This window comes from Citrobacter sp. RHB35-C21 (assembly GCF_013816515.1).
Classification (GTDB): Bacteria; Pseudomonadota; Gammaproteobacteria; order Enterobacterales; family Enterobacteriaceae; genus Citrobacter; species Citrobacter braakii.
The window spans coordinates 230,535-1,153,280 of sequence record NZ_CP057147.1 but is presented as its reverse complement, the minus strand read 5'-3'; the positions used below and the strand labels follow the sequence as shown (position 1 = coordinate 1,153,280).

Here is a 922,746-nt window from a genome sequence, read left to right as displayed (position 1 = left end):
AGGATATTCAAGCCGCAACGGAAATAGAAGTTTGCGTACTGAGAAGCGATCATTTCTACGAAATGAGCCAGCTGATGCCAGGATTTACAGATTTTATTGTCAGGATCCTGTCACGTTCGGCGCAGGAAAAACAGCAATTTATTTCAGTATTGACCAAAAGTGATACCTTGCAGAAGGTTCAATATTTCCTGCAACTGTTGTCTCGCACTTATAAAGAGTATGGCTTTGAGCATCTCAACCTTGAGTTACCGATCAGTAAGAAAGAACTGGCCCAGGTTCTGGGCATTTCGATATCCACCTTGTCGCGTGCCCTGGATAGCCTGAAGGATCAGGGGATTATTTCCATGCTAAATAAAAAAGAGATAACGCTAATGGTGTCAGACAAAAAATAGCGTCTGAATGATGATCTTCTTGTAATTTCTTAGTTTCATCTCAAAAAATCCGTAAATCATTTATTGTCCAGTGTATCCCTTTGAGGAAAGCACCGGACTAATTTTTCTTAAAAACAAAGAGTTAAGGTTTTTCCCAATGTCGTTTGTCGTATTCTCTGATGATATTTTTTTTACCCGGTCTGCGGGAGGGCTGATGCCAATAGATAGCCTGCGCGAAGAGAACTTATGTATTATTGATATTGAATCTTTCTTCAGCTTACATGATATTAAACATCGTATTTGCAATGAACTGACCGACAGCTATTCTATCATTTTTGTAAAAGGCCGTGGAATGTTATCAAAGGTGCTTTCATCACTGGAGGGTATCTCCAGAACCGCCTCTGTAACGGAGTTTATCCAGTATATTAATGAAGGCCGAAGATATACTGTCTATCATATACTCACCATAATTGATTCTTTGCGGGAGCTACGTAACCTTACCCATACCGAGATTTCCGTAGCCTGTGCGTTACGCCGACAAATAAATATTACTGCCACATCCCAACTTCTGCACTGCTCAACGAAAGCAGTGTATCAGCGGGTATCAGCCTTGGCTCAGAAAATGAACCTCAGATACGGTACCCAAATCCAGTATTTCTTGTACCGCGAATATACCATTGAGGAACTCCAGCAGATAAATTGCATGAAACATCGTCCTGATACCGGTGTATTCCAGAATAATGGATCGACCCTACATCTGTAAGCAGATTCGATCCTCACGACGAGGCCTGTCTAATGGCCTCCGGACTGAGATATCGCCCCGGTTGTCGTACAGGTTGAATCACTACGGATTTAACAGACACCTCAGAGTCATTTATGGACTTATCTTTGTCGCCTGGCTTCATCATTTCTACCGCTTTAAACGAAAGTAGCTTTCCCTCTTGTTTTCCTGCCATAAAGACTCCGTTATCATGCACCTTATGCAATCATGAACATCAAGGTAGGTTACTCTGTATATGCCCATATTTTACCCAGGTATAGGTTGGCAAGGCACACGTTAACCCACCTTTAAATGTAGGATTTCATGATATTCGATGAGACAACGTGAAACTTAATGATAACCAAAAAATCACTAACTCATTAAAAATTAAGAAAATGGACATCATAAACCAATGAGTACAATAGAAAATTTAGATTCACACACCCCAATGATGCAGCAGTATCTCAAGCTGAAGGCTCAGCACCCGGAAATACTGCTGTTTTACCGCATGGGCGACTTTTACGAACTGTTTTATGACGATGCGAAACGCGCGTCTCAGCTGCTTGATATCTCCCTGACCAAACGCGGCGCATCTGCGGGCGAGCCAATCCCGATGGCAGGCATTCCTCATCATGCGGTAGAAAACTACCTCGCCAAGCTGGTCAATCAGGGTGAGTCCGTTGCTATTTGTGAACAGATTGGCGATCCGGCGACCAGCAAAGGCCCGGTTGAGCGCAAAGTGGTACGTATTGTCACACCAGGCACCATCAGTGATGAAGCGTTGTTGCAGGAACGCCAGGACAACCTGCTGGCCGCCATCTGGCAAGACAGTAAAGGGTACGGCTACGCTACGCTGGATATCAGCTCCGGGCGTTTTCGTGTCAGTGAACCCGCTGACCGCGAAACCATGGCCGCGGAATTGCAGCGCACCAACCCCGCTGAATTGCTGTATGCCGAGGATTTTGCCGAAACCTCGCTGATAGAGGGACGTCGCGGCCTGCGTCGTCGTCCGCTGTGGGAATTTGAAATTGATACCGCCCGTCAGCAGTTAAATCTGCAGTTCGGCACGCGGGATCTGATTGGCTTTGGCGTGGAAAACGCCCCACGCGGGTTATGCGCTGCCGGCTGTCTGCTGCAATACGTAAAAGATACCCAACGCACTTCGCTTCCGCATATTCGCTCCATCACCATGGAGCGTCAGCAGGACAGCATCATCATGGACGCCGCCACACGCCGCAATCTGGAAATCACCCAGAACCTGGCGGGCGGGGTGGAAAACACGCTGGCTTCAGTACTCGACTGCACCGTGACACCGATGGGTAGCCGTATGCTCAAGCGCTGGCTGCATATGCCGGTCCGCGACACCAAAATCCTCATCGAGCGCCAACAGACCATCGGCGCGCTGCAGGATACCACCAGCGAATTACAACCCGTGCTGCGTCAGGTAGGCGATCTGGAACGTATTCTGGCGCGTCTGGCCCTGCGTACTGCGCGCCCGCGCGATCTGGCCCGTATGCGTCATGCCTTCCAGCAATTACCCGAACTGCGCGCACAACTGGAAAACGTAGACAGTGCCCCCGTGCAGATGCTGCGCGAGAAAATGGGTGAGTTTACTGAGCTGCGTGAACTGTTGGAACGTGCCGTCGTGGAAGCTCCGCCGGTGCTCGTCCGTGACGGCGGCGTCATTGCCCCAGGCTACAATGAAGAGCTTGACGAGTGGCGAGCGCTGGCTGATGGCGCCACGGACTACCTCGATAGACTGGAAATCCGCGAACGCGAACGCACCGGTCTGGACACGCTGAAAGTAGGATTTAACGCCGTGCACGGCTACTACATTCAGATCAGCCGTGGGCAAAGTCATCTGGCGCCAATTAACTACGTACGCCGCCAGACATTGAAAAACGCCGAACGCTACATTATTCCGGAACTGAAAGAGTACGAAGACAAAGTTCTGACCTCAAAAGGCAAAGCGCTGGCGCTGGAAAAACAGCTGTATGACGAACTGTTCGACATGCTGCTGCCACACCTGGCTGATTTGCAACAGAGCGCCAGCGCGCTGGCGGAGTTGGACGTGCTGGTCAACCTCGCGGAGCGTGCTTATACCCTGAATTACACCTGTCCGATCTTCACCGATAAACCCGGTATTCGTATTACCGAGGGACGCCATCCGGTGGTTGAACAGGTGCTGACCGAGCCGTTTATCGCCAACCCGCTTAACCTCTCACCTCAGCGACGGATGCTGATCATCACCGGCCCAAACATGGGGGGTAAAAGTACCTATATGCGCCAGACTGCGTTGATTGCGCTACTGGCCTATATCGGCAGCTACGTTCCGGCACAGAAAGTCGAGATCGGGCCTATCGATCGTATCTTTACCCGCGTGGGCGCGGCGGATGATCTGGCATCAGGTCGTTCCACCTTCATGGTAGAAATGACCGAAACCGCCAACATTCTGCATAACGCCACCGAGAACAGTCTGGTGCTGATGGATGAGATTGGACGCGGTACCTCCACCTACGACGGCCTGTCGCTGGCATGGGCATGCGCAGAAAATCTGGCAAATAAAATCAAAGCATTAACTTTATTTGCGACCCATTACTTCGAACTGACGCAGTTACCGGAGAAAATGGAGGGTGTCGCTAATGTGCATCTGGATGCGTTAGAGCACGGCGATACCATCGCCTTCATGCACAGCGTGCAGGATGGCGCGGCGAGCAAGAGCTATGGTCTGGCAGTCGCTGCCCTGGCTGGCGTACCGAAAGAGGTGATCAAACGCGCGCGGCAAAAACTGCGCGAACTGGAAAGCATCGCGCCAAATGTTGCCGCAACCCAGGTCGACGGCACGCAGATGTCGCTGCTGTCAGTACCGGAAGAAACGTCACCCGCCGTTGATGCGCTGGAAAACCTCGACCCGGATTCACTAACGCCTCGCCAGGCGCTGGAGTGGATCTACCGGTTGAAAAGTCTGGTGTAGCAAAAAGAGCCCGATAGCGGTAGCCCTAAAGAAAAAGGCCAGTCCCAATGAGACTGGCCTTTCTTGATAGAACTTGTGCTTACTCGCGGAAAAGCGCTTCGATATTCAGTCCCTGAGTCTGCAGAATTTCACGCAGACGACGCAGACCTTCAACCTGAATCTGGCGAACACGTTCACGAGTGAGACCAATTTCACGGCCCACATCTTCCAGTGTCGCAGCTTCGTACCCCAGCAGACCAAAACGACGTGCCAGCACTTCACGCTGTTTGGCGTTCAGTTCGAACAGCCATTTGACGATGCTCTGTTTCATATCATCGTCTTGCGTGGTGTCTTCCGGACCGTTTTCCTTTTCATCGGCCAGAATATCCAGCAACGCTTTTTCGGAATCGCCACCCAGCGGGGTGTCTACCGAGGTAATACGCTCGTTGAGTCGGAGCATACGGCTGACGTCATCAACCGGTTTATCCAGTTGTTCAGCAATCTCTTCTGCACTCGGTTCGTGGTCCAGTTTATGCGACAACTCACGCGCGGTACGCAGATAGACGTTCAGCTCTTTTACAATGTGAATCGGCAGTCGGATCGTACGGGTTTGGTTCATAATCGCCCGTTCGATCGTCTGGCGGATCCACCAGGTTGCGTATGTTGAGAAGCGGAACCCACGTTCCGGGTCAAACTTCTCGACGGCACGGATAAGCCCTAAATTGCCCTCTTCAATCAGGTCCAGCAATGCCAGACCACGATTGCCATAACGACGAGCAATTTTCACCACCAGACGCAGGTTACTTTCAATCATGCGACGGCGAGATGCGACATCTCCACGCAGTGCGCGACGCGCAAAATAAACTTCTTCTTCGGCTGTTAACAGTGGTGAATAACCAATCTCACCAAGGTAAAGCTGAGTCGCGTCCAACACACGCTGTGTGGCCCCCTGCGATAACAGCTCTTCTTCAGCCAGGTCGTTATCACTGGGTTCCTCTTCACTCAAGGCTTTTTCATCAAAAGCCTCTACTCCGTTCTCATCAAATTCCGCATCTTCATTTAAATCATGAACTTTCAGCGTATTCTGACTCATAAAGGTGGCTCCTACCCGTGATCCCTAACGGAACTAGCACGTGAAAGCCTGGTTCCGCCTAATTATCGCTGCGGTAAATAGCGCAGCGGGTTTACGGATTTCCCCTTGTAACGAATTTCAAAATGCAAGCGTGTTGAACTGGTTCCGGTGCTACCCATGGTAGCTATTTTCTGCCCCGCCTTGATTTCTTGTTGTTCCCGGACCAGCATTGTATCGTTATGGGCGTAGGCGCTCAGGTAATCATCGTTATGTTTGATGATAATAAGATTACCGTAACCACGCAGCGCATTACCGGCATAGACGACGCGTCCATCTGCGGTCGCGACAATAGCCTGTCCTTTGCTGCCTGCAATGTCGATCCCTTTATTGCCACCTTCGGTAGCCGCAAAGTTTTCGATCACTTTGCCGTCAGTCGGCCAGCGCCATGTAGAGATTGGCGAGCTAGTCGACGTTGAGCTTGCAGTTGATTCGGTTGTGCTAACTGCTGGAGCCGTTACAGGCGCTGTGACCACAGTCCCAGCAGGCTTGTTGTTCGGCAACATTTTGTTAGCACTTTGTTCACCTGAATCCTCAGAATACGTAATTGTTGGTTTCGAAGCAACAGCAACGGTGGAATTTTGTGCAGGGTTGGTCACAACTCCTTGCTGTGCTGCATCCGCCTGGGTGATGGCATTGCCACCGGTAATCGGTGCACCAGACGCGTTGCCCACTTGCAGAGTTTGACCGACATTCAGGCCATACGGGGCCGGAACGTTATTGCGTTGTGCGAGGTCACGGAAATCGTTCCCGGTGATCCAGGCAATATAGAAAAGGGTATCGCCTTTCTTAACAGTATAGGTACTGCCGCCCGTGTAGCTACCTTTCGGAATATTCCCATACTTACGATTGTATACAATACGACCGTTTTCCATCTGCACAGGCTGTTGAGCAACAGGCTGGATTTGCGTTGGCTGTGTGGTTGGTTGCTGCACCGACTGGATCTGTGGCGTCTGCTGTACTGTCGACGTCGAGCCCATTTTAGGTGGAGGCGTAATCAGCATGCCAGAACTGGTGTTCGTTGATGCACTACCGTTAACCGAGCTGACCGGCGCTGGTGGATTCGAGGTGTTTGAACAACCTGCCAACCATAGTGAAACCAGTGACAATGCCGCAATGCGGCGAACGGTAAATTTGTGGCTTCCCGCGCTCATTTATCCCCCAGGAAAATTGGTTAAAACCAGTGACGTAATCACCGTGCAAGGCACCGTCACAATACGCTTACTCTTTCGAGAATAACCAGGAAAACTCCAGGTATTCAGCAGCGCTATCTACGCAAGCTCCCCTTTCACTAAGGGAACGAAACGTACGGCCTCCACGGTATCGATAATAAATTCGCCTCCCCGACGACGCACCCGCTTCAGAAACTGGTGCTCATCGCCCACGGGTAAGACGAGAATGCCGCCCTCATCCAGTTGCATCATCAATGCGGTTGGGATCTCGGGCGGCGCTGCCGTTACAATGATAGCGTCAAACGGAGCTCGCGCCTGCCAGCCTTGCCATCCATCACCATGACGGGTCGAAACATTATGTAAATCAAGCTGCTTCAGGCGGCGACGCGCCTGCCATTGCAAACCTTTAATGCGCTCAACGGAGCACACATGATGCACCAGGTGCGCCAGAATCGCCGTCTGGTAGCCAGAGCCAGTACCAATTTCCAGCACCCGAGACTGCGGCGTTAGCTCAAGCAGTTCGGTCATTCGCGCAACCATATAGGGCTGCGAAATCGTCTGCCCCTGACCAATCGGCAGGGCAATATTGTCCCAGGCCTTATGTTCAAACGCCTCATCAATGAATTTTTCACGCGGCACGGCGGCGAGCGCATCGAGGACAAGCTCATCTCTGATGCCCTGCGCACGTAATTGTTCAAGAAGAGTGTGTACGCGTCTGCTTACCATTGCGTGTCGACTCCCACGCTGTCTAACCAGTCAGAAACCACTTCATGCGCGCCGTATGCGGTTAAATCGACATGCAGCGGCGTGATAGAAACATAGCCTTCATCGACGGCGGCAAAATCCGTATCCGGCCCGGCGTCGCACTTTTCGCCCGGTGGCCCGATCCAGTACAGCGTATTACCGCGTGGGTCCTGCTGTGGAATAACCTGATCCGCCGGATGGCGACTGCCGCAGCGCGTGACGCGAATACCTTTAATCTGATCCAGCGGTAAATCCGGCACGTTGATATTCAAAATGCGACCGGTGCGCAGCGGTTCACGACTCAGCGCCCGTAAGATACGACAGGTTACTGCGGCAGCAGTATCGTAGTGTTTATGGCCATCAAGTGAGACAGCCAGCGCCGGGAACCCCAGATGACGACCTTCCATTGCCGCCGCAACGGTACCGGAATAGATAACATCATCACCCAGATTAGGACCCGCATTAATACCAGAAACGACAATGTCCGGACGCGGACGCATTAATGCGTTCACGCCCAGATAGACGCAGTCGGTGGGCGTACCCATTTGTACGGCGATATCGCCGTTATCATAGGTAAAGGTGCGAAGTGAGGATTCCAGCGTCAGCGAGTTAGACGCGCCACTGCGGTTACGATCCGGGGCAACCACCTGTACGTCAGCAAACTCACGCAGCGCTTTCGCCAGCGTTTGTATACCGGGTGCGTGGACCCCATCATCGTTACTCAGCAATATACGCATAATCACCCATTGTGTTAATAAGTTCCCTTACAACACTGGTGGCGAAGCTACCTGCCGGTAGCCAGAAGCGTAACTCGACGGTTACGTCATCCCACCAGTTCCAGCTTAATTGTTGTGGATACAGCAACATAGCGCGACGCGACGCGTCGACTTTCTCGCGCAATAACAGAGACTGCAGCGCGGTTTCATCAGCAACAGCGGCTTTTTCAAACGCCAGTGCGTCGCGCTGAGTTCCCCACTCACCGCTGCCCGGTAATGCCGCTGTGATCATCAATTCTTTCTCATCGACGCGACGCTGTAATTCAGTGTGTTCTTCCTGTGTGGCGACAAACCAGCTTCCGCGTCCGGATAATTGTAGCGCATCGCCGTCAACAACTTGATTAAAGTCTGTTTTTTTCAAGCGTTCACTGACTATCTGATTAAACAACGCGCTACGGGCCGCCGACAACCAAAAACTGCGTTTATTGCGATCGCGCACCGGCGCATCGCTTTGTGCCCAGCGCAGCGCCCCTTGCAGGTTGCTACCGCCGATACCAAAACGCTGAGCGCCAAAATAGTTCGGTACGCCGCGTTCGCTAATCGCCTGCAAACGCGCTTCAACGTCATTTCGCTCGCTCACTTCACGCAACACCAGCGTAAATTCGTTGCCTTTCAGCGCCCCTAAACGCAGCTTACGCTTGTGGCGCGCGTACTCCAGAACTTTACAGCCTTCGAGCTCAAATTTGCTTAGATCAGGCATTGTATTGCCCGGTACGCGCGCGCACAGCCACTGTTCCGTGACCGCATGCTTATCTTTCTGCCCGGCAAAGCTCACTTCACGGGCGTGAATTTTCAGGAATTTCGCCAGCGCGTCAGCCACAAAACGGGTGTTACAACCGTTTTTCAGGATGCGCACCAAAACATGCTCGCCTTCGCCATCCGGTTCGAAGCCTAAATCTTCGACGACAACAAAGTCTTCCGGATTCGCTTTCAGGACGCCATGGCCCAGTGGTTTGCCATGGAGATACGTCAGATCGTCAAACACAGTCATTTCGGTGCCTTAATGAGTAACGCCACCGCTTCACAGGCAATCCCTTCCCCACGCCCGGTAAAACCGAGTTTTTCCGTGGTGGTCGCTTTCACGTTAACATCATCCATATGGCAGCCGAGATCTTCGGCAATAAACACGCGCATTTGCGGAATGTGCGGCAGCATCTTCGGCGCCTGAGCAATAATTGTCACATCCACATTACCAAGCGTATAGCCTTTGGCCTGAATACGCCGCCAGGCTTCTCGCAATAATTCACGACTATCGGCACCTTTAAAGGTCGGGTCGGTGTCAGGGAAGAGTTTACCGATATCCCCGAGCGCAGCCGCGCCCAGCAGAGCATCGGTTAGCGCGTGTAACGCCACATCGCCATCAGAATGCGCCAGCAATCCTTTTTCATACGGGATGCGCACACCACCAATGATAATTGGGCCTTCTCCGCCAAAAGCGTGTACGTCGAAACCGTGTCCAATTCGCATTATGTCTTCTCCTGGTGGGTAGTCCGGGTCAGATAAAATTCGGCCAACGCCAAATCCTCTGGACGCGTTACTTTAATATTATCAGCCCGTCCTTCAACGAGCTGAGGGTGTAAGCCGCAATATTCCAGCGCCGAGGCCTCATCCGTAATGGTTGCGCCTTCGTGGAGCGCACGGGTCAGGCAGTCGTGCAACAGCTCGCGAGGGAAAAACTGCGGCGTCAACGCGTGCCATAAATCGGTGCGATCGACCGTATGGGCAATGTCTGTTCGGCCCGGCTCCGCGCGCTTCATCGTGTCGCGTACTGGTGCCGCCAGGATCCCGCCGGTGCGGCTGGTCTCACTGATTGCCAGCAAACGGGCTAAATCATCCTGGTGCAGACACGGACGCGCGGCGTCATGCACCAGTACCCAACTGGCCTCACCTGCGGCTTGCAAACCGGCAAGGACAGAATCGGCACGCTCGTTGCCGCCATCCACTACGGTAATTTGCGGATGCGCGGCGAGTGGAAGTTGGGCAAAGCGGGTGTCGCCTGGGCTGATAGCGATAACGACTCGCGTCACCCGGGGATGAGCCAGCAGCGCATCAACCGAGTGTTCAAGAATGGTTTTATTGCCAATAGAGAGGTACTGCTTAGGACACTCTGTTTGCATTCGGCGGCCAAACCCGGCAGCCGGCACCACGGCGCAAACGTCCAATAAAGTGGCTGCCATGTTAAATCCCTGGACGGTTTATCGATTATTTTGCCCTGCAGTCTGAGCGCGTTTAGACGCGTCAGGCACCAGACGATAAAAGGTTTCGCCCGGCTTAGTCATGCTGAGTTCGTTGCGCGCGCGCTCCTCAATAGCCTCTTGTCCGCCATTGAGATCGTCAATTTCGGCAAAGAGCTGATCGTTACGTGCTTTAAGTTTCGCGTTCGTAGCTTGCTGCGCAGCAACATCATCGTTGACGCGACTATAGTCATGTATGCCGTTCTTACCGAACCACAGCGAATACTGCAGCCAGACCAATAAAGCCAGCAACAGCAGCGTTAGTTTACCCATCCTGCCCCCTGAAAAACGGCATTAACATCCCATAACTTCCGCAGACAACTTTACATCAACGGTCGGGAATGCCGCGACAACGCGGGCAAATGTACCACATTTGCCCGTTGTTACGTATACCCCGTGTAAGGAGAACATAATCTCATTGTTGGTTACGGTTTGAATTATGACCAGAGAGTGAACAACATCAGCGATTGTTAAAAAAAGGCGTTTGCCTAACCCAACAACCACAGAAATAGCGCGCCAAACATCGCCCCAACCACCAGTAGGGTGCAGGTAATGCTCAGCAGCAACAGCCCCTTCAATAGGGAGTGCAGCGCAATACCCGCAACAATCGCCACGGGCAGCAATGCGAGGAAAAAGGGCCAGGTATAAATGAAGAAAAAGAGTGTGTTAGGGCCATAAATCAGAAACGGAATCCCCAGCGCCAACAGCCACGCGATAAAACCGACCACGGCACCCGGTAGTGACCAAGTGGTTTCATCGTCGGCGGCGAAGGTATCTGACTCTGTAATAGTAATGTTATGGCTGTTACGCATATCTAATCCTGTGACCGTGACTGACCGGGCATACAAGCTCGGGTGTCTCAGGATCTGATAATATCTTCCTGCCTCAGCAGGTCTAATAATTGGGGTACCAAATTTGTTACCAATTGTTCACCATCAAGGTGAATCTCTGGCGATTCAGGCGCTTCGTATACCGAATCAATTCCGGTGAAATTGCGCAACTCACCCGCCCGCGCTTTTTTATATAGCCCTTTTGGATCGCGTAATTCGCACGTTGCCAGCGGCGTGTCGACAAAAACCTCAATAAAACGCCCTTCGCCAACGCGTTCACGGACCATTTTGCGTTCGGCGCGATGCGGAGAGATAAAGGCGGTCAACACCACAAGGCCCGCGTCCACCATCAGGTTAGCCACCTCGCCAACCCGACGAATATTCTCCTTACGATCGGCATCGCTAAACCCAAGATCGCTGCACAGGCCGTGGCGCACGTTATCGCCATCCAACAAATAGGTACTCACTCCCAGCTTGTGCAACGCCTCTTCCAGCGCCCCTGCTACCGTGGATTTACCGGAACCAGACAGCCCGGTAAACCACAGCACAACACCACGATGACCGTGGCGTTGTTCCCGCTGTTGCGGCGTAACAGGATGGGCATGCCAGACGACGTTTTCGTCATGCAGCGCCATTATTTTCCTCCCAGCAGATCGCGCGCGCCCCAGTGCGGGAAATGGCGACGCACTAACGCATTAAGCTCCAGCTCAAACGCGCTGAACTGAGAAGCCGCGGCGTGATCCTGGACGATTGGCTCACGTACCAGCCCCGCGCCAACGGTAACGTTGGTCAGGCGGTCAATGATAATCAGCCCGCCCGTAACCGGATTCTGCTGATAGGTATCCAGCACCAGCGGCTCATCAAAAGTCAGATTAACCAGACCGATGCCGTTTAGCGGCAACGCTTCAACATCACGTTGGGTCAGGTTATTAATATCAATCTGGTACTGCACGTTATCAACGCGTGCGCGGGTCTTCTTACCGGCGACTTTGATGTCGTAGCTCTGCCCAGGCGACAACGGTTGTTCCGCCATCCACACCACATCAACGGCAGCGCTTTGTACCGCAGGTAACGCTTCACCGGCATCAAGCAGCAGGTCGCCCCGGCTGATATCGATCTCATCTTTCAATACCAGGGTGATCGCTTCACCCGCATGTGCTTCCTGTAAATCACCATCAAAGGTTACGATCCGCGCCACGCTCGACTCAACGCCGGATGGCAGCACTTTGACGCGTTGCCCTACCTTCACACTACCGGAGGCCAGCGTCCCGGCATAACCACGAAAATCCAGATTCGGTCGGTTCACATACTGCACCGGGAAACGCATCGGCTGAGTATCAACTATGCGTTGGATCTCAACGGTTTCCAGCACTTCCAGTAGCGTCGGACCGCTGTACCACGACATGCTGGCGCTTTGTGAAGCCACGTTGTCGCCTTCCAGCGCAGAGAGCGGCACAAACCGGATATCCAGGTTGCCCGGCAACTGTTCAGCAAAAGTAAGATAGTCTTCGCGAATGCGGTTAAATGTCTCTTCGCTAAAGTTCACCAGATCCATTTTGTTGATCGCCACCACCAGGTGTTTGATCCCAAGTAGCGTGGAGATAAAGCTGTGACGACGGGTCTGATCCAGCACGCCTTTACGCGCATCGATCAGCAGGATCGCCAGGTCGCAGGTCGACGCACCGGTCGCCATGTTGCGAGTGTATTGCTCATGACCGGGAGTATCCGCAATAATAAATTTACGCTTCTCGGTAGAGAAATAACGGTAAGCCACGTCGATGGTGATGCCCTGCTCGCGCTCGGCTTGCAAGCCGTCAACCAATAACGCCAGATCGAGCTTTTCGCCCTGAGTACCGTGACGTTTACTGTCGTTGTGCAGCGATGAAAGCTGGTCTTCATAAATCTGACGCGTGTCGTGCAGCAGGCGACCAATCAGGGTGCTTTTCCCGTCATCCACGCTACCGCAGGTTAAAAAACGCAGCAGGCTTTTGTGTTGCTGGGCGACCATCCAGGCTTCAACGCCGCCTTCATTAGCAATTTGTTGTGCAAGTGTCGTGTTCATGGCGGCTCCTTAGAAATACCCCTGACGTTTCTTCAGCTCCATGGAGCCCGCCTGGTCGCGGTCAATCACGCGGCCCTGACGTTCACTGGTGGTTGAGACCAGCATCTCTTCGATGATTTCCGGCAGCGTCTGCGCATTCGACTCCACCGCGCCTGTTAACGGCCAGCAGCCGAGCGTACGGAAACGCACCATGCGTTTTTTAATCACTTCGCCCGGTTGCAGATCGATTCTGTCGTCATCAATCATCATCAGCATGCCGTCGCGTTCCAGCACCGGACGCTCCGCCGCCAGGTACAGCGGCACGATGTCGATATTTTCCAGCCAGATGTACTGCCAGATATCCTGTTCAGTCCAGTTGGAGAGCGGGAATACGCGAATGCTTTCGCCTTTGTTAATCTGTCCGTTGTAGTTATGCCACAGTTCCGGACGCTGATTTTTAGGGTCCCAGCGATGAAAACGATCGCGGAAAGAATAAATGCGCTCCTTGGCACGCGATTTCTCTTCGTCACGACGAGCGCCACCGAACGCGGCGTCGAAACCGTATTTGTTCAACGCCTGCTTCAACCCTTCGGTTTTCATAATATCGGTATGCTTGGCGCTACCGTGAACAAACGGGTTGATGCCCATCGCCACCCCTTCCGGGTTTTTATGCACCAGCAGTTCACAACCGTAGGCTTTCGCCGTGCGGTCACGAAACTCGTACATCTCGCTGAATTTCCAGCCGGTATCAACGTGCAGCAGAGGGAACGGCAACGTGCCAGGATAAAACGCTTTGCGCGCCAGATGCAGCATTACGCTGGAATCTTTGCCGATGGAATACATCATCACCGGATTCGAAAACTCGGCGGCCACCTCACGAATAATATGGATGCTTTCCGCTTCCAGTTGCCGCAGGTGGGTAAGTCGTTTTTGATCCATAACCGTTCCTATGTAATGCCGTTATTTTGCTAACGATGCTCAGATAACCTGACTATAGGGAGGGCAAGAGGGCGAATGAAATTACGAATTGGAATGAGTAGTTCCTCAAAGGAATAACGATCCGGAAAAGCAAATATCAAAAAGTGCTTAAGCTACCGAATTTAGGGCATTTAGGAGCAAATGAAATTGTTTTACCTCGATCACGGTTTCATACTAGCGGCTAAAAATTTCTGCTTGGTATTTAAGGACTCATTATGTTTTCCGCAACGCGCCCCCTTCTTGCAATCCTGGCGCTCGGCGCGTGCTTTATCCTTCCCGCACAGGCAACATCTTCCAAACCTGGAGATATCGCAAATACCCAGGCTCGATATATCGCAACGTTTTTCCCAGGCCGCGTAACGGGCTCTCCGGCAGAAATGTTGTCTGCTGATTATATTCGTCAGCAATTTCAGCAGATGGGCTACAGCAGTGATATTCGAACATTTAATAGCCGTTATGTTTATACCGCCAAAAATAACCGTAAAAACTGGCATAACGTCACGGGAAGTACCGTTATTGCCGCACATGAGGGTAAAGCGCCACAGCAGATTATTATCATGGCGCACCTCGACACCTACGCCGCGCAGAGCGACGCCGATTCCGATGCCAATCTGGGTGGATTGACCCTGCAAGGTATTGATGACAACGCCGCAGGACTTGGCGTGATGCTGGAACTGGCGGAAAAACTCAAAGACGTGCCGACGCAGTACGGCATTCGATTTATCGCTACCAGCGGCGAGGAAGAAGGCAAACTGGGCGCGGAGAACATCCTGAAGCGAATGAGCGCCGCCGAGAAGAAAAATACGCTGCTGGTTATCAACCTCGATAACCTGATCGTCGGCGATAAGCTCTATTTCAATAGCGGTAAGAAAACCCCGGAAGCGGTGCGAAAATTGACGCGCGACCGGGCGCTGGCCATCGCGCACAGCCGCGGTATCGTAGCCAGCACCAATCCGGGACTGAACAAAAACTATCCGAAAGGTACTGGATGTTGTAACGATGCAGAGGTCTTCGACGACGCGGGCATTGCCGTGCTCTCCGTTGAAGCAACCAACTGGAGTCTGGGCAAGAAAGATGGCTATCAACAGCGCGCCAAAAGCGCCTCGTTCCCGGCAGGCAACAGCTGGCACGATGTGCGACTGGATAACCAGCAGCATATCGATAAAGCCTTACCGGGCAGGATAGAGCACCGTAGCCGCGACGTGGTACGCATTATGCTCCCGCTGGTGAAAGAACTGGCAAAGGCGGGTAAATCCTGAAGAAGAGGCCCGGTAATATGTAAACATTACCGGGCTTTTATCTTTTACCCTTCATGCAATCCGCACTCGCGCTTCAATCCGAAGAACCGCGTCTCTTCTTCCGCCATACCCGGCTCCCATTTGCGGGTGGTATGGGTATCACCAACTGACAGATAGCCCTGATCCCACAGTGGATGGTATTTCAGGCCGTGCTTTTGCAGATACTGGTAAACGGTACGGTTGTCCCAGTCGATGATCGGCAGCACTTTAAACACGCCGCGCTGGATAGCCAGCACCGGCAAATGCGCCCGGCTGCCCGACTGCTCGCGGCGCAGACCGGCAAACCAGGTTTGCGCATTGAGTTCTTTGAGCGCACGGTTCATCGGCTCGACTTTGTTGATCTCATTGTATTTCTCAATGCCTTCAACGCCCTGCTCCCACAGTTTGCCGTAGCGCGCTTCCTGCCAGGCCGCGCTCTCCTTCGCCCGGTAGACTTGCAGATTAAGCTTGAGTTTGTCCGTTAACTCATCAATAAACTGGTAGGTTTCCGGGAACAAATAGCCCGTATCGGTGAGGATCACCGGGATATCCGGGTGAATCTGATTCACCTGGTGCAGGCTTACTGCCGCCTGGATACCAAAGCTTGATGACAGTACATATTCACCAGGCAGGTTTTCCAGCGCCCACGCCACGCGCCCTTCGGCGTCCAGCTTTTCGAGCTGTGCGTTGGTTTCCGCCAGCGCCAGAATGCGGTCGACTTTTGGCAGGTCATTAAGGGCGTTTAGATCGAGTACGGACATAATTACCTCTCGTGGTTACTCCCAGAAATCCCGGGCGGGATCGAGCACCGGGCGAATGATGCCCGCACGCACCGTAAAATCACCGAAGCCTTCACCCGCTTCGCGCTCTTTCGCCCAGCGCCCAACCAGTTCGTCAACGGAGTCGAGAATTTCCGATTCCGTAATATTTTCGCGATACATACGCGGAATGCGCGTGCCCATGCGGTTACCGCCAAGGTGTACGTTGTAGCGCCCCGGGGCTTTACCCACCAGGCCCAGTTCCGCCAGCATCGCGCGGCCGCAGCCGTTCGGGCAGCCTGTAACGCGCATCACGATATGCTCGTCAGGAATGCCGTGTTTTTCGAGAATAGCTTCCACTTTATCAGTGAACGATGGCAGGAAACGTTCGGCCTCCGCCATCGCCAGCGGACAGGTCGGGAACGACACGCAGGCCATCGAGTTTTCACGCTGCGGCTTCACCGCATTCATCAATCCGTGATCGCGCGCCAGCTTCTCGATCTTCGCTTTTTGGCTTTCCGGCACACCAGCAATGATCAGGTTCTGGTTGGCGGTGATGCGGAAATCCCCTTTGTGGATCTTCGCGATCTCCAGCAGGCCGGTTTTCAGCGGACGGCCCGGATAATCCAGGATACGGCCGTTTTCAATAAACAGCGTCAGGTGCCAGTTATTGTCGATCCCTTTTACCCAACCAATACGATCGCCGCGACCGGTGAACTCGTACGGGCGGATCGGCTCAAATTTAATACCCGCACGACGCTCCACTTCCTTTTTGAACGTGTCGATACCAACGCGTTCAAGCGTGTATTTAGTTTTGGCGTTTTTACGATCGGTACGATTACCCCAGTCGCGCTGCGTTGTCACCACAGCTTCTGCTACCGCCAGGGTGTGCTCCAGCGGCAGATAGCCGAACTCGCTCGCGGTGCGGGCGTAGGTTTTCTTATTGCCGTGCTCAATCGACAAACCACCGCCGACCAGCAGGTTAAAGCCCACCAGCTTGCCGTTTTCGGCAATCGCCACGAAGTTCATATCGTTGGCGTGCAGATCGATGTCGTTCTGCGGCGGGATTACGACCGTGGTTTTAAACTTACGCGGCAGATAGGTTTGACCGAGGATCGGCTCTTCGTCGGTGGTCGCTACCTTCTCCTGATCCAGCCAAATTTCTGCATAGGCGCGAGTACGCGGCAGCAGATGTTCGGAGATCTTCTTCGCCCATTCATAGGCTTGGGCGTGCAGCTCGGACTCGTACGGGTTAGAGGTACACAGAACGTTACGGTTCATGTCGTTGGCGGTCGCCAGCGCGTCCAGCCCGACCGAATGCAGCATCTGGTGTACCGGCTTAACGTTCTTCTTCAGAATGCCGTGAAACTGGAAGGTCTGACGGTTGGTCAGACGAATGCTGCCATAAATCGTGTTGTCATGGGCGAACGTGTCGATCGCCTGCCACTGTTTGGTGGTGATCACCCCACCCGGCAGACGGCAGCGCAGCAGCATCGCATGACGCGGCTCCAGCTTTTGCTCGGCTCGTTCGGCGCGGATATCGCGGTCATCCTGCTGGTACATACCGTGAAAACGGATCAGCAGGAAGTTATCGCCTTTGAAGCCGCCGGTCAGGCCGTCGTTTAAATCTTCGGCAATCGTACCGCGCAGATAGTTGCTTTCCAGCTTCATACGCTCAGCGTCGGACAGCTTGCCTTCGACCACCAATGGTCCTGGGTATTTTTCGCTCATTAGTAGACATCTCGCTGATAACGGCGCTCAATGCGCAGCTCACTTAAAAATTCATCCGCCGCTTCGATATCCATAGCACCGAATTCGGCAATCACTTCCAACAAAGCCTGCTCAACGTCTTTCGCCATGCGATTGGCGTCGCCGCAGACATAAATGTGGGCACCGTCGTTTATCCAGCGCCACAGTTCCGCACCTTGTTGGCGCAGTTTATCTTGTACGTAGACTTTTTCTTTTTGATCGCGCGACCAGGCAAGATCGATGCGGCTCAGTACGCCCTCTTTGACGTAACGCTGCCATTCCACCTGGTACAGGAAATCTTCGGTAAAGTGTGGATTGCCAAAAAACAGCCAGTTTTTGCCTTCGGCTCCGTCAGCCGCACGCTGCTGCATGAATGCACGGAACGGCGCAATCCCCGTGCCCGGTCCAATCATAATCACCGGTGTCTGCGGGTTAGCCGGCAGGCGGAAGTTATCGTTGTGTTCGATGAACACGCGCACTTCACCCTCTTCTTCCACGCGATCGGCGAGGAAACTGGACGCGCCACCAGCACGAGCACGACCTTCAATGTCATAACGCACCACGCCCACGGTGACGTGCACTTCGCTTTCCACTTCCGCCTGGGAAGAGGCAATAGAATACAAACGCGGCGTCAGCGGGCGCAGAAGATCAACCAACGTTTGGGCGTCCAGTTGCGCTGGGGAGAAGCGCACCATATCGACGATTGGCGTGGTTGCGGCGTAATGCTGCAATTGCGCTTTGTCGCCCACCAGCGGCAGCAGAGAGTCGCTACGGGTTAAAGTGGCATAGTTCTCGACGATATTGCCGGTGTTAACCGTCAGCTCGAAATGCCACTGCAGCGCTTCGGTGAGCGACAGGGTTTTGCCGTCAACCGTGACCGGCTCATCTCCTTTCAGCCACAGCAATTCAACCAACTCTTTGACCAGCTCAGGATCGTTCTGATACCAGACTCCTAAGGCATCGCCCGGCTGGTAGCGCAGACCGGAGTCGCCGAGATCGATTTCAATATGGCGCACATCTTTTTCCGAGTCGCGACCGGTGATTTTCTGATTCACCGCAAGCGACGCCGTCAGCGGCGCTTCTTTGGTGTACGGGCTGGTGTGTACTTCATTTACCGCACCGCTCGCAGCAACTTGCACAGACGATGCCGCAGGCGCACGCGCTTTCAGGACATCAACCAGACGGGCACGCCATTCGGCTGCCGCGCCCTGGTATTCGACGTCGGCATCCACGCGGTCAAGCAAGCGTTCACCGCCCAGCTCAGCCAGTTTTGCATCGAAGTCTTTTCCTGACTGACAGAAAAACTCGTAAGAAGTGTCACCAAGACCAAACACGGCAAAAGCGGTGTTATCAAGCTTCGGCGCTTTTTTCGAGAACAGGAATTTATGCAACGCTACGGCTTCTTCCGCCGGTTCACCTTCCCCTTGCGTCGACGCCACTACGATCAGCAATTTCTCATTGGCGATTTGTTTGAATTTATAGTCGCCAGCATTGGTGAGAGTGACGTTGAGCTTTGCAGCGATCAGATCATCGCGCAGGGCTTCCGCCACACGACGCGCATTACCGGTTTGCGAGGCGGAGATAAGCGTAATGCCAGGCATTTCAGCAGCAGGCGCAGGAGTCGCCGCATTGCTGCCTGGCTGCTGATTCAGCACGCCCCAAAAATAGCCAGAAACCCACGCAAGCTGTGCGGGAGTGAAATCAGTCGTGGCCGCCTGAAGGCGTGCCAGTTGCTCCGGGTTTAGCGGTAGCAGAGCGGAAGGTGGGGCCTGTGTCGTCATGCGTTGTCATGTTCCAGTAAGCAAAGCGGATTTCAGCAATAAAACCCAAACTGAAGATAAGGTTAACGGCGGGGATAGTAACAATTAAAGAAGGGATAGAAATAACAAATAACCAAATGAACTAACCTGTTTTAGTTATAGTTATTAACAGCAAAACAGATTGGATAACCATATGATATATCAATAATTATTAAATATTACCATCATGAATAGGTCGTTCTGATACTCAGCGCCCTTTTAACTAATGATAAAATTCGCTCTTTACGGTACCCTACGGCGGTTTTTCGCATTCTTGAGAGTAAAAAATGTCCACCACCTTGTTTAAAGATTTCACCTTCGAAGCCGCTCACCGCCTGCCGCATGTACCGGAAGGGCATAAGTGTGGCCGCCTGCATGGTCACTCATTTATGGTGCGTCTTGAAATTACCGGTGAAGTCGATCCGCATACCGGTTGGATCATGGATTTTTCTGAGTTAAAAGCCGCGTTTAAGCCAACTTACAACAGACTCGATCACTACTATCTGAACGATATTCCTGGATTAGAAAACCCAACCAGTGAAGTTCTGGCCAAATGGATTTGGGATCAGGTTAAACCGGTTGTCCCTCTGCTGAGTGCCGTAATGGTGAAAGAGACCTGCACAGCAGGCTGCGTGTATCGCGGGGAATGATTGTATCGTCAGTGGCGACGGTCAATTTTCCTTAACTAACACTCTGTTAGGGTTATGTGCTCTGGATATCTGGAGCACAACATGTCTGACGATTTCGATATTATTATTATCGGTGCAGGGATAGCGGGCACCGCTTGTGCTTTACGCTGCGTGCCCGCTATGTGGTACTGGCGGAAGGGGCAACAACCTGCTGGCCGAGCGTTATGGATTCCTGCCTCGTCCCTCGACAACCGCAATGGCATTAAAGAGACTTTGGCGCTGAACAAAGGGATTTTCCTCGATTTAACCCAGCACACCGATGTGATCCTGAAAAAGTCGTATGAAGTACTGCATGGCGGCCTGAATAACGTCAATTCGATTCAGAGCTGGTCGAACGCATAAGGTTGTCCGGCCTGCATTGAGTGCTACATGCAGGCCGATAAACCCATTATCATCAGGCAATATTCAGATATTTATGGGTCTGCATCGACAGACGCCAGTTACGCGCAATACAAGTATCAATACACAAACGCGTGGCATCTTCTTTCTGGCTGATTGGCTGTAAGGCGATGATACGCGGTTTGTCGTCGCTCAACGTAGCCAGCAGTTCATCCAGCGCTTCAATATCGCGAACGCGACCAACCGGATGTTTGATTTCATTCGCACGCTCCAACGCCTGCGACAGCACATCATAACCGCCGCGCATATTCACCTTCGGCGATACGGTCACCCAGGTATTCGGCGTACAGCGCACTTCGTGGGTACCGCTGGTTTCAATCTGGCAGCTAAAGCCATTCTTTTCCAGCAGGTCTGTCAGCGGCATCAGGTCATGAATGCAGGGCTCGCCACCGGTTATCACCACGTGACGGGCGGTATAGCCCTGACGCACAATGACCGCCAGCAGATCCTCGCTGCTCGCCGCCCCCCATTTATCGCTCTCTTTGGTCTTAGCCAGGATGCTGTACAGGGAAACTTCCCGATCCTCAAGCTTATCCCAGGTGTGTTTGGTATCGCACCAGGCACAGCCAACCGGGCATCCCTGTAAACGAATAAAAATGGCGGGGACGCCGGTAAAGTAACCCTCACCTTGCAGGGTCTGGAACATCTCGTTAATCGGGTACTGCATAGCGCTCTCAATATGGGGATAAACGATAATTATCGCAGATCCCCGCCAAAGTATCATGCCCCATCGATGCTTTACGCGGCGATCGCCGCGGCAAAGCGTGCCGTAATCTGCTGCGGACGCGTGATAGCCCCTCCAACCACCACGGTATGGGCACCTAATGCCAGGCAACGTGCAGCACGTTCCGGGGTATCGACGTTTCCTTCCGCCACGACCGGTATGCTGACCGCAGCCAACACCTCCCGTAAAAAACCACAGTCGTTTTCCGCCAGCACATGCCCGACAGTGTCAGCGGTATAGCCGTAGAGCGTAGTGCCCACGCAGTCAAACCCCAGACGCTCGGCGGTCACCGCCTCGTCTACAGTGGCGATATCCGCCATCAGCAGTACGGACGGGTAGCGAGCGCGGACCTGTGCGACCAGTTCTTCCAGCGTTTGCCCACCAGGGCGCGGGCGCGCTGTCGCGTCCAGAGCAATAATTTCCGGCTCAACGGTCATCAACTCATCCACTTCCTGCAGGGTGGCCGTGATAAACACATCACTACCCGGATAATCGCGCTTGATAATCCCAATCACCGGCAGTGAGACGATCTCTTTGATAGCGCGAATATCCACCACGCTGTTCGCACGGATACCTACCGCACCGCCCTGTGCTGCCGCCAACGCCATACGCGACATAATAAATGGACTGTGCAGAGGCTCATTTTCCAGCGCCTGACAGGAGACGATTAATTTACCTTTCAGGCAATCCAGTACAGTTTTCATTACGATAAGATCTCTTCGACTTCGTTTTTAATGATGGTGACATGCGGGCCATAGATCACCTGAACACCGTTACCGCGAATAATAACGCCACGTGCTCCGGTCGCTTTCAGCGCCGCTTTATCTACCTTGCTGCTCTCTTTCACCGTCACGCGTAAGCGTGTGGCGCAACAGTCCACCTCTTCCAGATTCTCTTTGCCTCCCAGTCCAGAGATGACTGCCGCTGCGCGTTCACTTTGAGGCAGACCGGATTCAATTGGGGTTACGTTTTCACGCCCTGGTGTCAGCCAGCCAAAGCGGTTAATCAAATAGCGGAAGGTAAAGTAGTAAAGGAAGAACCACGGTATCCCCACCATGGGAACGTACATCCAGTTGGTTTTAGCTTCCCCCTGTAAGACGCCGAAGAGGAGGAAATCGATAAGACCCCCCGAAAAAGTTTGCCCAATAGTGATATGTAAAATATGAGCCATCATAAACGCCAGGCCATCGAAGAAGGCGTGAATGACATATAACACGGGAGCCACAAAGAGGAAGGAGAACTCGATAGGCTCAGTGATCCCCGTCAGGAAAGAGGTCAGGGCTGCCGACAACAGCAGGCCGGCGACAAGCTTTCTGTTCTCCGGCTTGGCAGTGTGGTACATCGCCAGGCATGCGCCAAGCAGGCCAAACATCATGGTAATGAATCGCCCGGACATAAAGCGCGAGGTGCCCGCATAGAACTGCTGCGTATTCGGATCGGCAAGTTGGGCAAAGAAAATCCGCTGCGTACCTTCAACCAACTGGCCGTTGACGATTTCGCTACCGCCAAGCGCCGTCGTCCAGAACGGCAAATAAAAGATATGGTGTAAACCCAGTGGGCCAAGCATACGCAGGATGAAGCCGTACAACAGTGTCCCCAGATAACCCGTCGCATCCACCAGACCACCCAGCCCAAAAATGAGTTTCTGGAAATGCGGCCAAACCACTGTCATGACAGCCCCCACAACAATCGCGGCAAGGGAGCTAATAATCGGTACAAAGCGCGAACCGCTGAAGAAACCAAGGAACTGAGGTAGTGAGACTTTATTGAAACGGCTATGCAGCGCGCAGGTGACAAGACCAATAACCACCCCACCAAACACGCCCGTTTCCAGCGTCTGAATACCCAGCGTCATCCCCTGGCCAACGGCACCAGGGTTCTCGTGCGCCAGTGTCCCGTTGAGGGTCAATAAGGCATTGATAGTGGCATTCATCACCAAAAATGCCAGCAATGCCGCCAGCCCGGCGGTACCTTTATCCGTTTTCGCCAGTCCTACAGCGACACCCACTGCAAACAGCACCGAAAGATTGGCAAACACAATAGAACCGGCGCTGGTCATGATTGTGAAGATTGCCTGCAACCAGTCGACATCCAAAAACGGATAAGCCGTCAATGTGTTTGGATTCGACAGTGCGCCGCCAATCCCTAACAACAGTCCCGCGGCGGGCAATACCGCAATCGGCAACATGAAGGATTTGCCGAAGCGCTGCGCTTTTTCAAACCATGCACCCGATGAGGCGCCGCTAAACATTTGCATCATTTTTTCATCTCCCCGACTAGTGATGAAAATTTTTACCATGATTATTTTTATAAATGAAAATTATCATCAAAAACCAGGAAGCCGATCATACTTTTTTAAAATGACTGGCATCTCTCCCCTGCTTTCCGCCACACTATCAGCAGAGAAACGCATTAAGGATTTTGCATGTCAGAAAATGAAAACCTGCTGCTGAGATTGCGCCAGAGCGTTGACGGATATAGCCGAACACAACAGAAGCTGGGAGAGTTTGTGCTAAGCGATCCGGCAAAAGTTGTCTACCTGACGATTACCGAACTGGCGCGTGAAAGCGACACCAGCGAAGCTAGCGTCACACGGCTGTGCCGTACGCTGGGGTGTAAGGGCTATAACGAGTTCAAAATGGCGCTGGCACTCGATCTCCAGCAAGAACAGCCGGTAGAGCACAGCGGGGATGAAATTGACAATGTGGTCAATGAATCCGTGCAAGCACTGCAGGACACCGCAAAATTACTCGACAGAGCATTACTTGAAGCAGCCGCTCTTGCGCTGCATCAGGCGCAGTCGGTACAGATTTATGGCGTAGCGGCCAGCGCCATTCTGGGGGAGTATTTACATTACAAACTCCTGCGCTTGGGCAAACCCGCACAATTGTTCAGCGATATGCATCGCGCAGCCATGAACGCCACAACGCTAAGCAAAGACACGCTCGTGGTGGCGATTTCCAGCTCAGGCTCCACGCGCGATCTGCTGCATGTCGTTAAACTGGCGCGTAAGCAAGGCGCGCGCGTACTGGCGTTAAGTAATACGCCGCGCAGTCCGTTGGCTTCGCTGAGTGATATTCAACTGGTCGCAGCCAAACCAGAAGGTCCGTTGAGTGCTGGTGCGCTAAACGCCAAGGTGGGAGTGATGCTGTTGGTAGAACTGCTCACCACTTCACTGATTGCGCTGGATGAAAAGTACAGTGATGTGAGCCAGAAAACCGCCAGTGCGACCTTACCGCTACTGCTTTAGCGGCATAAAAAAACCCGCCGCAGCGGGTTTTTACGTTAAGAGTTAAAGAACAGGATTACGCCTGACCTTTGATCTCTTTACGACCGTTGTACGGCGCTTGTTCACCCAGAGCTTCTTCGATACGAATCAGCTGGTTGTACTTAGCAACGCGGTCAGAACGGCTCATAGAACCGGTTTTGATCTGGCCTGCAGCGGTACCAACAGCCAGGTCAGCGATGGTAGCGTCTTCAGTTTCGCCAGAACGGTGAGAGATGACAGCGGTGTAGCCAGCGTCTTTCGCCATTTTGATCGCAGCCAGAGTTTCGGTCAGAGAACCGATCTGGTTGAATTTGATCAGGATGGAGTTAACGATGCCTTTTTCGATGCCTTCTTTCAGGATCTTGGTGTTGGTTACGAACAGATCGTCACCAACCAGCTGGATTTTGTCGCCCAGAACTTTAGTCTGGTATGCGAAACCGTCCCAGTCAGACTCGTCCAGACCATCTTCGATGGACACGATCGGGTACTGTTTGGTCAGTTCTTCCAGGAAGTGGGTGAATTCTTCGGAGGTGAATGCTTTGTTGCCTTCGCCAGCCAGAACGTATTTACCGTCTTTGTAGAATTCAGAAGCTGCACAGTCCATCGCCAGGGTGATGTCTTTGCCCAGCTCGTAGCCAGCTGCTTTAACCGCTTCAGCGATTACAGCCAGAGCTTCAGCGTTGGAACCCAGGTTCGGCGCGTAGCCGCCTTCGTCACCCACTGCAGTGTTCATACCTTTAGCTTTCAGAACTTTAGCCAGGTTATGGAACACTTCAGAACCCATACGTACGGCTTCTTTCAGGGTTTTAGCGCCAACCGGCTGAATCATGAACTCCTGGATGTCAACGTTGTTGTCAGCGTGCTCACCACCGTTGATGATGTTCATCATCGGAACCGGCATGGAGTATTTGCCCGGAGTACCGTTCAGTTCAGCGATGTGTGCATACAGCGGCAGGCCTTTAGCAGCAGCTGCTGCTTTGGCGTTCGCCAGGGACACAGCCAGGATGGCGTTTGCACCGAAGTTGGATTTGTTTTCAGTACCGTCCAGATCGATCATGATCTTGTCGATGCCAGCCTGATCTTTAGCATCTTTACCCAGCAGAGCCTGAGCAATTGGGCCGTTAACAGCTGCAACAGCTTTCAGTACGCCTTTACCCATGAAACGGGATTTGTCGCCGTCGCGCAGTTCCAGTGCTTCGCGGGAACCAGTAGAAGCACCTGACGGAGCTGCTGCCATACCAACGAAACCACCTTCCAGGTGTACTTCGGCTTCAACAGTCGGGTTACCACGGGAGTCGATGATTTCACGACCGATGATTTTAACGATTTTGGACATTAGATTTTCCTCAGTACAAGTTAAACTAAAACTCCAGACAAACAATGCACCCGGATGGGTGCATTGCCGTTCTAACTTTTTTACTTCTTACTTCGCCTGACGCTTCTGATGTTCACTGGCGGCTTTCACAAAGCCGGCAAACAGCGGGTGCCCATCACGTGGCGTGGAAGTAAATTCCGGGTGGAACTGACAGGCCACGAACCACGGATGATTCGGTACCTCAATGATCTCGACCAACTGATCATCACCGGAACGGCCTGCAATACGCAGACCCGCAGCTTCAATCTGTTTCAACAGCATATTGTTGACTTCGTAACGGTGGCGATGGCGTTCAACAATTGTCGGCGCGCCGTACAGCTGACGAACCAGGCTATCGTCGCTCAACTGACACTGCTGGGCGCCAAGGCGCATTGTGCCGCCCAGATCGCTCTTCTCGGTACGGACTTCAACGTTGCCGTCTTCATCGCGCCATTCGGTAATCAGGGCCACCACCGGGTACTTACAGTCTGGCACAAATTCCGTGGAGTTGGCGTTATCCATACCCACTACGTTACGTGCAAACTCAATCAACGCAACCTGCATACCCAGGCAAATACCCAGATAAGGAACATTGTTTTCACGCGCAAAGCGCGCTGTCGCGATCTTACCTTCAACACCACGGTAGCCGAAGCCGCCAGGGATCAGGATTGCATCAAGACCTTTCAGGATCTCAACGCCGCGCGTTTCGACATCTTGCGAATCGATCAGCTTAATGTTGACGGTGACACGATTCTTCAGACCACCGTGCTTCAATGCTTCGATAACTGACTTATAGGCATCCGGCAGTTCAATATACTTGCCGACCATACCGATAGTCACTTCGCCTGCCGGATTCGCTTCTTCGTAGATAACCTGTTCCCATTCTGACAGATTAGCTTCCGGACAGTTCAAGCTGAATCGTTTACAAATATAATCGTCAAGGCCCTGGGATTTCAACAGGCCTGGAATTTTATAGATGGAATCGACATCTTTCATTGAAATAACGGCTTTTTCTGGCACGTTACAGAACAATGCAATTTTTGCACGTTCGTTGGCCGGAACCGCGCGATCGGAACGACAGATCAGAATGTCAGGCTGGATACCAATAGACAGCAACTCTTTTACCGAGTGCTGAGTCGGTTTAGTTTTGACTTCACCGGCAGCGGCCAGGTAAGGAACCAGAGTCAGGTGCATGAACAGCGCGTGTTCACGACCGATATCTACCGCTAATTGGCGAATCGCTTCCAGGAATGGCAGGGATTCGATATCACCGACCGTACCGCCGATTTCAACCAGAACGACGTCATGACCTTCGCCACCGGCAAGGACACGCTCTTTAATGGCGTTGGTGATGTGCGGGATAACCTGTACGGTTGCACCCAGATAGTCGCCACGGCGCTCTTTGCGCAGGACATCGGAGTAAATTCGACCGGTAGTGAAGTTATTGCGGCGAGTCATTTTGGTACGAATGAAACGCTCATAGTGACCCAGGTCCAGGTCGGTTTCAGCGCCGTCTTCAGTAACGAACACTTCCCCGTGTTGGATTGGACTCATAGTACCTGGATCGACGTTGATATACGGATCCAGTTTCATCATGGTCACGTTGAGGCCACGAGCCTCAAGAATGGCTGCCAGGGAGGCTGCGGCAATGCCTTTACCCAGAGAGGATACGACCCCGCCGGTCACAAAAATATAGTTCGTTGTCATGCTGGACCTGAGAAGTTAGGGTGAAACGATGGAATTACCAAGACGGGAAAGTAGTATACCCGAACATGACGAGCGCCACAAACTTTCATTATTCCTCCTCTTCACCAGGCTCACATAAACATCGGGAGTGAGAAAATAGCCCCTTTGGGGTAAATGTTTTTGACGTAAATCAAGCGCTTGTTATTTAAAAAATCACACAAATCGCCCTTGACCGACGAAATCCCTTAGAGATCAATTTCCTGCCGTTTTACCTGTTGCCAGACTTCTTCCATAGTTTCCAGATCAACACCAGTCATTTCCAGACCCCGGGCCGCTACAATTCGCTCAACCTCACGAAAACGGCGCTCAAATTTCTCGTTCGCTTTTTGCAATGCGGTCTCAGCTTTAGTGCCTAAATGCCGAGCCATATTGACCGTAGCAAACAGCAGGTCGCCCATTTCCTCCTCCAGTTTAGCCTGGTCGACAACAGCCTGCTTCGCCTCAAACATGACTTCATCGATCTCTTCGTAAACCTTGTCGACAACCGGTCCTAATGTTTTCCAGTCGAAGCCAACATTAGAGCAGCGTTTCTGGATTTTTTGGGCGCGCATTAACGCCGGTAAACTACGGGGAATATCGTCGAGTGCGGAATGCTGCGCCTTCTGGGCGCGTTCTTCGCTTTTGATTTGCTCCCAGCGGGTCAACACCTCAGTGCTGTTACTGGCAGAAACATCAGCAAAAACATGTGGGTGGCGACGCTCAAGCTTATCGCTGATGGCGGCGCAAATATCATTGAAATCGAAACGTCCTTCTTCCTGCGCCATCTGGGCGTAAAACACCACCTGGAACAGCAAATCACCCAGTTCTCCACGCAGGTCGTCGAAGTCTTCCCGCGCAATTGCGTCCAGCACTTCATAGGTTTCTTCGAGGGTGTAAGGGGCAATAGTGGCGAATGTCTGCTCTTTGTCCCAGGGACAACCGTTTTCCGGGTCGCGCAGGCGCTGCATAATACCGAGCAGTCGGTCGATTTGATTCATTGGAATATCCTGAAATTTCAATACGCGAGGCCAGATAAGACGACAGCCGATATCCGGCAACATGGCAATGCCTGATGGCAACGCTAACGCGCCTCACCAGGCATGCAAACTTATCTGGCCTAATAAATAATTAATTACCGTGCAGACGACGTGCGTCGATCACATCCGGCACCTGGTTCAGCTTGCCAAGCACGCGCCCGAGCACCTGCAGGTTATAGATTTCGATGGTCATATCGATGGTAGCCAGCTGCTGTTTGGTATCACTCCGGCTGGCAACCCCCAGCACGTTCACCTTCTCGTTGGCAAGAATCGTGGTGATATCACGTAATAAGCCGCTGCGATCGTTAGCCTGGACGCGAACCACCAGCGAATATCCTGCCGAGTAGCTTTCGCCCCAAACCGCATCAACAATACGTTCCGGCGCATGGGAGCGCAGCTCGGTCAACTGTTCGCAATCCGCCCGGTGCACGGAAATACCGCGGCCCTGAGTGATAAACCCGACAATTTCATCGCCTGGAATCGGCTGGCAGCAGCGCGCGATATGGTGCATCAGGTTACCCACCCCTTCCACCACCACGCGACCGTCGTCTTTACGGCGACTCTGCGGCGCCTGCGTTTTCTGCTGAAGCTGTTTCAGCGCGGCGGCATCCTGTTCGGCTGCGCTTGGCTTATTAAACTGCGCCTGCAGGAAGTTCACCATCTGGTTGAGGCGAATATCCCCCCCACCAATCGCCGCCAGCAGCTCATCCAGCTCATTGAAGCTGTAGCGCGGCAGCAGGTGCTTTTCCGCTTCTTTCAAGCTAATGCCTAAATGCGCCAGCTCATCGTCGAGGATCTGGCGGCCAGCAAGGATGTTTTTGTCGCGGTCCTGTTTACGGAACCAGGCGTGGATCTTCGAACGCCCTCGACTGGTGGTGACATAGCCGAGGTTAGGGTTCAACCAGTCGCGGCTTGGGTTGGGCTGTTTCTGGGTGATAATTTCAATTTGATCGCCCATCTGCAGCTGGTAGGTAAACGGTACGATGCGCCCGCCAATTTTCGCGCCAATGCAACGATGCCCCACATCACTGTGAATATGATAAGCAAAATCGAGCGGTGTGGAGCCTGCAGGTAAGTCCACAACGTCGCCTTTTGGCGTAAAGACGTACACTCGGTCATCAAAGACCTGGCTACGGACTTCATCCAGCATTTCGCCAGAGTCCGCCATCTCTTCCTGCCAGGCGATCAGCTTACGCAGCCATGCAATACGATCTTCATGACCAGAACGCGCTACGCCTGAAGCGGTACCCTCTTTGTACTTCCAGTGTGCCGCAACGCCCAGTTCGGCATCTTCGTGCATCTGTTTCGTACGGATCTGAATTTCAATGGTTTTCCCGCCCGGTCCCAGCACAACCGTATGAATTGACTGATAGCCGTTGGGTTTCGGGTTAGCAACATAGTCATCGAACTCATCCGGCAGATGGCGATAGTGAGTATGCACTATCCCGAGCGCGGCATAGCAGTCCTGTAAACGCTCCGCCACGATACGCACCGCGCGCACGTCGAAAAGTTCATCGAAGGCCAGCTGCTTTTTCTGCATTTTGCGCCAGATGCTGTAGATGTGTTTCGGACGTCCGTACACTTCGGCTTTGACGCCTTCCGTTTTCATTTCTGAGCGCAAATGACCGACGAACTCATCAATATAATGCTCGCGATCGATGCGACGTTCGTGCAGCAGCTTGGCAATACGTTTGTATTCAGCCGGGTGCAGGTAACGGAAGCAGTAATCTTCCAGTTCCCATTTTAATTGCCCGATACCCAAACGGTTGGCCAGCGGCGCATAGATATTGGTGCACTCTTTTGCCGCCAGAACGCGTTCATCTTCCGGTGCATCCTTCACTTCACGCAGATGTGCAATCCGCTCCGCCAGCTTGATGACCACACAGCGGAAATCATCCACCATAGCCAGCAGCATGCGGCGAACGTTATCGACCTGTTCGGATGAGACTGAATCGGTATGAGTGGCCTTAAGCTGGCGTATTGCCGCCATATCCCGCACGCCGTGGATAAGATGAACAATGGATTTGCCCACGCTCTCGCGCAGGATGTCTTCACTGACCACGTTGGCATCTGCCAGAGGGAACAGCATTGCTGCGCGCAGCGTGTCGATATCCATGCTCAACATGGAGAGTATTTCAACCATCTCCACGCCGCGCCACAACAGCAGATCCGCATCCGGATGCCCCTGTGTCTGCTGCTGGCAGTACGCCCAGGTTTCGGCTAAGCGTTCACACGACTGCTGGCTGGAGATCCCCAGACTCGCGATCCATTTCTTTGGATCAAACTCACCAGCTTTATTTATATGTGCACTTCTTACCGCAACCATTGTCCTCTCCTTAAGGGGCCTGGCCTGTCGAAGTCGACAAGCCATACCCATTGTCTTTCACGCTGCATTACCACCCGAAATCCAATGGGTACAAAATTTATTACATACGCTCAAACAGGACCATTGATTCCAGGTGTCCAGTGTGCGGGAACATATCAAGCATCGCCAGTCGCCGTATGGCATATCCCGCGTTGAGCAAAGCGTCGCTGTCACGAGCCAGCGTTGCCGGGTTACAGGATACATAAACAACGCGTATAGGTTCTAATTTTATAATATGTTGCATCACACCTGCAGCCCCCGCACGCGCAGGATCGAGCAATACTTTGTCGAATCCGTTTTTCGCCCACGGCTGCCGGGTAACATCTTCCTCAAGGTTTTCATGAAAGAATGTCACATTGTGTAATCCGTTATTCAGCGCGTTTTCCCGACCTTTTTCCACCAGCGCCGGTACCCCTTCCACCCCCACCACGTTTGCAGCCCGGGTTGCCAACGGCAGGGTAAAATTACCCATTCCACAGAACAGATCGAGTACGCGATCTTCAGGTTGCACATCCAGCCATTCGAGCGCACGGGCCACCATTTGTTGGTTTACCCCTTCATTGACCTGAATAAAATCACGCGGGCTGAAGGTTAACCGTAGTCCATTTGAGTCATACCAGGGCGACTCTTCTGATATTGATTCCAGTATCTCGCTTTGCGGGGCCAGAAACAAAGACAGCCCCTGAGAATGCGAAAAGCATTCCAGTTTTTCTTTATCCTGAGCACTTAATGGCGCCGTGTGGCGCAAAATCATCAGGGTTCCGCTCCCCGCCTGCACCAACTCGACATGACCAAGATGGCGTAACCCTTGCAGACTTTCCAGACACGCCCGGATGTGGGGCAAGAGCGCTTCAAGCTGGGGCACCAAAATAGGGCATTGTTTGACATCGATAATGTCGCTGGATGCGGATTTGCGAAACCCCATCTGCAATTTTTGTTCTTTTGGCCGATAGTTCAGGCTCAACCTGGCGCGACGACGATAGCCCCACGGGGTATCAGCTATAACATCCGACACTTCACATTTCATTAAACGCGACAACGCCGCGCTTTTGCTACGCTGCTGCAACGAGATGCTGGCATGCTGCTGCTGGCAGCCGCCGCACACGCCAAAATGCGGGCAACGTGGCACTTCACGCTGCGGACTGTCGTTTAAACGTCGTTTTACTTGCGCGCGGGCGAACTGTTTTTTATCTTCGGTAATCACCACCTCGGCGCTTTCCTGAGGTAGCAATTCCGGTATAAACAACGCCTTTCCGTTATGGCGAGCAACGCCCTGGCCGAAAGGATCAAGGTCATTGACGGTAACGGTTATGATCTGACGCGTCGTCACGCGTCGTTTTGCAGAGTAGAATTGCGCCATCGACGAGATATATCTCTATTTAACAGTGTGACCCTAATTGTCCCATAACGGAACTCCATGACCAACTACAGCCTGCGCGCACGCATGATGATTCTGATCCTGGCCCCGACCGTCCTGATTGGTTTGCTGCTCAGTATCTTTTTTGTTGTGCATCGCTATAACGACTTGCAGCGTCAACTGGAAGATGCTGGCGCCAGCATCATTGAGCCACTCGCGGTCTCCAGCGAATATGGCATGAATCTGCAAAACAGAGAATCCATCGGCCAACTTATCAGCGTGCTGCATCGTCGCCATTCCGATATCGTGCGGGCAATTTCTGTCTATGACGAGAATAACCGGCTGTTTGTCACATCCAATTTTCATCTCGATCCGTCTGAAATGCAGCTGGCAACCGGTTCACCATTTCCCCGAAAGCTGAGCGTCACCCGGCTCGGGGATATTATGATCCTGCGAACGCCAATTATATCGGAAAGCTATTCGCCGGATGAATCTGCCGTCAGCGACGCCAAAAATACGGAAAATATGCTGGGGTATGTGGCGCTTGAGCTGGACCTCAAGTCAGTACGATTGCAGCAGTATAAAGAGATCTTTATCTCCAGCGTAATGATGCTGTTTTGTATCGGTATTGCGTTAATTTTTGGCTGGCGTCTGATGCGCGACGTGACTGGCCCGATTCGCAATATGGTAAATACCGTTGACCGAATACGTAGAGGACAGCTCGACAGCCGCGTCGAAGGTTTCATGTTGGGCGAGCTGGATATGCTCAAAAATGGCATCAACTCGATGGCGATGTCACTTGCGGCCTACCATGAAGAGATGCAGCACAACATCGACCAGGCCACCTCTGACCTGCGCGAAACGTTGGAGCAGATGGAAATCCAGAACGTCGAACTGGATCTGGCGAAGAAACGCGCCCAGGAAGCGGCGCGTATTAAGTCTGAGTTTCTGGCTAACATGTCGCATGAGCTGCGTACGCCGCTGAATGGCGTGATTGGCTTCACCCGCCTGACGCTTAAAACCGAGCTCAACACGACGCAGCGCGATCACCTGAATACGATTGAACGCTCGGCCAACAATCTGTTGGCCATCATCAATGATGTGCTCGACTTCTCCAAACTTGAGGCGGGCAAACTGATTCTGGAAAGCATCCCATTCCCGCTGCGTAGCACGCTGGATGACGTCGTCACGCTGTTAGCGCACTCATCCCATGATAAAGGGCTTGAGCTGACGCTAAATATTAAGAATGACGTGCCGGACAACGTCATCGGGGACCCGCTGCGCTTACAGCAGGTAATCACTAATCTGGTTGGCAATGCCATCAAATTTACCGAAGGCGGCAATATCGACATTCTGGTCGAGAAACGCGCCCTCAGTAACACGAAAGTGCAAATTGAAGTGCAAATCCGCGATACCGGAATTGGCATCCCTGAGCGCGATCAGTCACGCCTGTTCCAGGCCTTCCGCCAGGCCGATGCCAGTATTTCCCGCCGCCACGGCGGGACCGGACTGGGCCTGGTCATTACGCAAAAGCTGGTCAATGAAATGGGCGGGGATATCTCCTTCCACAGCCAGCCGAACCGGGGCTCCACGTTCTGGTTCCATATCAGCCTCGATCTCAACCCTAACGTTCTCGTGGATCGCTCAACCACGCACTGTCTGGCTGGTAAGCGACTGGCCTACGTTGAACCTAACGCCACTGCCGCGCAATGCACGTTAGATATCTTGAGTGAAACGCCGCTGGAGGTGATTTACAGCCCTTCATTCTCCGGGCTGCCGAAGGATCACTACGATATTCTGCTGCTTGGCATACCGGTCACTTTACGCGAACCGCTCACCATGCAGCATGAGCGGCTGGCAAGCGCAGCGGCGATGACCGACTTTTTGTTACTGGCTCTGCCTTGCCATGCGCAGATCAACGCTGAGAAATTAAAGCAGGGCGGCGCGGCGGCGTGCCTGTTGAAACCTCTAACCTCAACCCGCTTACTGCCAGCGTTGACAGAGTATTGTCAACTGAACCACAGCGCGGCTCCGCTGCTGTTAGACGAGAGCAAAATTGCGATGACCGTCATGGCGGTGGACGACAACCCGGCGAACCTCAAGCTGATTGGCGCACTGCTGGAAGATAAAGTGCAGCACGTCGTGCTCTGCGACAGCGGACATCAGGCAGTGGATCGCGCCAAACAGATGCAGTTTGATCTCATCCTGATGGATATTCAGATGCCAGACATGGACGGTATTCGCGCCTGCGAACTGATCCACCAGCTTCCTCATCAACAACAGACGCCGGTCATTGCGGTCACCGCGCATGCCATGGCTGGGCAAAAAGAGAAGCTGCTCAGCGCCGGAATGAACGATTACCTGGCGAAGCCTATCGAAGAAGATAAGCTGCATAATCTGCTGTTACGCTACAAACCCGGCGCGAGCACATCGCTGAGGGCGCTCGCTGTTGAACCGGTCGTCAATCCGAATACCACACTCGACTGGCAACTGGCGTTAAGGCAAGCCGCCGGTAAAAACGATCTGGCGCGGGATATGCTGCAAATGCTGCTCGATTTTCTGCCCGAAGTGCGTAACAAAATTGAAGAACAGCTGGTAGGTGAAAACCCTGAAGGACTGGTGGATATGATCCATAAACTGCATGGCAGTTGCGGTTATAGCGGCGTTCCCCGCATGAAAAACCTGTGTCAGCTTATTGAGCAGCAATTTCGTAGCGGGAGCAAAGAAGAAGAGCTGGAGCCTGAGTTTTTAGAGCTTCTGGATGAAATGGATAACGTTGCACGCGAAGCGAAGAAGTTGTTAGGGTAAAGATCTGATTGCCGGATGACGACGCTCACGCGTCTTATCCGGCCTTCATGCCACATCATTCAACGTAATTGCTGACCCGCTTTCAGGGTCGCGGCCACGTTTCGCGCCGTCATTCGCACGTTCTCACTCGCGTTCTTCAGCGCCTCATCTAGTGTGCAAACGGTATAGATAACGCTAAAAACCGCATCCAGCCCATGCTCATGTACAACACCGACATCAGCCGTCAGGCTGCCGGCAATGCCAATAACCGGTTTGTTGTAACGCTTTGCCACCTTCGCCACGCCAACCGGAACCTTACCGTGAATGGTCTGGCTGTCGATACGGCCTTCACCCGTGACCACTAAATCCGCATCCGCAACGCAGTCGTCGAGGTGTAACGCATCCGTCACGACCTCAATACCGCAGCGTAACTGCGCACCGCAAAACGCATACAGTGCCGCCCCCATACCACCAGCCGCGCCACCACCCGCCAGTTCCAGCACGTTGACGTCCAGATCGCGGGCAATGAGTTGCGCATAATGCGTGAGCGCCCGATCAAGACGAAGAATCATCTCCGGCGTCGCCCCCTTTTGCGGACCGAAGACCGCAGAGGCCCCCTCTTCACCGGTCAACGGATTAGTCACATCGCAGGCCACTTCAATACGGCACGCGGCAAGACGCGGGTCTAGCTGAGAAATATCAATCCGGGCGAGTGATTCAAGGCCAGTCCCGCCATGAGCAATATCGTTATTTTGCGCATCCAGTAATTTTGCTCCCAGCGCTTGCACCATCCCGGCACCGCCATCATTGGTGGCGCTGCCGCCAATGCCGATAATGATATGTTCAACGCCCGCGTCCAGCGCATGACGGATTAGCTCCCCGGTTCCCCAGGAGGTCGTTTTCAGCGGATCGCGTAAACCTGCGGGAACCTGCTCCAGTCCGCTGGCGGCCGCCATTTCGATAAACGCCGAACGCTCATCCCCGGATAAACCATAAAATGCCTGAATCGTTTTACCCAGAGGGCCGGTAACATCAACATGCACAAGGTGGCCTTGCGTTGCGGCAACCATCGCTTCGACCGTTCCCTCACCGCCATCCGCGACCGGGATCTTCACGTAATTCGCCTCAGGCCAGATCTCACGAAATCCCAGCTCAATAGCCGTTGCCACTTCAAGCGCACTCAAACTTTCCTTATAGGAATCCGGTGCGATTACTATTTTCATAAAGCATCCTTACGCATGTTGACTGTGTTAAGCATACACCAGGAGAAAAACCGCTCCTTTATGGGAGCGGTCCCAGCTCGCTTAGCGTACCATGCACGGACGCTTATTATCAAACGTCCAGTTCGGGATCAGATACTGCATTCCCATGGCATCATCGCGCGCTCCCAGTCCATGTTGCTGATACAGCTCATGAGCTTTCATAACCTGATCCATATCCAGCTCCACGCCCAGACCCGGCTTCGCCGGTACCTGCACCATGCCACCTTTGATTTCAAACGGCTCTTTGGTCAGGCGTTGATTGCCTTCCTGCCAGATCCAGTGGGTATCGATAGCGGTAATTTTGCCCGGTGCCGCCGCCGCAACATGAGTAAACATCGCCAGCGAAATATCAAAGTGGTTGTTAGAGTGCGAGCCCCAGGTCAGCCCAAACTCATGACACATCTGCGCAACGCGGACAGAACCCTGCATAGTCCAGAAGTGCGGATCCGCCAGCGGGATATCCACGGACTGCAACGACAGCGTATGTCCCATCTGACGCCAGTCGGTGGCGATCATGTTGGTGGCGGTCGGCAAACCGGTAGCACGACGGAATTCCGCCATGACTTCACGGCCTGAGAACCCCTGCTCGGCGCCGCACGGATCTTCCGCATAAGCCAGCGATCCTTTCAGGTACTTACCAATTTTAATCGCTTCATTCAGCGACCACGCACCATTGGGATCGAGCGTGACGCGTGCCTGTGGAAAGCGTTTCGCCAGCGCCACAATAGATTCCGCTTCTTCTTCCCCGGCCAACACCCCGCCTTTCAGTTTGAAATCGTTGAAACCATATTTCTCATATGCGGCTTCCGCCAGGCGCACCACTGCATCCGGGGTCATCGCCTCTTCATGACGCAGGCGATACCAGTCGCATTTCTCATCCGGCTGGCTCTGATACGGCAGCGGCGTCGCGTTACGGTTACCGACGAAGAACAGATAACCCAGCATTTCAACTTCGCTACGCTGCTGACCGTCGCCCAGCAGAGATGCGACGTTAACGCCCAGATGCTGACCCAGCAGATCCAACATGGCCGCTTCGATCCCGGTAACCACATGAATAGTGGTACGTAAATCGAAGGTCTGCAAACCACGGCCACCGGCATCACGATCGGCAAAGGTATTGCGGACCGCATTCAGTACGTTTTTGTATTCACCTAACGTTTTGCCCACCACCAGCGGAATGGCATCTTCCAGGGTCTGACGAATTTTTTCGCCGCCGGGAATCTCACCCACGCCGGTATGACCGGAGTTATCTTTGATAATCACAATATTACGCGTGAAGAACGGGGCATGTGCGCCGCTCAGATTCATCAGCATGCTGTCATGGCCCGCAACCGGGATCACCTGCATCGCGGTTACGACTGGGGTAGTAAATTGTGCGCTCATAATTAAGTCCTTATTCAAAATTAGTGGCGGCCGAAAACGGGACGTTTACGGTCAAAAGTCCATCCAGGGATCAGATACTGCATCGGGCCTGCGTCATTACGCGCGCCGCCGGGCAGCGCCTTATAGGCTTCATGCGCTTTCTGTACCTGATCCCAGTCCAGTTCCACGCCCAGGCCGGGCGCGTCGGGTACCGCAATTTTTCCGTGTTTAATCTCCAGCGGATTTTTGGTCAGGCGGCAATCGCCCTCCTGCCAGATCCAGTGGGTGTCGATCGCCGTTGGGTTGCCCGGCGCAGCGGCACCGACGTGGGTGAACATCGCCAGGGAAATATCAAAATGATTGTTAGAGTGGCAGCCCCAGGTCAGTCCCCAGTCATCGCATAGCTGTGCCACGCGCACCGCGCCGGAAAGGGTCCAGAAGTGCGGATCGGCCAGTGGAATATCTACCGAGTTGAGCATCACCGCATGGCCCATCTCACGCCAGTTGGTGGCTATCATATTCGTTGCTACCGGCAGACCGGTTGCACGGCGGAACTCGGCCATCACTTCGCGGCCAGAAAAGCCCTGTTCTGCGCCGCACGGATCTTCGGCGTAGGTCAGAACATCGTTCAGCCCTTTACACAAGGAAATAGCTTCATCCAGCAGCCAGGCACCGTTAGGGTCGACCGTAATACGCGCATCCGGGAAACATTGTTTCAACGCGCGAGCGGTGTCGATTTCCTGCTCGCCAGGCAGCACACCGCCTTTGAGTTTGAAATCTTTAAAGCCGTAGCGATCCTGCGAAGCCTGAGCCAGACGTACCACCGCCTCACTGTTCATCGCCTGCTGGTGACGCAGGTGATACCACTCATGGTTACCCGGCGTGCTGTCCAGATATGGCAGATCGGTTTTGCTGCGATCTCCCACGTAGAACAGATAGCCGAGCACGGTGACCGCATCGCGCTGCTTGCCTGGCCCTAACAGTTCGCAGACCGGTACGTTCAGCGCCTTGCCCAGCAGGTCGAGCAGTGCGGCTTCCAGCGCGGCCACCGCATTTACCCGCAGTTCAAAGGTCCAGGCACCTTTGCCAAAGGTGTCAAAATCAGCGGCCTGGTTGCCTTTATGCACCTGCTGAACCACCTTATTCAGGCGCGCGACTTCCTGGCCCAACACTTGTGGAATCGCGTCCACCAGCGTCTGATAAATCACTTCGCCGCCCGGTGCTTCACCGACGCCGGTATTTCCGGCGTTATCGGTGAGCACGACGATATTGCGGGTAAAGTATGCGTTATGCGCCCCGCCAATATTGAGCAGCATGCTGTCATGACCGGCCACCGGGATGACCTTCATATCGGTAATAATGGGACTCGATTGTGTTGTCATCATCATTGCCCTGCGACAGGTTTCAGTTCGATACGTTTAATATCACCCACCAGCACCAGATAGCTCACTACAGCAATCAGCGCATGCACCCCGACGTAAATCAACGCACCGTTAAACGAGCCAGTGGTACCTACGATGTAGCCGATAGCAATTGGCGTAACGATACCGGAGATGTTGCCAAACATATTGAACAGACCGCCGCTCAAACCGCTGATCTCTTTTGGCGCAGTATCGGCCATCACCGCCCATCCCAACGCACCGATACCTTTGCCGAAGAAGGCCAGCGCCATAAAGCCGATGATCATCCACTCCACGTTGACGTAGTTACAGAAGACCATCACCATCGACAACAGCATACCCAGTACGATTGGCGTTTTACGGGCGATATTCAGCGAACCGGTACGGCGCATCAGCCAGTCGGAAATAATGCCGCCGAGTACGCCGCCTGCGAATCCGCAAATGGCCGGAACCGAGGCAACAAAACCGGCTTTCAAAATCGACATACCGCGTGCCTGTACCAGATAAACCGGGAACCAGGTGATAAAGAAGTAGGTCAGCGCGTTTATGCAGTATTGGCCGATATAAATACCGATCATCATTCGTGAGCCCAGCAGTTGCTTGATCTGCCCCCACTTCACGCTGAACGGCACTTTGGCTTTGGCTGCCGCCTGATCCATATTGATCAGCGCTCCGCCTTCGGCAATGTAGTCCAGCTCTTTTTGGTTTACGCCCGGGTGCTGGTTCGGTTCATGAATCACCTTCAGCCAGATAAAGCTGATAACAATCCCGAGACCGCCCATAAAGAAGAACACATGCGACCAGCCCACTTCGTGGGTCAACCAGCCCATGATTGGCGCGAAGATCACGGTGGCAAAGTACTGCGCCGAGTTAAAAATAGCGACCGCCGTGCCCCTTTCCTGCGCCGGGAACCACGCCGCCACAATACGACTGTTGCCAGGGAAGGATGGCGCTTCGGCTAACCCCACGAGGAAGCGCAGGGTAAACAGCGCAACGATAATGCCGAAGCCGCTGAAGATATCGACGAAGCCCTGCAGCAGGGTAAACATCGACCAGATAAAAATGGACCAGAAGTAAACACGTTTTGAACCGAAGCGGTCGAGCAGCCAGCCGCCGGGGATCTGACCGATAACATAGGCCCATGAAAAAGCGGAGAATACATACCCCATCCCTACCGCATCCAGACCAATATCTTTGGCCATCTCCGAGCCGGCGATGGATAAGGTGGCGCGATCGCCGTAGTTGAAGGATGTGACGATAAACAGCATCACCACTATCCAGTAGCGAGCGTTAGTGCGTTTTTCCGCGCTGCTCGCCGCCTGACTTAATGAACTCATTGTTGCACTCCTGAATCTTGGCTTTCGCCAGTTCATTCTGTACAGCACCTGTAGGGTGATCAGAATGAGAGGTTAGTGTGTGGCAGTTTTGGTACAGCTCAGGGCCGTTTTATTCTGACTCGCTGCCTTTTCGGGAACTGACGGGAAAAGTATATGAAGGAGTGCCTCTTACCCTCACCGTGCAAAAACACAACATTGCGGGAGGTGAATGAGGTTGTTTATGGCATAAGCCTAAGGGAATGGAAGATGCTTCACGAAATTGGCGTTTGGTGGGCGTTTTGTTGCCGGGTAGCAACGCCTTACCCGGCCTACGATCCAAAAGAGAGTAACAGGCCCGTGCAAACAAAGCGCTGCCGGGCGCAAGGTTATTTAAGCAAGGTTCCCCAGTTTTCTACCCAGGGATTGGATTCGCTTTCCGGTTCAGGATGCTCGCTGGCGTCAATCAGCAGCATTTCCCCTACACGGTGGGCGCTTTGTTCCTGCAACAGTGCATCGAACTGCTTGCCGCCATTGCAGAAATTAACATAGCTACTGTCACCCAGCGCAATTACTCCGTAATGCAGATTTGGCTGGAAACCGAGATTATCTTTGATCCCCTGAAACAGCGGCACGATGCTATCCGGCAGATCGCCCTGCCCGGTCGTTGAGGTCACCACCAGCACATATTTTTCCTGATATGCCTGCCAGTCGCTGAGCTCGGGATCTTCGAACACCGTGGCTTTATGACCCTGCGCCGTCAAAATAGCTTCGGCCTCTTCGGCAACCAGCAACGCGTTTCCGTACATCGTGCCGACAAAAATTCCAATTTCCGCCATAATCGTAATCTCCTGGGACTTAAGAATCTATCTGCTCATCCTGACCTGACAGCCCGCTGAACTCAACCCTTTCATTCTCAGGGAGAAGTCCACGCCAGCCAAACTGTGATAGCGCCTGCATCCAGACATCATCCAGCCCGGCGCGAATAACCAGCGGTTCGCCGGTGAAAGGATGAGTCAGCGCAAGCTGGCTGGCATGAAGCATCAAACGCTGACAGCCAAAGTGCTCAGCGGCGCTGCGGTTTTGCCGCAAATCACCGTGCTTACTGTCGCCGATAATCGGATGGCGTAAGTGCGCCAGATGGCGTCTGAGCTGGTGTTTTCGACCGGTTTTAGGATCCAGTTCCACCAATCCGTAACGGGTCGTCGGATAACGCCCGGTCGCTACCGGCATCTCAACCGTCGCCAAACCGCGATAATGGGTGACGGCAGGCTGCGGGCCTTTATCATCACGGGCAAATTTATCGGCGATCTTATCCAGTTCTTCGACCAGCGGGTAATCCAGCACGGCATCATCCATCAGCCAGCCACGCACAATCGCATGATAGCGTTTCTGAATTTGATGATGTTCAAATTGCTGGGACAGCAACCGCCCGGCTTCGCTGGACAGTCCCATCAGCAGTACCCCGGAAGTCGGTCTGTCGAGTCGGTGGGCGGTAAAAACGTGCTGACCAATCTGGTCGCGTACCGTTTGCATCACCACCACTTTCTCATCCCGGTCGAGCCAACTGCGGTGAACCAACCAGCCCGAAGGTTTGTTAACTGCGACCAGCCATTCGTCCTGATACAGAATCTCCAGCATCAGGCGTTATCACTTGTAAACAGTGCATCCAATTCCTGCAATGCCGTCAGGAGAATTTCGCGTTGCGGGTGATCGGCTGCCAACGCCATTTCGTAATACGGTGCGACGGCAAAAGCCTGCGGAAGCGGCTGAGCGTTATCAATCAGCGTATGCATGCGGGGAATCAATACCCATTGCAGCCACTCAACCGGCTCCATGGTATCCATACAAAAAGGCTGCGTGCTGGTAAACAGATGCTCTGCAGGCTCATCCAACCGCCAGTGATTATGTTCACGCAGTAGCGCTTCAAGCGCGTGTAACTGCTGGCGCACACGGTCATGAGTCGTCATGAAATTAACCTCAATGATGAAAAATCTGGCGCGAAGAATAGCACTAGTGAAGGGAAATAAAAAAAGGGAGCACTGTAAAAACAGTGCTCCCGGTTCGTTTCGCAGCGTTCCAGCTACTTTTAGTGCTCCCTGCTCATCCGTGACAACTTTTCCTGTGGTCTTGCGACCTTGTTCATCCTGAACTCGTGCATCCTGCTCACATCACCCCGATGTGAAAACTTCATCCTGAAGTGTCCTGGCCATCCTGACCCGCCGAACATCCTGACCGGCTCTCATTCTCCATCCTGGAGGTGTCCCTTAACGCATCCAGCGCTTTCCGCTTCGCTTCATCCTGAAGCCTGTCCTTGTAACACCGTCCTGGTGTGTCCTGCCGAAGAGCCATCATCCTGATGTTCTCTTCGTTGTGCGACTCCTTGTCGACAGATATAGAATCGCCTGTTTCGCCTTGTCTTACAAGATGCTTACAGACACTCCCTTAAGATTATTTTCGTATGAAAGTTGACAATAAAACATTAACTTTATGAATAATAAGGAATAATTATTTTATCCGTTCATTAAGTCTTTACTTATTACCTGGCAATGTCCTACAGGGTTTGTAAGAGATCTCTCACAAGGTTCAGGGCAATCTGGATTACAGAACCGGCTTAAGCTGAGTGAGAAATTCCGCAAGTGAGTCCGCCAGCACCGTTCGTTTACGGGTTCCCAGCGTTTCTTTGCACACTTCACCGGAGAGATTGCACACCGAAATGACGTCAAGCTCATTGTCCTGGGTGGCAATAAAAAGCGTAGGCGACAGCTTGAGGCGCTTTTGCGTAACCAGGTGACCAATCAGGTTTTCCTGAACGCGCCTGAAGTCGTCTTCGCTCCAGGTTTGCAGCAGCGTTAGTTTTTCATCCGCAAACTGCGCGTGCATGTCCCCGGCAAACTGGGTGGTGTAAAAAGCGTGAACGGCTGGTTGTATCACGATATCAAAGGCGCGTTCAACCGCATTGAGGTTTTTTTCGCCGACAAAAGGCTGAGGTTGCCAGAATACCGCATCGTCTGTGGAAGAAATGATGCACGGAGAAGGTACGCCATACAGCTCATCGCTGAGGGGCCAGCTGTTGTTTTTTTCGTACCATGCGTCGCAATAACGTGTCGTAAAGGCTGTCAACGCCTGCGCTGTCAATTCGTCCACTGATTTCTCTCTTCACAAAAGCCAGGATACACTTGTCGCATAGTGTATCTGGTTTATGACGGTGAAACATGTCCTCTTATGAAAATCATCAGGCGCTTGACGGCCTGACTCTCGGTAAATCAACAGATTACCGTGACAATTACGATGCCAGCCTGCTGCAGGGCGTTCCACGCAGCCTGAACCGCGACCCGCTGGATTTACAGGCCGATAATCTGCCTTTTCACGGTGCCGATATCTGGACGCTATATGAGCTGTCTTGGCTGAATGCCAACGGTTTACCGCAGGTAGCGGTCGGTCATGTAGAACTGGATTACACCAGCGTAAATCTGATCGAATCGAAAAGCTTTAAGCTTTACCTGAACAGTTTTAACCAGACGCGTTTTGATTCCTGGGATGCGGTACGCCAGACGCTGGAAAACGATCTGCGCGCTTGTGCTCAGGGTGAGGTCAGCGTAGCGCTGTACCGTCTTGACGAACTTGAAGGACAACCGATAGCCCACTTTAACGGCACCTGTATCGACAATCAGGATATCGTCATCGATAACTACCAGTTCAGCACAGAGTATCTGGAAAATGCCGTTGGCGGTGAAAAAGCGGTGGAAGAGACGCTGGTCAGCCATCTGCTGAAGTCTAACTGCTTGATCACCCACCAGCCGGACTGGGGCTCCATACAGATTCAGTATCGCGGACGAAAAATCGATCGCGAGAAGCTGCTGCGTTATTTGGTCTCCTTCCGTCACCATAATGAGTTTCACGAGCAGTGCGTGGAACGCATTTTCAATGACATTCTGCGCTTCTGCCAGCCGGAGAAACTGAGCGTTTACGCACGCTACACGCGACGTGGCGGCCTGGACATTAACCCATGGCGCACCAACACCGATTTCACCCCAGCAACGGGGCGTCTGGTACGTCAGTAATCTTTTTTCTCAATTTTGCGTGCCGGATTCCGCGCGCAAGGTTGTGAAAGGTCATAAGCCAGGGCTATTGTAATCAACAGGGAATGACGTGTTGCGTCCCATAAGGAGTTTACTTGATTACACATATTAGCCCGCTTGGCTCAATGGACATGTTGTCGCAGCTGGAAGTCGATATGCTTAAACGCACGGCCAGCAGCGACCTGTATCAACTGTTTCGTAACTGTTCGCTTGCCGTTCTGAACTCCGGCAGTTTGACCGACAACAGCAAAGAGTTGCTGTCACGCTTTGAAAGTTTCGACATTAACGTGCTGCGCCGCGAACGGGGCGTGAAGCTGGAACTGATCAACCCACCTGAAGATGCGTTTGTTGATGGACGCATTATTCGCGCACTGCAGGCCAACCTGTTTGCCGTGCTGCGCGACATTCTGTTCGTCAATGGCCAGATCCATAACGCCGGTCGCTTTCAGCATCTGGATCTTGAAAGCTCGGTGCATATTACCAACCTGGTATTCTCGATCCTGCGCAATGCCCGGGCGCTACACGTGGGTGAAGCGCCGAACATGGTCGTCTGCTGGGGGGGGCACTCAATTAACGAAAATGAGTACCTGTACGCCCGTCGCGTTGGTACCCAGTTGGGCCTGCGCGAACTGAACATCTGTACCGGCTGTGGTCCGGGGGCGATGGAAGCGCCAATGAAAGGCGCTGCGGTCGGTCACGCCCAGCAACGATACAAAGACAGCCGCTTTATCGGTATGACCGAACCGTCAATCATTGCCGCTGAGCCGCCTAACCCGCTGGTTAACGAACTGATCATCATGCCAGACATTGAAAAACGTCTGGAAGCGTTCGTGCGTATCGCCCACGGTATAATCATCTTCCCAGGCGGCGTAGGGACAGCAGAAGAACTGCTGTATCTGCTGGGGATCCTGATGAACCCGGCCAACAAAGATCAGGTTTTACCGCTGATCCTGACTGGACCAAAAGAGAGCGCCGATTACTTCCGCGTGCTGGACGAATTTATCGTGCACACACTGGGGGAAGATGCGCGTCGCCACTATCGCATTATCATAGACGATGCAGCAGAAGTGGCTCGTCTGATGAAAAAAGCGATGCCGCTGGTGAAAGAGAACCGCCGTGACACCGGTGATGCCTACAGCTTTAACTGGTCTATTCGTATTGCGCCTGATTTACAGATGCCATTCGAGCCGTCCCATGAAAACATGGCTAACCTGAAGCTGTACCCGGATCAACCCGTGGAAGTACTGGCGGCAGACCTGCGCCGTGCGTTCTCGGGGATTGTAGCCGGTAACGTGAAGGAAGTCGGGATCCGCGCCATCGAAGAGTTTGGCCCGTACAAAATCCACGGTGACCGCGAAATGATGCGCCGCATGGATGATCTCCTGCAGGGCTTTGTTGCACAGCATCGTATGAAGTTACCAGGCTCCGCGTATATCCCTTGCTACGAGATTTGCGCCTAACCTCCAACAGCCGCCAGCAGACGCTATCGCGGTGACAGTTTTGTCCATATCAAAGCCGGGTTTGGCGCATCAGCCTCCCGGCTTTTTTTAGTGATACCAGTCACATAGCTCAGTCAATCATATAAATACCGATGATGTTTCATTAAAAATAGCGCGCTACGCAAACGATTACCTTTAAAACCCAACCGTGATTTATCTTAGGAAATTATTATTAGTCGCCAAAATCCTCTAAAAACAACAGTTTTTACAGCGTAACGCTCGTATCTTCGCGCCTTCGCTTTCATGATATATGTCGTTAATGTTAGCCTTCGCGCCCGTAAATTCGCTTTGACTATTTTTTAACAGATTAATGGTCCAAATTTATCCACATAAAAGGTGGATTATTGCATTTGGGATCGCGATCACTGATACATTCATTACTAAAATGTATCTTTCCGCCCGCAAATTATTACGGCGAAAAATTATATAAAAAATCGCTCAACGAATTTCGATTTACAGTCGGGTATTTTCTCATTGGATTGACCCCAAACCCGACTTTTTAAGCTTCCTCCAGGAGAAATAGATGGAAAACACTCAAACCAGCACTATCGTTACGGGCCAGACCCGCAGCGCATGGCGCAAGACAGACACCATGTGGATGCTGGGCCTTTACGGCACGGCGATTGGCGCGGGTGTATTGTTCCTGCCGATTAACGCAGGCGTAGGCGGTATGATTCCGCTGATCATCATGGCGATCCTTGCTTTCCCAATGACCTTCTTTGCACACCGCGGCCTGACTCGCTTCGTGCTGTCCGGTAAAAATCCGGGTGAAGACATTACTGAAGTTGTAGAAGAACACTTTGGTGTAGGCGCAGGTAAACTGATTACCCTGCTCTACTTCTTCGCTATCTACCCAATTCTGTTGGTCTACAGCGTAGCCATCACCAACACCGTCGAAAGCTTCCTGACCCACCAGTTGGCAATTACGCCGCCGCCGCGCGCAATCCTGTCTCTGATCCTGATTGTCGGCATGATGACCATCGTGCGTTTCGGTGAGCAGATGATCGTGAAGGCGATGAGCATCCTGGTATTCCCGTTTGTTGCCGCCCTGATGCTGCTGGCGCTGTACCTGATCCCTCAGTGGAGCGGTGCCGTTCTGGAAACCCTGTCCTTTGACTCTGCAGCAACCACCGGCAACGGACTGCTGTTGACCCTGTGGCTGGCAATTCCGGTAATGGTGTTCTCCTTCAACCACTCACCAATCATCTCCTCCTTCGCCGTGGCGAAGCGTGAAGAATACGGTGATGAAGCTGAGAAGAAATGCTCTAAGATTCTGGCATTCGCTCACATCATGATGGTGCTGACCGTTATGTTCTTCGTCTTCAGCTGCGTATTTAGCCTGACCCCAGCGGATCTGGCTGCAGCGAAAGAGCAGAACATCTCTATCCTGTCTTACCTGGCAAACCACTTTAACGCGCCGATCATTGCCTGGATGGCACCGATCATCGCGATTATCGCTATCACCAAATCCTTCCTCGGCCACTACCTGGGCGCACGTGAAGGTTTCAACGGTATGGTGATTAAGTCTCTGCGCGGCAAAGGCAAAACCATCGAAATCAACAAACTGAACAAAATCACTGCGCTGTTCATGCTGGTAACCACCTGGATTGTGGCGACGCTGAACCCAAGTATCCTCGGTATGATTGAAACCCTGGGTGGCCCAATCATCGCGATGATTCTGTTCCTGATGCCGATGTATGCAATTCAGAAAGTACCGGCAATGCGTAAATACAGCGGCCATATCAGCAACGTCTTCGTTGTGATTATGGGCCTGATCGCTATCTCCGCTATTTTCTACTCTCTGTTCAGTTAATTCCCCTGCGCCGCTCCTCGGGGCGGCGCACCTCGATACACAATGGACGCCTCATGATTAGCGTATTCGATATTTTCAAAATCGGCATTGGCCCTTCCAGCTCCCACACTGTTGGCCCGATGAAAGCAGGCAAACAATTCACGGATGACCTGATTGCACGCGGAATTCTCACTGACGTAACCCGCGTAGTGGTTGATGTCTATGGCTCCTTGTCTCTGACGGGGAAAGGTCACCATACCGACATCGCGATTATTATGGGCCTGGCGGGTAATCTGCCGGATACCGTAGACATTGATGCCATCCCGGCCTTTATCCAGGATGTGAATACTCATGGACGTTTGCTGCTGGCGGACGGTCAACATGAGGTCGAGTTCCCGGTCGACAAGTGCATGAATTTCCATGCGGACAATCTGTCCCTGCACGAAAACGGGATGCGTATTACCGCACTGGCGGGCGAAAAAGCCATTTACAGCCAGACTTACTATTCCATTGGCGGTGGGTTCATCGTTGATGAAGAACATTTTGGTTTACCGAACAACTCTCCGGTAAACGTGCCGTATCCGTATAAATCTGCGGCTGATTTGCAACGTCATTGCCAGGAAACCGGCCTGTCACTTTCCGGTCTGATGATGCAAAACGAACTGGCGCTGCACAGCAAAGAAGAGCTGGAACAACACTTCGCCAACGTCTGGGACGTCATGCGCAGCGGGATTGAGCGCGGCATCACCACCGAAGGTGTATTGCCGGGCAAACTGCGCGTTCCACGTCGCGCGGCGGCGCTGCGTCGTATGCTGGTCAGCAGCGACAAAACCACCACTGATCCGATGGCGGTTGTTGACTGGATCAACATGTTCGCGCTGGCCGTGAACGAAGAAAACGCTGCCGGTGGACGCGTGGTTACGGCGCCAACTAATGGCGCATGCGGGATTGTTCCTGCCGTGCTGGCGTACTACGACAAGTTTATCCGCGAAGTGAATGCTAACTCGCTGGCACGCTACATGCTGGTCGCGAGCGCCATTGGTTCACTGTACAAGATGAACGCCTCTATCTCTGGCGCCGAAGTGGGCTGTCAGGGTGAAGTCGGCGTTGCCTGCTCCATGGCTGCGGCCGGTCTGGCTGAACTGCTGGGCGGTAGCCCAACGCAGGTGTGCATCGCGGCGGAAATCGGTATGGAACATAACCTGGGTCTGACCTGCGATCCGGTTGCCGGCCAGGTGCAGGTACCGTGCATTGAGCGTAACGCCATTGCTTCGGTTAAAGCAGTGAACGCCGCACGTATGGCGCTGCGCCGTACCAGCGAACCGCGCGTGTGCCTTGATAAAGTCATCGAGACCATGTACGAAACCGGTAAAGACATGAACGCCAAATACCGTGAAACATCTCGCGGCGGTCTGGCGATGAAGATTGTCACCTGCGATTAAGTCCCACCACGTTTCAGGGTCTGTAGGCCGGATAAGGCGCTCGCCGCCATCCGGTCTACGGATAACGCTATTTCGCAACACTCGCCTCCCCTCGCCGTGAATGTTACCCTACAAACTTATTTGTTAGGGAGAACACTGTGGCCGTCCACCTGCTCATTGTCGATGCACTGAACCTTATCCGCCGCATTCACGCCGTACAGGGCTCACCCTGCGTAGAGACGTGCCAGCACGCGCTCGATCAGTTGATTGTGCACAGTCAGCCTACGCACGCCGTGGCGGTATTCGATGATGAAGCGCGCAACAGCGGCTGGCGTCACCAACGGTTGCCTGACTACAAAGCAGGTCGCCCCCCGATGCCTGATGAATTGCACCAGGAAATGCCCGCCTTACGCGCCGCTTTTGAACAGCGCGGCGTCTGCTGTTGGGTCTCCAGCGGGAATGAAGCCGATGATTTAGCCGCAACCCTGGCGGTTAAAGTGAGCCAGGCGGGACATCAGGCTACCATCGTCTCAACCGATAAAGGCTATTGTCAGTTGCTCTCCCCGACGCTGCGTATTCGTGACTACTTCCAGAAGCGCTGGCTGGATGCACCGTTTATTGAGAAAGAGTTTGGCGTGCTGCCGCAGCAGTTGCCTGATTACTGGGGACTGGCCGGGATCAGCAGTTCGAAAGTACCGGGGGTTGCAGGTATTGGTCCCAAAAGCGCCACGCAGCTGCTCGTACAGTTTCAACATCTGGAAGGCATTTACGCGCATCTTGATGAAGTACCAGACAAGTGGCGCAAGAAACTAGAGATGCACCAGGAGATGGCGTTTCTGTGTCGCGATATCGCACGGCTGCAAACGGACTTACATATCGACGGAAACCTGCAGCAATTACGGTTGGTGCGATAGGTCTGTTGCCGAATGGCGCTGTGCTTATCTGGCCTACACGTCGAACACCCCGGTAGGCCGGATAAGGCTTTCACGCCGTCACGCTGAAAAATTACCAGGCGGTGTGGTACAGCTCAACGATATCCCCAAGATTCGCTTCACGCGGATTTCCCCCGGTACAAACATCGTCCAATGCCGCCTGCGCCAGCGCAGGAATATCCTCTTTACGTACGCCAACATCGCGTAAATGCGGTGGGATCCCTACATCGCGGTTAAGGGCGAAGACGGCATCCACTGCCGCTTTACGTGCCTCTGCCAGCGTCAGTCCTTCAACCTTAACTCCCATCACCCGGGCGATATCGCGGAATTTTTCCCCGGTGAATTCGGCGTTATAGCGCATCACGTGCGGCAGCAAAATGGCATTTGCTACGCCGTGCGGCGTGTTATAAAACGCGCCTAACGGGTGTGCCATTCCATGCACTAATCCCAGACCAACGTTGGAAAAGCCCATCCCGGCCACGTACTGGCCCAGCGCCATCGCTTCCCCGGCCTGGGTATCGCCCGCAACGGAACCACGTAATGCCCCGGCTATCATTTCAATGGCTTTAATGTGCAGCGCATCGGTAAGCGCCCATGCTGCCCGCGTAATGTACCCCTCAATAGCATGGGTCAGGGCATCCACTCCGGTGGCGGCTTTTAGCGCCGCTGGCATGCCGTCCATCATGTCTGCATCGATGAACGCTACCTGTGGGATGTCATGGGGGTCGACACAAACAAACTTACGCCGATTTTCTTCGTCAGTGATCACGTAGTTAATGGTCACTTCCGCTGCCGTTCCCGCGGTGGTGGGGATAGCCATAACCGGCACGCTCGGGTTGCGCGTTGGCGATAACCCTTCAAGGCTGCGTACATCCGCAAACTCAGGGTTATTATTGATAATGCCAATCGCTTTACAGGTATCCTGAGGGGAGCCTCCGCCGATGGCGATCAGATAGTCTGCGCCGCTTTGCTGAAAGACACCCAACCCTTCCTGCACCACCGCAATGGTTGGGTTAGGAATAACGCCTGAATAGATTTCCCATGCCAGACCAGCAGCATCCATTCGGGAAGTCACCTTATCGACAACGCCGCACTGCACCAGATTTTTATCAGTCACAATCAACGCTTTGCGATAACCACGACGGATGACTTCATCGGTTAATGCACCAACAGCTCCCCGGCCAAACCATGCCGTTTCGTTCAGAATCATTCTGTTCGCCATCGTATTTCTCCTTTTCGCTATGCGAAATTACTCTTCAATGCGTAATCCGTAAGATTTGAATTTCTCCAGCACAATGGCGATCTCCTCGTCATCCAGCACCGGCACCGGGTCAACAATCGCCAGCGTGCTCAGATAAAGGCGGGCCAGAACTTCCACTTCATGCGCCAACCACAGTGCTTTTTCCAAATTCGCTTCACAAGCAATCAACCCATGGTGCTGTAAAAGCGTTGCCTTACGGTTTTTCAGGGCGACGCTCACATGCTCTGACAGCTCTCGTGTACCAAACGTCGCATAAGGCGCACACGGAATAGAGTTCCCCCCAGCCGCCGCAATCATGTAGTGAATTGCCGGGATAGGGCGATTAAGAATAGAAACGGCCGTGCAATGTACGGCATGGTTATGGACAACCGCATTGGCATCCGGACGTGTCTGGTATGCCGCCAGGTGAAAACGCCATTCACTGGAGGGTAATTGTCCTTTATCATATTTCCCGTCGTTATCTACATACACGATCATATTTTCAGTAAGTCTTTCGTAAGGAATACCGCTGGGCGTGATCAGCATCCCATTTTCATAACGCGCACTCACATTTCCCGCCGTCCCCTGATTCAATCCAAGGCTGGTCATTTCAAGGCAGGTTTCAATGATTTCTCGCGACAAACGCATTCTTTCCATAATGATTCTCCGGGTACAGTTTCCCCTCGTCTTTATTGCGAAAAATGCAGCCGCAGAGTAAGACGGGTCAGGTTTCAGATACAGGCAGCCACTGAACGTATATATTCAGGTTCAGTAGGCCGATTTATTTATAGCGGCGTATTAAGGTTGTCTTACGCGCTTAATAAGTTTCATCTCAACTTTTACAGTTTCTTTAATTGGCTGGTCATCAATAGCACTCATCATCATATCGAACGCTTTTTCCGCCCAAACATTTTCATCCTGCTGCATTGACCAGACATTATTGGCGAGGAATCCCAGCATTGGGTGTTCATCGAATGTCCCAATATTAATTTCAGGTGGAATTGTGCCAAAACGATTACGAATAGCGTTAATGGCCCCCTCCAGTACGGGTAATGATGAGGCAATAAATGCCTGTGGGCAGCCCTGTTCGCCGATCAACTCATCCATCAGTCGATAACCCCCCTCGGGCGTGTTGTCCGGCCCTTCGCGCACCCAATCGCTATGCAAAATACCATTATTGCTCAATGCATTAAGATAACCTTGCAAACGGTCGCCGATGCTGGGTAATCCCGTATCTCCCACCAAAAACCAGATCGGCGACTTTCCAGCGTCAAACAAACTTTGCGTCAACTTTTCGCCGCCCAAAATGTTATGGCTTTCTACCAGAGCGTTATCGGTATACTTAAAATCACGGTCAAGTAACACCATCGGTTTTCTGACCTGACGTAAATGGTGCTGCTGATTCTCTAATGTTGAGGGAACAATAAAAAGGCCATCGACATTGCGAGCTATTAACGCTTTGGTCAGTTTATTTTCGTAATCAACATCGTCATAGGTACAGCTAATCGTTAGCTGATAACCGGAACGACGACAGCGTTGCTCAAGTTTTTCTGCGAGTGTGGCAAAAAACACGTTAGAAATATTGGGCACAATCAATCCCAACGTATCCGTTTTATTCAATTTCAGGCTACGTGCTGAATGGTTAATGACGTAACCATAGCGCTCGACATATTCATTAATACGCGTTTGGGTTTTGACACTGATTCGATATTGCTCTGCTTTCCCGTTCAGCACCAGTCGTACGGTCGTAACCGATAAATTCAGATCGCTGGCTATCTGTTCTACTGTTTTAGCCATTTATATGCCCCAGTTCACATCCAAAAACGTCAATCTACAATCATAAAAGTATTTTAAACTTTTGTCTTACTGCATAAGTTGGTTAATCGCCTGCTGCTGATCCCACATCATCAGATAAGCCTGATATTTGCGGTCATAGAAGTTCCGCCGTGCCGGGTTAGCCTTAATCACCTCGCCTGATCGAACCATCGCCTGGCATGCAGATGGAATATTTTCCCACGCGCCGCAGGCAACCGCGCCAGTGATGGCCGCCCCTAACGTCACCGCATCCTCTTCCTGCATCAGATGAATATCGCATCCGGTGGCATCGGCATATTCTCGCAACCATAGTGGGTTATGCGTTGCGCCGCCGCACAGCGTCAGTCGGGAAATGGTGTGACCGTTTTCGCGCATCACTTCCATAATATGCCGCGTACCGCAGGCGATCGCCTGTAATGTCGCCAGGTACAGACGAGCAACCTGCATCTCGCCTCGCTCAAGAGTCAAACCGCAAACACTCCCCCGGGCATCGGGTCGCGCGCGCGGTGAACGATTACCGTGATGATCGGCCAGCACATGCAAATAACGACCAGGCTCTGGCTCCAGCGCCTCAAGTGCGGCAACCCATTCATTAACTAAAACGATGGGATGGCAACCCCGCGCCTCAGCCTTGTGAAATAGCGCCGCGCTGGCTCCTGACTCCTGAAGCGTCCAGTCGACTAACGCCCCAGCAGCACTTTGCCCCCCTTCTGTCAGCCAGTAGCCTGGCAGCATGGCTGACCAGTACGGCCCCCATACACCTGGTGTATGAATTTCCTGCTCGCTGCACAGCATATGGCAATTTGACGTTCCGCTGATCAACGCCAACGTCCCCTCAGGCTCAACACCGGCAAGCGCTACTCCGCCCGCATGGGCATCAATCATTCCGCTGGCGACGACCACTGCAGTCGTCAGCCCCAGCGCCTGGGCCGCATCGGCGCTAAGCGTTCCAACGGCAGCGCCTGGCGGCAGGATCCGCGACGGGATTTTTCCCAACAAATCCGTTAGCTCAACAGCGTCAAGCAGGGAGTGGCTAAAGCGTTGTTCATGTGCCAGATAGTTCCATTTACAGGTCAGCGTGCACAGACCAGCAACATCACAGGCGGTAGCTTTAGAGACCAGAAAGTCCGCCAGATCGTAGAAGCGATGCGCACTCTGCCAGGTGGCTGGAAAATGGTTTTTCAACCACAGTACTTTAGGAAGCTCCATTTCGACGCTGACTTCACCGCCAACGTAGCGCAAAGCCGGATCCTGCGTGGCGTTTATACGTTGCGTCTCCTGCGCCGCACGATGATCCATCCACATGATGATGTTATGGTCTGATGGTTCGCCTGGTGAAACCGCCAGGCCCCGCCCCAGTTCATCCAGTGCCACCAATGAACAGGTGGCATCAAATCCCAATGCGCGGATCTCCTCAATGCGAACCCCGGATGACGACACCGCCTCCTTCACTGCATGGCAAACCTGCTGCCAGATTTCTGCAGATGACTGCTCAACCCGCTCAGGACCGGGTCGAAACTGCGAGATGGCGTGTGTCGCAAAAGCCAGCCGTTTGCCACTGGCATCAAAGACACCAGCCCTGACGCTGGCGGAACCGACATCCACACCGAGGAAATATCCACTGCCCATAGTAACTCCCTGACGCTGGCGAATGATGGGGCGAGCACTTCGCCCCAACGGTGTTATTTTTTACCGAATGGGTGTAACAGCTTGTCAATTTCCGGGGTGTCAATGTTCTTCGCATTAACGAATTTAACCGGAATATCAATTTCTTTCGGTACAGACTGACCCGATACCGCTGCATTTAGTGTCTTGATACCCTGGTAGCCAATCTGATAAGCGTCCTGCACGACAAAGCCCTGAATGACCCCAGACTTCAGGAAAGCAATGATTGCCTCGGTGCTATCAAAACCAATCACTTTCACTTTGCCTTTCAGGTTTTGACTATCAATGGCGTTTGCTACGCCCAGCGTTGAGCCTTCATTGGTGCCATAAATCCCTGCAATATCAGGGTTGGCCTGGATCATATCGATGGTTTTATCCATCGCTTTTTGCGGATCGCCATCGCTGTACTGGACCGGTAGCACCTGGATTTCCGGGTATTTCTCCTTCATGCGGGCAATAAATCCTTCCGAACGCTCAATCGCTGAGGAGGTCCCCGCTACGTGCGCAATAATGCCCACTTTACCTTTGCTGCCCACTTCCGCAGCCAGTGCATCCGCCGCTTCAGCACCGGCTTTACGGTTATTCGTGGCGACAAAGCTCACTGGAATATCGGAATTCACGCCGGAGTCAAACGTCACAACTTTAATGCCGCGTGAATTTGCGGTCTCAACTAATGGCGCCAGCGCATTGGCATCTAACGCTGCCAGCAATAGCCCATTGGGTTTTTGCGCCATCGCGTTTTCAACTAGCTGAATCTGCTCGGCAATCTGAGTTTCATCCGCCGGGCCAACATAGCTGGTTTTATCACCCGACTCTTTTGCTGCCGCTTCCGTCCCCATTTTTACGGTTTGCCAGAATTCATGCTGGAAACCTTTACTGACCACCGGAAGGTTCATATCTTTAGCCAATACGCTGGATGTCATACAGGCCAGCAGGGATAACGCATAGACAAAATTCCTGGTTCTCATTGTTTTACTCCGTTCTGAGTGAGTCACCCTAAACGTCAGGGTTATGATGCCCCGTGACTTCCGGGAGCGTAAATCAACGAATTTTTTTGCGTAATGTATCGAGATAAACCGCAGCAATGACCACCACGCCCATGGCCACCATTTGCCAGAACTGGGAAACCCCCATCAGGTTCAGACCATTTTTCAACACGCTCATAATGAATGCGCCGATGATAGTCCCGCCGATGGTGCCAATTCCCCCCATCAGGCTCGTCCCACCAATAACAACCGCCGCGATGGCTTCCAGTTCATAACCCACGCCAACCGTTGGCTGACCAGAGTTCAAACGTGAGGCCAGAATAACCCCGGCGATCCCGGTCAGCAGACCGCAAAAGGCGTAGACGAAAATTTTGACGCGTTGAACTTTAATTCCGGAAAGGTGTGCGGCCACCTCATTGCTACCCACAGCGTAAACATAGCGACCAATCACCGTTTTCTTCAGGATGTAGGCGGCGATTAGCGCCACCACCACCAGGTAAAAAACGGGATAAGGCAACACATCGAACAAACGTCCCTGGGCCAGCATTTTGAAGGTGGGGTAATCAGCGAAATAAATCGCACGACCATCTGTCATCACCATATTGATGCCTCTGACGGACATCATCAGGCCCAGCGTGGCGATAAAAGGTGGGATAGTCATTTTGGTGACCAGCAGACCATTGATATAGCCGCATAATCCACCGGCCAGCACCCCGGCCAGAATACATACGGGCAGAGGCAATCCCAGCGTGGCGCTGATGCCTACCGCAACACCCGAAAAGGCCACCACCGAGCCAAGAGAAAGGTCGATTCCTGACGTGATAATGACGAAGGTAACGCCAATCGCCATAATGCCAATCACTGAAGTTTGCAGAGCGATTGTCATGATGTTTTCAGTGTTAAAGAAAAATGGCGAACCAAAGCTAAAAAATATTACTAAAATAATCAGACTCAAAAGCGGCGCAAGGCGCATTAAAAGTTCTTTGTTAATTTTTATTTTCTTATTATTGCTGTCTGAAGAGGTTACAGAGATAGTCATAAATTAGTCCTCTAACGTCGCATATTGCATGATTTTTTCTTGTGTGGCGTCATCAGAAGCTAACTCCCCGGTAATACGTCCATTACGCATCACTAAAATGCGATCGCACATACCCAGCACTTCCGGTAATTCAGAGGAGATCATGATAATTGACTTCCCTTTTGCCACCAGTCGATTCATTAATTCATAAATCTCAAGTTTGGCACCCACATCAATACCGCGAGTGGGTTCATCAAAGATGAGAATATCGGTGTCTTTACACACCCATCTGGCAATAATAATTTTCTGCTGATTACCACCACTTAAATTCAGAGCAGCCTGTTCTAAATGTGGTGTTTTAATGCGTAGGGCTTTCACCTGTTCTTCGCTGGTTTTCTGACAACGTTTGCTGTCCACGTTGCCATAACGATCGGAATACTCAGGATAATTGCCCAACATAATATTGCGCTCAACGGACAGTCCTAATGCCAGCCCCTCTTTTTTCCTGTCCTCGGTTAAATAGCTGATACCCTGTTTGATAGCATCAGGAATATCTTTAATTACCGTCACGTTACCGTTCAGCTTGAGGGTTCCGCCATCAATGGGATCCGCACCAAAAATCGCCCGCGCCAGCTCAGTACGTCCTGCCCCCATCAGACCGGCGAAGCCCAAAATTTCGCCCTGATACAGAGTGAAATCAATATTGTTCAATACGCCATTGCGCGTCAGACCGCTTACTTCCAACACCGGCTTGCGTTGAGCCAAAGGTTCGCGGCGAGGATAGATATTGCCAAGATCGCGCCCAACCATCATGGCAATCAGATCGCTAATTTTAACCGCATCATAATCCACAGTGGCAATAAACTGACCATCCCGCATCACCGTCGCGCGATCGGCGATCAGCGCCAGTTCCTCTAACCTGTGCGAGATATAAACAATGCCCGTTCCCTGTTCTTTCAGCAAACGAGTAACCTGAAATAAGCTGTCAATTTCCGTTTCGGTCAGTGCTGCCGTCGGTTCATCCATAATAAGAATCTTGGCATTCACCGATATCGCTTTAGCAATCTCAACCATTTGTTGTTGCGCGACGGTCAGATCGGCCACCAGCGTTTCTGGAGAGATATTCAGGTTTAATTTTTGCAAAATATCGATAGCTGCCTGTCGCTGTTGTTTATCATCCAGACGCCAGCGATTATTTTTGCAAAACTCCCTGCCAATAAATATATTATCTTCCACCGTGAGTTCAGGGAAAAGGTTAAACTCCTGGTGAATGATAGTGATACCTGCGCTTTGTGCACTCAACGGGTTCGCAAAAGTAACAGGTTGTCCCTCAAAAATAATATCCCCTTCATCAGGCTGATAAACACCGGATAAAATCTTCATCAACGTAGACTTTCCTGCGCCATTCTCACCCAGCAGCGCATGAACCTCTCCTTTGCGTAAAGCAAAATCCACATTACTCAACGCTAATACGCCGGGAAAACGTTTCGTAATATGACTCATCTGTAAAAATGTTTCAGACATTGCTGCTTTCCTCAATATACAGAAACTGCAATCAGTGAATCAGGCGCAAAACGTTGCCAGGAAGCCATCGTCACCGTTAATGCGAATACTACCTATAAGTTCATATGCGTTTTATCAATTATGCTAACTCGAGTTAGCGAAGTGCCTTTTAAAGCTATTTTAGCTACTCAAAATAGCCAAATCATTTGGTTTAAAACTGTGACGCTGAACAGACAATTTATTATAAATAATTAATTTAAAAAGGATTTATTGAAAATACCCGTCCTGGTTTATTTGACGCAGATCGAATTTTAACCACTTCTCGTGAAGCCTCTCACAGTTCCACAACAAAAAAGTTGTGCAAAAAACTCTCTAATACCTAAGCTAACTCGAGTTAGCAAAAATGGGTTATTCAGCCAACTGCGACAGTGGTGTTCAACATCCGCTTTTGCAGCACGGCATAAAGTGAGATGAGGAACCTCGAATGAACAAATATAGCTTACCGAAAATTGGAATTCGTCCGGTGATTGATGGGCGCCGTATGGGTGTTCGTGAATCGCTCGAAGAGCAAACCATGAATATGGCAAAAGCCACTGCTGCGCTGATCACAGAGAAACTTCGTCACGCCTGTGGTGCACAAATTGAATGTGTGATTGCCGACACTTGCATTGCCGGGATGGCTGAATCTGCCGCCTGTGAAGAAAAATTCAGCAGCCTGAACGTAGGCGTGACGATTACTGTTACCCCATGCTGGTGCTACGGTAGCGAAACCATCGACATGGATCCGATGCGCCCGAAAGCTATCTGGGGCTTTAACGGAACAGAACGTCCCGGCGCAGTTTATCTGGCCGCAGCATTGGCTGCGCATAATCAAAAAGGACTTCCCGCCTTCTCTATTTACGGCCATGACGTACAGGATGCCGGCGACACCACGATCCCTGCCGATGTTGAAGAAAAATTGCTGCGCTTTGCCCGCGCGGGCCTGGCGGTTGCCAGTATGAAAGGCAAAAGCTACCTGTCCGTAGGCGGTGTTTCAATGGGCATTGCCGGCTCGATTGTCGATCATAACTTCTTTGAATCCTGGCTGGGGATGAAGGTTCAACCCGTTGATATGACCGAACTGCGTCGTCGCATCGACCAAAAAATCTATGACGAAGCTGAGCTGGAAATGGCGCTGGCGTGGGCGGATAAAAACTTCCGCTACGGTGAAGATCAGAACGCACAGCAATATAAGCGTAACGCAGAGCAGAGCCGTGAGGTGCTGAAAGAGAGCCTGCTGATGGCCATGTGCATTCGCGACATGATGCAGGGTAACCAAAAACTGGCAGACAAAGGTCGGGTTGAAGAGTCGCTGGGGTACAACGCGATTGCCGCAGGCTTCCAGGGCCAGCGTCACTGGACCGATCAATACCCGAATGGCGATACCGCCGAAGCACTGCTCAACAGCTCCTTTGACTGGAACGGCATTCGCGAACCGTTCGTTGTCGCCACCGAAAACGACAGCCTGAACGGCGTGGCGATGCTGTTTGGTCATCAACTCACCGGCACAGCGCAGGTCTTTGCCGATGTGCGCACCTACTGGTCGCCAGAGGCGGTTGAACGCGTCACGGGTAAACCGCTGACCGGCCTTGCTGAGCACGGTATTATTCACCTGATTAACTCCGGCTCGGCAGCGCTGGATGGCTCCTGCAAACAGCGTGACGGCGAAGGGAAACCGACCATGAAGCCGCACTGGGAAATCTCACAGAAAGAGGCGGATGATTGCCTGGCGGCTACCGAATGGTGTCCGGCTATTCACGAATACTTCCGCGGCGGCGGCTATTCTTCTCGCTTCCTGACCGAGGGCGGCGTGCCGTTCACCATGACCCGCATCAACATCATCAAAGGCCTGGGCCCGGTGCTGCAAATCGCGGAAGGCTGGAGCGTGGAATTGCCGAAAGAGATGCACGACCAGCTTGATGCGCGCACCAACTCCACCTGGCCAACCACCTGGTTCGCCCCGCGCTTAACCGGTAAAGGCCCGTTCAGCGATGTCTATTCCGTCATGGCTAACTGGGGCGCAAACCACGGCGTACTGACGATTGGTCACGTGGGCGCGGACTTTATTACGCTCGCCGCCATGTTGCGTATCCCGGTTTGTATGCACAACGTGGAAGACGAAAAAATTTACCGCCCTTCAGCCTGGGCAGCCCATGGTATGGATATGGAAGGCCAGGATTATCGCGCCTGCCAGAACTACGGCCCGCTGTATAAGCGTTAATGCGACTCTGGCCCGGTGGCGCAAGCTTACCGGGCCTGCGCGGTGAATTTTGTAGGCCGGGTAAGCGCTGCGCCATCCGGCTACGTTTGGGGAGCGATTATGAAACAAGACGTTATCCTGGTTCTCGACTGTGGCGCGACCAACGTGCGGGCTATCGCCGTTGACCGACAGGGAAAGATTGTCGCCCGCGCAGCAACCCCGAACGCCAGTGACATCGCAACAGAAAACAGTACCTGGCATCAATGGTCGCTGGAGGCCATTCTGCAACGCTTCGCCGATTGCTGTCAGCGCCTCTGCACGCAACTAGCCGCCTGCCATGTCCGCGGGATCGCCGTCACCACTTTTGGCGTAGACGGCGCGCTGGTTGATAAGAACGGCAAGCAGCTGTATCCGGTGATTAGCTGGAAATGCCCACGCACCGCAGCGGTGATGGAGAATATTCACCGTTACATATCACCGCAGCAATTGCAGGAAATTTCCGGCGTCGGCGCATTTAGCTTCAACACGCTGTATAAACTGGTGTGGCTGAAAGAAAACCATCCGCAATTTCTGGAGCAGGCGCACGCCTGGTTGTTTATCTCGTCGCTTATCAACCACCGTTTAACCGGCGAGTTCACTACAGATATCACCATGGCGGGCACCAGTCAGCTGCTGGACATCCGGCAGCGCGATTTTAGTCATGACATTTTGCAGGCTACGGGCATACCGCGCCGTCTGTTCCCGCGCCTGGTTGAAGCAGGCGAACAGATTGGGGCTTTGCAACCAGAGGCTGCCAGCCTGCTCGGGCTTACGGCGGGAATTCCGGTCATCTCTGCCGGCCACGACACGCAGTTTGCGCTATTTGGCGCTGGAGCCCAGCCAGATGAACCGGTGCTCTCTTCCGGCACATGGGAAATTCTGATGGTGCGCAGTGCGCAGGTGGATACCTCCCAGCTCAGCCAATATGCGGGTTCCACTTGTGAGCTGGATAGCCAGGCTGGACTGAATAACCCCGGCATGCAGTGGCTGGCTTCCGGTGTACTTGAGTGGGTGCGTAAGCTGTTGTGGACTGCCGACACCCCCTGGCAGACGTTGATTGACGAAGCCAGGGCCATCCCGGCAGGCGCCGAAGGCGTGAAGATGCACTGCGACCTGCTGGCCTGTCAGAATGCGGGCTGGCAAGGGGTTACGCTCAATACCACCCGTGGGCACTTTTATCGCGCCGCGCTGGAAGGACTGACAGAACAGCTGCAGCGAAACCTCCATACGCTGGAAAAAATCGGTCATTTCCAGGCCACAGAACTGCTATTGGTTGGTGGGGGAAGCCGCAACGCGTTGTGGAATCAGATCAAAGCGAATGTGCTCGGGATACCTGTCAAAGTGCTGGATGACGCCGAAACCACCGTGGCAGGTGCCGCAATGTTTGCGTGGTCGGGCATTGGGGAATTTGCCTCACCGGAACAGGCACGCGGGCAGGTACGCTACCAGTACCGTTACTTTTATCCGCAAACCGAATCCGAACTAACAGGAGTTGAGTAATATGCTCAAAACAATATCTCCCTTAATTTCGCCCGACCTGCTGAAGGTGCTGGCTGAGATGGGGCACGGCGATGAGATTATATTTTCCGATGCCCACTTCCCGGCCCACAGCATGGGACCACAGGTTATCCGCGCCGACGGTCTATTGGTCAGCGACCTGCTACAGGCGATTATTCCGCTCTTTGAACTGGACAGCTATGCCCCACCGCTGGTGATGATGGCGGCTGTTGAAGGCGATGCCCTCGATCCTGACGTCGAGGCCCGCTATCGTCAGGCGCTTTCACTGCAAACCCCCTGCCCGGACATCACGCGTATTGACCGCTATGCCTTCTATGAACGCGCGCAACAGGCGTTTGCTATCGTTATCACAGGAGAGCGGGCAAAGTACGGGAATATTCTATTAAAAAAAGGAGTAACCCCGTAATCTCTGGTCTGAATGCCCGTCAGCTACGGGCATTCATCATAAGATGAGGATCAGAACATGAAAGCGGCGCGCCAGCAGGCGATCGTAGATCTGCTTACCAACCACAAAAATCTGACAACCGAAACCCTTGCTTTGCAACTTAAGGTCAGCAAAGAGACCATCCGCCGCGATCTCAGCGAGTTACAAGCCCAGGGAAAAGTGCTGCGCAATCACGGGCGGGCCAAAGTGATTCATCGGGAAAATCAGGACAGCGGCGACCCGTTTCATATGCGACTCAAAAGCCACTATGCCCACAAAGCGAATATTGCCCGCGAAGCGCTGGCATGGATCGAAGAAGGTATGGTGATAGCCCTGGACGCCAGCTCAACGTGCTGGTACCTGGCGCGACAGTTACCGGACATCAACATTCACGTCTTTACCAACAGCCAGCCCATTTGCCAGGAATTGGCTAAACGCGAACACCTTCAGCTCATCAGCTCCGGCGGTCGCCTTGAGCGTAAATACGGTTGCTATGTTAACCCCTCGCTCATCTCGCAGCTCAAACCACTCGAGATCGATCTGTTTATTTTTTCCTGCGCAGGGATCGACAGCGACGGCGCACTCTGGGACTCTAACGCGACCAATGCCGACTTCAAGTCCATTCTGCTTAAGCGCGCAGCGCAGTCATTATTGCTGATCGATAAAAGTAAATTTAATCGTTCGGGGGAGGCCCGGATTGGGCATCTGGATGATGTGACGCATATTATTTCAGATACGCCGCTGATTGAAACAATGCAGGCCGGATAAGGCATTTACGCCTTCATCCGGCCTGCAATTTTACCTTATCGCTCGTCGCGACGACCACCAACAGCAGCCCACAGGCGACGGACGTGCACGGTGACTTCTTCACGGTCATGATACAGCTGACGCGCCTGAATCTGGGCATTTACGCCATGCTCATCAAGCTGTGCCTGAATATAAGCCAGGTTTTGCGACACCTCTTCGTAGCGTTTTTTCATCGGCAGCTTGAGGTTGAAAATAGTCTCACGACACCAGCCGTTGACCAGCCACTGCGCCATCAGGGCGGCAACCTTCGCGGGCTTTTCCACCATGTCGCAAACCATCCACGAAATGTTATTGCGATTTGGCCGGTACTTAAATCCGTCTTCGCGCAGCCAGGTAACTTGTCCGGTATCCATCAGACTTTGCGCCATCGGACCATTATCCACGGAGTAAACCCACATGTTGCGTTTAACCAGTTGATAGGTCCAACCGCCCGGGCATGCCCCTAAATCCACCGCATACATTCCGTTAGCCAGACGTTCATCCCACTCATCAGCAGGAATAAACACGTGCAGCGCTTCTTCCAGCTTCAGTGTTGAACGGCTCGGCGCATCGGCCGGGAACTTCAGACGCGGAATGCCCATGTAGAACGGGGAGTTATTGCCAGGCCAGGAATAGCCGGTATAGCAACAGCCTGGTGCGATAAAGAACACATGAACCACCGGACGTTTTGGCGTTTCATATTTTGCCAGCACGCCCGCTTCCCGCAGCGCCGCGCGCAGCGGTACGGTAAACTTACGGCAAAATTTAACCAACTCTTTGCTTTCATTGGTATCAGCAACTTCAACGCGCAGATCGCCGCCTTTCTCCACCACGCCCTGCAACATGCCGACAATCGGCGTAATGCGGTCTTCCGGCGGTAAATATTGCAGCAGTTCGCCCACCACAAACATTTGACGGGCAAAAATCAGCGAGCTAAACGGCAACTCTTTCACTAACTTTTCGGCATCGTCCTGCTGATAGCATTCGAAGATGACGTAACCCGCATTGTCTTTCACGCGGGCAAAACCGAAGATTTCCCGGCGTCCTGCTTTATCCGTAATTTCTGCGGCGCACTCTTTTTCAAAACCTGGGCGACACAACAATACAACCTTATTCATGGCTAACGCCCTTACGTTTCAATCGAATAGCGCCCACTAACATCAGCGCCCAGCCCACAAGGAAGCTGAAACCGCCGACGGGGGTAACAAACGCCCACAGGCGTAAATGAGAGAGCGCGAGGCAATACAGGCTGCCGCTAAACAGCACCGTTCCTAATGCCAAAAACACGCTACTCCAGTAAAACCAAATGCTAATGCGCCGCTGCATGGCGACGGCCAGGCCAAATATAGCCAGCGTATGGAACGCCTGATACTCGAGGCCAGTCTGGATCCACCCCATCTCAACGACACCGAGGGTTTTACTCAGAACATGTGCCCCAAAGGCGCCCAACGCCACAAAGATAAAGCCACTTACGGCGGCAAAAATCAGCATAAAACGGCTGGTCATGTGAATACCCTACGTAAATTATTGTTCATAACGAAAGCGGAATTTTTCTTGTTCCGTGGCCGCTTTCGCCAGAATCCACTGACGGAAGGCGGCTATTTTACCCAGTTCTGCCTGACTGTCATGACAAACCAGATAAAATGCGTTTTTGCTGACCAGAACATCATTAAACGGACAGACCAGACGTCCGGCTTCTATTTCGGATTGCGCCATGACGTTATTAGCCAACGCAATTCCCTGTCCATGGATAGCAGCCTGGAGCACCATGGCGCTATGGCTGAAGATGGGTCCCTGCTGTACGTTGATATGATTCAGGCCAAGCTGGCGCGTATAGGCTTGCCAGTCACGGCGCGACGCATCGTGCAATAATGTGTGTTTCGCCAGATCTTCGGGCGTCTTTAGCGGTTTATCACCGGTGAGTAATAGCGGCGAGCAGACCGGCAATAAATATTCTGCGTACAATTTTTCAACACGCAGACCCGGCCAGTTGCCACGTCCGTAGAAAATCGCCACATCAACGTCGTCAGCCAGTTTGTCTTCCTGACGGTCCACCGCCTGGATCCTGACATCGATTCCCGGATAAGCTGAGTTAAAGCTAGAGAGTCTGGGAACCATCCATTGGATTGCAAAACTGGGCAATAAACTCACGGTGAGCGCACCTTTTGCACTGCGTGCCTGAAGTTTACGCGTCGCGTCGGTTAATTGCGAAAAAATCTCTTTGATGTCGAGAAAGTAGCTTTGGCCTTCTTCCGTTAACAGCAAAGATCGATTGCGACGACGAAACAGCTTCAGCCCCAGGAAATCCTCAAGTGACTTGATTTGATGACTTACTGCGGCCTGCGTCACAAAAAGCTCTTCTGCTGCGCGAGTAAAGCTCAAATGACGCGCTGCAGCATCAAAAACACGCAACGCATTTAGGGGTGGTAATCGTTTTGACATGACTTTTAGGCTTTGATGTTAAATGAATTTAACAATTAACCAACAGGTTGTAACCTATTAGTTTTTTTTATCTGAGCCATTATAAATTGTCCGTTGAGGTTCTACCAGCAAATACCTATAGTGGCGGCACTTCCTGAAGCCGGAACGAAAAGTTTTATCGGAATGCGTGTTCTGGTGGGCTTTTGGCTTACGGTTGTGATGTTGTGTTGTTGTGTTTGCAATTGGTCTGCGATTCAGACCATGGTAGCAAAGCTACCCTTTTTCACTTCCTGTACATTTACCCTGTCTGTCCATAGTGATTAATGTAGCACCGCCAAATTGCGGTGCTTTTTTTTGTCCGACTCTTTGTCGATGGACGACCGGTTAGTTATCCAGTTCTACCATCTCTTTCACATCGGTACGGTTAATCTGCTGTTTGTTGCCGTTAGCGTCTTTATACGAAATCATCCCCGTTTCATTGTCGGTCTGTGGCTTACCATCAGATACGATTGATCGACCATCATTGGTGTGCATCACGTAATTCGAACCAGAACAGGCGCTCAGGGCAAAAGTCAGCATACAAGCAGAGATAATTGCGGCAGTCTTTTTCATCTTTTTCTCCTTAAAGCGATTTATGCTATTAAAAACACACTCCGTAACAGGCTAAATTGCTCGCCTAACGGTATATAGCATAAGACACTGCGTGGACTTTGCCAGGATATCCAGAGTATTCCGATGGTTAGCACACCCCTTGTATCAGCGCCCTTTTTGCGCCACGATCGGTTTACTGAACTGAGGAATACCATGAACGCTTTTAACCCCGCGCAGTTTCGCGCGCAATTTCCCGCACTCAACGATGCTGGCGTCTATCTCGACAGCGCTGCTACAGCACTGAAGCCGCAGGCAGTGATTGAGGCCACCCATCAGTTTTATAGCCTGAGCGCCGGGAACGTCCATCGCAGCCAGTTTGCCGAAGCACAGCGCCTGACCGCACGCTATGAAGCCGCGCGGGAAAAAGTCGCAAGCCTGATTAATGCGCCGGATGACAAAACAATCGTCTGGACCCGCGGTACGACGGAAGCGATCAACATGGTTGCCCAAAGCTATGCGCGACCGCGGTTACAACCGGGTGATGAGATTATCGTTAGCGCAGCAGAGCATCATGCCAACCTCGTGCCCTGGCTGATGGTGGCGGAGCAAACGGGGGCGAAGGTCGTCAGACTACCGCTTAACGGCCATTTATTGCCAGACGTAGAAAGCCTCGCGCAACTCATCACTCCACGCAGTCGCATTCTGGCGCTTGGGCAGATGTCGAACGTTACCGGCGGTTGCCCGGATCTGGCCCGCGCCATTACGCTCGCCCATGCGGCTGGTATGGTGGTGATGGTGGATGGCGCCCAGGGTATTGTCCATTTCCCCGCCGACGTACAGCAATTAGACATTGATTTCTATGCGTTCTCGGGCCACAAGCTGTATGGCCCCACCGGCATTGGCGTGCTGTACGGTAAACCGGAACTGCTGGATGCCATGTCTCCCTGGCTCGGTGGCGGTAAAATGATTAGCGAAGTTAGTTTTGACGGTTTCACCACCCAGGCTGCTCCATGGAAGCTGGAGGCCGGTACGCCTAACGTTGCTGGCGTTATCGGGCTAAGCGCGGCGCTCGAATGGCTGGCGGACGTTGACGTGGTGCAAGCCGAAAACTGGAGCCGGGGTCTGGCGACGCTGGCAGAAGATGCACTGGCGAAACGCCCCGGCTTTCGCTCCTTCCGCTGCCAGGACTCCAGTCTGTTAGCCTTTGATTTCGCAGGGGTTCATCACAGCGACATGGTGACGTTGCTGGCCGAATATGGCATTGCACTGCGTGCAGGACAACACTGTGCTCAACCGCTGCTGGCAGAACTGGGCGTATCCGGGACGCTACGCGCCTCATTTGCACCTTATAATACGCAAAGTGATGTAGATGCGTTGGTCACAGCCGTTGACCGCGCGCTGGAAATATTGGTGGATTAATGACAAGCCCTCTGTTCGCCGGACACCCGTTTGGCACAACCGTAACGGAAGAGACGTTACGCAATACCTTTACCCCGCTCACCCAGTGGGAAGATAAATATCGCCAGCTGATTCTGCTGGGTAAGCAGTTGCCAGCGCTTCCGGATTCGCTAAAGGCGCAGGCCAAAGAGATCGCGGGCTGCGAAAACCGCGTTTGGCTGGGGCATACCCTTCATGAGAATGGTACTTTGCATTTCTTCGGCGACAGCGAAGGTCGCATTGTACGCGGGCTGTTGGCGGTATTACTCACGGCGGTTGAAGGTAAAACCGCAGCCGAGTTACTGGCGCATTCGCCTATGGCATTATTTGACGAGCTAGGTTTACGCGCGCAGCTCAGCGCCTCGCGTACCCAGGGGCTGCATGCTCTGAACGAGGCGATTCTTGAGGCTGCCCGACAGGTTTGATGGTTGCCGGATGGCGACGCGAACGCGTCTTATCCGGCACAACACTCAACTCTGGCGCGCCGCTTTCGCCATCATCTTCTTCAGCGCGTGTGAGACGGCAACAAAGCCAAAGGTGGCGGTCACCATAGTGGCCGCGCCAAAACCGGATGCGCAATCCATGCGCTTCGGCCCTTCCGCCGTCGCCTTCATCGCACATACCGAGCCATCTGCCTGCGGGTAAACCAGCGCTTCTGTCGAGAACACACAGTCCACGCCCAGCTTGCCTTTGCTGTTTTTCACCACGCCAAAATCGCTTTTCAGCCGCTCGCGTAGCTTGGCTGCCAGCGGATCCTGGATAGTTTTTGCCAAATCAACGACCTGTATCTGCGTCGGGTCGATCTGCCCTCCCGCACCACCGGTGGTCACCAGCGGAATTTTGTTACGCCGACACCAGGCGATCAGTGCCGCTTTTGGGCGCACGCTGTCAATCGCATCAATGACATACGAATAACCCGCACTCATATACTCAGCAACATTATCCGGCGTGACAAAATCATCGACCACGTTCACCCGGCACTCCGGGTTAATCTGGCGGATACGTTCAGCCATCACTTCAGCTTTTGCCAGGCCGACGTTATCGCGCAGAGCATGGATCTGGCGGTTAGTATTGGTGACGCACACATCATCCATATCGATGAGCGTGATGGCGCCAATACCGGTACGCGCCAGCGCTTCCGCCGCCCACGACCCTACCCCGCCAATCCCGACCACGCAAACGTGCGATTGGGCAAACAACTGCAGCGCATTTTCGCCATACAGACGCGCCGTACCGCCAAAACGCTGGCGCCAGGCATCACTGATAACCACAGACATAACACCTCAAATTCATTAATATCGAGCGCCATCCGGCTATTAACCGCTGAACACGTTACCCGTACCCGGCGCTGTTTTCAGTACCCACACGCGACCGTAGTGATTATACCACCCCGCACGGTGTCCGGCGTCAGCACCAATGCCCTGATAGATATCGAAGTGTTGCCCTTTAATAGCGCCACCCACATCTAACGCCACCATCAGGCGCAGTTCGTACTGGCCGGTAAACTTGCCGTTATTGTCCAGTAACGGGACTTCCGCCAGCAATGTTGTGCCCGCCGGAATGATACTGCGGTCAGAAGCCACAGATGCGCGGCCAATCAACGGTACCGCGCTGGCCCCTTTGACCGGTGCAAAAGATTGCGGTTTAAAGAAGACAAACGATGGGTTCTGCTCCAACAGCTCACGCACTTCGGCTTCGCTGTGCGTTTCACCCCAATGGCGAATAGCCTGCATCGACATATCTTCTTTTTTCACTTCGCCACGGTCGATAAGCACTTTACCGATGCTGCGATAGGCGTGGCCGTTTTTCCCGGAATAGCTAAAGAAGTTAAGCGGACTGCCATCGCCAAAATCGATGTAACCACTGCCCTGCACATCCATAATGAAGTTATCCATCAGGGAGTTGCTGTACGCCAGAATGTAGTTGTCGCTCAGCGCACCCGCGTAAATCTCGGCCCGGCTTGGTAAACGGCCACGTTTTGGCGGCATGCGATAGATAGGATACTGAAACTCGCCCTGGCGCGTATGGCGCGCCTGAATAACCGGCGTGTAATAACCGGTAAACTGGACGTTACCGTAGTTGTCCGCCCCTTCCATTTGCCAGGCATCAATACCAAACTGGCGCATACTGCGCGTATCACCGCCCGCACGTAACCACTGCTGGATAGCGTTGTAAACGTTGCTCTGGTTGCCGTACAAACGTGGCGAAGCGCTGCGTATTTGATTAACCTGCTCGGCGAAATCACCGGCATTGATTGGTGCGCCAACCGCATCAGGCTGGTTCACCAGTGAGAAAGGCTGGGTAAATTTCCCGTCTTTATACTGCTGCCCACGATCGGTGGGTTTTGAGGAACACGCGGCGAGCATCGCGACGACAGCTCCCGCAAGAAGATATTTTGCCCAACGTCCTTTCATTGTTCTCGTCTTATGTTGCCTGAATGCGAGACGAAGATAACAAACCCACGAACCTAATGAAATGCGTATACATACCCGAACGCAAATTTTGAGCAAAAAACAATCCAGAATGCGTTGTTTTTGTTCATTTTCACCTTAAAAACGTGATCAAGGTGAAAAAAGGGTTGCATGAAAATGCGAGCAGAGTATAGTGCGCATCCACGGACGCGGGGTGGAGCAGCTTGGTAGCTCGTCGGGCTCATAACCCGAAGGTCGTCAGTTCAAATCTGGCCCCCGCAACCAATTAAAATTTGATGAAATAAAAGCAGTACGGTGACGCGGGGTGGAGCAGCCTGGTAGCTCGTCGGGCTCATAACCCGAAGGTCGTCGGTTCAAATCCGGCCCCCGCAACCAATCAAATTTGATAAAATATAAAGCAGTACGGTGACGCGGGGTGGAGCAGCCTGGTAGCTCGTCGGGCTCATAACCCGAAGGTCGTCGGTTCAAATCCGGCCCCCGCAACCAACATTATAAACACCCTAAAGGGTGTTTTTTTGTATCTGCGGTCCATAAAAAAAGCGCTTTTCAGCGCTTTTTTGTTATCCCCTTCTCGCCAGCGTCGCACCATCGGCAAAGTAGGCTTTGATCCCCGCCAGAATCGACTCTGCAACTTCCTGCTGGAAGGTCGCAGTTTTGAGCTTGCGCTCTTCCTCAACGTTACTGATAAATGCGGTTTCCACCAGAATAGACGGAATATCCGGCGCTTTTAGTACCGCAAACCCGGCTTGTTCAACCTGGTTCTTATGCAGATTGTTAACTTTACCGAGCTTATTCAATACCGCTTTACCAAACTTCAGGCTGTCGGCGATGGTCAGCGATTGCACCATGTCGAACATGGTATGGTCGACGTAGCGATCGCCGCTCTTGCTGACGCCGCCAATCAAATCCGAGGCGTTCTGAGTTTGCGCCAGATATTTCGCGGCGGTGCTGGTCGCCCCTTTGGTCGAGAGTGCAAACACCGACGAACCTCTGGGCTGTCGACTGGTAAATGCATCAGCGTGAATAGAGACAAACAGGTCTGCACGCTGCTTCTGCGCTTTCGCCACGCGGACTTTAAGCGGAATGAAGATATCTTCATTTCGCGTCATAAAGACCTTCATGTTGCCCTCTTTCTCTATGAGGGCTCGCAGGCGTCGGGCAATCTGCAGCACCACATCTTTTTCACGCGTCTTGTATTTCCCCACCGCACCGGAGTCCTCTCCGCCATGCCCAGGGTCGAGCATAATGACAATGGGACGATCGCGCCCCGCTTTACCCGGCTGCGGGCCACTTTGCGCAGGCGGCACCTGTTTGTCCAGATCGCCCTTGTTGTATTCTTCCAGCAACGCCAGCAGCGGATCCTGAACATCCTGGGCATTAGCAGGATAGAGATCCATCACCAGACGTTCTTTAAAGCCTGCCACCGGAGCCAGCGCAAAAAGTTGCGGCTTCACATTCTGTTTCAGCTCGAACACCATCCGCACGGTCTGTGGGTCAAACTGCCCGACGCGCGCCGATTTAATATACGGATCGTCAGGACGGATCTGCGCACCCATGCCCTTGAGCACCGAGTTCAAATTAACGCCTTCAATATCCACAACCACACGCTCAGGATTACTCAGGGCAAACTGTTTGTATTTCAGCAGACGGTTAGATTCTACCGTGACGCGGGTGTAGCTGGACGCTGGCCAGACACGTACGGCAACGACCTGACTCATGGCAGCCAGACCAACCTGGCTGACGCTCAAAAGCCACATAGCACCCGCACCTTTTAGTAAACGGCGGCGACTGATTGCTGAATTGGATCCCGACATGCTTCTCCCGAGCAAAAAGAAATCTTTATTGAGGTAATACGTAAAACGTCTGAATTGACCGGAAACTTTAGCGAATGACGCATAATCTGTCATCTATAAAAGGGTAAACATTCTTTTTATATTCACGGCATTACTGAGAAAAATCTTCGGCATGGGTAAAAATTACGCTTGCGCACAGCGCCAAAACAGAATAAAAATACACAAATTACGAATAATCATGCAATGAGGGTGTACCGTGGTGAAGGAGCGTAGAACCGAACTGGTACAGGGATTCCGCCATTCTGTTCCCTATATCAATACCCATCGGGGAAAGACGTTTGTCATTATGCTGGGCGGCGAAGCCATCGAGCATGAAAACTTTTCCAGTATCGTCAATGACATTGGCCTTCTTCATAGCCTCGGCATCCGCCTTGTCGTGGTCTATGGCGCACGACCGCAGATTGATGCCAATCTTGCGGCACATCATCATGAACCGGTGTACCACAAGAATACGCGCGTTACCGACGCTAAAACCCTGGAGCTGGTCAAACAGGCGGCAGGGTTACTTCAGCTTGATATTACCGCCCGCCTGTCAATGAGCCTGAATAATACGCCATTGCAGGGGGCGCACATCAATGTGGTCAGCGGTAATTTTATTATCTCCCAGCCGCTGGGCGTTGATGACGGCGTGGATTACTGCCATAGCGGACGTATTCGTCGTATTGATGAAGATGCCATTCACCGGCAGTTAGACAGTGGCGCGATTGTGCTGATGGGCCCGGTCGCCGTTTCCGTCACCGGTGAGAGCTTTAACCTGACTTCAGAAGAGGTCGCCACGCAGTTGGCTATCAAACTGAAGGCAGAGAAAATGATCGGCTTTTGCTCCTCTCAGGGCGTCACCAACGATGATGGCGATATTATTTCCGAGCTGTTTCCTAACGAAGCCCAGGCGCGCGTTGAGTTGCAGGAAGAGAAAGGCGATTACAGCTCCGGCACAGTGCGCTTCCTGCGTGGGGCAGTGAAAGCCTGTCGCAGTGGGGTACGGCGCTGCCATCTGATCAGCTATCAGGAAGATGGCGCATTGCTGCAGGAACTGTTCTCCCGTGACGGGATCGGTACGCAGATCGTAATGGAAAGCGCCGAGCAGATCCGCCGCGCTACCATTAACGATATCGGCGGGATTCTGGAGCTGATCCGTCCGCTGGAGCAACAAGGCATTCTGGTACGTCGCTCCCGCGAACAACTGGAAATGGAGATCGACAAATTCACGATTATTCAGCGCGATAACCTGACCATCGCTTGCGCCGCTCTGTACCCTTTCCCGGAGGAGAGAATTGGCGAAATGGCGTGCGTGGCGGTGCATCCGGACTACCGTAGCTCATCGCGCGGGGAAGTATTGCTGGAGCGGATCGCCGCGCAGGCCCGGCAAATGGGACTGAGCAAACTGTTCGTGCTGACCACGCGCAGCATTCACTGGTTCCAGGAACGTGGTTTCACGCCGGTGGATATCGACCTGCTGCCGGAAAGCAAGAAAGAGATGTACAACTATCAGCGGCGGTCAAAGGTGCTGATGGCGGATTTGGGGTAGTTGCCGGATGCGGTATAAATGCCTTATCCGGCAACGAATTTTATTGATTAAACAACGCCGACAATCCGCTGCGACGTTCGGTGCGGGTGGCAATGGCGTTACTTAATATCCGCTCATCGGCATACAGTGACAGACGCCGGCGCGCGCGGGTGACGGCGGTATAGACCAGCTCGCGGGTAACCACGGGTGAATGCTGGCTGGGTAAAATCAACGCCGCATGGTCAAACTCAGATCCCTGCGATTTGTGCACGGTCATCGCCCAAGTGGTTTCATGTTCAGGTAAGCGACTGGGCTGGACTGATTTGATAGAACCGTCCGGCAGCGCAAACCACACCCTCAGGCCCTGTCCACGATCGAGGGCAATGCCGATATCACCGTTAAATAATCCCAGCGAACTGTCATTGCGCGCGATCATCACCGGCCTTCCCTCATACCAGCGGCTATGCGTCGAACGATGAATTTTACGTTTTTGCGCCATCACCTGCTCAAGGCGTTCATTCAAACCACCCACGCCAAACGGGCCTTCACGCAGGGCACACAACAGCTGATACTCATTGAAGGCCTGAATGACGGCATCCGGCTCAGCGCCCTCGCGCAGTAAATCCAGATAGTGCCCATAACCCGCCAGCGCCTCATCCAACATCGCGGCGTAATCTTCGCTGCTATGTAGCGTGCGTTTTTCGATGTCGCTAAACCCCTGCTGGAAGACCGTTTTGAGCGCGGCTTTGTCACCACGATTAATCGCAGCAGCCAACTGACCGATTCCGGAATCGCTACCGAAACGGTAACTCTTTTGCAGCAGACACAAACTGTCGCGCAAAGCGGCGGCCTGAGTTCCCAGACCTGCCGGAATAGCGCTTCCGGTCAGACGACTGAGCTGGCGGGCGCGTTCCGGGGTAAACCCGTTACCGACGAAAGCACAGATATCCCCCAGCACCGCCCCCGCTTCGACGGAAGCGAGCTGGTCACGATCGCCAAGAAAAATCACCCGCCCGTGCGGCGGCAGCGCATCGATAAGGCGCGACATCATCGGCAAATCAATCATCGAGGCTTCATCCACCACCAGCACATCCAGATGCAGCGGGTTTCCCGCATGATGGCGCAGGCGCTGACTGCCTGGCTGAGCGCCTAATAATCGATGCAACGTACTGGCGTCATCGGGAATGCGTTTCTTTTGCTCTTCGGTTAACGGCAGTTCTCGTAGCGCTGCGCCCAGCGAGGCAGTCAGGCGCGCTGCCGCCTTTCCAGTAGGAGCCGCCAGGCGAATACGGCAGCGTTCCCCCTCCGCCATCTGAATCAACGCCGCCAAAAGCCTCGCTACTGTTGTCGTTTTTCCGGTCCCCGGCCCGCCGGAGATCACCGATATACGACGGGTCAACGCCACCGCAGCGGCCACTTTTTGCCAGTTAACACCTTCCGCTGGTGGAAACAACGCCGCCAGCGTGTGGGTAAGCCGTTGTTCATCCACCTCAATGGCGTGGTTAACTTCACTGAAAAAGCGAGCCACCGCCCGTTCGTTATGCCACATCCGGTTCAGATACAAGCGATCGCCGTGCAGCACCAGCGGCGTGGGTTGCTCACCACGGCTTACCACCCCGGAGGCCAGCAGACATTCCGTCCAGTCTTCTGGCTCCCCTACTTCAGCGAGCCAGGCGCTTAAAAGGGGATGGGCGTCCTCGCTCAGGGATAACCGCGAAAGTGGTAAGCAGACGTGCCCTTCTCCTGCTTCACGACTGAGCAACGCCGCCGCCAGCGCAACGGCAGGGTTGTCATTTCCGGCAACCGCCAGCGCAAACTGGGCATCCAGAGGCCGGAGCTGTTTTTGCTCCACAGCTTCCAGTAATCGTTTCTGGATTGTCATGACATCTCCTCCAGTGGCGCACCGACAAACATCTCGTCCATCAAGGCGATTAACTCCCCGTCTGGTCGGGTCGCGTAAATTCCCTGTTGCGGATTTTCACTGTCAATGCCACGCAAGAAGAGATAAATAACGCCGCCAAAATGGCGTTCATAATCGTAATCAGCAATGCGATGGCGCAAGTAGCGATGCAGCGCCAGGGTATAAAGTTGATACTGCAGGTCGTAGCGATGCGCCTGCATGGCAGAGGCCATCGCCTGCTGCGTATACGCTGAGCTGTCTTCCCCCAGCCAGTTCGATTTGTAATCGAGAAGGTAATAACGCCCCTGGTGGCGGAAAACCAGGTCAATAAATCCTTTCAGCATGCCGCGTACCTGCATAAATTCCAACGCAGGGCACCCCGCGGAGAGCGGATCGTATTGGCGAATTAACGCATCAAGTTGGCTGGCCATCAGCGGCTGCGAAATCGGCAGGTAAAACTCCATCTCCACCTGTTTTTCACCCGCGGAAAGATGGCTCAAACTTACGCCCGTCTCGTTGAGAGGCGCCTGCAAAATGGCATCCAGCCATTCGGTCAAAACCGGCGTCCAGTGCGCGTCATAACCGCCCAACGCCAGTTTTTCCTCGACCCAACGCGGATCTACCGGTTGAGTAAAGTCGAGATCTTCAAACAGGCTATGCAAGAATGTACCTGGCGAAGCGCCGCGCGGGAACTGATGCGGTGTAAGCCCTGACTCTTCAATAACCTCGCCAACGCCTGCGGCATCAATATCCAGTCGCGGGATCAGATCCTGCGCGATTCCATGCCCACGCTGCTGCAGACCGGAATAACTGGTCACGCGCCAGCTATCGCCGGGCGGACGCTGCAGTATTTTCGCACTCAGTTCGCAGCTAACAGCCTGCGCAACTTGCCAGCGTTCACCGTCAGGCTGCGCAGGCGTCTGGCAGGCAATATCATCACTGCACAACGCTTCAATCGCACTACGCAGACCCGCGGCATCCATCGGCTCACCTTTTTGCAACAGGCGACCAAGGGCGCTGTGATGCACATCGGTATCCCCTTTTTTATCGCCCCGACGTCGCACCAACGGCGCCACGCCAAGGCTGCAGTGCCATACCGAACGGGTTAGCGCGACATAGAGCAAACGCAGGTCTTCCGCCAGACGTTCCGCTTCAGCCAGCTCAACGCTCTCCTCGGCATCGCTGAGATCCAGCACGGCTTCAAAAGAGCTGCGATCGTGGTAGAAAGCCTGATCCTGGACGCGGAAATTCGTGATAAACGGCAGCCAGACCAGCGGATACTCCAGCCCTTTAGATTTATGGATAGTGACGATTTTGACCAGATGCTTGTCGCTTTCCAGCCTGAGCTGCTGGCTGGACGCGTTGCTGTCGGGTTCAAGAATATGCTGGGACAGCCAGCGCACCAGCGCATGCTCGCTTTCCAACTGCGAGCCTGCTTCCTGCAACAGTTCGCTGATATGTAAAATATCGGTCAGGCGGCGTTCGCCCCCCGCCGTCGCCAGCAGGTTTTCCGCAATCTGGCGGGTTGTCATCAGCGCGCGCAGCATCGGCATCACGCCGCGTTTATGCCAGATCTGACGATAGCCATCAAACTCTTCGACCACCGCATCCCAGGCATTTTCGTCGTTATTTAAGGCTTCAAGATCCTGCGCATTCAGCCCCATCATTGAGGTCGCCAGCGCGCTACGCAGCGTGTTCTCACGCTCCGGCGTCATCACCGCCTGCAGCACCCACAGTAACTCCCGCGCTTCCAGCGTTTCAAATACGCTGTCACGGTTGGAAAGGTAGACGGAGGGAATTGCCAGCTGCGTCAGCGCATCACGGACCAGTGCCGCCTCCTGGCGGCTACGAACCAGTACGCTGATGTCCGACGCGCGTACCGGACTGGATGTTTTACCACTGACCAGTTGCGCAGCGCCTGACTGCCCGGCCTTAAGCCAGTCGCGAATTTGCGTGGCGCACACCTGGGCCATGTAGTTTTGATAATCGCCTACGCCGCAGCTTTCCCCTTCCATCAGCCACATGCTCATGGCTGGCTGTGTCTCACCGTGTAAAACAAACCGAAACGACTGGTTTTTTTCTGCAAATTTTACCGGGCTAAAGGGGATTTCGCGGAACATAAAGGCGTCATCCATCTGGCTGAAAAGCGTATTTACGCTATTGACCATGCCGGGGGCCGAACGCCAGTTGGTATCAAGCGTATAGTGTGCGCTGACCTCGCTGCGCGCCTTCATATAGGTGAAGATATCCGCGCCGCGGAACGCGTAAATCGCCTGTTTTGGGTCGCCAATCAGCAGCAGTGCGGTATCCGGCTGATGCTGCCAGATCCGGCGAAAAATACGGTACTGCTGCGGATCGGTATCCTGAAATTCATCGATCATCGCGACCGGAAAACGGGTACGGATAGCCGTCGCCAGGGCATCGCCGCTTTCACTGCGCAACGCCGCATCCAGACGGCTGAGCATATCGTCAAAGCCTAGCTCACCGCGGCGTCGTTTCTCCTCGGCAACCGCCGAACGGATCTCCGCCAGCGCCCGGGTGATCACCAGATCGCGGAGAGTTAACGGTTCGCTAAGCAGTTCATCAATAGCGACAAACAGCGGGTGCTGAGGGGTTATTCCGCCCGCTTTAGTGCGCTCTTCCAGAAAACGCTGTGAGAATTTCTCCAGCGCGTCAGGAAGCTGATAACTTTGGGGTTGTTCTTGCGCCCATGCGCTGATCTTTTCGATCCACTTACCCTGGTTACCACGGTTAAATTTACGCCGGTCGATCCCGGAGGCTTCCAGCAGGCCATCCAGCTCATCAACGGAATCACGCCATTGCTGCTTGATCTGGTTAATGCGCGCGAGAATTTGTTCGTGTCGGGAAGCCAGCGTTTCGTCATCAGACGGCGGAGCCTTGATGACCGGCGCTTCCCCCTGCAGATAGCGATCGATGTCTCTCAGCAGAGCCTGCGGTCCTTTCCACGTTTCAAAAATCACCTGCGCAATGTCGCGGGGTAGCGGATAGCAGTGCCGACGCCAAAAGTCCGCACAGGCCTGATAGCGCAGCAGCGATTCATCTTCTATCAGCTGCTGTTCGAACAGCATGCCTGATTCAAAGGCGTTGAGACTGAGCATACGCTGACAAAAGCCGTGGATGGTAAACACCGCCGCTTCATCCATCTGTCTTTCAGCCAATAGCAGCCACTGAGCGGCCTGTTTTTTATCGGCGATTTCATCTAACAAACGGGCATATAGCGGGTTGTCGGTCTTTTCACGCAGGCAGGCAATTCGCAGTTCATGAATGTTGCTACGAATTCGTCCGCGCAACTCTTCGGTGGCTGCCTCGGTGAAGGTGACCACGAGCAGTTCTTCAACGGTCAGAGGACGAGGAAAGGCGGCAGAGCCGCCAAGTCCAAGCAGTAAACGTAAGTACAGGGCGGCGATGGTAAATGTTTTACCGGTGCCCGCAGAGGCTTCAATCAGGCGCTCGCCCGTCAGGGGCAAGCGCAGTGGATCAAGGGACTCAGCGGCATCATTCATTCTTATCACTCATCAGGGGTAAGGTTTGCTGCAACGCGCTGACTGTCTGCCACACTTTCCAGCCTTCCGGGTGCACATATTCTGCTTTCCCGTTCTGACTGCCGGAAATCTGTGACAGTATCGCCATGCCTTGCGGCTCAACCACCGCCTGATGGAAGAAGTCGGCAAGTTTTTGCGGCGTCAGCAGTTTAATCTGAGCCACTATTTTATCACGTGAATCGAAGCGCATATTGCCGCGATCAAAATCTTTGCTTAACTGTGAGGCTTCTTCCCCCAGCGTTTGCGGCGCCTGCAGCATTTGCGCAATAATCGCCTGCTGAATTTGCGCAAACTCTTCAGGTTTCATCGCCCGCAGCTTCGCTTCCGCCGTCGGGAAGAACGCTTTATAACGCTCCCAAAGATAAGACGGCTGCTTATCATTGCTTTGCAGCAGGAACCCCATTCCCCACTGACGGCCGATACTCATCGGGAAAGCAAATACAGCGTAGCCTAACTGCTCTTCAGTACGCAGTTGATTGTAGAACCACGGCTGAACAATCTGCCCTAACATGGCGCTGTAGGCTGAACTGGCGTATTCATCGTATCCGGTTGGCACAAATACCGCCGCCAGCGCGGAGTCCGTGCTACTGCCTGCTTTTTCAAAGATGACGGACTGCTTCTTGTCCACAACCACATCTTTATTGCGACACCACTGTGACCCGTTAGCGCCAAGCTGTTGTTGGATATCCCGCGCCATAGTCGTCGCCTGAGCGGCGCTCATATTACCTATTACCAGGAATTCAGGCCGCGCACCGGTTTTTAAGGCGTCGCGGTACGCCATCACCTCTTTCAGGGTGATGGAAGGCAGTAGCTTACGGCGCTCATCGCGTGAGAAGTACGGCACCTGAGAAAGCATTTGCACTGGCATAATTGCCTGATCGTAGGCTTTACCCTTCTCTGCAGAATCCATCATCTGGGCATACCAGGATTTCGCCTGTTCCAGCTGTTCATCCGTTGAGGTGTAGCTGAAATAGCCGCTCAGCAGCGCCTGAAAAAGCTGCGGCAGACGTTGGGTATAGCCGTTGGCGTTAAGCATCAACCCATTGTTAGCGTTGGTAGAGAAACCAATTCCACCTACCGACGCCTGGTTGCTTAACTGATCGAGCGCAATCCCCGCCAGGTAATCGTTAAGTGCGAATAATACCTGGTTGCGAGCGCTGTCCATGGCCTTCGGGTTACGCAGGATCACGCTGACGTCAGCCTTCGGCTCACTGGCAAAATACTGGCTCGGCGCATACACCACGCGTAGATCCGGCTCATCAACGATCAGTTCCGGGTGCGCGTATTTTTTATCCGTTTTAATCAGCGTGAAATCATCCGGAATGTAGGGGTTCAACTCCGGTAACGACAGCGCAATGCCCTGCGCTTTTTGCTGCCAGTCGGCAAAGGTTTTGTCGCTGATTTTATCCACCTGGTAAGGCGCATCGACAAAATAAGCGGTTTTATTATGCGGTTCTTTCGCACTGATATACCAGATACGCGCATTCTGTGGCGTCATCATTGCCAGGCGTTGCTCAACGGCTTTCACATCGTACTGGTCGGCAATATTCACCGCATCCAGCGTATGTTCGACAGGCACGCGGATCATGGTATCAGCCAGCCATTCCACGTAGTCCATATCACGGGTGATGGAGGGATAACGGAAATCGAGATCCAGTACGTGCGCCAGTTCGTCAAAATAGCGTTTATCGACGCCTTTATCGCGTAACAGATTGAGATAACTGAAAATTGCCGCAACAACTTCATCGCGATTCGCCAGCCCTTTGTCGGTTAACGTCGCGGAAATGGCTAACACGCCGCTGTTCCCATTGACCACCGGATCGGAATCCGCACGAATACCTTCAACCAGTCCCTGCTTTTGCAGCCAGTCAGACAACGTGCCAGGGCTACGATTACCAATCAGATAGGTCACCAGCTCATCGGTTTTACTGCGGAACTGCGCGCTGTTGTTATCGATACGAAACTCGACGCGCAGTACTTTACGCGGCATTGCCGGAACATAGTGGATGATGACGCCCTTTTGCGCGTCGGTGACTACCGGTACGGTAATTTCAGGCTTTACGATATTTCTGTTCGGTACGCGTCCAAAGGTGTCAGCAGCTATCCGCGCCAGCTCTGGCAGCGGCTTATTGCTATAAATCACCGCCTTCATCAGGTTCGCGGAGTAGTACTTTTCATGAAATTTTTGTAATGCCTGCACCACCGGGTTTCCCGGTTTATCGCTTAATGTCTCGAGATTTCCGCCGGAGAAACGCGAGCCAGGGTGCGCCGGGTTGATGGTCTCAGCACTCACCTGCGCCATACGCATCCCGTCTCGGGTACGCGCCAGCGTCAGCTCGGAGTTAACCGCGTTACGCTCACGATCGGCATATTTTTTATCCAGCAACGGATCGGCAATAGCGTCCGCCAGGCGATCCACCGCCCCCACCAACGCGTCGTTTTCGACTTCAAGATAGAAGGCCGTACGGTAAGGCGCGGTGCTGGCATTGTGGCTGCCGCCGTGCATTTTCAGGAATTCAGCCAGACTGTCCGGCTGTGGGTATTTTTTCGAGCCCATCAGACACATGTGTTCGAGATAATGCGCCAGCCCCTGATGCTGGTCCGGATCTTCCAGCGAGCCCACGGGAACCACCAGTGCAGAAAGGGATTTCACGGCCTGAGGATCAGATACCAGCAACACGACCATGCCGTTATCAAGGCGCACGGCCTGATACTGGCGGGTGTCTTTATCGCTTTTACGGATGGTTTCAGCTAAAGGCTGCCAACCGGTATCTGCCTGACTTACGGGAACCCAAAGGGCGACGAACAACAGTAATGCGCTGAACCAGGTGCTGCGGGGCATTCACAAACCTCATCATTAACGTATTCATCTGTTCACAGCAAAGCACGCATAAATACGTGATCTGAACAGGGCAAGACTATGTGCTGAACGAGCCAGCATCCTCTCTTTGTAAGAATCAGTCCGTGACAGAATGCGCATCATAGTGGAAGCCATCGAACTGCGCAATTTTTATACAATCATCATGACTGATTAAAGCGAAAAATCGGTAACAGGTAGCGCTGAGACTGTAAAACAATGGTCTCCAGCGTAGCCGCATCCAGCTGACGCCAAAGACGCTGATACCAGATATCATCACCTTCACCCCGTACCATCATGTTGCCTTCATAGGCCTGCAGAAACTTACTGCGCGCTTTTTGCAACGTTGCATCGTCATCTAACATGGCATCATTTACGGCGTCATAACAGGTTTTTATCCAGGCGCCGCCGCTTTCGGGCAATACCAGCAATGGTGACGACATGCCTTCCCGATACCCGTCAATGAGCTGCGACAGGTACAGCAGTGCCTGCTCTGCATCCAGTGGCGGAAAACGCCATTCCCCGTCTTTACGCAGGAACAACCGGCTCTCTCCCGTACCGCCACTGGCACAATAGACAAGATGTTCCAGCCAAAGTTGCACACCCTGCGCAATGCTTATCAAAGATGGGCGCCAGCGCAACAAACCGTCCTCTTGCACCTGTGGCAGCCAACCGGTGATTTGCACGCCGTTACAGTTAAGATCGATTTCCATACTCTGGCAGGGCTGACGACAGGCGATAATGCGTTCAGCCAGCGACTGCATCTCCTGACGCTGCGTATCCCACAGAATTTCGCCAAATGGCCCATAGGGAAGCGTGCCCGCCGCACGAAAACGGCGAAACAGTTGTTCAGCATCCTTCTCTTCAACCAGCGTGTTAAGCAATTGCTGATTAAGCTGATAGCGGGTTAATCCTTCAAGAGTGAACGGTTCCGTTTCCGGGATCTCACTTTCTTCAGAGCGGAAGTTGACCCTCAGACGCATCTGGAAAAAAGCCCTTACCGGATGAGCCCAAAATCGCTGCAGCGTTTCCAGCGTCAGCGTTTCAGGCATCTCAAAGGGAAGCGTCTGGACAAAATCCGTGTGCGCTTTTCCTGACAGGCTCGCCGCAGGCAGCCATTCCCGGGCATAGCTTTGCTGTTCGCCGCCCGGCAGATAGTTTTGTGCATCAAAGGGCATACGGGTATGCAAACGAGTAATGTGTGCTTTTACCCGGGCCTCGCTTTGATCGCAGGTCAACGATTCATCGCCCGGCAGATAGTGGCTTTGCCCGATGTAGTCCATCAGTTCCTGCACCAGTACCGACGGGAAGCGCTCGCTGTTGTCCTGAATGGAGCGGCCAATGTAGCTGATGTAGAGCGTTTGCTGTGCTGAAATCAATGCTTCAAGAAACAGGTAGCGGTCATCATCGCGACGGCTGCGATCGCCCCTCATCGGTTTTTGACTCATCAAATCAAAGCCCAACGGCGCAAGCTGACGCGGATAAACGCCATCGTTCATACCCAGCAGGCACACCACCTTGAAAGGAATAGAACGCATCGGCATCAGCGTACAAATGTTAACTGGCCCCGCCAGGAAGCGCTGGCTAATGCGCTCCTGGTCAAGACGCTGGGCCAGCTCATCACGCAATAGAGAGAGCGGTATGGCATCACCATACTCAGCCCCCAGACCTTCAGTGATAATGGCCTGCCACTGCTGTTCAATCAGCGTCATCGCCGCTTCGGTATCTGCATCCGGCAGGAAGAAATCATTAAGCATGTCCCGACAAACGGGCAGCCACTCTTCCAGCGGCCGTTCCTGCGCTAACCCTCTACGCCAGAGATTGAGCTGCATCAGCAACGAGGCCAGATGCCCTACCAACTCGGCAATCAAACCGTTAGACTCATCGTATGGCAATACCGATTGCCACTCGCCCTGCGCGCTTTCCATCGCGTAGCCGAGAAGCATGCGCGTTAAACCAAATTGCCAGGTATGCTGACCTGTTGGCGGAAGTTCCAGTTCACGCACGTTATCGTCGTCAATACCCCAGCGAATCCCGGATTCATTGACCCATAAACGAAGATAGCGCAGCCCTTCTTCATCGATATTGAAACGCGCCGCCAGCACGGGCACATCCAGTAATGCCAGCACATCCTCTGAGACAAAACGGCTATCCGGCAGCGACAGCAGGCTAATAAAGGCCTGTAAGACGGGATGAGACTGGCGCGCCCGACGGTCGGAAATCGCATATGGTAAGTAACGCTCAGCTGGCGCGCTGCCAAAGACCGACTGAATAAATGGGCTGTAGCTGTCGATATCCGCCACCATCACAATAATATCGCGCGGCGTCAGCGTGGGATCCGCTTCCAGCATTGCCAGCAGGCGGTCATGAAGAATTTCTACCTCGCGCTGTGGGCTATGACAAACATGGAAAGTCACGCTGGTGTCGTTCAGTTCAAGCCGTCGTTTATTGTCGCTACGCGAATACTCTTCCAGGGTAACGCCCGCCACGGCATGACTTTCAAGTTCCAGAATATCCGATTGAATATTATGCAAAAGATTGTCAGGTGTTATATCGACAAACGCATCCAGCTCCTGACTATTTTCCAGTTCTGAAAGCAAATAAATGTAATCGCGCCCCAGTTTGCCCCACGAGGCCAGCATCGGGTTGCCCACATCCTGTTCACCATCGCTGTTAAACAATCCTTCGGCTTTCTGACTATCGCGAAACAGCGGCAGATGGCGTTCTTCAAAGCTGTGCCGACGCTGACGCGCCATCAGCTTCGCCAGCCAGGCGGGATCTTTTATATCTCCCCAGTAGTAGCGACAAGGGTTGGTAAACAGCAGATGAATATCAATGTGCTTGCCCAGCGCCTGCAATGCCTGCAAATAAACCGGCGGCAGCGCTGAAATGCCGCAAATAAAGACGCGAGAAGGCAGTCCCTGCGGGCACTCGGACGCGCTTTCCAGAGTCTGAATAAATCGTTGGTATAAATTGGCGCGATGCCAGCGCGGCTGGCCCAATTCCTCGGTGTGTTCCACCAGCGCTTTCCACAACGGAGCCTGCCAGGCCTGAGACTCGCCGAGTCCCTCAACCTGTCGCCCGGCTTCCCACTGGGTCAACCACTCAGGGCGATAGACTAAATACTGGTCGAAGAGGTCAGCCGCGCGCGAGGAAAGCTGAAACAGCTTACGTTTATCGGTGTCGTCCGTCAGATAGTGGCGCAGCAATGCGAAGTCATCGCCATCCAGCAATTGCGGCAACAGCGTCATCAACTTCCAGCTCATGCTCTGTTTGCTGAACGCGCTCTCTTTCGGGATATCCGGCAGCACGCGCACAAACATATCCCAGATAAAACTCGCGGGCAGCGGAAAATCGATGTTGGCGGCAATACTAAACTTCTGTGCAAGGGTCATTTGTAGCCACTGCGCCATACCGGTACTTTGAACCAGGATCATCTCAGGTTCAAAGGGGTCGTCCAGCCGCTCGCGCTCAACGATAAATTCCATTAACGCTTCCAGCACATCCAGACGATTGGAGTGGTAGACCCTTAACATAGCGACTCCTGACTACTGACGATTCGGGCAATGCAGACGCGTCATCTGACCCTGCCTGCCCAAGGGTGAAGAAATTTTAACGTTGATGCTGACACATCCCGCGCTCGTTGTCTGCATTCGGTTAACCTGCCAGTTCAAAGGCGATGAAAACTGATACAGCTGGGTTTGCTGCCAGGCGTGACGCCAGAGTTGCTGATACTGGTTTCTGATGATAAAGCTGTTCATCAGCGCCCGCTGGTATCCTGACAGCGCGGTCACAATCATGATCATCAACACCATTGCCAGCATCACTTCCGGCAGGCTAAAGCCACGCTGTCTGTTCAGGGGATCTGACATAGTGCCTGCTCCTTTAGCGGACAAAAATCGCTCCAGCCGTGCGCCGAATATTCGATATTGTCATCAATAATCGCCCCCTGCCGCCATAACGATACCCCTTCATAATGGACTATAAGCAGCACGAAATTATTAGTAAGCAGTCGCAGGCAAACCGCGACATCCTGCGTGGTATAACGCCGACACTGTGCGGCGAGTTGTAAGCGCCAGGGCTGCATACGCCCCCATTCCATCGCGGATTGCACCACCGCCTGGCGCTGCAGAGCCTGACTTTGCGTGACCACTCTCGAAGCAAAACGGGACTCCTGCCTGCTAACGCCTTGCAGCAGAAGGCTACCGAGCACCAATAGCAACAAGGCCATCGCTAAAGATGAAACGCCCCGCTCACGGTTCACAGGTTGAATCCTGTCACGCTGTAGACTGCTTCAATAACCTTTTGTGGTTCGGCATTGTTCACTCCGCGCAAACGCAGCGTAAGGAGCGGGGAATATCCGCTGATATTCAGACGTTCGACCTGAAATGCCTCAATCTGTATCGTGGCTGGATCGGTCATTTTCTCCCACCCTTTTCCATTGCAGTCCGTTACTCCCCGCAGGGTCTCCAGTACCTTGTCCTGTAAACGAAATCCAATCGTATCGGCCTCTTTCGCGGGACTGCTCTCCCAAATGCCGTTGCTATTGGCATCCCAGCGTGCAATGACACAGTCGCCCTTAGCCGATATCACCAGCCCCTCTCCGACACAGTTTCCGCGGCAATACCCTGCCCGCTGAAGATGCTTCGCCACGGTGTATACCCGCTGCCATATTTCATCTTCCAGCGCTAACTGGCGCGTGTTGCGCAGGATCTCTCGCTGCAGCGCGGGTAAAAATCGCGCTGAGCTAAGCAATAAAACGCTGCTAATCGCCATAGCAATCAGCACCTCCAGGAGTGAAAAGCCCCGTTCGTTTACTGACATAACCTGGCCTCATCTTTCTCGCAAAGCCTGATTCGCCCCCAGCCTGACACCACCACGCGCCATTCCCCTGTCGTATTTTTCAGGCGAATATGTCCAGCCCATGCCGTATTGCGCAGACCAAAAAAGGCCAGTGAAGGTGTTATCTCTGCCATTTCGACATCGTCCCAGGGCGGTGTAAAAACCAAGGGCGAAACGGGTAGACACGTGGTTTGCACAGCAGCAGAGCTGACAAAACACCAGGATGTGCCATCCCGAATCACGCTGATGACGTGATCGCGGTTACGCCAGTTAGCATCTTCACGCAGTTGCAGCAGGTAATCTCGCACCTGAATGGCGGTTTGCCATAGCCGCTGTTGCTGCTGCCAGCGCTGCCAACCATACAGCCCCGAGGCGCCAAGCGCCGCGACGATCAGCATCGCAATCAGGGTTTCGAGAAGCGTGTAGCCGTGTTGTTTTTTCATGTCGCCAGTATGGCGTGAGGAAAATGAATAACGAGCGGGAAATTCGGTTTCTACGGCGAGCTACGGGGAATATTTGTCGCGTTGCAGGTCATTGCAATATTTCAGGAACCCACGCCGAAGAACGCGATTTGAGACAAAAAAAACCGACGCACACGGGCGTCGGTTGTGACAGCATGAAGCCGGTTAGATAGCCACTGGCGCTTTAATACCAGGATGCGGATCGTAGCCTTCAATTTCGAAATCTTCGAAGCGATAGTCAAAGATAGATTCAGGCTTACGTTTGATGACCAGCTTCGGCAGCGCGCGCGGTTCGCGGCTAAGCTGCAGATGCGTTTGATCCATATGGTTGCTGTACAGGTGCGTGTCGCCGCCGGTCCAGACAAAATCACCCACTTCCAGATCACACTGCTGCGCCATCATGTGTACCAGTAAGGCGTAGCTGGCAATGTTAAACGGCAAACCGAGGAACACATCGCACGAACGCTGATACAGCTGGCAGGAGAGCTTGCCATCCGCCACGTAAAACTGGAAGAACGCGTGGCACGGCGCCAGCGCCATTTTATCCAGCTCACCGACGTTCCATGCAGAAACGATAATTCGGCGAGAGTCCGGGTCATTTTTGAGCTGGTTTAACACCGTGGTGATCTGGTCAATATGGCGACCATCTGGCGTAGGCCACGCACGCCACTGTTTGCCATAAACCGGCCCCAGATTACCGTTTTCATCCGCCCATTCGTCCCAGATTGAGACGTTGTTTTCATGCAGGTAGGCAACGTTGGTGTCGCCCTGCAAAAACCACAGCAGTTCATGAATGATCGAGCGTAAATGGCAGCGTTTAGTCGTAACCAGCGGGAACCCTTCCTGCAGATTAAAACGCATCTGATGACCAAAAATGGAAAGCGTTCCGGTTCCGGTACGGTCGTTTTTCTGTGTGCCTTCATCCAGCACTTTTTGCATCAGTTCTAAATACTGTTTCATGGTTCCTCAGGAAACGTGTTGCTGTGGGCTGCGGCGGTACGCCCAAACCATCATAATAATGCCTGCGACAATCATCGGGATTGAGAGGATCTGTCCCATGCTGATGTACTGTACCCAGGTGCCGGTAAACTGTGCATCCGGCTGGCGGAAGAATTCAACGATAATACGAAACGCGCCATAACCAATCAGGAACAGACCGGATACCGAGCCCATCGGGCGCGGTTTACGAATGTACAGATTAAGAATGATAAACAACACAACGCCTTCCAGGGCCATCTCATAAAGCTGTGAGGCATGGCGCGGCAGCGAGCCGTAGGTATCAAAAATAGACTGCCATTGCGGGTTAGTTTGCAGCAGTAAAATGTCTTCGGTACGGGAGCCCGGGAACAGCATGGCGTACTTGAAATTCGGATCAACGCGTCCCCACAGCTCACCGTTGATAAAGTTGCCCAAACGCCCTGCGCCCAGACCAAACGGAATTAGCGGGGCAATGAAATCAGAAACCTGGAAGAACGAACGCTTGGTGCGTTTGGCGAAGATAATCATCACCAGGATCACACCAATAAGCCCACCGTGGAAGGACATCCCGCCGTCCCAAACGCGGAACAGATACAGCGGGTTATCGAGGAATAACGGGAAGTTATAGAACAGTACGTAACCAATACGCCCTCCAAGGAAAACCCCGAGGAAGCCCGCATACAGTAGATTTTCTACTTCATTTTTGGTCCAGCCACTGCCCGGACGATTAGCACGGCGCGTCGCCAGCCACATCGCAAAAATAAACCCCACCAAATACATTAAGCCGTACCAGTGAAGCGCGACGGGTCCGATTGAGAAAATGACCGGATCGAAATCCGGAAAATGCAGATAGCTACTGGTCATCTGTCACCACAAGTTCTTGTTATTTCGCTGAAGTCAGACAGCAATTGATAAGCGCGCCTGCATAATGCAGGCGCTCCAAAGGTGCGAATGATAGCACATGGGGATCGCAGCGGATGCCGATTACAGTTAAAAGATATGTATACCTACTGTTACCAGCCCTCGATTCACAATCCCCCGCGAATCAGTCCCCCCATGCCACGGCGTTCCATAAAAGCCGCCACCTGATGGCGTACTTCTGTCGCCATCTGCGCTTCCAGGCTGCGTTGCGCCAGCGTTTGCGCCTCATCAAAATCGATATGGCGCAGCAGATATTTAACGCGAGCCACGGAACGACCGTTCATCGACAAATGGCGAAAACCCAGGCCGATCAGAATGGCCACGCACATCGGGTCGCCCGCCATTTCACCGCACAATCGCAAATCGATACCGCTTCTTTCGGCTTCCTGCGCAATCATCGCCAGCACACGTAACATACCCGGATGCAGGCTGTCATAAATGCTGGCCACCCGCGTATTGTTACGATCGACAGCCAGAATGTACTGGGTGAGATCGTTGGTTCCGACCGAGATAAAGTCTATCCGGTTTATCAGATGCGGCAGCATAAACACCATCGACGGAACTTCCAGCATGATGCCAATGCGCGGTTTTGGGATCGCGTAGCCGATCATCTCTTCCACTTCGCGTCCGGCGCGTTCAATCAAACGTCGCGCTTCGTCCACTTCATCAATGCTGGTGACCATCGGCAGCAAAATACTCAGGTTGCCGGTTGCCGCGTTGGCACGCAGCATGGCCCGAACCTGGATCAAAAAGATCTCCGGCTGATCGAGCGTTATGCGGATCCCACGCCAGCCAAGGCACGGGTTCTCTTCACTGATCGGCATGTAGGGCAGTTGTTTATCGGCGCCGACATCCAGCGTACGCAGGGTCACCGGCTTGTCGTTAAACATTTGCAGCATGCCCTGATACTGCGCAACCTGTTCTTCTTCCGAAGGAAAACCGCTTTGCAGCATGAACGGGATTTCGGTGCGATACAGGCCAATGCCATCGATCCGGCTCCCCAGCTTCTCTTCATGCTCCGGGCTGAGGCCCGCATTGAGCATCACCTTCACACGCTCGCCACTTTTCAACTGTGCTGGCTGGTTGACGTCATCTTCCGCCAGGCGGCTCAGCTCAATTTCTTCACTGATAAGACGCTGGTATTCCTGGATCAATACCGGTTCTGGATCGACCAGCAGTTCACCGCGATAACCGTCCACTACCAGCGTACGGCGATGTAACACCGATGGCTGGATATCGGCCCCCATGACGGTAGGGATACCCAGCGCACGAACCATAATAGCCGCATGAGAGTTGGCCGCGCCGTCCCGGACAACCACACCGACTAAGCGGTCCTGAGGAAGTTCCGCCAGCGTGGTGGCGGAAAGCTCATCCGCCACCAGCACAAAGCGCTCCGGCCAGGTATTCGGCCCCTGGATCGAGTCGTCAAGATGGAACAGTAGACGCTGGCCCAGCGCGCGTAAATCTCCGGCCCGCTCTTTGAGGTAGTTATCACTCAGCGCGGCAAACTGTTCGGCAAACTTTTCAATGATCGTTTTAACGGCCCACTCGGCCACCGAACCGTTATCCACTTCCGCAAACAGCTCACGGCGCAGACGAGTATCGGAAAGCAAGTGTGAGTAGAGATCAAAAATCGCCGCCGTTTCTTTTTGCGCCCCAGCGGTAAAGCGTTTGCTGTAGCGGCGGAATTCATTCGCCGCCTCTTCCAGCGCACCGGTGAGCCGCTCGCGCTCAAGCACCGGATCCAGCGTTGAAGCCTGATAGACCTGCTCCATCAGCGGCAGCGTCGCATCCTGCCAGCCTTCGGCTATTGCCACGCCAGGCGCGGCGGGCAATGCGCGGATGCGCGTTTGCCGATATTGGCCGAACAGTGCGTTTAGCTGCGACTGCGAAAGAATAGCCGCCATTTGCGTGGCGAGCGTGACGAGGAAAGACTCTTCACTTTCATCGTACTGGCGCAATTCGCGCTGCTGGACCACCAGCACACCTAACAGCTGACGGCGCTGAATAATCGGTACGCCTAAGAACGCACGAAAGCGCTCTTCTTTTACCGAAGGGATGTATTTAAAGCTGGGATGTTTTTGCGCATCGGCGAGGTTGATAGGTTCCGCCAGCCTGCCAACCAGGCCAACGATACCTTCATCAAACGCGAGTGCGACAGTACGACCACGCGGTTTCTTCAGTCCCCGGGTCGCCATGAGGTAATAACAACGTCGATCGTGATCGGCCAAGTAAACCGAACAGACCTCTGTATCCATCGCAAGACAGATGTCGGTAACCAGAATATTCAGCGCTTCATTCAGACGCGGAGCACTGGCCACCTTTTCGACTATTTCGCGCAGGCGGGTGAGCATAATTTGCGTAGCTTAACCTCTTTTACGTCTGTACGCAGGTGCGCTTTGCGGCTTAGGAGTGCTTTCCTGAAGCGCCATGACAACACTTGCGAATTCTTTCATCACCCTGCGATAGACATCGCGTTTAAATGACACCACCTGTCGAACCGGATACCAGTAACTCACCCAGCGCCAGCCGTCGAACTCAGGTGTACTGCTGGTTTGCATATTGATTTCAGCATCGCTGCTGACCAATTGCAGAAGAAACCATTTTTGTTTCTGGCCGATACAAACCGGCTTCGTGTCCCAACGCACCAAACGTTTCGGTAACTTGTAACGCAACCAGTTACGAGTAGAAGCAAGGATCCGTACATCTTTACGACTGAGACCCACTTCTTCAAAGAGTTCCCGGTACATCGCCTGCTCTGCTGTCTCTCCTGCATTTATCCCACCTTGCGGGAATTGCCAGGAGTGCTGACCAAATCGCCGGGCCCACATGACCTGCCCCTGGCGGTTACAAATTACTATCCCTACATTCGGGCGGTAGCCATCGTCATCAATCACCGGACTACCTCAATATAAACCTTATATACAAACGATTGTTTCACACTCCAGAGAGGCGGTAAACCACTCTGTTAAGGGCGCGATACTCTAATAACAATTGAATAACTCACAGCTAAGGGCGGAGTTATAAACAGAAGAAGGGCAAGCAAGGCGATTTTATTCACCTTTTCTGTGGATATAGTTGTGAAGAAGTACGGAATTACTATGGGAAAACCCAGAACAGTCCGAATAAGACATTCGTCACATATAAAAAATAGTCTTCTATATTCATAAAGTTAAAACCGTTCAGCGCAAATAAACCCATAGAAATGTGACGTATATCACGCACACGATCTTCAGGCTGATGAAAGATCGACCAGCGTTGGTTTTATCCACAGATTATGCCAATAAGTTAGGCACAATTTGTGTGAAAATTCGATTTTCGTCGCACGTCAAGGCTGTAAATTGAAACAGTAGTGGGGGTTTTTCACAGTTATCCCATCTTTCTGTGGATAACATGGTGTAAGATCCTGTTCATTGTCAGTGACCAGAATTGGAAAACCCGCTTCGCTGTTGCGCAACTCTGCGTATGTGAATCTAAAAACCAATATAAATCATAGAATTGAATAAAGCATGTGGAAAAAGATAAACTCTGTCCACACGGTATAAAATCTTTGCTCATTTTTTCACCTAAGGGTTAACCCGATGTCAGAACTCCATCCGCTGCTTTCTCCCCCTGAATCTGAAGCCCAGTTGTTGAGCCAGGCACAGCTGCTTTCGGGCTACGCGCTGGGAGAGTTGGCGGCAATGGCGGGACTCGTCGCCCCCAAGGATCTCAAGCGCGATAAAGGCTGGATTGGCGTGCTACTGGAAATCTGGCTCGGCGCCAGTGCGGGCAGCAAACCGGAGCAGGATTTTGCGGCGCTGGGCGTGGAGCTGAAAACAATCCCAGTGGATAGCCTTGGCAGACCGCTGGAAACCACCTTTGTGTGCGTGGCACCGTTAACCGGCAATACCGGCGTTACCTGGGAAACCAGCCATGTGCGGCACAAACTTAAACGCGTTCTGTGGATCCCGGTAGAAGGCGAACGCAGCATCCCGCTGGCGGAGCGCCGCGTCGGTTCTCCCCTGCTGTGGAGCCCGAATGAAGAAGAAGACCGGCAATTGCGTCTGGACTGGGAAGAGTTGATGGACATGATAGTGTTAGGCCACGTCGAACGCATCACTGCCCGCCATGGGGAAGTGCTACAGCTGCGTCCTAAAGCCGCCAACGCCCGAGCGCTTACCGAGGCCATTGGCGCCCATGGCGAACCCATCCTGACCCTACCACGCGGTTTTTACTTGAAAAAGAACTTCACGCGCGCATTGCTTGAGCGACATTTCTTGTTCCAGGCGCAATAGGCACCGTCCGGTCTTTCACCCGCCGCGTTACGGGCCTATAATTACCGCTTCTTTTTTTGGCAGGACTTTGTTCGATGTTATTTGCATGGATAACCGATCCTAACGCCTGGCTTGCGCTCGGTACGCTGACGCTGCTGGAGATCGTTCTTGGGATCGACAATATTATTTTCCTCTCTCTGGTTGTAGCCAAACTCCCGACAGCGCAACGCAATCATGCCCGACGTATTGGGCTTGCGGCGGCGATGATCATGCGTCTGGCACTGCTCGCCTCTATTGCCTGGGTAACGCGTCTGACAAACCCGCTATTCGAAGTGTTTGGCGAGGCAATATCAGCGCGCGACCTGATCCTTCTACTCGGGGGATTGTTCCTGATCTGGAAAGCCAGTAAGGAGATCCACGAATCCATTGAAGGTGAGGAAGAGGGGCTGAAAACCCGCGTTTCCTCTTTTCTGGGCGCGATTGTGCAGATCATGTTGTTAGACATAATCTTCAGCCTGGATTCCGTGATTACTGCGGTAGGCTTGTCCGATCATCTGTTTATCATGATGGCGGCAGTGGTGATTGCCGTGGGTGTGATGATGTTTGCTGCACGCCCGATTGGCGATTTTGTCGATCGCCATCCTTCGGTAAAAATGCTGGCGCTCTCGTTCCTGATTCTGGTCGGTTTCACGCTAATTCTGGAAAGTTTCGACGTCCACGTTCCGAAAGGATATATCTATTTCGCCATGTTCTTCTCTATTGCGGTAGAGACCCTGAACCTGTGGCGTAATAAAAAAAATCCGCTCTGATGAAATCCATCGCTCCCCGCACGGGGAGCGAATGCGCGCCACACCTACCTCTTCTCACAGTTTAAGATTTTACTGCTTTCGCCATGCACAACTTCGCGTTATTACTAAACTATTGTCAGATGCAGGCCATGTGAGGATAAGCAGATGAAAAAATGGGCAGTTTTGATTTCCGCCGTAGGACTGGCTTTTGCCGTTTCCGGATGCAGCAGTGATTATGTAATGGCGACAAAAGATGGTCGAATGATCCTGACCGATGGAAAACCAGAAATTGACGATGATACCGGTCTGGTGAGCTATCACGACCAGCAAGGCAATGCGATGCAGATTAATCGCGATGATGTGTCTCAAATCATTGAACGCTGATGGTTGAGGTCAGCAGCGCGCTGGCCTTAACAATTTTACTTCCCTTTTTCTCTTCCCTCAGCCATTTTTATAATCCTTATGTCGTGATTATAAAAAGGAAACGGCTATGCAATATCACCGTATACCCCACAGCTCGCTTGAAGTCAGTACACTGGGGCTGGGCACAATGACGTTTGGTGAACAAAACAGCGAAGCCGACGCACATGCACAGCTCGATTATGCCGTAGAACAAGGCATAAATTTGATCGACGTTGCCGAGATGTATCCGGTACCGCCGCGTCCTGAAACCCAGGGTCTCACCGAAACCTACGTAGGTAACTGGCTCGCCAAACACGGCAGCCGTGAAAAGCTAATCGTTGCTTCTAAGGTGAGTGGACCTTCACGTAACAACGACAGCGGTATTCGACCGAATCAGGCGCTGGACCGTAAAAATATCCGTGAAGCGCTGCACGACAGCCTGAAAAGACTGCAAACCGATTACCTGGATCTGTATCAGGTTCATTGGCCGCAGCGCCCGACCAACTGCTTTGGTAAGTTAGGCTACAGCTGGACGGACTCTGCGCCGGTGGTTTCGCTGCTGGATACGCTGGACGCGCTGGCAGAGTTTCAGCGCGCGGGGAAAATTCGCTACATCGGCGTGTCCAATGAAACCGCGTTTGGCGTGATGCGCTACCTGCACCTGGCGGACAAACACGATCTGCCGCGCATCGCCACCATCCAGAACCCCTACAGCCTGCTGAATCGCAGCTTTGAGGTTGGACTGGCGGAAGTGAGCCAGTATGAAGGCGTTGAACTGCTGGCCTACTCTTGCCTTGGCTTCGGTACATTAACCGGTAAATACCTGAACGGCGCGAAGCCTGCCGGTGCACGCAATACGCTGTTTAGCCGTTTCACGCGTTACAGCGGCGAGCAAACGCAAAAAGCCGTTGCGGCCTATGTGGATATCGCGAAACGCCATAATCTGGATCCTGCGCAAATGGCGTTGGCATTCGTGCGTCGTCAGCCGTTTGTCGCCAGCACCCTGCTGGGAGCCACGACGATGGAGCAGCTAAAAACCAACGTTGAAAGCCTGCATCTGGAGTTGAGCGAAGAAGTACTGGCAGAGATTGAAGCGGTGCATCAGGTGTATACCTATCCTGCACCGTGACGGTTAGTACCTGATGGCGCTACGCTTATCAGACCTACAAATTGCTGCTCTCTGTAGGCCAGATAAGGCGACGCTGCCATCCGGCACATTCATTGTTCACTCATCTCGTACCAGGCTGGCGGCGCTGCCAAATCCACAGCGCCGCAATCGCCAGCGCAAACAGCGCGCCGAATCCAATACCAATCGCTACCGCCGGGATCCCCACCAGCACTGCCAGTGAGTAAATCCCAAGCATCAGCAGCATCGCGCTGTTCTCGCCCAGGTTTTGCACCGCGATCGCATTACCCGCACCGACGCTTTTCTTGCCCCGCTCCTGCAGCAACGCATTCAGCGGTACCACAAAGAAGCCACCTGACACGCCGATAAGCATCAGCAACGCGTAAGCCGGAAGCAGCGCATGCTGAAGTGAGAAAATCAGCACCACGACGCCAATCAGGATCCCCGCTGGCATACAGCGCGACACGGTTTCCAGCGTCACCAGCTTCGCTGCCGCCCCCGCGCCTACGACAATCCCAATCGCTACCATGGCATTGAGGTAGGTCGGTGTAGCGTTATCGGTGATGCCGAGCGCCACCGGAACCCACAGCACCAGCAGAAAACGCAGCGTGACGCCCGCGCCCCAAAAAAGGCTGGTTCCGACCAACGAAAAACGAGTTTCACCGTTGCGCCACAGCGAAGAGGCGGCGCAGAAGAAACTGCGCGTCATTTTCCCCAGATGCCAGGATTGGCCAGGACGAGCCGCGGCCAGTTTCGGGATGTACAGGTTAGCCACCACGGCGCCAGCATAGGCCAGCGCACAGGCAGAAAGCGCGGCAATCACATGCCAGTCGGCCAGAACGCCACCAGCGACAGAACCGAGCAAAATCGCGGCGATAGTGGAGGCTTCCATCAGGCCGTTGGCTTTCACCAGTTTGTCACCGGTGGTCAGTTCACCGAGAATGCCATACTTGGCCGGTGAGTACGCGGCCGCGCCAATCCCCACCAGCGTATACCCGAGAAACGGATTAATGCCGAAGCAAATACTCGCCGCGCCCAGCAGTTTCAGGGCGTTCGCGAACATCATCACTCTGCCTTTGGCAAAGCTATCCGCCACCTGTCCAACAAATGGCGCAAACAGGATGTAAGCGCCCACAAACACCATTTGCAGGATTGGCTGGCTCCAGTCCGGATAAAATTGTTCCTTCAGCAGCGCCAGCGTAGCGAACAGCAGTGCGTTATCGCCAAACGCCGACAGAAACTGCGCGGCGATGACGGACATCATCCCTTTGGACCAGATTGAAGTGTTAGTATGCGCTGACTCAATCATGTTGTTTTTCCGGCTCATCGACCCAGCTTTTCAGCGTAACAAAATCCGGCTTACCGCTGCCGAGTAATGGGAGTTGCTTCAGGTGGCGAATATCACGCGGCACGGCAAGTTCAGGCACGCCATGCGCTCGCGCATACTGCTGTAGTTTTTCACGCGTGAGTTCGCTGTCGGTAGTGAACAGCACCAGCGCCTCACCTTTGCTGGCATCGCTCTTGATCGCCGTGGCGTGCATTTTGTCTGCAGATACCGCCAATGCCAGTTGCTCAACCATTTCCAGCGAGACCATCTCTCCGGCAATTTTAGCAAAACGCTTGGCGCGCCCCTGGATCTGTACAAAGCCGTTTTCATCAAAGCGGACGATGTCTCCGGTGTCATACCAGCCGCGCTCAATCTCACCCTGCGCATTTTCTGCCGTCGGCACTTCCAGCACGCCAGGTTTTTCGACGCGCAAATAGCCGCTCATAATATTCGGGCCTTTCAGTTGTAAACGCCCACCGTCCTCAATACCCGGAACAGCCAGCAGTCGGGCATCCATGCCAGGCAAGATGCGCCCTACCGTTCCTGATTTTGCCGCCATCGGCACATTGATCGACACAACCGGCGCACATTCCGTCACGCCATAGCCTTCAAGGACGCGCAGACCAAATTTCTCCTGCCATAGCTGCTTTGTGCTGTCTTGCAGTTTTTCCGCGCCTGCCACCACATAGCGCAGGCGGTGGAAATCGTACGGATGCGCGAAACGCGCATAGTTGCCGAGGAACGTTGAAGTACCAAACAACACGGTGCAGTTCCGGTCGTATACCAGCTCCGGCACAATACGGTAATGAAGCGGGCTGGGATAAAGAAACACTTCCGCACCGGTCAGTAGCGGCGTGAATAATCCCACCGTCAGGCCAAAGGAGTGGAACAGCGGCAGCGCCGACATGAAGCGGTCATCGGCGGTGAAATCGGCAATTGTTTTAATCTGCTCAACGTTCGCCAGAATACTCTTGTGGCTGTGGACCACGCCTTTCGGATGGCCTTCCGAACCAGACGTAAAGAGGATCACCGCAGCCTCTTCCGGTTGCTGTTTCACCTGCGCCAGATGCGGTGCCAGCAGATGTGAGAAAATCCACAGCTTATCGCTCAACTTCACATCGGCTTTTAAATCTTCCAGATAAACCCAGCGTACCTGGGTGAGCTGTTCCGGTAGATGCCAGAGTTTGCCTTTATCGAGAAACTGTCGGGAAGTGAAGATCGTTTTGATTTCAGACGCAGTAATGGCGCTGGTTAACCCTTTCACGCCCGCCGTGTAGTTCATCATGGCCGGAATGCGTCGACGCGCAATGGCACCAAAAATGACCGCCGCGCTGATCCCCGCATTTGGCAGCATCAGGCCGATTTTTTCACCTTCGGCGCTGTATTTTTCCAGAATACGGGCCACAAAGAGCGTCTTAGTCAGCAGTTTGCGGTAGCTGTCCGGCGTAAAGTTAACATCTTCAATGCAGTTTTTGCCCGCGCCAAAACGGTATTTTGCCGCCAGCAGCGACTCGTATAGCGTTTCACGCGGGCGTACCGCCATGCGAGCTTCCATCATAATTTGATGTAGCATTTCACCGGCGATTTTGCGGCGATCGCGCGCTCGCGGGGCTTCCGGCATTGGCATTTGAGTCGGCGGTAAAATGTGCAGTTGGATACGCGGGAAGAATCGCTGTTTAACCAGACCTTTCAGGCGGCTGAAGTGGGAAAGCTCTGCTCCCTCAATGCGGACAGGAACGACCGTCGCTCCCGACTTCGCGGCGACAAACCCGGCACCGTCATATATTTTCATCAACGAACCGGTGGTCGAAATGCGTCCTTCGGGAAAAATCACCACCGGACGGCCCTGCTCGACCAGACGGACCAGATGCTTAATCGACATCGGTTTGGTTGGGTCTAACGGCACGAAGTCAATCAGCGGGGTTAGCCAGCGCATATACCATTGCTGGCTGATCGAGGTGTAAACGGCGAAGACGGGACGAATCGGTAAAAATAGCGCCAGCAGGATGCCGTCTATAAATGAGACATGGTTGGGAGTGATTAGAACGCGTTCTCCCTGTAGCGCGCTGACATTGCCCGTGACGCGAACGCGGAAAAGCACGCGAAACAGATTACGAAAAAAGCCAAATAGCATCTCAACTCCCTGTGCCATTAATTATAGAAACATTAATGGTGGGAGAGTATACGAGTTGGGGAATGGGCGCGACAGGTAAACAGGTAAATACAGTCCGAAAAAAAACCTGCGCATCCGCGCAGGTCGGTGCAAGAGACAGGTACGAAGTGCGTACCGAATAATCTCACCAATCAATACCTCTGGGATCTTGATTGTGGTCGTCAGCAGCCAGATACGCCAGTACGAAAACGCAAAGGAATGAACCCAAATGCAACGAGTTGTGTAAATTATCGGTTACTGTTACAGATAGGCTGAAGGCAAAAAAAAACCTGCGCATCTGCGCAGGCTGGTGTAATTCTAGTGATCAACCCGAAAGTTGATTTCACCTATCAATACCTCTGGGATCCCAACTTTAGCAATCCGCTCAGTTCTCCCACCAGCGAACAATCGCAACAGCACATCGCAAAGTGTAAGCAAAAATTAGCATTTTCTATTTTCTGTCTTATCTTCGCTCGCGCGCGCTCACATTTGCGAGGTCCTGACGGGCAATCTGCTTGAACAGCCAGCCATTTTCCGTAACACTGACGGAATGTAAGCGTTTACCCACAACAGGTACTATCATGGCGACCATAAAGGATGTAGCCCGACTAGCTGGTGTATCAGTCGCCACCGTTTCTCGAGTGATCAATGATTCCCCCAAAGCCAGCGAAGCATCGCGTCTGGCCGTAACGAGTGCAATGGAATCACTCAGCTACCACCCCAATGCGAATGCGCGTGCACTGGCGCAACAATCCACTGAAACCATCGGCCTGGTCGTTGGTGATGTGTCCGATCCATTCTTTGGGGCAATGGTTAAAGCTGTCGAGCAGGTGGCCTATAACACCGGGAATTTTTTGCTGATTGGCAACGGCTACCATAATGAACAGAAGGAACGTCAGGCGATTGAACAGCTCATTCGCCACCGCTGCGCGGCCCTTGTTGTCCATGCCAAAATCATCCCGGATGCGGATTTGGCTTCATTAATGAAGCAAATCCCCGGCATGGTATTGATTAACCGAATTCTGCCGGGATTCGAACAACGCTGCGTTGCCCTCGATGACCGTTTCGGCGCATGGCTCGCTACCCGACACCTTATTCAACAGGGCCATACGCGCATTGGCTACCTGTGTTCCAATCACAGTATTTCTGATGCGGAAGATCGTCTGCAAGGCTATTACGACGCGCTGTCGGAGAGCAATATACCGGTAAGCGATCGACTGGTGACGTTCGGCGAACCGGATGAAAGCGGCGGTGAACAGGCCATGACCGAGTTACTTGGTCGTGGCAAAAACTTCACTGCGGTAGCCTGCTACAACGACTCAATGGCGGCTGGCGCCATGGGCGTATTGAATGATAACGGCATTGATGTGCCGGGAGAAATCTCGCTGATTGGCTTTGATGATGTGCTGATTTCCCGCTATGTGCGCCCACGTCTGACCACGGTACGCTATCCCATCGTGACGATGGCAACCCAGGCCGCTGAACTGGCGCTCGCGTTGGCGGAGAAGCGACCCGCACCTGAAATTACCCACGTCTTTAACCCAACTCTGGTGCGTCGCCATTCCGTTTCGGCGCTGACAGAGCCGGGGAACTCATCGTCAAACGATTAACCAGGATTGCGTCATGACTACGATGTTGGACGTTTCACGACACGCAGGCGTCTCAAAAGCGACCGTTTCGCGCGTACTAAATGGAACGGGTCAGGTAAAAGAGAGCACGCGCCAGAAAGTGTTCAAGGCCATGCAGGCACTCGATTATCGGCCCAACTTTTTAGCGCGCTCTTTGGCGAATCGCACCAGCAACAGCATTGGCCTGGTGGTTTCCACATTTGATGGATTCTACTTTGGCCGCCTGCTGCAACAGGCCTCGCGCCAGACGGAGTCTCACGGCAAGCAGTTGATCGTCACCGATGGTCACGACACGCCGGAGCGTGAGCAGGAAGCCGTGCAAATGCTGGCCGACAGGCAGTGCGACGCCATTATTCTCTATACCCGCTATATGAGTGAAACGGCGATTATGTCGCTGATGAACAGCATTGCGATGCCCTTGCTGGTCATCAACCGTGATGTCAGTCAGGCCCGCGATCGCGCGATTTTCTTTGAGCAGGAAGACGCGGCGTATCAGGCGGTCAATTATCTGATCTCGCAGGGGCACAGCGATATTGCTTGTATCACCGTGCCAGGCCATACGCCTACCGGTAAATCCCGCCTGATGGGGTATCGTAAGGCTCTGGAAAAAAACGGTATTCCCTGGGATCCTGATAAGGTTAAATACGGCGACTCCACGATGACGCGAGGCTATGAAGCCTGTCGAGAACTGCTGGAGGAAGGGGTGAAATTCAGCGCCCTGTTCGCCTGTAACGATGACATGGCATTAGGTGCATCAAAAGCGTTACATCAGGCCGGACTGAGGATCCCGACGGACGTCTCGCTGTTTGGTTTTGATGATGCGCCCAGCGCCAAATGGCTGGAACCGGGGTTATCTACCGTTTATCTGCCGATTGATACCATGATAACCACGGCAATCGACCAGGCTATACGTCTGGCCAACGGTGAGAGCGTGGAGCCGATCCCTCCGTTTACCGGCAAACTGGTATTACGTGACTCAGTAACGCTCGGACCGTACTTTAAGTAATATGAAAAAGAGCCGGATAGTGACGCAAGCACCTTATCCGGCCAGCTTTACTCAGATTAATTCCAGCGCTAACAGCTCATCAATGGTCTGGCGACGACGAATCATTCGCGCCACGCCGTTATCAAACAAGACCTCCGGCAGCAGCGGGCGGCTATTGTAGTTTGACGACATTGACGCTCCGTACGCCCCGGTATCATGCAAAACCAGATAATCACCCGGCACCACCGCAGGCAACAGACGGGTTTCCACATTTCCGCCTTCCTGCTGGGTAAACACGTCGCCTGATTCGCACAACGGTCCGGCCACCACGGTCTCTCGTTGAGGAGTTTGTTGCAGAGAACGACCATCTCCCGCCAGCGCGGAGATATGGTGATAGCTACCGTACATGGCCGGGCGCATCAGATCGTTGAAGCCCGCATCGATCAGCACAAAGTGACGGCTGCCCATCTCTTTTACGCTGCGCACCTGCGCCACTAACACGCCGGCTTCCGCGACCAGGAAACGCCCTGGTTCGATCTCCAGTTTGACGGCATGACCCAGATGACGCGCAATACTATCGCGCGCGGCGTTCCACAATCCAAAATAGTGATCGGTGTCGATCGCCTCTTCACCTTCGCGATACGGGATTGATAAACCGCCGCCTGCGGAGATCGCTTCCAGATCCTGACCAAATTCCACCACCTGACGCACCATCGCGCCGCACACCTGCTCCAGATGCGCGTAGTCCACGCCAGAGCCGATATGCATATGAATACCCACCAACTTCAGCTTATAGCGCTGAATTACCTCCAGCGCCGCCGGAAGATCGCTGTACCAGATGCCGTGCTTGCTGTTCTCTCCCCCGGTATTGGTTTTCTGACTGTGTCCATGCCCAAAGCCAGGGTTTACGCGGAGCCAGACGCGATGGCCCGGCGAGAGCTGGCCCAGTTGTTCCAGCATATCGACCGACCCGGCATTTACCGGAATGCTCAATTCATGCACCCGGGCGAGCGTCGCTTCATCAATCATATCGGCGGTAAAGACAATCTCATCTTTGCCCGGTACAAAACCTGCCGCCAGCGCGCGTTCAATTTCGCCAAGCGAGACGGAATCGACCTTCACGCCCTGCTCGCGCATCAGGCGCAAAATATGAATATTCGAACATGCCTTCTGGGCAAAACGCACCACGTCAAACTGACTCAGTTTGGCAATCTGCGCGCGAATAATCTGCGCATCATAGACCCACACCGGGCAGCCGAATTCGGCAGGCAGGCGCAACAGGTTGTCGGCGGTCAGGTCAGTGTCTGTGTTGTTGAGTGGGCGTGGCATGGCGTGCTCCGGTATTGGCTTTTTTATGATTACGCCACAGCTCAAAAAGAATAAAAAATATCGTTTTATCTTGAGTCTATGCAAAAATGATATGGATTAGCTCATTCGAGGATTGCTTATGCCTGCGGTTAACCTGCGTCACATTGAAATTTTTCACGCCATCATGACCGCAGGCAATCTGACGGAGGCCGCGCGCATGCTACATACCTCTCAGCCCACCGTCAGTCGGGAACTGGCCCGATTCGAAAAAGTCCTGGGATTAACGCTGTTTGAACGCACGCGTGGGCGACTGCATCCAACCGTGCAAGGCTTACGTCTGTTTGAAGAGGTACAACGTTCGTGGTACGGCCTGGACAGAATTGTGAGCGCCGCCGAAAGCCTGCGCGAATTTCGTCAAGGTGAATTGTCGATTGTTTGCCTGCCGGTATTTTCGCAGTCCTTTTTACCGCCGCTGCTGCAGCCATTTCTCGCGCGCTATCCGCAGGTCAACATTCAGATCGTGCCGCAGGAGTCACCACTGTTGGAAGAGTGGCTGTCGGCGCAGCGCCACGATCTGGGGTTAACGGAAACGCTGCATACGCCAGCCGGAACGAAACGCACCGAATTGCTGGCGCTGGATGAAGTGTGTGTACTGCCGCAGGGGCATCCGCTGACCGAGAAAGCGGTATTAACGCCGCAGGATTTTCAGGGAGAGAACTATATCAGCCTGTCGCGGACCGACAGTTACCGTCAGCTATTGGACACCCTGTTTAACGAACATCAGGTGAAGCGCCGCATGGTGATTGAAACCCACAGCGCCGCTTCAATTTGTGCAATGGTGCGGGCGGGCGTGGGGATCTCGGTGGTAAACCCACTGACCGCGCTGGATTATGCCAGCAGCGGAGTGGTTATCCGCCGCTTCAGTATTTCGGTACCCTTTACGGTCAGCCTGATCCACCCACTTCATCGCCCTGCCTCGGCGCTGGTCGATGCTTTTACGGCGCATCTGCAAGCCCAACTCCCGAGGCTTATCGATCCACTGGAGGCTATTTTGTATCCACAGACGAAAGCATAAACGCCACCGCATCTTGCGCATGGATTGCCGCGGTGTCGAAAACCGGTAATGGACTTAGCTCGGCTGGAACCAGCAGACCAATCTCGGTACAGCCAAAGATAACCCCTTGAGCGCCCTGTTTAGCCAACTGATCAATTACGCTCAGGTAGTAGTCGCGGGAAGCGTTGCTGAACTCACCGAGGCACAGCTCGTCGAAAATAATCTGGTTTATTTTCTGACGATCATCAGCCTCAGGAATAAGCGTGCTAATACCAAATTCAGTCTGTAGGCGCCCGCGGTAAAAATCCTGCTCCATGGTGTAGCGCGTACCCAGTAGCGCCACGTTGCTCATCTGTTGTTTTTGTATGGCCCGCCCCGTCGCATCGGCAATATGCAGGAACGGCACGTCACAGGCGGTTTCAATCGCCTCAGCAACTTTGTGCATGGTGTTGGTACACAACACAATCCCCTCCGCTCCGGCTTGCTGAAGCCCTGCGGCGGCCTGCGCGAGGATCTCCCCAGCCCGCTGCCAGTCACCGCCAGACTGACAGGCTTCGATCTCGTGAAAATCTACGCTGTGCAACAGAATCTGTGCCGAGTGCAGGCCACCCAGACGCTGTTTTACCCCTTCATTAATGAGTCGATAATAAGGAATGGTGGATTCCCAGCTCATACCGCCTAACAGGCCGATCGTTTTCATCATTTCCCCTGATTTGTTGTTATCTCTCCAGTGAACCAAAGATGTGATCAACTTTCCACATCTGTTGGCGTGCATTTCTTTTTTTAATTTTCTGATATAGGTTTAATGAAACATTGTTTTAATTACAGGAAGGCCGAATGTTTATTTTTCATAAAGAGACCACCCTTGAAGATCTGGGCAATGGCGTTACCCGACGCATTCTTGCTCACGACGGTAAAATGATGGCGGTTGAGGTGAACTTCGAGCAAGGCGCGATTGGTCCGATGCACAATCATCCGCATGAGCAGCTGACTTACGTTTTGTCTGGGGAGTTTGAATTTACCATCGGCGAAGAAAAGCATGTCGTTAGGGCAGGCGATACCCTATATAAACAGCCCAACATTATGCATGGCTGCGTCTGTTTAAAACCGGGAACGCTACTCGATACCTTTACGCCCATGCGCGAAGATTTTCTGCCTGCGTAATTTTATCTGTTCGTAATCTGCCTGGCGGCATAATGTTGTTCCAGAGGGAATGAATATGTCGCCTCCGGTGTATTGCTACATTCACCTTATGTTTAACCGACAAAACCTGCCAAAGGGCAGGGTTTGTCGGTTCTGGAAAGCGGATTAACGCGCCAGCCAGCCGCCGTCTACCGCAACGGTATAGCCGTTGATATAGTCAGATGCGCTGGATGCCAGGAACACAATCGGCCCCATCAGGTCACTCGGCAGACCCCAACGACCCGCCGGGATACGATCGAGAATTTCTGCGCTACGCTGCTCATCAGCGCGCAGCTGTTGAGTGTTGTTCGTCGCCATGTAACCCGGCGCAATTGCGTTGACGTTGATGTTATGTTTGGCCCACTCATTCGCCATCAGGCGGGTGACGCCCATTACGCCGCTTTTAGACGCGGTGTAAGACGGCACGCGGATCCCGCCCTGGAAGGAAAGCATAGAGGCGATGTTGATAATTTTGCCGCCGTTACCCTGAGCGATAAAGTGCTTCGCCGCGGCCTGAGACATAAAGAACACGCTCTTAATGTTCAGGTTCATCACGTCGTCCCAGTCTTTTTCGCTGAAGTCGATCGCATCGTCACGACGGATAAGACCTGCGTTGTTGACCAGAATATCGATATGACCGAATTCTGCCACTGCGCGCTCCAGCAGCGCCGGAATGCCGTCAATTTGACGCAGGTCGGCGGTCAGACTTAAAAAACGGCGCCCCAGCGCGGTCACGCGTTCGATAGTTTCCGTCGGTTCAACGATGTTGATCCCCACGATATCGCAGCCCGCTTCAGCCAAACCCAACGCCATACCCTGACCCAGGCCAGTGTCACAACCGGTCACAACGGCGACCTTACCTTCAAGAGAGAATGCATTCAAAATCATTGTAAATCCTTAATTTTTTATAATGCCCGCCGCAGCAGGCACGGCTATCGCCCGCAACTAGCGCAGATCTTTGACCGCTACATGGTCCATATCATCAAAGACCTGGTTTTCGCCGACCATGCCCCAAATGAACGTATAAGCTTTTGTGCCAACGCCGGAGTGAATTGACCAGCTCGGCGAAATCACCGCCTGCTCGTTGTGCATCACAATATGACGCGTTTCCTGAGGCTGCCCCATCATGTGGAAGACGCAGGTATCTTCTTCCATATTGAAATAGAAATAGACTTCCATACGACGTTCATGGGTATGACACGGCATGGTGTTCCACAGGTTACCCGGCGCCAGTTCGGTCAGACCCATACTCAACTGGCAGGTTTCCAGCACATCCGGCACAAAATATTTGTTGATGGTACGACGGTTACTGGTGAGGTCATCGCCCAGCGTTACTGGCGCAACGTCTGCTGGCGTGACTTTTTTGGTTGGATAAGTCGTGTGGGCCGGCGCGCAGTTATAGTAAAACTTCGCTGGTTTCGCCGTATCGATGCTGGCGAATACCACTTCTTTAGCCCCTTTCCCGACATACAGCGCGTCACGATGACCAATTTCATAGCACTGGCCGTCAACGGTAATCGTGCCCGGGCCACCGATGTTAATCACACCCAGCTCACGACGCTCGAGAAAGTAGGTTACGCCCAGCTGTTTGCCGACTTCGCCACCCACAGAGACGGTTTTGGCCACTGGCATAATGCCGCCAACAATGATGCGGTCAATGTGGCTGTAGACCATGGTGTATTCATCTGCGACAAACACTTCTTCGACCAAAAACTCATTACGCAGCTCCTGAGTGTCCAGGGTTTTCGCATGCGCACTATGGATGCTTTGTCTTACGTCCACATTTACCTCCAGTGATAAATTGACCGTGAATGCTTAAACGAATAGCAAAACGCTGTTCCGTTTTATCTTATGCGCTCATGATATCCCTCCCGGAATGGGTTTTCAATTACAAATAAAACAACGTTTCACTTTTTCTGCATCTTATTATCAAAAGTGTAATTGCGATCACGCTAGCGCATATAAATCGCGGGAACGGTTTCAATAAAATTATTTAAAACAATTAGATAGATAAAAATAAACAAGAGTAGTTCATGAGGGGTAGGGATAAGACATTGAAAATACAGCCAGCCTCACATGCCGTTCACACACCTTTTCTAACAAAGTGCGCTGTTAATCACATGAAATGAAACACCGTTTTGATACGTTAGCAGAGTTTAGAGTGTATGTTTCTGTAACTGGCCTTGCCCTCCTGTTGGAGGGCTTTTTTATAGATGCAGGGGATATACAGCGGGAAAGGCGTTTAAGCAGAGAAAACTTCGGGTGGTTAATCTCGCTCGATAGCGAGCGCCACGCCCTGACCACCGCCGATACATAACGTTGCCAGGCCCTTGTGCGCCCGACGCTTCACCATTTCATGCACCAGTGAAACCAGAATACGGCAGCCAGATGCGCCAATCGGATGACCAAGCGCAATGGCTCCGCCGTTCACATTCACTCGCCGTTCATCCCACTCCAGCATTTTTCCAACGGACAATGCCTGTGCGGCAAAGGCTTCGTTGGCCTCGATAAGATCAACATCAGCCAGTTGCCAGCCCACACGCTCAAGGCAACGGCGCGTCGCGTACACCGGCGCAATTCCCATGAGGGCGGGATCGACCCCGACGCTGGCAAAGGCACGAATGCGAGCCAGCACCGGCAAATTCAGCTCCTGGGCCTTGGCCTCGCTCATCATCATCACCGCAGCGGCGCCATCATTGATGGATGACGCGTTGCCCGCGGTTACTGAACCGAGCCTGTCGAAGGTCGGATCCAGGCGCGCCAGCCCTTCTGCGCTGGCATCGGTGCGCGGCTGTTCGTCGGTATCCACCACGAACGATTGTCCATTACGCTGCGTTACCACCGGCACGATTTCATCTTTAAAGCGCCCGGCGTCAATTGCCATCCGCGCCTTGTGCTGCGAATGCAGTGCGTAGGCATCCTGCAGTTCACGGCTGATGCCATATTCCCGCGCCAGATTTTCCGCGGTAACGCCCATATGGTAATCGTTGAAAGCGTCCCACAGGCCGTCATGCACCAGGCTGTCGACCAGTTGACTGTTGCCCAACTGTGCGCCGGTACGGCTATCAGTAAGGACATGCGGCGCACGGCTCATATTCTCTTGTCCGCCCGCAATGACAATGTCGGCTTCGCCGCACTGGATAGCCTGGGTCGCCAGATGCAGCGCTTTCAGACCCGAGCCGCAGACATCGTTAATGGTGATGGCGGAGACGGTATTGGGTAGCCCACCATTGATGGCGGACTGACGCGCCGGGTTTTGCCCGGCACCAGCGGTAAGCACCTGTCCGAGGATCACTTCATCCACAGCGTGAACGTCCACGCCCGTGCGCTCCAGTAACGCCCTGACTACCATGCTACCTAATTCAACGGCAGAGTGGCGCGCCAGCGTCCCCTGGAAGCAGCCGATTGGTGTCCGTAACGCCCCGACTATCACAACCTCTTTCATCACCACCTCAGCGCAAAATAACACCGCAATAGTAGATGATTGTTAAAAAGAGTTATCAAGGTTGTTTAAAAACGGTGATTTTTATCACAAAGGAAATTCGTATCATTTATTGGTCATCTGAACGCCACTCTGCTGTAAATGGTCGCGCAGCCAACTTCCCGCCACGCCAGGCGGTGATTTCTTATTCCACAGCAGATCGATAGAGATAGCCTTTGGCCAGCCGGGCAGCATCAATTGGACCAGCGGTTTTTCTGCCGCAAACTCCTCCACCAGCGCACAAGGGAGCGCGCACCAGCCGAATCCCTGCACCGCCATACTCAGCAGCAACAAATAGTTAGGCGCCGACCAGACGGGGCCGCGCGCCACGTTGGTGCCGCTCTCCAGATAGGTATTCAGCCGCAGCTCTCGCCAGGTATGTAGCTGTTCCCGCTGCAGTTTTTCTTGAGTCGCCAGTGGATGCGATGCCGCAACGTATAATCCCATCCAGGTTTGCATCGGCAGACGCGTGACGCCCATGTCGGTCGGGTAATCCTCCCGCGCTTCGATCAACCCAACCTGAGCACGTCCTTTTTGCAGCAGATCGATAACGTCTTCATCTTCGCCAATCAGACATTCAAACTCGGTATGGGGAAACTTGTGGTCAAACTGCACCATCAATTCTTCCAGCACATCCGGATGCAGCGTGTCAGACAAAACGAAGGTCAGACGCGCTTCCGTTTCACCCGACAGCGAAATCGCTGCCTCATCAAGACGTTCGCTGGCCGTCAAAATTGCCTGCACATAGCCCAGCACCCGCTTACCTTCTTCGGTTAGCGTCGGCTGACGTGATGAGCGGTCAAACAGCGCAAAACCGAGATCGGCTTCCAGATGCGCAATGGCCGTGCTGATGGTGGACTGACTTTTACGTAGCCGCCGGGCCGCAGCAGAAAATGAGCCGCAGGAAACGGTCTCCACAAATGCCGTTAACGCTTCAGGAGAGTAACGCATGAACTATCTACTTTATCGATGGATACTATCTTTTAGATATCACATAAAACGATAAAATTGCCACCATTCCGTTATCCGGGCATCAAAGAAGGTTTTAGATTATGCAACACGATACAGTCCAACGCCGCTCGTTACTGGAGCGAATTTTTCATGCCGTCTGCTTTGAAGGCATTGCCACCGCGATCCTCGCACCAACCACCGCATGGTTGATGCAGCGCTCGGTGCTGGAAATGGGCGGACTGACCATCCTTCTCGCCACCACGGCGATGATCTGGAATATCATTTATAACGCCCTGTTTGACCGACTGTGGCCGTCGCACCTGGTAAAACGTACGGCTAAAGTGCGGGCATTCCACGCCTTAGGCTTCGAGAGCGGTTTTATTGTCATCGGGGTGAGCATCGTGGCGTATGTGCTGAACGTCAGCCTGCTCCAGGCATTCACGCTGGAAATAGGTTTCTTCCTGTTCTTCCTGCCATACACCATGTTCTATAACTGGGCTTATGACACTTTACGCGAGCGCGTTATGAAGCGTCGCCAGCAGCGCGTTACTGCCTGATAATTCAAACAATAGCCGGAATCTTCTCGGTTCCGGCTTTTGATCCATTCACTCGCCCGCTTGTTGACACCTCCCCCAGCCCCTGCCATTTGTGGTAAATTGCGCTTCTTTTTGTTTATTTTATAGTTGATACGTTCAAATAATGTCGAAATTTTGGTCAAAAGAAGAGACTCTCTGGAGCTTCGCACTATATGGGACTGCCGTCGGCGCAGGAACCCTCTTCCTCCCCATACAGCTGGGTTCTGCAGGCGCGGTGGTGCTGTTTATCACCGCACTCGTCGCCTGGCCTTTAACCTACTGGCCGCACAAGGCGCTGTGCCAGTTTATCCTGTCCTCAAAAACCTCGGCAGGTGAAGGGATCACTGGTGCAGTTACGCACTACTACGGCAAAAAGATAGGCAGCCTGATCACGACCCTCTATTTTATTGCCTTCTTTGTGGTGGTGCTGATCTACGCCGTGGCGATAACCAATTCACTCACTGAACAACTGGCAAAACATATCGCCATCGATCTGCGTGTTCGCATGCTGGTCAGTCTTGGCGTGGTGCTGGTGCTGAACCTGATTTTTCTGATGGGCCGACAAGCAACCATTCGGGTAATGGGCTTTCTGGTGTTCCCGCTCATCGCGTACTTTTTGTTCCTTTCGCTCTACCTGACCGGAAGCTGGCAGCCAACGCTACTCACCGGCCAGATGTCTTTCGATCAGCACACGCTTCATCAGGTTTGGATATCTATTCCCGTGATGGTTTTCGCTTTTAGCCATACGCCAATTATCTCGACGTTCGCCATCGACCGACGTGAGAAATATGGCGAGCAGGCCATGGGTAAATGCAAAAAAATCATGAAGGTAGCCTACGTCATCATCTGCCTGAGCGTGCTGTTTTTCGTCTTCAGCTGTTTGCTTTCGATTCCGACAAACTATATCGAGGACGCGAAAAATGAAGGGGTGACCATTCTGTCAGCGCTATCGATGATGCCAAATGCACCAGCATGGCTGTCGATTTCTGGGATCATTGTCGCCGTCGTGGCGATGTCAAAATCGTTCCTCGGCACCTACTTTGGCGTGATTGAAGGGGCAACCGAGGTGGTAAAAACATCGTTGCATCAGGTGGGATTGAAGAAAAGCCGGGCCTTTAACCGCGCCCTGTCCATTATGCTGGTTTCGACCATTACGTTTATCATTTGCTGCATTAACCCTAATGCAATTTCAATGATTTACGCGATTAGCGGGCCGCTGATTGCCATGATTCTGTTTATCATGCCGACATTATCTACCTATCTGATCCCGGCGCTAAAGCCGTACCGTTCAGTGGGAAATCTGATCACCCTGATTGTCGGTCTGCTGTGCGTATCTGTGATGTTTTTTGGCTAGAACGTGTTTTTAACGGCTCATTCATCTGTATGTGGATGAGCCGTTAAACTGACTTATTTGATGTACGAATCGAGTACCTTCAAAACCACATCCAAATCTTCTTCGCGCTTAATTTCATCGCCCTGATGCACAATGTGCTCGGTCAGATGACCTTTAATCACCTCGCGCATTAACCCGTTTACCGCACCGCGGATCGCCGCTATTTGCTGCAATACCGCCGCGCATTCATGCGGTTCATCCAGCATGGTTTTCAACGCCGCTACTTGCCCCTGAATCTTGCTGGCTCGGGCTTTCAGCTTTTGTTTGTCGCGGATCGTATGTGACATAGCAATACCTTTTCAACGTCTGGCTGTAGCGACAATACCATCGTCATTCTACTGGGGGGTAGTATTTAATACTGGGGGGGAGTAGAATCTGGCAAAATTAAACAACTAAGAATCATTCTCATGGGTGAGTTTTCTACGCTTCTTCAGCAAGGCAACGCCTGGTTTTTCATTCCCAGCGCGATTCTATTAGGAGTGTTACACGGTCTGGAACCGGGGCATTCCAAGACGATGATGGCGGCCTTTATTATTGCCATTAAGGGAACCATCAAACAGGCGGTGATGCTGGGGCTGGCGGCAACGCTGTCGCATACCGCAGTGGTATGGCTGATTGCGCTCGGCGGGATGTATATCAGCAAAGCGTTTACTGCCCAGGCCGTTGAGCCGTGGCTGCAGTTTGTCTCGGCGATTATTATTCTCGGGACCGCATTCTGGATGTTCTGGCGAACCTGGCAGGGAGAACAGAACTGGCTGACCCAGACGCATCATGACCACGATCACGATGACCATCACCACCATCATAACCACGGTGAAGCTCACCACCATCATCACGAACATGACCACGACCACGATCATAACCATGCTGCGTTAGCAGGGCTGAGCGAGGGTTCGAAAGCGTATCAGGACGCGCACGAGCGGGCACATGCTACCGATATTCAGCGCCGCTTTGCAGGCAAAGAGGTCACCAACGGCCAAATATTATTGTTTGGTCTGACCGGCGGGTTGATCCCCTGCCCTGCTGCCATTACGGTACTGCTGATTTGCATCCAGCTCAAAGCCTTCACGCTGGGTGCCACCATGGTGCTGTGCTTCAGCCTCGGGCTGGCGCTAACGCTGGTAACGGTGGGCGTGGGAGCGGCAATCAGCGTGCAACAGGCGGCCAAACGCTGGAGCGGATTTAACACACTGGCACGCAAAGCCCCCTATTTTTCCAGCGCGCTTATCGCGATGGTCGGCTTATATATGGGGATTCACGGCTATATGGGGATCGTCGGTTAACGAGCAGAGAGCGCAGCAGCGATTGCCGCTGCGCATCAAACCAGGCTAGCTTGCGACGTTCCCCCACACCAGTTGGCCTTTATGGAAGGTCGCGGTGCGTGGGGAGATTCGCGCGACCGCTTCCGCTGAGCAGGAGGCATCCACCAGTACAAAGCTGGCTTCATCCTGCGCCTTCGGCCAGACGCGCTCACCTTTATCGTTAAGCGGCAGCACATCGCCGGTGGCGAGGAACAGCGCTCGCGACAGGTTGAGTTCATTGGGACGAATATACAGCTGCGCGTACAGATTCGCCTTCTCCAGCATGTCTCCAAGCCCGTACGGCGACCAATGGTCAATCACACTGTCGGTCCCGGTAATCACTTCCACGCCTTTGTCACGCAGCTGCTTGAGCGGCATATGCAAGGTACCGATCGGCACCGTCGAGGCAATGGTAATCTGCTGCGCCGCCATGCGGCTCGCCAGCGCATCCACCTGTTGTTCGTTCAGGGTTGCCAGCGCAAATGCGTGGCTGATGGTCAGTTTGCCCTTCAACTGCGGCGTTTTCTCCACCGTTTCCACCATGTAATTCACCGCCGCAACGCCCGCCGGGCTGGTTTCATGCAGATGGATATCCACGCCTTTATCGTAATCCAGCGCAATCTGGAACATGGTGTCGAGGGATTTTTCCATCGCCCCGTCCACGCTGGTTGGGTCCAGACCGCCGACGTAATGCGCCCCCGCCTGCATTGCTTCACGCATCAACGGTTCAGACTTCGATAACAGCAGGCCATGCTGCGGAAACGCCACGATTTCACAGGCAAAACCCGGCTGGCGACGCGCCAGCACCGCCTGCAGATTTTCCAGGTTTTTCAGCCCGGAAACCGGTTCGATATTGCAGTGGCTGCGGGCGATCGAGGTGCCTTTTGATTGCAGCAGATCGATGAGCTTTTCCGCGCGCTCCTGCGTGTAAGGCTGGAGTTCAGGCAGCAGCTTTTGCTCAAGGCGGATCATATCCTGAATGGTGGTGCCAGCCGGGCGATTCAGCGAACGCCAGGGACCGCCGTAAAAGGTTTTATCCAGATGGATGTGCATGTCGCGCATGGCGGGCAGCATCAGCTTTCCACCCGCATCGTAGTGCGGCAGCGTCGCATCCGGATGCTGCTTATTCTCACGCAGGGCAACAATTTTCCCGTCCTGAATTTCAACGGTTTGCAGCGCAGTACGGGTATGCACCACCACCGAGTTTTCGTAATCAAACCCCGCTTCCAGCAGGACGTTATCCAGGTAATAGTGCTTATCGTTAATCGTCATTGTGCTCTTCGCCCCGCAGGTGTTCCCGACAGGATTAGCAGCATACGCGACCGGAGCCACTGCGCCAAACAGCGCGGCAGCGGTCACCATTTTTCCGCTCTGACTTAAAAATTCACGGCGGCTGTTACTTTCCTTCATTCACATTTCCTCTCAGGAATGGACAATATGGGTGCCCGTTTCGCCGCGCAGTGCGGCCGGCAGGCATTCCGGCGTGGTGATGATCACTCGCTTACCGCCACGCGCCAGGAACGCCAGACTGGCAACGATTTTGGGTAACATGCTCCCCGGCGGGAAATGTCCCTCCTGCATGTAACGGGTCATCGTTGCGACATCCACCTTATCCAGCGCCTGCTGGTTGGGTTTGCCAAAATGAATACAGACCTGCTCGACGCCGGTGGTGATCACCAGAATGTCAGCGCGGATCTCCTGCGCCAGCAGAGCCGTGGAGAGATCTTTATCAATCACCGCATCCACGCTCTGATAATCCCCCTGATCGCTACGCACCACCGGGATCCCGCCGCCCCCCGCGCCAATCACCACAAAACCTTGCTGGGTCAGCGTTTTGATCGCCTCAGCCTCGACAATACGCTTCGGTTCCGGAGAGGCGACGACCCGGCGGTAGCCGCGTCCCGAATCTTCAACAAAGCGCCAGCCCGGATTGACCCGCTGCAGTTCATCGCGCTGCGCTTCGCTAAAGAACGCGCCGATAGGCTTGGTCGGGTTAGCGAAGCCCGGATCGTTTTTGTCGACCTCCACCTGCGTGACCACCGTAACCGCCTTCTGCTCACCGCGCCGCGCCAGGCGGTTGTTCAGCGCCTGTTGGATCAGATAGCCGATCCCGCCCTGCGTATCGGCGACGCAGTTTGCCAGCGGGGTGAGCGGCAACCCTTCACGCTCATGCGCGATTTCCGCACGCCGTAGATCCAGCCCCACCTGCGGCCCGTTTCCGTGCGTCAGCACAATGTTGTAGTCCGATGCCAACATCTCCAGCACCGTATCCGCCACAGCTTTCACCGCTTCAGCCTGGTGCTCAATCGACTGGCTGGCGTTATCTTTGATAATGCTGTTGCCGCCAATGGCAACGACCACAAGTTCTTTCATAGTGTTATCTTCCGCTTACAGGCGATTCAGGTCGTTTTCGTCGGTTCCTGCTCAGGCGCAGTCACCGCTTCACGGCTATCAAGAACATGCTTGAGGACAAACATGCCGCTCATCATCAGGTAGGCCACAACAAACATCATCGAACTGCCTTCTGCAAAGCCAACCGCCGGAGAGTGGATCACACCAAACAGCGATAACAGCGCGCCAAAAGCTGCGGCAATCGCCCCACGCAGCGGCTTATTCATAATGGCGAAGATAGCGACGCAGCCCCACAGCATACTGGCCAGCGGCGCGCCGCTTCCCAGATGCACCAGCCCATCGTAATAGACACCTTTGCTGTGCAGCAGGTCGCTACCCAGTTTCCCCGCGGATGTTCCGGCGGCGCCCATCACGCTGTTGACGATGGTCAACGCCCAGTTAGCGATCCACGGGAACAAGCAGATAAAGATAACGGGAACCTCGACTTTGGGCGTCTCTCGCACCACCTGGTTGGCGGTCACCACGCCGATAAACACCAGAATCGGCACTATCGCAGTCATCGGAATAATCGCGAGCATAAACGCCCCCAGCCCAAACAGCGGTACCAGGAACATGGTGATGCCTGAAGCGAGGGTATAACCGATGCTGGCCCCCATCGCTTTCCAGCCCGCATGCCCAACATATACGGTCACCGGGAATGGGTTGCCCAGCATGCAGCCGAGCATGGAGGCAAAACCGTTCGCCATCATGACCTTACGGGTGTTGTACTCATCACCCGCCGCATGCGCACTTTCAATATTCTCAAGGTCAAAAATGTAGTTCGCCAGACCCAAAGGAACCGCAGAAGCCAGGTACGGCAGCGCGTGCGGCAAACCCTGCAGGAAGCTGTCGACATGGATTTCCGGCGGGTTGAAGCCAAAGGAAGACATCGAAGATTTAATGGCTTCCGGGCTTTGCAAACCGGAGATCCACGCCAACGCTGTACCGGCAATCAGCAGCAGCAAACCGGTAGGGATACGGGCAAAAATCGGCTTCTTACCGAACCAGTTAATGAAGATCAACAACAAGACGATGAAAGAGACGGTCGGCGCTTCAAATGCCTGCAGCATCGGGTTCATCGCCAGCAGCAACAGTCCCAGACCGGACAGACAAGAAAGTAATACCGTACGCGGGATCATCTTGCGGATGGTATCGCCCAGGAAGGAGCCGCCGACCAGGATCAACGCTTCTACAAAGCACCACACCAGGGCTATCTGGATAGCAAAGTTGGCATCTTTGGTTTGCTGATATACCGGCATTAGCACCAGGAAGGTCACGGTAAAAATTGACGGTGCGCTCGGCCCGGACGGTAGCGCCGTCACGTCTTTACGCCCGGTGTGCTTTGCCATCTGCAGGCCAAACCAGGCGTAGCAAACGCTGGCCACCAGCACCGCCAGACCAAAGGCAGGCGCAATGCGACCATAGACAATTTCGGTAGGGATCCCGACGACAAAAATGAGCAGCCCCATCATTGTCAGCAGGTTAGTCAGGTTGTTGGTCATCAGCCCAAAGTAAGCAGCCCAGTCACCACGTTTCCATTCTAGTTTTATGCTGTTCATGGAATATCCTTAACAGGTTAAGCATCGTTTGCGATCCCGGGGATCGCCCAGCCCTGCAGGTAAGCAACGTTTTTTGCTTCGCTACTGTGGGGCTAACAGCGTTAGCCCCGATTGTTGTTATTGGCAGTAGCGGTCGCACCAGTTGAGGATCGCCTTTTCAAAACAGGCGAACGGCGGATGGACTATTCCGGCGCCGATCATGCCGATCCCCGCATCTTTGTGCGCAATTGCGGTGTTAATCACCGGCAGAATGCCGGTGCTACCCACGCGCGTAATGTCGATAGCGGTCGGTACGCCCATAAAACCAAGTAACGGAATAGTAACGTTGGGGTTTTCGCCGAGAGTGATTTCACGCATCTGGCGAGAGAAATCGACCGCTTCTTCAACCGTACCGCCCACCAGCGCCACGATGGCCGGTGCCGTGGCCATGGCAAAACCGCCGATGCCGTAGGTTTCGGTAATTGCGCTATCACCGATATCACGTCCGGAATCTTCGGGCTTATAGCCCGCAAACATCGGGCCAATCACCTGCTGCGCCGGACCGGTAAACCACTGACCCGGTAAGCCGCTGATGCGCAGACCGAATTCAACGCCGTTACGCGCCATCGTCGTGACTACGGTGCTGTATTCGATCCCGTGTGCGGCGTCCATTGCGGCTTTACACATCGCCATCCAGGTCGGTCCGGAGAAGTAATCGCTGCTGAGGACGAACTCGAATACCTCACGCTGCTGCTCAACCGGATAGCCGGTCTGAATAATCCACGGCGTCAGTGCCTGTATCAGTAGCGCCGTCCCGGCGTTGTTGCGGTTATGGCACTCATCGCCCATGTGCAGCGCCTGCGCCAGCATCAGGCGCAGATCGATTTCGCCCGCCAGCTTCATGGCGTCGCGCAGCATCGGTCCCATCACATCGCGCATCCAGTTCAGGCGATCGATAACGCTCTGATCGTTCGCGCCCATGCGCAGGATCTTCGCCATCTGCTCGCTCATATTGGTATATGCGCGGTTGCCGTAGGTTTTGTTCTCGACGATGTGCATAAACATCGACGCCGACGTCACACCCGCCATCGAACCGACACAGTCATGCTCGTGGCACGGTGAGAAGATGATTTCACCCGAGGCGGCCAGGTCGGCGGCTTCATCCAGATCTTTCGCCAGCCCTTCAAACACCAAAGCCCCGGTGACCGCGCCCTTCATTGCGCCGCACATTTTTTCCCAGCAGATGGGCGGTCCGGCGTGCAGGATGGTGTTGCGGGTCATGCCCGGCACGACGTTGATCGCCTGGTCATAGCCAATCAGCACCGGATGCGACTGGATAATGCGTTCCAGCGCCTGCTGGTTAGCGGCAGCGATTTTGTCAGCCAGCGGCGAATCGGCAATTTCGTCCAGTGCGGCCACGACCTGCATGTTGCCCTGGCCCGGCGGCGTCCAGTCGAGCTGGGTCACGGGAACATTCTGCTTTTTCAGGTCATCGCTGAACATCGCGATGCCGACGTTAATCACGTTCAGCGGCTGGTTAAACAGTCTCTGGCTCATCAGGCTTCCTCCCCTTTACAGATAAATTCACGCGCCAGCAATCCGGTATTGGTGCTACTGCTCGCCCAGATCACGCCTGCATCGGTCAGCATCTGGCACTGTTTTTCCAGCGACGGCGTATCGAGATCGGTTCCCAGCACGTAGCCGAGGATCTCAAGCGGACGCCCCTCTGCGGCGGCGATCGCTTTGGCTTCGACGATCGCCTCGATCATCACGCCAACCGGATCTTCATGTGATCCATATCCAAGAACGAAGTCCATAACGATCACGCCGACTTCAGGATCGCGTGCTTCCTGCAACAGACGACTAATGCGGTTGGTTGGATCGATCATCGGGTGCGGTTTACCGTTGGTAAAATCGTCATCTCCGAAATCAAGGAAGGTATGTCCCACGCTGCGGTTGAGATCTGTCAGGCGAAAAGCCGGATCCGGATGAATGTTGCTGTAAACTTCCGCATGTTTTTCCATGGCAGCAAACATCGCCTCATCGCACAGCGTGCCGCCGCAGAATAAGCCGCGAATGTACTTTTGCTGCAGGGTCAGGCGAGCGCGGACCTCTTCAATCAGCGGCCAGTTGAGCGGATGCAGATCGAGGCTCTCTTTTTTCACGCCAGTCAGCAGTACCGCTTTCAGCGCCGCCTCTTTAGTGCCGCGTGCAAACAGCAGACCGTTTTCATCCGCAGGCGCGGCTTCACGTCCGAGGAAACACACCACGACGGGCTTATGGCAGGCGCGCGCACGTTCCAGCACTTTGCGCGCCACTGTTGGCGCAGGAGGTTTGGAGATAAGCGCGATGATCTCGGTTTGCGGATCGGCCTCCAGCATACCAATCGCGTCAAGCATCATCAGGCCGCCAATCTTTTCGCTCAGATCGCGTCCACCGGTGCCAATCAGTTGGGAAATCCCGCCGCCAAACTCGTGAATGCGTACGCTCAGCTCCTGGCTACCGGTACCGGAGGCGCCAACAATTCCGATGTTGCCGCGACGCACCGCATTGCCAAAACACAGCGCCGCGCCGTTAATAATGGCGGTTCCGCAATCGGGCCCCATCATCAGCAGCCCTTTTTCATGCGCCAGCTGCTTGAGCGCCAGTTCGTCTTCAAGAGAGACGTTGTCAGAGAACAGCATCACGTTGAGGTTATTTTTCAGCGCCTGACGCGCTTCACGCGCGGCAAACAGACCATTGACCGAGATCACCGCCAGGTTGCTGTCAGGAACATGCTTCTTCGCACTGGCAAGCGTGGCATAGCGCGCTTCATGCTGCCCCCCTTGCTCTTTATGCGTAAACAAATCTTCAATCGCCACCAGCGTCTGATCGTTCGCCGCCTCGCTGGCGCCTTTAATGACAATCATCAGGTCGCCACTTTTCGCCTCTTCAAGTTCAGGCGTGAGCAGACCGAGATTCTTCAGTACGCCCTTATTCATTTCTGTCGCCATAGCCACGAACGCCTGTTCAACGCCATCGAGCTTATTTGCGCGCGTGGAGATAGACATCAGTGAGACAGAATCAAAATACGTGTTCTTTTTAACAACTATCCTGATCGACATAATTCCCTCCGGACCTGTGGCTCAGGGCGCAGGCATCCGCCATGCCATACAGCATGTCGCAGCCAGAACTTGAGCCGATATTTTTAATGTCAGTAATATATTGCGTAGAAACGGGTTGTTGCTCTGTAATAATATAGTTCAGCAGCCGTCCGACGCTTTCCCGATAACGTTGATGAAAGGCTTCCTCTAGCGTTATTTTGCTGAGTAGCGTGGTATTATTTCCGGCACGTTGTAAGGCTGCTAAAAATTCATCACGATATTTCCCCAGCGGATGTCCAGGAATAAATAAAATAGTGCTTAAACCCACTAAATAATCATCAGATGAAGGCGTCAAACCAATCCCCAGACCAATTAAATGGCTGACCGCTGTAGAGATATTTTCTCCTGTCTGCAACGCCGCCAGTAATGTTTGCCGGCGACTCAGTAATTGGCGGGTGATTTCCAGATAAAACGGGTTATCACCCTGGTACAGAAATAATGTGTCAGCGCTTCTTAGCTGTTGGCGGATAACCTCTTCCCAGCGCAGCCAGCGGATTGCAGCAAAGCTTATTGCATCAGGCCTCCACTGTGGTATGCGCCACGGCAGACAACCGGAAGTTTCTATCCATTTATCGTTGCCAACGGCTATCCCCGATTCGGTAAAACTGACTCTCTCACCGGGGTGAAACAGCTCTTCACAATGCGTCAGCGCCAGCCGACAGCTGTTAGGCGCGTTATCACAACCTTCACTCAGTAACGTCAGCAACCGCTGCTGTTCAGGTATCAACAGGTTTACCGCGCGGGAAAAAACCTGTTCAACCCGTCCTGTTCCCCGGAAAGCGAGAAACGCGCCGTCTGCGGTTAGCGCCCGTACGCATCGCCGTGATGGCGTGGCGATAGTGGCGCTCCTCTGTCAGGCTCCGGCCGCAATCAGCAGCTCGGCAATTTCGTGGTATCCTTTCTCCCGCGCCAGCTCCAGCGGGGTTTTACCGTATTTATCCGTCATGTGCGGGTTTGCGCCATGGTCGAGCAGCAGCTTGACGATTTCCTGCTGTTTCGCGCCGCCGTCATTAAGCACGATGGCTTCCAGTAACGGCGTCCAGCCGACAAAGTTGGTATGATTAACATTGATATCGGTACGCAGCAGCAGTTCGCGCACGATCTCTACATGACCTTTTTCGCTGGCTGGCGTAATACCGACGCCGCCAAAACGGCTCAGGCAATTAAGATCGGGATTGGCCGGTAATACGGTACGCAGCAGCGTTAAATCGTTAGTCAGACAGCTAATCAGGAATGGATTAAAACAGGTTTGATCCTGTTTATTAATATCGGCACCGGCAGCAATCAATAAAGAAACACAGTCATAATGTTTATTCAGGCTGGCAATAATTATGGCAGTGCGCCCCTGGCGGTTAGTGGCATTAATATCCACATTTTTTGCCAGGCAGGATTTTAATCCATCGGCATCACCCTGCTCTGCCGCCAGCAGAAATTCAGTAATGAGTTCTTTCTCTGACATAATCGCTCTCCTGCAGTTTTTTAGACTTTTTAAATATCCGGTAAGCTGAGAATAGCAACAGAGTGCAGAGAATAATATCCGCTTAAATTTCATTCATCGTAAGCGTGTCGATTATTGAATCAAATTTAACAATGAGAACAAAACGTGCTGTAGTGCAATCTTTTCCTTATGACAGAGCCGCTTTTAGCCATTAATCAGTTGTCAGGAAAATCAGGCGTGATGCTACACGGATAGCGGCCTGCAATTAATATACAGAAGTGTGATTGCCTTCAAATCAATTGTAAAACTAGTGTTAAATTCTGTTCAAAACTGATTGCTCTGCATAAGGATTACAAATACATTCAACAATCATCGCGTCGCGGATGTGCGTTTGTCGCCGGAGGGGAGGAAGATGAATTCAATTTTTACTGAGGAAAACCTGCTGGCATTTACGATGGCAGCCCGCTACAGCAGCTTCAGCAAGGCGGCTGAGGAACTTGGCTTAACCACATCAGCAATTAGTTACACCATTAAGCGCATGGAGGTGGGGCTCGACGTGGTGCTGTTTACCCGCAGTACCCGCAGCATTGAGCTGACCGAGTCCGGACGCTATCTGTTTCGCAAGGCGACCGACCTGCTCAACGATTTCCACGCCATCAAGCGCAGTATTGATACCATTGCTCAGGGCATTGAAGCCCGGGTACGCATCTGTATTAATCAACTGTTGTATACCCCTCAACATACGGCACGACTGCTGCAGGTACTCAAGAAACAGTTTCCAACCTGCCAGATAACCGTCACCACCGAGGTGTATAACGGCGTCTGGGATTCGATCATTAACAACCTCGCCAACATCGCTATCGGCGCGCCGGATACGTTACTGGACGGCGGGGGGATTGATTACACCGAGATCGGCGCGATCCGTTGGTCGTTTGCGATTGCCCCGGATCATCCGCTGGCTTTTATGCCTGAACCGATTTCTGAGAGCCAGCTGCGCCTGTACCCGAACATCATGGTGGAAGACACCGCGCACACCATCAACAAGAAGGTCGGCTGGCTGTTACACGGACAGGAGTCGATTCTGGTTCCTGATTTTAATACCAAATGCCAGTGCCAGATCCTGGGTGAGGGCATCGGTTTTCTGCCGGACTATATGGTACGCGAGGCGATGGAAAAGTCGTTGCTGGTCACGCGGCAGATCCACAACCCGCGTCAGGATTCACGGATGCTGCTGGCGACCCAGCATTCGGCCACCGGTCGTGTAACCCAGTGGATTAAAAAAGAGTTTGGCCCACAAGGTGTATTGACGGGAATTTATCAGGATTTGCTGCATCGGGAGTGATGCGCCGGACGGCGGTCATGCCTTCCGGCGCACGTAAGATTATCAGGCGCGAATATCGTCGTACTCGCGGGTTTTATCAAACTCATGTTTGGCAAACGGGCACAGCGGAATAACTTTGCGGTTTTCGGCGCGCATTTTCTCAACCACCTTCGCCACCAGCAGTTTACCGACCCCCTGGCCTTTCAGACTGGGGTCGACATCGGTATGTTCAATGATGCTCAGATGCTCACCCGTCGGCACGAAGACAATCTCGGCAACCTGATTGCCTTCGGCATCGTTAACATAAAATTTGTTGTGGCCTGCAAGAATTTCCATGGTCCCCTCACTCATTTCTGGCGATATTTCAGCGCACCGCTCGGACAGGTATCAATCACTTTAATGACCGTCGCGACATCCACTTCATCCGGAATGATCCAGGGTTTACGCTTCAGGTTAAAAAGCGCTGCGCTTCCCCGCACGCAATTGCCCGAATGTTGACATATCGCCGTATTGAAGTAGACGTCAATCTTCTCACCGGTATAGGCCCGGTAACCGGCATCCAGTAGTTCCTTATCCACGACATTGCCTCGCATTTTTTTATTGTCTGGGTCTAATCATAGACCTGTGCGAGGCTGAAGGAAGCAGCTGAAAGTAGAAATATCACTCAGGCCTTTTCTGCAACAACGGCTGCGGCTCTGGCGGCAAATACTCCAGCATCGCAGGCGTCGGCGGCGGTAGACGGTTATCGGCGATGTCCCTGTCCACATCGATATGACTGATTTCACCACTTTCATGATGGTGAACCGTCAGCACCCGCGCTTTGTTCAGTTCTGTCACCAGTTCCCGGGTAATACGTAAACTTTCAGCCAGCTCATGGTCTTCCAGTCCGGGCCTGCGACTGCGACGTTCCACCCGAAAACGAAACTGGTTGTACTTCGCCCAACCAATCAGCACCAGTCCGTTGACCAGCGCGACAAGGATGTAAAACGTGACCGTATCCAGCGTGGTGAAAAAGGGTCGCACGCCTATATAGGGTGAGTGCGCCAGAGCGGTGATCAGCCCTTTATAGATCAAATATAAAAAGCCAACCCAGGCAAAAAGCGTTAACAGCACGTCAATGATGCGCGGCAGCAAACGCTGCTCCGTAAAGATCAGCGGCTGGCTCATGATTCGATCCTCCCAATTCCACGATCGGGACTCACCCAACGCGCCCTGCCGCGTTTGCGTTTGAGCATTACTTTCGGGAAAGCGACCAGCGTGGTGAACAGGCTTAGCATCCAGTACACCACCGGGAACCAGATAATCCAGAACAACGACGCGCCAATGCCTTTTTCATAGCGCCGCTCAATCATCAGACTCACCGCAAACTGCAGCAAGCACACCACGCCGAGGATTAGCCCAGTAAAGGCCGGCGGGAACAGATGTTGTACATACAGCGAGTCCGGCATCGGGATCATCAGCCCTAACAGGAACAGCACGATACTGATCGCATAGGCAAACGCCCAGGTGGTAGAAAAACAGAACTCAAAAAACAGCGGCCACATACGGCGATATTCCCATGACCACAGGCGGCGCATGTTCACGATAAACACCTCCGCACCGCCTTGCGCCCAGCGCAGTCGTTGTTTCCATAACCCTCTTAACGTTTCAGGCATCAGGATCCAGCACAGTGCGCGCGGCTCAAAGAATATCGACCAGTGGCGCAATTGCAGCTTCCAACTGATATCGATGTCTTCAGTGATCATATCCGGGCTCCAGTAACCAACCTCGGCCAGCGCGCGACGACGAAACGCAGCAACCACGCCGGAAACGGTAAAGATCTGCCCATAAACTCGCTGAGTACGCTTAATCAAGCCGATAATGGAAGAAAACTCACCGACCTGCACCCGACCGATTAAGGTGGAGCGGGTTCGAATACGTGGGTTCCCGGTCACCGCACCGACGCGCGGGAACTGGATCAGCGGCGCCACAATATAAGCAACGGCATCACGGTCCAGTAACGCATCGCCATCAATACACACCAGGTAATCACTGCGCGCCGCTGCTGCCCCGGTCTTGAGCGCCAGCGCTTTGCCTTGGTTTTCAGCCAGATGAATCACCCGCAGACTGGGGTATTCCACCGCCAGTTGTTCCAGCACGTCGTGGGTGTCATCCGTTGAACCATCGTTGATGGCAATCACTTCGATATTTTTATATCGCTGCGCCAGTGCGGCCTCAATGGTTTCACGCGCATTGATCCCTTCGTTAAAACAGGGGATCAGAATGGAAACCAGCGGATTCCCCTCCAGCGTCGGTGGCGGTGTGTCATCTCCCCATTTCCAGTGACGCTCACGGTAGAACCAGAAATAGACCCCGCCGCTTATCCACAAAGCAGACATAAACAAGGGCCAGAAGAAGACGAAGTTCAACATCACTTCACCTGTAAAGATGACCGCCACGCCAAACGGCAGGCTGAACATCAGGCAAAGTATCAGGAAAGCAATTATGCGATCGGTCATTTTTGCGGGTACCAGTATGAGGAGAACGTCGAGCGAATCTCTGACATCTCAGGTTTGTCGCTGATGAAATCATCCGGGTAATAGCCGTAGTTACCTGCACCGCTTAATTTCAGCTGGCGCATCCATTCGGCTATTTGTTTTCCGCTGATTTCAGCCTCGTCCCCGGATTTACGCCAGTCTCGTGCCTGTAGTTCAAACACGGTTTTGTCCAGCGCGCCGGGCGTTTGTGCAACGGCATTCACTAATCTGTCGAGCCAGGCGTTGGCATCATTAGCCGGGATCTGCTCCATGAAAGGCATCGCCATTGGTGCCGTCCAGTCATAGGTATTGAGGAAATCATTCAGGTTCTGCGCAAACCAGGCTTCACTCTCCGGCTCCAGTACCGGCATGGCGTAAATATTGCGCGCCGTTTGCACCTGCGGACCGCGAATATTACGCACCGCCTGAGTCAGTTGTTTGGTGAAGTCGATCAGCACCTTACTTTTCAGTCGCGTCCAGCGCTCGAACGCCTGTGGATTGCTACGGATTTGCTCAATGCTTCCGGGAAGCCCTGCGGCGCGGTAGGCAGCCAATGCCTCCGGTGACGCGTCTTCAAAGTCCGTCAGGAAAGCATCGTCATGGAACAAAATCCCTTTGAAGCTGGCGTGTTTGGCCAGGTCTTCATAGATTTCAGTGATGCGCTGACGCGCTTCGCTGCTCCAGGGGGACAGACGGACATAATTCTCGCGGTTGATCGCTGTACGTCCCGTTTTCGGATCCCAGGCGGTTACGCGTGGGATGGAAGCGTCGAGATCGAAAGCCAGAACCGGCATCCAGGCATACACCGTCACCCCTGCCCGCGTTTGTAACTGCCAGGAGATATAGTTAAAGAGGTCGGCACGCATCGGCAGCCAGCGGTTAGGGAAATAGAGCTCGCGAATATTTCCGTCGCCCTGCGGATCGGCGTAGGCCTGCAGGAAGACATGAGAAATACGCATGTCATAAACGCGCTGGATAAGCTTGTCGATGTTTCGCTTCTGCTGAGCCGGGTCCTTGTCATACACGTAATCCAGATCGACATGCATCACGCGCATCGTCTGCGGTTCACGTACCTGAGCGACCTGGCTGGCAAAGCGCTTAAGAGAGGGGTTATCAGAGATTAGCACGCGCGGGATGTCATCAAGAAACGCGGCATTCGCCAACCCTTCGTTGAGCGTGAAGGCCATCTTATAGCCATGCTCTTTAGCCAGGTTTAACGTTGTGCCATTGGCCGCACCGTAAGGCCAGACCCACGCGCGCGGTGATTTCCCGGTCACCGATTTGATCTTGTTGGTGATGAGAGAGATATCCGCGTTTATACGGCGCGTGTACTGTTCATCCGTTTCGTAAGCGCCGGTTTTCTTATCATACAGGCGGTTCGCCACCGCCGGTTCTTTACTTCCCTGCGGGTTGGCTTGTGCACCGAAATGCGAATTCCAGGTGTGCGCACCGACTTCCACCAACGGCGATTTGCCCATCTCTTCGACCATTTTCCAGGTGGCGAATTTATCTCGCGCCGTCATTAAGCCGCCAAAATCGACTTTTTTGTTGGCGGGAGCATCAACCCAACTCCCTACCGGTGCCCAGAGCGCAGGCCAGTTATAGGCTTTCAGCAGCGGCCAGACGCGGGTATAAAAACTGCTATATCCGTCATCAAAGGTGAGTAATACCGCTTTTTCCGGCAACACGATTTTACCGTCATGGGCGTCCAGGATTTGCTGCACGCTGATCGGGTTATAACCATTATCACGCAGCCAGGCCATTTGGTCGCTCAACGCGCTGGTGCGCACAGAAAGATAGCGTTGGTCGGCGGCACCATCCTCGACATCGTGGTAGCCGAGCACCAGGAAGCTATTTTTCGGCCACGGATGATCCGCCGTCAGCGGCGTTCTCTCTGCGGGAGGAACGTAGCGAGGCGTTGTATTGTGCGCGCTACTGCACGCGGTAATCATCAACCAGCCAGCGATTAATGCGCTAAGCCACAGGCATCTTTTCAGCATGAACAATCCTTAAAACCTGACATTTAAATCGAAAGCGAGGGAGATATTCCGCTCACGTTTACCGTCGTAGGGGCGTTTATCCCAAATCAGCATCACCCCGCCATCTACGACGTTGTTCCATTTGAGCCGTTGTCCGTATCCCACCTGAACGATGGCACCAGCGTCCTGGCCTTGCTGCCAATAGCCACCTACGCCAGCCAGACCTTGCTGCGTCCACACGGTGTCATAATGGCGGTAAAGAACCTGCTCCGCGCTCAGACCAGGTACCACGGAAAAATCACTCTTCGGGTTGTAATACGGCACATTCTCTTTGGTGTTGGTGCTCCCGCCGATACCCGGGGTAAAGTCCAGGGTGAAGCGCGGCGTTGTCCACATGCGCTCTTTTCCGCTGAGTCCGTATTCGATGCGATCGTTACCATCTGAGAAATGTGATGCGGCAAACGACAGTTGATATTCACGTCGTTCGTTTTGATACCAGCGAACAAACATATCGCCGCCGTTGGCATACACGCCGCTACGCAGCGCGCGCAGTGGCGTATTACGCGACAAGCGCTCGGCCGAACCGCCTACGCGCCAGTTGTCATTGAAGTCATGCCAGCCGGAAAGACGACCGCCAATTTTCTGACCATCGCCATAATTTCGGCCAGAGACTTCCATTTCTGCCCAGTAGTCGCGGGAAGTCCATTCCGCCCCCGCCGCCAGATCGCGGCTGATGCCTTTACCTTCCTCAAATTCGCCGGTAGCAAAGTTGAATCCAGTAAACAATCGCCAGTTGTCGTTAATTGGCGGACTGTAAATGGCAGTATTGATGTTGAAGTCATTCTTACCGCTGACCGGGCTATCGGACGAGATCCCTTGTGTGCCGCTAATGCGCACTTCCGACATTTTGTGGACATCACGAATACGCGCGAGGCGCAGCGTCGCTTCATCATCCGGGCTACGAGCGATGACATCATCCGTCAGTTCATCGGCCTGCCTCCATTCCTGGAGATCCAACGCAACATAAGCCTGCTGACGCTCCAGTTCCAGGTTACTTGGCTCAATCACTTCCGCCAGCTTCAGCTCTTTCTCCGCCGCATGCGGCAAGCCACGTGCTTCAAGAACGGAGGCATAAGATATGCGCAGCCCCTGGTTACCTGAACCTGTTCGCGCCAGATGCTCTGCGAGCTTTTCAGCCTCAGGTAGTTCATTGGCAGCAATATAATATTGCGTCAGCATCGACTGTCCGAGCAGCCAGTTATCGTTAGGCTGCGGCGTTGGCGAACCATAGATGCGTCGCAGGTACGGACTCTCTTTGATTAGGTTTTCGGCCTGTTTTTTAGCGGCATCAAAGTTTTCATTATCGATATGCGCGTAGAACAGATCCTGTTGATCCTCAGGACCAAGCGGCGTAACGGGAATCGGTCCATTCGGGTAGTAGATGCTCATCAGCATCGCTTCGGTTTTTTCTGGCTGGCGTTCGCTTAACCATGCCGATGCTACCCAGCGTTTTGCGTAGTTTGGCACTTCGCCGCTCGCAGAAAGCGATTCGTATTCCTTAATCACTTCAGACGTTCGCTTACGAACAAGCAAAGCGCCCATGCGGTCAATTCTCGCCCGACGGACATCATTCTGCGCGGACGGCTCATCCTTCCAGGCAGCCAGCAACTGGTCATAACGGGCCAGCGCTTTATCCGCCACGATAAACCGCTCTTCTTCATTACGTGCGGACGTATAGGAGGAACGTACCATTTCGGCGGCCGCATCAAGCTCAAGGCGGCGCTTCACAGGATCTGCCGTAGGCACTACCTCCGCCATATTTAAGGCGGGTCCGGAAACACGGTTTGCTGACAGAGCAGACAGCAGCGTAGATTTTGCATTTTTGTTGCCAGGATCAACGTCATCCGCCTGGCTGGCAACCAACAGCGCGTCCCAGTTTTTTCCCTGAGAATGATATACGTAGGCAAGTAGCGCATCGGAGTCAGCCCCCGGATGTGCCTGTGCCCATTTATTCGCTTCAGTAAGGGCTTGCTGATTGTAGCGAGCATCTGCCAACGTCATTATCCAGCCGGTGCGTACGTCAACGTTGTCAGGCTCTTCCTGTAAAACGCTTTCCCATACCGCCAATGAATCATTCCAGTTTTTCTGGTTACGGTACGCACGTGCAGCGGCGACTTTGCCGCGCGCAGGCACATCCATCTGCCCACGATAGCGCTGCCAGATTTCAATAGTGGCTTTATCGTTGTTATCAACCCAACTGGAAACTTGCAGCCAGTCGGCAACCTGATTTGGCGTTAGCGCGCTTTGCTTTCCCTGATCCTCTAGATAACGCAATAACGGTGCACTATTACCACCCCGCGCTTCAATAACCAAAGCGTCATAATCTGATGTCGCTGCAGAGATTTGCATAGGGAAAAGAACGCTTGCCGTAAATAAACAGCTTAAAGACTTAAAACGTTTAATGAAGTTGGCATGTCGACGCATACTTAACATATCTGCCCTTATAACTTACATCAGAGTAAAAATAAGCGTTTTCAATATATTACAGTCAGTTACTAACGATACCCGACCATGTAAGATGCACTGCCGCTTATTTTGCAATAGGGTTATGAAGCAATTAATTCTTTCGTCTTATTGACTACCCGCGCCTCGCCCTCTAATCGTGGGAAAGCAGGCGTAAACTCGAAAATTTTATCACTCAGCGTAGTTCGTGGCTATGCGATACGAAAACTCTTAGACAAAAAAGTATTTTAGACTAAATAATCCTAATACTCTTGGGATTGAATTCTGGATTTAGATTAAGTTTGCATGACGAAACCTTGTGACGATGATAACTATTGCTGGTTAGCATAGCTACACCGCGCAACTGTTTGCATGGTAACTATTGTGTGCGGATAGAGAAAGTTCTGATAATAATGCCCCTGATAACAACAAAGATAACAATGTAAATAATATAACCTAATTTTAAGTTTCGAACAGGGTCGATAAAATGAAATTAAAGGTACAGTCATAAGCAGAACTAAGTACAGTAAAAAATCAATAAAATCAAATGACTTCTTAACCTATCCTTGAAATCTACCAAAATTGGTATTTTGGTATCCGCCATAATACATGCGCGAAGAATTGTGCATCGCTCAACTCGCTAATGTATTTACCAACTTTGCGTATTATTGACAGTATCAACCCCACTCACTTTACCCTTACAATTTGAAAGCTTATTTACATTGAAAATAATTTATATACCCTAAATAATTCGAGTTACATGTAGGCGGCAAGTGAGTAAATCCCCAGGAGTTTAGCGAACTATGTGACTGAAGTGAGCTAGCGTAGCCAACGCACATGCAGCTTAAAGAATGACGGGTATAGACACATAATTTTTTGCACTTACCTTCCCTCCAGCCTTTGAGGTAATTTGGACACAGATGCCAATGGGAGCTGGTCAATGAAAATCGTTAACGCTGAAAAAAAACACATCCCCGCCATACGCGATATCTACGCCCATCATGTTATTCACGGTACCGGCAGCTTTGAAACTGACCCACCGGATATCCGCGAGATGCAAGCTCGTCTGGAAAAAATCCGCAGTCTGGGACTGCCGTGGGTTGTCGCATTGCAAGAAGATAAGGTCATCGGGTATTGCTATCTCACCCGCTACCGCGAGCGTTATGCCTATCGCTATACCCTCGAAGATTCGATTTATATTGACCCGACGGCACAGCGTCAGGGGGTGGGAAAAGCGTTGCTACGCCATGTAATTGAGTGGGCTGAAACGCAGGGTTATCGGCAGTTGATCGCTATCGTCGGCGACAGCAATAATCAGGGATCGCTGAAAGTCCATCAGCAGGTCGGATTTACGAAAATAGGCACGCTGACGAACATTGGATTCAAGCATGGGCTCTGGCTTGATACGGTATTAATGCAACGCAGCCTGGGCACAGGTAACAGTACGCTACCAGCGGATTTCGATGCCGCTATTTAACATTGCTAAGGGATGACTTCAGGATACTGTCTTCTGGTAACCCTCAGACAAACAGAACCACAATCAGGTATAACGTAGTTATTAAATAATTCTCCATTTTTCAGCTCGTTAGAACGAAAAAAGCACCCGAACGTTAATGAACGGATGCTTTCTAAATAGAATAACTCAGTTTTACTTAGCGGGCGGCCCCGCCTGGTGCGCCAAAGGCATCGCGGGGCAAACATCTTTTCAGCCCGAAGATGATTCATCCCTGCGCGTGATATTTCGCCAAATCCCCCCCGACAGTCTCAGGTTTTCCGGCCCGCTATTCAGGATTTGGGTTACACATTTCAGGTAATTGTCTTTCCAGCGCTCAATAAAAGAAGACTGGCTTTCGAACCTCTGCGGATCGACCATTTTCTCCAAAACAAAATGGATGCGCCCGTCTCGCCACACCGGAACACCAAATACGGTGGGTAAGTGCATTTTCCAGGCAAGTCGAGAGCAAAAGGTGGAGTAGGTAATCTGCTGGCCGAAAAAGTCGATAGTCGGCGCGCTCAAATTCAGCGCGCCGTCGATCGCCACAACAAGCGACTGCCCACTATGTAAGGTCTGTATGCAGGCCCTGACCACGTCCGCTTCGCTTTTGTCACTAACCGAAATCAACCGCTCACCGTAGCCCCCTTTGAGCACGCCAGGCGTGGAAGCCACCCATTTACTGTTCATTTCCAGCAAGGAGAGGATCATCGGCCCGGCATACATTGCGCCCATATGAGCCGATACAACAATGCAACCACGCTTATCGAGCTGCAGCCGTTGGAAAAACTGCTCGACATGCGATATATCGGCCAACCGATACATCGGTTCGTCGGCCTGCTCTCCACGGCATTCAAGCCAGTCGAGGAGATAATTATCGGCAAGATACCCCCACTTCGCCCGGTGTTCCCATTCATCGCGCTCGATACCGGACTGTCTGCCGGCAACTTCCCATGCCCAGTCAAGGCGCTCAGGCGGTAGATTAACGGCAGATATTTGCCCATCAAGCGCCAGCAGCCCCTCTTCGAATGACTGAGGCAGATGGCTTGCTCTGGCCTGAATATAGTGCTCAAAGATGCTTTCCGCTTCGCTTGTTTTCCCCGCCTGTAACAACGCCGCCGCGGCATAACGGTTCCATTTACTGGTCACCCCTTTTTCCCTTGCCAGTTGTACAAACTCATCGCTGGCAGCAGCGTATTGCCCAACCTGGCGCAGTGCTCGGGCATACATGGCTCTGACATAAGGAAGATCAGGATGAGTCGCGAGCGACTGCTGCAGTAACGGAATGGCTTTCTCATTCTGACCCGTTCTGATTAAGGCATCGGCATACAGGGTCACGATCCGTAAATTATCAGGGTTAAATTGCAGGGCATGACGCCAATGCTCAGCGGCCTGAAGCTTCGCTTCCCGGCTGCGGCCAGATTGATAGTGGGCAAGCCCCAGGCTACGACGCAGCGCTGCACCATCCAACCCACGGGCTAATGCGGACTCCCCAGTCTGAATGGCTTCCTGATATTTACCGACAGCGCACAGCGTATCAACCGCCAGCCCCGCCGACTCCTGCTTTTCTAACGCGAAGAAAGGGAGCAATGCGCGGGCCAGGTCATGATCTTCTGGTAGGCGGCTTTTATTTAAGAAACGGAGGCAGGTCTCAATCATATCTCCCCGCGGGGGAACTTCCTGCGCCTGTGTTCTGGCCAACGAGATTGCCTGTAACTCTTTATCCACCAGCGTCAGGCTGCGCAAATGGAGGGCAAAAATTTTGCTATTGCCCGAAAAAGCGAGCCATGCCCGCTCGGCTAAGTCAGCAACAGTCGCATATTGTTTACTCTTAAGCAGCACGCTTGCGACCAGCAGGACATCCTCCGGCTGGCACACATTCACCGCCAGCAGTTTGTTAACCACCTGTAGTACAGCGTCCCGATGATGTGATGCCAGCGGCGAAATAATCCAGCGTCGCAATAAATCACGGCTATTCTTTGCCGTCAGCACACGGTCGGACAACAAAGTCAGCGCGGCATCTGTTTCATCTTTACGCAAACACGCGATAGCGAAGAGAATAATGTTTTGCTCATTTCCAGCACTATCTCGCACTTTTTCGGGATGCTGACCGAAATAGTGACATAGCCCCTCCCAATCCTCTTGTTTGAGCAGGGTGGTTGGCGATATTTTTTTACATGTAGAGTGCAAGTTCATCGTATTTCCTTACTCCGCCTTATTCACGCATCCGCCTGATAGTTATCAGGAGAGAAGTCACCAGGTACGCGATGCCCAGCAACACGAAGAACAGTAACCACTTTGTTCCATCGGCATAGCGAGTGGTGTCAGACACCACCATCGGTTGAGAAATGATCAGCAAATACCGTCTCTCACGTAACGCTTGAAGCTTCCCTTGCTGTAAGGTCTGTAAGGCAGATTCCCAGCGTGTTTTGGCGATCTCACTCTGCAGGCGAAGATCTTCAAACAGGGACAGGCTTTCTGAAGAGCCTTGCGACCCTAACTTATTTGACAGGCGGTTACGTTGTTCGCCGATCTGCTTTTCCAGGACCTTGATTTTGGCCGACAGGCGAGGAATAAGGGGGTTCTGATCCAAACCATTAGCCATTAGTTGCGCGTATTCCGCTTTCGCCTCCGCCAACTGCGTTTCAAAGCCAGCAATTAATTGATAAATCGCGGTCACGGTTTCCTGCGGTTCAATATCTTTTTGTATATGCTGTATTTTTAGCAATTCAAGCCGAGCTGCCCCCAGATTTTCCTGGGCCGATTTAACATCGTTTTCCAGCCATAAAATTCGTTCCTGCTGCATCCGCGCTGAAACGGTATTAACGTGCTGTTCAGCAAAAGCCAGAATGCGCTGGGCAAAAAACTCAGCCTGTTTCGCACTCCGCGCCTTGACGTTTAAACGCAGCATGCCCTGTTGAATATCGACAGCAACCGAGACTTTCGATAAATAGTAACGATAAGGATCATCATTAATACCCAGCGGTGCGTGGTAGCGGGAAAATAATGCGATATCGTCTTGCGCGAAATAAGATAAAAAACCGAGATCTTTTTCCATCCGCTCCATCATTTCTTTCGAAAGTATAAACTCGCGAACCTGAAAGCCCTCCGACATCTCATTGCCTGCACCAAAGAAAGATGTTCCAGAAAAATTATCCTGGCTGGCATCAGTTTGCACAATAAAGGTGGCATCCGCGCTATAAAAACGCGAAGTTAATAGCCATGACATAAGCATAATAACCAGCAGCGGCAAAGCAATATAAAGAAAGAGCCGACGTAGCGATTGCTTGGCTTGCTGAACACGTCGCTCTTTAATAACCAATGACGCTCTACGGACGGAATCAGCATCCGTCGCGGACCACCCGGCGTCTGGGCGATGATGACTTTTCGCATCGGCCGTTTTTTCTGTCTGGCGAAGGGCGCGTTCATCCTCTTTTTGTTTCAGTCGCAAGGCTCGGCTTTCTTCTGCTACCTTCGCCCTTTCCTCTTTCCATTTTTTAATACGTTCTGAATTTTCCACTCTCTATCCGTATATTTTCTATTTATATATCAAAGGAATAATTATCAGTTTGAAGCATCGCCTGATTTGATTGATATTGTTCAAAAAGCGCAGATGCCTGTGCTAAATCTTCACACATCGTAATTTTCCCATGCAGCAGTACGCCAAACGCATGACAGTGTTCTTTAATAAGCCGAGGGTTGCGCGTTAGCACAATCAACCCTTTCTGTTGCAGCTCATAAGCTAGCGCCGCCTGCATACGCAACTGTGAGGTATTATCCCCGGTGTACAGCTTGTCATCGGCAATATAAAGGCGACAGGGAAGCAGTAAATTAATGGCAAATGCCAGATGCGCTTTCATCGTGACAGAATATTCACTCACCCTGTCGGTATAGCGCTGTTCAAGCTGGGTCAATTGATAGCAGAAATGTGAAAACTCATCGCCATCCAGGCCATAAAGACTGGCCATCATGCGCGCATTCTCTTCGCCGGTTAACCCCGGCAGAACAAAAGCATTTGCCCCCAGTGGGAGCGCATCACCCCGTAGCCCAATAAAATCCCCTTCATCAGGAGCATCTATACCGCACAGCAATCGGGTTAGCGTCGTTTTGCCTGAACCAGGGGCGGCCAGAATACCGATATGCTCATGGTAATCCATGACAAAATCTGTTTTATCAAGGACCACCCGCGGGCCCTTATCAGACTCAAAATAGCGTGTACAACCTAATAAACCGAACACGAACGCGTCTCTCCTGAAGCTAAAGTCAGTGATTTTCAGTGTCACAAATCAGGTGAAAAATGATGCCCGCGAGGAATAACGTTGCGGAAAATGCCAGAGGGTAAAGAGGCTCAAGGTACAAGGAGTTATACCCCTCAAACATTCCTTCTCTGACTATCTCATTAGCATGAAGTAGAGGGTTCCAGCTGAATATGCTTAATAATGAATAGGGCAATTCATTCGCCGTATAAAAGACAGCTGAAATCAAAAACATCGGTCTTAGCACCACAGGAACGGCTTTGTAGACCAGCGGAAACCGTTCAGACAGTGCGTCACAAAAGTAACCAAACGATAACCCCAGAAGCCATGCGATAACCATCCCTTCAAAAATCAGGATCGGTTTCTGGGCTTCCCAGCGGGAGAAGATAAGAAAGTTAATTAATGAAACAATAATATAAATGATAACCGCATTAACAAATTCGACTGCGGCAAGAGCAAAAATCACATGTCTTTTCTTAACCTGCGAGACAACCGCCAACGATGTGGAGAATGAACGGGTGCGCATGGTTGCGGTAATGGTATAACGAAATAACAGATACGGTAATATACCTGCAATAACAAAGCTGATATCGTCAGTGAATATTGGCACGGTGCGATTTAAATATTGAAAAGAAATAACGGTAATGGTTATCCATACCAGTGGTACGGCCAGTACCATCATATAGTTTAGCAAATTACCGTTATAGCGTGTTTTGATATCGCGTGACATTAACAAAATGATTAACTCACAGACGGTAATGAGTTTCATAAAATAATAAGTATTATTTTTCAAAATATTCATATGGCGACGTTAGAAAGAATTAGAGCCGCGGATCAAAAAGCTATCGAATGCGGCTTTCACCTTAGCGAAATCAGTCAAAGAGGCGTTCGAGATATAGATAACATCGCCGTCTTCCACCCGCATGGCCTGTGCTAAAAACACCGAGTCAGGTTGGCTCATATCGACATGATAGATATTCAGTTTACGCATCTGCTGTTTCGCTTGCTCCGCTTCGTCATGCTTGTACAGAAAAACCGCCTGCGGATCGGCAAGATTGTCGTTTAATCCTTTCGCCAGCGCCAAAGCATCCACTACGCTGGAATGACGCTGAACCAGAGCATGTTTCCCCTGAACACCCGCCGCGCCGAGCACATTAACATACTCGGTCACTTGACGCAGAGTGATACGGTCATCCGGCTGTAAGACAATATCCAACCCGGGATACTGATAAATATCTGACAGTCGCGCATTGAAATAATGCTGCTGGCGCGTCACGTGAACTTCCATCATATCTGCGCTGGTATTTTCTACTGCCGCCGCCGTTGCCAAAAAATGACTAAGACGATTCATACTCTGTTCGAGAGGGTAACGACCCGTTTTCCCGCTGCCCTCGACCGTCACCATGGCTCCGGTGCGGGAGGTAAGCGTCACCAGCACCTGAGGATTCAGGACAACGCGCGAAAGTCGCTTTCTGATCTCTTCAGCCAGTTGTGTCACATCCAGCCCGGTAACCGGGATTATCCCGGCATAAGGCACCTGAACGATATTACCGTCAGTCACAAGAATATTTTCAAAATCCGCCCGGTCGCCGCTCGCGTTATTGGATAAATACCCCGCCCCGCCCGAGGATAAAATAGTGATATGCAGCACATCGCCTTTAGCCAAAGATGTCCAGTGCCAGTTATTTTCGGCAAAGACCGGATCGACAATAGTTTTCGGCACAGTATCGGCATCACTCAGTTTTAATGTCGGTGTGACTTCAACCAGATGATAATGAGGATCGTCCTGATTAATCAGGCTGGATTTAAATACCGCCCTGGGAATAGTGCATCCCGAAAGCAGTAAAAACGTCGTTAATAATATAATAATTTTTTTCATAACTTATTTTATAAATGAAATAGCTGAAAAAATGCTGCCCATTAATTAACGAGGCTGAGAGGCAATGGTTTGTACAAACGTTCCCACCATATGTTCCACGGTGAAGCGTTCTTGTAAAAATGACTGCGTCTGTTGGCAAATACCGGTTCTGCTGCGCCATAAATTGACCAACTGTTCTGCATAGCGGCAAGCCTGGTCAAGATTGACCGTCTGTGCATCATCAAGAATGAAACCCGAAACACCCTCAATAAAGCATTCTGCCGATCCACCTGCAGGGGTTGAAATCACCGGCACCCCGACCATTTGTGCTTCAATGAGCACATTGGGTAGCCCTTCATAACGCGAAAACAAAATGAATACGTCCATTTTTTGCAGCCAATACCCCACGTCACGCGAGACGCCAACGAATAGTATTCTCTCCAGAATCCCCAACTGTTCGGCGCGTTTCTGCGCTTCAGCGCGCAAATCACCATCGCCTACCAGCACAAAGCGTGTGGCGGGGTGGTGCTGTAAATAGCGTGCTGCAAAATCAATCCATGCAAAAGGGTTCTTATCGCCTACAAAGCGGAAAACGCCACCAATAGTCGTGTCCGCATCCTGGGTTTTTTGCGTAAACTGCTGCCAGATTTTATGTGGCACCTCAGAAGAGGGGTCGATAGATGGCGGTAAGACGCCGTTATATACAACCTGGAAGTGCTTCGCCTCCAACTTTAGCCAGTCGGCATAATGGCGGGTCACACAATGGTTGTTACTCATAAAATCAACGCCAGGCACGGCCGCCAGCGCCTGGTAAAGAGGCTCATATTCCGGCTTGAACAGACGCTTTCTCACCACCGGCGGTAAGCCACGTAATCCCAGTTGAATTCTGGGCACGCCAGCAATCAGCGCTGCAAGCGCAATCATCAGACAAGCGCCATCCTGCCAAACGGAGAGATAATCCGGCTTGCACTCGCATAAGTGGGGGACCAGATGCTTGATGCCGTAGTTACACACCGGCGGCAGATGAGAGAGCAATAAGCGCAACTCCGGAGATTCTATTGTCGCATCGTCAAAGAAGTTTCCGGTAATCTTCGCGATTTCAAGCACCTCGACCTGTTCTTCCAGCACTTCTTTCAGGAAAAAGTCTTGTCTGAGTTCCGGTGCCAGGGAGCGAATAATGAGCTCTACCGGCTCTTCTACTTTCAGGCCGCCAATTTTCCCCTGTTGCCGATATTTTCTGGCGATCTCGATAGCCAGCCTGGAAATCTGACGCTCTGCACCGCCGCTACCTAGCGAGCCTGTACAGAGCGCAAGGCGGCCAAAAGATCCGACGGGAAGCTGCCGCGGCTGACGATTTCGATAAAACAAGATGGCATGCTTCATTGCAATAATACGGGTGTTGGTCCCCACAGGGATCGCTTCCCCTTCAAGGCGTTCAAGCAAATCGCAGATCTTATTTATTTTGCCTAAATAATTGTTATATTTTTTCTGCACGCCAGTGCTAACCTTTTTAAGAATTTGCTGCGCATCTTTGGCTAGTCCCGCATTATATAAACGCCGCGCATACTCATAACGTGCTTCATCATTGTTTTGTGCAATCAGCGTTTCGTAGAGCGCGTATGCACGCGCCGTTTCATTGAAATCATGAAGAAATTCTGCTTTTTTTAGCATCGCTAATGAAGTTAAAGCCTCAGCCGGTAATTCACTGTCAATTAACGCAATAGCTTGCGCAAGCTTCCTCTCTTGTTTCAATGTTAAAAGCGTTTTCCCTAGCGCAGCTAACTTTTCTTCCTCCGTAATCATTACGACTTCCCTGATGTATTTTTTTGTAATGCGGTTATGCAGGTCGAGATCTGCCTTGTCACCGGCTCCGTTGGCCCATTCACTTTCTCCAGTCGCTGCCAATACTGCAAAGCCTGGGTGTAGTCGCGTAAATGCATTGCATTTAATGCGGCATATTTCAAGGCATAGGCATTTTCGCTATCAAAAACGAGTAATTTTTTCGCATAATCCAGATGTTCATAAGACGCGATAGTGCTGCCGCCATCCTTCAGTGACTCATTAAATAATCTGATAATTTGCTTATATTCACGCATCAGGCGAGAAACATCAGGATCAATTCGTTTCAGGCTAATCAATACAGACAATGCTTCATCCAGACGCCCTTCAGTTTTCTTCTGGCGTACATATTTAAGGGCTCTGGTTGCAACATTGCGACACTCTTTCTCAAACAGCTCGTTCATCGAGGCATTCTGAAATGATGGAGAAATGCTCATGACGTTAGCAATCAAATCAATGAGGAACGGAATGTCGTTAATATGACGTATGCTGCGTAACATAATCGACTGCAGGCTGGTAATGTTCGAGTTACGAATCAAGGTCATGTGGGCCAACGTGCACGCATCCTTCCAGGCACCAAGATTCACCAGCGTTCTTGCACAATATACTGTGCTAACAGGATCGAACTCCAGAAGTGGCCACACAATTTTCGCCCCTACCAGGATATTTTCATAATCCTCACGCTCATACATTTCTCTTAATTTCTCGCGCCATGCCGTTTTAACTTCATTATTAAAGCGAGAAATACGTGCATGGGGATAAACCATAAATGCAGAGAAGGTGTACACCAGCGAAGTACTCAGTGAGACAAAATCATCAACCGAATGTAGCGACAGCGCGGTATTGTTCCATGCCACAAAAACGTCGTGGAGTTTATCTTTATACGAGGTGCTAAGCGCCTGATGATAGCTCATATTCTTGATGCAGAAAGCTGCGTGGATGACGAGACCGGTATCATGAATCGTCGACAATACCGTCAGCGCAAATTCTGACTCATGGCGGAGTAACTGCTCAAGCGCATGCTTGAAAATCAATTCATCACTGAATTTGATTGCCAAAGATAACGCTGTTTCCATAAACGCATCATTTAGGCGCTGCGATTGAATGCCGGCATGGAAAGCTTCGGAGAATGCGTTGCCATCATTGAAATATTGCGTGCTGCTCAGGAAATTAACCCATCCGCTTTGGGTTTCAGGATTCAATAACAGTACACTTTTCCAGTATTGATATGACTTATCAAACAGCTGTAAAGCATCGGCTGAGCCGGCGGCAACGGTAAGGACTTCTTCATCTTCAATTTCATTGGAAAGCATCATCTCGGCCGTCGATAAGGCTTCCCGCCAACGCGCTAATCCATGCAGAGACCTCAGCCGACAACGTAATGTACTGTCCGTCGTACCGATAATTTTCTCAACATCACTAATATCCTGATAAGCCTGTTCATAATAACCTAAACGGCTGAAGATTACGGACCGAAGTTGGATCAGAACGGGCTCTTGCTGCTGATTTCTTAATGCGGCAAAAAGTTGCTGTGATGCAGCAATAATGTCGCCATCGGCAAGCAGCTTAGTGATCGATAATGTAATCTCACGTATTTGGTCTTGTTTCTCTTGCCGCCTCTCATCAAGATGATGCTTAGTATTGTTGATCACTCCCTTAAAAATAGCCGCAACGATCGCATCACCAAACATGTCGGTATAATGAGTAAGATCGTCGCCATTTTTTTCCAGGGCTCGTTTCTGCCCCCACTTTTCCATCAAATTTGTCGGGTTAACGCAGGGAATATCCATCCTGGCGGCGATGGTCTCGACATTTTTAATCAACCGACTGCGGGACTGAATGACGGTTCCAGCACGAGTCACAGCATCAACATGGGTCATAAACATAACGCGATCGCGACCAAGAAGCTGAATGATTTCCATCATATCCTGTTCGATAGCATGCTCATCCATCTGCTCAACATTAATATTGCTTAATAAGGCACGATCGTCTTCCGACATTCCGGCAAAACAGGGATCGTCTTTGAGATAGGCCAGCAGTTTGTGTTGATTCCCTTGCGTGGCCAGCGACCAGTACACACGCGCTCGCTCTGTTTGGCTAAAGAACTCATAAAAATGACGAGTTATATAATTTTGTTGTAAGCACAACCCATAGGCCATAATCTTCTTCTGACTTGAAATCTCAACGATATAGAAATCAGAACGACTATGGACGTCGGTTTTTGAATAATTTACAGCAGTTCTAAAAATAAAAGGCCGGACCTTTTCAGGAATATCTATCAATCCCAAAATAAAACGGACCTGCTGTAATGCCTCGCTGCTCGTATGCGTAAATCCATATATTTTCTTAAAATTAGCCTTAAAATTAAAATAAGGCTGAGCTCTTTTTACCGGACTCGCGATACGGCAACTACCAATGGCGGTAAGCGTAAATATCTCTGACGATTTCATTAAATTCATCCACGTGAAAAGAAAGTGAGTAGTTATACTCAGGAATACAAAGCAGTCTGTTTATCGATATACCATTTTAGAGTCTGCTTAAGTCCTTCTTTGATATCAAACTCAGGCTCATATGAAAGAAATGTTTTTATTCTGGTAATATCTGCCTGACTATGCTTAACGTCACCGTCACGAAAATCTTTATAAATTGGTTCAGCACTAATTTGTTCGTCCCGCCATAAATTCAACCCATCGCGGATGAGATAATAAAGCTCATTTAGCGAAGTTCTGTCTCCAACAGCCACATTATAGACTTTATTTTTTGAGGCTAAATCATTAGTCGTTGCTGATAATAAATTTGCCTGAATCACATTTTCTATATAGCAAAAATCGCGGCTTGTTGAACCATCGCCATTGATATAAATTGGTTCATCTTTAAGAAGCGATAGTATCCAGCGAGGAATGACTGCAGAGTATGCTCCGTTAGGGTTTTGGCGGCGGCCAAATACATTAAAGTAGCGCAGGCCAATAGTGTTAAAATCATAGCTGCGAGCAAACACCTCGGCGTACAATTCATTGACGTATTTTGTAACCGCATACGGGCTTAATGGCCGGCCGATCCGTTCCTCAATTTTAGGTAAATCGGGATGGTCACCATAAGTACTACTGCTTGCGGCATAGGTGAAACCAGATACATGTGCATCTCTCGCCGCCGTCAACATATTTAAAAAACCATCAATGTTAGCGCTATTTGTCGTGATAGGATCCTGCAAGGAACGAGGTACGCTTCCCAGAGCGGCCTGATGTAAAACGTAATCGACATTCTCACAAACAGCCTGACAATCGGCAAATGACCGGATATCCCCATGAACAAAGGTAAACCGCGACCATTGTTCTTCACTGACAGCGGCACGCACATCCTCTAAATTATGTTGATAGCCAGTTGAAAAGTTATCCAACCCAATTACTGTTTGATTTAAATAGAGTAGTTCTTCTAATAATCCAGAGCCGATAAAACCTGCTACGCCAGTAATAAGCCAACGTTTTGGTTCAAGAACGAGTTGTATTTTTAATTCATCATAGGCTGTCATGATTATAATCTCACATCTGACTGCTCAGGCGAAAGGATATACTTCAAATCATAAAGCACATGTTTATCTTTTCCAAAGCCACGAATATCAGTACTCCCCATCTTCTTAAACTGCTCATGGCCAACGGCAACAATAATGGCATCATAAGAAGCCGCCTTGATTTCCGATACAGGTATAATCCCGTATTCCTCTTCGACTTCCTCAGCATCCACCCAAGGGTCAAAAATATCAACATTACAGCTGTAATTGCCCAACTCTTTTACAACATCGATAATGCGGGTATTCCTGATATCCGGGCAGTTTTCTTTAAAGGTGAACCCCAGAATCAGAACGTTAGAACCCTCAACATTAATCCCTTTTTTGATCATGGCTTTGATCAACTGTCCCGAAACATAGTTACCCATATTATCGTTCAGTCGACGACCCGCGAGGATAATTTCCGGATAGTAACCGATGCCCTGAGATTTATGAGTCAGATAATAGGGATCGACGCCAATGCAGTGACCACCAACCAGTCCAGGACGGAATGGCAGGAAGTTCCATTTACTTCCCGCTGCTCGCAGTACGGCTTCAGTGTCAATCTCTAATCGGTTAAAGATAATCGCCAATTCATTTACCAGCGCGATATTGAGATCGCGTTGGGTATTTTCAATCACCTTTGCCGCTTCCGCGATCTTAATGCTTTCCGTTTTGTACGTTCCTGCCGTGATGATCTGTCGATAGATCTCATCAACCAGACAGGCCGTTTCTGCAGTTGAACCAGAGGTGATTTTCTTGATAGTTGTCAGACGATATTTTTTATCGCCGGGATTGATGCGCTCTGGGCTATATCCGACAAAGAAGTCTTTGTTAAATGTCATCGCTGACATACGCTCAAGGATCGGCACGCATTCTTCTTCAGTACACCCTGGATATACCGTAGATTCATACACCACGATATCCCCCGGCCTCAGTACTTTGCCAACAGTTTCACTTGCCATAATCAAAGGGGTGAGATCTGGTTGCTTATAATCGTTGATCGGCGTCGGGACGGTAATGATGTAAAAATTGCATTCTCTGATTTCATCAATTGATGAGGTAAACGTCAGATGGCGAGCATCACGTAGCTCTTCTTCTGTGGTTTCGAGATTGACATCGATCCCTTCTTTTAGCTCGAGTATACGTTTATGATTAACATCAAAACCAACCACCTGACGAATTTTCCCAAATTCAGCAGCCAATGGTAAGCCAACATACCCGAGTCCAATAATGGCAATTTTTACATCATCTTTGCTGATCATTACTGATAAGTCCCTTATTTAATAATTATTAACTTTAAATAAATCCCAGATGTTTTCTGGAACGCTACCGCCCCTGACGTTCTTAGCCAGCGTATCTATTCTTATCGAAATCACGACAGTTTCTAGTCTAAGCAAGGCTAGAAATTTTATATTTCCTAATTTTAGTTAAATGGAGGTCGTATGCAGTATCCGTTCTAAAACAACAATTAAAGATCGGATCTTTAATTGTAATTCTTAATGAGAAAACGCATAGCATTTTATTCTGGCAATAGAAGATATCGAGGGTCTCGCACGCCGAATTTAAGGGCGATCTCTTTTCTCCAACGATACAATGTTGACGGCGAGTTCATAAATCTATCCTGAAGCTCCTCCATACCGCTTTCGGTTAAGAAGTACTTCATCTTCATGATATCTTTGTTGCTAATCTTAAAGTTACATTCCCTTCGCCCTGCCGTTATCTTGTCACCATTTCGTCGATATAGGCTTATTTTCTTAATCATCTCCGACACAGATGTTGAAGTATCGAAAACAGCAATAACATTTTTGATATTATCCAACCAAAAAAGAGCCAAAGGCATCAACCGTGAGCTGGAAATGATGATTATGATTTTATTGATATTTTTATTCCGTGAGAAAAAAACCAAGGTGCTACGTAAGCTATATTGATTAAGATTCACGAATAAATAATTTCTTTCGTTTGTAATCAGTGACATTTCATCAATAACACTAGCGACACCACCCCCAAAGTAAATATCATTAGGTGGCCAGAAATGTTGATACTTCATGAAGCCTCCATAACCTCAAAAAACTCTATTTCATCCATGGAAAGGTAAGTGTCTACTTTTAAGCACACCGACCCTCTAAAAAATACCTAACAATCGAGTAATTGATTTTATTAATATTGCTAAATACATGAGATGAACTTTTACACAACAAGGATGTGATATCAACTCCTCGCCATTCATAGCTAAAAGCTATCAATCACTCATTCTTAGATTTGAATTACTAATGGATATCGGCATTTTAATACGATTATTGGTTGTATTATTAGCACTACCTGTGAAACCGCACTTTCATCTTTTATTCAAAATGAGAAAATTCTCAAAACACACAGAAACATTTACTTACAAATTACCAGCATACATACTGGGGTTAAAGGTAGCCTGCCTGAATTGTCACCCATGTCTCTACCTTTAAATTCTTAGCTATACCGTGTGAGATTTTAATCAGTACAACTGAAGTCTATCTAACTATATTTTCCATATTTTTCAACAACAATGACATAATATACACAAGGCTAACGAGCCACCCGGCATAGCAAGCATTCAAAATGGTACAAAGTACTAAAGTAATTCGTATATTTTTGTGTATCTACATAATTTCGTGACCGGATAATGAGAACAAAACTAGTCACCTTAAGAAATTATTACTAATGATAAAACTCCTGAAGATATTTTTAACAAAATAGATGTCCACCATGTTTATCCAGGTAAAATCCTACCAAGTCTAAACCATTTAAAACCTGTTACTACCGATTAGAGAAAATTGACCTACGAAAAGGCCACATTACTTATTTATGAAGGATGACTAATCTTATATCGTGTTCAAAAAAAGATAACTATGGAATTATAATCTAACAATTAACTACGTGACCTGTATTAACGTTGATATATTTTCAGACAGACAATCAAACATACTCCTTAAAATTTCTTAAATAAATTCAATTGATTGATAGTTGATTTTTTGTACCACGGGGGAAATGCGATATTTAAGACACCAGTATCGCGAATTGTAAGGATTAACCAGCATATACAAGGCTGTACTATCCGAGAACGTCAAAGATTTCTCTTTTGCCCCTGTGGATAGTTAGTTTCATATGAGGTATCTCCTGCCAGGGGGGGCTATCGTCTCCCACAATCGCTTTAGCCTGCATAGTCGTGCATTGAGTCTGTCTGACCGTTAAACAAAGAAACACATTGAGATTACGAAGGATAATTGAATCAGGAGAGTCAGTGAGAAGTAAGTCGTGGAGCGGGCGAAGGGAATCGAACCCTCGTATAGAGCTTGGGAAGCTCTCGTTCTACCATTGAACTACGCCCGCATTGGAGTGCGTAAGGGATTATAAACCTTACGCTCTTCTTGGCAAGGGACTAACTGACTGACTGGCGATTAATTCACCGTCAGCATTTTGGCTTACTGCCCTTTGGTGGCAAATAACGCAGCGGATCGATAGCCGTCGCCCGATAGCGGATCTGGAAATGCAGCCGCACCGTGGTCGCATCCGAGCTGCCCATCGTCGCGATCTTCTGCCCGGCTTTCACGTTTTGACCGTTGTTCACCAACATGGTGTCATTATGCGCATACGCAGTGATGTAGTCCTCACTGTGCTTAATCATAATGAGATTACCGTAACCCCGTAGCTGATTACCGACATAAACCACCTTCCCGGCTCCGGCGGCATAAATCGGCGTACCGCGCGCAGCTGAGATATCAATGCCTTTATTGCCGCCGTCCGCGGTTGAATAAGGCAGAATCACTTTACCGCTGGCAGGCCACTGCCAGCAGCGCTGTCCTACCGGTGGCCAGGAGGACTGCGGTACGGACGAAGATGGTCTGACCGCCGCCGTTTTGGTTGAGGATTTTGTCGTTGTTTTGCCAGAGCCTGAACTGGTTTTCGCGCCGCCGCTGACCTTCAGCTTTTGCCCCACTTCAATGGTATAGGGCGGTGAAATATTATTCAGGCGTGCAAGCTCTTTTACGCTGGTCCCGGTGGCGCGCGAAATACGGTATAGCGTATCTCCCCGCTTCACGGTATACACGGAGCCGAAATAACTTCCTGTATCAGACGACTTGCTCCCGGAACAGCCTGCTAACAGCAGACCGACACACAGCAGCATCGCGATACTCAGGCCATTTTTCTTCAGGCGTCCTGCACTCAAAACAATACCTCGCAACATTTTCAGACGCTTTATCATAGCAGCCAGAAACCGGATGCCAAATCATATCGCGCAACGAAGCGTCGACTCTGGCATTTCACACCCTCTGTTAATCATTCTGACTTAATACAGCATATAATGTGAATGCTTAAGATTGATGGTGGACGCTATGCGACAGGAACATGTCATTTTATTGAATGAGCAGGGCCAGCCCTGTGGAACACTGGAAAAGTATGCGGCGCATACCGCCACAACCCCCCTGCACTCTGCTTTCTCATGCTGGATATTTAACGAGCAGGGTCAACTGCTGGTCACCCGCCGTTCGCTGCACAAAAAAGCCTGGCCAGGCGTCTGGACCAACTCTGTCTGCGGTCACCCGCAGTTGGGTGAAACCACCGAAGCCGCTATTATCCGCCGGGCTTGCTTTGAACTGGGCGCAGACATCGACTCGCTCAGCCCCGTGTATGCTGATTTTCGTTATTGCACCACGGATCCGAGTGGAATAGTGGAAAACGAAGTATGCCCGGTTTATGCCGCACATATCGTCAGTGAGCTACAGCTAAACCCAGATGAAGTGATGGATTCCCAGTGGAGCAATCTTGAGGATGTATTGAGCGGGATTGACGCGACGCCGTGGGCTTTTAGCCCGTGGATGGTAATGCAGGTTTCTGACGTTAAGGCGCGAGAGTTACTGCGCAAGTTTGCCAACGGGAATTGATTGCCTGACGGGGCTACGCCCATCAGGCCTACATAACGCATCGTAGGCCTGATAAGGCATCAGCCGCCATCCGGCATTTCACATCTTACTTAACCGGGCGCATTGCCGGGAACAGGATTACGTCGCGGATAGTATGGCTGTTTGTGAACAGCATAACCATACGGTCGATACCAATGCCCAGGCCCGCAGTCGGCGGCAGACCGTGTTCCAGAGCGGTAACATAGTCTTCGTCGTAGAACATCGCTTCGTCGTCACCTGCATCTTTGGCGTTAACCTGATCCTGGAAACGCTGCGCCTGATCTTCTGCATCGTTCAGCTCGCTGAAGCCGTTACCGATTTCACGTCCGCCAATGAAGAATTCGAAGCGATCGGTGATTTCCGGATTTTCATCATTACGACGCGCCAGCGGAGAAACTTCTGCCGGGTACTCGGTAATGAAGGTCGGTTGAATCAGGTGCGCTTCTGCAACTTCTTCAAAGATTTCGGTCACGATACGGCCCAGACCCCAGCTCTTCTCAACTTTGATACCGATAGATTCCGCAATCGCTTTTGCAGAATCAAAGTTATCCAGATCGGCCATGTTGGTTTCCGGACGGTATTTCTGAATCGCTTCGCGCATCGTCAGTTTTTCGAACGGCTTACCAAAGTCAAAGACTTCTTCGCCGTAAGGCACTTCAGTCGTTCCCAGAACGTTCTGCGCCAGCGTACGGAACAGCGATTCGGTCAGTTCGATCAGATCTTTGTAGTCCGCATAAGCCATGTAGAGTTCCATCATGGTGAACTCTGGATTATGGCGAACAGAGATGCCTTCGTTACGGAAGTTACGGTTAATTTCGAATACGCGTTCGAAGCCGCCAACCACCAGGCGCTTGAGGTACAGTTCCGGTGCGATACGCAGGTACATGTCCAGATCCAGCGCGTTATGATGGGTGATAAACGGACGCGCTGCCGCCCCGCCTGGGATCACCTGCATCATTGGGGTTTCTACTTCCATAAAACCACGACCAACCATGAACTGACGGATACCAGCCATAATCTGTGAACGCACTTTAAAGGTATTGCGTGATTCATCGTTAGAGATGAGGTCCAGGTAGCGTTGACGATAGCGCGCTTCCTGATCCTGCAGACCGTGGAATTTATCCGGCAATGGGCGCAACGCTTTCGTCAGCAGACGCAGCTCGGTACAGTGGATAGACAGCTCACCGGTCTTGGTCTTGAACAACTTACCTTTCGCGCCGAGGATATCGCCCAGATCCCATTTTTTGAACTGCTCGTTGTAGACGCCTTCCGGCAGATCGTCGCGAGCAACGTACAGCTGAATACGGCCGCCAACATCCTGCAGCGTAACGAATGATGCTTTACCCATAATACGGCGGGTCATCATACGGCCAGCAACGGAAACCTCAATGTTCAGCGCTTCCAGCTCTTCGTTTTCTTTCGCGTCGAAGTCAGCATGCAGTTGGTCTGAGGTATGATCGCGACGGAAATCGTTCGGGAAGGGGATCCCCTGCTCGCGCAGGCTCGCCAGCTTCTCACGGCGCGTTTTCAGTTCATTGTTAAGGTCGGCTACCGCGTCAGCGCCCTGTACGTGTTGTTCAGACATGTTGGTTCCTCATAACCCTGCTTTCAAACTTGCTTCGATAAATTGATCCAGGCTGCCATCCAGCACCGCCTGCGTGTTGCGGGTTTCAACCCCAGTACGCAGATCTTTGATGCGGGAGTCATCAAGGACATAAGAACGAATCTGGCTACCCCAGCCGATATCTGATTTAGTATCTTCCATCGCCTGTTTCTCGGCATTCTTCTTCTGCATTTCCAGTTCATAAAGCTTCGCTTTCATCTGCTTCATGGCCTGGTCTTTGTTCTTGTGCTGGGAACGGTCGTTCTGACACTGCGTCACAATCCCGGTCGGGATGTGGGTGATACGCACCGCAGATTCGGTACGGTTAACGTGCTGACCGCCCGCACCAGAAGCGCGATAAACGTCAATACGCAGGTCCGCCGGGTTGATATCGATATCAATATCATCGTCAACTTCCGGGTAGACAAACGCAGAGCTGAACGACGTATGGCGACGACCGCCGGAGTCGAACGGGCTTTTACGCACCAGGCGATGTACACCGGTTTCAGTACGCAACCAACCGTAAGCATATTCGCCAGCAATTCTGATGGTCACGGATTTAATACCCGCCACTTCACCTTCAGATTCTTCAATAATTTCAGTCTTAAAGCCGCGCGCTTCAGCCCAACGCAGGTACATACGCATCAGCATGCTTGCCCAGTCCTGTGCTTCCGTACCGCCTGAGCCAGCCTGAATATCGAGATAGCAATCTGCGCTATCATATTCACCGGAGAACATACGACGGAATTCCAGCTGGGCCAGCTTATCTTCCAGCGTATCAAGTTCTGCTACGGCTTCGTTAAAGGTTTCTTCGTCGTCGGCTTCTACAGCCAGTTCCAGCAGGCCGGAGACATCTTCCAGGCCCTGGCTCATCTGATCAAGCGTATCAACGATGGCCTCAAGGGAGGAACGCTCTTTACCCAGCGCCTGCGCGCGTTCGGGTTCGTTCCATACGTCCGGCTGTTCCAGCTCGGCGTTTACTTCTTCCAGACGCTCTTTCTTGGCATCATAGTCAAAGATACCCCCTAAGAACGTTAGAGCGCTCCGTGAGGTCCTGAATGCGGTTATTTACCGGATTAATTTCAAACATTGTCTGATTTCTTTTATTGGACTAGTCAAAATGCGGTTATAAGAGCGGGATTGTAACTAATCCACACCCTTTTTTATAGCGAATATACACATCATCCTTCAAGCTGCCTCTTTGTTGGCTGCGCGATTTCTCCCCGGTCACGTACTACTCGTACGCTCATGGAGACTCATCCACTTGCCGCCTCGATGCAGCTTGAATGATTTTGTGTAAAGTGACGCTAAAGTGGCCAGATATTATCGATTATAATCTGCAGGCTGCGGTTGCCGCGAAACTCATTAATATCCAGTTTGTAGGCAAGCTGAACTTCGCGAACACCGTTATCCGGCCAGCAGGTGGTATCAACGTTAAACGCAATACCGTCCAGCAACGGTCCACCACCGACGGGCTCCACCATCACCTTCAGATGACGCTCACCGACCAGACGCTGCTGGAGCAGACGGAAATGCCCGTCAAACAGCGGTTCCGGGAACATTTGTCCCCACGGTCCGGCATCACGCAGCATTTGCGCGACCTCCATGGTCATCTCCGCCGCGCTCAGAGCACCGTCTGACACCACTTCGCCCTGCAGTAAGGCAGGGTCCAGCCACTCGGTTACCAGTTCACCGAAACGCTGCTGGAAACGCTCAAACTGCGCCTCTTCCAGCGACAAACCCGCCGCCATAGCGTGACCGCCAAACTTGAGGATCATACCTGGATGAAGAGTGTCCAGGCGCTCCAGCGCATCGCGCATGTGCAGCCCCTGAATCGAGCGCCCGGAGCCTTTCAGCGTACCGTCACCGGCCGGGGCAAACGCAATTACCGGACGGTGAAAGCGCTCTTTAATACGCGATGCCAGAATCCCCACCACTCCTTGATGCCACTCGGGATGATACATCGCCAGACCGCCCGGTAGCGTATCGCTACTGCGCTCCAGCTTTTCACACAGAGTCAGCGCTTCAGCCTGCATACCCTGCTCGATCTCTTTACGCGTCTGGTTGAGTGCGTCCAGCTCATTGGCCAGCACGCGTGCTTCACCAATGTTGTCGCACAGCAACAGCGCCACGCCAACGGACATATCGTCCAGACGCCCCGCTGCATTCAGCCGTGGCCCGAGGGCAAAACCTAAATCACTGGCAGCCAATTTGAGTGGGTCACGATTGGAAATCTCCAGCAGCGCTTTTATACCAGGGCGGCACTTTCCGGCACGAATACGGCTTAAGCCTTGCCACGTCAGAATGCGGTTATTGGCATCCAGCGGGACCACGTCGGCCACCGTACCAAGCGCAACCAGATCGAGCAAATCCGCCAGGTTCGGCGGCGCAATTCCTCGTTCATCAAACCAGCCTTTGTCACGCAGGAAGGTGCGCAGCGCCAGCATCAGATAGAAGGCCACGCCAACGCCAGCCAGCGATTTAGACGGGAATTCACAATCGTGCAGGTTAGGATTGATGATCGCTTCAGCGCCCGGCAGCGTGTCCCCTGGCAGATGGTGATCGGTCACAACGACCGGGATCCCCAGCGTTCTGGCATGTTCAACACCCGCGTGGGACGAGATGCCGTTGTCGACGGTGACAATCAACTGAGCGCCCCGGGCATGGGCCTGATCAACGACTTCCGGGCTTAAGCCATAACCGTCTTCAAAACGATTAGGCACCAGGTAGTCCACGTTACTGCAGCCCAACGCACGCATCGCCAGAATGCTGAGCGCGGTGCTGGTCGCACCATCGGCGTCAAAATCGCCGACCACGATGATTCGGGTTCCTTCGCGAAAAGCGTTATAGAGGATTTCAACCGCTTTTTCGACACCGTTCAAATGCTGCCACGGCAGCATGCCTTTCACACTACGCTCAAGCTCCTGCGCGCTGCGCACGCCGCGGCTGGCGTATAAACGGCGCAGCAATGGCGGCAAGTCGGCAGGTAGCTCGGCGGTCTCGTCGGCTTCACGCCGACGAAGTTGTATCTGTTGTTTCACGCGAATTATTTACCGCTGGTTTGTTTTGCATGTGCGTCGAGGAATTCTTTCATCTCTTTCGGGCCCTGATAGCCAGGCACTACATAGCCATTGCTCAGCACAATCGCCGGCGTACCGCTGACGCCAAACTGTACGCCCAGCGCGTAGTGGTTAGCGATGTCCACATTACAGGCCGCAGGCTTCACATCTTTGCCAGCCATGGCGTCGTCAAAGGCTTTGTTTTTGTCCTTCGCACACCAGATAGATTTCATATCCTGCTCGGCCTGGCTTTCCAGTCCCTGACGAGGGAAGGCCAGATAGCGTACGGTAATCCCTAACGCATTGTAGTCTTTCATCTCTTCATGCAGCTTGTGGCAGTAGCCACAGGTGATGTCGGTGAAAACGGTAATGACGTGTTTTTCCTGCGGCGCTTTGTAGACGATCATCTCGTTTTCCAGCGCGTTCAAATGCTTCATCAGCAGTTGGTTGGTGACGTTTACCGGGCTTGCACCGCTCACGTCATACATCGGTCCCTGAATAATATGTTTACCGTCTTCGGTAACGTACAACACGCCGCTATTGGTCAGTACAGTTTTCATGCCCGCAACCGGAGCAGACTGAATCTCGGTACTCTGAACACCCAGCTTCGCTAATGACTGGCGAATCGCCGCATCGTCTGCATGTACCATGCCGGAAAACGCCGTCGCCAGCAGGGTGAACATCATAAAACGTTTTTTCATAACCTATCCTTTCCTATCAGCACTCACGCTCGCGGGTGATGCTGTTGATGTAGTTGCCGCAAGCGCTCCGTTGCGACATGAGTATAAATCTGCGTTGTCGAGAGGTCGCTATGCCCCAGTAGCATCTGCACCACGCGCAGATCAGCGCCATGGTTGAGCAGATGCGTGGCAAACGCATGCCGCAGAACGTGCGGGGACAGCTTTTCGCTGTCGATTCCAGCCAACACAGCATAGTGTTTGATACGATGCCAGAAGGTTTGACGAGTCATCTGTTGCGCCCGCTGGCTGGGAAACAGCACATCTATTGATACACCGTTGAGCAACCACGGACGCCCATGCTCCAGGTACGTTTCCAGCCAGTACACCGCCTCCTCACCTAACGGGACAAGGCGCTCTTTATTACCTTTACCGATCACCCGAACCACGCCCTGACGCAGGCTGACGTCACTCATCGTCAGCCCCACCAGTTCAGACACGCGCAGGCCTGTGGCATACAATACTTCCAGCATGGCTTTGTCGCGAAGTTCCAGCGGTTGTTCTATCAGCGGCGCCTGCAGAAGTCGTTCGACCTGTGCTTCGCTGAGATCTTTGGGCAGACGCTGCGGAAGTTTAGGTGATGCAAGCGAGGCGCTGGGGTCATCTTCGCGATATTTTTCACGGTACAGATGCTGAAAAAAACGCCGCATTGCACTGAGCAAGCGTGCGGAACTGGTGGCTTTATATCCCCCATCCATCCGCTCAGCCAACAATGCTTGCAGGTCATCACTCTGCGCGGTCGCAAGCGAGGCGCCGCGGTGATGTAGCCATTCAACAAGCATGGTCAGATCGCGACGATACGCACTTAGCGTGTTTTCCGCCAGATTTCGTTCCAGCCACAGGGCATCAAGAAACTGCTCGATGCGCGCCAGATCCTGTTCCACTCGCGCCCCTTATTTCACTCTCATTTTTGATGCATTATGCCTCATTGTGCCGAGAATGCGGCGATTCTGTTACACTACCCGCAACGCTACAGCAGAATTGAGATGTTTACGTCATGAACATGGGTCTTTTTTACGGTTCCAGCACCTGCTATACCGAAATGGCAGCAGAAAAAATCCGCGATATCCTGGGTCCCGAACTGGTGACACTGCACAACCTCAAAGATGATTCCCCGACCTTAATGGAGCAGTATGACGTGCTCATTTTAGGCATCCCAACCTGGGATTTCGGTGAAATCCAAGAGGACTGGGAAGCGGTCTGGGAGCAACTGGACGACCTCAACCTGGAAGGCAAAATTGTTGCGCTTTACGGTATGGGCGATCAGTTGGGATACGGTGAATGGTTCCTGGATGCGCTGGGTATGCTGCACGATAAACTGGTCACCAAAGGCGTAAAATTTGTTGGTTACTGGCCAACCGAAGGGTATGAATTTACCAGCGATAAGCCCGTCATTGCCGATGGACAGCTGTTTGTTGGCCTGGCACTGGATGAAACAAACCAGTACGATCTCAGCGATGAACGCATTCAGGCCTGGTGCGAGCAAATCCTTGGTGAAATGGCCGAACACTGGTCCTGATAACCATTTTGCCGGATGTAGGCGTAAACGCCATATCCGGCCTACATGCCGCACCGAACCGTAGACCTTAACGCTGCACGCCATCAGACATTCATCAGCATTATCCCTGCCTCGCCTGTTGCAGTATTAACCGCCGCAAATCCCGCCACTCCGCGTCATCCATACTGTCTGCCGCCAGCCACAAATGCTGACGTTTTCCGGCATCGGAACGTAAACGCAGCATCATGCCTGTTTTGACCATCCAGGGTGCGCTAGCAATAGTCCACTCTTGCCCTTGCCAGCGCAGACGACCGTCCATCAACAGCCGAATCTCGCCCTGACAGGCATTGATTCGGCGCTGGCTACGGACGCTATCGAACACCACCAGAGAGAGCAGAACCAGCCATAATGGGGTGTAGCTCAATGGCCAGGGCATCAATAAAATAAATACCGCGACCAGCCCATGAATGAGCAACGAAAGCCATTGCGCGCGCCATGAAACGCGTAAATCAGATTGCCACTGGACCACGTTCCCGATTCCGTGTCTGGATAAGTCGCACCATCTGCTCTAGCTGAGCATCAGCCGGTTTCCCATGATTCATCAACCAGTTAAATAAGTCTGGATCATCACATTCTAGCAGACGGATAAAGATACGTTTTTCTTCATCACTTAAGCTGTCATATTCATGTTCGAAAAACGGCATGATCGAGATGTCCAGCTCACGCATACCGCGACGGCATGCCCAATGAATACGTGCTTTGTTGTTAATATCCATGTTCTTCTTCCTGTCTCGCGAAAACGAAGTATCCCGCTATTGTAACGTGTTTTTCCCTCATATTTACGGGAATATCAGCAAACGGAAGCGTGCTCGCTAAATAAAACCACATTAAGTCAAAGGATTCAGCATTTTTGGATGTCTCCTCGCAAAGCTTAATATATGGCACAAATAGCCTGTTTAAACCGCTTGCAATGGGCCATAGCTCTTTTACCATTAGTCATTATCACTGCGTTAAGCAAATCAGGACATTAATTATGGCTTTTATATCTTTTCCTCCTCGCCAGCCTTTCGCGTCAACGCGCTTGCCTCTGACGCTAATGACGCTCGATGAATGGGCGCTCGCCACCATCACCGGTGTCGACAGTGAGAAGTATATTCAGGGTCAGGTCACAGCGGATGTCAGCCAGATGACCGAGCATCAGCACGTGTTGGCAGCACATTGTGACGCCAAAGGTAAAATGTGGAGCAACCTGCGTCTATTCCGCCAGGGTGACGGTTTTGCATGGCTTGAGCGCCGTAGTCTGCGCGATGCGCAGCTCACCGAACTGAAAAAATATGCGGTCTTCTCGAAGGTGGCGATTGCCCCGGACGACGAGCGCGTACTGCTGGGCGTCGCGGGATTCCAGGCGCGTGCTGCGCTGGCCAATCTCTTTAGCGAATTACCAAACAGCGATAAACAGGTCATTACTGAAGGTTCTTCCACCATATTGTGGTTCGAACATCCCGCTGAGCGTTTCCTGCTGATCGTTGATGTTGCAACGGCGGAAACCCTGGTAGAGAAGCTGCGCGGTGAAGCGGAGTTAAATAACAGCCAACAGTGGCTGGCGCTGGATATCGAAGCAGGTATTCCGGTGATTGATACTGCCAACAGCGCACAGTTTATTCCGCAAGCCACCAATCTGCAGGCTCTGGGCGGGATCAGCTTTAAAAAAGGCTGCTATACCGGTCAGGAAATGGTTGCTCGTGCAAAATTCCGCGGAGCCAACAAACGTGCCATGTGGACGCTGGCAGGTGCGGCCAGTCGGGTACCGGAAGCAGGTGAAGACCTGGAGCTGAAAATGGGTGAGAACTGGCGCCGTACCGGCACCGTACTCGCCGCGGTGCAACTGGCGGATGGACAGGTACTGGTGCAGGTTGTGATGAATAACGACATGGAAGCCGACAGCGTGTTCCGCGTTCGTGACGACGCGAAAACGCTGCATATCGTACCGCTGCCTTATTCGCTGGAAGAGTAAATCGCCGGGTGGTGACTTTATCTTACCGGGTCGCGCGTTTTAAAGACCCGGTAAGCACAGCACCGCTGGGTAATAATAATTACGCCTGCCCCACGTACAGGTAGATCGCCAGGAAATGGCAAACGCTGCCACCCAGCACAAAGCCGTGCCAGATCGCGTGGTTGTATGGAATGCGCTTACAGACGTAAAAAATAACGCCCAGCGAATACACCACACCACCAACTGCCAGCAACGTCACACCACCCACCGCCAGCTTAACCGCCAGTTGATACACCACAATCAGCGATAGCCAGCCCATCGCCAGGTAGGTTACCAGCGACAGGACCTTAAACCGGTGCGCAATGGTCAGTTTGAATAAAATACCGAGCAGCGCCAGGCTCCAGATAACAATCATCAGTCCACGTGCCAGCGGCGAATCCAGCCCCACCAGCAGAAATGGCGTGTAGGTCCCGGCAATCAGCAGATAAATCGCGCAGTGGTCGAACTTTTTCAGCCAGACTTTCGCTCTTTGATGGGGGATCGCGTGATATAAAGTTGAGGCGAGGAACAGCAGGATCATGCTGCCGCCATACAGGCTATAGCTGGTTATCGCCATGGCGCTGGCGTTGGTATCCACTGCCTGAACCAGCAACAATACCAGTCCGACAATCCCAAACACCAGCCCGATACCGTGACTGATGCTATTGGCTATTTCCTCTGCCAGCGAATATCCCTGCGCAATTAATGGCTTCTGAACCATATTTTACTCCCGAGAAACGAACACTATCGTGATTGCTCCTCTAGCGTAACTGAGAATGGTTCCAGTGAACACCTGTTAGCTAAAATATTTGCCAACTAAATAATAATCCATAAAAATCATGATATTATATTTTAATATTCAGCTAACAGGCGTACCGTTAAAATCAAAGGCATTTAAAATCAATCACATAAAATTGTGTTTGATCCGGGTAAATCTCGGCAATCACGTGTTTAAGTTCTTCTAGCGTCATATTTTCCTGGCGAGCATGTTTCTCCGTCAGCGTATCCAGCGTGACGGTTGAGGTGCCAACAACCTCAATCGTGCAGAAGTACCCCTCATCTTCGAAGCGCCCAACCCGTAGAATGTCACCGGCTTTGAAGTGTGATTCGGACTCGTCACGAATCGTAATGGTTTTGCGTCCGGCCAGAATGTCATCCTGGAAACGCTGAAAAAAAGTGATGTCATTTGGCTGCATGTTATTATTCCCTGTAGATGAAGTCTGATGAGTGAGTTTTGCCATTGTGAGTATGTTCTCCCACGCTGCCATCGCCAGTCTCAACAATCTTGAGATGCTGGTCTACAACTATGTCATCAAAAACCGTGACAAAGTCATGTACATGACCATTCGCGAACTTGCGGATGCCGTGGGCGTTTCCACCACCACCGTACTGCGCTTTTGCCGCAAGCTTAAGTGTGAAGGTTACTCAGAATTTCGCGTACGCTTCAAATTATATTTAGAGCAGAATGAACCGCAACAGGCTAATTTCGGTGCCAGCGAAATTATCAGCTTCTTTAAAGGCGTTAATAACGACGAGTTCGACAAATTACTCGATCAGGCTGTTGATATTATATTATCTTCCGAGCGTATTATATTCGTCGGGGCGGGAACATCCGGAGCTCTGGCAAAATATGGCGCTCGTTTTTTCTCAAACGTCGGAAAATTTAGTAACCACATCGATGACCCTTATTTCCCGGTAACTAATGATATGGCCAGAAACGCGCTGGCGATCGTGCTTTCCGTTTCTGGAGAAACCGAAGAGATCCTACGCTTTGCCAGCCAGTTCAGTCTGCATAACTGTAAGGTTCTGTCGGTCACCAGCCATGAACATTCGCGCCTCGCGAAACTTGCCGACTTTAATCTCTCCTGGCACGTTCCACAGACACGCATTGCCGGGGTATACGATATAACCACGCAGATCCCCGTTATTTATATTCTGGAATCACTCGGTCGCAAGCTGGCGAAAAGAATAGCGTAAAAAAAACAATATGTTTTTTTGATGTAACAAATCACATTAATGCTATTTTGTTATATCGTGACATTTATCTTTCCTTTGTTAGACTCAAAATCAGATTGTATTAATTTGAGACTGAGCGCAGATGAAAAAACTTACCTTACCAAACGATTTTTTATGGGGCGGCGCGGTTGCGGCGCATCAGGTTGAAGGCGGCTGGAATAAAGGTGGCAAAGGGCCCAGCATTTGCGACGTACTGACCGGGGGGGCACACGGCGTTCCGCGAGAAATCACTCAGGACGTCGTGCCAGGTAAGTACTACCCCAACCACGAAGCCGTCGATTTTTACGGACATTACAAAGAAGACATTAAGCTGTTTGCCGAGATGGGCTTCAAATGCTTCCGTACGTCAATTGCCTGGACCCGTATCTTCCCCAAAGGGGACGAAACCCAGCCAAACGAAGAAGGGCTAAAATTCTACGACGACATGTTTGATGAACTGCTGAAGTACAATATCGAACCGGTCATCACCCTTTCCCACTTCGAAATGCCGCTACACCTGGTTCAACAGTACGGTAGCTGGACCAATCGTAAAGTCGTCGATTTCTTTGTCCGTTTTGCTGAAGTGGTCTTTGAGCGCTACAAGCACAAGGTCAAATACTGGATGACCTTCAACGAGATCAACAACCAGCGTAACTGGCGTGCACCGCTGTTTGGCTATTGCTGCTCCGGCGTGGTGTATACCGAGCATGAAAACCCGGAAGAGACTATGTACCAGGTGCTGCACCACCAGTTTGTGGCCAGCGCTCTGGCGGTGAAAGCCGCACGTCGCATCAACCCTGAAATGAAAGTCGGCTGCATGCTGGCAATGGTCCCGCTATACCCGTACTCCTGTAAGCCTGAAGATGTGATGTTCGCGCAGGAATCGATGCGTGAACGCTATGTATTCACCGACGTTCAACTGCGCGGCTACTATCCATCTTATGTACTGAACGAGTGGGAGCGCCGCGAATTCAATATTCGAATGGAAGCTGGCGATGAACAAATCCTGCGTGAAGGTACCTGCGACTATCTCGGATTTAGCTACTACATGACCAACGCGGTAAAAGCGGAAGGTGGTAGCGGCGATGCAATTTCCGGTTTTGAGGGCAGCGTGCCGAACCCGCACGTCAAAGCATCCGACTGGGGCTGGCAGATTGATCCGGTCGGCCTGCGTTACGCCTTATGCGAACTGTACGAGCGTTATCAGAAGCCGTTGTTTATCGTTGAAAACGGATTTGGCGCTTACGACAAAGTGGAAGAAGACGGCAGCATCCACGATGACTACCGCATCGACTATCTGCGCGCCCACGTCGAAGAGATGATGAAAGCGGTAACGTATGACGGCGTAGATCTGATGGGCTACACGCCGTGGGGCTGCATCGACTGCGTCTCGTTCACCACCGGCCAGTACAGCAAACGCTACGGTTTTATCTACGTGAACAAACACGACGACGGCACTGGCGATATGTCGCGTTCGCGTAAGAAAAGTTTTGAGTGGTATAAAGCGGTGATTGCCAGCAACGGCGAGAATCTGTAATTTTTTGCCGGATGGCACTGCGCTTATCCGGTTTACGGGAACTGAACCTGTAGACCAGAGCAGACGCTTACGCCGCCATCCGGCAAGCAACGCATTACTTCCCGCCGGCCAGCTCCAAAAAACTGCCCGTGACGTAAGACGCCTTCTCACTCAGCAGCCAGGTAATCGCCTGCGCGACCTCTTCCGGTTGTCCGCCGCGCTGCATAGGCAACATGGATTTCACGCGATCGACCCTTCCCGGCTCACCGCCTGACGCATGCATTTCCGTGTAGATAAGACCGGGTCGCACGCAGTTCACGCGTATCCCCTGCGCCGCAACCTCCAACGCGAGGCCGGTGGTGAGCGTGTCCACCGCACCTTTTGAGGCTGCATAATCAACGTATTCGAACGGGGCGCCAAGCCGTGACGCCGCCGAAGAGACATTCACAATCGCCCCGCCCTGACCGCCGTGCTTAAACGACATGCGCTTTACCGCTTCCCGACAACACAGAAAATAGCCGGTAACATTAGTCGCCAGGACGCGATTAATACGCTCAGCGGTTAGGCTTTCCACCGTGCTCTGTTCAAACAAAATCCCGGCATTGTTCACCAGAGCAGTCAGCGGCTCGCCCTCGCGGTCAATGGACTCAAACATCGCCCCGACCTGGCTTTCATCGCTGATATCTGCCCGCAGAGCAAACGCCTTTCCTCCCGCAGCGGCGATATTGTTCACCACCTCCGTTGCCGCGCGAATATTGTGATGAAAGTTAACGGCGACCGTGTAACCCTCTAGCGCTAACTGCAGCGCGGTTGCCCGACCAATACCGCGACTGCCCCCCGTAACCAGTGCTATAGCCATCACTATTCTCCCCAAAAATAAAGGCGCCGAAGCGCCTTTAAAAGATAGCTGAATCAGTCGATTACTGATAATCGCTCAGCGGCACGCAGGAGCAGAACAGGTTACGGTCACCGTAAACGTCATCAAGGCGTTTCACGGTCGGCCAGTATTTGTTCGCTACGCCCGCCGGGAAGACGGCGATTTCGCGGCTGTAACCGTGATTCCACTCCGCGACCAGCTCATTTTGCGTGTGCGGGGAGTTAACCAGCGGGTTATCTGTAAGCGACCATTCACCGGCTTTCACGCGATCGATCTCTGCGCGGATTGCCAGCATCGCATTGATAAAGCGATCCAGTTCCACTTTGCTTTCCGATTCAGTCGGTTCCACCATCAGCGTACCCGCTACCGGGAACGACATGGTCGGCGCATGGAAACCGTAATCGATCAGACGCTTGGCAATATCCAGTTCGCTGATGCCGGTCTCTTCTTTCAGTGGGCGAATGTCGAGAATACATTCATGTGCCACGCGACCATCGCGACCGGTATACAGCACCGGATAGGCATCTTTCAGACGGCTGGCAATGTAGTTAGCGTTCAGGATCGCCACCTGGCTTGCCTGCTTCAGACCTTCTGCGCCCATCATACGGATGTACATCCAGCTGATCGGCAGAATGGATGCGCTACCGAACGGTGCCGCAGAAACCGCGCCCTGACGGGTGAGCATCCCTTCAATCTGTACTACGCTATGACCCGGCACGAACGGCGCCAGATGCGATTTAACACCGATTGGTCCCATACCTGGGCCGCCGCCGCCGTGCGGAATGCAGAATGTTTTATGCAGGTTAAGGTGTGAGACATCGGCACCGATAAAGCCCGGTGTGGTGATCCCAACCTGAGCATTCATGTTCGCGCCATCAAGATAAACCTGGCCGCCAAACTGGTGCACAACGTCGCACACTTCACGGATCGTTTCTTCATACACGCCATGAGTAGAGGGATAGGTCACCATGATGCAGGAGAGGTTTTCACCCGCCTGCGCCGCTTTTTCACGCAGATCGCCAAGATCGATGTTGCCGTTCTTATCACAGGCGACAACCACTACCTGCATACCCGCCATCTGTGCGGAGGCCGGGTTGGTACCGTGGGCAGAGGCCGGGATCAGACAGATATCGCGATGGCCTTCGTTACGGCTTTCGTGATAATGGCGAATCGCCAGCAGACCCGCATACTCGCCCTGCGCGCCGGAGTTCGGCTGCATGCAGACTGCGTCATAACCGGTCAGTTTTACCAGCCATTCAGAAAGCTGGCCGATCATCTGGTGATAACCTTCTGCCTGCTCTGGCGGGCAGAACGGATGCAGTTCAGCGAATTCCGGCCAAGTGATAGGGATCATCTCGGCGGCAGCGTTCAGCTTCATGGTGCAAGATCCCAGCGGGATCATTGCCTGGTTCAGGGCCAGATCTTTGCGCTCCAGCGAGTGCATGTAACGCATCATCTCGGTTTCGCTGTGATAGCGATTAAACACCGGATGGCTGAGGATCGCATCGTCACGCAGCATACTGTCCTGAATGGAACGGCTGTCGAGCGCCACGTCTTTGTCCAGCGTTTCGATGTTAAGACCGTGGCTGTCTCCCAGCAGAACATTGAACAACTGCACCACGTTTTCACGGGTGGTGGTTTCATCGAGCGTAATACCTACCGCGTTATGGATATCGCTACGCAGGTTGATTTCTGCCGCTTCAGCACGCGCCAGTACCGCAGCCTTATCGGCCACTTCAACACACAAAGTGTCAAAGTAGTGCGCATGACGCAGCTTCAATCCTTTCTGTTGCAGACCGGCTGCCAGAATATCGGTCAGACGATGGATGCGATTAGCGATGCGTTTCAGGCCAACCGGGCCATGATAAACGGCATACAGGCTGGCGATGTTGGCCAGCAGAACCTGCGAGGTACAAATGTTGGAGTTCGCTTTCTCGCGGCGGATATGCTGTTCGCGAGTCTGCATCGCCATGCGCAGGGCGGTATTACCCGCTGCATCTTTGGAGACGCCGATAATACGGCCTGGCATGGAGCGTTTGAATTCGTCTTTGGCGGCAAAGAATGCCGCGTGCGGGCCGCCGTAGCCCATCGGTACGCCGAAGCGTTGCGCAGAGCCGAAAACGATATCCGCGCCTTGTTTGCCCGGTGCAGTCAGCAGTACCAGCGCCATAAAATCAGCAGCCACGCTCACAATCACTTTGCGTGACTTCAGTTCGCCAATCAGGGCGCTGTAGTCGTGCACTTCACCGGTGGTGCCAACCTGCTGCAACAGCACGCCGAACACATCCTGATGATCCAATGCTTTTGCCGCGTCATCAACAATGACGTCAAAACCAAAAGTTTGCGCACGAGTACGCACTACGTCCAGCGTTTGCGGATGAACATCAGCCGCCACAAAGAAACGGTTAGCATTTTTCAGTTTGCTGACGCGTTTGGCCATCGCCATGGCTTCAGCTGCAGCAGTAGCTTCATCTAGCAGAGAAGCGGAAGCCATGTCCAGGCCGGTCAGGTCCAGCGTCACCTGCTGGAAGTTCAGCAATGCTTCCAGACGGCCCTGGGAGACTTCCGGTTGATACGGGGTGTAGGCGGTGTACCAACCCGGGTTTTCCAGCATGTTACGCAGGATAACCGGTGGCAGCTGCACGGCGGTGTAGCCCATGCCAATGTAGGACGTGAAGCGCTTGTTACGCCCGGCGATGGCTTTTAATTCAGCCAGCGCAGCGTATTCGGTCGCCGCCTCGCCCACCTGTGGCGGGGTTGCGAGCTGAATGTCTTTCGGCACAATCTGGCCGATCAGCGCGTTTAACGACTCGGCGCCAACCGCATTCAGCATCTCTTGCTGCTGCGCGGCGTCCGGTCCGATGTGGCGTTCAATGAAAGCGCCGCTATTTTCAAGCTGGCTTAACGTCTGTGTCATGGGCGATGGTTCCTGAAACGTGCAGTGAATCGTAGGTGTCTCTACTTACCTGAATACGCAAAAAATTCGCGTTGCAGGAAGGCGGCGACGCAGCACATCCCCAGGAGCTTACATCAGTAAGTAACTGAGGTGTGCAAGAAAGCCAACACACCTGCAACGTGAAGAATGAAGCGTATTTATTCGTCTTCTAACAAAGCTTCATATGCAGTCGCATCCAGCAGCGATTCAATTTCGCTTTCATCGCTGGCTTTGATTTTGAAGATCCAGCCCCCTGCATACGGCTCGCTGTTGACCAGTTCCGGGGAGTCGCTGAGCGCGTCGTTAACCGCAACAATCTCACCGCCTACTGGCGCATAAATATCGGATGCCGCTTTTACGGATTCCGCAACGGCGCAGTCATCGCCCGCGCTGACGGTTGCGCCAACTTCGGGCAGGTCAACGAAAACCATGTCACCTAACAGCTCCTGAGCATGTTCGGTGATCCCAACGGTGTAAGAGCCGTCAGCTTCTTTGCGCAGCCATTCGTGTTCTTTGCTGTATTTCAGTTCTGCAGGTACGTTGCTCATCAATCAATCTCCAAAAAAGGATGAATTACGCGACGGCTTTGCCGTTACGCACAAAAACAGGTTTAGTCACTTTTACCGGCATTTCGCGGTTACGGATCTGTACGATCGCATTCTCACCAATACCCGCAGGGACACGCGCCAGCGCGATGCTGTAACCCAGGGTTGGGGAGAATGTCCCGCTGGTGATAATGCCTTCCTGCTGATTGCCGGAAGCATCGGTGAAACGCACCGGCAGTTCATTACGCAGTACGCCTTTCTCGGTCATCACCAGTCCGACCAACTGTTCGTGGCCTTTTTCACGCTGCATTTCCAGCGCTTCCCGACCGATAAAGTCGCGGTCAGTCGGTTCCCACGCAATGGTCCAGCCCATGTTGGCCGCCAGCGGAGAAATGCCTTCGTCCATCTCCTGACCGTACAAGTTCATGCCGGCTTCCAGACGCAGCGTGTCGCGCGCGCCAAGACCGCAAGGTTTGACACCTGCTTGTACCAGCGCACGCCAGAAGTCTGCCGCCTTTTCACTCGGCATAGCAATTTCATAGCCTGCTTCGCCGGTATAACCGGTGGTTGCGATAAACAAATCACCCGCCTGAACGCCGAAGAACGGCTTCATGCCTTCTACCGCCTGACGCTGCTCGTCAGTAAACAATGTGGCTGCTTTTTCCTGCGCGTTTGGGCCCTGCACCGCAATCAGCGACAGATCGTCTCGAACGGTGATGTCGATGGCGTAGGGTTCAGCGTGTTGGGTAATCCAGGAGAGGTCTTTTTCGCGGGTGGCGGAGTTTACAACGAGGCGGAAGAAATCTTCAGTGAAGTAGTAGACAATCAGGTCATCTATCACGCCGCCCGAAGCGTTGAGCATACCGGAGTAGAGGGCTTTACCCGTCTTCGTTAGCTTCGCGACGTCGTTTGCCAGCAGATAACGCAAGAACTCCCGGGTGCGGCTACCGCGCAGGTCGACGATGGTCATATGTGACACATCAAACATTCCGGCATCGGTGCGAACAGCATGGTGTTCATCAAGCTGAGAACCGTAATGCAGTGGCATCATCCAGCCATGGAAATCTACCATGCGCGCGCCACATAGCGTGTGTTGTTCGTACAAAGGAGTCTGTTGAGCCATCTTTTCCTCGTTGAATAAGCGGGGCTACCAACTCTTTCGCGGTGAAATTTTCGCCACGAAACCCAGCACCGCAGCCGCTCCAGGGGCCACGACGCAAACGTTCTCTTTGTCCTGAACTTACCACCGAAACAGACGCTAAACCATAAGGCAAAATTAACCATCACATTAGCTTATGGCCAAAAACAGCAAAATCACCGGCAGAACAAAACCCCATCCATACGGCAAATAATCAGAACAAAAAATAAATACAAGCTGGAATTAACAGCACCAACCAACATTAAATGTGGAAAAATTGTCAAAAATGGCGTTATGAAAAAAACGTAATATAAAAAAAACTAATGCGAAAAAAGGCGTGGAATTAGATTATTTCAAATGAGAGAAGCACCCCGGCGCTCAGGCCGGGAGTGGAAAGTGTGACGGGTCTCAAACTCTTAAGATTGTCCTTACGGACGCTAGCGTAACCACTCAGGAAGATCGTTCAGCCCCATCGCCTGGCGGATGAGCTGTGGTTTTACGCCTGGCAGGGTATCGGCCAGTTTCAGACCAATATCACGCAGCAGTTTTTTCGCCGGATTCTCGCCTGCAAACAGTTCACGAAAGCCCTGCATACCGGCCAGCATCATCGCTGCGCTGTGCTTACGGCTGCGCTCGTAGCGGCGCAAATAGAGATACTGACCAATATCTTTGCCCTGACGCTGTAGCCGCTTCAGCTCATCGATCAGCTCCGCCGCATCCATAAATCCAAGGTTAACCCCCTGACCCGCCAGCGGGTGGATGGTATGCGCCGCATCCCCCACCAGCGCCAGACGATGAGCAGCGAACTGACGGGCATAGCGTCCCGTCAGCGGAAACGCCTGACGCTCGCTTTCAAGGCTGCACAGCCCCAGGCGATTATCAAAAGCGATATTCAGCGCCTGATTAAACTCGTCAACGCTTGTCTGCTGCATGCGTTCTGCTTCCTGCGGCGAGAGCGACCAGACGATAGAGCACAGGTGCGGGTCACTGAGCGGCAGGAACGCCAGGATCCCCTCACCGTGAAACGCCTGCCGCGCAACCGCGCCGTGAGCTTCCTGCGTACGGATAGTCGCCACCAGCGCATGATGACGGTAATCCCAGAAAGTGAGCGGAATATCCGCTTTGTTGCGCAGCCAGGAGTTAGCGCCATCGGCGCCGACCACCAGGCGAGCTGTCAGCATTGCGCCATCTTTCAGGGACAGAAATGCCTCATTCTCACCCCAGGCTACCTGCTGTAACTCAGCGGGCGCCATCAGCGTAATATCCGCTGAACGCTGTGCTTTTTGCCAGAGTGCGTAATGGATCTCTGAGTTTTCAACGATGTGGCCTAAATGGCTGTAGCCCATGCTCTGGTCATCAAACGCAATACGCCCAAAGCTGTCTTTGTCCCAGACTTCCATGCCGTGGTAGCAACAAGCGCGACGGGCAACAATGTCGGACCAGACGCCCAGTCGGCTAAGCAGTTTTTCACTGGCGGCATTAATGGCCGATACGCGAAGCTGAGGAGGTGCATCCGCCGCCAAAGGCTGCGGAACATGTTGTTCTAACACTGCAACGCGCAACCCGCTGCCCTGCAAGCCGCAGGCAACCGCCAGCCCCACCATGCCGCCACCAACAATTGCTACATCAACACTTTGCACTGTTTGCTCCTGAAAATAGGACAATCAAAAACCGTAGGCCGGATAAGGCAAAGCCGCCATCCGGCATTACTTCCGCGACATTGCCTGATGGCGCTGCGCTAATCAGGCCTGCTTTTTTAATTCGGCCTACAGGTTATATCTATCGCGCAACCCAACCGAGGGTCCGCTCCGCCAGCGCATCGCGCGCAGGCGTGAATAATTCCATCGCCATCAGCCCGACATTACGCCCAACGACCAGCGGGGCCCAGCGATTGGCAAACAAATACACCAAATTGTTGGTCACACCAATCGTCGTTTCGCGATCGCGTTCGCGGCGCTGCTGATAGCGTGCCAGCACCGCATAATCACCGATATCTTCCGCGCAGTTTTGCGCCTGCGTCAACGTCTCAGCCAGGCTCATCACGTCGCGCAGACCAAGGTTGAAACCTTGTCCGGCAATGGGATGCAGCGTCTGTGCTGCGTTCCCCACCAGCACAGTACGATGGGTAATAGCTTTTTGCGCCGAGGTTAATGAAAGCGGATAGGCGTTGCGTTTACCGGCCTGGGTAATACGCCCCAACCGCCAGCCAAACGCAGTTTGCAGTTCGCGGCAAAATTGTTCGTCGGACCAGGCTATAATCTCATCCCGCCGCTCCAGCGGATGGCACCACACCAGCGAGCAGCGACCATCAGACATCGGTAGCATTGCCAGCGGACCATATTGTGTGAAACGTTCAAACGCTCGCCCGTCATGCGCAACGGAGGTCGTGACGTTGGCAATCACCGCCAGTTGTTCATAGGGTTGTTGCTGCCAGTCAACGCCGCAGGCGGTAGCCAGCGCGGAGCGCGTGCCATCGGCGGCCACCAACAGGCGACCATTAATCATCTCGCCATTTTCCAGCGTAACCTCAACGCGTTCCTGCGTGCGTGACACGCTGGCTACACGGTCGGGGCAGTGCAGCGTTATGCCCGGCGCTTTACGCAGCAGCGCAAACAAACGCAGCCCGACATCGTGCAGTTCTACCACCTGGCCCAGCGCCGGAATACGGTATTCCTGCGCATCCAGCGTCACAAATCCGGCATGGCCGCGATCGCTGACGTGAACCGTTTTGATCGCCGTTGCGCAATCGGCAATCGCCTGCCATACGCCAATTCGCGCCAGCTGTTGGCAGGTCCCTGCCGCCAGCGCGATCGCCCGGGCGTCAAACCCTGGATGGCGGTCAGTTTCAGGTTCGCTCGCTTCTATCAGGTGAACAGGCAGAGTCCCGTGGCTGAGCTGAGAAATGGCCAGCGCCAGCGCCGCACCGACCATACCACCGCCAACGATAATCACGCTCATTGCAGTCGCGCCGCAGCCATTAAGGCTTCAATGTCATCCGCTTTCTTCACCACGCTGGCGGTCAGGTTCTCATTGCCGTCCTCGGTGATGAGGATGTCATCTTCAATACGAATGCCGATACCACGATAAGCAGGCGGCACATCGGCGTCCGGTGCGATATACAGCCCCGGTTCGACGGTGAGCACCATTCCTGGCTCGAGAATACGTGAGCGGTCCTGACCATAAACGCCAACGTCGTGCACATCCAGTCCCAGCCAATGGCTAAGACCATGCATAAAGAATGGGCGATGCGCATTTTCGGTAATCAGTTGGTCGATCTCGCCGTGCAAAATGCCAAGCCTCACCAGACCCGTAATCATGATGCGCACCACTTCGCTGGTGACTTCCTGGATGGACGTCCCCGGGCGATACAGGCGCAGGCTGGTCTCTAATGACTCCAGTACGATGTCGTAGATTTCACGCTGAGCAGGGGAAAATTTGCCGTTTACCGGGAAGGTACGCGTAATGTCGCCCGCATAACCTTTGTATTCACACCCGGCGTCAATTAACACCAGATCGCCATCGCGCATTGCACTTTCATTTTCAGTGTAATGGAGAATACAGCCGTTTTCGCCGCTGCCGACAATCGTGTTATAGGATGGGTAACGCGCGCCATGGCGAGTAAACTCGTGGTGAATCTCCCCTTCCAACTGGTATTCAAACATTCCCGGACGGCATTTTTCCATCGCGCGGGTATGCGCCAGCGCACTGATCTCTCCGGCACGGCGCATGACCGCAATTTCTTCTGGTGATTTGAACAGGCGCATTTCATGCACCATTGGACGCCAGTCGATGATCGCGGCGGGTGCGTGCAGATTTTGTCTGGAGCCTTTACGCAGTTTATCCAACGCCGTGCACACAATCTCGTCTGCCCAAGCATATTCGCCCTGTGCGTGGTACACCGCGTCCAGGCCATTGAGCAACAGGTGCAGTTGTTGGTTGATTTCACTGAAGGCCAGCGCCCGGTCAACGCCGAGTTTTGCCGGTGCGGCATCCTGGCCCAGACGGCGGCCAAACCAGATCTCCGCCGTCAGATCGCGAACCCGATTAAACAAAACGCTGTGGTTATGAGTGTCATCACTTTTAATCAGCACCAGCACGGCTTCCGGTTCGTTAAAACCGGTGAAGTACCAGAAATCACTGCTTTGGCGGTACGGGTATTCACTGTCCGCGCTGCGCGTCGCTTCAGGCGCGGCAAAAATCAGCGCGGCGCTGCCAGGCTGCATTTGTGCCAGTAAAACCTGGCGACGACGCTGGAATTCTTGCTGAGATATCTCGCTCATCACACTCTCCTTTGCATTTCGTTCTTAGTGCAGAGTCGGTTTACGGACTTCCGGCGCGGTCAGCTGCTGACGCGTAAACGTGTCATGACACAGCAAGGCGGCTACGCGCACGTATTCGATAATCTCTTCGAGCGACATTTCCAGCTCTTCCTGATCTTCGTCTTCGTCATATCCCAACTGAGCGATATTGCGCAGGTCGTCAATCGCTTCACCGGTTTCACCGGTCACTTTGTCGAGCTTTGGCTGCGTAACGCCAAGGCCCAGCAAAAAGTGGTTTACCCACCCGGCCAGCGCATCGGCACGATCAAACACGCTAACGTCGTCGCCTTCAGGCAGATAAAGCTGAAAAAGGAAGCCGTCGTCCTCGAGGGCATCGCTGGTGGCAGAGTGCATTTTCATCAGTGCCTGAGCCAGCTCGTGACCGAAGGCCAGACCTTCGTTCGTCAGGTCGTGCAGCAGCGGCTGCCATGAGCTGTCGTTGTTGCCGCCGCAAATCATCCCGCTGATCAAGCCGTGCATTTCGGCCGGGGTTAATCCAGCCCCTTGTTGGTTCAAAAACTGGCTAACGTCGTTGTAGCCAGGCATTTCGTTCTGTATAGACATAAGCATTCGTCATCAAAGGGAGGAATATTCATGGTATGCTACCACTTTGGGCCCTGGTGGACCAGAAAAGGGCTTGTATCTTGATACCAGGGTAGCTATAGTGTCGCCCCTTCGCGGACCCAAGGTCTGGAGACGAAGGCAGCGCAGTCAATCAGCAGGAAGGTGGCATGTCTGCACAACCCGTCGATATCCAAATATTTGGCCGTTCACTGCGAGTGAATTGCCCGCCTGAACAAAGGGATGCGTTGAATCAGGCTGCGGACGATCTCAATCAGCGATTGCAAGATCTGAAAGTTCGCACTAGAGTCACAAATACTGAGCAGTTGGTTTTCATCGCCGCGTTGAACATCAGCTATGAATTAACTCAGGAAAAAGCGAAGACGCGTGAGTACGCGGCGAGCATGGAACAACGTATTCGGATGCTACAACAGACCATCGAACAGGCGTTGCTTGATCAGGGTCGCATAACCGAAAAAACGGGCCAAAACTTTGAATAACACTTTTCGGTTTACTGTGGTAGAGTGACCGTGAAGACAAAATTTCTCTGAGATGTTTGCAAGCGGGCCAGTCCCCTGAGCCGATATTTCATACCACAAGAATGTGGCGCTCCATGGTTGGTGAGCATGCTCGGCCCGTCCGAGAAGCCTTAAAACTGTGACGACGCATTCACCTTGAACCAAGGGTTCAAGGGTTACAGCCTGCGGCGGCATCTCGGAGATTCCCTTCTACCTGGCAACAGCCATGACACTACTTTCTGAACTCCCTTTATCCCGGCAAGAAATTCGTCAACTGATTCGACAGCGTCGTCGCGCGCTGACCTCTGAACAGCAACGACACTACGGTCAGCAAGCCGCGACCCGAATGCTCAGTTTTCCCCCTGTTGTACTCGCGCATACTGTGGCGGTATTTCTCTCGTTCGATGGCGAACTCGATACCCAGCCGCTGATAGATCAACTGTGGCGAGCGGGCAAGCGCGTTTACCTTCCGGTTCTTCATCCCTTCAGTCCCGGTAATTTACTGTTCCTGCACTATCATCCGCACAGCGACCTGGTGACCAATCGCTTAAAGATCATGGAACCACGGCTTGATGTACGCGACGTATTGCCGCTGTCAAAGCTGGACGTACTGATTACGCCGTTAGTGGCATTTGATGAGGACGGGCAACGCCTGGGCATGGGCGGTGGATTTTACGACCGCACGCTACAAAACTGGCAGCAGCATAAGATCCAACCCGTGGGCTACGCGCATGACTGCCAGTTAGTAGAAAAATTGCCGGTTGAAGAGTGGGATATCCCGCTGCCAGCGGTGGTGACGCCGTCCAAAATCTGGGAGTGGTAGCCGTTTTTTGCCGATTGACAGCGCCGTTTTTTTGACCTAAATTCCTCGGTGAAGGGTGAGGGAGGCGAACCTCCCTCCTGCGTACTCTCTGTTAATATGCTGGCCAAGCGATGATTAACAGGATCAGCAGCATGATGACGTATCTCATCATCGTCCCTTTCCTTTTTAGAGCCCCTGCTTCGGTAGGGGCTTTCCCGTTTCAGCGCTATGCTGCGCCCCTATCGTAAATTCCTTTTATTGCTGTACAACACGCAATGCTGCCTTTAGTTGCCAACTGCGGCAAAGCTCGAAAACAGAATGTATGCGTTACAGAAAGAGATTTTGAGGCAGGGAAATCAGAGGAAAGATGGGCAGGTCAACCGCCTGCCCATGTAGAGGAAATCAGTACAGCAGACGAGCGCGAATGGTTCCCGGAAGGGCTTTCATCGCCAGCAGCGCTTTCTCCGCCACTTCTTCATCCGCTTCAATATCGATAACCACATAACCTACCTGCGCGGAAGTTTGCAGATACTGCGCGGCAATGTTGACGCCCTGCTCGGCAAAAATCTGGTTCAGTGCCGTCAGTACGCCCGGACGGTTTTCGTGAATGTGCATCAGACGACGACCACCGTGCAGCGGCAGCGAAACTTCCGGGAAGTTTACCGCAGACAGCGTAGACCCGTTGTCGGAATACTTGGTCAGTTTCCCAGCTACTTCCAGACCGATGTTTTCCTGCGCTTCCAGCGTTGAACCACCAATGTGCGGCGTCAGGATCACGTTATCGAAATCACACAGCGGCGAAGTGAAAGGATCGCTGTTAGTTGCCGGTTCGGTTGGGAATACGTCGATTGCAGCCCCCGCCAGATGTTTAGTCGCTAACGCGTCGCACAACGCAGGAATATCAACAACCGTACCGCGTGCGGCGTTAATCAGCAGCGCACCCGGTTTCATCAGCGAAATCTCACGCGCGCCCATCAGGTTTTTGGTGGAGGCATTTTCCGGCACGTGCAGACTCACCACGTCGCTCATATTGAGCAGGTCGGAAAGATGCTGTACCTGCGTGGCATTGCCAAGCGGGAGTTTATTTTCAATATCATAGAAAAAGACATGCATCCCGAGCGATTCAGCCAGAATGCCCAACTGAGTACCAATGTGGCCGTAGCCGATGATCCCCAGTTTTTTACCACGCGCTTCAAAAGAGCCGGTAGCCAGTTTATTCCACACGCCGCGGTGCGCTTTGGCGTTCGCTTCGGGTACGCCACGTAGCAGTAGCAGCAGTTCGCCAATCACCAGCTCAGCAACGGAACGTGTGTTAGAGAATGGTGCGTTAAACACAGGGATCCCGCGCTTTGCCGCTGCACTTAGATCAACCTGGTTGGTGCCAATGCAGAAGCAGCCAATCGCGACCAGTTTCTCTGCGGCGTCAATCACATCTTCAGTCAGATGGGTACGGGATCGCAGGCCAATGAAGTGGGCATCACGGATGGACTCTTTCAGTTGTTCAGTGTCCAGAGCACCTTTGTGAAACTCGATGTTGGTATAACCTGCTGCACGAAGGCTTTCGAGTGCTTTTTGGTGCACGCCTTCAACCAGCAGAAATTTAATCTTATCTTTCTCCAGTGATACCTTTGCCATTTCCCCGACCCTGTCTTTTTTTGTTCAAACTGATGTGTTGTGTGTGGGATTTTCATCCGTCTCTTCAACATATCAAAAAATAATATTGCGGCAATATGAACGTTTGCGTCGCCGTGCTGAAGAAATGTCATTCAACGGGAAATGTCAGAGGAAAATACTGGCGATAACTTTTTCTTTGGAGAGATCGGCAGGACAATATTATAAACGTGACACAAGTCACCAAATTTGCCCTGCCAAAATTTTTTTAACGGGAGAAGACGCTCCCGTCAGATCATTTTACGATAGTTTTCACGCCGTCAGGCGTACCGATCAGCGCGACATCCGCGCCACGGTTGGCAAACAGGCCGACGGTTACCACACCTGGAATCGCATTGATGGCATTTTCCAGCGCGATGGCGTCGAGGATCTCCAGACCGTGCACATCGAGGATCACGTTGCCGTTGTCCGTCACGACGCCCTGACGGTATTCAGGACGACCGCCCAGCTTCACCAACTGGCGAGCCACAGCGCTGCGCGCCATTGGGATCACTTCGACCGGCAGCGGGAAGTTGCCGAGAATATCGACTTCTTTAGACGCATCCGCGATGCAGATAAATTTCTTCGCCACGGAAGCAATGATTTTTTCACGGGTCAACGCTGCGCCGCCGCCCTTGATCATCTGCATGTGACCGTTGATTTCATCCGCGCCGTCAACGTATACGCCGAGGCTGTCCACTTCGTTAAGATCGAACACGTGGATGCCAAGGCTTTTGAGTTTTTCAGTCGATGCGTCCGAACTGGATACCGCACCTTCAATCTGACCTTTCATTGTGCCCAGCGCATCAATAAAGTGTGCGGCTGTTGAACCTGTACCTACGCCCACAATGGTGCCGGGCTGTACATACTGAAGTGCCGCCCATCCTACTGCTTTTTTCAGTTCATCCTGCGTCATGATCGTTTCGCCTGTGGTGTGAATATGGTGGGAAAATTCACGCGCATTATAGAACATTGTGCAGAAAAATGTCCCCACACCCGCTCGCAAGCGGCGGATTTCGTCTTTACCCAATCAAAAATTGTGTCATAGTGCAGAACAAGCAAAAATTTCAGGAGTGCGTCAAAGCAATGAAACGTCCGGACTACAGAACACTACAAGCACTGGATGCGGTTATTCGTGAACGAGGATTTGAGCGCGCGGCGCAAAAGCTGTGCATCACGCAATCCGCGGTTTCACAGCGCATAAAACAGCTTGAGAATATGTTCGGACAACCGCTGCTGGTGCGTACCGTACCGCCGCGCCCAACGGAACAGGGACAGAAACTACTGGCGCTTCTGCGCCAGGTTGAACTGCTGGAAGACGAGTGGCTGGGCGATGAACAAACCGGCTCGACGCCGCTTCTGCTTTCGCTGGCGGTGAACGCCGACAGTCTGGCGACCTGGTTACTTCCGGCGCTGGCCCCGGTACTGGCTAATTCACCGATTCGACTGAACCTGCAGGTTGAAGATGAAACCCGAACCCAGGAACGTCTGCGTCGTGGTGAAGTAGTCGGTGCGGTGAGTATTCAACATCAGGCGCTGCCAAGCTGTCTGGTGGATAAACTGGGCGCGCTGGACTACCTGTTTGTTGGCTCTAAACCTTTCGCCGAGCGTTATTTCCCAAACGGCGTCACCCGTTCCGCCCTGCTGAAAGCCCCGGCGGTCGCGTTTGACCATCTTGATGATATGCACCAGGCGTTCTTGCAACAAAACTTCGACCTGCCGCCGGGCAGCGTACCGTGCCATATCGTTAACTCGTCTGAAGCCTTCGTCCAGCTAGCCCGTCAGGGAACAACCTGCTGCATGATCCCACACTTACAGATTGAGAAAGAGCTGGAAAGCGGTGAGCTTATCGACTTAACGCCAGGCCTGTTCCAGCGTCGGATGCTGTACTGGCACCGCTTTGCACCAGAAAGCCGCATGATGCGCAACGTCACCGACGCGCTGCTGGCCTATGGCCACAACGTACTGCGTCAGGATTAATTCCTCGAACAGAGGCCGGATAGCGGCGTAACGCCTTATCCGGCCTGCAAGCCTTTCCCCTCTTTTCATGCTATTCCCGCCACGTCTTTGAAATACATCACAAAATAAAACACGCCACACGGCAAAAAACGACGTCCTGTTGGCTATTTTTTGCTGGCGACAAGCCAAATGAAAAAGCACACCGTATTCGCAAAGATTCAACTTATTGCGTAATACGGAGCAAAAAATGGCAAACGTGCAGGAGTGGCAAACACTCGCCAATAAAGAACTCAGTCGACGGGAAAAAACCGTTGAGTCGCTGGAAAGACAGACGGCGGAAGGGATTGCCATCAAGCCGCTGTACACCGAAGCGGATCTCGATAATCTGGAAGTCACGGGCACCCTGCCCGGCCTGCCGCCTTACGTGCGTGGCCCGCGCGCCACTATGTATACCGCGCAGCCGTGGACGATTCGCCAATACGCCGGTTTCTCTACCGCCAAAGAGTCCAACGCCTTTTACCGCCGTAACCTCGCCGCTGGGCAAAAAGGGCTTTCCGTCGCCTTTGACCTTGCCACTCATCGTGGCTATGACTCAGACAACCCGCGCGTAGCGGGCGACGTCGGCAAAGCCGGCGTGGCGATCGATACCGTCGAAGATATGAAGGTGCTGTTCGACCAGATCCCGCTGGATAAGATGTCGGTATCGATGACCATGAACGGCGCGGTGCTGCCGGTACTGGCGTTTTATATCGTCGCGGCGCAGGAGCAAGGCGTGACGCCGGAACAGCTCACCGGGACCATTCAGAACGATATTCTGAAAGAGTACTTGTGCCGCAACACCTACATTTATCCGCCAAAACCCTCCATGCGCATTATCGCCGACATCATCGCCTGGTGCTCAGGCAACATGCCGCGCTTTAACACCATCAGCATCAGCGGCTATCACATGGGTGAAGCCGGGGCAAACTGCGTACAGCAGGTGGCGTTTACGCTGGCAGACGGTATTGAATACATCAAGGCCGCGCTTTCCGCCGGACTGAAAATTGATGACTTCGCCCCGCGCCTGTCATTCTTCTTCGGCATCGGCATGGATCTGTTTATGAACGTCGCCATGCTGCGCGCTGCACGGTATCTGTGGAGCGAAGCGGTCAGCAGTTTTGGCGCGACCAACCCGAAATCTCTCGCTCTGCGTACCCACTGCCAGACCTCAGGCTGGAGCCTGACCGAGCAGGACCCGTACAACAACGTGGTACGAACCACCATTGAGGCGCTCGGCGCTACGCTTGGCGGCACCCAGTCTCTGCATACCAACGCTTTTGATGAAGCGCTCGGCCTGCCCACCGATTTCTCCGCCCGTATTGCGCGTAATACGCAGATCATCATTCAGGAAGAATCAGAGATCTGCCGCACCGTCGATCCGCTGGCCGGATCGTATTACGTCGAATCACTCACCGATCAAATCGTGAAGCAGGCGCGCACGATCATCAAGCAGATTGATGAGGCAGGCGGCATGGCGAAGGCGATTGAAGCCGGGCTTCCTAAACGGATGATCGAAGAAGCGTCCGCGCGCGAACAGTCGCTGATCGACCAGGGTAAGCGCGTTATCGTCGGGGTGAACAAATACAAGCTGGATAAAGAAGACGACACGTCGGTGCTGGAGATCGACAACGTGAAGGTGCGCAACGAGCAGATTGCCTCACTGCAGCATATCCGCGCCACCCGCGACAATAATGCGGTTAAAGCCGCGCTATCCGCGCTGACCCACGCCGCGCAACAGAATGAAAATCTGCTGGCAGCCGCCGTCAACGCCGCCCGCGTTCGCGCCACGCTCGGTGAAATCTCCGATGCGCTCGAGGCCGCCTTTGACCGTTATCTGGTTCCCAGCCAGTGCGTTACCGGGGTGATTGCACAAAGCTATCACCAGTCCGACAAATCCGCCGATGAGTTCGATGCCATTGTTGCGCAAACCGAACAGTTCCTCGCAGAAAATGGCCGCCGCCCGCGTATTCTGATCGCCAAGATGGGTCAGGACGGACACGATCGCGGCGCAAAAGTGATCGCCAGCGCCTACTCCGATCTCGGCTTCGATGTCGATCTCAGCCCGATGTTCTCCACACCGGAGGAAATTGCCCGTCTGGCGGTAGAAAACGATGTGCATGTCATTGGCGCATCATCGCTGGCGGCGGGTCATAAGACATTGATCCCGGAGCTGGTCACCGCGCTCAAAGGCTGGGGACGCGAAGACATTTGCGTCGTCGCCGGCGGGGTTATTCCGCCACAGGATTACGCTTTCCTGCACGAGCATGGCGTGGCAGCCATTTATGGCCCAGGCACGCCAATGCTAGACAGCGTCCGCGATGTGTTAACCCGTATCAGTAAGCATCATGATTAACGCCGCCACGCTTGAGGATACCGTCCGCCGTTTGCGACTCGGTGAACGGGCTACGCTCGCCCAGGCGATGACGCTGGTCGAAAGCAATCACCCGCGCCACCAGCCGCTGAGTACGCAATTGCTGGACGCGATTATGCCGTTCACCGGTAACGCCCTGCGTCTGGGGATCACCGGCACGCCGGGCGCGGGTAAAAGCACCTTTCTGGAAGCATTCGGCATGCTGTTAATTCGCCGCGGGTTACGGGTAGCGGTGATCGCCGTCGATCCCAGCAGCCCGGTCAGCGGCGGCAGCATTCTGGGTGATAAAACCCGCATGACGGAACTGGCTCGTGCAGAATCTGCGTTTATACGTCCGGTTCCTTCCTGCGGTCATTTAGGCGGCGCCAGCCAGCGCGCCCGCGAATTAATGCTGCTGTGCGAGGCGGCTGGCTTCAACGTGGTGATTGTGGAAACCGTCGGCGTTGGGCAGTCAGAAACCGAAGTCGCAGGCATGGTGGATTGCTTTCTCTCACTGCAAATCGCCGGCGGTGGCGACGATTTGCAGGGCATCAAAAAAGGCCTGATGGAGATGGCGGATCTGGTCGTCATCAACAAGGACGACGGTGATAACCGTACCAGCGTTGCCATCGCCCGCCATATGTACGAATCCGCCCTGCATATTCTGCGCCGCAAATATGACGAGTGGCAGCCGCAGGTTCTGACCTGTAGCGCCCTGGAAAAACGCGGCATTGAGGAGGTTTGGCAGGCGATAACCGACTTTAAAACGTGCCTTACCGCCAGCGGTCGACTGGAAAAAGTCCGCCAGCAGCAGGCGGTGGAATGGCTACACAAGCAGGCTGAAGAAGAAGCCCTGCATCTGCTGTTTGCCCGGGCTGATTTCGACCAGTATTTCCAGCAGACGCTGCTGGCCATCAAAAACAATGATCTTTCGCCGCGCACCGGCCTGCGGCACATCAGCGAATTTATCCAGCATCATTACTTTCAATAAAGAGAACATTATGTCTTATCAATACGTCAACGTGGTCATCATCCAGAAAGTCGCGGTCATTGAGTTCAATTACGCCCGCAAGCTCAATGCCCTGAGCAAAGTGTTTATTGACGATCTGATGCAGGCGCTGAGCGACCTCAATCGTCCGGACATTCGCTGCATCATTCTGCGCGCCCCGAGCGGGGCCAAAGTGTTCTCTGCCGGGCATGATATTCATGAACTCCCCACCGGACGTCGCGATCCGCTCTCTTATGACGATCCGCTGCGTCAGATAACTCGTATGATCCAAAAATATCCGAAGCCGGTGATCTCCATGGTTGAAGGCAGCGTCTGGGGCGGCGCGTTTGAGATGATCATGAGTTCCGATCTGATCATCGCAGCCAGTACGTCTACCTTCTCCATGACCCCGGTCAACCTCGGCGTGCCCTATAACCTGGTGGGCATCCACAACCTGACCCGCGACGCTGGTTTTCACATCGTTAAGGAGCTGATTTTTACCGCCTCGCCCATCACCGCTCAACGCGCTATGGCGGTCGGGATCCTCAACCATGTCGTTCCAACCGAGGAACTGGAAGATTTCACCCTGCAAATGGCGCATCACATCTCGGAAAAAGCGCCGCTGGCAATCGCCGTCATCAAAGAAGAACTGCGCGTGTTGGGCGAAGCACACACCATGAACTCTGACGAATTCGAGCGCATTCAGGGCATGCGCCGCGCGGTGTATGACAGCGAGGATTATCAGGAAGGGATGAACGCGTTTATGGAAAAACGTAAACCTAATTTTGTTGGCCATTAATCACGTCCGACGAAGGAGACGGCCATGAAACGGATGAGCGCCGAACAGGCGGCAGAAATTATCCAGCACGATGATATGGTGGCGTTCAGCGGCTTTACCCCCGCGGGTTCGCCAAAAGCGTTACCCACCGCAATTGCCCAACGCGCCTGCGAACGGCATCAGGACGGGCAGCCTTTTCAGATCCGCCTGCTGACCGGGGCGTCAATTGGCGCCGCCGCTGATGATGCACTATCCGCGGCGGATGCCGTTTCCTGGCGTGCGCCTTATCAAACCTCATCTGGCCTGCGCGAGAAAATTAACCAAGGCCAGGTGAGGTTTGTCGATCTCCATTTGAGCGAAGTCGCGCAGATGGTTAATTACGGCTTTTTTGGCGATATCGATGTTGCCGTCATTGAAGCTTCCGCCATTGCGCCGGATGGCCGGATTTGGCTTTCCAGCGGTATTGGCAATGCACCCACCTGGCTGCTGCGGGCGAAAAAGGTGATTATCGAGTTGAATCATTACCATAATCCACGCGTGGCTGAGTTTGCCGACATCGTAATACCCGGCGCACCGCCGCGGCGTAACAGCGTGCCCATATTTCATACCATGGATCGCGTGGGCAGTCAGTGCGTGCAGATAGACCCCAGGAAAGTGGTCGCGGTGGTGGATACCGAGCTGCCCGATGCCGGGAATGCGTCGGATAAAACCAATCCGGTCAGCCAAAAAATTGCCGATAACGTCGTCACTTTCCTACTGGCAGAAATGGCGCACAAACGCATTCCAGCAGAGTTTCTGCCCTTACAAAGCGGCGTGGGCAATATCAATAACGCGGTAATGGCGCGACTGGGAGAGAATCCGGATATCCCGCCCTTTATGATGTATTCAGAGGTGTTACAGGAATCGGTGGTGCATCTGCTGGAAACGGGCAAGATCACCGGTGCCAGCGCCTCCAGCCTGACCATCTCAGCCCCGTCGCTACAGAAGATTTACGACAACATGGACTTCTTCGCCAGCCGAATTGTGCTGCGCCCGCAGGAGATCTCCAATAACCCGGAAATCATCCGTCGGCTGGGGGTCATTGCGCTCAACGTTGGGCTTGAGTTTGATATCTACGGCCATGCCAATTCCACGCACGTTGCGGGCGTGAACCTGATGAACGGGATCGGCGGCAGCGGGGATTTCGAGCGCAACGCCTACCTGTCTATCTTTATGGCGCCGTCGATTGCCAAAGGCGGGAAAATCTCAACCATCGTGCCGATGTGCAGCCATGTCGACCACAGCGAACATAGCGTTAAAGTGATCGTGACCGAACAAGGGATTGCCGATCTGCGTGGGTTATCTCCGATGCAGCGGGCGCACACGATTATCGATAACTGTGCGCATCCCCTTTACCGGGACTACCTGCACCGCTATCTGGAAAAAGCGCCCGGCGGGCATATCCATCACGATCTCAGCCATGCGTTCGATCTGCATCACAACCTTCTCGAGACAGGATCGATGCTCGGTTAACTTGCCGTACCGTCACGATCTTCAGCAATATGCTGGAGCATGGTGCCGGTATAGCGATGATTTTTCAGCGAATAGAGAAACTCCTGCATATACATGGGGCTGCCGGGCGCGTCGAAATACTTTAGCGTCGACGGATTCACCAGCCGCCAGGCAAAATGAGGGATCACCGTCAAAAACTGCCCGCGCTCCACCGCGCTAATCTTGGCCATAAAGCTGTACGGACGGTAGATAATCGTCGGATTGATCCCACAGGGCCGCATATAAGCATCCAGCATCGCCTCAAAGTTGGCGCGATTCTGGAAGCGCATTTGCAGCCAGGGTAGCTCGCGCAGCAGATCCTGCGGCTGTTTCTCTTCGTAGCGCCGGGAAACGAGAAACCCCAGACGCAGCGGAGACAGTTCGCTGATCGCCAGATTTTCCAACTCCTGTACGCGGGGAGAAACGTGCTGTGGCGAGATAATGAAATCCAGTTTGCGGTCGAACAGATTATCAATCACCCCATTCTCACTGAATTCAACGGCCTGGGCCGTCACGCCGTCATATTTATCGCCAAGGCTAATCAACTGGTCAAAAATAATCGTTGGATAAGTATTATCGATACCGATGACGATTTCCCGCGAGCGACAAGAGGCGTTATGGATTTCGTTATCAATGGCAGAGAGGCGCTGATAGACGGGAAACAGCTTCTGATACAGCTCCTGTCCGGCTTTATTCAGGCTGATGTTGTTATCTTTACGGGTAAACAGCGTATAGCCGATTTGATCTTCCAGTGCAGCAATGCTTTTACCGAAAGGCGATGCGGTCATATGTATTTTTTCTGCCGCTCTGGCGATGTTATTGGTTTGCGCCAGCAGAATGAAATTACGCATCTTTTTCGAGATAAAAATATCCATAGCGTCCCCTTAAAAATCGCTATGGCCTATCCTCATTACCACGAAAAAAAAGACTGAATGTGAGGTCTCATTTTTACAGTTGCTCACAGAAAAAACCGGCTGGAATGTTTTGTCGGCCTGATGAGACGCGTAAGCATCGCCATCAGGCTAAAATCTTGCCGGATGGCGACTTACGCCTTATCAAGACTACTTATTGGTTACTGTAGGCTCAATCTGGAAGACGACATCAACCTGATCGTCAAACTGAATAACCGGCTGTTCGTAGGTTTCCTGAGCGGAGGTTGCAGGCGCTGCATCTGCTTTCATCATCCGTACCATCGGGCTCGGTTGATAATTGGAAACGTGGTAACGCACACTGTAAACGGGACCCAGTTTGCTATTAAAGCCCGCGGCCAGCTGTTCAGCCTGATGAACAGCATCATCAATCGCCGCTTTACGCGCCTTGTCTTTGTAAGCATCCGGCTGGGCAACGCCCAGCGATACCGAACGAATCTCATTCAGACCGGCCTTCAGCGCGCCATCAAGCAGAGCGTTGAGTTTGTCCAACTGACGCAGCGTGACTTCAACGGTGCGCACTGCACGATAACCTTTGAGGATGCTTTTGCCGTTCTGGTAGTCGTAGTCCGGCTGCGTACGCAAGTTTGCAGCGCTAATGTCTTTCTTCGCTATCTGGTTCTGTTCAAGGAAGGACAGATATTGCGCCACGCGCTCATCGGCCTGCTTCTTCGCGGAAGCCGCATCCTTTGCAGCAACGTTCACTTCAATCGCCAGGGTGGCGATGTCTGGTGTTGCATCTACGCTTGCCGTTCCGGAAGTCACGATGTGCGGTCCATTTGGCAACTCATTTGCCTGTACCGATAGTGCGCTGAATCCGACTAATGCCGCCAGGGCCATTATTTTGAACTTCACGGTCGTTCCTCCATGTTTCATTAATTACCCCAAAACTCAGGGCACATGCAGGCAAGCTTAGCCGATCTCGCTGCGTTGTCCATCAGACAACACTTAGTTGAACAGCGCATGAACGTGCGCAACACCTTCTTTTGCCAGCTGAAAAGCGATAAACCACATCACTAATCCTACCAGCGTATTGATGATGCGCTGTGCTTTCGCAGTTCGCAGACGCGGTGCCAGCCAGGCCGCCAGCAATGCCAGACCGAAGAACCACAGGAACGAAGCGCTGACGGTTCCCAGTGCAAACCAGCGTTTAGGCTCAACGTCCAGTTGTCCCCCCAGACTCCCGAGCACCACAAAGGTATCCAGGTAAACATGTGGGTTGAGCCATGTCACCGCCAGCATAGTGGCGATGATTTTCCAGCGCCCCTGCTTCATCACTTCGGCGCTGGCCAGTTCCAGATTACTGCTCATCGCCGTTTTTAGCGCACCGAATCCGTACCAGAGTAAAAATGCGACCCCGCCCCAGGTGACCAGCGCCATCAGCCATGGCGACTGCATCAGCAAGGCGCTACCGCCGAAGATACCCGCGCAAATCAGCACTAAATCGCTGATGGCGCAGAGTAAAGCAATCATGATGTGATACTGACGACGGATCCCCTGATTCATCACGAAGGCATTTTGTGGACCAAGCGGAAGTATCATGGCTGCACCAAGCACAAGCCCTTGAAAATAGTAGGATAACATGTAAAACATCTCACATAATTGTCTTGTGGGCAGACTATACTGCGCGGGATTCATTAGAGGAAATGGATAATATTAATCAGTAATTAGCATTATTAATAATACCGTGCACACTCCCGTCCATATTCAGTCTCTGACAATAGCGATTGTGCGTTACCCGGGGTATGCTGAAAGATAAATCTGTCTATACCAAAGGAATGGGTATGAAGCATAACGCGAACATTTTTCTCTTCTGTGCCTCGCTGATAGTTACCAGTTTGTGGCCCACTGCCGCCAGCGCAGACAGAACGCTGCGCTATACCGATCACGAGCCATATGGCAACATGCGTACCCGGCTCATAAAAGAGACTTTTTTTCGCGCAATCGAACAAGAGTCGCTTGGACGTTTGAAAATCGACGCTCACTGGAACGGCGAGCTGTCCACCAGCTATGACGCCTTAAAAACTATCGGCCAGGGCAGCGTGGCGGATATGGGTATCGTGGTCCCTGAGTACACGCCCGAACAACTGCCGCGACACCAGATTTTTAAGAGCTTCCCCCTCGGACCGGGCCGTGGTGAAGCGCAGGTTAACGCCTTTCAGCGGATTTTCCGCGAGTATCGCCAGTTTGGTCGCGAGCTGGAAAACAACAATCTGGTGAATCTTCAGTTTTTCCTCGGCTATCCGGTTGGATTTTTTACTACCAAGCCGAACGTCGATTTGGCACAGCTGAATGCAAGCCAATGGCGGACCGCCAGCTTTTGGCATCAATCATTTTTACGCAACGCGGGCGGCGTGCCGGTCAGCATGCCATGGAATGAAAAAATTACCGATGCGCTTCAGACCGGACAGCTTGACGGCCTGATGGTTAACCTCGACAGCGGAGATGATATCCATGCCCAGCGGGCGGCCCCCTATATTCAGCTCTCCCCTTCGCTCTGGCTCGGACACGTTTATCTTCTGGTGATTAATAAAGACGTCTGGGATAGCCTGGACGTGAAAGATCGCGCAGCCATCAATCGGGCCGCCGCCATGACGCAAAAGCGTATTGGCGCAGTGCAGGACGCAAGCCTGACCGCAATGGCGAAAAAGATGGCAAAAGAGGGTGCACACGTTCATTACCTGACCAACAGCGAGCTGAATGCGTGGCAAGCCGCTACCGGGTATCAGCACGTTCAGGCCGAATGGATTGCCCAACAGGAAAGTAAAGGAAGAAACGATGTTGGCGAGCTGATGCAGGGTGTCAGCGCAATTCTTAACAAGACGAGATAAATCAACGCCCGCCTCTCTCTGGCGGGCGTTTTTAGCTGAAGTTACTCGGTCGCGTTCTCTTTCACGCGTTTAAAGTTCACATCCATCTGCGGGTACGGGAAGCTGATACCGTTGGCGTCAAACTCGCGCTTAATACGCTCCAGTACATCCCAGTAGACGCTTTGCAGATCGCTGCTGTTGCTCCAGACGCGTACGACGAAATTAATCGAGGAAGCGCCCAGCTCATTCAGGCGTACCGTCATTTCACGGTCTTTTAGGATGCGATCTTCAGACTGGATGATATCAGTGAGGATTTTTTTCACCTGATCGATATCGGAGTCGTAGGCCACGCCGATAATAAATTCGTTACGACGGACCGGCTCGCGAGAGAAGTTAATGATGTTCCCGGCAATGATTTTACCGTTTGGGATCACCACAATCTTACCGTCTACGGTACGCATAGTTGTGGAGAAAATCTGCACGTTAAGCACGGTTCCCGCAACGCCGCCAAGGTCAACATATTCACCCGCGCGGAACGGACGGAACATCACCAGAAGCACGCCTGCGGCGAGGTTGGACAGCGACCCTTGCAACGCCAGACCGACAGCCAAACCCGCGGCACCGAGAACGGCGATCACGGAGGCAGTTTGCACCCCAACGCGACCCAGCGCGGCAATCAGCGTGAAAGCGATAATACCGTAGCGCACCAGTGCAGAAAGAAAGTCGGCAACGGTGGCATCAATTTTACGCGCCAGCATCAGGCGGTTAACGGTGTTTGATACGATACGCGCCACGATCATACCGATAATGACAATCGCGAGAGCCGCAACGATGTTGACGGCATAGCTCAACAGTAGCTCCTGATTGCGGACCAGCCAGGTGCCCGCACCGTTTATGCTGTCGACAACATTCAAATCTTCCATTCAATATTCCTTTTTTGCTTACCCAAACGGGAGAAATAAAGCCGCCCTAACGGGACTGGCAACCTGACAAGGGTAAACAATAAACTCAGATTTTGCCAAACAGATCACAGAATTCTCTGTCAGCAGCACATTGAAATGGCAATAAAAAAGGCCCGCATTTGCGGGCCTCATGTCACGTTGGACGGCGTAAATTACAGAACGTCAACCGCGTTCAGTTCTTTGAAAGCCTGTTCCAGACGGGTGATCATGGTTGCCTGACCAGCACGCAGCCATACGCGCGGATCGTAGTATTTCTTGTTCGGCTGATCTTCGCCTTTCGGGTTGCCCAACTGACCCTGCAGGTAAGCTTCGTTTGCTTTGTAGTAGTTCAGAACGCCTTCCCAGGTAGCCCATTGGGTATCGGTGTCGATGTTCATTTTCACTACGCCGTAGCTTACGGAGTCTTTGATTTCCTGAGCAGTAGAACCGGAACCACCGTGGAAGACGAAGTTCAGGCTGTTATGCGGCAGGTTATGTTTCTTAGAAACATAGTCCTGAGAGTCGCGCAGGATGGTCGGGGTCAGAACTACGTTACCCGGCTTGTAAACGCCGTGTACGTTACCGAAGGACGCTGCGATGGTGAAACGCGGGCTGATTTTGCTCAGCTCGGTGTATGCGTAGTCAACGTCTTCCGGTTGGGTGTACAGTGCAGAAGCGTCCATGTGGCTGTTGTCCACGCCGTCTTCTTCACCACCGGTGCAACCCAGTTCGATTTCCAGAGTCATGCCCATTTTGGACATGCGCGCCAGGTATTTGGAGCAGATTTCGATGTTCTCTTCCAGAGACTCTTCAGACAGGTCGATCATGTGAGAAGAGAACAGCGGTTTGCCAGTTGCTGCGAAGTGTTTTTCACCCGCGTCCAGCAGACCGTCGATCCACGGCAGCAGTTTCTTCGCGCAGTGGTCAGTGTGCAGGATAACCGGAACACCATAGTGTTCAGCCATCTGGTGAACGTGATGCGCACCAGAGATAGCACCCAGGATTGCAGCGCCCTGAGGAACATCAGACTTCACGCCTTTACCCGCGATGAAAGAAGCACCACCGTTGGAGAACTGTACGATTACCGGCGCTTTAACTTTTGCAGCGGTTTCCAGAACGGCGTTGATGGAGTCGGTACCAACGCAGTTAACAGCTGGCAGAGCAAAGTTGTTTTCTTTAGCTACCTGGAAAACTTTCTGTACGTCATCACCAGTGATTACGCCTGGTTTTACGAAATCAAAAATTTTAGACATGTTGCGAGTCCTGTATCTTCGGCCTTGGAAAGGGGGCGCGCTCGACAGCGCGCTAATAATTGGGCAGGTTTCCCTGCCCATCAATGTCTTACTTTTTAGCACGCTCTTCGAGCATGGCTACTGCTGGCAGTACTTTGCCTTCCACGAATTCGAGGAATGCGCCGCCGCCAGTAGAGATGTAGGAGATTTTGTCAGCAATGCCGAACAGGTCGATTGCTGCCAGGGTGTCACCGCCGCCTGCGATAGAGAATGCTTCGCTGTCTGCGATAGCATTAGCAACGATTTCAGTACCTTTGCGGAAGTTCGGGAATTCGAACACGCCAACCGGGCCATTCCACAGAATGGTTTTCGCATTCTTCAGGATGTCAGCCAGCTGCTGTGCAGAAGCGTCGCCGATATCCAGGATCTGCTCGTCTTCTTTTACATCGCTAACGGATTTAAGCGTAGCCGGTGCAGTTTCAGAGAATTCAGTCGCTACGCGAACGTCAGTCGGGACCGGAATATCGCAAGTCGTCAGCAGACGCTTAGCTTCATCAACCAGGTCAGCTTCGTACAGGGATTTGCCGACGTTGTGGCCTTGAGCAGCAACGAAGGTGTTCGCGATACCACCACCAACGATCAGCTGGTCAGCGATTTTTGACAGAGAGTCCAGAACGGTCAGTTTGGTAGAAACTTTAGAACCACCAACGATAGCCACCATCGGACGAGCAGGTTCTTTCAGCGCTTTACCCAGCGCATCCAGCTCAGCAGCCAGCAGCGGACCAGCGCAAGCTACGTCGGCGAATTTACCGATACCGTGGGTAGAAGCCTGCGCACGGTGAGCGGTACCGAAAGCGTCCATTACGAATACGTCACACAGCGCAGCGTATTTTTTGGACAGTGCTTCGTCGTCTTTCTTCTCGCCTTTGTTGAAGCGAACGTTTTCCAGAACAACCAGTTCACCGGCAGCGACTTCAACGCCGTCCAGGTAATCTTTTACCAGGCGAACCGGAGCAGACAGTTTGTCTTTCAGGTAGTTAACAACCGGCAGCAGAGAGAATTCTTCGTTGTACTCGCCTTCGGTAGGACGACCCAGGTGGGAAGTTACCATCACTTTAGCACCCTGTTTCAGGGCCAGTTCGATGGTCGGCAGAGAAGCACGGATACGCGCATCGCTGGTTACTTTCCCTTCTTTAACTGGTACGTTCAGGTCCGCACGGATAAAAACGCGTTTACCAGCCAGATCCAGATCGGTCATCTTAATTACAGACATGGTGAATCCTCTCGTTGATTCATAAAGTTTTGTCGACGCTCAAGCGTCGAGCCTGAAACCAATAGCAGCCATCGCTAACGTTGTATCGAGCATACGGTTAGCAAAGCCCCATTCATTATCACACCAGACCAGCGTTTTGATCAGGTGAGCGCCACTCACGCGCGTTTGCGTACCATCAACGATGGCGCTGTGCGGGTCGTGGTTAAAATCTACAGAGACCAACGGTAATTCCGTATAGTCAACTATACCATGAAATGCACCTTGTGCTGCTTTTTGCAGCAACTGGTTGACTTCACTGGCTTTTACTGGTTTTTTCACCGTCACGCTTAAGTCGATCGCCGTCACATTTATGGTCGGTACACGCACCGCAATCGCTTCAAAACGATCGTTAAACTGCGGGAAAATTCGCGTGATGCCCGCCGCCAGTTTGGTATCAACCGGAATAATAGACTGGCTGGCCGCTCGCGTGCGACGCAGGTCAGGATGATAGGCATCAATAACCTGCTGATCGTGCATCGCGGAGTGGATCGTGGTGACGGTACCAGACTCAATGCCGTAAGCATCATCCAGCAATTTAATGACGGGTATTATGCAATTCGTGGTACAGGAGGCGTTGGAAACGATCCGGTGTTCAGCGCGCAGCTGATCCTGATTAACGCCATACACAACGGTTGCGTCGATGTCGTGACTACCAGGATGTGAAAAGAGCACTTTTTTTGCACCTGCGGCAATATGCGCCTCGCCGTGTTCGCGGTTGCCGAAGACCCCCGTACAATCCAGCACAACGTCGACACTCAGTTCGCGCCAGGGAAGCGCATCGAGCGTTCGCTCATGCAGAATGCGGATCGCGTCATCGCCAACGATGAGCTGGTCACGTTCCTGACGAACATCCCAGGCAAAACGTCCATGGCTGGTGTCATATTTCAACAAATGCGCCATGCCTGCAGCATCCGCCAGTTCGTTGATTGCCACCACGGTGATTTCCGCCCGACGCCCGGATTCATACAAAGCACGAACCACGTTGCGTCCGATGCGACCGAAACCATTAATCGCTACGCGTACGGTCATAGGTCTCCTGCAAGGATTTCTCAGAAACGATGTGGCAGACAGAGTAATGCAGCAAATCGCTCAGGGAAACCTTACCTGTCGCAAACTGCGACTAATTGGTTAATTGTCGAACATTTAATCGACTGAAACGCTTCAGCTAGAATAAGCGAAACGCGGAATAAAAGGAATGATTGTCCAGCCAAAGAAAACAGTTATCTGACGTACATCACATTTTTCCCGCTGAGACCGGGGGGAATTATTCCAGTAAGCCGTAATAATCATTACGGCTTAACAGGAATAATTGGCCTTCACGCTATCCGATATTCACCAGATTCCAGCATCTCCAGCGTCAGGTCACCAGGCAGACTCGCTTCCAGTACCCGACGAACATTCGGTCCGTCGGTACGCTCATAAAACGCCTCAGCGTCAGCTTGTGATAGTCCGCCCGCCAGTTTACGACCTACCAGTCGTGTACGGAGCGCGTTGGCAGGTGCACGAATAAACAGCGAGTAATCACAAAACTCAGCTAACACCCGCCACCTTTCATCATTGCGTAATAACCAGTTTCCTTCCACAACCACAATCGGCGCGGTCACTGTTATGCCCGCTTCTACCGGATCGTGTTTTTGCCGGTCGTACTGTGGCCAGGTGCCCTCCCCTTCCCTTATCAGACGTAGATTCTGCGCAAGCTTATCCACATCAAAGGTTTCCGGCGCACCTTTGTATGCTCGCAGGTTATGAGCATCCAGCCAGGTGTTGTAGTGATGGAAGCCATCCATCGGCAGCGTCTGGATCTCCGGCAGGCCAGGATCCTGACGGGAGAGATATTCCCAGAAGGTGGTCAGCGTCGATTTACCCGTACCAGGCGGTGCGCAGAGAAAAACGATCGTTCGTCGCTGCGGGTGAGTGGCGTGTATTTTTGCCAGCTGTTGTAATAACGGTTTGTGGACGTTCTCTATCTCATCATCACGGTAATGTGCTTCAACCTGTAGCCCATTCACCGTTAGTTTGATTTTCACGGCGTTAATTCCTTTAAAATCGCCGTCACTGCCAGCGTCATTGCCGTCTTGACCATTGCGCTAAAGCGCACTTCGGACCACGCAGCAAAGTCGGCAAATTTCATCGACTCCAGCGCACCGTAGAGCGTTGCGTTGCGGGTGATACTGTTCACGTTGCTGACAAAATCCCAGGTAATGTCATCGGCAAAACCGGGGATATTATCCTGCTCGTTCAGGTACTGATAAAACTGAGAGAAATGGGTGATGTCGGCATAAAGCCATTTATCCATTTTTCCCAACGCATAAATCAGACGTAACGCAACGTCGATATCGTCAAGCGGTCCACTCTGGGCGAGTAACGGCTTCACTGCATATTCCACGATCTCTTCATCGTTATTAACGAACAGCGACGGTAGAAAGCGCTTAATGCCCTGGAGCAAAATGTTATGTGCCGTCGTCATAAACGAGAGTAAATTATTTTGAGTATCCAGTTGCTCAAGCACATCGTCTTCTGTCAGCGTCGTCATTCGTTTCTCGATAAATCACCATGAATGCAGAGAGTCTATTATATTACACGTTCGATCCGCGCCGCCGATCAGTAAAGTTTGCGTGCGCACACCATTCGCAACCTGTTGGATCCCTTTCACAAGATCGCCGCCCGTGACCCCTGTCGCGCTAAAGAGGATCTTATTTCCCCCTACCAGTTCCTCCAGCGCGTAGATCCGGTTGATCGCAACGCCCATTTCCGCGCAGCGCTGATGTTCCTGTGCCGCAATCAGACGATTATCTGCGTTATTTCCTTTCGCTTCACAAAAATCAATCAGTTCAGCCTGCATATCGCCCCCCAGCGCTTTAACCGCACAGGCTGAAATAACCCCTTCAGGCGCGCCGCCAATGGTATACATCAGATCATAAGGATTCTCCTGCATACAGGCCAGCACGCTGGCGGCCACGTCACCGTCGGGCAGAGCAAAGACCTTGACGCCAAGCCGTGTCGCCTCGGCAATCGCTGGTTGAAGGCGCGGTTTATCCAGCGTCACCATCCGTAGTCGCTCCAGCGGTTTACCCAACGCCTCTGCCACATTACGCAGATTATCTGCCAACGGCAGCGCCAGATTAATCGCCCCTTTCGCAAACCGATTAACAACCAGTTTTTTCATATACATATCAGGAGCGTGTAACAAACTACCGCGAGGGGCAAACGCCATGACGGCCAGCGCATTACTTTGCCCCATAGCCACCATTCGGGTTCCTTCGATAGGATCAACGGCGATATCTACCTCAGGTCCGGTGCCGGTTCCCACTTCCTCACCAATCCACAGCATCGGGGCTTGATCAATCTCCCCTTCGCCAATAACGATGCGTCCGCGAATGGCAATACTGTTCAATGCTTCCCGCATTGCCGTCACAGCCAGACCATCAATCTTGTTTTTATCGCCGCACCCGGTTTGCGGCCAGGCTGCCAGTGCAGCCTGCTCCGTGATACGAAATAGCGGCCATGCCAGCGACATCATATCGCCGCCTCCCCGATATCAACGCCAAAGTGTGCCAAAAGGTATTTTTCTGCCTTTTCATTCCAGATACCGTGCGTCTCCTCCACCAGCAGCGCCAGTTCTTTGAATAATGGGTCAGTTTTCCCTTTCTCGGCAAAATCAGCAATGGCGGTTAGTGGCATGGTAACGCCGTTATATATCAGCTTCTTACCGCCGGGGATCGCCGGTAAATTCAATACAGTTTCCGGAACTGCATCAAGGCCGCCAATGTGCGTCACCATAAACGACGGTTGCAGTTGGCCAGTTGCACTGAGCGCAATGGCCTCTTTCATATCATCAGTTGAACCACCGGATGTCCCGACAACGTGAGTGCTGTTGTAGTGCACGTTATAAAAATTAAACGGCACTTTGAAGTTACTGTCCGTAGGACCGGCAAAAAAATTCAGGCAACCATCTTCCGCGAGTAAATCATCAGCCATCTCAACAACTGCAGGCACTGCCGCATACACAAAGACATCATCAAAACCTGCGTCATGAGTTAACGCTCGCAGCATCGCTGTCGGAGAATCCATGCCAGTAGTATTCACATAGATGAGCTCAATCCCCTTTTCTGCCGCCCGCTCAACGGGCAACAGTTTTTTAGCCTGCGCCAGTCGTGCTTCGTCAATGTCGACCACCACCACGCGCGACGGCTGAATATTCCCGTTAATGGCATAATCTATTGCACCAATACCCATCGGCCCGGCGCAGGCCAGAAGCGCAATGTTCCCCCCTGGCTTAATCCCCATGCGATGCTCATAAACGTAAGGCGTGGTGTGAAAATTCGCGTTATACGCGCCAATAATGCAGCACATCGGTTCTGCCAATGAGGCGGCAGCAAAATAAGAGCCGTGGTAAGGCAAAACGCATCCCAGGTTAATCGCCACTTCCGGGATAATCATATATGTCGCATTGCCGCCAAAATATTCATAGCTGTATCCTGCTGAATATCCACTTGGCAATCCCATCGCGGGTTGCAACACAAAACGCTGACCTTTCTTATATTTATCCGTCAGGTTTTTCCCCACCTCAACAATGATACCAGCACATTCATGTCCGGTAATAACCGGATGATTTTCCAGATCGTCCGGTACGCGTTTATGATCGCTCCCCAATGCTGCTGCTTTCCAGGTGGACAAACAAACGCTATCGGATATTACGCTTACTAACAATTCATTATCTGTAATTGCAGGCAGTTCAAATTCGCGGATACGAATATCCTGCTTGCCATATATGGCAGCAACTTTCGTTTTCATATTCACTCCAAAAATAGAAGAAGGCTAGTTCGCAGTAATGCGCTTAAATAAATCATCCAACAATGGGTCACCAATATAGTTCTTAATCAGCACTAATGGCTTTTCACTTACACGTTTAACACGACCTTCAAGACTGGCATGGGTGACAATAATATCGGCATCTTGCGGAACGTTTTCGATAGCATAATGCGTCACAGTAATATTCAATCCCGCTTTCTCCAGACGCTTACGAAACGTGGTTGCCCCCATAGCACTGGAACCCATTCCTGCATCACAGACAAAAGCGACACGTTTAATGTTTTTATAAGAGAATTTCCCTTCCTGCTTCATCGCTTTGACGGTTCTGGCTGATTCAGCAAAGTCATCTTCACTTTCTGTTTCAACGTTCTTTTCCATTTTCAGGATGACAGAGGTAATAACAAAAGTAACAACGGTTCCCGCGGTAACTCCTGCAATGGTCGCGAGGAAAGAACCTTTCGGCGTTAATGCCAGATATGCGAATATAGATCCTGGGCTTGGCCCCGCAACTAACCCACCGTCCAGCAGGTGGAATACCCACGTCCCGGTCATTCCCCCGGCAATCATCGCGATCAGGGTCAGAGGCTTCATCAGCACATACGGGAAATACAGTTCATGAATACCACCGAGGAAGTGGATAATCATGGCGCCTGGTGCAGACTTTTTACTCATTCCTTTGCCAAAGATAGCAAAGCCGAGTAACAAACCTAATCCCGGCCCTGGGTTAGATGCCACCATGAAGAAAATTGATTTTCCCGTTTCAGAAGCTTGCTGCATCCCCAGCGGATAATACACTCCCTGATCGATGGCATTGTTCAGAAAGAGGATTTTTGCTGGCTCATTGATTACGGATAGCAACGGCAGATAGCCCGCATGAACCAACGCTTCAATACACTCCTTCACGAAATTATTGGCAATGAGAACCGCCGGGCCGATAACTTCAAACCCCAGCAAGCATAAGAGCATTCCCGCGATACCAAGAGAGAAATTATTGATAACCATCTCGAAGCCTGCAGGAATGCGTTTTTCCAGCAGACGGTCGATATGCTTAATCACCCAACCGCCAAGCGGCCCCATTACCATTGCGCCAAGGAACATCGGGATATCCGCGCCCACAATAACGCCAATAGAACCAATACCCCCCATCACCGCACCGCGTTTCCCGCCAACCAGATGCCCCCCAGTGGAGCCAATCATGACGGGCAGTAAATAGGTAATCATCGGACCGACAATTTTGGCGAAATGCTCATTCGGCATCCAACCGGTAGGAATAAATAATGCGGTAATAAAACCCCAGGCAATAAACGCACCGATGTTGGGAATGACCATTGCAGTCAAAAACCCACCAAAAGCCTGGACTTTGGCACGAGCAGACTTGTTTTCCATAATAATGTCCTGAAAGGAAACCGTTAATTATGCTTGAGCGATAATATCCGCCAATTGTTTTTCTGATTTAGCCGCTAACAAAGCGGTTAGTGCTTCCTCTTCACATAATAATTCGCTTAAGGCCTGAATAGCGCCAATGTGTGAATCAGCATTAGCCGCCGACAATCCGATTAATAATCTGATACCTTCATCATCTTCGGCAAATTTCACTTCCTGTTTGAGAAGCGTTAATGACATACCGGTTTTTAACGCGCCACACTCCGGTCGAGCGTGCGGCATGGCGACGCCTGGCGCTAAAATATAATAAGGACCATTGTTAATCGTTGAGTCTTTAATGGCCTGAATATAATCTGAATTGACATAATGATTGGCAAGTAAGGATGACATAGAAAAGTCAATTGCCTCCTGCCAGTTCTTTGCTGAATTTTTTATTGAGATAGATGATTCGGGAAAGTAATCAATCAGCCGCATACATTTTCCTTATTTTATTTTTAGGGTACGAGTTAGCGTTAAAAATAAAATACGCGCACGGCGAAATGAAATCAATCGAGGAGAAAACTACATACAGCGCAGAATGTTTTTTGGTGATTCCTTTAAAAACAATGAATTGAGAAAAGAAATATAAAAATCAACAGTAATAATGTGATTCAAGTTGCAAATATAAAACATCGCTAAATATCATATTTGTGATGCAAATCTACATTTTCGGGTTGCGCACGATCAAATAAATTTACTTACTTTAAAAAAACGGGCCGCATAAGCGACCCGTTTTCACCTGTAATCAAAATTACAGCAGTTCTTTTGCTTTCGCGACAACGTTGTCGACAGTGAAGCCAAACTCTTCAAACAGCAGCTCAGCCGGTGCAGACTCACCAAAGGTTGTCATACCAACGATAGCGCCGTTCAGGCCCACGTATTTGAACCAGTAGTCTGCGATACCCGCTTCCACTGCAACACGTGCGGAAACAGCTTTCGGCAGTACGGACTCGCGATAAGCGGCATCCTGTTTGTCGAACGCGTCGGTAGACGGCATGGAAACCACGCGCGCTTTAACGCCTTCAGCGGTCAGTTTGTCCCAGGCAGCCACAGCCAGCTCAACTTCAGAACCGGTAGCGATGAAGATCAGTTCCGGCTGACCGGCGCAATCTTTCAGCACGTAACCACCGCGCGCGATGTTCGCCAGCTGCTCTTCGGTACGTTCCTGCTGTGCCAGGTTCTGGCGGGAGAGGATCAGCGCGGTCGGACCGTCCTGACGCTCTACACCGTATTTCCATGCAACGGCAGATTCAACCTGGTCACACGGACGCCAGGTGCTCATGTTCGGGGTCACACGCAGCGAAGCTACCTGCTCTACCGGCTGGTGAGTCGGGCCATCTTCGCCCAGACCGATGGAGTCGTGGGTATAGACCATCACCTGACGTTGTTTCATCAGCGCAGCCATACGCACCGCGTTACGGGCATATTCCACAAACATCAGGAAGGTGGAGGTGTACGGCAGGAAGCCACCGTGCAGGGAGATACCGTTAGCGATAGCGGTCATACCGAATTCACGTACACCGTAATGGATGTAGTTACCGGCAGTATCTTCGTTGATAGCTTTAGAACCAGACCACAGAGTCAGGTTACTTGGTGCCAGGTCAGCGGAGCCGCCGAGGAATTCAGGCAGCAGAGGACCAAACGCTTCAATCGCGTTCTGAGACGCTTTACGGCTGGCGATTTTCGCCGGGTTAGCCTGCAGCTTAGCGATGAACTCGTTCGCTTTTGCGTCGAAGTCAGACGGCATTTCACCTTTCATACGACGGGTGAATTCAGCGGCTTCCTGCGGGAAGGCTTTCGCATAAGCAGCGAACTTCTCGTTCCATGCAGCTTCTTTTGCCTGGCCTGCTTCTTTCGCATCCCACTGCGCGTAGATTTCAGACGGAATTTCAAACGGCGCGTATTTCCAGCCCAGTTGTTCGCGGGTCAGTGCGATTTCTGCATCACCCAGCGGCGCACCGTGAGAGTCGTGGGTACCAGCTTTATTCGGGGAACCGAAACCGATGATGGTTTTGCACATCAGCAGGGACGGTTTGTCGGTCACAGCGCGAGCTTCTTCAACTGCGCGCTTAATCGCGTCAGCATCGTGACCATCAACGCCACGAACCACGTGCCAACCGTAAGCTTCGAAACGCTTAGCGGTGTCATCGGTGAACCAGCCTTCAACGTGGCCATCGATAGAGATGCCGTTGTCATCGTAGAACGCTACCAGTTTACCCAGCTTCAGCGTACCGGCCAGGGAACATACCTCGTGAGAGATACCTTCCATCATGCAGCCGTCGCCCATGAAAGCATAGGTGAAGTGGTCAACGATGTCGTGACCAGGACGGTTAAACTGCGCCGCCAGCGTTTTTTCGGCGATAGCCATACCCACAGCATTCGCAATGCCCTGACCCAGAGGACCGGTAGTGGTTTCAACACCCGCGGTGTAACCCACTTCCGGGTGACCCGGAGTTTTGGAATGCAGCTGACGGAAGTTCTGCAGCTCGGACATCGGCAGATCGTAGCCGGTGAGGTGCAGCAGGCTGTAAATCAGCATGGAGCCGTGGCCGTTGGACAGCACGAAGCGGTCACGGTCAGCCCAGGACGGGTTAGTCGGGTTGTGGTTCAGGAAATCACGCCACAGGACTTCGGCAATGTCAGCCATACCCATCGGGGCACCCGGGTGACCGGATTTGGCTTTCTGTACTGCGTCCATGCTCAGCGCACGAATAGCATTGGCAAGCTCTTTACGTGAGGACATTTTGACTCCAGATCGGATAATGAAGGCTGAGCCCTTAACGACTTGACGACAGCGCGTTTTGGGCTACGCCGGAAAAAAGTGCCAACAATGTAACCCAAGCCGCGTGTCATGTACATGGAGCATCCTTTTACCGCTTCAGAAATCTCTGGATCATGCGCGCAAGTTGCGCAATCTTCTCGCCCGCTGAATGTTCTTTTCTTTATACTAAGTCCGAGCGTCGGTTTACCTGCAAACGACGCATTTTTTAGAATAATCCTGACTTTGTGCGGAAGAGAAAAAATGAAAATTCGCGCTTTACTGCTTGCTACGAGCATGGCGGCGGCATTGACCGGCTGCCAGAACATGGACTCAAACGGACTACTTTCTTCTGGCGCAGAGGCTTTTCAGGCCTATAGTCTGAGCGATACTCAGGTAAAAGCGCTGAGCGATCAGGCCTGTAAAGATATGGACAGCAAGGCCACTATCGCCCCTGCCAGCAGCGAGTACGCAACGCGTCTTGGCAAAATCGCCGCCGCGCTTGGCGACAACATTAACGGCCAGCCGGTGAACTACAAAGTCTATATGGCGAAAGATGTGAATGCCTTTGCCATGGCGAACGGTTGTATCCGCGTATACAGCGGCCTGATGGATATGATGACCGATAACGAAGTCGAAGCGGTGATCGGCCACGAAATGGGCCACGTCGCGCTGGGTCATGTGAAAAAAGGCATGCAGGTCGCGCTGGGCACTAACGCCGTACGTGCAGCAGCGGCTTCCGCTGGCGGCATTGTCGGCAGCCTGTCGCAGTCGCAATTGGGCGATCTTGGCGAGAAACTGGTGAACTCGCAGTTCTCCCAGCGTCAGGAATCCGAAGCGGATGATTACTCGTATGATTTGTTGCGCAAACGTGGGATCAATCCGGCAGGACTGGCCACCAGCTTTGAGAAACTGGCTAAACTGGAAGCCGGACGCCAAAGCTCAATGTTTGACGATCACCCGGCATCTGCAGAACGTGCGCAACACATTCGCGATCGCATGAGCGCAGACGGGATAAAATAATCCTCGAACAGTGCCGGATGGCGGCGAGAACGCCTTACCCGGCCTACAAATTCAGCAATAATGTAGGCCGGACTAGCGTCAGCGACATCCGGCAAAATAGTCCGAAACCCGTTATTCGCCTTTCTTCGCCGCCTGGATATACAGCATTTCCAGTGCCAGCGTAGCCGCCGCCAGCGCGGTGATCTCTGACTGATCGTAGGCCGGAGCCACTTCCACCACATCCATCCCGACGATATTCAGATCTTTCAGACCACGTACCAGCTTGATCGCGCGATCGGAAGTCAGACCGCCGATCACGGGCGTACCGGTTCCTGGAGCAAACGCCGGATCGAGGCAGTCGATATCAAAGGTCAGATACACCGGCATATCACCAACAATCTGCTTAACCTGGGCGATGATGTCATCTACGCCGCGATCGTTCACCTGGCAAGCATCCAGCACGGTAAAGCCGTTATCTTTGTCGAACTCTGTACGAATACCGATCTGCACAGAGTGATTCGGATCGATCAGACCTTCATTCGGCGCAGTGTAGAACATGGTACCGTGGTCGAATTCACAGCCGTTAGCGTAGGTGTCGGTGTGGGCATCAAAGTGCACCAGCGCCATTTTACCAAAGTGTTTAGCGTGAGCGCGCAGGAGCGGCAGCGTGACGAAGTGGTCACCGCCGAAAGAGAGCATGCGCTTACCGGCAGAAAGCAACTTCTCAGCATGTGCCTGCAGTTTTTCACTCATTTCACGGGCATCACCGAACGCATAAACCAGATCGCCGCAGTCCACCACGTTCAGGCGCTCGCGCATATCGAAGTCCCACGGGAAGCGATTGTGTTCCCACGCCAGGTTAGTGGAAACCTGACGGATCGCAGCCGGACCATGACGACCGCCCGCGCGGCCAGACGTTGCCATATCAAACGGTACGCCGGTGATCACCCAATCGGCGTCGCTGTCGTACGGCATGAAGTTCATCGGCAGACGCAAAAAACCAAAGGCGTTAGAAACCAGGGAGTTGTCGTATTGATGACCTAAGGTGCTCATGTACTGACCTCTTTTAAAATCGGTGAAAAAAAATCCCCTCCGCGTCGTTAAGCCCGACGAGGAAGGGATTGATTTACGTGACTACTTGTATAGGCGAATTATCGCCGTTAATTTGCTCAGGTTCAAGCGAACCCCAACAGCATTACTCGTCTTCGAGATAGGTATATCCGTACAGTCCTGCCTCAAACTCTTCGAGGAACTGCTGCTGCAACTCGGTATCCAGATCGGTGTTTTTCACTTGATCACGGAACTGCGTTAGCAGGGTGTTCGGATCCAACTGCACATACTGCAGCATATCCGCCACGGTATCCCCTTCATCAGACAGCTCAACTTCCACGCTGCCGTCAGGGAAGACGAACACGTCAACCGCTTCGGTATCACCGAACAGGTTGTGCATGTTGCCAAGGATCTCCTGGTACGCACCCACCATAAAGAAGCCCAGCATCGGCGGGTTCTCCGGGTCGTATTCCGGCATCGGCATGGTGGTCGCAATGCCGTCACCATCAACATAGTGGTCGATAGCGCCATCAGAGTCACAGGTGATATCCAGCAGCACCGCACGGCGCTCAGGAGCCTTGTTCAGCCCTTCCAGCGGCATCACCGGGAACAGCTGATCGATCCCCCACGCATCCGGCATCGACTGGAACAGCGAGAAGTTGACGTAAATCTTATCCGCCATACGCTCCTGCAACTCGTCGATAATCGGACGGTGCGCGCGGTTGCTCGGGTCGAGTTGTTTTTGCACATCGTGACACATGTTCAGATAGAGCTGTTCTGCCCACGCGCGTTCCTGCAGGCTAAAGGTGCCTGAAGAGTACCCAACGTGAATATCGTGCAGATCCATCTGGCTGTCGTGCAGCCATTCACGCAGCGAACGACGGGTTCCCGGCTCATGCATCTCTTGCCAGGTTTCCCACATGCTTTGCAGGGCACGCGGCGCATCGTCAGCCGGAGGCGTTGCTTCGGTATGCTCGCTACGCTCAACGCCGATAATGTTAGACACCAGCACGGTATGATGCGCGGTAACAGCGCGACCGGATTCGGTAATTACCGTCGGGTGCGGCAGACCGTGCTCTTCACAGGCGTCGCCAATGGCCCAGATGATGTTGTTCGCGTATTCGTTCAGGCCGTAGTTTACGGAGCAGTCAGACTGCGAACGGGTACCTTCGTAGTCCACGCCCAGGCCACCGCCCACGTCGAAGCACTGGATATTTACACCAAGCTTGTGCAGCTCAACGTAGAAACGCGCCGACTCACGTACGCCGGTGGCAATATCACGAATGTTCGCCATCTGTGAGCCGAGGTGGAAGTGCAGCAACTGAATACTGTCCAGACGACCGCGCTCGCGCAGCATTTCTACCAGTTGCAGCACCTGGTTTGCCGCCAGGCCGAATTTCGATTTCTCTCCGCCGGAGGACTGCCATTTGCCAGAACCCTGCGACGCCAGACGCGCACGCACGCCCAGACGCGGAACAACATTCAGTCGTTCAGCTTCATCCAGCACGATAGCGATTTCAGACATCTTCTCGATGACCAGATAGATCTTATGGCCCATCTTTTCGCCAATTAGCGCCAGGCGGATGTATTCGCGGTCTTTATAGCCGTTACACACGATCACGCTGCGGGTCATTCCGGCATGAGCCAGAACGGCCATCAGTTCAGCTTTAGAACCGGCTTCCAGCCCCAGCGGTTCGCCGGAGTGGATCAGCGATTCAATCACGCGACGGTGCTGGTTAACCTTGATCGGGTAAACGAGGAAATAGTCACCGTTGTAGCCGTAAGACTCACGGGCGCGCTTAAACGCGGCGTTAATCGAACGCAGACGGTGTTGCAGGATCTGCGGGAAGCAGAACAATGCAGGCAAACGCTGGCCCTGCGCTTCACGGGCTTTCACCAACTCAGCAAGGTCAACGCGCGCTTCTGGTACGTCGGGATCCGGGCACACGCTGATGTGGCCCAGTTCATTGACGTCATAGTAGTTATTACCCCACCAGGCAATATTGTAAGTACGCAGCATCTTGCTGGCTTCCTGGGAACTCATTGCAACCTCCTGCATGGAGCGTAGTACACCGTGTTCGCCTGCTGACGAAGGCGAACCCAAAGAAATGTCGTCAGACATAGCGAACCTCAAATTTTATTAACAAGTGTAAAACAGTTGACTACTATCGCAATCCGAAGACGCGATAACAACCCAAATACAGGCAGAATTTCCAGCAGATAGTGCTGACGCTCCGACTGTGCGACCGGTTTCTTTTTCATATCAATGTAAACACGTAACCGAACTTAATGCTGACGGTTCGGCGAAACCACGAGAAAACTCTTGTTTACCAAGAGCGCCCTTGTTCAGTTCTTAGTGACCGTTGCCGGCCCTGGAGTCCTGAGAAGCGCCGAGATGGGTATAACATCGGCAGGTATGCAAGATGCAGATTGCGGGGGACATATGTACACCAGAACGGTGCGACAGATTCAGCAGAATACAACGGTTCATTATCTCGTATCACCTCCACGGTTGCTCCTGACGGAACGAACCCACAAGCCAAAGCTAAAGTTTTAACCCGGCTGGAAGTGGCAACACGATGAAAACGTCGTGTGCTTTTTTGTCTATCCTCAATAAATCGAGTTGCGGGAAGGCGGCAACGCAGTGAATCCCCGGGCGCTTACAGGAGTAAGTGACTGGGCGAGTATTGCCAACGCACATGCAACTTGAAGTATGACGGATATGAGCCGCGCGCCGCGTTTTATACCGACAACAGTACGAAAAAGCAAAAGATAAATACGCGCATTGCCAGCACCGTCAGGAAAAATTTCCAGTTACATTTTCAGTACAATGCGAGCTCAATCAAAAAAAGCTGGAAATCAGGCGCAGAACCGACTTAAAATAGCCGTCCAGATGTTAATCCATCTATACCGATTAACACTCAGACTGCCAGTGTCCGTCATCTGCAGACTCATGGTAGAATCTTCTACACATGGCTATTCCACTCGACAGTTTGAGCTAACTACATTCTCCTTAGGTGAAATTAAATATGGCAAAACACCTTTTTACGTCCGAGTCCGTATCAGAAGGGCATCCTGACAAAATCGCTGACCAAATCTCTGATGCCGTGCTGGATGCAATCCTGGAGCAGGATCCGAAAGCACGCGTTGCCTGCGAAACCTACGTCAAAACCGGCATGGTTTTAGTTGGCGGTGAGATCACCACCAGCGCATGGGTTGATATCGAAGAGATCACCCGTAACACGGTTCGCGAAATTGGCTATGTGCATTCCGACATGGGCTTTGATGCCAACTCTTGTGCGGTACTGAGCGCGATTGGTAAACAGTCTCCGGACATCAACCAGGGTGTTGACCGTGCGGATCCGCTGGAACAGGGCGCAGGCGACCAGGGTCTGATGTTTGGTTATGCAACCAACGAAACCGACGTGCTGATGCCAGCCCCGATTACCTATGCTCACCGTCTGGTGCAGCGTCAGGCTGAAGTGCGTAAAAATGGCACCTTATCCTGGCTGCGCCCGGATGCAAAAAGCCAGGTAACCTTCCAGTATGACGACGGTAAAATCGTCGGTATTGATGCGGTTGTTCTGTCGACTCAGCACTCTGAAGATATCGATCAGAAATCGCTGCAAGAAGCCGTTATGGAAGAGATCATCAAGCCGGTACTGCCGACTGAATGGCTGACAGCTTCAACCAAGTTCTTCATCAACCCAACCGGTCGTTTCGTTATCGGTGGTCCAATGGGTGACTGCGGTCTGACGGGTCGTAAAATCATCGTTGATACCTACGGCGGCATGGCCCGTCACGGCGGCGGCGCATTTTCTGGTAAGGATCCGTCTAAAGTTGACCGTTCCGCAGCTTATGCAGCCCGCTACGTAGCGAAAAACATCGTTGCCGCTGGCCTGGCTGACCGTTGTGAGATTCAGGTTTCCTACGCAATCGGCGTGGCTGAACCGACCTCTATCATGGTGGAAACGTTCGGTACTGAAAAAGTGCCTTCAGAACAGCTGACCCTGCTGGTGCGTGAGTTCTTCGACCTGCGCCCGTATGGCCTGATTCAGATGCTGGATCTGCTGCACCCGATTTACAAAGAAACCGCCGCTTACGGTCACTTTGGTCGCGAACATTTCCCATGGGAAAAAACCGACAAAGCCGCCCTGCTGCGTGAAGCTGCCGGTCTGAAGTAATTCCCCGACGGCTCAATGCTTATGAAGACCAGCCTCGTGCTGGTCTTTTTTTATGTCATTTGCTTTCCCATCCCCCATCGCTATAACCACGCTAATTTCATTTGCTTCAATAACAAATGAAAGCGATTACATAGCACAGTATTTCTATCTACCTTGAATTCACATCTCTTCGTTACCAGCATTGCATCACTGTTACATCATATTTCAGCATTGTCTTAAAATCAGCCAATCAACTTTACTCTATAATAATAAATAATGTTAACTTTCAATTCATTAAGCAATAATCCACATGAATGTTAGTGTAACCGATTACACTAATGTGATGTGATTCGCATTTTTTTACCCCGTACTCACCTACCCTTAACATCAACAAAACTAGCTACCCAACGGAGGGCATCATGCCTGACAATAAAAAAACGGGGCATTCCAACAAAGCCATGACATTTTTTGTCTGCTTCCTGGCAGCCCTGGCTGGATTACTTTTTGGCCTGGATATCGGTGTTATTGCCGGTGCTTTACCATTCATCACCGACGAGTTCCAAATTACCCCACACACTCAAGAATGGGTGGTGAGTTCCATGATGTTTGGTGCGGCAGTGGGCGCCGTCGGCAGCGGTTGGCTCTCCTTCAAGCTGGGGCGTAAAAAAAGCCTGATGATCGGCGCAATCCTGTTTGTTGCCGGTTCGCTGTTCTCCGCCGCAGCGCCAAACGTTGAAGTGCTGCTGGTTTCCCGCGTGCTGCTCGGCCTGGCAGTCGGCGTTGCGTCTTATACCGCACCGTTGTACTTGTCCGAAATCGCCCCGGAAAAAATTCGCGGCAGCATGATTTCTATGTATCAGTTAATGATCACCATCGGTATTTTAGGTGCGTATCTTTCCGATACGGCGTTTAGCTACAGCGGCGCATGGCGCTGGATGCTGGGCGTGATCATCATCCCTGCCCTGTTACTGCTGGTTGGCGTCATCTTCCTGCCGGACAGCCCGCGTTGGTTTGCGGCTAAACGTCGTTTTGTCGATGCCGAACGCGTTCTGTTGCGTCTGCGTGACACCAGCGCTGAAGCCAAACGCGAGCTGGATGAAATTCGTGAAAGCCTGCAAGTGAAGCAGAGCGGCTGGGCGCTGTTTAAAGAAAACAGCAACTTCCGCCGCGCGGTATTCCTTGGCGTTCTGTTACAGGTGATGCAGCAGTTCACCGGGATGAACGTCATTATGTATTACGCGCCAAAAATCTTTGAGCTGGCGGGTTACACCAACACCACCGAACAGATGTGGGGGACCGTTATTGTCGGTCTGACCAACGTGCTGGCAACCTTTATCGCCATTGGCCTGGTTGACCGCTGGGGCCGTAAACCTACGCTGATCCTCGGCTTTATCGTCATGGCCGTCGGTATGGGCGTGCTGGGTACAATGATGCACGTGGGTATTCACTCGCCAGCCGCACAATACTTCGCAGTGCTGATGCTGCTAATGTTTATCGTTGGCTTTGCGATGAGCGCCGGTCCGCTGATTTGGGTACTGTGCTCTGAAATCCAGCCGCTGAAAGGTCGCGATTTCGGCATCACCTGCTCTACCGCAACTAACTGGATTGCCAACATGATTGTCGGCGCAACCTTCCTGACGATGCTGAACTCGCTGGGCAGCGCCAACACCTTCTGGGTCTACGGTGGCCTGAACGTACTGTTCATCTTCCTGACCCTGTGGCTGATCCCTGAAACTAAAAACGTCTCTCTGGAACACATTGAACGTAACCTGATGAAAGGTCGTAAACTGCGCGAAATTGGCGCACACGACTAATCTCGTTAGGCTTCCTCCCCCGTGGGAGGGAGCCTTCCTCTTGCAGTCCCTTCCCTGTCGCACTATCCTCTGGCGTTATGAAAACCTCCCGTCTCCCGATCGCCATCCAGCAAGCCGTTATGCGCAGCCTGCGGGAAAAACTCGCTCAGGCCAATCTCAAGCTCGAACGCCAATACCCGGAACCAAAGCTGGTTTACCAACAGCGCGGAACCGCCGCGGGTACCGCGTGGCTACAAACCTACGAAATTCGTCTTAATCCAGTTTTGCTGATGGAGAATGTTGACGCGTTCGTTAACGAAGTGGTGCCCCATGAACTGGCGCATCTACTGGTGTGGAAACACTTTGGCCGCGTACCGCCGCACGGGAAAGAGTGGAAATGGATGATGGAGAGCGTGCTGGGCGTACCGGCCCGGCGCACGCATCAGTTTGAGCTGCAATCCGTGCAGCGTAAGACCTTTACATACCGCTGTAAGTGTCAGGAGCACCAACTGACCGTCCGCCGCCATAACCGCGTTGTACGCGGCGAAGCCACCTACCGCTGCGTTCACTGCGGTGAACCGCTGGTTGCAGAATAATCTTCAGAATTATCAGGAACTTTTCTGATCTAACTGATTGCATACAGGAATGACTTTCGCTACGTTGCGGGCTCGTTTTGACACGGAGTTCGTGATGTACCGTAATCTTTCTTTTGCTGCGGCCCTGTTAGCCGCTGCGTTTTCAGGCTCGGTTTTAGCCGAAGGCATCAACAGTTTTTCTCAGGCAAAAGCAGCAGGCGTTAAAGTTAACGCCGATGCGCCAGGCGATTTCTATTGCGGATGTAAAATTAACTGGCAAGGAAAAAAAGGGGTCGTTGACCTCGAATCCTGCGGCTATAAAGTGCGAAAAAATGAAAACCGCGCCAGTCGAATTGAATGGGAACACGTTGTCCCCGCCTGGCAATTTGGTCATCAGCGCCAGTGCTGGCAGGACGGAGGGCGTAAAAACTGCGCTAAAGATCCGGTCTATCGCAAAATGGAAAGCGATATGCATAACCTGCAGCCCGCGGTGGGTGAGGTCAATGGCGATCGCGCAAACTTTATGTACAGCCAGTGGAACGGTGGTGAAGGCCAATATGGACAATGCTCCATGAAGGTTGACTTCAAAGAGAAAGTTGCCGAGCCGCCAGCCCGCGCCCGTGGCGCCATCGCGCGTACCTATTTTTACATGCGCGACCAATACAACCTGACGCTCTCCCGCCAGCAAACTCAGCTTTTTAATGCGTGGAATAAGCAGTATCCGGTCACCGATTGGGAGTGTGAGCGCGACGAACGCATTGCGAAGGTACAGGGGAACCATAACCCCTATGTGCAACGCGCTTGCCAGGCGCAAAAGAGCTAACCTACACTAGCAGCAATATTTTTTAACCATGCCCTGGCCTTTTGCAGCCCAGGGCCATGACGCGGATGTTTAACTATGCGCATTCCTCGCATTTATCACCCTGAGCCACTCACTTCCGGCAGCCAAATTTCACTGTGTGAAGATGCAGCCAACCATATCGGCCGCGTACTGCGTATGGGGCCTGGCCAGGCGCTACAGCTGTTTGATGGCAGCAATCAGGTATTCGACGCCGAAATCACCCACGCCAGTAAGAAAAGCGTGGACGTGAAGGTGCTTAACGCTGAACTCGACGATCGAGAATCGCCGCTACACATCCACCTGGGCCAGGTGATGTCGCGGGGTGAAAAAATGGAATTTACTATCCAAAAATCGATTGAACTGGGTGTAAGCCTCATTACGCCACTTTTTTCTGAGCGCTGCGGCGTTAAACTGGACAGCGAACGCCTGAACAAGAAGCTCCAGCAGTGGCAGAAGATCGCCATTGCCGCCTGCGAACAGTGCGGTCGTAATCGGGTGCCTGAAATTCGCCCGGCGATGGATCTGGAAGCGTGGTGCGCCGAACAGGATGAAGGTCTGAAACTGAACCTGCATCCCCGCGCCAGCGCCAGCATCAATACGCTGCCGCTCCCGGTGGAACGCATCCGCTTGCTGATTGGCCCCGAAGGTGGGCTGTCGGCAGATGAAATTGCCATGACCGCACGGTATCAGTTTACTGATATTCTGTTAGGACCTCGCGTTCTGCGTACTGAGACAACTGCGCTCACCGCCATCACCGCGCTACAGGTGCGTTTTGGCGATCTGGGCTAACGGAGAAGAACAATGATCAAGCTCGGCATCGTGATGGATCCCATCGCAAGCATCAACATCAAGAAAGATTCCAGCTTCGCTATGCTGCTGGAAGCGCAACGTCGCGGTTACGAAATTCATTATATGGAAATGGCCGATCTCTATCTGATCAACGGTGAAGCCCGCGCCCGTACGCGTACCCTGAGCGTAGAGCAGAACTACGACAAATGGTATGAGTTCAATAGCGAGCAGGATCTCCCGCTGGCAGATCTGGACGTCATTCTGATGCGTAAGGATCCGCCGTTTGATACCGAGTTCATCTACGCAACCTATATTCTGGAACGTGCAGAGGAGAAAGGGACGCTAATCGTTAACAAACCGCAGAGCCTGCGCGATTGTAACGAGAAGCTATTCACCGCATGGTTTGCCGACCTGACGCCGGAAACGCTGGTCACGCGTAACAAAGCGCAGCTGAAAGCCTTCTGGCAAAAACACAGCGACATCATTCTCAAACCGCTGGACGGCATGGGCGGCGCATCTATTTTCCGCGTCAAGGAAGGCGATCCGAACCTTGGCGTTATTGCCGAAACACTGACCGAGCACGGTACCCGTTATTGCATGGCGCAGAACTATCTGCCGGCAATTAAAGACGGCGATAAACGCGTGCTGGTGGTCGATGGCGAACCCGTTCCGTACTGCCTGGCGCGTATTCCACAAGGCGGCGAAACCCGTGGCAACCTGGCAGCAGGCGGTCGTGGCGAGCCGCGTCCATTAACCGACAGCGACTGGGAAATTGCACGTCGCATTGGGCCAACGCTGAAAGCAAAAGGCTTGATTTTTGTCGGTCTGGATATCATTGGCGACCGTCTGACGGAAATTAACGTCACCAGCCCAACCTGTATTCGTGAAATTGAAGCAGAGTTCCCGGTTTCGATTACCGGTATGCTGATGGACGCCATCGAGGCACGTTTGCAGAAATAAATAAGTTGCCGGATGGCGATGCCTTCGCGTCTTATCCGGCCTACATTCGCACCCCGTAGGCCGGATAAGGCAAAGCCGCCATCCGGCAAAGCTATCTTCAGAGGGTGACATCTTCGCGCTTTGCCCACATACTGGGCTCTGTTGCTTTTTTGAACCAGGAAACAGAACCTCTGACAATGAATTTACAGCATCACTTTCTAATTGCCATGCCTGCTCTCCAGGATCCGATTTTCCGCCGTTCCGTGGTGTATATCTGTGAACACAATGAGAACGGAGCAATGGGGATTATCGTCAATAAGCCTCTGGAAAACTTACAAATTGAAGGGATTCTGGAAAAGCTGAAGATTACTCCAGAAGCACGCGATCCTGCCATTCGTCTGGACAAACCGGTGATGCTCGGCGGCCCGCTGGCGGAAGACCGTGGATTTATTCTACACACCCCGCCGTCACGCTTTGCCTCCAGTATTCGCATTTCAGATAACACTATCATCACCACCTCCCGCGATGTACTTGAAACCCTGGGTACACAGGAGCAACCATCTGAAGTGCTGGTTGCGCTGGGCTATTCATCATGGGAAAAAGGTCAACTGGAACAAGAGCTATTGGATAACGCCTGGCTCACTGCTCCCGCAGACCTCAACATCTTATTTAAAACGCCGATTGCCGACCGCTGGCGCGATGCGGCGAAGCTTATCGGGATTGATATTCAGACCATGCCTGGCGTGGCGGGACACGCCTGATGAGCGGAACATTACTCTCTTTTGATTTTGGTACGAAAAGTATCGGCGTCGCGGTTGGTCAACGCATTACCGGTACAGCGAGACCCTTGCCCGCCATCAAAGCACAGGACGGTACGCCAGACTGGAGTTTGATTGAACGCCTGCTAAAAGAGTGGCAGCCGGACGAAATCATTGTCGGCCTGCCACTCAACATGGATGGCACTGAACAACCCCTTACTGCGCGCGCACGCAAATTCGCTAACCGCATTCACGGTCGCTTTGGCGTAACCGTAACGCTGCACGATGAACGTTTGAGCACCGTCGAAGCCCGCTCAGGCCTGTTTGAGCAAGGCGGATACCGGGCGTTGAATAAAGGCAAAGTAGATTCCGCTTCTGCCGTTATTATCCTTGAAAGCTATTTCGAGCAGGGCTACTAAAGTCGCCCCTGCGCCTGGCGCTGCTGCTGACTTTGTGCAAACGTCTGCATACCTGTCTGCTGCCCGGTTTGAATCACACCGGGTAGCTGATGCGTTTTCCCTTCGCGGATCAAATTGCCCACGGCGGGCGTGTTGACGAGCAGCTCGAATAGCGCCACGCGTCCTCCCTGCTTATCTTCCTCCAACTTTTGCGAAAGTACCGCCCGCAGGCTGTCTGCCAGCTGGTTACGCACCGGATCTTTCTCCTGTGCGGGAAAGGTGTCCACCAGCCGCGCGATGGCCTGCGCCGCCCCTCGCGTATGTAAGGTTGCCAACACCAGATGCCCGGTCTCCGCTGCCGTTAAGGCCAAACGAATAGTTTCCACGTCGCGCAGCTCGCCCAGCAAAATGACGTCGGGATCTTCGCGTAACGCGCCGCGCAAACCGGCAGCAAAAGAAGCGCAGTGTACGCCCACCTCCCGCTGTTGAATAAGACAACGCTGGCTGGTGTAGCGATATTCAATCGGATCTTCCAGCGTCAGAATATGCCCCGCAATATGTTGATTAAGGTACTCCACCATCGCCGCCAGGGTGGTTGATTTACCGCTGCCGGTGGCTCCAGTGACCAGAACTAATCCATTTTCACCGTGCAGCAGTTCAGGTATGGCCTCCGGGGTCTGGAGCTCGTCTAAACGAGGACATTCAAGCGGTAGCAATCTTAGCGCCAGCGAGGTTCCCTGCTGATGAGCAAATGCGCTGGCGCGTAGACGCCGGGAGTCCGCCAGCGTAAGGGCAAAATCAATCTGCCCCTGTTCCCGCCACTGTACCTGTTGTTGCTCACTGAGCCAGCACATCAGCAGATTCTCCACGTCAGGCGTAGTAAATGGTGCGGTTTCGACTTTTCCACGTATGCGCCAGCGCGCAGGCCATGCATTGCACAGGTGTAGATCCGACACGTTATGCTTTACACTAAGGGCCACTATTTCTTCCATATTCATATGAACATCCTCGGAAAATGAACGATATCGCGCATAACCTGGCACATGTCCGGGACAAAATCTCAGCCGCCGCGACGCGTTGCGGGCGGTCTTCAGAAGAAGTTATGTTGCTTGCAGTTAGCAAAACCAAACCTGCGAGCGCCATCGAAGAAGCCATCGTCGCTGGATTATTTTCAATTGGTGAAAACAACGACTAATAGCGAGTAGTCACGCTCTTGATTTTCCATACACCTTTTTCTTCTACCATGCAGTCAATAACTTTTTGAGATGACTCACCTGTTCCAAATGTCAAATAGACATTGGTACAAATAGGATCAGCTATAATTAGATCAATACTAATATGCTTACTCCAGTCTTCATCTGCAAAATCCTGAACTTTTAGAAAATAATCCTCTTCAAGCTCATTGCTTCTATAAGCTTGCTTTAATTTATTCAATGTATCAATAATAACATAAGGCTCTAATGCCGTCGGATCATCTGCAACTGGGATGATATTATGAGCAATCTGCTTGATATACCAGGCATTGAATTTTAATGCCTGAGTATCAGCAGGTATTATTCCTGCCATAGCAAACGATGAGAATAGAAAAGCAAATAATATCAATCGTTTCATCAGTTATGCCTATAGAGTTTATACGAGGGCTGATTTTTACGATAACCAGGTCCGGGATACACGCCATGTTCGATTGCTGCTGTTACTGCCCTGGCACAATAACCTGCAGCGTGCGCATGAGCATTATTCTTAACAAAATTTATAGCGGCTTCTTTATTCCACATTTGCAAAATCTCATTTATAAACGAAGAGTATGAAATATCACAAAGCGAACCCTCACCTTGAACATTAAATGCTTCCAACTCTATTTATTGAAATCACAAATACGCCCGTAAAATTTATTTCAGATGTGTATCACTGCTTAATAATAAATGAAGTTATAATATTTACCTTACCAATTATCTAATGTTTTTGCTTTATTAAAAATAAATATCATCCCAGATTTTATAACTTTAGAATATTTACACTGGCGCAAACTGGAGCTGAATAAAACGAATTGAAAATTCTGTCAGTTAAATCTGTTTACGTCCTCCTACAGACTCACATTTTTATACTCAGCCTATCTGCAGCCTTACCATGCGTAGTAAATGGTGCTATTTCGACTTTTCCACCTATGCGCCAGCGCGCAGGCCATGCATTGCACAGGTGTAGATCCGACACGTTATGCTTTACACTAAGGGCCACTATTTCTTCCATATTCATATGAACATCCTCGGAAAATGAACGATATCGCGCATAACCTGGCACATGTCCGGGACAAAATCTCAGCCGCCGCGACGCGTTGCGGGCGGTCTTCAGAAGAAGTTATGTTGCTTGCAGTTAGCAAAACCAAACCTGCGAGCGCCATCGAAGAAGCCATGACCGCAGGGCAGCGTGCCTTCGGTGAAAACTATGTCCAGGAAGGGGTGGATAAGATCCGCTACTTTCAGGAAAAAGGCGTTAACGATCTGCAGTGGCACTTTATCGGTCCGCTGCAGTCGAACAAAAGTCGTCTGGTCGCTGAACATTTTGACTGGTGCCATACGATTGATCGTCTGCGTATCGCTACCCGCCTGAGCGAACAGCGCCCGGCGGAACTGCCGCCGCTCAATGTGTTGATTCAGATTAATATCAGCGATGAGAACAGTAAGTCAGGTATTCCGCTTGCAGAGCTTGATGCACTGGCCGCTGAAGTCGCCGCGTTGCCACGGATTACCCTGCGTGGTTTGATGGCGATTCCGGCGCCAGAGTCAGATTATGTAAGGCAGTTTGAAGTTGCACAGCAAATGGCGGTAGCATTTGCCGGGTTGAAAACACGTTACCCAAGTATCGACACGCTCTCACTGGGGATGTCTGATGATATGGATGCCGCCATTGCGGCGGGTAGCACGATGGTGCGCATCGGCACTGCCATTTTTGGTGCTCGTGATTACACTAAAAAATAAGGAAAACTAAGGAACACCATGAATACGTTGACCTTCCTGCTCTCAACGGTAATTGAGCTGTATACCATGGCGCTGCTGCTGCGCGTGTGGATGCAATGGTCTCGCTGCGATTTCTACAACCCGTTCTCGCAGTTTATTGTGAAAATCACTCAGCCCATTATTGGGCCGTTACGCCGTATCATTCCGCCGATGGGGCCAATTGACAGCGCATCGGCATTAGTTGCGCTCGTTCTGAGCTTTATCAAGGCCATCGTGCTGTTTAAGGTGGTTACGTTCCAGCCGATCATCTGGATCGCCGCCGTGCTGATTGTCCTGAAGACTATCGGACTGCTGATTTTCTGGGTTCTGCTGGTGATGGCGATTATGAGCTGGGTCAGCCAGGGCCGCAGCCCTGTGGAGTACGTGCTGATTCAACTGGCGGATCCGCTGCTGCGTCCTATTCGTCGCTTACTTCCAGGCATGGGCGGGATCGATTTCTCGCCAATGATCCTGGTTCTGCTGCTGTATGTCATTAACATGGGCATCGCAGAAGTGTTACAGGCGACAGGTAACATGCTGCTGCCGGGGCTGTGGATGGCGCTATGAGTGCCGTTACCCCCTGCGATGAAGGTCTGGTTTTACGGCTCTACATTCAGCCTAAAGCCAGCCGTGACAGTATTGTAGGTTTACATGGCGACGAATTAAAAGTCGCCATTACCGCCCCACCGGTTGATGGGCAAGCCAATAGCCATCTGGTGAAGTTTCTCGGCAAACAGTTCCGCGTGGCAAAAAGCCAGGTCGTCATTGAGAAGGGCGAGCTTGGTCGTCACAAACAGGTTAAAATCATTCATCCGCAACAGATCCCGCCCGAAATTGCGGCGCTAACTGATTAGGTATCCCATGCAAAAAGTTGTCCTCGCGACCGGCAACGCCGGTAAAGTGCGTGAACTCGCCTCTCTTCTGAGTGATTTCGGTCTTGATGTTGTTGCCCAAACGGATCTGGGTGTTGATTCTGTAGAAGAGACCGGGCTGACGTTTATTGAGAACGCCATTCTGAAGGCACGCCATGCCGCGCAAATTACCGGTTTACCCGCCATTGCTGATGACTCTGGTCTGGCGGTAAATGCCCTTGGCGGCGCGCCGGGCATCTATTCAGCCCGCTATTCCGGCGAAGATGCAACCGATCAGCAGAACCTGGAAAAACTGCTCCACACCCTGCAGGATGTTCCTGATGACAAGCGCCAGGCACAATTCCACTGCGTGCTGGTGTATATGCGCCATGCAGACGATCCAACACCTGTGGTTTGCCACGGACGCTGGCCGGGCGTTATTGCCCGTGAACCTGCCGGAAACGGTGGTTTTGGCTACGACCCAATCTTCTTTGTGCCCTCTGAAGGGAAAACCGCCGCCGAACTGACCCGCGAAGAAAAGAGTGCGATTTCTCACCGCGGACAAGCACTGAAGCTGCTGCTGGATGCCCTGCGTAATGGTTAAGCTTCCGCCGTTAAGTCTTTACATTCACATCCCGTGGTGCGTGCAGAAATGCCCGTACTGCGACTTCAACTCGCATGCGCTTAAAGGCGAAGTCCCTCATGACGACTATGTGCAGCATCTGCTGAGCGATCTGGATTCTGAGGTGGCCCACGCCCAGGGCCGTGAGGTAAAGACGATTTTTATCGGTGGTGGTACGCCGAGCCTGCTTTCTGGCCCGGCAATGCAAACGCTGCTCGACGGCGTGCGCGCACGGCTGAATCTCGCCGCTGATGCAGAAATCACGATGGAGGCGAATCCCGGTACGGTGGAAGCCGATCGCTTTGTGGATTATCAACGTGCTGGCGTAAACCGTATCTCCATTGGTGTACAGAGCTTTAGCTCCGCCAAACTCGAACGTCTGGGACGTATTCACGGGCCGGAAGAAGCCAAACGTGCAGCGCACCTGGCGAGCGGTCTGGGACTACGCAGCTTTAACCTCGACCTGATGCACGGTTTACCGGATCAGACGCTGGAAGAGGCGCTGGGCGATTTACAGCAGGCCATCGCGCTCAACCCACCGCATCTTTCCTGGTATCAGTTGACCATCGAACCGAATACGCTGTTCGGGTCCCGACCACCGGTATTACCGGACGACGACGCGCTGTGGGATATTTTTGAGCAAGGCCACCAGTTGCTGACCGCCGCGGGGTATCAGCAGTACGAAACCTCAGCCTACGCCAGACCGGGTTATCAGTGTCAGCACAACCTAAATTACTGGCGTTTTGGCGACTACTTAGGCATTGGTTGCGGCGCGCACGGCAAAGTCACTTTCCCAGACGGTCGCATCCTGCGCACTACCAAAACGCGACATCCGCGCGGATACATGCAAGGACGTTATCTGGAAAGCCAGCGAGATGTCGCCGAGGCCGATAAGCCGTTTGAGTTTTTTATGAACCGTTTCCGGCTGCTGGAAGCCGCGCCTCGCGCGGAGTTCACGCAATATACCGGGCTTACCGAAGACGTTATTCGTCGACAGATCGATGAGGCCATTGCCCAGGGCTATCTGAGTGAATGCGATGAATACTGGCAGATTACCCAACACGGTAAGCTATTTTTGAATTCTCTGCTGGAGCTGTTTCTGGCGGAGTAATCTCTGTGCGCCTGTCGGCGCATTTTCTTCTACAAATTCCTCTAAATATTGTACTCGGAAAAACCGAGTGCAATGCACGTCATTTATTGACAATAACCATATTAATTATTTTATTCATTTTAAATAGCCTCTTCACCAACATAAATATATTGAACACAGCGCACAAAATAAGATCAAACTGCTGCCATGCAAAAGGTATGTGATCTATATAGTGGATAGATGTCTGACAACTATATTAATTTATCATACAGAAAAAGGTGAACCATCATCAGATGTCAACCAATTACTGTACCTTAAAGCACGGAGCTTACTTATGAAAATCAAAACCTTTTCCCGCTCGCTAGTCTGTGCGTCCTTGTTGGCGCTACTTAGCACTGGCGCAAATGCTGCTGAAAAAGTGACTCTAAAACTGGCACACAACCTTGAACGTAGCCATGTGGTTCACCAGGCTTTCGAAGAAATGGCCAAAGAGGTAAAACAACTCTCCGACGGTAAAATGATTGTACGTATATATCCCAGTAGCCAAATGGGTAATGCCCGAGAAACGATGGAGTTGTTACAAAATGGCGCGTTGGATATGACAAAAGGTTCTGCCAGTGATTTAGAGTCATTTGATAATATTTATGCCATTTATAATTTACCTTTCTTATTTAAAGATCAAAACCATTTCAATAACGTTGTATTTGGTGAGGTAGGTAAAGACATTATGGAATCCACAAAAGAAAAGGGATTCTTTGCGTTATCTGCTTACGTTGCCGGCACGCGTAGTTTTTATGCCAAAAAACCTATTACCAAACCAGAGGATCTGAAAGGTCTGAAAGTCCGCGTTCAACCCAGCCCCACAACCATTAAAATGGTTGAACTGATGGGCGGATCGCCGACCCCCATTTCCTTCGGTGAGGTTTATACCGCTATGCAACAAGGTGTAGTGGATGGCGCAGAGAATAACGTTCCATCGTGGGTGCAAACACGTCATATCGAAATAGCTAAAGTCTTCTCCGAAGATGAGCACGCCTCTATTCCAGATTTTCTCGTTATCTCAACCAAAACATGGAATAAGCTGACCCCGGAGCAACAACAGATCCTTCGTCAAGCGGCTAAAAATTCCGAGGCTTATCAACAAAAGTTGTGGGATAAAATCGATGCTGATACCCGCGCTCAAGCAAAAGCTATGGGTGGCGAGATTATCAAAGTTGATAAAGCCCCTTTCCGCGCCGCTGTTCAACCGCTGTTTGATGACTTCAAAAAAGACCCAAAACATGCAGCCCTGCTGGCGAAGTTTGAAGACGCAGTACAATAACCCTTTGGGCCATTGATTGGCCCTGTTTCACCAGGAAACTCACCATGATATTTAACCGCCTTAAGCTTGCGGTAGACCGCGTCATTGCCGCATTTTCGGTCATCGTAATGATTGCGCTGGTAGTGTGCGTAGTCTGGCAAGTTTTTAGCCGCTACGTGCTCAATCAGCCCAGCACCTTAACTGACGAACTGGCACGCTTCTTAATGATCTGGGTCGGATTATTAGGTGCAGCCTATACCGTAGGCGCCCAGCGCCACCTGTCTATCGATCTACTGTTCATGTCGATTAATAAACGTAAACAGGCGTTATTGAGCTTATTCATTAATCTGCTGATTTTTGGCTTTGCAGGTTCAGTCATCGTTACAGGCGGTATCAAGCTGATTAATAAAACGCTGGCAACGGTGCAAGTTTCTGCGGCCATGCAAATTCCAATGGGTTACGTGTATATCATCCTGCCGCTCAGCGGCGCAGTCATGATGTTCTATGCCCTGTGGTTTATTCACCAAAATATTCAGCAACTGAAACAATCTTCGCAGGGAGTAATTTGATGGAAGGCTATATCGCACTAACCCTGTTTGGCTGCTTCTTTGTCTTGGTGTTCATTGGAGTACCTATTTCGTTCTCCATCGGTATCGCCACTGTAGCCTCAATGCTGCTGATGTTTCCTTGGGATGTTGCCGTTATCACTGTCTCTCAACGTCTGGCAAACGGATTAGATAATTTTGCCCTATTGGCGATCCCGTTTTTCATTTTCGCAGGTACGCTGATGAACAGCGGTGGGATCGCCATCCGGCTAATTAACCTGGCGCAGGTGATGGTTGGGCGAGTTCCCGGCTCACTTGGTCATGTCAACGTGCTGGCAAACATGATGTTTGGTTCGATATCCGGCTCTGCCGTTGCCGCTGCTGCAGCCGTTGGCGGTACGCTTAATCCTATTCAGACAAAGCAAGGATACGACCCAACCTTCTCGACAGCCGTTAACGTTTCCTCCTGTATTACCGGGCTGTTAATTCCACCATCAAATGTGTTAATTGTGTTTTCTCTTACTGCTGGCGGTGTTTCAGTTGCTTCGTTGTTTATGGCGGGTTATTTACCAGGGATCCTGATGGGGCTTTCGATCATGGTGGTATGCGCCATTATCGCCAAACGCCGTGGTTATCCCCTGTCGGAAAGACCAACCTGCGCACAGGCAGTAAAAGCACTTCTGGATGCGCTACCGAGTCTGTTACTGGTCATCATTGTGATGGGGGGTATTTTAGGTGGGATCTTTACCGCAACAGAAGCCTCAGCGATTGCGGTCGTCTACACCTTCATTCTCTCGGTGCTGATTTACCGGGAAGTAAAATGGCGCGATTTACCAAAGCTGATCCTGGAATCAGTCGTGATGACCTCTATCGTACTGTTACTGATCGGCTTCTCTGTCGGCATGTCCTGGGCGATGACCAATGCCGATATTCCCTACATGATCAGTGACACATTAATGGGTATTTCCGATAATCCACTGATCATCCTACTGTTAATCAATATTGTACTACTGGTTGTTGGGATCTTTATGGATATGACACCAGCAGTCCTGATCTTTACCCCCATTTTCTTGCCAATCGCTCAAGAGTTAGGTATGGATCCGGTACATTTCGGCATCATGATGGTCGCCAACCTGTGCATTGGTCTGCTGACACCGCCGGTAGGAAGTGCATTGTTTGTAGGCTGTTCGATTTCTGGCGTGAAGATCCAGCAATTGATCAAACCCCTGCTGCCGTTTTACGCCGCATTGCTGGTCGCACTCATGATGATCGTATACATTCCACAGATCTCTCTGTTTATTCCACAGATGCTGGGGTTGATGTAAATACGAAGAGTAACTGCCTCTGGAGAATGCCCCAACGCTACGGTAGGGGCATTTTTTATGCCATTAATACTGATTAAACATTTCCTGGATCTGCTTAGGATCCTTGGTTTGGGTCAGAGCCAGTTGCAGCAGAACACGCGCTTTTTGCGGGTTCAGAGAGCCTGACGCCACAAATCCGTATTTCGCATCATCAACTTCAGCATCCTGGGTGGTAGCGCCCGTTGGTACACGGGATGAACGCACCACAACGGTACCTTTATGCGCGGCAGTGGCCAGCGTATCGAAAATGGTTTTATACAGATTACCGTTACCTACACCCGCACTGACGATCCCGGCGTAACCCGCGTCTACCAATGCTTTAGCTGGCAGATCGGAGGCGTTAGCGTAGTTGTAAACAATCCCAACTTTCGGCAGCTCGGTCAGCTTGGATACGTCGAACGGCGTGGATGTGGTGTGCTTACGCGCAGGCGTACGCTGGTAGTCGATTTTACCGTTATGGATATACCCCAGCGGACCATAGTTAACGGATTTGAAAGTAGCGACATCCGTAGTGTTAGTTTTGGTCACGTCGCGACCATCCATAACGGTGTCGTTCATCACCACCAGCACACCACGGTTGGCAGAGGCTTTGTCTGCGGCGGTTACCACGGCGTTATACAGGTTGAACGGGCCATCAGCGCTCATACCCGTAGACGGACGCATTGCGCCGACCAGCACCACCGGCTTGTTGCACTTGACGGTGAGATCGAGGAAATAGGCGGTTTCTTCCATGGTATCCGTACCATGTGTTACCACGAAGCCGTCAGTTTTATCACACTCGGTATTAATCTTTTTCGCCAGCGTTAGCCAGACTTCGTCATTCATATCCTGGGAGCCGATGTTTACCACCTGCTCGCCTTTCACAACGGCGATATCTTTCAACTGAGGTACGGCATCAACCAAATTTTCTACGCCGACTTTGCCTGCCGTGTAGTTAGATTTTGTTGCAGAGTCACCACCGCCGGCAATCGTCCCGCCGGTAGCTAAAATAGTGATGTTTGGCAGTGCAAGCGCCGCGCCGCTGAAACCCATAACCAGTGCGGCAAGTGCCGTTCTCTTGAAAAACTCCATGTTATTTCTCCAGTTACTTGAATTTGCAGCATTATGTCTATCTTACAGATGAATAATGTGACGCCATCCAATTAACCAGATTTATATCTCCATCAAATTGTTATTCTTAGAGATGGATATCAAAAAAACAGAAAAATACAAAATAAAACGACACAGAATGTTTCTGTGCCGTTAAAAAGAGGTGAAGATTATTTCAGATTGCTAACCAGCGTCTTACGATCGTTTTCCAGCGTCACGACGCGGGCACAAACATCTTTGCCAAACTGCTGGAAGTCTTGTTCCTGATTCTTCCATTCGTTCTGAATTGAGGTTTGCAAACCTCCGAGGCTTCCGAGCACGCCCTGCAGCGGATTACCACCGCCTTTGAGCACGGCTTTCGCCCCCATCTCGTTGATGCTGTCCTGCAAAATACCGCCCATCGCCTGATTGACCAGCTGTTGTCCATCCGCGCGGACCTGATCAATCGCCTTATAATGGAAGGTCAGGCCGTCAGTGCGATGCTCAATAATGCGGTTCATCTGCTCTTTCAATTGCGCATCCAGCTTAGTTAAGCGGCCACGCATGTTGCTGCTTTCGCCGACCTCTTTGGCAATGATTTTATCCAGCGCCACGCGACCTTTCTCCACGCGCGCTCTGGCACCTTCGTCAATCCACGGCAGGCTGCTACGCAACGCCGCCTGATAATCTTTGGCCTGTTCACGCTGCGCGGCGTTCAGGTTGTACTGTTTACCGTTAAAGGTGACATCACCGGCCTGGGTAATGACCAGGTTGCCGTTCTCACCCTTCACCTGTACCGTTTGTGGACTCAAAATCACATCGTCACGTGGGGTGACGCTGCACTGATAATCAGCATGTGCGGCCATCGCCGTGAACGTTAGGACTGCCGCCAGCAGCGTTTTGCGCATCATATCTTTCCCTCAATACAAATTGGGCCGGCATTTGCCGACCCTTTGCTACTTAGTCCCACCAAATATCGAAAAGTTCGCTGGTGCGCACTTCTTCGAGTTTGTGCTCTTCCAGCCACTTACGCACGATAGCCTGATGTTCTTCGGTGCATTTGCCGATTTCCTGCAGACAGATCAGACCTTCCCAGGCCAGATAGCCGCTGCCGTCAAAGGCCAGCTTGTTCGGTTCGATAACTTCATTGATAAAATCATCAACGATTTGATCGACCTGCTCTCCAGATGTACCTTCCGGGAAACGCCATGCAACCGAAAATCCTACTTCCTGGAATTCGTCGATGTGCATTTTTTTACGCAGACGACGGCTACGGTTCTTTGCCATTATTTCACCCTCTCGAACATTAAGTCCCATACGCCGTGGCCAAGACGATGACCACGTTGTTCAAATTTGGTTACCGGGCGCGATTCCGGGCGCGGTACATAATCGTTACTCTCTGACTGGTTTTTATACCCGTCAATCGAGGACATCACTTCAAGCATGTGCTCCGCATAGGCTTCCCAGTCGGTTGCCATGTGGAACACGCCGCCCAGCTTCAGCTTGCTTAGGATATGCTCAGCAAACGGTACCTGAACGATACGGCGTTTATTATGACGTGCTTTATGCCACGGGTCAGGGAAAAACAGCTGAACCATAGATAAAGAATTGTCAGGAATCATTTTATGCAGGACTTCGACGGCATCATGGCACATGACACGCAGGTTCTCGACGCCCTCTTCATGAGCTGAAGCCAGACACGCGCCAACGCCCGGTGAGTGAACCTCAATGCCGAGGAAATTTTGCTCCGGACGCGCTTTCGCCATCGCCACCAGCGAAGCCCCCATACCAAAACCAATTTCAAGCGTGACTGGCGCATCGCGACCAAACAGCGCAGCGAAATCCACAGGTTCTTCGCTGAACTCAACGCCCATCACCGGCCAGTAGTTTTCCAGCGCGTGTTCCTGCCCTTTCGTCAGTCGCCCCTGGCGACGAACAAAACTACGAATCCGGCGCAGCGGGCGGCCGTTTTCATCAAATTCCGGTGAAATGACGTCGTTCTTCATAAAAGTTTAGTCTGCTGTGTTTGAGTTCTGAAAACGGGCATTATCCAAAGTTAGTTGCCGGATGCAAGTAAAGGAAGAAAGTGAGCAGCGGAAAGTTCCGGTTTACACCCCGTTGCCGCTGTGCTGCAATCTTGCCCCCGGCAATAATGAAACGGTAATCATGCAAGCGTCTCAATTCTCGGCTCAGGTTTTGAGCTGGTACGACAAATACGGGCGGAAAACGCTGCCCTGGCAAATTGATAAGACGCCTTACAAAGTATGGCTCTCTGAGGTGATGCTGCAACAAACTCAGGTTGCGACCGTTATCCCCTACTTTGAGCGCTTTATGGCGCGCTTCCCAACGGTAACGGATTTAGCCCATGCGCCGCTGGATGAAGTCCTGCATTTATGGACCGGGCTGGGCTATTACGCTCGAGCGCGTAATCTGCATAAAGCCGCGCAACAGGTTGTGACGCAGCACGGCGGCTCATTCCCGCAAACCTTTGATGAAGTGGCCGCCCTGCCAGGCGTCGGACGTTCAACTGCAGGCGCGATCCTTTCGCTCTCCCTGGGTCAGCATTTTCCGATTCTTGACGGTAACGTCAAACGTGTGCTGGCTCGCTGTTATGCTGTAAGCGGCTGGCCGGGTAAAAAAGAGGTCGAAAAGAAACTGTGGGAGTTGAGCGAGCAGGTTACGCCAGCCCATGGGGTTGAGCGGTTTAATCAGGCGATGATGGATTTAGGCGCCATGGTCTGTACGCGCTCAAAACCCAAATGTTCCCTGTGTCCGTTGGAAAATGGCTGTGTGGCGAGCGCCAATGCAAGCTGGGCGCTGTACCCAGGTAAAAAACCCAAACAGACATTACCAGAACGGACGGGCTATTTTTTACTGATGCAGCATGAAAACGAGGTGTTGCTCGCGCAGCGACCACCCAGCGGCTTATGGGGTGGCTTATACTGTTTTCCGCAGTTTGATGATGAGGATGGGCTACGCGACTGGCTGGCGCAACGGCAAATTAACGCAGATAATCTGACCCAACTTAATGCGTTTCGCCATACCTTTAGCCATTTCCACTTAGATATTGTGCCTATGTGGCTTCCCGTGTCCTCATTCACCTCATGCATGGATGAAGGCAACGCGCTCTGGTATAACTTAGCGCAACCGCCGTCGGTCGGACTGGCGGCCCCCGTGGAGCGTTTGTTACAGCAATTACGTGTCGGCACACAGGTTTAACGTACCGGTCGATAAAGAGGATTTTTTATGAGCAGAACGATTTTTTGCACTTTCCTGCAACGCGAAGCAGAAGGACAGGATTTTCAGCTGTACCCGGGCGATCTGGGAAAACGCATCTATAACGAGATTTCTAAAGAAGCATGGGCGCAATGGCAGCATAAACAAACCATGCTGATTAACGAGAAGAAACTCAATATGATGAACGTTGAACACCGTAAGTTACTGGAACAGGAGATGATTAACTTCCTGTTTGAAGGTAAGGATGTGCATATTGAAGGCTATACGCCTGAAGAAAAAAAATAAGCATCGCTTGCTGGCAATCTCGTAGGCCGGATAGGGTGCTTGCACCGCCATCCGGCAAAACGATACAACAACAAACACAACACGCACTCCCGGAATGATGAAAAAATTTCTCGCGCTTGCCGTTATCGCGCCGTTGCTCATCTCCTGTTCCAGTTCGACCAAAAAAGGCGATTCCTATAACGAAGCCTGGGTCAAGGATACCAACGGTTTTGATATTCTAATGGGGCAATTTGCCCATAACATTGAGAATCTGTGGGGATTTAAGGAAGTGCTGATTGCGGGTCCGAAGGACTACGTAAAGTATACCGATCAGTATCAAACCCGCAGCCATATCAATTTTGATGACGGTACGATAACCGTCGAGACCATTGCCGGGACAGATCCAGCCGGACATCTGCGTCTAGCGATTATCAAGACGTTGCTGATGGGTGATGATCCGGGTTCTATCGACCTCTATTCCGATGTCGACGACATTAAGATTTCCAAAGAGCCGTTCCTGTACGGGCAGGTAGTCGATAATACCGGCCAGCCTATTCGTTGGGAGGGACGTGCAACCAATTTTGCCAACTACCTGCTACAAACGCGACTGAAAAAGCGCAGCAATGGCTTGCGTATCATCTATAGCGTGACGATCAATCTGGTCCCAAATCACCTTGATAAGCGCGCGCATAAATACGTCGGCATGGTACGTCAGGCTTCACGTAAGTATGGCGTCGACGAGTCGCTGATTCTGGCCATCATGCAAACCGAATCCTCGTTTAACCCGTATGCGGTCAGCCATGCCGATGCGCTGGGACTCATGCAGGTGGTACAACACAGCGCCGGAAAAGATGTGTTCCGTTCCCAGGGGCGCTCAGGCACGCCAAGCCGTAGCTTCTTGTTTGACCCGGCCAGCAACATTGATACCGGTACTGCCTATCTGGCAATGCTGAATAATGTCTATTTGGGCGGCATTGATAATCCGACCTCGCGTCGCTATGCGGTGATCACCGCGTATAACGGCGGCGCGGGCAGCGTGCTGCGCGTGTTCTCGAACGATAAAATACAGGCCGCAAACATCATTAACAGCATGTCCCCTGGGGACGTTTATCAAACGCTGACCACCCGACACCCATCTGCTGAATCACGCCGATATCTTTACAAGGTCAATTCCGCACAAAAATCATATCGTCGCCGCTAATGTATCCCTCTCTTGCCCCCTAAAACGGGGGCCTGAAGAGGGAAAAACGTTAACTCCATCACTCTTTTGCTTTGCAATCCGAAATTGTTTGCAAATATTTGTCACAGGTAACAAAAAAAGAGTGCCTCTCGTTGATAGAATCACATCATATAGCCACGGCAAATGTGCCTTTTAAAACATTCATCCGCATTACGGTGTGAGGAAATTAACATGAATCTTAAGCTGCAGCTGAAAGTTCTCTCGTTTCTGCAGTTCTGCTTATGGGGTAGTTGGCTCACTACCCTCGGCTCCTATATGTTTGTCACCCTTAAATTTGATGGTGCATCCATTGGCGCGGTGTACAGCTCGCTGGGGATCGCCGCCGTGTTTATGCCTACGCTGTTAGGGATCGTGGCTGACAAATGGATCAGTGCGAAATGGGTGTACACCATTTGTCACCTGGTCGGCGCAGCAACGCTGTTCGCCGCAGCGGAAGTCACCACGCCAGGCGCCATGTTCTTTGTGATCTTGCTTAACTCCCTGGCCTATATGCCAACGTTGGGGTTAATCAACACCATCTCTTACTATCGCCTGCAATCAGCCGGGATGGATATTGTTACAGACTTCCCGCCAATCCGTATCTGGGGCACCATCGGCTTTATTCTGGCGATGTGGGCGGTAAGCTTCTCCGGCTTTGAACTGAGCCATATGCAGCTGTATATCGGCGCGACGCTGTCCGTCGTATTGGCGCTGTTTACCCTGACGCTGCCGCATATCCCGGTCGCCAATCAGCAGAAAAACCAGAGCTGGTCTTCCATGCTGGGTCTGGATGCCTTCGCGCTGTTTAAAAACAAGCGTATGGCGATTTTCTTCATCTTCTCTATGATGCTGGGCGCAGAGCTGCAAATTACCAATATGTTCGGTAATACCTTCCTGCACAGCTTCGATAACAATCCGCTGTTCTCCGGCAGCTTCATCGTTGAACACGCGTCAGTGATGATGTCGATTTCGCAGATCTCCGAGACGCTGTTTATCCTGACCATCCCGTTCTTCTTAAGCCGTTACGGTATTAAGAACGTGATGCTTATCAGTATCGTGGCGTGGATGCTGCGCTTTGGCCTGTTTGCCTACGGCGATCCAACACCGTTTGGTACCGTGCTGCTGGTTCTGTCGATGATTGTTTACGGCTGCGCCTTCGACTTCTTCAACATCTCTGGCTCCGTGTTTGTAGAGAAAGAAGTTCGCCCTGAAATCCGCGCCAGCGCACAAGGCATGTTCCTGATGATGACCAACGGCTTCGGTTGTATTCTGGGCGGTCTGGTGAGCGGTAAAGTAGTTGAACACTATACGCTGAACGGTATTACCGATTGGCAGACCGTGTGGCTGATCTTCGCAGGTTACTCGCTGGTTCTGGCTTTTGCCTTCGTTGCGCTGTTTAAATACAAACACGTACGCGTTCCGGCAGGCGCCCAGACTATCGCGCACTAATCTTTATTGATTAAATAGGGTCACCTGATGGTGGCCCTATTTGGTCAGATGACGCTTACTTCAGAACATATCCATACAGACGTTTAATACCGTCTGCATCCGTTTCACTGTAAACCCCTTGCAGCTCCGGCGAGAAGCCCGGCAGCAGGTTTATGCCCTCTTCCAATGCCAGGAAGTAACGTTGCACCGCCCCGCCCCATACTTCGCCCGGTACCACGCACAGTACGCCCGGAGGATAAGGCAGCGCGCCTTCTGCCGCAATGCGACCAGCGGCATCACAAATACGCACCAGTTCAACATCACCGCGGATAAAGGCGCTGTTAGCATCCTGTGGGTTCATCGCCACGGTAGGTAAACTCTCCTGACGGAACATCGCTTTTTGCAGATCTTTCACATCAAAGCTGACGTACAGTGAGTGCATCTCCTGACACAGTTCACGCAGCGTGTAATCCCGGTAACGTACCGGATACTTGTTGAAGATGGTGGGCAGCACGTTTGCCAGCGGCGTATCGTCTTCAATATGTTGTTCAAACTGCGCCAGCATCGCGACCAGTTGCGCCAGTTTCTCAGCGCTTTCTGCCGGGGTCAGCAGGAACAGAATCGAGTTAAGGTCGCATTTCTCCGGCACGATACCGTTTTCACGCAGATAATGCGCCAAAATCGTCGCCGGAATACCAAACTCAGTATATTGCCCGGTTTGCGCATCAATGCCCGGAGTGGTTAACAGCAGTTTGCAGGGATCGACAAAATACTGGTCGCGTGCATATCCAGAAAAACCATGCCATTTAGCACCAGGTTCAAAGCTAAAGAAGCGACGCTCGCTGGCAATCACCTGTGTCGGATAGCTTTCCCACGGTTTGCCATCTACTACCGGAGGAATAAACGGTTGAAGCAGCTTACAGCGGGTAATAATCGCTTTGCGGGCCTCGATCCCCAGCGTCACACATTCCTCCCATAGCCGACGGCCGCTCTCGCCTTCATGGATTTTGGCGTTAACGTCCAGCGCCGCAAACAACGGGTAAAACGGGCTGGTGGAAGCATGCAGCATAAACGCATTGTTCAGACGCTTATGCGGGCAGAAGCGCGCCTGGCCGCGAATATGGTTATCCTTTTTATGGATCTGCGAGGTTTGCGAGAATCCGGCCTGCTGTTTGTGTACCGACTGAGTGACAAAGATCCCCGGATCGTTAGCATTGAGCTCTAGCAGCAGCGGCGACCCATCGGCCATCATCGGGATAAATTGCTCGTAACCGACCCATGCGGAATCAAACAGGATGTAATCGCACAGGTGACCGATCTTGTCGATCACCTGCCGGGCGTTGTAGATCGTACCGTCATAGGTACCCAACTGAATGATCGCCAGACGGAACGGGCGCGGTTGATCAGCCTTTTGCGGCGCAACTTCTCGAAGTTGCTGGCGCAGATACTCCTCATCAAAGCAGTGCTCATCAATGCCGCCAATAAAGCCAAACGGATTACGCGCCGCTTCCAGATAAACCGGCGTAGCACCCGCCTGGATCAGCGCTCCGTGGTGGTTCGATTTATGATTGTTGCGGTCAAACAGCACCAGATCGCCGCGCGTCAGCAGCGCATTGGTGACCACTTTATTGGCCGCAGAGGTCCCATTCAGCACAAAGTAGGTTTTATCCGCGTGGAAAACTTTCGCAGCAAATTTCTGCGCATGTTTCGCTGATCCTTCATGAATCAACAGATCGCCAAGCTTAACGTCAGCGTTGCACATATCCGCGCGAAACAGATTCTCACCAAAGAACTCATAGAAATGTCGGCCCGCAGGATGCTTCTTAAAAAACTCACCGTGTTGGTGTCCCGGGCAGGCAAACGTGCTGTTCCCCATTTCGACATACTGGGTAAGCGTGTCATAGAACGGCGGCAGCAGCTCTTCCTCATACTGACAGGCAGCAGATTCCAGCTCCAGCCAGTCCTGGGCCTGACCGCGAATTACCGCATTAACGCCCGCAGGCACATCAACATCAGACTCTGCGAACAGAAACACAGGTAGATGAAAACCGGTGCGTTTCAGCAAAGCCAGGATCCCACTGCGGCTGTCCGCAACGGTAATGACGACTGCCGCAACGTCAGTAAAATCGGTACTGTCCAGCGACACCACCTGACGATGGCTGGACAGACGAGAAACCAGTTCACTACTGGCGGCAATTTTCATTGATTTCATAAGCGCAATAACCCGTTTCGGGAAAATCAAAAGTCCCGGACAACGCCGCATGGCTTTGCCCACGAAATGACAGGTCAAACTGGTTACCAGCCCCGACCGCCAGACATCAGTAAAAGCAGATAGCCTCTGATTTTACTGTTATCCTGCAGTGAGCGTGCGCTGCCCTCACCGCATGGTGGGAGCGTAAAGATAAGTCGCGGGAAGGGGCAAACGTCGCGCAAAAAGGCGATGTTGAAGGCGATGTAGGGGGAGTAATATCATCCCAGGCAGCCCCATTCAGACAGGAGAAAATTCGCGCAATCATGGCACCTTTCAATTACAGGCGCAAGATAAAATCTTGCGCGAAAACCTTACAGATCAGCAAGCATTTCGTCTGAAAGTTGCGGCATAATAATGCAATCTGAAACATAATTTCACCCAGCTAATTGCCTTTAGTATCAAGACGATGATGGGTATGCAGGAGCAAATGTGGTAATCGGACCCTTTATTAATGCCAGCGCTATTTTATTTGGTGGCATTCTCGGCGCGCTGCTCAGCCAGCATATACCAGAACGTATTCGGGTCTCCATGACCTCTATTTTCGGGCTGGCCTCGTTAGGGATTGGTATCTTGCTGGTTATCAAATGCGCCAATCTACCGGTGATGGTTCTGGCAACGCTCGTCGGCGCGTTAATTGGCGAGTTTTGTCATCTGGAAAAAGGGATCAATGCTGCGGTAGCCAAAGCGCAGCAGCTTTTCACCCGCTCGGACGCCAACGTTACGCACGAATCCTTTATTCAAAGCTATGTGGCTATCATTGTGCTGTTTTGCGCCAGCGGTACCGGGATCTTCGGTGCGATACATGAAGGGATGACAGGCGACCCGAATATTTTAATCGCCAAGTCATTTTTGGATTTCTTCACGGCCATCATTTTTGCCTGTTCATTAGGAATCGCGGTATCCGCCATTTGCATGCCGATGCTGGCAATCCAGTTAACGCTTGCCACCTGTGCAGCACTGATTTTACCCCTGACGACGCCAGCTATGATGGCCGATTTCAGCGCCGTAGGCGGTCTATTGCTGCTAGCAACCGGTTTGCGTATTTGCGGCATCAAAATGTTTGCGGTTGTGAATATGCTTCCTGCCCTGCTGCTGGCAATGCCGCTTTCCGCCGCCTGGACGGCATTTTTTGCCTGAGAATGCGTGCATTAGCAGCAATGTGGTGATAGATTGTGCAGTCTGCATTGATTTGAAGAAATTTCGTTGACGAAGCGAAGCGAATCGGGTTTAATGCGCCTCGTTGCCCGGATAGCTCAGTCGGTAGAGCAGGGGATTGAAAATCCCCGTGTCCTTGGTTCGATTCCGAGTCCGGGCACCACTCATTTATAACCCTCGCTTCGGCGGGGGTTTTGCTTTTTGAGTCAACAACTTGTTGGTTTACCAGTAGTTACCTCTTTTTAATTTCCTCCGGCCCCGCTTCCCGGTGGTACAGAAAGGTGGTACAAAATGGGCATTATGATACAGCCAACAAAAAACCGTTTCGGCGTTTACCTCGTCCGTAAGGCCGTCCCCAAACACCTGCAAGGCATCCTAAATAAACGTGAGATCAAGTTCACCCTTGATACCAAAGACGTGAGGGAGGCCAGAGAACGTGCACCCGCAAAAATCATTCAGATCGACATGATGCTTAGGCTGGCAGAAAAGCAGCTTGAAGCGGAAGAGTCCTTAACTGATGCCGATATAGAGATGATCGCTGGTGTATGGGCTTCACGTACCATGCAGAATGGCGAGCTAATCCGGGATCGATACCTCGTTGAAGATGTTCTCGATGGTAAAACAGGAATGTTCCACTCGCCGGAAAACGACATCATTCACGACTGGCTGGAAGACCGCGAACGCAAGCCCCGCTACAAGTCAGAAACATGGCAGGCAGAACGTGACGAATCCATCTGCAAACTGATGGTTGTAGAGCTGGATGAAGCTCTGGAATACACGCCCCTCATTCTCACCCCGGCCTGGCGAATCCGTCTGGCATGGCGACTGGCTGAACGGCGTAGCGATATCACCAATGCTTACCTTCTGAATCTTCGCCCCCAGCACTACGCTAGAAGCAAAGGTCTGGACGTTCTCCCCGCAGAAAGACCTGAAACTCTCACCTTCGCAGACCTGTTCGAACGCTATAAAGATCACGTTATGCGTCATGAACCACTGCGTGCAGAAAGTCGGATTATCGCCTACACAACATCGGCAAATCGCTTCATTGAGTTTATTGGGCAGAAGGCCGTAGAGGACATCACCGTTACTGACCTCGCCGACTTCCGTAACCTGCTCGAAAAGCTCCCATCCCGTCCTTCTAAGGCGGTACGGTTACTGCCACTGCACAAGCAGGTGGACGCTGAAGGTGAAAAAATCAGCCCTGTCCGTGTTGAAAATATGCTTAAAGAGCTGTCGTCGGTCTTTCGCGTCGCGGTAGAGGACGGCAAGCTAACTGAGAACCCGTTAGGCAAGCTGAAGAAACGTAAGGTCGTCGCTGGCCCGGCAGTCGTCAGGTCTTTCAGTCGCGATGAAATCAGCCGTATCTTCTCTCTGCCCGTCTTCCACGGTGAAGAAACGCCGTATGGAGCTATGGCGTACTGGATACCGATAATTCTCTACTACTGCGGTGCCCGCGTTGAGGAAATCGCCCAGCTCCGTAAGGGTGACATCGTGGAGGTGGACGGTACACCCTGCTTCAGGCTGACAATGGGTGAAGGCCAGTCGATCAAGATGGGTAACACACGCCAGTTCCCGATACATAGCCACCTGATTGAGCTGGGCTTCCTTGATTTCGTGCAGTCCAGCACCAATCAGCTCTTTGCCGATAAGTCCGAAGTGAACCGGAAATATTCATACAACTACGGTCGCTGGTGGGGGAACTACATTCGGGAACACGGCCTGACGCGGCAGGGCATCAAGCCGACCCACAGCTTCCGCCACACGCTCGTTACACTATGCCGAGATCTGAACATTCGCGAGGAAATCCAGGACAGCATTCTCGGACATAACGAAAATTCATCTGACAGAGCGAAGGCCAGTCACGGTTATGGTGAAACAAGCGTACAGGCCCAGCGTAGCGTCATCGAGCAAATTCCAAGGCTGAATCTTCAGTGGAGCCGCACTTAACTTACTTTTACCAGACAATCCGGGCATCCGTGCCCGGTAAATCAGAATGGATAAACCTGTGTTTCACGCTGAGTATGGTCGGTAACGATAGCCTTGACGTCATAGCCGCTCAGGAGCCACAGGAGGTCACGCATGATGAAATCTGCCCGGTCATGGGTGAGACCGCCCCGGTAGTCCTTCACATGCTTGTAGATGGCTTCGGTGATGGCTGCCGGGAGTTCATCCAGCTCAGTATCAATCGCACAGTTATAGCCAGTGGCACGCTTCTCGTGGTCGAGAATCAATCGTAAGTAATTCATGGAAATCTCCTGTTAGTTCCGATTCGTGCCGGGGTGTCGCTGGGCGATATCACCGTCAGGGCAACGAATAAGGCGGATACTGCACCTTAGCGTGCCGTTTATTTAGCTATTTTCATAAAGTCACCATGAAAGATCTCACAGAAAGAGTTTACTAATATGCTGAATAATCGGCACTAAACTACTGTTCATTCTCCAGTATGCCCTCCCTGCCAGCATTATGGGTCAGCAGAGAGGAACAAACGGCACTACACGGTCAGCTTCACTGAATCAAACACACGTGGCATGTCGGCAGTGAGAGCAATCCCACGGAAACCGGCCTTACTGTCACGACGAAGCTTGGTGAAACCACGTTCAGCCATCTTTTTGTTAAAGACACGCTGGGTCATACGCCATTCATTGCCCTCGCAGGCAAAAGTCTGGAATGCCTGGTAGAGTGCCGTCGCCGGAGTATATGCGTCAGGCTGGAGGATACAGCCGCTCAGGAACTCACCCAGCAGGTCGCTCTCTTCGCGGTAATCGTCGTTAGCCTTGACTACTACGGCCGGGAGGGAGCGCTTGAGGCCGTGCTCCTGCCACTCTGCGACCCCCTCCAGTGCCCAGTTAAGGATGCCAGGCAGTTCAGCCAGCAGACGAGCCGGAAGCGTCGGGTCCGCCTGTTCCGCCGAGAACTGAGCCGCGAAAGGGATGAGGCACATACGACGCCACATTCCGTGTGACATATCGTGGATGATGGGCTTATGGTTGCCGATAATCACCAGCGAGAACTGAGCGGTGAACTCAATTTCATGCTTTCCATACACCTGACGGGCAACAAGCGTATCGCCCCCGGTCATCGACTTAATGAGCATGTCATCGAAGCGACCACCTTCGGGTAATTCATTGGCAACGACCAGGCGTTTACCGGGCAATTTGGCGAGAGATGCGTTCGGACCGCCGACACTGCGGTTAGCCATCAGCACATCACTGTTAATCTGCGTCGCGTAGGTGCCCATCAGGGTCTGAATGACCTGGATAAACGTCGATTTACCGTTGCTACCATGACCGTAGAAGAAAAACAGAAGCTGTTCATCGGTCCGGCCCGTTAGCATATAGCCCACGAGGCGCTTCAGAAAGGCAGCCAGTTCTGCATCCCCGCAGGTGATCTCCGCTATGAACCGCTCCCACGCCGGACAGACCGCTCTCGGGTCGTACTCCACCGGGCAGACACTGGTAATCAGGTCCTGACGGCGATTTTCACGGTAGCGCTGCGTCTTAAGTTCAATCACTCCGTTTTTGACGCGAACAAGCATCGGGTCAGCATCCAGTTCCACCGTGCGAACCTCAACCTTCGGCTTTAGTAGCTCAATCATCGCCTTCATCAGAGACAGATTGTGCAGGCGATTAGCATAGGCAACCTGGTCGGCTCCTCGTTTACGGATATTCTCGTCGTCCGAAGCGAGCATTGCCTGGCCTTCAGCAAGCACAGCATTCGCAGTCTGTTTGGCATATTCCAGAATCTGCACCCCGGCAGGAACCCAGCAGTGATCCAGCCAATGGATAAACGTATCGGTTTCCCGGATATACCGCAGGCCGGGTCCGTAGAGACGGGCCATCCGGTTGGCATTCCCGGTATCATTGAAGCTTTCGGACCCGCAGGCCCCGGCAGCCAGAGGAGCGATGACCTCAAACTTCGGCGTGAAAGTTGCCAAAAGACTCATAAAGTCGCCACCGCCACGGAGGTAACTGTCGATATCACCGCCCCGCACTGGAACGATAATGTGTTGAGCATCGAATTTCTGGCGATAGCGGTCACCGGCATCGTCATGGTCGAAGAAGGTGATCACTTCACGGCCCAGCGATTCGATAAACTCCACCTGCTCGCGGCTGACAGAGCCAATAGAAGCCAGTACCGGACCGTCATAGACTTCCATCAACGCCAGACGGTCATTCTCTCCCTCGACCAGGGCGATGGCTCCAGGGCGCTCCAGTGATTCCAGTCCGTACCAGAATGCACCGGGTAACCAGTAACGTTTAGGCTGCTGGAACTTAAAATTACCAGCGGGATCTTTGAAGGTGAAACGGGCAATTTTTCCATCAACGAAATGCGGGTAGGCATACACCCCGGCAGGTGCGAAATCTACCAGGCGACCATTCTGGAGGCGGACCATACCTGTCTCCAGAATTTCCTCATCGCTGAAACGCTCACGTAGCGCCGCTACAAGCCCGCCATCAGCATATCCGACCTTAGTCGCCATCAACGTTTTAACGTTATGACCCCGCGTTACCGTCTGATATACGAGTTCATCCATCTTACCGAGCAGATTCCGGTGGTAATACTCAGCGGTTGCCGCGTTGATTTCTGTCAGCCGCTCCAGATTACGGGTATCCGGCTCTGGTTCTGCCGGGACGACCTCCACCGATGTGTACGGTTCGAACTCCATTTTTGTGATAGCACTGGCGGCCTCGACTGGCGATGAGAGGTCGCAAAGCTTCATCACCAGGTCGATTACACTTGAATGATCGCCGCAGGAATAACAATGAGCCTGATTTGTGTCAGTGTGCAGGCGGAAACAACCCTTATGACCACAGAGCGGGCAGCTCTCATCTTCAGGTTCGACACAGTCAGTGCTGCAGGGTTTGGTGCCAAGACCAGTAACGTTAGTGTAAACGTCTGCGATGGGGAGAGCGTTAAGCTCAGTGAAATTGTACTGCATGGTTAATGCCAAGCTGTATATCGGACACAGCCAGTCCAGTTGCGTACCCGGCCACTGTGTGACCATCCAATGGGACCGCGAGAAAGAGACTACCCTGGTGAAATACCGCTTGTAAAGAGCAGCAGGGACAGGGGATATGATGGATTCGTCGATTTGGTTGTTACTTGCAGCAAATCGAGGAGTGTAAAGAATTGTAGGCTAAATCAAGCCGTGCCGATTTCTGTCGGAAGCCGCTTCGCCGCTTTCCCCATTACACCAATAAAAGTAGCAAGCAGACCCCAGCGAGTGCCGATTATCAGGCATATTAGTAAAACTTTTCTACGAGATCTCTCATGTAGACTTTATGAAAAAGACTTAAGAATCGGCACTGGAGGTCCTCCGTTTCCTCATTATCAGCGTCCCGCCAGTGAAATCGCCCACAGCAGCACCCAACAGAAATCGGCACTAATCGGCATTCAACGATCCACAGCCCCCCCGGTACAAGAAACGTGCATACAACCACAGGAGAAAACTATGCACGACATCATCAATGAAGCCCGAGAACTGTTAACTCAACGGCTGTACCGAAACGAATCGCTGGGTTCACCGCGTGAAACCGAAAGCTATCTCGCCCTACAGCTTGGCGATCGTGAGCAGGAGGTCTTCGCCGTCATCTTTCTCGATTCCCAAAATCAGGTTCTTCAGTATAAGGAAATGTTCTACGGAAGCATCGCGTCCACAAGCGTCTACCCCCGCGAGATAGCCCGCTTAGCGCTTCGCCTGAATGCCGCTGCGGTCATCTGCTCCCATAACCACCCATCAGGCCATCCCGAGCCGTCAGAGGCCGACAGGAACATCACCGGGCGTATAAGGGAAGCGATGGAACTGATTGAGGTCCGGGTACTGGATCACATCGTCGTCGGTGGCGGCCAGACCGTATCGTTCGCAGAGAGGGGCTGGCTATGAACTGCATACTGCCGTTACAGCGTGGTTTCATCGGGATACTGGAGAAGCACCGTAAGCCGGGCGAGTGCATCCTCAACTTCCGCTCACCGGATTATTCGCCAGAAGGTGGTTACCGCCCGGTTGAAATCCGCCTGGTCGGTGACGCGCTGGATTACATCACCGAGTTCGCTTACTTCGGTGTCTGGCCTGAACTGGAAAAATCGCTGGATTTCGACTTTGGTCAGGGCATCGGGTTTCAGCCCTTAACCGGATGCACCGATATTCGACGCTACCATGAGCTGTTTCAGCTCTGGCAGCGAAACTTCACAGCTTACTATCGGGCAGGCGTCTACGAGGTGAAACCATGAACTGGAAATCGTTACTCGTTGAAGCTCTGATTATGGCAATCACGACCTTTGCCACCGTGTTCTTCCGGGGAATGGCATCCCGCTATGCCTCCGACGAAGATATCTACTGTTAACCCCACACAAATAGCCCATGCCCGTGCGACAAACGTAGAACCCCCGGCAATGCTTGTCACACGGGTTTGTTTTCGGGATTTGATACGTTTCTCTTACAGGGTCTTTGAGCCTATCAGGAGGCCATCATGGCAATTATAGGATACGCCCGTGTTTCGACTACGGGACAGTCGCTAGAGCAGCAACTGACGGCACTGACAGAGTGCGAAAAGGTTTTTCAGGAAAAAATCAGCGGCAGCAAGACGGACAGACCACAACTACAGGCAATGCTTGAGTTCGCCCGCTCCGGGGACGTGCTAAAAGTGACTAAGCTGGATCGACTTGCCCGGAATACCCGGCACTTGCTGGAAATCACAGATCTGCTTCATTCAAAAGGGGTAACGTTACAGATACAGAACCTTGGCATCGACACGGCCACCCCGACTGGCAAGCTGATGCTGACCATGATAGGGGCCATCGCCACGTTCGAGCGGGAGATCATGCTTGAGCGTCAGGCCGAGGGAATTGCCCTGGCGAAGGCTAAAGGTGTCTACAAAGGCCGCAAGCCAACCGCCATGGAAAAACGAGACGAGGTGCTGCACCTTCTCTCGCAAGGCATTGCCAAAGCGACTGTCGCGAAGCGGCTAGGGATTAGCGTGTCGAGTGTTCATCGGATTGCCGCCAGCTGAAAGCCCAAAAGGAGAGTCATTCTCCTTTTTTGCCAGCCGCTTTCCCACTGTAGTGCCAATCTGCCAGTCAGGGATAAACGTTGTAACCGTACAAACGTCCCAAGTGACATGCCTGTAGAAATCTATAGCCTCCCTATATAATATTTATTTAAAAAAGCCATTCGTAATATATATGGTAAGACTACCTCTATAGATGTCTTAGGATGGCGTTTGAAAGGTTACAACGTTTGAATGACCTGGAAGCCTCACCACGTAAGGGTTTCGTTGTAACTTTTCCTGTAACCTTTGGCTAAAATTTCCGTATTCCTCCTCCGTGACGTGCTCGTTTCAGTGCATTTCAGTTTGTCAAAGCAACCTTTCGTGTTAAGGGAGGGAATCCACGGCCCCCCCCTGCCATACACTATAAATGTTCACCCAGTCCCTTGAGCAGTATGTCCAGCAACAGGCTCTGGATACGGTTAGCCGCGTCCGGTCGGGAAAGGTAATCCAGCGACATGCCGTTCTGCGTATCCATCCGCTCAATCACAGCAGCATCGACCGCTTTCGGGAAATCACCTAACATAATGGCGTCACGGGAATTGTTGCGTACCTGCTCCATTAACGGCTGGTTCTCAGCAATTTTACTCGCCATACCCTGCAACCAGTCGAGTTTGTCACCATCGGTCACTTCTGTACCGAACAAATCGTTAAGCTGTTCCAGAATATGCGAGAGGAAGTCTTTCTTTTCCTCACGGGCTTTAGCACTGCCCACTGCCGATACGCCCTCTAAGCCGTAGCCCTGAGCATCTTCTTGCAGTTTCAGATCCTGGGTTCGTTTAGCCCTGAGGCTGTAATGGCTCAGGATCACCGCTGAAAGGTCTATCTCGTCTTCTTCCAGTACTTCCTGACGAAGCATCGGTAGTAAATGGCGGGCGAAGACACAGAGGCGTTCCAGGTCCTGGTCATCAAATGACGTGATCTGAGACACAAACTCGTAGAAGCGGATGTAGCTGTTCAGGTCCTTCTTGAACAAATCGAGTTCCGCTCTGGCTTCTGCGGCTTCGGTTACGCGTCGTTCAGCATTCACCTTATCTGTCTTTGAACCACCTTCCAGCTCAATATCTTTGAGCATCCGGCGGGATTCGCGTATCGCTTCACTGGCGAGCTTGTAGCGTTTACTGAACCGGTCTACGGCGGGTTTGATATAGCCGGTTAAGGACTCTGGTCCACGCTTGGGATCGAAGTAGGCATCAGTGAATGACTCGACCTCACTCCAGGTAAAAATGCCCGTCCCTTTGAGTTTATGGAACAGGTCATATACCAGATTGGGGTCTGACACGGTTTCAAGTTTCGCCGTCTCGTAGTACTTCTGAAACTCTTCTAGGACATCCTGAGGGTCATTCACAAAATCCAGGACAAAAGTACTGTCCTTGCCTGGATAGGTGCGGTTCAGTCGGGAGAGGGTCTGGATACAGTCAACGCCAGTCAGCTTCTTATCGACATACATGGCACAGAGTTTCGGCTGGTCAAATCCCGTCTGAAACTTGTTCGCCACCAGCATGACCTGATAGTCCTGGGTATCGAATGCTTTCCGCATGTCCCGACCATTGAGATCAGGGTTCATGTTTCGCTCGTTAAAGGTCTGCCCCTCCTCTTCAATCTCACCAGAGAAGGCCACCATAGCCTGTATGGCCCCGTAACCTTGTTCTTTGACGTACTTGTCGAAAGCCAGTTTGTAACGAACGGCCTCAAGGCGGCTGCTGGTGACAACCATCGCTTTGGCCTGACCGGCCAGTAGATTCATCACATTAGAACGGAAATGCTCAACGATGATCGCGACTTTTTGCCCAATATTGTGCGGATGCAGGCGTACCCACTTAGACAAACGGGTACGGGCTTTTTTGGAATCCACCTCACTGTCAGTTTCGGTCTGCATGGCGAGCTTATAGGCCAGTGAATAATTGGTGTAGTTCTTCAGTACATCGAGAATGAAGCCTTCTTCGATGGCCTGCCGCATGGAATACACATGGAAAGGTTTTGGCTTATTTTCAGTGCCAAGCGGCATATCCAGCTTATCAGGTCGACCAAACAGCTCCAGTGTCTTAGCTTTGGGTGTTGCCGTGAAAGCAAAATAGCTGATGTTCTTACTGCCGCCACGGGCAGCCAGCGTCAGGTTCATCATGTCTTCTGCTGACATTTCCTCTTCCACCTGTTCAGCCATCAGTACCTCACGCAGCTGTCTGGCAGTGCTGCCACTTTGACTGGAGTGGGCTTCGTCAGCGACAACCGCAAAGCGTGAGCTTTTGAGCGTGGTGGATTCCTGAATGGCTTTCAGTACATGCGGAAAGGTCTGGATGGTAACGATTATAATGGGGGTGCCTTTTGACAGAGCTTCAGTCAGTTGTGATGACTTACTCCCATCCCCTTCATCACGGTTAATACGGCTTACTACACCGGATGCATGGTCGAACTGCCCGATTGTTTCCTGGAGCTGACTATCCAGTACTGTACGGTCTGTCACCACGATGACCGAATCAAACAGTTTCTCTCCGCGACTGAGTGAGGCGAGCTGGTGTGTCAGCCAGGCGATAGAATTCGACTTACCGGAACCCGCTGAGTGCTGAATAAGGTATTTCTGCCCAGGCCCTTCCAGGTGAACAGTACTGAGCAGTTTCTGCACCACGGCCCACTGATGGTAGCGGGGAAAGATCATCGTTTCTTTCTTCTGCTGCTTACCGAGTGGGTCTTCTTCAATTTTGACTTCAAGGTGCAGATAACGGGCCAGAATCCTCAGGAAGTTATCCGGTTGCAGGATCTCTTTCCACAGGTACTCCGTGCCATAGCCCACTTCCGGCTGGTCATTACCGGCTCCACCTTCCGACGTCCCTTTGTTGAAGGGAAGGAAGAAGGTCGATTCGCCAGCAAGTTTAGTCGTCATTGCCACCTCGAACTGATTCACCGCAAAGTGAACCAGAGCTCCCCGGCGGAAACTGAGCAGGGGTTCGATTTTACCCAGTGTCTTAAGCTGGCGATCGAACCGGTACTGTTTCTTGGCATTTTCCAGAGACTGCTTAAAGCAGGATTTCAGCTCCAGCGTAGCGACGGGGATACCGTTAAGGAACAGCGTCAGGTCGATTCGCCCGTCATAACCATGAGGGCTGTAAATCAACTCTGGAACCACACGCAGGCGGTTGGCCTGATAACGCGTTAGTAGCTCTGGATTAAGGTCATTGTCTGGTTTAAAACTCGCTAGTTTCAGACGATGACCGCGATCCTCGATTTGGTTACGCAGCAGCCACAGTGTACCGCCTTCGGAGCGGGTTAGCTGGCGTACTGCGGCATCCAGCAGATGGCGTTCAGGAGCTTCACCGTAGGTTTTGCAGTACTTCTGCCATCCCTCGGGCTGGCTCTGCTGGACAAAACCAATCAGGTCTTCCGGGTATATAGCTCGTTCTCTGTCGTAGTGAGCCGAATCACCGATTAACCAGCCAGCACTGGCAAGTGCGGCAATAATATGGTCCTGAAAGGCGCGTTCACGGGCTTTGTCACTCATGCGACCACCTCGCCAGGCTGGGTCCATCCCCGAAGGTCAATCTTACCGGTCACGGCGGCGGAAATCAGGGCAGTGCGGCGTTCATTCATAAAATCAATTGATTGAATAGCCTTTTTCTCAAGAGCATCTAACCTATCCATGACTTGTAGAACGTAAGAAGCAATTACTTCTTGCTCTTCAAGTGGGGGGACAGGAATCATCATTGAACGTAAATCTTTATAATAAATGGCAGCTACACTCGTAGTACCTTTTGCAAGAAGAGCGAGCCATCCTAATGCTCCAGATGAATTAAATACAGCCCCCATGAAATCAGCATTTGAGATGAATTCTTTTTTGAATCTCACCCTCAATATATTTGAGTTGTAAAGAGCACGTTCAAGCTCACCATTCCAAATGGCAACTTTACCTACAAGCTCTAGGCTATTTCTTGTGTTGAATAAAAAATCACCACTTTCTAGGTTGTGAGAGTCGTCATAGTCAACGCCTAGTTCCAAATACTCTAATTTATCAAGAACAATGCGACCTCGACCTAAATTTCCCATTTTTAAAAAAGGAAGACCAGCCTCCTCTTGCCCACCAAGATAGTTCCCACCAAGATCTGCTCGTAATGCTAACAAACCAAATGGCACACATTGCCAATGCTCCGGCACCTCACCCAGCCACTCTACGCCGGAGTCTTTCATCGGAGCATCAGGGTTCAGACCTTTCGTGACAGCGTGGGAAATCACAGCCTGCCGCTTCTCTTTGAGTAGTTCAATCAGTCGCTGATGCTGGGCAATCAGCTTGTCGATACGGGCGGTTTCATAGTCGAGGAAGGCGGCGATGGTGCGTTGTTCATACTGCGTAGGGCAGATAGCAACAAAATCTTTAAGTTGGGATTCGTTTATAGATGGGACAGGGCCTGGATTACTTAACTGACCGAAATCTAACTGGCTAAGCCAGTAATACCAATACGATGAGTTCCCCTCATACGAGAAATATACCATCGTGTTATTATCTGTAATGGACGGCAGGGTTAGAATTCGTCTCTTATTTCCAAGTAATGCGGCACCGACTTTGGGGAACATAATCCCACCGGCAGAGCAAATACGAGCACCTAATTTGCTGGCAACTTCTTTGCTTACGTAGTTTTCAGCCTTTGATAAATATTTTTCATTTCCATCATTATTTGTATCACTAACTTTATAGAATGGATAAAGCCCATCCTGGCTGCCTTGGTATTCATGGGGGAATCCACAGCCAGAGATAAAGTAACCAAAAGACCCCAAACGACCAGTCTGCCAATGTTGAGGTACTTCACCTAACCACTCCACCCCCGAATCCTTATACTCAGGATAGGGTTGGTATTTTCCCAGTACTTCCACTTGTTCAGTACTCACGAATGCACCTCCGCCAGCAACTGCATAATCTCACGGGCAACCACATCGAGGTCAGCATCAATCTCAGCTAAATCACGTGGGGGCTGGTACTGGTAGAAGTGACGGTTAAACGGGATTTCATAACCGACAATCCCCACCTGACCATCCAGCGGGTCCGTCTTACCGGTATCAATCCACGCGTCCGGTACATGGGGCAGTACTTCACGTTTGAAGTACTCGTGAATATCTTCCCCTAACGGCACGTTCTCGTTATCCCGCAGCTCCGGGTTCGGTTCCGCTTCACCCTTAGTCCTGCACACCTCGGCTGCATCATCCTGTTCAGCCAGATGATTCACCAGTAACTTGAATACCGGAGCAGGTAGCTTCACATCACCTAACGCTTTGGTGAGTTGCTTCTTGAACTTATCACGTGAGAGCAATTTGTCATCAGTGAAGCTCGCCAGTGCTGCCAGAATAGCCACCTGTAAAGAGCCATCAAGTTTCGTCCAGGCCTTATCGGCTTGCAGGTTCGCCAGTCGTTCCGTGTCATGTGGATAGAACGCCAGTTTCAGCGGTCGTTCTACTGTAATACGCCGATAACCAAAAGCAGTACTCGGGAATATTTTGGCGATGGAGCTTTCTTCGTAGCGGCTGTACAGACTGACAATCTCTTTCAGTACTTCATCGCTCAGAAACTTACGCTTACTGCCTAAAGACTTACGCATCGGTGAATGCATATCACTGGCGTTAATCAGCAGGACTTTGCCTTTACGTTCTGCGGGTTTGTGGTTCGACAGTACCCAGACATAGGTCGCAATGCCCGTGTTGTAGAACATATCGGTTGGTAGTGCGACCAGGGCATCCAGCAAATCGTTTTCCAGAATATAGCGACGAATTTCACTCTCGCCACTCCCTGCACCACCGGTAAACAGCGGGGAGCCATTCAGGATGATACCGATACGGGAACCAGTACTGTCAGTACCGGGCTGCTGCATTTTCGAGATGAGGTGCATCAGGAACAGCAGAGAGCCATCAGATACACGTGGCAGACCTGGACCGAAGCGCCCATTAAAGCCCTGTTTATCAGCTTCATCACGCACCTGCTTCTCTACTTTCTTCCAGTCCACGCCGAATGGTGGGTTCGACAGGCAGTAGTCGAAACGATTAAAGCGAAGCTGGTCATCGGAGAGCGTGTTACCGAGCTTGATGTTGCTGATGTCCTGCCCCTTTATCAGCATATCGGCTTTACAGATAGCATAGGACTCCGGGTTCAGCTCCTGACCGAAGGTGGCAAGACGAGCTGCCGGGTTCAGTTCATGCAGGTATTCCATCCCACAGGACAGGAAGCCGCCAGTACCCGCCGTTGGGTCATAGATGGAGCGAACAACACCGGGTTTTGCCAGGACATCATCATCACCAGAGAACACCAGAGAGGTCGTCAGACGCACAATATCACGTGGGGTAAAGTGCTCCCCGGCGGTCTCATTCGAACTTTCCGCAAAGCGACGGATCAGCTCTTCAAACACCAGGCCCATGTGGTAGTTGTCGACCGCCTCAGGTGACAGGTCTACCGTCGCAAAGGAACGGGAAACTTTATACAGCAGGTCCGCATCTTCAAGCAGGGTAATGCTGGCCTCGAAGCTGAAATGCTCGAAGACCTCACGGGCGTCTTTTGAGAAAGCCCGCACGTAGGCGTCCAGGTTATCACCCACATGATTTTCGCCCAGTTTGCTCAGTTCCAGCGGCGAGGTGTTATAGAACGCCTGACCTGACGCATTGAGCAGTAATTTATCTCTCGCGAGATCTGGCAGCGCCTTTGTGTTTTCTACTGTTGCCAGTATCTGTGCCTTAGTAGGAGCGAGTACACACTCAAGACGACGCAGTACAGTAAATGGCAGGATGATGCGACCATACTGGGATTGCTTGAAATCACCACGCAGCAGGTCGGCAACGGACCAGATAAGGCTGGCTAAAGAAGAAATATTAGTGGTCATTAGGCTGATACCGAAAGTGTAAAATTACTGGCAAGAATACCCCGTCGCCCCTCTGGTAAACAAGGAGCCTGATCATGTGTGGGCCATACCGCGTTAAAAGTATCAAGAAGGAGCAGAAGGCATTGAGGGTGGTACAAAACAGTGGTACATTCGGAATCGAAGCGTAAAGGTAACTCACTGTTATTCGGTGATTTCGTTGCTATAGAAACGAATCCTTGGTTCGATTCCGAGTCCGGGCACCACTTTCACTTCAATGTACGTCTCCCAAACATCACAAAACTCAAGTATAATCACTGCTATACGCCACTTTCCAACATTACGAACTCCACTGACCTCAACTCGATTCTCTCTAAATCAAGTTGCATCCGGGGGCTTTTCAGGGGGCTCTTTGTGTTCAATGAAAATTGAGGCCCCCATATGGCACTGACAGCCCGGCAGGTCGAGACCGCCAAGCCTAAAGAGAAGGACTATAAACTCTCTGACGAACGTGGCCTTTTTCTCCTGGTAACCACCACCGGAAAACGCTACTGGCGTATGAAATACCGTATCGCCGGTAAAGAGAAAAAGTTATCTATCGGTGTTTATCCTGAAATCTCTCTGGCTGACGCGCGTGTAAAACGCGATGAAGCCAGAAAAGTGATTGCTGATGGCGGCGATCCGAGTGAGAAAAAGCAGCTCGAAAAACTCGCCAAAAAAATATCCGTCGTAAATACCTTCAGGGCACTCGCCATGGAGTGGCATAAGCATAAGTGTATCTCATGGTCGGAAAGCTACGCAGAAAGCGTTCAGGAGGCGCTGGAGAAGGATATTTTCCCGTATGTGGGCAAACGCCCTGTCGCTGAGATCCTGCCTCTGGAGATGCTGGAAGTTTTACGGCTGATTGAAAAACGCGGTTCGCTGGAAAAATTACGTAAGGTCCGGCAGTACTGCAATCAGATCTTCCGTTACGCCATAGCAACAGGGCGTGCGACGATTAATCCAGCTGCGGAACTGACCGGTACTCTGACCGCACCAAAGACCGAGCACTTCCCTCACCTACAGGCATCCGAGTTACCCGCGTTCCTTGCCAGTCTGGCTAATTACCATGGCAGTTGCATTACGCGTATGGCAACCAGTCTGCTGCTACTGACGGGGGTTCGTACGATTGAACTTCGCGCTGCAGAATGGCAAGAGTTTGATCTGGAGAATGCATTGTGGACAATCCCCGAAAGCCGGATGAAAAAGCGCCGCAAACATCTGGTGCCTTTGTCAGACCAGGTTCTGTCGATCCTGCTGGAACTCCGCACTTATACCGGTCAGTATCAACTCGTGTTTCCAGGGCGCTGCAACATCAACAAACCGATGAGTGAAGCCAGTATCAACATGGTTATCAAACGTATCGGCTACGATGGTAAAGCTACCGGACACGGCTTTCGCCACACTATGAGCACCATTTTGCATGAGCAGGGGTTTAATACAGTCTGGATCGAGATGCAGCTCGCTCACGTGGATAAAAACAGCATTCGCGGCACATATAACCATGCACAGTATCTGGATGGAAGACGAGAAATGATGCAGTGGTACGCTGATTATATTGACAATCTTCTCAGTTCATCGACAAAAAGTTAGTGGTTGTTCACCCGCACCTGAAGGTGCGGGGAACGTAATTCTTTTATTTTTTGTTTGTTCTATAACCTTCTGGCATATTTACCGCGCTGTATGGACTTAAACGTGAAGCGATCCAGTACTGCTTTCCCTGTCGGAGCAAGTTCAGGTAAGCAAGACGTTCGGTCAGATCACGCCGTATTGTTTTTTCGCAAATGCTAAATTCGTCAGCAAGGCTCCTGACGGTCAGTGACTCGCCATTGTTGAGGCGGGTTGACCTGATCCCCGTTGATTAATACACCGCGATGTTTGTAATGTCTTCATCAGCAACGTAAGCGATGAGATGGTCTACCCCCTCCTTCACGGCGACTCTCAATACCGTCATGATGGTGGTAATTCAATCAGCGTTGAAAGGGTGAGAAACCATGTCAAGGCTGAACATTATTGGAATTGATCTTGCGAAAACAAATTTTTATCTTTTCAGCCTTTCACCGGAAGGGAAGCCTGGTGGAAGGATTAAGCTCTCTCGTGAAAAGTTGATTGGCTGGTTTACGACACAGTCCAGGATGATTGTCGCCATGGAGGCATGTGGTGCTTCTCATCACTGGGCCAGAGAAATTCAAAAGACGGGGCATGATGTTGTGATGCTACCCGCTCAGCACGTCAGGGCTTATCAGCGTCGCCAGAAAAACGACTATAACGATGCTCAGGCCATTGCCGAAGCCTGCTGGCACGGAACAATTCGCCCAGTTCCGGTAAAAACGCTATCTCAGCAGGATGAACAAACCTTTTTAAAAATGCGACGACTTGTTTCTGAAGAAAGAACGCAGTTAATCAACCATATCAGAGGGTTAATGGCAGAGTATGGTATTGTTTTGCGTAAAGGCGCAACTGAGCTTCGACGTAAATTACCCGAGTTGCTTGAAGATGCAGAGAATGGATTTACGCCCCAGATGCGTGAACTGTTACAACGGCAATATCAGCGGCTGGCGGCTCTGGATGATGAACTCATATGGTATGACAACCGACAGCGAAAAAATGCCGCCGGGGATTCAGTATGCCAGCGCCTACTTTCTATTCCGGGTTTTGGTCCACTGGTTAGTCTGGCAGTGAAAAGCTGGATGGGTGATGGAAAACAGTTTAAAAGAGGTCGGGATGCTTCAGCGGCTCTTGGGTTGGTTCCACGACAATTCAGCACAGGGGGGCAACAGGTTCTTCTGGGGATCACCAAATGTGGAAACAGCTACGTCAGATCAATGCTGATACATGGTGCCCGAGCTGTTTTGTTCAGATCCGCAGGCAAAACGGATCAACTTAGCTCATGGGTTAACCTGGTCCGGGAGAAACGAGGATTTAACAGGGCAGTCGTCGCCCTGGCAAATAAGTTAATTCGTATTGCCTGGGTTATTATCACTCGTAATGAAGTTTACCGGGTTTCGGTAGCATGAAATAAGAAGTTGAAACAGGGTAATTTATACCGTTAACTCCAGCATTGCGTAGAAAGCAGAAACGATGAAAAACAGGTCAAACCTGCATATCGAAAACCTGGGATCGGGGCTTGGCCAGAATTAATCAAGGCCGTGTAAGCGTTAAGGACGATATGCGCGAATGTTTCATCAAGGCCAGAAGCAGTAGCTTCATCAACAGGCCGAATATACGAAAGCAAACCTGTTACTTTCATTGTCACTGCGTTCTTGCAATACGGGGGAAGACCATATAGGTCCCCCTATTAAGAAGCGTTTTTACAACAAAAACCTTCACATGACCGAACGCCGTTTTCCATTCAGGTTACAAAGTGCCTCATCAGCACGATAAACCTCGGCACGGAAGGCTATTCACTTCACATTTAGCATTCTCAAGTACTTACTTTTTCTATTCACGCAGGAAACACAGTGGTATTGTTTTAAGCTAATATCGATGATGTGATACGTACCACCAAACATTGGATGGTAACTTGTTGCTTTCATGAGCCATTTTTCCGTACAGCTGAAAGCGCAATCGACGCAGGGACTTAAAATGACCGGAGTATCTAGCGATCAATACGCTGCTGGTGAACAGGGCTTAGGGTATATCTATCAGCCTCGTTTTGCGCTACTTAAGCTTCTTCAGTGGCCAGAAGATACATCTGTTTTGATCGAAAAAGATGATGACCTAGACTTCGTTAGTTTTGATGGTGTCAAAACACTGGCATCGCTCAAACACAAAGGGGATGGGGATACTCTAACCGACCTGTCTACCGATTTTTGGAAGTCAGTCCGCATCTGGCTTGACCGCTATAATCGTGATGGTAAAACCGAAGCAAATCTTCGTTTCTTTTTGTTTACGACCGGATCTATCTCAAACTCCTCGTTCCTGCAACACTTCTTAGTCGAACCGCCAACAAAAGACGATAATTCAGTATCAATAACTCAACTCACCAACACAGCTCTGGCTAGAAGCAAGTCAAAACTGATCACGGCAATAGCCGATGAGTTCAATAAACTGACTGATGAGCAAAAAGATGACTTCTTATCACGGATAATCATATTTGATGGCGGGCCTCGCATTGAAGACCTCCCAACAATTATCAAAAATCAACACATGCGTATCATTAGACGCGATAACCGAGACGCTATTTTTGAACGACTTGAAGGGTGGTGGAATAACACGATAGTCGATCTGCTAACAGGGAAACGTAAAGAGGCGATTTTTGGTTATGAGATTTCCGACAAACTTGCAGCATTTTCTGAAGAGTACAAATCGGACAATCTGCCGATTACGTTCAGAGGAAAAATTCCCGTTGGAGAAATCGATGCGATGAATGATCCCAGGCTCTTTGTTGTGCAACTCCGTGAAATAGGGGTTTCCTCTAATCGTATCCGAAACGCTATTCTCGACTACTACCGAGCATTTGAGCAGCGTTCTTCATGGGCGCGTGAAAACCTTTTGGTAACAGGAGAGATGGAAGATTATGAAGACCGCCTTGTTGATGAATGGAGTCGCTATAAAGACGTAGTTTTTGAAGAATTAGATGAAAATTCAGCTGACGAAGTACTTATTACTGCGGGAAAAGCATTGTATCAATGGGCCGATCTTGAAAGTGGTAATATTCACTCATTGCGAATCCGAGAACGAGTGACTGAGCCTTATGTAGTTCGAGGAGGATTTCACATCCTTGCGAACAGTAGACCACTACCCAAAATTTTCTGGCATCCCCACTTCCTAAATAGAATTGGGCAATTGTTGGGAGCCCAAGCATGAAGCAATGGGATCAGCGTCCATTCGAGATAAGGAATCTTTTCAATCCTGCATTTTGTGGTGTTGTACTATTCAGAGCAATGCAGAGCTACGAAGAGGAAAACTCACAGGGCATGCCATTTTCTCTCGCTCTTTTAGTTTTACCATTATGTCTGCAAAAAGATTCTCGCCAAGTGTTTGCTGAAAATCCTCGCCGCTACCTTTTGAAAACTATAGAAAACAATCCCAAATTACTCATTAATTTTGCTAACCGCGTCAATAATATGCTGCCATTTACGCTTGAAGCTTTTGGAGTGCTCATGGAACGAGGATGTTTTGTCGTAACGCAAGACGGCCGATTGAAAACAATACCTAATAAAGTTCGCAAATCGGTCATAGGGACTGAAGAATCAATCTCATGCCAGCGTGTCGCGCGCTATATAGGAAAAGAATTTGCCCGTATTGCAGATCGCGTTACGGTGTACACGACCTTTGGAATACGCCCATGAAAATTAAGTCGATTCATGTCTACAGCCATGATGGCCAACGTCGGGACCTGCAATTTAAGGTTAATGGTTTAAATGTCATTACTGGCCGTTCCTCAACCGGTAAATCAGCTCTTTCTGAGATCATTGAATACTGTATGGGTCGATCTACTTTTAACGTACCAGAAGGTATTATTCGCGATAAAGTGTCATGGTTCGCAGTCATTTATCAATTTTCACAGGAACAAGTACTAATCGCGAAACCAACACCAAATGCAGGAGCCACAAGCTGTGGCACCGTTATGCTGCGACGAGGAAATGAACTGACCGCACCAAATTTCAAAGACCTCTCGGTTAACACCGATGATGATTCTGTAGTCGCACTGTTGTCACGATTACTTGGCATCCGCGAGAACCGTACAGACGTGGCAATTGGGCACAGCAGAGAAAGCTTTGAAGCAAACATCAAGCATACTTTTTATTACCTTTTCCAAAAGCAGGGCCTTGTAGCAAATAAAGATCAACTTTTTTATCGACAAAATGAGGCATTTCAGCCACAAGCTATTCGCGACACATTACCGATTCTTTTAGGTATTTCATCAAATGATCGCTATGAACTTGAGGCCAAACTCCGAACAGCACAACGAGATCTGAAAATCAACGCCAAACGTCTTGAACAAGCTCGCGATACAATCGATACATCACTGCTAAAAGGTTCTGGGCTTTTATCTGAAGCCAGAGCCGTGGGTATCATCACACAAGACAAAGAGAGAATCGGAACTGACGAAGTAATTGATGTTTTGCGTTCTGCAATGCAATGGATTCCGTCCCCCCTACCTGAAGACGATGGACATAGAATATCCATTCTTGAAAATGAAATTGCTGGTTTACGACAAGACAGACGTCAGACCCAGTCCCGAATTGATTCTGCTCGGATGTATGCCAAGCAATCAGGTAATTTTGAAAACGAAGTTTTAGAGCAGCAAGACCGATTATCTTCTATCAAGGCTCTACCGAAAAATCCGGAAACTGGTGAATGGCAATGGCCATTCTGTGAAGCAAATTTAGCACTGGAATCTCCAATTGCTAAAGCACTCCTGAGCGAACTAACAACTCTCGACGCTGAAATGAGCATTGTGGCTGGCCAACGCCCTAAAATGGATGTTTATCTTACTGAACTAGAAGATGAGGTTCAGACCATTGTAAGTTCGATAAGAGCCAAAGAAGTGGAGCTTGCTGCGGCAATCGCGGCAAACGAAGTTATTGAGCAATTAGGCACACGCAATAATGCTGCGGCAAGAGTAATTGGTCGTATAAGTTTGTTCCTTGAAGACCTTGTACCTAACTCAGAACTGGCCACATATGAAGCAGAAAATCGTCGTCTAAAGCTCAAAGTCGAAGACCTACAAAGGAAATTTGGAGCTGATAGCAGCCATGAAAGACTCATATCTATTCTGAATAACATTTCGTCACAGATTACACGCTACATCCAGGCTTTTGATGCAGAATTTCAGGGGCTCCCTGCACGGTTTGATCTAAGCCAAATGACTATTATCTTTGATCGTACAGATCGTCCGGTACCAATGAGTCGAACTGGCGGTGGCGAAAATCATCTCGCTTATCACCTGTCTGCCTTGTTAGCCCTTCATCTCTTTGCTTCAAAGAACAATTGCCCCATTCCTCAGTTTCTTTTAATTGATCAGCCTACCCAAGTTTATTTCCCTTCTGAAAAAATTTACCAGGAAGCTGATGGTACTGTTCAGAAAACGGAAGCTGATGCTGACTTAGCAGCAGTACGTAGACTGTTTGCGTTACTGCTGAAGTTTACACAAGAAGAAGTCCCAGGCTTCCAGCTTATCGTGACAGAGCACGCAAATCTTCGCGACCAGTGGTTCCAGGATGCTTTAACCGAGCTTCCCTGGACCAAGCCCCCTGCCCTGGTACCAGAAGACTGGCCTTTACCGTCAGAATTACCAAATTAAGCACGAGTTTTGAAAATCCCCGCATCTTTGGTTCGATTGCGAGTCTTGCACCAAATTCATATCAACGGACCTCCATGGTGGTCCGTTTTTGCATTCTAAGCCCGCCGAAATCAACACTTCTACAATACCTTAACTCCGCCTGACCGTAAGCGCACCGTGAAGGACGTGGGGTAAAAATTAGTTTACAGAGAGGGTGACGTTCCAGGGCAGCAGTTCTTTCACGCGGTTGGCGGGCCAGGTGTTGATGACGCTGATCACATGGCGCAGCCAGGCTTCCGGCTCGATGCCGTTAAGTTTGCAGCTACCGATCAGGCTGTACATCACTGCCGCACTGTCACCACCACCATCAGAGCCGAAGAACATGTAGTTACGGCGCCCCAGCGCAACCACCCGGAGGGCGTTTTCATACTGAACCGCCCCGGTTTTCCTGGAGAGAGTTAAGTTCGGAAGTTCAGGCTGCCAGAACCTTGTTCCCGATGGAAGCGTAATACGCTTTTTCTGCCTCTATCGGAGGGATGTGACCAAGTCGTTCCAGCAACCGACGATTGTTGTACCAGTCCACCCATGCCAGCGTAGCCAGTTCCACTTCTGAGCGCTTCTTCCAGGCCTGACGGTGGATGACCTCCGCTTTGTACAGACCGTTGATACTCTCCGCCATCGCGTTATCATACAAGTCACCGGTACTCCCCGTGGAAGCCAGCAGCTCTGCATCCTGCAACCGCTGCGTGTAGGCCAGCGAGACATACTGAGAGCCTTTGTCGCTGTGATGGATGGTGCCCGAAGGTCACCGTGACCACAGTGCCTGTTCCAGCGCATCCAGGACGAACGACGTTTCCATCGATGATGAGACCCGCCAGCCCACGATGACGCCAGCGAACACGTCGATAATGAACGCCACATAGGCGAAGCCCTGCCAGGTGATGACGTAGGTAAAATCTGCACACCAAAGCTGGTTGGGACATTCCGCTACGAACTGGCGGTTTACCCTGTCCTGTGCTGCGGTATCTCTGCGACTGGTTGTGGTGCGGACTTTTTTGCCCTGGAGCACGCCTGCGAGCCCCATCAGTTTCATCAACCGTTCCACTGTACATCTGGCCACGCCGATGCCCTCCCGCTGTAACTGACGCCAGACCTTGCGGGCTCCATAGACGCCATAGTTATCGTCGTACACCCGCTGTATCTGCACCTTCAGAAGCGCATCACGCTGCGAGCGCTGGCTGTGTTTTTCCGGCGATTGCTGACGTTGCTGATGCCAGTAATATGTCGACGGGGCAATATCCAGCTCGCGGCATACCGGCCCGACCCCGTGGGCACCACTCAGACGTTCGAGCAGTGGCATTATTTTTTCCAGTGGCGGTCGAGCTCCGCCTGAGCAAAATAGGCTGATGCCTGACGCAGAATATCATTGCTGCGACGCAACTCCCGGTTTTCCCTCTCCAGCTCTTTTAAACGTTGACGTTCGTTACTGGTCAGCTCGCCATCACCAGTCCTGACGGGGCTGATACCACCGCGTAAGTCATTTCTGTGCTGGCGTAGCCAGCCTTTCAGGGTATCGTAATGACAACCAATTTTTGACGATATGGCACGGATAGCATCCGGTTCAGAGTCATATTCATCAAGATGCTCAATGAGCATTCTGACAGCGCGCTCACGTAATTCCGGCGGGTAACGATTAGCTGATTTTGATTTCATCAGGGATCTCCTTTTACTGAGAGTTTAGTCTCCAGGATTCCCGGGGCGGTTCAATCGAAGAAGCAATACGGGGCCTCCCTGCAACTGAGCGGCTGGCAGCCAGGCAGTCCCGAAGTAAGCCGCTGCTGATATCCCTGCATGACTGGTTAGTGGAGAAAAGCGCCACTCTGTCGAAAAAATCCCGTCTGGGCGAAGCGTTCGCTTATGCCCTGAACCAGTGGGATGCGCTGTGCTACTACTGTGATGATGGCCTGGCAGAGCCTGATAACAACACAGCCGAACGAGCCCTTCGTGCCGTCTGTCTTGGGAAAAAGAATTTTATCTTCTTCGGCAGCGACCACGGCGGTGAGCGCGGAGCCCTGCTGAATGGTCTTATCGGAACATGCAGGCTCAATGGTATCGATCCGGAGGCCTACCTTCGCCATATCCTGAGCGTACTGCCGGAATGGCCCAGCAACAAAGTGGCGGAACTGCTGCCATGGAACGTGGTTCTTACCGATAAATAACCGTCAATACGGCGCTCGTTTAACGCTTACACATTCCGGCGGTGATCGCGTTGCGTATTCTGGCGGAACGTGAACGCTATTTCTGGTTTTGCGTGAACGCGTATTCCGGCGGAAAATACCCCGATTTTGCACCATGACCAGAATCACTGTTCATTTTGCCAGAATCGGTGTTCACCCGACCGGAATTGCCGTTCACGTTGCCAGAATCATTCTTAACGCATTGATTTTTGATGCTATATCTATCCCTTTTATTCCAGGGTGTGATATATGCCAAACAAGAGAATCGCAATGCATAAAATCCATGAAATTTTAAGGCTGCGTTTTGAAGTCGGCCTGTCCTTCCGCCAGATAAGCCAGTGCGCAGATGTCAGCACGGGTGCCATCCAGAAAATGCTCAAACGACTTGAAGCCGCTGGGATCTCCTGGCCACTTCCGGAAGGAATGTCAGAGCCCCGACTTGCCAGTCTGCTTTATCCTGAGTCTGACAGTCGTCCTGGCGCGCTGGAGGATCCCGACTGGGCTGAAATCCATATGGAGCTGCGTAAAAAGGCGTCACCCGCCACCTGCTGTGGGAGGGATACTGCCAGAGGATGCCGGTTCGGGCGTACAGCTACTCGCAGTTCTGCTGCCGCTATCAGACCTGGTGCCAGTCACAGAAACGCTCCATGCGCCAGCAGCATCTTGCCGGTGAAAAATGCTTTATCGACTATTGTGGACCCACAGTGTCGGTTATCTCACCTGAGACGGGTGAATGCCGGCAGGCCCAGATCTTCGTGGCGGTGCTGGGCGCATCAAACTACACCTTCGCGGAGGCTACCTATACGCAGTCGCTGTCAGACTGGCTTCTCAGCCACGTCAGGATGCTGGAGTTCTTCGGTGGAGTCCCCGAAATCCTGGTTCCGGATAACCTGAAAAGCGGGGTTAGCAAAGCCAGTCGTTACGATCCCGAACTGAATCCCTCCTATCAGCAGCTGGCTGAGCATTATCAGGTTGCGGTGATACCTGCCCGCCCCAGAAAACCCAGAGACAAGCCGAAGGCGGAAGTTGGCGTTCAGATCGTCGAACGCTGGATCCTGGCCCGGCTCCGTCACCAGGTCTTCTTCTCGCTTGCTGAGCTGAACCACTGTATCCGTACGCTGGTAACCGGGCTCAACGAACGTCCCTTCAAAAAACTGCCGGGCAATCGCCGTGAGGCCTTCGAAAGGCTGGACAAAACTGTGCTCAGGCCATTACCGGTGCAGTAGTGGCGCTACCGGCACATCAAAAAAGCGAAGGTGAATATCGATTATCACGTGGAATATGAACAGCATCACTACTCAGTCCCCCATCAGCACGTCGGTAAAACGGTGGAGCTTCATGCCTTCGACAACCTGCTTGAAGTCTGGTCTGACGGGCAGATGATCGCCAGTCACCCGCGGCGTCTTCATCCGGGCAACAGTACGGCAGCAGAACATATGCCGGAGCGCCATCGTCATCATCAGCAGTGGACGCCAGAGCGGCTGAAAAGCTGGGCGGCCGGTGTGGGCTCCGACACCTTCACGTGGGTCAGCGAGCGTCTGGCTGAAAAAGCGCATCCGGAACAGGCCTATCGCCTGTGTCTGGGGCTGCTGAGCCTGACGCGTGAATATCCTTCTGAGCGCGTCAATAACAGCTGTCGGCTGGCCAATGCAGAGGGGTTAACCCGGCTGAAGCAGATAAAGTCGATCCTGAAGAATAACCGCGACCTGGTTCCGGCGGACAAAGATCTGCACCCGTCCCGGGAGCTTCCTCAGGAACATGAAAACATCCGTGGCCCACGCCACTTCCACTGAAACAAGGGATCCGATAATGCCACATACGCTGATGAAACAGCTGACAGAAATGAAACTGACGGGAATGGCGGCCGCGCTGTCCTCACAGATGGAGCAACCCGGCACTTACGAAGAGCTCTCCTTCAGGGAAAGACTGGCGTTGCTGGTCACGCGCGAATCACTCGAAAGGGATCAGCGTAAACAGAAACGTCTGCTACAAAAAGCCCGCCTGAGGCTTGAAGCCTCGGTCCAGGACATCGACTACCAGCCAGCGAGAAACCTGGAACGTTCTCGGATCGCTCAGCTAAGCCAGAACGAATGGGTGGTCAGGGGGCAGAACCTGCTGATAACCGGCCCCTGCGGTTGCGGCAAAACCTATGTGGGCTGCGCCCTTGGCAACAACGCCTGCCAGCAGGGTTACAGCGTACAGTACTGGAGACTGAACCGGTTGCTGGTTGAACTGACGCACAGCCGCGCAGACGGTAGTTACCGAAAGCAGCTGGCTCAGCTGTCAAAAACGCAGCTGCTTATCCTGGATGACTGGGGCCTTGAGCCGTTGCTGCCAGCGCAGCGTAACGATCTGCTGGAACTGATGGATGACAGATACGGAAAGAACGCCACGGTGATGATAAGCCAGCTGCCAACGGATGAGTGGTATGGCTGCGTTGGCGATAACACGCTGGCAGACGCGATCCTTGATCGTCTGATGCATAACTCCCACCGGCTGGAAATGAAGGGTGAGTCGATGAGAAAACGACTGGCACAGGTTGACTGAAAGTGAACGGTCGGTGTAATAAAAAGAAGTTAGGGCGCGTTAGGGAATAACGCGTTCACGTTCCTCCGGAATAACCGTTCAACTTCGCCAGAATACGCACGCGTACTTAATCAGTAGCCGTAACATCATAAACCCTCACTAATCCTGTAAGTTAACTTGCCCTGCACCGACCTATCTCCCCAGCGCAATCCCGGTTTCGCGGTGTCTGTTACGGCCGTATTTTCTCATTTCTCGTCAGCCACAGTGAGGCTCTTTCAAGAGCTGGGTTGTATGAAAACGACAAAAACACAGCCGACAATAATTTACAAAATAACTTGTTGACCCTGTATTTACTACAGGGTTTTTAATACACATCAACAGGTGAGACGGCGATGACGCCGGTATCACCAGATGACCAGATGACCAGATGACCAGATAACCCAAGGAATATGACCATGAAAAACATCAAACTGCTTGCTGCTGCCGGTATGCTCTCCGTAGTTTCTTTCTCCGGCTTCGCCCAGTCCGTCAGCGTTACTGCTGACACCCTGAACAACGCGGAAGCGAAAATTGCCGCTATCGCCCAGGAATCCGGTGCTTCGTCCTACCGCATCACCAGTGCAGACCAGAAAAACGTTGCCCGCGTGACTGCAGTACTTGATAAGTAATCCGGGACGGTATTACCCTGAACCTGAGCAGTAAACGCGTGAGATGGTCGCAGAGGGAACTGCCGGACTGACTGCCACTATAGTGGGGGTCACCTCCGGTTCCGCCGGCGACCTCACATGCGGACACACCCTCCAGGACAACCCTATCCCTGTTGTCCGTTTTCCTTGATGACTGTTTTAGTCAGGTTACCCCCAGGTAGCTTTTTTTTTGTCCTTATCCCACCAGAAAAAACAGCGTAAGGGTGTTGACCCTGTATGAACCACAGGGTTTTTAATACACATTAACAGGTGAAACGGCGATATCTGATGAAGAGGAATATACAGATGAAAAAATTTAGCGTGACTGCAGTACTGATTCTGACTGGCATGCTCTCATCCGGAGCTATGGCAACCTCGTTCCTGCCGGAAACTTGCTCGGATATGGACATCTCTGTCCGGACAGACTATGTCAACCATGAAGACGTGAGCCACGTCTTTGACTGTCAGCCAGTGATCTGATGTAAAAAAACGGTCGGATTAATTTTCCTTTTAAGTGCGTTAGTGCCTTTGAATTTTTTTCGGGTCCAGAACTTCACCGCGGTCAGACCCAGCGGGAGCCCTGATGTCGTCACTGCCAGGCTCGAATGCATCAGGATCCCACAATTGACACCTGCATCATTCCCCATCTTGATTAGGTGTGATTGCCTGCAAATCCTACTGCATCAGGGTTATCCCGGTGGTAGCCAAATGTTGTGGTGTCCTGAAGCAGTAGAATCTTCTCACCTTGCAGCGCATATATCCTTTGACTGGTAGCCTCGGAATGTCCCTGCAGCAGGTGCTGCTCATCAATCCTGTCACTGGAAAGGAACCGGTAAGCGGCTTTTGTTGCTGCATTATCCTGGCAGGCAAAAGGGAGGCTGTTGCCCATCCCCCGCCAGAGTTTTTGCATGAGACTTTTAAAACGACTGGCACGGCGGCGATCGCTAAAGACAGAAGAATTAATTTCCTCATCGAGCCATGAAAGCGAAGTCTGTTCCTGATTAATCATTCAACCATCCCTGAAAGTAATTTAGCTGATTATCATAATGATTACCTTAATATAATTGTGGGTAGTTGCAAGTCTCGCTGGACGCTTACAATTAACCCAATTCGCTTGATACATCAGATTGATTCCCTCCCTGAAAACAGTGCCGGTCTAAACGGAAGTCTCCTGTCTTACAACCAGCAGAAACACGGTGCATAGGGCCAATCCATGGTATAAGCAGTCAGTCTGAAAAAAAAAGTCTTGACCCTGTAGCCACTTCATGGTTTTTGATATGAACTGGATTCGTACTTAGTGCAGCGGTAAACAAATACCTCATTATTTTCTGCCATTTTCCCTTCGTGTTACCGCGTATATTGATATCAGGCAAGCTAAAGGAATTACCTGAATGAGAATAGTTACACTCGTAATATCTGCTGTAGCTTTGATGCCGGGAGTTACAGTCCCTAATGCGATAGCCGGTTTTATTGAAGACAGTAAGGCCAATCTCACACTCCGCAATTTCTATATTAATACAGATAATCGCAGTGGGGACGGGTTCAGTAAACAGGAAGAATGGGGACAGGGGTTCATCCTCAATTACGATTCAGGTTATACTGAAGGGCCAGTGGGATTCGGACTGAGCACTCTGGGGCTACTGGGCATCAGACTTGACGGAGGAGGTAAAGCAGGCTCACCGGCGTCAGGTCGGCAACCCGGTACAGTATTTCCGCTAGACAATGATGGCAGAGCGGTTCATCAGTTCGGTAGCCTGGGGGTTACCGGCAGGGCAAAAATATCTGATACGGAACTCCGTTATGGAACGCTTCAGCCCAAAAATCCCGTCGTTATATACAACGATGCCCGCCTTTTGCCCATGACATATCAGGGAGGACAAATATCATCAACAGATATCGACGATCTGAGTCTGACCGGCGGCGTTCTCACACATACAAAAGGACGTAACTCCACAGATATGCGCGGAATGTCCATTGCCGGAGCCAATGGAAGTGGTCCCACTTCACGGAGCAGTAATCGTTTTTATTTCGCCGGTGGTGACTATACTCTTATGAAAGACATGACTCTCTCATACTATTACGGTGAGCTGGATAATTTTTACAGACAAAACTATATCGGACTGGCACATAACCTGAAAATCGTTTCCGGGAACCTGAAATCAGATATTCGTATATTCATCAGCGATGCAGACGGAAAGAACGGAAGTGCTGCAGGACGGAGTGCCGGATATGTAAGTACTGGTTATTACGGAAATAATCGCACAAAGGGAGAAGTGGACAACAATGTTTATAGCGGTCAGTTGACATGGTCTTCTGGAGGTCACAGTGTGAGCAGTGGTTATCAGTGGCTGACGGGGAAAAGTGACTTTCCATATCTGAATCGTGGTGATGGAGAAGGAACAAGCACCTGGTTAATTACTGATGCACAATTGCTAAAATTCAGCAGGGCGGGGGAGCGAACCTGGCTGGCACGGTACGCCTATAATTTTGCTGATGCAGGGCTCAAAGGGCTGAATCTAAGTATCCTCTATCTGAACGCCGATAATATTGATACCGGGAATGGGCGAAAGGGGGAATGGGAACGGGATATTGCCCTGAGTTATACTATCCCCGAGGGAATACTTAACGGACTTGGCATCTCCGTAAAAAATGCCACAATGCGCAGCGCTCTGCCTGACACAAGTAGAAAAGGCTCTGCTGGACAGCGTGACCAGGATGAAACCCGGGTTACAGTCAGTTATACCCTTCCTCTTCTCTGATATAGTGTTTCCGGTCTGTTGTGCTGTTGAGCAGGACAGACCGGAATGACGTTCGCAGGCAGCAGAAAATTTATATCTGGCTGTCAGTCCGGTAGTTATTTCTGTCCCGGTTCTCCACTCAGGTCCGACTTAAAACATATCGTTTTTACTGCCATTTAAATAAAGAGTAGCCTTGCATGTCATTATTATCAGTTTTAAAGTATCCGGATCCCAAATTGAAGATCATTGCAATGCCCGTCGAACATATTTCACCGATAACCCGGCAATTTATTAAGGATATGATTACCACTATGTACGGTACATCCAGTGTAGGTTTAACAGCAACCCAGGTTGGTGTTCACCAAAGGATTGCTGTAATTGATGTCCCTGAATCGCTGGTGCAACCAATAGTATTAATTAATCCGGTAATTGCTGAGAGTAAGGAAGAAAAAAATATCACTGAGGAAAAATGTCTTTCTATACCAGGAACCAGTCGTTTTGTATACCGTGCAGAGAAAATAAATGTCACCGCTCTTGATGCTTTTGGGAATACAATAAATTTTAGTGCAAGTGGTACTCTCTCGATCTGTATACAGCATATGATAGACCATATGAACGGGATTCTATTAACTAAGAGCCTATCTCAATAGGACTTTATTCCAGACGATAAGACCACAGGCAAAATGCAACATAGCCTCGTAATTTTCGGCCTTCTTTTTCCATCGGGTCAGAACCCGGCGAAAGCGATTCATCCAGCTATGAGTCCTCTCAACGCCCCAGAGAGGGGCTTTGAAGTCCCTGTTTTTACTGGCGTCAGACTCCTCTTTACGGGACTGAATATGTGGCTCGTAACGGCGACTCTGCAGATACGTTTTCAGCCATCCAGCTTCGTAACCTTTGTCCAGACAGAGCCTGAGTTTCCCCCCGGATGCCCCGCCTGAAGGGCATCGAGCGTATCCGCAACCAATTTGATGTCGTGCGTGTTCGCTGCTGCGACGACCAGCGACAGAGGAAGCCCCCTGGCGTCCGTCAGCAGGCTGCGCTTTACACCTTGTTTCCCTTTGTCCTTAGGATTGCGACCTGTTTTTTGTTCCTGACAGCGGCGATTTGGTCATACAACCGTCCATCGACAACCAGGACCAGTCAATGCTGTCCAGATGCTCGCAGGCAAGCAAACCGTTCTGCCAGAAGCGCTCAAAAATGCCTGAATCGTGCCACTCCTTAAAGCGCCGGTGTGCAGAACTCGATGAACATATCCCGGTGGCGTTCAGACAACCAGTCCTGAGGAAGAAGAATATGGCATCCATGGCAGCGCGGTTATCAACGCGTTTCCGGTATGTATCGAGTGGATGGCTGGTTTTGTGCTCAGGGATACCCGGTCATTTTTTTAGGCTCGATGCAGAAAAACAATGAAGTTTCAATTTTATCATTGCAAGCCTTTCATTCACTAAAACTCCTCGGCCAATCCGAAACTGGTGACTGTAGTAATTTCTTACAGGCTAAGACTTGCAGTAACTTGAAGGTAAGGGGGAGGATGATAAAAATTCATGAAGATCGCACTGAAATAATTCATTAAATCGGTTATTGAGTTGGATTGGCGCAAAATAATTAAAAATGTCTTTAAAACATAGCGTTATCCATTGAATAACATCAGACCACTAAAATGGCCTGATGTAAAGGATGCTAATACCTATCTCAGGCATCAATAGTGATATCACCGGCAGGAATGCACTGGCATGTCAAACATGCACCCTCATCAGAGGGTTCCACACCATTCAGATGCTGCACGTTCCCGGCAATCACCTTAGTTGAACAGCTTTCACATTGTCCAACACGACAACCACTAGGCATTTTAATCCCAAGTTTTTCTCCAAAATTCAGCAGAGTACCTTTATCCGTGGTCCAGATCTCTTCTCTTCCTGATTTTGCAAAAATTACTTTATGACGTAATGAGGGATCATTATTTATTTTTGTCGGAGAACGAAATATCTCGTAGAAAATAGCAAATGCAGGTACACCTCTCTCCTGAAGCCCTCGGGATATCGCATCCATCATAGGCTGCGGACCACACATGTAATAACGAGCATTATTCTCAATAAGATATGCCTCGACATCTCCCGCACCAACATAACCAGCTCTATCATAATCCAATCCTGGAATATCACAGTCGAGGGGCTGGTTGTAGATATTAATTACTTTAAGCCTGTCAATAGACGCATTTAGCTCCGCAATTCTTTTCTTAAACGCATGTAGCCTACTATTTTGATTAGCATAGAAAAGCCAGATTTCCGGACCTTCCGCTTGGGGGTTAATAGACTCCAGATAGGAAATGAATGGAGTAATTCCAATACCGCCAGCAAATATTACGACAGGCTGGACGGCATTGAGCGGGACAATGAAATTCCCCCCAGGAGGCGTAAGTTCAACATCCTTGCCTATCTGCAAATGCGTGTTTATGTAGGATGACATTATTCCTTCTACATATTCACCTTTCTCATCAGTCGCTTTCTGATGACGGACAGAAATGGAATAGGTTTTACGGTCATGAACAAACGCAGGGCCTGTCAGCGAATACGCCCGGGTAACGATCTCTTCAGAATCGCTCATCGGACAACAGCTAACAGTGATATGCTGGCCCGGTTCATAATCAGGTAAGTAGCCTTCACTATTCGATTGGAAGGTAACTGTCGTAACATTATCTGCTTCTTTTTTCAGTTCAATGACTTTGAATGTTTTACGACCTTCCCAGGGGCGTCTTATCAGCTCAAAATCATTCAAGCGGCGAATGCGGCAGCGGAATGAACGCAAAGGTAAAGCACCGCTGACTGGATCATAGCTATCACCGCTGATTAAGCTATTGTAATTGCTACTGTACTCACCTTTAACCGGGTATGAAGGTTTGCCAAAATCAGGACAAGCCTGCCACCACCCAAACTCAGCAATTACAGTTTCATGAGAGAGTTTGGCTTCCACTTTTGCTCTAAATCGAGCAAGACCTGCTCTCGTTTCAATTTCTACCCAATCCCCCGTCTTGATACCTTCTTCGTCAGCCAGAGCTGCCGAAATGTCTACCGTTGGATAAGGTGCTTTTTTTCGTAGGCTAGTCAGGCTTCGATGTTGGCTATGACAGAAGAATCCGCTTTTAACGGATGTCAGCATTAGTGGATAATCAGGATCGTTGCGCTGGTATTCTTGCGGCTGTACATACTCAGGTAAAGGATTGTAACCATAGCGATGAAGGATCTCAGAGTAAAACTCTGCACGTTTTGTTTCTGTATTGAAACCTGCCAGATATCCACTATTTGGGTCTCTGAAAGCATATTTTCTGACTTTATGCTCAAGCGGGATATCGTAACCTTCTGGCTTATTTCTGAGCATCTCAACAGTCAAACCTAATGGTTCTAGTTGATAATTCCAGGCTGCCTCAATATTGCCGTCGAAGAACGCTTCATTCATTCCTAACCGGCATGCAAGATCGAAAACAATCTCAAGGTCGGAACGGCTTTCACCGCGCGGAGAGACCATTTTTTTTCTCAACTGAATGTGGTCCTGAGCAGCAGCACTACTTTCAAACCCGGTTCTTAGGCCTTCGCGCTCCCAGGCAGTGTTTACTGGCAGAAGGATATCAGCATACTTTGATGTAGGCGTTTCAAACAAATCTACATGGGCATAAAACTCAAGTGCCTCAAGCGCCTGTTGTCCGAGAGAAGTATCACTTTGTGAAAGTAATATGTTGGCACCAAAGCCAATTAACCCGCGAATTTTATAGGGTGTACCTTCTAATACTGAATGCCAGATATCCTGAGAATGAACCCAACCTTGTGAAGGCGGCCCGATAGGCCTTTCTTCAAGACCTAATGCTTTATCCCATTGTGATTTTGGCATCAGTGTCGGTGAATTAACCACATTCACCGGGTGGCTGGCATAGATTCGATTACATCCTTCCTGATCGAAACAACCGGTTAAAGCATACAGTGTCGCAATCGCACGTTCTGTTTGGGTGGCATTAGTGTGTTGTGCCACTCCAGACCAGCTGTGGTAGGCGATTTTCTTGGCCCCGGCAATCAAACTCGCAGCGGCTTCAATTGATGCAACAGATACCCCGGTGATACGGCTTACGTTTTCTGGGTCATAATTAGCCAACATATCTTTAAAAGATGAAAACGCCGTTTGGCAGGAAATTTTTGCACCATCAGCTATTGCAACTTCAACATTACCCTCAAGTGCAGCTGTAGGCGTCAGCGTTTCTTCAGTTCGAGTCTCGGAATCGATAAATGTGACTTGCTGGTTGTGTTCGTCCCAAACTGTATAGCGATTACTGATGGCAAGTGGGTTAATATCTTTTTCCCGAAGAAAATAACCATTATCATTTCGAACCAACAAAGGACCATTAGTCCAGTTTCGAACAAACTCATGATTAAACAGGTTTCTTTCTACCAGGAGATGGCTTAACCCCAAAGCTAATGCACCGTCAGTTCCAGGATTGACATCAAGCCAGGCATTTGCTTCTTTCGCTAAAGGTGTCGGGCGAGGATCCACGACGATCAGTTTTGCACCGTTATTTCGACCAGTACCAATCGCGCTAGCCTGGGCAAGCCAAGTATTCGCGGGGTTATGCCCCCAAAGAAGGATAAGATCGGCATGGGAATAGTCAGCAACAGGGATGCCGCAGCCAAAGGTCCATCGATGTGCAACGTCTTTATGCCAGTTACATATTTCAGTTCCATAGCTGGTGTTTGGGCTGCCATAGATACGAACAAATCGCTCTAACCATTCAATTGCATCGCTGAGGGGGGTACCGCTTGGGCTCGTAAAACCGAAAGCGACAGATTCAGCTCCGTTCTCTCGTTTAAATTTTTCCAGTTGTCCGGCTATCGTTGACATAGCCTCTTCCCAACTTATACGTTTCCAGCCCGGGTTCTCGGCACCTTTAGGATGGGTTCTCTTCATCGGGTACAGAATTCTATTTGCGCTGTCCACCAGCTCAGGTGCCGCTTTGCCCTTCATACACATGGCCTTACCATTAGGATGTTCAGGGTTGGCCCGTACCTTGATCAGGTGGTCATTTGCTACTTCATTCAACGTCCCGCAACGCGAACGGCAAAGTGTGCAATATCCGGGAATAATATCTGACATTGTAAACCTCACTACTAAAAACAGTTAATATATTTTAAAAACCACATTGCTTTCTTTTCACCCAAGAATTACTAACCCAATTAATGTTAATATCATCTTGTTTTGTGGGCGTAATTTCAGTTGAAATTACTGTCATATATGGGTAGCGGCTAAGTAATTTCAGGGCCAGAATCTGATTCCTGCAAACCGTTAACATCTGCAAGATACAGTGCACGCAAAATAGGGCATTCAGGCTTATCATCCCCTGCACAGCAATCAGAAAGCGTTGTAAGTATTGATGCCATACGCTGAAATTCTTGAATTTTTACAGTCAACTCGCGGATGTGTGACTCGACTAATTTTTTCACATCAGCGCTTTGGCGCGAATGGTTACCCCAAAGACAGAGAAGTTCTCCTGTTTGCGCCAGAGAGAAACCTAACTCCCGACATCGACGTATAAAATGCAATTTGTACACATCAATATCGCTGTACATCCGATACCCGGCTGCAGTTCTTGCAACTTCCGGTATTAATCCCGCCTCTTCGTAATAGCGGATCATTTTGGCGGAAACTCCGGATAACCGGGCAGCATCACCAATGTTCATCCTTACCTCCCAAAATGTATTCTGTTAATATCAGATCCAGTTTCAAATGACGTCGTTTCTGACACTCTTACCTTGCATACGTAGTGATACGGTTACCGTTTGGCTCATCAAGACTTAGTCGATATCCAGCCTAGACCTTCCCGTGGTGGTAAGGTCAAGAAAAAAATCATCAAGATAAGCTGTGTAAAAAACCAGATGTGACGAACATACTCATATCCCTTATGACCACATACTTAATGACTCAAAACACTCTTCTTTGGGTTTAGAAAGGATGGTTTCTCTAGTGGCATCATTTTTATATTCACCAACACTCACTAATTCCCATGATTCGACATCATTCAACAGTGCAAGCATCAACTTATTATTTAATGCATGCCCTGACTTATAAGCATGGTAGGCGCCAATAATATTATGGCCTGATACAAAGAGGTCTCCAATCGCATCCAGTGTTTTATGTCGCACAAGTTCGTTATTAAATCGCAGACCTTCCGGATTCAGAACGCTATATTCATCAAGCCCTATCGCATTGTTCAAACTTGCCCCTAACCCAAGACCTTTTTGTTGTAGAAGTTCTACATCACGAACAAATCCGAAAGTTCTGGCATCAGCAATCTCGCTAATATAGTTTTCTTTCGACACTTCAATATTTAATCTATTAGTCTCAGCAGAAATCAAGGGATGCTTAAAATCAATCATAAAATCGATCGAGAACTTTGAGTCTGGATGCAAAAGAGCCCATTTGTCGCCATCTTTTACGGAAACCGTTTTTTTTATCAGAAGATATTTTTTTAGCGCACACTGCTCTATCAAACCAGCGTGCATTATTGAGTCTATGAATCCTCTGGCACTCCCATCGAGAATGGGAAGTTCTGGAGCATCGAGCTCCACCAAGAGGTTATCAAGCCCCATGCTAGACACCGCAGAAAGGAAATGCTCGATTGTTGAAACTCGAACTCCCTGAGGGTTGATAATGCTTGTTGCCAGCATAGTGTCATGAATCTGATCGGCACGGAGCTGAATATCAACAACAGGAGTTACATCTGTTCTACGGAACCGTATGCCACTATCGGCACCAGCAGGCATGATTTTCATGTTAACGGTTTTACCGCTATGCAAGCCAATACCGTTTAATTCAACAATATTCTTGATAGTTTTTTGCTTGATCATGGAGACCTCTGTTTGCTCTAGCGACTAGGCAGAACGTCCGCAACAAGGTTCCATTGATGATTCCCCCTATTGCTCTGTTCATCGTCCTCGCTACTCTCGACTTGGTTCCATTAAAAACCATGAAGTTGATATAGGGTCAAGATTTTATACGATATACACATCAAGCATCTTGCATGAGTCGCACTGACTGACCCGGGTTAGTTACCATCATATTCTTTATGGTTGAGACCATACGGAAATCAGTGAATTAAAAATATTTATTCATCCAAAACACAAATGGTTTTAAGAAAGCCTAATGCCCTTCTTGTAAAATTATTCAAGATAGTCAAGTATGTTTTTTATATTGTCAATTAAGGCGACATGCAGGTCAGGGTCATCACATTCATCTGAATGGCAATAGGAAATATGTTGAAGTATAATTCTTTTTTTGAATTCACTAACTGTACACTCCAACTCATACACCGACCGTACGATATCAATACAAGGTTCATCATCGATTAAAAAATCCTGCATTTTATTATACTTATCAGTCAGTTCTTCTATCATAGAAATTAATACGGGGTCATTAACTAACATTGGCATATCTCTCCTCATAGTCTGAAAGTAAAGATGGACACAGCGCTGATAAATTCCAATTCCCTTGCTTGCGGTACCGACCGGGAGGAAGATGAAACTTGTTTTTAAAAGCTCTCGTGAAAGTTTGTTGCGAATTAAAACCATACTGAAGTGCAATGTCCAGGACTGTTCTGGAAGTCAATTTCAGATCAATCGCAGCACATGATAATCGACGAGCACGAACATATTCACCCAGCGCAACACCGGTCGTCTGTTTAAACAAACGTTGAAAATGCCATCGTGAATACCCAGACTTCTCAGCAATAAATTCTACTGGCAAGGTTGTATTCAATGAACTTTCAACCCACTGCAAAATATCTTTGACAACACTTTCAGAATATTTCCTGGTGTCCATTCTCTCCCCCCAAACCATATTCTATGAATATATTCAAACCAGAATACGGTCTCTGAGTCTGTCATCCATGAAGAACTCAGGGACCCAACTCTTTATTTTCGTAATAACCTCAGGCCATTTGCCACAACCAGAAGACTGGCACCAACATCAGCAAATACAGCCATCCACATAGTTCCCATTCCCATGAGCGTGAGTACAAGGAATACGGCTTTAATACCTAGAGCGAGGCTGATATTTTGCACGAGTAAGCTGTACGTTTGTCGGGATAATTTTACAAAGGCTGGGATTTTACGCAGGTCATCATCCATTAAGGCTACATCTGCAGTTTCAATCGCCGTATCAGTACCCATTGCGCCCATAGCAAAACCGATATCAGCTGCAGCCAGAGCCGGTGCATCATTGATACCATCACCAACCATCCCAGTGATTCCAATCCGTGAATGCTCTTCAACTGCACGATGTTTATCTTCTGGCAATTGATTCCCTCGAGCCTCATCGATTCCAACCTGAGATGCGATTGCTTTAGCTGTATGTGGGTTATCACCAGTCAGCATAATAGTTTTAACGCCAAGTTCATGAAGTTGTTCAATCGCTTCACGGCTGCTGTTTTTAACAGTATCAGCAACAGCGAACAACCCAAGCACTTGCTTACCATCATTGAGTAAAATAACTGTTTTACCCTGGCTTTCCAGCCTTTGTACTGTTGCTTTAATCTCTGATGGACAATTAAAGTGTTCTTCAGTCAAACGCAGGTTACCAAGGTAAAAATCCTTACCTGTAATCGCGCCATGCACACCTCGCCCAACAATCGCTTCAAAGCTGTCAACATCCTGCTTTTTCAAATCAGCAGAAGCATTCACAATTGCCAGTGAAACAGGGTGATCAGAGTAACTAGCGAGACTAGCTGCAGTAGTACGAACTTCACGCTCGCTCCACCCATTGAATACCATTACGTCGGTTTGTACTGGTTTCCCATAGGTAATAGTTCCTGTTTTATCCAGCGCAAGGGCTTTTAGCTTACGTCCCTGCTCAAGATAAACACCGCCTTTAATGAGAATCCCTTTGCGAGCAGCTGCAGTAAGTCCACTAACAATCGTTACTGGCGTAGAAATAACCAGGGCACATGGACACGCAATGACAAGCATAACTAAAGCTTTATAGATCCACTCCTGCCATGTTCCTGCCCCAAACAATGGTGGCAATACAGCAACCGCAACAGCAATACCCATAACGACGGGGGTATAAATCTGGGAAAAGCGGTCAACAAAACGTTGGGTAGCTGCTTTGGCGCCTTGCGCCTGCTCAACGGCATGAATGATGCGAGCAAGGGTTGTATTATTTGCAGCTGCAGTGACTTTATATTCAAAAGAGCCTGACTGATTTATTGTTCCAGCAAATACAGCATCGCCCGCAATTTTATCGACAGGCATACTTTCACCTGTAATTGGAGCTTGGTTAATGGTGGTTTGGCCTTTGACGATTTCTCCGTCGAGACCAATTCGTTCACCTGGTTTTACCCTGACAATACTGCCCGGTTGTACGCTACTGGCGTCAACTTCCTGCCATGTTCCATCAGCTTGTTGGACCATTGCAGTTTCAGGAGTCAGGTTCATCAGGGAACCTATTGCATTTCTGGCTCTATCAAGTGATTTGGCTTCTATCAGCTCGGCAATGGTGAATAACACCATAACCATCGCCGCTTCTGGCCACTGCCCAAGGACCAAAGCCCCAGTAACGGCAATACTCATTAGTGCATTGATATTCAAGTTGCCATTGCGAATCGAAATCCAACCTTTTTTGTAGGTTGTCAGACCACAAGAAAGCACTGCTATCAAAGCCAACCCAGCTTCTAGCCAGTCAGGCATATCAGCCCAGTGCATCACTTCGGCTGCAAGAGCAGCTACGCCAGCAAGAGCTAATGGCCACCAGGGCTTTTTTTTCTCCTGGGTATTTTTCTTGCCGCTAGTATTATCAGAGACTTCTGGCGCGAATCCCAACGAGCGAATTGCAGCCATGATAGCTTCAAGCGAATCCGGTGTATGGGTTACAGTCAAAACACGCTGCATCAGGTTGAAATCAAGCTCTTTAACAGCGCTCATTCCACCCAGTTTCTTTTTGATAAGATTTTCTTCAACAGGACAATCCATCTGCATAATGCGAATTTCTGTCCGTAATCCACCAGCCACAACCTGCGAGCCCCCTAGGCTACTCAATTGTTCTGGAGCAGCGGAGCAACAATCCCCCTCATGGCCGTGATCGTGGCCTTCATGAGAATGCTCTTGCGCGGCATGAGCATGGTTACATCCCTTATGATTATGCTCATCATGCGAATGCCCTTCGCCGCCATGGCTATGGGCATCATGATTATGGCCTTCATGGTTATGGCCTTCATGGTTATGGCCTTCATGGTTATGGCCTTCATGGTTATGACCTTCATGGGAATGATCATCACTGCATTTCTTGTGATTATGAGCCTGCTGATCATGTGCATGATCATTTGCTTTATGTGATTCACCAGTATTCTTAACCCGGAGTCCTGTCCCTAAATTGAACGTTTCACAGCAACTAGCCGCTTCGTCTCCTGCAGGGTTTTTGCTATTTTTTACACCACCACTCATTTTCATTGCCTCATCTGTTAACTATACTGACGATTAAAGACCCTAATCTAACTAGAGGGTCAAGCGCATAAGGGGGGAGGCATGAAAATTGGTGAATTGGCCCGTAAGGCGGATTGTCCGGTGGAAACTATTCGGTACTATGAGAAAGAAGGATTACTTCAGGCTCCATTAAGAGATATTGAAAATAACTATCGCCGTTACAACAATACTCATCTGGAAAAGTTATTATTTATCCGACGCTGCCGCTCTCTTGATATGACCCATGAGGAAATACGTGCATTGCTACTGGCAATGAATAATCACGGTAAAGACTGTGGCCCCATTGATGCAATAATCAGTGCCCATCTCACTCATGTTCAGCATCGTATTAAAGAATTAATAGCCCTGGAAATACAACTCAAAGAACTTAATAACTATTGCAGCTCAGACCGGAGCGTGGACGAATGCGGGATAGTACAGAAATTGACTGCTGATGAAGAGAATGGTGATCTTCCTTTAACCGTACCAACTGACCACTCGGGGGGTGTGCATTAGTGGTGTGCGCTTATAAGTTGATTAGACTGATGGCGTAACACAAGCCCATACAGCTTTGTGCTACGCCATCATGCCCTTAAAATAAGGGGTCAGGCTTTTTCCATTTCGTTACCACGAGAACGACGTTGCACTGCCCCTTCTCTCTTACCGGGATGGCTTTTAGCATCAGCGGTCATTAATGTCTGGAGTATTGGGCATTCAACTCGCTCATCCCCAGCACAGCTTTTGATCAGAGCTCTGAGTGTATCTGCCATTCGTCGCATATTTTCCATACGTCGCTCTAAATCATCCATATGCTCTTGTGCCAGACGTTTAACATCGGCGCTCTGGCGAGATTTGTCATTCCATAACTTGAGCAAATCGGCTATCTCTTCAAGAGAAAAACCAAGATCGCGCGCACTGCGGATAAAAATCAGACGATGGACATCATTGGGTGCATAATCACGGTAGCCCGCTTCGGTACGGCCAGTAGCAGGAATCAGACCAATTTGCTCGTAATAGCGAATCATCTTTGCGGAGATTCCTGATTCGTTCGATGCTTTACCAATGTTCATAGCTCCCCTTTTCTTAGTGCTCAGAGTCTTCTGCCAGCGGAGGCTGGAACCGACGCAAACGAAGTGCGTTGCCCAGGACAAATACACTGGATAGCGCCATCGCGCCTGCAGCAAAGATTGGTGAAAGCAGCAATCCATAGGCAGGGTACAGCAGGCCTGCTGCTACAGGGATCAATGCGGCATTATAACCAAACGCCCAAAAAAGATTTTGCCTGATGTTACCTATGGTTGCCTTAGACAATCCAATAGCATTAGGCACACCCTGTAGGTTGCCGGACATTAAGACAACATCAGCAGATTCCACCGCTATATCGGTACCTGTACCAATTGCAAGCCCAATATCTGCCACGGCTAAAGCTGGGGCATCATTAATGCCATCACCAACATAAGCGACCTTACCGTAAGACTCCTTCAACCGACGAACTGCTTCAACTTTCCCTTCTGGCAACACTTCGGCAACCACTTCATCAATACCAAGCTGTCTCGCAATCGCATTTGCTGTATTGGCATTGTCACCGGTAATCATTGCGACTTTGAGCCCCAGTTGGTGCAATGCATTTATGGCAATCGGCGTACTTGATTTAATAGGGTCAGCGACTGCGATAATGGCAGCCAGACGTCCATCAATAGCAACATAGAGTGGCGATTTTCCTTCGTTTCCAAGGCGTATCGCAGTCTTTGAAAAATACTCGATATCCAAGCCTAACTCACGCATAAATCGATCGGCCCCGACCTCTACGCGCTCTCCGTCTACGGTAGCCCTGACGCCCATCCCAGTAATTGAATCAAACTCAGTCAACGCTGGCAGCGATATCTCTTTTCCTAGAGCAGCTTCAACGATAGCGCGGGCAATAGGATGTTCCGAACGTGATTCAACAGCGGCAACTTTTGCTAATACTAAGTCAAGCTCAAACCCTTCGGCCAACTCCAGGTCTGTCATTACTGGGCGCCCTTCAGTCAAAGTACCTGTTTTGTCTACAGCGACAACCCTGGCATCTTTAAGCAACTGCAGAGCTTCTCCCTTACGGAACAAGATCCCCATTTCTGCACCACGCCCAGTACCTACCATGATAGAGGTTGGGGTAGCCAATCCCATTGCACATGGGCAGGCAATGATCAATACAGCCACGGCATTAACCAGTGCGAAAGACAGGGCCGGTGATGGCCCAAATGTTAACCAGGCAAGGAAAGTTAACAACGCTGCCAGCATCACCACAGGAACAAACCATAATGTCACCTTATCGACCACGGCTTGTATAGGTAGTTTAGAGCCCTGGGCTTGCTCTACCATTCTGATTATTTGTGACAACATCGTCTGGCCACCAACGGCTGTTGCACGCAACCTCAATGCTCCTTTCTGGTTAACAGTCCCGCCAACCATTAAGCTTCCGGGAACTTTCTCGACGGGGATAGGCTCCCCCGTTATCATCGATTCATCGACAAAACTTGTTCCTTCACTCACCTCACCATCAACAGGTATCCGCTCACCTGGTCGAACTTCGATAATGTCATCAAGGGCTACATCACTAATGGGAATATCGATGACAATGCCGTTACGCAGCACATGCGCCTCTTTGGCCTGCAATCCAACCAAACGCTTGATAGCCTCAGACGTTCGACCTTTAGCCCGCGCCTCCATAAATCGTCCTAAAAGAATAAGAGCGACGATTACCGCAGCAGCTTCGTAATACACATTGACGGTACCTTGAGGCAAAAGACCTGGAGCAAAGGTCGCAATCATTGAATAACCGAATGCAGCGAGAGTCCCGACGGAGACGAGAGAGTTCATGTCTGGGCCAAGTCTTAATAACGCGGGAATACCTTTCAGGTAAAAGCGCCGCCCCGGAATAGCCAACACCAGCAATGTTAATACAAACTGGAGATACCAGCTTTCCTGGAGCCCAATGGTATCCATTATCCATTGATGCATTCCCGGTATCACATGCGACCCCATTTCCAGAATAAATACTGGTAACGCAAGTACGGTCGCCAGAACTAAATCTTTCTTCAACGCAACCTTTTCAGCATCTTTTTTTTCTGCGGCACTATCATTATTCTGGCTTTGGTTATCAACCAGGCTGGCTTCATAACCGATTTTTTCGATAGCAGTTATGAGGTCATCAACTCCTGCGGTTCCACGTACAGTAGCTCTTTCAGTCGCTAAATTAACAGTGGCTTCTTTTACACCTTTAACCGCTCGGAGCGATTTTTCGACACGCCCTACGCATGATGCACATGTCATGCCCTGAACTGATAACTCTACAGAAGCTTGAGGAACCTCATAACCAACCTTTTCAACTGCTTCAACCAACGCCATACGATTAACGAATGCATTTAGGCGGATATCTGCACGCTCTGTTGCAAGGTTAACGCTTACGTTTTGTACGCCTTCAACCTTAGCCAGAGCGGCTTCAACTCGTCCAACGCAGCTTGCACAAGTCATTCCCTCAATGGGCAAGCTGACTTGAGTTTCACCATCATTAGAATGCTGTTTTTTTTGAATGCTCATGATGTATTTCTCATCGTTATGGTCAGATAAAGAACAACCTTAAGGCTTACCATCGTGGGAAGGTCAAGCGCATTATTTTGAACATGCCGATGCCGTGGAAGGAATGGATATAAAAACCCTTTACATGAACACATATTCATATGTTATATTGAAGGCATCATGTATAACCAACAGCTTGAGGCCCTATGTCACAATCACATGATCACGAGCATGACCATACTCCAGCAGTAACCAGTGCAAACGAGCGTAAAGTCCTTATCTCCTTCCTCATGATATTCACATTTATGGTGGTCGAAGCTGTTGGAGGGATACTTTCTGGCTCATTAGCATTGCTGGCAGATGCAGGCCACATGCTTACAGATGCAGTAGCTTTGGCGCTGGCTTATGCGGCATTCCGTTTTGGCCGTCGAGCTGCTGATAGCAAACGAACCTTTGGATATTTGCGATTTGAAGTCATCGCGGGATTCTTTAATGCCCTGACACTCTTCGCTATTGTGGCGTGGATTGCATATGAGGCATGGGAAAGGTTACAAGCTCCACCAATTATACTGGCAGGCCCAATGCTGATCGTTGCCATTGCAGGATTGTTGGTCAACATATTGGTATTATGGATCATGACCCGTGGTGAGACCGATCATGTTAATGTCAAAGGTGCTATTTTACATGTGATGGGTGATCTATTGGGTTCTGTTGGCGCTATTGTCGCCGCTATTGTCATTTACTACACGGGCTGGACACCGATTGACCCAATACTTTCCGTTCTTGTCGCAGCACTGGTTTTACGTAGTGCCTGGAAATTATTAGCAAAATCGCTGCACATCCTGTTAGAAGGAGCGCCTGAAGATGCCTCCCCAGACAAGGTGGAACAGAGACTAATCAGTTCTGTTAAGGGCTTAGCAGCCGTAAGTCATATTCATGTCTGGCAAATAACCTCAGGTCGGACGATGGCAACACTGGAAGTAAGAGCCAAGGAAGATGTGGACGTAAAAGACGTTGTGAAGCTTGTAAAACAAGAACTTTATGAGCAGTTCAAAATAGAACATGCAACTGTGGGAATCGACTGGAATTACGATCAAAACGATAATACATGCAGCCTTTCACCGACAAAACTGCGTAACGAACACGAACACGAACACGAACACGAACACGAACACGGAAAAAAGCATAACCATTCTAGTCCAGGCCACAAACATTAATCAGGCCTCTGGTGATGCACTATCAATTTAGGAGGGAGAATCATAATGTCCAGCACATCAGATTGCGGCAACATACAAGACTGTTCCGCGACAGATCATGTCGCGGAGCCAGATCTATCAATGCTCTCGCAAAACGACATTGGGCAACTTTCCGAGATTTTCCATCTACTGGGGGACCAGTCAAGACTACGAATCCTGCTTTACTGTATGCGTGGTTCGGTCTCTGTAGGCGACATTGCTGAGTCGCTCCAGTTATCACAATCTCTGGTCAGTCATCATCTGAGGTTGTTACGAAGTGCAAGGCTTGTTCGCGGAGAGAGAAAGGGTAAGTACATATTTTATAGCATAATGGATCACCATGTAAGTCATGTTCTTCAGGACATGGTATTTCACATAGCTGAAGAATAACCCGAATGAATTTTGATAAGTAGAGCTTGTGTAATTCCAACTCACCTTAGTTTTTCATTACTTTGGTGAGTTGTTTCATCATTAATTTATTAACACCTTAATAATTAACCTTTTAATAATGAAACCTGCCCCCTTCCCTTGTATGTAATAAATACCTGATGGTTCACTATCACCAGATAAAGCGAAGTGAGCAGGCCACCTCATGAAGGAGAAACCTTGCTTTGCAAGCTTATTGAATAGCCACGGATAATCTAGTTTGTCTGCTTCGTGCCAAAAGCGGACATTGCTACATCACAATGCGTTATGGTCAACATCAGAATGCAGCCCTTGTGTTGTGACGTGTAGTCTGGCCTAAACGCAGTTGCACTACATTACCTCGTGGGGTCAGCGACGGCCCCGTTTCAGTTCACGTACACAGGGATCATACTCATCTGCATAGCCACCAAAGTCATGGCTGGGCATGAAGTACCACTTTTCACCTTTCCAACCAGCGATCCGGGTGGTCGGTTTGGTTTTATTCAGAACAACAATACAGACGCCGACGGGAGACACTGGAGGAAGAAGTCGTTGCACCACACACTCACGATTGCCCACATCAATCCAGTCTTTGACGTGAATTTCAGGATGGTTCATTGTTTATCTTCATGTGATGGAATTGCTTACCGTAATGCATCCGATTACCGTGCAAGATCATGTATCCTGTCGCCTTCCTGCTCCCTTGAGGTGGCGCTGCCTTGGTACAGTCAGCACTCTGAATGTCAGGCCCAGCCGCGAGGCCGGAAGCTCATCAGGTCGCTGCGGTAGGGGAAAACGGTCCGGGTAACAGACCGTAATCGCCTGCTGGTGGTTATTGGCCCTGACTGGAGCCGCACTGAAAACTGAAGCGCATTAATATACTCGCGCCTCCGACAGGTCAGGCAATTTCTTCCAGCGCATCGTCATTTGCCGGTGGAGGAGGAAGTATAAGCGCGTCGCACTCCCTGATGACATATTCAGGAATGAGATCAAACCGGGCAGGATCCAGCTGACAGATAAATTCATTTTCAATGTGGTAGGTCTCATTCATGAATTTACGTATTACTGCGTTCTCGAGTCCGGTCTGAAGCAACCTGAACACCTGCAGTTTCTCGTAGCCATTACGGCAGAGCAGATAAAGCGCACGTATACGATCCGGGTCGGTGAGCTGAACGAAAGTGGCCTGGTAGTCAAAGCCGGGAATGCGATCGGCGATTGCCTGGCAGCCGAAGGCAACTTTTTCTGCGGACATTTCAGGATGTCCCACTCCCTGCACAACGGGTTCACGGGTGTCGATGGGCGTTTCACGGTGATGGAAAAGGTTTGACAGCACCTGATAGGCATCACCGAGGTCGTCCATAATTTCATAATGTCGGCGAAGATAGATCAACTTGATGATGTCTTCACTATCAGAGTCAGTGACAGACTGGCAGATCTGAGCAAAAGTGCGGATATCACTTTCACCGATGAGCTGCTCGGTGATGCAGCCTGCGCTGTAGTGCAAGTGTGAGGCCGTAACCAGATTACTGAACAGCTTCCTGACGGACTTCAGTGTATCAATAATAGGCTCAACATCGTGAGTCAGCATCAGTACCGTTTCATTTTTCAGGCACTCACCGGTATTGCGGCGAAACAGCATCTCCAGGATGGCAAATTTCTTGTTCTTATCAAACGATGAAATCGGGTCGTCAAGAATGATCAGGCCTGGCTTCTTGGCTAAGCATTCATACATAAACAGAACAATGGCAAAGGCGTTGCGTTCACCGTAGCTGAGATGCTGGCTGCCGCCGCTGACGTAGCCTTCAAAGTCTTCGTGGCGCAGTTTCAGCCGACATTTATCGCCTTCCCCAGTGATATCCACCTGATAACGATAGCCTGCGTAAGCCAGAAAGGTATTGATATCGGTTTTATGCTTGAGGATCAGCTTCTGCATGCCCTGACGCTGCTTATTTATTTGACCCTGCAGGCGTCCGGCCTGCGTCGTCAGGTCGTCTAAAGAGGTATTGAGACTGGCTACGGTGCGGGCCGTTTTATCCGACTGCAGCTCCGGGAAAAACTTCACGTCTAGGCGACAGGCTTCCAGTGCAGCCTTGACGTTGGTTGAAGCGCTGAACGTAAAGCCGTTAAGAGTCTTAAGGGTATTCAGCATATTTATCAGGCTGTCTGTCTGCTTCTTCACTGTCACGAGATATTCTTCGTGCTGTTTTTCCAGCCCACTTTTTAGGGTTGTAATATCAGCGAGGCGGGCACGGGCAGGCTCTGAAAAATATTCGCCGAGTTTATCTAGCACGCCGATCAGGCCGATCAGGTTTTTAATGACAGCCTTATCATACTCCGCGCTGACGCGGCTAATCTGCTCGGCCTTTTCACGGGAGTCGCCAGTACAGAACGGACAGCAGCCGTCGGATAGCGCGGAGAATTTCTCATACCCCCGGGTCTGCCACTCGATCCACTCTACGCTGCTTTTACTTTGGATGTACGGCTTATAAGATTCCAAACCGTCGGGAATGTGCTGAAGCTTGTTGCCAGCGGATAAGCCTTTCATACCGGTAGACGTTTTTGCAATCCCGGTACTACTCAGCTTAAATGCGGCGCTGAGTTCCCCCAGGTGCGTGATGAATTCTTCAAGCCCGACGTTATCAGCAAACTGCTGCCGTATGGCCACGACCATGGCTTCGATTTCGCGTTCTGTCTCGTGATACGCTTCACTTTTGATGAAGATGTCAAAACTATTACTTACTAACTCGTCTGGTTGAAAAGTGAATTGATCGACATATTTTTCATTAAAGCACATGACGTTTTGCAGGCCATCGACACCAGTTACCCTAGGCTGTACTGCATCGGGATTAGAACCACGGTATCTAAACGGAAGCAGGTCGCTGAGACCCTGTTCATCCCCGTTTACCGTACACTGAATCGCGCGGGAAATGGTGCTTTTTCCGGTGCCGTTAGGCGCAAATTTAATATTTAGTTTTTTTTCTGCCAGAGTTATATTTGCTTTATCGATGTTATTACAGCAATTAATTTCAATTTCCATACCTAATCCTTTACGGCAAAGACACTGAGCAGGCCCCGTATATTGCAGGCCCGATTAATTATTTAAGCTGAAGCCAGAACATATAAGCACCGTTTCATTTTTGAGTAAAGCACTCCGGGATTCGCCCTTGGTACCGCAGCGCCGGAGCAGTTGTTTTATAGAGCGTATGTACGGCGCTTGTGATGTATGTCCGCTTCGTGCCAAGAGCGGACATTTGCACCCTCAGTACCCGCACCAGACTAAGCCGGCTCAGCAATGTCGGCGTTGCTGATACTGACAGACGTTATGCCGTTTTAAAGCGACGTTTCCGGTGTATCACCATGAGAGCGACAATTACCGCCACCGCAATTGTCGCGGTCCCCCGGAAGACGACTGATGAATCTCCTAGGATGATTTCCATGAATGATGATAAAAACTGGCCGGAGAATATAGCCATAGAAAGCCAGGCAAGGTTACGTCCCCGGACGCGAGCGTGACTCTGCTCGACTGTCATATGATTCACAAGCGGCACCGACAGACCAAACCCACAACTCATTAAAACCCCGCCAGCGATGTAGAACACTACATTATCAGCGAATGAAAATATGAAATGTCCGGCAGCGTAGCAGCTAAACGCCGTGTACAGATTTCCGTACTCACGTAAACGCGCTATGAGGCGCGGCATCATCGCAGCAGCCCCGACGGCGACCAGTGAGATAAACGACAGAAAGTATCCGGTTTCTGCTGCCCCAATAGCCATGCAGCTAAACACCTGCGGAATGATGATAATGCTGGTGAAGAAGCAAATCATGGACAGCAGGGCTGCAAAAAGCACAGGCGCTAATCGAGTCGCACTCACCGATTCGCTTTCTCCGGCGTTTTCATTCATGTTTTCTGTCCCAGAGGACAATTGTTACGGCACAAACGCCAGCTGCATAACCAGAAGAACCTAGGCAAAAAGATGAAGCAAAAACGGCCACTGCCAGCCAAGGGTTGCAAGTAATCCGCCTATAAACAGAAAAATGACACCGCCCAGCTCAATCAACATTCCCTGCGAAGGTATCATTTTCAGGCAAGCCTGACCGCTATGAAACGAGGAAATCAATCCGGTTCCTGCTGACATGACGATGGCGGTATCTGACTGAAATCTGGATGTCTCTTCTTCCAGATCTACTTAAAACTCGTTCTGATAACCATACCGAGAAATAACTGTCAATCCATCCATATCTAGGGTTTGATATAGTAAAATTACCTATATATAGTTTTTTTAGTTTTCATCTCACTTGGACGCCATTTCATGAAAAGTCACGAGTACATTGTGATTTGCGGTTTTAACCGCAGTAAAGTCGGCCGATATATTGCCATTGTTGCCTCAGTTATATCGTTCGTTCTGATTTTACTAGCACTCACACTAATCGAATGGCTGAAAAACTTTCACATTAACAGCCACATACCTGCCTCAGTTTTTTCACTTATTAGCGCCGGTGGGATCTACATGGGGTTGTATACATGGTTTGATAAAAATCTCTGGCATAACACCTACCTCGGGAAATTTTTATGTGTGCCAAATCTTGCAGGCCGCTGGAATGTTGAAGGCCATACCCGATCTGAGGGTGGTAAACCCTGGGAAGGTGAGCTGAGAATTGTCCAGTCATGGGACAAAGTCAGAATTCATCTGAAAACTCAATCATCGCATTCGGATAGTGTGACAGCCTCCATCATTCATGACGAGGGAATTGGTTACCAGCTGCTTTATAACTACCGCAACCAACCCAAGACAGGTGAAGAACACCTGACTTCACATGTTGGATTCGCAGAGTTCAGGTTCGACGACGGACTCAAATCTGCTGAAGGCCATTATTTTAACGGTCAAGGCCGGGCTACTTACGGAACAATGACAATCACTAGGATCGACAATGTCTAATTCATTTAGTGCGCGAATTGAACGCATGAAGTCTCGTCGTAAAGGGACATTCGATCAATTAAACGTAGCCAGAGAGTCAATCAGTAACCAGAGGATTGATGGACTGGAAAACTATGCTTTGCTAGAAGGTTTCCTGGATTTAAATGAAAGTTGGGAAACCAGGGGAAAACAAGATTCTGCAACCCGCTATGTTATAGGTGCCATGCAACCGGTTGATAACCGCTATACCGAAATTTCTTTTGAAACTGCCAAGCGTATTGAGAACCAACTGGTAAAGAAATTAGATCTTAATCTGGAGTTTCGTGTCCAAGGCTCTGTACCACTGGATATTCATATTAAAAGTTTCAGTGATGTGGATCTGCTGATTATAGACACTCAGATGCTTATTTATGATAGCGACGGTATTGGCCGCTACACCCCTACGAACAAAAATGATGGGGATATCATCCTTGAACTCAGGGATGCTGTAAATAGACCCGTTTTAGTTCCATGCATTTTTTGAGATCCCGGCCAAATAATGGTGCTGTCGGTATTCCTCCGGTGTCATATTGTTCAGTGATTCATGCGGGCGTTCACAGTTATATTCTGACAACCATTTCTCCGTAATTTCCCGCACTTCACTCAGCGTTCTGAACAGATAAAAATCGAGTATTTCTGTACGGTATGTCCGGTTAAAGCGCTCAATAAAAGCGTTCTGCGTCGGCTTACCCGGCTGAATAAATTCCAGTTTTACTGCATGTTGCTCTGCCCATTCAGCCAGTGCCAGAGAGATAAATTCCGGACCATTATCCATGCGTAGCATGACCGGATAGCCGCGATTTGCCGCAATCCTGTCGAGTACACGGACCACGCGCAAAGCTGGCAGATTCAGATCGATTTCAATCGACAATGCCTCACGGTTAAAGTCATCAACGACATTGAACGTGCGAAAACGACGGCCACAGACCAGAGCATCATGCATAAAATCGACAGACCAGCTCTGGTTCAGCGCTTCCGGTGTGGCCAGTGGCGAGGGATTACGCACCGGCAACCGTTGTTTGCCTTTACGGCGAAAATTCAGCTTCAGCAGACAATAAATACGATGGATCCTTTTGTGATTCCACGGGTATCCCTGCCGCCGCAGAACCTGGAAAAGTTTTGGAAAACCGTATCGTGGGTATCGCTCTGCCACTGCCTGCAACGCGACAATAACAGGTTCGTCACGCGTGGTATCCGGACGGTAATGGTAAACCGTTCTGCTCAGGTTCAGACTCCGGCAGGCCTGACGGATACTGAGTCCAAATGTCGTTATCAGATGAGTGACCAGCTCACGCTTAAAGGCTGGTTTTAAAGCTTTTTTTCGATAACGTCTTTCAGCGCCCGGTTCTCAAGGCTCAGGTCGGCAAACATCTGTTTGAGACGTCGGTTCTCGTCCTCAAGATCCTTGATCTTTTTAATATCAGAAGCCTCCATGCCGCCGTATCTGGACTTCCAGTTGTAGTAGGTGGCTTCAGAGATACCGGTCTCCCGGCAGACATCTTTAACAGTTCGTCCGGCTTCAACCGACTTAATCACAGCGATGATCTGATGCTCAGTAAAACGGGCTTTACGCATAGCGATCTCCTTCGTTGGCAGATTGATTATGCCGGATGATCTCTAAATGTGAATGGCACGATTATGCGGGATGTTTACAATGCCACTAGGGATGCCCTGAAAGCAACTTTCCCTGCGGCAGATGTTGATGACAACAACGCCAAATCTTTGAGAATAACGGGAGGGTCTTTGCAGAGAGAAGTGGATGTGGTGCCAAGCATCTGGTGGGATACCAAAGAGTACCAACATACTAAAGATGTAGATCAACGTGGGGTCACTATTATAGATAAAAACACACGTCAACGTATCTACAACCTACCTTTCCTCCACATCAAACGAATTAAAGACAAATGCGATCAATGTAATGGAGGATTGCGTAAGTCTATTCGTTTTCTTAAGACACTAAAAGCGGATAGTGAAGCTGAGGGTACTAAAATTGAACTCAGTAGTTATGATATTGCCTCGCTGATGTACCACGCAGATGGTAACAATCTCCGACATAGCCAATACTACGAGCTGGCTGTCCTTGTAGAGACTCACAGATGGCTAAATTATCTTGCACAGAACCCTAATGCTGCAATGCTGCTCTACGTTCCAAATGGCACCAGAAAGATAATTGACAAGAATGAAACTTTTGCCGAATTGCTTAAACTGACGGGAATGGTCAATAGTATTGTCACTGAGGTGCTGCGTGAAATAACCGGCCAGCCTACTGAATATTACACACCCGCCAAAGGAATTTTACTTATAAAACAAGCGGTTTACTAACAGGATGCTATCAAGATCCACTTAATAAGTGGATCTTGAATCATCCGCGACTATTTGCCGGACAGCGCTAGTCATTCCGGCCTAAGCGCTATTATGAGATTTATTTCCAGTTTAGTATGAGTCTCCGTACTAATCGTTGATTGAAGAGACATACATGCTGGATAACTCTTAATGGGGTCAGTTTGGATATCGAAAATTATTGTACTATAAGGGCTTCCCCGGCGTGTCAACGCCGGTGTTTATGGTTTCTGTCTGCTCTTCAGTAAAAATAAAGGGGAGAGACTGCGGTACTATAAACGGCCATGATGAATCGTCATCGATTCGGACCCTGATGAAAGACGCGCGTGAGGTTCTTGTTCGTTAAGCGGATACGTATATCCTGTACAATAGCCAGATAGGCCTCACGGGGTCTAACCCTTTATCATCAACGAATTGCAGGTCAGATGGTTATTTTGTTTCGTGCTTTAGCTGGCTGAGTACAGCCTGAAATCATCACCGTAATGCAATGATGCCCAGCACAGCCTTGCGTTTTTGGCGGCGATGGCTACAACGGCACGCCAGTATCCTCTGCGATCGACCAGTGAACAGACCCAACGACTGAATAAATCAGTCCTTTTCTCGGCACCAATCAGAACCGAACGAGCCCCCTGAACCAGTAGCGTTCGCAGATACGAATCGCCAGCTTTAGTTATCCTGCCAAGCTTTGATTTCCCACCACTGCTGTACTGCGATGGCGTTAGTCCCAGCCAGGCTGCCAGTTGTCGCCCATTTTTAAAATCGTGTGCATTACCGATACTGGCGACCAGCGCACAGGCCGTTGTGGGACCAATCCCTTTCAGTTCCATCAATCGCTGGCTGCGGTGATCTGTTTTTGCCATGCGGGACAAAATCCGGTCATATTCAGTAATATTATCTTCAATACGATCAATGTGTTCCAGCAGGTCATTAACACATTGTTGAACCTGAAGCGGCAAAGAACTCTTCTGCTCAGAAACCATGTGACGCAGGGCATCTGTACTTTGTGGGGCGATGACACCGAATTCCGATATCAAACCTCTCAATCGGTTATATGTTGCTGTTTTCTCTTCGATAAAACCCTGTCTGATACGGTGTAGGCATTGCATCGCCTGCTGGCTCTCATCCTTCACTGGTACAAACCGCATATGCGGGCGACGAACTGCTTCACAGATAGCCTGAGCATCAGCTGCATCATTTTTGCCTGATTTACCGGCCATGCGGTAAGGAGATACAAATTTAGCAGCCATCAGCCGTGGTTCATGACCATATTGCCGAAACAACCTTGCCCAGTAGTGAGCCCCGGAGCATGCCTCCATCCCGATAACACAGGGAGGTAAACTGGCAATCAGCTCAGGAAGGGCAGCACGCGATACTTTGGGTTTAACCAGAACAGTTTTACCGTGTTGGTCAACGCAGTGAACAGCGAACACATTTTTAGCAAGATCGATACCGACAGTCGTGATGGTCATAACGAATCCCTCCGGGGCTATGTTTACCCCATGATTGCACAAGAGTTAATCAGGCGCATATCCAGGGGAAGTCCCTTCCATTCGTTAAGGCTGATTTTTTGTAAGTACCCCACTTAAACGCCCCATTCTCTTTCAGAGACCCTCTGGCACATGGATTAGGTTTTCCGAAAGCGAACTTCCGCTCTTCGCTCATAGATGCCGGTCAAACATCCCGCATTCAGCATGTGAGGCGGTAGCCTCATCTCTGATGTACTGAATAACAGTAACGTCTTGCTGGTGTGTCTATCCCGGCTTTACCATGACGTATAGCGATAGGGTCTAAATGCTCAACGGCACTCTCAGTGAGAGTCAGTACCGATTTAACGCTGATGCTTATTCTATCGATAATGGCCTGCCGGGGACCATGACGCCATGCTTCGCTATCATAAAAGGTGTCCTGGGCAGTTTTCAGGTGAGAGAGGCTGTTATAAGCCCTGATCAGATAGTAAGCATCGTCGTCATGTGCTGATATACCATAAGAAATAACATCCATTCCCACTGAACGGTGAAGTGGAACACTCACTTCTTTCATTATTCTATGAAAGTCTTTTCCAGTACCGGGTTTGAGGGTGTACAGCAAAAATTCGACAGTTTTCATCTTCGATATCCTATTCTGTTTTTCTCATCATAGCGAATTATGGCGACGTGTAGTCGTGAAACCGAACAGAAGAACTGGACTGCCAGGCTGTCCCCAGCAGTTATGGCTCTGAATGTCTCATGCGTGCCAGGAGCGGACGTTGCTAACATCGAGATGCTCTAATCTGCAAGGAGCAGCTCCCCCTTTATCAGACAATCTTGTCTGACGCTCCGGACAGAAATATGCTGGTTTTATCTGTTCAGAACACTGAACTATGTTCGGGAAATCACAGAGTCAGGCTAACGGAATAGAATAGTGAGCGGTGTCTTAACCCCTTAAATCGTAAAAGCACCGGTTGATAGCTGATGATGAACGCTTCTCTGATTTAACCAAGCATCGGCATTGAGAATGAATCAAAAAAGTGAAAATATCAAAGGGTAATAGCCTCCGTTTGAACCGGACACCTCACCAGTAAGACATAGTCATAGAGCTATGTTTAAGGAGTGTCCTGTGCAAAGAATCGAAGTGATCACTGGCGAGCAAAAACGCCGTCGTTATACTCCTGAAGAGAAAGCCCGTTTTGTTGCGCTCGCCATGCAGCCCGGCTACACCGTCTCACTCGTTGCCCGGCAATATGACATCACACCCAGTCTTCTTTTTAAGTGGAAACGGCTCATGAACGAGGGTGGAAAGTCTGCGATCGTCGCTGGCGACGAGGTCGTCAGTGTCTCCGAGGTCCAAGCGCTGGAGAAAAAAGTCAAACAGCTTGAACAAATGCTGGGCCGCAAGACGATGGAAGCCGAAATCCATAGGAACGCGCTTGAGATAGCCTAGGCAAAAAAGTTGATATCGCGCATGCCATTGCTGCCACCGGACGATACCTCCTCATCCGAATAGCAGAAGTGCTCTGCGTATCGCGTTCGAATCTTTATGAACGGCTGCTAAAGAAGCGCCAGCAGCGGCCAGCCCGCTATAGCAAAGATGATGACGCCCGACTGTTACCGCTTATCCGCCAGATATGCAGCGAGCGGGCGACAAACGGCTACCGTCGCGTGACGGCACACCTCAATCGTGCGCTGAAGGAACAAAACTGGCGGGTTAACCACAAACGCATTTACCGGATCATGCAGGCGAATAACCTGTTGCTGGCAAAATCTGGCCATAGAAAGCCAGAGCACAGTCATACCGGCAACGTCGTGACACTCAAGCCGGATACGCACTGGTGTTGAAATCCGCTGCTTGAATCGGGAAGTCGTGCGGGTAGTGTTCAGCCTTGACTGCTGTGATCGCGAAGCCATCTGCTGGTCGGCGACAACAGGTGGAATAAACAGCGTTATGGTGCAGGATCTGCTGACAACAGAGAGTGTGGAAAAGCGCTTTGGCAATACGCTTTACCTGCCACATGCCGTTGAGTGGCTGACCGATAATGGCTGTTGCTACATAGCGGACTCAATAAGAACGTTCGCCACCTCACTCAGGTTCATCGTGTGTACGACGCCAGTGCGCAGTCCGGAGAGCAATGGGATGGCTGAATCGTTCGTTAAAACGTTCAAGCGTGACTACGTGTATGTTAATGACCTGCCGGATGCCATGACAGTGATGTGAAAACTGACGGAATGGATGGAAGACTATAATAACTGGCATCCCCATAAAAGGCTGAAAATGCAGTCACCAAGGGAATACAGAAGTTCGCTGCTAGCTATAAATTAACCGTGTCCGTTTTAGCGGGGGCAACTCCACAAAGAGGACGTGGAGCTAAAATATTTGCACGGATAAAAAACCATACTTAACTATTAGTATTACATTAAAAAAATACGGACTCTTTATCAGCAGTCCGCTAAAGTCTATTCAAGGAAAAAACATGTGGCATATCAAGCATTAAAAATTAGTATATAGTGGCAGATTTTATCAAGGTATATATTCCTATAGATACCCTAAAATGATTATCTATTAATCCCCTAATTTAGCGGTCATATGCACTCGATTACCAGTATACGCAGAGAGAATTTTGTATGACGTTTGTGCTTCTTTTGCTTTAGCAGCAATTTTTGCTTCTGCACTGTCAAGAGTGGAAGCAGTTACGCTGACCGTCTGCGCCATACCAGAGAATGAGACAACAGAGAGAAAACCAGCTGCTGCGAGAAGTTTGATATTTTTCATAGTGATAACCCTAGTAAAGTTAATGTTCATCATAAGAGCATACTGCTCGTTTCCTGTTGATGAGCATTAAAAACCCTGCAACTACTATAGGGTCAATACTTTTTATTGTATTTTTTATATAGCGCTGACTGTCTTGAACATCCACTTATCGAGAAATTTTTCTTAAACAATAAAATTCACGCATAATCAATAAGATATGGCAATTTTTATATCGTTTTACACTGAAGATATTTTTTCTTACCCCATTTATATAGGTTTCAAAATATGTCTTTGCAGGTAATTGGAGGCTGGAACTCACGCATTCCTATCCCCTTCCCTTCAAACAACTCTAGCTTTACTCTGATCAAAAGAATAAATACCCAGACATTAAATCACGTGACATGAAATGCCAAAACTGTCTAAATAAACTGGACTGACCCCAGGATTAGATATAACCTTCAATTAGTAATGTCGGTTGGTTTTTCTTCATATTTCCCGTTTCGCCAGCCTGCTGGAAATTCAGCTGGAGTCTGGTAATCCAGCGATGAATGTGGACGGCACTCGTTATAATCCTGCCGCCAGTCATTAATCGTTTTCCTGGTGTGAACTGATCCTACCCACGTAATGTGGACACGGCCCTAAGCAAGGTTCTGGTTTTCAAATTGTTCAGGACTGAGCCCACCACAGGCACTGTGGCGACGCCAGCGATTGTAATCGCACTCAATATAATTAAATACAGTTGTTCTCATCATTTCCCGGCTGATAAAGCGTTCACCGTGGATGCATTCCACTTTCAGCGAGTGGAAGAAGCTTTCCACACACGCATTGTCGTAACAGCAGCCTTTCGCGCTCATGCTCCCGCGCAGATTATGCCGCTTCAGCAACGCCTGATAGTCCGCTGAACAGTACTGGCTGCCACGGTCAGTATGAACAATGACTTTTTTCGGGCGTTTACGCCGCCACAGCGCCATCTGCAACGCATCGCAGGTCAGTTGTGCCGTCATTCGCGGTGCCATTGACCAGCCGATGACAGCTCGCGACCACAGGTCAATCACCACTGCCAGATACAGCCAGCCTTCATCGGTGCGTAAGTAGGTGATGTCTCCCGACCACTTCTGATTCGGGCCGCTGGCGTAAAAGTCCTGCTTCAGCAGGTTCTCAGACACAGGCAAGCCATGCTCACGATAACTGACCGGGCTGAACTTGCGGGCTGCCTTTGCCCGAAGCCCCTGGCGACGCAGGCTGCCAGCTATCGTTTTGATGTTGTAGGCCGGGAGCTCATCCGCAAGCCGTGGCGCACCATACCGTTGTTTTGCATCAGTGAATGCTCTGAGAACCGCGGCATCACAGGCCAGACGGAACTGCTGCCGCGTGTTTATCTGATGACGCCGGGAGCACCAGGCATACCAGCCGCTACGGGCCACGCGCAGCACCCGGCACATGGCTTTGATGGTGAACTCAGCCTGATATTTTTCGATAAAAACATACTTCATTTCAGGAGCTTCGCGAAGTATGTCGCGGCCTTTTGGAGAATAGCCAGCTCCTCTGCCTGCTCCGCAAGCTGGCGTTTAAGCCGGGCATTTTCAGCATCCAGTTCGCTTTCGCGTGCAGATGATGTCAGTTGTTGCTGTTGTTTTTTTCGCCAGCCATAGAGTTGCGATTCATACAAACTGAGTTCGCGGGCAGCGGCAGCGACGCCAATGCGTTCAGCAAGCTTCAGAGCTTCCTGGCGGAATTCGGGAGTGTGCTGTTTACGCGGCTTTTTACTGACGGTTACTGATTTAGTCATGTGAGCTACCTCTGGTTGAGAGTTTACTCACTTAGTCGCGTGTCCACTATTGGCGGGTATCTGTGCCAACAGCTCTCAGGCCAAGGGCCGCGTTAAGCGCGCCAACCTGACGCTGCAGGAGCGGCTGGTTAAGGAGATGTGCCTGGAGAATATCACCTGCATTGATGCCGCCAACGCCTGGATCGAAACGTTCATCAGCGACTTCAACCACCGCTTTGCCAGACTGGCAAAATACCCGAAAAACCTTCACCGCACGGTCTAGAGAGCCACCTGGAACTGGACGACATTTTCGCCTGGCAGACGCTTCGGACGCTCTCAAAAGCACTGACTTTTCAGTATGAAAAAATCCTTTATCTGGTTGATCCCACTGACGAAAACTCACGCATAGTCGGAGAAGAAATCCTCGCTTTTGATTATACGGACGGTACGCTCAAATTCCGCCATGGAAACAGAACACTGAAATATCAGATGTTCGATAAGCTGGACTGCATCAGTCAGGGGCGCATCGTTGATAACAAAAGGCTTGACGCGGTGCTGAAGCTGGCGAAGGAAAAACAGGATGAGCTTGAAGCCGCAGGAAAAAGAAAGGCGCAGCCAGAGTATGCCTAAAAGGCGGGCACAGATTCAGGCTCAGCTCAGAGCCATCAATCCGGTTCTGGCTGAACCCTCTCTTTTCAAATCAAGCCTGAAAAAATGAGCTCACTGCCCTTTTTTCTTCATCAGAAATCAGCAGAAAGTGACATTTAAAACCGGGAAATCAGGGTGACATTATCAATAAGGAAAGACAGCGAGTATAATAGTTGTAATATCCGCACCTCCCCAGAACATCTGAATTTGTCTTTGACAGAAAGAACCGCGCTTCCGGCAGGAAGCCGGCCCCCTTGAAAACTCTCTTATCCTGTTAAAAAGCCTGATATGGTTCGGAGTTAGTCGGTGTTTCCTCCGGCAATAGTGCAGTTGGCTTCACAACAGCGTACATTATCACATCAGATTTATGCCAAAACGGCGTAACGCACTGGCCCACAAAAAGAAAATAAGGACGGTTACGACACAGCAGCTACCCAGCGTGATCCAAAAGCCAAATCGCTGACAGAAAACAGGGAATAGTAAAAACATAGGTAGTGTCGGCACTACATACCAGAATGTATACCACGCATGATTGGCTATTTTTTGCTGACTCTGTCCTTCCAGCTTCATCCACACGAGCACAAGCACAGTAACCAGGGGAAGCGCGGCGACAAGACCACCAAGCCGATCACTACGCTTGGCAACTTCAGAGATAAAAACAACCATTCCGGCGGTGATCGCGTACTTAATCAGTAGCCATAACATCATAAACCCTCACTAATCCTGTAAGTTAACGGCCCTGCACCGACCTATCTCCCCAGCGCAATCCCGGTTTCGCGGTGTCTGTTACGGCCGTATTTTCTCATGCCTCGTCAGCCACGGTGAGGCTCTTTCAAGAGCTGGGTTGTATGAAAACGAAAAAACACAGCCAACAATAATTTACAAAATAACTTATTGACCCTGTATTTACTACAGGGTTTTTAATGCACATCAACAGGTGAGACGGCGATGATGCCGGTATCACCAGATGACCAGATAACCCAAGGAATATGACCATGAAAAATATCAAACTGCTTGTTGCTGCCAGTATGCTCTCCGTAGTCTCATTCTCTGGCTTCGCCCAGTCAGTCAGTGTTACTGCTGACACACTCAGCAACGCGGAAGCGAAAATTGCCGCTATCGCCAAGGAATCCGGTGCTTCGTCCTACCGCATCACCAGTGCAGACCAGAACAACTTTGCCCGCATGACTGCAGTCCTAGATAAGTAACCCGGGACTGTACTACCCTGAACCTGACCAGTTAACGCAAGAGATGGTCGCAGAGCAAATAGCCGGACTGGCTGTCCCCCAGTGGGATGCATCTGGTTCCGCTGGCGACCTCACACGCAATCCCTCACTGTAACGTTTTCTGATCTCACCACGCTGGCCATAACAGATTGCCCTAGCCACTGCATTACGACCTTCTCTCCGGTTAAGCTGAGTCAGGATACGTCGGCGATAATACTCATCATAAATATAATTAAGAAGGTATAAATTGCTTCATTCGGCGCACTATTGTAAACGTTTTTGGCGGGACAGGATGTACTTGTGTGTACGAAACCGAGGGCCAACAATAAATATTGATTTAATGCAAAGGCCCATATAAGATTGATTTACAAGGTGATGGTGCTCCACCTTTCCCAACCGCCGGTTTTTCAACACCGGATGATGGCGCCTGATATACAGATGAAGTTGTCCTCTTATAGGCATGTATGTCAGGTATAGCTATGCAAAATAAAACCACATTACCGCTTACCGCAGAATCTCTCTCTTTTCAAAGAGATAATCCGATTTATGTCTTCGGTCATCGAAATCCTGACAGCGATGCTATTTGCAGCGCGCTGGTTGTGGCTGACTGGCTTAATTACACCGGTCGTCCCGCAACGCCCTGGCGCCTGGGGGATATCACCCCGGAAACCCGTTATATCCTCAACGCTGCGGGTGTTTCACAACCCGATTTACTCACCGTCGATCTGACAGATAAAACCGTATGGCTGGTTGATTTTACGGATGCAGAGCAGGGACCGTCTTCGCTGATGGACAGCAACGTCATCGGCATCATTGACCATCATCGTATTGGTACCCTTGTTACCCGCAATCCACCGGATGTCTGGGTGCGGGCGGTAGGATGCTGCGGAACAGTAATTCTCTCAATTCTCATGCATGACATTCCGATGCCGCTGACTGCCGCTCAGGCTGTGTTGCTGATGGGGGCGATCCTCAGTGATACCGTTGCGCTGACGGGTCCCACCACCACCACTCAGGATCAGGAATCCGTGGCTGTTTTGCGGGAAATCGCCGGTATCGATTATGACCAGTTTGTGACAGGGCTGCTGCGAGCCAAAACAGATATAACCGGGCAATCCGCGTCGGTTTTACTCAATCGTGACGCCAAAAATTACCGGATCCATGATGTGCCGCTGTTGTTGTCACAAATTGAGGTCCGCGACATGGCTGATATTACTCCCCTGTTGCCTGAGCTACTGCAGGAAATGGATAAAACCTGCAAGGACAGCGTGCTGGACATGGTGATCCTGATGGTGACAGACATTACCAGCCGGAACTCCGTTTTGCTTTTTTCAGACAGCAGCCTGACAGGCTCCCGCCAGGTATCGCTGCCCGGCATGACAAGCCGGAAAAAAGAAATCCTCCCCTGGCTGACCAACCGCTTCGCTTCTTATAAGAGGTGATTTATGCAAATTTACCGGCATGCCTTGTTACTTGTACAGAATGAAACCGATGGTCTGCTGTTGCTTGAGCAGGCAGAACGTCTGGCAAAAGAGATGGGCACCCGTATTACTGTCGGGCATCTCAGTGCTGACTATAGGGAACTGGATTATACCAGTGACTCATTAACCAAAGACCGTCAGTCCCGCGAAGTTATTGATGCAAAGGCAATGCTTAGCCGTCTGGTGGAGTCCAGCAGTATTGATATCAACGTCAGGTCCATCGTCAGCATCCATCGTTTCCGGGACGTTGAGGCCGTTGTTCAGCATGAAGATATCGATCTGGTCATGCTGGGGCATGAAAACCGCCTGTTCGGGGTTTTTTCCTCCTTTTCTTTCGAATTCATCAATCACCTTTCTGTTGATGTTCTGATTAAACATATTCCAGCCCCTTAAAAGAAGGTCAAACTTATGAGCTTTGAAATTGAATGTATCATCGCAAGAGAAATTCTGGATTCCCGCGGTAACCCGACCGTAGAGGTTGAAGTGACTTCTGTAGGGGGCAGTATGGCCCGTGCCTCCGTTCCTTCCGGTGCCAGCACCGGCTCCCGTGAAGCCATCGAGCATCGCGATGATGACAAGACACGTTTTGGCGGTAAAGGTGTTCAGGATGCGGTCCGGTGCGTCAATACCGAAATTAACGATGCCCTGCAGGGCTACGATGTACGCCGCCAGAAAGAAATCGACAACTGTCTGATTGCCCTTGATGGCACAGAAAACAAAGGCCGGCTGGGTGCTAATGCGATCCTTGGCGTATCGCTGGCAGTATCCCGCCTGGCGGCACAACTATCCTCTACCCCGCTCTACCGCTATCTGGGTGGCGTCGGCGCGAATCTGCTGCCGGTTCCCTGTATGAATATCATTAACGGCGGAGTTCATGCCCGCTGGCAGGGCGCTGATTTTCAGGAGTTTATGATTGCACCATGGGGAGCCTCTTCCGTACGCGAAGCTATTCGCTGGGGCAGTGAGGTCTACCAGGCCCTGCGTCAGGTCCTGCTGGAAAAAGGTTTATCCGCCGGCGTGGGCGATGAAGGCGGTTTTGCACCGGCCGTTTCCTCAAACCGTCAGCCGCTGGAGCTTATCGTGGAGGCAATTAGCAAGGCGGGATACCGCCCAGGCGAAGATATCGTTATTTGCATGGATCCGGCCTCCAGTGAATTCTACGTCGATGGGAAATATACCCTGCGTACCGAAAATACCCGGCTCAGCGCCGACGAAATGACCCGCTACTATGAGCAACTGGTGAAGGATTTCCCGATAGTCCTGATTGAAGATGGCCTTGCGGAAGACGACTGGGCCGGCTGGCAGCTCCTGCACCGCGCGCTCGGCGATAAAGTTGAGCTGGTTGGCGATGATATCTTTGTGACCAATGTGAAATATATCCAGCGAGGTATCGATGAAAACCTGGCCAATGCCGCATTGATCAAACTGAACCAGATAGGCACCCTGAGTGAAACCATCGAAGCCGTCCAGTTGTGTCAGGATAACAACTGGGGAACCTTTATTTCGCACCGGAGCGGGGAAACCGTGGACAGCTTCATTGCAGATATGACCGTCGGCCTGCGGGCTGGTCACCTGAAAACCGGTGCACCCAGCCGTGGGGAGCGCATTGAGAAATACAATCAACTGATGCGTATTGAAGATGAATTAGGTGATGCCGCCATCTTCGCCGGTAAAGCCGCCTTCAAAAAACGCTGATTCCGTCACCCTTCCCGTATGCTCAGATACGGGAAGGGGTAGGGTGGTTCTGTGAACGGAAAAATACTCATACTGTAACAGCAACGGGGATCCAGGCAAACTGTCTGGTTTTCCTGATCGCTGATGCCTTTTTTAATATACTGCCGGATGATACCAGTGCCGTTGTAATCGCGCTGTTCATCGGGAGCGGTGCCCATCTTCTGATGCGTCACCTCCTTGACCGGAGTCCAGGTAAATCCGGGTAATCAGTACAAACAACTCAACGGGTTCAGGTCCTTCCGGTTCAGTTGTGGGTGACAGACAGGTAGTTGTTATGGGGAAAATTATTTTACTCCGCCATGGCGAAAGTTAGTTGAATCGCAAAATCGTTTTACCGGATGGGAAAATGTCCCGCTGATGCTGAAAGGAGTGGAGGAAACCCGGCGCGCAGCAAACCTGATAAAACGGTCCGGAATCAGTGTGCCACTACAATCATAGATGGAGCCTGCACATCCGTTCTGAACCGGGCAATTCATTCGCTCTGGCTGATAATGGAAGCGCTGAATCAATTGTGGTTACCGGTGGACAAATCATGGCGGTTAAATGAACGTCATTACGGTGCGCTTCAGGGAATGAACAAAGATGAAGCCACTCAACAGATTGGCCAGAAAATCGTTTATCACTGGCGGAGGAGCTATCGTGGTATCTCCCCTCCGTTGCCGGATGCACCTGCTTCACTTCATCGTGAGGCACGTTATCGTCATGTGTCCCTGACGGATTTGCCGGGGGGAGAAAGTCTGGAAATGACGCAACGAAGGTTGTTGCCTTACTGGCACCACGTCATTGTCCTGCGCGTCGCCAGTGGCGAAACCATGTTGCTGGTCAGTCATGCTAATACACTGCGTGCGCTGACCATGTTTATTGAGCAGATTGATGAAAATAAGGTTCCCGATCTGCATGTCCTGACGGGAATCCCCGTACTGTATGAAATGAATGAAAAACGGGCCATCACCGCACGTTATTCCCTTGAATGACGGTCTGATGGTGCCCTGATTTCAGCGAGGTGGTATGTACAAATCATTATTCGCGGTGGTGATAGGCGGATCGATCGGCTGTGTGATCCGCTGGATACTGTCCATGCGTCTCAATGCACTTTTCCCCAATCTTCCACCTGGTACCCTGGTGGTTAATCTGGTTGGCGGATTTATCATCGGTATGGCACTGGCCTTTTTTGTCCGGCAGCCTCACCTTGATCCCGCCTGGAAGTTTTTTATTACCACCGGCATATGTGGCGGTATGACAACCTTTTCCACCTTTTCTGCTGAGGTGGTGGTGTTACTTCAGAATGGCAATTATGCATGGGCTGTCATTTCCGTACTGACGCACGTAACTGGCTCGCTTCTGATGACTGCCACTGGTTTCTTTGTGATGACACTGCTGTAAAAGCATATGCGCCATACACTTAACCGCGCCATGTCTCCGGCAGATTTTCATTTTATCGCCATAACAACATACCTGACCTGCCGGGTCAGGTATTTCCGGAGAAGGGTGTATGGAGATGCTCCCTGAGAATATCGTGAAGGGACTTTCCGAAGCCGAGGTGCAGACCCGGCTGGGTCAATGTGGCTATAACGAAGTGCGTGAACAGCCTCCGGACCAGGTGCGTGCTATCCTCAAACGTCTGCTGGGTCCCATCCCCTGGATGCTCGAAATTGCGCTGGTACTTGAAGTGGTTCTGGGAAAGACGACTGAACCAGTGCGCGCTCAGACAACGACGAACCATCCATTCACCTCATTCGGAGGTCACAGATAGTCGCTGTCTCACACGCCGAATCCCCTCCTGAGTTCACCACGATCCAGCAGGTCATGGCGGCGTCCGGCGCCATGATCCTAGCAGTCGCAACCGGCAGCGACGGTCATCCCCATATCCGCGGGTTGCAATCATTAGTCGAAGCACTAGGCGATGATACGGCAGGACTCGTCAGGGATACGGTTTCCAGTGAAAGATTAGACTTATTGCTGCCGGCAGTAGTGTCAGCGTTGCCAGTGTGGCTGAAAGCAGCCCACCAATAATGGCAAATGCCATCGGTTCCCAGAAAACATCCCGGGCAATCGGCAGCATCCCGAGAATGGCCGCCGAAGCGGTCAGCATGATGGGGCGTGAACGGTGCAGCGCGGCGACTTTGATCGCCTCATCCGCAGTGAAACCATTTTTCATCCCCACATCCACTTCGCTAATAAGAATGACGGCATTACGGATGATCATCCCGGCCAGTGCAATGATCCCCAGCAGCGCCACAAACCCCATCGGTATGCCAAAAGGCAGCATAGCCACAACTATCCCAGGCAAACCAAACGGTGCCATCAGCAGGGCCAGCAGCATCGACGAAAAGCGTTGTAACTGAATCATCAGCAGTAACAGCATCACCATCAGCGTGACAGGCAATACCGCATACACTGAGCTGTTTCCTTTCTCCGATTCCACAACCACTCCACCTTCCTCCACACTGTAACCCGGCGGGAGACTCTCCCGGAAACCGGCAACCACCGGAGAGAGTGCCGATGACACGGTCTCTGCACGAACGCCGGGCGCGGTATCCGACTGAACCGTGATAAACGGCAACCGCTGCCGACGCCAGATAACCGGATCATCCAGCGTCCATTCTGGCGTGGCGACCTGTCCCAGGGGAACTTTATTCCCGGTCGATGATGTCAGCATCAGAGCATTCAGTAACGCCGGGTTTTGTCGTGAGGCTTCATTTCCCCGCAGCACCACATCAATCTGGCGGTTACGGTCGCGCAGGGTGGTCACGGTGGTTCCGGAAAACAGCGTGGCAAGCGTTCCTGCCAGTGACTGAGACGTCATGCCGGTGGCACGCGCCTGCGTCTGATCCACCCGCAGACGGATGACCCGCTCCGGTTCACCGGACGTCAGATTGACACCCCGGGTATCGGGATTGCGGGCAATCATCCCTGCCAGTTGCGTGGCCAGTTCACGTACACGGGTATTATCCGGCCCGGATACCCGGTATCTGACCGGCCAGCCCACCGGAGGGCCCAGCTCCAGTGTGGATACCCGGGTTGTGAGCGTACTGAAATCTTTCGACAGGATCTGCTCAAGCTGTTTCTGCAGCCGGTTTCTCGCCGCTTCATTTTTCGCCACTACGACCAGCTGGGCAATGTTCTCTTTCTGCAGCAGAACATCCATCGGCAGATAAAAACGCACAGCGCCGGAACCGATGTAGCTTGAGTAATGGTCAATATCAGGATTATCGCGCAACTTCGCTTCAAACTTCAGGACGTCGCGGTGCGTCTGTGCCTGGCTGACATTCTGCGGCAGAGTCAGGCTCACCAGCAGCTCCGGGCGATCGGACGCTGGGAAAAACTCACCCTGCATCAGCAGGGCTCCGCCCCCGGACAATATCAGTATCGCCAGGGCACAACCGAGTGTCTTGCGCCGGTGCTGCATCACCCGGTCGAGCAGGCGGGTATAATGACGGTGAAAGAAACTGTGCTTATGTGACTGATGTGAATGCTGTTCCGGCAGTAACCAGACGCCGGTAAGCGGCGAGAAAAGAACCGCAACCAGCCATGAGCTCAGCAGCGCTGTCAGTACCACCACAAACAGGGAGTAGCAGTATTCTCCTGCGCTCGATGCCGCAAATCCCACCGGTATAAATCCGGCAATCATCACCAGTGTCCCCGTCAGCATCGGGAACGCGGTGGTACGAAATACCTGCGTGGCGGCCACACTCAGGGCATCGCCAGCCTCAAGCCGCGACACCATGGCTTCTACGGTGATCATGGCATCATCAACCAGCAGTCCCAGTGCAATGATCAGGGCACCGAGGGAGATTCGCTGTAGCCCTATTCCGGCCAGTTCCATCCCGGTAAATGTCATGGCCAGCACCAGCGGAATGGCCACGGCGACCACCAGACCTGCCCGGCTGCCCAGCGAAACAAAAGAAACGGCCAGCACAATAATAACGGCCTCAACCAGCACCTGGACGAATCCTCCCACCGCGTCACTGACTACGGCCGACTGGTCTGCCACCTTCTCCACACTGATCCCGTAAGGAAGATGCGTGCGGATCCTGTCCATCGTCGCGTTCAGCGCCCGACCAAAATCAACAATATTTCCACCGCGAGCCATCGAAATCGCCAGCCCGAGTGCTGGTTTACCGTTAACCCTAAACTCCGGTGAGGGCGGATCTGCCTGCTGCAGTGTGACCGTGGCCAAATCGGTGAGGGGGATAAAACGGTTTCCGGTATGCAGCACAATTTGCCGCAGGCTGTCCACGGATGTGAAGGCGCCACTGACTTCCACCGACATATTTTCCTGTGATGTCCGGATACGTCCGGCGGGCGTGACGGCATTCTGTGCCTGCAGAGCCGCCGTCACCTGCTGAAGATCGAGTCCCATTCCCGACAGTTTCAGTGGATCAAAAGCAATCACCACCTGTTGTTCGCTGTCACCCAGCAGCGTAACTTTCCCTGTTCCCGGAACAGCCAGCAGAGATGTCCGGATATCATCGACGGTATCGCGTAACTGCCGGGGAGTGAAGCCGTCCGACGTGAAGCCATAAATTGTGCCGTATGTATCATCGAATTCATCATCCACGGCCGGGGTGGTGGTGCCGTCCGGCAGGGATGCCCGGATGTCGTCCATCTTTTTCCGCACGCTATACCAGATACCCGCAACCTCTGACGGCGGTGTGTCATCACGCAGGTTCACAAAAATCACCGACGAGCCCGGACGCGTGTAACTCTCGATATAATCCAGATGTGGGATTTCCTGGAGCTTCTTCTCCAGCGTGTCGGTGACGAAACTGACGGTATCTTTTACCGTTGCGCCCGGCCACTGTGCCGACACCACGGTGGTCTTAATGGTAAACGCCGGATCTTCGCTGCGCGGCAGATTCAGAAAGCTCATGACGCCTGTCACCGTGACCATCAGCATCAGAAAAGCCACCAGTTGTCGGTGGGCCAGTGCCCAGGCAGAAAGATTAAAACCGCCGGAAGCGTGCATAACATTTTTCATTTTTGGTTCTCCGTCAGCACGTTTTCCCCGTCACGTAACTGACTGACCCCGGCAGTGACCACCTGTTCACCGGCTGTCAGCCCTTTGCGGATGAGCACCGAATCGGTCATATAGGCCGCAATGTCAACGGGTGTCAGGCGCAGGCGATTTTTGCCGGTGTCCACCACGAACACTGCCGGTTTCTGTTCTTTCCTCGTCAGGGCAGATGCCGGTACCTGAAACACTTCACTGCCGCCCAGGGGTAATGACCCGGTGACCGTCGCCCCCATAGCCATTACCGCGGGTGCATTCTCAAGGTCATAGCGTACCCGCCAGGTCCGGGTCTGTGTGTCGGCCTGCGGGCTGATGTCACGCAGCGTTCCGGTTACCGACACCGACGGGTTATCCGCCATACGCAGGGTGAGTGTCTGCTGCTGTTTCAGGGTGTCAGCCAGAGCCCCCGGTACGCTGAAGACCGCATCACGGGCCCCTGACTGCGCCACCCGCAGGATTTCCTGTCCGGTGGTCACTACCTGTCCCGGACCGGCGCTGACGGTGGTGACCACCCCGGTAACCGGTGAGAGCAGTCGCGCATACCCCAGACGGTCCGCTGCACTGCTCAGGTCGGCCTGAGCGCTCTGCAGTTTTGCTGTTGCCGTGTCGCGGTTTGTGCGGGCCTCGTCAAGCTGAACCCGGGCAACCGCACCCTGCGGGGCAAGCAGCGTCATGCGTCGCAGGTTTATCTCAGCAAGCCTGACGCTTGCCCCGGCTTCCTGTACTACCGCCTGAGCACTGCGGTACTGATTACACAAATCGGTATCATCCAGTTCAGCCAGTACCTGCCCGGCAACCACTGACTGCCCCACATCCGTGAGTCGTTTCACCATCCGGCCATCGGTACGGAAGCCGATAATCGTCTCTTCATGGGGCAATATTTCACCGGTCATCAGCGTCTGCCCACCATGATTGCCGGCAGATACCTCCGTGGTCATCACCGGTCTTGGTGGGACATGGCGGGATACCGGCTCATTATCACAGCCGGTCAGTTGCAGGGCGAGGGCGAAAACCAGGGCTGAGCCCCGTCGCCAGAAAAGCAAAGACGCTATCAGGGGGATGAATGAATATGATGGCATGGCAGCCTCCGGAAAAAATGCTGCCATGAGTAAACCGCAGGTGTGTCCAGATACGTTCGACGAACCATCAAGATTTGGTCAAGAAAAGTGAAAAAGAAAACTCATACGGGCAGTTTCACCCGAAACAGGAGTCCGTTCCCCTCTTGCGGGATACTGGCGGTCAGCGTTCCGCCGTGAGACTCACAAATGGCTCTGGCAATCGACAGACCCAGTCCACTGCCTCCTGAATGACGGGAACGGGAAACATCAGAACGGGTAAACCGGTCAAACATCACCGGCAGAAAATCCGGTTCGACGCCCGCGCCGTAATCCCGGAAGGAGAACGTCCAGTAGCCTGACTGAACGGAACCCTGTATCGTTTGCTTCCCGCCTTCCGTCGCGTAACGCAGTGCGTTCTCCATTAAAATGGTAAAGACCTGTCCGATTCGCAGCGGGTCCGCACAACATTCTCCCGGAGGGATATCCGTGTCGTAACCGAAATGCCCGGCGGTAGCCTGTGGCCGTAGCCAGGCAATCTTTTCCTGCAGTAATCCGGCGGGTGAGAAGCGTTGTTTATTCAGCGTAAGCTGCCCTGCATCAGCCAGTGAGAGCAGGTGCAAATCATCAATCAGACGGCTGAGGCTCAGGAGCTGGTTCATCACCATATTCATCTGCGCTTTATCAGCCGGGAATACGCCGTCCATCATTCCCTGTAGACGGCCCACCGCGGCCGTCAGTGGAGAGCGCAGTTCATGCGCGGCTGCAACATGAGATGCCCGTAATTCCCGGTCATAACGTTCAAGTCTTTCGGCCATGGTATTGAAGTTCTGCGTAAACAACATCAATTCAGAGGGCGCACTTGCATCCATTTTTGAGCGAGTGGTAAAACGCCCCTGCGCTATCGCTGCGGAGGCTCGCGTCAGCAGACCGAACTGCCGGGCGAGAGGCCGGGCGGCCAGCAAACCGAGCATAATTATCAGCGGTGTCACAAACAGGACCAGCCCTCCCAGCGTCAGCCAGTCTGTTGACGCAATGGACGGATCTGAGAACTGCAGTCCGTACCAGTCATCAATAATTTCATGGTAACGGATGCGATTAAGATCGGGATTTTCCCGCAGATGCAGAAATTCCTGTCGTACCGCCTCCGGCATCCGATGCTGTACCCAGGCATCCAGCAGGGCAAAACGCAGCCACATGCACAGGGCGATAAGCACGACACTGCCGGCCGCCAGCGACAACACCCTGACGCAAATCCAGCGCCATAATGAACGGGACTCTCTTTTTTTCATGGCTGCAGATACCGGTAACCGATCCCTCTCACGCTGGTCAGCACACCGCTGACCCCCGCTTTTTCCAGTTTGCGGCGTAGGTTATAGATGTGTGTATCAACCACCCTCTCCAGCGCATCACTTTCCGGCAGGCAGTGTTCAAGCAGCGTCTGACGGGAACAGACGCTCCGGGGGCGGGTCATCATCATGTCCAGCAGTGAAAACTCGGTGGGGGTCAGCTCAAGGTGCACCCGGTTTTCATCGTGAATAACAGCGACTGACATGGTGTCCCGGTTGAGTTCAACGGCCCCCACCCGGCGATAATTTTCAGCGCTAGCATGCGCTGCCGCCCCACGCCGTAACACCGCCTGCACCCGGGCCACGACCTCACCCGGATGATAAGGTTTGACGACATAATCATCCGCACCGAAGCGTAAGGCCCCGATACGGTCCGGGGCCTCGCCCATTGCGGTGACCATTATCACGGGAACATCGGATTCGCGGCGCAGCCGGCTGAGTATTTCTGTTCCGGTCATACCCGGCAGCATGATATCAAGCAGAATAAGTGCAGGATGCTGGGTAAGGGCGGCTTCAAGTCCTGCTTTTCCATCATGGGCCAGTATGACCCCGAAGTTTTCACGACGAAGATAGGCTTCGAGCACATTCGCCGCATCCCGGTCGTCCTCGATAATCAGAATACGTTTTGTGTTCATTCATTCTGCCTTGATGGTTTCTTGATGGTTTCCACGCTGAGTCTTGATAAAGCATCGTCATAATCCACTGCGGGTGGCCGGGCGGGTCACAGCTTACCGTAATGCATAAACATAAAACGAGGGATATATGATGGCAACGTATTCGTCTGTAACAGGGTGTACAGTGATCCTGCTGGCAGCGACCTGCGGGTCCGCTATTGCCGACAGCGGCAATCAGGATGGAGTGACGGTGGGGATAATGGGAGAAAACGCCCCCCGCTACAGTGGCGCGGATAAGCAGCACTGGACAGTGATGCCTTCCCTGCAGGTCCGTAAAGGCGCGTTTTTCTTCGACTCAACAAAAGGTATCGGTTATGACCTGCAGACGGATAATGGCCTCTATTTTGAAAATGCGTTCGGATACAGTTTTGGCCGTGCCGATCAAAATTCATCGTGGCGCGATGGTTCTGACAAACTGAAAGGAATGGGAAACATCCGTGGTGCACTGAACACGCAGGTTGCTGTTGGCTGGCAGGTGAACAGCTGGTTTACCCCGGAAATCCGTGCAACTCTGCCGCTGACGGATTCACAGGGGGTACAGTACCAGGCCTCGCTGACGCTCGTGCCCTGGCAGAACGACACAGATACGGTTGCCCTGCAGGGCGCGGCACTTTTTGGTGACGCCCGGTACATTAACACCTGGTACGGCGTTAATGCTGCCCAGAGCCGCACAACCGGTTTCCGGGAATACAACCGTAGCGCAGGATTTTATGCTACGCAGACTACCCTGAGCTGGCAGCATCAGTTTAATGAACACTGGGGCACCCTACTGGGCGCTTCATATGCCTGGCTTGCGGATAAAACCAGTGACAGTCCTGTTGTGTCAGCGCGAGACAATATCAGCGGTTTTGCTGGTATCAACTGGACATTCTGACACGCCAGGAACTGGCAGAGTCTCCGAAAAGTGGACTATCAGAAACATATATTTGAATGTTGATATCAGATGATGTTTTGCGAGTCATCTACTGGCTTGGAAATGGCTTCAAGCCCTGAGTGATATATCACCGGAAGATTACGAGCAGGAGCATGTACTATTACACTTTCAGTGGAGTGGATTATAAGCGCAGGATAATAGCATATGAGGACAGCATTAAAATTCATTACACTCCCAAATCCTTTATCTATATTCTCGCTAGTATAAAATCATGTATAGCGAAAGAAAACCCTAGCACCTTAAATAAGACCGCACCGACAGTCTTTTGCGCCGAGGTTCTTCTCCCCCCCATAAACAATGACCACGAAAATATCAGGAAAACTACGACATCACATGTCAGATGGGCCGAATCCCAGCTTAACCAGAATTGACGAATGAATACTTGAAAAATTTGACATAAATTGAATATCGTCATTCCATAATAGTATGGGCATAGTACGAACTGCCAGCTAGTTTGTTCCGTCCGTTGAGTCTCTAACTGACTATTATTTTAAGACTAACATATCAGTCTCTTTGATTTTTAGATAGCAATAATATTTGCTGATATTACTTCATTGAGTACTTCTACCGCCATACTGGCATCAAGATTCTTGACCGACACATAGACCTTTATATGAGCCTCCACGCTATCGAGAATTATCTCGAGCGTACGGTCAAGCTCTTCTGGATAGTAGTTCATCACGCTGTCGAACACGCTATTGTACGATGCCCTGACAATCCCATTACATACCGTAAGGAATAAGGCGATATTTCTCATTCAGAACTGAATCACATGCGGTAGCAGGAGGATGAAAATCAGCTACTGAAGAAACAGGTGGCTGGCCTGAGTGTGGACAAGGAGATGCTTCAGGAGATGCTGAAGCAAAAGTTCTAAGGCCGGCACAGAAATACCAGTCGGTGCATTCTCTGCGGGAAGCATATCGTATCAACGCCTACCGGGGACGCGGGTTACTAATGCAAAGCAGAACTGTTTAACCGCCGCTATCGGACATAAATACTGGATTTTAATCTATTTAGAACTCAGAATGAGGTACGGGAGAATTACATTATGCTGGCTGAGGTAATACAATAACGAGCGGCCTCATGAATCTCTGAATAACCTGATACAGGAAGAGGTATCGGCTGATGACTGAAAACCCGGAGCTATCAAGAAGTGCATGGAACAAAAATGGCATGCTTAAACTTACAGCGTTTGGTTTACGTATACTTCGCTCTTCTTACTTTTTATGATGATAAATTTGGCATACCACCCTGTTCTTAATATATTTAAAAAAAACCAAATACTCCCTCCACAAATACTTGACGTCACATGATACATTAATGAGGCCTTAAAAGAAAAAACCGATGATTTAGTAAATCACACATAAATATTGAACACAATACATTTAACATAGAGAAAAAATTAGTGAGTTAAGTAATAGACATATTAAATCAAAACTACAACTCAAGACATCTAAACACCCCACCATGGTGCATAATAATAACAGAAATACTTCTAACCGTAAGGATACATGATAAAAAATGGTTACCACAGCGGGGAGGTAACCATTTTTAGTTAACTACTCTCTCGGAGGAAAACCTGCCTCACGTAAAGCATTAGCAACTTGTTCAGTAGATAAAGAAGTTTTCACTTCGATCTTACGAGTCGGTGGATCAGTTATGATACTTGCCTCAGGATCAATATTTTGAATCACTTTAGTCACTGTCCGGGCACATCCGCCGCATGTCATATTTTCTAGATGTAATTGCATATATATATCCTATTTAGTTGTAGTAACTTCAATGATAGAACTTGCCACCGTTGTAAGGTCAAGCCCTATCGCCAAAAATTTTCGTGCTTATATTCTCTGACTAAGCGTTTCACCTGAGGTGGGGATATATACTGCCCCAAAGTATTTCAAGTAAACCGTTCAGTTGTGCTTTCTGCCGGCTGTCGGGCAACAAGACGAAGACGTAGCAGTCCTCGCAGTAAAAGAAGTGGTTGCCGCGCCGTAACCCCTTATCCCTACGACAATGCAATACGCGGGCGGTTTTATCCCTCCACCCACGTATTGCCGACCTTATCGCCAGACAGTGGCGTTAACCTGCCCGGAGAGTTATGGCTTAGCCGGAGAGCTTTCTGTCCATCCGCCCCCCAGCGCTTTATACAAATTGACCAAATTGCTCATTCGCGCCAGTCGGGTCTGAACCAGAGTTTGCTGTGCACTGAACAGCGCTCGTTGCGCGTCAAGCTCCGCCAGATTATCGTCAATACCGGCCCGGAAGCGCTGTGAGGCCAATTCATAGTTAGCCTGGCTGGCCTGCACCAACAATTGTTCTGAACGGAATTGATCGTCCAGGGTTTGTCTGCCCGCCAGGCCATCAGCCACTTCGCGGAAGGCAACCTGAATCGCCTTCTCGTAATTCGCAATTTCGATGCGCTTTTGTACCTGGGCTAGGTCCAGATTGGCGCGCAGAGCGCCTCCCCGGAAAATAGGCAACGAGATTTGCGGAACAAAACTCCAGGCCGCTGACCCCGGCTCGAACAACCCGTCCAGACTCGAACTGGCCGTACCAGCCGATCCTGTCAAACTGATTGCCGGGAAAAATGCCGCGCGAGCGGCCCCGATATTGGCATTGGCCGCACGCAGTTGCTGCTCTGCCGCACGGACATCCGGACGACGCACCAGCAATTCTGCCGGCAAGCCCGCCGGCAACGCGGAAGGGATGATGTCATCGGGCAAGGTATTCGCCTTATCCAGGCTGGCCGAGAGTTCGGCCGTCAATGGCTGCCCTAAAAGCAAAACCAGTGCATTGCGATCCTGCGCCGCCACCCTCGTATAAGCAGCCTGACTGACTTCCGCAGTACGCAACGCAATCTCTGCGCGCCGCAAATCAATTTGCGTTGCATTACCCGCATCAAACAGCGCCTGGGTCAATGCGTAAGTCCTCTTTTGCGTGCTCAGCGTATCGTGAGCCAGTTGCAGCAACTCCTGATCCGCACGCAACGTCAGATAAGCGTTTGTCACCTCAGCGAGCAGGCTCAGCCTTGCCGCAATCCGTGTTTCATCCAACGCCAGGTACGTTGCCAGCGCCCGATCGCTGAGGCTACGAACCCGTCCCCACAAATCCAGCTCCCAGGCTGACACCGCACCATTAACCTCATAACTCCGCGTTATCTGCGTTGTACCACTCGGGCTGACATCTGCGGGCAGACGCTGCACGGTAGCGCCCGCATCCACATTCAGTGTTGGCAACATATCGGCACGACGGATCCGGTACTGAGCCCGCGCGGCCTCAACATCCAGCACCGACTTGCGCAGATCGCGGTTGTTTGCCAACGCGACCTCAAGTAATTGTTGCAACAACGGATCACGATAGAAATCGCGCCAACCGATATCAGCCACGGCAGTCTGAGCCGCTGAAACTGTTCCCTGAGCATAAGCCGCTCCCGAAGGATAGCTTGAGCTCGTTGGTGCAGAAGGCCGTTCGTAGTCCGGCGCCATAGTACAACCGGCCAATACCAGCGCCATCGCCAGCACCGAGAGTTTATTAATACGATGGTTCATTTCATACTCTGCTTTCATTATTCTCTCTCCGCCCGTCATGGCCGTGAATCACTGATTGCCCGCTGTGCCTGCTTGATTTCCCGGCGAATAACCAGCTTACGGACCACGACATAGAACACTGGCGTCAACAAGAGTCCGAACAGCGTCACCCCCAGCATCCCGGCAAACACGGCAATCCCCATGGCATGACGCATTTCCGCACCGGCACCGCTCGCGATCACCAAAGGCACAACCCCCGCAATAAATGCCAACGAGGTCATCAGTATCGGGCGCAGACGCAGGCGAGCGGCCTCCAGCACGGCAGCCAGAGGATCGACGCCTTCACTCTCTCTGGCGCGAGCGAACTCGACGATCAGGATTGCGTTTTTCGCCGCCAGTCCCACCAGCACCACAAAACCAATCTGCGTGAAGATGTTGTTATCTCCATTCGATAGCCAAACCCCGGCGATCGCGGAAAGTAATGCCATTGGGGCAATTAACAGCACCGCAAACGGCAGCGACCAGCTGTTGTATTGTGCGGCCAGGATCAGGAACGCCAGGAACACCGCCAACGGGAAGATATACAGCGCCGAGTTGCCAGTCTGCTTCTCCTGGTAAGTCAGATCGGTCCATTCGTATGTCATTCCCTCAGGCAGCGTTTCACTAACGATCTTCTCAATAGCTGCCGTTGCCTGTCCGGAGGAGTAGCCAGGCGCTGCGCCACCGGTAATATCCGCCGACGGATAACCGTTGTAACGCATAACACGGTCTGGTCCAGAGGTACGGGTAATGTTCACCAGCGTTCCCAGTGGGATCATGTCACCCGCGGCATTACGCACTTTAAGCAACCCGATATCTTCAGGCTGCATACGGAATTGCGCATCCGCCTGAGTGATCACCCGATACGTACGACCGAAGCGGTTAAAGTCATTTACATACAGCGACCCCAGATTCACCTGCAACGTATCAAAGATATCGGTCAGTGCGACGCCCTGAGACTTGGCTTTGACGCGGTCGATATCAACCTGCAACTGAGGTGCGTTGGTCTGGAAACTGGCCATCATCCCTGCCAGTTCAGGAGCCTGCATGGCCTTCGCCATAACCATCCCTTGAACACGGGTCAGCTCTTCAAAGCCAAGCCCTGCCCGGTCTTCGATCTGGAGTTTAAATCCTCCCATGCTGCCCAGCCCCGGTACCGGTGGTGGCGGGAAGATCCCGACAAAACCGTCAGGTATCTGGCTAAATTTCCCCATCAGGCTACCGGCAATAGCCTCGGCAGACAGCGAAGGATCCTTACGTTCACTGAAGGGTTTCAGCATGGTAAACATCAATGCGGAGTTAGGCATGTTAGGGCCGTTTACCGACAACCCAGGAAACGCCACGACGCTTTCCACTCCAGGTTCCGCCAGCGCAATTCGGGACATCTCTTTCACTACGGCTTCCGTGCGATCCAACGAGGCGCCGGAAGGCAATTGAGCAATCCCAACCAGATAGTATTTGTCCTGAGCGGGCACAAAACCGTTAGGAACCTGCTGGAACCCCAACAGTGTCAGGCCCAGGAAACCGGCATACAGCACCAGCACGATGATACTGCCGCGTACGGCCCGGCGGACTGCGCCAACGTAGTTGTTCGACAATCTATCGAAGAAAGCGTTAAAGCGACGGAAGAAACCACCGAATACGCGATCCATGATGCGCGTCAACCTGTCGGCCTGCGCCATATCCTGATGGGGTCTAAGCAGAACCGATGCCAGCGCCGGCGACAACGTCAACGAGTTGATCGCAGACAAGATCGTCGAAATGGCGATGGTCAGCGCGAACTGGCGATAGAACTCCCCCTGCAATCCTGACAGGAACGCAGAAGGAATAAACACAGCAGCCAAAACGGAAGTAATGGCTAAAATAGGGCCAGTCACCTCGTCCATGGCCCTTCTTGCCGCTTCTTTCGGAGAACGGCCCTGTGCAATATGCCGTTCGACGTTTTCAACCACCACAATGGCATCATCGACAACGATACCTATCGATAACACCAGACCAAACAACGACAGCGTGTTGAGCGAAAAGCCGAACAAATACATGAGGGCGAAAGTACCGACCAACGAAATAGGTACCGCGACCAGAGGGATGATCGAAGCCCGCCAGGTTTGCAGGAACAGCATCACCACCAGTACCACCAACACCGTCGCCTCCAGCAACGTCATTGCCACTGATTTCAACGAGGCGCTGACAAACACTGTCGGGTCATAAGCGATACGGTATTCGATACCTTCCGGGAAGTTGGCCTGCAGCCTCGCCATCGTCGCCCGAACCGAGGCAGAGACGTCCAGCGCATTGGCGCCTGGCGTCATAACGATGTGCATACCCACGGCATTTTTATCGTCCAGCAGGCTGCGCAGGGAATAGTTGTCCGATCCCAATTCCAGACGCGCAACATCGCGCAGGCGGGTAACCTGCCCGTCAGCGCCAGCTTTGATCACGATATCGCCAAACTGCTCAACGGTGGTCAGACGCCCCTGGGCATTGATACTGACTTCGAAGGCAGAGGAGCTGTTCGGCTGTTGACCGACAGAACCGGCCGCGACCTGGACATTCTGCTCACGAATTGCTGCGGTCACATCACTGGCCGTCAAACCGCGGGAAGCGACTTTGGTCGGATCCAGCCAGACGCGCATCGCGTATTCACCCTCGCCCCCAAGCGTGACGCTGGCAATACCTGGCAAGCGTGATAGCTCATCACGCACGTTCAACATGGCATAGTTGGAAACATAAAGCGGATCGTAGCGATCGCCCTGTGCAAATATATGCACAACCATGAGGATATCCGGTGACGTTTTCTCCGTCACGACACCGATCTGCTGCACCTCAGTCGGCAAGCGCGGCAAGGCCCGAGAAACCCGGTTCTGCACCTGAATCTGCGCAATATCGGGGTCGGTTCCCTGCCGGAATGAAATCGTCAAGACCATTCGACCGTCGGCAGACATCTGGGAACTCATGTACAACATGCCTTCCACCCCGTTGATTGCCTGTTCCAGTGGAGCAGCAACGGTGTCAGCAATCACCTTAGGGTTAGCACCAGGGTAGCTTGCCGAAACCTGCACGGTAGGCGGTGTTACCGATGGGTATTCACTCAGCGGAAGCTGAAAGAAAGCCAGAGCGCCAGCTATCAGCATAAACACCGATAACACAATCGCGAAAATAGGCCGCTGGATGAAGAAGTGTGGGAATTTCATTATTGGCCTCCCCCTTCAACGGAGCCGGCTTTTTCCCCCTCGCTAACCGACGCGCCAGAAGCCTGCATCGGGGTCAAACGCGGCGTCACCGCCATACCGGGACGCACCAGCCCCTTGATAATAATGTTCTCACCGGCTTTCAGGCCACTCTTGACCACGCGCAAACCATCAACCACCGCGCCCAGCTCAATCGGGCGATACTGCGCCTTATTATCCGCACCCACCACCAGGACATAGTTGCGTCCCTGATCGCTCCCTATCGCCTGATCGTCAATCAGAATCGCCTGATGTGCCGCACCGGTGGCCAGCTGCACGCGGGCAAAGGCACCTGGCGTCAGTTTCCCATCGTCGTTAGGGATTACGGCACGTACCCTGACAGTACCGGTACTACGATCGATCTGATTCCCGACAAAATCGAGCGTTCCCTGATGCGGGAAACCTTTTTCTGTCGCCAGCCCAACATGCACGGGTAAACGCTCTTCCACCTTGTTAACTGCGTCAGGACGTGCCTTGCTGACTGAATTAAGGAACGTCGCTTCGTCAATATCAAAGTAAGCGTATAGCGGATTGACGGAAACAATCGTTGTCAATAGCGTCGCAGATCCCGTACCACCGCCGCTGACCAGATTTCCCTCAGTCACCAGCATGCGATCCACGCGGCCGGTAATCGGTGCCACCACGCGCGAATAAGACAAGTCCAGTTTCGCCGCCGCAACCTCGGCCTTTGCAGCCTGCACCTCAGCCTGACGAGCATGACGTGTAGAAGCGGCGTCATCGTAATCTTTCCGGGATACCGCGCCATTGTTCACCAGCCGACCAACTCGTTCAAAATCGCGATTGGCCTGGATAGCCAGCGCTTCTGCCTGCTTGAGTCGTGCTTGCGCGCTGTCAAGAGCCACCTGGAATGGACGAGGATCAATTTGGAACAGCAGCTGCCCCTGACGCACCATGCTGCCTTCAGGTACGCTGACAGCGTCGATGGTACCGCCAACGCGTGGGCGTAGCTCTACGGTTTTTGGGGCCGCCAATGAACCGGTAAACTCTGCCGAAGGGACTATCTGACGCGAGAGCACTTCGGCTACGGGAACCTGGGGAGCCATAGGTGCGGCCGCTGCGGCCGGCTCATCGTTGCCGCCACTATCCCGGGCAAACGCAATCCCGGCAGTGGCGATGATTGCGGCCGACACAATCAGAACCCCAATTTTCATTTTCATAACAGTGATCCTTGCATACGCCACAGGCAGCCCCGGCCCATCCGAAAACGGCACTGTAGCAATTTCTTACAAGGCTAAAGGTTGATGTTACTGGAAGGTCAAGCACACCAATTAAAAAAAATGAAAAACATCCAATCAGGCTTAATTAATATTTAATGTGTAAGCGTTAAACGAGCGCCGTATTGACGATTATTTATCGGGAAGAACCACGTTCCATGGAAGTAGTTCGGCCACTTTGTTGCTGGACTACTCCGGTAGTATGCTCAAGATATGGCGAAGGTAGTGACCCATGCAGCAATTGAGCTCACCGCTGAAGACTCACGCCAGACCTTCCCCCTTCTCCCGGGATAGCCGCCTGCGGCAGCATGTCATTCGTCATCGCGCTGCCAACCTGACCATTCAGAACCAGCGGCACAACATGCCGCATTTCTTTACGCAACTGGCTGATTTGCTAGCGCGGGACCAGCAGATGATTGGTAGGTGCTTGGCTGTCCGCGTGTCTCCGGGGTCAGACACTGACCTTTACTGACAGCTGGCGGCCCCCATTAAGGTCGGAACCACAGTACTTGGCGGGCTGTGCTGCAGGCGCTGATACTGCCCCAGTACCAGTTCGGCGCTGTTCAGAACATTTAGCATCCAGAACGGGGACATGTCTGCCATGCGCTCGTTACTATAGGGCAGGATCGTCTACCGGGGTGGGGTCAGTCCATCAACGGCTCGGAAGTGTCTAGATTACCCGTGGCGATTCAAGAAGGTTGAATATGATTCCCGACTCATTAATGGAACGCTGCATGATGTTATGCATTACGGGTTGACATTACGATGTGACGGGCCGGGTTAGCTGTATGGAGCCTGTACACAAGTTTGTGTAATTGCCTGATTTTGATATGTTCAATTCAACATCAAAAGCAGGTTACTTTATGGACGAAAAACAGTTGTAGGCTCTGGCTAACGAACTGACCAAAAATCTCAAAACCCCTGACGATCTCAACCAGTTCGATCGCCTGCTGAAAAAAATCAGCGTTGAGCGCCGCCTCAACGCCGAAATGCTCCATCACCTCGGCTACGGTAAACATCAGTCTAAACCGGGTGCCAACTCCCGCAACGGCTATTTCACAAAAACCGTTACCACCGGCGATGGCCCGCTGGAACTGCGTACGCCGTGCGATCGTGACGGCTCCTTCGAGCCCCAACTGGTGAAGAAAAACCAGACCCGGATCACCGGGATGGATAACCAAATCCTGTCACTGTACGCCAAAGGGATGACCACCCGTGAGATAGTGGCTGCGTTCAAAGAGTTGTATGACGCGGATGTCTCACCGACGCTGGTAGTCCTTCATGCTCCGGAAGGTCAGACTGATGTTGTCTTCACTGCCATCATCAGCAAGCGTGTTTTTAACGGTAAGATTGACTTTTGGGGAATATTCAGAAATGACAGAATCACAATTATTTTTATTCAAATCAACTTTTTTGCGCTCAGACAAGGGGCAGACTCCTGACCATTACTGAAGTCGCCCGCCACGAGCAATTTCAGGGGGAGCTCCGTTTTCTTGCTCGCACCACCGGTATGCAAATCAAGTTTTAAATTAATACGCGCTTTAGGGATTTCGGACTGAAAGGAAGAATTAGACATGGCTGTCCCTGTTCTATGGAGTGATAGAAACGGTCAATGCCAGTGAAAAATAAATAAGAAAAAATTACCCAGCCAGAACAACTTTCCGGTTCGCGTCATCCGACGTAAATAAAAATCCCGGAACCAAAAAAAGCGGGCGCATTCCATCCACCAGCATGTCGACACTGTATTTTCTGGGTATTTGTCTGAAATGAAAAATTTCGGATAAGGCCCAATGGCTGGAGTTTGGGAACGTTCCCTGCCAGATCGAAAATGAAAAAATGTAACAAAGATTTACATTCCTGGCTTTTAACAAAAAAATATCATCTTTCTGATTTATAAGAATTTTACACCATAACCCTTCAGGCCCCGCGGGATAAGGATGCACAGAAAATGATCAATTTGGCTTAGGGTGTATATTTGTACAAAATATCACCAGTCACGTGAAATATCTGATTTTGTACTTTTATCAGAAATTGAGAAGCTGGACGTGACTGAGCATGTGAAAAACTGGCGACAGTTTCAGGTTTCCATCATTTCTTATTATTCACGTAAACCGGGCTTATTTATTTTTTTCAGATTAAAGGAATTGCAACGCCCGGACTTTACGCATATCTCATACCTGTACCAGCGATATGAATATCTCAGCCGCCGGTGCATTAGCGCGACCAGGAACAACACCCGTTCGGTTTACAGAAAGACAGACGTGGACAGTGATGAGCTTTGCTGCGGGTTGAGAACGGTTGTTTTACTGCTCAAGGTTGTAACACGATCCGATTCGACTCCAGCATGACAGCCGACAGTGTATGAGCCGCAAAAACAGCCATACAGGCTGACAAGTCGCCATTCACAAGAAACTCAACCGGCGCAACGAGTTTCCCTCCATCCGAAAATCCGCAGGTCAGTGCCGACTTCCTTACCAGCAGTGCATTCGCATCGCTGTATTCCAGGACCAGAAGCGTTTCATTGTCCCAGTCCCTGTCACTCACCGCTGCATTGACCCAGCCCCGCGATTTAAGCTGTTCAATTGCGTACGTCAGCCGATACAAATCCGACTGCGCTGACACCGGTCCGGTGCACGAAGACCACAGATATTCCAGACGACTGAATAAGCTGGCGGCAAGGCCTTTGTTACGCCCCAGCGTCAGCAATCCCTCAATATCAGATGCGATTGCACGTGGAAACCGTTTTTGCTTATACGCCACCGTTAACCAGCGCAGTATAAATGCATGCGTGCTGAGTGGCGACAATGCCTGACCATCCTGCTGAGCGGTACGTAAGGCGACAAGGGCGCACCAGGCGAAATGCGCAAGTGCTGTGACGGTTTGTTCCGGGGGTAAGGTATCGTGAGCTTTTTTCATTCAGGGATTATATCGGCGCTGCAGACACCGGGGAAGACCTGGATAACTCCCCCATTAATTAGAGAAGCTATTACTTTCACGGACAAATCATCCCCGTTCTGGCCGTTGCTATTGGCTCTGACATGGCCTTAACATGCACGGTAAGCTGGTTAAAGGGTGTTGCGAAGACTCCCTGAGCGACGCGGTTAATAATGATCTGCGTCATACTCGTTACGCCGTCAGTGCAGGCGGTACCGGTCACCTTTTGCCATGCGTCGGCGATGATGGCGTTAAGCCCCGGAGGCGCACTGTCGGTCAGTTGCAGGTTTCGCCCTGTACCCAGCGTATCGAGATTGAGCAGCAGCACCATTTTGCACTCCGGTGCGCTGGCCGTCTCCCATATCCAGCGTAACAGCGTCGGGAGTGAACGATGTCGTGCCTGCTGACGCTGGCGCGAATATTCGCCGGTGCGCTGCCAGACTTCAGAGTGAAAACGCAGAATCAATGACCGGTATTCGCTCATGGCTTCACGATACGGTAGCGCCAGCGTAAAGCTGAATGCCGCCAGTCGCGGGTAATGGTCAACGGCCTGTTGCAGAAATGCACGCGTGCTGACGGCATCCGCGCTGACAGCATCAGACGCCCGTATGTAAGAATGATTCATAATGCAGACTCTCTTTAGGTTAAATCAGGGAGGACACCGCCTCTACGGCGGTATCTGGTTCATAAAGACGGGGAACTATCTGGTACTGCAGCAGTAGTTTCTCTGCCAGTGCGCTTCTTCGATGCTGTAGATACCAGTCAGACACCGGGGACAGTGCTTCACGCCCTGGTAATGGTCGCCGCACCACACGCAGTACCAGGAGAGCACCATTACCGTCGCTTCCAGCCCGTTGATGAGACTGCGCAGCTTTCGGTGCCGGGCTTCGGTTTTCACTTCCGGGTCAAGGTGGGCGCAGGCCATCAGCACATGCCGGGCCACGCTCTGCTGGTCATGTTCAAACCACGGCGGCTCCCCGTATGTCCCCGCATGGAGCACCAGTCGACAGCCGCAGGACGCGCAGCTCCATATCTGCCCCGGCGCACTCACGGCCTCCCCGGCTGTCGCGAAGTGGCCTTCGCGGTCATTGGCCAGATAACATTTCAGCATGCGCATGCCGTCACTTCCTCTATCCGGTTGGTATCAGCACGCACATCACTGTGCTCGCCCGTCCGGCAGGTGAGGCAGTAGCGCTCACCGTGGTAATCACTGCCGCAGCCGTGACAGTGCCAGTCTGCGTAGAAAACCAGGGGACGGGCTTCCGGTACATAAGACTGCAGTTGCCGGATATGGCGGGTCTCCCTCACCCCGGGCTTTACATACGGGCAGTGCTGTCGACCGTTCTCCGAAAGCTTTGCTGCATGATGTTCAAACCACGGACGTTCGGTGTCGTATTCAGGATGGTACTGCAGGGCACTGGCACACAGATGGCAGCTGTAGCGGTCATACGGCGCGGTCTGCGCGGTTATGGCTCCCGTGAGACGGCCGTTGCCGTCCAGAGCCATAAACGATTTTGCATACATAGTGGTACTCTCCTTACCGCCAGACGACACGCAGGCGTCAGCCGTCCCGGTACGGGCAGCGTGGCAGGGTGAATGGCGGTTCAGTTATGCGTTAGCGGGTCGGTACGGTTGGTGGTCGGCACCGGAATACAGAAAGGTTACGGTTGCGCAGGTGCGTCGGTGGGTCTGAAACAAACGGGACAGGGTCTGGCGCCACAGTACTGTCGCCGGCAACGGGGACACGTCCAGCGAACCGGGATGGCCTGTGGCTGAGTGCGGCGTCGTTTTTCCATTCAGATATCCTCCCTGCTCAGACGCCACGGGAATCAGCAATACGCTGCTGCATCCAGGCTTCCACCTCGCTTCTGCGCCAGCGGGAGCTGCGCCCCAGCTTGATGGGTTTCGGAAACAACCCGTCGCCAATCAGTTTGTAAAACCATTTGTCGGTCATCCCGGTAAACGTGGTGATAAAGGTCATGTCGATAAGCGGGTCCTGAGCTGAAAGCAGTGTGTCAGGGCTGGCATTAATATTCGTATTCAACGTGGTCATGGTATTTTTCTCCCTCTGAGGATATGGCTATCGGGAGACGTCCGGTGGTGGTTGAATCATGGGGTTACCGGTTCGCCTCAGAGGATAGGGGAACGTTGTAAAAAATTACCCGGCCCGCACAATCAGGCCTGATGAATCGAGATATGTCTGGCTCAGCCACGGCTGCAACCGAAGTTACGCTCACCGTCACCGGTGATTTTGGTCTCCAGCTTGGCTAAATAGGCCGCCTGCGACAGGGCCTGTTGCAGTTGAGCACCATCGCCACGTGTCAACCATGAGACTGGACTCGCCGGGAAACGAGCCAGAACGGCATGCGCCTGTGCATCCACCTTCAGGGCGCTGCACCACGCTTGTTTAATCATACCTGCAAGCGAATCCGGGTCTTTGTAATCTCCCGGTCCGCACCACGTATCGCGGTTCAGCAACAGCACCGCGTGGTAATGCTTCTTCCCTTTGATTTCACCAAACTCCCGCGCCCAGATAAAACGCAGCGTGGTCGGCCAGACGCGTTTGCCCTCGCGACGTTGACGCGTCTGAAGGGCATCAATCCGGGCTTTCAGGGAATCGGTGAAGCGGGAGATAACAGCAGCATCGGTGGCCGCTGGCGTATCCGGCAGACGGAGGTCAACACGCAGGGCCAGTAAGCGGGTGTAAGCGTTAAGAGCGCAACTGAAGGTATCAGCGATGCGTTGCTGCCAGTAAGGGTCGTATGTGTAACTCATTAAAATGGACTCCGGTGGGTTATCGTTCATAACCATTACCGGTGCTGTTAAAAAAAACTTATTGCCTTCAGCGAGTCCGCCAGTCGATCCCTCAGAGACGGCTGGCTTCAGTAAAATATCGTGGCTGGCAGAATGATTGCGTAAAGGGTAATCGCCTCTCAGAAATCGGTTCTAATGCCGGGTGACCCGAAGGCTGCGAAAAAACAGTCTTCCCGTTAGACGATGGCGGGTACGCTTGACATAAGCGGCGTCAACGAGTTCATCGGGTGGCAAATCACGGGTGATATTACAAATCGTCGCCAGTGCTGTATCGGAGAGTTTAAAACTCCGTGACAAGGCGTAGTAATCCCCGGTTTTTTGGTTACTGATGTTATCGAATAACGCTCTGAAGAAATCCGTCTGTGAAGGTCTGCGGGCGTTGATAATTGCCTCTGTCGCTTCATCCCTGAATGTTACCTCCACCTCTTCCATCCCCAGTGAGCGAATGATCCCGGCAATGTCAGGCCAGTAGCGAAGATCGAAACTGTTAAGTCGCTGCAATTCTGGCTTACAGAAGCAGCTGAAGATTGCGATGCCCTTGTATTGACCTGGACCCAAAATAGGTTGTGGTTACCCTGAAAAGCAAATATTACCCCAGAGGGATGTATATACCCGGGGCAAGAGCCCCTGTACCAGTCCCTCATTGCTGTCATGATATTATTACCCCGTTCAATAAGCCCGATAAATAATCGTTATCGGGACTACTGCTAAAACGCCCTGTAACGCATCAGGAGCGCCATATTCATACTAACCACAGATTTCCACTATCGTGTTATTCAATGCGCTTATGCAGGCTCACAGGAAGCTATGGCGGTATAAGACACTACAGCGCTCAATTACTTATTAAATAGCTTGCGGTGATTACCAGGATAATCACCCTATTCCACGTCACCTCAATCGGGTTATTCTGTTTACGATACAATCATGACTATTATCACCAACACGGATAATGCCCCGTTTACAGTCGTTACCAATGGCCTTGTTTACACATATCAAAAAACTTTCAGGGATAACGGGTCACCGTAGTATCTGTAACTGACAGGTATTGTAAGCGTCAATATCAGGCAGACAGAGCAATACCGACAGGCTTACTACAGGTTAGTTCACTGACTGAGCATTTAACGCTCATCACTAATACGCAGACCAGTAATAAACCATTGATACTCACCTGCTGATTTTCAGGCATGACCATTCACCCAAAACGTTACTGTTAACCAGTAACCACCCTGTCGTTATGATTATTAGATTACTGATGTTAATCATCTTCACTTTTATCCTGACGAGGACTAGTCAATGGTAATATCGACTCAATTCAATTCTGTTTTCTTAATGATAGATTTTTAATGAGTGCTAAACATTCAGGTTGTGACTACATTGAATGGTGTATTTCTTACCTGATGGCAATGATTGCTCAATGGATACCATCCAATAGTACTATCCCCTTAGTGAATACCTTCAGATAATAATACCTCCCAGGCATAACCCACTTACTGATAACACATCATCGATTACTGTTACAAATGATAAGACCCCTTCTTTAATATATTAATACCAATCCAACACGCCAGGCATAACAATAGCTATGAAGATAACCACGCCATACAGCACTTACCTACAACAAACGCCTGCATCAGTTACTCTGGAATTATCTTTTTTCAATAACATGAAAATAGACACCACGTCATATCAAATAACCTCAATCAAATTAACCCCGTATCATCACTGCCCGCAGAAGCCCTCAATCCTGATTATGAGCAACAAAATGGAAATACCTCATGGCAGCCCGACCTGATACCAGAAATGCCCCCTGAAGCGAACCAGGCACCATGATGGGGATGAAAACGAAAGCATGCAGGAGAACAAGATAACCTATTGAGACGATACTCATCCAGTAAACAGAGAAGCATCTGAGAGATAAACAAAGAAAATGACAACTTTAAAACCATGGTAAAACCTTGTCAAAACCAGTATAAATCAACAATAAAACCTCACGATGACTACCAGATGTGTTTTTAAGTGACGATAAAACCATCATCGTGATACTGTGTAGCTACAACAATCACCACCATAACCACTACTATGTAGTTTACGATTACAGGTATCCACAATGGTTGTACATTACGACAATGGCAGACAACATCTTATAAAAACCCGTGACCTGAGAGTCTGTGCTTTTTATGCCGGGTGGCTGGGTATTAATAAAATAATTAACACCCGTGACATTCCTCACCAGGATGCAGAAAGTTGTCGACAGGCACTCAACAAACTGATTAATCAGTTCATACCGAATGCAGAACAGCGGGCAAGACTTTTTTCTGATATGGAAACAGCCCGTGATGAAAACATCCTTCCGCTGGAAAGTTTTGACTGGCTAGAACAGGATGAACGGGCAACATTCTGGTTATGGGCGTATATTTGCAAGGCCGGAGACTACGAACTTGGTATTGACAAACCAGCAAATGCAGAGTTCGGAAAGAACTGGTATCAGCGAATGAATCTGAGTGTATCTCCGACAAGCCACCAGGAAAGAATTAATATTATCATCTCTTTTTTCGACAACATTATTATTCCGACCCCACCGGTAAATCATCTCAAGCGCCAGGTCATGGACAGGCTGAAAGACCAGTGGAAAAATATTTACAGCAAACCAGCTCCGCTGAAATGGTTACCTAATGAAGAAGACGCGGTACTGTGGGCATGGAACAGCCTCAAATCGCTTCAGGAAGAAAGAAATGCGCCCACTATCGGGCTCTCATTAAATATTTCAACGCCAGGAATGAGTACCTGGTTTACCCCCCTGAGTCATTCTGAACGCAATTTAGCCCTGCGCACGGCGATCGACTTATGGGACGATGCACCGGATACAAAGCGTTTATTCCTTCTGAACCTGAATAAAGCCTGGAACCAGCAAAAATTACGTCAGTCCCGTACCGATAAAAAAGCACTCAATACGTACCTGAAGAACGAAACAAAAACTCGACTGGACTTTATGGCAGAACGTAGCGGAGTTCGCATCAGTGATATGCTGGAAATGCTGATTAATGACCATTACCGAAAAACCTGTGGTGGTGAGTGAGGGCTTTGCGCTAAAAACAAGGTGAGCGGAGGCAGTAATACAGACCAGAAATGACATTCAAAATAATTTCAGACCTATATTACCGGTGTGAGAACGGCAGCAGAAGTGCTGCCGTTTTGTTATTTCACTCACGGAGGTTAATGTGTCCAGTAAGAACAAACGGGGTCCCGATACCCTGTTACCGTCGTTATTCCTTCTCCCGGGTCAACTGTCCCACAAAATACCCGTGCGTATGCTTCTCGCGCTAAGTCACAGCTATGCTTTCTGTTCCGGTACCCAGGTCTCTCTGATACACGGTCCGCCAGCTCATGAAGGCGGCTATTTATTGCCAGTAATAAGGGAGAAAGAAATGCATTGTCCGAATTGCGGTTCGCAAAACATACGACTGCGCCATGTGGGTAAAAAGACGGGTGGGGTCATTGGCGCAACAGCCGGAGGCATTGCCGGGCTTGAAGGAGCCTCCACCGGTGCGCTGATAGGTTCAGTCATTCCGGTTGTCGGTACGATAGCCGGAGGCCTCATTGGTTTTCTGTCCGGCGCCTGTGCTGGTGCGGTGGCAGGCTCTCTGGCCGGAGAACAACTGGACGGTACCGTCTTTGATGAATACGGCTGCACGCAGTGCGAGCATATCTTCAGTGCACCGTAACGTTAATAAGGGTCAGCCCATCCTGCACAAAGCCTGAGCCGCTGACCGTACTCGCTACGGCACGACTGATGACAGGGCGTGTCAGCATGCTGTCGTCATTTCAGCTACCTGGCACTAACCCTTTGTTAATTCTCCTGTTTACTGAAAGATGAATTTTACTTTTTCTTTTCCGCCATTACGGGGGATGGACATAACGTGTCCCTCCCCGCCCGCATAATAACCGCATGAAATATCAACCTATTTATCGCACACGGAGCGTCCATGCAACGACCCGATGAAGAGGCCCGCTACGACCGGCTGGCCGTCAGATTGTCGGTCATTATCAGCCGGTTAATGGCCGGAGAAACGCTGACCCTTCAGACACTGTCCGGTGAGTTTGGTGTATCGATACGCACCCTGCGTCGTGACTTACATCAACGGCTGGTCCACCTCGACATTATCGGGGAGAACGGCACGTATCGGCTCAGTGAGAGCGCCACGCGTGATCACTCTCCGGGGGCCGTTTCCTTTGCCCGCAGTACCGGTATCGCACGCATTATCCCGTCGCAGAACCGGCAACTGATGCACCTGCTGATGAATGAAACGGGCACCTCACCCTGCTTTATCTGGCACGACTTACCGCCAGCATGGACACAGGCTGACAGTTTTCATCGTCTGGCCGAAGCCATTTGTCATCACCGGGTGGTCAGTCTGCTGGTCGGCGGTGTCCGTCACGATGAGCAGGAGCCTTACCGCCTGATTTACCGGCATCAGCACTGGTATCTGGTCGTCTGTTGCCGGGGGAGCCTTCGGGTGTTCCGGCTGGAAGACATTATCTCGGCCTCACTCTCAGAGCAAACCTTCCGTCGCCGGAGCGAAATCAGTTCGCTCATTACTGAAGAGGGATTTATCAGCGCACTGCCCCACTTTCGCTTTATCAGTGATGTCATTCACACCTTCAGGGAACAACACCCTGAACATCCATCCAGACCCAAAGGAGTCAAATCGTGAAACCTGTCGCAGGCCCTCTGCTGCTCTTCACCCTGATGTTGTCTGCCGTAACCCTGAGCGGCTGTGGCGACAAAAATGAACGCGAGTTTATCCGGGGATGCAAATCAGGCGGCGGTACTACCGCCGTCTGCGGATGTATCCGGGATGACCTCAAAACGAAATATACGCACGGGGAGCTGGAGAAAATGAACCAGCAATACGGTTATGTCCCCCCGCGCTTCATGGACAACATGCTGAGCGCTGCTCAGCAGTGCAGAAAATAAGGAAATCTGAACATGGCGCTTGTCATTAAATATTTCGCGATTGCCTTCGCCATCGCGCTTGTGGTCGTGCTGTTTAACGTGTTCGGGAGTACCGGCGAGATACGCAGTTTTGGTCAGGGAATGGAATATCTGTTCTGGATGACGCTTGGGCCCGGAGCCGGTATGACGGTCGGTGCTGCTCTTCGACAATGGCTGATGCCGGATGCGGTATACACCCGCGAAGGAATGACCGGATTACTCAAGGCCCGTCTGTTCTGGCTTGTGGGCCCACAGTATATCGGCTGGCTGGCCGGACTTATCGTCGTGGGTAAACAACTCATGTAACACGGCTGCCCCCCAACAACATTTTTGACTGAGAAGGAAAAATACCATGCGATTCATGCACGCCATCCTGTCAGCAGGATTACTGACCTTTGCCATCACGGCACAGGCGGTCCCCAATATGTGGAGCAGTGGCTTCGGTATGGGCGTCACCGAGTACATCATCACCAGCCCGGAAAACGTGATGATGAACCTGAACTGCACCGGCAACCCTGACGACCAGAATATCCTGCAGCATCACGTCATGCTCACCCTGCCTGACGGCAGCGGTGCCGATTCACAGGATGAGAAAACCGCCATCACCGTCGTCACGGATGACCAGACGTTCCCCCTGCCGTCCTCTCTGGGCTGGCGTAACGGCGACAACGCCTGGCTGTCGTTCATTGATGCCATCAGAAAAGCAACGTCGTTTGAGATTTACGTCAACGACAAACAGGTGGGGCACTTTACCCCTTCGGCTGGAAACGTTCACAAGGTTCTGGCTGATATGCCCGAATGCACGACACTGACCGCCGGGTAACCCGGCGCATCCCCGGTTTACAGCAAAATCAATCAAGGACAATACGATATGACCGACATTTCGACACTCAGCCAGCGACTGACGACGCCAACCCTGCATTTTGTTCTACTCACCGTCGCCACCTGCGGCATCTGGCCGTTACTGTGGCTGTACCGAAAACAGCAGATTATCAGCGACACCACCGGATATCCGGTTTGCGGCAATCTGTTTATCATCTGGCTCGCCGTCTGTTTTGGGCTCGGACGACAGTTCGGCGTGATGGCCTCACCGGACCTGGCGGGCTACGACACGGGCAGCGATACACTGTTGGCCTTAAGCGGCATTCTGTCGCTCACCTGCGGCGTGATGTACATCGTCTGGGCCTTTAAGGCCAGAGCAGCACTGCGACACTATGCGCTGAACACCTTCCGGTTTGACCTGAAGATGAATGCGTTTTATACCGTGGTGCTCAACGTCTTCTACATTACATACTGCATCAACGATATGCCGCAGGCACTGGCGAAGCACCGCATTATTCATGGTCAGGCCCCTGTGCCGCCGGAGTCTCCGTCACCGCAGTAACGCAGCTCTCCTCTTATTATCCGGCCGGGGCATTCCTTGTGCCCCAGATTCATCCGGATCCCCCCTCTGAGATTTGACCCAATGACATTCCTGAAAATCGTGCTCAACACCCTGCGTCAGGTGCTGACGTGGTGCGCCAGCAGCCGGGCGCAGCAGTTTGTGGAAGACCACTTCCGCGAAGAAGGCTATGACGAAGACAGTATTTACATCGCCAGACAGGCGGCAACCCTGCTCGCAGGTGCCTTAATCACAGCGCTCATGGAACAGATACTGCAGCTTATTGCCACACACTTAACCCACTGATGCCCTGCTCACTGAGCGGGGCATTTTGTTTTATGCCATTCATCAGGAACTGAATATGCAAGTCACTGACGATACGTCGTTACCGCCAGGGCAATTCACCCGCCGACAGGCTGAAGCCGTGGTCACGCTTTACCACAACGTCACTATAGAAGATGACCAGGGTACGCACTTTCGGCTGGTTATTCGCGACAGCGAGGGGACGTTAATCTGGCGGGCCTGGAATTTTGAAGCCAGTGCCGGGGAATGGCTTAACCGCTATCTGCTCAGCCACGGGATCCCCAAACACTGACACACCACAGCTTAACCCAATAGCGACCACACAAAAAAGCCATGCTCCCACAGGAGCATGGCTTTTTTGTTTATGCCGTTAAATCAACAATAAGGAATTTACCATGAGACTAGCCAGCCGCTTTGGACGGACAAACCAGATCCGTCGCGATCGTCCGTTAACCCGCGAAGAACTGATGCAGGTCGTTCCCAGCGTATTCAGTGCAGATCGCCACGGTTCCAGGAGCGAAAAATACGCTTACATACCCACCATTACTCTGCTCGAAAATCTTCAACGCGAAGGCTTTGAACCCTTCTTCGCCTGCCAGTCACGCGTACGCGACCCTGACCGCCGGGAGCACACCAAACATCTGCTGCGCCTGCGTCGTACCGGTCAGATAACCGGCCAGCAGGTTCCCGAAATCATTTTGCTTAACTCGCACGATGGTAGCAGCTCATACCAGATGCTGCCGGGGCTGTTCAGAGCCATCTGCACCAACGGGCTCGTCTGCGGACAGTCGTTCGGTGAAATTCGTGTACCGCATCGTGGCGATGTGGCCGGGAAAGTGATTGAGGGGGCTTATGAAGTGCTCGGTGTCTTTGATCGGGTGGAAGAAAAGCGCGAGGCCATGCAGTCACTTCGACTACCAGCACCCGCGCAACATGCCCTGGCGAACGCCGCACTGACATACCGCTTTGGTGAAGAATATCAGCCGGTGACCGCAGCGCAGATACTGACACCGCGACGGTATGAGGACCATCAGGACGACCTGTGGACCGTTTATAACCGCATTCAGGAATCGTTGCTGAAAGGCGGGCTGAGCGGACGCACCGCGCAGGGTAAACGTACCCACACTCGTGCGGTTAACGGTATCGACGGGGATATCAAACTCAACCGCGCGCTCTGGGTGATGGCCGAAGAACTGCAGCAGGCACTGAGCTGATGCAGCACATTCCTGCAAATACCCGTCTGACGGCTGTCTGGCCCGTTTCCCTGCAAAACCAGTCCGGCTGCCGTTCCATCTCCGACGATGACCTCTGCGCCTGGTGCAGACATCTTTGCTACCGTCCCGGCGAGCTCAGCCTGTGCCGACTGTCTGTGTCTGACAGCATCTGGCCCTCACGGTGCGATGAAGATGGCTATGCGCAGTCCTGCCCGTCACTCCTGCTGAACCAGCATCCCCAACCCGATAAATAAACAAGGAAAAACTAACATGACCGACATTATTAACCTTCACGATACCCTTCCGTTACCGCCACAACCTGCCGGTTCTGCGCCAGCGCTGACTGCCACCCTCGTACAGGACGAGCAGCGCATCGGCTTTTGGCCGCAGTACTTCGGCAGCATACCGCAGTGGATAATCCTTGAGCCGACGGTCTTCGCGTGGATGGACCGTTTCTGCGCCGACTACAACGGCGGTATCTGGAATTTTTATACGCTCAGCAACGGTGGTGCGTTTATGGCCCCGGAAGCGGAGAACAATGAACCGTGGTCGCTGTTCAACACTATGAACGGCAACGGCGGTGAACTCAGTGCCGACGCTGCGGGGATTGCCGTCTGTCTGATGACTTACAGCCACCATGCCATGCGCACCGAATGCGATGCCATGACGGAGCACTACTACCGCCTGCGGGATTACGCGCTCAGTCACCCGGAATGCAGCGCCATCATGCACATCATCGACTGAGCATCCCGCCATGTCGTATGAACTGTCTCACCTGAATACCCTGTGGGATGCGCTGGGGAAAATAACGGTCAGGGATGAGGACGGAGACGTTGTGACCGACGAACTCTTCCTGCATTTTCTGACGGGCACCTCTCTCTTCCCTATCTGGTCATGGTTTGAATCCCAGCACGACGAGTTCGTCGTTGCCGTGAAACTGTACAACACATCAATCCCGGACGGGTCAACATAAAGGAAAAGCCAATGAATATAACCCCTTGCCCCCCCGACAGCGGGGGAATATCTCCCGCCGCACAGCGCACTATCCGACGTGCGCTGACCCTGCTGGAACGCCAGTTACGCGAGCCCGGCGCCTCCTTTACCTCCACCACCGCCGTTCGTGACTGGCTGCGTCTGCAACTCGCCTCACTGGAGCGTGAAGTATTCACTGTACTCTTCCTCGATAACCAGCATCGTCTGATAGCCCACGAAACGCTCTTCACCGGCACCATCAATCATACGCAGGTCCATCCCCGCGAGGTGGTTAAGGCCGGTCTGAAGCATAACTGTGCCGCTGTCATTGTGGCGCATTGCCACCCGTCAGGCCTTGCCGAACCCAGCAATGCAGATCGTCAGGTCACTACGCGTATTCAGCAGGCGCTGGAGCTGGTTGATATCCGACTGCTTGATCACCTGGTGGTGGGCGGCATGGAGATCGTCTCGTTTGCTGAGAGAGGGTGGCTTTAAGGAGAGAATAACGATGAAAATCATCAGCAAACGCCAGGCGATGGCGATATACCGCCAGCATCCGCAGTCCCGGTTGTTTCGCTTCTGTGCCGGCAAATACACATGGTCCGGCAGCATCTGCCACTACGCAGGTCGGGAAGTGCAGGATATCAGCGGCGTGCTCGCCGTCTTCGCAGAACACCGTCAGGACCGCAACGGCCCGTACGTCGTATTACGCAGCGTTACGCTGAATTAATTCACGTTTAAGGAAGGCTAAAATTGTCGAATACAATACCGCCTGTAAACCACGATATCGCCGCCCCTTGGTGGGGGCTTAAACGCGATATCACCCCCTGTTTTGGCGCACGTCTGGTGCAGGAGGGCAACCGGCTGCATTACCTGAACGACCGCGCCAGCATCACCGGCACCTTCAGCGACGCGGATTTACGCCATCTCGACCAGGCATTCCCGCTACTGCTGAAGCAACTGGAGCTGATGCTGCTTTCCGGTGAGCTGAATCCCCGTCATCAGCACTGCGTCACGCTGTATGCAAAAGGGCTGATATGCGAGGCCGACAGCCTCGGCTCGCACGGGTACGTCTATCTCGCAATTTACCCGACACCTGCAACAACAGAATAAACCTCCCGGCAGTTTTCCTTCGTTTAACTCACCAGTAAAGGTTTCCATTATGCAAACACAACCTGTTCCTCCGAAACGGGAGGTTTCGCCACGCCCGTCACCCGTGGCGATCTGGCAGCGCCTCCTGAGTCACCTGCTGGACCGTCACTACGGTCTGACGCTCAACGACACGCCATTTGGCAAAGATGGTGTGATCCAAGAGCATATCGATGCCGGTATCTCACTGTGCGACGCGGTGAATTTCATCGTGGAGAAATACGACCTGGTACGCACTGATCGTCGCGGTTTTAACGCGGAAACTCAGTCGCCGCTTCTCACCAGTATCGATATTCTCCGCGCCCGCAAAGCCACCGGGCTGATGACCCGTCATAGCTACAGGGCCGTTACCGACATCACCACCGGCAAATACCGTGAGGTGCAACCATGAAGCTGTCCCTGACGGTGGAAGCCGATGCCATCAACGTACTGGCCCTCAACATGGGCCGGATCGTCGTAGACATTGACGGTATTGAACTGACCGACCTGATCAATGTGGTGAACCAGAACGGTTATTCGCTTCTCGTTGCTGACGAACCGGGGAAATTGATTGTTGAAGATCCAATTCCGCCCGTTGCCCGCCTGAACGGCATTCAGTGCAGCACTGCACATATCACGGCGGAAGACAATGCTCTGCTGTTTACCCTTTCACACCAGCATGAAGACTTTGGCGAGTCTGAATGGATTAGTTATACCGGCTCGGGTTATCTGCTCCACCTGGGCGCGTGGTCGTTTCCGGTCTTACGCCTCAAACGCCTCGGTCTGTCAAAAGCCTGCCGTCGGTTATTAGTGACGCTTATGCGTCGCTACGCCGCTGGCATTGTTCATCTGGATGCCTTTGGCGAAGTGCTACCAAGTTTTACAACCTTTGACTGGTAACCCCACCTCAATCACCACAAGGTTTTTACATGCCGGAATTAACCACCGAAGTGGCTCTCAACATTCTGATTGGCTGGCTGCAGGACAACATCAGTTGCAACACCGGCATTATTTTCGACAACGACGAAGACAAGACGGATTCAGCAGTGCTGTTGCCCTGGATTGAGCAGGCGCGAAACGATGTTCGTAATCTCCGCCATCTTCAGCTTCTGCAACAGACCAGAACCTGTTAGCCACCGAACCATACTCACCACACACCTATAAGCCCCAGCCCTTACCGGCTGGCGCTTTGCTTTATATAAAGGAAATTAAAATGTCAGATCTTACCCTCACCGAACCTGAAGTGTTAACCGGCCATACCGATGTGATTTGTTCTACCAGTATTGAGCGCATCATCACCGGACGTAATTTCGCGATTGCACAGATTGAAACGCTGATACAACAACTTGACGATATCTCGACGCTGACCCGCAGCATCGGCGGTGGTAAAGCGAATGAATAGGGAATGCGGCAATACAGCTACGACTGCTGGCTGATGGAGGATACTGATACGGCCATGAAAGCCATTACTCGCAATATCGATCGTGGTATATGGCGGGATCTGATGCAACGCTCGGGAATGCTGGCGCTCATGGACGCACAGGTCCGCGACGAGTGGTACAACAGCCTGGAGAAAGACGATATTCCGGCTATCAGTGAAGAGAATATTCTCAACACATTCGAACAACTGCATCTGAATAAAGGTGAGGTGTTTGAACGAGGTGTGATTAACGTGTTTAAAGGTCTGAGCTGGAATTTTAAGACAAACAGCCCCTGTAGGTTTGGCGGGAAAATCATCGTGACGGGGCTTGTCAAATATGACCGGTGGGGATTTGGTCTGAACTGGGGCTGGCAGCGTGACCGGTTAACGGACCTTGAGCGCATGCTGATGCTGCTGGATGGGAAGGCCATCCCCGACAATCGCGCCGACGTCACGCGCCGGTTAAGCGACCATATCCATGAGAACAGGCATAGCACCCGTTATGAGGATGAGATGTCTGTGATTAAGTATTTTCAGAAGGGAACTGTCCATATCACGTTCAGGCGATCGGAGCTGGTCGATAAGCTGAACGACATTATCGCGAAACACTATCCAGGGGCGTTGCCCACTAAACAGTAAGGAACCAAATTATGGTATCATTTTCAAACATGGATGGTGCTCACTGCGATTCCGTAGTAGATCACTATACCTTGCCATCAAATAGTATTCAGATGGATGTAAAAGTTCCTGTTCAACCATCAAATTTTGACCCTTTGCAGAAGGGGGCCTTAATGGGGGCCTCAACGTTTATGGAACAAGATAAAAACCATTCTAATCAATGCAATTACAAAACAAAATCCATTCCGAGTCCGGGCACCAAATTCATATCAACGGACCTCCACGGAGGTCCGTTTTTGCATTCTAAGCCCGCCAAAAGCAACACTTCTACAATCCCTTAACTCCACCCAGCTCAATCAACTTCAACCCGCATCAAGTCCCTTGCGAGGGTATAACTGAGGGTATAGTCTGATTCGATAAAATTTATACCCTTTTTACTATCAGGAGATACCGCCAATGGCGCTCACTGACGCTAAAATCCGTGCAGCTAAACCGGATGATAAACCTTATAAACTTGCCGACAGCGGCAACATGTTTTTGCTTGTTCACCCTAACGGCTCGCGCTACTGGCGGCTCCGATACCGATTTCTGGGCAAAGAGAAAACACTTGCTCTGGGCGTCTATCCTGAAGTCTCGTTATCAGAAGCAAGGGAAAAACGCGATACTGCGAGGAAGCTGATAGCTGAGGGAACTGACCCTTGCGAACAGAAACGGATCAAAAAATCTGTACCCGAAACAGCTCAGACATTTGAAGGCATCGCAAGACAGTGGCATAAGAGCAATAAAAAATGGTCGGATTCTCATAGCGAGAAAATACTGAAAAGCCTGGAGACACATGTGTTTCCCTTTATTGGCTCACGTGACATTACCACCCTCAGGACTCCCGATTTACTTGTTCCCGTTAAAGCAGCCGAAGCTAAAGAGATTTATGAGATTGCAGCCCGCCTTCAGCAGCGTATCACTGCAATCATGCGCTATGCTGCTCAGTCAGGCATTATCAGTTATAACCCTGCCGTAGATATGGCTGGTGCTTTAACGACGGTGAAACGCCAGCATCGCCCTGCCCTCGCCTTAAATCGTATTTCAGAGCTACTTGAACGGCTGGATGCCTACAGAGGACAACCTCTCACCCGACTGGCAACTAAACTTACCCTGCTTATCTTCATCCGTTCCAGTGAGCTTCGCTTTGCCAGGTGGTCTGAGATCGACTTCAGGAAAGCCATGTGGACCATTCCTCCAGAGCGGAAACCGATTGAAGGGGTGAAGTATTCCTATCGTGGCTCAAAAATGCGGACAGAGCATCTGGTGCCACTCTCGACTCAGGCGCTGGAGATTCTGAAAGAGATCCACACCATCAGCGGGGAATATGAGCTGATTTTCACTGGCGATCACAATCCGTGGAAACCCATGAGTGAAAATACGGTGAATAACGCGTTACGCCTGATGGGGTACGATACAAAGGTCGATGTCTGTGGCCACGGCTTCCGGGCAATGGCCTGTAGTTCGTTGATTGAGTCAGGGTTATGGTCGAGAGATGCTGTTGAACGCCAGATGAGCCATCAGGAACGTAATGGCGTACGTGCAGCTTACATTCATAAAGCGGAGTTTCTGGATGAACGCAGGCTCATGCTGCAGTGGTGGGGGGATTTTCTGGATGCAAACCATGAAAAGCCGGTCTCACCTTTCGATTACGCCAGACAATAATTATAATCTTTTCTCCCGGCAGAAATGCCGGGAGAATGTTTCCTTATTTTATTTTTTTCCCTGTATACCTTTATTCACAGAGGTATTGGAGGCTCACTAACACCTGACCCTGAGCTGAAATATTTTACGCAGGGACAGTGGATTACCTATACTACCCAGGTTAAAGCCTGCCACAGCAATTAATGATAAAATAAGACACGAAATAACGGGATGCCACTATGAGCTTTTTAACGGATGAAGAAATTAATGCACTGACAATAAAACGAATGATTTTCCATGTCGTTGGCGGGGAACTGGAGATCCCCGTGCTGCTCAGTGAAATATCACCGCCTGAACACGTCGATTTTTTTCTGGAGCGGATTAAATCTGCATTAAGCGGTAACATGTTCCGGTTTACGGAATTGTCCAATACAGAGCGTATTCTGCGCCTCATCAGGAACCATGCCGATACCAACACCAGTAGTTTCACCGAACAGTCCACCTTTCTTGCAAACGATTTTCAGTCTCACCATCACACCAAGAATGCCAGTATGGGGGTATTCTTTCTTTTTGAGCTTCGCACCCTCAACGATGAAAAACTGTTTGCTCTCATTAAATATGATAATGAAGATGTGGTGCGTTACGTGCTGGATGAAGAAGGAAACGAGTTTCAGGTCCCCAGACTCGAACGTTTCCGCGAAAGTTTCGTCAAGAAAGCGGAAGCCATGCAGAAAATTGCTCTGGTCCGCCTGACGGCAGATGCTCAGGGTGGACAGGTTGTCGTACGGGATCGCAGCAAACGAACCAATATCTCCGTTTATTTTGAGCGTTTTTTGCAGGTACAACGAGTCAACAGTACAACCGACCTCAGCAACAAACTGGTTGCCGCGCTTAAGGATGTCTTCAAAAAGCACCGCGACCTGCTGCCGGACGACATCAGACGCAGTGGTGTTAACAAGATTTATGAAACGTTACATCACGGGGCACAGGATTTTAATACCGATGAGCCGCTTTCCCTGCTGAACCAGATTTTTGGACCAATGGAAGAAGATCATCCACTGGTCAAATCCTTCACCCGAAAAATAAAAGACCTGGGCATTTCAGGTGAATCTTTCCGGATCGTCCCTGAGAACATCCCTAAGCCACGGAAAAGAAAACTGGAAACACTGGAAGATGTTATCGTTATCTACGATGAGGATAATGCCCCGGATATCGAAACGATGGAAGACGGGCGAAAACGTATAGTGATTGTGACTGCTGGGCTGGTGACAGATGACATCGATACTGGAAAAAATCGGTAAGGCAATTGACTGCTCACGCCGCGCATCTGATCTGGTGATCACGGAAGATCAGCAAACAACCACCCGGAAACTGTTCATTTCCGGAACCATGGATAATGACACCCTTCAGTTATGGGGAGATGTGATAGATACTGATGCTGAAAACCTTAGGATCACCTTTGTTGATGAAAGTCGGGATGATATCCACCCTGCGCAGGGTGTCCCCGGTCAGAAACACTTTATCACCATAATCAGCGATGAGATCCCCGGGATCCTGCGACTCTTCACCCTGGAAGGGTGGCGCACGTTTTTACTCCAGGATCCTAGGCTTCGTCAGTATCACCGTATCTACGCCCTGTTTGTCAATGAATCGTTTGAAACACAACAGTGGAAGGTTGTGCCATGGAAACAGATGCAGCCGGAAGAGAGCGAAACCAACGCCCCCACCCGGACAGTCTCCGCCACAAAAAGTATTATCAGGTGTTTTTCAACCGACTTTCTTCCTCCGGATACCATCACCCCCTGGATCCTGATATCCGGCGATAAAATGACCGACGAACCCATGAAGCTCTGGGCGTCGCTCGCCTGCCGGGAGTTGTTGAAGTGTTTCGCCAATGAGCTTTTTTCCGCTGAAATAAAAAAAGTCGGATTGTCCGGAAAACCGCCACGGAAAATCTCTTTCGGGGAAGAACATGAGACTCTGTCCGCCTTTGACGTCATTCAGGAAACGGCAAAATGGATTTTTCTGGAAGGGGACGAAATTGAGCTTAAACATACCTTTCTGTCCAGCGAACTGGCCAGAGAATGGCCGGAGGGTGTCACATTCTGTGAAGGCATTGTGTACCGGCTCCCCCCTGCGCTGGAGTCAGCCAGGCTGCTCTACAAGGCCCATATCCGGACGGGGGGAAAAGACACCCTGAAATCGCTGGGCGATTTGCGAAAAAACCTGACAGAGGATACCCAAAAAATTCTGCAGCAGTCGCGAGACCTGTCTTCCGCGTTGTGGAAAGATATGGCCCTGGTTATCAGCACGCTGGTTCTTCGCTACAGTCTGGAGGCTCTGAAGGCAAGTGGTCCGCAAAAAGTGTATGCCCTGGCATTTTGTGCACTGGCCCTGTATATCGCCATCTCATACGGGGTGTCGGTCTATATCAACAGGCATTCCCTTTTACTGCTGGGAAAAAACAGAACCACCTGGAGAAATAAGTTATATGGTTTTCTGGATGAACAGGATTACCAGGAGCTGGCAGGTCTTCCTGTTAATGCCGCAATGCAGTCATATCACCGGGTTGAGCGACTAACGTCGATCATAGTACTTATTCTGGTCACACTATTACTCACGGCAGCAGCGAGTGAATTCTGGTCGATCAGTATGCTCTTTCAGTCTGGCTACACCTGGGTTATGAGTGGGCTACAGTTTCTGACTCCTTCGTGGGTCCAATGCGGACCGAACGGGGTTCTTGTGTATCCTTCAGGGCTGAAATGAAGCAATCAGAGATCATACTCAGCCCTGATATCGAAGGATCAGACTGGCATGCCGTAACGAGGGGGTATTACTTAACGGTAAAACTGTCAGAAAATTAATGAAAGAGCTGGGGATTAGCAGTCTGATCCGCATAAAAAAATACCGATCATACAGAGGGTCAGAAGGTAGAACCTGCGATAACATCCTGAAGCGACAGTTTGATGCAGAGCGACCAAACGAGAAGTGGGTAACAGATGTCACTGAATTTAAAGTAAATGGTCGGAAGCTTTATTTATCACCGATAATGGATCTTTATAATGGTGAAATTATCGCTTACAACCTTGCTGCCCATCCATTGCCATCGATGGTGAATACTATGCTCACCGACGCTATGAAACTGTTGGCTAAAGCTGAACGACCACTCCTGCATAGCGATCAAGGTTGGCAATATCAGATGCCGCGATGGCAGCAATGGCTAATGAGCAATGGTATAACCCAGAGCATGTCACGTAAGGGAAATTGCCTTGATAATGCCGCAATAGAGAGCTTCTTCGGGACGTTGAAAGCTGAATGCTATTACCTTAATGAGTACAAAAGCGTGGAAGAGTTAAAACGAGACATCACCAGCTATATTGATTATTACAACAATCTGAGAATAAAAGAAAAACTTGGAGGCCTTAGTACGGTAGAATACCGACTAAGGCAAGCTGCATAGGGTTGTCCAAGATCTGGGGCGCAGACCAATAAGTAGTGGGAACCAAAGTGTCAGATATGCAGAAAAATGTAACTCCCGGCAGACGTAAAGGCTGCCCTAATTATTCTCCGGAGTTTAAGCAGCAGCTCGTTGCCGCCTCCTGCTAACCCGGGATATCCATCTCAAAACTGGCGCTTGAAAATGGCATTAACGCTAATCTGTTGTTCAAATGGCACCAGCAGTGGCGAGAGGGAAAGCTGCTATTACCTTCCTCAGAGCGTCCTCAGCTACTTCCTGTGGCTCTCGATGCCACCGCCGTACAGCCAGAACAGCCCGCTGAGAACTCAGAGCTCAGCATCAGCTGTGAAGTGAGCTTCCGGCACGGGACGCTCCGCCTCAATGGCTCTGTCAGCGCAAAACTTCTGACTCTGCTGATACAGGAACTGAAGCGATGATCCCGTTACCTTCCGGGACCAAAATCTGGCTGCTTGCCGGTATCATCGATATGCGTAATAGCTTCAACGGCCTCACCGCAAAGGTGCAGACAGCGCTCAAAGATGATCCGATGTCCGGCCACGTATTCATCTTCCGGGGCCTTAGCGGCAGTCAGGTCAAACTGCTGTGGTCAACCGGCGACGGGCTGTGCCTGCTGACCAAACGGCTGGAGCGCGGCCGCTTCGCCTGGCCGTCGGCCCGCGATGGCAAAGTGTTCCTGACGCCGGCACAACTGGCGATGCTCCTCGAGGGCATCGACTGGCGACAGCCTAAAAGGCTGCTGACATCCCTGACCATGCTGTAGTCCTCTTTATCCTGGTTGTTGCTGTATAAGCCTGGTAAAATACGGGCTTATGAACGACACCTCTTCTGACGACATCCTTCAGCTGAAACAGCGCCTTGCCGAACAGGAAGCGCTGAACCAGGCCCTGCTGGAAAAACTGGCCTCCCGTGAACGCGAAATAGACTATCTGCAGGCGCAACTGGACAAGCTCCGCCGGATGAACTTCGGCAGTCGTTCCGAAAAGGTCTCCCGCCGTATCGCGCAGATGGAAGCTGACCTGAACAAAGTAATAATGCTGCTCAGATTCAACGTGGTAATCGATATTCACTTTCGCTTTTTTAATATGCAGGTAGCGCCATGGATGTACCGGCAGAGGGCGAAGCGCGGCCTGATCCAATCTTGCGAAGGCTTCCCTGCGATTGCCGGGAATCTTTTTGAAGGGGTGCGCATTGAGGCTGGCAACCAGCGTACGGATACAGTGGTTCAGCTCCGACAGCGAGAAGAAGACCTGGTGACGTAACCGGGCCAGGAACCAGCGTTCGACGATTTGCACGCCTACCTCCGCTTTGGGTTTGTCTCTGGGCTTTCGGGGACGGGCGGGTATCACTGCAACCTGATAATGCTCAGCCAGTTGCTGGTAGGATGGATTCAGCTCGGGATCGTAACGGCAGGCCTTGTTTACCGCGCTTTTCAGATTATCCGGTACCAGTATTTCGGGTACTCCACCAAAGAACTCCAGCATCCTGACATGGCTGAGAAGCCAGTCCTGCAGTGACTGCGTCCAGGTGGCTTCAGCGAAGGTATAATTTGAGGCCCCCAGAACGGCTACGAAGATCTGTGCCTGGCGGCATTCGCCAGTTTCCGGCGAGATGACAGTAATCGTTGGCCCGCAGTAGTCGATAAAGCATTTTTCCCCGGCGATATGCTGCTGGCGCATGGAGCGCTTCTGCAACTGGCACCATGCCTGATAGCAGTAGCAGAACTGTGAGTAGCTGTATGCCCTGACAGGTACCCGCTGACAGTATTCCTCCCATAACAGATGACGGGTGACGCCTTTTTTACGCAGCTCCATGTGGATTTCAGCCCAGTCAGGATCCCCCAGTTCGCCAGGACGGCTGTCGGACTCCGGATACAGCAGACTGGCAAGCCTGCCGATTGGGTCAGGGAGTTACTGTGTAAGAAAAGTAACTTTGTCGTGACCTGCGCTCTCGCAAACAAGCTGGCTAGAATAGCCTTGGCACTTACGGCACGACAGCAAACTTACGAAACATAACGAGAATAACACTTTTAAACAATCACTTATCTGGTTTTGCGAATACTGATTATTGATGATACAAACGGCCCACCGGCCTGTAAAACGGAAAGGCTCGATGAAGCCGTATAATTTCTGGAGGTTCATCAGGCGCGGAACTCATCGAGGCGTGGAAAAAAAATTCCACTCTGATGCCGAATAGATTCAAGCAAACCAACTTATTGTCAAAATCGGTGTTGCAAAAACGGGAGTGACCATAGATTCGTTTTCCAGACGTCCTCCTTGATTACGCCCAACTGGTCGATGTTGGTGATGCAGAAAACCACGATAAGAGGTGTCAGAAATCGACTCTAATACATTCGGTCTCAAGATGATCGAATAAGACTCTATATTTCAGACTGTTAGTCTCTAAAAGAGGTTTTCCACACGGTTGACCTTCAAACAACATCAAGTACTGATTCAATCCTTTTTTTTGCCTGACTAGTCAGGCGTTTAATGCCAAGCGAGCGGGTCATTTCCTGTATCTTATTGTCACCTTCAATACTCAGCGCCAGTGCGCGTAATTCCTCACTGGGGATCGCGTCAACCTGACGAATGTCGTTATCCGTGGCTGGCAAACGAAACACATTCCAGTCAGCACGTTGCGCTGCGGACAGCCAGACGAAGTCTTCACCTGAGTGATCGGTTGCAAGGTGATAGTGTTGATCCACAATTTCCATTACGCGTTCACGTATCAGTCTGCCGGCGCGAGTGAAGCCGTGTATACGTGCGATGCGTTGCACAAGCGTTGTATCCAGGACTGGTGATTCACTTGTCACCACCGCTTCAATGAGGGTTTTAAGTGTCTCATCATATTCAGCGATATAGAATTGTTCTGCATCTGTCCTGTCGCACCATTCCTGAAGATCGTTAACGACATACTTACCGACATTCACTGGCTTGTCGTTATTCTGAGAAGCTAAAGATGCATACTTCAGCCCAGTGTTACCATCATCTTCGCTTACTTTGGCAGTAAGCGGGATGACAGGGGTTACTGACGCGGATATTTCCGCATCATTAGCGACAGGTGTAGTTTCAGAAACCAGTATGTCATCACTGACATCATTGGTTACGGGAGCGATGACTGGCGTAATCTGCTTTTGTTTTTCTGCTTCAGCAATCAGTGCGGCTTCCGCTGCTCTGGAGTCCTCCAGCAGGCGACTTATTGCTGCATCCAGCCTGTCGAGTGCGCCTTCTTTATCAATCCACCATTCTGTTGACCAGAGGCGCAGTAATTTCCAGCCCAGGCCCTGCAGGATGGAGCTCCGGACTTTATCGCGATCGCGTGCTGTTGCTGCGCTATGGTAAGTGGCGCCGTCACATTCAACACCGACAAGATAGTCGCCAGGCTTATCCGGATGAACGATCCCCAAATCAATACGGAAACGGGATACGCCAATTTGCGGGACAACATGCCAGCCTTTTCTTCTCAGGCCATTTGCCACTGCCTCTTCAAACGGTGAGTCATAACCGCCTACAGACCCACGTACTGCCTGGGCAAGAGCTACAGGGCCGCGCTGGGCAAACTCAATAAAGTGTTTGAGGTCAGCAACCGCGCGGGCGTTGGTCCGATTAAGGTCGATAAAGGAAGGATCGAACGAGCTGAAGACCATCATTTCCTGCCGCGCACGTGTGACGGCAACATTCAGTCGGCGCCAGCCTCCCTCGCGATTAAGCGGTCCAAAATTCATCGACATTGTATTTGCGCCCGGTTCAGTCGGGCCGTACCCGATGCAGAGTATGATCAAATCGCGTTCATCCCCCTGAACCGTTTCGAGGTTTTTAACCACAACAGGTTCTTCCAGTTCAGACTGGAAGAAGGGTTCAATTTCAGGGTGTTGCTGTCTGGCACGGTCCAGCAGATCGCTGACTAGCTTTTGCTGTTCGGTATTCAGCGTGATAATGCCTATCGATCTGCCTGATGCAACGAACTCTTTATCAGTCAGTCGCTTCACCGTTTCAGCGACGATCGCTTCTGCCTCGGCCTGATTATGACGTCCTTTCCCTTTAGAGTAGACGCCTGCAACCTTGCACCACTGGACAGCACTTTGCTTTGTTTCCGAAGCGGGGAACGTAATCAGGCTACTGTCATAGTAGCGATGGTTGGAGAAGGTAATCAGGCTTTCATGACGGCTCCGGTAATGCCAGCTCAGGCTGTGGTTATACAGGCCGGCAGCAAGACACTCATCCAGAATGCTTTCCATATCTTCTTCAGTATCATCGTCAGTGTCATTGGCTGCACGATTAAAAAAGCTGGTAGGCGGCATTTGGCGGGGATCGCCAGCGATTACCACCTGTTTGCCACGCGCCATGGTGCCGATAGCATCCCACGGGGCAATCTGCGATGCTTCATCGAAAATCACAAGGTCAAACAAGTCCTGGTCCGAGGGCAGGAACTGGGCGACTGAAAGCGGACTCATAAGCATGCAGGGGGCAAGTTTGGCCATGGCATCTCCCATTTCTGCTGCCATCTGACGTACCGGTTTATGACGACGGGATTTCTGTAGTTCATGTTTAAGCAGAGCAAAACCACCCTGCTTGCTGACCTCATTTTTTGCAGGAATGACGCCACATAAACGGGCACGGATGTAGCGTACTGCCAGTTTGGACAGACGATCGGTTTGCGTACGGTAAGCCTCAATATCACTCATGTGCTCAGCCGGCACAAAATTGTGCAGCAGCGGCTCTGAATCGATCATCCACGATGCAAACCAGCGGCAATAGGCAGTTTCAAAAATCTCTGCCGCGCTGATGTCTCCTGAGTCAAGATGGACCAGCGCGTTGATCACTGGTTGCAGGCCATGTGAAATCGCTTCCTCACGCACACGGCTCCAGTCACTCCAGGCTTTAAGAGCGGACTGATGTTGCAGGATATTGAGTGCGCAGTCACGCAGTGCCGGGAGCGATGGTTTATCCTCAGATGGTTTTATCAGATTGCAGAAGCTAACCTGTGCATCATTGAAATCGGCGATCGCTGTGCGCAGTTTCCGGGTTAGTGCGGAGATAACGCCCTGCGAACCGAGAAGGTCATTGGCATCAACAATCAGGTTTTTTACCGCAGTGCGGATCTCGGCCAACTGCTGTGGCGAAGAAGCGAAACCACCAAGCGAATTGCGGATAGATTCGGCAAGTTGCAGGGTGGTCTGCAACTGTGCAACGTTGGTATCCAGTCCAACCCATCCCGGCAGAGATACAGTAGCAGAGTTAAGCTCGGTCAGACGTTGCAGCAATGTCTGCAGAGTTTCAGCAATGGGGAGATCAACGGATAAGTCGGGGGCTGACGTTAGCGAGTGTTGTCGGATAACTTCACCAATGACTTTCTTGCGGGCACTGGTCGCAAAGAACCAGAATTTTTTGTCAGCGACGTCAAGTGCGTTTCTGATCTGTGGGACATTAACGTGCTGCCAACTGTTACAAGGGTAGGTAACTGACAGATTAGCCTTTGTCGCTTCAATCTCTTTCAGGAGGTGAACGGCTTTATTCGCTGACTCTATACGGCTTGCGGCATCCGGTGCGAACATGAAACTCAGATCAATGCCGTAAGCTTCCGACAATAATTCACAGAATGAAGTTAACTGCGACAGTCTCTCCGGCTCGGTAGAGAGCAGAGTAACTCCCGTCGCCTTCAGTAACGCCTCGGTCGCGTCTTCAAGGTGATCGATGGTTGCAGGCAATGAGTTTGCTGCAGCAATGAGAGAGGACTGCCATCCATTGGTCCAGTCAGCCTGCGCGATGAGTTCAAAATGATCGCCGTGCTGTTTCCATGCATCACGGTTCAGCTCCAGACGTTTTACTATCTCTCTGAACTGTGTCATCTCTGCAGAAGAATGCAAAGTCGATGCAGGCCAGCTAAAGTGCGGCGTGGCGCTACTTGCATCCCTGATAACTGTGCCCATTGCCTGATGGAGTGTTAAGCCATTGGGCCAGCGCCGATGGAGCAAACGGACAACCTCATTGAGTTTGTCACGCAGGTGCTGCACCTTGGCCGCTTCTTCCTTCCACTCCTCGGTGGTTAGTAGATCACGCGCATCCCATGCCCGCTCGAGCTGTTTCAGAAAATCCATCTTGGACGTTTTGCTCGAGTGCAGTTCCAGACAAAATTCACCGAGTCCCTGGGCCTCAAGCCTACGATAGACCACATCCAGCGCCGCTTTCTTTTCAGCGACAAAAAGTACGCGCCTGCCTAGCGCAAGGTTATGCGCGATCATATTGGCTATGGTTTGCGACTTACCGGTACCGGGTGGGCCATCCAGAACAAAATCCCTGCCTTTTGCAGAGGCTACAACAGCGGCGATTTGCGAGGAATCTGCAGGCAACGGCAAGAAAAGATCCTGCGTATTGATGTTGTCATCGAGTTCATGAGCGTTGATGACTTCTCCGCTCTTATCCAGAACGGCATTTTCCTGGCCGCGTTCGATAAGATACTTTACCAGCGCACTTTGCATCAGCTGAGGTGCCCGGTCGATGAGATCTTTCCACATCAGATATTTGGCAAAAGAGAATGTGCCAATCACGACATCGCGGGTGACTTCGAAACCGGGTATGTCGCGTACAGCACGCCGTACCATATTCCAGATACCATCCACATCAACACCACTTTCATCGGTGGGTAGATCACCATCGAGGCCGTTGATTGTCAGAGCAAAGTCATTATGCAGCAGCTCAAGCAGTGTAAGGTTGAAGCGGGGCTCTTCTTCCAGCAAACGCATGGTCACGCCCGAAAGTGCACTTTTACGGTCAAGTTGAATCGGCAGCAGTATCAGTGGAGCAGAGTAACTTTTGGGGTCATCAGCAGATTTTTTCCATTTAAGGAAGCCAACAGCGAGGAAAAGAGTGTTGGCACCACCTTCCTCGAGATCACTTTTCGATTTTCGATAGAGGTCGATCAGGGATGACTCGAGGCGGTATTTTTCCATTGAGGAGACGACTTCACCGCGTTCCAGCGCAATCTGAGCGTATTCTTCCTGCAGGTTCTCATTTGTGAGCTGCTGATAAAGTTCGGCATCGCGGCCGCCGCTTTCGAGATCAGGGAGCGGGACAATGCGAATGCGTTTGCCTTCAGCCAGTTTATCTTCAAGATGGCCCGGATTCGCACAGATCAAACGAATGCCTTTAGCGCTTTCAGACAGGTGTAACAGGCGGTTACGGGTGGTTAAGTCCAGAAGTTTTCGTTGCCACTGTACCAGCCGCCCCCCGGCTTCTTTTTCGCCAGTTGTCTCGATATCAATATCAACATCAGGGATATAGGGGGCTTCCTCAAACCCATGCAAAATAACCTCGCAGGCATCCGACTGGTCTTCAAGGCGAGTGCCCCCCAGAGCCAGTGGCCGAATTTTCTGCATACGCGCGCGACGGGAATCAATGGCTGCGTGAAAAACATCCTCGTTAAGATGCTTTAACGCTTCATCAGATGCCTGAGTAAATGAAGGCGGGTGAGCTCTGGTCGCGAGAGTTGTCTCAAATACGACCATTTCTTTCAGGTCGACACGTTTGCGCACCGCAGAGACGTCATCTGTCACTAGCTGCGAAAATTCCTGCGGTTGTAACCAGACACCAGCAAACGCATGACCTTCACTGAGCATTAGCAGTGAATTCAGACCAATCTGTTCCAGTGCTGAAGCAAATAATAATGTTGTATCCAGACAGGTCGCGACTTTTCCTTCCAGAATGGCTCCTGGAGTGCGAATTTTCTGGCCATTGCGTTCAAAACTGGCTGGGGGAAGGGCATAACTGATATTGAGGTTGCAAACAGCAGTCCAGAGAGCTGAGGCAATTTCCCAGACACGAGTTCTCGACTTGCTTTCATAACCATTAAGAGCGTCATCCTTGCCTGCACGGCGAAGGACATCAGAGGTTGCCTTGAGTACACGATCCACAGCCGGATCATTAGGAATAATAAATGAAGGGAGCAATTCAATCATTGCACTGCCGCCCCATTCATTTTTCGCCAGTGCCTCAAGCGGGTAATGGGTAATGAAGAGTTCTTCCTCACCCTGGCGCAAACTTAGCGTGACTTCGCAGAGTACGCTTTCAGTCAGTTCGGCTAGCCATTCAGCATTAAGTTTGATATCCCGATCTCTGATATCAAGTGAAGTACCGGGAAGCAGGCGATCGATATTCCATTTTTTTTCTTCGAGCACAGCTGGCACGGTCCTCAGATGCAGTGTCAGATCCTGAAATGTCTCTTCGGACTCATTATGCAAGATAAGCTCACGTAACAGCGGAACTGCATTTTGGTGTGATGTGAACCCCAGCTTGTGCGCGATACTCACCTGCGCTTTAATACCCATGAAACTAATTCTCCTTAAGAGGAAATCAATCAAATATGCACAGTATTGCTGACGACAGGAGATGCCTTGAACAGGCAGAAAGCATCAGCAATTTGATTGCTCTGACGACGAGTATAAGAACTGGCGCGCAAGTTCAGGATGCATCATTCGCGGATTAGGTTAGGGGGCGAAAGGCAGTGATTGTAAAATCTATGCACGCGTCCTCTACCGTCAAGAGGTCGTCACTAAGAAGCATCTTAGTATTTCGCTAACATAAAGTATAAAGAGAACCTGATCTATAGATTAGGTCAGCCCAGTAATCTGAGGTAGGATAGCAATTTCATAAAATTTTATCTCAATGATAAATATAAGTTTTTACCCCCTCCCCCTCGATTCAACTGTAATAATGAACAACAAAAAAATCAAGAAAAGGTGATATTCGATATAATATTTTAAAAAATGGATTGATAACAATTGAATATATCCCTTTATTTGTTCCCTGTTATTTAACAAGCCACGATTTTAGTCATGTCTTTGTCAAACAGTGAACTCACAGCTCTTAGCAGACCACACGCCTCTTCAAGCGGTCCGCTACGTGCCATAAACGGACATTCAATCCTTCAATGTAATAACTTAGGATTAAATATCCTTTAGATTGATGTAGCACGACGGGACAAACTAAAGTGAAATTTGACTTAAATGGCGCATCCGATCAACTATTTTTAGCCACTATTACAATACGCGCAGAACGTGCGTCGTTTCATGAAAAAGGGGGCTGGCAATGTGTTGCCATTTGACAGTGCCAGCGCAAACAGTACTGGCACATACAGGTGAAAGCCTTTGAAAGGCTCGGCTAAGACGTTATGAAATTAGAGTCCTGCTAACCCTTCTCATCCCTGGACCCAGGAAATAAAAGCCAAACGGGAGAGAGCCTATAACGGTGAACAGAAGACTATAGATGGCAACCCATGCTCCCTGAATAATGAACAAGGATATGTCCCGGGTTTCCATTGGCAGATTGTACTGGTCTTCAACGCCCTGAAAGTGATCCGCACGGTCAGAGTGAAAAAAGCCTGCGTCAGATGCGACTGTATCGTTGAAGCCCCTGCGCCATCACGTCCCATCGACCGGGGTATCGCCGGACCGGGTCTGCTGGCCCGCGTGTTAACGAGCAAGTACTGTGAACATACGCCACTGTATCGCCAGACTGAAATCCTGGTCCGTCAGGGTGTGGATCTCAGCCGGGCGCTGCTCTCCAACTGGGTGGATGCCTGCTGCCGGTTAATGGCCCCGCTGGATGAAGCCCTTTACCACTACGTGATGGACTGCCGCAAACTACACACTGACGACACACCTGTTCCGGTGCTGGCATCGGGCAGAAAGAAGACGAAAACCGGGCGGTTCTGGACGTATGTTCGCGATGACCGGAGCGCTGGCTCGTCAGATCCGCCAGCGGCGTGGTTCGCCTTCTCGCCAGACAGGCAGGGGAAACATCCTCAGCAGCATCTTCGCCACTATCATGGTGTGCTGCAGGCGGACGCCTTCGCAGGTTATGATCGGTTGTTCAGTCCGGAACGTGAAGGAGGGCCGCTGACAGAAGCCGCATGCTGGGCCCACGCGCGCAGAAAAATCCATGACGTCTATATAAATAAGCACGCAAACAGCGACAGCAGAAGAGGCCCTGAAACGTATCGGTGAGCTGTACGCGATAGAAGAAGAAATACGCGGCCTCACGGCATCTCAGCGGCTGGCAGCCAGGCGGTCCCGAAGTAAGCCGCTGCTGACATCGCTGCATGACTGGTTGGTGGAAAAAAGCACGACACTGTCAAAAAAATCCCGGCTGGGCGAGGCGTTCGTTTATGCCCTGAACCAGTGGGATGCGCTGTGCTACTACTGCGATGACGGCCTTGCAGAACCTGATAACAATGCAGCGCAGCGGGCGTTACGGGCAGTATGTCTGGGTAAAAAGAACTATATCTTCTTCGGCAGCGATCATGGTGGTGAACGTGGAGCCCTGCTATATGGGCTGATCGGAACATGTCGGCTCAATGGTATCGATCCGGAAACCTACCTTCGCTACATCCTGAGTGTACTGCCGGAGTGGCCGTCGAACAAAGTGGCTGAACTTCTGCCCTGGAACGTAGATCTCACCAATAAATAGCCGTCAATACGGCGCTCGCTGAACGCTTACATATTAAAAGATTATTCATTCCAAATACCAATAAAGAAAGTTCGACAGTGTCAACCATCAATCAATAGATTTACCCTATTTTTTTACATTAAACAATAGGCTGTAATGGCGTTTTTTTTAAGAAAAATACGATTCAAACATGGGATAATAAATTAAAATTCTGGCTATTTTTGGATTAGGGAGTCAATATGTCTGAAGGAGTTTCTAAAAATTCCAGATATGAAATCATTGCAATTCTGAGAGATGAACTCAGGATTCAATCTAAATTGTACTTCTATTGTAATAATATAAAACACCAGTCGACACTAAAAAAAATAGAAGGAAATTTTTTCTATATAAAACCATCCACCTCTCATCCTGGCCTTCCTAAAGAGAGCATTTTTTATTTTATCATCCACAGCCCATTAGGAAAAATAGAATTCACAACCAACAATCGAATCACTGCCAAAAACAATTCAAACAATCTTCTATGCTTCATTATCCCTGAATCATTATCAATACTACAACGAAGGACATCACCAAGAATTAACGTTAGGTACGAAAGCCAGTTTTATTGCTCTGGAAGATACAGAAGTGGCACTATTTATAAATATCACTTGAATGATATATCTGAAGGTGGTTGCTCGTTTATATCCCTGGAACCTTTGCATAGTTTTATTAGGAATGGAAATAAACTTGAAAATTCAGAGTTAAATCTTGGGGAGTACGGACAAATCCTTGTTAATTTAAAGATAAAGCATATATCCGAGAAAAATAATCACAAACAATGTGATACAACAAGCTTCAGAGTATCTTGCATGTTTTATTACGAAAGTGAACAAAAAAAAGAGGAGATAGAAAAAATAATTGTCAAATTGATAATTGATAGAAAAATAAAAAACAGGCGAACCCTAGTTTAATTTACCTGATGAAATACAATTTCAATAAAAAACAACCACTTTAACCTAAAACACTATTAATTCAATAGCACACAAGACATTTTTTATGATAACGATAGTCAACAGGAAAATTTAACACATTGAAAAACACATTACTTTATACTGACGACAATATCATCGGACACTCGATCCATGATTATATGATTGATAACAAAAAAAACATCACCACTCTTAACTTCCAGGATATTGTTAAGGGGACCAGCGCGCCATCAACCACTACCATTATTGTCAACACTATCCATAAGGATATCTCTGCAGCCACAACGGTCGCATTGCTTAACACCCTGCGCAAGCGTCTTACGCACTGTGCTTTGCTGGTTTTAATTGTAAAAAGTGACCTCTCCAGACTGTTCAGGGAGCTGCTTGATATCGATCATTTATTGATTTTGACTGAAAAATCTTCTTTATCAGATTTCTCAGCCATCATCAACAGACCTTTGACCGCCGATGGCTGTCAGGGATTATGTACCCGGCGTAAGCTAACCGCCAGGGAACTTCAGGTTCTGGAGCTAATCATTGCCTGTAACAACAATAAAAGAATCGCATTACTCCTCGATATTGATCACAAAACGGTACACAGCCATAAAGTACATATTATGAAGAAACTGGGGATGAATAACTCACGGATAATGAATAAAAGGATAGTCAATATGTATCGGTGCTAAAGCCAAAAATATGTGGGTGACCAATCAAAAGCCGATAATTCATTGGTAATCTGCCTTTAATAATCATTCCCATCGACATAAACCTCACCTATAATAAAGTTATCTTCTCTTTACCTCCGACCTGATTTTTGACGAGAGATAATGAACGCGACTCTGTTTTCCAATCATAATTTATCACGTAGCGATATATCCGTTCGTTATGTCTTTCAAAAGATGTTTTCCCCAAAAAATACGCTCGTCGCCGTAGAGTGCCTGAGTCGTTTCGATAGCCTGTCTATCTCTCCAGAAAACTTCTTCCGCTATGCCAATACGGGATTGCGCGAGAGCATATTCATGGAGCAGCTGGCGCTTATTGAAAAACATAAACAGTGGTTTAATAAAAACGGCATCTCTGCAACAATCAATATTGATGACCATATACTCAACATATTGCTAAGACCAGAGATTAAAAACCTCGTTGATCACATTGGCTGCGTTCACTTTGAGGTAACAGAAAACTCGAATAAATTATTGAACAATGCTCTTGCAACCTGGAGCGATCCGCAAAGTACGACGCTCTGGCTCGATGATTTTGGCTCAGGTAATGCGGGTATTAGCGCGATTCGAGGCTACCATTTTGATTATGTCAAAATCGATAAAGACTTCTTCTGGCATTTAATGCAAAAAGATTCTGGCCGACCATTGATGGACGCGCTGATCACCTTTCTTTCCCGTAACCACCATAATGTGATTATTGAAGGCGTAGAAAGTGAAGCGCACAAGAAATGGTTACAGGGCATGGAATGGTTTGCTATTCAGGGACACTACTGGAAGGAAGTCAGTATTGAACAACTGGTCAAAGAAGATATCAAGGTTTAAAAAAATGCCGGAGCATTCCGGCATCAATATTAACATTCGCGCAATAAAGTCAATCAATCACTCAATTATAAACTAACTCCCAGGTCGCCCAGCTGGTCAACGGACCGCTGGTCGCTTTTTCCGGCGCTGGCGTAACGTAGCCAATGTAATAAGTAAATATCCCGCCATCCACCGCCTTTTCGACCAGAGGCACCCGGTTTTGCTGCGGGTCAGCCGGGACAATTTTATTGCTCTTGTCCAGCGTATTATTGTCGTTAGTCGACAGGGCCAGGAAAATATGGCTGGCCCCGTCCGCGCGCGTATTAGCCAGATAACCGGCGTTTTCATTACTGACGGAATTGACCATAAACCCATCAATCCAGCGTACGCTCACCATCCGAACTTCATCTTTATCCGCCGCGCCGCCATCATGGCGAAGCTGGCAGTTTGAGAGTTCCAGCGTGAAAGGCTGTGGTTTCATAAATGCCCCCGCCCCGCGATCGTGTACTTCTGCCAGGCTGACCGGCGCCAGCCAGACGCTTCCACTCCCTGCATTATTGCCGCCGTTAAGCGCCACGCTACAGGAGATGTCGGTCACTCGTCCGGCAAAATCAACCCGCCCACGATCGTAATTCGTCTCGAATCCCCACGCCGAGGAGGCAATAAGCGTCCCGCTCATCAAGGCCAACTGAATGAGTCGTGTGCTATTTTTATACTTTGCTGAATCACTCATACCCGCCTCCCGCATTAATCGTACGTCAGGTTAAAGATCATGTGCGACTCCACTTCACCGGTACTGGTAGTCGGCGCATATTGATAGAAGCGCGCATGGAGAGGCAGGGTGATAAAGCGGGTTTCCTGCGTGCGCAAGCTCCCGATGCTGTATTTTTTGTTAAATTCCAGCGGCGTGCCTTCTCTCAAAACCTGAATACCAATGCCTTTCGCCAGCGAGGTTCCTGCTTTTTCGTTCAGCAACGCCCCGCGAGTCAAGGCCGTCCCCGTCGCCAACGTGCCGGAGAAAGAAGTCTGAATATTGGCGTACCCCGACTCGCTTAACCCGCCGCTGCACTGTAGCTCAATATTAAAATCCTTACCCCCGGCGGTGGTTCCCACGCCGTTGAGATCGCTGCGCTTGATGGTACCGACATCAACGTTCATATTTTTGCCGCTCAGGATGGTACACGAGGGTGAAACCACGGTTATCGCATTGGCGCTCAGGAGCGTCACCAGGATCGGGTTATTACCGTTCTCCCAGTCATAAGAGGTATATTTACCCGCCGCCAGGGTGCCGCTGCCGGTTACCGCTGCGGTCTTTATGATTTCCAGCGTAAAACGCGACCCTTCAAGCGAAAAATTACCGCCTCCTGTCGTAAACGACCCCGGATAGATAATATTGACCGTTGAACCGCCGCGGCTAAAACGCATACCAATACCCGGCACATTGGTAGAATAAACTTTATTTCCCAGGTCGGTGACGCCTGAAGCCACAATGCTAGCTTTAAAAACGGTGGTACCGGTGCATCGATAGTTAATGCCGGAACCTGCGGGCATGGTCCAGTTTTGTGTGGCAATGACCGCTCCTACGGGTAAGTCGGGGTTTACAACCACCCTGCCCATTGCCATATCCAATTGCACGGTTGGTGCGGGGCCGCGCGTACAGGCAGCCCATGCCGACGTTGTCCCCAGCGCCATTAAGCCAATAAAAAGCGTCAGTTTTTTACTTAGCGACATAGCGTTTCCTTTGTTTTTGCCTGACTTAAATCCACCGAACACTGTCCGCCGCTCCACTTAACCGTCGCCTTCGGCACGCTGGCATCGCTGATAAACATCATGCTGCCCTGGCCCACCACGCCTATCTCTTTCCCGGACGGGTCGAATATCGTGGCGGCAAACGGTAACGGTAGGCCGTTAGTCTGGCGCGCCTGTACCGTGATGTTGTTCTGCACCGTGGTATCGAAGGAAACCTTAACCACGCTGCCTTCCCACGGCACCACCTGCGCCACGGTACGATCAAAGGCGACATCGTCGTTGCTGCCCTTCGGGTCAATTTCAACGGAGTTAATCCGGTAAGGCCGCAGATACGGCAGGATGGCGTAGCCATTGCTGTCAATACGGGTTCCCGGCGAGCCGGGCAACATCGCGCCAGCGGCGTCTTTCGCTTCGATCAACGCCATGGTAGTGCCGGTTTCCGGCGAGAACACCACGCCGTGGCGATGGGCAATCAGCGTTCCGCTGGCACCGATACCGCTCTGGCGATATCCTTCGCCTTGGCTATAGCTGCCGTTCAGCGTGGTCCACGGAGTACGGTAGCTGCCGTTCAGCGCCACATCATGCTGACCACCGGTAGACGTGGTTGTCGACACGCCGTAGTTGAGGTTGTTTTCGCTATCCAGCGAACCGTTGACGCCAATTTGTGAACTAGCGAAGCGTGAATTATTAAACGAGGTATTTGACGTCAGGTTAGCGGTACGGTTTTCACCGAACCACAGCGGGTAGCTGAAGTTGAGCGAAACCCGATCGTCGCGACGGTGGCCAGAACTATCCGGGGTATAGACACGCTGAGCGCTCACTGACCACGAGAGCCGGCCGTACATATTGTTGTAACTAAACTGGTACTGCTTCTCGGTTCCGGAACGGTTCCAGTAATCCGCCACCCGGCCGCTCAGATAAAAACCGCCCCAGCCGTCCGGCAGATTTTGGTTAACGGTAAAGGTCATACCGTTTTTTTGCCGCCAGACGGTGTAATTACTGTTGTGGTTTTTTTCCTGATCAACCGCATACAGCGCGTCGTTCAGATTGTAATAGCCTTTGGTGGAGTAACGATACGCCGCCAGCACGATACTGGTCTGGGTTTCGGTAAACATGCGGTTAAAGGTGGCGCGATAGCTTTGACCATGCTCGTCAAGGGTATCGCTCTTCAACCGTGAATGAGTAACGTCGAATGACAGCGCGCCGATGCCGGTGTTCATCCCGGTTCCCAGCAGGAACGCCTGGTAGTCATCAAAACCAGTGACGCCGGTATAGCCGGTAAACAGGTTATTTAAACCGTGCTGCCAGGTTCCCTGGTAGAGCATCGGCTTATTACGCAGCGAACTGTCGTCGACTTTACCGGCAGAGAGCGCATAGCGGGTCATCCCTGGACGCAGTAATTGCGCCACCGAGGCGTAAGGCACGCTAAACACTTCAACTGTACCATCGGCTTCTTTAACCGAAACTTCCAGGTCGCTACCGTAGCCGGAAGGGTAAACATCCTGCAGGGTAAACGGCCCCGGCGGCACCGTGGTCTGATAGATAATATTGCTGCCCTGACGAACCGTTACCAGGGCGTTGCTTTGCGCTACGCCACGAATTTCCGGGGCGTAGGAGCGCATGCCGTCCGGGAACATATTGTCATCGGTCGCCAGGTTTACCCCGCGCAGGCCAATGGTGTCGAAGAATTCGCCGTTGGTAAAAATCTGCCCGCCGCTGACTATCGAGTTAATCTGCGGAATGGGCCGCTGCAGGTAAGTTTGGTTGCTGTTCCAGTGGGCTTTTCCCTGCTGCTGCTGCCAGTTCAGGTTACCGATATGCCTGAGCAGCCAGCCGTCCCACGACAGGCCCGCGTTAATACCCAGATAAGCACTGCTGTTATCAGAACCGTTGGACGACGAGCTGTGGCTGTTCCAGGCGTTTGCCATCCAGCCTAAATTCAGCGCCGCAACGCCTTTATCCCAGAACTCCGGGCTGACAAAGTTTTTAAGACGCTGATCTTCGTAGATTTGTGGTACGGATATATCCAGTCGCAGGGAGGACTGGATCAGAGTGTCTTTAACATTTTCTTCGTTGCGCCACTCTTGCAGGCGTCCGCAGAAGCCCTCTTTCTCGCTGAGCTGCGGGTTGAATTTTTCAGGCGAGATCCCGTATTGCATCAGCATCGCTTTGGTATAGCAGACGCCCATTTTGCCATCTTTACCGGCGGTGATTTTCAGGTCGTAGCGCCCTTTCCATTCGCCGTTGGTATACACATCAAGTGAATAGACGCCCTCGCTGATAGCGCTGGTAGAAAAGCGCGACAGATCGACCTTTTCGCGACTGCCGACGATAAACCCATCGTTAAACTGATAGACCGTTCCCGGGTTTTCCTCTCCGCTGGAAAATGGCGGAAAGCAGCACAGCGCAACCGCAATGGCCGTGCTTAATCTTCCCGGGCAGATTGACCTCTGCTTCATGATCGTTTCCCTTATTTGACGGCAACTTTCACTGCGACATCTGCGCCATAGTCATTAATGTTGTTAACGGTCAGGGTCTCGCCTTTGCTCACTGCGGAAGAAAGGGCGATGGTCTGGCTGGACTGCGGGGCAAACATCACCGTTTTGCTGTTCAGCGCTTTGCCGCCGTCGCGGGAGATACGGCTGACGGTGACATAAAATGGCGTCGGATTACTGACGGACAAATTGTTGCCGTTTGCAGAAAGGACTAATTTTTCTGCCGCCGCATCGCGGTTGCCTAATCCATTGGGACGATAGATAAATTTAAAGCGCGAACGGATCGCCAGTTGCAGAATATTCTGCCCTTCGTTTTTCTGACTGGCTTCAACCGGCGGTATTTCCAGAAGGTTTAGCCACCAGAGCGTCTCTTTATCTTTAGCGAGTCCCGCATTACTGCCGAGCTTAATACGCAGGGTCTGGCCGCTTTTCGCGTCTACGCGGGAAATAGGTGGGGTAATAATAAATGGAGTCGTAATAGTATCCGGCGTTGCGTCAGCATTACCGTTATCCAGCCAGGCTTGCGCCAGCGCCGGACGGTCGGCGGTGTTGGAGAGCTGCACCGTTATTTCTTTTTCATTTCCTGGATAAATAAAGCGGGTGCCGTTAACAATAATATTATTGGCATGGGCCACAAAACTAAAAATGAAACAGAAAAAAAGGGCAATACGCTTCATGCTGACCTCAGAATAAAAAATAAGCGGCAGCAGCGGCCGCTTTATTATTGTTTTATGCCGCCCCGGCGCGAGGCGGCTTTATCTCTCAGTCGATATTACTGGTAGGTAATTTCGTAAGTCGCGTAGCTATTAACCACACCGGCGGTAACAGTTTCCGGTTTGCTGGTTACATAACCAACGTAGTAAGTGAAGCGAGCGCCATTTGCTACGGCATTCGTATCAACTTTGGCTTTAGGTTGCGCGGAGCTGCCGTTCGGGATGATTTTATTGGTCAGTGCGGTGTCGGTGTCGGTGGACAGAACCAGCTGGATATCCTGCGCGCCAGCTGCTTCGGTGTTCGCCAGGTAGCCCTGTTGTTTGCTGGTTGCGCCAGCCAGCAGGTTACCACCGGTCCAGTTCACACCCAGTTTGCTCACATCATCCTGTGCAGTTTTATCAGCAGCCTGGCAGTCAGAAACGTCGATAGTGAACGATTTTGGTTTCAGGTAGGTATCTGCAGCAGCCGCTTTAACTTCCGTTAAAGTCACCGGAGCCAGATAAACGTCAGCATTGCTGCCCTGGCCGTTTACGGAAACAGTACAAGAGACATCGGTAACTTTACCGAAGAAATTAACCTGACCGCCGCCTACATTGGTATCAGCAGCATTTGCCGCAGCCATACCAAAAAACGCAGTCGCTATTGCAGCAGAGAGAAGAACCTTTTTCATTGCCATTTCCTTGTCAGAGTGAATTAAGTATCAATGAGCAAACAGTTAATTCGCACAAAAATCAGAAGCGATATGCGATGCCAACTTGTACGACTGTTAATAGAAACTTCGACTGACCGGAAGCCGCAATATTTAAAGCGTCAGGAACGGATTCTATAAAAGAATTCGTCGATGCTGTCGGCGTCAAAGAATGCTATTTCGGGATTAAATATACATTCTTTTACAACTTGATTGAGACTGTTTCATGGATTAGCACCTATTAATAAACAAAAAAACAATCAGCAATTCCAATCAAAGACATGTTGACTTTTGTCAAACACAACATGAAACAAAGTAATCCATTGATCTTTAGAGGTTATAATTACAATGCGCCAATGGCTATAATTTTAATGATGTTTAAAATCACAATGGCATGGGTAAGTCAGTTTATTCAAAGCGTACTGGTCGAAAAGAATTACTTCAGGCGGTGGCAAATATTCCTGCATGTCTGATTGGGATCGAAGCGTCCACCGGGGCATTTTACTAGCAGCGTGAGTTTGAAAAACTGGGTCATAACGTAAAAGTCATCAGCCCCCAATATGTAAAACCTTTTGTCCGTGGGCAAAAAAATGACGGTAACGATGCGCAGGCGATAGCTGTGGCTCTGATGCAACCTACGATGCAGTTTGTTCCACCGAAAAGCCCTGAACAGCAGGATATTCAGGCTCTGCACCGTGCAAGACAGCGTATTGTCAATCATCGTACTGCGACAGTCTGTCAAATCCGGGGACTGCTGCTTGATCGGGGAATAACAATCGGCGCGGCAGTCTCAAGAGTTCGTCGTGCTGTTCCGCTTATCCTTGAAGATGCTGAAAATGGTCTTAGCGTTAGAATGCGCAGGACGATTGCCGAACTCTATGATCTCTTTAACGATCTCGAGCGTCGGATCCATTTTTTTGATAAGGAAATTGAAACAGTATTCAGGCAATCAGAAGCTTGTCAGCGTATCGCCAAAGTTAAAGGCATTGGCCCTAAAACGGCCACGGCCGTTGTTGCTGCTACTGGCAAAGGAACTGAATTTAAGAATGGCCGCCACTTTGCTGCATGGCTGGGTCTGGTTCCACGCCAGCATTCGAGTGGCGACAGGCAGGTGCTGATGAATATGACGAAAAAAGGCGACAAGCATCTGCGAACACTTTTTATTCATGGTGCCCGCTCTGTCGTCAGGGTTGCCACGAATAACAATGATAGTCATATGAATCAGTGGGTTAACCAGTTAAAGGAACGGCGCGGATTTAATAAAACGACCGTGGCGGTCGCTAACAAAAACGCGAGAATAATCTGGTCGATGCTGAGAAATGAGACCGAGTATCAGGTAGTGTGAAATTAATCCCCTACCAGCAAAAGTTGCAGCGTACTGAGAAATGGTGACAGGTTGCACCTGCACAATCGGAACCTGACTATTATATTGGCCTCAGAGACCGTTCAGTTGTCGAGGCGATTGTGTGCGGATTACCCATTTGGGCACAGATTTTCCTGATGCCGGATAGATGTAAGCAACAACTCAAAACCAGATTCAGTACTTGCAAAACGGAGGTAGTCCATAGATGTAGTAGGTGGCTTCAGAGATACCGGCCTCCCGGCAGACATCTTTAACGGTTCGTCCGGCTTCAACCGATTTAATTACAGCAATGATCTGATGCTCAGTAAAACGGGCTTTACGCATAGCGATCTCCTTTGTTGTCAGCGTGATATCCACCGGAGCGTGAACGGCGTATTTAAAGGCGATGAAACGCACTGGACCAATCAGATGATTGATCCAGCTGCCTTGCTGCTGCCGCGCATACCGCGTAGCAGGCCATCATCCGCTCGGGCACTTGTTCACCTGATGCACTTTCTGCGCATTGGCCTCAGTGTGATGCATCTTCTCCGCTGCGACATGCCCACAGGCAGTGGCATCAACGCCATCCTTTATGACATTACCCACTCTACCTTCACGTTGGCTTACGCCGCAAACCCGCTTTCTGGTGAATCCGGCAGGCAGTTTTGTGATTGGCGGGCCGGTGGGCGACTGCGGCCTAACGGGCCGTAAAATTATTGTCGATACCTACGGCGGTGCAGCCTGCCACGGCGGCGGCGCGTTTTCCGGTAAAGACCCGTCGAAGGTTGATCGTTCCGCAGCCTACGCTGCTCGCTATGTGGCGAAAAACATCGTTGCCGCCGGGCTTGCCTCACGCTGTAAAGTCCAGTTGGGATGGGCCATCGGCCTGCCCCGCCCGGTTTCCGTCAGATCTTCCCATGTGTGTTCAAACCACGGACGGTTGGAACCCCATTCCGGATGGAATATCAGAGCGCTGCCGCAGAGGTGACAGGAGTAGTGATCGTAAGGGGAAAGCTGTGCAGTGGTCGAACCAGTGAGACGTCGATTGCCATCGAGAGCAATAAACGATTTTGCGTACATAGTATTGGTCCTTTGCTGGATTACGCGCAGGGCTAAACCATCCCAGAAAGGGCAGCAGTGCAGGTCATACGATTAAATCAGGTGGGAGATGTGGTTGCGTTTAATCACTCACTGGCGGGACTTTGCAATGCGTTGCTGTAGCCAGGCTTCCACTTCGCTTTCAAGCCAGCGAGAGCTTCTGCCCAGCTTAATGGGTTTAGGAAATTCACCGTCTTGTATCAATTTGTAGAACCATTTATCCGTCAAGCCCGTGAGCTGGGTGATAAACGCCATATCGACAAACTTATCGTTAAGCAGGCTGGTGGGTGTGGTCATCGTTTGTTCTCCGTTGGTGGTAAGGGAGAAGAAGTCAGGTATGGTGAACGCAGACTTCTTCAAACAATGACGCACTGACGTAATTTTTAACCGATACTTCTGATTCGGGGCCTTCCTCCCCATCCTCTGAGCTTTATCTCACTCAGCCAGAATACAGGGTCTTCACAGTCTTCTTTTTGCTCTTGCTTAGCCAGATAGCTAAGAATAAACGCCAGGTCCTGATAGCCTTCACTGTCTGAGTGGTGCAGGCATCTGGCACCGTTAACTTTGTGGTAAACCTTCTTCTGGCAGTTCTCAAATATCCCCTCACCATCCGTAATGCTTCGCCACTCTTCAGCAATCACCCGCGCAGAGCAGTAACAGTTCCGCTTACGTTGTCCATCAAGATAAAACATGGCGTGAAAGTGCAGGCCATGCCGATAAGTGAACTCCATCACCCACACATAACCAATAACAACACCCGCACTCATAACTCTTTCTGCCAGCCGGTACATGTCCATATCCCAGCGATCCCGATAACGATCAGCATAACGGCGACTGGTCGTCTTATAAGCGAAATCCATACGTAGAGGAATAATGTCAGAGTAACGGTCGCGCATACGTTCCATATGATCCGTCAGATCATGAAACAATTCATCGTTAAGGGTATAAGTCTCATTAATTCGATAAGTCATGTTATTTCTCTCCTGTGGTTAACACTGGATAAGAGAGATATATCAAATTGTAATGACTCAAATGCTCAGTTCAAAAAATATGTACCCGCGTTTACTGAATGACGAGTAACGAGAGATGATTAAGAATGATGCGATACTGAAAACACTGTCATGATATAATTCAGTTGTGAAAGGAACTTATTCTGAGAGAATATTAAGTGCATCACCGGGCAGGGTGTATTACTTGATGGAGGAGAATAATTTGTTGTTTAATGTTATGGAGAGTTATCGTACTGACTTAAAATAGTGTATTTCTTTCAAATATATCTGAGATGGATTGTTTTATCAAACGTAAATAATTGACTTCCTTAAGTAACAATAATAATACCTAAATTAGTACAAAAATGTGACAACCAACAATACTCAAAACACACGTTCTAAATAACATATTAAACTTTCCATTACCATCATCAACTCTCGTAACGAACCAGTGCGAAGAAGATAGTATCCCGGAAGGAAAAGCATCCTGACAAAAATACTCCTTATGAAAAAAGGCTAAAAACAACATACAAACCAGCAGGCAATAAATAACCAAGTTATCATTTTTCAGAACACTCGAAAAACGTAAATATATTTACGAATATTTTTTCAGACCTACAACCGAAATGCACATACCGGACAATCAGACACACTCCCCTCTAACCGGATTCATTCACTACTCAGGGGGTAGCAGACTCAGGGAACACCTTCACATTCCAGCCTAAAAGATCTCCGCTATTATTTTTATTTATCACAAACAAAATATAGAAGCGCTATCTGTTATCGTATTGTTCCTCTCACAACGGCTTACCCTGACAGCGTATCTGTAACACATTCTGTCCGGTTTGATGCCGGTCTCTGAAAACAGGGCGTTCCTCCGTACGTCCACCGCTTACATATCCACTGTATATCGTTACTTCCCCCTACTCAGTTCCACGGACACTGACTACTTGCCAGTAATGAAGAACAGATCAACCTGATCCAATCAGCGAAATTAGCAACAACCACATCATAGCAGCACATTATAATCAGTTAGTTACAATATCAATTGTAAATAAAAAACCACAAAAAAAGATTATAATACCGCTGCATTTACAGTAAAAAAGAGTACAATCTGGACTAAATTTCCCAGGCTAAGGTATCACCTGTCAGCCACAAAAAGGAGAACGAGGTATGACGATATGGGATGATTTCCGGGTGTTTGAGTTGCGCAGGGAGGATCGGTTTTATGAAAAACCCGAACATACATGGGGTGACATTAGCAGGAAATATCTGTTCACCGCTTTCAGGAATAACAAGCCACCTTACGGTATGTATGATCTGCTGGATAAGTTGTACCGTATCCAGTACACCAGTGGGGAACGAGACTTCCGGCGTCCCAACATGAATAACAGAAATCAGAAAATCATCCTTAGCGAAAGGATCCCTTCTGAAAACAAAAAAGAACTAATACGAGCAATTACTGAAAAAGAATATACTCAGACTTACCTCAGCAATCATTATCTTTCAATGGTGAAACAATATCGCCAGATTGAAATGATTACATTTTCTTTTTATCTTCCCGATAATGATAACAAGATTATCCGTGCAGAGAATACATTCACCAGGTCTCTGATGGAACTCAGACAACGCTTTACCTCTTTAAAAAAACAAATAATGTCAGACCCGTTATATAAATCAGTTCGGGGTTATTCACGACTAATCCTGATGACTGTTGGGCATCAGCCATTTTATCTTGTTAACTTCTTTTTCATCAAACATCCTGACGCCTATGCCAGTGCCTATATTTCGTCAGATATTTATAATAAATGGGCAAACACAGGGGTACCGGAACGGCAGGAATATCCCATGGTTATTTGTTACAAGTTTTCAGATGGTCCGCGATTAAAAAATAAACGTAACGATCCGTTACGCTTCCATAATGCCACACAGGTAGTGGATGTTGGGCAAGAAATTAAAATTTTAGATTTAATCAATGATGAACACAGAAATACCATCTGTCATAACCGAAAAGGATACCTCACTTTTTTCCGTCTTCAGTCCCAAATATATAATAGCATTCCTGGAGTGAGAACCAGAACCAGTTCCAATAATTTCACTTACCTCAACACAGAAGAACGTAAGAAAAGGAAAAATAAAAAAGCAAAAATCCAGATACGCAAGTCCGTATAAACAGATGTAATCAATACGCCTAAATGCAGATAAGATGTAATATCTCGACCCGACGGCACAGGTATTTTATATTTTAAAAAAATATCAGATATATATCACACCAATGAATTCCTTCCCGTTTACTTCAGTCAGGCCGTCCCCACCGGATGGCCTTTTTTATTATGCCGAGGCTTATATGAAACATCCTTCGGGCTATGCCCTTATCCGTCGCCATCTGCGACGCTATCCCCGCGCCCTGCGTCAGCATCTTCTCCAGGAACTCAACCAACTCGTCACATACGAACCCGTGATTGGCATTATGGGCAAAACCGGCGTCGGAAAATCCTCGTTGTGTAATGCGCTGTTCCGTAGCGAAGTCTGTGCGGTGAATGCCGTGGAAGCCTGCACCCGGCAGCCACAACGTGTGCGCCTGCGCTTCGGCAGTCATTACCTGACACTGGTGGATTTGCCCGGTGTGGGGGAGAGTATTAGCCGCGACGATGAATACCGTGAGCTGTACCGCGAACTCATGCCGCAACTCGATATGGTGCTGTGGGTGCTGAAGGCCGATGACCGGGCGTTTTCGGTGGAAGAGCATTTTTATCAGGGGGTATTCACACAATACAGCGGACCGCTACCACCGGTGTTGTGGGTCCTCAACCAGGTGGATAAAACCGAACCGGCTGAACAGTGGAACTGGCTGTCGGCACAGCCTTCAGTATCACAGAGTGAGCATATTACGCAGAAGCGCCAGGCCGTCGCCCGTCAGATGGGAACAGCAGAGACGGATATTCTTCCGGTGTCAGTCAGGGGACGGTACCACCTTCCCCGTCTGGTGGAGGCGATGATTACCCGTCTCCCAAAGCAGGCCCGCAGCCCGCTGGTGCCTCACCTGCAGAGCGGGTACCACACCCCCGGCATTATCAGTACCGCCCGCAACAGCTTTGGCGATGCCGTGGTGGAAGTGATTGACGCGGTCATCGACCTGGCCCCGTTGCCGCAGGCTGCACGTTATGCACTTCAGACCGTCACACACACCGTGGCCCGTGCTGCCCGAACCGTCTGGTCCTTCTTCTTTGGCTGACTTCCACATCGATAAGCCTGTCTTCCGTTTCGATAAATAATCTGGCTCTGTCACGATCGATTTTGTCGATCGACCCGATCGGTTTTATTCATCATTCATGATGAATTTCCGGTTATAGAATCCCTCAGGGATACTGTATTCAGCCATTTACTGATTAAAAATCAATGCGATGAATCGCAGGAATGCCTTCATCCGGAGAAAAGTAATGAAAAGGTTTTTTATGGCGCTGACCGCCAGTCTGTTGTTCACCTCACTTCCCTCCCTGGCCGGCAGCGATATGCCCGTTAAAGTGGAGGTCAGCCATGCCGGTCATGAATGCTATGGCTGCGTCTATGTCACCGTGACAGCAAAAACCGACACCGTTATGATAAAGAAAATCGATGTTAACCGGGGAAAATGCCCGATGCTGACACACCGAAAAATAGCCTACAGGGGCCGGAACGTGGATGGCTGGTGGCCCACAGATAAACCGTTCACACCCCGCAAAATGACCTTCGCTGACAGTGTCTTCTGGAAATTTGGTCACACGCTCGACTTTGGTAAAGCCTGCAATTTTGTTGAGGCCAGGGTGTTCACCGACCAGGGCACATTCACCGTCAGCCAGTGATATGGCCAGTATCACTTATCCGCCCTCTTTCTTAACGCGTCTCACCGCCTTCAGGAGAGACCCGTATCGTCTTAACCATCACCCTCAGGGAATACCATGAAAAAGAAAATACTGCTTTCCACTCTTCTGATATCTGCCCTGACTCCGGCAGTGTCACAGGCCTTTGGTAACCGTGATATCTGGGCCAGCGGCTGGGGTCAGGGGATGTCTGAGTTTGTGATTCTGGGGAAAGGACAGTCGCAGCTTTACCTGACCTGCGAAGACACCGGCTCACGAGCGGCCACCATGACCTTCACCGACGCAAACGGTCATCAGGTCAGGATGGATAACGGCCAGTCGCTGGACATGAAAATTGACGATGAGGAGCCTGTCAGCGTCAGTGACAGCGAGTCACATGTGGGCTCAGACAACGTGGCATGGGCATGGGATAAACTGCGCACCGGTAAGCGGGTCATTGTGTCCGGGGAGGGCGTAAAGGCAGCCGTGTTTACGCTTAACGGTGCGGGGAAGGTCCTTCCCGCGTTCGGGGACAGCGGCTGTCTGCCGAAATATGCCCTGCCGTAATAAAGGCCGGTAACGCCTTTTTTCTGAATTCATTCACGCTCACGACAACAGGAACCTCAGTCCATGACGGATATCCCGGCTCAGGCAGAACAAACCCGCCAGCCCTGACCACTGCACCAGTATTTCACACCGCCGACGCCCTGCTCACCTGAGCGGGGTGTTTTCTTTTATTTCTCATCAGGGATCAGATATGCAGAATACTGATAATGCGTCGCTGCCACCCGGCCCCTTCACCCGGGCACAGGCGGAAGCCATGGTCGCACGCTACCTCAACGTCACTGTCGAAGACGACCAGGGCACCCATTTTCGGCTGGTCATACGCGACTGCAGCGAAATGCTGATATGGCGGGACTGGAATTTTGCCCCGCAGGCCGGAGAGATGCTGAACCGCTGTCTCATCAGCGACGGTATCCCTGTGTCACCGCAGCCACTGAGCCACTGAGTGGCGAAGTTCTGCTCATTTTTTTCAACAGAACACAGTCCCCCACAGGCCATGCACCTTCCGGAGCATGGCCTTTCTGCTTTTATGCCCTTTAACCTGATATCAGAGGTATTAACCATGCGCTTAGCCAGCCGTTTTGGTGCGGCCAGTCTCGTACGCCGCGACCGCCCACTGACCCGCGACGAACTGTCCCATTACGTCCCCAGCGTATTCAGTGAAGAAAAGCACGAATCACGCTCAGAACGTTATACGTATATCCCGACCATCACACTGCTTGATAATCTGCAGCGGGAAGGCTTCCAGCCGTTCTTTGCCTGCCAGACCCGCGTTCGCGACCTGAATAAACGCGACCACACAAAGCACATGCTGCGTCTGCGGCGTGAGGGGCAAATCACCGGCAAACAGGTCCCCGAAATCATTCTCCTGAACAGCCACGACGGCTCCAGCTCATACCAGATGCTGCCGGGCCTGTTTCGCTTTGTCTGCCAGAACGGACTTGTCTGTGGCGAAACCTTTGGTGAGGTTCGCGTACCGCACAAGGGCAATGTGGTGGAGAAAGTCATTGAAGGGGCTTATGAGGTGCTGGGGATATTTGACCGGGTGGAGGAGAAGCGGGATGCCATGCAGTCACTGCTACTTCCTCCGCCGGCACAACAGGCGTTTGCCAGAGCCGCCCTGACGTACCGCTTTGGGGAAGAGCACCAGCCGGTGACGGAAGCACAGATTCTGTCTGCGCGACGCTGGCAGGATGAAAGCTCCGACCTGTGGACCACCTACCAGCGTATCCAGGAAAACCTGATTAAAGGCGGCCTGCCGGGCAGAACAACGAAAGGTAAACGGGCCCACACCCGTGCGGTTAACGGCATTGACGGCGACGTGAAGCTCAACCGCGCCCTGTGGGTAATGGCGGAAAGCCTGCTCGGGAGCCTGAAGTAATGCAGTGTATTCCCGGCGGCGTGATTCAGGTTTAGCCACATCCGTTCTCCCTGATCAGTGAGCAAGGCTGCCGCTCCATCTCTGATGCCGACCTGTCCGCCTGGTGCTCTCACCTTCTTTATCGTCCCGGTGAACTCAGCATGTGCAGCGTAAGTATCCCTGAGGGGCACTGGCCCTCACGCTGTGACGAGAATGGCTACGCACAGTCCTGTCCGTCACTTCGTTTCAACAACCCACCTGAAAATACAAAGGAAATCAAATGAACAACATGCTCACCCTGGACGACAATACCGTCGACTCAGCATCCCCGGAACAACAGCACGCAGTCGCAATTGTCTGCACACCTGTACCGGATGAACAGCGCATTGCCTTCTGGCCGCAGCACTTTGGCAGCATTCCACAATGGATAATCCTTGAACCGGCTGTTTTTGCGTGGATGGAGCGTTTCTGTGAGCACTACAGCGGGGGCATCTGGAATTTTTATACGCTGGCCAACGGCGGGGCATATATGGCCCCGGACGCTGACGAAGGCGACGATGAGAAATGGACGCTGTTTAACCCCATGAACGGCAACGGCGCGGAGATGAGCGCTGAAGCCGCCGGGGTTGCGGTCTGTCTCATCGCCTACAGCCACCACGCCTGTCGCACGGAATGCGATGCCATGACCGGACACTATTACCGCCTGCGCGATTACGCGATTAACCACGCTGAATGCAACGCCATTATGCGCATCATTGACTGAGAGAGCTCTGGTATGGAACAACAGTTACCACTATTTGCCGCCTCATTAACGTCATCAGAACAACACACTATCCGGGAAGCCTTAACCCTGCTGGAGTGCCAGCTACGTGAACCCGGCACGTCATTTACCTCCAGCCATGCCGTTCGTGACTGGCTGCGTCTGCAGCTTGCCACACTTGACCGCGAAGCTTTCACCGTCCTGTGGCTTAACAACCAGAATCGACTGATAGCCCACGACACACTGTTCCTGGGGACGATCAACACTGTCACCGTTCACCCGCGTGAGGTCGTTAAATCCGGCCTGAAAAATAACGCTGCCGCAGCCATTCTTGCGCATAACCACCCGTCGGGGGAGGCTGAACCCAGTAAAGCCGACAGGCTGATTACGGAACGTCTGAAACAGGCTCTGGAACTGGTTGACATTCGCCTGCGGGACCATCTGATCATCGGCGGGATGGATATTGTCTCCTTTGCTGAACGCGGCTGGCTCTAAGGAGTAAACAGCGATGAAAATAATCAGCAAACGTCAGGCAATGGCAATATACCGTCAACACCCGCAGTCCCGGTTGTTTCGCTTCTGTACAGGGAAATACGAGTGGTCCGGCAGTATCTGCCACTATGCCGGCCGGGAGGTGCAGGATATCAGTGGTGTGCTGGCTGTATTCGCTGAACGCCGCCAGGACCGTAACGGCCCGTATGTCGTTTTGCGTAGCGTCACGCTCAATTAACCTTAATTAAGGAGCACTAAATTGTCGAATCAACTACCTCCAGTAAACCATGATGTCTCTGAGCCCTGGTGGGGGCTGAAACCGGGCATCACTCCGTGTTTTGGCGCACGACTGGTACAGGAAGGCAACCGCCTGCATTATCTGGCTGATCGGGCCAGTATCGCCGGTGTGTTCAGCGATGCGGATTTACGCCATCTCGATCAGGCATTTCCGGCACTGCTCAAACAGCTGGAATTAATGCTGGTTTCCGGTGAGCTCAATCCCCGCCATCAGCACTGTGTCACGTTATATGCAAAAGGGCTGACCTGTGAAGCAGATTCCCTCGGATCACATGGCTACATTTATACAGCAATGTATCCGACACCAGACAACAGCATAACCCGGTAATCCCACCCCATAATCCCTCATTCTTTTTAACCCGACTTCATTCAGGAACATTTCATTATGCAGACCTTATCCGCCATCCCGACGCGGAAGGCACCGTCACACCCGACGCCCGTTGAAATCTGGCAGCAACTTCTTACGTATCTGTTAAAAAGACATTACGGCCTTTCGCTTAGCGACACGCAATTTTCCGATGAGAAGATTATTACGCAATATATTGACGCCGGTATCTCACTGTCAGATGCACTCAATTTTCTCGTTGAAAAATCTGAACTGGTGCGGATTGATCGTCCCGGTTTCTCCATTAAGCATCAGTCCCCTTTTATCGGGGTGATTGATATTCTCCGGGCCAGACGGGCAACGGGTTTGATGCAACGTAACGGGTATAAAAGGATCACTCTTCTCATCGCTGGAAATGCAGCTCAGGAGCAACATTCATGAAACTATCCCTGACGGCAGAAGCCGATGCTATCAATATACTGGCCCTCAACATGGGTCGTATCATCGTGGATATCGATGGCATTGAACTGAACGACATTATTAACGCGATCTGCGACAACGGATATTCACTTCGTATTGCTGATACCCCCGGAAAGCGGGTTGTTGAAGATCCATTACTACCCGCCGCCCACCTTACCGGTATCCATTGCAGTACCGCGCATATCACCGAAGCCGACAACACCCTGCTGTACAAACAGTCGCATCAGCATGAAGACTTTAGCGAGTCAGAATGGATCCATTTTTCGGGCACCGGCTATCTGCTCCGTCTGAGCGCGTGGTCATTTCCGGTGTTGCGGCTAAAACGCCTCGGTTTGTCGAAAGCCTGTCGTCGTCTGGTGGTAGCACTTATGCGTCGTTACTCCGTCAGCATTATTCATCCTGATGCCTGTGGCGAAGTGCTGCCAGGTTTTCCCACATTTGACTGGTAACCCAACATCAATCACCACAAAAATATCTATTTCCAGAGTTAACCACTGAAATCGCTCTCGATAGTCTGACTGGCTGGCTGGCTGGCTGCAGGACAATATCGATAGCGGTACGAGGATCATCTTCGACAACGACGAAGGCAACACCGGCTCAGCAAAGTTGTTGCCCTGGATTGAACAGGCGCTCAAAGATGTTCGGGATCTCCGCCATCTGCAGCTTCTGCAACAGGCCAGAACAGATTAGCCCCCGAGCCAGACTTATCACACGCACATAAGCGCCAGTCCTGACCGACTGACGTTTTATTTTATAAAAGGAAAGAAACGATGCCAGACCTCACTCTCACCGAACCCGAAATATTAACCGACCATACCGATGTGATTTGCTCGACCAGCATTGAACGCATCGTCACCGGACGTAATGCCGCGCTGGCGCAGATCGAAGAGCTAATGCAACAACTCGACGATATTTCAACCCTGACCCGCAGTATCGGTGGCAAAACCGCGCTGGACTGGGCTATGAAGCAGGACTTTCGCTGTGGCTGCTGGCTGATGGAAAAAAGAGAAACAGCGATGAAAGCCATTACCCGTAATCTCGATCGTGGTATATGGCGCGATTTAATGAAAAAGTCAGGGATGCTTTCCATCATGGACGCTCAGGCGCGTGATCAGTGGTACAGAAACCTTGAGGGAGAGAACATTCCTGCAGTCAGCGAAGCCAACATTCTGAGCACTTTTGAGCAACTGCATCTGAATAAAGGTGATGTGTTTGAGCGGGGTGTCATTAACGTCTTCAAAGGGTTGAGCTGGGATTTTAAGACGAACAGCCCCTGTAAATTTGGAGGGAAAATCATCGTCAGTGGACTAGTCAAATGTGACCGGTGGGGATTTGGGCTTCTCTGGGGCAGGCAACACGATCGGTTAGCTGACCTTGAGCGGATGCTGATGCTTCTGGACGGAAAACCGGTTCCCGACAACCGTGCCGACGTCACCCGTCGTCTCGCCGATCATATCCATGAAAACAGGCACAGCAATCGTTACGAGGATGAGATGTTTGCAATCAAATACTTTCAGAAGGGAACTGCTCATATCACCTTTAAGCGGCAAGAACTGGTCGATAAGCTGAATGACATCATCGCCCGTCACTACCCTGGAATGCTGGCATCCGGACAGTAATCAGGGGCCTGCGCATATGTGAAATGTCAGTACCAGTGCAGTGTTAAACAAACCCCTTGCCAGGTTCGCCTGCTTATGGACAAAATGATACTGGCGTTCCTGGTGCTTTTCTTCTGGTGGTTTGTTACTGGATTCTGTAACGTACCAGGAGCGTCACCAAACAAAGGACCATCATAAAGTATCAACACATCAGCCTGAGGCGAGTATCCCCCTTATCGTCACCGATTCGGGTTTCGGATTCATACCAATCGGGAATGAGGGTACAAATGAGGGTATAAATATAATCAAATCAAAAATTTTGATTGCAAATCATAAAAATAAAACAAAACATCGATTCCGAGTCCGGCACCACTATTTAAAGAACCCGCCCTAGAGGCGGGTTTTTGCTTTTGGAGAAACGGACTCTCCATCAAGCTCCGTTCGATTATTCGTCTCCAGCGACTCACCCTTGCGGGGCCAGCGCGACAAGCGCGTTGTTCACCCCCTGCGGCGTTAGTCCGGGTCCGGACACCGCTGTTATTATAAATACATTAATAATGTTGCATTTTAACCGGCGGTTATCACAATCTCAATTTTGCTCATGTACTCGATATATAGTGATACATCTAACCACTCTCTGAATTTTTCAATGCACACATAAATGATGTAATCCAACTACACATCCAGGTTGGGGAGCGATATCACAAGAATATTTAGGTTAAGCTAAAATATAAAACTAACAGATGGAGATTTTAATACACTGAAACATCATTATCTGTAGTGTTCAACTGAAGTATAATTCTTATCTTAATAGATAACACGCGCATTTAAAAAACACCAGGCCATTTCTGTAAAATAATTCAACAAAACAATTATCAAGAAAATATAATACATCAAGTAATACTAATTAAAAATATATTGACGTAATCTATAACATAGGCGATAAACTATTAAACCATTATTTTCTTAAAGCTATTATCGAAAAAGGATTGATAAGATGATCAGGAAAATTATCGCTAAGATAGTTAAAAGAAATAGTAACTATAATTACAACACTTCTTCCGAAATCATCGAAGCTGACACCCCCATCGCTGAACAAAAAGCAGAAAACTACAATAAAATCATCTGCCATCATTTCACTTCTGGCATATCAACACTCAACCTGATCAGAACATCATTAATTTCAACTCATGAACAATTAAATACAGAAAAAGATAAAATAACAGAACTAAACGCACAAAATAATAAAGCAATGCATTCCCTTGAATCACTCGTTATTGAGATCAATGAGGCAGGCAAAGAATCAGCAGAAATTCAAAAACAAATGACTCATCTGAAGTTATCACTGACTGAAATTAATGATGCAATTAAAGACATACAAAAAATTGCCAATCATACAAATCTAATCGCAATAAATTCAGCGATTGAAGCTGCCCGAGTAGGTGAGGCGGGAAGAGGATTTAGCGTTATATCTAAAGAGGTTAGACAACTGGCTGAAAATGTTAAAATGTGCACTAACCATATATTTTTGCAAACGGAAATCCTCCAGAATAATGGTTCTACGGTTGATACATCCATCGAAGCACAGCTAGCAATAATCACGAAAATCACTCAGCATATGAATGAAGTTGTTTTTTCTATTAAAAGTGTAATTGAAAAATCAGCCGCAATGAAGGCAATTATTGACTACATATCAAATTTACTATTTTTAAGTATCATTAAAATGGATCATGTTATCTGGAAAATAGATCTATATAAAAAACTTACCGAGAATAAATTAGATGATACGTTGACATCATATAGTCAGTGCAGATTGGGGAAATGGTATTACGGTGATACTGGAAGATGTTTCGCTCATTTAACGGGATTTAAAAATCTGGAGTACCCTCACCAGATGTTACATAACTCCGGCGTTCTTGCAATCGAGTATTCGATTTCTGGCGACCATGAGCATATGTCCCTGGCGTTAAAAAGAATGGAACAGGCCAGTGATGAGGTAATGAATCAGCTCGAGATTCTTGGCAACGAGATTTTCAGAGAGGTTGTAAAATTTACGCCCGGTGATAACCCTTGACAAACTTTATTATTAGAATAGATAGTTAAAAACTACTGGAGACAGTTGATGTATACTCTATTATCTAAAAATGAAAATGCTGTGATAGTTTTACATGAAATTTATGGATTGAATAATCATATCAAGCAAGTATGTAAAGAACTGCACAATTCAGGACTTGATGTATATTGCCCCAATTTTTTGCACCGCGAAGAACCTTTCTCATACGATCAACATAGCCAGGCATACGATTATTTTATGAAGTTCTGCGGATTCGATACATCAATGATCTTCGATTTACTGATAAGAATACGAGATCATTATAAAAAAATAATAATCGTCGGATTCAGTGTTGGAGGGACATTAGCATGGCTTTGTTCGGAGAATACACAATGCGATGGTATCGTCAGTTTCTACGGAAGCCGTATACGTGATTATACTGATATAATGCCCAACAGCCCAACACTGGTTATCCAGGCGAAATATGAAGAAGCCTATGATCCTTACTTTCTCCAGCATAAACTCCGTCAGTATCCACTAGTATCGTTTCATATACTCAACAGCCGTCACGGATTTTGCGATCCTTATAATAAGGCATACAATCCGCCTGAATCAGCGAAAGCGCTGACTCTTTTGCATGATTTTATAACGAAGATCATTAACTAAGTTAATATAAACGTCTGACTCATTTGATGATCTCTGGTTGGCTTATTTCCAGTGCTATCGCCCTCGAATGGCATTTTGCTTCAGCAGCGTATAACGATTAAGAAGCTGGTTAAGCCGCATATCGAGCTGCTGATACAAAGCGGGTGACACACTCCCCTGTTTTTTTAATTCCTCATCGATTTGACGCAACAATTCTTCTGTCGGCGGCGTTTGGTCAAGCTGGCGGCGGATAGTGAAAATGGCTGATTTCAACTCCGACCCCGTCAGGTATTTACCCTTGCGTTCATCAAGCGCATTTAGCTGGGCGGTTAACGCTTCCAGCCCCTGCTGGGCATTATGCCAGTTTTGCAGAGCACTTTCCGGCAAAGCTTCCGTGATTAACTGTTTCTGTAATCTGCTCGCGATTACTGTCGTCTGCGATTCTTCCGGCCACAGAGTGACTAACTGCTGCGCTAATGATGCAGCATATTCCCGCGACCACAAAGGTGACAAGCGATGTAAAACGTCCAATTGCCCTTGCGTTGCAGCAATTATATCTTGCTTCTTCTCCTTCAAATCTGAGGACTGCTTCAACGTGGACAATTGTTCAGGCGTCGACACCTGCGGCAATGGCTTAACCAGTTCATATCCGTCAGCTCGCATAGGGTTGATACCAAGAAAAGCGCCTGTACTCACCACTGCTGTAACCATGACACCGATAGCAAACCCCAGCCACATGCGTCGGGTTCCATGATCGATTTTGGTAGCTAAAACCGCTGTGCTCGATTGCCCGGACGACGCTGGCTCATTAACCACAAAGACCAACTGTGGCAAAGACGTCGCAACGTTATTTGTTGCACCTGGAGCCGGTATCATCACTACGGTCGATCCCGAATCGGGATCGGACTTCTCCAGACGCAAAGCTGCATTGTGCATCCAGGTCACGATAGCCTCCAGTTTACTAAGCGCTTTCAATTCAAGCCGTTGCAGCACTGCGCAGGCATGTTTTAAACTTTGTTCAACCCGATACACCTTTGATAAATCAGCATATGACAGCGTTAACGTACGCAATTCTTGCTGTAAGCGAACAGACAGCCATGCCAGGATCTCAACGCGGGCATGGGTTTGCTGTGGCCATATTGCATTCCAGTGGTGCGTCAGTAAGGCCTCCAGAAGTTCCGTGCCTTCGGCAAGTCCCTCCAGTCCCGCATTACGTATTCTGGCGACGGTGTACCAGGCCAGTGTTTGCAGTTCGACGCCATTATGACGAAACAATGACAGGCTTAACTGTTCAACTTTTTGCCAGTCAACGTCCGGGCGCGCGGGGTGAGTCAGCTTGCTGATTTCATCACGTAACTGCCCAAACTCCATGAAAGCACGCGGGTCCCCCCCGGTGCTGATGCGATTCTTTTCCATATCAGTACACTCCAGTCTCAAGCCAACCCTGCCTCTTGAGGTGCCGAATCAGAACCCGCCCCTCGGGCATAAACTCGGTTCCGTAACGCACGAGGCCAATCCCCTTAAGCTCAGCATCAATGGCATAGCGCAGTTCACCAGGAACGTGCTGCTCCAGCAGGACAACCGTTATTTTTTTCAGGCGAGGCTCATATTTGAGCAGAACAGCAGACAATGTCCCCATGAGCTCATGGGCCGTTCCCGGCATGCCCTGAAGGATTTTCGTCATATCGGGCAGGCCGTAGTCTGGCAGATGCGCCAGAGTGCCGGCACGGCAGTTGAGGATGCGTTGCATGTTATCCAGTACCGAAAGGATGACCTGATTTTCTTCACTGACCTGGTTGAGATTGAGACCACCGGTAAAATTTCCGGTCAGCATTTCATACAGCGAAGGCGTGTTATGTCCCTGGGTCATCATTCGTCCTTGAGCGGTTGCAGCGTCAGATGGTTGTTACCGGCTTCCAGAATGCGCGGCTTATCCGGGTCAAGTTCTTCGCGGCCTATCACCAGCTTCCAGGTGTTGTTGACCATATCCGGGTGACGGAACAGACCCACCACCGCCACAAACTGTGTATCGGCCTCCATCGGCATATTCAGGGTCGCATCACCGCCCGGCTTAACCACCACATCACGGCTTGCCAGTAGGTCAGCTTTCAGAATGGTCTCCCCGTCTATCAGCAACTGCTGGTAGACCGTTTTGTCGAAGGTTTTGCGGTCTTTTAATTGATAGATACGGATCACTACCGGTTCAGACAGCGAGTTACTCTCGCGCGAATCGGTGTTCAGCGCCTCACGCGCGGTGAAATCGAGGTGCAGTACCTTAATTTTTTTGTAGAACACGGTGTTAAAGGCCGATTTGGTGCCATCGGTGATACCCTGCGTCACCCCGCAGCCCGTCAGACTGAATGTCAGTAGGGGTAACAGCCAGCGCGCTGTATTAGTTAAACTTGTACGTAACACGTCGGTTTCCTTGTTGTGGTGTCGCGGGCTGAAGTCCGGTGTAATAGCCCAGTTCGGTCGTAAAGGTCTGGGGGATATCGTCCGGGAGACCTTCGTCTTCCGCGCCCAGCACGCCATTCATCCCAAGCCAGAAGGGGCCTTCGCCGAGCGGCGGAGCCGCCAGCAGTCGGGTTCGGGTGGTCAGGGTGATTTTTGCCCTGAAGCGCCAGCCGAGATAGACACGCAGCATCACCAGAAAGTCCTGATACAGCAGGCCATCCGGCTTCCAGCCCTGTACTTCCTGTTCATTTTCCGTGGTGAGAGCAACGAGCAACTGGCTGTTGGCATCCATCGCTTCGTCACCGAGCGGCGTGTTGCCATCCAGAAGAAAATCGTCATCACCGTAAAAGCCCAGTGGCTGGCTGACCTTCACCGGGCGCAGACAGTAGGGGCTGACCTTCACAGTGGTATCCGGGGCCAGCAGCGTCACCAGCGCCTGCATTCCCTCCTGGGTTTTACCGGGCTGTTGCAGTACGCCCAGCAGCGCAAGAAATCGGGATACCGGCGTGGCAATATGGTTTGCCGTACCTGGAATGCCCAACCCCACCAGGCCCAGCAACGACTGCGAGATGCTGTCAGTCCCGCCAGGCTCGAATGTGGCCGGGTAGGAATATTTTCGCCAGATACGATAAAACTGAGTCAGGATGCGGTGGCTGAAGATATCCAGAAAGCCCTGTAATGCCTCATGCCCTTCCCGGCGCTGGGTGATGTCGTCGAGATAGGCGGTTGGCAGCGGCGAATCAACGCCGTACATCCCCATAAACGTCGCGCGGATGAGCGGTGGTTTACTGTCATTCTCTTCGTCATACTCAACAGCTTTTAGTTCGCTCGCCGGAAAGCCCATCCCGGGGTGTGGTGCAAATCGCACCGGGTCATCTGCGGGGTGGCTGGTTGAGCCCATCAGCGGCCTGTCCGGATTACGCTTCTCCAGCAACTGGCATAAACGGTAAAAGTTGATGCGGTGAAGGTCGGCTTCCAGCCGCGGGGTCAGCCGGGAATACGGCGATTGTGCTTCTCTTCCCATTCAAGGCGTTCTCCGGTCGGTTGCAGGATGATAATCAGGCGGTTAAACAGATAGATATCGGTGTAGAGCGCGAAGAAGCGGCTCAGCATCTCGCCGAACAGGCAGATATCACCGCGTCCGGCAAAGCCATGGCTGTCCAGCGTCACCTCAATCTGCACACCGCGTACCAGGTAGCCCTGCTCAAAGCGCTCGGTTTCGCTGTGCTTCACGTCAATGATGGCTTCCAGGCGGCGGCGGTTCATCTCGCTGTCGGTCCATTCGTACAGCGCCAGGGTACCGCGCAGCACATCGGCATTATCCATCATCGACAGGAATCCGCTGCCGAGGTGACTCAGCACGCGCCAGTGGAAACGGTCCTGCGCCGGCGGATAACAGGGCAGTGTCGGCGCACACAGGTTACGCACGGCGATATTGGCCGAGGTGGTTTTCATCACCGTATCAAGCACCGTGCTCTGCAGTGCTCGTCGTGGCAGCTGGCCGTTGGTGCCGGTGAGCGTCAGCGACAGGCTTTCGTCTTCCGGTACGGTGTGGTTATCAAAGGCTTCACCGCCAAGGATAAGCCAGGTGTTATGCAGGCCCGACGGGCCACGACGCACGCGTGTGTGGTAGTAATATTCCGGCGCTTCATGACGCATCATTCCACCTTTGTGGCGGAAACTCGAAAACGGCACGTAGGTGTGCTGGCTCGATGACATTACCGAATCCACCGCGTATATCTCGGTATGACCATCCTGCACGCGCATTGGGCGCAGCATGTATTCGGTCTGCAGGGAGTTGAGCGTCAGCGGGTCGGATTCCAGCGGGAATAGGTTAATCACCGGCACGCAGTTCAGGCGCAAATGCTTTTCGGTAAAGCTGAAGTCATGCTCCCAGCGCTCCGCCAGTACCACGTCGATTTCAAACCAGGGAAGCTCAGCCGGAAAGGCCACGGTCTCCAGCCCATGCAGCCCCGTAAACATGAATTTTTCACGGAAGGTGAAGTACTCCAGCAACAGCTGATAGCCGCTAAAGCTGCTGCTTCCCTTCGGCCACAGGTCATCGTCATCACCAAAGCCCAGCGCAGTGAAATATCCGTAGAGCGGTCTTCTGTCCATGTCTCCCGGCATCCGCAACCATAGGCGGGCCGTGTTCATGGTAAAAGCTTCATGCATGGCGCAGGCCAGCGGAGCGTCTGCATTGAAGTAGAACGGGAGCTGACTGAGATCGACACGACCCCAGTCGGCAAGATGGCTGCAATTAAAGCGCAGCGTGATGACCGAACGCCCGTCAGGGTCGGTGGACAGGCGGACGTGCTCCAGCGACAACGGTTGAAGGGTGATCTCTTTGGTGGTGGTGTACCGGCAGCGCGTGCCCTTCTCGCCGATCGGTCGCGAGTTCACCTCGAAACCTTTGACGATGCGCATCTGCTCTTTCATTTCGCGCCAGTCGGGGGTGAACTCCACCACCGACATTGACGGAATGGTGCGCAGATAATGTGGCCACAGCAGGCTGACCAGCCCTTCGGTCAGTTCCGGTAGATCGTCATCAAGTTTCTCGCGCAAGCGGCCCATCAGGAAGGCAAAGCCTTCAAACAGGCGTTCCACATACGGGTCGCGCGCGCCCGCTTTATCGAGATTGAGCATTGCCGCCTGCTCCGGGTGAGCACGGGCAAACTCTTCACCGGCTTCCAGCAGGTAGCGCATTTCAGCGTCGTAATAACGCAGGGTTAAATCGTCCATAAAAACCTGAATATGTGTGTTTTAAAGATATGCCAGGTGGTGTTACCCGCAAAGCACTGCACTGCCTGCCGGATCGAGCGCAATCAGACCAGCCAGAAGCTGGTCCATCTCAGGCTGAAGCCGTGATTTATCGGTTTCACTGCGTGTAGCTTTCATACGCAGCAGTCTGAGGCGACGCGATTTCACTTCAAACAGCAGCGCCGGTGTCCACTGCGTGAGGGTGATGGACTGCGCGGCACCATCGAGCTCGCCCAGCAGATGCAGCGCCAGTTCATTCTTGCCCTTCTGCTCGGCCACACGGGCCATCAGCAGGCGCAGCAGCCATTTGTCTTTTGTTGAGTCGGTGCCCGGACGGGTCTGCAGCCAGTGTAGTGTGGCATCCAGGCCGTCAGTGTCCGCTTTCTCCAACACTTCCGGCTCAAGGGCCAGAATATCGTTGTCCGTCTCACTGACGGCACTGACCGGCTCATCGCGCCAGCCGGACATATCGTCCAGTACGCTCTGATTTATCCAGTTCAGCGTGACTTCATCGGCAAACGGCGTTTCGTCATTAAAGGCCAAGGTTTCAAGCCCGGTGAGGCGGCGCAGCAACCCTTTCAGGTCTGCAGTGATGATATCGGCCAGTACATCCTGCCCTGACTTCATCAGTGCCTGGTGGATATACCACTGCAAATCCAGCCAGAGGTGATTGGCACCGCGCGAGAAGGTATTGTCCGCCTGCTCCAGTATTTCCAGCCAGCTCTGCTGCAGATACAGGCGTTTGAGCATGGCCCGCTGGTCAGCGCGCGGCGGTTCGATGCGCGTTTTCCCTTCGGCATCCGGTGCCGGAATAGCACTCAGCGTGTCATGACGCAGGCTTTTCATCAGCCGGTGTGCGGCGAGCCAGCCATCGGGCTGCTCACGCAGATATCCGGTCAGGGTACGGGCCTGGGCCAGCAAATCCTGACCAGAGGTGATGCGGCTCAAAACCGGCGTGTCTGACTCGATGGTATGCGTAGCGCTCTGTGACTGAGCCTTATTACCAGCGTTCTGCGGTACCACAGCATCCACGCCACCGGCCTTCATCAGGCGAGATTCCAGAGCACTGTATAGTGCATTGAGCTCTGGCCGTGACGTTTCTGGTTCTGGCTCCAGACTGTCGCGGATGAGCAGCAGCGCACCGGCAGTGCGCAGTGCATCATCGCGTACCACTTCCGGCCAGAGTGACAGGCTGTCCAGAACGCGGGAGCCTGCGAGCCACTCCAGCGCCGGTTTACGGCTCCGCTCACGTTGAGGATGAAGCTGCGTTCCATAACGCTGTATCAATCCCGCCAGCAGTTCAAGCCCTTCAGCAAAGCCGGCTTCACCATCCTGGTGCAGGCGCGCCCAGCAATAATAGGTGGCAATCCGGATATCTTTGGCAGTTGTGGTTAACAACTTTTCGGCAAGCGTGCAAATCAGGCCGGTATCGATGCCGGATAGTTTATTGACCTCCTCGCGGATACGCTGAAAATCATCGTCATAACCGGGGTCTTCTCCGATCAGACTGGTGTCATTTACCGGAGCAAGCCAAGGCTGCCAGTTTTCCGTGCGTGCCTGCGCCTGTTGCCGCAACTGAGTTTCGTCAGCCTGACAGGCGGCAACCAGATTCTGCAGTGTGCTCATTATTCGCCCCCCTCCATGTCATTGTTTCTGGTGTTGGCCATCAGCGCCTGCTCGGTGGCCTCGCTGTCAACACTGAATATCTGATCCGGCAGCGTGAAACCACGCAGTTCCAGCAACGCCAGCGGACCTTTTCCGAGTTGTGAGCGCAGCACCCACTGCAGGGTGCGACCATCCGGGGCGGTAAAGCTCATCATCCACTGACTGCGGTCAAGCTGCTGGCGCTTGCCCTGGTCCAGCCAGCGAATAAAGCCCCAGGTCCCACTGAAATCCCCGAACAGACGCGCACCGGCATTGACCGTGGTCCAGGTCAGCATCGTCCCCGGCTTGTAGGTATCACCCGGCCAGCGGAAGCTTTGCCAGTCGGCCATCTGGTTGAAGTAGTGCAGCTTTTGTCCATCAATGGTCAACTGGGTTTCCACCACCTGCGGCACAGGACGCGCCTGCAGTTCAAAGCTGATGCCCTGGCTGCCATCTGTGAACAGAATGTCTGACAGTTGGCTCAGTTGGTTAATGGCCCGCAGGAAGGCCGGGTTAAAGTTCAACCTCTGGCTGTTGACCTTATCCGGTACCCACTGACTACCCTCTTTGTGCAGCACACCGTTGAGCTCTGTCGTCAGGAAGCGCTCTATACGTCCGCTGTCCTTACGCACAAATTCAGCCAGCATCGGCAAAGAGGCATCACTTTTACTCACCGCAAACGGGAAGCGCCCGTCAAAGGCCGTGTGCCAGTTCGCCACCACGGCGCGGCTCCATTTATCATTCAGGCTCGCCGCCGACGGCTGCAGCACCGTTTCCCAGGCTTGAGTCAGTGGCAACACGAACATCGTGCTGCCAAAACTGCTCCACTCTTCGCCAAGGCTTGCCGAAATAAGGCTACCGTATTGCTGGGTGTCGGTCAGATCGACGCTCTTGCCCTTAAACACGGTTTGGGCGAGAGTCTGCATCATCTCCTGTGGATCAGAAGCGCTTGCCACCTGCTGCAGGCGCAGACGCACGCGGGTGATACGGGTCAGATAGGCCTGCAGGCTCAGCGAAGTGTCAGCCGACATGACGTTGCTGCCTTTGTTTTTACCCAGAAGCTGAAGCAGCGGACCAAAGGTTTCATCCAGCGGACCCTGCGGCCCTGACGCAGACTGGTCAATCACCGGTTTGTCTTTCCCGCCGACAAGATCCTTAGCCGATTTGATAATGGAATCCGAAAGTCCCTCGCTTTGCTGACCGGTCTGCCCCTGCCAGGCGAGAGTATTCATCAGAGCAATCAGTGGCGACTGGCGCACATCACTCATCAGCGTCAACTGGTCAGTGACGTCTGCAATGTTGTTTGCCGGGTTAAGCCGCAGGCTGTTGAGAAAATTCAGCCAGCTACCCGCAAAATCAGTGAAGTAACGTTGCGTCAGGCGCGCTTTCAGGGCTTCCGGCGACAGGTCTGAGGACACCGCTTTTCGGCTGTCGCTCAGCACCCAGTCAATTTCGTCACGACGGGAGTTAGCCGCTTTCTCTATCGCCTGCTGAATACCGCCCTCCCACGCCTGACGGGTAAACATGCCTGGTACCACTTCATCAGTGGTGAACAGGCGGCGGGCATCAGTACCACTGGTCATGTCCTCCAGAGATACATCTGCAAAGTTACGGCGCACCGATTTGAGCATGTTTTCATACAGCGTACTTTCCGCGTTGCGACGCCCGATTTGCTGCAACAGCACCTGGCGGCTCTGGCTGACCAGTTGCGCATCCGGGGCGATTTTCCACTGTGGCTGTTTTGGGAGTGTGGCGATATAGAAGGCCCACAAATCCGGCGACAGGCTTTGCCACAGACCGGTAGAGATGCCCGTCCGCGCTGGCTGCACGGTTTTCAGGGTCTGCGCGTAGAATGCGCCGTCGGCTTTATCCGGCCGGGCCATCATCATCCACGCCTTCAATTGGTCATAACCGGGTTTAGCAAGCTGCGCACGCCGATCGCTGTTCGGCACAGAGTTGATCAGCGCGGTCAGTTTTTCCGTCAGAGCGGCATTGGCTGGATCGCGAATCAGGCGATTATTCGCGACACCGTACCACGGCAGCATCGCGCTCAGCAGATGTTGGCTATGATCAAGGCCAAAGCGCTGATACAAAGGTGCGCCATTCTGAATGTGATGCTGTAAACGACCCGCATCGTTACGCAGTTCATGCAGTGTCGTCAGCTGGTAATCCGATACGGAAGGATGTTCCACCAGGTTGCGTGCTTTTGTCGCGACAGAAGAGATTTGCCCGTAGTTCAGTGAAAACGAAAGCAGCGTCCCGCCCCCCCAGACCCCGATACTGATCATCAGTATCCAGGCAAGCGTTTGTTCCCACGCCATCCCGACACGGCGGCCACGTACACGGAGGCAGTCGTCAACGATACCCTGCCAGGTCGCTGGCAGAGTCAGCGCATGGCGCTTTGATTCCAGGACATATTTCTCCGCATCAGCATAAGCAACTGCGTTTTCAGGCGACTGACTTCCCGGCAGGCTGAACATCAGGCCACGCAGTGGAATACGTGGCTGGGAAGCAGACAGCCATGGCACCAGTTGCTGAGCCCAGCGGGCGATACCGCCGTCTTTGAGGTGCTGGCCCAGGCGCAGCAGGAAGTCGTGACCATTGTTCTCAGCGACCTGACTAATACCCTGTGCCCGCAATTCCGGCAGTATCCTTTCAAGCTGGCGGGTAATATCGTCTTCTTTTGCACGCAGCGGAAAGCGTGCCCCGACAGTCTGCTCAGGGCGTTTTGTCTGCGACCAGTTGCTGTCGCATAACTGCCATAGCCAGACCGGGGCAGAATAACGCAGCAGCTCGCTGATTTTTTCCAGCCCGCGTAAATCGTTGTCACTGACCTGTGGCGTCAGGTTAAGCGACTGCGGCATGACGCGAACAATCCCGTCCAGTGGGCGTCCACGACGCAGCTTGCACAGCGCGGTGTATTTTTCGCGGTCAGGCTCCGATGTCAGGCCCCCGCCGTAAATCAGCACCGTGCAGTTCCCTTCCAGCCATTGGCTTTCCTGCAGGCCGGGAACCAGCTGTTCGATAGCGGCTTCGTCGCCAGTGACCAGTAGCAGACGGACTTTATGACGCCAGAAGAACGAGTACCGTCTTCTGAGATGTTTGTTCAGTGCTGAAAAATCATTTTGATCCGACGTTCTTTCTTCTTTGTGATTATTTTCACCATCAGGCGTAACGGGAGAGGGATTTTGTTGCCTGGACCACGTAAAAAATACCAAGGTGCATAATGTGGCAGTCAGGATGATGAAACCAGCCATCACATACCAGAAATTATCGTCACCACTATCAGAGGGCAACTGCGTTGTCTGTGCAAAAATAAAGAGTATCAACAGCAGGACTGCCACGATGAGTAGCCCAGCCCCCAGTGGCTTTGAAATCTTTTTCATGCCGGTTATTCCTTTACGGAGTGTCGTGCAACCCTGATAAATTCCGGGCGCTGGAGACGAGCTGTAATTCGCCTCAGCAAAATAGCCAACCCGGGCAATATCACTATCAGTGACAGCAGAAGAAGAGTGATCCCTGACCAGGAGAATGCCGTTGAAGGGAAATAGCGGATCATGAGGCTGTACAGCCCGGCATTGAGCAGTAATGCCATCAGAACAGATCCTCCGGGGAAGGGTGGCTGAATAACGAAATGATCATACCCGACTTCGGGGGCGTTGTTTCCGATCGTCACTGCCCAGGCATCTTCCTCGCCTTCGAGAAGTAGCCACTGACTGGCTGGGCCATAAGCAGCCATCTCAGCCGCAGCGCCAATCATTGCCCAGCCAGCAAGGCCGCCATACCAGACACATGCGGTGTCAAAGTCAATGACACCACCAGTTCCAATGCTATCGTACAGAGGAACCGGCAGATCATTCAGCACCCTATTCACTGACTGCCGTGGCGCATCTGACAGCCCACTGTGCCAGACAAGGTGTTTCTTGCTGGCAGGCGTGAGGGCCATATCCCGTAATTCACTGAGTTCCGTTGCAAGCGTACGGGTGTTGAGCGGCATCGCCCGGAAAATCCGTAACGCATTTTTTCCTTCACCCTGATTTAGCATCGACGGATGAATCATAAACAACGCGCTGGCAAATTCAGGTAGAACATCATCGGGAAGCCGATAGTGCATTGCCAGTACCAGTACGGGCCGCTTTGTTGACCCTACAAACTGATTCCAGTCACCAAAGGATGAATCTGCATCCTGAAAATGAACGTCGACATTCCAAGGTGTGGGACCTACTGACCAGATGCGATGGAATGACTGAGATTCACGATCTTTGTCGCTACCATTGGTCTGAACAATAATCTGGAGTGGGCCGGAAGGATATCGTCGCTGAATCGAAGGACTTATCTGAGCGATGAGATGACGAAGTAGCTGCTCAAAACGTGAAATGCCGGGCGTAATAGGGGCGTCCGACAACAACGTTAAAGGTGGCGGGTCCGCGCTATCCCCTGCCTGTGTATGTGCAAGACGAGACAACAGGTTCGTATTGGCAGTGATGAAAACATGGCTAAGAATGACGAGATGCTGATGCGCGCGTAAGCGCCATTTCAGACGCATACTCCGGCACCACTCATTCCAGTTCCAGACTCGAATTGCGAGCGTTTCCCACCAGAAACTATAGACAGCGATAGCTGCCGAAATGCCTGTAAATGTCCGGATAGTCAGTGGTAACCAGTACCCACTGCTCAACGAAGGCAACCCTGTCGTCGGTAATTTCAGCACAGCAACAATTAGGCCAATGAAAAGGCCTAATACGATAATCAAAAGACAGACCCAGGGCGACCAGGCCGTTGCCTGCGCTTTTTCAGGCACCTCCGGCAGAGACCATCCCATCAGCCAACCTCCATATCCTGCAAGCTTGCGATGACGCTTGCACCACACTGCGTTTTACAGCCATGTAGAACAATTCCACGCCCGTTTTCTTCATAGGCAGAAATATCGCACTCAATAATTTTATTTATGCCATGCTCAGGGCAGGTGACGGTATCATTTAAGAGTGCGGCATTTTTACCGGATATATCAAAACTGGATGAGGCTGATGTGACTTTACCACCATGTGTAGTGACATCCCCTAAAACAACTGCAAATTTCCCCACTTTCTATTCCTTTAATTATAATTAAACACCTGACTCCATAGTGCTTAATTTTAGAAAACTCACCGAGACTTAAAGTCAGCTTAAATATATTTATGCTTTATTTACAACTCTGTAAGCGGGTAACTTACGTTGCTCTGTATTAAACTCATCACCAACAGTATCCCGGCTAATTAAATCAGGCTCTGGCACTTTGTCAGGGATTCCACTAAAGAGATAGGGATCCTCCCCCTGTACCCAGTCAGCTTTTCGCCGTAAATCAGCCATAAATTCCTTATCCCAGGTTGCATCGCAATATCCTATCGGTAAATCATATGCCACTATCTGAGACATGAAATCAGCATTCATTGGTAAAGTGCTATGATCTGTTGGTTGGGAAACATAGGTTCTTAAGCGAGCATCTTTCTCTTCAAATGTTTCTTTGCGAGTCACGGGTACCAGTCGAGGCTCTGATTGTGTCCCCAAATTCTTAAAGCCAATCACAATATCCTGATTAGGGTAAAGATTAATGTAGTTGTCATAGGTATTGTCGTTTTTATTTTTTTTATCCGGGTTGAACTCTCCCCAGCCATCTATTTGCCTGGCGTCATGTTCCATCCCCACTCGTGTTACATCAAAATTTGCCAATTTAGTAGCATCAATAGGCTCCGGAACTTTTTCGGCATTAATAAAAACCGTTTGCCATTCTGGAGGATCCGGATAGGTGAAACTACTGCTTTGATACTGGTCGCCTTTATCATCCCAGAAAGGTTTTCCATCCGGCAATTTTGCAAAAGGCGTCACGGGATTTGGAGCTTCGCCACATGGAGCACTGCGAGCCAGCATCCGCTGAAATAAATTTCCCTGATGCTTTTTCAGCAGAGGATGAGGATGCCCCTGAGAATCATTGGGTAATCCCTGCCAGCCAATTGAGCGTAGCGGCCGTGATCCCATAACACGGTCATGAGGACAAAAGTAGATATAAGTGCGCCCGTGATTATCGCGTTCGGTAAGACTGGTACCATTTTCATCAGCAAGAGTGACATCAGGTCGCCAGTTTTTTTTATCTGCCGTTTGTCCGACACAAAGCCCTTCATAGCCCAGTGATGACAAATGATTTTTTCTTGAAGCCACCTTATCAATGATGGCAGATAACGTATTCTGCCGCCCTTCTGGCGAAATGCACTCATCTGCCGGAAGTGACGCGCCATTAAGATCGTTGTGATCCAGTGCATAGGGGGAGTTAAGTACAAATAATGCATCAGGTGCTTGTTCAGCAATTGCTACGGCAGCCATTGCGACCATGGTTCCCTGACTGTGAGAAACAATGGTCACCGTATCTTTGGGATATTTTTTACGAATACTGTCAACCAGGTCTGCAAGACGTTTGGCCGCATGGGCATAATATTTTCGCGGCGGGGCATTGGTTAACAGGCGGTCTTTATCTTCATTAAACCATTGTATCTTAATACCGGCAACGCTCTCTTTAAATCCTTTCTCACTCCATAAAGAGTGCAGATTATTTGTTCCGTTCTGGAATGGTCCGCCGCCCCAGAAAAAGGGCCCCTGAGCAATAATATTTTCATGAGAAACATCTTGCATTTTCAACTGATGATAATCAACGCCTTTCCTATTGGCTAACGGTATAACATATTTATCTTCATTACCTTTAGGTGAGGAATACCCCCAGTAAAAACGAATAACTGGAGACCTATTTTTATCAACTTCAGGTAAATATCGGGATACTAGAGGTTCAGAATTTATTTTATCGTCAGAAAGATATTTGTTGGCCTCCAGTTCATAATCTGTCCCGTTTAATCCAAGCCTCTTATTCAGACCTTCGCAAAGTTTATCCTCCGCAATTGAAAACCACTCTCCTGTCGAGTTTACACCGTGTACAAGTAAAATAACACCAGGCAAATGTGGTGGTAAATCACACCCACCTCTGATCTGGCAATTTTTATGAGACGGGAATGAGTGCCAGGACGGATGCCCACTATCATCAAATTTACATTCAAGTTCCCGGATGGGTTCAATATTATTATTCATTTTTCACCACCTCCTTTTTCCCGTTTGATTCACTTGTATATGTAATGGTTTTAGCTTTAATACTTTTATTACACTGATATTTACTATCTAAGCTCTGAGTTAAAAGAATTGGGAATTTAATCCTATTGCTATAAACCTCATCCTCAATCCTGATTCGAATATCTGACAATTCATTTGCCATCAAATTACTTTCCTCATGAGTTTTCGGTGGTGTTAACGTTCTGATATAGTCGAATATATGAAACCTCGGTCCATAATCGTTTGCATAGGGCATTTTTTTTCTTATCAGTTCTTTTTTCACTAACTCATGAACTTTTTTCTGCCAGTCATCATAAACACTGATTAAATTTCCGTCTGAAAATCTTAATTTATTCACTGAATGAAGATCGCGAAGACCTATAGGGTGAGAATATACACTCTCTGTTTGAGACTCATCTTTTAAATAAACTCCATCGTTTGCCACTACCACTTTAAGCTTGCTGAATCGCTCAGGGGTGTTGTACTCCTCAGCTATAATTTTATAGATAAAGGTTTTTCCATGATCTGCTGAAAAGAAGAAAAACACAGGACAACCTCTTTCTGACCTTCCGCTACCACAATATTGCCTGGTTGATGCACCGGGGAATGCCAGATAACCATTATCTGCACCATTAATAATGGTTCCTTGATAAGCCGCAACATTATTACCACGACGATATGAGAAATCATAAAAATCTGTATCCCATCCCAGTTGGGTTTTTATTTCCCTTTCAGTATCATTATAATAAACCTGCCCCCCCTTATCACAAGATATGTAGTTTTCCAGTGTCAGATATCGATTTTTATCTATGCGATAAATAATTTGAGTCGGCGCATCCGTTTCAACTTTTCGTGATTCTTCTACCTGTTGAGACCCGCTCATTCCTCCCAGACCGACCCCAAAACTGGCCCCCATTGATACACCAGCTAAAAACTGAAGTCCTTTATAAATGGCATACAGGAGCACACCAGTAATGGCTATAATTGTGAGTACTTTTCTGTCTGACTGATTCCATTTCATATTATTGCGCCTTAACCAGGGTAATGAGCATATTGTCGATAACATCAGATGAGTTCAGCGACGTCGCGCCCGACGAATCTGGCACGCCTGCTTTTTATATGCATAAAAACGATCGTTACGTGTTCTTTCCCTGTACTGTAATCTACAAAAATATATTTATGCCTTATTTACAACTCTGTAAGCGGGTAACTTACGTTGCTCTGTATTAAACTCATCACCAACAGTATCCCGGCTAATTAAATCAGGCTCTGGCACTTTGTCAGGGATTCCACTAAAGAGATAGGGATCCTCCCCCTGTACCCAGTCAGCTTTTCGCCGTAAATCAGCCATAAATTCCTTATCCCAGGTTGCATCGCAATATCCAATCGGCAAATCATAAGCTACCACCTGCGACATGAAATCAGCACGCATTGGCAAAGTACTATGGTCCGTGGGCTGGGAAACGTAGGTTCTCAGGCGAGCATCTTTCTCTTCAAATGTTTCTTTGCGAGTCACGGGTACCAGTCGAGGCTCTGATTGTGTCCCCAAATTCTTAAAGCCAATCACAATATCCTGATTAGGGTAAAGATTAATGTAGTTGTCATAGGTATTGTCGTTTTTATTTTTTTTATCCGGGTTGAACTCTCCCCAGCCATCTATTTGCCTGGCGTCATGTTCCATCCCCACTCGTGTTACATCAAAATTTGCCAATTTAGTAGCATCAATAGGCTCCGGAACTTTTTCGGCATTAATAAAAACCGTTTGCCATTCTGGAGGATCCGGATAGGTGAAACTACTGCTTTGATACTGGTCGCCTTTATCATCCCAGAAAGGTTTTCCATCCGGCAATTTTGCAAAAGGCGTCACGGGATTTGGAGCTTCGCCACATGGAGCACTGCGAGCCAGCATCCGCTGAAATAAATTTCCCTGATGCTTTTTCAGCAGAGGATGAGGATGCCCCTGAGAATCATTGGGTAATCCCTGCCAGCCAATTGAGCGTAGCGGCCGTGATCCCATAACACGGTCATGAGGACAAAAGTAGATATAAGTGCGCCCGTGATTATCGCGTTCGGTAAGACTGGTACCATTTTCATCAGCAAGAGTGACATCAGGTCGCCAGTTTTTTTTATCTGCCGTTTGTCCGACACAAAGCCCTTCATAGCCCAGTGATGACAAATGATTTTTTCTTGAAGCCACCTTATCAATGATGGCAGATAACGTATTCTGCCGCCCTTCTGGCGAAATGCACTCATCTGCCGGAAGTGACGCGCCATTAAGATCGTTGTGATCCAGTGCATAGGGGGAGTTAAGTACAAATAATGCATCAGGTGCTTGTTCAGCAATTGCTACGGCAGCCATTGCGACCATGGTTCCCTGACTGTGAGAAACAATGGTCACCGTATCTTTGGGATATTTTTTACGAATACTGTCAACCAGGTCTGCAAGACGTTTGGCCGCATGGGCATAATATTTTCGCGGCGGGGCATTGGTTAACAGGCGGTCTTTATCTTCATTAAACCATTGTATCTTAATACCGGCAACGCTCTCTTTAAATCCTTTCTCACTCCATAAAGAGTGCAGATTATTTGTACCGTTCTGGAATGGCCCCCCGCCCCAGAAAAATGGACCCTGAGCCATAATATTTTCATGAGAAACACCTTGCATTTTCAACTGATGATAATCAACACCTTTCCTATTGGCTAACGGTATAACATATTGATCTTCATTACCTTTCGATGAAGAATATCCCCAGTAAAAACGAATAACTGGTGATTTTTGCTTCTTAGGTGCAGGCAGAACTCTTTCTATGAGAGGTTCAGCATCTATTTTATCATCAGAAAGATACTTATTGGTTTTCAGTTCGTATGATGTCCCGGTTAATCCAAGCCTCTTATTCAGACCTTCGCAAAGTTTATCCTCCGCAATTGAAAACCACTCACCTGTCGAATTGACGCCATGTACAAGTATAATTATACCTGGTAAGTGCGGCGGCAAATCACACCCGCCTCTAATCTGGCAATTTTTATGAGACGGGAATGAGCGCCAGGAGGGATGCCCATTATCATCAAATTTACATTCAAGTTCCCGGATGGGTTCAGAATTACTGTTCATTTTTCACCACCACCTTTTTCCCACTTGACACATTGGTATACGTGATGGTTTTAGCTTTAATGCTTTTATTACACTGATATTTACTATCTAAGCCCTGAGTTAAAAGAATTGGAAATTTAATCCTATTGCTATAAACCTCATCTTCAATCCTGATTTGAATATCTGACAGTTCATTTGCCATCAAATTACTTTCCTCATGAGTTTTCGGTGGTGTTAATGTTCTGATATAGTCGAATATATTAAACCTCGGTCCATACTCGTTTGCATAAGGAATTTTTTTTCTTATCAATTCTTCTTTTACTAACTCATCAACTTTTTTTTGCCAGTCGTCATAAACGCTTATTAAGCTTCCATCTGAAAATCTTAATTTATTCACTGAATGAAGATCGCGAAGACCTACAGGGTGAGAATATACACTCTCTGTTTGAGACTCATCTCTTAAGTAAACCCCATCATTCGCCACTACCACTTTAAGCTTACTGAATCGCTCAGGGGTGTTGTACTCCTCAGCTATAATTTTATAGATAAAGGTTTTTCCATGATCTGCTGAAAAGAAGAAAAACACAGGACAACCTCTTTCTGACCTTCCGCTACCACAATACTGATCAGTGGATGCTCCAGGAAATGCGAGATACCCATTATCCGCTCCATTGACAATGCCTCCCTGATATGACGCCATGCTATTCCCAAGACGATATGAGAAATCATTGAAATCAATATCCCATCCCAGCAGGGTTTTTATTTCCCTTTCAGTATCATTGTAATAAACCTGCCCCCCCTTATCACACGCAATGTAGTTCTCCAGCGTCAGAAACCTAGTTTTATCTATGCGATAAATAATTTGAGTCGGCGCATCCGTTTCAACTTTTCGTGATTCTTCTACCTGTTGAGACCCGCTCATTCCTCCCAGACCGACCCCAAAACTGGCCCCCATTGATACACCAGCTAAAAACTGAAGTCCTTTATAAATGGCATACAGGAGCACACCAGTAATGGCTATAATTGTGAGTACTTTTCTGTCTGACTGATTCCATTTCATATTATTGCGCCTTAACCAGGGTAATGAGCATATTGTCGATAACATCAGATGAGTTCAGCGACGTCGCGCCCGACGAATCTGGCACGCCTGCTTTTTATATGCATAAAAACGATCGTTACGTGTTCTTTCCCTGTACTGTAATCTACAAAAATATATTTATGCCTTATTTACAACTCTGTAAGCGGGTAACTTACGTTGCTCTGTATTAAACTCATCACCAACAGTATCCCGGCTAATTAAATCAGGCTCTGGCACTTTGTCAGGGATTCCACTAAAGAGATAGGGATCCTCCCCCTGTACCCAGTCAGCTTTTCGCCGTAAATCAGCCATAAATTCCTTATCCCAGGTTGCATCGCAATATCCAATCGGCAAATCATAAGCTACCACCTGCGACATGAAATCAGCACGCATTGGCAAAGTACTATGGTCCGTGGGCTGGGAAACGTAGGTTCTCAGGCGAGCATCTTTCTCTTCAAATGTTTCTTTGCGAGTCACGGGTACCAGTCGAGGCTCTGATTGTGTCCCCAAATTCTTAAAGCCAATCACAATATCCTGATTAGGGTAAAGATTAATGTAGTTGTCATAGGTATTGTCGTTTTTATTTTTTTTATCCGGGTTGAACTCTCCCCAGCCATCTATTTGCCTGGCGTCATGTTCCATCCCCACTCGTGTTACATCAAAATTTGCCAATTTAGTAGCATCAATAGGCTCCGGAACTTTTTCGGCATTAATAAAAACCGTTTGCCATTCTGGAGGATCCGGATAGGTGAAACTACTGCTTTGATACTGGTCGCCTTTATCATCCCAGAAAGGTTTTCCATCCGGCAATTTTGCAAAAGGCGTCACGGGATTTGGAGCTTCGCCACATGGAGTACTGCGAGCCAGCATCCGCTGAAATAAATTTCCCTGATGCTTTTTCAGCAGAGGATGAGGATGCCCCTGAGAATCATTGGGTAATCCCTGCCAGCCAATTGAGCGTAGCGGCCGTGATCCCATAACACGGTCATGAGGACAAAAGTAGATATAAGTGCGCCCGTGATTATCGCGTTCGGTAAGACTGGTACCATTTTCATCAGCAAGAGTGACATCAGGTCGCCAGTTTTTTTTATCTGCCGTTTGTCCGACACAAAGCCCTTCATAGCCCAGTGATGACAAATGATTTTTTCTGGAAGCGACCTTATCAACAATGGCAGACAATGTACTTTGCCTCCCTTTAGGTGAGATACATTCCTCTGCAGGAAGCGACGCACCATTGAGATCGTTGTGATCCAGTGCATAGGGGGAGTTAAGTACAAATAATGCATCAGGTGCTTGTTCAGCAATTGCTACGGCAGCCATTGCGACCATGGTTCCCTGACTGTGAGAAATAATGGTCACCGTATCTTTGGGATATTTATTACGAATACTGTCAACCATGTCTGCAAGGCGTTTGGCTGCATGCGCATAATATTTTCGCGGTGGCGCATTGGTTAACAGGCGATCTTTGTCTTCATTAAACCACTGGACTTTAATACCTGCAACGCTCTCTTTAAACCCTTTCTCACTCCATAAAGAATGTAGATTATTTGTACCGTTCTGGAATGGCCCCCCGCCCCAGAAAAATGGCCCCTGAGCAATAATGCTTTCATGAGAAACACCTTGCATTTTCAACTGATGATAATCAACGCCTTTCCTATTGGCTAACGGTATAACGTATTTATCTTCATTACCTTTAGGTGAGGAATACCCCCAATAGAATCTAATCACAGGAGAGTTTGATTCTTTTGTGTTTGTCGCATCTCTTTCAACTAATGGTGTAGTTGAAACCACAGAATCGCTTTTGTATTTATTCTTAATTAGAAGATATGGTTTTTCAAGGCCAAGCCGTTTATTTAAACCTACACATAGGCTTTCTTCAGCGCTCTCAAACCATTCTCCCGTTGAATTAACACCATGGACCAGTATAATAATCCCAGGTAAATGAGGTGGTAAATCACATCCACCTCTAACCTGACAATTCTTATGTGAAGGAAATGAACTCCAGGAAGGGTGTCCATTATCATCGAACTTACACTCAAGCTCTCGGATTGGCTCTTTGCTATTGCTCATTTTTCACTACCTCCCTTTTACCATATTTCGATATATAGATTATAGTTTTGGCTTTAACTTCATTATTGCATTGATAAGCTCTATCACTACCTTCATCAGATAATCGGGGGAACCCAATTCTATTTTTATAAACATCTCTTGTCATTTTTGTGGCTATATCAGATAGCTCATTTGCCAGTCTATTAGTTTCGTCATGCGATTTAGGCGGAATAGACTCCCTTGCATAGTCAAATATATTAAAACGCGGACCATAATCATTAGCATATGGTAGTTTTCTTCGAGACACTTCCTTCTTTATCCGTTTTTCAACTTCAATATCCATATCATTAAATACATTTATTAACTTACCGCTATTGCTATCGAAGCGAAATTTATTCACACCAGAAAGACCATCAGTATATCCATCACTATAAACTGGCTCTTTCTTGGACTCATCCCTTAGATAAACACCATCATTAGCCACTACCACTTTAAGCTTACTGAATCGTTCAGGGGTGTTGTACTCCTCAGCTATAATTTTATAGATAAAGGTTTTTCCATGATCTGCTGAAAAGAAGAAAAACACAGGACAACCTCTTTCTGACCTTCCGCTACCACAATATTGCCTGGTTGATGCACCGGGGAATGCCAGATAACCATTATCTGCACCATTAATAATGGTTCCCTGATAAGCCGCAACATTATTACCACGACGATATGAGAAATCATAAAAATCTGTATCCCATCCCAGTTGGGTTTTTATTTCCCTTTCAGTATCATTATAATAAATCTGCCCCCCCTTATCACAAGATATGTAGTTTTCCAGTGTCAGATATCGATTTTTATCTATGCGATAAATAATTTGAGTCGGCGCATCCGTTTCAACTTTTCGTGATTCTTCTACCTGTTGAGACCCGCTCATTCCTCCCAGACCGACCCCAAAACTGGCCCCCATTGATACACCAGCTAAAAACTGAAGTCCTTTATAAATGGCATACAGGAGCACACCAGTAATGGCTATAATTGTGAGTACTTTTCTGTCTGACTGATTCCATTTCATATTATTGCGCCTTAACCAGGGTAATGAGCATATTGTCGATAACATCAGATGAGTTCAGCGACGTCGCGCCCGACGAATCTGTAACACCGGAAACGACAGAACCATCTGGCATAGTGATTTTGTACGCCTTACCAGGTATCGGTTCTTTTGTTAGCGCATTTCTGACAACAAACTTCTCATCAAATGTTGCTGGCTCAAACGACTTCATTACCCCCTGCAGACTGCCAGAACCCGCTTTTTTGATACCGGTGTTTTTGATAAGCAGCTTACCTGGCCCGCCAATCTCAACATTCCCACCCTTAATTTTGATATATCCCCCCCCGCATATCAGCGTCAGTTCATCCTGCGCCGTCACGACCAGTTTCCTGCCACTCGAAATATGCGTGTCCTGTGTCGACCACGTGGTGATATTTCCCCCCTGAGCCTGAATATCAATATCGTTATGCGAGCTAAACAATTTTGCACCTTCACGGCTGTACAGGCTGAGTTGTTTACCCGCAGCCAGCGTGAAATCTTTCTGTGCTCCGACATCCAGTTGCTTACCTGCCGTCAGCGTCAGATTGTCACTGGCTGATACCTGCAAATCTTCGCCACTCACCAGCGCCATGCCTTTCGGCGCACTGCCCAGGATGACCTCTTCATGCAACTGCTCGATTTTTTGCTTCAGGAGTTTTTGCTGGCGGCCGATATCCGCTGCCAGCGCCTGAGCCTGTTGTGCGCTGGCCGCAAGAGATTCCATCTCCACTAATGCTGCTGAAAGCCGCGTGAGCGCAGGCTCCATATCAAGAACCTGCCCCTGCGCTTTCGCCTGCCCGTCCGCACTGATAAACAGCCCTTTCTGTGCCCGGATGGCTCCCCAGCTGTCGGTTCTGAGCTCAAAACCTTCACCGCGCTTCTGCTTCTCCGCATCCACTAAATGTCCGAGATTCAGCTGACTCTTGCCGCCGTACTCAGTGGAAACCTTGATATGCTCTTTCCCGCGCTCATCGTCGAGGCGGATTTTGTTGTTCGCCGGTGTGCGCAGGACGTTACGTTTGTAGTTGCGGATGGTGACGTGATCGCCGTGGGCCGAGTCGTGAAGTACGCCAGAAATGTACGGTCTGTCCGGGTTACCGTCCTCAAAGCCAATCGCCACTTCGGTGCCCGCCAGCAGCGGCAGGTGCAGGCCGTAGGTATCACCCGCATAAGGGCGGGACTGCCGTACCCACAGGCTCTCGAATCCAGTTTCCCAGTTATCACGGTCAAACAGCATGTTGACGCGATAGCGGCCATCTTTATCGATATGGCCGTAGGTATCGTTCTCGGTGGTGCTCGTGACACGTGCCGGCAATGTGCCGGCCATCACCGGGCGTGAGCCAGGCTCAGGGCGGAAACTAAAATCAGTGCTGTCCGGGATACCGTCGAACCTGACGCCGAAGTCTTCATCACGGCGCGCATGGCTGTGCATCGCTGTGACGACCACGCCCTGAGCAAACACCTCTGCCACTTCGTACCCGCCGGTGACTTTCAGCACCTGCCCAGGAGAGAGGGTCGGGCAGCTGGTGATGGCGCGGGTCTGCGTCTGACCATTCAGGTAGCGCTCATGACGAATGCGGGCGTAGAACGCCCCCGATTCCGGCGCCGGATTGCGGTCGTATGCGCTGCCCGGCGTCAGATAATTGTCGGCATAGTGGTAGGCATCACCGTAGGTGGTGGCATCCCCGCGAGTCGCATCGACCCGGGTGTTCATGTCTTCCGTCGCCTGACGGTAGTTGTAATCACGGGTGCTGACCTGCTTCTGCACCACGTTATGATGGCTCTCCATCCCCCACACCGAGTCCACGCCTTTTGAATGCTGTCCTGATGGCGGAACCGATGGCAGCGTCAGGCCTTTCTCATACCCCTGCTGGCCGTCATAAAATTCCACCACGTCGATGTTCAGGCGCGTATCAGTGGTAAACCGGAACCAGATGCCCACCTCACCCAACAGACGGGTAATAAAGTGCAGGTCATCCTCGCCGTACTGCATCACCTGCTCACGACGCGGGTACTCTTTTGAGAGTGAGAACAGAAAATCCTGACCGCGCATGTTGTGACGCTCGCGCAGAATTTTTTCCACGATTTGTGGGACCGACATGTCCTGATAAATGACGTTCTGATGCGAACGGTCAAGCAGCGCCAGGCGTGGCTGGAGCGTCAGGGCATAGTGGGTTTCATCTTTGGAGGTACTGAGGCGCTCAAAGCCGCTGACCACGCCCTGAAGGGTGCGCACGGCCTGTTGCATTTTGATGCCGTAACCCTGGTCTACCGGGGCCTGCAGCGTCAGGGAGGCCGCTTTCATCAGCATCATTTCTTTGCTGATGGCATGGTTGCCGCTGGTGAACTCAATTCGGTAGCTGAACGGCGAGCTCAGGGCCTCATCGCCTTCAAACGCCAGCACATCGAGCTCTGCTGCACAGCCCTTCACCGCCAGCTGGTGATGGTTGTGGCTGAATCTGATCGGGGGATTACTGCTCATGCGTGCACTCCTTGTGTACGGTCAAACTCCAGCCCGATACCCTCTTCCTCACTCCAACTAAGGCATAGCGACTGTGGTTTCTGTTTCGCAGCCATGTGGGTCAGCAACTGCTGGCTCAGCACCGGCAGAATCTGCTGATTCAGCAGACTGTCGACGTTACGCGCCCCGGTATCCGGAAGCAGGCAGGCGGCGGTCAGCGCGTCATACAGGCTCTCTTCAATATTCGTGGTCAGGCCGTAGTGACGGTTGAGGCGTTTGCTCACCTGCGCCAGCTTCATTTCCACGATGGTGCGCATCGCCGCTTCCGCTAGCGGACGATAAATCACGGTCTGGAAGCGGGCCAGCAGTGCCGGCTGGAAGTGGTCGCGTAAAATCGGGCGCAACAGCTCGTGCAGATCCGCTTCGGTCGCTTCCGGCTGTTCGTCCAGCAGTTGCATGATGTGGTCGCTGCCGAGGTTCGAGGTCATCAGAATAACCGTGTTGCGGAAGTCGATTTCGCGCCCTTCGCCGTCGCGCATAAAGCCACGGTCGAAGACCTGGTAGAACAGGTTCATCACGTCGCGGTGCGCCTTTTCCACTTCATCAAGCAGCACCACGCTGTACGGACGCTTGCGCACCGCTTCGGTGAGAATGCCACCCTGGCCGTAACCGACATAGCCCGGAGGCGAACCTTTGAGCTGGGAGACGGTGTGCGGCTCCTGGTACTCCGACAGGTTGATGGTGATGAGGGATTTTTCACCGCCGTACAGCACATCTGCGAGGGTCAGCGCAGTTTCGGTTTTGCCGGTGCCACTCGGGCCGACCAGCAGGAACACGCCCTGCGGACCGTTCTCGGAGGTGAGACCGGTTTTGGCCGCGCGCAGACGCCGGGCAATGGCGTTAAGCGCCACGTCCTGGCCCACCACCCGTTTGCCGATTTCGGCTTCCAGGTTCAGCAGTCCGGTCTGCTCGTCCTTCATCAGGGAGGAGAGCGGCACCCCGGTCCAGTCGGCAATCACGTTGGCGACGGTGCGGGTGTCGACGTCAACGGACAGCAACGGGCCGTTCTGCTGCATAACACTCAGTTGCTGTTGCAGGTCGCGGGTCTCACTCTGACGCGAGATATCCTTGCGCGTTTCCAGCAGGTGTTCAGTCAGCGACAGCTCCTGGCCGTACTGCGTCTCGCGCTCATCCAGTTCGACAAACAGCCGGATTTCTTCCTGCTCAATCGCGGCCAGACGCTCGCCCTGACTGCTGCTCCCGACCGCAATATCTTCCAGCAGCGCCTGCTTCTCAATGCCCCGGGCGGTGATTTGCGCGCGCATGCGCGTTAACGTCTCCGGCACGGTATCGAGGCTCATGCGCACGCGGGCCGCGGCGGTGTCGAGCAGGTCGACCGCTTTATCCGGCAGCTGACGCCCGGTCAGATAGCGACGCGACAGCGTGACGGCAGCCCGAACGGCGGCGTCAGTGATGTGGACGCTGTGGTGCTCCGCATAGCGGGATTTCAGGCCCCTGAGCATCAGGCAGGCGGTCTCATCGTCCGGCTCGTCCACTTTTACCATCTGGAAGCGGCGCTCCAGGGCGGCATCGCGCTCGAAGTACTGCTTGTACTCGCTCCAGGTGGTGGCGGCGATGGTGCGCAGTTCGCCACGCGCCAGCGCCGGTTTTAACAGGTTGGCCGCATCCGCGCCGCCCGCCTGATTACCGGCCCCGATGATGGTGTGCGCTTCATCGATAAACAGCAAAATCGGGACCGGCGACTGCTGTACCGCATCGATGACGTTTTTCAGCCGCTGTTCAAATTCACCTTTCACGCCCGCGCCCGCCTGCAACAGGCCGAGGTCGAGGGTGCGCAGGCTGACGGTTTTCAGCGACGCCGGCACGTTACCTTCGGCTATACGCAGCGCGAGGCCTTCCACCAGGGCGGTTTTGCCGACGCCCGGCTCGCCGACCAGAATCGGGTTATTTTTACGACGACGGGAGAGGATATCGACCATCTGGCGGATTTCGGTATCACGACCAAATACCGGGTCAATCCTGCCCTCTTTTGCTTTGGCGGTGACGTCGAGGGTGAATTTATCCAGCGCGTTCTGCAGCGCCGGGGTCAGTTCCCCCTCTTTTACCTCCGCGCCGACAGGACGCCCGACGAACTCCACCTCACTGCCATGCTCCTGGGCCAGTTCAGCCTCAAACTGCAGCTCCGGGCGTTCATCAGATTGTGCATCCAGCAGCGGGCGTAGTCGGGACAGCTGACTCATCCCGAGCGTCAGCAATGGCCACAGACCGTCGCAGTGAGCAAGTCGCTGGTTCTCCGTCAGCGCCATCAGCAGATGCACGCTGCGGATGTGTTCTTCGCCAGCGAGGGAGGCCAGTAGCCAGGCCTCCTGCAGCAGGCTCTGAATGTTGTCAGAGAGCTGTGGACGGCTGCGCACCGAACGCGGTAGATTGTCGAGCCACGCCAGCAAATCCTGCCACAGTGCATCCATATCCCACTCGTAGCGGCGTGCCAGCACCGTCAGGTCACCTTCCCCCTGTTCTAGCAGCTTCAGCAGCCAGTGCTCCGGCAAAATTTCCGCATGGGCGCGGGTCTGACAGAGCGAAGCCGCCCCTTCCATCGCACGGGCACAGTAAGGGTTCAGACGTCGCAACAGGATGGCTGGATTTTCCATGAATCTCTCTCTTTGTCGGTTCCTGGACACGCTACCGCCCATCGCTGTTTTCCGTGAAGGGGACCAAAGCGCATACGGTCAGGCTGGCAGTTTGTGGTTTTCTTTGCTGAAAACCCGTTTCAGACAGGCTCTCAGCAAAAAGTGCGGACAGGAAACCCTGTCCGCATCAGGCTTACGCGGTGGCGCGTTCGTTCCAGGAATCGGAATGAATGATGTTGCCGTCTTTGTAGGTCCAGGTGATTTTTTCGTAGCGCAGTTCAATGCGCTCAAGGTGGTTGTGCTTCTCTTTAGAAGGATCCTTGATGTCATACATTTCAGGATTCACTTTCACCACTTTCACGTTTTCCAGTTTGGTGTTGAAGTACTCAACTTCCTGACCCGCGTCGTTGATTTTGTACCACTTGAATTCCGCAGACTTGAGGGTCTGACCGGTAGTCACCGCCTTGTACAGATACGGGCTGGACGAGTCGATTTCCTTGGTGAACAGGAACGGGGTGTGGATACGGGTACCGGTCAGCTTGCCGGTGTTGTTATCGGTCGGGATGTACAGGTTATGCTCCTGAGCGACAACTTCGATGCTGCCTTCACGATCCTGAACGTCCACAGAACCTTTAATGTCCGCGCCGCCGTCGTCTTTCAGCCAAAGATAAACAGGAATTGCCATGTGATTTACTCCATTACAGTTTTATCTGCGCCATCATCCGATGACGCCTGGGGATTGCCCGGTATCTGACAGGCATCGGCCTGCGGTACCAGACTGATTTCGACACGACGGTTAAGTGCGCGCCCTTCCGGGGTGTCGTTCGTTGCGATCGGGCGGCTTTCGCCATAGCCCTGCACCGCAAAACAGCTCTCCGGCACATCGCCGGTGTCACGCATCCAGTTGCGTACCGCTTCGGCACGCTGAAGTGAAAGCGTCTGGTTCAGTTTTGGATTGCCGGTGTTGTCGGTATGACCTGACACCACAATCAGCCAGCCCGGTTTAGCTTTGATGCCAACCAGGGAGGTCACCAGCATTTTGGTGGAGCCCGGCTTGAGGTCGGATTTACCGGAATCGAACAGCGACATGCTGTCGAGGCGGACAATTTTCGGTACCGGTTTGGATTTCGGCTGTGGTTCAGGCGGCGGAGGTGGAGGCACCCAGGAACGGATCGCATCCAGCACAGGCATTCGCAGACGCTCCCCCTGATACAGACCGAGCCCCATCCGCACCGGTACGCCATTGCGCGCCCAATCATTCAGCTCTGCCGCATCGTCACGCAGGACAGCAACGGCATCGGCTTTGGGTCCGAAATCATGCATCGGGATACGGTCATAGCGGACAATATCGAAGCTCACACGCTGCAGCAGCTGGCGATTGTTCCAGCCACTACTGAGCAGAGCAGCAATGGCCGCCAGCGTGAAAATCCCGAGCGCACAACGGAAGGCTCGCCCACGCGGCGTCAGGCCTCGCCCTTCGGGCAGCAGTGGCAGGATAAAATCCGGGAAGGGGGAGATAACCGTACTGTCCGTTCCTACCGGCTGCCAGCCCGCTACCTGCTGCATCGCAGTGTGACGGGAAAGCCACGCAGTCCAGGCAGATGTGGCCAGACTTCCGGCAAGGATCGGTCCCATTCCCCACAGCACCGCGACAGGCGCAATGACAGGAACGTCGGGGTTCTCATCCATAAAGACAGCTTTGACGTGCTGATGGAACCAGCTCATCAGGCTGTTCATCAACACCTGTTGCTGCATCGCAGGCGACCCACCGGTGGTAACCCATGTAGCGATTGAACTCGGCGCTGAAGATTCACGCCAGACCCTCACCCCTTCCCCCGGGATAGCCGCCTGCCAGAGCAGATCATTCGTCATCGCACTGCCAACCTGACCATTCAGAACCAGCGGCACGGAATGCCCGGTTTCTTTACGCAACTGGCTGATTTGCCAGCGCAAGGCCAGCAGACGACTGGTAAGGCGCTCGCTGTCGGCGTGTTTCTGTGGACAGACGCTGACCATCACCGACAGCTGGCGACCCCAGTCAGGTCGCAACCACAGTACCTGGCGGGCTGCCTGCTCCAGATCCTGATGACCCTCCACGCGGATCCAGCATCCCTGCGTGACAGTGAGCACCGGTGACTGCTGCATACATGCCAGCGGCAGATCGCCACAGACCAACACCACGGGCTGACGATAAGTGGCTTCCGGGAGGTCATCCAGACACAGGGTGACGTCATGCCCCGCACGACGACTGGCGACAGTCCAGAACGCCAGGATTAGCCCCAGAACGGTAAGCAGAACAAGTACAGAAACCAGTCGGGACACTGGTAGGAAACCCAGGCAGACCACTGCACTCAGCAGGGCGGCCCACAACGCAAGCCCGCGCTGTTGTTCAGGACTCATTTCACGGCTCCCGGTAGCAGGGTCAGCAGCGTCTGATCCAACCAGTGATCCAGTCCCCACCAGAGTGCGGCGACTACCATCACGCTCAGGCCGATACGCACGGGCCATGACGCCAGCCAACCACCCATTCCTCGTCCGGTACGGCTTTCTGCCAGTATCGGGTGAGCCTGCGGATAGCTGAACGGCGTGACATGTTCACTGAGCGCGTTGACGAGTTTCTGGCGCTCCGGATCATTCAGCGAGCGGAAACTGCCGAGAAACCCCAGCATCATGACCCGCTGGAAGCAGGTCACAACAGCTTGGTCGGGCGCCGGTTCACGCAGCACATCGCGCATCCGATCGCACAGCGTATCACCGGCATCCATGGTGCCAAGGAAGTGCCCCTGCAGAGGAATGTCATACCACTGCACGCAGGCATCATCCTCCACACCGCGACCTTTGACGGCTTCATCAAGCAGCGCACACTGTGCAGTGAGAATATGCTGACAGCTGGCTTCATCGAGTTCGCTCGCTTTCAGCTCACGCTGCACGCGTTCGACATCAGCAATGCAGCGCTCCCACAACGTGCGCCCTTCTCCATCCTGAAACTTCGGACCGTGACGCAGGCTGATCACCTGCAGCCAGGTGTCCTGCAGCAGGGCATCAATATCAATCGACGCAGCAGTGCTGCGTTTAGACTCACTCATGTTCTCAGTACCGCAAAGAGTTCAAGTTCAGGCTCGCCGAGCATGCCCGGAACGTAAAACATACAGGTGCCGCCCTGAAGCATTTCGCTGGCCAGAGGATGAGAGACATCGAGGCTGAAATACTGGTTTTCCAGACGCAGTGGGATGGCGGCTGGCACATGACGCAGGGGCATCAGGGGCACACCCACCCGTGATGAATTGACGATACTCCTGACATGATCCGGACTGCCGACCTTGCACTGACGCGGGAACTGTTCCTGCAGCTGTGCCACCGGCATCGGTGAACGCACGGAGAGGTAGTAATCCGCCCCTTCGCGCAGGCGTGGGTCATGCAGACGGGCCTGCCAGAAGTGAAGCCGGGCATCATGCTCAAGCTCAATCGCTACCACCCGCGACGGCAGGCTGGCTTCCAGCAGGTCGCCCAGTAGGTCAAAGAGCGGCGGGAAGACGTTATTCAGTTGCTCATGCTGCCAGACAGGAATAGCACTCACCTGGTGTTCCAGCGAGAAGGTCAGCAGACTGCCCGCGAGCCTTGCCAGCTCCGGATACAGACGCTCCGGCGGACTTTGCGGGTGTCGCTGAAACTGTCCGAGCATGGGTTCTGCGCTGTTCAGGGCATTGAGCAACCAGAACAGAGACACGTCAGCCACGGCAAAATCGGCCATGCGCTCGTTACTTTCACGACGCATGTCCATCAGGCGACTCAGACGGGCACGCAGTTGCATCATCAGCTGTTCCAGCTGGGTCACCAGCCAGCGGCTGCCCTGCAGAGCCAGCAGTGGCGGAAGAAAGGTTTCATCGAGTGCCCAGCTCCCCTGTGAATCCTGCTGTAGACGGGCGACCGGACAGGTCAGGTAATCACTGTTGTTCTGATGGGCGAAACGCAACGTCAGCTCGGGCTGCATCACCGCAATCTGGCGGGTATCGTCCCCAAAGGCGTTACGGACATCCCGCCAGCGCTGGCGATAACGCACAGGGCGCTCGGCCACCTCATCGGGTTTAAGACAGTTGCCGCCATTTGCCCGCAGTAGCGGAAGCGCCAGAACCACCGCCACTTCCTGTGATTCGCCCTCAAGCGCCAGCACCGGCGGCAGGGAGTCGGCATTATCCGTGTCGATAAGCGTGCCGTCGGGAAAACGGATGTGCAGATGACGGGCCTGCAGGCGGCCCAGTTTCAGTGCATCCGGTTCGAAAGTGGCATCAATCATCCCCCAGGGATGGGAGAGGCCCAGTCGGGCAATGCATTCCGCAGACCAGGCCGCGTATGCGGCCTGTTGCTGGAAGTGCTGGGGAGAGACCATAACGCCCCTGCCCCATAACGGTTGTTCCGTTTTCATTGGCTTCCTGCCTTAGCTTATGACTTGGCTTTCGGCATCTGGGAAACCAGTGACAGGTTGACGTCCATCCCTTCGACCTGGAAGTGCGGTACGGCGTACAGCTTCACGCGGAAGAAGCCCGGGTTGTCTTCGATGTCTTCCACCACCACTTTTGCATCACGCAGTGGGTGAGAGGCCTGCAGCTCGTCGCCCGGATCGGTCATTTCGGTCACCAGACTGCGCACCCAGGTGTTGAGCTCAAGCTCCAGCAGACGACGGTCTTTGGTGGTGCCGATGTTTTCGCGCTGGATAAGCTTCAGGTAGTGTGCAATACGCGACAGCAGGAAAATGTACGGCAGACGGGCATTGATACGGCTGTTGGCGGTCGCATCCGCGGTGTCGTAAATCGCTGGCTTTTGGGTGGAGTTGGCGGAGAAGAAGCAGCTGTAGTCGCGGTTCTTGTAGTACGACAGCGGAATGAAGCCCAGATTGGCGAATTCAAATTCGCGGGTTTCCGGGATCATCACTTCTGACGGGATCTTGACCTGATTGCCGGTGCCCAGATCGTACAGATGAATAGGCAGATCCTGCACGGCACCACCGGCCTGTGGGCCACGGATTTGCACACACCAGCCGTTGTTGATGAAGCTGCGAACCATGTTAGACGCAAAAGCAAACGAGGCGTTAGTCCACAGGTATTTGTCGTGATCCGGACCTTTCACTTCTTCCACATAGTTGAAGCTGCGCACTGGCACGGTGTCCGGACCATAAGGCAGACGACCCAGTACACGCGGCATCACCAGACCGATATAGCGGGCATCGTCCGTCTCGCGGAAGGATTTCCACTTGATGTACTCCGCACGGTCAAAGTAGTTACCAATATCTTTGATGGCCGCCACTTCCTCCATTGAATCCTTGAGGAAAAATTTCGGGCCGGCAGAGCCGATAAACGGCATATGCGCTGCGGCAGACACTTTTGAAATATTGCGCAGCAGAGCGACATCCTGCGCAGACGCATCAAACTCGTAAGCGGAAATCAGCGCGGCAATCGGTTCACCGCCCGGGGTGTCATACTCATCAATGTATGTATGTTTATACAGTCCACTCTGGATGATTTCCGGGCTGTCTTCGAAGTCCTGACGCAGGTCTTCTTTGGACATATCCAGCAGTTCAACCTTCACGTTCTGACGGAAATCAGTTTTGTCGACCAGGGATTTCACGCCGCGCCACAGGCTCTCCACAGCCTGGAATTCTTCGCTATGCATTACCGCATCCAGCTGACGGCTAATCTGGTAGTCCAGCTCTGCGATATGGTGGTCAATGAGGTTTTTATCGAGTTTTTCAACTTTTGAGCCCGCTTTCGTCAGGCATTCGAGAAATACCTGCATCCCCGCCGTTAGCCGCTCATCCGCAGTCGCATCCGACATCGCCTGCGCGTCCTGCCAGATATCCAGCGCACTCAGCTCAGAGACCGGGTTCAGGTTGATTTTTTCAAACAGGGACGCATAAACCCCGCCCGCAACAGGACGTTCCAGCACCACGCTTTCGCCACCAGTCGCATTCTCATTTTTTACAGACATCAGCATCTTCCTTTTTAATCCGTTAAATCATCGTGACCGTTATGGCTGTTTAGGTGCCAGAGCAGACAGCTCTGAGCGGAGTTCTGCGCTTAACGCCGGGTCGAGCAGAATTTTTTCCAGCTCCTTTCGGAAAGCCTGATTGTCCAGCAGGTTCGCTTTTAAATCGCGAAGCAGGTTACGCATGGAAAGCATTGCCTTCAGCTGAGGGATCTGTCGGGAAACCTGCTCCGGGGTGAAATCTTTCATGCTCTGGAATATCAGACTGATATTGTCTTCGCTACCATCACTGGCGAGCGTGTTTTTAACGGTCAGATTGACTTTTGGGGAATATTCGGAAAGAACTGAGTCGAAATTATTCTTGTTCAAGTTAACTTTTTTGCGCTCAGACAGTGGTGCAGATTCCTGACCATTACTGAAGTCGCCCGCCACCAGTAATTTCAGAGGGAGCTCAGTTTTCTTGCTGGCTCCCCCTGTATGCAGGTCAAGCTTTAGATTAATACGTGCCTTTGGCACTTCATTCTGGAAACTATCAGCCATCTCATCATCCCTCGGTTTATCACTGCGTGCATCTTTCAAACGAAAGTTCTCTACATGTGATAATAGAACAATGATCGACAATAGATCAAATTTACCGATCTTTAATCTATTTTAAGTAAATTCTTAGGAATTTTCCTCTAAATGTTAATAGTGAATAGTGCTGAGATGTCAGTAAAATGGACTATTACCAGCACACAAAACAAACATTTATGTCGCAGCAGTTAAAATGAACGGATAATTATTGATAAATGGATCTTGAATTGATCTACATCAATATAAGAAAGTTAAAAACACCAATGCGCTTTCAAGGAAATGGTTTTAGATCAGAAAGAAATAAAAGGGGGCAGTAAGTCATAGCCTTGCTTCATGTGGGAAACACCGCAATAGCCATAAGGAAAGCATCAGAAACATAATCGGTTTTATGTCCCGAAAGAGAGCGTTTCATTTAATGTCAGGGCTGTATGGCGCCTGGGAGGGCATGGGCCTGGAAAACCGCCATACACGATGACAAATCGCCAGTCACAAGAAATTCAATCGGTGCAATCAGCTTGCCCTCATCCGGAAGCCTCTCAGCGTTGCCATGGTCACGATACTTCTTGCGCCAGCAAAACCATGGTTGATGTTATGCAACGCCAGAACCTGACCGCGTAATACAGCCCGTCTGCCGTCTGTTTTTTCACTGCTGCGATGAACCCCGAACACGTGGCAGAGTGAGCATATCACCTCTGTTCAGGTGGCCAAATTCAGTGTTCCACTACAAAATCCAGAGAATGCGCATACCATTTTCTGGATTTTTTTATGTCCGCACTCGCACTTTACCCGTTCAAAAGCCAGTATCTAGCCCTTTCTCTCATTCTGAGCGCTAACGCTGCAACTATTTTCCGGTTCCTCAAATTCACGACAAATTAATGTGATACTTTCCATGGGAATTGGCTCTTCTGTTAGACCACACCAGGGATGCCCATTTATCGACTGATGAAACCGGCAAAAACGGCACTCACCAAACATTCTGGCCCCCTGATTTTTCTGCATACTCCGCAGATGGGCCAGAAAAACTGTTTTCAGCTGTTCCTCAGAAAAAGCTAATGAATCCCAAGGCTCCTGCAGTGTCTCCTGCATGATGGTATGCATCACTTCACTCGCTTTGGATGTCAGAACCAGATGGACAACCCGTTTATCCTTACCGTCATTTTCTCTTCTAATCCAACCTTCACGCTCTAGTTTATTCAGGGACTGCGATACCGTGCCTTTAGTCAGCCCGAGGTATTCCGTTGTTGCAGCGGGCGTATTGGAATAACCATTGCATCGCGTTAAATAGAAAAGAATCTGAACCCATGTTGTGGGGAGTCCTTTCAGTTGCGGATGGCGATAAAAGCTGCCCATTTGCAGGCTCACCAGGCGTTCAAGAATATCAAAGAGTGTCACAGTAACCTGCCTCTGCTTGCCGGGATACGTGCTGGATAAACAAACGTCCAGACTTTCTAACGATAGGGTTGTACTGTCATCAATAGTATCGATTCAAAACCATATTGACAATATTTTCAGTGTGTGTAATATCAAATGGTATCGATTCGATACCATTTGATATTGCACAAGGAAAGTCATCATGAGTAAAACAGCCGTTTTCTTTCATGCAGGTTGCCCGGTATGCGTAGATGCAGAACACCAAATCGCACTGGCACTGGATCCCGCTCAATACACGGTAGAAATCGTTCATCTCGGAAATGATAAAACCCGACTGAATGAGGCCATCGAAGCTGGTGTGCAATCTGTTCCAGCCCTGGTACTGGATGGCGGTATCCCGCTTCACATCAACTTTGGTGCGTTTATTAAAGATCTGCTTTAAGGATAAAAATGAAACGTATTGCGATTGTATTAGCAATGGCTGTCGCCACCTCTGCCGGTGCACATGGCAATGAGCCTCATCAGGGCGGTATTAAAACCAGCACCGACAAGGCTGTATTGGCTGAGTTTGATATTGTGCACACTAAAGTCACTACCGAAGGGAATGTTGCCACCTTCCATATGGCAGTTTCCGGCAAGGCAGGTAAAAGTAAGCCTGCAGTAACAGGTAAGCTGGCGGGAACGGAAATTTTCTCTTATGTCTGGCCGACAACGATCGATCCGTATGAAGTGGGATTTGAACATAAGGCCGGTATCCTGGCGCTGGCGGTAACATCCCATCCTGATCTGGATGATACGCCGCTGTATGATGAAAATGGCGATGGTAACCGCAACAATGATGGCGATCTGTGGCATACCCACTGGGTGGTGCTGAAGCCTAACGAGGTCTGCGGGCCTGGCGCACTGGCCGTAGTTGATATTCCTGAGGGACAAAAACCTAGGCTGCCAAAAACCTGGCCTGGCTTGCCGGTATTGTTGGACAGTCCGGGCTGGAATCCTACGCTGACAGGTGAAACTGTAGAAGTGAAAGTTCCGTTCGATAATATTGGCGTGGTCACTGCCAGCCAGTTTGATGGTGTAACTGCCGGGCTACGAGTTAATGCCTCCGTTCATGCGCCGCTACTTTGCGTCGAGGATGTATTTAAAGTGGCCTCTGGCAAGCTGACGCTGCCGGGGAAAGTAAACCAGTAACGGAAATTAACCCGCACCACAGTGCGGGTTCTGGAGTTAACATGAATATCATTCGTCATCCGCGAGCACCAGCATTGACAATTGAACGCTGGTTTAATACGTCACAGCCGATAACCTTGGAATCATTACGCGGCAAGGTCGTGGTAATGGAATCATTTCAGATGCTGTGTCCCGGCTGTGTTTCCCATGGACTGCCGCAGGTTTCACGTGTGTACGCCACTTTTCCACAGGATAAGGTGGCCGTTATTGGCCTACATACGGTTTTTGAACATCATGAAGTAATGACCGCACAGGCACTGGAAACCTTTCTATCAGAATACCGCATCCCTTTCCCCGTCGGGGTGGATATGCCGTCTCCTGACAATGATGTCCCCCAGACCATGCTGTCCTACGCTATGCGCGGTACACCTACGTTGACGTTAATTGATCAGCAGGGATACCTACGCCAGCAATATTTTGGTCAGGTAGACGACCTCGCGCTGGGAGCAGAAATCGGGGCGTTATTAAATGAGTCGTTGTCTGTTTCCGAGGACGCGTCTATGGCATCAGGGTGCAGTGATGGGCAGTGTGCCACTACATAATGAGATACTGGATATGGCGGAGAGTTTTTTCCTGCCCGTGGGAAGGGTGAGACATTATCCCCGGGCAGTAAAAAAGAAACCGCAACGCTATGCATTACGGTTGCCATCAAAAGCTAAACTGACAAGCATTAGGAGATATACTCCGGCTTTTCGCATTTCAATCAAGAACTCGCAAAAAGATTACTCTTCCTTCACCACAATCAGCGGCTCGATATCGCTCTCTTTTTTAATCACCAGCGACTCATCGCCGCGCAGGCAGGTCCCCCCATAGTTACCACCTACGGTGAAGGTACAAACCTGAATATATTTACCGGCAATTTTTGGCAGACACCAAAGCTGCTGATAAATGTTCTTCTGCTCGGCAAACTTTCCGCTGGTTTTATCCAGTAACACTTCCTGATGGCTCACCAGATCGATGTTGCTGCCACAACGTCCTGCAATAGGTTTCACTGCATAACCGGTTTGCGCCAGCTCTTCATTAACAGTGAAATCAGTATCAAGCAGATAGCGGTGGTGTGGGAAAAGTTGCCACAGGATCGGCAGAATCGCTTTATTACCAGGGATCACCATCCACAGAGGTTCAAAGACCAGCACTTCCGGGCGCAGCAACACGTCGATTAAACGCACTTCCTGATTCGTATGCCCGGTACGAATTGGTACCGCGGCGTACTCCGCTTCACTGACCTCTCGCACCTGCTCAATCGCGGTTTCCCACGCCCAGGTTTTCCAGACGCAGTTCACCAGACGATCGTCCCCGTCAATCAGCTGACCAGCGTCATCCCAACGTAGCTCATCGAGGCCACGCAGAATTTTACTGTCAAACCCCGCCTGACGTAGCGCCTGCTGCATAAACTGAGCGTGGTAGTTTTCCTCTATATCTTTATCCTGCATGATGTGGACAAAAGGACGCGCGCGGCTGTGCTTCCAGGCCCCCGCCAGTTCGTTGATCAATCCTTCAGCTGGGTTGTGTCCCTGTCCTGTATAGCCCTGCTCGGCCCATCTTTCGAGGATCAAACCAGCTTCGGTATGGCACGATGCGGAATCGGCGTTGTACTCATACACCTTCAGTCCGCGTTCATCCATACAGAAATCCATACGTCCCGTAATCATATGATGCCGACGACGCTGCCAGGAAAGGCGCAGACGCGGCCAGAGGATTTTCGGGATATCGAACAGCGCCAGCAGGTTGTCATCTTTCAGCACTTTGTCGGTCGCGTGCAGATACATCAGGTGCAGCTCGTTGGTGGCTTTGATCAGTTCCTGCTCTGCACTCTCGGTAATGGTGAAGTACTGATGCGGATCCTGATTAATAACGTGGCCGTTCGCCAGCACGTAGGCTTTCTGCAGCGGATCCTGTTCATCAAGCCATTTACCGTCAAACTGCCCGTTATCTTCCAGTCGCGCGCCGCCAATTCTCAACGAGTCGTTGGCGATCTCCGGCTGCGGCAGGCTGTCACGGGTATCATCGGTCTGGATCATCCAGCCAAGGATGGTGGTGTCGTCAAAGGTATCACGCAGGGTGTAACAACCGTTTTCAACCACCATCTCCAGTTCGCGGGTCCACTGCTGCCCGGGAGGCAACGGCGTATGGAGCACGTTCTGTTCGGCAATACGGATTTTGTTTTCCAGCAACTGGGTGACGACCGCCACATGACCGGTATCGTTAAACTCACCGCCTTTTTGCCAGATAAGCAGAGCACCGGCTACCGGCGCGCGGGGTGAACCATTCGGAAATGCCTGTAACGGCAGGATATTGTCATTCACCACTTCGCGTAGAAAGCGTAAGGAAAAGATCTCCCAGGCCATGCCTACATCGGTGAAGACCACGCCATAATTAAGGAAGAGAAAGCGGCGTACGAACTCTACGCACTGCCATTTGTGGCCCATGTATTCGTCGTCGATATAGCTGCGAAATGCCGCATCATCGTCGTAGTCCCGTGGATCGAGGGAGCTGTAATCTGAAGAGTAGATTGCTACGCCGCCTGGGGCGTAGCCCAATAATGTCCCGAATGGGGCATCCTGACTGGTCGTTCCTTTGCTCATGCACCTTACCTCAAAACAATACAGCCTGAGCAGGTTGGCGTGAATTTTTCGCTCTGATTGCCTGCTCTGCGACACTAACCGGACAGAGGTCAACATCATCATACACCTCAACGCAGCGGCTGGCGCTCAGAGGCGAAAAATTCACAGCAGGAACTACGCTTTTGTCAGGGTGACCGGTACGCTTTTATACGCCGGAGTCAAACTTTGTGTGTCCACCGCATCCAGCGAAAGCAGGACATTCGCTTCTGGCAGATAAGCGCCTATTGAGCCCACCGCCATGTTGTAAATCACCACCGTCAAGCCGCACATAATGCGATCCGCACAGGGCTGGCCGCTGTCGTCCAGCGCCTGAACGTTGACCACATCTCCCTGGTTCAGACCGCGAGTCGCCGCTTCTTCAGCGCTTAAAAACACCACATCCCGACGACCGGTAATGCCACGGTAGCGATCGTTCATACCATAAATAGTGGTGTTGTATTGATCGTGGCTGCGCAGCGTCGCCAGAACCAGTGCATCGGCAGGCTGATTTTCTCGCTCTACCGCCCGCTGATGGCTGACGATAAAGTTGGCTTTACCATTCGCCGTTCGCCATTCACGGCGCGAAGCGGGCGTATCCATACGAAATCCGCCCGGCTCGGCAATACGGGCATTGTAATCGTGGAACGCCGGGATCACGGCTTCAATGGCGTCACGGATCAGCGCGTAGTCCCCGGTTAACGCTTCCCAGTTGATCGGCGAAAGCGGCAGAGTGGCGTGTGCCATGCCCGCCACAATCGCGGGTTCCGATTTTAACCAGCGGGAAGCTGGCTTCAGCGCGCCGCAGGAAGCATGGACCATCGACATCGAGTCTTCGACGGTCACCGACTGGCTCCCCGTCGCCTGAATGTCGCGCTCCGTTCGACCTAATGCAGGCAGCAGGTAATTATGCTTTGCCAGCAGCAAATGCGATCTGTTCAGCTTGGTCGCAACATGGACCTGCAGATCCAAATTTTTCATCGCCGCAAAGGTACGCTGCGGCTGCGGCATCGCCACCGCCAGATTGCCACCCATGCAAATGAGCGCTTTTGCCTCTCCCCGTTCGATGGCCCGAATACTCTCCACGCTGGAGCGGCCATGTGTACGCGGCACACGGATAGAAAAATGCGTCTCAAGGCGATGCAGGAAGTCTTCGGATGCCGCTTCATTGATCCCCACGGAACGGTCGCCCTGCACGTTAGAATGACCGCGCAACGGGCAGATCCCCGCCCCCGGCTTACCCATATTGCCTTTCAGCAGCAGCAGGTTTACCAGTTGCTGGACGTTCTCAGTACCGTTTTTATGCTGGGTGATGCCCAGACCATAACAAATAATAGTGGCACGAGATTTACTGTAGCTGTGTGCCAGGTCCTCCATCTGACTGCGCGTCAGGCCCGAGTCCTGTTCCAGCTCCGCCCAGTTATGCTGACGTAAGTCATCATACAGCGCTGCATATCCAGCAGTATGCTCATCGATAAACGCATGATCGAGTGTCGGTTGCTGATCCAGTAAGATCCGCGCTTCATCCATTTCGATCAGCGCCTTCATGATGCCTTTGAGCAGCGAGGCGTCACCGCCCATTTTTACCTGGTAGTAGTCGTTGCTCAGCTGCGTCGACTGACCGGTGAACATCTCTTTCGGGCTTTGCGGGAAACTAAAGCGCTCAAGCCCCCTTTCGTTCAGCGGATTGATAGAGATAATTTTAGCCCCGCGTTTGGCAACGTCGCGTAAGGTGGTCAGCATACGTGGATGATTTGTGCCAGGGTTATGCCCGATACAAATCACCAGATCGCAATGGTCAAAATCGTCAAGTTCAACGGTCCCTTTTCCAAGGCCAATGGCCGGCGTTAGCCCTGCGCTGGTCGGTCCGTGGCACATGTTTGAGCAATCAGGAAAGTTGCTGCTGCCATATTCGCGGGCAAAAAGCTGATACAGGAACGCCGCTTCATTTGACGTTCTGCCGGAGGTGTAAAACTCAACCTGCTGGGGTGAATCATAGCTGCGCAGACGCTCGCCTATCTCCTGGAAGGCGATATCCCAATCCACCGCCTGCCAGGTATCTGATGCTGCATCGTATTTCATCGGATGCGTCAAACGACCGATATTTTCCAGCTCATAATCGCTGTAGTGCCAGAGTGTGGAAACCGGGTGACGGCTGAAAAATTCCGGTGACGCTTTTTTACTGGTTGTCTCCCAGGAGACCGCCTTAACGCCATTTTCGCACAGCTCCATTGGCGCACGGTGCCCTGGGTCCGGCCACGCACAGCCCGGACAGTCGAACCCTTTCACCTGGTTCATTTTGAACATCGCGATAATGTCGCGGGCGACAGCCTTTTGCGAAAACACCGAAGCAGTGACGGCTTTTACCGCGCCCCACCCACCCGCCGGGCCCTGATAACCGCTTACTCCTGGAACACCATTTTTCATTATTACTGCTTATTCACCGCCAATTTTTAATGGTGAATACGGTAGCAATTTCCGTCCAACATTGATTTCCTCTTCATGGAGTACGGAGCGAGTACAATGAACGGGTTAGATTTATCTTCCCCTTTCAGCACAAAGCGACATAAAGTTCCAATCTGTTAAATTGAGTTCTACCTAACTGCTACACTGCATCAACACAACCACTCAGAAGGCAGGTCAATATGTCAGACAATACCTATCAGCCCGCGAAAGTCTGGACGTGGGAAAAATCGAACGGGGGCGCATTCGCCAATATCAACCGCCCGGTTTCCGGTGCCACCCACGAGAAAACGCTGCCGGTTGGCAAACATCCGCTGCAGCTCTATTCGCTGGGTACGCCAAACGGGCAGAAAGTGACGATCATGCTGGAGGAGTTGCTGGCGCAGGGGGTGAAGGGCGCGGAATACGATGCCTGGATTATCCGCATTGGCGATGGCGATCAGTTTTCCAGCGGCTTTGTTGAGGTGAATCCGAACTCGAAGATCCCAGCGCTACGCGATCACTCGCAAAACCCACCGGTTCGCGTATTCGAATCTGGCGCAATCCTGCTCTATCTGGCGGAAAAATATGGTTATTTCCTGCCGCAGGATTTGGCAAAACGCACCGAAACGCTGAACTGGTTGTTCTGGTTACAAGGCGCAGCGCCGTTCCTCGGCGGAGGCTTTGGCCACTTCTATAACTATGCTCCGGTAAAAATTGAGTACGCTATCAATCGCTTCACCATGGAAGCCAAGCGCTTACTCGACGTGCTGGATAAACAATTGGCGCAACATCAGTTTGTGGCCGGAGATGAATACACCATTGCCGATATGGCGGTCTGGCCATGGTTTGGCAATGTGGTTCTGGGCAACGTCTACGACGCAGCAGAGTTCCTTGACGCAGGAAGCTACAAGCACGTACAACGCTGGGCAAAAGAGATTGCAGCGCGTCCGGCGGTTAAGCGTGGTCGTATTGTAAACCGCACTAACGGACCGCTGAACGAGCAGCTTCATGAACGCCATGACGCCAGCGACTTCGATACCCATACCGAAGATAAGCGCCAGAACTAAAATAAAATGCCGGATGGCAACCGCTATCCGGCAATTTCATTCAGGATTTGTCACGCGCTGGTGACGTCGTACTCCATGCGGCGAAGTGCGTCTAACGTGGCTTTAGCTTCATCTTCATCAATGATGCTCATGGCGAACCCTACGTGCACCAGCACCCATTGCCCGACCAGCTCAGCTGTATCACCTTCACAAATCAGGGCAATATTGACATCACGTTTGATGCCGCACACTTCAACCTGCGCAAGCTGGTGAATATCTTCACCAACGGCCAGAACCTGACCAGGGACTCCAATACACATATCTGACTCCGCCCCATAGCAACCTATGAGTTATTCGATTTCAATACTTTTCACTTTCAGTGAATCGCCAGCATCAACCCGCAGATGATCGCCCTGACATTGTGGACACTGCGCATCATGCTGGGTGATTTCCACAACCTGACTGCAATCCCAGCACCATGCCTGGGCTGGCTTGTAATCAATATGCAGCTCACAACCCTGAGCCAGCGTCCCCTGACAGACGATGTCGAAACTGAAACGAACGGCGCTCTCTTCAACGCAGGAGAGCGCCCCGATTTCCAGCCAAACACCGGTTACACGTTTGACACCGTGCTGCTCTGCCTGCTGTTGAACAATCTCAACCGCGCTCTGACAAAGGGACAGCTCATGCATTTTCGCAGTTCCGACGACCCAGCAGCAACGCGCGGCGATTAAGCTGCGGCGCATTCGGATCGCTAACCGGCAGCGATAACAGCATTCGCGCGCAATCGTCAGTCAGACGCATGCCTTCTTGCGCCGACATACTGTGCGAAAGCGGCGACATCAGTGAGCAGGAAAGGTATTGCGATACGCCCTCCAGTTCACCAACGGTAAAGGTCATCTCGCCATACGGCAGACGCAGTCCGATTTTTTCGCTGACTTTACGCACCGGCCAGATCTGGTCCGGTCCGGGGAAAATCAGTGCGCTGAGCATCCAGGGCGTGATAACACACCCCGTCCACTGTCCTTCAAACAACGTAAATTCAGAGACATATACCGGCATGTTCGGATGCAGGAAAGAGAGATCGTGCATTGAACGCCGGGCAACCTCTTCAAACGCTGCCTGAATTTGCATCTTCGGGGCCGTCTGAAAACCGACAAACTCCTCAGACATGAGCCGCCTCCCGCGGGATCGCTTCAACACCTGATTCGCGAAGCGCGGCAAGAACCTGCTCAAGCGCAGGTTCAATCATCGCTTCAACCGTTGGCGTTAGTCCGATATGCGGCTCCAGCGATTCCGGAATAACACCGACTAACGTCAGCTTTTTCGGAAACTCGCCGGTGAAACGCAGGGCCGACAATACGTCGGCCAGACCAAGCTGGTGCGGTGAGATTTTGTTGGTAAACAGCGCCGGGATCTCTTCATCCCGCAGGACCATCATCGTTCCTGGCGTGTTTTTCTTCGACACAATGGCGTCAGCAATGATCAGATGATCTCTGTTCGCCATATCACCGAGAAGCTCCATCCCAGCCGTACCACCGTCCAGAACATCAACAAAGTCTGGCAGGACGTACCGTTGTTCTAATGCCTCAACGATACGTACCCCGATGGCTTCGTCGGTCAGCAAAATATTGCCGACCCCTAAGACTAATATCCGCATTACAGAACCTTAACTGAGACCACTTCGTTCCCATCAACGTCCACCACATGCACCGCACATGACATACAAGGGTCGAAGGAGTGAATGGTACGAACCACTTCCAGCGGTTTGTTTGGATCGGCAATCGGCGTACCTACCAGCGAGCGCTCATACGGTCCCACTTCATCATTAAAGTTACGTGGGCCAGAGTTCCAGGTTGACGGTACTACCGCCTGGTAGTTGCTGATAATGCCATCTTTGATCACCATCCAGTGAGACAGCATACCGCGCGGCGCTTCGAGGAAACCGACACCTTTAAATTCACCCGTTGCCGGGATATCCGGTTTCACGAAGGTGGTGTGGTCACCTTTACCGATGTTCACAATCAGCGCGTTGTACTGATCCTGCAGAACATTCTGCAGTTCACAGCAGTGAACGGTACGGCCAATAATACGGCCCAACGTAGAGTGCAGCTGTGACACTTCGATAGTTTTACCGGTCAGCTTGGTGTAAATCGCGATGATTTCATTCAGCTTGGCATGGGTAGACTCGCGTTTGGCCGCCAGTTTACACAGCATGTTGGCCAGCGGACCCACTTCAACCGTTTTACCGTAGAAGGTCGGTGCTTTAACCCAGGAGTACTTGCCATCATCTGACCAACCGGTGTAATCAGGAACCGTTGTGCCTTCCCACGGAGCCTGCGGCGCTTCGTCTTTGTACCACGCGTGTTTCGCACTCTCCTGAATCCCTTTGATCAGGTACTCATCGGAGTGAGAGGTGATCGGACGATAGGTCGACAGATCTTCATTGGTGATGTAACCACCCGGGAACAGGAAGCTGCCGTTTTTACCGTCAGTCGGGAATTCCGGTGCGCTCAGATAGTTAACCGCACCTTGACCACGTTCGAGCCACTCAGGGTAGAACGCAGCAATAACCGCGGTATCAACCTTGTAAACCTGCTCAACGAAGTCGCTCAGCTTATCGATAAAGGACTTGATATACATCAGGCGCTCGAGGTTCAGCACGCCAAGGCCGTCGAGGTTAATTGGGTTAGCAACCCCGCCTACCGCCAGGTTCTGAATGTGCGGCGTTTTACCGCCCAACAGCGCCACAACACGGTTAGCATCACGCTGGCATTCCAGCGCCTGCAGGTAGTGAGCGACCGCAATCAGGTTCACTTCTGGCGGCAGCTGCATTGCCGGGTGACCCCAGCAACCGTTGGCAAAAATGCCTAACTGACCGCTGGCAACAAGGTCTTTGATCTTGTTCTGAACCTTAGTGAACTCTTCTGCGCTGTTCAGGTGCCAGGAGGACACGCCGTTCAGCATGGCAGACGCTTTCGCTGGATCTGCTTTCAGTGCAGAGGTGATATCCACCCAGTCCAGCGCAGAGAGCTGATAGAAGTGAACAATGTGGTCATGCGTAGTGTGCGCGGCCAGAATGATGTTACGGATATACTGTGCGTTCACCGGAACATCAATATTCAGCGCGCTTTCTGCTGCACGAACGGAAGAGATAGCGTGAGTGGTAGTACAAACACCACAGATACGCTGCACAATCATCCAGGCATCGCGCGGATCGCGGTTTTTTACGATCTCTTCCATGCCGCGCCACATGGTACCGGAAGCCCATGCTTTAGATACCACGCCATTTTCGATTTCGCAGTCGATGCGTAAATGACCCTCAATACGGGTTACCGGATCAATAGTAATTCTCTGGCTCATGCTTTGCTCGCCTCATGACGATTTTGATCGTTTTGTTTTAAAGGAGGAAGTATCGGCAGTAGACGAATGAGTACGATGTATGCACAAATCTCAATAGCCACAAAACCAATAGAAATCAACAGTTCTTCCCAGGTCGGGAAGTAGTGGTAGCCACCACCAGGATTGAACGCCACCAGCGAATAGGACAGACGCCATGTCGCACAACCCAGCAATGCGCTCAGCGCAGACAGATACAGCATGCGCGAGTCGTTACGCAGCTTAGTGACGCGCAGCACCACCAGCGGGAAGACCATCAGCACGACTTCAATCCAGAACATCAGGGAGTAAAGATCGCCTGAGAACGCATAGGACAGCTTGTCGCGATAGATCAGTTCGCCAAAGCGCAGAACCACGAAAATCGCCAACAGCACGCTGATGGTATTCGTCAGCTTGATGAACAAACTTTTCTCGTCCGGACCATTACCTTTCAGCCCGGCTTGTACCAACGAGCCTTCGAAGATGACGATCGAGAAGCCCATAATAAAAGCGGTTAATACGGAGAAAAGCGGCAACATTTCATAAGCTTGCCATAGCGGATGCACCTTATAGCCCGCAGAAATCATCAATGAACCCATTGAAGACTGGTGCATAGTTGGCAGCAGCGCGCCAAGGGCAATGATAAAGAACATCACTTTATTCAAACGTTTGAGAGAGACTTTCCACCCCAGACGTTCAAACAGAGCCGGAGCAAATTCCAGCGCCATGATGCCGATATAGATGGTCATACAGACCGCCGTTTCGAACAGTACCGAGTTCACGTTGAAGTGGCCCGGAATGTAGAAATACGGCAGGTTCCAGTAACGACCGACGTCAATGGTGATCGACAGACCACCCAGCGAGTAGCCAAACAGGCTCGCCAACAGCGCCGGACGTACCAGTGGATGGTATTGTCCTCTGTTGAAAACATACACCGCCCACGCCAGCGCCCAGCCACCGCACGCGAAGCCGGTACCAATCAGCAGGTCAAACGCGATCCATACACCCCATGGGAAACCGCCGTTCAGATCGGAGACTGAGCCCAATCCGAAGACCAGACGTTTCACGATCAGGAGCATACACAGGACGATAAGCGGCCCAAAAATAATGACCGGTTTGCTGATTATTTTTCCGCCCAGCGGTTTAGGATCATGACTCATGATCGTCTCCTCCATCGTGATGGTCGTTTTTCGTGTTACGACGAACCAGCACGGTTAAGCCCGCCAGCGCAGCCAGGGGTAATATCATGCCCTTGTACAAGGAATGTTGAACATGTTCGGAACGCGCACCGGTTGAAAGATCATCCAGTTTCGGCAGATCCAAATCCTCGTAAGGAACGCCCGTCAGTACCATAACCTGTGTACCACCACCCTCTTTCTCGCCGTACAGATGGGGGTAATACTTCGGTACCGTATGCAGATAGGTATCGCCTGCTTTCACCGTCTGACGCGGATAGTGGTATTCGCTGCCAGGCTTCAGCGCGAGACGTTTTTTCGCCTCAGCCATCAGCTCTTCACGCGTACCAAAAATCACCGCACCGGCAGGGCACACTTCAACACAACCCGGTAAACCGCCTTTGTCCAGACGCTCAACACCTTTCTGGTTACACAGTTCACATTTGTGAAGCGCACCAAACGGGTTGTTGTAGTCATACTTAGGCACATTGTACGGGCAGGCGACCATGCAGTAACGACAGCCCGTGCAGACATCTTTGTCATAGTGGACGATGCCGGTTTTCGGATCTTTCTTCAGCGCGGAGACCGGGCAAACGGAGACGCAGTTCGGATCGACACAGTGCATGCACTGCTTCTTAATGTATGCGTAGCCGTTTTCTTCCTGGTCTTTGTTGACGCCTGTTCCGCTACGCCACACCTGGATGATGTTATTGGTATACGGTGACAGTTTGTCGTTGTTCGACCAGGTCTGCTCGCCTTCCGGGTTACGCGCCGGGAAGTTGATATCCTGACACTTGGTGACACAGGCCTGGCAGCCTACGCACAGCGTCGAGTCATAGAGCATCCCAAGAGAACCAGGAATCGGCGGACGGTTTTCTGCAGCCGCATGGCTGATGGACGGCGTAGCGCCCAACAGCAATGCCCCGCTGGAGGCTGCTTTAATAAAGTTACGTCTGTTCACGGTTATTCTCCCCGTGAGTCAGCGTTATCTTTCTTCTGCTGACGCCCCAGTTCACGAACCGCCATCACGCTGACACCGGCAACCAGTCCTACTACGCCACCAAGCAGCCCAATCGCCCCGGCAGAAATATTGCCGCCTTCTTTCATATTGACGTCAGGTTTCTCGGAACGCGGTGTTTGGTTTTCCACATGAGCAAGCTGGTGAATACCTTTATGGAAACCGACACCTTCTTCGTTACAGCCGTAGCAAGGGTGACCGATTGCCACCGGCCACACGCCGCCAACATCGCAGAATTGCAGCGTTGAGCAGTTGCCGTAGGTTTCTGGTCCTTTACAGCCCAGATGGTAGAGGCACCAGCCTTCACGGTGACCTTCATCACCAAACTCTTTAGCAAAACGACCTGCATCGAAGTGCGGGCGACGTTCGCAGTGTTCGTGAATCAAACGACCATAGGCAAACGTCGGACGGTTTTTGGTATCCAGCTTCGGCGGCTTACCGTAAGTGATGATATGCGCGACCGTTGCAAGGAAGTTGTGCGGGTTCGGAGGACAGCCGGGGATGTTGATGATGGTTTTGCCTGGCAGAACTTCCTGCAAGCCGACGGCCCCCGTTGGGTTAACGCCAGCAGCAGCAACACCACCCCAAGCGGCACAAGAGCCGATTGCAATGATAGCGGCAGCGCCTTCTGCGGCCCGGCGGATGTGATCTACGATCGGCTCACCGGCAACCATGCAGTAAATACCATTGTCTTTCAGTGGGATAGAACCATCTACAACCAAAACATATTGCCCTTTGTACTTCTCCAGAGCGTTATGTTTATTCTCTTCGACCTGGTGGCCGAAAGCGGCAGAGAGTACCTCATGGTATTCCAGAGAGATTGTCTCCAGAACGAGGTTTTCCACTGTAGGGTGTGTCGCGCGAAGTAGCGATTCAGTACAACCCGTACACTCCTGCGCACCAATCCAGATAACCGGTGGACGCTGAGGACGAGAAACTGATTCGGCCATTTCTGCGGCGGCTTTGCTACTGAGCCCCATGGTAGCGGCCAGTGCTGCACAAAGCTTCATGAAATCACGGCGATTGATGCCGTTCGAATTGATGAGAGAGTTATCTCCAGTCATTTTATAGTTATTCCGTTGCGAAGACCTGGCTTTTATTTTGCACCTTTCGCATGTTGCATATTGCGATCGGCGCGCCATTTACCACACTTTTTATATGGTTATGTGCATTATAATACTTCGGCGGAGCAACAAAACGAAGGCGTAGGTCAATAGTGTAATTAATTAAAGCAAGATAATACCCCTTTCGGATCAAGCTTCGAGACGATAGCCAGCCATGAAAAAACGAATTGTTGTACTGGACTGGTTCTCATTAAAGAAATCCATAACCATCTCTTTATCCAGCCCATAGCGACGCGTGAGGATCCCCGCTTCCCACGCGCTGAGCTGTCGATCGCCCGTTTTTTCAAACATTCGATGAGAAAATCCCAGCACAAAACCGCGTTTATAATCAGCACAAAAATTGGCCGCCGTGCGTGCGCTATCCGCACTTGACGCGTTTAATCCGGCCATCAAGCCTTTTCCAAAATGGTTGTCCATGCATAACCTCCAATCGCTATATAATAAATTATATAGCGATTTTTTAAGCAAAGACCAGAGGTATCACGTACTTTTTTATGCCCGCTTAAAAGGACACCCATTCATCCTTTTTAGCGGCTGCAGACGTTTTGCTGTCTGCTGAAGGGGAAGCGGTGCTGGCGGCGGCGTACTGCACATCGTTTGCTGAAAGGCGGAACTGTTGTACCGAGCGTTGCAGCTCTTCCGTTTGCCGTTCAAGCGCCACAGCTGCGGCGGAAACTTGCTCTACCAGCGCGGCGTTCTGTTGCGTTACGCTGTCCATCTGCGTGATCGCCACGCTCACCTGCGAAATGCCCTTATTCTGTTCTTCTGAGGCAGAAGCAATTTGCTTCATGATAACGGTCACTTCGGTGGCTCCGCGCAGAATCGCCTCCATGGTTAATCCCGTCTCTTTAACCAGTCGAGCGCCCTGATCGACGCGACGCGACGATTCGCCAATCAGCGTCTCAATCTCTTTCGCCGCCCCGGCGCTACGGCTGGCGAGGTTACGCACCTCACCGGCAACAACGGCAAAACCACGCCCCTGCTCACCTGCTCTGGCAGCTTCAACTGCCGCGTTCAGCGCCAGAATATTGGTCTGGAAGGCAATGCTATTAATAACCGACGTAATTTCCGCGATCTGTTTAGAGCTGGCGGCAATGCCGTCCATCGTCTCAACCACTTCTGAAACCAGGCTGCTCCCTTTACCTGCCGTCTCTGTCGCCGTATCGGCAAGCTGGCTGGCTTCACGCGCGTTTTCGGCGTTCAGTTTTACCGTTGCGGTCAGTTGCTCCATGCTGGCAGCGGTCTCTTCCAGCGCCGCAGCCTGCTCCTCAGTACGCGATGAGAGATCGTTATTGCCGGTGGAAATTTCCGTAGCCCCTCGCCAGATGTTGTCACTACCTGAGCGAATTGTACTGACGGCTTCGCGCAGGCTGTCCTGCATCGCGCACAATAACGGCACCAGTTGGCCCACGCAGTTACGACCAAAATCTTCGATTGGATGGCTGAGATCGCCCTGAGCAATCTGCTGGAACTGCTGGCGGATACGTCCCAGGGGTTTCACCATCATGGCGACGAGGTAACGGTCTGTGAAGAACAGGAGGGCAATACCGAGGATCACGGCGGTAATAATTAGCGTCCGGATGATAGACGTTTTGCCATCGACCATGACGCGCGTGGTATCAAGCCGCTCACCTGCCGTGGCGTTAAAACGTTCGGCACTGGCGCCAAATTCACGGCTCAGCGCTGGCGTAACGGTGCTGGCATGCTCCGCAAAGGCCGTAAGCGTGCCCTGCTGCGCCAGTTGCATTTGCGGAACCACCCCGTTATCCAGCAGCGCCTGCCACTTCGTCAGTACCGCCGCGGCAACGTCCGGATCCATAGGCCCCGGAGACAACGTTTTCATCTCCTGGAGTTTTTTGCTCATATTCTCCAGGGACTGCTGCGCTGGTGCAAAATCAGGCGTTCCGCCGCTCATTTTGACATCCATGGCGCGACTTAAGCGCGTTACGAAGCGAAAATACTGATCGTTCCCCTGACTGAGCACCGTCATCTGATGGACAAGATGACGGTCAATATCATTGCCTTCAGATATTTTTGATAAAGAATGAAGACTGAATAAACCCACGCCCGACCAGAGCAGGCAAAAAAGTCCCAGTATTGCCAACATGACAATACGAATAGTGAAGTTTTTCAGCAAACGCATAATAATTTCCTTGCCGTTGATGAGGAATTCGCCATCAGGCGATACTTATCCTTGTTATCGGCAGGCAACAGAGAAGATATAATGCATTCTTTATTTTTTTACTTTCTTAAGTACATCCAATATTATTTACACTATATCAACATGAATGCTAATGAAATTAGCTAGCATTATTATTCAGATAATTAACCTGAAGCATTTAATAATCCCTTGTTTTCTATCGTAAATATTTGTTAAACCATGCAAGAGTACGCTCCCAGGCCAAATCAGCGGCAGCATTATCATAACGCGGTGTGGAGTCATTATGAAAACCATGATTAACGCCGGGATAGATATATGCCTCATAGACTTTCTTATTGGCTTTGAGCGCCGCTTCATAGGCAGGCCATCCATCATTAATTCGGGTATCTAATTGCGCATAGTGCAGTAATAAAGGCGCTTTTATTTTAGGGACATCTGATGCAGGAACCTGACGCCCATAAAAAGGCACTGCGCAGGCCAGTTCAGGAAAAGCAACGGCTGCGGCATTCGATACGCCGCCACCGTAGCAAAATCCGGTGATACCCACCTTTCCCGTCGCGCCTGAATAACGCTGCATAAATTCAATGGCCGCAAAAAAGTCATTCATCAGCTTTACGGGGTCAACTTGCTGCTGCAACTCCCGACCTTTATCATCATTGCCAGGATAGCCCCCCACTGAACTTAATCCATCAGGCGCGAGTGCAATATAGCCCGCCTTTGCCACCCGCCGTGCCACATCCTCAATATACGGATTCAGCCCACGATTCTCATGCACCACCACTACCGCCGGAACTTTCCCCGTCGCTTTCGCAGGTTTAACCAGATACCCACGCACATCACCATGCCCTTCAGGTGAAGGATAAGTCATGTATTCCGCCAGGATATCAGGATCGGTGAACTCCACCTGCGTTGCGAGAGCATAATTGGGTTTCAATACATTGAATAATGCCAGCGCCGTCATACCACCAACTGCATATTTCGCAGCAAGATTGAGAAACTCGCGTTTCGTTATTTTGCCATGAGCGTAATAGTCATAGTAGTCGAGCAATTCTTGCGGAAAGTCTTTGGCAGTTAGACGCGACATGACAGCACTCCGGATCGATGTTTTTTTAAGCAAAGCACAGTGGTCTGTTTTTGCCCAGTTTTTCATTCCAGTGTGACCTGGTGAACGGGATATTCACCATGAACCCGCTAGAATAGAAACGTTGTTTCGAAATTCACCTGCACTAAGGAGATCTCATGGACTGGTTTGCCAATCCTGAACGTTACGAGCAGATGCTCTATCGCTACTGTGGGCGCAGCGGTTTACGTTTACCCGCGCTATCACTGGGTTTGTGGCACAGTTTTGGGCACGTTCAGGCGCTGGATTCACAGCGCGCTCTGCTGCGTAAAGCATTTGATTTAGGCATCACGCATTTTGATTTAGCCAATAACTACGGGCCGCCTCCGGGCAGCGCAGAAGAGAATTTTGGCCGATTATTGCGCGAGGATTTTGCACACTATCGTGATGAACTGATCATCTCCACCAAGGCAGGCTATGACATGTGGCCAGGGCCATACGGTTCTGGCGGTTCGCGCAAATACCTGCTCGCCAGCCTCGACCAGAGCCTTAAACGCATGGGCCTCGACTATGTCGATATCTTCTACTCTCACCGCGTTGACGAAAATACGCCAATGGAAGAGACCGCCTCAGCGCTGGCCCATGCGGTGCAAAGCGGTAAAGCGCTGTATGTCGGCATCTCATCCTATTCCCCGGAGCGTACGCAGAAAATGGCCGAGCTGATGCGGGAATGGAAAATTCCGCTGCTGATCCATCAGCCTTCTTACAACCTGCTTAACCGTTGGGTAGACAGCAGCGGTCTGCTGGATACGCTGGAATCCAACGGCATGGGCTGCATCGCATTTACGCCGCTGGCCCAGGGGCTGCTGACGGGGAAATACCTCAACGGCATTCCGGAAGGTTCACGCATGCAGCGTGAAGGGAAAAAAGTTCGTGGGCTGACGGAAAATATGCTGACGGAAGAAAACCTTAACAGCCTGCGTTTGCTCAATGAGATGGCGCAACAGCGCGGACAGTCGATGGCGCAAATGGCCTTAAGCTGGCTGCTGAAAGACAACCGGGTGACGTCGGTATTAATTGGCGCCAGCCGACCGGAGCAACTGGAGGAGAACGTTCAGGCGTTGGCTAACCTGACGTTCAGCGCCGAAGAACTGGCGCAGATCGATAAGCATGTCACGGATGGTAAACTGAACCTGTGGCAGGCCTCATCTGACAAATAGCCGTTTGTAACTCTGTGCCGGGAAGCGGCGTTAGCCTCCCCGGCACGTAACAGGGCCAGCCAATCCCTTCACACCTCTTCCGCTTAGATCTCTGGACGTTGAAATTCCGGCCACACCAGCGCGACAAGCGCAGGATAAGCCTCCAGACTGAACTCCCTGAAGCACTGGCGTAAGTTAAGCACATCCAGATCGGCATGCGGGACTTTCTCACCGCTCAGACAGCGCTTTTTTATATTGTCGTAATATTTATACACCGCAGAGTTGAGATCGCTACAACGCCGCTGTGCATCAAATAACCCTGGCGTCTCATTTAGCTCCACCATTGTCATCCGCTTGATCGTGGAGTGGATAAAATCGATATATTCGTGATTAACGCGCCAATACCATACTGGGGTAATCGAATTCATCAGTACCGAAAAATGATCTTCCCCCTCTTCTTTACTCAGCATTTCCGGCTGGTTTTCAGAGTGCCCATTTTCTGCATATCGGTTTTTATTTGCACTGCGCATCAACAAAAGTACCCCGCAGGTAAGCAATAGCAGGGTAATAACAGAATAAAATATACTGTTCATATACTGGCTCCATTTTTTTTGATTTTAAAATTACGCCATGCTATTGTCAACGCAGCCTGGTTTATTTAGAACAACATATCATTGGCATCAAAGGATATTTCAACATGCTTCCCGAGCATCTTGTTCCCTCGCGTTTTCACTTATCCAGCTCATCTACTAATACCCGTCCCGCAGATAATAGTGAAAATTTGACTCAGGGAAAGAGAACATTAAGCGATTACGAACCCGATATTTTGATTAGCTCTACCGCTAACGGCCAGGCGCGCAATATGTTATTTGAAGAGTGCGATCGCCATTTAAAAGAGCGCCTGTTTCGTGCTGCAAAAATTGAGTCCTTCACTCGCCTGCTCAATTCACTACAAGCGGAAGGCGACATTAACGCTCAAGAATTAAGTAAAATTTTATCGACAAAAACAGCCAGCGTAAATGAACAGGGCAATAAAATTTGGCTTAATTTAATTACGCGTGAGACCAGCGATCCTATTTTTTATTCTCTGGAAGAGAAATAAAATGAAAGATGTTGAGGATAATAATGTTTATTTGGCTTTAGATGACCATAAAAGCGATGAGTTTGTCTTAAAGCAAAATTTGGCCGTATTGATTGCCAATAAAAATGCGACGTTGGAAAGCGTTGCCCAGGAGATGGTCTCTATTCCCGCCGCGCTGGTGCGGCTGAAATGGCAAAATCGTCGCGAAATTTATGCGCTACAGGCTAAAGAAGAGATCTATGGCGCCGCGATTGAAGCCATTATGGAGCAGCAACCAGAACTACGGGACAAAATCATGGCCCGGCTGGAGAGCACATACCAGCATATACTCAAGCGAGAAACAGCCACCTTACGCCTGACGCGTAAACTGTCTGAAGGGAACTACGAACCCACCAGGATAACGACAGTCGCACTGGATGAGGACAGATAAGGGCGTGTGGGGAGAGCTGAATCAGGAGAGGAAGGCCGGGTAAGGCAACAACCATTACCCGGCAATCAGGATTACTTCGCTTTCACGGTCTCTTCACCGACCAGACCAATCTTCAGGAAACCCGCCTGATGCAGCGTATCCATAACTTTCATCATGGTTTCATAATCGACGGTTTTATCCGCACGGAAGAAAATCGTGGTGTCTTTCTTCCCATCGGTCAGCGTATTTAATTCGCTAATCATGGTGTCATCCGTCACCTGATTATTGCCAATAAACATACTCTTATCGGCTTTAACAGACAGGTAAACCGGTTTTTCCGGACGCGGCTGCGGCGTGCTGGTGGAAGCCGGGAGATTCACCTTCACATCCACCGTTGCCAACGGTGCGGCCACCATAAAGATGATCAATAAAACCAACATAACATCGATAAACGGTGTCACGTTGATTTCATGCATTTCACCGTTATCGTCCAGGTTTTCATTAAAGCTCATTGCCATGGAACATTATCCTACACGTAATTTCTGCGCAGCACGTACCGGATGGGCAGAAGCGCTAGCGTTCAGGTCCAGATCGCGACTTTGCAGCAACAGCACCTGTGCCGCGACATCGCCCAGCATCGCTTTATAGCTGCCAATCTGACGTGCGAAAATGTTGTAGATAACGACCGCAGGAATTGCCGCGACCAGACCGATCGCCGTCGCTAACAGTGCTTCTGCGATACCCGGCGCAACAACGGCCAGGTTGGTCGTTTGGGTTTGTGCAATCCCGATGAAGCTATTCATGATGCCCCATACGGTACCGAACAGACCCACAAATGGAGAGATAGCCCCGATGGTGGCCAGGTAGCCGTTACCACGTCCCATATGACGACCTACCGCCGCCACACGACGCTCCAGACGGAAGCCGGTACGCTCTTTAATACCTTCGTTGTCGTCGCTGCCTTCTGACAATTCCAGTTCGTTCTGCGCTTCGTAAATCAACTGTGCGCCCAGGCTTTTGCCATCAAATCCTGCAGCAATCTCATTTGCCTGGTCTAAAGAGCGGGCGTCCGCCAGCAGTTGCTGTTCACGCTTAAGGCGGCGTTTCTGAGTAAAGAACTCAAGGCTCTTACTAAAGAAGATAGCCCAGGTGACCACTGATGCCAAAATCAGCCCAATCATCACGCACTTAACCACGATATCGGCGTGCTGATACATACCCCAGACGGAAAGATCCGTCTGCATCAAATTATTACCCACTCTGTATCTCCAGGACGCAAATCACAAAATCTGAGCGTAATGATATCAAAACGACGTCGAATTGATAGTCGTTCTCATTACTATTTACATATTGCCGCACCTTTGGTTTCTTTTCCTTGCGCTTACGCAGTAAAAAAGTCACCAGAAGCATTTTGAGATTATTTTCTACTGTATGACCGTTCTGCAGGATGCGTCATCTTTGATTCATGGTAGTTTAGACATCCAGACGTATAAAAACAGGTAAGACGACATGGCAGATAAGCAACTTGAAACCAAACTCGTTCACGCAGGACGCAGTAAAAAGTACACGCTGGGCGCGGTAAATAGCGTGATCCAGCGCGCTTCTTCGCTAGTGTTTGACACCGTAGAGGCCAAAAAGCAGGCTACGCACAACCGTGCTAACGGTGCGCTTTTCTATGGACGTCGCGGAACCCTGACGCATTTTTCCCTGCAAGAGGCAATGTGTGAACTGGAAGGCGGCGCGGGTTGCGCGTTGTTCCCCTGCGGCGCGGCGGCCGTTGCCAACACCATCCTCGCCTTTGTGGAACAAGGGGATCATGTGCTGATGACCAACACCGCCTATGAACCCAGCCAGGATTTCTGCACCAAAATTCTCGGCAAACTCGGCGTGTCCACCGGATGGTTCGATCCGCTGGTTGGTGCCGATATTGTGAAGCACATACAGCCGAACACTAAAGTCGTATTTCTGGAATCTCCCGGCTCTGTCACCATGGAAGTACATGATGTCCCTGCTATTGTTGCCGCCGTCAGAAGCGTCGCGCCGGATGCGATCATCATAATTGATAACACCTGGGCTGCCGGGGTGCTGTTCAAAGCACTGGATTTTGGCATCGACATTTCTATTCAGGCTGGTACCAAATATCTGATTGGCCATTCCGACGCCATGGTCGGCACTGCGGTAGCTAATGCCCGTTGCTGGGATCAACTGCGCGAAAATGCCTATCTGATGGGGCAAATGCTGGACGCCGATACCGCCTATATGACCAGCCGCGGACTGCGTACGCTAAGCGTTCGCCTGCGCCAACATCATGAAAGCAGCTTAAAGGTCGCCGAGTGGCTGGCCAGCCATCCGCAGGTCGCCCGCGTGAACCACCCCGCGCTGCCCGGCAGTAAAGGCCACGAATTCTGGAAGCGTGATTTCACCGGCAGCAGCGGACTGTTCTCATTTGTATTGAATAAGAAACTAAATCATGAAGAGCTGGCCGAGTATCTGGACCACTTCAGTCTGTTCAGCATGGCCTACTCCTGGGGCGGATTTGAGTCGCTGATTCTCGCTAATCAACCGGAACACATTGCGGCAATCCGTCCGCAAGGCGAGGTGGACTTCAGTGGAACGCTCATCCGTTTGCATATCGGTTTAGAGAATGTTGACGATCTGATTGCCGATTTGGCCGCAGGATTTGCCCGAATCGAGTAAAATTGCCATAGATGGACATATATGCAGACACTTCTGGTGGAAAAGTCTGCAATTGTTGCGTCCGGGATCAAGGCATCCCGGACAATTCAGGAGTACAATCCACACATAAACGCTGTTCCACAGGAAAGTCCATGGTAGTCATTCAAGATATTGTCTCCGCGCTTTGGCAACACGATTTTGCCGCGTTGGCGGATCCGCACGTTGTGAGCGTGGTGTACTTCGTAATGTTCGCCACACTGTTTTTAGAAAATGGCCTGCTGCCTGCCTCCTTTTTACCCGGAGACAGCCTGTTATTGCTGGCAGGGGCGCTGATCGCTCAGGACGTGATGAGTTTTATACCTACCATAGCTATTCTGACTGCCGCCGCCAGTCTGGGCTGCTGGCTAAGCTACATTCAGGGACGCTGGCTGGGCAACACGCGGACGGTAAAAGGCTGGCTGGCGCAATTACCTGATAAATATCATCAGCGCGCTACCTGCATGTTTGACCAACACGGGCTGATGGCACTGCTGGCTGGGCGTTTCCTGGCATTCGTTCGTACCTTGCTGCCAACAATGGCGGGAATTTCGGGCCTGCCAAACCGTCGGTTCCAGTTTTTTAACTGGCTGAGCGGTCTGCTGTGGGTCACCGTCGTCACCGGCTTTGGCTATGCGCTGAGCATGATCCCGTTCGTCAAACGCCATGAAGATCAGGTGATGACCTTTTTAATGATCCTGCCGATTGCCCTGTTAACCGCGGGTCTGTTGGGAACCCTGTTTGTCGTGATTAAAAAAAAATACTGTAGCGCCTGAGTATTAACCGTAGGCCGGGGTTCCCCCGGCATTTTCTCCTGATGACGTTTCGCTTATCAGGCCAGCGCTGAGCAAGTTTAACTCCCCTGCATCATTCGAATTCTGGCCGCATCCTCCCCCGGCGTTACGCCAAAGAAACGTTTGAATTCCCGACTGAATTGCGATGCGCTCTCATAGCCGACGCGCATGGCAGCCGCACTGGCCTTCATCCCGTCGTGGATCATCATCATCCGTGCTTTATGCAGACGATAGCTCTTCAGGTATTGCAGCGGCGACGTGCTGGTCACCGCTTTAAAATTATGATGAAACGCCGACACGCTCATATTCGCTTCTGCCGCCAGCTGTTCGACATTGAGATTTTCGGTGTATTTGGTTTCAATGCGCTTCAGCACCCGGCTTATCAAACTGAAATGCGTCTGGCGGCTAACCAGCGCCAGTAATGCGCCGCCGCGCGGCCCGGTCAGCACATGGTAGAGGATCTCGCGAATAATCTGTTTCCCCAGAATACGCGCATCCAGCGGTCGCTCCATCACATCCAGCAGGCGCTCAGCGGCGCAAAGAATTTCGTCAGAAAGCGTCGCGGAGTTGATCCCGCTGGCCGCCATGGCGGGCTGGAACAGCTCATCTTCCCCAATGTCCATCAACAGCTCCTGCAATTGCAGAATATCGACATTCAGGTAGATACCGGCCAGGGGAACCTCCGGCGTTGCATACGTTTCACATTCAAAGGGTAACGGTACGGTTAGCAACAGGTATTCGTTGGCGTCATAACGAAATACACGTTCATTGATATAACCAATTTTATGTCCCGAAAAGAGAAATATGATTCCTGGCTGATACATTACCGGTGTACGCGCTGCCGGCTCAGTGCCGTGCAGCAGGCGGACATCTGGCAGCAGTTCGCTGAGTTTATTTTCATTGTTTTTCAGCTGCTTAATTTTATCTGTCAGCAGAAGGCAGATCTCATCACGGTTCATAGAGCACCATTTCATCATCGGTTTGCAACCCTGACATAATGCGCAGATTTATCCGTTTTCTCCAGCAGTCTGTAGAAATGGGCAAGACATCGGCAGAAATGAGCATTGAGAGCAGCGCGGCTGACGACCACAATGTTCATCATCCGGCAGACACTCTCCTGCCCTCTTTTTTTACCCACATAAGGGAACGAGCAATGAACAACTTTAATCTCCATACCCCAACCCGCATTCTGTTTGGTAAAGGTGCGATTGCTGAGCTGCGCGATCAAATCCCTCAGGATGCTCGCGTATTGGTTACCTATGGCGGCGGTAGCGTGAAAAAAACCGGTGTCCTGGCACAGGTTCAGGATGCGCTGAAAGGCCTGGACGTGCTGGAGTTTGGCGGTATTGAGCCGAACCCGTCTTATGAAACGCTGATGAACGCGGTAAAAATCGTGCGTGATGAGAAAGTGACGTTCCTGCTGGCGGTAGGCGGCGGTTCGGTGCTGGATGGCACCAAATTCATCGCGGCTGCGGCACAATACGCTGACGGCATCGATCCATGGCGCATTCTGGAAACCCACGGCAACGACGTAACAAGCGCTATCCCGATGGGCTCCGTATTAACCCTGCCAGCAACCGGCTCTGAATCTAACTCCGGCGCGGTCATTTCGCGTAAAACCACCGGCGATAAGCTGGCCTTTATGACCCCATTTGTGCAGCCGGTATTTGCCGTGCTGGATCCGGTTTACACCTATACCCTGCCGCCGCGTCAGGTTGCGAACGGCGTCGTAGATGCCTTCGTACATACCGTTGAGCAGTATGTGACTTATCCGGTAGACGGGAAAATTCAGGATCGCTTTGCTGAAGGTATTCTGCTTACGCTGGTAGAAGAAGGCCCGAAAGCATTGCAGGAGCCGGAAAATTACAACGTGCGTGCGAACGTTATGTGGGCGGCAACCCAGGCGCTGAACGGTCTGATTGGCGCAGGCGTACCACAAGACTGGGCAACGCATATGCTGGGCCACGAACTGACCGCAATGCACGGTCTGGATCATGCTCAAACATTGGCTATCGTTCTGCCAGCGCTGTGGAATGAAAAACGCGATACCAAACGTGCCAAACTGTTGCAATACGCAGAGCGTATCTGGAATATCACTGAAGGTTCCGATGACCAACGCATCGACGCCGCTATTGCCGCAACCCGCGCTTTCTTCGAACAAATGGGCGTACCGACTCGTCTGTCTGACTACGGCCTGGACGGTAGCTCCATCCCAGCGCTACTGGAAAAACTGCAAGCGCACGGCGGTACAAAACTGGGCGAACATCAGGACATTACGCTCGAGGTCAGCCGTCGGATTTACGAAGCTGCCCGCTAAGGTTTTTTCACCTCCGCCTTTCATTTTTGGGTATTTTTATTCTAAATATTTCGAGTTGCATAAAGGCAGCAAAGGAGAGAATCCCCAGGAGCTTACATAAGTCAGTGACTGGGGGTGAAACGACAAACCTGCCGGGAGCAGATTTGAACGTTGCTTGCAGCGGACCTGAAAGGGTGAGGCTCATGGATGGGCCGCGTAATAAAGCCAACGCATATGCAGCTTGAAGTATGACGAGGATAGGCCAGACTTAAGTCACACCTAACTTACCGGGGCTTGCCTCGGTAAACTCAATTCAGGGGAGGAATTATGACCGGTCCAACCATTATTAAACTACAGGATGGTAACGTCATGCCGCAGCTGGGCCTGGGGGTCTGGAAGGCAAGTAACGAAGAGGTCATCACTGCCATTCATAAAGCGCTGGAAGTGGGGTATCGCTCAATTGATACCGCTGCGGCGTACAAAAACGAAGAAGGTGTCGGCAAAGCAATACGCGATGCGGGCGTACCGCGGGAAGAGTTATTCATCACCACCAAGCTATGGAATGATGACCAGAAACGCCCTCGGGAAGCCTTGCTTGAAAGCATGGAGAAACTCCAGCTCGATTACCTCGATCTTTATCTGATGCACTGGCCAGTTCCGGCGATCGACCACTACGTTGAAGCGTGGGAAAGCATGATCGATCTGCAAAAAGAAGGGCTGATTAAGAGCATCGGCGTGTGTAACTTTCAGATCAATCATCTCCAGCGACTGATGGATGAAACCGGCGTACCACCGGTGATTAACCAGATAGAACTTCATCCGCTTATGCAACAGCGCCAACTGCACGCCTGGAACGCAACGCATAAAATCCAGACCGAATCCTGGAGCCCGCTGGCGCAGGGCGGCAAAGACGTCTTTGATCAAAAGATCATCCGCGATCTCGCAGAGAAATATGGCAAATCACCGGCGCAGATTGTCATCCGCTGGCATCTGGATAGCGGCCTGGTGGTTATTCCGAAATCAGTCACCCCTGCGCGTATCGCAGAAAACTTTAACATCTGGGACTTCCGCCTGGATAAAGATGAATTAGGCGAAATCGCAAAGCTCGATCAGGGCAAACGTCTGGGACCAGACCCGGACCAATTCGGCGGTTAACCCCTTCTCTCCTGCCCGACCTCTCGTCGGGCCTTTACTGATTTGAATTTCGACGTAGATCACGTGCACAGCTAATTGAGTCCCATGCGATCTGCCCCACTGGAAGCCGATTGAATCGCAGCAGAACCAATTTTTCGAGCAGTATGAAGGATATCTGTCGTCACACGATCATGAACGGGCGGATGATGCAAAACTGGCCGCATTAGCGGCCAGAATTCGTGAGGCATACATACTGAGCACTTCTGCCAGATGGCACCTTATCCGGCCGAAGGTCTTTCAGGCCCGGTAAACATTTCACTCCCGGGCAAGACAGATTAGCGCCCTGCTACTTTCCCACGTTTTTTGTTCGCGGCAGGCGTCTGGCGCTGATGCGCCACAGGCGTGTGCTTGGTCAACGCCGGACGGGTATGACGGTTCTGGCGACGCGCTTCGCGCATCTCTTCCAGCGTAGGCGCCGGAACCAGACATTCGCGACGACCACCGATCAGATGCTTTTTCCCCATATCTTCCAGCGCCTGGCGGATTAACGGCCAGTTGGCTGGGTCGTGGTAACGCAGCAGCGCTTTATGCAGACGACGCTGTTTATCACCTTTCGGCACCACCACGTCTTCACTCTTGTAACTAATTTTACCCAGCGGGTTTTTCCCGGTGTAATACATGGTTGTGGAGTTCGCCAATGGTGATGGATAGAAGTTCTGCACCTGATCCAGACGGAAACGACGTTGCTTCAGCCACAGCGCCAGATTCACCATATCCTCGTCACGCGTCCCAGGATGCGCAGAAATAAAGTACGGGATCAGGTACTGCTCTTTACCGGCCTGTTTAGAGTAGGTGTCGAACAATTCCTTAAAGCGATCGTAGCTGCCCATCCCCGGCTTCATCATCTTCGACAGCGGGCCTTCTTCAGTATGCTCTGGCGCAATCTTCAGATAGCCGCCCACGTGGTGGGTAGCCAGCTCTTTGATATAGCGCGGATCTTCGACCGCGATGTCATAGCGCACACCTGAAGCGATAAGGATCTTTTTAATGCCTTTCAAATCACGCGCACGGCGATAGAGGTTAATCGTCGGCTCGTGGTTGGTATCCATATGCGGACAGATATCCGGGTAGACGCATGACAAACGACGGCAGGTTTGCTCCGCACGCGGTGACTTACAGCGCAGCATATACATGTTCGCCGTTGGGCCGCCGAGATCGGAAATCACGCCGGTAAAGCCCGGAACGGTGTCGCGAATAGCTTCGATTTCATTGATGATCGAGTCTTCAGAGCGACTCTGGATAATGCGGCCTTCGTGCTCGGTGATCGAACAGAACGAGCAGCCGCCAAAACAGCCACGCATAATGTTGATCGAGAAACGGATCATCTCGTAGGCCGGAATGCGGCTGTCGCCATACGCCGGATGCGGCACGCGCTTGTACGGCAGCGCAAAGACGCTGTCCATTTCTTCGGTAGAGAGCGGAATGGCTGGCGGGTTGATCCAGATGTAGCGATCGCCATGCTTTTGCATCAGCGCGCGCGCACAGCCTGGGTTGGTTTCGTGGTGCAGGATACGCGACGCATGTGCATACAGCACTTTATCGCCCTTCACTTTTTCGAAGGACGGCAGCAGCACGTAGGTTTTTTCCCACGGTTTCGGGCGCGGCGGCTGTACAGTTACCGCTTTCGCTTCCTGCTTTTTCGGTGCGACAGGTTTGTTGTCGGCACACGGCAAATCCTCGCCGTATGGATGCGGGATCGGGTCAATTTTGCCCGGCGTGTCGAGACGCGTGGAATCCACCCCACTCCAGCCCGGCAGCGCTTCTTTAACCATAATCGCGGTGTTACGCACGTCGCGGATCTGATCGATAGTTTCCCCCATCGCCAGACGATGCGCCACTTCCACCAGCGGACGTTCGCCGTTACCGAACATCAGCATGTCAGCTTTTGAATCCACCAGCACGGAGCGACGAACGGTATCAGACCAGTAGTCGTAGTGCGCGGTACGGCGCAGGCTGGCCTCAATACCGCCGAGAATAACCGGCACATCTTTCCATGCTTCCTTACAGCGCTGGGTATAGACCAGTGTCGCGCGGTCCGGGCGTTTGCCCGCCACGTTGTCTGGCGTATAAGCATCGTCATGGCGCAGTCGGCGATCGGCGGTATAACGGTTGATCATCGAATCCATGTTGCCCGCGGTAACACCAAAGAACAGGTTCGGTTTACCCAAACGCATAAAATCGTCTTTGTTGTTCCACTCCGGCTGGGCGATAATCCCAACACGAAAGCCCTGCGCTTCCAGCATACGGCCGCAAATTGCCATGCCAAAGCTGGGATGATCGACGTATGCATCGCCGGTAACCAGAATGATGTCGCAGCTATCCCAGCCAAGTTGGTCCATTTCGTCGCGTGACATCGGCAAAAATGGTGCCGGGCCAAAACAGGCAGCCCAGTACTGCGGCCAGGAGAAAAGGTCTCTGTCCGGCTGGATCAGGGATATTGCGCTCATAGTGCTTCCAAAAATGGTAAAAAAATAATCAAAGGCCGGGGATTATACGCTGTATGTCGGCAAGAAATGAAGTGGAGTCTGAGTCAGACAAGTAGAAAGTGATTTAAATTGTTAAATTTTACGACGCCCATTTTTATCATTCATAATTAACACCATGCCGGCCAGCTGAGATAACTCTTTTTCGGCGGGGGATTTTTCATTGCGACTCAACGATTCACTGCATATTTCCCAGTTACGGGTAGTTGTTCACCTGTGCGGATTTCTGGTTCTTCTCTACAGCTTCTCCATGCTGCCGCCGATGGGCATTGCTCTGTTAAATAAAGAGCGGAGCTTTTTCGCCTTTTTCAGCACATTTATGACGTTCTTTACCCTCGGCGGTGGAGCGTGGCTGGCAACCAAACATGCAGGTATTCAACTACGAACCCGGGATGGCTTTGTCATTATCGTCCTGTTCTGGCTGCTGTTTTCGTTTATCAGCGCCATGCCGATGTGGATGGACGATGGCTTAAATCTCTCCTTTGCCGATGCCCTGTTCGAAGGGGTTTCCGGGATAACCACCACTGGCGCTACGGTGATTGACGACGTCAGCGCCTTGCCGAAATCGTATCTGTACTATCGGGCTCAGCTAAATTTTATTGGCGGTCTGGGGGTTATTGTCCTTGCCGTGGCGGTATTACCCCTGCTGGGTATTGGTGGTATGAAGCTGTATCAGTCTGAAATGCCAGGTCCCTTTAAAGAAGAACGCCTCACGCCAAGGCTTGCTGATACCGCTCGTACGCTGTGGCTGACCTACGTCATTCTCGGCCTTATTTGTACTCTGGCCTACTGGGTTGCCGGGATGTCGTTTTTCGATGCCTTATGCCACGGGCTGTCGACGGTCTCTCTCGGCGGATTTTCCACCCGAAGTGAGAGCATCGGCTTTTATAACAGCCACGCTATTGAGTTAGTCGCCGGACTGTTTTCACTGCTGTCTGCGTTTAACTTCACCCTCTGGTACGTAGCTATTGTGAAACGTACCTTTAAGCCCTTTCGTCGTAATGCCGAGCTGCGTTTCTTTCTGCTTATTGCGCTGGTTGTCACCTTGATCGCCACCTGGCAGGTCTGGCGGGCGGGTATGTACGGGATAACGGACAGCCTGGTGCATGCCTTTTTTCTGGCCAGCTCCATGCTGACAGATAATGGCCTGTCGACGGCGGATTATGCGCAGTGGCCTTCGCACACGATATTCATGCTGCTCAGCGCCAGTTTCTTCGGCGGTTGTGTCGGCTCGACCTGCGGGGGGATTAAGGTGCTGCGTTTTTTGATTATGTTCAAGCAATGCCGTCAGGAGTTACATCAGCTCGCGCATCCACGCGCCCTGCTGAATATCAAAGTGGGCAATAACGTGGTAAGCGACCGAGTAGTGCGTTCGGTATGGAGCTTTTTCTTTCTCTACGTTTTATTTACCAGCTTTTTTATCTGGGCGCTCAATCTGATGGGCTACGATCTCTTCTCCTCTTTCGCCACCGTTGCCGCCTGCATCAATAACATGGGGCTGGGGTTTGGCATCACCGCAACGACGTTTGGCACCTTAAACGAGGAGGCAAAACTTCTGATGTGCGCGGCCATGATCATGGGGCGTCTGGAGATTTACCCCATTCTGATCCTGTTCTCGCGCATGTTCTGGCGGGCGTAACGGAAACTCCGGCGCATTACGGCGCCGGGTTCACCAACATCTGTCCGATCGAGCCACGATCCGCCATTTCCAGCGTCTGACTGTTAAAGTAGAACGGGAAATGAGCCCAGGAAGGTTGTCCGTAGTAGACCAGTAATTCAACCTGGCCGTCGACCCAGACGGTATCTTTCCAGCCCCGGTCTTCCGGGAACGGCATTGCGCCATTCACATTACGGATCAGGAACGAGACGCCTTCGATATGGAAAGACTGAGGCATATCCGCTCGTACCGTCCAGCGCTCCCAGGAGCCCTGCTGAGCGGTAATATCCATGCGGTTGACGTCCCACAGCTGACCGTTGATGCCGGGATCGTCATCCAGACTGATATCACGGCTGCGAATCGGTGAACCACTGAGGATTTCCGTTGGCAGCAGGCGCATTGGCAGACTGTCGGTCACCAGCGGCAGGAGACCCGTCGGGCGCAGCGTCAATACCAGCGTGGAGATGAGAATACTGGAAGGCTCAAAGAATCCGCGGATCCTGTCGACAATGCTGGCCGCCTCACCACAGGTGATAGAGACCTCATTTCCGTTAGTCATATCCACCAGGATCTCACGGCGCTCGCCAGGCGCCAGCGAGAGCTGCTTCACCGAAACGGGCGCAGGTAAAAAGCCCTGATCGCTGGAAATCACATGCAGCGCGCGGCCATCGCTCATTTGCAACTGGTAACGACGCGAGTTTGAAGCGTTCAGCAAACGCAAACGCACCCAGCCGCGAGAGACTTCGACATACGGGCTTTGCGCCCCGTTGACCAGCAGCGTATCACCGACAAAACCACCGCTGCCGGGTTCGCTGTACTCCGGCGTACCAAAGTTGTCCAGACGCTTGTCCTGGATAATGATCGGAAAATCATCCACGCCGTAGTGGTTGGGAATAGACAGTGATTTACTCACTTCATCTTCAATCAGCCACATCCCGGCAAGACCGTTATAAACCTGCTGGGCAGTACGATTTGGCGTATTGGCGTGATACCACAGCGTAGCGGCATTCTGACGAATCGGCAGCACTGGTGCCCAGTCTGCATTAGGGGACATCATGCGCGCCGGGCCGCCCATCAGCGGGCCTGGCACCTGTAATCCAGCGACAGTCATCGAGACATTTTCAGTCAGACGGTTGCTGTAGATAAGCTTGACGTCATCCCCTTTCCAGACGCGGATCGTCGGTCCCAGGTAGCGACCGTTAATCCCCCAGACAGGTGCGCGCGTGCCTTGCGTGAAGGACCAGTGGGCGCGTTGCAGCGTCATAAATAACGGCTGCCCCCGACGGGACTCCAGCAGCGGAGGTACGGGTAACGGTTGTTGCTGACCGGCAGCATTAGCCTTCAGCGGAACAGCACCTGCACACAGTGCGATCCCCGATGCCTGAATGAACTGACGCCGACTGAATGACATATAAACTCCATGAAAAACTGGCGATTAACACGCAGGAAATCTTTTCCTGTAACAAACCCGAATTGCGCGGATTAAACCTTACCGGCGGCTTCCCGCTCAGCAACTTCTTTATCGAGTTCTGCGATTTTTTGTTCCATCAGCGTACGGCAATGCGCTGCCAGTTCACGAACCTGATCTTTCCCAAAATGGCTAATATCTACCGGTGGCAACATCTCTACAATCGCCAGACCATTATTGAGTCGGTTGAGTTTTATCTTGTTCGAGGTAGTTGAAACGCACACCGGAATAACCGGGACACCCGCCGCAATCGCCGCATGAAACGCGCCGGTTTTAAACGGCAGCAGACCGCGACCACGGCTGCGCGTTCCTTCCGGGAACATCCAGATAGAAATACGACGTTTTTTGAAATGATTCACCACCGCCGCAATGGTGCTGTGCGCTTTGGTACGGTTGTTTCTGTCAATCAGCAGGTTGCCGGTTAACCAGTACAGCAGCCCGAAGAATGGGATCCACAACAGGCTTTTTTTACCTACCGTCACCGTCGGCGGCTGAACAATATTCGCAGCGGTAACCATGTCATAGTTGTTCTGATGATTACAAATATAGATAGCATTACCATAGTTCTGCGCGTCTGCCGGCATGCGGCACTCAACCTTCAGGCCATAAAGGGGAGCCAGGCGGCCAAACATATGACCGAACGTTGCGACGTGTTTTGGATTTCGTGGGCTGAACAGACAGTATATGCAACCGAAAATACAGACCAGAACGCAGTAAATAACAGTAATGATTAAACGAAAAATATATAGCATAACAACCTCTGAGGCCTAAGAGCCTGGCATTTTACGTCACCTGATTCATCACGCAGTATCAGGTTAGGGCTTTGTTAAGGGCGGCTCTCTGGAAAAGCGTATTGTTAATCGCAACGCACGAATAAACAACGGTTTCACGGGAATTTTTAACCTTGGCTCTCCCCGGGCTAAAACAGGGAGAGCCGGACGGTAGCGTTATTCTTCGCTGTCGCCGTGACTGGCGCGTCGAGGCGAGTCAATGTCAATGCGATCGATACGCTGCAGACCACGCATTAGCGTACCGCGACGGCCACGCTCGCCGGTCACTTTCTGCAACTCTTCAGGACGCAGTTTAATTTTGCGCTTACCGACGTGGATAGTTAGCGTGCTTTGTGGCGGCAGCACGTAGAGCTGCGCCAGGCCATCTTCGCCTTTCGCCGCTTCCGCTGAAGGGATATTGATAATCTTGTTCCCTTTGCCTTTTGACAATTGCGGCAAATCGCTTACCGGGAACATCAACATGCGACCGGCCTGGGTGATTGCCAGCAGCATATCGGTTTCATCTTCAATCACAACTGGCGGCATAACGCGCGCATTTTCTGGCAGCGTAATCAATGCCTTACCAGCACGGTTACGAGCTACCAGGTCGTTAAAGGTGCAGACAAAACCGTAACCCGCATCGGATGCCATCAGCAGTTTCTGATCGTCGCCTTCCATCAGCATGTGCTCAACCGTCGCGCCCGGCGGCAGCGTGAGCTTCCCGGTCAGCGGTTCACCCTGTCCACGCGCCGACGGCAGCGTAATCGGGTCGATGGCGTAGCTGCGTCCGGTCGAGTCCACGAACACCACTGGCTGGTTGCTCTTACCCTTCACCGCAGACTTAAAGCTGTCGCCCGCTTTATAGCTTAATCCCGGCGCATCAATGTCGTGGCCTTTCGCGCTACGCACCCACCCACTCTGGGACAGCACAATGGTCACTGGCTCTGACGGCAGCATGTCGTGCTCGCTCATCGCCTTCGCTTCTTCACGTTCCTGCAGCGGAGAGCGGCGTTCGTCGCCATAGGCCTCGGCATCAGCCTGCAGCTCTTTCTTCAGCAGGTTACTCATTTTACGCTCGGAAGCCAGAATGCCTTGCAGCTGATCGCGCTCTTTCGCCAGCTCATCCTGCTCGCCGCGGATTTTCATCTCTTCGAGTTTGGCAAGGTGGCGCAATTTCAGCTCAAGAATGGCTTCAGCCTGGGTTTCAGAAATGCCAAACCGCGACATCAGCTCGGGCTTAGGTTCATCCTCATGACGAATAATTTCGATCACTTCGTCAATGTTGAGGAACGCCACCAGCAAACCTTCAAGGATATGCAGGCGTTTAAGCACTTTTTCCAGACGATAGTTCAGGCGACGACGTACGGTATCGCGGCGAAACGCCAGCCATTCGGTGAGGATCTCCAGCAGATTTTTCACCGCCGGACGACCATCAAGACCGATCATATTCAGATTGATGCGGTAGCTTTTTTCCAGATCGGTGGTGGCAAACAGGTGGTTCATCACCTGCTCCATATCCACACGATTGGAGCGCGGGACAATCACCAGACGGGTCGGGTTTTCGTGATCCGATTCGTCGCGCAGGTCGTCTACCATCGGCAGCTTTTTATTGCGCATTTGAGCGGCGATCTGCTCCAGCACTTTTGCCCCGGAAACCTGATGCGGCAGTGCGGAAATCACCACCGCGCCGTCTTCTTTCGTCCATACCGCGCGCATACGTACGGAGCCGCGTCCGTTTTCGTAAATCTTACGAATCTCCGACCGCGAGGTAATGATCTCCGCTTCGGTCGGGTAATCCGGCCCCTGCACGATGTCCAGCAACTGATCCAGCGTTGTTTTCGGTTGCTCAATCAGGGTAATCGCCGCTTTCGCCACTTCACGCAGGTTATGCGGCGGAATGTCCGTCGCCATACCAACGGCAATACCGGTCGTGCCGTTCAACAGAATATTTGGCAGACGCGCAGGCAGCATCTTCGGCTCCTGCATGGTGCCGTCGAAGTTTGGCACCCAGTCCGACGTTCCCTGGCCAAGTTCACCCAGCAGAACTTCCGCATATTTAGACAGGCGGGATTCGGTATAACGCATCGCCGCGAAGGATTTCGGATCGTCCGGCGCCCCCCAGTTCCCCTGCCCGTCGACCAGCGGATAACGGTAAGAGAACGGCTGCGCCATCAGCACCATCGCTTCATAACAAGCGCTGTCGCCGTGTGGGTGGTATTTACCCAGTACGTCACCGACGGTACGGGCGGATTTTTTAAATTTGGCGCTGGCATTCAGCCCCAGTTCGGACATCGCGTACACGATGCGACGCTGAACGGGTTTCAAACCATCGCCAATAAACGGCAACGCCCTGTCCATGATGACGTACATGGAGTAGTTCAGATAGGCGGTTTCCGTGAATTCATGCAGCGCCAGGCGCTCTGCCATATCGCTCATTAATCGTGGTTCCTCAACTTTGTACCCCTCTATTGAAGGGCAATATTGCCGCAGATACTACCCTATCTGGCGTGTTGAGTCACAAAGAAAAGGGCCACGAGTGCGGCCCTGATGGGGATTATTTGGCAACTTTGGTAATCTGTTTCACGTCGATTTCAACGGAGTTCCAGTCTTTATCCACTTCACCCTGGATTTCAACCACATCCTGCGGTGTGACGGTTACGCCGTTCCAGCGCTTGTGGTCGATATCCACATTCACCGTGCCGGTCGCATCTTTAAACACATACAGGTCGTCGGAAATACGCTCAACGATGTTCCCGCGCAGGGTAACCCAAGTGTCATCACGCAGTGATTTGGCGCTTTCTACCGTCGCGCTGCTACCATTCGGGCCGACAAATCCGCCATTTTGGCTTTGCGTGGTGGTTGTCGGTCCAGAGAAACCGCCCTGCTGCGCTGCCAGAACAGGTGCGGAACACAGTGCCATTACAGCAACCATTGCAGCTAATTTTTTCATCGTCATGTCTCCCTTTCATTTTGGTTTACGACTATTAAATAAGTTAATCCTTAACAAGTTCTTAAGGCAAAAAAAGATACTTTTTTTGCTGTACAGAGGCTGTAGTCACAAGGTTTACTGACGCTAATGAGAGCGGCTGCAGGGAAGAACATATGCGTATTTTACTGATCGAAGATGACACGTTGATCGGCGACGGCCTGAAAACAGGTCTGAGTAAAATGGGTTTCAGCATCGACTGGTTTACCGAGGGTCGCCAGGGGAAAGAAGCGCTCTACAGCGCCCCTTATGATGCGGTGATCCTCGACCTGACGCTGCCAGGCATCGACGGACGGGACATCTTGCGCGAATGGCGAGCCAACGGGAAGCAGGAGCCAGTGCTGATTCTGACCGCTCGCGACGCGCTGGCGGAACGCGTTGAGGGTCTGCGTCTCGGCGCGGATGACTATCTGTGCAAACCCTTTGCGCTGATCGAAGTTGCCGCCAGACTGGAGGCACTGGTGCGCCGTGCCAGCGGCCAGGCGAGCAACATATTGCGCCATGGTCAGGTGACGCTCGATCCCGGCGCGCTGGTTGCCACAGCGGCAGATGAGCCTTTGTCTCTCAAACCCAAAGAGTTCGCTCTACTGGAACTGCTGATGCGCAATAAGGGTCGCGTCCTGCCCCGCAAACTGATTGAAGAAAAACTGTATACCTGGGACGAAAACGTCTCCAGCAATGCGATTGAGGTACACGTCCATCACTTACGCCGTAAGCTCGGCAGCGACTTTATCCGTACCGTGCATGGCATTGGCTACACCCTGGGTGACGCATGAAACTCACACAACGCCTCAGCCTGCGCATCAGGCTAACGCTTATTTTTCTGATTCTGGCATCGGCAACCTGGGCCGTTTCGAGCTTTGTAGCCTGGAAGCAGACCACCGACAATGTCGATGAGCTGTTTGATACCCAACTGATGTTGTTCGCCAAGCGGCTTAGCACGCTGGATATCAGCGACGTCACCACCTCAAGCAATATGGCTCGCACGCCGAAGAAGCTCAAGCACGGCCATATTGATGACGACGCGCTGACGTTTGCCATCTTCACCATCGACGGCAAAATGGTATTGCACGATGGCGACAACGGCCAGGATATTCCCTACAGCTACACCCGCGAAGGCTTTACCGATGGCCAACTCAAGGGGGACAACGACGCATGGCGTTTTCTGTGGCTGAATTCCGCTGACGGCAAATACCGCATTGTGGTAGGCCAGGAGTGGGAGTATCGAGAGGATATGGCGCTGTCGATCGTCACCGCCCAGTTAACACCGTGGTTGATTGCGCTGCCGCTGATGTTGCTAATCCTGGTGGTCATGATTAGCCGTGAACTCAGGCCGCTGAAAAAACTGGCGCAGGCTCTGCGCTGGCGCTCACCGGAATCGGAAGAGCCGCTCGATCCGAAAGGTGTACCTAGCGAAGTGCGCCCGTTGGTTGAATCGCTCAATCAGTTGTTTACCCGCACCCATTCCATGATGGTCCGCGAACGGCGCTTCACTTCTGATGCTGCCCACGAGTTGCGAAGCCCGTTGACCGCGCTGAAAGTACAAACAGAAGTGGTGCAACTGTCAGACGACGACCCGCAAACGCGGGAAAAAGCGCTGGTACAGTTGCATGCGGGAATTGAACGCGCCACCCGACTGGTCGATCAGTTACTGACGCTTTCACGCCTCGACTCCCTCGACAATCTTCAGGATGTGGCGGAAATCTCGCTGGAGGAGCTTTTGCAATCCGCGGTGATGGATATCTACCATCCAGCCCAGCAGGCGCACATCGACGTACGTTTGCAGATTAACGCGCACAACATCATGCGCACAGGACAGCCGCTGTTACTGAGCCTGATGGTACGAAATCTGCTGGATAATGCGATCCGTTACAGCCCGCGGGGTAGCATTGTGGAAGTGACGCTCAACGCCCGTAATTTTAGCGTCAAGGATAATGGTCCTGGCGTTGCGCCAGAGGTCCTGACGCACATCGGGGAACGCTTTTATCGTCCACCGGGACAAAGCGTGACCGGCAGCGGTCTCGGCCTATCGATTGTCCGCCGTATCGCAATATTGCATGGAATGTCAGCCTCGTTTGGCAACGCTCCGCAAGGTGGCTTTGAAGCGAAGGTCAGTTGGTAATTGCGTTATTATTGCTCAAATAGCAAAAGACTTTGCACATTTTGCTAATTTCACCGCGTCGCTGGTAGGGGTAAAATCGTCTTCAAACGTATTTCCCTGAGGACACAAAATGAGCAACATTCTGATTATCAATGGTGCGAAAAAATTCGCCCACTCCAACGGTCAGTTAAACGACACCCTGACCGAGGTCGCGGATGGCCTTCTGCGCGACCTCGGGCATGATGTTAAAATCGTGCGCGCCGACAGCGACTATGACATTCCTGATGAAGTACAGAACTTCGTCTGGGCCGATGTGGTTATCTGGCAAATGCCTGGCTGGTGGATGGGTGCGCCGTGGACCGTGAAAAAATACATTGATGACGTGTTTACCGAAGGTCACGGTACGCTGTACGCCAGCGATGGTCGCACGCGTTCAGATGCGTCTAAAAAATACGGCTCCGGTGGGCTGATTCAGGGCAAAAAATACATGCTGTCACTGACCTGGAACGCACCGATGGAAGCTTTTACTGAAAAAGATCAGTTCTTCCATGGCGTTGGCGTTGATGGCGTTTATCTCCCGTTCCATAAAGCAAACCAGTTCCTGGGAATGGAAGCGCTGCCGACCTTTATCACCAATGACGTGATTAAAATGCCGGACGTCCCGCGTTATATCGCAGAATATCGCAAGCATCTGAACGAAATTTTTGGTTAACTGGTAACCTGGAATTAGAAGGAGTTAACCATGCTTACCGTTATTGCAGAAATCCGTACACGTCCAGGTCAACATCACCGCCAGGCGGTACTGGATCAATTCGCTAAAATCGTTCCAACCGTACTGAAAGAAGAAGGTTGCCACGGCTACGCGCCGATGGTCGATCATGCTGCTGGCGTCAGTTTTCAGACCACAGCCCCGGACTCAATCGTGATGGTTGAACAGTGGGAAAGCATTGCGCATCTTGAAGCGCATTTGCAGACACCGCATATGAAAGCCTATAGCGAAGCCGTGAAAGGCGACGTGCTGGACATGAGTATTCGTATTCTGGAGTCTGGCATTTAAGATTGTCGATTTGCCGGATAACGCCATAAACAGACGTATCCGGCTTATATTGCAATCCTCAGGCCTGGTAAGCCCAGCGCCATCCGGCATTCACGGTCAATTACCCTTCGAGATCCGCCAGGTCGCCTTTCTCCTGCAACCAGTTACGGCGATCTTCAGAACGCTTCTTGGCCAGCAGCATATCCATCATTGCGTTGGTACGCTGATCGTCTTCGTCATCGATGATGAGCTGCACCAGGCGGCGGGTGTTCGGATCCAGCGTGGTTTCACGCAGCTGCATCGGGTTCATTTCACCCAGACCTTTAAAGCGCTGCACGTTCGGCTTGCCTTTCTTGCGTTTTAACTGCTCCAGCACGCCCGCTTTCTCTTCTTCCGTCAGCGCGTAATACACCTCTTTACCGAGGTCGATACGGTATAACGGCGGCAGCGCCACATAGACGTGACCGTGTTTCACCAGCGTACGGAAGTGTTTCACAAACAGCGCGCACAGCAGCGTGGCGATATGCAAACCATCGGAGTCCGCATCCGCCAGAATACAGATCTTACCGTAGCGCAGCTGGCTCAGATCATCACTGTCCGGATCGATGCCGATCGCCACCGAAATATCGTGAACTTCCTGCGAAGCCAACACTTCATCGGAAGAGACTTCCCAGGTGTTGAGGATCTTACCTTTCAGCGGCATGATCGCCTGATATTCACGATCGCGCGCCTGTTTAGCCGATCCGCCCGCCGAGTCACCTTCGACGAGGAACAGTTCGGTGCGATTAAGATCCTGTGCGGTACAGTCCGCCAGTTTCCCCGGCAACGCCGGACCGCTGGTCAACTTTTTACGCACCACTTTTTTCGCCGCACGCAGACGACGCTGGGCGCTGGAAATCGCCATCTCAGCCAGCAGTTCGGCTGATTGCACGTTCTGGTTCAGCCACAGGCTGAAAGCATCTTTCACCACGCCAGAGACGAATGCCGCGCACTGCCGCGAAGAGAGGCGCTCTTTGGTTTGTCCGGCAAACTGCGGATCCTGCATTTTTACTGACAGCACGTAAGCACAGCGATCCCAGATATCTTCCGCCGACAGCTTCACGCCGCGCGGCAGAATATTGCGATATTCACAGAACTCGCGCATTGCATCCAGCAGACCCTGGCGCAGGCCGTTAACGTGCGTACCGCCCTGCATGGTTGGGATCAGGTTCACATAGCTTTCAGTCAGCAGCTCGCCGCCTTCCGGCAGCCAGAGCAGCGCCCAGTCCACGGTTTCTGTTTCACCGCTGAAATTACCGATAAACGGTTTTTCCGGCAGCGTCGGCAGGCCATTCACCGCTTCGCTCAGATAGTCATTCAGGCCATCCTGGTAGCACCAGCGCTGTTCACTGTTATTGACCTCGTCCTTAAAGGTGATCTCAACGCCTGGGCACAGCACCGCTTTGGCTTTCAGTACGTGCGTTAAGCGCGAAACGGAAAAACGCGGGCTGTCAAAGAAGCTTTCATCCGGCCAGAAGTGCACGCTGGTTCCGGTATTGCGTTTACCGCAGGTACCGACAACCTGTAAATCTTGCACCTTATCGCCGTTCTCAAACGCGATGTTGTACACCTGCCCGTCGCGGCGCACGTTCACTTCCACACGCTTCGACAGGGCGTTGACCACGGAGATCCCCACCCCATGTAAACCACCAGAGAACTGATAGTTTTTGTTGGAGAACTTACCGCCTGCGTGCAGACGACAGAGGATCAGCTCTACCGCCGGAACGCCCTCTTCAGGGTGAATGTCTACCGGCATGCCGCGGCCATCATCAATAACTTCCAGAGACTGGTCGGCATGTAAAATCACGTCCACGCGTTTTGCGTGGCCCGCCAGTGCTTCATCCACACTGTTATCAATCACTTCCTGTCCAAGATGGTTCGGACGGGTTGTATCGGTGTACATCCCCGGGCGACGGCGTACCGGCTCAAGCCCAGTGAGTACCTCAATGGCATCAGCGTTATAAGTTTGCGTCATGGTTTAAATAAGCAATTCGAATTGATCGTCAGAAACTGTGCAGTCCAAGGAAATCGACAATCGGGTTGAAATAATCTTCGAAGCCCGTGAATGCGTGGTTTCCGCCCTCAATAACTGTCTGGCGGCAGGAGGCGTAATACGCCACCGCCTGGCGGTAGTCCAACACTTCATCGCCCGTTTGTTGAAGCAGCCAGATCAAATCCGGCGCTTCCAGCGGGTCAATCTGCATGACTTTAAGATCGTAAATATGGCGTGACTCTAGCACATATTGCTGCCCCGTGTAGGGGTTCTCGTTTTGACCGAGATAGTCGACCAGCAGTTCATAAGGTCGGACAGCAGGGTTCACCACCACCGCGGGCAGCATAAAACATTGCGACAGCCAGGTGGCGTAATAGCCTCCTAGTGAGGAACCGACAATTCCCAGCGACTCTCCGCCATGTTCAAGAATGATCGATTCCAGCATCTCTGCGGCCTGGGCCGGATACGGTGGCAGTTGGGGTACGATCATCTCAACGTGCGGATGATGCTCCGCCAGCCAGTTTTTCAGCAAACATGCCTTCGCCGAACAAGGAGAACTATTAAATCCGTGAAGATAAAGAAGCGTAGACATCAGTAGCCTTCTGAAGCGGTATCAGGGTGGTACCGATTACCCTGCAGACGGCGTACCTGAGTCTGCAACGTCCCGTCAGCAAAAAGCTCCAGCGTCCGCCAGCCGGGGCTGATGGTATCTAACGTGAAGTTGGAACAGTGTGGCTTAAACTGCACACAGGTCGACGGCGTCGCCAGCAGGCGGCGTCCGTTCCAGTCCAAATCCAGTTCCTGATGAATATGCCCACACAACAAATACTTGGCACGAGGATAATTCACCAGCACGTTATCCAGCTCTGCGGCATTACGCAGGCTATGCTGATCGAGCCAGCTACAGCCTGCCGGCAGAGGATGATGATGCAGAAGCAGCAAAGTATTGCGCTCAGGCGCATCGGCAAGTTTACGTTCCAGCCATTCGAGCTGAAATTCGCTTAATTCACCGTGGGGTACGCCGAACACCTGGCTGTCCAACAACAGGATTTGCCACTGTTCACCAATAAAGACGCGTTTAGCGGGTGAGATCCCCGCGTCCTGTAGCGCGCTGTACATTGCCGGCTGAAAATCGTGATTGCCCGGTAGCCAAACGCAGGGCGCACGAAAGCTTGCGATGCCCTCAGCAAAATGCTGATAGGCCGCAGCGGATTGATCCTGCGCCAAATCGCCAGTCGCGACGATCAGATCGTATTCAGGCGACTCTGCATGTATTGCATCCAGTACGGATTGATAGCTGTCCCAGGTGTTTACACCCAGCAGCGTTTCATGCTTTTCGGCAAACAGGTGAGTGTCTGTAATTTGTAAGATCCTGACTCTGGCCTCACCAGCCAAAGGAAGGGTTAACAGGCTTTCCAAATGGTGTCCTTAGGTTTCACGACGCTAATAAACCGGAATCGCCATCGCTCCATGTGCTAAACAGTACCGTAACCAGTCGGCCAGAAACTGATTAATTTGATGCTTTTCGTCGCGTTGATGCAACTTTTTATTTGGATAATCATACCGCGCTTTGAAGCGAAAGATCTGCTGACTCGAACACACTTCGGCCACCCTCGCGTCATGATACAGACGGACTGTCAATGACGGCAGGCTCCAGTATGTGACCGCGGGTGCCGTTTGTTCGATCGCGACAAGCGTAGTGTATCGGGTCGATTCAACGATCGTTAACCGATATTGTGCGTTTGCGACCTGATAGCTCACTGTTTCATCGGCTGCGTCATTACGCGGCAGCAGACGGCGCAATTGCGAATAGTTGGTTTCGCACAGGCGCATCATTTCAGGGAAGTCAGGTGTGTAACGCTTCATTTTTTCCACTCAGTTTTTAACTCTTGATAGTGCAGCTGTAACCATTGCAAGGCGATGACAGAAGCCGCGTTGTCGATTTTCCCCTCTTCAACCCATTGATAAGCCTGCTCCCGGCTCACCACATGAACACGAATATCTTCGTTTTCATCAGCCAGACCGTGGATCCCGCTCGCGGTCGTGGCGTCCACTTCGCCAACTAAAATAGACAGGCGCTCACTGGTGCCGCCAGGGCTTGCCAGATAGCTCAGAACGGGCTTGGTACGTTTAACTTCCAGCCCGGCCTCTTCCATCGCTTCACGACGAGCCACATCCTCAACGGTTTCGCCCTCTTCAATCATTCCGGCCACCATTTCCAGGAGCCAAGGGCTTTCGCTGGTATCAAACGCTGCGATACGGATCTGCTCGACCAGAACCACTTCGTCCCGCTCAGGGTCAAAGGGTAGCAAGACTGCCGCGTGTCCGCGCTCAAAAATTTCGCGCTTTACCTCACCGCTCATACCACCGTTAAACAGGCGATGGCGGAACCGATAAAGATCCAGTGAAAAAAAACCGCGGTATAGCGTTTCTCGTGCAATAATTTCTACATCATTTTTAGTGAAAGTCATTGGCAAGTTGTCTGGTTTACGCATTGTGCTGTCCTGAAACCAATAGTGATTAAAATGTGAATTTCAAGGTCGTTTGACTGATGTTTGAACGCCCTTGTGTTAAATTGATGCAAATTAACGCCGTATGGCACGTAACGCCAACTTTTTGAAGTGGCGGATTCTGCTAGAATCAGCAAATATTTTTACAATTTGATCAGCGCTAAATACTGCTTCACAACAAGGAATGCAAATGAAGAAATTGCTCCCCATCCTTATCGGCCTGAGCCTGTCGGGGTTCACTACTTTGAGCCAGGCAGAAAACCTGATGCAGGTTTATCAGCAAGCACGCCTGAGCAACCCGGAATTGCGTAAATCCGCCGCCGATCGCGATGCTGCATTCGAAAAAATTAACGAAGCGCGTAGCCCATTACTGCCGCAACTAGGTTTAGGTGCCGATTACACCTACAGCAATGGCTACCGTGATGCAAATGGCGTCAACTCCAACGCAACCAGCGCGTCATTACAATTGACTCAGACGCTGTTCGACATGTCTAAATGGCGTGCCCTGACGCTGCAAGAAAAATCAGCAGGCATCCAGGACGTAACGTATCAGACCGATCAGCAAACGCTGATCCTGAATACCGCTACCGCTTATTTTAACGTACTGAACGCGATTGACGTGCTGTCTTACACTCAGGCACAGAAAGATGCGGTCTATCGTCAGTTAGATCAGACCACACAGCGTTTTAACGTGGGCCTGGTCGCCATCACTGACGTACAGAACGCCCGTTCACAATACGATACCGTGCTGGCGAACGAAGTGACCGCGCGTAACAATCTCGACAACGCGGTAGAACAGCTGCGCCAGGTGACCGGTAACTACTACCCGGAACTGGCTTCGCTGAACGTTGATGGCTTTAAAACCAACAAACCGCAGGCGGTGAACGCGCTGCTGAAAGAAGCAGAAAACCGCAACCTCTCATTATTGCAGGCGCGTTTGAGCCAGGATCTGGCGCGTGAACAGATTCGTCTGGCGCAGGATGGTCACTTACCGACGCTGGGTTTGACCGCCTCTACCGGCGTTTCTGACACCTCCTACAGTGGGTCGAAAACCAACACCTCCCAGTACGACGACAGCAACATGGGCCAGAACAAAATTGGTCTGAACTTCTCGCTGCCGCTGTACCAGGGCGGGATGGTTAACTCGCAGGTGAAACAAGCGCAGTACAACTTTGTTGGCGCGAGCGAACAACTGGAAAGCGCGCACCGCAGCGTGGTGCAAACCGTGCGTTCTTCGTTCAACAACATTAATGCTTCTATCAGTAGCATTAACGCGTACAAACAAGCGGTTGTCTCTGCCCAAAGCTCTTTAGATGCGATGGAAGCAGGCTATTCCGTAGGTACCCGTACCATCGTGGATGTGTTGGATGCCACCACCACGCTGTACAACGCCAAGCAGCAACTGGCGAATGCGCGTTATACCTATCTTATCAACCAGCTTAACGTCAAATCTGCGCTCGGTACGCTGAACGAGCAGGATCTGGTGGCGCTGAATAATACGCTGGGTAAACCGATCCCGACTTCTCCGGATAACGTAGCGCCGCAAAATCCGCAGCAAGATGCCGCTGTGAATGACTTTAACAGCAACGGCAATATGCCTGCGGCTCAACCAACGGCTGCACGTTCAACCAGCAGCAACGGTAACAACCCGTTCCGTAACTGATGCTGATGACGGGGCTTCGGCCCCGTCTGAACGTAAGGCAACGTAAAGATCCGCCCCTTCTTCCGCATTCTCGCCTCTTCCCGCTTCAATTTCGACCAGTCATCCTCTATTCTGAGCAGAGTTACCACTGGGTCCTGGAAGACATAAATGAAACGGACAAAATCTATACATCACGCCTCGTTCCGCAAAAGCTGGAGCGCGCGCCACCTGACTCCTGTCGCTCTGGCAGTTACCGCTGTTTTTATGCTCGCGGGCTGTGAAAAGAGTGACGAAACGGTTTCGCTTTATCAGAACGCGGACGACTGCTCTGCAGCTAATCCGGGTAAAAGCGCCGAATGTACCACCGCGTTTAACAATGCGCTGAAAGAAGCTGAACGCACCGCGCCAAAATACGCCACTCGCGAAGACTGTATCGCTGAATTCGGCGAAGGCCAGTGCCAACAGGCACCTGCACAAGCGGGCATGGCGCCGACCGGTGAAGGCCAGGCTCAGGCGCAGAATCAAAGCAGCGGCAGCTTCTGGATGCCGCTGATGGCAGGCTATATGATGGGCCGCATGATGGGTGGCGGTATGGGCGCTCAGCAGCCGCTGTTCAGCTCGAAAAATCCGGCCAGCCCGGCATACGGCAAATATACGGATGCCGGCGGCAAAAACTACGGCGCCGCAACGCCGGGTCGCACCATGACCGTACCGAAAACCGCCATGGCGCCGAAACCGGCTACCACCTCTACCGTAACCCGCGGCGGATTTGGCGAATCTGTGGCTAAACAGAGCACCATGCAGCGTAGCGCAAGCGGTACTACCACACGTTCAATGGGCGGCTGATCGTCATGGAAAGAGTCAGTATTGTTGAGCGCCCGGACTGGCGCGATAAAGCCACCGAATACGGTTTCAACTTTCACACTATGTACGGCGAGCCGTACTGGTGTGAGGATGCGTATTATAAGCTCACGCTTGCTCAGGTCGAAAAGCTGGAAGAGGTCACCGCAGAGCTGCATCAAATGTGCCTCAAAGTGGTGGAAAGGGTCATCGCCAGCGATGAGCTGATGACCAAGTTTCGCATTCCGAAGCATACCTGGGGCTTTGTCCGCCAGTCCTGGCTGACACAGCAGCCGTCGCTCTATTCGCGTCTCGATCTGGCGTGGGACGGCACGGGCGAGCCTAAGCTGTTAGAAAACAACGCCGATACGCCAACCTCTCTGTACGAAGCTGCGTTTTTCCAGTGGATCTGGCTGGAAGACCAACTCAATGCAGGCAACCTGCCGGAAGGCAGCGATCAATTCAACAGTCTGCAGGAAAAGCTGATCGAGCGTTTCGCCGAGCTGCGTGAGCAGTATGGTTTTCAGTTGCTACATCTGACCTGTTGTCGCGATACGGTGGAAGATCGCGGAACGATCCAGTATCTGCAGGATTGCGCTGCCGAAGCTGAAATCGCCACTGAATTCCTCTATGTCGAAGATATTGGTCTTGGTGAAAAGGGTCAGTTCACGGATATGCAAGATCAGGTCATAGCTAACCTGTTCAAGCTCTATCCGTGGGAATTCATGCTGCGCGAAATGTTCTCCACCAAGCTGGAAGACGCTGGCGTTCGCTGGCTGGAACCAGCCTGGAAGAGCATCATCTCCAACAAAGCGTTATTACCGCTGTTGTGGGAAATGTTCCCGGATCATCCGAATCTGCTGCCTGCGTATTTCGCCGAAGATGACTATCCTCAGATGGATAAATTCGTCGTAAAGCCGATCTTCTCACGTGAAGGCGCGAACGTTTCAATTATCGAAAACGGTAAAACGATCGAAGCAGTGGAAGGGCCGTACGGCGAAGAAGGTATGATCGTGCAGCAGTTCCATCAGCTACCGAAGTTTGGCGACAGCTATATGTTGATCGGCAGCTGGCTAATCAACGATCAACCAGCTGGCATTGGCATTCGCGAAGACCGCGCGTTGATCACGCAGGATCTCTCGCGTTTCTATCCGCATATTTTTGTCGAATGACTGAGAGTGCCGGGTGGTGGCTGCGTCTTACCCGGCCTACAGCATGAACTGTAGGCTCGATAAGCGCAGCGCCATCGGGCATTTATCATCCGACCTGCACCGACAACATACTCAAACTTCCCATCTCAATCCCGTCAACAGGAATAGTCACTGCCTCTTTGCCGTCCCAGGCACCTAATACATACAGCAGCGGCAGATAGTGATCCGGTGTCGGGTTCGATAACGATCCCCCTTCATGATCGAGATAGTTCACCAGCGGGTGCTGTTCAACCGGTCCCTGCCATGTCAGGTTTGCTTTAACATAATCGTTGAATGAGGTCGCCCACGGATATGGCGTGTTCTCACCGTGCCAACGCGCAGTGCGCAGGTTATGCACCACGTTACCGCTGGCTACCAGCATAATGCCCTCATCACGCAGTGCCGCCAGCTTGCGGCCCATTTCAAAATGCCAGGCCGCAGGTTTGGTACTGTCAATGCTCAGCTGCACCATCGGAATATCCGCATGCGGGTACATCTTGATCAGCACGCCCCATGAACCGTGGTCAAAACCCCAGGCCTCTTTGTCTAAGGTAACGGGCATCGGGGCCAGCAAGTCAACCAGATGCTGCGCCAGTTCCGGTGATCCAGGAGCCGGGTAATGGGTGTCATACAGCGCCTGCGGAAAACCGCCAAAATCGTGGATCGTTTTCGGCGCTTCCATCGCCGTCACGCCCGTGCCACGAGTGAACCAATGCGCCGAGACCACCACAATGGCTTTCGGGCGCGGCAACGTTTCCCCCAGTTGCTGCCAGGCGCGGGTATAAACGTTATCTTCCAGAACATTCATCGGGCTACCGTGACCCAAAAACAATGCTGGCATACGAGTTGAAGACATGATGATATCCTTACTGAGGGAGTCATTTTGATACCACCACAATACGCTTATTCGGCTGATGAAGAACTCAGATAACCATGATGAAGATCATCAGTTATTTTGACGATCCAACCCGGACAGCAGATTGATAAGGAGTTTTATTTGTCGATGTCAGTACCTTTACTTCTGACTTTACTGGCAGGCGCCGCCACGTTTATCGGCGCATTTCTCGGCGTGTTAGGGCAAAAACCCTCCAACCGCGTACTCGCCTTTTCTTTAGGCTTCGCCGCAGGGATTATGTTACTGATCTCACTGATGGAGATGCTCCCAGCCGCACTGGCTGCTGAAGGCATGTCGCCGGTATTGGGCTACGGAATGTTTATCGTTGGCTTACTGGGATACTTTGGCCTGGACCGCCTATTGCCGCACGCGCACCCTCAGGATCTGGTACAGAAAACCTCGCGGCCTCTGCCCGGCTCCATTAAACGTACCGCGATTTTATTAACGCTCGGCATTAGCCTGCACAACTTCCCGGAAGGGATAGCGACGTTTGTTACCGCCAGCAGCAACCTCGAGCTGGGCTTTGGTATTGCCCTTGCCGTCGCATTACACAATATTCCTGAAGGATTAGCCGTTGCGGGTCCAGTCTATGCAGCCACGGGCTCCAAACGGACGGCGATATTCTGGGCCGGGATCTCGGGCATGGCGGAAATCCTGGGTGGCGTACTGGCGTGGTTAATTCTGGGGAGCCTGATCTCGCCGGTGGTGATGGCGGCAATAATGGCAGCAGTCGCAGGAATTATGGTGGCGCTGTCCGTCGATGAGCTAATGCCGTTGGCAAAAGAGATCGATCCGAATAATAATCCCAGCTATGGGGTACTTTGTGGAATGTCGGTGATGGGGTTAAGTCTTGTCATCCTCCAGTCCATGGGGATCGGCTAATTCAGAGGGCGGATGCCACCCTGCTAATTTACAGCATCCGCTCATCCATAGCAGAACGTGAAGGACTATTCCTGTTCCTTAACCGCGCTGTTATCTTCGCCAGAACGACGAAAGAGTTTGTTTCGCGCCTCGAGTAATGCATCCCGGTCTTGCCGAAATGCCCGACAATAACGCTTCATATGGCAATAATAACCAACTGCAACGAGTGCAATTAATACAATCCAGTACCAGGCGATAAACATTCTTTTACCCTTAAAATTTAACATCATTAAACATTTAACGTTAAAATTTTACACAACCTTATTCTTACATACTCCTATAGTGGCATATTCCAGAAACAAATATATGATTTCGATCATATAAACCAGCAGCTATGCAAATAGTTGACACCGTTATAAAAAATAAAACAATGTCGACAAGATCACACTGCGCAATAATAAATATTGCCCTTAAAATAACGCACTCATACCATCCAAAAAATAATAAAAATTAGCGCCTGCAAAATAATACACCTCATCAATATTAATATATTCACCATAAAAGTAGCATCGGCAATACCATTTTTTATTATATTCACATCGTAAAAACATAATATATTCAGCACTGTTATATTTAAAGATAATATAAGGAGATATATCCATGTTTACACAGTACCGAAAAACACTTCTAGCCGGAACGCTTGCACTGACGTTTGGCTTTGCCGCAGGGAATTCATTTGCCGCAGGTTTCCAACCAGCCCAGCCCGCAGGAAAATTGGGTGCGATAGTCGTTGACCCATACGGAAACGCCCCTCTTACCGCACTGGTTGAATTAGATAGTCACGTTATTTCGGATGTTAAAGTCACCGTTCATGGTAAAGGTGAAAAAGGAGTCCCAATTACCTATACCGTCGGCAAAGAATCCCTCGCCACCTACGATGGGGTTCCTATTTTTGGCCTTTATCAAAAGTTCGCTAATAAGGTCACCGTTGAATATAAAGAAAATGGCAAGGCCATCAAGGAAGATTACGTGGTGCAAACATCTGCCATCGTTAATCACTACATGGATAACCGTTCTATTTCCGATTTACAGCAAACAAACGTTATTAAGGTCGCACCTGGCTTTGAAGACCGTCTCTATCTGGTGAATACCCACACCTTTACCGCGCAGGGCGCAGAATTCCACTGGCATGGTGAAAAAGATAAAAATGCCGGTATCCTGGATGCTGGTCCGGCCGGTGGCGCATTACCCTTTGATATCGCACCCTTTACCTTTGTCGTTGATACGGAAGGCGAATATCGTTGGTGGCTGGATCAGGACACTTTCTATGACGGTCATGACATGGATATCAACAAGCGCGGTTACCTGATGGGGATACGGGAGACACCGCGCGGCACCTTCACCGCCGTACAGGGCCAGCACTGGTATGAGTTCGATATGATGGGCCAGATTCTGGCCGACCATAAGCTGCCGCGCGGATTCCTCGACGCATCGCATGAGTCCGTCGAAACGGTGAACGGCACCGTACTGCTTCGCGTGGGTAAACGTGATTATCGTAAGGAAGATGGCATTCACGTCCAAACTATCCGCGACCAGATTATTGAAGTCGACAAATCCGGTCGTGTTGTTGACGTGTGGGATCTGACAAAAATTCTCGATCCGATGCGTGATGCACTGCTGGGTGCGTTGGATGCGGGCGCGGTATGCGTCAACGTGGACCTCGCTCATGCCGGCCAGCAGGCAAAACTGGAGCCAGATACCCCCTACGGTGACGCCCTCGGCGTGGGTGCGGGTCGTAACTGGGCGCACGTTAACTCCATCGCCTTTGACGCTAAAGATGACGCCATCATTATCTCTTCCCGCCATCAAGGGGTTGTCAAAATCGGTCGCGATAAACAGGTGAAGTGGATCCTTGCACCGTCTAAAGGCTGGAATAAGGCGCTGGCAAGCAAGCTGTTAAAACCGGTTGATGATAAAGGCAACGCACTGAAATGTGATGAAAATGGCAAGTGCGAGAATACCGATTTTGATTTTACCTACACTCAACACACCGCATGGCTCTCCAGCAAAGGAACGCTTACCATTTTTGACAACGGCGATGGCCGCGGACTCGAACAACCGGCGTTACCAACAATGAAATACTCCCGTTTCGTCGAATATAAAATTGACGAGAAAAAAGGGACCGTCCAGCAAATTTGGGAGTACGGAAAAGAGCGCGGTTATGATTTTTATAGCCCTATCACCTCGGTTATCGAATATCAAAAAGATCGCGACACCATGTTTGGCTTTGGTGGTTCGATTAATTTATTTGACGTTGGACAGCCAACCATCGGCAAAATCAACGAAATTGACTACAAAACAAAAGAAGTCAAAGTCGAAATTAATATCCTGTCCGATAAGCCAAATCAAACTCACTACCGTGCATTGCTGGTTCATCCACGCCAAATGTTTAAATAATTACATTAGATTAAGGATTAATTATGTCATCTAAATGGATCACTTCATTATTTAAAAGCGTGGTATTAACCGCCGCGCTTGCCTCACCGTTTGCAGCATCAGCGTTTACTGAAGGCACTGATTATATGGTTCTGGAAAAACCAATTCCCAATGCTGATAAGACGTTGATCAAAGTATTCAGTTACGCCTGCCCATTTTGCTACAAATATGATAAAGCCGTGACAGGGCCCGTGTCAGACAAAGTCGCCGATGTCGTTACTTTCACTCCGTTTCATCTGGAAACCAAAGGGGAATACGGTAAGCAGGCCAGTGAAATCTTTGCCGTAATGATTGCCAGGGACATGGCTGCAGGTATTTCATTGTTTGACGCCAAATCACAGTTTAAAAAAGCCAAGTTCGCTTATTACGCAGCCTACCACGATAAGAAAGAGCGCTGGTCAGAGGGTAAAGATCCCGCCTCATTCATCAAAACAGGGTTGGATGCAGCGGGCATGAGCCAGGCTGATTTTGACGCGGCATTGAAGGATCCAGCCGTCCAGCAAACGCTGGAGAAATGGAAAGCAGCATATGATGTCGCCAAAATCCAGGGCGTTCCGGCTTACGTCGTTAATGGTAAATACCTGATCTACACCAAAAATATCAAATCTATTGATTCCATGGCTGAGCTTGTCAGAGAGCTCGCGAAAAAATAAACAGGGACCCGGCTATGGCTTTCATAAAAGGATCGTGGCGAGACTTATGTAATACACCGGTTGATACCCTGGTGAGATGGCAGGAACAGCGCTTTCTGTGGCTGTTGATGGCTTGCGCAATGGGTGGATTGATTATTCTGGCGCACTCGTTCTTCCAAATCTATCTCTACATGGCCCCCTGCGAGCAATGTGTCTACATTCGTTTTGCCATGCTGGTGATGGTTTTTGGCGGATTGATTGCGGCAATCAACCCCAAAAATGTTGTTCTGAAGCTCATCGGTTGTATCGCGGCATTTTACGGCAGCATCCTGGGCATTAAGTTCTCCATCAAACTTAACAGCATTCATTATGCTGTACATAACCCGGACCCGGATTCGCTGTTTGGCGTACAGGGATGTTCCACCGATCCGACATTCCCTTTCAATTTGCCTCTGGCCAACTGGGCACCGGAGTGGTTTAAACCCACAGGAGATTGCGGCTATGACGCTCCCATTGTTCCCGACGGCGTGGCGCTCAGCAGTACGCAAAAGTGGTTTGTCGATCTGTACCAGCAGTCAGAAGGCTGGTATCTGATCCCGCCTTGGCATTTTATGAACATGGCGCAGGCCTGTTTGTTGGCCTTTAGTTTGTGCTTACTGTTGCTCGTCATTATGAGCGGCGCATGGGCATTAAAGCGGGTGAGAACCAAATAATCGGAGCAAGAAACAAAAAAACCGAAGCCTGGAAGATGGCTTCGGTTTTTTATGCTTACCGCGACTAACGTGGCAATTTGCGATTAGCTGGCTTTGCGCTCATGCGCCTGACGGTAAGCCACCAGGTCTTCGATAGTAACTACCGCCATATTATGCTTGCCGGCAAATTCGATACATTCTGGCGCACGCGCCATGGTGCCATCGTCATTGGTCAGTTCGCACAGCACGCCTGCCGGTTTAAACCCTGCCAGCGTCATCAGGTCGATGGTTGCTTCAGTGTGACCACCGCGGGTCAACACGCCACCTGCCTGAGCACGCAGCGGGAAAACGTGCCCCGGACGGTTAAGATCGGAAGGTTTAGCGCCATCCTGAATTGCCGCACGTACCGTAGTAACACGGTCCGCAGCGGAAACGCCGGTGGTCACGCCTTCTGCGGCTTCAATGGTCACGGTAAAACCGGTACCGTAAGCGCTGGTGTTATTTTCCACCATCATTGGCAGATCGAGCTGTTTGCGTCGGTCTTCAGTGATGCACAGGCATACAATACCGCTGCCGTGACGAATGGTCAGAGCCATCTGTTCAACAGTCATGGTTTCTGCCGGGAAAATCATATCGCCTTCGTTTTCACGATCTTCGTCGTCAAGCACCATCACACCGCGTCCTTCACGCAGCGCAGACAGCGCAAGTTCAACACGTTCGAAAGGCGTACCAAAAGAGGAAAGTAGCGTCTGATTCATGGTAAAAAAACCTCACTAAAATTATGGTTACCAGAATCAGGGCAGTCTTAGGAGTACCGTCTAAGCGGCAAAAAAATAACGTGAGCGGGTCCATGCCCGACTGGATCGTTACTCTCTCCCATCCGGACTCTAACCGTCGGCCCCGGAATTACACCGGATCTGCTGACCTTTGAGTTTGCACCCAAAGCGCTCGCGGGCTTTCAACCTGAGTTGATTTACCGCCGGTGGGGAATTTCGCCCCGCCCTGAGAATAAGCGGGTTAACTATAACGCTATTGATTACCTTCATCAACGCCTTTGCTCGTCTTAGCTTCACACAATTCTGGTTTATGCCTGTGCCAGTTCGCACTACAATAGGCAACAACACGTACCAGTTCAGGGAAACCACAATGATTGACCCGAAAAAAATTGAGCAGATTGCTCGTCAGGTTCACGAGTCGATGCCGAAAGGGATCCGCGAGTTTGGCGAAGACGTCGAGAAGAAAATTCGTCAAACGCTGCAGTCACAGCTGACCCGTCTGGATCTGGTAAGCCGTGAAGAGTTTGATGTACAGACTCAGGTTTTGCTGCGTACCCGTGAAAAGCTGGCGCTGCTTGAGCAACGTCTGACTGAGCTGGAATCGCGTGAAAAAACGGCAGAAGTTAAACCTGCTCCCGCGATCCCGTCAGTCGATCCGCAAGAGTAAAAACGACAACGGGCCGCAAGGCCCGTTTTTTCTGTTAGTGTTCCAGTTCTAGCTTCCTGGCCTCCGTCGCTTGCTGGCAGTACAGCGCATAGCGTTTGCAAAACCAGCTACGATGTTCTTCATCCATATTCCCAGTTATCGCCTGGATATCTACGGGATGGCCCTCAGCTTGCATCCTGGCAAAACTACGGGCCAGGAAATCGAAATTGTTCATTGAATACATATTGCTGTTCATGAGCATACCCTCCAGTTATTGAATATCTGTTAAGGCCATATGCTTTTTCTAATTTCAGTATTTCCCTGGATGCGAAGTTATTCTGTACATATTGTGCGCAAAACCACTGCGCTGGTTCACAGTTTCCCACGAAATCTAAGAGGGGCCGGATTTAAGGTCAGCGTGACGCACGCTTATTGTGACGTCATGTAAAAGTAAATCGGGGGGGAGAAATCCCTTCTCCCCTTATTCCTTTACTCTGGGTTGAAGAAAACAGCAGCATCAATAGCAAGAAACGTATCGAATCCAAAAGTTCGATACGTTTCCAGCATTTGTTATTTATCGCTGTCTTTTTGGATCTTCTTGATGATATTGGTCGTTGAGCAGCCATCTTCAAAGTTCAGCACCAGCACTTCTCCGCCGTTCGCCCACACTTCTTTGCTGCCCGCAATATCTTCCGGCTTATAGTCGCCGCCTTTTACCAGCAGATCCGGCAGGATGCCGGCAATCAGACGCTGTGGTGTGTCTTCTTCAAAAGAGACCACCCAGTCGACAGCTTCCAGCGCGCCCAGCACGATCATGCGCTGTTCCAGCGGGTTGACCGGACGCGTATCGCCTTTCAGACGTTTGGTCGAAGCATCGCTGTTTACCGCCACGATCAGACGATCGCCCAGCTTGCGCGCATTCGCCAGATAGGAAACGTGGCCAGCATGTAGGATGTCGAACACGCCGTTGGTCATCACCACTTTCTCACCGCGCTTGCGGGCGCTGGCTACGGCCTGTTTCAGCTCAGACTCGCTCATCACGCCAAAGCCAGTGTCGGCCCGACCGCGCACGGCGTTTTCCAGTTCAATCGGGGAAACGGTGGAAGTCCCCAGTTTACCGACGACAACACCCGCTGCGGCATTAGCAAAATAGCACGCCTCTTCCAGAGTGTTCCCCGCCGCCAGCGTCGCAGCCAGCACGCCGATCACCGTATCGCCCGCCCCCGTCACGTCATACACTTCCTGCGCCTGCGTCGGCATATGCAGTGGCGATTTGCCCGGTTGCAGCAGCGTCATACCCTGTTCGGAACGCGTGATCAGCAGCGCGGAAAGGTCGAAATCTGCAATCACTTTCATGCCGCGCTCAACCAGTTCATCTTCGCTTTTGCACTTACCGGCCACCGCTTCAAATTCAGACAAATTCGGCGTCAGCAGCGTTGCGCCACGATAGCGTTCAAAATCGGTCCCTTTCGGATCGATAAGCACCGGCACCCCAGCCTTACGCGCCAGAGCAATCATCTGCTGCACGCTTGCCAGCGCACCTTTGGCGTAATCGGAGAGCACCAAAGCGCCAATGGAGCCCAGAGCCTGGTTAATACGCTCATGCAGTGGCTGCGGATCCACGCCTTCAAAACCTTCTTCGAAATCCAGGCGAATCAGTTGCTGGTTGCGGGAAAGCACGCGCAGTTTGGTGATCGTCGGATGAGTTGGCACAGAAACGAAGTCACATTTTACGTTCACATCCGCCAGCGTTTTGCTCAGCGCACGCGCCGCGTCGTCAATCCCAGTCAGGCCAACCAGACGCGAATTCGCTCCCAGAGAGGCAATGTTCATCGCCACGTTTGCTGCGCCACCGGGACGTTCTTCAATGGTATCAACCTTCACCACCGGAACCGGCGCTTCAGGTGAAATACGGCTGGTAGGACCGTACCAGTAGCGATCTAGCATCACATCACCGACAACCATGACTCCTGCACGTTCAAACTCTGGCAGCGTTACTTTCATTCCTGTCTCCTGAGAGATTCTCTGAGGGTCTTAAAATTTGCGCGCGATAATAGCACACTTCACTCGGCAACCAGCCACTTCTGCCAGCTGTCACGCACCAGCGTACGTTCAGCGTCGAAGTGCTCCGGCGCCACATGGCCCGGAAGTTCCTGCAATGCAAGATGATGAAGTTCATCGCGCAGCGTCGTATAAGCACGGGTAAGCGCCAGCGCTTCCTGCTCATCCATAATGTCGTTTTGCGCCAGTAACTCCAGAATGCGCACGTTATCCGACCAGCGCGTCAGCTTCGGTTTTTCATGCGCATAGCGCAGCACCAGGTATTGCGTAATAAACTCAATGTCGGTGATGCCGCCTTCATCCGCTTTGATATCAAAACGATCGCGATGCTTATTGCCCAAATGGGCCCGCATTTTCTCACGCATTTCGCGCACATCGGTCTGCAAGGTTTTCGCATCGCGGACGAGGGTCATGATATCGCGACGAATCGCATCAAACTGAGAGGTCAACCGTGGGTCGCCGTACACCACTCGAGCGCGCACCAGCGCTTGATGCTCCCACGTCCAAGCTTCGTTGCGCTGGTAATCAGCGAAAGCCTCGGTTGATGTCACCAGCATTCCCGCCGCGCCGGACGGACGCAACCGCGCATCCACTTCATACAAAATACCGGATGAGGTGCGGGTGCTGAAAAGGTGCATAATGCGCTGCGACAGACGCAAATAGAACTGTCGCCCGTCAATCTCACGCTCACCATCCGTCATCACGTCCATAGGACAGTCATGCAGGAAGATCAGATCAAGATCCGAACTGTAGCCCAGCTCCCAGCCGCCCAGTTTGCCATACCCGACGACGGCAAAACCGCGCCCCTCGCGCCCGTCAAGATGAGTGGGTTGCCCGTAGCGAGCGACCATCTGCATCCACGCCTGCTGGACTACCGCATCAATAATAGCTTCCGCCAGCCAGGTTAAGTGGTCGCTCACCTTCATCACCGGCAGCGTACCAGCGATATCTGCCGCGGCAATGCGCAGCAACTGCGTTTGCTTAAACTGACGCAGCGCTTCCAACTGCTGCTCTTCGTCATCTTCCGGTACGCGCAGCAAATACTGGCGCAGTTCATCACGGTAGGCATCCGTCGCGGTGGGTTGATACAGGGTGTTCGGATCCAGCAGTTCATCGAGCAACAGCGGATACCGCGCCAGCTGGCTGGCGATCATCGGCGAAGCGGCACATAACGAAATCAGATGCTTAAGCGCTCCGGGGAATTCGCTCAGCAGCTCCAGATAGGTCGTACGGGTCACAATGCCTACCAGCAGCGGTGTGATGCGCGACAGTGGGACTGAGGCGTCGTCACGCGAACAGACATCGCTCAGCAGATGTGGCATTAAGTGATCCAGCACCTGGCGTCCGCGTGGGCCAATGGTGCGTTTATCCAGCTCTTTGCGAAAATCGGCAATCAGAGACAACACGCGCCGGCGATCGTCATCCGCCAGATGCGTCAGCACCGGCGTGGTGTCATCTTCCTGTAATGCGTCCTGCCACAGTTCACGCCACTGTTCTGAGAGCGACTCTTCCTGGGTTTCTGCTTCGTCATCGCCAATCAACTCGTTAAACACCCGGCGCACGTTGTCCATATGACTGGCCAGCACATCGGTTAGCTGCTGCCAGTCATCGACGTTCATCCCCCACGCCAGCCGCGCGCGGTTCAGTTCATCGCCTGGCAACGTCTGGGTCTGCTCATCATTGATACTTTGCAGCAGGTTCTCCAGACGACGTAAATAGAGATAGGCTGCGCGCAGTTGTTCCGCGTCGGTGTCTGACAGCAGGTGCAAGGCATTGATGGCGCTGAGCGTGGGTAACAGCGAGCGGGATTGCAATGACGGCTCGCGCCCACCGCGAATAAGCTGGAATACCTGCACGATAAATTCGATTTCACGAATACCGCCCGCGCCCAACTTAATGTTGTCTTTCAGACCACGGCGGCGCACTTCGCGGGCAATCATTCCTTTCATGTTACGCAGAGACTGGATCACACTGAAATCAATATAGCGGCGGAAAACAAAAGGCCGCAGCATAGCGCGTAGCTCACTGACGTAAGTACCGTCGGAATCGCCCATAATGCGGGCTTTGACCATCGCATAGCGTTCCCAGTCGCGCCCTTGTTCTTGGTAATAATCCTCCAGCGCGGAGAAGCTCAGCACCAGCGGGCCGCTGTCGCCAAACGGGCGTAAACGCATATCCACCCGATAGACAAATCCATCCATTGTGGGCTGATCCAGCACTTTGATAAGCCGCTGGCCCATACGGGTAAAGAACTGGGCGTTATCCAGCTCGCGACGTCCACCCTGCGTACTGCCGTGCTCCGGCCAGGCAAAAATCAGATCGATATCAGAGGAAAAATTCAGTTCGCCGCCGCCCAGTTTCCCCATGCCTAAAATCAGCAGCGGTTGCGCAACACCTTGTGGATTACAGGGCGTACCCCATTCACGACAGCAGGCGGCGTATAACCAGTCACGCGCGGCGACGATCAGCGTTTCAGCCAAATGGCTTAGCTGCTGCAAGATACTCTCTTCCGTCACCAGCGACAGCGTCTGCGCCCAGGCGATACGCACCATGATGCGACGGCGAAACAGACGCAGCTCACGCATTAGCGTGTTTTCATCGCTAACGTCGACCAATGCTTGCTGTAACCAATCAGCATAGTGTTGCCATTCATCCGCCCCGGGTGGCGTGCTTTCCAGTTCGACCAGCCATTCGGGATGGGCAATAATGCTGTCGCGAAAAAAATCACTGAATGTAAGCACTGACTTCGCCTGAATGCTAAGCGAGGATTCAGATATTGCTGCTGGCAGCCGCTCAACAACGGTCGGCCAGTACTGCTGTAACGGTGAAGAGAGCTGCTTCATTTATGGATTATCCTTTGAATAGTACCGGGCAGCGGCATGTTGCCTTATCCAGCCTGCATGCCGCTTCCGCCCATCGCGTAGGCCTGATAAGCGCAGCGCCATCAGGCATCCCGGCCTCACCCTGATTATCGTTTTCCGCTGTGTAGCCAGAACGGTTCCAAAGCAATCGCCTCGTTGCGGAAGTGTTCAATTTCAATGTATTGGTTGGCCGCAATGGCGTGACGTAAACCCTGCCAGGTGGCGATCCATTCCGATGCGACCTTTTCGTCGTAGTATCCCGCCAGCATCAGCATGCTATCAATATTGCGCGTCAGGCGCGGAAGTTGATCGGCGTACTGATCGCCCAGCGGCTGAGCAAAAGCTGTTTTCAGTTCAGCGGCATGGCGCGAGAGATGGGTATCTGAGAAACGCTTAAAGGAGTCGGCTATTTTACCCTGCGCCTTCGCATCAAGGAACGGCTGCCACCCTTTGGTCACCAGCCATTCGGTCAACGCCAGCTTGGCCATCGCCGTTTGCGTGCTGTAAACCGCGGAAACGGCAGAAACGTCAGACGTAATGATCGCTTCCGACTGGGTCAGCAAATCACGTAAGTGAGCACTCGCTTTTCGCGGCACATTACCGCCAAACAGCATCAGAATGTGACGCACCAGGCCCATCGCAGCCAGCACCTCGGCTTTCGCCCCTTTGACGCCGCGCACCCACAGCTCTTCATGGTACTGCCACTGTGATAATGCCAGCTCCAGCGCCGCTTCCAGCCCTTGCTCAATACTCGCTTTTGCCGGAACCTTCAAAATGCGCGTCGGTTTGAGTTCACGCGGTGCATTCCCCTGAGCCAGATGATAGCCGCGCGCCGCTTTACTCAGGCTGCCCTGGCGTAAACCGGTTTGCGATACCAGTTGGTTTGCCAGCTTCAATACCGCACGGGTATCGCCGCTTAACAGCTCCAGTTCAAGCTCACAGATAGGTTCAGCCAACTCGCCCGCTTTCACTTCCCCAAGATCGAGGGCCATTTCAATGCGGCTACCGTCGATATCAAGGTGCCATTTCTCACGGTAAAAATCGGTGCTGAAGAGCGGCTGTACCTGAGAGGCAAGTTCAGCGGGCAGTTCGCCATCAGGCCAGACTTCCGTTGGGAACAGGGAGAGATCCAACTCTGGCGCGTTCAGCGCAACGTTAAACTCCGGCCGCTGATGCAGGCCGCCCGTCACTCGTCCGGCAATTTTCATGGTCATTTCGTAATGACCGTTCTCACCGCGAATACGCAGCCCCATATCGTGACCACGCAGCCACGCATCGGGCGTTTCGTAGTAGATATTCAGCAACTGGCTGGGCGCATGATGCTCTCCCCCCAGCGTATTCAGACGTTCACGTAGCGCATCTACAGCGTCACTATTGACGATAAATTTTAATTCGATTTCCTGGGCCATGGTCTTGTACTTATGGGTTATGTCACAGTTGAGAAAACTGACTGCGAACTAAGCTCGTTCTTTATGGTCAGTAGATAGTATTTTGCGCCAAATTGCCATGCAACGAGCAATTTGACGGGCGTAAAAGTTTCGAGTTGTGGCAAAAAGGACACAGATGATTCCGATTGATGTCGAATGCTTTGCGTAGAGACACTGATGCCACTACTATCGTTCCACTTTCTATGACAATAACGACAGCCTGATGCCAAAATTACGCCTGATTGGATTAACTTTACTCGCACTTAGCGCCACTGCAGTCTCTCATGCCGAAGAAAAGCGCTATGTTTCTGACGAACTGAACACCTGGGTCCGCAGCGGTCCGGGAGATAATTATCGCCTCGTGGGTACGGTTAACGCCGGCGAGGAAGTCACGCTATTACAGACCGATGCCAACACCAACTACGCCCAGGTGAAAGACAGCACCGGACGTACCGCCTGGATCCCACTGAAAGAGCTGAACAGTACGCCGAGCCTGCGTACCCGCGTTCCCGATCTGGAAAACCAGGTCAAGACCTTGACCGATAAGCTCAATAATATCGACACCACGTGGAATCAGCGCACCGCCGATATGCAGCAAAAAGTGTCGCAAAGCGACAGCGTAATCGACGGGCTGAAACAAGAAAACCAGAAGCTGAGGAACGAGCTTATCGTGGCGCAAAAGAAGGTCAGCGCAGCCAACCTTCAGCTTGATGACAAACAGCGCACCATCATCATGCAGTGGTTTATGTACGGCGGCGGCGTGCTGGGTCTTGGTTTGCTGCTCGGCCTGGTTCTGCCACACATGATCCCCAGCCGTAAACGCAAAGATCGCTGGATGAACTGAATCGCCTTCTCCGCCACACTGACATATGATTAAGGGATCATAATTTCAAAAGGAAAGTGGCGTGAAGATTTATCTGGTCGGTGGTGCTGTTCGGGATGCGTTATTAGGGCTACCGATTAAAGATAAAGATTGGGTTGTTGTCGGCGCCACGCCGCAAGAGATGCTCGACGCGGGCTACCAGCAGGTAGGCCGCGATTTTCCCGTGTTTCTGCATCCGCAAACCCGGGAAGAGTATGCGCTGGCGCGTACCGAACGCAAATCAGGCTCGGGGTATACCGGATTCACCTGTTACGCCGCGCCGGATGTGACGCTGGAGGCTGATCTTCAGCGTCGCGATCTGACCATCAACGCAATGGCCCGCGATGACGACGGCGAGATTATCGATCCGTATAACGGACGCGACGATCTGGAAAACCGTCTGCTACGCCATGTGTCCCCCGCCTTTAGCGAAGATCCATTGCGCGTGCTGCGCGTGGCGCGCTTTGCTGCCCGCTATGCGCACCTCGGTTTTCGTATCGCTGAAGAAACCATGACGCTGATGCGCGATATGAACGCCGCAGGGGAACTGGAACACCTGACGCCAGAGCGGGTGTGGAAAGAAACTGAAGGTGCTTTAACCACCCGTAACCCACAAGTATTTTTTCAGGTCCTGCGCGACTGCGGCGCACTGCACGTCCTGTTTCCGGAAGTAGATGCCCTGTTTGGCGTTCCCGCGCCCGCGCAATGGCATCCGGAAATTGATACAGGTATTCACACGCTGATGACGCTGTCGATGGCGGCCATGTTAAGTCCGGAGGTCGACGTGCGTTTCGCCACGCTGTGCCACGATCTTGGCAAGGCATTGACGCCAAAAGCGCTGTGGCCACGCCACCACGGTCACGGTCCGGCTGGCGTGAAGCTGGTCGAGCAACTGTGCCAACGCCTGCGCGTGCCGAATGACATCCGTGATTTAGCCAAACTGGTAGCCGAGTTCCACGACCTCATTCATACCTTCCCGATCCTGCAGCCGAAAACCATCGTTAAGCTGTTTGATTCCATCGATGCCTGGCGCAAACCGCAGCGCGTGGAGCAAATCGCTCTGACCAGCGAGGCCGACGTGCGTGGGCGAACCGGTTTTGAAGCGGCGGATTATCCGCAAGGCAGGCTGTTGCGTGAAGCCTGGCAGGTTGCGCAGGCGGTACCAACGAAAGACGTCGTTGAGGCGGGATTCAAAGGTCAGGCTATTCGCGAGGAACTGACCCGGCGTCGGATCGCGGCGGTGGCCGACTGGAAAGAACAACGTTGCCCGAAAGCGTAGACAGTGCATTGCCGGATAAGCGTTAACGCCGCTATCCGGCAAGCTAGTAAAATCAGAAGAACACGACGTAAACGGTAGCCGCCACAATAAAGCGGTAAATCGCAAACGGAATAAACGAGATGCGCTTAATCAGCTGTAGGAAGGTTTTGATCGCCACCAACGCCACGATAAACGCCGTCACGAAACCAACTGCAAACATCGGAATATCTGATGCGCTGAGGAACGTCCAGCTTTTGTAGAGATCCAGCGCCGTTGCGCCCATCATCATCGGCACGGCCAGCAGGAAGGAGAATTCGGAGGCCGCGTAACGGCTTACTCCCATCAGCATACCGCCAGAAATCGTCGCCCCGGAGCGAGAAAAACCCGGCCACAGCGCCAGACACTGGAAACAGCCAATCATAAACGCCTGGCGATAGGTCATATCATCCAGACCCGGCGCACGCGGCTCTTTCGGCTTCAGGCATTCTGCGGCAATCAGCAGCACGCCCCCTACCACCAGCGCATACATCACGTTGATCGGGTTAAACAGCGATTTGATGATGTCGTGGAAAATCAGTCCCAGTACGACGGCAGGAACCATCCCCAACAGGATATGGCCCAGCGTCAGCCGACCTTTGCCAGTGCCTTCATGTGGGACCTTACCGAAGTGAATGCCAATCAGGCCAAACAGGCGTCGCCAGAACATCACCACGACCGCCAGGATAGAGCCCAACTGGATAACCACTTCAAATGTTTTTGCGGTGTCACCCTCAAAACCCAGCAAGTGGCCAACAATAATCATATGGCCGGTACTGGAAACGGGTAAAAACTCCGTCAATCCTTCGACCACACCCAAAATTGCCGCCACCAGCAGCGAGTGCATATCACTCATTAATGAACCTCTAGATAGATAAACCACGGCGAAAACGAGCCGACATAAAGACCCTTTTATACCCGTTTGGTTTAGATATTATTATTTTAATTATTTTCTTTCAGATTATTGCCACGCTCAATGATAACCCCGACGTTCGCCGCACGGGCTACCGCGCCAGGTTTACTGAGTTTGATCCGCACCCATGGAGAATTAAAACGGCTAAGCAGCAGATCCGCCACTTCTTCCGCCACGCGTTCGACCAGCGCAAAGCGCCCGCCTTCCACATGATTAACAACCGTTTGAGCAATATCAGCATAGCTCAGGCAATCAGCCACATCATCGCTTTTAGCCGATTTACGGTTGTCCCACGCCATTTCGATATCGAACACCAACTGTTGTTCGATCGTTTGTTCCCAGTCGTAAACACCAATAGTGGTGATTACAGAAAGTTGCTCTATAAATACAATATCCATCACGACCTGCCTGCTTTTTGGCTAACCCGGATACCACTTCCGGCGAAATATGCGTATTATCCACAGAAGTAGCGTTTTACACGACATTTTCAAAACGGAACAGCTTATGAGTGCAATCGCGCCTGGAATGATTATCTTCGCGTACCTCTGTGGCTCAATTTCCAGTGCTATTCTGGTATGCCGCCTTGCTGGATTACCGGACCCGCGTGACAGCGGATCTGGGAATCCGGGCGCGACAAACGTATTGCGCATCGGTGGCAAAGGAGCCGCCGTCGCGGTGCTGATTTTCGACGTCCTGAAAGGTATGTTACCCGTCTGGGGTGCCTATGCGCTAGGCATTAGCCCCTTCTGGCTGGGATTGATCGCGATCGCCGCCTGTCTGGGTCACATTTGGCCGGTCTTCTTCGGCTTTAAAGGTGGGAAAGGCGTTGCCACCGCCTTTGGCGCAATTGCGCCGATTGGTTGGGATTTAACCGGCGTGATGGCCGGAACCTGGCTGCTGACCGTCTTATTAAGCGGCTATTCATCACTAGGCGCTATCGTCAGCGCGCTGATCGCCCCCTTTTACGTCTGGTGGTTCAATCCCCAGTTCACTTTCCCGGTGTCCATGCTGTCGTGCTTAATTCTGTTACGCCACCATGACAACATTCAGCGTCTGTGGCGTCGTCAGGAGCCAAAGATCTGGACCAAGCTGAAGAAAAAACGCGAAAGAGACCCAGAGTGATTTTAATGTCGGATAGCGACGCAACAGCGTCTTATCCGGCGTGGGGAATGTGATACCCCTCTACCGGTTTGCCTAATCGGTGCTGGCACCACGTCGCCAGAAACTCCACGCACACCCGAAGCTTCACGCTGCGATACAGCGGCTCCTGATAAACCGCCCAGATATTGGCGCTTTGCGCATAGTCCGGCAGCACGCGCACCAGTTCACCGCTTGCCAGAAACGGCTGCAGGTCCCATTCGGAACGCAGCATAATCCCTTTTCCCTGTAGCGCCCACTGCAACACAATCTCGCCGCTGTTAGAGGAAAGATGTCCCGCCACCTTGACCGACTTTTTCTCCTGGCCGTTATCCAGCTCCCACACCCCGTGGGTCATATCGCGTTCTTTAGTGACCAGGCAATCATGACGACTTAATTCCTGCAGCGTTGTCGGCTCACCGTATTTTTGTAAATACGTCGGCGCTGCACATAATATTCTTCTATTTTTCGTTAACAAATGCGCAATATAATAATCCGGAATCTCGTCATTAATACGAATATCCAAATCGATATTATCCTGTGCCAAATCAATTTGCCGATCATAAAGTTCAAAATGCACCTGTAATTCAGGATAGCTATGCATCAGTTCGGTAATAGCCGGTGCAATATAACTGCGCCCAAAGCCAAAGCTACAGCCGATACGAATCATCCCTGCCGGGCGTGTTTTGAGTTGCGTGACGTCATCGACCAGATGCTGATAGCCCGCAAGAATAGCCTGCGCATGTTCATAACAACGTTGACCACTCTCCGTGAGTGTCACGCCGCGCGCGGAGCGGCTTAGCAGCGTCGTCCCCAGCGTGGACTCAAGGATCTGAATGCGTTTCGTCACAAACGCGGGCGTTTGGCCGAGCGCCGCGGCGGCGGCACTGAAACTGCCGCTATGAACAATTTCAACCAGGACCTGCAGGTCTTTCGCGAGGGGATACGTGTTCAGCATGATCGGTATATCCGTAAAGTTGTTAACCGCAGTGTAATTCCCTCATGCGTATTAAACCCTGCCTTTGCGCAATTTTTATTGCTTATCTGAACATCATTCACGATCTGTTAATTGGATATTCACAGTGGCAAATAATATAAAACCACATTTTTAGTGGTAGTTTGTGGCGGAGAATTTATTTCCAGATAAATAAAAGAACTGGAGTTAACAAGATGAGCAATCAAAATAACCAAAATGCGATAACTACGCTGACAAACATTGTCGCCGATTTTACCGCCATGATTTCTACCCGCATGCCTGACGACGTCGTAGATAAATTAACACAGCTGCGTGAAGGCGAAACTTCGCCGATGGGTAAAATCATCTACCACACCATGTTTGACAACATGCAGAAAGCTATCGACCTGAACCGTCCGGCCTGTCAGGACACCGGCGAGATTATGTTCTTTGTGAAGGTCGGCTCCCGTTTTCCGCTGCTGGGCGAACTGCAAAGCATCCTGAAACAGGCCGTTGAAGACGCCACGGTAAAAGCGCCGCTGCGCCATAACGCGGTCGAGATTTTTGACGAAGTGAATACCGGCAAAAATACCGGTACCGGTGTGCCGTGGGTCACCTGGGACATCATCCCTGATAACGACGACGCGGAAATCGAAGTCTACATGGCAGGCGGCGGTTGTACGCTGCCGGGACGTTCAAAAGTGTTAATGCCTTCTGAAGGCTACGAGGGCGTGGTGAAATTTGTCTTCGAAAATATCTCCACGTTGGCAGTCAACGCTTGCCCGCCGGTGCTGGTGGGCGTAGGTATTGCCACCTCCGTGGAAACCGCCGCCGTCCTTTCTCGTAAAGCGGTGCTACGTCCTATCGGATCACGTCATCCGAATCCAAAAGCGGCCGAACTGGAACTGCGTCTGGAAGAAGGGCTGAACCGTCTGGGCATTGGCCCGCAAGGGTTGACCGGGAATAGCTCGGTGATGGGCGTGCATATCGAATCCGCCGCACGCCATCCGTCGACTATCGGCGTTGCCGTTTCTACCGGCTGCTGGGCACACCGTCGCGGCACGCTGTTGGTTCATGCTGACCTCTCCTTCGAAAACCTGTCTCACACCCGGAGCGCGTTATGAAAAAGATCCTCACAACCCCGATCAAAGCCGAAGATCTGGCCGACATTCGCGTTGGCGATGTCATCTACCTGACCGGTACGCTGGTGACCTGTCGTGACGTGTGTCACCGCCGCCTGATCGAACTGAAGCGCCCGATTCCTTATGACCTGAACGGCAAAGCCATTTTCCACGCGGGGCCCATCGTACGTAAGAACGGTGAAAAATGGGAGATGGTCTCCGTTGGCCCAACCACCAGCATGCGTATGGAAGCGTTTGAGAAAGACTTTATCGAGCAGACGGGCGTCAAACTGGTGGTCGGCAAGGGCGGCATGGGACCGCTAACGGAAGCAGGCTGCAAGCAGTTTAAAGCGCTGCACGTAATCTTCCCGGCAGGCTGTGCGGTCGTGGCGGCAACCCAGGTCGAAGAGATCGAAGAGGTACACTGGACCGAACTTGGCATGCCGGAGTCCCTGTGGGTATGTCGGGTAAAAGAGTTCGGCCCGCTGATCGTTTCCATCGATACCCACGGCAATAACCTGATCGCCGAAAACAAAAAGCTGTTCGCTGAACGTCGCGATCCTATCGTCGATGAAATCTGCGAGCACGTGCACTACATCAAATAACCCTCCCGGAGAGGCGCTGCGCCTCTCCCTTTTCGTAGGGATACAACAATGGCACCTTTAGCTGGTTGGTGGCGATACCTGGCTCCGCTGGTGGTCATCGCCATTATTGCTGTACTGCCCGTCCCCAACGGTCTTGAGAGCCACACCTGGCTCTATTTTGCCGTTTTTACCGGTGTGATTGTGGGGCTTATTCTGGAACCTGTACCGGGCGCGGTGGTAGCGATGATTGGCATTTCGATCATCGCCGTCCTTTCACCGTGGCTGCTGTTCAGCCCGGAGCAACTCGCGCAGGACGGTTTTAAATTTACCGCCAAATCGCTGTCATGGGCGGTATCAGGTTTTTCAAACTCGGTAATCTGGCTTATCTTCGCGGCCTTTATGTTTGGTACCGGCTATGAGAAAACCGGGCTCGGTCGGCGTATCGCGCTGATGCTGGTGAAGAAGATGGGGCACCGGACGCTATTTCTTGGCTATGCGGTGATGTTCTCTGAACTTATCCTCGCTCCCGTCACGCCGTCCAACTCCGCGCGCGGGGCCGGAATAATCTACCCGATTATCCGCAACCTGCCGCCGCTGTATAACTCGCAGCCCAATAGCGCCAGTTCTCGCTCCATTGGCTCGTACATTATGTGGATGGGCATTGTCGCCGACTGCGTCACCAGCGCCATTTTCTTAACGGCGATGGCGCCGAACCTGCTGTTAATAGGCCTGATGAAAGGCGCGTCCCACACGGCGCTGAGCTGGGGCGACTGGTTCTTAGGCATGCTGCCGCTGAGTATTTTACTGGTGCTGATTGTGCCCTGGCTGGCGTACGTGTTGTATCCACCGGTACTGAAATCCGGCGATCAGGTTCCGCGCTGGGCGGATACAGAGCTAAAAGCAATGGGACCGCTCTGCGCACGCGAGAAAAAGATGTTGGTGCTGATGGTCGGCGCACTGGTGCTGTGGATCTTCGGCGGCGATTACATTGACGCCGCGATGGTCGGATACAGCGTAGTGGCGTTGATGCTGGTACTGCGCATCATTAGCTGGGATGACATCGTCAGTAATAAAGCCGCGTGGAACGTCTTTTTCTGGCTGGCCTCGCTGATAACGCTGGCGACCGGGCTCAATAACACCGGTTTTATTACCTGGTTCGGCAAGCTGCTGGCAAACGGGTTGAGCGGTTATTCGCCGATGATGGTGATGGTGGCGCTCATTGTGGTGTTCTATTTGCTGCGCTACTTCTTTGCCAGCGCCACGGCGTATACCTCCGCCCTGGCGCCGATGATGATTGCCGCCGCACTGGCAATGCCGGAAATTCCACTTCCGGTCTTCTGCCTGATGGTCGGCGCAGCCATTGGTCTCGGCAGCATTCTGACCCCGTATGCCACCGGTCCTAGCCCTATCTACTACGGCAGCGGCTATTTGCCTACGGTGGATTACTGGCGACTCGGTGCTATTTTTGGCCTGATTTTCCTTGTGCTGCTGGTGATTACCGGTCTGGTCTGGATGCCCCTCGTTTTACTGTAAAACCCCATTGGGGCGGCATATTGTCGCCCCTTTATCCATAAGCTTCTCATATGATCGATTTCCCGATGCGCTGAGGCATACTTTTTTGTATGCAAACACCCTCATGCTGATAAGGGAAACGCTCTGGACACGGTTGCGCACGAGACACTCACACGGGGCTGGCAGGCCGAACTGGATCTGCATTTCACCCGCACTGGGCACAACACGGTGCTCGCCTCGGCGCGTCATCATGGTCCATTGACGGTTCAGCGTCCGTTTTACCCGGAAGAGGACGTCTGCCACCTCTATTTGCTTCATCCACCCGCGGGGATCGTCGGCGGGGATGAACTACACATTGCCGTAACTCTCAACGAAAACAGCCATGCGTTAATCACCCAGCCCGGCGCGGGAAAGTTTTATCGCAGCGGTGGGCCGCAGGCGTTGCTGCGCCAACATTTCACGCTCGCGCCGCACGCCACGCTGGAGTGGCTCCCCCAGGATACGATCCTCTTTCCTGGCGCCAACGCCACTATCCAGTCCGTCTTTCACATCGCGTCGGAGAGTCGACTGCTGGCCTGGGATCTGCTGTGCCTCGGGCGACCAGTTATGCAGGAGTCCTTCAACCACGGCTCGCTGCAAAACCGTCTGGAAGTGTGGCGAAATGGGCAGCCGCTGCTGATAGAGCGCTTGCAGTTGCAGAAGGGGGAGCTGAGCGGCGTCGCGCACCATCCCTGGGTCGGCACGTTGCTGTGTTATCCGGCCACTGAAAACATGCTGGAAGGCACGCGCGAGCGGCTGACGCCGCTTGGCGATTACGCCGGGGCAACGCTTAACGACTCACTGCTGACGATCCGCTTTCTTGCCGACGACAACCTGATTGTTCAGCGCGTTATGCGTGGCATTTGGCAATTTCTGCGCCCGCTTTTGACACACAAACCACCCGTACTACCGCGAATCTGGCAAACCTAAGAGACCCCGTATGGAACTAACCCCCAGAGAAAAAGACAAGCTGTTGCTGTTTACCGCCGCGCTGGTGGCAGAACGTCGCCTGGCCCGCGGGCTGAAGCTGAACTATCCGGAATCGGTGGCGCTAATTAGCGCTTTCATCATGGAAGGGGCACGCGATGGTCAAACCGTGGCCTCGCTGATGGAAGACGGGCGTCACATCCTGCACCGCGATCAGGTGATGGAAGGCGTACCGGAGATGATCCCTGATATTCAGGTTGAAGCGACGTTTCCGGACGGATCAAAGCTGGTCACCGTCCACAACCCGATCGTTTAAGGAGCGGCAATGATCCCTGGTGAATATCAGATAGCCAAAGGCAATATCGCGCTCAATCAGGGGCGGGAAACCTGTACGATCGTGGTGGAAAACCATGGCGACAGACCCATCCAGGTGGGATCGCACTATCACTTTTCCGAGGTGAACCCGGCGCTGCGCTTTGACAGGCGGGCTGCACGCGGCTTTCGTCTAAACATTCCTGCGGGCACGGCGGTACGTTTTGAGCCGGGACAAAAACGCGAAGTCGAACTGGTGCGCGTCGCTGGCGCACAAAGGATCGTGGGTTTTCGCAGCGAAGTGATGGGCGCACTGGAGGCAAATGATGAGTGAAATTTCACGGCAGGCGTACGCCGACATGTTTGGCCCAACCACCGGCGATAAGGTACGTCTGGCTGATACCGACCTGTGGATTGAGGTGGAAAAAGACTTCACCACCTACGGCGAAGAGGTCAAATTCGGCGGCGGGAAAGTGATCCGCGACGGCATGGGTCAGGGACAAATGCGCGCGCAAGCGTGTGTGGATCTGGTGATAACCAACGCCCTGATCGTCGATCACTGGGGGATCGTGAAAGCGGATATCGGCATCAAGGACGCCAGGATCTTCGCCATCGGCAAAGCGGGTAATCCCGATATTCAGCCCGACGTCACGATCCCGATAGGCGTGGGAACTGAAGTCATCGCCGGGGAAGGCAAGATCGTCACCGCGGGCGGCGTGGATACGCATATTCACTGGATCTGCCCACAGCAGGCACAGGAGGCGCTGGTTTCCGGCGTAACGACGATGATCGGCGGCGGCACCGGCCCGGCAGCAGGAACTAACGCCACCACCTGCACGCCGGGTCCGTGGTACATTGCGCGCATGCTGCAGGCGGCAGACGCCTTGCCGGTTAACATCGGTTTGCTGGGTAAAGGCAACGGCTCAAACCCTGACGCCCTGCGCGAGCAAATCACCGCGGGCGCCATTGGTCTGAAAATCCATGAAGATTGGGGCGCTACGCCAGCCGCCATCAACTGTTCCCTGGAAGTAGCAGAGGAGATGGATATCCAGGTGGCGCTGCACAGCGATACGCTCAATGAGTCCGGTTTCGTTGAAGATACGCTGGCGGCGATTGGCGATCGCACCATTCATACCTTCCACACCGAAGGCGCGGGCGGCGGCCATGCGCCAGATATCATCACCGCCTGCGCGCATCCGAATATTCTGCCCTCCTCCACTAACCCGACGCTGCCCTATACCGTCAACACCATCGACGAGCATCTCGACATGCTGATGGTTTGCCACCACCTCGATCCGGATATCGCCGAAGACGTGGCCTTTGCCGAATCACGCATTCGCCGGGAAACGATCGCTGCCGAAGATGTGCTGCATGACATTGGCGCGTTTTCCCTGACCTCGTCCGATTCACAGGCGATGGGGCGCGTGGGCGAAGTGATCCTGCGCACCTGGCAGGTGGCGCACCGCATGAAGGTTCAGCGTGGTCCGCTGGCGGAAGAAACAGGCGACAACGACAACCAGCGCGTTAAACGCTACGTCGCCAAATACACCATCAACCCGGCGCTAACCCACGGCATCGCCCACGAAGTTGGCTCCGTTGAGCCTGGCAAACTGGCCGATCTGGTGCTGTGGTCCCCAGCCTTTTTTGGCGTAAAACCAGCGACGATCGTAAAGGGCGGGATGATCGCCTGTGCGCCGATGGGCGATATCAACGCCTCGATCCCCACCCCGCAGCCGGTGCATTACCGCATGATGTTCGGCGCACTTGGCGCGGCGCGGCATCGTACTCGGCTGACCTTTATTTCGCAGGCCGCTAACGCGCAAAACATCCCGCAGCAGCTCAATTTGCAAAGCGCCATCGCCGTCGTCAAAGGCTGTCGGACGGTGAAAAAGGCCAACATGATCCACAACGGCCTGCAACCCAATATCACCGTCGATGCTCAGACTTATGAGGTGCGCATTGATGGCGAACTTATCACCAGCGAACCGGCAGACGTTTTGCCGATGGCGCAACGCTATTTCCTGTTTTGAGGAGTGACGATGATCTACCTAACCCAACGCCTTGACCACGCCCACCGCGTCACCGCAAGCGTCACGCTACCCATTGATATTCGAGTAAAAAGCCGTGCCAGAGTGACGCTGAACGACGGTCGCGAAGCCGGGCTAATGCTTCCGCGCGGTTTGCTGTTACGCAGTGGTGATCTGCTGACCACCGAAGATGGCAGCGAGGTGATCGAAGTGATCGCCGCGCCGGAGTCGGTTTCCGTGGTGCGCTGCGCCGATCCTTTCCTGCTCGCCAAAGCCTGTTATCACCTCGGCAATCGCCACGTTCCGCTGCAAATTCTGCCGGATGAGTTGCGCTACCATCACGATCATGTGCTGGACGCCATGTTGCGCCAGTTCAGCCTGGAGGTGACGTTTGCTCAACTACCGTTTGAACCGGAAGCAGGCGCTTATGCCAGTGAATCACACGGGCATCATCACGCCCATGCGCACTGATGCATAACATCCAACAGCTGCGTCTGATGCAACTCGCCAGCAGCGCTCTCCCGGTGGGGTCGTTTACCTGGTCCCAGGGTCTGGAGTGGGCGGTTGAAATCGGCTGGGTGAAAAGCGCCGATGACTTCTCTGACTGGCAAATCCAGCAGATGGAGCAGAACTTCTTTACCGTCGACCTACCGCTACTGGCGAGACTGTATCGCGCCTGCGAGCAGGACGATCTCGCTGCAGCACGCCGCTGGATCGCTTACCTGTTGGCCTGTCGGGAAACCCGCGAACTACGGGATGAAGAACGCAGTCGGGGCGCGGCGTTTACGCGGCTGGTCACCGACTGGGAAGCAGATTGCTCGCGGGAGTGGCGCGCGCTCTTTGTCGACAGCCAACTCTGCGGTATGGCCTGGCTGGGTGTGCGCTGGAAAATCCCCCTGACCGAGCTGGCGTTAAGCCTCGGCTACAGCTGGATTGAGAGCGCAGTGATGGCTGGCGTCAAACTGGTCCCTTTTGGGCAGCAGGCGGCCCAGCGTTTGATCATTGCGTTCTGCAATCGGTATGCGCAAGGTCTGGCACAGGCGCTGGCGTGTCCTGACGCCAGCCTCGGCTCCGCAACCCCGTTGGCGGCCATCGCATCTGCCCGGCATGAAACCCAATATTCCCGATTATTCCGCTCCTGAGGAGAAAAAATGAGTAACAACAAGCATCCCCTGCGCGTGGGCGTTGGCGGCCCGGTTGGCTCCGGCAAAACGGCGCTGCTGGAAGCGTTATGCAAATCCATGCGCAGCAGCTATCAACTGGCGGTGGTGACCAACGATATCTATACCAAAGAAGATCAGCGCATTCTCACCGAGGCTGGCGCACTGGAGCCAGACAGGATCGTCGGCGTGGAAACCGGCGGTTGCCCGCATACCGCTATACGTGAAGATGCGTCGATGAATCTGGCCGCCGTAGAGGCGCTGAGCGAGAAATTCGGCAATCTGGATCTGATTTTTGTGGAAAGCGGCGGCGATAACCTGAGCGCCACCTTCAGCCCGGAATTAGCGGATCTGACGATCTATGTGATCGACGTTGCCGAAGGTGAGAAGATCCCGCGTAAGGGTGGCCCGGGGATCACCAAATCTGATTTTCTGGTGATCAATAAAACCGATCTGGCCCCTTACGTGGGCGCCTCGCTGGAGGTGATGGAGCGCGATACCCTACGCATGCGCGGCGAGCGTCCGTGGACGTTTAGTAATTTAAAATCCGGAGAGGGTCTGGAAAAAATTATCGCGTTTCTGGAAGAGAAAGGGATGCTGCGGGAGTAGAGTATTGCCCGGTGGCGCTACGCTTACCGGGCCTACAATATTATGTGCTTATGCCGCCGGTAATTCCGCCAGCGGCCAGCGAGGACGCACGGTCACGCCAAGATCCGCCGTTGCACCCGCTTTAAAACGCACCATGCCCGCGTAGGCGATCATCGCCCCGTTATCGGTGCAAAATTCCGGACGCGCGTAAAACACTTCGCCACGACGCTTTTGCATCATCTCGGCCAGTTTTGCGCGCAGCGTACGGTTAGCGCTCACGCCCCCCGCCATTACCAGACGTTTAAAACCGGTTTGATCCAGCGCGCGTTTACACTTGATCATCAGCGTATCAACCACAGCATCTTCAAACGCACGGGCGATATCTGCACGCGTCTGATCGTCATTTTCGTTATTACGAATGGTATTCGCGGCGAAAGTTTTCAGGCCGGAGAAGCTGAAATCCAGACCCGGACGGTCGGTCATCGGGCGCGGGAAGACAAAGCGTTTTTCAACGCCTTGCGATGCAAGCTTTGACAGCATTGGGCCGCCAGGATAATCCAGCCCCAGCAGTTTGGCCGTTTTATCGAACGCTTCACCAGCGGCATCATCTATCGATTCACCCAATAATTCATACTGCCCAATACCGGTGACGCTAATCAGCTGTGTGTGACCGCCGGAAACCAGCAGCGCAACGAATGGGTAAGCAGGGGGATTATCTTCCAGCATCGGCGCCAGCAGATGCCCTTCCATATGGTGCACAGGAATTGCCGGTACGCCCCAGGCGAACGCCAGAGAACGTCCTACGGTTGCGCCGACCAGCAGCGCGCCAACCAGACCAGGACCTGCGGTATACGCCACCGCATCAATCTCTTTTGCCGTCAGTCCCGCTTCTTTCAGCGCGGCCTGGATCAGCGGTACGGTTTTACGTACGTGATCGCGCGAGGCCAGTTCTGGCACTACGCCGCCGTAGTCAGCGTGTAATTTCACCTGACTATACAATTGGTTGGCTAAAAGACCTTTTTCATCGTCGTAAATGGCGATGCCGGTTTCATCGCAGGATGTTTCAATACCCAGTACACGCATGACTTGTTTTACCTCGCTCTATTACCGCGCAGTGTAGGACCAATGCGGGTTGATGTAAAACTTTGTTCGCCCCAGGAGTTCCGCTCGTGTATACTCCTTATCCTTATAAAAGTCCCTTTCAAAATCGCGTCGGTGCTTTACAAAGCAGCAGCAATTGCAGTAAAATTCCGCACCATTTTGAAATAAGCTGGCGTTGATGCCAGCGGCAAACCGAATTTATAAAGGTGAGAGTTACATGCCGGTAATTAAAGTACGTGAAAACGAGCCGTTCGACGTAGCACTGCGTCGCTTCAAGCGTTCATGCGAAAAAGCAGGTGTTCTGGCGGAAGTTCGTCGTCGTGAGTTCTATGAAAAACCGACTACTGAACGTAAGCGCGCTAAAGCTTCTGCTGTGAAACGTCACGCGAAGAAACTGGCTCGCGAAAACGCACGCCGTACTCGTCTGTACTAATCCATTGAGAGCCAAGGCTCTCAATTCAGACAGAGTTGTAGTTGTAAGGCCGTGCTTCCGGAAGGAATGCGCGGCTTGTTTTCGTTTATACGCGTCATCATTCAAGCTGCCTCTGCGTTGGCTGCAGTCGTTCCCTCCAGTCACGTACTGATGTACGCTCCTGAGGATTCGCTCCCTTGCCGTCTTGATGCATCTTGAATGATTTTGTGTATATAAGTCATAAAAAAATAAACGGGGCATATGGCTGGACGAATTCCACGCGTATTTATAAATGACCTGCTGGCAAGAACCGACATTGTCGATCTCATCGACGCGCGGGTAAAGCTGAAGAAGCAGGGCAAAAATTATCACGCGTGCTGTCCGTTCCATAACGAAAAAACCCCCTCTTTCACCGTAAACGGTGAGAAACAGTTTTATCACTGCTTTGGGTGTGGCGCACATGGCAACGCCGTCGACTTTCTCATGAACTACGACAAGCTCGAGTTTGTGGAAACCGTCGAAGAACTGGCCGCAATGCACAACCTTGAAGTGCCCTATGAAGCAGGCAGTGGCCCTAGTCAGATAGAGCGCCATCAACGGCAAAGCCTTTATCAATTGATGGACGGCCTGAACACTTTTTATCAACAGTCTTTGATGCAACCCGCCGCTACCCCCGCGCGCCAGTACCTGGAAAAGCGAGGATTAAGTAGCGACGTTATCACCCGTTTTGCTATTGGTTTTGCGCCCCCCGGCTGGGACAACGTCCTGAAACGGTTTGGCGGCAATGCTGAGAATCGTAAATCGCTGGTCGATGCGGGAATGTTGGTCACCAACGATCAGGGACGCAGTTACGATCGCTTCCGCGAACGGGTGATGTTCCCCATCCGCGACAAACGTGGTCGAGTCATTGGTTTTGGTGGACGCGTGCTGGGCGATGCCCTGCCGAAGTATCTCAACTCCCCGGAAACCGATATTTTCCATAAAGGTCGCCAGCTGTATGGCCTTTATGAAGCCCAGCAGGATAACGCCGATCCGCAGCGCCTGTTAGTGGTAGAAGGCTATATGGATGTGGTGGCGCTGGCGCAATACGGCATTAACTACGCTGTGGCATCCCTTGGGACGTCAACCACCGCCGATCACATCCAGTTGTTGTTCCGCGCGACGAACAACGTAATTTGCTGTTACGACGGTGACCGTGCCGGACGCGACGCAGCATGGCGCGCGCTGGAAACCGCACTGCCCTATATGACAGACGGACGCCAGCTACGCTTTATGTTTTTACCTGACGGCGAAGACCCCGATACGCTGGTGCGTAAAGAAGGGAAAGAGGCCTTTGAAGCCCGGATGGAGCAGGCGCTGCCACTCTCCGCGTTTTTATTTAACAGCCTGATGCCACAGGTGGATTTGAGTACCCCAGACGGACGCGCACAGCTCAGCACGCTGGCATTACCGCTGATTACTCAGGTACCAGGCGAAACGTTGCGCATTTATCTGCGACAGGAGTTGGGAAACAAGCTCGGCATTCTGGATGACAGCCAGCTTGAACGTTTAATGCCAAAACTGGCAGAAAATGGGGCTTCCCGCCCTGTTCCACAGCTAAAACGTACGACCATGCGTATACTTATAGGGTTGCTGGTACAGAACCCGGGTCTCGCCCCGCTGGTTCCGCCGTTAGGCGCACTGGATAGCAATAAACTGCCTGGACTTGGCTTATTCAGAGAACTGGTCAACACTTGTCTGGCTCAGCCAGGTCTGACCACCGGACAACTTTTAGAACACTATCGTGGCACAAATGATGCTGTGACCCTTGAAAAACTGTCGATGTGGGACGATATAGCAGATAAAGATATCGCAGAAAAAACCTTCACCGACTCACTCAACCATATGTTTGATTCGATGCTTGAGCTGCGCCAGGAAGAGTTGATAGCTCGTGAGCGCACACACGGTTTAAGCAGCGAAGAACGCCGGGAACTCTGGACGCTGAACCAGGAACTGGCCAAGAAATAACAGAAAGACAAAAGTATTTAACGGCTTAACTGCCGAATATCGCTCGGGAAGCCCCCGACAGCCGCACGGAGAGGCAGCGGCAAAATATAAGTATGCCCTCGTTTTGCCGTTGGCGGTTTTACCGCCCAACACCAATCAAACGAATTAAGTGTGGATACCGTCTTATGGAGCAAAACCCGCAGTCACAGCTGAAGCTACTTGTCCAACGTGGTAAGGAGCAAGGCTATCTGACCTATGCCGAGGTCAATGACCATCTGCCGGAAGATATCGTCGATTCAGATCAAATCGAAGACATCATCCAAATGATCAATGACATGGGTATTCAGGTGATGGAAGAAGCACCTGATGCCGATGATCTGCTGCTTGCTGAAACCTCCAACAGCACCGATGAAGACGCGGAAGAAGCGGCTGCCCAGGTTCTGTCCAGCGTTGAGTCCGAAATCGGTCGTACAACTGACCCGGTCCGCATGTACATGCGTGAAATGGGTACCGTTGAACTGTTAACCCGTGAAGGCGAAATCGACATCGCTAAACGCATCGAAGACGGGATTAACCAGGTTCAATGCTCCGTTGCCGAATACCCGGAAGCCATCACCTACTTGCTTGAGCAATACGATCGTGTAGAAGCTGAAGAAGCGCGTCTTTCCGATCTGATCACCGGCTTTGTCGATCCGAACGCGGAAGAAGACATGGCGCCAACGGCGACACACGTCGGTTCTGAACTCTCTCAGGAAGAGATGGATGACGATGCAGACGAAGATGAAGAAGATGACGACGACAGCAGCGATGACGACAACAGCATCGACCCTGAATTAGCGCGTGAAAAATTCGGTGAACTGCGTACTCAGTACGAAATCACTCGCGACACCATCAAAGCGAAAGGCCGCAGCCATGCTGCCGCGCAGGAAGAAATTCAGAAGCTGTCTGAAGTGTTCAAACAGTTCCGCCTGGTGCCGAAGCAGTTCGACTACCTGGTAAACAGCATGCGCGTCATGATGGACCGCGTGCGTACTCAGGAACGTCTGATCATGAAGCTCTGCGTTGAGCAGTGCAAAATGCCGAAGAAAAACTTCATCACCCTGTTCACTGGCAACGAAACCAGCGAAACCTGGTTCAACGCGGCAATCGCGATGAACAAACCGTGGTCTGAAAAACTGCACGACGTGGCAGATGACGTTCACCGCGGACTGCAGAAACTGCAGCAGATTGAAGAAGAAACCGGCCTGACCATCGAGCAGGTTAAAGACATCAACCGTCGCATGTCCATCGGTGAAGCGAAAGCCCGCCGTGCGAAAAAAGAGATGGTTGAAGCGAACTTGCGTCTGGTTATCTCTATCGCCAAGAAATACACCAACCGTGGTCTGCAGTTCCTGGATTTGATTCAGGAAGGTAACATCGGTCTGATGAAAGCGGTTGATAAGTTTGAATACCGTCGTGGTTACAAGTTCTCTACCTATGCAACCTGGTGGATCCGTCAGGCGATCACCCGCTCGATCGCGGATCAGGCACGTACCATCCGTATCCCGGTACATATGATTGAGACCATCAACAAGCTCAACCGTATCTCCCGTCAGATGCTGCAAGAGATGGGCCGCGAGCCGACGCCGGAAGAGCTGGCTGAACGCATGCTGATGCCGGAAGACAAGATCCGTAAAGTGCTGAAGATCGCTAAAGAGCCTATCTCCATGGAAACGCCGATCGGCGACGATGAAGATTCGCATCTGGGTGATTTCATCGAGGATACCACCCTCGAGCTGCCGCTGGATTCTGCTACCACCGAGAGCCTGCGTGCCGCAACGCACGACGTTCTGGCTGGTCTGACCGCCCGTGAAGCGAAAGTTCTGCGTATGCGTTTCGGTATCGATATGAATACCGACCACACGCTGGAAGAAGTCGGTAAACAGTTCGACGTTACCCGCGAACGTATCCGTCAGATCGAAGCGAAAGCGCTGCGTAAACTGCGCCACCCGAGCCGCTCTGAAGTGCTGCGTAGCTTCCTCGACGATTAATCTCGCCGCATAAGCATAAACGCCACCGCAAGGTGGCGTTTTTCTTTATAGTCCCCGCCTGGCCAGGGCGTCATTCACTTCCCGATACGCCCCCACCAGTTTATCCAGCGTAATCCGGCTTAACCCGCTGGGATTCGGCAAAACCCATATTTGCGTCGCGCCAATAGTCAGCGTTTGTTTTCCCCACTGCGCCCCACGCTGGCTGAGACCCTGCTCAAATGCCTGCTTCCCAAGGATTGCGAGTGCGGCGGGCTGATACTCTTCTATTTTCTCAATGAGCTTACGACCGCCGTTGCGCATCTCCTGTAACTTCACTTCATTGGCTTGCACCGTCGGTCTGTCGACAAATTTAGTCACGCCGCAACGGAAGTCCAGCAGGTGTTGTGCCTCTTCGGGTTTGAGCTGGCGATCGGTAAATCCCGCCTGATGGATGACCTTCCAGAAGCGATTAGCGGGATGTGCAAAGGGGAATCCTGTACCTGCGGAAGACAACCCCGGATTGATGCCGCAAAACACCACCCGCAGCCCCGGCGCCAGTATGTCCTTAACCATAATTACTCCCATCAATACATCAGAGGAACAAGTATAACGGACTGAAAATACATTGTTTATAAAAACAGCATCCGTACGCTTATGTCTGGATTGCAACGCGGAGTTACTTTATAATCCACCGCCACGGCCCCTTAGCTCAGTGGTTAGAGCAGGCGACTCATAATCGCTTGGTCGTTGGTTCAAACCCAACAGGGGCCACCAGATAAAACAAGGAGTTAGATGAGAAATCGTCTAACTCCTTTTTCTTTGGATGCAATTTGGGTCAGGTAATGGGTCAGGTAAGGAATTGCTACCCTGCCCTCTTCATCTCGCTGCCAGCATCCCCGGATAGTGATGAAAGCCAGTAGCACTGCCTGTAATATTCACCGTACCGAATTTTTACGGCTTTGCCGCAACAAGCCAGTTGCCTGCCGTGCTCGCAGAATGTCTACAGCCCGGAGATAAGGGGATTGTTCCTGCCAGTTAAATCCCTTCCTGTCGATACGCACCAGTTCGTATTTTTCCACCAGAAAATTCACGGCATCAGCCAGCGTGATTCCGGCATCGATATGTTCCTGTATAACACGTTCCTCACTGAACGGTGTGTCGTTGAGGGTGAGACCATAGTGCTGTTTCAGCAGGCGGGTCAGTAGCATTTGCCAGACAGCCACGGGTGCTAGGCAGGGCTTCGCCGCCCGCTGAGTTGTTGCAGGTAAAGTTTTCATGTTTACTCTCGTGAAGGTAATTAACTCTGAGTGGGGTAAATGGCGATGTATACGTAGCCGCAACTGCCAAGAGTATCGGCTTCGCAGGTGAAACCGTTGTGGTACAGGGTGACGCAGTGGGCGTGTTGGGGACTGAGTTCACCGGTGGTTAGCATCGACTCCATCTGGCGGATAAAGTGCGGGCATGTTTCATCCAGCTTCCGGCATTCGGTGTCACTGAACCTGCCGGTGATGCTGGCCCTGTCAGCCAGATAGTGCAGTCGGTTACCCTCCTGCACCAGACGGGCTCCCAGGCGCGGCGTGATAGCCCGCTGTAGGCCCCAGTTGATGTGGGTCATGGCGGCTCTCCTTTTATTGTCAGTTCAGGGTAATACTCATTAGGCAGGCATAAGGCCCGTTACGGTCCTGGCGGCGTTCGGCGTATACCGCGAGGACTCCTGTGATATCCGGCACATCCCTGCCGGTGTAATGGCAGACGCTACCGTGCCACTGATATTTTCCACTGCAGTAGCGAAAGATCCGGGACTCAGGATGCTGGCGGTATATCGTCATTGCCCGGCGTTTACTGATAATTTTCATGTCATACCTCACAACAGACCGTGTTCTGCGAACGAATAGATTTGCCTGCCACCGACAATCAGGTGGTCAGGGACGCGGATATCCACCAGCTGAAGCACCTGAACCAGTCGCTGCGTGAGGGTTTTGTCGGCCTGGCTAGGTGTCGTCTCGCCGGAAGGATGGTTATGCGCGAGTATCACCGCCGCCGCGTTGAAGTGCAGAGCACGTTTGACCACCTCCCGGGGATGCACCTCGGTGCGGTTAATCGTGCCGGTGAAGAGCGTTTCATGGGCAATCAACTGATTCTGGTTGTCCAGATACAACACCCGGAACTCTTCCCGCTCAAGCGCGGCCATATGCAGTCGCAGCCATTCACGTACGGCGTGGGTAGAGGTGAAGGCTACGCCGGGCTCATGCAGGTGGCGGTCCAGAGCCCTGAGCGCCCGCTGAATGAGACGCCGGTCCTGTGGCGTCATCTCGCCGGGTAAAAAGGAAAGCTGTTTCATCTGTTGCTCCTTCGGTCAGTCGATAATACGCAGAATGGCGTGAGCCTCTGGATGTTGCATGGCATACTCCCGCAGGCGGTAATAGTGTGCGGTCATCGCGTCACATTCTGTACGGCAGGCATGGTGGCTATACGCAATCAGGCAGACAGCAATACCTGCTGCTTCTGCACTCATTTGGGCATCGTTACCGTTCAGGCAGTTAAACAGACGCCATGTCTCATCGTTGTCAGGCTCGGGGGACATAAATGCGCCGCCATTGCTGAGGGTGTAGAACGACCAGATACCACCGCTGTAGCCCTCACAGAAGCGGTCCATCCAGGCGAAGATATGCGGCTCCAGGAGTAGCCACTGCGGGATAGCGCCAAAGTACTGTGGCCAGAAATCGATACGCTGTTCATCGGGGACCGGCGTGACGGTCAGTTCAAATTCGGGTTGGTTAGCGGGTGCGAGGTCGTGCTGCGTCTGTGTTGTCATGGGTATGTCTCCGTCAATAAAAACGCCAGCGGCGATGGCTGGCGTATGGGGATATAAAGTGTGTTCGGGGAGGTGAATGCGGGTAAATGCTTCGCGATCAGCGGGTGGCCGTGTCTGTACGGATGCCTGAGGTGCGGATATAGCGGTTAAGACCTTCACCGGCATCCGGCTCAAAGTTCCATGCCCGCCAGACCATCCGGCCTTCAGTATCACGAACCACCAGACGGAAGTGACTGCCCTGGTCGTCTTCGAGTGTGATATTGCTGTACGTGGTAGTGACCGCTTGCGCTTGTCTCCGGGTGAAAGGCCCCGGTGGCAGCAACACGGATTGGGTCATTTTCGGGCTCCTGATAAAAGAAAACCCCGGCAGCCTGCTAGCTGTCGGGGTGGATTTGCTGGGGAAGATACTACTATCAGTCGTTGCTGCAGTCTCCGGGAGTGGACAGAACTTTCTCAGCGTTCTTCCGGTCCGCAGTGAAGGTCCCTGCTTTGTGGTCATTGACGTAGACGTCGAACTGCCCGGCCTCAGAGATATTGCTGATGAAGTCAAACCAGGCGTTATCGCCGTTACGCCAGCCCAGGCTGGACGGAATAATGTACTGCTGGTGATCCATCACTACGGTGATAGTGGTGTCGTCATCGTGCGAACTGACCATCTTGTCATCGGCAAGGGTAAGAAAGACTGAATGCTGATAGAAACCATTCTGGTCCGGGTTCCCTGTGCAGTTGATGGTAAACGTCTTTCCGCTGGCTTCGGTCACGCTGTATTCCGTATTGCCCTGACCGTAACCCTGCTGCCAGAACCCCGGGATAGCAGAGGCATTAAAGCTCGCGAGCAGTACACCCGCCAGCATAAACCGACTTAGTGAAAGTATTGTCATTCTTGTCTCCTTTGTCGTTGTTTTATTACTGGTTCTCAGGGTTTGAGGGTATCAGCAGTCGCCCCATCAGTTTGCCGTCATGGGCGTACTCAAAGTATTTTTCTTTGGTATACGGGTCCGTCACCTCCTGGTATTCCAGTTTGATGTTATCGGCAATACACAGCGCATTCATCAGTGGCTGGACGGTTTTTTCCTGCATATCCACGAGGTAGTAGTAACTGCCATCCTCGCAGCCATCGGGCGACTGGCGGGTACGTAAAACCTGCAAGGTGGGACCGGATAAGTAGTCAACCTGTGACCATTCTTCGCTGACATCATCCTGGTGGCTGACCACATCACTGAAACGCGGTGGGGTTAGATCCTTAAATTTGCTGATGGCCTTCAGGTCATCACTTCTGTTATCGCATGCGCTGAGAAACAGCGTGGTGGCAACCAGCACCAGCAGAGGCAGTGTTTTACGTTTCATTATTTTTTTCCTGAAATCAGACGAACCACTTTGGCAAAGACATAAATGCCGACGAAAATACCCACCGGCACGCCGACGAACGGTGTCAGTGCGACACTGGCCGCACCGGCTGCCCCTCCGCCCGTCAGCAGTGCGGCAACGGTGGCAAGGGTCAGGGCCGTGAGGCTGTCGGACACCCCGGTTTTGTTCAGAATGATGACGATGACAACAATGGCGATAATGGCAATGAATGGCATAGGCTCTCCCTGCGGATGAGTTGAGATAGACCTGCACTATTCCGGTGGGCTGTCGGCCGGAACAAACGCAAGCAGCGACTGCTGGATAAAGCGAAAATGGGGTAAGGCCTGAATAAACACCGGGTCTTCAACCAGACTGCACAGACTGTCGTTGCGGCGAAAAGACTCCTGCAGGGGCTGAACCAGATGGATTTCATCCAGGGTGAATACGGCGATATGTCCGTCGTGCTCTGCCACCAGATACCAGGCCTGCTGGTGGATAAGTAACCGGCAGGGAGCCAGCCGCTCACAGCGCTGCCCCTCGGCAATCAGCGTTACCCGCCTGCGCCCGGTAATGGCCTGAATCAGTCGCCAGAAAGACAATGCGCCTGATGGCGAAGGAGCCGGACTGGCGGGTGCGATTACGCAGGGAGACTCATCGCACATCAGCAGTGCGTTTACCAGACGACGGTCAAAGCCAGGGAAAAGACCGGCCATCCCGCTGCGGTGGGCAAAGATAAGCACGTCGGGCACCATCTGCGTCTCACTGCCCGCAGTACGTAAGCGGCAATATCCGGACTGATACTCCAGGTCCAGATACATCAGCCGCTCACGAAAATCACGCCGCAGCGTGCGCACCGACACACCAAACTCAGCGGCCAGCTTACGCACACTCAGTGTTTCCCCTGCCACCAGACGGCTGATTATCAGTGACAGCCTGACAGCCAGCCGGTCATGGCGGCGTTCTGCCTGTGTCATGAGACGTTCTCCGTGAAAGTTAACTGACTGAAAATGATGTGATTACTTTAAAGAGGGGGTCGGACAGGGTATGGACATCACAGAAACTATTTTTCATTTCTGCAAAAGCCAGAGGCAGCGGGGGTTACAGGCCATTCCTCAGTGAGTGAGGACCGCCAGCACGGTGCGATGCGGACAGGTGGTGTCCGATATTAACAAAGCGGCAACATTAAACGGTCACTGCAGTTGCGTGAGCATCGCTTCCGCCATCACCCACAGCGCCCGGTTAAGTTTCACGTCCCCGTCGATACCGCGAACGGCACGGGTATGTGACCGTCCTCCTTTGGCATTACGGCCACTGAGCCCACCCTTAATCAGGTTCTCCTGAATACGCTGGTACGTGGTCCACAGGTCGCTACTCTCATCTTGCCAGCGGCGCGGGGAGAGGATCTGCGACTCAGTCACCGGCTGGTGGTCCTCACCAAAGCGGTACGTCAGCGCGGCTTTTGCCAGTGCCTGCTGCGCAGGTGGTGGCAACAGCAACGACTGCATCGCATCCCGCTTCTCCTCCACACGGTCAAAAATGCCCAGCACTTCATAGGCCCCCTCAATCACCTGACTCACTACATCGCCTTTGTGCGGCACACGCACCTCGCCAAATGACTCACCGCAGACGAGCCCGTTCTGACAAACCGCACGAAATAAACCCGGCAACATCTGGTACGAACTGGTGCCATCATGGGAGTTGAGCAGGATAATTTCTGGTACCTGTTTACCGGTAATCTGCCCCTCCCGACGAAGGCGTAGCATGTGTTTTGTGTGCTCGCGTCGACCCGGGTCGCGTACCCGGGTCTGACAGGCAAAGAACGGCTGGAAGCCTTCGCGCTGCAGGCTGTCCAGCAAGGAGATGGTGGGTATATAGGTGTAGCGTTCACTACGGGATTCATGTTTGTCCTCACTGAATACACTGGGCACCACGCGAAACAGCTCTTCGCGGGTTAACGGACGGTCGCGACGGATAAGATTTGCTGCGCCAAAGCGCGAAGCCAGACGGGTCATAAGCAGACTCCTCATAACGGGAAAACAAATAAAAGGGATCCCCGTCGCATCTGCGACAGGGGCAGGGAAGTAACAGGGATGGGTTAAATACTCAGAAGAAGAAATCCCAGACGGCGCGGGCCACTGACACCACCGTGGTGCGCACGGCCTGAATGACAGCCCGTACCGGGGCGGGTATCAGGGGAAAGGCACTGATGCTATCGAGTACGGCCCCGACGGTTTCACCAAAATCGCTACGAGCCTGTTCCCGGACTACCGTCGTGCGAAAGGAAGGATGGAGTTGCGACACCACCGGGCTGGTGGCCTCACGTGGCAGGCACTTAATCATCCGCTCGGCCATCACCTTAAGCCCCCATTGTAGACGGACCGACACAGCACACACCGGATGGACGGGCTGGAACAGCTCATGCAGCAGGCAGATTTTGCGGCTGATATTCTGCTTCTGCGCCGTGGACAACTGTCCCCCACCGCTGGTAGGTTCGGCCTTATCCGACTGGCTGATAACAAACAGCACCTTATGCCGGTATACCTCTCCAATCACCTGATGATAAAAATGTTCATCCACCGTCAGCGCCCGGTCATCGGCCTTAATCAGCCACAGTACCAGGTCGAGGCGAGGAAGCTGTTCGCGGTACAGCGCAGCATACTCGGTATCGCGAGCGCCACTTTCGCCCACGCCGGGCAGATCCATCAGCGTTATATAGCGGTCGCCAACCTGCAGGCGAAAGCGCAGTGGCTCACGTGTACAGGCCGCCACATCGCTGACCGGTGATACCTCACTGGCAAACAGGGCATTGCAGAGTGAGGATTTACCGGCACCGCTCTTACCCATAATGCCGATTACTGGCTCGTAATGGGTTAACTGATTTATCTGCTGCAATATACGTTCAGACACCCACTGTGGCAGGCCAGCAAGCGATTGCTGAAACGACTTCAAACCTTCAGAATTGTTCATTAGCTACTCCTCTGAAAAATTATACAAAAACGGCAGAATCGTGAGATTCTGCCGTTAATCGGGTATGTTCAGAAGAATGATATCTATCTGAAAATAATTTGAATTAAGGTAAGCGACGAGCCACGGTTGCCTGTGATCCCAGTCCCTGAGTCGTTAGGTTATTCTGATATCCCTCATCCCCAGACCAGAACAGTGGATAAGGGCAAATTGCCTGAGGGAGCTATAGGGCATTGGGCAGCAAGGTTTTATAGTTGGATGGCATCAATTTAACGGTATAGAAACATCAGCCCATACGATGACTGTCTACGTTTAAGACATAAATTCTTGCTGTTACATAAGTATTAATGCTGATTATCATCAATTTGATTATAATCATGGCACTTTATGGATTACCGTATTAAATATTCATTTTTTCCCTATAGTGATGATTCATGCTTGGTTCCCTTTCTAAGCGGCTTGAGGACTTGAGTTTGGTCCAGCGCGAGAGGTTGGCCTACATCGATTTTCGGCTCTATTTCTTCGGTGAGATCGGACGCCCTGATCTGATTGAGCGCTTCGGTGTGGCTCCGGCAGGGGCGACACGCGATTTGGCTTTGTACCGGGAAATTGCGCCGCATAACATCACCTTCGATGGTAGCAACAAGATTTATCGCATCGGGCAGGAGTTCTCACCGTTGTTCGAGCACGCATCGCTGCGCGTTCTGTCGGCGCTGTCTCTCGGTTTTGGCGATGGCGTGAACGGCTCAATGCAGGCGCTGCTACCATGCGAATCCCCCGCAGCCCTAAGCATTCCCAAGATGGATGTGTTAGCCACGATTTGCCGAGGCATCCACGCTAAGCGACCCGTCGCCATCCGCTACTACTCGATGAGCAGCGGCGAGTCCGAGCGGGTAATTGTGCCCTTTGCTTTGGTTGATACCGGCATGCGCTGGCACGTCCCTTTGATCGCAAGAGTAGAGAGTTTCGGGATTTCGTCGTCACCCGCATCGAAGCACCAACATTGCTCGACGAGGAGCCACAAGCCAACGAACGACAGGATAACGACATCCAGTGGACGCGCATCGTCGAGCTGGATTTCGTGCCGTACCCGAGCGTTGAGCGGCCCGATATTATCAAGATGGACTATCGTCGATGCTACGCTGATCCACGCGCCCAGTTCATCCAAGAACCAGGACGGCAAGCGCGACCCGGAAATGCACCAGACCAAGAAGGGGAACCAGTATTACTTTGGCATGAAGGCGCACATCGGCGTTGATGATGAATCGGGGCTGGTACACAGCGTGGTGGGCACGGCAGCCACCGTGGCGGATGTCACCCAGGTCGACAAGCTGCTGCACGGCGACGAGAACGTCGTCTGCGCCGATGCCGGCTACACCGGCGTCGAAAAGCGCTCCGAGCATGCCGACCGAGAAGTGATCTGGCAGGTCGCAGCACGCCGCAGCACCTACAAGATGCTCGATAAACGCAGCGCCCTGTACAAAGCCAAGCGCAAGATCGAGAAAGCCAAGGCGCAAGTGCGAGCGAAGGTAGAGCCCCCGTTTCGCGTGATCAAGCGGCAGTTCGGCTACACCAAGGTACGTTTCCGAGGGCTGGTGAGGAACACTGCACAACTGGTGACGCTGTTTGCCCTGTCGAACCTATGGATGGCCCGCCGACATTTGCTGGCAAGCGCAGGAGAGGTGCGCCTGTAATGCGGAAAATGGCCGTCGCAAGGTGCTCGCGACGGCTGAAAGCACCGAAATGAGCGGGTGATCCGATCGTTTTTGATCGGTTCACCGCTTTCAAAATCAGCAGTGGCTGAAGTCAGCCGGAAATACAGGGCTACTTCAGACCATCCCTAGCTAGGGCTCGTAGTTCGGCGCAAGGCTGAAGTCGCTTGGCTGCTTCGCTGTGCAGATCCATGACCCACTTTCCATCAAACTCCCGGTTGTAGTTCCACAAGCATCTCGCGAGTCTTGCCGGCCCGCTCCACTAACAAGACCACAACATCTCCAACGTTCTTGTCGTCTAGCCGGGCCTGTAATGTGGTGACGTCGTCGACGGCGATACCGTCGATGCTGATAACGCGATCGCCGGGCACGATGCCGCCTGCGGTGACCTCGACGCCGACGAGCCCGGCCCTGTGCGCCGCCGAGCCCGGCGTCACGCGCAATACGAATACGCCCTTACTGCCGGTCAGCGCCTGCAGACGCGCGTTGATCTGCTCATCCACCTCGATGCCCAGTGCCGGACGGATGTACTTGCCGGTCTTTATGAGTTGCGGCACCACGCGCATGACGGTATCGACCGGCACCGCAAAGCCTATGCCGGCCGAGGCGCCAGACGGACTGTAGATGGCGGTATTGATTCCGATCAGCCGCCCAGCCGAATCGAGCAGCGGGCCACCGGAATTGCCGGGGTTGATGGCGGCGTCGGTCTGGATCAGGTGATCGATGGCCGGGCCGCCCGCTTCTCCCGGCAACGAGCGGTCGAGCGCGGAGACGATACCAGTGGTGAGCGTCCAGTCCAGGCCGAAGGGGTTGCCGATAGCGAACACCTTCTGACCCACCTTGAGGTCGGCACTGGTGCCGACCGGCACGGCCGGCGGGCGCTTGAAACCGACGCCGATCTTGAGCACGGCGATGTCGTGCGCGGGGCTCGTCCCCACCAGCGCGGCCTGGTAGTCGCGGCCGTCGGCCAGTTTGACGGTGGCTTCGGACGCGCCCTGGATGACGTGGAAGTTGGTGACGACGTGGCCGGCGTCGTCCCAGATGAAGCCCGAGCCAGTGCCGCGCGGCACGGAGAACACGTTGCGCGTCCAGACATCGCGTACTAATTGCGCGGTGGTGATGTAGACCACCGAGGCGCGCGATTTTTCGAACAGTTCGATGGTGGTTTTCTCGTCCGCCGCCAGATCGCCACGCGCCATCACGGTGCGTTCTGCTGCCTCGCGCGGACTGAACCATGCCTCGATGGCGGGCAGAAACTGCCACAGCAGCATGAGCGCGGCAATGCAGGCGGTGATGAAGAGCCCGCGCCGGACGAAGCGGTCCGGCGCGGGGCGTTGGTACGGGTCGAGATAGGCCATGAGACGTCTCCTGTTGATGGGCAATCAGCGCCACAGCCCGCTCGGGCGCCAGCGCGGTGGGCGCGTCGCCAAAGCAGATTCCGGCAAAAAATGGGGCGCGCGGAGTGGCAACGCTGATGCTGGCCCAGGCGCCAACGTCAGCAGGCGTGCGATGCGCTCTTGCGTTGCCGGACGCGTGCGCAAGCAGGAGGGCTCGGGATTGCCCCATCCCGACCATGGCCAGGCACGCCAGGAGCGGCTGACCCGCTCGATTTTTGCCAGCGCGGACGCCAGCCCCTGCGGGTCGCCAGTCAGTTCCGCCGCAAGGCGGTCAGCGTCGAACTCACGCACGCGAGACAAGCCGAGCTGTGCGAGCAGGGCCAGCTGGGGCGATGCGGCCAATAACAATAGACCAGGCCAATAGACCTCCGCCGCGCCAACCAGCTGCGCGGGCAGGCTGAGCAGGATCGCGATCTGTCCCATAAGGGCCAGTAGGCTCGTGAGGCGACTGTCGGAATCCGCCAGCCCCATGACACGCAGATCCTCATTAGCGATGTGCGCGACCTCGTGCACGAGCACACCCGCCAGCTCGCGTGGGCTCAGGCTGCGCAGCAGGCCATCGGTGAGGGCGATCGATGCCTCCTGCTTCGATCCGGTGGCGAAGGCGTTGACGACGGCACTGGGCACATAGTGCGGCACCGGCGTGGCGGGCAAACCGGCACGGGCGGGCAGCTCGCGCAACAGGGCCCACATCTCGTGGGCTTCTTGCGGGTGCAAGGCCCGTACGCGGTACAGGCGCAAGCTCAGCGCCGACGCGGCTACCGGTTCCAGCAGCAACGCACCTGCAACGGCAAACAGCGCGAGCCACAGGCAGCCTTCCCCAAACGGCAGTCTCCCTGCTGCGGCTGCGATCCCGACCAGGGTCAGGACCAACAGCCCGGTCTGCAGGCGGTTGAGCCAGCGGTGTTGCAAGAGCGCCGTGCGCGGATCACTGGGATGATGACGGGTCATGCTCAGAGGTCTCGGCGGCGCGGTCGCCGCGCTTGCGCAGCAGCCAGTAGGTCGCACCCAGAGCCAGCGTGGCGCTTGCCAGCGCGGCTATCTTTGCGGGGCTCGCGTTGGAGTCGAGGATCACGAACTTGCGGGAGAGTGCGATCAGCGCGATCAGGACCACCGTCTTGACCTGGATGATGCTGTCCCGACGCAGCGCCACGCGCACGATGGAATGCTTGAACTCCATCGCGATCAAGAGCGTCATGATCATGCCGAACACGCTCTGGAATACCTCGTGGTCCAGGGGATTGAAGGCATCTAGAACCAGCAGCGTGAAGACGATGGAGATGAGCTGGAACAGCGACACCACGATGATGACGGCGATCACCGCCGACAGCACGAGCGCGACGACCTGCTCGAAGCGCTCGTAAAAACTCATGATGGCCAATTGGTCACGTAAGACCTGAAATGGGTTAAGGCGTGTTGATTTCATGACGATGAACTCCCTGGAAAACGGCTGCTGTCGAGACGGCGGCGCATTGCGCTGATGTGTCCTTCAATCAGCTCGGTCGACATGCCAAGCGTCGACATCACCTGTTCCGCCAGCCCAATAGCTGCGGCAAAGGATTGCTGATACACGCGCACGTTGGGCATGGCGCGAAATGCATCGGCCGCGGTCGTACTTCTGCATGACACCCACAAGGTCAGCGCCGGACGGCGCTCGGCAATCGCCTGGGCGATGCGCAACGCTTGCTGGGCATGGGCGAACGTCAGCACCACCAAGTGCGCATGCGTCAAGCCGGCAGCCAGCAAGGTATCGGGCCGACTGGCATCGGCATGGAACACCGGCGCGCCGGCGGCACGCGCGGCCTCGACCTTCTGCGCGTCCGCCTCCAGCAGCAGATGCGCCACGCCGGCGTGGCGAAGAATCTCGCTGACTGTCAGGCCAAGCTCGCCCGCGCCGCAAATGATGACATGGTCTCGATATCGCGTCGTCTGCGCGGCGATCTCGACTTCTTCAGCCTGGGGTGGCTGAATGACGCCGCCGGTGCGGCTCAAGAACCGGGCAAGTACATCGTGATGGCGGATCAGTAGCGGTGCCAGGGCCATGCTGAGCACCAGCGCGACCAGCATGGGTTGGACGACGGTCGCGGGGATCAGATGCTGCTGCAAGACCGTGCCCAACAACAGCAGGGCGAACTCGCCGCCGTGCCCCAACGCTATGCCCGTGCGCCAGGCATCGAGGGCGGACAGGCGCGTCGCCCGCAAGGCCAGCGTATTGAGCAGGATCTTGACCGGTACCAGCACCACCAGCCACGCCAGCACCGCCAGCGGTGCCGAAAGAATCTGTGCTGCGTCCAGTTGCAGGCCGATGGTCACGAAGAACACGCCCGACAACACATCGCGAAACGGCCTGAGGTGGCTTTCCATGTGGTGCCGGAAGTCGCTCTCGCCCAGCACCATCCCGGCGAGGAAGGCCCCCAGGGCGGCAGATACGCCGACCGCGTGCGCAGCGGCGGCGGCGGCCACCACCACGCACAAGGAGACGAGCACGAACGATTCCTCGTGGCCCCGCCGCGCCACCCAGCCCAGCAGGCCATGCAACAGACGGCGCGAGGCGAGGGCCGCTGCCGCGAACAGCAGCAGCACACCGAATACTTCGAGCAGCACATGCTCGATCTTCGGCGACTCGCCGCGCGCCCAGATCGCCAGCAAGGCCAGCAGGGGCACGCTGGCCAGGTCCTGAAAGACCAGCACGGCGATGGCACTGCGTCCGTGGCGGGTGGTGAGCTCGCCTTGGTCGGCCAGTTGTCGGCTGACCAGCGCCGTGGACGACATGGCCGCCGCAGTGCCGAGCAGCGCGGCGCTCTGGCCGGGCTGCCCCAGCCACATCAATAGCAGGATCAGCGGCGGGGCCACGGCGATCATCTGCAGAGCGCCCGCCATCAGCACCGTCCTGCGGGCGAGCCAGAAGTCTCCGAGGGAGAATTCCAGTCCGACCATGAACAACAGCAGCGCCACGCCCAGCTCGGACAGAAAGCTCAGCGTCTCCCCCGGCGCGATCACGCCGATGACTGAGGGGCCCAGTACAACGCCGACAGAGAGATACCCCAGCAAGGCGGGCACTCTGAACGCCGCCGTCGCCATCGCCGCCAGGCTGCAAGCCGCCAGTAGGATTAGTGTAGTGCCGAGCAAGCCCTGCATCGGTCAGCGTCCCACTTGCGTCGACGTCCAGCGCACGATGTCCTGCGCGCCCATCACGCCGGCCTGACGGGCGATCTCCCGCCCACCCTGGAACAGGGCGAGCGTCGGGATGCTGCGGATACCGAACTGCGTGGCCAGGTGGGGCTCAGCCTCGGTATTCACCTTCGCCAGCCGGATCCTCGGTTCGAGCTGGTGCGCCGCTTGCTGGAACTGTGGCGCCATCATCTTGCACGGCCCGCACCATGGCGCCCAGAAATCGACCAGCAGCGGCAGATCGCTGCGCTCCACGTGGCGCGAGAACGTCGCCGTGGTCAACTCGATGGGCTCGCCCGTGAACAAGGGCTGCTGGCAGCGGCCACAGTTGGGATGTTCCGATAGCTTCGCAGTCGGTACGCGGTTGATGGACTGGCAATGCGGGCAGACAAGGTGAAGATCATTCTTCATGGTTCGCCTCCTTGGACCACAGTGAGGCTGCCTCGTTTCGGGTCACAGACAATGCCGACCAATCAACGCTTTGGAGCCAATCGTTCCCGTTTTTGCTTACTCCGGCCTCTTCCAGATGAGCAGCGATGAATGCTTCGGCCTGCATGAGCCACCTTCGGACAGCATCTTCCTTACTAGGAATCAGCAGGATTTCAGAGACGCTGCTGGCATTCAGCCCGTCCACACGGATAAGCAGAAAAATGCGCCGCCACAAACGCGGCATGTCCTTCAGCAGGTCAAATGCAAAAGCGAACTCGCTCGACCGATCAATCAGCTCCTCCTGTTCCGCGATCGTTGCGACATCGGGATGCTGACTGCCAGCGAAAATATCGGCCAGCTTGAGTGTGTCATCGTGCTGATAAAATTCGAAGATTTCCTCTTCCACCATGGCCTCGGCCACGTCTTGGGCATCCGGTTCGACCGGCGCGTCCAGAGAAACGGATTCGCCAAATTGCCGGCTGCTTGCCACTTCGTTATCCAGGACGGCGAACAGATGCTTCAAAAGACCGGTGTAAGCCTCTTTTTCCCCCGGCACGGATTGCCATTCCACCTTAGCTCGGACAATCGCTTCATCCACCACGTCGCGCAGCGTCGGATAATCGCGCGGTAAATCGCCGACGGCCCGCAGATAAGCCAGCTCACGCCTTGCGACAGCCTCAAGTTTCGACAGTAGAGGCATTCGGGGCACCTCGGCCTCATGGGCGGCTGATGCGGGTTTTGCGGCAATCTGCACCTTGAGCTCGCGCAAGCGCTCGCGTCGTGCTTTGCGCTTGATTTGATCCTGAGCATGCAGTCGGTCAAAATGCTTCCTGGCCTGACGGAACAACGACTGTGCGAGCATCTGCGCGAGGGGCGTCAGCTCGTCATGTGATGCAGTAACGCTGACAATCTTTTTGCCGGGCAGGTGCATATAGCCACTGGCCAGAAATTGCCGCTTGATCTTATCGCGATCAAGGACGATTTGAAGTCGCGCTGAATCTTTAGTGTGTTTGTCGAGCAATGGCTTGAGGGCGTGCTCGATCACATTTCCCAAAGCTCTCTGCCAAGGTTCATGAAACTCTTTGTCGATAGCTCGATAGCTATATTGTATCTGCATGTATGACTCCTTCGATGTCATTTCTATGGAGGCATGAATCGAGGATGCTCATATCCATAGATTTTGGTTTGGCACGCTCTTACCCCAGGCGCGTTTTGCGAAGACTCCAACTCAAGAACAAAAGCGTGACGCCATAGACTGCCGCATGGAAACCCAACAGCCAGCCTGCGGCCACGAATGACTCGACCGGACGGGTAAAAAATATCCACAAGACGATAGCACCAAGGATAATCGAGAGCAGTCCACTGAGGGCAAGCCAGATTTCACCCTTGATTTCCCGACGCAGCCGAACGGCGGCGGATATCTCCAGCACACCGGTGAAAATCGCCCAGAAGCCCACGCTAGCCCATAAAAAAGAAGCCAAGACTATCGTGGCGACCCAAGGAGCAACCAGGACGACGACGCCCGTAAGTATGCCGACAATGCCGCTGAACAGCAGCCAGCCCCAGCGCTCTTTTTTCTGGATATGGCGCACCGCTGCAAACAAGTTGAACGCGCCATTGACCAAGGAAAATGCGCCGAACATGATGGTCATGGCCAACAGAGCCGATTGTGGCATCCAGAACGCGAGGGCTGCAAAAATCAATGCCAAGACACCGCGCAGCACAAAAAGCCACCAATTTTGGCTCAGCGAACACAGTGCTTTGGTGGGGTCATCCGCATTGGAATTGGCGATGGTGTCTGTGTTCATGCAATATCTCCTAAAGATCTATACAAAATAAAAAATCAAACACTCATGGGACAAGAGAGGGGGCGCTATGCGCCCCCTCTCCAGCGGTTTCAGAACAACCTGGACAGTTTTGCCTTGACTTCATCGAGCCAGCCTTTTCCGCAGCCTCCCCCTCCCGTCTTTTCCTTGATTTTCTTGAGTTCAGCGTACAGGGGCTCAAAGTCCTTCCTTTTTCCATAGCCCAGCAGTTCTGCCATTTCCAACTGCTGCCGGGCTTCGTTCAACAATGTCTCCAGGCGCTCATTGGATGCTTCGCTGCGCTGACCATCTTCTACCAGGGGCTCGGCGCGCTTCAGGAGCAGCTTCGCACGCAGGACGGGCAGCGGAAGCACGCTGCGCTCCTCGACCAGCGTGCTGAGCGCTGACTGCAGCGCGGCTTTGGCTTCTTCGATCTTGCCCTGATCGATCAGCGGCACGACTGCCTTCACGGCTGCGGGATAGGACGCCAAAGGGATGTTGGTGACCGTGATCACGATTTCACTGGCCAGCAAAGCCAGCACGTGGCGAGCCTGTTGCACCTCGCCATGTTTGAGGGCATCCAGCGCCTCGTCGGTCATCGCCTCAATGGTTTCCGTGTTGGCGAACAAGTCGTGCACGATGGTGCGCACATCAACGCCGGCCAGGGCGAGCGTGGGTTCGCGCGCGACGATCAGCTCCAGCTTTCCCGTCACTTCGGCCAGCGTTGCCAATGCGCGTGCAGTGTCCTTGCCGTCAAGTGCGGCCAGCGCTGATTTGGTCAGCGACAAGGCCGAGACTGCCTCATCGAGGACTTGTTTACGTTTGTCTGCCGCCTGTGAGTCCGTTTCTTTCTGAACCTCAGGCTGTACCTCCGTGACGACTTCAGGCTTGGACTCTGGACTGACAGGAAGGCTGCTTACCGCGGCCTGTTCGTTTATTCCTTCGTTCGTCGCATTGGGATTCGGTGTTTGCTCATTCATGGTGATATGCCTCGTATGAGATAGTGAAAATAGGCGAATCTATTGGGGCTGAATGCGAACATCGCGAGACTGACCGGCAGAGCAGTCAGCCCCTTCATCACCTCAAAACAGCTTTTGGATGCGCGTCTTCAACTCGTCGAACCATCCCTTGCCGCTTTTGCCACCAGCCGACTTTTGCTCAATGGACTTCACCTGATCGAAGATGGGTTTGAAGTCCGCCTTCTTGCCATAACCCAGGATCTGCGCCATCTCGATCTCCGTGCGCACGGACGACAGCAAGGTGCTGAGCTCCTCGTTCTGCTTGGCATCGCGCCTGTCGGTCTCGGCCAGCTTTTCAGCTTTTGCCATCGCGGCTTCGGCCCGTAGCACGGGCAGAGGAAAGGCGACCGAGGTCACCACCAGCGTGTTCAGTGCTCGGACGAGTTCCGCTTTGGCGTTGTCGATCTCGCCGCTGTCGATGAGCCGTGCGGCCGACTTGATCGCTGCCGGGTACGTTGCCATCGGAAGGTTGTCGGTTTGGATTACGATTTCGCTGGCCAGATTGGCAACGATGGGCCGGGCCTTTTGCACCTCGCCATCACCCAACAACTCCCGAGACAACTTGACCGCTTTCTTTACCGATTCCACGTTGGCGTGGATATCGTGGGTGATGACGCGTACATCGACCGGCGCTAAAGCAAGTTTGGCGTCGCGTGCCAATACCAGTTCCAGCTTTCCGCTGGCCAGTTCCAGCGCAGCAAGCGCCTCCTTGGTATTCTTTGCATCAAGGAGGGTCAAAGCCTCCTGGGTCTTGGTGAGCGCCGTGATGGCGTCTTGAGTGAGCTCGGCACGCTTTTTATCGGCTTCCCGGGCGGCCTTGTCATCTACCTGTGGCTGTGCCGCCTTGGATGCGGCAGAGGGTGCTGCAGCACCTGGGCTAGAACCTGCCGCCGATTGGGCCAGAGCCGGTCCGCTCAGTCCGACGACGACCGCCAGGGCAAGTGCGGAGAAGGTGTATTGTGGCTGTTTGATATTCATGATCTTGGGCTCTTGGTTGAAGTTAGTTGACTGAGATTTCAATCTGTTTCGGTTTGGCTTGCTCGGCCTTGACAAGCCGCACTTCCAGCACGCCGTCTTTCATGGAAGCCGTCACCTTGGTCGGATCAACGTTGTCAGGCAAGACAAAGCTGCGCACAAAGCGGCCATACGCACGTTCGATGCGGTGGAACTTCTTGCCCTGCTCCTCTTTTTCCAGTTTGCGCTCGCCGCTGATGGTGAGCACACCGTTTTCCGCGCTGACGCGCACGGCATCCTTGGGGACCTCCGGCAGATCCAGCTTGAGGAGGAATGCGTTCTCATCCTCGCTGATGTCCGCCATTGGTGCCCAGTCCGCCGTGGTCATGGCTTCGTTGCCGGTACGGGCGCCCTGTCGCTGGGGTATTCGTCCGAACATCGTCGCCAGGCGGTTTTGCAATTCATCCAGTTCCCGGAAGGGGTCCCACGGAGTCAATGCAGACATATCGGTTCTCCTTGAACAATGCCGACGAATTGGATGACGCACTGAACAGAGCCGTCGGTTTACTCTGAATGGCACCTACTACTGTTTTCAGTTCCGAACAAGTCCTTGAGTCAATTGACGGATATCGCTTTCGTCGAGCGTTTCCCGCGCCAGCAGCTCGCGCGCACAGCGCTCCAGCACCGCGCGGTTGATGTCGAGAATCCGGTAGGCGTGCTCGAACACGCCCATCACGATGCGTCGCTCGCCGACTTCTTCTTGCGCGAGCCTTTGCCAGCGTCGCCGTGCGGCGTCTCGGTCGCCTTCGCGACATCCGGCTGCTCCGGCTCGGCCGGGGTCTGCGGTAGCTCTTTGCGTTCGAACACCACGCGTTCGGCCTTGTCGTCCCAGCGTGCGCTGGCGTGATCGCCCTTGCCGATGCTGCCACCGAGCATCTCGCGCGCCAGCGCAGTTTCCAGCTCGCTGCGGATCAGGCGCTTGAGTTCACGCGCACCGAACTCGGGTTTGTAGCCTTCTTCCGCGAAATGGTCGATCAGCGTCTGATCGAAAGTGAGCGTCACGCCCTGGCTGGCGGCGCTGCGCGCCACGCGATCGAGCTGCAGGCCGACGATGTGGCGGATCTCCTCCTTGCCCAGCGCATGGAAGACGATGATCTCGTCGATGCGGTTGAGGAACTCGGGCCGGAAGTGGCCGCGCAGCACGTCCATGACCTCGGTCTTGGTCTTTTCGTACTCCTCGTCGGCCGCCCCACGCGCCTTCAGCCGTCGCTGGATGATGTCCGAACCCAGGTTGGACGTGGCGATGATGATGGTGTTGGTGAAATCCACCACCCGGCCCTTGCCGTCGGTGAGGCGACCGTCGTCGAACACTTGCAGCAGGATGTTGTAGACGTCAGGGTGTGCCTTCTCGATCTCGTCGAGCAGCAGCACGCTGTAGGGCTTGCGCCGCACCTTCTCGGTGAGCTGACCGCCTTCGTCGTAACCGACATAGCCCGGAGGCGCGCCCACCAGCCGCGCCACGGTATGGCGTTCGCCATATTCCGACATGTCGATGCGCAACAGGGCGTGCTCATCGCCGTAGATCGATTCGGCCAATGCCTTGGCGAGCTCGGTCTTGCCCACCCCGGTCGGGCCCAGAAACAGGAAGGTAGCCACCGGTTTGCTGCCTTCGCGCAGGCCGGCGCGGGACAGCCGCACGGCATCGGCCACGGCACGGACCGCCTCGTCTTGTCCCACCAGGCGCTCGTGCAGCCGTTGTTCCAAGTGCAGCAGCTTTTCGCGCTCTTCCACCGTCAACTCGTTGACCGGGATGCCGGTCAGGCGCGAGACGATCTGCGCCACGTGTTCCGCCTTGACCTCTGCACTGCCGGAGGCCCGCTCCCGCTCCCAGTTCTCGACGAGCTTCTTGAGCTCGGCCTCCTTGGCTTCGATGCGCTTGCCGAGCTCGGCGGCCTGGTCGTACTGCTTGCGCGCGGCCACGTAATCCTGTTCACGCCGCAGCTGGTGCAGTTCGGACTCCAGCTCCTGCACGGCCACCGGCCGGGCCGTGGCCGACAGCTTCACGCGCGCGGCCGCCTGGTCGAGCAGGTCGATCGCCTTGTCCGGCAGGAAGCGCGCCGTGATGTAGCGGTCGGACAACTCGGCCGCCGCGATGATCGCGTCCTCGGAGATGCTGACCTTGTGGTGCGCCTCGAAGGTGTCGCGCAGGCCGCGCAGAATCATGATGGTCTGGGCCACCGTCGGCTCGGGCACCGTCACCGGCTGGAAGCGCCGCTCCAGTGCGGCATCCTTCTCGATGTATTTCTGGTACTCGTTCAGCGTCGTGGCGCCGATCAGGTTGAGTTCACCGCGCGCCATCATCGGTTTGAATACGTTGGCCACGTCCAGCCCGCCTTCGCCACCGCCCTGGCCGGCACCGACGATGGTGTGCACCTCGTCGATGAACAAAATCAGCTCGCCCTGGTGCTCGGTCACCTCCTTCAGCACCTTCTGCACGCGCTCCTCGAACTCGCCGCGATATTTGGCGCCGGCCACCATGGCGTTGATGTTGAGTTCCACCAGGCGCTTGTCGCGCAAGGTCTCGGGCACTTCACCCGCCACCATGCGCTGCGCCAGCCCTTCGACGATGGCGGTCTTGCCCACACCCGGCTCGCCGATCAGCACCGGGTTGTTCTTCTTGCGCCGGGCCAGCACCTCGATGGTGGTTTCGATCTCCTGCGCGCGGCCGATCACCGGGTCGAGCTTGCCGTCGCGCGCCATCTTGGTCAGGTCGCGCGAGTACTTGTCGAGTTCTGGCGTGTTGGTCGGCGTCTCAGCGCGTCCATCCTCGGCGCCCTTGCCGACCACCTTGCTGACCTGTTGGCGCAGCGCCTGCGGCGTCAGGCCGTAGCGGCGCAGCAGGTTGGCGGCCAGCCCTTCGCCTTCCTCGGCCAGACCAATCAGGAAATGCTCTGGACCGACATAAGAATGGCCGAGTTCATTGGAGGCCACGAAGGCGCGGCTGAGCGCATCCTTCACGCGCGGCGACACGCCGATCTCGCCCTCGAAGGGCTTGTCCCCGCGCTTGGCCTCAGACTCGATCTGCCGCTTGAGGTCATCGACCTTGATCTTGAACTGACCCAGGATGGTCTTGACCACGTCGCTGTCGGCCAGCGCCAGCAGCAGATGTTCGGTATCCACCTCGGAGCGGCCAAATTCGGCAGCGTGTTTGGCGGCCTCCTGCAACAAGGCTTCCGACTGTTCGCTGATGCGGCTGGCCAGCCCACTGCCGCGACGGCGCGGCGCACCCGAACCTGCGGCGGTGGGCTCGCCAAACGAGGCATCGACCACGTCATCGGTATCGGCGGCAACTGGCGTCGCGTCGTCGCCGATGCGGAAGAAGTCACTGCCGAGGAAGTCCTCGAACAGGCCGCTGCGCGAACCGAACAAGGCTTCCAGCGGCGAAACGGTGCGCTTTTGCTGGCGCACTAATTGCCGGTAATGGTCGTCGCACAACAGCATGGTGCTGTGACGACCGTTGAGATTGGCTTCCACCCGCACGGTGGCGGGTTGGCCGCAGACCTGGCATTGTTTTCTGGCCATGCTGATGCTCCTTAGAAGGTTGAAAAGGTTGAGGCGACGAGGCATCGCGAGCCGCGACACCTCGTCTCGGGACGGGTTTTTCTTGTGACGAACGAGCCGGCGACGTCAGCCGTTGATCGGGATCGAGCGTCCCTGCTTCGGCGCGCTGACCTCGCGCTTGTCGATCGTGACCGTGAGCACCCCGTTCTTGAACGATGCCTTGATCGAATCCTGGTTGGCGTCGTCAGGCAGGTTCAAGGCACGCTGAAAGCTGCCGTAGGAGCGCTCCACACGGTGGAAGCCACCTTCCTTCTTCTCCTGTTCCTGGCGCTTCTCGCCACGCACCATCAGCACGTCGTTGTCGAGGGTGATCTGGATGTCCTTCTCCTCGACACCGGGCACTTCCAGGGCAATCTTGTACTGCTTGTCGGTTTCCTGGATGTCCAGGGCCGGCTTCAGCATGCCCGACCAATCGGATGGCCACTGCGGCATGTTCAACGCCGGAAAACCGAAGCCCCGGAATGCGTCATCGAACAGCCGGTCGATTTCCCGACGCAGTTGCAGGATCGGGCTGACTGGCCCGCTCGCCGCTGGCAGGTCATTGCGCTGCACCGGCAGGGAAGAGGCGGTCTGCTGCTCTTGCTGCTCGTTCTTGAACCAGTTCCAGGGAGCCAACTTCTTGAAATCGATGTCCATGTCATACCTCCAGAAAAATTGGAAAACGAGTTACTCAAGCCCTTTGCCTGCTGCGACGGGCAGTGCGCCCAGGCGACACGGGCTGCTCGGATGACTTCTGCTGTTCACGCTTGCGCATCACCTCCTTCTTTGCTCCGGCTCGGGTCTGATCATTGATGCACTGATCGATTTCACTTTGACGAAGCCGCCACGTCCCGCCCACCTTGAAAGCCGGAATTTCCCCGTGTGCGGCGAGCCGATAAAGCGTCCGCTTGCCGACTTTCAAGTACGCAGCCAATTCATCGAGCGTGAAAATCACCTGTAGGTGCGCTTTCATCTCACCCTCTCCAATCGCGTCGCTTTGCGGTTCCGGCCAAGGAAATCCTTGCAATACTTTGTAATACTAGACCTACTATGAAAAACTTCAGGAGTCAAGAGTCAATGTGCAGCGTTCTCCCGCCCCATTGATGCAGGTCAACTGCTCAGGCAAGGCACAGGGGGGCGGCCTGATCAGGCAATGGACAGCGCCTGGCTCCTCAGCCTGCGTGTGCCACAGGCGCCTCGATCAAACACCGATCCTCACGTTGTAGCCGAGTGCCCGCAGCCCCTTGCTTGTCTGCATGTTCCTTGGCGGAAACTCGTCTGGGCGCGCCCAGACGACGATTTCCCCGAGGCTGCTCAGGCCAACGTGCGGAATTGCCCAGTCGTCGCTGCGGATCGCGTTCCAGAGTCGGGCCGAAACACTTCCGTTGCCCCAGACAACGTAGTTCAACAGTATCCGTCCGGCCAACACACCTTCCCGACACCGCCGCCGAAGGCCATGGCCCATCAAGCGGATTTTCCATGCGCCCTCAGCGCCGTACCTACAGCAAATCTTTCAAGGCCCAGGTCATTCAGGAGTGTTCTGAACCCGGTGCCTCCATCGCAAACATCGCCTTGGGCTACAGCCTCAATGCCAACCTCGTCCACAAATGGATTCGCCTGCTTACCCAGAAAACCACGGCTATCCAGCCAGCGTTCATCCCGTTGCCTTCTCAAATGCTCGGCGCGGGTTCGCATGCTCAAGCGCGCTGCTGCGATCATGAGTTTGATCCAGTCGGCCCGTAATAATGGGCACGATCCGTATGCCTATCTCAAGGATGTGCTGAGACGGTTGCCGACGCAGCGAGCTAGTGAGATTGCAGAGCTGCTGCCGCATAGGTGGCATCCGGCATAGTCGCGCAAGATGGTTTGCCCGCATGCTTACGTTCAACAGCTCAAGCACCGTCCGCCCTTCGCGGGATCGTTGCCGCCAGAGCCACACGCCGAACTTTTCCACCTTGTCGTCGCCGGCCTGCGGTCAGTCAGGCAAGCCCAGGTGCGAGCCTGTACATATATTTGTGTAATTGCCTGATTTTGATATGTTCAATTCAACATCAAATGAAGGTTAAATTATGGACGACAAACAATTGCAGGCTCTGGCTAACGAACTGGCCAAAAATCTCAAAACCCCTGAAGATCTCAGTCAGTTCGATCGCCTGCTCAAGAAAATCAGTGTTGAGGCTGCTCTCAACGCTGAACTGACTCACCATCTGGGACATGATAAAAATCAGCCCAAATCGGGAACCAACTCCCGTAATGGCTATTCCACGAAAACCGTCACCACTACCGACGGGCCGATGGAATTACGTACTCCACGTGATCGTGATGGTTCCTTCGAACCACAACTGGTGAAGAAAAATCAGACCCGCATTACCGGCATGGACAACCAGATCCTGGCGCTGTATGCCAGAGGGATGACTACCCGCGAAATTACCTCAGTCTTCAAAGAAATGTACGATGCAGACGTCTCTCCGGCGCTGATATCGAAAGTCACCGATGCCGCAATCGACCAGGTTGTAGAATGGCAAAACCGTCCTCTGGATGCGATTTATCCCATTGTTTATCTTGAATGTATTGTCCTGAAAGTACGGCAGGACAGCCGGGTTATCAACAGAGCGGTGTTCCTGGCTCTGGGTATTAACCTTGATGGTCAGAAAGAGCTGCCAGGTATGTGGCTGGCCGAAAATGAAGGTGCAAAGTTCTGGCTGAATGTACTGACGGAACTGAAAAATCGCGGGCTGAACGATATCCTTATCGCCTGTGTGGACGGCCTGAAAGGCTTCCCGGAAGCGATTAATGCCGTCTACCCGGAGACGCAGATCCAGTTGTGCATAGTACACATGGCACGCAACAGCCTGCGGTTCTTGGCGTGGAAAGACTATAAAGCGGTAACCCGTGACCTGAAACAGGTTTACCGCGCAGCCACGGAAGAAGGCGCGTTGCAGGCGCTGGATGCGTTCGGGAAGGAATGGGATGCACGGTACCCGCAGATAAGTCGCAGCTGGCGGGCAAACTGGCCGAATGTTGCCACCTTCTTCGTGTATTCGGAGGCGATCCGCAAGGTTATCTACACCACTAACGCAATCGAATCGCTGAATAGCGTCATCAGACATGCGATAAAGAAACGGAAAGTGTTCCCGATAGATGAATCGGTGAAAAAAGTGGTGAGGCTGGCTATCCAGTCAGCCTCACAGAAATGGACGATGCCACTTCAGGACTGGCGGATAGCCATGAGTCGCTTTATTATCGAGTTCGGTGACCGCCTTGACGGTCACTTCTGAGAAAGGCATTTACACAGAATGGTAAACAGGCTCATTCATACAGGGACAGCGGTAGAACAATACAGCCTGAATGGTGATTCTCTGCAAGCGGGAGCGCTTCGTGATTCTGCTACATCATCCCTAACCAGTACCAATAGTGCGCTATCGTACAACCTTTCACCTGTATTCAATCTAAATCTTGAAGCGTCTGTTCCGCTCACTATCGCCAGCGATAGCTCAAGATTGAGTGATTACATTGATTTCCAGGCGAGAGCCTCACAAGCCAGTTTTACACAGTCGCTAACCTTGTCAGCCTTGAGCGGTCAGAGCAGCACAGGCGGGTGATACATCAAAGGGGCGTAAGCCCCTTTGATGGTTTCAACACTAAAGCAATGAATCCACATTTTTAAAAGGGACAGATTTAAAAAGATACCCCTGTAATCCCCAAATCCCCACCTCACGCAGTAACCCCATATGTTCTCTATTCTCAATCCCTTCAATAATAATTTTGTCGCAGTGTTTTTGAATGGAAGCAATCAGCGGGTAGAAGGTTGGATTCTGCACCTGCTCATTAAGGAAGGTGCGAACAAGTTCCTGATATGAGATCATCATATTCATCCGGAGCGCATCCCAGAGGGACATCATGAGCCATCAACTCACCTTCGCCGATAGTGAATTCAGCACTAAGCGCCGTCAGACCCGAAAAGAGATTTTCCTCTCCCGCATGGAGCAGATTCTGCCATGGCAAAACATGGTGGAAGTCATCGAGCCGTTTTACCCCAAGGCGGGCAATGGCCGACGGCCCTATCCGCTGGAGACCATGCTGCGTATTCACTGCATGCAGCATTGGTACAACCTGAGCGACGGTGCCATGGAAGATGCCCTGTACGAAATCGCCTCCATGCGCCTGTTTGCCCGATTATCCCTGGATAGCGCCCTGCCGGATCGCACCACCATCATGAATTTCCGCCACCTGCTCGAGCAGCATCAACTGGCCCGTCAATTGTTCAAGACCATCAATCGCTGGCTGGCCGAAGCAGGCGTCATGATGACCCAAGGCACTTTGGTGGATGCCACCATCATTGAGGCACCCAGCTCTACCAAGAACAAAGAGCAGCAACGCGATCCGGAGATGCATCAGACCAAGAAAGGCAATCAGTGGCACTTTGGCATGAAGGCCCACATTGGTGTCGATGCCAAGAGTGGCCTGACCCACAGCCTAGTCACCACCGCGGCCAACGAGCATGACCTCAATCAGCTGGGTAATCTGCTTCATGGAGAGGAGCAATTTGTCTCAGCCGATGCCGGCTACCAAGGAGCGCCACAGCGCGAGGAGCTGGCCGAGGTGGATGTGGACTGGCTGATCGCCGAGCGTCCCGGCAGGGTAAAAACCTTGAAGCAGCATCCGCGCAAGAACAAAACGGCCATCAACATCGAATACATGAAAGCCAGCATCCGTGCCAGGGTGGAGCACCCGTTTCGCATCATCAAGCGGCAGTTCGGCTTCGTGAAAGCCAGATACAAGGGGCTGCTGAAAAACGATAACCAACTGGCGATGTTATTCACCCTGGCCAACCTGTTTCGGGTGGACCAAATGATACGTCAGTGGGAGAGATCTCAGTAAAAACCGGAAATAACGCCAGAAATGGTGGAAAAAATAGCCTAAATAGGCTGATTCGATGTGTTTGCGGGAAAAAAATCGGCCCAGATCCGCGAAATTTTAATCAGCGAGTCAGCTTGGGAAGAAATGACCTGCTTATTCGCACCTTCCCTTTCTTACGGGTGCTACCGGTCCACTTTTCTGACATTCCTCCAGTGCTTCGCGTGTTTCAGCTACATCAACCTTCTGGCGAACAGCTTTGCTAAATTGCTTTTTAAGTTCTTTTAATTCCGTATCCCAAGATATTTTTTTCAGTTCATAAAATTTTTCCTTTTCCAGAAAGATATTCTTCAGTTCCTTTTCCATTTGATGGATTGTTTCCATCAGTGCTTTGAATACTGTTGATTTCCTGCTACCTGAACGTGCTAAGGAAGGTGCGAATAAGCAGGTCATTTCTTCCCAAGCTGACTCGCTGATTAAAATTTCGCGGATCTGGGCCGATTTTTTTCCCGCAAACACATCGAATCAGCCTATTTAGGCTATTTTTTCCACCATTTCTGGCGTTATTTCCGGTTTTTACTGAGATCTCTCCCACTGACGTATCATTTGGTCCACCCGAAACAGGTTGGCCAGGGTGAATAACATCGCCAGTTGGTTATCGTTTTTCAGCAGCCCCTTGTATCTGGCTTTCACGAAGCCGAACTGCCGCTTGATGATGCGAAACGGGTGCTCCACCCTGGCACGGATGCTGGCTTTCATGTATTCGATGTTGATGGCCGTTTTGTTCTTGCGCGGATGCTGCTTCAAGGTTTTTACCCTGCCGGGACGCTCGGCGATCAGCCAGTCCACATCCACCTCGGCCAGCTCCTCGCGCTGTGGCGCTCCTTGGTAGCCGGCATCGGCTGAGACAAATTGCTCCTCTCCATGAAGCAGATTACCCAGCTGATTGAGGTCATGCTCGTTGGCCGCGGTGGTGACTAGGCTGTGGGTCAGGCCACTCTTGGCATCGACACCAATGTGGGCCTTCATGCCAAAGTGCCACTGATTGCCTTTCTTGGTCTGATGCATCTCCGGATCGCGTTGCTGCTCTTTGTTCTTGGTAGAGCTGGGTGCCTCAATGATGGTGGCATCCACCAAAGTGCCTTGGGTCATCATGACGCCTGCTTCGGCCAGCCAGCGATTGATGGTCTTGAACAATTGACGGGCCAGTTGATGCTGCTCGAGCAGGTGGCGGAAATTCATGATGGTGGTGCGATCCGGCAGGGCGCTATCCAGGGATAATCGGGCAAACAGGCGCATGGAGGCGATTTCGTACAGGGCATCTTCCATGGCACCGTCGCTCAGGTTGTACCAATGCTGCATGCAGTGAATACGCAGCATGGTCTCCAGCGGATAGGGCCGTCGGCCATTGCCCGCCTTGGGATAAAACGGCTCGATGACAGCGGTCATATTCTGCCATGGCAGAATCTGCTCCATGCGGGAGAGGAAAATCTCTTTTCGGGTCTGACGGCGCTTAGTGCTGAATTCACTATCGGCGAAGGTGAGTTGATGGCTCATGATGTCCCTCTGGGATGCGCTCCGGATGAATATGATGATCTCATATCAGGAACTTGTTCGCACCTTCCCTAATAAAAGGAGATAAAGTGATGTAAATGTTCTCCCGTTTTTAATCTGAACATCAAATTTATCCTGGCAGGAAAATGCCATTACCCCAAGTAATACGATTAAAATAAGTTCAGCGCGAGCTCCTGTTTTGTAATGTATGTAGCTTATTAACCGTTGCACAAAAGTAGGTAGTATCTGAAATTCAAGACAGAGCTCTTGATCTTGTTTAGATCTATTTATCTTAGACATACATTCATCGTGCCTCACTTTTAGAAATAATTAATGTTGTTCTAATAAATTTTTGATGACTATCTTTCATTTATCCAGTACAAAAGATCACTAAGCAACCAGCCACACGACTTCGCCCCAAGTGATTTACGTTGGGGAAACTTGCCAGCCTTTTCGAGCTTCCAGGCTGTCGAGCGAGAAATCGAAGTGATATACTGGCGCTCTTTTTCCCGCACCAGACGGTCACCTTTCTCACCGTAGACATGCAGAATTTGCTGCCGTTGTTCAGGTGTTGGAATGTTAGATGTTGTACTCATACTGCCTCCTTCGTTTCGACAGAGGCAGTTTGTACGATTCAAATCAAAATTTAAAGAAGATGGGTCCCCATTAAGCTAATGTCTATTGAGAACCTTATTGAGATATTTATTTAAAATGAAGTGATGCATACTTGAGAACAAGAGCATCAATATAGTTCACTAATTGCGACGATGTAATTCTCTGCTGTAATTGATAGCCGTCCCCCTCCTTGCTCAATAAATTAGCCAATTCTTTTGATGTACTATTTGCATGACCGTATTTAATAAGCAAATATATAACATTATCCTTTACTGTAGAAAGGCGACCATCCTCAACAGCTAAAGATAACTGTCCCTCTTCTATTAAAGAGTCGTTAACCCATCTAGATATACTTTTATCGCTAACATCCTTTAAGGATATATGACAGTCATCCCTCACCACATTCAATATATCAGCTGCGTTTAAACGATTAATTTTACCATCTTTTTCTGAAAAACTTATTTTAAGCAACATTAAAACAATAAAGCTTTGTATATAGTAACCTTCCACTTCATGAATTTCATTTTCTTTAATTGTAAAAAACCGGGATAATTCTTGGCACCCAAAGTTATCAATATACAAGCATTCATGAGAGACAAAGATATTTTTATCAAAAATTAAATAATCCTTATCATCCCGACCAAAAACTTTAACCTCTTCTGGAATTTCATCCCACAATTCATTAGCATTTTTAAGATTGTAATTATCTTTTACCAAGTGAGTGGTGTTGGTAGGCTGCAGTCGCCAAAAGCCACTAGCATATCCATTGTAAACATATTTATAAAAACTACTCCTATTGAAATTTGTATCCTCTTTTATTTCAGATTGAGCGCAAGGTATGAAACTCCTTGTGGCAGCCTGTGGGCTTTTTTCATGTTGATAGAAGTCTCTACCAACACTGATGTCAAAAGTATCGTAGCGGTGTTCTTCTTTATTAGCATAACGATTGATTCGACAGTATTCTGAACGAAGATTAACATACAAGTTAATTTTATTGTCCAGCCATGTGGAAATGATATCCTCCAGTCTCACATGAAATTTTTTAGAGAAGTCACCAGCACTACATAAACCATCAGGGATATTCAGCTGCTCAGGAATTTTAAAAAGATCAGTAGCATCGAAAAAATTGGAATTGGAATTGGAATTGGAATTGTTTTGCATTTATCACCACCAATACATTAACCTTATATTTTACAAGGCATTGTATCAAAATGGAGCGATAAATTTAAAAAATATTTAACGAAAGGACAGAATTTTCATCATTTCAAGCTAAGAGAAGCACGGTACTACTCTACGAGTAGTGCCGGTATTCACAACTTTCTCCTAACTGATAACAGCCTTGCGGGCAGTTCCCTTCCGAACTAGAATCAGTGCAGCAAAACGAGGGCTTCAAAATGACAAAAAAAACAGTACACAGCCAGATCACTAAAACTCAAATCTATCGTTCTGTTGCCAGCTCAACCGCAATAGAAACCGGTGTTTCTGTGCAAAAAATTGAGCAGCAACTCAAACAAAATCAGGCACAGGCGAAAGCCGTTGGCCTCGCCCGTTAATCTGGCAAGATGTCGCTCACTAGTTGCTTCATAGGGCTGTAGTTCCCTGATACACCTGCCTGTATTGCCTTAAAGTAAAACGCCTTGTGCACATCCCACAGGCTGTAATCAAGTAAGCCCTTCCCTGCCAGAACCGACAGCACATCACAAAGCAGTCTCGACAGACGCCCGTTACCTTCTCTGAATGGGTGGATCAAAATAAACTCCACGTGGCATTCAGCCAGATAATTGACCAGATCCGGACGAGCCAGAGATTTCAGTTCACCAGACCTAGAGAGAAACTGCTTCTCGAAACCATCAAGAAGAAGCGGAATCCTGTCGGCAGCAGCAAACTGAAAGCCATCCTTAGTCAAGTTGGCATTACGCAGCCTTCCCGCCCACTCGTACACATTCCCTAGCCAGTGGCGATGCCACCTGCTGATGTGCTCAAAAGCCAGCGCTTCAGGCGGCTGGCCCTCAATAAATAGCTGCTCATACAGCATCAGCAGTAGGCCCGATTCCAGCGCCTCCATTTCCTCTTCATCAATGATCCCCAGTTTATTAGATAGCACCAAATCACCAGAGCCCGGCTGATAGCGCTCTTCTGCTGAATTAAGCTCATATTTTGCCAAGCTCTCACCTCCGCCCAAACAAGTTCACAACGTTGTTTTCCTGCTGTCGTTGATAGTTGTTAATCCGATCTTCCCAGATCTCAAGCGCCCTGCGCTTTTCAGTAAGGTAATCATAACGATCATAGTGTTTCGAGCTAACGTCGTTCAAAGCGTGATTCTGGATACGGTCGCGGATCTCTTTGCTGATCCCCGCCTCCCCCATCAACGTTTTACAGGTGCGACGTAAATCTCGCGCCGTGAAAACTTTAAACTCAGGATTAAAAGCCCGAAAATACATAATGGAACGCGCCAAACTATCGGTACGTACCGGGCGCTCACTGTTTGTAGATAATGGGAAAATAAAGGGACTGCTGCTTTCCTTCGTCAGCTCTTTCACTGAGGCTAATTCCTGTAGTGCCGATTCAGTCAGCGGGATCAAATGCTCACGCTTGTTTTTCGATACATCGGCAATGACCAGCAACGTCTTTTGCTGCCAATCAATCGCGCTCCACTGGCTGGCTATCATTTCGAACGGGCGCTGCCCGCCAGCATAAACACAGAAGCGGATTAGGTACTGCATCAGCGGCCCAACGTTGGTGGCCTGAGCGAACTGCTCCATGACAAAACGAAGCTCTTCCAGCGTTAACCATGTATCACCCACTTTTTCTGCCGAGGACTGTTTCGGTATGGCCGATACCGGATTAACTTCAAGCCCGAACGTAATGCCCACGCTGGTATTCATCGGATCGTTATCGGCCTTCAGACCGTAGTTAAATGCCGCCATAAGGTAGGAACGAATTCGGTTCGCATGGACTACAGCATCACGCTGGATAATACCTGAGAGAATGGTCTTGATCTGCAGAGGTGTTACATCCTTCGCTTTGGTTTCGCGAGGAATAACCGTATAGCACTCTCTTTCCATGCGCTTCAATACATCAGCCCATGTCCGCTTGTTGTCGAGCTTCATCTTATTGACGTAACCATGCACCAGTTCTTCAAACGATCCCTGAGAACGATGCAACTGCATAATGTGCTGTTCGGCCAGGCGCTGTTGCTCAAGCTCTTGCTGGGGCTCTTTTCCTTCAACAAGCCAGGCACCATACTTTTTCGCCAGCTCATTGGCCGTCACCAGTTTCATCTCAGGCCAGATGCCCAACTGGATGAACTTCTCTTTCTTACCTTTCTCAACGTAATAACGGAAATAAAAAACTTTGCTGCCTGAAGGCTGAACCTTAACGCCAAGCCTGCCAGTACCACGTTGAGCACTGTTGCTCCACACGTAGTACGCCGTGCTTTTTGTCTTCAATCCACGTATAGCAGTCTCAGTAAGATTAGCGGCCATGAGGTTACCTTTCTAAGGATAAGCGTTACCTGACCCGATGCCCATTTTGGGTCAGGTAATGGGTCAGGTAACGATAGTACAATGGGGAGACGAGACAACCAATCAGAAACAAAAACAACATCATAACTGATTGATTATAGACAATTAAAAATACAATAAGCGTCAATAGCGAACGATTAGAAACATGCCAATTTTATGACTCATAATCGCTTGGTCGCTGGTTCAAGTCCAGCAGGGGCCACCAAACACAGCAAGGGCTGGCGAGTAATCGTCGGCCCTTTTGTTTTTTCCGGGGATATGCCGGGGATATTCCAGAAAGGTAACCATGGTGATTTATGGTTATTTTATGACCGCCCACCATATCTACAGCATTTCTTGCTTAGTGCCATTCGCAAAACGTTAACATTTGCATACATTGACGATGTGTGAAGCTGGTGGACGAACTCCACGCATAAGCCCGCCCGCATCATATAAAAAAGGCTGGCACGGCTTACAGCTTAGCAGGTACGCACGTCTTTTTGCGTACCTTGCGTACCCAGTTTTTCACTGCGCAATCTGATGAATAGCGTTTCTGATGTTTGTCACGCTGCCAGCGAATGGCCCGTGTAACCCTGGCATTTCTAAGCATGAGAATGGCTCTTTGAACCTTAACATTTCTTAACTTCTGGCTTGCCCCGGCGCAAGCTAATGGCTCGTAAAACCTTAGGAATTCTTAGGGGCTGGCTGGCGGTCACAAACGCCGCAAACCCTTTGCATTTGCACCCGCCAGACGGTATGCGTCGATGAGTTTTTCGCGTTTTACCGACTCCGAATTCGCAGTTTTTTTGCGCAGTTTTGCGTAGTTTTTTTTTGCGAATTCGCAGTTTGTTTATCTTTGGCATCGTCTTTCTTTTCTCCGTGCCGTCTTAACTTACCTGCTCCGGGTAACGTCGACAAAATATTTTGCTCAGTACCCGGCGCAATATCCCGGCGCACGCCGTCGAACTCAAAAAGTACCGCTGCGGGATAGAAATCATCTCGAGCACTTGCGACAACAAACACACGTCTGCGTCGTTGGGCCACTTCCGAAAAATTGAAGATTACCCGCCGCCGGGAGAAGGAAAACCGCAGGAGCGGAAAAGGAAACCGGGCGATCAGTGGCGGCTCACGTCTGAGTGCCACGTTAATTAATAAAACAGGTTAATAATTATTAAAATAACCGAAAATGTAGATAATCAATATCCGATAGATAACAAACAATATCGAACAAATAATTTACATTACCCTGAATGATTTCATCGGTTTATCTCGGTGCGCAATCCATTCAAATATTCTATCATTACATTGAGCTGTTCCCGATTGGCGGCCAGCATCTCACCAGAAAGTGAACCACATAAAAATCCATGATGATCGACAAAGAAAAATGCTTCAGAATTTAAAGACCACTTATATTCTTCCAGTGTTTTTAATTCCAATTTATCGCATTTATTAATTTTTTTATGTTTCTCGATTTCAATATTCTCCATTATACTTTCCTTTCATTTATTTTTTATATAAATCCAAATAACACATTCACATATATGTTATTTACCAGCTTACAATAACATTATTTTGGACATGCTAGCGGCTTAGGTTATAGGATTTAGTCACCTCATTAACTAAAAGGCGTTTATGTAATGGCTATTCCTGCATATTTATTTTTAAAAGACGACGGCGGCGCGGATATCAAAGGTTCAGTTGATGTCCAGGATAGAGAGGGAAGCATAGAGATTCTATCTTTTGGTCATGGTCTGCATATTCCGACAGACAGCAGAACCGGAAAACTCACCGGCACCAGGCAACATGCCCCCCTTAACTTTCAAAAAGAGTTCGATTCTTCCAGCCCGTATCTTTACAAGGCTATTGCCACCGGGCAGACACTTAAAAGCGCAGAATTTAAATGGTACAGAATTAACGACGCCGGGCAAGAAGTTGAATACTTCAACATGTTGCTTGAGACCGTGAAGATCGTCAGCTCCGCGCCGCATATGCTCGATATCAAAAACCCGGCGACCGAAAAACATAATCATCTTGAAAACGTAGCCATGCGGTATGAGCGGATTACCTGGAAATACTGTGATGGCAACATTCAGTTTTCTGATGCGTGGAATGAAAGATGATCCGGTGCACCTTCCATCTTAATGGCGGACAGCTATCAACATTAAGTTGCCCGGGCGTGGTTTTTTTCCCGGCGTACTCAGGAAATGCAGGAACACACAGGAATAACCCTGCTTCGATTACAGTAGTAAAAAAAGGGCCATTGCCGCCCGGTCTTTACTACATCGTGACGCGCCAAAGAGGCGGGCTTCACTCCCGCTGGCGGGATATGGTGCACGGCTTAGAGAGCGGCTCAGATCGCGATCTATGGTTTGCGCTTTATCGCCAGGATAGCCAAATTGATGATATCTCATTCATAGACGGTGTTGAGCGGGGTAACTTCCGTTTACATCCCGCGGGTAAATCGGGCATTAGTGATGGCTGCATTACGCTACCCAGCCATGCAGATTACGCGATCTTACTTGAGGCTTTATTAAGCACACCATCAGTTATGGTTACGGCTCAATTAAAAGCGTTCGGCACAATACAGGTGTACTGATGAAACCGGCCACACATGTTTTTTTATGGCTTTCTGAACTGCTCGCCCTGACAGTGGTTTACACCCTGCTTTGTTACTTCATCCCTGATGAAGCGTTTATGGCGTGGTATGAGGAAAACTATGGATTCATACAGGAAGCGCACTGGAATGACGGGTTTTCACTGATTCTGTATTTTCTGGCTATAGCCATCACTACGTTTGCGATCTGGTTTATTGCTGCTGCCAGACAGAGGAAGTGGAAAAAATCACAGGGTGAAAACACATGACGTTTACGTGTCCAGGCTCTGCCAACGTATTACCTTGTGATTCGAACATGACCACCTGACAGGTGGCCACAGCGGAAATACACCACAAACGCGCCGAAGTTATTAGGCGCGTTTTTATTACCTGTAACTTTTAACGCCCCACAATCCATACTCAAAAAATCACAAAAATTACTTTATATAAAAAAGTGTCCACCTGTTCACCTTTTGGATTTTTATTATATTTATCATGAAATTAAGTGGTTAACATCCACTTCAGCCACGTCGATAATGTCCAGCTTGTTCGCTAAGACCAAATCAACTGAACCTGGCTGATAGCGCTCTACCTGTTTGCACCGAAATGTGAAATGAGTAACAAGAAAAACAAGTCAGGCAGGGGCGGAAAGTGTTTCACGTGATAAGGCGAGAACATGCGAAAGGCAACCCCCTCTGGACGTCGCCATCCAGAGATGGAAACGTCCGTTAGAGTTTGATTCGATAGTCAGCTCAAACTAGCTCTTTGAGCTGCTCCTGCATATAAGTTGAAAAATACTCTGGGTTCTTGATAAGGATGCGGTTACCGGAGGCCACTTTTTCTGCCCATCCGGCCACTTTTTTCGTGAACTCGGGATTCCATCCCTCCTGCTCACCCCGTGCCATCACAGCTTCCGGACTCGCTGGCACACCTAAGTCATGCAAATACTTTAAGATTCCCTTAGCGGTACTTTCATCCATTGAATGGGGTACTGACGCCGAAGTGTTCATACCACCAATAAAATCCAATGCTTTCTCAATTGCTGTTGGCATGCTCTTATCCTTAAAATTAACCACGTGAGAGACACATTTATACTATGTACCCAACTCCGCCGGGATATCAAAGAGAACATCACCTTTATTTGATTTACCCCGCAGCTAAACGCTTGCGGCGGCTGTTTTCTGCACGATTAATTCGCTATCCCGGCCAAAACCAGCCCGGTCGCTACCGCATTACGCGGCCCTTCGGTACCACGGATGTTGCCCTGTCCGGCAACCACGCCGTAATGCGCCAGCGCGTCGGTGATCATCTGCGGGATTTCGAAATCCAGCGAGGAGCCGCCCACCAGCACCACAAAAGTCATATCGCGAATAGAGCCCCCGGGTGACACCTGGCGTAAAGCGCGCAGGCAGTTGGTCACAAAAACTTTCTCTTTGGCCTGTCGGCGCACCAACCGAATTTTTTCCAGCGAGGTCTGGTTATCTACGGGGATCAGCTCGCCGTTTTTCAGATAAACGACTTTGGCAAACACTGACGGACTGAGCGGTTCGCGAAAAAACTCCACCGCGCCGTTCTCGTGGCGAATGCTGAACAGGCTCTCCACTTTTGCCAGCGGGTATTTTTTAATTTCCTCCGCCAGAAACGGATCGCTTAAGCCCAGCTCGGTTTGAATCAACAGGCTGACCATATTCCCCGCGCCAGCCAGATGGACCGCTTTCACAACGCCATCGCTATTGATAATGGCGGCATCGGTAGAGCCTGCGCCTAAATCGAGGATCGCCAGCGGTGCAGCACATCCGGGCGTTGTTAACGCACCGGCAACAGCCATGTTGGCCTCCACGCCGCCGACTTCAACCGGGATGTTTAACCGGGCGCTCAGCTCACTGGCGATGGCCTGCATCTGTAAGCGATCGGATTTCACCATCGCCGCAATGCCAACGGCGTTCTCCATTGAACACTCCCCGGCAATACCGCCCTGCACCTTGCGCGGAATAAACGTATCCACCGCCAACAGATCCTGAATATACACCGCGTGCATGTCGTGACCGGTCAGCGAGGCCATCACTTTACGAACCCGCTCCAGCATGCCGCCTGCATGCGTACCTGCTTCACCACGAATATCGCACACGGGCGCACAGGTGCTCATCGCCTGCATAATGGCCTGTGCGCCTTGCGCTACGTCGGCTTCACCGCCGCGCTTTTCGCCGCGGATAAAGATCTTACCCGCCGGGATCACCCTTGAGCACACATCACCCTGCGGGGTTTTCAGCACCACGGCGGAACGGTTGCCAATTAGCGCCCTGGCGATGGGGACGATAGTTTGCGTTTCCTCGGGCGTCAGGGTAAAGAAGGTCGCGATGCCGTAAGGATTCGACAGCACTCGCACCACCTGTCCTGGGGCCGCCACTTCCACCGCCGCCAGCACACCTTCCGGCACCTTCTCCAGCAGGGTAACTTCATCTACCACCGGCATTGTTCGACGCAGACGATTGTTCACCAGCACGCCATCATCTTTTTTCAGGATCGCCGCTACCACGTTGACCCCGCGATCCAGCGCCTCATTGATAAACCAAACCGCCTCGAGGAAATCCCTCTCCTCACCGACCAGCGGGATCCAGCCCTGGGCAAACCGATCTTCGCTCAACGCCGCCAGCTTCTCCACGGCGATGGTGGTTCCCATTCCCACGCCAACGCCGCCGGGCGTTTGCGGGTTATGCCCAATCATTGTTGATTCGGTAATGATGGTTTCAGTGATGGTTTCCATCGCCACATCGCCAATCACCGGTGCCGCCTCGTTGATGCAGATTTTCGCCACATCCTGAAGCGACCACGGGGTGTTATTCAGCGCCTGCTGCAGGGAGGCCACCACCCCGGCAATATTGTCCCGTGTACCTTTCATACCGGTCGTGGCGACAATCCCGCTGGCGATAAACCGGCCATGCTGCGCCAACGCCACTTCGGTGGTGGCGTTGCCGATATCAATCCCTGCAATTAACGGCATACAACCTCCGTCACTGGCTGCCTTTACGCAGCTTGTTTCTCTGCTGATACACCTCTGCCGACTCGCGGACAAACCCGGCGTTCACCGTGGCATGCCAGGTATGTTCCAGTTCATCGGCAATGGCCTGAAGCTCGGCGAACGAAGAACGAAACGGCCGCAGCGCGTTGTAAATTTCAAGAATACGGGCATCCGGGATTGCTATAAGCTCCGCCGCACGACGGAAATTACGCGCCACGGCGTGACGCTGCATCTGTTCGGCAATCTGCGCCTGGTACTCCAGGGTTTGCTGAGAAATACGCACATCCTGCGGACCTACGCGGCCCGCCAGCACATTCTCAAGGGTAATCTCGGTTAGCGGTTTGCCGGTAGGAGTCTGGATTTTCTCCGGGCAGCGGGTTGCTAATGGATAATCCTGCGCGGTCATGATGTTGTCGTTCATGGTCATTCCCTTACGAGTGCAATATGCAGCGTGACAGGCGCAGCATCCTGCACCACGTGTTTGGTTTCTTTGATATGAAACAGCGCGGCCTTGGCCATAAATTTGGGTCGTACCATCTGGTCATTAACCACTGGCACTGGCGAAGGCGACTCTTTACGTGCATAGCGCGCGGCGTTTTTACCAATCTGGCGATAGGTTTCCAGCGTCAGCAGCGGAGCCTGAGAGAACAGCTCAAGGTTGCTCAGAGGCAGCAGATCGCGCTGATGAATCACCGTGGTTCCTTTCGACTGGATACCAATCCCGATGCCAGAACCGCTGAGATTTGCCGCATCCCACGCCATAAATGAAACATCCGAGGTGCGCAGAATCCTCACCACCCGAGCATGCAGGCCCTCTTCTTCAATGCCGGCAACCAGTTCTTTCAAAATCGCTTTGTGCGGCATATCAATCAATGTTTTGTGCTGATACTTATCAAAGGCCGGGCCGACGCCTATCACGACTTCATCCACGCGTTCGTCCGCTTTAGCCGCCTCGCCTTCGATCACCTGCAAGGTGAAAACCGGCTTACGTTCAGTTGTGCATTCCACTGTGTACCGCCTTATTCGATCGAGCCGGGCTGAACCACGCCCGCAATATTTTTAATTTCCGCCCAACGTTCGGCAGAGATGCGATAGCCGGTGCCGGGTCCCTGATAGTCGTTGATGTCATTAACGGCGCTGACGACGTCGAACTGACGATCCAGAATGGCCGACGTTTGCAGGTAATCACCAGTAACACGCTGCCTCAGCATGTTGAGGATATTGCTGGCGATGTCTTCGAAGCCGCTGGAACTCAACGCGCCGACGATATCCAGCCCGGTGATATTGCGCTTCATCATCTCTTCCACGGCAGCCAAATCTTCCACCACATTGCGCGCGGGCATATCTTTGCTGCCGTGAGCGTAAGTGGCGGCCTCCACCTCTTCATCGCTAATCAGCGGCAGGCCCAGTTCGCGGAACACCGCCTGAATGGCGCGCGCGGCCTTATTGCGGATGGCGATTGTCTCCTCTTCCGTGACCGGACGCAGGCCCCCATCAACCATCAGATCGCGTTGCAGAATGTTGTAATCATCGAAGTCTTCAGCGTCGAAGTTCGACCCGGCAAACATGTTGTCGTAGTTCGGTACCGCGCTATAGCCGGAGAAGATAAAGTCGGTGCCCGGCAGCATCTGCATCAGGGTGCGGGCAGTACGACGAATATCGGAGTGGGAAAAGGTCTGGTCATTGGCGGAGGCCACTTCAAGGTCGAGCATCGAGGCAATCAGGTTTTCCGCCAGCACCGCGCGAATCCCCGACGGCACAGCGCCGGTCATGCCGATACAGCTGACCGCGCCGTTTTGTAACCCCTGTACGCCCGCGCCTTTGGTGATAAAAATGCAACGCGACTCCAGATAAAGCATCGATTTACTTTCGGAATAGCCCATCAGCGCTTCCGAACCGGTGCCGGAGGTGTAGCGCATCTTCAGACCACGAGAAGCATACGCCGAGGCAAGAAACGCTTTTGACCACGGCGTATCATCGCCATCGGTAAACACCGACTCCGTGCCATATACCGACACCGTTTCGGCGTAGCTGGTTAGCCCGCGCATTCCCAGCTCCAGCTCCGTGGCCTCTTCAACGGAGCATTGCGTCAGCACGCCGGGGCGACCGCATTGGGACCCCACCAGCAGCGCCAGGGCGTTAAACGGCGCATAGCGGGCGATCCCGACCGTTGTTTCCTGTTCGGAAAAGCCACGGATCCCCGCTTCAGCAGCGTCGGCAGCAATCTGTACCGGGTTATCTTTCAGGTTGGTCACGTGGCACTGATTGGAGGGGGTGCGTCTGGCGCGCATTTTTTGCAGCGCCATCATCATCTCCACCACGTTCATTTGCGCCATCACCTCCACCGCTTTCGCCGGGGTGATGGCAGTCGTAATGGCAATGATCTCTTCCCGACTGACGTGGATATCCACCAGCATTCTGGCGATCTCCAACGCGTCGAGCTGCATGGCGCGCTCGGCCTCGGGCACGTTAATCGCGTAATCGGCAATGAACCGGTCAATCATGTCGAACTCGGCGCGGCTCTTGCCGTCCAGCTCAACAATACGACCATTTTCCACCTTCACCGACGAAGCCGGATCGTAAGGGCTTTCCATTGCGATCAGCCCCTCTTCAGGCCATTCGCCAATTAGCCCATCCTGATTTACAGGCCGCTGGGCAAGCACTTCGAATCGTTTTGATCTTCTCATAGTTTATGGACTCAAAAGATAAAAAATAGGGACGCCGGGCCGTATTGCCGGGGACACAACACCCGGCATTCGCCTTTCATCAGCAATAGCTGAACTCTAAATGAGCAGGACAATAAAAAAATAAAATTAATTTCGTTCCAATTTGGTACGTAATAAAAAACCATCGTTTCATATTGAAACGCGGCTCAGGAATATTCGCCGTGAATTGTGACGAGGTTAAATGATCATTATCAATAAACGCCACAACAGGAAACTGAACGTAATATTTTTGAAACCCCCACCCTATTGACTTAATAACGCGGGGCGAGAAAATAAGATAAAGCCAATGATAAAAATAGCTGTTGCGCGATATTTTCGTGACCTCAGCCCTACAACCTTTTCAGGAGAGACTGTGAATAAGAGCCAACAAATCGCCACCATTACGCTGGCGGCTGCAAAGATAATGGCGCAGGCCGTCGAGGCTAAAGCGCTTGAAATCAACGTTCCGGTGGTTTTTTCCGTGGTGGATCACGGCGGGAACACGCTGCTAATGCAACGTATGGACGACGCGTTTGTCACCAGCTGTGATATCTCTCTTAATAAAGCTTATACCGCCTGCTGCCTGCGACAGGGTACCCATGAAATTACCGATGCGGTACAACCAGGTGCCTCTCTATATGGCTTGCAGCTCACCAATCAACAACGAATTGTTATTTTTGGCGGCGGTTTACCTGTCATATTAAACGGCAAAGTAATCGGTGCCGTTGGCGTAAGTGGCGGTACCGTCGAACAAGACAGATTATTAGCAGAAACCGCATTGAATTGTTTCTCTGAATTATAATTTAAATCTAAGAAGGTATATTATGAGCTATCGTATGTTTGATTACCTGGTGCCAAATGTGAACTTCTTTGGCCCCAATGCTATTTCCGTGGTCGGCGAACGCTGTAAACTGTTGGGCGGTAAAAAAGCGCTGCTGGTCACTGATAAAGGTCTGCGGGCAATTAAAGACGGCGCGGTAGATAAAACCCTCACGCATCTGCGTGAAGCCGGTATTGACGTCGTGGTTTTTGACGGCGTTGAGCCAAACCCCAAAGACACCAACGTGCGCGACGGCCTGGAGGTCTTTCGGAAAGAGCATTGCGACATCATCGTTACCGTTGGCGGCGGTAGCCCGCATGACTGCGGTAAAGGCATCGGTATCGCCGCGACTCACGAAGGGGATCTCTACAGCTATGCCGGAATTGAAACCCTGACCAACCCGCTGCCGCCGATCGTAGCGGTGAATACCACCGCCGGTACCGCCAGCGAAGTTACCCGCCACTGCGTGCTGACCAATACCAAAACCAAAGTGAAGTTTGTGATTGTCAGCTGGCGCAACCTGCCGTCGGTCTCCATTAACGATCCGCTGCTGATGCTCGGCAAGCCAGCCCCACTGACTGCGGCCACCGGGATGGACGCCCTGACCCACGCCGTGGAAGCCTACATTTCCAAAGATGCCAACCCGGTCACCGACGCTGCCGCTATCCAGGCGATCCGCCTGATCGCCCGTAACTTGCGCCAGGCCGTGGCGCTGGGCAGCAACCTGAAAGCTCGCGAGAACATGGCCTACGCCTCCCTGCTGGCGGGTATGGCCTTCAACAACGCCAACCTCGGCTACGTTCACGCGATGGCGCATCAGCTTGGCGGTCTTTACGACATGCCGCACGGCGTGGCGAATGCCGTACTGCTGCCGCACGTGGCACGCTATAACCTGATCGCTAACCCGGAAAAATTTGCCGACATCGCAGAGTTTATGGGCGAAAACACTAACGGACTCTCTACCATGGATGCCGCCGAGCTGGCCATTCATGCTATTGCCCGCCTCTCCGCCGACATCGGTATTCCGCAGCATCTGCGCGATCTGGGCGTCAAAGAAGCCGATTTCCCGTATATGGCGGAAATGGCGCTGAAGGACGGCAACGCCTTCTCAAACCCGCGCAAAGGGAACGAGAAAGAAATTGCCGAGATCTTCCGTCAGGCATTCTGATAACGTAGGGGGCGCAATGTCACTTTCATCACCGGGCGTACATCTGTTTTATCACTCACGCTGGCAGGGTACTCGAGTGCTTGATGAGCTGTGCTGGGGACTGGAAGAGCAAGGCGTTCCCTGCCGGGCATACTGTTGCGACGATCATGACTGCGCGCTGGCGCTCGGCAAACTGGCGGCCAAAAGTTCGGCGCTGCGCGTGGGTCTCGGTCTCAACGCCACCGGTGATATTGCCTTAACCCATGCCCAGTTGCCCGAGGATCGGGCGCTGGTCTGCGGGCATACCCGCGCCGGGACAGCACAGATACGCACGCTCGGCGCCAATGCCGGTCAACTGGTTAAAGTTCTTCCCTTCAGCGAGATAAAATAAATGTACCGCATCTATACCCGAACCGGCGATAACGGCACGACAGCGCTGTTTGGCGGCAGCCGTATCGATAAAGACGACATCCGCGTTGAGGCCTACGGCACGGTGGATGAACTGATTTCCCAGCTTGGCGTCTGCTATGCCAGCACGCGCCATGCCGAGCTACGCCAGGAATTGCACGCTATGCAGAAGATGCTGTTCGTACTGGGGGCGGAACTCGCCAGCGATCAGAAAGGACTCACACGCTTAAAACAGCGTATTGGCGAAGAGGATATTCAGGCGCTGGAGCAGCTTATTGACCGCAATATGGCGCAAAGCGGCCCGCTCAAAGAGTTTGTTATTCCGGGGAAAAATCTGGCATCGGCACAGCTGCACGTTGCGCGAACCCTGACGCGTCGGCTGGAGCGGATCCTCATCGCGATGGGCAGAACGCTGACGTTACGCGATGAGGCCAGGCGTTATATCAACCGGCTGTCGGATGCGCTGTTCTCGATGGCCAGAATCGAAGAAACTACTCCAGATGTTTGCGCTTAAACTGGCTGGCATCAATGTCGTACTGCTTCATCTTACGCCACAAGGTGGTGCGACCAATATTCAGCAGTTGCGACATCTCCTGAACACGCCCACTGGTCACGCGGGCGGCATGGATAATCGCCTCTTTCTCGATGGCGGTAAAAGTCAGGCTGGCGGGCAGCAGTGAAGATGCCGTCTCCAGACCAGGGCGTTCGGCAAACAGATAATCCGGCAGATTGCTCAGCCGAATATGGCCGTTATCGCTGCTGATGGCGATGTTTTCAATAATGCTGTTCAGCTCAAAATCATTACCCGGCCACGAATAGGCCACCAGTTGTGCCAATGCGTCGTCGTCGATCTTCAGGCTGGATGAAAAGCGTTTTTTCAGGCTATTCAACCGCGTATAAATCAGCGATGGAATACTGTTACGCCGCGCCCGCAGCGGCGGGATTACGATCTCAAAAGAGTGCAGCGCGTAATACAACTGACGGCTAAAGCGGTTTTGCTCCACCAGATTAGCGAGATCAACCGTGGTGGTGGCGATCACTTTGACATCCACCGGAATCAGCCGCCGGGCATCCAGGCGGGTTAAAACGCCCTGCTTGATCACCTGCAGCAGCGCGGATTGTAACTCCGGCGCCAGATATTCAATTTTTTCCAGAAACAGCGTGCCGCCGTTCGCCAGTTCAAGACGGCTTAGCCGCCCGTTTTCATCATCAGTGGGCGCACTGCCCATAAAATCCTGCCCCAGTACGCTGTTGGCATACAACTGGCAGTTCACGGCGATATACGGCCCGCTGGCGCGTTCGCTTTCATTGTGAATGGCCTGACTCAGTAGCTCTTTACCGACGCCCTCTTCCCCGCACAGCAGGATCGGGAAACTTCCCCTCGCCGCCTGACGACCAAAGTGGATCAAACGTCGGGTTTCTGGATCGTCTGTCGACATCTGCTCAAAGGTGTGGCTCACCTTGCCGAGCTGGCTGGTCATCAGCTGACGCATTTGCTCCACCGGATGCAGCAGCAGGATAAAGCTGTTGCCCTGCTCTTCAACAATCGGTTTCAGGGTGATGACGGCATCAACAAACTGGTGCTGGCTTTCAAAGGTGACTTCGACATGATTCAGGCCGCGGGCATGTTTGATCGCCCGACGCAGCAGCATGGGGAGATTGAGCAGGTCATTAATATTCTTCCCCTGGCTGGCCTGCGCGTCGAGATGCAAAAGCAGCGCCGCGCGCGCATTGAGGAACTGCAATACGCCCTGTTCGTTCCAGGCCATCACGCCATCATCCATACTCTCCAGCAGCCCGTACATCTGGTTCAGATGGCGGTTGGATTCAGCCAGCAGGCTGTCAGTCAGCAATGAGTTGCCGACTTCTCTGGCAATCGCCAGCGTCAGGGATAAATCAGAAACGCACTCATGCTCTACCAGACAGCACAACGAGATGGAGCCAAACAGTCGACCATGGTTATCGAATACCGGCGTAGAGCAGAACGACCACGGATGCAGCGCCTGTTTAAAGTGCTGATCGCCAGAGGTTTTTGTCGGTTGCCCCGGCATCGTCGCCAGCGACAACGCGCAGCTGCCAATAATGCTTTCCGCACAGTAACTGCCGTCGCGAAAACCGAGCTCCGCCAGTTGCTCCACCGTCTGCGGATCGCCGCAACGGCTGAGAATACAGGCTGATTCATCCAGAATTAACAGCGCGCACGGACGGCCATCCATAAACTCCCAGGCATCTTCCAGCGCGGCCTGAGCAATCGTCAGCAGCGCCGTTTTGCGACGGCAGATCGACTCAAAGGTCAGGCCCTGCGCCTGATGCGGCGCCTGCCAGGTTTCCCGCTGCATAAACTTGCTGCAACGATGCCATGACTGGGCAATGACCGAAGAGACTTCCTTCCCAATGTCCTGAGTGTGCGTCGTCATATCCCTTTCCGCTGTTTTACCATAGACAACCCCTCCGGCAGAGACTGTCAGAGGGGGAAGAAGATGCCGGATAAAAACTTACCGACGACTGATTAACGCGCCAGCCACTGCTGTCCCAGCAGGTCTGCCGTCAGTATCGCGGCATGTACGCTCTCAGGCGTCACCGGGAACGGCATATTGTGGATGGTTTCACCTTCTGCGCAGGTCGCTTTGGCCACGGCCATGATCTTGCCGTCAATGTCGTCTTTCACGCCCATTTCCGCTAACGTTACCGGCAGGCCTACTTTCTGACAGAAATTCAGCACGGTTTCGATCTCTTCCATCGGGCTGTTTTGCAGCACCAGCTGCGCCAGCGTACCAAAGGCGACTTTTTCACCGTGGTACAAATGGTGGCACTCTTCCAGAATCGTAAAACCGTTGTGGATAGCATGCGCCCCTGCAAGACCGCTGCTTTCAAAGCCGATGCCGCTGAGGTAAGTGTTCGCTTCGACAATACGCTCCAGCGCATCAGTCACCACGCCAGCCTGCGCGGCAAAGCGTGCCTTTTCGCCTTCCGCCAGCAGGGTATCATAGCACAGGCGCGCCAGGCTCAGCGCCGCTACGGTGGACTGTCCGCCCGCCATGCTGGTCGCTCTGGCGTCATAACAGGCTTTCGCTTCAAACCAGGTTGAGAGTGCATCGCCCATCCCGGCCACCAGCAGGCGTACCGGCGCTTTGGCAATGATTGCGGTGTCCATCACCACCATATCCGGGTTTTTCGGGTAGATCAGATACTCTTCAAACTCACCGGCTTCGGTATAGATAACGGACAGCGCGCTGGTTGGCGCATCGGTAGAGGCGATAGTCGGGATCACCACCACCGGTAGCTTCTGGTAGTAACCAATCGCTTTGGCGGTATCCAACGTTTTCCCGCCGCCAATCCCAACCACGCCGCGGCAACCGTGCTGTTTCAGAATGGCAATCAGGCGATTAATTTCAATATGGCTGCATTCACCGTTGAAGCGTTCCGCGTGGCAGCTAATGTCGTGGCTGTGCAGGCCATTGAGTACCTTCTCTCCCGCCAGCTTCATCACGAAGTCATCCGCAATCACGAAAAAGCTGTCCGCCAGATTTTTAGCGTATTGACCAAATAAGGTGGAAGCGTCAGGGCCCTGGAGATATTTGGCTGGAGATTGAATAACTTTTAGCATTCCTTTCATCCTCAAATAAGTACATGTTTTTACATGGTGAGCCCTGGCGTTAACCTGTTTGGCCTGTTGCTGTCGGCAAAAACAGGAGGTACCGGAGCGATGCAATAACTGTATGGCGAGGCGTGAACAAAAAAATCTTTCGTCATTTTGTTCTGATATGAAACAGATAAAAACGACGCACGTTCCATTCTGGAACGCTTATCCACAAAAATGATAAGGTTTGCGATCCCGATCCGTACATTTACCCCCAAATCTCCGGCAAACACGAAGCTCAGTTCCTCTTTTACTCATGCAGTTGTATTAAAACCGGCAAAAAAAAGGCTGGCTGCGCCGTATGAGCGGCGCTGATCGCAGGAGAAAAAAGTCGAGCGAGCTCGCATTATGATCATTCCCCGCCTTTTTAAGTTTCATTTCGGAACAAAAAACAACGTCAGCGTTCCGTAATGAAACTCATTTTAGCGTTGTTTTTTTCCGCGCTGACTTCGCCAGAATCTCCTTCATTGCCTCCGCACCATGATCCTACATTCGGGGGTTTGTCTTTTACTCAACCTCGAGGAGCCGTTATGTCTCAATTCTTTTTTAACCAACGCACCCATCTCGTGAGCGACGTCATCGACGGGGCGATTATCGCCAGCCCATGGAATAACCTGGCGCGTCTGGAAAGCGATCCGGCCATTCGCATCGTGGTCCGTCGTGACCTAAATAAAAATAACGTAGCGGTCATTTCCGGCGGCGGTTCGGGACACGAACCCGCGCACGTTGGGTTTATCGGTAAAGGCATGCTAACCGCTGCGGTCTGCGGCGACGTTTTCGCCTCCCCGAGCGTGGATGCAGTACTGACCGCCATTCAGGCGGTGACCGGTGAGGCTGGCTGTTTGTTGATTGTGAAAAACTACACCGGTGACCGTCTTAATTTCGGTCTCGCCGCCGAGAAGGCGCGTCGCCTTGGCTATAACGTTGAAATGCTGATTGTCGGCGACGACATCTCCCTGCCGGATAACAAACACCCACGTGGCATTGCGGGAACTATCCTGGTGCATAAAATCGCAGGCTATTTTGCCGAACGCGGCTATAACCTCGCCACCGTCCTGCGTGAAGCGCAGTACGCAGCCAGCAACACCTTTAGCCTGGGCGTAGCTCTTTCCAGCTGTCATCTGCCGCAAGAAACCGACGCAGCCCCTCGTCATCATCCGGGTCATGCGGAGCTGGGTATGGGCATTCACGGCGAACCAGGCGCATCGGTTATCGACACCCAAAACAGTGCGCAAGTGGTGAACCTGATGGTGGATAAACTGCTGGCCGCCCTGCCTGAAACCGGTCGTCTGGCGGTGATGATTAATAACCTTGGCGGCGTTTCCGTGGCCGAAATGGCCATCATCACCCGCGAACTCGCCAGCAGCCCGCTGCACTCGCGTATCGACTGGCTAATTGGCCCGGCCTCGCTGGTCACCGCGCTGGATATGAAAGGCTTCTCACTGACGGCCATCGTGCTGGAAGAGAGCATCGAAAAAGCACTGCTCACCGAAGTGGAAACCAGCAACTGGCCGACGCCGGTCCCACCGCGTGAAATCAGCTGCGTAGCGTCATCTCAGCGTAGCGCCCGCGTGGAATTCCAGCCTTCGGCAAACGCCCTGGTGGCCGGGGTTGTGGAGCTGGTCACCGCAACCCTTTCCGATCTGGAGACTCATCTGAATGCGCTGGACGCCAAAGTCGGCGATGGCGATACCGGTTCGACCTTTGCCGCCGGCGCGCGTGAAATTGCCAGCCTGCTGCATCGCCAGCAGCTGCCGCTGGATAACCTTGCCACGCTGTTCGCGCTGATTGGCGAACGTCTGACCGTGGTGATGGGCGGTTCCAGCGGTGTGCTGATGTCAATCTTCTTTACCGCCGCCGGGCAGAAACTGGAACAGGGCGCTAACGTTGTCGAAGCGCTAAATACGGGGCTGGCGCAGATGAAGTTCTACGGCGGCGCAGACGAAGGCGATCGCACGATGATTGATGCGCTGCAACCGGCCCTGACCTCGCTGCTCACACAGCCGAAAAATCTGCAGGCCGCATTCGACGCTGCGCAAGCGGGAGCCGAACGAACCTGTTTGTCGAGCAAAGCCAATGCGGGTCGCGCATCGTATCTGAGCAGCGAAAGCCTGCTCGGAAACATGGACCCCGGCGCGCACGCCGTAGCGATGGTGTTTAAAGCGCTAGCGGAGAGTGAGCTGGGCTAAGATGTAACAAGGAGCGCTTCTCAGGTATTTACTGCCTGATGGCGCTTCGCTTATCAGGCAGCACGTTAACGATACACGCGGATCCCACCCTCTACGCCGCGACTAAACAGCACCTGCCAAAGTTCAATATCTCTGGCGCGGAAAGCCCCGGCGCAGGCGCATAAATAGTAGTTAAACATTCTTCTGAAGGTGGCGGAATAACGTGATGACAGCTCCGGCCATGCTTGATTAAAGCGCTCGTGCCACGCCATTAGCGTTTTATCGTAATCGCTGCCAAAGTTATGCCAGTCTTCCATAACAAACCGCGATTCGCTGGCTTCGGCAATATGGGAGATCGCCGGTAAGCAGCCGTTCGGGAAAATGTATTTATTGATCCACGGATCGACGCTCATCCCTTTTTTATTGCTACCAATGGTATGTAGCAGGAACAGTCCGTCCGGTTTTAAACAACGGTCGGCGATGCTGAAATAAGTGTCGTAGTTTTTTGGCCCGACATGTTCAAACATCCCCACGGAGACAATGCGATCGTAGTGTTTATCGAGGTCGCGATAATCCTGCAGCAGAATCTTAACGTCCAGTCCTTCACAGCGCTGCTGCGCCATTTTTTGCTGCTCTTTGGAAATGGTGACGCCTTCCACCGCCACGCCATAATGACGCGCCGCATATTCCGCCAGCCCACCCCAGCCACAACCAATATCGAGTAAACGCATACCCGGTTTAAGTTGTAGCTTCTCACAGATCATTTTTAATTTAGCATTTTGCGCATCGTCTAATGTGGTCGCGTCTTTCCAGTAAGCGCAGGAATATTGCATATGCGGATCAAGCATCAGCGCAAAGAGATCGTTACCAATATCATAATGTTCTTTGCCGACAATCCACGCGCGGCTCCGCGACTGCAAATTAAACAGGCGTGCGCTGGCAATACGTAAAATATCTTTCAGGTTACCCGGCATCTGCTGGTCAAGTTTTGCTTTCAGGATTTTGCAGAACAGAATATCGAGCCGCTCGCAGTCCCACCAGCCTTCCATATAGCTTTCGCCAAGCCCTAACGAGCCTTGTTGCAATACCCGTTTAAAGAAACCGGCATGATGAAGTTGAATGTCCCAGGCACGGGAGCCATTAATCCTGATATCCGCTTGCGAAAGCAGCTCTTTTCCCATTCGGGTCCAGTTATCATTTGTTTCATTGACGATGACAGCATCTGAACAAAGCGAGTTCATGGTATTTACCAAAAGTGGGCTAAAAATTCTTACGCAAGATTATTATGGAAAAAAGAGTGTATGTATTATGATCCGCGGACAAGATCTATCGAGCAGCGGACACACCATCGGGAGCATTGACGATCTATTTATGGAAACTCTCGTGCAAAAACAGTGGAACTCCTTCCCGGATAACTCCATGACGGAACTGCCGCAGGATGTTTACTTTCGCTCTTATGTCCTGGAAGCCAATCATCATGTTCCACAGCATTCACACTCTTTTATGCAGTTTCATTTCGCCCGCAAAGGCAGTATGCGTATTGATGTTGCCGGCAAGTGCTGGATAATCCCGGCGCATTATGGCATCTGGATCCCGAATCATACGGAGCATGCGGTTTGGGCATTGGATGATGTGTATTTAGAGAATCTGGATATTAAACCGAGCTTTCTTGAAGAGAGCATCAATGAATGTAAAGTGGTGGCTATCAGTGATTTCGCCAGAGAGTTTATTCATTACGCCACGAATGTAATTTCGGGCCATTATGATAGCCAGTCAAAAGAGGGCAAGCTGGTTAGCGTCCTGGTCGACATTATTCTGCAGCTTCCGGAAGTCGCTTTTGTATTACCCTGGCCGCAGGATCGCGAATTAACCAAAGTTTGTCGAACAATACAAGAATCCCCGGCGTTGGAGCATTCGGTTGAATACTGGGCGCAGCATCTGGGTATGTCTGCCCGTACCTTTTCACGCCATTTCAAAAAAGAAACCGGATTGCCTTTCAGCGTCTGGAAGCAAAAAATGCGTATTCTGGAATCCGTATTAATGCTGAAGAAAAATAAAAGCGTGACCGCCGTGGCGCTCGACGTAGGGTATTCAAGCACCGCGGCATTTAGCTACGCATTCCGCCAGGCGTTTGGCGTGCCGCCATCTAATTACTGATTAACGACGCTGATGCCAGTAAGCCGCTGCGCGAACAAGTTGCTGATCGAACGCCTCGGTTTCAAAGCGAGCACTCAGGTTTTTGACCACCTTACCTTCGCCGGTAATCCAGATGTAGTAATCATCTGCGGGCACGCTTAGCTGCGATAAGTGTTCATTCACCGCCTGTTCGTCATGGCCGATAAACCACTGAATAGTAAATCCGTCGAGATGGGCAAAATAGTCCTGGTACGCGGCATCCTGCACGCTTACCAGCGCCGTGACGTTCGGACGTACCGCTAAACGGCTGAGCGACTCCAGGCGTCGGCGCAGCGCAGGCATTCCCGATTCATCACACACGTAAACCTGATACGCATAGTCCTCTGGCACCACCAAAGAACCGCGCGGTCCGCCTACCGTCAGCTTGTCACCCTCGCGGGCATTCATCGCCCACGTACTTGCCACGCCACCGTCATGAATATAGAAATCCAGTGCCAGCTCATGGCGTGCTTCGTCATACAACGGCGTGTAATCACGGGATATCGGACGCACGCCGTCAGCCCAGACAATACCTTCATCGGTGACAACCGGCGGCACAAAGTGGCTGCCCGGTTCAGGGAAAAAGACCTTGGTATGGTCGTCAAAGCCGTGTGAGCTAAAACCATCCAGAGCGTCACCGCCCAGTACAATGCGCTGAAAGCCCGCGCTAATACGTTCGACGCGCAGGACGGTAAGTTCCCGAAAACGCAGTTCATTGCGAACGCGCTGCGGGTAGCGTGAGGTGTTTTTTGTCATTTTTTCGCCTTCGGAAGATAATACGATATATCTAATTTAATTTTTAAATGATAATGATTGCTAATCAGAAAGATTGCAAGCACTTTTTTGATATAGTCGCTTTCTGACTAAACGGCTAACACATACCTTTAAAAAAAGATAAAAATCATAAAGTTAAATAAAAAATATTTTATAGCCTTGCGCAAAAATGATATTTAGATATAAATTAGATATATCTAAAACACATCAGGAGACGATGATGCAAAACCATCATGAAGGTTGCTGCAAGCATACAGAGCACCAACACGAAGGCTGCTGCAAGGGTGAAGGGCATCACCACGAAGGCCGCCACAACGAACACCATGCAGGTTGCTGCAAAGGTGAAGAACATCGCCATGAAGGCTGCAACAAAGAACATCACCACGAACAGGGTTGTGGACACCGCCACGGTCGCGGCGGCGGTCGTCGCCAGCGCTTCTTCGGTCACGGAGAATTACGCCTGGTCATTCTGGATATCCTGACCCGCGACGCCAGCCACGGCTATGAGCTGATTAAAGCGATTGAAACCCTGACTCAGGGCAACTATACCCCGAGCCCGGGCGTCGTCTATCCGACGCTGGATTTCTTGCAGGATCAAGAGCTGATCACTATCAGCGACGAGGAAGGTGGGCGTAAACAGATTGCGATCACAACCCAGGGCCAGCAGTGGCTGGATGAAAACCGTGAGCATCTGGAACATATCCACGAACGTATTAAAGCCCGCTGCGTGGGTTTTGAATTACGCAAGAACCCGCAGATGAAACGCGCGCTGGAGAACTTCAAAGCCGTGCTGGACCTACGGGTCAATCATGGTGATACCAGCGATGCACAGATCAAAAAAATCATCGGTATTATCGATCGCGCTGCGCTGGATATTACTCAACTGGATTAATCTACAGAGCAGGCGGAACGCGTTCACCCTGCGTTCCGCCTTTATCGTTAATATTAATGCAGCACCGTAACCGCATCTTCCAGACGACCAGCGCGATGTTTCACCATCGCGGAAATCTGGGCGCTCTCTTCAACCAGTTCGGCGTTTTTCTGCGTAATGTTGCTTAATTCATTCACTGCGCGAGTCAGGCTCGAAAGACCATCTGACTGTTCCAGCGTTGAGTGACTGATTTGGGCGATCAACTGCGTCACGTTTTGCACCTGCGCCACAATATCATCCATCGTGCGCCCTGCGGCGTGAACCTGGTCGGATCCGGACTGCACCTTATCGGCGCTGGCATCAATCAGCTTGCGGATATCATTGGCTGCACTGGCGCTGCGGCTGGCAAGATGACGCACTTCTCCCGCCACCACGGCGAACCCTTTCCCCTGCTCACCCGCCCGTGCGGCTTCAACAGCGGCGTTCAGGGCCAGAATATTAGTCTGGAAAGCAATATCGTTAATCAGCGTGGTAATGGTGCCGATCCGCTGGGTGCTGTTGGCGATATCATCCATAGTTTTGATGACGGTATCCATCGCCTCGCCGCCGTGCGTCGCCGCGCTGCTGGCTGCAATGGAGAGCTTGTCGGCCGCGGCGGCGGTCTCTGAGTTTTGCTTCACCGATGCCGCCATCTGATTCATGGTGGTCACCGTTTCCTGCACGTTCTCTACGGTCTGCTGCGTATGCTTGTTTAAATCATCGCTGCCCTTCGCCAGCGTTTCGCTGTCGCTGCGCACACAGCTCACCTGACTGGAGACATCATGGATGAGCCAACGGCACATTAGCCCCAGTTGCCCCACCGCTCGCAGCATCAGACCCAGTTCATCACTGCGGTTAAGATGCGACACGCTGTTTCGTTCACCGGTCGCCACTTTTAGCGCCTGACGAGCGACATTCTCAATAGGACGCACAATCTGCCATTCGAAAATAGCCGTTCCTAGCATCATCACCAGCGCGCTTATCAGCAGTAACGGCCATTCGGCGCCCATTTGCTGCAATGCGGCCGCCAGTACGATAAACATAATTGCCATTACGCTGCGCACTCGCCAGCGAATCGGCAGCGCCGGGAGTTTACCCAGCCAGCCTTTGCGTACCACCAGTCCTTTATGGATACGTCGGTTGCAACGCCCTTCATTCAGCGCTTTATATAAAGGCTCTACCGCCGCAATCTCCTCGTCAGTGGCCCGGGTACGAATCGACATATATCCGGTGACACGACCTTCCCGTACCATCGGCACCGCATTGGCCCTTACCCAGTAGTGATCGCCATTCTTACGCCGGTTTTTCACAATCCCGCTCCATGGCTCGCCCTGTTTCAGGGTGTACCACATATCCGCAAACGCCGCTTTTGGCATATCCGGATGACGAACCAGATTGTGCGGCTTATCGAGCAATTCATTCAGTTGATAGCCACTGACCTGGACAAAGGTATCGTTCGCGTGGGTGATATAGCTTTGTAAATCGGTGGTCGACATGAGGGTGATATCATCATCCAGCGGTGTATTTTGCTGACTAACGTAGGGATGAGAAGACATGATTGCGTCCTGTGCAGGTTATCTGGTTGTTAACTCTTTCGGCTTATGTTATTTCGGCGATAATTTTTTTATCTTTAGTTGTTAAATTTGATTTAGATCGCAATTTGCGATTAAACCTCAAAATCTGTACGTATTCTAATCCATTGATTTAAAATACTTTCATCCAGTAACTATTCAACTACACTTCTACCAACGCACCGTCACAGTGCAAATATTGCTCACTTTTAGCGCAGAAAAGTGCTTTTCCGATCTGTTTTCGCGGTCTTAACCTGGGCAAAATGCCAGCAAATGTTAAACATCAGCATTAAATGTTGCGTGAATGAGATGTTTCCTGGTGTTTATCCCGATTTTTGCTAAGCGCGCCGGAATGGCGCAATCACTGCAATACTTAAATCAGTATCATGTGATACGCGAGCTCCGGGAGCATATTTTGAACAGGTTACCTTCCAGCGCATCGGCCCTGGCCTGCAGCGCACACGCACTGAATCTCATCGAAAAGCGCACGCTTGATCATGAGGAAATGAAATCATTAAACCGAGAGGTGATTGAATACTTCAAGGAGCATGTCAATCCGGGGTTCTTAGAGTATCGAAAATCTGTAACTGCAGGCGGGGATTACGGAGCCGTAGAGTGGCAAGCGGGAAGCCTGAATACGCTTGTCGACACCCAGGGGCAGGAGTTCGTCGATTGCCTGGGTGGATTTGGAATTTTCAACGTGGGGCACCGTAATCCAGTCGTGGTTTCCGCCGTACAGAATCAACTCGCGAAACAACCTCTGCACAGCCAGGAGTTACTTGACCCTCTGCGGGCTATGCTGGCAAAAACCCTCGCCGCGCTGGCGCCAGGTAAACTGAAATACAGTTTTTTCTGTAACAGCGGGACCGAGTCGGTTGAAGCCGCTCTGAAGCTGGCGAAAGCGTATCAATCGCCGCGCGGTAAATTTACGTTCATTGCCACCAGTGGCGCATTCCACGGCAAATCACTGGGAGCACTGTCCGCCACGGCTAAATCAACCTTCCGCAAACCCTTTATGCCGCTGCTGCCGGGTTTCCGCCATGTGCCGTTTGGCGATATTAACGCGATGCGCACCATGCTTAGCGAGTGTAAAAAGACCGGTGACGACGTCGCAGCCGTGATCCTCGAACCTATCCAGGGTGAAGGGGGCGTGATCCTGCCACCGCAAGGGTATTTGCCCGCCGTGCGTAAACTTTGCGATGAGTTTGGCGCGCTGATGATCCTTGATGAAGTGCAGACCGGCATGGGTCGTACCGGCAAAATGTTCGCCTGCGAGCACGAAAACGTGCAGCCCGACATTATGTGTCTGGCCAAAGCGCTGGGCGGCGGCGTGATGCCAATTGGCGCAACTATTGCCACTGAAGAGGTGTTTTCCGTCCTGTTCGATAATCCCTTCTTGCATACCACCACGTTTGGCGGCAACCCGCTCGCTTGTGCGGCTGCGTTAGCCACCATTAACGTCCTGCTGGAGCAAAATTTACCGGCTCAGGCGGAGCAGAAAGGCGATATGTTGCTGGATGGTTTCCGCCAGCTTGCGCGGGAGTACCCAGACCTGGTGCATGATGTACGCGGTAAAGGCATGCTGATGGCAATTGAGTTTGTCGATAATGAAATCGGCTACAACTTTGCCAGTGAGATGTTCCGCCAGCGGGTACTGGTTGCCGGCACGCTAAACAATGCAAAGACGATCCGTATCGAACCGCCGTTAACGTTAACGATCGAGCAATGCGATCTGGTATTGCGATCGACACGCAAAGCCCTGACAGCATTACGGGTGAGCGTGGAGCAGGTGTAATACAGGTCGGATGGCGCTGCGCATCTCAGGCTTACGGGATCAAATGTAGGTCGGATAAAAGCGTAGCCGCCATCCGGCAATTAGCACAACTTAAACAATCCGCACACCCGCAGGCATAAGGCGTTCTGGCGTCAGCAGCACGCTTTCGCTGCCATCGTCCGTCTCAGCGCAGAGCAACATGCATTCTGACGTTTCCCCGCGCATTTTGGCCTTTTGCAGATTACACAGCACCACCACCGTTTTCCCCATCAATTCCTCTTCGCTGTAATAAGGCACCAGGCTGGTCACGGTTTGCAGCGTACGCTCTCCCACATCCACCTGCACGATATACAGCTTATCAGCATTGTCATGGCGCTTTACCTGTGCGATTTTTCCAACACGTATTTCCATTCGGGCAAAATCAGCAAATGCGACGGTATCCATTGTGTTCTCCTTTGGTAAAATTTTACTAAATACTAGCAAAATATTTTCTTGGCATGGTTCTCAAAAGCGGGAAAATGACGTAGTCATCACACTCTGAAAGCCCAGTTTTACCCCAGGCATGTCAATTAAACGTACTTTTTTTACTGAAAACAGATGAATAGATAAGCACTTCATTTACAATGCGCAGGTAACTCAGGGAAAAGGCAAACATGGCAACACTTAAAGACATCGCAATCGAAGCTGGCGTGTCCCTGGCGACAGTGTCCCGGGTTTTAAACGATGACCCCACGCTGAATGTAAAAGAAGAGACCAAGCATCGCATTCTGGAGATCGCGGAAAAACTGGAGTACAAAACCAGCAGTGCTCGTAAAAACCAGACCAGCGCGCTCGGCCCCCAGCATATTCTGGCGCTCTACAGCTACCAGCAGGATTTGGAAATCAACGATCCTTACTATCTCGCGATCCGTCACGGAATAGAAACCCAGTGTGAGAAGCTGGGGATCGAACTGACCAACTGCTATGAGCACAGTGGGCTGCCGGAGAGCAAAAACATTACCGGCATTCTTATTGTCGGCAAGCCTTCTCCGACTTTGCGTAATGCGGCAACAGCGCTTACCGACAACATCTGCTTTATCGATTTCCATGAACCCGGCAGCGAATATGACGCCGTCGATATCGATCTGGCCCGCATCAGTAAAGAGAGTATCGACTACTTCATCGCCCAGGGCGTCACTCGCATTGGCTTCATCGGCGGTGAAGACGAACCCGGCAAGGCAGATATCCGTGAAGCCGCGTTTGTCGAATACGGTCGTCTGCAGCAGGTCGTTTCTGAACAGGACATCTATCGCGGCGGTTTCTCCAGTTCATCAGGGTATGAACTGGCCAAAAAAATGCTGGCGAAAGCCGACTATCCCGGTGCCCTGTTTGTGGCTTCAGACTCGATTGCTATTGGCGTTCTGCGCGCCATTCACGAGCGTGGCCTGAACATTCCGCAGGACATTTCGCTGATTAGCGTTAATGATATCCCGACAGCGCGCTTCACCTTTCCTCCGCTTTCCACCGTTCGCATCCATTCAGAAATGATGGGCAGTCAGGGCGTCAACCTGCTGTTTGAGAAAGCCCGCGACGGGCGTGCGCTTCCTCTGCTGGTTTTTGTTCCCAGCAAGCTGAAACTGCGCGGCACCACCCGCTAAAATCCCCAGTAAACACGCCCGGTTTCTTCAGATGCCGGGCGCGCATTGTCATGCATTATTTTCTGCGCCCCCATTATTTTCGTGATCCAGTTAAAGTAAATCACCTCACTCGCTATATTTTAGTAAAAATTTTACTAAAATCACCATCAATTACACTTACTCACCATTACAATGAATGGTTCCGATTTTTCTCCACCGGGAGGCCTTATGAATCGCTGGGAAAACATTCAGCTCACCCACGAAAATCGACTGGCGCCACGCGCATATTTTTTCTCTTATGACTCCGTTGCGCAGGCTCGCTCGTTTGCCCGCGAAACCAGCAGCCTCTTTCAGTTGCTAAGCGGTCAGTGGAATTTTCAGTTCTTTGAGCATCCGCTGCAGGTGCCGGAAATCTTTACGTCGCAGTTGATGAATGACTGGGGCAGCATCACCGTCCCAGGCATGTGGCAGATGGAAGGACACGGCAAACTGCAGTATACCGACGAAGGTTTTCCTTTCCCGATTGATGTCCCCTACGTTCCGACCAATAACCCCACCGGAGCCTACCAGCGCATTTTCTCCCTCAGCGAAGGCTGGCAGGGCAAACAAACGCTGATTAAATTTGATGGCGTAGAAACCTACTTCGAAGTTTACGTGAATGGTCAGTACGTCGGTTTCAGCAAAGGCAGCCGCCTGACGGCTGAATTTGATATCAGCGCGGTGGTGAAGACCGGTGACAACCTGCTGTGCGTTCGCGTAATGCAATGGGCTGATTCCACTTACGTTGAAGACCAGGACATGTGGTGGTCGGCGGGAATTTTCCGCGATGTCTATCTGGTAGGCAAACAGGCGACCCATATTCAGGATTTTACCGTTCGCACCGAGTTCGATGATGACTATCGCGACGCCACCCTCACCTGCGACATTGCGCTGGAAAACCTGGCTTCCACGCCAGCGATGGCGTCGCTCGAATACACCTTGTTTGACGGTGAGCAGGCGCTGCATAGCGGCGTGATTAACAATCTGACAGTGGATCAACACACCCGCACCGCTTTTAATTTCAAGGTTAGCGCGCCGCAGCAGTGGTCAGCGGAATCGCCGTATCTTTATCATCTGGTGATGACGCTGAAAGATGCCAACGGCAATCTCCTTGAGGTCGTGCCACAGCGGGTCGGATTCCGCGATATCAAAGTTCGCGACGGTCTGTTTTACATCAATAACCGCTACGTGATGCTGCATGGCGTTAACCGTCACGATAACGATCATCTTAAAGGCCGTGCGGTTGGCATGGATCGCGTTGAAAAAGATCTGCTGTTAATGAAGCAGCACAACATCAACTCCGTGCGTACCGCCCATTACCCGAACGATCCGCGCTTCTATGAATTGTGCGATATCTACGGTCTGTTCGTGATGGCCGAAACCGACGTTGAATCTCACGGCTTCGCCAATATCGGCGATATCAGCCGGATAACCGACGATCCGCTGTGGGAAAACGTCTACGTTGAGCGCATCGTGCGCCACATCCATGCACAAAAAAACCACCCGTCGATCGTCATCTGGTCGCTCGGCAACGAATCCGGATACGGCTGTAACATCCGCGCCATGTATCACGCCGCGAAAGCGCTGGATGACACGCGTCTGATCCATTACGAAGAAGATCGTGACGCCGAAGTGGTGGATATCATCTCCACCATGTACACCCGTGTGCCGCTGATGAATGAGTTTGGCGAATATCCACATCCTAAGCCGCGCATCATCTGCGAATATGCTCACGCCATGGGCAACGGTCCCGGCGGGCTGACGGAATATCAGAACGTCTTTTATCAGCATGACTGCATTCAGGGACACTATGTCTGGGAGTGGTGCGATCACGGGATTCAGGCCAAAGATGACGACGGCAACGTCTGGTACAAATATGGCGGCGACTACGGCGACTATCCGAACAACTACAACTTCTGCCTTGATGGCCTGATTTATTCCGATCAAACCCCGGGGCCGGGTCTGCAGGAATACAAGCAGGTGATTGCGCCAGTAAAAGTACGCGCACAGGATCTGGCTCGCGGCGAGCTACGGGTAGAAAACAAACTGTGGTTTACCACGCTTGACGACTACACCTTGCATATTGAGGTTCGCGCCGAGGGAGATACGCTTTCTGCTCAGCAGATAAAACTGCGCGACGTCCCTCCTAACAGCGATACCCTCGTGCAATGCACACTGCCGGAGCTGGATGCGCGCGAAGCGTTCCTCAACGTCATCGTGACGAAAGATTCCCGTACGGCATACAGCGAAGCCGGGCACCACATCGCGACTTATCAGTTCCCGCTGAAGGCCAGAACGGCGGCTGCCGTACCGTTTAGCCTGAAAAACGCTACCCCTCTGACGCTGGAAGACAGCCCCCAGAGCTGCACCATACGCGGTTATAACTTCCTTCTGACCTTCTCAAAACTGAACGGTAAGCCCATTAGCTGGACCGTTAACGGTGAGGAGCTGATTACCCGCGAGCCGAAGATTAATTTCTTCAAACCAACCATTGATAACCACAAACAAGAGTTCGAAGGCCTTTGGCAACCAAATCATTTACAGATTATGCAGGAGCATCTGCGCGATTTTGCCATTGAGCAAACCGATGACGCGCTGTTGATAACCAGCCAGACGATTATCGCCCCGCCGGTATTTGATTTCGGTATGCGCTGTACCTACCGCTGGCGGATTGCCGCAGACGGTCAGTTGAACGTGGAGCTTTCCGGCCAGCCTTACGGCGAGTACCGGGACATTATTCCGTGCATCGGCTTCACGATGGGCATCAACGGCGATTTGGGGAAGGTGGCGTATTACGGACGTGGTCCCGGTGAAAACTATGCCGATAGCCAGCAGGCCAACATCATCGATATCTGGCGCAGCAGCGTGGATGAAATGTTCGAAAACTATCCGTTCCCGCAAAACAACGGCAATCGTCAGGACGTGCGCTGGGCAACGCTAACCAACCGCCACGGCAACGGTCTGCTGGTGGTTCCGCAGCGCCCTGTCAACCTGAGCGCCTGGCGCTATACGCCAGAAAATATCTTTGCCGCACAGCACTGTAATGCGCTGCAGCGCAGCGATGACATCACCCTGAATCTGGACCACCAGGTGCTGGGCTTAGGCTCCAACTCCTGGGGAAGCGAGGTGCTTGATTCCTGGCGCGTCTGGTTCCGTTCGTTCAGCTACGGCTTCACGTTGTTGCCGGTTTCCGGTAGCGAATCTAGCGCTCAAACCGCCGCCAGCCGCGTCTTTGGTACCGGGTTCTTTTCCACGAATTTGCACAGTGAGAATACAAAATGAGGATCATCGACAACTTAGCGCAGTTCCAACAAATTTACGCATCCGGGAAGAAGTGGCAGCGCTGCGTCGAAGCGATTGAAAATATTGATAATATTCAACCAGGCGTCGCCCACTCTATCGGTGATTCCCTGAGCTATCGCGTGGAGACAGACTCCGCAACCGATGCGCTGTTTACCGGTCATCGTCGTTATTTTGAGATCCATTACTACCTGCAAGGACAGCAAAAAATAGAGTATGCCGCCAAAGAGGATCTCCAGGTGGTTGAATATTATCGCGATGAAACCGATCGCGAATATCTGAAAGGCTGTGGAAAAACCGTAGAAGTGCGCGAAGGACAAATGGTTATTTGTGACAACCATGAAGCCTATCGTTTTATTTGTAATAACGCAGTGAAGAAAGTCGTACTCAAAGTCACCATCGAAGATGGTTATTTTCATAATAAATAAAAACACAGGCGGCGCCGACGTTGCGCCGCCAGTACCCTATAATAATCAGGAATCGGAGATGTGCTATGTCTGATACCAAACGTAATACCATCGGCAAGTTCGGCTTACTTTCACTCACCTTTGCCGCGGTTTATAGTTTTAATAACGTTATCAACAATAATATTGAGCTTGGTCTGGCATCCGCACCGATGTTTTTCCTCGCGACGATCTTCTACTTTATTCCGTTCTGCTTAATCATCGCTGAATTTGTTTCGCTGAATAAAAACTCCGAAGCCGGTGTCTATGCATGGGTGAAAAGTTCGCTGGGCGGACGTTGGGCATTTATTACCGCCTACACCTATTGGTTCGTTAACCTGTTCTTTTTTACCTCGCTGTTACCCCGTGTTATCGCCTACGCCTCATATGCTTTTTTAGGCTACGAATACATTCTGACGCCGTTCGCAACCACTGTATTAAGTATGGTGCTGTTTGCCTTCTCCACCTGGGTTTCGACCAACGGCGCAAAAATGTTAGGACCAATTACTTCGGTCACCTCCACATTGATGCTGCTACTGACCCTGTCCTACATCCTGCTGGCGGGTACTGCGCTGGTTGGCGGCGTACAGCCTGCTGACCCTATCACCGTAGACGCAATGATCCCGAATTTTAACTGGGCCTTCCTCGGTATCACCACCTGGATCTTTATGGCGGCAGGCGGTGCGGAGTCGGTGGCAGTGTACGTCAACGACGTCAAGGGCGGGTCAAAATCGTTCGTGAAGGTCATTATCATTGCCGGGATTTTTATCGGCGTGCTCTATTCCATCTCCTCGGTACTGATCAACGTCTTCGTGAGCAGCAAAGAGCTGAAATTTACCGGTGGTTCGGTACAGGTATTCCACGGCCTGGCGACATACTTTGGCCTGCCGGAACTGATCGTTAACCGCTTTGTCGGCCTGGTCTCCTTTACCGCAATGTTCGGCTCTCTGCTGATGTGGACCGCAACGCCGGTGAAAATTTTCTTCTCTGAAATTCCGGCGGGTATTTTCGGTAAAAAAACCGTCGAACTGAATGAAAATGGCGTTCCGGCCCGCGCAGCCTGGATTCAGTTCCTGATTGTTATCCCGCTGATGATTATCCCAACGCTCGGCTCCAATACCGTGCAGGATTTAATGAACACCATCATCAACATGACCGCCGCCGCATCAATGCTGCCGCCGCTGTTTATTATGCTGGCTTACCTGAATCTGCGCGCAAAACTGGACCACTTACCGCGCGACTTCCGTATGGGTTCGCAAAAAACCGGCATTATTGTGGTATCGATGCTGATTGTCCTCTTCACCATCGGGTTTATTGCCTCGACCTTCCCGACCGGTGGTAACATCATGACCATTATTTTCTATAACGTCGGGGGGATTGTTATTTTCCTCGGTTTTGCCTGGTGGAAATACAGTAAATACATCAAAGGGCTAACCAAAGAAGAAAAAGCTATTGAGGCGGCCCCCGCGTCAGATATTAATTAAAAAATTAATAACGATTAGAGCTGTCTGTTTTCTTGCGCACCTGAAATACAATGTGACATTAAATATACAGACTTGCAGGGCATTTATTGCCCTGCAAGTCTGTTGTGTATTTTCATTATTTGCAGCAAAGATTCGTCCACCAGCGGCCGCAACGTGTGAATCGCCCCCCTGCCAGAAGGAGGTTTAGCAACCCAGGACGCTCTGCGGCATTTATTTAACCCCCAGATGCCGCCACAGTTTGTCCAGCGGCATTGTCGCCAGCGCCACACACTCATCGGCGGCGCCATACCAGACGTGCAGCGTCTCATCGCGGATCAGCGCCCCACAGGTGAACACCACGTTGCCGAAGAAGCCTTCGCGCTCGTAGGGCGCATCTGGCTCCAGCAGCGGCACCGGTGATTTCGCCAGAATGCGGGTCGGATCGTTGAGATCCAGCAGCAGCGCGCCGAGGCAGTAGCGCTGATCGGCATCCACACCGTGGTAGATCTCCAGCCAGCCGCGATCGGTTTTTAATACCGGTGCGCCGCCGCCTGATTTACGGCAGTCCCAGGCATCGCCGGACCGTCCCAGCAGGTGGCGATGGTTGCCCCAGTGCAGCATATCCGGCGACTCGCAGATCCAGATTTCCGGATGACCGAAGTGGCACGGGGCCGGACGGGTCAGGGCGTGATATTTACCGGCGATCTTTTCCGGGAAAAAGCAGACGTCGCGGTTGTCCGGGCAGAGGATCAACCCTTTTTTCTCCACCGTGACAAAATCTTTGGTCACCGCCAACGCGGTAGAGATCCCCAGCGACGACACCGCCGAGTAGTTGATGTACGCGATATCATCGATGCGGGTGATCCGCGCATCTTCGCAGCCGAACTCTTCATATTGCGTATCGGCGATGATAAACGGCTGGCTGTCAATCCGGAAGTTCACCCCGTCGCGACTGCGCGCCAGACGCAGATGCGACATGGAGGTCAGCCACACCCGCGCCGGATCGCTTTTCAGCACGATCACCCGCGGATCGCTGAAATCATAGCGTTCATCGCGACGATCGAAACTTGCGGTGGCCTGTACCCAGCCCGCATCGGTTTTTTCCAACAGCGGTACGACACGCTGCTGCGGGTCGGAATTGATCACGCTTTCCGCCACCCGCAGCAGCAAAACGATCTCCCCGTCACACTCCGTTACGCCAGCATTGAAAACACAATCGACCTTCCTGCCGGGCAGTGAAGGCGTCACGTCCGCCGGGGTAATCAACGGGTTTTTACTGTGCCTGTCCATGTACTCTCCTTTTGATCAAACATTGATTCTTGCCAATCCATTGCGCGTCCTCTCCGTACAGCACTTCAGCCTCAATCTCCTGCCACGGATTGCGAACAGGCGCACCAAAGTTGATGGCGATCCAGACCTGCTCCGCCGCCGTCGAACGGGTAAACCAGACGCATTCGTCAGTGAGGTCGAGCGAGTCCTGCTGTCCCTGATGCAGCGCCGCAACGCGGCGGCGCAGGGCGATCAGCCGCCGGTACTGATGCCAGAACGATGTCTCATCCTGTTGCTGGCGCTCCGCGTTAATCAGGGCGATATCGCCGCCGACGGGCATCCACGGCGCGACGGTGGAAAATCCGCCAAAGGGGGCGTCGCGCCAGGGCAGCGGCGCGCGCGAACCATCCCGCGAATGTTCAATAGCCAGCGCCAGCGCCTGCTGTGGGCTGCTGCCTGCGGCAAGGGCGGTGCGGTAATGGGTTTTTCCCTGAATATCAAAAAGCTGCTCTGCCGTTTGCGGACGGTAGTCGGTCACCCCCAGCTCTTCGCCCTGGAAGATAAACGGCACGCCGCTCACCGTTAGCTGGAGCGCCAGCACCGCCAGCGCCCGCCCGGTATCGCGCTCGTTTTCGCCAAAGCGGCTGATCATCCGCGACATGTCATGGCTGGAGAAAAACAGCGTTGGTAAACCCGACTGCGCAGCCAGCGTGGTTTTTAACTGGCTGAAAAGACGGAAAACATCAAAGGTTTTCTGGCTGCCGATATTGAAATTAAACACCACGTCCATCAGCTGCGGGCTTTGATAGCGGCTGAGCACGTCAGGGTCTTCGCTGCCGATTTCGCCAATCAGGAAATAGTCACCCTGCGCCCGAACATGGGCACACAGCCGTTGCAGCGTCTCCGGGAGTCGCGGCTGATTGATGTCAAATTCATGGCGCTGCTCACCGTTCTCTTCCGGGTTATCAGGCCCAATGCCGTCGGTAGTAAGAAAGTTGATGACGTCAAAACGAAAGCCGTCCACCCCCTGCGTAACCCAGAAATCCACCACCCGATAAATTTCCTGTTCCACCGCGGGGTTGGCCCAGTTGAGATCCACCTGGCCGGGCGCGAATTTATGGTAATAAAACTCGCCGGTGTCTGGCTCAGCGGTCCACGCGCTGCCGGAAAAGAAAGAACGCCAGTTATTCGGCTGGCGGCGAAAAAGGAAATAATCACGATAGCGGCTGCCCGGATTATTCCACGCATCGCAAAACCAGGGATGTTCTGAGGAGACGTGATTGACCACCAGATCGATAATCACCCGAATGCCTCTGGCGTGACAGCCGTCAACCACCCGGCGAAAATCGTCGAGAGTGCCGAAACGGGCGTCAACGGCGCAGTAATCGCTGATATCGTAGCCGTTATCCACCAGCGGAGAGGGATAAAACGGCGTGATCCACACCGCGCCGATGCCCAGCGCCTGCAAATAATCCAGCCGGGAAATCAGGCCCGGAAAATCGCCCAGCCCGTCGTTATTGCCGTCGCAAAACGAAGGCAGATAAATTTGATAGCAGGTACACGCCTGCCACCACGGTTGCTTTTTCACCGTCACGTTCCTTATTTCAGTGATAACGACATGCCTTCGAGGAAGTATTTTCTGAACAGAATAAACAGGACAACGATTGGCAGCATCTGCACCACCGACCCCGCCAGCACCGGTCCCAGGTAGATGCCGTAGGATTTGCTGAAGGTGGCGAGCAGCACCGAAAACGGCATTTTGTCCACTTCGCGCATCACGATCAGCGGCCAGAGGAAGTTGTCCCATGAGCTGGAAAAGGTGAACAGTGCGACAATCGCCAGAATGGATTTATTCAGCGGCATCATCACATGCCGCAAAATCCCCCACAGGCTGGCGTGATCGAGCCTTGCGGCGTACAGGTAATCATTCGGCGTGCCTTTAAAGCTCTGCGAAACCATAAAAATGCCCCAGGCGCTCATCGCATACGGCAGGATCATCGCCCCGTAGCTGTTGATCAGCCCCAGTTCACGCATCAGGACAAACTGTGGAATGATGAACATAAAGACCGGGAAAACCATCTGCACAATCAACAGGTTGCGAAACGCATTTTTGCCGCGAAACTCGGTTTTCGCGACGGCATATCCCACCAGCATTGAGGTCAGCGTGACGCAGACGGTAATGGTAAGCGACACGAACAGCGAGTTAACCAGGGTGCGCAAAAAAGGTTTGTCCGCCCGGTTGCTGTTATCGAACAGAAAAGCGTAATTCTCCAGCGTCAGATGACCGGAAAACAGCCCGGTCGTATAGATTTGCGCCGTCGGTTTCAACGAGGAGATCACCATCCAGATAAAAGGATACAGCCAGGTGAGCGCCAGCAAAAACATCACGGCGTGAATGAGCAGCGTTAAAGGAGTCAGTTTCTTCATTCACACAATCTCGATATATTTTTCGAATACTTTGCGGAAGACCCAGATGGCGAGGAAACTGCATGCCGCAACGATAATCGACATGGTCGCCGCCCAGGTTGGCTTCATTTTCTGGAACGCCACTTCATACATCACCACCATCGGACTGGTGGTGCTGTTGAGCGGTCCACCGCCGGTGATAAGATACGGCTCGGTAAAGATGCTGAACGCCACGGTAATCGCCAGCACCATCACCATCACGATTTGCGCGTTCATCATCGGCAGGGTAATCGCCCAACTTTGCTTAAACTTCCCGGTTTTATCCAACTGCGCCGCGCTGTAAATATCCGCGGGGATCGCCACCATCCCGGAATAGAGAATCAGCCCGTAATAACCGACAAATTTCCAGGTAACAATTAACGCAATGGATAACATGGCGCAGTCAGGGTTGGTAAACCAGGGCACAGAGATGCCGAAACTGGCCTGTAAAAATTGATTGACCGGCCCGTATTCGCTGAACAGTTTTGCAAAGACGATGGAATAGGCCACCCCCGAAGAGATATTCGCCAGTAAAAAACTCAGGGCAATAAAACTTTTCCCATACTTAATTTTTCGTAATCCCGCGGCAAACAGCAGCGAGGCAAGAAAGACAATCGGGATATACCACATTAAAAAACGGCACACGTTCCACATCGACTGCCAGAATAACGCGTCATGAAACACACCAATGATATTCTGTAATCCGCTAAACGTCGGCATGCCAATAAATTGCCAGTTCGTCACGCTGAGCACGACCAGCCAGCACAGCGGATAAAACCAGAACAGCAACGAATAACCGATCCACGTGGAGGCCAACAGGCCTCCGGTGCGGGATTCATATCCAGCCATTTTTTCCCCTTATTTCGCCAGCAACGTGTTAATTTCCTGCGCGGATTTATCGAGGGTGGCTGCCGGATCGGCGTGGTTGAAAATGACCTGCTCCAGCATCTGCGTCATGCTGCGCTGAATCTCCGTGGTTTGCGTAGTGGCCGCTGGCGGCAGCGCGACGTCCACGTAAGATGCGATCGCCTTCTCCAGCGGGTTTTTCTCAAAGTAATTCACAAACAGCGGATTACTCATTAAATCACTGCGTGCTGGCGGCATACCGGTCAGCTCCAGCCAGCTCCGGTCGTGCTCGGCGTTGTTAAAGACCCACTCAATAAACGCCCACGCCTGCGCTTTGCGCTTGCTGGAACTGAAGATCACCACCCCTTTGCTGTCGCCGAACGTATACGGATGCGCGTCGCCTTTCTCGGTGAGCATCGGCCCAATTTGCAGCGTTTTGAGGATCTCCGGATACTGCTTGTGATAGCGAGCGATATCCCACGGACCGCGCGCGGACGCCAGCACCTGTCCAGTCGCTAACGGATCGTCGGCGGCGGTGAAGTCGTAGCTGCTCCACTTGCTGTTAAAGACTTTCCCCATAAAGGTCAGTACCGCCTGTCCGGCAGGATCGGCAAACGTCGCCTGATGACCCGCGAGGTAAGGTTTACCGCCGTTTTGCGCATAATAAAGCGGAATAAAATCGAACCAGCGTTCCCACCAGTTTTTCCCGGCGGTCATCTGGATAACATAGCCGTTATTATCCGCCACCCGGCGCTCTGCCAGCTGATAAAGCTCATCATAACGGGTCGGAACATGGTCAAAACCATACTGCTTGAGTAAATCGCCCCGCCACCACCAGACGATAGGATTAATATAGATTGGCAGAACATGTTGCTCGCCGTTTAATTGCCAGGCAGGAATAATTTTGCCCATCTGTCGGTTATTAACGAGTTCATTAAAACCACTCATTTTAGACAGGTCTTCAAGCTGACCAATTTCCACCAACTGGCTGGCAAAACCGATAAAGATATTACTGGAAATATCGGGTTCCGTGCCGGAAGCCAGCGCGTTCATTATTGCCTCTTCAGAACTGCTGGCGGCAGGAATGGGCGTAAATTCGACCGGGGTATGCGCCGGGTCTTTATTCCATTCTTTAACCATAGTATTCCAGAAGGCTTCTTCATTTTCGTTTGGTGCCACCCACATTTTAATTGGCGTTTTTGCTGTCTCTGCGGATTTTTTATCATCCGGACCGCAGCCAGAAATACAAAATGCGAATAGTACACAGGCTGTTAATTTAGCTAATTTTACAACTCTCACGATAACTCTCCATTTACTTTCAATAAGTATTGATTTACCGCTACCCTGCTATTGAATGGAGCGTAAATTAACACCCCCTTTTTATGTTTAATGTTAAACAAATCACAAAACGATTTTTGTTTAACGTTAAACTTTGCATCAACGTTCAACGCAATGGACGATAGAAATAAATAATTCACGCCAATATATAAACCCAACAAATATATTAAAAATGAAAATAAACGTTAATGATAATAAAGATAAGAAACGTATTACGATAAAATCATTGGCCAAGATTATGGGTATTTCCCATACCACGGTGTCGAACGCATGGAATAATCCGGAAAAATTATCTCCGGAGCTGCGCCAGCGAATTTTGCAATATGCCAGCGAGCTTGGCTTTCAGGGACCGGACAAGCTGGCGCGCGCGCTGCGTACCGGCAAATCTGACACCATCGGCGTGATATTCAACGACTCTATGAGTTACGTGTTTATCGATCCCCACGACATTGCGCTGATGCGGGGGATCGCCGTCCAGTGTGAAGAACAAAACGTCAATCTGGTCTTGATCCCTTTGCGTAAGCGGCAACAGACGCCGCTCAACACCCTGGTTGATGGCTATATTCTCAACGCCACGCATAACAATGCGGCCATGATCCAGCACGCGCTGGCTCATGGGCGTCCGGTGGTCACGCTCGATTTTCAGTTTCCCGACCATAGCAGCGTCTCCATCGATAACGCCTGCGCCATGCGCGATATTGCCCGCTATCTGGCCGATAAAGGTCATCGAAATTTCGGCATCATCGCCTTTCCGTCGCAGCCCTCCGCGCAGGGAATGTGCGATCTGACCGCCCCCGTCACCGGCGACAACCTGCTGATGCTCTCCCGCGTGAATGCCTGCCGGGAGGTTTTCCAGCAGCGCGGCTTCGCCCTTGATACGTGCTGGCTGTATCAAACCCGACACGATGAAGAACACGGCGAACAGGCGGCCAAAGCGTTACTGGAAACCCATCCGGAGATCACTGCGCTTATCTGCCTTTCCGATCGCTTCGCCGTCGGCGCGATCCACTACTGCCAACGGCAGCAGCTGGCGGTTCCGCAGCGGGTTGCCGTTACCGGTTTCGATAATCTCGCCGTTGAGGTGGCAGGAATACGCCTGACCACCATCGCGCAAGATGCGGAAAAGAAAGGGGAAATGGCCGTCAAATTGCTGCTCACCAGAGGACCGGTGACCCACTATGAATTGCCTTACCAGCTCATCATTCGGGAGTCAGCCTGACTCATTAATTACAGAAGAGTAGATTATGGATGAACTAACCTGTTTTAAAGCCTACGACATTCGCGGTGAGGTTGGCGTCAACCTGACGCCGGATATCGCCTTTCGCATCGGTCGCGCTTACGCCGCCTGGCGCCATCCGCGCCGGGTAGTGATCGGCGCCGACATTCGCCTTAGCTCGGAATCGTTAAAATCCGCCGTGACCAACGGGCTGATTTCCAGCGGCGTGGATGTTATCGACATTGGTCTGTCAGGCACCGAAGAGATCTATTTCGCCACCCGGGAACTGCGTGCCGACGGCGGCATTCAGATTACCGCCAGCCATAACCCGGCGCAGTACAATGGGATGAAGCTGGTGCGTGAAGAGGCACGTCCGATCAGTAACGACAACGGCCTGCTGGAGATAAAAGCGCTGGCGGAGCGCAATGACTTTGCTCCGATCGTCCATCGTGGCAGCCTCATCCCTTATGATAATCGCCCCGCCTGGATTGCCTGCCTGCTACGCTTCCTTCAGCATCCGCCGACTCGCCCGCTACGTATTGTGACCAACGCCGGACATGGCACCGTCGGGCCTGCGCTTGACGCGATCGCCGACGGGCTGGCCCGTGCGGGGGTTCAGATTGAGTTTATTCGCCTGCACCATCAGCCGGACGGTCATTTCCCGGCGGGCGTGCCGAATCCGATGCTGACGGAAAACCGCCTCATCACCCAGCAGGCGGTTATCGAGAATCAGGCTGATTTCGGCATCGCCTGGGACGGCGATTTCGATCGCTGCTTCTTCTTTGATGAGTGTGGCCGCTTTATTGAGAGCTACTACCTGGTTGGCCTGTTCGCCGAGCACTTCCTGCAACGCTCCGCAGGCAGTCATATCATTCTGGACCCGCGCCTGACGTGGAATACGCTGGACGTTGTAACTCGCTGCAGCGGAATCCCGGTCATCAGCAAAACCGGGCACGCCTTTATCAAAGCGCGAATGCGCGAAGAGGACGCGGTCTACGGCGGAGAAATGAGCGGCCACCACTACTTCCGCGATTTTGGCTATTGCGACAGCGGGATGATCCCACTGGTATTGCTGCTGCAAATTATCGGCAGCGACAGCCGTCCGCTGTCGGCGTATATCGAACACGCCCAGGTGCGCTTTCCGGTTTCCGGCGAAATCAATCTGACGGTGGCCGATCCGCAATCGGTCATGCAATCCATCGCCGCTCACTATCTGCAAGCCGGCGGCCTGCGTGACGATTGCGATGGGTTGAGCATCGACTTCGTTGACTGGCGCTTCAACTTACGCGCGTCCAACACCGAGCCGCTGCTGCGCCTGAACGTGGAAACCCGCGCGGATACGGCACTGCTGGCGCGCAAAACCGATGAACTTTTAACGCTGATTGCAGCCTGGGATTCTGACAAGGAGAGGTTATGACCGCGCTAAGCCTGAGCAATATTCATAAAGCCTGGGGCAAGAACACCATCATTGAAAATCTGTCGCTGGAGATCGCCTCCGGGGAGTTCATTGTGCTGGTTGGCCCTTCCGGATGCGGGAAATCCACGCTGCTGCGGATCATCGCCGGACTGGAAATCCCCGACGGCGGTAAACTGGTGATGGGGGGAAAAGAGGTCACCAGGCTTGCGGCGGGCAAACGCAACCTGTCGATGGTGTTTCAGTCCTACGCCCTCTACCCGCATATGACCGTCAGGGAAAATCTGTCATTCGGTTTACGTAATATCAATACGCCCGCCGCCGAGATTGATAAGCGGGTCGCTCACGCCGCCAGCATGCTGAAGCTGGAAGAGATGCTGGACAGGCTGCCGCAGAATCTCTCCGGCGGGCAGCGCCAACGTGTGGCGATCGGGCGTTCTATTGTCCAGCAACCGGAACTGTTTCTGTTTGATGAACCGCTGTCTAACCTGGATGCCGCGTTGCGGGTCGGGATGCGCCAGGAGATCCAGCAGCTGCATAACACCCTGAAAAACACCATGATCTATGTAACGCACGATCAGGTGGAGGCGATGACGCTGGCCGATCGCATCGTGGTGCTTTACAAGGGAAAAATTGAGCAGGTGGGCACGCCGCTGGAGCTGTATAACACCCCGGCAAACCTGTTTGTCGCTGAGTTTATCGGCACGCCGAAAATCAATGTTCTGCCAGCGGTATGGCGTGAAGGCGCGCTGCATATCGCCGATAACCTCGTCTTCCGCCTCACCCGTCAGCCCGCAGGCGTTAGCGACGGGGACAAACTGTTTGTCGCCATCCGCCCGGAGCATATGCAGTACCAGCAGACCGGGGATTTCACATTGCAAGGTCGTACCCGGCTGTGTGAATTACAGGGCGACTCCACGCTGGTGTGGTTGGATTTGGCCGGCCACCCCGTGTGCCTGAAGTCTTTTCAACAGCTTAGCTTCATGCCGGATACACCGCTTACGCTCACCGTACAAGAGTCGCACCTGCACCTCTTTGACGGTCTGGGTAAACGACTGGCATTCTGACCCACTTGCCCTTGCGTCCGCAGGGGCATTTTTTGAATCCCATCACAATCACGGCATTCCCCTTTTCCCTTTTACGCGGCGACGGCTAAATTATTAACTCATCCGACCACATAACAATAATTTTACATACTGGACACCTTTATGAGCTATCCGTCGCTGTTCGCCCCGCTCGATTTAGGCTTCACCACGCTTAAAAACCGCGTGCTGATGGGTTCAATGCATACCGGGCTGGAGGAGTATCCCGACGGTGCAGAACGGCTGGCCGCGTTCTACGCCGAACGCGCCCGTCACGGCGTAGCGTTAATTGTGAGCGGAGGTATTGCGCCTGCGCTTTCCGGCGTGGGGATGGAAGGCGGCGCGATGCTGAACGACACCAGCCAGCTTGCACATCATCGTGTCATTACCGACGCCGTGCATGACGAAGGCGGCAAAATCGCCCTGCAAATCCTGCATACCGGGCGTTACAGCTACCAGCCGCATCTGGTGGCACCTTCTGCCATTCAGGCGCCAATCAACCGCTTTACGCCGCATGAGCTGACGCACGATGAGGTGCTGCAGTTGATTGAAGATTTTGCCCACTGCGCTCAACTGGCGCGGGAAGCGGGCTATGATGGCGTCGAAGTGATGGGCTCGGAAGGCTATCTCATCAACGAATTCCTGACTCTGCGCACCAATCAGCGCAATGACGAATGGGGCGGCGAGTATGCCAACCGCATGCGTTTTGCCGTGGAAGTGGTGCGCGCGGTACGCCAGCGTGCCGGAAATGACTTTATTATTATCTTCCGCCTGTCGATGCTCGATCTGGTGGAAAACGGCGGAACCTTCGACGAAACCGTCCAGCTGGCGCAGGCGATAGAAGCCGCAGGGGCGACCATTATTAACACCGGTATTGGCTGGCATGAGGCGCGTATTCCCACTATTGCCACCCCGGTGCCGCGCGGTGCGTTTAGTTGGGTGACACGTAAGCTGAAAGGGCATGTGACGATCCCACTGGTCACCACCAACCGCATTAACGATCCTCAAGTCGCCGATGACATTCTGGCCCGTGGCGATGCCGATATGGTGTCGATGGCCCGTCCGTTCCTCGCCGATGCCGAACTGCTGTCAAAAGCGCAAACCGGGCGAGCGGATGAGATCAATACCTGTATCGGCTGTAACCAGGCCTGCCTGGATCAGATTTTCGTCGGCAAAGTCACCTCTTGCCTGGTGAATCCGCGCGCCTGCCATGAGACCAAAATGCCGATCGTTGCCGCCACTGTGCCGAAAAATCTGGCGGTTGTCGGAGCAGGTCCTGCAGGCCTCGCCTTCGCCATTAATGCCGCCGCACGCGGTCATCACGTGACATTATTTGACGCGCATAGCGAGATTGGCGGGCAGTTTAATATCGCTAAGCAGATCCCCGGCAAAGAAGAATTTTATGAAACCCTGCGCTACTACCGCCGGATGATCGATGTGACTGGCGTGTCGCTGAAGCTGAATCACTTTGTCAGCGCACGCGATCTGTACCCCTTCGATGAAGTGATCCTCGCCAGCGGGATCGAGCCACGTATGCCACCGATCGAGGGGATCGCGCATCCTAAAGTGCTGAGCTATCTCGACGTCCTGCGCGATAAAATGCCGGTGGGCAAACGCGTGGCGATCGTTGGCTGCGGCGGGATCGGTTTTGATACCGCCATGTATTTGAGCCAGCCCGGTGAGCCCACCAGCCAAAACATTGCGGAATTCTGCGTGGAATGGGGGATCGACACCAGCCTGCAACAGCCTGGCGGCTTACGTCTGGAAGGTCCGCACTTATCCCGCAGCCCGCGCCAGATAGTGATGTTGCAGCGCAAAGCCAGCAAACCGGGACAAGGTTTAGGGAAAACGACGGGCTGGATCCATCGCGCCACCCTGCTCTCACGCGGCGTGAAAATGATCCCGGCAGTTAGCTATCAGAAAATTGATGATGATGGGTTACACGTCGTGTTGAACGGCGAACCGTTGATCTTTAACGTGGATAACGTGGTGATTTGCGCCGGACAAGAGCCGCGCCGTGAACTGGTTGATCCACTCCACGCAGCAGGTAAAACGGTGCATCTGATCGGCGGCTGCGATGTGGCGATGGAGCTGGATGCCCGACGCGCTATTGCCCAAGGGACGATGCTGGCGCTGGAAATTTAACAGTATGTATTTCGTAGGCCGGATAAGGCGGTCACGCCGCCATCCGGCACACACGATTAGCGGCGGCGACCGGTTTTGACCGCTTTTAGCACCACGAATTTATTATTGGTGGCGATGGTCACGCAGTTGCCGAAAATCTTCTTCAGCTTGTGGAAGTAGTCAAGGTGACGGTTAGCCACAATGTACAGCTCACCGTTGATTTTCAGGCAGCGGCGAGCGTGGTGGAACATCTCCCAGGCAATGTTATCCGTCAGCGCGTGCTTCTGGTGGAACGGTGGGTTACACAGCACGGCGTTAAAGCGGAACGGTTCGACGCCCGACAGCGCGTTGTTGATCATAAACTCACAGCGATCCAGCGCTTCAGGCATGTTACTTTCCACGTTCAAGCGGCTTGAAGCCACCGCCATCGGCGATTCATCAACAAATACCACGCTGGCTTCCGGGTTCTTCGCCAGCAGCGTCATACCGATGACGCCGTTACCACAGCCGAGGTCAACAATCTCCCCTTCGAGGTTTTCCGGCAGATGCTCGATAAAAAAGCGCGCGCCGATATCCAGTCCGGTACGGGAGAAGACGTTGGCGTGGTTATGGATAGTCCATTCGGTACCTTCCAGCTTCCAGCTTAGCGTTTGCGAGGCAGCGGCCAACTCAGGTTTGCTGAACGTACAGTTGATTAAACGGGCTTTTTTCCACGCCAGCGTCGTGGTGGTTGGACCCAAAACTTTTTCAAACAGCTCCAGCGTCGAAGTATGCACATCACGCGCTTTTGCCCCGGCGATGATACGCGTTTGCGGCGTTACCACTTCGCGCAGCGCGCGCAGTTGCTGCTCCAGCAGCGCCATGGTTTTTGGCAGCTTAATCAGCACCACGGCCGGCGCCTGCGGATATTCAGCGGTGCTGTCGAGGAATTTGACGCTCGACTCGGCAATATCGTTATGACGCAGGTTCTCGCGTGTGGCAAGCTCGCTGAGATAGGAGTCGCCAATGCTGTACGGCGAATGTTGCGCCAGCGCACAGCCCAGCGCGCCAAAGGTATCATTCAGGATTAGCACCGGGCCGCTAATCTCGGTATCGTCCAGCTGTTGCAGCAGATATTCATCTGCCGCTTCCCACGCCAGCAGCGGGTTAACGTCATCCGTTTCCGGGAAACGTTTAAGTGACAGCGAACGGAAACCGTTGTCTATGTGGCTCATCGGCCCTCCTGAATGGTAAAATTTCGGCTTATCCCTGAAAAGGGTGCGTGAGTATACACTTTTTATGATTGGCATGGGCAAAGATGAACCAACTAACTTATCTCCAGGGCTACCCGGAACATTTGCTTTCTCAGGTGAGAACGCTGATTGCTGAACAGCGTCTGGGCGCAGTGCTGGAGAAGCGCTATCCGGGGACGCATGATTTCGCGACCGACAAAGCGCTCTGGCAATATACTCAGGATCTGAAAAATCAGTTCCTGCGTAATGCCCCGCCGCTGAATAAAGTCATGTATGACAGCAAGATACACGTTCTGAAGAATGCGCTGGGGCTGCATACCGCCGTATCTCGCGTGCAGGGCGGTAAGCTAAAAGCCAAAGCGGAGATTCGCGTTGCCACCGTGTTTCGCAATGCCCCTGAACCTTTTTTACGCATGATCGTCGTTCATGAACTGGCGCATCTGAAAGAAAAAGAGCACGACAAAGCCTTTTACCAGCTGTGCTGTCATATGGAGCCTCAGTATCATCAACTGGAGTTCGATACCCGCCTGTGGTTAACGCAACAATCGTTAAAGCAAACTGCGTAGTTGCGCACTGGCTTTGTCTTCAGGGCATGCTAAATTGACGAAAGGATCCCTTTTCGCAGCCTGAAGGCCATTATGATACGTTTCGCAGTAATTGGCACAAACTGGATCACCCGCCAGTTTGTCGATGCCGCCCATGAAACCGGCAAATATAAGTTAACCGCGGTCTATTCCCGTAGCCTCGAGCAGGCGCAGACCTTCGCCAATGATTACCCCGTCGAACATCTGTTTACCTCACTGGAAGCGATGGCGCAAAGCGAGGCGATCGACGCCGTCTACATCGCCAGTCCAAACTCCCTGCACTTCCCGCAGACCGAGCTGTTTTTGCGGCACAAAAAGCATGTTATTTGCGAAAAGCCGCTGGCCTCAAACCTGGCGCAAGCCGAAGCCGCTCTCGCCTGCGCGCGCGAAAATCAGGTCGTGCTGTTTGAAGCGTTTAAGACCGCCAGCTTGCCTAACTTCCTGCTGTTGCAGCAATCTCTACCCAAAGTCGGAAGAATCAGGAAAGCGTTTATTAATTACTGCCAGTACTCCTCGCGTTATCAGCGCTATCTGGACGGTGAAAATCCGAACACGTTTAATCCGGCGTTCTCAAATGGCTCGATCATGGATATCGGTTTTTACTGCCTGGCCTCAGCGGTTGCGCTGTGGGGTGAGCCGCAAAGCGTTCAGGCCAGCGCCAGTCTGCTGGAAAGCGGCGTAGATGCCCACGGCGTGGTGGTGATGAATTACGGTGATTTCAGCGTCACACTCCAGCACTCTAAAGTAAGCGACTCGGTGTTAGCCAGTGAAATTCAGGGTGAGCAGGGATCGCTGGTGATCGAGCATATCTCCGAGTGTCAGAAAGTGTGCTTCGTTCCTCGCGGGGGGAAAACCCAGGATCTGACGACGCCTCAGCACATCAATACTATGCTGTATGAGGCAGAGGCTTTTGCTCATTTGGTTGAATCCGGCGAAGTGGATCACCCCGCACTGGCCGTCAGCCGTATCACCGCCAAACTGCAAACAGAGATTCGCCGCCAGACCGGCGTGATTTTCCCGGCAGATGAAGCGGTAACATCGCTGACAGCGTAAAGGTATGTAAAACGAATGTTGCAGGCCATTGACTGAATGCATGGCCTGTAATATTTTGTAACCCGCAAAGGGGAGTAACTTCGTTGTCGGTTGATCGTCATTACGATGTGTGAAAAACCACATCCGGTCGCCGGGCGATAACAAAGGAATACGCCATCGTATTCCTTTGTTGTTGTAAGTGAGACCTTGCCGAATGGCAAGGTCTATGCATAAAAAGCAGCGGCTAACGTCATTCGGCGTTGGCCGTTTTTTTTATGCATGGGGAAATACAATGAATACTGTCGGCACACCGTTGTTATGGGGTGGCTTCGCTGTCGTGGTGGTAATTATGCTGGCCATCGACCTGCTGTTGCAGGGTCGTCGTGGCGCGCATACGATGTCGATGAAGCAGGCTGCGGCCTGGTCAATCGTTTGGGTAACGCTGTCGTTACTGTTTAACGCCGTCTTCTGGTGGTACCTGGCACAAACTCAGGGCCGCGCCGTTGCCGACCCACAGGCGCTGGCTTTCCTTACCGGCTATTTGATCGAAAAATCGCTGGCAGTAGATAACGTCTTTGTCTGGTTGATGCTGTTCAGCTACTTCTCCGTACCGCCTGCGTTGCAGCGTCGGGTATTGGTGTATGGCGTGCTGGGAGCCATTGTTCTGCGTACGATCATGATCTTCGCCGGCAGTTGGCTTATCACCCAATTTGAGTGGCTGTTGTACGTGTTCGGTGCATTCCTGCTGTTTACCGGCGTGAAGATGGCGCTGGCGAAAGAAGATGCTTCCGGTATTGGCGACAGACCGTTAGTACGCTGGCTGCGCGGTCATTTGCGCATGACCGATACCATCGAAGATGAAAAATTCTTCGTGCGTAAAAACGGCCTGCTGTTTGTTACGCCGCTGATGCTGGTGTTGATTCTGGTTGAGCTGAGCGACGTCATTTTCGCCGTCGACAGTATTCCGGCTATCTTTGCCGTCACTACCGACCCGTTCATCGTGCTGACCTCAAACCTGTTTGCTATTTTGGGTCTGCGCGCAATGTACTTCCTGCTGGCGGGCGTGGCGGAGCGTTTCTCCATGCTGAAGTACGGTTTGTCGGTCATTCTGGTGTTTATCGGTATTAAGATGCTGATCGTCGATTTCTACCATATCCCGATCGCTATCTCGTTAGGCGTGGTATTTGGCATTCTGTTTGTGACGCTGATTGTGAACGCCTGGGTCAACCACCAGCACGATAAAAAGCAGCAAATACAGTAAGTTTCATCTGCTAGCTGAAAAGCCCGACAGCACACTGCGTGCGTCGGGCTTTTTGTTTATCATGTCAAAATAATGTTAACTCAAAGTTATAAAATATGATCTCAACGCAAAATCCAGGATATTTCGCTTCCAGAACCCTGTTCTTTCCTTATACTCAGCCATGCAAACATTTGCCCCATCCTGAAAGATGCGTCTACAGAACGCACAAAGGCTGGGCAACAACACAATGAAAGGATTACTACATGACTACGCAACGTTCATCGGGGCTATTCTCGCGCTTGGCGCAAGGGAGCCTGGTTAAACAAATTTTGATCGGTTTGGTTCTGGGGATTTTACTGGCACTGGTGTCAAAACCTGCGGCAGAAGCCGTTGGTTTACTGGGTACTCTGTTCGTCGGCGCGTTAAAAGCCGTCGCACCAATTCTGGTTCTGATGCTGGTAATGGCTTCTATCGCCAACCACCAGCACGGGCAAAAAACCAATATCCGCCCAATTCTGTTCCTCTACCTGCTCGGAACATTTTCCGCAGCGTTAGCGGCCGTTGTCTTCAGCTTCGCCTTCCCATCGACACTGCATCTTTCCAGCAGCGCCAGCGATATCGTACCGCCGTCCGGCATTATCGAAGTGATGCGTGGCCTGCTAATGAGCATGGTTTCTAACCCAATTGATGCACTGCTTAACGCCAACTACATCGGCATCCTGGTTTGGGCTGTCGGTCTGGGCTTTGCGCTGCGTCACGGTAATGAAACGACCAAAAATCTGGTCAACGATATGTCCAACGCTGTTACCTTTATGGTGAAGCTGGTGATTCGTTTCGCGCCGATCGGTATCTTCGGCCTGGTCTCCTCCACGCTGGCAACCACCGGTTTCGCCACGCTTTGGGGCTACGCACATCTGCTGACCGTGCTGGTAGGCTGTATGCTGCTGGTAGCGTTGGTGGTCAACCCGCTGCTGGTATTCTGGAAAATTCGCCGCAACCCATATCCGTTAGTGCTGGCCTGTCTGCGTGAAAGCGGCGTGTACGCCTTCTTTACCCGCAGCTCCGCGGCAAACATTCCGGTGAATATGGCGCTGTGTGAGAAGCTGAACCTGGATCGTGATACCTATTCGGTGTCTATCCCGCTGGGAGCTACCATCAATATGGCTGGCGCGGCGATCACCATTACCGTGTTGACGCTGGCGGCGGTAAATACGTTGGGTATTCCGGTCGATTTACCGACGGCGCTGTTACTGAGCGTGGTGGCTTCGCTGTGCGCCTGCGGCGCATCGGGCGTGGCGGGCGGTTCTCTGCTGCTGATCCCACTGGCATGTAATATGTTCGGTATCCCGAATGACATCGCCATGCAGGTCGTTGCCGTTGGCTTTATCATCGGCGTATTGCAGGATTCCTGTGAAACGGCGCTGAACTCTTCTACAGACGTCCTGTTTACCGCTGCGGCCTGCCAGGCTGAAGACGAACGTCTGGCAAATAACGCCCTGCGCGGCTAATCTCTGCCCCTCTGTCACCGGACGGAGGGGTTCTCTTCTTGTACGCTTTTTTCAATTTTGAATGGATCAATTCCGCGTTTTTGCATCCGCCGGAAGCGAATAATGTTCAGGCCGTTCATCACCAGAAAACTACCTTCGATCATCGTCCCACCAATCGATCCCAACCAGAAATTATGGATAACCCAACAGGCGGTTGCGCACCACATTACGCAGCGCACGGTCAGCCCCTGGCAGCGAAACAGCGCCCAGGTGCTGGCCAGCGTGCCGATAATCGGCAACAGCTCCATCGCATGCTGTAATTTCGCCAGCCCGAGAACCAGGGTGAGGATAATAAAAACGGTCATTACCCATAGTTTGCGGGTATGCATCGAGACGAGTGTGCGGATGGTGTTTAGCTCTGCACTCATTCCCGCAGGCCAGGCGCCCATCAGAAAAAAATGCACGCCAATGGTGGCGCTGTAGACGGCAAGTTGCAGCCGGAACCGGCGCTCATCTCGATTGAAAAAGGTGGTAATGCCGATCAAAAAGGCGATGACACCTACGCCCTGGGCCAGCCAATACGCGGTCATGGGAGATCCTTGTGAGGAAACGCAAATACAAACGGCGCCCCATATTATGAAACGCCGTTTTTAAAATCCACTCCATTTCGATTACCCAAAAGATTTCGTGCTACCGCAAGGCGGTAAGTTCAGACATCCCCGGGAGCTTACTGGAGTAAGTGACCGGGGTGAATGGACGCAGCCAACGCGGCTGTCACGCGAAAGATGAAGGGTAATTACAATGTTACGCCGCTTTTAAAGATAGCCAGTTCCCGGAAATCGTTGCGCTCGTTGCAGGTTTGCTTGCCATTGGCGAACTCAACGATCGTATCGACAAACTCGCTCAGTAGCTGAGGCATCGCTTTACCATGGATCAGCTGTCCGGCGTCAAAATCGATCCAGTGTTTTTTCTTGGCCGCCAGCTCGCTGTTGGTCGCAATTTTCACCGTCGGCACAAAACCGCCGTACGGCGTACCGCGGCCGGTGCTGAACAGCACCATATGACAGCCCGCGCCCGCGAGGGCACTGGTAGCAACCGCATCGTTACCCGGCGCGCTCAGTAAGTTCAGGCCGTGTGTCTTCAGGCGTTCGCCGTAGCGCAGTACATCCACCACCTGGCTGGAGCCCGCTTTTTGCGTGCAGCCCAGAGATTTATCTTCCAGCGTGGTGATCCCGCCCGCTTTGTTGCCCGGCGATGGATTCTCGTAAATCGGCTGGTCGTGAGCAATGAAGTACTGCTTAAAGTCATTGACCATGGTCACCAGCTTGCCGAAAGTTTCTTCGTCATGGCAGTGGTCCATCAGCAGCTGCTCGGCACCGAACATTTCCGGTACTTCAGTCAGCACGGTGGTGCCGCCGTTGGCAATCACGTAGTCGGAAAAACGCCCCAGCATTGGGTTGGCGGTAATACCGGACAGGCCGTCAGAGCCGCCGCATTCCAGACCAAACTTCAGCTCGCCCAGCTTACCCGGCTCACGCTTATCGTTACGCATCACGTTGTACAACTGATGGAGATGTTCAATCCCCGCTTCCACTTCGTCTTCCTGATGTTGGCAGACCATAAAGTGAACACGCTCAGGATCGTACTCGCCTAAGGTTTCGCGGAAGGCATCAACCTGGTTGTTTTCACAGCCCAGGCCGACCACCAGCACCGCACCCGCATTCGGGTGGCGCACCATATTTTGCAGCATGGTACGGGTGTTGATGTGGTCGTCACCCAGTTGCGAACAGCCGTAGGTGTGACTGAAAAGATGCACGCCGTCGATACCCTCGGCGTCGTTGGTCTCTTTCAGAAAGCGGTTCTGCATCTGACGCGCCATAGCGTTGACGCAGCCGACCGTCGGCAGGATCCACAGTTCGTTGCGCACGCCGACCTCGCCGTTGGCGCGACGATAGATCTGTACATCGCGATCGGCGGGTTGAACAAGCTCTGCCTGAAAATCAGGGTGGTAGCTATACGTGTCCAGGTCGCTCAGATTCGTGCGCGTGTTGTGAGCATGAATATGCTCACCCGCCGCCACGTCCACCAACGTATGACCGATTGGCAAACCGTATTTAATGACGTTTTCGCCTTGCGCAATATCGCATAAAGCGAATTTATGGCCACGAGAAACCGCTTGGCGCAGGATTACCGCTTGCCCATCAACGGTGACTTCAGTTCCTTCAGCCAAATCAGCGAGCGCTACCGCGACGTTATCCAGCGTATGGATCTTGATGTATTGCATACCTTCACCCAGGCCTTAGTTCAGTTCAATGGCGAAATAATCACGCGCATTGTTGAAGCAAATATTTCTGACCATTTCACCCAACAGCTGAATATCTGCCGGCGCTTCACCTGCAGCAACCCAACGGCCAATCATCTGGCACAGGATGCGACGGAAGTATTCATGGCGCGTGTATGACAGGAAGCTACGGCTATCGGTCAGCATGCCGACGAAACGGCTCAGCAGACCGAGCTGGGCCAGTTGCGTCATCTGACGTTCCATACCGTCTTTCTGATCGTTGAACCACCAGCCGGAACCGAACTGCATCTTGCCCGGCATACCTTCGCCCTGGAAGTTGCCGATCATGGTGCCCAGCACTTCGTTATCGCGCGGGTTCAGGCAGTAGAGAATGGTTTTCGGCAGCAGGTTCTGTTCGTTCTGCTTGCTCAGCAGTTTGGACAGCTCTTCGGCCATCGGGCGATCGTTGATGGAGTCGAAGCCGACATCCGCACCCAACAGTTTGAACTGACGCAGGTTGTTATTACGCAGCGCGCCGATATGGTACTGCTGTACCCATTCACGACGCGCGTATTCCGCACCGAGGAACACCAGCACCGCGGTTTTAAACTGGGCAACTTCATGCTCGCTCAGCGTTTCACCCGCCAGGCGGCGTGACAGAATGCTATCCAGTTCAGATTCGTTAGATTCAGCAAACAGCACCACGTCCAGCGCGTGGTCAGAGACTTTACAGCCGTGAGCCGCAAAGTGATCCAGACGTTTGGTCAGCGCAGCTTGCAGGTCGCTGAAGCGGCGGATATCCGTGTCAGACACCTCACCGAGCTTCGCCATATAGTCATTAAAGGTCGCCTGCTCAATGTTAAAGGCTTTATCCGGACGCCAGCTCGGCAGCACTTTCACATCAAAGCTTGCGTCTTTAGCAACGGCCGCGTGATGCTCAAGAGAGTCGATTGGGTCATCGGTAGTACCGACCATTTTCACATTCATCTGCTGCATGATGCCGCGCGCGGAGAATTTGTCCTGCGCCAGCAGTTCATTGCACTGGTTCCAGATTTCGTCAGCCGTTGCCGGAGACAGCAGCTTACCTGTAATACCAAACGGGCGACGTAATTCGAGGTGGGTCCAATGGTACAGCGGGTTACCGATTGTGTGCGGAACCGTGGCGGCCCAGGCGTCAAACTTCTCGCGATCGGACGCATCGCCGGTACACAGGCGCTCAGCGACGCCGTTAGTACGCATCGCACGCCACTTGTAGTGGTCACCCTTCAGCCAGATGTCATACAGGTTATTAAAACGGTAGTTTTCCGCGATTTGTTGCGGTGGCAAATGGCAGTGGTAGTCGAAGATTGGCTGGTCTTTGGCGTAATCATGATACAGACGGCGGGCAAATTCGGTGTCCAACAGGAAATCTTCAGTCATAAACGGGGTCATTATCGTCTTCCTCTCAGCGAGTGCGTCAGATTGCTTATGTTTTGATGTTGACAAAGTTATCACACCAATTTCCATACACTGAAGATATTTTCGTGAGTTAGATCAACAAATGGCGACAAAAAAATTACTCTCAAAGAGGTAAACCGCGCGCCAAGCCGCACCAGTACTGGCTTTGCTGAATCGAAATAATGACCACACGAAGATTCACACTTTTGTGATGGCACTCACCTTTTAAAGATGTATGACAAGTTATCTTTTTGCCGTCGCGATACATAAGCCGACGGAATGCAAATTACCGATGTATCACCATCGGATTAACCGGTACGGAAACCGAATTAGCACAAATATTGACATGGCAGAGTTCGGGGAGTACCGGCTTTTTTTCGGTTACCCCCTCGTAAAAGAACATCCTCCTCCCTGAACTGGAAGATGACCGCTCGTTCGCGGACATAACAAAACGATGAGGTTTTACATGCGTAAAATTAAAGGGTTACGTTGGTACATGATCGCACTGGTGACGCTTGGCACCGTGCTGGGTTATCTGACACGTAACACTGTGGCGGCAGCTGCGCCAACTCTGATGGAAGAGTTACACATCTCCACCCAACAGTATTCCTATATCATCGCAGCGTATTCTGCTGCTTACACCGTAATGCAACCCGTTGCCGGCTATGTGCTCGATGTGCTCGGCACAAAAATTGGTTACGCGATGTTCGCCGTTCTGTGGGCCGTCTTCTGTGGCGCGACCGCACTGGCTGGTAGCTGGGGTGGACTGGCGCTGGCGCGAGGCGCAGTCGGTGCCGCTGAAGCTGCGATGATCCCTGCGGGTCTGAAAGCCAGTTCTGAATGGTTCCCGGCAAAAGAACGTTCAATCGCCGTGGGTTACTTTAACGTCGGTTCCTCTATCGGCGCGATGATTGCTCCGCCGCTGGTCGTCTGGGCTATCGTCATGCACAGCTGGCAGATGGCATTCATTATTTCTGGTGCCCTGAGCTTCATCTGGGCCATGTGCTGGTTGGTATTTTACAAACACCCACGCGACCAGAAAAAACTGTCTGATGAAGAACGTGATTACATTCTGAATGGTCAGGAATCACAGCATAAAAACAGCACCGCCAAGAAAATGTCTCTCGGTCAGATCCTGCGTAACCGCCAGTTCTGGGGCATCGCGCTGCCGCGTTTCCTGGCAGAGCCGGCCTGGGGCACCTTCAACGCCTGGATCCCGCTGTTCATGTTTAAAGTCTACGGCTTTAACCTGAAAGAGATTGCGATGTTTGCCTGGATGCCGATGCTGTTTGCTGACCTGGGCTGTATCGTAGGGGGTTACTTACCGCCGCTGTTCCAGCGCTGGTTCGGCGTTAACCTGATCGTTTCCCGTAAAATGGTCGTCACCATGGGCGCATTGCTGATGATTGGCCCAGGGATGATCGGTCTGTTCACCAGCCCGTACATTGCTATCGCCCTGCTGTGCGTCGGCGGCTTTGCTCACCAGGCGCTGTCCGGTGCGCTGATCACGCTCTCTTCTGACGTATTTGGTCGTAATGAAGTGGCAACCGCGAACGGTCTGACCGGTATGTCCGCCTGGCTTGCAAGTACGCTGTTTGCGCTGGTCGTTGGCGCGCTGGCTGACACCATCGGCTTCAGCCCGCTGTTCGCCGTACTGGCGGTATTCGACCTGCTCGGCGCGTTAGTCATCTGGACGGTATTGCAGAACAAATCGGCCAGCGAGGTCGAGTCGGCTTCGCAAACTGGCGATCCCGCTGCGCAAAGTTAACCAGACACGATTTAACAAGGTTATGTAATGCTAAGCCGCCAGTCATCTGGCGGCTTTTTTATCGCCGCGAGTGGAGCCGTAATCGCAAAAGTGGTATAACAAATAGAGTCTGCCGTATCATGCCTGGAGCGCATATGGAAATCACCGAACCACGACGTTTGTACCAACAACTTGCCGCTGATCTGAAAGAACGCATTGAGCAGGGTGTCTACCTGGTGGGTGACAAACTCCCCGCCGAGCGCTTTATCGCCGATGAAAAAAATGTCAGCCGCACCGTGGTTCGTGAAGCGATTATCATGCTCGAGGTTGAGGGCTACGTTGAAGTGCGTAAAGGATCGGGGATCCACGTCATTTCAAACCAACCCAAACACTATGTCGCGCCAGATGAAAGTCTGGAGTTCGCCAGCTACGGTCCGTTTGAGCTGCTCCAGGCTCGCCAGCTCATAGAAAGCAACATTGCTGAGTTTGCCGCCACCCAGGTGACCAAACAGGACATCATGAAACTGATGGAAATTCAGGAGAAGTCGCGTAACGAAAAAAGCTTTCGTGACTCCGAGTGGGATCTCCTGTTCCATGTGCAGGTCGCGCTGGCAACACAGAACTCTGCCCTGGCCGCGATTGTTGAAAAAATGTGGACTCAGCGTATTCACAACCCCTACTGGAAGAAGCTGCACGACCACATCGACCTGCGCACGATAGATAACTGGTGCGACGACCATGACCAGATCCTGCGGGCGCTGATTCGCAAAGATCCACACGCCGCCAAACTGGCGATGTGGCAGCATCTTGAGAACACAAAGCAGATGCTGTTTAACGAAACCAGCGATGATTTTGAATTCAACGCAGACCGTTATCTTTTTACCGATAATCCCGTCATTCATCTCGATACGGCAGCTAACGGCGCAAAATAAACAATCTTAACGATGCAGGCGCGACAAAGCGCCTGTTTCTGACGCTTGGTAAGCATTAGGTATAAAGTGTCAGCCTGTGTAAATCCTCTCGCCTCCCTCCATTGCGATAAGCAAAATCACAGGACAACACCCGTAATTTCTATAACGGACTACGTTGACCTTTGTTACAATTAGTTGTTATTTGAATTTTTGTGTTTGAGAGCTTGCTTACTTCACAACTTTACAGGGAATAGTTCAGGCCGTGAATTTGTGTCAGACCGCGATCCATGTAAAAAACACCAATAAAATTGCGGCGTTACAAACTCCAGAATACCGGCATGACGACAACCGATTCTCCAGGAATATTGAATGGAACTACTGACTCAATTACTGAATGCTTTATGGGCTCAGGATTTTGAAACGCTGGCCAATCCCTCCATGATTGGCATGCTCTATTTCGTACTGTTTACCATTTTGTTTCTGGAAAATGGACTGCTGCCAGCAGCCTTTTTACCTGGCGACAGTCTACTGGTACTGGTCGGCGTACTTATCGCTAAAGGCGCGATGGGTTTTCCGCAAACGGTACTGCTGCTCACCACCGCGGCCAGCCTGGGTTGCTGGCTCAGCTATATCCAGGGGAGATGGCTGGGAAATACCCGCACCGTTCAAAACTGGCTGTCTCATCTACCCGCGCACTACCATCAGCGCGCACATCATCTGTTCCATAAGCATGGCTTGTCTGCCCTGCTGGTCGGTCGCTTTATCGCGTTTGTCAGAACATTACTGCCGACCATCGCAGGATTGTCCGGTCTGAACAATGCGCGCTTTCAGTTCTTTAACTGGATGAGCGGACTGCTTTGGGTTCTGATTCTCACAACGCTTGGCTATCTGCTGGGCAAAACGCCAGTGTTTCTCAAATATGAAGATCAGTTGATGTCTTGTCTGATGCTGCTTCCCGTGGTGTTACTGGTGTTTGGTCTGGCAGGTTCACTGGTTGTGCTTTGGAAAAAGAAATACGGGAACCGAGGGTAAATTATGCTGAAATCATGCATAACACTCCGACGACTGGCCTGGACGACTACTTTTATGCTGTTTATCGGCGCGCTGCTCCTGACCTGGTCGGTCATCCGCCAGCAGGAGTCAACGCTTGCCATTCGTGCTGTAAACCAGGGAGCCACCATGCCTGATGGCTTCTCTATCTGGCATCACCTGGACGCCAACGGCATTCGCTTTAAAAGCATTACTCCGCAAAATGACGCGCTGCTGATCACCTTTGATTCCAGCGCGCAAAGCGCAGCCGCAAAGGTCGTGCTGGACCGAACGTTACCGCACGGTTTCGTTATTGCTCAGCAGGATGATGATAATCAGGCGGTACAGTGGTTATCCCGCTTACGTGATACCCCGCACCGTTTTGGTTAATCTCCAGGAATCTGAATTAGATCACTCACTTTGGTGATTTCATCATTTAGCGCCTATGATTAATAAACTGGGTTTATGACCCATTGCTTTATTATTCTGGAGCATCGGCCAAAGCCACAAGGTCGAATCACAATGGAAGGTTCAAGAATGAAATACCGCATCGCTTTAGCAATTAGTCTTTTCGCTCTCAGTGCCGGCAGTTACGCCTCCACCCTCTGTCAGGAAAAAGAACAGGATATTCAGCGGGAGATAAGCTATGCCGAAAAGCACAACAATCAAAACCGCATCAATGGTCTGAACAAAGCGCTGAGCGAAGTTCGGGCAAATTGTACTGACAGCAAACTGCGCGCCGACCATCAGAAAAAAATCGCCGAGCAGAAAAATGAGATAGCCGAGCGTCAACGTGACTTGGCCGAGGCGAAGCAAAAAGGCGATGCGGATAAGATAGCCAAGCGCGAACATAAGCTTGCTGAAGCTCAGCAAGAGCTGAAAGAACTCGAGACACGCGATTACTAAGTACGGTAACTAGCCACTCAACTGGAGAAAACTATGTCGAAAGATAATGCTACGGAAAACCTGCGCGCTGAGCTGAAATCTCTTGCGGATACGCTTGAAGAAGTACTTAGCTCCTCTGGCGATAAGTCGAAGGAAGAGATGAGTAAAATTCGCAGTAAAGCCGAACATGCGTTACGCGAGAGCCGCCATCGTCTGAGCGAAACCAGCGATGTGATTGCTAAACAGACCCGTGAGGCCGCGGCAAAAGCCGATAACTACGTACGCGAAAACCCATGGACAGGCGTCGGCATTGGCGCTGCAGTCGGTGTGGTACTTGGTGTACTGCTGTCGCGCCGTTAATAATGGCAGACTCTCAACACGCACAAGGTCCAGGCAAAGGCGTACTGGGTATTGGACAGCGGATCCTGACGATTCTCGTTGAGATCGTAGAGACGCGGCTGCGGCTGGCCGTCGTTGAGCTGGAAGAGGAAAAAGCCAATCTCATCCAGATCCTGCTGATGCTTGGGCTGACCATGCTGTTCGCGGCGTTTGGTCTGATGAGCCTGATGGTGCTTATCATCTGGGCCATAGACCCGCAGTATCGCCTTAACGCCATGATTGCCACCACCGTTGTGCTGTTGCTTTTAGCGCTTATCGGCGGGCTATGGACGCTGAGTAAAGCGCGTAAAACAACGCTGCTACGCCATACGCGCAATGAACTCGCTAACGACAGGCAGGCCCTGGAGGATGATGCATAATGAGCAGTAAAGTCGAACGTCAACAACGTAAGGCGCAACTGCTTGGACAGATCCAGCAGCAAAGGCTGGATCTGTCTGCCACTCGCCGCGACTGGCTTGAAGCCACCGAAGTTTACGATCGTGGCTGGAAGACGCTGCTGAACCTGCGTGGCTGGGTGTTGGTCGGAAGCAGTATTATGGCGGTTCGCACCATTCGTAACCCGAATCTGCTGGTACGCTGGGCTAAACGCGGCTTTAGCGTGTGGAGCATCTGGCGTCTGGTTAAATCGACCATCAGACAACAGCAACTGCGCGGCTGATCACCTCTCCTTCCCCTAACCTCAAATTTTTTGAAAATTTCTGACAGTTTTCCTTGCTAACAATTGTCATTAGCCGCGTTTATGATTCTCTCCATCGACAGCAACGACGCACTCTGCGACGTCGTTGCACAAAAAAACACAATAAGCCGCCTGAGTGGTTTCCTGGAGAGTATGATGAAGAAATTAGAAGATGTTGGTGTACTGGTAGCGCGCATTCTGATGCCAATCCTGTTTATTACCGCAGGTTGGGGAAAAATCACCGGATATGCGGGTACCCAACAGTACATGGAAGCCATGGGCGTCCCAGGATTTATGTTACCGCTGGTTATCCTGCTTGAATTTGGCGGCGGTCTGGCCATCCTGTTTGGTTTCCTGACCCGTACTACTGCGCTGTTCACCGCGGGCTTCACGCTGCTGACGGCGTTCCTCTTCCACAGCAACTTTGCGGAAGGTGTGAACTCTCTGATGTTTATGAAAAACCTGACCATCGCAGGCGGCTTCCTGCTGCTGGCTATCACCGGTCCGGGCGCATTCAGCATCGACCGTGTACTGAATAAAAAATGGTAAGCGAGCTATACTAAACGCATCAAAAAGCGAGGAGACATCTCCTCGTTTTTGCTATCCGAGGAGGCGAAAATCATGGGACAACTCATTGACGGCGTATGGCATGACACCTGGTATGACACCAAATCAACCGGGGGAAAATTCCAACGCTCTGCATCAGCTTTCCGTAACTGGCTCACCGCGGATGGCGCACCGGGTCCAACGGGCGAAGGGGGTTTCGCCGCCGAAAAAGACCGCTATCATCTCTACGTTTCTCTGGCCTGTCCGTGGGCGCATCGCACGCTGATCTTGCGTAAACTCAAAGGGCTGGAACCGTTTATTTCCGTTTCCGTTGTGCATCCGCTGATGCTGGAAAACGGCTGGACCTTTGACGATAACTTCCCGGCGGCAACCGGCGATACCCTGTATCAGCACGAATTTCTTTATCAACTCTATTTACACGCCGATCCGCACTACAGCGGTCGGGTGACCGTTCCGGGGCTGTGGGACAAAAAGAACCACACCATTGTCAGCAACGAATCTGCAGATATCATCCGTATGTTTAACACTGCGTTTGATGCGCTGGGCGCGAAAGCCGGGGATTACTATCCACCCGCTCTGCAAACTAAAATCGACGAGCTCAACGGCTGGATTTATGACAACGTCAATAACGGCGTGTATAAAGCCGGATTTGCCACCAGTCAGGAAGCCTACGACGACGCCGTAGAAAAGGTCTTTCAATCTCTGGCGCGACTGGAGCAGATCCTTGGGCAACATCGCTACCTGACCGGGGACCAGTTAACAGAGGCCGATATTCGCCTGTGGACCACGCTGGTGCGCTTTGATCCTGTGTATGTGACGCACTTCAAGTGCGACAAACACCGGATTAGCGACTATCTGAACCTGTACGGTTTCCTGCGCGATATCTACCAGATGCCAGGCATTGCGGAGACCGTTAATTTCGATCACATCCGCAATCACTACTTCCGTAGCCACAAAACCATTAACCCGACCGGCATTATTTCTGTCGGACCGTGGCAGGACCTCAACGAACCCCACGGGCGTGATGACCGTTTTGCCTGATTTACACGGGTCCCCTTTGGGGGCCAAATAATTAATACTGCAAATATTTACCAGTATTCCATTCACAGCTATTCTTAATTTGATTGCTTTAAAAACAAGTAATTGAATACAGAACGAGGCAAAAATGGATTGGTATTTAAACGTATTAAAGAACTACGTTGGTTTTGGGGGCCGCGCGCGTCGTAAAGAATACTGGATGTTTGTGCTGGTCAACATCATCTTTACGTTCGTGCTGGGCATTCTGGACAGAATGCTTGGCTGGGAACGCGCCGGAGGGGAAGGCATATTAACGACGATTTATGGGGTTCTGGTCTTTATCCCGTGGTGGGCGGTGCAGTTCCGGCGTTTACATGACACCGACCGCTCGGCCTGGTGGCTACTGGTGCTGCTGATCCCGATCGTAGGCTGGTTGGTAATCATCATTTTCAACTGTCAAAATGGGACTCAGGGGAGCAACCGCTTCGGCGCTGACCCGAAACAACTGTCCTGATGTAATACACCATCTTGTCGGCCGGATAAGGTGCATTTGCACCGCATCCGGCGTAACAGCCCTGCTATTTACCCGCAAACAGCTTGGGAATTTCCCGCAAACACCAGGATTTCGCTTCGCCCATGCTGTCTCGACGCCAGGCCATAATAATATCAATTTCGCTTGTCGATTCCGGGCTAACCACACGCAAGCGACCCGCCGCAATGTCCTCTTCCACCAGCGGGTATGGCATCGTCGCCACGCCAAGGCCGGCCAACAGCGCCTGGCGTTTATCTTCTATTGAACTCACCGTCAGACGCGGCTGTTTATCCAGCAGTTGAACCGTCAGCACCGGACGTTCACGGGCCGTGTCCGCCACCGCGATTCCGCGGTACTTCACGCGGGTGACTTCCGACAACGGTTCCGGCTCCTGATGAATTGGATGATCCGGGGCCGCCACATATACGTTCATCAACGAGTACAGCTTGCGCGAGTTGATTTCCGAAGATGAGCGAAAATGCATATCCGGCGCAATCACGATATCCGCCCGCCCCTGCTCCAGACGCTCCCACGCCCCGGCCAGAACTTCGGTAATAACGGAAAGCTGGGTATTGGCCTTCCCGGCAAGTCTGTCGATCAGCGGGAAAAACGCCGCCGTCGGCACCAGCGCTTCGGTGACGATGGTCAGATGCGTTTCCCAACCGCGAGCCAGCGCTTCGGCATCGGTGGTCAGCTTATCCGCAGCTTCCAACAGTACACGCCCACGTTCCAGCAGCATACGCCCGACGTTGGTGAATTTTGTGCGATGACCTGAACGGTCGAACAGCACGACGTCCAGCTCTTCCTCCAGCTTCTGCATGGTATAGCTGAGCGCGGAAGGAACGCGCCCCAGTTCGTCCGCTGCGGCGGCAAAGCTGCCACGCCGGTCTATTGCGTCCATGACGCGTAACGCCTCAAGCGTTAAAGCCCTTTCTTTGGCCATCTCGTTCTCATTCAGGAAATTTGAACATACCGGGCAGAATATCTGGCTAACAATGCAGCGTCTAGCCATTTAACATAAAAGGAAGTAAAGAGAGGTCAAGAACTATGATTACTACCCGTACAGCCAAACAATGCGGGCAAGCAGACTACGGCTGGCTGCAGGCCCGTTATACCTTCTCCTTTGGACACTATTTTGATCCTAAACTGCTGGGTTATGCCTCGCTGCGTGTTCTGAACCAGGAAGTTCTGGCACCGGGAGCCTCTTTCCAGCCACGTACTTATCCGAAGGTGGATATCGTCAATCTGATCCTCGAAGGGGAAGCGGAGTATCGCGACAGTGAAGGTAACCATATCCAGGCCAAGGCAGGAGAAGTTTTACTGCTCGCCACACAGCCGGGAATTAGCTACAGCGAACACAATATCAGCAAAGATAAACCGTTAACCCGAATGCAGCTCTGGCTGGATGCCTGCCCGCAGCGCGAAAACGCCTGCGTACAGAAAGCCACGCTGAATGCCGGTAAGCATCAGTTGCTCGCCTCGCCGGATGGTGAACAAGGCAGCCTGCATCTGCGTCAACAGGTATGGGTGCACCACGTTGAACTGCAACAAGGTGAATCGCTGAGTTTTCAGTTACATGGGCCGCGGGCTTACTTACAGTCGATCCACGGCAGATTCCATGCGGTGACATCTGGCGCCGAAAAGGAAGCGCTCACCTGCGGCGATGGTGCATTTATTCGTGACGAAACTAACATAACGTTAGTCGCCGATACCGCGCTGCGCGCTTTGCTGATAGATTTGCCCGTATAGTCAGGGAAAACAATGGAGTACGACTATTGAGCAAAAAATCATCAAAAAAACGCCAGCCGCAGGTTGAGCCGAAAAAACAGGATACTGTGACCTTCGGCTATGAAGAGATGCTGACAGAGCTGGAAGCGATTGTGGCGGATGCCGAGTTACGGCTGGAAGACGAAGAAGCCGCCTGAAAAGGCGGCTTAGAGTTATGCCGGGGGCGATTCCGCCTTACCCGGCCTGCAGATTAATGTGCCTTACTGGCCATGATCTCAATGATCTGCTTGTCGGTTTCCTGCATCGAGCGACACGCCAGCGCACACAGGTTCGTGATAGATTGCTCCACGTTGTGCGCCACAATCCCTTCATTGCCGGTCACAGCGGTATCATCCAGCGCCATCAGCACCGCTTTCCACGCCGCAGATGCGCTGGTTGAAACTTTCATCGCGCAGCTGTTTGAGGCACCATCGCAAATCATTCCGCTCACGTCGCCAATCATGCTGCTGATTGCCATCGCGATGGTGTTGTAGCGACCATCAACAATCCACGCCATCCCCGCCGCGGCGCCCATCGCCGCCGTGGTTGCCGCACACAGTGCAGACAAACGCGGAAGCTGATGATGGATGTAGATAGCGCTCAGGTGAGACAACATCAGCGCACGCGCCAGTTTTTCTTCATCCGCACCAAAGTGCTCAGCCACCACCATTACCGGAACGGTCGCGGTAATCCCCTGATTACCAGAGCCCGAGTTGCTCATTGCCGGAAGCGTCGCCCCGCCCATTCGCGCATCCGATGCCGCACTGGTGCGGATCAGAATAGAGGTGGAGAGATCGTTCGCCAGCAGGCCACGCGCGCACTGCTTCTCAAGCGTGGTTCCGATGTGCAAGCCCCAGTTACCGCGCAGCCCTTCCTGGGACAGCGCACCGTTCAGTTTCGCCGCATCGAGAATAAAGCGGATTGACTCAAACGGTACCGCGTTCACGAACGCCAGAATCTCTTCCAGCGACGTGTGGGACAATACCGCCAGCGGTGACTCCTGCTCCTCTTCCTGAGCGTTCTGTTCTGTCGTGAACACCACGCCCTTATTGGTCTCAATGTGCACAATGTTGGTATGACCACCAACAATCGTCACGCACGCCCATCCTTCAGCGCTATAGACCTTCGCACGGGAGAAGAGAATGTCCTCGCATGGCTCCTGCAGCATCACCGCGACCTTCCCGGCGGTAAGCATCGCTTTCGCATCGGCAATCGCTTGAGGCGAGGCGTCTTTCAGTACCTCTAAACCGGCGTGGGCATTTCCCCCCAGCGCACCCAGTGCCGCCGCGACAGGCAGCCCAACCATTCCGGTACCCGGCACGGTAACGCCCATGCCGTTTTTCATCAGGTTCGGTGAGACCCACGCATCAATGCGTTCAACCGCGCCGTCCAGCTCAGAGGAGGCGACCGCTGCCGCCAGAGCCAGAGAGATAGGTTCCGTGCAGCCCAGCGCAGGCTTAACTTCTTCCTGCACCGCGCGGATAAAACTATCCCATAATGGATTCAATGTAGTCTCAAACATAACAACAACCTTTGCTCAGATATCTCAGGAAAATGCCAGGAACGGAGAAACGCACAGCAGCAGGCCCGTGACAATAATCAGATACAGGGAAGCGCCTTTGTATTTGTGCAGTGCAGGAACTTTGTAGACCAGCCAGGCCGGGATCAGACATCCCACCATGCCGAAGATAGGGCTACAAATAGAAGTGAAGCTCAGTACCGGCGCATTGAGCACAATGGCTCCCCACGCCAGCAGGATAGCGAAAACCATAATGCCGCGCTGAACCAGGGTCTCATTGATTTTCTCGGCTGGCATTTTGCGGCGCAGCACGTTCATCACGATCCCTTGGGTGGCTTCACGGAACCCTAAGTAAACGCCGAAGAAAGCGGTCATTACGGCAAAGATGTTCAGAATAACGCTGACGATTTTCACCCAGCCAGCACCCGCGCCGCTGATAAACTGCGCGGCAATCGCCAGAGCGGAAATGTTCTGCTCATAAGCTTTAACCGCTTCGTCATGGCCCATCGCCAGCGTGAAGGAAACGGCGTAGAAAAAGACGGTCACAAACAGAATACCGAACGCAATATTCATGGCTCGCAGGGCTTTATGGCGTGCCACTTCAATGGATTTATTGCGAGAACGATAGGAGATAACCATCGGGCTTAAGGTCTGAATAAACAGAATCGAGGTCAGGGTAAACGGCAGCGTGATAATCGCGTTTTTGATCAACAGCGCCATCGGCGGCAGTGAACCTACGTTATATAAATGCCACATCCCAACCATCGACACGCCAAGCGCCGCCACCACCAGCAGCTTGGTCAGTACCATACCGGTGGAGATTTTAAACAGCAGTTTTTCCCCGCGGGACGAGATAGCCACCAGGATGCAAATCAGCACCAGGCCATAGAACGGGCTGTCGGACAGTAACCCTTCAGTAACACCAAAAGTATGCAGGTAAGAGGCGCTATCGTTGGTGATGGCGGTGGAATAGACGAACATCCAGATAACCAGCATCACAAAATACAACGCACCTAACAGGATGCCCCAGTTCTTACCCAGATAGCCGCTGATTACGCTCGGGTAGTCTTTACACTCTGGGGACTCAGCCAGCGTATTAATAAACAGACGCTGGAACAGATACATGGCTGGGTAGCCGATGATAGAGGAGAGCAAAAACACCCACAGCCCCATCAAACCCACCTGGACGGGAAGAAAAACAATCCCCGCACCAATTGCCATACCGATACTCATAATGACCCAGCCGGTGTCCATGCTGTCGAATTTAATGGCTTCGCGCCATTCACTTTCGGTCATTCCCGCCCGACGTGCCGGAGCAGATGCGTCGAGTATTACGCTGTTATTCGTTGCCGTTTCCATAATTTTCCGCTCAATGTGTAGGTAGAGGTTTTTATATTTTTTTCGTACTGCCTCAATGCGATACGCAGTACTACAGTGCAGGTGAGCTATTGGAGTAATGAGGAAATCATACGCGCAGGATCAGAGAAAAACTTCACAAACAAACCCCTGTAATTTCTAAAAGTTAAGAAATATTTTCTCTTTTATTTCCATATAAAGAATTGAATTTCTATATTTGAAGCAGATCACAACAAAAAAGGCGCACTAACATGTAATGCCAGTCAGTTAAGCATTATGGAGAACATGTGATTTCGGCTCAGGGTTCCGTTCACCTCAGTGGTATCACTTTTCTGAAACGCAGATACCCGTGAACGTGCACGGTGCACTGACTTCCAGTTAACTCTGTTTTGCTGTTCAGATAAAAAACGCAGGGGGTCAGGTGTGGGCTGGTCCGGCTGAAAATTGCCGACGTGTTTCCGTAAGGCCGGGAGAACCCGCAGGGATGCGGGTTCAGGGCGCGTTTTGCAGGGACGCTACCTCGCGCCCGGCCCGGTAGCCTGGAGGAATAAACGGAGGGGACCGCGGAGCGGCAATTTTCCCGCCGGGAGCCGGGATTGTTAAGGGTACGGCGATAGTACCCTTAACACGTTCACAGGTCGTATTGTCTCAGAGAAGTGATATCACTAAGGTGAACGTAGCAATACGCCGGAGGCAACAGATTCATTACCTCCGTATGTGCCACTTTCCATTATCGCTACTGCCACTCATCCTCGTTAACTGACAAGCATTACGCACTAACGTGCACCTTTTTTATCAGGTCATATTGATTAATTTATTGCTGGATAGCGCTGCGCTTACCAGGCACGGCTTTTCACCTCAGGTACAAACCACTTTAATTGCCAGCCCACCGCGTGAGGTTTCACGGTATTTGTCGTTCATATCTTTGCCCGTTTCATACATGGTCTCGATCACTTTATCGAGCGAAACGCGTGGTTCTGACGTTCGACGTAGCGCCATGCGCGCGGCGTTGACGGCTTTTACTGCGTTGATCGCATTACGTTCAATGCACGGTATTTGCACCTGTCCGGCTACCGGATCGCAGGTCAGCCCCAGGTTATGCTCCATGGCGATTTCCGCTGCGATACAGACCTGCGACGGGCTACCGCCCAGCAGTTCTGTCAGCCCGGCAGCCGCCATTGAACAGGCTACGCCAATCTCACCCTGGCAGCCCACCTCAGCACCAGAAATAGAGGCGTTCATCTTATACAGCGCGCCTATCGCCCCCGCGGCCAGCAAATAGCGGGCAATGGAGTTCGCATTCACCGGACGGCGGAACTTGTCGTAATAGGCCAATACGGCGGGAATAATCCCACATGCACCGTTGGTCGGCGCCGTCACAACCCGGCACCCGGCGGCGTTTTCTTCGCTCACGGCCAGCGCGAACATGTTGATCCAGTCAATAACGTTCATCGGATCGCTGGACAGATTATCGCTGGAAACCAGCAACCGACGTAATGCCACGGCGCGACGCGGAACGTTAAGCGGCCCCGGCAGGACGCCTTCGGTGTTCATGCCGCGCTCAATCCCGGCGTGCATGACGTCCCAAATGGCGGCAAAGCCAGCATCGATTTCCTCTTTGCTGCGCATCGCCAGCTCGTTTTGCATCATCAAGCCGGAAACAGACAGCCCATTGCGCTCGCACAGTTTCAGCAGTTCGCTGGCGGAATGAAAATTGTAGGGCACGTGTGCTTCAACATCATGCACCTGCCCAAATTGCTCCTCTTCAATGATAAAACCACCGCCGACGGAGTAATAGGTTTTGCTTAATAGCCTCTCGGTGCCGTTCCACGCGGTGATACGCATGCCATTTTCATGGCGTGGCAGCGTTTCGGTATGAAAGAGAATATTTTCATCTGGAGAGAAATCGACAACATGCGTGCCCTCAGCAACCGGCAAACGTCCGGTACGGGCCACTTCCTGAGTAAAACCAGCGATTGAGTCTATATTAACGTTTTGCGGACTGTTACCGGCCAGCCCCATCATGATCGCGACATCTGTCGCATGACCTTTCCCGGTCAGGGAAAGCGATCCGTAAAGATCGACCACAATATGCGTGGTTCTGGGGAGTTCGCCGCTGCTGACCAACAGATCGATAAAGCTTTTACCTGCGTTCATTGGCCCCACGGTATGGGAGCTGGAAGGTCCAATGCCAATCTTGAAAATATCGAATGCGCTAATCATATCCACACCCTCGGATTGCCGTTCAGTGAAGACCAGGTTTCACACTCATTAAGGATTGGGGCGATCCTGAGATCGCCCCGCAAGGGATTACAGCGTGTCGCCACGTACGGCGATGGCTTCAATCTCCAGCTTCACATCCTTTGGTAAGCGGGCGACCTGTACGCAACTGCGCGTGGGGTAGATAGCCTGATGCTCATCAAAGAACTGCTGGTACACCTGGTTAATGGTGGCGAAGTCGTTCAGGTCGGATACGAAAACGGTAGTCTTCACGATATCGCTCACTTTCAAACCTGCGGACTCGACGATCGCTTTCACGTTTTCCAGGCTTTGACGTGCCTGATCGGCCACGTTTTCTGCCACTTCACCGGTCTGTGGACACACCGGGATTTGACCTGACGTCAACACCATGCTGCCCAGATCCACCCCCTGTACGTAAGGCCCAATCGCCCCTGGCGCACATTCGGTTGCAATAACTTTTCTCATAATCCCTCCGGCGTCAGAGCGCCTGGGTGAAAGTACGTGAAATAACATCCTGCTGCTGTTCACGGGTCAACGCGTTGAAGCGCACCGCATAGCCAGACACGCGGATCGTCAGGTTTGGATAGTTTTCCGGGTGCTCAATAGCATCCATCAACATTTCACGGTTCATAACGTTAACGTTCAGATGCTGCCCACCTTCCACATGCGCTTCATGGTGGAAGTAACCGTCCAGCAGACCAACCAGGTTGGTTTTACGCACCCCATCTTCTTTGCCCAGTGCAGCCGGCACAATGGAGAAGGTGTACGAGATGCCGTCTTTGGCATAGGTAAACGGCAGTTTGGCCACCGAGGTTAACGACGCAACCGCGCCTTTACGATCGCGACCGTGCATCGGGTTAGCCCCTGGTGCAAACGGCGTACCTGCGCGACGTCCGTCCGGTGTGTTACCGGTTTTCTGTCCGTACACCACGTTGGAGGTGATGGTCAGGATGGACTGCGTCGGCACCGCGTTACGGTAGGTTGGCAACACTTTAATTTTCTTCATGAAGCGTTCGACCAGGTCGCAGGCAATGCTGTCTACTCGCTCGTCGTTGTTGCCGTATTGCGGATAGTCGCCTTCGATTTCGAAATCGACAGCCAGACCGTTTTCATCACGAATCGGTTTCACGCGGGCGTATTTGATAGCCGACAGAGAATCCGCCGCCACGGACAGACCCGCCATACCACAAGCCATCGTGCGATAGACATCACGATCGTGCAGCGCCATCAACGAAGCTTCATAGCTGTACTTGTCGTGCATATAGTGGATGATGTTCAGTGCGCTGATGTACTGCACGGCCAGCCAGTCCATAAAGTGGTCCAGGCTCTCCATCACCGTATCGTAATCCAGCACGTCATCCATCAGCGGTGCCGTTTTCGGCCCAACCTGAATTTTCAGCTTCTCATCCACGCCGCCGTTGATTGCGTACAGCAACGTTTTGGCGAGGTTGGCACGCGCACCGAAGAACTGCATTTGTTTGCCGATAACCATCGGGCTTACGCAGCAGGCAATGGCATAGTCATCGCTGTCAAAGTCGGCACGCATCAAATCGTCGTTTTCATACTGCAAAGACGAGGTGATGATAGACACCTGGGCGGCGTACTTTTTGAAGGCAATCGGCAGCGCTTCAGACCACAGCACCGTCAGGTTCGGCTCAGGCGCCGGTCCCATAGTGTGCAGCGTATGCAGGTAGCGGAACGAGTTTTTCGTTACCAGCGTGCGGCCATCCAGCCCCATGCCGCCGATAACTTCAGTCGCCCAGATAGGGTCGCCTGAGAACAGGGTGTCGAATTCCGGCGTACGCAGGAAGCGCACCATACGGATCTTCATAATGAAGTGGTCGATCAGCTCCTGCGCCTGCTGCTCGTTTAAAATTCCCGCTTTGAAATCGCGCTCAATGTAGATGTCGAGGAACGATGCGGTACGGCCCAACGACATTGCGCCGCCGTTCTGAGATTTCACCGCAGCCAGGTAAGCAAAGTAAACCCACTGCACCGCTTCCTGCGCATTACGCGCCGGGCGGGAGATATCGCAGCCGTACTTCGCTGCCATTTCCTGCATCTGCAGCAGGGCGCGACGGTGCTCAGACAGCTCTTCGCGCAGGCGAATCGTGGCTTCAAGATTCTGGCCCCACTCCAGGTTCGACTGGAGATCGGCAAACTGCAGTTCACGCTCGCGTACCAGGTAGCGGATACCGTACAGCGCGACGCGACGATAGTCGCCGATGATACGACCACGGCCATAGCCGTCCGGCAGACCGGTCAGCACGCCGGATTTACGGCAGCGCAGCATATCCGGAGAGTAGGCGTCGAATACGCCCTGGTTATGGGTTTTACGCAGTTCAGTAAACTGGTATTCAAAATCAGCATCCATCTCACGACCATAAGCATCAAAAGAGCTTTTGATCATGTTGATGCCGCCAAACGGATGCAGAGCGCGCTTGAGCGGCTTATCCGTTTGCAGACCGACGATTTTTTCCAGTTCTTGTTCAATATAACCCGCATCATGTGCGGTTATCGTGGTGGCAATATTGGTATCGAAATCAACCGGCGCGTGCGTCGAGTTTTCAATACGGATGCCCGCCATGACTTTTTCCCACAATGCAGTGGTCGCTGGCGTTGCTTCGGCGAGGAAAGATTCATCCCCTTCATAAGGCGTATAGTTGTGCTGAATAAAATCACGGACATTAATTTCTTCTTTCCAGTCCGTACCTTTAAAGCCATTCCAGGCTTCGGCATACAGCATATCGCTGGTATCGATATTTACCTTCATGAAAAATAATCTCTCTGCTGAAAATTAATTATGCAAATTCTACTGGTATATTAATTTTGCCTAACGCAATGGCATCACGCGCAATCATTTTCTCTTCATTTGTGGGAATAACCGCACAAATAACACGAGCATCTTTATTAGAGATAATTCTTTCGCCATGGGAATTTGGCAGGCTATTCATCTCGCTGTCGATATTCACCCCTAAAACGGCGAGATGTTCAATAACCAGACGACGAATTAATACCGAGTTCTCACCTATTCCACCGGTGAAAATAATCCCATCAAGACGATGCAGCGAAGCGGCATGTCCGGCGATATGGCGCGCGATACGATGCACAAACGTTTTAATCGCCAACTGCGCACGCTCATGTCCCTCGTGCCAGGCTTTTTCTAACGTACGTAAGTCAGAGGACAAACCGGAAATACCCAGTAAACCGGACTCTTTATTCACAACGCGCTCAAGGTCGCTCAGCGTCTGGTTGGTTTCGCTGGCAATCCACGCCATGGCGCCGAAATCGACGTCGCCGCTGCGTGTGCCCATCATCAACCCTTCCAACGGCGTCATGCCCATTGAGGTATCAACGCTCTGCCCGTTACGCACCGCGCAGATTGACGCGCCGTTCCCCAGGTGAGCCACAACCAGACCTGAGTCATCACTCTGCAGCTCAAGAAGCTCATGCGCTCGCTGAGATACATAGCGGTGCGACGTGCCGTGGAAGCCATAACGACGAACGCCTAACTCCTCAAAATATTTCCACGGTAGACCGTAAAGATAGGCCTCAGGGGCCATCGTCTGGTGGAAGCTGGTATCAAATACCGCAACCTGCTGCACGCCTGGGAAAAGGTGCTGTGCGGATTCAATCCCACTGAGGTTCGCATAATTATGTAACGGTGCTAAAGGCGATACCCGGCGAATATTATCGATAACGTCGTCAGTAATAATTGCTGATTCGGTAAAGATATTTCCACCGTGGGCAATGCGGTGGCCAATTAAGGCCACGCTGTCCATTAAATTACGTTTTTCCAGTTCAACGGCGATTGCTTTTAATGCGTCTTCGTAGCTGTGGTGAGCCAGCTTAGCTGGCTCTCCTCCATTAATTGCTATGAACGCATTTTCAGAGTTAATACCGTCCGCGATTCCCGCCATTAAAACTTCACAGTTCGCTGCATCCAGCACTGAGAATTTAATGGAAGACGAACCACAGTTAATAACCAGTACTACCGGAAACTCATTCATTTCACTACTCCGCTCATCCTGAGCTTAAGGATTAAAACAGTTTGTAGACAATGTTCAGGATAGTCAGCAGACCAATCACGGTAACAAACACGTTATCCAGACGGCCACGGTATTTCGCCAGTGACGGCGCTTTACGGATGGCATACATCGGCAGCAGGCAGAGCAGAGAGGCAATAATCGGCGCGCCCATTGCTTCAATCAGGTCCAGGATGTTCGGGTTGGCGTAAGCCACAACCCAGGTGGAGCCCATGATGAAGATCATGCTGATGGTATTAAGTTTGCCAGCGGAAACCTTAGTTTTATCGCCTTTGTAACCAAACTTCAGTACCAGACCGTTCAGACCTTCCAGCGTGCCCAGGTAGTGGCCGAAGAAAGATTTGAAGATAGCAACCAGTGCGATGATTGAAGCGCCGTACTCCAGAACGGTCGCGAAGGTAGACTTCGAACCGGACAGTGAAGCGAAGTGGTTCGCCAGGTAAGACAGTACTGGAATGTTCTGCGCTTTCGCATCCGCCATGTTTGCCGGAGAGAGCGTGAACAGGCAGCTAAAGGCAAAGAACATCACCACGGCAACCATCAGCATACTGGCGCGGGAGATGATTTTTGAACATTTCTGCTCAGTAAATTCGCGACCGTAATCTTTCTCATACTCTTCACGTTTAGAGACCACGAAGGAAGAAACGATAGGTGAGAAGTTGAAAGAGAACACCATGATGGAAATACCCAGCCACACGGTAACCAGGATGCCGTCATGGCCAGTCAGAGCGATATTGCTGAGATCAACCTGATCGATAACCGCAGAGTTCCAGTAAGGAATCAGAGACAGAGAGATCAGCACCAGGCTGGCAATAAACGGCCATACCAGGTAGCTCATTACTTTAACCATCAGATCCTTACCAAACCAGATGACGAATGCCATCAGCAGCAGCAGGAACAGTGCCACGAAGCCACGGTTTAACGCTGGCATCTGCAACTGGTTTTCCCAAAAGGTCATAAAGGTGTTGGTAATGGTGACGCCATAAATCCACAGCAGCGGACAAATCGCAAAGAAGTAGAGGAACGTGATAACCACGCCGCCCGTTTTACCAAAGTGCTCTTCAACCGTTTCTGTGATGTTACCGGAAGGGTTAGAACCGGAAAGACACAGGCGTGCCAGCGCACGGTGGCAATAGAAGGCGATGGGGTATGCTAACACCAGCATTATCAGAATGGGGATCAGTCCGCCAAAACCTGCGCGGATAGGGAAGAACAGCACCCCGGCGCCGATGGCGGTACCAAATAAACCCAGTGTCCAGGTGGTGTCCGATTTGCGCCAGGACGACTGTTTTGTCTGGCTGGATACAATGCTATCAGTAGTACTCATATCCTATCCTCAACGAAGTATATTAAGCGTCAACTAAACCAGTAATTTGAGATACACGAGAAAGGTCGATATTACCGCCAGAAATAATGCTGACTGTTTTTCTGTTCTGGATATAGCTATCTAATTTCCCGCTTAATAATGCTGCGCAAGCCAGCGCGCCGGCACCTTCAGTCACAACTTTATTTCGCTGAATTAATGCCACCATGCTGTTGCGAATTTCATCTTCGCTGACCAGGACAATGTCATCCACCAACTCACGAACAATTTCATACGTTAAAGTACCCGGGCGGGAAACGTCACAACCATCCGCCAGGGTGCCGGTCGTTCGGTGCGTGGTTATTTCTCCAGCGTGGAAAGAAGCCGCCATGCCATGAACATTTTCAGACTGTACGCCAATAATTTTAATAGTCGGGTTAATAGATTTAATTGCCACTGCAATACCAGCAATCAGTCCACCACCGCCAATTGGCACAATCACGTTATCGACATCGTACAGATCTTCCAGAATTTCCAGACCAATAGTGCCCTGACCAGCAATCACTTTCGGGTCATCATATGGCGGAATAAAGATACGGCCTTCAGTTTCCACAATCTCGCTAACCTTAGCGATGGTGTCGTTGAAGTTGTCGCCGTGCAGCACAACCTCTGCGGAATAATCGCAGGTTGCAGCAACTTTAGACTTCGGCGCGCCTTTCGGCATGACCACTTTGCCGTCGATTCCGAGCATGGCGCAGGAGAGAGAAACCCCTTGCGCATGGTTACCTGCAGAGCAAGCCACCACGCCCTTACATCTTTCAGCTTCGGTTAATGAACTGAGCTTGTTAAACGCACCACGGATTTTAAATGAACCGGTACGCTGCATATTTTCAAACTTGAGGAAAATTTCCCCTTTGCAACGTTCACTAAAATAGTTAGAGCGAGGCATTCCCGTTTTATAAATTTTCCCCGCCAGTCTTTTTTTCGCTTCGAGGATATCTTCAATTGCAACTGGGAGATCGTATGTAATGTGCATTAGAACCTCTTACTAGGGTATTAAAGTAAATAGATAGCCGTGACCATTGTCAGAAATAGACAGATGGCGTTGATTTCGTGTTAAAACAAATTCAATCTTTAATCAATTTCAATTAATTGCCTTCGTCTCCGACAATTATATGATGAATACTCTTTGGCTAATTCCACCAAAATAGATGCTGCTTTTTTAATTCGATAATTTTTCGACCATACGGCGGCATAACGCGCGACGGGTAAGGTTTCTTCTACCGGGATAGTAATAAACTGGTTTGAGCCAAATGGTGTGGTCATATCGCAGGGAATTACTGTTAAGAAATCAGCATTGAGAACAAGATTATAAATCGTAACGACGGAGTCTGTTTTAACGATGTTTTCACTGCTGATGCCATTATTTTGTAACGTGGTTAGAAGTTCACTGTAGTACCCCATATTCGTTTGTGGCAACACCCACTGTTCGTTTTTCAACGCGCTCAGCGAGGTGATGCCGGTGCATGTTCGGGACTTGCTGGCAACCAGGATGAAGTCTGACTCAAAGAGCGGTTCAACATGCAGATCGTGCAGTTTCATCTCATCACTCAGCGTACCGATCGCGAAATCCAGACGCCCGTCACGAATCGCAGGTAAGAACGAGGAGAGCTGAGCTTCATACATGGAAACCTGCGCTTTCGGGAACACTTCTTTGAATTTTTTAATCATGCCGGACATGATGGTGAAGGCAATCAGTGAAGGAAAGCCAAACGACACATCAACGACCGCATTGCTCGTCATGCTGTTCATCTCATCAACCATGTTCTTCATTTCACGGGTAATAGATTCAGACCATGAGAGCATAACCTGACCTGCCTGAGTTAATGTCACACCAGTATTTTTGCGTACGACTAACTCAATACCGAAATAAGCTTCTACATCATTAATGATTTTGCTGACAGCCGGTTGAGTTAAACCTAATTCTTTTGCAGCTGAGCCGATAGAACCGCTTCTAATGACTTCCTGAAAGACCACTAAGTGCTGTGTTTTAGGGAGTGTAATAGTATTCATATCGACCTGCGCTAATTACTTTGTTGACGGCAGGAAGTGTACCAAATTAAGCGAACGAGGATATGTGCTACCACTCACAAATCCCCTTGACTTACATTTTGTAAGACTATTATTTAAATTGAAATCACTTAATAATCATATAGATATGAAATATCGATCTCACTTTATCCTGACTTTAATCAAAAAAAGATGGGGGGATAACGATTTTTTATGGCTATAACAACACCATTTTCCCTGCTATTTCTTAAAACCACGAAAGGCTATATTTCAATCAATTACAGAGTAATTACCAGGCAAAACAGCGCTTAAATTTAATAAGCAACTTATCAAATATAATTATATTTTATCGTTTATAGTGGTCAAATAACGTTATGCATCACGTTTTTTAGCCTTATTTGTTTGTAAAGAAACATTGCATTTATTAATATTTAAACCAAAACATACAAATAATCATCACATGCAACATTGCATTAACAGTAGTTTTGTACAATTTATCAGCCAGTAATTTTGTGATGGCGATCGATTGCGTTCGATTATTCTCGATAAAAACGTATCGCGCAGCGTTTTGTGCTAGTCATCACAAAAAATGAATTATCCCGCGAGACATTCCCTCAGATAAAAGAAGCCCAATGCGTAAATAAAGGTCAAATAACGATGAGATTAATGGGAAATAAAGGCCAGATTCGTGGTGAACCAACTACAACACGACAGGAAAAACGTCTGCCGGATGGCAGTGTAAACGTCTTATCCGGTCTATAAAGCAAAAAACCTCGCCGAAGCGGGGTTTTATAAAGAGTGAAGTTGACCGATAAGCCGCGTTCTTTTGAGCATAGCGTCGTGGACAGTCATTCATCTCACTTGCCTACAAAGTAAAAACCTCGCCGAAGCGGGGTTTTTATAAAGAGTGAAGTTGACCGATAAGCCGAGTTCTTTTGAGCATAGCGTCGTGGACAGTCTGCCTATAAAGCAAAAAACCCCGCCGAAGCGGGGTTTTATAAAGAGGTGAAGCTGACCGATAAGCCGGGTTCTGTCGTGGACAGTCATTCATCTAGGCCAGCAATCGCTCACTGGCTCAAGCAGCCTACCCGGGTTCAGTACGGGCCGTACCTTGTGAACCCCTATTTGGCCTTGCTCCGGGTGGAGTTTACCGTGCCACGGACTGTTACCAGCCGCGCGGTGCGCTCTTACCGCACCCTTTCACCCTTACCTGATCCCACTTGCGTGGGCCATCGGCGGTTTGCTCTCTGTTGCACTGGTCGTGGGTTTCCCCCCCAGGCGTTACCTGGCACCCTGCCCTATGGAGCCCGGACTTTCCTCCCCTCCGCCCGTCTCCCCCGAAGAGGACGACGACGAAGCGGCGACTGTCTGGTCAGCTTCGGCGCGCAGTATAGAGGGTTTGCGGGGCATTGTCACCCCGCACTGCGCATTCCTATCGCCAACGTGGCGGCGATGTTTCTTGAAGCGCGATAAATATTATCAAATGCCCCACGAAAGGCCTCTTCCAGCGTGCTGATGGTGGTTAATACGCTAAACACCGCATCGATACCATATTGATGCACCACCTCCACATCGCGCGTCAGGCTACCGCCAATACCAATTACCGGCTTGTGGTACTTCTTCGCGACATTCGCCACCCCCACCGGCACTTTGCCGTGAATGCTCTGGCTGTCAATCCGCCCTTCTCCGGTCACCACCAGCGTACAGTCATGAATATGCTCTTCCAGATTGAGTGCCTGGGTCACAATCTCAATACCACTGCGCAGCTCCGCACCTAAAAAAGCCATTAATGCGGCACCCATTCCGCCAGCCGCACCAGAGCCTGGAACGTCTTTCACATCAACCCGCAGCGATTTTTTAATGATGTCGGCATAGTGAGACAGATTGCGGTCTAGTTCGATAATGCGTTCTTCCGTCGCCCCTTTCTGCGGGCCAAAAATGCGCGAAGCGCCAGTAACGCCGGTAAGTGGATTGGTCACATCGCAGGCCACGCGAATTGAGCAGGTTTTTAAGCGCGGATCCAGGCCCGTTATATCGATGGTGTTCAGACTCTCCAGGCTTCCACCACCGTTGCCAATCTCTGTCCCGTTGGCGTCGCAGAGTTTCGCCCCCAGCGCCTGCACCATACCCGCGCCGCCGTCGTTGGTCGCACTGCCGCCAATACCAATAATGATGCTCTGCGCACCGCTATCCAGCGCCTGCAAAATCAACTCCCCGGTGCCGCGCGACGTGGTGACTAACGGGTTACGCTTTTCAGGAGGAACTAACGCCAGACCGCTGGCTGCCGCCATTTCGATAAACGCGGTTTTACCATCTCCAGACATGCCCCAGCAGGCATTCACTTTTTCGCCCAGCGGCCCTGTCACCCACGCTGAATGTTCACTCCCCTGCGTAGCGGCAATCATGGCTTCGACCGTTCCTTCACCGCCATCGGCAACCGGGACAGAAACATATTGCGCATCGGGGAAAATTTCCCGAAATCCTTTTTCTATTGCCTGAGCTACCTCGGTGGCAGAAAGGCTTTCTTTATAAGAGTCTGGGGCAATTACGATTTTCATAGTTATGTAGCCTGACAGTGCCGCGCAAGGCAAGAAATACAGGGCGCGCATCCGCGCCCTTCTTGTTAGCGAGTGACTTCCACTTTCGCCAGTTTTTCGTAGTAGCATGCGAGTGCGCTATGATCGGCGGTGCCCAGCCCATCTGCGCGTAGCGCCTGCATCATCTCCATGACTGCAGCAGTCAGCGGTAACTGAGCGCCAACGCCATGAGAGGTATCCAGCGCGTTCGCCAGATCTTTAATATGCAGGTCGATACGGAAACCCGGCTTAAAGTTTCTGTCCATAACCATCGGCGCTTTCGCATCCAGTACGGTGCTTCCCGCCAGCCCACCACGGATCGCCTGATACACCAGATCCGGGTTTACGCCCGCTTTGGTCGCCAGCGTCAGCGCTTCCGACATCGCCGCAATGTTCAGCGCCACAATCACCTGATTCGCCAGCTTGGTGACGTTACCCGCGCCGATATCACCGGTATGTACCACGGAACCTGCCATCGCCTTCATCAGATCGTAATATTTGTCAAAAATCGCTTTATCACCGCCAACCATCACCGACAGAGTACCGTCGATGGCTTTCGGTTCGCCGCCGCTTACCGGCGCGTCCAGCATATCCACGCCTTTCGCTTTCAGCGCGTCGCTGATTTCACGGCTGGCTAACGGTGCGATGGAGCTCATGTCGATCAGCACTGTCCCCGGTTTCGCCCCTTCAATAATGCCGCCCTCTCCCAGCGCCACTTCTTTCACATGCGGAGAATTCGGCAGCATGGTGATGATCACATCGCACTGCTCGGCAATATCTTTCGCCGTGGCGGCGGTTTCTGCGCCTGCGGCAATCACTTCCGCAATGGATTCCGGGTTACGGTCAGCAACCACCAGCGAGTAACCTGCCTTGAGGAGGTTTTTACTCATTGGTTTACCCATAATACCGAGGCCAATAAAACCAACTTTCATTGTCATGTCTTTATCTCTCTCTACTGTCGAGGGGGTTATTTCTTAAAAGAATCAGCCAATTTTTGCGTGGCTGAACGGAACACGCCAAGATCGCTGCCAACGGCAACAAACGTCGCGCCCCACTCCAGATAACGACGCGCATCCGCCTCTACCGGGGCCAGAATGCCGCTTGGTTTGCCGTGTGCTTTCGCGCGGGCAAAAATATGCTGGATAGCTTTCTGCACATCAGGGTGTGACGCATTGCCGAGGTGGCCTAACGCCGCAGCCAGATCGCTTGGGCCGACGAAGACCCCGTCGACGCCTTCTGTCGCCGCGATTGCGTCAACGTTATCAACGCCCTGCTGACTTTCGATCTGCACGATGATGGTGATGTTCTTATTCGACTGCGCAAAGTAGTCCGGTACGGTGCCAAACATATTGGCGCGATGGGATACGGACACGCCGCGAATACCTTCCGGCGGATAGCGGGTCGACGCCACGGCGTTCACCGCCTCTTCTTCCGTCTCCACGAACGGGATCAGGAAGTTGTAAAATCCGATATCCAGCAGGCGTTTGATAATTACCGGCTCGTTGGTCGGTACGCGCACTACCGGCGCGCTGGCGCTGCCTTTCAGCGCCATCAATTGCGGGATAAACGTCGATATGTCGTTCGGCGCGTGTTCGCCGTCCAGCACCAGCCAGTCAAAACCCGCCAGGCCTAAAACTTCGGTACTGATTGGGCTGGCTAATGCAGACCAGCAGCCAATCTGAATCTGTTGCGCCGCGAGAGCCGCTTTAAACTTATTCGGAAAAATCGTGTTATTCATCGCTTACACCTTTGTTTATTTCTGCAATTCCATACGTTTAATGTCACCGACAATAAACAGGTAGCAAACCATTGCCATCAGCGCCGAGCACCCTACAAACATCAGCGCAGCATTAAATGAGTGCAGCTCGCTCACCAGATACCCAATCACCAGCGGCGTGACGATGGAAGCCACATTGCCAAATACGTTAAATACCCCACCGCACAGACCGACAATCTCTTTCGGCGCAGTATCGGAAATCACCGGCCACCCCAGCGCCCCGAAGCCTTTACCGAAGAACGCCAGCGCCATCAGTGCCACCACCAGGGTGGTGTTATCGGTGTAGTTACACAGAATAATGGTCGAGGCGAGCAGCATTCCGAGCACAATCGGCAGCTTACGTGCCAGAGTGATGCTGAAGCCACGTTTAATCAGATAATCAGAGAACACGCCGCCGAGTACGCCACCGGCAAATCCGCACAGCGCAGGAATCGAAGCCACCAGGCCCACTTTCAGAATCGACATGCCTTTTTCCTGTACCAGGTAAATCGGGAACCAGGTGAGGAAAAACCAGGTAATTGTGTTGATAAAATACTGTCCGAAGAACACGCCGAGCATCATACGGTTAGTGAGCAACTGCTTGATATAATGCAATTTAGGACCGCCTGACTTCACATCACCCGGCTTTTTATGGTCCATATCCACGACCGCGCCGTTTTCAGAGATAAACTTCAGCTCTTCTTGCGACATACGCGGGTGATCGGTTGGGTTATGAATAAACTTTACCCACAGTCCGGTGAGCACAAAACCAATCACGCCCATCACGGTAAAGACGTGTTCCCAGCCCCAGGCGAAGGTCAGCCAGCCCAGCAGCGGCGAAAACAGCGCCAGAGAGAAATACTGTGCGGAGTTAAAAATTGCGGACGCCGTACCGCGCTCTTTCGTCGGGAACCAGGCCGCCACGATACGGGCATTCGCCGGGAAGGACGGCGCTTCCGAGAAGCCCAGCATAAAGCGCATGATGAACATTGAAATACCCGCCCAGGCCAGCGGGAACATGTCTACAAAGCCCTGCAGGAAAGTAAACAGCGACCAGAAGAACAGGCTGTAGGTGTAGACTTTCTTTGAACCGAACTTATCCAGCAGCCAGCCACCGGGGATTTGCATTAACAGGTAAGCCCAGCCGAAAGCGGAGAAAATGTACCCCATTGAGATGGCACTGAGCTGTAACTCTTTCGCCACTTCCGTGCCGGCAATTGACAGCGTTGCACGGTCCGCATAGTTAACGGCTGTAACGATAAATATTATCAGCAATATTAAGTAACGGGTGTGCGTGCCTTTCTTTTTCTCGACAACTGTATCCAGAATCATTCTAATTACCTCGGGTACATTAAATTTTTATTATTATTGGGTAGATATTCCTGGTGATAAATTACTGATAATAAGAATGCATAATAATTTATCAGACGCTATGAAACCGTGATTTAGTATAATCAGCAGCGCAACGTTAATCATTGTGCAAGCGCTCATTAAACATGCGTTATTAAAATAATGTTTTGGGCATATGCACACATACATGGGCGCTAATGCACACATTTACGTATTGCTACCCCTGGTGGGGCGGCCTTGCTGAGTTTAAGTGATCATCATCACATTCTTGGCGATAAACTCCTGACATTCTTATTTCACGATACCGAATCTTTATTACTTATAATTAGATTCAAAATATAAATATCCACACTATTATCACCACCTTGTTGGAGAATACTGGACAATGGCCGACATCGAAATCAGACAAGAATCGCCAACGGCGTTTTATATTAAAGTTCACGAAACAGATAATGTGGCGATAATTGTCAATGACAATGGTCTGAAAGCTGGGACGCGTTTTCCAGACGGACTGGAACTCATTGAACATATTCCCCAGGGACATAAAGTGGCGCTCTTGGATATTCCTGTTCGCGGCGAAATCGTGCGTTATGGCGAAGTGATAGGCTATGCCGTTCGCGATATCCCACGCGGCAGCTGGATTGATGAATCAATGGTTGAGCTACCCAAGGCCCCGCCGCTGGAGACGCTGCCGCTGGCAACCAAAGTGCCAGAGCCGCTGCCGCCTCTTGAGGGTTACACCTTCGAAGGTTATCGCAATGCGGACGGTAGTGTCGGCACCAAGAATCTGCTCGGTATTTCCACCAGCGTGCACTGCGTGGCGGGCGTGGTGGATTATGTGGTGAAAATCATTGAGCGCGATCTGCTGCCCAAATACCCGTACGTTGACGGCGTGGTCGGACTCAATCATCTGTACGGCTGCGGCGTGGCGATTAATGCCCCAGCCGCCATCGTGCCGATTCGTACCATTCACAATATTGCGCTAAACCCGAACTTTGGCGGTGAAGTGATGGTCATTGGCCTCGGCTGCGAAAAACTGCAGCCAGAGCGCCTGCTGGAAGGCACGCACGACGTGAAAAGTATTCCGGTCGACAGCGCCAGCATCGTCAGCCTGCAGGATGAAAAACACCTTGGCTTTCAATCGATGGTTGCCGATATTTTGCAGGTGGCGGAACGCCATCTGGCAAAACTTAATCAACGCCAGCGTGAAACCTGCCCGGCGTCAGAACTGGTGGTCGGCATGCAGTGCGGCGGCAGCGATGCGTTTTCCGGCGTGACGGCCAACCCGGCGGTCGGTTATGCCTCCGACCTGTTAGTACGCTGCGGCGCCACCGTAATGTTCTCTGAGGTTACCGAAGTGCGCGATGCCATCCATCTTCTGACCCCACGTGCGATTAACGAAGAAGTGGGTAAACGCCTGCTCGAAGAGATGGCCTGGTACGATAACTACCTTGATATGGGCAAAACGGATCGCAGCGCCAACCCTTCTCCAGGAAACAAGAAAGGCGGTCTGGCAAACGTGGTGGAAAAAGCGCTGGGTTCTATTGCCAAGTCTGGCAAGAGCGCGATTGTCGAAGTCTTGTCGCCGGGTCAACGCCCAACCAAACGTGGCCTGATTTACGCGGCTACACCCGCCAGTGATTTTGTCTGCGGTACGCAGCAGGTCGCTTCCGGGATCACCGTGCAGGTGTTCACCACCGGTCGCGGTACGCCGTACGGCCTGATGGCCGTGCCAGTGATAAAAATGGCGACCCGTACCGAGCTGGCCAACCGTTGGTTTGACCTGATGGACATCAACGCAGGCACCATCGCCACCGGGGAAGAAACCATTGAAGACGTGGGTCTGAAACTGTTCGAGTTTATTCTCGACGTCGCCAGCGGGCGTAAGAAAACCTTCTCGGATCAATGGGGACTGCATAACCAACTGGCGGTGTTTAACCCGGCGCCAGTGACCTGATTATCCACGTTTTTTCTTCATGAGCATGCCTTCGGGCATGCTTTTTTTTTGCCATATACTTTCGCAACCCTCCCTTTTCTTTCGAAACTTTCATTTATCAGATCGAAATCACAAAAAAACATTACGAAACCCTATACTTTATTTCGAAGAAAGCAATCGAAAGACTTCGGAGGAAGTATGTTTATCATTTCAAGCAAAATGATGCTCAAGAAGGCGCAACAAGAAGGCTACGCCGTACCGGCGTTTAACATTCACAACCTGGAGACCTTACAGGTTGTCGTAGAAACAGCTGCCGAACTACGCTCTCCGTTGATCGTCGCCGGCACGCCTGGCACTTTTAGCTATGCCGGTGTCGGTAATATCGTTGCAATCGCCAGCGAACTGGCAAGATGCTGGAACCATCCTCTCGCCATCCATCTCGATCACCATGAAAGCGCCACCGATATTGAAGAGAAAGTCGCTACAGGTATTCGCTCCGTCATGATCGATGGTTCCCATCTGCCGTTTGTCGACAACATTGCGTTAGTTAAACACGTAACAGATTACTGCCATCGCTATGACGTTAGCGTTGAAGCTGAGCTGGGACGGTTGGGTGGACAAGAAGATGACCTAATCGTGGACGGAAAAGATGCGCTTTATACCCACCCAGAACAGGCTCGGGAGTTCGTGGAAAAAACCGGTATCGACTCACTGGCGGTCGCGATTGGCACGGCTCATGGTCTGTATAGCACTGAACCTAAACTGGATTTTGAACGGCTAACAGAAATTCGTCAGTCCGTTGATATTCCACTGGTTCTACATGGTGCATCCGGCCTGCCAGCACATGATATTAAGCGCGCCATCTCTTTAGGGATCTGCAAAGTCAACGTCGCTACCGAACTCAAAATCGCCTTTTCTGGCGCACTCAAAACCTATCTGAGTACACATACCAATGCGAATGACCCACGGCATTACATGATGCCAGCAAAAGCCGCCATGAAAGAAGTGGTACGTAAAGTCATTGCCGACTGCGGTTGCGAAGGAAAACTATAAGCAATTGATTAATATGAATTGTATGAATTCTGGCAAAGGTCTGTTTTAAAGCTGGATCACGAAAGCTGCTTTTACCCTTTGCCTTCAATCCAAAAATATTATGAAGATAAACAAAAGATATCGGAGATAGAAGTGAAAGAAATAATCTCTCGTCATAAAGCAGGTGAACATTTAGGTATTTGTTCTGTTTGTTCAGCACATCCGTTGGTCATTGAATCCGCATTACGCTTTGATCTCAATACGGACAGTAAAGTTCTGATCGAAGCAACGTCTAATCAGGTTAATCAGTTTGGTGGCTATACCGGGATGAAACCCGCCGATTTCCGTGATTTTGTCTATGGCATCGCACAAGAAATTGGCTTCCCTCGAGAAAGACTGATCCTGGGGGGCGATCACCTCGGCCCTAACTGCTGGCAAAATGAAGTAGCGGCAGAAGCGATGGAGAAATCCGTAGCCTTGATTAAAGCTTACGTCGCCGCAGGATTCAGCAAAATCCATCTTGATGCTTCAATGTCCTGCGCTGACGATCCGACACCGCTAGACCCGATGGTTGTTGCTCAGCGAGCAGCCATACTTTGCCAGGCAGCAGAATCAACAGCAACCGAAGAACAGAAACGCCAACTGACTTACGTGATTGGCACTGAAGTTCCCGTACCTGGTGGAGAAGCCACCACCATCGGTAGCGTTCATGTCACACGTGAAGAAGATGCCGCCCGGACACTGGAAACCCATCAGGTTGCCTTCAGTGCATTAGGGCTTGAAGAAGCGTTAACGCGCGTAATCGCCATTGTGGTCCAGCCCGGCGTCGAATTCGATCACACTCAAATTATTCACTATCAGCCACAAGCTGCAAAAGCGCTTTCCGCCTGGATCAAAGAGACCCCAATGGTCTACGAAGCGCATTCCACAGATTATCAAACCCGCCAGGCATACCGTGCGCTGGTACGCGATCACTATGCGATTTTGAAAGTGGGTCCAGCACTCACCTTCGCTCTGCGTGAAGCTATTTTTGCCCTTGCGCAAATGGAAAATGAACTGGTATCTCCGGAGCAAAGAAGCCGGGTATTGGAAGTGATTGACGAAGTTATGTTGAATGAACCGGACTACTGGAAAAAATACTATCGCCCAACCTGGAGTCAGGCGATGGTTGATATTCACTTCAGTCTCTCCGACCGTATTCGTTACTACTGGCCGCATCCCCGCATTCGTCAAAGCGTAGAGAAATTAATAACCAATCTTAATGACGTCGCTTTACCACTGGGGCTAATTAGCCAATTTATGCCCGTGCAATTTGAGCGTCTGTCTGAAGGAACGTTAACCGCGACGCCACACAATCTGATTATCGACAAAATTCAGGACGTTCTGCGCGCCTATCGCTTTGGTTGCGCACCAGCACTTGCCTGAAATCAGGAGAATATATGAGCCAACTTTTTGTCCGAACAGGAATTAACTTTAGCTCGTGTCAGCATGCGCTGACACATATTGGGGAGGAGATGCTGGCCAAAGGGGTCGTGCACGAAAGTTACCCGCAGGCCCTGATTGAGCGTGAAGCAACCTTTCCAACTGGAATAGCGCTGGAACGTCATGCCGTTGCGATTCCACATTGTGAAGCTGTCCATGCTAAATCTCCTGCTATCTATCTGATTCGCCCGGATACACCGGTCAACTTTCAACAAGCGGATGATGATGAAGAGATCGCCGTCTCTTTAATTATCGCCTTAATCGTTGAGAACCCGACGGCACAACTGAAGCTCCTGCGTCGTCTGTTTAGTGAGCTACAAAACCCGAACACCATTGAAGCATTACTGAATGCGCCCGATGCAGAACTGGCAATGCTCTTTCGGGAAAAAATCCTTGAGTCTGAGCTCTGTGCCCAGATTTGATAAAAAACTGATAATAAAAGGAATACCCTATGAAACGTAAAGTAATTGTGGCCTGTGGCGGTGCTGTAGCAACTTCAACAATGGCTGCAGAAGAAATTAAAGAACTCTGTGAAGCCAACAATATACAACTCGACCTGGTTCAGTGTCGTGTAACAGAAATCGAAACCTATATGGACGGCGCAGACCTCATTTGTACCACGGCTCGCGTTGACCGTACATTTGGCGATATCCCGGTGGTTCACGGCATGCCTTTTGTCTCAGGCGTGGGTATCGAAGCATTGCAGCAAAAAATCCTGACCATCCTCGTGGGGTAACGCCATGTTTAGCGAAATAATGCGTTATATCCTCGATTTAGGTCCAACGGTTATGCTGCCGTTAGTGATCATCATCTTCTCAAAATTGCTGGGAATGAAGCTCGGGGATTGTTTCAAATCTGGTCTGCATATCGGGATTGGGTTTGTCGGCATCGGCCTGGTAATCGGCCTGATGCTGGACTCTATTGGACCTGCCGCAAAAGCAATGGCAGAACAGTTTCAAATTAACCTGCACGTCATCGATGTCGGCTGGCCTGGTTCATCACCGATGACCTGGGCTTCGCAAATTGCGTTAATTGCGATTCCTGTCGCCATTGGGGTGAATATCCTGATGCTGGTTACCCGCATGACCCGTGTGGTGAATGTCGACATCTGGAATATCTGGCATATGACGTTTACCGGCGCCATGTTGCATCTGGCGACCGGTTCATACTGGTTGGGCATCCTCGGTGTGGTTGTTCATGCCGCCTTCGTCTACAAACTGGGCGACTGGTTTGCCAAAGACACGCGCGACTTTTTTGGCCTGGAAGGCATCGCCATTCCACATGGTTCCTCGGCATATCTGGGCCCGATAGCGGTCCTGGTTGATACGATCATTGAAAAAATCCCAGGTCTGAACCGCATTCATTTCAGTGCGGATGATGTACAAAAACGCTTCGGCCCCTTCGGCGAGCCCGTGACCGTCGGTTTTGTGATGGGGTTAGTGATCGGCATGCTGGCAGGGTATGACGTTAAAGCTGTGCTCCAACTGGCGGTTAAAACAGCTGCCGTTATGTTGCTCATGCCGCGCGTCATTAAACCGATTATGGATGGACTCACTCCCATTGCAAAGCATGCTCGCAAGCGCCTGCAGGCAAAATTTGGTGGACAGGAGTTCTTGATTGGCCTGGATCCTGCGCTACTGCTCGGCCATACGTCGGTGGTTTCCGCCAGTCTTATCTTTATCCCGCTGACCATTCTGATTGCCGTTCTGGTACCAGGAAACCAGGTTCTGCCATTCGGCGATCTCGCGACCATTGGTTTCTTTGTCGCCATGGCGGTAGCCGTTCATCAGGGAAACCTTTTCCGCACGCTGATCTCCGGCGTCATCATCATGGGTATCACCCTGTGGATAGCCACGCAAACCATTGGTTTACATACCCAGCTAGCCGCCAATGCGGGCGCATTGAAAGCTGGTGGCATGGTGGCTTCAATGGACCAGGGCGGTTCCCCAATCACCTGGCTGCTAATCCAGCTCTTCACCTGGCAGAACGTGGTGGGTTTCATCATTATCGGTGCTATTTACCTGTTGGGTGTACTGCTGACCTGGCGTCGGGCGCGTAATTTCGTGGCGGCTGAAAAAGCGGCAGCCATAACAGAAAGCCAGACCGCATCTTAATTTCTGGGGAGCATTTGCTCCCCTTCACTTTTCTGGAGACACTTATGAAATCAGTGGTTATTCACGCTGAGGGCGACGTACGCGTTGAAGAACGTCCCATACCACAACTACAAACTGATGAAGATGTACTGGTCAAGGTGGTCAGTTCAGGGCTTTGCGGCTCAGATATTCCCCGAGTCTTCAATCATGGCGCTCACTATTATCCAATCACACTTGGGCATGAGTTCAGTGGCTATGTTGAGTCTTACGGCGCTGGCGTAACCGATCTACAACCCGGAGATGCCGTTGCCTGCGTACCGCTGCTCCCCTGCTTCCACTGTCCTCAGTGCGAGCGTGGATATTTCTCATTGTGTAAGCAATATCAGTTTGTCGGATCGCGCAGCGAAGGCGGCAATGCAGAATATGTGGTGGTAAAACGCGCCAACCTGTTCCGCCTGCCTTCAGAAATGCCGATTGATGATGGCGCATTCATTGAGCCCATTACCGTTGGCCTGCATGCTTTTCACCTCGCTCAGGGATGCGAAGGCAAAAACGTGATCATCGTTGGTGCAGGTACTATCGGTTTACTGGCAATGCAATGTGCTCGCGAACTCGGCGCAAAAAGCATCACGGCGATTGATATCAACCCGCAGAAGCTGGCGTTAGCAAAAGAACTGGGGGCAACCTATGTGTTTAACAGTCGGGAGATGAGTGCGACCGAGATCCACTCCGGTCTGGAGAACATTCAATTTGACCAACTCATCCTGGAGACTGCGGGAACCCCACAAACTGTTACTCTGTCGATCGAAATTGCCGGACCTCGCGCTCAACTGGCATTAGTCGGTACGCTGCATCACGATCTGGCGCTAGCTTCAGGTGTTTTTGGGCAAATATTGCGTAAAGAGTTAACCATCCTTGGCAGTTGGATGAACTATTCCAGCCCATGGCCTGGAGAAGAGTGGGAAACCGCTGCCCGTTTACTCACGGAGAAACGCTTACAGCTTGAGCCGTTAATTGCCCACAGTGGCGATGCCGACAGCTTTGCCAGCGCAGTCAAGTCACTCAATGGCGCGCCGATGCAGGGGAAAATTCTGCTCAAACTCTCCTGACCCAACGAGCCAGCAACCTGCGCTGGCTCACATTTACTTTCGAAATTTAGCGTTCACCTTTCGCAATCCTTCGATTAAACTAGTGGCAGTCAAATTATCAGGCAAATCAATATGAACTCATTTGAGAGAAGGAATAAAATTGTCGACCTGATTAATACGCAAGGTAGCGTACTGGTAATGGATCTTTCGAATACCTTTGGTATTTCTGAAGTAACCATTCGCGCTGACCTGCGGTTATTAGAAGAGAAGGGTCTGGTCACCCGTTTTCATGGCGGTGCGGCAAAACCAGGAAGCCATCTGGCTGAAGGTGACAATCAGGAAGTATTATTAGAAGATCGGTATCAGCTTGCCAGCGATCCCAAAAAGCGGATCGCTCAGGCTGCAACGGCAATGGTCGAGGAAGGGATGACCGTGATTCTGGATAGCGGAAGCACGACCTTACTGATCGCTGAGGCGCTAAACCGAAAAAGTAATATCACAGTTATTACCAATAGCCTGCCCGCTGCGTTTACGTTATCGGAAAACAAAGACATTACGCTGGTCGTCTGCGGCGGCACGGTGCGTCACAAAACTCATTCAATGCATGGCACTATCGCTGAACGTTCCCTTCAAGGGATAAGCGCAGACCTGATGTTCGTTGGCGCCGACGGGATTGATGCCACTAATGGTATAACGACATTCAACGAAGGCTATTCGATTAGTAGCGTGATGGCTGCTGCGGCACATAAGGTTATTGCCGTACTGGATGCAACAAAATTTAACCGACGAGGTTTTAATCAGGTACTTCCAATGGAGAAGATTAACTGCGTAATAACCGACGACAGTATCAGCAAACAGGATAAATCAGCGCTGGCCAAAACAGGGGTTGAACTGCTGGTCGTTTAAATTACCCTCCATAGCCCCCCTTTCGTCGCGCCAACGCGTTGCAGTTTGCCTTTTAGCTGCAACGCTTTCAGATAGCGTTCTACAGTTCGGGCTGAGATTTCACACTCATCAGCGATACTTTTGGCGGATCTGCCTGGCTGATTCGACAAGATTTGTAGTATGCGTTTTTCAATATCCAGTCAATCAGGCGACATTTCTTCCGACATTTCTTCCGACAGGGCTGATGATTTCCCCAATCCCTCTTGCAAAGCAAAGATGATGTTTTCAAGGATAAATTCTATAAATGGCGTGCAGCTACTTTGCCGATCGCACTGCCCTAACACCTGGTAGTAGCGATCCTGTTGGTAGTGGATCAGTGTCTCTACTGGTAACCACGCCAATTCCGATCGCCACTCACGGAGGATTAATGTCTGCCACAACCGGCCCATCCGTCCATTGCCGTCGGCAAAAGGATGAATGAATTCAAATTCATAATGGAAAATAGCACAAGCAATCAGTGGGTGGAGCTCTGTCGTTTTTAACCAGCCCAGTAGGTCATTCATCAATCGAAGAACTTGTGACGCCGGTGGGGCCATATGGATAAGCTGTTTCTCCCTGTAAACACCGACATTGCCGGATCGCAATTGACCCGGGTTATCGACAAGCCCCATCATCAGGATTTGATGTGCCTGTAAAAGATCGGAGAGTCTTTCACTTTTCCACTCTGACATTTTCTCATAGGCCAGAATTGCATTTCTGACTTCCTGTATATCTTTAGCCGGAGCCAGAATACGTTTCCCCTCCATCAGAGCGGTGACTTGTTCCGTAGTCAACGAATTATGCTCAATCGCTAAAGAGGCCTGAATAGTGCGAATACGATTCTCTTTGCGCAAAAGAGGAGATGCCCTACCAGCCATCGCCGCCCAATTTCCCATCAACTCCCCAATTTCAATGACTTGATTGAGGATCAATGGAGTGATGACGAAAGGTGGTTGGTAGATGCTCACCGTTACTCCCCCTGCTGTTCCAGCGCGTACTTATACAGCGCATTCTTCTTCACGCCGTGGATCTCAGCGGCCAGTGCGGCGGCCTTTTTCAGCGGCAGCTCTGCCTGCAATAAGGCCAACGTACGCAGCGCATCAGCCGGAAGGTCGTCTTCTTGCGCTTTGTGTCCTTCGACAATCAGCACCATTTCGCCTTTACGACGGTTTTCATCTTCCTTGACCCACGCCAGCAGTTCGCCGACCGGCGCACCGTGAATGGTTTCCCAGGTTTTGGTCAACTCACGCGCCAACACCACGTAGCGGGATTCGCCCCAGACGGCAACCATGTCTTCCAGGCTATCCAGCAAACGGTGGGTGGATTCATAAAAAATAAGCGTACGCGGTTCAGCCTCAATGGCTTTCATCGCATCACGACGCCCTTTCGATTTGGCAGGCAGAAAACCTTCATAGCAAAAGCGGTCTGAAGGCAGACCTGCAGCGCTCAGGGCAGCAATCGCCGCGCAAGGGCCTGGCAGGGGAACAACGCGGATCCCTGCTTCGCGACAGGTCCGTACCAGATGGTAACCAGGATCGTTAATCAGCGGCGTTCCGGCATCGGAAACCAGCGCAATGTTTTGCCCTTCTTTAAGCTTCGCCACCAGCGTTTCGGCCTTTTGCTGCTCGTTGTGATCATGTAAAGCGAACAAACGCGCGTTAATCGCGAAGTGTTGTAACAAAAGTCCTGTATGACGAGTGTCTTCAGCGGCAATCAAATCAACGGCTTGTAAAACTTCGAGCGCTCGTTGGGTAATATCAGCCAAATTTCCTATAGGAGTAGGTACAATAAAGAGTTGGCCTTGAGAATTATCCGCCGATTCGTGTTGTTTCATTGTGTCGTCCGTATTGCCGATTTAATATTGAGCATTGAGTAAAAAAATATCACTGGATACAGTATGGTACCCTCAACATTTTCTCGTTTGAAAGCCGCACGCGCGCTACCAGTCATTCTGGCTGCACTGATTTTCGCAGGCTGTGGCACCCAGGCACCAGACCAGAGTGCAGCCCATATGCAGGGCACTGCGCAGGCTGATTCCGGCTTTTATCTGCAACAAATGCAGCAAAGCTCAGATGATAGCAAGACCAACTGGCAATTACTCGCCATTCGTGCACTGCTGAAAGAAGGCAAGAGCCAGCAGGCTATCGAGCTGTTCAACCAGCTACCACAGAAGCTAAGCGATACCCAGCGTCGTGAGCAGTCACTGCTGGCCGTCGAAATTAAGCTCGCGCAGAAAGATGTCGCTGGCGCACAGGCCCTGCTGGATAAGCTAACCCCCGCCGATTTTGATCAAAACCAGCAGGCGAGATACTGGCAGGCGCAAATCGACGTCAACCAGGGTCGTCCATCGCTGACTTTACTGCGCGCCCTGATCGCCCAGGAACCGCTGCTGGCCGCGAACGCTAAGCAGAAAAACATGGATGCCACCTGGCAGGCGCTGTCATCCATGACCCAGGAGCAAGCGCAGACGCTGGTCATCAATGCGGATGAAAACGTGCTGCAAGGCTGGTTAGATCTCCAGCGCGTCTGGTTCGATAACCGTAACGATCCAGACATGATGAAAGCCGGTATTGCTGACTGGCAGAAACGTTATCCACAAAACCCGGGGGCAAAACTATTACCAACGCAGTTGGTTAACGTGCAGAGCTTTAAACCCGCTTCCACCAGCAAAATTGCTCTGCTGTTGCCGCTGAACGGTCAGGCCGCTGTATTTGGCCGTACTATTCAGCAAGGCTTTGAAGCTGCGAAAAATATGGGTACTCAACCCGTAGCGGACCCTGCTGTTGCCGCGCCTGCTGCGGATACAGCGGCTGCGACGACCACGGAACAGCCGCAAACGACTGACGGTGTTGCCAGCCCGGCTCAGGCGTCAGTAAGCGATCTGACCAACGAGACGCCTGCACAGCCAGAAGCTACAGCTCCACAACCAACAGCGCCTGCGCAGCCAACAACCGCCAGCGCACCAGCGAATCCGTCCGCGGAGCTGAAAATCTACGACACGTCATCACAACCGCTGAATCAGATCCTGACTCAGGTTCAGCAGGATGGCGCCAGCATCGTGGTTGGCCCACTGTTGAAGAACAATGTTGAAGAGCTGATGAAAAGCAACACGCCATTAAACGTCCTGGCGCTTAATCAGCCGGAGTCGGTGAAAAACCTGCCGAACGTCTGCTACTTCGCTCTGTCGCCAGAAGATGAAGCGCGCGACGCAGCACGCCACATTCGCGATCAAGGAAAACAGACGCCGCTGTTGTTGATCCCGCGGAGTTCGTTAGGCGATCGCGTTGCCAACGCCTTTGCACAGGAGTGGCAAAAACTGGGTGGCGGCGTGGTGCTGCAGCAGAAGTTCGGCTCCACCGCTGAGCTGAAAATGGGCGTCAACGGCGGCTCGGGGATTTCCCTGACGGGCAGCCCGGTGGCCTCTTCTGTACCCGCGCAGCCTGGCGTGACGATTGGCGGTCTGACCATTCCGGCAGCACCTACCGATGCGCAAATCACCGGCGGCAGCGGTCGTGTTGATGCCGTATATATTCTGGCAACGCCGGAAGAAATTGCATTTATAAAGCCAATGATCGCCATGCGCAACGGTAGCCAGAGCGGTGCCACGCTGTACGCCAGCTCCCGTAGCGCGCAGGGAACTGCCGGCCCGGATTTCCGTCTGGAGATGGAAGGCTTGCAGTACAGCGAAATTCCGATGCTGGCAGGCGCTAACGCACCTCTCATGCAGCAGGCGCTGGGCGCGGTTCGTAACGACTACTCGCTGGCACGTATGTACGCGATGGGCGTCGATGCCTGGTCGCTTGCCAACCACTTCTCGCAAATGCGTCAGGTGCAGGGTTTCGAAATTAACGGCAACACCGGAGCCTTAACCGCAACGCAGGATTGTGTGATTAACAGGAAGTTATCATGGCTCAAATACCAGCAAGGACAAGTCGTCCCCGCCAGTTAACGAGTAAACAGACCGGTGACGCGTGGGAATCCACCGCGCGTGACTGGCTGCAGAGCAAGGGACTGCATTTTATCGCCGCCAACGTGCATGAGCGTGGCGGCGAAATCGACCTGATAATGCGTGAAGGCAACACCACCGTATTTGTTGAGGTTCGCTATCGGCGCTCAGCCCAGTTTGGCGGTGCAGCGGCGAGTGTGACCCGGAGCAAACAACACAAATTATTACAGACCGCCCGCTTATGGCTTGCGCGCCACAATGGAAGTTTTGATACTGTGGATTGCCGGTTCGATGTGTTAGCCTTCACCGGAAATGATGTTGAGTGGTTTAAGGACGCGTTCAACGACCGCTCATAGTTGAAGATTCAGAGCCTGGTTCTTAAGGATTAGCGTGTTAGATAGAATTAAAGTCTGCTTTACAGAAAGCATTCAAACTCAGATAGCTGCGGCTGAAGCACTTCCGGATGCGATCTCCCGTGCAGCCATGACGCTGGTTCAGTCCCTGCTCAATGGCAACAAAATTCTCTGTTGTGGTAATGGGACGTCCGCTGCCAACGCACAGCATTTTGCTGCCAGCATGATCAATCGTTTTGAAACAGAGCGCCCAAGTTTACCTGCGATTGCACTAAATACTGATAATGTGGTCTTAACTGCGATTGCCAACGATCGCCTGCACGACGAAGTTTATGCAAAACAAGTCCGTGCGCTGGGACATGCAGGTGATGTTCTGCTGGCAATCTCTACGCGTGGTAATAGCCGCGATATCGTAAAAGCCGTTGAAGCCGCCGTGACACGCGACATGACAATTGTCGCACTGACCGGGTATGACGGAGGGGAGCTGGCCGGGTTACTGGGGCCGCAGGATGTTGAAATCCGTATCCCTTCACACCACAGCGCCCGCGTTCAGGAAATGCATATGCTGACGGTCAACTGCCTTTGCGATCTCATCGATAACACGCTTTTCCCTCACCAGGATGATTAAGGAGTACACATGAAGGCATTTTCGCCGCTTGCTGTGATTATCGCTGCCCTGCTACTGCAAGGCTGTGTCGCTGCCGCCGTTGTCGGAACTGCGGCTGTCGGCACCAAAGCCGCGACGGATCCTCGCAGTGTAGGCACCCAGGTAGATGACGGAACCCTGGAATTACGCGTCAATACCGCGTTGTCGAAAGATGCCCAGATCAAGAAAGAGGCGCGTATCAACGTGAGCGCGTATCAGGGTAAAGTGCTGCTGGTCGGTCAGTCGCCAAATAGCGAACTGTCTGCGCGAGCAAAACAGATTGCGATGGGCGTAGAAGGTACCACTGAGGTCTTTAACGAGATCCGTCAGGGTCAGCCAATCGGCCTGGGCGATGCGTCTAACGATACCTGGATAACCACTAAAGTACGTTCCCAGTTGCTGACCAGCGATCAGGTGAAATCCTCTAACGTGAAAGTCACCACCGAAAACGGGGAAGTGTTCCTGTTGGGTCTGGTAACTGAACGTGAAGCGAAGGCTGCGGCAGACATCGCCAGCCGGGTAAGCGGCGTGAAACGCGTCACGACGGCTTTTACGTTTATTAAGTAAGACAAGCTACAAATGCCGGATGGGGACGCCAGAGCGTCCTCTCCGGCATTTTATTTGGCTCTTTCGCGCAGTTCGGAAGAGGTCAGGATCGAAACGCCTTCATGTCCAGGCGCCAGTGCCTCCGCCAGCATAGCCCGGGCTACATCACGCGCCTCAATCGACTTCCAGTTCCCCGGCAGCAGCCGAAATAACGGCGCTAAAAACCTCTCATTCGCCCGCTGTTTATCCCGCTCTCCGAGTAACATTGAAGGCCGAACAATCGTCAGCCGTGGCCAATTTTGCGCGATCAGCGCCTGCTCCATTTCCCCTTTCACCCGGTTATAAAAAAACGGTGAATTGGCATTGGCACCCATCGAACTAACCACCAGCATATGCTGAGCGCCCAACCGACGCCCCGTCAGGGCCGTGTCCACCACCAGCGTATAGTCAGCATGGATAAACGCTTCTTTGCTACCCGCTTCTCGCCGGGTGGTTCCCAGACAACAAAAGACAATATCTACCGGATCGGTGACCTGCGCCAGCGCATCGGTTAGCTGCGGATCATAGGGATTATAGACGCCAGCCGTATCAGCCAGCGGTCGACGCGTCGGTGCCGTGATGGCATTGACCCGGGGTTCATTGAGCAGCATACGCAGCAAATTTCCGCCTACCAGCCCCGTTGCGCCTGTTATTAATACCTGACTCATCGCTAATCTTCCCCTGACTCTTTAATCACTCTATTAACTATAGATCACGTTGCCAGTGCATTTTTTTGCCAAAGCCCAGCGTGTTGTCCGTGAATTTGACTTCATCCAGTCGAATCTCCCATACGGGCGCTGGCAGCATTCTGGCGACCGGGAAACGGCGGTTGTAGGCGTTACGCGCGGCTTCACTCTCCTGCCCTTCAAGACGCCGGATTTCCCCTTTAAACTGTACGCCACGAATCAGGGCGACCGTTTTGGGCTGACCATTTACCGTGCCGGCAATCGGCGCGCGCGGCCCGGACATCTGCGCATGGCGCGTTTTCTCTTCGGTCAGCACATAGAACACCATCTTCTGCGCATCAAACAGGTAAAACGCATTGGCGCACCATAATTCACCGTCATGATGTACACACCAGGTCACGACGTGCTGCTTTGCCAGCCAGCGGGTCACCGCAGTCAGTGTTTCCATTTCTGTTCTCTTTTATACTGTAGGCCTGAAAATTATCACGTCGATGGTGACAATGACACCCTGGTATCTGTACCTGATCCGTACTGCGGACAACGCCTTATACACCGGAATAACCACCGATGTGCAGCGCCGCTATAAGCAGCATCAAAGTGGGAAAGGCGCGAAGGCGCTGCGCGGAAAGGGAGAACTCACGTTGGCATTTGCGGCTCAGGTCGGTGACCGTTCGCTGGCCCTGCGCTTAGAATATCGCGTCAAACAGCTTACAAAGCGGCAGAAAGAGCGCCTTGTTGAAGGCGAAGGGCTTGAGGCACTACTGAGCAGCCTGCAAACCCCCGGCGCTTAAAAACGATTGAAGTAGTCGTGGTATTCCACAAGGCCCGTCACACCCTCCAGCGCATCGTCCGCCAGGCGATGAACCTGGAACGCGCTTTCGGTACCCGGCCAGCGGCAACGCAGGTCATGATGGGCAGCCAGCTCAAAACCAAAGCGGCTGTACAGCGCCGGATCGCCCAGCGTAACCACCGCGGCGTAACCAAACTCGTTCAGGGAATCGAGTCCTTCATAGACCAGCTGACGCGCCAGGCCCTGCCCACGGTAGTTTTCATCCACCGCGAGCGGCGCCATGCCGACCCATTGCAGGTCTTCGCCCTGGACATCGACAGGGCTGAACGCGACGTAACCCACTACCTGACCTTCGTCATCAGTAGCAACCAGACCCAGCGTTATGAAACCGTCTTCACGCAGGTCGTGCACTAATTTCGCTTCCGCATCGCTCTCAAATGAACGACGCAGCAATGCATCAATACCTGGGGCATCAATGGGAATTTCAACTCGAATCAGCATGGCTCACCTACCGAAGTCTGTTTGGTTTCTGGCGACGTTTTCATTCCCGCCTCAACAAAATCCGCCAACTGCATCAGCATGACGCGCAACGCTTTAGGCATCTGATCCAGTTCGATGGCGTCCATCAGATTTTTTACATACAGCCCTAATTCTGTATCACCTTCAATCACCAGGCGACGCTGGAAGAACAGCGTATCCGGATCCTGCTTACGCGCCGCGATCATCAGGAGATCGCTGGCATCCGCGCTAAAACTCACATCCGCCTCTGCATTCTGGCTGACGATAAGTTTATCGTTCTCAACAGAGGTATACCATTTAAGGCCAATGTCACGCACATGAATGCTCAGCCAGCGACCGTCGAGAAACTCCAGCTCCCCATCGGCCAGCGCCTGACTAAACTGCCAGCTCAGGACCTGCTCCAGAACCTGGCGCTTCAGCGCAAAGGGCGTCAGTTTAACCGGTACACTCATCAGAGAAGGACCAAAATGTACTAAGCGTGAACGCAGTTTATCCAACACGAGCTTTACTCCCTGTTTCAATTATCCTGCTATTTTGCCATATCAAATAAACGACATAGCGGCATAAATCAACAATTCGCTACGAAATTGTTACCTCTTATTGGTATCACCAATACGACTTTAACTGCCTCAAATCAAAAATTGTCTCAGCAAGGTTAACTAAAATCCCTCTTCGTTAACATTTCTGCGCCCTTTACGGCGCAACGTTCAGGATAAATTATGGAGCTGCTCTGCCCTGCCGGAAACCTCCCGGCGCTTAAGGCGGCCATCGAGAACGGCGCTGATGCGGTCTACATCGGGCTGAAAGATGATACCAACGCCCGTCATTTCGCCGGCCTTAATTTTACCGAGAAAAAATTGCAGGAAGCGGTGAGTTTTGTCCATCAGCACCGCCGTAAGCTGCACATCGCGATTAACACCTTTGCGCATCCGGATGGTTACGCGCGCTGGCAACGTGCCGTAGATATGGCGGCGCAACTGGGTGCGGATGCACTGATCCTCGCCGACCTCGCCATGCTTGAGTATGCCGCAGAGCGCTACCCGCATATTGAGCGTCATGTCTCTGTTCAGGCATCCGCAACCAATGAAGAGGCGATTAATTTCTATCATCGCAACTTTGATGTCGCCCGCGTGGTACTGCCGCGCGTACTGTCTATTCACCAGGTGAAGCAGCTCGCTCGCGTCACGCCAGTTCCCCTGGAAGTGTTTGCCTTTGGCAGTCTGTGCATTATGGCGGAAGGCCGCTGCTATCTTTCATCCTATCTGACGGGCGAGTCTCCTAATACGGTTGGCGCCTGCTCTCCTGCCCGTTTTGTTCGCTGGCAGCAGACCCAACAAGGGCTGGAATCCCGTCTTAATGAAGTGCTGATCGACCGTTATCAGGACGGAGAAAACGCCGGTTATCCGACGCTGTGTAAAGGCCGCTATCTGGTTGATGGTGAGCGCTATCATGCGCTGGAAGAACCCACCAGCCTGAATACGCTGGAGCTGCTGCCAGAACTGCTGGCGGCCAATATTGCCTCGGTGAAAATCGAAGGGCGTCAGCGTAGCCCGGCCTACGTCAGCCAGGTGGCGAAAGTGTGGCGCCAGGCGATCGACCGCTGTATGGCCGACCCGCAAAACTACGCCCCACAGGCCGCGTGGATGGAAACGCTCGGTTCAATGTCCGAAGGCACGCAGACCACGCTTGGCGCGTATCACCGTAAATGGCAGTGAGAGAAGCAATGAAATATTCCTTAGGGCCGGTGCTGTGGTACTGGCCGAAAGAAACGCTGGAAGATTTTTATCAGCAGGCCGCCACCAGCCAGGCCGACGTTATCTATCTTGGCGAAGCGGTGTGCAGTAAACGCCGCGCTACCAAAGTAGGCGACTGGATCGATATGGCGAAATCGCTCGCTGGCAGCGGTAAACAGGTGGTGCTGTCAACGCTGGCGCTGGTGCAGGCCTCCTCTGAGCTGGGAGAACTGAAGCGCTATGTCGAAAACGGCGACTTCCTGCTGGAAGCCAGCGATCTCGGCGTGGTAAACATGTGCGCCGAGCGTAAGCTGCCGTTTGTCGCCGGGCATGCGCTCAACTGCTACAACGCGGTAACCCTGCGTTTGCTGCTCAGGCAGGGCATGGTGCGCTGGTGTATGCCGGTAGAACTGTCCCGTGACTGGCTGGTCAATCTGCTTAACCAGTGTGAAGAGCTGGGTATTCGCAATCAGTTTGAAGTAGAGGTACTGAGCTACGGGCATCTGCCGCTGGCGTACTCTGCCCGCTGCTTTACCGCACGCTCTGAAGACCGCCCAAAAGACGAGTGTGAAACCTGCTGCATCAAATACCCGAATGGGCGCGATGTGCTGTCGCAGGAGAATCAGCAGGTCTTTGTCCTCAACGGCATCCAGACCATGAGCGGCTATGTTTACAACCTCGGCAACGAGCTGACATCGATGCAGGGTCTGGTTGATATTGTGCGTCTGTCCCCTTCAGGCAGCGACACGTTCGCCATGCTCGATGCCTTCCGCGCCAATGAAAATGGCACTGCCCCATTACCGCTTGCTGCCCACAGCGACTGCAACGGCTACTGGAAACGGCTGGCAGGTCTTGAACTACAGCCGTGATTAATAGCTCACTTTGTTAACAACATTCGCTAATCTTTAATGCAGTATTAAAAGATTAACCGGTAACAAAGTGAGCCGTTATGACTGACAAAACTATTCCGTTCTCGGTGCTGGATCTGGCGCCGATCCCTGAAGGATCTTCGGCAAAAGAGGCCTTCACACACTCGCTTGATCTCGCTCGACTGGCTGAAAAGCGCGGCTACCACCGCTACTGGCTGGCAGAACATCACAATATGACCGGCATCGCCAGCGCTGCGACCTCTGTACTGATTGGCTATCTGGCTGCCAATACCACCACGCTGCATCTTGGTTCTGGCGGCGTTATGCTGCCCAACCATTCGCCGCTGGTGATCGCCGAGCAGTTCGGTACCCTGAATACGCTGTATCCGGGACGAATCGATCTCGGGCTTGGCCGCGCGCCGGGTAGCGACCAACCGACCATGCGCGCGTTGCGCCGCCATATGAGTGGTGATATCGATAACTTCCCGCGCGACGTAGCTGAACTGGTGGACTGGTTCGACGCCCGCGATCCAAATCCTCATGTACGCCCGGTTCCCGGCTACGGCGAGCAGATCCCGGTCTGGTTATTAGGCTCCAGCCTGTACAGCGCACAGCTGGCAGCCCAGCTCGGCCTGCCATTTGCCTTCGCCTCGCACTTTGCTCCGGATATGTTGCATCAGGCGCTGCATCTGTATCGCACCCAGTTCAAGCCCTCAGCACGGCTGGCAAAGCCGTATGCGATGGTGTGCATCAACATCATTGCCGCCGACAGCAACCGCGATGCCGAATTTCTTTTCACCTCAATGCAGCAGGCGTTTGTGAAACTGCGTCGTGGCGAAACCGGCCAGCTACCGCCACCGGTAGAGAATATGCATCAGCTGTGGTCCGCTTCCGAGCAGTACGGCGTACAACAGGCTCTGAGCATGTCGCTGGTTGGTGATAAGGCGAAAGTGCGACACGGTCTCGACGCCATTTTGCGTGAAACCCAGGCCGATGAAATTATGGTTAACGGCCAGATTTTTGATCATCAGGCACGTCTACATTCGTTTGACCTGGCGATGCAGGTGAAAGAAGAGTTGGTGGGGTAATCGTTGTTTTGCCCGGTGGCATTTGGCTTACCGGGCCTACGAGATCGTATAGGCCGGATTAGGCGCAACCGCCATCCGGCACTAAAAGGTTACTGGTACACAGGCAACAAATTCACGCTCGACAGAATATGGATAACCGCGTTGCCGATACCGAATACCAGGATCAGCGCAATCATCGGCTTGCCGCCCCAGACACGGAATTTCGGGCTGCCAAAACGCTCGCGGGATTTACGGGCCAGCAGCGCCGGAACAATGGCGGCCCAGATGGTCGCGGCAAGCCCTGCATAGCCAATGGCGTACAGGAAACCGTTCGGCCACAGCAGGCCACCGACAATCGGCGGGACAAACGTCAGCAATGCCGTTTTAAAACGTCCCATTGCCGAGTCATCAAAACCAAACAGATCCGCCAAATAGTCAAACAGACCGAGCGTGACCCCGAGGAATGAACTCGCCACCGCAAAGTTGGAGAACACCACTAGCAGCAGATCCAGACTGCGGCTGTTAAGCACGCCGCTCAGCGCCTGTACCAGCACATCAATGTTACCGCCCTGCTGCGCAATACCGATAAATTCCGGACGCGGGATGTTACCCATCGTCCCCAGCAACCATACGGTATACAGCACCAGCGCCAGCAGCGTGCCGTACACCAGGCACTTAACGATGGTCTTCGGATCTTTGCCGTAGTACTTCATCAGGCTCGGGACGTTGCCGTGATAGCCGAATGAGGCCAGGCAGAACGGTAACGTCATCAGCAGGTACGGCGTATACGAAGCGTTGCTCTGCGCCACGTTAAACAGCGTAGTGGGCGTAACATGCCCCAGCAGACTGCCGAAGGTCAGGAAAAAAGTAATCACCTTCGCGCCCAGCACAATCGCCGTCATGCGGCTAACCGCTTTGGTGCTTAACCACACCACGAACGCCACCAGCAGCGCAAAACCAAGACCCGCCGCACGCGCCGGAACGTTCAGCGACATCTCCGAGAAGGTGTGATGCAGGATCGAACCGCTCGCCGAGATATACGCATAGGTAAGGATATAGAGAACGAAAGCAATCGAGATGCCGTTCACAACGTTCCAGCCTTTGCCCAGCAGATCTTTCGTGATGGTGTCAAAGCTGGAACCAATGCGGTAATTGAGGTTAGCTTCAAGGATCATCAGCCCGGAGTGCAGCATACAAAACCAGGTGAAGATCAGCGCCGCCATTGACCAGAAGAACCACGCCCCGGACATGACCACTGGCAGAGAAAACATCCCCGCGCCAATAATGGTGCCGCCGATGATCACCACGCCGCCAAGCAGCGAAGGTGACGTTTGGGTGGTGGTTAGTGTTGCCATTTAGCCATCTCTCCAGTCATTTATATTGTGACTACATTTCAATGTGCTGCACTGTACCAGTACACGAGTACAAATGAAATAAAAAAAGCCCCGATTGTTGAGATCGGGGCTGTATATTTTACTTTACGGTATTAAACCGTAATTTCGCATGGATTACGCATCACCGCCGAAACGACGACGACCAGCGGAATCATCACGACGCGGAGCAGAAGAATCGTCACGACGCGGACCGCGGTTGCCTTCACGACGTTCGCCGCTGAAACGACGACCTTCGCTACGACCGCCTTCACGACGCTCACCGCTGAAACCACGACCTTCGCCACGACCACCTTCACGACGCTCACCGCTGAAACGGCCACCGCCACGACGCTCACCACCGGTGTGCGGAACTGCATCGCCAACCAGCTGCATGTTCATCGGCTTGTTCAGGATGCGAGTACGGGTAAAGTGCTGCAGCACGTCGCCCGGCATACCTTTCGGCAGCTCGATGGTTGAGTGGGAAGCAAACAGCTTGATGTTACCGATGTAACGGCTGCTGATATCGCCTTCGTTAGCAATCGCACCAACGATATGACGGACTTCAACACCGTCATCACGGCCCACTTCAATGCGGTACAGCTGCATATCGCCAACGTCACGACGTTCACGACGCGGACGGTCTTCACCACCACGGTCATTACGGTCACCACGCGGGCCACGATCGTTGCGGTCACGCGGACCACGATCGTCACGGTCGCGGAATTCGCGTTTCGGACGCATCGGCGCATCTGGCGGCAGGATCAGCGGACGTTCGCCCTGAGCCATTTTCAGCAGTGCGGCTGCCAGCGTTTCGATATCCAGTTCTTCTTCCGGCTGCATTTTCGCCAGCAGAGCACGGTACTGATCCAGATCGCTGCTTTCCAGTTGCTGCTGTACTTTAGCGGCGAATTTTTCCAGACGGCGTTTGCCCAGCAGGTCTGCGTTCGGCAGTTCTACTTCCGGAATAGTCAGCTTCATGGTGCGTTCGATGTTACGCAGCAGACGACGCTCACGGTTCTCAACGAACAGCAGCGCGCGACCCGCACGGCCCGCACGACCGGTACGGCCGATACGGTGAACGTAAGATTCGGAATCCATCGGGATGTCGTAGTTAACAACCAGGCTGATACGCTCAACGTCCAGGCCACGTGCCGCAACGTCGGTAGCAATCAGAATATCCAGACGGCCATCTTTCAGACGCTCCAGAGTCTGCTCACGCAGGGACTGGTTCATGTCGCCGTTCAGTGCAGCGCTGCTATAACCGCTACGCTCCAGCGCTTCTGCCACTTCCAGGGTCGCATTTTTGGTACGAACGAAGATAATCGCCGCATCAAAGTCTTCTGCTTCCAGGAAACGCACCAGCGCTTCATTTTTACGCATGCCCCAGACGGTCCAGTAGCTCTGGCTGATGTCAGGACGGGTAGTTACGCTGGACTGAATGCGTACTTCCTGCGGCTCTTTCATAAAGCGGCGGGTAATACGACGAATCGCTTCCGGCATAGTCGCGGAGAACAGAGCGGTCTGATGACCTTCCGGGATCTGCGCCATGATGGTTTCAACGTCTTCGATGAAGCCCATACGCAGCATTTCATCAGCTTCGTCCAGTACCAGACCGCTCAGTTTGGAGAGGTCCAGAGTACCGCGCTTCAGGTGGTCCAGCAGACGGCCCGGCGTACCGACAACGATCTGTGGTCCCTGACGCAGGGCACGTAATTGCACGTCATAACGCTGGCCGCCGTACAGGGCAACCACGTTCACGCCGCGCATGTGTTTAGAGAAATCCGTCATGGCTTCTGCAACCTGAACCGCCAGTTCGCGGGTCGGTGCCAGCACCAGAATCTGAGGTGCCTTCAGCTCAGGATCAAGATTGTTGAGCAGCGGTAAAGAGAACGCTGCAGTTTTGCCGCTACCCGTCTGGGCCATACCCAGAACATCGCGGCCGCCCAGCAGATGCGGAATGCACTCTGCCTGGATTGGAGATGGTTTTTCGTAACCCAGATCGGTAAGGGCTTCAAGGATAGGAGCCTTCAGGCCCAGATCTGCAAAAGTGGTTTCGAATTCAGCCATGTAGTACGTGTGCCTCAAAATTAATGGCGGCCAGTCTACATAACTCATCATGAAATTGATCTGCAATTTTCATTGAAAAGTGTGAACCGGCTCAAAGTAGGTGTATTAACGAACAACAACGCCCTCACCCGTGAAGGTGATGGCAATCAAAAAAGATTACGGGCTGATGTGTACGTCAGCTATTGCTGGTCCGATTCTGCCAGGTCATCTTGGTCCTGGCCCAGGAGCGATAATTCCAACAATGCGTATCGGTGCTCAACAAAGTTATGAACGTTGTTAGCCACCGCCAGTTTGAACAATGCCGTAGCGTTGTCCAAATCCCCCAGACTTAGGTAGTACTTACCTAAATAGAAGTTGGTTTCACTGAGATGCTCAGCGAGCGAGGTGTTATCCGTTGCGTCCGCCTTTAGGCGTTCCATCAGCGTTGCTTCGCTAATGTTGCCCAGGTAGAACTCGACAATGTTCCATCCCCATTGCTCTTTATCCGATTTCTCAAAGCGTTGCTTTAACGCTTCTTTAGCCTGCTTCTCATCGAGCTTCTGCTCGGCGAGATAAAGCCACAGACTACGGAAAGGATCATTGGGATCGTCTTGATAAAACGCTAGCAGATCATCTTGCGCTAACTTGTCGCGACCGCCGTAATACAATGCGATACCGCGATTTAAGTGCGCGTAGTTGTAAGTTGGATCAAGCTCAAGTACAGAATCAAACGCTTCATAGGCAGCATCAAAATTGCCTGCCTGCGTTAAATATATACCTAAGTAATTGAATACTTCAGGCATATCTGGTCGGATTGCCAGCGCTTGTGAAAAATCATTTCGCGCCAGTGCCCTCAGACCGAGACTATCATACAACACTCCGCGCTCATATAAAAGCTGTGCGCGTTCGTCATCGGTTAAAGCCCGACTGGCAAGAATTTGTTCCATACGTGCCAGAATCACTTCCTGCTGCAAAGTCGGTTGCAATGGTACTGCGAGGACTTCACTCTTACGCCAGGCGGAATTACTGCATCCAGCCAGCGTGAGTGCTGTCGCAACGAAACACCAGCGCAAAAAAGGCTTCATTTCCCACTCCCGAAGACAACGATTGAATGAACGTCCAGGTTCCCCGGTTGCTAACAAGGCGTCCTGCCGGGTTAAAAGCCCTCCGCTTTCACGGAGGGCAATGGCAACCTTACTCGCCCTGGCTTGCCGGAGCTTCCGGTTCGCCTGCAGGCTGAGACTGCTCAGTTGCTTCTTTAATGCTCAGACGTACACGGCCCTGGCGATCAACTTCCAGAACTTTGACCGGTACTTCCTGGCCCATCTGCAGGTAATCGGTCACTTTCTCAACGCGTTTGTCAGCGATCTGAGAGATGTGTACCAGACCTTCTTTACCGCCACCAATGGCAACGAATGCGCCAAAGTCAACGATACGGGTCACTTTACCATTGTAGATACGGCCTACTTCGATCTCTGCGGTGATCTCTTCGATACGACGGATAGCATATTTCGCTTTCTCGCCGTCTGTCGCAGCAATCTTCACAGTACCATCATCTTCAATTTCAATGGTGGTGCCGGTTTCTTCGGTCAGAGCACGGATAACAGAACCGCCTTTACCGATAACGTCTTTGATCTTGTCCGGGCTGATCTTGATGGTGTGGATACGCGGAGCGAACTGAGAAATGTCACCACGCGGTGCGTTGATCGCTTGTTCCATCACACCCAGGATGTGCAGACGCGCACCTTTAGCCTGGTTCAGAGCAACCTGCATGATCTCTTTGGTGATACCTTCAATTTTGATATCCATCTGCAGTGCAGAGATACCGTCGCGGGAACCCGCCACTTTGAAGTCCATATCGCCCAGGTGGTCTTCGTCGCCCAGGATGTCAGACAGAACAACAAAGTTGTCGCCTTCTTTCACCAGACCCATCGCGATACCCGCAACGGCAGCTTTGATCGGCACGCCTGCGTCCATCAGCGCCAGAGAAGCACCACATACGGAAGCCATGGAAGAAGAACCGTTAGATTCGGTGATTTCAGAAACCACACGTACGGTGTACGGGAATTTATCCAGTTCCGGCATCACTGCCAGTACGCCACGCTTCGCCAGACGACCGTGACCAATCTCACGACGCTTCGGAGAACCGACCATACCGGTTTCACCTACGCAGTACGGAGGGAAGTTGTAGTGGAACAGGAAGTTGTCAGTACGCTCGCCCATCAGCTCGTCAAGGTTCTGCGCATCACGAGTGGTGCCCAGGGTCGCAGTAACCAGCGCCTGAGTTTCGCCACGGGTGAACAGTGCGGAACCGTGGGTACGCGGCAGAACGCCAGTACGCACGTCCAGACCACGGATCATGTCTTTTTCACGACCATCGATGCGCGGCTCGCCTGCCAGTACGCGGCTGCGAACAACATTTTTCTCGATAGCGTGCAGGATTTCACCCAGTTCGTTAGCGTCCAGGGTTTCGTCTTCAGCCACCAGAGTTGCGATGGTTTCAGATTTGATCACGTCAACCTGAGCGTAACGCTCTTGTTTGTCGGTGATACGGTAAGCATCGCTCAGACGAGCTTCTGCCAGTGCGGCAACGCGTGCGTTCAGCGCTTCGTTGACGGCTTCTGGCTGCCAGTCCCAACGCGGTTTGCCAGCTTCTTTCGCCAGCTCGTTGATAGCCTGAATAACAACCTGCTGCTGTTCGTGGCCGAATACTACAGCGCCCAGCATCTGGTCTTCGCTCAGCAGTTCAGCTTCGGATTCAACCATCAGTACGGCAGCTTCAGTACCAGCAACAACCAGGTCCAGCTTGCTTTCTTTCAGTTCGTCCTGAGTCGGGTTCAGTACGTACTGGTCATTGATGTAACCAACACGTGCAGCACCGATCGGGCCGTTGAACGGGATACCAGACAGAGTCAGCGCAGCAGATGCACCAATCATTGCCACGATATCCGGGTTAACCTGCGGGTTAACGGAAACAACGGTCGCGATAACCTGAACTTCGTTAACGAAGCCTTCCGGGAACAGCGGGCGAACCGGGCGGTCAATCAGACGCGCGATCAGAGTTTCGCCTTCACTCGGACGGCCTTCACGACGGAAGAAGCTACCCGGGATACGGCCAGCAGCGTAGGTACGCTCCTGATAGTTAACGGTCAGTGGGAAAAAGTCCTGGCCTGGTTTCGCTTTTTTCTGGCCAACAACGGTAACGAATACCGCAGTGTCATCCATGCTAACCATAACAGCGGCAGTCGCCTGACGCGCCATCATGCCGGTTTCCAGCGTAACGGTATGCTGACCGTACTGGAATTTACGAACGATCGGATTAAGCAAATTAATATCCTTTCTCTATTTTTTGACGACACATTTTTGCGCCATCGTTAATACCCGATCTTCTGCGCATCCTCGCGACTAATGACAACCCTAACCCATAAGCATGAGTAAAGCCTCTCATTAGCCGCGCGAACCTCTGCAACGGAAGATCATTCATAGCAACAATACATTAGTTTCCAGCGAATTGCTGCCATCTGCTGGAAAAAAGGGGCCATGAAGGCCCCCTCTTTCTGAAACTCGAAAGAATTAGCGACGCAGACCCAGACGCTCGATCAGCGCGGTGTAACGTGCAACATCTTTACGTTTCAGGTAGTCGAGCAGTTTACGACGCTGAGAAACCATGCGCAGCAGACCACGACGGCTGTGGTGATCTTTTTTGTGCTCTGCAAAGTGGCCCTGCAGGTGGTTAATCTGTGCAGTCAACAGAGCAACCTGAACATCGGTAGAACCGGTGTCGTTTGCATCACGACCAAACTCAGAAACGATTTTAGCGGTAGCTTCAGTACTTAGAGACATTTTAAAACTCCAAAGTGTTAAGAATGAAAGGATGCCGATCTCTAATTCAGCTATCCCAGTGTATACACGCCTTCTTCAAACTGACCCTGCGCTGGCTGTGTCCGCTCACCTCGGTCACTTACTTGAGTAAGCTCCTGAGGATCCTCAGACCTGCCGCCTTGATGCAGCTCGAATGATTTTGTGTACACGCCACGCAGATTGTTAAACAATTTACGCGACGTTAAGCGGCAGTATTCTACTCGCAGCGCCCTTTTATCGCAAGACAGAGAGCGCTATGCAGGATACTCAACCACCAGGCGACGAGGGGCGACACGACCTTCATCGTCCATCTCCCCCATGCCGATAAACTTGCCGTCATCGCCTTCCGTCACGCGCACCAGCCCTTCAAGCGGCGCACCTGACGTCCGTACCGGGTTACCATTTTTAAAGTAAACCGACGATGTTAAAGTCAAATTAACAACAGGGTAGTCCGATGCAGGACTGTCCATTGGCATCAGCAAAGGATCAAGCAGCTGCGCCGCCGGAATGTTCTGCTGTTCGGCCTGTTCAACCAGCTCATGCAGATGTTCCAGCGTAACCATACGATCCACCGGATATTTGCTGACCGTCAGACGACGCAGATACGTTACGTGCGCGCCGCAGCCGAGCTTCTCACCGAGATCGTCAACGATGGTGCGAATATAAGTGCCTTTGGAGCAGTGAACTTCCAGCTCCAGCTCGTTACCTTCGTGGCGAATAAACAGCAGCTCATAGACGGTAATCGGGCGCGCTTCACGCGGCACTTCAATGCCCTGACGCGCATATTCGTACAGCTTTTTACCCTGGTACTTCAGCGCCGAATACATTGACGGAATCTGCTCGATATCGCCGCGGAAAGTCTCCAGCGCGCTGGCAAGCTGCTCTGCGCTGAAGGTTACCGGACGCTCCTGCACGATTTGCCCATCGGCATCGGAGGTGTCGGTACGCTGGCCCAGACGGGCAACCACACGATAGCGTTTGTCAGAATCCAGCAAATACTGGGAAAACTTAGTCGCTTCACCGAGGCAGATAGGCAGCATGCCTGTTGCCAGCGGATCCAGCGCGCCGGTATGTCCCGCGCGGTTGGCATTGTAGATGCGCTTTACTTTTTGCAGTACGTCATTGCTGGACATGCCCTGCGGCTTATCCAGCAGCAGAACACCGTGAATGTCGCGACCACGACGACGAGGACGACTCATCAGTCCTCCTTGCTGTCGTCCGCTGGGTTCACACGACGCTCATCGTCATGTTTCACCACGCTGGTCACCAGGTTGGACATGCGCATCCCTTCAACTAACGAATTGTCGTAGAAGAAGGTCAGCTCAGGCACGATACGCAGACGCATTGCTTTACCCAGCAAAGAGCGGATAAAACCAGAGGCTTCCTGCAGTGCCTTAATACCGTTTTTCACGGCAGCTTCGTCCTGATCGTTGAGGAAAGTCACGAACACTTTAGCGTATGCCAGGTCACGGGACATCTCAACACCCGATACGGTGGTCATCATACCAACACGCGGGTCTTTGATTTCGCGCTGCAGGATGAGTGCGATTTCTTTCTGCATCTCCTGCGCGACACGCTGTGGGCGACCAAATTCTTTCGCCATAATAAATTCTCCAGAATAAAGACAAAAAAGGGGCCATAAGCCCCTTTTTAAATTTCTTGCCGGGTGGCGCTTCGCTTCCCCAGCCTACACTTAATCATCTTCTAAGGATTTTGGGTTGCAGCAAGGCGGCAAACTCGTAAATCCCCGGGAGCATAGATAACTATGTGACCGGGGTGATCGAGCGCAGCCAACGCAGTTGCGGCCCAAAAGACGACGAAGATTATGCGATGGTACGTTTGATCTCGATAATCTCGAACACTTCGATCATATCGCCAACGCGAACGTCGTTGTAGTTCTTAACGCCGATACCACATTCCATGCCGTTACGGACTTCGTTGACGTCATCTTTGAAGCGGCGCAGGGATTCCAGCTCGCCTTCATAGATAACCACGTTGTCGCGCAGTACGCGGATTGGGTTGTGACGTTTAATCGTGCCTTCGGTAACCATACAGCCTGCGATAGCGCCGAATTTCGGTGATTTGAACACATCACGAACTTCAGCCAGACCAATGATCTGCTGTTTCAGTTCCGGAGACAGCATGCCGCTCATCGCTGCTTTCACTTCGTCGATCAGATGATAGATGACGGAGTAGTAACGCAGATCCAGGCTTTCTGATTCGATAACTTTACGTGCAGAGGCATCAGCACGGACGTTGAAGCCAACCAGAATCGCGTTGGATGCCGCAGCCAGGGTCGCGTCGGTTTCGGTGATACCACCTACGCCAGAACCGATAATCTTCACTTTTACTTCGTCGGTAGACAGTTTCAGTAAAGAGTCGGAAATCGCTTCTACAGAACCCTGAACATCGGCCTTCAGAACGATGTTCACTTCGTGAACTTCGCCTTCGGTCATGTTGGCGAACATGTTCTCCAGTTTAGATTTCTGCTGACGAGCCAGTTTAACTTCACGGAATTTGCCCTGACGGTACAGTGCAACTTCACGGGCTTTCTTCTCGTCACGAACAACGGTAACTTCGTCACCCGCAGCCGGAACACCGGACAGACCCAGGATTTCCACCGGAATGGATGGACCCGCTTCCAGTACTTCCTGACCCAGTTCGTTACGCATCGCACGAACACGGCCGTATTCGAAACCACACAGTACGATGTCGCCTTTGTTCAGCGTACCTTCACGTACCAGCACGGTAGCAACCGGACCACGACCTTTATCCAGGAAGGATTCGATAACCGCACCGCTCGCCATACCTTTACGCACAGCTTTCAGTTCCAGTACTTCGGCCTGCAGCAGGATAGCATCCAGCAGTTCGTCGATACCGGTACCCGCTTTCGCAGAAACGTGGACGAACTGGCTCTCGCCGCCCCAATCTTCCGGCATGATGCCGTACTGGGACAGTTCGTTTTTAACGCGATCTGGATCCGCTTCTGGTTTATCGATTTTGTTGACTGCAACCACTACCGGCACACCTGCCGCTTTCGCGTGCTGGATAGCTTCGATAGTCTGCGGCATCACGCCGTCATCTGCTGCAACAACCAGAACAACGATATCCGTCGCCTGAGCACCACGAGCACGCATGGAGGTAAACGCGGCGTGACCCGGGGTATCCAGGAAGGTGATCATACCGTTGTCAGTTTCAACATGGTACGCACCGATGTGCTGAGTAATGCCGCCCGCTTCGCCAGAGGCAACTTTCGTGGAGCGAATGTAGTCCAGCAGAGAGGTTTTACCGTGGTCAACGTGACCCATGATGGTCACTACCGGTGCGCGCGGTTCTGCCGCAGCGCCGGTGTCACGGTCGCTCATTACTGCTTCTTCCAGCTCGTTTTCACGACGCAGGATAACTTTGTGGCCCATCTCTTCGGCAACCAGCTGTGCGGTTTCCTGGTCGATGACCTGGTTAATGGTCGCCATTGCGCCCAGCTTCATCATCGCTTTGATGACCTGAGAACCTTTGACTGCCATCTTGTTTGCCAGATCGCCAACGGTGATGGTTTCGCCGATCACAACGTCACGGTTAACGGCCTGAGCCGGCTTCTGGAAGCCCTGCTGCAGAGCAGAGCCTTTACGCTGCTTACCGCCTTTACCGCCGCGAACCGCTGCACGCGCTTCTTCACGGTCAGCTTTAGATTCAGCGTGTTTGTTACCTTTCTTCGCCGGACGCGCTGCTTTCGTGCTGCGAGTACGACCACGACCGCCTTCTACTTCACGATCGTTCTCGTCTTCTGCCTGGCGAGCATGCTGAGAGGTAGTGACGTGATAATCGCTGGTATCTTCAACAGGTTCAGCGTTATTCACACCATTCTTCTCGTTTTCTTCCGCCATACGGCGAGCTTCTTCCGCTACGCGGCGCGCTTCTTCTTCAAGCTTGCGACGTGCTTCTTCTTCCGCTTTACGCTTCAGTTCTGCGGCTTCATTTTCACGGCGGGCTTTTTCGGCCTGGGCGGTTTTAGTCATATCGTCGGTCTGTTGATTGCTCACTTTGTCTTTTTCCGCAGCTTCACGTTTCGCTTTATCAGCGGCTTCACGCTTAGCTTGTTCTGCGGCCTCACGTTCGGCTTTTTGTTGCGCCTCGCGTTTGGCAGCTTCTTCTGCCTCACGACGGGCTTGCTCTTCCGCTTCACGCTGCGCCTGCTCTTCCGCGGCAAGGCGTTCAGCCTCTTGCGGATCGCGTTTCACAAAGGTGCGTGTCTTGCGGACTTCGATTTGTACCGATTTGCTTTTTCCACCGGTACCTGGAATATTGAGAGTACTGCGCGTTTTACGCTGCAATGTCAACTTATCGGGCGCTGAGCCGTTTTCACGGTTCAGATGCGCCAGTAAGGTTTGTTTCTCTTGTGCGGACACAGAGTCGTCAGCAGACTTCGGGATACCTGCATCAGCAAATTGCTGTACCAGGCGATCCACGGAGGTCTGTATCTCTGCAGCCAGCGTTTTTACGGTTACATCTGTCATACTGTTCCTTCCTGCTACAGTTTATTACGCTTCGTCGCCGAACCAGCAAATATTACGGGCAGCCATAATCAGCTCACCGGCTTTTTCGTCGGTCAACCCTTCGATATCAGCCAGATCATCAATGCCCTGTTCAGCGAGATCTTCCAGCGTACAAACACCACGGGCAGCCAGTTTGAAAGCCATCTCACGATCCAATCCTTCCAGATTCAGCAGATCGTCAGCCGGTTTGTTATCACCGAGACTTTCTTCCTGGGCCAGTGCCAGAGTGGTCAGTGCGTTTTTAGCACGCTCGCGCAGCGCTTCAACGGTCTGTTCATCCAGGCCGTCAATTTCCAGCAGCTCTTTCATTGGCACGTAGGCCAGTTCTTCCAGCGTCGCAAAACCTTCTTCTACCAGAACCGTCGCGAAATCTTCATCGATATCGAGATATTTGGTGAAGGTATCAATGGCTGCATGTGCTTCAGCCTGATGCTTCGCCTGCAGGTCATCAACGGTCATCACGTTGAGTTCCCAACCGCTCAGTTGTGAAGCCAGGCGGACGTTCTGACCATTACGTCCAATCGCCTGAGCCAGGTTACCGGCTTCAACCGCGATATCCATGGTGTGTTTGTCTTCATCCACCACGATAGAAGCGACGTCTGCTGGCGCCATTGCGTTAATCACGAACTGCGCCGGGTTATCATCCCACAGGACGATATCGATACGCTCGCCGCCCAGTTCGGTAGAAACCGCCTGAACGCGCGCACCGCGCATACCCACACAGGCGCCGACCGGATCAATACGCTTGTCGTTGGTCTTAACGGCGATTTTCGCACGTGAACCCGGATCGCGAGCAGCCGCTTTAATTTCGATCACTTCTTCGCCAATTTCCGGCACTTCAATGCGGAACAGCTCTATCAGCATTTCCGGTTTGGAACGGGTTACGAACAGCTGGGCACCGCGCGCTTCCGGGCGTACAGAGTAAAGAACGCCACGGATACGGTCACCTGGGCGGAAGTTTTCACGCGGCAGCATGTCTTCACGCAGGATCACGGCTTCAGCATTGCTGCCCAGATCCAGAGAAATGTTGTCGCGGTTAACTTTCTTCACCACACCGGTGACGATTTCGCCTTCGTGTTCGCGGAACTGATCGACAACCATTGCGCGTTCAGCTTCACGTACTTTCTGTACGATAACCTGTTTCGCGGTCTGGGTGGTGATACGGTCAAAGGTGACAGATTCAATCTGATCTTCAACATATTCGCCCACGTTCAGGCTTTCGTCTTCGAAGCGTGCCGCTTCCAGCGTAATTTCTTTGGTCGGCTGAGTAACTTCTTCTACGATTACCCAACGACGGAAGGTATCGAAATCACCGCTTTTACGATCGATTTCTACGCGAACATCGATCTCTTGCTCATATTTTTTCTTTGTTGCTGTAGCCAGCGCACTTTCCAGCGCTTCAAAAATTTTCTCGCGTGGCAGCGCTTTTTCGTTGGATACGGCTTCAACAACAGCCAAAATTTCTTTGTTCATCGCGGGCTTTTCACCTCAATCCAGACTGTTAAAAGTGGGGAACCAGGTTCGCCTTCTGGATATTACTCAGCGCGAACACTTCATCTTTACCTTCGACTGTGACCGTGATCATCTCACCATCCACCGCTTTGATAACGCCCTGCCATTTACGACGGTTTTGTACCGCCATACGAAGAACCAGCGTCACTTCTTCACCCAGGAAACGCACGTAGTGTTCAGCTGTGAACAGAGGACGGTCGAGACCCGGAGAGGAGACTTCCAGGTTGTAGGCAACGGTGATTGGGTCTTCGACATCCATCACGGCGCTTACCTGATGGCTCACATCAGCACAATCATCAACATTGATGCCATCTTCACTATCAATATAGATGCGCAGTGTGGATGTGCGACCACGAATAAATTCGATGCCGACCAACTCGTAGCCCAGGGCTTCAACTGGCGCTGTAATCATCTCTGTTAATTTTTGCTCTAATGTGGACAAGCCCACCCCCAAGACATAAAAAAAGGGCCTAAAGCCCAGTTATTCTGTAGTCAGATAACAAAAAACCCCGATAAATCGGGGCTTTATATAACTGAACCCTATAACCGCACCTGCGGTTCGGAAAACCTTCCGAAAGAATTTTTTTCAAATCCAGCTACGAAGGCCTAAGTCTTCACAGTATATTTGAAAAAGAACTCTAAGGGAAAGTGGTTGCGGGGGCCGGATTTGAACCGACGACCTTCGGGTTATGAGCCCGACGAGCTACCAGGCTGCTCCACCCCGCGCCTGAAACGTGGCAAATTTTACTCGTTTTGGGTAAAAAATGCAAATACTGCTGGGATTTGGTACCGAGGACGGGACGTAAAATCTGCGCACAGTATATTGATTCACTATGCGGTATGTCAACCTTGTTACGACTATGCAAATCAATGAATGCTGCCCAGCGAATATTCGACCAGATAAATGTGTCACCCGCGCCGTTATTTAACGAAATTATCACTAAACTCTTCCTGTCATCCAGAAAAGATGATTAAATGAAAACTCACTTATTTTGCATAAAAATGCAATTAGTATAATAAGCCGACCTCTTCACCAGTCTATCAAGCAGGGTTTTATTTTATGACGACGATTCTCAAGCATCTCCCGGTAGGTCAACGTATTGGTATCGCTTTTTCCGGCGGCCTGGACACCAGTGCAGCACTGCTGTGGATGCGACAAAAAGGGGCTGTCCCATATGCATATACTGCGAATTTGGGCCAGCCGGATGAGGATGACTATGACGCCATTCCTCGCCGTGCAATGGAATATGGTGCTGAGAATGCTCGCCTGGTAGATTGCCGTAAGCAGCTGGTTGCCGAAGGGATTGCTGCGATTCAGTGCGGTGCATTCCACAACACCACCGGCGGACTGACCTATTTCAATACCACTCCGCTGGGCCGTGCTGTCACCGGCACCATGCTGGTTGCGGCCATGAAAGAAGATGGCGTAAATATCTGGGGTGACGGTAGCACCTATAAAGGTAACGATATTGAACGTTTCTATCGTTACGGTCTGCTGACCAACGCCGAACTGCAGATTTACAAACCATGGCTGGATACCGATTTTATCGATGAACTCGGCGGTCGCCATGAGATGTCCGAATTTATGATTGCCTGTGGTTTCGACTACAAGATGTCCGTTGAGAAAGCGTACTCCACGGACTCCAATATGCTCGGGGCGACCCACGAAGCAAAAGACCTCGAATTTCTGAACTCCAGCGTCAAAATCGTCAACCCGATTATGGGCGTGAAATTCTGGGATGAGAGCGTGAAGATCCCGGCAGAAGAAGTCACCGTGCGTTTTGAGCAGGGTCATCCGGTTGCGCTGAACGGTAAAACCTTCAGCGACGACGTTGAGATGATGCTGGAAGCCAACCGCATCGGCGGTCGTCACGGTCTGGGTATGAGCGATCAGATTGAAAACCGTATCATTGAAGCGAAAAGCCGGGGCATCTACGAAGCTCCGGGGATGGCATTGCTGCACATCGCCTATGAGCGTTTACTGACCGGGATTCACAACGAAGACACCATCGAGCAGTATCACGCGCACGGTCGCCAGCTTGGTCGTCTGTTGTATCAGGGCCGCTGGTTTGACTCTCAGGCGCTGATGCTGCGTGACGGTCTGCAGCGTTGGGTTGCCAGCCAGATTACGGGTGAAGTGACGCTGGAACTGCGTCGCGGTAATGATTACTCCATCCTCAACACCGTGTCTGACAATCTGACTTACAAACCAGAACGTCTGACGATGGAAAAAGGCGACTCGGTATTCTCTCCGGATGATCGTATCGGTCAGTTGACCATGCGTAATCTGGATATCACTGATACCCGCGAGAAGCTGTTCGGTTATGCGCAGTCTGGCCTGCTGACCGCCTCTTCCACAACCGGCCTGCCGCAGGTTGAGAATCTGGAAAACAAGGCGAAGTAAATATTCATCATCTTCAGGCCGCGAAAGCGGCCTTTTTTATGCGCAGAAAATAGGGATGTTCTGCGACCCTGAGGCCTGATAAGCCAGGCATCATCAGGTATTGTAATAGTCGGACGGCGTCCTAAATGTCTTATCCGACCTACAGAACTACCACAAATGACAGACGAAAAAAAAGACGCTTTGCAGCGTCTTTTTTTTGGAATTTGGTACCGAGGATGGGACTCGAACCCACAAGCCCGTTAGGGCACTACCACCTCAAGGTAGCGTGTCTACCAATTCCACCACCTCGGTACAGAATACTTAGCGTGGGATATCGCTGGTCGGCTGAGCCGGAGCAGCTGGCTGAGTTTGCTCGGTTTTCGCCGGTGCACTCAGATTTTCCCACTCACTTCCTTTATTGGTCTTATTGCTGTTCATGTTACCCAGCACCAGACTGATGATGAAGAACAAGGTTCCCAATACAGCTGTCATGCGGGTCATGAAGTTACCAGAACCACTTGAACCAAACAGAGTACCAGAAGCGCCTGCGCCAAAAGAGGCTCCCATATCAGCGCCTTTGCCTTGCTGCAGCATGATCAAGCCTACCAGGCCAATTGCCACAATAAGGAAAACTACTAAAAGAGCTTCGTGCATAATCAACCTGTTCCTTGCGGAGTTGCCGCGTACAATGCTTCGACCATTAAAGCGGGAATGTTTACTGTTTCCCACTGAAGCGGGTGTGAATACTAACCAAAGCGAATAACCTTCGCAAGGGCAATTTGTTAGCATTGTATCAACTGCGGAAAAAATCGCCATATCAATCAAAAACGCAGCAACTTCTCCCAGCATCTCTGCATGACGGCGCGTTGATCGTCAAGATTCGCCCATACCACAACGGGGATTTCACAAATCAGGTCAGCGTTTTCTGGCCAGCAGTGAATAATTTGCTGGTTCACCAACTCTTCCGCCACCATCGATTCGGGTAACCATGCCATTCCCATATGCCGCAGCACCATTTCTCGTATCGTTTCGCTTAAACCACTCTCAAACACTTTTTTCAGACGTGGGCGGACGCGTTGTTCAGCTGGCTCAATAATGCGTCTGACAAAGGTGTAGTCGCTATAGCATAGCCATGGGAGCGGCACATGCGGATCGTTAAGCGCATTAGCCAACTGCGCAGAAATAACCGGTATAAATCGCTCATACCGCCATAGTGAACGTTTTAACCCTCCGGCAATCTCCAGCCCCGGCTGCGAAGATGGTAAATCGTAGGTCACCAGCAGATCGATTTGCCGATCTATCAAGGCGTTAAAATGGTTGTCTATCCCCTGAATACTGGCATTAACCGTAAAATTTAACTGCGGTTCGCTCTGTCGCAGATAGTTGATCATATCCGGCAGGATATTCACCGACAGCGTATGCAGGCTAACCATCACCAGCGTATTGTCCGTTGCTGGCGTCATCGCCGATAGCTCGTGGCGCGCCTCTGTTAGTGTACTGAGGACGTGCCGGGCATAGGGTTCAAAGCGTTCACCATAGCGTGTCAGCGTAACGGGGGTCGTGGTCCGGTCAAACAACGGCACCCCTAACACCTCTTCCAGCGCCTTTATACGCCGACTGAGTGCGGGTTGAGTAATATGCCGCTGCGCCGCGGCCTGAGAGTAGTTTCCATGCTGACTCAATGCCAGAAAATCTTCCAGCCACTTACAATCCACGTTGAACTCTCCACCATGCCATAACCGCATCCTCCAATACCAAATCGGTAATAGTCATAGTTATAGTAATGGCTTTATGGTGGGCATCATAACAACAATATTCCTTTTCACCTGCCGACTCTCACCCACGACGTTTGACAGGACCGATATGTTTACTTTATTGACCAATGCCCGTGTTTTTTCTCCCGAGGATTTAGGCCTCTGCTCCCTGCTCATTCATGCCGACCGAATTGTGGCGGTAGAAAAAGATATTTCCCTGTTTGATGGCGTCGACGAGGTCATCGATTGTCATGGCAAATGGGTTATCCCAGGCATAATCGATCAACATGTCCATCTTACCGGTGGCGGTGGCGAGGCTGGATTTGCCAGCCGAACGCCAGCCGTCAAGCTACGCGATCTGATTCAGGCAGGAATTACCACGGTTGTCGGCGTGTTAGGTACCGATGCCATTTCTCGTTCGCCCAAAGACCTCTACGCCAAAATGCAGTCTCTCAACCTTGAGGGATTACGCGCATTTATGCATACGGGAGCCTACGCGGTACCCAGCCCAACCATTACGCGATCCATCCGCGATGACATGACCTTCATTCCGGCGATTCTTGGCGTCAAAATCGCCCTCGCCGATCACCGTGGTTCTTACCCCTCTTTCCAGGAATTGCTGAGAATAGTAAGCGATATCCGCGTGGCTTCCCTGCTGGCAGGCAAAAAAGGGTTACTACATGTACATCTGGGGAATCTGCCGGAAGGGATGTCACAGCTTATTGAGCTGTGTGATGCAGGCATTCCGATTCACCACATTTCACCGACCCATGTTGCGAGAACAGCGCCCTTGTTCGAACAGGCGATTGCGTTCGCTCATCGTGGCGGCCATATCGACGTTACGTCTGGCGGTAGTCGCTTTATGCCTCAGGAGCAGGCAATCCTCCACGCTCTGGAAGCCCAGGTTCCAGCCGATCGCATCACGATCAGCTCTGATGGTAATGGCAGCGTTCCGCGCTTTAACGCCCAGGGTATTGTGGAAGGCTTAAGCGCGGCACCGGTCGCAGGTAACCTTAATCTTCTTCCTCGTCTGATTGATGTGGGGATCCCAGTGCCACAAGCGATCGCGATGTTGACGGCAAACGTTGCGCGCTCGCTGGGTATTTCCGGCGGCGTGCTCTGCGCCGGGGAACGTGCCGATATCTGTGTACTCAATGATGACCTCTCGCTGGCCCATCTGTTCGCTGCGGGTAAGCCGTTGCTGCGGGATGGCGAGTGCCTGGTTACTGGCAACTTCGAGTAAGGGGGCAAGAATGTCATTATTACTGGCGCTAATTGCCATCATTTTTGCCGGACGTCTGATCCTCAAAAAATATCACCCCCAGTCAGTGTTACTGTTGACCGGGATTGTGCTGCTGCTTATTGCGCATTTTAGCGGGATGACCACGCTCAGTGGCCTGGTGAAAAAAAGCACCGGATTCGGCCCCTTTGATGCCTTTGAGTTTATTCGCGATACCCTGAGCGTGCGCCTCGGCGGCCTTGGGCTGCAAATTATGCTGATTGGTGGTTTCGCTACATATATGTCGGCCATTGGCGCAAGCCAGGTGCTGGTTCGGGTGACGTCTCGCCCTTTGCAACGCCTGAACTCACCGTATCTGCTGTTGGGACTGGCGCTGTTGCTGGGTCAATTCCTGTCGCTGTTTATAAGCAGCGCCACCGGGCTGGGTCTGCTGTTGATGGCGACGCTCTACCCGCTGCTGACCCGTCTTGGCTGTAGCCGCGCTGCCGTTGCCGCCGTTATCGCCAGTACCTGTGCGGTTGAATTTGGTCCAGGTTCCGGCAACTCGGTTCTCGCCGCCAAAACCGCAGGCATCGAGGTGGTGAACTATTTCGTGCAGGATCAGTTGCCGATCGTCGTCCCCGTTATTCTGTTCATCGCCCTGTTACATATTGTTGTGCAACGCTTTTTCGACCATCGGGAAAGCAGTGACGGTGTGGCTCAGCAGATGCAGACATTAACGTCGACCGATGAAACTGAAGCACCGATCGCCTGGCTTTTTCTGCCCATGCTACCTCTGGCGTTGATGCTGGTGTGCAGTGATTTAGTATTCAGTTCGCTCAAAATTACGCTGGATACCGCCGTACTGATAAGCCTCGCCATTACCCTGGTTTGTGAGTATTGCCGTCATCGTAAGGCGCGCGAGGTGATGGCAGGCGTACAAAAAGTCTTCGACAGCATGGGCAGCGTTTTTGCTACCGTCGTCACGCTGATTATCGCCGGTGAAGTCTTTTCAGCCGGACTGAAAGCCATTGGCGCCGTCGATGCGCTGCTGTCGCTTTCCGGTGAATTTGGCCTCAGCGCCGCCTCTATTATCCTGCTGATGACCCTGATCACCTTTGCAATTTCAGCGCTAATGGGCTCAGGAAATGCCGCGTTTTTCTCCTTCGCCCCAATGGTACCGGACATCAGCCGTCATATCGGTAGCGACATCGCAGTCATGATGTTGCCTATCCAGATATCGGCGGGTATTGGTCGTACGTTATCCCCCATTGCCGGCGTCATCATTGCTATCGCGGGAATTGCAGGCGTCTCACCTGTGGACATTGTTAAGCGCACCGCGATTCCGATGCTGGGCGGTTGGTTACTGATGATTGTGCTGACCTTTGCCCGGTCAGGGCATTTGCTGGCGGTTCTGCCGTGGCTGGCAGTCCTTGTAATATTAATGATCGGTGGTTACTTCTGGCAGCGCCGACATAAACAGTCGCTTCCCGTACAGTAAAAAAAACCGGAGTCCCAGACTCCGGTTTTCACTGTTTTTAGTGATTACACCGCTTTGACGGCATCGGCAATACGGTGAGCGAATTCAGTCACCTGCGCTTCATCTTCACCTTCAACCATCACGCGAATTAACGGTTCTGTACCTGACTTACGCAGCAGAACACGTCCGCGATTGCCCAGTGCAGCTTCAACTTCAGCCATCACCGCTTTCACGTTTTCATGTTCCAGCGGATCGCCGCTACCTGCGGTGTAACGTACGTTAACCAGCAGTTGCGGGAACATTTTCATGCCGCTGCACAGGTCGTGCAAACTCATATGGTTGCGCACCATCGCCGCCAGTACCTGCAGACCTGCAACAATACCGTCACCGGTGGTGGTTTTGTCCAGCAGGATCACATGGCCTGAGTTTTCAGCACCGATACGCCAGCCTTTTTCCTGCATTTTTTCCAGTACGTAGCGGTCGCCGACTTTCGCACGGGCAAACGGAATACCCAACTGTTTCAGCGCCAGCTCGAGGCCCATATTGCTCATCAGCGTGCCTACCGCGCCACCGCGCAGTTGCCCCTGACGCAGGGCTTCACGGGCAATGATGTACATGATCTGATCGCCATCGACCTTATTGCCTTCGTGGTCAACCATAATGACGCGGTCGCCGTCACCATCCAGCGCAATACCCAGATCGGCTTTTTCCGCCATCACGCGCGCCTGCAGGGCGCGGACGTCGGTGGCACCGACTTCTTCATTGATATTCACACCGTTTGGCTCACAGCCAATAGCAATCACGTTTGCGCCCAGCTCACGCAGTACATTTGGCGCAATGTGGTACGTCGCACCATTAGCGCAATCCACCACGATTTTAAGCTCACTCAGACTCAATTCATTCGGGAAGGTGCCTTTGCAAAACTCGATATAACGACCAGCAGCATCAACGATACGGGTAGCTTTACCCAGGTCAGCCGAGTCCACGCAGGTGATCGCTTTTTCCATTTCGGCTTCGATAGCTTCTTCAACCGCATCCGGCAGTTTGGTCCCATCGATGGAGAAGAATTTAATCCCGTTGTCATAGTACGGGTTGTGCGAAGCGGAGATAACAATCCCGGCTTCAGCACGGAAGGCGCGCGTCAGATACGCAATGGCGGGTGTTGGCATTGGGCCCGTGAAAGAAGCCGACAGTCCGGCGGCAGCCAGACCCGCTTCCAGTGCGGACTCCAGCATATAGCCAGAAATACGCGTATCTTTGCCGATAATAATTTTACGTGAACCATGACGTGCCAGCACTTTTCCTGCAGCCCAACCCAGTTTGAGCACAAAGTCAGGGGTAATTGGGGCGTCGCCTACGCGACCACGGATCCCATCGGTGCCAAAATATTTACGATTACTCATAGCGTTTATTTTCCTTTGCAGACAATGTGGCTTCCACCACACGCATCGCTTCTACGGTTTCTTTGACGTCATGGACACGAACGATATGCGCCCCCTGCATTGCCGCAATGACCGCGCACGCAAGGCTCCCGCTCAGGCGTTCGGATGGCCCCACATTCAACAACTGGCCAACCATTGATTTTCGTGACATTCCAACCAGCAATGGCAGATTAAAATGATGAAACTCAGCCAAACGTGCCAGTAATGTGTAGTTGTGAGTGAGATTTTTACCGAATCCGAACCCGGGGTCGAGCAACAATTTATCTTTTGTGATTCCAGCCCGCTCGCAGCGTGCTATTTGTTCAACAAAGTAACGATTTACATCAGCAAAAACATCCTCGTACTTTGGTGCTTCCTGCATGGTTTTCGGCTGACCCTGCATATGCATCAGACAAACCGGTAATCCGGTTTCTGCTGCGGCTTCCAGCGCCCCAGGTTCCGAGAGTGAGCGAATGTCATTGATGATATGTGCGCCGACTCTGGCGCACTCGCGAATCACTTCTGCTTTTGAAGTATCGACCGAAATCCACACTTCAAAACGTTGAGCAATCGCCTCCACCACCGGGATCACTCGCTGCAACTCTTCTTCCACGCTCACATCGGCCGCGCCTGGACGCGTGGATTCACCACCCACATCAATGATAGTCGCCCCGGCGTTAATCATCAGGTTTGCGTGTTTTACCGCCTCAACCAGAGAGTTGTGCGCACCACCATCGGAAAAGGAATCTGGCGTGACGTTCAAAATCCCCATGACGTGTGGATGGCTGAGATCCAGTGAAGACCCCTGAGCAAAGAGTTTCATAGTTTTATCCCTGATAACATCTTGAATATACAAATAAGAAAAACCCCGGGGCAAGCCCCAGGGTTTTAAATTAAAACACGGTCATCATCAACGATAACTTATTTGTCGCCCAGTTGCTCTGACATGGTGCCAGAGTCCGGCGCACGCGGTTCATCAACCGGACGCGGCGCACTCGGCTTGCCGGTGCTGCCAGAGTTGTTGTTAGAAGAACCCGGTTCTTCCCAACCCGCTGGCGGACGTACCTCGCGGCGAGCCATCAGATCATCAATCTGCGGCGCATCGATGGTCTCATATTTCATGAGCGCATCTTTCATCGAGTGCAGAATGTCCATGTTTTCGTTCAGCAGACGACGCGCACGGTCATAGTTACGCTCAATCAGCAGTTTAACTTCCTGATCGATAATACGAGCCGTTTCATCGGACATATGTTTAGCTTTCGCCACAGAACGTCCCAGGAACACTTCGCCTTCTTCTTCAGCGTACAGCAACGGACCGAGTTTCTCGGAGAAGCCCCACTGAGTAACCATGTTACGCGCCAGGTTAGTCGCGACTTTAATATCGTTCGACGCACCGGTAGAAACATGTTCAACACCGTAGATGATCTCTTCGGCCAGACGACCGCCGTACAGCGTGGAGATCTGACTTTCCAGTTTCTGACGACTGGCGCTGATAGCGTCGCCTTCAGGCAGGAAGAAGGTCACACCCAGAGCACGACCGCGCGGGATAATCGTCACTTTGTGCACCGGATCGTGTTCCGGTACCAGGCGACCGATAATCGCGTGGCCTGCTTCGTGATACGCGGTAGATTCTTTCTGCGCTTCCGTCATCACCATGGAGCGACGTTCCGCACCCATCATGATTTTGTCTTTCGCTTTCTCGAATTCAACCATCGATACAACACGCTTGTTGCCACGAGCTGCAAACAGCGCCGCTTCGTTGACCAGGTTAGCCAGATCTGCACCGGAGAAGCCTGGCGTACCACGTGCAATGATTGCCGCATCGATATCCGGAGACAGCGGTACGCGACGCATATGCACTTTCAGGATCTGTTCACGACCGCGGACATCCGGCAGACCAACCACAACCTGACGGTCGAAACGGCCTGGACGCAGCAGCGCAGGGTCAAGAACGTCCGGACGGTTAGTTGCCGCGATAACGATAATGCCTTCGTTACCTTCGAAGCCGTCCATCTCAACCAGCATCTGGTTCAGCGTCTGCTCACGTTCATCGTGACCACCGCCCAGACCTGCACCACGCTGGCGGCCTACGGCGTCGATTTCATCGATGAAGATGATGCACGGTGCCGCTTTCTTGGCTTGTTCGAACATGTCACGCACACGAGATGCACCGACACCCACGAACATTTCCACGAAATCAGAACCGGAAATGGTGAAGAAAGGAACCTTCGCTTCACCTGCGATAGCTTTCGCCAGCAGGGTTTTACCCGTACCCGGAGGACCGACCATCAGGACGCCTTTCGGGATTTTACCGCCCAGCTTCTGGAAACGGCTCGGCTCGCGCAGATACTCAACCAGCTCAGCAACTTCTTCTTTTGCTTCGTCGCAACCAGCAACGTCCGCAAAAGTCGTTTTGATCTGATCTTCCGTCAGCATGCGCGCTTTGCTCTTACCGAACGACATGGCACCTTTGCCACCACCGCCCTGCATTTGACGCATGAAGAAGATCCAGACACCAATCAGCAGCAGCATTGGGAACCAGGAAATGAAGATAGAAGCCAGCAGGCTCGGCTCTTCAGGCGGTTCACCAACAACCTTGACGTTTTTGGTCAGCAGGTTATCAAGCAGCTTCGGATCGTTAACCGGAATGTAGGTCGTGTAACGGTTACTATCTTTCTTGGTAACGTTAATCTCACGTCCGTTGATCTTCGCTTCACGAACCTGGTCCTGATTGACCTCTTGCAGGAAGGTAGAGTAATCAACCTTACGGCCATTAGACTCGCTGGGCCCAAAGCTCTGGAATACTGACATCAGCACAACGGCAATGACCAGCCAGAGAATTAGGTTTTTCGCCATGTCACTCAAGGGATTAACCTCATATTACAACTGTGTTAAAAACAGCGTCAGGATACTCTATATCCAGTTTCTTTCAAACTTTCGTTTGAAATCTACCGGTTATGGTTTACGCCCGGTCGCTACAATATACACTTCACGCGAACGGGCGCGAGAAGAGTCCGGCTTACGAACTTTGACCTTCGTAAACAGGGAGCGAATCTCTCTTAGATACTCATCGAAGCCTTCGCCCTGGAACACCTTCACTACAAAACTACCACCTGGCGCTAATACATCACGAGCCATTCCAAGCGCCAGCTCTACCAGATACATGGCCCGGGGAATATCCACCGCCGGTGTTCCACACATATTTGGCGCCATATCAGACATGACAACTTGTACTTTACTGTCACCTACGCGTTCAAGTAACGCTTTCAGGACTAATTCATCACGAAAGTCGCCCTGAAGGAAGTCCACACCAACGATTGGATCCATAGGTAAAAGATCGCAAGCGATAATGCGGCCAGTGTTGCCGATCTGCGTAACCGCATATTGCGACCAGCCACCGGGTGCAGCACCGAGATCAACAATCGTCATCCCCGGTTTAAAAATTTTGTCACTTTGCTGTATTTCATCAAGTTTAAACCAGGCACGGGAACGTAACCCCTTTTTCTGCGCCTGCTGAACATATTTATCGCTAAAGTGTTCCTGAAGCCAGCGACTCGAGCTGGCAGAACGCTTTTTACCTGTCATTTCACATTCCCAAAGGGCAGTTCATCGTAACCAATGGTGTAAATTTCTACACAGCTATTTGGCGATATATGGGAGATGGCGGTAGAATGACCCGTTTTCAATCCCAACGTAAGCAAAAATATACGATGAATCTGAGTACTAAACAAAAACAGCACCTGAAAGGTCTGGCACATCCGCTCAAGCCTGTAGTTATGCTTGGCAACAATGGTTTGACCGAAGGGGTACTGGCCGAGATTGAACAAGCGTTAGAGCACCATGAACTTATCAAGGTGAAAATCGCCTCGGAAGATCGCGATACTAAAACCTTGATCGTGGAAGCTATCGTACGCGAAACCGGCGCCTGCAATGTACAGGTCATCGGTAAAACGCTGGTACTGTATCGCCCGACTAAAGAACGTAAAATCTCGCTGCCACGCTAAGAATATCCCAAAGTTGCACACGAAGTTTGTGTAAAACGCGGGATTTTCCGCTAGCAGGAGAGCAAAATGCCACGCTCTCTTCGTTGATAAAAGGCCGCTATGCGGCCTTTTTCCTTTCTTTACAATGTATCAACATCTTAACCAAGATGCGAATTACAGGTATTCTACCTTCGTTACTTCATATTCAACTTCACCGCCCGGCGTTTTAATAACCACCACGTCATCCTGCTCTTTACCGATCAAGCCACGAGCAATAGGCGAGTTCACCGAAATCAGGTTCTGTTTAAAATCGGCTTCATCATCGCCGACAATACGCCAGGTCTGCTCTTCGTCGTTATCGAGATTCAGCACGGTAACCGTCGCGCCGAAAACTACGCGACCATTGTTCGGCATTTTTGTGACGTCGATAACCTGCGCGTTGGACAGTTTAGCTTCGATATCTTTAATGCGCCCTTCGCAGAAACCCTGCTGTTCGCGCGCCGCGTGATACTCTGCATTTTCTTTCAGGTCGCCATGCTCGCGCGCATCTGCGATAGCGGCAATGATTTCAGGACGGCGCACCGATTTCAGAAAATCCAGCTCTTCGCGCAGTTTTTCAGCACCACGTAAGGTCATTGGGATAGCTTGCATTTGTTATACCTCTTGAACATTCCTGTAGGGGGCGGCTGCTCTCACCCCGGCTGCTAAGCCCACTCTGGCATACGCCATGCCAGAGTCAGAAGCAAAAAAATACCGACCCGGGGCTCAGGGTCCCAGGTCAGCTACAATTCTCTATTTGATGATCATTTTACCCTGGAGTTCCCTATGGGTCATCGTTTACTTTTTGGGGCGTTGCGCCGTAGTATGACGGCCTGTTTCCAGGTTGTTAGCGCGAGATTATGCGATTTTCCAGATTTACCATTGGATTGACTGCCAGTATAGCGTTCAGCGTTCAGGCTGCGAACGTCGACGAGTATATCAATCAGCTCCCTGCCGGGGCCAACCTCGCCCTTATGGTACAGAAGGTTGGCACACCTGCTCCTGCTATTGATTACCATAGCCAGCAGATGGCGCTGCCGGCCAGTACACAGAAAGTGATCACCGCGCTGGCGGCATTGATTCAGCTCGGGCCTGACTTTCGTTTTACCACCACGCTTGAGACTAAAGGCAACGTGGAAGGCGGCGTTTTGAAAGGTGACTTAGTGGCGCGATTTGGTGCCGATCCGACGCTAAAACGTCAGGATATTCGCAATATGGTGGCAACCCTGAAAAAATCAGGCGTGACGCAAATTGCCGGAAATGTCTTGATCGACACCTCCATTTTCGCCAGCCATGATAAAGCACCTGGTTGGCCCTGGAACGACATGACGCAGTGTTTTAGCGCACCGCCCGCGGCAGCCATTGTCGATCGTAACTGTTTCTCGATTTCACTCTATAGCGCGCAAAAACCTAACGATCTCGCCTTTATCCGCGTGGCATCTTACTACCCGGTCACCATGTTCAGTCAGGTGCGTACTCTCGCTCGTGGCTCTGCCGAAGCGCAATATTGTGAACTGGACGTGGTTCCAGGCGATCTCAACCGCTTTACGTTGACCGGATGTCTGCCCCAACGAGCCGATCCGCTGCCGCTGGCATTCGCTATTCAGGACGGCGCCAGCTATGCCGGGGCGATTATCAAAGATGAGCTAAAACAAGCCGGTATCACTTACAACGGGACTCTGCTGCGCCAGACGCTGGTCAACGAGCCGGGGACCGTGGTAGCCAGTAAGCAGTCGGCGCCGCTGCACGACCTGCTTAAGATTATGCTGAAAAAATCGGACAACATGATTGCTGATACCGTTTTCCGTATGATTGGCCATGCACGATTTAACGTGCCAGGTACCTGGCGAGCAGGTTCTGATGCCGTACGCCAGATTCTGCGTCAGCAAGCGGGTATTGATATCGGCAACACCATTATTGCCGACGGTTCTGGTCTCTCGCGCCATAACCTGATTGCCCCAGCGACCATGATGCAGGTGCTGCAGTATATCGCTCAGCACGATAACGAGCTGAACTTTATCACCATGCTGCCGCTGGCAGGCCATGACGGCTCTTTGCAATACCGTGCGGGTCTGCATCAGGCTGGCGTAGATGGCAAAGTATCGGCGAAGACAGGCTCACTGCAGGGGGTCTATAACCTGGCAGGCTTCATCACCACGGCAAGCGGTCAGCGCATGGCATTTGTGCAGTATCTGTCTGGTTATGCGGTAGAGCCAGCTGATCAGCGTAATCGCCGTATTCCACTGGTCCGCTTCGAAAGCCGGTTATACAAGGATATTTATCAGAATAACTGAGTATGTTTGCCGGATGGCAGCGCTAACGCACCTAATCCGGCCTTCTGAAACCTGGAAACAAAACCCCGGCAACATGGCCGGGGTTTTTAATGTGATTAACGCTTGTAGATGAACTCAACGCCTTCTTCGTCGTCTTCGTCCCAATCGTCATCCCAATCATCTTCTGCTTCGTCTTCGACTTCAGCGAGCTGCTGGCGGTGATAATCATCCCACATGAACTCGACTTTCTCTGGCTGTTTCGCTTCTTCAGCCTGAACAATCGGGTTCTCGATGATAAATGTCATCACATCCCAGCAGAGATCCTTCACGCCCAACTGGCTGGCGGCGGAGATCAGGTAATATTTACCTTCCCAGCCTAACGCTTCGGCGATCGCTTTCGCTTTCTCTTCCGCTTCAGCCTTGTCCAGCAAATCAATTTTGTTGAACACTAACCAACGCGGTTTAGACGCCAGATCCTGGCTGTATTTTTCAAGCTCGCCAATTATGATACGGGCATTTTCAACCGGATCGGAACCGTCAATCGGATCGATATCAATGAGGTGTAGCAGTACGCGGCAGCGTTCCAGGTGTTTCAGGAAGCGGATACCCAAGCCTGCGCCTTCAGCCGCGCCTTCAATCAGACCCGGAATGTCGGCAACCACGAAGCTCTTTTCGTTGTCCATACGCACCACACCCAGGCTCGGAACCAGGGTGGTGAACGGATAGTCAGCGACTTTCGGCTTCGCCGCGGACACCGCACGGATAAACGTCGATTTACCGGCGTTTGGCATGCCCAGCATCCCCACGTCCGCCAGCAGCATCAGCTCCAGCATCAGATCGCGTTTATCGCCCGGTGTACCCATCGTTTTCTGACGCGGAGTACGGTTGACCGAGGATTTGAAACGGGTGTTGCCCAGACCGTGCCAGCCGCCTTTAGCGACCATCAGACGCTGACCGTGTTTGGTCATGTCGCCCATGGTTTCGCCCGTGCCCTGATCGATTACACGCGTACCTACAGGCACTTTAATCGTGACATCTTTACCACGCTTGCCGGTGCAATCACGGCTCGCGCCATTCTGTCCACGTTCCGCACGGAATGATTTTTCAAAACGGTAATCGATCAGCGTGTTCAGGTTTTCGTCGGCTTCCAGCCAAACGTCACCACCGTCACCACCGTCTCCACCGTCCGGACCGCCTTTTGGGATGTACTTTTCGCGGCGGAAGCTGACGCAACCATTACCGCCATCACCTGCAACGACCAGAATCGATGCTTCATCAACAAACTTCATTTTACTCTCCGTAAATCATTCGCCTGAGCGGGGCTGCGAAACCACCGTTTCATGCTTACGTAAACCGCCCCAAATTCGATGACCAATGGCGGAATACATCGCGCCCGCAACCACGATAAACGCACCGAGATAACCTAATAGGTTTAGCATCGGTCTGGCGAAGAAATCGGGCCAGGCCAGTGATAATAAATCTGAAAATAACAACGTAAACAGCGGAGTGAGCGTAATAATGGCGCTCACCTGTGCCGCCTGCCAACGCGCCATCGCTTCCGCGAGAGCACCGTATCCTACCAGCGTATTCAGGCCGCAGAATACAAGGCATGCCAACTGCCAGTCACTGAGCTGCGTGATGACACCGGGTTTAGCCAACGGCAACAACGCAATCGTACATAAAGTGTACAGTAAAAACAGGATCTGCGGTGATGCCAGGCGGCGCAATAACACCTTTTGCGCGACCCCATAGCTCACCCAGACCATCGCCGCACCAACACCAAAGATAACGCCCCAGGTGTAATCGGTGAGTCGGGTAAAAATTTCGATCAGACTGGTATTAAAAAACAGAACCAGGCCGCTCAGAAGCATAATGGCGCCAATCACCTGCGTACCGCGCATCTTTTCTTTCAGGATAAAGACGCTGGCAATCATCATACCAACCGGTGACAGCTGACCGATAACCTGCGAAGCCGTTGGGCTCAAATATTGCAAGGATGAACTAAACAGAATGAAGTTACCGAACAACCCACCGGTAGCGATAGCCAACAGGATCAGCCAACGCGCTTTGCGAAAAATACGCAACGGAGGGAGCTTTTTTTTAACCGCAAGAATAGCGCCAAGGCCAATGCTTGCCATTAAAAAACGGTAGAACACCACGGTAGGAGGCTCCATCACCTCCAGCACTTGCTTCATCGCTATTGGCAAAGCGCCCCAACATACTGCCGTTGTGAGTGCTAACAGAATACCAATACCTGCCTGCTGCTTCATGCCGTATTCCCTGCAAGGGCTCGTTTCCGGGTTATCACGGCGCGACGAGCGTATTTACCGGCCGTCGAATGTAAAAAGCCCCGCAACGTGTTGCGGGGCTTTTATCCGTTACCGGGACGCGAAAAACTTATTCAGCAACGATGCTGATGAATTTACGGTTTTTCGGGCCTTTCACTTCAAATTTCACTTTACCGTCTGCTTTAGCAAACAGAGTGTGGTCTTTGCCGCAACCAACGTTGGAACCAGCGTGGAATTTAGTACCACGTTGACGAACGATGATGCTACCAGCCAGAACTGTTTCACCGCCGAAGCGTTTTACGCCCAGACGTTTAGCTTCTGAATCGCGACCGTTACGAGTCGAGCCGCCAGCCTTTTTATGTGCCATTTAATCTGCTCCCCTTAACTTAAGCGCTGATGCCAGTGATTTTTACATCAGTGAACCACTGACGATGGCCCTGCTGCTTACGGTAGTGTTTACGACGACGAAACTTAACAATTTTAACTTTCTCGCCACGACCGTGAGCAACAACTTCAGCTTTGATAACGCCGCCATCAACGAAAGGAACGCCGATTTTGACTTCTTCACCGTTTGCGATCATCAGAACTTCTGCGAATTCAACAGATTCGCCAGTTGCGATGTCCAGCTTTTCCAGGCGAACGGTCTGACCTTCGCTTACTCGGTGTTGTTTACCACCACTTTGGAAAACCGCGTACATAAAAAACTCCGCTTCCGCGCACACCTTTTTGATGATTCAGAGTGCGCTATAAATATTCACAATAGGGCGCGAATATTACGCAAAACGCGAGCCTTTGACAAGTGCTACGTCAATACATGAAGAAAAAAAACACAACACGTACGGTAACGTTTATCTATGGCGTTTTTTCAGTACAATCAGCATATATTTATAACCCTAAACCCGACGTTACCTTCCGATACAGTGAGGTAATCGGGGCGAGAAGCCCGGCTTTTGCGATGAATTTAGAAAAAATCAATGAGTTAACCGCGCAAGATATGGCGGGGGTCAATGCGACAATCCTTGAACAGCTCGATTCCGACGTGCAGCTGATCAATCAACTGGGGTACTACATCGTTAGCGGCGGCGGAAAACGCATTCGCCCAATGATCGCCGTACTCGCCGCGCGTGCAGTTGGCTACCAGGAAAATGCGCACGTTACGATTGCAGCCCTCATCGAGTTTATCCACACCGCGACCCTGTTGCACGACGATGTTGTGGATGAGTCCGACATGCGCCGCGGAAAAGCCACGGCGAATGCGGCGTTTGGCAATGCGGCCAGCGTGCTGGTCGGCGATTTTATCTATACCCGCGCTTTTCAGATGATGACCAGCCTCGGTTCGCTGAAAGTGCTGGAAGTCATGTCGAAAGCGGTCAACGTCATCGCCGAAGGTGAAGTCTTGCAGTTGATGAACGTCAACGACCCGGACATCACTGAAGAAAACTATATGCGCGTTATCTACAGTAAGACTGCGCGTTTGTTTGAAGCGGCTGCCCAATGCTCTGGCATTCTGGCTGGTTGCAGCGAAGAACAAGAGAAAGGGTTGCAGGATTATGGCCGTTATCTCGGTACTGCTTTCCAGTTAATTGACGATTTGCTGGATTACAACGCGGATGGTGAGCAACTGGGTAAAAACGTCGGTGATGACCTCAACGAGGGCAAACCAACGCTGCCGCTGCTGCATGCCATGCGCCACGGCACCCCTGAACAAGCACAAATGATCCGCCAAGCTATTGAGCAGGGTAATGGCCGTCACCTTCTGGAGCCTGTTCTGGAAGCGATGAACGCCTGTGGTTCCCTGGAGTGGACTCGCCAACGTGCAGAAGAAGAGGCTGATAAGGCCATCGCTGCTCTGCAGGTACTGCCTGATACGCCGTGGAGAGAAGCGCTGATTGGTCTGGCGCATATCGCCGTACAGCGCGACCGTTAATACCCTGCGGCATCTTTCATCATCCCGTGCCCTGCACGGGATGCTTTTATAAATTCCAATAAATACTTCCCCCTCTCCAGCAATTTTCGCATAAATTTGGCATATTCTGAATATACTCACACTTTACATGAACATTTTAGAACATTCGTTCTCCGGGCGTTATAGTATCTCCACAACCGATCGTGGAACCATAAGTCGATAACCAAAGGAGAGATGAGTTTATGGAAAACAAGCTGATTGACTGGCATCCGGCCGATATCATCGCCGGACTGCGCAAGAAAGGGACCTCTATGGCCGCTGAATCACGTAAAAATGGATTAAGCTCATCAACGCTGGCCAATGCGTTAACACGCCCATGGCCAAAAGGTGAGTTGATTATCGCCCGATCGTTGGGAACCGACCCGTGGGTGATTTGGCCGTCACGCTATCACGATGCAAAAACACATGAGTTTATCGACAGAACGCGGATGATGAGGGGACGCAAAGAGAAACAGAATCCTGAATGAACACTGATGAGTAGTAACCCCCGGCTCATAGAACTGGGGGTTATAAGAGACGTAGACGATTACTCGCCTTTCACGCGCTCAATGTTTGCGCCCAGCGCGCGCAGTTTATCTTCGATGCGCTCATAGCCGCGATCGATGTGATAAATGCGATCGACTACCGTCGTACCTTCAGCAATACACCCTGCCAGCACGAGGCTTGCAGATGCGCGCAAATCGGTCGCCATAACCTGTGCTCCGGAGAGCGTTTCCACGCCGTGGCAAATCACGGTATTGCTTTCGATTTCTGCGTGAGCGCCCATACGGCTCAGCTCAGGCACGTGCATAAAGCGGTTCTCAAACACGGTTTCCGTGATGAAGCCCGTACCTTCTGCCACCAGGTTCAGCAACGTGAACTGGGCCTGCATATCGGTAGGGAACGCCGGGTGCGGTGCCGTGCGCACATTGACCGCTTTCGGACGTTTACCGTGCATGTCCAGGCTGATCCAGTCGTCACCGACTTCGATATCCGCTCCCGCATCACGCAGCTTCGCCAGAACGGCATCCAGCGTGTCAGGTTGTGCATTGCGGCAGATAATTTTGCCGCGAGAAATTGCCGCTGCGACCAGGAAAGTACCGGTTTCGATGCGGTCAGGCAGAACGCGATACACACCGCCGCCGAGGCGCTCAACGCCTTCGATAGTAATACGATCGGTACCCTGGCCTGTGATTTTTGCGCCCAGCGCAATCAGGAAGTTCGCGGTATCCACGATCTCCGGCTCACGCGCGGCGTTTTCGATGATGGTAGTGCCTTCGGCAAGCGTTGCTGCGCACATGATAGTGACCGTCGCGCCGACGCTCACTTTGTCCATGACGATATGCGCGCCTTTCAGGCGGCCATCAACGGACGCTTTCACATAGCCTTCTTCAAGCTTAATAGTCGCGCCTAACTGCTCCAGACCAGTAATGTGCAGGTCAACCGGACGTGCGCCGATGGTGCAGCCGCCCGGCAGTGAAACCTGGCCCTGGCCAAAGCGGGCAACCAGCGGCCCAAGCGCCCAGATGGATGCACGCATGGTTTTGACCAGATCGTACGGCGCACAGAAGACGTTCACGTCACGTGCATCAATGTGCACAGAACCATTACGCTCAACTTTCGCCCCCAACTGGCTCAGCAGCTTCATTGAGGTGTCAACATCCTTCAGTTTCGGGACGTTCTGGATCTCTACAGGTTCTTCAGCCAGCAGCGCCGCAAACAGGATCGGCAGCGCGGCGTTTTTAGCGCCTGAAATTGTGACTTCGCCCTGGAGCTTGGTTGGCCCCTGAACACGAAATTTATCCATTATTCTGTTCTCTGTTAAGAATTTATCTTCGCTACCGGCATATCACCCGTAGCTCAAAAACCGTTAAGTTTGCGATCGCGCGCCCATTCCGCTGGAGTAAACGCCTTAATCGACACGGCATGAATGCGGTTGTCCGCAATGTACTCCATCAACGGGCCATAGACCGATTGCTGTTTCTTGACCCGGCTCATGCCTTCAAACATCTCACCCACGGCAATAACCTGAAAGTGACTGCCGTCGCCAGAAACGTGGACTTCCTGGAGGGAGAGTGCATTCATCAGCACGCTCTGAATTTCATTATTTTCCATGGGCTCTTCATTCGTCAGATAGTGAAAACAGCCCAACATCTTAGAGCAAAGTGGCGCTGTCATAAATAAGCAAAAAGCCCCGCTGATAAATCAGACAAGGCTTTAGTGGCAGATCCCCCGCAGAGGATTTGCCGGATGGCGGCACAAGACCTTATCCGGCTTACAAAAATTAACGCGGAAGAACGTCGTCAGGCAAATTGTAAAGCTGCGCCAGCGTGTACACTTTATCGTTAACGCCAGCGAGCGAAACGCTGTTCCCCTGCTGCTTGCCCTCATTAATCAGGTGCAGCAGTAATGCCAGACCACCGGTATCCACCCGGGAAATCTGGTTCAGGTCGATGCAGGATACCCCTTTCATCGCCTCAACTCGCGCATCCCATAATGGGTTTAACACGTCCTGATCCAGCTCTCCCACCAGCACCAGCTTGTCGCCTTCACGCATCCAGGTGAGTGACTGCGTCATTATTTTTTCTCTTCCAGCGTGATTTTCTGCTGAGAAATAGATTTCAGCTGTGCCGTCAGGCCATCAATACCTTTCGTACGCAGCAGGTCGCTCCACTCATTCTGTTTGGTGGTGATCATACTTACGCCTTCAGCAATCATGTCATACGCCTGCCAGTTACCCGTCTGGGAATTTTTACGCCACTGGAAATCCAGACGTACCGGAGGACGACCGTTTGGATCGATGATGGTTACGCGGATAGGCACGATGGTCGCATCACCCAGCGGCTGCTCAGGGGCAATCTGATAGGTCTGGCCGTGGTACATCGCCAGCGCCTGACCGTAAGCCTGCTTCAGATATTCACGGAATGCGGCGAAATAGGCGTCACGCTGAGCCGGTGTCGCATCTTTGTAGTAGCGGCCCAGTACCAGTGCGCCTGCATACTTAACTTGCACGTAAGGCAGCAGTTCCTGATCGACCACCTGACGCAGGTAATCCGGGTTGGAACGGATTTTAGGTTGCTCGTTCTTCAGACGGTCAAACGTCTTCTGCGCCGCCTCATCCATCAGTTTGTACGGGTTCGTCTGGTCCGCTGCGGTTGCCGCGCTAAGTGGAGCAATCACCAGCATAGCCACCATCATCAATCGTTTAAACATACGTCGATTCTCCTGAGATTATTTCGTTGCGCCCGCAGGCGTAGTGGCTTCATTATTGCCTTCAGTTGCGGCTGGCGCATCGCCAGAATTCTTATTGTCATCACCTTTACTGTTGCTGTTGTAAAGGAACTGACCAATCATATCTTCCAGCACCATCGCAGATTTCGTGTCCTGAATCGTACCGCCATCTTTGAGGATAGACGTTCCCAGCTCAGGATCTTCAAAACCTACGTTCAATGCCAGATACTGTTCGCCCAACAGACCGGAAGTACGGATGCTCAGAGAACTGGTGTCAGGAATATGGTTAAAACGCGATTCAATTTCCAGCGTCACGCGCGGCAGGTACGTTTTCTGATCTAACGAGATGTCCGATACGCGTCCTACCACGACCCCGCCAATCCGCACCGGAGAGCGCTCTCTCAGACCGCCGATATTATCAAAGGTCGCATAAATCGTATAAGTCGGTTCAGTACGCATTGAGGTGACGTTCGCCGCCTTCAGGCAGACAAACAGCGCGGCCAGCAGCGCAACCAGCAGGAATAACCCGACCCAAATTTCATTTTTTTTCGTTTGCATGAACTCAATTCCCAAACATCAGTGCGGTCAGCACAAAATCCAGCCCCAGAACGGCAAGAGAGGCGTGCACTACGGTGCGTGTCGTTGCCCGGCTAATCCCGGCAGAGGTCGGGATAGCATCATAACCATTGAACAATGCAATCCAGGTGACCGTAATGGCAAACACCACGCTCTTAATCAGGCAGTTGACCAGATCCAGACGCCAGTCGACGGCATTTTGCATAGCCGACCAGAAAAAGCCTGCATCAATACCTTTCCAGCTTACGCCAACCAACGACCCACCCCAGATCCCCACCGCGACAAATATAATCGTCAGCAGCGGCAATGAAATGACACCGGCCCAAAAACGTGGGGAGATCACTCGGCGCAGTGGATCGACGGCCATCATTTCCAGGCTGGAAAGCTGCTCGGTCGCCCGCATCAGGCCAATCTCTGCGGTTAAGGCCGATCCGGCCCGCCCGGCAAACAACAGCGCCGCAACCACCGGCCCCAGCTCACGTAGCAATGACAGCGCCACCAGCATACCGAGGCTGGTTTCCGCACTGTAGGTCGTCAGCACCAGGTATCCCTGCAACCCCAGCACCATGCCGATGAACACGCCAGAAACAATAATGATCAGCATCGATAAGACACCGACATTATAGAGCTGGCGTATCAGCAGCGGCGCATGTTTGCGAAACTCCGGCTTGCCGACAACTGCATTGAACAACATTAATCCGGCTCGCCCGAACGTCCTGAGGGTTTTTATTCCCCGATGTCCGAGTGATGCCAGCGCATTTAACAACATGGGTAGCTTAACTCCCTGTTTTGAGTAAATCGATGTGGTAGTCGCCCGCCGGGTAACGGAACGGAACCGGTCCATCGGCAATGCCATCGAGGAACTGACGCACACGCGGATCGGCATTTTCTTGCAGCGCCTGAGCACTACCGTAGGCCACTATTTTTTTGTCCGCCATAATATAGGCGTAATCCGCAATACTCAGCACTTCTGGCACATCATGGGAAACCACCACGCAGGTGACGCCCAGTGCGCTGTTCAGTTCAGAAATCAGCTTCACCAGCACGCCCATGGTGATGGGATCCTGGCCGACAAACGGCTCATCAAACATAATAAGGTCTGGCTCCAGCGCGATAGCACGTGCTAACGCGGCACGACGCGCCATCCCACCGGATAATTCAGAAGGCATTAATTTTGCCGCGCCCCGCAGGCCAACGGCCTCGAGCTTCATCATTACCGTGCTTTTCAGCAGCGGCGCAGGCAGCGTTGTATGCTCGCGCAACGGGTATGCTACGTTGTCAAACACATTCATATCAGTAAACAGCGCACCAGACTGGAATAGCATGCTCATGCGCTTACGCACGGTAAATAAACGCGAACGGGACATGGCCGGGACATTTTCGCCGTCAAACAGGATCTCGCCCTTATCCGGGGAGATTTGTCCGCCGATCAGACGCAACAGCGTCGTTTTGCCGATGCCTGATGGCCCCATGATCGCCGTCACCTTACCACGCGGCACCGTCAGGGAAATATTATCAAAAATGCAGCGGTCGCCTCGGGAAAAGCTGACATCGCGCATATCGATTAGATTCGCCACAGACTGACCCATTGATTCATCCTTTACTATTGCCTCGTTGATCGAAGAGTTTGGCGCTCAATTTAGCCCTGAACCCAACATATTTACAGATTATTACCTGTCCTGGTTAGCGAAAGCTGGCATTTGTTTTACTTTTTAGCCGCATAAAGTCAAAATTAAGAATTCGTGACGGCTTCCAGAAATCCTTCAAGTGGACCGGCGAGTATACCTGAAGAAAGGACTTTAGATGCTTTTAGCGACGGCGCTGTTAATAATTGGTTTACTTCTGGTGGTCTACGGTGCCGACCGACTGGTATTTGCCGCATCCATTTTATGTCGAAACTTCGGTATTCCCCCCATTATCATCGGGATGACCGTGGTCAGCATTGGTACATCGTTACCCGAGATAATTGTCTCCGTTGCCGCATCGATGAACGGGCAGCTTGATTTAGCCGTCGGTACCGCCATCGGCTCTAACATTACCAACATTCTGCTTATTTTAGGCCTGTCGGCGCTGATTCATCCTTTTACCGTGCATTCTGATGTTCTGCGTCGTGAATTACCGCTAATGTTGCTGGTAAGCATCTTAGCCGCATCGGTCCTGTATGACGGGCAATTGAGTCGCAGCGATGGTTTCTTTCTTCTGCTTCTGGCCGTGCTATGGCTGTTATTCATTGTTAAAATCGCCCGTCTGGCTGAGCGACAAGGTAACGACAGCCTGACCCGCGAGCAGATCGCGGAACTGCCACGCGAAGGCGGGTTACCGGTCGCATTTTTGTGGTTGGGTATTGCGCTAATTATTATGCCAATGGCAACGCGTATGGTGGTAGATAACGCAACCGTACTGGCGAACTACTTCGCCATGAGCGAACTCACCATCGGGCTGACTGTGGTCGCCATTGGTACCAGCCTGCCGGAGCTGGCAACGGCAATTGCGGGTCTGCGTAAAGGTGAAAACGATATTGCCGTCGGCAACATCATCGGCGCGAACATTTTTAATATTGTTATCGTCCTCGGACTGCCGGCGCTGATTACGCCGGGTGAAGTCAATCCGATGGCCTTCACCCGTGACTATAGCGTCATGCTGCTGGTGAGCGTAATTTTTGCACTACTCTGCTGGCGACGTCCGCGCCAGATTGGTCGCGGCGCGGGTGCGCTGCTGACCGGCGGTTTTATCATATGGCTGGCGATGCTGTATTGGTTATCGCCACTTCTCGTTGGATAACTGGAAACGCATTATGTCGCACTTAGAGTTGCAACCGGGTTTTGACTTTCAGCAAGCAGGCAAGGAAGTCCTGGCAATTGAACGTGAAGGCCTGGCGGAGCTTGATCAGTACATCAACCAAAATTTTACTCTCGCCTGCGAGAAAATATTCAGTTGCCCGGGCAAAGTTGTAGTGATGGGGATGGGGAAATCCGGACATATCGGGCGGAAAATGGCGGCCACATTTGCCAGCACCGGCACCCCCTCATTTTTCGTGCATCCAGGCGAAGCCGCACATGGCGATCTGGGCATGGTCTCGCCGCAGGATGTAGTCATCGCCATCTCTAACTCCGGTGAATCCAATGAGATAGCGGCGTTAATCCCGGTGTTAAAACGTCTTCATGTACCGCTTATCTGCATGACCGGTCGTCCGGAAAGCAGCATGGCGCGTGCGGCAGATGTGCATCTGTGTGTTAAAGTGCCCAAGGAAGCTTGCCCGTTAGGCCTGGCGCCGACCAGCAGCACGACCGCAACGCTGGTGATGGGCGATGCGCTAGCCGTGGCATTATTAAAAGCGCGTGGCTTTACCGCGGAAGATTTTGCGTTATCTCATCCCGGTGGCGCACTAGGCCGTAAGCTTTTACTGCGCGTTAACGATATTATGCATACGGGCGATGAGATCCCGCATGTGACTAAAAGCGCCAGCCTGCGTGACGCCTTACTTGAGATCACGCGTAAAAATCTCGGCATGACCGTCATTTGCGATGATGACATGAAGATTGACGGTATTTTCACCGATGGCGATTTACGTCGCGTCTTCGATATGGGCGTTGATGTTCGCCAGTTAGGCATTGCCGATGTGATGACCCCTGGCGGCATTCGCGTGCGTCCGGGCATTCTTGCCGTCGATGCCCTGAACTTAATGCAGTCCCGCCATATCACCTCGGTAATGGTTGCTGATGGCGACCGGTTACTTGGTGTGTTACATATGCATGATCTGCTGCGTGCAGGTGTAGTGTAAGAAACTCAAGGATAAAGAAAATGAGTAAAGCAGGTGCGTCGCTTGCGACCTGTTATGGACCCGTCAGCACAGACGTTATCACCCGGGCAGAGAACATCCGTTTGCTGATCCTGGATGTGGATGGCGTACTGTCTGATGGTCTGATTTATATGGGCAACAACGGTGAAGAGCTGAAGGCTTTTAACGTCCGCGATGGTTACGGAATTCGCTGTGCGCTCACTTCCGGTATCGAGGTTGCCATTATTACCGGACGAAAGGCTAAACTTGTAGAAGATCGCTGTGCCACATTGGGGATCACGCATTTGTATCAGGGGCAGTCAGACAAACTGGTCGCCTTTAACGATCTCCTTAGCAAACTGGCGATCGCTCCTGAAAATGTTGCGTACGTTGGCGATGATCTGATCGACTGGCCGGTGATGGCACAAGTGGGATTAAGCGTGGCGGTGGCGGATGCTCATCCTTTGCTGATCCCGCGGGCCGATTATGTCACCCGCATCGATGGGGGACGCGGCGCGGTACGTGAAGTCTGCGATTTATTACTCCTGGCGCAGGGCAAACTGGACGAGGCCAAAGGGCAATCGATATGAGCAAAACCAGACGTTGGGTTATCATTCTACTGTCGCTGGCTGTCCTTGTGATGATTGGTATTAATCTGGCAGACAAAGACGACACCGCTGAGGTCGTCGTAAATAACAACGAGCCAACCTATAAGAGCGAACATACTGATACCGTTGTGTATAGTCCCGAAGGCGCACTGAGCTATCACTTGATCGCGCAAAACGTTGAATATTATTCGGAACAAGCGGTTTCGTGGTTTACTCAACCGGTATTAACCACATTTGATAAGGATAAAGTACCGACCTGGACGATCAAGGCTGATAAAGCAAAATTGACCAACGATCGGATGCTATATCTGTACGGCCATGTTGAGGTCAACGCCCTGGTGCCCGACTCTCAACTACGCAGAATGACGACCGATAACGCACAGATTAACCTGGTGACACAAGACGTCACTTCCGATGATCTCGTCACGTTATATGGCACAACATTTAACTCCAGCGGACTGAAGATGCGCGGCAACTTACGCAGCAAGAACGCCGAGCTGATTGAAAAGGTTAGAACCTCATATGAAATCCAAAACAAACAAACTCAGCCTTAATCTTGTGCTTGCCAGCTCACTTCTGGCCGCCAGCATCCCGGCATTCGCCGTCACCGGCGATACCGAGCAGCCGATTCACATTGAGTCGGACCAGCAGTCTCTTGATATGCAAGGCAACGTGGTGACCTTTACTGGCAATGTGATTGTGACTCAGGGCACCATCAAAATTAACGCCGATAAAGTCGTCGTAACCCGCCCTGGCGGTGAAGACGGTAAAGAAGTCATTGATGGCTACGGTAATCCTGCAACCTTTTACCAGATGCAGGACAACGGTAAACCGGTTAAAGGCCACGCCTCACACATGCATTATGAACTGGCGAAAGACTTCGTCGTTCTCACCGGTAAGGCTTACCTGGAACAGCTCGATAGCAACATCACAGGCGATAAGATCACCTATCTGGTGAAAGAGCAGAAAATGCAGGCCTTCAGCGATAAAGGCAAACGCGTCACCACCGTTCTGGTACCGTCGCAGTTGCAGGACAAAAACAAGGCTCCGGCAGAGAAAAAAGGTAACTGATTCGTTATGGCAACATTAACTGCAAAGAACCTTGCAAAAGCCTATAAGGGCCGCCGTGTGGTGGAAGATGTCAGTCTGACCGTCAACTCCGGGGAGATCGTCGGTCTGCTCGGTCCTAACGGTGCGGGCAAGACAACGACCTTTTACATGGTGGTCGGCATTGTCCCACGTGATGCGGGCAACATTATCATTGATGACGAAGACATCAGCCTGCTGCCTTTGCATGCGCGCGCGCGTCGCGGCATCGGCTACTTGCCGCAGGAAGCGTCTATTTTCCGTCGCCTGAGCGTGTTTGATAACCTGATGGCGGTGCTGCAAATTCGTGACGATCTTACCAGCGAGCAGCGGGAAGATCGCGCCAACGAGCTGATGGAAGAGTTCCACATCGAACACCTGCGTGACAGCATGGGACAGTCGCTCTCCGGTGGTGAACGACGCCGCGTGGAGATCGCCCGCGCACTGGCCGCGAATCCGAAATTTATCCTGCTGGATGAACCGTTTGCTGGTGTTGACCCGATTTCCGTTATTGATATCAAACGGATCATCGAACATCTGCGCGACAGCGGGCTTGGGGTGCTGATTACCGACCATAACGTTCGCGAAACGCTGGCAGTGTGTGAGCGCGCCTACATCGTGAGTCAGGGCCACCTGATCGCGCATGGCACGCCAACAGAAATACTGCAGGATGAGCACGTTAAACGCGTATACCTTGGGGAAGACTTCAGACTCTGATAGGGTAGAAGACTTCACGTCACCGCAGGAGAGAACAACTCTGAACATGAAGCAAGGTTTGCAACTCAGGCTTAGCCAACAACTGGCGATGACGCCTCAGCTACAACAGGCTATCCGTCTGTTGCAGCTGTCCACGCTGGAACTTCAGCAAGAACTTCAGCAAGCGCTGGAAAGTAACCCACTGCTCGAGCAAACCGATCTTCACGACGAAATTGATACCCAGGAAAAACAGGACAGCGAATCCCTCGACACCGCAGATGCTCTCGAACAAAAAGAGATGCCAGAGGAGCTGCCACTTGACGCCAGTTGGGATGAAATTTACACCGCCGGTACGCCTTCTGGCACCAGCGGGGATTACATCGACGACGAACTGCCTGTGTATCAGGGTGAGACCACGCAATCGCTGCAGGATTACCTGATGTGGCAAGTGGAGCTGACCCCGTTCTCGGATACCGATCGCGCAATTGCGACATCCATTGTTGATGCGGTAGACGAAACCGGTTATCTCACCGTAACCCTGGACGATATTCTCGAAAGCATGGGCGATGACGACGTCGGCATGGACGAAATCGAAGCCGTGCTTAAACGCATTCAGCGTTTTGATCCCGTGGGCGTGGCGGCCAAAGATCTCCGCGACTGCTTACTGATCCAACTTTCACAGTTTGATAAAGCCACGCCGTGGCTGGAAGAAGCGCGCCTGATCATCAGCGATCACCTCGATCTGTTAGCCAACCATGACTTCCGCACGCTGATGCGCGTAACCCGGCTGAAAGAAGATGTGCTGAAAGAAGCCGTCAATCTTATTCAGTCCCTGGACCCCAGACCTGGGCAGTCTATCCAGACCGGGGAGCCAGAATACGTTATTCCGGATGTACTGGTGCGTAAGCATAACGATCGCTGGGTGGTCGAACTCAACGGCGACAGCATTCCACGGTTGCAGATTAACCAGCACTACGCCGCCATGTGCAACAGCGCGCGCAACGATGCTGACAGCCAGTTTATTCGTAGCAATCTGCAGGATGCAAAGTGGCTGATTAAAAGCCTGGAAAGTCGCAATGATACGCTGCTGCGCGTCAGTCGCTGTATCGTTGAACAGCAGCAAGCCTTCTTTGATCAAGGCGAAGAGTTTATGAAACCGATGGTGCTGGCGGATATCGCCCAGGCCGTCGAGATGCACGAATCGACCATTTCCCGAGTGACCACGCAAAAGTATCTGCACAGTCCGCGCGGCATTTTTGAATTGAAGTATTTCTTTTCCAGTCACGTTAACACTGAAGGCGGAGGCGAAGCCTCATCCACAGCTATCCGTGCACTGGTGAAGAAATTAATTGCTGCGGAAAACCCCGCGAAACCGCTGAGTGACAGCAAGTTAACCTCTATGCTGTCAGAACAGGGTATCATGGTGGCACGCCGCACTGTTGCGAAGTACCGAGAGTCTTTATCCATTCCGCCGTCGAACCAGCGCAAACAGCTGGTCTGACCCAACCGATAAGGAAGACACTATGCAGCTCAACATCACTGGAAACAACGTCGAAATCACTGAAGCCTTACGCGATTTTGTTAATACAAAATTCGCCAAGCTAGAACAATATTTCGACCGGATTAATCAGGTCTATATTGTGTTGAAAGTGGAGAAGGTGACACATATCTCGGACGCAACACTGCATGTGAACGGTGGCGAAATTCATGCCAGCGCGGAAGGTCAGGATATGTACGCCGCCATTGACGGTTTAATTGATAAACTGGCTCGGCAGTTAACAAAACATAAAGATAAACTGAAACAGCACTAACTTGTCCGGGCAGTTAGCGGGTGCAGGACGGCCTGTTGTGTCGCACAACGGGCCATTTGTACAGTTAGCGCTTAGGTGAAATTATGACAAATAACGATACGACTCTACAACTGAGCAATGTTCTTAACCAGGAATGTACACGCGCTGGCGTTCACTGCCAAAGCAAGAAACGCGCGCTGGAAATCATCAGCGAACTGGCGGCAAAACAGCTCAGCTTGCCCTCTCAGGTGGTATTTGAAGCTATTCTGACGCGTGAAAAAATGGGCAGTACCGGCATCGGTAATGGAATTGCTATCCCGCACGGAAAGCTGGAAGAAGACACAATGCGCGCAGTTGGCGTGTTTGTGCAACTTGAAACGCCTATTGCTTTCGACGCCATTGATAATCAACCCGTCGATCTGCTTTTCGCCCTGCTGGTTCCGGCAGACCAAACCAAGACGCATTTGCATACGTTGTCGCTGGTCGCCAAACGTCTGGCCGATAAAACCATCTGCCGCCGCCTGCGCGCAGCACAGAGTGACCAGGAGTTGTATCAAATCATCACGGACACCGAAGGTGGACTGGATGAAGCATAACAACCCAATGGCATCCTTTTTTGTCGTTGTGAGGAGAAACAGTACATGGTACTGATGATCGTCAGCGGTCGTTCGGGGTCAGGAAAATCTGTCGCCCTGCGAGCGCTGGAAGATATGGGTTTTTACTGCGTGGATAACCTTCCCGTAGTGCTGTTGCCCGATCTGGCTCGTACTCTGGCCGATCGCCAGATTTCTGCGGCCGTCAGCATTGATGTGCGCAACATGCCTGAGTCCCCAGAGATTTTCGAGCAGGCAATGAACAATCTGCCTGAAGGCTTCTCACCACAGTTGCTGTTCCTGGACGCCGATCGTAACACCCTGATTCGCCGCTACAGCGACACGCGTCGCCTGCATCCTCTTTCCAGCAAGAACTTATCTCTGGAGAGCGCTATCGATAAGGAAAGCGATTTGCTGGAGCCGCTGCGCTCTCGTGCTGACCTGATCGTGGATACCTCCGAAATGTCCGTGCACGAACTGGCGGAAATGTTGCGTACCCGCCTGCTGGGCAAGCGTGAACGTGAGTTGACGATGGTATTCGAATCCTTTGGTTTCAAACATGGTATCCCAATTGACGCGGATTACGTCTTTGACGTGCGCTTCCTGCCTAACCCGCACTGGGATCCGAAGCTGCGCCCGATGACCGGTCTTGACCGCCCCGTCGCCGCCTTCCTTGACAGGCACACAGAAGTACACAATTTTATCTACCAGACTCGCAGCTATCTTGAGCTATGGTTACCCATGCTGGAGACCAACAACCGCAGCTACCTCACCGTAGCTATCGGCTGTACCGGCGGGAAACACCGTTCGGTGTATATTGCAGAGCAGCTGGCAGACTACTTCCGCTCACGCGGTAAAAACGTACAGTCACGCCATCGTACGCTGGAAAAACGTAAATCATGACCGTGAAGCAAACCGTTGAAATCACGAATAAGCTGGGTATGCATGCTCGCCCAGCCATGAAACTGTTTGAATTGATGCAGGGTTTTGAAGCAGAAGTTTTGCTGCGTAATGATGAAGGAACGGAAGCCGAGGCAAACAGTGTTATCGCTCTGCTGATGCTGGATTCCGCCAAAGGGCGTCAGATAGAAGTTGAAGCCACGGGTCCACAGGAAGTGGAAGCCCTGGCAGCGGTGATTGCCCTGTTTAATTCAGGATTTGATGAAGATTAGTCGAGTACCTGAAGCGCTGCGCTCATCAGGCCTACACGGCAACGTCACACTCCCGTAGGCCGGATCCGTATCCGGCAATAAACCCATTAATACAGCTTATTTTCCCGCATAAACGACTCACCGCCTAGCTGGCGCATTTGGCGCATAATCCACGCCTGACGGCTACGTACATAACCAGAAGGCGCATTCGCTTTAAAACGCAAAGGATTGGGTAATACCGCCGCCAGCAAGGCCGCTTCAGACAGACTCAGCCGACTGGCTGGCTTATGGAAATAGCGCTGCGCCGCTGCCTCCACGCCGAAAACCCCATCACCAAACTCAGCAATATTCAGGTAAACGGTCAGAATACGCTTCTTGCTCCAGACGGTTTCCATACCCAGCGTTAGCCCGGCTTCAAGACCTTTACGCACCCAGCTACGTCCATCCCACAGAAAGAGGTTTTTTGCCGTCTGTTGCGATAACGTCGACGCCCCGCGAATACGGTTTTCATTACGTTCGTTGTGCGCCAGCGCTTTCTCTATGGCGGAAACATCGAATCCCCAGTGCTCGGGAAACTTCTGGTCCTCCGCGGCGATCACCGCCAGTCCCATCCACGGTGAGATCTCATCCATGCTCACCCAGTCTGAGTGCGCCACATAACCGAAATCACCGGACAGCCATGCGCTCAGTTGCCGCTCGACCATCACGGCAGAGAAAGGGACTGGCATCACGCTGAAAAGTGCGATGCCCCCGACCCAGAATACGGCGAGGACAACGACCGCCCGCAGAAAGATACGTCGCAGAAAGGCGGTAACTCCTTTTCTCATTCAGCCAGCACCAGCACACGTGATACCAGTTTATCGATACCACTCGCGGCCTGAGCGATGTCCTGCGCCAGCATATAGGCGGGAGTGGTGACGATTTTGTTGTCTTCATCAACGACAATGTCATCAACCGGACAAGGCACATGTTCTGCGCCCATCTCTTCCAGCACCTCTGCCGTATCAATATCAGTACCGATGGTCAGACGTAGCGGAAAGTCAAAAATTTTAGGTAACATTGCAGGCGCAATGCACATAAATCCCAGCGGCTTACCCGCCTGATGCATAGCCACCGCCAGCGCAGCTAAGTCGCTATCAACCCGGCACTCACTGCCCTGGCTGGCAAAATTGCTCAGATTTTTGGCCGCGCCAAACCCGCCTGGCACGATCAACGCATCCAGTTCCGTTGAGACTGCCTGAGCAAGTGGGCGAATATCACCGCGTGTTATACGGGCGGCTTCAATCAGCACATTACGCGTTTCCTGCATCGGCTCGCCGGTCAGATGATTAATCACATCCGCTTGTTGTTTATCCGGTGCGAAACAGACGGCCTGAGCACCGTTGCGGGCAATCGCCAGAAGCGTGAGAACAGTTTCATGGATCTCTGCGCCGTCATACACGCCACATCCGCTGAGCACTACACCCACTTTTTTCATCGTGATACTCCTTTCTCAACTGGCTGAAACATATTAGTTATTATGATTTAAATGCTACGCTTCACACATTTAACTGATTCATGTAACAAATTATTTAAGATTTGCTATCTTAACTGCGTGCGGCCTGAAAATTAGGGCTGCGCCCTTGTAAACAATGATAATAATTTACGGCGCAGCCACGATTTCCCTGGTGTTGGCGCAGTATTCGCGCACCCCGGTCAAGCCGGGGTCATTTTTTTTCCACGCTCGCCACCCAGGCCTTCAATACCGCCACGTCGTGCTGCCACTCCTGCTTCATCTCTTCAATCCATTCAGCAACATTATCTTCCCAGGCTGGAAGGTCTGGCGACTGGATTTGCTGACCTAACTGTTGCAGGTGGCGCAGCCCCACGGAACCTGCCGCGCCTTTAATTTTATGGCCTTCCTCAACAACGCCTTTTTTATCCCGTGCGGTCAGATTGGACTCCAGCACGCTCAAATATCCCGGCATCATCTTCTCAAACACCGCCAGCCCGTCGGTTATTAACTTCGGTCCCACCAGCTCGAGGTATTGTTCCAACATAGGAATATCTAACAGCGCTTGCGATTTACTGCTCTCTTCAGATGTCACAGTGCTCTCCTCTTTGTTTCGGGTATCCCAGTATTTTTTGATCATGGCGGTTAACGCCGGAACCGACAGCGGCTTACTCAGCACGTCGTCCATTCCCGCGTCCAGATACTCTTTTTTATCTTTCAGAACGTTGGCGGTAAGCGCAACCAGCGGCGGCAGGTCCTCACGGGCGTATTTTTGCGTCAGCTCGCGCGAGATATCCAGACCGGTCATATCCGGTAGCTGAATATCCAGCAGCACCAGGTCATATTCGCCCGGCGTGAACATTTCCAGCGCGGCTTTCCCGGTCATGGCGACATCCACGCTGTTGCCCAGTTTTTCCAGCACTGAACGCGCGACAATAACGTTCAGTTCGATATCTTCCACCAGCAGCACATTCAGGGCTGGCAGCGGCATGTCGTCGTCTTCAAAGGCGTCTTCAATCTCTTCCGCTACCGCAGGCGCATGCACGGTCAGCGTAAAGATGGAGCCTTTGCCAGCCTGGCTGGAGACCGTAATATCGCCGCCCATGTTTTTCGCCAGACGCTTCGATACGGCCAGTCCAATCCCGGTTCCCGTTGCCGGTTTGCCGCCATTGCTGTCCTTCACCTGATAATACATGGCGAAGATTTTATCTTGCTCATCCTGCGGAATACCGATCCCGGAATCTTCAACTTCGAAATGCAGTATATTCCCCTGGTCATAGCGCGCCCGCACGGTTACCTGTCCCTGCTGGGTAAACTTCACGGCGTTGCTGATCAGATTCCACAGAATCTGGCGCAAACGCGTGCCGTCGGTAATGACCTTATGCGGTAGTGGTAACGTCGGCTCAAGCACAAAACGCAGCCCTTTTTGCTGCGCCTGCAGGCCAGAGAGGTTTTCCAGATCCGCCATAAAACTGGTGAAATCGATCGGCTGGTTATCGAGCTGAACTTTACGTCGCTCCATCTTATCCATGTCGATAATATCGTTGAAAATATTCCCCAGCGTCACGGCAGAGACGTGGATTGTTTTCAGGTATTTTTCCTGCTCAGCGGTCAGATCCGTATCCAGCAGGATCCGGCTTAAGCCGACAATGCCGTTAAGCGGGGTGCGCAGTTCGTGGCTGATGGTAGAAATGAAGGTGGTCTTATCGCGGCTGGCGCGCTCTAACGCATCCTGATAACGCTTACGCTCGGTAATATCGCGCCCAAAGCCCATCAGACCATGCCGCTTACCTACGCGGTCATAGTAAGGCACTTTGCGAATTTCAAAGCAGGCTTTGCGCCCGTCCGGATAGTCCAGCCACTGTTCGTAGGTGAGTGAGACGTTATGACGGAACACCTTCTCGTCGGTTTCAATGACCTTTTCTGCCGCCTCAGGGGAGTAAACATCAGCCGGTTTTAAATTCACCAACTGCTTTTCGCTCTTGCCGGTCAGCAGTTCCATGGCACGGTTACAGCCGGAAAATTCTTTATCTTCATTACGATAAAAAACCAGATCCGGCGAGGCATCAAGGAAAGAGCGTAAAAAGGAAGACTGCTGCTCAAGCTGAATCTGCGCTTCTTCGCGCTCTTTGATTTCAACCTTCAACTGCTCGAACGTATCCTGGCGCTCCGCTTCGGCTTTTTCGCGCTCAACAATTTCCTGATTAAGCTGGGCAATATTATCTTTTAACTGCACATTGAGCTTGAGATCGCGCTCGCGCATCTCTTCCAGCTTTTGTACCAGTCGTGACAAGCGTTGCCGGGACTCTTCCAGTTGCTCCACCACCACTGACAGAAAATAGACGGCCCAGGGGGTAATTAACAGACCAAAAAAGATAGAGCGGATAACATCAATGCTTTCTACCTGGCCATGCAGCACCATGGTGACAGCCATCTGCACCACAATCGCCAACACGACCAGCGCCAGCGCCAATAACAGCGAAAAGCGCACCAGACCCAATTTCATCATCAGGTCGACGTAATATTGCGCCAGCATACGGATTTGCTTCATAGAGGGTTCCTTCACGACAACTTGGCACAATAATACTCAATTCTCAGCGTGACGTTGAAGATTGTGCAAGAAATGCGGAGGTTATCGGTGAAATGACCGAGGAGAGATTCAACGTGGGCCTGATAAGCGTAGCGTCATCAGGCAAGCAGGCGCAGATTGCCGGATGGTTAGCTCCCAGGCTGAATCCACGGAGTGCCAAGCGCAGAGCCTTGAACACCATGTGCATTGAGATAGCGATCCAGTTCGACCATCCCGGTCCAGCGGTTTTCACACCATAGCGGAGCCAACAGCATTGGGCGACGCGCGCTGGCAGAGATTCGATGATAAATCACCTCTGGCGGCGTATGGCGGATCATCTCCCCGGCGGTAACCGTGTAGTCGTCCAGTTCAATTCCGTTCAGCCGTCCGGCTTCCCAGGCCTTTGCCATCGTACTGCCTTTCACAATATGCAGCGGATGCAGCTTAATACCGTCAACGCCCGTCTCCACCACTCGTTCCATGGTTTGCAGACAGTCTGCCTGTCCTTCTCCCGGCAGACCAACAATCAGGTGTGAGCACACTTTCAGCCCGCGCTCGCGCGCCAGCCGCGTGGTGTTCTGATAGCAGGCAAAATCATGGCCGCGATTAATCCGGTGTAGGGTTTTGTCATGCGCGGTTTGCAGACCGAGCTCCAGCCATACCTCATAGCCGAGGTCTTTATACTCACAAAGCAGATCGAGTACCGCATCCGGCACGCAGTCGGGGCGCGTCCCAACGCATAACCCGACGATGTTGGCCTGGCTGACCGCCTGTTGATACATCGAACGCAGCACCTGTACTTCCGCAAAGGTGCTGGTATAAGCTTGGAAATAGGCCAGATAGCGTCTGGCGCGATTGACCAACTGCGCCTGATGCTCAAGCTGCTCGGCAATTGAATGGTGCTGCTGTGCTTCATCGGCAAACGAGGCGACATTACAGAAAGTACATCCGCCGCGTCCGATGGTGCCATCACGGTTTGGACAGCTAAATCCGCCGTGCAGCGTGAGTTTATGAACCTTTTGCCCATAACGGCGAGAAAGATCCCCACCAAACATATTGACTAATTTCTGTAACTGCATAATCTGGTAGACCGCGCCTTGAAAAGAGGCCAAAGCCTGCCATTTTTTGCCCCAGTCGGCGATGACCTGGATCAATCGCCCTGGCGAGCCTTTATTTATTGCATAACAAATCAAAATAATCGAAATTCCATTCACTCAAAATATAATTACTTTTCCTTATATCCAGCTGTTTTTTTTATCTTCTTATACTCTCAGCGTAAAAACAGTATCTTTAAGACGCCAAAACTCTAAAAACCAGCATAAAATGCCAAGTATATCGATAAACAAAGGGAGGACGAGAGATATCCGGCCTCTCTTACAGTGAGACAGATCACACTTCCCAGGGCATCCTCCTCAGGTTATATCAATGTATAAAACCCTTTTATTTCAATATTTTCATAAAGTTAATTGCACAATAGCACATTTTTGCATAAATAAGATTGCCATTTGACCTGTGTGTGGATTCCCGATAACTTGGAAATCCGCTGGAAGCTTTCTGGATGAGCAGTCTGCTCATCATATTTATGCAGTAATTGAGATTCCCTCTGAAGCAAGTCCTCAAACTTGTTTGACCTGTGCGAAAAGGATAAAGAGGGCGAATGCGAGGTAAGTGTATGACACGCAAACCCCGTCGCCATGCTCTTGGTGTGCCCGTGCGCAACGGTCCAGATGGGAATCCCGCAGAGCCTGGGGAGGTTCACTGATATGTTGTACGATAAATCCCTTGAGAGGGATAACTGTGGTTTCGGCCTGATCGCCCACATAGAAGGCGAACCTAGCCACAAGGTAGTGCGTACCGCCATACACGCACTGGCCCGCATGCAGCACCGTGGCGCAATTCTTGCCGATGGAAAAACCGGCGATGGTTGCGGCCTGTTGTTACAAAAACCTGACCGCTTTTTCCGCATCGTAGCGCAAGAGCGCGGCTGGCGTTTAGCCAAAAACTACGCCGTCGGCATGATCTTTTTAAATAAAGACGCTGAGCTGGCAGCTGCTTCTCGTCGCATTGTAGAAGAAGAATTACAGCAGGAGACCCTGTCGATTGTCGGCTGGCGCGACGTGCCGACTAACGAAGGTGTTCTCGGTGAAATTGCGCTCTCCTCCCTGCCTCGTATCGAGCAAATTTTTGTTAATGCCCCTGCGGGCTGGCGTCCGCGTGATATGGAGCGTCGCCTGTTCATCGCGCGCCGTCGTATCGAAAAACGCCTCCAGGAAGATAAAGACTTCTATGTCTGTAGCTTGTCGAACCTGGTCAATATCTATAAAGGTCTGTGTATGCCGGCGGATCTGCCGCGCTTTTACCTGGACCTGGCGGACCTGCGTCTGGAATCGGCCATCTGCCTGTTCCACCAGCGCTTCTCCACCAACACCGTACCACGCTGGCCGCTGGCGCAACCGTTTCGCTACCTGGCGCACAATGGTGAAATCAACACCATCACCGGCAACCGCCAGTGGGCGCGCGCTCGTACCTATAAATTCCAGACGCCGCTGATCCCTGATCTGCACGACGCCGCACCGTTCGTTAACGAAACCGGCTCCGACTCCAGCTCAATGGATAACATGCTGGAACTGCTGCTGGCTGGCGGGATGGATATCATCCGCGCCATGCGTTTACTGGTGCCGCCGGCCTGGCAGAATAACCCGGATATGGACCCGGAGCTGCGCGCGTTCTTCGACTTTAACTCCATGCACATGGAGCCGTGGGATGGTCCGGCGGGTATCGTTATGTCCGACGGTCGCTTTGCCGCCTGTAACCTTGACCGCAACGGCCTGCGTCCGGCGCGCTACGTCATCACCAAAGACAAGCTGATTACCTGCGCTTCTGAAGTCGGGATCTGGGATTATCAGCCGGATGAAGTGGTTGAGAAAGGTCGCGTCGGCCCTGGGGAGTTGATGGTTATCGATACCCGTAGCGGGCGCATTCTGCATTCGGCTGAAACCGATGACGATCTGAAAAGCCGCCACCCCTACAAAGAGTGGATGGAGAAGAACGTCCGCCGTCTGGTGCCTTTCGAAGACCTGGCTGACGATCAGGTCGGCAGCCGTGAACTGGACGATGACACCCTCGCCAGCTACCAGAAACAGTTTAACTACAGCGCTGAAGAGCTGGATTCCGTTATCCGCGTGCTCGGTGAAAATGGTCAGGAAGCGGTCGGTTCAATGGGTGATGATACCCCGTTTGCCGTGCTCTCCAGCCAGCCGCGCATCATTTATGACTACTTCCGCCAGCAGTTTGCCCAGGTCACCAACCCGCCGATCGACCCGCTGCGTGAAGCGCACGTCATGTCGCTGGCCACCAGCATCGGTCGTGAGATGAACGTCTTCTGCGAAGCCGAAGGTCAGGCGCACCGTCTGAGCTTTAAGTCGCCGATCCTGCTGTACTCCGATTTCACCCAGCTCACCACCATGAAAGAGGAGCATTATCGCGCTGACCGACTGGATATCACCTTCGACGTGACGGAAACCACGCTCGAAGAGACCGTCAAAGCATTGTGCGATAAGGCTGAACAGATGGTGCGTAACGGCACGGTGCTGTTGGTGCTTTCTGACCGTAATATCGCAAAAAACCGCTTGCCGGTTCCGGCACCGATGGCCGTTGGCGCAGTACAAACACGTCTGGTAGAACAAAGCCTGCGTTGCGATGCCAACATCATCGTTGAAACCGCCAGCGCCCGTGACCCGCACCATTTTGCCGTTCTGCTCGGTTTTGGCGCGACGGCCATTTATCCGTATCTCGCGTATGAAACGCTGGGACGTCTGATCGACACTCAAGCGATTGCCAAAGATTACCGGACCGTGATGCTGAACTACCGTAACGGCATCAACAAGGGTCTGTACAAAATCATGTCCAAAATGGGCATCTCGACCATCGCCTCTTACCGCTGCTCGAAGTTGTTTGAAGCCGTTGGTCTGCACGATGATGTTGTGGCTTTATGCTTCCAGGGCGTGGTCAGTCGCATCAGCGGCGCGGGTTTTACCGACTTCCAGCAGGATCTGCTGAACCTCTCCAAACATGCCTGGCTGGCGCGTAAGCCTATCAGCCAGGGCGGTTTGCTGAAGTACGTCCACGGCGGCGAATACCACGCCTACAACCCGGACGTGGTGCGCACGCTGCAACAGGCAGTACAAAGCGGCGAGTACAGCGACTATCAGGAATATGCAAAGCTGGTCAATGAGCGTCCGGCGGCCACGCTGCGCGATCTGCTGGCGATTACACCTGGCGATGAAGCCGTAAGCATTAGCGAAGTAGAACCCGCAACCGAACTGTTTAAACGCTTTGATACCGCAGCGATGTCTATCGGGGCATTAAGCCCGGAAGCACACGAGGCGCTGGCCGAAGCCATGAACAGCATCGGCGGTAACTCGAACTCCGGTGAAGGCGGCGAAGATCCGGCGCGCTACGGCACTAACAAGGTGTCGCGCATTAAGCAGGTGGCTTCCGGTCGCTTTGGCGTAACCCCAGCGTACCTGGTCAATGCTGATGTCATTCAGATTAAAGTCGCTCAAGGCGCGAAGCCGGGCGAAGGCGGTCAGTTACCGGGTGATAAAGTCACCCCGTACATCGCCAAACTGCGTTATTCGGTGCCGGGCGTGACGCTGATCTCCCCGCCGCCGCACCACGATATCTACTCTATCGAGGACTTAGCGCAGCTGATTTTCGACCTGAAACAGGTCAACCCGAAAGCGATGATCTCGGTGAAGCTGGTTTCCGAACCGGGCGTCGGCACTATTGCGACCGGCGTGGCGAAAGCCTATGCGGATCTGATTACCATTGCCGGTTACGACGGCGGTACCGGGGCAAGCCCACTCTCCTCGGTAAAATACGCGGGCTGCCCGTGGGAGCTGGGGCTGGTGGAAACTCAGCAGGCGCTGGTGGCTAACGGTCTGCGTCACAAGATCCGTCTGCAGGTCGATGGCGGTCTGAAAACCGGCGTCGATATCATTAAAGCGGCAATTTTGGGTGCAGAAAGCTTCGGTTTCGGCACCGGCCCCATGGTCGCGCTGGGCTGTAAATACCTGCGTATTTGCCATCTAAACAACTGCGCAACCGGTGTGGCAACTCAGGATGACAAACTGCGTAAGAACCACTATCACGGCCTGCCGTTCAAAGTGACTAACTACTTTGAATTTATCGCCCGCGAAACCCGCGAGCTGATGGCGCAACTGGGCGTGAAACGTCTGGTGGATCTGATTGGTCGTACCGACCTGCTCAAAGAGCTGGAAGGGTTTACCGCCAAGCAGCAGAAACTGGAGCTGTCTCGTCTGCTGGAAACCGCTGAACCGCATCCAGGTAAAGCGCTGCATTGCACTGAAAACAATCCGCCGTTTGATAACGGCGTGCTGAACGCCCAGCTGTTACAGCAGGCGAAACCGTTTGTCGATGAGCGCCAGAGCAAAACCTTCTGGTTCGATATCCGCAACACCGACCGTTCCGTCGGCGCATCGCTGTCGGGCTATATCGCTCAGACGCATGGCGATCAGGGGCTGGCATCTGACCCGATTAAAGCGCACTTCAGCGGTACCGCAGGCCAGAGCTTCGGCGTGTGGAACGCGGGCGGCGTGGAGCTGTATCTGACCGGCGATGCCAACGACTATGTCGGTAAAGGCATGGCGGGCGGCCTGCTGGCAGTGCGTCCTCCGGTTGGCTCTGCTTTCCGTAGCCATGAGGCGAGCATCATTGGTAACACCTGCCTGTATGGTGCTACCGGTGGCCGCCTGTTTGCTGCGGGTCGTGCGGGTGAGCGTTTTGCGGTGCGTAACTCCGGCGCTATTACCGTGGTTGAAGGTATTGGCGACAACGGCTGTGAATATATGACCGGCGGCATCGTGTGTATTCTCGGCAAAACCGGCGTCAACTTCGGTGCGGGCATGACCGGCGGATTCGCCTACGTGCTCGACGAAGACGGTGAATTCCGCAAACGCGTGAACCCGGAACTGGTAGAAGTACTGAGCGTGGACTCGCTGGCTATTCATGAGGAACACCTGCGCGGTCTGATTACCGAGCACGTACAACATACCGGTTCTTCACACGGCGAAGAGATCCTGGCGAACTGGCCAGCATTCTCGGCGAAATTCGCGCTGGTAAAACCGAAATCCAGTGATGTGAAAGCACTGTTGGGTCACCGTAGTCGTAGCGCAGCAGAGCTGCGTGTGCAGGCGCAGTAAGGGGTAGCAGCAATGAGTCAGAACGTATACCAATTTATCGACCTGCAGCGCGTTGATCCACCGAAGAAACCGCTGAAGATCCGTAAGATCGAATTTATCGAGATCTACGAGCCGTTTTCCGAAGGCCAGGCCAAAGCACAGGCAGATCGCTGTCTTTCCTGCGGCAACCCGTACTGCGAGTGGAAGTGCCCGGTACATAACTACATCCCGAACTGGCTTAAGCTGGCGAATGAGGGACGTATTTTTGAAGCGGCAGAACTGTCGCACCAGACTAACACTCTGCCGGAAGTCTGTGGCCGAGTGTGCCCGCAGGATCGTCTTTGTGAAGGATCCTGCACGCTAAACGATGAGTTCGGTGCGGTAACTATCGGCAACATCGAGCGCTATATCAACGATAAAGCGTTCGAGATGGGCTGGCGTCCGGATATGACTGGCGTTCGCCAGACGGACAAGCGCGTGGCGATCATCGGTGCAGGTCCGGCGGGCCTGGCCTGTGCTGATGTGCTGACCCGCAACGGCGTGAAGGCGGTGGTATTTGACCGCCACCCGGAAATCGGCGGTCTGCTGACCTTCGGGATCCCGGCATTCAAGCTGGAGAAAGAGGTCATGACCCGTCGCCGTGAAATCTTCACTGGTATGGGCATTGAGTTCAAACTAAACGTGGAAGTGGGCCGCGACGTGCAGCTTAACGATCTGCTGAAGGATTACGATGCCGTGTTCCTTGGTGTAGGTACCTATCAGTCGATGCGCGGTGGGCTGGAAAACGAAGACGCTTCCGGCGTATTTGATGCCCTGCCGTTTCTGATCGCCAATACCAAACAGTTGATGGGATTCGGCGAAAGCAGTGACGAGCCGTACATCAGCATGGAAGGCAAACGCGTCGTTGTTCTCGGCGGTGGCGATACCGCGATGGACTGCGTGCGGACCTCGGTTCGCCAGAACGCGGCACACGTAATCTGCGCCTATCGCCGCGACGAAGAGAACATGCCGGGTTCCAAACGCGAGGTGAAAAACGCGCGTGAAGAAGGGGTCGAGTTCCAGTTCAACGTCCAGCCTTTAGGCGTGGAAGTGAATGCCAACGGTAAAGTGTGCGGCGTGAAAATGGCGCGCACCGAAATGGGCGAACCGGATGCGAAGGGGCGTCGCCGCGCGGAGATCGTCGCCGGTTCCGAGCACGTTGTTCCGGCTGATGCGGTGGTACTGGCGTTTGGCTTCCGCCCGCACAGCATGGAGTGGCTGAAAGAGCACAGCGTCGAGCTGGATTCTCAGGGCCGTATTATTGCTCCGGAACGCAGCGATAACGCCTTCCAGACCAGCAACCCAAAAATCTTCGCTGGTGGCGATATCGTGCGTGGTTCGGATCTTGTAGTCACCGCGATTGCCGAAGGTCGTAAAGCGGCAGACGGTATCCTGAACTACCTGGAAGTGTAAGTAAGCGTCTTCTGGCATCTCATCTTCGAACGCTGATGAGATGCCAGATTCCTCGCAATACCCCTGCCCCCTCCCCTCTATCAACACCGTGAAAGAGAACTAAAAAAACATACGGAAACGTTTGCTTTATTCTGAGAACTGTATATTATGCGGCGGATTTTTTGGGCAAAATTCATGGAGGCGTTGTGTCGCAGGACAACAATTATAGCCAGGGCCCCGTCCCTCTGGCGGCGCGGAAGGGCGTGATTCCACTAACGTTTGTCATGTTGGGACTCACATTTTTTTCCGCCAGTATGTGGACCGGTGGCACACTCGGTACCGGTCTTTCCTATAATGATTTCTTCCTTGCAGTTCTCTTCGGTAATCTTCTCCTCGGTATTTACACTGCATTTCTCGGTTTTATCGGCGCAAAAACAGGGCTCTCAACCCACCTTCTGGCACGTTACTCATTTGGTTTGAAAGGTTCATGGCTTCCCTCACTGCTCTTAGGCGGTACACAGGTAGGCTGGTTTGGCGTTGGTGTGGCCATGTTTGCTATCCCGGTTGGCAAAGCGACGGGGATTGACGTCAATATTCTGATTGCGGTTTCCGGTCTGTTGATGACCCTGACTATCTTTTTTGGCATCTCGGCGCTGACCGTTTTATCTATCATCGCCGTACCTGCCATCGTCGTTCTTGGCAGCTACTCCGTCTGGCTGGCGGTGAGCGATGTCGGCGGTTTAGACCATTTAAAAGCGATAGTGCCGCAGACACCGCTGAATTTCTCCACCGCACTGGCGCTGGTGGTCGGCTCATTTATCAGCGCAGGCACGTTAACCGCCGACTTTGTCCGCTTTGGCCGCAACGCCAAAGGTGCGGTACTGATTGCCATGGTGGCATTTTTCCTTGGCAACTCGTTGATGTTTATCTTCGGCGCTGCGGGTGCCGCCGCTGTTGGACAGGCGGACATCTCTGACGTAATGATTGCTCAGGGCCTGCTGCTGCCCGCAATTGTGGTTCTCGGCCTGAATATCTGGACCACCAACGACAATGCGCTCTACGCTTCAGGTTTGGGATTTGCCAATATTACCGGCCTTTCCAGCCGTTCGTTGTCGGTGGCTAACGGTATTATCGGCACACTGTGCGCACTGTGGCTTTACAATAACTTTGTCGGTTGGCTGACATTTTTGTCGGCAGCGATTCCTCCAATTGGTGGAGTGATTATCGCCGACTATCTGCTGAACCATCGCCGATATGCCGACTTCAGCAAAGCACAATTTATTTCCGTAAACTGGATAGCTATCCTGTCCGTTGCACTGGGCATTGCCGCCGGTCACTATATTCCCGGTATCGTGCCCGTCAACGCCGTACTCGGCGGCGTATTCAGCTATATCCTGCTGAACCCACTTTTCAATCGCAGCCTTGCTAAATCACCAGAGGTCAGCCATGCAGAATAATAACATCACCATTCGTCAGGCGCGTTTACAGGGACGCGAAGGATTGTGGCAGCTCACGGTTGAAAACGGACGCTTCAGCCGAATTGAGGCTCAGGACGCCGCTACGTTGCCGCAGGGGGAAGTGCTTGATGCCGAAGGTGGCCTGGCAATCCCACCGTTCGTTGAGCCACATATCCACCTGGATACCACGCAAACCGCGGGGGAGCCGAGCTGGAACCAGTCTGGTACGTTATTTGAAGGCATTGAGCGCTGGGCCGAACGTAAGGCAATGCTCACTCACGATGACGTCAAAGCGCGCGCCATGCAGACTCTTAAGTGGCAGATGGCCAACGGCATCCAGTATGTCCGCACTCACGTTGATGTTTCCGACCCAACGCTGACCGCGCTGAAAGCCATGCTGGAGGTGAAGCAAGAAGTCGCTCCGTGGGTAGAGCTACAGATTGTCGCATTCCCGCAAGAGGGCATTCTTTCTTATCCCAACGGTGAAGCGTTATTAGAGGAAGCCGTGCGTTTGGGGGCCGACGTCATTGGTGCGATCCCCCACTTTGAATTTACGCGTGAATATGGCGTGGAGTCGTTGCACAAAATTTTCGCCCTCGCGCAAAAATACGACAGACTTATCGACGTGCACTGTGACGAAATTGACGATGAGCAATCACGCTTTGTTGAAACCGTCGCGGCGCTGGCCCATCGCGACAATATGGGTGAGCGCGTGACCGCCAGCCATACTACGGCAATGCACTCCTATAACGGCGCGTATGCTTCCCGTCTTTTCCGCCTGTTGAAAATGTCCGGCATTAACTTTGTCGCGAATCCACTGGTGAATATTCACCTGCAAGGGCGCTTTGACACGTATCCTAAACGCCGCGGCGTCACACGCGTCAAAGAGATGCTGGAGGCGGAGATCAACGTCTGCTTCGGCCATGATGACGTCTTCGATCCGTGGTATCCGCTAGGCACCGCGAATATGCTGCAGGTACTGCACATGGGGTTACATGTGTGTCAGCTGATGGGATACGGACAAATTAACGATGGCCTGAATCTGATCACCACCCACAGCGCGAAAACCCTGCACCTGCAGGACTACGGTCTGAGCGTAGGGAATTCCGCGAACCTGGTGATTTTACCGGCAGAGAATGGATTTGACGCGGTTCGTCGCCAGACGCCTGCACGTTATTCCATTCGTCACGGGCGAATCATTGCCGAGACTGTGCCGAGCCAAACGACGCTGCATCTGACGCAGCCGGAAGCGGTGACGTTTAAGCGCTAGGTTGTAATATCCGGTGTCGGATGGCGCAAGCCTTGCCATCCGACACCGTCACTCTCATCGTCAGGTGTGTAATAAACTGGCGCGCACCTTGATCACCACCTTTTTGATGTCCATCGGAGCCTGTACCACGCAGCCCGGCTTATGCGGCTCGCCCGGCATAAAAATCACAAATCTTCCCGGCTTCAGTACCATCGCCTGCTCATCGGCAATCTGGCTACACAGCTGATAATCATCCTCAACGTGCATCTCTTCGCACTGACGAGCAGAATCAGTCATCCCGAACAGAATGCGTTCTTCACCAGATAACAGCACCTGAATATCAATGTACTCCCTGTGCAGTTCCGCTTTCTTTTGCTCCGGGCTCTGCGTTGCAAATTGCATAACATTCATAAAAATATTATCGCCCTGCAACTCGTAGCGCCCTGGCGTTTTCTCCTGCGGATTCGCCGCAACAGCCAGCGTTAACGCCTGCTGCAAGACCGGATGTAATCCGGCAGAAGGCAATGAACGCAACTCATCTGACATCATAATCAATCTCCCTGGGCCAACAGCGCGGCCCCCAGTAATCCAGCGTCATGACGGTAATGCGCCGCCCGTAATTCTACGTGGTAAGCCGAAGGCTCTTGTGCCAGATAGTTTTCCACCAGCGCCAGATACCCTTCTGCCAGCCCCACGCTGCCGCCAATCACCACAATCTGGCAATCGATCGTGGCCTTCACATCGGCGACAAGCCTTGCCAAAGTACGTGCCGAACGATGGATCAACCGACTGGCCTGCTCATCACCCTGCCCGGCGCGGCTAAAAATGGTTTTGGCGTCGCATCCAGCAAGCGTACCTTCGGCAGCCGCCGCGATCCCACGACCGGAAGCGATCGCCTCGACACAACCCACACGCCCGCAACCGCACACCGGCCCATGCGGATCAGCCAGCGTATGTCCCAGGTGCCCGGCCAGACCGCCAATCCCGGTCAGCAGCTTCCCATCATTTACCACCCCGCCGCCTACGCCGGTGGAGACGGTGATAAACACCATATCGCGGTACTCGCCGCCAAGCGCATGATACTCAGCCCACGCCGCTGCCTGCGCGTCATTGACTGCCAGCGTCGGCAAAGCGGTGAGATCTTTTAGCGTTTGCACCAGAGGAAAATGCAGCAGCCCGCCGAGGTTGTGCGGGTTCAGCGCCAGTAGAGAACCGTCGCGAATAATCCCCGTTGAGGCGATCGCCACCCGCGTTGCCTGCCCCTGTAGCGGTGCAACCAGTGCTTGTAACGCGGCACGCAGAGCATCCGGTGTTTTGCTGGCGGGCGTCGGCAATTCATGACGCTCTTGAATTTGCAGGCTGCTGTCTACCAGCGCAACAGCCAGTTTGGTGCCGCCAATATCAATCGCCAGCGTGGTCATAGCACCGCCTTTTTAAGCGCTGTGTTGTACCACTGGCAAATGTGCTCCAGCCGGGTAATGGCTGAGCCGACTGTCACCGCCCAAGCGCCATGACGCATCGCCTCAGCGGCCTGCGCTGGCGTGTTGTAACGTCCTTCAGCAATCACCCGACAACCCGCGTCACTTAAAGACTTCACCAGAGCCAGATCCGGCTCTTCGGGCGTTTCTGGCGTGGTATAGCCAGAAAGGGTAGTGCCAATGATTTCGGCACCGAGTTTCTGGCAGGCCATGCCATCCGCCATGGACGAACAGTCAGCCATCGCAAGGCGTTGGTGATGATGAATACGTGCCAGTAAGGTTTCTACAGGTACCGGACGTACGCGATCGGTACCGTCGATGGCGATGATGTCAGCGCCTGCCTGCGCCAGCGCATCAACATCCTCCAGATATGCGGTGATGCGGACCGGAGAGTCATCAAGGTCACGTTTGAGAATGCCGATAATCGGCACCGAAACTACCGCCCTGGTCGCTTTCAGGTTTTCCACCCCTTCAATGCGTAACGCCACCGCGCCAGCCTGTTCCGCGGCCAGCGCCATCGCCGCAACAATTTCCGGTTTATCTAACGGGCTGTCAGGAACAGGCTGGCAGGAGACAATCAGCCCGCCGTTCGCGGCAATCTTGATATCCAGTTGTTCAAGTAACGACATGCTTATTCCCTTATGACTATTGCCCGGCGCAGGACCGGGCAAACGGATTAACTTTTGGATTTCACCATGGTGCTTTTGTCGCCGCCGAACGGCACGGCCCCGCTAAACGGTTTGCCATCAATGGCATCATGCGTACGCAATGCTTCAGGCCGCAGCCAGCGCTGTACGCGAGACGGCATATCGAGACCAATCAGCAGGATCACCACAAATGTCAGGCCGAAAGAGAGCGATCCCAACGCGGTGCCCAGATCCAGTCGTTGGGCAATCAGCGCACCGATGATCGGTGCCAACGCCCCGCCCAGTGCACCCACGTTGTAGGTGAAGCCCAGACCCGCCGCACGCTGGTCGGTATCGAAATAGCCGCCAATCAGTTTTGGTAAGATCCCGGAGATCCCCTGACCGAGCATTTGCTGGAAAAACAGCAGTAAACCCAGTACCCAGACGTTTGAGCCGCCAATCGCAAACACTGGAATAATCAGCAACTGCGAAGCCAGCAGACTGCAGACATAGGCCTTACGCGTGCCCAGCCAGTCGCCAAGAAAACCACCGACGCAACAACCGACCGCCGCGCCAAAGCCGCTGAAGAAGAGCACCCTGGCGACAGTGGAAGGGTCATACAGCAATTCGGTTTTCAGATAGGTTGGCAGCAGCGCCTGAATCGGCCATGAGTAAAGGAAGGCAAACAGCACAACCACCATCAGCATGACGCCCGTCGGCCAGCGTTTCCCGCTGCTTTGCACCATAAAACTAATGAAGATAAACGCGCATATCAGGCCAAGGACCGCCACGATAGCCGCATTTTGCAGGTTGCCTGCAAAGCAGAACCACAGCGCGGTTGCGGCGGCGAGAGTCATCACAATATTGATAACCCGATGTTCGCCCCGGTAGAGAATGTCCACCATTGTGCGTACCGGCGCTTTGCCTTCGTGTTTCTCTTTCCAGTCTTCCGCTTCCGGAATATTTTTACGCAGCCAGAGGGCGAAGATAATCGGCAAAATGCCGATGAAGAACAGCGCGCGCCACCCCCAGACCGGGACCACCAGGCTGTAGACCTGGGCGGCGATCACTGCGCCTACAGAGAAGCCGGAAATCAGGAAGCCGCTGGCTTTGTTTCGCAGGTGCCTGGGCCAGCTTTCAATAACATAAGTTGCGCTGGAGCCGTACTCACCAGCCATCCCCATACCGATAACCAGGCGGGCGATAAACATGGTGGTGTAGCCCGGCGCGAAGCCGCAGGCCAGCGTCCCCACAGAGAACAGAATGATACTTGTGACCATCGCCAGGCGGCGTCCATAACGGTCGCCCATCGCGCCCAGCATTAACCCGCCAAACCAGCGGGAGATAAAAGCAGCCGAAATCAGACTGGCCGCTTGTACCGTCGTCAGTCCGAATTCGCCTTGTACTTCCGTCAGCACAAGGGCGATTAATACAAAATCAAAACCATCAAGCAAATATCCCAGCCAGGCGGCGGAAAATGCCCGCCATTGCGCCCGATTGAGATGGCGATACCACGGGATGCTCTGGGTAGAAGTACTCATTTTACTCTCCCGACGATCTTTATTTTCGTTGTGGTGCCGGATAGCGGATTCGCCTTATCCGGCCTACGAGTCTTGTTTTTGCAGGCCGGATAAGCATTGTGCTATCCGGCGTCCGATCAGCCGCGTTCCAGCATTAATTGCTGGGCCAGCGCTTTCAGTTCCGGCAGATATTGTTCATCTACCGGGGCAAATGGTTTACGGCACAGCGGAACAGAAACCACGTCCATATAGTGCAATACCGTCTTCAGGCCGCGGAACACGCCAACCTTAATGAGCAGATCGATAACCTTATTGCACTCGGTTTGCAGCTTTTGCGCCGTCCGGATGTCGCCTTCTTTGAGCGCTTTCACAATTCCCTGATAACGCCATCCCATAATGTTGTAAGTGCTACCGATACCGCCATCTGCGCCCGCCAACAGACCAGAAGCGAAGATCTCGTCATAGCCGTTATAAAGCACCAGATCGGGGTGAGCGCGGCGGATCTGTTCCATCTGATAGAGATCGCCTGAGGTTTGCTTCAGCGCGCCAACGCCCGGCAACGTCACCAGCGTGTTGATTTGATCCAGCGTCAGTTTTACGCCGCTCAGCGCCGGGATGTTATAGACCACCATCGGCAAGCCATCAGCGGAATCAATAATTGCGCGGTAGTGATCGCAGTGCTCTTCAAAACTGAACGGATAGTAAAACGGTGTGACGGCTGAAACCGCATCAAAGCCGTAGCGATGCGCGGCACTCGCCAGCTGTTGGCTCTCTTCGGTACTCACTGTGCCAACGTGAGCGATCAGCGTCACCTTGCCTTTCGCTTCTTCGGCAACAATTTCCAGTACCTGCTCTCTCTCAGCGCGGTTTTGGACAAATGCCTCACCCGTAGACCCACCGACATAGAGCCCGTCGATCCCTTGCCCAATGTTGAAACGCACCAGGCGGCGCAGGCTCTCAATGTCCAGTCGCTGTTGGCTATCGAATGGGGTTAACAACGCTGGCATTACGCCTTTTAAATCTCTTGCCATAGCTACCTCTGATGATGATTAGTGTTATCTGACTGCATACCTTTATACCTGTTATACCAGATCAAATAAGCAGCAATACAATACAGAACGCTTATAGTGCGATCTGCCTCACTAAACGATCGTCAGGATCGCGATTACTTACGCAATTTTTTACTTTTGCTGAAGGCGTGCCAGGTAGCGGAAACGCTGTTGAGATGTTCTTGCAGTGCGCGGTCAGCTTCCTCAGGGTCGCGCTGACGAATCGCGTCCACAATAGCGATATGCTGCTGATAACTCACGTTATTGTGCTCATACAACTCTTGGTCGGCTACGGTCGGACGGGCGGCAATTAGCCAGTCTAACAGCGCAACATGGATAGCCATAAAGATGGGATTGCCCGGGATCTCCGCCAGTATGCGGTGAAAATCAACGTCCGAGCGAATGAACAGCGTATTGTCATCGAGCGACTGGCTGTTGATCTCCAGTGCTTTCGCCAGTCTGTCGATTTGCTCATCCGTCGCATGTTCTGCGGCGTATCGTACCAGGCTGGATTCAAAGAACAGTCGCAGCTGTTCGAAGTGGGCAATGCCGCCGGGATGCGCGAGGAAATCTTTCGCCATACCGGACAGCTCGCTGATAATGGTATCAGCTGAAGGACGCGAAACGCGGGCGCGCTCGCCATTGTTGATTTGCACCAGACCTTTGCGTTTTAACGCTGCCAGCGCTTCTCGTACAGAAGGACGGCCCACGTTAAAGAAGGCCATCAGCTCCCGCTCAGACGGCAACTGTTCGCCCTCGCCAAATTCCCGACGACGAATCATCTGCTCCAGTTCTTCTTCAACCATTTCAGACAGCTTTTTACGCGCCAGCGGGCGGTTGCGTAAGCTACGGCCAATGGTGGATGGAGAGTCTTCAGCTTGCGAATCAAATGCGTTCATAGGGCCCATTCAGCTAAGTCGTGGTGACAAATAACAGCGGGTTTATCCTAACACAGGATCGAAAGCAGGGTGAAATGATGGTCAATCAGACTGTCGGGCTTATTGGCGGTCTAACCCATCCGGATATTTTGTTACGCTAAAACATTCAGCTTATCTTTAATTGAAAACAATCATATTCGCTTCGTGAAATTTATGAACATGAACGTGATAAATTATCATAACCATCTATTTTATAACGATAAATAATTTAAACATCGAATTAAAAATAAGATATTCACTCCATAAAAATCGCCCGAAAAAATATAACATCCGTTTGGACAACAGCGTTATTACCGGATTTATCTTCTTCTCTGGCATGGAGTGAAACAATGTTCGGCATCATTATCTCTGTCATCGTTTTATTAACGATGGGTTACCTGATCCTCAAAAACTACAAACCGCAGGTAGTGCTGGCAGCCGCGGGGATCTTCCTGATGATCTGCGGCGTCTGGCTAGGCTACGGCGCGCTGGTCGATAACGACAAGAACAGCGGCTATCTACTGGTCGATATTTACAACGAAATTCTGCGTATGCTTTCCAATCGGGCGGCCGGACTAGGGTTATCAATCATGGCGGTAGGTGGTTATGCCCGTTATATGGATAGGATGGGGGCCAGCAGAGCGATGGTTAGCCTGTTAAGCCGCCCGCTTAAGCTAATCCGCTCACCCTATGTTGTTCTTGCCGCCACCTATGTGATTGGTCAGATCATGGCGCAGTTCATCACCAGCGCTTCCGGGTTAGGCATGCTGCTGATGGTGACACTGTTCCCGACGCTGGTCAGTCTTGGCGTGAGCCGTTTATCCGCGGTGGCGGTCATTGCCACTTCAATGTCAATTGAATGGGGCATTCTGGAAACCAACTCTATTTTTGCCGCGCAGGTGGCGGGCATGAAAATCGCTACCTACTTCTTTCACTATCAGTTACCCGTCGCATCGTGCGTTATCGTCGCCGTCGCAATTGCACATTTTTTCGTTCAGCGGCAGTTTGATAAAAAAGCATTCCCGGAAAGCAACGGATTCGCTGAACAAAAGACGCTGGAAAACGTGCCACCTCTCTATTACGCCATTCTACCCGTCATGCCGTTGCTTCTGATGTTGGGCTCGCTTGCCCTGGCACATATGGGGTTAATGAAAACAGAGCTGAATCTGGTGGTGGTCATGCTGATGAGCATGACGCTGACGATGTTTGTCGAGTTCCTGCATAAACATAATCTGCGCGAAACGATGGATGACGTGCAGGCCTTCTTTGACGGCATGGGAACCCAGTTTGCCAACGTTGTCACGCTGGTGGTCGCCGGTGAGATCTTTGCGAAAGGGTTGACGACTATCGGGACTGTCGACGCTGTAATAAAAGGTGCAGAGCATTCCGGCCTTGGCGGTATCGGCGTGATGATCATCATGGCCGTGGTCATTGCCGCCTGTGCGATTGTCATGGGGTCAGGTAACGCGCCGTTTATGTCTTTTGCCAGCCTGATTCCAGATATTGCCGCCGGACTACATATTCCTGCGGTAGTGATGATTATGCCGATGCATTTTGCTACTACGCTGGCCCGGGCGGTATCCCCCATTACAGCGGTCATTGTGGTGACATCAGGTATTGCGGGCGTATCGCCCTTTGAGGTGGTAAAACGTACGGCCATTCCGATGGCGGTGGGATTTGTGGTCAATATGATAGCCACCATCACGCTGTTTTACTGATCCCGAAGGCAGAAAACAGAACAGGCCCCAAAGGGCCTGTTTTTTTATTTCACTACGCGTAGCGCTGGACGCCCACCGCGTGGCGGCGGCGGAGTGTCATCCGGATCGTTGTCGTCGCCATTGTCAGGCTTATCGCCATCAATGACCGACATGACCGTTTCACTCTCAAAACCAGGTGCGTCGTTGTCGTCATCATTTAAGCTGGCGACATCTTCGTCGTAGGCGGCTTCCGGCTCGAACATAGTACCGGCGCCATTTTCACGAGCATAAATTGCCAGAACTGCCGCCAGCGGTACAGAAACCTGACGCGGCACACCACCGAAGCGCGCGTTAAAGCGCACTTCATCGTTAGCCAGTTCCAGGTTACCCACCGCACGCGGTGCGATATTCAGAACAATTTGCCCATCACGCGCATATTCCATAGGAACCTGCACGTCCTGAAGCGTCACATCCACCACCAGGTGCGGCGTAAGCTGGTTGTCTAACAACCACTCATAGAATGCGCGCAGCAGATACGGACGGCGTGGTGTTAGCTGTGGCAAATCCATACAGGTTAACCCCGGCCCAGACGCATTTCACGTTCAGGCTCAGTCAGAGAAGCCAGGAAAGAATCACGTTCAAAGACGCGAGTCATGTACCCTTTCAGTTCTTTCGAACCTGCACCGTTGAATTCAATGCCCAGCTGCGGTAAACGCCACAGCAGCGGCGCCAGGTAGCAGTCTACCAGGCTGAACTCATCGCTCAGGAAGTAAGGTTTCTGGCCAAATACTGGTGCAATTGCCAGCAGTTCTTCGCGCAGACGCTTACGCGCGACTTCGGCTTCAGAAGCAGAACCGTTCACGATGACGTTCATCAGCGTGTACCAGTCTTTTTCAATACGCTGCATGTACAGGCGGCTTTCACCACGCGCAACCGGGTAAACCGGCATCAGCGGCGGATGCGGGAAGCGCTCATCCAGGTATTCCATAATGATGCGAGATTCCCACAGGGTCAGCTCACGATCCACCAGTGTCGGTACGCTCTGATTCGGGTTGAGGTCGATCAGATCCTGCGGTGGATTGTCCTTCTCCACATGCTCAATCTCGAAACTAACACCTTTCTCAGCCAGCACAATGCGGACCTGATGGCTATAGATGTCAGTAGGACCAGAAAACAGCGTCATTACCGAACGTTTGTTGGCAGCGACAGCCATGAAAACCTCCAGGTATATTCAGAATTTTTACTGCTACCAGCCACTAAGTGGCCAGCCAGAAGTGATGTCACCCATATTCGGGAAAGCCATTACTGTTCAAAATACAAACAAAAAATGAACGATACCGGACATTTGGGCAGAAAATTGGATGATAGTTTACCAGATTTTGTGACCTTTGTGGTGAGTCGATTCTTGAAATGGGGAAAAAGAGGTGGCAATCAGCGGATTACCGTGGTTATACGGAGAGCAGTAACGATAAAAAAACCCGCCGAAGCGGGTTTTTTCGCAAATTGTTGTCTGCCGAAGCAGAGTACAATTAACGTTTGGAGAACTGAGGACGACGACGTGCTTTACGCAGACCGACTTTCTTACGTTCAACCTGACGAGCATCACGGGTAACGAAGCCAGCTTTACGCAGTTCGCCACGCAGGGATTCGTCGTACTCCATCAGAGCGCGGGTGATACCGTGACGGATCGCACCAGCCTGACCAGAGATACCACCACCTTTAACAGTGATGTACAGATCCAGTTTCTCAACCATGTCGACCAGTTCCAGCGGCTGACGAACTACCATGCGGGCAGTTTCACGACCGAAGTACTGTTCCAGAGAACGTTGGTTGATTACGATTTTACCACTGCCCGGTTTGATGAAAACGCGAGCTGCGGAACTTTTGCGGCGACCAGTGCCGTAGTATTGATTTTCAGCCATTGCCTATAATCCCGATTAGATGTCAAGAACTTGCGGTTGCTGTGCCGCGTGGTTGTGCTCGTTGCCAGCGTAAACTTTCAGTTTACGGAACATAGCACGACCCAGCGGGCCTTTTGGCAGCATGCCTTTAACCGCGATTTCAAGCACACGCTCAGGACGGCGAGCAATCATCTCTTCAAAGGTCGCTTGTTTGATACCGCCGATGTGACCGGTGTGGTGATAGTACACTTTGTCAGTACGCTTGTTGCCAGTTACAGCAACTTTGTCAGCGTTCAGAACGATGATGTAATCACCGGTATCTACGTGCGGAGTATATTCCGCTTTGTGCTTACCGCGCAGGCGCAGAGCCAGTTCGGAAGCCAGACGGCCCAGAGTTTTACCGGTCGCGTCAACAACATACCAGTCGCGTTTTACGGTTTCTGGTTTAGCTGTAAAAGTTTTCATTAAAAGCTTACCCAAATAAATAAGTTACACGTTGGTGAACACCCAAACGTTTTGTCAGTTGAGGTTCACACGACATTGTCCAGCAAACCTACCCCTTCGAATAGCCTATGCCGGCGCATAGAAAGTTTTGGGAAAAAAACTCTCTCGTAACGTGGGGTCGCAAGATTATAGAGAAGTCAGGGTCAAAGATCGACCCCTTTATGTGATTTGCGGCAGGTTTAACCGGCTAAATGTTCCCGCTTCAGATACTCTTCGCTTTGCATCTCCTGCAAACGCGACAAACAACGCTGAAATTCAAACTTCAGACGATCGCCCTGATAAATTTCGTAAAGTGGTGAGGCCGCACTGACCACCAGCTTAACGTGGCGTTCGTAGAACTCATCCACCAGTGCAATAAAACGCCGCGCTTCGCTCTCCATCAGCGTCGTCATGACCGGCACATCAGACAACAGCACCGTATGAAACAGACGCGATAGCGCAATGTAGTCATGCTGACTACGCGCATCGACACAGAGCGTGGTGAACGACACCGCCAGCGTTTGGTTTTCGACGGCCAGCGTCTGCATCGGACGATGATTGATCTCCAGCGTCGGCGCATGTTCACCTTTCGTTCCCGCTAATGCCAGCCAGAGCTTGTCCATCTGCTGGCGGGTTTCCTCATTCAGTGGCGACAACCACAAATGCGCCTGCGTTAAGGTGCGCAGACGATAATCGACGCCAGCATCGACATTCATGATGTCACAATGCTGTTTGATGGCATCAATGGCAGGAAGAAAACGCGTGCGTTGCAAACCGTTGCGATACAGCTCATCAGGCGGAATATTGGAGGTTGCCACCAGCGTAATACCACGGGCAAACAGCGCCTTCATCAGGCCGCCGAGCAGCATGGCGTCGGTGATGTCAGAAACAAAAAATTCGTCAAAGCACAGCACGTCAGTTTCAGCCTTAAAGCGGTCGGCAATGATTTCCAGCGGATCGCTCTGCCCCTGCAGGGCCGTAAGCTCTTCATGGACACGCAGCATAAAACGATGAAAGTGCAAACGCTGTTTACGCCCGCCCGGCAGGCTATGGAAGAACAGATCCATCAGCCACGTTTTTCCTCGCCCGACTCCGCCCCACATATACAGACCACGCACTGGCGCGTTGGTCGGTGACTCACGCTTTCCCAGCAATTTGCCAAAACGCGCCATCAGTCCGCTCTCCTGCGGCGCAGGACGTGCTGGCGTCGAAAGCGCCTGGAAAATTGTTTCCAGTCGATTCACTGCTTCTTGTTGTACGTTGTCGGGCTGATGACTGCCGTCTTTGAGGGCTTGCTGGTAACGCGATGTCGGGGAAAGGCTTTGCATGATGTTATTGTTATTCCTTGAGAATCGATGTGCCGTCGCTCACGGTTGACGAAAAAAAGGCCGTTCTACATTACGTGATATAAACACGGGATTCCACTTCTACGGGATTAGCGGTTATAGTGGCATAATCAGGCGCAGGCATGGAGCCTAAAGCCAACACCCTACGGAAACACAAGACAACGGGAGATGTTCATGACCTGGGAATATGCGCTAATTGGGTTAGTCGTCGGTATCATTATTGGTGCTGTAGCCATGCGTTTTGGTAATCGTAAATTACGCCAACAGCAGGCATTGCAGTACGAACTGGAAAAAAATAAAGCTGAGCTGGAAGAGTACCGCGAAGAGCTGGTGAGCCACTTTGCCCGCAGCGCTGAACTGCTGGATAACATGGCGGACGATTATCGTCAGATCTACCAGCATATGGCGAAAAGCTCCAGCAACCTGCTGCCGGGTATGTCACCGGAAAATAATCCGTTCCGTAATCGTCTGGCAGAGTCCGAAGCGGGTAACGATCAGGCGCCGGTTCAGATGCCGCGAGACTATTCTGAAGGCGCATCTGGCCTGCTGCGTAGTGGCGCAAAGCGCGACTAACTGCACATCGTTAAGAAATTTATTGGGCGCAGCAATTGCGCCCTCCGCTTCTCTTCCTGTCCCAGCTATTATTTAGTCGTTAGCCTCATTGTGACCAAACCGAAAATTCAATAACATCAAACTGTTTTGAATCATCTTCCGTTTACTCAAGGTACGAGAGCAGGATCCATGAAAAAACAAACCCAGCTGTTGAGTGCATTAGCGTTAAGTGTCGGGTTAACTCTCTCGGCGCCATTCCCAGCCGTAGCGTCGATTCCCGGCCAGGTTCCCGGTCAGGCTGCGCTCCCCAGCCTCGCACCGATGCTGGAGAAAGTGTTACCTGCCGTGGTGAGCGTAAGGGTCGAAGGCACCGCCGCTCAGGGGCAGAAAGTCCCGGAAGAGTTCAAAAAGTTTTTTGGTGATGAACTTCCCGATCAACCTGCACAACCTTTTGAAGGGCTGGGTTCCGGGGTCATCATTGATGCCGCCAAAGGCTACGTCCTGACCAATAATCACGTCATCAATCAGGCGCAAAAAATCAGCGTTCAGCTTAATGATGGCCGTGAGTTCGACGCTAAGCTTATCGGCAGCGACGACCAGAGCGATATCGCTCTGCTGCAAATTCAACACCCCAGCAACCTGACGCAAATTGCCATTGCCGACTCCGACAAACTCCGCGTCGGTGATTTCGCGGTGGCCGTGGGTAACCCGTTTGGTTTGGGGCAAACGGCCACCTCCGGCATCGTATCGGCTTTGGGTCGCAGCGGGTTGAACCTGGAAGGTCTGGAAAACTTTATTCAGACCGATGCCTCCATCAACCGGGGTAACTCCGGCGGCGCGTTGCTAAACCTCAATGGTGAGCTGATTGGCATTAACACCGCGATTCTGGCCCCCGGCGGCGGTAGCATCGGTATTGGTTTTGCGATCCCGAGCAATATGGCACGCACGCTGGCGCAGCAACTGATGCAGTTTGGTGAAATCAAACGTGGTCTGCTGGGAATTAAAGGCACCGAAATGACTGCCGATATCGCCAAAGCGTTCAAACTGGACGTGCAGCGCGGCGCGTTTGTCAGCGAGGTTCTGCCTAACTCTGGCTCCGCAAAAGCAGGTGTGAAGTCTGGTGATGTCATTACCAGCCTCAACGGCAAACCGCTCAACAGCTTCGCCGAACTGCGTTCACGCATAGCGACAACCGAACCAGGGACTAAAGTCAAACTGGGCCTGCTGCGTAACGGTAAACCGCTGGAGGTTGAAGTAACCCTGGATACCAGTACATCATCGTCCGCCAGCGCGGAGATGATTGCTCCTGCGTTGCAAGGGGCTACGCTCAGTGACGGTCAGCTTAAAGACGGCACCAAAGGCATCAAAATTGATAACGTTGAAAAAAGTAGCCCAGCCGCGCAGGCCGGTCTGCATAAAGATGACGTTATCATTGGCGTTAACCGCGATCGTGTAAACTCGATCGCCGAAATGCGTAAAGTGCTGGAAACGAAACCGTCGATCATCGCTCTGCAGGTAGTTCGTGGTAACGAGAGTATTTACCTGCTCCTGCGTTAACGCATGCAACCGGACATCAGCCTCCCGTGTGATGTCCGGTAAACTCGTGATATGCTGCTGCCGTTCCCTTTATTAATGACGCCGCCATCATGTTTGTGAAGCTTTTACGTTCGGTCGCGATTGGTTTAATCGTCGGCGCTATTCTGCTGGCCGCGATGCCCTCTCTGCGAAAAATAAATACGCTTACCGCGCCACAGTTCGACAGTGCAGATGAAACGCCCGCCAGCTATAACCCGGCGGTTCGCCGTGCAGCGCCTGCCGTCGTTAACGTTTATAACCGTAGTATGAACAGCACAGCACATAACCAGCTTGAGATCCGCACACTCGGCTCAGGCGTTATCATGGATCAGCGCGGCTATATCATTACCAATAAGCACGTCATTAATGACGCCGACCAAATCATCGTCGCGTTGCAGGATGGGCGTGTATTCGAAGCGCTGCTAGTGGGTTCTGATACGTTAACCGATCTTGCGGTGCTGAAAATCAACGCGACTGGCGGACTGCCGACAATTCCAATTAATAACAAACGCGTGCCGCACATCGGCGATGTCGTCCTCGCCATTGGTAACCCGTACAACCTTGGGCAAACCATCACTCAGGGGATTATCAGCGCCACCGGTCGTATTGGCCTGAACCCGACTGGACGGCAAAACTTCCTGCAAACGGATGCCTCCATCAACCACGGCAACTCTGGCGGCGCGTTGGTCAACTCGCTGGGCGAGTTAATGGGTATTAACACGCTGTCATTTGATAAGAGCAACGATGGCGAAACCCCGGAAGGGATCGGCTTTGCTATTCCGTTTCAGTTGGCAACCAAAATCATGGATAAGCTGATTCGTGACGGGCGCGTGATTCGTGGCTACATCGGCATCAGCGGTCGCGAAATTGCGCCACTGCACGCCCAGGGCGGCGGGATGGATCAAATTCAGGGGATTGTGGTTAACGAAGTGGCTCCAGACGGTCCGGCTGCGCAGGCAGGAATTCAGGTTAACGATCTGATTATTTCGGTCAATAACAAACCGGCAGTATCTGCGCTGGAAACCATGGACCAGGTGGCAGAGATTCGCCCAGGTTCGGTTATCTCTGTTGTCGTGATGCGTGATGACAAGCAGTTGACGCTGCAGGTAACGATTCAGGAATACCCGGCTACAAACTAAATCACAAACGAAATGATGTAAAAAAACCGGAGATAGCTCCGGTTTTTTTATGCGTCAAATTCGCGATATTTGTAGGACGGATAAAGTGTTAAACACCGCCATCCGGCCTACATAAAGGCATTATTTAACGAACTCTTCACCCAGGGTGATATCTTTCTTCAGCGTATCCAGCATACCTTCCAGCGAGCTCTGCTCAAATGCGCTCAGCTTGCCGATAGACTGGCGTTCTTCTACGCCGTTTTTACCCAACAGCAGCGGCTGAGAGAAGAAGCGAGCATACTGGCCGTCGCCTTCAACGTAAGCACATTCAACCACGCCTTTTTCGCCGCTCAGAGCGCGAACCAGTGACAGGCCGAAACGTGCTGCAGCCTGACCCATAGACAGGGTTGCAGATCCGCCACCGGCTTTAGCTTCCACAACTTCAGTACCTGCATTCTGGATACGTTTGGTCAGGTCTGCCGCTTCTTGCTCAGTGAAGCTCACGCCTGGGATTTGTGACAGCAGCGGGAGAATGGTCACGCCAGAGTGGCCGCCAATAACCGGGACTTCAACGTCACCAGGCTGCTTGCCTTTCAGTTCCGCAACAAAGGTGTTGGAGCGGATGATGTCCAGCGTGGTCACGCCAAACAGTTTGTTCTTATCGTATACGCCTGCTTTTTTCAGCACTTCTGCAGCGATAGCAACGGTCGTGTTCACCGGGTTGGTGATGATACCGATACATGCTTTCGGGCAGGTTTTAGCAACCTGCTGCACCAGGTTCTTCACGATACCGGCGTTAACGTTGAACAGGTCGGAACGATCCATACCCGGTTTACGTGCGACACCCGCAGAGATCAGTACCACATCAGCACCTTCCAGTGCAGGGGTAGCGTCTTCGCCGCTGAAGCCTTTGATTTTCACAGCAGTAGGGATATGGCTCAAATCAACGGCCACGCCAGGCGTTACTGGAGCGATGTCGTACAGGGAGAGTTCTGAACCTGAAGGCAGTTGGGTTTTTAACAGTAATGCTAGCGCCTGACCGATACCACCAGCAGCGCCGAGGACTGCAACTTTCATCCTAAACTCCTTATTATATTGATAAGCAAAGTGTCTATTGCTCCGCGGCGGCGACCTTAATTCACAAATCCAACGAATACAACAACCACGCGTCAAGAATGCGTAGTCACGCAAATTTGGCTTTTATGCATTTAACTTACGTAAAATAAAACCTAAGTTACGTAATTCAAAACCACCCGCACAGTAGAGCAACTTTCCAACAGGTGCTGACAATATACCCTACCCACCTCTCAAAACAACATCAATTTGATAACATTTAATTTACTTTTAACCTTATTTGCGAGCCGTGACACAGGCATGTTTCTTGATAACGAAATTTGATAAAATTCCGCTCTTTCATAACATTATTTCAGCCTTGAACAAGGCAGACTGTTTGCATAAAAATTCATCTGTATGCACAATAATGTTGTTTCTACCGCCATATTACGGGTGACTTATGCGAAGCTCGGCAAAACAAGAAGAATTAGTAAAGGCGTTTAAAGCGCTGCTTAAAGAAGAAAAGTTCAGCTCTCAGGGCGAAATCGTCCTCGCGTTGCAGGATCAGGGCTTTGATAATATCAATCAGTCCAAGGTTTCTCGCATGCTGACCAAGTTCGGCGCCGTGCGTACCCGCAATGCGAAAATGGAAATGGTGTACTGCCTGCCGGCAGAGTTAGGGGTACCTACAACATCCAGTCCACTGAAAAATCTGGTATTGGATATCGATTACAACGATGCAGTTGTGGTTATTCATACCAGCCCTGGCGCTGCTCAGTTGATTGCACGTCTGCTGGACTCATTAGGTAAAGCGGAAGGTATTCTGGGTACAATTGCCGGTGACGATACCATCTTCACCACCCCAGCTAAGGGTTTTACGGTAAAAGATTTGTACGAAGCCATTCTGGAACTGTTTGAACAAGAGCTGTAATACTTCCTCCCCGTCGCCTCGCGGCGGGGAAAAACCTCTGTATCCACCCTCCTCCCTCTATTATCCACTGCCATTGATTTAACAAATGGTGCGTTTAACCGTCAAAAGTCATTCACATAGCGAATATGAAGAGTTAAAAACGCACATTTTGCAAAAATTCATATCTCAATGATTTAATTGAATTTATTATAAAATTGATGCTTAAAACCCTATTTTTAATTCCGTTTTGTTATAAAAAATATTTTTCTTAATACTTAACCCGCACGGAAACAATTAGCGTGGTATTAATTTATCGAGTGATTAGTGTATACTTGATTTTGTGATGAGGGTCACGAAACGCAGACCCCAATAAAAGAATTCGACGAGGTAAATATCATGAAAATCAAAACAACTATTGCAACCTTAAGCCTTCTTTCTGTTCTCTCTTTCGGTGCAAGCGCCGCAGTGACTCAGGTGAACTCACAAGAAGCACAGAACCTGCAATCCATGGGCAGCATCTCCGTATCTCAGATCGGTAGCTCACCAATGGACATGCGTCAGGCTATCGCCGCTAAAGCTGAAAAAGCGGGTGCCAGCAGCTATCGCGTCACCGAACTCCGTGAAGGCGCTCACTGGCACGCGACTGCAGAACTCTACAAATAAACCCTCGTCGTCTAGTCCGACGACTTGCCCCCGCCTGCCGGGGGCTTTTTTATGCCTTACATTGAGTGACGAACGTTAAAGCGCAGCTGTCCTTCCAGCTCTTCTTCCGCTTCATCGAACAGTAAAATCAGCGCGCCGTATCGCCTGCGTAACTTGTCCGGCAAATGAACAAATTCAATCTCCAGCGGCAGCGGTAAAACGTCCCCGATAACCACCTCCCACAGAGAATCTAAATCAACCACCTTTTCCCGGGCGAGACCGAACGCGCGCGTAAACTCACGGTAGAAATCCCCCTGGTCTTCTATCTCGTCAAAATCAAATGTATAGATGTTCATCTATAGCCACCATCCCGACGCCAGTCACTCTACAGACCATCAATATGCAGGAACCTCCTGCATTTTCAGGTAAGTATAGCCATAAAAAAACCGACGCTTTTAGCGTCGGTTTCCAACTCTTAATTACTGGTCAGCGCATGCTGGTATTTGTGCAGCATCCCGCTAAGTCGTTTTACCGGCTCGGTCACCTGCGGTGGCGCTTGCCAGATGATTAATTTCTCCTGATAGATCTCAAGCTCTTCCAGCAGCTGGCTAAAGTAGCGTCGGCGCTTGTCGTCGTTGCCTGCGGAAATCACGTGATCCGCAGTGCGACGAAGCTGGCGATGGAACGCGGATAGATCCTCGTTTACCGGTATCGGCGCATCGCGCAGGCGCTGATGTGCAATGATCATCGTCAGCGCCAGGCGAAACTTCGCCAGGTCGCCGGGAAATTTGTTCATCAGCAAAAACAGCTGCTGATAAAGCGCCGGGAGGTGGTTTTCTTTACGACGTACCACGTTGGTGGTCATCGCTGAAACCGCTGCCGAGACAAACTGGTTGAGCAACACGCGACCCGTTCTGTCACGAGAGTTATCGCGCACCAACAGAATGACGATAAATGCCAGCACGCAGCCAACAATTTGCCCCAGCGCACTATCAAGGAACTGGCTAAAGTGGAAGGTCATCGGGTTATCCAGCACGATGATATTAATAGTGCTGGCCAGCGCCCCCATTGATCCCAGCCGTCGTTTCTGTACCTCTATACCCAGAAAGAACCCCAGCACCGCCAGGCTCAGGCACAGTAACAACATGCTTTGTTGCGTATTGGGGATAATCACCAGGAAATAGAGCGCCCCGAGCGGTAACGCCGCCAACGTACCGTAAATAAAGTCAATCGCCACCATGCGCGGGTTGGGCAAACGCATTGCCAGCGAAGTGACAACCGCAATCATCACCATTGCGCCGCTGCCGGAGGTCCATCCGGTCCACAGCCAGAATAAAGTTCCCAGCACACAAGAAAGCGTGGTGCGCCAGAAGTTGACCATCGCATGATGGCGCTCGGCAGACTCCACCTTCACCACTGGCTCACCTTGCAGGATCTCTTCTTCCGTGGCGCTAATTTTGGTATTACTCAGTACACCGCGTTTGAGCAACAGGTAGCGCGTCGCGGCGCCAGCCCAACTATATATCGTAATCGGCGTTTCGCGTTCACCGGTCCAGGCAATCACCCGCCGCATCCGCTTCAACTGTTTATGAACATCCTGCACCGTTTCAACCGGCATATTGAACAACTCGCGGAAGGTATCAGTGATCAGTTCGGGTCGAGTGTTCTGAATAAGATAGGTTTCGCAGGACTGCGTGATGAGCGTGAGTGACAGCGTGTTCAATGCTTTGAGTCTGCGGTTAGCCCGCCCCCAGCGTGAGGACTCCATATTCAGGTTACTTCGCATGCCTTCCAGTGCCGCCGTACGCCGGACTAAATCGCCCCAGGCTTTGTCCACTTCTTCACTGTCACCATGCTTAATGCACAACTGCATAAGCTGATACTGCGCCACCAGCAGGCTGTCCAGTTCGACATCAATCTCCTGTTTCACCGAACGGGGCGAAAAGAGCAGATCGGCCACAATAGCACAGACAATCCCCATCACTATTTCACTACAGCGTTCGAGCGCAAATTGCGGCGTCAGCAGCGGTTCAGCCTGGATGGTAATGACGATGATCAGCGCCGTATAGCCCGAAAGTCCCCAGGCATAGGAGTTTTCGATCTTCACAAGCGACGAGATCCAGGTACAAAAACCGGCCCAGATACAACACACCAGGATCATCAATAACGGGGCGCGGATCATGCTGATGATAATGATCAGTGCAGCAATACAGCCGATAAATGTCCCGACAATACGCAGCATGCCGCGATAGCGTATAGCACCAGAATAGGGCTCTCCGCCAGCGGCAAAGGCCGGGCCAGCCGCCACAATGGCGGCGGTCAGCACCGCCCAGCGCGGGGTCTCAAGTTGGAAGTGAAAGCCAACGAACAGCGCCAGTACAATCGCGCACGCCAGTTTTACCGCAAAGCGGATATGCTGGTTGGCAATAGAGAAAATGTCCATCACGATTAGCCAAACTCGCGCAGGCGGTGCGCCATTTTACGGAAGAAGGATTCCCGGCTTGCATCGCGATCCTGCTTGCCGGTAATGACGACGGTAGCCGTAGTCCCCGCAGGCCACAGGGTTCCCTGCTGCTCATCAAGACGAATTCGCACCGGTACACGCTGCGCCAGACGCACCCATTCGAGATTGGAATCAATGGTCGCCATACCCTTTGCGTCCCGCGTGCTGCTGGCATTCGTTACGCCAGCCGCCACGCTATCAACGGTGCCCTTCAGCACATGATTACTGCCCAGCGGGGTGATCTCTGCGCGATACCCAGGGCGGACGCCTTCCAGCTTGGTTTCTTCCATATAGGCCAGCACATAAAAAGAATGCTGTTTGACCAACGCCACCGCCGTAGAGCCGCGAGTAATAAATTCGCCGCTGTAGACGTTCAGGTTAGTCACCCAGCCATCTGCTGGAGCGCGAATGACGGTACGTTCCAGATCTAATTTCGCCAGGTCGCGGGTCGCCTGCGCTTTCGCAAGCTGGTGTAATACGGTTTGCAGGACATTGTTTGACTGGTCGATCTCTTCACGAGACATAGCCTGCACGCCCAGCCGGTTACGACGGCTGGCTTCCTGGCGTTTTTCCTGTGATAACACCTGATAGTAGGCGACGTCTGCTTCCGCTTCTTCGAGCGCTTTTTTATAGCGCGGCTGATCGATGGTAAACAGGACCTGGTCTTTCTTCACCAGTTGATTATCATGAACGTTAACGTTAGTGATAAGCCCGGCGACATCCGGGGCTATTGCCACAACGTCGGCGCTGAAGCGCGCATCACGCGTCCACGGCGACTCGGTGTAGAACACCCATGCGCGGAAAATGGCGATGAAGGCCAGAATGACCAGTACGAGAGTCGTGGCCGTACGGGAGAGTTTTCTTGTTAGTGTTTTCACTTCAACCTCAAACGAACAGGCGCGTTATTAAATAGAACAGGCAGCAATACAGCGCGGTGTTAAACAGAGCCGGGTGCCAGACAAAATCATAGATGCCAGTTGGAACCAGTACCCGGCGCACCAGCCAGAAAATCGCCAGTGACAAAAGTAATTCGAAAAAAATCGGTGGGAAGGACAGACCAAACACCACGATAACGGGAAACAGACTCATGTTGACCTTGGTAGCTTAAGAGAGTGCAGGTGATAGATTTTCTAGCGTATGTCACCGCAGAGAAGGGCAAGGATGAGCCAGGCGAGAGCGACATAGCTGTTATTTGAATAATAATATATTAACGTAACTGTTATGCTGTTATCTATATTATGTGATCTAAATCACTTTTAAGTCAGAGTGAACAATGGAACGATTAAAACGTATGTCGGTGTTTGCCAAAGTTGTCGAACTGGGCTCCTTCACCGCCGCCGCAAGACAGTTACAAATGAGCGTTTCATCGATAAGCCAGACGGTCTCTAAACTGGAAGATGAGCTACAGGTCAAGCTGCTAAACCGCAGCACACGCAGCATTGGGCTAACTGAAGCCGGTAAAATTTATTATCAGGGTTGCCGCCGGATGCTGCACGAAGCACAGGATGTTCACGAACAGCTTTATGCCTTTAACAACACGCCCATCGGCACCTTGCGCATTGGCTGTTCTTCAACCATGGCACAAAATGTCCTCGCTGGGTTGACCGCAACGATGCTGAAAGAGTATCCAGGATTGACGGTAAATCTGGTAACAGGCATCCCGGCACCGGATTTAATCGCCGACGGTCTGGACGTGGTTATTCGCGTCGGCGCGTTGCAGGACTCCAGCCTGTTTTCACGTCGCCTGGGAACCATGCCGATGGTGGTCTGCGCCGCTAAAAGCTATCTCGCGCAGTTTGGCGTGCCGGAAAAACCCGCCGATCTCAGTAACCACTCGTGGCTGGAATACAGCGTGCGCCCGGATAATGAATTCGAACTTATCGCTCCGGAGGGGATCTCTACCCGCCTGATCCCAGAAGGGCGCTTCGTGACTAACGATCCGATGACGCTGGTGCGCTGGCTGGCCGCAGGCGCGGGTATTGCCTATGTGCCGCTGATGTGGGTGATCAATGAGATCAATCGTGGCGAAGTGGAGATCCTGCTGCCCCGCTACCAGTCGGATCCACGTCCGGTCTATGCGCTGTATACCGAAAAAGACAAACTACCGCTCAAGGTCCAGGTAGTGATTAACTATCTGACGGATTATTTTGTCGATGTGGCGCAGCTGTTTCAGGGGATGTACGGCCGGGGCAAAGAGAAATAAAAAAGCCCGGTAGCGCTTTGCTTACCGGGCCTACATTCAGTGCCAGCGCACATTCCAGGCCGGATACGCTGAGCGCTATCCGGCGACCGGGTCGTTACGCGGTGCCACCTACGGTCAAGTTATCCACCTTCAGCGTCGGCTGGCCCACGCCCACCGGCAAGCTCTGTCCTTCTTTACCGCAAACGCCAACCCCGTTATCCAGTTTCAGGTCGTTACCCACCATCGAAATCTGCTGCATCGCTTCGATACCGGAGCCAATCAGCGTTGCGCCTTTCACCGGTTTGGTCACTTTACCGTTTTCAATCAGATACGCTTCGGACGTCGAGAATACAAATTTCCCGGAGGTGATATCCACCTGACCGCCGCCAAAGTTAGGCGCATAAATACCGTATTCAACGGATTCGATGATTTCCTGCGGCGTGGATTTCCCCGGCAGCATATAGGTGTTGGTCATACGCGGCATCGGCAGGTGCGCGTAAGATTCACGGCGACCGTTACCCGTTGGCGCTACGCCCATCAGGCGCGCATTCAGTTTGTCCTGCATGTAGCCTTTCAGAATGCCGTTTTCGATCAGCACGTTGTACTGACCCGGTGTCCCTTCGTCATCGATAGCCACGGAACCACGACGGTCCGCCATTGTGCCATCATCCACAACGGTACACAGTTCTGATGCCACCAGTTCACCCATGTGACCGCTGAATACCGAGGTGCCACGGCGGTTAAAATCACCTTCCAGACCATGACCGACCGCTTCATGCAGCAGAACGCCAGGCCAACCAGCGCCGAGTACCACCGGCAGCGTACCAGCAGGCGCTGCTACCGCGGACAGATTGACTAACGCCATGCGTACGGCCTCTTTCGCCCACGCGTCGGCACGGACTTCACCATCGAGGTCGCCAAGGAAATAGTCATAGCCAAAACGACCGCCGCCACCGCTGGCGCCGCGCTCACGCTTACCGTCCTCTTCGACCTGTACGCTTACGGACAAACGTACCAGCGGGCGGACGTCAGCGGCCAGCGTACCATCAGTCGCGGCCACCAGGATCAGTTCATAAACACCGGTCAGGCTGGCGGTCACTTCCTGGACGCGTTTGTCGGTGGCACGGGCCACGTTGTCTACGCGGCGCAGGATATCGAGTTTTTCTTCACGGCTCATGCTCTGCAACGGATCAACCGAGGTGTAAAGCGCCTGATGCTCCACGGCCCCCAGCGTTTTTACTTTGCCGTCACCGTTGTCACGCACGATAGTACGCGCGGCATGAGCGCTTTGTTCCAGCGCCAACAGGCTAATCTGGTCTGCATAGGCAAACCCTGTTTTCTCGCCGCTGATGGCGCGCACGCCAACGCCCTGATCGATATTGTAAGAACCATCTTTAATGATGCGGTCTTCTAAAACCCAGGATTCGTGATAGCTCGACTGAAAATAGAGATCGCCGTAATCAAGACGGCGTTCGGCCAGTTGGCCCAGGATGGCAAACAGATCCTGATGTTTCAGGCCATTTGCCGCTAGCAATTGTTCACTTACCAGGTTCAGACTCATCGTTTTGATTACTCATTTAATTCTGCCGGATAGCGGAAAAAACGCCTTATCCGGCCTACGTTGTTAGGCTGCTGTAGGCCGGATAAGCGCTGCGCCATCCGGCAATACTATGTACTGAGATTGGGGCAATTACTCGCCCCCGTCAAATCATTGCTGGCTTTCTTTGCGCGGCTGACGCAGAACTTCGTTAATTTGCGGCTTATCGACCGGACCGGTGATGCGATAGCGCAGAATCGAGACTTTGCTCCACAGCGGCCCCAGCACCTTACTGGCGGCAAACACCGCCGCACCAACAATCGGGTTGACGGCAAACGCGGCGGCAACCCCTACGGTGGCAGATATTTCTGGTGCAACGATGGCTTCCATGTCCAGATCCCGGCGTACCAGGTTCACCGAACCTTTCATCGCAATGTCGGCTTCCAGACCATCCACCAGCGTGTCGTCGGTATGCATCACGCCATCTTTGATCCACGCCGTGCTGCGAATCGAGTCGAAATAGAAGCCTTCGCTGAAGGTGTCGCTAAAATCAAAGCGCAGTTTACGCAGTAACGCATCGAAGCTTAGCAGACGTAACAATTGCCCCGCATGTCCGGTACTGATTTCGGTAAGTTCGCCTTTGCCCAGCCGGGTACGCAAAATACCATTCAGCGAGGCTACATCAGGATCCCACGGCGGATTACGCCAATGCAGATCATACTCCACGTTGAATGAAGAATTGCGAATCGGCGTTGATACGCCAAAGAAACCGGCTGCGGAGTCAATTTTATTGCCGCTCAGTTTACCCTTCAGCGACGTTCGCTCCTTGCCCGGCGCATTCACCCACACGCCGTCGGTGGTCAGTCTGGCAAAACCCGTATCCAACAGACCGTTACTCAAGGTGAGCGTGTCGCCTTTAATCGCTACATCGGCGTCAATGCGCCCGTATTTCTGTCCCCACATCCAGCACTCGGCACAGCGCAGCTGAAGGTCCGGCCAGCCACGGAAGCTGACGTTGTCGATGGCTGAGAACGGCGAGGCTGGCGTACTATTTTGTGACGGTTTTGCCGCGCTTGGGTTGTAATAAAGATACTTAATATTGGCCAGCCACGGCGCATTATTGCGCATAGCCAGCGTGGCGTTAATTTCACGGCCCTGCGCCTGCACGGTGGAGCCATTGCTCGCAGGCTCAGAAACGATACTCAAATTATTCCACTGTTGACCGCCCAGGGATAACGATGGCGTACGCACCGTGATGCGCTGTGGGAAGTTAGCGTTGCTGCCCACGTTATCCACAGCGCCTTTCTGGAATAACGCCAGCCATTGCGCGCCATCCATAGGGGGAAGATTAAGCTCTATGCCTTGTTGATCGGGTAACGCGGGCACGGTGCGGCTTTCCGACGCCCAGATTGCGCGGTCAAGCGTCAGTTTCTGATTCAGCAGCCAGCGGCTATTAAAATGATTTTTACTGCCAGCGTTGCCGGTCAGATCAAAGCTGCGCAGATTGCCGTTGGCCTTAACGTTCACCGGCAACGCCTCACCGGCCGCCTTATTCAGCGGAGAAGGTAAGTGACTACTTACATTCTTGAGATCGCCCTTTAACTCAACGTTGTAGGTCGGCCCGGCATGATACGGAAGATCGATTCCTACCTTGCCATTCCACGCTATGCTGCCATTCAACGCGTCGTTGACCTGCGTCGGTAAAATCCCCATGCGGCTTGGCTGCCAGTCACCTTGCAGATTCACGGCTACCTGATAGGCTTTCGCCCCTTCGGTCGTGGAAAAGTCGACGTTCAGCGGCTGATTAAACCAGTTCGCGGTCATCGGCTCGCTCTTCAGATCACCGTTGATAAAGCTGAATTTACCATTCAAATTCTTCAGCGTGCTGTCGAGCGGTTTAATAAACAGGCTGTTATTATGCAGGTTGACGTCACCTTTGGCGGTAACCAGCGAGCCGTCTAGCGGAATATCAAGATGTAAGCGAGCATTCACATCGCCGTCAATCTGCAACTGCTCAAGCGTAGCGCCGAGTGAATCCTTCAATGGCGTCTCATCAAAATAAGGTCCAACCGCCTTGCCCGGCCCGTTGATGTCGGCATCAATCAGCAGTTTTTCTTTGGCATAGTCGGGGATGTTAGCCGTCAGATTACTGGCCTTCACACCGCCCAGATTAACGCTATCGGTCTTCATCCACAGACCGTCGTTAATGAAGTTCAGTTCAATATTAAGGTCAGTCAGCGCGGGCCAGTCGGGCTGGAAAGCAAACTTCGCATTGCGAAGCGGCACCAGTACCTGGAACTGCCCTTCATTGTGTAGATACGGGAACAGATGCGGGTCGCCGCCATACACCAACGTGGCGTTATCCGCTTCGCCGCCCTGAATAGAGCCGCTGAGGTAATCAACCAGCTCTTTGCCCATCAGGTTTTCCGGGAAGTAACGCCAGGCCTGAGAGCCATCGTCGGTGCTGATACCTGCCAGAATGCCCAACCATGGCTCATCATTGGCGGGCTGCAGATAGCGAAAACCACCGCGTGCGTGTACCGCTTTCGCTTTAACATCAATGTTGCGCCCATCTAACTGGAAACCTTTATCATTCTTCAGCCAGCTTAGCGTCGCTACGCCGTCCTCTATTTCCAGCGGTGCGCGAAAGACGGTTTCATACGGCATTTTAGCTTGCTTCATGGAAGCAGTGAGCACCCCGTTTTCAACGCTGCCCGCAAGCGTACCGGAGAAATGCTCTGCCCCTGGCAGCAGCTTCCACTGTTTCCAGGCCAGATTGGTCCACGAGGACTGGAAGCGGGTTTTTTCTGTTGCCTGTAACGGGATATCCAGCGCCAGCACATCTATTTTGCCGCTCGGCTGCGTGGCCCGCCAGATATCACCCAGCGCAGGCGATAACTTGGCCGCCATCGGACGCAGCCCTTCTAACCCGGCCAGCTCCAGATTGCTGGCGCGGATGCGTAGCTCGTCGCTGCGTTTGTTATTCTCGCCGCCGACTTCCTGTTCAGGGATCCAGGCCAGCGCTAACGCCCCGCTTGGCCAGGGTTTATCATCCATCGTGATACGGGTATCGGGAATGGAGAATTGCCAGCCCGACTGTTCGCGGCTGATGTGCGCTGTCAGGTTATCGACGGAGAGCGTGTGCGTACGACTCTCTCCCAGCCAACTTGCCCCACCTTTTTTCAGCCAGACATCGCCGCCGGAAACGACGCCTTTTCTGATCGTCATCCATGCTTCCAGGCTAAAACGCGCGGTTTGCAACGCGACATTATCCTGCATCCATTTACCCAGCCACGGCTTGACGTCGATATCGTCGGCCTGCAGCCAGACCCGACCGTTATTCAACAGCCCGTTGTCATCACGCAGATCCATTCGAACCTGCATAACACCGTGCTGCCCGGTCAAACTGGAGAGACTGACCTGGCCTTCAGCGCGATGCCGATTTTTACCGTTAAGCCAGGTAAGCTGTGGGATCGCCAGTTCTGCACGCTGGCCTGAGAGGGTTAAAAAGCTAATCTGGCTGTCGCGTAGATCGAAATGATCAAACTGACGCAGGAAGAGATCGCTCAGGTGGCCGGCTTCAATTCCATCACCGCTTTCGCTGCGCTGGATGGGGGTGTTGGTACGCAGCTGCAACTGCCAGAAAGTGAGATCGCGAAACTGCCAGCGCATGTGCAGCAAGCTTTGCCACACATCCAGCGCTAATGTGACCCGCTTTACCGAAAATTCACCGCCGTCTTTAAGCTGCGCGTGGATATCGCGCGCTTCAAGAGTAGGCCCGAAATTTTGCCAGCTAGCGGAAAGTTGGCTGGCGGAGACGGGCAGACCGGTGGCGGATTCAATCTTGCCAAGGATGGCCGGACGCCAGCTATCAAGATGAGGTAGCGCAAGGCGCAGCCCACTGACCAGCAGCGCTGCGATGACAACGAATGCGGCTCCAGTGAGCAGTAATATCCCCGGCAATCGCCTCACGCGCCTCTCCTTGTCTACCAAAAAATGTGACTCACAAAACCGTCTTGCCGGATGGCGGCGTGAACGCCTTCTCCGGCCTGCAAGGTATCGCCATTGGGCGTTTACCAGGCCAGATTACATCATGACAACGTCGAACTGCTCCTGGTTATACAGCGGTTCGACTTGTACTTTAACCTGTTTGCCGACAAAGATTTCCACTTCCGCCAACGCATGTGACTCTTCACCCTTCAGGGTTTCAGCCACTGCCGGAGATGCATAAACCAGGAAACGATCGGAGTCATATGCATGGTGTACCCGCACGATTTCGCGCATGATTTCATAGCATACAGTTTCCACGGTTTTCACCGTACCGCGCCCATGACAGGTCGGACACTCGTTGCACAACACATGCTCCACGCTTTCACGCGTGCGTTTGCGCGTCATCTCCACCAGGCCCAGCTGAGAAAAACCGTTGATGCTGGTTTTTACGCGATCCTTGCTCAGCGCCTGTTCCAGAGAGTGCAGCACCCGTCGACGGTGGTCTTCATTATTCATGTCGATAAAATCGATAATGATAATGCCGCCGAGGTTACGCAGACGCAGCTGACGAGCAATGGCCTGCGTTGCTTCAATATTAGTATTAAAGATAGTGTCGTCGAGATTACGATGCCCAACAAACGCTCCGGTATTGATATCGACGGTGGTCATTGCTTCAGTTTGATCGATGATCAGATAGCCGCCAGATTTCAGTTCAACCTTGCGTTCCAGCGCGCGCTGGATTTCATTCTCAACGTCAAAGAGATCAAAAATGGGCTGGCGCCCGCTGTAATGTTCCAGCTTGCTGGTCATCTCGGGGATATATTCCGCTGTGAACTCCAGCAACGCTTCATAGGTCAGACGAGAGTCAACGCGGATCCGGTCAAGCTGGGCATCGGCAAAATCACGCAACACGCGCTGCGCCAGCGCCAGTTCGCCGTACATCTGGTAGCGTGTTTGCGGGCGCTTTTTACGCTCCATGACTTTAGTCCAGACGCGCTTCAGGTAGGCAGCATCCGAGGCTAGATCCTCCTCGCAGACGCCTTCCGCCGCTGTGCGAATGATGAATCCGCCCTGTTCATCGCAGTAATCCGCCACCACTTTTTTCAGGCGTTCGCGTTCGGTTTCGCTTTCGATACGTTGGGAAACGCCAACGTGCGAAGCACCCGGCATAAAGACGAGGTAACGGGAAGGAAGCGTGATGTCCGTCGTCAGGCGTGCGCCCTTAGTACCCAACGGATCTTTTACCACCTGCACCATCAGATCCTGGCCCTGGCGCACCAGTTCAGAAATGTCGCGCACGGTGAACTGTTTTTGTTCTTCACCCGCCACGCATTCGGTGTGCGGCATGATGTCTGAAGCGTGAAGAAATGCGGCTTTATCCAGTCCAATATCTACAAAAGCCGCCTGCATACCCGGAAGTACACGACTTACACGACCTTTGTAGATATTGCCTACGATTCCGCGTCGCGCCTCACGTTCAATATGAATTTCCTGCAGAATACCGCCATCAATGTAAGCCACCCGAGTTTCCGATGGCGTTACGTTTACCAACAATTCAGCCGTCATGTTTATCCCTTTTCTCACGCAGTGCGTTAAAATTGGTCAGCAACTCATACGTTTCTACCAGCGGTAAGCCGACTACGGCGTGATAGCTGCCATTGATCTTCCTGACAAAACAGCCACCCAACCCTTGAATACCGTATGCACCTGCTTTATCCATTGGTTCACCGCTGGCAACATAGCCCGCGATGTCCTCATCGGTTAGTGCTCTGAACGTCACTTCCGTCACCACCAGACAGTCCAGACTGTGCCGGCGGTCGGCCAATGCCACGGCGGTCATGACCTGATGCGTTTTACCCGACAGTTTGCGCAGCATTGCTGCGGCATGGGCGTCGTCGTGTGGTTTTTCCAGCACTTCGCCATTAAGGATAACAATGGTATCTGCACCCAATACCGGCAAATCACGCTGCGCCAGCGCCACGCCAGCCTGCGCTTTTTCGCGTGCCAGACGCGAAACATACTGCTGCGCGCTCTCCTGCGGGTGTCGCTGTTCTTCAATCCCAGGCACCAGCCGTTCAAACCTAACACCAAGCTGAGCGAGCAGCTCCTGACGACGTGGAGAACCTGAAGCAAGATACAGAGTATTCATATCAACCTTATTGCACCGCAAACTGCTGACGGACTTTACGCATCAGTAAGAATAGCCATGGCCAAAGCACACCATTCACTACACTACTCCAGAACACTTCGGGTCTGAAAGAGACATTGATCACTAAAAACTCGGCCCAGAAAACAATAATATCCACGACCAGTGATAACAACATGACCACCAGCGCCTGTTGCCAGAGCGCGAGGTTACGGAATAGCTGGAATTTCAGCGCGACCAGATAAGCAATGATACTCATCGACAATGCGCGCACGCCAAGCGTGGAGCCGCTGATGAGATCCAGTATGGCACCCACCACAAACCCCGTGCCCACATTTACGCGATGCGGCAGCGCCAGGATCCAGTACAACAAGATGAGCAGTACCCAGTTTGGCCGGAAAACCAGAATATCGTCCGGCCAGGGCATGACTTGCAGCAACAGTGCAATAAGGAACGAGAGCCAAATCACCCAACGTCCCTGGCTACGATAGCTTGCCACTTACTGTCCTCCCGGCTTACGCGGAGCAGGTTGTGGCGGCGTGGTACCCGCAGGCGCTGGAGTCACGCCTGTTGCGGGAGCTGGCACTGGTGCAGGCGGCCCCATGGCATCTGGTGCAGGCAGAACTTGCGGCATCATTTGCATCAGACGTTCATTGGCAACGCGGTGCACTTCCTCTGGCGTCATCGGATTTGCGCCGTTACGATCGGCGCCCCACAACAGCAGCAGATAACGCAGACGCTGCAGACCCGCGGTCGGGCGTGCCTGAATCACGGTATAAGCGCGCTGAGTGTCCAGCTTAACGGAAGAAACAACACCAACCGGATAGCCTTCAGGGAAACGTCCCCCCAGACCCGAGGTAACCAGCACATCGCCAACGCGAATGTCGGTGTTGGCCGGCAGGTGTTCGAGCTGAAGATCGTCGGTGCAGCCGTTACCGGCAGCGATCACGCGGATATCGTTACGCAGTACCTGAATGGGCAGAGCATGCGTCGCATCGCAAATCAGCAGCACGCGGCTGGTCAGTTTAGCCACCGCTACGACCTGACCCACAACGCCTTTGTCGCTAATAACCGGCTGACCTTCGTAGACACCGTTAACGCTCCCTTTGTCGATCACCACCTGATCGCTGTAAGGGTCATTAACCGTCGAGATGACCTGCGTCACCATCTTTTGTTCGTCCTGACGCAGCGGCGATCCCAGCAGCTCACGCAAACGCGCGTTCTCCTGTTTATATTGCCCCAGCATCAGCAGCTCGCTGTTTTTCAGCAGCAGTTCCTGACGCAACGCCCGATTTTCAAGTTCGAGTTGGTCACGAGAAGCCAGCGTTTGCGAAACGCCGTCGAGTAATTCACGAGGACCATTTGAGATAAAGTAGAAAGGACTGACGGCGGTATCCATGTACGTTCGTATTTGACTAAACGTACCCAGGCGGCTGTCGGCAATAATAACGCCGAGCGCCACCAGCACCGCCAGAATAAGGCGAATCTGTAGCGACGGGCCACGGCTAAAAATTGGCTTCATAGTCTATGCGTATTCTCGTATCAGAGCGGAAGGGCAACCCGCGGGCTACCCTACCTGCATCCGATTACTCTTCGCTGAACAGGTCGCCGCCGTGCATATCGATCATTTCCAGCGCCTTGCCGCCACCGCGCGCCACGCAGGTCAGCGGATCTTCAGCAACAACAACTGGAATACCGGTTTCTTCCATTAACAGACGGTCAAGGTTACGCAGCAGAGCACCGCCACCGGTCAGTACCATGCCGCGTTCGGAGATGTCAGACGCCAGTTCTGGCGGACACTGTTCCAGTGCAACCATCACCGCACTCACGATACCGGTCAGCGGTTCCTGCAGGGCTTCCAGAATCTCGTTGGAGTTCAGGGTAAAGCCGCGTGGAACACCTTCAGCCAGGTTACGGCCGCGAACTTCGATCTCGCGCACTTCGTCGCCCGGATAAGCGGAACCGATTTCGTGTTTAATACGTTCTGCGGTGGCTTCACCGATCAGAGAACCGTAGTTACGACGAACATAATTAATGATGGCTTCGTCGAAGCGGTCGCCGCCAATACGTACAGAAGAGGAGTAAACCACGCCGTTCAGGGAGATAACGGCAACTTCAGTTGTACCACCACCGATATCCACAACCATAGAACCGGTTGCTTCAGAAACTGGCAGACCCGCCCCGATCGCAGCCGCCATCGGCTCTTCGATCAGGAATACTTCACGGGCACCTGCGCCCTGGGCGGATTCACGGATCGCGCGGCGTTCAACCTGAGTTGCTCCAACCGGTACACATACCAGTACGCGCGGGCTTGGGCGCATGAAGCTATTGCTGTGCACTTGTTTGATAAAGTGCTGGAGCATTTTTTCAGTCACGAAGAAGTCAGCGATAACGCCGTCTTTCATTGGGCGAATGGCAGCGATATTGCCCGGTGTACGACCCAGCATCTGCTTCGCGTCATGGCCCACTGCGGCTACGCTTTTTGGCGAGCCGGCACGATCCTGACGAATGGCCACAACAGAAGGCTCATTCAATACGATGCCTTGTCCTTTTACATAAATAAGGGTATTCGCGGTACCCAGGTCAATGGACAGGTCATTGGAAAACATGCCACGAAATTTTTTCAACATACTAAGGGATAATCCTGAAAGCTGGGGCGGAAAACAAAATCCGCTTACTTTACCAACCACACGCAGCAGCGACAAGGCGCAAAAATCATCTGCTACGGTGAAAATTAGTGCAGTTCGTTTCCTTTGTTACAAAATCGGCCTGAGTCCATCAGGGCTGAATAAATCAGCAGCACTCCTCGCTTTTGTTTGCAACCTGTCAAAGGTCATTCACCTGCATGTTTGCTGTTACAACCTGGCGAGCAGACAAGCACACCCCCAGAAGGCACAGCGCGCGTTATTCTACGTGAAAACGAATTAAACGGCAGGTTAAACCGAGTATCTTTGCGAATATTTTTTCACGTTAGTGTCAAGTGGCTGTGATGCGGCAAAAAAATCCCCTTGCCCACCCGCAACTCCGCGTTCCGTCAGCGTATGCCACTCGCTACGCGAACGAACGCCCGTGGCGTAAACCTGCGTTGGTGTTCCAGAACAAGCCTCCACCAGGCTTTGCACCAGGAGCTGGTTTTCGGTTCGCTTATCAATATTCCTCACCAGGCTTGGATGCAGCTTCAATAACTCAACGTTAAGCTCTTTGATCCAACTGGTGCTCACCAGCGTTAAACCCGCCTGCGTAACGGCAATTCGCACACCCAGCGCATTCATCAATCTGATGACGGGCTGTAACCGGCTGATATGTTGACAGACATCTGCCTCAGCAAGTTCAATAATTATGCGTTTGCGTAATGATTTTTCGCACTGCATCAGCGTATCACGTAGCCAGCGCTGAAAACGTGGGCGAATTAGCGATTCAACCGTTGTCTGCATCGCCAGGTTTTCCTGCGGCCAATAGCCCAACAGTAAGATCAGACGGCTGATTTGCAGACGGTCATATTCTTCAGCCAGGCCAAACTGCAGGACCATCGGCATATATTCCGCCGAAATAACCTCTTCGCTGCCATCAAAAATACGGCACATCAGCTCCCGGTGGTGCACCCGTCCTTCACGGGTTACCGCAGGCTTTTGATAAATTCTGGGTCCACCCCGGCTGAGCATCTGTTCGATCAGCGTTCGCCAGCGTACGTTACCCCGACCTTTTTCCGGTAGTGAGTCATCATAGACCGACCAGCTGTTCCCACCCTGCAATACCGAGTTCCGCGTGGCGGCTTCGGCGTGATCCATCACTTGTTCCGTCGACTGACCGCTGCGGCAAACACAAATGCCAATATGAACCATATCGGCACGGTCGATCATTTTATTAGCCGGAAGCGCATCTACCGCTTTTAATAATTGCCCGGCAATACTTTCCGCCTCTTTCAGCGTGCGGTGTGGCAACAGGATGGCAAAATCGCTACGGTGGTAGCGCGCCAGCAACGCGCCCGGATAGCGCGTCATAAAAGTCGACAACAAATTGATTAGCGTTGAAATTTGTTCTTCCGCAAGGGTAATTCCCCAGCTATCGCGCAGCAGTGTAAAGTCCGGCAGGCGTACCATCATCACGACGCCATGCGATCCCACTTTTTCCTGATCTTCCAGCAGCGTTGCCAGTTGGTTATCAAAGAACAGGCGGTTGCTTAGCCCGGTTTTTGTATCCTGCGCCACATAGGAACGAATCAGCGTATCCAGTCGGCTACGTTGCTCGCGGGCACTTTGAATTTCGGTCAGCAGCATATCGAGCGCGCTACTGGTACGCGCAGGCCATTCATAAACAGTCCCCCGCACGTTCGGTCCACGTTCGCCGTTAAGAATGCGCGTTGAACGAATCTCCAGCAACTCTTGACCTGAAAGCTGACGCTGAAGCCAGCGCACAGACAAAAAGAGCATCAATATAATGAAAGCAATCGCCAACGTGAGCGGCGCGGTAGTCATCAGCGAATGGAAATAGTTGCCCATGGGATCCTGATAAACCAGACGCAGCGACATGCCCGGGTGTTTGACCAACGGGACGGTGACATCACGATACAGATTGTTCGTCCCCGCCGGGCGGTAGCTGCTGGTTCGGGAGTGGTCATACACCACGTGTTCGCCCTGTAGCAGTTCGACGCGCACGATATCCACCGAAACCATCAGTTCATCGATTTGCGGGGTTAGCGCAACGACATCGCGGGAGACAAGGTGCGTATCAATCGCTGTCGCCACCGCCTGAACACGGGTGGTGAACTTATATTGAATCGCGTTATAGAAACTCAGCGAGCAGCCGATCAGAGTTACGAAGATCGTTAACCCTGTAAGCAGCGTCACAAAAGCTGAAAATTTCGTCGTTAATCGCATCCTTGTGTTAACTCCGACAGTTATGAAACAGGCATGAAAGTGATAAAGCGGCGCGAAAATGCAAAACTGAACGCAAAATCCGTCCATTTATACAAACAGTGTGGGCATACTACCAAATTAGGTATATCTGGCAATTTATTGCGCGGAATCGGCATCATGTTTTGATTAGCGAGTATAGTCTTCATTAATAATTTTCCAATCCACTATACGAATTGAGGACAGGTTATGCAGGCTTTGATCTTAGAACAGCAGGACGGAAAAACCCTCGCATCCGTTCAACCCCTCGACGAAAATCAGCTACCGGAAGGCGATGTGACGGTGGATGTCCACTGGTCAAGCCTGAACTATAAAGACGCCCTGGCTATCACCGGCAAGGGTAAAATCATTCGCAATTTTCCGATGATTCCTGGTATCGATTTCGCCGGTACCGTGCGCGCAAGCGAAGATCCCCGTTTTCATGCAGGTCAGGAAGTTTTACTGACCGGCTGGGGCGTGGGTGAAAATCATTGGGGTGGACTGGCCGAACGCGCACGCGTGAAAGGCGACTGGCTGGTTGCGCTGCCACAAGGGCTGGACGGACGTAAAGCCATGGTCATCGGTACCGCTGGCTTTACCGCCATGCTGTGCGTCATGGCGCTTGAAGATGCAGGTATTCGCCCGCAAGACGGTGAGATTGTCGTCACCGGCGCCAGCGGCGGCGTGGGCAGCACGGCCGTGGCATTACTGCATAAGCTGGGTTATCAGGTTGCGGCGGTTTCGGGTCGCGAAAGCACTCACGACTACCTGAAGAGCCTGGGCGCTAACCGTATCCTTAGCCGCGATGAATTTGCTGAATCTCGCCCGTTGGAAAAACAGCTGTGGGCTGGTGCGGTTGATACCGTTGGCGACAAAGTTCTGGCAAAAGTCCTGGCACAGATGAACTACGGTGGCTGCGTTGCTGCCTGCGGCCTGGCTGGCGGTTTCGCTCTGCCAACGACGGTGATGCCATTTATTCTGCGTAACGTTCGTTTGCAAGGGGTGGACTCGGTGATGACCCCGCCGGCACGCCGGGCAGAAGCCTGGGCGCGTCTGGTTAAGGATCTGCCGGACTCTTTCTATGCTCAGGCCGCCACGGAGATTACGCTGGCGGATACGCCGAAGTTTGCCGATGCCATCATCAATAACCAGGTGCAAGGTCGTACGCTGGTGAAGGTGAAGTAACAGGCTCTGGCGCAGAAATTTACACTTAATTAACGAAATTTCGCGGCATATCTACAGACTCCCTGCCATATTAACTACGCGTCCCCTGTCAGTTATGACGCGTAAGCCGGGAGTCTGTTATGAAGAAATTACGTCCATTTACAGAAGCCGACGTCACTGACGAGTCGGCTTTTTTTATGCAACGCCGCCAGGTACTGAAAGCATTAGGGATCAGCGCCGCCGCGTTGTCTTTCCCCCTCTCTGCGCAGGCTGACCTTCTTAGCTGGTTTAAGGGGAATGACCGCCCGCCCGCGCCCGCGGGTAAGCCGCTTGATTTCAGTAAACCCGCAGCCTGGCAAAATTCGCTTCCTTTAACGCCAGCGGATAAAGTTTCTGGCTACAACAACTTCTATGAGTTCGGTCTCGATAAAGCGGATCCGGCAGCCAATGCTGGCAGTCTGAAAACCGATCCGTGGACGTTAAAAATCAGTGGTGAGGTGGCAAAACCACTCACCCTCGATCACGATGCGCTGACTGCCCGTTTCCCACTGGAAGAACGGATTTACCGGATGCGCTGTGTGGAAGCCTGGTCAATGGTCGTGCCGTGGATTGGTTTTCCGTTACATAAACTGCTGGCGCAGGTTGAACCCACCAGCAACGCAAAATATGTCGCCTTCGAAACGATCTACTCGCCGAATGAGATGCCCGGACAAAAAGATCGCTTTATTGGCGGCGGACTGAAGTATCCCTATGTTGAAGGACTGCGTCTGGATGAAGCTATGCATCCACTCACTCTGCTTACCGTGGGGGTTTATGGAAAAGCTCTTCCTCCACAAAATGGCGCGCCCATTCGCTTAATTGTGCCGTGGAAATACGGATTTAAAGGCATTAAGTCGATCGTGAGTATTAAACTAACCCGCGAACGCCCCCCGACAACCTGGAATCTGGCCGCCCCCAATGAATATGGATTTTATGCCAACGTGAATCCGCATGTCGATCACCCGCGCTGGTCCCAGGCCACTGAGCGTTTTATTGGCGCAGGCGGTATTCTGGACGTTCAGCGCCAACCCACGCTGCTGTTTAACGGTTACGCCGACGAGGTCGCTTCGCTGTACCGTGGTCTTAACCTGCAGGAGAATTTTTGAGTGCGCCTGACTGCAAAGCACATTACTGGACTGAAAGTTTGCCTGCATCTTGCCGGCTTTTTACCGTTTGTCTGGCTATTTTGGGCGGTGAATCACGGTGGTCTGAGCGCAGACCCGGTCAAAGATATCCAGCACTTTACCGGTAGGACAGCTCTGAAATTCTTGCTGGCGACCTTGCTGGTCTCTCCCCTCGCGCGCTACCCTAAACAGCCATTATTGATACGCACACGGCGCCTGTTAGGGCTATGGTGTTTCGCCTGGGCAACGTTACATTTAACCAGCTACGCACTCCTGGAACTGGGCATTCATAATCTGGCGCTGTTAGGACGGGAATTAATCACGCGACCTTATTTGATGCTGGGCATTGCCAGTTGGGGCATATTATTCGCCCTCACGTTAACCTCCACCCAGTCGGCTCAGCGAAAACTGGGCAAAAATTGGCAGTATTTGCACAACTTCGTCTATCTTGTGGCGATCCTGGCACCCATACATTATCTGTGGTCGGTAAAAATTATCTCCCCTCAACCGATTATTTATGCAGCACTCGCTGTGGTGTTGTTAGCCTGCCGTTACAAGAAGTTTCGCCAGTGGTGGCGGTAGTTTCACGTTATGTGCAGTGCGTTACAAAATGTGGACGATCCGATTTTCTTTACATGTTAACGGTTGATTATCTTCCCTGATAAGACCAGTATTTAGCTGCCAATTGCTACGAAATAGTTATAATGTGCGACTTTGCTATCCCCGGTAGCGTTTTTAGAGCGCTGAAAGGGTGACATTCGCATGTTGAAGGTATATTTTGTCTTTTACCCGAAAATGGCAGAAGATAGCCGCACAATGACTAACAAGTCTGGCAATCTCACTTAATGGCAACCGCACCCAGTGCAATGCCTGAGATGCGTGGCATCTTGTCACTCACTGTTATAAAAATGCTATACAGACGGCGGTAAAACGCTTGTCACAATCTCACTAAACAAAGAGTACGGAACCCACTCATGGATATTCGTAAGATTAAAAAACTGATCGAGCTGGTTGAAGAATCAGGCATCTCCGAACTGGAAATTTCTGAAGGCGAAGAGTCTGTACGCATCAGCCGTGCGGCGCCAGCTGCAAGTTTTCCAATGATGCAACAGGCTTATGCTGCACCAGTGATGCAGCAGCCAGCTCTGTCTAACGCTGTCGCACAAACTGCCTCTCCAAGTATGGAAGCTCCGGCAGCAGCGGAAATCAGTGGTCACATCGTACGCTCCCCAATGGTTGGTACGTTCTACCGCACCCCGAGCCCAGATGCGAAAGCGTTCATCGAAATCGGCCAGAAAGTGAATGCGGGCGATACCCTGTGCATCGTTGAAGCCATGAAAATGATGAACCAGATCGAAGCCGACAAATCCGGCGTAGTGAAAGCGATTCTGGTAGAAAGCGGTCAACCGGTAGAATTTGACGAGCCGCTGGTCGTCATCGAATAACGAGGCGAACATGTTGGATAAAATTGTTATCGCCAACCGCGGTGAGATCGCCCTGCGTATTCTGCGTGCCTGTAAAGAGCTGGGCATCAAGACTGTCGCTGTGCATTCAAGCGCGGATCGCGATTTAAAACACGTATTGCTGGCGGATGAGACGGTCTGTATTGGCCCGGCTCCGTCCGTAAAAAGCTATCTGAACATCCCGGCTATCATTAGCGCTGCTGAAATCACCGGCGCAGTGGCAATTCACCCGGGCTATGGCTTCCTCTCTGAGAATGCCAACTTTGCTGAACAGGTAGAACGTTCCGGCTTTATCTTCATCGGCCCGAAAGCCGACACCATCCGCCTGATGGGCGACAAAGTGTCCGCAATTACCGCGATGAAGAAAGCTGGCGTACCAACAGTCCCAGGCTCTGACGGCCCGCTGGGCGACGACATGGACGCTAACCGCGCTCATGCTAAACGCATCGGTTATCCCGTTATTATCAAAGCCTCCGGCGGCGGCGGCGGTCGCGGTATGCGCGTCGTGCGCAGCGATGCCGAACTGGCACAATCCATCTCCATGACCAAAGCGGAAGCGAAAGCGGCTTTCAACAACGACATGGTTTACATGGAGAAGTACCTGGAAAACCCACGCCACATCGAAATTCAGGTGCTGGCAGACGGTCAGGGTAACGCGATTTATCTGGCAGAACGTGACTGCTCCATGCAGCGTCGTCACCAGAAAGTCGTCGAAGAAGCACCAGCACCGGGCATTACTCCGGAACTGCGTCGCTACATCGGCGAGCGTTGCGCCAAAGCGTGCGTTGATATCGGCTATCGCGGGGCAGGTACTTTCGAGTTCCTGTTCGAAAACGGCGAGTTCTACTTCATTGAAATGAACACCCGTATTCAGGTTGAACACCCGGTAACCGAAATGATCACCGGCGTTGACCTGATCAAAGAGCAGCTGCGCATCGCTGCGGGACAACCGCTGTCCATCAAGCAGGATGAAGTTGTGGTTAAAGGCCATGCGGTAGAATGCCGTATCAACGCCGAAGACCCGAACACCTTCCTGCCAAGCCCGGGTAAAATCACGCGTTTCCACGCGCCGGGTGGCTTTGGTGTGCGCTGGGAGTCTCATATTTACGCAGGCTACACCGTACCTCCGTACTATGACTCAATGATCGGTAAGCTGATCTGCTATGGCGAAAACCGCGACGTAGCAATCGCCCGTATGAAAAACGCGTTGCAGGAACTGATCATCGACGGTATCAAAACCAACGTTGATCTGCAGATCCGCATCATGAATGACGAGCATTTCCAGCACGGTGGAACCAATATCCACTATCTGGAGAAAAAACTCGGACTTCAGGAAAAGTAAGCGTGCGTTAACTGAAAAGGCCGGAAATTCCGGCCTTTTGTTTTTCTCCCCTCCCGCACGTGCCATAAGGTACAATCCCCGCTTTCTTTATCCACAAGGGACAAAAAATGGACGCTCGTTTTGTTCAGGCCCATAAAGAGGCGCGCTGGGCGCTGTGGCTGACCCTTTTATATCTTGCCACATGGTTAGTGGCCGCTTACTTACCAGATTCCACGCTCGGTTTTACCGGCTTACCACACTGGTTCGAAATGGCCTGCCTGCTAACGCCGCTGGTTTTCATCGTGCTGTGCTGGGCGATGGTGAAGTTTATCTATCGCGACATTCCGTTGGAGGATGACGATGCAGCTTGAAGTTATTTTGCCGCTGGTCGCCTATCTGTTGGTGGTCTTCGGTCTTTCCGTTTACGCCATGCGTAAGAGATCGACCGGCACTTTCCTGAATGAATATTTCCTCGGCAGCCGCTCGATGGGCGGGGTCGTATTAGCCATGACGCTAACGGCAACCTACATTAGCGCCAGTTCGTTTATTGGCGGTCCTGGCGCCGCTTACAAATACGGGCTGGGATGGGTGCTGCTGGCGATGATCCAGTTGCCCGCCGTTTGGCTTTCTCTGGGGATTCTTGGTAAGAAATTCGCGATTCTGGCGCGCCGTTATAATGCCGTTACCCTCAACGATATGCTGTTTGCCCGCTACCAGAGTCGCCTGCTTGTGTGGCTGGCAAGCCTTAGCCTGCTGGTCGCGTTTGTCGGAGCAATGACCGTACAGTTTATTGGCGGCGCACGTTTGCTTGAAACCGCTGCAGGTATACCTTACGAAACCGGTTTGCTTATTTTTGGCGTCAGTATCGCATTGTATACGGCGTTCGGCGGTTTTCGCGCCAGCGTACTGAACGACACCATGCAGGGTATGGTGATGCTGATTGGTACTATTGTTCTGCTGGTCGGCGTCGTTCATGCTGCCGGTGGCCTCAGCAATGCGGTGGTAACCCTGCAAACTATCGACCCTAAACTGGTCTCGCCGCAAGGCGCGGATGACATTCTGTCACCCACGTTCATGACCTCATTCTGGGTACTGGTGTGCTTTGGCGTAATTGGGCTGCCGCATACAGCAGTACGCTGCATCTCTTATAAAGACAGCAAAGCTGTACACCGCGGCATTATCATCGGCACCATCGTAGTGGCGATCCTGATGTTTGGTATGCATCTGGCGGGTGCGTTGGGGCGTGCGGTGATCCCTGATCTGACAGTGCCGGATCTGGTTATCCCTACGCTAATGGTCAAAGTGTTGCCGCCGGTAGCTGCTGGGATCTTCCTCGCGGCCCCCATGGCCGCGATCATGTCGACGATCAATGCCCAATTGCTGCAAAGTTCCGCTACGATCATTAAGGATCTGTACCTGAACCTGCGTCCGGAACAGCTGAAAAACGAAACCCGGCTGAAGCGCATGTCGGCAGTAATTACCCTGTTGCTCGGCGCGTTACTGCTACTGGCCGCCTGGAAACCACCAGAGATGATTATCTGGCTTAACCTGCTGGCATTTGGCGGGCTGGAAGCCGTCTTCCTGTGGCCGCTGGTGCTGGGCCTGTACTGGGAGCGGGCAAACGCCGCGGGCGCTTTGAGCGCGATGATTATCGGCGGCGTTCTTTATGCCGTACTCGCTACATTTAACATTCAGTACCTGGGTTTCCACCCGATTGTGCCCTCGTTACTGATAAGCTTGCTGGCTTTCCTGATCGGCAACCGTTTCGGTTCTGCCGTCCCGCAAGCCGCCATATTGACTACTGATAAATAAAAGAGTTTTGCCATGCCATGGATCCAACTGAAACTGAACACGACCGGTGCCAACGCTGAAGAGTTGAGCGATGCGCTGATGGAAGCGGGCTCCGTTTCCATTACTTTCCAGGACACGCATGATACGCCGGTATTTGAGCCTCTGCCGGGCGAGACTCGCCTGTGGGGAGATACCGACGTTATCGGCTTGTTCGATGCAGAAACCGACATGAAAGAAGTGGTTGCCATCCTGGAGCAGCATCCGCTGCTGGGTGCAGGCTTCGCGCATAAAATCGAACAGCTCGAAGACAAAGACTGGGAACGCGAATGGATGGATAACTTCCACCCGATGCGCTTTGGTGAACGTTTGTGGATTTGCCCAAGCTGGCGCGATGTCCCGGATGAGAATGCCGTCAACGTGATGCTGGATCCGGGTCTGGCGTTTGGTACCGGCACTCACCCCACCACCTCCCTATGTCTGCAATGGCTGGACGGTCTCGATCTTAACGGCAAAACCGTCATCGACTTCGGCTGCGGCTCCGGCATTCTTGCCATTGCGGCACTGAAGCTGGGTGCGGCAAAAGCCATCGGCGTAGACATCGATCCGCAAGCAATTCAGGCCAGCCGTGATAACGCCCAGCGTAATGGCGTTTCTGAGCGTCTGGAGCTTTATCTGCCGAAAGACCAGCCAGAGGCGATGAAAGCCGACGTGGTGGTCGCAAACATCCTCGCAGGCCCATTACGTGAACTGGCACCGTTAATCAGCGTACTGCCCGTTGAGGGCGGTTTACTGGGGCTTTCTGGCATTCTTGCCAGCCAGGCGGAAAGCGTCTGTGAGGCCTATGCCGAACTCTTTACGCTCGATCCGGTTATCGAGAAAGAAGAGTGGTGCCGCATTACCGGTCAGAAAAAATAATCCCCTCTCGTTACCGTTGGTAACGCAATAATCGCTCTTTTTTTCGCAAAAGGATTTGCGGAAATGAGAGCGAGATCGCATTACAAAGCCACTATTTGCTCACAAAAACAGCTTTTTATCCTGATAACCTGAGGCTGGCCGTAATAAAAAAAGAGAAGTTTTCGGAATTTATAAACGGATGAAAAATTAGCACAACCACGTATCAAACTGATTATTAAAGATTTTAATTTGAAACTGTGTACTTAACCAGCAATTCATTGATCCACCTCAGTGGATTGGTCAAAGTTTGGCCTTTCATCTCGTGCGAAAAATGCGTAATATACGCCGCCTTGCAGTCACAGTATGGTCATTTCTTAACTCATGCGCATCGGACAATACCAGCTCAGAAATCGCCTGATCGCAGCACCTATGGCTGGCATCACTGACAGACCATTCAGGACGCTGTGCTATGAGATGGGAGCAGGATTGACGGTATCCGAGATGATGTCTTCTAACCCGCAGGTTTGGGAAAGTGACAAGTCTCGTTTACGGATGGTGCACGTTGATGAGCCAGGAATTCGCACGGTGCAAATTGCCGGTAGCGACCCTGTTGAGATGGCCGATGCCGCACGTATTAACGTGGAAAGCGGCGCCCAGATTATTGATATCAATATGGGGTGTCCGGCTAAAAAAGTGAATCGCAAGCTCGCAGGTTCAGCCCTCTTGCAGTACCCGGATCTAGTGAAATCAATACTAACCGAGGTCGTCAATGCAGTGGACGTTCCTGTCACACTCAAGATTCGCACCGGCTGGGCTCCGGAACACCGTAACTGCGTAGAGATTGCCCAACTGGCTGAAGACTGTGGCATTCAGGCTCTGACCATTCATGGACGCACCCGCGCCTGTTTGTTCAATGGAGATGCTGAGTACGACAGTATTCGGGCAGTTAAGCAGAAAGTTTCCATTCCGATTATCGCGAATGGCGACATTACTGACCCGCATAAAGCCAGAGCTGTACTCGACTATACGGGGGCGGATGCCCTGATGATAGGACGTGCAGCTCAGGGAAGACCCTGGATCTTTCGGGAAATCCAGCATTATCTGGACACTGGGGAGCTGCTGCCCCCGCTGCCTCTGGCAGAGGTGAAGCGCTTGCTTTGTGCGCACGTTCGGGAACTGCACGACTTTTATGGTCAGGCAAAAGGGTACCGAATTGCGCGTAAACACGTATCCTGGTATCTCCAGGAACACGCTCCGGATGACCAGTTTCGGCGCACATTCAACGCCATTGAAGATTCCAGCGAACAGCTGGCGGCGTTGGAGGCATACTTCGAAAATTTTGCGTAAACAGAAATAAAGAGCTGACAGAACTATGTTCGAACAACGCGTAAATTCTGACGTACTGACCGTTTCTACCGTTAACTCTCAGGATCAGGTAACTCAAAAGCCCCTGCGTGACTCGGTTAAACAGGCACTGAAGAACTATTTTGCTCAATTGAATGGTCAGGATGTTAACGATCTCTATGAGCTGGTACTGGCTGAAGTAGAACAGCCCCTGTTGGACATGGTGATGCAATACACCCGCGGTAACCAGACCCGTGCTGCCCTGATGATGGGCATCAACCGTGGTACGCTGCGTAAAAAACTGAAAAAATACGGCATGAACTGATACTAATCAGCGAAATGTTTGTTTTAAAAGGCGCTACTCGGCATGGGGAAGCGCCTTTTTTATTAACGTCACACGGGAGGCTTTGGCGATGAACGCAAGATGTGAACCTGTCTATTTTGGCGATGAATCTAAAAAGATAATCCTGGGTGATGCTCTGACCGAACTGAAAAAGCTGCCGTCAGAAAGCATCGATCTCATTTTCGCCGACCCACCTTATAACATCGGTAAAGACTTTGACGGGATGGTGGAATCCTGGGACGAAGAGGCATTTTTGGCATGGCTGTTTGAGTGCATTGACGAGTGCCATCGCATTCTCAAATCACACGGCACCATGTACATCATGAACAGTACGGAGAACATGCCGTACATCGATCTCAAATGCCGCCAGCTCTTTACCATCAAGAGCCGTATCGTGTGGTCATACGATAGCTCCGGGGTGCAGGCCAAAAATCACTTTGGTTCGATGTATGAACCGCTTCTGATGATGGTAAAAGATCAGAAAAACTACACGTTTAATCGTGATGATATTTTGGTTGAAGCCAAAACGGGCGCTAAACGTGCACTGATAGACTACAGAAAGAACCCGCCCCAACCTTACAACCAGAAAAAAGTACCAGGCAATGTCTGGGAGTTTCCACGCGTTCGTTATCTGATGGACGAATACGAAAATCACCCAACTCAAAAACCCAAAGCCCTCCTTGAACGCATCATTCTGGCTTCCTCCAGTCCAGATGACAGCGTGCTGGATCCGTTTGCCGGTAGCTTCACTACCGGTGCCACTGCCGTGGAATTAGGTCGCAAGTTTGTCGGGATTGAAATCAATGCCGAGTACGTAAAAATGGGGCTCAGAAGAATGAGCATTGGTTCGCATTTTTCAGAGAATGAACTTGCAAAGGTGAAAAAGCGGAAGACAAAAAATCTGTCTAAAAAGAGTCGATTAACAGCAAAGAGCGGCGATCTTTCAGCAAAGTAAAGGCATTGTAAGTCTGCTTTTCAGCTTGCAGATTTCGTGTATATTCCCTGCACGCTTGGGCATGAATACACAGGGTTTGGTAATGATTCGCAAGTATTGGTGGCTGGTTGTTTTTGCGGTCTTCGTTTTTCTCTTTGATGCGCTGCTCATTCAGTGGATAGAGCTGATGACAACGGAGCACGATAAGTGCCGGAATATGAATTCTGTGAACCCCCTCAAGCTGGTCAACTGCGTCGACCTCGAATAGCACGACGAAAAATACGTCGACAGCCGTCAGGCCCTGGCGGCTAAAACTACCCTGGCTGATTTTCACTCTGCATTAATTGCATTACACAGCCGTCTGGGCTTAACATTTTTAATACGTTATCAACTAATACTGGCGCTTGCCCATACAAATCATAACTCACTGGATTCATTAACCAGTTTTTTATTATTCCGCTAAAGCTACCGTGCAGAATAATGATGATGACATCTAAATCCAGACTGGTAGCAATCAGATTTTCATCCACGCATTTTTGCAGTGAATCACGAATGCTTTGATGACTGAGACCTATTTTATCGCGAATGGTCTGTTCTGATATCATATCGTTATGAAATTCACATTTATGATATAAAATTTGCATTAATGCCTGCTGGCGAGGATTCTGTGCAATATATTGTAATCCCACCACAAACTTTTCACGCAGTCGCTGTAAAGGATTATCACCCCAACGACCAATAAGTTTATCCTGAATAAGATCGCGTAATGAAGGTTGTTGTAACCATAGCGCATTGAACAATTGCGTCTTATTTTCAAAATGCCAATAGAGCGCCCCCCGCGTCACGCTGGCGGCATCCGCAATGTCGTTTAACGTCGTATTGCTAACACCACGCACGGCAAACTGCATAATCGCTGTTTCTATCAGGTGCTGTCGTGTTTTGAGGGCATCAGCTTTCGTTTTTCTGGCCATGGCTTCGACTGTCTGAGGTAAGGTAGAGAATGATTAACTTTCTTATGTAATATTTGCTAAACGGAACAAATGTATCACTTAGCGTTTATTTAGACGAGTTCTAAAACAGTTAATTATGGATATTGCACACGAATAAACAAAACAAATAACAACCACCAATATATTCACCAACCAAATACTTATTTCAATATGTGTTTATGCGCATCATTGCATTACTATTAAAACCATAATGAAACAACCGAAGATTAATCCTTTTTTGTTTTTACGTGCCGTGTATCGCGCCCATAAATAAGTATTGCTTACATCGCAAGCTAATAATTTGTAGGATAGCCAACCATTATTTTTACTTGTGCGCGTTATCGCCTCTGCGTTACCCGGTTAATAACGAGCGTTCGGTTTTTTAAGGAATAGAAATGACGAAAAATGCCAGGTTTTCACTCCTGCCCTCATTCATCATCATGTCCGCTGTATTACTCGCCGGTTGTAACGATCAGGGAGAAACACAAGCTCACCCCGCAGAGCCGCAGGTGAATGTCCATGTCGTCGAAAAGGCGCCTTTAGCCGTGACGACCGAATTACCTGGGCGCACAACAGCATTTCGTATTGCTGAAGTCCGTCCTCAGGTCAGCGGGATTGTACTTAAACGGAATTTCACCGAGGGAAGCGATGTTGAAGCCGGTCAGTCGCTTTATCAGATCGATCCCGCGACTTACCAGGCCGACTACGACAGCGCCAAAGGCGAACTGGCAAAGAGTGAAGCGGCAGCAGCTATCGCACATTTAACGGTAAAACGTTATGTCCCGCTGGTTGGCACTAAGTACATCAGCCAGCAAGAGTACGATCAGGCCATTGCTGATGCTCGCCAGGCCGATGCCTCCGTTATCGCGGCAAAAGCGGCGGTCGAAAGCGCTCGTATCAACCTGGCCTACACCAAAGTGACATCGCCCATTAGCGGACGTATCGGTAAATCTAACGTCACCGAAGGCGCATTAGTCACGAATGGCCAGGCAACTGAGCTTGCTACCGTGCAACAACTTGATCCTATTTACGTCGACGTAACACAGTCCAGTAATGACTTTATGCGCCTCAAACAGTCCGTTGAGCAAGGGAGCCTGCATAAAGACAGCGCCAGCAGTACCGCCGAACTGGTGATGGAAAATGGTCAGTCGTACCCGCTGAAAGGTGCATTGCAGTTCTCTGATGTCACCGTTGATGAAAGTACCGGATCCATCACCCTCAGGGCCGTATTCCCTAACCCACAGCACACGCTGCTGCCGGGCATGTTTGTGCGTGCTCGTATTGATGAAGGCGTCCAGCCGAATGCCATTCTCGTTCCCCAACAAGGGGTAACGCGTACGCCACGCGGCGATGCAACGGTGATGGTTGTCAATGACAAGAGTCAGGTCGAGGCTCGCACCGTCGTTGCTACACAGGCGATAGGTGATAAGTGGTTAATCAGCGAGGGCTTACAGCCTGGCGATAAGGTTATCGTCAGCGGATTGCAGAAAGCGCGTCCCGGCGTAAAGGTTAAAGCAACCACCGATACCGAAACTCCAGCCGCAAAAACTGCGCAATAAGGTAACCGGACATGGCTAACTTTTTTATCAATCGCCCTATTTTTGCCTGGGTTCTGGCCATCATTCTGATGATGGCAGGGGCTCTGGCAATCATGCAACTGCCCGTTGCACAGTATCCGACCATTGCACCTCCTGCGGTCGCTATTTCTGCCACCTACCCAGGTGCGGATGCGCAGACAGTACAAGACACGGTTACGCAGGTTATCGAACAGAATATGAACGGTATCGATAACCTGATGTATATGTCCTCCACCAGCGATTCCTCCGGGAGCGTCACCATTACTCTGACTTTCGAGTCGGGTACTGACCCGGATATCGCACAGGTCCAGGTGCAAAACAAATTACAGTTAGCGATGCCCTTACTGCCACAGGAAGTACAGCAGCAGGGGATCAGCGTCGAGAAATCCAGTAGCGGTTTCCTGATGGTGGCGGGTTTTGTCTCCGATAATAACAATCTGACGCAGGATGATATTTCCGACTATGTGGCGTCTAACGTTAAAGACGCAATAAGCCGAACAGCCGGTGTCGGCGATGTCCAGATGTTTGGTGCACAGTACGCAATGCGCATCTGGCTCGACAGCAACGCAATGAACAAATATCAGTTGACTCCGCTGGACGTTATCAATCAACTGAGAACGCAAAACAATCAGATTGCCGCAGGCCAACTGGGAGGCGCGCCATCCGTCCAGGGTCAACAACTTAATGCCTCAATTATTGCTCAGACACGCCTGAAAACGCCGGAAGAGTTTGGCCGCATAACGCTGAAGGTGGGCCAGGATGGCTCAATGGTTCACCTCAGAGATGTAGCCCGCATCGAACTCGGCGGCGAAAACTATAACATGGTGACGAAAATTAATGGTCAGCCCGCAACAGGTCTGGGCATTAAGCTGGCGACCGGTGCAAACGCGCTGGATACTGCCGCAGGCGTCAAAGCAAAGCTGGCTGAGTTACAACCTTTCTTCCCGCAAGGTTTGCAAGTGGTTTACCCCTATGACACTACACCATTTGTAAAAATCTCGATTAACGAGGTGGTGAAAACGCTGTTTGAAGCCATCATCCTCGTCTTCCTGGTGATGTACCTGTTCCTGCAAAATCTGCGCGCCACACTGATTCCAACTATCGCAGTGCCTGTCGTGCTGTTGGGAACATTCGCGATCCTCGCAGCATTCGGATTCTCCATCAACACGCTAACGATGTTCGGAATGGTGCTGGCCATCGGCCTGCTGGTCGATGACGCCATCGTGGTAGTAGAAAACGTCGAACGCGTCATGGCGGAAGAGAAACTGCCGCCCAAAGAGGCGACGCAGAAATCCATGGTCCAGATCCAGGGCGCACTGGTCGGGATCGCGATGGTGCTCTCGGCGGTATTTATCCCCATGGCGTTCTTTGGCGGCTCGACCGGCGCCATTTACCGCCAGTTCTCTCTGACCATTGTTTCAGCGATGGCGCTTTCTGTTCTGGTCGCCCTCATTCTTACGCCAGCGCTTTGTGCAACGCTGCTAAAACCCGTTTCCGCCGGACATGATGAAAAGAAAGGCGGTTTTTTCGGATGGTTTAACGCCCTGTTCGATAAAAGCGTCGGGCATTACAGCAATAGTATCAGCGGTATTCTGCGCAAAACCGGACGCTACTTGTTGCTATATGTTCTTATCGTCGGCGGAATGGCTGTTCTGTTTTTACGCCTCCCTACCTCCTTCTTGCCCGAAGAGGATCAGGGGGTCTTTATGACAATGGTGCAACTTCCTGCCGGTGCGACACAGACGCGCACACAGCAGGTGCTGGATCAGATTCAGAATTACTACCTGAACCAGGAAAAAGCGAACGTAAAATCGGTGTTCACCGTTAATGGCTTCAGCTTTAGCGGCCAGGGACAGAACTCCGGTATCGTCTTTATTAGCCTCAAACCATGGGAAGAGCGTTCGGGCGATGAAAACGGCGTGACGGCTATCGTCGAACGTGCGACCAGGGCGTTCAGCCAGATTAAAGATGGACTGGTGTTCCCGTTCAACATGCCTGCCATTCTTGAACTGGGTACCGCGACCGGCTTTGATTTTCAGTTAATTGATCAGGCTAACCTCGGTCATACAGAACTGACGAAAGCCCGGAACCAGTTGCTGGGTATGGTGAGAGAACATCCAGATTTGCTGGTGCGCGTGCGCCCTAACGGTCTGGAAGATACCCCGCAATTTAAGCTGGATATTGATCAGGAAAAAGCCCAGGCGTTAGGCGTAAGTCTGTCGGATATAAACCAAACGATTTCCACGGCCCTTGGCGGCACCTATGTGAACGATTTTATCGATCATGGCCGAGTGAAAAAGGTATACGTTCAGGCTGACGCGCCGTTCCGTATGTTACCCAACGACATCAACAATCTCTACGTACGTAGTGGGAATGGTGAAATGGTGCCATTCTCTGCGTTCAGTTCGTCGCATTGGATTTATGGTTCACCTCGCCTGGAGCGTTACAACGGTATGCCATCAATGGAAATACTGGGAGAGGCCGCGCCGGGTCGAAGCACCGGTGAAGCCATGGCGCTCATGGAAAACCTGGCAGCACAGCTGCCAACCGGTATCGGCTATGACTGGACGGGAATGTCATATCAGGAACGGCTCTCCGGCAATCAGGCACCTGCGTTATACGCTATTTCGTTAATCGTTGTCTTCCTGTGTCTCGCCGCATTGTATGAGAGCTGGTCTATTCCATTTTCAGTCATGTTGGTTGTACCGCTCGGCGTGGTCGGTGCGCTTCTGGCGGCGTCCATACGCGGTCTGAATAACGACGTTTACTTCCAGGTAGGTCTGCTGACTACCATCGGTCTTTCCGCCAAAAACGCTATCCTTATCGTGGAGTTTGCCAAAGACCTGATGGATAAAGAAGGTAAAGGGTTGATTGAAGCCACACTGGAGGCGTCACGCATGCGTCTTCGTCCAATCCTGATGACATCCCTGGCGTTTATTCTGGGGGTTATGCCTCTGGTTATCAGCCACGGAGCGGGTAGCGGGGCACAGAATGCGGTCGGTACAGGCGTAATGGGAGGCATGCTGACCGCGACATTGTTGGCAATCTTCTTCGTCCCCGTCTTCTTCGTTGTCGTCAGACGCCGTTTTAGTCGGCGCAACGTTTAATTTGTAAAATAAAGGCGTCTTCGGACGCCTTTTTCACCTAAGATGCCCCTCTTTATTTATTAATAAGATAGCCATTTATTTCTAATAAACCCTTCCTGAAAAAATCGCGAATCACCTTTCTTTTTATCCATTATTTTTACAATCCACATGAATTGAGATTATTCCTCATGTCAGTATTTTTTTAAGAAGTGGTAAAATAATCGCCGAGTTCGCAGATGGCTTAGCGTTTGTCTTTGCTCAATTAGCGAAACGCTTATTTTTGAGGTAACACCATGAAAAGATTAATATCCGTTGCATTGCTTACCGCATTCCTGGCCGGCTGTGCACACGATTCTCCTTGCGTACCTGTATACGACGATCAGGGGCGCCTGGTTCATACCAATACCTGTATGAAAGGCACCACGCAGGATAACTGGGAAACAGCCGGAGCCATCGCCGGTGGCGCAGCAGCCGTTGCCGGGCTGACGCTTGGGATAGTCGCCCTGACCAAATAAATCTTCTTAAAAGCGCGGTGGGTACCGCGCTTTTTGCAATAAGAATTAAATCTTCATATAAGACAAAACGTTGGTATATAGCACTCAACGTATAATGAAATTATTATAGATTTTCCTCACATATCCACGATTTGAAATTAGCATTTTTTCAGTTCTTCGTAACAGCGCGCTTTCTTTTCATTATTCTCACGTCATCAATATTAACGTACGAAATCGTTATCACGCGTCCGGTTTGATTTTTAAATTTTTTGCGCCGAAATGTGGCTTACGTTTCAATTTTGCACCACTTCAGGGCGCTGCATTTATTTTTTCCTGTCTACACTCTGGATATTGCGTCGAATAATCGTGCGCAAAAACCTGGCACTACCTTTGCTTAAAAGAGTATGGCCATAGCCACAGACAGGTAAAAGACGTTTTCAGAACGTTTCCATAACAATAATTCCTCCACACAGGATGCTCTATGAAAAAGATGATAATAGCCAGCCTGGCTGCGGCCGGCGTGCTGCTTGCGGTTGCAAATCAGGCACATGCCGGCGCAACACTTGATGCCGTAAAGAAAAAAGGTTTTGTGCAGTGTGGGATCAGTGACGGGTTGCCTGGCTTTTCTTATGCCGATGCAAGCGGTAAGTTCTCAGGTATTGATGTCGACGTATGTCGTGGCGTTGCCTCCGCCGTATTTGGCGATGATAGCAAAGTAAAATATACCCCGCTCACCGCCAAGGAACGCTTTACCGCACTACAATCAGGTGAAGTCGACATGCTCTCTCGTAATACCACCTGGACCTCCTCTCGTGACGCAGGAATGGGAATGTCTTTCACTGGCGTAACGTATTACGACGGCATTGGTTTTCTTACCCACAATAAAGCGGGTCTCAAGAGTGCTAAAGAGCTGGATGGCGCAACGGTTTGTATCCAGGCAGGAACAGATACCGAACTGAACGTGGCTGACTACTTTAAAGCCAACAACATGAAGTACACCCCTGTCACTTTTGACCGCTCGGATGAATCAGCTAAAGCTCTGGAATCTGGACGCTGCGACACGCTGGCTTCCGACCAGTCTCAGTTGTACGCCCTGCGAATCAAGCTGAGTAATCCTGCGGAGTGGATTGTCCTGCCAGAAGTTATTTCTAAAGAACCGCTGGGACCTGTTGTGCGTCGTGGAGACGATGAGTGGTTCTCCATTGTTCGCTGGACGCTGTTCGCCATGCTGAATGCGGAAGAAATGGGCGTTAACTCGAAAAACGTCGATGAAAAAGCGGCTAATCCTGCAACGCCGGATATGGCACACCTGTTAGGCAAAGAAGGGGATTATGGCAAGGATCTGAAGCTTGATAACAAATGGGCTTACAACATTATCAAGCAGGTAGGTAACTACTCGGAGATCTTTGAGCGTAACGTGGGATCGGAAAGCCCACTGAAGATCAAACGTGGACAGAACAACCTCTGGAATAACGGTGGCATTCAATATGCGCCACCGGTGCGCTAATGCGTAGTGATGTAACGGGCGCCGCGACTGCGGCGCTCAGTCCAGAGTCATAGTTACCGAGGTTTTATTATGTTCCATCGCCGCTCAATCGTAAAAGGATCGTTATCCTTTTCTAACCCTGCGGTCCGCGCCTGGTTATTTCAAATACTTGCCGTCATTGCGGTCATCAGTATTGCGGTCTATCTCATTCATAACACAATAAATAACCTGAACAATAGCGGTATTACCTCGGGATTCTCTTTTCTCGATCGCAGCGCCGGATTTGGTATTGTCCAGCATCTGATCGATTACGAGCAAGGCGATACATATGGCCGTGTCTTTATCGTTGGCCTGCTCAATACGCTATTGGTTTCTGCACTGTGCATTGTTTTCGCATCAATTCTCGGTTTCTTTCTCGGACTGGCACGCCTGTCAGATAACTGGTTATTACGAAAGCTCTCGACGATCTACATCGAAACGTTCCGTAATATACCGCCGCTGCTGCAGATCTTCTTTTGGTATTTCGCCGTATTACGTAACCTGCCCGGCCCACGTCAGGCCGTTAACGCGCTGGACTTGATGTTTCTGAGTAACCGGGGGCTCTATATTCCGGCACCGCAAATAGGAGAAGGATTTTTTGCCTTTTGCGGCGCTGTAATTATCACTATCGTCGTCACTATCGGGCTATTTCGCTACAACAGAATGCACCAGACTAAAACCGGTCAGCTACGCCGGACCTGGCCCACGGCTCTGGCGCTGATCGTGCTTTTACCGATGATCTCACAGTGGCTGTTTGGCGCAGCGCTTCACTGGGATATCCCCGCCCTTCGCGGTTTTAACTTCCGTGGCGGTATGGTGCTTATTCCCGAACTGGCTGCCCTGACGCTGGCGCTTTCAGTGTATACCTCGGCGTTTATTGCAGAAATTATTCGAGCGGGAATCCAGGCCGTTCCTTATGGCCAACATGAAGCAGCACGCTCGCTGGGTCTACCAAATCCGGTGACACTGCGCCAGGTGATCATCCCACAGGCGCTGCGCGTCATCATTCCCCCATTAACCAGCCAGTATCTGAATATCGTCAAAAACTCCTCACTTGCAGCCGCCATTGGCTACCCGGATATGGTTTCATTGTTTGCCGGCACGGTACTCAATCAAACAGGGCAAGCCATTGAAACTATTGCCATCACGATGTCGGTGTACCTGATCATCAGCCTGAGCATTTCTCTGCTGATGAATATTTATAACCGCCGTATTGCACTGATTGAGCGCTAAGGAGCCATGATGACAAAAGCACTGCTGTCTCACCCCTCGCGTCAGAACAGTAACCCGGCAAGCCGCAGTCTACTCTGGATGCGTAAAAACCTGTTCTCCAGTTGGTCAAATAGCCTGCTCACGCTGCTGTGCATTTGGCTGATTTGGTCATTTCTTCCGCCACTGCTGAACTGGGTATTCTTTCAGGCCAACTGGGTCGGTTCAACCCGCGCAGACTGCACCAAAGCAGGGGCTTGCTGGGTGTTCATTCATGAACGCTTTGGGCAATTCATGTATGGACTTTATCCCCACGATCAGCGCTGGCGCGTAAATCTGGCCCTGATCATTGGCCTGGCCTCTATCGTCCCTATGTTCTGGAAATCTATTCCCCGCCGTGGCCGCTATATCGCCGTCTGGGCCGTCGTTTATCCCGTGGTGGTCTGGTGGTTGATGTACGGTGGTTTTTTCGGACTTGAGCGCGTAGAAACCCGACAGTGGGGCGGATTAACACTGACGCTTATCATTGCATCCGTGGGGATTGCGGGCGCGCTTCCGTGGGGTATTTTACTGGCGCTTGGACGCCGGTCTCATATGCCAGTCGTGCGGATTTTATCCGTCATTTTCATTGAGTTCTGGCGCGGTGTGCCGTTGATTACCGTCCTTTTTATGTCCTCGGTCATGCTTCCTCTGTTTATGTCCGAAGGGACCAGTATCGACAAACTTATCCGGGCGCTGGTCGGCGTGATTCTTTTCCAGTCGGCGTATGTCGCAGAAGTGGTTCGCGGAGGGTTACAGGCCCTACCAAAAGGTCAGTATGAAGCCGCTGAATCACTGGCGTTAGGGTACTGGAAAACGCAAGGGCTGGTCATTCTTCCGCAAGCCCTCAAGCTGGTTATTCCGGGTCTGGTTAACACGATTATCGCCCTGTTTAAGGATACCAGTCTGGTCATCATCATCGGCCTGTTTGATCTCTTCAGTAGCGTGCAGCAGGCAACTGTGGACCCTTCATGGTTGGGTATGTCGACGGAAGGATATGTTTTCGCTGCACTGATTTACTGGATCTTCTGTTTTAGCATGTCGCGTTACAGCCAACATCTGGAAAAAATTTTTAACACCGGGCGTACACCGCACTGAGGAATTTATGAGCCAATTATTAATGCCGTCTACCGACGCGATGATTACGCTGGAAAACGTCAACAAATGGTACGGACAGTTTCACGTCCTGAAAAACATCAACCTGAAGGTAAAGCAAGGAGAACGCATCGTATTATGCGGACCTTCCGGTTCGGGTAAATCGACAACTATCCGCTGTATCAACCATCTGGAAGAGCATCAGCAAGGACGTATTGTAGTGGATGGGATCGAACTCAATGAAGATATCCGCAATATTGAGCGTGTCAGACAAGAAGTTGGCATGGTTTTTCAGCACTTTAATCTCTTTCCTCATTTGACGGTCCTGCAAAACTGCACGCTGGCACCAATCTGGGTACAAAAGATGCCGAAAAAAGAGGCTGAAGCTCTGGCAATGCACTACCTTGAGCGAGTTCGCATTGCTGAACATGCGCATAAATATCCTGGGCAAATCTCTGGTGGGCAGCAACAGCGCGTGGCCATTGCACGCTCGCTGTGCATGAAACCTAAAATTATGTTATTCGATGAACCCACATCAGCGTTGGATCCTGAAATGGTAAAAGAAGTGCTTGATACCATGATAGGTCTGGCACAATCAGGCATGACCATGCTGTGTGTTACCCATGAAATGGGCTTTGCCCGCACAGTGGCCGACCGGGTGATCTTTATGGATCTTGGCGAGATTGTTGAACAGGCAGCACCGGATGAGTTTTTTGCTCACCCCAAATCTGAACGCACTCGTGCGTTTTTGTCGCAGGTTATCCATTAAAGCCATGCGCCGGATACAACCCGGCGTTTAACAGATAAAACAAAAGGCCCAGTCTTTCGACTAGGCCTTTTGTTTTTATTTGATGTCTGGCAGTTCCCTACTCTCGCATGGGGAGACCCCACACTACCATCGGCGCTACGGCGTTTCACTTCTGAGTTCGGCATGGGGTCAGGTGGGACCACCGCGCTACAGCCGCCAGACAAATTCTTTTCTAAGTGCCAAACTTTAACCGAAAAACTGGTGCTGATACCCAGAGTCGAACTGGGGACCTCACCCTTACCAAGGGTGCGCTCTACCAACTGAGCCATATCAGCACACTAAATTTGATGCCTGGCAGTTCCCTACTCTCGCATGGGGAGACCCCACACTACCATCGGCGCTACGGCGTTTCACTTCTGAGTTCGGCATGGGGTCAGGTGGGACCACCGCGCTACAGCCGCCAGGCAAATTCTGTTATCAACACGCTTTTCGCATGTCGATGTAATCTGTAATCAAGCTGAATATCGTGTCTCTTCGCCAAAACATCTTCGGCGTTGTAAGGTTAAGCCTCACGGTTCATTAGTATCGGTTAGCTCAACGTATCGCTACGCTTACACACCCGACCTATCAACGTCGTCGTCTTCAACGTTCCTTCAGGACCCTTAAAGGGTCAGGGAGAACTCATCTCGGGGCAAGTTTCGTGCTTAGATGCTTTCAGCACTTATCTCTTCCGCATTTAGCTACCGGGCAATGCCATTGGCATGACAACCCGAACACCAGTGATGCGTCCACTCCGGTCCTCTCGTACTAGGAGCAGCCCCCCTCAATTCTCCAGCGCCCACGGCAGATAGGGACCGAACTGTCTCACGACGTTCTAAACCCAGCTCGCGTACCACTTTAAATGGCGAACAGCCATACCCTTGGGACCTACTTCAGCCCCAGGATGTGATGAGCCGACATCGAGGTGCCAAACACCGCCGTCGATATGAACTCTTGGGCGGTATCAGCCTGTTATCCCCGGAGTACCTTTTATCCGTTGAGCGATGGCCCTTCCATTCAGAACCACCGGATCACTAAGACCTGCTTTCGCACCTGCTCGAGCCGTCACTCTCGCAGTCAAGCTAGCTTATGCCTTTGCACTAACCTCCTGATGTCCGACCAGGATTAGCTAACCTTCGTGCTCCTCCGTTACTCTTTAGGAGGAGACCGCCCCAGTCAAACTACCCACCAGACACTGTCCGCAACCCGGATCACGGGTCTACGTTAGAACACCAGCCATTAAAGGGTGGTATTTCAAGGTTGGCTCCATGCAGACTGGCGTCCACACTTCAAAGCCTCCCACCTATCCTACACATCAAGGACCAGTGTTCAGTGTCAAGCTATAGTAAAGGTTCACGGGGTCTTTCCGTCTTGCCGCGGGTACACTGCATCTTCACAGCGAGTTCAATTTCACTGAGTCTCGGGTGGAGACAGCCTGGCCATCATTACGCCATTCGTGCAGGTCGGAACTTACCCGACAAGGAATTTCGCTACCTTAGGACCGTTATAGTTACGGCCGCCGTTTACCGGGGCTTCGATCAAGAGCTTCTCCTTACGGATAACCCCATCAATTAACCTTCCGGCACCGGGCAGGCGTCACACCGTATACGTCCACTTTCGTGTTTGCACAGTGCTGTGTTTTTAATAAACAGTTGCAGCCAGCTGGTATCTTCGACTGATTTCAGCTCCATGAGTAAATCACTTCACCTACATATCAGCGTGCCTTCTCCCGAAGTTACGGCACCATTTTGCCTAGTTCCTTCACCCGAGTTCTCTCAAGCGCCTTGGTATTCTCTACCTGACCACCTGTGTCGGTTTGGGGTACGATTTTGTGTTACCTGATGCTTAGAGGCTTTTCCTGGAAGCAGGGCATTTGTTACTTCAGCACCGTAGTGCCTCGTCATCACACCTCAGCGTTAACAAGACTCCGGATTTACCTGGAATCTCCGCCTACATGCTTAAACCGGGACAACCGTCGCCCGGCTAACATAGCCTTCTCCGTCCCCCCTTCGCAGTAACACCAAGTACAGGAATATTAACCTGTTTCCCATCGACTACGCCTTTCGGCCTCGCCTTAGGGGTCGACTCACCCTGCCCCGATTAACGTTGGACAGGAACCCTTGGTCTTCCGGCGTGCGGGTTTTTCACCCGCATTATCGTTACTTATGTCAGCATTCGCACTTCTGATACCTCCAGCATGCCTCACAGCACACCTTCAACGGCTTACAGAACGCTCCCCTACCCAACAACACATAGTGTCGCTGCCGCAGCTTCGGTGCATGGTTTAGCCCCGTTACATCTTCCGCGCAGGCCGACTCGACCAGTGAGCTATTACGCTTTCTTTAAATGATGGCTGCTTCTAAGCCAACATCCTGGCTGTCTGTGCCTTCCCACATCGTTTCCCACTTAACCATGACTTTGGGACCTTAGCTGGCGGTCTGGGTTGTTTCCCTCTTCACGACGGACGTTAGCACCCGCCGTGTGTCTCCCGTGATAACATTCTTCGGTATTCGCAGTTTGCATCGGGTTGGTAAGTCGGGATGACCCCCTAGCCGAAACAGTGCTCTACCCCCGAAGATGAGTTCACGAGGCGCTACCTAAATAGCTTTCGGGGAGAACCAGCTATCTCCCGGTTTGATTGGCCTTTCACCCCCAGCCACAAGTCATCCGCTAATTTTTCAACATTAGTCGGTTCGGTCCTCCAGTTAGTGTTACCCAACCTTCAACCTGCCCATGGCTAGATCACCGGGTTTCGGGTCTATACCCTGCAACTTAACGCCCAGTTAAGACTCGGTTTCCCTTCGGCTCCCCTATTCGGTTAACCTTGCTACAGAATATAAGTCGCTGACCCATTATACAAAAGGTACGCAGTCACCCCATAAAGAGGCTCCCACTGCTTGTACGTACACGGTTTCAGGTTCTTTTTCACTCCCCTCGCCGGGGTTCTTTTCGCCTTTCCCTCACGGTACTGGTTCACTATCGGTCAGTCAGGAGTATTTAGCCTTGGAGGATGGTCCCCCCATATTCAGACAGGATACCACGTGTCCCGCCCTACTCTTCGAGTTCACAACACATGCACTTTTGTGTACGGGACTATCACCCTGTACCGTCGGACTTTCCAGACCGTTCCACTACCACACATGCTGATTCAGACTCTGGGCTGCTCCCCGTTCGCTCGCCGCTACTGGGGGAATCTCGGTTGATTTCTTTTCCTCGGGGTACTTAGATGTTTCAGTTCCCCCGGTTCGCTTCATTACGCTATGTATTCACGCAATGATAGTGTGACGAATCACACTGGGTTTCCCCATTCGGAAATCGCCGGTTATAACGGTTCATATCACCTTACCGACGCTTATCGCAGATTAGCACGTCCTTCATCGCCTCTGACTGCCAGGGCATCCACCGTGTACGCTTAGTCGCTTAACCTCACAACCCGAAGATGTTTCGTAAAACACTTCAGTGTTGCGAAAATTTGAGAGACTCGAACACACCGCTTTTCATTTCTTGTTTACGGAGAAATGAAACAGTGTGTCGTTTCAATTTTCAGCTTGATCCAGATTTTTAAAGAGCAAAACTTCGCAGTGAACCTTTTCAGGTACACTCTGAAGTTTTCTTGTGTTTTTGCAGTAAAGGATGGTGGAGCTATGCGGGATCGAACCGCAGACCTCCTGCGTGCAAGGCAGGCGCTCTCCCAGCTGAGCTATAACCCCATCGTAAATGCTAATCTCTGTACCCTAATTCGTTTCCGGGCAAGGCGCGGTGGTGCGAAGCATACTGAAGTATGCGAGCATCGCCGTAACACAGCACGGAGGCGAATTTGGTAGGCCTGAGTGGACTTGAACCACCGACCTCACCCTTATCAGGGGTGCGCTCTAACCACCTGAGCTACAAGCCTGCAGAGATTTTCTTACTGCTAATTTTCATCAGACAATCTGTGTGAGCACTACAAAGAACGTTTCTTTAAGGTAAGGAGGTGATCCAACCGCAGGTTCCCCTACGGTTACCTTGTTACGACTTCACCCCAGTCATGAATCACAAAGTGGTAAGCGCCCTCCCGAAGGTTAAGCTACCTACTTCTTTTGCAACCCACTCCCATGGTGTGACGGGCGGTGTGTACAAGGCCCGGGAACGTATTCACCGTGGCATTCTGATCCACGATTACTAGCGATTCCGACTTCATGGAGTCGAGTTGCAGACTCCAATCCGGACTACGACATACTTTATGAGGTCCGCTTGCTCTCGCGAGGTCGCTTCTCTTTGTATATGCCATTGTAGCACGTGTGTAGCCCTACTCGTAAGGGCCATGATGACTTGACGTCATCCCCACCTTCCTCCAGTTTATCACTGGCAGTCTCCTTTGAGTTCCCGACCGAATCGCTGGCAACAAAGGATAAGGGTTGCGCTCGTTGCGGGACTTAACCCAACATTTCACAACACGAGCTGACGACAGCCATGCAGCACCTGTCTCAGAGTTCCCGAAGGCACGTTCGCATCTCTGCAAACTTCTCTGGATGTCAAGAGTAGGTAAGGTTCTTCGCGTTGCATCGAATTAAACCACATGCTCCACCGCTTGTGCGGGCCCCCGTCAATTCATTTGAGTTTTAACCTTGCGGCCGTACTCCCCAGGCGGTCGACTTAACGCGTTAGCTCCGGAAGCCACGCCTCAAGGGCACAACCTCCAAGTCGACATCGTTTACGGCGTGGACTACCAGGGTATCTAATCCTGTTTGCTCCCCACGCTTTCGCACCTGAGCGTCAGTCTTTGTCCAGGGGGCCGCCTTCGCCACCGGTATTCCTCCAGATCTCTACGCATTTCACCGCTACACCTGGAATTCTACCCCCCTCTACAAGACTCTAGCCTGCCAGTTTCGGATGCAGTTCCCAGGTTGAGCCCGGGGATTTCACATCCGACTTGACAGACCGCCTGCGTGCGCTTTACGCCCAGTAATTCCGATTAACGCTTGCACCCTCCGTATTACCGCGGCTGCTGGCACGGAGTTAGCCGGTGCTTCTTCTGCGAGTAACGTCAATTGCTGCGGTTATTAACCACAACACCTTCCTCCTCGCTGAAAGTACTTTACAACCCGAAGGCCTTCTTCATACACGCGGCATGGCTGCATCAGGCTTGCGCCCATTGTGCAATATTCCCCACTGCTGCCTCCCGTAGGAGTCTGGACCGTGTCTCAGTTCCAGTGTGGCTGGTCATCCTCTCAGACCAGCTAGGGATCGTCGCCTAGGTGAGCCGTTACCCCACCTACTAGCTAATCCCATCTGGGCACATCCGATGGCAAGAGGCCCGAAGGTCCCCCTCTTTGGTCTTGCGACGTTATGCGGTATTAGCTACCGTTTCCAGTAGTTATCCCCCTCCATCGGGCAGTTTCCCAGACATTACTCACCCGTCCGCCACTCGTCACCCAAGGAGCAAGCTCCTCTGTGCTACCGTTCGACTTGCATGTGTTAGGCCTGCCGCCAGCGTTCAATCTGAGCCATGATCAAACTCTTCAATTTAAGTTTGATGCTCGTGAATTAAACTTCGTAATGAATTACGTGTTCACTCAGAGACTTGGTATTCATTTTTCGTCTTGCGACGTTAAGAATCCGTATCTTCGAGTGCCCACACAGATTGTCTGATAAATTGTTAAAGAGCAGTTGCGACGCGCTTTAGCGCTCTGTCGCGAGGTGGCGTATATTACGCTTTCCTCTTTCAGAGTCAACCTCATTTTCAGGTTTTTCTCTTCAACCGAACCGGCTGTTTGCGTGAAGTGATTCACATCCGCCGTGTCGATGGAGGCGCATTATAGGGATCCCATTTTTTAGCACAAGTATTTTTTGGATCTTTTTTGCTGAGTGCTTGTTTTTCACCCCTTTCGCTATATTCCTGCGCAATTTGGCTGATTTTTGATAGCTAAATCACTTGCACAGTCTCAATAATCCAACCAAAGTCTTCATTACTGCTCTATTTTCATTGAGGTAAACATGTCTGATGTATTACGTCCTTATAAGGATCTTTTCCCACAGATCGGAAAACGCGTGATGATCGACACCAGTAGCGTCGTCATTGGTGATACTCGTTTGGCTGATGACGTCGGAATTTGGCCGTTGGTTGCGATTCGTGGCGACGTCAACTATGTACAAATCGGCGCCCGTACAAACATTCAGGACGGCAGCGTTCTCCATGTCACACATAAATCCACATCTAATCCGCAAGGTAATCCTTTGATCGTGGGTGATGATGTGACGGTCGGTCATAAAGTCATGCTACACGGCTGCATCATTGGCAACCGCGTATTGGTCGGTATGGGATCAATTCTACTGGACGGCGTAGTGGTAGAAGACGACGTTATGATTGGGGCAGGAAGCCTGGTGCCGCAAAACAAACGCCTGGAGAGTGGATATCTGTACCTGGGTAGTCCGGTTAAACAGATCCGGCCATTAAGTGACGAAGAGAAAGCAGGCTTAAAATACTCTGCTAACAACTACGTTAAATGGAAAGATGAGTATTTAAATCAGAGTAACCAAACCCAACCCTGAGAGTCTTCCTGCTGGTCCTGGATCAATGCTTCGGCCTCTTCTTCCAGGTCCCAGCGATGCTGTTGAAAGGTTTCCAAGCATTGTTCAGACGTGCAGCCGCCAAAGCGGGACGCCAACGTTTCTCCTGATATAGCACATGTTAACTGCATACCATGGACCAACGCCGGGAAAACAACGGCGCTAATATCCGTCCGCCATTCTTCTCGATCGGGAAACTGGATCGCCTGATTCATTCCGACATTTCCTGTTGCATGCTTTTGATGACGGGCTCAATCTGTGGCAATACACCATGCCAGAGTAAAACGGCGTGCGCTGCTTGTCCCACCAGCATCCCCAGACCATCGGCATACTGTTTCGCCCCATGTTCAGCACACCAGGAAAGGAACGGTGTATTCCCTTGCTGATAAAACATGTCATAGCAATAGACAGAGGAGTCGATAAGCGATGTCGGAATGGCAGGTACCTCACCGCTAATTCCGCTGGATGTTGCATTAATAATTAAATCAAAACTGTAATTATCAAGCTCGTCCATTCCCACCGCCTGCACACTGCCGGTATGGGAGAAGATTTGTGCCAGTTCTTCTGCGCGCGAAGCAGTACGGTTAACGATGGTTACCGCACAATCCAGAGAAAGAAGAGGTAATAAAACCCCACGGGATGCGCCACCGGCGCCAACCAACAGAACTCGCGATCCGGGGCGAATGAAAGATAAACGTTCAAGATCGCTTAATAAGCCGATACCATCCGTGTTATCTCCCAGTAAACGCCCATCCTCAAGTCGTTTAAGAGTATTGACCGCTCCAGCAAGCGATGCCCGCTCCGTTAATTCATCGGCACGCGCAAACGCCTCTTCCTTAAAAGGCACAGTGACATTTGCCCCCTTCCCGCCTTCAGCAAAAAAGGCATTCAGCGTATTCACAAAATCATTGATAGGTGCCAGTACACGTCCATAGGAATGATCAATTTTCAACTGCTCTGCAAATTGCTGATGAATAAAGGGCGATTTACTGTGCGCTATCGGATTACCAAAAACAGCATAGGCTTCTTTCATATTACCCCTGTCGAAACTGTTCACCGGTCAGAGCATCACGGATCTCCGAAGGATTCAAACGCCCTCCGGTCTCCCCTTCAACTACGGGAAAGTCTGTACCAAACTGCGCGCGGACTTCCTCTACCGTTCTGCAAGGCGGTAAGCCACTCAAATTAGCACTGGTGGAGACTAACGGTTTGCCATAAGCCTGGCACAATGCAACCACCAGCGGATGATCGGTGACTCGCACGGCCAGCGAGTCAAAACGACCGGTCAACCAACGAGGCGTAGTCGCGGGCGCAGGGAAAACGAAGGTGACAGGACCAGGCCAGCGAGCGAACACAGCCTCACGTTGAGCATCTGAAAGCGTGCTATCGTCAATATAGGGCTTGAGCTGGTCAAAATTTGCCGCAATCAAAATTAAGCCTTTATCGACTGGGCGTTGTTTTAGCGCCAACAGACGGGTAACAGCCGTTTCGCTGTCGGGATCGCAGCCGACACCAAATACAGCTTCTGTTGGATAGGCGATGACTTTTTCTTGTTTCAGAACCGCTATCGCAGCAGCGATAGGGCCTGTGGGCAGGTTATTATTCACTTTTTTATTCCGCCGAGAACGGCTTTCCACATTGTTTACTGGCACAGAAATGCTTCACACCCTGCGCGGTTTTCTTTTCGATGAGTAGCGGATAATGGCACTCAGGACACTCTCCGGCTAACGGTTTGAAGTTAATGACAAACTGGCACTCCGGATAGCGATCGCAGGAGTAAAACGTTTTGCCATAACGGGAACGCCGCTGGACCAGGTGGCCAGTCTGGCATTGAGGACAAACTATTGCTGTTTCATCTGGCTTGTCGATAAGTTCGGTGTGTTCACACGTTGGATAATCGCTGCATCCAATAAACATCCCGAATCTTCCCTGTCTCAGCACCAGCTCGGCGCCACATGCAGGACAAAGCTTACCCTCCAGAACTTTGACAATATGTCCGTCCGCGGAAGATTTCAGCGGACGGATGTAATCGCATTCTGGATAGTGTGAACAACCGAGAAACGGACCGTGTTTCCCGGAACGAATAACCAGTTCAGCCCCACATTGTGGGCAGGGCTCGTTTTTACGCACCGTAAACAGTGCTGATTTAGCCATAACAACTCATACTGAATGAAGATTGATTAATGCAGCATACCTTCATTCACTTCAAAGAGTAATTCTTCCATTTGCTGATAGGCATTTTCACAACCTGGAATATTGAAAAGCACCATCAGGATCACCCACTTCAGATCTTCCAGATCGAACTCTGCCGTATCCAGCGCGAGTACGCGCTCAATGACCATTTCTCGTGTTTCGAGGTTTAGCACCTGAATCTGTTCCAGGAATAGCAGGAACCCTCTACAGCTTGCATCCAGTCGATCGCACTCTTCTGCGGTATAAATACGTATAGAAAGAGGATCAGATGCCAGCTGCATAGGTTCGGCAAGACCATCCTGATAATCAGCAAGCTTTTCCAGCCAAAGTAACGCGTTGTAGATGTCTTCACGATCAAAACCAGCGTCGGTAAGATCCCGTTCCAGTTTGTCCTGATCCACACGCAGCTCAGCTTCGTTATGGATATATGTCTCAAACAAATACATTAGTACGTCGAACATGGCATGCCCTCCTCAATCGGACATAGCCGCCGGGTACAGCTGCGATCCATCCTGCTAACTCCAGTTCGAGCAGTTGAGCCACTACCTCTGGCACAGGTTGGCCGGCACGTTCAGCGACGACGTCAACAGGTGTTACCTCATCTCCTACGTTAGCCAGGAGCTCCGGAAATGGCAATGCCACCTCTTCGTGATCTGGCGAATAAATTGATTTTTCAGGTTCATCTGGCAACCATTGCAGCCCATATTGCAAATTTTCCAGAATTTCTTCTGGGGCCGTCACAAGCGTGGCTCCCTGCTGAATAAGCCAATGTGGACCTTCACTTCCCGGACTCCCAATCGGTCCAGGCAACGCAAAAACCTCCCGCCCTTGTTCCAGTGCGCAACGCGCAGTGACCAGTGACCCGCTACGCTGAGCAGCTTCTACAACCAGGACTCCTTTACTTAGACCACTAATAATGCGATTTCGTCGGGGAAAATTGCGCGGCAAAGGAAGCGTATCTAATGGGAACTCAGACACCAGTGCGCCTCCAGCCTCAATCAGTCGTTTAGCCAGACTGACATGCTGTCGTGGATGAATGGTCTCAAGCCCATTTCCCAGCACCGCAATACTCGTGCCCTCTCGGTTTATCGCAGCATTGTGCGCCACACCATCAATCCCCCGGGCCAGGCCGCTGGTGATCGTCACGCCGCATGCTGCAAGCTTTTCACAAAACAAACGCCCCCAGCGTTCGCCATACCAGGAGTGCTGTCGGCTACCGACGACGGCAACCTGAAACGAGCTAAGGCATATGGGATTTCCTGCCACAAAAAGCACCCCAGGATAATCCTCAATTGCACGGAGCTGTGCCGGATAATGCTCGCTGTCGGCAACCACAAAATGGTGATTGGGCTGTTCAAGCCAGCGCAGCGTTTTTTCCAGCGTCTGATCTGGAAAGGTTAAAAAGCGCCGAGCCTGGCGGGGGGAGAGCCCAGCATGATGAAGTACCACGTTGTTAATACATGGCTGAGTATTGAGCCAGTGGGCAACGCGCACCATCTCATCACCATACAGTTCATTCACTTGTGCTAAACGTAGCCAAATTTCGATTTTGGTCATCCCTGTTCCCCTGCCACAAGCAGTCCTGACAATCTTTGCGATTGGTCACTGATGCTGTCAATCAGAGGGGGTTTTGTCTAGAATAGAGGTAATAATCTTTTCAACTCCTGAACACAACTCTGGATAACTATGTCAGTTTTGCAAGTGTTACATATTCCGGACGAGCGCCTTCGCAAAGTCGCAAAACCGGTCGAAGAAGTGAATGCAGAAATTCAGCGTATCGTTGATGATATGTTCGAGACGATGTACGCCGAAGAAGGTATCGGTCTGGCAGCAACTCAGGTCGATATTCATCAGCGCATCATTGTTATTGATGTCTCTGAAAATCGCGACGAGCAGTTGGTACTCATTAACCCAGAGCTGCTGGAAAAAGACGGCGAAACAGGTATTGAAGAAGGCTGCCTGTCTATCCCCGAACAGCGTGCGTTAGTACCGCGCGCAGAGAAAGTAAAAATTCGTGCGCTCGATCGCAACGGCAAATCTTTTGAACTGGAAGCCGATGGCCTGCTGGCTATCTGCATTCAACATGAAATGGATCACCTGGTCGGTAAACTGTTTATCGATTATCTGTCTCCGTTGAAGCAACAACGCATTCGTCAGAAAGTTGAAAAACTCGACCGCCTGAACGCCCGAGCTTAAGGACAAGAATCAACGTGTCAGACTCACTACGTATTATTTTTGCGGGTACACCTGACTTTGCAGCGCGTCATCTCGACGCGCTGTTGTCTTCTGGACATAACGTCGTTGGCGTGTTTACCCAACCGGACCGCCCAGCGGGACGCGGTAAAAAGCTGATGCCCAGCCCGGTAAAAGTGCTGGCGGAAGAAAAAGGGATACCGGTCTTCCAACCCGTCTCTCTTCGTCCTCAGGAAAACCAGCAGCTGGTTGCTGATTTACGCGCAGACGTGATGGTGGTGGTAGCATATGGTCTGATTCTGCCAAAAGCCGTACTGGAAATGCCGCGTCTGGGTTGTATCAACGTTCACGGTTCCCTGCTTCCACGCTGGCGTGGCGCAGCCCCAATCCAGCGCTCACTGTGGGCAGGCGACGCCGAAACTGGTGTGACCATCATGCAGATGGATGTTGGCCTCGACACCGGTGATATGCTGCTTAAGCTGTCCTGCCCGATAACTGCAGAAGATACCAGCGGTTCGTTATACGATAAGCTGGCAGATTTAGGACCTCAGGGGCTGATTGAAACGCTAAAACAGCTGGCGACTGGCACCATAAAACCCGTTGTACAAGATGAATCACTGGTTACGCATGCAGAAAAACTCAGCAAAGAAGAGGCCCGTATCGACTGGTCGCTTTCAGCCGCTCAGTTGGAACGCTGCATCCGCGCCTTTAACCCGTGGCCAATGAGTTGGCTTGAAATCGACAGCCAGCCAGTGAAAGTCTGGCAAGCTACGGTTATTACAGCGAACACACAGGCCGCACCAGGCACTATTCTTGAGGCGACAAAACAGGGTATCCAGGTCGCAACGGGCGACGGCATCCTGAATCTCGTCTCTTTGCAACCTGCCGGTAAAAAAGCCATGAGCGCGCAGGATCTGCTTAATTCGCGCCGGGAATGGTTTGTACCCGGTAACCGTCTGGTATGACGGTTCATCTCTTTAAGCCCGGTATCTCCGGGTATTTTTATTTTTGCGCTTATGAAAAAACATCTTAATTTACGCAGTATGGCGGCCCAGGCCGTCGAACAGGTTGTCGAAAAGGGACAATCATTAAGCAACGTGCTGCCCGCCATGCAGCAAAAAGTTGCCGATAAAGACAAAGCACTGTTGCAGGAGCTTTGCTTCGGCGTGTTGCGTACACTCTCCCAACTGGAGTGGATGATCCAGCAGTTGATGGAACGTCCAATGACGGGCAAACAGCGCACTGTTCACTATCTGATCATGGTGGGCTTCTACCAACTGCTGCATACTCGTATTCCACCGCATGCTGCTTTGGCAGAGACCGTAGAAGGTGCAGTCGTTATTAAGCGTCCGCAGCTTAAAGGGCTGATCAACGGCGTGCTGCGCCAGTTTCAGCGCCGTCAAGAAGAGCTACTGGCTGAATTCTCTCAAAGCGATTTACGTTTCTTACACCCCTCCTGGCTGGTGAAACGTATTAAGACCGCTTATCCGCAGCAGTGGGAAGCCATTCTTGAAGCCAATAACCAGCGACCGCCGATGTGGTTACGTGTCAATCGTAACCATCATACGCGCGATGCCTGGCTGGACCTGCTGACCGAAGCGGGATTAACCGGTTTCCCGCATCCAGATTACCCGGATGCAGTGCGTCTGGAAACGCCAGCTCCTGTGCACGCCCTCCCAGGTTTTGATGAAGGCTGGGTAACCGTCCAGGATGCTTCCGCTCAAGGATGCATAAACTATCTGTTGCCGGAGGACGGTGAACAGATCCTCGACCTATGCTGTGCGCCGGGGGGCAAAACCACTCACATTCTGGAAGTTGCTCCGCACGCTAACGTAATGGCTGTCGATGTTGATGAAAAACGCTTATCGCGCGTTTTCGACAATCTAAAACGTCTGGGTATGAAGGCAACCGTAAAACAGGGTGATGGCCGCTATCCACAGCAGTGGTGCGGTGAACAACAGTTTGACCGTATTTTGCTGGACGCTCCGTGTTCTGCCACCGGAGTGATCCGTCGCCATCCGGATATCAAATGGCTGCGTCGCGACCGGGATATTGCTGAACTTGCCCAGTTGCAGGCTGAAATCCTGTATGCAACCTGGCCACATCTTAAACCTGGCGGCACGCTGGTTTATGCAACCTGCTCTATCCTGCCAGAAGAAAACCAACAGCAAATTGCCGCCTTCCTTGCGCGCACGCCAGATGCGGTATTAAGCGTCACTGGTACGCCGGAAAAACCTGGACGTCAGAATTTACCGAGTGCGGAAGATGGTGATGGCTTCTTTTACGCTAAGCTAATCAAAAAGTGATGAGATAACGGGTCGCGACTGATGAAAATTATCATTCTGGGCGCAGGGCAAGTTGGCGGTACGCTGGCTGAAAACCTGGTCGGAGAGAACAACGATATCACGGTAGTCGATACCAATGGTGAGCGCCTGCGTAGCCTACAGGACAAGTTTGATCTCCGTGTCGTGCAAGGGCATGGTTCGCATCCCCGCGTTCTACGTGAAGCCGGTGCTGACGATGCCGATATGCTGGTTGCCGTAACCAGCTCAGATGAAACAAATATGGTTGCCTGCCAGGTAGCTTATTCACTGTTTAACACGCCTAATCGTATCGCTCGTATTCGTTCACCGGATTACGTTCGTGATGCGGACAAGCTATTTCAATCTGATGCGGTGCCTATCGATCACCTGATTGCGCCTGAGCAACTGGTTATCGATAGCATTTATCGCCTGATTGAATATCCGGGCGCATTGCAGGTAGTGAATTTTGCAGAAGGAAAAGTCAGCTTGGCCGTGGTGAAAGCCTATTACGGTGGGCCGCTGATTGGTAATGCGCTGTCGACAATGCGTGAGCATATGCCGCACATCGATACCCGCGTTGCGGCAATTTTCCGTCATGACCGACCGATCCGTCCGCAAGGTTCTACCATTGTTGAAGCGGGTGATGAAGTTTTCTTCATCGCGGCCTCGCAGCATATTCGCGCCGTAATGAGCGAATTACAGCGTCTGGAAAAGCCTTACAAACGCATTATGTTAGTGGGCGGTGGTAATATTGGCGCCGGGCTGGCACGGCGGCTGGAAAAAGATTACAGCGTCAAACTGATTGAACGTAATCAACAGCGTGCATCCGAGCTTGCAGAGAAACTGCAAAATACGATCGTCTTTTTTGGTGATGCCTCGGATCAAGAGCTGCTGGCGGAAGAACATATCGATCAGGTTGATCTGTTCATTGCGGTAACCAACGATGATGAAGCGAATATCATGTCGGCGATGCTTGCCAAACGGATGGGCGCCAAGAAAGTGATGGTGTTGATCCAACGCAGAGCATACGTCGATCTGGTGCAAGGCAGCGTGATCGATATTGCGATTTCACCGCAGCAGGCAACCATCTCTGCGCTGCTCAGTCATGTGCGTAAAGCGGATATTGTTGGTGTATCTTCACTGCGCCGTGGCGTCGCGGAAGCCATTGAAGCCGTTGCACACGGTGATGAAACGACGTCACGGGTTGTGGGTCGCTCAATTGATGAAATTAAACTTCCACCAGGAACCATTATTGGCGCCGTTGTGCGTGGTAACGATGTGATGATTGCCAATGATAACCTGCGTATTGAACAGGGCGATCACGTAATTATGTTCCTGACAGATAAAAAGTTTATTACCGACGTCGAGCGACTATTCCAGCCAAGTCCGTTCTTCCTGTAATAATTTGGGCGCTGAAACTGCGCCTAAATTATTTCCCTTTATTTTTCATGGTTTAATAAATTTCTATTTAGGCAATACATAAATGGAAATTGCCTAAACATTTGTTAAACTTATAAACGTCAGCTGCATAGGGAGAATAAGATGAGCATTATTAAAGAATTTCGCGAATTCGCGATGCGCGGGAATGTTGTCGATTTGGCAGTGGGTGTCATTATTGGTGCGGCATTTGGGAAGATTGTTTCATCACTGGTTGCCGATATCATCATGCCGCCGCTGGGGTTGTTAATTGGTGGAATTGATTTTAAACAGTTTGCTTTAACACTACGTGATGCACAGGGAGATATCCCGGCAGTCGTTATGCATTACGGTGTATTTATTCAGAATATCTTTGATTTCGTTATTGTTGCGTTTGCTATCTTTATGGCAATCAAGCTGATCAACAAACTGAACCGTAAAAAAGCGGAAGAGCCAGCAGCACCGCCAGCGCCATCGAAAGAAGAAGTATTGCTGAGTGAAATTCGTGACCTGCTGAAAGAACAGAATAACCGCTCTTAAGCACTCACTGAAACAAGAAGGCCAGTGGTAAAAAAGTGAATGACTTTCTTGCCACTGGCCTCCCAGTTACCCCGATTACCATGTTTACCTTTACGTAGATAACTTCCTTTCCCTTTCTTATTTTTCTCAACGCGCTGCCTGAACAGTGGGTCATGTAGAAGCGCCTCAATGGCGTTATCTTTTATCTGCCCTTTAGTGTGCTGATAACGACTCATAATACCTCCAGTTGTCGTAATTTACGCCGCGAGTGTAGACCTGACCGTTCAATAAATCAACAGCCTAATGGTGATCCACTGGCGCCTTGCTCAAGTGCTTCAAGGATAGAGCAGTACACGCTGCTGTGTGCCTTACCACAACACGCGTCATTCAATCGCTGCAGCGACCGTTGCATCGCCTGAAGCTCAGCTATTCTCGCTTCCACTTCCTGCAATCTTTCCTGGACGATCCCTTTTGATTCCTGGCAGGTATGGTGTTCGGGATCGATGCGGATCGAAAGCAGTTCGCGGATCGATTCCAGAGTGAAACCAAGCTGACGGGCATAGCGAATAAACTTTAGACGCTGAAGATCGCTTTCCGTATAGAGACGAAACCCGCCTTCTGTACGTATTTCATGTTCCATCATCTGCTGCTTTTCATAGTAGCGGATAGTATCAGGCGTCACGTCAGCCAGCTTCGCTAATTCACCAATACGGTACATGCTATCTCCGCTATTCGTCGTTGATCTTCTGCAGCAGCTTATCTGCGTATTCACCGTGTAAAAACTCGGTGCTGAGTCCAGCCTGCCGAAGTTTCAGTTCCAGTAGTGACAGTCTTCGACTCACTTCCTGATAATGGGGATCATCTTTGCGGATCCCTGCAAGTATTTCAAGCAGTTGTATTGCCTCTCTGCGCTGCTCAAGCTCAGGAGGAAAACATCCCGCATTTTTTAATAAACGGAATCCGGCTCGAAGTTCCGGCGGAATGTGGGAATCATCGTCAAGAACCAACGGTTCTCCTGTACCAGGCAAACCATCAAACTCACCTTTAGACTGCGCATCAGTAATATGGCGCTCTGCCCACTGGTCCAGTAACCACATACAACACTCCAGTGATGAACAAAAAGAGTACAGATATTGTAGGTAAGTGGGGATATGACGGATATAAAAAAACCCGCCGAGGCGGGTTTTTTTACGTTACTACAGATTACTCTGCAGCAGCTTCTGTTTTCTCTGAACGATCAACCAGCTCGATGTATGCCATCGGCGCGTTGTCGCCTGCACGGAAGCCACACTTCAGAATGCGAGTGTAACCACCGGCGCGGCTCGCGAAACGCGGGCCCAGTTCGTTAAACAGTTTTGCCACGATCTCGTTATCACGAGTGCGGGCGAATGCCAGACGACGATTAGCTACGCTATCAGTCTTGGCAAGAGTAATCAGCGGCTCAACTACGCGACGCAGCTCTTTCGCTTTCGGCAGAGTCGTCTTGATGATTTCATGACGAACCAGTGAACCTGCCATATTGCGGAACATAGCCTGGCGATGGCTGCTGTTGCGGTTCAGTTGACGACCACTCTTACGATGGCGCATGACCTTATCCTTCTCAGTAAAACCTTAACCTGTGATCCGGTTACTCGTCAGCGATGCTTGCCGGTGGCCAGTTTTCCAGGCGCATGCCCAGAGACAGTCCACGGGAAGCCAGCACGTCTTTAATCTCAGTAAGAGATTTTTTACCAAGGTTAGGCGTCTTAAGAAGCTCAACCTCAGTACGCTGTACCAGATCACCGATATAGTGGATAGCTTCTGCTTTGAGGCAGTTAGCAGAGCGGACAGTCAATTCCAGATCGTCAACAGGGCGCAGCAGGATCGGATCGAATTCTGGTTTCTCTTCTTTAACTTCCGGCTGACGTACATCACGTAAGTCAACGAAAGCTTCAAGTTGTTCAGCCAGAATGGTTGCCGCACGACGAATCGCCTCTTCAGGATCGATTGTGCCGTTGGTTTCCATTTCGATGACCAGCTTGTCCAGGTCGGTACGCTGTTCTACACGCGCTGCTTCAACATTGTAGGCAATACGCTCTACAGGGCTGTAGCATGCGTCGACCAGCAGACGGCCGATTGGGCGCTCATCTTCTTCCGAATGAATTCGGGTAGAAGCCGGCACATAACCACGACCGCGCTGAACTTTGATACGCATGCTAATAGATGCATTCTCATCGGTCAGGTGGCAGATCACGTGCTGTGGCTTGACGATTTCGACATCACCATCATGGGTAATGTCGGCTGCAGTCACAGGGCCAATGCCAGATTTATTCAAGGTAAGAATAACGTCATCTTTACCCTGAACTCTCACCGCCAGCCCTTTCAGGTTGAGCAGGATTTCCAGGATATCTTCCTGAACGCCTTCTTTGGTGCTGTACTCATGTAGTACACCATCAATCTCAACCTCGGTCACCGCGCAACCCGGCATCGATGAGAGCAGAATACGGCGCAGTGCGTTACCCAAAGTATGGCCAAAGCCACGCTCTAAAGGCTCAAGGGTCACCTTGGCGTGCGTCGAACTCACTTGCTCGATATCTACCAGGCGCGGTTTTAGAAACTCTGTCACAGAACCCTGCATTGTGTCCTCTCTTTGGTACTAAGCTTTACTTGGAGTAAAGCTCGACGATCAGGTGTTCGTTAATGTCCGCAGACAGATCAGAACGCTCCGGCTTACGCTTGAACGTACCTTCCATCTTGCCAGCATCAACTTCCAGCCAGGTTGGCTTTTCACGCTGCTCAGCCAGCTCCAGAGCGGCTTTCACGCGAGACTGCTTCTTCGCTTTCTCACGAATGCTAACAACGTCATTCGGACTAACCTGATAAGAAGCGATGTTAACAACACGACCGTTTACCATAATTGCTTTATGGCTGACCAGCTGACGTGCTTCTGCACGAGTGGCACCGAAGCCCATACGGTATACAACGTTGTCCAGACGACCTTCCAGCAGACCCAACAGGTTTTCACCGGTGTTGCCTTTCAGACGTGCTGCTTCTTTGTAGTAGTTACGGAACTGACGCTCCAGCACACCGTAGATACGGCGAACTTTTTGCTTTTCACGCAACTGCACACCATAGTCAGACAGACGCGGTTTACGCGCACCGTGCTGGCCAGGAGCTTGTTCAATTTTACACTTGGTATCGATCGCGCGAACGCCAGACTTAAGGAATAAGTCAGTGCCCTCACGACGGCTCAGCTTGAGCTTAGGACCCAAATATCTTGCCATTTTCTTTCTCCAACAATCCTAGAAACGACAGCGTTATACGCGACGTTTTTTCGGCGGACGACAACCGTTATGAGGGATCGGAGTCACATCAGTAATATTAGTGATGCGGAAACCAGCGGCGTTCAGAGCACGAACAGTAGATTCGCGACCTGGACCCGGTCCTTTGACCATAACTTCCAGATTCTTGATACCGTATTCTTTTACGGCTTCAGCGCAACGCTCTGCTGCAACCTGAGCTGCAAACGGAGTGGATTTGCGAGAACCACGGAAACCGGAACCACCGGCTGTTGCCCAACCCAGTGCGTTACCCTGACGATCAGTAATGGTAACGATGGTGTTGTTAAAAGAAGCATGGATATGAGCCACGCCGTCAGAGACTTGTTTTCTTACACGTTTACGTGCACGAATTGGTGCCTTTGCCATTATTCAATCACCCCGATTATTTCTTGATCGGTTTGCGCGGACCCTTACGGGTACGTGCGTTGGTCTTGGTACGCTGACCGCGAACCGGGAGACCACGACGATGACGCAAACCGCGATAGCAACCAAGGTCCATAAGGCGCTTGATGCTCATGCTAACTTCACGGCGCAGATCACCTTCAACGACAAATTTGGCAACTTCGTCACGCAGCGTGTCGATTTGTTCTTCAGACAGCTCACTGATCTTAACATCTTCAGCGATACCCGCGGCAGCCAGAATGGCTTTAGAACGGGTCTTGCCGACGCCGTAGATCGAAGTTAATGCGATCACAGCATGTTTCTGATCAGGAATGTTAATGCCTGCTATACGGGCCACTATGCACTCCTACTATTTAATATGTACGCACCATGCTGAAAAGCCCGTTTTCAGGATACTCAAATGGAAACGCACAGACATACAAAAGATTGGCTGGCTAATCTAGCCAGCTCAACCCAACTTTGCAAGAAAAATATGCGAATAAATCAGCCTTGGCGCTGTTTATGCTTCGGCTCGGCACTGCAAATCACACGGATGACACCATCACGCTTAACGATTTTGCAGTTACGGCATAATTTCTTGACGGAAGCACGAACTTTCATTTTTACTCTCCGTAACTTCTCGGGCGACTGTTAACGGCCATAGCCTTTCAGATTCGCCTTCTTCAATGCAGACTCGTACTGACTTGACATCATCAGAGTTTGCACTTGAGCCATAAAGTCCATAATCACGACAACAACGATAAGCAGTGAGGTCCCACCGAAGTAGAACGGTACTTTCATTGCATCACGCATGAACTCCGGGATCAGGCAGATAAAGGTAATGTAGAGCGCACCAACCAGAGTCAGGCGGGTCATTACTTTATCGATATACTTCGCCGTTTGCTCTCCCGGACGAATTCCTGGTACAAATGCACCGGACTTCTTCAGGTTATCTGCTGTTTCACGCGGGTTGAAAACCAACGCCGTGTAGAAGAAACAGAAGAATATGATTGCAGACGCATAGAGTAACACATAAAGCGGTTGCCCAGGCTGCAAATACAGCGAAATTGTTGTCAGCCAGTTCCAACCAGTCCCGCCCCCGAACCATGACGCGATGGTCGCTGGGAACAGAATAATACTGGAAGCGAAGATTGCCGGGATTACCCCCGCCATATTCACTTTCAGCGGTAAATGTGTGCTCTGTGCAGCATAGACACGACGACCTTGCTGACGTTTCGCGTAGTTTACCACAATGCGGCGTTGACCACGCTCAACAAATACAACAAAGAACGTCACTGCAAATACTAATACTGCAACCAACAGCAACACGAGGAAGTGCAGGTCGCCTTGACGCGCTTGCTCGATAGTATGGGCAATGGCTGGCGGGAGTCCCGCGACAATACCGGCGAAGATAATGATTGAGATACCGTTGCCGATACCACGTTCAGTAATCTGTTCGCCCAACCACATCAGGAACATCGTCCCTGTAACCAGACTTACAACAGCGGTGAAATAGAATGCAAAGCCTGGATTCATTACCAGGCCCTGCATACCAGGCATATTCGGCAGACCGGTAGCAATACCGATCGACTGGAATATTGCCAGCACCAGAGTACCGTAGCGGGTGTACTGGCTGATCTTACGACGACCAGACTCCCCTTCTTTCTTAATTTCTGCCAGCGTTGGATGAACCACCGTCAGCAGCTGGATAATAATCGACGCCGAAATATACGGCATGATCCCCAGAGCAAAGATAGAAGCACGGCTGAGAGCACCACCAGAGAACATGTTAAACATTTCAATGATGGTGCCTCGCTGTTGCTCAAGCAGTTTGGCAAGTACAGCGGCATCAATACCAGGGATCGGAATGAAAGAGCCAATACGGAACACAATCAGCGCGCCGATTACAAACAGCAGTCTGCGTTTCAGCTCGCCTAAGCCACCTTTGGCACTTTGAAAATCTAATCCCGGTTGTTTAGCCATCTGCTACTTATTCCTCGATTTTACCGCCAGCAGCTTCGATAGCAGCACGAGCGCCTTTAGTAACACGCAGGCCACGAACAGTTACCGGAGTAGTGACTTCACCAGCCAGAATCACTTTCGCGAACTCGATCTGGATACCGATAATGTTAGCTGCTTTCAGCGTGTTCAGGTCTACAACACCGCCTTCAACTTTAGCCAGGTCAGACAGACGAACTTCGGCTGTAATCGCTGCTTTACGTGAAGTGAAGCCGAATTTCGGCAGACGACGGTACAGAGGCATCTGACCACCCTCGAAACCGCGACGTACGCCACCGCCAGAACGAGACTTCTGACCTTTGTGACCACGACCACCGGTTTTACCGAGGCCAGAACCGATACCACGACCCAGGCGGCGAGCCGCTTTTTTAGAGCCTTCGGCCGGAGACAGAGTATTTAAACGCATCTCTTACTCCTCAACTTTAACCATGAAGGAAACCGCGTTGACCATACCACGAACAGCAGGAGTATCCTCGCGCTCTACGGTGTGACCAATACGACGCAGACCCAGGCCAAGCAGCGTTGCCTTATGTTTCGGCAGACGACCGATTGCACTGCGGGTTTGAGTAATTTTAATAGTCTTTGCCATGGTTTATTTCCCCAGAATTTCTTCAACGGATTTACCACGCTTGGCAGCGACCATTTCCGGAGATTTCATATTTTCCAGGCCATCGATAGTTGCACGAACCACGTTAATCGGGTTAGTAGAACCATACGCTTTAGCCAGAACGTTACGAACTCCAGCGACTTCCAGAACGGCGCGCATTGCACCACCGGCGATGATACCGGTACCTTCGGAAGCCGGCTGCATGAATACACGAGAACCCGTGTGAGTACCCTTAACCGGGTGCTGCAGGGTGCCGTGGTTCAGCGCGACGTTAATCATATTGCGACGGGCTTTTTCCATCGCTTTCTGGATCGCTGCTGGAACTTCACGCGCTTTACCGTAACCAAAACCAACGCGACCGTTACCATCACCAACTACAGTCAGAGCTGTGAAGGAGAAAATACGACCACCTTTAACGGTTTTAGATACGCGGTTAACCGCGATCAGCTTTTCCTGCAGTTCGCCAGCTTGTTTTTCGATGTGAGCCATCTTACACCTCTACCTTAGAACTGAAGGCCAGCTTCACGGGCAGCATCTGCCAGTGCCTGGACACGACCATGATATTGGAACCCGGAACGGTCAAAAGAAACATCTTTGATGCCTTTTTCCAGAGCGCGTTCAGCAACAGCTTTACCTACAGCTGCAGCAGCGTCTTTGTTACCGGTGTACTTCAATTGTTCAGCGATAGCTTTTTCTACAGTAGAAGCAGCTACCAGAACTTCAGAACCGTTCGGTGCAATTACCTGTGCGTAAATATGACGCGGGGTACGATGTACCACCAGGCGAGTTGCGCCCAGCTCCTGGAGCTTGCGGCGTGCGCGGGTCGCACGACGGATACGAGCAGATTTCTTATCCATAGTGTTACCTTACTTCTTCTTAGCCTCTTTGGTACGCACGACTTCGTCGGCGTAACGAACACCCTTGCCTTTATAAGGCTCAGGACGACGGTAGGCGCGCAGATCTGCTGCAACCTGACCGATCAGCTGTTTATCAGCGCCTTTCAGCACGATTTCAGTCTGAGACGGACATTCTGCAGTAATACCCGCAGGCAGCTGATGGTCAACAGGGTGAGAGAAACCTAAAGCCAGGTTTACTACATTCCCTTTAACCGCTGCACGATAACCTACACCAACCAGCTGTAGCTTCTTAGTGAAGCCTTCGGTAACACCGACAACCATTGCATTCAGCAGGGCACGCGCGGTACCAGCCTGAGCCCATCCATCTGCGTAACCATCACGCGGACCGAAGGTCAGTGCATTATCTGCATGATTTACTGCAACAGCATCGTTGAGAGTACGAGTCAGCTCGCCGTTTTTACCTTTGATCGTAATAACCTGACCGTTGATTTTTACATCAACGCCGGCAGGAATAACGACCGGTGCTTTAGCAACACGAGACATTTTTTCCTCCGATTAGGCTACGTAGCAGATAATTTCGCCACCAAGACCAGCCTGGCGCGCTGCACGATCAGTCATAACACCTTTAGAGGTAGAAACAACTGCGATACCCATGCCAGCCATAACTTTCGGCAGCTCGTCTTTACGCTTATAAATGCGCAGACCTGGGCGACTGACACGCTGAATGCTTTCTACAACAGCTTTACCCTGGAAATACTTAAGAGTAAGTTCCAGTTCCGGCTTGGTGTCGCCTTCAACTTTAAAATCTTCAATAAAACCTTCTTCCTTCAGCACGTTGGCAATTGCCACTTTCAGCTTGGAGGAAGGCATGGTGACCGCAGCTTTATTCGCGGCCTGACCGTTACGGATACGGGTCAGCATATCCGCGATCGGATCTTGCATGCTCATCTGTCTTTACTCCCGTGATTCAATTGGTAATTACCAGCTAGCCTTTTTCAAGCCTGGTACTTCACCGCGCATAGCGGCTTCACGCAGTTTGATACGGCTCAACCCGAACTTGCCCACATAGCCATGCGGACGACCTGTTTGACGGCAGCGGTTACGCTGACGGGACGGGCTGGAATCACGCGGCAGAGACTGCAGCTTGAGAACTGCGTTCCAACGATCTTCGTCGGTCGCGTTCACATCAGAGATAATAGCTTTCAGTTCAGCGCGTTTTGCGAAGTACTTATCAGCTAAAGCTACGCGCTTTACTTCGCGTGCTTTCATTGATTGCTTAGCCATTCAGTAACCCTACCTTACTTGCGGAACGGGAAGTCAAAGGCAGCCAGCAGAGCACGGCCTTCTTCATCAGATTTCGCAGTAGTGGTAATGGTAATATCCAAACCACGCACGCGGTCGACTTTATCGTAGTCGATTTCTGGGAAGATGATCTGCTCACGGACACCCATGCTGTAGTTACCACGACCGTCGAAAGACTTAGCGGACAAGCCACGGAAGTCACGGATACGTGGAACAGCAATAGTGATCAGGCGCTCAAAGAACTCCCACATGCGTTCGCCACGCAGAGTTACTTTACAGCCGATCGGATAGCCCTGACGGATTTTGAAGCCTGCAACTGATTTGCGTGCTTTGGTGATCAGCGGTTTTTGACCGGAGATTGCTGTCAGGTCAGCTGCTGCGTTATCCAGCAGTTTCTTGTCAGCGATCGCTTCACCAACACCCATGTTCAGGGTGATCTTCTCGACCCGAGGGACTTGCATGACAGAATTGTAGTTAAACTCAGTCATGAGTTTAGCGACTACTTCGTCTTTGTAGTAATCATGCAGTTTCGCCATCGTACTACTCCAAATTACTTGATAGTTTCGCTGTTAGATTTAAAGAAACGGACTTTTTTGCCGTCTTCGAATCTAAAGCCTACACGGTCAGCCTTGCCGGTTGCCGCGTTGAAGATAGCAAGGTTAGAGATCTGAATAGCTGCTTCTTTCTCTACAATGCCGCCTGGTTGGTTCAGGGCCGGAACCGGCTTCTGATGTTTCTTAACCAGGTTGATACCTTCAACAATGACCTTGCCGGAAGACAGGACATTCTTAACTTTACCGCGTTTACCTTTATCTTTGCCGGTTAACACGATAACTTCGTCATCACGACGGATCTTCGCTGCCATGATTCGCTCCTTAGAGTACTTCTGGTGCCAGAGAGATAATTTTCATGAACTTCTCGTTACGAAGTTCACGAGTTACCGGCCCAAAAATACGCGTACCGATAGGTTGCTCGCTGTTATTGTTTAAAATAACGCATGCATTACCATCGAAGCGAATGACAGAACCGTCCGGGCGACGAACACCCTTCTTGGTGCGCACCACTACCGCCTTCAGCACATCACCTTTTTTGACCTTACCACGCGGAATTGCTTCCTTGATGGTGATCTTGATGATATCGCCGACGCCTGCGTAGCGACGGTGCGAGCCACCCAGAACCTTGATACACATTACGCGACGTGCACCGGAGTTGTCGGCGACGTTCAGCATAGTCTGTTCTTGGATCATTTTAGTGCTCCGCTAATGTCAACTACTACTGAGACCCGAAAATCAGGTCGTTAAAAAAGCCCCATATCGGGGGCGCGGCATTATAACACCGCTTCAACGATATGGGTAGAAAAAATAAACGGCTCATCGCTGAGCCGTTTATTCGTTGAGAATGCCTACTGTATTACAGAACGGCTTTCTCTACAACGCGAACCAGCGTCCAGGACTTAGTCTTGGACAGCGGACGGCATTCGCGGATTTCAACCACGTCACCAGTACCGCATTCGTTGTTCTCGTCATGTACGTGCAGTTTGGTCGTACGCTTAATGAATTTACCGTAGATCGGGTGTTTCACAAAACGTTCGATAGCAACAACGATGGATTTCTCCATTTTATCGCTAACAACGCGACCTTGCAGAGTACGGATTTTATCGGTCATTACGCACCCGCCTTCTCAGTCAGTAAAGTCTTAACGCGTGCGACATCACGACGCACTTGCTTCAACAGGTGAGACTGTTGCAGCTGGCCACTTGCAGCCTGCATACGCAGGTTGAACTGCTCACGCAGCAGATTCAGCAGCTCGGTGTTCAGCTCTTCAACACTCTTCTCACGCAGCTCTTTTGCTTTCATTACATCACCGTCTTAGTTACAAAGGTGGTTTTAATCGGCAGTTTCGCTGCTGCCAGCTTGAATGCTTCACGGGCCAGCTCTTCCGGTACGCCGTCCATTTCATACAGGACTTTACCCGGCTGAATCAAGGCAACCCAATACTCCACGTTACCTTTACCTTTACCCATACGCACTGCCAGCGGCTTTTCAGTGATCGGTTTGTCCGGGAATACACGGATCCAGATCTTACCTTGACGCTTAACTGCACGGGTCATAGCACGACGTGCTGCTTCGATCTGACGGGCAGTCAGACGACCACGGCCAACAGCTTTCAGACCGAAGCTGCCGAAGCTAACATCCGTACCCTGCGCCAGACCGCGGTTACGGCCTTTGTGCATTTTACGGAATTTTGTACGCTTTGGTTGTAACATCAGCGACGCTCCTTATTTACGGCCTTTACGCTGCTGCTTTTTAGGTTGCGCAGCCGGTTTTTCCGGTTGTTCAACAGCAGCCATACCACCCAGGATCTCGCCTTTGAAGATCCACACTTTAACGCCGATTACACCGTAAGTGGTGTGCGCTTCAGAGGTGTTGTAGTCGATGTCAGCACGCAGAGTGTGCAGAGGTACGCGACCTTCGCGGTACCATTCGGTACGTGCGATTTCCGCGCCGCCCAGACGGCCGCTAACTTCAACTTTAATACCTTTAGCGCCCAGACGCATTGCGTTCTGTACAGCACGCTTCATAGCACGACGGAACATAACACGACGTTCCAGCTGAGAAGTGATGCTGTCAGCAACCAATTTTGCATCCAGTTCAGGTTTACGCACTTCGGCGATATTGATCTGAGCAGGAACGCCAGCAATATCCGCTACGACTTTGCGCAGTTTTTCTACGTCTTCACCTTTCTTACCGATAACGATACCCGGGCGAGCGGTGTGAATGGTCACACGGATGCTCTTAGCCGGACGCTCGATAACGATACGAGATACAGACGCTTTAGCCAGTTCCTTAGTCAGGTACTGACGTACTTTAAAATCGCTGTCCAGGTTGTCAGCGAATTCTTTGGTGTTCGCAAACCAGGTTGAGTTCCATGGTTTTACAATACCCAGGCGAATACCATTAGGATGTACTTTCTGACCCATTGCTAGTCTCCAGAGTCTCAGCGATCGGACACAACCACAGTAATGTGGCTGGTGCGCTTCAGGATGCGATCTGCACGACCTTTTGCACGCGGCATAATGCGCTTCATGCTCGGGCCTTCGTCTACGAAAATTTTCGTAACTTTCAGATCGTCAATGTCAGCGCCATCGTTGTGTTCAGCGTTAGCAATGGCAGATTCCAGGACTTTCTTGACCAGTACAGCCGCTTTCTTATTGGTGTAGGTCAGAATATCCAGAGCCTGCGACACTTTCTTACCGCGAATCAGGTCTGCAACAAGGCGAACCTTCTGAGCAGAAGAACGAGCATGGCGATGTTGAGCTAAAGTTTCCATCTCTTCCTCCTACCTTATTTCTTCTTCGCTTTTTTATCAGCAGCATGGCCGCGATAAGTACGAGTCGGTGCGAATTCACCCAGTTTGTGACCGACCATTTCGTCGGAAACAAATACCGGAACGTGCTGACGACCATTATGGACAGCGATGGTCAAACCGATCATGTTAGGAAAGATCGTTGAACGACGGGACCAAGTGCGCAGGGGCTTCTTGTCTCCGCTTTCCACCGCTTTCTCTACCTTCTTCAGCAAGTGCAGGTCAATAAAAGGACCTTTCTTGAGAGAACGTGGCATGGCTTATCCTCTAAAATTATTTGCTACGGCGACGTACGATGAATTTATCAGTACGCTTGTTGCTGCGGGTCTTCTTACCTTTGGTCTGAACGCCCCACGGAGTTACCGGGTGCTTACCAAAGTTACGACCTTCACCACCACCATGTGGGTGGTCGACTGGGTTCATCGCAGTACCGCGAACGGTAGGACGAACACCACGCCAGCGTGCAGCACCTGCTTTACCCAGAACGCGCAGCATATGCTCAGCATTGCCAACTTCGCCCAGAGTTGCACGGCAGTCTGCTTCGACTTTACGCATTTCACCAGAACGCAGACGCAGGGTGACATAAGCACCATCACGAGCAACGATCTGAACGTAAGTACCAGCGGAACGTGCCAGCTGACCGCCTTTACCTGGTTTCATTTCTACGTTATGAACGGTAGAACCAACCGGGATATTGCGCATCGGCAGGGTGTTACCTGCTTTGATTGCAGCATCAACGCCAGATTGAACCTGGTCGCCAGCTTTCAGGCCTTTAGGGGCCAGGATGTAACGGCGTTCACCGTCTTTGTACAGAACCAGCGCGATGTTCGCGGAGCGGTTCGGATCGTACTCAAGACGTTCAACAACTGCCGGGATACCGTCTTTGTTGCGTTTGAAGTCAACAATACGATAAGCCTGCTTGTGACCACCACCGATGTGACGAGTGGTGATGCGGCCATTGTTGTTACGACCACCGGATTTGCTGTTTTTTTCAACCAGCGGAGCAAAAGGTTTGCCCTTGTGCAGCTCTGGGTTGACCACTTTAACAACGTGGCGACGACCCGGAGATGTCGGTTTACATTTAACAACTGCCATTGTATTACTCCTCCGACTTACTCAGCGCCGCCGACGAAGTCCAGATTCTGGCCTTCCTTCAGGGTGACGTAAGCTTTTTTCCAGTCGCTACGACGACCGATACGCTGTCCGTGACGTTTAACTTTCCCTTTAACTACCAGGGTGTTAACGACTTCGACTTCGACTTCAAACAGTTTCTGCACAGCAGCTTTGATTTCTGCTTTGGTCGCGTCTTTAGCAACTTTGAGAACGATGGTGTTAGTTTTTTCCATCGCAGTAGACGCTTTTTCAGAAACGTGCGGTGCGCGCAGCACTTTCAGCAGACGTTCTTCACGAATCATGCCAGCATCTCCTCAACTTGCTTAACAGCATCAGCAGTCATTACGACTTTGTCGAAGGCGATCAGGCTAACCGGGTCGATACCAGTTGCATCGCGTACGTCAACCTTATGCAGGTTGCGCGCAGCCAGGAACAGGTTTTCGTCCAGCTCACCGGTGATGATCAGCACATCTTCCAGAGCCATGTCTTTCAGTTTCTGTGCCAGCAGCTTAGTTTTAGGCGCTTCTACAGAGAATGATTCGACAACGATCAGACGATCCTGACGTACCAGTTCGGACAGAATGCTTTTCAGCGCGCCGCGGTACATCTTTTTGTTAACTTTTTGACTGTGGTCCTGTGGACGAGCAGCGAAGGTCACGCCACCTGAACGCCAGATCGGGCTCTTGATAGAACCTGAACGCGCACGGCCGGTACCTTTCTGGCGCCACGGCTTTTTGCCTGAACCAGTTACTTCAGCACGAGTCTTCTGAGCACGAGTACCCTGACGAGCACCAGCTGCATAAGCAACAACAACCTGGTGAACCAGCGCTTCGTTGAAATCACGACCGAAGGTAGTTTCGGAAACAGTCAGCGCGCTCTGCGCGTCTTTCAATACTAATTCCATTGCTATCCCCTTACGCCTTCACAGCTGGTTTAACGATCAGGTCGCAACCGGTCGCACCCGGAACACCACCTTTAACCAGCAGCAGGTTGCGCTCAGCGTCAACACGTACTACGTCCAGGCTCTGAACGGTTACACGTTCGTTGCCCAGCTGACCTGCCATTTTCTTGCCTTTAAACACTTTGCCCGGAGTCTGGTTCTGACCGATAGAACCCGGAACGCGGTGGGACAAGGAGTTACCGTGAGTAGCGTCCTGGGTACGGAAGTTCCAGCGCTTAACGGTACCAGCGAAACCTTTACCTTTAGAGGTACCGGTTACGTCAACTTTTTTAACGTCAGCAAACAGTTCAACGCTAATGTTCTGACCAACGGTGTATTCTTCACCATCTGCCAGGCGGAACTCCCACAGGCCGCGGCCAGCTTCTACGCCAGCTTTAGCAAAGTGGCCAGCTTCCGGCTTAGTTACGCGGTTAGCTTTTTTAGCACCGGTGGTAACCTGAACAGCGCGATAGCCATCGTTAGCCAGATCTTTAACCTGAGTAACGCGGTTTGCTTCAACTTCGATAACGGTTACTGGGATAGATACGCCATCTTCAGTGAAGATGCGGGTCATACCCACTTTTTTACCGACTAAACCAATCATTGTATCAACCTCTCAATCGCTCGATGACCTGATTAACCCAGGCTGATCTGCACGTCTACACCGGCAGCCAGGTCCAGACGCATCAGAGCATCAACGGTTTTTTCAGTTGGCTCAACGATGTCAACCAGACGCTTGTGAGTACGGATCTCGTACTGATCACGCGCGTCTTTGTTGACGTGCGGGGAGATCAGAACGGTGAAACGCTCTTTGCGGGTCGGCAGCGGGATCGGACCACGAACCTGCGCACCAGTGCGCTTGGCAGTCTCGACGATTTCCGCGGTTGATTGATCGATCAGACGATGATCAAACGCTTTCAAACGGATACGGATTCTTTGGTTCTGCATGAGACCAGAGCTCCAATTATTTTATAGACGAAATAGTTACTCCTCAAACCCATTACGATTGATGGGAGAGTGTAACCGTTCTTACGTAGCCCCCTGATTGGGAGCGTTGTTGACGGTAAACCGCCACAGTTCATATCGAACTACCCGTCAGATTTGACAGGCTGGCGTATTATACGTATAGCCAGTACGGATGCAAGTGATTATGGCTATTTGCCATCGATTTCTCTCAGCGCTTGTTGCACACGTGAGCGCAATACTTCGCCATCCGGCGCTTCCTGCCCGAATGCTTCATCATAGGGTATCTCTTCCAACATACTGTCACCCTCTTCGTTTTGGGTGGGTAAATCGATGCGTATCGGCAGAGGCTTCCGCTTAAAAATGTAATGCACATCCGAGAGTCGATACGCCTGAGAATCGGGCACTCCCTGCATGGCGGTTGTCGGATGGCGCACCAACCAGACATAATGTCCGTAGTAGCCGCACATTAGCATCAGGCTGACCCACAACAGCCAGCAACAGGAACGCAGCGCCTGCCGCCAGCGGCAACTCAACACTGTTTTCGCATCAATGGGTTGATAGATGTGCATCATCACATACGCTCCTTAGATGACACATGTGTGAGCACAGGTGCCGCCTCATTGATTAATACCGGCGCGTCTCCAAGACTCTGACGTAGCCTTATCAGCGTCTCTTTTCCCGGCTTACCATCCACAGGCAAATTCTCCCGCTGCTGGAATGCTTTGACCTTTTCGATTAACCATGGCGTCCATGAGCCTGATTTATCGCCGGGAACGCCCAGCGCGCGGCTCAGCATCGTATCAAACCAGATGATGGTTTCCGCCGGACTCTTTTCACCGATCTGCATTTTCCTGTCAGGCGTTAAATTGAGCATCAGGGTATAATTTCCCTGCCAGTGCTTCGCCAGCCACTCCTGACTGACGATCCAGGTTTTATTATCAATGATAAGATCCAGCTCGTTTCCTGATACACGCATCACAACACCGTAGACCGGTTGTTTATCGATATTCAAATGCGCGATCCACGGCAACCCGCGCCTGATGAGGTTATCTAAACGTTCCTTGCCGCTTTCGCACACCAACTCAGCGCGATCGGCCTGGTCACACCATGCCTCGTCATGCGCTGTGTCGAATCCCCAGACGCTGAATAATTGCTGCATGGCATCGCGTAATCCTCCCCGTGCGTCGCCAATATCCGGCAGGTTTTCCTTTTTTTGCGTCATCGCCACCGTTAACCCGGCGGGCAGAGGAAGTTGAAGGGGAAAAACATCGACCGCCAGCCAGCCGAACGTCAAAGCCAGCGCAGCGTAAAGTCCGGGCAGTATTCCCTTGCGCAATACGCAAGAGCGGAGAGTAAATGTTTCCAGCAACAATCTTTCCTGTTGAGCGGTTAACACATCCGCTTGCCTGTCCGTTGCTATTTTTCTCGCCGCCCGGGCGATGCGCCTCAGCAACGCCAGGTTTCCCTGCACTGCCCGAACCGCTTTGCGCACAAATTCATGACGCATCCGCACAGGCTCGCCATCCGCCTCACACAGTTGCTGTTGATGCATAAAATCAAGATATTCATCGTCCGTCGGCGCAGCGATGATCGCCGATAGCGTAACACGCCGTTTAAGTCGTCGGTTACGCCTGAGCGCTTCGCCCCCCACCAGTAGCAAGCTGGCGCCAGCGTCAAATGAAGCCGCCAGATGACGGAAATTATCGACAAATGCCGGAAGATGTCTGGTGAGTGCGTCAGCATTATCAATGACAATTATTATTGGTTGCGTTGCCGGACTAAGGGCAGGCATCAGCGTTGACCAGAAACGGCTAATTCTCACATCTCGCCAGTCTGGCTGGAGTTTTCCGTGCGTACACGCCGTGTGTGTCAATTGACAGAAACCAGAGAAACCAGTGGCGGTAAACACCACTACCCTGCCGGGAAAATTCTTACCTAACTGATAAATAAGCGTCGATTTACCACCCCCTGGTTTGCCGCATAATACGCCCACATCGCCAGCGCCCAACTCATGAATAAAGATATTCTTGATAAGGGTATGTTGCGAAAAAGAGTAAATTGCATACGGTAATTCGCGTTCAGTCATCGATAAGTTCCAGTAATTGATGCGGGCATTTAACTCATTATATGTCAGGTAAATATTATCAATTTTTTATATTTAAATTAATCGACATGTTCCGACGATTAAATTGAAAACCTGAAAGTAAGCCTATATCATGCTTCTCCCGAAAAGAACAGGCGTGCTATTAACAATGGATGTTATCGCGAAGCAATTTACCTTTATATTTAAGAGAAAGCGTAACGATGTGCTGTACTGCGTTATGTTTTTTGTCGGTGTCATTGTTATTATTCATTCGTTATATGCCTATAGATTATTTATTGATTTTATCAATACGAAAAACAAAACCAGTCAATCAATAACGTCCGTTGCCCTCAGGCTGCCAATGAATTTACCGAAAAACAGTAGGGAAAATGCGACTGATAATAAAGAAAATGTTTCAATTAAAAATTCGATGCTCAATCTCCAGCTAAATGGCATTATTGCGAGCACGCTAAAAACACGTTCACAGGCTATTATCACCATTAATGAGAAAGCAAAATTTTACAGTACCGGAGATAAGCTTGACGATCTCCCTGACGTAAAAATTACGGATATTGATAATAATAGCGTGACGATTGATAACAATGGCTCCCGGCAACGCATCGATTTTATTGATGAGCCTGATATATCCTCCAGGGCACCGGCACCATCGCTGCCACATGACAGCGCGCCACATTCCCTCAGCGACATCATTATTACTAACTTTATCTATCAGCAGGAAGCGCTACAGGGCATCAGATTAAACGCCCGTGGTCCGATTGAACGTTTTATAGCAACCGGACTCAGGCCTGGCGATATTGCGATCAAAATGAACAACCATCCGCTAACTCAGGAAACGTCAGCAAAAGCGGCACTACAGGAATTTGTAACCTTAAACTCTGCCCAGTTTACCGTGATACGAAACGGTCAGGAAGCGTTGGTGAATGTATCCGTTACTGAGAATGATTAACCTTAAGGACGACAAAATTGCGCAAAGGAATTAAAAAAACGGCTGCATGGATACTGGCGCTACAGTTTTGCTCCTTTCCATTTCAAACCATGTCAGCGCAATATTCGGCAAACTTCCAGGATGCGGATCTCCGGGAGTTTATTACCTCGGTCAGTAAGCAAATGGGCAAAACCATTCTGATCGATCCGTCCGTCCAGGGAAAAATCTCCGTTCGCAGCTTTGACAGTTTCAACGAGGAGGAATACTACCAGTTTTTTCTCAGCGTTCTCGATATCTACGGCTACTCGGTTATCACCCTGGATAACGGCCTGCTGAAGGTTGTTCGCTCCGCAACGCTTAAGACCGCGCCGGGAAAAGTATTGGCACAGTCGCAACCGGCGGTTGGCGATGAATTTATCACCCGCGTCGTGGCGCTGAAAAATGTCCCGGTACGCGATCTGGCTCCGCTATTACGCCAGATGATGGACAGCGGCGGCATCGGCAACGTCGTACACTATGATCCTTCTAATGCGCTGTTGATCACCGGTAAAGCCAATATAGTCAATCGCATCCTTGAGGTTGTGAAACGGGTCGATGTTATCGGTACTCAGGAACGTGAGCTTATCAAACTGCGCTACGCCTCGGCAGTTGATTTATCTGACGTAATTAACAGCCTGATTCGCGAAGAGTCAAAGGAAAACCCAACGCAGATCCTGCTGCCTAAAATTGTCGCCGACAAGCGCACCAACGCCCTTCTTATCAGCGGGCCGGACAATGTGCGCCAGCGGATGAAATCTTTAATCGCTAAACTGGATATCGAACAGACCACGCAGGGCAATACTCGCGTGTTCTATTTGAAATACGCCAAAGCCACTAAAATCGTTGAAGTGCTGACCGGCGTGTCAACCAAACTGACGGAAGACAAGCAGTCGTCTTCGCAGAGCGTGGCTACCCCTTCCCGGGATGTCTCGATTAACGCCGATGAACAAACCAACTCGGTGGTCATTACCGCAGACCAGAGCACCATGCAGGAGCTGGAAAAAGTCATCGCTCGTCTGGATATTCGCCGCGCACAGGTACTGGTTGAAGCCATCATTGTGGAAGTCCAGGATGGAAACGGCCTGAATCTTGGCGTGCAGTGGGCCAACAGCAACGTCGGCGGTCAGCAGTTTACCAAAACGGGGCTGCCGATTTTCGACGCCTCAAGAGGCGCGCGCCAGTTTGATAAAAATGGTTCGATGACCAGCGACAACCCTATCGCCAGCGCGTTAAGCAGTTTTAACGGCCTGGCGACGGGCTTCTTTGAGGGGGACTGGAGCGTCCTGCTCACCGCGATCTCCTCCGACAACAAAAACGATATCCTCGCCACCCCCAGCATTGTGACGCTGGATAACAAAGAAGCATCGTTTAATGTCGGCCAGGATGTGCCGGTGCTTTCCGGCTCGCAAACGACCTCCGGCGACAACGTCTTTAATACGGTCGAACGTAAAACCGTCGGCACCAAACTGAAGGTCACACCGCAAATCAACGAAGGCGACGCGGTGCTGATGGAGATCGAGCAGGAGGTGTCGAGCGTCGATACCGCCTCCGGTAACGCCAGCGATCTCGGTCCGACGTTCAACACCCGTACTATCCAGAATGCCGTGCTGGTCAAAAGTGGCGAAACCGTGGTGCTGGGTGGCCTGCTGGATGATTCAAGCAAAGAGCAGGTTTCCAAAGTACCGCTGCTGGGCGATATCCCTGTTCTCGGACAGCTATTCCGCTACACCTCAACGGAAAATGCGAAGCGTAATTTAATGGTCTTTATCAGGCCGACCATTATTCGCGACGACGAGGTTTATCGTTCGCTCTCAAAGGATAAGTACACCCGATTTCGTGATTTACAGCAGCAGCGTATTGATAAGCAATCCAGTGGATTGGTCGGCGTGAAGGACGAAGAACGCCCGATGCTTAAAGAGCTGAATTTCGATGTGCCGACCGACGCGCCCAACGACCAGCCATCGCGCAATCCCTTCCGGGAATGATCCAACATGACTGACTTATGGACGCGCATTCCTCCCCAGCATCCTCTGCCGCTTAATTACGCGCAGGGGCAAAAATTTGGTATCGCGGTCGCGGCGGATGAATTGTTCTACCGCACCGACACGCCGCTGGAAAACGTGCTCGAGGCCAGCGTTGCCTGTCAGCGCTTCAGCCGCCTGACGCCAGCGCAATTTGACGACCACCTGGAGCAACTTTTCCAGCACGGCGCCGGAGAGTCCCGGCAGATTGCCCAGGATATCGATCAGGAGATCGACCTGACGGCGCTGAGCGAGGAGTTACCCGACAACGCCGATCTGCTCAGTGATGAAAACGACGCACCGGTTATCCGCCTGATCAACGCGGTTCTTCATGAAGCCGTGAGGGAAGGCGCGTCGGATGTGCATATCGAAACCTTCGAAAAATCGCTGGTGGTGCGTTTTCGTATCGATGGTGTCCTCAAGCCAGTCCTTCAGCCCGCTAAAAAACTGGCGCCGCTGCTGATTTCGCGTATCAAAGTAATGGCGCGACTGGATATTGCCGAAAAACGACTGCCGCAGGATGGGCGTATTTCCCTGCGCCTCGGACGCAAAAATATTGACGTCCGCGTTTCGACGTTGCCCTCGCAGTACGGCGAAAGAGCTGTTCTGCGTCTGCTGGATAAAAACAGTCTGCGCCTGACGCTGGAGAATATGGGGATGTCGCCGGTGGATAGCCTGCGGCTGAAGGGTTTAGTACAGCAGCCGCACGGCATCATTCTCGTCACCGGCCCGACGGGGTCGGGAAAAAGCACCACGCTGTATGCGATTCTCGCCGAGCTGAATTCCCCCCAGCGTAATATCCTGACCGTCGAAGATCCCATCGAGTACGAGCTGGAAGGCGTCGGACAAACCCAGGTAAACAGCCGGGTGGATATGTCTTTCGCCAGGGGACTGCGTGCCATCCTGCGCCAGGATCCGGACATCGTCATGGTCGGCGAAATTCGTGACGCCGAAACCGCGCAGATAGCGGTTCAGGCATCGCTCACCGGACATCTGGTGCTTTCCACACTGCACACTAACAGCGCCTGCGGTGCGATCACCCGATTACGGGACATGGGCGTTGAACCTTTCCTGCTCTCATCATCGCTAAGCGGCGTTATCGCCCAACGCCTGGTGCGTCGCCTCTGTCCGGCCTGCCGCGCACATGCTCCCATTCCTGACTCTCAGAAATCCCTCCTGCACGCGCTCGATCCCACCGCTCAGACAATCTGGCAGGCTTGCGGATGCGGCGAATGTCGGGGAACAGGCTATCAGGGGCGACTGGCGATTCATGAAATTATGCTGGTGGATAAAACTATGCGCAGCATCATCCATCGCGACGCCGATGAACACGCCCTGGAACAGTGCCTGCGCCAGCAAAGCCGGAGCCTGCGGGAGAACGGCCTGCTGCGCGTGCTGGCGGGCGAGACCACGCTTGAGGAAGTCATGCGGGTCACCTCTGCGCAAGAGGATACGCGATGAAATATCAGTGGCAGGCAATGGATGAAAGCGGCACGACTCACCGTGGAACGCTGGATGCCGCCAGCAGCAAAGAGGCGCGCGAGGCGCTGCGCGCCCAGGGTCTGCACCCGCTGGTGTTAAATGAGAAAAAGGTCATTTCGCTGTTACGGACGGTAAAAAAAACGCCTCGTTTACGGCTTAGCGGCAGTGAACTGGCGCTGTTCACCCGCCAGCTCGCCACGCTGGCCAACGCTTCACTACCGCTTGAAGAGGCGCTGTTCGTTATTGGCCGGCAGAACAAAAATAATAAACTGGGTCTGGTGCTACACGACCTGCGCGAACGGATCCTCGCCGGACATACGCTTTCCGAATCGCTGGCCGCCTGGCCGCGGATCTTCGATACCGTTTACCGCACGCTGGTAAAAGCCGGTGAAAAAAGCGGACAGCTCGGCTGTGTGCTGGAAAAGCTGGCTGACTACAATGAGTTACGCCAGGCAACACGCAGTAAACTCATCCAGTCACTGATTTATCCTTCCCTGCTGACCAGCGTGGCGATCGCCGTCGTCGCTATCCTGCTCACCACCGTAGTGCCCAAAATCGTGGAGCAGTTTCTGCATATGAAAGAAGCGCTGCCGATATCCACGCGCGTGTTGCTGGCAATCAGTGGTGCCATGCGCCACTACGGATTGTGGGTAATCGCATTGCTGCTGATTGCCTGTTTCCTGTTTCGCCACTGGCTCACCCGCCCCGGCAAACGGCATCTGCTTGACCGCTGGCTTCTTGATTTCAAACTCAGTCGCGCCCTGCTGCGCGCTATCCACTGCGCCCGTTATTTGCGCACCCTGAGCATTCTTAATATCAGCGGCGTTCCGCTGCTGGAAGGGATGACGCTGGCAACCGAAGGCATCGGTAACCGAGAAATTAGTCAGCGGCTGGGTCAGGCTGCGGAGCGCGTGCGCCAGGGTTCAGGCTTTCATCTCGCCCTGGAAAAATGCGATCTCTTCCCGCCGATGATGCTCTACATGATTGCCTCCGGGGAAAAAAGCGGCCAGCTCAGCGAGCTGATGGCGCGCGCCGCCGACCAGCAGGAAACACTGCTACAAAACCGCATTGCGCTGACGCTGGCGCTGTTTGAACCCGCGCTAATTATTACGATGGCGATGATTGTGCTGTTCATCATCGTCTCGGTTCTGCAACCCATTTTGCAACTCAACTCATTGGTAAGTTAAGGATAAAACGTGAATAGTGATGCACATAAGCAGCGAGGATTTACGCTGCTGGAGATGATGGTGGTGCTGGTTATTTTGGGCATCCTCGCAAGCCTGGTCGTCCCCAGCTTAATGGGCAATAAAGACAAAGCCGATCACCAGAAAGCCATCAGCGACATCGTGGCGCTGGAGAATGCGCTGGATATGTACAAACTGGATAACTATCGCTATCCGCTGACGGCACAGGGGTTAAAGGCGCTGGTCGAAAAACCGACCGCCAGCCCAATCCCAGAAAATTACAACGCGAAGGGCTATATCAAGCGTCTGCCACAGGATCCCTGGGGTAATGAGTATCTGCTGGTTAGCCCTGGTGAACACGGCGATTACGATATTCTCTCCGCAGGTCAGGACGGTGAACCCGGCACCGCTGACGACATTACTAACTGGGAACTGGGTAAAGCGAAATAATCGGAATGAGGCAGAAGGGATTCACGCTACTGGAAGTCATTCTGGTGCTGACGATTATCGCGCTTGGCGCCTCGCTGGTGATGATGACCTACGGGCGACAAAATGATACCGCGAAAGCTATTACTGCAGCCGAACAGCTGGCGGCACTGACTGAATATGCCGCTGACTGGTCAACCATGGAGGACCGCAGTACCGGCATCGAGATCCGCGAACAAGGCTGGCGCATCGTCACACCGATTGGCGATCGCTGGCAGACGCCAACCCAGTTCTATCGCCTGGCGACCGCAGGCAAGTGGGAAAATGACTGGCAGGTGGCACTGTTCCCGGCGTCGCTCGCCAGGCAATCCGTCGGTACGCCGCAAATTCTGATTCACCCGGACGGTGAAATTACGCCGTTTACGCTACACATCCGCAGCCGTAAAAATAACAGGCTGCTGTTCACGCTCGCCAGTACCGGCGGGCTGCCGCTGGTGCTCACCCGAGGCGAAAGCCGATGAGCCAAAGGCAATCAGGAATGACGCTTCTGGAAGTGCTACTGGCGATATTCATTTTCGCCACCTGCTCTCTCGCGCTACTCAACAGCCTGCACGGTCAGGTTAGCGCCACCGCAAAAATGGAAGAACAGGTGCTTGCCGGTTGGGTAGCGGATAATGTGCTCAAAACCTATCAACTGGCCGGGCAGAGCCCCGCTAAAACCGCCACAGGCAGCAGCATAATGGGTAAACGCCGCTGGGACTGGTCGTTGACAGTCTCACCCGCCGATGCTTCCGGCCTCAGCACCTGGACAGCAGACGTCGCTCTTGAGGACAAACAGCAGATCCGCCTGCAGCGCTTTATTCCCTCGCCGCAAGGAGGACCGCAAAATGTCTCCCGGCCCTGAGAAACAGCGCGGCTTTACCCTGCTGGAAGTTTTACTGGCTATTGCCCTGTTCGCCACGCTCAGCCTGCTGACGGCGCAGATGCTGACGACGACAATTGACAGTAACGAGCAGACCAAAAAGCATCAGCAGCGTTTTTCCGCCATCGTGCGTACCGTCAATTTGCTGGATAAAGATATCCGACAGCGGGTGCCGGTAACCGAATTGCAGGGCGAAAAAGAGACTCTGATGCTGACGACAGCCAGCAGTAACCGTTATCCTGGCGCCTGCTGCGCGCCCGATATCCAGCGAGTTCAGTGGTATCTGCAGGATCATACTTTATACCGCACGCTCTGGCGCTACCCGGAAGATAGAACCCCGGCCATCACTCAGCCGATGCTCAATGGTGTGAACACCTTCACGTTGCGTTATTACAACGGTAAAGAGAAAGCGTGGACGGACACGGCGAAAATTCCATCTCCTGGCGCGATGGAAGTCACTCTCAAACTTGCTGATTCCGGCACGATAACTCGTCTGACGCTGTTACCAGAGAACCGCCAGCCAGGAGAACAGCAATGACCCGGCAAAAGGGCGTGGCGCTGCTGGTAGTGCTGATGATCCTGGCAATTATGGCGGCGCTGGCCAGCGAAATGACCGTGCGCTACCAGATCAACCTCAAACGCACCAGCTACACCCGGATGCGGCTACAGCAAAACTGGCTGGCAGAGCTGGCTGAAAGCCAGGCCATGCGTATTCTTGAACAGGACCTGCGGGATAATGAGAAATACCTCACTCACGAGCAGCTCTGGGCGCAGCCGCAGCGTATTCAGCTCGCCAGCGGCGATGTTGTCAGTTGGCAGCTATCTGACGAGCAGGCCTGTTACAACATTAATGCGCTGATTAACGCCCCGACCGACCGAATGAAAGAGCCGCCCGCCAGCGTGAGCGTCTTTCTGGCACTGCTGGACAACATTGGCGTCACCAATGCCCAGGCAGAGGCGCTGGTTGATGCTATCGCCGACTACATCGATAACGACGATATTCCACGCGCCTCCGGTGCCGAAAATGAGTATTACCAGACAAGTAACGACCCCCACACCATTGGCGGACGACGTATCTGGTCAATCAGTGAGCTCAAACAAATCAAAGGGATGACGCTTTCTCTTTACCAGCAAATCTCCCCGCTACTCTGCGCGCTGCCTGATGATGAGCTAAAAATCAACATCAACACCCTGACGCGCCGGGATGCACCGTTGATTGCGGCGATGCTCAGTAATGCTGTCCCGCCACGCGAGATTGAGCGCTTTTTTGATACCCCACGCAAAGGACGCAAAATCAGCATTGAGACGTTGTTAAAGACATTCGATAAGGATAATCCGACTCATAAGCTGTCGCAGACCACATTCAAAAGCATTGCGGTGGCGACCAGTCGTTACTTCCGCCTTGAAACGACTATCGAACAGGGCGATAGCGCCGGGAGCACCATCAGCCAGCTGGAATACGATCCCAAAAAAAAGGCTCTGTTTATTACAGCCCGCAAAAGCGTGGCGCGCGACCATTAAAGGGAACTAAATGACGCCAGACACATTACTGCTACGTCCGCTGCCGGGAAAACTGGAATGGTGCTGCCCCAACGAGGCACAACTTCCGGTTATTGTTGAACAGGCGGATTACCTCCAGCCAAACGCGCTGGCCGACCTGCCTGATGCCGGTAACGCCTGCCTGTTCCTGTCGCCTGATTATTTCTGTTTTCGCCGCGTCGAATTACCGACGGAAAACTACAAAATCAGTGAACAAACGCTGGGCTGGCTGGTGGAGGACGCCGTTGTCGGTGATACAGACAGCCTGCACTGGACGGTTCTCGCCAGAGAAGAAAACACGCTCCATCTCGCCGGGATCGCCAGGACCACGCTGAACGATCTATTGACGACTTTCCGCACAGCTGGCGTGACGTTGACGCATATCGTTCCGGATGGTTTCTGGCTGCCGTATGTCACGGATAGCTGGAGTCTGCTACAACAAGATGAGCGATGGTTAATCCGTTACGACGCGTGGAAAACAGGCGTGCTGAGTGAGGCACTGCTCACGCATTTACTCGCCAGCCATACAGAGCAGAAAATCATCAGCGCCAGCCCGCTTCCTGTGCCTCACGCTCATGTCGAATACCTGGACTGGCAGCCGCCGCTGGAATGCGCCTGCAATGGCGATAATATTCAGGACATTAACGTATTACACGGCAGCTTCCGCCCTTTACCCTCGACACAACCGACCCCGCGTCTGCTGAAATATGCCGCCATAGCAACATTTGCCCTGGCGATAGCGCTCTTCTCAGGGCTGAAAGGGGTGATGCTCTGGCAGCTTCATCAACAGAAACAGGCGCTCTCAGCGGAAGGTGTCACCCTGTGGAACCGCTATTTCCCAGGTGATAACCGCAACAGCAATTTTAAATATTTCTTCGAATCGTCCGCGAGGGATCGCTATCCGGATGTGCTGACGTTACTGACTCAGCTTCAGACCCGATTAAGCACATTGCCGGGGCTTACCATCCGCGAGGTCAACTACCGGTTCGAACAACGCCTTTTTACCCTGACGCTCAACGTTCGCGATCCGGAACATCTTCGCCGCTTTATGGTGCAGACAAACGACGAATTTATCCTGACTCAACCGCCAGAAGGGACGACAGGTAGCGTCCGGCTGACCCTGAAGGAGCGCAAATGAATATGAATAGCTGGTGGAGCGAAAAAAACGGCAGAGAGCAACGCAGTCTGATATTCCTCGCCGTTTTCTGTCTGCTGGTGGGATTCTGGTACGGCGTGGTTCAGCCCCTGGATAACGCTATTGCACAGCAGAGGCAGGAAAATGATCGTCTCAGGAGTGAGATCCTGTGGGTAAATGAGGCGATTCAGCGTAGCGGATTAGTTGCCAGCAGACCTGGCACAAAGACCGATCCGGCGCTGATACAACATAGCGCGCAGCAGGCAGGTTTGAATATCAGCGTTGTGACATCCACTCCCGATCATTTTGCGATCTCGCTTCCCGTTGTTAAAACCGAACCATTATTTGCGTGGCTTAATACCCTACAAAATGAGGGAATACAGGTTTCGCAACTCACGTTTAGCGCCCACCCGGTCGCCGGGGAGATTGCGGTGGAAGCCCTTGAACTCTATCCGGTGGGGAAATGACGGAACTCATTAACATTGCAGCAATGGCGCTTGTCGGGCTGATAGTCGGTAGCTTTATGAATGTAGTGGTTTATCGACTGCCGATCATGATTGAGCATCGGCACAGCGAAACATGGAATATCGCCTGGCCTCCGTCGCACTGTCCGCACTGCCAGCACAGGCTATCGGTGCGTAACACTATTCCACTATTCAGTTGGCTGTGGCAGCGGGGGCGTTGCCAGGTCTGCGCTCAGCCCATTTCATGGCGTTACCCACTGACTGAACTGGCGTGTTCTTGTGTTTTTGCGCTTAGCGCCGCGTTTGTCCCTTCAATGTCAGATGCGATTGCCATCATGACGCTGTTCTGGTTTATTTTCGCGCTGGCGCAAATTGATCTCCGGACGTACCTGCTGCCGGATGTGCTGACGCAGCCGCTGCTCTGGCTCGGTCTGATGTATCACAGTGTTTACGACAGAGAGATGTTATCCGACGCGCTGTACGGCGCTGTCGCTGGCTATCTGACGCTATGGCTGGTCTGGTGGGGATGCAAAATACTCGCGGGCAAAGAGGGCATCGGCCTGGGTGACGCTAAGCTACTGGCGGCGATGGGTGCCTGGTGTGGATGGCCAGCGCTACCGCCCATTTTACTCGCTGCATCGTTGCTGGGCATTGTCTGGTGGCTGATCCTACGCCTTACCCGAAGGACGTCGATACCGCTTATTGCGTTCGGTCCATGGCTTGGACTGGCAGGCTGGTTGATTTTCAGCGCGCAAAGCTCAGGTGTTATCGGGTACTGAAAGGAGCGGCAGGCCTGCCGCTCTGCAAAGTTTGCGTCTACGCTTCGCGAATCTGTGCCTGAAGATAGTTCTGAAGTCCCATCTTCTGGAGCAGATCCAGCTCCGTTTCCAGCCAGTCAATGTGACCTTCTTCATCAGCAAGGATTTCGATCATCATATCCCGGCTAACGTAGTCATGGACGCTGTCGGCATAGGCAATGGCTTCACGTAAATCTTTTGCCCCATCGAGTTCGAGTCGAAGATCGGATTGCAGCATCTCTTCAACATCTTCGCCTATACCCAACTTACCAAGATCCTGTAAGTTTGGGAGCCCTTCTAAGAATAAAATACGCTCGATATATTTATCAGCGTGTTTCATCTCATCGATAGATTCATGGTACTCAACATCATTGAGGCGAGTCAGTCCCCAGTTTTTGAACATACGAGCATGGAGAAAATACTGGTTGATTGCGACAAGCTCATTTCCCAATAGTTTATTGAGATAATTTATGATTTTAACATCACCTTTCATTTTATAGTCCCTCCGCTTCCACTCTTAGAGCGTAGATGGGGCTACAGGGATGTCAAAAAAAAGAGTGTGACTTAGGCGATCTCTTTAAATTCTGGCATTTGCGTTAATTCATCCTGCATGACTTCGCGGGCAGCACGAATGCACTTACCGCATTGATTTCCAACAGGAATAAATTTACGCAATTGCTGAAAGGACTGAGGATGAAACTGGCGAACAGCCTGACGTATTTTTTTATCACTTATCGCATTACACAAACAAACGTACATGATCGCTCCCGTTCAATTTCTGCGCAAAGTGTAAATGAGAATAGTTATGATTACAATAGCACAACGCTATTTACGCAGCGGGAGAATGAATGAAAAATGCGAATAAATATGACAACCGCTAAATAGCGGACAGCAAAAAGGGCGCCGAAGCGCCCTTTTTAAGCTCAAAGCTAATTAATCAATAATTAGCTCATTACTTTAGCAACAACGCCCGCACCAACAGTACGGCCGCCTTCACGGATTGCGAAACGCAGACCGTCGTCCATCGCGATTGGGTGGATCAGGGTAACAACCATTTTGATGTTGTCGCCCGGCATTACCATCTCAACGCCTTCCGGCAGTTCGATGGTACCAGTCACGTCAGTAGTACGGAAGTAGAACTGCGGACGGTAGCCTTTGAAGAACGGAGTATGACGGCCGCCTTCGTCTTTGGACAGAATGTACACTTCAGATTCGAACTTGGTGTGCGGCTTGATAGAGCCCGGCTTAGCCAGTACCTGACCACGTTCGATTTCTTCACGTTTGATACCACGCAGCAGAACACCAACGTTCTCACCAGCACGGCCTTCGTCCAGCAGTTTGCGGAACATTTCAACGCCAGTACAGGTAGACTTAGCAGTCTCTTTGATACCAACGATTTCAACTTCTTCACCAACTTTGATGATACCGCGCTCTACACGACCGGTAACAACGGTACCACGACCGGAGATGGAGAATACGTCTTCGATAGGCAGCAGGAACGGCTTGTCAATCGCACGCTCTGGTTCTGGGATGTAAGAATCCAGGAAGCCAGCCAGTTCGATGATTTTCGCTTCCCACTCTGCTTCGCCTTCCAGCGCTTTCAGAGCAGAACCACGAACGATCGGAGTGTCGTCGCCCGGGAAATCGTACTGAGACAGAAGTTCACGAACTTCCATTTCTACCAGTTCCAGCAGCTCTTCGTCATCAACCATGTCGCATTTGTTCAGGAACACGATGATGTACGGAACGCCTACCTGACGACCCAGCAGGATGTGCTCACGAGTCTGCGGCATCGGGCCGTCAGTCGCAGCAACAACCAGGATCGCGCCGTCCATCTGCGCAGCACCGGTGATCATGTTTTTAACATAGTCGGCGTGGCCCGGGCAGTCTACGTGTGCGTAGTGGCGAGTCGGGGTGTCATATTCAACGTGAGAAGTGTTGATGGTGATACCACGAGCTTTTTCTTCCGGCGCGTTATCGATCTGGTCGAATGCACGAGCAGCACCGCCGTAGGTTTTAGCCAGTACGGTAGTGATTGCAGCGGTCAGGGTAGTTTTACCGTGGTCAACGTGGCCGATGGTGCCGACGTTAACGTGCGGTTTTGTACGTTCAAATTTTTCTTTAGACACGGCTATATTCCTTACTATAGTGCTCTCCCCTGGGGAGAGAGCACGGGACTTAGGTTTTAATCCTGTGGCTTATTTACCACGGGCTTCAATAACGGCCTGAGCAACGTTGTTCGGCGCATCGTCGTACTTCAGGAACTCCATGGAGTAAGAAGCACGGCCTTTGGTCAGAGAACGCAGCTGGGTTGCATATCCGAACATTTCAGACAGCGGAACTTCAGCATGGATAACAACGCCAGTGACGTTGGATTCCTGACCACGAAGCATACCACGACGGCGGCTCAAGTCACCGATTACGTCACCGGTGTTCTCTTCCGGAGTCTCTACTTCAACCTTCATGATAGGCTCAAGCAGAACTGGTTTCGCTTTCTTAAAGCCATCTTTGAAGGCGATAGAAGCGGCCAGTTTAAACGCCAGCTCAGAGGAGTCAACGTCATGGTAAGAACCGAAGTGCAGACGCACGCCCAGATCAACAACCGGGTAACCAGCCAGCGGGCCAGATTTCAGCTGTTCCTGGATGCCTTTATCAACGGCCGGGATGTATTCGCCAGGAATTACACCACCTTTGATGTCGTTGATGAACTCGTAGCCTTTCGGGTTTGAACCCGGCTCCAGCGGGTACATGTCGATAACAACATGACCGTACTGACCGCGACCACCAGACTGCTTAGCGTGTTTACCTTCGATATCGGTAACTTTCGCGCGAATCGCTTCACGGTAAGCAACCTGAGGTTTACCGACGTTCGCTTCAACGTTGAATTCACGCTTCATACGGTCAACGATGATGTCGAGGTGCAGCTCACCCATACCGGCGATAATGGTCTGGTTAGATTCTTCGTCAGTCCAAACGCGGAATGACGGGTCTTCTTTAGCCAGACGGCCCAGAGCCAGACCCATTTTTTCCTGGTCAGCTTTGGTTTTCGGTTCTACCGCGATGGAGATTACCGGCTCAGGGAATTCCATACGCTCCAGAATGATCGGGTGATCCGGGTCACACAGAGTGTCACCAGTGGTCACGTCTTTCAGACCGATAGCAGCAGCGATATCGCCCGCGCGAACTTCTTTGATCTCTTCACGTTTGTTAGCGTGCATCTGTACGATACGGCCAAAACGCTCGCGTGCAGTTTTCACTGAGTTCAGGATGGTGTCACCGGAGTTAACCACACCAGAGTACACGCGGAAGAAGGTCAGGTTACCCACGAACGGGTCGGTAGCGATTTTGAATGCCAGAGCAGCAAACGGCTCTTCATCGCTAGCATGACGCTCAGCCGGAGTATCTTTACCGTCGTCCAGAATACCGTTGATCGCAGGTACGTCGACTGGGGATGGCAGGTAATCAATTACCGCATCCAGCATCGCCTGAACACCTTTGTTCTTGAACGCAGAACCACAGGTTACCAGGATGATTTCGTTGTTCAGAACGCGCTGACGCAGAGCTTTTTTGATCTCTTCTTCAGTCAGTTCTTCACCACCCAGGTATTTCTCCATCAGCTCTTCTGAAGCTTCCGCAGCGGACTCGATCAGGTTCTGGTGCCATTCTTCAGCCAGTTCCTGCATGTCAGCCGGGATATCTTCATAAGTGAAGGTTACGCCTGCATCTTCTTCGTTCCAGTTGATGGCTTTCATTTTCACCAGGTCAACAACACCGGTGAACGCTTCTTCAGCGCCAATCGCCAACTGCAGCGGAACAGGGTTCGCGCCCAGACGGGTTTTGATCTGACCAACAACTTTCAGGAAGTTCGCACCCATACGGTCCATTTTGTTAACGAACGCAATGCGTGGAACTTTATATTTGTTTGCCTGACGCCATACGGTTTCAGACTGAGGCTGAACACCACCAACTGCGCAGTAAACCATTACTGCACCATCAAGCACACGCATGGAACGTTCTACTTCGATAGTGAAGTCAACGTGCCCCGGGGTGTCGATGATGTTTACGCGATGCGGTTCATACTGCTTAGCCATACCAGACCAGAATGCAGTAGTCGCTGCGGAGGTGATAGTAATACCACGCTCCTGCTCCTGTTCCATCCAGTCCATGGTGGCTGCGCCGTCATGAACTTCACCGATTTTATGGTTTACACCGGTGTAGAACAGAATACGTTCGGTAGTAGTGGTTTTACCGGCGTCGATGTGCGCACTGATACCGATGTTACGGTAGCGCGCGATGGGTGTTGTACGAGCCATTTGATTCCTCGTTTATCTTTTAGGCGTTCAATTTAAGTAGCCCAAAGCGGGCTGCTTACTAGAAGCGCCCGCCTGGTGACTAAAACTCCGAAGGGATTACCAACGGTAGTGTGCGAACGCCTTGTTGGCTTCTGCCATACGGTGAACGTCTTCACGTTTCTTAACTGCAGTACCTTTGTTTTCTGCAGCATCAGAAAGTTCGTTCGCCAGGCGCAGAGCCATGGATTTATCACCGCGTTTACGAGCAGCTTCAACGATCCAACGCATTGCCAGGGCATTACGGCGAACCGGACGGACTTCAACTGGAACCTGATAAGTAGAACCACCAACGCGGCGAGACTTAACTTCGACAGTCGGACGCACGTTTTCAAGGGCTACTTCAAAAGCTTCCAGGCCATCTTTACCAGAACGCTGAGCCAGGGTCTCCAGCGCGCTGTATACGATGGTTTCTGCAGTAGATTTTTTACCATCTACCATCAGGATATTTACAAATTTAGCCAGCAGCTCTGATCCGAACTTAGGATCCGGCAGAATTTTACGCTGACCAATGACGCGACGACGTGGCATGGGAATACTCCGTTGTTAATTCAGGATTGTCCAAAACTCTACGAGTTTAGTTTGACATTAATATAAAACGTTTGGCCTTACTTAACGGAGAACCATTAAGCCTTAGGACGTTTCACGCCATACTTGGAGCGTGATTGCTTACGGTCTTTAACGCCGGAGCAGTCAAGCGCACCGCGAACGGTGTGGTAACGAACACCCGGGAGGTCTTTTACACGACCGCCACGGATCAGGATCACGGAGTGCTCCTGCAGGTTGTGACCTTCACCACCGATGTAGGAAGTCACTTCAAAACCGTTAGTCAAACGCACACGGCATACTTTACGCAGTGCGGAGTTTGGTTTTTTAGGAGTGGTAGTATATACACGAGTACATACGCCACGCTTCTGCGGGCATGCTTCCAGTGCAGGCACGTTGCTCTTTGCAACTTTGCGTGCGCGTGGTTTGCGTACCAGCTGGTTAACTGTTGCCATTAAATAGCTCCTGGTTGTAGCTTTCGCTTCGTAAACACGTAATAAAACGACCTCATACAATATGAGGACGCAGAATTTTAGGTCGGTGTCGAAAAGGTGTCAAGAAATATACAACGATCCCACAATTACCAGGACATCTGGCTGGGATGCTTCACCGTAAGTCTGACGAAGTCAGTATAGCTAACCCTGACGACACTGTCTGAAATTTGACCACCCAAGCCGCGAGCTTTAATGTCTTCTTCCAGTACATAGACCTTAATGGAGGCATTTTGCAGACTTTCAAGGAAACGGCTTCCTTCTATTGCCGCGGTCACGCCATCCTGAAGCAATAAAAGTTCATCGTCTTTATCAATCAGGCGAAGAAGAGAGGAGAAATCGGTAAGCCACGCGGAACGATGTAATGTGTGCAGCATGAGTATCTCAAAACCTTAAAATGACGTCATAGTTGCCTAGCTCACGGCGTAAATCTTCCGGTTCTAACGCTGTCGCATCGACCACAAAATTACCCCCCTGCTGGAGGCCCCGCTCGCGTAATGAGGCGGCACAAAGCCAACATTGATCGATATCGTACACCCCTAACAGCTTGAAGGTTGCGATATAGTCGCGAGCCAGCACGACATCCGGCTGTTGTCCCTGGAGGATTTGAAAAACGCCATCGCCGATAAAAAATACGCCGAGGTCTTCCGTTAACGCCGATGTCGCCAGTAAGGCATCTAACCCTTCGCGGCCAGACGAACTGCCATGCGGCACGGTAGAAAAGACAAAAGCAACACGTTTCATTAAAACTGCACCACGCGATCGCAGGTCAGGGATGCCTCAGCCAGCGAACCCAGCCCGCTGAGGTTAAAACCTGATTGTAAATTAGCCCCTGCCAGTCCCAGTCGCTTCGCTTCTGTTTCATCAACGACGCCGCGACGCAGCGCCGCAGCTACGCAGATATTCAGCGTCACGCCATGCTGCTGGTTCAGTTGTTGCCAGGCCCGCACCAGATCATATTCATCACTGGCAGGTGAAGTCAGGAAGTTGGCGTTATACACACCTTCACGATAGAAAAAGACGCTGCATAGCTCATGCCCTTCTTTGAGTAACGCGTGAGCAAATTGCAACGCGCTGCTCGCCTGCTGCGTGCCATAAGCTGGCCCCGTCACCATAATGGCAAAACGCATTACTTGTCTTGCCCCTGGAAATCGCCGCTTTTGAACTGACGAATATAGAGGTAAACCGTGTGCTTGGAGATGTTCAGCCGATCGGCGACCTGGTTAATGGCATCTTTAATATCGAAAATACCTTTCTCATACAGATTCAGGACAATCTGGCGATTCTTGGCATTGTTGGAAACATTACGATCGGCATTCACTTCTTCAATCGTGAATTCCAACGTTTGGGTAACCAGGTCTTCCACCGAAGAAGCGAAGTTAACGGCAGAACCCACTTCCGGGGTTTCCGGTGGGATAAAGGTATTCATTATCTGCGAGAATGGAACATCAAGGTTCATGTTGATGCACAGCAGACCAATCACGCGATGCTCACGGTTGCGAATGGCAATCGTCACCGACTTCATCAAGACACCGCTTTTCGCACGTGTGAAGTAACACTTCGACACGCTGCTATCCGCACCCGTCATATCATGCAGCATACGCAACGCAAGGTCAGTAATCGGCGAGCCAATTTTGCGGCCCGTGTGTTCACCGTTAGCAATGCGGATGGCCGAGCATTTCAAATCCTGCAAAGAGTGCAATACGATTTCACAATGGGAACCAATGAGCATCGCCAACCCGTCCACAACCGCTTCGTAGGATTTGAGGATATCGAAATCGGTTTGATCGAAAGGACGTTGATCCAGTAAATCTAGCTCACTGGTTTCGTTGGTTAAAAGCGACCTGGACATGAAAAAAAGCACTCCTTTTCAGGAGCCTGTCGTTATGTTGTCAGGGCAGGCTCATCACTATTATAGGGGCATCTAAAGTAATACAGCGCACAAGGCGCTTTCCAGTATTAATTATATCCTGTCGATAATAAAAAACCGCCGCCCTGTGGGCGGCGGTATCTGGTTACTTACTTTTTGCTGCTGTCCGCAGCTTTAGCTGCCGGTGCAGCATCTGGCTGCGCATCGGCTTTCGGTGCCGGTTTGATGTCTAACAGTTCAACATCAAAGACCAGCGTAGAGTTAGCCGGAATGCCCGGTACGCCGGTTTTGCCGTAAGCCAGATCCGGCGGGATAACCAGCTGGATTTTGCCGCCTTTCTTGATGTTTTTCAGGCCTTCGGTCCAGCCTGGGATAACACCGTCAAGACGGAAAGAGAGCGGCTCACCGCGGGTATAAGAGTTATCAAACTCTTTACCATCAATCAGTGTACCTTTGTAGTTGACTACCACGGTATCGCTATCTTTCGGTGCAGCGCCGGTACCTTCTTTCTCTACTTTATAGACCAGGCCAGTAGAAGAGGTTTTAACGCCCTTCTCTTTAGCAAATTTCTCGCGGTAAACTTTACCTTTGGCTTCATTGTCAGCCGCGTCTTTTTCCATTTTCGCCTGAGCGGAGCTCTTCACGCGTGCTTCAAACGCCTGCAGAGTTTGTTCGATTTCCTGGTCAGACAGTTTGCTCTTGTCTGCAAACGCATCCTGAACGCCAGCGATCAGCTGATCTTTATCCAGTTTGATGCCCAGTTTTTCCTGCTCTTTCAGAGAGTTTTCCATATAACGACCCAGGGACGCGCCCAGCGCGTAAGCGGCTTTTTGGTCGTCATTCTTGAATGCTGCTTTGCTGTCAGCAGTAGCGGCTGGTTTCGCAGCGTCAGCAGCGAAGGTGATCGGGGCATGCAGAGCAACAGCCATTGTGGTCGCCAGCAGCGTTACTTTAAACAGTGATTTCATCCATATCTCCAGGGCCGGGGCATCTCACCCCAAGGTTAGCTAACATAAAAATGTACTATAAAGCGTTGCAGAACAAATCAACATACGGGCACGCCCTATTATCACCACTTTTCAGACTCTTTTTGTTTAAATTAGTTTCGTGACCGAAGATTGAGTGCTGTGCAAACAGGCAAAGTTAAGTAGAATTCGCCGCAGTCCGCGATCTGCCGGAGAAAAAAGAAAGAGGTGAATCATGCAGGATACAACAATGGAAACTCGCCTGGCTGAACTGGAAAGTCGCCTGGCATTTCAGGAGATAACCATTGAAGAGCTCAACGTGACGGTGACCGCGCATGAACTGGAAATGGCAAAACTCCGCGACCATCTGCGTTTATTGACGGAGAAGCTCAAGGCCACGCAGCCGTCCCACATCGCGTCGCAGTCTGAAGAGACCCCGCCGCCACATTATTGAGATATAAAAAAAGCGGGAAATTCCCGCTTTTTTTTTATGCCGAATAACGATTAGTGGCAACCGCAACCGCCGCCGTTACCTTTACCGCCACCGCCGCAGCAGCCTTCGCCACCGTGCTCGTGACCATGGTCGTGACCGTGACCACCGCAGCAACCGTCATGACCGTGGTCATGATCGTGGTCGTGACCGTGCGCACCGTGAACGTGGCCGTGAGCCAGCTCTTCTTCGGTCGCTTCGCGGATAGCGACAACTTCTACGTTGAATTTCAGATTCTGGCCAGCCAGCATGTGGTTACCGTCAACCACAACGTGGTCGTCTTCCACTTCGGTAATTTCTACCGGTACTGGACCCTGGTCAGTTTCAGCCAGGAAACGCATGCCAACCTGCAGTTCGTCAACGCCCATGAAGACGTCTTTAGGAACGCGCTGCACCAGGTTTTCGTCGTACTGACCGTATGCGTCGTTTGCGCCAACAGCAACATCGAATTTGTCGCCAACTTCATGACCGTCCAGCGCTGTTTCCAGGCCAGAAATCAGGGAACCGTGACCATGCAGGTAGTCCAGCGGTGCACTCACCGGAGACTCATCAACCAACACACCGTCTTCTGTACGTACCTGATAGGCCAGGCTGACCACCAGGTCCTTTGCTACTTTCATGATATCTCCTGAGCATGGAAAGAATAGTGGCGCAGATTGTAGCGGAATTCTGCACCCGTGTACCCTCTAGCTTAAAAAAAGCTGCGCCATATCGCTAGTCCGGATGAAAAATCCCGATCACTTGCTCTTCTTTGCGAACGTGCTCGCGCGCCTCTTTATCGGCTTCCCGCATCTGATGACCGCACTTAACACACTCAACAATATCGATATTATTTTCGCGCCACATCGCCAGCGTATCCTGCGCCTGGCAGGACGGACATTTTGCGCCTGCGATAAAACGTTTACGAATTGCCATGGTTACCTCTACTCAAATTCATCCCAGCCATCCAGCTGACGTCGCTCTTGCTGCATCTCTCGTTGGAAAATCTCCTCAAGCTCGCGCCGGGCTTCCCTGGCTCGGGAGATTTGTACCGTATCCGTGTGCATGGGGATCAGTTCCCGCAACATGCGCATATCCAGCCGCCGAAAATGCAGCTGAGCGCGCTGAGCCTGGTGCGGATGCATCCCTAGCGTAACCAGCGTTTTTCGCCCCAACTCCAGCGCACTGGAAAATGTTTCGCGGGAAAATTGCGTCACACCAGCCTGTAATAACTCATGCGCCTCTACACGTCCGCGCGCACGCGCAAGAATATGCAAATGCGGAAAATACTGTTGGCACAGCGCCACCAGCTTCATAGTGTCTTCAGGTTCATTACAGGTAATAACAATAGACTGTGCGGCTTCTGCACCCGCAGAACGCAACAGATCCACCTGCGTGGCATCACCGTAATAGACCTTATAGCCATATTTGCGCATTAAATTCACTGCGCTGATATCTCTTTCCAGGACGGTAATACGCATTTTATTGGCCATCAACAGACGACCAATAACCTGACCAAAGCGCCCGAAACCCACCACAATCACCTGCGGTTTATCATCTTCCACCCAGGGTTTTTCATCTTCTTCATCCGTGCCGTTAAACTGGCGGGAGAGCCATTTATCAATCAACTTCATCACCAGCGGCGTGGTCATCATCGACAGCGTGACGGTCACCAACAACAGCGCCATTTGGTCACCCTGAAACAGCCGTTGGGAAGAGGCCGTTGAAAACAGCACGAAAGCGAATTCACCGCCCTGACTTAAAACCCCGGCAAACTGCATCCGTTCTGAGCTTCTCATGCCGTTAAGACGCGCCAGTACATACAGCACCAGCATTTTTACGACCACCAGCACCATCACGCTCGCCGCCACCCACAAAATATGGGTATAGAGCACGCCAAGGTTAAGCGACATACCTACGGAGATAAAAAACAGGCCAAGCAACAGGCCTTTAAACGGATCGATTGCCGTTTCCAGCTCATGTCGGTATTCGCTTTCCGCCAGCAGCACACCTGCGATAAAGGTCCCCAGCGCCATCGACAAACCCAGCGCATCCATAAATAAAGCAGAACCCAGCACTAACAGCAGCGTGGCAGCGGTGAACACTTCCCGCACGCCAGAATCCGCAATAAAGCGGAAAACCGGACGCAGCAAATAGCGCCCGCCAATCAGCATGCCGGCAAAGGCCAGCACCTTCATCCCCACTTTGATCCAGTCAAAATGTTCGTCAGCAGACCCCGCCAGCAGCGGAACCAGCGCCAACGCGGGGATCACCGCCAGATCCTGAAACAGCAGCACCGAAAAGCCCAGTTGTCCGGATTCACTGCGATTCATGCCTTTTTCGCGCATCAACTGTAGCGCCATAGCAGTCGATGACATCGCCAGACCAATGCCGCCAACCACTGCCGCCTGCCAGGAGAACGCTGTAAGCATCAGTAGCCCTGCCAGCACGACCGCACTTAGCATCACCTGCGCGGCGCCGACGCCAAAAATTGAACGCCGCAATTGCCACAGTTTGGCCGGATTAAGTTCCAGCCCAATGATGAACATCAGAAAAACTACGCCCAGTTCGGAAAAGTGTAAGATTTCATCCACATCGCTGATGAACCCTAATCCCCATGGGCCGATAGCAATCCCCGCCAGCAAGTAACCCAGCACCGGACCGATACCCAGTTTTGAGGCCAGAGGAACGGCAGCCACCGCCGCGAAGAGGAACAACACACCGGCAGTCAATAAATCAGAACCTTCCATCAGCGGCCTCCCACAGGGATCGGATTCGCCAGCCAGTCACCATAAGCTTTCGCATGGCTGTCCAGCTCCTGCTTCGTTTGCCGTCTGGCCCAGTAGACAATGATAGGGCTCATCCAGTGCATGCGGCACATACCGGCCGTTAGCTCAAAAGGGCGCAGTACATCGCTCATTGGATAACGGTTTAGCGCGTCATAGCGGTAGGCGCTTTCCGGCTCGCCGGTAGTGATAACGCTCCGCCAGTACTTTCCCGCCAGTTGATTCCCCCCGGGGCCGCTGGCAAATCCTCGGCTCAGTACGCGGTCAAGCCACTCCTTTAACAACGCCGGGCAGCTATAGGTGTAGAGCGGATGCTGAAAAACAATCACATCATGCTCGCGCAGCAGCGCCTGCTCATGCGGAATGTCGATAAAAAAGTCAGGATAGTGCGCGTACAGGTCGTGCACGGTAACATTGCTGAGCTGCATGGCCGGTTTAAGCAGTACCCGGTTCGCGACCGAGTCCTGAGATTCCGGATGGGCATACAGCAGCAAGACTTTCGCTGGCTGGAACATCATCCCCCTCCCGGTTTTGTCTTTTGTCTATTTTCGACGTTTTGGGCTACCATTGCGCCTCGGTGCGGCAAATGGCCCACACATTACATTATCATAATGATAAATTAACATAGTCTGAACATACGGCGCCTTATGATTGTTTTCTCATCGTTACAAATTCGTCGCGGCGTGCGCGTCTTGCTGGAAAATGCCACGGCCACCATTAATCCAGGGCAGAAAGTTGGCCTGGTAGGTAAAAATGGCTGCGGTAAATCTACCCTGCTGGCATTGCTGAAAAATGAACTCAGCGCCGACGCTGGAGGATTTACCTATCCGGGAAACTGGCAGCTCGCGTGGGTTAATCAGGAAACGCCTGCGTTGCCACAGCCGGCGTTGGAGTATGTGATTGACGGCGACCGCGAGTATCGTCAACTGGAAGCACAGTTGAACGATGCCAACGAACGTAACGATGGACACGCCATTGCCACCGTCCATGGCAAGCTGGATGCCATCGACGCCTGGACTGTGCGCTCACGCGCCGCCAGCCTGCTGCATGGCCTCGGCTTCTCCAACGAACAGCTTGAACGTCCCGTCAGCGATTTCTCCGGTGGCTGGCGTATGCGTCTCAACCTGGCTCAGGCGCTGATTTGCCGTTCAGACCTGCTGCTGCTCGATGAACCGACCAACCACCTCGATCTCGACGCGGTGATCTGGCTGGAAAGATGGCTGAAAAGCTATCAGGGCACACTGATTTTGATCTCCCACGACCGCGACTTCCTCGACCCGGTGGTGGATAAAATTATTCATATCGAACAGCAAACGATGTTCGAGTACACCGGCAACTACAGCGCGTTTGAAATCCAGCGTGCGACCCGCCTCGCACAGCAGCAGGCAATGTACGAAAGCCAGCAGGAGCGCGTGGCGCATCTGCAAAGCTATATCGATCGTTTCCGCGCTAAAGCCACCAAAGCAAAGCAGGCGCAGAGCCGTATCAAAATGCTGGAACGTATGGAGCTGATTGCCCCTGCGCACGTGGACAACCCGTTCCACTTCAGCTTCCGCGAGCCGGAAAGCCTGCCGAACCCGCTGTTAAAGATGGAAAAGGTCAGCGCCGGCTACGGCGACCGCGTCATTCTCGATTCGATCAAACTGAATCTGGTACCGGGGTCTCGCATCGGCCTGCTCGGACGCAACGGTGCGGGTAAATCTACGTTGATTAAGCTGCTGGCCGGCGAACTGGCCCCCATCAGCGGCGAGATTGGCCTGGCAAAAGGCATCAAGCTGGGTTACTTCGCACAGCACCAGCTGGAGTTTTTACGCGCCGATGAATCACCTATTCAGCACCTGGCGCGCATGGCGCCGCAGGAGCTGGAGCAGAAGCTGCGAGATTACCTCGGCGGATTCGGCTTCCAGGGCGATAAAGTCAGCGAAGAGACTCGCCGCTTCTCCGGTGGTGAAAAAGCGCGTCTGGTGCTGGCATTGATCGTCTGGCAGCGCCCGAACCTGCTGCTGCTTGATGAACCGACCAACCACCTGGATTTGGATATGCGTCAGGCGCTGACCGAAGCGCTGATCGATTTCGAAGGCGCACTGGTTGTGGTCTCGCACGACCGTCACCTGATTCGCTCTACTACCGATGACCTCTATCTGGTGCACGACAAGAAAGTCGAGCCGTTTGATGGCGATCTTGAGGATTATCAGCAGTGGCTGAGCGATGTGCAAAAACAGGAAAACCAGAGCGACGAACCGGCAAAAGAGAGCGTTAACAGCGCCCAGGCACGTAAAGACCAGAAGCGTCGCGAAGCTGAACTACGCACCCTGACGCAACCGCTACGTAAAGAGATTACCCGTCTGGAAAAAGAGATGGAGAAACTACACGCACAGCTGGCGCAGGCGGAAGAAAAACTCGGCGATAGCGAACTGTACGACCAAAGCCGCAAAGCCGAACTCACGGCATGCTTGCAGCAGCAGGCCAGTGCGAAATCCGGACTGGAAGAGTGCGAGATGGCCTGGCTGGAGGCTCAGGAACAGCTTGAGCAGATGCTGGCCGAGTAATCATGAGTGCCGGATAAGGCGAAGCCGCCATCCGGCACTATAGCCGATGATTGCCTGCTGACTGACTCGCGACAAAATCACATATTGGCTAACCCGCACGCGCTGTGCGCGGTATAGTTATTCTTTCCGATTATTAATTGCTCTGGTGTTATGGTTGAAATCACGTCCACAGAAATAACTCCACCTACCGACGATTCACGAGAATTCCGTCCGATGCGCGGTATCAGTAACCGCCATCTGCAGACGATGCTGCCGCGTTTAATTCGCCGCAAGGTGAAGTTCGACGCCCACTGGCAGCGTCTGGAATTGCCCGACGGTGATTTTGTCGATCTGGCATGGAGTGAAGATCCGCAACAGGCGAAACATAAACCGCGCCTGGTGGTTTTTCACGGTCTGGAAGGCAGTCTGAACAGCCCGTACGCACATGGCTTGATTGAAGCAGCGCAAAAGCGCGGCTGGCTGAGCGTGGTGATGCATTTTCGCGGCTGTAGCGGCGAACCCAATCGTCTGAACCGTATTTATCACTCCGGTGAGACAGAAGATGGCACCTGGTTTTTACACTGGCTGGCACGTGAGTTCGGTCGCGTGCCGACCGCGGCGGTAGGCTATTCGCTCGGTGGAAACATGCTGGCCTGCCTGCTGGCAAAAGAAGGTACTGAGATTCCAATTGATGCCGCGGTTATCGTTTCCGCGCCTTTCGTGCTGGAAGCCTGTAGTTACCATATGGACAAGGGATTCTCCCGGGTCTATCAGCGCTACCTGCTAAACCTGTTGAAAGCCAATGCCTCGCGCAAGCTAGAGGCATATCCAGGCTCGCTGCCGGTGAGTCTGGGCCAGTTGAAATCTCTGCGTCGCATTCGCGATTTTGACGATCTGATCACCGCCAAAATCCATGGTTTCGCCGATGCTATAGACTATTACCGCCAGTGTAGCGCTATGCCGTTGCTCAACCAGATTGCCAAACCCACACTGATTATCCATGCCAAAGACGATCCGTTTATGGATCATCACGTGATCCCTAAACCGGAAAATCTGCCCTCACAGGTAGAGTATCAACTGACGGAACACGGCGGCCACGTCGGATTCATTGGCGGTACGGTGCGCCGTCCTGAGATGTGGCTGGAATCCAGAATCCCGGACTGGCTGACAACGTATCTGGAGGCATCATCATGATCATCCCCTGGCAAGATATCTCCCCGGACGCGCTGGACAATCTGATTGAAAGCTTTGTCTTGCGCGAAGGCACCGATTATGGTGAACATGAACGCTCGCTCGAACAAAAAGTCGCCGACGTCAAACGCCAACTACAATCTGGTGAAGCCGTGCTGGTATGGTCAGAACTGCATGAAACGGTCAACATTATGCCGAGGAAGCAGATTCACGAGTAATCCGTAGCCGACGGCCGACTATAATAAAAATTCAACCTATTCATGGAGTTGTTATGTCTGCCAAACATCCGGTGATTGCGGTAACAGGGTCCAGCGGCGCGGGGACCACCACCACCAGCCTCGCGTTTCGTAAAATTTTCGCGCAGTTAAATCTGCGCGCCGCCGAGGTGGAAGGTGACAGTTTTCATCGTTATACCCGTCCGGAAATGGACATGGCGATTCGCAAAGCGCGCGATGCCGGGCGGCATATCAGCTATTTCGGCCCCGAAGCTAATGACTTCGGTCTGCTGGAGCAAACCTTCATCGAATACGGCCAGACGGGCAAAGGTCAGTCGCGAAAATATCTGCACACCTACGATGAGGCCGTACCGTGGAATCAGGTTCCGGGTACATTTACGCCCTGGCAGCCGCTGCCTGAACCGACGGATGTCCTGTTCTATGAAGGACTGCACGGCGGCGTCGTAACCCCACAGCAAAACGTGGCCCGGCATGTCGATCTGCTGGTTGGCGTAGTGCCGATCGTGAACCTGGAATGGATTCAGAAGCTGACCCGCGATACCAGCGAGCGGGGACACTCGCGCGAAGCGGTGATGGACTCGGTGGTGCGCTCAATGGACGATTACATCAATTACATTACGCCGCAGTTTTCCCGTACGCACATTAACTTCCAGCGCGTACCGACCGTTGATACCTCCAACCCCTTTGCCGCCAAAAGTATTCCATCCCTGGATGAAAGCTTTGTCGTGATTCATTTTCGGAACCTGGAAGGGATCGACTTCCCGTGGCTACTGGCCATGCTGCAGGGATCATTCATTTCCCATATCAATACGTTGGTTGTTCCGGGCGGGAAAATGGGTCTGGCGATGGAATTGATTATGCTGCCGCTGGTCCAGCGACTGATGGAAGGCAAAAAGATAGAGTAAGGTGTTATTTTGCCGGATGGCGGCTGATGCCTTATCCGGCCTACGCGTTTATATCCTGTAGGCCTGATAAGTGAAACGCCATCAGGCATCACATCACGAAGCAGCAACCACTTCATAGGAGTGGGTAATGTTCACCGCCTTTTCCAGCATCAGCGCCACAGAGCAATATTTTTCCGCAGAGAGATCGACTGCGCGCGAAACGGACGCATCTTTCAGATCGTTACCCGTTACGATGAAATGCAGGTTAATGTGGGTAAACAGGCGCGGCGCTTCATCACGACGCTCTGAGGTCAGTTTCACTTCGCAGTTGGTCACATCCTGACGGCCTTTTTGCAGGATCGAAACCACATCAATTGCGCTGCAACCACCCGCAGCCATTAATACCATTTCCATCGGGCTCGGCGCTTTATCACCGGAGTTACCGTCCATCAAAATTTGGTGGCCAGAGGCGGACTCACCGAGGAAGGTTAACCCCTCAACCCACTTTACACGCGCTTGCATATTTCGTAACTCCAATGTTTCAATTTTCCTGACAGATTACGCGTACATAACAATTCTCGCAACGGAAGGCGACCTGCGTCATGCTGAAGCGAGACACCAGGAGACACACGGCGAAAGCTATGCTAAAACAGTCAGGATGCTACAGTAATACATTGACGTACTGCATGTATGCAGAGGACATCACATTACAGGCTGCAGTTAATTTTTGACAGCCCCTTTCCCAGGTAGCGGGAAGCATATTTTTGCAAACCCAGAGGCAGCGTCGTTTTCTGGCTCTGGAGACAGCTTATAACAGAGGATAACCGCGCATGGTGCTTGGCAAACCGCAAACAGACCCGACTCTCGAATGGTTCTTGTCTCATTGCCATATTCATAAGTACCCATCGAAGAGCACGCTGATTCACCAGGGTGAAAAAGCGGAAACGTTGTATTACATCGTTAAAGGCTCAGTGGCAGTGCTGATCAAAGATGAAGAAGGGAAAGAAATGATCCTTTCTTATCTGAATCAGGGCGATTTTATTGGTGAATTAGGCCTCTTCGAAGAAGGTCAGGAACGTAGCGCCTGGGTACGTGCCAAAACCGCATGTGAAGTCGCTGAAATTTCATACAAAAAATTTCGCCAATTAATCCAGGTCAACCCGGATATTCTGATGCGCCTGTCTTCACAGATGGCTCGTCGCCTGCAGGTCACGTCTGAAAAAGTCGGCAACCTTGCCTTCCTCGACGTAACGGGTCGTATCGCGCAGACTCTGCTGAATCTGGCGAAACAGCCTGATGCGATGACCCACCCGGACGGCATGCAGATTAAAATCACCCGTCAGGAAATCGGCCAGATCGTTGGCTGCTCCCGTGAGACCGTTGGTCGTATTCTGAAGATGCTGGAAGATCAAAACCTGATCTCCGCACACGGTAAGACCATCGTCGTCTACGGCACCCGTTAACCCCATCGAAGTGGCGCGTTACTCAGTGATGCGCCACTTTTGTTTACACCGATGTGGCGAAGACTGATATACCACCCAGAGATCAACTACGCACTACGGCAGACGCTGGTGCTATGTTTACCTGTGGCTGTTGGTCTGATCATCGGTCAGCTTCATCTGGGACTCCTCTTCTCCCTGGTCCCTGCCTGCTGCAACATTGCCGGTCTTGATACCCCGCACAAGCGCTTTTTCAAACGTTTAGCTATTGGCGCGTCTTTGTTTGCCGGTTGCAGTCTGATCATGCAGTTGCTGCTGGCACAGGCCATACCGCTGCCGCTTATCCTCACCGGACTGACGCTAATTCTTGGCGTAACCGCCGAGCTAAGCCCTCTGCATGCCCGACTGTTACCGGCCTCACTTATCGCCGCGATTTTCACGCTAAGCCTGGTCGGGAACATGCCCGTCTGGGAACCGTTGCTGATCTACGCGCTGGGCACGTTATGGTACGGCCTGTTCAACTGGTTCTGGTTCTGGATGTGGCGCGAGCAGCCGCTCCGTGAATCGCTCAGCTTGTTGTACCGTGAATTAGCCGATTACTGTGAGGCCAAGTACAGCCTGCTGACCCAGCATGCCGATCCGGAAAAAGCGCTGCCTCCCCTGCTGGTTCGCCAGCAGAAAGCGGTGGATCTGATTACCCAGTGCTACCAGCAAATGCATATGCTGTCGGCGCATCGCAACAACGATTACAAGCGCCTGCTGCGTGCCTTTCAGGAGGCGCTGGATTTGCAGGAGCATATTTCCGTCAGCCTTCACCAGCCGGAAGAGGTGCAAAAGCTGGTCGAACGTAGCCACGCCGAACAGGTGATTCGCTGGAATGCGCGCACCGTCGCCGAACGCCTCCGGGTACTGGCCGATGATATTTTGTATCACCGCTTGCCGACCCGTTTCTCGATGGACAAGCAGATTGGCACGCTGGAGAAAATCGCCAACCAGCATCCGGACAATCCGGTGGGACAATTTTGCTACTGGCACTTCAGCCGTATTGCCCGCGTGCTACGCACCCAGCGACCGCTGTACGCCCGAGATTTAATGGCGGACAAGCAGCGTCGGTTGCCGCTGATCCCGGCCCTGAAAAACTATCTGTCGTTGAAATCGCCGGCGCTACGTAATGCCGGGCGCATCAGCGTCATGCTGAGTATCGCCAGCCTGATGGGCAGCGCTTTACACCTGCCAAAGCCTTACTGGATTTTGATGACGATCCTGTTCGTCACGCAAAATGGCTACGGAGCAACCCGGGTACGTATTTTACACCGTTCAGCAGGAACGCTCGTTGGACTGGTCATTGCCGGGGTCACCCTGCACTTCCATATTCAGGAAGGTTACACGCTGGCAGGCATGCTGCTGATTACCCTGGGTAGCTATCTGATCATGCGCAAAAACTACGGCTGGGCTACCGTCGGTTTTACGGTCACGGCGGTATACACCCTGCAACTGCTGACGCTGAACGGAGAACAGTTTATCGTGCCGCGGTTTGTCGATACGGTTATTGGCTGCTTAATCGCCTTTGGCGGTACACTCTGGCTGTGGCCGCAGTGGCAGAGCGGCCTGCTGCGTAAGAACGCCCATGATGCGTTAGAAGCCGATCAGGAGGCCATTCGCCTGATCCTCAGCAACGATCCGCAGGCCACGCCGCTGGCGTACCAACGCATGCGGGTCAATCAGGCGCATAACACGTTGTTCAACTCACTGAACCAGGCGATGCAGGAGCCAGGATTCAACTCGCACTACCTGGCGGACATGAAACTGTGGGTCACGCACAGCCAGTTCATCGTCGAGCACATCAACGCGATGACCACACTGGCAAGGGAACACACAATGCTGACGCCGGATTTAGCGCAGCGGTATCTGGAATCCTGTGAAATTGCGCTCCAGCGCTGTCAGCAGCGGCTGGAATATGACGGACCGGGAAGCTCAGGCGATGTGAATATTCTCGAAGCGCCAGAGATGCTATCCCACGGTCCGTTAAGCACCCTTGAGCAGCATCTGCAACGGATACTGGGGCATCTGAACACCATGCACACCATTTCGTCGGTAGCATGGCGTCAGCGACCGCACCACGGAATCTGGCTGAGCCGCCGTCTGCGGGACATGAAAGGTTAGGATCGACTACCGGATGCGCTGTGCTTATCCGGCAACAGGTAATCAGGCAACGACTTTCGCTACCGCTTGTGCGAAACGCTGCATCCCTTCATCAATATCCGCCTGCTCAACTACCAGCGACGGCGCGAAACGCATCACGTCCGGTCCGGCGTTGAGTACCATCACCCCTTCGTGCGCGGCGGCATACAGGAAATCGCGCGCTCGGCCTTTAAACTGCGGCTTCAGCTCGGCGCCAATCAGCAGCCCCATCCCGCGAATCTCGCTGAAAATGTCGAACTGTTGATCAATCTTGTGCAAATGCTGGACAAACGTCTGACGTTTGGCCTGAATACCTTCCAACACTTCCGGCGTGTTGATGACATCAAACGCTGCCCCCGCAACTGCGCAGGCCAGCGGATTGCCACCGTAAGTGGAGCCGTGCGAACCCACATGAAATGCGGAGGCAATCTCTTGGGTGGTCAGCACCGCGCTCACCGGGAAGCCGCCGCCGAGAGCCTTTGCGCTGGTGAGGATATCCGGCGTCACGCCGTAGTGCATATAGGCAAACAGATCGCCGGTACGGCCCATCCCGCTCTGCACTTCATCCAATACCAATAGCGCCTGGTGTTGGTCGCAAAGTTCACGCAAACCTTGCAGGAATTCCGGCGTTGCCGCAGTGACGCCACCTTCCCCCTGAATAGGCTCAACCACCACCGCACAGGTGTGATCGTCCATCACCGCTTTGACCGCATGCAGATCGTTAAACGGTACATGGATGATATCCGCTGGTTTTGGTCCAAAGCCGTCAGAGTATTTCGGCTGCCCGCCGACGGACACGGTAAACAGCGAACGACCGTGAAACGCATTATGGAAGGCAATGATTTTGGTTTTGAACGGGCTATGGCGCACGCAGGCATAGTGGCGCGCCAGCTTAAAGGCGGTTTCGTTAGCTTCGGTACCCGAATTCATGAACAGCACGCGCTCGGCGAAGGTCGCATCAATGATTTTACGGCCCAGGCGCAACGCCGGTTCGTTGGTGAAAACGTTGCTGGTATGCCACAGGGTTTCACCCTGGGTTTTTAACGCCTCCACCAGGGCCGGATGGCAATGCCCTAGTGCAGTAACTGCGATGCCGCCCGCGAAATCAACATACTCTTTGCCCTGTTGATCCCAGACTCGACTCCCTTTTCCTTTTACCGGGATAAACTCAGCCGGTGCATAAATCGGCAGAATAACTTCATCGAATGTCGCGCGCGTAATTGCAGTTTGTTCAGTTGCCATGTCATTGCCACCCTGTTAAGCAGAAATGTTAGTGAAATTATAATCACAAAATATGAATAAAAAATCACTGAATAGCAACCACAAATCACCGGTTGAGGAAATTAGCCAGCAGTTGATGCCCCTGTTCGCTGAGAATACTCTCCGGGTGAAACTGCACACCTTCCATATCCCACTCGCGGTGACGAATGCCCATAATCTCCTGCGTTTCACTCCAGGCCGTCACCTCAAAGCAGTCAGGAAGCGTCGCGGGGGCAACCACCAGAGAATGGTAGCGCGTCACCGTTAATGGGTTGGCGAGCCCCTGAAAAACACCCTGCCCGTTATGCGTAATTGGCGAGGTTTTACCGTGCATCACTTTAGCTGCCCGAACCACTTTCGCGCCAAAGGTCTGCGCCATAGCCTGATGTCCCAGACAAACACCCAGCAGGGGCGTCTTGCCCGCGAAATGACGAATAACATCCAATGAGATACCAGCGTCATCCGGCGTGCAGGGGCCTGGGGATATTACGATTTTTTGCGGGCTTAGCGCGTCGATTTGCGCCAGCGTCAGTTCGTCGTTGCGCCTGACAAGGACATCAGCGCCCAGTTCGCAGAAGTATTGGTACAGGTTCCAGGTAAAAGAATCATAGTTATCGATAAGCAGGATCATGGCGGCTCCGGTACATAAGAACCGCGCTATTCTACTCAGTTTCCGGGGCTTCGCTTACCACTTTACGAAATATCGCCCGAAGCGCAGACAGGTCACCCATCGCCCCACTCTGATTAGCCAGGTTCCACTCCTCAACCGGAATGTCATCCCAGCTCAATATATACCCGGCATGAATCGCTAACTGTTCGAAAAAAATTCGCTGCGCCAGACCGCTGCCAATACGAAACGGATGCAGCATGTTGATTTCGCAATAATAGTGCGCAAGACGATCCACAAACTTATCTTCCGGTAACCCCACCAACCAGGACTCGTCTTCCAGGTCCTGCATCAGCGCATTGCCCTCTTTCTCGATATAAGCGAAATGGCAAAAGCGGGTATCGCCCTGGTAAATATCCACTTCTCGCAGATGTCCCGCCCAGTCAAAAATATCCCGATACAGTTGGCGATGAATGGCGCACAGATGCGGCAAGCCCCGTTTAAGCGGGCCTAATTCGATAGTGGCCGCACGCAGCGCCGTCAGTTCATACGCCGCCTGCGCCAGGCGCTGTGCCTGATGAATCCCCAGACGGTTACGCATGACATTCAGGCCCGGATACAAATAGGGATCGCGTCCATCACCGAATTTATCGCTCATAGTGCCCCCTCAACTCTTCAAGACGCGCCAGGGCGTCTTCCGTGCTCAAAGTCACCCGTGGAATATCCACGCCTTCCAGCCGCCGACTGGCCTGGAAATTGGCATTTCGCCGTTGTTCCCAGAGTCTGGACTTTTGTTTATCGGTGAGTTTTTTCACGTGACCTCCCTGAATGAGCCGACACTTGCCACAAGTATAAGCGGCAATTTCAGGTTACGCAGAGAAGGGAAAGAACGCGGACAGGAACTGCCCGCGCAAAAGACGTTTACGGCAGGACTTTGGCAGACAGGATAACAATCGGTTTTGACGGGACATTCTGGTAAGGACCAACATCATGGGTCTGCACCTGAGAGATCTTATCCGCGACATCCATACCTTTCACAACTTTACCGAAGACCGCGTACCCAAAGTCGCGCTGGCCGTGATCGAGGAACGCATTGTCTGCAATGTTGATAAAGAACTGGCTGGTCGCGCTGTCTTTATCTGCTGTACGCGCCATGGCAATCGTGCCGCGGGTATTACGCAGTCCGTTATCAGCTTCATTCTTGATTGGCGGGTTAGGTTTCTTCTGCTGCATCTGCTCGGTAAAACCGCCGCCCTGCACCATGAAGCCAGGGATCACGCGGTGGAACGTGGTGTTGTTATAGAAACCGCTGTTGACATAATCGACAAAGTTTTGCACTGAAACCGGGGCTTTCTGACTGTTCAGCTCCAGCTCAATGTTACCGGCAGAGGTTGTCAGCAGGACATGCGGGTCACCTTTTGCTGCCAGTGCTGCGGGAGAGAGAGCAGAAAGAGCGAGAACAGCTGCAACAGCCGCCAGAGTCGATTTGAGCATGAGAATTCCTTAACAAGAGCAGAAATGAAGCAAGTGAATTGATTCTAAAGAGCCTTCAAGAACAAGGCCATCCCTTTACTTAATTTTACGTACTTGAAACAAATGTAACCTTATAGCCTCAAGATTCAATGCGATCTAGATCACATAAAAAAATGTAACGTAGCAAGTAATTACCAATAAACATTTAAATGCATCACTAAAGCGCCTAAAATCTGCCCGCTCACGGCGCAGTCAATGCGCCTAACACTTCTATACAGGCCAGTCATGACTAACAGCAATCGCATCAAGCTCACATGGATTAGCTTTCTCTCCTACGCCCTGACAGGCGCGTTGGTAATTGTCACCGGGATGGTGATGGGAAACATCGCAGATTACTTCCATTTGCCCGTTTCCAGTATGAGTAACACCTTCACCTTTCTGAATGCCGGCATTCTGATCTCTATTTTTCTGAATGCATGGCTGATGGAAATTGTGCCACTGAAAACCCAGTTGCGCTTTGGCTTTATCCTGATGGTTCTGGCGGTCGCCGGACTGATGCTCAGCCATAGCCTGGCCTTGTTCTCAGCCGCCATGTTTGTACTGGGTCTGGTGAGCGGTATCACCATGTCGATTGGTACGTTCCTGGTGACTCAGATGTACGAAGGTCGCCAGCGCGGTTCCCGCCTGCTGTTTACTGATTCCTTCTTCAGCATGGCCGGCATGATTTTCCCGATGGTGGCAGCATTCCTGTTAGCGCGCAGCATCGAATGGTATTGGGTTTATGCCTGCATCGGCCTGGTATACGTCGCCATTTTCCTGCTGACCTTCGGTTGCGAATTCCCGGCGCTGGGTAAACACGCGCAGCAACCGGACGCGCCTGTGGTAAAAGAAAAATGGGGCATTGGCGTGCTGTTCCTGGCGATCGCCGCGCTGTGCTACATCCTCGGTCAGTTGGGCTTTATCTCCTGGGTGCCGGAATACGCCAAAAGTCTGGGCATGAGCCTGAACGACGCAGGTAAACTGGTCAGCGACTTCTGGATGTCTTACATGGTTGGCATGTGGGCATTTAGCTTTATCCTGCGTTTCTTCGATTTGCAGCGCATCCTGACCGTACTGGCGGGTGTGGCTACCGTCCTGATGTATCTGTTTATCACCGGTACGCCGGAGCATATGCCGTGGTTCATTCTGACGTTGGGCTTCTTCTCCAGCGCGATTTATACCACCATCATTACCCTCGGCTCCCAGCAGACGAAGGTCGCATCACCTAAACTGGTTAACTTCGTTCTAACCTGTGGCACCATCGGTACTATGCTCACTTTCGTGGTCACTGGCCCTATCGTGGCGCACAGCGGTCCGCTGGCGGCATTGCAGACGGCTAACGGCTTGTATGCGGTCGTATTCGTGATGTGCTTTATTCTTGGGTTCGTCACGCGTCATCGCCAGCATAACGCACCCGCAACGCATTAATTTGAGTGCCGGATGGCGATGCTAACGCATCTTATCTGGCCTACAAGACAAGCTGTTCGTAGGCCGGATAAGGCGCAGACGCCCTCCGGCCTATTCCCGCGCCCTCTTCTTTCTCTGGTGCTGTAGGCCAATTCTTACAAAAACCCCTTAATTTGTACGCTATTTATACAAACACGAAAAGCCTGTTAATTCCGTAACTTATAAAAATGCAGTTAAATCAGCTATATACCTCTTAAGGAGTATATAAAGGCGAATTTGATTTGCATCAATAAGCGGGGTTGCTGAATCGTTAAGGTAGGCAGTAATAGAAAAGAAATCGAGGCAAAAATGAGCAAAGTCAGACTCGCTATTATCGGTAATGGTATGGTCGGCCATCGCTTTATTGAGGATCTTCTTGATAAATCCGACGCTGCCAATTTTGATATTACCGTCTTCTGTGAAGAACCCCGCAAAGCGTACGACCGTGTCCACCTGTCGTCCTACTTCTCCCACCACACCGCCGAAGAACTTTCTCTGGTGCGTGAAGGATTCTACGAGAAGCATGGCGTTAAGGTGTTAGTGGGCGAGCGCGCAATCACCATCAACCGCCAGGAGAAGGTGATCCACTCCAGCGCGGGTCGTACGGTCTATTACGATAAGCTGATCATGGCGACAGGCTCTTATCCGTGGATCCCACCGATTAAAGGTTCGGAAACCCAAGACTGCTTCGTTTACCGCACCATCGAAGACCTCAACGCCATTGAGTCTTGCGCGCGCCGTAGCAAACGTGGTGCCGTCGTCGGCGGTGGCCTGCTGGGTCTGGAAGCCGCCGGTGCGCTGAAAAGCCTCGGCGTTGAAACCCACGTGATTGAATTTGCCCCGATGCTGATGGCCGAACAGCTGGATCACATGGGTGGCGAGCAGTTACGTCGCAAAATTGAAAGCATGGGCGTGCGTGTCCACACCAGCAAAAACACTAAAGAGATCGTCCAGGAAGGCACCGAAGCGCGCAAAACTATGCGTTTTGCCGACGGTAGCGAACTGGAAGTCGATTTCATCGTCTTTTCTACCGGTATTCGCCCACGCGACAAACTGGCCACCCAATGCGGCCTCGACGTTGCGCCGCGCGGTGGTATTGTGATTAACGATACTTGCCAGACTTCTGATCCGGACATCTATGCCATCGGCGAATGCGCCAGTTGGAACAACCGCGTGTATGGCCTGGTCGCTCCAGGCTACAAAATGGCGCAGGTTGCCGTTGACCATATTCTCGAAACCGAAAACGCCTTTGAAGGCGCGGATCTGAGCGCCAAGCTGAAGCTGCTTGGTGTTGACGTCGGCGGGATTGGCGACGCGCATGCGCGCACGCCGGGCGCCCGTAGCTACGTCTATCTCGACGAAAGCAAAGAAGTCTACAAACGCCTCATCGTTAGCGAAGATAACAAAACCCTGCTCGGGGCGGTTTTAGTCGGTGACACCAGCGATTACGGCAACCTGCTGCAGCTGGTGCTGAACGCCATCGAACTGCCGGAAAACCCAGACTCACTGATTCTGCCAGCTCACGCGGGCAGCGGTAAGCCGTCTATCGGTGTCGATAAACTGCCGGACAGCGCGCAGATTTGCTCCTGCTTCGACGTCACCAAAGGCATGCTGATCGCCGCTATCAACAAAGGCTGCCACACCGTTGCGGCGCTGAAAGCTGAAACCAAAGCTGGTACCGGCTGCGGCGGATGTATCCCGTTGGTAACGCAGGTCCTGAACGCTGAACTGGCGAAACAGGGGATCGAAGTTAACAACAACCTGTGTGAACACTTCCCGTACTCGCGTCAGGAACTGTTCCATCTGATCCGTGTAGAAGGAATTAAAACCTTCGAAGAGCTGCTGGCAAAACACGGGAAAGGCTACGGCTGTGAAGTGTGTAAACCAACCGTAGGTTCCCTGCTGGCCTCCTGCTGGAATGAGTACATCCTCAAACCACAGCACACGCCGCTGCAGGACACTAACGACAACTTCCTGGCGAATATCCAGAAAGACGGTACCTACTCCGTGATCCCGCGCTCTGCGGGCGGAGAAATTACTCCTGAAGGCCTCGTGGCCGTGGGCCGTATCGCGCGTGAATTTAACCTGTATACCAAAATCACCGGTTCTCAGCGTATCGGCCTGTTCGGCGCGCAAAAAGATGACCTGCCGGAAATCTGGCGTCAGCTGATTGAAGCGGGCTTTGAAACCGGTCACGCATACGCCAAAGCGCTGCGGATGGCGAAAACCTGCGTAGGCAGTACCTGGTGCCGTTATGGCGTCGGCGATAGCGTCGGATTCGGCGTGGAGCTGGAAAACCGCTACAAAGGCATTCGTACCCCGCACAAAATGAAATTCGGCGTCTCCGGCTGTACCCGTGAATGTGCGGAAGCTCAGGGCAAAGACGTGGGTATCATCGCCACTGAGAAAGGCTGGAACTTGTACGTTTGCGGTAACGGCGGGATGAAACCTCGTCATGCAGACCTGCTGGCAGCGGATATCGACCGCGAAACGCTGCTCAAATACCTTGATCGTTTCATGATGTTCTACATCCGTACCGCCGACAAACTGACCCGAACCGCACCATGGTTAGACAACCTGGAAGGCGGTATCGAATATCTGAAATCGGTCATCATCGACGACAAACTGGGGCTGAACCAGCACCTGGAAGAAGAGATGGCCCGTCTGCGTGAAGCAGTGGTCTGCGAGTGGACAGAGACAGTTAACACCCCATCCGCACAGGTTCGCTTCAAACACTTTATCAACAGCGATCAACGCGATCCGAATGTCCAGGTTGTGCCTGAACGTGAACAACATCGTCCGGCCACGCCCTATGAGCGTATCCCGGTGACTCTGGTGGAGGAAAACGCATGAGCCAGTGGAAAAACATCTGCAAAATCGATGACATTCTGCCTGCAACAGGCGTCTGCGCCCTGTTAGGTAGCGAGCAAGTTGCGATTTTCCGCCCGTATCACAGCGACCAAGTGTTTGCGATCAGCAACATCGACCCATTCTTTGAATCCAGCGTGCTTTCTCGTGGGCTGATTGCTGAACATCAGGGCGAATTGTGGGTCGCCAGCCCGCTGAAAAAACAGCGCTTTCGCTTAAGCGACGGTCTGTGCATGGAAGACGAACAGTTCTCCGTGAAACATTACGAAGCGCGAGTGAAAGACGGCACGGTGCAACTGCGCGGTTAATAACTTTTTGGGAGGCGCAACGCCTCCCCTTTTTTGACGTATTTGTAGGTCTTTTATTTGTGGGCCTGATAAGCGTAGCGCCATCAGGCCTACGGTTACGATTTCTTTTTATTGTTTGTACTTCAAGGATAATCAACACATGTTCACAGACACTATTAATAAGTGTGCGGCTAACGCTGCGCGCATCGCACGCCTGTCGGCTAATAACCCGCTCGGATTCTGGGTCAGTTCGGCAATGGCGGGGGCCTACGTCGGTCTCGGCATCATTCTTATTTTCACCCTCGGTAATCTGCTCGACCCGTCCGTTCGTCCTCTGGTAATGGGTGCAACCTTTGGTATCGCTTTAACGCTGGTCATTATTGCCGGTTCGGAACTGTTTACCGGTCACACCATGTTCCTGACGCTCGGCGTCAAAGCGGGCACCATCAGTCACGGTCAGATGTGGGCTATTCTGCCGCAAACCTGGCTGGGTAATCTGGTCGGATCCGTGTTTGTCGCTCTGCTTTATAGTTGGGGCGGCGGTAGCCTGCTGCCGGTCGATACCAGCATCGTCCATTCGGTGGCGTTGGCAAAAACTACCGCGCCAGCAACGGTGCTGTTCTTTAAAGGCGCACTGTGTAACTGGTTGGTTTGTCTGGCAATCTGGATGGCAATTCGTACCGAGGGCGCAGCAAAATTCCTCGCTATCTGGTGGTGTCTACTGGCGTTTATCGCTTCCGGTTACGAGCACTCGGTTGCCAACATGACGCTGTTTGCCCTCTCCTGGTTCGGCCACCACAGCGAAGCCTATACCCTGTCAGGAATTGGTCATAACCTGTTGTGGGTGACACTCGGTAATACTTTGTCCGGTGTCGTATTCATGGGATTGGGTTATTGGTATGCTACGCCAAAATCGGAGCGTCCTGCTCCGGCAAAAATCAACCAGCCAGAGGCTACTGCCAATAATTAAGGGGTAATGTCGTGGATCATTTGCCTATATTTTGTCAACTACGTGACCGCGACTGCTTGATCGTCGGCGGTGGTGATGTCGCAGAACGCAAAGCGCGGTTACTGCTGGAAGCGGGCGCCCGTATAACGGTTAATGCGCTGGCGTTTATTCCGCAGTTCACCGTATGGGCAGATGAAGGCATGCTGACGCTGGTTGAGGGACCGTTCGACGAGTCCCTGCTCGACACCTGCTGGCTGGCTATTGCCGCCACCGATGACGATGCCGTCAACCAAAGCGTTAGCACCGCCGCAGAATCACGTCGTATTTTCTGCAACGTGGTCGATGCGCCAAAAGCAGCCAGTTTTATCATGCCCTCCATTATCGACCGCTCGCCGCTGATGGTGGCGGTCTCCTCCGGCGGTACATCGCCGGTGCTTGCCCGTCTGCTACGTGAAAGACTTGAATCTGTGCTGCCTCAGCATCTGGGCCAGGTCGCGCAATATGCAGGCAAGTTACGCGCCCGAGTGAAAGTACAGTTTGCCAGCATGGGTGAACGTCGCCGCTTCTGGGAAAAATTGTTCGTGAATGACCGCCTGGCGCAATCGCTGGCGAACAGTGACCAGAAAGCCGTCGAGGAAACCACCGAGCAGTTGCTCAGCGAACCGTTGGACCATCGAGGCGAAGTAGTGCTGGTTGGCGCCGGTCCTGGCGATGCCGGGCTGCTGACGCTGAAAGGTCTACAGCAGATCCAGCAAGCGGATGTCGTGGTTTATGACCGTCTGGTATCCGACGACATCATGAACCTTGTACGCCGCGATGCCGACCGGGTGTTCGTCGGTAAACGCGCGGGCTACCACTGTGTTCCGCAGGAAGAAATTAACCAGATCCTGCTGCGTGAAGCGCAACAGGGCAAACGCGTCGTGCGCCTGAAAGGTGGCGACCCGTTCATCTTTGGCCGTGGTGGCGAAGAGCTGGAAACCCTGTGCCATGCCGGTATTCCATTCTCCGTTGTGCCAGGTATTACCGCAGCATCCGGTTGTTCCGCCTATTCCGGCATTCCACTGACCCATCGTGATTACGCCCAGAGTGTACGTCTGGTCACCGGGCACCTGAAAACCGGCGGCGAGCTGGACTGGGAAAACCTGGCGGCAGAGAAACAGACGCTGGTGTTCTACATGGGCCTCAATCAGGCGGCGACTATCCAGGAAAAACTGATCGAATTCGGCATGCAACCCGATATGTCTGTCGCGCTGGTAGAAAACGGTACCTCCGTGAAGCAACGCGTTGTTAACGGGGTGCTTTCGCAACTCGGAGAACTGGCGCAGCAGGTTGAAAGCCCAGCGCTGATTATCGTCGGCCGCGTGGTTGGACTACGCGATAAGCTGAACTGGTTCTCGAACCATTAATTGAACGCTGAAAAATGCCCTGATATTAGACTGTCCCCATAAAGTTGGACAGTTCATATTCAGGGCATTTATTTATCTTCCGATAAAAATAAATAACCGACATACGCTATATACTCGCCTCAGTAGCCCAACCGTCAATCATTAATTAAATGTATTTTTAAAACATTTAAATTCATTAAAAGCATATTTTATATAAAACTTGTTATGTCCTAATCCGGACTACTTTAAGTTTATTTTAGTTGATATCTTAACCGCCGAGAAATGGATTTCATCCATTTAAAAATAGATATCTTACAAGGATTTTAACATGCTGAAATTTGCAAAAATCACTATCGTTGCTGGTGTTCTGGCTACGCTGACCGCGTGTACTGGTCATGTTGATAACAAAAAAGATAACTGCACCTACGATTACTTCCTGCATCCGGCAATTTCTATTTCTAAAATTATTGGTGGCTGTGGCCCGGCTGCAGATCTGTAACAGAAGCGATTGCGCAGATACAAAAAAACCGGGAAATCCCCGGTTTTTTTTATTTATTGGTTTGATGCTCATTCACACGCTACCGCACTTCTCGCCGAGCAGGTAGCGGGCCAGGGTTGTCAGTCCCTCCTCTCTCTTGATAAATATCCGACGCATTTTATATCTTCAGTAAATTGAATATTTATATCTTCATTAAATTGATTGATATAAGGAAATATGCAAACGGCGAGGCGCTTCATATTTTTTTGAGATTCGCCAGCGAACAGGCGAAAAAAAACCGGGTAGAACCCGGTTTCTTCAGCAACGCAGAGCGCATTACGGCTTGGCGACAAAACCAATCGCTTCGTAAACCGCTTTCAGCGTAACAGACGCGCGTGCGCTGGCTTTTTCAGCGCCATCTTTCATCACCTGCTGCAGGAAAGCTTCATCGTTACGGAAACGGTGATAACGCTCCTGAAGCTCGGTCAGCATGCCGGAAACGGCCTCTGCGACTTCACCTTTCAGATGACCATACATCTTGCCTTCAAAGTGTTGTTCCAGCTCCGGAATGCTCTGGCCGGTAACGGCAGAGAGGATATCCAGCAGGTTGGAAACACCCGCTTTATTCTGCACGTCGTAGCGTACAACAGGCGGCTCTTCGGAGTCGGTCATCGCACGTTTGATTTTCTTAACCACGGATTTCGGATCTTCCAGCAGGCCGATCACGTTGTTGCGGTTGTCATCCGACTTAGACATTTTCTTCGTCGGCTCCAGCAGCGACATTACGCGCGCACCGGATTTAGGAATGAACGGCTCAGGCACTTTGAAGATGTCGCCATACAGGGCGTTGAAGCGCTGGGCGATATCGCGGCTTAGTTCCAGATGCTGTTTCTGATCTTCGCCAACCGGTACCTGGTTGGTCTGATACAGCAGGATGTCTGCCGCCATCAGCACCGGATAATCAAACAGACCGGCGTTGATGTTCTCCGCATAGCGTGCGGATTTATCTTTGAACTGGGTCATACGGCTCAGCTCGCCGAAATAGGTGTAGCAGTTCAGCGCCCAACCTAACTGTGCGTGTTCCGGTACATGAGACTGGACGAAAATGGTGCTTTTTTCAGGATCGATACCGCATGCCAGATACAGCGCCAGCGTATCGAGCGTTGCTTTACGCAACTGCTGAGCATCCTGACGAACGGTGATGGCATGTTGGTCAACGATGCAGTAGATGCAATGGTAGTCATCCTGCATGCTCACCCACTGACGCAGCGCACCCATATAGTTGCCAATGGTCAATTCACCTGAGGGCTGTGCGCCACTAAAAACGATGGGCTTAGTCATTTTTTGATTCCTGATTTTCGCTATGCGGAAGCCCGAGAACGGGCAGTAGTTCATTAATACGGTCGTAAATAACGTCGGGTTGGCTCAGCGCGATCGACTCGCCGTAGTTGTAGCCATAAGTCAGACCAACGGACGGACAGCCAGCAGCTTTTGCCGCCTGAATATCATTACGTGAATCCCCTACGAAGAGCAATTGCTCAGGCTTGATGCCAAGCTTGCTTGCTACCAGCAGTAGCGGATCCGGATGCGGTTTTTTATTCTGCACGTCGTCACCACCGATGACCACGCTAAAGTATTTGGCGATATCTAACGCCTCAAGCAATGGCGCGACAAACGGGGTCGGTTTGTTGGTCACCAGACCCAGCGGCAATCCTTTCGCATGCATCGCGCCCAGCGTGTCGGCAACATCAGGGAACAGGAATGTCCCCTCTTCTGCGACATCGCCGTAGTATCTGTCGAACAGCTTACGCAAAATACGCACCTGTTCTTCGGCTGGGATATCATCATCAACGGGCGGTTTACCCATTGTCTTACGTAGTGTGGCGCGCTCCTGACGCGACCACGCCAGCGCGCGCTCCATCAGTACATCTGCACCGTTGCCAATCCAGGTGATAACGCGTTCTTCACCGGCAATCGGCAGTTCCAGCGCATACAGCGCCATATCCACCGCTGCGGTTAATCCCGGCGCGCTGTCGACCAGCGTACCGTCGAGGTCAAATGCAACGCCCCGAATATCCTGAAACTTATCCATGACTTACCTTCGCCAGTTCATTGCGCATTTCATCAATGACTTTTTTGTAGTCTGGTTGGTCGAAAATAGCAGAGCCTGCGACAAACATATCTGCACCCGCCGCCGCGATTTCACCAATGTTGTTCACCTTGACGCCGCCGTCCACTTCAAGGCGGATATCGTAGCCAGATTCATCAATACGACGACGCACTTCGCGCAGCTTATCCAGCGTTTGTGGGATAAAGGACTGCCCGCCAAAGCCTGGGTTAACGGACATCAGCAGGATCACATCGAGCTTATCCATGACGTAGTCCAGATAGCTCAGCGGTGTTGCCGGGTTAAACACCAGGCCCGCTTTACAGCCATGCTCTTTGATCAGCTGTAAAGTGCGATCGACATGCTCGGAGGCTTCCGGGTGAAAAGTAATGATGCTCGCGCCGGCGGCGGCGAAGTCCGGGACAATACGATCGACCGGTTTCACCATCAGATGAACGTCAATCGGGGCAGTAATGCCATATTTACGCAGCGATTTCAGTACCATCGGGCCGATGGTCAGGTTCGGTACGTAGTGATTGTCCATGACATCGAAGTGTACGACATCGGCACCGGCAGTCAGCGCTCTCGCGGTGTCCTCACCCAGGCGGGCAAAATCAGCCGACAGAATTGAGGGGGCGATCAAATACTGTTTCATCCGCTTCTCCTTGAGAATTATTTCTTCGCAGGCGTTACAACTCCTGGTTTATACAGTGCCAGCAGTTCGTTCACCTTTTTACGCGTGCCGCCATTGCTGCTAATGCTGCGCCGCACTTTGACCTGAAAATGTTTCGCCGATCGGTACCATTCGCGGGTATCGGGCGTGTCATGGTTCGAAATTAACACCGGGATCTGCTTACTGACCAGCTTTTCTGCCATCTCGGCCAGATGCGCCTGCTCTTTTGGGCTAAAGCTGTTGGTATGATACGCGGTGAAATTTGCCGTCGCCGAAAGCGGTGCATAAGGCGGGTCACAATAGACCACAGAGTTGCTATCCGCACGGTCCATACACTCTTCATAGGAGAGACAATGGAACTCCGCATTCTGCGCTTTTTCAGCAAAATGGTACAACTCGGCTTCCGGGAAGTAAGGTTTTTTATAACGACCAAACGGTACATTAAACTCGCCGCGCAGGTTATAACGGCACAATCCGTTGTAACCAAAGCGGTTCAGATACAAGAACAGTACTGCACGGCGGAACGGATCCTGACTGGCATTAAATTCTTCTCTGAACCGATAGTACACCTCAGCCTGATTAGTTTCAGGCATAAACAGCTCACGCGAAGCCTGCACATACTCATCGGTACGTGTCTTCACGATGTTATAGAGACTGATGAGGTCGCTGTTGATATCGGCAAGAATATAACGAGAAAAGTCGGTGTTGAGAAACACCGACCCGGCACCAACGAAAGGTTCAATCAGGCATTCACCCTGAGGTAAATGCCGTTTGATATCATCAAGCAGGGGGTATTTTCCCCCTGCCCATTTCAAAAAAGCGCGATTTTTTTTCATGCTGACTAACTAATTACACCTTCTCCGGCTGTGGAGAAAGCTCCGACAGCATCCTGCGCTTTAGTCTTTGTCCCGCAATTGGGCGAAACAGCAAACCATTGCAGAACATATCCTATCTTACTTCAAATCGGCCTGAACCTGGTGCAGCGGTTTTGCCCACGGATTTTTCGCCTGAATATCGGCGGGTAACGTAGACACTGCACGTTTCGCATCTTCTTTAGACGCATACACGCCTGTTACCAGAACATACCACGGTTGACCGTTACGCGTCGTCTGATACACCACGTAGTTCTTCAGGTTTTCTTTCTTCGCCCAACCGTTGAGGTTGTCGTAATTAGAAGAACTGCTGAGTTGCAGCGTGTAATGACTGGACGGCGCAGATTTTAACGCTCCGACATTTCCTGCACTTTTCGCTCCACCAGCAACAGGTGTTGACGTTGTTGCCGTCGCAGTTGGCGCAGGCGTTGTAGTCGCGGTTGCTTTCGGCTCAACGGTCGCCTTCGGCGTAGCGGTAACCACAGGTGCTTTGGTTGTGGTCGTCGGCGCAGTTGCAGTGGGTTTTGCCTGAGCAACAGGTTTCGGCTCTGTCTGCGTCGCTTTCACCGTAGTTTGCGGTTTGCTCTTCGGCTCAATAACAGCCTGTTTACGTTCCTGGTGTGTCGCAGCAGGGCGTTCAGCCGTTTCCGTTTTCGCAGTCTGGCGCACAGCATTACCATTACGAACTGGCGCAACGGTCGCAGGTTCGGTCGGCAGCGTAGAGTTAACCACTACATTGTTAACCTGCTCCTGGCCTTGCGGTTGCGTCAGAGCGTTGTTCAGATCGCCCTGCACTTCAACACGCTGCTGGCCTTCAGTTGCCGCAGGTGTCTGACCTTGAGTTGGGGTAGAAGAAATCGGCGGTAAGGAAACATCCTGCTGGGTATTGCCAGCGGTCTGCTCAGCGTCTGTTGCAGGCGTAGTCGTGCTCGCCTGATCCGTCGCGTTGTTGCCAGAAAGATCGATGCTCTTCTCGCCAGATCCAGCCTGCTCACTGGGAGATGATGAGGGGGCTTTCAGCGCAGAACCGATACCGATGATCAGCAGCAACAGCACCAGGACACCGACCCCCATCATCATATACTGACGAGAGGCAGGCTTGCTGGCGGGTTTCTTACGCTTGCGCGGACGGCGTTCTACACGCTCTTCATCCACGTCATCGTCATCAGACTCATACTCTTCTTCAATGTCCCGTTCTTCTTCACGCTCTTTACGTGCGCGCGCAGGACGGCGATCGTCAGCATCCAGATCAACATCATCAAAATTGATTTGCGGCTCATTATCGCGTTCAGACGATTGACGAGAACGACCAGTACGACGATCGCTGGGATCGGGTTTCAGCTCGTCTTCTGGTTTGAATTCATCCATTTAACACCCCACTCAAAGGTTAATGCTTACGACTTTGCACATAACCTGAAGCTAAAAGACCTACGTTTCGCAACGCAAGCCAGACCTTTCTTGTTGTTACGCCGGCTGGCAATCAGCAATAGCGTTAAGAACCACCTCGTGCGACACTCCGCCGCGCACTTCACTCTTCCCTATAGCCCGCGGAAGCACTAAACGAATCTCTCCCGCTAACACTTTTTTATCTCGCAGCATGTGCGGCAGATAAGCCTCGCTGGACATTTCACGCGGTCCATTGACCGGCAAGCCCGCTCGCTGCAGCAGCGTAATGATGCGCTGCGTATCAGCGGAGGTAAACTGTCCAAGACGTTCTGACGTACGAGCAGCCATTACCATACCTGCTGCAACGGCTTCACCATGTAACCAATTGCCATAACCCATTTCAGCTTCGATCGCATGGCCAAACGTGTGTCCCAGATTCAGTAAAGCACGTAAGCCCATTTCACGCTCGTCCGCTGCGACAACTTCTGCTTTCAGCTCACAACAACGACGAATACAGTACGCCATCGCCGGACCATCCAGACGCAATAACGCATCCAGATTTTCTTCCAGCCAACTGAAAAATTCACCGTCAAGGATGATGCCGTATTTGATCACTTCCGCCAGCCCCGATGCCAGCTCACGCGCAGGAAGCGTTTTCAGACAATCGAGATCCACCACCACGGACGCCGGTTGGTAAAACGCGCCAATCATGTTTTTACCGAGGGGATGGTTTACGGCGGTTTTGCCGCCAACGGAGGAGTCGACCTGCGACAACAGAGTTGTCGGGACTTGAATAAAACGAACACCACGCTGATAGCTGGCTGCCGCAAAACCGGTCAGATCGCCTATCACGCCGCCGCCAAGTGCGACTAACGTGGTATCACGACCGTGCGGTTTTTGCAGTAACGCAGTGAAAACCGTATCCAGAACCGTCAGGCTTTTATACTGCTCGCCATCGGGAAGGATAACGCTATCAACGTTAACACCCGCCTGTTCAAGTACGCCGCGAACCTTATCGAGATAAAGGGGAGCCAGGGTTTCGTTGGTTACCAACATAACCTGATCGCCCGATTTCAGCGGTAAGAATGAAGCTGGCTCATTAAACAAACCAGCCGCGATGGTGATAGGGTAACTACGTTCCCCGAGAGTGACTGTGATCCTCTCCATTACGCGACATCCACCTTAGTTACTTGTACCCGCAGACGAGTGTGTATTCAGCCAGAGTTAGTTGCTTTCCAACATATGAATAATCTGGTTTGCTACGACTTTTGCGCTCTGATCGTCGGTGCGAATGGTCACGTCAGCAATCTCTTCGTACAGAGGATTGCGTTCGTCAGCCAACGCTTCCAGAACTTCACGAGGCGGCGATTCTACCTGCAGCAGCGGGCGTTTCTTGTCACGTTGAGTTCGCGCAAGTTGTTTTTCAATTGTCGTTTCAAGATAGACCACGACGCCACGCGCGGAAAGACGGTTACGTGTTTCACGTGATTTAACAGAGCCACCGCCAGTTGCCAGCACAATACCCTGTTTTTCCGTCAACTCGTTGATGACTTTTTCTTCGCGATCACGGAAGCCGTCTTCACCTTCTACATCGAAGACCCAGCCCACATCAGCTCCGGTTCGTTTCTCAATCTCTTGATCAGAATCGTAAAATTCCATATTGAGTTGTTGAGCTAACTGGCGCCCAATAGTGCTTTTTCCGGCACCCATAGGCCCAACCAGAAAGATATTGCGTTTCTCTGCCATTTTTTCGGTACTACTAAGACTATTCGTTAATGGTAAACCCGCTTCGCAGACACTCAGCGCAGCAGGACATGAACTGAAACCTCATAAGATATTGCGAGAGTCAGACTGAAAATTATCTCAATACTCAAGCGGGTTTGGCAACTGAATAAATCACCAAACCTTACGCATTTCTGGTCGTGGCAGGCATGCTACCCTGCAAACATCAGGCCTGGCGACGTATCGCGCAGCCAAATGACACCAAATAAGCCTATGACACACCACCAGAAAGGCAAAGCGTATTTACTGCCGCATAAGTAAAGAAAAGTACCGACACTCAAATCGGTACTCCTTGTATGCTAAATACACCCGCACGTCAAATCTCTGAAACGTGTTCAGTGCAAAAACAACGGCTTTTCATGCATAAGTTATTGCGTTGAAACCAGTCTGGGCGTAATAAAAACCACTAATTCACGCCGTTCGTCTTCTTTACCATCATGGCGAAAGAGAGAGCCAAGCCAGGGGATGTCGCCTAACAGCGGCACGCTGTCGGCTGCGGATTTATTCTTATGTGAAAAAATCCCGCCCAGCGCAATCGTCTCGCCGCTTTTTACCTCGACCTGGGTTTCAATCTCCTGCTTATCAATAGCCAGAACTTCGCCATCCGCCTGCTGTAGCACCTGCCCGGGAACATTCTGGCTTATATGCAGTTTCAGTCTGATTCGTCCTTTCTGCAATACGGTGGGCGTGACTTCCATCCCTAATACAGCTTCCTTGAACTCGACGGATGTCGCGCCGCTTTCACCGCTGGAGACCTGATAAGGGATCTCACTACCCTGCTTAATACTGGCAGGTTGCAGGTGAGAAGCCAGTAAGCGTGGACTGGCGATGATGTCCAACTGCTGTTTTTGCTCCAGCGCAGACAGTTCCAGCTCGAGTAAACGACCGTTAATATGGCCAATGTTAAATCCCACACGGGATGTGGCTGTGGATACAGAAAGATCGCTGGCAAGCGTTGTGACGTTCCCCACCGCCCCCGATTGCTGTGCGTCAGCCAGCGACCACTTCACCCCCAGCTCACGCAAGCTTTTTTCATTAATCGTCACGATATGCGCCGCCAGTTCGACTTGTGCAACCGGCAGATCCATTTGCGCCACCCACGTTTCCAGTGCGTTAAGCGCAACGCTATTATCACGCAGCAGTAAGCGGTTGGTGCGTTTATCCACCGTCATGCTTCCTTTGGCGCTGAGCAGCTTTTCTCCGGCTTTTGCCAGCTCGGAGGCATCAGCATATTGCAAAATGATACTGCGATGTTCCAACGGCATGCTGGCCTGAAGCCGTGCCTGCTCATTGTCCTGACGAGCCGCATTTTCACTCTGCCATTGAACAGAATGCACATGCAGAATGTTGCCTTCCTGGCGTAATACCAGCCCGGCGCTTTTCACCACCGTTTGCAATGCCTGCTTCCAGGACACATCCGTCAAATGCAGTGACAGCACACCGCTGACATCCGGTGAAACTACCAGGTTTTTCTTTTCCTGTTCGGCCAGCGCCTGCAATACCTGCACAACCGGCACATCATCGACCACCAGCGTCACGTTTTGTGATTTCGCCGCCAGTACGCTCTGAATCCCGACCACCAGTACGAGTACTATCCATGCCATCCATCGCTTCATTTATCGCTCCTTGTCGTTGCCACTGCCACTGCGACGGTTCGCAGTTTTTCCCTGTGTCGAGGGTTACGCTCTGGGCCGTTATCTGCGTAACCGTCCAACCGTTTTTCAGGACATCATTTCGCTCAACCCGCTGCCATTTTTTCTGGCTATCCTGAACAATGCCAATGGGTCGCGCGCCCTGGCTCAATATTCCCTGATAGCGCCATGCCGACAGCTCAGCAATTTGGCAACGGTCCTCCGGCGGCAGGAAGGGATTACGCATACCGGTGAGAATCAGTACGCTTACGCACGCCAACAGCCAGCGTTCAACCATCATTCAGGCGCTCCAGTTGTAGTGTTAACAGCAGCTCCGCACCTTCTGCGTAAAGAGAAAACCGGCTGACGTTCATCCCTTGCTCCGCCAATTGGTCAAACATCGGCGGGATGGCATCCCAGCCTGGCTTCAGCGTCATTTCTCCTCCCTGTGCGGAGGGTTGCCAGCGGATAAGATGTGCAAGAGGAGTCTGAAACAGCAGTGGGGAGAACGGAATCAGCGTCTCTTCAGGCTCTTCTGGCGATGCCGCCAGCAGATATAAATTTCGCCATTGTGCCTGAATGGCCGCTCGTTGCTGGTTTAGCGCCTCTTGTTGCATAACCCGTTTCTGCGCGGTGGAGCTGAGGCAAAACATGACGACGATGAGCAGTCCCAGCATCCAGCCACAGCCGCAGATGAGCCGAAAGCGCGGCGACTGCGCTAACCAGCTATCACAAAGCGTTTTCATGCGCACCGCTCCGCATCAGTCGATAGTGGAATTGCCAGCGTCCCTGCGCATCCTGCTGCGTTTCGCCAGGGCTACCCAATTTAAACAGCGGCAGCTGGCGTAATTGCGCTTCCAGCGCCTTCAGCGCGGCAAAGCTCAGCGTGTTTCCCGTCAGTTCCAGTGTCTCCTGCTGCCAGGTTATTTTTGTTAACCACGCCTGCTCTGGCAGTAATTCCGCCAACCCTTGCAAAACCCGCTGCCAGCTTCGGGTCTGCTCACGCTGTTTGTTCCGCGCTTGAACCTGTTGCCATCGTTGCTGGCGCTGCTGCACACGCGGCTTTAGCGCCATTAAAGCCTCGGCCCGCGTCTTTTCGGCATCCGCTAACAACAATTCGACCTGGTTTTCTACGCTCAAAACGCTGTAATAGCGCAACAACACGCCAATACTAAGCAGTAGCGAAGCGCCAAATAAAACACTCCAGAATCGTAGGCAGGCGCGACGTCGCGTCTGGCGCCAGGGCAGAAGATTGATTGTCGCTATCATCAACATGTGCCTCCCATAGCGAGTCCCAGTGCAATGGTGAAGCGATGGCTTTGCGTTGGAATTGGCGGCTGGCGTACAGACACCACGCTTAAAGGATCGAAGCCGCTGGGATCGCATAGCGCAATGGCTGTCGTGGAAAGCGATAATGTCGCGGCAAGCTCGTCGATACAGCCAATATCGCCCGTTGATTTACGCCCCCATGCCGAACGGGTCGCCCATAGCCACTGGGTGTCATCACGCCATACCAGACACTGATGATGTTCTGGCAGGTAAGGTATAAATCGCTGTAACGCGCTGGCATCCGGCGTAATCGCCGTAACCTGCACCTTCAACGTTTGGATAAGCGTCAGAAGCGCTGAAATCTCTTTGCTTTGCGCGGCAGTGACGTTAAACGCCGGGCTTAACGTGTCTTCGCTATAATCAAAATGCAGCGCATCCGGCGCCATATCCAGCTCACGCGCCATCGAACCGGATAACCATGCGGCTTGCTCCGGCTCGCGCAGCATCATTTCCGGACGAGGGTACTTTTTTTGTAACGTCCTGTTGGCAGGAAAAGAGAGATGAATATGGTGTCGGCGAGGAAGCTCCCGGCTCCACGGCAGTAGCGCTGCGACAAGCTGTTCAGGCTCGCGAATATGGCCATCGACGATAACCTGAGGCGTCAGCGGTATACGCCACCAGCGCTGGAGAAACCAACCGGATGCGTCGTGAACTACGGCGACAGCCAGCGCTTCATGTTGCTGAATATGCAGACCAATTTTCCAAATATTGAAAGCCATTGCTGATGATCTCCTTATCACCCGTTGCTTTAACGGGTATATCAATGCGTCTGGCTTGCCTTTATACTACCGCGCGTTTGTTTATAAACTGCCCAAATGCCACTAAATGGGAAATCTCCAGTGAAGTTCGTAAAGTATTTATTAATCCTTGCAGTATGTTGCATCCTGCTGGGAGCAGGCTCGATTTATGGCCTCTACCGCTATATTGAGCCGCAATTACCTGACGTCGCGACGCTCAAAGATGTGCGTTTACAGATCCCGATGCAGGTTTACAGCGCTGATGGCGAGCTGATCGCGCAATATGGCGAGAAACGTCGAATCCCGGTCACCCTGGATCAGATGCCGCCGGTAATGGTTAAAGCCTTTATCGCTACCGAAGACAGTCGCTTTTATGAGCACCACGGGGTAGACCCGGTGGGGATCTTCCGTGCTGCCAGCGTCGCGCTGTTCTCCGGCCATGCATCGCAAGGGGCCAGCACCATTACCCAACAGTTGGCGAGAAACTTCTTTCTGAGCCCGGAACGTACGCTGATGCGTAAGATCAAAGAAGTGTTCCTGGCGATCCGCATTGAACAACTGCTGAGTAAAGATGAGATCCTCGAACTGTATCTGAACAAGATTTACCTGGGGTATCGCGCTTATGGCGTAGGTGCTGCCGCGCAGGTCTATTTCGGTAAGACGGTTGATCAGCTCAGCTTAAGTGAAATTGCGGTGATTGCCGGTCTGCCAAAAGCGCCGTCAACCTTCAACCCCCTCTATTCGATGGAAAGGGCAACCGCGCGACGTAACGTCGTACTGTCGCGTATGTTGAGCGAAAACTACATCACGCAGGCCCAGTACGATCAGGCGCGCGGCGAAGCCATTGACGCCAACTACCACGCGCCGGAAATCGCCTTCTCCGCGCCGTATCTCTCTGAGATGGTGCGCCAGGAGATGTATAACCGTTATGGCGAGAAAGCCTATGAGGACGGGTATCGCATTACCACCACCATTACGCGCAAAGTACAGCAGGCTGCTCAGCAGGCAGTACGTAACAACGTGATGGATTACGACATGCGCCACGGTTACCGCGGCCCGTCGAACGTGCTGTGGAAAGTGGGCGAAAGCAGTTGGGACAGCAAGAAAATCACCGATACGCTGAAAGCGCTACCGACTTATGGTCCCCTGCTACCGGCGGTTGTTACCAGCGCCAATCCGCAGGAAGCCATTGCCGCGCTGGCGGATGGTACGTCAGTGTCATTACGGATGGATGGCATGCGCTGGGCGCGTCCTTACCGCTCGGATACCCAGCAAGGCCCGACGCCGCGCAAAGTGACTGATGTGGTGCAAACCGGGCAGCAAATCTGGGTACGCCAGGTTGGCGATGCCTGGTGGCTGGCGCAAGTACCGGACGTCAACTCCGCACTGGTCTCCATCAATCCGCAAAACGGCGCGGTGCTGGCGCTGGTCGGTGGTTTTGACTTCAACCAGAGCAAGTTTAACCGTGCAACCCAGGCGTTACGCCAGGTGGGTTCCAACATCAAACCATTCCTGTATACCGCCGCGATGGATAAAGGTCTGACGCTGGCGAGCATGCTCAACGATGTGCCGATCTCCCGCTGGGATGCCGGCGCGGGTTCCGACTGGCAGCCGAAGAACTCACCGCCGCAATACGCCGGTCCTATCCGCTTACGTCAGGGGCTGGGTCAGTCGAAAAACGTGGTGATGGTACGCGCCATGCGCGCGATGGGCGTGGATTACGCGGCAGAGTATCTGCAACGTTTCGGCTTCCCGGCACAGAACATTGTGCACACCGAGTCGCTGGCGCTGGGTTCTGCCTCATTCACGCCGTTGCAGGTGGCGCGCGGTTATGCAGTGATGTCGAACGGCGGCTTCCTGGTCGATCCGTATTTCATCAGTAAAATCGAAAGCGATATGGGCGGCGTTATCTTCGAGGCGAAGCCGAAAATTGCCTGTCCGGAATGCGATATTCCGGTGATTTATGGTGATACCCAGAAATCTAACGTGCTGGAAAACAGTAACGTCGAAGATGTCGCCGTCTCGCAGGAACAGCAGAATGCCGCCGTGCCTATGCCTCAGCTTGAGCAGGCAAACCAGGCGCTGGTCGCGCAAAGCGGAACGCAGGAGTACGCTCCACACGTGATCAACACGCCGCTGGCCTTCCTGATTAAAAGCGCCCTGAATACCAATATCTTTGGTGAGCCGGGCTGGATGGGAACCGGTTGGCGTGCAGGTCGCGATTTACAGCGCCATGATATCGGCGGGAAAACCGGGACCACCAACAGCTCTAAAGATGCATGGTTCTCCGGCTACGGGCCAGGCGTGGTGACGTCGGTATGGATCGGGTTTGATGACCATCGCCGCAATCTCGGACACACGACGGCTTCTGGGGCGATCAAAGACCAGATCTCCGGCTACGAAGGCGGCGCAAAGAGCGCACAGCCTGCCTGGGATGCCTATATGAAGTCCGTGCTGGAAGGCGTGCCTGAGCAGCCGCTGACGCCGCCGCCGGGTATCGTGACGGTCAATATCGATCGCAGCACCGGTCAACTAGCAAGCGGTGGCAACAGCCGCGCAGAATACTTCATTGAAGGCACTCAGCCGACGCAACAGGCGGTGCATGAGGTGGGGACGACCATTATCGATAATGGTGAGACACACGAACTGTTCTGATCCCTGACCGTTCAAAAAAAGGCGCTTCGGCGCCTTTTTTATTATTCGTGAAGAGAAATTAAAGCCGCCCTTGTCCTTTCAGCCATTCGCGCACGAGGAACAACGCACTCACATTACGCGCTTCGTGAAAATCAGGATCTTCCAGCAGGTCCATCATATGCGCCAGCGGCCAGCGCACCTGCGGTAATGGTTCAGGCTCATCACCTTCCAGCGATTCAGGATATAAGTCCTCCGCCACCACGATGTTCATTTTGCTGGAGAAATAGGACGGCGCCATGCTGAGTTTCTTTAAAAACGTCAGATCTTTTGCGCCAAACCCCACCTCTTCTTTCAGCTCCCGATTCGCCGCTTCATACACGCTTTCGCCAGGATCGATTAACCCCTTGGAAAAACCCAGTTCGTAAGATTCGGTCCCGACCGCGTATTCGCGGATGAGGATCAGGTGGTCGTCCACAATCGGCACAATCATTACCGCTTCACGCGTGGACGGGCGCATACGTTCATAAACGCGGCGTACGCCATTGCTGAACTCAAGGTCCACGCTTTCGACTTTAAACAGCCGGGATTGGGCGACGGTTTCCACTTTCAAAATCGTGGGTTTCTGTAATGATTTGCTCATTGTGAGGATCTTTGCTGTGAAATCTGGGGTTATTGTGCGATATACCGCACGGTTTCGGCAATGTGAATTGCCGTTTATTTACATTTATGTAACGTACTAAAAGTTAATCCCTATTTCAAATTAAAAGTCAATAGGTTGAAATAACTCCAGGAATTTGCTGATATTCCATTTTTAGTGATTTTGCTATGATTCGCATTTACTGGGCTGTACTTAAAGATGCTCAAGTTCGACTCCACACTTGCCGATAGCCAACCACAGAATCACGAATATTGAACAGGGTGCGACTGACCACGCCTGACAGACTAAGTAAGATGGGGAAAGCATGAGCACCATTCTGATTTTTTTAGCTGCTTTGCTGGCCTGCTCATTGCTTGCAGGATGGCTACTCAGAACGAAATCCAGACGGAAAAATTTACCCTTGAGCAACGTCTTCTCAGACGCCTCGAAGCGTAAACTCACGCCTGAAGAGCGCAGTGCAGTCGAAAACTATCTCGAAAGCCTTAGTCAAATTCAGCAGGTACCTGGTCCAACGGGCGCCAGCTCCGCGCCGGTGTCATTAACGCTGAATGCCCAAAGTAATAGCGTCATCGTACTTACGCACGCGATTACACGTTACGGCATTACTACCGACGATCCTAACAAATGGCGTTACTATCTTGATTCCGTTGAGGTACATCTTCCCCCTTTCTGGGAACAATACATCAATGACGAAAACAGCGTTGAGCTAATCCACACCAATACGATACCGCTGGTTATCTCCCTGAACGGCCATACGCTGCAGGAATATATGCAGGAAGCGCGTGGCTATGCGTTACAGCACACCGCCTCTACCCAGGCGTCTATTCGCGGTGAAGAAAGCGAGCAGATTGAACTGCTGAATATTCGCCAGGAAACCCATGAAGAATATGCGCTTAGCCGCCCATCGGGATTGCGCGAGGCGTTACTGATTGCCGCATCGTTCCTGCTGTTCTTTTTCTGTTTGATAATCCCGGATACGTTTGTTCCGTGGACAGTTGGTGGCGCGGTACTGCTACTGGCTGCGGGTCTGTGGGGGCTGTTTGCCCCACCGTCTAAAACCGCCCTGCGGGAAATTCATTGTCTGCGCGGTACGCCGCGTCGCTGGGGGCTGTTTGGCGAAAACGACCAGGAGCAAATTAATAATATCTCGCTAGGTATTATTGATCTGATTTATCCACCGCACTGGCAGCCTTACATCGCACAAGATCTTGGCCAGCAAACGGATATTGATATTTATCTCGATCGCCACGTTGTTCGCCAGGGACGTTTTTTATCGCTGCATGACGAAGTCAAAAACTTCCCGTTACAGCACTGGCTGCGCAACGCCGTCATCGCGGGCGGCTCGTTGCTGGTGCTGCTGATGCTGCTGTTTTGGATCCCGCTGGATATGCCGATAAAGCTTACGCTTTCCTGGATGAAGGGCGCACAAACTATCGAAGCCACCAGCGTTAAACAGCTTGAAAACGCGGGCGTTCGCGTGGGTGACACGCTGCATCTGAGCGGTACGGGTATGTGTAACATTCATACCCAAGGGAGCTGGAATGCGCAGCCTTCCGCGCCGTTTATGCCTTTCGATTGCACGCAAATTATCTGGAATGACGCGCGCGCATTACCGCTGCCTGAGTCCGATCTGGTGAATAAAGCCACCGCGCTCACGCAGGCGGTGAACCGCCAACTGCACCCCAAAGCGGATGATGACTCTCGCGTCAGCGCATCGTTACGCTCGGCAATTCAAAAATCCGGAATGGTGTTACTGGACGATTTTGGCGAGATTGTCCTGAAAACGGCCGATCTGTGCGCGGCCAAAGATGAATGTGTACGTTTAAAAAATGCGCTGGTTAACCTTGGTAACAGTAAAGACTGGACAGCGCTGGTGAAACGGGCGAACGCAGGCAAACTGGATGGCGTGAACGTGCTGCTGCGTCCGGTAAGCGCGGAGTCGTTGGATAATCTGGTGAATACCTCTACGGCGCCGTTTATTTCACGCGAGACTGCGCGAGCGGCCCAGACGCTGAATAGCCCAGCCCCTGGCGGTTTCCTGATTATCAGCGACGAAGGCAGCGATCTGGTCGATCAGCCGTGGCCGACAACCTCGCTATATGACTATCCCCCACAGGAACAGTGGAACGCCTTCCAGCGTCTGGCGCAGATGCTGATGCAGACGCCGTTTCGCGCGGAGGGGATCGTCACCAATATTTCGACCGACGCCAATGGCACCCAGCACATTGGCCTGCACCGTATCCCGGATCGTTCAGGATTATGGCGCTACCTTGGCACGACGCTGCTGATGTTCTCCATGCTCGGATGCGCTGTCTACAACAGCATACAGGCTTTCAGACGCTACCAGCGTCACCGCTCCCGCATCACGGAAATTCAGAGCTACTACGAAAGTTGCCTGAATCCAACGCTGATTGACAACCCGGAAAGCCTGATTCGATAACACGCTCGCGCGACAGGATATGCTACCCTGTCGCGCATCATGTTTTCTTCTGGGGAGTTTCCATGCAGATCAATATTGCCTGGCACGATGTCGATACCGTGTTGTTAGATATGGACGGCACGCTGCTCGACCTGGCATTCGATAACTATTTCTGGCAAAAACTGGTGCCGGAAACCTATGGCGCGAAACAGGGTATCTCTCCCCAGGAAGCCCAGGACTATATTCGTCAGCAGTATCATGCCGTGCAGCATACGCTAAACTGGTACTGCCTGGATTACTGGAGCGAATGCCTGGATCTTGATATTTGCGCCATGACAACGGAACAGGGACCGCGCGCCGTTTTGCGTGAAGATACTGTACCGTTTCTTGATGCCTTAAAAGCCAGCGGCAAGCGCCGTATTTTGCTCACCAACGCGCATCCCCATAACCTGGCGGTGAAGCTGGAGCATACCGGTCTGGCCTCACACCTTGATTTATTACTTTCCACCCACACATTTGGTTATCCCAAAGAGGATCAGCGGTTATGGCACGCTGTGGCTGAAGAAACGGGAATGAGTGCAGAGAAGACGCTGTTTATTGATGACAGCGAACCCATTCTCGACGCCGCTGCTCTGTACGGTATTCGTTACTGCCTCGGCGTGACCAATCCCGACTCAGGCATCGCGGAAAAACAGTACGCACGCCATCCGTCACTGAATGACTACCGCCGACTGATCCCCTCACTGATGTGAAGGAGACGCCATGAAAGAAAAGCCCTCTGCTGAAGTCAGGCTGGATAAATGGCTGTGGGCTGCACGCTTTTACAAAACGCGTGCGCTAGCCCGCGAAATGGTTGAAGGCGGTAAGGTGCATTACAACGGCCAGCGCAGCAAACCGAGCAAAATTGTCGAGCTGAACGCCACCCTCACCCTGCGCCAGGGAAATGACGAGCGAACGGTCATTATCAAGGCTATTACCGAGCAGCGTCGCCCGGCCACGGAAGCCGTTACGCTGTATGAAGAAACCGCGGAAAGCGTAGAAAAACGCGAAAAAGTGGCGCTGGCGCGTAAACTTAACGCGTTAACCATGCCGCACCCGGACAGGCGACCGGACAAGAAAGAGCGCCGCGACCTGTTACGATTTAAACATGGCGACAGCGAGTGACTGTCACCTGCAAGAGAGATGATTATGCCGCAACATGACCAATTACATCGTTATCTGTTTGAAAACTTTGCCGTGCGCGGCGAGCTGGTGACCGTTTCGGAAACCCTGCAACAGATCCTCGAAAATCATACTTACCCGCAGCCGGTCAAGAACGTACTGGCTGAACTGCTGGTCGCCACCAGCCTGCTCACCGCCACGCTGAAGTTTGCCGGTGATATCACCGTACAGCTGCAGGGCGATGGTCCGCTGAGCCTGGCCGTCATTAACGGCAACAACAATCAGCAGATGCGCGGCGTGGCCCGTATGCAGGGCGATATCCCTGAAGGCGCTGATCTCAAAACGCTGGTAGGCAACGGCTACCTGGTGATCACCATTACCCCAGAAGAAGGCGAGCGCTATCAGGGCGTGGTTGGTCTGGAAGGCGACACGCTGGCCGCCTGTCTGGAAGATTACTTCATGCGTTCTGAACAGTTGCCGACACGTCTGTTTATCCGTACTGGCGACGTCGATGGCAAACCCGCTGCTGGCGGGATGCTTCTGCAGGTAATGCCGGCGCAAAACGCGCAGGCAGATGATTTCGATCACCTGACAGCCCTGACCGAAACCATCAAAACTGAAGAGCTGTTAACGCTCCCGGCCAACGAAGTGCTGTGGCGCTTGTACCACGAAGAAGAGGTTACTCTCTACGATCCGCAGGACGTTGAGTTCAAATGCACCTGTTCACGCGAACGCTGCGCTGGCGCACTGAAAACGCTGCCGGACGAAGAAGTGGACAGCATTCTGGCGGAAGAAGGCGAGATCGATATGCACTGCGATTACTGCGGGAGCCACTATCTGTTTAACGCCATGGACATTGCTGAGATCCGCAGCAACGCTTCCCCGGCGGACCCGCAGGTACATTAATCACCACTGCCTATCCGGCCCACAATCGTCGACCGGATAGGCGTTCGCACCGCCATCCATCAAAACGCTATCCGCAACACGCTCACTCGTTGTAATAATTTATCGGCAATCGGGTGCCATCAATGGTGATATCACGCCAAACTCTGGGGGCTGAATCCAGTTGATTATTCGCCACCGCCTGCAGCAGTTTATCCTTATTGAATCCTGCAGGTAGCTGACCTGATGCGATGAGTTCCCATTTATCCTCTTTCCTGGCAAAGACCAGACTCTCACCATCGCCAAAAGCATACAGCACCTGCTCAGGCTTACCATCAGCATTGAGGTCCTGATCGACCAGGACGCATGCATCCTGCTCAACGCAAGATGTAATGCGGTAGCTCTGCCCTTTGACAAACGCCCAGAAGGTCTCATCGGGTTGCCTGCTACCCGGAGCTATCATCACTTTCGGCGCTAGTTGAGTGATAGTCAGGTTCTGCATGGGATCGCGACGTCCTTGCAGCAGAGAATTTAAGTCGCGCCGACGCTTACTGTCTTGGTTAAACGCCGCATCTTTTTGTAATGCCTCCAACGCCGCACGTCCCGGTTTTCCGCTATTACCCAACATATACAGGCTGACCTGATCCGGCTTAATTTTGCCACTGTGATACAGCCCCATATGGCTGTTGACGCTGATGCGCCAGGCATCAATAACCGGCGACGACAGCAAAATCAACAGCCCCAACGCCAGCAACGAGACGCAAAGAATCACCTTCCCCTGAAGCTCAAGCGAATTGCGCCCACGGCGTAAAATACTCGCCAGATAGCCAAACGACCAGAGCAGCAGCACGCAGACCACCAGCACGCCATATAAACGCTCGGGCGTCCAACCGTACTGTTGAATTCGCACCCACAGTGACCAACCGGCAATCAGCATATAGATGGGCGCGACAACCAGGGCGCATTTGATCAGGTAGCGTAACGCGGCTGGATAGGGAAGCGCCTCTTTCTGCGGCTCGCGAACGATAGCTATCAACAGCAGCAGCAGCAGCGCCAGCGTTGACATCAACCCGGCTGCAGACACCCGCTGCGAGATAGCCTCCAGGCCGGTGAAGGGCAAGGTCAGTACAAACATCAGCGCCAGCAGCGCGACCAGGGGTAACAGACCGGTGGCGATCAAAGTCAGTAACTTTTGGACCGCCGCAACCAGACGCGACTGCGTGCGGGTCAGTACCACCGCCAGTGCGGTAACCAAGCCAAAGGCCACGTAGCCAAACCAGTCGGTATCAAAGAAAAGCGTGTCGAAGAAGGTAATACCAACGAGCTTAAACATCTCGCTCCATAGCAGGAGCACCATCCAGAACAGACCGTTGGCGACAAAGACAATCAGTAACGTCAGCGCATTAAGCCACAAACTCGTATAAAACTGCGCATAGCGGGCCTGCTGGCGGGATGCGTGGAGCGAGTACTGAATCCATGGCAATGCCAGCATCGCCATCAGCAGTAAGCGCCAGCCGTACAACATAAAAATATCATTTTGCCGCCACTTATCGCTGCCCTCGACTTGCCACTTTAGCCAGACGCTCATCGCCAGCACGACAACAAAGATCAGCGCCATCCAGTACCACAGCGCACGTTGTTTGAAAGAGACAACGGTGAGCAAAAGCGCCGATGAGAGAGCAATTGTCGCGGGCATGCCATAGAACAGCCAGCCGTCATTATGCGGCACCAGATATGTCATCAGCAGGTAGCACAATATCCCCTGTAACAGGCCGATAGATATCATGCCCCAGCGAGTAGTACGTGAAAGTTCAACACTATCCATGTCGTCACCCAGAATGAAGAGAAAAGGTAATTATCGCATCAACTTCACAATTTTGAGCATTGATAGGCCGATCCCGGACCACTGCGACGGGAAGTGAATCGATATTGTTTATGTATGAGTTACGTTATTTTCTTACGTGAATGCGATTACACTCACAAGTTTACCGCCAAAAACACTCTCTATTAACGTTTTAAGAACATTTTCCACAACAAAAAAGGGTTTCCTGCCATAATATCCGCCTCTTTGTGACAGGAGTCGCAGCGCATTCGGTTATCCGTGATTTTCCCGGATGCGTAAATCTATGAGCCTTGTCGCGGTTAGCAATCCCTAAAAAACCTTACTATTCCAGGTAATACATATTGGCTAAGGAGCAGTGAAATGCGTGTGAACAACAGTTTAACCCCGCAAGATCTCAAGGCTTATGGTATCAATGACGTTCAGGATATCGTTTACAATCCAGACTACGACACGCTTTTCCAGGAGGAACTTGATCCAAACCTGGAAGGTTATGAGCGTGGCGTGTTAACAAACCTGGGCGCCGTTGCCGTTGATACCGGTATCTTTACCGGACGTTCGCCAAAGGATAAGTATATTGTCCGTGACGACACCACGCGCGACACGCTCTGGTGGTCCGACAAAGGTAAAGGTAAGAACGACAACAAACCGCTCTCCCCGGAAACCTGGCAGCATCTGAAAGGATTAGTCACCCAGCAGCTTTCCGGCAAGCGTCTGTTTATCATTGATGCATTCTGCGGCGCTAACGCCGATACCCGCCTTTCCGTACGCTTCATTACCGAAGTAGCCTGGCAGGCGCATTTTGTTAAAAACATGTTCATCCGCCCAAGCGACGAAGAGCTGGTTGATTTCAAACCTGATTTCATCGTGATGAACGGCGCTAAATGCACTAACCCGCAGTGGAAAGAGCAGGGTCTGAACTCCGAAAACTTCGTGGCTTTCAATCTGACTGAGCGTATCCAGTTGATTGGTGGCACCTGGTACGGCGGCGAAATGAAGAAAGGTATGTTCTCCGTAATGAACTACCTGCTGCCGCTGAAAGGCATTGCCTCCATGCACTGCTCGGCAAACGTCGGGGAAAAAGGTGATGTGGCAGTCTTCTTTGGCCTGTCCGGTACAGGTAAAACAACGCTGTCCACCGATCCGAAACGCCGCCTGATTGGCGATGACGAACACGGCTGGGATGACGACGGCGTGTTTAACTTTGAAGGCGGTTGCTACGCGAAGACCATCAAACTGTCTAAAGATGCCGAGCCGGAAATCTACAACGCAATCCGTCGTGACGCGCTGCTGGAAAACGTCACCGTGCGCGCAGATGGTTCCATCGACTTCGACGACGGTTCCAAAACCGAAAACACCCGCGTGTCCTACCCGATTTATCACATCGATAACATCGTTAAGCCGGTGTCAAAAGCGGGTCACGCCACCAAAGTGATCTTCCTGACCGCCGATGCGTTTGGCGTGCTGCCGCCGGTCTCTCGCCTGACGGCAGACCAAACCCAGTACCACTTCCTGTCTGGCTTCACCGCCAAACTGGCCGGTACCGAACGTGGCGTCACCGAACCGACCCCAACCTTCTCAGCCTGCTTTGGCGCAGCATTCCTGTCACTGCACCCAACGCAGTACGCAGAAGTACTGGTGAAACGTATGCAGGCGGCAGGTGCGCAGGCATATCTGGTTAACACCGGCTGGAACGGTACCGGCAAGCGTATCTCTATCAAAGATACCCGCGCGATTATCGACGCTATCCTGAACGGTTCGCTGGATGACGCAGAAACGTTCCGTCTGCCGATGTTTGACCTGGCTATCCCAACCGAGCTGCCGGGCGTGGATACTCGCATTCTCGATCCGCGTAATACCTATGCTTCTCCGGAGCAGTGGCAGGAAAAAGCCAACGCGCTGGCAAAACTGTTTATCGAGAACTTCGAGAAATACACCGATACCCCTGCGGGTGAAGCGCTGGTTAGCGCCGGACCGAAGCTGTAACGAAGAGTGCCGGATGGCGGTTTCGCCTTATCCGGCCTACAGCAACAAAAAGGGAGGCATTTCGCCTCCCTTTCTTATGCGTCTTTCGTGGTGCCCTGCGCGCGAGTGAAGGGAACCGGAAGCCAGGCGCGGATCGACAACCCTCCTCGTTCACTGGTGCCAATTTCCAGCATACCGTTATGGTTATCGATAATACGCTGCACAATCGCCAGACCCAGGCCCGTGCCGCTGGTACTACGCGCGCTGTCGCCGCGGACAAATGGCTGGAACAGGTGTTTACGCTGCTCCGGCTTGATGCCCGGACCATCATCTTCTACCTGGAACCAGGCGCGATGCGTTTCCGTACCGCTGCTGACCTTAATCCAGCCGTTGCCGTAACGGGCGGCGTTAACCACCATATTGGCAACCGCACGCTTGATCGACAGCGGGTGCATTTTCACCTGAATGCTGCCCGGCAGCAGCGCAGTTTCGATTTCACGTTCATAGCCGCTTTCCGCTGCGACCACTTCGCCTAACACCGAGTTCAGATCCGCCATCTCCATCGGCATCTCCTGACCGGTACGCAGATAATCGATAAACTGCTCGATAATGGCATTACACTCTTCGATGTCCTTATTGATGGATTCCGCGAGATAACCATCCTCTTCGCCCATCATTTCGGTCGCCAGACGAATACGCGTCAGCGGAGTACGTAAATCGTGGCTCACGCCCGCCATTAACAGCGTACGGTCATCGGCCAGTTGCTTCACCCCCGCGGCCATATGGTTAAAGGCTCGGGTAACGGAGCGCACCTCTGAAGCGCCATACTCACGCAGCGGCGGCGGAATAATACCTTTCCCCACCTGCAGCGCCGCATGTTCAAGATCCACCAGAGGCCGGTTCTGGATACGGATAAACAGCCACGCGCCACCGATAGCCAACAGCATAATCGCCAGCGTGTAGCGGAACAGCGGTGAGAAATCGCCCTGATGGATCTCCGTCAGCGGCACGCGTACCCAGATATTGGGCGACAGCCAGGTTTTCAGCCATACGACCGGCGAGCTTTTGTTCACCTCAACACGGACTTCCGTCGGACCGCCCAGCTGCTGCGCCATCTGATGGCTTAAGAATTCATAGTGTTGCGCCCAACGCAGTCCAGCTTCTTCAGCGGCCTCGTTGGAATAGAGGGAAATACCCAGCTCACGATAAATTTCCCGGCGGAATGCGGGCGGCACCACCAGTTGCGTACCGTCCTCCAACTGCAGTTTATCGGTCATCAGCATACGAACTTCGTAGGCCAGGACCTTATTAAACTGCTGGAGGCTCGGCAGTATCGCGAAGTTCAGCACTACCAGGTAAGTCGTCACCAGGCTGGCAAACAGCAAGGTGACGATGAGCAATAACGTGCGGGCAAACGAACTTCGTGGCGAGAAGCGCATTCGCCTCATGCTTTAGAACCGTCCGGAACAAAGACGTAGCCGAGACCCCACACGGTCTGAATGTAGCGCGGATGCGCCGGGTCCTCTTCCACCATACGGCGCAGACGAGAAATCTGGACATCGATAGAACGCTCCATCGCCGAATATTCACGACCACGGGCCAGGTTCATCAGCTTGTCGCGGGACAGCGGCTCGCGCGGGTGGCTTACCAGCGCTTTCAGTACCGCAAATTCCCCGCTGGTGAGCGGCATTGGCTCATCTTCACGGAACATTTCACGCGTACCGAGGTTCAGTTTAAACTTACCAAAAGCAATGACCGCTTCTTCCTGAGAAGGCGCGCCCGGCAGTTCGTTCGCCTGACGACGCAGTACAGCGCGAATACGCGCCAGCAGTTCTCGCGGGTTAAACGGCTTCGGAATGTAATCGTCAGCGCCGATTTCCAGTCCAACGATACGATCGACTTCTTCACCCTTCGCCGTGACCATAATGATCGGCATCGGGTTGCTTTGACTGCGCAGGCGACGGCAAATAGACAGGCCATCTTCTCCCGGCAGCATTAAATCCAGCACCATCAGGTGAAAGGACTCACGGGTCAGCAGACGATCCATCTGCTCAGCGTTAGCGACGCTTCGAACCTGGAAGCCCTGCTCGGTCAGATAACGCTCCAGAAGCGCACGCAAGCGCATGTCGTCATCGACCACCAGAATCTTATAGTTCTCTTGCATTGTTATTACTCCCAAAGGTTCGCAACAATTAAGTGTATATTCTTAAGAAAGCTAACGTGAGTCACCAGCGAATTCTGGTATGAATTCCAGGCTAAATTGTTACAAAGCATATTAAACAGCAGCTTAAGTATACAATGTTTCTCGCAATACATTATTTATTCTGTTGATATGCTCGCGTAATACTAATTGTGCGCATCATCACAGAGTCGAAGGTAAAACAATAAGATGAAAACGCCCCTGATAACCCGCGAAGGGTATGAAAAACTCAAACAAGAGCTGAATTACCTCTGGCGTGAAGAGCGCCCGGAAGTCACCAAAAAGGTTACCTGGGCCGCAAGTCTGGGTGACCGCAGCGAAAATGCCGACTACCAGTATAATAAAAAGCGTCTGCGTGAGATCGACCGCCGTGTCCGTTATTTGACCAAGTGCATGGAGAATTTGAAAATCGTCGATTACTCCCCGCAGCAAGAGGGCAAAGTCTTCTTTGGCGCGTGGGTCGAGATAGAAAATGACGATGGCGACATCCGTAAATTCCGCATTGTCGGCTACGATGAGATCTTCGGTCGTAAAGATTACATTTCTATCGACTCACCGATGGCGCGGGCGCTGCTGAAAAAAGAGGTCGGCGATCTCGCGATAGTCAACACCCCTGGTGGTGAAGCCAGTTGGTACGTGAACGAAATTGAATACGTTAAGTGAGACCGGAACAATCCGAAGCCCCGGTAGATGACTGGCATTTTTGCCAGTCAATCCGTATAACTATCCCCTGATTTTTTATCCTATAGACGAAGCTATCCATGATGAATGATTCTTTCTGCCGCATTATCGCAGGTGAAATTCAGGCTCGTGCTGAACAGGTAGAAGCTGCCGTTCGCCTGCTTGACGAAGGAAACACCGTGCCGTTTATCGCACGTTATCGTAAGGAAATCACCGGCGGTCTGGACGATACGCAACTGCGTAATCTGGAGACCCGTCTGGGATATCTGCGTGAACTGGAAGACCGCCGTCAGGCAATCCTGAAATCTATCGGCGAGCAAGGCAAACTGACCGACGATCTGGCGAACGCGATCAACGGCACGTTAAGTAAGACCGAACTCGAAGATCTCTATCTGCCGTACAAACCTAAGCGCCGCACCCGTGGGCAGATAGCCATTGAGGCCGGACTGGAGCCGCTGGCAGATCTGCTGTGGAACGAACCATCCCACGACCCGGAAACAGAAGCTGCAAAATATCTCAACGCCGAAAACGGCGTGGCCGATACCAAAGCCGCCCTTGATGGCGCACGCTACATTCTGATGGAGCGCTTCGCCGAAGACGCTGCGCTGCTGGCAAAAGTGCGTGATTATTTGTGGAAAAACGCCCATCTGGTTGCCGCCGTGGTTAGTGGCAAAGAAGAGGAAGGCGCTAAGTTCCGCGATTACTTCGATCACCACGAACCTATTTCTACCGTTCCATCCCACCGTGCGCTGGCCATGTTCCGTGGTCGTAACGAAGGCGTGTTGCAGCTTTCACTAAATGCCGATCCGCAATTCGATGAGCCGCCAAAAGAGAGCCACGGCGAGCAGATTATCCAGGATCACCTGGGACTGCGCCTGAACAACGCCCCCGCTGACAGCTGGCGTAAAGGCGTTGTTAGCTGGACGTGGCGCATCAAAGTGCTGATGCACCTTGAAACTGAGCTGATGGGTACCGTGCGTGAACGTGCGGAAGATGAAGCAATCAACGTCTTTGCCCGTAACCTGCATGACCTGCTGATGGCCGCCCCGGCCGGGCTGCGCGCCACAATGGGTCTCGATCCGGGTCTGCGTACCGGTGTAAAAGTGGCGGTGGTTGACGGTACCGGCAAGCTGGTCGCGACCGACACTATTTATCCGCATACCGGCCAGGCAGCCAAAGCCGCCGTTGCCGTGGCGGCGTTGTGTGAAAAATACAACGTTGAGCTGGTCGCGATTGGTAACGGTACGGCGTCGCGTGAAACCGAGCGTTTCTTCCTCGACGTGCAGAAACAATTCCCGAAAGTGACCGCGCAGAAGGTGATCGTCAGCGAAGCCGGGGCATCGGTTTACTCTGCTTCCGAGCTGGCGGCGCTGGAGTTCCCGGATCTCGATGTTTCGCTGCGTGGCGCGGTGTCTATCGCCCGTCGTTTGCAGGATCCGTTGGCGGAGCTGGTGAAAATCGATCCGAAATCTATCGGCGTGGGCCAGTATCAGCACGATGTTAGCCAGACGCAACTGGCGCGCAAGCTGGATGCGGTGGTGGAAGACTGCGTGAACGCCGTCGGCGTCGATCTGAATACCGCTTCCGTGCCGCTGCTGACCCGCGTTGCTGGCCTGACGCGCATGATGGCGCAAAACATCGTCGCCTGGCGCGATGAGAACGGTCAGTTTCAGAACCGTCAGCAACTGCTAAAAGTTAGCCGCCTGGGGCCAAAAGCCTTTGAACAGTGCGCGGGCTTCCTGCGTATCAACCATGGCGATAACCCACTGGATGCATCTACCGTTCACCCGGAAGCTTATCCGATTGTGGAACGCATTCTGGCCGCAACCGAGCAATCGCTGCGTGACCTGATGGGCAACAGCAACGAACTGCGCAATTTGAAAGCAGCCGATTTTACCGACGAACGCTTCGGGGTGCCGACCGTCACCGACATCATCAAAGAGCTGGAAAAACCGGGCCGCGACCCGCGTCCTGAATTTAAAACCGCGCAGTTTGCTGATGGCGTAGAAACCATGAACGATCTGCTGCCGGGAATGATTCTGGAAGGGGCAGTCACTAACGTCACGAACTTCGGCGCGTTTGTTGATATTGGCGTTCATCAGGATGGTCTGGTGCATATCTCTTCATTGTCGAATAAGTTCGTCGAAGATCCACACACCGTGGTGAAAGCGGGCGACATTGTGAAGGTGAAAGTGCTGGAAGTTGACCTGCAACGTAAGCGTATCGCACTGACCATGCGTCTGGACGAGCAGCCGGGTGAAACCAATGCGCGTCGCGGCGGCGGGAATAACGATCGCACTCAAAGCAATCGCCCAGCGCCAAAAGCCGCGAAACCTCGTGGTCGTGACGCACAGCCTGCGGGTAACAGCGCCATGATGGATGCGCTGGCGGCGGCAATGGGTAAAAAACGCTAGTGTGACTTTTGTGCCGGATGGGGGTGTAACCTCCTTATCCGGCTAACTTGTTGCAATTAATTTGTAAGCCGGATAACACGCGTGAGCGTCGCCATCCGGCATATTTAGTCTATTTCCCGCTTTCTACCGCCATATATTTATCACTTCATTAACAGATGAAACCTTAATTAAACATTAAGTTCCTCACTAATTATTTCCGTGAATCATTCGTTCCCAACCAGAATAAATATTGAGGAATATCAAAATTGGCGCAAATTATTATCCAATTGTACATTCCGTCACATTTATTCTATTGATGATAGAAACCATTCTCATTATCATTGATCTGTTGATTATTTACTCTTTCCTTACGTTGGCTAATCATCTGGCCTCATGCCGCCTTGCCGCCCCATGAGGTAATCATCCAGTTAGCGAGATATAAGTAGGTCCCTATGCAATTCACTCCTGACAGTGCGTGGAAAATTACCGGTTTTGCCCGTGAAATCAGCCCGGCTTATCGTCAGAAACTGTTGTCACTTGGCATGCTACCCGGCTCCTCTTTCAACGTGGTACGCGTCGCCCCACTCGGCGATCCTATCCATATCGAAACGCGTCGCGTAAGTCTGGTATTGCGTAAGAAAGATCTGGCGTTATTAGAAGTGGAAGCGGTTTCCTGTTAATACAGTGAGTCTATAAAAATGAAAAAACTAACCATTGGTTTAATTGGCAATCCTAATTCCGGCAAGACAACTTTATTCAACCAGCTTACCGGCGCACGCCAGCGTGTAGGCAACTGGGCAGGCGTTACCGTTGAGCGTAAAGAAGGTCATTTCGCAACGACGGACCACCAGGTCACGCTGGTTGATTTACCCGGCACCTATTCTCTGACGACAATCTCATCCCAGACCTCTCTAGATGAGCAGATCGCCTGTCACTATATTTTAAGCGGCGACGCGGATCTCTTGATCAACGTGGTCGATGCTTCAAACCTTGAACGCAACCTCTACCTGACGTTGCAACTGCTTGAGCTGGGCATCCCCTGCATCGTCGCGTTGAATATGCTGGATATTGCCGAGAAGCAGCAAATCCGTATCGATATCGATGCCCTCTCCGCTCGCCTTGGTTGCCCGGTGGTTCCGCTGGTATCCACCCGCGCCCGCGGCATTGAAGCGCTAAAGCTGGCTATCGATCGCTACAAAGAAAACGACACCGTCGAGCTGGTTCATTATGCCCAGCCGCTGCTGCAGGAAGCGGATTCCCTCGCCGATGCGATGGCCAAAGATATGCCGTTAAAACAGCGCCGCTGGCTGGGCCTGCAGATGCTGGAAGGCGATATCTACAGCCGGGCCTACGCGGGTGATGCCGCGCAAAACCTTGATGCCGCCATTGCACGTCTGAGCGAGACAATGGACGATCCGGCACTGCATATCGCCGATGCGCGCTATCAGTGCATTGCCGCTATCTGCGATACCGTCAGCAACACCCTGACGGCAGAGCCGAGCCGCTTCACCACCGCAGTAGATAAAATCGTCCTCAACCGCTTCCTCGGGCTGCCGATTTTCCTGTTCGTGATGTACCTGATGTTCCTGCTCGCCATCAACATTGGCGGCGCGCTGCAACCGTTGTTTGACGTCGGCTCCGTAGCGCTCTTTATCCATGGTATTCAGTGGATTGGCTACACGCTGCACTTCCCGGACTGGCTCACTATCTTTTTGGCGCAAGGTCTTGGCGGCGGGATTAACACCGTGCTGCCACTGGTACCGCAAATCGGCATGATGTACCTGTTCCTCTCCTTCCTTGAAGACTCCGGTTACATGGCGCGCGCCGCGTTTGTAATGGACCGTCTGATGCAGGCGCTGGGACTGCCGGGCAAATCGTTTGTCCCGCTGATCGTCGGCTTTGGCTGTAACGTACCGTCAGTGATGGGCGCACGTACGCTGGACGCCCCGCGTGAACGTCTGATGACTATCATGATGGCACCGTTTATGTCCTGTGGCGCTCGCCTGGCGATTTTCGCCGTCTTTGCCGCAGCGTTCTTTGGTCAGAACGGTGCGCTGGCGGTCTTCTCACTGTACGTACTGGGTATCGTTATGGCGGTATTGACCGGTCTGATGCTCAAACACACCATCATGCGTGGCGAAGCAACGCCGTTCGTGATGGAGCTGCCGGTGTACCACGTGCCGCACATTAAGAGTCTGATTATTCAGACCTGGCAACGCCTGAAAGGCTTCGTTCTGCGTGCGGGTAAAGTCATCATCATCGTCAGCATTTTCCTCAGCGCGTTTAACAGTTTCTCGCTGAGCGGAAAAATCGTCGACAACATCAACGACTCTGCTCTGGCTTCCGTCAGCCGCGTAATCACGCCGGTCTTTAAGCCGATTGGCGTTCACGAAGATAACTGGCAGGCAACCGTAGGTCTGTTCACCGGCGCGATGGCGAAAGAAGTGGTTGTCGGTACGCTGAACACGCTCTATACCGCAGAAAACATTCAGGAAGAAGAGTTCAACCCGGCAGATTTCCACCTCGGTGACGAGCTGCTCGGCGCGGTAGATGAGACCTGGCAAAGCCTGAAAGACACCTTCAGCCTGAGCGTACTGGCTAACCCTATTGAAGCCAGCAAGGGCGACGGTGAAATGGCTACGGGTGCAATGGGCGTGATGGGCGAAAAATTTGGCAGCGCTGCTGCCGCTTACAGCTACCTGATTTTCGTGCTGCTGTATGTGCCGTGTATTTCGGTAATGGGCGCTATTGCACGTGAATCCAGCCGTGGCTGGATGAGCTTCTCGATTCTGTGGGGCCTGAACATCGCCTACTCTCTGTCGACGCTGTTTTATCAGGCGGTCAGCTACAAAGAGCACCCGACCTACAGCCTGGTGTGCATTTTAGCTGTCATCCTGTTTAACATTGTGTTGCTGGGCCTGCTGCGTCGAGCTCGCAGTCGCGTGGATCTCGCACTGCTGGCGACCAACAGGACGGCAAGCTCCTGCTGTTCCAGCACCACTGGCGACTGCCACTGAGGTTATCGACAATGGCATCGCTTATTCAGGTTCGTGATTTATTGGCTTTGCGGGGACGCATGGAGGCAACTCAAATTAGCCACACGCTGCACACCCCGCAGCCCATGATTGACGCCATGCTGAATCAGTTAGAAAAGATGGGTAAAGCGGTGCGGATTCAGGACGATGCCGACGGGTGTCTTTCCGGAAGCTGCAAGAGCTGCCCGGAAGGTAAAGCCTGCCTGCGCGAGTGGTGGGCTTTGCGCTAGTTCGATGCCGGATGGCGCTACGCTTCCGGTCTAAAAATGACTGCAAACGTCCTGGCCGGATAAAGCGTTTATGCTGATATCCGGCTTTTTGCGTAATGGATTCCACAAAGATGTCTCTGTTTCAGCAAAGCAGATCTATCCTCCAGCCTGTCGCGCATCGTTATCAACTCGTGAATGATTACTGGCGACCAGGGAAGTAGAGTCTCGTCATCTTGTTTCTCAGGTGACGGATCGCCATGAATACTGACACGACTGCTACGCCGCATGACGCGATTTTTAAAACGTTCTTAAACCACCCTGCTACCGCACGCGACTTTCTTCGGCTCCATCTTCCAGCCTCTTTGCAAAAACTGTGCGATCTGAACACGCTACAACTGGAATCGGGCAGCTTTATTGAGGACGATTTGCGCGCGTACTATTCCGATGTGCTGTGGTCATTAAAAACCCGCGAAGGCGATGGCTATATTTACACCATCATGGAGCATCAGAGTACCGCCGATGCCCATATGGCATTTCGGCTGATGCGTTATGCCATTGCGGTCATGCATCGTCATTTGGCTGCAGGTCACAAGAAACTCCCGCTGGTGATACCCATGCTTTTTTATCATGGCGCGGCTAGTCCATACCCCTACTCACTCTGCTGGCTGGACGAATTTGACGACCCAAAGGCCGCCAGACAACTTTATACCTCAGCGTTTCCACTGATCGATATCACCGTGGTTCCCGATGACGAGATCATGCAGCATCGCCGGATGGCGCTGTTGGAACTCATCCAAAAACATATTCGTAAACGCGATTTGATGGGGCTGGTAGAAAAACTGGCCATCCTGCTTATTAAAGGACACGCTAATGACAGCCAGTTGAAAGCCTTGTTTAATTATCTAATGCAGGTCGGGGACACCGCACATTTTACCGAGTTTCTTCATGAGGTCGCCGAACGTTTACCCCAACATAAGGAAAAGTTGATGACTATCGCCGAAAGATTACGACAAGAAGGGCATCTTAATGGTCTTCAGGAAGGTCATATGAAAGGGTTACAAGAGGGGTTACAAACGGGCTTGCAACAAGGTAAACGAGAGGAAGCTTTACGTATTGCATCAACCCTGCAGGCTGATGGTATCGACCCGCTGACCATCTTCAGAATTACCGGCCTGACCGCTGAGGATCTGGCTACACGCAGCCATTAATCTCAAGCCCGGTAAGCGCGGCTCTACCGGGCAACACAACAGATTTATAGGCGTTTTTTTAACGCCACCAGCGCTGCGCAGAACTCTGCAGGATGCGAGATAAACGGTGCATGCGCCGCTTTAGCAAATATCAATGACTCGCTATGCGGCCACAGGGCATCGAGCATTGGGACCACTTTGCGCGGAACCAGTCCATCGAGATAGCCGTACAACCGCAGAAAAGGCATGTTCACAACGCACAGAGGCTCACGCAGATCGACCGTTTTCAGGATCTCCAGTCCGCCATTGAGCACCTCGACCTTCGGCATGGGTAACGCCAGCACTGTTTTCTTCAGTGCTCGCGCATCCTGACGCGCGGTGTCCGTGCCCATCGTCTGCAACGCCAGAAAACGTTCCACCGTACGCTGGAAATCTTCGATCAACTGCTGCTGGAAACCTGCCAGCACTTCTGGCTTGATACCCGGCCACTCGTCGCGCGCACTAAAGCAAGGGGAAGACGCCACGGTCACCAGCGCCTGAACACGTTCAGGATGGGTTAACGCCACCTGGCTTGCGACCAGCCCGCCCAGACTCCAGCCGAGCCAGATGGCTTTCTCCGGTGCCTGTTTTACTACCCGCTCAGCCATCTCTTCCAGCGACATTGCGCCGAACCCCTGGCTGCGACCAAATCCCGGTAAGTCGACAAGATGCAGCGTGAAATGCGAACTCAATTCCTCGCTTATGCAATGCCAAACTTGCGCATTCAGTCCCCATCCGTGCAGCAGCACAAGATGGCAATTTCCCGAACCCTGGGTCTGCCACCAGATGTCATTCATCAGTTATTGTTCTCTTTTAGCCTGAAAGGATGCTTCTATGCTAACAGTACCGGGATTGTGCTGGCTATGCCGAATGCCCCTGACGTTAGGGCATTGGGGGATCTGTTCAGTCTGCACACGGGCAACGCATCAGCACGTCAGCCGGTGCCCTCAATGTGGACTTCCTGCCGCGCATACCGTCGTTCCCTGCGGGCGCTGTCTGCAAAAACCACCTCCGTGGCAGCGACTGGTTACCGTCAGCGACTATGCTCCGCCGTTGAGCGGGCTTATCCACCAGCTCAAGTTTTCCCGACGTGGCGAAATGGCCCCCGCTCTTTCACGCTTGCTGTTGCTGGAGGTATTACAGGCCCGGCGCGTCAGCGGTCTTCCTCTGCCGGACAGGCTCGTCAGCGTCCCGCTCTGGCAACGCCGGCACTGGCGCAGAGGGTTTAATCAGAGCGACTTACTGTGTCGTCCCCTGGCCCGCTGGCTGGGCTGCGACTGGGACAGCCGGGCCATCACGCGGGTTCGGGCAACCGCCACACAGCACCATCTCAGCGCCCGATTACGTAAACGTAACCTGAAAAACGCCTTTCGCCTTGAATTGCCAGTGCAGGGACTCCATATGGTCATTGTGGATGATGTCGTCACTACCGGAAGTACCGTCGCGGAAATCGCGCAGCTGCTTTTACGCAACGGCGCGGCGACTGTCCAGGTATGGTGCCTGTGTCGAACCTTGTAGAGCCTCGATGATGGGCGTATTATAACCAAGTAAAATAGTCAACTATTAGGCCATTACTATGATCCATATTTCCGATGCTGCACAAGCGCACTTTGCCAAACTGCTGGCAAATCAGGAAGAAGGGACACAAATCCGCGTATTTGTGATTAATCCCGGCACGCCTAACGCTGAATGCGGCGTTTCTTATTGTCCGCCGGACGCCGTGGAAGCAACCGACACCGCCATTAAATTTGACCTGCTGACCGCATATGTTGATGAACTGAGCTCACCGTATCTGGAAGATGCAGAAATCGATTTCGTTACCGACCAGTTAGGCTCCCAACTGACCCTGAAAGCACCAAACGCCAAAATGCGTAAAGTTGCCGATGATGCGCCGCTGATGGAACGCGTGGAGTACATGTTGCAATCGCAGATCAACCCACAGCTGGCAGGTCACGGTGGTCGCGTCTCTCTGATGGAAATCACCGATGAAGGCTACGCTATTCTGCAGTTTGGCGGCGGATGTAACGGCTGTTCAATGGTAGATGTAACGCTGAAAGAAGGTATCGAGAAGCAGCTGCTGGCTGAATTCCCTGAACTGAAAGGCGTTCGCGATTTAACCGAACACCAGCGCGGCGAGCACTCTTACTACTAACGCCTCAACCTGTCGAGTTTCCGTAGGCCCGTTAAGACGCATCCGCGCCGCCATCGGGCATTGATGCCGGATGGCAGCGTAATCGCTTTATCCGGCCTACAACCTTGCATTTCTCCGCATATTTCCTGCAACAATCCCCCTCATAATTTGACCAGCCTCTCATAATTTAAATTTTGCCTGCCCAGGTGATTTTCAAGCGCCGCATGTTACCCGTATCATTCGCATCAGCACCTAACACACACATAACAGCCAGCTAAACTGATTAGTTTTGAAGGCAACCAGCATTGGTGCTGAGAATGCTCTGTTCCCGGTCGGGACAATCGGAATTTGTCATCTAAACACTGACGTTACCCATAACAAAGTAAAGGCCAGGTAAATCATGCCATTAGTCATCGTTGCTATCGGTGTAATCTTGTTACTCCTCCTGATGATCCGTTTCAAAATGAACGGCTTCATCGCTCTCGTCCTGGTGGCGCTTGCTGTCGGATTGATGCAAGGGATGCCACTGGATAAAGTCATCGGTTCGATTAAAGCCGGCGTCGGCGGAACCCTTGGCAGCCTCGCCCTGATTATGGGTTTTGGCGCCATGCTGGGCAAAATGCTGGCGGACTGCGGCGGCGCACAGCGCATCGCAACCACCCTGATTGCTAAATTCGGCAAAAAACATATTCAGTGGGCGGTGGTATTAACCGGCTTCACCGTCGGTTTTGCCCTGTTCTACGAAGTCGGCTTCGTGCTGATGCTGCCGCTGGTGTTCACCATCGCCGCTGCTGCCAACATCCCGCTGCTGTATGTTGGCGTGCCGATGGCTGCAGCGCTGTCCGTAACTCACGGCTTCCTGCCGCCGCACCCAGGTCCGACCGCTATTGCCACCATTTTCCACGCAGATATGGGTAAAACCCTGCTGTTTGGTACGATTCTGGCAATCCCGACCGTTATTCTCGCCGGTCCGGTGTACGCTCGCTTCCTGAAAGGCATCGATAAGCCAATCCCGGAAGGTCTGTACAGCGCGAAAACGTTTACCGAAGAAGAGATGCCTGGCTTTGGCGTCAGCGTCTGGACCTCCCTGGTACCGGTTATCCTGATGGCGATGCGCGCCGTGGCGGAGATGATTCTGCCAAAAGGCCACGCTTTCCTGACGGTGGCAGAATTCCTGGGTGACCCGGTTATGGCAACGCTTATCGCGGTGCTGATTGCGATGTTCACTTTTGGTCTGAACCGTGGACGTTCGATGGATCAGATCAACGACACGCTGGTGTCCTCAATCAAAATCATCGCGATGATGCTGTTGATCATTGGTGGTGGCGGTGCCTTCAAACAGGTCCTGGTGGATAGCGGCGTGGACAAGTACATCGCGTCAATGATGCACGGTTCAAACGTTTCTCCGCTGCTGATGGCATGGTCTATCGCTGCGGTACTGCGTATCGCACTGGGCTCCGCAACCGTTGCAGCGATCACCGCTGGTGGGATTGTGGCACCGCTGATTGCAACGACCGGCGTAAGCCCTGAGCTAATGGTTATTGCGGTTGGTTCCGGTTCCGTCATTTTCTCCCACGTCAACGATCCGGGCTTCTGGCTGTTCAAGGAGTACTTCAACTTGACCATCGGTGAAACCATCAAGTCATGGTCAATGCTGGAAACCATTATCTCCGTCTGCGGTCTGGTAGGGTGTCTGCTGCTGGGTATGGTGGTCTGATAAAACTGTGCCGGGTGGCGCTTCGCTTACCCGGCCTACCTCCTATCACCCTAAAAAAGCCGGGGAAATCCCCGGCTTTATTACTTCTTCTTCGCGGCCGCTTTTCGGCGCTTATCCAAATCCTTAATCAGCTTGTTCACACCGTCATCGGCAAACATCTGCTCCAGCGTGGCGGTGAGCTTACGCCGCCAGTTTTTGTACTGGTCGCTGGTCCCGGGAATATTGACCGGCTCAGCCATATCCAGCCAGTCTTCCGGTTGCAGGCCCAACAGCGCACTGTTGCTGTCAGCGATGTAGCGTTGCATGCCGCGATTAAGAATCGGCGTCATCGACATCAGTGACGCCTTGTGACCAGCACGTTTTGGCAGGCACCCGTATTTGTGCAACGCGTCCAGCAGCCCCTGTTTCGCCAGTTCTCTGTCCTGATACAACCCACGCAGCACGACTTCATCCGGATACAGACCCAGTGCCTTACCCAGCGTCAGATCGCCGCTATCCCAATAACCTTTAAGCGTAGGAAGGTCATGCGTCGCCGCGACTGCCATTGATTGTTCCGGGTACGCTTTCGGCGCGCGGAAGTTTTTCTCATGGTCATTCTCAAAATAAAGCACTTTGTAGGAGTACACTCCGCTGTCACGCAGCTTGCTGACGATCTCTACCGGCACAGTCCCCAGATCTTCACCAATTACCATGCAGTGATGACGTTTACTTTCCAGCGCCAGAATTGAAAGCAGATCGTCGACCGGATAATGCACGTAGGCGCCGTGATCGGCAGTTTCACCGTAAGGGATCCACCACAGACGCAGCATCGACATAACATGGTCGATACGCAACGCACCGCAGTTCTGCATATTGGCACGCAGCAGTTCGATAAACGGTTCGTAAGCGCGTGCCGTGATGATATGCGGATCCATCGGCGGCAATCCCCAGTTTTGCCCGAGCGGACCGAGAATATCCGGCGGTGCGCCAACCGAGGCTTTCAGGCAATACAACTCGCGGTCGCACCAGGTTTCCGCCCCGCCTTCGGCCACGCCGACAGCCAGATCGCGATATAATCCAATCGGCATCGCAAAGCCCTGGCTGGTTTTCCAGCAATCAGCAAACTGGGTATACGCCAGCCACTGCAACCACAGGTAGAAATCCACTTCATCACGATGCTCTTCGCAAAAGCGTTTTACCTCTGGCGAATCCACCGACTGGAAAGCTTGCGGCCACACCGGCCAGCCCCAGCGCAGTGCGTCCTCTTTCACCTGATGTGCATGCAGCGCGTCAAAGGCCGCCTGCCAGTACAGGCTATCCCCTTCCTGAATCACAAACTGACGAAATGCCGCCATCTGCTCATCGTCACGTGCAGAGAAGCTTTTCCACGCCATACGCAGCGCTGTCATCTTCAATGCGGTAACGGCAGAATAATCAACCCACTCGGTATCACGCGCGCGTTGCAGAGCTTGCTGAGTCGCGGGTTTCTGCCACCAGGCCTGCGCCTCTTTACTCAGGCGAAAATCGTCTACTGCGTTCACATCTATATAAATAACGTTCAGCCAGCGGCGTGACGACGGGCTGTACGGACTGGCACTCTCCGGGTTCGCCGGATACAGCGCGTGAATCGGATTCAGGCCGATAAACGCGCCGCCGCGTTGCGCCACCTCCACCAGCATGGCACGGAGATCGCCAAAGTCGCCAATCCCCCAGTTTTTTTCTGAACGCAGGGTATAGAGCTGAACGCATGCGCCCCACAGCTTCTGCCCGGCTAACAGAGCCTGCGGCTCATAGCAGCGTTTCGGCGCGACGATGATGCGGCAATGGGTACGCAACTCCCCCTGGGTGAGGGTAAGCGTGTGATACCCTTCCGGCAGCTTCGCCGGAAGGTTGAACGATTTACCGCCGACGGCATGTCCTTTGTGCTGCACGCCCTCTTCGGTGGTCAGCAGCCAGGTAAACTCTCCGCGTCCCTCAACTGCCAGCGGCATTTTCTTACCAGCGGTATAAACCATGACATTCGGCACCGGGGTCACCGCCACCTGAGCGGTGGCGGTGGAGCGATGCATAGCGTCAAGCAAACGCCGCTTGGTTTCGACGCCAATAGACTGCGGTTTACCGTGGGCATTAATGTAATTGGGGCTGATCCCCGCCGCCAACGCGGCATTATCCAGACGTTTGCTTTCCATCGCGGTTCCTTAACGTTTCGCCTGCCAGATACGAGTCTGATAATCGCGGATGGAGCGATCCGAACTGAACATGCCGCAACGCGCGGTATTCAGAATCGCCGCCCGGGTCCAGGCTTCCTGGTCACGATACAACACGTCAACCTGCTTCTGGGCTTCAACATAGGCCGCGAAGTCCGCCATTAACAGATACGGGTCACCGCCCTGCTTGCCGATACTGTGCAGCATCTGGTCGAAGGCATGTTTATCGCCGTCGCTGTACTTCCCGCTTTCCAGCTCTTTCAGAACAGCATCCAGCACTTTATCTTTCTTACGCCATTTCACCGGGTCGTAACCTTTGGCCTTGAGCGCCTTCACCTCTTCCACGGTATGACCAAAGATAAAGATATTCTCGTCACCTACCTTCTCGGCGATTTCGACGTTTGCGCCATCCAGCGTACCGACGGTTAACGCACCGTTCAGCGCCAGCTTCATGTTACCGGTGCCGGAAGCCTCTTTCCCTGCGGTGGAGATTTGCTCAGAGATATCCGCCGCTGGGATCAACATTTCCGCCGCCGAGACACAATAATCCGGCAGGAATACGACCTTCAGCTTGTCGCCCACTTGCGGGTCGTTATTGATGGTTTCTGCAACCTTGTTAATGGCGAAGATGATATTTTTCGCCAGGTAGTAACCCGGAGCGGCTTTCGCGCCAAACAGGAATACGCGCGGCACGCGATCGGCCTGCGGGTTCTCACGGATTTCTTTGTACAACGCCAGAATATGCAGCAAGTTGAGGTGCTGACGCTTGTACTCATGCAGGCGTTTAATCTGAATATCAAAGAGAGCGTTTGTCGTTATCTCAATACCGGTACGCGCTTTAATAAACTTCACCAGACGCGCTTTGTTCGCCAGCTTGATGTCACGATACTGCTGACGAAACTTCGCGTCGTCGGCGTATTTTTCCAGGTTAATCAACTGATCGAGGTCGTTGGCCCACTCTTTTTTCAGCGATTTATCCAGCAGCGCGGCAAGTGCCGGGTTGCACTGCTTAATCCAGCGACGCGGAGTAATCCCGTTAGTGACGTTATGGAATTTGTTCGGCCAGAGCTGATGATATTCCGGGAACAGATCCTTCACCACCAAATCGGAGTGCAGCGCCGCCACGCCGTTAACCGCAAAGCCGCTGACCACGCACATGTTGGCCATACGCACCTGTTTGTTGTGCACCACCGCCAGCTTCGCCCAAACTTCAGCGTCACCCGGCCAGGTTTTATCGACCAGCTTCTTAAAGCGGTCGTTAATCTCTTTGATGATTTGCATATGGCGCGGCAGTAGTGCTTTCACCAGCTTCTCGTCCCAGCACTCCAGCGCCTCTGGCATCAAAGTGTGGTTGGTATAAGCAAAGGTCTTACTGGTAATAGCCCACGCATCGTCCCAGCTCATCTGGTGCTCATCAATCAGCACACGCAGTAGCTCAGGGATGGCGATGGTCGGGTGAGTATCGTTGAGCTGAATCACCTCAAAATCAGCCAGCTCATGCAGTTTACGCCCTGCCAGATGATGGCGGCGCAGAATGTCAGCTACGGAGCAAGCGCACTGGAAGTATTGCTGCATCAGGCGCAGCTTTTTACCCGCGGTGTGGTTGTCGTTCGGGTACAGCACTTTGGTCAGTTTTTCAGCGTCGATGCCCTGCTGCTCTGCGCGCAGGAAATCGCCGTCATTAAATTTGGTCAGGTTAAACGGATGCGCGTGGCTGGCCTGCCACAGACGTAGCGGTTGCGCCACGCCGTTACGGTAGCCGAGAACCGGTAGATCCCAGGCCTGGCCGGTGATAACAAACCCCGGCTCCCAGTGCCCTTCTTTGGTGACCTTGCCGCCAATCCCTACTTGCACATCCAGTGCCTCGTTGTGACGGAACCACGGATAGCTGCCGCGATGCCAGTCATCCGGGGCTTCCATCTGCTGCCCATCGGCAAATGACTGACGGAACAGGCCGTACTGGTAGTTGAGACCATAGCCCGTCGCCGATTGACCGACTGTCGCCATCGAATCAAGGAAGCAGGCCGCCAGGCGCCCCAATCCACCGTTACCCAGCGCCGGGTCGATCTCTTCTTCCAGCAGATCGGTCAGGTTGACGTCATGCGCTTTCAGCTCATCGCTCACCGCCTGATACCAGCCGAGATTGAGTAAGTTGTTGCCGGTCAGACGGCCAATCAAAAACTCCATCGAGATGTAGTTAACATGGCGCTGATTTTTTGCCGGCTTCGCCGCAGGCTGGGCGCTGAGTAACTCAGCCAACGCCCCACTCACTGCCTGCCACCACTGGCGCGACGTCATTTCTTGAGCCGACAGTAAACCGAAGCGCTGCCACTGACGCGTCAGGGCAGCCTGAAATTGATCTTTGTTGAAAGTAGGCTGTGACATAGGGGTTCCAGATCCTTAGGTAATAAAACAACGTTATCGCTAGTTTGCCAGGCTCGTTGTTGACCTTCCTCATCCTGGCACGGATTAGGCAGGGAGGAGGAGCGGGGATGAGCATAAAAGTGTGATCGCCGCCACTTAAAGGGGGTGTTATCGCCCGTAAATTCGCGTAAGCCCGGCATAACGCCCCTGTAATGCCCAACGGACGACGCATTAATAACAAGAGATAAATCGACAATATCAAATAGAGGGGTGACGATGGGAAACAATCTGTAAACAGAGAAATAGTTTCTAACCTGAAATATCCAAGGTGGATAAGATAATTCACATAAAACTTTTAAGTCGGCCACAAAATTCGGCTCTTTACATTAAGCAACTGAGTAACCTTATAAAAAGGGAGGTATTTTTCGGCTCAGCCAAAATACCGACGGATCCAGTCGCCACGCCTGTTGTGACTCTTTAAAGCAATTAATGTAATAGATGTTTAGATTTGTGACATAGTGCAAAATCAGACACACAAAAAGTCCGCTTAGCTTGCATAAAACACTAATCTGGCCGACCTTATATCTATTAATTACGAAGCGCAAAAAAAATCATTTTTCCCCATTTTCACACAGTGAAGTGACTAACTTATGTTGATTCCGTCTAAATTAAGTCGTCCGGTTCGACTCGACCATACGGTGGTTCGTGAGCGCCTGTTGGCTAAACTTTCCGGCGCGAACAATTTCAGGCTTGCCCTGATAACAAGTCCTGCTGGTTATGGAAAAACAACGTTGGTTTCACAATGGGCAGCGGGGAAGAACGAATTAGGCTGGTACTCTCTGGATGAAGGCGATAATCAACAAGAGCGCTTTGCCAGCTATCTGATCGCCGCTATCCAACAGGCAACCGGTGGACACTGCACCACCAGCGAAGCAATGGTGCAAAAGCGCCAATACGCCAGCCTGACGTCACTGTTTGCGCAGCTATTTATTGAACTGGCCGAGTGGCACCGCCCGCTCTACCTGGTAGTGGATGATTATCATCTCATCTCCAATCCGGCAATTCACGAAGCGATGCGTTTCTTCCTGCGTCATCAGCCTGAGAACCTCACGCTGGTCGTGCTGTCGCGCAACCTGCCGCAGTTGGGTATTGCCAACCTGCGAGTACGCGATCAGTTGCTGGAGATAGGCAGCCAACAGCTGGCGTTTAACCACCAGGAAGCCAAACAATTTTTCGATCGACGTTTGTCCTCGCCTATCGAAGCGGCAGAAAGCAGCCGGATGTGCGATGACGTTGCTGGCTGGGCCACGGCGTTACAGCTGATTGCCCTCTCCGCCCGCCAGAACAACCACTCTGCACACCAGTCCGCACGCCGCCTCGCCGGGATCAACGCCAGCCATCTGTCCGATTATCTGGTTGATGAAGTGCTGGACAGCGTCGACCTCGGCACCCGTCACTTCCTGCTGAAAAGCGCCATTCTGCGCTCAATGAACGACGCACTGATCGTCCGGGTCACCGGGGAAGAAAACGGCCAGATGCGGCTGGAGGAGATTGAGCGCCAGGGATTATTCTTGCAGCGGATGGATGACGTCGGTGAGTGGTTCAGCTACCACCCGCTGTTTGGCAGCTTTTTACGCCAGCGCTGTCAGTGGGAGCTGGCAAGCGAACTGCCCGAAATACACCGCGCCGCCGCTGAAAGCTGGATGGCGCAAGGCTTCCCCAGCGAAGCTATCCACCACGCGCTGGCGGCAGGCGACGCCCATATGCTACGCGATATCCTGCTTAACCATGCGTGGGGACTGTTTAACCACAGCGAACTGACATTACTGGAAGAGTCGCTGAAAGCCCTGCCGTGGGAAAGTCTGCTGGAAAATCCGCGTCTGGTGCTGCTACAAGCCTGGCTGATGCAAAGCCAGCACCGCTACGGCGAGGTTAATACCCTGCTGGCGCGCGCTGAGCAGGAAATGAAAGGCGACATGGAACCGACGCTGCACGCCGAATTTAACGCCCTGCGTGCGCAGGTCGCGATTAACGACGGAAATCCTGACGAAGCCGAGCGCCTGGCAAAGCTGGCGCTGGATGAGTTACCCATCGCCTGGTTCTATAGCCGCATCGTCGCCACCTCGGTACACGGTGAAGTCCTGCACTGTAAGGGCGATCTCACGCGTTCTCTGGCGTTAATGCAGCAAACCGAGCAAATGGCGCGCCATCATGACGTCTGGCATTACGCGCTGTGGAGTTTAATCCAGCAAAGCGAAATTTTGTTTGCCCAGGGCTTTTTACAGGCCGCCTGGGAGACTCAGGAAAAAGCGTTTCAGCTGATCAAAGAGCAGCATCTGGAACAGTTGCCGATGCACGAGTTCCTGGTGCGTATTCGCGCGCAGCTGCTGTGGGCATGGGCGCGCCTGGACGAATCGGAAGCGTCTGCCCGCGCGGGTATTGAACTGCTTTCCACATTCCAGCCGCAGCAACAGCTACAGTGCCTGGCGCTGCTGATTCAATGTTCGCTGGCCCGGGGGGATCTGGACAATGCGCGTAGCCTGCTCAACCGCCTGGAAAACCTGCTGGGTAACGGCCACTATCACAGTGACTGGATCTCAAACGCCGATAAGGTACGGGTGATTTACTGGCAAATGGTGGGCGACAAAAACTCGGCCGCCAACTGGCTGCGCCACACGCCGAAACCGGAATTCGCCAATAACCACTTTCTGCAAAGCCAGTGGCGCAACATCGCCCGCGCGCAGATCCTGCTGGGCGAGTTTGAACCGGCTGAGATTGTGCTGGAAGAGTTGAATGAAAATGCGCGCAATCTGCGCCTGATGAGCGATCTGAACCGTAACCTGCTGCTGCTTAATCAGCTCTACTGGCAGGCAGGGCGCAAAAATGACGCACAGCGCGTGTTACTCGACGCGCTGCAGCTGGCGAACCGCACCGGATTTATCAGTCACTTTGTCATTGAAGGTGAGGCCATGGCGCAGCAACTGCGTCAGCTGATTCAGCTCAATACCTTACCGGAACTCGATCAGCACCGCGCCCAGCGTATTTTGCGTGAGATTAACCAGCATCACCGCCATAAATTCGCCCACTTCGATGAAGGGTTCGTTGAGCGTCTGCTTACTCACCCGGAAGTACCGGAGCTTATCCGCACCAGCCCGCTGACCCAGCGCGAATGGCAGGTTCTGGGACTGATTTATTCGGGCTACAGCAACGAGCAGATCGCCGGAGAATTGGCCGTCGCGGCAACGACCATCAAGACGCACATCCGCAATTTGTATCAAAAGCTCGGCGTCGCACACCGCCAGGATGCGGTGCAACATGCGCAGAAACTGCTGAAAATGATGGGGTATGGGGTTTAGTTAATGCCTGATACGCTACGCTTATCAGGCCTGGAATTAACTTAGCACAGCTCTAACTGAATATGATGGTCCGCAATAACCTGCATCACGCCAGCTGGCGGTAGCGTGTCGGTATACACCGCATCCACCATGCTGATACTGCCCATATTCACCATCGCGTTACGCCCAAACTTCGAGTGATCCACCACCAGCATCACATGCCGTGAATTCTCAATAATCGCGCGCTTGGTGCGAACTTCGTGATAATCAAACTCCAGCAGGGAGCCATCGCTATCGATACCGCTAATCCCTAAGATGCCGAAGTCCAGGCGGAACTGAGAAATAAAGTCGAGGGTCGCTTCGCCCATAATACCGCCGTCGCGGCTACGCAGTTCGCCACCGGCGAGTATGATGCGAAAATCCTCTTTCGCCATCAGCGTATTCGCCACATTGAGGTTGTTGGTCACAATGCGTAAATTGCTGTGATTGAGCAGCGCGTGAGCCACCGCTTCCGGCGTGGTGCCGATATCAATGAACAACGTAGAACCGTTCGGGATCTGCGTGGCAACTTTGCGGGCAATGCGCTCTTTTTCCGCCGTCTGTGTCGCTTTACGGTCATGCCACGGGGTGTTAACCGAGCTGGAGGGCAGCGCCGCGCCACCGTGATGGCGCAAAATCATGTTCTGATCGGCCAGATCGTTAAGATCGCGGCGAATCGTCTGCGGGCTGACGGAGAAATGCTCCACCAGCTCCTCAGTACTGACGTATCCCTGTTTCTTTACCAGCTCGATGATCGCGTCATGTCGTTGTGTTTGCTTCATTATTGTTCCCTGAAATTACGTTCGTTTTCGTACATTCATAGTATCGGCAAACGCCATTGCCAGACCCACGGCCAGCCCGGCGATATGTGCGCCGTTCGCCATCGACATGCCGAACACATCAAACCAGCCGGCAACAATCCAGATCAAAGCAAAGATAATCAAACCACGCTGCAGGAAAATACCACTTTGTGGATCGCGCTCGCCGCGCAACCACACATAACCCATCAGCGCATATACCACGCCAGACAGCCCACCAAACCACGGGCCGCTAAATTTCTGCTGAACGTAGCCGCTTAGCAGGGCGCTGATCACGGTAATTACAATCAGTTTTCCGCTGCCCAGACGCTTTTCAACCGCACCGCCGAGATACCACCACCACAGCAGGTTGAACAGAATATGCATCAGCGAGAAGTGCATAAAAGCGTGGGTGAAATAACGCCAGAATTCAAATTTCAGCGAAGGGTCAAACGGCCATGCCAGCCAGAGCATCACGGTCTGGTCGCCCAGCGTGTTCATCGCGATAAACACCAGCACACACGCGGCCATCACCACCCAGGTTACCGGGCCTGCGCGTTCGCGCAATGTGGCCAGGAACGGATAACGCTGGTAGCGCAGACCGCTGTCGGTATGACCCGACTGCCAGCTTGCCGCGAGGTAACGCGGATCGCCTGGATTCTCCAGAAATCGCGCCAGCTCAGCATGCACGCGCTCAGCCTGGGACTCATCCGCCAGCCAGACATCCGTTTGCTGATGTTGTTGAATCGTCAGGATAACGCCCTGTGTCGCCATATAATCAACAAATGCCTGCGCCACGCGGGGGTTAGCAAAAGAGGTAATCATCAACATGGTTGCTGTCGCTTATTCCACACAAAAGAGGACAGTATATATACCCTTCTTACTTCGAGCTGCATCTTTGTTGGCTTTCCTCACTCACTCCGGTCACATACTGTTCGTACGCGCCCGGAGATTTGCTGCGTCGCCGTCGCGATGCAACTCGAATTAATTTGGGTATAGTCTTACGAACCGTATGCCACTTCTGCCGGAAAATGTCGATGCCAGGCGTCGAAGCCGCCGTCAACACTGTAAACCGCGTCATAGCCCTGCTGAAGAAGATATTGCGCCGCGCCTTTACTGCTGTTGCCGTGATAACACATTACTAACACGGCGGTGTCGAAATCATGCTCGCGCATAAATGACCCCAGCGTGTCGTTCGTCAGATGAAACGCCTGCGGGGCGTGACCCATCGCATAGCTTTGCGGGTCGCGGATATCCACTAACACCGCGGCCCCCTGGTGCAGCTTCTGATGCGCTTCTTCGACATTAATACATTCAAACTGATCCATTGCTCTCTCTTCTTTATATTGCAGGTGACGCTTTTCAGACATGTTACTTCTTAGTGTACGTCCCGACGGCAGTTAAACGCCATAATGTTATATGTATCACTGTAAATTGTTTATCCGATGTTACCAATGGCGCGATTCTTTGCTATTATGCTCGATAACGAACATTAATGAGCTATAACGAAAGTGCGAGAGGCCAGCATGGAAACCAAAGATCTGATTGTGATAGGTGGAGGCATCAACGGTGCCGGTATCGCGGCAGATGCCGCTGGACGCGGTTTATCCGTGCTGATGCTGGAAGCGCAGGATTTAGCCTGTGCCACCTCTTCCGCTAGCTCCAAACTCATCCACGGTGGCCTGCGCTACCTGGAACACTACGAATTTCGCCTGGTGAGCGAAGCGCTGGCCGAACGTGAGGTGTTGTTGAAAATGGCACCGCATATCGCCTTCCCGATGCGCTTTCGTCTGCCCCATCGCCCGCACCTGCGTCCAGCGTGGATGATCCGCATTGGTCTGTTTATGTACGATCATCTGGGCAAACGCACCAGTTTGCCGAGTTCGACCGGTTTGCGTTTTGGCGCAGATTCCGTAATGAAACCTGAGATTGTGCGCGGTTTCGAATATTCTGACTGCTGGGTAGACGATGCGCGACTGGTTTTGGCAAACGCCCAAATGGTCGTACGCAAAGGCGGAGAGGTGTTAACCCGCACTCGCGCTACCTCCGCTCGCCGTGAAAACGGATTGTGGATTGTTGAAGCTGAAGATATCGATACCGGTAAAAAGCACACCTGGCAGGCGCGTGGTCTGGTCAATGCCACCGGCCCATGGGTGAAAGAGTTCTTCGACGACGGCATGCATCTGCCATCGCCGTACGGTATTCGTCTGATTAAAGGCAGCCACATCGTAGTGCCGCGCGTCCATACCCAGAAGCAAGCTTATATTCTGCAAAACGAAGATAAACGTATTGTGTTTGTCATCCCATGGATGGACGAATTCTCGATCATCGGGACGACTGACGTCGAATACAAAGGCGATCCGAAAGCGGTAAAAATTGATGAGAGTGAAATCAATTACCTGCTGAAGGTCTACAACGCGCACTTTAAGAAACAGCTGGGCCGTGACGATATCGTCTGGACCTACTCGGGCGTACGTCCGCTGTGCGATGACGAGTCCGACTCGCCGCAGGCTATCACCCGTGATTACACGTTGGATATCCACGACGAAAACGGCAAAGCGCCGCTGCTGTCGGTCTTTGGCGGTAAGCTGACGACCTATCGTAAGCTGGCCGAACACGCGATGGAAAAACTGGCGTCGTACTATCAGGGAATCGGTCCGGCGTGGACAAAAGAGTGCATTCTGCCAGGCGGTGACATCGGCGGCGATCGTGAAGATTACGCGGCCAAACTGCGCCGTCGCTACCCGTTCCTGACCGAGTCGCTGGCACGCCATTATTCGCGCACCTACGGCAGTAACACCGAATGGATTATCGGGGAAGCCACCTCGCTTGCCGAGTTAGGTGAAGACTTCGGCCATGAGTTCTATGAGGCCGAGCTGAAATATCTGGTCGATCACGAATGGGTGCGTCGTGTGGAAGATGCGCTGTGGCGTCGCACGAAAGAAGGTATGTGGCTGAACGCTGAACAGCAGTCGCGCATGACCCAGTGGCTGGCGGAGTACATTGAGAAACAGCAGCTGTCGCTGGCGTCTTAAGACACTCGATATAAAACTGTAGGCCCGGTAAGCGTCAGCACTACCGGGCCTTTTGCCGGATGGCGGCTAACGCCTTATCCATCCGGCCTACAGATCATCCTGCCCTTGTTACAACCGCACCGAGTCGATATGCCAGATGTTTTCGGCGTACTCTTTGATCGTCCTGTCCGACGAGAAGTAGCCCATGTTGGCGATATTAATCATCGACTTGGTGGTCCACTCTTCCGGGTGGCGATACAGTTCGTCAACCTTATCCTGGCAGTCAACGTAGCTGCGATAATCCGCCAGAACCTGATAGTGGTCGCCAAAGTTGATCAGCGAGTCAACCAGGTCACGATAGCGCCCCGGCTCCTCAGGACTGAATACACCGCTGCCAATCTGCGTCAGCACCTGGTGCAGCTCTTCGTCTTTCTCGTAATACTCACGCGGCTTGTAGCCCTGGCTGCGTAAGGCTTCGACCTCTTCCGCCGTATTACCAAAGATAAAGATATTTTCTGCGCCCACATGCTCCAGCATCTCGACGTTGGCACCGTCCAGCGTCCCAATGGTCAGCGCGCCGTTGAGGGCAAACTTCATATTACTGGTACCAGAGGCTTCGGTCCCGGCCAGCGAAATCTGCTCAGACAGGTCGGCAGCAGGAATAATCACCTGCGCCAGGCTGACGCTGTAGTTAGGAATAAACACCACTTTCAGCTTGTCACCAATTTGCGGATCGTTGTTGATCACTTTCGCGACGTCGTTGATCAGGTGAATGATGTGCTTCGCCATGTAATAGGCCGAAGCCGCTTTACCGGCGAAGATATTCACGCGCGGCACCCACTCGGCATCAGGATCGGCCTTAATGCGGTTGTAGCGGGTGATCACATGCAGCACGTTCATCAACTGGCGTTTGTACTCGTGAATACGCTTGATCTGCACATCAAACAGCGATTTCGGGTTCACCACCACGTTAAGCTGCTGGGCAATGAGCGTTGCCAGACGTTTTTTATTCTCCAGTTTCGCACGGCGCACCGCCTGATTTACCAGCGGGTAATCGCAGTGCTGTTCAAGCTCGCTTAGCTGGCTGAGATCGGTTCGCCAGGTGCGGCCAATGTTCTCATCCAGCACCTCAGAGAGCGATGGGTTAGCCAGTGCCAGCCAGCGGCGCGGCGTCACGCCGTTGGTGACGTTACAGAAGCGAGTCGGGAAAATCTTCGCAAAGTCAGCAAACAGCGACTGCACCATCAGGTTGGAGTGCAGCTCAGAAACGCCGTTAACCTTGTGGCTCACCACCACTGCGAGCCATGCCATACGCACCCGGCGGCCATTGGATTCATCGATAATCGACGTCCGTCCCAGCAGACTGGTATCGTTCGGATACTGTTCCTGCAACGTCTTCAGGAAGTAGTCGTTAATCTCAAAGATGATTTGCAGATGGCGCGGCAGAATTTTGCCCAGCATATCGACAGGCCAGGTCTCCAGCGCTTCGCTCATCAAGGTGTGGTTGGTATACGAGAAGACCTGGCAGCAGACCTCAAACGCATTATCCCAACTGAATTTGTGCTCATCGATCAGTAGACGCATCAGCTCAGGAATCGACAGTACCGGATGGGTGTCGTTGAGGTGAATGGCGATCTTATCTGCCAGGTTGTCGTAGGTTTTGTGCAGCTGATAATGACGGTTCAGGATGTCCTGCACCGTGGAGGAGACCAGGAAATACTCCTGGCGCAAACGCAGCTCGCGTCCTGAATAGGTGGAGTCATCCGGATACAGCACGCGGGAGACGTTCTCGGAGTGGTTTTTATCTTCCACCGCCGCAAAGTAGTCGCCCTGGTTAAATTTACCGAGGTTGATTTCGCTACTGGCCTGGGCATTCCACAAGCGCAGCGTATTGGTGGCGTCTGTGTCATAACCGGGAATAATTTGGTCGTAGGCTACCGCGAGGATCTCTTCAGTTTCTATCCAGCGCGTTTTCTTGCCTTCCTGCTGAATACGCCCGCCAAAGCGCACTTTGTAGCGCGTATTGTGGCGTTTGAATTCCCACGGGTTACCGTATTCCAGCCAGTAGTCCGGAGACTCTTTCTGTCGGCCATCAACAATGTTCTGTTTGAACATGCCGTAGTCATAACGAATACCGTAGCCGCGTCCCGGCAGACCCAACGTTGCCAGTGAGTCCAGGAAGCAGGCCGCCAGGCGCCCGAGGCCACCGTTGCCAAGACCAGGGTCGTTTTCTTCATCGATCAGATCTTCAAGATCCAACCCCATACCTTCCAGCGCATTTTTGACATCGTCATAAATACCCAACGATAACAGTGCATTGGAAAGTGTGCGGCCAATCAGAAACTCCATTGACAGATAATAAACCTGTCGAGTTTCCTGGGATAATTGCGCACGGTTAGAACGCAGCCAGCGCTCCACGAGACGATCGCGCACCGCGAACAACGTGGCGTTCAGCCACTCATGTTTATTGGCAATGACCGGGTCTTTACCAATCGTGAACATCAGCTTGTAGGCGATAGAATGCTTAAGTGCCTCTACGCTGAGTGTGGGCGATGCATAAGTAAATGGAGCATTCATATAGGTGATTCCTGGATATCTATTTCAAACGATAGTAAAGCTCACGGTATGACTTCGCCGCGACTTGCCAGCTAAAATCCATGGTCATGGCCTGACGTTGTACAAACCGCCACAGCGAAGGCCGGGACCACAATACGAAAGCACGCCGGATCGCGCGTAGCAGCGACCAGGCATTACTATCTTCAAATACAAACCCACTGGCGATACCATCCGCCAGGTTTTCCAGCGAACTGTCAGAGACCGTATCAGCCAGCCCACCGGTGCGCCGCACCAGCGGCAGCGTGCCGTACTTCAGTCCATACAACTGCGTTAAGCCACACGGCTCAAAACGGCTGGGAACCAATATAACGTCGGCCCCACCCATGATGCGGTGCGAGAAGGCTTCGTGATAGCCAATCTGTACGCCCACCTGTCCCGGATGTTCCGCCGCCGCGGCGAGGAAACCTTCCTGTAAAACCGGATCGCCCGCACCAAGCAATGCCAGCTGTCCACCCTGCTCTAACAACCCCGGTAGCGCTTCCAGCACCAGATCCAGCCCTTTCTGACTGGTCAGGCGGCTGACTACGGCAAATAACGGCACTTTGTCGTTAACCTTAAGTCCCATCGCGATCTGTAGCTGGCGTTTGTTCTCCGCTTTCTCTTCCAGCGTTTCACGCGTATACCGCGACGCCAGCAGCAGATCGGTTTCCGGGCTCCAGATTTTTTCATCAACGCCGTTCAGCACACCGGAAAGACGTCCTTCACGATGACGCTGCTGCAACAGACCTTCCATGCCGTAGGCAAACTGCGGCTCGGTAATTTCCCGCGCGTAGGTCGGACTGACCGCCGTAATGTGGTCGGCGTAGTACAACCCGGCCTTCAGGAAAGAAATCTGCCCGTTAAACTCCAGTCCGTGCACGTTAAAGAACGACCATGGCAATTGGATGTCATCCATATGCTTTGCATAAAACATGCCTTGATACGCCAGGTTGTGCACAGTGAACACCGATTTCGCCGGATGGCCGCGCGCCGCCAGATACGCCGGGGCCAGACCGGCATGCCAGTCGTGCGCATGCACCACATCCGGGCGCCAGAATGGGTCAAAGCCACAGGCCATTTCACTGCCAACCCAACCCAGCAGCGCAAAACGCAGCACGTTATCGGTATATGCAAACAGGTTAGTGTCGTGATACGGGCTACCGGGACGGTCATAGAGATGCGGCGCGTCAATCAGGTAAATGCCCACACCGTTGAAATGCCCGAACAACAGCGTAATACGTCCGGCGAAGGTATCGCGACGCGTCACCACCTGCGCATCGGGAATGCCGCGACGGATATCAGGAAACGCCGGGAGCAGCACGCGGGCATCCACACCGTCCGCGATTTGCGCTGCGGGTAACGCCCCAATAACATCCGCCAGTCCCCCGGTTTTTAACAAAGGGAACATCTCTGAACAAACGTGTAAAACCTGCATTATCGCTCCTGTTTGATCTGCAGTTTGCGCAGCATTTCACGCGTGACCAGTACAATACCTTCCTCTGAACGGTAGAAACGACGAGCATCTTCTTCCGCGTTTTCACCAATCACCATGCCTTCAGGAATAACGCAGGCGCGGTCGATAATGCAACGACGTAAGCGGCACGAACGTCCCACCCACACTTCAGGTAACAACACTGCCGAATCAATGTTACAGAATGAATTCACCCGCACTCGCGGGAACAGAACGGACTGCACTACCACCGAACCAGAAATAATACAGCCGCCGGAAACCAGCGAGTTCAGCGTCATTCCGTGGCTACCGGAACGGTCCTGAACAAATTTCGCCGGCGGCAGTGATTCCATATGCGTACGGATTGGCCAGTCCTGGTCGTACATATCCAGTTCAGGCGTCACCGAAGCCAGATCGAGGTTTGCTTTCCAGTAGGCTTCCAGCGTTCCCACATCGCGCCAGTACGGCTCGGATTCCGGGTCAGACTGTACGCAGGACAATGGGAATGGATGTGCATATGCCATGCCAGCTTCGGTGATTTTCGGGATGATGTCTTTGCCAAAATCGTGACTGGATTTTTCATCGAGATCATCTTCCGCCAGCAGTTCATACAGATAATCGGCGTCGAAGATGTAGATCCCCATACTGGCAAGCGATTTGGTCGGATCATTAGGCATCGCTGGCGGGTTGGCAGGTTTTTCAACGAACTCGATAATTTTATCGGTGTCGTCCACGTCCATTACGCCAAACGCGCTGGCCTCTTCAATAGGCACTGGCATACAGGCCACTGTGCAACGCGCGCCTTTCTCAACGTGGTCGATCAGCATGCGTGAGTAGTCCTGCTTATAAATATGATCGCCCGCGAGGATCACCACATATTCAGCTTTATAGCGGCGAATGATGTCCAGGTTTTGGGTCACCGCATCCGCCGTACCGCGATACCAGTTTTCACCCTGCATCCTCTGCTGGGCAGGCAGCAGATCGACGAACTCGTTCATCTCTTCGCTAAAGAACGACCAGCCGCGCTGAATATGCTGCACCAGCGTGTGTGACTGGTACTGAGTGATCACGCCGATACGGCGGATCCCGGAATTAAGACAGTTGGATAAGGCAAAATCGATAATGCGGAACTTACCGCCAAAGTGCACGGCAGGCTTGGCACGCTTATTGGTTAAATCTTTCAGGCGAGTACCGCGGCCACCGGCCAGGATCAGGGCAACAGATTTTAATGGCAGCTGGCGCGCCAACATTACACGATCGTTCTTCTCTAAACTTACCATGACTAACTCCTTTTTATCTTCTCTGGAACACACACAGTCCGTGCGCAGGTCCCTGCCAGACCGCCGTAAGCACCGGATTATCCTCTCCGGCAAATGGGGGAATGGCGTGCCATTCCCCTTCAGGTAAAACGATATCTGTCACCTCAAGCGTGGCGTTTATTGCAATCAGGAAACGATCTGAAAGCAGGATTTGCATCTGCCTCGGGCCGTTATGCCACTCATCCGCACTTAAGGGTTGTGCGTACTTATTCAGCCAACGAACATTGCCATCGCCCTCTTCCCACCAGCAATCGCCTGTTAATGCAGGTATTTGCCGACGCAGATGAATCAACGCGGCGGTAAATGTGGTTAGCCCACTGTTTGCCTGCTGCCAGTCCAGCCAGGTTAAGGCGTTATCCTGGCAGTAAGCGTTATTATTACCGTGCTGGCTATGACCATGCTCATCACCCGCCAGCAGCATCGGCGTCCCCTGGGAGAGCAACAGCGTGGTTAACAGCGCATGAATGCTGTCGCGCCGCCGCTCAATCAGGTCCAGCGAGCCGCCTAATCCTTCTTTACCATGATTGTCACTGTAGTTATTGCTAGTGCCGTCGCGATTTTCCTCACCATTCGCTTCATTGTGCTTATTTGTGAAGCAAACGCAGTCGCGTAGCGTAAAACCGTCATGCGCGGTCACCAGATTGACCGTGGCGCTGGGATTGCGGCCCGGGCGTTTAAACACGTCGCTGGATGCGGCAAAACGTCCGGCAAACTCGCCCAACGAAAGATTACGCTGGAGCCAAAAACGTCGCGTCGCATCGCGGAAATGGTCGTTCCACTCGGCAAACGGCGGGGGGAAATTCCCCACCTGATACCCGCCTTCACCAATATCCCACGGTTCCGCAATCAGCTTGGCGCGTGAAAGCAGCGGACAGTTTTGGATCGCGGTAAACAGCGGAGCATCCTGACGAAACTCAGGCGTACGCCCCATGACGGAAGCCAAATCAAAACGAAAACCATCCACATGGCAGGTTTCAACCCAGTAGCGCAGGCACTCGCATGCGTATTCCACAACGCCAGGATGGCTCAGATTGATGGTGTTCCCACAACCGGTCCAGTTGTAGTAATCGCCATCATCTCTGATCCAATAATAGCTACGGTTATCAATTCCGCGCAGCGAGAAGACAGGTCCTTCGAGATCCAGCTCGGCGCTGTGGTTTAAAACGATGTCGAGAATGACCTCAATACCCGCTTTATGCAGCGCTTTTACCGCGTCGCGAAACTCATCAAGCGCACTCTCCGGCGAGCTGGCATAGGCCGGATGCAGCGCATACATCGCCACCGGGTTGTAGCCCCAGTAGTTTGACAGGCCCAGTCGCTGAAGCCGCGGTTCGCTGGCGAAATGCGCCACCGGTAACAGCTCCAGCGCGGTAATGCCGAGGCGCTTGAAATAGTCGATCATCACCGGATGACCCAGCGCTTTGTAGGTCCCGCGAATTTCTTCCGGCAGGTCAGGATGCAAATACGTCAGCCCTTTGACATGCGCTTCGTAAATTACGGTATTGCCCCACGGCGTGCGCGGCGGGGCATCATCCTCCCAGTCATAATGGTCGGACACCACCACGCCCTTCAGCGCGATGGCGGCATTATCATGATGATCCGGTTCATTCAGCCCACCGTGCAGCAGTGGGTTATCTTTTAACTCGCCATCCACCCGACGCGCGCAAGGGTCAAGCAGCAGTTTCGCCGGATTAAACCGGTGGCCCTGCTGCGGTTGCCACGGACCATGTACGCGATACCCATAGCGCAGACCGGGACGGGCGTTGGCCAGATAGCCGTGCCAGACATCGCCGCTACGCCCCGGCAGGTCGTAGCGGAGTTCGCAGCCTTGCTCATCGAATACGCATAATTCAACGCGTTCAGCGTGGGCCGAAAAGAGGGTGAAATTGACGCCATGGCCGTCATACGTTGCACCATGGGGGGTGGCGTTGCCGGTTGCCAGTTGCGTCATTATCCCTCCCGCACCAGCCAGATCGTTGCCAGCGGTGGCAACGTCAGGCTCAGTGAGTGCTGACGACCATGACTGGCGATTTCATCGCTGTGTACCGCGCCGCCGTTACCGGTATTGCTACCGTGATAATGCATCGAGTCGGTATTGAGGATCTCGCGCCATTTGCCCGGCTGATTGATACCGAAGCGATAGCCGTGGCGAGGCACTGGCGTAAAGTTGCTGATAACGATGATTTCATTACCGACTTTGTCACGACGAACGAAAGCCAGCACCGAACGTTCTTTGTCATCCACCACCAGCCACTCGAAGCCATAGGCGTCAAAATCAAGCTCGTGCAGCGCTTTGTGATGACGATAGGTAAGGTTCAGATCGCGCACCAAACGTTGTACGCCGTGGTGCCAGTTATCGCCGCCTTCCAGCAGATGCCAGTCGAGGCTGGCGTCATGGTTCCACTCACGCCCCTGAGCAAACTCGTTGCCCATAAACAGCAGTTTCTTGCCCGGGAAGGCCCACATCCAGCCGTAGTAGGCGCGCAGGTTGGCAAACTTCTGCCATGCGTCTCCCGGCATGCGATCGAGAATTGATTTTTTACCGTGTACCACTTCATCGTGCGACAGCGGCAGGACAAAGTTTTCGGTGTAGTTGTACAGCATGCCGAAGGTCAGCTTATCGTGATGGAACTGACGATGAACCGGATCCAACTTCATGTAGTCCAGCGTGTCGTGCATCCAGCCGAGGTTCCACTTATACCAGAACCCTAAACCGCCCATATCCTGCGGCCTTGAAACGCCGGCAAAGTCGGTGGACTCTTCCGCCATGCTCACGGCCCCCGGCACCTGCTCGCCAAGAATACGGTTGGTATTACGTAAAAACTCAATGGCTTCGAGGTTTTCACGACCGCCAAATTCGTTCGGGACCCACTCCCCTTCTTTACGGCTGTAGTCGCGATAAATCATCGACGCCACGGCATCTACACGCAGCGCATCAATACCAAAACGTTCAATCCAGTACAGGGCATTGCCCACCAGATAGTTACTGACTTCACGGCGACCGTAGTTGTAGATCAGCGTGTTCCAGTCCTGGTGATACCCTTCGCGCGGGTCGCTATGCTCATACAGATTGGTGCCATCAAACTCTGCCAGACCAAAGTCGTCCGACGGGAAATGGCCCGGCACCCAGTCGAGAATGACGTTCAGTCCGGCCTGATGCGCGGCATTCACAAAATAGCGGAAATCATCACGCGTCCCGAAACGACGGGTCGGCGCATACATACCGGTAGGTTGGTAGCCCCAGCTACCGTCGAACGGATGCTCATTAATCGGCAACAGTTCGAGATGGGTAAAGCCCATCCACTTGACGTAAGGCACCAGTTGATCCGCCAGTTCGCGGTAGCTCAGCCAGAAGTTGTTATCGGTATGACGACGCCATGAGCCCAGGTGCACTTCATAGATAGAGATCGGCGCATCAAACTGGTTGGCTTTTTTTCGCTCCTCGCTTTGCACCACTTTTTCCGGCAGACCGCAGATAAGCGACGCGGTTTCCGGGCGCATTTGCGCTTCGAAGGCGTAAGGGTCCGCTTTGATTCGCAGCTTACCGTTCGCATCGATCATCTCGTATTTATACAGTTGACCATGCTGCGCGCCGGGGATAAACAGCTCCCAGATACCGCTTTCTTTACGCAGGCGCATCGGGTGGCGACGGCCATCCCAGTAGTTGAACTGCCCAACCACTGACACGCGTTGAGCGTTAGGCGCCCAGACGGAGAAGCGCGTACCGGTTACGCCATCCATGGTATCCGCATGCGCGCCCAGCGTTTCGTAAGGTCGCAGGTGCGTACCTTCAGATAACAGCCAGGCATCCATATCCTGGATCAGCGGGCCAAAACGATAAGGGTCATCAATCAGATTCTCCTGTCCATGCCAGACAACAGCTAACTGATAGCGAAAGAAATTTTTACGGCGGGGAAGTACAGCACAGAAAAAACCGCGAGAGTCGAGGCAGTCCAGCTTGCCGACTTTGCGTCCGGTTTTGGGTTCGATCACCCACACTTCGGTGGCGTCAGGTAATAGGGCGCGGACTTCAAGTCCAGCGTCAGTTTGGTGCATACCGAGTACGGAAAAAGGATCCGCAAAATGGCCTGCAATTAGCGCATTAATCACGTCTCTATCGATACGAACGGACATGGTTGTCATCCTGTTTTATGGTGTCACGCCTTCCAACTGATCTTCGACATCAGGTAGTGACACTTTTTTTGACCTGAACGGCGCAGCACAATTGTGCATCCTCTCTGCGTCGTCCCACCTTCAGGCAACAACTTAATACCTCCGGTACTAAGTCACCCTTAAAGAATAGCCAATGCTTTATCTTACTCCTGGTAAAAAATGAAACATCTGCGCTTACTCCTGTATTACGCAAAAAAATGGGTGACTCAGCACCCATTGTTAAAACACGCAATCACTCTGCCGGAGAGCCGTATTGACTGATCCGGCCAGGTGATTCGCGTCGTTTGTAGGCCTGATAAACGTGGCGTCATCAGGCAGTCCCACATTACGCCAACTGACGCAGCATACGGCGCAATGGCTCCGCAGCACCCCACAGCAACTGGTCGCCCACGGTAAAGGCTGACAGGAACTCCGGTCCCATATTCAGCTTACGCAGACGGCCTACTGGCGTGGTCAGCGTGCCGGTAACGGCCGCCGGGGTTAACTCACGCATGGTGATATCCCGATCGTTTGGCACGACTTTGGCCCACGGATTGTGCGCTGCCAGCAGTTCTTCCACGGTCGGAATAGACACATCTTTTTTCAGTTTAATGGTGAACGCCTGGCTGTGGCAGCGCAGCGCACCGACGCGCACGCACAGACCATCTACCGGGATCACGGAAGAGGTGTTAAGAATTTTGTTGGTTTCAGCCTGTCCCTTCCACTCTTCGCGGCTCTGACCGTTATCAAGTTGTTTGTCGATCCACGGAATCAGGCTACCGGCCAACGGTACGCCAAAGTTGTCAACCGGCAGTTCACCGCTGCGGGACAGGGTCGTCACTTTACGTTCGATATCGAGAATAGCAGAGGAAGGGGTTGCCAGTTCATCGGCCACATGGCCATACAGATGACCCATCTGGGACAGCAGTTCGCGCATATGGCGCGCGCCGCCGCCGGAGGCCGCCTGATAGGTCGCCACAGAAACCCAGTCAACCAGGTCATTGGCAAACAGGCCACCGAGGGACATCAGCATCAGGCTAACGGTACAGTTACCGCCGACAAAGGTCTTAATACCTTTGTTCAGGCCGTCAGTGATGACATCCTGGTTAACCGGATCGAGAATGATGATGGCATCGTCTTTCATACGCAGCGAAGAGGCCGCGTCAATCCAGTAACCCTGCCAACCGCTTTCACGAAGCTTTGGATAGATTTCGTTGGTATAATCGCCGCCCTGACAGGTCACGATGATATCGAGCGCCTTCAGCGCATCCAGATCAAAAGCGTCCTGAAGCGTGCCGGTCGCGGTTCCACCGAATGTCGGTGCCGCCTGCCCGAGCTGGGAAGTAGAAAAGAAAACAGGGCGAATGGCGTCGAAGTCACGCTCCTCAACCATGCGTTGCATGAGAACAGAGCCGACCATACCGCGCCAGCCGATAAAACCAACATTTTTCATAGCGTTTTTTTCCTGCAGAGATGTGTGCTGTGTATGCTAACCAGTATCCTACTGGCCTATCCTTCACCATACAAAAAGCAGCCAAAGTCGCAAGTGAAATTAATCAATGATAGCGAAGCCATCAGTAATGCGACTTATCCCGCTGCGCAAGCAAGCAGAAAGTCCGCGGTAATAGTAAGGGAATTTGAGTTATGAATGAAATCATTTCAGCGGCAGTTTTATTGATCCTTATTATGGACCCGCTCGGAAATCTGCCCATTTTCATGTCCGTATTGAAACATACCGAACCAAAACGCCGCCGCGCGATTATGATTCGCGAGCTGTTTATTGCGCTGTTGGTGATGCTGATATTCCTGTTTGCTGGCGAGAAAATACTGGCATTTCTTAACCTGCGCGCGGAAACCGTATCGATCTCCGGGGGCATCATTTTGTTCCTGATCGCCATTAAGATGATTTTCCCCAGCGCCACCGGGAATAGCACCGGGCTTCCGGCAGGCGAAGAGCCGTTTATCGTGCCACTGGCGATCCCGCTGGTAGCGGGTCCAACAATCCTGGCTTCATTAATGCTGTTATCACATCAGTATCCGAACCAGATGGGGCATCTGGTGATTGCTCTGCTGATCGCCTGGGGTGGTACTTTTGTGATTTTGCTGCAGTCGTCGCTGTTTTTGCGTCTGCTGGGCGAGAAAGGGGTGAACGCACTGGAGCGCCTGATGGGGCTGATTCTGGTGATGATGGCTACCCAGATGTTCCTCGACGGCGTAAGGATGTGGATGAAGGGGTAATCTCCCCTTTTTGGCTCAGATAGCATGTTACCCGGAGAACAGTTCCGTTCACGTTATGCTCATTACTTCTCTGAGATCTCGTCACCAGTGAACGTGTTAAGGGGGCTACGCAGCCCCCTTAACAATCCTGGCTCTCCGGCACCGCTGTAATTTCAGGTATTCCTTACGCTTTTAACTCGCTGAAAAAACGTATTTTCATTTCTGCGAGGTGCCTTCCGGAATGCCCTCTTGTCAGCATCGCGGATTGGCATTATCTTCTCGCTGCACCTGCAAAATCAGGTGCCAGGATTGGTCCCCTGATTACCTCATTCGCGATAAAATTCACTTTTGTCGCGCGACCAGCTACACCTCAATGGTGGGCTGGACGGTGGCGTCGTAAGACGCGCCGGTATCCAATGAGGCCGGTAGGACCAACTCCGTTCAGCCCGCCACCAAAAGGTTGGTCCCTTAGGTGGCGGTAAAATTTGACTCATTGGAGGCTGCCCTATGGCGACTACCCCTCTCTTTTCACACTCTTTATTTACCCTGCCCTTTAGCCCTGCCACGGATTTCACCGAACTGGCGGATAACTGCGAGCGTTTTGTCGAAGGGCTGGTTGAATGCCATGACCCGGTTGAAAAACTGGCGATTTGTGCACGTCTGTCGGCCTGTCTCGCGTTATTGCAACCGACCTTAACGGAGCCTGTACCGCAGCATCTGCAAGCGAGCCTGACGGTAGAAACATTCCCGACCCGTTTTCCCCTTTTCGAGCCGGAACCAGACCAGATGGGGCGCTACTGTCAGTTATTAACGCACCTGCTGATGAGTAAAACGCTGTCTGACGAGATGGAACGAGTGACGGGTGACTTACTGCAGGATCTGGTGGGCTATTTCGCCGATACGCTAAAAGCGCCGCGCTGGCTGAAAACAGAAGAAGGGCTGGTCGTGCTATAAAAAAAGCCGGGTAGCGCTTGCGCTTACCCGGCCTACGGTGTGGATGTGTGCTCGTTTCCAGGCCCGGTAAGCGCAAGCGCCACCGGGCAATGCCATCAGCTCAACAGCTGAAAGGCAATCATACCGACAATCGCACCGACCGTGCCGAGAATGGTTTCCATCATCGTCCAGGTCTTCAGCGTTTGCGCTTCGGTCGCACCGGTAAATTTACCGAACAACCAGAAACCAGCGTCGTTAACGTGGCTGACCACGATAGAGCCGCCCGCGATACAGATAGACAGTGCCGCCATCTGGGCACCGGAGTAGTTCAGTTGCTCAATCACCGGCATCACCAGACCGACCGCCGTTAAGCAGGCTACAGTCGCGGAACCCTGAATGATACGCACAGCCGCCGCCAGCACGAAGCAGGTGATGGCAATCGGCAGGCCCATACCGGTTAACGCTTCGCCCAGCGCCGGACCGACGCCAGAATCAACCAGAACCTGTTTGAATACACCGCCCGCACCAATCACCAGCAGAATAATCCCCGCCGGTTGCAGCGCATGACCACAGATCTCCATCACGCGGTCTTTTGGCATGCCCTGGCGCACCGCCAGACCGTAAATCGCCACCAGACAGGCAACCAGAATCGCGGTAAACGGGTGACCGATAAACTCGAACCATTCATAGGTTGTAGAACCGACCGGAACAAAGCGTGCGGCGATGGTTTTCAGCCCCACCAGCACCAGCGGCAGCAGGATAAGCGATAAGCTGAAGCCAAAGGACGGCATTTTGCCTTCGCCCAGATGCGGCTCGGAAATATCTTCCGGTACGTGCAGCTCGACGTAACGGCTGATGAAATTCCCCCACAGCGGTCCGGCGATAATCATGCCCGGAATCGCGGCACACAGGCCAATCAGGATCATCCAGCCAAAGTCGGCGTGCATCTGAGAGGCCAGCAGCATCGGCGCAGGCCCAGGCAGCAGGAATGCCGCAGCAGCCGCTACGCCCGCAAACAGCGGGATCACAAGCTTAACCAGGTTCGTCCCCGTATGGCGCGCCATTGAGAATGCCACGCTAATCAGCAGCACAATCGCCACCTCAAAGAACAGCGGCAGCGCGCAAATCAGACCGGCCAGGCCAATCGCATAATGTGCGCGGCTGTGACCGAAGGATTTCAGCATTTTGACGGCAATCTGATCGACAGCGCCGGTCTCATGCAAAATCTTGCCGAACATCGCCCCCAGCGCCACAACAATCGCCAGGAAACCGAGCGTGCCTCCCATCCCTTTTTCCATGGTCGCCGCGATTTTATCGAGCGGCATACCGGAAAAGAGACCTGCACCAATGGATACCACCATCAAAGCAACGAAGGCGTGCATACGCGCCTTCATCACTAAAAACAGCAGTAATAAAACGGACCCTACTGCTGTTAAAACAAGCGTTAATGTACTCACTACTTACTGCCCTGGTTAATAACCTCAATGGTGCTGGCGACCACACCGTCCAGTGGTTGATCGATATCGACCACCAGTACATCGTTTTCATTCGCACCCGGTTCTTCCAGCGCTTCAAACTGGGTCACCAGCATCTGCGTTTTGAAGAAGTGGCCTTTACGCGCTTTCAGGCGGCTTTCGATAACGTCAAAATCCCCTTTCAGATAGATGAAAGAGAGGTTCGGGTTACCGTCGCGTAGCTGGTCGCGATAGACTTTTTTCAGGGCGGAACAGACGATCAGCGAAACCTTGTTGGTACGCTGCATCGCAAAGGCGGCGTCATTCAACGCCTGTAACCACGGTTTGCGGTCGTCATCGTTGAGTGGCTCACCAGAAGCCATTTTCATGATGTTGCTGCGCGGATGGAGAAAATCGCCATCAAGAAACGCGGCCTGCAGTTGATGCGCCACTTCGCTGGCGACAGCAGATTTACCGCTGCCCGATACGCCCATCAGAACGTAAACGTGGTGATCATGATTAGTCGTGCTCAAAGCGTTGCCCCCACTGGTACAAGAATCAGGAAATTGTTACGGGTAACTGTTATCGGTAACATTGTCCAGCCGGATAAATAGAGAAGCAATATCCATTCGTGCTCGAAGTGTATAAGTGTGAGCTACTTCAAACTTGTTGGCTTAAATAGATCCGCCCGGTGACAAGGTGAAACCTAAATCTAACATTTTAGGTGTGACGGCCTCACCGCGGATGCGCGCCAGCAGACGTTCTGCGCCAATGCTGCCCATGCGTTCACGCGGCGTGAGCACGCTCGCCAGACGCGGCTCCATCACCTGCCCGATGTCGTGACCGTGGAATCCGGCAATCGCCATGTCATCAGGGATTTTCAGCCCTAAACGCTGGCATTCGAAGGCCGCCCCTACCGCCAGGTCATCGTTGGTACAAAAGACACCATCGAGCTGCGGGTATTCACGCCGCGCCTGACGGATAAGTTCAATACCGGAGGAGTAGGAAGAAGACTGCTCCACCATCACGCTGTACGGCACCAGGTCGGCATCGCGCATTGCCTGCTCGTAGCCTCTCTGTTTGATGATAGTACGTTCATCAAGGCGTGCGCCAAGATAGGCAACATGACGGTGCCCGCGGGCGATGATAGCGGCAGTCATCTGACGCGCGGCTTCGAAGTTGTCGAAGCCCACGGCAATATCAAGACACGGGGACTGGCTGTCCATCAGCTCAACCACCGGGATACCGGCAACCTCAATCATTTTCAGCGTACGGGGCGTATGGCTACGTTCGGTGAGGATCAGGCCATCAATATTCCACGACAGCATCGATTCCAGACGCTCTTGTTCCATCTCAGGCTTATAACCGTAGTGCGCCAGCATGGTTTGATAACCATGAGCGTCAGTGACAGCCTCAATGCCGCGTAGCACTTCAGCAAAAACCTGGTTGGTGAGAGACGGTAACAGCACGCCGATAGCGCGGCTGGTGGCGTTAGAAAGGATATCAGGAGCGCGATTGGGAATATAACCCAGCTCATCAAGTGCAGCGGCAATTTTGCCCCGCAGCGCCACGGAGACCTGCTCCGGGTTACGCAAAAAGCGGCTGACCGTCATTTTGGTCACGCCCACGCGGTCGGCTACATCCTGAAGTACGGGTCTTTTCTTTTTCATCGTCCTGAAGCGTTAAAAAGGGATAGATTCCCCCAGTTTACCACGGACGTGCGTGAACCTTCGCAGAGAAAAAAAGGAGTTTTTTATTGTGAGAAATACACAAAATCATTCGAGTTGCATCAAGGCGGCGACGCAGTAAATCCCCGGGAGCGTACATTAAGTACGCGACCGGGGTGAGCGAGGAAAGCCAACACAGATGCAGCTTTAAGCATGCCGTGTATTTTTATACTGGCGGCAGATCAAACAACAACACTTCGCTGTCGCTGTCGGCATGAATAGAAATCGCCTGCTCATCCCAGATTGCCAGACCATCGCTGGTGGTCGCTTTGGTTCCGTTAATTGTCACGTTACCTTTTACTACCTGGATCCAGACGCGGCGTTCAGCGGCAATCTGATGCACCGACTGCTCATCTTTGACCAGTGCCCAACGGTAAAGCTCCATATCCTGGTACACTTTCAGCGAACCATCACGGGCATCTGGCGACAGCACCAGTTGTTTACCCTGAGCGGCATCAAAACGGCGCTGCTCATAGCGTGGGGTAATACCGTTTTCCTGCGGCATGATCCAAATCTGATACAGATGCAGCTTCTCAGTATTGCTCGGGTTGTACTCCGAGTGACGGATCCCCGTCCCGGCGCTCATTATCTGGAACTCACCGGCCGGAACCTGCTCTTTGTTCCCCATGCTGTCCTGATGTTCCACCGCACCTTCCAGCACGTAAGTCAGGATTTCCATGTCTTTATGGGGATGAGTACCAAAGCCCTGACCTGCGTCGATCACGTCATCGTTAATCACGCGCAGTGCCGAGAACCCCATAAAGTTTGGGTCATAGTAGTTGGCAAAAGAGAAGGTATGCCAGGAATCGAGCCAGCCATGATTAGCGTGGCCACGGTCATTAGCTTTGCGTAAGTAGATCATTGTGTTCACCCCCAGATGTTTTCGATGGAGTAAGTGTGGACTCAATCCGTCGGGGATCATAGAGGGTGAAAATTGACTCCTCTGTTCAAAAAAAATGAACAAGCCCAGAGGAGTCTGCGCAAGCTATTTGGCGAGAGTTATCGTCGCCGGAGAAGCCTGTTCAAAGGCGCGTTCGAGGAGTTCCAGATTGGTAAGAACTTCAGATTCCTTGACATAATTAGGCGTACCGGCTGTCAGCGTCTGGTAAAGCGCATCATAGACGCGACCATAGTCCCCCACTTCCGGCTGCACCTCTTCTTTTACCGTCAGGCCGTCATCGTTGACGTACTCCAGCATCCCAATGGAATCGTCAGCAGCGAAACCTGGCTCACCTGGCATGATATTGGTCTTCAGGCTGGTTTCCTGCTGGTCGATGCCGTACTTCACAAACGAGCCTTTGGTACCGTGAACGATAAACTTGGGATAGTCGATTTTCACCAAGTGACTGGTTTTAACAATGGCTTTCAGAGAACCGTAGAACAGCTGTGCTTCAAAGGTATCGTCTGGATTCGCTTTGTTGCGCAGGCTGCGGATGTCATAGGCCACGCAATCGGGACGACCGAACAGCGAGATAATCTGATCCATGGTGTGTACGCCCAGACCATAGAATGCGCCGTCCTGCGGCAGTCCCGGCTTGGTTTCCGCCTCGGGGCGGTAGTAATCGAAATGGCTTTCAACCTCAACAATTTCGCCGAGCTTGCCGCTCTCAATCGCTTTTTTAGCGGTGAGGAAGCAGGAATCAAAACGACGATTCTGATATGGCGTAACGGTCAGCCCTTTGCTTTGCGCCAGTTCGAACAGTGCTTTTGCTTGCGCAAGCGTCGGCGTGAAGGGTTTCTCAACCAACACGTTTTTACCCGCTTCCAGCGCGCGTTTGGCGTATTCAAAATGACTGTCAGCATGGGTACAGACGATCACCAGCTTCACCTGCGGATCGTTTAAGATCTCGTCGAGGTCGCTGGTGAAGTGAATATGTGAATATTGTGGCGCCTGCTCTTCCGGCTTGGCGTGGCGGCGAAAAATGTGCGCGACATGCCAGCTATTTTTGCGGTTGAGGACGTACGGCAAATGGTAGCGAGTGGTGCTTTTACCAAAACCAATAAATGCGCAGTGTAAGGTCATGAGACGATCCTTTCGAAGGTGATTGTCTACACCATAGCGCAAAGCGGCTGGAGACTGAATGTTGGATTCTTTGCCGGATGGCGCTTGAACTGCACCACAGGGCGACAGGATCGGCCGTCGGCGTCGCAGGCAGTTTGTTCACGGCAAGCGCGCAGGGCCCGGAGCGTACTAAATGTACGTGAGGAGCACGAGCACTTCCCGGGGACGAAATGGCAAGTAAGCCAGGCAGACACAAAACCTCAAAAAAAAAGCCAGCAAAAGCTGGCTAAAGTAATACTGGAAGCAATGTGAGCAATGTCGTGCTTTCAGGTTCTCCGTAGGGGTTCCCCTGAACGCAGAGCAATAATAATCATTCTCATTCGCACTTGTCTACTTCTTTTTGCAAAAAAATGCAGTTGACGGAATTTTCTTTCTCAGCGAGTGTAAATACACAATTAACCCTGCTGGAGATAAGGAATGAGTGAGATAGTGATACGCCACGCTGAACCGAAAGATTACGACGCAATTCGTCAGATCCACGCCCAGCCGGAGGTGTACCACAACACCCTACAGGTTCCTCATCCTTCCCTCGAGATGTGGCAAGCGAGGCTAACCGAGCAAGCCGGGGTCAAACAACTGGTTGCCTGCATTGACGATATCGTCGTGGGGCATCTCTGTATTGAGGTCGCGCAACGCCCGCGTCGCAGCCACGTGGCTGATTTTGGTATCTGCGTGGATGCACGGTGGCACAATCGCGGCGTTGCCAGCGCGTTGATTCGCACGATGATCGACATGTGCGACAACTGGCTGCGCGTCGAGCGTATTGAGCTAACGGTATTTGTTGATAATGAGCCGGCCGTGGCGGTGTATAAGAAATACGGCTTTGAAATCGAAGGCACAGGTAAGAAATACGGCCTGCGCAACGGTGAATACGTTGATGCCTACTTTATGGCGCGCGTGAAATAAAATTAAGGGCGAGTCTTATCGCCCTTCTTATTGAAAGGACGCAAGAGTGAAAAAGTACCTTCCCCTGGTGTTGCTGGCAGCACTCTCCCCTGCTTTCGCCATTACCGTACAAAATCTCGATTCCGTGCCCAGCGCCATTCAACACCCGGAAGGTAAACAGATTTTTGCTGAGCAAATGGCGGGAGCAACCCCAGCCAAAGGATTTGGCGAGCTTCCACAGGGATTATCTGAGAACGCGTGGATTGCCTGGGTTGCGCCGAATGAAGATCCTGACAACCTGATCCTCACGGGTGCCAAAGCCTGGGGCAAAGACGGCAAATATATCGGTGTCGCCTGTTTCGCCGACAATCCGGCCGACGCCGGGCAGGCAAAGAAATACGCGGATAACAACTGTCCGGAAAACTACAGCAACGGGCGCGCCAATAAATTATATCTCGGCGTTTTTTCCTGGCAGAACCAACAGATAACGCCGATTGCACGCTCGGAAAAACCATTAAACCAACTCTCTGAGTGGAATAAAACCGCCGAAAAAGAGAGCGATGATGAGTCCGTCAGACCGCTGGCCTATTATACAAAACTGGATCTGGCACCGTACCGGATCGCACCCGATACGCTGGCGTTTGGGGTGCGCGGTGGATACTCTGAGGCGTATTCGGGCGGCGGCGCATTTTATGAAGTGCTGGAGCTCTATGCGATCAAAGACAACAGGATAATCAACGTGTATTCCGACCTTGTTTATCAATATACGGACATCGCCGGAGAGTGGAATAAAGACGGTACAAGACAGCACGACATCAGCGAAAGTAAATATATCCTCAAAATGCGTTCGGCAAAAACGCACGGGTTTTATGATTTAGAGCGCGTAAACCTGCAGGATAAAAGCAGCCAAATATTCCGCTGGTCTGAATCGCTGCAGCGATATGCGCCATAACCAACCAATAAGGCCGACATCGTTCTGAACGCTGTAGGCCATTATCCGTTATATCTCGCCGTTAAATTCAGGAGCGGAAGCGCTATCCGGCCCTGGCATAGAGTTTTTGATTGCAGTCCATCGTTTCCCCCGCCGTCATGTTCAGGCCTAACAACCACCTGAATTATATGGTTATTCACCTTTTTATCTTCATCGCTATTTTTCGTAACGTTAATAATATTAATATTACATTTTTGTTTTTTTTTGGTTTCTGCCATCACTTTATGGTGACAATCACAACAATATACTTCTCCTGGGACTAACTTAACCACGGTGAGGTAAAAAATGAAATTTGAACGCCATCATAGAATATTGAAAGAAATCAGTATTTCGGGAGTTGTAAAAGTTTCAAATCTGGCGAAAAGTCTCAAGGTAACAAAAGAAACCATTCGCTCAGATCTCAATGAACTTGCCGGACAGGGATATCTCACTCGCTGTCATGGTGGTGCATTTATTACCCTTGATTCTCTTGATAACGTTGCAAAAAACGAAATTGCTTATGTGCTGGAAAAATATGAATCAGCGCAGAAAATAAAAAAAGGTCTCTCTGCCATGAAAAATAATGTATGTGTTATTGGCTCGTTCAATGTTGATATTATCAGTTACCTACCGAGGCTACCCTCGACAGGAGAATCATTACTTGCCGATAAATTTATTTTTTCGCCAGGCGGTAAAGGATGTAATCAAGCTTTAGCGGCAAGTTATGCCGATTCTGATGTGCATTTTATTACTAAAGTAGGGTCAGACCATTTTAGTGATTACGCCATTAATTTTATAAACTCATCAAAAATCCATAAAAGTGTAATCTACCAGACCAAAGAAACACAAACTGGTACAGCTACCATCATGGTGAATGGAGATACCGGGGATAACGTCATCGCCATCTATCCAGGTGCTAATATGACAATTTCACCTGATGAAATCACCATACAAAAAGAAGCCATTATTCATTCAGATATTGTTCTTGTACAACTGGAGACAAATTACGAGGCGCTTCAGCAAACAATTCGTCTCGCACAAAAAAATGACATACCGGTAATTATCAATCCAGCGCCATATAATGAAATGGTCAATACCATCATTGATGACATCGATTACATTACGCCAAATGAAACCGAAGCTGGTCTCCTGGCAAACATGTCCGTCAATGACATTGAGTCAGCCAAATGTGCAGCGAAGATTATTCATCAGAAAGGTGTAAAAAATACCATTATTACTTTAGGTAGCAAAGGATCTCTCGCTTATGACGGAACGCAATTCATCTATTCTCCGGCATTCCCGGCAGTTGTAAAAAACACCGCAGGAGCTGGCGACGCCTTCAATGGCGCACTCGCATCTGGCCTTGCTAAAGGAAAATCACTGGCATCCGCATTATGCTACGCCAGCGCATTCGCCTCGCTTGCTGTTGAAACACCCAATGCCTCTGACATGCCAGAAAACGAATCCGTTCTACATCGCATTCAGAGTTCACATTACAAACAAACTATCTCAACTCACTAAATCAAGGAGCAGACTATGAACAATACGCAGAAAAAACTAAAGGTGCTCTTTATTGGAGAATCCTGGCATATTCACATGATTCATTCAAAAGGTTATGACAGCTTTACCTCCAGTAAATATGAAGAAGGCGCTACATGGTTACTGGAATGCTTAAAGAAAGGTGGTGTGGAAATTGATTACATGCCTGCTCACACCGTACAAATCGCATTTCCAGAAAGCATTGATGAACTAAACCGTTATGATGTCATTGTCATTAGCGATATCGGCAGCAATACATTCCTGTTGCAAAACGAGACATTCTATCAGCTCAAAATAAAGCCAAATGCTCTGGAATCAATTAAAGAGTACGTCAAAAATGGTGGTGGTCTGCTTATGATTGGCGGCTATCTGTCATTTATGGGTATTGAGGCAAAGGCCAATTACAAGAACACCATTCTTGCCGAGGTCTTGCCAGTTATTATGCTTGACGGCGATGACCGAGTAGAAAAACCAGAGGGTATCTACGCTGAGGCTGTCTCGCCTGAACATCCTGTTGTAGACGGATTCTCAGACTACCCGATATTTCTTGGATATAACGAGGTTGTCGCCAGAGAAGATGCTGATGTCGTATTAACAATAAATAATGACCCTCTATTAGTGTTCGGTAAATACCAACAGGGTAAAACCGCCTGTTTTATGAGTGACTGTTCGCCGCACTGGGGAACTCAGCAATTCATGTCCTGGCCGTTTTATACCGACCTGTGGGTTAACACGCTTCAATTCATCGCCAGAAAATAAAAAACAATGGAGTAACGAAAGTTACTCCTTTTATAAAATATAAGGATTGATGTATGAACAAGAATAAGTACTCAACCCCCTTACTGATGCTTGCAACCATCTTAGCCGGTATGCTTTCCCCAATGCAGTCTGCCGTTAATGGGCAATTGGGACACTGGTTGCAGGATGGTAATGCTTGCGCAGTAATCTCTTTCGCCAGCGGTCTGGTCGTCATGTTTTTTATTATTATTGCGCGTAAAGAAACACGCCATCAATTCGCGTCGATCCCTACGCTGATTAAAAAGCGGAAAATCCCCTTGTGGAATTGGTTTGCCGGGTTATGCGGGGCGATGGTCGTATTTTCTGAAGGCGCATCAGCCAGCGCGTTAGGCGTTGCCACTTTTCAAACTGCTTTAATTTCCGCCCTGCTCCTTTCCGGCCTGTTGTGCGACCGCTTTGGCGTCGGTGTGGATGAGAAGAAATATTTCACGCCATGGCGCGTTACTGGCGCATTGTTCGCTGTTATTGCCACGATTTTTGTCGTGTCGCCACAGTGGCACTCAACCTCGTTTATCCTACTGGCTATCCTTCCATTTTTGGCAGGATTACTCGCTGGCTGGCAGCCTGCGGGGAATGCCAAAGTCGCCGAGGCAACGGGATCCATGCTGGTTTCCATTACCTGGAACTTCATCGTCGGCTTTTGTGTCCTGGGTGCAGCGCTGGCGATACGTGTCGCATTAGGGCATGTCACCGTCCAGTTACCCGATACGTGGTGGATGTATCTCGGTGGCCCGCTGGGTCTGCTGTCCATCGGACTGATGGCGATTCTGGTCAGAGGTTTAGGACTATTAATGCTGGGTGTCGCCTCTACCGCGGGTCAGTTACTGGGATCGGTGTTGATTGATGAGTTAATCCCATCATTAGGCAATACGGTCTATCTGGTCACCATCATCGGTACATTATTCGCGTTAGTAGGTGCAATTGTTACCACCATCCCCGAATACAGAGCATCCAAAATGGCGAAAAAAATGGAGGTGTCAGGATGAAAGGCTTCCTGCAAACCGTAACGGGCCCAGTGGCACACTCAGAAATGGGTCTGACGCTACCGCATGAGCACCTGTTTAACGATTTGTCATCCGTTGTTGACGAGCCACAGTATGCTTTTTCACAGCAGTTGGTGGGAAAGAAAGTCAGTGCTGACCTGCAGTGGGGACTGAAACACGACCCGTACTGCTGCGCCGATAACATGGACAGAAAAGAGATTGATGATGTCATCTTTGAAATCAATAACTTCATGTCACTGGGAGGCAGGACGATTGTCGACGCGACGGGTTCTGAATCTATTGGTCGGGACGCCACTTCATTGCGGCAAGTGGCATTAAAAACTGGTTTGAATATCGTTGCTTCATCAGGACCTTATCTGGAAAAGTTTGAAAGCGCCAGGATCCACAAACCTGTCGAGTTATTAGCCTCACTTATTGATAAGGAACTGAATCAGGGGATTGGCGAGACGGATATTCGCGCCGGTATGATCGGTGAAATTGGCGTATCACCCGCTTTTACCCAAGCTGAGCGCAACAGCCTGCGCGCGGCGTCTCTGGCACAACGTAATAATCCCCATACGGCAATGAATATCCATATGCCAGGGTGGCTGCGGCTGGGTGATGAGGTACTGGATATTGTCCTTGAAGAGATGAACGTCTCTCCGGCAAAAGTTTCGCTGGCGCACTCAGACCCTTCAGGAAAGGATGTTGCCTATCAACGTAAAATGCTTGACCGCGGCGTATGGCTTGAATTTGACATGATTGGTCTGGACATTACTTTCCCCAAAGAAGGTATCGCCCCAGGTGTTCAGGACACCGCAGATGCGGTAGCACATCTGATTGAACTGGGTTACGCCGACCAGATCGTATTAAGCCATGATGTTTTTCTCAAACAGATGTGGGCAAAAAATGGGGGGAATGGTTGGGGATTTGTCCCAAATGTTTTCCTCGCCTATCTGGCTGCCCGTGGCGTAGATAACGATACTCTTCGCAAGCTCTGTATTGATAATCCGGCGCGGTTACTCACGGCGTAACTAACATATAGCCCGGCGCCTGATGCCGGGCTATTAATCAACAATCAGTAACCCGCCGTTAAATCATCCACGGAACGCGGGTCGGACGCGCCATACAGTGCGCCATCCGGTCCAACCATAATGCTCTGCGTGCTGCCCATCGCTTCTTTCAGCGCCACTTTCTGTCCTTTTTGCTCCAGCAGCTTAATTGTATCCGGGCTGAAGCCCTTCTCAATACGAAGCTCATCCGGCAACCACTGATGATGGAAGCGTGGTGCGTTGGTCGCTTCGGCGACGTTCATCCCGAAATCAATGCTGTTGACCACCATTTGCAGCACAGTAGTGATAATTCGACTCCCGCCTGGGCTGCCGGTAACCAGCCAGGTTTTCCCATCTTTTACCACGATAGTCGGCGACATAGATGACAGCGGACGCTTCTTCGGTCCGACCGCGTTGGCATCGCCGCCTACCAGACCGTATACGTTCGGTACGCCCGGCTTGGCAGAGAAGTCGTCCATTTCATTATTGAGCAGAATGCCAGTGTTACCCGCCACAATACCGGTCCCGAAGGTGGTATTCAGGGTATAGGTCACCGCCACGGCATTGCCGTCTTTATCCACCACCGAGAAGTGAGTGGTCTGATTGCTTTCATACGGGGCGAGCTTGCCAGGTTTAATCTCGCTGGAAGGCTTAGCCTTGTTGATATCAATCTGATCGGCAAGCGTTTTAGCATAGGCTTTGTTGGTCAGAGCCTGCCATGGCACTTTCACAAAATCGGGATCGCCCAGATACTCCGAGCGGTCAGCGTAGGCATACTTCTCCGCTTCAGCCATGACCTGCATGGCGTCGGCGCTGCCAAACCCGTATTTCTTCATATCAAAGTTTTCAAGAATATTGAGGATCTGCACGATGTGAATACCGCCAGAGGACGGCGGCGGCATGGAGAAGACCTGATACCCGCGATAGTCACCGCTAATCGGCGTACGCTCCACGGCTTTATAGCTGGCTAAGTCCTCTTTGGTCATCAGCCCGCCGTTCTTCTGCATTTCCCCGGCGATCTGATCGGCAATAGCGCCTTTATAAAACGCATCCGGGCCGCTTTCGGCAATCATTTCCAGACTTTTCGCCAGGTTCTTTTGCACCAGCTTATCGCCTTTTTTCAGCGGCTCGCCGTCTTTCCAGAAAATGGCTTTGCTGTTCTCGTGATTAGGGAGCACTTCACTGCCATAGGTTTTCAGATCGTCGGCCAGTGCGTCATTAACCACAAAGCCCTCTTCCGCCAGCTTCATCGCCGGACGTACTACTTTGTTCAGCGGCATCGTGCCGTATTTCTCCAGCGCCAGCGAGAAACCCGCGACGGTACCCGGCGTACCGGATGCCAGATGCGACGTCAGCGACTTTTTCGCATCGGCGTTGCCCTGCTCATCAAGGAACATGTCGCGGGTCGCGCCAGCAGGGGCCATTTCGCGAAAATCAATCGCCGTGGTGTTACCATCTTTGGTACGCAGCAGCATAAAACCGCCACCGCCCAGATTGCCCGCCTGGGGATGCGTCACCGCCAGCGCGTAGCCAACGGCCACGGCGGCATCGACGGCATTCCCACCCTGTTTAAGAATATCCACCCCCACCTGAGTGGCAAGCGCATCCACGGAGGCCACCATCCCCTGCTGCGCACGCACGGGATGGAACACATCCTCCTCAACACCGTATGATACCGGCGGCGCAGCCGGAGCGGCCGCAACGCTAAAACAACTTCCTGAGAGCAGAGCAGCAATGGCTACCCGGCGTAAAAACGTCGGTTTTATCATCGTTATTCTCCAGATGTATGGGGGTCAGCCCCCACTAAGCCTGGTGCATAACTCTGAAATAATCATCGTAACGGCGAGAAAGGAGTAAACTTAAGAGATCCCCGAGAGGAGAAAAGCGATGAAACGACTCTTACTTTTAGCCATGCTGTTGCCGTTTGCAGGCTTTGCACAGCCCATCAACACCATGAATAACCCGAATCAACCCGGTTATCAGATCCCGAGCCAGCAGCGTATGCAAACCCAAATGCAATCGCAGCAGATTCAGCAGAAAGGGATGCTCAATCAGCAGTTGCAAACGCAGACGCGTATGCAACAACAGCATATGGAAAACCAAATCAATTCCAACTCCCAGCGCGTCCTTCAGTCTCAGCCTGGCGAGTTTAATTCCAGCCAGCAGCAAATGCTGCCCAACAGCAACGGTGGAATGTTAAGTGGAACCCGTAACCCGGACAGCTCGCTGAATAAGCAACATATGCTGTCGGAGAAAAAGAACGGCGACATGCTGAAGCCCTCCAGCACGCCGCAGCCTAACGTTCCGTTAAAAACAATTGGGCCTTAACAGGGCTGGAAATCCGGACCAATCGTATCAATGGCATCGGTACAGATGCAGTCCACTCCCCAGCGTAGCAGTTCCGCCGCGCGCTGGGGTCGGTTGACGGTATACACCAGAATACGCAGTCCTGCGTCGCGCAGCGCATCCACGCGCGCTTCATCCAGCAGCTTGTGATTAAGATGAATAGAGACACAACCCAGCCGCGTTGTCAGCTCACGCCAGTCCTCGCGCCACTCATCAAGCAGTAAGCCTCTCGGCAGTTCAGGCGCCGCCTGCTGCGCCGCTTCAAGCGCGTCAATTTCAAAGGATGACAACAGCGGTGGTGTCATTCCCGCCCACAGTTCCCGAGCGGCCAGCGCTACGGCTTTGCCGGTTAACGTTCCGGTGCCGGTGGTGGGTTTAATTTCAATATTCGCCATCATACCGTGCTGACGGCAGCGCTCGGCCACTTGCGAGAGCAGCGGTAGCGGTTCGCCTTTAAACTCACCGCTAAACCAGCCACCGGCGTCCACGCGCAATAAATCCTGCCAGTTCAGCTCGCCTGCCACACCCCAACCATTGCTGGTGCGTTCCAGGTTGTCGTCATGCAGCAAGAAGATCTCACCGTCTTTCGACAATTTAGCGTCAAACTCAATCATGGTATGCCCGTATCGCGCCCCCATGTCGATCGCCGCCAGGGTGTTTTCCGGTGCCAGCTTACCGCCGCCGCGATGGGCGACGATATGGGGGTAAGGCCAGTTACTCATACGCGTTGTCCTGTTTCGCCATCAAAAAGATGCAGATGATTTTCTGGCAGATGCAGCCAGAGCGTGCTGCCTGCCGTCGGGCGATGCTGATGCGCCAGTCGCACCACCAGCTTTTGCTCACCCCAACGTCCGTGTGCCAGGTTATCCGCTCCCAGCATTTCCAGCGTGTCGACGACCAACGGCACGCCGCCTTCGGCCTGCGAGCTTAGCGCAATATGCTCCGGGCGGATACCCAACGTCATGTTACGCCCACCAGACTCCCTCGCGCTTCTGCCGAGGGGCAACGTCATGCCGTCATCCAGTTCAAAATGGGTGCCCGAGGCGCTGATGCGCCCGTCCAGCAGATTCATCGCCGGGCTGCCGATAAAACTCGCCACAAAGCGGCTGGCAGGCTTTTCATATACCTCAACCGGCGTGCCGATCTGCTCGGCAATGCCTTTGTTCATCACCATCACCCGCTGGGCGAGGGTCATCGCTTCTACCTGATCGTGCGTCACATACAGTGAGGTGGTTTTCAGTCGGCGATGCAGATGCTGTAACTCCAGACGCATCTGTACGCGCAGCTTGGCATCGAGGTTAGAAAGCGGCTCATCGAACAGGAACACCGCTGGGTCACGGACAATCGCCCGCCCCATCGCCACACGCTGGCGCTGACCGCCAGAAAGCTCGCGCGGACGACGCTTGAGCAGATCACCCAGCTCGAGAATACGCGCCGCCTCTTTCACCCGTTCGTCAATATGCTCCTTGCCCATCCCGCGGATTTTCAGCCCCCAGGCCATATTTTCTTCCACGCTCATATGTGGGTAGAGCGCGTAGTTCTGAAAGACCATCGCAATGCCGCGATCCTTAGGCTCCATTTCGGTGACGCGTTTATTATCAATCCAGATATCGCCGCCGCTCACCCGTTCAAGCCCGGCCACCATCCGTAGCAGCGTTGACTTACCGCAGCCGGATGGGCCAACCATCACGATAAATTCTCCGTCCGCGACATCCAGTGTCAGCGGTTTAATCACCTGGGTTTTGCCGTCCCAGCTTTTGGTTACTGCCTGTAGTTTTAAACCAGCCATTTTTATTTCTCACTATCGACCAGGCCACGTACGAAGGCACGCTGCATGGCTAACACGATGATTACCGGAGGGATGAGCGTCAGCAGCATGGCTGCCATTACCTGATTCCACTGCGTGGTGCCTTCACCAGTAGCAATCATGCCTTTGATACCTGCCACCGCAGTGCCCAAATTGACATCGGTAATAATTAACAACGGCCACAAATACTGGTTCCAGCCGTAGATAAAGGTGATCACAAACAGCGCCGCCAGATTGGTTTTTGACAGCGGTAGTACAATATCGCGGAAAAAACGCATCGGTGACGCGCCGTCAATACGCGCCGCCTCAACCAGTTCATCCGGCAGGGTCATAAAAAACTGCCGGAACAAGAACGTCGCAGTCGCCGATGCCATTAACGGCAGCGTCAGACCCGCATAGCTGTCGAGCATTTTCAGGTTGGCGATCACTTCCACCGTCGGGAAAATACGCACCTCGACCGGCAGCATCAGCGTGATAAAAATCATCCAGAAGAACAGGTTACGCAGTGGAAAGCGGAACCAGACGATGGCGAATGCGGAGAGCATAGAGACGGTGATTTTCCCTACTGTAATACTGAACGCCATAATGAAACTGTTGAGCATCATCAGCCAGAACGGCGCACTGTTAACGCCCACGCCGTTGACCCAGATGTATTTCATGTTTTCCAGCAGCTGTGTGCCGGGAACCAGCGTCATCGGCGTTTCAAAGACTGCTTTGTTATCCAGCGTCGCCGCGACAAACGCGACGTACAGCGGAAACAGGATCACCATGATCCCCATAATCAACATGGCATGGCTGAATATTGTCAGCCCACGACGATTCTCAATCATTGGTAACGCACCTTACTTTCCACATAGCGGAACTGCACCACCGTCAAAATAATGACCAGGAACATCAGCACTACCGATTGGGCGGCCGAGGCGGAGAGATCCAGCCCGACAAAGCCTTCGCGATAGATCTTATAAATCAACGTAGTGGTCGCCTGTACCGGCCCACCCGCCGTGGCGGCATCGATCACCGGGAAGGTATCAAAGAAGGCATAAACCAGATTCACCACCAGCAGAAAGAAGCTGACCGGTGCAATCAGCGGCAGCGCCAGCTTAAAGAAGCGGCGAACCGGTCCCGCACCATCAATCGCGGCGGCTTCAATCAGCGACCGCGGAATAGACTGTAGTGCGGCAAAGAAGAACAGGAAGTTGTAACTAATCTGCTTCCAGACCGACGCAAACACCACCAGAAACATCGCCTGACCGCTGTTTTGCGCATGGTTCCAGTCATAGCCAAACTCACCGAGAAAATGGGTAATCAGCCCGCGCCCTGGGTTAAACAGGAAGATCCACAATACGGCGGCGACGGCGGGCGCAACGGCGTAAGGCAACAGCATCAGCGTCTGGTAAAAACGGCTGCCGCGCACCACGTAATTTACCAGCGCCGCAAAAAATAACGACACCAGCAAACCGCTTACCGTGACTAACGTACTGAACTTAATGGTGGTCCAGAATGAATCAAGGTAGTACGGGTCATGAAACAGCGCGATAAAGTTTTCCAGTCCGACAAACTGGCTAGAAAGACCAAACGGATCAACGGATTGTAGTGAATACCACAGCGCTTCACCGGCGGGCCAGATAAAGAAAATAACGGTGATAACCAACTGCGGGGCCACCAGCAAATAGGGAAGCCAGCGCGAGCGGAACACCGGACGGGATGAAGACATGTAGGTTCTTTTCCTGGAAGGTGCCAGATTGCGGTGCACACACCGTATCCGGCCTACAAACTACACGCATTTGTAGGCCGGGTAAGTCGCAGCCGCCACCCGGCATTTCACATTACGATTTAGTCGATTGCTCAAAGCGGCGCAGTAACTGATTGCCACGCTCAACGGCAGCATCCAGCGCCTGCTGCGGGGTTTTCTTCCCGGTCCAGACGCTTTCCAGTTCTTCATCTACGATGGTGCGGATCTGCGGCATGTTGCCCAGACGCAGCCCTTTGGTGAACGGCAACGGTGGCTTGTTCAGCATCTGGCGGGTGGCGATATCAGCCCCAGGGTTCTTATCATAGAAGCCCTGCTCGCGGGTCAAGTCGTACGCGGCGGTGGTAATGGGCAGGTAGCCGGTCTTCTGGTGCCATTCGGCAGCAATTTCAGGCTTCGCCAGGAAGTTGAGGAACTGCGCCACGCCTTCGTAGGTTGCTTTGTCTTTACCCTGCATCACCCACAGGCTGGCTCCCCCGATAATCGCGTTCTGCGGCGCGCCCTTCACATCGGCATCGTACGGCATCATGCCGACGCCATAGTTGAATTTGGCGTAGTGGCGGATGTCAGCCAGAGAACCGGAAGAGGCGGTGGTAATGGCACAATCCCCGTTATAGAACTTCTCGGTAGACTCGTCTTTACGCCCGAAGTAGCTGAAATCCCCTTTTTTGTTCAACTCTTCCAGCAGGGCGATATGTTTCACCTGTTCCGGTTTATTGAATTCCAGCACCGCGTCAGTACCGTCAAAGCCGTTGTTTTTGGTAGCCACCGGCAGACCATTCCAGGCGCTGAAGTTTTCAATCTGAATCCATCCCTGCCAGCCGCTGGCGTAGCCGCACTTCATGCCTGCTGCTTTCAGCTTCGCGGTGTATTCCGCCAGATCCTGCCAGGTTTTTGGCGGCTGCTCAGGGTCTAAACCGGCTTTTTTGAAGGCATCTTTGTTGTAGTACAGCACCGGCGTGGAGCTGTTAAACGGCTGGGAGAGTAAGTGTCCGCTTTTAGAGTCGGTGTAATAACCGGAAACCGTCGGCACGAACTGAGACTCATCGAAGTTAATACCAGCCTCTTTGAATACTTCATAGACCGGTTTAATGGCTTTCGAGGCCATCATCGTTGCCGTGCCCACTTCATAAACCTGCAGTAGCGCAGGTGCGTTTCCGGTACGGAAAGCCGCAATACCTGCGCTCAGGCTCTGCTCGTAGTTGCCTTTGTACTGCGGAACAATTTTGTAGTCGGGATTGGCGGCATTAAAACGTTGCGCCAGTGAATCAACTTCTTTACCCAGTTCACCTTCCATTGAGTGCCAGAACGGGATAGTGGTGACGGCCAGAGCCTGACCTGCAAACGCCAGGCTAAGTGCCAGTCCTAAAGCTGTATGTCGGAACGATATCATCGGTTATCTCTCTTGTTGTGCCGGATGCGCGATATCACGCGTTTTATGCTCGCGGGGGTAACATGACATGCTCGAATGACAGAAAAATAACTTTTTTATTACAAAAAAAAGATAGTAAGGCGACAAACAGATGGCAAGGCGGTGAAAGCGTAGTGACAGGAAAATGCGGGGTGGTGCACAACAAAGCCGGGTAGCGCTATGTCTTACCCGGCCAGGATGACGTTATCTGTTGCAGCCAACAAGGAACATTAATCTTTACGCCAGCGTCGTTCATATTCATTCTGTAAACGCTGCTGTTCCCGCCGCTCACGTTCGCGCTGAATATCAGATTTCTCATCTTCCCAGCCCGGGCAGACAGAGGAGGTGAACACTTCACAGGGCGAGCTGGACTGCGCCAACGAGTTGTCCGGTTTCTCTTCCCAGATTGAAGGGTCGCGCGGGTCGAACGCTGGCGGTGTTAAGGCCAGGACATTTGATGAAAGCGTCAAAAACAAACCGCCAATCATCATGCAGATACCGGAACGTATCATCCTTTCTCCATGTTCACTTTTATTATTGATAACTATTCTCAATAATAACATAGAGCAATAAAAAGGGGCCATATCAGGCCCCCTTGTCCATTCAGAGAATGTTAACCGCCCAGATACGCGCTGCGCACTGCTTCGTTAGCCAGTAACGCATCACCGGTGTCTTCCAGCACCACATGACCATTTTCCAGCACGTAGCCGCGATCGGCGAGCTTCAGCGCCTGGTTAGCGTTCTGTTCGACGAGGAAGATTGTCATCCCCTGCTCGCGCAGTTGTTCGATGGTGTTGAAGATCTGCTGGATGATAATCGGCGCCAGACCCAGCGACGGCTCATCAAGCAGCAGCAGCCGCGGCTGACTCATCAGCGCACGGCCTATCGCCAGCATCTGCTGTTCACCGCCGGACATCGTGCCCGCACGCTGAATTCGACGTTCATGCAGGCGGGGAAACAGGTCATACACCCACTTGATGCGTTCCTGAAACTGGTCCTTTTCGGCAAAGAAGCCGCCCATCGCCAGGTTCTCTTCCACCGTCATGCGGGAAAACACGCGACGCCCTTCCGGAACAATCGCTACCGCTTCGCGCATGATTTTCGCCGTCTGCCAGTCGGTAATGTCTTTACCATCAAAGACAATTCGCCCACTTGTCGCTCGCGGATCGCCGCACAGCGTACCAAGCAGCGTGGTTTTTCCCGCGCCGTTGGCGCCGATAAGCGTCACGATTTCACCCTGATTGATATACAAGCTGACGTCGTGCAGCGCCTGTATCTTGCCGTAGTGGGCGCTGACTTTGTCAAAGGACAACATGACTTTTTCCATATTATGCGTCACCACCATTATGCTTCACCTAAATAGGCGCGGATCACATCCGGGTTGTTACGAATCTGTTCCGGCGTCCCGTTCGCCAGCGGCGTGCCCTGATTCACCACGTAAATACGGTCGGAAATACCCATCACCAGCTTCATGTCGTGCTCAATCAACAAAATGGTGGTGTTGTGATGGTTACGCAGTTCAGCAATCAGCTCGTCCAGCTCTTTGGTCTCTTTCGGGTTGAGGCCTGCGGCGGGTTCGTCGAGCATCAGGATTTCCGGCTGGGTCACCATGCAACGTGCAATCTCCAGACGGCGCTGGTCGCCGTAGGCCAGGTTACTGGCCTGACGGTTGGCGTGCTCCAGCAAACCAATACGCTCCAGCCAGGTGGCGGCGCGATCCAACGCTTCACTCTGCGCGCGACGGAACGACGGGGTTTTCAACAGGCCGGAGAAGACGCCGGTTTTCAGCTGCTGATGTTGCGCCACCAGCAGGTTTTCAATCACCGTCATCTCGCGAAACAGACGCACGTGCTGGAAAGTACGCACCACACCCATCCGCGCAATTTGCTGACCCGGCAGCCCTTCCAGATGCTGGTCGCGCAGCTTAATCGTCCCACCCGTCGGCTTATAAAAACCGGTCAGGCAGTTAAAGACCGTGGTTTTTCCCGCGCCGTTTGGCCCGATTAACGAGACGATCTCCTGTGGTCTCAGCTCCAGTTCAACGTTGTTTACCGCCAGCAGACCGCCGAAGCGCATCATCAGGCCGTTGACGGATAATAATGGCTGACTCATGCCTGCTCTCCTTTTGCTTCCCCGTTTTTCAGCTTCAACTGCGGACGGGTCATCGGCAACAAGCCCTGCGGACGCCAGATCATCATCAGTACCATTAAACCACCCAGCATTAACATGCTGTATTCATTGAAATCACGCATCAGCTCGCGTGACACCACCAGCAGGATGGCCGCGAGGATCACTGCGAACTGTGAGCCCATTCCGCCCAGTACCACAATCGCCAGCACAAAGGCCGACTCGGCAAAGGTGAAGGATTCCGGGCTGACAAAACCCTGACGCGCGGCAAACAACGTACCGGCAAAACCGGCAAACGCGGCGCTGATGGTAAAAGCGGTCAGCTTGATGCGCGTAGGGTTTAAGCCCAACGAGCGACAGGCTATTTCATCTTCGCGCAGCGCTTCCCACGCACGACCCAACGGCATACGCAGCAGACGGTTGATGACAAACAGCGAGAAGACCACCAGCAGCAGCGCCACCAGATAAAGGAAAATAACGCGGTCAGAGGGATCGTACTTCACGTTAAAGAAGTTGCTGAAGGTATCCCAGCCACCTTCACGGGCAGTACGGCTGAACTCCAGACCGAAAAAGGTCGGTTTCGGGATCTGGCTGATACCGTTCGGACCACCGGTCACTTCGGTGTTGTTGAGCAGCAGGATACGGACGATTTCGCCGAAGCCTAAAGTCACAATCGCCAGATAGTCACCGCGCAGGCGCAATACCGGGAAGCCGAGCATAAAGCCCGCAGCAGCGGAAACCAGCCCCGCCAGCGGCAGACAGGTCCAGAAGCCGAGTCCGTAATAGTGGTTCAGCAGCGCGAAGGTGTAAGCACCGATGGCATAGAAGCCGCCGTAACCCAGCACCAGCAGACCGGAAAGCCCTACCACCACGTTTAAGCCGAGGCCGAGGATGATATAAATCATCGTCAGCGTGGCAATATCAACCGTACCGCGCGACACCATAAACGGCCACGCCACGGCAATCACCAGCAGCGCGACCAGGAACAGCTTCTGTTTAACGGTGGAGCCATCAATCGCCGGCAGAATAAACTTCGGTCCGGAGACGCTCTTCAAGCCCTTCTGGAAAGCTGGACGCAACAGTTGGAAGAGAAAGACCACGCCAGTGCCGATAAACACCCACTGCCAGCGGATATCCGCGGCGGTATCCACCACCAGTTTGGTGCCGTCAAGCTCCAACTGGACGCCCATAAAGACGCCCGCCAGGATGAAGAACATAGCGGCAGAGAGCAGCGCCATTGCAAAATGCATCGGTTTCATACTTTCTCTACCTCCGGGCGACCCAGAATACCGGTCGGCATCACCAGCAGCACCAGAATCAGCAGCGCGAATGAAACCACGTCTTTGTATTCGGTACTCAGATAAGCAGAGGAGAGCGCTTCCGCGACACCCAGAATCAGGCCGCCGATCATCGCCCCAGGAATGCTGCCGATGCCGCCCAGTACCGCCGCAGTAAAGGCTTTCATCCCGGCCATAAAGCCGATATAGGGGTTAATTACGCCGTAGAACTGGCCGAGCAGTACGCCCGCTACCGCCGCCATTGCCGCGCCAATCACAAAGGTCAGCGCAATCACACGATCGGTATTTATGCCGAGCAGGCTGGCCATTTTCAGGTCTTCCGCGCAGGCACGGCAGGCACGGCCCATACGGGAGTAACGGATAAACAGCGTCAGCGCCAGCATCGCCAGGAAGGTTACAATCCAGATAACCAACTGCATAGTGGTGATGGAAGCAGAGAAGTTTTCGCTACTGCCGACGGTCCACTGGCCGTTAAACAGGCTGGGCAGCGCCACATCGCGCGAACCTTCCGTCAGGCTGACGTAGTTTTGCAGGAAGATGGACATCCCGATAGCGGAAATCAGCGCGATCAGGCGCTTAGAGCTGCGCACGGGCCGATACGCTACGCGTTCAATGCTCCAGCCGTAGGCGCTGGCAATCACAATCGCGCCGACAAAGCCCGCCGCGACCAGTAGCCAGCTGGAATCAATACCCATCATCATTAGCGCAGCGATGATCATAAAGGAGACATAGCTGCCGATCATATACACCTCGCCGTGGGCGAAGTTGATCATGCCGATAATGCCGTACACCATCGTGTAACCGATAGCGATCAGCGCGTAGGTGCTTCCCAGCGTGACGCCGTTAAACATCTGCTGCAAGAAATAGAGGAACTGCTCGGACATAAGGTAACCTTTCTTAACCCGCCCGTTTTGCACGGGCGGTGGGATAACTCGTCTTCAGCTATTACTTCGCGACGGTCGATGATCCGTCCGCGTGCCACTGGAAGACACCAAACTCAAATCCCTTCAAATCGCCTTTTTCGTCCCATTTCAGCGGCCCAATCACGGTGTCAGCCCCGTGTGCTTTCAGATCTTTCACCAGGCCCAACGGCTCTTTGCTACCGCTGCGATCCATTGCTGTCGCCAGTGACTGGACGGCTGCATAAGTGATCCACACGTACGGTCCGGTTGGATCTTTCTTGTCAGCTTTGAGCGCATCGACGATAGCTTTATTCGCCGGATCCTGGTCATAGCGTTTTGGCATGGTCACCAGCATGCCTTCCGCGGCATCACCGGCAATGTTAGACAGCGACGCATTGCCCACGCCCTCAGGCCCCATAAACTGGGTATTCAGCCCGACGGAGCGTGCCTGGCGCAGCATTTGTCCCATTTCCGGGTAGTAGCCGCCGTAATAAACAAAATCGATATTTTCTTTTTTCAGGCGGGCGATCAGCGCAGAAAAATCTTTTTCCCCGGCAGTGATCCCGTCAAAGAAGACGATATTGGCTTTGCCCGCTTTCAGGCTCTCCTGCACTGAACGCGCCAGGCCTTCACCGTATTGCTGTTTATCGTGAATGATGGCGATGCGTTGCGGCTTCACCTTCTCCAGAATGTATTTCGCGGCGGTCGGCCCCTGAGAGGAGTCCAGGCCCGCTGTACGCATAATGTGTGCGTAACCGCGCTGGGTCAGTTCCGGGTTGGTCGCGCCCGGGGAAATCATCAGGATGCCTTCGTCTTCATAGATATCTGATGCGGGCTGCGTGGAAGATGAGCACAGATGACCAATAACGTACTGAATGCCGTCATTGACGATTTTGTTCGCTACCGCAACGGCCTGTTTCGGATCGCAGGCGTCGTCATATTCGACGGCAACCAGTTTGTCGCCTTTGACCCCGCCTTTGGCATTGATATCTTTAATGGCCTGACGTGCGCCATTAAATTCCATATCACCCCACTGCGCGACAGGACCTGACATCGCCCCGACAACAGCGACCTTGATATCCTCCGCCATGACCGCGTGTGACATTGCCAGTGCTATCACCCCTGCGATGATTGTTTTCGCATTCCGTTTCATTTTCCTGAATCCCCATTCGTGATGATGTATATATTTTGTATTTATGTGGTTAAAAAGCAGACTGTGCTTTTTTTGAACTGTACTATTTTTACCAGTCTCGTTAATGGTTTAGCGCAGTTTTTTAAGCAAATTACGGCTAAAATCTCTATTTTTCAGTCGATTAAGAAAAGATAATATTCTGCTTTTCACTATAGATAAACAAAAAAAAGTGCATTTGTCAGCATAAAATAACGGCACAAAGAGCGGAATAAAATGCTGCATTCCAGGGTATTATCCTGCCTGTTTTTCAATCTCTACTGTTTCAATCTGTCATTGTCGTTGTTACAAAACTATTAACCTGGTTAATCGCATTAAAAAGAGAAAGCATCCGGGCGAATTATTTCGGTACACTGATTCCATCTTTTGTGATTTGGACATGCTGTTAATGAAGCTGACCATCGTTCGTTTAGATAACTTTAGCGACCAGGAGCTGATTGATCTGGGCAAAATCTGGCCGGAATATTCCGCCTCATCATTAAGCGTAGATGAAACGCACCGGATCTACGCCGCACGCTTTAACGAGCGTCTGTTAGGTGCCGTGCGGGTAACCCTGAGCGGCACACAAGGCGCACTGGATTCATTGCGCGTGCGCGATATCACTCGCCGTCGCGGCGTCGGGCAGTATTTGATCGAAGAAGTGATCCGGGAAAACCCTGACGTGAGTTCGTGGTGGATGGCCGACGTCGGCGTTGAAGACCGCAGCGTGATGGCCGCATTTATGCAGGTGTTAGGGTTTACGGCCCAGGAAAATGGCTGGGAGAAACGGTAGAAAACCGCCCCCAACCAATTGTATTACGAGTATTTTCCCAAGAATTTTGTGTTGCAGGCAGGCGGCAAGTTATAAAATCCCCGGAGCTTACATAAGTAAGTGACCGGGGTTGAATAACGCAGCCAACACACCTGCGGCACGAAAGGCGCCGGGAAAATCACTTGGCGTCTGTCGCCGTCCCGTTTGCATGCCAGTCAAACACACCGAATTCGAAGCCTTTCAGGTCGCCCTTCGCATCCCATGACAGCGGCCCCATCACGGTTTCCACCGAGTTTGCTTTCAGATACTTGGCAATTTCAGCGGGATCGTCAGACTGGTTCAGACCGGCCTGCAAAGATTGCAGCGCGGCGTAGGTGGTCCATACGAATGCGCCGCTCGGATCCTGTTTCTTGGCTTTGATAGCATCTACGATGGGTTTGTTCGCCGGAACCTGGTCGTAGTTCTTCGGTTTCGTTACCAGTAAGCCTTCTGCAGATTCACCGGCGATGTTAGACAGCGACACGTTCGCTACACCTTCTGGCCCCATAAACTGGGTTTTCAGACCCGCGGCGCGTGCCTGGCGCAGGATTTGCCCCATTTCCGGGTGGTAACCGCCGTAGTAAACGAAATCGATATTCTCTTTCTTCAAACGCGCTACCAGCGTAGAAAAATCTTTTTCCCCGGCGGTGATCCCGTCAAAGAACACCACGTTGGCGTTACCCTTTTTCAGGCCATCCTGCACCGCGCGGGCCAGACCTTCACCGTACTGCTGCTTATCATGAATAATCGCGATGCGCTGCGGCTTCACTTTTTCAACGATATATTTGGCGGCCGTTGGGCCCTGATCGGAATCCAGACCCGTGGTACGCATTACCAGGCTATAGCCGCGCGCGGTCAGCTCCGGCGCCGTTGCCGCTGGGGTGATCATCAGAATGCCTTCGTCTTCATAGATGTCTGACGCAGGCTGAGTGGAAGAAGAGCACAGGTGACCGATTACGTATTTAATCCCGTCGTTGACCACTTTGTTCGCAACCGCTACCGCTTGTTTCGGGTCACAGGCATCGTCATATTTCACCATGACCAGTTTGTCACCTTTCACGCCGCCCTTGGCGTTGATATCCGCAATTGCCTGCTCTGCGCCGGTAAATTCCTGATCGCCATACTGCGCTACCGGGCCAGACATCGCCCCCACAACAGCAATTTTAATATCTTCTGCTAATGCCATGTTGCTGAATGCGAGTGCAATACATCCTGCCAGTAACGCTTTACCCTTCATTTTCATCCTGAGGTTCCTCATTGTTATGGTTGTTGCATTTGTTGTGATGTTGTTATTTAGCACATTATTCTGATATTGGCGTCACACCAAGTATAAGACATTGATATTTAGGCATGCTGACCGTGCATTTTCAGCATACTCTGCTAAAACATACCCCATTTTTATGGATTTGAAACGTGAATTTTTGCGATGACATAACATATAGGTGACAAAACTATAAATATCAATTTCATCTCCATAATATGACCTTATATCATCGATATAAAATATAATATTAATTAAGATGCATTGTTGAATATATATAAATAACAATATTAATTACAAAAACCAAATATTATATTATTTTGTTATGCGTTATATGCATCCGCTAGAAATAGCCATATTAGTCAATACATTCAATATGTGATCTTGGTAACGTTTAAAAATCCATAAAACAATATATATTCAAAGAACAGAAACCACTCTCAAGAATGGAATCTGTTACATACAAAATATAAATCAAACATATGGATTATATATATAAGGAAGATAACCATTGAATCTCTATGATATCATCATATTAACACATGGTGACGCAGGTAAAGAGTTATTAAACAGTAGTGAAATGATTGTTGGCAAAACGAAAAATACAACGGCTATTTCTCTGATCATCGGGATGTCACCAGAAACGTTAATGGAGCAAACAAGGAAAATACTCAGACCTAATATTAAAACCGTTATTCTTACCGATATATATGGTGGAACACCATCAAATGTAGCGACGGTTCTCTCCAGAGAATACCCTATTCATTGTATTAGCGGCGTAAACCTTGCCATGCTGCTTGAAGCGAATATGTTACAAGACTCCGATAAAGAAATCACCATCGAAGAATATGTTCAATGTATTCATGATGCCGGTAAAGATATGGTTCAAAGTTATCAATTTAATAAAGGATAATAGAGTATGAGTATAGTACATGCCCGCATTGATTATCGCCTAATTCATGGACAGGTTATCACCAAATGGCTGAAAAGGAGCAACGCCGATAAAATAATAGTTATTGATGACGAATTATATAATGATCCTTTTTTAGCCGAAGTTTATAAAATGGCGGCCCCCAGCGGCATCGAAGTAATCATGACATCCATTGAGGAAACGACAACCCGCTGGAATGCGAAAAATTTTTATACTGGCAAACTTTTAATCCTTTTCAAATCTATTGATTCAGCATTAAAGACTATTCAGGGCGGATTAGAACTTGAAGAGTTGCAAGTAGGCGGCATAGAAAACATCCCTGGTAGAAAAATCGTCTTTAATCAGATATCAATAAATAAAGAAGATGCAGAAAAACTACAAGTCATAGAAGACAGGAATATTAAAGTTTATTTCCAGACTATCCCAGAAGAAGAACCAGCCAGTCTGCAAAAAATAAAGAATAAGTTACCTTAAAAAGGAGAGGAACTTATGGGCGTTTCTACAGCAATATTGATTGGTTTAGTTTATTGGATATCACAAGCGAAGGTATGGTATGGCTTTTCAATCATGCGCATGCCGTTATCTATTGCCCCCATTATGGGAATTATCTTTGATGATATGCCGACTGCATTATCAGTCGGTGCGACATTACAGATGATCTATATAGGTAGTATTGCTCCTGGTGGGAACCCGCCAGCAGATGAGGGATTGGCCTCCTGCATCGCTATACCTATTGCTCTTACTGCGGGGATAAAACCTGAAATAGCTATTTCGTTGGCAATCCCAATAGGTTTATTAGGGGTTGTTCTCGAAAACGTTCGTAAAACGGTTAATACCACATTTGTTCATATGGCCGATCGCTATGCCGAAAAAGCAGATATCAAAGGGATTCAGCGGGTAGCAACTATCTATCCTATTCTGTTGGCCTTCCCTATGCGCTTCGTTCCTGTTTTCGTTGCCTGTTTGTATGGCCCAGATGCTATTGCCTCATTTGTCAAACTGTTACCCTCCTGGACCACCAACGGCTTAGCTATCGCTGGTAATATTCTTCCAGCATTAGGTTTTGCTATCACTATCATTGTGATCGGGAAAAAACAATACATCCCGTTATTCATCATTGGTTTCTTCTTGGTCACATATTCAGGGCTAAACACCATAGGGATATCCATTTTTGGTTTATGTGCTGTTCTCTTATACATGCAATCAAAAACTGCGAAAGGAACACAAAATGGCTAATAATATCGACTTAAAGGAAGCCGAAAGCTCACCAATTACGAATAGAGATGTGCAGATTGTCTGGTTAAAATGGCATGCTTTCTCGGAAACATCATTAAATTTTGAACGGTTACAGGCTCTAGCCTTTTGTAATTCAATGACAGGGATTTTAGCTAAGCTATACCCAAATGAGAGGGATCTTTCAAAAGCGTTACAGCGCCATTTGACGATGTTTAACACACAAGCTAACTGGGGCTCAGTGGTAAACGGCATCACTATCGCACTAGAAGAAAAAGCATCCCAGGAACCTGAAGAACAGCGAACAGCCACAACCCAATTAGTGACCAGTTTAAAAACGGGGCTAATGGGTCCAGTCTCAGGTATCGGGGATACGTTAGATTTTGGCACATTGCGACCTATTGTTATTGGGGTATGTATTCCTTTTGTATTGCAAGGGTACGTATTAGCCGCATTACTGCCATTGATCTATCAAGTTGTCTATATGTTCTTCGCTAGCCGATTTGCACTTAATATTGGCTATAAAAAGGGGAAAGAGTCAATTTTAGAGATACTCCACTCTGGCAGTATCCATAAAATTATTGAAGGCGCAGGTATGTTCGGCCTGTTGATGATGGGGGCGCTTTCTGCCACTTATGTAAAGATTAAGACACCACTACATATTACTACTGGTGGGGGGAATACTATTGTCCTGCAGGACATGTTAGACAAAATTGTGCCTAACTTACTCCCCCTGGTTGCGGTTCTCGGTATTTATATATACATCCAGAAGTGTGGACCGCATTTCCTACGAATACTGGTAGCAATCCTCTCTTTAAGTCTTATTTTTTCATTCTTCGGTTTATTGTAATATGAAAAAAATACTTATAACGCCAAGGCCCTTTCTTAGTAAGGGGCAAAAATATCTGGATGAATTACAGGCAGCAGGTTATATCGTCGAATGTAATACGAGCGGCAGACGTTTTAGTAAAGAAGAGTTGATGGTAAAAATTAAAGATGCCGATGCTATTATTACAGGCAACGACCCTTTAGATCAAGACGTTATAGATTGTGCGAAAAAACTAAAAGTAATCTCAAAATATGGTGTTGGTTTAGATAATATTAACGTTGAGTATGCGAACAGCAGAAATATTGTGGTGCATAAAGCACTCAACGCCAATTCTGTATCGGTAGCAGAAATGGCTATTCTAATGATGCTATCCAGTGCCAGAAAGTATGTTGAAATCGAACAACAGGCTAAATGCAGTAATGATGTAAGATTGGTGGGTACTGAGTTACATAAAAAGACATTAGGGCTGATTGGCCTTGGTGCTATTGGCAAACATGTAGCCCAAATCGCTAACGCTATGGGTATGGAGATCATTGCATACGACCCTTATATCAATCAGAGTCAGGTTTTTCCGTATATAAACTTTAAAGAGTTAGATGAGGTATATCAGCTCAGTGATGTTATCTCGCTTCATTTGCCTTTATTAGATAGCACCAGGCACATGATTGATCAGCACGCATTCGAAAAAATGAAACCTTCCGCAATATTAATAAATACTGCACGAGGCGGTTTGATTGATGAAGATAGTTTATACAATGCTTTAATTACTCATAAAATTTCTTTTGCTAGTGAAGATATTGAACTTAAAGAACGAAAAGAAGAAACAAAACAACTCATGAATTACTCGATCACGCCACATGCGGCTTCGTTTACTCAGGAAGCAGATCTTAACACAATTCAAATCTCGATTAAAAATGTTACCAACGAACTGGAGAAAAGATAATGAAAGAACTTAAGGGAATTATTACTGCGATGGTGACACCATTTGATGAAACGGAAAAAATGGATATCCCGGCAGCAAGAAAGATGGCTCGCTGGTTAGTCAACAATGGTGTTCATGGATTATTTATTTGTGGCACCAACGGTGAATTTCATCTGTTATCAGATGATGAAAAAGTAGAACTCACCAAAGCAGTCGTTGATGAAGTGGGTGATGACGTAACTATTTGCGCCGGTGCCGGTTGCTGTAGCACACAGCAAACTATTGCTCTGACTCAACGACTCGTTGATGCTGGCGCAGATTACATTTCAGTTGTAACCCCCTACTATCTGGTGCCTAATCAGGAAGATTTATATAAACATTACTATGATATTGCGGCCAGCACAGCAGCACCTATTATTCTATACAATCTCCCAGGGCAAACGGGCCTAAGTATTGAATACGAAACAGCGAATCGCCTGGCTGATATCGATAATATCGTGGCAATCAAAGATAGCAGTGGCAAATTTGAAGTACAAAAACAGTACCTTGAGATTTCAAAACACAAAAATTTTAAAGTATTGAACGGTTCAGATTCGCTGATGCTTGATGCATTTAAAGAAGGTTCAGTAGCCAGCGTCGCAGCCACATCAAATGTTTTACCGAAGATTGAAGTAGATTTGTATAACTACTTTATCGCGGGGCAGTTGGATCAAGCACAGGAAGAGCGTAATAAGATCGATGCGCTGCGTATGAACATTAAGAAAATGACCGCACCTGCAGTAATGAAAGAGGCTCTTAACTTAATGGGGATCACCGCAGGCATTACCAGAAGACCAATACATATGCCGAATGAAATCATCACTCAGGATATCAAAGAGATGCTGGCAGCCTATAATCTCCTGCCACAATAAGTTTTACCGACAGTATTCGTCTGCATTAAGGTGACATGTTTGCCCAGAAACCGGGCAAACATGTCACCTTGTCAAGCGCAGGGGCATCAATCACTTCGCCCCCCCTCCACAACACCAGAGAGGCAAAAGCAAACCTGGCAGAGGAAAGCGTGATAGCAGTTTGAAGTATCAATGAGACATAAAAAACCCCCGAATGGGCATCCAGGGGTTATAGGGGCAATGCGTTAAACGGCGTGATTACGCTTCGATCGCCGCACGCAGTTTTTTCATGGCGTTCTTTTCAAGCTGACGAACACGTTCAGCAGAGACGCCGTAGCGATCGGCCAGTTCTTGCAACGTCGACTTGTTGTCTTCGTCCAGCCAACGGGCGCGAATGATGTCCTGGCTACGCTCGTCCAGACCCTCCATTGCATGGGTCAGTTTGTTCGCGGCCTGATCTTCCCAGTTATCTTCTTCAATGCCGTCGGCAAAGTTAGATGATTTATCCTGCAGATACAGAACCGGTGCCATCGGCTGGCTGTCAGACTCGTCGTCTGAAGACATGTCAAACGTCATGTCCTGCGCCGCCATACGGGATTCCATTTCGCGCACGTCTTTGCTGGAAACACCCAGCTCACGAGCAACCATTTCAACTTCGTCCTGATTGAACCAGCCCAGACGCTGCTTGGTTTTACGCAGGTTAAAGAACAGCTTACGCTGCGCTTTGGTGGTCGCGACTTTTACGATACGCCAGTTACGCAGAACGTATTCGTGGATCTCAGCTTTGATCCAGTGCACGGCGAAAGAAACCAGGCGCACACCCACTTCCGGGTTGAAACGGCGCACGGCTTTCATCAGGCCGATATTACCTTCCTGAATCAGATCCGCCTGCGGCAGGCCATAGCCCGCATAATTACGAGCAACATGAACAACAAAGCGCAGGTGAGACAGGATCAGCGTTTTAGCTGCTTCCAGATCGCCCTGGTAATGCAGCTTTTCAGCAAGTGCCCGCTCCTCGTCAGCCGACAACATCGGCCACGCGTTCGCAGCCCGGATGTAAGATTCCAGGTTACCAACAGGGGCTAAAGCTAAATTTTGCATTTCTTTGGTCATTCAAATCCTCTCAATCTTTTCATCTGACGCGTTGGCTAAAACCAATAGCAACAACCATGCCAGAGCTTATGAGCAACGAGAATATCATTCAATCTTTTATCAGACAGTGATTTTATCCACAAGTTCCATGTCGTAATGTGTATAGATTACGCACAAAATGTGACATCACAATGAATACGCTGGGAAGAGATAACAGGGACTCTTTCCCTGCAGAGCGAACTACTCAGTGCAGGGAAAGATTATACCAGAGATTTTTTAATCGGGGGTAAAGTGGCGTAAATGTTGAACCGTGGCAAGCCAGGCTGCCACCCAGCCAATCATCGAGCACACCAGCAGCAATAACAGGCATTCGTCGAATGATAAGCCGTTGATATCAAACTTAGTTCCAAAAACCTGCGCCACCTCAGTTACCGCTGACGACAGGCGCATCACCAAAATTTCTGACAAAATCAGTGAAAGAAATGCGCCGGAAAAACCGAGCAGCGCACCGCCGTAGAGGAACGGACGCAGGATAAACCCATCCGTCGCGCCAATCAGTTTCTGCACGTTAATGGTATCGCGACGCGCAAAAATACTCAGGCGCACACTGTTACCGATGACGAGGAAGACCGCCGCTACCATCAGCACGCCAATCATCGCGGAGACGCGTCCGACAAGGCCCGTCAGCGCCGCCAGACGGGCAAACCAGCTGTCATCCATGCGCACTTCATCAATACCGTTGATTTGTGCGATACGGTCGCGCAGCGTGTTCAGCGACTCCGTGCCCTGGAAGTCCAGTTTCGGGATAACCACCGCCACGGCCGGTAGCGGGTTCTCTTCCAGCATATCCAGCGCGCCGCCAAAGCCGGACCAGTTACGGAATTCGCCCAGCGCGTCATCGCGGGAAAGATAATTCACTTTCTCCACGCCCTGCTCGGCCTGCAACTGACCAACTACCCGCGCCGCTGCATCATCATCCAGCGTTTTTTGCAGGTAAACGGTGATCTGCGGAGAAGGATAATACTGGCTTGCCGCATGATCGACGTTCTTATAAACCATGTAGCATACGCTTGGCAGCGTCAGGGAGATGGCAATAACCATCACCGTCAGGAACGTCGCCAGCGGCTTGCTTTTCAGGTCCTGTAACGCGCCCTGGAACGCGTAGCGTACCTGCTCGTTAAAGACATTGGTTTTACGCGAGTTCGGCTTTGGCGCGGCTTTCGCCCGCTTTGGCGCGTTACGACCGCCATCTCCCGGCGCGCCGCCCGATTTACGGAAGCGATCCAGTCGGCCACCGAACTGTTTGATTTGATTAATAGCGTCACGTCTATTCATGCGCCAGGCCTCCATGCAGATGTCCATCGCTCAGAACCATTTGGCGATAGGAGCGACGGGAGATCAGGCCAATATCGTGCGTGGCCATTAATACCGTGACCCCGACGCGGTTAAACTCTTCAAACAGGCGAAGGATCCCTTCCGACAACGCGTCATCCAGGTTCCCTGTTGGTTCATCCGCCAGCAATACCGCCGGTTTGTTCACCACCGCACGGGCGATGCCCACGCGCTGTTGTTCACCGCCGGAGAGCTGAATAGGGAAGTTTTTCGCTTTGTCCAACAGTCCGACCTTATCCAGCGCCGCTGACACGCGACGACGAATATCGTCCCCGCTGGCGCCCGCGATGATCAGCGGGATTGCCACGTTGTCAAACACGGTTCTGTCCATCAACAGGTGGTGATCCTGAAAAATCATGCCAATCTGACGACGCAGAAACGGCACTTCACGGTTTTTCAAACGGCTGATGTCATGCCCGCTGAAGTAGATTTTCCCGGCGCTGGGCCGTTCAATTCCACAAATCAACTTCAGCAGGGTACTTTTCCCCGCGCCAGAGTGGCCGGTCAGAAATGCCATCTCGCCAGGCTGCATATGGAAGGTAACTCCCTGCAGCGCTTGTCTCCCACCGAGATAGGCCTTGCTGACATGTTCAAAGCGAATCATTGTTAATCCTCTCGGGCAAAAAGTGCCTCTATAAAATCGTCCGCTTTAAACGGACGTAAATCCTCGATACGTTCGCCCACACCGATATAGCGGATAGGGATGCCAAACTGATCGGCAACCGAGAAGATGACCCCGCCCTTCGCTGTACCGTCCAGCTTAGTCAGGGTGATACCGGTTAAGCCCACGGCTTCATGGAACAGTTTGGCCTGGCTTATCGCATTCTGCCCGGTGCTGGCGTCGATAGTCAGCATAACTTCATGCGGCGCATCTTCGTCGAGCTTCTTCATGACGCGAACGATTTTTTTCAATTCTTCCATCAGGTGCGATTTGTTCTGCAAACGCCCTGCGGTATCAGCGATCAGCACATCTACATTACGCGCCTTCGCCGCCTGGATGGCATCAAAGATGACGGACGCGGAATCCGCGCCGGTATGCTGAGCAATCACCGGGATGTTGTTACGCTGACCCCAGACCTGCAGCTGCTCTACCGCCGCCGCACGGAAGGTATCGCCCGCCGCCAGCATCACCGATTTACCCTGCTGCTCAAACTGACGCGCCAGCTTTCCGATAGTGGTGGTTTTACCCACGCCGTTGACGCCAACCATTAAGATAACAAACGGCGTCTTGCCATCAACATTCAGCGGTTCTTCCACCTTCGCCAGAATCTCGCCCATCTCTTCTTTCAGCAGGCCGTACAGCGCTTCCGCGTCTTTGAGCTGCTTACGGCTGGCACCTTCCGTCAGATTCGCAATAATCTTGCGGGTCGTTTCTACGCCCACGTCGGCGATCAGCAGTTGCTCTTCCAGCTCTTCAAACAGATCATCGTCGATCTTTTTACCACGGAACAGACTGATAAATCCGGAACCAAGGTTTTCTTTTGTTTTCAGGAGGCTGCGTTTCAGACGCGCAAAGAAACCTTCTTTCGTTGGTTTTTCCTGCTCCTGGACTCCCTCTTCTTCTGTCGGTGCTTCTACGGCAGGTTCTTCTACCGGCACCACCATCACGGCTTCTTCAGTTGCCTCAGCAGCCAGCGCCTGCGCTTCCAGCTCTTCATCAGTCAGGTGCGGTTCGTTTTCGGCTTCTTCTTCAACCGCCTCAACGATTTCCACGGTTTCCGCTTCGGCCTGCCACTCTTCGGCAGAAACCTCTTCGGTTTTCACCTCTTCCGGCAGCGGCAATTCTTCGCGTTCGATAACCGTCGCCGCTGGCGTTTCCACTACGGGTTCAGCAGCGGGTTCAGCAGCGGGTTCAGCAACCCGCTCAATCTCCGGCTGCGATTGTTCGGCAACAGGTTCAGCTTCCGGCTGCAGTTTTTCTATTTCCGCAACCTGTTCAGTCACTTCAACAACTTCAGCTGCAAAAGCTTCCGTTTCCGCCTCGCTACGGGTTTCCTCGGCGCGCGGCTGTTCGTCAACGACGGTAGTTTCTTCAGCAACCGGTTGTTGTTCTTCGTTTTTTAATTCTGTCTCGTTTTCCGGTGCCTGCTCTTTTTGACCAAAGCCCAGCCAGGAAAAAAAGCCACGTTTTTTCTCTTTCGCCATTTGCGACTACACTCCCCCGCTGTTGCTTCATGGCACAGCGTCAACGCTATGTACATAGCAGCTAAAAAAATGATGAAATAGTCTATCACTTATACCCAATGAATTTCGAGTTACGTCAAGGTGGCAAGCGCACGAATCCCGATGAGCTTACTTTTAGTAAGTGATTCGGGTGAGTAAGTGCAGCCAACGAAGAGGTAACTTGAAAGGCGACGGGTTAACTTAACTCACATCACCGCCTGGAATGACACGTCAGCAGCGGATTGAGCAATAATTGAAATGAAAAAACCGAATCACTCTGGTAGCGGCCAGATCCGCATTATTGGCGGTCAATGGCGTGGCCGTAAACTCCCGGTTCCGGATAGTCCCGGTCTGCGCCCAACCACCGACCGCGTACGCGAAACCTTATTTAACTGGCTGGCCCCGGTAATGGTCGATGCTCACTGCCTGGACTGCTTCGCCGGCAGCGGCGCGCTGGGGCTGGAAGCCCTCTCTCGCTATGCGGCAAATGCGACGCTTCTGGAAATGGATCGCGCGGTATCACAGCAGCTACAAAACAATCTCGCCACGCTGAAAGCCCCCCATGCCCGGGTCGTCAACACCAATACCCTGACATTTTTGGCCCAGACGGGTACGCCGCATAACGTGGTGTTTGTTGACCCGCCGTTTCGCAAAGGATTACTGGAAGAAACCTTAACTCTTCTGGAAACTCATGGCTGGCTGGCAAATGAAGCGTATATTTACGTTGAAAGCGAAGTAGAAAACGGTTTGCCGCCGGTTCCGGTGAACTGGTCGCTGTACCGCGAAAAAGTCGCCGGACAGGTCGCCTATCGCCTTTACCAACGTGAAGCACGAGGAGAACACGATGCTGATTAACCTGGGACGCCTGCTGATGTTGTGCGTCTGGGCATTTTTACTACTCAATATTTTCCAACCCTTTCCACGCCCGCTTAACATCTTCGTTAACGTCGCACTGATTTTTATGGTGCTAATGCACGGCATGCAACTGGCGCTGTTAAAAAGCACCATGCCTAAAGATGGCCCGCAGATGACTCGCGGAGAGAAAATCCGTATTTTTCTGTTCGGCGTCTTTGAGTTACTGGTTTGGCAGAAGAAGATTAAAGATCAGTTGAAAAAGTAACTGTGATCTTTTCGCCCGGCGGCGCTTAGCAGGCCGGGGCGACAAAATCTCCAGGCCGGACAAAGCGTAAGCCGCCATCCGGCATCAGTCAGATGAAACCTTAGCGTTCACTGTAAAATCAACAAAACGCGAACCTTTGTAACTCAGCGTTCCCTTATCCCCGACCGTTAACGCATGGTACTGCTGGGCATCCAGACGAAACGTCTGCTCGAAGCCGCCACTTTGTGGCTTAAAACTGACTTCATAGCGCATGCTGGTCCCCGCCGGGCTCACTTCCTGCTGGCGGGATCGCCGATCGTTAAGCGGTTTTTCCCGTTTGTTACTCACCACCACCTGCTTTTGCACTAACGGCGCAGTATCATTATCGGCTTTTTCACGCCGCTGCTGAACGAAGCGAAACGACGCAGCAACAACGATTAAGACAATGATAACAATGAAAAAAAGTGGTGGTTTGCTCATATTATTAACCCATCAGAAAATGCGGAAATAAGCATACATTGCCTGTTATGGTGTTGTCATCTGGCAGTGTCGACCTCTACACTGAACAGTAGAGCCGTGAGCACCCCGCTTACGAAAAAATAACGAATTCAAGGAATTAAGATGCTTTGGTCGTTTATCGCTGTCTGCCTTTCCGCATGGTTGTTCGTGGATGCTTCCTATCGTGGGCCCACCTGGCAACGCTGGGTCTTTAAACCCCTAACCTTACTTCTGCTGGCGCTGCTGGCCTGGCAGGCGCCAATGTTTAACGCTGTCAGCTATCTGGTGCTGGCTGGCCTGCTTGCCTCGCTGCTGGGCGATGCGCTGACGCTGTTACCGCGCCAACGCCTTTTGTATGCCGTGGGGGCATTCTTCCTGTCGCATCTGCTGTATACCATTTACTTCGCCAGCCAAATGACGCTGTCGTTCTTCTGGCCTTTGCCGTTGGTGCTGGTGGTGCTGGGGGCGTTGCTGATTGCCGTGATCTGGACACGTCTGGAAGAGCTACGCATCGCTATCTGTACCTTTATTGGTATCACGCTGATGATGGTCTGGATGGCTGGTGAGCTGTGGTTCTTCCGCCCGACCGCTCCGGCGCTGTCGGCTTTTATGGGCGCATCACTCCTGTTCATCGGCAACATTGTCTGGCTGGGTAGCCATTACCGTCGCCGCTTCCGCGCCGATAACGCAATTGCTGCCGCCTGCTACTTCGCCGGACATTTCCTGATTGTTCGTTCGTTGTATCTTTAAAACGCTTGACTCTGGAGTCGACTCCAGAGTGTATCCTCCGGTTAATATGAAATGATTATCAACCGGAGGATGCCATGTCGACACCCGATTCCAGTGGCAAAAAAGCCCCACAATTTTCTTCTTTCAAGCTAGCGCCTGCGCCACAAAAGGCTGACGACTGCTGCTGCGAAGGAAGTTGCTCCACCCCACCACCCGTATCCGGTACCGTAATGGGTACCCGCTACTCCTGGAAAGTGGCAGGCATGGACTGTGCAGCCTGCGCCCGAAAAGTGGAGAATGCGGTCCGCCAGGTCAACGGCGTCAACCAGGTCCAGGTTCTGTTCGCCACCGAAAAACTGGTAGTCGACGCGGGTTCCGATATCCGCCTGCAAGTTGAAAGCGCAGTGCAAAAGGCAGGCTATACCCTGCGCGATGAGCAAGCGCCAGACGCCGCCCCCGAGTCGCGGTTTAAAGAGAACCTGCCGCTGATTTCGCTGATTATCATGATGGCGATTAGCTGGGGGCTGGAGCAGTTCAATCACCCCTTTGGCCAGATAGCATTTATCGCCACCACGCTGGTAGGTCTGTATCCCATTGCCCGTCAGGCCCTGCGTCTGATGAAAACCGGCAGCTACTTTGCCATTGAAACGTTGATGAGCGTGGCCGCCATTGGCGCACTGTTTATCGGCGCGACGGCAGAAGCCGCCATGGTGCTACTGCTGTTTTTAATTGGCGAACGCCTGGAAGGATGGGCCGCCAGCCGCGCCCGTAAAGGGGTCAGCGCACTGATGGCGCTCAAGCCGGAAACCGCCACGCGCCTGCGTAACGGCGAGCGCGAAGAGGTTGCTATCAATACTCTCCAGCCAGGCGATGTTATCGAGGTTGCCGCGGGTGGGCGTTTACCTGCCGACGGCAAGCTGGTCTCCGGATTTGCCAGCTTTGATGAAAGCGCCCTGACCGGCGAATCGATACCGGTTGAGCGCGCCACCGGCGAGAAAGTCCCGGCGGGCGCCACCAGCGTGGACCGTCTGGTAACGCTGGAAGTACTCTCCGAACCGGGTGCCAGCGCCATTGACCGTATTCTGAAATTGATTGAAGAAGCGGAAGAACGCCGCGCCCCCATTGAGCGCTTTATTGACCGTTTCAGCCGGATTTACACCCCAGCCATTATGGCGGTTGCGTTGTTGGTCACCCTTGTACCACCGCTGCTGTTTGCCGCATCCTGGCAGGAGTGGATTTATAAAGGGCTGACGCTGCTGCTGATTGGCTGCCCATGTGCGCTGGTGATTTCCACACCCGCAGCCATTACCTCTGGCCTTGCCGCCGCGGCACGTCGTGGCGCGTTAATCAAAGGCGGGGCCGCGCTGGAGCAGTTGGGTAGGATAACGCAGGTCGCGTTTGATAAAACCGGCACCCTGACCATCGGTAAACCGCGCGTCACGGCGATTCACCCGGCAAGCGGTATTGGCGAGGCAGAACTGCTGGCGCTGGCGGCAGCAGTAGAGCAAGGCGCGACGCACCCGCTGGCGCAGGCGATTGTTCGGGAAGCCCAAACACGCGAACTGACTATCCCTGTCGCAAAAGATCAGCGGGCGCTGGTTGGCTCTGGCATTGAAGCACTGGTCAACGGCGAATGCGTGCTGATTTGCGCCGCCGGTAAGCAGCCTGCCGATGCTTTTGCCGGGCAGATAAGCGAGCTGGAAAGCGCGGGTCAAACGGTGGTGCTGGTGCTGCGTAACGATGCCGTTCTCGGCGTGCTGGCCTTACAGGACACGCTGCGCGACGACGCCCGTAGCGCCATCAGCGAGCTTAATCAGATTGGCGTGAAAGGGGTGATCCTGACGGGCGATAACCCGCGAGCGGCAGCCGCTATTGCCAGTGAATTGGGTCTCGAATTCAAAGCGGGTCTATTACCGGAAGATAAAGTACAGGCCGTTACCCATCTTAACCAACAGTCGCCGCTGGCGATGGTCGGCGACGGCATCAACGACGCTCCGGCAATGAAAGCAGCCACCATTGGTATTGCGATGGGAAGCGGGACCGATGTCGCCCTGGAAACCGCCGATGCAGCCCTGACCCACAACCGCCTGCGTGGTCTGGTGCAAATGATTCAGTTAGCCCGCGCCACCCACGCCAATATTCACCAGAACATTGCGATTGCGCTAGGCCTGAAGGGGATTTTTCTCGTCACCACGCTGCTCGGAATAACCGGACTGTGGCTGGCGGTGCTGGCAGATACGGGGGCGACGGTACTGGTGACCGCTAACGCGCTGCGGTTACTACGTAAAGGATAACGCGTCTGTGTCGGACGGCAGTTGCATTAGCGCCATCCGGCTAAGATTACTGGCCTTTGCGCACCAGATAGCGGTACGGCAGAGAGTCGGTCTCTTTTGCCACCAGCTCATGCTCCATAAAGGTACAGAAGCCAGGAATGTCACGGGTTGTCGCCGGATCGTCGGCGACAATCAGCAGCGTTTCACCCGCCTGCATGCCGCGCACGGTTTTACGCACCATCATTACGGGTTCCGGGCAGCGCAGCCCCTGGGCATCAAGAGTATGGTCGGGAGAGGTAAACAGATCGCTCATCGTAGTCTCGTTCATTCAAAAACGGCGTTATTTTACGCTCTGTTGTGGCGTAAGCCAATCAGGTTAACGATTGCGTGAAAAACAACCATTGCAATGTGCTCTTAAAGCAGTATCATGCGACGGTTTTTTATTGGGTTCCCTCACCCCATCCAACAAAAAGGTCACAATATGACTCCGTTTACACAATCTCAACGCGTAAAAGCGTTGTTTTGGCTATCGCTATTTCATCTGCTGGTGATCACCTCCAGCAACTATCTGGTGCAGCTACCGATCTCCATTTTTGGTTTCCATACCACATGGGGCGCTTTCAGCTTTCCGTTTATTTTCCTCGCGACCGATCTGACCGTGCGTATTTTTGGCGCACCGTTGGCACGACGTATCATCTTTGCGGTAATGATCCCCGCGCTGCTGATCTCCTATGTCGTTTCATCACTGTTCTATATGGGATCGTGGCAGGGATTCGGCGCACTGCTGCACTTTAATCTGTTTGTCGCCCGTATCGCCGCCGCCAGCTTTATGGCTTACGCGTTGGGTCAAATTCTGGATGTGCATGTCTTTAACCGCCTGCGTCAGAACCGTCGCTGGTGGCTGGCGCCAACGGCTTCGACGCTGTTTGGCAACATCAGCGATACGTTAGCCTTCTTCTTTATCGCTTTCTGGCGCAGCCCGGATGCCTTTATGGCCGAGCACTGGATGGAAATCGCGCTGGTTGACTACTGCTTCAAAGTGCTGATCAGCATTATTTTCTTCCTGCCGATGTACGGCGTGCTGCTGAATATGTTACTGAAAAGGCTGGCAGATAAATCCGAAATCTCTGCATTGCAGACGAGTTAAAGGTTCATTTTCCGAGTTGTGATAAGATGGACGAATGAGCCGTTATGGCCGTTTATCGAAAGGAAGAAGTCAATGCGCAATCTGGTTAAATATGTCGGTATTGGCCTGCTGGTTATGGGGCTTGCGGCCTGTGATAATAGCGATACAAAAGCGCCAGCAGAGGGTGCTGCCGCAGAAAGTAGCGCCACCGGACAACCGGTCAGCCTGTTGGACGGTAAACTCAGTTTTTCCCTGCCAGCGGATATGACCGATCAGAGCGGCAAACTGGGCACCCAGGCGAACAATATGCACGTTTATTCTGACGCAACCGGCCAGAAAGCGGTGATTGTGATTGTTGGCGACAATACCAACGAAGACCTGGCTGTGCTGGCAAAACGCCTTGAAGATCAGCAGCGTAGCCGCGACCCGCAGTTGCAGGTCGTCACCAATAAATCTATTGAGCTGAAAGGCCACACGCTGCAGCAGTTAGACAGCATCATCTCGGCCAAAGGCCAGACCGCTTACTCTTCCGTGGTGTTGGGTAAAGTCGATAACCAACTGCTGACTCTGCAAATCACGCTGCCTGCTGACGATCAGCAAAAAGCGCAGACTACCGCAGAAAACATCATTAACACGCTGGTTATCCAGTAACGGTTAAGACGATGACTCGGCCTCCGGTGACACCACCTGAGGCCGTTTTTTTAATCGCCAGGTCAGCAATAACGCCACCGCCACCAGCCCTGCCGCCGCCAGATAGATAACCGGCACGCCCGCCCAGGTCATGACCAGCCCAGCCAGCGGCCCCGTAACTCCCAGTGATAAATCCATAAAAACCGTATACGTCGCCAGCGCAGCGCCCTGATTTTGCTGCGGGACGGCTTTTACCGCCACCACGCCCAGCGCCGGGAACACCAGCGAGAACCCTGCACCGGCCAGCAGGACGCCGCTTTTCGCCATCCACGGCATGGAAGCCATCCCCACCAGCAGCAACCCAACAATCTCGACGCTAAAGCAGATCATCGCCACATTTAGTCCACCTAAACGGTTGATACCATTTGGGAATAACAGGCGGGTCCCCACAAACGTGCAGCTAAAAAGCGTCAGCGCGAAAGCGGCACCGTCCCAGCCTTTGGCATCATAAAACAGGGTAATGAAAGTGGCGATCACGCCAAATCCGGCTGAGGCCAGGGCCAGCGCCATGCCGTACAACCAGACACGCCCAAGCACCGCGCGAAACGGTAACGGTTTGCCTTTGCTGGCCTTCACCGCCGGACGAGGGAGCGCCAGCAGTATTGCCAACAGCGCCACGCCCATCACGGTCAGCGCCAGTCCCTGTAAGCCACCCCAGGCATAAAACAGTACACCCAGCGGAGCGCCTATCGCCATCGCGCCATAGGTCACGATGCCGTTCCACGAAATCACCCGTCCGATGTGCATTGAACCAACGACCCCAACCCCCCACAGCGTAGAGCCAGTCCCGGCAAAGCTTTGCCCGATCCCTAGAATCACGCGCCCCAGGCATAACAGCAGCAGGCTGGCCAGCGGCCAGCCATTCGTGAAGCCCGCCAGGAAGTAGCCCAGACCACTTAAAAAACAGCCACACAGTCCGAATACCACAATCTTCTTTGGCCCCAGCAGGTCGGCATAGCGACCGGCATGTGGACGGCTCAGCAGCGTAGCGAAATATTGCAGGCTGATGACCAGCCCTGCCCAAAAAGCACTAAATCCCATCACATCATGGACATAGCCTGGCAATACAGCGAGCGGCAGACCAATGGTCAGGTAGCTGGCGAAGTTAAACATCACCACAGAGACAATACGCAGATTAAGGCGTAAACCGCTAAGCGTCGGTTCAGCGACGGGTTCGGGCATGGAGGATCACCACGTTTTCACAACAGTGTTTCATTTCTACCATGTTGCCGGGCAGAAATCAGTAGTCAGTTTAGGAATATCAGTCGCAAGCCAGCCGCTACACTTAATGCAAAAACGCAAACAGGAAGACGACATGACAACCGCCCAGCCCGATAAAACGGGTTTGCACATTCTGCTCAAACTGGCCGCTCTGGTGGTGATCCTCGCGGGTATTCATGCCGCGGCGGATATCATCGTACAGCTTCTGCTGGCCCTTTTTTTTGCCATTGTATTGAATCCGCTGGTCACCTGGTTTATTCGCCGGGGTGTACGTCGGCCGGTCGCGATAACGTTAGTCGTGGTGGTGATGCTGATCGTTCTTACGGCGTTAATCGGTGTTCTGGCGTCATCCATTACTGAATTCATGGCCATGCTGCCAAAATACAACAAGGAGCTGACGCGCAAGGTTCTGTATCTGCAAGAGATGGTGCCTTTTCTGAATCTGCATATGTCCCCGGAGCGCATGCTGCAACGTATGGACTCCGACAAGCTGATGACCTTCACAACCACGCTGATGACAAGTCTTTCCGGTGCCATGGCCAGCGTCGTTCTGCTGGTGATGACGGTGGTCTTTATGTTGTTTGAGGTGCGTCATGTCCCCTATAAGCTGCGCTTTGCGCTGAACAACCCACAAATCCATATTGCGGGGCTGCATCGGGCACTGAAAGGTGTTTCTCACTATCTGGCGCTGAAAACGTTGCTCAGCTTATGGACCGGAGCCATCGTCTGGCTGGGGCTGGCGCTAATGGGTATTCAGTTTGCTCTGATGTGGGGTGTGCTGGCATTCCTGCTAAACTACGTGCCCAACATTGGCTCGGTCATTTCCGCCGTTCCACCCATGATCCAGGCGCTGCTGTTCAACGGCGTTTACGAATGCGTGCTGGTTGGGGCGCTGTTTCTGGTGGTGCATATGGTAATTGGCAACATCCTCGAGCCCCGCATGATGGGGCACCGGCTGGGATTATCGACGCTAATCGTGTTTCTCTCTCTGTTGGTGTGGGGATGGCTGCTTGGTCCGGTAGGTATGCTGCTCTCCGTGCCGTTAACCAGCGTGTGTAAAATCTGGATGGAAACCACCACAGGCGGTAGCAAACTGGCAATTTTGCTGGGACCCGGCAGACCCAAAAGTCGGCTACCCTGAAAACTACCAACCGAGGTAGTTATTATATTTCCATATTGACGTTAAAATGACGTCAACACAGCTATATACAGTGGCTTATCTTAAATAAAGAGTGAAAAGGAATTCATTCTTTTATAAAGGAAACATATAATCCACATGCATTATTCTTTGCCAAAACACATAAAAATAACGAACACCTCCAAAGCATTTAACTTAAACTATCCACTTAGATTTAAAGGTTATTTTATTTGATACGTTTTCTCTAAAAATCTATACTTCTCGCCGATGATGATGCTGAAAAGTTTCTGTTGAAGAAAGTCATAGAATATTATCATCCGGTCATCTCATTGCCTCGCTATCAGCATAGTGAAACAAAACGCTAATTTAGTTTAAATAAAATTGCAGGTGATAAAGGGTGCATCATGATTCCGGAGCTTATAAGTTAACATGTATAAACGGTACTTTGAGAGGGAGTTTTAATGAAACAGTATATTAAGTGGTTTGCAGCCATTGCCGTTGTCGGTGCACTAGCGGGTTGTGCACGTACTGCGCCGATTGATCAAGTTCACACCAGTGTGAGCGCGGGACATACTCAGGACCAGGTTAAAACCGCGATCCTGAAAGCCGGTATTCAACGCCAATGGGTCATGTCCGAAGCCGGACCAGGTATTATTAAAGCTCGCCAACAAACCCGCGATCATGTGGCTGAAGTCCGTATCACTTATACCGCCACCAGCTATGACATCAAATATGACAGCAGCCTCAACCTGCAGGCTTCTGGTGGAAAGATTCACAAAAACTACAACCGCTGGGTACGCAATCTGGATAAAGACATCCAGCTTAATCTGTCAGCCGGCGCCAATCTGTAATTACGCCTAAAGTCGGGCCGAAAAGGCCCGATACTCTTACTATCTGCCATTTAACAGGTTGTCCCCACATGTACGAACAGGATTCGCTTAGCGCACTGGATGCCATTACTGAAGCACAACGTATCGCCTTTGCCCCTATGCTATTTCAAACCGCGTTGTGTCTGCGAAATGCTGGAGTACTCACCTGGCTGGACAAGCAAGGTAAACGCGGCGCCACGCTCGACGAGATTACCGAAAACAGCACCATCAACGAATATGCCGCCAGCATCCTGTTGGATATGGGGTTAAGTGGGCGCATCATTACCCACAAAGAGGGATATTATTACCTCGCTAAAGTTGGTCATTTTCTTTTACATGACACGATGACGCGTGTGAATATGGACTTCACCCAGGATGTTTGTTATCAGGGGCTGTTCTATCTGGAAAATGCACTTAAAGAAGGAAAACCCGTAGGGTTAAAAACTTTTGGCGACTGGTCAACAATCTATCCTGCACTATCACAATTACCGCTGGCTGCGCGTGAAAGTTGGTTTGCTTTCGATCATTACTATTCAGATGGAGCATTTGATGCCGCATTGCCATATGTATTCGCCAGCGCCCCTGCAACCCTGTACGATGTCGGCGGAAATACCGGGAAATGGGCATTACGTTGTTGTCAGCATGATGACAATATTACTGTCACCCTATTAGATTTGCCGCAACAAATTGCACTTGCCCGCGAAAATATAGAAAATGCAGGATTATCTCATCGCATAAATTTCCATGCTGTGGATATGCTTAGCGACTCGCCTTTACCTGCCGGCGCTGATATCTGGTGGATGAGTCAATTTCTGGACTGTTTTTCTCCGGAACAAATTATCGCTATGCTGCGCAACGTTGCTCGGGTGATGAAACCGGGCGCGAAGCTGTTCATTATGGAACTGTTTTGGGATGCCCAAAAATTTGAAGCGGCCTCATTTAGCCTGAATGCGTCTTCGCTTTATTTTACCTGTATGGCGAATGGCAACAGCCGTTTCTACAGCGTAGAGAGGTTTTATCACTATCTGAATCTGGCAGGTTTTCAGGTAGATGAACGCCACGACAACTTAGGTGTTGGGCATACTTTATTGATATGTCAGAAGAAAAAATAAGAAACAATCGGAACAACCGATTTACCGCGGATACGCGTTGATGAAATTTGCTTTCAACATTATAGACTGGCAGGCCAGGGCGCCAGGGTTAAGCGAAACAGAACAGTGGCATGAATGGTCACGGCTTTCGCACGCCATCGATCCCACTGCGCCATTGGCTAAGCTCAACGAGTTACCGATGATGACGGCTCGCCGCCTCAGTTCCGGCAGCAAACTGGCCGTCGATTGTGGGCTGGCGATGCTACGCCGCCATGATATCAATGCTGTTTTGTATACAAGCCGCCATGGTGAACTGGAGCGTAACTACAGGATCCTGCACGCCCTGGCGACTGGGCAGGCACTCTCACCAACCGATTTTGCCCTCTCTGTACATAACTCTGCTGTGGGTAACCTGACGATCGCTGCGAAAAAACCGATTGCCTCCTCCTCGCTTTCTGCTGGCAGGGATACGTTCCAGCAAGGGCTATGTGAAGTCATCGGGCTGTTGCAGGCGGGATATCAGCGCGTATTGATGGTCGATTTCGACGGTTTTCTGCCCGAGTTTTATCACCCACAGTTACCACCTGACATGCCAACATGGCCGTTTGCCGTCGCGCTGGTCATTGAATCCGGTGATAGCTGGCAATGTGAAACCCGTCCGCACTGCGGGCGGGGTGAGACACCGTTGCCGCAAAGCCTATTGTTTTTACAACATTACTTGCAAGATACCAAGGCGTTTACCCTGTCTGGCGAACGCGTACAATGGCAGTGGAGTCAGGGATGAACACGATGCTCCTGCGGCTTAACCGGGTATGGCGACTGGTGATGACCGGTCTTTGCTTTGCCCTGTTTGGCCTCGGCGGACTCCTTCTTTCTACGTTCTGGTTTAACGTCTTGCTGATCGCGATATGGGATAACGCCCGACGTCGGCGTATCGCCAGACGCAGCATCGCCGCCAGTTTTCGCCTCTTTTTAACGGTGGCGAAACGGCTTGGTGTGTTGGATTACCAAATTGAAGGACGAGATATTTTACGCAATGAACAAGGATGCCTGGTCGTCGCCAACCACCCGACGCTCATCGATTACGTGCTACTGGCATCGGTAATGCCCGAAACCGACTGTCTGGTGAAAAGTGCACTACTAAAAAATCCGTTCCTCAGCGGCGTGGTCCGGGCGGCAGATTATCTGATTAACAGCCAGGCTGACGCGCTATTGCCCGCGTGCCAGCAACGTCTGGAACAAGGCGATACTATTTTAATTTTCCCCGAGGGAACCCGTACACGCCCCGGAGAGGAAATGACGTTACAGCGTGGTGCGGCGAATATCGCCGTGCGCTGCAGCAGTGATTTACGCATAGTGACCATTAAATGCAGCGAACAAATGCTGAACAAAGAAAGCCAATGGTACGACGTCCCATCGGTAAAACCCATGTTTACCATTTCAGTACACGAGCGGGTTAAGATCGACCAATTTTACGACGCAAATTCACAAGAACCGGCGCTGGCCGCAAGGCAGTTGAACCGGCATCTTTTGCTTCAATTACAACCAGGTACTTTACCTCTTTCAGGAATTAATGATGCAAGCGCTTTATCTTGAAATCAAAAATCTCATTATAACGACATTGAATCTCGACGAACTAACAGCTGACGATATTGAAACCGAAGCGGCACTCTTTGGCGATGGCTTAGGCCTGGACTCAATCGATGCCCTGGAGCTGGGTCTGGCGGTGAAAAACGAGTATGGCGTGGTCCTCTCAGCGGAGAGCGAAGAAATGCGTCAGCACTTCTTCTCCGTCGCCACGCTGGCATCTTTCATTCACGCGCAACGTGCCTGAGGATAGTCCGTTATGACCGAACAAAAAGCCATTTACGAAGAAGTCTCCTCACTGCTGGTCAAGCTGTTTGAAGTTGACCCGCAAGATATTAAGCCTGAGGCGCGCCTGTACGAAGATCTGGAACTCGATAGCATCGACGCAGTCGACATGATCGTGCATCTTCAAAAGAAAACCGGTAAGAAAATCAAGCCGGAAGAGTTCAAAGCAGTACGCACCGTACAAGATGTCGTCGATGCGGTTGAACGCCTTCTCATAGAAGCGTAATTCACCGTGTCAGGCACTCGCTCCCTGCCAGTCGTACAACTGCTGACAGGTCTACTGTTGTTGGCCTGGCCGTTTTTGATCTGGTTTGGCCTGGCGCATAACAGTCTGCACTGGTTGCTGCCGTTAATGGCGCTACTCCTTTTTTTACGCTTTCGCCAGGTCCGGCGACAGGCGGGACCGTTGCGCGTCGTGACACAGGTAGTGGTGATCGCGGGTATCACCTTATGCATTGCCAGTTATCTGCTCAAAACGCACCAGTTGCTGCTGTTTTATCCCGTAGTGGTAAACGCCGTCATGCTGTCGGTTTTTGGTGGTTCTCTGTGGTCAGCGATGCCCATCGTTGAACGTCTGGCGCGGCTGCGCGAACCAAATCTGCCCGAAGCAGGCGTGCGCTACACGTACCTTGTGACACTAATCTGGTGCGCCTTTTTCATCATCAATGGCAGCGTTGCGCTCTTTACTGCACTGAATGGCGATATGACCCTGTGGACGACCTGGAACGGTATGGTTTCCTATCTGCTGATGGGGACATTGATGGTAGGCGAGTGGTTAGTTCGCCAACTGGTGATAAAGCGAGATACCCAATGAAGCAGCCCCTCACACTTGCTCAATGGCTCTGTGCCCCACGACCGGACGACATTCCTGTTGCGTGGCAAGAAGATCATACGTGGACACTTGGCCATCTGCGCCATGATGTGGCCCAGTTGATAACGCAACTGCAGCAGCAGGAAGGTGAACGCTGGGCATTATGCTTCGAGAACAGCTATTTATTCATCGTCGCGTTGCTGGCAACGCTCCATGCTGGCAAAACACCGGTGATCCCGGGACATTGTCGCGTTTCGTTGTTAAACGAGCAGCACTTGCTGTTTGATGGCGTACTGAGCGATAAAGCGCTGGACTGGCAGGGAACGCTGCGAGTGGTCAGCTCTGCCATGACATCTGTGGCCCACGACATCACGTTCCCGATAATACGCAGTGACGCCTTTGTGGAGCTATTCACTTCCGGTTCGACCGGCCAGCCGAAACGCGTAATCAAACCGATTGCTCGTCTGGATAGCGAAGCAGCATTGCTCGCTACGCGTTTTGCTGATCGTCTGGCAGGTTGCCGGGTCGTCGCGTCAGTGGTACCGCAACACCTGTATGGTCTGACGTTTCGTATCTTCTTGCCGATGGCTTTAGGCCTCCCGCTGCATGCGGCGATGCTTTGGTATGCCGAACAACTGGCGGCACTGAGCCCTGATCATCGGTATGCGTTTATCAGCAGTCCGGCGTTTCTGAAACGCCTCGACCACCACCTGACACCGCCGCCAATCGAGTTGATTCTTTCCGCGGGCGGCATGCTGTCATGGCAGGACGTCAAGCAGGCTGCTGACTGGCTGAATGTCTGGCCCGATGAGATCTACGGCAGCACTGAAACCGGAATCCTCGCGTGGCGCTATCGCCATCAGGATGATGTGACATGGCTGCCTTTTCCCGGAGTCAGATTCCAGTCAGAAGACGACGCGTTTCGTGTGTTTTCACCACTAATTGCAGCTGATGATGGCCTGTTACTCGATGATATTCTTCAGTTTATCGAAAACGGACAGTTCCGCCTGATGGGCAGACGCGGGCGGGTGGTCAAGATTGAAGAGAAACGCATTTCACTCAGCGAAGTGGAGCAACGTTTACTGGCACTGGACGGTATCCGTGAAGTCGCAGCATTGCCCGTCTCACGCGGAGGACGTCAGGGCGTTGGTGTCCTGCTGGTACTGGATGACGAAGCCCGGCAACGCTGGCTTGAGTGCGGTGGTAAACCGCAAGAACTGACCTGGCGACGTTCGCTGCTGCCCTGGCTGGAGCCGGTCGCTGTTCCCCGCTACTGGCGGGTGATTGATGAGATTCCGGTCAACAGTATGAACAAGCGTGTCTATGCGCAATTACAGGAGTTATTTCATGAAACCCCATGAAATCGAGCGCCATCAGGCACTGCCTCATCAGGCTGAGATTGTTTTACAACTCGACCCTTCTCTGTTTTGGTTCAGCGGGCATTTTAGCGTGCAGCCACTGCTGCCGGGCGTTGCACAGCTAAACTGGGCGATGGATTACGCCACCACGCTGCTGGTCCCTGGCTGGCGTTTTCACAGTATTCAAAACGTGAAGTTCCAGTCACCGCTATTGCCAGAGGCCACCGTCACCCTGAGTCTGAGCTGGCAGGAAGCGCGTCAGATGCTCACTTTTAGCTACCAGCGCCACGACGGTGACGTGCGCCATACCGCCAGCAGCGGGAAGATTCGGTTATGCCGCTGACCTTTTCCCCATGCGTGTTGATCCCCTGCTACAACCACGGCGCGATGATGTCGGACGTGTTGGATCGTCTTCGGCCGTTCAATCTCCCCTGCATTGTGGTGGACGATGGCAGCGACGAGACTACACGAGATGAACTGGCACGCCTGGCGACAGAATACAGCAATCTGACGTTAATTCGCCTGCCCATCAACGCAGGAAAAGGCGCGGCGGTTATTCGCGGAATGCAGACGGCAGCAGATGCCGGGTTCAGTCATGCAGTGCAGGTCGATGCCGACGGGCAACATGCCATTGAAGATATTCCCAGGCTGCTTGCATTGGCAAAAGAACATCCGACAGCACTGATTTCCGGACAACCGATTTACGATGATTCGGTCCCTCGCTCGCGCCTGTACGGTCGTTGGGTAACCCATATCTGGGTGTGGATAGAAACGCTCTCGTTGCAGCTCAAAGACAGTATGTGCGGCTTCCGGGTGTATCCGGTGGCCCCCACGCTGCAACTGGCACAGCGTGTAACGCTTGGCAAACGGATGGATTTTGATACTGAAGTGATGGTGCGCCTCTACTGGCAAGGCAACACCAGCTATTTTATCCCCACGCGAGTCACCTATCCGCAGGACGGGCTATCCCATTTCGACGCGCTTAAAGACAATCTGCACATTTCACTGATGCACACTCGCCTGTTCTTTGGCATGTTGCCGCGCATCCCCTCCCTGCTGTGTCGTCGTTCATCGACACACTGGGCGCAGCAGCAGGAAGTCAAAGGGTTGTGGGGAATGCGTCTGATGCTGCTGGTCTGGCGTGTACTGGGCCGCAAAGCCTTCTCCCTGCTGCTGTATCCGGTCGTCGGCGTATACTGGCTCAGCGCTTCAACTGCCCGAAAAGCCTCTCAACGCTGGATTAGCCGCGTAAGAGCGCAACTGATCACACGCCGGATGCCAGTACCGCCAAACCTGACCAGTTATCAGCATTTCCTGCGTTTTGGCGGCGCGATGCTGGATAAGATTGCCAGTTGGCGCGGTGAACTGCACTTCGGTCGCGATGTGATTTTTGCACCATGCGCAGAAAAAACGCTAAATGTCAGCGATCCTCGGGGAAAACTGCTGCTGGCTTCACATCTTGGCGATGTCGAAGCCTGTCGGGCACTGGCCCAGCTACAGGGCAGTAAAACAATCAATGCGCTGGTATTTAGCGATAACGCCCAACGCTTTAAACAGATCATGCAAGAGATGGCGCCGCAGGCTGGATTAAATCTGCTCCCGGTGAACAGTATTGGTCCAGATACTGCCATTCTGCTCAAAGAGAAACTGGAGCGCGGTGAATGGGTAGCCATCGTAGGCGATCGCATCGCAGTCAATCCCCAACGCGGCGGCGAGTGGCGTGTGTGCTGGAGCCGCTTTATGGGGCAAAACGCGCCATTCCCTCAGGGCCCGTTTATTCTTGCGTCTATTTTACGCTGCCCTGTAGATCTGATTTTTGCCCTGCGCCAGCAGGATAAACTCCACATCTACTGCGAACCGTTTGCCGACCCGCTGCTCTTACCGCGCGCCACACGACAACAGGCATTACAGAATACTGTCGATCGCTACGCCGAACGCCTTGAGCACTATGCGCTTCAGTCGCCCCTCGACTGGTTTAACTTTTTCGATTTCTGGCAACTGCCGGACACCAATGACAAGGAGTAAAGGGTGCTTAACGATCCCCGTTTTACGGCTGAAGTCGAGCTAACTATTCCGTTTCACGACGTCGATATGATGGGCGTAGCGTGGCATGGTAACTACTTCCGTTACTTCGAGATTGCCCGTGAGGCACTGCTGAACCAATTCGATTATGGCTATCGGCAGATGAAAGAATCTGGCTATCTGTGGCCAGTGGTCGACACTCGGGTGAAGTATCGCAATGCGCTGACTTTCGAGCAGCGTATCCGTGTACGCGCCCAAATTAAAGAGTACGAAAATCGCCTGCGAATCGGCTACGAAATTTTTGATGCCGAAACAGGTAAACGTGCTACAACAGGCTACACCATCCAGGTCGCCGTCGACGAAAAAAGCCGTGAACTGTGCTTTGTCAGCCCGGATATTCTGTTTGAACGGATGGGAGTGACACCATGAAATTATGGCCATTGCTCGTGCTGCTCGTCAGCCCTTTCGTCAGAGCCCTGACGCTCGACTCCCTACAACAACGTTTTACCGAGCAACCGGTGGTTCGCGCCCACTTCGATCAAACCCGGACGATAAAGGATCTACCACAACCGCTGCGATCTCAGGGCAAGATGTTGATCGCCCGCGACAAGGGGTTGCTGTGGGATCAAACGTCCCCGTTCCCGATGCAGCTGCTGCTGGATGACAAACGGATGGTTCAGGCAATTAACGGTCAACCACCGCAGACCGTTACCGCTGAGAATAACCCGCAAATGTTCCAGTTTAATCATCTGCTACGGGCGTTATTCCAGGCGGATCGTAAAGTGCTGGAGCAAAACTTCCGCGTGGAGTTCGCAGACTTAGGAGAAGGTCGCTGGACGCTACGCCTGACGCCAATCACCACACCACTGGATAAGATTTTTGCGACGATTGATTTAGCAGGAAAGACCTACCTGGAGAGCATTCAGCTCAATGATAAACAGGGCGATCGCACCGATATTGCGCTTTCCCAACACCAACTAACGCCAGCGCAACTGACCGATGACGAACGCCAACGCTTTGCCGCCCAGTAAACGTCCCGCGCTGTTATGGGGAGTCATCTGCCTGCTTCTGCTGGGCATCTTTCTGACGCTGCTACCTCAGGCCCGCCTTAACAGCAGCGTGCTGGCCATGTTGCCAAAGCAGACGCTGGGCGCTATACCTCCGGGTCTGAACGAGGGATTTATGCAGCGCCTTGACCGTCAGGTGGTCTGGCTGGTGAGTCCCGGTAAGCAACCGGACCCAGCGATAGCCCGGGACTGGCTGGCTTTACTGCAAAAATCGCACGCGCTAGCCCAGGTAAAAGGTCCAATGGATGCCGACAGCCAGCAGGCCTGGGGGGCATTCTTCTGGCAACATCGTAACGGCCTGATAGATAACGAGACCCGCGCCCGGCTGCAAAACGGCGGCGAAGCGCAGGGCCAGTGGATCCTGTCCCAACTTTACTCCGCATTCTCTGGCGTCAGTGGCAAAGAGCTACAAAACGATCCCTTCATGCTGATGCGTGGCTCGCAGCTGGCCATGGCCAAAACTGGGCAGCGTCTGCGCCTGATGGACGGCTGGCTGGTCACCCAGGATGAACAAGGCAACTATTGGTATCTGTTACATGGCGAGCTGACCGGTTCATCGTTTGATATGCAACAGACGCACCAATTGGTCACCACGTTGAATACGCTGGAAGGTGAGCTCAAAGCCCACTATCCACAGGCTCAACTGCTGTCTCGCGGGACGCTGTTCTATAGCGATTACGCCAGCCAGCAGGCGAAAAAAGATATCTCTACTCTCGGCATAGCCACTGTGCTCGGGGTGATCCTGCTCATCGTGGCTGTATTTCGTTCGCTGCGTCCGCTGCTGCTGTGCCTGATTTCGATTGGCATTGGTGCGCTGGCGGGGACCGTCGTCACGCTGCTGATTTTTGGCGAGCTCCATCTGATGACGCTGGTGATGAGCATGAGCATCATCGGTATTTCCGCCGACTATACGCTCTACTATTTGACCGAACGGATGGTGCACGGTGCGGAAACATCGCCATGGCAAAGCCTTGCCAAAGTGCGCAATGCCCTGCTCCTGGCGCTACTCACCACCGTAGCGGCTTATCTGATTATGATGCTGGCCCCCTTCCCCGGTATTCGCCAGATGGCGGTATTCGCGGCGGTAGGTCTGAGCGCCTCCTGCCTGACGGTCATTTTCTGGCACCCGTGGTTGTGTCGTCGGTTGCCGGTACGCCCGGTGCCGGCAATGGTACTCATGCTACACTGGCTTGCTGCATGGCGACGCAATAAAAAACTCTCCGTTGGCCTGCCGCTGGCACTGGCGTTGTTCTCGCTGGCAGGAATAGCGACGCTGCGCGTAGATGATGATATCTCCCAGTTACAGGCGTTGCCGCAGGAAATTCTCGCTCAGGAAAAAGCGATTACCGCCCTGACCGGGCAAAGCGTCGACCAGAAGTGGTTTGTGGTGTACGGCAAATCCGCTCAGCAAACGCTGGAGCGGCTGGAAACCTTTACCCCCGCGCTGGAACAGGCAAAAAAAGACGGGTTACTCAGCGGATATCGCACTATTCCGCTCAATTCACTCGCCCGGCAACACCAGGATCTCTCTCTGCTAAAAGATGCTTCTCCCGCCATCACGAAAGCCCTAAACAACGCCGGGCTGGCAACGGTGAACCCCGATCTTAGCGCCATGCCTGTAACCGTCGAAGCCTGGCTTGCCAGCCCAGCCAGTGAAGGCTGGCGCTTGCTATGGCTGTCTCTGGCTGATGGCGAAAGCAGCGTATTGGTTCCCGTTGAAGGGGTGAACCAAAGTGATGCTTTAAATACGCTCAGCGCGAAATATTCCGGCGTGGCGTGGGTGGATCGCAAGAGCAGCTTTGACAACCTGTTTGCCCTTTATCGCCATATTCTGACCGGCCTGCTGTGCATTGCGCTGGCGGTGATTGCCTGTGGCGCCATCATTCGGCTTGGCTGGCGTAAGGGCTTAATTAGCCTGGTGCCCTCAGTGCTGTCTTTAGGTTGTGGTCTGGCAGTACTGGCCCTGAGCGGTCATGCGCTCAACTTGTTCTCGCTGCTGGCACTGGTGCTGGTACTGGGAATTGGCATTAACTACACGCTGTTTTTCAGTAATCCACGCGGTACGCCACTGACGTCGCTGCTGGCTATCACGCTGGCGATGATGACCACGCTCCTGACGCTCGGCATGCTGGTCTTTAGTGCCACTCAGGCAATCAGCAGTTTTGGCATTGTGCTAGTAAGCGGTATTTTCACCGCATTTTTGCTGTCACCGCTGGCGATGCCAACGAAAAGAGAGAAGAAAAAACGATGAGTAAACCGATATTTCGTTGGTTGAGTGGGCTTTTGCAGAATGGCGGCATTGCCTTATCCGATCTACGTCAGCACACCATTTGTAGACCGGATAAGCGCAGCGCCATCCGACGGGGCCTGCTCGTCGCCACGTTGCTGCTGGCAGGTTGCAGCCACTCACAGCCGGAACAGAAAGGCCGCCCGCAAGCCTGGTTAGAGCCAGGTACTCGTGTAACGCTACCTGCTCCGGGTATTTCTCCCGCGGTGAATTCGCAACAACTACTAACCGGTAGTTTTAACGGCAAAACTCAGTCACTGTTGGTCATGCTCAACGCTGATGACAAGAAAATCACACTTGCCGGGCTGTCATCAGTCGGCATTCGCCTGTTCCTCGTGACTTACGATGAAAAAGGACTGCACACCGAGCAATCGATCATCGTTCCACAATTGCCGCCAGCCAGCCAGGTGCTGGCTGACGTGATGCTTAGCCATTGGCCGATTAGCACCTGGCAACCGCAATTACCCACAGGCTGGACGCTCGTCGATACGGGTGATAAGCGTGAGCTGCGCAATGCACGCGGCAAAGTGGTCACGGAAATCACGTATCTGAATCGAAGAGGAAAACGCGAACCGATCAGCATTGAGCAGCACGTTTTTAAATACCACATCACCATTCAATATCTGGGTGACTGAGATGATCTACATTTCTGCCGTTGGCATGATTAACGCGTTGGGCAATAACACTGATGAAATCGCAGCCAACCTCACTCGTGGCATAGCGCCGGGAATGCGCCCGCGCACGGGCTGGCTGCAAGGACACCCATCCGCCGTGTTAGCAGGCGTTGACGGTGAGTTACCCGCTATTCCTCAGCACTTTAGCGCTCATCGTTCGCGCAACAACCAGCTATTGCTGGCAGCACTGATGCAAATCCAGCCGCAGGTGGACGACGCTATCGCCCGATTTGGTCGCGATCGTATTGCTGTTGTTCTCGGCACCAGCACCTCCGGCCTGGATGAGGGTGACGTTCACGTTGATTTGATGCTCAACGGCAAAGAGAGCACTGACTGGCGCTATCCGCAACAGGAACTAGGCGATCCGTCGCGTTTTCTTAGCCACTGGCTGGCGCTGGATGGCCCGGCCTTTACGCTCTCAACCGCCTGCTCGTCCAGTGCAAGGGCTATTATGAGCGGACGTCGTTTGATCGAATCTGGTCTGGTCGATATCGCCATTGTCGGCGGTGCGGATACGCTAAGCCGAATGCCAATCAACGGATTCCACAGTCTGGAATCACTCTCCCCAACGCTGTGTCAGCCGTTTGGCCGCGACCGTTGTGGGATCACCATTGGCGAAGGCGCCGCCTTGATGGTATTAACCCGCGAGCCACAGCCTATCGCGCTCCTTGGCGTCGGCGAATCCAGCGACGCGTACCATATTTCGGCTCCCCATCCACAGGGGGAAGGTGCCATTCGCGCCATCGGCCAGGCGCTTAACGACGCAGGAATGACGCCGGAACATGTGGGCTATATCAATCTGCACGGTACCGCTACACCGCTAAACGATCAGATTGAGTCCAACGTCGTGAGCGCGCTATTTGGCGAAACGGTCCCGTGCAGTTCAACCAAACACCTGACCGGGCACACACTGGGTGCCGCGGGGATCACCGAAGCAGCGATCAGTATGCTGATTCTGCAACGCGACCTGCCGCTACCACCGCAGGATTTTAGCCAGTCACCACGCGATGAAACATTGCCAGCCTGCGGCATCATTGAACAGCCACAGCCGCTGACTCGCCCGGTTATCTTGTCTAATTCGTTTGCCTTCGGCGGTAATAATGCCAGCATCCTGCTCGGGAGAACCTCATGAGCCACTATTTATCACCGGGCGACTATTTGCCGCATGATGCGCCGATGCTGCTCCTTGAAGAGGTCGTCAGTGTGGCGGACGAAACCGCCATCTGCCACGTGACGGTATCAGCAAACAGCGTACTGGCCCCTTTCCTCGACCCCGATGGCAATCTACCTGGCTGGTTCGCACTGGAACTGATGGCGCAGACCATTGGCGTCTGGTCTGGCTGGCACCGCCAGCAACAAGGTCAGGCGAGTATTACGTTAGGCATGGTACTGGGCGCACGTGAGTTAGTCTGTGCCACAGGTGTTCTGCCTGCCGGGAAGAAGCTGAGCATCCATGTCAAATTGCTGATGCAGGATGCACGATTCGGTAGCTTTGAATGTGCCATCCAGGCAGACAACGAGACGTTGGCGACCGGTCGCGTCAACACCTTCCAGCCGACATCAGAAGAAATTAACACGCTATTTCAACAAGGAGCGTCCACATGAGCCGTTCAGTTTTAGTTACGGGTGCCAGCAAAGGTATCGGTCGCGCCATCGCCAGACAACTGGCCGCGGACGGTTTTGTGGTCGGCGTACACTATCATCGCGATGTGCAAGGAGCACAAGAAACGCTGGATGCTATCCTCGCCGCTGGCGGCGCAGGGCGCCTGTTGACATTTGATGTTGCCAATCGCGAGCAGTGCCGCGAAATACTGTCGCAAGATATTGAGGCAAACGGCGCATGGTACGGCATTGTTAGCAACGCTGGGGTCACTCGTGATGCCGCTTTCCCTGCGCTCAGTGATAACGACTGGGATGCGGTGATCCATACCAACCTCGACAGCTTTTACAACGTCATTCATCCGTGCATTATGCCGATGATCAGCGCACGCAAGGGGGGCCGTATCATCACACTGTCTTCGGTTTCGGGCGTGATGGGCAACCGTGGTCAGGTCAATTACAGTGCTGCAAAAGCCGGAATTATTGGTGCCACTAAAGCGCTGGCCATCGAACTGGCAAAACGCAAAATTACCGTAAACTGCATTGCACCGGGACTCATTGATACCGGGATGATCGAGATGGAAGAAGCCGCATTGAAAGAGGCGATGTCGATGATCCCCATGAAACGGATAGGTCAGGCTGAAGAAGTGGCCGGGCTTGCCAGTTATTTAATGTCGGATGTGGCGGGCTATGTAACTCGCCAGGTGATTTCCATCAATGGAGGGATGTTATGACACGTCGTGTCGTGATTACAGGCATGGGCGGCGTCACCGCCTTTGGGGAAAACTGGCAGGCTGTCTCCGCCAGGTTATTGGCATATGAAAATGCGGTACGCAAAATGCCGGAGTGGCAGGTTTATGACGGACTGCACACACTGCTGGGTGCGCCGATCGACGACTTCACTCTACCGGAACACTATACCCGCAAGCGAATTCGCGCCATGGGTCGCGTATCGCTGATGTCCACCCGCGCAACAGAGCTGGCGCTTGAGCAGGCCGGGCTGATTGGCGATCGGGTACTGACTAACGGTGAAACCGGGATCGCTTATGGTTCATCAACCGGTAGTACCGGTCCAGTGAGCGAGTTCGCGACCATGCTGACCGAGAAGCATACTAATAACATCACCGGCACGACCTACGTGCAAATGATGCCGCACACCACTGCCGTTAACACTGGATTATTTTTTGGTCTGCGGGGGCGAGTCATTCCGACATCCAGCGCCTGCACATCCGGTAGCCAGGCAATTGGTTACGCATGGGAAGCCATTCGGCACGGTTATCAAACAGTGATGGTCGCCGGCGGTGCAGAAGAACTGTGTCCTTCCGAAGCCGCCGTGTTTGATACACTGTTCGCTACCAGCCAGCGCAACGACGAGCCGAAAACCACCCCCTCCCCGTTCGATGAAAAACGCGATGGTCTGGTCATCGGAGAAGGCGCAGGTACGCTGGTGCTGGAAGAGCTGGAACACGCTAAAGCGCGCGGAGCAACGATTTATGGTGAAATCGTTAGCTTTGCCACTAACTGCGATGCTGCCCATATCACCCAGCCACAGCGCGAAACAATGCAGATTTGCATGGAAAAATCGCTGAATATGGCCGGTATTAGCGCCCGTGATATCGGATATATTTCAGCGCACGGTACCGCAACCGATCGCGGTGATATTGCAGAAAGTCAGGCAACCGCTGCAATTTATGGTGATAATGTGCCGCTATCCTCGCTTAAAAGCTATTTTGGACATACCCTTGGCGCTTGTGGCGCACTAGAGGCCTGGATGAGTCTGCAAATGATGCGAGAAGGCTGGTTTGCGCCTACGCTAAATTTGAGTCAGCCAGATGCTAATTGTGGAGCGCTGGATTACATTATGGGTAAAGCCCGCAAGATTGATTGCGAATTTTTGCAGAGCAATAACTTTGCGTTTGGCGGCATAAATACTTCTATCATCATTAAACGTTGGCCCTGATATGTACCGGATCGTTCTTGGGAAAGTTTCTGTTTTAAGCGCTGGCGCACTGCCTGCCGCACTGCGTGAGCAGGCCCCGCAAGGCGCTCGTCGTGCGCGCTGGCTGGCAGGTCGCGTGCTGCTTTCCCATACTCTTTCGCCATTACCGGACATCGTCTACAGCGAGCAAGGAAAACCGGCCTTTTCCGCCGACACTCCGCTGTGGTTCAATCTCAGCCACAGCGGTGATGATATTGCCCTGCTGCTCAGCGACGAAGGGGAAGTCGGCTGTGATATTGAAGTCGTTCGCCCGCGCGATAACTGGCAGACGCTGGCAAATACGGTGTTCAGTCTCAGGGAACATGCCGAAGTTGAGGCCGAACGCCCGGAGCAACAGCTGGCGGCGTTCTGGCGCATCTGGACGCGTAAAGAAGCTATCGTGAAACAGCGTGGCGGCAGCGCCTGGCAAATTGTCAGCGTCGACAGCACCGCGCTAACCTCCTCACTCTCGGTCAGCCAGTGCCAGCTCGATACCCTGAGCCTGGCGGTGTGTACCCCCACGCCGTTTACTCTGACCGCCGACGCCGTGCAGCGTCTGGAAGCCTTAGCGTAAATTTTCCGGGAAGTTTTCCGGCAATTCATTGGCCGCACAGGCAATAACGCTGTCATTGTTCGCCCCACAGTTACGCACGAAGGTGATGGTCGCAAACTCGTCAATCACCTCCGTTGGATATGCCGGACCCGCATCGCGATATGACATCATCAGCGGAATATGGTCATTCTGGAAACAGACCGTTTTTTGCGGATTGTTAATCACCCAGCGCGGGAAAAAGATGGTGCCGTGAAAGAGTTTGTCGCCCAGATTTACGATCAGGCTGACGTCGGTCCCGGTCGGTTCGGTCCATGAAATTTTATAAACACTCTCGCCAACCCGCACAATGTACGCCCGCTGATCCTTCACCCAACGATTCCCCACAATGCCGCTGTGAATACGGTAATCCAGAGTGGTGTCGTTTTTCACGTAGATCTCGTAATTCCAGCCATTATCGTAGGTATAGACCAGATGTTTGCCGACAAAGCCGCTCAAATCATGTTTATCAAAAGTGCTCATATTC

At 52.2% G+C, this 922,746-nt stretch carries 865 protein-coding genes, 11 tRNA genes, 4 rRNA genes, 2 other RNA genes, 36 pseudogenes, 2 riboswitches and 1 other annotated feature (1 of these 921 cut by a window edge); of the genes and pseudogenes, 399 read left to right on the top strand and 519 right to left on the bottom strand.

The genetic code is table 11. The annotated features are described in order from the left end of the window. From HVZ39_RS05600 to mutS, 3 genes are all read left to right on the top strand, one after another. Positions 1-392: the 3' portion of a Crp/Fnr family transcriptional regulator gene (locus tag HVZ39_RS05600; RefSeq protein WP_047414281.1), read on the top strand. The gene continues 283 nt to the left of window position 1, outside the view; only the last 392 of its 675 coding nucleotides appear in the window; its start codon lies beyond the left edge, outside the window; it ends in the stop codon at positions 390-392. 136 nt (positions 393-528) lie between these two features. Then, positions 529-1,134 (top strand): hypothetical protein, encoded by a 606-nt coding sequence (locus HVZ39_RS05595; protein WP_181633315.1) that lies wholly within the window; start codon positions 529-531, stop codon positions 1,132-1,134. 409 nt (positions 1,135-1,543) lie between these two features. Further along, positions 1,544-4,105, top strand: a complete 2,562-nt coding sequence (mutS, locus tag HVZ39_RS05590; protein ID WP_047414286.1) for a DNA mismatch repair protein MutS — start codon at positions 1,544-1,546, stop codon at positions 4,103-4,105. 79 nt (positions 4,106-4,184) lie between these two features. Here the strand turns inward: mutS and rpoS are convergent, their stop codons facing one another. Both rpoS and nlpD read right to left on the bottom strand, forming a co-directional pair. Further along, positions 4,185-5,177 carry an RNA polymerase sigma factor RpoS gene (gene rpoS, locus HVZ39_RS05585; RefSeq protein ID WP_000081498.1) on the bottom strand — a complete coding sequence of 331 codons (993 nt, stop codon included), beginning with the start codon at positions 5,175-5,177 and terminating at the stop codon, positions 4,185-4,187. A 62-nt stretch (positions 5,178-5,239) separates the two neighbouring features. Then, the gene (nlpD, locus tag HVZ39_RS05580; protein ID WP_230330220.1) at positions 5,240-6,322 is read right to left on the bottom strand and encodes a murein hydrolase activator NlpD; all 1,083 of its coding nucleotides are present in this window, start codon (positions 6,320-6,322) and stop codon (positions 5,240-5,242) included. Between nlpD and HVZ39_RS26555 the strand changes: the two genes are divergently transcribed. After that, positions 6,225-6,452 carry a hypothetical protein gene (locus tag HVZ39_RS26555; protein WP_225622947.1) on the top strand — a complete coding sequence of 76 codons (228 nt, stop codon included), beginning with the start codon at positions 6,225-6,227 and terminating at the stop codon, positions 6,450-6,452. The two genes, nlpD and HVZ39_RS26555, sit on opposite strands and share 98 nt — an antisense overlap. Before the next feature lie 32 nt (positions 6,453-6,484). Here the strand turns inward: HVZ39_RS26555 and HVZ39_RS05575 are convergent, their stop codons facing one another. From HVZ39_RS05575 to cysD, 10 genes are all read right to left on the bottom strand, one after another. Continuing rightward, positions 6,485-7,111 (bottom strand): protein-L-isoaspartate(D-aspartate) O-methyltransferase, encoded by a 627-nt coding sequence (locus tag HVZ39_RS05575; protein WP_003034172.1) that lies wholly within the window; start codon positions 7,109-7,111, stop codon positions 6,485-6,487. Then, positions 7,105-7,866 carry a 5'/3'-nucleotidase SurE gene (surE, locus tag HVZ39_RS05570; protein WP_016154207.1) on the bottom strand — a complete coding sequence of 254 codons (762 nt, stop codon included), beginning with the start codon at positions 7,864-7,866 and terminating at the stop codon, positions 7,105-7,107. The genes HVZ39_RS05575 and surE overlap by 7 nt, the downstream gene beginning before the upstream one ends. After that, positions 7,847-8,896, bottom strand: a complete 1,050-nt coding sequence (truD, locus tag HVZ39_RS05565) for a tRNA pseudouridine(13) synthase TruD (RefSeq protein WP_137367379.1) — start codon at positions 8,894-8,896, stop codon at positions 7,847-7,849. The genes surE and truD overlap by 20 nt, the downstream gene beginning before the upstream one ends. After that, positions 8,893-9,372 carry a 2-C-methyl-D-erythritol 2,4-cyclodiphosphate synthase gene (gene ispF / locus HVZ39_RS05560; RefSeq protein ID WP_016154209.1) on the bottom strand — a complete coding sequence of 160 codons (480 nt, stop codon included), beginning with the start codon at positions 9,370-9,372 and terminating at the stop codon, positions 8,893-8,895. Before ispF ends, truD begins: the two co-directional genes overlap by 4 nt. Next, positions 9,372-10,082: a 2-C-methyl-D-erythritol 4-phosphate cytidylyltransferase gene (gene ispD, locus HVZ39_RS05555; RefSeq protein ID WP_181633314.1), complete on the bottom strand. Its 711-nt coding sequence runs from the start codon at positions 10,080-10,082 to the stop codon at positions 9,372-9,374. Before ispD ends, ispF begins: the two co-directional genes overlap by 1 nt. Before the next feature lie 18 nt (positions 10,083-10,100). Then, positions 10,101-10,412, bottom strand: a complete 312-nt coding sequence (gene ftsB / locus HVZ39_RS05550) for a cell division protein FtsB (RefSeq protein ID WP_003034163.1) — start codon at positions 10,410-10,412, stop codon at positions 10,101-10,103. Positions 10,413-10,627: 215 nt separating this feature from the next. Next, positions 10,628-10,951 (bottom strand): DUF3561 family protein, encoded by a 324-nt coding sequence (locus HVZ39_RS05545; RefSeq protein ID WP_016154211.1) that lies wholly within the window; start codon positions 10,949-10,951, stop codon positions 10,628-10,630. A 47-nt stretch (positions 10,952-10,998) separates the two neighbouring features. Beyond that, positions 10,999-11,604 (bottom strand): adenylyl-sulfate kinase, encoded by a 606-nt coding sequence (gene cysC, locus HVZ39_RS05540; protein WP_019077557.1) that lies wholly within the window; start codon positions 11,602-11,604, stop codon positions 10,999-11,001. Further along, positions 11,604-13,031, bottom strand: coding sequence for a sulfate adenylyltransferase subunit CysN (gene cysN / locus HVZ39_RS05535; protein WP_049040376.1), 1,428 nt, complete (start codon positions 13,029-13,031; stop codon positions 11,604-11,606). The genes cysC and cysN overlap by 1 nt, the downstream gene beginning before the upstream one ends. Positions 13,032-13,040: 9 nt before the next feature. Further along, complete coding sequence (cysD, locus tag HVZ39_RS05530; RefSeq protein WP_003034152.1) at positions 13,041-13,949, bottom strand: sulfate adenylyltransferase subunit CysD; 909 nt, start codon at positions 13,947-13,949, stop codon at positions 13,041-13,043. Positions 13,950-14,203: 254 nt separating this feature from the next. Between cysD and HVZ39_RS05525 the strand changes: the two genes are divergently transcribed. Then, positions 14,204-15,247 carry an aminopeptidase gene (locus HVZ39_RS05525; protein WP_109017645.1) on the top strand — a complete coding sequence of 348 codons (1,044 nt, stop codon included), beginning with the start codon at positions 14,204-14,206 and terminating at the stop codon, positions 15,245-15,247. 44 nt (positions 15,248-15,291) lie between these two features. Here the strand turns inward: HVZ39_RS05525 and cysH are convergent, their stop codons facing one another. The 3 genes from cysH to cysJ are packed head-to-tail and all read right to left on the bottom strand — an operon-like array spanning position 15,292 to position 19,553. Next, a complete protein-coding gene (gene cysH, locus HVZ39_RS05520) occupies positions 15,292-16,026 on the bottom strand; it encodes a phosphoadenosine phosphosulfate reductase (protein WP_131346673.1) in 735 nt (244 codons plus the stop codon). Between the two features lie 15 nt (positions 16,027-16,041). Then, on the bottom strand, positions 16,042-17,754 hold the full coding sequence (cysI, locus tag HVZ39_RS05515) for an assimilatory sulfite reductase (NADPH) hemoprotein subunit (RefSeq protein WP_046274900.1): 1,713 nt from the start codon (positions 17,752-17,754) through the stop codon (positions 16,042-16,044). Beyond that, positions 17,754-19,553, bottom strand: a complete 1,800-nt coding sequence (gene cysJ / locus HVZ39_RS05510) for an NADPH-dependent assimilatory sulfite reductase flavoprotein subunit (protein ID WP_016157336.1) — start codon at positions 19,551-19,553, stop codon at positions 17,754-17,756. Before cysJ ends, cysI begins: the two co-directional genes overlap by 1 nt. A 305-nt stretch (positions 19,554-19,858) precedes the next feature. On the opposite strand from cysJ, the gene queD reads away from it, so the two are divergent. From queD to HVZ39_RS26550, 3 genes and pseudogenes are all read left to right on the top strand, one after another. Continuing rightward, a complete protein-coding gene (queD, locus tag HVZ39_RS05505; protein ID WP_016154218.1) occupies positions 19,859-20,221 on the top strand; it encodes a 6-carboxytetrahydropterin synthase QueD in 363 nt (120 codons plus the stop codon). Between the two features lie 81 nt (positions 20,222-20,302). Next, a pseudogene (locus tag HVZ39_RS05500) lies at positions 20,303-20,371 on the top strand (carbohydrate kinase); the annotation flags it as partial. Between the two features lie 105 nt (positions 20,372-20,476). Continuing rightward, a pseudogene (locus HVZ39_RS26550) lies at positions 20,477-20,602 on the top strand (hypothetical protein); the annotation flags it as partial. A 52-nt stretch (positions 20,603-20,654) separates the two neighbouring features. Here HVZ39_RS26550 and queE read toward each other — a convergent pair. The 3 genes from queE to HVZ39_RS05485 form a co-directional block, all read right to left on the bottom strand. Further along, positions 20,655-21,326, bottom strand: a complete 672-nt coding sequence (queE, locus tag HVZ39_RS05495; protein ID WP_016154229.1) for a 7-carboxy-7-deazaguanine synthase QueE — start codon at positions 21,324-21,326, stop codon at positions 20,655-20,657. Positions 21,327-21,397: 71 nt separating this feature from the next. After that, positions 21,398-22,087, bottom strand: coding sequence for an N-acetylmannosamine-6-phosphate 2-epimerase (locus tag HVZ39_RS05490; RefSeq protein WP_016154230.1), 690 nt, complete (start codon positions 22,085-22,087; stop codon positions 21,398-21,400). Beyond that, positions 22,087-23,643, bottom strand: a complete 1,557-nt coding sequence (locus tag HVZ39_RS05485; RefSeq protein WP_181633313.1) for a maltose/glucose-specific PTS transporter subunit IIC — start codon at positions 23,641-23,643, stop codon at positions 22,087-22,089. The genes HVZ39_RS05490 and HVZ39_RS05485 overlap by 1 nt, the downstream gene beginning before the upstream one ends. A 165-nt stretch (positions 23,644-23,808) precedes the next feature. Here HVZ39_RS05485 and HVZ39_RS05480 point away from each other — a divergent pair, with 165 nt between their 5' ends. Continuing rightward, positions 23,809-24,633, top strand: coding sequence for a MurR/RpiR family transcriptional regulator (locus tag HVZ39_RS05480; protein ID WP_181633312.1), 825 nt, complete (start codon positions 23,809-23,811; stop codon positions 24,631-24,633). 55 nt (positions 24,634-24,688) lie between these two features. On the opposite strand, the gene eno (HVZ39_RS05475) is transcribed toward HVZ39_RS05480, so the two are convergent. The 5 genes from eno (HVZ39_RS05475) to rlmD all read right to left on the bottom strand — a co-directional run bounded on the left by eno (HVZ39_RS05475) (position 24,689) and on the right by rlmD (position 32,492). Then, a complete protein-coding gene (gene eno, locus HVZ39_RS05475; RefSeq protein WP_003034129.1) occupies positions 24,689-25,987 on the bottom strand; it encodes a phosphopyruvate hydratase in 1,299 nt (432 codons plus the stop codon). Between the two features lie 87 nt (positions 25,988-26,074). Beyond that, positions 26,075-27,712 (bottom strand): CTP synthase (glutamine hydrolyzing), encoded by a 1,638-nt coding sequence (gene pyrG / locus HVZ39_RS05470; protein ID WP_016154233.1) that lies wholly within the window; start codon positions 27,710-27,712, stop codon positions 26,075-26,077. A 224-nt stretch (positions 27,713-27,936) separates the two neighbouring features. Beyond that, complete coding sequence (gene mazG, locus HVZ39_RS05465) at positions 27,937-28,728, bottom strand: nucleoside triphosphate pyrophosphohydrolase (protein WP_016154234.1); 792 nt, start codon at positions 28,726-28,728, stop codon at positions 27,937-27,939. A gap of 130 nt (positions 28,729-28,858) precedes the next feature. After that, entirely contained in the window at positions 28,859-31,093 is a 2,235-nt protein-coding gene (relA, locus tag HVZ39_RS05460) for a GTP diphosphokinase (RefSeq protein ID WP_016154235.1), read from the bottom strand. A 100-nt stretch (positions 31,094-31,193) separates the two neighbouring features. Then, positions 31,194-32,492, bottom strand: coding sequence for a 23S rRNA (uracil(1939)-C(5))-methyltransferase RlmD (rlmD, locus tag HVZ39_RS05455; protein ID WP_065554335.1), 1,299 nt, complete (start codon positions 32,490-32,492; stop codon positions 31,194-31,196). A 57-nt stretch (positions 32,493-32,549) separates the two neighbouring features. Here rlmD and barA point away from each other — a divergent pair, with 57 nt between their 5' ends. Continuing rightward, entirely contained in the window at positions 32,550-35,297 is a 2,748-nt protein-coding gene (gene barA, locus HVZ39_RS05450; RefSeq protein WP_181633311.1) for a two-component sensor histidine kinase BarA, read from the top strand. 59 nt (positions 35,298-35,356) lie between these two features. On the opposite strand, the gene HVZ39_RS05445 is transcribed toward barA, so the two are convergent. The 8 genes from HVZ39_RS05445 to syd all read right to left on the bottom strand — a co-directional run bounded on the left by HVZ39_RS05445 (position 35,357) and on the right by syd (position 43,760). Further along, positions 35,357-36,499, bottom strand: coding sequence for a glycerate kinase (locus tag HVZ39_RS05445; protein ID WP_016154238.1), 1,143 nt, complete (start codon positions 36,497-36,499; stop codon positions 35,357-35,359). Between the two features lie 81 nt (positions 36,500-36,580). Beyond that, entirely contained in the window at positions 36,581-37,921 is a 1,341-nt protein-coding gene (gudD, locus tag HVZ39_RS05440; protein ID WP_016154239.1) for a glucarate dehydratase, read from the bottom strand. Positions 37,922-37,941: 20 nt separating this feature from the next. Beyond that, positions 37,942-39,282, bottom strand: a complete 1,341-nt coding sequence (locus HVZ39_RS05435) for an enolase C-terminal domain-like protein (protein ID WP_029139643.1) — start codon at positions 39,280-39,282, stop codon at positions 37,942-37,944. A 2-nt stretch (positions 39,283-39,284) separates the two neighbouring features. Continuing rightward, positions 39,285-40,637 carry a galactarate/glucarate/glycerate transporter GudP gene (gudP, locus tag HVZ39_RS05430; RefSeq protein ID WP_016154241.1) on the bottom strand — a complete coding sequence of 451 codons (1,353 nt, stop codon included), beginning with the start codon at positions 40,635-40,637 and terminating at the stop codon, positions 39,285-39,287. A gap of 365 nt (positions 40,638-41,002) precedes the next feature. Further along, complete coding sequence (locus HVZ39_RS05425; protein WP_047499385.1) at positions 41,003-41,452, bottom strand: flavodoxin; 450 nt, start codon at positions 41,450-41,452, stop codon at positions 41,003-41,005. Between the two features lie 19 nt (positions 41,453-41,471). Then, a complete protein-coding gene (gene truC, locus HVZ39_RS05420) occupies positions 41,472-42,254 on the bottom strand; it encodes a tRNA pseudouridine(65) synthase TruC (protein ID WP_003825671.1) in 783 nt (260 codons plus the stop codon). Beyond that, the gene (locus tag HVZ39_RS05415; RefSeq protein WP_016154244.1) at positions 42,254-42,583 is read right to left on the bottom strand and encodes a YqcC family protein; all 330 of its coding nucleotides are present in this window, start codon (positions 42,581-42,583) and stop codon (positions 42,254-42,256) included. The genes truC and HVZ39_RS05415 overlap by 1 nt, the downstream gene beginning before the upstream one ends. A gap of 631 nt (positions 42,584-43,214) precedes the next feature. After that, positions 43,215-43,760 carry a SecY-interacting protein gene (gene syd, locus HVZ39_RS05410; protein WP_131346696.1) on the bottom strand — a complete coding sequence of 182 codons (546 nt, stop codon included), beginning with the start codon at positions 43,758-43,760 and terminating at the stop codon, positions 43,215-43,217. Positions 43,761-43,828: 68 nt separating this feature from the next. Between syd and queF the strand changes: the two genes are divergently transcribed. The 5 genes from queF to xni all read left to right on the top strand — a co-directional run bounded on the left by queF (position 43,829) and on the right by xni (position 50,321). Continuing rightward, positions 43,829-44,677 carry an NADPH-dependent 7-cyano-7-deazaguanine reductase QueF gene (gene queF / locus HVZ39_RS05405; RefSeq protein WP_131346698.1) on the top strand — a complete coding sequence of 283 codons (849 nt, stop codon included), beginning with the start codon at positions 43,829-43,831 and terminating at the stop codon, positions 44,675-44,677. Positions 44,678-44,790: 113 nt separating this feature from the next. Further along, the gene (gene ppnN, locus HVZ39_RS05400; RefSeq protein WP_003840366.1) at positions 44,791-46,155 is read left to right on the top strand and encodes a nucleotide 5'-monophosphate nucleosidase PpnN; all 1,365 of its coding nucleotides are present in this window, start codon (positions 44,791-44,793) and stop codon (positions 46,153-46,155) included. 562 nt (positions 46,156-46,717) lie between these two features. Further along, on the top strand, positions 46,718-48,007 hold the full coding sequence (locus HVZ39_RS05395; RefSeq protein WP_016154247.1) for an HAAAP family serine/threonine permease: 1,290 nt from the start codon (positions 46,718-46,720) through the stop codon (positions 48,005-48,007). A 53-nt stretch (positions 48,008-48,060) separates the two neighbouring features. Continuing rightward, on the top strand, positions 48,061-49,428 hold the full coding sequence (locus tag HVZ39_RS05390; protein WP_019077586.1) for an L-serine ammonia-lyase: 1,368 nt from the start codon (positions 48,061-48,063) through the stop codon (positions 49,426-49,428). A gap of 137 nt (positions 49,429-49,565) precedes the next feature. Beyond that, the gene (xni, locus tag HVZ39_RS05385; protein WP_016154249.1) at positions 49,566-50,321 is read left to right on the top strand and encodes a flap endonuclease Xni; all 756 of its coding nucleotides are present in this window, start codon (positions 49,566-49,568) and stop codon (positions 50,319-50,321) included. Between the two features lie 91 nt (positions 50,322-50,412). Here xni and fucO read toward each other — a convergent pair whose 3' ends face one another. From fucO to HVZ39_RS05350, 7 genes are all read right to left on the bottom strand, one after another. Then, positions 50,413-51,561, bottom strand: a complete 1,149-nt coding sequence (gene fucO, locus HVZ39_RS05380) for a lactaldehyde reductase (protein ID WP_094760834.1) — start codon at positions 51,559-51,561, stop codon at positions 50,413-50,415. Positions 51,562-51,588: 27 nt separating this feature from the next. Continuing rightward, positions 51,589-52,236 carry an L-fuculose-phosphate aldolase gene (gene fucA, locus HVZ39_RS05375; protein WP_003034062.1) on the bottom strand — a complete coding sequence of 216 codons (648 nt, stop codon included), beginning with the start codon at positions 52,234-52,236 and terminating at the stop codon, positions 51,589-51,591. Between the two features lie 141 nt (positions 52,237-52,377). Then, positions 52,378-53,376, bottom strand: a complete 999-nt coding sequence (locus tag HVZ39_RS05370) for a LacI family DNA-binding transcriptional regulator (RefSeq protein WP_131346702.1) — start codon at positions 53,374-53,376, stop codon at positions 52,378-52,380. Between the two features lie 66 nt (positions 53,377-53,442). Then, positions 53,443-55,023, bottom strand: a complete 1,581-nt coding sequence (locus tag HVZ39_RS05365) for an FGGY-family carbohydrate kinase (RefSeq protein WP_080859162.1) — start codon at positions 55,021-55,023, stop codon at positions 53,443-53,445. Between the two features lie 53 nt (positions 55,024-55,076). Further along, positions 55,077-56,027, bottom strand: coding sequence for an ABC transporter substrate-binding protein (locus HVZ39_RS05360; RefSeq protein ID WP_016157361.1), 951 nt, complete (start codon positions 56,025-56,027; stop codon positions 55,077-55,079). 73 nt (positions 56,028-56,100) lie between these two features. Further along, positions 56,101-57,084: an ABC transporter permease gene (locus tag HVZ39_RS05355; protein WP_003034055.1), complete on the bottom strand. Its 984-nt coding sequence runs from the start codon at positions 57,082-57,084 to the stop codon at positions 56,101-56,103. 3 nt (positions 57,085-57,087) lie between these two features. Then, a complete protein-coding gene (locus HVZ39_RS05350; RefSeq protein ID WP_181633310.1) occupies positions 57,088-58,587 on the bottom strand; it encodes a sugar ABC transporter ATP-binding protein in 1,500 nt (499 codons plus the stop codon). A gap of 463 nt (positions 58,588-59,050) precedes the next feature. On the opposite strand from HVZ39_RS05350, the gene fucI reads away from it, so the two are divergent. From fucI to fucR, 4 genes are all read left to right on the top strand, one after another. Beyond that, entirely contained in the window at positions 59,051-60,826 is a 1,776-nt protein-coding gene (gene fucI / locus HVZ39_RS05345; protein WP_181633309.1) for an L-fucose isomerase, read from the top strand. Between the two features lie 99 nt (positions 60,827-60,925). After that, complete coding sequence (fucK, locus tag HVZ39_RS05340; protein WP_049040356.1) at positions 60,926-62,344, top strand: L-fuculokinase; 1,419 nt, start codon at positions 60,926-60,928, stop codon at positions 62,342-62,344. Position 62,345: 1 nt separating this feature from the next. Next, the gene (gene fucU, locus HVZ39_RS05335; protein WP_019077593.1) at positions 62,346-62,768 is read left to right on the top strand and encodes an L-fucose mutarotase; all 423 of its coding nucleotides are present in this window, start codon (positions 62,346-62,348) and stop codon (positions 62,766-62,768) included. A 57-nt stretch (positions 62,769-62,825) separates the two neighbouring features. After that, the gene (fucR, locus tag HVZ39_RS05330; protein ID WP_019077594.1) at positions 62,826-63,554 is read left to right on the top strand and encodes an L-fucose operon activator; all 729 of its coding nucleotides are present in this window, start codon (positions 62,826-62,828) and stop codon (positions 63,552-63,554) included. A gap of 35 nt (positions 63,555-63,589) precedes the next feature. Here fucR and rlmM read toward each other — a convergent pair whose 3' ends face one another. From rlmM to HVZ39_RS05310, 4 genes are all read right to left on the bottom strand, one after another. Then, positions 63,590-64,690, bottom strand: coding sequence for a 23S rRNA (cytidine(2498)-2'-O)-methyltransferase RlmM (gene rlmM / locus HVZ39_RS05325; protein WP_181633308.1), 1,101 nt, complete (start codon positions 64,688-64,690; stop codon positions 63,590-63,592). Further along, positions 64,683-65,078 (bottom strand): DUF423 domain-containing protein, encoded by a 396-nt coding sequence (locus HVZ39_RS05320; RefSeq protein WP_003034037.1) that lies wholly within the window; start codon positions 65,076-65,078, stop codon positions 64,683-64,685. The genes rlmM and HVZ39_RS05320 overlap by 8 nt, the downstream gene beginning before the upstream one ends. Positions 65,079-65,096: 18 nt before the next feature. After that, positions 65,097-66,014 (bottom strand): glycine cleavage system transcriptional regulator GcvA, encoded by a 918-nt coding sequence (gene gcvA / locus HVZ39_RS05315; protein WP_016154260.1) that lies wholly within the window; start codon positions 66,012-66,014, stop codon positions 65,097-65,099. A 363-nt stretch (positions 66,015-66,377) separates the two neighbouring features. After that, entirely contained in the window at positions 66,378-66,605 is a 228-nt protein-coding gene (locus HVZ39_RS05310) for a YgdI/YgdR family lipoprotein (protein ID WP_016154261.1), read from the bottom strand. A gap of 192 nt (positions 66,606-66,797) precedes the next feature. On the opposite strand from HVZ39_RS05310, the gene csdA reads away from it, so the two are divergent. After that, positions 66,798-68,003: a cysteine desulfurase CsdA gene (gene csdA / locus HVZ39_RS05305; RefSeq protein ID WP_181633307.1), complete on the top strand. Its 1,206-nt coding sequence runs from the start codon at positions 66,798-66,800 to the stop codon at positions 68,001-68,003. Beyond that, positions 68,003-68,446: a cysteine desulfurase sulfur acceptor subunit CsdE gene (gene csdE, locus HVZ39_RS05300; RefSeq protein ID WP_016154263.1), complete on the top strand. Its 444-nt coding sequence runs from the start codon at positions 68,003-68,005 to the stop codon at positions 68,444-68,446. Before csdA ends, csdE begins: the two co-directional genes overlap by 1 nt. Positions 68,447-68,491: 45 nt before the next feature. Here csdE and tcdA read toward each other — a convergent pair whose 3' ends face one another. Then, a complete protein-coding gene (gene tcdA / locus HVZ39_RS05295; RefSeq protein ID WP_019077596.1) occupies positions 68,492-69,298 on the bottom strand; it encodes a tRNA cyclic N6-threonylcarbamoyladenosine(37) synthase TcdA in 807 nt (268 codons plus the stop codon). 39 nt (positions 69,299-69,337) lie between these two features. After that, the gene (mltA, locus tag HVZ39_RS05290; protein ID WP_019077597.1) at positions 69,338-70,435 is read right to left on the bottom strand and encodes a murein transglycosylase A; all 1,098 of its coding nucleotides are present in this window, start codon (positions 70,433-70,435) and stop codon (positions 69,338-69,340) included. Between the two features lie 205 nt (positions 70,436-70,640). Here mltA and HVZ39_RS05285 point away from each other — a divergent pair. From HVZ39_RS05285 to HVZ39_RS05275, 3 genes are all read left to right on the top strand, one after another. Beyond that, positions 70,641-70,717, top strand: a tRNA-Met gene (locus tag HVZ39_RS05285). A 34-nt stretch (positions 70,718-70,751) separates the two neighbouring features. Beyond that, a tRNA-Met gene (locus HVZ39_RS05280) sits at positions 70,752-70,828 on the top strand. 34 nt (positions 70,829-70,862) lie between these two features. Beyond that, positions 70,863-70,939, top strand: a tRNA-Met gene (locus tag HVZ39_RS05275). A 74-nt stretch (positions 70,940-71,013) separates the two neighbouring features. On the opposite strand, the gene amiC is transcribed toward HVZ39_RS05275, so the two are convergent. Beyond that, positions 71,014-72,267 carry an N-acetylmuramoyl-L-alanine amidase AmiC gene (amiC, locus tag HVZ39_RS05270; RefSeq protein WP_016154266.1) on the bottom strand — a complete coding sequence of 418 codons (1,254 nt, stop codon included), beginning with the start codon at positions 72,265-72,267 and terminating at the stop codon, positions 71,014-71,016. Between the two features lie 235 nt (positions 72,268-72,502). On the opposite strand from amiC, the gene argA reads away from it, so the two are divergent. Further along, positions 72,503-73,834 (top strand): amino-acid N-acetyltransferase, encoded by a 1,332-nt coding sequence (gene argA, locus HVZ39_RS05265; protein WP_008785703.1) that lies wholly within the window; start codon positions 72,503-72,505, stop codon positions 73,832-73,834. A 40-nt stretch (positions 73,835-73,874) separates the two neighbouring features. On the opposite strand, the gene recD is transcribed toward argA, so the two are convergent. The 12 genes from recD to rppH form a co-directional block, all read right to left on the bottom strand. Further along, positions 73,875-75,695, bottom strand: a complete 1,821-nt coding sequence (gene recD / locus HVZ39_RS05260; protein ID WP_181633306.1) for an exodeoxyribonuclease V subunit alpha — start codon at positions 75,693-75,695, stop codon at positions 73,875-73,877. Beyond that, positions 75,692-79,237: an exodeoxyribonuclease V subunit beta gene (gene recB, locus HVZ39_RS05255; RefSeq protein WP_181633305.1), complete on the bottom strand. Its 3,546-nt coding sequence runs from the start codon at positions 79,235-79,237 to the stop codon at positions 75,692-75,694. The genes recD and recB overlap by 4 nt, the downstream gene beginning before the upstream one ends. Continuing rightward, on the bottom strand, positions 79,230-82,118 hold the full coding sequence (gene ptrA / locus HVZ39_RS05250; RefSeq protein ID WP_181633304.1) for a pitrilysin: 2,889 nt from the start codon (positions 82,116-82,118) through the stop codon (positions 79,230-79,232). Before ptrA ends, recB begins: the two co-directional genes overlap by 8 nt. A gap of 179 nt (positions 82,119-82,297) precedes the next feature. Then, the gene (gene recC, locus HVZ39_RS05245; protein WP_181633303.1) at positions 82,298-85,669 is read right to left on the bottom strand and encodes an exodeoxyribonuclease V subunit gamma; all 3,372 of its coding nucleotides are present in this window, start codon (positions 85,667-85,669) and stop codon (positions 82,298-82,300) included. A gap of 12 nt (positions 85,670-85,681) precedes the next feature. After that, on the bottom strand, positions 85,682-86,005 hold the full coding sequence (locus HVZ39_RS05240) for a prepilin-type N-terminal cleavage/methylation domain-containing protein (RefSeq protein WP_047359086.1): 324 nt from the start codon (positions 86,003-86,005) through the stop codon (positions 85,682-85,684). Further along, positions 85,990-86,397 carry a DUF2509 family protein gene (locus HVZ39_RS05235; RefSeq protein ID WP_181633302.1) on the bottom strand — a complete coding sequence of 136 codons (408 nt, stop codon included), beginning with the start codon at positions 86,395-86,397 and terminating at the stop codon, positions 85,990-85,992. Before HVZ39_RS05235 ends, HVZ39_RS05240 begins: the two co-directional genes overlap by 16 nt. Next, entirely contained in the window at positions 86,394-86,957 is a 564-nt protein-coding gene (locus HVZ39_RS05230) for a prepilin peptidase-dependent protein (RefSeq protein ID WP_181633301.1), read from the bottom strand. The genes HVZ39_RS05235 and HVZ39_RS05230 overlap by 4 nt, the downstream gene beginning before the upstream one ends. Beyond that, positions 86,948-87,418 (bottom strand): prepilin peptidase-dependent protein, encoded by a 471-nt coding sequence (locus HVZ39_RS05225; protein WP_016157377.1) that lies wholly within the window; start codon positions 87,416-87,418, stop codon positions 86,948-86,950. The genes HVZ39_RS05230 and HVZ39_RS05225 overlap by 10 nt, the downstream gene beginning before the upstream one ends. A 183-nt stretch (positions 87,419-87,601) precedes the next feature. After that, on the bottom strand, positions 87,602-88,396 hold the full coding sequence (thyA, locus tag HVZ39_RS05220; protein ID WP_003033990.1) for a thymidylate synthase: 795 nt from the start codon (positions 88,394-88,396) through the stop codon (positions 87,602-87,604). A 6-nt stretch (positions 88,397-88,402) separates the two neighbouring features. Then, complete coding sequence (lgt, locus tag HVZ39_RS05215; RefSeq protein WP_003825606.1) at positions 88,403-89,278, bottom strand: prolipoprotein diacylglyceryl transferase; 876 nt, start codon at positions 89,276-89,278, stop codon at positions 88,403-88,405. Between the two features lie 164 nt (positions 89,279-89,442). Continuing rightward, positions 89,443-91,689, bottom strand: a complete 2,247-nt coding sequence (gene ptsP / locus HVZ39_RS05210) for a phosphoenolpyruvate--protein phosphotransferase (protein ID WP_016157379.1) — start codon at positions 91,687-91,689, stop codon at positions 89,443-89,445. A gap of 12 nt (positions 91,690-91,701) precedes the next feature. Next, positions 91,702-92,232 carry an RNA pyrophosphohydrolase gene (gene rppH / locus HVZ39_RS05205; RefSeq protein WP_003825602.1) on the bottom strand — a complete coding sequence of 177 codons (531 nt, stop codon included), beginning with the start codon at positions 92,230-92,232 and terminating at the stop codon, positions 91,702-91,704. A gap of 684 nt (positions 92,233-92,916) precedes the next feature. Here rppH and mutH point away from each other — a divergent pair. The 4 genes from mutH to HVZ39_RS05185 all read left to right on the top strand — a co-directional run bounded on the left by mutH (position 92,917) and on the right by HVZ39_RS05185 (position 95,910). Continuing rightward, on the top strand, positions 92,917-93,612 hold the full coding sequence (mutH, locus tag HVZ39_RS05200; RefSeq protein WP_016157380.1) for a DNA mismatch repair endonuclease MutH: 696 nt from the start codon (positions 92,917-92,919) through the stop codon (positions 93,610-93,612). Between the two features lie 74 nt (positions 93,613-93,686). Beyond that, positions 93,687-94,400: a TerC family protein gene (locus tag HVZ39_RS05195; RefSeq protein ID WP_016154277.1), complete on the top strand. Its 714-nt coding sequence runs from the start codon at positions 93,687-93,689 to the stop codon at positions 94,398-94,400. Between the two features lie 144 nt (positions 94,401-94,544). Continuing rightward, positions 94,545-94,763 carry a lipoprotein YgdR gene (gene ygdR / locus HVZ39_RS05190; protein WP_000758660.1) on the top strand — a complete coding sequence of 73 codons (219 nt, stop codon included), beginning with the start codon at positions 94,545-94,547 and terminating at the stop codon, positions 94,761-94,763. A 106-nt stretch (positions 94,764-94,869) separates the two neighbouring features. Beyond that, positions 94,870-95,910 carry an NADP(H)-dependent aldo-keto reductase gene (locus HVZ39_RS05185; RefSeq protein ID WP_016154278.1) on the top strand — a complete coding sequence of 347 codons (1,041 nt, stop codon included), beginning with the start codon at positions 94,870-94,872 and terminating at the stop codon, positions 95,908-95,910. Positions 95,911-96,010: 100 nt separating this feature from the next. On the opposite strand, the gene lplT is transcribed toward HVZ39_RS05185, so the two are convergent. Then, positions 96,011-97,216: a lysophospholipid transporter LplT gene (gene lplT, locus HVZ39_RS05180; RefSeq protein WP_016154279.1), complete on the bottom strand. Its 1,206-nt coding sequence runs from the start codon at positions 97,214-97,216 to the stop codon at positions 96,011-96,013. Beyond that, positions 97,209-99,368 (bottom strand): bifunctional acyl-ACP--phospholipid O-acyltransferase/long-chain-fatty-acid--ACP ligase, encoded by a 2,160-nt coding sequence (gene aas, locus HVZ39_RS05175; protein ID WP_049269337.1) that lies wholly within the window; start codon positions 99,366-99,368, stop codon positions 97,209-97,211. Before aas ends, lplT begins: the two co-directional genes overlap by 8 nt. 599 nt (positions 99,369-99,967) lie before the next feature. Here aas and galR point away from each other — a divergent pair. Continuing rightward, entirely contained in the window at positions 99,968-100,996 is a 1,029-nt protein-coding gene (gene galR, locus HVZ39_RS05170) for an HTH-type transcriptional regulator GalR (RefSeq protein WP_181633300.1), read from the top strand. A 13-nt stretch (positions 100,997-101,009) separates the two neighbouring features. Then, positions 101,010-102,020: a LacI family DNA-binding transcriptional regulator gene (locus tag HVZ39_RS05165; protein WP_016157383.1), complete on the top strand. Its 1,011-nt coding sequence runs from the start codon at positions 101,010-101,012 to the stop codon at positions 102,018-102,020. Between the two features lie 51 nt (positions 102,021-102,071). Here the strand turns inward: HVZ39_RS05165 and lysA are convergent, their stop codons facing one another. Then, a complete protein-coding gene (gene lysA, locus HVZ39_RS05160) occupies positions 102,072-103,328 on the bottom strand; it encodes a diaminopimelate decarboxylase (RefSeq protein WP_101700189.1) in 1,257 nt (418 codons plus the stop codon). Between the two features lie 118 nt (positions 103,329-103,446). On the opposite strand from lysA, the gene HVZ39_RS05155 reads away from it, so the two are divergent. Beyond that, positions 103,447-104,382, top strand: coding sequence for a LysR family transcriptional regulator (locus HVZ39_RS05155; RefSeq protein ID WP_016154283.1), 936 nt, complete (start codon positions 103,447-103,449; stop codon positions 104,380-104,382). Here the strand turns inward: HVZ39_RS05155 and HVZ39_RS05150 are convergent. Further along, on the bottom strand, positions 104,354-105,061 hold the full coding sequence (locus HVZ39_RS05150; RefSeq protein ID WP_016154284.1) for an aspartate/glutamate racemase: 708 nt from the start codon (positions 105,059-105,061) through the stop codon (positions 104,354-104,356). The two genes, HVZ39_RS05155 and HVZ39_RS05150, sit on opposite strands and share 29 nt — an antisense overlap. A gap of 137 nt (positions 105,062-105,198) precedes the next feature. Between HVZ39_RS05150 and HVZ39_RS05145 the strand changes: the two genes are divergently transcribed. After that, a complete protein-coding gene (locus HVZ39_RS05145; RefSeq protein ID WP_016154285.1) occupies positions 105,199-105,525 on the top strand; it encodes a cupin domain-containing protein in 327 nt (108 codons plus the stop codon). 144 nt (positions 105,526-105,669) lie between these two features. Here HVZ39_RS05145 and kduD read toward each other — a convergent pair whose 3' ends face one another. From kduD to HVZ39_RS05125, 4 genes are all read right to left on the bottom strand, one after another. Continuing rightward, complete coding sequence (gene kduD, locus HVZ39_RS05140; RefSeq protein ID WP_016154286.1) at positions 105,670-106,431, bottom strand: 2-dehydro-3-deoxy-D-gluconate 5-dehydrogenase KduD; 762 nt, start codon at positions 106,429-106,431, stop codon at positions 105,670-105,672. Positions 106,432-106,488: 57 nt separating this feature from the next. Continuing rightward, positions 106,489-107,325, bottom strand: a complete 837-nt coding sequence (gene kduI, locus HVZ39_RS05135) for a 5-dehydro-4-deoxy-D-glucuronate isomerase (protein WP_016154287.1) — start codon at positions 107,323-107,325, stop codon at positions 106,489-106,491. Positions 107,326-107,809: 484 nt separating this feature from the next. Further along, positions 107,810-108,988 carry an acetyl-CoA C-acetyltransferase gene (locus tag HVZ39_RS05130; protein ID WP_006686936.1) on the bottom strand — a complete coding sequence of 393 codons (1,179 nt, stop codon included), beginning with the start codon at positions 108,986-108,988 and terminating at the stop codon, positions 107,810-107,812. 102 nt (positions 108,989-109,090) lie between these two features. Further along, a complete protein-coding gene (locus tag HVZ39_RS05125; protein WP_181633299.1) occupies positions 109,091-109,975 on the bottom strand; it encodes a LysR family transcriptional regulator in 885 nt (294 codons plus the stop codon). A gap of 101 nt (positions 109,976-110,076) precedes the next feature. Here HVZ39_RS05125 and HVZ39_RS05120 point away from each other — a divergent pair, with 101 nt between their 5' ends. Continuing rightward, a complete protein-coding gene (locus tag HVZ39_RS05120) occupies positions 110,077-110,532 on the top strand; it encodes a multidrug/biocide efflux PACE transporter (RefSeq protein ID WP_016154290.1) in 456 nt (151 codons plus the stop codon). Between the two features lie 142 nt (positions 110,533-110,674). Continuing rightward, positions 110,675-111,904: an amino acid permease gene (locus HVZ39_RS05115; protein WP_181633298.1), complete on the top strand. Its 1,230-nt coding sequence runs from the start codon at positions 110,675-110,677 to the stop codon at positions 111,902-111,904. Positions 111,905-111,957: 53 nt separating this feature from the next. On the opposite strand, the gene rcnR is transcribed toward HVZ39_RS05115, so the two are convergent. Next, entirely contained in the window at positions 111,958-112,230 is a 273-nt protein-coding gene (gene rcnR / locus HVZ39_RS05110) for a Ni(II)/Co(II)-binding transcriptional repressor RcnR (protein ID WP_016154292.1), read from the bottom strand. Between the two features lie 120 nt (positions 112,231-112,350). On the opposite strand from rcnR, the gene HVZ39_RS05105 reads away from it, so the two are divergent. Beyond that, positions 112,351-113,226 (top strand): nickel/cobalt efflux protein RcnA, encoded by an 876-nt coding sequence (locus HVZ39_RS05105; RefSeq protein ID WP_181633297.1) that lies wholly within the window; start codon positions 112,351-112,353, stop codon positions 113,224-113,226. A gap of 45 nt (positions 113,227-113,271) precedes the next feature. Here the strand turns inward: HVZ39_RS05105 and HVZ39_RS05100 are convergent, their stop codons facing one another. From HVZ39_RS05100 to HVZ39_RS05070, 7 genes are all read right to left on the bottom strand, one after another. Beyond that, positions 113,272-114,654 carry an amidohydrolase family protein gene (locus HVZ39_RS05100; RefSeq protein ID WP_016157391.1) on the bottom strand — a complete coding sequence of 461 codons (1,383 nt, stop codon included), beginning with the start codon at positions 114,652-114,654 and terminating at the stop codon, positions 113,272-113,274. A gap of 12 nt (positions 114,655-114,666) precedes the next feature. Next, positions 114,667-115,617, bottom strand: coding sequence for a carbamate kinase family protein (locus HVZ39_RS05095; protein WP_016154295.1), 951 nt, complete (start codon positions 115,615-115,617; stop codon positions 114,667-114,669). A 26-nt stretch (positions 115,618-115,643) separates the two neighbouring features. Further along, positions 115,644-117,194 carry a xanthine permease gene (locus HVZ39_RS05090; RefSeq protein ID WP_181633296.1) on the bottom strand — a complete coding sequence of 517 codons (1,551 nt, stop codon included), beginning with the start codon at positions 117,192-117,194 and terminating at the stop codon, positions 115,644-115,646. Positions 117,195-117,311: 117 nt separating this feature from the next. Further along, positions 117,312-118,730, bottom strand: a complete 1,419-nt coding sequence (locus HVZ39_RS05085; protein WP_181633295.1) for a DUF1116 domain-containing protein — start codon at positions 118,728-118,730, stop codon at positions 117,312-117,314. Further along, positions 118,730-120,277: an acyl-CoA synthetase FdrA gene (gene fdrA / locus HVZ39_RS05080; protein WP_181633294.1), complete on the bottom strand. Its 1,548-nt coding sequence runs from the start codon at positions 120,275-120,277 to the stop codon at positions 118,730-118,732. Before fdrA ends, HVZ39_RS05085 begins: the two co-directional genes overlap by 1 nt. Next, entirely contained in the window at positions 120,255-121,043 is a 789-nt protein-coding gene (locus tag HVZ39_RS05075) for a DUF2877 domain-containing protein (RefSeq protein WP_181633293.1), read from the bottom strand. Before HVZ39_RS05075 ends, fdrA begins: the two co-directional genes overlap by 23 nt. A gap of 126 nt (positions 121,044-121,169) precedes the next feature. Beyond that, a complete protein-coding gene (locus tag HVZ39_RS05070) occupies positions 121,170-121,775 on the bottom strand; it encodes an ankyrin repeat domain-containing protein (protein WP_016157395.1) in 606 nt (201 codons plus the stop codon). A gap of 391 nt (positions 121,776-122,166) precedes the next feature. Here HVZ39_RS05070 and HVZ39_RS05065 point away from each other — a divergent pair, with 391 nt between their 5' ends. Then, entirely contained in the window at positions 122,167-123,096 is a 930-nt protein-coding gene (locus tag HVZ39_RS05065) for a LysR substrate-binding domain-containing protein (RefSeq protein WP_046276120.1), read from the top strand. Between the two features lie 42 nt (positions 123,097-123,138). Here HVZ39_RS05065 and HVZ39_RS05060 read toward each other — a convergent pair whose 3' ends face one another. From HVZ39_RS05060 to pgaA, 6 genes are all read right to left on the bottom strand, one after another. Continuing rightward, complete coding sequence (locus HVZ39_RS05060; protein ID WP_016157396.1) at positions 123,139-123,411, bottom strand: GNAT family N-acetyltransferase; 273 nt, start codon at positions 123,409-123,411, stop codon at positions 123,139-123,141. 11 nt (positions 123,412-123,422) lie between these two features. Next, the gene (gene yjdI, locus HVZ39_RS05055) at positions 123,423-123,653 is read right to left on the bottom strand and encodes a 4Fe-4S mono-cluster protein YjdI (protein WP_016154303.1); all 231 of its coding nucleotides are present in this window, start codon (positions 123,651-123,653) and stop codon (positions 123,423-123,425) included. Positions 123,654-123,735: 82 nt separating this feature from the next. Next, on the bottom strand, positions 123,736-124,242 hold the full coding sequence (pgaD, locus tag HVZ39_RS05050) for a poly-beta-1,6-N-acetyl-D-glucosamine biosynthesis protein PgaD (RefSeq protein WP_016154304.1): 507 nt from the start codon (positions 124,240-124,242) through the stop codon (positions 123,736-123,738). Continuing rightward, entirely contained in the window at positions 124,239-125,573 is a 1,335-nt protein-coding gene (pgaC, locus tag HVZ39_RS05045) for a poly-beta-1,6-N-acetyl-D-glucosamine synthase (RefSeq protein WP_016154305.1), read from the bottom strand. Before pgaC ends, pgaD begins: the two co-directional genes overlap by 4 nt. Further along, positions 125,570-127,591: a poly-beta-1,6-N-acetyl-D-glucosamine N-deacetylase PgaB gene (pgaB, locus tag HVZ39_RS05040; protein WP_181633292.1), complete on the bottom strand. Its 2,022-nt coding sequence runs from the start codon at positions 127,589-127,591 to the stop codon at positions 125,570-125,572. Before pgaB ends, pgaC begins: the two co-directional genes overlap by 4 nt. A 9-nt stretch (positions 127,592-127,600) precedes the next feature. Beyond that, on the bottom strand, positions 127,601-130,063 hold the full coding sequence (gene pgaA / locus HVZ39_RS05035) for a poly-beta-1,6 N-acetyl-D-glucosamine export porin PgaA (protein WP_016154307.1): 2,463 nt from the start codon (positions 130,061-130,063) through the stop codon (positions 127,601-127,603). Positions 130,064-131,012: 949 nt separating this feature from the next. On the opposite strand from pgaA, the gene HVZ39_RS05030 reads away from it, so the two are divergent. After that, positions 131,013-131,549: a GNAT family N-acetyltransferase gene (locus HVZ39_RS05030; RefSeq protein WP_181633291.1), complete on the top strand. Its 537-nt coding sequence runs from the start codon at positions 131,013-131,015 to the stop codon at positions 131,547-131,549. Positions 131,550-131,777: 228 nt separating this feature from the next. Here the strand turns inward: HVZ39_RS05030 and vexE are convergent, their stop codons facing one another. The 12 genes from vexE to actS form a co-directional block, all read right to left on the bottom strand. Next, on the bottom strand, positions 131,778-133,760 hold the full coding sequence (gene vexE / locus HVZ39_RS05025; protein WP_181633290.1) for a Vi polysaccharide transport protein VexE: 1,983 nt from the start codon (positions 133,758-133,760) through the stop codon (positions 131,778-131,780). 19 nt (positions 133,761-133,779) lie between these two features. Continuing rightward, positions 133,780-135,084, bottom strand: a complete 1,305-nt coding sequence (gene vexD / locus HVZ39_RS05020) for a Vi polysaccharide ABC transporter inner membrane protein VexD (RefSeq protein ID WP_181598898.1) — start codon at positions 135,082-135,084, stop codon at positions 133,780-133,782. A gap of 22 nt (positions 135,085-135,106) precedes the next feature. After that, positions 135,107-135,802 (bottom strand): Vi polysaccharide ABC transporter ATP-binding protein VexC, encoded by a 696-nt coding sequence (gene vexC / locus HVZ39_RS05015; protein ID WP_047499332.1) that lies wholly within the window; start codon positions 135,800-135,802, stop codon positions 135,107-135,109. A 25-nt stretch (positions 135,803-135,827) separates the two neighbouring features. Further along, complete coding sequence (gene vexB, locus HVZ39_RS05010; protein WP_047499331.1) at positions 135,828-136,622, bottom strand: Vi polysaccharide ABC transporter inner membrane protein VexB; 795 nt, start codon at positions 136,620-136,622, stop codon at positions 135,828-135,830. A 9-nt stretch (positions 136,623-136,631) separates the two neighbouring features. Then, positions 136,632-137,699 (bottom strand): Vi polysaccharide ABC transporter protein VexA, encoded by a 1,068-nt coding sequence (gene vexA, locus HVZ39_RS05005; RefSeq protein ID WP_181633289.1) that lies wholly within the window; start codon positions 137,697-137,699, stop codon positions 136,632-136,634. Positions 137,700-137,744: 45 nt separating this feature from the next. Further along, positions 137,745-139,481 (bottom strand): Vi polysaccharide biosynthesis glycosyltransferase TviE, encoded by a 1,737-nt coding sequence (gene tviE, locus HVZ39_RS05000; protein ID WP_181633288.1) that lies wholly within the window; start codon positions 139,479-139,481, stop codon positions 137,745-137,747. Further along, positions 139,481-141,976 carry a Vi polysaccharide biosynthesis protein TviD gene (gene tviD / locus HVZ39_RS04995; protein ID WP_181633287.1) on the bottom strand — a complete coding sequence of 832 codons (2,496 nt, stop codon included), beginning with the start codon at positions 141,974-141,976 and terminating at the stop codon, positions 139,481-139,483. The genes tviE and tviD overlap by 1 nt, the downstream gene beginning before the upstream one ends. Positions 141,977-142,005: 29 nt before the next feature. Next, positions 142,006-143,046, bottom strand: a complete 1,041-nt coding sequence (tviC, locus tag HVZ39_RS04990; protein WP_141875615.1) for a Vi polysaccharide biosynthesis UDP-N-acetylglucosaminuronic acid C-4 epimerase TviC — start codon at positions 143,044-143,046, stop codon at positions 142,006-142,008. A 2-nt stretch (positions 143,047-143,048) separates the two neighbouring features. Further along, complete coding sequence (gene tviB, locus HVZ39_RS04985) at positions 143,049-144,326, bottom strand: Vi polysaccharide biosynthesis UDP-N-acetylglucosamine C-6 dehydrogenase TviB (protein WP_016157409.1); 1,278 nt, start codon at positions 144,324-144,326, stop codon at positions 143,049-143,051. Between the two features lie 257 nt (positions 144,327-144,583). Continuing rightward, positions 144,584-145,111: a Vi polysaccharide biosynthesis protein TviA gene (locus tag HVZ39_RS04980; protein ID WP_046274927.1), complete on the bottom strand. Its 528-nt coding sequence runs from the start codon at positions 145,109-145,111 to the stop codon at positions 144,584-144,586. A gap of 1,242 nt (positions 145,112-146,353) precedes the next feature. Further along, a tRNA-Gly gene (locus HVZ39_RS04975) sits at positions 146,354-146,427 on the bottom strand. 79 nt (positions 146,428-146,506) lie between these two features. Then, positions 146,507-147,265: an amidase activator ActS gene (actS, locus tag HVZ39_RS04970; protein ID WP_181633286.1), complete on the bottom strand. Its 759-nt coding sequence runs from the start codon at positions 147,263-147,265 to the stop codon at positions 146,507-146,509. A 166-nt stretch (positions 147,266-147,431) separates the two neighbouring features. Between actS and idi the strand changes: the two genes are divergently transcribed. Next, positions 147,432-147,980 (top strand): isopentenyl-diphosphate Delta-isomerase, encoded by a 549-nt coding sequence (gene idi, locus HVZ39_RS04965; RefSeq protein ID WP_181633285.1) that lies wholly within the window; start codon positions 147,432-147,434, stop codon positions 147,978-147,980. Between the two features lie 85 nt (positions 147,981-148,065). Here the strand turns inward: idi and lysS are convergent, their stop codons facing one another. The 5 genes from lysS to xerD all read right to left on the bottom strand — a co-directional run bounded on the left by lysS (position 148,066) and on the right by xerD (position 154,281). Continuing rightward, positions 148,066-149,583: a lysine--tRNA ligase gene (gene lysS, locus HVZ39_RS04960; RefSeq protein ID WP_005123357.1), complete on the bottom strand. Its 1,518-nt coding sequence runs from the start codon at positions 149,581-149,583 to the stop codon at positions 148,066-148,068. 9 nt (positions 149,584-149,592) lie between these two features. After that, positions 149,593-150,691, bottom strand: a protein-coding gene (prfB, locus tag HVZ39_RS04955; protein ID WP_100250065.1) for a peptide chain release factor 2 whose coding sequence is annotated in 2 segments (ribosomal slippage) — positions 149,593-150,615 and positions 150,617-150,691 — 1,098 coding nt in all. Because the reading frame shifts where the segments join, the coding sequence is not laid out codon by codon here. A 217-nt stretch (positions 150,692-150,908) separates the two neighbouring features. Further along, the gene (gene recJ, locus HVZ39_RS04950) at positions 150,909-152,642 is read right to left on the bottom strand and encodes a single-stranded-DNA-specific exonuclease RecJ (RefSeq protein ID WP_016157413.1); all 1,734 of its coding nucleotides are present in this window, start codon (positions 152,640-152,642) and stop codon (positions 150,909-150,911) included. A gap of 5 nt (positions 152,643-152,647) precedes the next feature. Next, positions 152,648-153,361, bottom strand: coding sequence for a bifunctional protein-disulfide isomerase/oxidoreductase DsbC (gene dsbC / locus HVZ39_RS04945; RefSeq protein ID WP_047414418.1), 714 nt, complete (start codon positions 153,359-153,361; stop codon positions 152,648-152,650). A 23-nt stretch (positions 153,362-153,384) separates the two neighbouring features. Continuing rightward, positions 153,385-154,281, bottom strand: a complete 897-nt coding sequence (gene xerD, locus HVZ39_RS04940) for a site-specific tyrosine recombinase XerD (protein ID WP_016154346.1) — start codon at positions 154,279-154,281, stop codon at positions 153,385-153,387. A 113-nt stretch (positions 154,282-154,394) separates the two neighbouring features. Here xerD and fldB point away from each other — a divergent pair, with 113 nt between their 5' ends. Beyond that, positions 154,395-154,916 (top strand): flavodoxin FldB, encoded by a 522-nt coding sequence (gene fldB, locus HVZ39_RS04935; RefSeq protein WP_016154347.1) that lies wholly within the window; start codon positions 154,395-154,397, stop codon positions 154,914-154,916. Positions 154,917-155,016: 100 nt separating this feature from the next. On the opposite strand, the gene HVZ39_RS04930 is transcribed toward fldB, so the two are convergent. Beyond that, complete coding sequence (locus HVZ39_RS04930) at positions 155,017-155,424, bottom strand: protein YgfX (protein WP_047357821.1); 408 nt, start codon at positions 155,422-155,424, stop codon at positions 155,017-155,019. Then, positions 155,405-155,671 (bottom strand): FAD assembly factor SdhE, encoded by a 267-nt coding sequence (gene sdhE / locus HVZ39_RS04925; RefSeq protein ID WP_016154349.1) that lies wholly within the window; start codon positions 155,669-155,671, stop codon positions 155,405-155,407. Before sdhE ends, HVZ39_RS04930 begins: the two co-directional genes overlap by 20 nt. 257 nt (positions 155,672-155,928) lie before the next feature. Here sdhE and ygfZ point away from each other — a divergent pair, with 257 nt between their 5' ends. After that, the gene (gene ygfZ / locus HVZ39_RS04920; protein ID WP_016154350.1) at positions 155,929-156,909 is read left to right on the top strand and encodes a tRNA-modifying protein YgfZ; all 981 of its coding nucleotides are present in this window, start codon (positions 155,929-155,931) and stop codon (positions 156,907-156,909) included. 79 nt (positions 156,910-156,988) lie between these two features. Here ygfZ and HVZ39_RS04915 read toward each other — a convergent pair whose 3' ends face one another. Both HVZ39_RS04915 and yqfB read right to left on the bottom strand, forming a co-directional pair. Then, entirely contained in the window at positions 156,989-157,648 is a 660-nt protein-coding gene (locus HVZ39_RS04915) for a hemolysin III family protein (protein WP_016154351.1), read from the bottom strand. A 163-nt stretch (positions 157,649-157,811) separates the two neighbouring features. Then, positions 157,812-158,123: a N(4)-acetylcytidine aminohydrolase gene (yqfB, locus tag HVZ39_RS04910; protein WP_016154352.1), complete on the bottom strand. Its 312-nt coding sequence runs from the start codon at positions 158,121-158,123 to the stop codon at positions 157,812-157,814. A gap of 52 nt (positions 158,124-158,175) precedes the next feature. On the opposite strand from yqfB, the gene HVZ39_RS04905 reads away from it, so the two are divergent. Both HVZ39_RS04905 and bglA read left to right on the top strand, forming a co-directional pair. Further along, on the top strand, positions 158,176-158,904 hold the full coding sequence (locus HVZ39_RS04905; protein ID WP_003838265.1) for a MurR/RpiR family transcriptional regulator: 729 nt from the start codon (positions 158,176-158,178) through the stop codon (positions 158,902-158,904). Between the two features lie 121 nt (positions 158,905-159,025). Further along, the gene (bglA, locus tag HVZ39_RS04900; protein ID WP_016154353.1) at positions 159,026-160,459 is read left to right on the top strand and encodes a 6-phospho-beta-glucosidase BglA; all 1,434 of its coding nucleotides are present in this window, start codon (positions 159,026-159,028) and stop codon (positions 160,457-160,459) included. A gap of 94 nt (positions 160,460-160,553) precedes the next feature. On the opposite strand, the gene HVZ39_RS04895 is transcribed toward bglA, so the two are convergent. From HVZ39_RS04895 to HVZ39_RS04860, 8 genes are all read right to left on the bottom strand, one after another. Then, a complete protein-coding gene (locus tag HVZ39_RS04895; protein ID WP_016154354.1) occupies positions 160,554-161,297 on the bottom strand; it encodes an SDR family oxidoreductase in 744 nt (247 codons plus the stop codon). Positions 161,298-161,358: 61 nt separating this feature from the next. After that, entirely contained in the window at positions 161,359-164,232 is a 2,874-nt protein-coding gene (gcvP, locus tag HVZ39_RS04890; protein WP_181633284.1) for an aminomethyl-transferring glycine dehydrogenase, read from the bottom strand. A 176-nt stretch (positions 164,233-164,408) separates the two neighbouring features. Continuing rightward, on the bottom strand, positions 164,409-164,798 hold the full coding sequence (gene gcvH, locus HVZ39_RS04885; protein WP_003026965.1) for a glycine cleavage system protein GcvH: 390 nt from the start codon (positions 164,796-164,798) through the stop codon (positions 164,409-164,411). A gap of 25 nt (positions 164,799-164,823) precedes the next feature. Continuing rightward, positions 164,824-165,918 (bottom strand): glycine cleavage system aminomethyltransferase GcvT, encoded by a 1,095-nt coding sequence (gcvT, locus tag HVZ39_RS04880; RefSeq protein ID WP_016157417.1) that lies wholly within the window; start codon positions 165,916-165,918, stop codon positions 164,824-164,826. A gap of 452 nt (positions 165,919-166,370) precedes the next feature. Beyond that, positions 166,371-167,573, bottom strand: coding sequence for an FAD-dependent 2-octaprenylphenol hydroxylase (ubiI, locus tag HVZ39_RS04875; RefSeq protein ID WP_094168633.1), 1,203 nt, complete (start codon positions 167,571-167,573; stop codon positions 166,371-166,373). Between the two features lie 139 nt (positions 167,574-167,712). After that, positions 167,713-168,891, bottom strand: coding sequence for a 2-octaprenyl-6-methoxyphenyl hydroxylase (gene ubiH / locus HVZ39_RS04870; protein WP_181633283.1), 1,179 nt, complete (start codon positions 168,889-168,891; stop codon positions 167,713-167,715). Continuing rightward, positions 168,888-170,213, bottom strand: coding sequence for a Xaa-Pro aminopeptidase (pepP, locus tag HVZ39_RS04865; RefSeq protein WP_181633282.1), 1,326 nt, complete (start codon positions 170,211-170,213; stop codon positions 168,888-168,890). Before pepP ends, ubiH begins: the two co-directional genes overlap by 4 nt. 24 nt (positions 170,214-170,237) lie before the next feature. Then, positions 170,238-170,816 carry a YecA family protein gene (locus tag HVZ39_RS04860; protein WP_181633281.1) on the bottom strand — a complete coding sequence of 193 codons (579 nt, stop codon included), beginning with the start codon at positions 170,814-170,816 and terminating at the stop codon, positions 170,238-170,240. A 167-nt stretch (positions 170,817-170,983) separates the two neighbouring features. Between HVZ39_RS04860 and zapA the strand changes: the two genes are divergently transcribed. From zapA to HVZ39_RS04845, 3 genes are all read left to right on the top strand, one after another. Then, complete coding sequence (zapA, locus tag HVZ39_RS04855; RefSeq protein ID WP_003026980.1) at positions 170,984-171,313, top strand: cell division protein ZapA; 330 nt, start codon at positions 170,984-170,986, stop codon at positions 171,311-171,313. Positions 171,314-171,354: 41 nt separating this feature from the next. Continuing rightward, a non-coding RNA gene (gene ssrS / locus HVZ39_RS04850) (6S RNA) lies at positions 171,355-171,538 on the top strand. 19 nt (positions 171,539-171,557) lie between these two features. Then, complete coding sequence (locus tag HVZ39_RS04845; protein ID WP_181633280.1) at positions 171,558-172,154, top strand: 5-formyltetrahydrofolate cyclo-ligase; 597 nt, start codon at positions 171,558-171,560, stop codon at positions 172,152-172,154. A 381-nt stretch (positions 172,155-172,535) separates the two neighbouring features. On the opposite strand, the gene serA is transcribed toward HVZ39_RS04845, so the two are convergent. Continuing rightward, positions 172,536-173,768 carry a phosphoglycerate dehydrogenase gene (serA, locus tag HVZ39_RS04840; RefSeq protein ID WP_080859196.1) on the bottom strand — a complete coding sequence of 411 codons (1,233 nt, stop codon included), beginning with the start codon at positions 173,766-173,768 and terminating at the stop codon, positions 172,536-172,538. A gap of 271 nt (positions 173,769-174,039) precedes the next feature. Continuing rightward, entirely contained in the window at positions 174,040-174,699 is a 660-nt protein-coding gene (gene rpiA / locus HVZ39_RS04835) for a ribose-5-phosphate isomerase RpiA (protein WP_016154364.1), read from the bottom strand. Between the two features lie 170 nt (positions 174,700-174,869). On the opposite strand from rpiA, the gene argP reads away from it, so the two are divergent. From argP to HVZ39_RS04810, 5 genes are all read left to right on the top strand, one after another. Next, positions 174,870-175,763, top strand: a complete 894-nt coding sequence (argP, locus tag HVZ39_RS04830; protein WP_003825477.1) for a DNA-binding transcriptional regulator ArgP — start codon at positions 174,870-174,872, stop codon at positions 175,761-175,763. A gap of 226 nt (positions 175,764-175,989) precedes the next feature. Next, positions 175,990-178,134, top strand: a complete 2,145-nt coding sequence (gene scpA, locus HVZ39_RS04825) for a methylmalonyl-CoA mutase (protein WP_181633279.1) — start codon at positions 175,990-175,992, stop codon at positions 178,132-178,134. Beyond that, positions 178,127-179,122: a methylmalonyl Co-A mutase-associated GTPase MeaB gene (meaB, locus tag HVZ39_RS04820; protein WP_181633278.1), complete on the top strand. Its 996-nt coding sequence runs from the start codon at positions 178,127-178,129 to the stop codon at positions 179,120-179,122. Before scpA ends, meaB begins: the two co-directional genes overlap by 8 nt. 10 nt (positions 179,123-179,132) lie before the next feature. Then, entirely contained in the window at positions 179,133-179,918 is a 786-nt protein-coding gene (scpB, locus tag HVZ39_RS04815) for a methylmalonyl-CoA decarboxylase (protein ID WP_049041966.1), read from the top strand. A 24-nt stretch (positions 179,919-179,942) separates the two neighbouring features. Further along, entirely contained in the window at positions 179,943-181,409 is a 1,467-nt protein-coding gene (locus HVZ39_RS04810; RefSeq protein ID WP_181633277.1) for an acetyl-CoA hydrolase/transferase family protein, read from the top strand. Here HVZ39_RS04810 and HVZ39_RS04805 read toward each other — a convergent pair. From HVZ39_RS04805 to argO, 3 genes are all read right to left on the bottom strand, one after another. Continuing rightward, on the bottom strand, positions 181,406-182,302 hold the full coding sequence (locus HVZ39_RS04805; protein WP_016154369.1) for a LysR family transcriptional regulator: 897 nt from the start codon (positions 182,300-182,302) through the stop codon (positions 181,406-181,408). The two genes, HVZ39_RS04810 and HVZ39_RS04805, sit on opposite strands and share 4 nt — an antisense overlap. Before the next feature lie 186 nt (positions 182,303-182,488). Continuing rightward, entirely contained in the window at positions 182,489-183,211 is a 723-nt protein-coding gene (locus HVZ39_RS04800; protein WP_029139653.1) for an oxidative stress defense protein, read from the bottom strand. A gap of 93 nt (positions 183,212-183,304) precedes the next feature. Beyond that, positions 183,305-183,940 carry an arginine exporter ArgO gene (argO, locus tag HVZ39_RS04795; protein WP_057102151.1) on the bottom strand — a complete coding sequence of 212 codons (636 nt, stop codon included), beginning with the start codon at positions 183,938-183,940 and terminating at the stop codon, positions 183,305-183,307. Positions 183,941-184,140: 200 nt separating this feature from the next. Here argO and dctP point away from each other — a divergent pair, with 200 nt between their 5' ends. After that, the gene (dctP, locus tag HVZ39_RS04790; protein ID WP_181633276.1) at positions 184,141-185,187 is read left to right on the top strand and encodes a TRAP transporter substrate-binding protein DctP; all 1,047 of its coding nucleotides are present in this window, start codon (positions 184,141-184,143) and stop codon (positions 185,185-185,187) included. A gap of 41 nt (positions 185,188-185,228) precedes the next feature. Here the strand turns inward: dctP and HVZ39_RS04785 are convergent, their stop codons facing one another. The 11 genes from HVZ39_RS04785 to tkt all read right to left on the bottom strand — a co-directional run bounded on the left by HVZ39_RS04785 (position 185,229) and on the right by tkt (position 197,628). Next, complete coding sequence (locus HVZ39_RS04785) at positions 185,229-186,089, bottom strand: small-conductance mechanosensitive channel MscS (protein WP_019077645.1); 861 nt, start codon at positions 186,087-186,089, stop codon at positions 185,229-185,231. Between the two features lie 191 nt (positions 186,090-186,280). Beyond that, positions 186,281-187,360, bottom strand: coding sequence for a class II fructose-bisphosphate aldolase (gene fbaA, locus HVZ39_RS04780; RefSeq protein WP_003027029.1), 1,080 nt, complete (start codon positions 187,358-187,360; stop codon positions 186,281-186,283). A gap of 88 nt (positions 187,361-187,448) precedes the next feature. After that, the gene (gene pgk, locus HVZ39_RS04775) at positions 187,449-188,612 is read right to left on the bottom strand and encodes a phosphoglycerate kinase (protein WP_003027032.1); all 1,164 of its coding nucleotides are present in this window, start codon (positions 188,610-188,612) and stop codon (positions 187,449-187,451) included. A gap of 39 nt (positions 188,613-188,651) precedes the next feature. Further along, positions 188,652-189,680, bottom strand: coding sequence for an erythrose-4-phosphate dehydrogenase (gene epd / locus HVZ39_RS04770; RefSeq protein ID WP_016154379.1), 1,029 nt, complete (start codon positions 189,678-189,680; stop codon positions 188,652-188,654). 287 nt (positions 189,681-189,967) lie between these two features. After that, positions 189,968-190,678, bottom strand: a complete 711-nt coding sequence (locus HVZ39_RS04765) for a nucleoside/nucleotide kinase family protein (protein WP_181633275.1) — start codon at positions 190,676-190,678, stop codon at positions 189,968-189,970. After that, positions 190,675-191,184 carry an MltR family transcriptional regulator gene (locus HVZ39_RS04760; RefSeq protein WP_181633274.1) on the bottom strand — a complete coding sequence of 170 codons (510 nt, stop codon included), beginning with the start codon at positions 191,182-191,184 and terminating at the stop codon, positions 190,675-190,677. The genes HVZ39_RS04765 and HVZ39_RS04760 overlap by 4 nt, the downstream gene beginning before the upstream one ends. 15 nt (positions 191,185-191,199) lie before the next feature. Next, on the bottom strand, positions 191,200-192,171 hold the full coding sequence (gene glpX, locus HVZ39_RS04755; RefSeq protein ID WP_181633273.1) for a class II fructose-bisphosphatase: 972 nt from the start codon (positions 192,169-192,171) through the stop codon (positions 191,200-191,202). Next, positions 192,168-193,445: a zinc-binding dehydrogenase gene (locus HVZ39_RS04750; RefSeq protein WP_181220825.1), complete on the bottom strand. Its 1,278-nt coding sequence runs from the start codon at positions 193,443-193,445 to the stop codon at positions 192,168-192,170. The genes glpX and HVZ39_RS04750 overlap by 4 nt, the downstream gene beginning before the upstream one ends. A 24-nt stretch (positions 193,446-193,469) precedes the next feature. Then, positions 193,470-194,849, bottom strand: coding sequence for a PTS mannitol transporter subunit IICB (locus HVZ39_RS04745; protein ID WP_016154384.1), 1,380 nt, complete (start codon positions 194,847-194,849; stop codon positions 193,470-193,472). 27 nt (positions 194,850-194,876) lie between these two features. Next, positions 194,877-195,320: a PTS mannitol transporter subunit IIA gene (cmtB, locus tag HVZ39_RS04740; protein WP_016157436.1), complete on the bottom strand. Its 444-nt coding sequence runs from the start codon at positions 195,318-195,320 to the stop codon at positions 194,877-194,879. A 316-nt stretch (positions 195,321-195,636) separates the two neighbouring features. Continuing rightward, on the bottom strand, positions 195,637-197,628 hold the full coding sequence (gene tkt, locus HVZ39_RS04735) for a transketolase (RefSeq protein ID WP_016154386.1): 1,992 nt from the start codon (positions 197,626-197,628) through the stop codon (positions 195,637-195,639). A gap of 279 nt (positions 197,629-197,907) precedes the next feature. Between tkt and HVZ39_RS04730 the strand changes: the two genes are divergently transcribed. Further along, positions 197,908-198,666: a M48 family metallopeptidase gene (locus HVZ39_RS04730; RefSeq protein ID WP_016154387.1), complete on the top strand. Its 759-nt coding sequence runs from the start codon at positions 197,908-197,910 to the stop codon at positions 198,664-198,666. Between the two features lie 111 nt (positions 198,667-198,777). Here the strand turns inward: HVZ39_RS04730 and speB are convergent, their stop codons facing one another. The 4 genes from speB to HVZ39_RS26795 all read right to left on the bottom strand — a co-directional run bounded on the left by speB (position 198,778) and on the right by HVZ39_RS26795 (position 202,186). Continuing rightward, positions 198,778-199,698, bottom strand: coding sequence for an agmatinase (gene speB, locus HVZ39_RS04725; RefSeq protein WP_016154388.1), 921 nt, complete (start codon positions 199,696-199,698; stop codon positions 198,778-198,780). A 142-nt stretch (positions 199,699-199,840) separates the two neighbouring features. Next, complete coding sequence (gene speA, locus HVZ39_RS04720; RefSeq protein WP_016154389.1) at positions 199,841-201,817, bottom strand: biosynthetic arginine decarboxylase; 1,977 nt, start codon at positions 201,815-201,817, stop codon at positions 199,841-199,843. Between the two features lie 8 nt (positions 201,818-201,825). Then, entirely contained in the window at positions 201,826-201,957 is a 132-nt protein-coding gene (yqgB, locus tag HVZ39_RS04715; RefSeq protein ID WP_049041971.1) for an acid stress response protein YqgB, read from the bottom strand. A 91-nt stretch (positions 201,958-202,048) separates the two neighbouring features. Beyond that, a complete protein-coding gene (locus HVZ39_RS26795; protein ID WP_269149342.1) occupies positions 202,049-202,186 on the bottom strand; it encodes a hypothetical protein in 138 nt (45 codons plus the stop codon). Positions 202,187-202,724: 538 nt separating this feature from the next. Between HVZ39_RS26795 and metK the strand changes: the two genes are divergently transcribed. The 8 genes from metK to ruvX all read left to right on the top strand — a co-directional run bounded on the left by metK (position 202,725) and on the right by ruvX (position 209,972). After that, the gene (gene metK, locus HVZ39_RS04705; RefSeq protein WP_003027071.1) at positions 202,725-203,879 is read left to right on the top strand and encodes a methionine adenosyltransferase; all 1,155 of its coding nucleotides are present in this window, start codon (positions 202,725-202,727) and stop codon (positions 203,877-203,879) included. A 398-nt stretch (positions 203,880-204,277) separates the two neighbouring features. After that, positions 204,278-205,672 carry a galactose/proton symporter gene (gene galP, locus HVZ39_RS04700; protein WP_016154390.1) on the top strand — a complete coding sequence of 465 codons (1,395 nt, stop codon included), beginning with the start codon at positions 204,278-204,280 and terminating at the stop codon, positions 205,670-205,672. 77 nt (positions 205,673-205,749) lie between these two features. Next, a complete protein-coding gene (locus tag HVZ39_RS04695; RefSeq protein WP_016157438.1) occupies positions 205,750-206,247 on the top strand; it encodes a SprT family zinc-dependent metalloprotease in 498 nt (165 codons plus the stop codon). 94 nt (positions 206,248-206,341) lie between these two features. Then, a complete protein-coding gene (gene endA, locus HVZ39_RS04690) occupies positions 206,342-207,049 on the top strand; it encodes a deoxyribonuclease I (RefSeq protein ID WP_101700211.1) in 708 nt (235 codons plus the stop codon). Positions 207,050-207,124: 75 nt separating this feature from the next. Then, complete coding sequence (gene rsmE, locus HVZ39_RS04685) at positions 207,125-207,856, top strand: 16S rRNA (uracil(1498)-N(3))-methyltransferase (protein WP_016154393.1); 732 nt, start codon at positions 207,125-207,127, stop codon at positions 207,854-207,856. Positions 207,857-207,868: 12 nt separating this feature from the next. Then, positions 207,869-208,816 (top strand): glutathione synthase, encoded by a 948-nt coding sequence (gene gshB, locus HVZ39_RS04680; RefSeq protein ID WP_016154394.1) that lies wholly within the window; start codon positions 207,869-207,871, stop codon positions 208,814-208,816. A 176-nt stretch (positions 208,817-208,992) separates the two neighbouring features. Beyond that, positions 208,993-209,556 carry a YqgE/AlgH family protein gene (locus tag HVZ39_RS04675; protein WP_016154395.1) on the top strand — a complete coding sequence of 188 codons (564 nt, stop codon included), beginning with the start codon at positions 208,993-208,995 and terminating at the stop codon, positions 209,554-209,556. Further along, complete coding sequence (gene ruvX / locus HVZ39_RS04670) at positions 209,556-209,972, top strand: Holliday junction resolvase RuvX (protein ID WP_003825428.1); 417 nt, start codon at positions 209,556-209,558, stop codon at positions 209,970-209,972. Before HVZ39_RS04675 ends, ruvX begins: the two co-directional genes overlap by 1 nt. Here ruvX and HVZ39_RS04665 read toward each other — a convergent pair. After that, positions 209,969-210,949 (bottom strand): type IV pilus twitching motility protein PilT, encoded by a 981-nt coding sequence (locus HVZ39_RS04665; RefSeq protein ID WP_181633272.1) that lies wholly within the window; start codon positions 210,947-210,949, stop codon positions 209,969-209,971. The genes ruvX and HVZ39_RS04665 overlap by 4 nt on opposite strands. A gap of 17 nt (positions 210,950-210,966) precedes the next feature. On the opposite strand from HVZ39_RS04665, the pseudogene HVZ39_RS04660 reads away from it, so the two are divergent. Further along, positions 210,967-211,137 (top strand): annotated as a pseudogene (locus HVZ39_RS04660) (YggS family pyridoxal phosphate enzyme); the annotation flags it as partial. A 5-nt stretch (positions 211,138-211,142) separates the two neighbouring features. On the opposite strand, the gene HVZ39_RS04655 reads toward HVZ39_RS04660, so the two are convergent. Both HVZ39_RS04655 and HVZ39_RS04650 read right to left on the bottom strand, forming a co-directional pair. After that, positions 211,143-211,562 carry a DUF3828 domain-containing protein gene (locus HVZ39_RS04655; RefSeq protein WP_181633271.1) on the bottom strand — a complete coding sequence of 140 codons (420 nt, stop codon included), beginning with the start codon at positions 211,560-211,562 and terminating at the stop codon, positions 211,143-211,145. Between the two features lie 522 nt (positions 211,563-212,084). Next, positions 212,085-212,249 (bottom strand): annotated as a pseudogene (locus HVZ39_RS04650) (type IV pili twitching motility protein PilT); the annotation flags it as partial. Between HVZ39_RS04650 and HVZ39_RS04645 the strand changes: the two are divergent. From HVZ39_RS04645 to HVZ39_RS04610, 8 genes are all read left to right on the top strand, one after another. Further along, entirely contained in the window at positions 212,222-212,926 is a 705-nt protein-coding gene (locus HVZ39_RS04645) for a YggS family pyridoxal phosphate-dependent enzyme (RefSeq protein ID WP_181633270.1), read from the top strand. The pseudogene HVZ39_RS04650 and the gene HVZ39_RS04645 overlap by 28 nt on opposite strands. A gap of 18 nt (positions 212,927-212,944) precedes the next feature. Continuing rightward, positions 212,945-213,511, top strand: coding sequence for a YggT family protein (locus HVZ39_RS04640; RefSeq protein ID WP_016154401.1), 567 nt, complete (start codon positions 212,945-212,947; stop codon positions 213,509-213,511). Next, positions 213,508-213,798: a DUF167 family protein YggU gene (gene yggU / locus HVZ39_RS04635; protein ID WP_046274950.1), complete on the top strand. Its 291-nt coding sequence runs from the start codon at positions 213,508-213,510 to the stop codon at positions 213,796-213,798. Before HVZ39_RS04640 ends, yggU begins: the two co-directional genes overlap by 4 nt. 7 nt (positions 213,799-213,805) lie before the next feature. Then, a complete protein-coding gene (locus tag HVZ39_RS04630) occupies positions 213,806-214,399 on the top strand; it encodes an XTP/dITP diphosphatase (protein WP_181633269.1) in 594 nt (197 codons plus the stop codon). Then, positions 214,392-215,528 carry a radical SAM family heme chaperone HemW gene (hemW, locus tag HVZ39_RS04625; RefSeq protein ID WP_047357839.1) on the top strand — a complete coding sequence of 379 codons (1,137 nt, stop codon included), beginning with the start codon at positions 214,392-214,394 and terminating at the stop codon, positions 215,526-215,528. The genes HVZ39_RS04630 and hemW overlap by 8 nt, the downstream gene beginning before the upstream one ends. A 313-nt stretch (positions 215,529-215,841) precedes the next feature. Then, positions 215,842-216,828 (top strand): TRAP transporter substrate-binding protein, encoded by a 987-nt coding sequence (locus HVZ39_RS04620; RefSeq protein WP_016157444.1) that lies wholly within the window; start codon positions 215,842-215,844, stop codon positions 216,826-216,828. A 44-nt stretch (positions 216,829-216,872) separates the two neighbouring features. Next, positions 216,873-217,376 carry a TRAP transporter small permease gene (locus tag HVZ39_RS04615; RefSeq protein WP_065554317.1) on the top strand — a complete coding sequence of 168 codons (504 nt, stop codon included), beginning with the start codon at positions 216,873-216,875 and terminating at the stop codon, positions 217,374-217,376. Continuing rightward, positions 217,376-218,677 carry a TRAP transporter large permease subunit gene (locus tag HVZ39_RS04610; RefSeq protein ID WP_016157446.1) on the top strand — a complete coding sequence of 434 codons (1,302 nt, stop codon included), beginning with the start codon at positions 217,376-217,378 and terminating at the stop codon, positions 218,675-218,677. Before HVZ39_RS04615 ends, HVZ39_RS04610 begins: the two co-directional genes overlap by 1 nt. A 63-nt stretch (positions 218,678-218,740) precedes the next feature. Here the strand turns inward: HVZ39_RS04610 and ansB are convergent, their stop codons facing one another. From ansB to trmB, 4 genes are all read right to left on the bottom strand, one after another. Then, positions 218,741-219,787 (bottom strand): L-asparaginase 2, encoded by a 1,047-nt coding sequence (gene ansB, locus HVZ39_RS04605; RefSeq protein ID WP_016154404.1) that lies wholly within the window; start codon positions 219,785-219,787, stop codon positions 218,741-218,743. A 188-nt stretch (positions 219,788-219,975) separates the two neighbouring features. Continuing rightward, complete coding sequence (locus tag HVZ39_RS04600; RefSeq protein WP_016154405.1) at positions 219,976-220,695, bottom strand: DUF2884 domain-containing protein; 720 nt, start codon at positions 220,693-220,695, stop codon at positions 219,976-219,978. A 49-nt stretch (positions 220,696-220,744) separates the two neighbouring features. After that, complete coding sequence (locus HVZ39_RS04595) at positions 220,745-221,071, bottom strand: YggL family protein (protein ID WP_016154406.1); 327 nt, start codon at positions 221,069-221,071, stop codon at positions 220,745-220,747. Then, positions 221,071-221,790 (bottom strand): tRNA (guanosine(46)-N7)-methyltransferase TrmB, encoded by a 720-nt coding sequence (trmB, locus tag HVZ39_RS04590; RefSeq protein ID WP_016154407.1) that lies wholly within the window; start codon positions 221,788-221,790, stop codon positions 221,071-221,073. The genes HVZ39_RS04595 and trmB overlap by 1 nt, the downstream gene beginning before the upstream one ends. A gap of 160 nt (positions 221,791-221,950) precedes the next feature. Between trmB and mutY the strand changes: the two genes are divergently transcribed. From mutY to HVZ39_RS04570, 4 genes are all read left to right on the top strand, one after another. After that, positions 221,951-223,003, top strand: coding sequence for an A/G-specific adenine glycosylase (gene mutY, locus HVZ39_RS04585; RefSeq protein ID WP_181633268.1), 1,053 nt, complete (start codon positions 221,951-221,953; stop codon positions 223,001-223,003). A 27-nt stretch (positions 223,004-223,030) separates the two neighbouring features. Then, positions 223,031-223,306, top strand: coding sequence for an oxidative damage protection protein (locus tag HVZ39_RS04580; protein WP_016154409.1), 276 nt, complete (start codon positions 223,031-223,033; stop codon positions 223,304-223,306). 94 nt (positions 223,307-223,400) lie between these two features. After that, positions 223,401-224,486: a membrane-bound lytic murein transglycosylase MltC gene (gene mltC, locus HVZ39_RS04575; RefSeq protein ID WP_016154410.1), complete on the top strand. Its 1,086-nt coding sequence runs from the start codon at positions 223,401-223,403 to the stop codon at positions 224,484-224,486. Positions 224,487-224,696: 210 nt separating this feature from the next. Beyond that, positions 224,697-225,953: a nucleoside permease gene (locus HVZ39_RS04570; protein ID WP_016157449.1), complete on the top strand. Its 1,257-nt coding sequence runs from the start codon at positions 224,697-224,699 to the stop codon at positions 225,951-225,953. Between the two features lie 55 nt (positions 225,954-226,008). On the opposite strand, the gene HVZ39_RS04565 is transcribed toward HVZ39_RS04570, so the two are convergent. After that, positions 226,009-228,144, bottom strand: coding sequence for an ornithine decarboxylase (locus HVZ39_RS04565; RefSeq protein ID WP_181633267.1), 2,136 nt, complete (start codon positions 228,142-228,144; stop codon positions 226,009-226,011). 468 nt (positions 228,145-228,612) lie between these two features. Here HVZ39_RS04565 and HVZ39_RS04560 point away from each other — a divergent pair, with 468 nt between their 5' ends. From HVZ39_RS04560 to HVZ39_RS04550, 3 genes are all read left to right on the top strand, one after another. After that, a complete protein-coding gene (locus HVZ39_RS04560) occupies positions 228,613-229,320 on the top strand; it encodes a DUF554 domain-containing protein (protein ID WP_047357842.1) in 708 nt (235 codons plus the stop codon). A gap of 105 nt (positions 229,321-229,425) precedes the next feature. After that, positions 229,426-229,501 (top strand) — tRNA-Phe (locus HVZ39_RS04555). Between the two features lie 302 nt (positions 229,502-229,803). After that, positions 229,804-231,285 (top strand): site-specific integrase, encoded by a 1,482-nt coding sequence (locus tag HVZ39_RS04550; RefSeq protein ID WP_181633266.1) that lies wholly within the window; start codon positions 229,804-229,806, stop codon positions 231,283-231,285. Positions 231,286-231,326: 41 nt separating this feature from the next. Here HVZ39_RS04550 and HVZ39_RS04545 read toward each other — a convergent pair whose 3' ends face one another. After that, positions 231,327-231,584 (bottom strand): hypothetical protein, encoded by a 258-nt coding sequence (locus HVZ39_RS04545; protein ID WP_181633265.1) that lies wholly within the window; start codon positions 231,582-231,584, stop codon positions 231,327-231,329. A 245-nt stretch (positions 231,585-231,829) separates the two neighbouring features. Then, the gene (locus HVZ39_RS04540) at positions 231,830-234,343 is read right to left on the bottom strand and encodes a phage/plasmid primase, P4 family (RefSeq protein ID WP_181633264.1); all 2,514 of its coding nucleotides are present in this window, start codon (positions 234,341-234,343) and stop codon (positions 231,830-231,832) included. A 447-nt stretch (positions 234,344-234,790) separates the two neighbouring features. Here HVZ39_RS04540 and radC (HVZ39_RS04535) point away from each other — a divergent pair, with 447 nt between their 5' ends. The 3 genes from radC (HVZ39_RS04535) (at position 234,791) to HVZ39_RS04525 (ending at position 236,348) form a co-directional block, all read left to right on the top strand. Beyond that, a complete protein-coding gene (gene radC / locus HVZ39_RS04535) occupies positions 234,791-235,222 on the top strand; it encodes a DNA repair protein RadC (protein ID WP_061552959.1) in 432 nt (143 codons plus the stop codon). After that, positions 235,219-235,569 carry a DUF2787 family protein gene (locus HVZ39_RS04530; RefSeq protein WP_100126900.1) on the top strand — a complete coding sequence of 117 codons (351 nt, stop codon included), beginning with the start codon at positions 235,219-235,221 and terminating at the stop codon, positions 235,567-235,569. Before radC (HVZ39_RS04535) ends, HVZ39_RS04530 begins: the two co-directional genes overlap by 4 nt. Before the next feature lie 239 nt (positions 235,570-235,808). After that, positions 235,809-236,348, top strand: a complete 540-nt coding sequence (locus tag HVZ39_RS04525) for a recombinase family protein (RefSeq protein WP_084999375.1) — start codon at positions 235,809-235,811, stop codon at positions 236,346-236,348. Between the two features lie 400 nt (positions 236,349-236,748). Here HVZ39_RS04525 and HVZ39_RS04520 read toward each other — a convergent pair whose 3' ends face one another. The 3 genes from HVZ39_RS04520 to HVZ39_RS04510 are packed head-to-tail and all read right to left on the bottom strand — an operon-like array spanning position 236,749 to position 243,232. Continuing rightward, positions 236,749-239,880 (bottom strand): DEAD/DEAH box helicase family protein, encoded by a 3,132-nt coding sequence (locus tag HVZ39_RS04520; protein WP_181633263.1) that lies wholly within the window; start codon positions 239,878-239,880, stop codon positions 236,749-236,751. Continuing rightward, on the bottom strand, positions 239,877-241,259 hold the full coding sequence (locus HVZ39_RS04515) for a restriction endonuclease subunit S (protein WP_181633262.1): 1,383 nt from the start codon (positions 241,257-241,259) through the stop codon (positions 239,877-239,879). The genes HVZ39_RS04520 and HVZ39_RS04515 overlap by 4 nt, the downstream gene beginning before the upstream one ends. Then, a complete protein-coding gene (locus HVZ39_RS04510) occupies positions 241,256-243,232 on the bottom strand; it encodes a class I SAM-dependent DNA methyltransferase (RefSeq protein ID WP_181633261.1) in 1,977 nt (658 codons plus the stop codon). The genes HVZ39_RS04515 and HVZ39_RS04510 overlap by 4 nt, the downstream gene beginning before the upstream one ends. A gap of 417 nt (positions 243,233-243,649) precedes the next feature. Between HVZ39_RS04510 and HVZ39_RS04505 the strand changes: the two genes are divergently transcribed. Then, the gene (locus HVZ39_RS04505; RefSeq protein WP_016154414.1) at positions 243,650-244,840 is read left to right on the top strand and encodes an integrase arm-type DNA-binding domain-containing protein; all 1,191 of its coding nucleotides are present in this window, start codon (positions 243,650-243,652) and stop codon (positions 244,838-244,840) included. A gap of 43 nt (positions 244,841-244,883) precedes the next feature. Here HVZ39_RS04505 and HVZ39_RS26545 read toward each other — a convergent pair whose 3' ends face one another. Continuing rightward, entirely contained in the window at positions 244,884-245,066 is a 183-nt protein-coding gene (locus HVZ39_RS26545) for a DeoR family transcriptional regulator (protein ID WP_223226790.1), read from the bottom strand. Between the two features lie 175 nt (positions 245,067-245,241). Here HVZ39_RS26545 and HVZ39_RS04495 point away from each other — a divergent pair, with 175 nt between their 5' ends. The 4 genes from HVZ39_RS04495 to HVZ39_RS04480 all read left to right on the top strand — a co-directional run bounded on the left by HVZ39_RS04495 (position 245,242) and on the right by HVZ39_RS04480 (position 250,499). Continuing rightward, the gene (locus HVZ39_RS04495; protein ID WP_032950067.1) at positions 245,242-246,264 is read left to right on the top strand and encodes an IS110 family transposase; all 1,023 of its coding nucleotides are present in this window, start codon (positions 245,242-245,244) and stop codon (positions 246,262-246,264) included. Between the two features lie 517 nt (positions 246,265-246,781). Next, a complete protein-coding gene (locus tag HVZ39_RS04490; RefSeq protein WP_249419294.1) occupies positions 246,782-248,056 on the top strand; it encodes an ABC-three component system protein in 1,275 nt (424 codons plus the stop codon). After that, positions 248,053-248,541: a three component ABC system middle component gene (locus HVZ39_RS04485; protein WP_016154417.1), complete on the top strand. Its 489-nt coding sequence runs from the start codon at positions 248,053-248,055 to the stop codon at positions 248,539-248,541. The genes HVZ39_RS04490 and HVZ39_RS04485 overlap by 4 nt, the downstream gene beginning before the upstream one ends. After that, on the top strand, positions 248,538-250,499 hold the full coding sequence (locus tag HVZ39_RS04480) for a DUF3732 domain-containing protein (protein ID WP_016154418.1): 1,962 nt from the start codon (positions 248,538-248,540) through the stop codon (positions 250,497-250,499). Before HVZ39_RS04485 ends, HVZ39_RS04480 begins: the two co-directional genes overlap by 4 nt. Positions 250,500-250,676: 177 nt before the next feature. On the opposite strand, the pseudogene HVZ39_RS04475 reads toward HVZ39_RS04480, so the two are convergent. Both HVZ39_RS04475 and HVZ39_RS04470 read right to left on the bottom strand, forming a co-directional pair. Next, a pseudogene (locus tag HVZ39_RS04475) lies at positions 250,677-250,904 on the bottom strand (transposase domain-containing protein); the annotation flags it as partial. A 46-nt stretch (positions 250,905-250,950) separates the two neighbouring features. After that, positions 250,951-252,191: pseudogene (locus HVZ39_RS04470) on the bottom strand (IS3 family transposase). After that, positions 251,767-251,883: a sequence feature (AL1L pseudoknot), on the bottom strand. (Overlaps the previous pseudogene by 117 nt.) Positions 252,192-252,241: 50 nt before the next feature. Here HVZ39_RS04470 and HVZ39_RS04465 point away from each other — a divergent pair. From HVZ39_RS04465 to HVZ39_RS04445, 5 genes and pseudogenes are all read left to right on the top strand, one after another. Then, positions 252,242-252,697 (top strand): annotated as a pseudogene (locus tag HVZ39_RS04465) (transposase); the annotation flags it as partial. Between the two features lie 267 nt (positions 252,698-252,964). Further along, positions 252,965-254,508 (top strand): annotated as a pseudogene (istA, locus tag HVZ39_RS04460) (IS21 family transposase). A 13-nt stretch (positions 254,509-254,521) separates the two neighbouring features. Continuing rightward, the gene (gene istB, locus HVZ39_RS04455; protein ID WP_269150626.1) at positions 254,522-255,262 is read left to right on the top strand and encodes an IS21-like element helper ATPase IstB; all 741 of its coding nucleotides are present in this window, start codon (positions 254,522-254,524) and stop codon (positions 255,260-255,262) included. Positions 255,263-255,696: 434 nt separating this feature from the next. Continuing rightward, complete coding sequence (locus HVZ39_RS04450; protein ID WP_016154425.1) at positions 255,697-255,909, top strand: DUF1471 domain-containing protein; 213 nt, start codon at positions 255,697-255,699, stop codon at positions 255,907-255,909. A gap of 306 nt (positions 255,910-256,215) precedes the next feature. After that, a complete protein-coding gene (locus HVZ39_RS04445; RefSeq protein WP_045890344.1) occupies positions 256,216-256,407 on the top strand; it encodes a hypothetical protein in 192 nt (63 codons plus the stop codon). A gap of 172 nt (positions 256,408-256,579) precedes the next feature. On the opposite strand, the gene HVZ39_RS04440 is transcribed toward HVZ39_RS04445, so the two are convergent. After that, complete coding sequence (locus tag HVZ39_RS04440) at positions 256,580-256,936, bottom strand: transposase DNA-binding-containing protein (protein WP_016154428.1); 357 nt, start codon at positions 256,934-256,936, stop codon at positions 256,580-256,582. A 382-nt stretch (positions 256,937-257,318) separates the two neighbouring features. Between HVZ39_RS04440 and HVZ39_RS04435 the strand changes: the two genes are divergently transcribed. Continuing rightward, complete coding sequence (locus HVZ39_RS04435; protein ID WP_016154429.1) at positions 257,319-258,686, top strand: OprD family outer membrane porin; 1,368 nt, start codon at positions 257,319-257,321, stop codon at positions 258,684-258,686. Between the two features lie 176 nt (positions 258,687-258,862). Beyond that, a complete protein-coding gene (gene def / locus HVZ39_RS04430) occupies positions 258,863-259,315 on the top strand; it encodes a peptide deformylase (protein WP_016154430.1) in 453 nt (150 codons plus the stop codon). Here def (HVZ39_RS04430) and HVZ39_RS04425 read toward each other — a convergent pair. The 7 genes and pseudogenes from HVZ39_RS04425 to HVZ39_RS04395 all read right to left on the bottom strand — a co-directional run bounded on the left by HVZ39_RS04425 (position 259,304) and on the right by HVZ39_RS04395 (position 269,140). Further along, a pseudogene (locus HVZ39_RS04425) lies at positions 259,304-260,038 on the bottom strand (IS5 family transposase). The gene def (HVZ39_RS04430) and the pseudogene HVZ39_RS04425 sit on opposite strands and share 12 nt — an antisense overlap. 322 nt (positions 260,039-260,360) lie before the next feature. Then, positions 260,361-263,801, bottom strand: coding sequence for a molybdopterin-dependent oxidoreductase (locus HVZ39_RS04420; protein ID WP_023302365.1), 3,441 nt, complete (start codon positions 263,799-263,801; stop codon positions 260,361-260,363). 149 nt (positions 263,802-263,950) lie between these two features. Then, positions 263,951-264,385 (bottom strand): Cu(I)-responsive transcriptional regulator, encoded by a 435-nt coding sequence (cueR, locus tag HVZ39_RS04415; RefSeq protein WP_023336667.1) that lies wholly within the window; start codon positions 264,383-264,385, stop codon positions 263,951-263,953. A gap of 219 nt (positions 264,386-264,604) precedes the next feature. Then, positions 264,605-265,552, bottom strand: a complete 948-nt coding sequence (gene lpxC / locus HVZ39_RS04410) for a UDP-3-O-acyl-N-acetylglucosamine deacetylase (RefSeq protein ID WP_023302364.1) — start codon at positions 265,550-265,552, stop codon at positions 264,605-264,607. A gap of 312 nt (positions 265,553-265,864) precedes the next feature. Further along, a complete protein-coding gene (locus HVZ39_RS04405; protein WP_225388535.1) occupies positions 265,865-266,134 on the bottom strand; it encodes a hypothetical protein in 270 nt (89 codons plus the stop codon). Beyond that, on the bottom strand, positions 266,118-266,522 hold the full coding sequence (locus HVZ39_RS04400) for a helix-turn-helix domain-containing protein (RefSeq protein ID WP_071532327.1): 405 nt from the start codon (positions 266,520-266,522) through the stop codon (positions 266,118-266,120). Before HVZ39_RS04400 ends, HVZ39_RS04405 begins: the two co-directional genes overlap by 17 nt. Before the next feature lie 92 nt (positions 266,523-266,614). Beyond that, positions 266,615-269,140: a heavy metal translocating P-type ATPase gene (locus HVZ39_RS04395; RefSeq protein WP_047389714.1), complete on the bottom strand. Its 2,526-nt coding sequence runs from the start codon at positions 269,138-269,140 to the stop codon at positions 266,615-266,617. Positions 269,141-269,221: 81 nt separating this feature from the next. On the opposite strand from HVZ39_RS04395, the gene HVZ39_RS04390 reads away from it, so the two are divergent. Further along, positions 269,222-269,674 carry a Cd(II)/Pb(II)-responsive transcriptional regulator gene (locus tag HVZ39_RS04390; RefSeq protein ID WP_094168556.1) on the top strand — a complete coding sequence of 151 codons (453 nt, stop codon included), beginning with the start codon at positions 269,222-269,224 and terminating at the stop codon, positions 269,672-269,674. 89 nt (positions 269,675-269,763) lie between these two features. Here HVZ39_RS04390 and cueR (HVZ39_RS04385) read toward each other — a convergent pair whose 3' ends face one another. Further along, positions 269,764-270,228, bottom strand: coding sequence for a Cu(I)-responsive transcriptional regulator (gene cueR, locus HVZ39_RS04385; protein ID WP_016154433.1), 465 nt, complete (start codon positions 270,226-270,228; stop codon positions 269,764-269,766). A gap of 13 nt (positions 270,229-270,241) precedes the next feature. Then, on the bottom strand, positions 270,242-272,737 hold the full coding sequence (locus HVZ39_RS04380; protein WP_009654818.1) for a heavy metal translocating P-type ATPase: 2,496 nt from the start codon (positions 272,735-272,737) through the stop codon (positions 270,242-270,244). 185 nt (positions 272,738-272,922) lie between these two features. On the opposite strand from HVZ39_RS04380, the gene HVZ39_RS04375 reads away from it, so the two are divergent. Continuing rightward, positions 272,923-273,933, top strand: a complete 1,011-nt coding sequence (locus tag HVZ39_RS04375; RefSeq protein WP_032950072.1) for a cation diffusion facilitator family transporter — start codon at positions 272,923-272,925, stop codon at positions 273,931-273,933. Positions 273,934-274,053: 120 nt separating this feature from the next. Next, the gene (locus HVZ39_RS04370) at positions 274,054-274,341 is read left to right on the top strand and encodes a metalloregulator ArsR/SmtB family transcription factor (RefSeq protein WP_051541465.1); all 288 of its coding nucleotides are present in this window, start codon (positions 274,054-274,056) and stop codon (positions 274,339-274,341) included. A gap of 384 nt (positions 274,342-274,725) precedes the next feature. Here the strand turns inward: HVZ39_RS04370 and HVZ39_RS04365 are convergent, their stop codons facing one another. The 4 genes from HVZ39_RS04365 to HVZ39_RS26410 form a co-directional block, all read right to left on the bottom strand. Further along, positions 274,726-274,974 carry a hypothetical protein gene (locus tag HVZ39_RS04365; RefSeq protein WP_016154436.1) on the bottom strand — a complete coding sequence of 83 codons (249 nt, stop codon included), beginning with the start codon at positions 274,972-274,974 and terminating at the stop codon, positions 274,726-274,728. Between the two features lie 280 nt (positions 274,975-275,254). Then, positions 275,255-277,393: an AAA family ATPase gene (locus HVZ39_RS04360; protein WP_009654821.1), complete on the bottom strand. Its 2,139-nt coding sequence runs from the start codon at positions 277,391-277,393 to the stop codon at positions 275,255-275,257. A gap of 283 nt (positions 277,394-277,676) precedes the next feature. Then, positions 277,677-278,261, bottom strand: coding sequence for an MFS transporter (locus tag HVZ39_RS04355; protein ID WP_009654820.1), 585 nt, complete (start codon positions 278,259-278,261; stop codon positions 277,677-277,679). Positions 278,262-278,321: 60 nt separating this feature from the next. Next, positions 278,322-278,495 carry an MFS transporter gene (locus tag HVZ39_RS26410; protein ID WP_139156951.1) on the bottom strand — a complete coding sequence of 58 codons (174 nt, stop codon included), beginning with the start codon at positions 278,493-278,495 and terminating at the stop codon, positions 278,322-278,324. Positions 278,496-278,669: 174 nt separating this feature from the next. On the opposite strand from HVZ39_RS26410, the gene HVZ39_RS04350 reads away from it, so the two are divergent. Beyond that, positions 278,670-279,296, top strand: coding sequence for a hypothetical protein (locus HVZ39_RS04350; protein ID WP_016154438.1), 627 nt, complete (start codon positions 278,670-278,672; stop codon positions 279,294-279,296). Continuing rightward, positions 279,289-279,798, top strand: coding sequence for a hypothetical protein (locus HVZ39_RS04345; RefSeq protein ID WP_249419292.1), 510 nt, complete (start codon positions 279,289-279,291; stop codon positions 279,796-279,798). Before HVZ39_RS04350 ends, HVZ39_RS04345 begins: the two co-directional genes overlap by 8 nt. Here HVZ39_RS04345 and HVZ39_RS04340 read toward each other — a convergent pair. Beyond that, positions 279,778-280,889, bottom strand: a protein-coding gene (locus HVZ39_RS04340; protein WP_181632868.1) for an IS3 family transposase whose coding sequence is annotated in 2 segments (ribosomal slippage) — positions 279,778-280,628 and positions 280,628-280,889 — 1,113 coding nt in all. Because the reading frame shifts where the segments join, the coding sequence is not laid out codon by codon here. The two genes, HVZ39_RS04345 and HVZ39_RS04340, sit on opposite strands and share 21 nt — an antisense overlap. Before the next feature lie 48 nt (positions 280,890-280,937). Here HVZ39_RS04340 and HVZ39_RS04335 point away from each other — a divergent pair. Next, positions 280,938-281,636 carry a hypothetical protein gene (locus HVZ39_RS04335; RefSeq protein ID WP_249419290.1) on the top strand — a complete coding sequence of 233 codons (699 nt, stop codon included), beginning with the start codon at positions 280,938-280,940 and terminating at the stop codon, positions 281,634-281,636. Between the two features lie 464 nt (positions 281,637-282,100). On the opposite strand, the gene HVZ39_RS04330 is transcribed toward HVZ39_RS04335, so the two are convergent. Together HVZ39_RS04330 and HVZ39_RS04325 are read right to left on the bottom strand one after the other, a co-directional pair. Next, positions 282,101-283,123 carry an IS110 family transposase gene (locus HVZ39_RS04330; protein WP_001572362.1) on the bottom strand — a complete coding sequence of 341 codons (1,023 nt, stop codon included), beginning with the start codon at positions 283,121-283,123 and terminating at the stop codon, positions 282,101-282,103. A gap of 325 nt (positions 283,124-283,448) precedes the next feature. Continuing rightward, positions 283,449-283,760: pseudogene (locus tag HVZ39_RS04325) on the bottom strand (NIPSNAP family protein); the annotation flags it as partial. 471 nt (positions 283,761-284,231) lie between these two features. Between HVZ39_RS04325 and HVZ39_RS04320 the strand changes: the two are divergent. Beyond that, positions 284,232-285,449, top strand: a pseudogene (locus HVZ39_RS04320) (IS3 family transposase). Positions 285,450-285,689: 240 nt separating this feature from the next. Here the strand turns inward: HVZ39_RS04320 and HVZ39_RS04315 are convergent. Continuing rightward, positions 285,690-285,899 (bottom strand): YdgH/BhsA/McbA-like domain containing protein, encoded by a 210-nt coding sequence (locus tag HVZ39_RS04315; RefSeq protein WP_032443218.1) that lies wholly within the window; start codon positions 285,897-285,899, stop codon positions 285,690-285,692. Between the two features lie 437 nt (positions 285,900-286,336). Next, positions 286,337-287,667 (bottom strand): annotated as a pseudogene (locus HVZ39_RS04305) (IS3 family transposase). A gap of 58 nt (positions 287,668-287,725) precedes the next feature. Here HVZ39_RS04305 and HVZ39_RS26540 point away from each other — a divergent pair. Beyond that, positions 287,726-288,364 (top strand): annotated as a pseudogene (locus HVZ39_RS26540) (ISNCY family transposase); the annotation flags it as partial. A gap of 284 nt (positions 288,365-288,648) precedes the next feature. Here HVZ39_RS26540 and HVZ39_RS04295 read toward each other — a convergent pair. Further along, positions 288,649-288,999: a DUF3147 family protein gene (locus HVZ39_RS04295; protein WP_016154441.1), complete on the bottom strand. Its 351-nt coding sequence runs from the start codon at positions 288,997-288,999 to the stop codon at positions 288,649-288,651. Positions 289,000-289,289: 290 nt separating this feature from the next. On the opposite strand from HVZ39_RS04295, the gene HVZ39_RS04290 reads away from it, so the two are divergent. From HVZ39_RS04290 to HVZ39_RS04255, 7 genes are all read left to right on the top strand, one after another. Then, positions 289,290-289,502 (top strand): YdgH/BhsA/McbA-like domain containing protein, encoded by a 213-nt coding sequence (locus HVZ39_RS04290; RefSeq protein ID WP_009652456.1) that lies wholly within the window; start codon positions 289,290-289,292, stop codon positions 289,500-289,502. Positions 289,503-289,882: 380 nt separating this feature from the next. Continuing rightward, positions 289,883-289,957, top strand: a riboswitch (Fluoride riboswitch). A 42-nt stretch (positions 289,958-289,999) separates the two neighbouring features. Beyond that, positions 290,000-290,962, top strand: a complete 963-nt coding sequence (locus HVZ39_RS04280) for a DHHA2 domain-containing protein (protein WP_009652407.1) — start codon at positions 290,000-290,002, stop codon at positions 290,960-290,962. Positions 290,963-290,965: 3 nt separating this feature from the next. After that, complete coding sequence (locus tag HVZ39_RS04275) at positions 290,966-291,394, top strand: universal stress protein (RefSeq protein WP_009652460.1); 429 nt, start codon at positions 290,966-290,968, stop codon at positions 291,392-291,394. Between the two features lie 15 nt (positions 291,395-291,409). Then, positions 291,410-292,696 (top strand): phosphopyruvate hydratase, encoded by a 1,287-nt coding sequence (gene eno, locus HVZ39_RS04270; protein WP_023336652.1) that lies wholly within the window; start codon positions 291,410-291,412, stop codon positions 292,694-292,696. Between the two features lie 377 nt (positions 292,697-293,073). Continuing rightward, positions 293,074-293,709 carry a 2,3-bisphosphoglycerate-dependent phosphoglycerate mutase gene (locus tag HVZ39_RS04265; protein ID WP_223175621.1) on the top strand — a complete coding sequence of 212 codons (636 nt, stop codon included), beginning with the start codon at positions 293,074-293,076 and terminating at the stop codon, positions 293,707-293,709. A gap of 34 nt (positions 293,710-293,743) precedes the next feature. After that, positions 293,744-294,118, top strand: a complete 375-nt coding sequence (crcB, locus tag HVZ39_RS04260; RefSeq protein ID WP_016154442.1) for a fluoride efflux transporter CrcB — start codon at positions 293,744-293,746, stop codon at positions 294,116-294,118. Between the two features lie 109 nt (positions 294,119-294,227). Further along, entirely contained in the window at positions 294,228-294,488 is a 261-nt protein-coding gene (locus HVZ39_RS04255) for a cation-transporting P-type ATPase (RefSeq protein ID WP_016154443.1), read from the top strand. 168 nt (positions 294,489-294,656) lie between these two features. Here the strand turns inward: HVZ39_RS04255 and HVZ39_RS04250 are convergent, their stop codons facing one another. The 4 genes from HVZ39_RS04250 to HVZ39_RS04235 all read right to left on the bottom strand — a co-directional run bounded on the left by HVZ39_RS04250 (position 294,657) and on the right by HVZ39_RS04235 (position 300,788). Further along, positions 294,657-297,716 (bottom strand): efflux RND transporter permease subunit, encoded by a 3,060-nt coding sequence (locus HVZ39_RS04250; RefSeq protein ID WP_080685893.1) that lies wholly within the window; start codon positions 297,714-297,716, stop codon positions 294,657-294,659. Further along, positions 297,713-298,828, bottom strand: a complete 1,116-nt coding sequence (locus tag HVZ39_RS04245; protein WP_032950079.1) for an efflux RND transporter periplasmic adaptor subunit — start codon at positions 298,826-298,828, stop codon at positions 297,713-297,715. The genes HVZ39_RS04250 and HVZ39_RS04245 overlap by 4 nt, the downstream gene beginning before the upstream one ends. A gap of 101 nt (positions 298,829-298,929) precedes the next feature. After that, entirely contained in the window at positions 298,930-300,096 is a 1,167-nt protein-coding gene (locus HVZ39_RS04240; protein WP_009652412.1) for an ATP-binding protein, read from the bottom strand. After that, entirely contained in the window at positions 300,093-300,788 is a 696-nt protein-coding gene (locus HVZ39_RS04235; protein WP_032950081.1) for a response regulator, read from the bottom strand. The genes HVZ39_RS04240 and HVZ39_RS04235 overlap by 4 nt, the downstream gene beginning before the upstream one ends. Before the next feature lie 163 nt (positions 300,789-300,951). Here HVZ39_RS04235 and HVZ39_RS04230 point away from each other — a divergent pair, with 163 nt between their 5' ends. After that, positions 300,952-301,701, top strand: coding sequence for a MipA/OmpV family protein (locus tag HVZ39_RS04230; protein ID WP_009652394.1), 750 nt, complete (start codon positions 300,952-300,954; stop codon positions 301,699-301,701). A 580-nt stretch (positions 301,702-302,281) separates the two neighbouring features. On the opposite strand, the gene HVZ39_RS26395 is transcribed toward HVZ39_RS04230, so the two are convergent. The 7 genes and pseudogenes from HVZ39_RS26395 to HVZ39_RS04200 all read right to left on the bottom strand — a co-directional run. Further along, entirely contained in the window at positions 302,282-302,440 is a 159-nt protein-coding gene (locus tag HVZ39_RS26395; RefSeq protein WP_249419288.1) for a hypothetical protein, read from the bottom strand. A gap of 880 nt (positions 302,441-303,320) precedes the next feature. Beyond that, positions 303,321-303,512 (bottom strand): heavy-metal-associated domain-containing protein, encoded by a 192-nt coding sequence (locus HVZ39_RS04225; protein ID WP_016154448.1) that lies wholly within the window; start codon positions 303,510-303,512, stop codon positions 303,321-303,323. Positions 303,513-303,857: 345 nt separating this feature from the next. Beyond that, entirely contained in the window at positions 303,858-305,309 is a 1,452-nt protein-coding gene (locus HVZ39_RS04220) for an efflux transporter outer membrane subunit (protein ID WP_226859915.1), read from the bottom strand. 35 nt (positions 305,310-305,344) lie between these two features. After that, entirely contained in the window at positions 305,345-308,518 is a 3,174-nt protein-coding gene (locus tag HVZ39_RS04215) for an efflux RND transporter permease subunit (protein WP_009652455.1), read from the bottom strand. Next, on the bottom strand, positions 308,518-309,732 hold the full coding sequence (locus HVZ39_RS04210; RefSeq protein ID WP_009652401.1) for an efflux RND transporter periplasmic adaptor subunit: 1,215 nt from the start codon (positions 309,730-309,732) through the stop codon (positions 308,518-308,520). Before HVZ39_RS04210 ends, HVZ39_RS04215 begins: the two co-directional genes overlap by 1 nt. Before the next feature lie 278 nt (positions 309,733-310,010). After that, a pseudogene (locus HVZ39_RS04205) lies at positions 310,011-310,307 on the bottom strand (OmpA family protein); the annotation flags it as partial. After that, positions 310,300-310,404 (bottom strand): annotated as a pseudogene (locus tag HVZ39_RS04200) (hypothetical protein); the annotation flags it as partial. The pseudogenes HVZ39_RS04200 and HVZ39_RS04205, both read right to left, overlap by 8 nt. A 272-nt stretch (positions 310,405-310,676) precedes the next feature. Between HVZ39_RS04200 and HVZ39_RS04195 the strand changes: the two are divergent. After that, positions 310,677-311,063: pseudogene (locus tag HVZ39_RS04195) on the top strand (transposase); the annotation flags it as partial. On the opposite strand, the pseudogene tssB (HVZ39_RS04190) reads toward HVZ39_RS04195, so the two are convergent. The 5 genes and pseudogenes from tssB (HVZ39_RS04190) to HVZ39_RS04170 form a co-directional block, all read right to left on the bottom strand. Next, positions 311,061-311,365: pseudogene (gene tssB / locus HVZ39_RS04190) on the bottom strand (type VI secretion system contractile sheath small subunit); the annotation flags it as partial. The pseudogenes HVZ39_RS04195 and tssB (HVZ39_RS04190) sit on opposite strands and share 3 nt — an antisense overlap. Positions 311,366-312,099: 734 nt before the next feature. After that, entirely contained in the window at positions 312,100-312,705 is a 606-nt protein-coding gene (locus tag HVZ39_RS04185; protein ID WP_023336638.1) for a DUF2913 family protein, read from the bottom strand. Between the two features lie 76 nt (positions 312,706-312,781). After that, a complete protein-coding gene (locus HVZ39_RS04180; protein WP_009652434.1) occupies positions 312,782-313,348 on the bottom strand; it encodes an inovirus-type Gp2 protein in 567 nt (188 codons plus the stop codon). 75 nt (positions 313,349-313,423) lie between these two features. Next, positions 313,424-313,840: a putative zinc ribbon protein gene (locus tag HVZ39_RS04175; protein WP_009652429.1), complete on the bottom strand. Its 417-nt coding sequence runs from the start codon at positions 313,838-313,840 to the stop codon at positions 313,424-313,426. Then, a complete protein-coding gene (locus tag HVZ39_RS04170) occupies positions 313,828-314,247 on the bottom strand; it encodes a putative zinc ribbon protein (RefSeq protein ID WP_016154451.1) in 420 nt (139 codons plus the stop codon). The genes HVZ39_RS04175 and HVZ39_RS04170 overlap by 13 nt, the downstream gene beginning before the upstream one ends. A gap of 72 nt (positions 314,248-314,319) precedes the next feature. On the opposite strand from HVZ39_RS04170, the gene HVZ39_RS04165 reads away from it, so the two are divergent. Next, positions 314,320-314,499, top strand: a complete 180-nt coding sequence (locus HVZ39_RS04165) for a hypothetical protein (RefSeq protein ID WP_131334065.1) — start codon at positions 314,320-314,322, stop codon at positions 314,497-314,499. Between the two features lie 37 nt (positions 314,500-314,536). Here the strand turns inward: HVZ39_RS04165 and HVZ39_RS04160 are convergent, their stop codons facing one another. The 3 genes from HVZ39_RS04160 to HVZ39_RS04150 form a co-directional block, all read right to left on the bottom strand. After that, positions 314,537-314,776: an AlpA family transcriptional regulator gene (locus HVZ39_RS04160; protein ID WP_009652493.1), complete on the bottom strand. Its 240-nt coding sequence runs from the start codon at positions 314,774-314,776 to the stop codon at positions 314,537-314,539. A gap of 152 nt (positions 314,777-314,928) precedes the next feature. Then, positions 314,929-315,498 (bottom strand): inovirus Gp2 family protein, encoded by a 570-nt coding sequence (locus tag HVZ39_RS04155; RefSeq protein ID WP_016154452.1) that lies wholly within the window; start codon positions 315,496-315,498, stop codon positions 314,929-314,931. Positions 315,499-315,669: 171 nt separating this feature from the next. Next, positions 315,670-316,038, bottom strand: coding sequence for a hypothetical protein (locus HVZ39_RS04150; RefSeq protein ID WP_009652475.1), 369 nt, complete (start codon positions 316,036-316,038; stop codon positions 315,670-315,672). A gap of 1,819 nt (positions 316,039-317,857) precedes the next feature. Between HVZ39_RS04150 and HVZ39_RS04145 the strand changes: the two genes are divergently transcribed. The 26 genes and pseudogenes from HVZ39_RS04145 to HVZ39_RS04020 form a co-directional block, all read left to right on the top strand. Then, positions 317,858-318,613 carry a hypothetical protein gene (locus tag HVZ39_RS04145; protein WP_234034805.1) on the top strand — a complete coding sequence of 252 codons (756 nt, stop codon included), beginning with the start codon at positions 317,858-317,860 and terminating at the stop codon, positions 318,611-318,613. A gap of 349 nt (positions 318,614-318,962) precedes the next feature. Further along, positions 318,963-319,259 (top strand): membrane protein, encoded by a 297-nt coding sequence (locus HVZ39_RS04140; protein ID WP_009652512.1) that lies wholly within the window; start codon positions 318,963-318,965, stop codon positions 319,257-319,259. Positions 319,260-319,520: 261 nt separating this feature from the next. After that, a complete protein-coding gene (locus HVZ39_RS04135; RefSeq protein ID WP_009652433.1) occupies positions 319,521-320,249 on the top strand; it encodes a WYL domain-containing protein in 729 nt (242 codons plus the stop codon). Then, entirely contained in the window at positions 320,246-320,512 is a 267-nt protein-coding gene (locus tag HVZ39_RS04130) for a hypothetical protein (RefSeq protein ID WP_032950091.1), read from the top strand. The genes HVZ39_RS04135 and HVZ39_RS04130 overlap by 4 nt, the downstream gene beginning before the upstream one ends. Before the next feature lie 12 nt (positions 320,513-320,524). Then, positions 320,525-320,836 carry a hypothetical protein gene (locus HVZ39_RS04125; RefSeq protein WP_009652410.1) on the top strand — a complete coding sequence of 104 codons (312 nt, stop codon included), beginning with the start codon at positions 320,525-320,527 and terminating at the stop codon, positions 320,834-320,836. Between the two features lie 46 nt (positions 320,837-320,882). Beyond that, on the top strand, positions 320,883-321,353 hold the full coding sequence (locus HVZ39_RS04120) for a hypothetical protein (protein WP_009652431.1): 471 nt from the start codon (positions 320,883-320,885) through the stop codon (positions 321,351-321,353). Positions 321,354-321,401: 48 nt separating this feature from the next. Then, on the top strand, positions 321,402-321,914 hold the full coding sequence (locus tag HVZ39_RS04115; protein ID WP_032950094.1) for a DUF4234 domain-containing protein: 513 nt from the start codon (positions 321,402-321,404) through the stop codon (positions 321,912-321,914). An 81-nt stretch (positions 321,915-321,995) separates the two neighbouring features. Next, positions 321,996-322,217 (top strand): hypothetical protein, encoded by a 222-nt coding sequence (locus tag HVZ39_RS04110; protein ID WP_032950095.1) that lies wholly within the window; start codon positions 321,996-321,998, stop codon positions 322,215-322,217. 55 nt (positions 322,218-322,272) lie between these two features. Next, the gene (locus HVZ39_RS04105) at positions 322,273-322,506 is read left to right on the top strand and encodes a DUF905 domain-containing protein (protein ID WP_009652474.1); all 234 of its coding nucleotides are present in this window, start codon (positions 322,273-322,275) and stop codon (positions 322,504-322,506) included. Positions 322,507-322,609: 103 nt separating this feature from the next. After that, positions 322,610-323,428 carry a DUF932 domain-containing protein gene (locus tag HVZ39_RS04100; protein ID WP_009652424.1) on the top strand — a complete coding sequence of 273 codons (819 nt, stop codon included), beginning with the start codon at positions 322,610-322,612 and terminating at the stop codon, positions 323,426-323,428. Beyond that, the gene (locus tag HVZ39_RS04095) at positions 323,428-323,682 is read left to right on the top strand and encodes a hypothetical protein (protein WP_009652519.1); all 255 of its coding nucleotides are present in this window, start codon (positions 323,428-323,430) and stop codon (positions 323,680-323,682) included. Before HVZ39_RS04100 ends, HVZ39_RS04095 begins: the two co-directional genes overlap by 1 nt. A 16-nt stretch (positions 323,683-323,698) precedes the next feature. After that, positions 323,699-324,172, top strand: coding sequence for an antirestriction protein (locus tag HVZ39_RS04090; RefSeq protein ID WP_009652453.1), 474 nt, complete (start codon positions 323,699-323,701; stop codon positions 324,170-324,172). A 10-nt stretch (positions 324,173-324,182) separates the two neighbouring features. Further along, positions 324,183-324,401, top strand: coding sequence for a hypothetical protein (locus HVZ39_RS04085; RefSeq protein WP_009652503.1), 219 nt, complete (start codon positions 324,183-324,185; stop codon positions 324,399-324,401). Positions 324,402-324,412: 11 nt separating this feature from the next. Then, positions 324,413-324,895, top strand: coding sequence for a DNA repair protein RadC (gene radC, locus HVZ39_RS04080; protein WP_016154455.1), 483 nt, complete (start codon positions 324,413-324,415; stop codon positions 324,893-324,895). A 13-nt stretch (positions 324,896-324,908) separates the two neighbouring features. Further along, positions 324,909-325,130, top strand: a complete 222-nt coding sequence (locus tag HVZ39_RS04075) for a DUF987 domain-containing protein (protein WP_009652392.1) — start codon at positions 324,909-324,911, stop codon at positions 325,128-325,130. 23 nt (positions 325,131-325,153) lie between these two features. Beyond that, entirely contained in the window at positions 325,154-325,513 is a 360-nt protein-coding gene (locus HVZ39_RS04070) for a type IV toxin-antitoxin system YeeU family antitoxin (RefSeq protein ID WP_009652436.1), read from the top strand. Positions 325,514-325,562: 49 nt separating this feature from the next. Next, positions 325,563-325,940, top strand: coding sequence for a TA system toxin CbtA family protein (locus HVZ39_RS04065; RefSeq protein WP_016154457.1), 378 nt, complete (start codon positions 325,563-325,565; stop codon positions 325,938-325,940). Then, positions 325,937-326,428 (top strand): DUF5983 family protein, encoded by a 492-nt coding sequence (locus HVZ39_RS04060; RefSeq protein WP_009652438.1) that lies wholly within the window; start codon positions 325,937-325,939, stop codon positions 326,426-326,428. Before HVZ39_RS04065 ends, HVZ39_RS04060 begins: the two co-directional genes overlap by 4 nt. A 29-nt stretch (positions 326,429-326,457) precedes the next feature. Then, complete coding sequence (locus tag HVZ39_RS04055; protein ID WP_009652505.1) at positions 326,458-326,661, top strand: DUF957 domain-containing protein; 204 nt, start codon at positions 326,458-326,460, stop codon at positions 326,659-326,661. 80 nt (positions 326,662-326,741) lie between these two features. Next, positions 326,742-327,587: pseudogene (locus HVZ39_RS04050) on the top strand (DUF4942 domain-containing protein). Between the two features lie 435 nt (positions 327,588-328,022). Then, a complete protein-coding gene (locus tag HVZ39_RS04045; RefSeq protein WP_047357843.1) occupies positions 328,023-329,270 on the top strand; it encodes an integrase arm-type DNA-binding domain-containing protein in 1,248 nt (415 codons plus the stop codon). A 218-nt stretch (positions 329,271-329,488) separates the two neighbouring features. Next, positions 329,489-330,550, top strand: coding sequence for a nucleoid-associated protein (locus HVZ39_RS04040; RefSeq protein WP_047357844.1), 1,062 nt, complete (start codon positions 329,489-329,491; stop codon positions 330,548-330,550). After that, positions 330,522-332,015, top strand: a complete 1,494-nt coding sequence (locus HVZ39_RS04035; RefSeq protein ID WP_048999018.1) for a hypothetical protein — start codon at positions 330,522-330,524, stop codon at positions 332,013-332,015. Before HVZ39_RS04040 ends, HVZ39_RS04035 begins: the two co-directional genes overlap by 29 nt. Positions 332,016-332,043: 28 nt before the next feature. After that, positions 332,044-332,709: pseudogene (locus tag HVZ39_RS04030) on the top strand (IS3 family transposase); the annotation flags it as partial. Positions 332,710-333,139: 430 nt separating this feature from the next. After that, positions 333,140-333,487 carry an IS66 family insertion sequence element accessory protein TnpB gene (gene tnpB, locus HVZ39_RS04025; protein ID WP_047357846.1) on the top strand — a complete coding sequence of 116 codons (348 nt, stop codon included), beginning with the start codon at positions 333,140-333,142 and terminating at the stop codon, positions 333,485-333,487. 49 nt (positions 333,488-333,536) lie between these two features. After that, positions 333,537-333,749, top strand: a pseudogene (locus HVZ39_RS04020) (IS66 family transposase); the annotation flags it as partial. Here HVZ39_RS04020 and istA (HVZ39_RS04015) read toward each other — a convergent pair. Next, positions 333,747-334,559: pseudogene (istA, locus tag HVZ39_RS04015) on the bottom strand (IS21 family transposase); the annotation flags it as partial. The pseudogenes HVZ39_RS04020 and istA (HVZ39_RS04015) sit on opposite strands and share 3 nt — an antisense overlap. 42 nt (positions 334,560-334,601) lie before the next feature. Between istA (HVZ39_RS04015) and HVZ39_RS04010 the strand changes: the two are divergent. Further along, positions 334,602-334,739 (top strand): annotated as a pseudogene (locus HVZ39_RS04010) (IS110 family transposase); the annotation flags it as partial. Between the two features lie 416 nt (positions 334,740-335,155). Here HVZ39_RS04010 and HVZ39_RS04005 read toward each other — a convergent pair. After that, positions 335,156-341,047, bottom strand: a complete 5,892-nt coding sequence (locus HVZ39_RS04005; protein WP_047357848.1) for a DUF3320 domain-containing protein — start codon at positions 341,045-341,047, stop codon at positions 335,156-335,158. A gap of 840 nt (positions 341,048-341,887) precedes the next feature. Continuing rightward, positions 341,888-342,082: pseudogene (locus tag HVZ39_RS04000) on the bottom strand (DUF2534 family protein); the annotation flags it as partial. Between HVZ39_RS04000 and HVZ39_RS03995 the strand changes: the two are divergent. From HVZ39_RS03995 to HVZ39_RS03980, 4 genes and pseudogenes are all read left to right on the top strand, one after another. Then, a pseudogene (locus HVZ39_RS03995) lies at positions 342,041-343,187 on the top strand (IS66 family transposase); the annotation flags it as partial. The pseudogenes HVZ39_RS04000 and HVZ39_RS03995 sit on opposite strands and share 42 nt — an antisense overlap. Before the next feature lie 218 nt (positions 343,188-343,405). Continuing rightward, on the top strand, positions 343,406-344,116 hold the full coding sequence (locus HVZ39_RS03990) for a PilZ domain-containing protein (RefSeq protein WP_129622261.1): 711 nt from the start codon (positions 343,406-343,408) through the stop codon (positions 344,114-344,116). Positions 344,117-344,235: 119 nt separating this feature from the next. Further along, positions 344,236-344,820: a LuxR C-terminal-related transcriptional regulator gene (locus HVZ39_RS03985; RefSeq protein WP_048998666.1), complete on the top strand. Its 585-nt coding sequence runs from the start codon at positions 344,236-344,238 to the stop codon at positions 344,818-344,820. Between the two features lie 141 nt (positions 344,821-344,961). After that, positions 344,962-345,678: an EAL domain-containing protein gene (locus HVZ39_RS03980; protein ID WP_048998665.1), complete on the top strand. Its 717-nt coding sequence runs from the start codon at positions 344,962-344,964 to the stop codon at positions 345,676-345,678. Between the two features lie 61 nt (positions 345,679-345,739). Here HVZ39_RS03980 and HVZ39_RS03975 read toward each other — a convergent pair whose 3' ends face one another. The 5 genes from HVZ39_RS03975 to HVZ39_RS03955 all read right to left on the bottom strand — a co-directional run bounded on the left by HVZ39_RS03975 (position 345,740) and on the right by HVZ39_RS03955 (position 351,285). Then, positions 345,740-346,390: a type 1 fimbrial protein gene (locus HVZ39_RS03975; protein ID WP_048998670.1), complete on the bottom strand. Its 651-nt coding sequence runs from the start codon at positions 346,388-346,390 to the stop codon at positions 345,740-345,742. A gap of 14 nt (positions 346,391-346,404) precedes the next feature. Further along, entirely contained in the window at positions 346,405-347,388 is a 984-nt protein-coding gene (locus HVZ39_RS03970) for a fimbrial protein (RefSeq protein ID WP_047358721.1), read from the bottom strand. Beyond that, the gene (locus HVZ39_RS03965; RefSeq protein WP_047358720.1) at positions 347,379-349,865 is read right to left on the bottom strand and encodes a fimbria/pilus outer membrane usher protein; all 2,487 of its coding nucleotides are present in this window, start codon (positions 349,863-349,865) and stop codon (positions 347,379-347,381) included. The genes HVZ39_RS03970 and HVZ39_RS03965 overlap by 10 nt, the downstream gene beginning before the upstream one ends. Positions 349,866-349,876: 11 nt before the next feature. Continuing rightward, positions 349,877-350,578, bottom strand: a complete 702-nt coding sequence (locus HVZ39_RS03960) for a molecular chaperone (RefSeq protein ID WP_047358719.1) — start codon at positions 350,576-350,578, stop codon at positions 349,877-349,879. Between the two features lie 95 nt (positions 350,579-350,673). Continuing rightward, on the bottom strand, positions 350,674-351,285 hold the full coding sequence (locus tag HVZ39_RS03955) for a fimbrial protein (RefSeq protein ID WP_047358718.1): 612 nt from the start codon (positions 351,283-351,285) through the stop codon (positions 350,674-350,676). A gap of 415 nt (positions 351,286-351,700) precedes the next feature. Between HVZ39_RS03955 and HVZ39_RS03950 the strand changes: the two are divergent. Further along, positions 351,701-352,648, top strand: a pseudogene (locus tag HVZ39_RS03950) (IS110 family transposase); the annotation flags it as partial. A 225-nt stretch (positions 352,649-352,873) separates the two neighbouring features. Here the strand turns inward: HVZ39_RS03950 and HVZ39_RS03945 are convergent. Continuing rightward, positions 352,874-352,990, bottom strand: a pseudogene (locus HVZ39_RS03945) (transposase); the annotation flags it as partial. 15 nt (positions 352,991-353,005) lie between these two features. On the opposite strand from HVZ39_RS03945, the pseudogene HVZ39_RS26530 reads away from it, so the two are divergent. Together HVZ39_RS26530 and HVZ39_RS03940 are read left to right on the top strand one after the other, a co-directional pair. Next, positions 353,006-353,263, top strand: a pseudogene (locus tag HVZ39_RS26530) (FUSC family protein); the annotation flags it as partial. After that, positions 353,247-353,534, top strand: a pseudogene (locus HVZ39_RS03940) (methionine adenosyltransferase domain-containing protein); the annotation flags it as partial. The pseudogenes HVZ39_RS26530 and HVZ39_RS03940, both read left to right, overlap by 17 nt. A gap of 2 nt (positions 353,535-353,536) precedes the next feature. Here HVZ39_RS03940 and HVZ39_RS26525 read toward each other — a convergent pair. The 3 genes and pseudogenes from HVZ39_RS26525 to HVZ39_RS03930 form a co-directional block, all read right to left on the bottom strand. Then, positions 353,537-353,725: pseudogene (locus HVZ39_RS26525) on the bottom strand (hypothetical protein); the annotation flags it as partial. Between the two features lie 108 nt (positions 353,726-353,833). Beyond that, complete coding sequence (locus HVZ39_RS03935) at positions 353,834-354,040, bottom strand: AlpA family transcriptional regulator (protein WP_047358716.1); 207 nt, start codon at positions 354,038-354,040, stop codon at positions 353,834-353,836. 86 nt (positions 354,041-354,126) lie between these two features. Further along, positions 354,127-354,714 (bottom strand): inovirus-type Gp2 protein, encoded by a 588-nt coding sequence (locus tag HVZ39_RS03930; protein WP_052951283.1) that lies wholly within the window; start codon positions 354,712-354,714, stop codon positions 354,127-354,129. 1,191 nt (positions 354,715-355,905) lie between these two features. Here HVZ39_RS03930 and HVZ39_RS03925 point away from each other — a divergent pair. The 16 genes from HVZ39_RS03925 (at position 355,906) to HVZ39_RS03855 (ending at position 367,166) form a co-directional block, all read left to right on the top strand. Beyond that, on the top strand, positions 355,906-356,904 hold the full coding sequence (locus HVZ39_RS03925) for a hypothetical protein (RefSeq protein ID WP_048998125.1): 999 nt from the start codon (positions 355,906-355,908) through the stop codon (positions 356,902-356,904). 175 nt (positions 356,905-357,079) lie between these two features. Beyond that, positions 357,080-357,967, top strand: coding sequence for a GTPase (locus HVZ39_RS03920; RefSeq protein WP_047358715.1), 888 nt, complete (start codon positions 357,080-357,082; stop codon positions 357,965-357,967). A gap of 205 nt (positions 357,968-358,172) precedes the next feature. Continuing rightward, positions 358,173-358,574, top strand: a complete 402-nt coding sequence (locus tag HVZ39_RS03915; protein WP_047358714.1) for a hypothetical protein — start codon at positions 358,173-358,175, stop codon at positions 358,572-358,574. A gap of 96 nt (positions 358,575-358,670) precedes the next feature. Continuing rightward, complete coding sequence (locus tag HVZ39_RS03910) at positions 358,671-359,138, top strand: hypothetical protein (RefSeq protein ID WP_047358713.1); 468 nt, start codon at positions 358,671-358,673, stop codon at positions 359,136-359,138. 190 nt (positions 359,139-359,328) lie between these two features. Continuing rightward, positions 359,329-359,580 (top strand): DUF905 family protein, encoded by a 252-nt coding sequence (locus HVZ39_RS03905; protein ID WP_047358712.1) that lies wholly within the window; start codon positions 359,329-359,331, stop codon positions 359,578-359,580. A 117-nt stretch (positions 359,581-359,697) separates the two neighbouring features. Beyond that, a complete protein-coding gene (locus tag HVZ39_RS03900) occupies positions 359,698-360,516 on the top strand; it encodes a DUF932 domain-containing protein (RefSeq protein ID WP_047358711.1) in 819 nt (272 codons plus the stop codon). Between the two features lie 268 nt (positions 360,517-360,784). Next, positions 360,785-361,258 carry an antirestriction protein gene (locus tag HVZ39_RS03895; RefSeq protein WP_047358733.1) on the top strand — a complete coding sequence of 158 codons (474 nt, stop codon included), beginning with the start codon at positions 360,785-360,787 and terminating at the stop codon, positions 361,256-361,258. A 12-nt stretch (positions 361,259-361,270) separates the two neighbouring features. Then, positions 361,271-361,750, top strand: a complete 480-nt coding sequence (radC, locus tag HVZ39_RS03890; protein WP_047358710.1) for a DNA repair protein RadC — start codon at positions 361,271-361,273, stop codon at positions 361,748-361,750. Positions 361,751-361,763: 13 nt separating this feature from the next. Further along, positions 361,764-361,985 carry a DUF987 domain-containing protein gene (locus tag HVZ39_RS03885; RefSeq protein WP_047358709.1) on the top strand — a complete coding sequence of 74 codons (222 nt, stop codon included), beginning with the start codon at positions 361,764-361,766 and terminating at the stop codon, positions 361,983-361,985. A gap of 21 nt (positions 361,986-362,006) precedes the next feature. Then, the gene (locus HVZ39_RS03880; protein ID WP_047358708.1) at positions 362,007-362,372 is read left to right on the top strand and encodes a type IV toxin-antitoxin system YeeU family antitoxin; all 366 of its coding nucleotides are present in this window, start codon (positions 362,007-362,009) and stop codon (positions 362,370-362,372) included. Between the two features lie 57 nt (positions 362,373-362,429). Further along, the gene (locus HVZ39_RS03875; protein ID WP_047358707.1) at positions 362,430-362,810 is read left to right on the top strand and encodes a TA system toxin CbtA family protein; all 381 of its coding nucleotides are present in this window, start codon (positions 362,430-362,432) and stop codon (positions 362,808-362,810) included. Continuing rightward, positions 362,807-363,298, top strand: coding sequence for a DUF5983 family protein (locus HVZ39_RS03870; RefSeq protein ID WP_047358706.1), 492 nt, complete (start codon positions 362,807-362,809; stop codon positions 363,296-363,298). Before HVZ39_RS03875 ends, HVZ39_RS03870 begins: the two co-directional genes overlap by 4 nt. A 73-nt stretch (positions 363,299-363,371) precedes the next feature. Next, a complete protein-coding gene (locus HVZ39_RS26520) occupies positions 363,372-363,539 on the top strand; it encodes a DUF957 domain-containing protein (RefSeq protein WP_072058785.1) in 168 nt (55 codons plus the stop codon). A gap of 80 nt (positions 363,540-363,619) precedes the next feature. Continuing rightward, positions 363,620-364,468 (top strand): DUF4942 domain-containing protein, encoded by an 849-nt coding sequence (locus HVZ39_RS03865; RefSeq protein WP_047358705.1) that lies wholly within the window; start codon positions 363,620-363,622, stop codon positions 364,466-364,468. Positions 364,469-365,444: 976 nt separating this feature from the next. After that, positions 365,445-366,521: a methyl-accepting chemotaxis protein gene (locus HVZ39_RS03860; protein WP_181633260.1), complete on the top strand. Its 1,077-nt coding sequence runs from the start codon at positions 365,445-365,447 to the stop codon at positions 366,519-366,521. Between the two features lie 48 nt (positions 366,522-366,569). Further along, positions 366,570-367,166: a dienelactone hydrolase family protein gene (locus HVZ39_RS03855; protein WP_181633259.1), complete on the top strand. Its 597-nt coding sequence runs from the start codon at positions 366,570-366,572 to the stop codon at positions 367,164-367,166. A gap of 54 nt (positions 367,167-367,220) precedes the next feature. Here the strand turns inward: HVZ39_RS03855 and HVZ39_RS03850 are convergent, their stop codons facing one another. The 25 genes and pseudogenes from HVZ39_RS03850 to HVZ39_RS03730 all read right to left on the bottom strand — a co-directional run bounded on the left by HVZ39_RS03850 (position 367,221) and on the right by HVZ39_RS03730 (position 401,480). Beyond that, on the bottom strand, positions 367,221-368,561 hold the full coding sequence (locus HVZ39_RS03850) for a VasL domain-containing protein (RefSeq protein WP_181633258.1): 1,341 nt from the start codon (positions 368,559-368,561) through the stop codon (positions 367,221-367,223). A gap of 1 nt (position 368,562) precedes the next feature. Then, entirely contained in the window at positions 368,563-369,015 is a 453-nt protein-coding gene (tssE, locus tag HVZ39_RS03845; RefSeq protein WP_047358682.1) for a type VI secretion system baseplate subunit TssE, read from the bottom strand. Then, the gene (gene tssJ, locus HVZ39_RS03840) at positions 369,015-369,560 is read right to left on the bottom strand and encodes a type VI secretion system lipoprotein TssJ (protein WP_103928585.1); all 546 of its coding nucleotides are present in this window, start codon (positions 369,558-369,560) and stop codon (positions 369,015-369,017) included. Before tssJ ends, tssE begins: the two co-directional genes overlap by 1 nt. Continuing rightward, positions 369,538-370,623, bottom strand: coding sequence for a type VI secretion system baseplate subunit TssG (gene tssG, locus HVZ39_RS03835; protein WP_181633257.1), 1,086 nt, complete (start codon positions 370,621-370,623; stop codon positions 369,538-369,540). The genes tssJ and tssG overlap by 23 nt, the downstream gene beginning before the upstream one ends. Next, positions 370,587-372,341 (bottom strand): type VI secretion system baseplate subunit TssF, encoded by a 1,755-nt coding sequence (gene tssF, locus HVZ39_RS03830; RefSeq protein ID WP_181633256.1) that lies wholly within the window; start codon positions 372,339-372,341, stop codon positions 370,587-370,589. Before tssF ends, tssG begins: the two co-directional genes overlap by 37 nt. A gap of 42 nt (positions 372,342-372,383) precedes the next feature. Beyond that, positions 372,384-373,985, bottom strand: a complete 1,602-nt coding sequence (gene tssA, locus HVZ39_RS03825) for a type VI secretion system protein TssA (protein ID WP_181633255.1) — start codon at positions 373,983-373,985, stop codon at positions 372,384-372,386. Continuing rightward, positions 373,985-377,389, bottom strand: a complete 3,405-nt coding sequence (locus HVZ39_RS03820) for an ImcF-related family protein (RefSeq protein ID WP_181633254.1) — start codon at positions 377,387-377,389, stop codon at positions 373,985-373,987. The genes tssA and HVZ39_RS03820 overlap by 1 nt, the downstream gene beginning before the upstream one ends. Positions 377,390-377,394: 5 nt before the next feature. Continuing rightward, complete coding sequence (locus tag HVZ39_RS03815; protein WP_103928590.1) at positions 377,395-378,825, bottom strand: hypothetical protein; 1,431 nt, start codon at positions 378,823-378,825, stop codon at positions 377,395-377,397. Further along, positions 378,825-379,088, bottom strand: coding sequence for a PAAR domain-containing protein (locus HVZ39_RS03810; protein WP_016154470.1), 264 nt, complete (start codon positions 379,086-379,088; stop codon positions 378,825-378,827). Before HVZ39_RS03810 ends, HVZ39_RS03815 begins: the two co-directional genes overlap by 1 nt. A 90-nt stretch (positions 379,089-379,178) precedes the next feature. Beyond that, positions 379,179-381,113, bottom strand: a complete 1,935-nt coding sequence (locus HVZ39_RS03805) for a DUF3274 domain-containing protein (protein WP_181633253.1) — start codon at positions 381,111-381,113, stop codon at positions 379,179-379,181. Then, entirely contained in the window at positions 381,106-382,152 is a 1,047-nt protein-coding gene (locus HVZ39_RS03800) for a hypothetical protein (RefSeq protein WP_181633252.1), read from the bottom strand. Before HVZ39_RS03800 ends, HVZ39_RS03805 begins: the two co-directional genes overlap by 8 nt. Before the next feature lie 156 nt (positions 382,153-382,308). After that, positions 382,309-384,243 (bottom strand): DUF3274 domain-containing protein, encoded by a 1,935-nt coding sequence (locus HVZ39_RS03795; protein WP_181633251.1) that lies wholly within the window; start codon positions 384,241-384,243, stop codon positions 382,309-382,311. After that, entirely contained in the window at positions 384,233-385,282 is a 1,050-nt protein-coding gene (locus HVZ39_RS03790; protein WP_161623424.1) for a hypothetical protein, read from the bottom strand. Before HVZ39_RS03790 ends, HVZ39_RS03795 begins: the two co-directional genes overlap by 11 nt. A gap of 156 nt (positions 385,283-385,438) precedes the next feature. Next, on the bottom strand, positions 385,439-387,370 hold the full coding sequence (locus HVZ39_RS03785) for a DUF3274 domain-containing protein (RefSeq protein WP_181633250.1): 1,932 nt from the start codon (positions 387,368-387,370) through the stop codon (positions 385,439-385,441). Then, positions 387,360-388,409, bottom strand: a complete 1,050-nt coding sequence (locus HVZ39_RS03780) for a hypothetical protein (protein ID WP_181633249.1) — start codon at positions 388,407-388,409, stop codon at positions 387,360-387,362. The genes HVZ39_RS03785 and HVZ39_RS03780 overlap by 11 nt, the downstream gene beginning before the upstream one ends. 1 nt (position 388,410) lies before the next feature. Next, positions 388,411-390,906 (bottom strand): type VI secretion system Vgr family protein, encoded by a 2,496-nt coding sequence (gene vgrG, locus HVZ39_RS03775; protein WP_181598874.1) that lies wholly within the window; start codon positions 390,904-390,906, stop codon positions 388,411-388,413. Beyond that, entirely contained in the window at positions 390,903-393,557 is a 2,655-nt protein-coding gene (tssH, locus tag HVZ39_RS03770; protein WP_181633248.1) for a type VI secretion system ATPase TssH, read from the bottom strand. Before tssH ends, vgrG begins: the two co-directional genes overlap by 4 nt. A 172-nt stretch (positions 393,558-393,729) precedes the next feature. Then, positions 393,730-394,221, bottom strand: coding sequence for a type VI secretion system effector Hcp (gene hcp / locus HVZ39_RS03765; RefSeq protein WP_024558534.1), 492 nt, complete (start codon positions 394,219-394,221; stop codon positions 393,730-393,732). A 5-nt stretch (positions 394,222-394,226) separates the two neighbouring features. Beyond that, entirely contained in the window at positions 394,227-395,936 is a 1,710-nt protein-coding gene (locus tag HVZ39_RS03760; protein WP_181633247.1) for an OmpA family protein, read from the bottom strand. After that, on the bottom strand, positions 395,933-396,622 hold the full coding sequence (gene tssL / locus HVZ39_RS03755; protein ID WP_181633246.1) for a type VI secretion system protein TssL, short form: 690 nt from the start codon (positions 396,620-396,622) through the stop codon (positions 395,933-395,935). Before tssL ends, HVZ39_RS03760 begins: the two co-directional genes overlap by 4 nt. Then, the gene (gene tssK / locus HVZ39_RS03750; protein ID WP_181633245.1) at positions 396,619-397,959 is read right to left on the bottom strand and encodes a type VI secretion system baseplate subunit TssK; all 1,341 of its coding nucleotides are present in this window, start codon (positions 397,957-397,959) and stop codon (positions 396,619-396,621) included. Before tssK ends, tssL begins: the two co-directional genes overlap by 4 nt. Positions 397,960-397,976: 17 nt before the next feature. Continuing rightward, positions 397,977-399,524, bottom strand: coding sequence for a type VI secretion system contractile sheath large subunit (gene tssC / locus HVZ39_RS03745; protein ID WP_047358630.1), 1,548 nt, complete (start codon positions 399,522-399,524; stop codon positions 397,977-397,979). A 33-nt stretch (positions 399,525-399,557) separates the two neighbouring features. Beyond that, on the bottom strand, positions 399,558-400,055 hold the full coding sequence (gene tssB / locus HVZ39_RS03740; protein ID WP_016154481.1) for a type VI secretion system contractile sheath small subunit: 498 nt from the start codon (positions 400,053-400,055) through the stop codon (positions 399,558-399,560). 555 nt (positions 400,056-400,610) lie between these two features. Next, positions 400,611-400,775 (bottom strand): annotated as a pseudogene (locus HVZ39_RS03735) (IS3 family transposase); the annotation flags it as partial. A 117-nt stretch (positions 400,776-400,892) separates the two neighbouring features. Continuing rightward, positions 400,893-401,480 carry a MarR family winged helix-turn-helix transcriptional regulator gene (locus HVZ39_RS03730; protein WP_094761915.1) on the bottom strand — a complete coding sequence of 196 codons (588 nt, stop codon included), beginning with the start codon at positions 401,478-401,480 and terminating at the stop codon, positions 400,893-400,895. A gap of 181 nt (positions 401,481-401,661) precedes the next feature. Here HVZ39_RS03730 and HVZ39_RS03725 point away from each other — a divergent pair, with 181 nt between their 5' ends. Genes HVZ39_RS03725 through HVZ39_RS03715 form a run of 3 tightly spaced genes read left to right on the top strand, consistent with a single transcriptional unit; the run spans position 401,662 to position 403,231 of the window. Beyond that, a complete protein-coding gene (locus HVZ39_RS03725; protein ID WP_016154483.1) occupies positions 401,662-401,901 on the top strand; it encodes a hypothetical protein in 240 nt (79 codons plus the stop codon). 8 nt (positions 401,902-401,909) lie between these two features. Next, positions 401,910-402,650 carry a hypothetical protein gene (locus HVZ39_RS03720; protein WP_046276181.1) on the top strand — a complete coding sequence of 247 codons (741 nt, stop codon included), beginning with the start codon at positions 401,910-401,912 and terminating at the stop codon, positions 402,648-402,650. A 41-nt stretch (positions 402,651-402,691) separates the two neighbouring features. Beyond that, complete coding sequence (locus HVZ39_RS03715) at positions 402,692-403,231, top strand: redoxin domain-containing protein (protein WP_151222302.1); 540 nt, start codon at positions 402,692-402,694, stop codon at positions 403,229-403,231. 180 nt (positions 403,232-403,411) lie between these two features. Here HVZ39_RS03715 and gss read toward each other — a convergent pair whose 3' ends face one another. Beyond that, positions 403,412-405,274, bottom strand: a complete 1,863-nt coding sequence (gene gss, locus HVZ39_RS03710; RefSeq protein ID WP_181633244.1) for a bifunctional glutathionylspermidine amidase/synthase — start codon at positions 405,272-405,274, stop codon at positions 403,412-403,414. Positions 405,275-405,427: 153 nt separating this feature from the next. Further along, the gene (locus HVZ39_RS03705; protein WP_181633243.1) at positions 405,428-407,716 is read right to left on the bottom strand and encodes an FdhF/YdeP family oxidoreductase; all 2,289 of its coding nucleotides are present in this window, start codon (positions 407,714-407,716) and stop codon (positions 405,428-405,430) included. Positions 407,717-407,934: 218 nt separating this feature from the next. On the opposite strand from HVZ39_RS03705, the gene yghU reads away from it, so the two are divergent. Next, positions 407,935-408,801, top strand: a complete 867-nt coding sequence (gene yghU / locus HVZ39_RS03700) for a glutathione-dependent disulfide-bond oxidoreductase (protein ID WP_047358637.1) — start codon at positions 407,935-407,937, stop codon at positions 408,799-408,801. Positions 408,802-408,851: 50 nt separating this feature from the next. Here yghU and hybG read toward each other — a convergent pair whose 3' ends face one another. From hybG to yghX, 11 genes are all read right to left on the bottom strand, one after another. Next, positions 408,852-409,100: a hydrogenase maturation factor HybG gene (gene hybG, locus HVZ39_RS03695; protein ID WP_003024459.1), complete on the bottom strand. Its 249-nt coding sequence runs from the start codon at positions 409,098-409,100 to the stop codon at positions 408,852-408,854. A gap of 30 nt (positions 409,101-409,130) precedes the next feature. Then, complete coding sequence (gene hypA, locus HVZ39_RS03690) at positions 409,131-409,472, bottom strand: hydrogenase maturation nickel metallochaperone HypA (RefSeq protein WP_181633242.1); 342 nt, start codon at positions 409,470-409,472, stop codon at positions 409,131-409,133. Next, on the bottom strand, positions 409,465-409,953 hold the full coding sequence (hybE, locus tag HVZ39_RS03685) for a hydrogenase-2 assembly chaperone (RefSeq protein ID WP_016154490.1): 489 nt from the start codon (positions 409,951-409,953) through the stop codon (positions 409,465-409,467). The genes hypA and hybE overlap by 8 nt, the downstream gene beginning before the upstream one ends. Then, on the bottom strand, positions 409,946-410,440 hold the full coding sequence (locus HVZ39_RS03680) for a HyaD/HybD family hydrogenase maturation endopeptidase (RefSeq protein ID WP_016157468.1): 495 nt from the start codon (positions 410,438-410,440) through the stop codon (positions 409,946-409,948). The genes hybE and HVZ39_RS03680 overlap by 8 nt, the downstream gene beginning before the upstream one ends. After that, entirely contained in the window at positions 410,440-412,143 is a 1,704-nt protein-coding gene (gene hybC, locus HVZ39_RS03675) for a hydrogenase 2 large subunit (RefSeq protein ID WP_003024476.1), read from the bottom strand. The genes HVZ39_RS03680 and hybC overlap by 1 nt, the downstream gene beginning before the upstream one ends. Further along, positions 412,140-413,318 carry a Ni/Fe-hydrogenase cytochrome b subunit gene (gene hybB / locus HVZ39_RS03670; RefSeq protein WP_016154492.1) on the bottom strand — a complete coding sequence of 393 codons (1,179 nt, stop codon included), beginning with the start codon at positions 413,316-413,318 and terminating at the stop codon, positions 412,140-412,142. The genes hybC and hybB overlap by 4 nt, the downstream gene beginning before the upstream one ends. After that, the gene (hybA, locus tag HVZ39_RS03665; RefSeq protein ID WP_181633241.1) at positions 413,308-414,294 is read right to left on the bottom strand and encodes a hydrogenase 2 operon protein HybA; all 987 of its coding nucleotides are present in this window, start codon (positions 414,292-414,294) and stop codon (positions 413,308-413,310) included. The genes hybB and hybA overlap by 11 nt, the downstream gene beginning before the upstream one ends. A gap of 2 nt (positions 414,295-414,296) precedes the next feature. After that, on the bottom strand, positions 414,297-415,415 hold the full coding sequence (gene hybO / locus HVZ39_RS03660; RefSeq protein ID WP_016154493.1) for a hydrogenase 2 small subunit: 1,119 nt from the start codon (positions 415,413-415,415) through the stop codon (positions 414,297-414,299). A 189-nt stretch (positions 415,416-415,604) separates the two neighbouring features. Continuing rightward, positions 415,605-415,892, bottom strand: a complete 288-nt coding sequence (locus tag HVZ39_RS03655; RefSeq protein ID WP_181633240.1) for a DUF2623 family protein — start codon at positions 415,890-415,892, stop codon at positions 415,605-415,607. 85 nt (positions 415,893-415,977) lie between these two features. After that, positions 415,978-417,618: a methyl-accepting chemotaxis protein gene (locus HVZ39_RS03650; RefSeq protein WP_181633239.1), complete on the bottom strand. Its 1,641-nt coding sequence runs from the start codon at positions 417,616-417,618 to the stop codon at positions 415,978-415,980. A gap of 214 nt (positions 417,619-417,832) precedes the next feature. Then, positions 417,833-418,720 (bottom strand): YghX family hydrolase, encoded by an 888-nt coding sequence (yghX, locus tag HVZ39_RS03645; protein ID WP_181633679.1) that lies wholly within the window; start codon positions 418,718-418,720, stop codon positions 417,833-417,835. A gap of 155 nt (positions 418,721-418,875) precedes the next feature. Between yghX and HVZ39_RS03640 the strand changes: the two genes are divergently transcribed. Then, complete coding sequence (locus tag HVZ39_RS03640; RefSeq protein WP_101700279.1) at positions 418,876-419,916, top strand: aldo/keto reductase; 1,041 nt, start codon at positions 418,876-418,878, stop codon at positions 419,914-419,916. 83 nt (positions 419,917-419,999) lie between these two features. Here HVZ39_RS03640 and HVZ39_RS03635 read toward each other — a convergent pair whose 3' ends face one another. Beyond that, positions 420,000-420,488 carry an RNA helicase gene (locus HVZ39_RS03635; protein ID WP_181633238.1) on the bottom strand — a complete coding sequence of 163 codons (489 nt, stop codon included), beginning with the start codon at positions 420,486-420,488 and terminating at the stop codon, positions 420,000-420,002. Between the two features lie 104 nt (positions 420,489-420,592). Here HVZ39_RS03635 and HVZ39_RS03630 point away from each other — a divergent pair, with 104 nt between their 5' ends. Both HVZ39_RS03630 and HVZ39_RS03625 read left to right on the top strand, forming a co-directional pair. Beyond that, positions 420,593-420,997: a hypothetical protein gene (locus HVZ39_RS03630; protein WP_080859494.1), complete on the top strand. Its 405-nt coding sequence runs from the start codon at positions 420,593-420,595 to the stop codon at positions 420,995-420,997. Between the two features lies 1 nt (position 420,998). Continuing rightward, a complete protein-coding gene (locus tag HVZ39_RS03625; RefSeq protein WP_181633237.1) occupies positions 420,999-421,406 on the top strand; it encodes a cytoplasmic protein in 408 nt (135 codons plus the stop codon). Positions 421,407-421,477: 71 nt separating this feature from the next. Here HVZ39_RS03625 and exbD read toward each other — a convergent pair whose 3' ends face one another. Next, on the bottom strand, positions 421,478-421,903 hold the full coding sequence (exbD, locus tag HVZ39_RS03620; protein WP_016154501.1) for a TonB system transport protein ExbD: 426 nt from the start codon (positions 421,901-421,903) through the stop codon (positions 421,478-421,480). Positions 421,904-421,909: 6 nt separating this feature from the next. Beyond that, the gene (gene exbB, locus HVZ39_RS03615; protein WP_016154502.1) at positions 421,910-422,644 is read right to left on the bottom strand and encodes a tol-pal system-associated acyl-CoA thioesterase; all 735 of its coding nucleotides are present in this window, start codon (positions 422,642-422,644) and stop codon (positions 421,910-421,912) included. Positions 422,645-422,894: 250 nt separating this feature from the next. On the opposite strand from exbB, the gene metC reads away from it, so the two are divergent. Together metC and yghB are read left to right on the top strand one after the other, a co-directional pair. Then, entirely contained in the window at positions 422,895-424,082 is a 1,188-nt protein-coding gene (metC, locus tag HVZ39_RS03610) for a cystathionine beta-lyase (RefSeq protein ID WP_181633236.1), read from the top strand. Between the two features lie 131 nt (positions 424,083-424,213). Then, positions 424,214-424,873 (top strand): DedA family general envelope maintenance protein YghB, encoded by a 660-nt coding sequence (gene yghB, locus HVZ39_RS03605; RefSeq protein ID WP_016154504.1) that lies wholly within the window; start codon positions 424,214-424,216, stop codon positions 424,871-424,873. Positions 424,874-424,950: 77 nt separating this feature from the next. Here yghB and HVZ39_RS03600 read toward each other — a convergent pair whose 3' ends face one another. Next, positions 424,951-425,850 carry an AraC family transcriptional regulator gene (locus HVZ39_RS03600; protein ID WP_029139662.1) on the bottom strand — a complete coding sequence of 300 codons (900 nt, stop codon included), beginning with the start codon at positions 425,848-425,850 and terminating at the stop codon, positions 424,951-424,953. A gap of 194 nt (positions 425,851-426,044) precedes the next feature. On the opposite strand from HVZ39_RS03600, the gene yqhD reads away from it, so the two are divergent. The 3 genes and pseudogenes from yqhD to HVZ39_RS03585 form a co-directional block, all read left to right on the top strand. After that, complete coding sequence (gene yqhD, locus HVZ39_RS03595) at positions 426,045-427,208, top strand: alcohol dehydrogenase (RefSeq protein ID WP_003838168.1); 1,164 nt, start codon at positions 426,045-426,047, stop codon at positions 427,206-427,208. A 306-nt stretch (positions 427,209-427,514) separates the two neighbouring features. Beyond that, positions 427,515-428,342: a 2,5-didehydrogluconate reductase DkgA gene (gene dkgA / locus HVZ39_RS03590; RefSeq protein ID WP_181633235.1), complete on the top strand. Its 828-nt coding sequence runs from the start codon at positions 427,515-427,517 to the stop codon at positions 428,340-428,342. A gap of 48 nt (positions 428,343-428,390) precedes the next feature. Beyond that, a pseudogene (locus HVZ39_RS03585) lies at positions 428,391-428,631 on the top strand (hypothetical protein); the annotation flags it as partial. Positions 428,632-428,656: 25 nt separating this feature from the next. Here the strand turns inward: HVZ39_RS03585 and HVZ39_RS03580 are convergent. Further along, positions 428,657-430,828, bottom strand: a complete 2,172-nt coding sequence (locus tag HVZ39_RS03580) for a YgiQ family radical SAM protein (protein WP_181633234.1) — start codon at positions 430,826-430,828, stop codon at positions 428,657-428,659. A 199-nt stretch (positions 430,829-431,027) separates the two neighbouring features. Between HVZ39_RS03580 and HVZ39_RS03575 the strand changes: the two genes are divergently transcribed. Beyond that, positions 431,028-432,503 carry a TrkH family potassium uptake protein gene (locus tag HVZ39_RS03575; protein WP_103284239.1) on the top strand — a complete coding sequence of 492 codons (1,476 nt, stop codon included), beginning with the start codon at positions 431,028-431,030 and terminating at the stop codon, positions 432,501-432,503. A gap of 16 nt (positions 432,504-432,519) precedes the next feature. Here HVZ39_RS03575 and ftsP read toward each other — a convergent pair whose 3' ends face one another. From ftsP to HVZ39_RS03555, 4 genes are all read right to left on the bottom strand, one after another. Next, the gene (gene ftsP, locus HVZ39_RS03570; protein ID WP_016154508.1) at positions 432,520-433,932 is read right to left on the bottom strand and encodes a cell division protein FtsP; all 1,413 of its coding nucleotides are present in this window, start codon (positions 433,930-433,932) and stop codon (positions 432,520-432,522) included. Positions 433,933-434,003: 71 nt separating this feature from the next. Beyond that, complete coding sequence (gene plsC, locus HVZ39_RS03565; protein WP_016154509.1) at positions 434,004-434,741, bottom strand: 1-acylglycerol-3-phosphate O-acyltransferase; 738 nt, start codon at positions 434,739-434,741, stop codon at positions 434,004-434,006. 195 nt (positions 434,742-434,936) lie between these two features. After that, positions 434,937-437,195 (bottom strand): DNA topoisomerase IV subunit A, encoded by a 2,259-nt coding sequence (gene parC, locus HVZ39_RS03560; protein WP_016154510.1) that lies wholly within the window; start codon positions 437,193-437,195, stop codon positions 434,937-434,939. 118 nt (positions 437,196-437,313) lie between these two features. Then, positions 437,314-437,709, bottom strand: coding sequence for a YgiW/YdeI family stress tolerance OB fold protein (locus HVZ39_RS03555; RefSeq protein WP_016154511.1), 396 nt, complete (start codon positions 437,707-437,709; stop codon positions 437,314-437,316). 152 nt (positions 437,710-437,861) lie between these two features. On the opposite strand from HVZ39_RS03555, the gene qseB reads away from it, so the two are divergent. The 4 genes from qseB to HVZ39_RS03535 all read left to right on the top strand — a co-directional run bounded on the left by qseB (position 437,862) and on the right by HVZ39_RS03535 (position 440,903). After that, a complete protein-coding gene (gene qseB, locus HVZ39_RS03550) occupies positions 437,862-438,521 on the top strand; it encodes a quorum sensing response regulator transcription factor QseB (protein WP_016154512.1) in 660 nt (219 codons plus the stop codon). Further along, complete coding sequence (gene qseC, locus HVZ39_RS03545; protein WP_065554303.1) at positions 438,518-439,867, top strand: quorum sensing histidine kinase QseC; 1,350 nt, start codon at positions 438,518-438,520, stop codon at positions 439,865-439,867. The genes qseB and qseC overlap by 4 nt, the downstream gene beginning before the upstream one ends. A 109-nt stretch (positions 439,868-439,976) precedes the next feature. Further along, positions 439,977-440,558 (top strand): NAD(P)H-dependent oxidoreductase, encoded by a 582-nt coding sequence (locus tag HVZ39_RS03540; RefSeq protein WP_019077693.1) that lies wholly within the window; start codon positions 439,977-439,979, stop codon positions 440,556-440,558. 30 nt (positions 440,559-440,588) lie between these two features. Beyond that, a complete protein-coding gene (locus HVZ39_RS03535; protein ID WP_016154515.1) occupies positions 440,589-440,903 on the top strand; it encodes a putative quinol monooxygenase in 315 nt (104 codons plus the stop codon). Between the two features lie 100 nt (positions 440,904-441,003). Here the strand turns inward: HVZ39_RS03535 and parE are convergent, their stop codons facing one another. From parE to nudF, 5 genes are read right to left on the bottom strand one after another with little or no spacing between them, the layout of a single operon-like run. After that, on the bottom strand, positions 441,004-442,896 hold the full coding sequence (gene parE, locus HVZ39_RS03530; protein ID WP_003024571.1) for a DNA topoisomerase IV subunit B: 1,893 nt from the start codon (positions 442,894-442,896) through the stop codon (positions 441,004-441,006). 28 nt (positions 442,897-442,924) lie between these two features. Continuing rightward, the gene (gene yqiA, locus HVZ39_RS03525; protein WP_181633233.1) at positions 442,925-443,506 is read right to left on the bottom strand and encodes an esterase YqiA; all 582 of its coding nucleotides are present in this window, start codon (positions 443,504-443,506) and stop codon (positions 442,925-442,927) included. Then, the gene (cpdA, locus tag HVZ39_RS03520) at positions 443,506-444,333 is read right to left on the bottom strand and encodes a 3',5'-cyclic-AMP phosphodiesterase (protein ID WP_181633232.1); all 828 of its coding nucleotides are present in this window, start codon (positions 444,331-444,333) and stop codon (positions 443,506-443,508) included. Before cpdA ends, yqiA begins: the two co-directional genes overlap by 1 nt. A 24-nt stretch (positions 444,334-444,357) precedes the next feature. Further along, positions 444,358-444,780, bottom strand: a complete 423-nt coding sequence (locus HVZ39_RS03515) for a DUF1249 family protein (protein WP_016154518.1) — start codon at positions 444,778-444,780, stop codon at positions 444,358-444,360. Continuing rightward, complete coding sequence (nudF, locus tag HVZ39_RS03510; protein ID WP_016154519.1) at positions 444,777-445,409, bottom strand: ADP-ribose diphosphatase; 633 nt, start codon at positions 445,407-445,409, stop codon at positions 444,777-444,779. The genes HVZ39_RS03515 and nudF overlap by 4 nt, the downstream gene beginning before the upstream one ends. Positions 445,410-445,608: 199 nt before the next feature. Here nudF and tolC point away from each other — a divergent pair, with 199 nt between their 5' ends. The 3 genes from tolC to HVZ39_RS03495 all read left to right on the top strand — a co-directional run bounded on the left by tolC (position 445,609) and on the right by HVZ39_RS03495 (position 449,078). After that, positions 445,609-447,087: an outer membrane channel protein TolC gene (tolC, locus tag HVZ39_RS03505; RefSeq protein WP_085951078.1), complete on the top strand. Its 1,479-nt coding sequence runs from the start codon at positions 445,609-445,611 to the stop codon at positions 447,085-447,087. A 147-nt stretch (positions 447,088-447,234) separates the two neighbouring features. Then, the gene (locus HVZ39_RS03500) at positions 447,235-447,912 is read left to right on the top strand and encodes a DUF1190 family protein (RefSeq protein ID WP_016154521.1); all 678 of its coding nucleotides are present in this window, start codon (positions 447,235-447,237) and stop codon (positions 447,910-447,912) included. Positions 447,913-447,917: 5 nt separating this feature from the next. Beyond that, positions 447,918-449,078, top strand: a complete 1,161-nt coding sequence (locus HVZ39_RS03495; RefSeq protein ID WP_019077698.1) for a glutathionylspermidine synthase family protein — start codon at positions 447,918-447,920, stop codon at positions 449,076-449,078. An 85-nt stretch (positions 449,079-449,163) separates the two neighbouring features. On the opposite strand, the gene ygiD is transcribed toward HVZ39_RS03495, so the two are convergent. Then, the gene (gene ygiD / locus HVZ39_RS03490) at positions 449,164-449,952 is read right to left on the bottom strand and encodes a 4,5-DOPA dioxygenase extradiol (protein ID WP_181633231.1); all 789 of its coding nucleotides are present in this window, start codon (positions 449,950-449,952) and stop codon (positions 449,164-449,166) included. A 147-nt stretch (positions 449,953-450,099) separates the two neighbouring features. Here ygiD and zupT point away from each other — a divergent pair, with 147 nt between their 5' ends. Then, positions 450,100-450,873, top strand: coding sequence for a zinc transporter ZupT (gene zupT, locus HVZ39_RS03485; RefSeq protein ID WP_181633230.1), 774 nt, complete (start codon positions 450,100-450,102; stop codon positions 450,871-450,873). A gap of 65 nt (positions 450,874-450,938) precedes the next feature. On the opposite strand, the gene HVZ39_RS03480 is transcribed toward zupT, so the two are convergent. After that, on the bottom strand, positions 450,939-451,115 hold the full coding sequence (locus HVZ39_RS03480) for a hypothetical protein (RefSeq protein ID WP_016154525.1): 177 nt from the start codon (positions 451,113-451,115) through the stop codon (positions 450,939-450,941). Positions 451,116-451,512: 397 nt separating this feature from the next. Here HVZ39_RS03480 and HVZ39_RS03475 point away from each other — a divergent pair, with 397 nt between their 5' ends. The 3 genes from HVZ39_RS03475 to dsbI are packed head-to-tail and all read left to right on the top strand — an operon-like array spanning position 451,513 to position 454,693. After that, a complete protein-coding gene (locus HVZ39_RS03475) occupies positions 451,513-453,309 on the top strand; it encodes an aryl-sulfate sulfotransferase (RefSeq protein WP_181633229.1) in 1,797 nt (598 codons plus the stop codon). A gap of 23 nt (positions 453,310-453,332) precedes the next feature. After that, positions 453,333-454,001: a thiol:disulfide interchange protein DsbA/DsbL gene (locus HVZ39_RS03470; protein WP_019077701.1), complete on the top strand. Its 669-nt coding sequence runs from the start codon at positions 453,333-453,335 to the stop codon at positions 453,999-454,001. 14 nt (positions 454,002-454,015) lie between these two features. Then, positions 454,016-454,693, top strand: coding sequence for a protein-disulfide oxidoreductase DsbI (dsbI, locus tag HVZ39_RS03465; RefSeq protein ID WP_047414041.1), 678 nt, complete (start codon positions 454,016-454,018; stop codon positions 454,691-454,693). Between the two features lie 83 nt (positions 454,694-454,776). Here the strand turns inward: dsbI and ribB are convergent, their stop codons facing one another. Beyond that, positions 454,777-455,430 carry a 3,4-dihydroxy-2-butanone-4-phosphate synthase gene (gene ribB / locus HVZ39_RS03460; protein WP_016154529.1) on the bottom strand — a complete coding sequence of 218 codons (654 nt, stop codon included), beginning with the start codon at positions 455,428-455,430 and terminating at the stop codon, positions 454,777-454,779. 106 nt (positions 455,431-455,536) lie between these two features. Continuing rightward, positions 455,537-455,686: riboswitch (FMN riboswitch) on the bottom strand. A gap of 132 nt (positions 455,687-455,818) precedes the next feature. Here ribB and ubiK point away from each other — a divergent pair. Next, a complete protein-coding gene (gene ubiK, locus HVZ39_RS03455) occupies positions 455,819-456,115 on the top strand; it encodes a ubiquinone biosynthesis accessory factor UbiK (protein ID WP_003024618.1) in 297 nt (98 codons plus the stop codon). Positions 456,116-456,149: 34 nt separating this feature from the next. Here the strand turns inward: ubiK and glgS are convergent, their stop codons facing one another. From glgS to HVZ39_RS03435, 4 genes are all read right to left on the bottom strand, one after another. Further along, on the bottom strand, positions 456,150-456,356 hold the full coding sequence (gene glgS, locus HVZ39_RS03450) for a cell surface composition regulator GlgS (protein ID WP_019077704.1): 207 nt from the start codon (positions 456,354-456,356) through the stop codon (positions 456,150-456,152). 308 nt (positions 456,357-456,664) lie between these two features. After that, a complete protein-coding gene (gene hldE / locus HVZ39_RS03445; RefSeq protein WP_075848574.1) occupies positions 456,665-458,098 on the bottom strand; it encodes a bifunctional D-glycero-beta-D-manno-heptose-7-phosphate kinase/D-glycero-beta-D-manno-heptose 1-phosphate adenylyltransferase HldE in 1,434 nt (477 codons plus the stop codon). A gap of 59 nt (positions 458,099-458,157) precedes the next feature. Continuing rightward, entirely contained in the window at positions 458,158-460,998 is a 2,841-nt protein-coding gene (gene glnE / locus HVZ39_RS03440; protein ID WP_053388751.1) for a bifunctional [glutamate--ammonia ligase]-adenylyl-L-tyrosine phosphorylase/[glutamate--ammonia-ligase] adenylyltransferase, read from the bottom strand. Positions 460,999-461,123: 125 nt separating this feature from the next. Further along, positions 461,124-462,425, bottom strand: a complete 1,302-nt coding sequence (locus HVZ39_RS03435) for an inorganic triphosphatase (RefSeq protein WP_181633228.1) — start codon at positions 462,423-462,425, stop codon at positions 461,124-461,126. A 241-nt stretch (positions 462,426-462,666) separates the two neighbouring features. Here HVZ39_RS03435 and HVZ39_RS03430 point away from each other — a divergent pair, with 241 nt between their 5' ends. Beyond that, positions 462,667-463,287: a TIGR04211 family SH3 domain-containing protein gene (locus tag HVZ39_RS03430; RefSeq protein ID WP_016154533.1), complete on the top strand. Its 621-nt coding sequence runs from the start codon at positions 462,667-462,669 to the stop codon at positions 463,285-463,287. A 61-nt stretch (positions 463,288-463,348) separates the two neighbouring features. Continuing rightward, positions 463,349-464,584: a multifunctional CCA addition/repair protein gene (locus HVZ39_RS03425; protein ID WP_047358654.1), complete on the top strand. Its 1,236-nt coding sequence runs from the start codon at positions 463,349-463,351 to the stop codon at positions 464,582-464,584. Between the two features lie 52 nt (positions 464,585-464,636). Here the strand turns inward: HVZ39_RS03425 and bacA are convergent, their stop codons facing one another. Next, entirely contained in the window at positions 464,637-465,455 is an 819-nt protein-coding gene (gene bacA / locus HVZ39_RS03420; RefSeq protein ID WP_181633227.1) for an undecaprenyl-diphosphate phosphatase, read from the bottom strand. A gap of 86 nt (positions 465,456-465,541) precedes the next feature. Beyond that, positions 465,542-465,910 (bottom strand): bifunctional dihydroneopterin aldolase/7,8-dihydroneopterin epimerase, encoded by a 369-nt coding sequence (gene folB, locus HVZ39_RS03415; protein ID WP_003828442.1) that lies wholly within the window; start codon positions 465,908-465,910, stop codon positions 465,542-465,544. A 106-nt stretch (positions 465,911-466,016) separates the two neighbouring features. On the opposite strand from folB, the gene plsY reads away from it, so the two are divergent. Further along, a complete protein-coding gene (gene plsY / locus HVZ39_RS03410) occupies positions 466,017-466,634 on the top strand; it encodes a glycerol-3-phosphate 1-O-acyltransferase PlsY (RefSeq protein WP_016154536.1) in 618 nt (205 codons plus the stop codon). A 31-nt stretch (positions 466,635-466,665) separates the two neighbouring features. On the opposite strand, the gene HVZ39_RS03405 is transcribed toward plsY, so the two are convergent. Continuing rightward, positions 466,666-467,607 carry a LysR family transcriptional regulator gene (locus tag HVZ39_RS03405; RefSeq protein ID WP_016154537.1) on the bottom strand — a complete coding sequence of 314 codons (942 nt, stop codon included), beginning with the start codon at positions 467,605-467,607 and terminating at the stop codon, positions 466,666-466,668. 212 nt (positions 467,608-467,819) lie between these two features. On the opposite strand from HVZ39_RS03405, the gene ttdA reads away from it, so the two are divergent. The 10 genes from ttdA to ureG all read left to right on the top strand — a co-directional run bounded on the left by ttdA (position 467,820) and on the right by ureG (position 475,895). After that, entirely contained in the window at positions 467,820-468,728 is a 909-nt protein-coding gene (ttdA, locus tag HVZ39_RS03400; RefSeq protein WP_047358656.1) for a L(+)-tartrate dehydratase subunit alpha, read from the top strand. Next, positions 468,725-469,330: a L(+)-tartrate dehydratase subunit beta gene (gene ttdB / locus HVZ39_RS03395; RefSeq protein ID WP_016154539.1), complete on the top strand. Its 606-nt coding sequence runs from the start codon at positions 468,725-468,727 to the stop codon at positions 469,328-469,330. Before ttdA ends, ttdB begins: the two co-directional genes overlap by 4 nt. A gap of 48 nt (positions 469,331-469,378) precedes the next feature. Further along, positions 469,379-470,842, top strand: a complete 1,464-nt coding sequence (locus HVZ39_RS03390) for an anion permease (RefSeq protein ID WP_049283285.1) — start codon at positions 469,379-469,381, stop codon at positions 470,840-470,842. 123 nt (positions 470,843-470,965) lie between these two features. Beyond that, the gene (locus HVZ39_RS03385) at positions 470,966-471,790 is read left to right on the top strand and encodes an urease accessory protein UreD (RefSeq protein WP_220137873.1); all 825 of its coding nucleotides are present in this window, start codon (positions 470,966-470,968) and stop codon (positions 471,788-471,790) included. A gap of 10 nt (positions 471,791-471,800) precedes the next feature. Then, the gene (locus HVZ39_RS03380) at positions 471,801-472,103 is read left to right on the top strand and encodes an urease subunit gamma (protein ID WP_181633225.1); all 303 of its coding nucleotides are present in this window, start codon (positions 471,801-471,803) and stop codon (positions 472,101-472,103) included. Between the two features lie 9 nt (positions 472,104-472,112). Continuing rightward, positions 472,113-472,433 (top strand): urease subunit beta, encoded by a 321-nt coding sequence (locus HVZ39_RS03375; RefSeq protein WP_016154543.1) that lies wholly within the window; start codon positions 472,113-472,115, stop codon positions 472,431-472,433. Further along, entirely contained in the window at positions 472,426-474,129 is a 1,704-nt protein-coding gene (ureC, locus tag HVZ39_RS03370; protein WP_181633678.1) for an urease subunit alpha, read from the top strand. The genes HVZ39_RS03375 and ureC overlap by 8 nt, the downstream gene beginning before the upstream one ends. A gap of 9 nt (positions 474,130-474,138) precedes the next feature. Then, positions 474,139-474,597, top strand: coding sequence for an urease accessory protein UreE (gene ureE / locus HVZ39_RS03365; protein WP_016157501.1), 459 nt, complete (start codon positions 474,139-474,141; stop codon positions 474,595-474,597). Then, entirely contained in the window at positions 474,597-475,268 is a 672-nt protein-coding gene (locus tag HVZ39_RS03360; protein ID WP_181633224.1) for an urease accessory protein UreF, read from the top strand. Before ureE ends, HVZ39_RS03360 begins: the two co-directional genes overlap by 1 nt. 9 nt (positions 475,269-475,277) lie before the next feature. Further along, entirely contained in the window at positions 475,278-475,895 is a 618-nt protein-coding gene (ureG, locus tag HVZ39_RS03355; RefSeq protein ID WP_016154547.1) for an urease accessory protein UreG, read from the top strand. A gap of 48 nt (positions 475,896-475,943) precedes the next feature. Here ureG and tsaD read toward each other — a convergent pair whose 3' ends face one another. Next, the gene (gene tsaD / locus HVZ39_RS03350; protein ID WP_181633223.1) at positions 475,944-476,957 is read right to left on the bottom strand and encodes a tRNA (adenosine(37)-N6)-threonylcarbamoyltransferase complex transferase subunit TsaD; all 1,014 of its coding nucleotides are present in this window, start codon (positions 476,955-476,957) and stop codon (positions 475,944-475,946) included. 235 nt (positions 476,958-477,192) lie between these two features. On the opposite strand from tsaD, the gene rpsU reads away from it, so the two are divergent. The 3 genes from rpsU to rpoD all read left to right on the top strand — a co-directional run bounded on the left by rpsU (position 477,193) and on the right by rpoD (position 481,403). Then, positions 477,193-477,408 carry a 30S ribosomal protein S21 gene (gene rpsU / locus HVZ39_RS03345; protein WP_001144069.1) on the top strand — a complete coding sequence of 72 codons (216 nt, stop codon included), beginning with the start codon at positions 477,193-477,195 and terminating at the stop codon, positions 477,406-477,408. A 240-nt stretch (positions 477,409-477,648) separates the two neighbouring features. Beyond that, positions 477,649-479,394 carry a DNA primase gene (gene dnaG / locus HVZ39_RS03340; RefSeq protein ID WP_181633222.1) on the top strand — a complete coding sequence of 582 codons (1,746 nt, stop codon included), beginning with the start codon at positions 477,649-477,651 and terminating at the stop codon, positions 479,392-479,394. Between the two features lie 164 nt (positions 479,395-479,558). Then, entirely contained in the window at positions 479,559-481,403 is a 1,845-nt protein-coding gene (gene rpoD / locus HVZ39_RS03335) for an RNA polymerase sigma factor RpoD (RefSeq protein WP_016154549.1), read from the top strand. Positions 481,404-481,448: 45 nt separating this feature from the next. Here rpoD and mug read toward each other — a convergent pair whose 3' ends face one another. Continuing rightward, complete coding sequence (gene mug / locus HVZ39_RS03330; RefSeq protein WP_181633221.1) at positions 481,449-481,955, bottom strand: G/U mismatch-specific DNA glycosylase; 507 nt, start codon at positions 481,953-481,955, stop codon at positions 481,449-481,451. Between the two features lie 125 nt (positions 481,956-482,080). Between mug and HVZ39_RS03325 the strand changes: the two genes are divergently transcribed. Next, a tRNA-Ile gene (locus HVZ39_RS03325) sits at positions 482,081-482,156 on the top strand. A 161-nt stretch (positions 482,157-482,317) separates the two neighbouring features. On the opposite strand, the gene HVZ39_RS03320 is transcribed toward HVZ39_RS03325, so the two are convergent. The 12 genes from HVZ39_RS03320 to HVZ39_RS03265 all read right to left on the bottom strand — a co-directional run bounded on the left by HVZ39_RS03320 (position 482,318) and on the right by HVZ39_RS03265 (position 488,511). Further along, complete coding sequence (locus HVZ39_RS03320) at positions 482,318-482,659, bottom strand: TA system toxin CbtA family protein (RefSeq protein WP_006812012.1); 342 nt, start codon at positions 482,657-482,659, stop codon at positions 482,318-482,320. 20 nt (positions 482,660-482,679) lie between these two features. After that, complete coding sequence (locus HVZ39_RS03315) at positions 482,680-482,997, bottom strand: type IV toxin-antitoxin system YeeU family antitoxin (protein WP_006812013.1); 318 nt, start codon at positions 482,995-482,997, stop codon at positions 482,680-482,682. A gap of 19 nt (positions 482,998-483,016) precedes the next feature. Then, positions 483,017-483,238 carry a DUF987 domain-containing protein gene (locus tag HVZ39_RS03310; protein WP_001548171.1) on the bottom strand — a complete coding sequence of 74 codons (222 nt, stop codon included), beginning with the start codon at positions 483,236-483,238 and terminating at the stop codon, positions 483,017-483,019. A gap of 8 nt (positions 483,239-483,246) precedes the next feature. Next, entirely contained in the window at positions 483,247-483,723 is a 477-nt protein-coding gene (locus HVZ39_RS03305) for a RadC family protein (RefSeq protein ID WP_000811693.1), read from the bottom strand. 15 nt (positions 483,724-483,738) lie between these two features. After that, positions 483,739-484,197 carry an antirestriction protein gene (locus HVZ39_RS03300; protein WP_000211838.1) on the bottom strand — a complete coding sequence of 153 codons (459 nt, stop codon included), beginning with the start codon at positions 484,195-484,197 and terminating at the stop codon, positions 483,739-483,741. A gap of 97 nt (positions 484,198-484,294) precedes the next feature. Continuing rightward, the gene (locus HVZ39_RS03295) at positions 484,295-484,534 is read right to left on the bottom strand and encodes a DUF905 family protein (protein WP_000194654.1); all 240 of its coding nucleotides are present in this window, start codon (positions 484,532-484,534) and stop codon (positions 484,295-484,297) included. 76 nt (positions 484,535-484,610) lie between these two features. Further along, positions 484,611-485,078: a protein YkfB gene (ykfB, locus tag HVZ39_RS03290; RefSeq protein ID WP_032200803.1), complete on the bottom strand. Its 468-nt coding sequence runs from the start codon at positions 485,076-485,078 to the stop codon at positions 484,611-484,613. A gap of 25 nt (positions 485,079-485,103) precedes the next feature. Beyond that, complete coding sequence (locus tag HVZ39_RS03285; RefSeq protein WP_103468661.1) at positions 485,104-485,544, bottom strand: YfjS/YafY family lipoprotein; 441 nt, start codon at positions 485,542-485,544, stop codon at positions 485,104-485,106. After that, positions 485,544-485,780, bottom strand: coding sequence for a protein YpjK (gene ypjK, locus HVZ39_RS03280; RefSeq protein ID WP_001115854.1), 237 nt, complete (start codon positions 485,778-485,780; stop codon positions 485,544-485,546). The genes HVZ39_RS03285 and ypjK overlap by 1 nt, the downstream gene beginning before the upstream one ends. Positions 485,781-485,816: 36 nt before the next feature. Beyond that, positions 485,817-486,518: a WYL domain-containing protein gene (locus HVZ39_RS03275; protein WP_001548933.1), complete on the bottom strand. Its 702-nt coding sequence runs from the start codon at positions 486,516-486,518 to the stop codon at positions 485,817-485,819. 216 nt (positions 486,519-486,734) lie between these two features. Further along, on the bottom strand, positions 486,735-487,556 hold the full coding sequence (locus HVZ39_RS03270) for a DUF932 domain-containing protein (RefSeq protein WP_001548934.1): 822 nt from the start codon (positions 487,554-487,556) through the stop codon (positions 486,735-486,737). A 91-nt stretch (positions 487,557-487,647) separates the two neighbouring features. Next, entirely contained in the window at positions 487,648-488,511 is an 864-nt protein-coding gene (locus tag HVZ39_RS03265; protein WP_016154552.1) for a GTPase family protein, read from the bottom strand. 1,121 nt (positions 488,512-489,632) lie between these two features. Here HVZ39_RS03265 and HVZ39_RS03255 point away from each other — a divergent pair. Beyond that, a pseudogene (locus HVZ39_RS03255) lies at positions 489,633-490,202 on the top strand (IS5 family transposase); the annotation flags it as partial. A 224-nt stretch (positions 490,203-490,426) separates the two neighbouring features. On the opposite strand, the gene HVZ39_RS03250 reads toward HVZ39_RS03255, so the two are convergent. The 15 genes from HVZ39_RS03250 to HVZ39_RS03180 all read right to left on the bottom strand — a co-directional run bounded on the left by HVZ39_RS03250 (position 490,427) and on the right by HVZ39_RS03180 (position 504,060). Then, complete coding sequence (locus HVZ39_RS03250) at positions 490,427-491,578, bottom strand: trypsin-like peptidase domain-containing protein (protein ID WP_000323729.1); 1,152 nt, start codon at positions 491,576-491,578, stop codon at positions 490,427-490,429. 24 nt (positions 491,579-491,602) lie between these two features. Next, positions 491,603-492,568, bottom strand: a complete 966-nt coding sequence (locus HVZ39_RS03245; RefSeq protein WP_162648845.1) for a zinc metalloprotease HtpX — start codon at positions 492,566-492,568, stop codon at positions 491,603-491,605. Next, positions 492,546-493,043, bottom strand: coding sequence for a heat resistance protein PsiE-GI (gene psiE-GI / locus HVZ39_RS03240; RefSeq protein ID WP_000843382.1), 498 nt, complete (start codon positions 493,041-493,043; stop codon positions 492,546-492,548). The genes HVZ39_RS03245 and psiE-GI overlap by 23 nt, the downstream gene beginning before the upstream one ends. Further along, complete coding sequence (gene kefB-GI, locus HVZ39_RS03235) at positions 493,040-494,755, bottom strand: heat resistance system K+/H+ antiporter KefB-GI (RefSeq protein WP_019077719.1); 1,716 nt, start codon at positions 494,753-494,755, stop codon at positions 493,040-493,042. The genes psiE-GI and kefB-GI overlap by 4 nt, the downstream gene beginning before the upstream one ends. A 3-nt stretch (positions 494,756-494,758) precedes the next feature. Beyond that, positions 494,759-495,199 carry a heat resistance system thioredoxin Trx-GI gene (gene trx-GI / locus HVZ39_RS03230; protein ID WP_000786816.1) on the bottom strand — a complete coding sequence of 147 codons (441 nt, stop codon included), beginning with the start codon at positions 495,197-495,199 and terminating at the stop codon, positions 494,759-494,761. Then, entirely contained in the window at positions 495,189-496,334 is a 1,146-nt protein-coding gene (locus HVZ39_RS03225) for a hypothetical protein (protein WP_181633220.1), read from the bottom strand. The genes trx-GI and HVZ39_RS03225 overlap by 11 nt, the downstream gene beginning before the upstream one ends. A gap of 79 nt (positions 496,335-496,413) precedes the next feature. Continuing rightward, on the bottom strand, positions 496,414-497,025 hold the full coding sequence (gene hdeD-GI / locus HVZ39_RS03220) for a heat resistance membrane protein HdeD-GI (RefSeq protein WP_001090779.1): 612 nt from the start codon (positions 497,023-497,025) through the stop codon (positions 496,414-496,416). Positions 497,026-497,114: 89 nt separating this feature from the next. After that, positions 497,115-498,002, bottom strand: a complete 888-nt coding sequence (gene yfdX2 / locus HVZ39_RS03215) for a heat resistance protein YfdX2 (RefSeq protein ID WP_019077722.1) — start codon at positions 498,000-498,002, stop codon at positions 497,115-497,117. A 102-nt stretch (positions 498,003-498,104) separates the two neighbouring features. After that, positions 498,105-499,019 carry a heat resistance protein YfdX1 gene (gene yfdX1, locus HVZ39_RS03210; protein ID WP_049043024.1) on the bottom strand — a complete coding sequence of 305 codons (915 nt, stop codon included), beginning with the start codon at positions 499,017-499,019 and terminating at the stop codon, positions 498,105-498,107. 22 nt (positions 499,020-499,041) lie between these two features. Next, entirely contained in the window at positions 499,042-499,500 is a 459-nt protein-coding gene (gene hsp20-GI / locus HVZ39_RS03205; RefSeq protein WP_001275372.1) for a small heat shock protein sHSP20-GI, read from the bottom strand. A gap of 87 nt (positions 499,501-499,587) precedes the next feature. Then, on the bottom strand, positions 499,588-499,728 hold the full coding sequence (locus HVZ39_RS03200; RefSeq protein WP_016154560.1) for a hypothetical protein: 141 nt from the start codon (positions 499,726-499,728) through the stop codon (positions 499,588-499,590). Beyond that, a complete protein-coding gene (gene clpK, locus HVZ39_RS03195; RefSeq protein WP_162648844.1) occupies positions 499,728-502,577 on the bottom strand; it encodes a heat shock survival AAA family ATPase ClpK in 2,850 nt (949 codons plus the stop codon). Before clpK ends, HVZ39_RS03200 begins: the two co-directional genes overlap by 1 nt. 105 nt (positions 502,578-502,682) lie before the next feature. Beyond that, entirely contained in the window at positions 502,683-503,252 is a 570-nt protein-coding gene (hsp20, locus tag HVZ39_RS03190) for a small heat shock protein sHSP20 (RefSeq protein ID WP_000350437.1), read from the bottom strand. Positions 503,253-503,286: 34 nt separating this feature from the next. After that, positions 503,287-503,568, bottom strand: coding sequence for a helix-turn-helix domain-containing protein (locus tag HVZ39_RS03185; protein WP_000643630.1), 282 nt, complete (start codon positions 503,566-503,568; stop codon positions 503,287-503,289). Between the two features lie 228 nt (positions 503,569-503,796). Continuing rightward, on the bottom strand, positions 503,797-504,060 hold the full coding sequence (locus tag HVZ39_RS03180; protein ID WP_001295708.1) for a hypothetical protein: 264 nt from the start codon (positions 504,058-504,060) through the stop codon (positions 503,797-503,799). 14 nt (positions 504,061-504,074) lie between these two features. Here HVZ39_RS03180 and HVZ39_RS03175 point away from each other — a divergent pair, with 14 nt between their 5' ends. The 3 genes and pseudogenes from HVZ39_RS03175 to HVZ39_RS03165 all read left to right on the top strand — a co-directional run bounded on the left by HVZ39_RS03175 (position 504,075) and on the right by HVZ39_RS03165 (position 505,873). Then, positions 504,075-504,338, top strand: a complete 264-nt coding sequence (locus HVZ39_RS03175) for a transposase (protein ID WP_001247776.1) — start codon at positions 504,075-504,077, stop codon at positions 504,336-504,338. Continuing rightward, a pseudogene (locus tag HVZ39_RS03170) lies at positions 504,283-504,447 on the top strand (transposase domain-containing protein); the annotation flags it as partial. The gene HVZ39_RS03175 and the pseudogene HVZ39_RS03170, both read left to right, overlap by 56 nt. Positions 504,448-504,664: 217 nt before the next feature. Then, positions 504,665-505,873, top strand: a complete 1,209-nt coding sequence (locus HVZ39_RS03165; RefSeq protein ID WP_049043034.1) for an IS256 family transposase — start codon at positions 504,665-504,667, stop codon at positions 505,871-505,873. Positions 505,874-506,236: 363 nt separating this feature from the next. On the opposite strand, the gene HVZ39_RS03160 is transcribed toward HVZ39_RS03165, so the two are convergent. Next, positions 506,237-506,470 carry a hypothetical protein gene (locus tag HVZ39_RS03160; RefSeq protein WP_181633219.1) on the bottom strand — a complete coding sequence of 78 codons (234 nt, stop codon included), beginning with the start codon at positions 506,468-506,470 and terminating at the stop codon, positions 506,237-506,239. A gap of 25 nt (positions 506,471-506,495) precedes the next feature. Between HVZ39_RS03160 and HVZ39_RS03155 the strand changes: the two genes are divergently transcribed. Next, positions 506,496-507,476, top strand: coding sequence for an IS5-like element ISKpn26 family transposase (locus HVZ39_RS03155; protein ID WP_064182680.1), 981 nt, complete (start codon positions 506,496-506,498; stop codon positions 507,474-507,476). Continuing rightward, positions 507,458-507,718 carry a hypothetical protein gene (locus HVZ39_RS26815; RefSeq protein WP_346011479.1) on the top strand — a complete coding sequence of 87 codons (261 nt, stop codon included), beginning with the start codon at positions 507,458-507,460 and terminating at the stop codon, positions 507,716-507,718. The genes HVZ39_RS03155 and HVZ39_RS26815 overlap by 19 nt, the downstream gene beginning before the upstream one ends. Here the strand turns inward: HVZ39_RS26815 and HVZ39_RS03150 are convergent. From HVZ39_RS03150 to HVZ39_RS03135, 5 genes are all read right to left on the bottom strand, one after another. Beyond that, positions 507,609-507,929, bottom strand: a complete 321-nt coding sequence (locus HVZ39_RS03150; protein WP_346011484.1) for a DUF3987 domain-containing protein — start codon at positions 507,927-507,929, stop codon at positions 507,609-507,611. The genes HVZ39_RS26815 and HVZ39_RS03150 overlap by 110 nt on opposite strands. Continuing rightward, positions 507,865-508,047 (bottom strand): hypothetical protein, encoded by a 183-nt coding sequence (locus HVZ39_RS26810; RefSeq protein ID WP_346011478.1) that lies wholly within the window; start codon positions 508,045-508,047, stop codon positions 507,865-507,867. The genes HVZ39_RS03150 and HVZ39_RS26810 overlap by 65 nt, the downstream gene beginning before the upstream one ends. Further along, entirely contained in the window at positions 508,029-509,009 is a 981-nt protein-coding gene (locus HVZ39_RS03145) for an IS5-like element ISKpn26 family transposase (protein WP_000019450.1), read from the bottom strand. Before HVZ39_RS03145 ends, HVZ39_RS26810 begins: the two co-directional genes overlap by 19 nt. A gap of 356 nt (positions 509,010-509,365) precedes the next feature. Next, positions 509,366-509,602 carry an AlpA family phage regulatory protein gene (locus HVZ39_RS03140; RefSeq protein ID WP_048218657.1) on the bottom strand — a complete coding sequence of 79 codons (237 nt, stop codon included), beginning with the start codon at positions 509,600-509,602 and terminating at the stop codon, positions 509,366-509,368. Between the two features lie 106 nt (positions 509,603-509,708). Then, positions 509,709-510,782, bottom strand: a complete 1,074-nt coding sequence (locus HVZ39_RS03135) for a hypothetical protein (RefSeq protein ID WP_049015582.1) — start codon at positions 510,780-510,782, stop codon at positions 509,709-509,711. Between the two features lie 233 nt (positions 510,783-511,015). Here HVZ39_RS03135 and HVZ39_RS03130 point away from each other — a divergent pair, with 233 nt between their 5' ends. Then, positions 511,016-511,174, top strand: coding sequence for a hypothetical protein (locus tag HVZ39_RS03130; RefSeq protein WP_102016203.1), 159 nt, complete (start codon positions 511,016-511,018; stop codon positions 511,172-511,174). On the opposite strand, the gene HVZ39_RS03125 is transcribed toward HVZ39_RS03130, so the two are convergent. The 4 genes from HVZ39_RS03125 to HVZ39_RS03115 form a co-directional block, all read right to left on the bottom strand. Further along, positions 511,171-511,785, bottom strand: coding sequence for a Fic family protein (locus tag HVZ39_RS03125; RefSeq protein WP_181633218.1), 615 nt, complete (start codon positions 511,783-511,785; stop codon positions 511,171-511,173). The genes HVZ39_RS03130 and HVZ39_RS03125 overlap by 4 nt on opposite strands. Before the next feature lie 4 nt (positions 511,786-511,789). Then, positions 511,790-513,106 carry a site-specific integrase gene (locus HVZ39_RS03120; protein WP_103468663.1) on the bottom strand — a complete coding sequence of 439 codons (1,317 nt, stop codon included), beginning with the start codon at positions 513,104-513,106 and terminating at the stop codon, positions 511,790-511,792. A gap of 798 nt (positions 513,107-513,904) precedes the next feature. Further along, complete coding sequence (locus HVZ39_RS26390) at positions 513,905-514,147, bottom strand: hypothetical protein (protein ID WP_220137865.1); 243 nt, start codon at positions 514,145-514,147, stop codon at positions 513,905-513,907. A 233-nt stretch (positions 514,148-514,380) separates the two neighbouring features. After that, a complete protein-coding gene (locus tag HVZ39_RS03115) occupies positions 514,381-514,611 on the bottom strand; it encodes a hypothetical protein (protein WP_181633217.1) in 231 nt (76 codons plus the stop codon). Positions 514,612-514,761: 150 nt separating this feature from the next. Here HVZ39_RS03115 and HVZ39_RS03110 point away from each other — a divergent pair, with 150 nt between their 5' ends. The 3 genes from HVZ39_RS03110 to HVZ39_RS03100 are packed head-to-tail and all read left to right on the top strand — an operon-like array spanning position 514,762 to position 515,986. Beyond that, positions 514,762-515,244: an Hcp family type VI secretion system effector gene (locus tag HVZ39_RS03110; protein ID WP_141875681.1), complete on the top strand. Its 483-nt coding sequence runs from the start codon at positions 514,762-514,764 to the stop codon at positions 515,242-515,244. Continuing rightward, entirely contained in the window at positions 515,241-515,720 is a 480-nt protein-coding gene (locus HVZ39_RS03105) for a DUF2778 domain-containing protein (protein ID WP_181633216.1), read from the top strand. Before HVZ39_RS03110 ends, HVZ39_RS03105 begins: the two co-directional genes overlap by 4 nt. Next, positions 515,720-515,986, top strand: coding sequence for a hypothetical protein (locus HVZ39_RS03100; RefSeq protein ID WP_047499199.1), 267 nt, complete (start codon positions 515,720-515,722; stop codon positions 515,984-515,986). Before HVZ39_RS03105 ends, HVZ39_RS03100 begins: the two co-directional genes overlap by 1 nt. 483 nt (positions 515,987-516,469) lie before the next feature. Here HVZ39_RS03100 and HVZ39_RS03095 read toward each other — a convergent pair whose 3' ends face one another. The 5 genes from HVZ39_RS03095 to HVZ39_RS03075 all read right to left on the bottom strand — a co-directional run bounded on the left by HVZ39_RS03095 (position 516,470) and on the right by HVZ39_RS03075 (position 521,423). Beyond that, entirely contained in the window at positions 516,470-516,793 is a 324-nt protein-coding gene (locus tag HVZ39_RS03095; protein ID WP_071524484.1) for a DUF1889 family protein, read from the bottom strand. Positions 516,794-516,906: 113 nt separating this feature from the next. Further along, the gene (locus HVZ39_RS03090; protein ID WP_181633215.1) at positions 516,907-518,718 is read right to left on the bottom strand and encodes a diol dehydratase reactivase subunit alpha; all 1,812 of its coding nucleotides are present in this window, start codon (positions 518,716-518,718) and stop codon (positions 516,907-516,909) included. Between the two features lie 10 nt (positions 518,719-518,728). Beyond that, positions 518,729-519,157: a diol dehydratase small subunit gene (locus HVZ39_RS03085; RefSeq protein WP_016154578.1), complete on the bottom strand. Its 429-nt coding sequence runs from the start codon at positions 519,155-519,157 to the stop codon at positions 518,729-518,731. Between the two features lie 2 nt (positions 519,158-519,159). Further along, positions 519,160-519,744, bottom strand: coding sequence for a propanediol/glycerol family dehydratase medium subunit (locus HVZ39_RS03080; RefSeq protein WP_181633214.1), 585 nt, complete (start codon positions 519,742-519,744; stop codon positions 519,160-519,162). Between the two features lie 11 nt (positions 519,745-519,755). Then, positions 519,756-521,423: a propanediol/glycerol family dehydratase large subunit gene (locus tag HVZ39_RS03075; RefSeq protein WP_016154580.1), complete on the bottom strand. Its 1,668-nt coding sequence runs from the start codon at positions 521,421-521,423 to the stop codon at positions 519,756-519,758. A 391-nt stretch (positions 521,424-521,814) separates the two neighbouring features. Here HVZ39_RS03075 and HVZ39_RS03070 point away from each other — a divergent pair, with 391 nt between their 5' ends. The 4 genes from HVZ39_RS03070 to HVZ39_RS03055 are packed head-to-tail and all read left to right on the top strand — an operon-like array spanning position 521,815 to position 524,330. Further along, the gene (locus tag HVZ39_RS03070; RefSeq protein ID WP_181633213.1) at positions 521,815-522,243 is read left to right on the top strand and encodes a heme-binding protein; all 429 of its coding nucleotides are present in this window, start codon (positions 521,815-521,817) and stop codon (positions 522,241-522,243) included. Positions 522,244-522,265: 22 nt separating this feature from the next. Further along, the gene (dhaT, locus tag HVZ39_RS03065) at positions 522,266-523,429 is read left to right on the top strand and encodes a 1,3-propanediol dehydrogenase (RefSeq protein ID WP_181547319.1); all 1,164 of its coding nucleotides are present in this window, start codon (positions 522,266-522,268) and stop codon (positions 523,427-523,429) included. A gap of 16 nt (positions 523,430-523,445) precedes the next feature. Next, entirely contained in the window at positions 523,446-523,799 is a 354-nt protein-coding gene (locus tag HVZ39_RS03060; RefSeq protein WP_149382539.1) for a glycerol dehydratase reactivase beta/small subunit family protein, read from the top strand. Beyond that, positions 523,800-524,330 (top strand): cob(I)yrinic acid a,c-diamide adenosyltransferase, encoded by a 531-nt coding sequence (locus tag HVZ39_RS03055; protein WP_181633212.1) that lies wholly within the window; start codon positions 523,800-523,802, stop codon positions 524,328-524,330. Here HVZ39_RS03055 and dhaR read toward each other — a convergent pair. Then, complete coding sequence (gene dhaR, locus HVZ39_RS03050; protein WP_016154585.1) at positions 524,308-526,233, bottom strand: dihydroxyacetone kinase operon transcriptional regulator DhaR; 1,926 nt, start codon at positions 526,231-526,233, stop codon at positions 524,308-524,310. The two genes, HVZ39_RS03055 and dhaR, sit on opposite strands and share 23 nt — an antisense overlap. Before the next feature lie 92 nt (positions 526,234-526,325). After that, on the bottom strand, positions 526,326-527,423 hold the full coding sequence (locus tag HVZ39_RS03045; protein ID WP_016154586.1) for a glycerol dehydrogenase: 1,098 nt from the start codon (positions 527,421-527,423) through the stop codon (positions 526,326-526,328). Positions 527,424-527,986: 563 nt separating this feature from the next. Here HVZ39_RS03045 and HVZ39_RS03040 point away from each other — a divergent pair. Then, positions 527,987-529,645: a glycerone kinase gene (locus HVZ39_RS03040; protein ID WP_181633211.1), complete on the top strand. Its 1,659-nt coding sequence runs from the start codon at positions 527,987-527,989 to the stop codon at positions 529,643-529,645. A gap of 65 nt (positions 529,646-529,710) precedes the next feature. On the opposite strand, the gene cfa is transcribed toward HVZ39_RS03040, so the two are convergent. Further along, positions 529,711-530,865 carry a cyclopropane fatty acyl phospholipid synthase gene (gene cfa, locus HVZ39_RS03035; protein WP_019077741.1) on the bottom strand — a complete coding sequence of 385 codons (1,155 nt, stop codon included), beginning with the start codon at positions 530,863-530,865 and terminating at the stop codon, positions 529,711-529,713. Between the two features lie 67 nt (positions 530,866-530,932). On the opposite strand from cfa, the gene HVZ39_RS03030 reads away from it, so the two are divergent. Then, complete coding sequence (locus HVZ39_RS03030; RefSeq protein WP_181633210.1) at positions 530,933-531,781, top strand: helix-turn-helix transcriptional regulator; 849 nt, start codon at positions 530,933-530,935, stop codon at positions 531,779-531,781. On the opposite strand, the gene HVZ39_RS03025 is transcribed toward HVZ39_RS03030, so the two are convergent. Then, entirely contained in the window at positions 531,782-532,555 is a 774-nt protein-coding gene (locus HVZ39_RS03025) for a siderophore-interacting protein (protein ID WP_049040510.1), read from the bottom strand. A gap of 235 nt (positions 532,556-532,790) precedes the next feature. Between HVZ39_RS03025 and HVZ39_RS03020 the strand changes: the two genes are divergently transcribed. After that, on the top strand, positions 532,791-533,465 hold the full coding sequence (locus HVZ39_RS03020; protein ID WP_161623113.1) for a PadR family transcriptional regulator: 675 nt from the start codon (positions 532,791-532,793) through the stop codon (positions 533,463-533,465). A 53-nt stretch (positions 533,466-533,518) separates the two neighbouring features. Here HVZ39_RS03020 and HVZ39_RS03015 read toward each other — a convergent pair whose 3' ends face one another. Next, the gene (locus HVZ39_RS03015; protein WP_016154592.1) at positions 533,519-535,039 is read right to left on the bottom strand and encodes a PAS domain-containing methyl-accepting chemotaxis protein; all 1,521 of its coding nucleotides are present in this window, start codon (positions 535,037-535,039) and stop codon (positions 533,519-533,521) included. Between the two features lie 430 nt (positions 535,040-535,469). On the opposite strand from HVZ39_RS03015, the gene ygjG reads away from it, so the two are divergent. After that, on the top strand, positions 535,470-536,849 hold the full coding sequence (gene ygjG / locus HVZ39_RS03010) for a putrescine aminotransferase (RefSeq protein ID WP_181633209.1): 1,380 nt from the start codon (positions 535,470-535,472) through the stop codon (positions 536,847-536,849). 90 nt (positions 536,850-536,939) lie between these two features. Here ygjG and HVZ39_RS03005 read toward each other — a convergent pair whose 3' ends face one another. Next, the gene (locus HVZ39_RS03005) at positions 536,940-537,272 is read right to left on the bottom strand and encodes a tRNA-binding protein (protein WP_016157522.1); all 333 of its coding nucleotides are present in this window, start codon (positions 537,270-537,272) and stop codon (positions 536,940-536,942) included. A gap of 209 nt (positions 537,273-537,481) precedes the next feature. On the opposite strand from HVZ39_RS03005, the gene ebgR reads away from it, so the two are divergent. The 4 genes from ebgR to HVZ39_RS02985 all read left to right on the top strand — a co-directional run bounded on the left by ebgR (position 537,482) and on the right by HVZ39_RS02985 (position 543,710). Continuing rightward, positions 537,482-538,465: a transcriptional regulator EbgR gene (gene ebgR / locus HVZ39_RS03000; RefSeq protein ID WP_016154595.1), complete on the top strand. Its 984-nt coding sequence runs from the start codon at positions 537,482-537,484 to the stop codon at positions 538,463-538,465. A 207-nt stretch (positions 538,466-538,672) separates the two neighbouring features. Next, positions 538,673-541,765, top strand: coding sequence for a beta-galactosidase subunit alpha (gene ebgA, locus HVZ39_RS02995; RefSeq protein WP_181633208.1), 3,093 nt, complete (start codon positions 538,673-538,675; stop codon positions 541,763-541,765). Continuing rightward, entirely contained in the window at positions 541,762-542,211 is a 450-nt protein-coding gene (locus HVZ39_RS02990) for a beta-galactosidase subunit beta (RefSeq protein ID WP_016154597.1), read from the top strand. Before ebgA ends, HVZ39_RS02990 begins: the two co-directional genes overlap by 4 nt. A 65-nt stretch (positions 542,212-542,276) precedes the next feature. Next, positions 542,277-543,710, top strand: a complete 1,434-nt coding sequence (locus HVZ39_RS02985) for an amino acid permease (protein WP_181633207.1) — start codon at positions 542,277-542,279, stop codon at positions 543,708-543,710. Positions 543,711-543,920: 210 nt separating this feature from the next. On the opposite strand, the gene HVZ39_RS02980 is transcribed toward HVZ39_RS02985, so the two are convergent. From HVZ39_RS02980 to HVZ39_RS02960, 5 genes are read right to left on the bottom strand one after another with little or no spacing between them, the layout of a single operon-like run. Then, positions 543,921-544,979, bottom strand: coding sequence for a glycoside hydrolase family 130 protein (locus HVZ39_RS02980; protein ID WP_181633206.1), 1,059 nt, complete (start codon positions 544,977-544,979; stop codon positions 543,921-543,923). Then, positions 544,963-546,546 (bottom strand): alpha-glucosidase, encoded by a 1,584-nt coding sequence (locus tag HVZ39_RS02975; RefSeq protein WP_181633205.1) that lies wholly within the window; start codon positions 546,544-546,546, stop codon positions 544,963-544,965. Before HVZ39_RS02975 ends, HVZ39_RS02980 begins: the two co-directional genes overlap by 17 nt. Positions 546,547-546,557: 11 nt before the next feature. Continuing rightward, positions 546,558-547,385: a carbohydrate ABC transporter permease gene (locus HVZ39_RS02970; protein WP_016154601.1), complete on the bottom strand. Its 828-nt coding sequence runs from the start codon at positions 547,383-547,385 to the stop codon at positions 546,558-546,560. Then, positions 547,386-548,252 carry a sugar ABC transporter permease gene (locus HVZ39_RS02965; protein WP_181633204.1) on the bottom strand — a complete coding sequence of 289 codons (867 nt, stop codon included), beginning with the start codon at positions 548,250-548,252 and terminating at the stop codon, positions 547,386-547,388. A gap of 9 nt (positions 548,253-548,261) precedes the next feature. Next, positions 548,262-549,548, bottom strand: a complete 1,287-nt coding sequence (locus tag HVZ39_RS02960; RefSeq protein WP_181633203.1) for an ABC transporter substrate-binding protein — start codon at positions 549,546-549,548, stop codon at positions 548,262-548,264. Between the two features lie 211 nt (positions 549,549-549,759). Between HVZ39_RS02960 and HVZ39_RS02955 the strand changes: the two genes are divergently transcribed. From HVZ39_RS02955 to HVZ39_RS02940, 4 genes are all read left to right on the top strand, one after another. After that, complete coding sequence (locus tag HVZ39_RS02955) at positions 549,760-550,806, top strand: LacI family DNA-binding transcriptional regulator (RefSeq protein WP_181633202.1); 1,047 nt, start codon at positions 549,760-549,762, stop codon at positions 550,804-550,806. A gap of 25 nt (positions 550,807-550,831) precedes the next feature. After that, positions 550,832-552,220 (top strand): phosphomannomutase CpsG, encoded by a 1,389-nt coding sequence (locus tag HVZ39_RS02950; protein ID WP_181633201.1) that lies wholly within the window; start codon positions 550,832-550,834, stop codon positions 552,218-552,220. Continuing rightward, on the top strand, positions 552,217-553,284 hold the full coding sequence (gene ugpC, locus HVZ39_RS02945) for a sn-glycerol-3-phosphate ABC transporter ATP-binding protein UgpC (RefSeq protein ID WP_049040409.1): 1,068 nt from the start codon (positions 552,217-552,219) through the stop codon (positions 553,282-553,284). The genes HVZ39_RS02950 and ugpC overlap by 4 nt, the downstream gene beginning before the upstream one ends. A gap of 141 nt (positions 553,285-553,425) precedes the next feature. Beyond that, complete coding sequence (locus HVZ39_RS02940) at positions 553,426-555,444, top strand: NADPH-dependent 2,4-dienoyl-CoA reductase (RefSeq protein WP_047499171.1); 2,019 nt, start codon at positions 553,426-553,428, stop codon at positions 555,442-555,444. A gap of 56 nt (positions 555,445-555,500) precedes the next feature. Here HVZ39_RS02940 and rlmG read toward each other — a convergent pair whose 3' ends face one another. Continuing rightward, positions 555,501-556,637, bottom strand: a complete 1,137-nt coding sequence (gene rlmG / locus HVZ39_RS02935; protein ID WP_181633200.1) for a 23S rRNA (guanine(1835)-N(2))-methyltransferase RlmG — start codon at positions 556,635-556,637, stop codon at positions 555,501-555,503. Between the two features lie 83 nt (positions 556,638-556,720). Between rlmG and HVZ39_RS02930 the strand changes: the two genes are divergently transcribed. The 4 genes from HVZ39_RS02930 to sstT all read left to right on the top strand — a co-directional run bounded on the left by HVZ39_RS02930 (position 556,721) and on the right by sstT (position 561,019). Then, the gene (locus tag HVZ39_RS02930; protein WP_016154609.1) at positions 556,721-557,221 is read left to right on the top strand and encodes a M48 family metallopeptidase; all 501 of its coding nucleotides are present in this window, start codon (positions 556,721-556,723) and stop codon (positions 557,219-557,221) included. A gap of 72 nt (positions 557,222-557,293) precedes the next feature. Further along, positions 557,294-558,292, top strand: coding sequence for a Gfo/Idh/MocA family oxidoreductase (locus tag HVZ39_RS02925; RefSeq protein WP_181633199.1), 999 nt, complete (start codon positions 557,294-557,296; stop codon positions 558,290-558,292). Positions 558,293-558,563: 271 nt separating this feature from the next. Next, on the top strand, positions 558,564-559,532 hold the full coding sequence (locus HVZ39_RS02920; RefSeq protein ID WP_016154611.1) for a TerC family protein: 969 nt from the start codon (positions 558,564-558,566) through the stop codon (positions 559,530-559,532). Between the two features lie 242 nt (positions 559,533-559,774). Continuing rightward, a complete protein-coding gene (gene sstT / locus HVZ39_RS02915; protein WP_016154612.1) occupies positions 559,775-561,019 on the top strand; it encodes a serine/threonine transporter SstT in 1,245 nt (414 codons plus the stop codon). 14 nt (positions 561,020-561,033) lie between these two features. Here the strand turns inward: sstT and HVZ39_RS02910 are convergent, their stop codons facing one another. From HVZ39_RS02910 to uxaC, 3 genes are all read right to left on the bottom strand, one after another. Then, positions 561,034-561,588: a YgjV family protein gene (locus tag HVZ39_RS02910; protein WP_016154613.1), complete on the bottom strand. Its 555-nt coding sequence runs from the start codon at positions 561,586-561,588 to the stop codon at positions 561,034-561,036. A 206-nt stretch (positions 561,589-561,794) separates the two neighbouring features. Then, on the bottom strand, positions 561,795-563,282 hold the full coding sequence (locus tag HVZ39_RS02905; RefSeq protein ID WP_181633198.1) for an altronate dehydratase family protein: 1,488 nt from the start codon (positions 563,280-563,282) through the stop codon (positions 561,795-561,797). A 15-nt stretch (positions 563,283-563,297) separates the two neighbouring features. Continuing rightward, positions 563,298-564,710 (bottom strand): glucuronate isomerase, encoded by a 1,413-nt coding sequence (gene uxaC / locus HVZ39_RS02900; RefSeq protein ID WP_053389275.1) that lies wholly within the window; start codon positions 564,708-564,710, stop codon positions 563,298-563,300. Positions 564,711-565,182: 472 nt separating this feature from the next. On the opposite strand from uxaC, the gene HVZ39_RS02895 reads away from it, so the two are divergent. The 11 genes from HVZ39_RS02895 (at position 565,183) to HVZ39_RS02845 (ending at position 572,461) form a co-directional block, all read left to right on the top strand. Next, positions 565,183-566,484, top strand: coding sequence for an MFS transporter (locus HVZ39_RS02895; RefSeq protein ID WP_016154616.1), 1,302 nt, complete (start codon positions 565,183-565,185; stop codon positions 566,482-566,484). Between the two features lie 134 nt (positions 566,485-566,618). Next, positions 566,619-567,395, top strand: a complete 777-nt coding sequence (gene exuR / locus HVZ39_RS02890) for a transcriptional regulator ExuR (protein WP_047499647.1) — start codon at positions 566,619-566,621, stop codon at positions 567,393-567,395. Positions 567,396-567,743: 348 nt separating this feature from the next. Beyond that, the gene (yqjA, locus tag HVZ39_RS02885) at positions 567,744-568,406 is read left to right on the top strand and encodes a DedA family general envelope maintenance protein YqjA (RefSeq protein WP_003024820.1); all 663 of its coding nucleotides are present in this window, start codon (positions 567,744-567,746) and stop codon (positions 568,404-568,406) included. 18 nt (positions 568,407-568,424) lie between these two features. After that, the gene (gene mzrA, locus HVZ39_RS02880; protein ID WP_029139667.1) at positions 568,425-568,793 is read left to right on the top strand and encodes an EnvZ/OmpR regulon moderator MzrA; all 369 of its coding nucleotides are present in this window, start codon (positions 568,425-568,427) and stop codon (positions 568,791-568,793) included. Between the two features lie 147 nt (positions 568,794-568,940). Continuing rightward, the gene (locus tag HVZ39_RS02875; protein ID WP_016154619.1) at positions 568,941-569,309 is read left to right on the top strand and encodes a DUF1090 domain-containing protein; all 369 of its coding nucleotides are present in this window, start codon (positions 568,941-568,943) and stop codon (positions 569,307-569,309) included. Between the two features lie 33 nt (positions 569,310-569,342). Further along, on the top strand, positions 569,343-569,648 hold the full coding sequence (locus HVZ39_RS02870; protein WP_003024832.1) for a YqjD family protein: 306 nt from the start codon (positions 569,343-569,345) through the stop codon (positions 569,646-569,648). A 2-nt stretch (positions 569,649-569,650) separates the two neighbouring features. After that, positions 569,651-570,046 carry a phage holin family protein gene (locus HVZ39_RS02865; RefSeq protein ID WP_016157537.1) on the top strand — a complete coding sequence of 132 codons (396 nt, stop codon included), beginning with the start codon at positions 569,651-569,653 and terminating at the stop codon, positions 570,044-570,046. Beyond that, a complete protein-coding gene (locus tag HVZ39_RS02860; RefSeq protein ID WP_003024845.1) occupies positions 570,046-570,345 on the top strand; it encodes a YqjK-like family protein in 300 nt (99 codons plus the stop codon). The genes HVZ39_RS02865 and HVZ39_RS02860 overlap by 1 nt, the downstream gene beginning before the upstream one ends. Positions 570,346-570,519: 174 nt before the next feature. Next, positions 570,520-570,912 carry a DoxX family protein gene (locus HVZ39_RS02855; protein WP_003024847.1) on the top strand — a complete coding sequence of 131 codons (393 nt, stop codon included), beginning with the start codon at positions 570,520-570,522 and terminating at the stop codon, positions 570,910-570,912. Between the two features lie 72 nt (positions 570,913-570,984). After that, complete coding sequence (yqjG, locus tag HVZ39_RS02850) at positions 570,985-571,971, top strand: glutathionyl-hydroquinone reductase YqjG (protein ID WP_181633197.1); 987 nt, start codon at positions 570,985-570,987, stop codon at positions 571,969-571,971. 124 nt (positions 571,972-572,095) lie between these two features. Beyond that, the gene (locus HVZ39_RS02845; protein WP_181633196.1) at positions 572,096-572,461 is read left to right on the top strand and encodes a DUF805 domain-containing protein; all 366 of its coding nucleotides are present in this window, start codon (positions 572,096-572,098) and stop codon (positions 572,459-572,461) included. A 64-nt stretch (positions 572,462-572,525) separates the two neighbouring features. Here HVZ39_RS02845 and yhaJ read toward each other — a convergent pair whose 3' ends face one another. Then, a complete protein-coding gene (gene yhaJ, locus HVZ39_RS02840; RefSeq protein WP_016154624.1) occupies positions 572,526-573,422 on the bottom strand; it encodes a DNA-binding transcriptional regulator YhaJ in 897 nt (298 codons plus the stop codon). Positions 573,423-573,526: 104 nt separating this feature from the next. Here yhaJ and HVZ39_RS02835 point away from each other — a divergent pair, with 104 nt between their 5' ends. Both HVZ39_RS02835 and HVZ39_RS02830 read left to right on the top strand, forming a co-directional pair. Continuing rightward, complete coding sequence (locus HVZ39_RS02835) at positions 573,527-574,228, top strand: pirin family protein (RefSeq protein ID WP_103284269.1); 702 nt, start codon at positions 573,527-573,529, stop codon at positions 574,226-574,228. A 26-nt stretch (positions 574,229-574,254) separates the two neighbouring features. Beyond that, positions 574,255-574,404, top strand: coding sequence for a hypothetical protein (locus HVZ39_RS02830; RefSeq protein WP_016157540.1), 150 nt, complete (start codon positions 574,255-574,257; stop codon positions 574,402-574,404). 53 nt (positions 574,405-574,457) lie between these two features. Here the strand turns inward: HVZ39_RS02830 and HVZ39_RS02825 are convergent, their stop codons facing one another. The 14 genes from HVZ39_RS02825 to garP form a co-directional block, all read right to left on the bottom strand. Next, complete coding sequence (locus HVZ39_RS02825) at positions 574,458-575,768, bottom strand: serine dehydratase subunit alpha family protein (protein WP_016154627.1); 1,311 nt, start codon at positions 575,766-575,768, stop codon at positions 574,458-574,460. A gap of 24 nt (positions 575,769-575,792) precedes the next feature. Then, on the bottom strand, positions 575,793-577,124 hold the full coding sequence (locus tag HVZ39_RS02820; RefSeq protein WP_016157542.1) for an amino acid permease: 1,332 nt from the start codon (positions 577,122-577,124) through the stop codon (positions 575,793-575,795). Between the two features lie 855 nt (positions 577,125-577,979). Beyond that, the gene (gene tdcG / locus HVZ39_RS02815; protein ID WP_019077758.1) at positions 577,980-579,344 is read right to left on the bottom strand and encodes an L-serine ammonia-lyase; all 1,365 of its coding nucleotides are present in this window, start codon (positions 579,342-579,344) and stop codon (positions 577,980-577,982) included. 87 nt (positions 579,345-579,431) lie between these two features. Continuing rightward, positions 579,432-579,827 carry an enamine/imine deaminase gene (locus tag HVZ39_RS02810; RefSeq protein WP_016157544.1) on the bottom strand — a complete coding sequence of 132 codons (396 nt, stop codon included), beginning with the start codon at positions 579,825-579,827 and terminating at the stop codon, positions 579,432-579,434. Between the two features lie 13 nt (positions 579,828-579,840). After that, positions 579,841-582,135, bottom strand: coding sequence for a formate C-acetyltransferase (gene pflB / locus HVZ39_RS02805; RefSeq protein ID WP_016154631.1), 2,295 nt, complete (start codon positions 582,133-582,135; stop codon positions 579,841-579,843). A 28-nt stretch (positions 582,136-582,163) separates the two neighbouring features. Beyond that, on the bottom strand, positions 582,164-583,372 hold the full coding sequence (tdcD, locus tag HVZ39_RS02800) for a propionate kinase (protein ID WP_016154632.1): 1,209 nt from the start codon (positions 583,370-583,372) through the stop codon (positions 582,164-582,166). A gap of 31 nt (positions 583,373-583,403) precedes the next feature. Beyond that, positions 583,404-584,735 carry a threonine/serine transporter TdcC gene (gene tdcC, locus HVZ39_RS02795; protein WP_016154633.1) on the bottom strand — a complete coding sequence of 444 codons (1,332 nt, stop codon included), beginning with the start codon at positions 584,733-584,735 and terminating at the stop codon, positions 583,404-583,406. A gap of 22 nt (positions 584,736-584,757) precedes the next feature. Beyond that, a complete protein-coding gene (tdcB, locus tag HVZ39_RS02790; RefSeq protein WP_003828594.1) occupies positions 584,758-585,747 on the bottom strand; it encodes a bifunctional threonine ammonia-lyase/L-serine ammonia-lyase TdcB in 990 nt (329 codons plus the stop codon). Between the two features lie 98 nt (positions 585,748-585,845). Further along, complete coding sequence (gene tdcA, locus HVZ39_RS02785) at positions 585,846-586,784, bottom strand: transcriptional regulator TdcA (RefSeq protein WP_003828596.1); 939 nt, start codon at positions 586,782-586,784, stop codon at positions 585,846-585,848. Between the two features lie 1,000 nt (positions 586,785-587,784). Then, positions 587,785-588,161, bottom strand: an RNA gene (rnpB, locus tag HVZ39_RS02780) — RNase P RNA component class A. Positions 588,162-588,193: 32 nt separating this feature from the next. Continuing rightward, positions 588,194-589,339: a glycerate 2-kinase gene (garK, locus tag HVZ39_RS02775; RefSeq protein WP_094762011.1), complete on the bottom strand. Its 1,146-nt coding sequence runs from the start codon at positions 589,337-589,339 to the stop codon at positions 588,194-588,196. A gap of 65 nt (positions 589,340-589,404) precedes the next feature. After that, the gene (gene garR, locus HVZ39_RS02770) at positions 589,405-590,295 is read right to left on the bottom strand and encodes a 2-hydroxy-3-oxopropionate reductase (RefSeq protein ID WP_016154635.1); all 891 of its coding nucleotides are present in this window, start codon (positions 590,293-590,295) and stop codon (positions 589,405-589,407) included. Between the two features lie 29 nt (positions 590,296-590,324). Then, positions 590,325-591,095: a 2-dehydro-3-deoxyglucarate aldolase gene (gene garL, locus HVZ39_RS02765; RefSeq protein ID WP_005131731.1), complete on the bottom strand. Its 771-nt coding sequence runs from the start codon at positions 591,093-591,095 to the stop codon at positions 590,325-590,327. Positions 591,096-591,110: 15 nt separating this feature from the next. Continuing rightward, on the bottom strand, positions 591,111-592,445 hold the full coding sequence (garP, locus tag HVZ39_RS02760; RefSeq protein WP_003024898.1) for a galactarate/glucarate/glycerate transporter GarP: 1,335 nt from the start codon (positions 592,443-592,445) through the stop codon (positions 591,111-591,113). Between the two features lie 403 nt (positions 592,446-592,848). On the opposite strand from garP, the gene garD reads away from it, so the two are divergent. From garD to HVZ39_RS02720, 8 genes are all read left to right on the top strand, one after another. Next, entirely contained in the window at positions 592,849-594,420 is a 1,572-nt protein-coding gene (garD, locus tag HVZ39_RS02755) for a galactarate dehydratase (RefSeq protein WP_181633195.1), read from the top strand. A 177-nt stretch (positions 594,421-594,597) separates the two neighbouring features. Then, on the top strand, positions 594,598-595,452 hold the full coding sequence (locus tag HVZ39_RS02750; protein ID WP_181633194.1) for a tagatose bisphosphate family class II aldolase: 855 nt from the start codon (positions 594,598-594,600) through the stop codon (positions 595,450-595,452). 132 nt (positions 595,453-595,584) lie between these two features. Continuing rightward, complete coding sequence (gene gatZ / locus HVZ39_RS02745) at positions 595,585-596,856, top strand: tagatose-bisphosphate aldolase subunit GatZ (protein ID WP_016154646.1); 1,272 nt, start codon at positions 595,585-595,587, stop codon at positions 596,854-596,856. Positions 596,857-596,870: 14 nt separating this feature from the next. Further along, positions 596,871-597,335: a PTS galactitol transporter subunit IIA gene (gatA, locus tag HVZ39_RS02740; RefSeq protein WP_019077770.1), complete on the top strand. Its 465-nt coding sequence runs from the start codon at positions 596,871-596,873 to the stop codon at positions 597,333-597,335. Between the two features lie 29 nt (positions 597,336-597,364). Continuing rightward, positions 597,365-597,649: a PTS galactitol transporter subunit IIB gene (gatB, locus tag HVZ39_RS02735; protein WP_003828616.1), complete on the top strand. Its 285-nt coding sequence runs from the start codon at positions 597,365-597,367 to the stop codon at positions 597,647-597,649. A gap of 4 nt (positions 597,650-597,653) precedes the next feature. Continuing rightward, the gene (locus HVZ39_RS02730; RefSeq protein WP_016154648.1) at positions 597,654-599,027 is read left to right on the top strand and encodes a PTS galactitol transporter subunit IIC; all 1,374 of its coding nucleotides are present in this window, start codon (positions 597,654-597,656) and stop codon (positions 599,025-599,027) included. A gap of 44 nt (positions 599,028-599,071) precedes the next feature. Further along, positions 599,072-600,115, top strand: a complete 1,044-nt coding sequence (gene gatD, locus HVZ39_RS02725; RefSeq protein ID WP_016154649.1) for a galactitol-1-phosphate 5-dehydrogenase — start codon at positions 599,072-599,074, stop codon at positions 600,113-600,115. A 111-nt stretch (positions 600,116-600,226) separates the two neighbouring features. Beyond that, a complete protein-coding gene (locus tag HVZ39_RS02720) occupies positions 600,227-601,000 on the top strand; it encodes a DeoR/GlpR family DNA-binding transcription regulator (protein ID WP_003828620.1) in 774 nt (257 codons plus the stop codon). Here HVZ39_RS02720 and HVZ39_RS02715 read toward each other — a convergent pair. Both HVZ39_RS02715 and rsmI read right to left on the bottom strand, forming a co-directional pair. Beyond that, positions 600,997-601,986, bottom strand: a pseudogene (locus HVZ39_RS02715) (Fic family protein). The gene HVZ39_RS02720 and the pseudogene HVZ39_RS02715 overlap by 4 nt on opposite strands. A gap of 2 nt (positions 601,987-601,988) precedes the next feature. Beyond that, positions 601,989-602,852 carry a 16S rRNA (cytidine(1402)-2'-O)-methyltransferase gene (gene rsmI / locus HVZ39_RS02710; protein ID WP_016154652.1) on the bottom strand — a complete coding sequence of 288 codons (864 nt, stop codon included), beginning with the start codon at positions 602,850-602,852 and terminating at the stop codon, positions 601,989-601,991. 63 nt (positions 602,853-602,915) lie between these two features. Here rsmI and HVZ39_RS02705 point away from each other — a divergent pair, with 63 nt between their 5' ends. The 4 genes from HVZ39_RS02705 to dolP are packed head-to-tail and all read left to right on the top strand — an operon-like array spanning position 602,916 to position 606,530. After that, positions 602,916-604,967 (top strand): penicillin-binding protein activator, encoded by a 2,052-nt coding sequence (locus tag HVZ39_RS02705; protein ID WP_101700723.1) that lies wholly within the window; start codon positions 602,916-602,918, stop codon positions 604,965-604,967. Next, complete coding sequence (locus tag HVZ39_RS02700; protein ID WP_019077774.1) at positions 604,925-605,320, top strand: YraN family protein; 396 nt, start codon at positions 604,925-604,927, stop codon at positions 605,318-605,320. The genes HVZ39_RS02705 and HVZ39_RS02700 overlap by 43 nt, the downstream gene beginning before the upstream one ends. Positions 605,321-605,354: 34 nt before the next feature. Then, complete coding sequence (gene diaA, locus HVZ39_RS02695) at positions 605,355-605,945, top strand: DnaA initiator-associating protein DiaA (protein ID WP_003024948.1); 591 nt, start codon at positions 605,355-605,357, stop codon at positions 605,943-605,945. Between the two features lie 9 nt (positions 605,946-605,954). Beyond that, the gene (gene dolP, locus HVZ39_RS02690; protein ID WP_003024954.1) at positions 605,955-606,530 is read left to right on the top strand and encodes a division/outer membrane stress-associated lipid-binding lipoprotein; all 576 of its coding nucleotides are present in this window, start codon (positions 605,955-605,957) and stop codon (positions 606,528-606,530) included. Positions 606,531-606,580: 50 nt separating this feature from the next. Here dolP and HVZ39_RS02685 read toward each other — a convergent pair whose 3' ends face one another. Both HVZ39_RS02685 and HVZ39_RS02680 read right to left on the bottom strand, forming a co-directional pair. Continuing rightward, positions 606,581-607,216: an NAD(P)H-binding protein gene (locus tag HVZ39_RS02685; protein ID WP_016154656.1), complete on the bottom strand. Its 636-nt coding sequence runs from the start codon at positions 607,214-607,216 to the stop codon at positions 606,581-606,583. Positions 607,217-607,253: 37 nt separating this feature from the next. After that, entirely contained in the window at positions 607,254-607,682 is a 429-nt protein-coding gene (locus tag HVZ39_RS02680) for a YhbP family protein (protein WP_016157562.1), read from the bottom strand. 43 nt (positions 607,683-607,725) lie between these two features. Here HVZ39_RS02680 and HVZ39_RS02675 point away from each other — a divergent pair. Beyond that, positions 607,726-608,035 (top strand): annotated as a pseudogene (locus tag HVZ39_RS02675) (GIY-YIG nuclease family protein). Here HVZ39_RS02675 and HVZ39_RS02670 read toward each other — a convergent pair. Both HVZ39_RS02670 and HVZ39_RS02665 read right to left on the bottom strand, forming a co-directional pair. Further along, on the bottom strand, positions 608,022-608,525 hold the full coding sequence (locus HVZ39_RS02670) for an N-acetyltransferase (RefSeq protein ID WP_016157563.1): 504 nt from the start codon (positions 608,523-608,525) through the stop codon (positions 608,022-608,024). The pseudogene HVZ39_RS02675 and the gene HVZ39_RS02670 overlap by 14 nt on opposite strands. After that, positions 608,519-609,043 carry an SCP2 domain-containing protein gene (locus tag HVZ39_RS02665; protein WP_016154660.1) on the bottom strand — a complete coding sequence of 175 codons (525 nt, stop codon included), beginning with the start codon at positions 609,041-609,043 and terminating at the stop codon, positions 608,519-608,521. Before HVZ39_RS02665 ends, HVZ39_RS02670 begins: the two co-directional genes overlap by 7 nt. Positions 609,044-609,262: 219 nt before the next feature. Between HVZ39_RS02665 and HVZ39_RS02660 the strand changes: the two genes are divergently transcribed. From HVZ39_RS02660 to HVZ39_RS02650, 3 genes are all read left to right on the top strand, one after another. Continuing rightward, on the top strand, positions 609,263-610,258 hold the full coding sequence (locus HVZ39_RS02660; protein ID WP_016154661.1) for a peptidase U32 family protein: 996 nt from the start codon (positions 609,263-609,265) through the stop codon (positions 610,256-610,258). A gap of 8 nt (positions 610,259-610,266) precedes the next feature. Then, the gene (locus tag HVZ39_RS02655) at positions 610,267-611,145 is read left to right on the top strand and encodes a U32 family peptidase (RefSeq protein ID WP_019077776.1); all 879 of its coding nucleotides are present in this window, start codon (positions 610,267-610,269) and stop codon (positions 611,143-611,145) included. A gap of 80 nt (positions 611,146-611,225) precedes the next feature. Further along, positions 611,226-612,233, top strand: coding sequence for an LLM class flavin-dependent oxidoreductase (locus HVZ39_RS02650; protein WP_016154663.1), 1,008 nt, complete (start codon positions 611,226-611,228; stop codon positions 612,231-612,233). An 89-nt stretch (positions 612,234-612,322) separates the two neighbouring features. Here HVZ39_RS02650 and mtr read toward each other — a convergent pair whose 3' ends face one another. The 12 genes from mtr to HVZ39_RS02590 all read right to left on the bottom strand — a co-directional run bounded on the left by mtr (position 612,323) and on the right by HVZ39_RS02590 (position 626,283). Next, positions 612,323-613,567 (bottom strand): tryptophan permease, encoded by a 1,245-nt coding sequence (mtr, locus tag HVZ39_RS02645; RefSeq protein ID WP_016154664.1) that lies wholly within the window; start codon positions 613,565-613,567, stop codon positions 612,323-612,325. 153 nt (positions 613,568-613,720) lie between these two features. Further along, positions 613,721-615,652 carry a DEAD/DEAH family ATP-dependent RNA helicase gene (locus HVZ39_RS02640; protein ID WP_016157565.1) on the bottom strand — a complete coding sequence of 644 codons (1,932 nt, stop codon included), beginning with the start codon at positions 615,650-615,652 and terminating at the stop codon, positions 613,721-613,723. Continuing rightward, on the bottom strand, positions 615,645-615,725 hold the full coding sequence (yrbN, locus tag HVZ39_RS02635) for a protein YrbN (protein WP_010723222.1): 81 nt from the start codon (positions 615,723-615,725) through the stop codon (positions 615,645-615,647). Before yrbN ends, HVZ39_RS02640 begins: the two co-directional genes overlap by 8 nt. 106 nt (positions 615,726-615,831) lie before the next feature. Continuing rightward, positions 615,832-616,716, bottom strand: a complete 885-nt coding sequence (gene nlpI / locus HVZ39_RS02630; RefSeq protein ID WP_003024982.1) for a lipoprotein NlpI — start codon at positions 616,714-616,716, stop codon at positions 615,832-615,834. A gap of 109 nt (positions 616,717-616,825) precedes the next feature. Continuing rightward, positions 616,826-618,958 (bottom strand): polyribonucleotide nucleotidyltransferase, encoded by a 2,133-nt coding sequence (gene pnp / locus HVZ39_RS02625; RefSeq protein WP_008785911.1) that lies wholly within the window; start codon positions 618,956-618,958, stop codon positions 616,826-616,828. 246 nt (positions 618,959-619,204) lie between these two features. After that, positions 619,205-619,474, bottom strand: coding sequence for a 30S ribosomal protein S15 (gene rpsO, locus HVZ39_RS02620; RefSeq protein ID WP_000059465.1), 270 nt, complete (start codon positions 619,472-619,474; stop codon positions 619,205-619,207). A 272-nt stretch (positions 619,475-619,746) separates the two neighbouring features. Next, complete coding sequence (truB, locus tag HVZ39_RS02615; RefSeq protein ID WP_181633193.1) at positions 619,747-620,691, bottom strand: tRNA pseudouridine(55) synthase TruB; 945 nt, start codon at positions 620,689-620,691, stop codon at positions 619,747-619,749. Next, positions 620,691-621,095 (bottom strand): 30S ribosome-binding factor RbfA, encoded by a 405-nt coding sequence (gene rbfA, locus HVZ39_RS02610; protein ID WP_003024988.1) that lies wholly within the window; start codon positions 621,093-621,095, stop codon positions 620,691-620,693. Before rbfA ends, truB begins: the two co-directional genes overlap by 1 nt. A 220-nt stretch (positions 621,096-621,315) precedes the next feature. Beyond that, complete coding sequence (gene infB, locus HVZ39_RS02605) at positions 621,316-624,006, bottom strand: translation initiation factor IF-2 (RefSeq protein ID WP_016154667.1); 2,691 nt, start codon at positions 624,004-624,006, stop codon at positions 621,316-621,318. A 24-nt stretch (positions 624,007-624,030) separates the two neighbouring features. Then, positions 624,031-625,518 carry a transcription termination factor NusA gene (nusA, locus tag HVZ39_RS02600; RefSeq protein ID WP_003024992.1) on the bottom strand — a complete coding sequence of 496 codons (1,488 nt, stop codon included), beginning with the start codon at positions 625,516-625,518 and terminating at the stop codon, positions 624,031-624,033. 28 nt (positions 625,519-625,546) lie between these two features. Next, positions 625,547-625,999 (bottom strand): ribosome maturation factor RimP, encoded by a 453-nt coding sequence (gene rimP / locus HVZ39_RS02595; RefSeq protein ID WP_003024996.1) that lies wholly within the window; start codon positions 625,997-625,999, stop codon positions 625,547-625,549. 207 nt (positions 626,000-626,206) lie between these two features. Continuing rightward, positions 626,207-626,283 (bottom strand) — tRNA-Met (locus tag HVZ39_RS02590). 334 nt (positions 626,284-626,617) lie between these two features. Here HVZ39_RS02590 and argG point away from each other — a divergent pair. Then, positions 626,618-627,961, top strand: a complete 1,344-nt coding sequence (gene argG, locus HVZ39_RS02585; protein WP_003024998.1) for an argininosuccinate synthase — start codon at positions 626,618-626,620, stop codon at positions 627,959-627,961. A gap of 204 nt (positions 627,962-628,165) precedes the next feature. Here argG and HVZ39_RS02580 read toward each other — a convergent pair. From HVZ39_RS02580 to HVZ39_RS02570, 3 genes are all read right to left on the bottom strand, one after another. Beyond that, positions 628,166-628,252, bottom strand: a tRNA-Leu gene (locus HVZ39_RS02580). Between the two features lie 9 nt (positions 628,253-628,261). Beyond that, positions 628,262-628,594, bottom strand: coding sequence for a preprotein translocase subunit SecG (secG, locus tag HVZ39_RS02575; protein WP_003025000.1), 333 nt, complete (start codon positions 628,592-628,594; stop codon positions 628,262-628,264). Positions 628,595-628,761: 167 nt separating this feature from the next. Then, on the bottom strand, positions 628,762-629,655 hold the full coding sequence (locus HVZ39_RS02570; RefSeq protein ID WP_181633192.1) for a LysR family transcriptional regulator: 894 nt from the start codon (positions 629,653-629,655) through the stop codon (positions 628,762-628,764). A 148-nt stretch (positions 629,656-629,803) separates the two neighbouring features. Here HVZ39_RS02570 and iadA point away from each other — a divergent pair, with 148 nt between their 5' ends. Next, complete coding sequence (gene iadA, locus HVZ39_RS02565) at positions 629,804-630,937, top strand: beta-aspartyl-peptidase (RefSeq protein WP_016154669.1); 1,134 nt, start codon at positions 629,804-629,806, stop codon at positions 630,935-630,937. A 10-nt stretch (positions 630,938-630,947) separates the two neighbouring features. Next, positions 630,948-632,414: a C4-dicarboxylate transporter DcuC gene (gene dcuC, locus HVZ39_RS02560; RefSeq protein ID WP_181633191.1), complete on the top strand. Its 1,467-nt coding sequence runs from the start codon at positions 630,948-630,950 to the stop codon at positions 632,412-632,414. A 44-nt stretch (positions 632,415-632,458) separates the two neighbouring features. On the opposite strand, the gene glmM is transcribed toward dcuC (HVZ39_RS02560), so the two are convergent. From glmM to rlmE, 4 genes are all read right to left on the bottom strand, one after another. After that, a complete protein-coding gene (glmM, locus tag HVZ39_RS02555) occupies positions 632,459-633,796 on the bottom strand; it encodes a phosphoglucosamine mutase (protein WP_047413953.1) in 1,338 nt (445 codons plus the stop codon). Beyond that, positions 633,789-634,637 (bottom strand): dihydropteroate synthase, encoded by an 849-nt coding sequence (folP, locus tag HVZ39_RS02550; RefSeq protein ID WP_047413952.1) that lies wholly within the window; start codon positions 634,635-634,637, stop codon positions 633,789-633,791. The genes glmM and folP overlap by 8 nt, the downstream gene beginning before the upstream one ends. Positions 634,638-634,735: 98 nt before the next feature. After that, positions 634,736-636,670: an ATP-dependent zinc metalloprotease FtsH gene (gene ftsH / locus HVZ39_RS02545; RefSeq protein ID WP_019077783.1), complete on the bottom strand. Its 1,935-nt coding sequence runs from the start codon at positions 636,668-636,670 to the stop codon at positions 634,736-634,738. Positions 636,671-636,769: 99 nt separating this feature from the next. Continuing rightward, the gene (rlmE, locus tag HVZ39_RS02540) at positions 636,770-637,399 is read right to left on the bottom strand and encodes a 23S rRNA (uridine(2552)-2'-O)-methyltransferase RlmE (protein WP_003025015.1); all 630 of its coding nucleotides are present in this window, start codon (positions 637,397-637,399) and stop codon (positions 636,770-636,772) included. 125 nt (positions 637,400-637,524) lie between these two features. On the opposite strand from rlmE, the gene yhbY reads away from it, so the two are divergent. Further along, positions 637,525-637,818 carry a ribosome assembly RNA-binding protein YhbY gene (gene yhbY / locus HVZ39_RS02535; protein ID WP_003025016.1) on the top strand — a complete coding sequence of 98 codons (294 nt, stop codon included), beginning with the start codon at positions 637,525-637,527 and terminating at the stop codon, positions 637,816-637,818. Positions 637,819-637,971: 153 nt separating this feature from the next. On the opposite strand, the gene greA is transcribed toward yhbY, so the two are convergent. After that, a complete protein-coding gene (gene greA, locus HVZ39_RS02530) occupies positions 637,972-638,448 on the bottom strand; it encodes a transcription elongation factor GreA (RefSeq protein WP_016154674.1) in 477 nt (158 codons plus the stop codon). Between the two features lie 248 nt (positions 638,449-638,696). Between greA and dacB the strand changes: the two genes are divergently transcribed. Continuing rightward, entirely contained in the window at positions 638,697-640,130 is a 1,434-nt protein-coding gene (gene dacB / locus HVZ39_RS02525; RefSeq protein ID WP_181633190.1) for a serine-type D-Ala-D-Ala carboxypeptidase, read from the top strand. Positions 640,131-640,225: 95 nt separating this feature from the next. Here dacB and cgtA read toward each other — a convergent pair whose 3' ends face one another. The 4 genes from cgtA to rplU all read right to left on the bottom strand — a co-directional run bounded on the left by cgtA (position 640,226) and on the right by rplU (position 643,095). Next, positions 640,226-641,398: an Obg family GTPase CgtA gene (cgtA, locus tag HVZ39_RS02520; protein ID WP_016154676.1), complete on the bottom strand. Its 1,173-nt coding sequence runs from the start codon at positions 641,396-641,398 to the stop codon at positions 640,226-640,228. Positions 641,399-641,413: 15 nt separating this feature from the next. Further along, positions 641,414-642,379, bottom strand: coding sequence for a DMT family transporter (locus HVZ39_RS02515; RefSeq protein ID WP_016154677.1), 966 nt, complete (start codon positions 642,377-642,379; stop codon positions 641,414-641,416). Positions 642,380-642,506: 127 nt separating this feature from the next. After that, positions 642,507-642,764 (bottom strand): 50S ribosomal protein L27, encoded by a 258-nt coding sequence (rpmA, locus tag HVZ39_RS02510; protein WP_003025030.1) that lies wholly within the window; start codon positions 642,762-642,764, stop codon positions 642,507-642,509. A gap of 19 nt (positions 642,765-642,783) precedes the next feature. Further along, positions 642,784-643,095, bottom strand: coding sequence for a 50S ribosomal protein L21 (gene rplU / locus HVZ39_RS02505; protein ID WP_003025032.1), 312 nt, complete (start codon positions 643,093-643,095; stop codon positions 642,784-642,786). A 257-nt stretch (positions 643,096-643,352) separates the two neighbouring features. Between rplU and ispB the strand changes: the two genes are divergently transcribed. Beyond that, the gene (gene ispB, locus HVZ39_RS02500) at positions 643,353-644,324 is read left to right on the top strand and encodes an octaprenyl diphosphate synthase (RefSeq protein WP_181633189.1); all 972 of its coding nucleotides are present in this window, start codon (positions 643,353-643,355) and stop codon (positions 644,322-644,324) included. 221 nt (positions 644,325-644,545) lie between these two features. Continuing rightward, the gene (gene sfsB, locus HVZ39_RS02495) at positions 644,546-644,830 is read left to right on the top strand and encodes a DNA-binding transcriptional regulator SfsB (RefSeq protein WP_016154679.1); all 285 of its coding nucleotides are present in this window, start codon (positions 644,546-644,548) and stop codon (positions 644,828-644,830) included. 59 nt (positions 644,831-644,889) lie between these two features. Here sfsB and murA read toward each other — a convergent pair whose 3' ends face one another. The 7 genes from murA to mlaF all read right to left on the bottom strand — a co-directional run bounded on the left by murA (position 644,890) and on the right by mlaF (position 649,738). Next, positions 644,890-646,149: a UDP-N-acetylglucosamine 1-carboxyvinyltransferase gene (gene murA / locus HVZ39_RS02490; RefSeq protein ID WP_003839949.1), complete on the bottom strand. Its 1,260-nt coding sequence runs from the start codon at positions 646,147-646,149 to the stop codon at positions 644,890-644,892. A gap of 53 nt (positions 646,150-646,202) precedes the next feature. Next, positions 646,203-646,457 (bottom strand): BolA family iron metabolism protein IbaG, encoded by a 255-nt coding sequence (ibaG, locus tag HVZ39_RS02485; protein ID WP_003025040.1) that lies wholly within the window; start codon positions 646,455-646,457, stop codon positions 646,203-646,205. Positions 646,458-646,626: 169 nt separating this feature from the next. Continuing rightward, a complete protein-coding gene (gene mlaB / locus HVZ39_RS02480; RefSeq protein WP_016154680.1) occupies positions 646,627-646,920 on the bottom strand; it encodes a lipid asymmetry maintenance protein MlaB in 294 nt (97 codons plus the stop codon). Continuing rightward, complete coding sequence (gene mlaC / locus HVZ39_RS02475; RefSeq protein ID WP_016154681.1) at positions 646,920-647,555, bottom strand: phospholipid-binding protein MlaC; 636 nt, start codon at positions 647,553-647,555, stop codon at positions 646,920-646,922. Before mlaC ends, mlaB begins: the two co-directional genes overlap by 1 nt. 18 nt (positions 647,556-647,573) lie before the next feature. Further along, positions 647,574-648,131: an outer membrane lipid asymmetry maintenance protein MlaD gene (mlaD, locus tag HVZ39_RS02470; RefSeq protein ID WP_016154682.1), complete on the bottom strand. Its 558-nt coding sequence runs from the start codon at positions 648,129-648,131 to the stop codon at positions 647,574-647,576. A 4-nt stretch (positions 648,132-648,135) separates the two neighbouring features. Then, positions 648,136-648,918 carry a lipid asymmetry maintenance ABC transporter permease subunit MlaE gene (gene mlaE, locus HVZ39_RS02465; RefSeq protein WP_003025053.1) on the bottom strand — a complete coding sequence of 261 codons (783 nt, stop codon included), beginning with the start codon at positions 648,916-648,918 and terminating at the stop codon, positions 648,136-648,138. Between the two features lie 7 nt (positions 648,919-648,925). Further along, positions 648,926-649,738: a phospholipid ABC transporter ATP-binding protein MlaF gene (gene mlaF / locus HVZ39_RS02460; RefSeq protein WP_016154683.1), complete on the bottom strand. Its 813-nt coding sequence runs from the start codon at positions 649,736-649,738 to the stop codon at positions 648,926-648,928. 214 nt (positions 649,739-649,952) lie between these two features. Here mlaF and HVZ39_RS02455 point away from each other — a divergent pair, with 214 nt between their 5' ends. The 11 genes from HVZ39_RS02455 to npr all read left to right on the top strand — a co-directional run bounded on the left by HVZ39_RS02455 (position 649,953) and on the right by npr (position 657,872). Further along, positions 649,953-650,930 (top strand): calcium/sodium antiporter, encoded by a 978-nt coding sequence (locus HVZ39_RS02455; RefSeq protein ID WP_016154684.1) that lies wholly within the window; start codon positions 649,953-649,955, stop codon positions 650,928-650,930. A gap of 13 nt (positions 650,931-650,943) precedes the next feature. Further along, positions 650,944-651,930: an arabinose-5-phosphate isomerase KdsD gene (gene kdsD, locus HVZ39_RS02450; protein WP_016154685.1), complete on the top strand. Its 987-nt coding sequence runs from the start codon at positions 650,944-650,946 to the stop codon at positions 651,928-651,930. Positions 651,931-651,950: 20 nt separating this feature from the next. Further along, positions 651,951-652,517, top strand: coding sequence for a 3-deoxy-manno-octulosonate-8-phosphatase KdsC (kdsC, locus tag HVZ39_RS02445; RefSeq protein WP_046276014.1), 567 nt, complete (start codon positions 651,951-651,953; stop codon positions 652,515-652,517). Beyond that, positions 652,514-653,089 carry an LPS export ABC transporter periplasmic protein LptC gene (gene lptC / locus HVZ39_RS02440; RefSeq protein WP_047358522.1) on the top strand — a complete coding sequence of 192 codons (576 nt, stop codon included), beginning with the start codon at positions 652,514-652,516 and terminating at the stop codon, positions 653,087-653,089. The genes kdsC and lptC overlap by 4 nt, the downstream gene beginning before the upstream one ends. Further along, the gene (gene lptA, locus HVZ39_RS02435; protein ID WP_047358523.1) at positions 653,058-653,606 is read left to right on the top strand and encodes a lipopolysaccharide ABC transporter substrate-binding protein LptA; all 549 of its coding nucleotides are present in this window, start codon (positions 653,058-653,060) and stop codon (positions 653,604-653,606) included. Before lptC ends, lptA begins: the two co-directional genes overlap by 32 nt. Positions 653,607-653,612: 6 nt before the next feature. Then, positions 653,613-654,338: an LPS export ABC transporter ATP-binding protein gene (gene lptB / locus HVZ39_RS02430; RefSeq protein ID WP_003025073.1), complete on the top strand. Its 726-nt coding sequence runs from the start codon at positions 653,613-653,615 to the stop codon at positions 654,336-654,338. Positions 654,339-654,384: 46 nt separating this feature from the next. After that, on the top strand, positions 654,385-655,818 hold the full coding sequence (gene rpoN / locus HVZ39_RS02425) for an RNA polymerase factor sigma-54 (RefSeq protein WP_016154689.1): 1,434 nt from the start codon (positions 654,385-654,387) through the stop codon (positions 655,816-655,818). A 22-nt stretch (positions 655,819-655,840) separates the two neighbouring features. Continuing rightward, complete coding sequence (gene hpf, locus HVZ39_RS02420; protein WP_003025078.1) at positions 655,841-656,128, top strand: ribosome hibernation promoting factor; 288 nt, start codon at positions 655,841-655,843, stop codon at positions 656,126-656,128. A gap of 83 nt (positions 656,129-656,211) precedes the next feature. Beyond that, on the top strand, positions 656,212-656,703 hold the full coding sequence (gene ptsN / locus HVZ39_RS02415) for a PTS IIA-like nitrogen regulatory protein PtsN (RefSeq protein WP_016154690.1): 492 nt from the start codon (positions 656,212-656,214) through the stop codon (positions 656,701-656,703). A gap of 45 nt (positions 656,704-656,748) precedes the next feature. Continuing rightward, on the top strand, positions 656,749-657,603 hold the full coding sequence (gene rapZ / locus HVZ39_RS02410; RefSeq protein WP_003025085.1) for an RNase adapter RapZ: 855 nt from the start codon (positions 656,749-656,751) through the stop codon (positions 657,601-657,603). Next, positions 657,600-657,872 (top strand): PTS phosphocarrier protein NPr, encoded by a 273-nt coding sequence (gene npr, locus HVZ39_RS02405; protein WP_003828770.1) that lies wholly within the window; start codon positions 657,600-657,602, stop codon positions 657,870-657,872. The genes rapZ and npr overlap by 4 nt, the downstream gene beginning before the upstream one ends. 86 nt (positions 657,873-657,958) lie before the next feature. Here npr and mtgA read toward each other — a convergent pair whose 3' ends face one another. From mtgA to HVZ39_RS02385, 4 genes are all read right to left on the bottom strand, one after another. Continuing rightward, positions 657,959-658,678, bottom strand: a complete 720-nt coding sequence (gene mtgA, locus HVZ39_RS02400) for a monofunctional biosynthetic peptidoglycan transglycosylase (RefSeq protein WP_181633188.1) — start codon at positions 658,676-658,678, stop codon at positions 657,959-657,961. Next, positions 658,675-659,328 (bottom strand): isoprenoid biosynthesis glyoxalase ElbB, encoded by a 654-nt coding sequence (gene elbB, locus HVZ39_RS02395; RefSeq protein WP_016154692.1) that lies wholly within the window; start codon positions 659,326-659,328, stop codon positions 658,675-658,677. The genes mtgA and elbB overlap by 4 nt, the downstream gene beginning before the upstream one ends. A 229-nt stretch (positions 659,329-659,557) precedes the next feature. Next, positions 659,558-661,894 (bottom strand): aerobic respiration two-component sensor histidine kinase ArcB, encoded by a 2,337-nt coding sequence (gene arcB, locus HVZ39_RS02390; protein ID WP_016154693.1) that lies wholly within the window; start codon positions 661,892-661,894, stop codon positions 659,558-659,560. Positions 661,895-662,061: 167 nt separating this feature from the next. Next, positions 662,062-662,991, bottom strand: a complete 930-nt coding sequence (locus tag HVZ39_RS02385; RefSeq protein ID WP_049040958.1) for a TIGR01212 family radical SAM protein — start codon at positions 662,989-662,991, stop codon at positions 662,062-662,064. 684 nt (positions 662,992-663,675) lie between these two features. Between HVZ39_RS02385 and gltB the strand changes: the two genes are divergently transcribed. The 4 genes from gltB (at position 663,676) to HVZ39_RS02365 (ending at position 672,273) form a co-directional block, all read left to right on the top strand. Then, a complete protein-coding gene (gltB, locus tag HVZ39_RS02380; protein WP_049040924.1) occupies positions 663,676-668,136 on the top strand; it encodes a glutamate synthase large subunit in 4,461 nt (1,486 codons plus the stop codon). 12 nt (positions 668,137-668,148) lie between these two features. Further along, on the top strand, positions 668,149-669,567 hold the full coding sequence (locus HVZ39_RS02375) for a glutamate synthase small subunit (protein WP_016154696.1): 1,419 nt from the start codon (positions 668,149-668,151) through the stop codon (positions 669,565-669,567). Positions 669,568-669,752: 185 nt separating this feature from the next. Then, positions 669,753-671,003, top strand: a complete 1,251-nt coding sequence (gene codB / locus HVZ39_RS02370; RefSeq protein WP_047358527.1) for a cytosine permease — start codon at positions 669,753-669,755, stop codon at positions 671,001-671,003. Continuing rightward, positions 670,993-672,273 (top strand): cytosine deaminase, encoded by a 1,281-nt coding sequence (locus tag HVZ39_RS02365; protein ID WP_016157577.1) that lies wholly within the window; start codon positions 670,993-670,995, stop codon positions 672,271-672,273. The genes codB and HVZ39_RS02365 overlap by 11 nt, the downstream gene beginning before the upstream one ends. Before the next feature lie 60 nt (positions 672,274-672,333). Here HVZ39_RS02365 and nanQ read toward each other — a convergent pair whose 3' ends face one another. The 6 genes from nanQ to nanR form a co-directional block, all read right to left on the bottom strand. Further along, a complete protein-coding gene (nanQ, locus tag HVZ39_RS02360) occupies positions 672,334-672,801 on the bottom strand; it encodes an N-acetylneuraminate anomerase (RefSeq protein ID WP_016154699.1) in 468 nt (155 codons plus the stop codon). Positions 672,802-672,803: 2 nt separating this feature from the next. After that, positions 672,804-673,673 carry an N-acetylmannosamine kinase gene (nanK, locus tag HVZ39_RS02355; RefSeq protein ID WP_181633187.1) on the bottom strand — a complete coding sequence of 290 codons (870 nt, stop codon included), beginning with the start codon at positions 673,671-673,673 and terminating at the stop codon, positions 672,804-672,806. Next, positions 673,670-674,359, bottom strand: coding sequence for an N-acetylmannosamine-6-phosphate 2-epimerase (locus tag HVZ39_RS02350; protein WP_019077794.1), 690 nt, complete (start codon positions 674,357-674,359; stop codon positions 673,670-673,672). The genes nanK and HVZ39_RS02350 overlap by 4 nt, the downstream gene beginning before the upstream one ends. 47 nt (positions 674,360-674,406) lie before the next feature. Continuing rightward, entirely contained in the window at positions 674,407-675,897 is a 1,491-nt protein-coding gene (nanT, locus tag HVZ39_RS02345) for a sialic acid transporter NanT (protein WP_016154702.1), read from the bottom strand. Between the two features lie 116 nt (positions 675,898-676,013). After that, on the bottom strand, positions 676,014-676,907 hold the full coding sequence (gene nanA, locus HVZ39_RS02340) for an N-acetylneuraminate lyase (RefSeq protein WP_103928676.1): 894 nt from the start codon (positions 676,905-676,907) through the stop codon (positions 676,014-676,016). A gap of 134 nt (positions 676,908-677,041) precedes the next feature. After that, the gene (gene nanR / locus HVZ39_RS02335) at positions 677,042-677,833 is read right to left on the bottom strand and encodes a transcriptional regulator NanR (protein WP_016154704.1); all 792 of its coding nucleotides are present in this window, start codon (positions 677,831-677,833) and stop codon (positions 677,042-677,044) included. A gap of 359 nt (positions 677,834-678,192) precedes the next feature. Between nanR and dcuC (HVZ39_RS02330) the strand changes: the two genes are divergently transcribed. Beyond that, positions 678,193-679,560, top strand: coding sequence for an anaerobic C4-dicarboxylate transporter DcuC (gene dcuC, locus HVZ39_RS02330; protein WP_181633186.1), 1,368 nt, complete (start codon positions 678,193-678,195; stop codon positions 679,558-679,560). A 44-nt stretch (positions 679,561-679,604) separates the two neighbouring features. Here the strand turns inward: dcuC (HVZ39_RS02330) and sspB are convergent, their stop codons facing one another. From sspB to zapE, 5 genes are all read right to left on the bottom strand, one after another. Further along, positions 679,605-680,108 (bottom strand): ClpXP protease specificity-enhancing factor, encoded by a 504-nt coding sequence (sspB, locus tag HVZ39_RS02325; RefSeq protein ID WP_016154706.1) that lies wholly within the window; start codon positions 680,106-680,108, stop codon positions 679,605-679,607. Between the two features lie 5 nt (positions 680,109-680,113). Beyond that, positions 680,114-680,752: a stringent starvation protein SspA gene (gene sspA, locus HVZ39_RS02320; RefSeq protein WP_003025132.1), complete on the bottom strand. Its 639-nt coding sequence runs from the start codon at positions 680,750-680,752 to the stop codon at positions 680,114-680,116. Between the two features lie 316 nt (positions 680,753-681,068). After that, positions 681,069-681,461: a 30S ribosomal protein S9 gene (rpsI, locus tag HVZ39_RS02315; protein WP_003025138.1), complete on the bottom strand. Its 393-nt coding sequence runs from the start codon at positions 681,459-681,461 to the stop codon at positions 681,069-681,071. 15 nt (positions 681,462-681,476) lie between these two features. Beyond that, entirely contained in the window at positions 681,477-681,905 is a 429-nt protein-coding gene (gene rplM, locus HVZ39_RS02310; RefSeq protein WP_003025141.1) for a 50S ribosomal protein L13, read from the bottom strand. A 218-nt stretch (positions 681,906-682,123) separates the two neighbouring features. Further along, positions 682,124-683,251 (bottom strand): cell division protein ZapE, encoded by a 1,128-nt coding sequence (gene zapE, locus HVZ39_RS02305; RefSeq protein WP_103284289.1) that lies wholly within the window; start codon positions 683,249-683,251, stop codon positions 682,124-682,126. A 192-nt stretch (positions 683,252-683,443) separates the two neighbouring features. Here zapE and zapG point away from each other — a divergent pair, with 192 nt between their 5' ends. The 3 genes from zapG to degS all read left to right on the top strand — a co-directional run bounded on the left by zapG (position 683,444) and on the right by degS (position 686,535). Continuing rightward, positions 683,444-683,842: a Z-ring associated protein ZapG gene (gene zapG, locus HVZ39_RS02300; RefSeq protein WP_003025147.1), complete on the top strand. Its 399-nt coding sequence runs from the start codon at positions 683,444-683,446 to the stop codon at positions 683,840-683,842. A gap of 168 nt (positions 683,843-684,010) precedes the next feature. Then, entirely contained in the window at positions 684,011-685,378 is a 1,368-nt protein-coding gene (gene degQ, locus HVZ39_RS02295; protein ID WP_047413942.1) for a serine endoprotease DegQ, read from the top strand. An 89-nt stretch (positions 685,379-685,467) separates the two neighbouring features. Next, entirely contained in the window at positions 685,468-686,535 is a 1,068-nt protein-coding gene (gene degS / locus HVZ39_RS02290; RefSeq protein ID WP_003025154.1) for an outer membrane-stress sensor serine endopeptidase DegS, read from the top strand. Between the two features lie 120 nt (positions 686,536-686,655). On the opposite strand, the gene mdh is transcribed toward degS, so the two are convergent. Continuing rightward, positions 686,656-687,591, bottom strand: a complete 936-nt coding sequence (mdh, locus tag HVZ39_RS02285; protein WP_008785953.1) for a malate dehydrogenase — start codon at positions 687,589-687,591, stop codon at positions 686,656-686,658. A gap of 436 nt (positions 687,592-688,027) precedes the next feature. Between mdh and argR the strand changes: the two genes are divergently transcribed. Both argR and yhcN read left to right on the top strand, forming a co-directional pair. Beyond that, positions 688,028-688,498 (top strand): transcriptional regulator ArgR, encoded by a 471-nt coding sequence (argR, locus tag HVZ39_RS02280; RefSeq protein ID WP_003025162.1) that lies wholly within the window; start codon positions 688,028-688,030, stop codon positions 688,496-688,498. Between the two features lie 375 nt (positions 688,499-688,873). Continuing rightward, positions 688,874-689,140: a peroxide/acid stress response protein YhcN gene (gene yhcN, locus HVZ39_RS02275; protein WP_003025165.1), complete on the top strand. Its 267-nt coding sequence runs from the start codon at positions 688,874-688,876 to the stop codon at positions 689,138-689,140. A 56-nt stretch (positions 689,141-689,196) separates the two neighbouring features. Here yhcN and HVZ39_RS02270 read toward each other — a convergent pair whose 3' ends face one another. The 4 genes from HVZ39_RS02270 to aaeX form a co-directional block, all read right to left on the bottom strand. Next, positions 689,197-689,475, bottom strand: a complete 279-nt coding sequence (locus tag HVZ39_RS02270) for a barnase inhibitor (protein WP_016154709.1) — start codon at positions 689,473-689,475, stop codon at positions 689,197-689,199. A gap of 119 nt (positions 689,476-689,594) precedes the next feature. After that, on the bottom strand, positions 689,595-691,562 hold the full coding sequence (gene aaeB, locus HVZ39_RS02265; RefSeq protein WP_181633185.1) for a p-hydroxybenzoic acid efflux pump subunit AaeB: 1,968 nt from the start codon (positions 691,560-691,562) through the stop codon (positions 689,595-689,597). A 5-nt stretch (positions 691,563-691,567) separates the two neighbouring features. Continuing rightward, a complete protein-coding gene (gene aaeA, locus HVZ39_RS02260; RefSeq protein WP_016154711.1) occupies positions 691,568-692,500 on the bottom strand; it encodes a p-hydroxybenzoic acid efflux pump subunit AaeA in 933 nt (310 codons plus the stop codon). A 7-nt stretch (positions 692,501-692,507) separates the two neighbouring features. After that, positions 692,508-692,711 carry a p-hydroxybenzoic acid efflux pump operon protein AaeX gene (gene aaeX, locus HVZ39_RS02255; RefSeq protein ID WP_003025177.1) on the bottom strand — a complete coding sequence of 68 codons (204 nt, stop codon included), beginning with the start codon at positions 692,709-692,711 and terminating at the stop codon, positions 692,508-692,510. Positions 692,712-692,895: 184 nt separating this feature from the next. Between aaeX and aaeR the strand changes: the two genes are divergently transcribed. Beyond that, positions 692,896-693,825, top strand: coding sequence for an HTH-type transcriptional activator AaeR (gene aaeR / locus HVZ39_RS02250; protein ID WP_016157586.1), 930 nt, complete (start codon positions 692,896-692,898; stop codon positions 693,823-693,825). Between the two features lie 94 nt (positions 693,826-693,919). Here the strand turns inward: aaeR and tldD are convergent, their stop codons facing one another. The 8 genes from tldD to csrD form a co-directional block, all read right to left on the bottom strand. Continuing rightward, entirely contained in the window at positions 693,920-695,365 is a 1,446-nt protein-coding gene (gene tldD / locus HVZ39_RS02245; RefSeq protein WP_019077799.1) for a metalloprotease TldD, read from the bottom strand. A gap of 147 nt (positions 695,366-695,512) precedes the next feature. Further along, entirely contained in the window at positions 695,513-699,313 is a 3,801-nt protein-coding gene (gene yhdP / locus HVZ39_RS02240) for an AsmA2 domain-containing protein YhdP (protein ID WP_181633184.1), read from the bottom strand. 114 nt (positions 699,314-699,427) lie between these two features. Further along, on the bottom strand, positions 699,428-700,897 hold the full coding sequence (gene rng, locus HVZ39_RS02235; RefSeq protein ID WP_003828822.1) for a ribonuclease G: 1,470 nt from the start codon (positions 700,895-700,897) through the stop codon (positions 699,428-699,430). Continuing rightward, positions 700,887-701,480, bottom strand: coding sequence for a nucleoside triphosphate pyrophosphatase (locus HVZ39_RS02230; protein ID WP_065554780.1), 594 nt, complete (start codon positions 701,478-701,480; stop codon positions 700,887-700,889). Before HVZ39_RS02230 ends, rng begins: the two co-directional genes overlap by 11 nt. 7 nt (positions 701,481-701,487) lie before the next feature. Continuing rightward, positions 701,488-701,976: a rod shape-determining protein MreD gene (mreD, locus tag HVZ39_RS02225; RefSeq protein ID WP_003025196.1), complete on the bottom strand. Its 489-nt coding sequence runs from the start codon at positions 701,974-701,976 to the stop codon at positions 701,488-701,490. Beyond that, the gene (gene mreC, locus HVZ39_RS02220; protein ID WP_016154716.1) at positions 701,977-702,999 is read right to left on the bottom strand and encodes a rod shape-determining protein MreC; all 1,023 of its coding nucleotides are present in this window, start codon (positions 702,997-702,999) and stop codon (positions 701,977-701,979) included. It abuts the gene before it with no gap. Positions 703,000-703,063: 64 nt separating this feature from the next. Further along, positions 703,064-704,107, bottom strand: coding sequence for a rod shape-determining protein MreB (mreB, locus tag HVZ39_RS02215; RefSeq protein ID WP_000913396.1), 1,044 nt, complete (start codon positions 704,105-704,107; stop codon positions 703,064-703,066). A gap of 306 nt (positions 704,108-704,413) precedes the next feature. Beyond that, positions 704,414-706,354, bottom strand: coding sequence for an RNase E specificity factor CsrD (gene csrD, locus HVZ39_RS02210; protein WP_016154717.1), 1,941 nt, complete (start codon positions 706,352-706,354; stop codon positions 704,414-704,416). A gap of 225 nt (positions 706,355-706,579) precedes the next feature. Between csrD and HVZ39_RS02205 the strand changes: the two genes are divergently transcribed. The 12 genes from HVZ39_RS02205 to HVZ39_RS02150 all read left to right on the top strand — a co-directional run bounded on the left by HVZ39_RS02205 (position 706,580) and on the right by HVZ39_RS02150 (position 717,054). After that, complete coding sequence (locus tag HVZ39_RS02205; protein WP_181633183.1) at positions 706,580-707,554, top strand: MDR family oxidoreductase; 975 nt, start codon at positions 706,580-706,582, stop codon at positions 707,552-707,554. Positions 707,555-707,673: 119 nt separating this feature from the next. Next, positions 707,674-708,678: a protein-methionine-sulfoxide reductase catalytic subunit MsrP gene (msrP, locus tag HVZ39_RS02200; RefSeq protein ID WP_181633182.1), complete on the top strand. Its 1,005-nt coding sequence runs from the start codon at positions 707,674-707,676 to the stop codon at positions 708,676-708,678. After that, positions 708,679-709,278, top strand: coding sequence for a protein-methionine-sulfoxide reductase heme-binding subunit MsrQ (gene msrQ / locus HVZ39_RS02195; RefSeq protein ID WP_181633181.1), 600 nt, complete (start codon positions 708,679-708,681; stop codon positions 709,276-709,278). Positions 709,279-709,670: 392 nt separating this feature from the next. Continuing rightward, entirely contained in the window at positions 709,671-710,141 is a 471-nt protein-coding gene (gene accB / locus HVZ39_RS02190) for an acetyl-CoA carboxylase biotin carboxyl carrier protein (protein WP_003025210.1), read from the top strand. 10 nt (positions 710,142-710,151) lie between these two features. Then, positions 710,152-711,501, top strand: coding sequence for an acetyl-CoA carboxylase biotin carboxylase subunit (accC, locus tag HVZ39_RS02185; RefSeq protein ID WP_003828838.1), 1,350 nt, complete (start codon positions 710,152-710,154; stop codon positions 711,499-711,501). A gap of 107 nt (positions 711,502-711,608) precedes the next feature. Continuing rightward, the gene (locus HVZ39_RS02180; RefSeq protein WP_016154721.1) at positions 711,609-711,851 is read left to right on the top strand and encodes a YhdT family protein; all 243 of its coding nucleotides are present in this window, start codon (positions 711,609-711,611) and stop codon (positions 711,849-711,851) included. Further along, positions 711,841-713,292 (top strand): sodium/pantothenate symporter, encoded by a 1,452-nt coding sequence (panF, locus tag HVZ39_RS02175; protein ID WP_016157593.1) that lies wholly within the window; start codon positions 711,841-711,843, stop codon positions 713,290-713,292. The genes HVZ39_RS02180 and panF overlap by 11 nt, the downstream gene beginning before the upstream one ends. Before the next feature lie 12 nt (positions 713,293-713,304). Beyond that, positions 713,305-714,186 carry a 50S ribosomal protein L11 methyltransferase gene (gene prmA, locus HVZ39_RS02170; RefSeq protein WP_016154723.1) on the top strand — a complete coding sequence of 294 codons (882 nt, stop codon included), beginning with the start codon at positions 713,305-713,307 and terminating at the stop codon, positions 714,184-714,186. Between the two features lie 360 nt (positions 714,187-714,546). Continuing rightward, complete coding sequence (gene dusB / locus HVZ39_RS02165; protein WP_003025224.1) at positions 714,547-715,512, top strand: tRNA dihydrouridine synthase DusB; 966 nt, start codon at positions 714,547-714,549, stop codon at positions 715,510-715,512. 25 nt (positions 715,513-715,537) lie between these two features. Beyond that, on the top strand, positions 715,538-715,834 hold the full coding sequence (fis, locus tag HVZ39_RS02160; RefSeq protein WP_000462905.1) for a DNA-binding transcriptional regulator Fis: 297 nt from the start codon (positions 715,538-715,540) through the stop codon (positions 715,832-715,834). An 88-nt stretch (positions 715,835-715,922) separates the two neighbouring features. Continuing rightward, positions 715,923-716,807 carry an adenine-specific DNA-methyltransferase gene (gene yhdJ, locus HVZ39_RS02155; protein WP_181633677.1) on the top strand — a complete coding sequence of 295 codons (885 nt, stop codon included), beginning with the start codon at positions 715,923-715,925 and terminating at the stop codon, positions 716,805-716,807. 82 nt (positions 716,808-716,889) lie between these two features. Then, positions 716,890-717,054, top strand: coding sequence for a DUF2556 family protein (locus HVZ39_RS02150; protein WP_003025279.1), 165 nt, complete (start codon positions 716,890-716,892; stop codon positions 717,052-717,054). A gap of 46 nt (positions 717,055-717,100) precedes the next feature. Here the strand turns inward: HVZ39_RS02150 and envR are convergent, their stop codons facing one another. Beyond that, positions 717,101-717,757 (bottom strand): acrEF/envCD operon transcriptional regulator, encoded by a 657-nt coding sequence (gene envR, locus HVZ39_RS02145; RefSeq protein ID WP_047359095.1) that lies wholly within the window; start codon positions 717,755-717,757, stop codon positions 717,101-717,103. Positions 717,758-718,170: 413 nt separating this feature from the next. Here envR and HVZ39_RS02140 point away from each other — a divergent pair, with 413 nt between their 5' ends. From HVZ39_RS02140 to HVZ39_RS02110, 7 genes are all read left to right on the top strand, one after another. Then, a complete protein-coding gene (locus HVZ39_RS02140; RefSeq protein ID WP_181633180.1) occupies positions 718,171-719,334 on the top strand; it encodes an efflux RND transporter periplasmic adaptor subunit in 1,164 nt (387 codons plus the stop codon). An 11-nt stretch (positions 719,335-719,345) separates the two neighbouring features. Continuing rightward, complete coding sequence (locus HVZ39_RS02135) at positions 719,346-722,459, top strand: efflux RND transporter permease subunit (RefSeq protein WP_181633179.1); 3,114 nt, start codon at positions 719,346-719,348, stop codon at positions 722,457-722,459. A gap of 272 nt (positions 722,460-722,731) precedes the next feature. Beyond that, a complete protein-coding gene (locus HVZ39_RS02130; protein WP_003025292.1) occupies positions 722,732-722,953 on the top strand; it encodes a lipoprotein in 222 nt (73 codons plus the stop codon). Positions 722,954-723,413: 460 nt separating this feature from the next. Then, positions 723,414-724,439, top strand: coding sequence for an amino acid ABC transporter substrate-binding protein (locus HVZ39_RS02125; protein ID WP_003025295.1), 1,026 nt, complete (start codon positions 723,414-723,416; stop codon positions 724,437-724,439). 69 nt (positions 724,440-724,508) lie between these two features. Further along, a complete protein-coding gene (locus HVZ39_RS02120; protein WP_049268878.1) occupies positions 724,509-725,690 on the top strand; it encodes an amino acid ABC transporter permease in 1,182 nt (393 codons plus the stop codon). Between the two features lie 9 nt (positions 725,691-725,699). Further along, positions 725,700-726,803, top strand: coding sequence for an amino acid ABC transporter permease (locus tag HVZ39_RS02115; RefSeq protein ID WP_181633676.1), 1,104 nt, complete (start codon positions 725,700-725,702; stop codon positions 726,801-726,803). A 7-nt stretch (positions 726,804-726,810) separates the two neighbouring features. After that, the gene (locus HVZ39_RS02110; protein WP_016154732.1) at positions 726,811-727,569 is read left to right on the top strand and encodes an amino acid ABC transporter ATP-binding protein; all 759 of its coding nucleotides are present in this window, start codon (positions 726,811-726,813) and stop codon (positions 727,567-727,569) included. An 84-nt stretch (positions 727,570-727,653) separates the two neighbouring features. Here HVZ39_RS02110 and rrf (HVZ39_RS02105) read toward each other — a convergent pair. The 7 genes from rrf (HVZ39_RS02105) to HVZ39_RS02075 all read right to left on the bottom strand — a co-directional run bounded on the left by rrf (HVZ39_RS02105) (position 727,654) and on the right by HVZ39_RS02075 (position 733,095). Next, positions 727,654-727,769 (bottom strand): 5S ribosomal RNA (rrf, locus tag HVZ39_RS02105). 38 nt (positions 727,770-727,807) lie between these two features. Beyond that, positions 727,808-727,883, bottom strand: a tRNA-Thr gene (locus tag HVZ39_RS02100). Positions 727,884-727,897: 14 nt separating this feature from the next. Further along, positions 727,898-728,013: ribosomal RNA gene (gene rrf, locus HVZ39_RS02095) — 5S ribosomal RNA — on the bottom strand. 93 nt (positions 728,014-728,106) lie between these two features. After that, a 23S ribosomal RNA gene (locus HVZ39_RS02090) occupies positions 728,107-731,013 on the bottom strand. A 208-nt stretch (positions 731,014-731,221) separates the two neighbouring features. Continuing rightward, positions 731,222-731,297: transfer RNA gene (locus tag HVZ39_RS02085), tRNA-Ala, on the bottom strand. A gap of 108 nt (positions 731,298-731,405) precedes the next feature. Continuing rightward, positions 731,406-731,482 (bottom strand) — tRNA-Ile (locus tag HVZ39_RS02080). 71 nt (positions 731,483-731,553) lie between these two features. Further along, positions 731,554-733,095: ribosomal RNA gene (locus HVZ39_RS02075) — 16S ribosomal RNA — on the bottom strand. Together the 16S, 23S and 5S rRNA genes with 3 tRNA genes alongside form the textbook arrangement of a ribosomal RNA operon. Positions 733,096-733,563: 468 nt before the next feature. On the opposite strand from HVZ39_RS02075, the gene HVZ39_RS02070 reads away from it, so the two are divergent. Beyond that, the gene (locus HVZ39_RS02070) at positions 733,564-734,118 is read left to right on the top strand and encodes a gamma carbonic anhydrase family protein (protein WP_181547229.1); all 555 of its coding nucleotides are present in this window, start codon (positions 733,564-733,566) and stop codon (positions 734,116-734,118) included. Here the strand turns inward: HVZ39_RS02070 and HVZ39_RS02065 are convergent. From HVZ39_RS02065 to dprA, 6 genes are read right to left on the bottom strand one after another with little or no spacing between them, the layout of a single operon-like run. Further along, positions 734,094-734,351, bottom strand: a complete 258-nt coding sequence (locus tag HVZ39_RS02065; protein ID WP_131380197.1) for a DUF1488 domain-containing protein — start codon at positions 734,349-734,351, stop codon at positions 734,094-734,096. The two genes, HVZ39_RS02070 and HVZ39_RS02065, sit on opposite strands and share 25 nt — an antisense overlap. Next, positions 734,348-735,169 carry a shikimate dehydrogenase gene (aroE, locus tag HVZ39_RS02060; RefSeq protein WP_181633178.1) on the bottom strand — a complete coding sequence of 274 codons (822 nt, stop codon included), beginning with the start codon at positions 735,167-735,169 and terminating at the stop codon, positions 734,348-734,350. Before aroE ends, HVZ39_RS02065 begins: the two co-directional genes overlap by 4 nt. Position 735,170: 1 nt before the next feature. Then, positions 735,171-735,743 carry an L-threonylcarbamoyladenylate synthase type 1 TsaC gene (tsaC, locus tag HVZ39_RS02055; RefSeq protein WP_019078184.1) on the bottom strand — a complete coding sequence of 191 codons (573 nt, stop codon included), beginning with the start codon at positions 735,741-735,743 and terminating at the stop codon, positions 735,171-735,173. Positions 735,744-735,747: 4 nt separating this feature from the next. Continuing rightward, the gene (locus HVZ39_RS02050) at positions 735,748-736,290 is read right to left on the bottom strand and encodes a type I DNA topoisomerase (RefSeq protein WP_016154737.1); all 543 of its coding nucleotides are present in this window, start codon (positions 736,288-736,290) and stop codon (positions 735,748-735,750) included. A gap of 26 nt (positions 736,291-736,316) precedes the next feature. After that, complete coding sequence (gene smg / locus HVZ39_RS02045; RefSeq protein ID WP_003031162.1) at positions 736,317-736,790, bottom strand: DUF494 family protein Smg; 474 nt, start codon at positions 736,788-736,790, stop codon at positions 736,317-736,319. Beyond that, complete coding sequence (gene dprA, locus HVZ39_RS02040; RefSeq protein ID WP_047358918.1) at positions 736,762-737,886, bottom strand: DNA-protecting protein DprA; 1,125 nt, start codon at positions 737,884-737,886, stop codon at positions 736,762-736,764. The genes smg and dprA overlap by 29 nt, the downstream gene beginning before the upstream one ends. Positions 737,887-738,015: 129 nt before the next feature. Here dprA and def (HVZ39_RS02035) point away from each other — a divergent pair, with 129 nt between their 5' ends. The 5 genes from def (HVZ39_RS02035) (at position 738,016) to mscL (ending at position 742,781) form a co-directional block, all read left to right on the top strand. After that, positions 738,016-738,525, top strand: a complete 510-nt coding sequence (gene def / locus HVZ39_RS02035; protein ID WP_003031159.1) for a peptide deformylase — start codon at positions 738,016-738,018, stop codon at positions 738,523-738,525. A gap of 14 nt (positions 738,526-738,539) precedes the next feature. Further along, a complete protein-coding gene (fmt, locus tag HVZ39_RS02030; RefSeq protein WP_181633177.1) occupies positions 738,540-739,487 on the top strand; it encodes a methionyl-tRNA formyltransferase in 948 nt (315 codons plus the stop codon). Positions 739,488-739,538: 51 nt separating this feature from the next. After that, on the top strand, positions 739,539-740,828 hold the full coding sequence (rsmB, locus tag HVZ39_RS02025; protein WP_181633176.1) for a 16S rRNA (cytosine(967)-C(5))-methyltransferase RsmB: 1,290 nt from the start codon (positions 739,539-739,541) through the stop codon (positions 740,826-740,828). Positions 740,829-740,849: 21 nt separating this feature from the next. After that, positions 740,850-742,226, top strand: coding sequence for a Trk system potassium transporter TrkA (gene trkA, locus HVZ39_RS02020; protein WP_003031153.1), 1,377 nt, complete (start codon positions 740,850-740,852; stop codon positions 742,224-742,226). Positions 742,227-742,367: 141 nt separating this feature from the next. Next, positions 742,368-742,781 (top strand): large-conductance mechanosensitive channel protein MscL, encoded by a 414-nt coding sequence (mscL, locus tag HVZ39_RS02015; protein WP_016154742.1) that lies wholly within the window; start codon positions 742,368-742,370, stop codon positions 742,779-742,781. Here the strand turns inward: mscL and arfA are convergent. From arfA to HVZ39_RS01850, 33 genes are all read right to left on the bottom strand, one after another. Then, positions 742,778-742,996 (bottom strand): alternative ribosome-rescue factor ArfA, encoded by a 219-nt coding sequence (gene arfA / locus HVZ39_RS02010; protein WP_016157605.1) that lies wholly within the window; start codon positions 742,994-742,996, stop codon positions 742,778-742,780. The genes mscL and arfA overlap by 4 nt on opposite strands. A gap of 56 nt (positions 742,997-743,052) precedes the next feature. Next, the gene (zntR, locus tag HVZ39_RS02005) at positions 743,053-743,478 is read right to left on the bottom strand and encodes a Zn(2+)-responsive transcriptional regulator (RefSeq protein WP_104652294.1); all 426 of its coding nucleotides are present in this window, start codon (positions 743,476-743,478) and stop codon (positions 743,053-743,055) included. 10 nt (positions 743,479-743,488) lie between these two features. Then, complete coding sequence (locus HVZ39_RS02000; RefSeq protein WP_181633175.1) at positions 743,489-743,857, bottom strand: DUF1992 domain-containing protein; 369 nt, start codon at positions 743,855-743,857, stop codon at positions 743,489-743,491. 106 nt (positions 743,858-743,963) lie between these two features. After that, positions 743,964-744,347: a 50S ribosomal protein L17 gene (gene rplQ / locus HVZ39_RS01995; RefSeq protein ID WP_001216370.1), complete on the bottom strand. Its 384-nt coding sequence runs from the start codon at positions 744,345-744,347 to the stop codon at positions 743,964-743,966. A 40-nt stretch (positions 744,348-744,387) separates the two neighbouring features. Then, entirely contained in the window at positions 744,388-745,377 is a 990-nt protein-coding gene (rpoA, locus tag HVZ39_RS01990; RefSeq protein WP_003031139.1) for a DNA-directed RNA polymerase subunit alpha, read from the bottom strand. Positions 745,378-745,402: 25 nt separating this feature from the next. Then, a complete protein-coding gene (gene rpsD, locus HVZ39_RS01985; protein ID WP_003031138.1) occupies positions 745,403-746,023 on the bottom strand; it encodes a 30S ribosomal protein S4 in 621 nt (206 codons plus the stop codon). Between the two features lie 33 nt (positions 746,024-746,056). Continuing rightward, positions 746,057-746,446, bottom strand: a complete 390-nt coding sequence (rpsK, locus tag HVZ39_RS01980) for a 30S ribosomal protein S11 (protein ID WP_003031137.1) — start codon at positions 746,444-746,446, stop codon at positions 746,057-746,059. A gap of 16 nt (positions 746,447-746,462) precedes the next feature. Next, entirely contained in the window at positions 746,463-746,819 is a 357-nt protein-coding gene (gene rpsM, locus HVZ39_RS01975) for a 30S ribosomal protein S13 (RefSeq protein ID WP_003031135.1), read from the bottom strand. Positions 746,820-746,965: 146 nt separating this feature from the next. Beyond that, the gene (gene rpmJ, locus HVZ39_RS01970; protein WP_000868187.1) at positions 746,966-747,082 is read right to left on the bottom strand and encodes a 50S ribosomal protein L36; all 117 of its coding nucleotides are present in this window, start codon (positions 747,080-747,082) and stop codon (positions 746,966-746,968) included. Positions 747,083-747,112: 30 nt separating this feature from the next. Continuing rightward, positions 747,113-748,444 carry a preprotein translocase subunit SecY gene (gene secY, locus HVZ39_RS01965; RefSeq protein WP_001118864.1) on the bottom strand — a complete coding sequence of 444 codons (1,332 nt, stop codon included), beginning with the start codon at positions 748,442-748,444 and terminating at the stop codon, positions 747,113-747,115. Between the two features lie 7 nt (positions 748,445-748,451). Then, positions 748,452-748,886 (bottom strand): 50S ribosomal protein L15, encoded by a 435-nt coding sequence (gene rplO / locus HVZ39_RS01960; protein ID WP_003031132.1) that lies wholly within the window; start codon positions 748,884-748,886, stop codon positions 748,452-748,454. Positions 748,887-748,889: 3 nt separating this feature from the next. Continuing rightward, positions 748,890-749,069: a 50S ribosomal protein L30 gene (rpmD, locus tag HVZ39_RS01955; RefSeq protein ID WP_001140434.1), complete on the bottom strand. Its 180-nt coding sequence runs from the start codon at positions 749,067-749,069 to the stop codon at positions 748,890-748,892. A 3-nt stretch (positions 749,070-749,072) separates the two neighbouring features. Further along, complete coding sequence (rpsE, locus tag HVZ39_RS01950; RefSeq protein ID WP_003031131.1) at positions 749,073-749,576, bottom strand: 30S ribosomal protein S5; 504 nt, start codon at positions 749,574-749,576, stop codon at positions 749,073-749,075. Between the two features lie 14 nt (positions 749,577-749,590). Continuing rightward, positions 749,591-749,944, bottom strand: a complete 354-nt coding sequence (rplR, locus tag HVZ39_RS01945; RefSeq protein ID WP_000358960.1) for a 50S ribosomal protein L18 — start codon at positions 749,942-749,944, stop codon at positions 749,591-749,593. A gap of 9 nt (positions 749,945-749,953) precedes the next feature. Beyond that, positions 749,954-750,487, bottom strand: coding sequence for a 50S ribosomal protein L6 (gene rplF, locus HVZ39_RS01940; protein WP_003031129.1), 534 nt, complete (start codon positions 750,485-750,487; stop codon positions 749,954-749,956). Positions 750,488-750,499: 12 nt separating this feature from the next. After that, entirely contained in the window at positions 750,500-750,892 is a 393-nt protein-coding gene (gene rpsH, locus HVZ39_RS01935) for a 30S ribosomal protein S8 (protein WP_003031127.1), read from the bottom strand. 30 nt (positions 750,893-750,922) lie between these two features. Then, positions 750,923-751,228: a 30S ribosomal protein S14 gene (gene rpsN, locus HVZ39_RS01930; RefSeq protein ID WP_003031125.1), complete on the bottom strand. Its 306-nt coding sequence runs from the start codon at positions 751,226-751,228 to the stop codon at positions 750,923-750,925. Between the two features lie 14 nt (positions 751,229-751,242). Further along, positions 751,243-751,782, bottom strand: a complete 540-nt coding sequence (rplE, locus tag HVZ39_RS01925) for a 50S ribosomal protein L5 (RefSeq protein WP_003031123.1) — start codon at positions 751,780-751,782, stop codon at positions 751,243-751,245. 14 nt (positions 751,783-751,796) lie between these two features. Then, a complete protein-coding gene (gene rplX, locus HVZ39_RS01920; protein WP_003031122.1) occupies positions 751,797-752,111 on the bottom strand; it encodes a 50S ribosomal protein L24 in 315 nt (104 codons plus the stop codon). 10 nt (positions 752,112-752,121) lie between these two features. Continuing rightward, positions 752,122-752,493 carry a 50S ribosomal protein L14 gene (gene rplN / locus HVZ39_RS01915; RefSeq protein WP_000613954.1) on the bottom strand — a complete coding sequence of 124 codons (372 nt, stop codon included), beginning with the start codon at positions 752,491-752,493 and terminating at the stop codon, positions 752,122-752,124. A 163-nt stretch (positions 752,494-752,656) separates the two neighbouring features. Next, complete coding sequence (gene rpsQ, locus HVZ39_RS01910; RefSeq protein ID WP_003031120.1) at positions 752,657-752,911, bottom strand: 30S ribosomal protein S17; 255 nt, start codon at positions 752,909-752,911, stop codon at positions 752,657-752,659. After that, the gene (rpmC, locus tag HVZ39_RS01905) at positions 752,911-753,102 is read right to left on the bottom strand and encodes a 50S ribosomal protein L29 (protein WP_000644742.1); all 192 of its coding nucleotides are present in this window, start codon (positions 753,100-753,102) and stop codon (positions 752,911-752,913) included. Before rpmC ends, rpsQ begins: the two co-directional genes overlap by 1 nt. Then, positions 753,102-753,512, bottom strand: coding sequence for a 50S ribosomal protein L16 (gene rplP / locus HVZ39_RS01900; protein WP_000941212.1), 411 nt, complete (start codon positions 753,510-753,512; stop codon positions 753,102-753,104). Before rplP ends, rpmC begins: the two co-directional genes overlap by 1 nt. Positions 753,513-753,524: 12 nt before the next feature. Further along, positions 753,525-754,226 carry a 30S ribosomal protein S3 gene (gene rpsC, locus HVZ39_RS01895; RefSeq protein WP_000529945.1) on the bottom strand — a complete coding sequence of 234 codons (702 nt, stop codon included), beginning with the start codon at positions 754,224-754,226 and terminating at the stop codon, positions 753,525-753,527. 17 nt (positions 754,227-754,243) lie between these two features. Continuing rightward, positions 754,244-754,576, bottom strand: coding sequence for a 50S ribosomal protein L22 (gene rplV / locus HVZ39_RS01890; RefSeq protein ID WP_000448832.1), 333 nt, complete (start codon positions 754,574-754,576; stop codon positions 754,244-754,246). A 14-nt stretch (positions 754,577-754,590) separates the two neighbouring features. Next, positions 754,591-754,869 (bottom strand): 30S ribosomal protein S19, encoded by a 279-nt coding sequence (gene rpsS / locus HVZ39_RS01885; RefSeq protein ID WP_001138115.1) that lies wholly within the window; start codon positions 754,867-754,869, stop codon positions 754,591-754,593. Between the two features lie 16 nt (positions 754,870-754,885). Further along, a complete protein-coding gene (gene rplB, locus HVZ39_RS01880; RefSeq protein WP_016154746.1) occupies positions 754,886-755,707 on the bottom strand; it encodes a 50S ribosomal protein L2 in 822 nt (273 codons plus the stop codon). A 17-nt stretch (positions 755,708-755,724) separates the two neighbouring features. Continuing rightward, on the bottom strand, positions 755,725-756,027 hold the full coding sequence (gene rplW / locus HVZ39_RS01875) for a 50S ribosomal protein L23 (protein ID WP_000617546.1): 303 nt from the start codon (positions 756,025-756,027) through the stop codon (positions 755,725-755,727). Beyond that, positions 756,024-756,629 carry a 50S ribosomal protein L4 gene (gene rplD, locus HVZ39_RS01870; protein ID WP_003031119.1) on the bottom strand — a complete coding sequence of 202 codons (606 nt, stop codon included), beginning with the start codon at positions 756,627-756,629 and terminating at the stop codon, positions 756,024-756,026. The genes rplW and rplD overlap by 4 nt, the downstream gene beginning before the upstream one ends. Before the next feature lie 10 nt (positions 756,630-756,639). Then, entirely contained in the window at positions 756,640-757,269 is a 630-nt protein-coding gene (gene rplC / locus HVZ39_RS01865) for a 50S ribosomal protein L3 (protein WP_003031117.1), read from the bottom strand. Between the two features lie 32 nt (positions 757,270-757,301). Continuing rightward, complete coding sequence (rpsJ, locus tag HVZ39_RS01860; protein WP_001181005.1) at positions 757,302-757,613, bottom strand: 30S ribosomal protein S10; 312 nt, start codon at positions 757,611-757,613, stop codon at positions 757,302-757,304. A 206-nt stretch (positions 757,614-757,819) separates the two neighbouring features. Continuing rightward, positions 757,820-758,203, bottom strand: a complete 384-nt coding sequence (locus HVZ39_RS01855) for a hypothetical protein (protein ID WP_181633174.1) — start codon at positions 758,201-758,203, stop codon at positions 757,820-757,822. Beyond that, complete coding sequence (locus HVZ39_RS01850; protein ID WP_181633173.1) at positions 758,203-759,717, bottom strand: peptidoglycan-binding protein; 1,515 nt, start codon at positions 759,715-759,717, stop codon at positions 758,203-758,205. Before HVZ39_RS01850 ends, HVZ39_RS01855 begins: the two co-directional genes overlap by 1 nt. A 166-nt stretch (positions 759,718-759,883) precedes the next feature. On the opposite strand from HVZ39_RS01850, the gene gspC reads away from it, so the two are divergent. The 12 genes from gspC to HVZ39_RS01790 are packed head-to-tail and all read left to right on the top strand — an operon-like array spanning position 759,884 to position 770,651. Further along, on the top strand, positions 759,884-760,681 hold the full coding sequence (gspC, locus tag HVZ39_RS01845; RefSeq protein ID WP_181633172.1) for a type II secretion system protein GspC: 798 nt from the start codon (positions 759,884-759,886) through the stop codon (positions 760,679-760,681). Between the two features lie 50 nt (positions 760,682-760,731). Next, the gene (gene gspD, locus HVZ39_RS01840) at positions 760,732-762,684 is read left to right on the top strand and encodes a type II secretion system secretin GspD (RefSeq protein WP_225622916.1); all 1,953 of its coding nucleotides are present in this window, start codon (positions 760,732-760,734) and stop codon (positions 762,682-762,684) included. Between the two features lie 6 nt (positions 762,685-762,690). Beyond that, entirely contained in the window at positions 762,691-764,181 is a 1,491-nt protein-coding gene (gene gspE / locus HVZ39_RS01835) for a type II secretion system ATPase GspE (protein WP_181633171.1), read from the top strand. Continuing rightward, on the top strand, positions 764,178-765,389 hold the full coding sequence (gspF, locus tag HVZ39_RS01830) for a type II secretion system inner membrane protein GspF (RefSeq protein ID WP_181633170.1): 1,212 nt from the start codon (positions 764,178-764,180) through the stop codon (positions 765,387-765,389). Before gspE ends, gspF begins: the two co-directional genes overlap by 4 nt. Positions 765,390-765,443: 54 nt before the next feature. Further along, positions 765,444-765,836: a type II secretion system major pseudopilin GspG gene (gspG, locus tag HVZ39_RS01825; RefSeq protein ID WP_249419339.1), complete on the top strand. Its 393-nt coding sequence runs from the start codon at positions 765,444-765,446 to the stop codon at positions 765,834-765,836. A gap of 5 nt (positions 765,837-765,841) precedes the next feature. Next, positions 765,842-766,333, top strand: coding sequence for a type II secretion system minor pseudopilin GspH (gspH, locus tag HVZ39_RS01820; protein WP_181633168.1), 492 nt, complete (start codon positions 765,842-765,844; stop codon positions 766,331-766,333). Beyond that, entirely contained in the window at positions 766,330-766,716 is a 387-nt protein-coding gene (gene gspI, locus HVZ39_RS01815; RefSeq protein ID WP_142418365.1) for a type II secretion system minor pseudopilin GspI, read from the top strand. The genes gspH and gspI overlap by 4 nt, the downstream gene beginning before the upstream one ends. Further along, positions 766,700-767,272, top strand: a complete 573-nt coding sequence (locus HVZ39_RS01810; protein ID WP_181633167.1) for a type II secretion system protein GspJ — start codon at positions 766,700-766,702, stop codon at positions 767,270-767,272. Before gspI ends, HVZ39_RS01810 begins: the two co-directional genes overlap by 17 nt. After that, entirely contained in the window at positions 767,269-768,255 is a 987-nt protein-coding gene (gspK, locus tag HVZ39_RS01805) for a type II secretion system minor pseudopilin GspK (RefSeq protein ID WP_181633166.1), read from the top strand. The genes HVZ39_RS01810 and gspK overlap by 4 nt, the downstream gene beginning before the upstream one ends. A 10-nt stretch (positions 768,256-768,265) precedes the next feature. Continuing rightward, positions 768,266-769,411, top strand: a complete 1,146-nt coding sequence (gene gspL, locus HVZ39_RS01800) for a type II secretion system protein GspL (RefSeq protein ID WP_181633165.1) — start codon at positions 768,266-768,268, stop codon at positions 769,409-769,411. Beyond that, on the top strand, positions 769,408-769,875 hold the full coding sequence (locus HVZ39_RS01795) for a type II secretion system protein M (protein WP_181633164.1): 468 nt from the start codon (positions 769,408-769,410) through the stop codon (positions 769,873-769,875). Before gspL ends, HVZ39_RS01795 begins: the two co-directional genes overlap by 4 nt. Beyond that, entirely contained in the window at positions 769,872-770,651 is a 780-nt protein-coding gene (locus tag HVZ39_RS01790; RefSeq protein WP_181633163.1) for an A24 family peptidase, read from the top strand. The genes HVZ39_RS01795 and HVZ39_RS01790 overlap by 4 nt, the downstream gene beginning before the upstream one ends. A gap of 37 nt (positions 770,652-770,688) precedes the next feature. Here HVZ39_RS01790 and bfr read toward each other — a convergent pair whose 3' ends face one another. The 11 genes from bfr to fkpA form a co-directional block, all read right to left on the bottom strand. Further along, positions 770,689-771,162 carry a bacterioferritin gene (gene bfr, locus HVZ39_RS01785; protein WP_016154761.1) on the bottom strand — a complete coding sequence of 158 codons (474 nt, stop codon included), beginning with the start codon at positions 771,160-771,162 and terminating at the stop codon, positions 770,689-770,691. A 71-nt stretch (positions 771,163-771,233) separates the two neighbouring features. Continuing rightward, complete coding sequence (gene bfd, locus HVZ39_RS01780) at positions 771,234-771,428, bottom strand: bacterioferritin-associated ferredoxin (protein ID WP_003031111.1); 195 nt, start codon at positions 771,426-771,428, stop codon at positions 771,234-771,236. Between the two features lie 185 nt (positions 771,429-771,613). Beyond that, positions 771,614-772,798: an elongation factor Tu gene (tuf, locus tag HVZ39_RS01775; RefSeq protein ID WP_003031109.1), complete on the bottom strand. Its 1,185-nt coding sequence runs from the start codon at positions 772,796-772,798 to the stop codon at positions 771,614-771,616. A gap of 69 nt (positions 772,799-772,867) precedes the next feature. Further along, positions 772,868-774,982 (bottom strand): elongation factor G, encoded by a 2,115-nt coding sequence (fusA, locus tag HVZ39_RS01770; protein WP_016154762.1) that lies wholly within the window; start codon positions 774,980-774,982, stop codon positions 772,868-772,870. Positions 774,983-775,078: 96 nt separating this feature from the next. Further along, entirely contained in the window at positions 775,079-775,549 is a 471-nt protein-coding gene (gene rpsG, locus HVZ39_RS01765) for a 30S ribosomal protein S7 (protein WP_016154763.1), read from the bottom strand. 95 nt (positions 775,550-775,644) lie between these two features. After that, positions 775,645-776,019, bottom strand: coding sequence for a 30S ribosomal protein S12 (gene rpsL, locus HVZ39_RS01760; protein WP_003023654.1), 375 nt, complete (start codon positions 776,017-776,019; stop codon positions 775,645-775,647). A 125-nt stretch (positions 776,020-776,144) separates the two neighbouring features. Beyond that, complete coding sequence (gene tusB, locus HVZ39_RS01755; protein ID WP_016157620.1) at positions 776,145-776,432, bottom strand: sulfurtransferase complex subunit TusB; 288 nt, start codon at positions 776,430-776,432, stop codon at positions 776,145-776,147. A gap of 7 nt (positions 776,433-776,439) precedes the next feature. After that, entirely contained in the window at positions 776,440-776,799 is a 360-nt protein-coding gene (tusC, locus tag HVZ39_RS01750) for a sulfurtransferase complex subunit TusC (RefSeq protein WP_181633162.1), read from the bottom strand. Then, on the bottom strand, positions 776,799-777,185 hold the full coding sequence (gene tusD / locus HVZ39_RS01745; RefSeq protein WP_016154766.1) for a sulfurtransferase complex subunit TusD: 387 nt from the start codon (positions 777,183-777,185) through the stop codon (positions 776,799-776,801). Before tusD ends, tusC begins: the two co-directional genes overlap by 1 nt. Continuing rightward, positions 777,185-777,907 (bottom strand): transcriptional regulator, encoded by a 723-nt coding sequence (locus tag HVZ39_RS01740; RefSeq protein WP_003023643.1) that lies wholly within the window; start codon positions 777,905-777,907, stop codon positions 777,185-777,187. The genes tusD and HVZ39_RS01740 overlap by 1 nt, the downstream gene beginning before the upstream one ends. Before the next feature lie 167 nt (positions 777,908-778,074). Then, positions 778,075-778,893, bottom strand: coding sequence for an FKBP-type peptidyl-prolyl cis-trans isomerase (gene fkpA, locus HVZ39_RS01735; RefSeq protein ID WP_016154767.1), 819 nt, complete (start codon positions 778,891-778,893; stop codon positions 778,075-778,077). A gap of 232 nt (positions 778,894-779,125) precedes the next feature. Between fkpA and HVZ39_RS01730 the strand changes: the two genes are divergently transcribed. Then, positions 779,126-779,344, top strand: a complete 219-nt coding sequence (locus HVZ39_RS01730) for a protein SlyX (RefSeq protein ID WP_003023639.1) — start codon at positions 779,126-779,128, stop codon at positions 779,342-779,344. A 50-nt stretch (positions 779,345-779,394) separates the two neighbouring features. Here the strand turns inward: HVZ39_RS01730 and slyD are convergent, their stop codons facing one another. The 4 genes from slyD to kefG all read right to left on the bottom strand — a co-directional run bounded on the left by slyD (position 779,395) and on the right by kefG (position 782,660). Further along, positions 779,395-780,000 carry a peptidylprolyl isomerase gene (slyD, locus tag HVZ39_RS01725; protein WP_003023634.1) on the bottom strand — a complete coding sequence of 202 codons (606 nt, stop codon included), beginning with the start codon at positions 779,998-780,000 and terminating at the stop codon, positions 779,395-779,397. Positions 780,001-780,094: 94 nt separating this feature from the next. Beyond that, positions 780,095-780,295 carry a YheV family putative zinc ribbon protein gene (locus tag HVZ39_RS01720; RefSeq protein WP_016154768.1) on the bottom strand — a complete coding sequence of 67 codons (201 nt, stop codon included), beginning with the start codon at positions 780,293-780,295 and terminating at the stop codon, positions 780,095-780,097. An 8-nt stretch (positions 780,296-780,303) separates the two neighbouring features. After that, entirely contained in the window at positions 780,304-782,109 is a 1,806-nt protein-coding gene (kefB, locus tag HVZ39_RS01715) for a glutathione-regulated potassium-efflux system protein KefB (RefSeq protein WP_047358154.1), read from the bottom strand. Next, positions 782,109-782,660 carry a glutathione-regulated potassium-efflux system ancillary protein KefG gene (gene kefG / locus HVZ39_RS01710; protein ID WP_003023629.1) on the bottom strand — a complete coding sequence of 184 codons (552 nt, stop codon included), beginning with the start codon at positions 782,658-782,660 and terminating at the stop codon, positions 782,109-782,111. Before kefG ends, kefB begins: the two co-directional genes overlap by 1 nt. A gap of 132 nt (positions 782,661-782,792) precedes the next feature. On the opposite strand from kefG, the gene HVZ39_RS01705 reads away from it, so the two are divergent. The 4 genes from HVZ39_RS01705 (at position 782,793) to HVZ39_RS01690 (ending at position 787,005) form a co-directional block, all read left to right on the top strand. Beyond that, complete coding sequence (locus tag HVZ39_RS01705; protein WP_047358155.1) at positions 782,793-784,694, top strand: ABC transporter ATP-binding protein; 1,902 nt, start codon at positions 782,793-782,795, stop codon at positions 784,692-784,694. Positions 784,695-784,844: 150 nt separating this feature from the next. Continuing rightward, positions 784,845-785,867: a hydrolase gene (locus tag HVZ39_RS01700; RefSeq protein ID WP_181633161.1), complete on the top strand. Its 1,023-nt coding sequence runs from the start codon at positions 784,845-784,847 to the stop codon at positions 785,865-785,867. Further along, positions 785,864-786,082 (top strand): YheU family protein, encoded by a 219-nt coding sequence (locus tag HVZ39_RS01695; RefSeq protein ID WP_003023615.1) that lies wholly within the window; start codon positions 785,864-785,866, stop codon positions 786,080-786,082. Before HVZ39_RS01700 ends, HVZ39_RS01695 begins: the two co-directional genes overlap by 4 nt. Before the next feature lie 53 nt (positions 786,083-786,135). Then, positions 786,136-787,005 carry a phosphoribulokinase gene (locus HVZ39_RS01690; RefSeq protein ID WP_003827751.1) on the top strand — a complete coding sequence of 290 codons (870 nt, stop codon included), beginning with the start codon at positions 786,136-786,138 and terminating at the stop codon, positions 787,003-787,005. Between the two features lie 93 nt (positions 787,006-787,098). Here HVZ39_RS01690 and HVZ39_RS01685 read toward each other — a convergent pair whose 3' ends face one another. Further along, positions 787,099-787,506, bottom strand: coding sequence for an OsmC family protein (locus HVZ39_RS01685; RefSeq protein ID WP_016154773.1), 408 nt, complete (start codon positions 787,504-787,506; stop codon positions 787,099-787,101). Positions 787,507-787,814: 308 nt separating this feature from the next. On the opposite strand from HVZ39_RS01685, the gene crp reads away from it, so the two are divergent. Next, positions 787,815-788,447, top strand: a complete 633-nt coding sequence (gene crp, locus HVZ39_RS01680; protein WP_000242758.1) for a cAMP-activated global transcriptional regulator CRP — start codon at positions 787,815-787,817, stop codon at positions 788,445-788,447. A 51-nt stretch (positions 788,448-788,498) separates the two neighbouring features. Beyond that, on the top strand, positions 788,499-790,586 hold the full coding sequence (locus tag HVZ39_RS01675; protein WP_016154774.1) for a YccS/YhfK family putative transporter: 2,088 nt from the start codon (positions 788,499-788,501) through the stop codon (positions 790,584-790,586). A gap of 42 nt (positions 790,587-790,628) precedes the next feature. Here the strand turns inward: HVZ39_RS01675 and HVZ39_RS01670 are convergent, their stop codons facing one another. The 5 genes from HVZ39_RS01670 to ppiA all read right to left on the bottom strand — a co-directional run bounded on the left by HVZ39_RS01670 (position 790,629) and on the right by ppiA (position 793,965). Continuing rightward, positions 790,629-791,846: an aspartate aminotransferase family protein gene (locus tag HVZ39_RS01670; RefSeq protein WP_181633160.1), complete on the bottom strand. Its 1,218-nt coding sequence runs from the start codon at positions 791,844-791,846 to the stop codon at positions 790,629-790,631. A gap of 85 nt (positions 791,847-791,931) precedes the next feature. Beyond that, positions 791,932-792,495, bottom strand: a complete 564-nt coding sequence (gene pabA, locus HVZ39_RS01665; RefSeq protein ID WP_181633159.1) for an aminodeoxychorismate synthase component 2 — start codon at positions 792,493-792,495, stop codon at positions 791,932-791,934. 31 nt (positions 792,496-792,526) lie between these two features. After that, on the bottom strand, positions 792,527-793,129 hold the full coding sequence (locus tag HVZ39_RS01660; RefSeq protein ID WP_019078159.1) for a putative adenosine monophosphate-protein transferase Fic: 603 nt from the start codon (positions 793,127-793,129) through the stop codon (positions 792,527-792,529). Next, positions 793,119-793,286, bottom strand: a complete 168-nt coding sequence (locus HVZ39_RS01655) for a YhfG family protein (protein ID WP_016157626.1) — start codon at positions 793,284-793,286, stop codon at positions 793,119-793,121. The genes HVZ39_RS01660 and HVZ39_RS01655 overlap by 11 nt, the downstream gene beginning before the upstream one ends. 106 nt (positions 793,287-793,392) lie before the next feature. Then, on the bottom strand, positions 793,393-793,965 hold the full coding sequence (ppiA, locus tag HVZ39_RS01650; RefSeq protein ID WP_003023595.1) for a peptidylprolyl isomerase A: 573 nt from the start codon (positions 793,963-793,965) through the stop codon (positions 793,393-793,395). Between the two features lie 264 nt (positions 793,966-794,229). On the opposite strand from ppiA, the gene tsgA reads away from it, so the two are divergent. The 6 genes from tsgA (at position 794,230) to HVZ39_RS01620 (ending at position 801,417) form a co-directional block, all read left to right on the top strand. After that, positions 794,230-795,411, top strand: a complete 1,182-nt coding sequence (gene tsgA, locus HVZ39_RS01645) for an MFS transporter TsgA (RefSeq protein ID WP_016154778.1) — start codon at positions 794,230-794,232, stop codon at positions 795,409-795,411. A 327-nt stretch (positions 795,412-795,738) separates the two neighbouring features. Beyond that, positions 795,739-798,282 carry an NADPH-nitrite reductase large subunit gene (gene nirB / locus HVZ39_RS01640; protein WP_016154779.1) on the top strand — a complete coding sequence of 848 codons (2,544 nt, stop codon included), beginning with the start codon at positions 795,739-795,741 and terminating at the stop codon, positions 798,280-798,282. Then, the gene (nirD, locus tag HVZ39_RS01635) at positions 798,279-798,605 is read left to right on the top strand and encodes a nitrite reductase small subunit NirD (RefSeq protein WP_016154780.1); all 327 of its coding nucleotides are present in this window, start codon (positions 798,279-798,281) and stop codon (positions 798,603-798,605) included. Before nirB ends, nirD begins: the two co-directional genes overlap by 4 nt. A gap of 139 nt (positions 798,606-798,744) precedes the next feature. Beyond that, complete coding sequence (nirC, locus tag HVZ39_RS01630) at positions 798,745-799,554, top strand: nitrite transporter NirC (RefSeq protein WP_047501468.1); 810 nt, start codon at positions 798,745-798,747, stop codon at positions 799,552-799,554. A gap of 11 nt (positions 799,555-799,565) precedes the next feature. Continuing rightward, the gene (gene cysG, locus HVZ39_RS01625) at positions 799,566-800,939 is read left to right on the top strand and encodes a siroheme synthase CysG (RefSeq protein ID WP_181633158.1); all 1,374 of its coding nucleotides are present in this window, start codon (positions 799,566-799,568) and stop codon (positions 800,937-800,939) included. A gap of 307 nt (positions 800,940-801,246) precedes the next feature. Beyond that, entirely contained in the window at positions 801,247-801,417 is a 171-nt protein-coding gene (locus HVZ39_RS01620) for a YhfL family protein (protein ID WP_016154783.1), read from the top strand. Between the two features lie 78 nt (positions 801,418-801,495). Here the strand turns inward: HVZ39_RS01620 and HVZ39_RS26515 are convergent. The 13 genes and pseudogenes from HVZ39_RS26515 to HVZ39_RS01560 all read right to left on the bottom strand — a co-directional run. Continuing rightward, positions 801,496-801,573 (bottom strand): annotated as a pseudogene (locus HVZ39_RS26515) (hypothetical protein); the annotation flags it as partial. Between the two features lie 159 nt (positions 801,574-801,732). Continuing rightward, positions 801,733-802,737, bottom strand: coding sequence for a tryptophan--tRNA ligase (gene trpS / locus HVZ39_RS01615; RefSeq protein WP_016154784.1), 1,005 nt, complete (start codon positions 802,735-802,737; stop codon positions 801,733-801,735). Then, entirely contained in the window at positions 802,730-803,488 is a 759-nt protein-coding gene (gph, locus tag HVZ39_RS01610) for a phosphoglycolate phosphatase (RefSeq protein WP_016154785.1), read from the bottom strand. The genes trpS and gph overlap by 8 nt, the downstream gene beginning before the upstream one ends. Next, positions 803,481-804,158 (bottom strand): ribulose-phosphate 3-epimerase, encoded by a 678-nt coding sequence (rpe, locus tag HVZ39_RS01605; protein WP_003023561.1) that lies wholly within the window; start codon positions 804,156-804,158, stop codon positions 803,481-803,483. Before rpe ends, gph begins: the two co-directional genes overlap by 8 nt. 17 nt (positions 804,159-804,175) lie before the next feature. Further along, positions 804,176-805,012, bottom strand: coding sequence for an adenine-specific DNA-methyltransferase (dam, locus tag HVZ39_RS01600; RefSeq protein WP_016154786.1), 837 nt, complete (start codon positions 805,010-805,012; stop codon positions 804,176-804,178). Between the two features lie 117 nt (positions 805,013-805,129). Continuing rightward, positions 805,130-806,416 carry a cell division protein DamX gene (gene damX, locus HVZ39_RS01595; protein ID WP_181633157.1) on the bottom strand — a complete coding sequence of 429 codons (1,287 nt, stop codon included), beginning with the start codon at positions 806,414-806,416 and terminating at the stop codon, positions 805,130-805,132. Between the two features lie 96 nt (positions 806,417-806,512). Then, entirely contained in the window at positions 806,513-807,601 is a 1,089-nt protein-coding gene (gene aroB, locus HVZ39_RS01590) for a 3-dehydroquinate synthase (RefSeq protein WP_047358161.1), read from the bottom strand. 57 nt (positions 807,602-807,658) lie between these two features. Beyond that, positions 807,659-808,180, bottom strand: coding sequence for a shikimate kinase AroK (gene aroK / locus HVZ39_RS01585; RefSeq protein WP_003023552.1), 522 nt, complete (start codon positions 808,178-808,180; stop codon positions 807,659-807,661). Positions 808,181-808,584: 404 nt separating this feature from the next. Further along, entirely contained in the window at positions 808,585-809,832 is a 1,248-nt protein-coding gene (hofQ, locus tag HVZ39_RS01580; protein WP_181633156.1) for a DNA uptake porin HofQ, read from the bottom strand. Next, on the bottom strand, positions 809,735-810,148 hold the full coding sequence (locus HVZ39_RS01575) for a HofP DNA utilization family protein (RefSeq protein ID WP_016154790.1): 414 nt from the start codon (positions 810,146-810,148) through the stop codon (positions 809,735-809,737). Before HVZ39_RS01575 ends, hofQ begins: the two co-directional genes overlap by 98 nt. After that, positions 810,138-810,593, bottom strand: coding sequence for a hypothetical protein (locus HVZ39_RS01570; RefSeq protein WP_181633155.1), 456 nt, complete (start codon positions 810,591-810,593; stop codon positions 810,138-810,140). Before HVZ39_RS01570 ends, HVZ39_RS01575 begins: the two co-directional genes overlap by 11 nt. After that, positions 810,577-811,116 carry a PilN domain-containing protein gene (locus HVZ39_RS01565; RefSeq protein WP_016154792.1) on the bottom strand — a complete coding sequence of 180 codons (540 nt, stop codon included), beginning with the start codon at positions 811,114-811,116 and terminating at the stop codon, positions 810,577-810,579. The genes HVZ39_RS01570 and HVZ39_RS01565 overlap by 17 nt, the downstream gene beginning before the upstream one ends. Next, entirely contained in the window at positions 811,116-811,895 is a 780-nt protein-coding gene (locus HVZ39_RS01560) for a DNA utilization protein HofM (RefSeq protein WP_131380243.1), read from the bottom strand. The genes HVZ39_RS01565 and HVZ39_RS01560 overlap by 1 nt, the downstream gene beginning before the upstream one ends. Positions 811,896-812,015: 120 nt before the next feature. Between HVZ39_RS01560 and mrcA the strand changes: the two genes are divergently transcribed. Continuing rightward, a complete protein-coding gene (mrcA, locus tag HVZ39_RS01555; RefSeq protein ID WP_016157635.1) occupies positions 812,016-814,568 on the top strand; it encodes a peptidoglycan glycosyltransferase/peptidoglycan DD-transpeptidase MrcA in 2,553 nt (850 codons plus the stop codon). Between the two features lie 58 nt (positions 814,569-814,626). Here mrcA and nudE read toward each other — a convergent pair whose 3' ends face one another. Beyond that, positions 814,627-815,187 carry an ADP compounds hydrolase NudE gene (nudE, locus tag HVZ39_RS01550; RefSeq protein WP_016157636.1) on the bottom strand — a complete coding sequence of 187 codons (561 nt, stop codon included), beginning with the start codon at positions 815,185-815,187 and terminating at the stop codon, positions 814,627-814,629. A 322-nt stretch (positions 815,188-815,509) separates the two neighbouring features. Here nudE and igaA point away from each other — a divergent pair, with 322 nt between their 5' ends. The 4 genes from igaA to hslO all read left to right on the top strand — a co-directional run bounded on the left by igaA (position 815,510) and on the right by hslO (position 819,691). Beyond that, positions 815,510-817,645, top strand: coding sequence for an intracellular growth attenuator protein IgaA (gene igaA, locus HVZ39_RS01545; protein WP_019078148.1), 2,136 nt, complete (start codon positions 815,510-815,512; stop codon positions 817,643-817,645). Positions 817,646-817,707: 62 nt separating this feature from the next. Beyond that, positions 817,708-818,376, top strand: a complete 669-nt coding sequence (yrfG, locus tag HVZ39_RS01540) for a GMP/IMP nucleotidase (protein ID WP_019078147.1) — start codon at positions 817,708-817,710, stop codon at positions 818,374-818,376. 10 nt (positions 818,377-818,386) lie between these two features. Then, positions 818,387-818,788, top strand: coding sequence for a ribosome-associated heat shock protein Hsp15 (gene hslR / locus HVZ39_RS01535; protein ID WP_016157639.1), 402 nt, complete (start codon positions 818,387-818,389; stop codon positions 818,786-818,788). A 24-nt stretch (positions 818,789-818,812) separates the two neighbouring features. Then, the gene (hslO, locus tag HVZ39_RS01530) at positions 818,813-819,691 is read left to right on the top strand and encodes an Hsp33 family molecular chaperone HslO (RefSeq protein WP_016157640.1); all 879 of its coding nucleotides are present in this window, start codon (positions 818,813-818,815) and stop codon (positions 819,689-819,691) included. Between the two features lie 82 nt (positions 819,692-819,773). Here hslO and HVZ39_RS01525 read toward each other — a convergent pair whose 3' ends face one another. Beyond that, positions 819,774-821,492 carry a DUF4153 domain-containing protein gene (locus HVZ39_RS01525; protein ID WP_181633154.1) on the bottom strand — a complete coding sequence of 573 codons (1,719 nt, stop codon included), beginning with the start codon at positions 821,490-821,492 and terminating at the stop codon, positions 819,774-819,776. A 378-nt stretch (positions 821,493-821,870) separates the two neighbouring features. Here HVZ39_RS01525 and pckA point away from each other — a divergent pair, with 378 nt between their 5' ends. Then, entirely contained in the window at positions 821,871-823,493 is a 1,623-nt protein-coding gene (gene pckA, locus HVZ39_RS01520) for a phosphoenolpyruvate carboxykinase (ATP) (RefSeq protein WP_016154801.1), read from the top strand. Between the two features lie 74 nt (positions 823,494-823,567). Here pckA and envZ read toward each other — a convergent pair whose 3' ends face one another. Continuing rightward, positions 823,568-824,920: a two-component system sensor histidine kinase EnvZ gene (gene envZ / locus HVZ39_RS01515; RefSeq protein WP_006687412.1), complete on the bottom strand. Its 1,353-nt coding sequence runs from the start codon at positions 824,918-824,920 to the stop codon at positions 823,568-823,570. Further along, positions 824,917-825,636 (bottom strand): two-component system response regulator OmpR, encoded by a 720-nt coding sequence (gene ompR / locus HVZ39_RS01510; protein WP_001157751.1) that lies wholly within the window; start codon positions 825,634-825,636, stop codon positions 824,917-824,919. The genes envZ and ompR overlap by 4 nt, the downstream gene beginning before the upstream one ends. Positions 825,637-825,861: 225 nt before the next feature. On the opposite strand from ompR, the gene greB reads away from it, so the two are divergent. The 6 genes from greB (at position 825,862) to HVZ39_RS01480 (ending at position 833,198) form a co-directional block, all read left to right on the top strand. Next, positions 825,862-826,335 (top strand): transcription elongation factor GreB, encoded by a 474-nt coding sequence (greB, locus tag HVZ39_RS01505; RefSeq protein ID WP_016154802.1) that lies wholly within the window; start codon positions 825,862-825,864, stop codon positions 826,333-826,335. Between the two features lie 98 nt (positions 826,336-826,433). Next, a complete protein-coding gene (locus HVZ39_RS01500) occupies positions 826,434-828,767 on the top strand; it encodes a Tex family protein (RefSeq protein ID WP_016154803.1) in 2,334 nt (777 codons plus the stop codon). A gap of 431 nt (positions 828,768-829,198) precedes the next feature. Further along, positions 829,199-829,426 (top strand): ferrous iron transporter A, encoded by a 228-nt coding sequence (feoA, locus tag HVZ39_RS01495; protein WP_003023519.1) that lies wholly within the window; start codon positions 829,199-829,201, stop codon positions 829,424-829,426. An 18-nt stretch (positions 829,427-829,444) separates the two neighbouring features. Next, the gene (feoB, locus tag HVZ39_RS01490; RefSeq protein WP_016157644.1) at positions 829,445-831,763 is read left to right on the top strand and encodes a Fe(2+) transporter permease subunit FeoB; all 2,319 of its coding nucleotides are present in this window, start codon (positions 829,445-829,447) and stop codon (positions 831,761-831,763) included. 11 nt (positions 831,764-831,774) lie between these two features. Beyond that, positions 831,775-832,011, top strand: coding sequence for a [Fe-S]-dependent transcriptional repressor FeoC (feoC, locus tag HVZ39_RS01485; protein WP_047358169.1), 237 nt, complete (start codon positions 831,775-831,777; stop codon positions 832,009-832,011). Positions 832,012-832,247: 236 nt separating this feature from the next. Continuing rightward, positions 832,248-833,198 (top strand): Rpn family recombination-promoting nuclease/putative transposase, encoded by a 951-nt coding sequence (locus tag HVZ39_RS01480; protein WP_181633153.1) that lies wholly within the window; start codon positions 832,248-832,250, stop codon positions 833,196-833,198. 44 nt (positions 833,199-833,242) lie between these two features. Here the strand turns inward: HVZ39_RS01480 and bioH are convergent, their stop codons facing one another. Beyond that, entirely contained in the window at positions 833,243-834,013 is a 771-nt protein-coding gene (gene bioH, locus HVZ39_RS01475) for a pimeloyl-ACP methyl ester esterase BioH (protein WP_181633152.1), read from the bottom strand. 37 nt (positions 834,014-834,050) lie between these two features. Here bioH and gntX point away from each other — a divergent pair, with 37 nt between their 5' ends. The 3 genes from gntX to gntT all read left to right on the top strand — a co-directional run bounded on the left by gntX (position 834,051) and on the right by gntT (position 837,064). Further along, positions 834,051-834,734, top strand: a complete 684-nt coding sequence (gntX, locus tag HVZ39_RS01470; RefSeq protein WP_016154807.1) for a DNA utilization protein GntX — start codon at positions 834,051-834,053, stop codon at positions 834,732-834,734. 58 nt (positions 834,735-834,792) lie between these two features. Continuing rightward, positions 834,793-835,368 carry a Fe-S biogenesis protein NfuA gene (gene nfuA / locus HVZ39_RS01465; protein ID WP_181633151.1) on the top strand — a complete coding sequence of 192 codons (576 nt, stop codon included), beginning with the start codon at positions 834,793-834,795 and terminating at the stop codon, positions 835,366-835,368. Positions 835,369-835,747: 379 nt separating this feature from the next. Then, positions 835,748-837,064, top strand: a complete 1,317-nt coding sequence (gntT, locus tag HVZ39_RS01460; RefSeq protein ID WP_003023507.1) for a gluconate transporter — start codon at positions 835,748-835,750, stop codon at positions 837,062-837,064. Between the two features lie 80 nt (positions 837,065-837,144). On the opposite strand, the gene malQ is transcribed toward gntT, so the two are convergent. Further along, entirely contained in the window at positions 837,145-839,232 is a 2,088-nt protein-coding gene (gene malQ, locus HVZ39_RS01455; RefSeq protein ID WP_049040647.1) for a 4-alpha-glucanotransferase, read from the bottom strand. A gap of 9 nt (positions 839,233-839,241) precedes the next feature. Beyond that, a complete protein-coding gene (gene malP / locus HVZ39_RS01450; protein ID WP_181633150.1) occupies positions 839,242-841,635 on the bottom strand; it encodes a maltodextrin phosphorylase in 2,394 nt (797 codons plus the stop codon). Between the two features lie 629 nt (positions 841,636-842,264). Here malP and malT point away from each other — a divergent pair. After that, positions 842,265-844,970: an HTH-type transcriptional regulator MalT gene (gene malT, locus HVZ39_RS01445; RefSeq protein WP_047501442.1), complete on the top strand. Its 2,706-nt coding sequence runs from the start codon at positions 842,265-842,267 to the stop codon at positions 844,968-844,970. Between the two features lie 41 nt (positions 844,971-845,011). On the opposite strand, the gene HVZ39_RS01440 is transcribed toward malT, so the two are convergent. The 3 genes from HVZ39_RS01440 to glpE form a co-directional block, all read right to left on the bottom strand. Next, entirely contained in the window at positions 845,012-845,770 is a 759-nt protein-coding gene (locus HVZ39_RS01440) for a DeoR/GlpR family transcriptional regulator (RefSeq protein WP_003023499.1), read from the bottom strand. Positions 845,771-845,785: 15 nt separating this feature from the next. After that, positions 845,786-846,616, bottom strand: coding sequence for a rhomboid family intramembrane serine protease GlpG (gene glpG / locus HVZ39_RS01435; protein WP_016154811.1), 831 nt, complete (start codon positions 846,614-846,616; stop codon positions 845,786-845,788). A 170-nt stretch (positions 846,617-846,786) separates the two neighbouring features. Continuing rightward, entirely contained in the window at positions 846,787-847,113 is a 327-nt protein-coding gene (gene glpE, locus HVZ39_RS01430) for a thiosulfate sulfurtransferase GlpE (protein WP_003023495.1), read from the bottom strand. Between the two features lie 198 nt (positions 847,114-847,311). Here glpE and glpD point away from each other — a divergent pair, with 198 nt between their 5' ends. Next, complete coding sequence (gene glpD, locus HVZ39_RS01425; RefSeq protein WP_181633149.1) at positions 847,312-848,820, top strand: glycerol-3-phosphate dehydrogenase; 1,509 nt, start codon at positions 847,312-847,314, stop codon at positions 848,818-848,820. Positions 848,821-848,928: 108 nt separating this feature from the next. Here the strand turns inward: glpD and glgP are convergent, their stop codons facing one another. The 6 genes from glgP to asd form a co-directional block, all read right to left on the bottom strand. Further along, complete coding sequence (gene glgP, locus HVZ39_RS01420; protein ID WP_016154813.1) at positions 848,929-851,376, bottom strand: glycogen phosphorylase; 2,448 nt, start codon at positions 851,374-851,376, stop codon at positions 848,929-848,931. A 19-nt stretch (positions 851,377-851,395) separates the two neighbouring features. Further along, positions 851,396-852,829, bottom strand: coding sequence for a glycogen synthase GlgA (gene glgA / locus HVZ39_RS01415; protein WP_016154814.1), 1,434 nt, complete (start codon positions 852,827-852,829; stop codon positions 851,396-851,398). Continuing rightward, positions 852,829-854,124: a glucose-1-phosphate adenylyltransferase gene (glgC, locus tag HVZ39_RS01410; RefSeq protein WP_016154815.1), complete on the bottom strand. Its 1,296-nt coding sequence runs from the start codon at positions 854,122-854,124 to the stop codon at positions 852,829-852,831. Before glgC ends, glgA begins: the two co-directional genes overlap by 1 nt. Positions 854,125-854,137: 13 nt before the next feature. Then, complete coding sequence (gene glgX / locus HVZ39_RS01405) at positions 854,138-856,114, bottom strand: glycogen debranching protein GlgX (RefSeq protein WP_019078135.1); 1,977 nt, start codon at positions 856,112-856,114, stop codon at positions 854,138-854,140. After that, complete coding sequence (gene glgB / locus HVZ39_RS01400) at positions 856,114-858,297, bottom strand: 1,4-alpha-glucan branching enzyme (RefSeq protein ID WP_016154817.1); 2,184 nt, start codon at positions 858,295-858,297, stop codon at positions 856,114-856,116. The genes glgX and glgB overlap by 1 nt, the downstream gene beginning before the upstream one ends. A 364-nt stretch (positions 858,298-858,661) precedes the next feature. Next, positions 858,662-859,768, bottom strand: a complete 1,107-nt coding sequence (gene asd / locus HVZ39_RS01395) for an aspartate-semialdehyde dehydrogenase (protein ID WP_016157652.1) — start codon at positions 859,766-859,768, stop codon at positions 858,662-858,664. Between the two features lie 191 nt (positions 859,769-859,959). Here asd and yhgN point away from each other — a divergent pair, with 191 nt between their 5' ends. Next, complete coding sequence (gene yhgN, locus HVZ39_RS01390) at positions 859,960-860,553, top strand: NAAT family transporter YhgN (protein WP_003023480.1); 594 nt, start codon at positions 859,960-859,962, stop codon at positions 860,551-860,553. Between the two features lie 486 nt (positions 860,554-861,039). After that, a complete protein-coding gene (locus HVZ39_RS01385) occupies positions 861,040-861,486 on the top strand; it encodes a hypothetical protein (protein WP_181633148.1) in 447 nt (148 codons plus the stop codon). A 95-nt stretch (positions 861,487-861,581) separates the two neighbouring features. On the opposite strand, the gene gntU is transcribed toward HVZ39_RS01385, so the two are convergent. The 5 genes from gntU to HVZ39_RS01360 form a co-directional block, all read right to left on the bottom strand. Continuing rightward, the gene (gntU, locus tag HVZ39_RS01380) at positions 861,582-862,922 is read right to left on the bottom strand and encodes a gluconate transporter (RefSeq protein ID WP_016154820.1); all 1,341 of its coding nucleotides are present in this window, start codon (positions 862,920-862,922) and stop codon (positions 861,582-861,584) included. Next, positions 862,922-863,452 (bottom strand): gluconokinase, encoded by a 531-nt coding sequence (gene gntK / locus HVZ39_RS01375; RefSeq protein ID WP_003023475.1) that lies wholly within the window; start codon positions 863,450-863,452, stop codon positions 862,922-862,924. The genes gntU and gntK overlap by 1 nt, the downstream gene beginning before the upstream one ends. A gap of 141 nt (positions 863,453-863,593) precedes the next feature. Beyond that, positions 863,594-864,589, bottom strand: coding sequence for a gluconate operon transcriptional repressor GntR (gene gntR / locus HVZ39_RS01370; protein WP_016157654.1), 996 nt, complete (start codon positions 864,587-864,589; stop codon positions 863,594-863,596). A 223-nt stretch (positions 864,590-864,812) separates the two neighbouring features. Next, positions 864,813-865,508 carry a quercetin 2,3-dioxygenase gene (gene yhhW / locus HVZ39_RS01365; RefSeq protein ID WP_003023472.1) on the bottom strand — a complete coding sequence of 232 codons (696 nt, stop codon included), beginning with the start codon at positions 865,506-865,508 and terminating at the stop codon, positions 864,813-864,815. 123 nt (positions 865,509-865,631) lie between these two features. Continuing rightward, positions 865,632-866,669 (bottom strand): oxidoreductase, encoded by a 1,038-nt coding sequence (locus HVZ39_RS01360; protein WP_181633147.1) that lies wholly within the window; start codon positions 866,667-866,669, stop codon positions 865,632-865,634. 456 nt (positions 866,670-867,125) lie between these two features. On the opposite strand from HVZ39_RS01360, the gene yhhY reads away from it, so the two are divergent. The 6 genes from yhhY to HVZ39_RS01330 all read left to right on the top strand — a co-directional run bounded on the left by yhhY (position 867,126) and on the right by HVZ39_RS01330 (position 872,917). Further along, complete coding sequence (gene yhhY, locus HVZ39_RS01355; protein WP_019078130.1) at positions 867,126-867,614, top strand: N-acetyltransferase; 489 nt, start codon at positions 867,126-867,128, stop codon at positions 867,612-867,614. Positions 867,615-867,660: 46 nt separating this feature from the next. Further along, positions 867,661-868,545 carry a hypothetical protein gene (locus HVZ39_RS01350; RefSeq protein ID WP_181633146.1) on the top strand — a complete coding sequence of 295 codons (885 nt, stop codon included), beginning with the start codon at positions 867,661-867,663 and terminating at the stop codon, positions 868,543-868,545. A 324-nt stretch (positions 868,546-868,869) separates the two neighbouring features. Then, complete coding sequence (locus HVZ39_RS01345) at positions 868,870-870,084, top strand: PfkB family carbohydrate kinase (protein WP_049283108.1); 1,215 nt, start codon at positions 868,870-868,872, stop codon at positions 870,082-870,084. A 15-nt stretch (positions 870,085-870,099) separates the two neighbouring features. Next, positions 870,100-870,861 carry a glutamine amidotransferase gene (locus HVZ39_RS01340; protein WP_181633145.1) on the top strand — a complete coding sequence of 254 codons (762 nt, stop codon included), beginning with the start codon at positions 870,100-870,102 and terminating at the stop codon, positions 870,859-870,861. A gap of 53 nt (positions 870,862-870,914) precedes the next feature. After that, the gene (locus HVZ39_RS01335; RefSeq protein WP_049283110.1) at positions 870,915-871,886 is read left to right on the top strand and encodes a DMT family transporter; all 972 of its coding nucleotides are present in this window, start codon (positions 870,915-870,917) and stop codon (positions 871,884-871,886) included. After that, positions 871,883-872,917: a phosphotriesterase gene (locus HVZ39_RS01330; RefSeq protein WP_181633144.1), complete on the top strand. Its 1,035-nt coding sequence runs from the start codon at positions 871,883-871,885 to the stop codon at positions 872,915-872,917. Before HVZ39_RS01335 ends, HVZ39_RS01330 begins: the two co-directional genes overlap by 4 nt. A gap of 44 nt (positions 872,918-872,961) precedes the next feature. Here HVZ39_RS01330 and ggt read toward each other — a convergent pair whose 3' ends face one another. Next, positions 872,962-874,704, bottom strand: a complete 1,743-nt coding sequence (ggt, locus tag HVZ39_RS01325; protein ID WP_181633143.1) for a gamma-glutamyltransferase — start codon at positions 874,702-874,704, stop codon at positions 872,962-872,964. 118 nt (positions 874,705-874,822) lie between these two features. Here ggt and HVZ39_RS01320 point away from each other — a divergent pair, with 118 nt between their 5' ends. Next, entirely contained in the window at positions 874,823-875,263 is a 441-nt protein-coding gene (locus tag HVZ39_RS01320; RefSeq protein WP_016157658.1) for a DUF2756 family protein, read from the top strand. Here HVZ39_RS01320 and ugpQ read toward each other — a convergent pair. The 11 genes from ugpQ to livK form a co-directional block, all read right to left on the bottom strand. Beyond that, entirely contained in the window at positions 875,260-876,003 is a 744-nt protein-coding gene (ugpQ, locus tag HVZ39_RS01315) for a glycerophosphodiester phosphodiesterase (protein ID WP_047501430.1), read from the bottom strand. The two genes, HVZ39_RS01320 and ugpQ, sit on opposite strands and share 4 nt — an antisense overlap. Further along, positions 876,000-877,070 (bottom strand): sn-glycerol-3-phosphate import ATP-binding protein UgpC, encoded by a 1,071-nt coding sequence (locus tag HVZ39_RS01310; protein ID WP_181633142.1) that lies wholly within the window; start codon positions 877,068-877,070, stop codon positions 876,000-876,002. Before HVZ39_RS01310 ends, ugpQ begins: the two co-directional genes overlap by 4 nt. 2 nt (positions 877,071-877,072) lie before the next feature. Continuing rightward, a complete protein-coding gene (gene ugpE, locus HVZ39_RS01305; protein ID WP_003023450.1) occupies positions 877,073-877,918 on the bottom strand; it encodes a sn-glycerol-3-phosphate ABC transporter permease UgpE in 846 nt (281 codons plus the stop codon). Beyond that, positions 877,915-878,802: a sn-glycerol-3-phosphate ABC transporter permease UgpA gene (ugpA, locus tag HVZ39_RS01300; protein WP_016154830.1), complete on the bottom strand. Its 888-nt coding sequence runs from the start codon at positions 878,800-878,802 to the stop codon at positions 877,915-877,917. The genes ugpE and ugpA overlap by 4 nt, the downstream gene beginning before the upstream one ends. A 112-nt stretch (positions 878,803-878,914) precedes the next feature. After that, on the bottom strand, positions 878,915-880,231 hold the full coding sequence (gene ugpB, locus HVZ39_RS01295) for a sn-glycerol-3-phosphate ABC transporter substrate-binding protein UgpB (RefSeq protein WP_181633141.1): 1,317 nt from the start codon (positions 880,229-880,231) through the stop codon (positions 878,915-878,917). Positions 880,232-880,479: 248 nt separating this feature from the next. Next, entirely contained in the window at positions 880,480-880,761 is a 282-nt protein-coding gene (locus HVZ39_RS01290; protein WP_181633140.1) for a hypothetical protein, read from the bottom strand. 101 nt (positions 880,762-880,862) lie between these two features. Beyond that, a complete protein-coding gene (gene livF / locus HVZ39_RS01285) occupies positions 880,863-881,576 on the bottom strand; it encodes a high-affinity branched-chain amino acid ABC transporter ATP-binding protein LivF (protein WP_085951092.1) in 714 nt (237 codons plus the stop codon). Between the two features lie 17 nt (positions 881,577-881,593). After that, positions 881,594-882,361, bottom strand: coding sequence for a high-affinity branched-chain amino acid ABC transporter ATP-binding protein LivG (gene livG, locus HVZ39_RS01280; protein ID WP_003023438.1), 768 nt, complete (start codon positions 882,359-882,361; stop codon positions 881,594-881,596). Beyond that, entirely contained in the window at positions 882,358-883,635 is a 1,278-nt protein-coding gene (gene livM / locus HVZ39_RS01275; RefSeq protein ID WP_016154835.1) for a branched chain amino acid ABC transporter permease LivM, read from the bottom strand. The genes livG and livM overlap by 4 nt, the downstream gene beginning before the upstream one ends. Further along, positions 883,632-884,558, bottom strand: a complete 927-nt coding sequence (gene livH / locus HVZ39_RS01270; RefSeq protein WP_003023435.1) for a high-affinity branched-chain amino acid ABC transporter permease LivH — start codon at positions 884,556-884,558, stop codon at positions 883,632-883,634. Before livH ends, livM begins: the two co-directional genes overlap by 4 nt. 61 nt (positions 884,559-884,619) lie before the next feature. Then, on the bottom strand, positions 884,620-885,729 hold the full coding sequence (gene livK, locus HVZ39_RS01265; protein WP_169329701.1) for a high-affinity branched-chain amino acid ABC transporter substrate-binding protein LivK: 1,110 nt from the start codon (positions 885,727-885,729) through the stop codon (positions 884,620-884,622). A 424-nt stretch (positions 885,730-886,153) separates the two neighbouring features. Between livK and panM the strand changes: the two genes are divergently transcribed. After that, positions 886,154-886,537, top strand: a complete 384-nt coding sequence (panM, locus tag HVZ39_RS01260) for an aspartate 1-decarboxylase autocleavage activator PanM (protein ID WP_181633675.1) — start codon at positions 886,154-886,156, stop codon at positions 886,535-886,537. A gap of 157 nt (positions 886,538-886,694) precedes the next feature. Here panM and livJ read toward each other — a convergent pair whose 3' ends face one another. Then, a complete protein-coding gene (livJ, locus tag HVZ39_RS01255; protein ID WP_101700395.1) occupies positions 886,695-887,798 on the bottom strand; it encodes a branched chain amino acid ABC transporter substrate-binding protein LivJ in 1,104 nt (367 codons plus the stop codon). Between the two features lie 529 nt (positions 887,799-888,327). Between livJ and HVZ39_RS01250 the strand changes: the two genes are divergently transcribed. Genes HVZ39_RS01250 through dapA form a run of 6 tightly spaced genes read left to right on the top strand, consistent with a single transcriptional unit; the run spans position 888,328 to position 892,642 of the window. Beyond that, positions 888,328-888,729: a PTS sugar transporter subunit IIA gene (locus HVZ39_RS01250; RefSeq protein WP_047501419.1), complete on the top strand. Its 402-nt coding sequence runs from the start codon at positions 888,328-888,330 to the stop codon at positions 888,727-888,729. A gap of 6 nt (positions 888,730-888,735) precedes the next feature. Then, positions 888,736-889,221, top strand: a complete 486-nt coding sequence (locus HVZ39_RS01245; protein ID WP_181633139.1) for a PTS sugar transporter subunit IIB — start codon at positions 888,736-888,738, stop codon at positions 889,219-889,221. Between the two features lie 15 nt (positions 889,222-889,236). Beyond that, positions 889,237-889,983 (top strand): PTS sugar transporter subunit IIC, encoded by a 747-nt coding sequence (locus HVZ39_RS01240; protein WP_101700397.1) that lies wholly within the window; start codon positions 889,237-889,239, stop codon positions 889,981-889,983. Beyond that, on the top strand, positions 889,976-890,830 hold the full coding sequence (locus HVZ39_RS01235) for a PTS system mannose/fructose/sorbose family transporter subunit IID (RefSeq protein ID WP_101700398.1): 855 nt from the start codon (positions 889,976-889,978) through the stop codon (positions 890,828-890,830). Before HVZ39_RS01240 ends, HVZ39_RS01235 begins: the two co-directional genes overlap by 8 nt. A gap of 1 nt (position 890,831) precedes the next feature. Then, positions 890,832-891,752 (top strand): phosphoglycerate dehydrogenase, encoded by a 921-nt coding sequence (locus tag HVZ39_RS01230; RefSeq protein ID WP_181633138.1) that lies wholly within the window; start codon positions 890,832-890,834, stop codon positions 891,750-891,752. Continuing rightward, on the top strand, positions 891,752-892,642 hold the full coding sequence (gene dapA, locus HVZ39_RS01225) for a 4-hydroxy-tetrahydrodipicolinate synthase (RefSeq protein ID WP_101700400.1): 891 nt from the start codon (positions 891,752-891,754) through the stop codon (positions 892,640-892,642). The genes HVZ39_RS01230 and dapA overlap by 1 nt, the downstream gene beginning before the upstream one ends. A gap of 237 nt (positions 892,643-892,879) precedes the next feature. Here dapA and rpoH read toward each other — a convergent pair whose 3' ends face one another. The 4 genes from rpoH to ftsY all read right to left on the bottom strand — a co-directional run bounded on the left by rpoH (position 892,880) and on the right by ftsY (position 897,250). Then, positions 892,880-893,734 (bottom strand): RNA polymerase sigma factor RpoH, encoded by an 855-nt coding sequence (rpoH, locus tag HVZ39_RS01220; RefSeq protein ID WP_003023425.1) that lies wholly within the window; start codon positions 893,732-893,734, stop codon positions 892,880-892,882. Positions 893,735-893,989: 255 nt separating this feature from the next. Continuing rightward, positions 893,990-895,048 (bottom strand): permease-like cell division protein FtsX, encoded by a 1,059-nt coding sequence (ftsX, locus tag HVZ39_RS01215; protein WP_016154839.1) that lies wholly within the window; start codon positions 895,046-895,048, stop codon positions 893,990-893,992. Beyond that, entirely contained in the window at positions 895,041-895,709 is a 669-nt protein-coding gene (gene ftsE / locus HVZ39_RS01210) for a cell division ATP-binding protein FtsE (protein WP_003023420.1), read from the bottom strand. The genes ftsX and ftsE overlap by 8 nt, the downstream gene beginning before the upstream one ends. Before the next feature lie 2 nt (positions 895,710-895,711). After that, positions 895,712-897,250, bottom strand: coding sequence for a signal recognition particle-docking protein FtsY (gene ftsY, locus HVZ39_RS01205; protein WP_181633137.1), 1,539 nt, complete (start codon positions 897,248-897,250; stop codon positions 895,712-895,714). Positions 897,251-897,526: 276 nt separating this feature from the next. Between ftsY and rsmD the strand changes: the two genes are divergently transcribed. Continuing rightward, positions 897,527-898,123 (top strand): 16S rRNA (guanine(966)-N(2))-methyltransferase, encoded by a 597-nt coding sequence (gene rsmD / locus HVZ39_RS01200; RefSeq protein WP_016157666.1) that lies wholly within the window; start codon positions 897,527-897,529, stop codon positions 898,121-898,123. Then, the gene (locus HVZ39_RS01195; protein ID WP_016154842.1) at positions 898,113-898,388 is read left to right on the top strand and encodes a DUF1145 family protein; all 276 of its coding nucleotides are present in this window, start codon (positions 898,113-898,115) and stop codon (positions 898,386-898,388) included. The genes rsmD and HVZ39_RS01195 overlap by 11 nt, the downstream gene beginning before the upstream one ends. 84 nt (positions 898,389-898,472) lie before the next feature. On the opposite strand, the gene HVZ39_RS01190 is transcribed toward HVZ39_RS01195, so the two are convergent. Further along, entirely contained in the window at positions 898,473-898,847 is a 375-nt protein-coding gene (locus HVZ39_RS01190) for a DUF2500 domain-containing protein (protein WP_016154843.1), read from the bottom strand. Between the two features lie 141 nt (positions 898,848-898,988). Here HVZ39_RS01190 and HVZ39_RS01185 point away from each other — a divergent pair, with 141 nt between their 5' ends. Next, positions 898,989-899,615, top strand: a complete 627-nt coding sequence (locus HVZ39_RS01185) for a lysoplasmalogenase (protein ID WP_181633136.1) — start codon at positions 898,989-898,991, stop codon at positions 899,613-899,615. Positions 899,616-899,689: 74 nt separating this feature from the next. Next, positions 899,690-901,888, top strand: coding sequence for a Zn(II)/Cd(II)/Pb(II) translocating P-type ATPase ZntA (zntA, locus tag HVZ39_RS01180; RefSeq protein WP_181633135.1), 2,199 nt, complete (start codon positions 899,690-899,692; stop codon positions 901,886-901,888). Between the two features lie 46 nt (positions 901,889-901,934). On the opposite strand, the gene tusA is transcribed toward zntA, so the two are convergent. Further along, positions 901,935-902,180 carry a sulfurtransferase TusA gene (gene tusA / locus HVZ39_RS01175; RefSeq protein WP_003827551.1) on the bottom strand — a complete coding sequence of 82 codons (246 nt, stop codon included), beginning with the start codon at positions 902,178-902,180 and terminating at the stop codon, positions 901,935-901,937. A 168-nt stretch (positions 902,181-902,348) separates the two neighbouring features. On the opposite strand from tusA, the gene HVZ39_RS01170 reads away from it, so the two are divergent. Together HVZ39_RS01170 and HVZ39_RS01165 are read left to right on the top strand one after the other, a co-directional pair. Continuing rightward, positions 902,349-903,014, top strand: a complete 666-nt coding sequence (locus HVZ39_RS01170; RefSeq protein ID WP_019078120.1) for a 7-cyano-7-deazaguanine/7-aminomethyl-7-deazaguanine transporter — start codon at positions 902,349-902,351, stop codon at positions 903,012-903,014. Positions 903,015-903,086: 72 nt separating this feature from the next. After that, a complete protein-coding gene (locus HVZ39_RS01165; RefSeq protein WP_016154847.1) occupies positions 903,087-903,644 on the top strand; it encodes a DcrB family lipoprotein in 558 nt (185 codons plus the stop codon). A 3-nt stretch (positions 903,645-903,647) separates the two neighbouring features. On the opposite strand, the gene HVZ39_RS01160 is transcribed toward HVZ39_RS01165, so the two are convergent. Beyond that, positions 903,648-904,865 carry an MFS transporter gene (locus tag HVZ39_RS01160; RefSeq protein ID WP_047358184.1) on the bottom strand — a complete coding sequence of 406 codons (1,218 nt, stop codon included), beginning with the start codon at positions 904,863-904,865 and terminating at the stop codon, positions 903,648-903,650. A 133-nt stretch (positions 904,866-904,998) separates the two neighbouring features. On the opposite strand from HVZ39_RS01160, the gene HVZ39_RS01155 reads away from it, so the two are divergent. From HVZ39_RS01155 to acpT, 20 genes are all read left to right on the top strand, one after another. Further along, complete coding sequence (locus HVZ39_RS01155) at positions 904,999-906,045, top strand: AI-2E family transporter (RefSeq protein ID WP_016154849.1); 1,047 nt, start codon at positions 904,999-905,001, stop codon at positions 906,043-906,045. A gap of 470 nt (positions 906,046-906,515) precedes the next feature. Next, positions 906,516-906,893, top strand: coding sequence for a hypothetical protein (locus HVZ39_RS01150; RefSeq protein WP_029139728.1), 378 nt, complete (start codon positions 906,516-906,518; stop codon positions 906,891-906,893). 68 nt (positions 906,894-906,961) lie between these two features. Beyond that, positions 906,962-908,023, top strand: a complete 1,062-nt coding sequence (locus HVZ39_RS01145; RefSeq protein WP_153646704.1) for a class I SAM-dependent methyltransferase — start codon at positions 906,962-906,964, stop codon at positions 908,021-908,023. Between the two features lie 40 nt (positions 908,024-908,063). Then, on the top strand, positions 908,064-908,786 hold the full coding sequence (locus tag HVZ39_RS01140; protein WP_181633134.1) for a beta-ketoacyl synthase chain length factor: 723 nt from the start codon (positions 908,064-908,066) through the stop codon (positions 908,784-908,786). Further along, entirely contained in the window at positions 908,783-909,598 is an 816-nt protein-coding gene (locus HVZ39_RS01135) for a lysophospholipid acyltransferase family protein (RefSeq protein ID WP_249419282.1), read from the top strand. Before HVZ39_RS01140 ends, HVZ39_RS01135 begins: the two co-directional genes overlap by 4 nt. Continuing rightward, positions 909,579-909,836: a phosphopantetheine-binding protein gene (locus HVZ39_RS01130; protein WP_016154854.1), complete on the top strand. Its 258-nt coding sequence runs from the start codon at positions 909,579-909,581 to the stop codon at positions 909,834-909,836. The genes HVZ39_RS01135 and HVZ39_RS01130 overlap by 20 nt, the downstream gene beginning before the upstream one ends. A 12-nt stretch (positions 909,837-909,848) precedes the next feature. Then, positions 909,849-910,100 carry an acyl carrier protein gene (locus HVZ39_RS01125; RefSeq protein WP_016154855.1) on the top strand — a complete coding sequence of 84 codons (252 nt, stop codon included), beginning with the start codon at positions 909,849-909,851 and terminating at the stop codon, positions 910,098-910,100. Positions 910,101-910,106: 6 nt separating this feature from the next. Beyond that, complete coding sequence (locus HVZ39_RS01120) at positions 910,107-910,688, top strand: hypothetical protein (RefSeq protein WP_016154856.1); 582 nt, start codon at positions 910,107-910,109, stop codon at positions 910,686-910,688. Further along, positions 910,685-912,046: an AMP-binding protein gene (locus HVZ39_RS01115; protein WP_016154857.1), complete on the top strand. Its 1,362-nt coding sequence runs from the start codon at positions 910,685-910,687 to the stop codon at positions 912,044-912,046. The genes HVZ39_RS01120 and HVZ39_RS01115 overlap by 4 nt, the downstream gene beginning before the upstream one ends. Continuing rightward, on the top strand, positions 912,033-912,386 hold the full coding sequence (locus tag HVZ39_RS01110; protein ID WP_016157672.1) for a hypothetical protein: 354 nt from the start codon (positions 912,033-912,035) through the stop codon (positions 912,384-912,386). Before HVZ39_RS01115 ends, HVZ39_RS01110 begins: the two co-directional genes overlap by 14 nt. Then, positions 912,377-914,068 (top strand): glycosyltransferase, encoded by a 1,692-nt coding sequence (locus tag HVZ39_RS01105; protein WP_181633132.1) that lies wholly within the window; start codon positions 912,377-912,379, stop codon positions 914,066-914,068. The genes HVZ39_RS01110 and HVZ39_RS01105 overlap by 10 nt, the downstream gene beginning before the upstream one ends. 3 nt (positions 914,069-914,071) lie before the next feature. Further along, positions 914,072-914,494 (top strand): thioesterase family protein, encoded by a 423-nt coding sequence (locus HVZ39_RS01100; protein WP_003827529.1) that lies wholly within the window; start codon positions 914,072-914,074, stop codon positions 914,492-914,494. Further along, on the top strand, positions 914,491-915,096 hold the full coding sequence (locus HVZ39_RS01095; RefSeq protein WP_181633131.1) for an outer membrane lipoprotein carrier protein LolA: 606 nt from the start codon (positions 914,491-914,493) through the stop codon (positions 915,094-915,096). Before HVZ39_RS01100 ends, HVZ39_RS01095 begins: the two co-directional genes overlap by 4 nt. Next, a complete protein-coding gene (locus tag HVZ39_RS01090) occupies positions 915,065-917,383 on the top strand; it encodes an MMPL family transporter (protein ID WP_181633130.1) in 2,319 nt (772 codons plus the stop codon). The genes HVZ39_RS01095 and HVZ39_RS01090 overlap by 32 nt, the downstream gene beginning before the upstream one ends. Next, positions 917,380-918,054, top strand: a complete 675-nt coding sequence (locus HVZ39_RS01085) for a DUF3261 domain-containing protein (RefSeq protein ID WP_223952430.1) — start codon at positions 917,380-917,382, stop codon at positions 918,052-918,054. The genes HVZ39_RS01090 and HVZ39_RS01085 overlap by 4 nt, the downstream gene beginning before the upstream one ends. Before the next feature lies 1 nt (position 918,055). Further along, entirely contained in the window at positions 918,056-919,225 is a 1,170-nt protein-coding gene (locus HVZ39_RS01080) for a beta-ketoacyl-[acyl-carrier-protein] synthase family protein (RefSeq protein WP_181633129.1), read from the top strand. Further along, a complete protein-coding gene (locus tag HVZ39_RS01075; RefSeq protein WP_016154864.1) occupies positions 919,222-919,698 on the top strand; it encodes a hypothetical protein in 477 nt (158 codons plus the stop codon). Before HVZ39_RS01080 ends, HVZ39_RS01075 begins: the two co-directional genes overlap by 4 nt. Further along, positions 919,695-920,426, top strand: coding sequence for a 3-ketoacyl-ACP reductase FabG2 (locus HVZ39_RS01070; RefSeq protein WP_016157679.1), 732 nt, complete (start codon positions 919,695-919,697; stop codon positions 920,424-920,426). The genes HVZ39_RS01075 and HVZ39_RS01070 overlap by 4 nt, the downstream gene beginning before the upstream one ends. Beyond that, positions 920,423-921,652: a beta-ketoacyl-ACP synthase gene (locus tag HVZ39_RS01065; protein WP_016157680.1), complete on the top strand. Its 1,230-nt coding sequence runs from the start codon at positions 920,423-920,425 to the stop codon at positions 921,650-921,652. The genes HVZ39_RS01070 and HVZ39_RS01065 overlap by 4 nt, the downstream gene beginning before the upstream one ends. A gap of 1 nt (position 921,653) precedes the next feature. Beyond that, positions 921,654-922,244 (top strand): 4'-phosphopantetheinyl transferase AcpT, encoded by a 591-nt coding sequence (acpT, locus tag HVZ39_RS01060; RefSeq protein WP_103928724.1) that lies wholly within the window; start codon positions 921,654-921,656, stop codon positions 922,242-922,244. Here acpT and HVZ39_RS01055 read toward each other — a convergent pair. Next, positions 922,236-922,742 (bottom strand): phenolic acid decarboxylase, encoded by a 507-nt coding sequence (locus HVZ39_RS01055; protein ID WP_181633128.1) that lies wholly within the window; start codon positions 922,740-922,742, stop codon positions 922,236-922,238. The two genes, acpT and HVZ39_RS01055, sit on opposite strands and share 9 nt — an antisense overlap. Positions 922,743-922,746 lie beyond the last annotated feature (4 nt).

Excerpts from the sequence above, each read along its gene's own strand:
- HVZ39_RS05595 (WP_181633315.1), top strand. The coding sequence starts at position 529 with ATGTCGTTTGTCGTATTCTCTGATGATATTTTTTTTACCCGGTCTGCG.
- mutS (WP_047414286.1), top strand. The coding sequence starts at position 1,544 with ATGAGTACAATAGAAAATTTAGATTCACACACCCCAATGATGCAGCAG.
- rpoS (WP_000081498.1), bottom strand. The coding sequence starts at position 5,177 with ATGAGTCAGAATACGCTGAAAGTTCATGATTTAAATGAAGATGCGGAA.
- HVZ39_RS05575 (WP_003034172.1), bottom strand. The coding sequence starts at position 7,111 with ATGGTAAGCAGACGCGTACACACTCTTCTTGAACAATTACGTGCGCAG.
- surE (WP_016154207.1), bottom strand. The coding sequence starts at position 7,866 with ATGCGTATATTGCTGAGTAACGATGATGGGGTCCACGCACCCGGTATA.
- truD (WP_137367379.1), bottom strand. The coding sequence starts at position 8,896 with ATGACTGTGTTTGACGATCTGACGTATCTCCATGGCAAACCACTGGGC.
- ispF (WP_016154209.1), bottom strand. The coding sequence starts at position 9,372 with ATGCGAATTGGACACGGTTTCGACGTACACGCTTTTGGCGGAGAAGGC.
- ispD (WP_181633314.1), bottom strand. The coding sequence starts at position 10,082 with ATGGCAGCCACTTTATTGGACGTTTGCGCCGTGGTGCCGGCTGCCGGG.
- ftsB (WP_003034163.1), bottom strand. The coding sequence starts at position 10,412 with ATGGGTAAACTAACGCTGCTGTTGCTGGCTTTATTGGTCTGGCTGCAG.
- HVZ39_RS05545 (WP_016154211.1), bottom strand. The coding sequence starts at position 10,951 with ATGCGTAACAGCCATAACATTACTATTACAGAGTCAGATACCTTCGCC.
- cysC (WP_019077557.1), bottom strand. The coding sequence starts at position 11,604 with ATGGCGCTGCATGACGAAAACGTCGTCTGGCATGCCCATCCTGTTACG.
- cysN (WP_049040376.1), bottom strand. The coding sequence starts at position 13,031 with ATGAACACGACACTTGCACAACAAATTGCTAATGAAGGCGGCGTTGAA.
- cysD (WP_003034152.1), bottom strand. The coding sequence starts at position 13,949 with ATGGATCAAAAACGACTTACCCACCTGCGGCAACTGGAAGCGGAAAGC.
- HVZ39_RS05525 (WP_109017645.1), top strand. The coding sequence starts at position 14,204 with ATGTTTTCCGCAACGCGCCCCCTTCTTGCAATCCTGGCGCTCGGCGCG.
- cysH (WP_131346673.1), bottom strand. The coding sequence starts at position 16,026 with ATGTCCGTACTCGATCTAAACGCCCTTAATGACCTGCCAAAAGTCGAC.
- cysI (WP_046274900.1), bottom strand. The coding sequence starts at position 17,754 with ATGAGCGAAAAATACCCAGGACCATTGGTGGTCGAAGGCAAGCTGTCC.
- cysJ (WP_016157336.1), bottom strand. The coding sequence starts at position 19,553 with ATGACGACACAGGCCCCACCTTCCGCTCTGCTACCGCTAAACCCGGAG.
- queD (WP_016154218.1), top strand. The coding sequence starts at position 19,859 with ATGTCCACCACCTTGTTTAAAGATTTCACCTTCGAAGCCGCTCACCGC.
- queE (WP_016154229.1), bottom strand. The coding sequence starts at position 21,326 with ATGCAGTACCCGATTAACGAGATGTTCCAGACCCTGCAAGGTGAGGGT.
- HVZ39_RS05490 (WP_016154230.1), bottom strand. The coding sequence starts at position 22,087 with ATGAAAACTGTACTGGATTGCCTGAAAGGTAAATTAATCGTCTCCTGT.
- HVZ39_RS05485 (WP_181633313.1), bottom strand. The coding sequence starts at position 23,643 with ATGATGCAAATGTTTAGCGGCGCCTCATCGGGTGCATGGTTTGAAAAA.
- HVZ39_RS05480 (WP_181633312.1), top strand. The coding sequence starts at position 23,809 with ATGTCAGAAAATGAAAACCTGCTGCTGAGATTGCGCCAGAGCGTTGAC.
- eno (WP_003034129.1), bottom strand. The coding sequence starts at position 25,987 with ATGTCCAAAATCGTTAAAATCATCGGTCGTGAAATCATCGACTCCCGT.
- pyrG (WP_016154233.1), bottom strand. The coding sequence starts at position 27,712 with ATGACAACGAACTATATTTTTGTGACCGGCGGGGTCGTATCCTCTCTG.
- mazG (WP_016154234.1), bottom strand. The coding sequence starts at position 28,728 with ATGAATCAAATCGACCGACTGCTCGGTATTATGCAGCGCCTGCGCGAC.
- relA (WP_016154235.1), bottom strand. The coding sequence starts at position 31,093 with ATGGTTGCGGTAAGAAGTGCACATATAAATAAAGCTGGTGAGTTTGAT.
- rlmD (WP_065554335.1), bottom strand. The coding sequence starts at position 32,492 with ATGGCGCAATTCTACTCTGCAAAACGACGCGTGACGACGCGTCAGATC.
- barA (WP_181633311.1), top strand. The coding sequence starts at position 32,550 with ATGACCAACTACAGCCTGCGCGCACGCATGATGATTCTGATCCTGGCC.
- HVZ39_RS05445 (WP_016154238.1), bottom strand. The coding sequence starts at position 36,499 with ATGAAAATAGTAATCGCACCGGATTCCTATAAGGAAAGTTTGAGTGCG.
- gudD (WP_016154239.1), bottom strand. The coding sequence starts at position 37,921 with ATGAGCGCACAATTTACTACCCCAGTCGTAACCGCGATGCAGGTGATC.
- HVZ39_RS05435 (WP_029139643.1), bottom strand. The coding sequence starts at position 39,282 with ATGACAACACAATCGAGTCCCATTATTACCGATATGAAGGTCATCCCG.
- gudP (WP_016154241.1), bottom strand. The coding sequence starts at position 40,637 with ATGAGTTCATTAAGTCAGGCGGCGAGCAGCGCGGAAAAACGCACTAAC.
- HVZ39_RS05425 (WP_047499385.1), bottom strand. The coding sequence starts at position 41,452 with ATGGCGGAAATTGGAATTTTTGTCGGCACGATGTACGGAAACGCGTTG.
- truC (WP_003825671.1), bottom strand. The coding sequence starts at position 42,254 with ATGCTGGAGATTCTGTATCAGGACGAATGGCTGGTCGCAGTTAACAAA.
- HVZ39_RS05415 (WP_016154244.1), bottom strand. The coding sequence starts at position 42,583 with ATGACGACTCATGACCGTGTGCGCCAGCAGTTACACGCGCTTGAAGCG.
- queF (WP_131346698.1), top strand. The coding sequence starts at position 43,829 with ATGTCCTCTTATGAAAATCATCAGGCGCTTGACGGCCTGACTCTCGGT.
- HVZ39_RS05395 (WP_016154247.1), top strand. The coding sequence starts at position 46,718 with ATGGAAAACACTCAAACCAGCACTATCGTTACGGGCCAGACCCGCAGC.
- HVZ39_RS05390 (WP_019077586.1), top strand. The coding sequence starts at position 48,061 with ATGATTAGCGTATTCGATATTTTCAAAATCGGCATTGGCCCTTCCAGC.
- fucO (WP_094760834.1), bottom strand. The coding sequence starts at position 51,561 with ATGGCGAACAGAATGATTCTGAACGAAACGGCATGGTTTGGCCGGGGA.
- fucA (WP_003034062.1), bottom strand. The coding sequence starts at position 52,236 with ATGGAAAGAATGCGTTTGTCGCGAGAAATCATTGAAACCTGCCTTGAA.
- HVZ39_RS05370 (WP_131346702.1), bottom strand. The coding sequence starts at position 53,376 with ATGGCTAAAACAGTAGAACAGATAGCCAGCGATCTGAATTTATCGGTT.
- HVZ39_RS05365 (WP_080859162.1), bottom strand. The coding sequence starts at position 55,023 with ATGGGCAGTGGATATTTCCTCGGTGTGGATGTCGGTTCCGCCAGCGTC.
- HVZ39_RS05360 (WP_016157361.1), bottom strand. The coding sequence starts at position 56,027 with ATGAGAACCAGGAATTTTGTCTATGCGTTATCCCTGCTGGCCTGTATG.
- HVZ39_RS05355 (WP_003034055.1), bottom strand. The coding sequence starts at position 57,084 with ATGACTATCTCTGTAACCTCTTCAGACAGCAATAATAAGAAAATAAAA.
- HVZ39_RS05350 (WP_181633310.1), bottom strand. The coding sequence starts at position 58,587 with ATGTCTGAAACATTTTTACAGATGAGTCATATTACGAAACGTTTTCCC.
- fucI (WP_181633309.1), top strand. The coding sequence starts at position 59,051 with ATGAACAAATATAGCTTACCGAAAATTGGAATTCGTCCGGTGATTGAT.
- fucK (WP_049040356.1), top strand. The coding sequence starts at position 60,926 with ATGAAACAAGACGTTATCCTGGTTCTCGACTGTGGCGCGACCAACGTG.
- fucU (WP_019077593.1), top strand. The coding sequence starts at position 62,346 with ATGCTCAAAACAATATCTCCCTTAATTTCGCCCGACCTGCTGAAGGTG.
- fucR (WP_019077594.1), top strand. The coding sequence starts at position 62,826 with ATGAAAGCGGCGCGCCAGCAGGCGATCGTAGATCTGCTTACCAACCAC.
- rlmM (WP_181633308.1), bottom strand. The coding sequence starts at position 64,690 with ATGAATAAGGTTGTATTGTTGTGTCGCCCAGGTTTTGAAAAAGAGTGC.
- HVZ39_RS05320 (WP_003034037.1), bottom strand. The coding sequence starts at position 65,078 with ATGACCAGCCGTTTTATGCTGATTTTTGCCGCCGTAAGTGGCTTTATC.
- gcvA (WP_016154260.1), bottom strand. The coding sequence starts at position 66,014 with ATGTCAAAACGATTACCACCCCTAAATGCGTTGCGTGTTTTTGATGCT.
- HVZ39_RS05310 (WP_016154261.1), bottom strand. The coding sequence starts at position 66,605 with ATGAAAAAGACTGCCGCAATTATCTCTGCTTGTATGCTGACTTTTGCC.
- csdA (WP_181633307.1), top strand. The coding sequence starts at position 66,798 with ATGAACGCTTTTAACCCCGCGCAGTTTCGCGCGCAATTTCCCGCACTC.
- csdE (WP_016154263.1), top strand. The coding sequence starts at position 68,003 with ATGACAAGCCCTCTGTTCGCCGGACACCCGTTTGGCACAACCGTAACG.
- tcdA (WP_019077596.1), bottom strand. The coding sequence starts at position 69,298 with ATGTCTGTGGTTATCAGTGATGCCTGGCGCCAGCGTTTTGGCGGTACG.
- mltA (WP_019077597.1), bottom strand. The coding sequence starts at position 70,435 with ATGAAAGGACGTTGGGCAAAATATCTTCTTGCGGGAGCTGTCGTCGCG.
- amiC (WP_016154266.1), bottom strand. The coding sequence starts at position 72,267 with ATGTCGGGATCCAATTCAGCAATCAGTCGCCGCCGTTTACTAAAAGGT.
- recD (WP_181633306.1), bottom strand. The coding sequence starts at position 75,695 with ATGACAATCCAGAAACGATTACTGGAAGCTGTGGAGCAAAAACAGCTC.
- recB (WP_181633305.1), bottom strand. The coding sequence starts at position 79,237 with ATGAATGATGCCGCTGAGTCCCTTGATCCACTGCGCTTGCCCCTGACG.
- ptrA (WP_181633304.1), bottom strand. The coding sequence starts at position 82,118 with ATGCCCCGCAGCACCTGGTTCAGCGCATTACTGTTGTTCGTCGCCCTT.
- recC (WP_181633303.1), bottom strand. The coding sequence starts at position 85,669 with ATGTTAAGGGTCTACCACTCCAATCGTCTGGATGTGCTGGAAGCGTTA.
- HVZ39_RS05240 (WP_047359086.1), bottom strand. The coding sequence starts at position 86,005 with ATGTCAGATCCCCTGAACAGACAGCGTGGCTTTAGCCTGCCGGAAGTG.
- HVZ39_RS05230 (WP_181633301.1), bottom strand. The coding sequence starts at position 86,957 with ATGTCAGTAAACGAACGGGGCTTTTCACTCCTGGAGGTGCTGATTGCT.
- HVZ39_RS05225 (WP_016157377.1), bottom strand. The coding sequence starts at position 87,418 with ATGAAAAAACAACACGGCTACACGCTTCTCGAAACCCTGATTGCGATG.
- thyA (WP_003033990.1), bottom strand. The coding sequence starts at position 88,396 with ATGAAACAGTATTTAGAACTGATGCAAAAAGTGCTGGATGAAGGCACA.
- lgt (WP_003825606.1), bottom strand. The coding sequence starts at position 89,278 with ATGACCAGTAGCTATCTGCATTTTCCGGATTTCGATCCGGTCATTTTC.
- ptsP (WP_016157379.1), bottom strand. The coding sequence starts at position 91,689 with ATGCTCACCCGCCTGCGCGAAATAGTCGAAAAGGTGGCCAGTGCTCCG.
- mutH (WP_016157380.1), top strand. The coding sequence starts at position 92,917 with ATGTCAGAACTCCATCCGCTGCTTTCTCCCCCTGAATCTGAAGCCCAG.
- HVZ39_RS05195 (WP_016154277.1), top strand. The coding sequence starts at position 93,687 with ATGTTATTTGCATGGATAACCGATCCTAACGCCTGGCTTGCGCTCGGT.
- ygdR (WP_000758660.1), top strand. The coding sequence starts at position 94,545 with ATGAAAAAATGGGCAGTTTTGATTTCCGCCGTAGGACTGGCTTTTGCC.
- HVZ39_RS05185 (WP_016154278.1), top strand. The coding sequence starts at position 94,870 with ATGCAATATCACCGTATACCCCACAGCTCGCTTGAAGTCAGTACACTG.
- lplT (WP_016154279.1), bottom strand. The coding sequence starts at position 97,216 with ATGATTGAGTCAGCGCATACTAACACTTCAATCTGGTCCAAAGGGATG.
- aas (WP_049269337.1), bottom strand. The coding sequence starts at position 99,368 with ATGCTATTTGGCTTTTTTCGTAATCTGTTTCGCGTGCTTTTCCGCGTT.
- galR (WP_181633300.1), top strand. The coding sequence starts at position 99,968 with ATGGCGACCATAAAGGATGTAGCCCGACTAGCTGGTGTATCAGTCGCC.
- HVZ39_RS05165 (WP_016157383.1), top strand. The coding sequence starts at position 101,010 with ATGACTACGATGTTGGACGTTTCACGACACGCAGGCGTCTCAAAAGCG.
- lysA (WP_101700189.1), bottom strand. The coding sequence starts at position 103,328 with ATGCCACGCCCACTCAACAACACAGACACTGACCTGACCGCCGACAAC.
- HVZ39_RS05155 (WP_016154283.1), top strand. The coding sequence starts at position 103,447 with ATGCCTGCGGTTAACCTGCGTCACATTGAAATTTTTCACGCCATCATG.
- HVZ39_RS05150 (WP_016154284.1), bottom strand. The coding sequence starts at position 105,061 with ATGAAAACGATCGGCCTGTTAGGCGGTATGAGCTGGGAATCCACCATT.
- HVZ39_RS05145 (WP_016154285.1), top strand. The coding sequence starts at position 105,199 with ATGTTTATTTTTCATAAAGAGACCACCCTTGAAGATCTGGGCAATGGC.
- kduD (WP_016154286.1), bottom strand. The coding sequence starts at position 106,431 with ATGATTTTGAATGCATTCTCTCTTGAAGGTAAGGTCGCCGTTGTGACC.
- HVZ39_RS05130 (WP_006686936.1), bottom strand. The coding sequence starts at position 108,988 with ATGAAAGAGGTTGTGATAGTCGGGGCGTTACGGACACCAATCGGCTGC.
- HVZ39_RS05125 (WP_181633299.1), bottom strand. The coding sequence starts at position 109,975 with ATGCGTTACTCTCCTGAAGCGTTAACGGCATTTGTGGAGACCGTTTCC.
- HVZ39_RS05120 (WP_016154290.1), top strand. The coding sequence starts at position 110,077 with ATGCAACACGATACAGTCCAACGCCGCTCGTTACTGGAGCGAATTTTT.
- HVZ39_RS05115 (WP_181633298.1), top strand. The coding sequence starts at position 110,675 with ATGTCGAAATTTTGGTCAAAAGAAGAGACTCTCTGGAGCTTCGCACTA.
- rcnR (WP_016154292.1), bottom strand. The coding sequence starts at position 112,230 with ATGTCACATACGATCCGCGACAAACAAAAGCTGAAAGCCCGAGCCAGC.
- HVZ39_RS05105 (WP_181633297.1), top strand. The coding sequence starts at position 112,351 with ATGGGTGAGTTTTCTACGCTTCTTCAGCAAGGCAACGCCTGGTTTTTC.
- HVZ39_RS05100 (WP_016157391.1), bottom strand. The coding sequence starts at position 114,654 with ATGAAGGAAAGTAACAGCCGCCGTGAATTTTTAAGTCAGAGCGGAAAA.
- HVZ39_RS05095 (WP_016154295.1), bottom strand. The coding sequence starts at position 115,617 with ATGAAAGAACTTGTGGTCGTTGCCATTGGCGGCAACAGCATTATCAAA.
- HVZ39_RS05090 (WP_181633296.1), bottom strand. The coding sequence starts at position 117,194 with ATGAACAGCATAAAACTAGAATGGAAACGTGGTGACTGGGCTGCTTAC.
- HVZ39_RS05085 (WP_181633295.1), bottom strand. The coding sequence starts at position 118,730 with ATGAGCCAGAGACTGTTTAACCAGCCGCTGAACGTGATTAACGTCGGC.
- fdrA (WP_181633294.1), bottom strand. The coding sequence starts at position 120,277 with ATGTCGATCAGGATAGTTGTTAAAAAGAACACGTATTTTGATTCTGTC.
- HVZ39_RS05070 (WP_016157395.1), bottom strand. The coding sequence starts at position 121,775 with ATGTCAGAGAAAGAACTCATTACTGAATTTCTGCTGGCGGCAGAGCAG.
- HVZ39_RS05065 (WP_046276120.1), top strand. The coding sequence starts at position 122,167 with ATGAATTCAATTTTTACTGAGGAAAACCTGCTGGCATTTACGATGGCA.
- HVZ39_RS05060 (WP_016157396.1), bottom strand. The coding sequence starts at position 123,411 with ATGGAAATTCTTGCAGGCCACAACAAATTTTATGTTAACGATGCCGAA.
- pgaD (WP_016154304.1), bottom strand. The coding sequence starts at position 124,242 with ATGAGCCAGCCGCTGATCTTTACGGAGCAGCGTTTGCTGCCGCGCATC.
- pgaC (WP_016154305.1), bottom strand. The coding sequence starts at position 125,573 with ATGACCGATCGCATAATTGCTTTCCTGATACTTTGCCTGATGTTCAGC.
- pgaB (WP_181633292.1), bottom strand. The coding sequence starts at position 127,591 with ATGCTGAAAAGATGCCTGTGGCTTAGCGCATTAATCGCTGGCTGGTTG.
- pgaA (WP_016154307.1), bottom strand. The coding sequence starts at position 130,063 with ATGTTAAGTATGCGTCGACATGCCAACTTCATTAAACGTTTTAAGTCT.
- HVZ39_RS05030 (WP_181633291.1), top strand. The coding sequence starts at position 131,013 with ATGAAAATCGTTAACGCTGAAAAAAAACACATCCCCGCCATACGCGAT.
- vexE (WP_181633290.1), bottom strand. The coding sequence starts at position 133,760 with ATGAACTTGCACTCTACATGTAAAAAAATATCGCCAACCACCCTGCTC.
- vexB (WP_047499331.1), bottom strand. The coding sequence starts at position 136,622 with ATGAATATTTTGAAAAATAATACTTATTATTTTATGAAACTCATTACC.
- vexA (WP_181633289.1), bottom strand. The coding sequence starts at position 137,699 with ATGAAAAAAATTATTATATTATTAACGACGTTTTTACTGCTTTCGGGA.
- tviE (WP_181633288.1), bottom strand. The coding sequence starts at position 139,481 with ATGATTACGGAGGAAGAAAAGTTAGCTGCGCTAGGGAAAACGCTTTTA.
- tviD (WP_181633287.1), bottom strand. The coding sequence starts at position 141,976 with ATGAATTTAATGAAATCGTCAGAGATATTTACGCTTACCGCCATTGGT.
- tviC (WP_141875615.1), bottom strand. The coding sequence starts at position 143,046 with ATGACAGCCTATGATGAATTAAAAATACAACTCGTTCTTGAACCAAAA.
- tviB (WP_016157409.1), bottom strand. The coding sequence starts at position 144,326 with ATGATCAGCAAAGATGATGTAAAAATTGCCATTATTGGACTCGGGTAT.
- HVZ39_RS04980 (WP_046274927.1), bottom strand. The coding sequence starts at position 145,111 with ATGAAGTATCAACATTTCTGGCCACCTAATGATATTTACTTTGGGGGT.
- idi (WP_181633285.1), top strand. The coding sequence starts at position 147,432 with ATGCGACAGGAACATGTCATTTTATTGAATGAGCAGGGCCAGCCCTGT.
- lysS (WP_005123357.1), bottom strand. The coding sequence starts at position 149,583 with ATGTCTGAACAACACGTACAGGGCGCTGACGCGGTAGCCGACCTTAAC.
- dsbC (WP_047414418.1), bottom strand. The coding sequence starts at position 153,361 with ATGAAAAAACGTTTTATGATGTTCACCCTGCTGGCGACGGCGTTTTCC.
- fldB (WP_016154347.1), top strand. The coding sequence starts at position 154,395 with ATGAACATGGGTCTTTTTTACGGTTCCAGCACCTGCTATACCGAAATG.
- sdhE (WP_016154349.1), bottom strand. The coding sequence starts at position 155,671 with ATGGATATTAACAACAAAGCACGTATTCATTGGGCATGCCGTCGCGGT.
- ygfZ (WP_016154350.1), top strand. The coding sequence starts at position 155,929 with ATGGCTTTTATATCTTTTCCTCCTCGCCAGCCTTTCGCGTCAACGCGC.
- HVZ39_RS04915 (WP_016154351.1), bottom strand. The coding sequence starts at position 157,648 with ATGGTTCAGAAGCCATTAATTGCGCAGGGATATTCGCTGGCAGAGGAA.
- yqfB (WP_016154352.1), bottom strand. The coding sequence starts at position 158,123 with ATGCAGCCAAATGACATCACTTTTTTTCAGCGTTTCCAGGATGACATT.
- HVZ39_RS04905 (WP_003838265.1), top strand. The coding sequence starts at position 158,176 with ATGTTCTCCCACGCTGCCATCGCCAGTCTCAACAATCTTGAGATGCTG.
- bglA (WP_016154353.1), top strand. The coding sequence starts at position 159,026 with ATGAAAAAACTTACCTTACCAAACGATTTTTTATGGGGCGGCGCGGTT.
- HVZ39_RS04895 (WP_016154354.1), bottom strand. The coding sequence starts at position 161,297 with ATGGCTATAGCACTGGTTACGGGGGGCAGTCGCGGTATTGGTCGGGCA.
- gcvP (WP_181633284.1), bottom strand. The coding sequence starts at position 164,232 with ATGACACAGACGTTAAGCCAGCTTGAAAATAGCGGCGCTTTCATTGAA.
- gcvH (WP_003026965.1), bottom strand. The coding sequence starts at position 164,798 with ATGAGCAACGTACCTGCAGAACTGAAATACAGCAAAGAACACGAATGG.
- gcvT (WP_016157417.1), bottom strand. The coding sequence starts at position 165,918 with ATGGCTCAACAGACTCCTTTGTACGAACAACACACGCTATGTGGCGCG.
- ubiH (WP_181633283.1), bottom strand. The coding sequence starts at position 168,891 with ATGAGCGTGATTATCGTTGGCGGTGGTATGGTCGGTGCGGCGCTGGCG.
- pepP (WP_181633282.1), bottom strand. The coding sequence starts at position 170,213 with ATGAGCGAGATATCTCAGCAAGAATTCCAGCGTCGTCGCCAGGTTTTA.
- HVZ39_RS04860 (WP_181633281.1), bottom strand. The coding sequence starts at position 170,816 with ATGTCTATACAGAACGAAATGCCTGGCTACAACGACGTTAGCCAGTTT.
- zapA (WP_003026980.1), top strand. The coding sequence starts at position 170,984 with ATGTCTGCACAACCCGTCGATATCCAAATATTTGGCCGTTCACTGCGA.
- HVZ39_RS04845 (WP_181633280.1), top strand. The coding sequence starts at position 171,558 with ATGACACTACTTTCTGAACTCCCTTTATCCCGGCAAGAAATTCGTCAA.
- serA (WP_080859196.1), bottom strand. The coding sequence starts at position 173,768 with ATGGCAAAGGTATCACTGGAGAAAGATAAGATTAAATTTCTGCTGGTT.
- rpiA (WP_016154364.1), bottom strand. The coding sequence starts at position 174,699 with ATGACGCAGGATGAACTGAAAAAAGCAGTAGGATGGGCGGCACTTCAG.
- argP (WP_003825477.1), top strand. The coding sequence starts at position 174,870 with ATGAAACGTCCGGACTACAGAACACTACAAGCACTGGATGCGGTTATT.
- scpA (WP_181633279.1), top strand. The coding sequence starts at position 175,990 with ATGGCAAACGTGCAGGAGTGGCAAACACTCGCCAATAAAGAACTCAGT.
- meaB (WP_181633278.1), top strand. The coding sequence starts at position 178,127 with ATGATTAACGCCGCCACGCTTGAGGATACCGTCCGCCGTTTGCGACTC.
- scpB (WP_049041966.1), top strand. The coding sequence starts at position 179,133 with ATGTCTTATCAATACGTCAACGTGGTCATCATCCAGAAAGTCGCGGTC.
- HVZ39_RS04810 (WP_181633277.1), top strand. The coding sequence starts at position 179,943 with ATGAAACGGATGAGCGCCGAACAGGCGGCAGAAATTATCCAGCACGAT.
- HVZ39_RS04805 (WP_016154369.1), bottom strand. The coding sequence starts at position 182,302 with ATGGATATTTTTATCTCGAAAAAGATGCGTAATTTCATTCTGCTGGCG.
- argO (WP_057102151.1), bottom strand. The coding sequence starts at position 183,940 with ATGTTATCCTACTATTTTCAAGGGCTTGTGCTTGGTGCAGCCATGATA.
- dctP (WP_181633276.1), top strand. The coding sequence starts at position 184,141 with ATGAAGCATAACGCGAACATTTTTCTCTTCTGTGCCTCGCTGATAGTT.
- HVZ39_RS04785 (WP_019077645.1), bottom strand. The coding sequence starts at position 186,089 with ATGGAAGATTTGAATGTTGTCGACAGCATAAACGGTGCGGGCACCTGG.
- fbaA (WP_003027029.1), bottom strand. The coding sequence starts at position 187,360 with ATGTCTAAAATTTTTGATTTCGTAAAACCAGGCGTAATCACTGGTGAT.
- pgk (WP_003027032.1), bottom strand. The coding sequence starts at position 188,612 with ATGTCTGTAATTAAGATGACCGATCTGGATCTGGCTGGTAAACGCGTT.
- epd (WP_016154379.1), bottom strand. The coding sequence starts at position 189,680 with ATGACCGTACGCGTAGCGATTAATGGTTTCGGTCGCATCGGACGCAAC.
- HVZ39_RS04760 (WP_181633274.1), bottom strand. The coding sequence starts at position 191,184 with ATGACGACGCTGACAGAAGACGATGTGCTTGAGCAACTGGATACTCAA.
- glpX (WP_181633273.1), bottom strand. The coding sequence starts at position 192,171 with ATGATGTCGCTGGCATGGCCGCTATTTCGTATCACGGAGCAGGCTGCA.
- HVZ39_RS04750 (WP_181220825.1), bottom strand. The coding sequence starts at position 193,445 with ATGAAAACGAAAGTTGCTGCCATATATGGCAAGCAGGATATTCGTATC.
- HVZ39_RS04745 (WP_016154384.1), bottom strand. The coding sequence starts at position 194,849 with ATGGAAAACAAGTCTGCTCGTGCCAAAGTCCAGGCTTTTGGTGGGTTT.
- cmtB (WP_016157436.1), bottom strand. The coding sequence starts at position 195,320 with ATGCGGCTGATTGATTACTTTCCCGAATCATCTATCTCAATAAAAAAT.
- tkt (WP_016154386.1), bottom strand. The coding sequence starts at position 197,628 with ATGTCCTCACGTAAAGAGCTTGCCAATGCTATTCGTGCGCTGAGCATG.
- HVZ39_RS04730 (WP_016154387.1), top strand. The coding sequence starts at position 197,908 with ATGAAAATTCGCGCTTTACTGCTTGCTACGAGCATGGCGGCGGCATTG.
- speB (WP_016154388.1), bottom strand. The coding sequence starts at position 199,698 with ATGAGCACCTTAGGTCATCAATACGACAACTCCCTGGTTTCTAACGCC.
- speA (WP_016154389.1), bottom strand. The coding sequence starts at position 201,817 with ATGTCTGACGACATTTCTTTGGGTTCGCCTTCGTCAGCAGGCGAACAC.
- yqgB (WP_049041971.1), bottom strand. The coding sequence starts at position 201,957 with ATGAAAAAGAAACCGGTCGCACAGTCGGAGCGTCAGCACTATCTGCTG.
- HVZ39_RS26795 (WP_269149342.1), bottom strand. The coding sequence starts at position 202,186 with ATGAACCGTTGTATTCTGCTGAATCTGTCGCACCGTTCTGGTGTACAT.
- metK (WP_003027071.1), top strand. The coding sequence starts at position 202,725 with ATGGCAAAACACCTTTTTACGTCCGAGTCCGTATCAGAAGGGCATCCT.
- galP (WP_016154390.1), top strand. The coding sequence starts at position 204,278 with ATGCCTGACAATAAAAAAACGGGGCATTCCAACAAAGCCATGACATTT.
- HVZ39_RS04695 (WP_016157438.1), top strand. The coding sequence starts at position 205,750 with ATGAAAACCTCCCGTCTCCCGATCGCCATCCAGCAAGCCGTTATGCGC.
- endA (WP_101700211.1), top strand. The coding sequence starts at position 206,342 with ATGTACCGTAATCTTTCTTTTGCTGCGGCCCTGTTAGCCGCTGCGTTT.
- rsmE (WP_016154393.1), top strand. The coding sequence starts at position 207,125 with ATGCGCATTCCTCGCATTTATCACCCTGAGCCACTCACTTCCGGCAGC.
- gshB (WP_016154394.1), top strand. The coding sequence starts at position 207,869 with ATGATCAAGCTCGGCATCGTGATGGATCCCATCGCAAGCATCAACATC.
- HVZ39_RS04675 (WP_016154395.1), top strand. The coding sequence starts at position 208,993 with ATGAATTTACAGCATCACTTTCTAATTGCCATGCCTGCTCTCCAGGAT.
- ruvX (WP_003825428.1), top strand. The coding sequence starts at position 209,556 with ATGAGCGGAACATTACTCTCTTTTGATTTTGGTACGAAAAGTATCGGC.
- HVZ39_RS04665 (WP_181633272.1), bottom strand. The coding sequence starts at position 210,949 with ATGAATATGGAAGAAATAGTGGCCCTTAGTGTAAAGCATAACGTGTCG.
- HVZ39_RS04655 (WP_181633271.1), bottom strand. The coding sequence starts at position 211,562 with ATGAAACGATTGATATTATTTGCTTTTCTATTCTCATCGTTTGCTATG.
- HVZ39_RS04645 (WP_181633270.1), top strand. The coding sequence starts at position 212,222 with ATGAACGATATCGCGCATAACCTGGCACATGTCCGGGACAAAATCTCA.
- HVZ39_RS04640 (WP_016154401.1), top strand. The coding sequence starts at position 212,945 with ATGAATACGTTGACCTTCCTGCTCTCAACGGTAATTGAGCTGTATACC.
- yggU (WP_046274950.1), top strand. The coding sequence starts at position 213,508 with ATGAGTGCCGTTACCCCCTGCGATGAAGGTCTGGTTTTACGGCTCTAC.
- HVZ39_RS04630 (WP_181633269.1), top strand. The coding sequence starts at position 213,806 with ATGCAAAAAGTTGTCCTCGCGACCGGCAACGCCGGTAAAGTGCGTGAA.
- hemW (WP_047357839.1), top strand. The coding sequence starts at position 214,392 with ATGGTTAAGCTTCCGCCGTTAAGTCTTTACATTCACATCCCGTGGTGC.
- HVZ39_RS04620 (WP_016157444.1), top strand. The coding sequence starts at position 215,842 with ATGAAAATCAAAACCTTTTCCCGCTCGCTAGTCTGTGCGTCCTTGTTG.
- HVZ39_RS04615 (WP_065554317.1), top strand. The coding sequence starts at position 216,873 with ATGATATTTAACCGCCTTAAGCTTGCGGTAGACCGCGTCATTGCCGCA.
- HVZ39_RS04610 (WP_016157446.1), top strand. The coding sequence starts at position 217,376 with ATGGAAGGCTATATCGCACTAACCCTGTTTGGCTGCTTCTTTGTCTTG.
- ansB (WP_016154404.1), bottom strand. The coding sequence starts at position 219,787 with ATGGAGTTTTTCAAGAGAACGGCACTTGCCGCACTGGTTATGGGTTTC.
- HVZ39_RS04600 (WP_016154405.1), bottom strand. The coding sequence starts at position 220,695 with ATGATGCGCAAAACGCTGCTGGCGGCAGTCCTAACGTTCACGGCGATG.
- HVZ39_RS04595 (WP_016154406.1), bottom strand. The coding sequence starts at position 221,071 with ATGGCAAAGAACCGTAGCCGTCGTCTGCGTAAAAAAATGCACATCGAC.
- trmB (WP_016154407.1), bottom strand. The coding sequence starts at position 221,790 with ATGAAGAACGACGTCATTTCACCGGAATTTGATGAAAACGGCCGCCCG.
- mutY (WP_181633268.1), top strand. The coding sequence starts at position 221,951 with ATGCAAGCGTCTCAATTCTCGGCTCAGGTTTTGAGCTGGTACGACAAA.
- HVZ39_RS04580 (WP_016154409.1), top strand. The coding sequence starts at position 223,031 with ATGAGCAGAACGATTTTTTGCACTTTCCTGCAACGCGAAGCAGAAGGA.
- mltC (WP_016154410.1), top strand. The coding sequence starts at position 223,401 with ATGATGAAAAAATTTCTCGCGCTTGCCGTTATCGCGCCGTTGCTCATC.
- HVZ39_RS04570 (WP_016157449.1), top strand. The coding sequence starts at position 224,697 with ATGAATCTTAAGCTGCAGCTGAAAGTTCTCTCGTTTCTGCAGTTCTGC.
- HVZ39_RS04565 (WP_181633267.1), bottom strand. The coding sequence starts at position 228,144 with ATGAAATCAATGAAAATTGCCGCCAGTAGTGAACTGGTTTCTCGTCTG.
- HVZ39_RS04550 (WP_181633266.1), top strand. The coding sequence starts at position 229,804 with ATGATGCTTAGGCTGGCAGAAAAGCAGCTTGAAGCGGAAGAGTCCTTA.
- HVZ39_RS04545 (WP_181633265.1), bottom strand. The coding sequence starts at position 231,584 with ATGAATTACTTACGATTGATTCTCGACCACGAGAAGCGTGCCACTGGC.
- HVZ39_RS04540 (WP_181633264.1), bottom strand. The coding sequence starts at position 234,343 with ATGGTCACACAGTGGCCGGGTACGCAACTGGACTGGCTGTGTCCGATA.
- radC (WP_061552959.1), top strand. The coding sequence starts at position 234,791 with ATGCACGACATCATCAATGAAGCCCGAGAACTGTTAACTCAACGGCTG.
- HVZ39_RS04530 (WP_100126900.1), top strand. The coding sequence starts at position 235,219 with ATGAACTGCATACTGCCGTTACAGCGTGGTTTCATCGGGATACTGGAG.
- HVZ39_RS04525 (WP_084999375.1), top strand. The coding sequence starts at position 235,809 with ATGGCAATTATAGGATACGCCCGTGTTTCGACTACGGGACAGTCGCTA.
- HVZ39_RS04520 (WP_181633263.1), bottom strand. The coding sequence starts at position 239,880 with ATGAGTGACAAAGCCCGTGAACGCGCCTTTCAGGACCATATTATTGCC.
- HVZ39_RS04510 (WP_181633261.1), bottom strand. The coding sequence starts at position 243,232 with ATGACCACTAATATTTCTTCTTTAGCCAGCCTTATCTGGTCCGTTGCC.
- HVZ39_RS04505 (WP_016154414.1), top strand. The coding sequence starts at position 243,650 with ATGGCACTGACAGCCCGGCAGGTCGAGACCGCCAAGCCTAAAGAGAAG.
- HVZ39_RS04495 (WP_032950067.1), top strand. The coding sequence starts at position 245,242 with ATGTCAAGGCTGAACATTATTGGAATTGATCTTGCGAAAACAAATTTT.
- HVZ39_RS04490 (WP_249419294.1), top strand. The coding sequence starts at position 246,782 with ATGAGCCATTTTTCCGTACAGCTGAAAGCGCAATCGACGCAGGGACTT.
- HVZ39_RS04485 (WP_016154417.1), top strand. The coding sequence starts at position 248,053 with ATGAAGCAATGGGATCAGCGTCCATTCGAGATAAGGAATCTTTTCAAT.
- HVZ39_RS04480 (WP_016154418.1), top strand. The coding sequence starts at position 248,538 with ATGAAAATTAAGTCGATTCATGTCTACAGCCATGATGGCCAACGTCGG.
- HVZ39_RS04450 (WP_016154425.1), top strand. The coding sequence starts at position 255,697 with ATGAAAAACATCAAACTGCTTGCTGCTGCCGGTATGCTCTCCGTAGTT.
- HVZ39_RS04445 (WP_045890344.1), top strand. The coding sequence starts at position 256,216 with ATGAAGAGGAATATACAGATGAAAAAATTTAGCGTGACTGCAGTACTG.
- HVZ39_RS04440 (WP_016154428.1), bottom strand. The coding sequence starts at position 256,936 with ATGATTAATCAGGAACAGACTTCGCTTTCATGGCTCGATGAGGAAATT.
- HVZ39_RS04435 (WP_016154429.1), top strand. The coding sequence starts at position 257,319 with ATGAGAATAGTTACACTCGTAATATCTGCTGTAGCTTTGATGCCGGGA.
- def (WP_016154430.1), top strand. The coding sequence starts at position 258,863 with ATGTCATTATTATCAGTTTTAAAGTATCCGGATCCCAAATTGAAGATC.
- HVZ39_RS04420 (WP_023302365.1), bottom strand. The coding sequence starts at position 263,801 with ATGTCAGATATTATTCCCGGATATTGCACACTTTGCCGTTCGCGTTGC.
- cueR (WP_023336667.1), bottom strand. The coding sequence starts at position 264,385 with ATGAACATTGGTGATGCTGCCCGGTTATCCGGAGTTTCCGCCAAAATG.
- lpxC (WP_023302364.1), bottom strand. The coding sequence starts at position 265,552 with ATGATCAAGCAAAAAACTATCAAGAATATTGTTGAATTAAACGGTATT.
- HVZ39_RS04405 (WP_225388535.1), bottom strand. The coding sequence starts at position 266,134 with ATGCCAATGTTAGTTAATGACCCCGTATTAATTTCTATGATAGAAGAA.
- HVZ39_RS04400 (WP_071532327.1), bottom strand. The coding sequence starts at position 266,522 with ATGGACACCAGGAAATATTCTGAAAGTGTTGTCAAAGATATTTTGCAG.
- HVZ39_RS04395 (WP_047389714.1), bottom strand. The coding sequence starts at position 269,140 with ATGAGTGGTGGTGTAAAAAATAGCAAAAACCCTGCAGGAGACGAAGCG.
- HVZ39_RS04390 (WP_094168556.1), top strand. The coding sequence starts at position 269,222 with ATGAAAATTGGTGAATTGGCCCGTAAGGCGGATTGTCCGGTGGAAACT.
- cueR (WP_016154433.1), bottom strand. The coding sequence starts at position 270,228 with ATGAACATTGGTAAAGCATCGAACGAATCAGGAATCTCCGCAAAGATG.
- HVZ39_RS04380 (WP_009654818.1), bottom strand. The coding sequence starts at position 272,737 with ATGAGCATTCAAAAAAAACAGCATTCTAATGATGGTGAAACTCAAGTC.
- HVZ39_RS04375 (WP_032950072.1), top strand. The coding sequence starts at position 272,923 with ATGTCACAATCACATGATCACGAGCATGACCATACTCCAGCAGTAACC.
- HVZ39_RS04370 (WP_051541465.1), top strand. The coding sequence starts at position 274,054 with ATGCTCTCGCAAAACGACATTGGGCAACTTTCCGAGATTTTCCATCTA.
- HVZ39_RS04365 (WP_016154436.1), bottom strand. The coding sequence starts at position 274,974 with ATGAACCATCCTGAAATTCACGTCAAAGACTGGATTGATGTGGGCAAT.
- HVZ39_RS04360 (WP_009654821.1), bottom strand. The coding sequence starts at position 277,393 with ATGGAAATTGAAATTAATTGCTGTAATAACATCGATAAAGCAAATATA.
- HVZ39_RS04355 (WP_009654820.1), bottom strand. The coding sequence starts at position 278,261 with ATGAATGAAAACGCCGGAGAAAGCGAATCGGTGAGTGCGACTCGATTA.
- HVZ39_RS26410 (WP_139156951.1), bottom strand. The coding sequence starts at position 278,495 with ATGTCAGCAGGAACCGGATTGATTTCCTCGTTTCATAGCGGTCAGGCT.
- HVZ39_RS04350 (WP_016154438.1), top strand. The coding sequence starts at position 278,670 with ATGAAAAGTCACGAGTACATTGTGATTTGCGGTTTTAACCGCAGTAAA.
- HVZ39_RS04345 (WP_249419292.1), top strand. The coding sequence starts at position 279,289 with ATGTCTAATTCATTTAGTGCGCGAATTGAACGCATGAAGTCTCGTCGT.
- HVZ39_RS04330 (WP_001572362.1), bottom strand. The coding sequence starts at position 283,123 with ATGACCATCACGACTGTCGGTATCGATCTTGCTAAAAATGTGTTCGCT.
- HVZ39_RS04315 (WP_032443218.1), bottom strand. The coding sequence starts at position 285,899 with ATGAAAAATATCAAACTTCTCGCAGCAGCTGGTTTTCTCTCTGTTGTC.
- HVZ39_RS04295 (WP_016154441.1), bottom strand. The coding sequence starts at position 288,999 with ATGTTATGGCTACTGATTAAGTACGCGATCACCGCCGGAATGGTTGTT.
- HVZ39_RS04290 (WP_009652456.1), top strand. The coding sequence starts at position 289,290 with ATGAAAAATATCAAACTGCTTGTTGCTGCCAGTATGCTCTCCGTAGTC.
- HVZ39_RS04280 (WP_009652407.1), top strand. The coding sequence starts at position 290,000 with ATGCAAAATAAAACCACATTACCGCTTACCGCAGAATCTCTCTCTTTT.
- HVZ39_RS04275 (WP_009652460.1), top strand. The coding sequence starts at position 290,966 with ATGCAAATTTACCGGCATGCCTTGTTACTTGTACAGAATGAAACCGAT.
- eno (WP_023336652.1), top strand. The coding sequence starts at position 291,410 with ATGAGCTTTGAAATTGAATGTATCATCGCAAGAGAAATTCTGGATTCC.
- HVZ39_RS04265 (WP_223175621.1), top strand. The coding sequence starts at position 293,074 with ATGGGAAAATGTCCCGCTGATGCTGAAAGGAGTGGAGGAAACCCGGCG.
- crcB (WP_016154442.1), top strand. The coding sequence starts at position 293,744 with ATGTACAAATCATTATTCGCGGTGGTGATAGGCGGATCGATCGGCTGT.
- HVZ39_RS04255 (WP_016154443.1), top strand. The coding sequence starts at position 294,228 with ATGGAGATGCTCCCTGAGAATATCGTGAAGGGACTTTCCGAAGCCGAG.
- HVZ39_RS04250 (WP_080685893.1), bottom strand. The coding sequence starts at position 297,716 with ATGAAAAATGTTATGCACGCTTCCGGCGGTTTTAATCTTTCTGCCTGG.
- HVZ39_RS04245 (WP_032950079.1), bottom strand. The coding sequence starts at position 298,828 with ATGCCATCATATTCATTCATCCCCCTGATAGCGTCTTTGCTTTTCTGG.
- HVZ39_RS04240 (WP_009652412.1), bottom strand. The coding sequence starts at position 300,096 with ATGAAAAAAAGAGAGTCCCGTTCATTATGGCGCTGGATTTGCGTCAGG.
- HVZ39_RS04235 (WP_032950081.1), bottom strand. The coding sequence starts at position 300,788 with ATGAACACAAAACGTATTCTGATTATCGAGGACGACCGGGATGCGGCG.
- HVZ39_RS26395 (WP_249419288.1), bottom strand. The coding sequence starts at position 302,440 with ATGAACTACTATCCAGAAGAGCTTGACCGTACGCTCGAGATAATTCTC.
- HVZ39_RS04225 (WP_016154448.1), bottom strand. The coding sequence starts at position 303,512 with ATGCAATTACATCTAGAAAATATGACATGCGGCGGATGTGCCCGGACA.
- HVZ39_RS04220 (WP_226859915.1), bottom strand. The coding sequence starts at position 305,309 with ATGAACCATCGTATTAATAAACTCTCGGTGCTGGCGATGGCGCTGGTA.
- HVZ39_RS04215 (WP_009652455.1), bottom strand. The coding sequence starts at position 308,518 with ATGAAATTCCCACACTTCTTCATCCAGCGGCCTATTTTCGCGATTGTG.
- HVZ39_RS04210 (WP_009652401.1), bottom strand. The coding sequence starts at position 309,732 with ATGAAAATGAAAATTGGGGTTCTGATTGTGTCGGCCGCAATCATCGCC.
- HVZ39_RS04185 (WP_023336638.1), bottom strand. The coding sequence starts at position 312,705 with ATGAAAAAAGCTCACGATACCTTACCCCCGGAACAAACCGTCACAGCA.
- HVZ39_RS04180 (WP_009652434.1), bottom strand. The coding sequence starts at position 313,348 with ATGAATCATTCTTACATACGGGCGTCTGATGCTGTCAGCGCGGATGCC.
- HVZ39_RS04175 (WP_009652429.1), bottom strand. The coding sequence starts at position 313,840 with ATGCGCATGCTGAAATGTTATCTGGCCAATGACCGCGAAGGCCACTTC.
- HVZ39_RS04170 (WP_016154451.1), bottom strand. The coding sequence starts at position 314,247 with ATGTATGCAAAATCGTTTATGGCTCTGGACGGCAACGGCCGTCTCACG.
- HVZ39_RS04165 (WP_131334065.1), top strand. The coding sequence starts at position 314,320 with ATGGCGGTTCAGTTATGCGTTAGCGGGTCGGTACGGTTGGTGGTCGGC.
- HVZ39_RS04160 (WP_009652493.1), bottom strand. The coding sequence starts at position 314,776 with ATGACCACGTTGAATACGAATATTAATGCCAGCCCTGACACACTGCTT.
- HVZ39_RS04155 (WP_016154452.1), bottom strand. The coding sequence starts at position 315,498 with ATGAGTTACACATACGACCCTTACTGGCAGCAACGCATCGCTGATACC.
- HVZ39_RS04145 (WP_234034805.1), top strand. The coding sequence starts at position 317,858 with ATGGAAACAGCCCGTGATGAAAACATCCTTCCGCTGGAAAGTTTTGAC.
- HVZ39_RS04140 (WP_009652512.1), top strand. The coding sequence starts at position 318,963 with ATGCATTGTCCGAATTGCGGTTCGCAAAACATACGACTGCGCCATGTG.
- HVZ39_RS04135 (WP_009652433.1), top strand. The coding sequence starts at position 319,521 with ATGCAACGACCCGATGAAGAGGCCCGCTACGACCGGCTGGCCGTCAGA.
- HVZ39_RS04125 (WP_009652410.1), top strand. The coding sequence starts at position 320,525 with ATGGCGCTTGTCATTAAATATTTCGCGATTGCCTTCGCCATCGCGCTT.
- HVZ39_RS04120 (WP_009652431.1), top strand. The coding sequence starts at position 320,883 with ATGCGATTCATGCACGCCATCCTGTCAGCAGGATTACTGACCTTTGCC.
- HVZ39_RS04115 (WP_032950094.1), top strand. The coding sequence starts at position 321,402 with ATGACCGACATTTCGACACTCAGCCAGCGACTGACGACGCCAACCCTG.
- HVZ39_RS04110 (WP_032950095.1), top strand. The coding sequence starts at position 321,996 with ATGACATTCCTGAAAATCGTGCTCAACACCCTGCGTCAGGTGCTGACG.
- HVZ39_RS04105 (WP_009652474.1), top strand. The coding sequence starts at position 322,273 with ATGCAAGTCACTGACGATACGTCGTTACCGCCAGGGCAATTCACCCGC.
- HVZ39_RS04100 (WP_009652424.1), top strand. The coding sequence starts at position 322,610 with ATGAGACTAGCCAGCCGCTTTGGACGGACAAACCAGATCCGTCGCGAT.
- HVZ39_RS04095 (WP_009652519.1), top strand. The coding sequence starts at position 323,428 with ATGCAGCACATTCCTGCAAATACCCGTCTGACGGCTGTCTGGCCCGTT.
- HVZ39_RS04090 (WP_009652453.1), top strand. The coding sequence starts at position 323,699 with ATGACCGACATTATTAACCTTCACGATACCCTTCCGTTACCGCCACAA.
- HVZ39_RS04085 (WP_009652503.1), top strand. The coding sequence starts at position 324,183 with ATGTCGTATGAACTGTCTCACCTGAATACCCTGTGGGATGCGCTGGGG.
- radC (WP_016154455.1), top strand. The coding sequence starts at position 324,413 with ATGAATATAACCCCTTGCCCCCCCGACAGCGGGGGAATATCTCCCGCC.
- HVZ39_RS04075 (WP_009652392.1), top strand. The coding sequence starts at position 324,909 with ATGAAAATCATCAGCAAACGCCAGGCGATGGCGATATACCGCCAGCAT.
- HVZ39_RS04065 (WP_016154457.1), top strand. The coding sequence starts at position 325,563 with ATGCAAACACAACCTGTTCCTCCGAAACGGGAGGTTTCGCCACGCCCG.
- HVZ39_RS04060 (WP_009652438.1), top strand. The coding sequence starts at position 325,937 with ATGAAGCTGTCCCTGACGGTGGAAGCCGATGCCATCAACGTACTGGCC.
- HVZ39_RS04055 (WP_009652505.1), top strand. The coding sequence starts at position 326,458 with ATGCCGGAATTAACCACCGAAGTGGCTCTCAACATTCTGATTGGCTGG.
- HVZ39_RS04045 (WP_047357843.1), top strand. The coding sequence starts at position 328,023 with ATGGCGCTCACTGACGCTAAAATCCGTGCAGCTAAACCGGATGATAAA.
- HVZ39_RS04040 (WP_047357844.1), top strand. The coding sequence starts at position 329,489 with ATGAGCTTTTTAACGGATGAAGAAATTAATGCACTGACAATAAAACGA.
- HVZ39_RS04035 (WP_048999018.1), top strand. The coding sequence starts at position 330,522 with ATGACATCGATACTGGAAAAAATCGGTAAGGCAATTGACTGCTCACGC.
- tnpB (WP_047357846.1), top strand. The coding sequence starts at position 333,140 with ATGATCCCGTTACCTTCCGGGACCAAAATCTGGCTGCTTGCCGGTATC.
- HVZ39_RS04005 (WP_047357848.1), bottom strand. The coding sequence starts at position 341,047 with ATGGGTATTAAAGCGCAGGTGAGTATCGCGCACAAGCTGGGGTTCACA.
- HVZ39_RS03990 (WP_129622261.1), top strand. The coding sequence starts at position 343,406 with ATGTCTGAAGGAGTTTCTAAAAATTCCAGATATGAAATCATTGCAATT.
- HVZ39_RS03980 (WP_048998665.1), top strand. The coding sequence starts at position 344,962 with ATGAACGCGACTCTGTTTTCCAATCATAATTTATCACGTAGCGATATA.
- HVZ39_RS03975 (WP_048998670.1), bottom strand. The coding sequence starts at position 346,390 with ATGAGTGATTCAGCAAAGTATAAAAATAGCACACGACTCATTCAGTTG.
- HVZ39_RS03970 (WP_047358721.1), bottom strand. The coding sequence starts at position 347,388 with ATGTCGCTAAGTAAAAAACTGACGCTTTTTATTGGCTTAATGGCGCTG.
- HVZ39_RS03965 (WP_047358720.1), bottom strand. The coding sequence starts at position 349,865 with ATGAAGCAGAGGTCAATCTGCCCGGGAAGATTAAGCACGGCCATTGCG.
- HVZ39_RS03960 (WP_047358719.1), bottom strand. The coding sequence starts at position 350,578 with ATGAAGCGTATTGCCCTTTTTTTCTGTTTCATTTTTAGTTTTGTGGCC.
- HVZ39_RS03955 (WP_047358718.1), bottom strand. The coding sequence starts at position 351,285 with ATGAAAAAGGTTCTTCTCTCTGCTGCAATAGCGACTGCGTTTTTTGGT.
- HVZ39_RS03935 (WP_047358716.1), bottom strand. The coding sequence starts at position 354,040 with ATGACCACACCCACCAGCCTGCTTAACGATAAGTTTGTCGATATGGCG.
- HVZ39_RS03930 (WP_052951283.1), bottom strand. The coding sequence starts at position 354,714 with ATGACTTATCGAATTAATGAGACTTATACCCTTAACGATGAATTGTTT.
- HVZ39_RS03925 (WP_048998125.1), top strand. The coding sequence starts at position 355,906 with ATGACGATATGGGATGATTTCCGGGTGTTTGAGTTGCGCAGGGAGGAT.
- HVZ39_RS03920 (WP_047358715.1), top strand. The coding sequence starts at position 357,080 with ATGAAACATCCTTCGGGCTATGCCCTTATCCGTCGCCATCTGCGACGC.
- HVZ39_RS03915 (WP_047358714.1), top strand. The coding sequence starts at position 358,173 with ATGAAAAGGTTTTTTATGGCGCTGACCGCCAGTCTGTTGTTCACCTCA.
- HVZ39_RS03910 (WP_047358713.1), top strand. The coding sequence starts at position 358,671 with ATGAAAAAGAAAATACTGCTTTCCACTCTTCTGATATCTGCCCTGACT.
- HVZ39_RS03905 (WP_047358712.1), top strand. The coding sequence starts at position 359,329 with ATGCAGAATACTGATAATGCGTCGCTGCCACCCGGCCCCTTCACCCGG.
- HVZ39_RS03900 (WP_047358711.1), top strand. The coding sequence starts at position 359,698 with ATGCGCTTAGCCAGCCGTTTTGGTGCGGCCAGTCTCGTACGCCGCGAC.
- HVZ39_RS03895 (WP_047358733.1), top strand. The coding sequence starts at position 360,785 with ATGCTCACCCTGGACGACAATACCGTCGACTCAGCATCCCCGGAACAA.
- radC (WP_047358710.1), top strand. The coding sequence starts at position 361,271 with ATGGAACAACAGTTACCACTATTTGCCGCCTCATTAACGTCATCAGAA.
- HVZ39_RS03885 (WP_047358709.1), top strand. The coding sequence starts at position 361,764 with ATGAAAATAATCAGCAAACGTCAGGCAATGGCAATATACCGTCAACAC.
- HVZ39_RS03875 (WP_047358707.1), top strand. The coding sequence starts at position 362,430 with ATGCAGACCTTATCCGCCATCCCGACGCGGAAGGCACCGTCACACCCG.
- HVZ39_RS03870 (WP_047358706.1), top strand. The coding sequence starts at position 362,807 with ATGAAACTATCCCTGACGGCAGAAGCCGATGCTATCAATATACTGGCC.
- HVZ39_RS03865 (WP_047358705.1), top strand. The coding sequence starts at position 363,620 with ATGCCAGACCTCACTCTCACCGAACCCGAAATATTAACCGACCATACC.
- HVZ39_RS03860 (WP_181633260.1), top strand. The coding sequence starts at position 365,445 with ATGATCAGGAAAATTATCGCTAAGATAGTTAAAAGAAATAGTAACTAT.
- HVZ39_RS03855 (WP_181633259.1), top strand. The coding sequence starts at position 366,570 with ATGTATACTCTATTATCTAAAAATGAAAATGCTGTGATAGTTTTACAT.
- HVZ39_RS03850 (WP_181633258.1), bottom strand. The coding sequence starts at position 368,561 with ATGGAAAAGAATCGCATCAGCACCGGGGGGGACCCGCGTGCTTTCATG.
- tssE (WP_047358682.1), bottom strand. The coding sequence starts at position 369,015 with ATGACCCAGGGACATAACACGCCTTCGCTGTATGAAATGCTGACCGGA.
- tssG (WP_181633257.1), bottom strand. The coding sequence starts at position 370,623 with ATGGGAAGAGAAGCACAATCGCCGTATTCCCGGCTGACCCCGCGGCTG.
- tssF (WP_181633256.1), bottom strand. The coding sequence starts at position 372,341 with ATGGACGATTTAACCCTGCGTTATTACGACGCTGAAATGCGCTACCTG.
- tssA (WP_181633255.1), bottom strand. The coding sequence starts at position 373,985 with ATGAGCACACTGCAGAATCTGGTTGCCGCCTGTCAGGCTGACGAAACT.
- HVZ39_RS03820 (WP_181633254.1), bottom strand. The coding sequence starts at position 377,389 with ATGAAAAAGATTTCAAAGCCACTGGGGGCTGGGCTACTCATCGTGGCA.
- HVZ39_RS03815 (WP_103928590.1), bottom strand. The coding sequence starts at position 378,825 with ATGGGATGGTCTCTGCCGGAGGTGCCTGAAAAAGCGCAGGCAACGGCC.
- HVZ39_RS03805 (WP_181633253.1), bottom strand. The coding sequence starts at position 381,113 with ATGAATAATAATATTGAACCCATCCGGGAACTTGAATGTAAATTTGAT.
- HVZ39_RS03800 (WP_181633252.1), bottom strand. The coding sequence starts at position 382,152 with ATGAAATGGAATCAGTCAGACAGAAAAGTACTCACAATTATAGCCATT.
- HVZ39_RS03795 (WP_181633251.1), bottom strand. The coding sequence starts at position 384,243 with ATGAACAGTAATTCTGAACCCATCCGGGAACTTGAATGTAAATTTGAT.
- HVZ39_RS03790 (WP_161623424.1), bottom strand. The coding sequence starts at position 385,282 with ATGAAATGGAATCAGTCAGACAGAAAAGTACTCACAATTATAGCCATT.
- HVZ39_RS03785 (WP_181633250.1), bottom strand. The coding sequence starts at position 387,370 with ATGAGCAATAGCAAAGAGCCAATCCGAGAGCTTGAGTGTAAGTTCGAT.
- HVZ39_RS03780 (WP_181633249.1), bottom strand. The coding sequence starts at position 388,409 with ATGAAATGGAATCAGTCAGACAGAAAAGTACTCACAATTATAGCCATT.
- vgrG (WP_181598874.1), bottom strand. The coding sequence starts at position 390,906 with ATGAGCAGTAATCCCCCGATCAGATTCAGCCACAACCATCACCAGCTG.
- tssH (WP_181633248.1), bottom strand. The coding sequence starts at position 393,557 with ATGGAAAATCCAGCCATCCTGTTGCGACGTCTGAACCCTTACTGTGCC.
- hcp (WP_024558534.1), bottom strand. The coding sequence starts at position 394,221 with ATGGCAATTCCTGTTTATCTTTGGCTGAAAGACGACGGCGGCGCGGAC.
- HVZ39_RS03760 (WP_181633247.1), bottom strand. The coding sequence starts at position 395,936 with ATGAGTCCTGAACAACAGCGCGGGCTTGCGTTGTGGGCCGCCCTGCTG.
- tssL (WP_181633246.1), bottom strand. The coding sequence starts at position 396,622 with ATGAGTGAGTCTAAACGCAGCACTGCTGCGTCGATTGATATTGATGCC.
- tssK (WP_181633245.1), bottom strand. The coding sequence starts at position 397,959 with ATGAAAACGGAACAACCGTTATGGGGCAGGGGCGTTATGGTCTCTCCC.
- tssC (WP_047358630.1), bottom strand. The coding sequence starts at position 399,524 with ATGCTGATGTCTGTAAAAAATGAGAATGCGACTGGTGGCGAAAGCGTG.
- tssB (WP_016154481.1), bottom strand. The coding sequence starts at position 400,055 with ATGGCTGATAGTTTCCAGAATGAAGTGCCAAAGGCACGTATTAATCTA.
- HVZ39_RS03725 (WP_016154483.1), top strand. The coding sequence starts at position 401,662 with ATGAGTAAAACAGCCGTTTTCTTTCATGCAGGTTGCCCGGTATGCGTA.
- HVZ39_RS03720 (WP_046276181.1), top strand. The coding sequence starts at position 401,910 with ATGAAACGTATTGCGATTGTATTAGCAATGGCTGTCGCCACCTCTGCC.
- HVZ39_RS03715 (WP_151222302.1), top strand. The coding sequence starts at position 402,692 with ATGAATATCATTCGTCATCCGCGAGCACCAGCATTGACAATTGAACGC.
- gss (WP_181633244.1), bottom strand. The coding sequence starts at position 405,274 with ATGAGCAAAGGAACGACCAGTCAGGATGCCCCATTCGGGACATTATTG.
- HVZ39_RS03705 (WP_181633243.1), bottom strand. The coding sequence starts at position 407,716 with ATGAAAAATGGTGTTCCAGGAGTAAGCGGTTATCAGGGCCCGGCGGGT.
- yghU (WP_047358637.1), top strand. The coding sequence starts at position 407,935 with ATGTCAGACAATACCTATCAGCCCGCGAAAGTCTGGACGTGGGAAAAA.
- hybG (WP_003024459.1), bottom strand. The coding sequence starts at position 409,100 with ATGTGTATTGGAGTCCCTGGTCAGGTTCTGGCCGTTGGTGAAGATATT.
- hypA (WP_181633242.1), bottom strand. The coding sequence starts at position 409,472 with ATGCATGAGCTGTCCCTTTGTCAGAGCGCGGTTGAGATTGTTCAACAG.
- hybE (WP_016154490.1), bottom strand. The coding sequence starts at position 409,953 with ATGTCTGAGGAGTTTGTCGGTTTTCAGACGGCCCCGAAGATGCAAATT.
- HVZ39_RS03680 (WP_016157468.1), bottom strand. The coding sequence starts at position 410,440 with ATGCGGATATTAGTCTTAGGGGTCGGCAATATTTTGCTGACCGACGAA.
- hybC (WP_003024476.1), bottom strand. The coding sequence starts at position 412,143 with ATGAGCCAGAGAATTACTATTGATCCGGTAACCCGTATTGAGGGTCAT.
- hybB (WP_016154492.1), bottom strand. The coding sequence starts at position 413,318 with ATGAGTCATGATCCTAAACCGCTGGGCGGAAAAATAATCAGCAAACCG.
- hybO (WP_016154493.1), bottom strand. The coding sequence starts at position 415,415 with ATGACTGGAGATAACTCTCTCATCAATTCGAACGGCATCAATCGCCGT.
- HVZ39_RS03655 (WP_181633240.1), bottom strand. The coding sequence starts at position 415,892 with ATGGACAACCATTTTGGAAAAGGCTTGATGGCCGGATTAAACGCGTCA.
- HVZ39_RS03650 (WP_181633239.1), bottom strand. The coding sequence starts at position 417,618 with ATGCGTTTGCTGAAAAACTTCACTATTCGTATTGTCATGTTGGCAATA.
- yghX (WP_181633679.1), bottom strand. The coding sequence starts at position 418,720 with ATGTCGCGTCTAACTGCCAAAGACTTTCCGCAAGAATTGCTCGACTAC.
- HVZ39_RS03640 (WP_101700279.1), top strand. The coding sequence starts at position 418,876 with ATGGACTGGTTTGCCAATCCTGAACGTTACGAGCAGATGCTCTATCGC.
- HVZ39_RS03635 (WP_181633238.1), bottom strand. The coding sequence starts at position 420,488 with ATGAACAGTATATTTTATTCTGTTATTACCCTGCTATTGCTTACCTGC.
- HVZ39_RS03630 (WP_080859494.1), top strand. The coding sequence starts at position 420,593 with ATGCTTCCCGAGCATCTTGTTCCCTCGCGTTTTCACTTATCCAGCTCA.
- HVZ39_RS03625 (WP_181633237.1), top strand. The coding sequence starts at position 420,999 with ATGAAAGATGTTGAGGATAATAATGTTTATTTGGCTTTAGATGACCAT.
- exbD (WP_016154501.1), bottom strand. The coding sequence starts at position 421,903 with ATGGCAATGAGCTTTAATGAAAACCTGGACGATAACGGTGAAATGCAT.
- metC (WP_181633236.1), top strand. The coding sequence starts at position 422,895 with ATGGCAGATAAGCAACTTGAAACCAAACTCGTTCACGCAGGACGCAGT.
- yghB (WP_016154504.1), top strand. The coding sequence starts at position 424,214 with ATGGTAGTCATTCAAGATATTGTCTCCGCGCTTTGGCAACACGATTTT.
- HVZ39_RS03600 (WP_029139662.1), bottom strand. The coding sequence starts at position 425,850 with ATGAACCGTGATGAGATCTGCCTTCTGCTGACAGATAAAATTAAGCAG.
- yqhD (WP_003838168.1), top strand. The coding sequence starts at position 426,045 with ATGAACAACTTTAATCTCCATACCCCAACCCGCATTCTGTTTGGTAAA.
- dkgA (WP_181633235.1), top strand. The coding sequence starts at position 427,515 with ATGACCGGTCCAACCATTATTAAACTACAGGATGGTAACGTCATGCCG.
- HVZ39_RS03580 (WP_181633234.1), bottom strand. The coding sequence starts at position 430,828 with ATGAGCGCAATATCCCTGATCCAGCCGGACAGAGACCTTTTCTCCTGG.
- ftsP (WP_016154508.1), bottom strand. The coding sequence starts at position 433,932 with ATGTCATTCAGTCGGCGTCAGTTCATTCAGGCATCGGGGATCGCACTG.
- plsC (WP_016154509.1), bottom strand. The coding sequence starts at position 434,741 with ATGCTATATATTTTTCGTTTAATCATTACTGTTATTTACTGCGTTCTG.
- parC (WP_016154510.1), bottom strand. The coding sequence starts at position 437,195 with ATGAGCGATATGGCAGAGCGCCTGGCGCTGCATGAATTCACGGAAACC.
- HVZ39_RS03555 (WP_016154511.1), bottom strand. The coding sequence starts at position 437,709 with ATGAAAAAATTAGCTGCAATGGTTGCTGTAATGGCACTGTGTTCCGCA.
- qseB (WP_016154512.1), top strand. The coding sequence starts at position 437,862 with ATGCGTATTTTACTGATCGAAGATGACACGTTGATCGGCGACGGCCTG.
- qseC (WP_065554303.1), top strand. The coding sequence starts at position 438,518 with ATGAAACTCACACAACGCCTCAGCCTGCGCATCAGGCTAACGCTTATT.
- HVZ39_RS03540 (WP_019077693.1), top strand. The coding sequence starts at position 439,977 with ATGAGCAACATTCTGATTATCAATGGTGCGAAAAAATTCGCCCACTCC.
- HVZ39_RS03535 (WP_016154515.1), top strand. The coding sequence starts at position 440,589 with ATGCTTACCGTTATTGCAGAAATCCGTACACGTCCAGGTCAACATCAC.
- parE (WP_003024571.1), bottom strand. The coding sequence starts at position 442,896 with ATGACGCAAACTTATAACGCTGATGCCATTGAGGTACTCACTGGGCTT.
- yqiA (WP_181633233.1), bottom strand. The coding sequence starts at position 443,506 with ATGTCTACGCTTCTTTATCTTCACGGATTTAATAGTTCTCCTTGTTCG.
- HVZ39_RS03515 (WP_016154518.1), bottom strand. The coding sequence starts at position 444,780 with ATGAAGCGTTACACACCTGACTTCCCTGAAATGATGCGCCTGTGCGAA.
- nudF (WP_016154519.1), bottom strand. The coding sequence starts at position 445,409 with ATGCGTAAACCAGACAACTTGCCAATGACTTTCACTAAAAATGATGTA.
- tolC (WP_085951078.1), top strand. The coding sequence starts at position 445,609 with ATGCAAATGAAGAAATTGCTCCCCATCCTTATCGGCCTGAGCCTGTCG.
- HVZ39_RS03500 (WP_016154521.1), top strand. The coding sequence starts at position 447,235 with ATGAAACGGACAAAATCTATACATCACGCCTCGTTCCGCAAAAGCTGG.
- HVZ39_RS03495 (WP_019077698.1), top strand. The coding sequence starts at position 447,918 with ATGGAAAGAGTCAGTATTGTTGAGCGCCCGGACTGGCGCGATAAAGCC.
- ygiD (WP_181633231.1), bottom strand. The coding sequence starts at position 449,952 with ATGTCTTCAACTCGTATGCCAGCATTGTTTTTGGGTCACGGTAGCCCG.
- zupT (WP_181633230.1), top strand. The coding sequence starts at position 450,100 with ATGTCAGTACCTTTACTTCTGACTTTACTGGCAGGCGCCGCCACGTTT.
- HVZ39_RS03480 (WP_016154525.1), bottom strand. The coding sequence starts at position 451,115 with ATGTTTATCGCCTGGTACTGGATTGTATTAATTGCACTCGTTGCAGTT.
- HVZ39_RS03475 (WP_181633229.1), top strand. The coding sequence starts at position 451,513 with ATGTTTACACAGTACCGAAAAACACTTCTAGCCGGAACGCTTGCACTG.
- HVZ39_RS03470 (WP_019077701.1), top strand. The coding sequence starts at position 453,333 with ATGTCATCTAAATGGATCACTTCATTATTTAAAAGCGTGGTATTAACC.
- dsbI (WP_047414041.1), top strand. The coding sequence starts at position 454,016 with ATGGCTTTCATAAAAGGATCGTGGCGAGACTTATGTAATACACCGGTT.
- ribB (WP_016154529.1), bottom strand. The coding sequence starts at position 455,430 with ATGAATCAGACGCTACTTTCCTCTTTTGGTACGCCTTTCGAACGTGTT.
- ubiK (WP_003024618.1), top strand. The coding sequence starts at position 455,819 with ATGATTGACCCGAAAAAAATTGAGCAGATTGCTCGTCAGGTTCACGAG.
- glgS (WP_019077704.1), bottom strand. The coding sequence starts at position 456,356 with ATGCTCATGAACAGCAATATGTATTCAATGAACAATTTCGATTTCCTG.
- hldE (WP_075848574.1), bottom strand. The coding sequence starts at position 458,098 with ATGAAAGTAACGCTGCCAGAGTTTGAACGTGCAGGAGTCATGGTTGTC.
- glnE (WP_053388751.1), bottom strand. The coding sequence starts at position 460,998 with ATGAAGCAGCTCTCTTCACCGTTACAGCAGTACTGGCCGACCGTTGTT.
- HVZ39_RS03435 (WP_181633228.1), bottom strand. The coding sequence starts at position 462,425 with ATGGCCCAGGAAATCGAATTAAAATTTATCGTCAATAGTGACGCTGTA.
- HVZ39_RS03430 (WP_016154533.1), top strand. The coding sequence starts at position 462,667 with ATGCCAAAATTACGCCTGATTGGATTAACTTTACTCGCACTTAGCGCC.
- bacA (WP_181633227.1), bottom strand. The coding sequence starts at position 465,455 with ATGAGTGATATGCACTCGCTGCTGGTGGCGGCAATTTTGGGTGTGGTC.
- folB (WP_003828442.1), bottom strand. The coding sequence starts at position 465,910 with ATGGATATTGTATTTATAGAGCAACTTTCTGTAATCACCACTATTGGT.
- plsY (WP_016154536.1), top strand. The coding sequence starts at position 466,017 with ATGAGTGCAATCGCGCCTGGAATGATTATCTTCGCGTACCTCTGTGGC.
- HVZ39_RS03405 (WP_016154537.1), bottom strand. The coding sequence starts at position 467,607 with ATGCTGAACACGTATCCCCTCGCGAAAGACCTGCAGGTCCTGGTTGAA.
- ttdA (WP_047358656.1), top strand. The coding sequence starts at position 467,820 with ATGAGCAATCAAAATAACCAAAATGCGATAACTACGCTGACAAACATT.
- ttdB (WP_016154539.1), top strand. The coding sequence starts at position 468,725 with ATGAAAAAGATCCTCACAACCCCGATCAAAGCCGAAGATCTGGCCGAC.
- HVZ39_RS03390 (WP_049283285.1), top strand. The coding sequence starts at position 469,379 with ATGGCACCTTTAGCTGGTTGGTGGCGATACCTGGCTCCGCTGGTGGTC.
- HVZ39_RS03380 (WP_181633225.1), top strand. The coding sequence starts at position 471,801 with ATGGAACTAACCCCCAGAGAAAAAGACAAGCTGTTGCTGTTTACCGCC.
- HVZ39_RS03375 (WP_016154543.1), top strand. The coding sequence starts at position 472,113 with ATGATCCCTGGTGAATATCAGATAGCCAAAGGCAATATCGCGCTCAAT.
- ureC (WP_181633678.1), top strand. The coding sequence starts at position 472,426 with ATGAGTGAAATTTCACGGCAGGCGTACGCCGACATGTTTGGCCCAACC.
- ureE (WP_016157501.1), top strand. The coding sequence starts at position 474,139 with ATGATCTACCTAACCCAACGCCTTGACCACGCCCACCGCGTCACCGCA.
- HVZ39_RS03360 (WP_181633224.1), top strand. The coding sequence starts at position 474,597 with ATGCATAACATCCAACAGCTGCGTCTGATGCAACTCGCCAGCAGCGCT.
- ureG (WP_016154547.1), top strand. The coding sequence starts at position 475,278 with ATGAGTAACAACAAGCATCCCCTGCGCGTGGGCGTTGGCGGCCCGGTT.
- tsaD (WP_181633223.1), bottom strand. The coding sequence starts at position 476,957 with ATGCGTGTACTGGGTATTGAAACATCCTGCGATGAAACCGGCATCGCC.
- rpsU (WP_001144069.1), top strand. The coding sequence starts at position 477,193 with ATGCCGGTAATTAAAGTACGTGAAAACGAGCCGTTCGACGTAGCACTG.
- dnaG (WP_181633222.1), top strand. The coding sequence starts at position 477,649 with ATGGCTGGACGAATTCCACGCGTATTTATAAATGACCTGCTGGCAAGA.
- rpoD (WP_016154549.1), top strand. The coding sequence starts at position 479,559 with ATGGAGCAAAACCCGCAGTCACAGCTGAAGCTACTTGTCCAACGTGGT.
- mug (WP_181633221.1), bottom strand. The coding sequence starts at position 481,955 with ATGGTTAAGGACATACTGGCGCCGGGGCTGCGGGTGGTGTTTTGCGGC.
- HVZ39_RS03320 (WP_006812012.1), bottom strand. The coding sequence starts at position 482,659 with ATGAAAACTTTACCTGCAACAACTCAGCGGGCGGCGAAGCCCTGCCTA.
- HVZ39_RS03315 (WP_006812013.1), bottom strand. The coding sequence starts at position 482,997 with ATGACCCACATCAACTGGGGCCTACAGCGGGCTATCACGCCGCGCCTG.
- HVZ39_RS03310 (WP_001548171.1), bottom strand. The coding sequence starts at position 483,238 with ATGAAAATTATCAGTAAACGCCGGGCAATGACGATATACCGCCAGCAT.
- HVZ39_RS03305 (WP_000811693.1), bottom strand. The coding sequence starts at position 483,723 with ATGAAACAGCTTTCCTTTTTACCCGGCGAGATGACGCCACAGGACCGG.
- HVZ39_RS03300 (WP_000211838.1), bottom strand. The coding sequence starts at position 484,197 with ATGACAACACAGACGCAGCACGACCTCGCACCCGCTAACCAACCCGAA.
- HVZ39_RS03295 (WP_000194654.1), bottom strand. The coding sequence starts at position 484,534 with ATGACCCAATCCGTGTTGCTGCCACCGGGGCCTTTCACCCGGAGACAA.
- ykfB (WP_032200803.1), bottom strand. The coding sequence starts at position 485,078 with ATGACAATACTTTCACTAAGTCGGTTTATGCTGGCGGGTGTACTGCTC.
- HVZ39_RS03285 (WP_103468661.1), bottom strand. The coding sequence starts at position 485,544 with ATGAAACGTAAAACACTGCCTCTGCTGGTGCTGGTTGCCACCACGCTG.
- ypjK (WP_001115854.1), bottom strand. The coding sequence starts at position 485,780 with ATGCCATTCATTGCCATTATCGCCATTGTTGTCATCGTCATCATTCTG.
- HVZ39_RS03275 (WP_001548933.1), bottom strand. The coding sequence starts at position 486,518 with ATGACACAGGCAGAACGCCGCCATGACCGGCTGGCTGTCAGGCTGTCA.
- HVZ39_RS03270 (WP_001548934.1), bottom strand. The coding sequence starts at position 487,556 with ATGACCCGTCTGGCTTCGCGCTTTGGCGCAGCAAATCTTATCCGTCGC.
- HVZ39_RS03265 (WP_016154552.1), bottom strand. The coding sequence starts at position 488,511 with ATGAACAATTCTGAAGGTTTGAAGTCGTTTCAGCAATCGCTTGCTGGC.
- HVZ39_RS03250 (WP_000323729.1), bottom strand. The coding sequence starts at position 491,578 with ATGGCCTATCTCGACCCGTACCAACGCCCCGCGCCGGACCGCTTCGTC.
- HVZ39_RS03245 (WP_162648845.1), bottom strand. The coding sequence starts at position 492,568 with ATGACCCGTCATCATCCCAGTGATCCGCGCACGGCGCTCTTGCAACAC.
- psiE-GI (WP_000843382.1), bottom strand. The coding sequence starts at position 493,043 with ATGAAATCAACACGCCTTAACCCATTTCAGGTCTTACGTGACCAATTG.
- kefB-GI (WP_019077719.1), bottom strand. The coding sequence starts at position 494,755 with ATGCAGGGCTTGCTCGGCACTACACTAATCCTACTGGCGGCTTGCAGC.
- trx-GI (WP_000786816.1), bottom strand. The coding sequence starts at position 495,199 with ATGAAGAATGATCTTCACCTTGTCTGCCCGCATTGCCAGTCCATCAAC.
- HVZ39_RS03225 (WP_181633220.1), bottom strand. The coding sequence starts at position 496,334 with ATGCAGATACAATATAGCTATCGAGCTATCGACAAAGAGTTTCATGAA.
- hdeD-GI (WP_001090779.1), bottom strand. The coding sequence starts at position 497,025 with ATGAACACAGACACCATCGCCAATTCCAATGCGGATGACCCCACCAAA.
- yfdX2 (WP_019077722.1), bottom strand. The coding sequence starts at position 498,002 with ATGAATGAGCAAACACCGAATCCCAATGCGACGAACGAAGGAATAAAC.
- yfdX1 (WP_049043024.1), bottom strand. The coding sequence starts at position 499,019 with ATGAATATCAAACAGCCACAATACACCTTCTCCGCACTTGCCCTGGCG.
- hsp20-GI (WP_001275372.1), bottom strand. The coding sequence starts at position 499,500 with ATGTCTGCATTGACTCCGTGGGACCCCTTCCGGGAACTGGATGAATTG.
- HVZ39_RS03200 (WP_016154560.1), bottom strand. The coding sequence starts at position 499,728 with ATGGGCGTGTTCGAGCACGCCTACCGGATTCTCGACATCAACCGCGCG.
- clpK (WP_162648844.1), bottom strand. The coding sequence starts at position 502,577 with ATGGCCAGAAAACAATGCCAGGTCTGCGGCCAACCCGCCACCGTGCGG.
- hsp20 (WP_000350437.1), bottom strand. The coding sequence starts at position 503,252 with ATGGACATCGATTTCAAGAAGTTGGCTCCCTGGAACTGGTTCAAGAAC.
- HVZ39_RS03185 (WP_000643630.1), bottom strand. The coding sequence starts at position 503,568 with ATGAAAGCGCACCTACAGGTGATTTTCACGCTCGATGAATTGGCTGCG.
- HVZ39_RS03180 (WP_001295708.1), bottom strand. The coding sequence starts at position 504,060 with ATGGGCCATGGCCTTCGGCGGCGGTGTCGGGAAGGTGTGTTGGCCGGA.
- HVZ39_RS03175 (WP_001247776.1), top strand. The coding sequence starts at position 504,075 with ATGCGCCCTCAGCGCCGTACCTACAGCAAATCTTTCAAGGCCCAGGTC.
- HVZ39_RS03165 (WP_049043034.1), top strand. The coding sequence starts at position 504,665 with ATGGACGACAAACAATTGCAGGCTCTGGCTAACGAACTGGCCAAAAAT.
- HVZ39_RS03160 (WP_181633219.1), bottom strand. The coding sequence starts at position 506,470 with ATGAATATGATGATCTCATATCAGGAACTTGTTCGCACCTTCCTTAAT.
- HVZ39_RS03155 (WP_064182680.1), top strand. The coding sequence starts at position 506,496 with ATGAGCCATCAACTCACCTTCGCCGATAGTGAATTCAGCACTAAGCGC.
- HVZ39_RS03145 (WP_000019450.1), bottom strand. The coding sequence starts at position 509,009 with ATGAGCCATCAACTCACCTTCGCCGATAGTGAATTCAGCACTAAGCGC.
- HVZ39_RS03140 (WP_048218657.1), bottom strand. The coding sequence starts at position 509,602 with ATGAGTACAACATCTAACATTCCAACACCTGAACAACGGCAGCAAATT.
- HVZ39_RS03135 (WP_049015582.1), bottom strand. The coding sequence starts at position 510,782 with ATGCAAAACAATTCCAATTCCAATTCCAATTCCAATTTTTTCGATGCT.
- HVZ39_RS03130 (WP_102016203.1), top strand. The coding sequence starts at position 511,016 with ATGACAAAAAAAACAGTACACAGCCAGATCACTAAAACTCAAATCTAT.
- HVZ39_RS03120 (WP_103468663.1), bottom strand. The coding sequence starts at position 513,106 with ATGGCCGCTAATCTTACTGAGACTGCTATACGTGGATTGAAGACAAAA.
- HVZ39_RS03115 (WP_181633217.1), bottom strand. The coding sequence starts at position 514,611 with ATGGAGAATATTGAAATCGAGAAACATAAAAAAATTAATAAATGCGAT.
- HVZ39_RS03110 (WP_141875681.1), top strand. The coding sequence starts at position 514,762 with ATGGCTATTCCTGCATATTTATTTTTAAAAGACGACGGCGGCGCGGAT.
- HVZ39_RS03105 (WP_181633216.1), top strand. The coding sequence starts at position 515,241 with ATGATCCGGTGCACCTTCCATCTTAATGGCGGACAGCTATCAACATTA.
- HVZ39_RS03100 (WP_047499199.1), top strand. The coding sequence starts at position 515,720 with ATGAAACCGGCCACACATGTTTTTTTATGGCTTTCTGAACTGCTCGCC.
- HVZ39_RS03090 (WP_181633215.1), bottom strand. The coding sequence starts at position 518,718 with ATGCCGTTAATTGCAGGGATTGATATCGGCAACGCCACCACCGAAGTG.
- HVZ39_RS03085 (WP_016154578.1), bottom strand. The coding sequence starts at position 519,157 with ATGAACGACAACATCATGACCGCGCAGGATTATCCATTAGCAACCCGC.
- HVZ39_RS03075 (WP_016154580.1), bottom strand. The coding sequence starts at position 521,423 with ATGAGAAGATCAAAACGATTCGAAGTGCTTGCCCAGCGGCCTGTAAAT.
- dhaT (WP_181547319.1), top strand. The coding sequence starts at position 522,266 with ATGAGCTATCGTATGTTTGATTACCTGGTGCCAAATGTGAACTTCTTT.
- HVZ39_RS03060 (WP_149382539.1), top strand. The coding sequence starts at position 523,446 with ATGTCACTTTCATCACCGGGCGTACATCTGTTTTATCACTCACGCTGG.
- HVZ39_RS03055 (WP_181633212.1), top strand. The coding sequence starts at position 523,800 with ATGTACCGCATCTATACCCGAACCGGCGATAACGGCACGACAGCGCTG.
- dhaR (WP_016154585.1), bottom strand. The coding sequence starts at position 526,233 with ATGACGACGCACACTCAGGACATTGGGAAGGAAGTCTCTTCGGTCATT.
- HVZ39_RS03045 (WP_016154586.1), bottom strand. The coding sequence starts at position 527,423 with ATGCTAAAAGTTATTCAATCTCCAGCCAAATATCTCCAGGGCCCTGAC.
- HVZ39_RS03040 (WP_181633211.1), top strand. The coding sequence starts at position 527,987 with ATGTCTCAATTCTTTTTTAACCAACGCACCCATCTCGTGAGCGACGTC.
- cfa (WP_019077741.1), bottom strand. The coding sequence starts at position 530,865 with ATGAACTCGCTTTGTTCAGATGCTGTCATCGTCAATGAAACAAATGAT.
- HVZ39_RS03030 (WP_181633210.1), top strand. The coding sequence starts at position 530,933 with ATGATCCGCGGACAAGATCTATCGAGCAGCGGACACACCATCGGGAGC.
- HVZ39_RS03025 (WP_049040510.1), bottom strand. The coding sequence starts at position 532,555 with ATGACAAAAAACACCTCACGCTACCCGCAGCGCGTTCGCAATGAACTG.
- HVZ39_RS03020 (WP_161623113.1), top strand. The coding sequence starts at position 532,791 with ATGATGCAAAACCATCATGAAGGTTGCTGCAAGCATACAGAGCACCAA.
- HVZ39_RS03015 (WP_016154592.1), bottom strand. The coding sequence starts at position 535,039 with ATGTCTTCTCATCCCTACGTTAGTCAGCAAAATACACCGCTGGATGAT.
- HVZ39_RS03005 (WP_016157522.1), bottom strand. The coding sequence starts at position 537,272 with ATGGATACCGTCGCATTTGCTGATTTTGCCCGAATGGAAATACGTGTT.
- ebgR (WP_016154595.1), top strand. The coding sequence starts at position 537,482 with ATGGCAACACTTAAAGACATCGCAATCGAAGCTGGCGTGTCCCTGGCG.
- ebgA (WP_181633208.1), top strand. The coding sequence starts at position 538,673 with ATGAATCGCTGGGAAAACATTCAGCTCACCCACGAAAATCGACTGGCG.
- HVZ39_RS02990 (WP_016154597.1), top strand. The coding sequence starts at position 541,762 with ATGAGGATCATCGACAACTTAGCGCAGTTCCAACAAATTTACGCATCC.
- HVZ39_RS02985 (WP_181633207.1), top strand. The coding sequence starts at position 542,277 with ATGTCTGATACCAAACGTAATACCATCGGCAAGTTCGGCTTACTTTCA.
- HVZ39_RS02980 (WP_181633206.1), bottom strand. The coding sequence starts at position 544,979 with ATGGACAGGCACAGTAAAAACCCGTTGATTACCCCGGCGGACGTGACG.
- HVZ39_RS02970 (WP_016154601.1), bottom strand. The coding sequence starts at position 547,385 with ATGAAGAAACTGACTCCTTTAACGCTGCTCATTCACGCCGTGATGTTT.
- HVZ39_RS02965 (WP_181633204.1), bottom strand. The coding sequence starts at position 548,252 with ATGGCTGGATATGAATCCCGCACCGGAGGCCTGTTGGCCTCCACGTGG.
- HVZ39_RS02955 (WP_181633202.1), top strand. The coding sequence starts at position 549,760 with ATGAAAATAAACGTTAATGATAATAAAGATAAGAAACGTATTACGATA.
- HVZ39_RS02950 (WP_181633201.1), top strand. The coding sequence starts at position 550,832 with ATGGATGAACTAACCTGTTTTAAAGCCTACGACATTCGCGGTGAGGTT.
- ugpC (WP_049040409.1), top strand. The coding sequence starts at position 552,217 with ATGACCGCGCTAAGCCTGAGCAATATTCATAAAGCCTGGGGCAAGAAC.
- HVZ39_RS02940 (WP_047499171.1), top strand. The coding sequence starts at position 553,426 with ATGAGCTATCCGTCGCTGTTCGCCCCGCTCGATTTAGGCTTCACCACG.
- rlmG (WP_181633200.1), bottom strand. The coding sequence starts at position 556,637 with ATGAGCCACATAGACAACGGTTTCCGTTCGCTGTCACTTAAACGTTTC.
- HVZ39_RS02930 (WP_016154609.1), top strand. The coding sequence starts at position 556,721 with ATGAACCAACTAACTTATCTCCAGGGCTACCCGGAACATTTGCTTTCT.
- HVZ39_RS02925 (WP_181633199.1), top strand. The coding sequence starts at position 557,294 with ATGATACGTTTCGCAGTAATTGGCACAAACTGGATCACCCGCCAGTTT.
- HVZ39_RS02920 (WP_016154611.1), top strand. The coding sequence starts at position 558,564 with ATGAATACTGTCGGCACACCGTTGTTATGGGGTGGCTTCGCTGTCGTG.
- sstT (WP_016154612.1), top strand. The coding sequence starts at position 559,775 with ATGACTACGCAACGTTCATCGGGGCTATTCTCGCGCTTGGCGCAAGGG.
- HVZ39_RS02910 (WP_016154613.1), bottom strand. The coding sequence starts at position 561,588 with ATGACCGCGTATTGGCTGGCCCAGGGCGTAGGTGTCATCGCCTTTTTG.
- HVZ39_RS02905 (WP_181633198.1), bottom strand. The coding sequence starts at position 563,282 with ATGCAATACATCAAGATCCATACGCTGGATAACGTCGCGGTAGCGCTC.
- uxaC (WP_053389275.1), bottom strand. The coding sequence starts at position 564,710 with ATGACCCCGTTTATGACTGAAGATTTCCTGTTGGACACCGAATTTGCC.
- HVZ39_RS02895 (WP_016154616.1), top strand. The coding sequence starts at position 565,183 with ATGCGTAAAATTAAAGGGTTACGTTGGTACATGATCGCACTGGTGACG.
- exuR (WP_047499647.1), top strand. The coding sequence starts at position 566,619 with ATGGAAATCACCGAACCACGACGTTTGTACCAACAACTTGCCGCTGAT.
- yqjA (WP_003024820.1), top strand. The coding sequence starts at position 567,744 with ATGGAACTACTGACTCAATTACTGAATGCTTTATGGGCTCAGGATTTT.
- HVZ39_RS02875 (WP_016154619.1), top strand. The coding sequence starts at position 568,941 with ATGAAATACCGCATCGCTTTAGCAATTAGTCTTTTCGCTCTCAGTGCC.
- HVZ39_RS02870 (WP_003024832.1), top strand. The coding sequence starts at position 569,343 with ATGTCGAAAGATAATGCTACGGAAAACCTGCGCGCTGAGCTGAAATCT.
- HVZ39_RS02865 (WP_016157537.1), top strand. The coding sequence starts at position 569,651 with ATGGCAGACTCTCAACACGCACAAGGTCCAGGCAAAGGCGTACTGGGT.
- HVZ39_RS02860 (WP_003024845.1), top strand. The coding sequence starts at position 570,046 with ATGAGCAGTAAAGTCGAACGTCAACAACGTAAGGCGCAACTGCTTGGA.
- HVZ39_RS02855 (WP_003024847.1), top strand. The coding sequence starts at position 570,520 with ATGAAGAAATTAGAAGATGTTGGTGTACTGGTAGCGCGCATTCTGATG.
- yqjG (WP_181633197.1), top strand. The coding sequence starts at position 570,985 with ATGGGACAACTCATTGACGGCGTATGGCATGACACCTGGTATGACACC.
- HVZ39_RS02845 (WP_181633196.1), top strand. The coding sequence starts at position 572,096 with ATGGATTGGTATTTAAACGTATTAAAGAACTACGTTGGTTTTGGGGGC.
- yhaJ (WP_016154624.1), bottom strand. The coding sequence starts at position 573,422 with ATGGCCAAAGAAAGGGCTTTAACGCTTGAGGCGTTACGCGTCATGGAC.
- HVZ39_RS02835 (WP_103284269.1), top strand. The coding sequence starts at position 573,527 with ATGATTACTACCCGTACAGCCAAACAATGCGGGCAAGCAGACTACGGC.
- HVZ39_RS02825 (WP_016154627.1), bottom strand. The coding sequence starts at position 575,768 with ATGTTTGAGACTACATTGAATCCATTATGGGATAGTTTTATCCGCGCG.
- HVZ39_RS02820 (WP_016157542.1), bottom strand. The coding sequence starts at position 577,124 with ATGGAAACGGCAACGAATAACAGCGTAATACTCGACGCATCTGCTCCG.
- tdcG (WP_019077758.1), bottom strand. The coding sequence starts at position 579,344 with ATGATTAGCGCATTCGATATTTTCAAGATTGGCATTGGACCTTCCAGC.
- HVZ39_RS02810 (WP_016157544.1), bottom strand. The coding sequence starts at position 579,827 with ATGAGAAAAGTTATTGCAACCGAATGTGCGCCAGGGGCGATTGGGCCT.
- pflB (WP_016154631.1), bottom strand. The coding sequence starts at position 582,135 with ATGAAGGTAAATATCGATACCAGCGATATGCTGTATGCCGAAGCCTGG.
- tdcD (WP_016154632.1), bottom strand. The coding sequence starts at position 583,372 with ATGAATGAGTTTCCGGTAGTACTGGTTATTAACTGTGGTTCGTCTTCC.
- tdcC (WP_016154633.1), bottom strand. The coding sequence starts at position 584,735 with ATGAGTACTACTGATAGCATTGTATCCAGCCAGACAAAACAGTCGTCC.
- tdcB (WP_003828594.1), bottom strand. The coding sequence starts at position 585,747 with ATGCACATTACATACGATCTCCCAGTTGCAATTGAAGATATCCTCGAA.
- tdcA (WP_003828596.1), bottom strand. The coding sequence starts at position 586,784 with ATGAATACTATTACACTCCCTAAAACACAGCACTTAGTGGTCTTTCAG.
- garK (WP_094762011.1), bottom strand. The coding sequence starts at position 589,339 with ATGAAAATCGTAATTGCCCCAGACTCTTATAAAGAAAGCCTTTCTGCC.
- garR (WP_016154635.1), bottom strand. The coding sequence starts at position 590,295 with ATGACAATGAAAGTTGGTTTTATTGGCCTCGGTATTATGGGTAAACCA.
- garL (WP_005131731.1), bottom strand. The coding sequence starts at position 591,095 with ATGAATAACACGATTTTTCCGAATAAGTTTAAAGCGGCTCTCGCGGCG.
- garP (WP_003024898.1), bottom strand. The coding sequence starts at position 592,445 with ATGATTCTGGATACAGTTGTCGAGAAAAAGAAAGGCACGCACACCCGT.
- garD (WP_181633195.1), top strand. The coding sequence starts at position 592,849 with ATGGCCGACATCGAAATCAGACAAGAATCGCCAACGGCGTTTTATATT.
- HVZ39_RS02750 (WP_181633194.1), top strand. The coding sequence starts at position 594,598 with ATGTTTATCATTTCAAGCAAAATGATGCTCAAGAAGGCGCAACAAGAA.
- gatA (WP_019077770.1), top strand. The coding sequence starts at position 596,871 with ATGAGCCAACTTTTTGTCCGAACAGGAATTAACTTTAGCTCGTGTCAG.
- gatB (WP_003828616.1), top strand. The coding sequence starts at position 597,365 with ATGAAACGTAAAGTAATTGTGGCCTGTGGCGGTGCTGTAGCAACTTCA.
- HVZ39_RS02730 (WP_016154648.1), top strand. The coding sequence starts at position 597,654 with ATGTTTAGCGAAATAATGCGTTATATCCTCGATTTAGGTCCAACGGTT.
- gatD (WP_016154649.1), top strand. The coding sequence starts at position 599,072 with ATGAAATCAGTGGTTATTCACGCTGAGGGCGACGTACGCGTTGAAGAA.
- HVZ39_RS02720 (WP_003828620.1), top strand. The coding sequence starts at position 600,227 with ATGAACTCATTTGAGAGAAGGAATAAAATTGTCGACCTGATTAATACG.
- rsmI (WP_016154652.1), bottom strand. The coding sequence starts at position 602,852 with ATGAAACAACACGAATCGGCGGATAATTCTCAAGGCCAACTCTTTATT.
- HVZ39_RS02705 (WP_101700723.1), top strand. The coding sequence starts at position 602,916 with ATGGTACCCTCAACATTTTCTCGTTTGAAAGCCGCACGCGCGCTACCA.
- HVZ39_RS02700 (WP_019077774.1), top strand. The coding sequence starts at position 604,925 with ATGGCTCAAATACCAGCAAGGACAAGTCGTCCCCGCCAGTTAACGAGT.
- dolP (WP_003024954.1), top strand. The coding sequence starts at position 605,955 with ATGAAGGCATTTTCGCCGCTTGCTGTGATTATCGCTGCCCTGCTACTG.
- HVZ39_RS02685 (WP_016154656.1), bottom strand. The coding sequence starts at position 607,216 with ATGAGTCAGGTATTAATAACAGGCGCAACGGGGCTGGTAGGCGGAAAT.
- HVZ39_RS02680 (WP_016157562.1), bottom strand. The coding sequence starts at position 607,682 with ATGGAAACACTGACTGCGGTGACCCGCTGGCTGGCAAAGCAGCACGTC.
- HVZ39_RS02670 (WP_016157563.1), bottom strand. The coding sequence starts at position 608,525 with ATGCTGATTCGAGTTGAAATTCCCATTGATGCCCCAGGTATTGATGCA.
- HVZ39_RS02660 (WP_016154661.1), top strand. The coding sequence starts at position 609,263 with ATGGAGCTGCTCTGCCCTGCCGGAAACCTCCCGGCGCTTAAGGCGGCC.
- HVZ39_RS02655 (WP_019077776.1), top strand. The coding sequence starts at position 610,267 with ATGAAATATTCCTTAGGGCCGGTGCTGTGGTACTGGCCGAAAGAAACG.
- HVZ39_RS02650 (WP_016154663.1), top strand. The coding sequence starts at position 611,226 with ATGACTGACAAAACTATTCCGTTCTCGGTGCTGGATCTGGCGCCGATC.
- mtr (WP_016154664.1), bottom strand. The coding sequence starts at position 613,567 with ATGGCAACACTAACCACCACCCAAACGTCACCTTCGCTGCTTGGCGGC.
- HVZ39_RS02640 (WP_016157565.1), bottom strand. The coding sequence starts at position 615,652 with ATGGCTGAATTCGAAACCACTTTTGCAGATCTGGGCCTGAAGGCTCCT.
- yrbN (WP_010723222.1), bottom strand. The coding sequence starts at position 615,725 with ATGAAAATTGCAGATCAATTTCATGATGAGTTATGTAGACTGGCCGCC.
- nlpI (WP_003024982.1), bottom strand. The coding sequence starts at position 616,716 with ATGAAGCCTTTTTTGCGCTGGTGTTTCGTTGCGACAGCACTCACGCTG.
- rpsO (WP_000059465.1), bottom strand. The coding sequence starts at position 619,474 with ATGTCTCTAAGTACTGAAGCTACCGCTAAAATCGTTTCTGAGTTTGGT.
- truB (WP_181633193.1), bottom strand. The coding sequence starts at position 620,691 with ATGAGTCGTCCTCGTCGTCGTGGTCGCGACATTCACGGTGTTCTGCTG.
- rbfA (WP_003024988.1), bottom strand. The coding sequence starts at position 621,095 with ATGGCGAAAGAATTTGGTCGCCCACAGCGTGTCGCGCAGGAGATGCAG.
- infB (WP_016154667.1), bottom strand. The coding sequence starts at position 624,006 with ATGACAGATGTAACCGTAAAAACGCTGGCTGCAGAGATACAGACCTCC.
- nusA (WP_003024992.1), bottom strand. The coding sequence starts at position 625,518 with ATGAACAAAGAAATTTTGGCTGTTGTTGAAGCCGTATCCAACGAAAAA.
- argG (WP_003024998.1), top strand. The coding sequence starts at position 626,618 with ATGACGACGATTCTCAAGCATCTCCCGGTAGGTCAACGTATTGGTATC.
- secG (WP_003025000.1), bottom strand. The coding sequence starts at position 628,594 with ATGCACGAAGCTCTTTTAGTAGTTTTCCTTATTGTGGCAATTGGCCTG.
- iadA (WP_016154669.1), top strand. The coding sequence starts at position 629,804 with ATGTTTACTTTATTGACCAATGCCCGTGTTTTTTCTCCCGAGGATTTA.
- dcuC (WP_181633191.1), top strand. The coding sequence starts at position 630,948 with ATGTCATTATTACTGGCGCTAATTGCCATCATTTTTGCCGGACGTCTG.
- glmM (WP_047413953.1), bottom strand. The coding sequence starts at position 633,796 with ATGAGTAATCGTAAATATTTTGGCACCGATGGGATCCGTGGTCGCGTA.
- folP (WP_047413952.1), bottom strand. The coding sequence starts at position 634,637 with ATGAAACTCTTTGCTCAGGGGTCTTCACTGGATCTCAGCCATCCACAC.
- ftsH (WP_019077783.1), bottom strand. The coding sequence starts at position 636,670 with ATGGCGAAAAACCTAATTCTCTGGCTGGTCATTGCCGTTGTGCTGATG.
- rlmE (WP_003025015.1), bottom strand. The coding sequence starts at position 637,399 with ATGACAGGTAAAAAGCGTTCTGCCAGCTCGAGTCGCTGGCTTCAGGAA.
- yhbY (WP_003025016.1), top strand. The coding sequence starts at position 637,525 with ATGAATCTGAGTACTAAACAAAAACAGCACCTGAAAGGTCTGGCACAT.
- greA (WP_016154674.1), bottom strand. The coding sequence starts at position 638,448 with ATGCAAGCTATCCCAATGACCTTACGTGGTGCTGAAAAACTGCGCGAA.
- dacB (WP_181633190.1), top strand. The coding sequence starts at position 638,697 with ATGCGATTTTCCAGATTTACCATTGGATTGACTGCCAGTATAGCGTTC.
- cgtA (WP_016154676.1), bottom strand. The coding sequence starts at position 641,398 with ATGAAGTTTGTTGATGAAGCATCGATTCTGGTCGTTGCAGGTGATGGC.
- HVZ39_RS02515 (WP_016154677.1), bottom strand. The coding sequence starts at position 642,379 with ATGAAGCAGCAGGCAGGTATTGGTATTCTGTTAGCACTCACAACGGCA.
- rpmA (WP_003025030.1), bottom strand. The coding sequence starts at position 642,764 with ATGGCACATAAAAAGGCTGGCGGCTCGACTCGTAACGGTCGCGATTCA.
- rplU (WP_003025032.1), bottom strand. The coding sequence starts at position 643,095 with ATGTACGCGGTTTTCCAAAGTGGTGGTAAACAACACCGAGTAAGCGAA.
- ispB (WP_181633189.1), top strand. The coding sequence starts at position 643,353 with ATGAATTTAGAAAAAATCAATGAGTTAACCGCGCAAGATATGGCGGGG.
- sfsB (WP_016154679.1), top strand. The coding sequence starts at position 644,546 with ATGGAAAACAAGCTGATTGACTGGCATCCGGCCGATATCATCGCCGGA.
- murA (WP_003839949.1), bottom strand. The coding sequence starts at position 646,149 with ATGGATAAATTTCGTGTTCAGGGGCCAACCAAGCTCCAGGGCGAAGTC.
- ibaG (WP_003025040.1), bottom strand. The coding sequence starts at position 646,457 with ATGGAAAATAATGAAATTCAGAGCGTGCTGATGAATGCACTCTCCCTC.
- mlaB (WP_016154680.1), bottom strand. The coding sequence starts at position 646,920 with ATGACGCAGTCACTCACCTGGATGCGTGAAGGCGACAAGCTGGTGCTG.
- mlaC (WP_016154681.1), bottom strand. The coding sequence starts at position 647,555 with ATGTTTAAACGATTGATGATGGTGGCTATGCTGGTGATTGCTCCACTT.
- mlaD (WP_016154682.1), bottom strand. The coding sequence starts at position 648,131 with ATGCAAACGAAAAAAAATGAAATTTGGGTCGGGTTATTCCTGCTGGTT.
- mlaE (WP_003025053.1), bottom strand. The coding sequence starts at position 648,918 with ATGTTGTTAAATGCGCTGGCATCACTCGGACATCGGGGAATAAAAACC.
- mlaF (WP_016154683.1), bottom strand. The coding sequence starts at position 649,738 with ATGGGTCAGTCTGTGGCGAATCTAATCGATATGCGCGATGTCAGCTTT.
- HVZ39_RS02455 (WP_016154684.1), top strand. The coding sequence starts at position 649,953 with ATGCTTTTAGCGACGGCGCTGTTAATAATTGGTTTACTTCTGGTGGTC.
- kdsD (WP_016154685.1), top strand. The coding sequence starts at position 650,944 with ATGTCGCACTTAGAGTTGCAACCGGGTTTTGACTTTCAGCAAGCAGGC.
- kdsC (WP_046276014.1), top strand. The coding sequence starts at position 651,951 with ATGAGTAAAGCAGGTGCGTCGCTTGCGACCTGTTATGGACCCGTCAGC.
- lptC (WP_047358522.1), top strand. The coding sequence starts at position 652,514 with ATGAGCAAAACCAGACGTTGGGTTATCATTCTACTGTCGCTGGCTGTC.
- lptA (WP_047358523.1), top strand. The coding sequence starts at position 653,058 with ATGAAATCCAAAACAAACAAACTCAGCCTTAATCTTGTGCTTGCCAGC.
- lptB (WP_003025073.1), top strand. The coding sequence starts at position 653,613 with ATGGCAACATTAACTGCAAAGAACCTTGCAAAAGCCTATAAGGGCCGC.
- rpoN (WP_016154689.1), top strand. The coding sequence starts at position 654,385 with ATGAAGCAAGGTTTGCAACTCAGGCTTAGCCAACAACTGGCGATGACG.
- hpf (WP_003025078.1), top strand. The coding sequence starts at position 655,841 with ATGCAGCTCAACATCACTGGAAACAACGTCGAAATCACTGAAGCCTTA.
- ptsN (WP_016154690.1), top strand. The coding sequence starts at position 656,212 with ATGACAAATAACGATACGACTCTACAACTGAGCAATGTTCTTAACCAG.
- rapZ (WP_003025085.1), top strand. The coding sequence starts at position 656,749 with ATGGTACTGATGATCGTCAGCGGTCGTTCGGGGTCAGGAAAATCTGTC.
- npr (WP_003828770.1), top strand. The coding sequence starts at position 657,600 with ATGACCGTGAAGCAAACCGTTGAAATCACGAATAAGCTGGGTATGCAT.
- mtgA (WP_181633188.1), bottom strand. The coding sequence starts at position 658,678 with ATGAGAAAAGGAGTTACCGCCTTTCTGCGACGTATCTTTCTGCGGGCG.
- elbB (WP_016154692.1), bottom strand. The coding sequence starts at position 659,328 with ATGAAAAAAGTGGGTGTAGTGCTCAGCGGATGTGGCGTGTATGACGGC.
- arcB (WP_016154693.1), bottom strand. The coding sequence starts at position 661,894 with ATGAAGCAAATCCGTATGCTGGCGCAATATTACGTCGACCTGATGATG.
- HVZ39_RS02385 (WP_049040958.1), bottom strand. The coding sequence starts at position 662,991 with ATGCAGTTACAGAAATTAGTCAATATGTTTGGTGGGGATCTTTCTCGC.
- gltB (WP_049040924.1), top strand. The coding sequence starts at position 663,676 with ATGTTGTACGATAAATCCCTTGAGAGGGATAACTGTGGTTTCGGCCTG.
- HVZ39_RS02375 (WP_016154696.1), top strand. The coding sequence starts at position 668,149 with ATGAGTCAGAACGTATACCAATTTATCGACCTGCAGCGCGTTGATCCA.
- HVZ39_RS02365 (WP_016157577.1), top strand. The coding sequence starts at position 670,993 with ATGCAGAATAATAACATCACCATTCGTCAGGCGCGTTTACAGGGACGC.
- nanQ (WP_016154699.1), bottom strand. The coding sequence starts at position 672,801 with ATGATGTCAGATGAGTTGCGTTCATTGCCTTCTGCCGGATTACATCCG.
- nanK (WP_181633187.1), bottom strand. The coding sequence starts at position 673,673 with ATGACCACGCTGGCGATTGATATTGGCGGCACCAAACTGGCTGTTGCG.
- HVZ39_RS02350 (WP_019077794.1), bottom strand. The coding sequence starts at position 674,359 with ATGTCGTTACTTGAACAACTGGATATCAAGATTGCCGCGAACGGCGGG.
- nanT (WP_016154702.1), bottom strand. The coding sequence starts at position 675,897 with ATGAGTACTTCTACCCAGAGCATCCCGTGGTATCGCCATCTCAATCGG.
- nanA (WP_103928676.1), bottom strand. The coding sequence starts at position 676,907 with ATGGCAAGAGATTTAAAAGGCGTAATGCCAGCGTTGTTAACCCCATTC.
- nanR (WP_016154704.1), bottom strand. The coding sequence starts at position 677,833 with ATGGGCCCTATGAACGCATTTGATTCGCAAGCTGAAGACTCTCCATCC.
- dcuC (WP_181633186.1), top strand. The coding sequence starts at position 678,193 with ATGTTCGGCATCATTATCTCTGTCATCGTTTTATTAACGATGGGTTAC.
- sspB (WP_016154706.1), bottom strand. The coding sequence starts at position 680,108 with ATGGATTTGCCACAGCTAACACCACGCCGTCCGTATCTGCTGCGCGCA.
- sspA (WP_003025132.1), bottom strand. The coding sequence starts at position 680,752 with ATGGCTGTCGCTGCCAACAAACGTTCGGTAATGACGCTGTTTTCTGGT.
- rpsI (WP_003025138.1), bottom strand. The coding sequence starts at position 681,461 with ATGGCTGAAAATCAATACTACGGCACTGGTCGCCGCAAAAGTTCCGCA.
- rplM (WP_003025141.1), bottom strand. The coding sequence starts at position 681,905 with ATGAAAACTTTTACAGCTAAACCAGAAACCGTAAAACGCGACTGGTAT.
- zapE (WP_103284289.1), bottom strand. The coding sequence starts at position 683,251 with ATGCAAAGCCTTTCCCCGACATCGCGTTACCAGCAAGCCCTCAAAGAC.
- zapG (WP_003025147.1), top strand. The coding sequence starts at position 683,444 with ATGACCTGGGAATATGCGCTAATTGGGTTAGTCGTCGGTATCATTATT.
- degQ (WP_047413942.1), top strand. The coding sequence starts at position 684,011 with ATGAAAAAACAAACCCAGCTGTTGAGTGCATTAGCGTTAAGTGTCGGG.
- degS (WP_003025154.1), top strand. The coding sequence starts at position 685,468 with ATGTTTGTGAAGCTTTTACGTTCGGTCGCGATTGGTTTAATCGTCGGC.
- mdh (WP_008785953.1), bottom strand. The coding sequence starts at position 687,591 with ATGAAAGTTGCAGTCCTCGGCGCTGCTGGTGGTATCGGTCAGGCGCTA.
- argR (WP_003025162.1), top strand. The coding sequence starts at position 688,028 with ATGCGAAGCTCGGCAAAACAAGAAGAATTAGTAAAGGCGTTTAAAGCG.
- yhcN (WP_003025165.1), top strand. The coding sequence starts at position 688,874 with ATGAAAATCAAAACAACTATTGCAACCTTAAGCCTTCTTTCTGTTCTC.
- HVZ39_RS02270 (WP_016154709.1), bottom strand. The coding sequence starts at position 689,475 with ATGAACATCTATACATTTGATTTTGACGAGATAGAAGACCAGGGGGAT.
- aaeB (WP_181633185.1), bottom strand. The coding sequence starts at position 691,562 with ATGGACATTTTCTCTATTGCCAACCAGCATATCCGCTTTGCGGTAAAA.
- aaeX (WP_003025177.1), bottom strand. The coding sequence starts at position 692,711 with ATGAGTCTGTTTCCCGTTATCGTGGTGTTTGGTCTGTCCTTCCCACCG.
- aaeR (WP_016157586.1), top strand. The coding sequence starts at position 692,896 with ATGGAACGATTAAAACGTATGTCGGTGTTTGCCAAAGTTGTCGAACTG.
- tldD (WP_019077799.1), bottom strand. The coding sequence starts at position 695,365 with ATGAGTCTGAACCTGGTAAGTGAACAATTGCTAGCGGCAAATGGCCTG.
- rng (WP_003828822.1), bottom strand. The coding sequence starts at position 700,897 with ATGACGGCTGAATTGTTGGTAAACGTAACGCCATCGGAAACTCGGGTG.
- HVZ39_RS02230 (WP_065554780.1), bottom strand. The coding sequence starts at position 701,480 with ATGAATACTCTGTATCTTGCTTCAGGTTCTCCACGTCGTCAGGAGCTG.
- mreC (WP_016154716.1), bottom strand. The coding sequence starts at position 702,999 with ATGAAGCCAATTTTTAGCCGTGGCCCGTCGCTACAGATTCGCCTTATT.
- mreB (WP_000913396.1), bottom strand. The coding sequence starts at position 704,107 with ATGTTGAAAAAATTTCGTGGCATGTTTTCCAATGACCTGTCCATTGAC.
- csrD (WP_016154717.1), bottom strand. The coding sequence starts at position 706,354 with ATGCGATTAACGACGAAATTTTCAGCTTTTGTGACGCTGCTTACAGGG.
- HVZ39_RS02205 (WP_181633183.1), top strand. The coding sequence starts at position 706,580 with ATGCAGGCTTTGATCTTAGAACAGCAGGACGGAAAAACCCTCGCATCC.
- msrP (WP_181633182.1), top strand. The coding sequence starts at position 707,674 with ATGAAGAAATTACGTCCATTTACAGAAGCCGACGTCACTGACGAGTCG.
- accB (WP_003025210.1), top strand. The coding sequence starts at position 709,671 with ATGGATATTCGTAAGATTAAAAAACTGATCGAGCTGGTTGAAGAATCA.
- accC (WP_003828838.1), top strand. The coding sequence starts at position 710,152 with ATGTTGGATAAAATTGTTATCGCCAACCGCGGTGAGATCGCCCTGCGT.
- HVZ39_RS02180 (WP_016154721.1), top strand. The coding sequence starts at position 711,609 with ATGGACGCTCGTTTTGTTCAGGCCCATAAAGAGGCGCGCTGGGCGCTG.
- panF (WP_016157593.1), top strand. The coding sequence starts at position 711,841 with ATGCAGCTTGAAGTTATTTTGCCGCTGGTCGCCTATCTGTTGGTGGTC.
- prmA (WP_016154723.1), top strand. The coding sequence starts at position 713,305 with ATGCCATGGATCCAACTGAAACTGAACACGACCGGTGCCAACGCTGAA.
- dusB (WP_003025224.1), top strand. The coding sequence starts at position 714,547 with ATGCGCATCGGACAATACCAGCTCAGAAATCGCCTGATCGCAGCACCT.
- fis (WP_000462905.1), top strand. The coding sequence starts at position 715,538 with ATGTTCGAACAACGCGTAAATTCTGACGTACTGACCGTTTCTACCGTT.
- yhdJ (WP_181633677.1), top strand. The coding sequence starts at position 715,923 with ATGAACGCAAGATGTGAACCTGTCTATTTTGGCGATGAATCTAAAAAG.
- HVZ39_RS02150 (WP_003025279.1), top strand. The coding sequence starts at position 716,890 with ATGATTCGCAAGTATTGGTGGCTGGTTGTTTTTGCGGTCTTCGTTTTT.
- envR (WP_047359095.1), bottom strand. The coding sequence starts at position 717,757 with ATGGCCAGAAAAACGAAAGCTGATGCCCTCAAAACACGACAGCACCTG.
- HVZ39_RS02140 (WP_181633180.1), top strand. The coding sequence starts at position 718,171 with ATGACGAAAAATGCCAGGTTTTCACTCCTGCCCTCATTCATCATCATG.
- HVZ39_RS02135 (WP_181633179.1), top strand. The coding sequence starts at position 719,346 with ATGGCTAACTTTTTTATCAATCGCCCTATTTTTGCCTGGGTTCTGGCC.
- HVZ39_RS02130 (WP_003025292.1), top strand. The coding sequence starts at position 722,732 with ATGAAAAGATTAATATCCGTTGCATTGCTTACCGCATTCCTGGCCGGC.
- HVZ39_RS02125 (WP_003025295.1), top strand. The coding sequence starts at position 723,414 with ATGAAAAAGATGATAATAGCCAGCCTGGCTGCGGCCGGCGTGCTGCTT.
- HVZ39_RS02120 (WP_049268878.1), top strand. The coding sequence starts at position 724,509 with ATGTTCCATCGCCGCTCAATCGTAAAAGGATCGTTATCCTTTTCTAAC.
- HVZ39_RS02115 (WP_181633676.1), top strand. The coding sequence starts at position 725,700 with ATGACAAAAGCACTGCTGTCTCACCCCTCGCGTCAGAACAGTAACCCG.
- HVZ39_RS02110 (WP_016154732.1), top strand. The coding sequence starts at position 726,811 with ATGAGCCAATTATTAATGCCGTCTACCGACGCGATGATTACGCTGGAA.
- HVZ39_RS02070 (WP_181547229.1), top strand. The coding sequence starts at position 733,564 with ATGTCTGATGTATTACGTCCTTATAAGGATCTTTTCCCACAGATCGGA.
- HVZ39_RS02065 (WP_131380197.1), bottom strand. The coding sequence starts at position 734,351 with ATGAATCAGGCGATCCAGTTTCCCGATCGAGAAGAATGGCGGACGGAT.
- aroE (WP_181633178.1), bottom strand. The coding sequence starts at position 735,169 with ATGAAAGAAGCCTATGCTGTTTTTGGTAATCCGATAGCGCACAGTAAA.
- HVZ39_RS02050 (WP_016154737.1), bottom strand. The coding sequence starts at position 736,290 with ATGGCTAAATCAGCACTGTTTACGGTGCGTAAAAACGAGCCCTGCCCA.
- smg (WP_003031162.1), bottom strand. The coding sequence starts at position 736,790 with ATGTTCGACGTACTAATGTATTTGTTTGAGACATATATCCATAACGAA.
- dprA (WP_047358918.1), bottom strand. The coding sequence starts at position 737,886 with ATGACCAAAATCGAAATTTGGCTACGTTTAGCACAAGTGAATGAACTG.
- def (WP_003031159.1), top strand. The coding sequence starts at position 738,016 with ATGTCAGTTTTGCAAGTGTTACATATTCCGGACGAGCGCCTTCGCAAA.
- rsmB (WP_181633176.1), top strand. The coding sequence starts at position 739,539 with ATGAAAAAACATCTTAATTTACGCAGTATGGCGGCCCAGGCCGTCGAA.
- trkA (WP_003031153.1), top strand. The coding sequence starts at position 740,850 with ATGAAAATTATCATTCTGGGCGCAGGGCAAGTTGGCGGTACGCTGGCT.
- mscL (WP_016154742.1), top strand. The coding sequence starts at position 742,368 with ATGAGCATTATTAAAGAATTTCGCGAATTCGCGATGCGCGGGAATGTT.
- arfA (WP_016157605.1), bottom strand. The coding sequence starts at position 742,996 with ATGAGTCGTTATCAGCACACTAAAGGGCAGATAAAAGATAACGCCATT.
- zntR (WP_104652294.1), bottom strand. The coding sequence starts at position 743,478 with ATGTACCGTATTGGTGAATTAGCGAAGCTGGCTGACGTGACGCCTGAT.
- HVZ39_RS02000 (WP_181633175.1), bottom strand. The coding sequence starts at position 743,857 with ATGTGGTTACTGGACCAGTGGGCAGAGCGCCATATTACTGATGCGCAG.
- rplQ (WP_001216370.1), bottom strand. The coding sequence starts at position 744,347 with ATGCGCCATCGTAAGAGTGGTCGTCAACTGAACCGCAACAGCAGCCAT.
- rpoA (WP_003031139.1), bottom strand. The coding sequence starts at position 745,377 with ATGCAGGGTTCTGTGACAGAGTTTCTAAAACCGCGCCTGGTAGATATC.
- rpsD (WP_003031138.1), bottom strand. The coding sequence starts at position 746,023 with ATGGCAAGATATTTGGGTCCTAAGCTCAAGCTGAGCCGTCGTGAGGGC.
- rpsK (WP_003031137.1), bottom strand. The coding sequence starts at position 746,446 with ATGGCAAAGGCACCAATTCGTGCACGTAAACGTGTAAGAAAACAAGTC.
- rpmJ (WP_000868187.1), bottom strand. The coding sequence starts at position 747,082 with ATGAAAGTTCGTGCTTCCGTCAAGAAATTATGCCGTAACTGCAAAATC.
- secY (WP_001118864.1), bottom strand. The coding sequence starts at position 748,444 with ATGGCTAAACAACCGGGATTAGATTTTCAAAGTGCCAAAGGTGGCTTA.
- rplO (WP_003031132.1), bottom strand. The coding sequence starts at position 748,886 with ATGCGTTTAAATACTCTGTCTCCGGCCGAAGGCTCTAAAAAAGCGGCT.
- rpmD (WP_001140434.1), bottom strand. The coding sequence starts at position 749,069 with ATGGCAAAGACTATTAAAATTACTCAAACCCGCAGTGCAATCGGTCGT.
- rpsE (WP_003031131.1), bottom strand. The coding sequence starts at position 749,576 with ATGGCTCACATCGAAAAACAAGCTGGCGAACTGCAGGAAAAGCTGATC.
- rplR (WP_000358960.1), bottom strand. The coding sequence starts at position 749,944 with ATGGATAAGAAATCTGCTCGTATCCGTCGTGCGACCCGCGCACGCCGC.
- rplF (WP_003031129.1), bottom strand. The coding sequence starts at position 750,487 with ATGTCTCGTGTTGCTAAAGCACCGGTCGTTATTCCTGCCGGCGTTGAT.
- rpsH (WP_003031127.1), bottom strand. The coding sequence starts at position 750,892 with ATGAGCATGCAAGATCCGATCGCGGATATGCTGACCCGTATCCGTAAC.
- rpsN (WP_003031125.1), bottom strand. The coding sequence starts at position 751,228 with ATGGCTAAGCAATCAATGAAAGCACGCGAAGTAAAGCGCGTAGCTTTA.
- rplE (WP_003031123.1), bottom strand. The coding sequence starts at position 751,782 with ATGGCGAAACTGCATGATTACTACAAAGACGAAGTAGTCGCTAAACTC.
- rplX (WP_003031122.1), bottom strand. The coding sequence starts at position 752,111 with ATGGCAGCGAAGATCCGTCGTGATGACGAAGTTATCGTGTTAACCGGC.
- rplN (WP_000613954.1), bottom strand. The coding sequence starts at position 752,493 with ATGATCCAAGAACAGACTATGCTGAACGTCGCCGACAACTCCGGTGCA.
- rpsQ (WP_003031120.1), bottom strand. The coding sequence starts at position 752,911 with ATGACCGATAAAATCCGTACTCTGCAAGGTCGCGTTGTTAGCGATAAA.
- rpmC (WP_000644742.1), bottom strand. The coding sequence starts at position 753,102 with ATGAAAGCAAAAGAGCTGCGTGAGAAGAGTGTTGAAGAGCTGAACACC.
- rplP (WP_000941212.1), bottom strand. The coding sequence starts at position 753,512 with ATGTTACAACCAAAGCGTACAAAATTCCGTAAAATGCACAAAGGCCGT.
- rpsC (WP_000529945.1), bottom strand. The coding sequence starts at position 754,226 with ATGGGTCAGAAAGTACATCCTAATGGTATTCGCCTGGGTATTGTAAAA.
- rplV (WP_000448832.1), bottom strand. The coding sequence starts at position 754,576 with ATGGAAACTTTAGCTCAACATCGCCATGCTCGTTCTTCTGCTCAGAAG.
- rpsS (WP_001138115.1), bottom strand. The coding sequence starts at position 754,869 with ATGCCACGTTCTCTCAAGAAAGGTCCTTTTATTGACCTGCACTTGCTG.
- rplB (WP_016154746.1), bottom strand. The coding sequence starts at position 755,707 with ATGGCAGTTGTTAAATGTAAACCGACATCTCCGGGTCGTCGCCACGTT.
- rplW (WP_000617546.1), bottom strand. The coding sequence starts at position 756,027 with ATGATTCGTGAAGAACGTCTGCTGAAAGTGCTGCGCGCACCGCACGTT.
- rplD (WP_003031119.1), bottom strand. The coding sequence starts at position 756,629 with ATGGAATTAGTATTGAAAGACGCGCAGAGCGCGCTGACTGTTTCCGAA.
- rplC (WP_003031117.1), bottom strand. The coding sequence starts at position 757,269 with ATGATTGGTTTAGTCGGTAAAAAAGTGGGTATGACCCGCATCTTCACT.
- rpsJ (WP_001181005.1), bottom strand. The coding sequence starts at position 757,613 with ATGCAGAACCAAAGAATCCGTATCCGTTTGAAAGCGTTTGATCATCGT.
- HVZ39_RS01855 (WP_181633174.1), bottom strand. The coding sequence starts at position 758,203 with ATGATGCACATCTATCAACCCATTGATGCGAAAACAGTGTTGAGTTGC.
- HVZ39_RS01850 (WP_181633173.1), bottom strand. The coding sequence starts at position 759,717 with ATGACTGAACGCGAATTACCGTATGCAATTTACTCTTTTTCGCAACAT.
- gspC (WP_181633172.1), top strand. The coding sequence starts at position 759,884 with ATGGATGTTATCGCGAAGCAATTTACCTTTATATTTAAGAGAAAGCGT.
- gspE (WP_181633171.1), top strand. The coding sequence starts at position 762,691 with ATGACTGACTTATGGACGCGCATTCCTCCCCAGCATCCTCTGCCGCTT.
- gspF (WP_181633170.1), top strand. The coding sequence starts at position 764,178 with ATGAAATATCAGTGGCAGGCAATGGATGAAAGCGGCACGACTCACCGT.
- gspG (WP_249419339.1), top strand. The coding sequence starts at position 765,444 with ATGATGGTGGTGCTGGTTATTTTGGGCATCCTCGCAAGCCTGGTCGTC.
- gspH (WP_181633168.1), top strand. The coding sequence starts at position 765,842 with ATGAGGCAGAAGGGATTCACGCTACTGGAAGTCATTCTGGTGCTGACG.
- gspI (WP_142418365.1), top strand. The coding sequence starts at position 766,330 with ATGAGCCAAAGGCAATCAGGAATGACGCTTCTGGAAGTGCTACTGGCG.
- HVZ39_RS01810 (WP_181633167.1), top strand. The coding sequence starts at position 766,700 with ATGTCTCCCGGCCCTGAGAAACAGCGCGGCTTTACCCTGCTGGAAGTT.
- gspK (WP_181633166.1), top strand. The coding sequence starts at position 767,269 with ATGACCCGGCAAAAGGGCGTGGCGCTGCTGGTAGTGCTGATGATCCTG.
- gspL (WP_181633165.1), top strand. The coding sequence starts at position 768,266 with ATGACGCCAGACACATTACTGCTACGTCCGCTGCCGGGAAAACTGGAA.
- HVZ39_RS01795 (WP_181633164.1), top strand. The coding sequence starts at position 769,408 with ATGAATATGAATAGCTGGTGGAGCGAAAAAAACGGCAGAGAGCAACGC.
- HVZ39_RS01790 (WP_181633163.1), top strand. The coding sequence starts at position 769,872 with ATGACGGAACTCATTAACATTGCAGCAATGGCGCTTGTCGGGCTGATA.
- bfr (WP_016154761.1), bottom strand. The coding sequence starts at position 771,162 with ATGAAAGGTGATGTTAAAATCATAAATTATCTCAATAAACTATTGGGA.
- bfd (WP_003031111.1), bottom strand. The coding sequence starts at position 771,428 with ATGTACGTTTGTTTGTGTAATGCGATAAGTGATAAAAAAATACGTCAG.
- fusA (WP_016154762.1), bottom strand. The coding sequence starts at position 774,982 with ATGGCTCGTACAACACCCATCGCGCGCTACCGTAACATCGGTATCAGT.
- rpsG (WP_016154763.1), bottom strand. The coding sequence starts at position 775,549 with ATGCCACGTCGTCGCGTCATTGGTCAGCGTAAAATTCTGCCGGATCCT.
- rpsL (WP_003023654.1), bottom strand. The coding sequence starts at position 776,019 with ATGGCAACAGTTAACCAGCTGGTACGCAAACCACGCGCACGCAAAGTT.
- tusB (WP_016157620.1), bottom strand. The coding sequence starts at position 776,432 with ATGCTGCACACATTACATCGTTCCGCGTGGCTTACCGATTTCTCCTCT.
- tusC (WP_181633162.1), bottom strand. The coding sequence starts at position 776,799 with ATGAAACGTGTTGCTTTTGTCTTTTCTACCGTGCCGCATGGCAGTTCG.
- tusD (WP_016154766.1), bottom strand. The coding sequence starts at position 777,185 with ATGCGTTTTGCCATTATGGTGACGGGGCCAGCTTATGGCACGCAGCAG.
- HVZ39_RS01740 (WP_003023643.1), bottom strand. The coding sequence starts at position 777,907 with ATGTCCAGGTCGCTTTTAACCAACGAAACCAGTGAGCTAGATTTACTG.
- fkpA (WP_016154767.1), bottom strand. The coding sequence starts at position 778,893 with ATGAAATCACTGTTTAAAGTAACGCTGCTGGCGACCACAATGGCTGTT.
- HVZ39_RS01730 (WP_003023639.1), top strand. The coding sequence starts at position 779,126 with ATGCAGGATACAACAATGGAAACTCGCCTGGCTGAACTGGAAAGTCGC.
- slyD (WP_003023634.1), bottom strand. The coding sequence starts at position 780,000 with ATGAAAGTAGCAAAGGACCTGGTGGTCAGCCTGGCCTATCAGGTACGT.
- HVZ39_RS01720 (WP_016154768.1), bottom strand. The coding sequence starts at position 780,295 with ATGGCAATTCGTAAACGTTTTATCGCAGGCGCAAAATGTCCGTCCTGC.
- kefB (WP_047358154.1), bottom strand. The coding sequence starts at position 782,109 with ATGGAAGGTTCTGATTTATTGACTGCCGGTGTGTTGTTCCTCTTCGCG.
- kefG (WP_003023629.1), bottom strand. The coding sequence starts at position 782,660 with ATGTTCCAGCCAGCGAAAGTCTTGCTGCTGTATGCCCATCCGGAATCT.
- HVZ39_RS01705 (WP_047358155.1), top strand. The coding sequence starts at position 782,793 with ATGATTGTTTTCTCATCGTTACAAATTCGTCGCGGCGTGCGCGTCTTG.
- HVZ39_RS01700 (WP_181633161.1), top strand. The coding sequence starts at position 784,845 with ATGGTTGAAATCACGTCCACAGAAATAACTCCACCTACCGACGATTCA.
- HVZ39_RS01695 (WP_003023615.1), top strand. The coding sequence starts at position 785,864 with ATGATCATCCCCTGGCAAGATATCTCCCCGGACGCGCTGGACAATCTG.
- HVZ39_RS01690 (WP_003827751.1), top strand. The coding sequence starts at position 786,136 with ATGTCTGCCAAACATCCGGTGATTGCGGTAACAGGGTCCAGCGGCGCG.
- HVZ39_RS01685 (WP_016154773.1), bottom strand. The coding sequence starts at position 787,506 with ATGCAAGCGCGTGTAAAGTGGGTTGAGGGGTTAACCTTCCTCGGTGAG.
- crp (WP_000242758.1), top strand. The coding sequence starts at position 787,815 with ATGGTGCTTGGCAAACCGCAAACAGACCCGACTCTCGAATGGTTCTTG.
- HVZ39_RS01675 (WP_016154774.1), top strand. The coding sequence starts at position 788,499 with ATGTGGCGAAGACTGATATACCACCCAGAGATCAACTACGCACTACGG.
- HVZ39_RS01670 (WP_181633160.1), bottom strand. The coding sequence starts at position 791,846 with ATGGCAACTGAACAAACTGCAATTACGCGCGCGACATTCGATGAAGTT.
- pabA (WP_181633159.1), bottom strand. The coding sequence starts at position 792,495 with ATGATCCTGCTTATCGATAACTATGATTCTTTTACCTGGAACCTGTAC.
- HVZ39_RS01660 (WP_019078159.1), bottom strand. The coding sequence starts at position 793,129 with ATGAGCGATAAATTCGGTGATGGACGCGATCCCTATTTGTATCCGGGC.
- ppiA (WP_003023595.1), bottom strand. The coding sequence starts at position 793,965 with ATGCTCAAATCGACTCTGGCGGCTGTTGCAGCTGTTCTCGCTCTTTCT.
- tsgA (WP_016154778.1), top strand. The coding sequence starts at position 794,230 with ATGACTAACAGCAATCGCATCAAGCTCACATGGATTAGCTTTCTCTCC.
- nirB (WP_016154779.1), top strand. The coding sequence starts at position 795,739 with ATGAGCAAAGTCAGACTCGCTATTATCGGTAATGGTATGGTCGGCCAT.
- nirD (WP_016154780.1), top strand. The coding sequence starts at position 798,279 with ATGAGCCAGTGGAAAAACATCTGCAAAATCGATGACATTCTGCCTGCA.
- nirC (WP_047501468.1), top strand. The coding sequence starts at position 798,745 with ATGTTCACAGACACTATTAATAAGTGTGCGGCTAACGCTGCGCGCATC.
- HVZ39_RS01620 (WP_016154783.1), top strand. The coding sequence starts at position 801,247 with ATGCTGAAATTTGCAAAAATCACTATCGTTGCTGGTGTTCTGGCTACG.
- trpS (WP_016154784.1), bottom strand. The coding sequence starts at position 802,737 with ATGACTAAGCCCATCGTTTTTAGTGGCGCACAGCCCTCAGGTGAATTG.
- gph (WP_016154785.1), bottom strand. The coding sequence starts at position 803,488 with ATGGATAAGTTTCAGGATATTCGGGGCGTTGCATTTGACCTCGACGGT.
- rpe (WP_003023561.1), bottom strand. The coding sequence starts at position 804,158 with ATGAAACAGTATTTGATCGCCCCCTCAATTCTGTCGGCTGATTTTGCC.
- dam (WP_016154786.1), bottom strand. The coding sequence starts at position 805,012 with ATGAAAAAAAATCGCGCTTTTTTGAAATGGGCAGGGGGAAAATACCCC.
- damX (WP_181633157.1), bottom strand. The coding sequence starts at position 806,416 with ATGGATGAATTCAAACCAGAAGACGAGCTGAAACCCGATCCCAGCGAT.
- aroB (WP_047358161.1), bottom strand. The coding sequence starts at position 807,601 with ATGGAGAGGATCACAGTCACTCTCGGGGAACGTAGTTACCCTATCACC.
- aroK (WP_003023552.1), bottom strand. The coding sequence starts at position 808,180 with ATGGCAGAGAAACGCAATATCTTTCTGGTTGGGCCTATGGGTGCCGGA.
- hofQ (WP_181633156.1), bottom strand. The coding sequence starts at position 809,832 with ATGAAGCGATGGATGGCATGGATAGTACTCGTACTGGTGGTCGGGATT.
- HVZ39_RS01575 (WP_016154790.1), bottom strand. The coding sequence starts at position 810,148 with ATGATGGTTGAACGCTGGCTGTTGGCGTGCGTAAGCGTACTGATTCTC.
- HVZ39_RS01570 (WP_181633155.1), bottom strand. The coding sequence starts at position 810,593 with ATGAAAACGCTTTGTGATAGCTGGTTAGCGCAGTCGCCGCGCTTTCGG.
- HVZ39_RS01565 (WP_016154792.1), bottom strand. The coding sequence starts at position 811,116 with ATGATAGCGACAATCAATCTTCTGCCCTGGCGCCAGACGCGACGTCGC.
- HVZ39_RS01560 (WP_131380243.1), bottom strand. The coding sequence starts at position 811,895 with ATGGCTTTCAATATTTGGAAAATTGGTCTGCATATTCAGCAACATGAA.
- nudE (WP_016157636.1), bottom strand. The coding sequence starts at position 815,187 with ATGAGCAAATCATTACAGAAACCCACGATTTTGAAAGTGGAAACCGTC.
- igaA (WP_019078148.1), top strand. The coding sequence starts at position 815,510 with ATGAGCACCATTCTGATTTTTTTAGCTGCTTTGCTGGCCTGCTCATTG.
- yrfG (WP_019078147.1), top strand. The coding sequence starts at position 817,708 with ATGCAGATCAATATTGCCTGGCACGATGTCGATACCGTGTTGTTAGAT.
- hslR (WP_016157639.1), top strand. The coding sequence starts at position 818,387 with ATGAAAGAAAAGCCCTCTGCTGAAGTCAGGCTGGATAAATGGCTGTGG.
- hslO (WP_016157640.1), top strand. The coding sequence starts at position 818,813 with ATGCCGCAACATGACCAATTACATCGTTATCTGTTTGAAAACTTTGCC.
- HVZ39_RS01525 (WP_181633154.1), bottom strand. The coding sequence starts at position 821,492 with ATGGATAGTGTTGAACTTTCACGTACTACTCGCTGGGGCATGATATCT.
- pckA (WP_016154801.1), top strand. The coding sequence starts at position 821,871 with ATGCGTGTGAACAACAGTTTAACCCCGCAAGATCTCAAGGCTTATGGT.
- envZ (WP_006687412.1), bottom strand. The coding sequence starts at position 824,920 with ATGAGGCGAATGCGCTTCTCGCCACGAAGTTCGTTTGCCCGCACGTTA.
- ompR (WP_001157751.1), bottom strand. The coding sequence starts at position 825,636 with ATGCAAGAGAACTATAAGATTCTGGTGGTCGATGACGACATGCGCTTG.
- greB (WP_016154802.1), top strand. The coding sequence starts at position 825,862 with ATGAAAACGCCCCTGATAACCCGCGAAGGGTATGAAAAACTCAAACAA.
- HVZ39_RS01500 (WP_016154803.1), top strand. The coding sequence starts at position 826,434 with ATGATGAATGATTCTTTCTGCCGCATTATCGCAGGTGAAATTCAGGCT.
- feoA (WP_003023519.1), top strand. The coding sequence starts at position 829,199 with ATGCAATTCACTCCTGACAGTGCGTGGAAAATTACCGGTTTTGCCCGT.
- feoB (WP_016157644.1), top strand. The coding sequence starts at position 829,445 with ATGAAAAAACTAACCATTGGTTTAATTGGCAATCCTAATTCCGGCAAG.
- feoC (WP_047358169.1), top strand. The coding sequence starts at position 831,775 with ATGGCATCGCTTATTCAGGTTCGTGATTTATTGGCTTTGCGGGGACGC.
- HVZ39_RS01480 (WP_181633153.1), top strand. The coding sequence starts at position 832,248 with ATGAATACTGACACGACTGCTACGCCGCATGACGCGATTTTTAAAACG.
- bioH (WP_181633152.1), bottom strand. The coding sequence starts at position 834,013 with ATGAATGACATCTGGTGGCAGACCCAGGGTTCGGGAAATTGCCATCTT.
- gntX (WP_016154807.1), top strand. The coding sequence starts at position 834,051 with ATGCTAACAGTACCGGGATTGTGCTGGCTATGCCGAATGCCCCTGACG.
- nfuA (WP_181633151.1), top strand. The coding sequence starts at position 834,793 with ATGATCCATATTTCCGATGCTGCACAAGCGCACTTTGCCAAACTGCTG.
- gntT (WP_003023507.1), top strand. The coding sequence starts at position 835,748 with ATGCCATTAGTCATCGTTGCTATCGGTGTAATCTTGTTACTCCTCCTG.
- malQ (WP_049040647.1), bottom strand. The coding sequence starts at position 839,232 with ATGGAAAGCAAACGTCTGGATAATGCCGCGTTGGCGGCGGGGATCAGC.
- malP (WP_181633150.1), bottom strand. The coding sequence starts at position 841,635 with ATGTCACAGCCTACTTTCAACAAAGATCAATTTCAGGCTGCCCTGACG.
- malT (WP_047501442.1), top strand. The coding sequence starts at position 842,265 with ATGTTGATTCCGTCTAAATTAAGTCGTCCGGTTCGACTCGACCATACG.
- HVZ39_RS01440 (WP_003023499.1), bottom strand. The coding sequence starts at position 845,770 with ATGAAGCAAACACAACGACATGACGCGATCATCGAGCTGGTAAAGAAA.
- glpG (WP_016154811.1), bottom strand. The coding sequence starts at position 846,616 with ATGTTGATGATTACCTCTTTTGCTAACCCCCGCGTGGCGCAGGCATTT.
- glpE (WP_003023495.1), bottom strand. The coding sequence starts at position 847,113 with ATGGATCAGTTTGAATGTATTAATGTCGAAGAAGCGCATCAGAAGCTG.
- glpD (WP_181633149.1), top strand. The coding sequence starts at position 847,312 with ATGGAAACCAAAGATCTGATTGTGATAGGTGGAGGCATCAACGGTGCC.
- glgP (WP_016154813.1), bottom strand. The coding sequence starts at position 851,376 with ATGAATGCTCCATTTACTTATGCATCGCCCACACTCAGCGTAGAGGCA.
- glgA (WP_016154814.1), bottom strand. The coding sequence starts at position 852,829 with ATGCAGGTTTTACACGTTTGTTCAGAGATGTTCCCTTTGTTAAAAACC.
- glgC (WP_016154815.1), bottom strand. The coding sequence starts at position 854,124 with ATGGTAAGTTTAGAGAAGAACGATCGTGTAATGTTGGCGCGCCAGCTG.
- glgX (WP_019078135.1), bottom strand. The coding sequence starts at position 856,114 with ATGACGCAACTGGCAACCGGCAACGCCACCCCCCATGGTGCAACGTAT.
- glgB (WP_016154817.1), bottom strand. The coding sequence starts at position 858,297 with ATGTCCGTTCGTATCGATAGAGACGTGATTAATGCGCTAATTGCAGGC.
- asd (WP_016157652.1), bottom strand. The coding sequence starts at position 859,768 with ATGAAAAATGTTGGTTTTATCGGCTGGCGCGGTATGGTCGGCTCTGTT.
- yhgN (WP_003023480.1), top strand. The coding sequence starts at position 859,960 with ATGAATGAAATCATTTCAGCGGCAGTTTTATTGATCCTTATTATGGAC.
- HVZ39_RS01385 (WP_181633148.1), top strand. The coding sequence starts at position 861,040 with ATGGCGACTACCCCTCTCTTTTCACACTCTTTATTTACCCTGCCCTTT.
- gntR (WP_016157654.1), bottom strand. The coding sequence starts at position 864,589 with ATGAAAAAGAAAAGACCCGTACTTCAGGATGTAGCCGACCGCGTGGGC.
- yhhW (WP_003023472.1), bottom strand. The coding sequence starts at position 865,508 with ATGATCTACTTACGCAAAGCTAATGACCGTGGCCACGCTAATCATGGC.
- HVZ39_RS01360 (WP_181633147.1), bottom strand. The coding sequence starts at position 866,669 with ATGACCTTACACTGCGCATTTATTGGTTTTGGTAAAAGCACCACTCGC.
- yhhY (WP_019078130.1), top strand. The coding sequence starts at position 867,126 with ATGAGTGAGATAGTGATACGCCACGCTGAACCGAAAGATTACGACGCA.
- HVZ39_RS01345 (WP_049283108.1), top strand. The coding sequence starts at position 868,870 with ATGAAATTTGAACGCCATCATAGAATATTGAAAGAAATCAGTATTTCG.
- HVZ39_RS01340 (WP_181633145.1), top strand. The coding sequence starts at position 870,100 with ATGAACAATACGCAGAAAAAACTAAAGGTGCTCTTTATTGGAGAATCC.
- HVZ39_RS01335 (WP_049283110.1), top strand. The coding sequence starts at position 870,915 with ATGAACAAGAATAAGTACTCAACCCCCTTACTGATGCTTGCAACCATC.
- HVZ39_RS01330 (WP_181633144.1), top strand. The coding sequence starts at position 871,883 with ATGAAAGGCTTCCTGCAAACCGTAACGGGCCCAGTGGCACACTCAGAA.
- ggt (WP_181633143.1), bottom strand. The coding sequence starts at position 874,704 with ATGATAAAACCGACGTTTTTACGCCGGGTAGCCATTGCTGCTCTGCTC.
- HVZ39_RS01320 (WP_016157658.1), top strand. The coding sequence starts at position 874,823 with ATGAAACGACTCTTACTTTTAGCCATGCTGTTGCCGTTTGCAGGCTTT.
- ugpQ (WP_047501430.1), bottom strand. The coding sequence starts at position 876,003 with ATGAGTAACTGGCCTTACCCCCATATCGTCGCCCATCGCGGCGGCGGT.
- HVZ39_RS01310 (WP_181633142.1), bottom strand. The coding sequence starts at position 877,070 with ATGGCTGGTTTAAAACTACAGGCAGTAACCAAAAGCTGGGACGGCAAA.
- ugpE (WP_003023450.1), bottom strand. The coding sequence starts at position 877,918 with ATGATTGAGAATCGTCGTGGGCTGACAATATTCAGCCATGCCATGTTG.
- ugpA (WP_016154830.1), bottom strand. The coding sequence starts at position 878,802 with ATGTCTTCATCCCGTCCGGTGTTCCGCTCGCGCTGGCTTCCCTATTTG.
- ugpB (WP_181633141.1), bottom strand. The coding sequence starts at position 880,231 with ATGATATCGTTCCGACATACAGCTTTAGGACTGGCACTTAGCCTGGCG.
- HVZ39_RS01290 (WP_181633140.1), bottom strand. The coding sequence starts at position 880,761 with ATGATACGTTCCGGTATCTGCATGATGATTGGCGGTTTGTTTTTGACG.
- livF (WP_085951092.1), bottom strand. The coding sequence starts at position 881,576 with ATGGAAAAAGTCATGTTGTCCTTTGACAAAGTCAGCGCCCACTACGGC.
- livG (WP_003023438.1), bottom strand. The coding sequence starts at position 882,361 with ATGAGTCAGCCATTATTATCCGTCAACGGCCTGATGATGCGCTTCGGC.
- livM (WP_016154835.1), bottom strand. The coding sequence starts at position 883,635 with ATGAAACCGATGCATTTTGCAATGGCGCTGCTCTCTGCCGCTATGTTC.
- livH (WP_003023435.1), bottom strand. The coding sequence starts at position 884,558 with ATGTCCGAGCAGTTCCTCTATTTCTTGCAGCAGATGTTTAACGGCGTC.
- livK (WP_169329701.1), bottom strand. The coding sequence starts at position 885,729 with ATGAAACGGAATGCGAAAACAATCATCGCAGGGGTGATAGCACTGGCA.
- panM (WP_181633675.1), top strand. The coding sequence starts at position 886,154 with ATGAAGCTGACCATCGTTCGTTTAGATAACTTTAGCGACCAGGAGCTG.
- livJ (WP_101700395.1), bottom strand. The coding sequence starts at position 887,798 with ATGAAAATGAAGGGTAAAGCGTTACTGGCAGGATGTATTGCACTCGCA.
- HVZ39_RS01245 (WP_181633139.1), top strand. The coding sequence starts at position 888,736 with ATGAGTATAGTACATGCCCGCATTGATTATCGCCTAATTCATGGACAG.
- HVZ39_RS01240 (WP_101700397.1), top strand. The coding sequence starts at position 889,237 with ATGGGCGTTTCTACAGCAATATTGATTGGTTTAGTTTATTGGATATCA.
- HVZ39_RS01235 (WP_101700398.1), top strand. The coding sequence starts at position 889,976 with ATGGCTAATAATATCGACTTAAAGGAAGCCGAAAGCTCACCAATTACG.
- HVZ39_RS01230 (WP_181633138.1), top strand. The coding sequence starts at position 890,832 with ATGAAAAAAATACTTATAACGCCAAGGCCCTTTCTTAGTAAGGGGCAA.
- dapA (WP_101700400.1), top strand. The coding sequence starts at position 891,752 with ATGAAAGAACTTAAGGGAATTATTACTGCGATGGTGACACCATTTGAT.
- rpoH (WP_003023425.1), bottom strand. The coding sequence starts at position 893,734 with ATGACCAAAGAAATGCAAAATTTAGCTTTAGCCCCTGTTGGTAACCTG.
- ftsX (WP_016154839.1), bottom strand. The coding sequence starts at position 895,048 with ATGAATAGACGTGACGCTATTAATCAAATCAAACAGTTCGGTGGCCGA.
- ftsE (WP_003023420.1), bottom strand. The coding sequence starts at position 895,709 with ATGATTCGCTTTGAACATGTCAGCAAGGCCTATCTCGGTGGGAGACAA.
- ftsY (WP_181633137.1), bottom strand. The coding sequence starts at position 897,250 with ATGGCGAAAGAGAAAAAACGTGGCTTTTTTTCCTGGCTGGGCTTTGGT.
- rsmD (WP_016157666.1), top strand. The coding sequence starts at position 897,527 with ATGAAAAAACCGAATCACTCTGGTAGCGGCCAGATCCGCATTATTGGC.
- HVZ39_RS01195 (WP_016154842.1), top strand. The coding sequence starts at position 898,113 with ATGCTGATTAACCTGGGACGCCTGCTGATGTTGTGCGTCTGGGCATTT.
- HVZ39_RS01190 (WP_016154843.1), bottom strand. The coding sequence starts at position 898,847 with ATGAGCAAACCACCACTTTTTTTCATTGTTATCATTGTCTTAATCGTT.
- HVZ39_RS01185 (WP_181633136.1), top strand. The coding sequence starts at position 898,989 with ATGCTTTGGTCGTTTATCGCTGTCTGCCTTTCCGCATGGTTGTTCGTG.
- zntA (WP_181633135.1), top strand. The coding sequence starts at position 899,690 with ATGTCGACACCCGATTCCAGTGGCAAAAAAGCCCCACAATTTTCTTCT.
- tusA (WP_003827551.1), bottom strand. The coding sequence starts at position 902,180 with ATGAGCGATCTGTTTACCTCTCCCGACCATACTCTTGATGCCCAGGGG.
- HVZ39_RS01170 (WP_019078120.1), top strand. The coding sequence starts at position 902,349 with ATGACTCCGTTTACACAATCTCAACGCGTAAAAGCGTTGTTTTGGCTA.
- HVZ39_RS01165 (WP_016154847.1), top strand. The coding sequence starts at position 903,087 with ATGCGCAATCTGGTTAAATATGTCGGTATTGGCCTGCTGGTTATGGGG.
- HVZ39_RS01160 (WP_047358184.1), bottom strand. The coding sequence starts at position 904,865 with ATGCCCGAACCCGTCGCTGAACCGACGCTTAGCGGTTTACGCCTTAAT.
- HVZ39_RS01155 (WP_016154849.1), top strand. The coding sequence starts at position 904,999 with ATGACAACCGCCCAGCCCGATAAAACGGGTTTGCACATTCTGCTCAAA.
- HVZ39_RS01145 (WP_153646704.1), top strand. The coding sequence starts at position 906,962 with ATGTACGAACAGGATTCGCTTAGCGCACTGGATGCCATTACTGAAGCA.
- HVZ39_RS01140 (WP_181633134.1), top strand. The coding sequence starts at position 908,064 with ATGAAATTTGCTTTCAACATTATAGACTGGCAGGCCAGGGCGCCAGGG.
- HVZ39_RS01135 (WP_249419282.1), top strand. The coding sequence starts at position 908,783 with ATGAACACGATGCTCCTGCGGCTTAACCGGGTATGGCGACTGGTGATG.
- HVZ39_RS01130 (WP_016154854.1), top strand. The coding sequence starts at position 909,579 with ATGCAAGCGCTTTATCTTGAAATCAAAAATCTCATTATAACGACATTG.
- HVZ39_RS01125 (WP_016154855.1), top strand. The coding sequence starts at position 909,849 with ATGACCGAACAAAAAGCCATTTACGAAGAAGTCTCCTCACTGCTGGTC.
- HVZ39_RS01115 (WP_016154857.1), top strand. The coding sequence starts at position 910,685 with ATGAAGCAGCCCCTCACACTTGCTCAATGGCTCTGTGCCCCACGACCG.
- HVZ39_RS01110 (WP_016157672.1), top strand. The coding sequence starts at position 912,033 with ATGAAACCCCATGAAATCGAGCGCCATCAGGCACTGCCTCATCAGGCT.
- HVZ39_RS01105 (WP_181633132.1), top strand. The coding sequence starts at position 912,377 with ATGCCGCTGACCTTTTCCCCATGCGTGTTGATCCCCTGCTACAACCAC.
- HVZ39_RS01095 (WP_181633131.1), top strand. The coding sequence starts at position 914,491 with ATGAAATTATGGCCATTGCTCGTGCTGCTCGTCAGCCCTTTCGTCAGA.
- HVZ39_RS01090 (WP_181633130.1), top strand. The coding sequence starts at position 915,065 with ATGACGAACGCCAACGCTTTGCCGCCCAGTAAACGTCCCGCGCTGTTA.
- HVZ39_RS01085 (WP_223952430.1), top strand. The coding sequence starts at position 917,380 with ATGAGTAAACCGATATTTCGTTGGTTGAGTGGGCTTTTGCAGAATGGC.
- HVZ39_RS01080 (WP_181633129.1), top strand. The coding sequence starts at position 918,056 with ATGATCTACATTTCTGCCGTTGGCATGATTAACGCGTTGGGCAATAAC.
- HVZ39_RS01075 (WP_016154864.1), top strand. The coding sequence starts at position 919,222 with ATGAGCCACTATTTATCACCGGGCGACTATTTGCCGCATGATGCGCCG.
- HVZ39_RS01070 (WP_016157679.1), top strand. The coding sequence starts at position 919,695 with ATGAGCCGTTCAGTTTTAGTTACGGGTGCCAGCAAAGGTATCGGTCGC.
- HVZ39_RS01065 (WP_016157680.1), top strand. The coding sequence starts at position 920,423 with ATGACACGTCGTGTCGTGATTACAGGCATGGGCGGCGTCACCGCCTTT.
- acpT (WP_103928724.1), top strand. The coding sequence starts at position 921,654 with ATGTACCGGATCGTTCTTGGGAAAGTTTCTGTTTTAAGCGCTGGCGCA.
- HVZ39_RS01055 (WP_181633128.1), bottom strand. The coding sequence starts at position 922,742 with ATGAGCACTTTTGATAAACATGATTTGAGCGGCTTTGTCGGCAAACAT.